The 922,746-nt window shown below is 32.6% G+C and carries 775 protein-coding genes and 16 tRNA genes (1 of these 791 only partly in view); 394 read left to right on the forward strand and 397 right to left on the reverse strand.

Features of this window, described 5'->3' with window-relative positions:
* From H6578_00005 to H6578_00045, 9 genes are all read right to left on the reverse strand, one after another.
* Nucleotides 1-627: SGNH/GDSL hydrolase family protein (locus tag H6578_00005; GenBank protein MCB9225535.1), on the reverse strand; the 627-nt coding region annotated here is incomplete at its 3' end.
* Between the two features lie 354 nt (nt 628-981).
* Nucleotides 982-2,307 carry an SGNH/GDSL hydrolase family protein gene (locus tag H6578_00010; protein MCB9225536.1) on the reverse strand — a complete coding sequence of 442 codons (1,326 nt, stop codon included), beginning with the start codon at nt 2,305-2,307 and terminating at the stop codon, nt 982-984.
* Nucleotides 2,300-3,511 carry a hypothetical protein gene (locus tag H6578_00015; GenBank protein MCB9225537.1) on the reverse strand — a complete coding sequence of 404 codons (1,212 nt, stop codon included), beginning with the start codon at nt 3,509-3,511 and terminating at the stop codon, nt 2,300-2,302. The genes H6578_00010 and H6578_00015 overlap by 8 nt, the downstream gene beginning before the upstream one ends.
* An 8-nt stretch (nt 3,512-3,519) precedes the next feature.
* A complete protein-coding gene (locus H6578_00020; protein ID MCB9225538.1) occupies nt 3,520-4,632 on the reverse strand; it encodes a DegT/DnrJ/EryC1/StrS family aminotransferase in 1,113 nt (370 codons plus the stop codon).
* Nucleotides 4,629-5,042 carry an FdtA/QdtA family cupin domain-containing protein gene (locus tag H6578_00025; protein ID MCB9225539.1) on the reverse strand — a complete coding sequence of 138 codons (414 nt, stop codon included), beginning with the start codon at nt 5,040-5,042 and terminating at the stop codon, nt 4,629-4,631. The genes H6578_00020 and H6578_00025 overlap by 4 nt, the downstream gene beginning before the upstream one ends.
* Nucleotides 5,029-6,615 (reverse strand): hypothetical protein, encoded by a 1,587-nt coding sequence (locus H6578_00030; protein MCB9225540.1) that lies wholly within the window; start codon nt 6,613-6,615, stop codon nt 5,029-5,031. Before H6578_00030 ends, H6578_00025 begins: the two co-directional genes overlap by 14 nt.
* On the reverse strand, nt 6,608-8,239 hold the full coding sequence (locus tag H6578_00035; protein MCB9225541.1) for a hypothetical protein: 1,632 nt from the start codon (nt 8,237-8,239) through the stop codon (nt 6,608-6,610). The genes H6578_00030 and H6578_00035 overlap by 8 nt, the downstream gene beginning before the upstream one ends.
* Nucleotides 8,240-9,058 (reverse strand): carbon-nitrogen hydrolase family protein, encoded by an 819-nt coding sequence (locus H6578_00040; protein MCB9225542.1) that lies wholly within the window; start codon nt 9,056-9,058, stop codon nt 8,240-8,242.
* On the reverse strand, nt 9,059-10,246 hold the full coding sequence (locus H6578_00045; protein ID MCB9225543.1) for an N-acetyl sugar amidotransferase: 1,188 nt from the start codon (nt 10,244-10,246) through the stop codon (nt 9,059-9,061).
* A gap of 48 nt (nt 10,247-10,294) precedes the next feature.
* Between H6578_00045 and H6578_00050 the strand changes: the two genes are divergently transcribed.
* Nucleotides 10,295-10,954, forward strand: coding sequence for a hypothetical protein (locus H6578_00050; protein ID MCB9225544.1), 660 nt, complete (start codon nt 10,295-10,297; stop codon nt 10,952-10,954).
* On the opposite strand, the gene H6578_00055 is transcribed toward H6578_00050, so the two are convergent.
* The 6 genes from H6578_00055 to H6578_00080 form a co-directional block, all read right to left on the reverse strand.
* Nucleotides 10,951-11,631, reverse strand: coding sequence for a glycosyltransferase family 2 protein (locus H6578_00055; GenBank protein ID MCB9225545.1), 681 nt, complete (start codon nt 11,629-11,631; stop codon nt 10,951-10,953). The genes H6578_00050 and H6578_00055 overlap by 4 nt on opposite strands.
* Nucleotides 11,628-12,668, reverse strand: coding sequence for an SGNH/GDSL hydrolase family protein (locus H6578_00060; protein MCB9225546.1), 1,041 nt, complete (start codon nt 12,666-12,668; stop codon nt 11,628-11,630). Before H6578_00060 ends, H6578_00055 begins: the two co-directional genes overlap by 4 nt.
* Complete coding sequence (locus H6578_00065) at nt 12,665-13,873, reverse strand: hypothetical protein (protein ID MCB9225547.1); 1,209 nt, start codon at nt 13,871-13,873, stop codon at nt 12,665-12,667. The genes H6578_00060 and H6578_00065 overlap by 4 nt, the downstream gene beginning before the upstream one ends.
* A gap of 594 nt (nt 13,874-14,467) precedes the next feature.
* On the reverse strand, nt 14,468-15,439 hold the full coding sequence (locus H6578_00070; GenBank protein MCB9225548.1) for an NAD-dependent epimerase/dehydratase family protein: 972 nt from the start codon (nt 15,437-15,439) through the stop codon (nt 14,468-14,470).
* Nucleotides 15,440-15,487: 48 nt separating this feature from the next.
* Complete coding sequence (locus tag H6578_00075) at nt 15,488-16,768, reverse strand: glycosyltransferase family 4 protein (GenBank protein MCB9225549.1); 1,281 nt, start codon at nt 16,766-16,768, stop codon at nt 15,488-15,490.
* Between the two features lie 8 nt (nt 16,769-16,776).
* A complete protein-coding gene (locus tag H6578_00080; GenBank protein ID MCB9225550.1) occupies nt 16,777-17,919 on the reverse strand; it encodes a glycosyltransferase in 1,143 nt (380 codons plus the stop codon).
* Here H6578_00080 and H6578_00085 point away from each other — a divergent pair.
* A complete protein-coding gene (locus tag H6578_00085; GenBank protein ID MCB9225551.1) occupies nt 17,889-18,485 on the forward strand; it encodes a hypothetical protein in 597 nt (198 codons plus the stop codon). The two genes, H6578_00080 and H6578_00085, sit on opposite strands and share 31 nt — an antisense overlap.
* A gap of 45 nt (nt 18,486-18,530) precedes the next feature.
* Here the strand turns inward: H6578_00085 and H6578_00090 are convergent, their stop codons facing one another.
* The 30 genes from H6578_00090 to rffA form a co-directional block, all read right to left on the reverse strand.
* Nucleotides 18,531-19,475: a glycosyltransferase gene (locus H6578_00090; GenBank protein MCB9225552.1), complete on the reverse strand. Its 945-nt coding sequence runs from the start codon at nt 19,473-19,475 to the stop codon at nt 18,531-18,533.
* Nucleotides 19,472-20,239 (reverse strand): TauD/TfdA family dioxygenase, encoded by a 768-nt coding sequence (locus H6578_00095; protein ID MCB9225553.1) that lies wholly within the window; start codon nt 20,237-20,239, stop codon nt 19,472-19,474. The genes H6578_00090 and H6578_00095 overlap by 4 nt, the downstream gene beginning before the upstream one ends.
* Before the next feature lie 300 nt (nt 20,240-20,539).
* Nucleotides 20,540-21,139 (reverse strand): acetyltransferase, encoded by a 600-nt coding sequence (locus H6578_00100; GenBank protein ID MCB9225554.1) that lies wholly within the window; start codon nt 21,137-21,139, stop codon nt 20,540-20,542.
* Nucleotides 21,140-21,778, reverse strand: a complete 639-nt coding sequence (locus H6578_00105; GenBank protein MCB9225555.1) for an aspartyl/asparaginyl beta-hydroxylase domain-containing protein — start codon at nt 21,776-21,778, stop codon at nt 21,140-21,142.
* A 9-nt stretch (nt 21,779-21,787) separates the two neighbouring features.
* Nucleotides 21,788-22,639, reverse strand: coding sequence for a phytanoyl-CoA dioxygenase family protein (locus H6578_00110; GenBank protein ID MCB9225556.1), 852 nt, complete (start codon nt 22,637-22,639; stop codon nt 21,788-21,790).
* Nucleotides 22,636-23,571 carry a hypothetical protein gene (locus H6578_00115; GenBank protein MCB9225557.1) on the reverse strand — a complete coding sequence of 312 codons (936 nt, stop codon included), beginning with the start codon at nt 23,569-23,571 and terminating at the stop codon, nt 22,636-22,638. The genes H6578_00110 and H6578_00115 overlap by 4 nt, the downstream gene beginning before the upstream one ends.
* A complete protein-coding gene (locus H6578_00120; protein ID MCB9225558.1) occupies nt 23,555-23,872 on the reverse strand; it encodes a hypothetical protein in 318 nt (105 codons plus the stop codon). The genes H6578_00115 and H6578_00120 overlap by 17 nt, the downstream gene beginning before the upstream one ends.
* A gap of 20 nt (nt 23,873-23,892) precedes the next feature.
* Nucleotides 23,893-25,419, reverse strand: coding sequence for a hypothetical protein (locus H6578_00125; protein MCB9225559.1), 1,527 nt, complete (start codon nt 25,417-25,419; stop codon nt 23,893-23,895).
* Nucleotides 25,419-26,567 carry an ATP-binding cassette domain-containing protein gene (locus tag H6578_00130; protein ID MCB9225560.1) on the reverse strand — a complete coding sequence of 383 codons (1,149 nt, stop codon included), beginning with the start codon at nt 26,565-26,567 and terminating at the stop codon, nt 25,419-25,421. The genes H6578_00125 and H6578_00130 overlap by 1 nt, the downstream gene beginning before the upstream one ends.
* A gap of 2 nt (nt 26,568-26,569) precedes the next feature.
* Nucleotides 26,570-27,733, reverse strand: a complete 1,164-nt coding sequence (locus H6578_00135) for a hypothetical protein (GenBank protein ID MCB9225561.1) — start codon at nt 27,731-27,733, stop codon at nt 26,570-26,572.
* Nucleotides 27,726-28,745, reverse strand: a complete 1,020-nt coding sequence (locus H6578_00140; GenBank protein MCB9225562.1) for an NAD-dependent epimerase/dehydratase family protein — start codon at nt 28,743-28,745, stop codon at nt 27,726-27,728. The genes H6578_00135 and H6578_00140 overlap by 8 nt, the downstream gene beginning before the upstream one ends.
* Nucleotides 28,746-28,772: 27 nt before the next feature.
* Nucleotides 28,773-29,669 (reverse strand): hypothetical protein, encoded by an 897-nt coding sequence (locus H6578_00145; GenBank protein MCB9225563.1) that lies wholly within the window; start codon nt 29,667-29,669, stop codon nt 28,773-28,775.
* Nucleotides 29,653-30,252: a hypothetical protein gene (locus H6578_00150; protein ID MCB9225564.1), complete on the reverse strand. Its 600-nt coding sequence runs from the start codon at nt 30,250-30,252 to the stop codon at nt 29,653-29,655. Before H6578_00150 ends, H6578_00145 begins: the two co-directional genes overlap by 17 nt.
* Nucleotides 30,245-31,567: a hypothetical protein gene (locus tag H6578_00155; GenBank protein MCB9225565.1), complete on the reverse strand. Its 1,323-nt coding sequence runs from the start codon at nt 31,565-31,567 to the stop codon at nt 30,245-30,247. Before H6578_00155 ends, H6578_00150 begins: the two co-directional genes overlap by 8 nt.
* 73 nt (nt 31,568-31,640) lie before the next feature.
* On the reverse strand, nt 31,641-32,498 hold the full coding sequence (locus H6578_00160) for a hypothetical protein (GenBank protein MCB9225566.1): 858 nt from the start codon (nt 32,496-32,498) through the stop codon (nt 31,641-31,643).
* Nucleotides 32,482-33,147: a hypothetical protein gene (locus H6578_00165; protein MCB9225567.1), complete on the reverse strand. Its 666-nt coding sequence runs from the start codon at nt 33,145-33,147 to the stop codon at nt 32,482-32,484. The genes H6578_00160 and H6578_00165 overlap by 17 nt, the downstream gene beginning before the upstream one ends.
* Entirely contained in the window at nt 33,144-34,028 is an 885-nt protein-coding gene (locus H6578_00170; protein ID MCB9225568.1) for a hypothetical protein, read from the reverse strand. The genes H6578_00165 and H6578_00170 overlap by 4 nt, the downstream gene beginning before the upstream one ends.
* Complete coding sequence (locus H6578_00175; protein ID MCB9225569.1) at nt 34,012-34,347, reverse strand: hypothetical protein; 336 nt, start codon at nt 34,345-34,347, stop codon at nt 34,012-34,014. Before H6578_00175 ends, H6578_00170 begins: the two co-directional genes overlap by 17 nt.
* 319 nt (nt 34,348-34,666) lie before the next feature.
* Nucleotides 34,667-36,445 (reverse strand): asparagine synthase (glutamine-hydrolyzing), encoded by a 1,779-nt coding sequence (gene asnB, locus H6578_00180; protein ID MCB9225570.1) that lies wholly within the window; start codon nt 36,443-36,445, stop codon nt 34,667-34,669.
* On the reverse strand, nt 36,446-37,351 hold the full coding sequence (locus H6578_00185) for a glycosyltransferase (GenBank protein MCB9225571.1): 906 nt from the start codon (nt 37,349-37,351) through the stop codon (nt 36,446-36,448). It lies immediately after the preceding gene.
* Nucleotides 37,352-38,116, reverse strand: a complete 765-nt coding sequence (locus tag H6578_00190) for a TauD/TfdA family dioxygenase (GenBank protein MCB9225572.1) — start codon at nt 38,114-38,116, stop codon at nt 37,352-37,354. It lies immediately after the preceding gene.
* A 1-nt stretch (nt 38,117) separates the two neighbouring features.
* Entirely contained in the window at nt 38,118-38,717 is a 600-nt protein-coding gene (locus H6578_00195) for an acetyltransferase (protein ID MCB9225573.1), read from the reverse strand.
* Nucleotides 38,717-39,373 (reverse strand): aspartyl/asparaginyl beta-hydroxylase domain-containing protein, encoded by a 657-nt coding sequence (locus H6578_00200; protein MCB9225574.1) that lies wholly within the window; start codon nt 39,371-39,373, stop codon nt 38,717-38,719. The genes H6578_00195 and H6578_00200 overlap by 1 nt, the downstream gene beginning before the upstream one ends.
* The gene (locus tag H6578_00205; GenBank protein ID MCB9225575.1) at nt 39,367-40,233 is read right to left on the reverse strand and encodes a phytanoyl-CoA dioxygenase family protein; all 867 of its coding nucleotides are present in this window, start codon (nt 40,231-40,233) and stop codon (nt 39,367-39,369) included. Before H6578_00205 ends, H6578_00200 begins: the two co-directional genes overlap by 7 nt.
* Nucleotides 40,226-41,179 carry a hypothetical protein gene (locus H6578_00210; GenBank protein MCB9225576.1) on the reverse strand — a complete coding sequence of 318 codons (954 nt, stop codon included), beginning with the start codon at nt 41,177-41,179 and terminating at the stop codon, nt 40,226-40,228. Before H6578_00210 ends, H6578_00205 begins: the two co-directional genes overlap by 8 nt.
* On the reverse strand, nt 41,176-41,565 hold the full coding sequence (locus H6578_00215) for a hypothetical protein (protein MCB9225577.1): 390 nt from the start codon (nt 41,563-41,565) through the stop codon (nt 41,176-41,178). The genes H6578_00210 and H6578_00215 overlap by 4 nt, the downstream gene beginning before the upstream one ends.
* Entirely contained in the window at nt 41,550-42,437 is an 888-nt protein-coding gene (locus H6578_00220) for a sulfotransferase family 2 domain-containing protein (GenBank protein ID MCB9225578.1), read from the reverse strand. Before H6578_00220 ends, H6578_00215 begins: the two co-directional genes overlap by 16 nt.
* Nucleotides 42,374-43,543: an ABC transporter ATP-binding protein gene (locus H6578_00225; GenBank protein ID MCB9225579.1), complete on the reverse strand. Its 1,170-nt coding sequence runs from the start codon at nt 43,541-43,543 to the stop codon at nt 42,374-42,376. Before H6578_00225 ends, H6578_00220 begins: the two co-directional genes overlap by 64 nt.
* Entirely contained in the window at nt 43,543-44,352 is an 810-nt protein-coding gene (locus H6578_00230; protein ID MCB9225580.1) for an ABC transporter permease, read from the reverse strand. The genes H6578_00225 and H6578_00230 overlap by 1 nt, the downstream gene beginning before the upstream one ends.
* Nucleotides 44,345-45,472, reverse strand: coding sequence for a dTDP-4-amino-4,6-dideoxygalactose transaminase (rffA, locus tag H6578_00235; protein ID MCB9225581.1), 1,128 nt, complete (start codon nt 45,470-45,472; stop codon nt 44,345-44,347). The genes H6578_00230 and rffA overlap by 8 nt, the downstream gene beginning before the upstream one ends.
* On the opposite strand from rffA, the gene H6578_00240 reads away from it, so the two are divergent.
* Nucleotides 45,472-46,377: a hypothetical protein gene (locus H6578_00240; protein ID MCB9225582.1), complete on the forward strand. Its 906-nt coding sequence runs from the start codon at nt 45,472-45,474 to the stop codon at nt 46,375-46,377. The two genes, rffA and H6578_00240, sit on opposite strands and share 1 nt — an antisense overlap.
* Here H6578_00240 and H6578_00245 read toward each other — a convergent pair whose 3' ends face one another.
* On the reverse strand, nt 46,378-46,755 hold the full coding sequence (locus H6578_00245) for a hypothetical protein (GenBank protein ID MCB9225583.1): 378 nt from the start codon (nt 46,753-46,755) through the stop codon (nt 46,378-46,380).
* Nucleotides 46,756-47,030: 275 nt separating this feature from the next.
* Here H6578_00245 and H6578_00250 point away from each other — a divergent pair, with 275 nt between their 5' ends.
* A complete protein-coding gene (locus tag H6578_00250; protein MCB9225584.1) occupies nt 47,031-48,473 on the forward strand; it encodes a radical SAM protein in 1,443 nt (480 codons plus the stop codon).
* A gap of 37 nt (nt 48,474-48,510) precedes the next feature.
* Entirely contained in the window at nt 48,511-49,914 is a 1,404-nt protein-coding gene (gene rlmD, locus H6578_00255; protein MCB9225585.1) for a 23S rRNA (uracil(1939)-C(5))-methyltransferase RlmD, read from the forward strand.
* A gap of 114 nt (nt 49,915-50,028) precedes the next feature.
* Here rlmD and H6578_00260 read toward each other — a convergent pair whose 3' ends face one another.
* The 3 genes from H6578_00260 to H6578_00270 are packed head-to-tail and all read right to left on the reverse strand — an operon-like array spanning nt 50,029 to nt 52,626.
* Nucleotides 50,029-50,445, reverse strand: a complete 417-nt coding sequence (locus H6578_00260; GenBank protein MCB9225586.1) for a nucleoside deaminase — start codon at nt 50,443-50,445, stop codon at nt 50,029-50,031.
* Nucleotides 50,446-50,468: 23 nt separating this feature from the next.
* Nucleotides 50,469-51,386 (reverse strand): diacylglycerol kinase family lipid kinase, encoded by a 918-nt coding sequence (locus H6578_00265; protein ID MCB9225587.1) that lies wholly within the window; start codon nt 51,384-51,386, stop codon nt 50,469-50,471.
* Complete coding sequence (locus H6578_00270) at nt 51,379-52,626, reverse strand: MFS transporter (protein ID MCB9225588.1); 1,248 nt, start codon at nt 52,624-52,626, stop codon at nt 51,379-51,381. Before H6578_00270 ends, H6578_00265 begins: the two co-directional genes overlap by 8 nt.
* Before the next feature lie 21 nt (nt 52,627-52,647).
* On the opposite strand from H6578_00270, the gene H6578_00275 reads away from it, so the two are divergent.
* From H6578_00275 to H6578_00295, 5 genes are all read left to right on the forward strand, one after another.
* Nucleotides 52,648-53,118: a RecX family transcriptional regulator gene (locus tag H6578_00275; GenBank protein ID MCB9225589.1), complete on the forward strand. Its 471-nt coding sequence runs from the start codon at nt 52,648-52,650 to the stop codon at nt 53,116-53,118.
* Nucleotides 53,119-53,160: 42 nt separating this feature from the next.
* Complete coding sequence (locus H6578_00280) at nt 53,161-54,078, forward strand: glycosyltransferase family 2 protein (GenBank protein ID MCB9225590.1); 918 nt, start codon at nt 53,161-53,163, stop codon at nt 54,076-54,078.
* Nucleotides 54,075-54,581, forward strand: a complete 507-nt coding sequence (locus H6578_00285) for a GNAT family N-acetyltransferase (protein ID MCB9225591.1) — start codon at nt 54,075-54,077, stop codon at nt 54,579-54,581. The genes H6578_00280 and H6578_00285 overlap by 4 nt, the downstream gene beginning before the upstream one ends.
* A gap of 71 nt (nt 54,582-54,652) precedes the next feature.
* Nucleotides 54,653-55,234 (forward strand): sigma-70 family RNA polymerase sigma factor, encoded by a 582-nt coding sequence (locus H6578_00290; GenBank protein ID MCB9225592.1) that lies wholly within the window; start codon nt 54,653-54,655, stop codon nt 55,232-55,234.
* The gene (locus tag H6578_00295; protein MCB9225593.1) at nt 55,221-56,309 is read left to right on the forward strand and encodes a hypothetical protein; all 1,089 of its coding nucleotides are present in this window, start codon (nt 55,221-55,223) and stop codon (nt 56,307-56,309) included. The genes H6578_00290 and H6578_00295 overlap by 14 nt, the downstream gene beginning before the upstream one ends.
* Nucleotides 56,310-56,319: 10 nt before the next feature.
* Here the strand turns inward: H6578_00295 and H6578_00300 are convergent, their stop codons facing one another.
* Entirely contained in the window at nt 56,320-56,706 is a 387-nt protein-coding gene (locus H6578_00300) for a hypothetical protein (protein MCB9225594.1), read from the reverse strand.
* Here H6578_00300 and rlmN point away from each other — a divergent pair.
* Nucleotides 56,675-57,805: a 23S rRNA (adenine(2503)-C(2))-methyltransferase RlmN gene (gene rlmN / locus H6578_00305; protein MCB9225595.1), complete on the forward strand. Its 1,131-nt coding sequence runs from the start codon at nt 56,675-56,677 to the stop codon at nt 57,803-57,805. The two genes, H6578_00300 and rlmN, sit on opposite strands and share 32 nt — an antisense overlap.
* A 192-nt stretch (nt 57,806-57,997) precedes the next feature.
* Nucleotides 57,998-59,629 (forward strand): AarF/ABC1/UbiB kinase family protein, encoded by a 1,632-nt coding sequence (locus H6578_00310; GenBank protein MCB9225596.1) that lies wholly within the window; start codon nt 57,998-58,000, stop codon nt 59,627-59,629.
* A 274-nt stretch (nt 59,630-59,903) separates the two neighbouring features.
* Here the strand turns inward: H6578_00310 and H6578_00315 are convergent, their stop codons facing one another.
* Together H6578_00315 and H6578_00320 are read right to left on the reverse strand one after the other, a co-directional pair.
* Complete coding sequence (locus tag H6578_00315; protein MCB9225597.1) at nt 59,904-60,101, reverse strand: CDGSH iron-sulfur domain-containing protein; 198 nt, start codon at nt 60,099-60,101, stop codon at nt 59,904-59,906.
* Between the two features lie 77 nt (nt 60,102-60,178).
* Nucleotides 60,179-60,694 carry a hypothetical protein gene (locus H6578_00320; GenBank protein ID MCB9225598.1) on the reverse strand — a complete coding sequence of 172 codons (516 nt, stop codon included), beginning with the start codon at nt 60,692-60,694 and terminating at the stop codon, nt 60,179-60,181.
* 154 nt (nt 60,695-60,848) lie between these two features.
* Here H6578_00320 and H6578_00325 point away from each other — a divergent pair, with 154 nt between their 5' ends.
* The 3 genes from H6578_00325 (at nt 60,849) to H6578_00335 (ending at nt 63,126) form a co-directional block, all read left to right on the forward strand.
* Nucleotides 60,849-61,334: an asparaginase gene (locus tag H6578_00325; GenBank protein MCB9225599.1), complete on the forward strand. Its 486-nt coding sequence runs from the start codon at nt 60,849-60,851 to the stop codon at nt 61,332-61,334.
* 183 nt (nt 61,335-61,517) lie between these two features.
* Nucleotides 61,518-61,946 carry a DUF2147 domain-containing protein gene (locus tag H6578_00330; protein MCB9225600.1) on the forward strand — a complete coding sequence of 143 codons (429 nt, stop codon included), beginning with the start codon at nt 61,518-61,520 and terminating at the stop codon, nt 61,944-61,946.
* 1 nt (nt 61,947) lies between these two features.
* On the forward strand, nt 61,948-63,126 hold the full coding sequence (locus H6578_00335) for a helix-turn-helix transcriptional regulator (protein ID MCB9225601.1): 1,179 nt from the start codon (nt 61,948-61,950) through the stop codon (nt 63,124-63,126).
* Nucleotides 63,127-63,128: 2 nt separating this feature from the next.
* Here the strand turns inward: H6578_00335 and H6578_00340 are convergent, their stop codons facing one another.
* Genes H6578_00340 through H6578_00350 form a run of 3 tightly spaced genes read right to left on the reverse strand, consistent with a single transcriptional unit; the run spans nt 63,129 to nt 65,421 of the window.
* The gene (locus H6578_00340) at nt 63,129-63,527 is read right to left on the reverse strand and encodes a DUF805 domain-containing protein (GenBank protein ID MCB9225602.1); all 399 of its coding nucleotides are present in this window, start codon (nt 63,525-63,527) and stop codon (nt 63,129-63,131) included.
* Nucleotides 63,528-63,579: 52 nt separating this feature from the next.
* Nucleotides 63,580-63,975, reverse strand: a complete 396-nt coding sequence (locus H6578_00345) for a signal peptidase I (GenBank protein MCB9225603.1) — start codon at nt 63,973-63,975, stop codon at nt 63,580-63,582.
* Between the two features lie 27 nt (nt 63,976-64,002).
* Entirely contained in the window at nt 64,003-65,421 is a 1,419-nt protein-coding gene (locus tag H6578_00350) for a beta-glucosidase (protein MCB9225604.1), read from the reverse strand.
* 140 nt (nt 65,422-65,561) lie between these two features.
* On the opposite strand from H6578_00350, the gene H6578_00355 reads away from it, so the two are divergent.
* Nucleotides 65,562-66,173, forward strand: a complete 612-nt coding sequence (locus H6578_00355; protein MCB9225605.1) for a superoxide dismutase — start codon at nt 65,562-65,564, stop codon at nt 66,171-66,173.
* Nucleotides 66,174-66,467: 294 nt separating this feature from the next.
* Here H6578_00355 and H6578_00360 read toward each other — a convergent pair whose 3' ends face one another.
* From H6578_00360 to H6578_00370, 3 genes are all read right to left on the reverse strand, one after another.
* Complete coding sequence (locus tag H6578_00360; protein MCB9225606.1) at nt 66,468-67,406, reverse strand: hypothetical protein; 939 nt, start codon at nt 67,404-67,406, stop codon at nt 66,468-66,470.
* Nucleotides 67,372-68,007, reverse strand: coding sequence for an HAD family phosphatase (locus H6578_00365; protein MCB9225607.1), 636 nt, complete (start codon nt 68,005-68,007; stop codon nt 67,372-67,374). The genes H6578_00360 and H6578_00365 overlap by 35 nt, the downstream gene beginning before the upstream one ends.
* A gap of 101 nt (nt 68,008-68,108) precedes the next feature.
* A tRNA-Phe gene (locus tag H6578_00370) sits at nt 68,109-68,184 on the reverse strand.
* Nucleotides 68,185-68,296: 112 nt separating this feature from the next.
* Here H6578_00370 and trkA point away from each other — a divergent pair.
* The 6 genes from trkA to H6578_00400 all read left to right on the forward strand — a co-directional run bounded on the left by trkA (nt 68,297) and on the right by H6578_00400 (nt 74,290).
* Entirely contained in the window at nt 68,297-69,637 is a 1,341-nt protein-coding gene (gene trkA, locus H6578_00375; protein MCB9225608.1) for a Trk system potassium transporter TrkA, read from the forward strand.
* A gap of 3 nt (nt 69,638-69,640) precedes the next feature.
* Entirely contained in the window at nt 69,641-71,110 is a 1,470-nt protein-coding gene (locus tag H6578_00380; protein ID MCB9225609.1) for a TrkH family potassium uptake protein, read from the forward strand.
* Nucleotides 71,111-71,269: 159 nt separating this feature from the next.
* Complete coding sequence (locus H6578_00385; GenBank protein MCB9225610.1) at nt 71,270-71,695, forward strand: hypothetical protein; 426 nt, start codon at nt 71,270-71,272, stop codon at nt 71,693-71,695.
* Between the two features lie 4 nt (nt 71,696-71,699).
* The gene (gene msrB / locus H6578_00390; protein ID MCB9225611.1) at nt 71,700-72,149 is read left to right on the forward strand and encodes a peptide-methionine (R)-S-oxide reductase MsrB; all 450 of its coding nucleotides are present in this window, start codon (nt 71,700-71,702) and stop codon (nt 72,147-72,149) included.
* Between the two features lie 2 nt (nt 72,150-72,151).
* A complete protein-coding gene (gene msrA, locus H6578_00395; GenBank protein MCB9225612.1) occupies nt 72,152-72,676 on the forward strand; it encodes a peptide-methionine (S)-S-oxide reductase MsrA in 525 nt (174 codons plus the stop codon).
* 45 nt (nt 72,677-72,721) lie between these two features.
* Nucleotides 72,722-74,290 (forward strand): YdiU family protein, encoded by a 1,569-nt coding sequence (locus H6578_00400; protein MCB9225613.1) that lies wholly within the window; start codon nt 72,722-72,724, stop codon nt 74,288-74,290.
* A 38-nt stretch (nt 74,291-74,328) separates the two neighbouring features.
* On the opposite strand, the gene H6578_00405 is transcribed toward H6578_00400, so the two are convergent.
* Complete coding sequence (locus H6578_00405) at nt 74,329-75,333, reverse strand: radical SAM protein (protein MCB9225614.1); 1,005 nt, start codon at nt 75,331-75,333, stop codon at nt 74,329-74,331.
* 248 nt (nt 75,334-75,581) lie between these two features.
* Between H6578_00405 and H6578_00410 the strand changes: the two genes are divergently transcribed.
* On the forward strand, nt 75,582-76,136 hold the full coding sequence (locus H6578_00410) for a CPBP family intramembrane metalloprotease (GenBank protein ID MCB9225615.1): 555 nt from the start codon (nt 75,582-75,584) through the stop codon (nt 76,134-76,136).
* 93 nt (nt 76,137-76,229) lie between these two features.
* Here H6578_00410 and ligA read toward each other — a convergent pair whose 3' ends face one another.
* The 5 genes from ligA to H6578_00435 all read right to left on the reverse strand — a co-directional run bounded on the left by ligA (nt 76,230) and on the right by H6578_00435 (nt 84,566).
* Complete coding sequence (ligA, locus tag H6578_00415; GenBank protein ID MCB9225616.1) at nt 76,230-78,311, reverse strand: NAD-dependent DNA ligase LigA; 2,082 nt, start codon at nt 78,309-78,311, stop codon at nt 76,230-76,232.
* Between the two features lie 49 nt (nt 78,312-78,360).
* On the reverse strand, nt 78,361-79,395 hold the full coding sequence (locus H6578_00420) for a hypothetical protein (protein ID MCB9225617.1): 1,035 nt from the start codon (nt 79,393-79,395) through the stop codon (nt 78,361-78,363).
* A gap of 117 nt (nt 79,396-79,512) precedes the next feature.
* The gene (locus H6578_00425; protein MCB9225618.1) at nt 79,513-81,777 is read right to left on the reverse strand and encodes a T9SS type A sorting domain-containing protein; all 2,265 of its coding nucleotides are present in this window, start codon (nt 81,775-81,777) and stop codon (nt 79,513-79,515) included.
* A gap of 98 nt (nt 81,778-81,875) precedes the next feature.
* Nucleotides 81,876-83,147: an efflux RND transporter periplasmic adaptor subunit gene (locus H6578_00430; GenBank protein MCB9225619.1), complete on the reverse strand. Its 1,272-nt coding sequence runs from the start codon at nt 83,145-83,147 to the stop codon at nt 81,876-81,878.
* Between the two features lie 3 nt (nt 83,148-83,150).
* Nucleotides 83,151-84,566: a TolC family protein gene (locus tag H6578_00435; GenBank protein MCB9225620.1), complete on the reverse strand. Its 1,416-nt coding sequence runs from the start codon at nt 84,564-84,566 to the stop codon at nt 83,151-83,153.
* Nucleotides 84,567-84,688: 122 nt separating this feature from the next.
* Here H6578_00435 and H6578_00440 point away from each other — a divergent pair, with 122 nt between their 5' ends.
* Nucleotides 84,689-87,097, forward strand: a complete 2,409-nt coding sequence (locus H6578_00440) for a TonB-dependent receptor (protein ID MCB9225621.1) — start codon at nt 84,689-84,691, stop codon at nt 87,095-87,097.
* A gap of 22 nt (nt 87,098-87,119) precedes the next feature.
* Here H6578_00440 and H6578_00445 read toward each other — a convergent pair whose 3' ends face one another.
* Nucleotides 87,120-87,764, reverse strand: coding sequence for a protein-L-isoaspartate(D-aspartate) O-methyltransferase (locus tag H6578_00445; protein ID MCB9225622.1), 645 nt, complete (start codon nt 87,762-87,764; stop codon nt 87,120-87,122).
* A gap of 202 nt (nt 87,765-87,966) precedes the next feature.
* Nucleotides 87,967-88,647 carry a TIGR00266 family protein gene (locus H6578_00450; GenBank protein ID MCB9225623.1) on the reverse strand — a complete coding sequence of 227 codons (681 nt, stop codon included), beginning with the start codon at nt 88,645-88,647 and terminating at the stop codon, nt 87,967-87,969.
* Between the two features lie 65 nt (nt 88,648-88,712).
* On the opposite strand from H6578_00450, the gene H6578_00455 reads away from it, so the two are divergent.
* The 6 genes from H6578_00455 to H6578_00480 all read left to right on the forward strand — a co-directional run bounded on the left by H6578_00455 (nt 88,713) and on the right by H6578_00480 (nt 94,463).
* Complete coding sequence (locus tag H6578_00455; protein MCB9225624.1) at nt 88,713-89,930, forward strand: arginine deiminase; 1,218 nt, start codon at nt 88,713-88,715, stop codon at nt 89,928-89,930.
* Nucleotides 89,931-90,002: 72 nt separating this feature from the next.
* The gene (locus H6578_00460; GenBank protein ID MCB9225625.1) at nt 90,003-90,611 is read left to right on the forward strand and encodes a DUF445 family protein; all 609 of its coding nucleotides are present in this window, start codon (nt 90,003-90,005) and stop codon (nt 90,609-90,611) included.
* Nucleotides 90,612-90,684: 73 nt separating this feature from the next.
* Nucleotides 90,685-91,554, forward strand: coding sequence for a hypothetical protein (locus H6578_00465; protein MCB9225626.1), 870 nt, complete (start codon nt 90,685-90,687; stop codon nt 91,552-91,554).
* A 242-nt stretch (nt 91,555-91,796) separates the two neighbouring features.
* Nucleotides 91,797-92,459 (forward strand): rhomboid family intramembrane serine protease, encoded by a 663-nt coding sequence (locus tag H6578_00470; GenBank protein MCB9225627.1) that lies wholly within the window; start codon nt 91,797-91,799, stop codon nt 92,457-92,459.
* A gap of 3 nt (nt 92,460-92,462) precedes the next feature.
* Nucleotides 92,463-93,356 (forward strand): rhomboid family intramembrane serine protease, encoded by an 894-nt coding sequence (locus tag H6578_00475; GenBank protein MCB9225628.1) that lies wholly within the window; start codon nt 92,463-92,465, stop codon nt 93,354-93,356.
* Between the two features lie 30 nt (nt 93,357-93,386).
* Nucleotides 93,387-94,463, forward strand: a complete 1,077-nt coding sequence (locus tag H6578_00480) for an endonuclease/exonuclease/phosphatase family protein (GenBank protein MCB9225629.1) — start codon at nt 93,387-93,389, stop codon at nt 94,461-94,463.
* Between the two features lie 469 nt (nt 94,464-94,932).
* Here the strand turns inward: H6578_00480 and recA are convergent, their stop codons facing one another.
* The 4 genes from recA to H6578_00500 form a co-directional block, all read right to left on the reverse strand.
* The gene (gene recA, locus H6578_00485; protein MCB9225630.1) at nt 94,933-95,964 is read right to left on the reverse strand and encodes a recombinase RecA; all 1,032 of its coding nucleotides are present in this window, start codon (nt 95,962-95,964) and stop codon (nt 94,933-94,935) included.
* Between the two features lie 83 nt (nt 95,965-96,047).
* A complete protein-coding gene (gene xth, locus H6578_00490; protein MCB9225631.1) occupies nt 96,048-96,809 on the reverse strand; it encodes an exodeoxyribonuclease III in 762 nt (253 codons plus the stop codon).
* Nucleotides 96,810-96,821: 12 nt separating this feature from the next.
* Nucleotides 96,822-97,154 (reverse strand): DUF4377 domain-containing protein, encoded by a 333-nt coding sequence (locus H6578_00495; GenBank protein MCB9225632.1) that lies wholly within the window; start codon nt 97,152-97,154, stop codon nt 96,822-96,824.
* Between the two features lie 59 nt (nt 97,155-97,213).
* Entirely contained in the window at nt 97,214-99,373 is a 2,160-nt protein-coding gene (locus H6578_00500; protein ID MCB9225633.1) for an AAA family ATPase, read from the reverse strand.
* 371 nt (nt 99,374-99,744) lie between these two features.
* Here H6578_00500 and H6578_00505 point away from each other — a divergent pair, with 371 nt between their 5' ends.
* Both H6578_00505 and H6578_00510 read left to right on the forward strand, forming a co-directional pair.
* Entirely contained in the window at nt 99,745-100,809 is a 1,065-nt protein-coding gene (locus H6578_00505) for an ImmA/IrrE family metallo-endopeptidase (protein MCB9225634.1), read from the forward strand.
* A 23-nt stretch (nt 100,810-100,832) separates the two neighbouring features.
* On the forward strand, nt 100,833-101,345 hold the full coding sequence (locus H6578_00510) for a hypothetical protein (protein ID MCB9225635.1): 513 nt from the start codon (nt 100,833-100,835) through the stop codon (nt 101,343-101,345).
* A 61-nt stretch (nt 101,346-101,406) separates the two neighbouring features.
* Here the strand turns inward: H6578_00510 and H6578_00515 are convergent, their stop codons facing one another.
* The 3 genes from H6578_00515 to lptB are packed head-to-tail and all read right to left on the reverse strand — an operon-like array spanning nt 101,407 to nt 103,792.
* Nucleotides 101,407-102,414: a hypothetical protein gene (locus H6578_00515; GenBank protein ID MCB9225636.1), complete on the reverse strand. Its 1,008-nt coding sequence runs from the start codon at nt 102,412-102,414 to the stop codon at nt 101,407-101,409.
* A gap of 3 nt (nt 102,415-102,417) precedes the next feature.
* Nucleotides 102,418-103,056: a hypothetical protein gene (locus H6578_00520; GenBank protein MCB9225637.1), complete on the reverse strand. Its 639-nt coding sequence runs from the start codon at nt 103,054-103,056 to the stop codon at nt 102,418-102,420.
* The gene (gene lptB, locus H6578_00525) at nt 103,043-103,792 is read right to left on the reverse strand and encodes an LPS export ABC transporter ATP-binding protein (GenBank protein MCB9225638.1); all 750 of its coding nucleotides are present in this window, start codon (nt 103,790-103,792) and stop codon (nt 103,043-103,045) included. Before lptB ends, H6578_00520 begins: the two co-directional genes overlap by 14 nt.
* A gap of 420 nt (nt 103,793-104,212) precedes the next feature.
* Between lptB and H6578_00530 the strand changes: the two genes are divergently transcribed.
* On the forward strand, nt 104,213-105,703 hold the full coding sequence (locus H6578_00530; protein MCB9225639.1) for a hypothetical protein: 1,491 nt from the start codon (nt 104,213-104,215) through the stop codon (nt 105,701-105,703).
* A gap of 112 nt (nt 105,704-105,815) precedes the next feature.
* On the opposite strand, the gene H6578_00535 is transcribed toward H6578_00530, so the two are convergent.
* The gene (locus tag H6578_00535; GenBank protein ID MCB9225640.1) at nt 105,816-106,445 is read right to left on the reverse strand and encodes a hypothetical protein; all 630 of its coding nucleotides are present in this window, start codon (nt 106,443-106,445) and stop codon (nt 105,816-105,818) included.
* 57 nt (nt 106,446-106,502) lie between these two features.
* Between H6578_00535 and H6578_00540 the strand changes: the two genes are divergently transcribed.
* Entirely contained in the window at nt 106,503-107,804 is a 1,302-nt protein-coding gene (locus H6578_00540; GenBank protein MCB9225641.1) for a hypothetical protein, read from the forward strand.
* 11 nt (nt 107,805-107,815) lie between these two features.
* Here the strand turns inward: H6578_00540 and H6578_00545 are convergent, their stop codons facing one another.
* Complete coding sequence (locus H6578_00545; GenBank protein MCB9225642.1) at nt 107,816-108,757, reverse strand: nitronate monooxygenase; 942 nt, start codon at nt 108,755-108,757, stop codon at nt 107,816-107,818.
* 153 nt (nt 108,758-108,910) lie between these two features.
* Between H6578_00545 and H6578_00550 the strand changes: the two genes are divergently transcribed.
* From H6578_00550 to H6578_00560, 3 genes are all read left to right on the forward strand, one after another.
* On the forward strand, nt 108,911-109,891 hold the full coding sequence (locus tag H6578_00550; GenBank protein ID MCB9225643.1) for a DeoR family transcriptional regulator: 981 nt from the start codon (nt 108,911-108,913) through the stop codon (nt 109,889-109,891).
* Nucleotides 109,892-110,480: 589 nt separating this feature from the next.
* Nucleotides 110,481-111,494, forward strand: coding sequence for a phenylalanine--tRNA ligase subunit alpha (gene pheS / locus H6578_00555; GenBank protein ID MCB9225644.1), 1,014 nt, complete (start codon nt 110,481-110,483; stop codon nt 111,492-111,494).
* A 110-nt stretch (nt 111,495-111,604) separates the two neighbouring features.
* Nucleotides 111,605-112,189, forward strand: a complete 585-nt coding sequence (locus tag H6578_00560) for a hypothetical protein (protein MCB9225645.1) — start codon at nt 111,605-111,607, stop codon at nt 112,187-112,189.
* A 640-nt stretch (nt 112,190-112,829) separates the two neighbouring features.
* Here H6578_00560 and H6578_00565 read toward each other — a convergent pair.
* From H6578_00565 to acs, 6 genes are all read right to left on the reverse strand, one after another.
* Complete coding sequence (locus H6578_00565) at nt 112,830-113,147, reverse strand: hypothetical protein (GenBank protein ID MCB9225646.1); 318 nt, start codon at nt 113,145-113,147, stop codon at nt 112,830-112,832.
* Between the two features lie 5 nt (nt 113,148-113,152).
* Nucleotides 113,153-114,103: a hypothetical protein gene (locus tag H6578_00570; protein MCB9225647.1), complete on the reverse strand. Its 951-nt coding sequence runs from the start codon at nt 114,101-114,103 to the stop codon at nt 113,153-113,155.
* A 386-nt stretch (nt 114,104-114,489) separates the two neighbouring features.
* The gene (locus H6578_00575; protein ID MCB9225648.1) at nt 114,490-115,401 is read right to left on the reverse strand and encodes a hypothetical protein; all 912 of its coding nucleotides are present in this window, start codon (nt 115,399-115,401) and stop codon (nt 114,490-114,492) included.
* Nucleotides 115,402-115,403: 2 nt separating this feature from the next.
* The gene (locus tag H6578_00580) at nt 115,404-117,191 is read right to left on the reverse strand and encodes a hypothetical protein (GenBank protein MCB9225649.1); all 1,788 of its coding nucleotides are present in this window, start codon (nt 117,189-117,191) and stop codon (nt 115,404-115,406) included.
* A 150-nt stretch (nt 117,192-117,341) separates the two neighbouring features.
* Nucleotides 117,342-119,417, reverse strand: a complete 2,076-nt coding sequence (locus H6578_00585) for a T9SS type A sorting domain-containing protein (protein MCB9225650.1) — start codon at nt 119,415-119,417, stop codon at nt 117,342-117,344.
* Between the two features lie 82 nt (nt 119,418-119,499).
* On the reverse strand, nt 119,500-121,407 hold the full coding sequence (gene acs, locus H6578_00590; GenBank protein MCB9225651.1) for an acetate--CoA ligase: 1,908 nt from the start codon (nt 121,405-121,407) through the stop codon (nt 119,500-119,502).
* Nucleotides 121,408-121,500: 93 nt separating this feature from the next.
* On the opposite strand from acs, the gene H6578_00595 reads away from it, so the two are divergent.
* Together H6578_00595 and H6578_00600 are read left to right on the forward strand one after the other, a co-directional pair.
* Nucleotides 121,501-122,019 carry a dihydrofolate reductase gene (locus tag H6578_00595; GenBank protein ID MCB9225652.1) on the forward strand — a complete coding sequence of 173 codons (519 nt, stop codon included), beginning with the start codon at nt 121,501-121,503 and terminating at the stop codon, nt 122,017-122,019.
* Nucleotides 122,016-123,230 (forward strand): NAD(P)/FAD-dependent oxidoreductase, encoded by a 1,215-nt coding sequence (locus H6578_00600; GenBank protein MCB9225653.1) that lies wholly within the window; start codon nt 122,016-122,018, stop codon nt 123,228-123,230. The genes H6578_00595 and H6578_00600 overlap by 4 nt, the downstream gene beginning before the upstream one ends.
* Nucleotides 123,231-123,308: 78 nt before the next feature.
* Here the strand turns inward: H6578_00600 and H6578_00605 are convergent, their stop codons facing one another.
* From H6578_00605 to H6578_00625, 5 genes are all read right to left on the reverse strand, one after another.
* Entirely contained in the window at nt 123,309-123,614 is a 306-nt protein-coding gene (locus H6578_00605) for a hypothetical protein (GenBank protein ID MCB9225654.1), read from the reverse strand.
* Nucleotides 123,615-123,635: 21 nt separating this feature from the next.
* Nucleotides 123,636-124,301, reverse strand: coding sequence for a phosphatidylserine decarboxylase family protein (locus H6578_00610; protein ID MCB9225655.1), 666 nt, complete (start codon nt 124,299-124,301; stop codon nt 123,636-123,638).
* A 60-nt stretch (nt 124,302-124,361) separates the two neighbouring features.
* A complete protein-coding gene (locus H6578_00615; protein MCB9225656.1) occupies nt 124,362-125,192 on the reverse strand; it encodes a phosphatidate cytidylyltransferase in 831 nt (276 codons plus the stop codon).
* Between the two features lie 3 nt (nt 125,193-125,195).
* Nucleotides 125,196-126,080, reverse strand: a complete 885-nt coding sequence (locus tag H6578_00620) for a CPBP family intramembrane metalloprotease (protein MCB9225657.1) — start codon at nt 126,078-126,080, stop codon at nt 125,196-125,198.
* 88 nt (nt 126,081-126,168) lie between these two features.
* Nucleotides 126,169-127,203, reverse strand: coding sequence for a DUF4476 domain-containing protein (locus H6578_00625; protein ID MCB9225658.1), 1,035 nt, complete (start codon nt 127,201-127,203; stop codon nt 126,169-126,171).
* 323 nt (nt 127,204-127,526) lie between these two features.
* Here H6578_00625 and dusB point away from each other — a divergent pair, with 323 nt between their 5' ends.
* Together dusB and H6578_00635 are read left to right on the forward strand one after the other, a co-directional pair.
* Nucleotides 127,527-128,522, forward strand: a complete 996-nt coding sequence (gene dusB, locus H6578_00630; GenBank protein MCB9225659.1) for a tRNA dihydrouridine synthase DusB — start codon at nt 127,527-127,529, stop codon at nt 128,520-128,522.
* Between the two features lie 103 nt (nt 128,523-128,625).
* Nucleotides 128,626-130,215 (forward strand): NAD(P)/FAD-dependent oxidoreductase, encoded by a 1,590-nt coding sequence (locus tag H6578_00635; GenBank protein ID MCB9225660.1) that lies wholly within the window; start codon nt 128,626-128,628, stop codon nt 130,213-130,215.
* A gap of 213 nt (nt 130,216-130,428) precedes the next feature.
* On the opposite strand, the gene H6578_00640 is transcribed toward H6578_00635, so the two are convergent.
* The 5 genes from H6578_00640 to H6578_00660 form a co-directional block, all read right to left on the reverse strand.
* On the reverse strand, nt 130,429-131,109 hold the full coding sequence (locus H6578_00640; protein MCB9225661.1) for an RluA family pseudouridine synthase: 681 nt from the start codon (nt 131,107-131,109) through the stop codon (nt 130,429-130,431).
* Nucleotides 131,099-132,145, reverse strand: a complete 1,047-nt coding sequence (locus H6578_00645) for an FAD-dependent oxidoreductase (GenBank protein ID MCB9225662.1) — start codon at nt 132,143-132,145, stop codon at nt 131,099-131,101. The genes H6578_00640 and H6578_00645 overlap by 11 nt, the downstream gene beginning before the upstream one ends.
* Nucleotides 132,145-132,468, reverse strand: a complete 324-nt coding sequence (locus tag H6578_00650) for a hypothetical protein (protein MCB9225663.1) — start codon at nt 132,466-132,468, stop codon at nt 132,145-132,147. The genes H6578_00645 and H6578_00650 overlap by 1 nt, the downstream gene beginning before the upstream one ends.
* A gap of 10 nt (nt 132,469-132,478) precedes the next feature.
* The gene (locus H6578_00655; GenBank protein ID MCB9225664.1) at nt 132,479-132,838 is read right to left on the reverse strand and encodes an MmcQ/YjbR family DNA-binding protein; all 360 of its coding nucleotides are present in this window, start codon (nt 132,836-132,838) and stop codon (nt 132,479-132,481) included.
* 461 nt (nt 132,839-133,299) lie between these two features.
* Entirely contained in the window at nt 133,300-133,734 is a 435-nt protein-coding gene (locus H6578_00660; protein ID MCB9225665.1) for a hypothetical protein, read from the reverse strand.
* An 86-nt stretch (nt 133,735-133,820) separates the two neighbouring features.
* On the opposite strand from H6578_00660, the gene H6578_00665 reads away from it, so the two are divergent.
* The 5 genes from H6578_00665 (at nt 133,821) to H6578_00685 (ending at nt 137,273) form a co-directional block, all read left to right on the forward strand.
* On the forward strand, nt 133,821-134,873 hold the full coding sequence (locus tag H6578_00665; GenBank protein ID MCB9225666.1) for a DUF3089 domain-containing protein: 1,053 nt from the start codon (nt 133,821-133,823) through the stop codon (nt 134,871-134,873).
* Entirely contained in the window at nt 134,855-135,394 is a 540-nt protein-coding gene (locus H6578_00670) for a hypothetical protein (protein MCB9225667.1), read from the forward strand. Before H6578_00665 ends, H6578_00670 begins: the two co-directional genes overlap by 19 nt.
* A 64-nt stretch (nt 135,395-135,458) precedes the next feature.
* Nucleotides 135,459-136,094, forward strand: a complete 636-nt coding sequence (locus H6578_00675; protein ID MCB9225668.1) for a sterol desaturase family protein — start codon at nt 135,459-135,461, stop codon at nt 136,092-136,094.
* Nucleotides 136,095-136,140: 46 nt separating this feature from the next.
* Nucleotides 136,141-136,620, forward strand: a complete 480-nt coding sequence (gene msrB, locus H6578_00680) for a peptide-methionine (R)-S-oxide reductase MsrB (protein MCB9225669.1) — start codon at nt 136,141-136,143, stop codon at nt 136,618-136,620.
* Between the two features lie 5 nt (nt 136,621-136,625).
* Complete coding sequence (locus H6578_00685) at nt 136,626-137,273, forward strand: HAD hydrolase-like protein (protein ID MCB9225670.1); 648 nt, start codon at nt 136,626-136,628, stop codon at nt 137,271-137,273.
* On the opposite strand, the gene H6578_00690 is transcribed toward H6578_00685, so the two are convergent.
* From H6578_00690 to mce, 3 genes are read right to left on the reverse strand one after another with little or no spacing between them, the layout of a single operon-like run.
* On the reverse strand, nt 137,262-138,368 hold the full coding sequence (locus tag H6578_00690) for a tetratricopeptide repeat protein (GenBank protein MCB9225671.1): 1,107 nt from the start codon (nt 138,366-138,368) through the stop codon (nt 137,262-137,264). The genes H6578_00685 and H6578_00690 overlap by 12 nt on opposite strands.
* A 27-nt stretch (nt 138,369-138,395) precedes the next feature.
* Nucleotides 138,396-138,977, reverse strand: a complete 582-nt coding sequence (locus H6578_00695) for a YdeI/OmpD-associated family protein (GenBank protein ID MCB9225672.1) — start codon at nt 138,975-138,977, stop codon at nt 138,396-138,398.
* Entirely contained in the window at nt 138,978-139,379 is a 402-nt protein-coding gene (mce, locus tag H6578_00700; GenBank protein MCB9225673.1) for a methylmalonyl-CoA epimerase, read from the reverse strand.
* 64 nt (nt 139,380-139,443) lie between these two features.
* On the opposite strand from mce, the gene H6578_00705 reads away from it, so the two are divergent.
* The gene (locus H6578_00705) at nt 139,444-139,770 is read left to right on the forward strand and encodes an iron-sulfur cluster assembly accessory protein (protein MCB9225674.1); all 327 of its coding nucleotides are present in this window, start codon (nt 139,444-139,446) and stop codon (nt 139,768-139,770) included.
* A gap of 1 nt (nt 139,771) precedes the next feature.
* Here the strand turns inward: H6578_00705 and H6578_00710 are convergent, their stop codons facing one another.
* Nucleotides 139,772-140,821 carry a tetratricopeptide repeat protein gene (locus H6578_00710; GenBank protein ID MCB9225675.1) on the reverse strand — a complete coding sequence of 350 codons (1,050 nt, stop codon included), beginning with the start codon at nt 140,819-140,821 and terminating at the stop codon, nt 139,772-139,774.
* Nucleotides 140,822-140,865: 44 nt separating this feature from the next.
* Nucleotides 140,866-142,137 (reverse strand): serine hydroxymethyltransferase, encoded by a 1,272-nt coding sequence (locus H6578_00715; protein ID MCB9225676.1) that lies wholly within the window; start codon nt 142,135-142,137, stop codon nt 140,866-140,868.
* Nucleotides 142,138-142,242: 105 nt separating this feature from the next.
* On the opposite strand from H6578_00715, the gene H6578_00720 reads away from it, so the two are divergent.
* Nucleotides 142,243-143,892, forward strand: a complete 1,650-nt coding sequence (locus tag H6578_00720) for an acyl-CoA--6-aminopenicillanic acid acyl-transferase (protein ID MCB9225677.1) — start codon at nt 142,243-142,245, stop codon at nt 143,890-143,892.
* Nucleotides 143,886-145,196 carry an AMP-binding protein gene (locus H6578_00725; protein ID MCB9225678.1) on the forward strand — a complete coding sequence of 437 codons (1,311 nt, stop codon included), beginning with the start codon at nt 143,886-143,888 and terminating at the stop codon, nt 145,194-145,196. Before H6578_00720 ends, H6578_00725 begins: the two co-directional genes overlap by 7 nt.
* 601 nt (nt 145,197-145,797) lie before the next feature.
* Here the strand turns inward: H6578_00725 and H6578_00730 are convergent.
* Entirely contained in the window at nt 145,798-146,931 is a 1,134-nt protein-coding gene (locus H6578_00730; GenBank protein MCB9225679.1) for a M28 family peptidase, read from the reverse strand.
* Nucleotides 146,932-147,152: 221 nt separating this feature from the next.
* On the opposite strand from H6578_00730, the gene H6578_00735 reads away from it, so the two are divergent.
* The gene (locus tag H6578_00735) at nt 147,153-148,811 is read left to right on the forward strand and encodes a glycerol-3-phosphate dehydrogenase/oxidase (protein ID MCB9225680.1); all 1,659 of its coding nucleotides are present in this window, start codon (nt 147,153-147,155) and stop codon (nt 148,809-148,811) included.
* Here the strand turns inward: H6578_00735 and H6578_00740 are convergent.
* The 10 genes from H6578_00740 to H6578_00785 form a co-directional block, all read right to left on the reverse strand.
* Nucleotides 148,801-150,360: an Ig-like domain-containing protein gene (locus H6578_00740; protein ID MCB9225681.1), complete on the reverse strand. Its 1,560-nt coding sequence runs from the start codon at nt 150,358-150,360 to the stop codon at nt 148,801-148,803. The genes H6578_00735 and H6578_00740 overlap by 11 nt on opposite strands.
* Nucleotides 150,360-152,222 (reverse strand): tRNA uridine-5-carboxymethylaminomethyl(34) synthesis enzyme MnmG, encoded by a 1,863-nt coding sequence (gene mnmG, locus H6578_00745; GenBank protein ID MCB9225682.1) that lies wholly within the window; start codon nt 152,220-152,222, stop codon nt 150,360-150,362. The genes H6578_00740 and mnmG overlap by 1 nt, the downstream gene beginning before the upstream one ends.
* Nucleotides 152,223-152,299: 77 nt before the next feature.
* Nucleotides 152,300-152,731 (reverse strand): rRNA maturation RNase YbeY, encoded by a 432-nt coding sequence (ybeY, locus tag H6578_00750; protein MCB9225683.1) that lies wholly within the window; start codon nt 152,729-152,731, stop codon nt 152,300-152,302.
* Nucleotides 152,732-152,733: 2 nt separating this feature from the next.
* A complete protein-coding gene (locus H6578_00755; GenBank protein MCB9225684.1) occupies nt 152,734-153,147 on the reverse strand; it encodes an ATP-binding protein in 414 nt (137 codons plus the stop codon).
* Between the two features lie 21 nt (nt 153,148-153,168).
* The gene (locus H6578_00760) at nt 153,169-156,498 is read right to left on the reverse strand and encodes a DUF4175 domain-containing protein (GenBank protein ID MCB9225685.1); all 3,330 of its coding nucleotides are present in this window, start codon (nt 156,496-156,498) and stop codon (nt 153,169-153,171) included.
* Nucleotides 156,499-156,526: 28 nt separating this feature from the next.
* Nucleotides 156,527-157,570: an outer membrane beta-barrel protein gene (locus H6578_00765; protein ID MCB9225686.1), complete on the reverse strand. Its 1,044-nt coding sequence runs from the start codon at nt 157,568-157,570 to the stop codon at nt 156,527-156,529.
* A 52-nt stretch (nt 157,571-157,622) separates the two neighbouring features.
* Nucleotides 157,623-158,372 carry a hypothetical protein gene (locus tag H6578_00770; GenBank protein ID MCB9225687.1) on the reverse strand — a complete coding sequence of 250 codons (750 nt, stop codon included), beginning with the start codon at nt 158,370-158,372 and terminating at the stop codon, nt 157,623-157,625.
* A gap of 453 nt (nt 158,373-158,825) precedes the next feature.
* Nucleotides 158,826-159,581 carry a glucose 1-dehydrogenase gene (locus H6578_00775; GenBank protein ID MCB9225688.1) on the reverse strand — a complete coding sequence of 252 codons (756 nt, stop codon included), beginning with the start codon at nt 159,579-159,581 and terminating at the stop codon, nt 158,826-158,828.
* Between the two features lie 390 nt (nt 159,582-159,971).
* A complete protein-coding gene (locus tag H6578_00780; protein MCB9225689.1) occupies nt 159,972-162,584 on the reverse strand; it encodes a gliding motility-associated C-terminal domain-containing protein in 2,613 nt (870 codons plus the stop codon).
* Between the two features lie 230 nt (nt 162,585-162,814).
* On the reverse strand, nt 162,815-165,595 hold the full coding sequence (locus tag H6578_00785) for a DEAD/DEAH box helicase (protein ID MCB9225690.1): 2,781 nt from the start codon (nt 165,593-165,595) through the stop codon (nt 162,815-162,817).
* Nucleotides 165,596-165,946: 351 nt separating this feature from the next.
* On the opposite strand from H6578_00785, the gene H6578_00790 reads away from it, so the two are divergent.
* The 6 genes from H6578_00790 to H6578_00815 all read left to right on the forward strand — a co-directional run bounded on the left by H6578_00790 (nt 165,947) and on the right by H6578_00815 (nt 177,689).
* Nucleotides 165,947-166,465 (forward strand): transposase, encoded by a 519-nt coding sequence (locus H6578_00790; GenBank protein ID MCB9225691.1) that lies wholly within the window; start codon nt 165,947-165,949, stop codon nt 166,463-166,465.
* 66 nt (nt 166,466-166,531) lie between these two features.
* Nucleotides 166,532-167,131, forward strand: coding sequence for a Holliday junction branch migration protein RuvA (gene ruvA / locus H6578_00795; protein ID MCB9225692.1), 600 nt, complete (start codon nt 166,532-166,534; stop codon nt 167,129-167,131).
* Nucleotides 167,132-167,147: 16 nt separating this feature from the next.
* Nucleotides 167,148-174,563 (forward strand): cell surface protein SprA, encoded by a 7,416-nt coding sequence (sprA, locus tag H6578_00800; protein ID MCB9225693.1) that lies wholly within the window; start codon nt 167,148-167,150, stop codon nt 174,561-174,563.
* A 63-nt stretch (nt 174,564-174,626) separates the two neighbouring features.
* Nucleotides 174,627-175,262, forward strand: a complete 636-nt coding sequence (locus tag H6578_00805; protein MCB9225694.1) for an O-methyltransferase — start codon at nt 174,627-174,629, stop codon at nt 175,260-175,262.
* A 133-nt stretch (nt 175,263-175,395) separates the two neighbouring features.
* Entirely contained in the window at nt 175,396-175,797 is a 402-nt protein-coding gene (locus tag H6578_00810; protein MCB9225695.1) for a hypothetical protein, read from the forward strand.
* Nucleotides 175,798-175,985: 188 nt separating this feature from the next.
* On the forward strand, nt 175,986-177,689 hold the full coding sequence (locus H6578_00815) for a hypothetical protein (GenBank protein MCB9225696.1): 1,704 nt from the start codon (nt 175,986-175,988) through the stop codon (nt 177,687-177,689).
* On the opposite strand, the gene H6578_00820 is transcribed toward H6578_00815, so the two are convergent.
* Nucleotides 177,679-179,631 carry a T9SS type A sorting domain-containing protein gene (locus H6578_00820; GenBank protein MCB9225697.1) on the reverse strand — a complete coding sequence of 651 codons (1,953 nt, stop codon included), beginning with the start codon at nt 179,629-179,631 and terminating at the stop codon, nt 177,679-177,681. The genes H6578_00815 and H6578_00820 overlap by 11 nt on opposite strands.
* A gap of 146 nt (nt 179,632-179,777) precedes the next feature.
* On the opposite strand from H6578_00820, the gene H6578_00825 reads away from it, so the two are divergent.
* The 4 genes from H6578_00825 to H6578_00840 all read left to right on the forward strand — a co-directional run bounded on the left by H6578_00825 (nt 179,778) and on the right by H6578_00840 (nt 184,573).
* Nucleotides 179,778-181,226: a hypothetical protein gene (locus tag H6578_00825; protein MCB9225698.1), complete on the forward strand. Its 1,449-nt coding sequence runs from the start codon at nt 179,778-179,780 to the stop codon at nt 181,224-181,226.
* The gene (locus H6578_00830) at nt 181,227-182,573 is read left to right on the forward strand and encodes an FAD-dependent monooxygenase (protein ID MCB9225699.1); all 1,347 of its coding nucleotides are present in this window, start codon (nt 181,227-181,229) and stop codon (nt 182,571-182,573) included.
* 505 nt (nt 182,574-183,078) lie between these two features.
* The gene (locus tag H6578_00835) at nt 183,079-183,930 is read left to right on the forward strand and encodes a hypothetical protein (protein MCB9225700.1); all 852 of its coding nucleotides are present in this window, start codon (nt 183,079-183,081) and stop codon (nt 183,928-183,930) included.
* A gap of 214 nt (nt 183,931-184,144) precedes the next feature.
* A complete protein-coding gene (locus H6578_00840) occupies nt 184,145-184,573 on the forward strand; it encodes a hypothetical protein (protein MCB9225701.1) in 429 nt (142 codons plus the stop codon).
* A 59-nt stretch (nt 184,574-184,632) separates the two neighbouring features.
* Here the strand turns inward: H6578_00840 and H6578_00845 are convergent, their stop codons facing one another.
* Complete coding sequence (locus tag H6578_00845) at nt 184,633-185,751, reverse strand: acyloxyacyl hydrolase (GenBank protein ID MCB9225702.1); 1,119 nt, start codon at nt 185,749-185,751, stop codon at nt 184,633-184,635.
* A 188-nt stretch (nt 185,752-185,939) separates the two neighbouring features.
* Here H6578_00845 and H6578_00850 point away from each other — a divergent pair, with 188 nt between their 5' ends.
* On the forward strand, nt 185,940-187,769 hold the full coding sequence (locus tag H6578_00850; GenBank protein MCB9225703.1) for a cytochrome C peroxidase: 1,830 nt from the start codon (nt 185,940-185,942) through the stop codon (nt 187,767-187,769).
* Nucleotides 187,770-187,826: 57 nt separating this feature from the next.
* On the opposite strand, the gene H6578_00855 is transcribed toward H6578_00850, so the two are convergent.
* The gene (locus H6578_00855) at nt 187,827-188,912 is read right to left on the reverse strand and encodes a DUF3078 domain-containing protein (protein ID MCB9225704.1); all 1,086 of its coding nucleotides are present in this window, start codon (nt 188,910-188,912) and stop codon (nt 187,827-187,829) included.
* A gap of 104 nt (nt 188,913-189,016) precedes the next feature.
* Here H6578_00855 and H6578_00860 point away from each other — a divergent pair, with 104 nt between their 5' ends.
* Genes H6578_00860 through rsmI form a run of 13 tightly spaced genes read left to right on the forward strand, consistent with a single transcriptional unit; the run spans nt 189,017 to nt 200,501 of the window.
* Nucleotides 189,017-189,196 carry a hypothetical protein gene (locus H6578_00860; protein MCB9225705.1) on the forward strand — a complete coding sequence of 60 codons (180 nt, stop codon included), beginning with the start codon at nt 189,017-189,019 and terminating at the stop codon, nt 189,194-189,196.
* A 9-nt stretch (nt 189,197-189,205) separates the two neighbouring features.
* Nucleotides 189,206-190,474 carry an HlyC/CorC family transporter gene (locus tag H6578_00865; GenBank protein ID MCB9225706.1) on the forward strand — a complete coding sequence of 423 codons (1,269 nt, stop codon included), beginning with the start codon at nt 189,206-189,208 and terminating at the stop codon, nt 190,472-190,474.
* Complete coding sequence (locus H6578_00870; protein ID MCB9225707.1) at nt 190,467-191,312, forward strand: pantoate--beta-alanine ligase; 846 nt, start codon at nt 190,467-190,469, stop codon at nt 191,310-191,312. The genes H6578_00865 and H6578_00870 overlap by 8 nt, the downstream gene beginning before the upstream one ends.
* A 26-nt stretch (nt 191,313-191,338) precedes the next feature.
* Nucleotides 191,339-191,683, forward strand: coding sequence for an aspartate 1-decarboxylase (locus tag H6578_00875; protein ID MCB9225708.1), 345 nt, complete (start codon nt 191,339-191,341; stop codon nt 191,681-191,683).
* Between the two features lie 13 nt (nt 191,684-191,696).
* The gene (locus H6578_00880) at nt 191,697-192,716 is read left to right on the forward strand and encodes a flippase-like domain-containing protein (GenBank protein ID MCB9225709.1); all 1,020 of its coding nucleotides are present in this window, start codon (nt 191,697-191,699) and stop codon (nt 192,714-192,716) included.
* Nucleotides 192,703-193,179, forward strand: a complete 477-nt coding sequence (gene rfaE2, locus H6578_00885; protein ID MCB9225710.1) for a D-glycero-beta-D-manno-heptose 1-phosphate adenylyltransferase — start codon at nt 192,703-192,705, stop codon at nt 193,177-193,179. Before H6578_00880 ends, rfaE2 begins: the two co-directional genes overlap by 14 nt.
* 24 nt (nt 193,180-193,203) lie before the next feature.
* Nucleotides 193,204-195,909 (forward strand): methionine synthase, encoded by a 2,706-nt coding sequence (gene metH, locus H6578_00890; GenBank protein MCB9225711.1) that lies wholly within the window; start codon nt 193,204-193,206, stop codon nt 195,907-195,909.
* A gap of 16 nt (nt 195,910-195,925) precedes the next feature.
* Nucleotides 195,926-197,452, forward strand: a complete 1,527-nt coding sequence (locus tag H6578_00895; protein MCB9225712.1) for a mechanosensitive ion channel family protein — start codon at nt 195,926-195,928, stop codon at nt 197,450-197,452.
* Nucleotides 197,436-197,876, forward strand: coding sequence for a hypothetical protein (locus H6578_00900; GenBank protein ID MCB9225713.1), 441 nt, complete (start codon nt 197,436-197,438; stop codon nt 197,874-197,876). The genes H6578_00895 and H6578_00900 overlap by 17 nt, the downstream gene beginning before the upstream one ends.
* A 51-nt stretch (nt 197,877-197,927) precedes the next feature.
* The gene (locus H6578_00905) at nt 197,928-198,839 is read left to right on the forward strand and encodes a DUF1295 domain-containing protein (protein ID MCB9225714.1); all 912 of its coding nucleotides are present in this window, start codon (nt 197,928-197,930) and stop codon (nt 198,837-198,839) included.
* Complete coding sequence (locus tag H6578_00910; protein MCB9225715.1) at nt 198,839-199,588, forward strand: CDP-alcohol phosphatidyltransferase family protein; 750 nt, start codon at nt 198,839-198,841, stop codon at nt 199,586-199,588. Before H6578_00905 ends, H6578_00910 begins: the two co-directional genes overlap by 1 nt.
* Nucleotides 199,585-199,836: a phosphoribosylformylglycinamidine synthase subunit PurS gene (locus H6578_00915; GenBank protein ID MCB9225716.1), complete on the forward strand. Its 252-nt coding sequence runs from the start codon at nt 199,585-199,587 to the stop codon at nt 199,834-199,836. Before H6578_00910 ends, H6578_00915 begins: the two co-directional genes overlap by 4 nt.
* Complete coding sequence (rsmI, locus tag H6578_00920) at nt 199,833-200,501, forward strand: 16S rRNA (cytidine(1402)-2'-O)-methyltransferase (protein ID MCB9225717.1); 669 nt, start codon at nt 199,833-199,835, stop codon at nt 200,499-200,501. The genes H6578_00915 and rsmI overlap by 4 nt, the downstream gene beginning before the upstream one ends.
* A 48-nt stretch (nt 200,502-200,549) precedes the next feature.
* Here rsmI and H6578_00925 read toward each other — a convergent pair whose 3' ends face one another.
* From H6578_00925 to H6578_00970, 10 genes are all read right to left on the reverse strand, one after another.
* A complete protein-coding gene (locus H6578_00925) occupies nt 200,550-202,094 on the reverse strand; it encodes a flotillin family protein (GenBank protein ID MCB9225718.1) in 1,545 nt (514 codons plus the stop codon).
* A gap of 10 nt (nt 202,095-202,104) precedes the next feature.
* Nucleotides 202,105-202,671 carry an NfeD family protein gene (locus tag H6578_00930; protein ID MCB9225719.1) on the reverse strand — a complete coding sequence of 189 codons (567 nt, stop codon included), beginning with the start codon at nt 202,669-202,671 and terminating at the stop codon, nt 202,105-202,107.
* A 273-nt stretch (nt 202,672-202,944) separates the two neighbouring features.
* Nucleotides 202,945-203,730, reverse strand: a complete 786-nt coding sequence (locus tag H6578_00935) for an ABC transporter permease (protein ID MCB9225720.1) — start codon at nt 203,728-203,730, stop codon at nt 202,945-202,947.
* Nucleotides 203,723-204,430, reverse strand: a complete 708-nt coding sequence (locus tag H6578_00940; GenBank protein MCB9225721.1) for an ABC transporter ATP-binding protein — start codon at nt 204,428-204,430, stop codon at nt 203,723-203,725. The genes H6578_00935 and H6578_00940 overlap by 8 nt, the downstream gene beginning before the upstream one ends.
* The gene (gene nosD, locus H6578_00945) at nt 204,417-205,658 is read right to left on the reverse strand and encodes a nitrous oxide reductase family maturation protein NosD (GenBank protein MCB9225722.1); all 1,242 of its coding nucleotides are present in this window, start codon (nt 205,656-205,658) and stop codon (nt 204,417-204,419) included. Before nosD ends, H6578_00940 begins: the two co-directional genes overlap by 14 nt.
* Nucleotides 205,658-206,107, reverse strand: coding sequence for a nitrous oxide reductase accessory protein NosL (locus H6578_00950; GenBank protein ID MCB9225723.1), 450 nt, complete (start codon nt 206,105-206,107; stop codon nt 205,658-205,660). The genes nosD and H6578_00950 overlap by 1 nt, the downstream gene beginning before the upstream one ends.
* A 5-nt stretch (nt 206,108-206,112) precedes the next feature.
* Nucleotides 206,113-206,703, reverse strand: coding sequence for a hypothetical protein (locus H6578_00955; protein MCB9225724.1), 591 nt, complete (start codon nt 206,701-206,703; stop codon nt 206,113-206,115).
* Nucleotides 206,704-206,775: 72 nt separating this feature from the next.
* On the reverse strand, nt 206,776-208,758 hold the full coding sequence (gene nosZ, locus H6578_00960) for a Sec-dependent nitrous-oxide reductase (protein ID MCB9225725.1): 1,983 nt from the start codon (nt 208,756-208,758) through the stop codon (nt 206,776-206,778).
* Between the two features lie 24 nt (nt 208,759-208,782).
* Nucleotides 208,783-209,238 (reverse strand): cytochrome c, encoded by a 456-nt coding sequence (locus H6578_00965; protein ID MCB9225726.1) that lies wholly within the window; start codon nt 209,236-209,238, stop codon nt 208,783-208,785.
* A 77-nt stretch (nt 209,239-209,315) separates the two neighbouring features.
* The gene (locus H6578_00970; GenBank protein MCB9225727.1) at nt 209,316-209,897 is read right to left on the reverse strand and encodes a fasciclin domain-containing protein; all 582 of its coding nucleotides are present in this window, start codon (nt 209,895-209,897) and stop codon (nt 209,316-209,318) included.
* Nucleotides 209,898-210,086: 189 nt separating this feature from the next.
* Between H6578_00970 and H6578_00975 the strand changes: the two genes are divergently transcribed.
* Nucleotides 210,087-210,848, forward strand: a complete 762-nt coding sequence (locus tag H6578_00975; GenBank protein MCB9225728.1) for a segregation/condensation protein A — start codon at nt 210,087-210,089, stop codon at nt 210,846-210,848.
* Nucleotides 210,849-210,977: 129 nt separating this feature from the next.
* Here the strand turns inward: H6578_00975 and H6578_00980 are convergent, their stop codons facing one another.
* Complete coding sequence (locus H6578_00980) at nt 210,978-212,510, reverse strand: PspC domain-containing protein (GenBank protein MCB9225729.1); 1,533 nt, start codon at nt 212,508-212,510, stop codon at nt 210,978-210,980.
* Between the two features lie 4 nt (nt 212,511-212,514).
* Nucleotides 212,515-212,841: a PadR family transcriptional regulator gene (locus H6578_00985; protein ID MCB9225730.1), complete on the reverse strand. Its 327-nt coding sequence runs from the start codon at nt 212,839-212,841 to the stop codon at nt 212,515-212,517.
* Nucleotides 212,842-213,048: 207 nt separating this feature from the next.
* Between H6578_00985 and murA the strand changes: the two genes are divergently transcribed.
* From murA to H6578_01000, 3 genes are all read left to right on the forward strand, one after another.
* Nucleotides 213,049-214,356, forward strand: a complete 1,308-nt coding sequence (gene murA / locus H6578_00990; protein MCB9225731.1) for a UDP-N-acetylglucosamine 1-carboxyvinyltransferase — start codon at nt 213,049-213,051, stop codon at nt 214,354-214,356.
* 202 nt (nt 214,357-214,558) lie between these two features.
* Nucleotides 214,559-216,304 carry an ATPase gene (locus H6578_00995; GenBank protein MCB9225732.1) on the forward strand — a complete coding sequence of 582 codons (1,746 nt, stop codon included), beginning with the start codon at nt 214,559-214,561 and terminating at the stop codon, nt 216,302-216,304.
* A 6-nt stretch (nt 216,305-216,310) separates the two neighbouring features.
* Nucleotides 216,311-217,006 (forward strand): TrkA family potassium uptake protein, encoded by a 696-nt coding sequence (locus H6578_01000; GenBank protein ID MCB9225733.1) that lies wholly within the window; start codon nt 216,311-216,313, stop codon nt 217,004-217,006.
* Between the two features lie 7 nt (nt 217,007-217,013).
* Here H6578_01000 and H6578_01005 read toward each other — a convergent pair whose 3' ends face one another.
* Nucleotides 217,014-217,172, reverse strand: a complete 159-nt coding sequence (locus H6578_01005; GenBank protein MCB9225734.1) for a hypothetical protein — start codon at nt 217,170-217,172, stop codon at nt 217,014-217,016.
* Between the two features lie 48 nt (nt 217,173-217,220).
* Here H6578_01005 and H6578_01010 point away from each other — a divergent pair, with 48 nt between their 5' ends.
* The gene (locus tag H6578_01010) at nt 217,221-218,285 is read left to right on the forward strand and encodes a glycosyltransferase (protein MCB9225735.1); all 1,065 of its coding nucleotides are present in this window, start codon (nt 217,221-217,223) and stop codon (nt 218,283-218,285) included.
* 271 nt (nt 218,286-218,556) lie between these two features.
* On the opposite strand, the gene H6578_01015 is transcribed toward H6578_01010, so the two are convergent.
* The 6 genes from H6578_01015 to queG form a co-directional block, all read right to left on the reverse strand.
* On the reverse strand, nt 218,557-220,494 hold the full coding sequence (locus H6578_01015) for a DNA primase (GenBank protein ID MCB9225736.1): 1,938 nt from the start codon (nt 220,492-220,494) through the stop codon (nt 218,557-218,559).
* A gap of 725 nt (nt 220,495-221,219) precedes the next feature.
* On the reverse strand, nt 221,220-223,463 hold the full coding sequence (locus H6578_01020) for a hypothetical protein (GenBank protein ID MCB9225737.1): 2,244 nt from the start codon (nt 223,461-223,463) through the stop codon (nt 221,220-221,222).
* Nucleotides 223,464-223,518: 55 nt separating this feature from the next.
* Nucleotides 223,519-224,202: a DNA repair protein RadC gene (gene radC, locus H6578_01025; protein ID MCB9225738.1), complete on the reverse strand. Its 684-nt coding sequence runs from the start codon at nt 224,200-224,202 to the stop codon at nt 223,519-223,521.
* A 589-nt stretch (nt 224,203-224,791) separates the two neighbouring features.
* Nucleotides 224,792-225,382 (reverse strand): hypothetical protein, encoded by a 591-nt coding sequence (locus tag H6578_01030; protein MCB9225739.1) that lies wholly within the window; start codon nt 225,380-225,382, stop codon nt 224,792-224,794.
* The gene (locus H6578_01035) at nt 225,372-225,842 is read right to left on the reverse strand and encodes an RNA polymerase sigma factor (GenBank protein MCB9225740.1); all 471 of its coding nucleotides are present in this window, start codon (nt 225,840-225,842) and stop codon (nt 225,372-225,374) included. Before H6578_01035 ends, H6578_01030 begins: the two co-directional genes overlap by 11 nt.
* A gap of 228 nt (nt 225,843-226,070) precedes the next feature.
* Nucleotides 226,071-226,991 (reverse strand): tRNA epoxyqueuosine(34) reductase QueG, encoded by a 921-nt coding sequence (queG, locus tag H6578_01040; GenBank protein MCB9225741.1) that lies wholly within the window; start codon nt 226,989-226,991, stop codon nt 226,071-226,073.
* 150 nt (nt 226,992-227,141) lie between these two features.
* Here queG and H6578_01045 point away from each other — a divergent pair, with 150 nt between their 5' ends.
* The 4 genes from H6578_01045 (at nt 227,142) to H6578_01060 (ending at nt 231,363) form a co-directional block, all read left to right on the forward strand.
* Nucleotides 227,142-228,158, forward strand: coding sequence for an SRPBCC family protein (locus tag H6578_01045; GenBank protein MCB9225742.1), 1,017 nt, complete (start codon nt 227,142-227,144; stop codon nt 228,156-228,158).
* A gap of 181 nt (nt 228,159-228,339) precedes the next feature.
* A complete protein-coding gene (locus H6578_01050) occupies nt 228,340-228,888 on the forward strand; it encodes a nucleotide exchange factor GrpE (GenBank protein ID MCB9225743.1) in 549 nt (182 codons plus the stop codon).
* 20 nt (nt 228,889-228,908) lie between these two features.
* The gene (dnaJ, locus tag H6578_01055; GenBank protein ID MCB9225744.1) at nt 228,909-230,033 is read left to right on the forward strand and encodes a molecular chaperone DnaJ; all 1,125 of its coding nucleotides are present in this window, start codon (nt 228,909-228,911) and stop codon (nt 230,031-230,033) included.
* Nucleotides 230,034-230,076: 43 nt separating this feature from the next.
* Nucleotides 230,077-231,363: a hypothetical protein gene (locus H6578_01060; GenBank protein ID MCB9225745.1), complete on the forward strand. Its 1,287-nt coding sequence runs from the start codon at nt 230,077-230,079 to the stop codon at nt 231,361-231,363.
* Between the two features lie 161 nt (nt 231,364-231,524).
* On the opposite strand, the gene H6578_01065 is transcribed toward H6578_01060, so the two are convergent.
* Entirely contained in the window at nt 231,525-232,214 is a 690-nt protein-coding gene (locus tag H6578_01065; protein ID MCB9225746.1) for a TIGR00730 family Rossman fold protein, read from the reverse strand.
* Nucleotides 232,204-233,655 (reverse strand): sodium:solute symporter, encoded by a 1,452-nt coding sequence (locus H6578_01070; GenBank protein MCB9225747.1) that lies wholly within the window; start codon nt 233,653-233,655, stop codon nt 232,204-232,206. Before H6578_01070 ends, H6578_01065 begins: the two co-directional genes overlap by 11 nt.
* A 49-nt stretch (nt 233,656-233,704) precedes the next feature.
* Here H6578_01070 and H6578_01075 point away from each other — a divergent pair, with 49 nt between their 5' ends.
* Nucleotides 233,705-234,670, forward strand: a complete 966-nt coding sequence (locus H6578_01075) for an isopenicillin N synthase family oxygenase (GenBank protein MCB9225748.1) — start codon at nt 233,705-233,707, stop codon at nt 234,668-234,670.
* 37 nt (nt 234,671-234,707) lie between these two features.
* Here the strand turns inward: H6578_01075 and H6578_01080 are convergent, their stop codons facing one another.
* On the reverse strand, nt 234,708-235,727 hold the full coding sequence (locus H6578_01080) for a quinone-dependent dihydroorotate dehydrogenase (protein MCB9225749.1): 1,020 nt from the start codon (nt 235,725-235,727) through the stop codon (nt 234,708-234,710).
* A 103-nt stretch (nt 235,728-235,830) separates the two neighbouring features.
* Between H6578_01080 and H6578_01085 the strand changes: the two genes are divergently transcribed.
* From H6578_01085 to H6578_01095, 3 genes are all read left to right on the forward strand, one after another.
* On the forward strand, nt 235,831-237,099 hold the full coding sequence (locus tag H6578_01085; GenBank protein ID MCB9225750.1) for a replication-associated recombination protein A: 1,269 nt from the start codon (nt 235,831-235,833) through the stop codon (nt 237,097-237,099).
* A 290-nt stretch (nt 237,100-237,389) separates the two neighbouring features.
* Nucleotides 237,390-238,787: an arginine decarboxylase gene (locus tag H6578_01090; GenBank protein ID MCB9225751.1), complete on the forward strand. Its 1,398-nt coding sequence runs from the start codon at nt 237,390-237,392 to the stop codon at nt 238,785-238,787.
* 67 nt (nt 238,788-238,854) lie between these two features.
* Nucleotides 238,855-239,298, forward strand: coding sequence for a PaaI family thioesterase (locus tag H6578_01095; GenBank protein MCB9225752.1), 444 nt, complete (start codon nt 238,855-238,857; stop codon nt 239,296-239,298).
* A 204-nt stretch (nt 239,299-239,502) separates the two neighbouring features.
* Here the strand turns inward: H6578_01095 and H6578_01100 are convergent.
* The 4 genes from H6578_01100 to H6578_01115 form a co-directional block, all read right to left on the reverse strand.
* Nucleotides 239,503-239,576 (reverse strand) — tRNA-Ile (locus tag H6578_01100).
* Nucleotides 239,577-239,707: 131 nt separating this feature from the next.
* A complete protein-coding gene (gene mnmD, locus H6578_01105) occupies nt 239,708-240,367 on the reverse strand; it encodes a tRNA (5-methylaminomethyl-2-thiouridine)(34)-methyltransferase MnmD (GenBank protein MCB9225753.1) in 660 nt (219 codons plus the stop codon).
* A complete protein-coding gene (locus H6578_01110) occupies nt 240,367-240,981 on the reverse strand; it encodes a 2OG-Fe(II) oxygenase (GenBank protein MCB9225754.1) in 615 nt (204 codons plus the stop codon). The genes mnmD and H6578_01110 overlap by 1 nt, the downstream gene beginning before the upstream one ends.
* Entirely contained in the window at nt 240,982-241,908 is a 927-nt protein-coding gene (locus H6578_01115; protein MCB9225755.1) for a phosphoribosylaminoimidazolesuccinocarboxamide synthase, read from the reverse strand.
* Between the two features lie 208 nt (nt 241,909-242,116).
* Here H6578_01115 and H6578_01120 point away from each other — a divergent pair, with 208 nt between their 5' ends.
* Genes H6578_01120 through H6578_01130 form a run of 3 tightly spaced genes read left to right on the forward strand, consistent with a single transcriptional unit; the run spans nt 242,117 to nt 244,902 of the window.
* Nucleotides 242,117-242,380 (forward strand): helix-turn-helix transcriptional regulator, encoded by a 264-nt coding sequence (locus H6578_01120; GenBank protein MCB9225756.1) that lies wholly within the window; start codon nt 242,117-242,119, stop codon nt 242,378-242,380.
* Nucleotides 242,381-242,382: 2 nt separating this feature from the next.
* Nucleotides 242,383-243,654, forward strand: coding sequence for a type II toxin-antitoxin system HipA family toxin (locus H6578_01125; protein MCB9225757.1), 1,272 nt, complete (start codon nt 242,383-242,385; stop codon nt 243,652-243,654).
* A 3-nt stretch (nt 243,655-243,657) separates the two neighbouring features.
* The gene (locus tag H6578_01130) at nt 243,658-244,902 is read left to right on the forward strand and encodes a glycosyltransferase (GenBank protein ID MCB9225758.1); all 1,245 of its coding nucleotides are present in this window, start codon (nt 243,658-243,660) and stop codon (nt 244,900-244,902) included.
* A 395-nt stretch (nt 244,903-245,297) separates the two neighbouring features.
* On the opposite strand, the gene H6578_01135 is transcribed toward H6578_01130, so the two are convergent.
* Both H6578_01135 and H6578_01140 read right to left on the reverse strand, forming a co-directional pair.
* Nucleotides 245,298-246,335, reverse strand: coding sequence for a sensor histidine kinase (locus tag H6578_01135; protein MCB9225759.1), 1,038 nt, complete (start codon nt 246,333-246,335; stop codon nt 245,298-245,300).
* Nucleotides 246,332-247,012: a response regulator transcription factor gene (locus H6578_01140; protein ID MCB9225760.1), complete on the reverse strand. Its 681-nt coding sequence runs from the start codon at nt 247,010-247,012 to the stop codon at nt 246,332-246,334. The genes H6578_01135 and H6578_01140 overlap by 4 nt, the downstream gene beginning before the upstream one ends.
* Nucleotides 247,013-247,178: 166 nt before the next feature.
* Between H6578_01140 and H6578_01145 the strand changes: the two genes are divergently transcribed.
* The 3 genes from H6578_01145 (at nt 247,179) to H6578_01155 (ending at nt 253,800) form a co-directional block, all read left to right on the forward strand.
* A complete protein-coding gene (locus H6578_01145) occupies nt 247,179-248,411 on the forward strand; it encodes a hypothetical protein (protein MCB9225761.1) in 1,233 nt (410 codons plus the stop codon).
* 105 nt (nt 248,412-248,516) lie between these two features.
* Complete coding sequence (locus tag H6578_01150) at nt 248,517-251,429, forward strand: TonB-dependent receptor (GenBank protein MCB9225762.1); 2,913 nt, start codon at nt 248,517-248,519, stop codon at nt 251,427-251,429.
* A 322-nt stretch (nt 251,430-251,751) separates the two neighbouring features.
* Nucleotides 251,752-253,800, forward strand: coding sequence for a hypothetical protein (locus H6578_01155; GenBank protein MCB9225763.1), 2,049 nt, complete (start codon nt 251,752-251,754; stop codon nt 253,798-253,800).
* A gap of 12 nt (nt 253,801-253,812) precedes the next feature.
* On the opposite strand, the gene ilvA is transcribed toward H6578_01155, so the two are convergent.
* Nucleotides 253,813-255,060: a threonine ammonia-lyase gene (gene ilvA, locus H6578_01160; GenBank protein ID MCB9225764.1), complete on the reverse strand. Its 1,248-nt coding sequence runs from the start codon at nt 255,058-255,060 to the stop codon at nt 253,813-253,815.
* Between the two features lie 117 nt (nt 255,061-255,177).
* On the opposite strand from ilvA, the gene H6578_01165 reads away from it, so the two are divergent.
* A complete protein-coding gene (locus H6578_01165; protein ID MCB9225765.1) occupies nt 255,178-256,509 on the forward strand; it encodes an MATE family efflux transporter in 1,332 nt (443 codons plus the stop codon).
* A gap of 110 nt (nt 256,510-256,619) precedes the next feature.
* Nucleotides 256,620-258,428 carry a tetratricopeptide repeat protein gene (locus tag H6578_01170; GenBank protein MCB9225766.1) on the forward strand — a complete coding sequence of 603 codons (1,809 nt, stop codon included), beginning with the start codon at nt 256,620-256,622 and terminating at the stop codon, nt 258,426-258,428.
* Between the two features lie 245 nt (nt 258,429-258,673).
* Here the strand turns inward: H6578_01170 and H6578_01175 are convergent, their stop codons facing one another.
* A complete protein-coding gene (locus tag H6578_01175; protein MCB9225767.1) occupies nt 258,674-259,189 on the reverse strand; it encodes a hypothetical protein in 516 nt (171 codons plus the stop codon).
* Between the two features lie 26 nt (nt 259,190-259,215).
* Nucleotides 259,216-259,554 (reverse strand): bacillithiol system redox-active protein YtxJ, encoded by a 339-nt coding sequence (ytxJ, locus tag H6578_01180; GenBank protein ID MCB9225768.1) that lies wholly within the window; start codon nt 259,552-259,554, stop codon nt 259,216-259,218.
* A 141-nt stretch (nt 259,555-259,695) separates the two neighbouring features.
* On the opposite strand from ytxJ, the gene lepA reads away from it, so the two are divergent.
* From lepA to H6578_01195, 3 genes are all read left to right on the forward strand, one after another.
* The gene (gene lepA / locus H6578_01185) at nt 259,696-261,489 is read left to right on the forward strand and encodes an elongation factor 4 (protein ID MCB9225769.1); all 1,794 of its coding nucleotides are present in this window, start codon (nt 259,696-259,698) and stop codon (nt 261,487-261,489) included.
* A 200-nt stretch (nt 261,490-261,689) separates the two neighbouring features.
* Nucleotides 261,690-263,984: a metallophosphoesterase gene (locus tag H6578_01190; protein MCB9225770.1), complete on the forward strand. Its 2,295-nt coding sequence runs from the start codon at nt 261,690-261,692 to the stop codon at nt 263,982-263,984.
* A gap of 1 nt (nt 263,985) precedes the next feature.
* Nucleotides 263,986-265,500 carry a T9SS type A sorting domain-containing protein gene (locus H6578_01195; GenBank protein MCB9225771.1) on the forward strand — a complete coding sequence of 505 codons (1,515 nt, stop codon included), beginning with the start codon at nt 263,986-263,988 and terminating at the stop codon, nt 265,498-265,500.
* A gap of 145 nt (nt 265,501-265,645) precedes the next feature.
* On the opposite strand, the gene cadA is transcribed toward H6578_01195, so the two are convergent.
* The 21 genes from cadA to H6578_01300 all read right to left on the reverse strand — a co-directional run bounded on the left by cadA (nt 265,646) and on the right by H6578_01300 (nt 287,084).
* Nucleotides 265,646-268,144 (reverse strand): cadmium-translocating P-type ATPase, encoded by a 2,499-nt coding sequence (gene cadA, locus H6578_01200; GenBank protein ID MCB9225772.1) that lies wholly within the window; start codon nt 268,142-268,144, stop codon nt 265,646-265,648.
* Between the two features lie 84 nt (nt 268,145-268,228).
* Nucleotides 268,229-268,789, reverse strand: coding sequence for a helix-turn-helix transcriptional regulator (locus tag H6578_01205; protein ID MCB9225773.1), 561 nt, complete (start codon nt 268,787-268,789; stop codon nt 268,229-268,231).
* Between the two features lie 21 nt (nt 268,790-268,810).
* Nucleotides 268,811-270,334: an NAD(P)/FAD-dependent oxidoreductase gene (locus tag H6578_01210; protein MCB9225774.1), complete on the reverse strand. Its 1,524-nt coding sequence runs from the start codon at nt 270,332-270,334 to the stop codon at nt 268,811-268,813.
* Nucleotides 270,335-273,916, reverse strand: coding sequence for an MMPL family transporter (locus H6578_01215; GenBank protein ID MCB9225775.1), 3,582 nt, complete (start codon nt 273,914-273,916; stop codon nt 270,335-270,337).
* On the reverse strand, nt 273,913-275,079 hold the full coding sequence (locus H6578_01220; protein ID MCB9225776.1) for a DUF2062 domain-containing protein: 1,167 nt from the start codon (nt 275,077-275,079) through the stop codon (nt 273,913-273,915). Before H6578_01220 ends, H6578_01215 begins: the two co-directional genes overlap by 4 nt.
* Nucleotides 275,072-275,455, reverse strand: coding sequence for a hypothetical protein (locus tag H6578_01225; GenBank protein ID MCB9225777.1), 384 nt, complete (start codon nt 275,453-275,455; stop codon nt 275,072-275,074). Before H6578_01225 ends, H6578_01220 begins: the two co-directional genes overlap by 8 nt.
* Nucleotides 275,452-276,030 (reverse strand): hypothetical protein, encoded by a 579-nt coding sequence (locus tag H6578_01230; GenBank protein MCB9225778.1) that lies wholly within the window; start codon nt 276,028-276,030, stop codon nt 275,452-275,454. The genes H6578_01225 and H6578_01230 overlap by 4 nt, the downstream gene beginning before the upstream one ends.
* A gap of 9 nt (nt 276,031-276,039) precedes the next feature.
* Nucleotides 276,040-276,669, reverse strand: a complete 630-nt coding sequence (locus H6578_01235) for an outer membrane lipoprotein carrier protein LolA (protein MCB9225779.1) — start codon at nt 276,667-276,669, stop codon at nt 276,040-276,042.
* Nucleotides 276,662-277,432 carry a polysaccharide deacetylase family protein gene (locus H6578_01240; protein MCB9225780.1) on the reverse strand — a complete coding sequence of 257 codons (771 nt, stop codon included), beginning with the start codon at nt 277,430-277,432 and terminating at the stop codon, nt 276,662-276,664. Before H6578_01240 ends, H6578_01235 begins: the two co-directional genes overlap by 8 nt.
* The gene (locus H6578_01245; protein ID MCB9225781.1) at nt 277,432-278,469 is read right to left on the reverse strand and encodes a hypothetical protein; all 1,038 of its coding nucleotides are present in this window, start codon (nt 278,467-278,469) and stop codon (nt 277,432-277,434) included. The genes H6578_01240 and H6578_01245 overlap by 1 nt, the downstream gene beginning before the upstream one ends.
* Nucleotides 278,466-279,671: a beta-ketoacyl-[acyl-carrier-protein] synthase family protein gene (locus tag H6578_01250; GenBank protein ID MCB9225782.1), complete on the reverse strand. Its 1,206-nt coding sequence runs from the start codon at nt 279,669-279,671 to the stop codon at nt 278,466-278,468. The genes H6578_01245 and H6578_01250 overlap by 4 nt, the downstream gene beginning before the upstream one ends.
* A gap of 2 nt (nt 279,672-279,673) precedes the next feature.
* Nucleotides 279,674-279,931, reverse strand: coding sequence for an acyl carrier protein (locus H6578_01255; GenBank protein MCB9225783.1), 258 nt, complete (start codon nt 279,929-279,931; stop codon nt 279,674-279,676).
* 5 nt (nt 279,932-279,936) lie between these two features.
* Nucleotides 279,937-280,545: a 3-oxoacyl-ACP synthase gene (locus H6578_01260; GenBank protein ID MCB9225784.1), complete on the reverse strand. Its 609-nt coding sequence runs from the start codon at nt 280,543-280,545 to the stop codon at nt 279,937-279,939.
* The gene (locus H6578_01265) at nt 280,538-281,638 is read right to left on the reverse strand and encodes a beta-ketoacyl synthase (GenBank protein MCB9225785.1); all 1,101 of its coding nucleotides are present in this window, start codon (nt 281,636-281,638) and stop codon (nt 280,538-280,540) included. Before H6578_01265 ends, H6578_01260 begins: the two co-directional genes overlap by 8 nt.
* Entirely contained in the window at nt 281,631-282,050 is a 420-nt protein-coding gene (locus tag H6578_01270) for an acyl-CoA thioesterase (GenBank protein ID MCB9225786.1), read from the reverse strand. Before H6578_01270 ends, H6578_01265 begins: the two co-directional genes overlap by 8 nt.
* A gap of 2 nt (nt 282,051-282,052) precedes the next feature.
* Nucleotides 282,053-282,472: a hypothetical protein gene (locus H6578_01275; protein MCB9225787.1), complete on the reverse strand. Its 420-nt coding sequence runs from the start codon at nt 282,470-282,472 to the stop codon at nt 282,053-282,055.
* A gap of 9 nt (nt 282,473-282,481) precedes the next feature.
* The gene (locus H6578_01280; protein MCB9225788.1) at nt 282,482-283,345 is read right to left on the reverse strand and encodes a lysophospholipid acyltransferase family protein; all 864 of its coding nucleotides are present in this window, start codon (nt 283,343-283,345) and stop codon (nt 282,482-282,484) included.
* Nucleotides 283,345-283,599 carry an acyl carrier protein gene (locus H6578_01285; GenBank protein MCB9225789.1) on the reverse strand — a complete coding sequence of 85 codons (255 nt, stop codon included), beginning with the start codon at nt 283,597-283,599 and terminating at the stop codon, nt 283,345-283,347. Before H6578_01285 ends, H6578_01280 begins: the two co-directional genes overlap by 1 nt.
* A gap of 6 nt (nt 283,600-283,605) precedes the next feature.
* Nucleotides 283,606-284,823 (reverse strand): beta-ketoacyl-[acyl-carrier-protein] synthase family protein, encoded by a 1,218-nt coding sequence (locus tag H6578_01290; protein ID MCB9225790.1) that lies wholly within the window; start codon nt 284,821-284,823, stop codon nt 283,606-283,608.
* 3 nt (nt 284,824-284,826) lie between these two features.
* Nucleotides 284,827-285,558 (reverse strand): 3-oxoacyl-ACP reductase FabG, encoded by a 732-nt coding sequence (fabG, locus tag H6578_01295; GenBank protein MCB9225791.1) that lies wholly within the window; start codon nt 285,556-285,558, stop codon nt 284,827-284,829.
* Nucleotides 285,558-287,084, reverse strand: a complete 1,527-nt coding sequence (locus tag H6578_01300) for an aromatic amino acid lyase (protein MCB9225792.1) — start codon at nt 287,082-287,084, stop codon at nt 285,558-285,560. The genes fabG and H6578_01300 overlap by 1 nt, the downstream gene beginning before the upstream one ends.
* Nucleotides 287,085-287,147: 63 nt before the next feature.
* Between H6578_01300 and H6578_01305 the strand changes: the two genes are divergently transcribed.
* Nucleotides 287,148-288,392: a tryptophan 7-halogenase gene (locus tag H6578_01305; GenBank protein ID MCB9225793.1), complete on the forward strand. Its 1,245-nt coding sequence runs from the start codon at nt 287,148-287,150 to the stop codon at nt 288,390-288,392.
* Nucleotides 288,393-288,473: 81 nt separating this feature from the next.
* Nucleotides 288,474-288,872, forward strand: coding sequence for a hypothetical protein (locus H6578_01310; GenBank protein ID MCB9225794.1), 399 nt, complete (start codon nt 288,474-288,476; stop codon nt 288,870-288,872).
* Between the two features lie 44 nt (nt 288,873-288,916).
* Here H6578_01310 and recJ read toward each other — a convergent pair whose 3' ends face one another.
* The 5 genes from recJ to H6578_01335 form a co-directional block, all read right to left on the reverse strand.
* Nucleotides 288,917-290,587 carry a single-stranded-DNA-specific exonuclease RecJ gene (gene recJ, locus H6578_01315; GenBank protein ID MCB9225795.1) on the reverse strand — a complete coding sequence of 557 codons (1,671 nt, stop codon included), beginning with the start codon at nt 290,585-290,587 and terminating at the stop codon, nt 288,917-288,919.
* A gap of 13 nt (nt 290,588-290,600) precedes the next feature.
* Complete coding sequence (locus H6578_01320; GenBank protein ID MCB9225796.1) at nt 290,601-291,608, reverse strand: DUF1016 domain-containing protein; 1,008 nt, start codon at nt 291,606-291,608, stop codon at nt 290,601-290,603.
* 107 nt (nt 291,609-291,715) lie between these two features.
* Entirely contained in the window at nt 291,716-293,551 is a 1,836-nt protein-coding gene (gene mutL / locus H6578_01325; protein MCB9225797.1) for a DNA mismatch repair endonuclease MutL, read from the reverse strand.
* A 3-nt stretch (nt 293,552-293,554) separates the two neighbouring features.
* Nucleotides 293,555-293,878 carry a hypothetical protein gene (locus H6578_01330; GenBank protein MCB9225798.1) on the reverse strand — a complete coding sequence of 108 codons (324 nt, stop codon included), beginning with the start codon at nt 293,876-293,878 and terminating at the stop codon, nt 293,555-293,557.
* Between the two features lie 18 nt (nt 293,879-293,896).
* Nucleotides 293,897-294,202: a DUF4286 family protein gene (locus tag H6578_01335; protein MCB9225799.1), complete on the reverse strand. Its 306-nt coding sequence runs from the start codon at nt 294,200-294,202 to the stop codon at nt 293,897-293,899.
* Between the two features lie 151 nt (nt 294,203-294,353).
* On the opposite strand from H6578_01335, the gene H6578_01340 reads away from it, so the two are divergent.
* Both H6578_01340 and H6578_01345 read left to right on the forward strand, forming a co-directional pair.
* Nucleotides 294,354-295,493 (forward strand): acyl-CoA dehydrogenase, encoded by a 1,140-nt coding sequence (locus H6578_01340; GenBank protein ID MCB9225800.1) that lies wholly within the window; start codon nt 294,354-294,356, stop codon nt 295,491-295,493.
* Between the two features lie 12 nt (nt 295,494-295,505).
* Complete coding sequence (locus H6578_01345) at nt 295,506-296,672, forward strand: PorV/PorQ family protein (GenBank protein MCB9225801.1); 1,167 nt, start codon at nt 295,506-295,508, stop codon at nt 296,670-296,672.
* 268 nt (nt 296,673-296,940) lie between these two features.
* Here H6578_01345 and H6578_01350 read toward each other — a convergent pair whose 3' ends face one another.
* The 6 genes from H6578_01350 to H6578_01375 form a co-directional block, all read right to left on the reverse strand.
* On the reverse strand, nt 296,941-297,414 hold the full coding sequence (locus tag H6578_01350; protein MCB9225802.1) for a biopolymer transporter ExbD: 474 nt from the start codon (nt 297,412-297,414) through the stop codon (nt 296,941-296,943).
* A 1-nt stretch (nt 297,415) separates the two neighbouring features.
* Complete coding sequence (locus H6578_01355; GenBank protein MCB9225803.1) at nt 297,416-298,009, reverse strand: biopolymer transporter ExbD; 594 nt, start codon at nt 298,007-298,009, stop codon at nt 297,416-297,418.
* An 11-nt stretch (nt 298,010-298,020) separates the two neighbouring features.
* The gene (locus H6578_01360) at nt 298,021-298,359 is read right to left on the reverse strand and encodes a hypothetical protein (protein ID MCB9225804.1); all 339 of its coding nucleotides are present in this window, start codon (nt 298,357-298,359) and stop codon (nt 298,021-298,023) included.
* Between the two features lie 25 nt (nt 298,360-298,384).
* On the reverse strand, nt 298,385-299,206 hold the full coding sequence (locus tag H6578_01365) for a MotA/TolQ/ExbB proton channel family protein (protein MCB9225805.1): 822 nt from the start codon (nt 299,204-299,206) through the stop codon (nt 298,385-298,387).
* A 65-nt stretch (nt 299,207-299,271) separates the two neighbouring features.
* Nucleotides 299,272-299,358 (reverse strand) — tRNA-Ser (locus tag H6578_01370).
* 143 nt (nt 299,359-299,501) lie between these two features.
* Nucleotides 299,502-300,269, reverse strand: a complete 768-nt coding sequence (locus H6578_01375; protein MCB9225806.1) for a TatD family hydrolase — start codon at nt 300,267-300,269, stop codon at nt 299,502-299,504.
* A 118-nt stretch (nt 300,270-300,387) separates the two neighbouring features.
* Here H6578_01375 and H6578_01380 point away from each other — a divergent pair, with 118 nt between their 5' ends.
* From H6578_01380 to H6578_01395, 4 genes are all read left to right on the forward strand, one after another.
* Nucleotides 300,388-301,383, forward strand: coding sequence for a hypothetical protein (locus H6578_01380; protein ID MCB9225807.1), 996 nt, complete (start codon nt 300,388-300,390; stop codon nt 301,381-301,383).
* Between the two features lie 32 nt (nt 301,384-301,415).
* A complete protein-coding gene (locus H6578_01385; protein ID MCB9225808.1) occupies nt 301,416-303,143 on the forward strand; it encodes a hypothetical protein in 1,728 nt (575 codons plus the stop codon).
* Between the two features lie 144 nt (nt 303,144-303,287).
* Complete coding sequence (locus H6578_01390; protein ID MCB9225809.1) at nt 303,288-306,251, forward strand: T9SS type A sorting domain-containing protein; 2,964 nt, start codon at nt 303,288-303,290, stop codon at nt 306,249-306,251.
* A gap of 76 nt (nt 306,252-306,327) precedes the next feature.
* On the forward strand, nt 306,328-306,777 hold the full coding sequence (locus H6578_01395; protein ID MCB9225810.1) for a DUF1569 domain-containing protein: 450 nt from the start codon (nt 306,328-306,330) through the stop codon (nt 306,775-306,777).
* 158 nt (nt 306,778-306,935) lie between these two features.
* Here H6578_01395 and H6578_01400 read toward each other — a convergent pair whose 3' ends face one another.
* Together H6578_01400 and H6578_01405 are read right to left on the reverse strand one after the other, a co-directional pair.
* Nucleotides 306,936-307,745 carry a M48 family metalloprotease gene (locus tag H6578_01400; GenBank protein ID MCB9225811.1) on the reverse strand — a complete coding sequence of 270 codons (810 nt, stop codon included), beginning with the start codon at nt 307,743-307,745 and terminating at the stop codon, nt 306,936-306,938.
* 60 nt (nt 307,746-307,805) lie between these two features.
* Nucleotides 307,806-308,345, reverse strand: a complete 540-nt coding sequence (locus H6578_01405) for a DUF456 domain-containing protein (GenBank protein MCB9225812.1) — start codon at nt 308,343-308,345, stop codon at nt 307,806-307,808.
* 80 nt (nt 308,346-308,425) lie between these two features.
* On the opposite strand from H6578_01405, the gene H6578_01410 reads away from it, so the two are divergent.
* Nucleotides 308,426-309,307 carry an alpha/beta fold hydrolase gene (locus H6578_01410; protein ID MCB9225813.1) on the forward strand — a complete coding sequence of 294 codons (882 nt, stop codon included), beginning with the start codon at nt 308,426-308,428 and terminating at the stop codon, nt 309,305-309,307.
* 133 nt (nt 309,308-309,440) lie between these two features.
* Here the strand turns inward: H6578_01410 and H6578_01415 are convergent, their stop codons facing one another.
* From H6578_01415 to H6578_01425, 3 genes are all read right to left on the reverse strand, one after another.
* Nucleotides 309,441-321,434, reverse strand: a complete 11,994-nt coding sequence (locus H6578_01415) for a gliding motility-associated C-terminal domain-containing protein (protein ID MCB9225814.1) — start codon at nt 321,432-321,434, stop codon at nt 309,441-309,443.
* Nucleotides 321,435-321,684: 250 nt separating this feature from the next.
* Nucleotides 321,685-325,248 (reverse strand): DNA polymerase III subunit alpha, encoded by a 3,564-nt coding sequence (gene dnaE, locus H6578_01420; protein MCB9225815.1) that lies wholly within the window; start codon nt 325,246-325,248, stop codon nt 321,685-321,687.
* A gap of 185 nt (nt 325,249-325,433) precedes the next feature.
* Nucleotides 325,434-326,162, reverse strand: coding sequence for a PorT family protein (locus H6578_01425; protein ID MCB9225816.1), 729 nt, complete (start codon nt 326,160-326,162; stop codon nt 325,434-325,436).
* Nucleotides 326,163-326,297: 135 nt separating this feature from the next.
* On the opposite strand from H6578_01425, the gene H6578_01430 reads away from it, so the two are divergent.
* The 8 genes from H6578_01430 to H6578_01465 all read left to right on the forward strand — a co-directional run bounded on the left by H6578_01430 (nt 326,298) and on the right by H6578_01465 (nt 332,460).
* On the forward strand, nt 326,298-327,758 hold the full coding sequence (locus H6578_01430; GenBank protein ID MCB9225817.1) for an FAD-dependent oxidoreductase: 1,461 nt from the start codon (nt 326,298-326,300) through the stop codon (nt 327,756-327,758).
* Between the two features lie 12 nt (nt 327,759-327,770).
* Nucleotides 327,771-327,908, forward strand: coding sequence for a hypothetical protein (locus tag H6578_01435; protein ID MCB9225818.1), 138 nt, complete (start codon nt 327,771-327,773; stop codon nt 327,906-327,908).
* Between the two features lie 70 nt (nt 327,909-327,978).
* Nucleotides 327,979-328,635: a hypothetical protein gene (locus H6578_01440; protein MCB9225819.1), complete on the forward strand. Its 657-nt coding sequence runs from the start codon at nt 327,979-327,981 to the stop codon at nt 328,633-328,635.
* A 79-nt stretch (nt 328,636-328,714) separates the two neighbouring features.
* A complete protein-coding gene (locus H6578_01445; GenBank protein MCB9225820.1) occupies nt 328,715-329,302 on the forward strand; it encodes a DUF2202 domain-containing protein in 588 nt (195 codons plus the stop codon).
* 266 nt (nt 329,303-329,568) lie between these two features.
* Nucleotides 329,569-331,203 (forward strand): T9SS type A sorting domain-containing protein, encoded by a 1,635-nt coding sequence (locus H6578_01450; GenBank protein MCB9225821.1) that lies wholly within the window; start codon nt 329,569-329,571, stop codon nt 331,201-331,203.
* A gap of 12 nt (nt 331,204-331,215) precedes the next feature.
* Complete coding sequence (locus H6578_01455) at nt 331,216-331,680, forward strand: NUDIX domain-containing protein (GenBank protein ID MCB9225822.1); 465 nt, start codon at nt 331,216-331,218, stop codon at nt 331,678-331,680.
* 13 nt (nt 331,681-331,693) lie between these two features.
* On the forward strand, nt 331,694-332,053 hold the full coding sequence (locus H6578_01460) for a hypothetical protein (protein ID MCB9225823.1): 360 nt from the start codon (nt 331,694-331,696) through the stop codon (nt 332,051-332,053).
* 14 nt (nt 332,054-332,067) lie between these two features.
* Nucleotides 332,068-332,460, forward strand: coding sequence for a hypothetical protein (locus tag H6578_01465; GenBank protein ID MCB9225824.1), 393 nt, complete (start codon nt 332,068-332,070; stop codon nt 332,458-332,460).
* Here H6578_01465 and H6578_01470 read toward each other — a convergent pair.
* Nucleotides 332,457-333,293, reverse strand: coding sequence for a dienelactone hydrolase family protein (locus H6578_01470; protein MCB9225825.1), 837 nt, complete (start codon nt 333,291-333,293; stop codon nt 332,457-332,459). The two genes, H6578_01465 and H6578_01470, sit on opposite strands and share 4 nt — an antisense overlap.
* A gap of 84 nt (nt 333,294-333,377) precedes the next feature.
* Here H6578_01470 and H6578_01475 point away from each other — a divergent pair, with 84 nt between their 5' ends.
* Together H6578_01475 and H6578_01480 are read left to right on the forward strand one after the other, a co-directional pair.
* On the forward strand, nt 333,378-334,352 hold the full coding sequence (locus H6578_01475) for a polyprenyl synthetase family protein (protein ID MCB9225826.1): 975 nt from the start codon (nt 333,378-333,380) through the stop codon (nt 334,350-334,352).
* 22 nt (nt 334,353-334,374) lie between these two features.
* Complete coding sequence (locus H6578_01480) at nt 334,375-335,514, forward strand: cystathionine gamma-synthase (GenBank protein MCB9225827.1); 1,140 nt, start codon at nt 334,375-334,377, stop codon at nt 335,512-335,514.
* Between the two features lie 152 nt (nt 335,515-335,666).
* Here the strand turns inward: H6578_01480 and H6578_01485 are convergent, their stop codons facing one another.
* On the reverse strand, nt 335,667-336,827 hold the full coding sequence (locus H6578_01485; GenBank protein ID MCB9225828.1) for an arginase family protein: 1,161 nt from the start codon (nt 336,825-336,827) through the stop codon (nt 335,667-335,669).
* Nucleotides 336,828-336,989: 162 nt separating this feature from the next.
* On the opposite strand from H6578_01485, the gene H6578_01490 reads away from it, so the two are divergent.
* The 6 genes from H6578_01490 to H6578_01515 all read left to right on the forward strand — a co-directional run bounded on the left by H6578_01490 (nt 336,990) and on the right by H6578_01515 (nt 363,532).
* On the forward strand, nt 336,990-338,219 hold the full coding sequence (locus tag H6578_01490; GenBank protein MCB9225829.1) for an amino acid dehydrogenase: 1,230 nt from the start codon (nt 336,990-336,992) through the stop codon (nt 338,217-338,219).
* Between the two features lie 6 nt (nt 338,220-338,225).
* Nucleotides 338,226-339,557, forward strand: a complete 1,332-nt coding sequence (gene nhaD, locus H6578_01495; GenBank protein MCB9225830.1) for a sodium:proton antiporter NhaD — start codon at nt 338,226-338,228, stop codon at nt 339,555-339,557.
* 110 nt (nt 339,558-339,667) lie between these two features.
* Nucleotides 339,668-344,641, forward strand: coding sequence for a gliding motility-associated C-terminal domain-containing protein (locus tag H6578_01500; GenBank protein MCB9225831.1), 4,974 nt, complete (start codon nt 339,668-339,670; stop codon nt 344,639-344,641).
* 47 nt (nt 344,642-344,688) lie between these two features.
* The gene (locus tag H6578_01505; GenBank protein ID MCB9225832.1) at nt 344,689-351,234 is read left to right on the forward strand and encodes a gliding motility-associated C-terminal domain-containing protein; all 6,546 of its coding nucleotides are present in this window, start codon (nt 344,689-344,691) and stop codon (nt 351,232-351,234) included.
* 64 nt (nt 351,235-351,298) lie between these two features.
* Nucleotides 351,299-362,554 carry a gliding motility-associated C-terminal domain-containing protein gene (locus H6578_01510; GenBank protein MCB9225833.1) on the forward strand — a complete coding sequence of 3,752 codons (11,256 nt, stop codon included), beginning with the start codon at nt 351,299-351,301 and terminating at the stop codon, nt 362,552-362,554.
* Between the two features lie 96 nt (nt 362,555-362,650).
* Nucleotides 362,651-363,532 carry a S1/P1 Nuclease gene (locus H6578_01515; GenBank protein ID MCB9225834.1) on the forward strand — a complete coding sequence of 294 codons (882 nt, stop codon included), beginning with the start codon at nt 362,651-362,653 and terminating at the stop codon, nt 363,530-363,532.
* A gap of 1 nt (nt 363,533) precedes the next feature.
* On the opposite strand, the gene purL is transcribed toward H6578_01515, so the two are convergent.
* From purL to prfA, 6 genes are all read right to left on the reverse strand, one after another.
* On the reverse strand, nt 363,534-367,193 hold the full coding sequence (gene purL, locus H6578_01520; protein MCB9225835.1) for a phosphoribosylformylglycinamidine synthase: 3,660 nt from the start codon (nt 367,191-367,193) through the stop codon (nt 363,534-363,536).
* A gap of 157 nt (nt 367,194-367,350) precedes the next feature.
* Complete coding sequence (trxA, locus tag H6578_01525) at nt 367,351-367,722, reverse strand: thioredoxin (protein MCB9225836.1); 372 nt, start codon at nt 367,720-367,722, stop codon at nt 367,351-367,353.
* Between the two features lie 451 nt (nt 367,723-368,173).
* Nucleotides 368,174-368,404, reverse strand: coding sequence for a membrane protein insertion efficiency factor YidD (gene yidD / locus H6578_01530; protein MCB9225837.1), 231 nt, complete (start codon nt 368,402-368,404; stop codon nt 368,174-368,176).
* Nucleotides 368,405-368,407: 3 nt separating this feature from the next.
* Complete coding sequence (gene yaaA, locus H6578_01535; protein MCB9225838.1) at nt 368,408-369,175, reverse strand: peroxide stress protein YaaA; 768 nt, start codon at nt 369,173-369,175, stop codon at nt 368,408-368,410.
* A gap of 5 nt (nt 369,176-369,180) precedes the next feature.
* On the reverse strand, nt 369,181-369,513 hold the full coding sequence (locus H6578_01540; protein ID MCB9225839.1) for a LapA family protein: 333 nt from the start codon (nt 369,511-369,513) through the stop codon (nt 369,181-369,183).
* 14 nt (nt 369,514-369,527) lie between these two features.
* Nucleotides 369,528-370,607: a peptide chain release factor 1 gene (prfA, locus tag H6578_01545; GenBank protein ID MCB9225840.1), complete on the reverse strand. Its 1,080-nt coding sequence runs from the start codon at nt 370,605-370,607 to the stop codon at nt 369,528-369,530.
* A 97-nt stretch (nt 370,608-370,704) separates the two neighbouring features.
* Here prfA and H6578_01550 point away from each other — a divergent pair, with 97 nt between their 5' ends.
* The 5 genes from H6578_01550 to H6578_01570 all read left to right on the forward strand — a co-directional run bounded on the left by H6578_01550 (nt 370,705) and on the right by H6578_01570 (nt 376,122).
* Nucleotides 370,705-371,568, forward strand: coding sequence for a TraB/GumN family protein (locus H6578_01550; protein MCB9225841.1), 864 nt, complete (start codon nt 370,705-370,707; stop codon nt 371,566-371,568).
* 71 nt (nt 371,569-371,639) lie between these two features.
* Complete coding sequence (locus H6578_01555) at nt 371,640-372,935, forward strand: tyrosine--tRNA ligase (GenBank protein ID MCB9225842.1); 1,296 nt, start codon at nt 371,640-371,642, stop codon at nt 372,933-372,935.
* Between the two features lie 86 nt (nt 372,936-373,021).
* Nucleotides 373,022-374,479 (forward strand): NAD(P)/FAD-dependent oxidoreductase, encoded by a 1,458-nt coding sequence (locus H6578_01560; protein ID MCB9225843.1) that lies wholly within the window; start codon nt 373,022-373,024, stop codon nt 374,477-374,479.
* The gene (locus tag H6578_01565; protein MCB9225844.1) at nt 374,476-375,297 is read left to right on the forward strand and encodes an SDR family oxidoreductase; all 822 of its coding nucleotides are present in this window, start codon (nt 374,476-374,478) and stop codon (nt 375,295-375,297) included. The genes H6578_01560 and H6578_01565 overlap by 4 nt, the downstream gene beginning before the upstream one ends.
* A gap of 6 nt (nt 375,298-375,303) precedes the next feature.
* Nucleotides 375,304-376,122, forward strand: a complete 819-nt coding sequence (locus H6578_01570) for an SDR family NAD(P)-dependent oxidoreductase (GenBank protein MCB9225845.1) — start codon at nt 375,304-375,306, stop codon at nt 376,120-376,122.
* An 11-nt stretch (nt 376,123-376,133) separates the two neighbouring features.
* Here the strand turns inward: H6578_01570 and H6578_01575 are convergent, their stop codons facing one another.
* The 10 genes from H6578_01575 to H6578_01620 form a co-directional block, all read right to left on the reverse strand.
* Nucleotides 376,134-377,096: an AAA family ATPase gene (locus H6578_01575; GenBank protein ID MCB9225846.1), complete on the reverse strand. Its 963-nt coding sequence runs from the start codon at nt 377,094-377,096 to the stop codon at nt 376,134-376,136.
* A gap of 23 nt (nt 377,097-377,119) precedes the next feature.
* Nucleotides 377,120-378,457 carry a peptidylprolyl isomerase gene (locus H6578_01580; GenBank protein MCB9225847.1) on the reverse strand — a complete coding sequence of 446 codons (1,338 nt, stop codon included), beginning with the start codon at nt 378,455-378,457 and terminating at the stop codon, nt 377,120-377,122.
* Entirely contained in the window at nt 378,435-379,166 is a 732-nt protein-coding gene (locus H6578_01585; protein MCB9225848.1) for a hypothetical protein, read from the reverse strand. Before H6578_01585 ends, H6578_01580 begins: the two co-directional genes overlap by 23 nt.
* Before the next feature lie 76 nt (nt 379,167-379,242).
* On the reverse strand, nt 379,243-381,177 hold the full coding sequence (locus H6578_01590) for a peptidylprolyl isomerase (protein MCB9225849.1): 1,935 nt from the start codon (nt 381,175-381,177) through the stop codon (nt 379,243-379,245).
* Between the two features lie 120 nt (nt 381,178-381,297).
* A complete protein-coding gene (locus tag H6578_01595; GenBank protein MCB9225850.1) occupies nt 381,298-382,161 on the reverse strand; it encodes a sphingomyelin phosphodiesterase in 864 nt (287 codons plus the stop codon).
* Nucleotides 382,162-382,163: 2 nt separating this feature from the next.
* Nucleotides 382,164-382,532 carry a CrcB family protein gene (locus tag H6578_01600; protein ID MCB9225851.1) on the reverse strand — a complete coding sequence of 123 codons (369 nt, stop codon included), beginning with the start codon at nt 382,530-382,532 and terminating at the stop codon, nt 382,164-382,166.
* The gene (locus H6578_01605; GenBank protein MCB9225852.1) at nt 382,525-383,598 is read right to left on the reverse strand and encodes an undecaprenyl/decaprenyl-phosphate alpha-N-acetylglucosaminyl 1-phosphate transferase; all 1,074 of its coding nucleotides are present in this window, start codon (nt 383,596-383,598) and stop codon (nt 382,525-382,527) included. Before H6578_01605 ends, H6578_01600 begins: the two co-directional genes overlap by 8 nt.
* Nucleotides 383,595-386,012: a polysaccharide biosynthesis tyrosine autokinase gene (locus H6578_01610; protein MCB9225853.1), complete on the reverse strand. Its 2,418-nt coding sequence runs from the start codon at nt 386,010-386,012 to the stop codon at nt 383,595-383,597. Before H6578_01610 ends, H6578_01605 begins: the two co-directional genes overlap by 4 nt.
* Nucleotide 386,013: 1 nt before the next feature.
* Complete coding sequence (locus H6578_01615; GenBank protein ID MCB9225854.1) at nt 386,014-386,820, reverse strand: polysaccharide biosynthesis/export family protein; 807 nt, start codon at nt 386,818-386,820, stop codon at nt 386,014-386,016.
* A 40-nt stretch (nt 386,821-386,860) separates the two neighbouring features.
* Nucleotides 386,861-388,048 carry a glycosyltransferase gene (locus tag H6578_01620; GenBank protein ID MCB9225855.1) on the reverse strand — a complete coding sequence of 396 codons (1,188 nt, stop codon included), beginning with the start codon at nt 388,046-388,048 and terminating at the stop codon, nt 386,861-386,863.
* 50 nt (nt 388,049-388,098) lie between these two features.
* Between H6578_01620 and H6578_01625 the strand changes: the two genes are divergently transcribed.
* Complete coding sequence (locus tag H6578_01625; GenBank protein MCB9225856.1) at nt 388,099-389,427, forward strand: hypothetical protein; 1,329 nt, start codon at nt 388,099-388,101, stop codon at nt 389,425-389,427.
* On the opposite strand, the gene H6578_01630 is transcribed toward H6578_01625, so the two are convergent.
* The 7 genes from H6578_01630 to H6578_01660 form a co-directional block, all read right to left on the reverse strand.
* Nucleotides 389,414-390,466 carry a glycosyltransferase family 4 protein gene (locus H6578_01630; protein MCB9225857.1) on the reverse strand — a complete coding sequence of 351 codons (1,053 nt, stop codon included), beginning with the start codon at nt 390,464-390,466 and terminating at the stop codon, nt 389,414-389,416. The genes H6578_01625 and H6578_01630 overlap by 14 nt on opposite strands.
* Before the next feature lie 70 nt (nt 390,467-390,536).
* The gene (locus tag H6578_01635) at nt 390,537-391,403 is read right to left on the reverse strand and encodes a class I SAM-dependent methyltransferase (GenBank protein ID MCB9225858.1); all 867 of its coding nucleotides are present in this window, start codon (nt 391,401-391,403) and stop codon (nt 390,537-390,539) included.
* A 4-nt stretch (nt 391,404-391,407) separates the two neighbouring features.
* Nucleotides 391,408-392,628: a glycosyltransferase gene (locus H6578_01640; GenBank protein MCB9225859.1), complete on the reverse strand. Its 1,221-nt coding sequence runs from the start codon at nt 392,626-392,628 to the stop codon at nt 391,408-391,410.
* Complete coding sequence (locus tag H6578_01645; protein ID MCB9225860.1) at nt 392,618-393,583, reverse strand: GDP-mannose 4,6-dehydratase; 966 nt, start codon at nt 393,581-393,583, stop codon at nt 392,618-392,620. Before H6578_01645 ends, H6578_01640 begins: the two co-directional genes overlap by 11 nt.
* 70 nt (nt 393,584-393,653) lie before the next feature.
* Nucleotides 393,654-395,519: an asparagine synthase (glutamine-hydrolyzing) gene (asnB, locus tag H6578_01650; protein ID MCB9225861.1), complete on the reverse strand. Its 1,866-nt coding sequence runs from the start codon at nt 395,517-395,519 to the stop codon at nt 393,654-393,656.
* 3 nt (nt 395,520-395,522) lie between these two features.
* Entirely contained in the window at nt 395,523-396,491 is a 969-nt protein-coding gene (locus tag H6578_01655; protein ID MCB9225862.1) for a Gfo/Idh/MocA family oxidoreductase, read from the reverse strand.
* 1 nt (nt 396,492) lies between these two features.
* Nucleotides 396,493-397,767: a hypothetical protein gene (locus H6578_01660; protein ID MCB9225863.1), complete on the reverse strand. Its 1,275-nt coding sequence runs from the start codon at nt 397,765-397,767 to the stop codon at nt 396,493-396,495.
* A gap of 42 nt (nt 397,768-397,809) precedes the next feature.
* Here H6578_01660 and H6578_01665 point away from each other — a divergent pair, with 42 nt between their 5' ends.
* Nucleotides 397,810-398,988 (forward strand): glycosyltransferase, encoded by a 1,179-nt coding sequence (locus H6578_01665; protein MCB9225864.1) that lies wholly within the window; start codon nt 397,810-397,812, stop codon nt 398,986-398,988.
* Here the strand turns inward: H6578_01665 and H6578_01670 are convergent.
* Genes H6578_01670 through H6578_01715 form a run of 10 tightly spaced genes read right to left on the reverse strand, consistent with a single transcriptional unit; the run spans nt 398,972 to nt 410,004 of the window.
* Complete coding sequence (locus H6578_01670; GenBank protein ID MCB9225865.1) at nt 398,972-400,051, reverse strand: glycosyltransferase; 1,080 nt, start codon at nt 400,049-400,051, stop codon at nt 398,972-398,974. The genes H6578_01665 and H6578_01670 overlap by 17 nt on opposite strands.
* Before the next feature lie 58 nt (nt 400,052-400,109).
* Complete coding sequence (locus H6578_01675) at nt 400,110-400,964, reverse strand: hypothetical protein (GenBank protein MCB9225866.1); 855 nt, start codon at nt 400,962-400,964, stop codon at nt 400,110-400,112.
* Nucleotides 400,965-400,967: 3 nt separating this feature from the next.
* Nucleotides 400,968-402,404 carry an MBOAT family protein gene (locus tag H6578_01680; GenBank protein ID MCB9225867.1) on the reverse strand — a complete coding sequence of 479 codons (1,437 nt, stop codon included), beginning with the start codon at nt 402,402-402,404 and terminating at the stop codon, nt 400,968-400,970.
* Nucleotides 402,394-403,176 (reverse strand): class I SAM-dependent methyltransferase, encoded by a 783-nt coding sequence (locus H6578_01685; GenBank protein MCB9225868.1) that lies wholly within the window; start codon nt 403,174-403,176, stop codon nt 402,394-402,396. Before H6578_01685 ends, H6578_01680 begins: the two co-directional genes overlap by 11 nt.
* On the reverse strand, nt 403,167-404,057 hold the full coding sequence (locus tag H6578_01690) for a glycosyltransferase family 2 protein (protein MCB9225869.1): 891 nt from the start codon (nt 404,055-404,057) through the stop codon (nt 403,167-403,169). The genes H6578_01685 and H6578_01690 overlap by 10 nt, the downstream gene beginning before the upstream one ends.
* Entirely contained in the window at nt 404,057-404,959 is a 903-nt protein-coding gene (locus H6578_01695) for a hypothetical protein (GenBank protein ID MCB9225870.1), read from the reverse strand. Before H6578_01695 ends, H6578_01690 begins: the two co-directional genes overlap by 1 nt.
* A gap of 5 nt (nt 404,960-404,964) precedes the next feature.
* Nucleotides 404,965-405,846 (reverse strand): NAD(P)-dependent oxidoreductase, encoded by an 882-nt coding sequence (locus tag H6578_01700; protein MCB9225871.1) that lies wholly within the window; start codon nt 405,844-405,846, stop codon nt 404,965-404,967.
* Nucleotides 405,833-406,807: a Gfo/Idh/MocA family oxidoreductase gene (locus tag H6578_01705; protein ID MCB9225872.1), complete on the reverse strand. Its 975-nt coding sequence runs from the start codon at nt 406,805-406,807 to the stop codon at nt 405,833-405,835. Before H6578_01705 ends, H6578_01700 begins: the two co-directional genes overlap by 14 nt.
* A gap of 1 nt (nt 406,808) precedes the next feature.
* Complete coding sequence (locus tag H6578_01710; protein MCB9225873.1) at nt 406,809-408,224, reverse strand: NDP-hexose 2,3-dehydratase family protein; 1,416 nt, start codon at nt 408,222-408,224, stop codon at nt 406,809-406,811.
* Nucleotides 408,217-410,004: an ABC transporter ATP-binding protein gene (locus H6578_01715; GenBank protein ID MCB9225874.1), complete on the reverse strand. Its 1,788-nt coding sequence runs from the start codon at nt 410,002-410,004 to the stop codon at nt 408,217-408,219. The genes H6578_01710 and H6578_01715 overlap by 8 nt, the downstream gene beginning before the upstream one ends.
* A gap of 102 nt (nt 410,005-410,106) precedes the next feature.
* Between H6578_01715 and H6578_01720 the strand changes: the two genes are divergently transcribed.
* From H6578_01720 to rodA, 8 genes are read left to right on the forward strand one after another with little or no spacing between them, the layout of a single operon-like run.
* On the forward strand, nt 410,107-413,505 hold the full coding sequence (locus tag H6578_01720; GenBank protein ID MCB9225875.1) for a PKD domain-containing protein: 3,399 nt from the start codon (nt 410,107-410,109) through the stop codon (nt 413,503-413,505).
* Nucleotides 413,506-413,507: 2 nt separating this feature from the next.
* A complete protein-coding gene (locus H6578_01725; GenBank protein ID MCB9225876.1) occupies nt 413,508-414,104 on the forward strand; it encodes a phosphoribosylglycinamide formyltransferase in 597 nt (198 codons plus the stop codon).
* Nucleotides 414,105-414,141: 37 nt separating this feature from the next.
* A complete protein-coding gene (gene purH / locus H6578_01730) occupies nt 414,142-415,671 on the forward strand; it encodes a bifunctional phosphoribosylaminoimidazolecarboxamide formyltransferase/IMP cyclohydrolase (GenBank protein MCB9225877.1) in 1,530 nt (509 codons plus the stop codon).
* Between the two features lie 46 nt (nt 415,672-415,717).
* Nucleotides 415,718-416,749 (forward strand): rod shape-determining protein, encoded by a 1,032-nt coding sequence (locus H6578_01735; GenBank protein ID MCB9225878.1) that lies wholly within the window; start codon nt 415,718-415,720, stop codon nt 416,747-416,749.
* A gap of 18 nt (nt 416,750-416,767) precedes the next feature.
* Complete coding sequence (mreC, locus tag H6578_01740) at nt 416,768-417,610, forward strand: rod shape-determining protein MreC (protein ID MCB9225879.1); 843 nt, start codon at nt 416,768-416,770, stop codon at nt 417,608-417,610.
* Entirely contained in the window at nt 417,600-418,118 is a 519-nt protein-coding gene (locus H6578_01745; GenBank protein MCB9225880.1) for a hypothetical protein, read from the forward strand. The genes mreC and H6578_01745 overlap by 11 nt, the downstream gene beginning before the upstream one ends.
* Nucleotides 418,108-419,961, forward strand: coding sequence for a penicillin-binding protein 2 (gene mrdA / locus H6578_01750; protein MCB9225881.1), 1,854 nt, complete (start codon nt 418,108-418,110; stop codon nt 419,959-419,961). Before H6578_01745 ends, mrdA begins: the two co-directional genes overlap by 11 nt.
* The gene (gene rodA, locus H6578_01755; GenBank protein MCB9225882.1) at nt 419,958-421,391 is read left to right on the forward strand and encodes a rod shape-determining protein RodA; all 1,434 of its coding nucleotides are present in this window, start codon (nt 419,958-419,960) and stop codon (nt 421,389-421,391) included. Before mrdA ends, rodA begins: the two co-directional genes overlap by 4 nt.
* 6 nt (nt 421,392-421,397) lie before the next feature.
* Here the strand turns inward: rodA and recR are convergent, their stop codons facing one another.
* The gene (gene recR / locus H6578_01760; protein MCB9225883.1) at nt 421,398-422,015 is read right to left on the reverse strand and encodes a recombination protein RecR; all 618 of its coding nucleotides are present in this window, start codon (nt 422,013-422,015) and stop codon (nt 421,398-421,400) included.
* Nucleotides 422,016-422,081: 66 nt separating this feature from the next.
* Between recR and H6578_01765 the strand changes: the two genes are divergently transcribed.
* Nucleotides 422,082-422,795: a glycosyltransferase family 2 protein gene (locus H6578_01765; protein ID MCB9225884.1), complete on the forward strand. Its 714-nt coding sequence runs from the start codon at nt 422,082-422,084 to the stop codon at nt 422,793-422,795.
* Here H6578_01765 and H6578_01770 read toward each other — a convergent pair.
* From H6578_01770 to H6578_01795, 6 genes are read right to left on the reverse strand one after another with little or no spacing between them, the layout of a single operon-like run.
* Nucleotides 422,787-424,073 (reverse strand): hypothetical protein, encoded by a 1,287-nt coding sequence (locus tag H6578_01770; protein MCB9225885.1) that lies wholly within the window; start codon nt 424,071-424,073, stop codon nt 422,787-422,789. The genes H6578_01765 and H6578_01770 overlap by 9 nt on opposite strands.
* Before the next feature lie 8 nt (nt 424,074-424,081).
* Nucleotides 424,082-425,455: a hypothetical protein gene (locus tag H6578_01775; protein MCB9225886.1), complete on the reverse strand. Its 1,374-nt coding sequence runs from the start codon at nt 425,453-425,455 to the stop codon at nt 424,082-424,084.
* The gene (locus tag H6578_01780; GenBank protein MCB9225887.1) at nt 425,455-426,939 is read right to left on the reverse strand and encodes a glycosyltransferase family 39 protein; all 1,485 of its coding nucleotides are present in this window, start codon (nt 426,937-426,939) and stop codon (nt 425,455-425,457) included. Before H6578_01780 ends, H6578_01775 begins: the two co-directional genes overlap by 1 nt.
* A 28-nt stretch (nt 426,940-426,967) precedes the next feature.
* Nucleotides 426,968-427,666 carry a ribonuclease III gene (gene rnc / locus H6578_01785; protein ID MCB9225888.1) on the reverse strand — a complete coding sequence of 233 codons (699 nt, stop codon included), beginning with the start codon at nt 427,664-427,666 and terminating at the stop codon, nt 426,968-426,970.
* 8 nt (nt 427,667-427,674) lie between these two features.
* A complete protein-coding gene (gene fabF / locus H6578_01790; protein MCB9225889.1) occupies nt 427,675-428,925 on the reverse strand; it encodes a beta-ketoacyl-ACP synthase II in 1,251 nt (416 codons plus the stop codon).
* An 8-nt stretch (nt 428,926-428,933) separates the two neighbouring features.
* Nucleotides 428,934-429,170 (reverse strand): acyl carrier protein, encoded by a 237-nt coding sequence (locus H6578_01795; GenBank protein MCB9225890.1) that lies wholly within the window; start codon nt 429,168-429,170, stop codon nt 428,934-428,936.
* Nucleotides 429,171-429,276: 106 nt separating this feature from the next.
* Between H6578_01795 and H6578_01800 the strand changes: the two genes are divergently transcribed.
* The 5 genes from H6578_01800 to H6578_01820 all read left to right on the forward strand — a co-directional run bounded on the left by H6578_01800 (nt 429,277) and on the right by H6578_01820 (nt 435,510).
* Nucleotides 429,277-429,708 (forward strand): IPExxxVDY family protein, encoded by a 432-nt coding sequence (locus tag H6578_01800; GenBank protein MCB9225891.1) that lies wholly within the window; start codon nt 429,277-429,279, stop codon nt 429,706-429,708.
* Nucleotides 429,709-429,747: 39 nt separating this feature from the next.
* A complete protein-coding gene (pyk, locus tag H6578_01805) occupies nt 429,748-431,172 on the forward strand; it encodes a pyruvate kinase (protein MCB9225892.1) in 1,425 nt (474 codons plus the stop codon).
* Nucleotides 431,173-431,320: 148 nt separating this feature from the next.
* Nucleotides 431,321-434,833: a choice-of-anchor J domain-containing protein gene (locus H6578_01810; protein MCB9225893.1), complete on the forward strand. Its 3,513-nt coding sequence runs from the start codon at nt 431,321-431,323 to the stop codon at nt 434,831-434,833.
* Between the two features lie 113 nt (nt 434,834-434,946).
* The gene (locus H6578_01815) at nt 434,947-435,261 is read left to right on the forward strand and encodes a thioredoxin family protein (protein MCB9225894.1); all 315 of its coding nucleotides are present in this window, start codon (nt 434,947-434,949) and stop codon (nt 435,259-435,261) included.
* A gap of 3 nt (nt 435,262-435,264) precedes the next feature.
* Nucleotides 435,265-435,510: a hypothetical protein gene (locus tag H6578_01820; GenBank protein ID MCB9225895.1), complete on the forward strand. Its 246-nt coding sequence runs from the start codon at nt 435,265-435,267 to the stop codon at nt 435,508-435,510.
* A gap of 53 nt (nt 435,511-435,563) precedes the next feature.
* Here H6578_01820 and H6578_01825 read toward each other — a convergent pair whose 3' ends face one another.
* On the reverse strand, nt 435,564-436,187 hold the full coding sequence (locus H6578_01825) for a YdcF family protein (GenBank protein MCB9225896.1): 624 nt from the start codon (nt 436,185-436,187) through the stop codon (nt 435,564-435,566).
* 30 nt (nt 436,188-436,217) lie between these two features.
* Between H6578_01825 and H6578_01830 the strand changes: the two genes are divergently transcribed.
* The 10 genes from H6578_01830 to murF all read left to right on the forward strand — a co-directional run bounded on the left by H6578_01830 (nt 436,218) and on the right by murF (nt 445,107).
* Nucleotides 436,218-436,541 (forward strand): nucleotide pyrophosphohydrolase, encoded by a 324-nt coding sequence (locus H6578_01830; GenBank protein ID MCB9225897.1) that lies wholly within the window; start codon nt 436,218-436,220, stop codon nt 436,539-436,541.
* Nucleotides 436,542-436,615: 74 nt separating this feature from the next.
* Entirely contained in the window at nt 436,616-438,010 is a 1,395-nt protein-coding gene (locus H6578_01835; GenBank protein MCB9225898.1) for an OmpA family protein, read from the forward strand.
* A 72-nt stretch (nt 438,011-438,082) separates the two neighbouring features.
* Nucleotides 438,083-439,108 (forward strand): hypothetical protein, encoded by a 1,026-nt coding sequence (locus H6578_01840; GenBank protein MCB9225899.1) that lies wholly within the window; start codon nt 438,083-438,085, stop codon nt 439,106-439,108.
* A complete protein-coding gene (locus H6578_01845; GenBank protein MCB9225900.1) occupies nt 439,101-439,472 on the forward strand; it encodes a hypothetical protein in 372 nt (123 codons plus the stop codon). The genes H6578_01840 and H6578_01845 overlap by 8 nt, the downstream gene beginning before the upstream one ends.
* A 792-nt stretch (nt 439,473-440,264) precedes the next feature.
* Nucleotides 440,265-440,804 carry a hypothetical protein gene (locus tag H6578_01850; GenBank protein MCB9225901.1) on the forward strand — a complete coding sequence of 180 codons (540 nt, stop codon included), beginning with the start codon at nt 440,265-440,267 and terminating at the stop codon, nt 440,802-440,804.
* A complete protein-coding gene (locus tag H6578_01855; protein MCB9225902.1) occupies nt 440,801-441,547 on the forward strand; it encodes a hypothetical protein in 747 nt (248 codons plus the stop codon). The genes H6578_01850 and H6578_01855 overlap by 4 nt, the downstream gene beginning before the upstream one ends.
* Before the next feature lie 370 nt (nt 441,548-441,917).
* On the forward strand, nt 441,918-442,274 hold the full coding sequence (rbfA, locus tag H6578_01860) for a 30S ribosome-binding factor RbfA (GenBank protein MCB9225903.1): 357 nt from the start codon (nt 441,918-441,920) through the stop codon (nt 442,272-442,274).
* Nucleotides 442,275-443,495 (forward strand): ABC transporter permease, encoded by a 1,221-nt coding sequence (locus H6578_01865; GenBank protein ID MCB9225904.1) that lies wholly within the window; start codon nt 442,275-442,277, stop codon nt 443,493-443,495.
* A gap of 5 nt (nt 443,496-443,500) precedes the next feature.
* Complete coding sequence (locus H6578_01870; protein ID MCB9225905.1) at nt 443,501-443,842, forward strand: helix-turn-helix transcriptional regulator; 342 nt, start codon at nt 443,501-443,503, stop codon at nt 443,840-443,842.
* Nucleotides 443,842-445,107 carry a UDP-N-acetylmuramoyl-tripeptide--D-alanyl-D-alanine ligase gene (gene murF, locus H6578_01875; protein MCB9225906.1) on the forward strand — a complete coding sequence of 422 codons (1,266 nt, stop codon included), beginning with the start codon at nt 443,842-443,844 and terminating at the stop codon, nt 445,105-445,107. The genes H6578_01870 and murF overlap by 1 nt, the downstream gene beginning before the upstream one ends.
* 245 nt (nt 445,108-445,352) lie before the next feature.
* Here murF and H6578_01880 read toward each other — a convergent pair whose 3' ends face one another.
* Nucleotides 445,353-445,583: a hypothetical protein gene (locus H6578_01880; GenBank protein MCB9225907.1), complete on the reverse strand. Its 231-nt coding sequence runs from the start codon at nt 445,581-445,583 to the stop codon at nt 445,353-445,355.
* Nucleotides 445,584-445,768: 185 nt separating this feature from the next.
* A complete protein-coding gene (locus H6578_01885) occupies nt 445,769-447,124 on the reverse strand; it encodes a TIGR00341 family protein (protein MCB9225908.1) in 1,356 nt (451 codons plus the stop codon).
* A gap of 114 nt (nt 447,125-447,238) precedes the next feature.
* Here H6578_01885 and H6578_01890 point away from each other — a divergent pair, with 114 nt between their 5' ends.
* From H6578_01890 to H6578_01905, 4 genes are all read left to right on the forward strand, one after another.
* Nucleotides 447,239-447,640: a phage holin family protein gene (locus H6578_01890; protein ID MCB9225909.1), complete on the forward strand. Its 402-nt coding sequence runs from the start codon at nt 447,239-447,241 to the stop codon at nt 447,638-447,640.
* Nucleotides 447,641-447,678: 38 nt separating this feature from the next.
* Complete coding sequence (locus H6578_01895) at nt 447,679-448,242, forward strand: LemA family protein (GenBank protein ID MCB9225910.1); 564 nt, start codon at nt 447,679-447,681, stop codon at nt 448,240-448,242.
* Between the two features lie 32 nt (nt 448,243-448,274).
* Complete coding sequence (locus H6578_01900) at nt 448,275-448,991, forward strand: zinc metallopeptidase (protein ID MCB9225911.1); 717 nt, start codon at nt 448,275-448,277, stop codon at nt 448,989-448,991.
* 749 nt (nt 448,992-449,740) lie between these two features.
* Nucleotides 449,741-451,414 carry a S41 family peptidase gene (locus H6578_01905; GenBank protein MCB9225912.1) on the forward strand — a complete coding sequence of 558 codons (1,674 nt, stop codon included), beginning with the start codon at nt 449,741-449,743 and terminating at the stop codon, nt 451,412-451,414.
* A gap of 87 nt (nt 451,415-451,501) precedes the next feature.
* Here the strand turns inward: H6578_01905 and H6578_01910 are convergent, their stop codons facing one another.
* The 12 genes from H6578_01910 to mutY all read right to left on the reverse strand — a co-directional run bounded on the left by H6578_01910 (nt 451,502) and on the right by mutY (nt 459,504).
* On the reverse strand, nt 451,502-452,071 hold the full coding sequence (locus tag H6578_01910; protein ID MCB9225913.1) for a DUF3109 family protein: 570 nt from the start codon (nt 452,069-452,071) through the stop codon (nt 451,502-451,504).
* Nucleotides 452,072-452,092: 21 nt separating this feature from the next.
* Nucleotides 452,093-452,797, reverse strand: coding sequence for an SAM-dependent methyltransferase (locus H6578_01915; protein ID MCB9225914.1), 705 nt, complete (start codon nt 452,795-452,797; stop codon nt 452,093-452,095).
* 307 nt (nt 452,798-453,104) lie between these two features.
* Nucleotides 453,105-453,602, reverse strand: a complete 498-nt coding sequence (locus tag H6578_01920) for an endonuclease V (GenBank protein ID MCB9225915.1) — start codon at nt 453,600-453,602, stop codon at nt 453,105-453,107.
* A gap of 6 nt (nt 453,603-453,608) precedes the next feature.
* Nucleotides 453,609-453,974: a hypothetical protein gene (locus H6578_01925; GenBank protein MCB9225916.1), complete on the reverse strand. Its 366-nt coding sequence runs from the start codon at nt 453,972-453,974 to the stop codon at nt 453,609-453,611.
* Between the two features lie 15 nt (nt 453,975-453,989).
* Nucleotides 453,990-454,262: a hypothetical protein gene (locus H6578_01930; protein ID MCB9225917.1), complete on the reverse strand. Its 273-nt coding sequence runs from the start codon at nt 454,260-454,262 to the stop codon at nt 453,990-453,992.
* On the reverse strand, nt 454,222-454,623 hold the full coding sequence (locus H6578_01935; GenBank protein MCB9225918.1) for a hypothetical protein: 402 nt from the start codon (nt 454,621-454,623) through the stop codon (nt 454,222-454,224). Before H6578_01935 ends, H6578_01930 begins: the two co-directional genes overlap by 41 nt.
* A gap of 12 nt (nt 454,624-454,635) precedes the next feature.
* Nucleotides 454,636-455,367 carry a hypothetical protein gene (locus H6578_01940; protein MCB9225919.1) on the reverse strand — a complete coding sequence of 244 codons (732 nt, stop codon included), beginning with the start codon at nt 455,365-455,367 and terminating at the stop codon, nt 454,636-454,638.
* A gap of 141 nt (nt 455,368-455,508) precedes the next feature.
* Nucleotides 455,509-455,889 carry a hypothetical protein gene (locus tag H6578_01945; GenBank protein MCB9225920.1) on the reverse strand — a complete coding sequence of 127 codons (381 nt, stop codon included), beginning with the start codon at nt 455,887-455,889 and terminating at the stop codon, nt 455,509-455,511.
* 94 nt (nt 455,890-455,983) lie between these two features.
* Entirely contained in the window at nt 455,984-456,577 is a 594-nt protein-coding gene (locus tag H6578_01950) for a hypothetical protein (protein ID MCB9225921.1), read from the reverse strand.
* Entirely contained in the window at nt 456,567-457,916 is a 1,350-nt protein-coding gene (gene gldE, locus H6578_01955; GenBank protein MCB9225922.1) for a gliding motility-associated protein GldE, read from the reverse strand. The genes H6578_01950 and gldE overlap by 11 nt, the downstream gene beginning before the upstream one ends.
* Before the next feature lie 22 nt (nt 457,917-457,938).
* Nucleotides 457,939-458,403: a single-stranded DNA-binding protein gene (locus tag H6578_01960; GenBank protein MCB9225923.1), complete on the reverse strand. Its 465-nt coding sequence runs from the start codon at nt 458,401-458,403 to the stop codon at nt 457,939-457,941.
* A 12-nt stretch (nt 458,404-458,415) separates the two neighbouring features.
* Nucleotides 458,416-459,504: an A/G-specific adenine glycosylase gene (gene mutY, locus H6578_01965; protein ID MCB9225924.1), complete on the reverse strand. Its 1,089-nt coding sequence runs from the start codon at nt 459,502-459,504 to the stop codon at nt 458,416-458,418.
* A 110-nt stretch (nt 459,505-459,614) separates the two neighbouring features.
* Here mutY and H6578_01970 point away from each other — a divergent pair, with 110 nt between their 5' ends.
* The 5 genes from H6578_01970 to H6578_01990 all read left to right on the forward strand — a co-directional run bounded on the left by H6578_01970 (nt 459,615) and on the right by H6578_01990 (nt 464,375).
* Nucleotides 459,615-459,905: an integration host factor subunit beta gene (locus H6578_01970; protein MCB9225925.1), complete on the forward strand. Its 291-nt coding sequence runs from the start codon at nt 459,615-459,617 to the stop codon at nt 459,903-459,905.
* Nucleotides 459,906-459,908: 3 nt separating this feature from the next.
* The gene (locus H6578_01975) at nt 459,909-460,727 is read left to right on the forward strand and encodes a tetratricopeptide repeat protein (protein ID MCB9225926.1); all 819 of its coding nucleotides are present in this window, start codon (nt 459,909-459,911) and stop codon (nt 460,725-460,727) included.
* Nucleotides 460,728-460,943: 216 nt separating this feature from the next.
* Nucleotides 460,944-462,491, forward strand: a complete 1,548-nt coding sequence (locus H6578_01980; GenBank protein MCB9225927.1) for an Rne/Rng family ribonuclease — start codon at nt 460,944-460,946, stop codon at nt 462,489-462,491.
* Complete coding sequence (locus H6578_01985) at nt 462,492-463,205, forward strand: glycosyltransferase family 2 protein (protein ID MCB9225928.1); 714 nt, start codon at nt 462,492-462,494, stop codon at nt 463,203-463,205.
* A 378-nt stretch (nt 463,206-463,583) separates the two neighbouring features.
* The gene (locus H6578_01990) at nt 463,584-464,375 is read left to right on the forward strand and encodes a hypothetical protein (GenBank protein ID MCB9225929.1); all 792 of its coding nucleotides are present in this window, start codon (nt 463,584-463,586) and stop codon (nt 464,373-464,375) included.
* 193 nt (nt 464,376-464,568) lie between these two features.
* On the opposite strand, the gene H6578_01995 is transcribed toward H6578_01990, so the two are convergent.
* The 5 genes from H6578_01995 to H6578_02015 form a co-directional block, all read right to left on the reverse strand.
* Nucleotides 464,569-464,784: a type II toxin-antitoxin system PemK/MazF family toxin gene (locus tag H6578_01995; GenBank protein ID MCB9225930.1), complete on the reverse strand. Its 216-nt coding sequence runs from the start codon at nt 464,782-464,784 to the stop codon at nt 464,569-464,571.
* An 11-nt stretch (nt 464,785-464,795) separates the two neighbouring features.
* Entirely contained in the window at nt 464,796-465,227 is a 432-nt protein-coding gene (locus H6578_02000) for a hypothetical protein (protein ID MCB9225931.1), read from the reverse strand.
* A gap of 164 nt (nt 465,228-465,391) precedes the next feature.
* A tRNA-Gln gene (locus H6578_02005) sits at nt 465,392-465,464 on the reverse strand.
* A 47-nt stretch (nt 465,465-465,511) separates the two neighbouring features.
* Nucleotides 465,512-466,333 carry a 2OG-Fe(II) oxygenase gene (locus tag H6578_02010; GenBank protein ID MCB9225932.1) on the reverse strand — a complete coding sequence of 274 codons (822 nt, stop codon included), beginning with the start codon at nt 466,331-466,333 and terminating at the stop codon, nt 465,512-465,514.
* A 10-nt stretch (nt 466,334-466,343) separates the two neighbouring features.
* Entirely contained in the window at nt 466,344-467,138 is a 795-nt protein-coding gene (locus H6578_02015; protein MCB9225933.1) for an SDR family oxidoreductase, read from the reverse strand.
* Between the two features lie 112 nt (nt 467,139-467,250).
* Here H6578_02015 and H6578_02020 point away from each other — a divergent pair, with 112 nt between their 5' ends.
* Nucleotides 467,251-470,505: a DUF2723 domain-containing protein gene (locus H6578_02020; GenBank protein MCB9225934.1), complete on the forward strand. Its 3,255-nt coding sequence runs from the start codon at nt 467,251-467,253 to the stop codon at nt 470,503-470,505.
* 79 nt (nt 470,506-470,584) lie between these two features.
* Here the strand turns inward: H6578_02020 and H6578_02025 are convergent, their stop codons facing one another.
* A complete protein-coding gene (locus H6578_02025) occupies nt 470,585-471,925 on the reverse strand; it encodes a peptidoglycan synthetase (protein ID MCB9225935.1) in 1,341 nt (446 codons plus the stop codon).
* Between the two features lie 198 nt (nt 471,926-472,123).
* Here H6578_02025 and H6578_02030 point away from each other — a divergent pair, with 198 nt between their 5' ends.
* Both H6578_02030 and H6578_02035 read left to right on the forward strand, forming a co-directional pair.
* Entirely contained in the window at nt 472,124-472,858 is a 735-nt protein-coding gene (locus H6578_02030; protein ID MCB9225936.1) for a hypothetical protein, read from the forward strand.
* A 26-nt stretch (nt 472,859-472,884) separates the two neighbouring features.
* Complete coding sequence (locus tag H6578_02035; GenBank protein ID MCB9225937.1) at nt 472,885-474,474, forward strand: S8 family peptidase; 1,590 nt, start codon at nt 472,885-472,887, stop codon at nt 474,472-474,474.
* Nucleotide 474,475: 1 nt separating this feature from the next.
* Here the strand turns inward: H6578_02035 and H6578_02040 are convergent, their stop codons facing one another.
* The 8 genes from H6578_02040 to H6578_02075 all read right to left on the reverse strand — a co-directional run bounded on the left by H6578_02040 (nt 474,476) and on the right by H6578_02075 (nt 486,832).
* Nucleotides 474,476-474,856 (reverse strand): VOC family protein, encoded by a 381-nt coding sequence (locus H6578_02040; protein MCB9225938.1) that lies wholly within the window; start codon nt 474,854-474,856, stop codon nt 474,476-474,478.
* 317 nt (nt 474,857-475,173) lie between these two features.
* Nucleotides 475,174-477,732 (reverse strand): adenosylcobalamin-dependent ribonucleoside-diphosphate reductase, encoded by a 2,559-nt coding sequence (locus H6578_02045; protein ID MCB9225939.1) that lies wholly within the window; start codon nt 477,730-477,732, stop codon nt 475,174-475,176.
* Between the two features lie 316 nt (nt 477,733-478,048).
* Nucleotides 478,049-478,660, reverse strand: coding sequence for a DUF4126 domain-containing protein (locus tag H6578_02050; protein MCB9225940.1), 612 nt, complete (start codon nt 478,658-478,660; stop codon nt 478,049-478,051).
* Between the two features lie 106 nt (nt 478,661-478,766).
* Entirely contained in the window at nt 478,767-479,513 is a 747-nt protein-coding gene (locus tag H6578_02055) for a hypothetical protein (GenBank protein ID MCB9225941.1), read from the reverse strand.
* A gap of 12 nt (nt 479,514-479,525) precedes the next feature.
* Nucleotides 479,526-480,623 (reverse strand): Nif3-like dinuclear metal center hexameric protein, encoded by a 1,098-nt coding sequence (locus H6578_02060; GenBank protein MCB9225942.1) that lies wholly within the window; start codon nt 480,621-480,623, stop codon nt 479,526-479,528.
* A 10-nt stretch (nt 480,624-480,633) separates the two neighbouring features.
* Nucleotides 480,634-483,450, reverse strand: coding sequence for a DNA polymerase I (gene polA, locus H6578_02065; GenBank protein MCB9225943.1), 2,817 nt, complete (start codon nt 483,448-483,450; stop codon nt 480,634-480,636).
* A gap of 198 nt (nt 483,451-483,648) precedes the next feature.
* Nucleotides 483,649-484,347 (reverse strand): DUF3223 domain-containing protein, encoded by a 699-nt coding sequence (locus tag H6578_02070; protein ID MCB9225944.1) that lies wholly within the window; start codon nt 484,345-484,347, stop codon nt 483,649-483,651.
* A 217-nt stretch (nt 484,348-484,564) separates the two neighbouring features.
* Complete coding sequence (locus H6578_02075; protein MCB9225945.1) at nt 484,565-486,832, reverse strand: aconitate hydratase; 2,268 nt, start codon at nt 486,830-486,832, stop codon at nt 484,565-484,567.
* Between the two features lie 141 nt (nt 486,833-486,973).
* Between H6578_02075 and H6578_02080 the strand changes: the two genes are divergently transcribed.
* On the forward strand, nt 486,974-488,206 hold the full coding sequence (locus H6578_02080) for an ABC transporter permease (protein MCB9225946.1): 1,233 nt from the start codon (nt 486,974-486,976) through the stop codon (nt 488,204-488,206).
* Between the two features lie 7 nt (nt 488,207-488,213).
* Here the strand turns inward: H6578_02080 and H6578_02085 are convergent, their stop codons facing one another.
* The 3 genes from H6578_02085 to H6578_02095 form a co-directional block, all read right to left on the reverse strand.
* On the reverse strand, nt 488,214-490,628 hold the full coding sequence (locus H6578_02085; GenBank protein ID MCB9225947.1) for a M1 family metallopeptidase: 2,415 nt from the start codon (nt 490,626-490,628) through the stop codon (nt 488,214-488,216).
* Between the two features lie 61 nt (nt 490,629-490,689).
* On the reverse strand, nt 490,690-492,624 hold the full coding sequence (locus H6578_02090; protein ID MCB9225948.1) for a T9SS type A sorting domain-containing protein: 1,935 nt from the start codon (nt 492,622-492,624) through the stop codon (nt 490,690-490,692).
* Between the two features lie 27 nt (nt 492,625-492,651).
* On the reverse strand, nt 492,652-494,010 hold the full coding sequence (locus tag H6578_02095; GenBank protein MCB9225949.1) for an NAD-dependent succinate-semialdehyde dehydrogenase: 1,359 nt from the start codon (nt 494,008-494,010) through the stop codon (nt 492,652-492,654).
* A gap of 51 nt (nt 494,011-494,061) precedes the next feature.
* Here H6578_02095 and H6578_02100 point away from each other — a divergent pair, with 51 nt between their 5' ends.
* Both H6578_02100 and H6578_02105 read left to right on the forward strand, forming a co-directional pair.
* Entirely contained in the window at nt 494,062-495,321 is a 1,260-nt protein-coding gene (locus H6578_02100; GenBank protein MCB9225950.1) for a HAMP domain-containing histidine kinase, read from the forward strand.
* Nucleotides 495,318-496,001 carry a response regulator transcription factor gene (locus H6578_02105; protein ID MCB9225951.1) on the forward strand — a complete coding sequence of 228 codons (684 nt, stop codon included), beginning with the start codon at nt 495,318-495,320 and terminating at the stop codon, nt 495,999-496,001. The genes H6578_02100 and H6578_02105 overlap by 4 nt, the downstream gene beginning before the upstream one ends.
* Before the next feature lie 589 nt (nt 496,002-496,590).
* On the opposite strand, the gene H6578_02110 is transcribed toward H6578_02105, so the two are convergent.
* Entirely contained in the window at nt 496,591-496,986 is a 396-nt protein-coding gene (locus tag H6578_02110) for a DUF1573 domain-containing protein (protein MCB9225952.1), read from the reverse strand.
* A 173-nt stretch (nt 496,987-497,159) separates the two neighbouring features.
* Between H6578_02110 and H6578_02115 the strand changes: the two genes are divergently transcribed.
* The 11 genes from H6578_02115 to dcm all read left to right on the forward strand — a co-directional run bounded on the left by H6578_02115 (nt 497,160) and on the right by dcm (nt 507,543).
* Complete coding sequence (locus H6578_02115) at nt 497,160-497,507, forward strand: helix-turn-helix transcriptional regulator (protein MCB9225953.1); 348 nt, start codon at nt 497,160-497,162, stop codon at nt 497,505-497,507.
* Complete coding sequence (locus tag H6578_02120; GenBank protein MCB9225954.1) at nt 497,452-497,769, forward strand: hypothetical protein; 318 nt, start codon at nt 497,452-497,454, stop codon at nt 497,767-497,769. Before H6578_02115 ends, H6578_02120 begins: the two co-directional genes overlap by 56 nt.
* Complete coding sequence (locus tag H6578_02125; GenBank protein ID MCB9225955.1) at nt 497,762-499,072, forward strand: TolC family protein; 1,311 nt, start codon at nt 497,762-497,764, stop codon at nt 499,070-499,072. The genes H6578_02120 and H6578_02125 overlap by 8 nt, the downstream gene beginning before the upstream one ends.
* Nucleotides 499,073-499,086: 14 nt before the next feature.
* Nucleotides 499,087-500,262, forward strand: a complete 1,176-nt coding sequence (locus H6578_02130; GenBank protein ID MCB9225956.1) for an efflux RND transporter periplasmic adaptor subunit — start codon at nt 499,087-499,089, stop codon at nt 500,260-500,262.
* On the forward strand, nt 500,255-503,761 hold the full coding sequence (locus H6578_02135) for an efflux RND transporter permease subunit (GenBank protein MCB9225957.1): 3,507 nt from the start codon (nt 500,255-500,257) through the stop codon (nt 503,759-503,761). Before H6578_02130 ends, H6578_02135 begins: the two co-directional genes overlap by 8 nt.
* Before the next feature lie 66 nt (nt 503,762-503,827).
* Nucleotides 503,828-504,325 (forward strand): TlpA family protein disulfide reductase, encoded by a 498-nt coding sequence (locus H6578_02140; protein MCB9225958.1) that lies wholly within the window; start codon nt 503,828-503,830, stop codon nt 504,323-504,325.
* A complete protein-coding gene (locus H6578_02145) occupies nt 504,315-504,665 on the forward strand; it encodes a Smr/MutS family protein (protein MCB9225959.1) in 351 nt (116 codons plus the stop codon). Before H6578_02140 ends, H6578_02145 begins: the two co-directional genes overlap by 11 nt.
* 6 nt (nt 504,666-504,671) lie before the next feature.
* Nucleotides 504,672-505,121 (forward strand): GatB/YqeY domain-containing protein, encoded by a 450-nt coding sequence (locus tag H6578_02150; protein MCB9225960.1) that lies wholly within the window; start codon nt 504,672-504,674, stop codon nt 505,119-505,121.
* Nucleotides 505,118-505,645 (forward strand): CvpA family protein, encoded by a 528-nt coding sequence (locus H6578_02155; protein MCB9225961.1) that lies wholly within the window; start codon nt 505,118-505,120, stop codon nt 505,643-505,645. Before H6578_02150 ends, H6578_02155 begins: the two co-directional genes overlap by 4 nt.
* A gap of 6 nt (nt 505,646-505,651) precedes the next feature.
* Nucleotides 505,652-506,224 (forward strand): aminodeoxychorismate/anthranilate synthase component II, encoded by a 573-nt coding sequence (locus tag H6578_02160; GenBank protein ID MCB9225962.1) that lies wholly within the window; start codon nt 505,652-505,654, stop codon nt 506,222-506,224.
* Between the two features lie 80 nt (nt 506,225-506,304).
* Nucleotides 506,305-507,543, forward strand: a complete 1,239-nt coding sequence (gene dcm / locus H6578_02165; GenBank protein MCB9225963.1) for a DNA (cytosine-5-)-methyltransferase — start codon at nt 506,305-506,307, stop codon at nt 507,541-507,543.
* Here dcm and H6578_02170 read toward each other — a convergent pair.
* Complete coding sequence (locus tag H6578_02170) at nt 507,519-508,283, reverse strand: Eco47II family restriction endonuclease (GenBank protein MCB9225964.1); 765 nt, start codon at nt 508,281-508,283, stop codon at nt 507,519-507,521. The genes dcm and H6578_02170 overlap by 25 nt on opposite strands.
* 48 nt (nt 508,284-508,331) lie before the next feature.
* Nucleotides 508,332-509,024, reverse strand: a complete 693-nt coding sequence (trmB, locus tag H6578_02175) for a tRNA (guanosine(46)-N7)-methyltransferase TrmB (protein MCB9225965.1) — start codon at nt 509,022-509,024, stop codon at nt 508,332-508,334.
* 97 nt (nt 509,025-509,121) lie between these two features.
* Here trmB and H6578_02180 point away from each other — a divergent pair, with 97 nt between their 5' ends.
* The 4 genes from H6578_02180 to H6578_02195 all read left to right on the forward strand — a co-directional run bounded on the left by H6578_02180 (nt 509,122) and on the right by H6578_02195 (nt 515,495).
* A complete protein-coding gene (locus H6578_02180; protein MCB9225966.1) occupies nt 509,122-512,817 on the forward strand; it encodes a gliding motility-associated C-terminal domain-containing protein in 3,696 nt (1,231 codons plus the stop codon).
* A complete protein-coding gene (locus H6578_02185) occupies nt 512,817-513,143 on the forward strand; it encodes a cytochrome c (protein ID MCB9225967.1) in 327 nt (108 codons plus the stop codon). Before H6578_02180 ends, H6578_02185 begins: the two co-directional genes overlap by 1 nt.
* A 527-nt stretch (nt 513,144-513,670) precedes the next feature.
* The gene (locus H6578_02190; protein ID MCB9225968.1) at nt 513,671-514,744 is read left to right on the forward strand and encodes an anhydro-N-acetylmuramic acid kinase; all 1,074 of its coding nucleotides are present in this window, start codon (nt 513,671-513,673) and stop codon (nt 514,742-514,744) included.
* Between the two features lie 55 nt (nt 514,745-514,799).
* Entirely contained in the window at nt 514,800-515,495 is a 696-nt protein-coding gene (locus H6578_02195) for a 3'-5' exonuclease (GenBank protein MCB9225969.1), read from the forward strand.
* Nucleotides 515,496-515,650: 155 nt separating this feature from the next.
* Here H6578_02195 and H6578_02200 read toward each other — a convergent pair whose 3' ends face one another.
* The 7 genes from H6578_02200 to purB all read right to left on the reverse strand — a co-directional run bounded on the left by H6578_02200 (nt 515,651) and on the right by purB (nt 528,130).
* Nucleotides 515,651-516,385 (reverse strand): sulfite exporter TauE/SafE family protein, encoded by a 735-nt coding sequence (locus H6578_02200; GenBank protein ID MCB9225970.1) that lies wholly within the window; start codon nt 516,383-516,385, stop codon nt 515,651-515,653.
* Between the two features lie 157 nt (nt 516,386-516,542).
* Nucleotides 516,543-518,384: an LTA synthase family protein gene (locus H6578_02205; GenBank protein ID MCB9225971.1), complete on the reverse strand. Its 1,842-nt coding sequence runs from the start codon at nt 518,382-518,384 to the stop codon at nt 516,543-516,545.
* Nucleotides 518,378-519,157: an enoyl-CoA hydratase/isomerase family protein gene (locus H6578_02210; GenBank protein ID MCB9225972.1), complete on the reverse strand. Its 780-nt coding sequence runs from the start codon at nt 519,155-519,157 to the stop codon at nt 518,378-518,380. Before H6578_02210 ends, H6578_02205 begins: the two co-directional genes overlap by 7 nt.
* A 3-nt stretch (nt 519,158-519,160) precedes the next feature.
* Complete coding sequence (locus H6578_02215; protein MCB9225973.1) at nt 519,161-521,245, reverse strand: ComEC/Rec2 family competence protein; 2,085 nt, start codon at nt 521,243-521,245, stop codon at nt 519,161-519,163.
* 324 nt (nt 521,246-521,569) lie between these two features.
* On the reverse strand, nt 521,570-524,656 hold the full coding sequence (locus tag H6578_02220) for a DUF5011 domain-containing protein (protein ID MCB9225974.1): 3,087 nt from the start codon (nt 524,654-524,656) through the stop codon (nt 521,570-521,572).
* Nucleotides 524,657-524,788: 132 nt separating this feature from the next.
* Nucleotides 524,789-526,660, reverse strand: coding sequence for a membrane protein insertase YidC (gene yidC, locus H6578_02225; protein MCB9225975.1), 1,872 nt, complete (start codon nt 526,658-526,660; stop codon nt 524,789-524,791).
* A 123-nt stretch (nt 526,661-526,783) separates the two neighbouring features.
* Nucleotides 526,784-528,130: an adenylosuccinate lyase gene (purB, locus tag H6578_02230; GenBank protein ID MCB9225976.1), complete on the reverse strand. Its 1,347-nt coding sequence runs from the start codon at nt 528,128-528,130 to the stop codon at nt 526,784-526,786.
* A 147-nt stretch (nt 528,131-528,277) separates the two neighbouring features.
* Here purB and topA point away from each other — a divergent pair, with 147 nt between their 5' ends.
* Together topA and H6578_02240 are read left to right on the forward strand one after the other, a co-directional pair.
* Nucleotides 528,278-530,608 (forward strand): type I DNA topoisomerase, encoded by a 2,331-nt coding sequence (gene topA, locus H6578_02235; protein MCB9225977.1) that lies wholly within the window; start codon nt 528,278-528,280, stop codon nt 530,606-530,608.
* Nucleotides 530,609-530,643: 35 nt separating this feature from the next.
* On the forward strand, nt 530,644-531,513 hold the full coding sequence (locus H6578_02240; GenBank protein MCB9225978.1) for a hypothetical protein: 870 nt from the start codon (nt 530,644-530,646) through the stop codon (nt 531,511-531,513).
* A gap of 1 nt (nt 531,514) precedes the next feature.
* Here the strand turns inward: H6578_02240 and H6578_02245 are convergent, their stop codons facing one another.
* Nucleotides 531,515-532,297: a tRNA pseudouridine(38-40) synthase TruA gene (locus H6578_02245; GenBank protein MCB9225979.1), complete on the reverse strand. Its 783-nt coding sequence runs from the start codon at nt 532,295-532,297 to the stop codon at nt 531,515-531,517.
* Nucleotides 532,298-532,382: 85 nt separating this feature from the next.
* Here H6578_02245 and H6578_02250 point away from each other — a divergent pair, with 85 nt between their 5' ends.
* Entirely contained in the window at nt 532,383-532,913 is a 531-nt protein-coding gene (locus H6578_02250) for a hypothetical protein (protein MCB9225980.1), read from the forward strand.
* 25 nt (nt 532,914-532,938) lie between these two features.
* Here H6578_02250 and aspS read toward each other — a convergent pair whose 3' ends face one another.
* Nucleotides 532,939-534,684 carry an aspartate--tRNA ligase gene (aspS, locus tag H6578_02255; protein ID MCB9225981.1) on the reverse strand — a complete coding sequence of 582 codons (1,746 nt, stop codon included), beginning with the start codon at nt 534,682-534,684 and terminating at the stop codon, nt 532,939-532,941.
* A 163-nt stretch (nt 534,685-534,847) separates the two neighbouring features.
* Between aspS and H6578_02260 the strand changes: the two genes are divergently transcribed.
* From H6578_02260 to mscL, 9 genes are all read left to right on the forward strand, one after another.
* Entirely contained in the window at nt 534,848-535,915 is a 1,068-nt protein-coding gene (locus H6578_02260) for a PorP/SprF family type IX secretion system membrane protein (protein ID MCB9225982.1), read from the forward strand.
* 18 nt (nt 535,916-535,933) lie between these two features.
* The gene (locus H6578_02265) at nt 535,934-536,359 is read left to right on the forward strand and encodes a hypothetical protein (protein ID MCB9225983.1); all 426 of its coding nucleotides are present in this window, start codon (nt 535,934-535,936) and stop codon (nt 536,357-536,359) included.
* A 2-nt stretch (nt 536,360-536,361) separates the two neighbouring features.
* Nucleotides 536,362-537,033, forward strand: coding sequence for a hypothetical protein (locus H6578_02270; GenBank protein MCB9225984.1), 672 nt, complete (start codon nt 536,362-536,364; stop codon nt 537,031-537,033).
* Nucleotides 537,034-537,202: 169 nt separating this feature from the next.
* The gene (locus H6578_02275; GenBank protein ID MCB9225985.1) at nt 537,203-538,201 is read left to right on the forward strand and encodes an AAA family ATPase; all 999 of its coding nucleotides are present in this window, start codon (nt 537,203-537,205) and stop codon (nt 538,199-538,201) included.
* Between the two features lie 65 nt (nt 538,202-538,266).
* Nucleotides 538,267-539,145 (forward strand): DUF58 domain-containing protein, encoded by an 879-nt coding sequence (locus H6578_02280; protein ID MCB9225986.1) that lies wholly within the window; start codon nt 538,267-538,269, stop codon nt 539,143-539,145.
* A gap of 71 nt (nt 539,146-539,216) precedes the next feature.
* Complete coding sequence (locus H6578_02285) at nt 539,217-540,113, forward strand: hypothetical protein (protein MCB9225987.1); 897 nt, start codon at nt 539,217-539,219, stop codon at nt 540,111-540,113.
* Nucleotides 540,106-541,116, forward strand: a complete 1,011-nt coding sequence (locus tag H6578_02290; GenBank protein MCB9225988.1) for a VWA domain-containing protein — start codon at nt 540,106-540,108, stop codon at nt 541,114-541,116. Before H6578_02285 ends, H6578_02290 begins: the two co-directional genes overlap by 8 nt.
* A gap of 67 nt (nt 541,117-541,183) precedes the next feature.
* A complete protein-coding gene (locus H6578_02295; protein MCB9225989.1) occupies nt 541,184-542,002 on the forward strand; it encodes a mechanosensitive ion channel in 819 nt (272 codons plus the stop codon).
* Nucleotides 542,003-542,044: 42 nt separating this feature from the next.
* Nucleotides 542,045-542,446, forward strand: a complete 402-nt coding sequence (gene mscL, locus H6578_02300) for a large conductance mechanosensitive channel protein MscL (GenBank protein ID MCB9225990.1) — start codon at nt 542,045-542,047, stop codon at nt 542,444-542,446.
* 101 nt (nt 542,447-542,547) lie between these two features.
* Here mscL and H6578_02305 read toward each other — a convergent pair whose 3' ends face one another.
* The 3 genes from H6578_02305 to H6578_02315 are packed head-to-tail and all read right to left on the reverse strand — an operon-like array spanning nt 542,548 to nt 545,372.
* Nucleotides 542,548-543,603, reverse strand: coding sequence for a tryptophan 2,3-dioxygenase (locus H6578_02305; GenBank protein MCB9225991.1), 1,056 nt, complete (start codon nt 543,601-543,603; stop codon nt 542,548-542,550).
* A gap of 43 nt (nt 543,604-543,646) precedes the next feature.
* Nucleotides 543,647-544,777 (reverse strand): N-acetyl-alpha-D-glucosaminyl L-malate synthase BshA, encoded by a 1,131-nt coding sequence (gene bshA, locus H6578_02310; protein ID MCB9225992.1) that lies wholly within the window; start codon nt 544,775-544,777, stop codon nt 543,647-543,649.
* 22 nt (nt 544,778-544,799) lie between these two features.
* Nucleotides 544,800-545,372, reverse strand: a complete 573-nt coding sequence (locus tag H6578_02315; protein ID MCB9225993.1) for a nicotinate-nucleotide adenylyltransferase — start codon at nt 545,370-545,372, stop codon at nt 544,800-544,802.
* A 119-nt stretch (nt 545,373-545,491) separates the two neighbouring features.
* Between H6578_02315 and H6578_02320 the strand changes: the two genes are divergently transcribed.
* A complete protein-coding gene (locus H6578_02320; GenBank protein MCB9225994.1) occupies nt 545,492-545,854 on the forward strand; it encodes a VanZ family protein in 363 nt (120 codons plus the stop codon).
* 19 nt (nt 545,855-545,873) lie between these two features.
* On the forward strand, nt 545,874-546,722 hold the full coding sequence (locus tag H6578_02325) for a TonB family protein (protein ID MCB9225995.1): 849 nt from the start codon (nt 545,874-545,876) through the stop codon (nt 546,720-546,722).
* Between the two features lie 376 nt (nt 546,723-547,098).
* On the opposite strand, the gene H6578_02330 is transcribed toward H6578_02325, so the two are convergent.
* The gene (locus tag H6578_02330) at nt 547,099-548,589 is read right to left on the reverse strand and encodes a carboxypeptidase M32 (protein ID MCB9225996.1); all 1,491 of its coding nucleotides are present in this window, start codon (nt 548,587-548,589) and stop codon (nt 547,099-547,101) included.
* Between the two features lie 84 nt (nt 548,590-548,673).
* Between H6578_02330 and H6578_02335 the strand changes: the two genes are divergently transcribed.
* The 4 genes from H6578_02335 (at nt 548,674) to H6578_02350 (ending at nt 553,638) form a co-directional block, all read left to right on the forward strand.
* Nucleotides 548,674-549,732, forward strand: coding sequence for a PorP/SprF family type IX secretion system membrane protein (locus H6578_02335; GenBank protein MCB9225997.1), 1,059 nt, complete (start codon nt 548,674-548,676; stop codon nt 549,730-549,732).
* Nucleotides 549,733-549,752: 20 nt separating this feature from the next.
* On the forward strand, nt 549,753-552,071 hold the full coding sequence (locus H6578_02340; protein MCB9225998.1) for an OmpA family protein: 2,319 nt from the start codon (nt 549,753-549,755) through the stop codon (nt 552,069-552,071).
* 251 nt (nt 552,072-552,322) lie between these two features.
* A complete protein-coding gene (locus H6578_02345) occupies nt 552,323-553,012 on the forward strand; it encodes an outer membrane beta-barrel protein (protein MCB9225999.1) in 690 nt (229 codons plus the stop codon).
* Complete coding sequence (locus H6578_02350) at nt 552,985-553,638, forward strand: hypothetical protein (protein MCB9226000.1); 654 nt, start codon at nt 552,985-552,987, stop codon at nt 553,636-553,638. Before H6578_02345 ends, H6578_02350 begins: the two co-directional genes overlap by 28 nt.
* A 3-nt stretch (nt 553,639-553,641) precedes the next feature.
* Here the strand turns inward: H6578_02350 and nadB are convergent, their stop codons facing one another.
* From nadB to H6578_02370, 4 genes are all read right to left on the reverse strand, one after another.
* A complete protein-coding gene (nadB, locus tag H6578_02355; GenBank protein ID MCB9226001.1) occupies nt 553,642-555,192 on the reverse strand; it encodes an L-aspartate oxidase in 1,551 nt (516 codons plus the stop codon).
* 3 nt (nt 555,193-555,195) lie between these two features.
* Nucleotides 555,196-556,119 (reverse strand): quinolinate synthase NadA, encoded by a 924-nt coding sequence (gene nadA / locus H6578_02360; protein MCB9226002.1) that lies wholly within the window; start codon nt 556,117-556,119, stop codon nt 555,196-555,198.
* Between the two features lie 635 nt (nt 556,120-556,754).
* Nucleotides 556,755-557,993: a diaminopimelate decarboxylase gene (gene lysA / locus H6578_02365; protein MCB9226003.1), complete on the reverse strand. Its 1,239-nt coding sequence runs from the start codon at nt 557,991-557,993 to the stop codon at nt 556,755-556,757.
* Between the two features lie 23 nt (nt 557,994-558,016).
* Nucleotides 558,017-560,164, reverse strand: coding sequence for a T9SS type A sorting domain-containing protein (locus H6578_02370; GenBank protein MCB9226004.1), 2,148 nt, complete (start codon nt 560,162-560,164; stop codon nt 558,017-558,019).
* A 349-nt stretch (nt 560,165-560,513) separates the two neighbouring features.
* Between H6578_02370 and H6578_02375 the strand changes: the two genes are divergently transcribed.
* The 4 genes from H6578_02375 to H6578_02390 are packed head-to-tail and all read left to right on the forward strand — an operon-like array spanning nt 560,514 to nt 564,944.
* A complete protein-coding gene (locus H6578_02375) occupies nt 560,514-560,675 on the forward strand; it encodes a hypothetical protein (protein ID MCB9226005.1) in 162 nt (53 codons plus the stop codon).
* A 43-nt stretch (nt 560,676-560,718) separates the two neighbouring features.
* Nucleotides 560,719-563,970: a M1 family metallopeptidase gene (locus H6578_02380; GenBank protein ID MCB9226006.1), complete on the forward strand. Its 3,252-nt coding sequence runs from the start codon at nt 560,719-560,721 to the stop codon at nt 563,968-563,970.
* Nucleotides 563,971-564,483: a hypothetical protein gene (locus tag H6578_02385; GenBank protein ID MCB9226007.1), complete on the forward strand. Its 513-nt coding sequence runs from the start codon at nt 563,971-563,973 to the stop codon at nt 564,481-564,483.
* Between the two features lie 2 nt (nt 564,484-564,485).
* Entirely contained in the window at nt 564,486-564,944 is a 459-nt protein-coding gene (locus tag H6578_02390) for a D-tyrosyl-tRNA(Tyr) deacylase (GenBank protein ID MCB9226008.1), read from the forward strand.
* A 57-nt stretch (nt 564,945-565,001) separates the two neighbouring features.
* Here H6578_02390 and pckA read toward each other — a convergent pair whose 3' ends face one another.
* Complete coding sequence (gene pckA / locus H6578_02395) at nt 565,002-566,603, reverse strand: phosphoenolpyruvate carboxykinase (ATP) (GenBank protein MCB9226009.1); 1,602 nt, start codon at nt 566,601-566,603, stop codon at nt 565,002-565,004.
* Between the two features lie 142 nt (nt 566,604-566,745).
* Here pckA and H6578_02400 point away from each other — a divergent pair, with 142 nt between their 5' ends.
* Entirely contained in the window at nt 566,746-566,982 is a 237-nt protein-coding gene (locus H6578_02400) for a 4a-hydroxytetrahydrobiopterin dehydratase (GenBank protein ID MCB9226010.1), read from the forward strand.
* Between the two features lie 219 nt (nt 566,983-567,201).
* Here the strand turns inward: H6578_02400 and H6578_02405 are convergent, their stop codons facing one another.
* From H6578_02405 to H6578_02425, 5 genes are all read right to left on the reverse strand, one after another.
* The gene (locus H6578_02405; GenBank protein MCB9226011.1) at nt 567,202-567,495 is read right to left on the reverse strand and encodes a hypothetical protein; all 294 of its coding nucleotides are present in this window, start codon (nt 567,493-567,495) and stop codon (nt 567,202-567,204) included.
* 34 nt (nt 567,496-567,529) lie between these two features.
* A complete protein-coding gene (locus tag H6578_02410) occupies nt 567,530-569,926 on the reverse strand; it encodes a TonB-dependent receptor (protein ID MCB9226012.1) in 2,397 nt (798 codons plus the stop codon).
* Between the two features lie 559 nt (nt 569,927-570,485).
* Nucleotides 570,486-571,406 carry an amidinotransferase gene (locus H6578_02415; protein MCB9226013.1) on the reverse strand — a complete coding sequence of 307 codons (921 nt, stop codon included), beginning with the start codon at nt 571,404-571,406 and terminating at the stop codon, nt 570,486-570,488.
* Nucleotides 571,407-571,412: 6 nt separating this feature from the next.
* On the reverse strand, nt 571,413-572,474 hold the full coding sequence (locus H6578_02420; protein MCB9226014.1) for an endonuclease/exonuclease/phosphatase family protein: 1,062 nt from the start codon (nt 572,472-572,474) through the stop codon (nt 571,413-571,415).
* Nucleotides 572,475-572,592: 118 nt separating this feature from the next.
* Entirely contained in the window at nt 572,593-572,817 is a 225-nt protein-coding gene (locus tag H6578_02425) for a hypothetical protein (GenBank protein ID MCB9226015.1), read from the reverse strand.
* A 140-nt stretch (nt 572,818-572,957) separates the two neighbouring features.
* Between H6578_02425 and H6578_02430 the strand changes: the two genes are divergently transcribed.
* On the forward strand, nt 572,958-574,223 hold the full coding sequence (locus H6578_02430; GenBank protein ID MCB9226016.1) for a sterol desaturase family protein: 1,266 nt from the start codon (nt 572,958-572,960) through the stop codon (nt 574,221-574,223).
* Between the two features lie 4 nt (nt 574,224-574,227).
* Here H6578_02430 and H6578_02435 read toward each other — a convergent pair whose 3' ends face one another.
* Nucleotides 574,228-575,067 carry a mechanosensitive ion channel gene (locus H6578_02435; protein ID MCB9226017.1) on the reverse strand — a complete coding sequence of 280 codons (840 nt, stop codon included), beginning with the start codon at nt 575,065-575,067 and terminating at the stop codon, nt 574,228-574,230.
* Nucleotides 575,068-575,077: 10 nt separating this feature from the next.
* Nucleotides 575,078-576,355 carry a serine--tRNA ligase gene (gene serS / locus H6578_02440; GenBank protein ID MCB9226018.1) on the reverse strand — a complete coding sequence of 426 codons (1,278 nt, stop codon included), beginning with the start codon at nt 576,353-576,355 and terminating at the stop codon, nt 575,078-575,080.
* A 226-nt stretch (nt 576,356-576,581) separates the two neighbouring features.
* Here serS and rho point away from each other — a divergent pair, with 226 nt between their 5' ends.
* Nucleotides 576,582-578,183, forward strand: a complete 1,602-nt coding sequence (gene rho, locus H6578_02445) for a transcription termination factor Rho (GenBank protein ID MCB9226019.1) — start codon at nt 576,582-576,584, stop codon at nt 578,181-578,183.
* Nucleotides 578,183-578,917, forward strand: a complete 735-nt coding sequence (locus H6578_02450; protein ID MCB9226020.1) for a Bax inhibitor-1/YccA family protein — start codon at nt 578,183-578,185, stop codon at nt 578,915-578,917. The genes rho and H6578_02450 overlap by 1 nt, the downstream gene beginning before the upstream one ends.
* On the opposite strand, the gene H6578_02455 is transcribed toward H6578_02450, so the two are convergent.
* Both H6578_02455 and H6578_02460 read right to left on the reverse strand, forming a co-directional pair.
* The gene (locus H6578_02455; GenBank protein ID MCB9226021.1) at nt 578,914-579,288 is read right to left on the reverse strand and encodes a hypothetical protein; all 375 of its coding nucleotides are present in this window, start codon (nt 579,286-579,288) and stop codon (nt 578,914-578,916) included. The two genes, H6578_02450 and H6578_02455, sit on opposite strands and share 4 nt — an antisense overlap.
* Nucleotides 579,289-579,356: 68 nt before the next feature.
* On the reverse strand, nt 579,357-580,433 hold the full coding sequence (locus tag H6578_02460) for a COX15/CtaA family protein (GenBank protein MCB9226022.1): 1,077 nt from the start codon (nt 580,431-580,433) through the stop codon (nt 579,357-579,359).
* Nucleotides 580,434-580,504: 71 nt separating this feature from the next.
* Here H6578_02460 and H6578_02465 point away from each other — a divergent pair, with 71 nt between their 5' ends.
* From H6578_02465 to H6578_02515, 11 genes are all read left to right on the forward strand, one after another.
* Complete coding sequence (locus tag H6578_02465; protein ID MCB9226023.1) at nt 580,505-581,458, forward strand: hypothetical protein; 954 nt, start codon at nt 580,505-580,507, stop codon at nt 581,456-581,458.
* The gene (locus H6578_02470) at nt 581,445-581,918 is read left to right on the forward strand and encodes a YiiD C-terminal domain-containing protein (GenBank protein ID MCB9226024.1); all 474 of its coding nucleotides are present in this window, start codon (nt 581,445-581,447) and stop codon (nt 581,916-581,918) included. Before H6578_02465 ends, H6578_02470 begins: the two co-directional genes overlap by 14 nt.
* A gap of 477 nt (nt 581,919-582,395) precedes the next feature.
* A complete protein-coding gene (locus H6578_02475) occupies nt 582,396-582,887 on the forward strand; it encodes a hypothetical protein (GenBank protein ID MCB9226025.1) in 492 nt (163 codons plus the stop codon).
* A 70-nt stretch (nt 582,888-582,957) separates the two neighbouring features.
* Complete coding sequence (locus H6578_02480; protein MCB9226026.1) at nt 582,958-583,263, forward strand: hypothetical protein; 306 nt, start codon at nt 582,958-582,960, stop codon at nt 583,261-583,263.
* A 644-nt stretch (nt 583,264-583,907) separates the two neighbouring features.
* Nucleotides 583,908-584,720, forward strand: a complete 813-nt coding sequence (locus H6578_02485) for a hypothetical protein (GenBank protein ID MCB9226027.1) — start codon at nt 583,908-583,910, stop codon at nt 584,718-584,720.
* 176 nt (nt 584,721-584,896) lie between these two features.
* Entirely contained in the window at nt 584,897-585,103 is a 207-nt protein-coding gene (locus H6578_02490; GenBank protein ID MCB9226028.1) for a hypothetical protein, read from the forward strand.
* A gap of 287 nt (nt 585,104-585,390) precedes the next feature.
* Nucleotides 585,391-586,962 carry a GMC family oxidoreductase gene (locus tag H6578_02495; GenBank protein MCB9226029.1) on the forward strand — a complete coding sequence of 524 codons (1,572 nt, stop codon included), beginning with the start codon at nt 585,391-585,393 and terminating at the stop codon, nt 586,960-586,962.
* Nucleotides 586,963-587,052: 90 nt separating this feature from the next.
* Entirely contained in the window at nt 587,053-587,427 is a 375-nt protein-coding gene (locus tag H6578_02500; protein ID MCB9226030.1) for a hypothetical protein, read from the forward strand.
* 139 nt (nt 587,428-587,566) lie between these two features.
* Nucleotides 587,567-588,478, forward strand: a complete 912-nt coding sequence (locus H6578_02505) for a hypothetical protein (protein MCB9226031.1) — start codon at nt 587,567-587,569, stop codon at nt 588,476-588,478.
* Nucleotides 588,479-588,482: 4 nt separating this feature from the next.
* The gene (locus tag H6578_02510; protein MCB9226032.1) at nt 588,483-588,899 is read left to right on the forward strand and encodes a DUF4625 domain-containing protein; all 417 of its coding nucleotides are present in this window, start codon (nt 588,483-588,485) and stop codon (nt 588,897-588,899) included.
* A 111-nt stretch (nt 588,900-589,010) separates the two neighbouring features.
* A complete protein-coding gene (locus tag H6578_02515; protein MCB9226033.1) occupies nt 589,011-592,169 on the forward strand; it encodes an ATP-dependent helicase in 3,159 nt (1,052 codons plus the stop codon).
* Nucleotides 592,170-592,249: 80 nt separating this feature from the next.
* Here H6578_02515 and H6578_02520 read toward each other — a convergent pair whose 3' ends face one another.
* The 5 genes from H6578_02520 to rpmH form a co-directional block, all read right to left on the reverse strand.
* Nucleotides 592,250-592,591 carry a helix-turn-helix transcriptional regulator gene (locus H6578_02520; protein MCB9226034.1) on the reverse strand — a complete coding sequence of 114 codons (342 nt, stop codon included), beginning with the start codon at nt 592,589-592,591 and terminating at the stop codon, nt 592,250-592,252.
* A 37-nt stretch (nt 592,592-592,628) separates the two neighbouring features.
* Complete coding sequence (gene tsaB, locus H6578_02525) at nt 592,629-593,288, reverse strand: tRNA (adenosine(37)-N6)-threonylcarbamoyltransferase complex dimerization subunit type 1 TsaB (protein ID MCB9226035.1); 660 nt, start codon at nt 593,286-593,288, stop codon at nt 592,629-592,631.
* Nucleotides 593,288-594,343 (reverse strand): M28 family peptidase, encoded by a 1,056-nt coding sequence (locus H6578_02530; GenBank protein MCB9226036.1) that lies wholly within the window; start codon nt 594,341-594,343, stop codon nt 593,288-593,290. The genes tsaB and H6578_02530 overlap by 1 nt, the downstream gene beginning before the upstream one ends.
* A 637-nt stretch (nt 594,344-594,980) precedes the next feature.
* A complete protein-coding gene (locus H6578_02535) occupies nt 594,981-595,394 on the reverse strand; it encodes a ribonuclease P protein component (protein MCB9226037.1) in 414 nt (137 codons plus the stop codon).
* Nucleotides 595,372-595,527: a 50S ribosomal protein L34 gene (gene rpmH, locus H6578_02540; protein ID MCB9226038.1), complete on the reverse strand. Its 156-nt coding sequence runs from the start codon at nt 595,525-595,527 to the stop codon at nt 595,372-595,374. Before rpmH ends, H6578_02535 begins: the two co-directional genes overlap by 23 nt.
* 167 nt (nt 595,528-595,694) lie before the next feature.
* Between rpmH and H6578_02545 the strand changes: the two genes are divergently transcribed.
* The 3 genes from H6578_02545 (at nt 595,695) to H6578_02555 (ending at nt 598,605) form a co-directional block, all read left to right on the forward strand.
* The gene (locus H6578_02545; GenBank protein MCB9226039.1) at nt 595,695-596,480 is read left to right on the forward strand and encodes a class I SAM-dependent methyltransferase; all 786 of its coding nucleotides are present in this window, start codon (nt 595,695-595,697) and stop codon (nt 596,478-596,480) included.
* A gap of 151 nt (nt 596,481-596,631) precedes the next feature.
* The gene (locus H6578_02550) at nt 596,632-597,756 is read left to right on the forward strand and encodes a Fic family protein (protein ID MCB9226040.1); all 1,125 of its coding nucleotides are present in this window, start codon (nt 596,632-596,634) and stop codon (nt 597,754-597,756) included.
* Nucleotides 597,757-597,879: 123 nt separating this feature from the next.
* Nucleotides 597,880-598,605, forward strand: a complete 726-nt coding sequence (locus H6578_02555; GenBank protein MCB9226041.1) for a hypothetical protein — start codon at nt 597,880-597,882, stop codon at nt 598,603-598,605.
* A 98-nt stretch (nt 598,606-598,703) separates the two neighbouring features.
* Here the strand turns inward: H6578_02555 and H6578_02560 are convergent, their stop codons facing one another.
* The gene (locus H6578_02560; protein MCB9226042.1) at nt 598,704-599,777 is read right to left on the reverse strand and encodes an HlyC/CorC family transporter; all 1,074 of its coding nucleotides are present in this window, start codon (nt 599,775-599,777) and stop codon (nt 598,704-598,706) included.
* A 31-nt stretch (nt 599,778-599,808) separates the two neighbouring features.
* Nucleotides 599,809-600,156 (reverse strand): hypothetical protein, encoded by a 348-nt coding sequence (locus H6578_02565; protein ID MCB9226043.1) that lies wholly within the window; start codon nt 600,154-600,156, stop codon nt 599,809-599,811.
* Between the two features lie 118 nt (nt 600,157-600,274).
* On the opposite strand from H6578_02565, the gene mfd reads away from it, so the two are divergent.
* The 5 genes from mfd to H6578_02590 all read left to right on the forward strand — a co-directional run bounded on the left by mfd (nt 600,275) and on the right by H6578_02590 (nt 605,047).
* Nucleotides 600,275-603,640: a transcription-repair coupling factor gene (gene mfd / locus H6578_02570; GenBank protein MCB9226044.1), complete on the forward strand. Its 3,366-nt coding sequence runs from the start codon at nt 600,275-600,277 to the stop codon at nt 603,638-603,640.
* Nucleotides 603,641-603,669: 29 nt separating this feature from the next.
* Complete coding sequence (locus H6578_02575) at nt 603,670-603,867, forward strand: hypothetical protein (protein MCB9226045.1); 198 nt, start codon at nt 603,670-603,672, stop codon at nt 603,865-603,867.
* Complete coding sequence (locus H6578_02580; GenBank protein ID MCB9226046.1) at nt 603,860-604,312, forward strand: nucleotidyltransferase; 453 nt, start codon at nt 603,860-603,862, stop codon at nt 604,310-604,312. Before H6578_02575 ends, H6578_02580 begins: the two co-directional genes overlap by 8 nt.
* 208 nt (nt 604,313-604,520) lie before the next feature.
* A complete protein-coding gene (locus tag H6578_02585) occupies nt 604,521-604,736 on the forward strand; it encodes a hypothetical protein (GenBank protein MCB9226047.1) in 216 nt (71 codons plus the stop codon).
* Nucleotides 604,737-604,876: 140 nt separating this feature from the next.
* Nucleotides 604,877-605,047: a hypothetical protein gene (locus H6578_02590; protein MCB9226048.1), complete on the forward strand. Its 171-nt coding sequence runs from the start codon at nt 604,877-604,879 to the stop codon at nt 605,045-605,047.
* Nucleotides 605,048-605,480: 433 nt separating this feature from the next.
* Here the strand turns inward: H6578_02590 and H6578_02595 are convergent, their stop codons facing one another.
* From H6578_02595 to ubiE, 7 genes are all read right to left on the reverse strand, one after another.
* Entirely contained in the window at nt 605,481-608,813 is a 3,333-nt protein-coding gene (locus tag H6578_02595; GenBank protein ID MCB9226049.1) for a WGR domain-containing protein, read from the reverse strand.
* 421 nt (nt 608,814-609,234) lie between these two features.
* Complete coding sequence (locus H6578_02600) at nt 609,235-610,305, reverse strand: cytochrome-c peroxidase (protein MCB9226050.1); 1,071 nt, start codon at nt 610,303-610,305, stop codon at nt 609,235-609,237.
* Nucleotides 610,305-611,018 (reverse strand): hypothetical protein, encoded by a 714-nt coding sequence (locus tag H6578_02605; protein MCB9226051.1) that lies wholly within the window; start codon nt 611,016-611,018, stop codon nt 610,305-610,307. Before H6578_02605 ends, H6578_02600 begins: the two co-directional genes overlap by 1 nt.
* Nucleotides 611,019-611,078: 60 nt before the next feature.
* Nucleotides 611,079-611,450, reverse strand: a complete 372-nt coding sequence (locus H6578_02610) for a hypothetical protein (GenBank protein MCB9226052.1) — start codon at nt 611,448-611,450, stop codon at nt 611,079-611,081.
* A 53-nt stretch (nt 611,451-611,503) separates the two neighbouring features.
* Entirely contained in the window at nt 611,504-612,118 is a 615-nt protein-coding gene (locus tag H6578_02615; protein ID MCB9226053.1) for a 4'-phosphopantetheinyl transferase superfamily protein, read from the reverse strand.
* 73 nt (nt 612,119-612,191) lie between these two features.
* On the reverse strand, nt 612,192-612,878 hold the full coding sequence (locus H6578_02620) for a PorT family protein (GenBank protein ID MCB9226054.1): 687 nt from the start codon (nt 612,876-612,878) through the stop codon (nt 612,192-612,194).
* Nucleotides 612,866-613,594 carry a bifunctional demethylmenaquinone methyltransferase/2-methoxy-6-polyprenyl-1,4-benzoquinol methylase UbiE gene (ubiE, locus tag H6578_02625; GenBank protein MCB9226055.1) on the reverse strand — a complete coding sequence of 243 codons (729 nt, stop codon included), beginning with the start codon at nt 613,592-613,594 and terminating at the stop codon, nt 612,866-612,868. The genes H6578_02620 and ubiE overlap by 13 nt, the downstream gene beginning before the upstream one ends.
* Before the next feature lie 118 nt (nt 613,595-613,712).
* Here ubiE and rfbA point away from each other — a divergent pair, with 118 nt between their 5' ends.
* The 3 genes from rfbA to galE are packed head-to-tail and all read left to right on the forward strand — an operon-like array spanning nt 613,713 to nt 616,534.
* A complete protein-coding gene (gene rfbA, locus H6578_02630) occupies nt 613,713-614,573 on the forward strand; it encodes a glucose-1-phosphate thymidylyltransferase RfbA (protein ID MCB9226056.1) in 861 nt (286 codons plus the stop codon).
* Nucleotides 614,574-614,576: 3 nt separating this feature from the next.
* Entirely contained in the window at nt 614,577-615,515 is a 939-nt protein-coding gene (locus tag H6578_02635) for an NAD-dependent epimerase/dehydratase family protein (protein MCB9226057.1), read from the forward strand.
* Between the two features lie 2 nt (nt 615,516-615,517).
* Nucleotides 615,518-616,534 (forward strand): UDP-glucose 4-epimerase GalE, encoded by a 1,017-nt coding sequence (gene galE, locus H6578_02640; GenBank protein MCB9226058.1) that lies wholly within the window; start codon nt 615,518-615,520, stop codon nt 616,532-616,534.
* A gap of 365 nt (nt 616,535-616,899) precedes the next feature.
* On the opposite strand, the gene H6578_02645 is transcribed toward galE, so the two are convergent.
* Nucleotides 616,900-617,361, reverse strand: a complete 462-nt coding sequence (locus H6578_02645) for a hypothetical protein (GenBank protein ID MCB9226059.1) — start codon at nt 617,359-617,361, stop codon at nt 616,900-616,902.
* 180 nt (nt 617,362-617,541) lie between these two features.
* Here H6578_02645 and H6578_02650 point away from each other — a divergent pair, with 180 nt between their 5' ends.
* The 3 genes from H6578_02650 to H6578_02660 all read left to right on the forward strand — a co-directional run bounded on the left by H6578_02650 (nt 617,542) and on the right by H6578_02660 (nt 621,721).
* Nucleotides 617,542-620,388: a T9SS type A sorting domain-containing protein gene (locus tag H6578_02650; GenBank protein ID MCB9226060.1), complete on the forward strand. Its 2,847-nt coding sequence runs from the start codon at nt 617,542-617,544 to the stop codon at nt 620,386-620,388.
* Nucleotides 620,389-620,453: 65 nt separating this feature from the next.
* A complete protein-coding gene (locus tag H6578_02655; GenBank protein ID MCB9226061.1) occupies nt 620,454-620,681 on the forward strand; it encodes an acyl carrier protein in 228 nt (75 codons plus the stop codon).
* The gene (locus H6578_02660; GenBank protein ID MCB9226062.1) at nt 620,681-621,721 is read left to right on the forward strand and encodes a ketoacyl-ACP synthase III; all 1,041 of its coding nucleotides are present in this window, start codon (nt 620,681-620,683) and stop codon (nt 621,719-621,721) included. The genes H6578_02655 and H6578_02660 overlap by 1 nt, the downstream gene beginning before the upstream one ends.
* A gap of 751 nt (nt 621,722-622,472) precedes the next feature.
* Here H6578_02660 and H6578_02665 read toward each other — a convergent pair.
* Complete coding sequence (locus tag H6578_02665) at nt 622,473-623,099, reverse strand: thioredoxin family protein (protein ID MCB9226063.1); 627 nt, start codon at nt 623,097-623,099, stop codon at nt 622,473-622,475.
* Between the two features lie 115 nt (nt 623,100-623,214).
* Between H6578_02665 and H6578_02670 the strand changes: the two genes are divergently transcribed.
* Complete coding sequence (locus H6578_02670) at nt 623,215-626,136, forward strand: FAD-binding protein (GenBank protein MCB9226064.1); 2,922 nt, start codon at nt 623,215-623,217, stop codon at nt 626,134-626,136.
* A gap of 569 nt (nt 626,137-626,705) precedes the next feature.
* Here the strand turns inward: H6578_02670 and H6578_02675 are convergent.
* On the reverse strand, nt 626,706-627,248 hold the full coding sequence (locus H6578_02675) for a hypothetical protein (protein MCB9226065.1): 543 nt from the start codon (nt 627,246-627,248) through the stop codon (nt 626,706-626,708).
* Nucleotides 627,249-627,305: 57 nt separating this feature from the next.
* On the reverse strand, nt 627,306-627,620 hold the full coding sequence (locus H6578_02680) for a hypothetical protein (GenBank protein ID MCB9226066.1): 315 nt from the start codon (nt 627,618-627,620) through the stop codon (nt 627,306-627,308).
* 43 nt (nt 627,621-627,663) lie between these two features.
* Here H6578_02680 and H6578_02685 point away from each other — a divergent pair, with 43 nt between their 5' ends.
* Complete coding sequence (locus tag H6578_02685; GenBank protein MCB9226067.1) at nt 627,664-628,356, forward strand: DUF4197 domain-containing protein; 693 nt, start codon at nt 627,664-627,666, stop codon at nt 628,354-628,356.
* Between the two features lie 6 nt (nt 628,357-628,362).
* Here the strand turns inward: H6578_02685 and H6578_02690 are convergent, their stop codons facing one another.
* The 12 genes from H6578_02690 to arfB form a co-directional block, all read right to left on the reverse strand.
* On the reverse strand, nt 628,363-629,148 hold the full coding sequence (locus H6578_02690) for a TIGR02757 family protein (protein ID MCB9226068.1): 786 nt from the start codon (nt 629,146-629,148) through the stop codon (nt 628,363-628,365).
* A gap of 139 nt (nt 629,149-629,287) precedes the next feature.
* Complete coding sequence (locus H6578_02695) at nt 629,288-630,109, reverse strand: universal stress protein (GenBank protein MCB9226069.1); 822 nt, start codon at nt 630,107-630,109, stop codon at nt 629,288-629,290.
* Nucleotides 630,110-630,179: 70 nt separating this feature from the next.
* Nucleotides 630,180-631,238: a site-specific DNA-methyltransferase gene (locus tag H6578_02700; GenBank protein ID MCB9226070.1), complete on the reverse strand. Its 1,059-nt coding sequence runs from the start codon at nt 631,236-631,238 to the stop codon at nt 630,180-630,182.
* Between the two features lie 3 nt (nt 631,239-631,241).
* Nucleotides 631,242-632,024 carry a restriction endonuclease gene (locus H6578_02705; GenBank protein MCB9226071.1) on the reverse strand — a complete coding sequence of 261 codons (783 nt, stop codon included), beginning with the start codon at nt 632,022-632,024 and terminating at the stop codon, nt 631,242-631,244.
* A gap of 83 nt (nt 632,025-632,107) precedes the next feature.
* Nucleotides 632,108-633,742: an NAD+ synthase gene (locus H6578_02710; GenBank protein MCB9226072.1), complete on the reverse strand. Its 1,635-nt coding sequence runs from the start codon at nt 633,740-633,742 to the stop codon at nt 632,108-632,110.
* 3 nt (nt 633,743-633,745) lie between these two features.
* Nucleotides 633,746-634,501 carry an SDR family NAD(P)-dependent oxidoreductase gene (locus tag H6578_02715; protein MCB9226073.1) on the reverse strand — a complete coding sequence of 252 codons (756 nt, stop codon included), beginning with the start codon at nt 634,499-634,501 and terminating at the stop codon, nt 633,746-633,748.
* 169 nt (nt 634,502-634,670) lie between these two features.
* The gene (scpA, locus tag H6578_02720) at nt 634,671-636,677 is read right to left on the reverse strand and encodes a methylmalonyl-CoA mutase (protein ID MCB9226074.1); all 2,007 of its coding nucleotides are present in this window, start codon (nt 636,675-636,677) and stop codon (nt 634,671-634,673) included.
* Between the two features lie 174 nt (nt 636,678-636,851).
* Nucleotides 636,852-637,292 (reverse strand): hypothetical protein, encoded by a 441-nt coding sequence (locus tag H6578_02725; protein ID MCB9226075.1) that lies wholly within the window; start codon nt 637,290-637,292, stop codon nt 636,852-636,854.
* 159 nt (nt 637,293-637,451) lie between these two features.
* A complete protein-coding gene (locus H6578_02730; GenBank protein ID MCB9226076.1) occupies nt 637,452-639,272 on the reverse strand; it encodes an ABC transporter ATP-binding protein in 1,821 nt (606 codons plus the stop codon).
* Nucleotides 639,273-639,476: 204 nt separating this feature from the next.
* Nucleotides 639,477-640,025 (reverse strand): thioredoxin family protein, encoded by a 549-nt coding sequence (locus tag H6578_02735; GenBank protein MCB9226077.1) that lies wholly within the window; start codon nt 640,023-640,025, stop codon nt 639,477-639,479.
* Nucleotides 640,026-640,088: 63 nt separating this feature from the next.
* On the reverse strand, nt 640,089-640,583 hold the full coding sequence (locus H6578_02740; protein ID MCB9226078.1) for a YkgJ family cysteine cluster protein: 495 nt from the start codon (nt 640,581-640,583) through the stop codon (nt 640,089-640,091).
* Nucleotides 640,577-640,981 carry an aminoacyl-tRNA hydrolase gene (arfB, locus tag H6578_02745; GenBank protein MCB9226079.1) on the reverse strand — a complete coding sequence of 135 codons (405 nt, stop codon included), beginning with the start codon at nt 640,979-640,981 and terminating at the stop codon, nt 640,577-640,579. Before arfB ends, H6578_02740 begins: the two co-directional genes overlap by 7 nt.
* A gap of 24 nt (nt 640,982-641,005) precedes the next feature.
* On the opposite strand from arfB, the gene H6578_02750 reads away from it, so the two are divergent.
* The 16 genes from H6578_02750 to H6578_02825 all read left to right on the forward strand — a co-directional run bounded on the left by H6578_02750 (nt 641,006) and on the right by H6578_02825 (nt 660,093).
* On the forward strand, nt 641,006-642,058 hold the full coding sequence (locus tag H6578_02750) for a CoA transferase (protein ID MCB9226080.1): 1,053 nt from the start codon (nt 641,006-641,008) through the stop codon (nt 642,056-642,058).
* 106 nt (nt 642,059-642,164) lie between these two features.
* Complete coding sequence (gene trxA, locus H6578_02755) at nt 642,165-642,482, forward strand: thioredoxin (protein MCB9226081.1); 318 nt, start codon at nt 642,165-642,167, stop codon at nt 642,480-642,482.
* Between the two features lie 218 nt (nt 642,483-642,700).
* Nucleotides 642,701-643,300, forward strand: a complete 600-nt coding sequence (locus tag H6578_02760; GenBank protein ID MCB9226082.1) for a DUF937 domain-containing protein — start codon at nt 642,701-642,703, stop codon at nt 643,298-643,300.
* A 176-nt stretch (nt 643,301-643,476) separates the two neighbouring features.
* The gene (locus tag H6578_02765; protein ID MCB9226083.1) at nt 643,477-643,911 is read left to right on the forward strand and encodes a hypothetical protein; all 435 of its coding nucleotides are present in this window, start codon (nt 643,477-643,479) and stop codon (nt 643,909-643,911) included.
* Nucleotides 643,912-643,914: 3 nt separating this feature from the next.
* The gene (nusA, locus tag H6578_02770) at nt 643,915-645,198 is read left to right on the forward strand and encodes a transcription termination/antitermination protein NusA (protein MCB9226084.1); all 1,284 of its coding nucleotides are present in this window, start codon (nt 643,915-643,917) and stop codon (nt 645,196-645,198) included.
* Between the two features lie 63 nt (nt 645,199-645,261).
* Nucleotides 645,262-647,958 carry a translation initiation factor IF-2 gene (gene infB / locus H6578_02775; protein ID MCB9226085.1) on the forward strand — a complete coding sequence of 899 codons (2,697 nt, stop codon included), beginning with the start codon at nt 645,262-645,264 and terminating at the stop codon, nt 647,956-647,958.
* A gap of 52 nt (nt 647,959-648,010) precedes the next feature.
* Nucleotides 648,011-648,874, forward strand: coding sequence for a hypothetical protein (locus H6578_02780; GenBank protein ID MCB9226086.1), 864 nt, complete (start codon nt 648,011-648,013; stop codon nt 648,872-648,874).
* Nucleotides 648,875-648,898: 24 nt separating this feature from the next.
* Nucleotides 648,899-649,648, forward strand: coding sequence for an isoprenyl transferase (locus H6578_02785; GenBank protein MCB9226087.1), 750 nt, complete (start codon nt 648,899-648,901; stop codon nt 649,646-649,648).
* A 9-nt stretch (nt 649,649-649,657) separates the two neighbouring features.
* Nucleotides 649,658-652,291 carry an outer membrane protein assembly factor BamA gene (gene bamA / locus H6578_02790; protein ID MCB9226088.1) on the forward strand — a complete coding sequence of 878 codons (2,634 nt, stop codon included), beginning with the start codon at nt 649,658-649,660 and terminating at the stop codon, nt 652,289-652,291.
* 16 nt (nt 652,292-652,307) lie between these two features.
* Nucleotides 652,308-652,820, forward strand: a complete 513-nt coding sequence (locus H6578_02795) for an OmpH family outer membrane protein (GenBank protein MCB9226089.1) — start codon at nt 652,308-652,310, stop codon at nt 652,818-652,820.
* A gap of 43 nt (nt 652,821-652,863) precedes the next feature.
* Nucleotides 652,864-653,373: an OmpH family outer membrane protein gene (locus H6578_02800; protein MCB9226090.1), complete on the forward strand. Its 510-nt coding sequence runs from the start codon at nt 652,864-652,866 to the stop codon at nt 653,371-653,373.
* 18 nt (nt 653,374-653,391) lie between these two features.
* Nucleotides 653,392-654,210, forward strand: coding sequence for a glutamate racemase (locus tag H6578_02805; GenBank protein ID MCB9226091.1), 819 nt, complete (start codon nt 653,392-653,394; stop codon nt 654,208-654,210).
* Nucleotides 654,207-655,385 carry a thioredoxin family protein gene (locus H6578_02810; protein ID MCB9226092.1) on the forward strand — a complete coding sequence of 393 codons (1,179 nt, stop codon included), beginning with the start codon at nt 654,207-654,209 and terminating at the stop codon, nt 655,383-655,385. Before H6578_02805 ends, H6578_02810 begins: the two co-directional genes overlap by 4 nt.
* 166 nt (nt 655,386-655,551) lie before the next feature.
* Nucleotides 655,552-659,091 carry an isoleucine--tRNA ligase gene (locus H6578_02815; GenBank protein MCB9226093.1) on the forward strand — a complete coding sequence of 1,180 codons (3,540 nt, stop codon included), beginning with the start codon at nt 655,552-655,554 and terminating at the stop codon, nt 659,089-659,091.
* A gap of 2 nt (nt 659,092-659,093) precedes the next feature.
* The gene (locus H6578_02820) at nt 659,094-659,480 is read left to right on the forward strand and encodes a TraR/DksA family transcriptional regulator (protein MCB9226094.1); all 387 of its coding nucleotides are present in this window, start codon (nt 659,094-659,096) and stop codon (nt 659,478-659,480) included.
* Nucleotides 659,476-660,093 (forward strand): lipoprotein signal peptidase, encoded by a 618-nt coding sequence (locus tag H6578_02825; protein ID MCB9226095.1) that lies wholly within the window; start codon nt 659,476-659,478, stop codon nt 660,091-660,093. The genes H6578_02820 and H6578_02825 overlap by 5 nt, the downstream gene beginning before the upstream one ends.
* Before the next feature lie 32 nt (nt 660,094-660,125).
* Here the strand turns inward: H6578_02825 and H6578_02830 are convergent, their stop codons facing one another.
* The 4 genes from H6578_02830 to H6578_02845 all read right to left on the reverse strand — a co-directional run bounded on the left by H6578_02830 (nt 660,126) and on the right by H6578_02845 (nt 665,789).
* A complete protein-coding gene (locus tag H6578_02830) occupies nt 660,126-662,324 on the reverse strand; it encodes a hypothetical protein (GenBank protein ID MCB9226096.1) in 2,199 nt (732 codons plus the stop codon).
* Nucleotides 662,311-663,147 carry a hypothetical protein gene (locus tag H6578_02835; GenBank protein MCB9226097.1) on the reverse strand — a complete coding sequence of 279 codons (837 nt, stop codon included), beginning with the start codon at nt 663,145-663,147 and terminating at the stop codon, nt 662,311-662,313. The genes H6578_02830 and H6578_02835 overlap by 14 nt, the downstream gene beginning before the upstream one ends.
* A 370-nt stretch (nt 663,148-663,517) precedes the next feature.
* Nucleotides 663,518-664,192 (reverse strand): hypothetical protein, encoded by a 675-nt coding sequence (locus H6578_02840; GenBank protein MCB9226098.1) that lies wholly within the window; start codon nt 664,190-664,192, stop codon nt 663,518-663,520.
* A 115-nt stretch (nt 664,193-664,307) separates the two neighbouring features.
* Complete coding sequence (locus tag H6578_02845) at nt 664,308-665,789, reverse strand: proline--tRNA ligase (protein MCB9226099.1); 1,482 nt, start codon at nt 665,787-665,789, stop codon at nt 664,308-664,310.
* A gap of 98 nt (nt 665,790-665,887) precedes the next feature.
* Here H6578_02845 and H6578_02850 point away from each other — a divergent pair, with 98 nt between their 5' ends.
* Genes H6578_02850 through H6578_02860 form a run of 3 tightly spaced genes read left to right on the forward strand, consistent with a single transcriptional unit; the run spans nt 665,888 to nt 669,305 of the window.
* Nucleotides 665,888-667,351 carry a hypothetical protein gene (locus H6578_02850; GenBank protein ID MCB9226100.1) on the forward strand — a complete coding sequence of 488 codons (1,464 nt, stop codon included), beginning with the start codon at nt 665,888-665,890 and terminating at the stop codon, nt 667,349-667,351.
* A gap of 6 nt (nt 667,352-667,357) precedes the next feature.
* Nucleotides 667,358-667,783 (forward strand): hypothetical protein, encoded by a 426-nt coding sequence (locus H6578_02855; GenBank protein ID MCB9226101.1) that lies wholly within the window; start codon nt 667,358-667,360, stop codon nt 667,781-667,783.
* Between the two features lie 4 nt (nt 667,784-667,787).
* On the forward strand, nt 667,788-669,305 hold the full coding sequence (locus H6578_02860) for an outer membrane protein transport protein (protein MCB9226102.1): 1,518 nt from the start codon (nt 667,788-667,790) through the stop codon (nt 669,303-669,305).
* A 24-nt stretch (nt 669,306-669,329) separates the two neighbouring features.
* Here H6578_02860 and H6578_02865 read toward each other — a convergent pair whose 3' ends face one another.
* From H6578_02865 to H6578_02875, 3 genes are all read right to left on the reverse strand, one after another.
* Complete coding sequence (locus tag H6578_02865) at nt 669,330-671,258, reverse strand: CocE/NonD family hydrolase (GenBank protein MCB9226103.1); 1,929 nt, start codon at nt 671,256-671,258, stop codon at nt 669,330-669,332.
* 194 nt (nt 671,259-671,452) lie between these two features.
* The gene (locus H6578_02870; protein ID MCB9226104.1) at nt 671,453-671,974 is read right to left on the reverse strand and encodes a transposase; all 522 of its coding nucleotides are present in this window, start codon (nt 671,972-671,974) and stop codon (nt 671,453-671,455) included.
* A 129-nt stretch (nt 671,975-672,103) separates the two neighbouring features.
* Nucleotides 672,104-672,451: a diacylglycerol kinase family protein gene (locus H6578_02875; protein MCB9226105.1), complete on the reverse strand. Its 348-nt coding sequence runs from the start codon at nt 672,449-672,451 to the stop codon at nt 672,104-672,106.
* 206 nt (nt 672,452-672,657) lie between these two features.
* Between H6578_02875 and H6578_02880 the strand changes: the two genes are divergently transcribed.
* From H6578_02880 to H6578_02900, 5 genes are all read left to right on the forward strand, one after another.
* Nucleotides 672,658-673,032: a 30S ribosomal protein S6 gene (locus tag H6578_02880; GenBank protein MCB9226106.1), complete on the forward strand. Its 375-nt coding sequence runs from the start codon at nt 672,658-672,660 to the stop codon at nt 673,030-673,032.
* A 2-nt stretch (nt 673,033-673,034) separates the two neighbouring features.
* Entirely contained in the window at nt 673,035-673,301 is a 267-nt protein-coding gene (locus tag H6578_02885) for a 30S ribosomal protein S18 (GenBank protein MCB9226107.1), read from the forward strand.
* Between the two features lie 18 nt (nt 673,302-673,319).
* Nucleotides 673,320-673,769, forward strand: coding sequence for a 50S ribosomal protein L9 (locus H6578_02890; GenBank protein ID MCB9226108.1), 450 nt, complete (start codon nt 673,320-673,322; stop codon nt 673,767-673,769).
* A 133-nt stretch (nt 673,770-673,902) separates the two neighbouring features.
* Nucleotides 673,903-674,115 carry a DUF3820 family protein gene (locus H6578_02895; protein ID MCB9226109.1) on the forward strand — a complete coding sequence of 71 codons (213 nt, stop codon included), beginning with the start codon at nt 673,903-673,905 and terminating at the stop codon, nt 674,113-674,115.
* Between the two features lie 89 nt (nt 674,116-674,204).
* On the forward strand, nt 674,205-674,756 hold the full coding sequence (locus H6578_02900) for a biopolymer transporter ExbD (GenBank protein MCB9226110.1): 552 nt from the start codon (nt 674,205-674,207) through the stop codon (nt 674,754-674,756).
* Here the strand turns inward: H6578_02900 and H6578_02905 are convergent.
* Both H6578_02905 and H6578_02910 read right to left on the reverse strand, forming a co-directional pair.
* Nucleotides 674,748-675,014 carry a hypothetical protein gene (locus H6578_02905; GenBank protein MCB9226111.1) on the reverse strand — a complete coding sequence of 89 codons (267 nt, stop codon included), beginning with the start codon at nt 675,012-675,014 and terminating at the stop codon, nt 674,748-674,750. The two genes, H6578_02900 and H6578_02905, sit on opposite strands and share 9 nt — an antisense overlap.
* Before the next feature lie 24 nt (nt 675,015-675,038).
* Nucleotides 675,039-675,413: a VOC family protein gene (locus H6578_02910; GenBank protein ID MCB9226112.1), complete on the reverse strand. Its 375-nt coding sequence runs from the start codon at nt 675,411-675,413 to the stop codon at nt 675,039-675,041.
* 76 nt (nt 675,414-675,489) lie between these two features.
* Here H6578_02910 and H6578_02915 point away from each other — a divergent pair, with 76 nt between their 5' ends.
* The 3 genes from H6578_02915 (at nt 675,490) to H6578_02925 (ending at nt 676,791) form a co-directional block, all read left to right on the forward strand.
* Nucleotides 675,490-675,780, forward strand: a complete 291-nt coding sequence (locus H6578_02915) for a hypothetical protein (GenBank protein ID MCB9226113.1) — start codon at nt 675,490-675,492, stop codon at nt 675,778-675,780.
* 71 nt (nt 675,781-675,851) lie between these two features.
* Nucleotides 675,852-676,340 (forward strand): DUF4920 domain-containing protein, encoded by a 489-nt coding sequence (locus H6578_02920; GenBank protein MCB9226114.1) that lies wholly within the window; start codon nt 675,852-675,854, stop codon nt 676,338-676,340.
* A gap of 1 nt (nt 676,341) precedes the next feature.
* Complete coding sequence (locus H6578_02925) at nt 676,342-676,791, forward strand: hypothetical protein (protein ID MCB9226115.1); 450 nt, start codon at nt 676,342-676,344, stop codon at nt 676,789-676,791.
* On the opposite strand, the gene H6578_02930 is transcribed toward H6578_02925, so the two are convergent.
* Entirely contained in the window at nt 676,788-677,030 is a 243-nt protein-coding gene (locus tag H6578_02930) for a hypothetical protein (GenBank protein ID MCB9226116.1), read from the reverse strand. The two genes, H6578_02925 and H6578_02930, sit on opposite strands and share 4 nt — an antisense overlap.
* 76 nt (nt 677,031-677,106) lie before the next feature.
* On the reverse strand, nt 677,107-677,679 hold the full coding sequence (locus H6578_02935) for a sigma-70 family RNA polymerase sigma factor (GenBank protein MCB9226117.1): 573 nt from the start codon (nt 677,677-677,679) through the stop codon (nt 677,107-677,109).
* A gap of 52 nt (nt 677,680-677,731) precedes the next feature.
* Here H6578_02935 and H6578_02940 point away from each other — a divergent pair, with 52 nt between their 5' ends.
* From H6578_02940 to H6578_02980, 9 genes are all read left to right on the forward strand, one after another.
* The gene (locus H6578_02940; GenBank protein MCB9226118.1) at nt 677,732-678,958 is read left to right on the forward strand and encodes an O-antigen ligase family protein; all 1,227 of its coding nucleotides are present in this window, start codon (nt 677,732-677,734) and stop codon (nt 678,956-678,958) included.
* Complete coding sequence (locus H6578_02945; protein ID MCB9226119.1) at nt 678,951-679,700, forward strand: glycosyltransferase family 2 protein; 750 nt, start codon at nt 678,951-678,953, stop codon at nt 679,698-679,700. The genes H6578_02940 and H6578_02945 overlap by 8 nt, the downstream gene beginning before the upstream one ends.
* Nucleotides 679,701-679,860: 160 nt before the next feature.
* Entirely contained in the window at nt 679,861-680,958 is a 1,098-nt protein-coding gene (locus H6578_02950; protein MCB9226120.1) for a glycosyltransferase family 4 protein, read from the forward strand.
* On the forward strand, nt 680,942-681,502 hold the full coding sequence (locus H6578_02955; protein ID MCB9226121.1) for a threonylcarbamoyl-AMP synthase: 561 nt from the start codon (nt 680,942-680,944) through the stop codon (nt 681,500-681,502). Before H6578_02950 ends, H6578_02955 begins: the two co-directional genes overlap by 17 nt.
* A gap of 70 nt (nt 681,503-681,572) precedes the next feature.
* Complete coding sequence (gene ppk2, locus H6578_02960; protein MCB9226122.1) at nt 681,573-682,421, forward strand: polyphosphate kinase 2; 849 nt, start codon at nt 681,573-681,575, stop codon at nt 682,419-682,421.
* A gap of 25 nt (nt 682,422-682,446) precedes the next feature.
* Complete coding sequence (gene ppk2 / locus H6578_02965; protein MCB9226123.1) at nt 682,447-683,235, forward strand: polyphosphate kinase 2; 789 nt, start codon at nt 682,447-682,449, stop codon at nt 683,233-683,235.
* Between the two features lie 69 nt (nt 683,236-683,304).
* Nucleotides 683,305-686,265, forward strand: coding sequence for a serine hydrolase (locus H6578_02970; protein ID MCB9226124.1), 2,961 nt, complete (start codon nt 683,305-683,307; stop codon nt 686,263-686,265).
* 740 nt (nt 686,266-687,005) lie between these two features.
* Nucleotides 687,006-687,857 (forward strand): DUF2911 domain-containing protein, encoded by an 852-nt coding sequence (locus H6578_02975; protein ID MCB9226125.1) that lies wholly within the window; start codon nt 687,006-687,008, stop codon nt 687,855-687,857.
* Between the two features lie 164 nt (nt 687,858-688,021).
* Nucleotides 688,022-688,234 (forward strand): YgjV family protein, encoded by a 213-nt coding sequence (locus H6578_02980; GenBank protein ID MCB9226126.1) that lies wholly within the window; start codon nt 688,022-688,024, stop codon nt 688,232-688,234.
* Between the two features lie 592 nt (nt 688,235-688,826).
* On the opposite strand, the gene priA is transcribed toward H6578_02980, so the two are convergent.
* Entirely contained in the window at nt 688,827-691,271 is a 2,445-nt protein-coding gene (gene priA, locus H6578_02985; protein ID MCB9226127.1) for a primosomal protein N', read from the reverse strand.
* Nucleotides 691,272-691,326: 55 nt separating this feature from the next.
* Nucleotides 691,327-692,283, reverse strand: coding sequence for a methylenetetrahydrofolate reductase [NAD(P)H] (gene metF, locus H6578_02990; protein ID MCB9226128.1), 957 nt, complete (start codon nt 692,281-692,283; stop codon nt 691,327-691,329).
* 81 nt (nt 692,284-692,364) lie between these two features.
* Here metF and H6578_02995 point away from each other — a divergent pair, with 81 nt between their 5' ends.
* The 3 genes from H6578_02995 (at nt 692,365) to guaB (ending at nt 695,817) form a co-directional block, all read left to right on the forward strand.
* On the forward strand, nt 692,365-693,213 hold the full coding sequence (locus H6578_02995; protein MCB9226129.1) for a hypothetical protein: 849 nt from the start codon (nt 692,365-692,367) through the stop codon (nt 693,211-693,213).
* Between the two features lie 6 nt (nt 693,214-693,219).
* On the forward strand, nt 693,220-694,224 hold the full coding sequence (locus H6578_03000; protein MCB9226130.1) for a homocysteine S-methyltransferase family protein: 1,005 nt from the start codon (nt 693,220-693,222) through the stop codon (nt 694,222-694,224).
* Between the two features lie 123 nt (nt 694,225-694,347).
* Nucleotides 694,348-695,817 carry an IMP dehydrogenase gene (guaB, locus tag H6578_03005; GenBank protein ID MCB9226131.1) on the forward strand — a complete coding sequence of 490 codons (1,470 nt, stop codon included), beginning with the start codon at nt 694,348-694,350 and terminating at the stop codon, nt 695,815-695,817.
* Nucleotides 695,818-695,852: 35 nt separating this feature from the next.
* Here guaB and H6578_03010 read toward each other — a convergent pair whose 3' ends face one another.
* On the reverse strand, nt 695,853-697,277 hold the full coding sequence (locus H6578_03010; protein ID MCB9226132.1) for a glycosyltransferase family 39 protein: 1,425 nt from the start codon (nt 697,275-697,277) through the stop codon (nt 695,853-695,855).
* Between the two features lie 100 nt (nt 697,278-697,377).
* Between H6578_03010 and pgsA the strand changes: the two genes are divergently transcribed.
* The gene (pgsA, locus tag H6578_03015; GenBank protein ID MCB9226133.1) at nt 697,378-697,956 is read left to right on the forward strand and encodes a CDP-diacylglycerol--glycerol-3-phosphate 3-phosphatidyltransferase; all 579 of its coding nucleotides are present in this window, start codon (nt 697,378-697,380) and stop codon (nt 697,954-697,956) included.
* A gap of 7 nt (nt 697,957-697,963) precedes the next feature.
* Nucleotides 697,964-698,428, forward strand: a complete 465-nt coding sequence (locus tag H6578_03020; GenBank protein ID MCB9226134.1) for a phosphatase PAP2 family protein — start codon at nt 697,964-697,966, stop codon at nt 698,426-698,428.
* Nucleotides 698,429-698,580: 152 nt separating this feature from the next.
* Here the strand turns inward: H6578_03020 and hflX are convergent, their stop codons facing one another.
* Nucleotides 698,581-699,801 (reverse strand): GTPase HflX, encoded by a 1,221-nt coding sequence (hflX, locus tag H6578_03025; GenBank protein MCB9226135.1) that lies wholly within the window; start codon nt 699,799-699,801, stop codon nt 698,581-698,583.
* A gap of 83 nt (nt 699,802-699,884) precedes the next feature.
* Here hflX and H6578_03030 point away from each other — a divergent pair, with 83 nt between their 5' ends.
* On the forward strand, nt 699,885-700,280 hold the full coding sequence (locus H6578_03030; protein MCB9226136.1) for a CBS domain-containing protein: 396 nt from the start codon (nt 699,885-699,887) through the stop codon (nt 700,278-700,280).
* 55 nt (nt 700,281-700,335) lie between these two features.
* Here H6578_03030 and rsgA read toward each other — a convergent pair whose 3' ends face one another.
* The gene (rsgA, locus tag H6578_03035; GenBank protein ID MCB9226137.1) at nt 700,336-701,265 is read right to left on the reverse strand and encodes a ribosome small subunit-dependent GTPase A; all 930 of its coding nucleotides are present in this window, start codon (nt 701,263-701,265) and stop codon (nt 700,336-700,338) included.
* Complete coding sequence (locus H6578_03040) at nt 701,246-702,004, reverse strand: geranylgeranylglyceryl/heptaprenylglyceryl phosphate synthase (protein ID MCB9226138.1); 759 nt, start codon at nt 702,002-702,004, stop codon at nt 701,246-701,248. The genes rsgA and H6578_03040 overlap by 20 nt, the downstream gene beginning before the upstream one ends.
* A gap of 140 nt (nt 702,005-702,144) precedes the next feature.
* Here H6578_03040 and H6578_03045 point away from each other — a divergent pair, with 140 nt between their 5' ends.
* From H6578_03045 to radA, 3 genes are all read left to right on the forward strand, one after another.
* Complete coding sequence (locus H6578_03045; protein MCB9226139.1) at nt 702,145-702,480, forward strand: hypothetical protein; 336 nt, start codon at nt 702,145-702,147, stop codon at nt 702,478-702,480.
* Nucleotides 702,481-702,550: 70 nt separating this feature from the next.
* On the forward strand, nt 702,551-702,961 hold the full coding sequence (locus H6578_03050) for a DUF1801 domain-containing protein (GenBank protein MCB9226140.1): 411 nt from the start codon (nt 702,551-702,553) through the stop codon (nt 702,959-702,961).
* Nucleotides 702,961-704,340 carry a DNA repair protein RadA gene (gene radA / locus H6578_03055; protein ID MCB9226141.1) on the forward strand — a complete coding sequence of 460 codons (1,380 nt, stop codon included), beginning with the start codon at nt 702,961-702,963 and terminating at the stop codon, nt 704,338-704,340. The genes H6578_03050 and radA overlap by 1 nt, the downstream gene beginning before the upstream one ends.
* 503 nt (nt 704,341-704,843) lie before the next feature.
* Here the strand turns inward: radA and H6578_03060 are convergent.
* Nucleotides 704,844-707,162 carry a choice-of-anchor J domain-containing protein gene (locus H6578_03060; GenBank protein ID MCB9226142.1) on the reverse strand — a complete coding sequence of 773 codons (2,319 nt, stop codon included), beginning with the start codon at nt 707,160-707,162 and terminating at the stop codon, nt 704,844-704,846.
* Between the two features lie 184 nt (nt 707,163-707,346).
* On the opposite strand from H6578_03060, the gene H6578_03065 reads away from it, so the two are divergent.
* Nucleotides 707,347-708,036 carry a TonB family protein gene (locus H6578_03065; protein MCB9226143.1) on the forward strand — a complete coding sequence of 230 codons (690 nt, stop codon included), beginning with the start codon at nt 707,347-707,349 and terminating at the stop codon, nt 708,034-708,036.
* Nucleotides 708,037-708,082: 46 nt separating this feature from the next.
* On the opposite strand, the gene H6578_03070 is transcribed toward H6578_03065, so the two are convergent.
* Genes H6578_03070 through H6578_03080 form a run of 3 tightly spaced genes read right to left on the reverse strand, consistent with a single transcriptional unit; the run spans nt 708,083 to nt 711,039 of the window.
* Complete coding sequence (locus tag H6578_03070; protein ID MCB9226144.1) at nt 708,083-709,780, reverse strand: M3 family oligoendopeptidase; 1,698 nt, start codon at nt 709,778-709,780, stop codon at nt 708,083-708,085.
* The gene (locus H6578_03075; protein MCB9226145.1) at nt 709,780-710,250 is read right to left on the reverse strand and encodes a hypothetical protein; all 471 of its coding nucleotides are present in this window, start codon (nt 710,248-710,250) and stop codon (nt 709,780-709,782) included. The genes H6578_03070 and H6578_03075 overlap by 1 nt, the downstream gene beginning before the upstream one ends.
* Before the next feature lie 36 nt (nt 710,251-710,286).
* Entirely contained in the window at nt 710,287-711,039 is a 753-nt protein-coding gene (locus H6578_03080; protein ID MCB9226146.1) for a DUF45 domain-containing protein, read from the reverse strand.
* Between the two features lie 69 nt (nt 711,040-711,108).
* Here H6578_03080 and H6578_03085 point away from each other — a divergent pair, with 69 nt between their 5' ends.
* Complete coding sequence (locus H6578_03085) at nt 711,109-711,687, forward strand: ATP-dependent Clp protease proteolytic subunit (GenBank protein MCB9226147.1); 579 nt, start codon at nt 711,109-711,111, stop codon at nt 711,685-711,687.
* Between the two features lie 6 nt (nt 711,688-711,693).
* Nucleotides 711,694-712,092: a hypothetical protein gene (locus tag H6578_03090; protein MCB9226148.1), complete on the forward strand. Its 399-nt coding sequence runs from the start codon at nt 711,694-711,696 to the stop codon at nt 712,090-712,092.
* Nucleotides 712,093-712,114: 22 nt separating this feature from the next.
* Here the strand turns inward: H6578_03090 and H6578_03095 are convergent, their stop codons facing one another.
* Nucleotides 712,115-712,687 (reverse strand): hypothetical protein, encoded by a 573-nt coding sequence (locus tag H6578_03095; protein ID MCB9226149.1) that lies wholly within the window; start codon nt 712,685-712,687, stop codon nt 712,115-712,117.
* Between the two features lie 63 nt (nt 712,688-712,750).
* Between H6578_03095 and glpK the strand changes: the two genes are divergently transcribed.
* The 3 genes from glpK to H6578_03110 are packed head-to-tail and all read left to right on the forward strand — an operon-like array spanning nt 712,751 to nt 716,335.
* Nucleotides 712,751-714,241 (forward strand): glycerol kinase GlpK, encoded by a 1,491-nt coding sequence (gene glpK / locus H6578_03100; GenBank protein ID MCB9226150.1) that lies wholly within the window; start codon nt 712,751-712,753, stop codon nt 714,239-714,241.
* A gap of 1 nt (nt 714,242) precedes the next feature.
* A complete protein-coding gene (locus H6578_03105; protein MCB9226151.1) occupies nt 714,243-715,526 on the forward strand; it encodes an NAD(P)-binding domain-containing protein in 1,284 nt (427 codons plus the stop codon).
* The gene (locus tag H6578_03110; GenBank protein MCB9226152.1) at nt 715,526-716,335 is read left to right on the forward strand and encodes a hypothetical protein; all 810 of its coding nucleotides are present in this window, start codon (nt 715,526-715,528) and stop codon (nt 716,333-716,335) included. Before H6578_03105 ends, H6578_03110 begins: the two co-directional genes overlap by 1 nt.
* A 90-nt stretch (nt 716,336-716,425) precedes the next feature.
* Here H6578_03110 and H6578_03115 read toward each other — a convergent pair whose 3' ends face one another.
* The 3 genes from H6578_03115 to H6578_03125 are packed head-to-tail and all read right to left on the reverse strand — an operon-like array spanning nt 716,426 to nt 719,806.
* Nucleotides 716,426-717,343, reverse strand: coding sequence for a GSCFA domain-containing protein (locus H6578_03115; protein ID MCB9226153.1), 918 nt, complete (start codon nt 717,341-717,343; stop codon nt 716,426-716,428).
* 6 nt (nt 717,344-717,349) lie between these two features.
* Nucleotides 717,350-719,449, reverse strand: coding sequence for a gliding motility-associated C-terminal domain-containing protein (locus H6578_03120; protein ID MCB9226154.1), 2,100 nt, complete (start codon nt 719,447-719,449; stop codon nt 717,350-717,352).
* Nucleotides 719,450-719,458: 9 nt separating this feature from the next.
* The gene (locus tag H6578_03125) at nt 719,459-719,806 is read right to left on the reverse strand and encodes an iron-sulfur cluster assembly accessory protein (protein MCB9226155.1); all 348 of its coding nucleotides are present in this window, start codon (nt 719,804-719,806) and stop codon (nt 719,459-719,461) included.
* 58 nt (nt 719,807-719,864) lie between these two features.
* Here H6578_03125 and H6578_03130 point away from each other — a divergent pair, with 58 nt between their 5' ends.
* The 7 genes from H6578_03130 (at nt 719,865) to H6578_03160 (ending at nt 724,315) form a co-directional block, all read left to right on the forward strand.
* A complete protein-coding gene (locus H6578_03130) occupies nt 719,865-720,392 on the forward strand; it encodes a hypothetical protein (protein MCB9226156.1) in 528 nt (175 codons plus the stop codon).
* Nucleotides 720,392-721,126, forward strand: a complete 735-nt coding sequence (locus H6578_03135) for a 5'-nucleotidase C-terminal domain-containing protein (GenBank protein ID MCB9226157.1) — start codon at nt 720,392-720,394, stop codon at nt 721,124-721,126. Before H6578_03130 ends, H6578_03135 begins: the two co-directional genes overlap by 1 nt.
* Nucleotides 721,119-722,063, forward strand: coding sequence for a metallophosphatase (locus H6578_03140; GenBank protein MCB9226158.1), 945 nt, complete (start codon nt 721,119-721,121; stop codon nt 722,061-722,063). The genes H6578_03135 and H6578_03140 overlap by 8 nt, the downstream gene beginning before the upstream one ends.
* A 75-nt stretch (nt 722,064-722,138) precedes the next feature.
* Complete coding sequence (dnaA, locus tag H6578_03145; protein MCB9226159.1) at nt 722,139-723,575, forward strand: chromosomal replication initiator protein DnaA; 1,437 nt, start codon at nt 722,139-722,141, stop codon at nt 723,573-723,575.
* 61 nt (nt 723,576-723,636) lie between these two features.
* A tRNA-Ser gene (locus H6578_03150) sits at nt 723,637-723,720 on the forward strand.
* 79 nt (nt 723,721-723,799) lie between these two features.
* The gene (locus H6578_03155; GenBank protein ID MCB9226160.1) at nt 723,800-724,147 is read left to right on the forward strand and encodes a four helix bundle protein; all 348 of its coding nucleotides are present in this window, start codon (nt 723,800-723,802) and stop codon (nt 724,145-724,147) included.
* 93 nt (nt 724,148-724,240) lie between these two features.
* Nucleotides 724,241-724,315 (forward strand) — tRNA-Pro (locus H6578_03160).
* 133 nt (nt 724,316-724,448) lie between these two features.
* Here H6578_03160 and H6578_03165 read toward each other — a convergent pair.
* The 5 genes from H6578_03165 to H6578_03185 form a co-directional block, all read right to left on the reverse strand.
* A complete protein-coding gene (locus tag H6578_03165; protein MCB9226161.1) occupies nt 724,449-725,270 on the reverse strand; it encodes a hypothetical protein in 822 nt (273 codons plus the stop codon).
* A gap of 155 nt (nt 725,271-725,425) precedes the next feature.
* A complete protein-coding gene (locus H6578_03170; GenBank protein MCB9226162.1) occupies nt 725,426-725,620 on the reverse strand; it encodes a hypothetical protein in 195 nt (64 codons plus the stop codon).
* Nucleotides 725,621-725,829: 209 nt separating this feature from the next.
* On the reverse strand, nt 725,830-726,462 hold the full coding sequence (locus H6578_03175; protein MCB9226163.1) for a hypothetical protein: 633 nt from the start codon (nt 726,460-726,462) through the stop codon (nt 725,830-725,832).
* A complete protein-coding gene (locus H6578_03180; GenBank protein MCB9226164.1) occupies nt 726,459-729,953 on the reverse strand; it encodes an Eco57I restriction-modification methylase domain-containing protein in 3,495 nt (1,164 codons plus the stop codon). The genes H6578_03175 and H6578_03180 overlap by 4 nt, the downstream gene beginning before the upstream one ends.
* Before the next feature lie 248 nt (nt 729,954-730,201).
* Nucleotides 730,202-731,188: a peptidoglycan-binding protein gene (locus H6578_03185; protein ID MCB9226165.1), complete on the reverse strand. Its 987-nt coding sequence runs from the start codon at nt 731,186-731,188 to the stop codon at nt 730,202-730,204.
* Nucleotides 731,189-731,317: 129 nt separating this feature from the next.
* Between H6578_03185 and H6578_03190 the strand changes: the two genes are divergently transcribed.
* The 7 genes from H6578_03190 (at nt 731,318) to H6578_03220 (ending at nt 742,461) form a co-directional block, all read left to right on the forward strand.
* On the forward strand, nt 731,318-732,127 hold the full coding sequence (locus H6578_03190; protein MCB9226166.1) for a 2,3,4,5-tetrahydropyridine-2,6-dicarboxylate N-succinyltransferase: 810 nt from the start codon (nt 731,318-731,320) through the stop codon (nt 732,125-732,127).
* Complete coding sequence (locus H6578_03195) at nt 732,124-733,716, forward strand: S41 family peptidase (GenBank protein ID MCB9226167.1); 1,593 nt, start codon at nt 732,124-732,126, stop codon at nt 733,714-733,716. The genes H6578_03190 and H6578_03195 overlap by 4 nt, the downstream gene beginning before the upstream one ends.
* On the forward strand, nt 733,709-734,233 hold the full coding sequence (locus tag H6578_03200) for a flavodoxin (GenBank protein MCB9226168.1): 525 nt from the start codon (nt 733,709-733,711) through the stop codon (nt 734,231-734,233). Before H6578_03195 ends, H6578_03200 begins: the two co-directional genes overlap by 8 nt.
* Nucleotides 734,234-734,306: 73 nt before the next feature.
* A complete protein-coding gene (locus tag H6578_03205) occupies nt 734,307-740,642 on the forward strand; it encodes a gliding motility-associated C-terminal domain-containing protein (protein MCB9226169.1) in 6,336 nt (2,111 codons plus the stop codon).
* Between the two features lie 102 nt (nt 740,643-740,744).
* Nucleotides 740,745-741,002, forward strand: coding sequence for a hypothetical protein (locus H6578_03210; protein ID MCB9226170.1), 258 nt, complete (start codon nt 740,745-740,747; stop codon nt 741,000-741,002).
* Between the two features lie 202 nt (nt 741,003-741,204).
* Entirely contained in the window at nt 741,205-741,501 is a 297-nt protein-coding gene (locus H6578_03215) for a hypothetical protein (protein MCB9226171.1), read from the forward strand.
* 168 nt (nt 741,502-741,669) lie between these two features.
* A complete protein-coding gene (locus H6578_03220) occupies nt 741,670-742,461 on the forward strand; it encodes a hypothetical protein (protein MCB9226172.1) in 792 nt (263 codons plus the stop codon).
* A 416-nt stretch (nt 742,462-742,877) separates the two neighbouring features.
* Here the strand turns inward: H6578_03220 and H6578_03225 are convergent, their stop codons facing one another.
* On the reverse strand, nt 742,878-746,837 hold the full coding sequence (locus H6578_03225) for a T9SS type A sorting domain-containing protein (GenBank protein MCB9226173.1): 3,960 nt from the start codon (nt 746,835-746,837) through the stop codon (nt 742,878-742,880).
* A gap of 260 nt (nt 746,838-747,097) precedes the next feature.
* On the opposite strand from H6578_03225, the gene H6578_03230 reads away from it, so the two are divergent.
* Nucleotides 747,098-747,385: a hypothetical protein gene (locus H6578_03230; GenBank protein MCB9226174.1), complete on the forward strand. Its 288-nt coding sequence runs from the start codon at nt 747,098-747,100 to the stop codon at nt 747,383-747,385.
* Between the two features lie 103 nt (nt 747,386-747,488).
* On the opposite strand, the gene H6578_03235 is transcribed toward H6578_03230, so the two are convergent.
* From H6578_03235 to H6578_03260, 6 genes are all read right to left on the reverse strand, one after another.
* The gene (locus H6578_03235; GenBank protein MCB9226175.1) at nt 747,489-751,175 is read right to left on the reverse strand and encodes a T9SS type A sorting domain-containing protein; all 3,687 of its coding nucleotides are present in this window, start codon (nt 751,173-751,175) and stop codon (nt 747,489-747,491) included.
* Between the two features lie 47 nt (nt 751,176-751,222).
* On the reverse strand, nt 751,223-751,576 hold the full coding sequence (locus H6578_03240; protein ID MCB9226176.1) for a hypothetical protein: 354 nt from the start codon (nt 751,574-751,576) through the stop codon (nt 751,223-751,225).
* 7 nt (nt 751,577-751,583) lie between these two features.
* Nucleotides 751,584-752,921, reverse strand: a complete 1,338-nt coding sequence (locus H6578_03245; GenBank protein MCB9226177.1) for a hypothetical protein — start codon at nt 752,919-752,921, stop codon at nt 751,584-751,586.
* Between the two features lie 38 nt (nt 752,922-752,959).
* The gene (locus H6578_03250; protein MCB9226178.1) at nt 752,960-753,436 is read right to left on the reverse strand and encodes a hypothetical protein; all 477 of its coding nucleotides are present in this window, start codon (nt 753,434-753,436) and stop codon (nt 752,960-752,962) included.
* 7 nt (nt 753,437-753,443) lie between these two features.
* Nucleotides 753,444-754,499 (reverse strand): hypothetical protein, encoded by a 1,056-nt coding sequence (locus H6578_03255; protein MCB9226179.1) that lies wholly within the window; start codon nt 754,497-754,499, stop codon nt 753,444-753,446.
* A gap of 254 nt (nt 754,500-754,753) precedes the next feature.
* Complete coding sequence (locus H6578_03260) at nt 754,754-756,916, reverse strand: T9SS type A sorting domain-containing protein (GenBank protein ID MCB9226180.1); 2,163 nt, start codon at nt 756,914-756,916, stop codon at nt 754,754-754,756.
* Nucleotides 756,917-757,161: 245 nt separating this feature from the next.
* Here H6578_03260 and H6578_03265 point away from each other — a divergent pair, with 245 nt between their 5' ends.
* Nucleotides 757,162-758,628, forward strand: a complete 1,467-nt coding sequence (locus tag H6578_03265) for a hypothetical protein (protein ID MCB9226181.1) — start codon at nt 757,162-757,164, stop codon at nt 758,626-758,628.
* An 84-nt stretch (nt 758,629-758,712) separates the two neighbouring features.
* On the opposite strand, the gene H6578_03270 is transcribed toward H6578_03265, so the two are convergent.
* The 5 genes from H6578_03270 to H6578_03290 form a co-directional block, all read right to left on the reverse strand.
* On the reverse strand, nt 758,713-759,255 hold the full coding sequence (locus H6578_03270) for a hypothetical protein (protein MCB9226182.1): 543 nt from the start codon (nt 759,253-759,255) through the stop codon (nt 758,713-758,715).
* A 234-nt stretch (nt 759,256-759,489) separates the two neighbouring features.
* Nucleotides 759,490-760,983, reverse strand: coding sequence for an acetyl-CoA carboxylase biotin carboxylase subunit (locus tag H6578_03275; GenBank protein MCB9226183.1), 1,494 nt, complete (start codon nt 760,981-760,983; stop codon nt 759,490-759,492).
* Nucleotides 760,984-761,062: 79 nt separating this feature from the next.
* Entirely contained in the window at nt 761,063-761,428 is a 366-nt protein-coding gene (locus tag H6578_03280) for a hypothetical protein (protein MCB9226184.1), read from the reverse strand.
* A 6-nt stretch (nt 761,429-761,434) separates the two neighbouring features.
* Nucleotides 761,435-762,265 (reverse strand): lysophospholipase, encoded by an 831-nt coding sequence (locus tag H6578_03285; protein ID MCB9226185.1) that lies wholly within the window; start codon nt 762,263-762,265, stop codon nt 761,435-761,437.
* A gap of 13 nt (nt 762,266-762,278) precedes the next feature.
* Nucleotides 762,279-764,882, reverse strand: a complete 2,604-nt coding sequence (locus tag H6578_03290; protein MCB9226186.1) for a M1 family metallopeptidase — start codon at nt 764,880-764,882, stop codon at nt 762,279-762,281.
* An 88-nt stretch (nt 764,883-764,970) separates the two neighbouring features.
* Between H6578_03290 and H6578_03295 the strand changes: the two genes are divergently transcribed.
* The 3 genes from H6578_03295 to H6578_03305 all read left to right on the forward strand — a co-directional run bounded on the left by H6578_03295 (nt 764,971) and on the right by H6578_03305 (nt 766,930).
* On the forward strand, nt 764,971-765,435 hold the full coding sequence (locus H6578_03295) for a biotin/lipoyl-binding protein (protein MCB9226187.1): 465 nt from the start codon (nt 764,971-764,973) through the stop codon (nt 765,433-765,435).
* Between the two features lie 89 nt (nt 765,436-765,524).
* Entirely contained in the window at nt 765,525-766,397 is an 873-nt protein-coding gene (gene folD, locus H6578_03300; GenBank protein MCB9226188.1) for a bifunctional methylenetetrahydrofolate dehydrogenase/methenyltetrahydrofolate cyclohydrolase FolD, read from the forward strand.
* Nucleotides 766,394-766,930, forward strand: coding sequence for a methylated-DNA--[protein]-cysteine S-methyltransferase (locus H6578_03305; protein MCB9226189.1), 537 nt, complete (start codon nt 766,394-766,396; stop codon nt 766,928-766,930). Before folD ends, H6578_03305 begins: the two co-directional genes overlap by 4 nt.
* A 4-nt stretch (nt 766,931-766,934) precedes the next feature.
* Here the strand turns inward: H6578_03305 and H6578_03310 are convergent, their stop codons facing one another.
* Both H6578_03310 and H6578_03315 read right to left on the reverse strand, forming a co-directional pair.
* The gene (locus tag H6578_03310) at nt 766,935-767,846 is read right to left on the reverse strand and encodes a DUF58 domain-containing protein (GenBank protein MCB9226190.1); all 912 of its coding nucleotides are present in this window, start codon (nt 767,844-767,846) and stop codon (nt 766,935-766,937) included.
* Between the two features lie 35 nt (nt 767,847-767,881).
* Nucleotides 767,882-768,532, reverse strand: coding sequence for a hypothetical protein (locus tag H6578_03315; GenBank protein ID MCB9226191.1), 651 nt, complete (start codon nt 768,530-768,532; stop codon nt 767,882-767,884).
* Between the two features lie 54 nt (nt 768,533-768,586).
* Here H6578_03315 and H6578_03320 point away from each other — a divergent pair, with 54 nt between their 5' ends.
* Nucleotides 768,587-770,488 (forward strand): ABC-F family ATP-binding cassette domain-containing protein, encoded by a 1,902-nt coding sequence (locus tag H6578_03320; GenBank protein MCB9226192.1) that lies wholly within the window; start codon nt 768,587-768,589, stop codon nt 770,486-770,488.
* Nucleotides 770,489-770,554: 66 nt separating this feature from the next.
* Nucleotides 770,555-770,638 (forward strand) — tRNA-Leu (locus H6578_03325).
* Between the two features lie 3 nt (nt 770,639-770,641).
* Here the strand turns inward: H6578_03325 and H6578_03330 are convergent.
* Nucleotides 770,642-772,282, reverse strand: a complete 1,641-nt coding sequence (locus H6578_03330; GenBank protein ID MCB9226193.1) for a T9SS type A sorting domain-containing protein — start codon at nt 772,280-772,282, stop codon at nt 770,642-770,644.
* 94 nt (nt 772,283-772,376) lie between these two features.
* Between H6578_03330 and H6578_03335 the strand changes: the two genes are divergently transcribed.
* Complete coding sequence (locus H6578_03335; protein ID MCB9226194.1) at nt 772,377-773,537, forward strand: acyl-CoA dehydrogenase family protein; 1,161 nt, start codon at nt 772,377-772,379, stop codon at nt 773,535-773,537.
* 213 nt (nt 773,538-773,750) lie between these two features.
* Here the strand turns inward: H6578_03335 and H6578_03340 are convergent, their stop codons facing one another.
* The 4 genes from H6578_03340 to H6578_03355 form a co-directional block, all read right to left on the reverse strand.
* Nucleotides 773,751-774,269 carry a ferritin gene (locus H6578_03340; GenBank protein MCB9226195.1) on the reverse strand — a complete coding sequence of 173 codons (519 nt, stop codon included), beginning with the start codon at nt 774,267-774,269 and terminating at the stop codon, nt 773,751-773,753.
* Entirely contained in the window at nt 774,269-775,324 is a 1,056-nt protein-coding gene (locus H6578_03345) for a cytochrome-c peroxidase (protein ID MCB9226196.1), read from the reverse strand. The genes H6578_03340 and H6578_03345 overlap by 1 nt, the downstream gene beginning before the upstream one ends.
* Before the next feature lie 69 nt (nt 775,325-775,393).
* Nucleotides 775,394-776,254, reverse strand: a complete 861-nt coding sequence (locus H6578_03350) for a 1,4-dihydroxy-2-naphthoyl-CoA synthase (protein ID MCB9226197.1) — start codon at nt 776,252-776,254, stop codon at nt 775,394-775,396.
* 52 nt (nt 776,255-776,306) lie between these two features.
* Nucleotides 776,307-777,065 (reverse strand): biotin--[acetyl-CoA-carboxylase] ligase, encoded by a 759-nt coding sequence (locus tag H6578_03355; GenBank protein MCB9226198.1) that lies wholly within the window; start codon nt 777,063-777,065, stop codon nt 776,307-776,309.
* A gap of 50 nt (nt 777,066-777,115) precedes the next feature.
* Here H6578_03355 and rsfS point away from each other — a divergent pair, with 50 nt between their 5' ends.
* From rsfS to bcp, 6 genes are read left to right on the forward strand one after another with little or no spacing between them, the layout of a single operon-like run.
* Nucleotides 777,116-777,487 (forward strand): ribosome silencing factor, encoded by a 372-nt coding sequence (rsfS, locus tag H6578_03360; protein MCB9226199.1) that lies wholly within the window; start codon nt 777,116-777,118, stop codon nt 777,485-777,487.
* Nucleotides 777,484-779,532 carry an ATP-dependent metallopeptidase FtsH/Yme1/Tma family protein gene (locus tag H6578_03365; protein ID MCB9226200.1) on the forward strand — a complete coding sequence of 683 codons (2,049 nt, stop codon included), beginning with the start codon at nt 777,484-777,486 and terminating at the stop codon, nt 779,530-779,532. Before rsfS ends, H6578_03365 begins: the two co-directional genes overlap by 4 nt.
* Nucleotides 779,533-779,562: 30 nt before the next feature.
* The gene (locus H6578_03370; GenBank protein MCB9226201.1) at nt 779,563-780,180 is read left to right on the forward strand and encodes an LUD domain-containing protein; all 618 of its coding nucleotides are present in this window, start codon (nt 779,563-779,565) and stop codon (nt 780,178-780,180) included.
* Between the two features lie 5 nt (nt 780,181-780,185).
* Entirely contained in the window at nt 780,186-780,944 is a 759-nt protein-coding gene (locus H6578_03375) for a UDP-2,3-diacylglucosamine diphosphatase (GenBank protein ID MCB9226202.1), read from the forward strand.
* Nucleotides 780,844-781,725: a hypothetical protein gene (locus H6578_03380; protein ID MCB9226203.1), complete on the forward strand. Its 882-nt coding sequence runs from the start codon at nt 780,844-780,846 to the stop codon at nt 781,723-781,725. The genes H6578_03375 and H6578_03380 overlap by 101 nt, the downstream gene beginning before the upstream one ends.
* Before the next feature lie 8 nt (nt 781,726-781,733).
* Entirely contained in the window at nt 781,734-782,198 is a 465-nt protein-coding gene (bcp, locus tag H6578_03385; protein ID MCB9226204.1) for a thioredoxin-dependent thiol peroxidase, read from the forward strand.
* A gap of 4 nt (nt 782,199-782,202) precedes the next feature.
* Here bcp and H6578_03390 read toward each other — a convergent pair whose 3' ends face one another.
* From H6578_03390 to H6578_03400, 3 genes are all read right to left on the reverse strand, one after another.
* Nucleotides 782,203-782,778, reverse strand: coding sequence for a pseudouridine synthase (locus tag H6578_03390; GenBank protein ID MCB9226205.1), 576 nt, complete (start codon nt 782,776-782,778; stop codon nt 782,203-782,205).
* Nucleotides 782,779-782,889: 111 nt separating this feature from the next.
* Entirely contained in the window at nt 782,890-783,396 is a 507-nt protein-coding gene (locus H6578_03395) for a DUF4442 domain-containing protein (protein MCB9226206.1), read from the reverse strand.
* Nucleotides 783,393-784,052, reverse strand: coding sequence for a hypothetical protein (locus tag H6578_03400; GenBank protein ID MCB9226207.1), 660 nt, complete (start codon nt 784,050-784,052; stop codon nt 783,393-783,395). The genes H6578_03395 and H6578_03400 overlap by 4 nt, the downstream gene beginning before the upstream one ends.
* A 101-nt stretch (nt 784,053-784,153) precedes the next feature.
* Here H6578_03400 and H6578_03405 point away from each other — a divergent pair, with 101 nt between their 5' ends.
* The 4 genes from H6578_03405 (at nt 784,154) to H6578_03420 (ending at nt 787,313) form a co-directional block, all read left to right on the forward strand.
* Nucleotides 784,154-784,561, forward strand: a complete 408-nt coding sequence (locus H6578_03405) for a 6-carboxytetrahydropterin synthase (protein MCB9226208.1) — start codon at nt 784,154-784,156, stop codon at nt 784,559-784,561.
* A gap of 2 nt (nt 784,562-784,563) precedes the next feature.
* Complete coding sequence (gene folE, locus H6578_03410; protein ID MCB9226209.1) at nt 784,564-785,166, forward strand: GTP cyclohydrolase I FolE; 603 nt, start codon at nt 784,564-784,566, stop codon at nt 785,164-785,166.
* Nucleotides 785,167-785,268: 102 nt separating this feature from the next.
* Entirely contained in the window at nt 785,269-786,450 is a 1,182-nt protein-coding gene (locus H6578_03415; GenBank protein MCB9226210.1) for a proline dehydrogenase family protein, read from the forward strand.
* On the forward strand, nt 786,447-787,313 hold the full coding sequence (locus H6578_03420; protein MCB9226211.1) for a lipoate--protein ligase: 867 nt from the start codon (nt 786,447-786,449) through the stop codon (nt 787,311-787,313). The genes H6578_03415 and H6578_03420 overlap by 4 nt, the downstream gene beginning before the upstream one ends.
* On the opposite strand, the gene H6578_03425 is transcribed toward H6578_03420, so the two are convergent.
* Nucleotides 787,314-787,922, reverse strand: a complete 609-nt coding sequence (locus tag H6578_03425; GenBank protein MCB9226212.1) for a hypothetical protein — start codon at nt 787,920-787,922, stop codon at nt 787,314-787,316.
* Nucleotides 787,923-788,068: 146 nt separating this feature from the next.
* On the opposite strand from H6578_03425, the gene H6578_03430 reads away from it, so the two are divergent.
* Nucleotides 788,069-788,902, forward strand: coding sequence for a DUF1571 domain-containing protein (locus tag H6578_03430; GenBank protein ID MCB9226213.1), 834 nt, complete (start codon nt 788,069-788,071; stop codon nt 788,900-788,902).
* Entirely contained in the window at nt 788,902-789,399 is a 498-nt protein-coding gene (locus H6578_03435) for a histidine phosphatase family protein (GenBank protein ID MCB9226214.1), read from the forward strand. The genes H6578_03430 and H6578_03435 overlap by 1 nt, the downstream gene beginning before the upstream one ends.
* Here H6578_03435 and bshC read toward each other — a convergent pair.
* Both bshC and rimO read right to left on the reverse strand, forming a co-directional pair.
* Nucleotides 789,389-790,978, reverse strand: a complete 1,590-nt coding sequence (gene bshC / locus H6578_03440) for a bacillithiol biosynthesis cysteine-adding enzyme BshC (protein MCB9226215.1) — start codon at nt 790,976-790,978, stop codon at nt 789,389-789,391. The genes H6578_03435 and bshC overlap by 11 nt on opposite strands.
* A complete protein-coding gene (rimO, locus tag H6578_03445) occupies nt 790,978-792,288 on the reverse strand; it encodes a 30S ribosomal protein S12 methylthiotransferase RimO (protein ID MCB9226216.1) in 1,311 nt (436 codons plus the stop codon). The genes bshC and rimO overlap by 1 nt, the downstream gene beginning before the upstream one ends.
* A gap of 343 nt (nt 792,289-792,631) precedes the next feature.
* Here rimO and H6578_03450 point away from each other — a divergent pair, with 343 nt between their 5' ends.
* The 9 genes from H6578_03450 to H6578_03490 all read left to right on the forward strand — a co-directional run bounded on the left by H6578_03450 (nt 792,632) and on the right by H6578_03490 (nt 802,437).
* Nucleotides 792,632-793,636 (forward strand): acyl-CoA reductase, encoded by a 1,005-nt coding sequence (locus H6578_03450; GenBank protein MCB9226217.1) that lies wholly within the window; start codon nt 792,632-792,634, stop codon nt 793,634-793,636.
* A gap of 82 nt (nt 793,637-793,718) precedes the next feature.
* A complete protein-coding gene (locus tag H6578_03455) occupies nt 793,719-795,053 on the forward strand; it encodes a DNA adenine methylase (protein MCB9226218.1) in 1,335 nt (444 codons plus the stop codon).
* The gene (locus tag H6578_03460; protein ID MCB9226219.1) at nt 795,046-796,020 is read left to right on the forward strand and encodes a Dam family site-specific DNA-(adenine-N6)-methyltransferase; all 975 of its coding nucleotides are present in this window, start codon (nt 795,046-795,048) and stop codon (nt 796,018-796,020) included. Before H6578_03455 ends, H6578_03460 begins: the two co-directional genes overlap by 8 nt.
* A gap of 2 nt (nt 796,021-796,022) precedes the next feature.
* On the forward strand, nt 796,023-797,657 hold the full coding sequence (locus H6578_03465; protein ID MCB9226220.1) for an AlwI family type II restriction endonuclease: 1,635 nt from the start codon (nt 796,023-796,025) through the stop codon (nt 797,655-797,657).
* Nucleotides 797,658-797,698: 41 nt separating this feature from the next.
* On the forward strand, nt 797,699-798,370 hold the full coding sequence (locus H6578_03470; protein MCB9226221.1) for a DUF2461 domain-containing protein: 672 nt from the start codon (nt 797,699-797,701) through the stop codon (nt 798,368-798,370).
* Entirely contained in the window at nt 798,367-799,449 is a 1,083-nt protein-coding gene (gene lpxK / locus H6578_03475) for a tetraacyldisaccharide 4'-kinase (protein ID MCB9226222.1), read from the forward strand. The genes H6578_03470 and lpxK overlap by 4 nt, the downstream gene beginning before the upstream one ends.
* A 17-nt stretch (nt 799,450-799,466) precedes the next feature.
* Nucleotides 799,467-800,282 carry a purine-nucleoside phosphorylase gene (locus H6578_03480; protein ID MCB9226223.1) on the forward strand — a complete coding sequence of 272 codons (816 nt, stop codon included), beginning with the start codon at nt 799,467-799,469 and terminating at the stop codon, nt 800,280-800,282.
* Nucleotides 800,283-800,309: 27 nt separating this feature from the next.
* A complete protein-coding gene (locus H6578_03485) occupies nt 800,310-802,163 on the forward strand; it encodes a hypothetical protein (GenBank protein MCB9226224.1) in 1,854 nt (617 codons plus the stop codon).
* Between the two features lie 157 nt (nt 802,164-802,320).
* Complete coding sequence (locus H6578_03490; protein ID MCB9226225.1) at nt 802,321-802,437, forward strand: lipoprotein; 117 nt, start codon at nt 802,321-802,323, stop codon at nt 802,435-802,437.
* A 20-nt stretch (nt 802,438-802,457) separates the two neighbouring features.
* On the opposite strand, the gene H6578_03495 is transcribed toward H6578_03490, so the two are convergent.
* Nucleotides 802,458-804,113, reverse strand: a complete 1,656-nt coding sequence (locus H6578_03495) for a M1 family metallopeptidase (GenBank protein MCB9226226.1) — start codon at nt 804,111-804,113, stop codon at nt 802,458-802,460.
* Nucleotides 804,114-804,214: 101 nt separating this feature from the next.
* Between H6578_03495 and H6578_03500 the strand changes: the two genes are divergently transcribed.
* Genes H6578_03500 through H6578_03510 form a run of 3 tightly spaced genes read left to right on the forward strand, consistent with a single transcriptional unit; the run spans nt 804,215 to nt 807,822 of the window.
* A complete protein-coding gene (locus tag H6578_03500; GenBank protein MCB9226227.1) occupies nt 804,215-805,837 on the forward strand; it encodes a CTP synthase in 1,623 nt (540 codons plus the stop codon).
* A gap of 22 nt (nt 805,838-805,859) precedes the next feature.
* Nucleotides 805,860-807,575, forward strand: a complete 1,716-nt coding sequence (locus H6578_03505) for a M23 family metallopeptidase (GenBank protein ID MCB9226228.1) — start codon at nt 805,860-805,862, stop codon at nt 807,573-807,575.
* 46 nt (nt 807,576-807,621) lie between these two features.
* Nucleotides 807,622-807,822, forward strand: coding sequence for a hypothetical protein (locus H6578_03510; protein MCB9226229.1), 201 nt, complete (start codon nt 807,622-807,624; stop codon nt 807,820-807,822).
* Nucleotides 807,823-807,825: 3 nt separating this feature from the next.
* Here the strand turns inward: H6578_03510 and H6578_03515 are convergent, their stop codons facing one another.
* Together H6578_03515 and H6578_03520 are read right to left on the reverse strand one after the other, a co-directional pair.
* Complete coding sequence (locus H6578_03515; GenBank protein MCB9226230.1) at nt 807,826-810,120, reverse strand: BamA/TamA family outer membrane protein; 2,295 nt, start codon at nt 810,118-810,120, stop codon at nt 807,826-807,828.
* Nucleotides 810,121-810,529: 409 nt separating this feature from the next.
* Nucleotides 810,530-815,416 carry a translocation/assembly module TamB domain-containing protein gene (locus H6578_03520; protein ID MCB9226231.1) on the reverse strand — a complete coding sequence of 1,629 codons (4,887 nt, stop codon included), beginning with the start codon at nt 815,414-815,416 and terminating at the stop codon, nt 810,530-810,532.
* A gap of 74 nt (nt 815,417-815,490) precedes the next feature.
* On the opposite strand from H6578_03520, the gene H6578_03525 reads away from it, so the two are divergent.
* Nucleotides 815,491-816,144, forward strand: a complete 654-nt coding sequence (locus tag H6578_03525) for an RNA methyltransferase (protein ID MCB9226232.1) — start codon at nt 815,491-815,493, stop codon at nt 816,142-816,144.
* A gap of 153 nt (nt 816,145-816,297) precedes the next feature.
* Here the strand turns inward: H6578_03525 and H6578_03530 are convergent, their stop codons facing one another.
* On the reverse strand, nt 816,298-816,858 hold the full coding sequence (locus H6578_03530) for a hypothetical protein (protein ID MCB9226233.1): 561 nt from the start codon (nt 816,856-816,858) through the stop codon (nt 816,298-816,300).
* A 239-nt stretch (nt 816,859-817,097) separates the two neighbouring features.
* The gene (locus tag H6578_03535) at nt 817,098-818,108 is read right to left on the reverse strand and encodes a glycosyltransferase family 2 protein (GenBank protein MCB9226234.1); all 1,011 of its coding nucleotides are present in this window, start codon (nt 818,106-818,108) and stop codon (nt 817,098-817,100) included.
* 365 nt (nt 818,109-818,473) lie between these two features.
* On the opposite strand from H6578_03535, the gene H6578_03540 reads away from it, so the two are divergent.
* Both H6578_03540 and H6578_03545 read left to right on the forward strand, forming a co-directional pair.
* Nucleotides 818,474-819,400, forward strand: a complete 927-nt coding sequence (locus tag H6578_03540; GenBank protein MCB9226235.1) for a J domain-containing protein — start codon at nt 818,474-818,476, stop codon at nt 819,398-819,400.
* Nucleotides 819,393-819,683 (forward strand): chaperone modulator CbpM, encoded by a 291-nt coding sequence (locus H6578_03545; GenBank protein ID MCB9226236.1) that lies wholly within the window; start codon nt 819,393-819,395, stop codon nt 819,681-819,683. Before H6578_03540 ends, H6578_03545 begins: the two co-directional genes overlap by 8 nt.
* A gap of 362 nt (nt 819,684-820,045) precedes the next feature.
* Here the strand turns inward: H6578_03545 and H6578_03550 are convergent, their stop codons facing one another.
* Nucleotides 820,046-820,372: an SCP2 sterol-binding domain-containing protein gene (locus tag H6578_03550; protein ID MCB9226237.1), complete on the reverse strand. Its 327-nt coding sequence runs from the start codon at nt 820,370-820,372 to the stop codon at nt 820,046-820,048.
* A 79-nt stretch (nt 820,373-820,451) separates the two neighbouring features.
* On the opposite strand from H6578_03550, the gene H6578_03555 reads away from it, so the two are divergent.
* The 4 genes from H6578_03555 to H6578_03570 all read left to right on the forward strand — a co-directional run bounded on the left by H6578_03555 (nt 820,452) and on the right by H6578_03570 (nt 825,593).
* Nucleotides 820,452-821,483, forward strand: coding sequence for a glycosyltransferase family 4 protein (locus tag H6578_03555; protein ID MCB9226238.1), 1,032 nt, complete (start codon nt 820,452-820,454; stop codon nt 821,481-821,483).
* A 61-nt stretch (nt 821,484-821,544) separates the two neighbouring features.
* A complete protein-coding gene (locus tag H6578_03560; protein ID MCB9226239.1) occupies nt 821,545-823,338 on the forward strand; it encodes an ABC transporter ATP-binding protein in 1,794 nt (597 codons plus the stop codon).
* Between the two features lie 21 nt (nt 823,339-823,359).
* Nucleotides 823,360-824,274, forward strand: a complete 915-nt coding sequence (locus H6578_03565; GenBank protein ID MCB9226240.1) for an ABC transporter ATP-binding protein — start codon at nt 823,360-823,362, stop codon at nt 824,272-824,274.
* Nucleotides 824,275-824,276: 2 nt separating this feature from the next.
* Nucleotides 824,277-825,593: an ABC transporter permease gene (locus H6578_03570; protein ID MCB9226241.1), complete on the forward strand. Its 1,317-nt coding sequence runs from the start codon at nt 824,277-824,279 to the stop codon at nt 825,591-825,593.
* A gap of 48 nt (nt 825,594-825,641) precedes the next feature.
* Here the strand turns inward: H6578_03570 and H6578_03575 are convergent, their stop codons facing one another.
* The 4 genes from H6578_03575 to H6578_03590 form a co-directional block, all read right to left on the reverse strand.
* Nucleotides 825,642-827,378 carry a T9SS type A sorting domain-containing protein gene (locus tag H6578_03575; GenBank protein ID MCB9226242.1) on the reverse strand — a complete coding sequence of 579 codons (1,737 nt, stop codon included), beginning with the start codon at nt 827,376-827,378 and terminating at the stop codon, nt 825,642-825,644.
* Nucleotides 827,379-827,597: 219 nt separating this feature from the next.
* Nucleotides 827,598-828,383, reverse strand: coding sequence for an undecaprenyl-diphosphate phosphatase (locus H6578_03580; protein ID MCB9226243.1), 786 nt, complete (start codon nt 828,381-828,383; stop codon nt 827,598-827,600).
* Nucleotides 828,383-828,637, reverse strand: a complete 255-nt coding sequence (locus tag H6578_03585; GenBank protein MCB9226244.1) for a DUF3098 domain-containing protein — start codon at nt 828,635-828,637, stop codon at nt 828,383-828,385. The genes H6578_03580 and H6578_03585 overlap by 1 nt, the downstream gene beginning before the upstream one ends.
* A 61-nt stretch (nt 828,638-828,698) precedes the next feature.
* Entirely contained in the window at nt 828,699-829,568 is an 870-nt protein-coding gene (locus H6578_03590) for a cell division protein FtsX (protein MCB9226245.1), read from the reverse strand.
* 104 nt (nt 829,569-829,672) lie between these two features.
* Between H6578_03590 and H6578_03595 the strand changes: the two genes are divergently transcribed.
* The gene (locus H6578_03595; protein ID MCB9226246.1) at nt 829,673-830,170 is read left to right on the forward strand and encodes an HAD-IIIA family hydrolase; all 498 of its coding nucleotides are present in this window, start codon (nt 829,673-829,675) and stop codon (nt 830,168-830,170) included.
* 19 nt (nt 830,171-830,189) lie between these two features.
* Here the strand turns inward: H6578_03595 and H6578_03600 are convergent, their stop codons facing one another.
* The 6 genes from H6578_03600 to H6578_03625 form a co-directional block, all read right to left on the reverse strand.
* Nucleotides 830,190-832,436, reverse strand: coding sequence for a patatin-like phospholipase family protein (locus tag H6578_03600; GenBank protein MCB9226247.1), 2,247 nt, complete (start codon nt 832,434-832,436; stop codon nt 830,190-830,192).
* 54 nt (nt 832,437-832,490) lie between these two features.
* The gene (locus H6578_03605) at nt 832,491-833,897 is read right to left on the reverse strand and encodes a hypothetical protein (protein ID MCB9226248.1); all 1,407 of its coding nucleotides are present in this window, start codon (nt 833,895-833,897) and stop codon (nt 832,491-832,493) included.
* An 85-nt stretch (nt 833,898-833,982) separates the two neighbouring features.
* A complete protein-coding gene (locus H6578_03610; GenBank protein MCB9226249.1) occupies nt 833,983-834,747 on the reverse strand; it encodes a transglutaminase domain-containing protein in 765 nt (254 codons plus the stop codon).
* Nucleotides 834,748-835,030: 283 nt separating this feature from the next.
* Nucleotides 835,031-835,822, reverse strand: coding sequence for a hypothetical protein (locus H6578_03615; GenBank protein ID MCB9226250.1), 792 nt, complete (start codon nt 835,820-835,822; stop codon nt 835,031-835,033).
* Between the two features lie 506 nt (nt 835,823-836,328).
* Nucleotides 836,329-841,818: a gliding motility-associated C-terminal domain-containing protein gene (locus H6578_03620; protein MCB9226251.1), complete on the reverse strand. Its 5,490-nt coding sequence runs from the start codon at nt 841,816-841,818 to the stop codon at nt 836,329-836,331.
* A gap of 60 nt (nt 841,819-841,878) precedes the next feature.
* The gene (locus H6578_03625) at nt 841,879-846,642 is read right to left on the reverse strand and encodes a hypothetical protein (protein MCB9226252.1); all 4,764 of its coding nucleotides are present in this window, start codon (nt 846,640-846,642) and stop codon (nt 841,879-841,881) included.
* 24 nt (nt 846,643-846,666) lie between these two features.
* Here H6578_03625 and tsaD point away from each other — a divergent pair, with 24 nt between their 5' ends.
* The 23 genes from tsaD to H6578_03740 all read left to right on the forward strand — a co-directional run bounded on the left by tsaD (nt 846,667) and on the right by H6578_03740 (nt 869,443).
* Complete coding sequence (tsaD, locus tag H6578_03630; protein MCB9226253.1) at nt 846,667-847,686, forward strand: tRNA (adenosine(37)-N6)-threonylcarbamoyltransferase complex transferase subunit TsaD; 1,020 nt, start codon at nt 846,667-846,669, stop codon at nt 847,684-847,686.
* A gap of 85 nt (nt 847,687-847,771) precedes the next feature.
* Complete coding sequence (locus H6578_03635) at nt 847,772-848,803, forward strand: rhodanese-related sulfurtransferase (GenBank protein ID MCB9226254.1); 1,032 nt, start codon at nt 847,772-847,774, stop codon at nt 848,801-848,803.
* 234 nt (nt 848,804-849,037) lie between these two features.
* Nucleotides 849,038-850,084: a nucleoid-associated protein gene (locus H6578_03640; GenBank protein MCB9226255.1), complete on the forward strand. Its 1,047-nt coding sequence runs from the start codon at nt 849,038-849,040 to the stop codon at nt 850,082-850,084.
* A gap of 207 nt (nt 850,085-850,291) precedes the next feature.
* Nucleotides 850,292-850,687, forward strand: coding sequence for a hypothetical protein (locus tag H6578_03645; protein ID MCB9226256.1), 396 nt, complete (start codon nt 850,292-850,294; stop codon nt 850,685-850,687).
* Nucleotides 850,688-851,176: 489 nt separating this feature from the next.
* Nucleotides 851,177-851,647 (forward strand): division/cell wall cluster transcriptional repressor MraZ, encoded by a 471-nt coding sequence (gene mraZ / locus H6578_03650; protein MCB9226257.1) that lies wholly within the window; start codon nt 851,177-851,179, stop codon nt 851,645-851,647.
* Between the two features lie 6 nt (nt 851,648-851,653).
* Nucleotides 851,654-852,562, forward strand: coding sequence for a 16S rRNA (cytosine(1402)-N(4))-methyltransferase RsmH (gene rsmH, locus H6578_03655; protein MCB9226258.1), 909 nt, complete (start codon nt 851,654-851,656; stop codon nt 852,560-852,562).
* A 5-nt stretch (nt 852,563-852,567) separates the two neighbouring features.
* Nucleotides 852,568-852,912, forward strand: coding sequence for a hypothetical protein (locus tag H6578_03660; GenBank protein ID MCB9226259.1), 345 nt, complete (start codon nt 852,568-852,570; stop codon nt 852,910-852,912).
* Complete coding sequence (locus H6578_03665; GenBank protein ID MCB9226260.1) at nt 852,902-855,037, forward strand: PASTA domain-containing protein; 2,136 nt, start codon at nt 852,902-852,904, stop codon at nt 855,035-855,037. The genes H6578_03660 and H6578_03665 overlap by 11 nt, the downstream gene beginning before the upstream one ends.
* Nucleotides 855,034-856,500, forward strand: a complete 1,467-nt coding sequence (locus tag H6578_03670; protein ID MCB9226261.1) for a UDP-N-acetylmuramoyl-L-alanyl-D-glutamate--2,6-diaminopimelate ligase — start codon at nt 855,034-855,036, stop codon at nt 856,498-856,500. Before H6578_03665 ends, H6578_03670 begins: the two co-directional genes overlap by 4 nt.
* 44 nt (nt 856,501-856,544) lie before the next feature.
* Complete coding sequence (locus H6578_03675; protein MCB9226262.1) at nt 856,545-856,907, forward strand: four helix bundle protein; 363 nt, start codon at nt 856,545-856,547, stop codon at nt 856,905-856,907.
* A gap of 35 nt (nt 856,908-856,942) precedes the next feature.
* On the forward strand, nt 856,943-858,196 hold the full coding sequence (locus tag H6578_03680) for a phospho-N-acetylmuramoyl-pentapeptide-transferase (protein ID MCB9226263.1): 1,254 nt from the start codon (nt 856,943-856,945) through the stop codon (nt 858,194-858,196).
* Between the two features lies 1 nt (nt 858,197).
* Complete coding sequence (locus tag H6578_03685) at nt 858,198-858,584, forward strand: hypothetical protein (protein ID MCB9226264.1); 387 nt, start codon at nt 858,198-858,200, stop codon at nt 858,582-858,584.
* Nucleotides 858,585-859,928 carry a UDP-N-acetylmuramoyl-L-alanine--D-glutamate ligase gene (gene murD, locus H6578_03690; GenBank protein MCB9226265.1) on the forward strand — a complete coding sequence of 448 codons (1,344 nt, stop codon included), beginning with the start codon at nt 858,585-858,587 and terminating at the stop codon, nt 859,926-859,928.
* A gap of 55 nt (nt 859,929-859,983) precedes the next feature.
* On the forward strand, nt 859,984-860,352 hold the full coding sequence (locus H6578_03695) for a four helix bundle protein (GenBank protein ID MCB9226266.1): 369 nt from the start codon (nt 859,984-859,986) through the stop codon (nt 860,350-860,352).
* A gap of 61 nt (nt 860,353-860,413) precedes the next feature.
* Nucleotides 860,414-861,604 carry an FtsW/RodA/SpoVE family cell cycle protein gene (locus H6578_03700; GenBank protein MCB9226267.1) on the forward strand — a complete coding sequence of 397 codons (1,191 nt, stop codon included), beginning with the start codon at nt 860,414-860,416 and terminating at the stop codon, nt 861,602-861,604.
* A 54-nt stretch (nt 861,605-861,658) separates the two neighbouring features.
* Nucleotides 861,659-862,723: an undecaprenyldiphospho-muramoylpentapeptide beta-N-acetylglucosaminyltransferase gene (murG, locus tag H6578_03705; protein ID MCB9226268.1), complete on the forward strand. Its 1,065-nt coding sequence runs from the start codon at nt 861,659-861,661 to the stop codon at nt 862,721-862,723.
* Nucleotides 862,723-864,084 carry a UDP-N-acetylmuramate--L-alanine ligase gene (locus H6578_03710; GenBank protein ID MCB9226269.1) on the forward strand — a complete coding sequence of 454 codons (1,362 nt, stop codon included), beginning with the start codon at nt 862,723-862,725 and terminating at the stop codon, nt 864,082-864,084. Before murG ends, H6578_03710 begins: the two co-directional genes overlap by 1 nt.
* A complete protein-coding gene (locus H6578_03715; GenBank protein ID MCB9226270.1) occupies nt 864,077-864,847 on the forward strand; it encodes a hypothetical protein in 771 nt (256 codons plus the stop codon). Before H6578_03710 ends, H6578_03715 begins: the two co-directional genes overlap by 8 nt.
* Before the next feature lie 6 nt (nt 864,848-864,853).
* Nucleotides 864,854-866,227: a cell division protein FtsA gene (ftsA, locus tag H6578_03720; GenBank protein ID MCB9226271.1), complete on the forward strand. Its 1,374-nt coding sequence runs from the start codon at nt 864,854-864,856 to the stop codon at nt 866,225-866,227.
* Nucleotides 866,228-866,253: 26 nt separating this feature from the next.
* On the forward strand, nt 866,254-867,813 hold the full coding sequence (gene ftsZ / locus H6578_03725; GenBank protein ID MCB9226272.1) for a cell division protein FtsZ: 1,560 nt from the start codon (nt 866,254-866,256) through the stop codon (nt 867,811-867,813).
* A gap of 99 nt (nt 867,814-867,912) precedes the next feature.
* Nucleotides 867,913-868,224 carry a septum formation initiator family protein gene (locus H6578_03730; protein MCB9226273.1) on the forward strand — a complete coding sequence of 104 codons (312 nt, stop codon included), beginning with the start codon at nt 867,913-867,915 and terminating at the stop codon, nt 868,222-868,224.
* A 55-nt stretch (nt 868,225-868,279) separates the two neighbouring features.
* The gene (locus H6578_03735) at nt 868,280-868,783 is read left to right on the forward strand and encodes a T9SS type A sorting domain-containing protein (GenBank protein MCB9226274.1); all 504 of its coding nucleotides are present in this window, start codon (nt 868,280-868,282) and stop codon (nt 868,781-868,783) included.
* A gap of 9 nt (nt 868,784-868,792) precedes the next feature.
* Nucleotides 868,793-869,443: a DUF1566 domain-containing protein gene (locus H6578_03740; protein MCB9226275.1), complete on the forward strand. Its 651-nt coding sequence runs from the start codon at nt 868,793-868,795 to the stop codon at nt 869,441-869,443.
* Nucleotides 869,444-869,445: 2 nt separating this feature from the next.
* On the opposite strand, the gene H6578_03745 is transcribed toward H6578_03740, so the two are convergent.
* The 6 genes from H6578_03745 to H6578_03770 all read right to left on the reverse strand — a co-directional run bounded on the left by H6578_03745 (nt 869,446) and on the right by H6578_03770 (nt 876,820).
* On the reverse strand, nt 869,446-871,410 hold the full coding sequence (locus tag H6578_03745) for an OmpA family protein (protein ID MCB9226276.1): 1,965 nt from the start codon (nt 871,408-871,410) through the stop codon (nt 869,446-869,448).
* 27 nt (nt 871,411-871,437) lie between these two features.
* Nucleotides 871,438-871,917, reverse strand: coding sequence for an LEA type 2 family protein (locus H6578_03750; GenBank protein ID MCB9226277.1), 480 nt, complete (start codon nt 871,915-871,917; stop codon nt 871,438-871,440).
* Between the two features lie 4 nt (nt 871,918-871,921).
* Nucleotides 871,922-873,232: an ABC transporter permease gene (locus tag H6578_03755; GenBank protein MCB9226278.1), complete on the reverse strand. Its 1,311-nt coding sequence runs from the start codon at nt 873,230-873,232 to the stop codon at nt 871,922-871,924.
* A 145-nt stretch (nt 873,233-873,377) separates the two neighbouring features.
* Nucleotides 873,378-874,400: a restriction endonuclease gene (locus H6578_03760; protein ID MCB9226279.1), complete on the reverse strand. Its 1,023-nt coding sequence runs from the start codon at nt 874,398-874,400 to the stop codon at nt 873,378-873,380.
* Entirely contained in the window at nt 874,375-875,406 is a 1,032-nt protein-coding gene (locus tag H6578_03765; GenBank protein MCB9226280.1) for a DNA cytosine methyltransferase, read from the reverse strand. Before H6578_03765 ends, H6578_03760 begins: the two co-directional genes overlap by 26 nt.
* A 64-nt stretch (nt 875,407-875,470) precedes the next feature.
* Complete coding sequence (locus H6578_03770) at nt 875,471-876,820, reverse strand: dihydroorotase (GenBank protein MCB9226281.1); 1,350 nt, start codon at nt 876,818-876,820, stop codon at nt 875,471-875,473.
* Nucleotides 876,821-877,004: 184 nt separating this feature from the next.
* Here H6578_03770 and H6578_03775 point away from each other — a divergent pair, with 184 nt between their 5' ends.
* From H6578_03775 to H6578_03795, 5 genes are all read left to right on the forward strand, one after another.
* Nucleotides 877,005-878,126, forward strand: a complete 1,122-nt coding sequence (locus H6578_03775; protein ID MCB9226282.1) for an ATP-binding protein — start codon at nt 877,005-877,007, stop codon at nt 878,124-878,126.
* A gap of 129 nt (nt 878,127-878,255) precedes the next feature.
* Entirely contained in the window at nt 878,256-878,447 is a 192-nt protein-coding gene (locus tag H6578_03780; GenBank protein ID MCB9226283.1) for a cold shock domain-containing protein, read from the forward strand.
* Nucleotides 878,448-878,698: 251 nt separating this feature from the next.
* Nucleotides 878,699-879,352 carry a fructose-6-phosphate aldolase gene (gene fsa, locus H6578_03785; protein MCB9226284.1) on the forward strand — a complete coding sequence of 218 codons (654 nt, stop codon included), beginning with the start codon at nt 878,699-878,701 and terminating at the stop codon, nt 879,350-879,352.
* Between the two features lie 198 nt (nt 879,353-879,550).
* Complete coding sequence (locus tag H6578_03790) at nt 879,551-879,970, forward strand: DUF1311 domain-containing protein (GenBank protein ID MCB9226285.1); 420 nt, start codon at nt 879,551-879,553, stop codon at nt 879,968-879,970.
* Between the two features lie 395 nt (nt 879,971-880,365).
* The gene (locus H6578_03795; GenBank protein MCB9226286.1) at nt 880,366-881,301 is read left to right on the forward strand and encodes a DMT family transporter; all 936 of its coding nucleotides are present in this window, start codon (nt 880,366-880,368) and stop codon (nt 881,299-881,301) included.
* Here H6578_03795 and H6578_03800 read toward each other — a convergent pair.
* The 3 genes from H6578_03800 to H6578_03810 all read right to left on the reverse strand — a co-directional run bounded on the left by H6578_03800 (nt 881,266) and on the right by H6578_03810 (nt 884,931).
* Nucleotides 881,266-881,634: a DMT family protein gene (locus H6578_03800; protein MCB9226287.1), complete on the reverse strand. Its 369-nt coding sequence runs from the start codon at nt 881,632-881,634 to the stop codon at nt 881,266-881,268. The two genes, H6578_03795 and H6578_03800, sit on opposite strands and share 36 nt — an antisense overlap.
* Nucleotides 881,635-881,947: 313 nt before the next feature.
* Nucleotides 881,948-882,451: a phosphoribosyltransferase gene (locus H6578_03805; protein MCB9226288.1), complete on the reverse strand. Its 504-nt coding sequence runs from the start codon at nt 882,449-882,451 to the stop codon at nt 881,948-881,950.
* A complete protein-coding gene (locus H6578_03810; protein MCB9226289.1) occupies nt 882,451-884,931 on the reverse strand; it encodes a S8 family peptidase in 2,481 nt (826 codons plus the stop codon). The genes H6578_03805 and H6578_03810 overlap by 1 nt, the downstream gene beginning before the upstream one ends.
* 112 nt (nt 884,932-885,043) lie before the next feature.
* Here H6578_03810 and H6578_03815 point away from each other — a divergent pair, with 112 nt between their 5' ends.
* The 3 genes from H6578_03815 (at nt 885,044) to H6578_03825 (ending at nt 887,911) form a co-directional block, all read left to right on the forward strand.
* On the forward strand, nt 885,044-886,381 hold the full coding sequence (locus tag H6578_03815) for a (Fe-S)-binding protein (GenBank protein MCB9226290.1): 1,338 nt from the start codon (nt 885,044-885,046) through the stop codon (nt 886,379-886,381).
* Between the two features lie 126 nt (nt 886,382-886,507).
* On the forward strand, nt 886,508-887,308 hold the full coding sequence (locus H6578_03820) for a (Fe-S)-binding protein (protein MCB9226291.1): 801 nt from the start codon (nt 886,508-886,510) through the stop codon (nt 887,306-887,308).
* Between the two features lie 108 nt (nt 887,309-887,416).
* Entirely contained in the window at nt 887,417-887,911 is a 495-nt protein-coding gene (locus H6578_03825) for a hypothetical protein (GenBank protein ID MCB9226292.1), read from the forward strand.
* Between the two features lie 475 nt (nt 887,912-888,386).
* Here H6578_03825 and H6578_03830 read toward each other — a convergent pair whose 3' ends face one another.
* On the reverse strand, nt 888,387-890,048 hold the full coding sequence (locus tag H6578_03830; GenBank protein ID MCB9226293.1) for a T9SS type A sorting domain-containing protein: 1,662 nt from the start codon (nt 890,046-890,048) through the stop codon (nt 888,387-888,389).
* 419 nt (nt 890,049-890,467) lie between these two features.
* Complete coding sequence (locus H6578_03835) at nt 890,468-891,943, reverse strand: Do family serine endopeptidase (GenBank protein ID MCB9226294.1); 1,476 nt, start codon at nt 891,941-891,943, stop codon at nt 890,468-890,470.
* A gap of 147 nt (nt 891,944-892,090) precedes the next feature.
* Here H6578_03835 and H6578_03840 point away from each other — a divergent pair, with 147 nt between their 5' ends.
* The 3 genes from H6578_03840 to H6578_03850 all read left to right on the forward strand — a co-directional run bounded on the left by H6578_03840 (nt 892,091) and on the right by H6578_03850 (nt 906,596).
* A complete protein-coding gene (locus H6578_03840; GenBank protein ID MCB9226295.1) occupies nt 892,091-892,837 on the forward strand; it encodes a diaminopimelate epimerase in 747 nt (248 codons plus the stop codon).
* 107 nt (nt 892,838-892,944) lie between these two features.
* Nucleotides 892,945-903,753, forward strand: a complete 10,809-nt coding sequence (locus tag H6578_03845) for a fibronectin type III domain-containing protein (GenBank protein MCB9226296.1) — start codon at nt 892,945-892,947, stop codon at nt 903,751-903,753.
* A gap of 89 nt (nt 903,754-903,842) precedes the next feature.
* A complete protein-coding gene (locus H6578_03850; GenBank protein MCB9226297.1) occupies nt 903,843-906,596 on the forward strand; it encodes a T9SS type A sorting domain-containing protein in 2,754 nt (917 codons plus the stop codon).
* Here the strand turns inward: H6578_03850 and H6578_03855 are convergent.
* Together H6578_03855 and queA are read right to left on the reverse strand one after the other, a co-directional pair.
* On the reverse strand, nt 906,593-907,804 hold the full coding sequence (locus tag H6578_03855) for a transglycosylase SLT domain-containing protein (GenBank protein ID MCB9226298.1): 1,212 nt from the start codon (nt 907,802-907,804) through the stop codon (nt 906,593-906,595). The two genes, H6578_03850 and H6578_03855, sit on opposite strands and share 4 nt — an antisense overlap.
* Before the next feature lie 42 nt (nt 907,805-907,846).
* Nucleotides 907,847-908,896 carry a tRNA preQ1(34) S-adenosylmethionine ribosyltransferase-isomerase QueA gene (gene queA / locus H6578_03860; protein ID MCB9226299.1) on the reverse strand — a complete coding sequence of 350 codons (1,050 nt, stop codon included), beginning with the start codon at nt 908,894-908,896 and terminating at the stop codon, nt 907,847-907,849.
* A 90-nt stretch (nt 908,897-908,986) separates the two neighbouring features.
* On the opposite strand from queA, the gene H6578_03865 reads away from it, so the two are divergent.
* From H6578_03865 to H6578_03935, 15 genes are all read left to right on the forward strand, one after another.
* Nucleotides 908,987-909,556 carry a uracil-DNA glycosylase family protein gene (locus H6578_03865; GenBank protein MCB9226300.1) on the forward strand — a complete coding sequence of 190 codons (570 nt, stop codon included), beginning with the start codon at nt 908,987-908,989 and terminating at the stop codon, nt 909,554-909,556.
* A gap of 30 nt (nt 909,557-909,586) precedes the next feature.
* The gene (locus tag H6578_03870) at nt 909,587-911,392 is read left to right on the forward strand and encodes a DUF262 domain-containing protein (GenBank protein MCB9226301.1); all 1,806 of its coding nucleotides are present in this window, start codon (nt 909,587-909,589) and stop codon (nt 911,390-911,392) included.
* Nucleotides 911,385-913,490 (forward strand): DUF262 domain-containing protein, encoded by a 2,106-nt coding sequence (locus tag H6578_03875; GenBank protein ID MCB9226302.1) that lies wholly within the window; start codon nt 911,385-911,387, stop codon nt 913,488-913,490. The genes H6578_03870 and H6578_03875 overlap by 8 nt, the downstream gene beginning before the upstream one ends.
* Before the next feature lie 448 nt (nt 913,491-913,938).
* Nucleotides 913,939-914,220 carry a hypothetical protein gene (locus H6578_03880; protein MCB9226303.1) on the forward strand — a complete coding sequence of 94 codons (282 nt, stop codon included), beginning with the start codon at nt 913,939-913,941 and terminating at the stop codon, nt 914,218-914,220.
* Between the two features lie 65 nt (nt 914,221-914,285).
* Nucleotides 914,286-914,356: transfer RNA gene (locus H6578_03885), tRNA-Gln, on the forward strand.
* A gap of 324 nt (nt 914,357-914,680) precedes the next feature.
* Nucleotides 914,681-914,767 (forward strand) — tRNA-Ser (locus H6578_03890).
* Nucleotides 914,768-914,772: 5 nt separating this feature from the next.
* Nucleotides 914,773-914,861 (forward strand) — tRNA-Ser (locus tag H6578_03895).
* Between the two features lie 7 nt (nt 914,862-914,868).
* A tRNA-Cys gene (locus H6578_03900) sits at nt 914,869-914,940 on the forward strand.
* 174 nt (nt 914,941-915,114) lie between these two features.
* Nucleotides 915,115-915,187: transfer RNA gene (locus tag H6578_03905), tRNA-Lys, on the forward strand.
* A gap of 6 nt (nt 915,188-915,193) precedes the next feature.
* Nucleotides 915,194-915,266, forward strand: a tRNA-Phe gene (locus H6578_03910).
* Between the two features lie 6 nt (nt 915,267-915,272).
* Nucleotides 915,273-915,344 (forward strand) — tRNA-Gly (locus H6578_03915).
* A gap of 19 nt (nt 915,345-915,363) precedes the next feature.
* Nucleotides 915,364-915,435, forward strand: a tRNA-Arg gene (locus H6578_03920).
* 6 nt (nt 915,436-915,441) lie between these two features.
* Nucleotides 915,442-915,525: transfer RNA gene (locus H6578_03925), tRNA-Tyr, on the forward strand.
* Between the two features lie 44 nt (nt 915,526-915,569).
* A complete protein-coding gene (locus H6578_03930) occupies nt 915,570-916,571 on the forward strand; it encodes an RNA ligase, Rnl2 family (protein ID MCB9226304.1) in 1,002 nt (333 codons plus the stop codon).
* 68 nt (nt 916,572-916,639) lie between these two features.
* Complete coding sequence (locus H6578_03935; protein MCB9226305.1) at nt 916,640-917,122, forward strand: hypothetical protein; 483 nt, start codon at nt 916,640-916,642, stop codon at nt 917,120-917,122.
* A 77-nt stretch (nt 917,123-917,199) separates the two neighbouring features.
* Here the strand turns inward: H6578_03935 and H6578_03940 are convergent, their stop codons facing one another.
* Nucleotides 917,200-919,887, reverse strand: a complete 2,688-nt coding sequence (locus H6578_03940; GenBank protein ID MCB9226306.1) for a hypothetical protein — start codon at nt 919,885-919,887, stop codon at nt 917,200-917,202.
* A gap of 48 nt (nt 919,888-919,935) precedes the next feature.
* Here H6578_03940 and H6578_03945 point away from each other — a divergent pair, with 48 nt between their 5' ends.
* The 3 genes from H6578_03945 to H6578_03955 form a co-directional block, all read left to right on the forward strand.
* On the forward strand, nt 919,936-921,054 hold the full coding sequence (locus tag H6578_03945) for an N-acetylmuramoyl-L-alanine amidase (protein MCB9226307.1): 1,119 nt from the start codon (nt 919,936-919,938) through the stop codon (nt 921,052-921,054).
* Nucleotides 921,055-921,136: 82 nt separating this feature from the next.
* Nucleotides 921,137-922,126 carry an MCE family protein gene (locus H6578_03950; protein ID MCB9226308.1) on the forward strand — a complete coding sequence of 330 codons (990 nt, stop codon included), beginning with the start codon at nt 921,137-921,139 and terminating at the stop codon, nt 922,124-922,126.
* A 30-nt stretch (nt 922,127-922,156) separates the two neighbouring features.
* On the forward strand, nt 922,157-922,746 hold the 5' end (the start) of the coding sequence (locus tag H6578_03955) for a hypothetical protein (protein ID MCB9226309.1). 952 nt of this gene lie beyond the right edge of the window; the window shows 590 of its 1,542 coding nt (coding positions 1-590); its start codon is at nt 922,157-922,159; its stop codon lies beyond the right edge, outside the window.

The following is a 922,746-nucleotide window of genomic DNA, read 5'->3' on the forward strand; positions in this document are numbered from 1 at the left end:
ATTATCTACAATTTTAGTAGTATAGTGTTTTAAGTAAAAATTTTTTGCTTCTTCCCAATTTTTAAAATAAGTATCGGGTTGATAATTTGGATGTGTCTTTGGGTATCTCGCATCTAACCAGTTATAATTTGTTTGAAAATGTAGTGGATGATTGGGGTTTGGTTTTCTTTCAAAATTTATAAAATCATTTCCCAAGCATAAATTTACTATTAATAAATCTGGTTTTATTTTTAACAAATATTTTTGTGCTATTAATTTATATTGTAAAGGATCTGTACCTCCAATTCCAAAATTTAAAGCAGTATAATTGAGTTGTTTATCAACTAAATTTACAAATGAGTTTGTAATAGGGTTAGCACAACAACCATCAGTATGAGAGTCGCCAATAAACATAATTACAAAGGAGGTGTCTTTAATAGCATTAACAGTAGCAGAGTCAAAGTTGTATGTAGAACGAAAACCTTGATTATTAATAGTATATTCCTTTATAATATCTTCAGTTTCTTTCAGATATATGTTTATACCTATTTCATCGGTTGTATGAAGTTGTTGAAGTTTTAAATCTATTCCAATATATCTTCCCCGAAATGTTAAACCAAGTTTATCTTTATAATTTATAAATTCCAAAAATATATCAGATAAAAAAACAATTGTAGTAACAAATAAAATTGAAAACAAGAACTTTTTATTTATTAGGCGTGACGTATATATTATAAATGATATTATTAAAGCAAGAAAGATACCCACCAAGAATTTGGCTTTATATATTTTAATGGCAAACCAAACTAGCAAATAAAAGTTGGGATAATAAATTTTTATTTTTTTAATAGGAAATTCTGTTAACTCTCCTTTAAGGAAAGCATGAGTTGTATTTAAATTTGTTATAATTAATTTTTCATAACAATTAAATAAAAAAAAGTATAAAATGTAGTAAGATACTACAACGCTTAACAAAACTAATATTTCTCTCTTTTTCACGGCTTAATTTAAACTTATTATTGAATCTAAAAACAGTGCATACTCTTCATGTCCAATATCGTTAAAATGTCCATCATTCATATTGTAATATTTTTTAGGGATTGGTGAATAAACATAATCAATGTTTTCAAAAAGATGAGGGAATTCCTCAACTTTAGTTTTTGCGTACAAATAATCTGGAATAACTATTAGCTCAAATTTTGAGTTATTTTCTTTACAAATTTGAATAATTTGTTCAATTTCTTCATTGCAGGCAGGTGATTTAAGGGGTTCTGCATGTGGCACAGAATTGCTACATGAGGAAAAACCTAATTTAACACCAACTTTCCAAACTTGCGTTAATACACTTGATTTAGCTACTATTTTTTGATTAAAATTAGTTGGAATTAAATACATTTGCTTAAGTACATTATTATAAGCTGTTTCGGCAGTGTGATATTCTATGCCATTTTGAAAAGCCATTATATTTCCTGCATTTGTATCATAGTAAACTGGATGAAAGGGTTCTAAAATTCTTTTATAATATTGAATATCATTACCCATGAAAAAGTTAAGTATGACCATATCTGGTTTTATTTTTAACAAATATTTTTGTGCTATTAATTTATATTGCAAAGGATCTGTACCACTTATTCCAAAATTTAAAGAAAAAGCATCTTCTCTTTGATCTATTAAATCAACAAAAGAACTATCTATTGGTTCTGCCCACATCCCTTCTGTATGAGAATCCCCCACAAACATAATTACTTTACCCAGTTGCTTTAAAGAATCAATATAAGTGGTCGTAAAGGTATAATTAGAGCGAAAACCTTGTTTGTTAACGATATATCCTTCTCTTAGATAAATAGATTCTGGCAACATGGTATTTATTCCTTTTTCATCAGCTCTATATTTGGGTCTAATTTCAAGGTCTTGTGTTATCAATTTACCTCTGTATTCTATATTCAAAAGTCTATTCACATTTATAAATGAAAAACTTATCTCAATAAGAAAAAGCGATGCTGTTAATAAATATACTTTAAAAATTATTTCTTTATTAATTCTTTTTTTATATAATAAAAGTAAACTTAAGCTAAGTAAAAGAACAGCAACATAAATAAAGTATTTGCTAAGTTGAATCGTAAGAAAAACAAAGAAATAATATTTTGGATATAGTTCTCTAAATGTATTATATGGATAGTTTTTTACTTCTTGTAGAAATGTTTTTGTTTCTAAACTAAAGAGGTCTATAATTAATAAGTCATAAAAATTAATAACCAGCATTATAGCAAGAAACACTGTAAATCCAATCAAGAATTGTAATAAAGTATTCCCAAATCGTCTATTCATTAGTAAGGATTTTACGAATACTATCATTTAGCCACTCTTCATTACTAGATGCTTTATTAAGAATGAATAATTTTTTAAAAGTTTGTGTATTGATTTGATTAACACTAAAATGTTCTTTTAGTACATCTTTAATTCTATCACTAATAATACCATCCTTTAAATATATAGATAAATAACGATTATTTTTAAGTTTTAAATACCCTGAATGTTTACTTCTATATAACTCATTGCCTTGAATTATTGACCAATTTTTACTATTAATTTCATCACAAGTATTATAACTAATAAAGTCTGTTTTATAATCATAAACATCTTGCTGAAATACAAAATTACTATCTGTATTATTTTGAATAGCTTCTAATAAAATAAAAAAATCTATGGGTTTATTCGTTGAAACATCAACAAAAGTTCCATTAAAATAAGCATCTTGAACAATCCATTTTTTTTCATCATCTAAGTGTACAATGTTAGTTTGGTGTGTGGCAAATTTTTCTCCCATATCATACCTATATGATTTATAGCCTAAATCTTCAAATACATTTTTAAGAAATAATGATGCCCCACCACAAAAAACGCTAAAACTATCTTTGTAAAAAAAATCATAAAACTGTTGGCTTGAAAGCTCTCCCCATTTGATATTCGTTTTACTCAAACAAGTATAATCTTCTCCTAAGTCAATTAACTCTGCAGTTTTTTTTCTTATAAAAGAGGTTTTTTCAAAATCACTTGAATACTTTTTAAGTTGATTATTTAAATAAATAATAAAATCTAAATAAGATTGGTGATGCTCATATCGCTTATCATTTATTTCAATTTCATAAAGATGTTCACAATTAATATTTTCTACAAGTGATTTTTGATAAAATGGTGCACTCCAATACACTAATGATTTAATAGTGTTAATGCTTGGATAAAAAATAGCAAGTAAAGAAACCACTAAAAGTAAAAAAGTAATGACTTGAAGTTTTGTAAAAGTTTTTAAGAGAAAAAAGGGATAAACTATAATAAAAACAAGTGCTGAAAAAAACGTGTACTTTATAAAAACATGAACAAGGGTTGCATAATTAGGAAAAAACTTCACTAAATCAGACGGAAGTGCAAATAATAAAATATCAAAATTATGAAAAACAATAAGATAGTACCAGATTAGTAGATAAATTATACTCAAACATAGGATAACTTTTAGAACACTTTTTATTTTCATTCCTCCAATCATTTTTTTGAATTAAAAAAATCAAGTATTTTATCACATACATAGCTTTGCTCTTTTTCAGTCATGCCATTATACAAAGGTAAACTTAAAAGATTCTGAGCTAATTTTTCAGCTATTGGCAATCCTCCTTTCTGGTATCCCATTTTGTTATATGCTTTTTGTAAATGAGGTGGCACAGGGTAATGTATAAGTGTATGAACTCCTTTTTTTCTTAAGTGAGCTTGTAGTTTATTTCGTTGTGTTGTTTTAATAACAAATAGATGATAAACATGATAAGACTCAGATTTTGATACAGGGAGTTTAATATCATGAATATGTTGTAGCTTGTTTATATAAAATTCAGCTAATTTTCGTCTTTCATTATTCCATTTATCTAAATGTTGAAGTTTAACATTCAGAAAGGCAGCTTGTATTTCATCTAAACGATTGTTATAACCTATAAGCTCATTATAATATTTCTTTGAAGAGCCATAATTTCTTAATAAACAACATTTTTTAAATAATTCTTTATCATTTGTACAAATTGCACCGGCATCACCTAAAGCACCTAAATTTTTTGATGGGTAAAAGCTTGTGGCATTAATATGACCCCAACTTCCAATGGCTTTTTCTTTACATTTTGCTCCTTGCGCTTGCGCAAAATCCTCTATTATATACAAGTTGTTTTGTTGTGCAATATCCATTATTTTATCCATTTCACATGGATTCCCATACATGTGTACAGGCAGAATTGCTTTTGTCCTACTCGTTATTTTTGCCTGTATCTTGTCAATATTTATATTGTACGTATCTTCTTCTGGCTCTACAGGCACAGGTATAGCCCCCACAAGGCTTACTGCCAGCCATGAAGCAATATAAGTGTTAGAAGGGACAAGTACTTCATCTCCTTTTTTAATACCAACGCTTTTTAAAGCAATTTTCAAGGCGTCAAGTCCAGAACTAACGCCTATAGTGTATTTTGTTTCTGTAAATTTCGAAAATTCTTCTTGAAATGCTTCAACATTTTCACCTAATATCAAACTATTAGATTGTAAAACCTTTTGAAATGCTTCAATCAATTTTTGTTGAAGAATACCATTTGTATTTTGCAAAGAATAAAAGGGAACTATCATTTATTTTTCCAATAATTTAAAAAATCATTAAAGTCTCTAATATAATCATCAAGAGAGTATGATGTAGAAGAAAGTATAAGTTGAACTGCTCCCGCTGAATATTTCATTGTGTGCCAATAATTAGGCGGAATTAATAAGCCTTCATTAGGATTGTTTAAAATAAATTTCATGGTGTTTAAATTTATATCAATTAACTCAACTTCTATTTCACCTGAAACGGCTACTAAGATTTGAAAGGATTCTTTGTGAGCATGTTTGCCACGAATAATATCTGAGGGTGTTGAGTATGTCCAATAAGTTCTTTTGACTTTAAAAAAATGATTTTTTTCACAATCTACTATACTCAAATATCCTTCTGGAAGGTTACCTTTTTTCTCAAACTTAATGATGTGTGGTTTAATATTTCTCAATCTCTTTAGGTTTCATTATAAAAAACTCATACCGCCAAGTACCAGGAATTTTTTCTAAGGTATAATTTTTTTTGAAATAATCTTGTAACAAAATCATTTTTGAGGTTAAGTCATAGCCATAAAAAGAAGTTCCTATTTTTTTAGCATCTGTATTAACAAAATCTATCAATACAAGATTATAGCCCTCATTTAAGCGATTGGCTATGCTGTCTTTTGCCATTTCAAGATATGCACTATCAGACAATTCTAATTCAAATGAAAGTCCTTCAGGATAGTGAAGATAACGTAAACTATCATACCCCCCCCATTCTAGAGCGGCAATAGAGTTAAAGTTTTCAAAACCTCTGCCTATGTATATAGTCTTTGTATAATTCTCAATAGCATTCTCAATGATTCTTACATTGCTTTTTGATTTCAAATCTTTATACTTAGAATGCTCAATTCTTCCAATAAGTGTTATAATAGGAAGAGTTAATAAACACAGTAAAAGAAATTTCTTAAACCTCTTTAATTGTATAAATAACAGTAGAATTAACCAAAAGATAAAAAATTGGGGTTGTATAAAAAACTGAGGATCTGAACCTTGTTCATAAAAATTCATAGCAGTTCCTAAGCCAAAGACAAAAAATAAAAAATGAGCTATTTTAACAATATTGTTTAGTTTATTTTGACGCAAATACGAATAATAAGACTTAGACAATATAAAGAATAAAAGCAATCCTAAAATAATTTTAGAAGCAGAAAAAGCACCTAAAGTTTTTGATGTATATCCAGAAAATAAAAAAGTAATTGTGTTTCCAATAACTAAAGGGATTTTATTAAAAAGTATGCCACTTATCCATAGGCTTCCTGTCCCTTTGGCAGGATACCAAATACCTAAAAAAGAAACGTTTAATAAGATACTTATTATTAAAAATAAAAGGAAAATTAAAGAAAAACTCATAACAACATTTTGTATTCTTTTTTTTACATCTTCGTTATCAAGAAATAATAGATAAAGAAACCAAGCCCCAAAAGCTGGCACACCGCTTGTCCAATGAAAAAGCATAGAAAAAGCAAAAAGTAAAGTAGTGCTTAGTAAATAAAGCTGGGATTTTTCTTTGACATAATAATAAAATGAAAATACACCAAACACAAAAAAAGTATAGGAAGGGAAAATATCTTCATTACTAATAGAAAGGAAAAACACCCCTGGAAGGACAAAGTGAAGTATTGTAGCAAAAAATGCAGCCCTATAACTATTAAAAATTTTATATGTAAAATAAAATATACCCGCTGTTAAAATAGCACTAGCCAAGCCATTAAACAATACTATAGCATCATATGTATTAATAACAAAAAACCTATTCAATAATAAGTAAAAATATTTAACAGTAGGATAGTATAACAAATCACCATATTCAAGTGAACCAGTACCTCTTAGGTATTCTAAAATACCAGTAGCCTTCCAAATACCATTTCCTGTAACAGCCATAGACATTTGATAAGTATAGTAAAACCACACATAAAAACTAAGCGTAAAAACGAAAATAAAAATACTTGATGCTATATTTAAAAACTTCTTATTATCCATCCTTAGATATTAAATAGTTATTCATTATCAGCACGTCTAAGCCACTTGCGTAAAAGGAAGCTAAAGCATCTTGTGGAGAACAAACTATAGGTTCATGAGATAAATTAAAGCTTGTATTTAATACCACGCCATGTTTATTTATTTTTTTTAACTCTTGCAATAGTTTGTAAAACAAATGGTTTTGTTGTGCATTGACTGTTTGAATTCTAGCTGTATTGTCTACATGGCATACTGCTGGTATTTCTTTTTTAGCAAAATCTGTAGTTGAAAAGGTAATATTCATATAAGAAGCCTTTTGTGGTGTACCTATAAAGTAAAGCTTTTTATCTTCTTCTAAAACGCTAGGACAAAAAGGCCTAAAAGTTTCTCTAAACTTAATTTTGCTATTAACTAACTCTTGCATTTTTGGATTGCATGGATTCGCTAAAATACTTCTATTCCCTAGCGCTCTAGGACCAAATTCCATACCGCCTTGAAACCATCCAATAACTTTATTTTTTTTAATCAGTTGAGCAGCAACAATTTCAGGATTGTCAATTTTAGAATATTTAATATGGTTTCTTTTTAGTATATTCAATACATCAGAATCCGTATATATATTCCCTAAATAATAATTTTTGGGTTTTACAGGTTTTTTGTTTAACTCTTGACTTAATATCCATGCAGCTCCTAATGAAATTCCGGCATCGCTAGATGCTGGTTGTACAAAGAAATTATTTACTTCTTCTAGCTTAGTAATGGCTTGATTCATTACACAATTTAACGCAACACCTCCGGCAAAACATAACTTATTTATGTTTGTTTTATGAATATAATCCAAAACTATTTTTTGCATTAAATTTTCAATATGCTGCTGTGCTGAAGCAGCAACATCATAATAAAATGGTGTAATTTCTTCTGTAGGTATTCGTCTTCCTTTGCCTAATTTTTCAATAAATTTATCATTAAACAACATTTCAATTTGATGCGGACTGGGTGTTCTTGGTGGTATGGAAACCAAATAATCTTCATTTATTTTGAGTTCGCCATCTTTATAAGCTATAAGCCAATAAAAATCATATTTACTCCTATCTCCATATGAAGATAGACCCATTAATTTATATTCGTCACTTTCTTTTTTAAAACCACAATATTGTGTTATTAAAGAATAAAAAATGCCTAAACTATTTGGGCGTTCAAAACGCTTTAAAACTTCAATATCAGCATCTTTTCCTTGTGCTATTTGCATAGAAACTCCGTCTCCAGAACTATCCATAGTAAAAATTAAAGCTTCTTTAAAACTGGAAGCATAAAAAGTGCTAGCAGCATGACAATCATGATGGTGAAATACTTTTATAATTGGTTTTATATTAAAATAATACAAAAAGTAATCTTCAAGTTTTTTGTAAATAAAATCGCCCCATGTGCTGCCATGAAAAGCTACGTGTGTTATGTCTTCTACTTTTTTACCTGAAAGCTTTAGCACTTCTATAATAGAGAGATATGGGAGTCTTCCAGCTGAAAATTTAATTCTATTTAATCGCTCCTCTTCAATGGCAGCCAAAACTTTACCATTTTCAACTAAACATGCTGCAACATCTTGATACCCTTGCCTAAAGCCACCATTAATACCTAATATTACCATTTAAAAGTAATTTTTTTGTTTAAGCATTGTACCAAATTGCGTTCCTTTCCACTTTCCTTCTCCTAATTCTAAGTCAACTATTTTTAAATCTCCAGCAAATTCATTGAGTTCACTTTGATAAATTGTGCCGTGTTTATCTATAGCTAAAGAACAGCCTACCATTTTTTTACCCTCATAAGGACCTCCAACAATATACCCCACACTTGTTGTACTTACTACTGGAATTTCATATAAGGTAGCTAACTCAGATAATGGTGCTATCCATTTGTCTTCATAAGGATCTATTTCTTCTGTAACAAAATGTTCTACCGTCCAACTTGATGGCGCTAAAATAATTTGTGCACCCATTCTAGCTAAAGAATGCCCCAAACAAAGTGCATTTCTATAATTATCGGCACAAATATTAATACCTATTTTACCAAATTCGGTGTCTACTACACTTAGTTTTTGTCCCATTCTGTAAAAAGGGAACTCTACTTCCAATAAATTTATTTTTTGATGCTTATGTACTATTTCTCCGTTTCTATTAATCAGAATAGAGGTATTAAAAATATCTTCTCCGTTTCTTTCTGTTAAACCCAAACATAACCAAATATTATGTTCTATAGCTAAATTCGAAAAAAAACGGCTACGTTCTCCAGGGATAGGCTCCGCTTCATTATAAGCACTAGGATGCGTCCATGCTAAATCTAATGTTTCTGGTAATAGAACCAAGTCTACACCTTGAGCCGCTGATTTTTCAATCATTTTTTGAGCTCTTTCTAAATTTCTTTCAGGCTCACCGCCTTCTACTAAAATTTGTGCAATGCCTACTTTCATTTATTTGTAAGGTAAGTTAAAATACTTTTCATAAAACACTTTAGTGAAAAAGCCAAAACGAGACAATACCCAAACAGGTATTTTCCCTAATCGCATTTTTGTATAACTATTCGGGTAATCCCAGAAGTTTTTGGGTGGCAATTTTAAGTATTCGTCAAACTGTTCTCTTGTTATTCCCAATCGCTTTATACATAAATTTATCACTTTTTCATCTTCTATTGCATAGGGCTCTTTTACGGCTTCTAAAGCTTCTTTTCTTGTCATCTGCTTGCTTCTAATTAAAGCAGAATAAGCTACTAATCTAAAATCAATGTTAAATTTTACCCGATGCACATAAGTAATTAAGGCCCAATATAAGTCATCGTAATAATGCGCACCAGGATATACCCAATCGAGTTCTTTTATAATGATTTCTTCTGCCTCTTTTCTTACATAAGGGTAATGATATAATGGCGCAAAGGTTTTAATGCCATTTAATGTATAAAAAAGCATTTCTTTAAGCCCTAAATTATAATTTGGGGCTTCAGGTTTCCATTTTTTTAGTGGATATGTGCCAAATCGTTTATGAAGCGATCGCAGTAAGTCGCCATCAAAATACGCCCAAGCTATAGGTCGTATCCCTTCTGTTCTAAAACTCTGTCCGTATAAAATAGTTTTTACCTTTTCTTTATAAGCTACACCATACAACGATGCACCTATACCTATATCGGTGCCATTATTTAATAAAGGTGTTGACGCTTTTAAATCAACAATTTTCAAATCTTTACATTCTCTAAAATCAGATGTAATTGTTCGTAACTCTACACCTAGTTTTCTTACTGCATTAAGCATATTTTCACCTGCCACAGGATTGTCAAAACCATCATTAAAATGAACGGCCAAAGGCCTCAAACCCCATTTTTTAACCGCCAACCACAACAAATAAGTACTATCTCTACCACCGCTAAAACCGATAATACAATCGTATTTTTTGCCTTCTCCCTCTTTTTTAATTTTGTCAAGTCTTTTTTCTAATTTCAATAAAGCTTCATCATTTTCAGGGTAAAGCTTACACAACTTATCATGAAAGGTGCACAATGAACAAACACCATCTTTATTAAAAGAAATAGCAGGTACGGTACTATCCGCTATACAACGAGTACAACGCTTGTATTCAATATTCTTATCAAAACCACTTACTTTTATCAAATCTTTATTTTTTACCTTTATGTTTGTAGGCTAAATTATAACTTAATTATGAAAATTTATCACATTGTTATACTATTTTTCCTTACTTCATGTTCTAATGAGAATAAAGAGTGTAATATACCTGAAGATGTAGAAGTTGATCGGCTTGTGTTTTACACAAAACAAACAGACAATGATAACACAGAAGCGGCAGTTAGCTTACGTGGAGCAAGTGATTCTTTAGAAACAGATGCAAAAATTGGTGTTTTTGATGAACGTTTAGGCTTGGCAGCTCAGATGGCAGCTACTGTTATACCTAGTAATAAGAATAAACTAGTAAACTGGAATGCCTACATATACTCTGATAGTGTTCAAAAAGACGTGTCTGTAATTGATATTTCTTTAAATCAAATTCATGGTGCTGTTTCTTCAAACTACAAGGATCCTAACTCCTTAGTTTCAGGGTGGTATATTGATGGTGAAAACTATGCTCAATTGGAATACATGTCAAGGCATATAGGAGGGCAAGAGGATGGAAAAACGTGGACTATTGATGACTATGGTTTTCATGCTATTGAAGATGGAAAATTAGTTTTTTCTATTAACACGAATGGCTTAATTTTACCAAAACTAGATAAAGAACCTGAAGGCGAATTGGGTGCCTTATATTTCAACACAAAAAAGAACGCCTACATGAAATATACAGCAAATGGTTGGGTGGAGTTTTAACTAAACATATACTTTATTACATCTTTAATAACTTTCTTAATAACAGACCACTTGCCTCCTGAGCCCCTGCCATGTTTTCTGCTTTGATGTATAATAGGCACTTCAATGAATTTGTAGTTCTTTTCTAATGCTTTTAATATAAATTCTGCATTAATAAAAGCAGATGTACTCTTTAGATTTAGATTTTTAAGTATTTCAGATTTAAATAAAACAATACTATTCACATCCGTTATTTTTTTGCGAGCAAGTAATGAAATCACTAAATTATACATTTTTGAGTTTAATCTTCTGTATAAATTATCGCTTCGTTTGTTTCTCTTTCCTATAATCAAATCATAGTCATCCATTAAAGATGCCATAGCAAAAAGATTATTGGCGGGAAACTGATGATCTCCTGATATAAAAAACACCCATTTACTTGTGGGAAGTGTAAAGGCTTTTTTAAAACTATCGCCAAAACCTTTATTTTGCTGATTTCTAACAAATTGTATAGGAATATCTTTGATTACGTAATTTTGCAAACGTACAAAAGTGCCATCCGAACTGCCATCATCTATAATTAAAATAGTAAGCTTAAATTTTTCAGAAAGATTTAAGGTTTTAACTTCATTTAAAAGCGCTACTAATGAATGTTTATCATTGTATGCAGGAATGGATATGGTAACATCAGGTTTCATTTAGTTATGATATTTGGGAGCACTGAATCTACAAAATATTGAGCCAAAAAATAGTTTCCTGTGCTATCCCAATGCCCTTCTCGTTTAGGAATTAGTTCTTTCCTGTCAATAATATAATCTGACGCTGAAAAGATTTGATTTTTATTAAACGAATTTGTAACTTTTCCAAAAAGTCTAACTTGATTTAAATTAGATTCAGAATTAATAAAGTCTGTTGTTGTGGGTAAAAAATAAATATAAAACGGAAAATTCTTACTTCTTGCATAAGCGTCCATAGCTTCTATAAGCTTTGATGAAAGATGCACGTTTTTTTGATGTATATTATTATGTTTTGATACCTCAAAAAATAAACCTAATCTATTGGGCGATGTATAATTGTTTTTGAATGTTTTAGAATCTTCTATATGTTCATTGTGAAGCATTAAGCTGTCTTTATCTAATGTAAAATAAGGTTTATAATAATCTCTAAAACTTAAATGAACTCTATCAATGTCAGCATTCACATATCCTAAAACAATTATATTTGGAGAAAATACATGCAATAAACGCTTCATGTATAAATAGATTTGATCAAAACCATAACCGCCAACACCTGCATTAATAACATGATAGCTAGAATCTAGCTGTTCTATAAATGCAGGAAGGGTATTAAAGTCACTTACTTCACATCCTTCTACAAAAGAATCTCCTATAAAAAGTATCGTCTTCTTGCTTGCTAAAGACTGATGTCCATTTTTTCTAATTCCTAATGAATCACTAGTAAACGTTTTATCATTGCAAAATGTTGTTGTACTATAGTTAGGTTTGATACGCCAACCCAATAAAGAGTCATATTCGTAAATTTTTGTTGAACTGCCCTCTATAAAACTATCCGTATAGTTAACATAATAATATTCTTTCCAAAATTGGCTTGTGTTGGGAATACGACCTGTTTTTATTCTAAAATTTACATAAACATGGATAGTACTAAAAAAAAGAATAATTAATATTAATCCAAAACTTATTAAAAATGCTATGTGCTTAGTTTGCTTTTTCATAAATCCATTAACTTATATATACAAATGGTATCTTGTTGCTTTTCAGGTTCTAAAAAAACCTCCACAGCATAAACAGAAACATTATCTGCTTCACTTAGCAAAGGAATGGCTATTTGCCATCTATGCCATTGTTGCACAATTCTATTGGTATCTAAAATACCTGTTTCTTCATATTGATTAATGATTTCTGGTTCAAAACGAGAATAGCTTTCCCATCTAAAGTCATGTTGCTTTCCAAGTTCATGAACATTTACCCCTTCGTAACCTTCATCTAAAATTTTATACTCAAAATATTTAAACGTATCAGGAACAATAGCCGAATACACTGGATATACAGAAAACGGATACGAATCTATTCTAAAAACTCCAAATAAAAAATTTACTCCTAATATCAATAGCGGAATAGAGACACTAAATTTTTTAAAAGAAATAGTTGGTTCAACTGATGGAAAGGACTTTTTTATAAGCTTTAACTTACTTAAAATTTTATTCCATGGAATAAAAACAACATATAACACTTGAAGAAAGATTAAAAAGTTTATATACATAAAGTACCCAATAACATTGTGCATAATTATACCTCCAATAGCACTAATCCATCTTGTTTTTTTATGAAACAAAAAAGCGAAGTAGAACAGCTCAAACAGTATAACTAATAAGCCACCAAACATTAATAAAAATGGAAAATTATCTACTCGAAAAGTAGGGATTTTGTTGTAGTGTTCAAACCACTCCAAGTACATTTGATTAATCATAGAGTTGCTCAGTGCCCAATCAAAACCACCAAGCCACAATTTATAAAAACCTGCAAAAAAATAGATCATACCAAAATGAAGCCATATAATCTTTAAATGAAAACTATAATCACCTTTTTTGTATATTGTTTTTTTATGAAGAAAACTATCTATTGAAAATACGTCATAACAAGAACTAAAGGTCATAATCCAGCTTATCCATATAATGATTTGCCTATGTTCTAACTTCCCAAAAAAATTAGGTGTAGCAATCACGTAAAAAACAATAAAAGCATTTAAAAATAAAAAAAAACGTGTTTTAAACCCAAACGCTATAAAAATTGAAGCTATTACACCTAATACAACAGCATATAGATAATAGTGTGAACTTATGGGTAAAATTTGTATCAGCCATCCTAAAAAAGGCAAGTTAACTCTTTGCAAACCATCTAGATATTTTGCATATTGCAAATAGAAGCTAATGTAAATAAATATTAAGTATAGAAAAAAAACTACTCTAAATATGCTAATGTTATACGGTAGTATTGGTTTAAGTAAAAATGCACTAAGTGTTGCATTTATTTGTTTAAAATTTATTGCATAAAATAACCCTAAAAAAACAAGCTGGAAAATCAAGAAGAGTTTGCTTAGATAGAGTTGAGGTATAAACTCCCCATAAAACGAAACATAGTAGCAAGTTAAAGCTATACATAAATTGATAAAAAAGAAAAATATAGGTGTTTTCCACCAGTGGATTTCATCTTTAATTTTAAATAAGTTGATGAAACTTTTTATAAAATGTCTTTTCTTATAAAGAAGTAAAAGTATTAGAAAAGGTATTCCATATTTAATTAAGCGGGTAAACAAAAACACAATAAGATAAAACTTAGGGTAATACGCTTTTAATTGGCTAATAGATTCTGTAAATAGATAACTTATATGAAAGGTGTAATACACATATAGCTCATGTATTTCACTTGAAAAATACAATAAAATATATGATAACACACTTAAGATAGTGAATAAGGCTAATAGTATAAATTTACTTTTTCTTAGCTTAAACATTTAGCTGTGTTTAGAATCATCATGAACAAGTTCAATCCACTGATACAATTTCTCTATCCCCTTTCTCAAATCAAATTTTGGCTCCCAATGCAACTTTTCACTTACCAAAGTATTATCACTACATCTTCCTCTTACACCTGTAGGTCCATCAATATTTTTGATAACTAACTTTTTCTCACTTAACTTAATTATCATTTTAGTAAAATCATTAATGCTTATCATTTCTTCACTTCCTATATTAAAAGGGCCGCTCTCATTGCTTTGCATTAACAACCTTACCGCATCTATACAATCATCTATATATAAAAAAGAACGTGTTTGTAGACCATCTCCCCATATTTCTATATTTTCCCCTTCTTTTGCTTGTGCCACTTTTCTACAAATAGCTGCTGGGGCTTTTTCTTTGCCATTGTTCCATGCACCTTCTGGCCCATAAATATTATGAAAACGTGCTATTTTAATGTTTAATCCCAAATTCCTTTTGAATGTCAAATACAACCGCTCACTAAATAACTTTTCCCAACCATATTCGCTGTCTGGCTGTGCAGGGTAAGCAGTATTTTCTGCTAGTTTTGGATTGTTAGGGTCTAGTTGGTTATATTCAGGATACATACAGGCAGAAGAAGAATAAAACACTTTTCCTACTTGGTAATCTACACAAGCTTGAGCCGTAAGTAAATTGATTAAAGCTGAATTATGCATTACATGCGCATCATTATCTCCAGTAAAAATATAACCAGCACCTCCCATGTCGGCTGCAAGCTGGTATAGCTCATCTATATTATTAGCTAATGCTTTAACTACTTTTTCTTTATCACGCAAATCTGCTATAGTAAATTTATCTGCTGCGGTGGGTGAAAACTCGGGTTGTTTTAAATCTACCCCATGCACCCAATAGCCTTCACTTTTTAAGCGTTTTACCAAATGGCTACCTATAAAACCGCCTGCTCCAAATACAACTGCTTTTTTCATCTTAACCTATACTATATTTTGTAAATTTAGGAATTGAATTCCTAAATATCATGGTAATTTGTGTTTTTCTATGATTTTGCTTAAAATTTGTGTGTTGTTTTGTATTAACTCATTTTCTTGTATGGCCTTTGTTGCGGCTAATCCTATTTGTTCCACCAATTCATCACTTTTACAAACACGAATCATTTCCTTTGCCATATTAAGATAGTCATATTCATCTACTAAAATACCAGAAACACCATTTTTAATTATTTCTTGAATTCCTGCGTGTTTGGTGGCTATTATAGGTAAACCATTTGACATGGCTTCCATAATTGAAACTGGCGTACCTTCTTTATCTCCAGTAATAGGAGTAGTTAATGAATGTTGCACAAAAACTCTTGCTTTTTTCATTTCTTCAGCCACTTGTTCTGGCGTTTTAATACCTAAAAAATGTACCTTATCATCAATTTTAAGTGCTTTAACTAAAATGTGGCATGCTTCAAATAATTCTCCACCGCCATCTTTGCCTATCATGCGTAGCTGCGCATCAGGTATTTCTTTCAGTACTTCATTAAACGCTAAAATGGTAAGGTGTGGGCTCTTGGTTTCTGCAAAGCGGCCAATGGCTAGAAAAATCGGTGGATTACTTTTGTGATTGAAATACCTAAAAAGCTTGGTGTTAATGGTAGAATGAAAATACTTTGTTTTATTAGAAAAACCATACTCATTAACTTTTGTTACTATTTCATTAGAAACACATAATATTAAAGATGCATAATCAAACAAGTTTAAATATTGCTCCTCATTGCTTTTAAAATAGAGATTATGATGTATGTCATAACCTCTTAGCGTTACTATTAAAGGTACATTGGCTAACTTACAACTTTCATTAATTTCAATACCTATTGTGCCAAACTCAGCAAAAACCAATTTTATCTTTTCTCTCTTAAGATGCTTTGTAAAGGCTTTTTTAAGATAATAATTGGTTGGTTTTTTCAAAAAGATTTCTAGAAGCTCATAAGCTTTTAAAATGATTTTATGTTTAGACAATAGATGCCCTGTTTCTGTATTATAACATGGGAAAAGCCCTCCATAGTATTGGCGCACATAATATTTTTGCTTATCTATATTCCTAATTTTTTCACGGATAAAAGTTTCGGTATATTTTGTAAAGCTTTGATTGACTATTGCAATATTGGGTAGTCTTTTTCTTCGTTTTAAATCTTCTTGTGTTTTCATATAGCCCGCATAATGCTCCCGCATGGCTTTTTCTTTAGATTGAAACAGCACTATTCTACGAAAATAGTAGATGGCGTAGTTGATTGTTTTAGAGATAATATGTTTCACTATATTTTTCAGCTTCTTAGACTTATTTGATTACAAATTAATGCTGCCCTTTTGTGCCAAGTATTCTCTTGAGCTAAGTTAAAAGCATGTTCGCACAGATGCTTAGCTAAATTTAAATTATCAGTTATCTTATTGATATTTTTAACTAAACTCTCTACATTATTGGCATCATATAAAAGTGCATGAACATTGTGTGAGATAACACCTTCAAATGCTTTAATATCTGGTGCTAATATAGGTCTTTTTGCTGCCAAATATTCATATAGCTTAATAGGAGAAGTATATTTTGACTGCCTACACTCATCTTGATGCGTTAAAACTAAGATGCGAGCTTGCTTTTGTAAGAAAGGTATGAATTTATTGGGAATATGTGAAAAGAAAAAGACATTTGATAAATTGCTCTCTTTATTACGATATGCCTCAACCTGCTCTTTCTTACCCCCTTGTATGATAAAATTTAAATGTGGAAGAAGTTTAGCTGCTTCTATTAATAGTTCTACATTCTTATAATCGTATAAACTACCTGTATATAATACATCAATAGTAGGAGGGTGCTTTTTTAATAATGAGTATGGTGGTTTTACAGGATTTGTATAACGATTTACATCAACAGCATCTTCAAAAATTACAATCTTAGAAGAAGCAATGCCTGCACTAACATATTGCTGCTTTAATGATTTGTGAATGGTAACCAACATAAGAAAACTTGGTTTTTGAGAAGCTGAAACTACATGTTTAAAATAGGGGTTTTCTTTATCATTGTGATATTCAAGAACCGTTCTTATTCCCTTATTCACACATTCTAAAGCTAAAGACTCACATCTAGTATATACAATTGTTTTACTATTTCTTTCTTTTAAATAAGCGCATATTTTTTTGTTAAATATAGGGTCATATACAAAATCATATATTTTTTTGAAAAAAGTAAGTGAAACTCTATTTATGAATGTTGTTTTAGGTAATTCATTTAAGCCATACCAATCTTTTATTTGCTCTCTTTTATTTACTTGGAAATAATGTTTTTGTAAAACAAGCTCAAATTTGCTAACTTGCTTGCTTAACGCTAGAGCCATATTGATGCTATTTACACTATGTGCGTACCTAGATGGAATATTACCATATGGAACATATATTAAATCAAGTTTTTTCATTTAGCGAATCTGAGTTTATGTGGACTGAGATTTTAAGTAGTTTGCTTTTAATCATAACATCTTACTTACTTTATCTTAAAATTAGTAAACAAAGTAAAGAAAAGTATTTGTTTTTTAGTCTTTTTACACTTTCCTTTTATTGGCTCATTTTAGAAAATGATGCCTTTTTTAAAGATGGCTTTTATTTTACTCCAGTTGCTCTTTTACATCTTTCTTCGTTATATTTTCTATTTAATTTCAAGAAAACTAAAGAAGCTTTGATGCATGTGGTGGTGGTTTCTCTTATGATAATGGTGTATTTTGTAGAAGTATATATTGAAAAAACAAATGCCCCTATACTATTTACTACTATAAATGAAGAAGAGGTCTTAGAATTAATTATTGCTGGGCTTTTCTTTATTGAAGTTTTATTACTTTCTAAAATCAAAAGTTGCTTTCATTTCCCGTACTGGACAGTCTTCCCTTTTTTGCTTATCGCATTTGGACTTAGCCGTCTTAACTATTTTGATAGGATACCAGACCCCAATAATATCCGCTTAGGTTCAGGGAAGTTCTTTATTTTTTAGGGGTTTTTATATTTGTTTTACTAAATAAATTCAAAGAAAAAAAGATTAGTTCTTCTTTGAAAAATCCTCAAAATAGGTCTTAAAAAAGAAAGCATTGATGGGCTTTTTTATAGTATGGGCTAAAAATTTAAGTTCAACAAAACTTGTCGGTTTAAAGTAAAGCATAAAATTGATATACAGTATAGGTTTATAAATTCCTTTCTCTCTATAGTAATCAAACAGCTTAAGATATCGACCTGCTAAAGCAAAATTTACTTCATTGATATGATTTTTTAAAAATTGTAAATACTTTAATTGCTTTAGTACTTTAATTTGAAATTTTAAATAATTATCACCTCCTACGGTTTGATTTCTTCCTACTAGGCGTATTGTCCTTTTTGATAGTGCTTGATTATGAAAATGAATTTTACCCAAAGTGGATAAATAAATAGTCAAAATCCAATCAGAATTATATTTATAATGCTGAATTAAGTTTTCATAGCTAGAATCCACTAAAAAGTTTCTCATAAAAAAAGAACTAGTAGGCCAGCGTTGTTTTTCCAAAACGGCTTCAAAACCTGATACTTCTGGTATATGATACCTAGTGGAATATAAGTCTATCTTTTCTCCATATTCATTACAATTAATAGCATCATGAGTAGTTAAAATATAATCTGAGTGTTTTTCTAAAAAGTCATACTGGCTTTGGAGCTTATAATTTACAAGCCACTCATCATCTCCATCTAGTAGAGCAATATATTTATATTGATTTTGTACGCCTTTGTAAAAATCTAAGAAAGCATATGCAGCTCCTAAATTTTTTGCTGTAGTATATACCTCTATATTGCTATTATATTTCTTTAATACATTTAAAGTGTTATCTGTACTACTATCATTAATAACTACCAATTGATAATTAAATCTTGTTTCTTGCATTAAAACAGACTGAACAGCTTTCTCAATATAGTTTTCTTGATTATAAGTAAGAATTACTATAAGTACATCTATCATAGCATAAACTTATTAAATATGTTTTCAGGAATGTTTTTAGCAATTGCTCCTTTGTTAAGCTTACGTTTACCCACAAAAGAGTTTCTTCCATGCAACACTCTCCTATCATGGAAAAAAACAGCATCACCCTCTTCAAGCTTTAAAGAAAGTAGCTCACCACTTTTTTCTATATGCTTATATAGGAATAATTTAAACCCTTCTACCAGTTCATTATTGCTTTTATCTTCTAAAGCTCTATAGTAATTCCAATTTATTTTCCAGCCCATCTCATCCTTTTGTAAAATATAATCTTCATTATGTGCTATAGGATTATCTTTTCTTCCAAAATGAATTTTTGTAGCTTGTAAGTGTTCTAATAATTGTGGGTTAACTTGTTTTAAGATCTTAACGATAGTATCTACATCTATAAAAGTAGTAGCCCCTCCAAATTCTGCTTGTTTTTCGCAATAAAAAAAAGAGCAAAAAATTTCAAAAGAAAAATAACCATAATCTGTATGTAAAGGCTGAGCATGATTACTATGCTTGTAGGTGTTTTCTTCTTCGCCTTTCTTATATTCTATTTTTGTCCATTCATTAGGTTTAATTTCTCCTGTAATGGGGTCTTCTTCATAAATAATAGGTTGTCCTACTTGATTGGCAAGTTCTTTATAAAAAGCATCCATCTCATCTTTAGCCAGTTTTGGTTTAGCTAAGTGAAGTACTTTTGAGTTTTTAAAAACATGGTTAAATGATTCTGTTTGAGTGATACTATTAAAAAATAACATAATTAAAAATATAAATATATAGTGGAATGTAAAACAAAGTGTAGTACAAAATAATAGGCAGTTAAAAAAACTAAGGTCTTTGTGTAGCTAAACAAAGAATAACTCAAAAACAAAGCTAAACCGGTTAATAACAAAAGAAAAACTTTTGCTGGTTTTAGTTTATTAGCTTTATATTGATACAAGTAAGCTAGTGTATAGTGCGCTTGTCCTAAAATCATAAAAAGTTGTTTAGAATTTTCTTTAAAAAATAAAACTATAAGTAGGGATAAAAAAAATGACAACACTCCAATATTCAACATTTTATACTATTTTGCTGCCGTCAGGCACATCTTCAGTAATCACTTTAGCCATACCTATGCGTACTTTTTTACCTATTTTAACTCCTGGAGCTATAATGGCATTACAGCCAATATAGGAGAATTCGCCAATTTCAGCATTCCCTAAAACACGTACACCAGGACCAAAAGAAGTATATTTCCCGATACGAACATCATGCCCTATTATAGTGCCGCAATTAAAAAAACAGCCTTCTCCAACAAACACTTCGCTACTAATTACAATATCAGGCTGAATGATAGTGCCAGCTTCTATTTCTGTAAACTCACTTACATTTTCTTTCATAGCTATTACCGTAGTTAAGTTACCACCTATCTCTCGTATTTTATCATTCATTCGCATGCGCAACAGAGGATTAGCTATGGCACTAACAAAATCATAACCATGTTGAGTAAAATGTTTTTGTAACTGACCTATATTTCGAATTATAGGATATCTATTAACAAATAGTTTTTCAGCATAATCAGATCGATCATTATAAAAATAAAATACTTTATGCCTATAATCTCTTGCTAAACTCCCTACAATGTCTTTAGCCATTCCGCCCGTGCCTATGATTACCATTTATAGTTTTTTTAATACTTGTTGAATATACGCAGATTTTTTTATTTTCTTTTGATATAGATTGTTTAGGATGTTAAAAGGAAATGAAAGTGGTTTCTTATAATCAATAATCAACAAGGTTCTATCCTTATTTCCTCTATTCCAAGCCGCATGTTTGAAGGTATCATCAAACACCAGTACTTCATTGTTTTTTAAGTGAAACACTTTATCTTCTACTTGTAGGCCACATAAAGCTGGCTCAGGTATATCCAAGCCAATTTGAATACGAAGCACCCCAATATTTTTACCATAGTGAGGCAAAATTTCTTTTCCTGGCTCTAAGGTAGAAAACATAACTAAATTAATAGTGTTTTTGTGTTTTTCAACAAGTTTTTTCAAGGATGGAAAATCTATAATAGCTTTATGGTTATAGTATTCATAACCATACAAAAACAGCGCTCTCCAATTTTTATCCGTGTTCAAGTCTTTTTGTGCATCTGACATTTCATCTATCGGTTTGATTTCATTAGAAAGAAGATAAGTATTGTACTCCTTTTTAATGTCGTTTATAACATCTAAAAAGTCCTTAACAAATAAAGGCATCTCATGACCATAAGCATGACTTGTTTCTTCTAAATATTTATTTAAAAAAGAGAACATATTCTACAATTATACTTTACTTGCATGAGCAATAAATTTAGGCATTTCAGATTTTAATTTAGCAACAATCTCACTTTTACTTAGGCTTGTATATAAGTCATAGGAAAATTCTCCACTATAAAAATCTTCTTTAGGGCTTGCTTTCAAAAAATGTTCAGGTGGTACTTCAAAGCCCATAAGTTTACCTTTCTCAAGTTTATCGTCTCTATGAAAATTGTATAACTGTGCCCCACATGGTGTAATTAATGCCTCAACAGCTACTCTTGGAAATGGCAAAAAATTCATACCTGAACCATGAATTAAATTTCTATGAAAAAGCACAATTTCTCCTGCTTTTGCATAAATAGGTACTAAGTAGTGTTTAATGTTTTTAATATAGTCCACAATACTTACATATCCAAACTGCCTGTAGTAATTTGTATTAATGTGACTTCCTGGAAAAACCCACAAACAACCATTTAGCTTATTTGAGTTAACTAATGAACTCCACGCATTTAAAGAAAAATGTTTGCTTTCATCTACTACAGAAGAATCTTGATGCCAAATAGCACTTTTTTTACCAAATGGTTTTAAAATGTGAGAAACAGGATAAATATCTACTTCCTTTTCATCTAATATTTGTTTTAATCTTGACACTAGAAATTCATCTACTATAGCATTACTACGTTGCTTAAGGCTTAAATTTGCATTAATAAGATTAAACAATTTTTGAGCATTTGGATTATTTGCTTTTGCTTCACTAAGAAGATGTTTGGTTTGCTTTTTTAACTCACTCAATGATTCAGAATAAAGTGAGCCTATTTTTGTGTATCCTAAATACTTTAGTTCGTCTTGTTTTTTTTTAGGTAGTGATGATATCATTTGCTCAAAGATACTGCTTTACGCTTATATACGTTAACCAATGTAGTAAAAAAGAAAAGGGCACAAAAAATGGTAATTAAAGAATCTCCATAACGATACAAAGGTAGAGAATTTAGAAAATTATAGATGAAATTGACTTGATACATTAAAAAGCTAACAATCATTATTATAGCTACTAGAATTAAATTTGTGCTTATTTTATAAGTTTTAGATTGTAAACCACGTGGTAATGAAACACTAATTATTAAAGTATAAACTAAAATATAAGGAAAGAATAAAGCTATATTTAGCGTAAGCATAATACCCATATGAAATAAAACGGCAAAGGCAAAAATGATTACCCGAAATCTATCTGTGAAAAAATTAAGAATAAAGCTTCCTTGAAATAACAAAACACTATAATCTAAGACTTTCCAAAAAATTGGGCTTTTCACTTCAAGAAGCAATGGAGAAAGTAAGCCATTAATACTAAAACCCTTTGAAAACTGTACTAAATAAGCAAAAATGACATAATTATTTGGTTTATACCATCCTGAGTTTATTTTTAATATACATGCAGATATAAAACCAATTGAAATAATGAGTGTTGCAATCTTAGCTATTTTTTTTTGGCTTTTAGGGAAACGCAGAAACAAGTATGCAAATAAAGGAAATAAATGTGTGCCAATCATGGCACTTTCAAATTTAATAAAGTTATTGAAATAAAAATCTAAGAAAAATAGTAGTGTAAAAATAATTAAATGTAGATTCTTCTTTATAGGAAATAGAAAAGCTATAAAAGCTAATAAAAATACCAATTGTTCAGCAAATAATATTAATGCTTTAATAGATTCAACGGAATTTTCTTTGAAAAAAAGATATTCAAAGCTATAGTGTCTATACAATCCCGAAAAAAGCATAAAGAGATAATATAACCTAATAATCCATATCATAAACTAAAGTATCCATTTGTACTGTATAAAGTTGGTCTGATTTTGTTAATTGATTTAAAAGTTGCAAATCTTTATTTACATCTTTAGAATTAACTACTCTTCTTAAATAAAAAAGATAAAATCGTTTGTCATGTGGTTTAAAAAATGGTAAAATATCTATCTCCTCATTTTCTAATTTAAAGCTTGTATTTATGTAAGTAATTTCTTTATTAAACCCCTTGTTATGAAAGTGAGGAAAGATTATAGATGGATAGACCTTTACATCAGCTAAAACTAAGTATATATGCACTATCAATATCAAAAAAAATAAAAGTTTAATGTTTATTTTTTTAATGAGTCTAAAAACGTTATCCATGTGTTTAAATCTATAATATTTTGTTTATTTGAGTGCTCATTTATAATTATCTCTTTATGCTTATTCAAATTGTTTAGAGCTATTTCATACAAATGCTCCGATCTGTTAATTCTATTATTTTTTGGTTCTAAACCCTCCTCAAAATATGAAAAACCATAATCAGTGATATTCTTCAATTTTGAATTTGTTCCTATTTTGGTATATTCCTTAAAATATCGTTCATATAACAACAACTGAAACTTATTGTTAGAATAAAGAATATAGTCTTCAGGAATAGACCACAATGTTTTAACTATATCTGGTTCAGTAAAAACACTGTAATATCTTAGTATATGTTTATAAGGGTTAGACCAATATCCTTCTGTGCCACCATAAAAATTTGAAAAAAAACTCCTGTATAAAATAGTCGTCATAAACTGATAAAAACCATCTGTTTCTTTAAACATTTTTAATAACATTCTATCTTCTTGATTAAACAAATGCTTAGCTTTTTCAAAAGATTTCTTTTTGTATAGATCTCTAACATTGTTTTGAATAAATCTTACAAAAGAATTAGATAAAAACTCTCCTCCCAATAACCCTGTTACAACTTTTACATTGGTACTATCTTGTTGATTTTTATAGTAGGATATTGCCAGTTTTTCGTTTATCAATTGAAATTTATCAATTTTTAAATTGATGCCATATTTATTGGCGAAAATAGATGCAATTAGGGTGTCTTTATCTTCTTTTTCATTCAGTGGTGGAGTGTAAAAGCTAGAATACTTATACCTTTTTTTATCATGAATTAAGGCAAAATTTAATCGAGTGTCTAAGCCACCTGAAAGCGTAACAAGTGTATTTTCAGGTGGAGTTCTTTTCAAGAACTCTTTATGAACGTTGACAAGTTTTTTATAAAACAAATCAATACTATCATTAATAGTTAAATTAACTTTCTTTATACTTGAACGATGTTTTTTCTTTGAAAATTTATGTTTATGCATGTCTAACATAACATTTCTTTCCAACATTCTTAAATTTTTTATAAACGTGAAGCCATCTGGAGTGAAACCAAATTTTAGGTAAAAGTTTATACTTTTAGTGTCTAGTTTTATATTGGGTAGAAGGCTGACTAAATTTTCATATTCATTTGAAAAATATAAATTATTAGCCGATTTGTAATAAAATAGTGGATATATGCCAATTTCATCACCTCCTATTATCAATTTATGTGTCAGTTTATGATAAATTACGAAAGTATACTGTCCACTAAGGAAATTTATTAATTTATAAGTTTGATTTAAAAAAAATTCTAAATCATAGGTTAAATTAATGCATGAAAAATTCCCAGAAATCAACAAAATGCAATTCTTATCTTCAATTCTTGTAATGTCAGATGTATTACGTGCTCCCCAAACTTTAATATATTGGGAGCTTATTAACTGTTCACCAAAAGAACAAGCATTGCTTAATATACTATCTCTTGAATAAACACCTGTAATAATACTTTTCATTACTTTTTATAATTGTTTTCCACGGTTATCTCTGGTTTAATCACACCCCAAGTCTTATTCAAAAACTGTTCGCTATAACCATCTGCTATCACATTAACAGTTAGTGCATTTCTTTCAAAAGTATGAATCTTTGTCTTGTCAAAAATGAAGAAATCAATAGAATAAAACCCAATATTAAGAAGTTTATTTGGAATAGTAAAAGTTAATGAACTTTCTAGTTCTTTTACTTCAATATATTTTTCAAAAATAGTATTTGAATACAAATCTTTAAGAGAAAATCCAAAAAGAACATCTTTATTGGAAGCAAATCGAACATTAAAACCAATCTCTTCATGATAGTAAAAATTATTATCTTTTTTTCCTATTAACTTATAACTAAACTTATGCGGATTTGTTGAATTGGCTTCTTGACCTCTATAAATTTTTAATGAAGAGATTTCTCCTTCTTTTAATGGAAGTTTTAAATTTTGGATAAAAGAATGAAAATTAGCTGACTTTGTATCTGTTTTTAATAAATTACCTCTGTTTATTAACAAGGTTGAATTTAATAAACCTACTATTTCGTTTACTTGATGACTTACAATTAAAATCGTTTTCTTTTTAAAATTTCTAAACAACTGTTGTTTACTCTTCTCCCTAAACCCAATATCCCCCACGGCCATCACTTCATCTAAAAGCAAAATATCACATTTTAAAAAAACTAAAATAGAAAAAGCCAAGCGTAAAAACATGCCGCTACTGTAATTTTTTACAGGAGTATCTATAAAGTCGCCTATTTCACTAAAGTTCACAATATCATCAAAGGCTTCATCTATTTCTGGGGTGCTCATACCTAAGAGTTTCCCTCTTAAATATACATTTTCTCGCCCACTTAAATCAGCATGAAAACCTGTACCCACATCTAAAATGCTGGCCACTGTTCCATTTATTTCCACACTACCTGTTGTAGGCTTAGTAACACCACTCAAAATTTTTAACAATGTACTTTTACCGCTGCCATTTTTACCAATAATGCCAACAACTTCGCCTTTTTTGACTTCAAAGTTTACATCTTTTAAAGCATAAAAGTCCTCTTGATCACCATTTTTGTTTTTCTTTTGGTAAACTTTTGACAACCCTTTTACACGTATAGCAATATCATTTTGCATTTTTATATACTTACTATTCTACGCCACACCCCCCAACTCTCATCTCCCCAATGGTGGTAAACATGTATAAAGTTAACTTTATATTTTGATTTCCAAAAATTATCGGTAAAAAAACCTTCGTCATTAAAATCAATTCCTTTGTTGTAATAGTCGGCTATAAAATTCCATTTTTTGCTTAGTTTTTTATGGTTTTGCAAGCCAAACTCATTTGCTGTAGCTATTAAAGTGCCTTGGTCTCTTGTACGCCAATTTTTATCCTCAAATATCTCCATTGTTTTTTTATGCCACGAAGCTAAAAATTCATGACTTTGGTCGTTAAACAAAAAAACACCCCCATTCCAATGTTGCCAATTTGCGTTTACCTTAATTTTATATTTATTGTAAATAAACTGAGGAAGGTGCTCACATTCATCTTGCCAAATATTATTCCCTTCTTTATCGTGCCAGTTTTGTGTCCACCGGTTGTACTTAAAGCCTGTTTCTTTTTCAATAGTTTTAACGGGAACTTCATGTAGTACAACGCTTCCATTAATCTTATCTACCCATTCTCTATTTATTTTGTCAAAATAGAAATCTTCATTTAGATGAAACTTTTTTAATGCCATAAAATAACGTACAGCTACCGTAAATTTTTTAAAAATATTTTTTTGAATATCATTAAAAAATGAAAGCAATATTTTTTGCCTACTTAAAATTTCCGTATCTGTTATTGCTCTATTTTTATCGTGTTTTAAGCTGGATGCCTCAAAAATATCTCGTTTTATTTTCCATTTTTCACTGCACCCACAAAAAACCGCATAAGGGCTAAATTTTTTAACCACACAATGGTCGGGAGCAAAAGTTACAGGTGCTTCAAATTCCTCAAATATTTTGTCAACATCATTATTTAAGGCTATTACATCAGTATCTAAATAACAATAATTATTTCCTTTAGGCAAAAATTTATAAATGCCTGTTTTTAAATAAATACTGGCTTGATGATGATTAAAATGCTTAGGGGTTTCAATGTCTATTATTAAACTATGTTCAACTTTTATCGCATTTCTGGTACTATCAGTTAAAACAATAATTTCATTTTGACTGTATTTTTTTAACCTCTCTAAAGAATAATGCAAAGTATCAATATGCTCTTTAGCTCCGCAAACTACAAAAACAAATTTATTCATTATAGTCGTTTTTATAGTTTATATACCATTCAATAGATTTTTCAATTCCCTTTTTTAAAGATGTTTGAGGCTTAAAATTAATTTCTCTAAATAATTTTTCAGAATTACTGTACGTTTCTTGCATTTCTTCTTTATCGCCCTCTACTAAAATATAGTTTCCTTTTTTCTGAATAGTTTCTTCTATTAAACTTACATAATCTTTTACAATAATTGGAGAACCATTTCCTATATTAAATATCTCATTTTTGTATTTATTGCCTGCATTCATTTTTTCTATTAATAATGAAATTGATTTTACTATGTCATCTACATAAGTAAAATCTCGCACAAAATTTCCGTAATTAAACAATTTAAAAGGTTCGTTTTTCATTATAGCATCTATAAACTTGTAGTTTGCCATATCGGGTCTGCCCCAAGGACCATACACTGTAAAAAAACGCAATCCTATTATATTCATATCGTAGTTTGAAGCGTAGCTTTGTGCAGTAAGTTCGTTGTTTTTTTTGGTTACGGCATAATAAGATAAAGGATTATTGCACGGGGCATTTTCTTTAAACGGTATAGACGTATCGTTTCCATAAATAGAGGAGCTTGAGGCGTAAATTAAATTGTTTACTCCCGTTTGGTGCATGGCTTCTATTAAATTGTTGAATCCTAAAATATTAGCTTCGGTATATATTTCGGGATGGGTAATAGACTGCCGAACACCCGTAGCTGCTGCCAAATGTACTACCAAGTCTATTTTGTTGTCTTTTAATATTTTTTTAATTAATGAGGTATTGTTTAAATCTGCATACCAAAAGTTAAAATTCTTGGCGGTATAATTAGAGGGCATACTAAACTTAGTTGTATCAAAATTTAGTTGTTCTAATCTTCTTAATTTTATATTGTAGTTGCTAAACTTTGCCAAATTGTCTATACCAACTACTGAATTTTCATTATTCAATTTTTGCCATAAATGAAAGCCTATAAATCCGGCTACACCTGTTATTAAAATGTTTTTTGATAGCACTACGCAAATTTAGTATTCTTAATGTTATTATGAATTAATTTTTTTATAAACTACTTTTTCTTTGATTATTTCTATCAGAATAAGAAGCAGTACCGGTAAATTTAAGATAAATAGAAGCATGGGAATAATTACTGATAGTATTTTTATATCCATTAATATGAAAATAGATAAGTGCATTACAGATAGTGCTATTCCCCAAAATAGAGAGATTTTTTTATTGAGTATGCTTAAAAAAGCAAAACCTTCTAATATAAGAGCTAAAAGGAGTAAAAATTGGCTAATGTATGGGTGTTCTATAATACTATTATAAAAAAATAATCCTTTATTGTAGTCTGCAATATTGCCAGTTGTAACGTATTTGTACATCCAAGATTTTAATATATGATTGGCAAATCCCTTATATTGGGTAAACCAAAAAGGTCCTGAATGAATTATTTTTGAAAGAAAAGATACAAAATATAAACAAGTTATAACCTGTAAGCTAAATTGGTGTCTTTGTTTTGACAAAATACTCTTATCATTTTTGAAGCTAAAAATAATATAAGCAACTAATTGAGCTACAACAACCAAGCTAAACCCAAATAGTCTATGAAGTACGCCCGTTGAATCGGAAACGGCACCAATAATAACAGTTATAACGGTTAATCCTAACAAAGAATACAGCATCTTGATTTCAAAAATGTATAAAACACATAAAGCAATTAGTATAAATATTAGAACAATTTTTACTTCATTTTGAAGAAAAAAAGAACAAGGAATATAGTTGCACAGTCCTAATGGCGAATTTACATAAGTGGCTCTGTATATAATTTTAATAAAAACTTTACTCAGATAAAAAGCAAATATTATTTTTGAAATGAGCCAGGCTTTATCTGAATAAAAATTGGCACTATACTTTTTATAAAAATTATTTACAAGATTCATACAAAACCTCTTTTTTGTTATATGAATCAAATGTCTGGTCAATTTTCATTTTATTTATACAAATACAATAATCCAAACTATCTATTTGTAGTTGCTTATATAATAGTACCCCAATTTCCGATTTTTTTATTCTTCTATCATTTGTAAGGTTATAGTAGTAATGGCTTAATTTAGCACCATTAAGATTATTAAATTTTTGCAAAGGTTGTATTTTACCTAAGCAATCGTCTATATAAAATACATTGGTTGTTTCATTTAGGGCACTATACATTTTTACCATAGAAAAAGGATAATTTCCATCTAAAAAAAAACAAAGAATAGCACAAATTATGAAAACGAAAAACGTTTCCATTTCTTGATACATTATTTTTATAATGTTCCATATTAAAAATAAAATACTGAAACCCACTAAAAAAAGAAGAATTAATTTAATGAACCATAATATAGTTCCGTAATGAGGATACCAATGATGAAATTGCTTTAATGAGGATAAAAACCAACTTTTATAAACAATAAATAAAACAACAGCACCTATACTAAATACCCATATAAAAATAGACTTTATATATCCTCGTTTATTCATGTTGTATATATTTTAAACGAGAATACAAATAATCAAGATTATCGTTAGCAATGCTGTAATTATATATTTGGGTAGAAACAGGATAATATGAAATCAAAATACTGTCAAGTTTTTTAGGGCTTATCGCTAAAGAATTTTCAATCTCTTTATTATATATGCTTATATTTGTATTCATTTCATTTTTATTTAAAATTAGGCAATACTTTTCATATTCATTTTTTAAACCTAAATTTCTAAAAGTATCTAAATCTGCTATTTTAAAATAGTTATTCCTATTTCTGCTCAATTGTTTATTTATTAACCAATAATTAATTTCTTGACTATACAATGTAGATGTTTGATTTGAAATACTTAAACTTATATTTTTTGAGCTTATACTATTAATCTCATTGCTGCTTTTAAATATAGAAACAAAGGGATTTATTAAAAAGTAGATTTTAGTTTCTTGCAGTACATTTTGCACCCGCATTTTATCAAAATTATCTAACAAATAGTTGTTTACAGCGTTTATAGTTATTAAACTGTCATTTAAAATAGCATTAAAAGATCCGGCAACTACCATTGGCAATAACGGAATATTTAAAATACCTCGGCTTTTTTTTGATAGGCTCACACAAGCCAAATTTGTATTAAGCGTGCTATCAAAATAAATACTTAAACTACTATGGCTGGGCAAAGTATAAAAACTATCTATATCGTTTTTATAATTAAGCTGCCAATCTGTATTTTCTTTGTTATTGTACGCAGAGCTATATATAGATTTAAACTTATTGCTTAGCTGGGTATTAAAAGAAAAAATGTTTTCATATTCTTTGCTGATTCTCTTAAAACAAGTAGTGTCGTTTTCTATTTCTTGTAAGCCAGCCACTTCGTCATTTGCATTATAAAAATAAACTCGTAAATCCGGATCATACAGTTCCCATTTGCCGTTGTGGTAAACTTCTGGTATCACATGTCCTTCTAAACCCATTACTCTAGCTTTGTATCCTAATTTATCCCATAGTAATACAAGATGACTTGATAAATCATCACAGTATCCGCTTGCTATGCTATTTATGAAAATATTGGGGTTATGACACCATGGTTTTAGTGTAAATGGTTTAGAGGGGAAAGTATTTTGTATTACATAATGCCATGCAGCTTTAGGAGTATCTATACTTAGTGTTTTACTAATTTTATATATGCTGTCTATCTCCTTTTTTACCAAAATAGGAAACTCATTATTTATATTAAATTGAAAAGAAACCGATTGGAGATTATTATTGCTAATAGTAATTTCATTACCTTTAAATGAAAATTCTTGTTTAATGTTCATTTCTTGATTAACTTGCCTTTTACTATTTTGACAAGCACAAACTAGTAATAAACAAAAAACAACGATATAATTTCTATTTTTCACTATGAATTAAATATTTATAAAAAACATATAATGGATTGATAAAAAAAGCTGTCATTGATATAATTACAGGCAATATCATAACATTCATAAAGAAATAAATACCAAGATGCATACAAAGCAATAATAAGCCCCAATAAAAAGCATATTTTTTCTTAAATACCGCAATTCCGGCAAAAAGCTCAAACAAAACACTTAACGTTAATATAGAAATTATTAAAAAAGGATGGCTAATAATAAAATTAGGAAATGTTTCCATTTTTTGAAGTAGCACATCACTTCTATCAAACAAATACTTATAACCTATTGCTTTTTTTGCTTGAATGGCCAAACCTCTATAATTAAAACTCCATAAAATTCCGGAATTAAATAATTTGCTTAATGCAGATAAGGTATAGCCTGCGGCAATTACTTGAATAGGAAACTGTATTCTGTTTTTGTACAAATATGTTTTCCCTTTTTTACTGAAATACGCATATATGTAAGCCACTAATTGAGCAAAAAGAACCATTGTAAGTACATCTGTTCTAGCAAAAATACCTGTAGAATCTGAAATGGTAAAAACGAGTAAGGAAGTAATGAAAAGAATAGTTAGTGAGAGGAGCATTACTTTTTCAAAGAGGTATAAAATTGAAAATATTATGGCAATAAAAAGTATAATAATTGCAACAGGCTTAAATAAAAAAACATTACAATCAATTAGTTTGCAAAGACCTAAAGGATAATTAGCCGGTTTTGAAAGTAAAATAGTTTTAGCAATGAATAATAAAAAAATAGAAATAAAAGGTATTTTTATAAATAGCCACTCTTCGTTTTTATATTGTTTTAATATTTCAGTAAGTTTTTTCACTTAAGGTTGTTTTGAAGGTAATAATTTTATCGTTTTCTATTGTGAAATACAATCTGTTTAACTGGATATAATCATACCCTTGTTTTTTCCTTTTGTCCTCATCTATTAAAATATTTATTAGATAATCTCCAACTAAATTTAGTTGTTCTTTGGTTTCCATTTGATTGCCATAAGGTATGTTTCTTTCTGTTAAAAAAGCTTCATATAAATCGGGTACATCAATACTTGTGTATTTAGAAATAGAGTTATATGGTACTACTTCGCCATTTTTGTCTTGCAATACAAAGTTATATGCCCCTTCAGATAAAATATTATACATAGGAAATGTAGAAAATGGGTGGTTTCCGTTTAAAATAGGCGAAACCACTAAATAACCTACAAATAAGAAAAGAGTAATTTTATAATAAAAAGGTATTTTTTTGAGTATAAAAGTGCCGTATTTAAAAACTATATATAAACTCCATCCAAAACAACAAAGAAATAGAAAAATCAATATATACTTAAACAACCAAACTAATGTTCCTAAATTGCTGTACCATTGTTTAAACTGAGATAAACTTCCCCAAAACCACCAATTAAAATTTAGTGCAAAGCTAATCCCTAATATGGCAAGTAATATAATGGCAATATGTTTTATTTGTTTTTTCATCTTAATATTACTTGTAAAGTTTTTCCTAAATATACAACAAGCAACAGATAGATTAAGTACGGTAAATTAACCATAAAAATAGTAACGCAAGCAAATATAGACGGTATAAAAACGAGCATTAAAACAAGAATAAAAAAGTGCATTATAAAAATTAACCCACCAAATATGACACTCAGTTTTTTATTGTATAAAACAAAAATTACTATAGTTTCTATTACCAATGTGCTAAACAATATAAATTGAACAAACCATTTATTGGCTTTGAAAAAACTGTACATAAAATCAGAATAACCAACAAAAAAGCTTTGTCCTACCGTTACATAATGGTGCATAATACTTTTTTTTGCATTAAGTGCCATTAATTCATTTTCATTAATCCAATCTAAATTAGAATTCTGGAGTTTACTATAAACTGCTGTAATATATATTACTACTAAAACCTGTAACACGTATTGTATCCTATCTTGCTTTAATGCTGGTTTTTTATTTGTTATTTTATATTTGAGGTATGCTAAACTTTGAGCAAAAAAAACAAAGGGAAAATAGTTGGAGCGAGAGTCTATTCCCGCAGAATCTAAAGTATTTATTAAAAAAAGAAAAATTATACCGAGCAGAAAGGTTGTTAGTAGCATTAAGTTTTCTGTGAAATACAAAATAGCAAGAATTATAAGCAATAAAAATAAGATTGCTTTTACAGCAGGTAGGGCGATTATAGTGCAATCTATCCAGTTACAAACTCCTATTTTTCGGTAAACAGTAGGAATAAAAAAAACCATTTGATAAGAAAAATGCAACCAAAATGCAGTAAAGAAAAATTTAATGAATTGCCACTCGGTATTAGAATATTTATTTGAAAAATATTGTTTAATAACTGCTCTCATAAAACTTATATTTTACAAATTTTAGAGAATCATTCTTTATAAAAAAAGTTTTCTTGTACAGCGAAATTTTTTCTATGTTTTTTTTTCTTACTAACTTAGGATTAATGGACTCTTTTATAAGGTATTTACCAAATTCTGCTCTCAGTTTTATATCATTGTCAACTTGTTTTATACTTAAATTATTTTCGGATAAATAAGAATAAAACATTTTAGAAATCACTGAACTCTGAGTGTTTGATATATCATCTAAAGCTATCAAATTGTTATTTTCATCTTCAATATAAAATACTTGCACATTTTCTTTAAATTTATTGTACATAGAATAAATTGAAAACGGTGATTTTTTTATGTATAAACTAACCAATAGAAATATAATGAAAATGTAAACTTTATTAAGCCGGCTAAATGAAAAAATGTATCTAAAATGCCATATTTTTTTTATGGAGATAAAAGAATTGAACACTAAAAAAAGAAAAGAAAAAATTAACAACAATTTTAAAATAAATATAGCATAAACACTATTAGGATACCACAATTTAAAAAGGCTTAGTGGAGCAAGAAACCACCATTTAAAACTAAAAAATAGAAATATAGTTGCTATACCAATAAAGAGAATTATCCCATAAATAATTTGTTTTCTATACTTTTTCATTCCATTTTTCAAACCATTTTTCCATTACTAAAATTTTCCAAATACGCCAATCATAATCTTCTTTTAGCAAAGCATCAATATACTCTTGTCGTATTATTTTATTTTCCACTAATATACTGTTTTTTAATTGGTTTTTATACCAATTCTTATTCATATAATAACTGTCGGGGCCTACAAAACCTTGCTTTTTTCTTTCTAAAATAATTTCCGGCAAATCATTTTTTATATTTTCAAACAAAACATATTTTGTTTTATCTTGTTTAAAATAAGTTTGTTCCTCAGTATTAAAAATTTCTTCAAACATCTCATGGTCTAAAAATGGCACACGAACTTCTAAACTGTTTGCCATGCTGGCTCTGTCTATTTTTACCAAAACTAATTCCCCCATAAAGCATTTAATATCTAAATATTGAATGGATTTTAATGGTGTTAATTCAGTTTTAAAATGTTTCCTATAAAACCAATGTACATCTTTAGGAATATATTTATGTAAGCGAGGATGCAACATTTTCTTTAATTCTTCCGCATCAAACCAACCCATTGCCATAGCGTGGGCATAAAATGCTACGGTATCATCTTTTTGAAAAAGGGATTTTATTTTATTGAGCCAGTTTTTAGGATAATTTTTTGCATAAAAATCTTTTTGCCAAGTATAGCCGCCAAATAATTCATCTGCTCCTTCGCCACTCATTACAGCTTTTACATTTTCTCTTGCCAACCGGCTAACCATATATGTGGGTATTATAGAAATATCGGCTATGGGTTCGTCATAAACTTGAGGCATTAATTCTATTAATTCTAAACTGTTTTCATTTGCCACTACACTTTTATTTGGCACACATAAATGTTCTGCCACTATTTTAGCAAAATTGTCTTCGCTTTTTTGCCAATTTTCAAAACCTATAGAAAATGTCTGCGGTTTTTCTCCTTGTTTTACTAAATATGAAACTATGGCACTGCTATCGTAACCGCCACTTAAAAATGAACCAATGGGCACATCTGCTCTATTGTGTTGAGCAATTGAAGAAGATAGTCTTTTGTTTATATTCTCAATTAAATATTGCTCATCTTTATTTTTATCTGAACTGTTTAATTTCCAATATTCTACCGTTTGAATAGATAAACTATTGGTATCTATTTCTAAATAATGAGCCGGGGGCACTTTATAAATGTTTTGCCATATAGTTTTGGGGCTTGGAATGTACCGATACACAAAATAATCGCAAAAAGCACTAAAATTTATCTCTTTTTCAGGAATTTCAGAAGCAAAAATTGCTTTAAGCTCAGAGGCAAAAATTAAGTTTGTTTCATTTTTAAAATAATACAGCGGTTTAATGCCAAATCTATCTCTCGCTAAAAATAGTTTGTTTTTATTTTCGTCAAATATGGAAAAAGCAAACATGCCTTTAAGTTTATTTACACAGCCTATTCCCCATTTTTCGTAGGCGGCTATTATTACTTCAGTATCCGTTGTTGTGTTAAAATTGTAGCTTTCTTTTAGCTCAACTTTTAACTCTAAAAAATTATATATTTCGCCATTAAAAGTTAGCCAAATACTTTTGTCATTGTTACATAAAGGTTGTTTGCCTTTTTCACTTAAATCTAAAAAAGATAATCTTCTGTGTCCTAAAGCTAAATGTTCTGTTTTATTTATGTATGTGCCTGCATCATCTGGTCCACGATGATATAATTTATCTCGCATTTGATTAAATACAACTTGCTTAATTGTATCATTCAAATTTATCTGTCCTATAATGCCACACATTTATTTGTCAGTGTTTGTTTTTTTAAATAGGTAATATACTTTTTTAACTTCACTTATTACATAGTCTTTTTTTATTTTTAAAGATATTTTGGCGTTTGTATTTTTCATCAGTTTATTGATTAAAATATAGTATTCTGAGGCTATGCTTTGATATATCTCAAAAGGAATATTTTTATAGTAATCATCATTTATTAATCGCTTTAAAAAACTAATGTGTGATAAATGAAAATTAATCGTGTTGTTTTTAGAAATTCCTTGCAAATGATTTCTGTAAACACTCCAAGTTTCTTTTATGTATTTAAACTTTGCATATTTTATAGCTAAACAAGAAATTTTCCAAGCAATAGAAAAACCGTCATCAATAAATTTAAAACTGCTATCTTTTAAAAAATCAGATTTTAAAAACAAGGAGCTTGTAGGTAAAATTAGTCTATTGGTTAAATCCCACGGATATACATCTGCCGGATAAGTATATATTTCGGCATAACTACTAAAAGAATTAAATAGTATTTTTTCGGCATCGCTTTGCTGTACAATATTTGCGTTATGAAAACAGCCGGTGTACTCTTTGTTGCTTTCTAAAAAATCATATTGAGCTTGAAGTTTGCCACTAAAAGTCCAATAATCATCTCCGTCTAATAAGGCAATATATCTGCTTTTTATGCTTGAAATAGTGGCAATAGCATTAGCTAAAACACCTTTATTTTTTTCACTTTTGAGTAATATAATTTTATCAATATTTTGCTTTTGATAGCCTGTAATTGTTTCAACAGTTTTATCTGTAGAGCCATCATCGGCAATAATAATATTAAAGTTAAAGTTGGTTTTTTGCCCAAGCACACTTTCTAATGCTTGGGCAATGTATTTTTCATGATTGTAGCATAAAATAATTACACTTACATCCATTTATACTAACATGTTTTGAATTTCCTTAGGAATTTCTTTAGCAATAGCTCCTTTATTTAACTGTCTATTTCCAATAAAAGAATTTCTGCCGTGCAAAATTCTTCTATCTTGAAAAAATACTGCTTCGCCCTTTTGAAGTTTTAAGGGTAAAAGCTCTCCACTTCTTTCAATATTCGTGTCTAAAAAATCTTTAAACTCTAATACTAAATCTCGGTGGTTTTTATCTTCCAATGCTCTAAAATAATTCCAATTTATTTTCCAGCCTAAACTGTCCTTTTGTAAAATGTAATCTGAATTTTGAGCAATAGTATTTTCATATCTTCCAAAATGAATTTTGGTTTTTAATAGTTTATCAAACAAATCGGGGTTTATTTCATTTAGTATTTGAACTAATAAATCTACATCAAAAAATGTAGTGGCACCGCCAAATTCTGCTTGCTCAACGCAATAAAAAAACGCACAATAAATTTCAAACGAGAAATAACCATAATCAGTATGCAAGGGCTGTGCATGATTGCTATGTTTGTAAGAACTTTCTTCATGTCCCTTTATGTATTCAATTTTGGTCCAGTGGTTCGGTCGTATTTCTCCCGTAACAGGGTCTTCTTCATAAATAATTGGAAAACCTGCTGTTTGAGCCAAACCCTTATAAAAGGATTCTAAATCCGATTCCGGCAGATTAGGTTTTTTGACATGAAGCACTTTTGTGTTTTTAAATACTTCTGCAAAGTTGTCTGTGTTGTTAATAGAGTTAAAGAATTTCATATTATGATATTTTAGCGTTACTTGAGATGTTTTCTGTTATTATTTTGCCCATACCTATTCGTACTTTTTCGCCAATTTTTACGCCCGGTGCTATTATCGTATTACAACCAATATAGGAAAATTCGCCTATTTCTACATTGCCTAATATCCTAACTCCCGGTCCAAAGGAACAATATCTACCTATTTTGACATCATGACCGATAATAGTACCACAATTAAAAAAAGTACCTTCTCCTACTTCTACATTGCTGCTTACTACTATATCTGGCTGAATAATAGTTCCTGCACCTATTTTTGTAAACTCACTTACGTGTTCTTTTAGCGACATTACGGTTACTAAATTTCCGCCTATATTTCGTATTTTTTCATTCATTCTGTAGCGTTGTACAGGATTGGCAATAGCAGAAACAAAATCAGTTCCTTTAGTTTTAAATATTTCTTTTAATTCTTCTAAAGAATGTATTATTTTATATCTATCAACAAAATAGTCTTCAATACAATCAGACCGGTCATTAAAAAAATAAAATTCTTTATGCCGATAATCTCTTGCCAAACTACCTACCATATCTTTTGCCATACCGCCTGTACCTACAATAACCATTATAATTTATTTAACACATTACGAATATAAGGAGAATTTTGTATAGATTTTAGATGCATTTTATTAAACATACTGTAAGGAAAGCGGAGTGGCTTTAAAAAATCTATAATTAATACCGTTCTATTGGTTTCTCCATTATTCCAAGCACTATGTGTAAATGTATCGTCAAACACCATTATTTCTCCTTCTTTTATTTGAAATACTTTATCTTCTACTTTTAATCCACAAAGGTCGGGGTTGTGTATATCTATTCCTATTTGTATGCGAAGAACGCCAAAATTGTTTCCCGTATGTGGCGGAATTTCTTTTCCGCTTTCCATTGTAGAAAACATTACTAAAGATATGGCTTTTCTATTTTTTTCTATTAATTGAGTTATTAATGGAAAATCAGCTTTTATTTTGTCATTATAATATCCATATCCGTATATAAATAAAGCTTTCCATTTTTTATCTTCGTTTAACTCTTTTTGTTCCTCCGAAATTTCGTCTATCGGTTTAATATAGTTCGGATTGTTTTTGAGAAAAGTTTGTCTTTCTTTTTTAATTTCATCATAGTTGTTTAAAAAGTCAGCTACCCAATATGGTAATTTATGCCCATAAGGTTTTCTTTCTTTTTTAATTTTATTCATCAGTGTGTTAAATGCAAAATTTAGCATTGTTCAATTTTTTGGGCGTGAGCAATAAATTTTGGAAAATCAGCACTTAAATTAGTAACCATTTCTTCTTTAGTTATGTCGTCAATAAGTTCATAAGGTGTTTTGCCACTATAAAAGTCCTCCTTAGGGTTTTCTTTTAAAAAGTGACTACTGTCAACTTTAAATCCAATAATTTTATCTTTAAACAAATTTTCATCCCTATGGTAGTTATACATTTGAGCATTTTTTGATGTTACTAATGCTTCTACTGCTATTCTTGGGTATGGGAGATAGTTGTTGCTTGAACCGTGTAAAAGACTTCTGTCAAACAGTAAAATTTCCCCTGCTTTTGCCGTAATTGGTTTTAAATAGGGTTTTAGTTTCTTTAAAAAACTGCCTTCTACAGGGTTAAACCCAAACTGCCTATGGTAGTTGGTATTTATATGGCTTCCGGGAAAAACCCATAAGCAACCGTTTAATTTGGTTGAATCTACCAATGGAATCCAAGCATTTAATGCAAAATGTTTAGCATCATCTACCACAGAGGAATCTTGATGCCAAATATCACTTTTAAAGCCAAAGGGTTTTATGATGTGGGAAACGGGGTAAATCTCTACTTTGTCTATATTAAGATATTTCTCTAATGTGGGCAAAAAGTAATCTCTTACCATGTTATTACTTTTATCTTTTAAAACTTTATTAGCATTTATTAGGTTGTAGAGCTCTCCTTTAGGATACGTTTTTTGTGTTTCTTTTATTAATTCAATAGACTTTTCTTTAAGTTCTGCTAATATTACTTCGTCTAATTTCCCCACAGTGGCATAGCCTAAGTATTTAAGCGATTTATTTGCCTTTTCATTATTTTTAATAATTTCAGTCATGGTTAAAAAGTATTGATTTATTAACTTTAAAATATTGATAAACTGTAAAAACAAAACAACATAATGCTATAAAATTAAATAATATATCTCTAATTTCATAAAAGAACAACGGTAATGTTTTTGTAAAAAATTGAGCAGAGTAAAATATTGATATTAAAACAGTTATTGAACAAAAAATAATTGTTGATACCCAGTTAATTTTAGCACTTTCCGCTTCTTTAAAATTAAAAAATTGCAATGCAATTATAATAGAATAGATAATCATATAAGGGAAAAACACAGGAATATTAAGAATAAAAAGTATGCTTAAATGAAAAATACAGGCCAAAGAGCAAAGGATAATAAAATATTTTTTTGTAATAAAATTAACAATAAACAAAGATTGGAAAATGAGTGTTATATAGTCTGCAAACTTCCAAAATGCTATGCTTTTAAGTTGTAAAAAGGTATTTGAAAAAAATTGTTGAAAGTGATATCCTAAATTAAATTGTACTAGATAGCTATAAACAACAAGTTCTTTGGGGTTTGCCCAACCAGAAGAAAGTTTGTTTAGCATAGCGGATAAATACCCAATAGAAATTAACAAAACATATATATATACTAATTCTGTTCTTTTTTCTTTATACTGCAAAAAAAGAAAAATTAATAGAGGGGTTAAGTTTATTATTATTATTGAAGCTCTAAATCTTACATGGTTTTGAAATACAAAGTCTAAAACAAACAGAAGTATAAAAGTAAGTAAATGACCATATTTTTTTAACGGATTTAATATATTAAAAGATACCAGACCCATTAATACTATTTCTGCCAATTTAGCAAACCCGACAAAGAGAGGATTAATGTCAATTCCTTTTACATTATGGAAAAATTCATATTCAAATGTGTAATTTCTATATCCACCTAAAACAAAATAACCAACATAAAAAATAATTATTATATATTTCATGGCAGTCTTATATCTTTATATTGTTGAGTTACTTCTAACTTAATAGTATCTGTAGTGTTGTATTTTTCTCTGTAAAGTACGTTTAAAAAATTTACGCAATCTTTTGAGTATTTTTCTTTGCCTGCAAACTCGTTAAAAAAAAGATAAAATCTTTTATCGTAAGGGTTAACCAACTCCATAAAATCATAAGGTTTATTGTTTATTGTGTATTTTATTTGATTGTACGGAATTTGCTCATTTCCATACGAATGATTGGGAAAATGGGGAAAGAGAAGAGAAGGAAAAAAGCTGCCTAATGTTAAATTAGAAACAATGTTAACTACAAAAAAACAAAATAGCACTACTTTTATTTTAATAAAAGGAATATGTTTTATTTTTTGCCACATAATTTATTATAAAAAGTTATAGAAACCGCATCTTTCTTTTCAACATTTTTGAGTGAATCTTCAGAATAATAAGAAAACCAACCTTCATGTTCTCTATTTTTATTTACATTTTCACTTTTCGCATTAAAGATAAATAGTAATTTTTTTTTATCATAATATTTAGCCAAGAATTTATAAAGATTTTTTCTTAAGTCAGAAAAACACACAAATTGTATCTTATCAGAAATATTTTTGAGTATTATTTGCTCTGTTTCTTTAACATCTTTAGTTACTGAAATATCTGCAAAAACGGATTTTGGATTTTCACAATATAAAAAAATCAGAAGAGCGGTATATAAACCTACTTCTTTAGGTGTTTCTATTCCTATTATTTGAGGAACTATTTTTTTAAAGTAATAAATATCTAAAAATGTAAGAAACTCAGTGAAATTTATATTAGGAAATTGAGGGAAAAGCTTTAAAATATTAGTGTCTGTTAACGTGTCATTTGTTATCCATTTTTTAGTTTCATAGTACGAAACATAAAATTCAAAGGGGTTTCTTATGGTAGTAAAAATCTGTTTTTCAATATGTTCTTTGGGAATTTGAGAGATGCCGTTATGATTATCTCTACTAAAAGGTATTCCATTAAAGGCATCATTTATTTTATAGTCAATATAATATGGTTTTTTTGACAATAGTTTAGACAAATAACTTTTTTGATTATAAGCAGGAATAAGTTCCTCCTGATATAATTTTTTTAAAAAAACCGTTATAAAAGTTCCTCCTGATTTTGGGAAGTGAATGTAAACAAGTTTATCTGTTATAATCATAATTTTGTTTTTTCCCAAATAAAAAATGGTCTTACCGGTCCCATAGATTTTTTCATCCACAAGTTGTCATAAACACCTAAATTAAATTCTACAGAACCTGCATTAAGATATTGAAACGTAATTTCGTTACTTATTATATCTAACCCTATAATATCAAAATAAAAAACACCATGGTTGAAGTATTTAGCTGGTATATTAATGGATAATTGGAAATTAGTGTCATTTTTATCAACTAAATTTTTGTTGTTTAGCAGATAAGAAGTAACAAAAACCACATTGCCAAAAACATCTTTGGCTTTTATAGCAAGATGACAGAACAAATCTTTTTTAGTGTGGCACAAGATTTTTAATTGGATAGGCTTGTCAATAGAAATGTTATTGGCAAGTGCATTGTTGTGATAGCAATTCAGCTCAAGTTTCTCAAAATATTTTTTATAGTCATTGTTGTTTTTGCCATAATTTGCCACACTATTTCTGTAGTACTCTAATAATGCATTTGTAGAACCCTGCTTAACAATTTTGCCATGCGAAAGTTCTATAATTTCAGTTGAAGTGTTAATTATTTCTTGAAAACTGTGAGATATTAATAAAATGGTTTTGCTTTTTGTGGCACTTATTCTATTAAAATAATCTGTGGTTTTACTTTTAAAAGCGGCATCTCCTACGCTCATAACTTCATCTAATAAAATAATATCCGATTTTAAGTGTATTATTATTGAAAAAGCCAATCGCAAAAACATACCACTGCTATAGTTTTTAACTGGTGTTTCAATAAAGTCTTCTATTTCACTAAATTCCACTATCTCATTAAAAACAGTGTCAATTTCCTTGTGGCTCATTCCTAAAAGTTCTCCTCTTAAATATACATTTTCACGCCCTGTTAATTCGGGGTGAAATCCTGTTCCTACATCTAATATGCTGGCAATATTGCCATTAATTTGTACTCTGCCAGAAGATGGTTTTACTACTCCACTTAAAATCTTTAACAATGTGCTTTTGCCACTGCCATTTTTACCAATTATGCCTACTGTTTCTCCCTTCTTTATTTCAAAACCGACATCCTTTAAGGCATAAAAATCCTCTTGCCTGCCATCTTTATTTTTCTTTTGATAAACTTTTGAAAGACTTTCTACTTTAATTGCTATGTCATTGCCACTATTTGACATTATAGTAAGTCTATTATTTTGTCTTCTACTTTTTTAAAGTAAAAAAAGCCTACTCCAAATATAATAAAAGAAAGAGCTATACCTATTAAAATAAACTTATTTATGGGCTCATCAAAAACGCACCACCTAAATAGCTGAATAACAGCAGCCATTGGGTTTATATATAGCCAATCGGCATACTGCTGCGGTATAACTGTAACGGGATAAAATACGGGCGTTAGCCATATTCCAAAATAAATTAAAAACGGAATTATATGGTTTAAATCTCTATTTTTGATAGTTGCCGCACTTAATATTAATGCTGTGCCAATTGAAAATAGCGTTAAAATAAATATAGGAATTGGTATAAGTATTATTTTCCAAGAAATAGGAACGCTGAAAATTAATAGCATTAATAAAAATATAATAAATATGACACCAAATTCTACAAAAGCCACTAAAACTTTAGAAAAAGGCAATATCATTTTTGGGAAATACATTTTGCGTATTAAATCTTGATTTTGCATTAAACTGGTACTTCCTTGGCTAAAGATATAATTAAATAAGCCCCAAAGCAAAACCCCACTCAACACAAAAAGCACATAAGGATAGGGTGTTTCAAAATTTAATAAAACCGAAAAAAACAGCGTATAAACTATTACTGACGTAATTGGCTGAACAACCGTCCACGCTAAACCTAAAACCGTTTGAGCATATTTAACTTTCAAATCTCGTTTTGCCAGTGTAATAATAAGCGATTTGTGATTCCATATTTTTTGTAAATATGTCTTTAAATCATCTGGTTCTGCACTAATTACAATTTTACTCATGCTTAAAAAACTCCTTTATTTTATTACAAACAAATAGCACTTCTTTCTTTGTTAAATTATTATGCAAAGGTAGCCTAAGCAAACCTTCCGATACCAATTTAGTATTATTTAAACCAACAAAAGTGCCTATTTCCTTCCCAAATTTAGAATTATGCAGTGGAATATAGTGAAACATGGCTTCTATATTGTTTTTTGCTAAAAATTTATTTAAAGATTTTCTTTCATCTTCGCTTTGGCAAAGTATATAAAATTCGTGAACATTATTATTTAGCTTGCTTTCATCTATAATTTTTATTGATTTTATGTTTTTTAGTTCATTATAATACTGTTTAGATATTTCAACTCTCTTTTTTAATATTTTTTCTTGTTGCTTTAGTTGTTCATATAAAACAACACTATTTAATTCGGGCATTTGGTATTTAGAACCAAGAGAAACCCATTCATAATAAGGTATGTTTCCTTTTTCAAAAGCAACTCTATTGGTTCCTAAGTGATAAGTATTATTTAGCACTTCTGAGAATTTCTTATTGTTACAAACCAACAATCCGCCTTGTGCGGCTACTATATGTTTTGTTATATCAAAACTTACTACACCAAAATCGCCAAATGTGCCAAGCGGTTTATTTTTGTAAGTTGAACCAAAAGCCATAGCGGCATCTTCTATTAAATAGAGCTTATTTTTTTTAGCGATTTTTACTAATTCATCTATTTTGCAAGCATGCCCGGCATAGTGCATACATACAATGGCTTTTGTTTTTTTAGTAATTGCTTGCTCTACAAGCTGTGGGTCTATACCAAAGGTATCTAATTCTATATCTACAAAAACCAATTTTGCTCCTCTTAATGCAAAGGCATTGGCAGTAGAAACAAAAGTATAGCTTGGCAATATTATTTCATCGCCTTCTTTTATATTAAGAGCAAGGGCTATCATCTCTAAAGCACCCGTGGCAGAATGTGTAAGCCATAAATTAGCTTCGGAATAAGTTTTTTGTAGTAAATTTATACACTTATTAGAGAAATGCTTTTTGCGAAATAAATCATAATCACTAAAAAGTTTTTCTAAATTCTTAGTATAATTGCTTGATGAATAAAAACTATTAAATTTAATCTTATTTTTCATTGCTACACTTAGCCCACATAATCAATCCTGTAAAGGTAAAAGAAAGTTCAGACTTATTTTATGCACAACACATTACTTTTAAAAGTATGTTAAATGCAAAAAAACATATTGATGGCACTGTGAAAGTAGATTTGCTGACTACACAATACGAAGAGGACATTGAAATTATTCCGCAATACTTCACTGTTTTATCAAATTTAGAACAAAGTGTTTTAACCATTAATCCTAAACTAAGCAATAGGAAACTTCCTTTAATTAAAGATATACTTTTAAAAGCTTATGAAAACTCAGATGCCGAATATTTTATTTACACCAATGTAGATATTGGCTTAATGCCTTTTTTTTATGAGTTTGTTGATAAAAAAATAAAGGAAGGCTACGATGCTTTGGTAATAAATAGACGGAGATTGTCTAAAAAGTACAGCAAAGTGGACGATTTGACAGAAATTTATGCCGATTTAGGTGCTTCTCACCCCGGCTTTGATTGCTTTGTTTTTAAAAGAGAGTTGATACCTCAGCTTATACTTGCAGATATTTGTGTTGGTATTTCTTTTATAGGTGTGGCATTAATGCATAATGTTTTTTGCTTTGCTCAAAATCCACTTTTTTTACCCGACAAACATTTGACTTTTCATATAGGAACAGATGTATTAGTACCAAGAAACAATGCGTTTTATAAACACAATAAAACCGAATTTTTTGAAAAAGTATATCCGCAGCTAAAACCACACATTAATCTTGAAAAATTCCCTTACGGAAATCAAAAATTGCACAAAAGATTGCTTGGTTGGGGCTTAAACCCAAGTTTATTTACCACTACTTTTTTAGAGCTTGAAGGGAAATCTTTTTTACAAAAAATAAAAGTTTATTTAGATGAAATACGCTGGCGTATTTTACAAAAATAACTAAGCAGCTTTAACGCTAACTGCTTCATTTCCTTCCAGTTGCTCTATTTTATTTTGCAATGCCGTTAAATACCCAAAATCTAATTTATAATCAAAATGAGTTTTTTCTAAACGGTTTAGAGCGTGATATAAGTGAATACGTGCAGAACTAAATTTTTTAATATCTATACTTAGCACAGCTAAAAATCCATGGATATATACTAAAGTATAATCATTGGTTTGTTTAGCAAAACTTATACATTCTCTTGCTATATTCATAGCTTTTAGTTTATAACCTTGGTTGGCTGTTTCTATAGCTAATTCAAATAGCTTTTCTAAATTAACATTTCCTTCAAAAATGCTTTTTTCTCTTGTCTGAATTTCATTTTGTACTTTCATAACTAATAATTTTAAAACAAAAGTATTGTAGCTAAACGCACCATATCTGCGGTTTGCTTTTTCTTCAAAAAAAAATTTACTTTTGTTGCATTAATTAATATGGCACACAGAAATAAAATGCAAAACGCATACCAAATCGTTATTTTATAAACACTTTTTACATAATATAGCTTATAGTTTTACAAACAATAAATAAAAAATCGTTAAGTGTTTTGTTTGTGTTATAAATATTATTTCTTAAATTGTGGTTTACTATAGCCATCATTTTATAACAAATGAATTTTTTTAAAAAATTATTTACCCAAAGACCATTAAAAGCAAACAGCACTAAAGATGTATATGAAAAATATAATTTTAAAAGTACTGTTAAAGCTGAAGATTTAGTGGCGTATAATGCTCAAAGATTTAATGGACAAGTTAACCCTATTTGTTCTGCCCCAATAAAGGACATGTATTTTAGCCGTCATGGGTTTGTTTATGTTTGTTGCCATAACAGGAGTTATCCCGTAGGGCAATATCCACACGATAGTATAAAAAAAATATGGACTGGCGAAAAAAGCAAGAAAATAAGAGCTGCTTTATTTAAAAATAATCTAAGCTTAGGATGTCAAAAATGCCAAGTGGATATGGATAATAAAGCATATCCATCGGTAAGGGCTAATCATTTTGATTTGCTGCCTTTAAACCCCAACTATCCTACAATGATGGAATTTGAGTTAGACACAACGTGCAATTTAGAATGTGCAATGTGCTCGGGAGAGTTTTCAACTTCAATTAGGAAAAATAGAGAAAAATTACCTCCTTTAAAAACATTTTATGATTCAAATTTTGTAAATGAACTTAAAGAGTTTATTCCACACTTAAAAGAAACTCGGTTTAGTGGAGGAGAACCTTTTTTAATTAAAATATATCTTGAAATATGGGATAAAATAGTAGCACAGAATAGTGATTGTTTAATATCTGTTCAAACCAACGGAACAGTATTAAACACAAGAATAAAGGAGATACTAAATAAGGGGAAATTTGAAATAGGCGTTTCCCTTGATTCTTTAGATAAAAATACTTTTGAAACTATAAGGCAAAATGCAAATTTTGAAAAAGTAATTTCTAACATCAATTTTTTTAGCGAATATTGCTCGCAAAAAAATACAGCATTTAGGCTATCAATGTGTGTGCTACGCAACAACTGGCATGAAATGGGAAAATATGTTGAATTTTGTAATAAACATAATGCCTATACCAGTTTTCACAAAGTTATTAACCCAGAAAAAGAAGCTATTTGGTGTTTAAGTAGCAAAGAACTAAATAATATATACAACACATTAAATAATTATGATTTTGGAGATACTTCATCTTTTAATAGTATAGCATTGCAAAACATAGAACATTTTCAGCAATATTTAAAACAAATTAAAACATGGGCTGAAAATCAAGAAAAATACGAGAAAGAAAAAGGCATATTTGAAAATATTTCTACGGCAGAAATGAAAAGTGAGTTTATAAATGACATTTTACGTGAAGCTGAAAATCAAAATTTATCTAACGAAGAAACAACAAATATTCATGATAAGGTTACTTTGGTTTTTAAAAATCAATCTGAAGATGAACAAAGAAATACCATTTTAAAGCTAAAGAAATACAATAATAAGGTTATCCTTCAAAGTTTAACACTAAAATCTATAGACGAGTTACAAAAAGAACTTTCTAATTTGGGTTAATATTATTCCTCATTGTAATTTTGCCACAATAATTAATATGGCACACAGAAATAAAAAGCAAAAGATATACCAAAACCTTGAAATATCCACATTATCTTCAGAAGGATTGGGAATAGCACGAGTAGAAGAAAAAGTGATTTTTGTAGAAAACACTATCCCTGGAGATGTGGTAAATGCAAGAACTTTTCAGAGAAGAAAGAGTTTTGAAAAAGCAAGACCAACCGAAATAATCAAAAAATCGGAAGATAGAACTGAACCTTTTTGCCAACATTTTGAATATTGTGGTGGGTGCAAGTGGCAATATTTGCCTTACAAAAAACAAGCGACATTTAAGGATAAAATAGTGAAAGATGCTTTTGATAGATTGGCGAAAATAGAAATTGAAGAAAGATTGCCAATATTAGAAGCCAAAGAAACTACTTATTACCGCAATAAATTGGAATATACTTTTTCTAACAATAGGTGGTTGACACAAGAAGAAGTAGATTCTGGTGAGGATTTGAATAAAAATGCCTTAGGTTTTCATGTGCCTGGGCAATATTTAAAAGTAGTGGATATAGAAAAATGTCATTTGCAAAATGAGTTTTCTAACAAGCTAAGAAATGCAGTTAAAAATTATGCTTTTGAGAATAATTTGGCGTTTTATAGCAATAAAGAACGCTCGGGCTTTTTAAGAAATCTTGTGGTTAGAACAGCATCTACTGGCGAAATTTTGGTTATTCTTATTGTAAATGCAGATAATGAAGCACTTTTGCCTTTAATGCAATTTATAGCAGATAATTTTCCCGAAATAACTTCTTTAAACTACATTATTAATCCAAAACTTAATGATACTTATTTTGATTTAGAGCCAGTTTGCTATAAAGGCGAAAAGTTTATAATAGAAAAGTTGGGGAACTATAAATTTAAAATTAGACCAAAATCTTTTTTTCAAACCAATACAAAACAGGGCGAAAGATTATATAATATAGTTAAAGATTTTGCCAACCTTAAAGGCAATGAAATTTTGTATGATTTATATTCAGGAGTGGGAAGTATTGGGTTATTTTTATCTGATGGATGTAAAAAAATAGTAGGAATAGAGCAAATAGACCAAGCAGTAGAGGATGCAAAAGAAAATGCAAAATTAAACGGAGTTGAAAATGCTTCTTTTTATGTAGGCGATGTGCGACTGCTATTAAATAATGAGTTTTTAAACAAAAACGAAAAACCGGATGTACTAATAACAGACCCGCCACGTGCCGGTATGCACCCCGATGTAGTAGAAACACTACTGCAAGCCAATGTCCCAAAGATAGTTTATGTAAGTTGCAACCCCAGCACACAAGCAAGAGATTTAGCACTTTTAGACCAAAAATATAAGGTAGTAAAAATGCAAGCCGTAGATATGTTTCCTCAAACAGTGCATATAGAAAATGTGGCTTTGTTGGAGTTGAGGTAAAGGTGTCCGTCCTATTTTTTTTCTCGCAAAGTCACTAAAACATAGTAGCTAAATAGCAGATAATCATACTCGTGCCAAGACTTGGTGTCTTGGCACGAGTATTTTAACTAAAAGCTATCCTCTTTTCTCTTTAAAAAAATCCAAAAGTAAACTTTTACATTCTTTTTCTAATACACCACTAACTACTGTGGTTTTATCCAATAGCTGATTTTTATTTGTACTTATACATCCTTTTTGTATGTCGGGTGTGCCATAAACTATATTAGGAATTTGACTCCACATTAAGGCTCCGCCACACATAATGCACGGCTCTACAGTAACATAAAGTGTGCAGTTTTTTAAATATTTACTGTTTAAATACTCCGATGCGGCTGTTATAGCTATCATTTCGGCATGTGCGGTAGCATCTTTTAGTTTTTCTGTTTGGTTATATCCTTTGGCTATTATTTGGTTTTCAAATACCACAACAGCTCCTATGGGTATTTCGTTTTCTTCATAAGCTTGCTGTGCCAGCTGCAAAGCTTTCTTCATAAATATTTCGTGCTGTTTTTCCACTATGGAATTACTGTTTTTAGTGCTTTAGGAATTAATTCTATTTCAAAATCTCCAATGCCAATAAGCTCTCCATCCGTTTCGGCTTTTGTAGTTTTACTACCATTTGTTAGCACTTTTACTTTTTTACATTTTACGGCATTAACTTTCGGATGGTCTAAAAAATTGCCACTAAATAGCTTAGGTAGTAAGGTTGTTATTTCAAACTTTGTTAAATTTTTACCTAATGTTAAATCTAAAAATCCGTCATCAAGCGTTGCGTTTTTGCACAGTTTCATGCCACCACCTATATATTTCCCCAAGCCAATTATGGCTATAAATGCTTTATCCTTTGCCACTAAATTTCCATCGGCATATACTTCTAATGGCACATTGTTGTATTGAAATAATGATTTTAATAAACCATAATAATATGCTCCTGCTCCGTATTTTTTCAAATCGGCAGTATGTTCTACCACATAAGCATCAAAACCTATACCTGCAAAATTCATAAAATATTCCTTCTTCGTTCCATTTTCATAACTCAGCAAGCCTACATCTTGATGTATGTGTTTCCCTTGCTTTATTATTTTAATAGCGTCATCATAATTGTTTGGAAAATTGTAATACCGCACCCAGTCATTTCCCGTTCCTATAGAAATTATAGAAGTTTCTATTTCTGTATAGTCTATTTTATTTTGTAAAAATATACCATTAACCACATGGTGCAAAGTGCCATCGCCTCCTACACTCAGTATTTTTTTGTAGCCGCTTTCTATAGCATTTTGGGTTTGTAGTATAGTTTCGCGGTGTGCTGTAGATAAAACATATTCAAAATTTAACCCTGCTGCGTGTAGTTTTTCTTTTATTGCTGTCCAGTCTTTTCCTGCTTTTCCTGCTCCCGACATGGGGTTTACACAAACAAAATATTTATTATTCATTGCTTGGATTGAGTTGTTTTAAGCCCTTAAAGTTAAACAATAATATGAAGCTACCAATGGCAATGAATAACGCCAACACCCACATGCTTTTTTCTATGTTCTCTCCATTTTTAAAAAATGAAGAGCTAAAAATTAGAATTAACAATATTCTTAAAAGCGAATTAATAACCATAAAAATACTGCCGGTTCTGCCTATCATATTATTGTTTATTACCCTAAACATATAAGTATTTCGCATTACTCTTATTCCCGCATTGGTAAAACCTATTACACAATATGCAGCAAATAAAAATAGGGTGCTTTTTGTTAACCCCATTCCAAAAAATAGTGCTGACGCCAAAAATCCTAATATAATAATACCCAGTATGAGTTGATTTTTTTTAAACAATTTTAATATGATAAAACCACTTAGCAAACTTCCTAAAGCAAAAGAGGCTTCGGTTATACCATAAGTGCTTTCATTGGCGTGCAAAAATTTATTTATAAATATAGGCAAAGTGTAGGTGCTACATATTAAAGATGCTGCAAACACAAATCCTGCCATTGCTCCAAATAATAAGATTAACTGATTATCTAACAAAAACTTTAAACCTTCCGTCATTCTTTTATGATAGCTGTTTTTTCCCGTATTTTTTCTATCTACTAATGAAACATATTTTATTCTGTAAATAAAAAATAGACCGATAATGTAGGTAATGGCATCTATCATAAATATTTCATGAATATGCCAAGGTTCAAAATGCCAATTAAAAAATTTGCCCTCCATTAAAAAAGCTGCTGCCGCTCCTGCCAGCATAAAAGTAGTTTGCCCTTGAATTTCTATCCAAGAATTTATTCTTCCATAATGCTCTTCTTCTGTTATTTCTTGAGCAAAAGCATATAAATTAGGATAATGAATATTGTATATCATTTTGGTAACTATCATTACCAAACCTGCCATAATAATGGTAGTGTGATTTTTAACAAAACCTAAAATAGATATACTTAAAATTATGGCTAATCCTACTATCTGTAGTACCAACATTATATTTTTTCTATTAAATTTATCTACTAATGTGCCGGCATAACTTCCCCAAAATAAACTTAAAACAGAGGCTGTTAAAATGAGATAGCCATAAGCATCGGGGAGGTTAAGTTCATTAGCCACATACCAAGGTATAGCTATTAAACTAATACCCTGCGACATACCGGAAATAGTATTGGCGGCAAATAAATTTAAAATAGCTTTTCTATTAATCAAAACTTATCTTTGTTTTTTAGAATGAAAACTGACCACAAAGAAAAGGATTTATTTGTTAAGTTGTGCCGATTTTGTGCTTATAGAGAACGAGCAGAAATTGAAGTTTTTGAAAAAATGCAACAGTTAGAAATTAAACCAAATTTGCAACAAAAACTTGTAGCAAAACTTAAAGAAGAAAATTTTTTAAATGAAGAAAGATATGCTGTTTATTATGCTAAAGGAAAGTTTAGAAACAACCAGTGGGGAAAATTAAAAATAGCTTTGCATCTTAAAATGAAAAAAATAAAAAAGGAAACCATAGCTTTTGCTGTAAATCAACTTGACGAAGAGGACTATGTAAAAACTATAAATACCTTAATAATTAAAAAGAACAAGAAGTATAAAGAACCTGATATTTATAAAAAGAAAAGTAAGATAGCCAACTATTTATACAACAAAGGTTTTGAAACAGATATAATTTGGGATTGTATAAATGAATGTTCTATACATTAATAAATCTCCATTATTCTTATATTTACAAAGTAATTAAAAAAATTGACCGACTACAAATACACATATAGCCTTGTTATTCCTGTTTTTAACAGTGCCGGCACGCTTCCCAAGCTTGTAGAAGAGATAAAAAATAATATTTCAGATTCTTTCCAAATAATATTTGTAAATGACTATAGTTTAGATGATAGTTGGAAAGTTTTAGTGGAACTAAAAAAAGAAAATGAAAATATTACCATAGTAAATTTAGTTAACAATGTGGGGCAGCATATTGCTATTTTTTGTGGTTTAATGTATGCCGAAGGAAAATATATAGTGAGTTTAGATGATGATCTGCAACACCACCCTAAAGAAATACAAAAACTAAAAAACAAAGCCGAAGAAGAAGATGCAGATGTGGTTTATGGTATTTATGAAGTGAAAAAACACAATATTGTAAGAAATAGTGGAAGCAAAGTTTTTGCAAGCATCGTAAATAAATTTGCCAGCACACCACTGCAAGGCTCATCTTTTAAGTTAGTTAAAAAAGAGGTAATAGATAAAGTAATACAGCACAATCATTTTAATTTTTATTTAGATGAAGTGTTGGCATGGCATAGCAAACAAACATCATTTGTAAAAATACAGCATTATAAAAGAGAGGTGGGAGCATCAGGCTATACGCCTCAAAAATTAATGCGAATGAGTTTGCACGTATTGTTTAATTACACTGCATTCCCGCTAAAAGTTATAACCAATTTAGGTATTATTTCTTCTTTATTTTCTTTTGGATTTGGCATATATTACATTTACGAAAAGTTAAATAATTTTGCTCAAAGTGGATTTACAGCACTTATAGTATCTATATTTTTCTCTACAGGATTAATTTTGTTTTCTATTGGAATTATAGGAGAATATATCGGTAGAATATTTCTAATACAATCGGGGAAACCGCCTTTTAAAATTAAAGAAGTTATTAGATGATAAGCAGTTTAAGAGATGTTTCTTTGCATAAAATTTTGCATAGCGATATAGAAATGCTTAGAAATTGGAGAAACGATAAAAAAATAGCTTCAAATATGTTTTATCAAAAGCATATAACTTCTCAAATGCAAGAAAAATGGTTTAATTCATTGACCAACAATGATTTTTATTTTATAATAAAAACAAAAGACAAAGCTATTGGTTTAATAAATTTAGCACAAATAGACACTAAAAAACAGGAAGGACAAGTAGGACTTTTTATTTATAATGAAGAATTTTGGGGAACACCGGCTCCCGTTTTTGCTTCGCTTTTACTTCTTCAATTTGCCTTTGAAGAAAAAAAACTAAACTGCGTGTGGGCTAAAGTGCGTACAGAAAATAAACAAGCTATAAACTACAATAAAATGCTTGGTTTTGAAATGGCAAAAGAAAATATGCAACAGCTTACTTTTTCTAATTATAAAAATATTGTAAAACCACTTTTACAAAAAATTGTACAATAATATTATAAGCCGTTGATAATTGACTATTTTCATTGCATATTTCCGAGTATTATTTTATATTTTTGCTTCTAATGTCAGACCACATTAACTATACTGAATTATCTGATAATGAACTGATAGAAAGATTCAGATATTCTCATGACAATAAATACGTAGGCGAATTATATTTAAGATACGCCCACCTTGTATTGGGTCTTTGCATAAAATACTATCAAGATAAAGAAAAAGCCAAAGATGCTACTATGAGCATTTTTGAAAATTTAATTACTGAACTTAAAAGACATTCCATTACTCATTTTAAGTCTTGGCTATATACCGTATCTAAAAATTATTGCTTACAAGATTTTAGAAAAAACCAAACCATAAGAAAAAAAGAAGACGCATATCAAGTTTTTTTGAAAGAAACTGTGGAATTGACCGATGAAACACATCTCAACACCGAAAATGAACAATGGCTGTCAAAATTGGAAGACAGTTTAAAAGATTTAAAAGAAAATCAGCAGATGTGTTTAAGAATGTTTTACTTAGATGGAATGAGTTATGCAGATATTGTTGAAAAAACAAATTACACACTTAACGAAGTTAAAAGCAACATACAAAACGGTAAAAGAAATTTAAAAATCAAACTGGAGGAAAAAGGTGTCAGAAAATAAAACACATAATAGCTCAAAAGAGTTTAAGGATTATTTTTCAGGCAACATGACTAATGAAGATAAGCTTAGTTTTGAAAATGAAGCAAATCAAAATGAGTTTGAAAAAGAAGCAATGGAAGGTTTTCAGTCTTTAGAAAATAATGCTGAAGCTTTAGAATTAATAAAAGATATAGAAACACAAATAGAAAGAAAAACAGGCATTAAAAGAGGTAAAACTATAAACTTCCCTATATGGAAAAGTTTAAGTATTGCTGCCTCTCTTTTAATAGTTGTTGGTGTAGGCGTTCTTTTATCTCAATTTTTAAAAAACGATAACTCTTCAAATTTAGCTGACAATAAAGCTAAAACCGTAGAAGCAGAAAGTGAACCTGTTTTTATAGAAGAACCAGCTCCAATAACCGATAGCCTTGTAGAAAATGAACTGCTTTCTATTGATGATGAAATTGTAGCTCCTGCAATTCCTGCAACAACCGAAAACTACAAACTTGAAGAAAAAAAACCTATTCCTCCCAAAGTAGAAGTACCTACTAACACTTTAGACAATGAAAGTTTGCAACAAAATTCTAAAAAAGAAGTTCAACAATCTGCTCCACAAGAAACAGATAATGTGGCTATCGGCAATAATAATAGTGTAGATATGCTACAGGAAAGTGGCACTACATCAAGAAATGTGGTAAACATGGTTCAAAATGATATAGAAGAGAAAGAAGTCATAGAAACTGCTGAAGTTAATTCAAGTTACGATACGGCAAGCGAACTATACAAAGAAGGGCAATTCTCTTCGGCTAAAAATTATTTTAAAAAATCAATATCAGAAGGCAAGCATGTGGCGGCAAGTAGTTATTACGAAGCCATGTGCGAATATCAACTTGGCAACAATAAATCTGCTAAAAATAAATTTGACCAAATTATAAATAGCCAAAATAGCTTTTCAAATATTTCTAAATGGTATAAAGCAGACATACTATTAAAAGAAAGCAAACCCAATGAAGCTAAAACTTTATTACAAGATTTAGCCAACGGCAATTCAAGTTTTAAAAAGCAAGCAGAAGAAAAATTGAAGACACTAAAATAATGATAACTACTTAAAGCTTATTTCCCTTACTATAGCCTGCCGGCATATTAATTTTTAAGCTTGGTAGTTGCTTAGCTTCGCCATTACTGTTGTATGTAGTAACTGTATATAAAGCATAATCAGTATTTGAGCCAAGTTTATGAAGCTCAATTTCTTTACCTTTTACCTTTTTTAATTTATTGGCATCATATTCCATTTGAAAATTGTTAGTAGCTCCTTTTGTAAAAGAAAATCCTTGTACTTTTACTTTCTCTATCTCATTAATGTTGTCTAATTTAAGACTAATATCAAAACTGTCATCAACTTGCTTAACTGTTATGTTAGGTTTATTTTGAGCAAAAGAAAACAAGCCAAAAAAAACAATAATGCTTGTACTAATAAATTTTAAATTTCTCATAAGATGTGATGTGTGTGTAATTTTAATTACGATAGGACGTGTACCTTTGTTTCAAATAAAAAAAATAGTATTGAAAACCGACATCAGAAATTTAGATGAAACGGAAATGATAGCTTTATTTAATGAGCTAAACGAACCAAAATTTAGAGCCAAACAAGTTTATGATTGGCTGTGGAATAAGCATGTTCATTCTTTTGATGAAATGACAAATTTGCCACTACAGATAAGAGAAAAATTAGAAGAAAACTACGACATAAAAACAGCCACCACCACCATAGAGCAAGTAAGTAAAGACGGCACTATAAAATTAGGATTTACACTACACGACAACAGATTAATAGAGGGCGTTCTTATCCCTACCGAAAAAAGAATGACGGCTTGTGTTTCTTCGCAGGTGGGGTGTACACTAAGCTGTGCTTTTTGTGCCACAGGCATGATAAAAAGAGAAAGAAACCTAACTGCCGGAGAAATATTTGACCAAGTAAAACTAATAGACGAAACCGCACAAAAACATTACAGCAAACCACTAAGCAACATTGTTTTTATGGGTATGGGAGAGCCTTTGCTTAATTATGATAATGTAATGAGTGCCATACATAAAATTACATCGCCTTATGGTTTAAATATGTCGCCAAGGCGTATAACTTTATCTACCGTAGGTATAGCCAGAGGCATAAAACGGCTGGCAGATGAAGAAAAGAAGTTTAAGTTAGCTTGGTCGCTACACGCTGCCACTAACGAAAAACGAGATAAAATAATGGGCATAAATAAAAGCAATGCTATAGAAGATGTAATAGAAGCATTGCAATATTTTTACCAAAAAACAGGCAATAAAATCACTTTTGAATATATTATTTTCAATGAGTTTAATGATTATATAGAAGATGCTCAAGCTCTTTTAAATTTATGCAAAAAAGTACCGGCATTTGTAAACATAATAGAATACAACAAAGTGGAAGGTGTAACCCTAAACAAAAGCAAAGTAGAACGCAGAAACGCTTTTGTTAAATACTTAGAAGACAACGGTGTAACAGCCAAAGTACGCATAAGCCGTGGCGAAGATATAGATGCCGCCTGTGGGCAGTTGGCTAATAAGTAACTTTAGCTAAATAATAAAAACCTGAGTTCGGTTAAAAGGTAATTATACTCCTTTGTGCTATATTTTGTTTAAAAAACAAAAGTCTAACAACAAATTTCCTAATTTATATTATTTTTACACAAAATCAATAATACATTGTTTAACGGTACTTTTAGACATTTTGGAAGAACACGCAAAATCATTCAGATTTTGATGAAGTACGGCTTTGAAGAATTGGTTTTTAATTCTTTTTTGCAAAACTTAGTGCCCCGCAGGCTTTTACTTAACTGGACAAGAGATGATAAAAACGTAAGTGAAATAAGCCGGTGGGAACGCATAAGAATGGTTTGTGAAGAAATGGGACCTTCTGCCATTAAAATAGCCCAAATAGCTTCTAACCGCTCCGATATTTTGCCGGAAGAATTAGTTAAAGAATTTGAAAAACTTCAAAGTGAAGTTAAAATTTTCCCTTTTTCTGTTGCTCAATCTATCCTTGAAAAAGAACTTTCTAAACCAATAGATGAAATTTTTGAATATTTTAACGAAAAACCTATTGGTTCGGCTTCTATAGGACAAGTTTATAGAGCAAAATTATTGACAGGAGAGGAAGTGGTAGTTAAACTTAGAAGACCAAATGTTGGGAAACTACTACAAGAAGACTTAGAAATTATAGAATCGCTACTGCCATACATGGAAGGTATGATAGAGCAAATGGGTAGCACTTTAGAAAATGTAAAAGATGCTTTTGAAGAGCTAAAAAAGAACACACTAAAAGAGCTTGACTACTTAAACGAAGCCCGAAACATAGAACATTTCAGAAAATTTTATGCCGATAGAAGAGATTTTTATGTACCCAGAGCTTACAGAGAGTATTCTACTCAAAAACTACTAATTATTGAGTATGCTGCGGGGTGTAAAATAACAGACGCAAAACAGCTACGGCAGTGGGGTATAGACCCAACAAATGTGGCAGAAAGAGGTATGGATATTTACCTTACTCAAATTTTTGAGTTTGGATATTTTCATGCCGACCCACACCCGGGTAACATACTAATACAAGAAGACGGAAGAATTTGCCTAATAGATTTTGGAATGGTAGGCAAGCTTATGAAACGCGATAAAATGGCATTTGCCAACGTGTTTATAGCCATGAACAGAGAAGATGCAAAGGACATGGCAATAAATATGCGTAAGCTATGTATCTCACACGATATTGAAAATTTGCGAGAACTTGAAAACGATTTTCAAGAAATAATAGATGAATATGCTCAATTAGATGTAGCCGAAAGCAAAATTGAAGACCTTATAGTAAGCCTTCAAAAAGTAATGCGAAAATATAATATGCGTGTACCAGGAAGTGTTACGCTTATTTTTAGAGCTTTGGCAGTGCTGGAAGGAATAGGTAAAGACATACACCCTAATTTTAATATTAGTGAGTTTGTAAAACCTTATGGCTTTAAATTGCTTAAAGAACAATATTCTATAGAAAATTTATGGGAAGAAGCTTCTTTTAGGTTTAACCAAGTGGCGGCACTAATGAACAGCATTCCTATAGATGTGCGTTCTATTTTAAGAAAAACCCGGCAAGGCAAACTTTCTGTTCAAATTAACCACAAAGGTTATGAACCACTGCTAAGAAAAATGGATAGAGTGGTTAACCGCTTTATTTTAGCTTTTATGATTTTTACGGTTATGCTTTGTTCGTCTATAATAGCCACTATACCTATGCCCGAAAAATATATGACTTCTTTTGGCGTACCTTATTTTTCGGTAATAGGCTTTGTTTTTTCCTTGTTTTTAGGAACAGTTTTACTCTTTGCGGTGCTACGTACTCGTAAGTTATAATTTAAAAATATTGTCCCAAAAAGGGTGGTATTTTTTTACACTATTTTTTATATAATATGCCACTTGATTTTGCACGTAACTTGCTTAAAGTTTAAACCAAATGTAAGAAATTAATTTAATAATCTATATAGAGCGGTACGGTGAAAAACACCGACCACAAGGAAAATGTTGTTCCAAATGGTTAGTAGTTTACACCAAACCCTGTCCGTTAAAGACTGGCTATTCAAGTAGCTTTTACTACTCTAAATTTGATTGCAACACCACCAAAAAACACTTACATTTTACTCTGAAAACCTATTCTATTGTGGCTGGCATCGCATAAAGGCATTTTGCCCGAATTGCCACAGCGACAAAGCACCAAACGCTCCATTTCTTTGGTTTCACCATCTTCATTTTCAAACACAAATTTGCCTGTTATAATTATTGGCCCATTGGGTTTGGTATAAACATTTACTTTTTTCTTATTTTCCATATTGTATAAAACAAAAAAGCTTGCAATAAACTATCAATAGAATTGCAAGCTTTTAAAATCACTACTAAAAAATGTCTTTAAAAATCCGTTACGTTAGTGTTTTTTTTATAAGCTTCTGCGGCTTCCCAATCGCTTACTAATTCAAACTCAAACTTGTTGTAATTATAGTTGTAAAGCGATAACGTAACATCTGCCACTATCCATTGTTTTGAAACTTTGTCGTCATCTACCGCTTCATTCACGTGGTCGCCATATTTATAATCTACTATAAATTCCATTTCTTCCACGTCTTTCTTTTTCCCCTCAAGCAGTACTTTGTATAATCTACTGTTATCGTCAGAAAAAACGTAATAAATATTAGTTAGTCTAACACTTCCTATCGTTAAATCGTCATTAGGCAAAGTATAAAACTTACCTCCATTTAATAAATCAACTTTAGTGGCGGGCACAAAATTTACTTTTTGTCCATTTACAAAGGTAGAATCTACATGCGTACCCCAAATAAAGTTTCTAAATCCTTCAATTCGGTCATCTACTTGAGCAAAAGAGTTTAACGTAAAACCCACAAATAATACTAATAAAAATTTTTTCATGTTACTTTTTGTTTCTGGTGTTCAAAACTGCGACATATTTTTAAGTTACACAAAATCAATCAAACAGATTTAACCACACACTAAAAATCAATGTCTTGTTTATTGTTCAATCCTTAAAAAATTGCCTTAAATTTGTTGCTAAACTTAAATTACTATGTCGGTAAGAATATTAGCTACAGGTGGAACTTTTGATAAAGAGTATAATATGATAGACGGTCAGCTTTATTTTACTGAAACCAATATACCTGAAATTTTGAAATTAGGAAGATGCACTGTTCCTTATACTATACGTACTTTAATGCTGGTAGATAGTTTAGACATGACAGATACAGATAGAGAAATAATTAAAGTAAATGCTCAAAACTGCGAAGAAGAAAATGTACTTATAACACACGGAACAGACACTATTACCAACACCGCTAAATTTTTAGCAGAAGCTAATATTGGAAAAACCATAGTATTAACAGGAGCAATGATTCCTTATGATTTTGGAGCCAGCGATGCACTTTTTAATTTGGGAAGTGCCTTGGCATTTGTTCAAACTCTTCCTGTGGGCGTTTATGTAGTAATGAATGGCAAATATTACTCTTGGGATAAAGTAAGAAAAAACAAGAAAACCGGTTTTTTTGAAGCTATTTAATCCTAAGGTTTAAATAAAACAAAGTTCGTATTATCAAAAATCGGACTTATAAATAAGGCAAAAACTTTACAAAGCGAGATAAAATAAATTACTTAGCATCATTAAAGATTTAAGGTGTTTTTTTTAAGTCGCTCTGTAAAGCTAAAATTTTGTAGAGCGACTTTTTTATTTCAATAAGAAAACATGAAAATTAAAATAATAACCATATCAATTGTCCTAATGGCTTTTACCTCTGCTAAAAGCCAGCAAAACAGAATATTTGGCAAATGGGCAAATGAAGATTCTACACAAGTGGTGCAGTTTTATAAAGAAGGAGATCATTATAATGCCAAATTAATTTATTTTAATGATGAAAATGCCGACATTCTTTTAGATACTGAAAATGATGATGAAAACCTAAAAAAAAGACGCGTTTTAAATGCTACCGTTTGGACAGGTTTTGAATATCAAGCAGATAAAGACATGTGGAAATATGGCGAAATATACAATTATAAAAACGGCAATACCTATACAGGAAAAATAAGAATAGAAGGAGATGAACTACGGCTAACAGGCTACTATGGTTTCTTTTTCTTTTTAGCCAAAACACAAAAATGGTATAAGCAACATTAAAATGAGTACGGAGATACTATATTATATTGGTATAAGCCAAAGTTTGTTTGTGGCATTTGTAGTGCTTACAAAAAAAGACAAGCACGCTTCTGACTATATATTAATGACGTGGTTGCTTACCATAGCATTAAAATTTAGTATTTTACTTATTAGTGCAGAGCATAGCGAGTTTTTTGACGACCAATTTTCTATAGGATTAATTCCCTTAACTTTTGGTCCTTTTTTATATTTATACACTAAATATTTATTGTTTAAACGGCATTTTTTTAGGTCAAAAGATTTTATTCATTTTATCCCTTTTATACTACTAACTATTCTATATTTTGCCTTTTTTAAAGAAAAACTAACTTTTAACGGTCCTTTAATTCTTAAAAAAGATGGGTATATTCCTTTTAGGCTTCTGTATGCCTTTGCCTTTGTATCGTCTATAATTTCTTATGCGTATATGACTTTAAAATTATTGGCTAAAAACAGAAACTTACTTAAAGATAGATTCTCTTATTTTTCTGAAAATAACGAACTAAACTGGCTATATGCCTTAACGGCAATTTTTCTGCTTACATACAGCACTTATTTTGCATTAGGCGGTTATAATGCCATTAAAGGTGTTCAGTATTTTGACATTGGATATACTGCCGATATTTTTCTTACTATTTTAGCTTTTACGGTTAGTTATTTTGGTTTAAAACAGCCTTATTTATTTAGGTATATACCAGAAAAAACTGAAAAAGACGATGATGAAGAAAACAACACGCCAAAGCAAAAACAGGGCGAAGACGATGATGATAGTACTGAAAAATATAAAAACTCAACATTAACAGACGAGCAAAAAGAGAGATACATAAAGCACATTTTTGCTTTTACGGAAAGCGAAAAACCTTATTTAAACTCAGAATTGACAGTGCAAGATTTATCAAAACAACTGAATATTTCAAGGCATCATTTAACCGAGATACTGAATAATGATATAGGAAAAAACTTTTTTACTTTTATAAATGAATATAGAATAAAAGAAGTGCAGCGCAGGCTTTTAGACCCTAAGTTTGAGCACTTAACTATAGTGGCTATTGCTTTTGACAGTGGGTTTAATTCAAAAAGTACTTTTAACAGTATTTTTAAACAACAAACCGACACTACGCCATCAAAATGGCGTAGTGAACAGTTGAAAAATTTAGAGTAACATTACTCTACTAAGTTATCTTCTATAGAAAGTTCTCCCGTTTTAGGATTTGAACCATATTCATTAGAACCAGCATCGCTATCTTTAACCATTAAATATATTAAGTATAGACCTCCAATTAATGGTATAAAAGCTATTAATAGCCACCACCCGCTTTTGCCTACATCGTGTAGCCTTCTAACTGCCACAGCTAAGCCCGGCATCAAAACAGCTAAAGTATATAATCCATATATGGGACCATATCCTATACTATCTATAGCTATTCCTAATACATTGTCAAGCACCATTGCCACAACAGCAAAAATCATATTAAAAAGTGCAAACATCCAATACTCTTTACGCCTTGCTCTTCCGTTAAAATTTGCGTAGTTATCTCTAACTACTTTTAAAAACCATTCCATAATTATTAAAGTTTTAAAGTGAATTAATTTGCTAAAGATAAAAAAATAAACTTTATTCTTCCACCAAATTATCTTCAATGCTTAATTCCCTCTTTTCCAAATATTGAGCATCACCAAAACCAAGTATAGGCCAAAATATAAAACTTAGCATAATTAACCCTACCCCAAATAAAGCACTTTTGCCAAATTTTTTAGCTAATTCTATACTAATTATTATGTGAAATATTATACTTATGTAGGGTATTAATAACAACAATACCCACCACCCAGGTTTTCCTGCTATTTTTGCCATTACATAATAGTTATAAAAAGGTATTATACATTCCCATCCTTCGTATCCTGCTTTTTTAAACACTTTCCACATAGAAGCAATTAGTAAAACAACTATTGGTAGAAAAACAATTAAAAATATTAGAAACACCATAACTACTCCTGTATTATTGTCCATTGATTAATTTTATAACGCAAATGTACATTATTTCAAAAACTCTTGCCACCATTTCCCACTATCTTTTAAGTAGCGTGTTTGGGTAGTATAGTTGTTATATACTATACCAAAACGGGGTTCGTAGCCTTCTGCCCACTCAAAATTATCCATAAAAGTCCACAAAAAATAACCTCTTACATCCGCTCCTTCTTGTTTAGCTTTTAGTACATTTTTAAGGTATTCTTTATAAAAATTTACCCTTAAATAATCATTAACACTTCCATCGGCATTAAGTTGGTCTTTAAAAGCTGCACCATTTTCTGTTATGTAAATAGGTTTGCCATAGTTAGCCATTTGTTTAGTTATATGGTATATCCCTTCCGGGCTAACTTCCCAGCCCATTTCGGTAATGTCTGTTTCTTTATTATCTACAAGTTTTTTGGCATTAATAAAATTAGCGTGCAAAAAAGGAATAATAGCACTATATTTTGCCACCATTCTAAAATAATTTTGAATACCAAAAAAATCAAAATCAAACTTCATTTTTTCCTCATCGCCTGCTATAATATATTTTTCTATTCCTTTTATTAAAGGCAAATCATCTATAGGATATCCCATGCCCAAAGTAGGCTCTATAAATAGTCGGTTTATAAAAGCATCTATAGTTTTAGTGGCTTGTATGTTTTTAGGTTTATCATTTTTAGGCTGTATATAGCTACACGAAAAAGTAGTGCCAATATTGGCATCTTTTACATTATTTCTTAATATTCTTCCGCCTTCTGCTTGGCTAAGTGTAACGTTATGCACTGCCTTATTAAATCCTTTTATGCCAAATTTTCCCGGAGCATGAGTGCCCAGCATATAACCTAAACTGGTAAACGCCAATGGTTCATTAAAAACCATCCAATTTTTCACTCTGTCTCCAAAAGCTCTTGAGCAAACATCTACATACTCTGAAAACCAACTAATAACATCTCTATTTTTCCAGCCACCTTTGTCTTCTAATATTTGAGGTATATCCCAGTGGTATAAAGTAAGCCAAGGTTGCATGCCTTTTTCTAAAGTTTCATCTATTATTCTATTATAAAAATCTATTCCCCTTTGGTTTACATATTTAGTGCCGTATGGCAAAATTCTACTCCAAGCCGTAGAAAATCTAAATACATCAAAGCCTATTTTTTGCATTAAAGCAATATCTTCTTTGTATTTATAGTAAAAATTGCAAGCATTTCGGGTATCGCCTCCATCTTTTATTTTACCACTTTTGGCACTAAAAACATCCCATACGCTGGCACTTTTGCCATCTACATTCCACGCTCCTTCTATTTGAGCGGCAGCTGTGGCTGTTCCCCATAAAAAATTAGCACCAAAATCTTTTTTGCTTAAAGATAAATTAGAATTTAGCTGAGCAAAAGAACTAAAGGGCAAAAATACGCCCGAGCCGGCTAATGCCGATAATTTTAACATTTCTCGTCTATTCATGTGCTAAAGTTAAAAATCATAAAATTATTATAGTAATTAAGTAATGTATCTTTTTATGAAACTAATTTAGCCTAAACTTGTTTACCTTTATACAAATCAATTTTATTAACAAAACAAAATATAAAATTATGTCTTTTAAACTTCCAGATTTACCTTATGCTTTTGACGCATTAGAACCACACATTGATGCCAGAACCATGGAAATACACCATGACAAACATCATGCGGGATATACTAACAATTTAAACAATGCCATAGCTGGCGATGAGCACATGTCGGGGCAAACTATAGAGCATTTGCTTAAAAAACACTCAGATAACACAGCCGTAAGAAACAATGGCGGAGGCTTTTACAACCACAGTTTATTTTGGCAAGTTATGAGTCCTAATGGTGGCGGAACACCAAAGGGTGCTTTAGCTGATGCCATTAATACTTCTTTTGGTTCTTTTGAGGCTTTTAAAGAAACTTTTTCTAAAGCAGCAGCCACAAGATTTGGTTCGGGCTGGGCATGGCTTTGTGTACACAAAGGTGGAAAATTAGAAGTTTGCTCTTCTGCCAATCAAGATAATCCATTAATGCCGGGTGTTGGCTGTGATGGATTTCCTATTTTAGGATTAGATGTGTGGGAACACGCCTACTACTTAAACTACCAAAACAGAAGACCAGATTATGTAAGTGCATTTTTTAATGTAATAAACTGGGCTAAAGTAAGCGAGCTTTACGAAGCCAATAAATAATACCAATTGTTAATTCAAAATAGTCTAAACTATTTTGAATTTTACAATGGTAGATACCGATAGAGCAATATATTTAGTACAATAAGGCGAAGCCGAGATTGGACTATTATATATTCCTAATCGGTATAAGCTAATAATAGTTTTTCATAATGATGGGAAGGTCTGTAGTTTTTATTAATTACAGACCTTTTTTATACGCATCATATTTTGTATATTTTGCTAAACAATAGTATAAATATTGATCTTGAATCTGTAACTTCTGTTATAAATGTAGAAATAAAAAATGCTACGATATTACCGATAAACCACTCCTAAAACTATGGCAGTGATAATAGATAACGGCACATTACCCTCTATTTCCCATTCGGGGTCGCCTATATAACCAAAACGCTTACGAATAATGTTGTCTTCTATTATATATTCGTTTTTGTAGTTATTGTTCCAAATTTGGCGTAAAACTCCATTTTGCCATGTCCATTGGTTAGTTGGGTTTCCTCCCCAATAGGGTTTTAAGCTACTACCGTCCCACCGCCATTCCTCTTGCGTTCGGGGAAAATTAACAGGACTTAATTTATCTTCTTCAAACTTCCACACAAGATTACTAAACCTATTAGCACCATAAGGATACAAGTAAGTGCCATCCCATACCCACGTGGGTGCATTTTGGTTTAATGGATATATATATGCATATTTTTCATTCTGATTATTATTAATTTTACTGGCATTTGTTTTTAGTTTATTTATTAAATTATATTTAGCCGTATAGGCATTTAAAGCACCAAACAAAGCTGTGGGGTTTATTTGCGTGGCGGGAGTATAAAAAAGCAAACTGTCCGTTACGGCACTATAAACCGCCCAAGTTTCTCCATTATTTACAAATTGTGCAAGAGGTAAATCTTTAGCATTATAATTATAATAAACCATATTTTCTTTTATACTAAAAGGACTTATTTTGCCTTTTCCATTATAAATTATTCCTTTTTGCTGCTGGTTTAAACTATCTATAGCTAAAGAATAAATAATGTTTTTATAATTAGTAGAATTTCCTTCAAACAGAATATTACCTTGGTAAGAACTTAGTATTTCACCATTTTTATTAGTAATATTGGTAGTGTTAATTAATAAAAAAGTGTCTTGCTGAAGTGTTAGAACAGGCACTTGCGAAACACCAAAAACTCCCATTAAAACAAGGAGAATACTAAACCAAAATTTCATCAATTTTATATAAGTCATTTCTATTGGTTAAATGCCAAGTATGCATATTCAAATTCCTTGCCGATTCTATATTTTCGGCTTTATCATCTATAAAAAGCGTTTGTTGTGGTGTTAAATTATGTTTATCTAATATAAAAGTGTAGGCTTCTTTATCGGGTTTTCTGTGTTTAATGATGTGCGAATAGTAAACAAAATCAAAAATTTCATTTAAAGATTTAAGATTATGCTTGGGCAGCATTTGTTGGTCAACATAATCTATATGTATTTTATTAGTATTGCTAAGTACAAAAGTTTGATAGTTTTGCCGTAATTTTTTTACTAACTCAATTTTTTGGGATGAAATATCTAACAACATGGCGTTCCACGCATCATCTATTTCTCTATCTGTTATGGTATTTTTGGGTAGATTCTTTTTTAAAGAATTTCTAAACTCACTGGGCGAAATTTTTCCTGTTTCTAAATCGTCAAACAGATGATTTTGCTTGTGATAAGAATATAATTGATGAGCAGGCACATTAAAAAGATTAGTAAAAGCTTGTTCTGTTCTGTTAAAATCTAAATCAACAATAACTTCCCCTAAATCAAAAATGATATTTTTTATATTTTTCAGCATTGCCATTTAATTAGATTAAAAATTCTACAGTTTTCAAAATATAGTTGGGAAAATTATAGTATTTAAAAGCCTAAAACATTGATTATTAACGTTTTAGGCTTTTATGATGGTGGTGCCTCCAGGAATCGAACCAGGGACACAAGGATTTTCAGTCCTTTGCTCTACCAACTGAGCTAAGGCACCAGCCTTTTAAAGGACTGCAAAGATAAATGATTTTTATCTTACTTTCCTAATTATTACCAAAAGATTTTTTATAACTCTTATCTATAGTATATTTGTATTACAAAATCTAAAAATGAGAATTGTTATTGCAGGTGCCGGAGATGTAGGTGCCCATCTTGCCAAATTATTGGCACAAGAAAAACAGGACACCATAATTATTGACTTAGATGAAAACAAGTTGCACTATATAGAAAACCACTTAGACGTTTTTACCATAAAAGGCGATGCCACCTGCCCCAGAATATTAAGAGAAGCTAAAACAGATAAAGCCGATTTATTTATTGCCGTTACCTCTACAGAAGCTCATAATATAACCAGTTGTTTAATTGCCAAAAAAATGGGTGCTAAGCAAACTATTTCAAGAATTTCTAACCCCGAATATGCAAAAACAGATTCAGGATTTAGCCTAAATGACTTAGGTATAGATTTTATGATTTCTCCGGAAAAATTAGCTTCTAAAGAAATAGAACGCTTAGTAAAAAACAGCTCTTTTACTGAAAATTTTGAATTTGACGAAGGTCAAATCCATTTAGTAGGTGTACACCTTGAAAAATTATCGCCACTGGTAGGCAAACAAGTAGAAGAAACCGCCCACTTAAACCCGCGAAACGATTTTATCCCTGTAGCTATTAAGCGAAAAAGAAACACTATTTTACCCCGAAAAAACACATACTTTGAAGAAGACGATTATGTTTACTTTGTTTCTAAACCCGAAAGCGTTAAAGATATAGGCAAACTAAGTGGTCGCCCACTTTTAAACAACAACAATATAATGATACTGGGAGGAAGCAGAATAGGCGTAAAAACAGCTAATGCTTTAAGTAGAAATTATAATGTTAAAATAGTAGAGCAAAATCAAAAAAAATGCTTTGATATAACCGACCAATTATCAAGTGCTTTAGTTATAAATGGAGATGGGAGAGATGTGGAGCTACTTAGAGAAGAACACATAAACGATATGGGTATTTTTATAGCCGTAACAGGTAGTTCTTCTACTAATATTATGGCGTGTTTAGTGGCTAAAGCCGAAGGCGTAGCCCGCACCATTGCTTTAGTAGAAAATGTTGATTATATCCATCTTTCGCAAATGGTAGGTATAGACACTATGATTAATAAAAAGTTTATTGCCGCCAGCAATATTTTCCGACATATAAGAAAAGGAGAGGTTATTTCATTAACTAATATACACGGTGTAGATGCTGAAGTATTAGAATTTAGAGTTTCAAGCTCATCTAAAGTGGCAAAAAAACCTATACGAGATCTTCATTTTCCTAAAGGAGCTATTATAGGTGGTGTAATAAGAAACGGTATAGGCATGATTACTTTTGGCGATTTTCAGATAGAAGAAGGCGACCATGTTGTAGTTTTTGCCATGAATGATTGTATAGCTAAAGTGGAGGATTTCTTTAAATAAACTATGAAACTAAACTGGAAAGTTATTGTTAGTTTTTGGGGTTCTCTGCTTATAATTAATGGCATTTTTATGCTGTTTGCTATTATACCGGGTATTTTTCTTGATAATGATTTTGGGTGGAAGGCTCTAATTATATCTGGTATAATTAGTGCTTTTGTGGGTGCTTTAATGCATTTTTATGCTCGTGGCTATGATAAAAGCGTAGGCAAAAGAGATGGTTTTTTAATTGTTTCATTAGGGTGGGTTTTCCTTACGCTAAGTGGTTGCTTGCCGTACGTTATTAGTGGCACTATTCCCCATTTATCGGGTGCTATATTTGAAACCATGTCGGGCTACACCACTACAGGAGCTTCTGTACTTAACGATATTGAAGCGGTTTCTCCTTCTATTTTAACATGGAGAAGTATAACACACTGGATAGGTGGTATGGGAATAATTGTGCTTACTGTTGCCATTTTGCCTATATTGGGCGTAGGTGGCATGCAGTTGTTTTCTGCTGAAGCTCCGGGCGTAACTACCGATAAACTACACCCTAGAATTACAGATACCGCTAAAAGACTTTGGATTATTTATGTAGGACTAACTTTAGCAGAAACCATTTTACTTAAAATAGCTGGTATGACTTGGTTTGATGCCGTAAATCACAGCATGGCTACAGTTTCTACAGGAGGTTTTTCTACAAAAAATGCCAGTATTGCTGCTTTTGAAAGTCCTTTAATACAGTATATTATTATCTTTTTTATGTTTGCTTCGGGGGTAAATTTTGCATTAACCTACTGGGGTTTAAAAGGCAAATTAGACAAAATATATAAAAATGAAGAGTTTAGATTTTATTTTCTATTTACACTAATTGTTACCTTATTTTGCACTTTTATTATAATGCACAATGGCTCTACTGGCTGGAATTTAGAAGAATCTTTTAGAAACAGTTTATTTCAAGTAATAGCATTTATAACTACCACAGGCTTTGTTTCTGCCGATTTAACCAACATACAAGGAGCCACAGTGCTAAAAATAATTTTCTTTTTATTGCTTTTTATAGGTGGCAGTGCCGGTTCTACAGCCGGGGGAATAAAAATAGTAAGACATTTAGTTATTCTTAAAAATAGCATTAAAGAGTTTAAGCGATTGCTTCATCCATCGGGTATTATTCCTGTAAAATACAATGGTAGCTCAGTACACGGAAGAATTACTTTTAATGTAATGGCTTTTGTAATTATTTATTTAACCATTTTTGCCGTAGGTAGTTTAGTTATGGCAGTAACAGGTTTAGATTTTGAAACAGCTATGGGAGCTTCAGCCACCAGCTTAGGCAATGTGGGTCCCGCCATTGGAGACGTGTGTCCTGTATGCAATTTTGCCGACATTACACCTTTTGGAAAAATATTTTTATCGGTACAAATGCTTATTGGGCGTTTAGAAATTTTTACCGTAATAATGATATTTACGCCTTTCTTTTGGAGTAGGCATTAAGTAATTTTTATTTCTTTAACAGGAGTTTAGTTTATTGTGTTGAGGAAATAAAATACATTTATGCTCTATTGTTTTAGAGATATGAAATCCAAACTTATTATAATACTTTTGTTGCACCTATTTTTTCAATCTTGTAGTATTCAGTTTGGCGAAAAAATAATGGATAAATCAGAAGTTAAAGCTTTTTTATATAACGATTATAACTTTGTTAAGTTAGATGAAAAAACATTCAATAAAATAACAGACAAGAATTTATTTATAGTTAATTTTTACAAATATAATTGCCAATCGCACAATCAGTTAATTAAAAATACTTTTGAAGAATATAAAAAAGTGAAAAGCAATTACAAGCTGATTGTTGTTTTTACAGATAACACAACACCTCTTAATAAACAACTTGAATATTTATCGCAATTTTACACTATTAAAGACCTATATTATTTAGATTTTGAAAAATACCGAAAAGGAAATTTACACAAGAAGTTTGAAAACTTTTTATGTAATATAAGTGGAAATGAGTGTGTAGAATGCTACAACAAAAATTTTGTTATTAAATTTAATGCTGAAACAAAAAAATGTTTTTAAAACAATGCTAAACTGGAATGATATAATAAAATTTTCTACTCACGGCAATCCTGAGCCAAGCCGTAGAGTGGAAAAAACAGCAGAAGAATGGAAAGCTCAACTAACAGAAGAGCAATATAAAATAACCCGACAAAAAGGTACTGAAAGTCCGCACACCGGAGCACTGTGCAATGCGTATGATGCAGGAAAATATGAGTGCGTATGCTGTGGCGAACCTATGTTTGACTCTACTATTAAATTTAATTCCGGTACAGGGTGGCCAAGTTTTACACAGCCTATTAAAGAAAATGCCATAAAATATCATAAAGACACTTCTTATGGTATGATAAGAGTTGAAATTTTATGTAATGTTTGCGACAGTCATTTAGGACACGTTTTCCCCGATGGCCCGGCTCCCAGTGGTTTGCGTTATTGCGTAAATTCGGCATCTATTCAGTTAATAAAAGAAGATTAAAAATGGAAAAAGCAGTATTTGGCGGAGGATGTTTTTGGTGTGTAGAAGCCGTTATTCAAAGATTAAAAGGCGTAGAAAATGTGGTTTCGGGCTATGCGGGAGGCACTGTGCCGGGACACCCAACTTATAAAGAAGTTTGTAGTGGATTAACAGGACATGCCGAAGTGGTAGAAGTTACTTTTGACCAAAATATTATTAGTTATAAAGATTTGCTCATGGTATTTATGACCACCCACGACCCTACAACTTTAAACCGACAAGGAGCAGACGTGGGTACACAATATCGTTCGGTAATATTTTATGCTAATGAACAGCAAAAAGAAACGGCAACACAGGTACTTAAAGAAGTGGCAGATTATTATGATAATCCTATTGTAACTGAAATAAGTGTGCTAACAAAATTTTATAAAGCAGAAGAAAATCATCAAAATTATTACAACCTACACCCCGAACAAGGCTTTTGCCAAATAGTGATTAGTCCTAAAGTGGCAAAACTTAAAAAAATGTATGCCGACAGGCTGAAATAAAAATTAAAAAGAACTTAGTATTTTTGTTTACTGTTGATAAATGAAATGACTTTAAGCAAAAATCTACATTTTACTTCTTCATTTACAAATGAACTTCCTGCCGATATAGAAACAGAAAACTATACCCGACAAGTAAAAAATGCCGTTTTTTCTTTTGTAAAGCCATATATTTTTGAAAACCCTAAGCTAATTATTGCGTCTAAAGAAATGCTGCAAGAATTAGATATAAACGATGCCAATAGCAAGAATTTTTTAAATATTTTTTCGGGCAAAAAATTATTGCCAAATATGCAGCCTTATGCTATGGCTTATGCCGGGCATCAGTTTGGGCAGTGGGCAGGTCAGCTGGGCGATGGGCGTGCCATTAATTTAGGAGAGCTAAAAGGAAGAAATGCTACATGGCAAGTGCAACTAAAAGGAGCTGGTGCTACACCATATTCAAGAAATGGAGATGGTTTTGCAGTGCTACGTTCTTCTATTAGGGAGTTTTTAATTAGCGAAGCTATGTATCATTTGGACATTGCCTCTACAAGGGCATTATGTTTAATAGAAACGGGAGAAAATGTGCTTAGAGATAAATTATACAATGGTAATCCTACATACGAAAAAGGAGCTTTAGTTTGTCGGGTCTCGCCAAGTTTTATTCGCTTTGGAAATTTTGAACTATTAGCTGCAAGGCAAGATTTAAAGTCTTTAAAACTATTATTAGATTACACTATAAAGCACCATTATAGTGAGTTGCTTAAAATAAAAAATGAGAAAGAACACTACATTCAGTTTGTAAGAGCCGTAAGCCAAAATACTCAAAAAATGGTGGTTAACTGGATGCGAGTAGGTTTTGTACATGCCGTAATGAACACAGATAATATGTCTATTTTAGGCGAAACCATAGACTATGGCCCTTATGGCTGGATAGATAATTTTGACAGAGCTTGGACACCAAATACTACCGACAAACACGAAAGAAGATACCGTTTCGGCAACCAAATAAATGTGGTACAGTGGAATTTAATGCAGTTAGCTAACGCTATTTTCCCATTAATTAATGAATTGCAATCCCTGCAAGAAATTTTAGACGACTACCAAAAAGATGTAGGTATAGCTTTTTATAAAATGCAGTTTGAAAAATTGGGATTATACACTAAAAACATAGAGGATAAACTTTTTATAGATGAGCTCTTAAACCTTTTAGAATCTTGTGCAATGGATATGACTATTTTTTATAGAAATTTAGCAGATTTCACTCATTATGATTCTTTTTATAAAAAACTAAGCGATTATTCTTATGAGCCAAATCTTATAGAAAGCAATAAAGAAAAATGGCAAAACTGGTTAAAACAATACCAAAATTTTACAGAAAATGAAGGTTTGGATAGTGCAATAAGAAAGGAAAAAATGAACGTTGTAAATCCTAAATATGTACTTAGAAACTATATGGTACAGCAAGCCATAGAACAAGCCGAAAACAAATCGGATTATAGTTTAATTTTTGAGCTACATGAATTATTAAAAAATCCTTATACAGAACAAATAGATAAGGAACATTGGTTTGCTAAAAGACCTAATTGGGCTCTTGATAAATTTGGCTGTTCTACTTTAAGTTGTAGTTCTTAAAAGTAATATCTATTGTTAGTTTAAACTGGTATAAAGCCCTAAAATGTTTCGCAGTTCTTGCATAAATCTATCTCATATTTTCTATTTTGAAACATAAGTTTAAGCCAACTTAAGCGTTTTGGGGTATTATAAATTTGGTATAGCGTACTGGTTTTTAAATTTCCTATTACGCCTCTTGAGTTTAAATCGCTACAGCACACCGTTATATCTCCATTAGGTAGTAGCACCATTTGTTTCATTAATAAAGTACAACCTATTTTGTGCGGTTTATTTGTAGATTCTACTTCTACTTCTCCTGCCCAGTTATGCAATCTTCGTAATTCAAAACTATCGGCTTTTTCCAATACTTCTCTAAATTCCGGATGCATCCAATCTAAAGTAAAAGGCTTTTCGGCAGGTATTATGCTTACCGTTTTTAGTGTGGTTTTTGAGTTTTTCTCGTTTCTATAATCAATAAAATCAATGATGTTTCTATAAAAAACAGGCCATTTTGCTCTATCTCGCATAGTTTCAAAAGCTTCAGGCGTGCCACCATCTAAACTTACCATCATTTCATCTACTATGTCTAAATCTACAAGCTGTACCGATACTTTTTTACGAAGCAACGTGGCATTTGTTAGTAAAATAACCTTAGGAAAACGCACACCTTTTTCCTTAAATTTTTGTTTGTAGCTCTTTATTAGTTCTAACAATTCAAAACGCTTGGGATGTAATAGTGTTTCTCCTGCATTATAAAGTTGCAGGCGTTCTACGGTATGGAATCTTTTATCGGTTAATAATTGAATTAACAAACTTTCTAAAGTTTGCTCTTCAATAAAAGTTCTTGGTTTTGTGTGGTCTAAAGAGCAAAATTTACATCTTAAATTACACTCACTTGAAAACTCAACATTTACCTCTTTAATAGAACTTTTGGCTGTTAAATGAAATTGATAATGCCATAAATAGTTAAAAACATAAGACATTCCTTGAAAAAACTCAATAGTTTTCCAAACTAACGAATTATTATATAACGTATTTTTAATATAGTGTTTTGAGATTTCCATTTCGGGTTATCAAACACAAAATTACTACTTAAATGGATATTATTACAATTAGAATGAAAATAAAAGATAAATTTATCTTTTATTGAGCATTGTTGTTTCTGTTTCATAAAGATTAACCGAACTCAGGTTATAAATTAAAAGCTTTAATGAGCTTCCGTATATTTAATTAGCTCATTATCACATTATCTAATGTCGGTTTTCTACAAGTCTATTAAAAAGTCTATATATTTGCTATACAAGCACACGTTTTGAATAGAAACTCACTTTTTCATTTAAGTATTTTTACGCTATTGGGTTTTCCGTTGGTAGCGTTTATTTTATTGCATTTTAGTAGTAAAATCAATTTTTGGGAGGTAGTAGCTTTATCTCATCTAAACTTTAAAGCCGTTAGTATTGGATTAGGAATAGGCCTGGCTGGTGCTTTGCTGGGTTTATTGCTTATTCATATTTTGCCCGATAGCAAATTAAACAATATGCTTGATGGGGTTATGAAAAATCTGGATCCACAGTGGTATCATGTATTATTTTATTCTTTTTGTGCCGGTGTGGGCGAAGAAATATTGTTTAGAGGTGCTATACAAAGTTTTATACACCTTTGGCCTACGGCTATAGTTTTTGTTGCCATACATGGCTATCTAAACATTAAAGATAAACCCATGTTTGTTTATGGCATTTTTCTAATTTTTGTATCTGGAGCTTTTGGTTATTTACATAAATTTTTAGGTATCTATGCTGCTATTGCTGCTCATTTTATTTATGACGTAATTATGTTTGGCTATATGAAATTAGCAGATGACAAATAAAAAAGTCTGCAATTAATAAAAACCACATACCTTTCTCATGTTTTCTGTATTGGGTAACCCGAGATAATTTTTGTTAGAACTTGGTAAACAAAATTAATCATTTATCATCTCTAAAAATTCATCTTCCGTTAAAACAGCAATACCCAATTTATTAGCTTTCTCTAATTTGCTTCCTGCTTTTTCTCCTGCTACCAAATAATTCAATTTTGCACTTACGCCACTTAAATTTTTACCTCCGTTTTCTTCTACCATTTCTTTGGCTTGATCGCGGTTAAAACGAATTAACGTGCCGGTAAACAAAAAAGTAAGCCCATCCAATTTATTGCTTTTAAGTTGATTATCTTCTTCCGTTTTCTCTGTTTTAACGCCCAATTCTTTTAAACGGATAATTAATTGCTGATTTTCGTAATTGTTAAAAAACGAATAAATACTTTCCGCTACTTTTGGACCCACATCTTCCAATTCTGCTAATTGTTCTTCTGTCCAGTTTTGTAAATCGCTTATTTTTTGTATGTTTTTTTCCAGCATTTTAGCAGTAGCTGTTCCTATATGTCTAATTCCCAAAGCCACCAACAAACGCCACAGTGGCTGATTTTTAGATTTTTCAATTCCCTCTTTTAAATTGGCAACAGATTTTTCTTTCCACCCATCTAAAGACAATATTTTATCATAATCTAAAGTGTATATATCTTCTATATTTTTTATAAAATCTTCTTGCATAAACCGCTTTACTATATCCTTGCCTAAGCCGTCAATATCCATAGCTCCTTTGCTTACAAAATGTATAATGCGTTCTTCTGCCTGGGCAGGACATTCTGCATTTTCGCAACGGAAAACGGCTTCTCCTTCCGGGCGAACCAAAGCAGCCTGACACGATGGACATTTAGTAGGGAAAATCACAGCTTGCACATCTTTTCGCTTGCTTACATCTACACCCGCAATGTACGGAATAACATCTCCTGCTCGTTCCACAAAAACAAAATCGCCAATGTGTATGTCTTTTTCTACAATAAAATCAGCATTGTGCAATGATACGGAAGATACCGTAACGCCAGCTAAACGCACGGGTTGCAACTTGGCTACGGGCGTAACAGCCCCCGTTCTACCTACTTGATAATCAATATTTAACAACTGTGTTATAGCTTGCCTTGCTTTAAATTTATAGGCAATTGCCCAACGAGGGTGATGTGCCGTAGCTCCTAAAATATTTTGTAAAGCCAAATCATTTACTTTTATAACCATACCGTCTATTTCATAGTTATAATCATCTCTTTTAGCTTCCCAAGTGGCACAAAAACTTACCACTTCATGTATGTTATGCACTTCTATTTTTTCTTCTTTTGGAATTTGAAAACCCAATTTTCCTAACATTTCTATATTGTCAAAATGCTTAGTGAATTTTTCTCCTAAAAGATTATTCCCTTCTTTATCAATCACATAAGCTATTTGATAAATGAAAGCTTCTAAATTTCTTTTAGCTACTTCTTGTGGTTCTTTCATTCGCAACGAACCCGAAGCGGTATTTCTTGAATTTTGAAACACTTTTAATCCCTCTTGCTCTCGCTGTAAATTCATTTTTTCAAAAGCATCATTTTCTATAATCACTTCGCCACGCAATTCAATTTTTTGAATGCCGTACTTGGAAAAAGCGGCTGTATGTGGCACATATTTTATTTGCTTGGCATTAAGAGTTATGTCTTCGCCTTCTATACCGTTTCCTCTGGTGGCAGCTCGCACTAATATATCATTTTCATAAATTAAAGCAATGCTTGCTCCGTCAAATTTAGGTTCTACACAATAAGAAATATCCGCTCTATTACTCAGTTTTTTTACACTTTCATCAAAAGCAAGTAAATCTTCTGCATTGTAAGAATTGGCTAAAGAAAGCATAGGCACAGTGTGCTGTACGGTAGTAAATTCATTAGTAAGTGCTTGTGCTACTTTTTGCGTAGGTGAATCGGGTGTAATTAACTCAGGATGAGCTTCTTCTAAAGTTTTTAATGCTTTAAATAAAGTGTCATATTCTTTATCTGAAATACTTGGAGAAGATTGTACATAATAATTCCAATCGTGAAAACGAATTACGTTTCTTAAATCTTCAATATCTGTAGCGGTTAATTTTTTGTATAACAAATTGTCTGTTGCTACCTGCATTTCTTCTTCGTTCCAGTTCATGTTTGATATTTTACGTTTTTGGTGTTGATGCTATATGTATTTCTTAAACCTATTTCGGTTTATATCTACTTTTGTTTAGTATAGTTTCGGCAGGTGTATTTATCAGTTGTTGTAATGCTATTTTTTTACCGTCATAAGTGTTTTTCATGTATTGTTGCACTATTTGCCAGCCCACCCAGCTACCCACATTTCCGGGTGCTTGCTCTGGCATGCCTGCTGTGGTTGGAGCTTCTCCTATATGTCTTCTTTGCTCCATGTAGTTTTTGGTATAAAATAAATCGTGTTCGTTATAAAACTTCCATATTTCTCCCTCCGATTTTTCTACCCAATCTAATTGCTCTTTGGTGTAACCTATCAACATATTTTTATCTTTTTGAGGTTGCATACATTCCATAAAATATAAGCGTTTGCCATTTTCTATCATATTGTAAATAAGCGGTTCTGTTTCGGCTAAAGCACTTTTATTAAAATAGGCATTATATAAAACCTCCATAGCATTGGGCACAATATATACTTGCTCAAAACGGTCAATTAAATAATACGGAAAATCAAAACTTCGGTAATATTTGTAGTCTTTACCTAAATACATATCTAAAGCTATGGCAATGTATGAGGTATCTAAAGTTACAGCATTGTAGCCAAATTCGCTAATAATACTTTTTATGTTGGGAATAGGTTTATTGGGAAAATAATATTTAAAATGTTTAAAGGCTTCGCTTAGCTCATTTTCAACTTGCGTTATATCGCCATATACTATTTGAACCGTATCATATAATTCTAACACAGCTTTATTGCTCAAAAATCTATTTATATCTATCATAGTAGGCGAAATGCTATCGCTTATTTGACCAAATCGCATAACTTGATTGGTATAAAAATCAAAGAACGTAGTGTCTTTTTGCCTTAAACTGTTTAAAGATGGGTATAAATTATTGGTATCTGATGCAAAAAACTGCTGGTCAAATCTATCTATTTTAATTTGAACATCAACTTTTGATACATCAATTTTTTTATAATCGGGTTTGCAAGCAAAAAGAAGTAATATTACTAATACTGAAGTAAAAAAATAATTGGACTTAAACATACAAATGCAAAATAAGCATTTAATATTTTAATAAGAACATTAAATTTTATTAAAGTGATGTTTCTTTATAATTCTCTTAATACTATTTAGTATAAAAAGGATATGACGGACAATTTTTTATTCTATTACCAGTTTTTTAACACCTACACCTTTATCTGTGTGCACTTTTACTAAGTACATTCCTTTGCTTAAATGTGTAGTAAGTATGCTAATTTGTTTTTCATTAAACTGCTGTGCATATACTTTTGCACCCGCCACATTATAAATATCCATTTCATTTATTCTCTCGGTAGATTTTATATTTATTACTCCATTGCTTGGATTTGGGTATAATATGAAATTATTAAAAATATTTACGTCTAAAATACCAGTAGTATCTACTACGGCACTTGTATCGCTATAAAAAACACCTCCGTAATATTTAAAACAAGTGCTAACTCCACCACCTATGGCATCGGTATTATAAAGTTCTTCACCATTTACATTCAACATATAATTTCCTTGATCTACAAAAAAAGCTGGAGCTAATCCATCTCCACCATCGTCTGTTAGGGTAATGCAATAACCTCCTTCCGGCAAACAAAAGCTATTATTATAACTATCCATTATACCAAACGGACCTTGGTCATCTATAAGCGTATTGTTTACATAATCTATTATTTGAAATGTGTTTTCACTACCGTAATAATTAGTTGTTAAAGCCACTTCTACGTTTACACCATTATTTATGGTAGCATTTAAAGTAGTAGTATCGTTTATATAATTTGTATCGTTAGCTAAATTAGTAGAAACTATAAATGCCCTAAAACTATGATTTCCATTGCTTAACGCTACACTATCTAAAAGAATAGTTTCATTTTCTCCAGCTAACAAGTTGCCCGTCCAATTATACTGTTGCATATTACCATCAAAACCATAGGAAATAGTTGCAGTAGTTAAATTAAAATTTCCTCTATTTTTCAGCAATAAATCTTGACTTACTTTACTACCACAAAAATCTGAACTAATGTATCCTGCATATTGCAATGCTGCATCTTCATCTGCTGTTATGGTGTTGGGGTCGTAACCTTCTATTGTAGTTTCATTAGTGCCACATGGGTCTAACCAATTTTTTAACTGTTTTGCTATATCATTACTATAATCCCAACTAACATCAAATCTGCCGTAAAAATCTTCACTAATATTTGAGCAGCTTGCCGAACCACCGTACAATTGACCTATTATTAATCCTGCATCATTAAACAAAGGCGAACCAGACGAACCGCCTTCTGTTGTGCCTTCTTCCCAGTTGCCTATTCTCCAACAAAAAGCACTGCTATACATTGCCTGCGTGGCAGGATTATTATCTCTTGATATTTTCTTTAAATCTCCTGAAGGATGGTGTATGCCTGTTTGAAACGCACTTGGGTTTCCTGTTCTGTCCCAACCCGAATAATAAACTTCATAATTTGACGGAGGTGCACTGCTTAATTTTAATAAAGCAAAATCAGAATCGGCATTATTAGCCACAAGTGTAGTGCCCGAAACGGTATTGTTAGCTCCTGCCCAACTATTACTGTTGCATTGTGTAGATTCAAAATTAAAACCTACAACAATATTATTGGGACTTGAACCCTGCATGCAATGGTTAGCTGTTAAAAAATAAGGTTCGCCATCATTGCAAGTGTTGTTTACTAATGCTCCACTACAAAAACCGGCACTATAATTATTAGAGGTTAATAAAATACCTACACTTTTTATTTGATTTCTTAGACTATCGCCCAAAGGGCATATTGCATTAATATTGCACCCTCCCGAATCTCCAATTCCTTTCCATTGTTTTTGGTAGTCTAAACTTCTATAGCCATGTACTACTCTTTCAAGGTTTAGTTTGTTTAAATCAAATGCTTCCTTGGGTTCATATAGTTCTATGGTTATTTTATCTCCGGGAATTAAAGTGGTGGTTAAAGAACCATAATCTTTATTATTTTCTTTTGTAAATGCACCTAACACATTGTTGTAGTGTTCATTATAAATAAACAATTTAGAACTACCTACTAAATAATATTGATTAAAAGTAAAATTAAGGGTTTGGGCTCCTTCCGATTTTATGGTAATACGCCAAATTCTATCGCCATTGGGCAAATAAGTATAACTTCCATTATCAAAACCAATATTGGTATATTGAATTACGCCATATCGCCAAGGAATATTAGCTATTTTATCTACTGTTTCATCTTCTCTTCTTAATGCCACTTCATCTATTAAAGGCATTGTTTTTAGTGGAACATCTATGCTATTTATTTGCATTAATTTGCTTACAGGTATTGCTTCCTGCTGAATTTGAGCCGAGCTTATAAAAAACAAACTACTTACTACAAATAGAAGTATGGTTCTTGTCATTTCTTTTAATTTTTTGAATAAAGTTAAGGTTTTTCTTAAAAAAGGAAAAAGAAACGTCTTAATTAAACATTAATCCCTAATCATTAATAATTGAACGTTTACTCCTCATTATACAATTCTTTTTCCGTTATTAGCTTAACGTCTGTTTCATCTTCCAGCTCTTTAGATATGGCTTTAAAAGGAGAACTTACCACTTTCTCGCCTTCGGCTAATCCTTCGGTTATTTCAATATAAGTATCGTCTTGTATGCCTGTTTTAACTTCTTTAAGCATGGCTTTATCATTTTCTACCACAAAAACCACTTGCGTTTTGTCGTCCATATTGTCGTCTTCATTCATATCGCGTAAAGTAACACTTTGTATAGGTACAGCTAATACTCCGGATTTTTTATTGGTGATAATTTCTGCGGTAGCACTCATGCCGGGTCTAAAAGGATAAGGATTTTTATCCGTTATCATATCCTTGTAGCTGGAAAGCAAGAGCTTAATTTTAACTTCAAACTTTGTTACTTGCTGGTCGGTTAAAGCATTAGAAGAATAGGCAACTTGACTAACCAAACCTACAATTTTTTTATCTAAATAAGCATCTACGGTTATATTTGTAGTGTCGCCTTCCGTAATTCGCAATACTTCATTTTCTCCTACTTCTACTTTTAGTTCCAATTCTGAAAATTCTGAAATGGTTATTAGCTCTGTTCCTGCCATTTGTGCTGTTCCCACCACTTTTTCTCCTTCTTCTACATTTAGCTTAGAAACAATACCACTCATAGGAGCAAAAAGCTTAGTTCTTCCTAAATTATCTTTCGTTTGGTCTAAGCCGGCTAAGGCACTTTGCACCTGAAATTCATTGGCAGATACGGTTTCTTTAGCCGATTTAAGCTCACTTACCGATGCTAAATATTGCGTTTCGGCAGCTTCCATTTCTACGGCACTTAGTATTTCTTTATTGAATAATGCTTTTTTTCTATTGTAGTCATTTTCTACTATTGTAAACTGCGATTGTGCTTGTAGCAATCTAGCTTTTGCCATTTGCAAATTAGCTTGTGCTTGGTTGTATGCTGCCCTGCTTTGAGTTACAGAACTAACATAATTATCGGCTCTAATTTCTAATAATAAATCGCCTACTTTTACAGAATCTCCTTCGTTTACATATATTTTTGTTACCTCTCCGGGTAGCTCTAAAGATAGTTTTACTTCTTTGCTGGGGTATATTTTGCCATAAGCCGTAACAGACTCCGTAATTTGCTGTTTTGCTACTTCTTCTACTACAACTTGCGTAGCATTTCTACCACTAAATTTATCTTTAAAAACTATAACAACCGTTAGTAAAATAGCCAACAAAATGCCAAGAATTATATAAAGTTTTTTCATGTTTTAATAATTAAAATTTCCTGTATTGTAATAATCTAAAATCAATTGTTTAAAATACAGTTCATATTTTGCCTGTACATAATTAGCTTGAGCACTAACATGTCTGTTTTTTATGGTTTCAAATTCAAAAGAATTTATTACTCCTGCATTTAATTTTTCTACACCAAAATTATAAGCTATTTCTGAAGCACTTTTATTTTCTTGGCTGGCATTTAGCTGTTTTACAGCTGCGGTGTAGTTAGTATATGCACTGTAAACATCTTGTGCTATGGTATTTTCTTTATTGTTAATATCGTAGCTGGTTTTTAAGTGGTTCAATTTTGCATTATCAATAGCTATCATACGCTGCCATTTGCCAAAAATAGGAATACCTAAGCTAAATTGTACATTTTGATTAAAATTATCTTTCAACTGATTTCCAAATCCTTTTTTGTTATAAATTGGCTGTTCGTACAATGTATATACCGCTTCGCTTGAACTACCTACATAGCCTATGGGAATAACCGAGTTTGTGGAACCCGTTTGCTCTTGTGCGGCACTAAAATAATTGGTACCCATATATGCAGAAAAAGACAGTGTAGGAGATAAACTTCCCTTGGCCGCTTTTATTTGTAGTTCCGCAGCATTGCGTCTATATTCAAGTCCTTTCATGTCGGGTAGAGCATCTAAAGCATTGCCTACTACTTGGTTCAAGTTGTACAATTGAGCATCTTTAGCATCTTGTAGCAAATCTAATGGAGCTATTTCTATTTGTTGCTCTATAGGCAGCTGTAGCAATAATCGTAATTGATTTAATGCAGTTTGATAATTATTTTCGGCATTTACTACCGATAAATCGTCATTTGCCAACTGAGCATTAACTTCATATTGGTTGCTTTTAGCCAGCATACCAGAACTTATTAGCTCCTCAGTTCTTGTTTTTTGTATAGTTGTTAGCAATTTTTTATCCTTTGCTATAGATAAAGCTTCTTTAGCTAATAAAGCACTTAAATAGTTATTAATAACCAGCAAAACTGTTTGATTTTCAAGAGCTTGCTGTTCGTATTGCGTAGCATTTAAACTTTCTTTTGAAGCTTTTTGGGTAAAAATTCTTGATAAACCCTCAAAAATATTATAATTTAAACCTACAGAAAAAGAAGTAGAATTAGTGTTTTGCTGTACGAATTGATAGGTTAATGGGTTTATAGAGTTGGCAAAATTAAAAGATTCCGATGCGTTAGCCTGAATATTAGGCGTATATAAATTCATCTTATTTTGCAAAAGTGTGTTTTTAGCATATTCTGTATTTAAAGAACTTTGCTTTAAACTAATATTATTTTCTAAAGCATAGGAAATACAGTCATTTAATGTCCAAACTTCTTGGGCGTGGGTAACTAAAAACAAACTGATAAAAAACAAAAAACTAACTATATATTTCATTATATCTAATTATAAATAATCATTACTGTTTCCAAATTTACTATTTCCTTGTTGAATGATAACAAATTTTACTTTTTTTTAGTAAGTTTTCTTAATTTCATTGCCTAAAAAAATGTTATTGCATGATTTTTAAAGTACGAAATCAACTTGTTTTTATTGTATTATTTCTTTTTTCTTTCATAAATCTATTGGCACAAAGTAATCTTCAAAATATATATGGCAAAATACAAGATAGCGAAAGCCACGCTACTTTAATAGGTGCTGCCGTGGTGGTTTTAAACAGCAGTCCGCTTATAGGGACAACTACAGATTTAGACGGCTACTACGAACTTAAAAATGTGCCTGTGGGTAGAGTAGATTTGCAAATTAGCTTTATGGGCTATGAAACCAAAGTAGTAGATGGTATTTTGTTAAGTTCGGGAAAAGCAAAAAATATTGACATTTTACTTAAAGAAGAATTTAACAACGTAGAGGAAGTGGTGGTAACTGCCAAAAGAAAAAATACTTCTACATTAAAAGTTGATAATGAGATGGCTACTGTAAGTGCTATGTCTTATAATTTAGAACAAAGTTCAAGATATGCGGGTAGCTTAAACGACCCCTCAAGATTAGTTTTATCGTTTGCAGGAGTTAGAAACCAAGGCGATATTCAAAATGGAATTTCTATAAGAGGAAATACGCCTTCGGCACTGCTGTGGAATATAGATGGCTTAGAAGTGCAATCGCCAAATCATTTTGCCAGAGATGGAGCATTAGGAGCTATAAATATGGTAAGTAGCAACTCCCTTGAAAGTGTAGATTTTTATACTGCGGCATTTCCAGCACAATACGGAAACGCAGGCAGTGGCGTTTTTGATTTGAGCATGAGAAAAGGAAACACTAATGAGTATGAATTTAGTTTATCTGCCGGATTTATGGGTTTAGAAGCCAGTGCCGAAGGTCCTTTTTCTAAAAAATATGGCGGTAGCTTTTTGGTTTCTTATAGATATTCTACTTTGGCTTTATTTAATAAAATAGGATTAAATGTAACCCGAAATACTAACCCGGTTTACCAAGATATAAACTACAAAATACATTTACCTTCTAAAAAATTTGGCGAATTTCAAATTTATGGTTTGTACGGCAAAGGGAAAATATCGGAATATGCCTCTGACCCCACCGTAGGTGACTGGTACGATTCCTATGCCCTAAACTTAATAGGTATAAAAAACACCAAAACCATAAAAGAAAAAACACAGCTAAAATCTCAGATACTTTACAGCGAAAGCAAAGGCGAGTTTTACAACGAATGGACAGAATATGATTTTTCTCCCGATATGGTAAATTTATTAAACAAAACAGACTTATTTCCTGTAGATGAAAAGCGGGTACAATTAGATGTAAAATCTAATACCAAAATAAATGCAAAACACAGCGTACAAATAGGTGCTAATGTGGCTTTTATAAACTATTATCAAAATTTTAGTAGAGAAATAAACCAATATTCTATAGCAGGAACTGATACTTTTGGGCAAGAAAATAAGCTTAAAAATGCTGAAGCATCATTGAGTACTTTTCAAATTAAAGCTTTTATGCAGCACAAACTGCGTATTACCGAAAAACTTAGCATAACGCCAGGTGTGCATTTTATTCATTCTAATTTTAATAAATTCTTTTCTGTTGAGCCCCGTTTTGGCTTAGAGTATGTATATAAAGATATTCATAAATTTACCTTAGGCGTAGGACTTCATAGCCGATTAGAACCTTTAGGATATTATGGAGCAGAAGGACGCTATGTTGATGATTTTGACATAAATAAAGGAGAGTTTATTTATAAAACAGGACAACCAAACAAATATTTAGACGCTACCAGAAGCGTGCATTTTGTAGTGGGCAATAAATGGACTTTAGCTCCAAAACTACATTTGCAAGTAGAAACTTATGTGCAATATTTATACAAAATTCCTATTATTGACGAAGATATTGGATACAGCTATTATGCTTCTTTAAATGAGCTTTATCCTTCTATTTACGACTATAATTTTATAACTCAACAAAAATATGCTAACAAAGGAAAAGGACTAAACTATGGTGTAGATGTTAGTTTAGAAAAAGCTTTTGCTAAAAATTATTACATTTTGGTAAATGGTTCATATTATCAATCTAAGTACAAAGTAACTTCGTGGTACTGGCATAGAGATAAGAAATGGTTAAACACCAAGTATAACGGGAACTTTATAGCTACGCTAACTGCCGGAAAAGATTTTACCGTAGGTAAACAAAAAAACAACAGCATTAGTATGAACACAAGAGTAATTTGGGCAGGAAACAACCGAGAATATGATTATGACACTGATACACCTTACGGAAAACGCTTAAAAAACTATTTTAGGTGGGATGCCCGATTGGCATATATTAGAAACAAAAAGAAATACTCTTGGACACTCTCTGCCGACATACAAAATATGACTAATAGAATAAACGAAACCACAAACCCGGCTATTAAAGGGCAAGGTGTACTACCTGTACTTAATTATAAAGTGAATTTTTGATACTTTAAGCTTAAGAAACCGGTTAATTTGTTCCTTTAAGCATTGGTACAAAAGCAAACTTGTCAAAAATTTCTTTTTTAAACTCAGTTTCAGAGGTTTTAGTTAGCCTCATCATGTTTTGCGAGCCGTCATTATTATCTACGGGTATAACCAAAATGCCACCTACTTTAAGTTGGCTCAGTAGCTCAGTAGGAACAAATGGAGCAGCGGCTGTTACAATAATTTTATCGTAGGGGGCAAAAGCTTTTTTGCCTTTAAAACCATCGCCATAATACATTTTTATATTGCTATAACCCAAAGAATTTAAAAGAAGCTTAGTTTTCTCATATAAAAATTTTTGTCTTTCTATGGAATAAACATCTGCACCTAATGCTACAAGCACCGCTGCTTGGTAGCCGCTACCTGTACCTATTTCCAGTATTTTATCTCCTTTATTAACCAATAAAAGTTCAGTTTGAAAAGCCACAGTATAAGGTTGTGAAATAGTTTGCTCTACACCAATAGGAAAAGCTTTATCTTCATAAGCGTGGCTATGTAAGGCACTATCGGGAATAAAAAGATGTCTGTCTATTTTAAAAATAGCATCTAAAATTTTAGTGTTAGAAATGCCTTTCTTTTTAAGCGTATCAATAAGTGTTTCTTTAGCTCTTCGGTATTTAGAAATCATGATGGCACAAATATACTTAATTAGATAATTTAGGGGGGAGGACAATGCAGAAATTTGTAATATCATACCGATTAGGAATATATAATAGTCCAATTTAGATTGCACCTTATTGTCCTAAAATGTATTAATCTATCGGCATTTATCATTATAAAACACAAAATAGATTAGACTATTTTGCATTAACAAATTAGTATATAAAAATCTATTTTTTTGAAGGCAACACCCCACTAAGCCAGCCTCCAAAAGATTTTGGATTTCTTGTTTGAATATAAACCGTTGCCGGTCCCGTAATTTTGGTAACTAATCCTTCGCCACTTTTAAAAGAATTTAGCCACGAACTTGAAGCTTTTTGTATATCTATTTGTGCATCGGAGTTCCAAGCTACTAAATGAAAATTGTCAACTATGTAATCTTCTCCTTTTTTAATTTCTTTTTTAATAACCGCCCCAAAACTGCTTATAAAAAACTTTCCTGTTCCACTAATTTTTAGCACAAAAAACCCTTCACCGGAAAACATACCCCGAGCTAAATTTTGCAATTTATTGCTCACTTCTATACCCTCATCTGCGGCAAAAAAACCGCCTTTAGACACATTCCAAACCGTGTTTTTATCTATTTCAATTTCTATTATACTACCAATATTTGTAGGAGCTAAAATTACTTCTCCTGCTTTATCTGTGGCACTTATAGTTTGTATAAAAATAGTTTCTCCTGCCAGCATTCTGCCTAAGCCGGACAGCAAGCCTCCTTCCATTTTTCCTTCTACATTTATGTGGCTGTCCATGCTAAGCATAGCACCAGATTCTGCTTTTACGGCTTCGCCCTTTTTTAAAGAGACCTTTAAGGCTGCAAAATTTTCGTTTTCAATTATTTCAAATTTCATGTTGTATATTTGTTGGCTCAAACAAAGTTAATCTTTTAAAGATATAATTTTCAAAAAACCAAGCAATGAATACGGTAAGCAGTGAAGTAGATAGGTTAAAAAAAGTTATTGTACATCGCCCCGATGACGGCATAGAAGTAATAACTCCCGATAATGCCCTAAAATTTTTATATGACGATATTGTTTACTTGCCGTTAATGCAGAAAGAACACGATACTTTTACTAAAGTTTTAGAACATTTTGTAGGAGAAAAAAATGTTTTAGATACTTATAATTTGTTGGTTGACAACATTTTAGAAAACAAAAACAACAACACAAAAAAGCTGATAGACTATGTCGTTGATTTAGAAAACTGTACGGACGAAGTTTGCGAAATATTGTACAATTTAAAAGGCGAAGAATTAGCTTATACTTTGTTTACGGGGATATATAGAAAAACGGGCGAGCTGATATTACGTCCATTGCCAAATTATGTTTTTACAAGAGATATAGGCGTGGTAATAAACGATTATGTGCTGATATGCAATGCCTCTAAAAAAGCTCGTACAAGAGAGTCTATTTTAACAAGATACATTATATATTTTCATCCGGAATTTAAACATTTTCAGGCCAATAATGATGCTAAAATTATTGACATGACCAGAAAATGTGATGACTGTACGATAGAAGGCGGAGATGTGATGATGCTGGGCAATACGCATCTGCTGGTGGGCTGTAGCGAGCGGTCAACACCAGAAGCTTTTGAAAGTTTAAAAGAAGAAGTTTTTAGAAAAAATGTAATAGAGAATTTGGTTAGAATTGTAATAGCTAAAGATCGTTCTTCTATGCATATAGATACGCTTTTTACGCAAATAAGTGAGAATGAGTATGTAATTTATGAAGACACTTTAAAAAGTGATATTATTAAAATAACCTTGTACACAAAAAACGGAGGGAGAAAAGAATTTTCTACTTTAGAAGAGTTTTTTTTAGATTACAATCCTAACATGAAATTTATTTTGTGTGGCGATGGCGATGAAACTTTTGCTGCCAGAGAACAGTGGACAGACGGGTGCAACCTTGTGGCAGTAAAAAACGGGGTAGCTATTTCCTATTTTAGAAATACAAGAACAGCAAAAGCTTTAGAAAAAGCAGGATATAAAATAGTGCACGCTGACGAATTTTTAAAGGAACTACCCAATCCGGATAGTGTTGAAAAAACCATAGTGGCAATATCAAGCACTGAACTTTCTAGAGCCAGAGGAGGACCACATTGTATGACATTTCCTATTTGGAGAGGATAAATTTTTAAACCAAAATGCTTAAAAAACTTTTTTGCTTTTGAAACCATTTATATGGTGTAAGATGCTAAACTTATGAATATAGTCATAATCATTCTTTTACCTTTAATAGCCGGAGCTATTGGGTGGTTTACCAATTATTTAGCTGTAAAAATGCTTTTTAATCCTAAAGAACCCGTTAACATATTGGGATACAAACTACAAGGAGTTTTTCCTAAACGGCAACAGCAAATAGCAGAAAAAGTGGGTAAAATGGTGGCAGAAGAGTTGCTTCATTTTGACGATATTATAAAAGAAGTAAACACACAAAGTACTATAGACAGTATAACCTCAAAACTTGACCGAAAATTAGACTATTATTTTGACGTAACCTTAGTAGAAAAATATCCTATGGTTTCTAAATTGGTACCACAAAAAGGGAAAGATAAAATTAAAACTGAAATACTTAACGAAGTAGAACACCTTGCTCCGGATTTTATAAATTCTCAAATAAAAAGTTTAGAACACACTTTAGACATAGAAGGTATTATTGCCGACAAAGTAAGTAAGTTGTCTTCTGAAAAACTGGAAGACCTACTTATGAAAATGTTAAGTACCGAGCTGAAATTTATAGAATGGGTAGGAGCAATATTGGGTTTTATTATTGGCTTAATTCAAGTTTTAATAACTTATGTAATTTTGTAAAACCCTACAAAAATTTAATATACACATAATATAAAAATTCCTATCTTCGTTATTAAATGAAAAACATAACAATATGAAAAAAATTATTGTATTAGCTGTAATAGCAGGATTTATAGTAACAGCCTGCAATATAGTAAAGAAAAAGAATGTAGATTATCAAAAATTGGCTCAAGAAACCAGTAGTTCTCAAAAGCTGTATGATGATTTATTTAAAGTATTGGACGAAGAAGCAAAAAGTGGCGATTATTCCGACACCTTAAACGGAAAAACAGTATTGGTAAGAAAAGCCGTTTCAGACACTTGTGCCATTGTTACTTTAGATATAACAGGCGGTTTTCCTATGACGCTTACCGTAGATTTTGGAACAGGATGTACGGCATATAACACAGGAAACTTAGGGACAGTAACCCGAAAAGGTATAGTACAAGCTGTTTTTAGTGGAAGATATGACCAAGCGGGAACAACTGTTACCATTACTACTAACAATTACTACGTAAATGATTACAAACTTGAAGGAACAACCGTAATTACAAACTTAGGAAGAAACAGCAGTAACAATTTAGAGTTTAGCGTTGAAAATAATAATGGAGAAATAACTTCGCCAGGCGGAGATGTAACTACATGGCAAAGCGAAAGACTGCACGAGTGGATAGCCGGAGAAGGAACAAACTTTGTAAGCAATGGCTTAAGTGGTATATGTGATGATGTGTATTTAATAAGTGGCTATGCCGAAGGGGAAATAAGCGATGGCACTACCTACAGAATACAAACAGAGCAAGATTTAAGAAAAGAAATATGCTGCCGGTGGGTTACAGACGGAGTGCTGACTTATTTTGTAAACGGAGATGAGTTGGGCACTTTAGATTATACTCAAACTACCTGTAGCAATCCTTCGGCTAACTTTAATTATGGCAACCAAACTTTTGTGGTAGTGATACAATAAAGTTTAACTATTCTCTTTCTATTACATAAACTCTAAAAAATAATTTCACATTCCATAAATTCCCCCACCTGAAAAGGAGGGAAAAAAGTTTACCTGCCGAAGGCAGGGGATGGTTTTATAGATGTATGTGAAATTTTTTTTGGACACAATATAATTAGCAAATAGATATTACCTTTACTCCTTTAACGCTATTTAGCAAGTTATTTGTTAAAAAAGCATTAGTCTTAATGTAAATTTGCCAAATGTATAGTTCAATAAATAGAACAGAAACTGTAAAACACATCATAATAGCCAATGTAATTTTCTTTGTGCTGTTTTGTACAGATTTTTCTCCATTATATAAAATGTTTCCGGTACTGTCTTTATGGTATTTTGATTCGCCATTTTTTAGACCATGGCAGTATATTACCCATTTCTTTATGCACGGAAGCTTTATGCATATATTTTTTAACATGTATGCTCTTTATCTATTTGGTACTATTTTAGAACAAGTGTGGGGTGCTAAACGCTTTATTTTCTTTTATTTTACTACAGGAATAATTGCTTCCATTTTATACAGTTTAGTGGCAGCTATAGAGTATCAAATTACTTATGGCACTATGTTTCCTTATTCTGAAGGAATAACAAGCAATATTTATGTGCCAATGGTAGGAGCTTCTGGTGCTATTTTTGGTTTGCTTACAGCATTTGGTATGCTTTTCCCCAATACAGAGTTGCGTTTATTATTTCCGCCCATAGCTCTTAAAGCTAAATACTTTGTATTAATATACATAGCCTTAGAACTTTGGCTTGGTTTTCAGCAGTTTAGTGGCGATAATGTTGCTCACTTTGCCCATATTACTGGAGCATTAGTTGGATTTTTATTAGTAAAATATTGGCAGAAAAACTCTAAAACGTTTTACTAAGCTATGCAGCCCACTAAAGAGCAAATATGGCACTACTTAAAACAGCAGTTTAAGGAAGGAGATGTAATTATTAAGCTTATTTATATTAATGTAGCTTTATACTTAAGCTACAGCGTAGTTAGGGTTTTAGAATTTTTATTAAGATTAAACAGTCATGTAATTAGCAGTTTTTTTGAAAATTGGTTGGCTATCCCTGCTGATTTTACCGGTTCGGCTATTAAAATTTATACCTTATTTACTTATCAGTTTATTCATTTTGATTTTTTGCACCTATTTATTAATGTTTTAATGCTATTCTTTTTTGGCAAACTATTACTTCAATACATAGGGTTTAAAAAAGTACTACCACTTTATTTGCTTGGTGGCATAGTAGGTGGATTAGTTTTTGCAGCCATTAAGTTTTTTAATATTATAGATGTATCTTTTATGCCTGTGGTAGGAGCATCGGCATCTGTTATGGCACTTATGGGTGCACTGGGTATGATAGCTCCCAATTATAATGTAAAATTCTTTTTTGTAGATATTAAATTAAAATGGGTGTTGCTTGGTTTTGCCTTAATTAATTTCCTTAGTATTTCTAATCCAAATGGAGCAGCAAGCGGCATTTTACATTTGGTAGGCTTAGGCTTTGGGTACGCATATATTTATTTAGACAAAGAAGGCGTTTCGCTGTACAAGCCGGTAAATAAAATAATAAACAATATAATGAGCCGGTTTAATAAAGCTCCACAGCCCAAAGTGAGCTTTGTAAATAAAAACAAAAGTGAGCATAATCAAACAGAAAAACCTAAAAACCAAAGTCAAATTAATGCTATACTAAAAAAGGTTTCTGAATACGGTTATGATAGTTTAAGCAAACAAGAAAAAGAATTATTGTTTAATTCAAGCAATAATTAATTTCACAATATTTCGTTTTTAAAACAGTCCATGTTAAAAAAAATATTCATTATTATAAATGTAGTTTTAGCTTTAGCTATTGTATGCGTGCATTTTGCTACAGGTGTAAGTCCTCAAGATTTTTGGATATTTGCTTTTTTAGGATTGATTTATCCGCTGTTTTTATTGGTTAATGTTGTTTTTACATTCGTTTGGTTGTTTACCAAAACAAAATTATTGGCTTTAATATCTTTTATTGCCTTAGTTATTACTTACAAAAGCAATATGGCTACTTTTCAAATTTCAATACCTGCTAAAACTACCGATGAAATAAGTTTAATGACATGGAATGTTAAAAATTTTGATTTGTATAATTGGTCGGGCAATGAAGAAACAAGAGCTAAAATGTTTGAATTGCTAAAAGAAAACCGACCCGATATTTTATGCTTGCAAGAGTTTTATACCGAAGATAAAGGAAAGTTTCAAAACTTAAAAGACTTAAAAAAAGAGTTGGACTATAAGTATGTATATTTTGCTAAAACCTACACTCTAAATAAAAATAGACATTGGGGTTTGGTTATTTTTTCCGATAAAAAAATTATAGACACAGGGAAATTGCTGTTTAAAGAGGGCACTTTACTAAACAGCTGTATGTATGCAGATATAGCACTAAGCAAAACACAAAACGCAAGACTTTATAATGTGCATTTGCAAAGCAACCAGCTAAATACTGAGGACATGCAGTTGTTTGAATCACTTGACGAAGCACCGGAAAAAACAAAGAGTAGTATTTTTAGTGTGGTAAGCAAAATGAAAAAAGGATATATAAACCGAGCTAAACAAACGCACCAAGTTTTAGAAAGCAAAGCAAACAGTCCGTACCCGGCAATAATTGTTGGCGATTTTAATGATGTACCTATCTCTTATGCTTACAAACAGCTAAGCAAAGGCATGCAAGATGCTTATGTTAAAAAAGGAAATGGCTTTAGTAAATCATTCAACAGCAAAGTTCCATATTTACGTATAGATTATGCTTTATTTCATAGTATGTTTAAAATAAACAAGTATGAAGTAATAGAAGCAGAACTATCTGACCATTATCCTGTGGTGGTAAAGTTTAAATATTGATTTCTGACATCAAATAAAAACCTGAGTTCTATTATTCGAGCTTTGTCAAAACGCTTTAAAATAGTTATACCGATTAGGAATATATAATAGTCCAATTTCGGTTGCACCTTATTGTACTAAATATATTGCTCTATCGGCATTTACCATTGTAAAACACCAAATAGATTAGACTATTTTGTGTTGACAATTGGTATTAGATACAAGGTTTTTTCTGAAGAAATATCGGGATATTTCAAAGAAAAATAACGAAGTAGATGACTGTTTTAAAGGGAGAAGTGTTTATTGATGTTTAGAAAAGCAATCACTTCCTGCGTTAGATTTTAATACGATAGCGTAGCTATCCCTTATAAAATCTGCCTTGTAATTAATTACTTTTCTAAATTTTGACTTTGCTGGAATAATAGAACTCAGGTTAAAAGATAGTGGCAACCCAAAAACTACCAAATATTAAAAATATTATCCCAAAAAACTATTCGTCTGAATCTTCTTTTTCATCATCTTCAGATGAGGTTAAATTGATAATATTAGCTCTTATTTTTACTTCTATTTCATCGGCAAGTTCAGGATTGTCTGCCAGTAAAGATTTTACACTTTCCCTTCCTTGTCCCAATTTTGTTTCGCCATAGCTGTACCACGAACCACTTTTGTTTAATATATCTAAGTCAACGCCTAAATCTATTATTTCTCCCAGTTTAGAAATTCCCTCGCCATACATAATATCAAACTCTGCTTTCTTAAAAGGTGGAGCCATTTTGTTTTTTACAACTTTTACTCTGGTTCTATTTCCTACTATATCTTCTTTATCTTTTAATGCTCCTATTCGTCTTATATCTAAACGAACCGAAGAATAAAATTTAAGTGCATTTCCGCCCGTAGTAGTTTCAGGATTTCCAAACATTACACCTATTTTATCTCTCAGTTGGTTAATAAAAATACAGGTACATCCTGTTTTGTTAATAGTCCCCGTTAGTTTTCTTAGTGCTTGGCTCATTAATCTGGCTTGCAATCCCATTTTAGAATCGCCCATATCGCCTTCCAACTCGCTACGTGGCACAAGAGCTGCTACTGAATCTATAACACAAATGTCTATAGCTCCAGAACGAATTAAATGCTCTGTAATATCTAAAGCTTGCTCTCCGTCATCGGGCTGAGAAATTAATAGCTCGTCAACATTTACGCCCAGTTTTTTAGCATAAGTTTTATCAAAAGCGTGTTCTGCATCTATAAATGCCGCTATGCCACCTTTTTTCTGTGCTTCAGCTATGGCATGCAGGGCTATTGTAGTTTTTCCCGAAGATTCAGGGCCATATATTTCTACCACTCTGCCTGTAGGAAAACCGCCTATGCCTAATGCAGCATCTAAAGTTATAGAGCCGGAAGAAATTACTTCTGTTTCTACTACTTGCGAATCGCCTAAACGCATTACCGTACCTTTACCGTAGGCTTTATCTAATTTTGAAAGGGTTAAATTTAACGCCTTTATTTTTTCATTGTCTGCCATAATTTTCTGTTTCGTTTTATAAAATTACAAATATTTTAGCACAAAGTTAGCATAGCAAAACGCAAGGTATCTGCGTTTTGAAATTAAAATATATCTAAAGACACCGGACAGTGGTCTGAACCAAACACATCATTATATATTTGTGCTCCTTTCAGCTCCTTTTTTAGTATGTCGGAAACCAAAAAATAATCTATTCTCCAGCCTATGTTCCTTTCTCTTGCTGCTGCTCTATAGCTCCACCACGAGTATTTTATTTCTTCCGGATAAAAATGCCTAAAAGTGTCTATAAATCCCGATGATAAATAATTATCCATGCCGTCTATTTCTTCTTGCATATAGCCCGCACTTTTGTTGTAGTTGGGCTTAGGATTGGCTAAATCTATATCGGTATGTGCTACATTAAAATCGCCACAAACAATTACAGGTTTTGTTTTTTCTAAATTTTTAAGATAAGCTAAAAAATCTCTGTCCCAGGTTTGTCTATAGTCTAATCTTTTTAGGCTACTGCCCGAATTAGGCACATAAACATTTACTAAAAAGAATTTTTTGTATTCGGCACATAATACACGCCCTTCATTGTCATGCTCGTTTATATCTATATCCGGCTGTACGCTTAGTGGTTTTTCTTTACTTAAAATAGCTACACCCGAATATCCTTTTTTCTCCGCAGAGTTAGAATAAATATGGTATCCTTTAATGTCTTCAAGTGCTTCTAACACTTGGTCATCTTGTGCTTTAGTTTCTTGCAGACATATAACATCTGCCTTTAGTTTATCTACCGATTGGGCAAAATCTTTCTTTATAATGGCACGTACGCCATTAACATTAAACGAAACTAAATGCATATTTTACTTAAATTATTTGCTTGGAACTTTATACAATACTTCTTTTAAAGAGTATTTTCCGTGAGCTACATTTACAACAATTTGATATTTGTTTCCTTCTTCAAAAGTGAAACCGTCTATTGTTACATTCATTGGTGTGTAGTCAGACTCGCCAGCTTTTTTAACTTGATAGCATAATTCAGTAGAGCCGTCTCCACATGCTACTTTTTGATTTGCTAAAATCCAAGTTTCAACTTTTGCCGGTTCTTTTTCGGCTTTGCCTGTATCTGAAGCTGCACTTTTTGTTGATTTACATGCTGCTAAAAGCATTAATGAAATAGCTAAAATTGATATTATTTTTTTCATTTTATTATATAATTGTAATTCTTTACAAATGTAAGGCTTTATATTACATAAATGCAAACCTATTTTTTGTTAATGTTTTCATAATGGGCAAGTGTGTATCTTAATTCTATATATGTGGTTTCAAAAGGAATTTCATCTTTTAGCTGCGTTAAAGAAACAAATTCATTGTTTTTATAGTACGGCAGTAAAGTTTCTACTCGCTGTTTTTCTACTACATCAAAAATCGATATTTCGCCTTTTTTAATCCATTTAGTAAGATGCTGTGCTATGGTACTTTCTGCCATGCTTCTTTTTTCGGCTATTTCTTGCACGTTCAATCCTTCTTTAAACATGGTTAAAGTTATTTCGTAAGTAGCTCCTTTTTTTGCTTTAGCCACAGGCTTGTTATCTCCCGGAAGTTGACTTGCGTTTCTTACGTTTTCTGCTTGGTATAGTTTTACGTCCACATAATGCAAGCCGTATAATGCTTTCATTTTTAGCCAATACATTTGAAGTAAATCTCTACAAAAATTCAAATATGCCTTTGTTCTGCTTTTGTATGAGTACTCGTTTATATGCTTATTTAGGGGAACTATAAGTTTATTAAAAGTTTCTTCGGTAAAATATTCTATGGCTTTGCCACATCTTTCTTTTAAGTGTTTTTCTCGTTCGTTATATGGTTTGTTAAATATTTTTTGAAGTTGTTGTTTAAATTTATGTTCTACGTCTTGTATGCTAAGCCAAGTGCTGTGTGCTTCTTTTTGTAGTAACATACAATCTGCTTTCCCCGGCAAATCTTTCTTCTCTATAATATCTTTCCAGTCGGCTATTTCATCTTTAAAATTAGCAAAAGTAAAGGCTTTAAATATTAGTTTTTGAGCATAATCTTCTTTGGCATACTCTAAGGCTTTATCTAAATTGCTGTGTGCTACACTATTTTTATGAAACACCACAATTCTGCTATCTACTATAACATTGCTTTTCTGAATTTTTGATTTTAAAATTAAACCTTCCAAATCTGTACACCGGCTAAGTGCCACATAAGCCTGCCCTGCGGCAAATGATTTTTCTACATCTACTATTGCTTTTTCAAAAGTAAGTCCTTGGCTTTTATGTATGGTTATAGCCCACGCTAAACGAATAGGATATTGCTGAAAACTACCTAATTTTTCCTGTTTTACTTCGTTGGTTTCTTTATTAATAGTGTAGTTAATATTTTCCCATTCTTCTTTTTTTAGTGTGTATTCTTCTTCTGTGTCTAAAAACTTTACTTTTATAATGCTTGCACCTAAATATATAACCTCTGCAAGCTTGCCATTGTAGTATATATTTTCTTCAGCATCATTGCGGATAAACATTATTTGAGCACCTACTTTTAGCTCTATATCCAAATCGGCAGGATAGGCATTTTCATTAAAAGTTCCTTCTATTTCTGCTTTATATACAAATGATTTATCTGCTATTTTATTCAGTTCTTTTTTATTTATGCTATCTGCTTGATAATTGTGTGTACATAGCGTAATATAGTTTTTAAGTGTGCCGCTTACCGTGCTGTCATAATGCTGGTTTAGTGTGTCTAAATCTTCATTTGTAGTGGTATTGTTTCGCACATTGTTTAATATGCTGATAAATGCTTCATCTTGCTGGCGGTAAATGTGTTTCAGTTCTATGGTAAAAGCATTTAAGTTTTGCCATGCTATGCTATCAAAAAAGAACGGACTTTGATAGTAGTTTTCCAATAAACTCCACTGCTCGGGTCTAACTACGGGTGGCAACTGGTATAAATCGCCTATAAAAAGTACTTGCACACCTCCAAAAGGCTCTTTGCTGTGCCTAATGTGCTGCAACACAAAATCTATGGCGTCTAATAAATCAGCACGCACCATACTTATTTCGTCTATTATAAGTAGGTCTAATTCTTGAATAAGCTTACGTTTTTCTTTTCTATAACGCAAGTGTTTGCTTAAAGAATAACGATTATTGGCTACGTTTAAATCTACAAAATCGTTGTTAGGTACAAAAGAAGTTAAAGGCAAACCAAACATAGAATGTATGGTAACGCCTCCTGCATTTATGGCTGCCACACCTGTAGGAGCAACTACTATGGTATTTTTATCTGTTTGGGTTAGTATTTTTTTAAGTAGCGTAGTTTTACCTGTACCAGCCTTGCCCGTAAGGTAAAAAGACTGGGAGGTATTAAGGGCAAACTGCTCGGCAAAATATACTTCTTGGTTAGTCATGTAGCCAAAGATACAAACTTGAAAAATAAAAATAATTTATTGGGACAAATAATTTGGGTAGTGTGGAAAAGTTGGGTTAATACGTGTTTGATTCTTATAATTTTTGAAATTATAGATGCACCTATTTGCATCCAAGTAAAAAATCACAGATAGCATTCCAATAAGTTACAAAGTTAGTTCTTTATGTAAATTTGTCAATCAATAATTGTAAACCTACGAATTTTGATTAAATTCGGTAAAATTGTCAGTTAAGCAACCTTTATTTAAAGTTTAATTGTGTCATAATTAATAAATTGATGTGAAAAAATGGCATTATTATTGCATGTTTGTAAACCAAAAGTATTATCTTTATAGTGTAATCAAAAATAACTATGGAAATGAAAGAAATTTTTTCAGAACGCTTTAAGTCAGCTCGTTTAATGAAAGGTTTTTCATTACAAGATTTAGCAGATGCTATGGAAAATAGCGTGTCTCGGCAAGCATTGCATCGTTACGAAAAAGGAGAAGTGATTCCCGATTCCGAAAAAATTAACTTATTGAGTAAAGCACTTGATGTAAACCCCGACTACTTTTTTAGAAGCACTAAGGTTGAATTGGGAGAGGTGGAATACAGAAAATTGAGTAAAATGCCGAAAAAAGAAGCAGCAATAATTAAGGAAAAAACTAAAGAGTATCTTTCACGTTATTTAGAGTTGGAGGAAATTTTAGGATTGGGTATTGAATTTAAAGATCCCCTTAAAGACTTTGGTTCTATTACTTCTTACGAGCAAGTAAATAAAGCTGCAAATAAATTAAGAGAAGATTGGAGTTTAGGTAATGGATCAATTTTTAATGTGGTTGAGCTTTTGGAAGATAAACACATTAAGGTTGTTAAATTAGATGTTGATGAAGATTTTGACGGATTACAAACTTTTGTGAACGGCACTATTCCCGTAGTTGCATATAACGTAAAGAAAACCAATAAGCCCGATAGAATACGTTTTACTTTATTACATGAATTGGCTCACTTGCTTTTGAAGTTTGGCGACATAACTAAAAGACAAAAAGAAACTTTGTGTCATCAATTTGCAGGAGCAATACTATTGCCCGAAAAAACCATTAAAGCAGAATTAGGCGAACACCGAAATAAACTTTCAATAAATGAGTTAGGTAATATCAAAAAGCAATACGGCATCTCTATACAAGCAATAGTTATGAGGGCGAAAGACTGTGGTATTATTAATGAATATTATACTAAACAATTCTTTTTCATGATTAAGCAAATGAATTGGAAAATAGATGAACCTGTTGAATATAGCGGGGCAGAAGAATCAAACCGATTTGAACAACTTTTATTCCGTGCGTTGGTTGAAGACCAGATTTCAATATCCAAAGCGGCTTCTTTGAAAAATCAATCTTTGGCAGATTTCAGAAAGGAAAATCAAATGGCAATTTAATTTCATAAACCCTATGTTAAGAAATGAAAGTAAAAATTGCCGTTACTGATGCCAATATCTTTATTGATTTGTATGATTTGGGATTAATAAAACCTTTTTTTAACCTTGACTTTGAAATACATACTACTTCTGCGGTTTTATATGAATTGTATGCTAATCAACAAGAAATACTTCAAGCCTATCAATCTGTTAATAAACTTTCTGTTCACAATTTGCAACAACAAGATTTTATTGAAATTTACAATAAGAATTACCCAAAATCTTTATCAGAAACAGACAAGTCTGTTCTGCACATTGCTAATAAAATAAATGCTTGTGTATTAAGTAGCGATAAAGCACTTAGAAATTGTGCTAAAAATAAAGATATTGAGTATCACGGAATGATTTGGATTTTTGATAAACTCATAGAATCATCAGCCGTAACAAAAAAGGAAGCTACCGCTAAGCTAAAGCAATTGGTGGATATAAATTTTACTTTCCGCAACAATCAAAAATTAGTAGAAGAAATTGAAAAGCGGTTGAAGGCTTGGAAATAAATATATCCATAGAAAAAAATAAACATAATAGCATGTGTTTACACTAAGTTTTAAAGTTTACCTACCCCGCCATATCCATCAACAGTGCTTCTACTATTTCGCCCATATTTTGAGCTTTAGCTAAACTTTTAATTTTTTCTTTTCGGTATATTTCATCTCGCAGAGCATTTATGTGTTCGGGCTTGCTTAATGTGTGTTGTTTCATGCTGCTGAGTAGCTCTCTTAATTTTTGCTTATCGGCATGTATTCTGCGTATCATAAAAGAGCGTTCTTCTTTAGTGTATTGCTCCACACTTTCTTGGCTTAAGTATTTTATGCCCATATCTACATAGGCTTGGTTTTCTTTAAAATAATGTGGCAAATAAAAAGACCGCCTGCTTTCGTAGCACTGCTGGTCAAAATCTATGGCACGTATGCGGTATTGTATTTTGTCAAAATCCGGTGTTACATCTATTATAAAATTATAAGCACGCATATCGCCCAACAAACGCCTATAACACCGCTCATTAAATTTCACAAACTCTTTAGCCAGCCTAACTTCATTATGCCCATATTCTTGAAAATTATTCTCTATAAATTGGTCGCCAGGAATACCCACTATGTGCTCTTCTATTAAAGTATTTTTGTACACTATAAAATTTACTCTGTTAGGCGAAAGAATTTCTTCTAACTCCAAACCAAAAACACGCGATGCATCTGCTTTTTTCACATAAAAATAATCGTAGTTATCATTAATGTTGTTTATTATTTTTATACGGAAAGGCTTAGAGTTTCCAAAGGTGCAATAGTCTATTTTGTCTATAGATAAATGGCTTATGTTTTGCACTTTACCATCAGACTTTAGTAAGGCATAAATTAGTTTTAAACCATCGTTTATTTCCGGTGTTAATGAGGGTTCGTAAAAAACACTTTCCCACAAGGTGTCTTCGCCTTTTTGGTTATATACGGGAATAGTTTGAGTAAAACTCAATAAAAAATCATAGCTAAGTGGCAGTTTGTTTACCCGTCCAAAATCTTTTAGGTAGGCATACAAGCTTTCTTTTATGGGATATGCCGGCTTTTTAAGCATATTTTACCAAGTAATATCTGTTTTTAGCTTGCTAAAATCTTTCATCATTTCGGTAAGCTCAATATTTAATTGCACTTGCTTTTTGTCTTTAGAAAGTGTGTATAAATCATTGCTTACAGATTTAATAGGAAACGGAAAATTTAGGGTTAAAATATATTCTCCTATATCAAAACCTGCCATAGGGTCATTAGCGTCCTTTTCTGCCTTATCATCGCCAAAATCTATACTTAGTTTATTTTTGCCCAAAGTAAATAAGTTTACATTTTCAGCTTTTTTCTCTTTAGAGCCTTCTTCTAAGCCTTTGTTTATGTTTTCTATACTTTCAAAATCAAATGAAAAGCCTAAAATGCCATCTTCATAATTTTCTAAAGCTTTAAAATTAGAAATGCCATCGGTTTTCTCAAATTCATCTTTTAACTGCATAATACTTTCCGAAACTTTAGTTTCTTTAAGCAATTCAATATCTGTTTTTGTAGAATCGGGTTGTAAGTTTTTTAGCTCTCTAAGCATATCTTTCATATCCACTTGAAAAGACATATTGCCTTTCATATTTTTATCAAAATTTACGGTTTGTTGTACAGAACAGGCAGTAATAATAAATCCAGCAATTATAGCCAGCATAAAAATTCTAAAAGTCTTCATCGTCTATTTTTATTTTTTTAAGTTCAAAGTTCTTGCCAAGATATACACGCCTTACTTGCTCGTCTGCCGCAAGCTCTTCGGCTGTTCCTGTTTTTAAAATAGTTCCTTCAAAAAGCAAGTATGCTCTATCTGTAATAGATAGCGTTTCTTGTACATTGTGGTCGGTTATTAAAACACCTATATTTTTCTTTTTAAGCTTGTTTATTATTTTTTGAATATCCTCCACAGCTATCGGGTCTATTCCCGCAAAAGGTTCATCTAACAAAATAAACTCTGGCGATGTAGCTAATCCTCTGGCTATTTCTGTTCTTCTGCGTTCGCCCCCACTAAGCACTTTTCCTGAGCTTTTACGCACGTGTTGCAAGCCAAATTCGCTAAGCAATTCTTCTAATCTATCTTTACGTTCTTGTTTGTTAAGCGGAGTAAACTCTAAAATAGCCATTATGTTGTCTTCTACGCTTAAATCTCTAAATACGGAGGCTTCTTGTGGCAAATATCCTATTCCTCTTTTGGCTCTCTTATACATAGCAAGATTGGTTATTTCTTCATCGCCTAAAAAAACTTTGCCACCATCGGGTTGTACCAAACCTACTACCATATAAAAGGAAGTGGTTTTTCCTGCTCCATTAGGGCCCAGCAAGCCCACTACTTCTCCTTTATTAACTTGAAAAGAAACATCATTTACTACTTTCCGTTTTTTGTAGCTTTTTTGCAATTTTTCTGCTCTAAGATTCATTTAGAATATTGTAAAGGATAAAGGTACTTATTAATTTGAAAATAAAACCACCTTTCTCTGTTATTGCACAAACAGAGAAGGGTGAGAAATATAATTGCTTAGTTTTAGTATCTTCATTTTTTAAAATGTCCACAGTTACCACACACAAAAAATAACTGTGGACATCAAAATTCAAAGAAAGACATGGGATATGTACGTTGTCTTTGAACAATAGAGTATGTGGTTTGGCGAAAAACCGTCTCTCGTTGAGGTCAAAAATAATAAATAGACAGTCTGAACTTGCACCAAAAAAAATGAAAAATAATGTTTTAGAGGTGTTAAAAATAAATACAACATATTGATAATCAATTTGTTTTTTAATTTTAAAATAATACCGCTTAGAGCAAATAATTTGATTGTTTTATATTATTTTTGTATTAAATGAAAAGGACAGATAGGCTACATCAATTAATACACAGCTTAGATAAAAGCGAGAAAAGGCTTTTTAAGATGTATGTTTCTACCCAACAAAAAGGGGAAGACAACAACTATCTTAAACTTTTTGATGCTATAAACGATTTGCTGGAATATGATGAAGATAAATTGACAAAAAAACTGGGCAAAAATTCTAATTTGGTAAAAAATCTTCCGCAAAATAAAAAATATCTCAAAGACACTATTTTAAAAAGTATGCGAGAGATTAATGAGGATAGAATAGAAGATGAAATTGCCGATTTAATGAAAGACCAACATTTTTTCAGTAAAAAAAATCTTTTTAAAGAACAATGGAATAAACTACAAAAAGCAAAATCATTAGCCACTGACTATGAGCTGTTTGAAAAGCATATAGAGATACTTGATATTGAAATGCTGTACCTTAATGAACAAGACTTAAACACGGCAATAGAAGAATATAGTGATTACAAAAAAACTAAAGAAAACTTATTGTATAAAATAAATTTAAGCAATAAACTAATAAGCTCAAAAAACCGAATTTTCCATTTTGTATCTAAATATAGAAATAAAATTTCTGACAGCAACTTAGCCATAGTTGCCAAAGAAATGGAACAATACAATAAAAATGATATTGACCATTCCGGCTCGTTTACCATAAAAATGTGGTATTACAATACACTTTCTAACTACTACCTTTTAGCTAATAATTCTGAAAAACAGTTTGAATGCCAAAAAACATTGGTAAACCTTTTTAATGAATATCCTCAATTTAAACAAAGCAACACTAGGCGTTATTTAATTATATTTTTTAATTATATGGGGGCAATTTTCAAGTTAGAGGATTTTGAATTGCTGAAAAAAGAGTTAGACACTATAGCTAAAATAAAAGTAGCTAACGATAATGACAAGGGCGAATTTTATCAAAACTATACACTTTATACTACGCTTTATGCCATGAATACGGGCAAACTAAATGAAGCCATAAGTCAAAGTAAAAAAGTAACTGCCAATTTAAAAAAATATGAAAACAAAATAAACGCATCTTCACTTTTAACGCTTTATTATAACTATGCTTTAATTTTTTTCTTCGCAGAAGATTTTGATAATACCATACTTTGGCTATATAAAATAAAAGACATAAAATCTGATGTTAGAAAAGACCTTCAGGCGTTTGCCAGCGTGCTTACACTCATTTGCCACTATGAATTAAAAAACTATCTTTTAATAGAATCTTTATATCGTTCTACTAATAGAAATCATGAGCTTTCAAGTATAGAAAAAACTATTTGTAATACGATTAAAAAATTCTCTAACACCGCTAAATACAGCAAAAAAGATTGGGAAAAACTTAAAACCGAACTTACAAATTATGCCGATAGAATGGTAGGCAGGGTTTTACTAACATTTTGGGTAGAAAGCCACTTAAATAAAAGTAAAAGTATTCATGATTTTTATAGGGAATCTGTAGAGAAATAGTTTTTATTCACTCTTCCTAATATCTTTAATATGCATTTGCAGTATTGTGTTGCCGTTCCATTCTTTATGCTAAAAGTGATTTTGACCACTATTTTTCACTATTACACCTTTATTAAAACGAGCCTATTCTAAAAAAAATACCTCCGCCTATGCCGTTTAAATCTTTGCCTTGAAACTTTATAAAATATTTATCGTCTGTTTCAAACTGTTTAATAGCAAAAATATTGTAGTTTAGCTCAAGTCCTATTCTAAAATATTTACTAACATTAAATACTCCTTTTACGGCAGGAGAAATATACGCTCCATTTATTTTATTGGTAACGGTATCGGTGTTTAAACGCACTCCTGCCCAGCCAACTGTTAAATCAGGGCTTAGAGAAATTATTTTTTGATCAGGGAAAAATATATACCCAAACTGAAGCCCTAAAGTTTGATATTTTACTTTTGTTTCGTCAAAAATTATTTCAGAATCAGTATTTTTTAGCGACATAAAAGTTTCTTTTGACGCCAACTGGTTGTATGCTGCTCCTATATAATATTTATGTTGTACCAACCAATTGACAGAAATTTTAACATCCATGCCGGCTTTATCATAACTTTGCATAATATTGCTGCCCAACTCTACAAAAGCATTGCTTTGAATTTTTTTGGCATAAAATAATTTAGTTGTATCTTGCTGGGCATTAGCAACTAAGGTTGAAATTGAAAAAGCTAATATTGTTATTTTTAAAAAAGAATTCATAATTTACGAAGTAAAAATACTAAGTTAAATTGAAATAAATATCGTAATTGATAATTTGTGTTTGCAGTAATTGATGTAGAAACCACCGGGGGTCATTTATATGACGATAGAATAACGGAAATAGCCATTTATGTTACCGATGGCAAAAAGCTTGTTAATAGTTTTTCCAGTTTAGTTAATCCCGAAAGAAAAATATCTCCTTTTGTAGTAAAGCTAACGGGCATTACAGACGAAATGGTTAGCACCGCTCCTTTTTTTAAAGATATAGCCCAAGAAGTTTATAATCTTATAGACGGGTGTGTTTTTGTGGCACACAATATTACTTTTGATTATACCATGGTTAAGCGAGAGTTTAAACGGCTGGGCATAACTTTTAGAAGTCCTAATGTGTGTACCGTTCAACTTTCTCAGCGTATTTTTAAAAATCAAGATTCTTATAGTTTAGGCAATTTATGCAAAAGCTTAGGCATTGGGCTTGAAGATAGACACAGAGCCTATGGCGATGCCGAAGCTACTGCACTATTATTGCACAAAATGATAGCAGAAAAAGGTAAAGATTACATTGTTAATCATTCTAATTCAAACTCTCAAAACATAGAATTTGAAGGCAATGTAACGCAAGCAATGGTAGATGCACTGCCGGAAGAACCCGGTGTTTTTCGTTTTTTAAATGCCAATGGAAAGGCTTTATATATTGGTTCTTCAAAAAATATTTTTGGAGAAGTAACTAAGTTTTTACTCAATATAAACAACACGAACCGATATAATGGTTTGTTTGAAAAAATAGAAGAAATAAGTACAGAGGTATTTAATAGTGTTATAGTAGCCAATTTGCAAGAAATAGAAGAAATAAGAAAAGAACGCCCTACGTATAATAAAATGAGTACACTAAGAAAATATCCCGTAGGTATTTTTGAGAATAAATATGAAGGGAAAAACGCTTTTTATATAGAGCAAAACTATACCGAAAAAGCATTGTGGACTTTTATAAATGCTAAAAGAGCTAAAAACTATTTAAAGAGATTTATAAAAGAAAACGGATTGCATCATAAAAAAAGCAACGAAGAAGAATCTATAAACGAGTACAAAGAAAAAGTAGAAGAGGCTTTATTAAAAGAGCTGTATCCTATGCGTAATTTTTACATAATTAGAGAAAACAGTTTTTCTGATGTAATATATGCCATACTTGTAGAGGATTTTGTGTACAGAGGTTATGCTATTATAGATAAAGAATTTTATGACGGAAAACTTAGTACTATAAAAGAGCAAATAATTTATTGTGAAAACAATCCTTTTGTTCAAAAAGCATTGCAACAATATATAAGGAGAAAAAAATCGCTAAAAATTATTCCTTGTTAAATTATTGTATATTATAATCTGCTCAATTTGTCTTTTTCAGCAATAAACTCTTGCCAAATTTCAGCAACTATTTCAGCCGCAGGCTTAATAGTGCTTATTTGAGCCGAAACTTGCCCTATTTCAAGTTCTCCTTGTTCTAATTCTCCTTCAAACATTCCTTTTTTAGCTCTTCCTCTGCCTAATATTTCTTTCAGCTGTTCGGGAGTAGCACATCGTTCTTCGGCAGTTTTAACATCGGCATAAAAATTATTTTTAAGTAAGCGAACAGGCGTTACCGCTTTTAGGCGAATATCTGTATCTCCTTCTTGAGCATTAACTACGGCATTTTTAAAATTTAAGTGAGCACTGCTTTCTTCACTCGTCACAAAACGGCTACCTATTTGTACGGCATCGGCTCCTAAAGCAAAAGCGGCAAGCATAGTTTTGCCACAGCCTATACCTCCCGCAGCTATTAAAGGTATTTTTAGCTGACTTTTTACCAAAGGAATTAAACAAAGTGTAGTAGTTTCTTCCCGTCCATTGTGTCCGCCTGCTTCAAAACCTTCTGCCACCACGGCATCTACGCCTGCGGCTTCACTTTTTAGGGCAAACTTTAAACTACTAACCACGTGTACCACTTTAATTCCCTCGTTTTGTAGGGTTTGTGTCCACGTTTTAGGGTTTCCTGCCGATGTAAAAACAATAGGCACTTTTTCTTCTATAATAGTTTTTATGTGTTGGTCAATATCGGGATAAAGCAAAGGAAAATTAACAGCAAAAGGCTTGTTAGTAGCTTGCTTGCATTTTTGAATATGCTCTTTAAGAACATGAGGATACATAGAGCCTGCTCCTATAATGCCAAGTCCGCCAGCGTTGCTAACAGCACTTGCCAGTTCCCAGCCACTACACCATATCATTCCCGCTTGAATAATAGGGTATTGAATATTAAAAAGTTTGGTTATTCGGTTTTGCATAGTGGCTTTAAATTTTAGAGTAACAAAGTTAAAAAAATACTTAGAACCTAAGAAAGAACCTTTGTCCCCCAAAAGTAAATTATTAATTTTTTACGTTGTTTTTATAAAAATTAGTTTACAGTAAACTATTTACTGTAAACTAATTATATTTGTATGATGAAAACAAAAGATAAAGTTCTCAAACTATTGCAAAAACATGGGCAACTATCTGTGCATGAACTAAGTATTTTATTAAAAGTTTCAAGACAATATATTCATAGAATATTATTGGAATTAGAAGAAGATAACAGCATTGTTAAAATAGGCATAAGCCCTAAGGTTTTTTATAAAATAAACGCCAGTCAAATTGAAAATCAATTATTTACAGTTGATTATGAAAAAGAACAGTTTTTAAAAAAACATTTTTTAGTAATAGATGCTTTAGGCAACATGTTAGAGGGATTAGATGGTATGATTTATTGGTGCGAGAAACAGCAACTAAATGTAGAAAAAACAATTAATGAGTATATTTTAACCCGAAATAAATATTTGCAATATTACAATAATAATAGTTTAATAAATGGAATAGAGAAGCTAAAAAAAACAAAAGGAATTAATCAAATAGGAGTAGATGAACTTTATTATCTTGATTTCTATGCCATTGAACGCTTTGGTAAAACCCGACTGGGTACACTTATGCACTACGCCAAACAAGGGCAAAGCAGACAGTTGATGAAATTAATTGTATCTGAAATAAAGCAACGTATTTATAAGATTATTAAAGATGAAAATATTGATGCTGTTGTTTATGTTCCACCAACTATAAGTAGAAAAGTTCAAATTATGACAGAGCTTAAAAAGATGCTCAACATAGATTTACCCGAAGTGAAAGTTGATAAAATAAAAACCTCCATAATAATACCCCAAAAAGCTTTATCTAAAATTTTTGAACGAATTGCCAATGCTAAAAATACTTTTATTGTTCCACAGCAAAGAAAGTACAAGCACATTTTAATTATTGATGATGCAATAGGCAGTGGTGCTACAATAAATGAAATAGCTATTAAAATAAAAGAAAAAAAGATTGCAAAAAAGATAACAGGATTAGCTATAACAGGTAGCTATAAGGGTTTTGAAGTAATATCTGAAATATAATTTTGTTTACACTAGTAAACTAAATGCTTTTATATAGATGGCTCAAGCATTCCCAACCAAGTTGGAAATGATGTTTTGGGGATAGTTTTAAACTGCAACCCAATATGACCTTTTTTGTTTTTTCCTGTGGTCGGTCTTATGATTACAAGGAAAATTCGTACTACATCAAAGTTCTCTGCGATAAACCTGCCGGGAGAGTTTTCGGACGGATGTGATTAAGGCTAAAGATTTTGTTTAACCTGAGTTCGGTTAATCTTTATGGAACAGAACGCTTGATGGTAGTGAGATACAACTAAAAATACTGCACACATAGCGAGCTATTTGAAAGTATTTTTAGGAAGTAGATTGCTGCCATGAAGCGTTAATGAATAAAAAATAGCATAAAAAAAGTCTTTTTATGCTATTGCTCATTGCTAAAATAAAAAATGCTTCGTTGTGAAATCTTGATTTATCCCGATAAATCTTCACTTTCACGCCTTGCCTTTTTCATTTTATTCAATGCCTGTTTGTATAAATATTAATTGAACTCAGGTATTTAGTATTTAAGTGTATATATGTTTCTCTAAATCTAATTCATTAAATTTGCAGAATGAATCCATTTGAGCAAGCAGAGCAGATGCTGAAAAGCATAAAGGAAGCCGTTTTAAATACTCCGGAAGAAGGAGAACAATTTAGAATTGAATACATAGGAAGCAAAGGAAAATTAAAAGACCTTTTTGCTTTTATGAAAGATATTCCTAATGAAAAGAAAAAGGATTTTGGACAGTTGGTAAATGAAATAAAACTAACTGCCGAGCAGAAAGTAAACGAAGCCAAAGCTACCACTGAGGGAAACAAAAAAGATAATGAAGATGAAGATTTAACTGTACCGGGAATGCCTTATGAAATAGGTACACGCCACCCTATAAACATAGTTAAAAATGAAATGATTGAAATTTTTAAACGATTGGGTTTTGTGGTAGAAGAAGGACCGGAAATAGAAGACGATTGGCATAATTTTACAGCTTTAAACCTGCCGGAACATCATCCTGCTAGGGATATGCAAGACACTTTTTATATTGATTACGATAAAGATTTGTTGTTAAGAACGCATACTTCTTCTGCTCAAATTAGAGTAATGGAACGACAAAAACCGCCTATAAGAATTATAACTCCCGGGCGAGTGTATAGAAACGAAACCATTTCGGCTCGGGCACATTGTACTTTTCATCAAGTAGAGGGCTTGTATATAGATAAAAATGTTTCTTTTGCCGATTTAAAACAAACACTTTATTATTTTGCTAAAGAAATGTTTGGTAGCGATAATATACGTATGCGACCATCGTATTTTCCTTTTACAGAGCCAAGTGCCGAAATAGACGTTTCATGTTTTATATGCAATGCTAAAGGCTGCAAAGTATGCAAACACAGTGGCTGGGTAGAAATAGGTGGCTGTGGTATGGTTGACCCTGCTGTGCTTGAAAATGTAGGTATAAATCCTCAAGAATATTCGGGATTTGCTTTTGGTATGGGCATAGAACGTATTACAATGCTTAAATATGGCATTGACGATATTCGTCTATTTTTTGAAAATGATGTAAATTTTTTAAAGCAGTTTAGATAGTGGAGTGGTACGGTCATAAGACCGACCACAAGAAAAAGATTTTATGCAAAGGCAATATAAGCCTTTAAATGGAGGGCTAAATAAGGCAGAAATGGAAAAAATATTATTAGATGGTTTACCGAATGACAGCGACTTTTAATATTAAATATTTATTTTTAATATTATCAGTTGTTCTATTATTTTCTTGTTCAAACATAAATAATAAAGAAAGTAATGAATATAGAGTAGAATATTGGACTACAGATTATCATAGAAAACAGATAATTCCTAATATTCTTATTGATACTATCTTTGATGAAGACATTTTAGTAAAGACTAAGTGGATTCAAATTAATAAAAATAGTTTAGATTCAGCTTTATTAAATATTTCAGACGGATATTTTGATTATAATGATAGTATTTATTGTGAAGTTTATGATAGTAACTTTGCTGAATATTCTGATACGAGCTTTTATATTTTAAATATTGATTTTGTTAAAAAAAACGGAGCAGTTACAATTGTAGATGTCACTTATGATTTTAAAAAAGGGATTTTAATAAAGTATTATCCAGAAAAAGGATATGAAATATTATTAAAAAGGTTTTATTATGAAGATGATAAGCTTGTAAAAGTTGAAGATTTTCATGAATTACAAGAGATGAATAGAGAGTTTAATGAAAAATTTTATTATCGAAAGAAGGCTATTTCAGAATAGATTATAAACCTGACTGTCCTGCTACACCTAACTGTCCGTAGTTTACTATGAATAATCTGTCCCCACCTGTCCGTAGCTTTTAACTCGTGTGCTGTCCGTACGGCTGCGCCTACGGACTGCTAAAAAGGTAGCTTGCAGCTACCACTAAACTAAACAAAGTTTATTAGATTTGAATAATGAATTTTAGACAAGGTTATGAAATAAGAGACCAAGAAGCGTGTTATTATCTAACGTTTCAAGTAGTGGGTTTTCCCATGGTCGGCATCCGTGCCGTACCATTTATTTATATAATTTTCTTATCTTTAAAAAGTGCTAAACCAAGCTACATATTATACAAAATTAAGTGCAAAAAACTACCACCCCGCTCTACGTAGAATGAGCTTTAGCGGTTCTACGAAGAGCGGGGGGCTTGCTACGGACAGGTGGGGACAAGCACTCCTGTTTGAAGCTCATAAATCTCCATATTTCAAAGAACTCTTCTCCTCTTATATACAACTATCACTTAAAAAGTGTATTGTTTTTATATTCCACGCCTCCAATTCCACTCATTATCAGTAATTTACAAATCCACCAACTATTTGGAGACACTACCCCATGACCTATTCTGATACACTACCTACATTGATTTTGCACTGTCCGCTTAATAATCTACTACAATCCAAGGCGAATCAGATAAAAACTCTGTTATACATCGTATTTCTTCATCTGACAAATTCATATTGGAATGTGGTGAATTCTTAATCGTATCATTTATAGCTAAAATTACCCTTTCAATTCCAACACTATCAATCAGATATTCAAGTTTAACTGCTGTCATGTTTTTTCTAAGTCCATGACAAGAAAAACAATACTTCTTTGTAATCTGTTGTCTATCTTCAGTAGAACAATTATTATTCTTTACGTGGTTATTTCTTAAGTTACAAGAAAAAAGCAATATTAAAACCCAAAAATATCTCATCAAAATCATTTTATTCCTGTTTGTTCAATAAACTCTTTTGTTTTTTCTTTAGAACCATTAGGTTCACAATAATTAGCATTTTCATATGAATATTCAAATACAATGTTATTAACGATATTTATTTTATCAGAATTAGTGAGTTTATAACCATTTTTATTATCTGCATAAGACATTAAGTATCCTGGTAATGCATTGTCTTCTATCTTCCAATCATCTGTCCCTAAGTTATGAGCTACTTCATGTGTAGGGGTATGATTGTTAATGTAATTTTCAAGAACAGCTGCAATATTACCTTCTTTATCTGCTACACCTGCAGCATCACTAATTATACCATTATCTTCTGCTTTAGTATCAATATTGTTTGCAATAATAAGGACGTGATCATCAGGCATTACTTGATTAACATCTGAAATTACGTTAGTAAATTCAACATTAATCTTAAGATTATTTACTTCAAATCTTACTGTAGGGGATCCATACCCGTCTGAGGAAATATTTGGATTTCCAGATAGGTCAATAGGCAATATGTCATCATAGGAAATATGAGGAATTACAAAATCTCTAATTTCTATATCATTGATTCCAATTGCCTTATCAGTTAAATTTAACACAGTATATTTAACAGTAACCTCTCCCGTTACTCTAATAGATTGACTCTGTTTATCATACGTAACTTGTAAATTACTAAAATCCCATTGTTCTCCATCTGGATCTATCATCCAAATAGGATTATTCATCATAGCATGATATGGGCTCCAAGCTGAGAATCTGCCTGCTTGTGGATCCACACTCAACCATCTCCCCAACCTACTATCATAAATCCTAGCCCCAAAGTCTAATTGGTTACCTGCACTACCGCTCCAAGCCTCTCCATCCTTCTCCATTCCATTAAACCCAAACCTATATCCGCCAGTGGTCGGACTTGCGGTCACATATTGTCTTCCTGGCATGGTCATACCAAACGGGTGGTATTTTTTTACACTTAAATTTATATAATATGCTACTTGATTTTGCACGTAACTTACTTAAAGTTTAAACCAAATGTAAGCATTTTTTTTGATGTTTTTGTAAACAAATTATCAGAAGGTAGCTTCTGACAGCACGGAAAAGGAGTGGTACGGTCATAAGACCGACCACAAGGAAAAAATTAATAAACTTTGTTTAGTATAGTGGTAGCTGCAAACTACCTTTTTAGCCAGTCCGTAGGCAAAGCCATACGTACAGCAAACAGGTTATAAACTACGGACAGGTGGGAGTTTGAAAGCTACCTTTTACTTTTTTATTTATTGGTTTTCAATACGTTATATTCCCATGACCTATTCTGATACACTACCACCCCAATTCACCATTCATACATATATTTTTTTACCATTTCGTTAGATAAATCACTATATGTAAGCTCTCTTAAAAGTCCTTTTTTGTATTTAAGATAAATTTGAATACCATTTGAATTCACAACCTTCTCAATTCTACCTTTTTTATTATAATAAAAGTCCATATATTCAAGGCTTTCAATTATTTGATCATTATTAAAGTGAATCAAAATTTCTCGAATATTGTGCTTATCTTTTTCTTGATAAACTCTAATATTATCATAATTGCCCCAAAGAATTATCCCATCAGCATCATATAAATCATAAGTATTTTGGCTTAAATATAGTGCTGAGAATATGGAAAGAGTTGTATTAATGTGACTTAAAGAAAACTTATTAGAAAGAGTTATATTATTATTAGTATGATTAACGCAAAGTAAATCTTTTTTAATGTAATTGTTATCTAAATCATATATTAGCGTATAAACAGAGTCTATTTTATATTTTTCTGAAAAATTAGTTGTAATTGTGTCGTATCTATAGCATTCGCCCAATTCATAAATACATTCCTCTTCTTTATTTCCATTCTTAGCATAAGAAGTGTAAGCAATGGTATCATTTATATTCTTAGGATATGATGTATAAAAATAAATGTCATATTTACCATCTTTATAATAATAGTCTTTAACTAGTTTTGAAGAATCACGTCCCAAACTGCTAAATTCTTTTATCAACAATCCATCAATATTAAAACTATATGTGTAAGTTAGTTTTTCCCCTGCCTTGTAAACTTGATATACCTTAACTGTCCTAATCTTATTTTTTGCAATTACTTCATTGTTTCTGTTTTCTCCATAAAATCTAGGACTCCAAGTTAATCCAATTTGACCACTTAGTAAGGAAAAAATAAAGATAAATATATTTAATATAAAATACTTCATAACTATTTTCCTCCACTTAATTCTTCATTACTCAAATTAGTCCTGTTATCCACACCTCCTCCAATTTGAACTGGTTTTTTATTTATAAAATCTTCTTGTGTAACTCCAATAGGAGCTTGTTGTGCTTTCCCCTGTTGACTATAAAGGTAATTTGGTTTAATTGCATCAAAATCTTCTAGTTCAAGAGTTTCTCCATTCTTGGGGATGCCATCCATTAAACCACTATCATTATGTCCGCCATATGTATTAGGATTACTAGGAGAATACCCAGAATCTTTATAACCGTTTGTTACAGAATGCCATCCTTCATGTTTAACAACAACTTTTCCAATATCATCTTTGAAAGTTTCCATATAAATTACTCCTTGATTACTTCCGTTCATATTATGCCCCCCTTCACCCACGATTCCATCTATAACCTTATAGTAATTATTTGCTTGATTTGTTTCTGTAGCAATTTTTTGTTGAGCCTCATCGTAGCTTATTACCCTAATAACAACTTTTGGCTTTACCTGAAGATCTACATTCCCAATACCTTCTATTTCTGCTCTTATTGGACCATCTCTATATGATGCTTCCCAAGTACCATCCTCATTTTGCGCACCAAAATTATGAGTTAAATCCTGTGTAATATCTCCATCATAATGCATATTAGGATCTAAATATAAATTCATATAAATCGTCATTTCTGCAGTCCCACCAGTAACCTGTCCATTCTGAGAAGTCAACTGTATATTCGAAATTTCTGCCCCTTTTCCTGTTGGGTCTGTTAATAATATCGGATTGTTGTTCATTCCAGAATAATCAGAATAAGAAGGGTACTCTTTAGACAACGGATCCAAACTCAACCATCTCCCCAACCTACTATCATAAATCCTAGCACCAAAGTCTAGTTGGTTGCCTGCACTACCAGACCATTCCTCCCCATCTTTCTCCATCCCATTAAACCCAAACCTATAATCAGGGCTATTAAAAGAGCGCCCTGGCATGGTCATACCGAATGGGTAGTAGTCAGTTGCATTAATAGCATCTGCTATGTAGTAATTAGCAGTATCGCCTCCTGTTGAATCCACTCCTAATTTTCTATCACTTATTACTACCATTACATTCCCCAAATGATTACTTAATTCATATTTCTTTTCGCCCATTCTTTTTACCCATATACTATCCGGCTCTGTAAATACGGTATCTTCTACTTCTGTACTACTACTTAAATATGTAGCTGTTATAGTGGTATCTGCGTAGCCATATATGGTGGTTAGTAATGAGTCTGTACTTATATTACTACCACTAAATGCTAAAAATTCGTCTTTTTCTTCTACTCCCAATCTTGAAGAGCCATATAAATGGTGTTCATTCATTTTAAAAGTGCTACCATCTTTAACATAATAACGTACGGTATCTGTTTCTATTGTTATTATCTTACCAATTTTTAAATCGCACACACCTGTATTGTTTCTGTATATTGAAATATCGGCATACATAGGGTCAGCTGGGTTAGGATCTGTAACTGTACGCTTTAATACTCCATTTAAATAATACCTTATGTAATTATTGCTGCCTACTTTTTCTCTAGAAACACGCATTTTTTGTCCAGAAGGTTGACTTGAATATGTTACTTTTAATGAACCCGATTCAAATATCCTATATGTAGTAGCATTATAATGATGCCACATATTTTTTATAGATGCGTAGTGTTGATTGGCATCTACATAAGATAAACCAAGGGATACCTGTTGATTTAAACCTGAGCTTGCACATGGTGTCCATTCTAAATACTCGCCTTGCATTATAGTTTCTTCAGAAAAAGCTCCTGCATTACTCCATCCATATCCAGCGGTTTTTATTAAATTTCCATTATTACCCTTTAGGGTCTCTCATAGAGGACCCTAAACCACACAAAGAATAAAAGAATTATTCTTCCTATCTCTTAAATTATTTTACTTTATTACTAATCTCGCAACTTGCTTTGCAGATTGGTTTTTAATAGTTACAAAGTAAACGCCTGCCACAAAAGATTGTGTAGAAACGGTTATCTTATCGCTATTTATTTCTTTTGAAAACACTAAATTTCCAATAGCGTTATAAAGTTCAATATTATAATTATCAAAAGAACCTGTTTCTATTATTACAAAATCTTTTGCCGGGTTTGGATAAATATTAGCAAAATTAGTTTCTACTATATTTTTAATTCCTACGGTATTAATTTCTACACAGTCAGAAGTATCAGAGCAACTTCCGCTATACACCATCACGGCATAGCTGCCATTAGCTGTAGCGGTAAAACTCTGGTTGGTTTCTCCTAAAATAGAGTTGTTGTTGTCATTACAATCTATCCATTGGTAGGAAGCACCTGTTTCGTTTGCTGTAATAGTAAGGTCAGAAGTAGTAGTGGTAATGCTTTGATTATTGTTAATGGTTAAATTTAAAGTTACCGTACTATCACACCCATTAGCTGCACCTCCTGCAAGGGTAAAAGTGGCTGTATTATTACTTGAAGTGTAAGTATTTCCGTCTATCCAAGTAAAAGCACCGCAAGATGTTTGAACGTCTGTACCTGTTATCATAGCCGGTTCAGAAATGATAGTGCTAACAGTGGCAGAACAGTTATTTGCATCTGTAACAGTAACTGTATATGTTCCTGCGGACAACCCTGCTATATCCTCAGTGTTTGTGCTATTGCTCCATGCGTAGGAATAAGGATTTGATGTTCCGGCAACAGTTAAGTCAATTGCTCCATCATTGCCACCATTGCAAGTTATTGGTGTTATTGTGGTACTCAGAGAGTCAGCAGTAAGCGTAGAAGCTGGTGCAATTTGCCAAAATAAATATGGATAATCATTGTTCATTGAGCAACCCATTTTCCATATATCGGCAGTGCCGTTAGTAGTTTCTCCTTCAAAATCCCATGTGGCATTGGTAAATGTTGTTTCATTTTTCATTTGCAGAGTAGTTATTCCTGTTGTTCCTCCACCAGAGCTACTTGCTTGCCCGGAAGTTTGAGTATTCCAAAAGCAGTTTGAAATTGTGCCTGCATCATTATATCCTATAAAACCACCTACATCGGTGCTGCCAGACACACTTCCTGCTGAATAACTATTGTTAATTGTACCCCAGCTATTACCTACAAAACCGCCTACGGTCATATTTCCTACTACGCCACCTAATGCGTAGCAATTTGCTATTGGGCTTTTGCAATATCCCATAAATCCTCCAACAGTGGAATTTCCTGTAACATTTCCTGAGGCATAACAATTATTTATAGGACTTGGAGTAGCTGTAGAAGCATGGCTGTATCCTACAAAACCTCCTACAAAATTACTACCGTTTGATGCATTATTGCTTCCATTTATATTGCCTGTAGCATAGCTATTGGTAATTGAACCTAAATTTCTACCTATTAAACCTCCTAAATAAGAAGGACCTGTACCAATATTGTTTACCGTACATTCAGAGTAGCAGTTTAGTATAGTGGTGTTAGAGGCGTAGCCTATTAAACCGCCTGCGTAATTTAAAGATACTTCCACAGTTCCCGTAGCGTAACAGTTTGTTATAGTAGCATCTTTAACATAGCCAAACATACCACCAACATAATTTTTCCCCTTAATATCAGCATTTGTTAATCCTAAGTTTTGAATTGTACCAGTAGTTGAGGCATATCCAAAAAAGCTGATATATTCATTAGATAAAACACGGTTAATATACACTCCGTCAATTATATGCCCTTGCCCGTCATAGCTTCCTGTAAATTGAGTAGTTACATTTCCAATAGGGGAAAAACCTTGCCCTCCGTAATAAAAATTGCCAGTACTGCTAAAATCTGAACCGATAAATAGAATATCGGCTGTTTGAATAAAATAAGAAGCCCAGTATGAAGAACCATCGCAAAGAGTTTTAAGGTCTGCTTTTGTGCTAATTTGATATGGATTTGCTACGGTTCCATTTCCGCCACTAAATTGTGCCTGCAATCCTGCATGCGATAGTATTAAAATTAGTATAAGGTATATTTTTTTCATAAGTTTAATTTTTAGTTTATTTGTTATTTATAGTACAAATTTACAAACTATCCTGCACTTATGAAATAAAATTCAATAACCGCTACAAAGCACCTTTTTTAATTTCATCAATTACTTCCGGATTTAGGAGTGTAGAAGTGTCGCCTATGTTTTCTGCATCGTGGGCTGCTATTTTTCGCAATATTCTTCTCATTATTTTCCCCGAACGTGTTTTAGGCAAACTACTTGTAAACTGTATTTTATCTAGCTTTGCTATGGGACCTATGTGTTCAGAAATTAATTGGTTTATCTCTTTTCTTAAATTATCGTGTTGCCTGCTTGCCCCCACTTGTTTAAGTGTAACATAGCCATATAATGCATTTCCTTTTATATCGTGAGGGAAACCAACTATGGCACTCTCTGCCACAGCAGGGTGTTCATTTATAGCTTCTTCAATAGGTGCTGTGCCTAAATTGTGCCCCGAAACAATTATTACATCATCTACTCTACCTGTTATTCTAAAATATCCCACTTCATCTTTAAAAGCTCCATCTCCTGTAAAATACATATTTTCATAAGCAGAAAAGTAGGTTTCTTTATAGCGTTTATGGTCGCCCCAAATAGTGCGTGCCATACCCGGCCACGGAAATTTAATACATAATTTTCCTTCTTTATGAAACTCTTTTAGTTCTGCTCCATCTTCGCCTAATAAAACCGGCTGAATACCCGGCAAAGGCAATGTGGCATAACCCGGTTTTGTGGGAGTAGAAAAAGGAATAGGCGTTATCATCATACCGCCCGTTTCTGTTTGCCACCAAGTATCTATTATGGGGCATTTCTTTTTTCCTATATTGTTGTCGTACCAATGCCACGCTTCTTCGTTTATAGGTTCGCCTACGGAGCCTAAAATTTTTAAAGAAGATAAATCATATTTTTCAATAAAATCTTTTTCTTGCTTTGCTAAAGAACGTATGGCTGTGGGTGCGGTATAAAATTGGGTTACTTTGTGTTCTTCTACTATTTGCCAAAATCTGCCATAATCGGGGTAGCTGGGTACGCCCTCAAAAAGAATACTGGTAGCACCATTTGCCAAAGGACCATACACTATATAAGAATGTCCTGTTACCCACCCTATATCGGCAGTACACCAATATACATCTTCTTCTTTATACTGAAAAGCATTTTTAAAAGTGTATGCGGTATGTACCATATAACCGGCAGTAGTGTGCACTACGCCTTTAGGGTTTCCTGTAGAGCCCGAAGTATATAATATAAAAAGTGGATCTTCGGCATCCATTTCTTCAGCAGTACAGTTGTGGTCTGCTTTTTCCATTAGCGGTTCTAACCAATGGTCTCTGCCTTCTACTATGTTTATGTTTTCTCCTGTTCGTTTAGCCAGCAGTACATTTTTTACTGTAGGGCAGTCTTTTAGTGCTTCATCTACTATGTTTTTTAAATTAAGTGTTTTTGCTCCACGGTAAGAACCATCGGAAGTAATAACTAATTTACAATCGCTATCATTTATTCTGGTAGAAAGTGCTGATGATGAAAAGCCCGCAAAAACTACGGAGTGAATGGCTCCAATACGAGCACAAGCCAGCAAACTGTAGGCTAATTCGGGTATCATGGGTAAGTAAATACAAACTCTATCTCCCTTTTTTATGCCTTTACTTTTTAAAATATTAGCCAGTTTATTTACTTTTTCAGATAGCATTTTATAGCTAATATGCTGTGCTTTTTCATCGGGATTATTAGGAACAAAAAGTAAAGCCGTTTTATTGCCTCTGGTATATAAATGTCTGTCTATACAGTTTTCGGTAATATTAAGTTTTGCATTTTCAAACCACTTAAACTCTGCTTGTTTATAATCATAACTTAATACTTTACTCCATCTTTTTTGCCAGTAAAAATTTTCTTCTGCTATTTCTTCCCAAAACAATTCGGGTTTACGCACAGAACGATTATATACATTGTAGTACTCTTCAAGAGATTTAATATGGTATGAACTCATACGGTTATGGTTTATTTTTGGTTTAGGTAAAGTTAAGGTTTTACTTTTAAAAATCAATTAATTGTAGTTGCTAAATATTCATAACTTTACGCCATGCAACTACAAAATAGCTACAAAATAATAGTGGCAACGGGCTTAAATAATGAAATAGGAGCTAAAGGAAATTTGCTTTGGCACTTACCTAAAGATATGAAGTGGTTTAAAGAAAATACTACAGAAGCAGATGTAATAATGGGACGAAAAACTTATGAAAGTTTCCCCGAAAAATATAGACCATTGCCTAATAGAACCAACATAGTAATAACAAAGCAACAAAATTATAATGCACCCGAAAAAGTAAAAGTAGTAAATAGCTTAGAAGCTGCTTTAGCTTTTGCCGATAAGTGTACCGATACTGAAAAATATATTATAGGTGGAGGCACTATTTATAAAGAAGCCTTACCCGTTTGCAATGAGATAGTTTTAACCAAAGTACACGCTACTTTCCCCAATGCAGATACTTTTTTTCCGGAAATAGATATGAATGAATGGCAAGAAGTATGGGCAGAACACCACACAAGAGATGAAAAACACGCCTATGATTTTTCTTTTATTCGCTTAGTTAGAAAATGACAACTTGGGACATAATTATAGTAGGCGGTGGAGCAGGAGGTTTTTTTACAGCAATTAACTACAAGGAGCAAAATCCTGATAAAACAATTCTTATTATTGAAAAAGATAAGGATGTTCTTAAGAAAGTAAAAATATCGGGTGGCGGAAGGTGCAATGTTACACATGCTTGTTTTGTGCCTAAAGATTTAAGTAAATTTTACCCCAGGGGAGAAAAAGAGTTAATAAGTCCTTTTCATCAGTTTTGCACTGGCGACATGATGGCGTGGCTTGATGAACGTGGCGTAGCTACCAAAATTGAAGAGGATAACCGTGTTTTTCCTGAAAGTAACAGTTCGCAAAGTATAATTGATTTGTTTTTAAATGAAGCAGAAAAATTAGGTGTAAAATTAAATACCAAAACAAGATTAGATAAAATAAACAAACAAAATGGCAAGTGGCATTTAACCTGTGGCAATGAAAAATATGTGTGCCACAAACTTGTAATGGCAACAGGGAGCAACCCTAAAATATGGCAATTGATAGCAAAAGATTTAGGGCATAATATTGTAGAGCCTGTTCCTTCGTTGTTTACTTTTAATATTAAAAATACAAGTTTGAATGAGCTGATGGGAATAAGCGTGCCTCATGCTCAAATAGAAGTAAAAGAATGTAAGCTAAAATCTGAAGGAGCATTGCTGATAACACACTGGGGATTGAGTGGTCCTGCTGTATTAAAATTATCGGCATGGGGAGCAAGAAATTTGCATGATTTGAAATACAATTTTACTATAAATGTTAATTGGCTGGGAGGAATTACTTATGAAGATTGCGTAGCAAAACTTAAAAACTATAAAGAGCAAAACACCAAAAAAACTTTAGCTCAGCATCCATTTGAATTTCCTAAGCGGTTGTGGAGTTATTTCATCAATGAATGTAAAATAGATACCGGTTTATCTTGGTCAAATTTAAGCAATAAAGCATTGAATAGTTTAGCATTAATATTAAGCAGAGGCAATTTTAGTGTAAAAGGAAAAAGTACTTTTAAAGATGAATTTGTAACAGCAGGCGGTGTAGATTTAAAAGAAATTGATTTTAGAAAATTTGAAAGCAAACTACACCATAATTTATTTTTTGTAGGCGAAGTGTTAAATATAGATGCTATTACCGGTGGTTTCAATTTTCAAGCCGCTTGGACGGGCGGATATATTGTGGCCAATAGTTTGGAGGAATAAACTAACCCTTATAAAACAAAAATACTTAGCAAGTTTTCTATTCCTTGCTAAGTATTTATAATTCTTAAAAGCAACAATTTACTTAGTTGTTCCTTCTATTTTTTTTAGTTCAATAGCATTATCTTTTCTTTGTAATGCTTCTTTATTTAATTTGTTTTCGTCAGAAATAATTACAGCTTTTTTAGTTGTTGATAAATTTGCTCTTTGCACTTTTGTAGCTCTCAATTGAACGGCTTTGTTTGGCGAAGCTTGCAATGTTGGCGTTTTAGCAGTTTCTACTTTCTCTACTTTTTTCACTTCTGTTTTAGTAGTTTCTGTGGCTGTTTGAGCACTTGCTACATACACAAAACCCAAAACACCTAATGTCATTAATATCTTTTTCATAGTTTTTTCTTTTTTTGTTAATTATATATCATCAATTGTGCCAATTATACTAATGCCGTTTTGCACTGTGTCATTAATTTTCACTTTGATATTAGTTTCTAAAGGTAAAAATAAATCTACTCTTGAACCAAATTTTATAAAGCCTATTTCAGCATTTTGCTTCATTTTATCATCAACTTTTAAATAATTAACAATTCTACGAGCCAATTTCCCAGCTATTTGCCTCACTAAAATATCGTGTTTCCCTTTTCCTATTACAGAAGTATATCTTTCATTTTCTGTAGATGATTTTGGATGCCACGCAACCAAATATTTGCCGGGATGATATTTTACATATTTTACTTGTCCGTCTATTGGGCTTCGGTTTACGTGCACATTTAGTGGCGACATAAATATGGATACCTGAATACGCTTATTTTTAAAATATTCCGGTTCTTCTACTTCTTCTATCACTACTACTTTGCCATCGGCAGGAGCCATTATTAAATTATCTCCTTGAGTAAAAGTTCTTTTAGGGATTCTAAAAAAAGACAAAATAAAAACAAAAAATGCTAAAGAAAATACTAAAACTAAGGCTTTAGTAATGGTAGAACAAACAAAAAATGCTACAGCTAAATTTAGAGCAAGCAATAAAATAAAAACGAGTGCTATGGTAGGGTATCCCTCTTTGTGTATAGAGTATTTCATAATTGAGTACAAAAGTAATTAACTAATTCTAAAATCTCACTACTCAGTACCAACATCTAATTACGTGAAGCACAAAATATAAAATGCTATAAAAGGAATAACAAAAATAAAAGCATCAAAACGGTCTAAAAAACCACCGTGCCCGGGTAGTATATTCCCCGAATCTTTAATTTTTAAACTTCTTTTCATTAAAGATTGTACTAAATCGCCCGTGGCAGAAAAATATGCTATAAGCCAAGAAATAACCGCCCACTCCATAGAGCTTAAACTGCTAAACCAAGGTATGTAGCCAAAGCCAAAACCTATAGCTGTTAGCACTAATAAACCGCCTATGCTTCCTTCCCATGTTTTATTTGGCGAAATACGCTCAAATAGCTTTCGGCTACCAAATGTGCTTCCTATTAAGTAAGCGGCACTATCGTATATCCATACTAATATTAAAATACCTAATAAAGTGCTGGGTTGGTATAAACCATCGGAATAAACTATAAAATTAAGCATAGAAAATGGCACACCTATGTATATAAATGCACTTAAATTTAACGCTATGTTGGTTATTGGTTTCTCCGATTTTGTGTATAATTCTACTATAAACAAGCAAAAAAGTAAAACAGGTATTATACTTATAAACTTAATGCTCAATAAATTAGAAACCGATGTGGCGGTAATTAAAAATGCCAAAACATTAGTAGCTATCAGCAATATTCTATAAATATTGGAAAAAGGTTTTTTTTCATCTCTTAAAGGAGTGGTTATTTCTAAATATTCGTTTGTACTAAACGCTACTATTAATGAAATAAGCAAAATATACCCTATTTGAAAGGTAGAAGCACCAATCATTATGGCTACAAAAATAAATCCCGATAAAGCTCTAACTGCTAATTTATTCATAAACTACTCAAATTTAGTTTGTTTGGTATTATTATGAAAAAAATAAATTATTGCCATAAATACAACAAATCCTATTACCGATGTAAGCAATGGAGGCGTGCCTTCTACATCCATATTGGTATAGCCCAGTTTATTAGTAGCTGTTATTACTACCATCACCCCATTATTAACAAAATGAGCTATAATAGTTAGCCAAAGATTTTTGGTTCTATAATAAATATAGCCCAACAAAGCTCCCATAAAAAATAAAGGTAACAAATAATAAAACTGAAAATGTACCATAGCAAACAACAATGAGGAGATAAAAATGGCATGAAAAGGTCCGACTTTTAAATCAAACAAAACGCCTTCTATTAAACCTCTAAAGTACATTTCTTCTGCTAAGGCGGGCAAAATAGCCATAACAAAAAGTATTAATGCAAATTCAAAAACACTAGAAAAATCTAAAAATTTGCCTTGCATAGCAATAGTGCTTTCTTGCAATGCTGTAAACTTTACTTCTAAACCCTCACTTAAAGGAATCATTTCATTAATTTCCATTAAAAAATTAAGAAACAAATTGCTACTTAATATTAACGCTAACACAAAAGCAACTTGTTTAACAGACGGCAACTTTAGCATATTTAAAAAGCCAAAAATGTTTCTTTTATATACAAAACTCAGTAGCAAAACAGGTAAAACAAATAATATTACTACAGAAACAATTTGAGCTATACTTAAAGAAACTATACTTCCGTAGTTGTCAATTGATGTATCTGTTGCAGAAGCAGTAAGCAAAGTACTTGTAAAAACCACAATAATAGGCAGTACTGTCCATATAAATACAAGCAAAGGATTATTTCTGAAAAAACCTTTAGGCGTTTCTTTTGGGGTGTTTTTTTCTTCCATCGTTAAAGGTACAAAGGTAGGAAATATTATGGTTTCAGATTATAGCTTTTAAAATATTGCTCTTGCAACAATAATTTTTCAAGCCCCCTTATTGTCCGCCAATGTAATTATCTAACTCATCTATAGAAGATTCGTAAGTAAAGGCATCATTAACCTGGTAATAATTTTGAGGATCGTAGCAGTATAAATAAGCGTGCTTAGCCAGTTCTAACTTATTATCTTCAAATGTAAATAAATTAAGCAGTCTTTTTATTTGTGAAGCCTTTAAACAATTAGCGGTCGTAGCTTGTTTAGCTAAAGTTAGTTTAGAATCTTCAAAAGATTTAGCATTAATACTGTTCACTAAATTATTAAAATTGGTTTCACTCATAGGATAACAAACATCTTCTGCTACTACATAAGTAGGTTCAACAGTTTGAGTAGTGTATGTGGTAGTGGTGGTGCTATGTGTAGTGGTAGTTCCTCCATATCCGTCATTTACATTTACATTAACACCCATGTTTAAGCCGCCTATATTTATACCCATATTTACATTATCTCCTGTGTTTGTAGTAGTAGTGGTGGTACTTTCTACTACATGAACACCCACAAGAGGAGCAGGCATAGGTTTGGTATTAAACTGTATTATTTGAACATTAGAAGCTGGAGGCGGAGCCATTGCCAGCGAAGAAAAAGAATATGCTTTTAAAGCTATTTCCCCCTTTTTGTTATACTTAATTTTGTAAGTAACTTCGCAAGGTTTACAACCTTCTCCTGTAGCCATTAAAAACTTCTTGTCAATATCGGGCAATTGTTCATTATTAAAAATAATTTTTCCAGTATAATAATCAGAAGTTAAACCTTGCACCTGAACATTAGTTTCCGGATTTTCATTTTGTCGTATGCCGTTTAAAATTAAATAAAAAGGCTCGCCATCTTCAGAGAATATAGTAACTCTATTTTGAGCAAAATTTATAGAAATAAAACTAATAAAAAATAATTGCAAAAGAAGTTTCATGGTGTTGTAATTTGCGAGCAAAGATAAATGTTTTGCTACTATTAAAATTCCAAAAGTAACTTGCCCTAAAGGGAAAGCAATAAAATCAGTTGAAATTATAGCGTCAGTGTTTCCTGGAGTCGGCATCCTAGCCGATTTTCACTCCTTTTTTTAAAACCTACAATTCAGACATAAGTATTTATTAAAATAAGTATAGCGAGAAGCTGTGGTTATAAGGAGATTGCTTCACTCCATTCGCAAAGACGAACCGACATGAGCACGTCTTTGCGAGTGAGGCACGAGCAAAGCAAACTTAAGTACAACCTCCATTCTTACTATTACAACTTGACAGGTTATTTACAAGAGTTCCGAACTTTTAAAAAGTTCGGAACTCTATAAGTCCAACAGTATTTTTTAGCTTTTATAGCAAGCCTTTAAATTCAGCTAATAAAATTATATTTGCAAGCCCGATGACAAAAATAGCCGATATAGAATTAGGTTCTTTTCCTCTTTTGCTGGCACCTATGGAAGATGTCAGCGACCCACCTTTTAGAGCATTATGCAAAAAAAATGGTGCAGACCTTATGTACACCGAGTTTATAAGTGTAGAAGGCTTAATACGCGATGCCGAAAAAAGCGTAAAAAAGTTGGATATATATGAAGATGAACGCCCTATTGGTATTCAAATATTTGGTGCGGAGTTAGATTCTATGATGCGAAGTGCCGAAATAGTAGAAGAAGCTCAACCTGAACTGTTAGACATAAATTTTGGTTGCCCGGTAAAAAAAGTAGTATGCAAAATGGCAGGAGCAGGCATACTGCGTGATGTTCCTAAAATGGTAGAATTAACAAAAGCCGTAGTAAACAGCACAAAACTTCCCGTAACGGTAAAAACACGCTTAGGCTGGGATAACGACAGTATTTTAATAGAAGAAGTGGCAGAAAGGCTACAAGATGTGGGCATAAAAGCACTAAGCATACATGGCCGTACACGCAAACAAATGTATAAAGGAGAGGCAGATTGGACACACATAGCTAAAGTAAAAGAAAACCCACGCATACATATTCCTATTTTTGGCAATGGAGATATTGACAGCCCCGAAAAAGCCGTTTTGTACAAAAATAAATATGGTGTAGATGGCTTAATGATAGGCAGAGCTGCTATTGGCTACCCGTGGATTTTTAGAGAAATAAAACACTATGCTACAACAGGGCAACACTTACCTCCTCCCACTCTTAACGAAAGAGTAGATACCGCCATAGAACACTTAAAAACAGCCATAGCTTGGAAAGGAGAAACACTGGGAATTTTGGAAACAAGAAGGCACTATGGCAATTATTTTAAAGGATTCAGAGGTGTTAAACCCTACAGAATGAAATTAGTAACATCTATGCAAGCCAATGAAATATACGATACGTTAGAACAAATGCGTATAGATTTTAAAAGTGCAGAAATACATAGTTAGAACTAATTTACCGGCAAAATTCCTTAATAATCAAAAATCAAGTATATTTTAGAGGACAGAATAAAACAAAAAACTGTTGTTTTACTTTGTTTAAACCCTAAAAATGAGAGAAAAATATTACAAATTTTATAATCCTAAAATGGAACTTTCGGGCTACGATTTTATTATTGTTGGCTCGGGAATAGCAGGCTTAACCGCTGCGGTTATTTTGGCAAAAGAAGGATATAAAGTTTTGGTTTTAGAACAACATTATCGCCCGGGCGGTTTTACACATACTTTTAAAAGAAAAGATGGATATTTTTGGGATGTAGGCGTCCATTATGTTGGAAATGCAGATAAAGGGGAGGCCATACGTCCTATTTTTAATTATTTGACTAACAGCGAGTTAGAATGGGAAAGCATGGGCGATATTTATGACCGTGTGATTATTGATAAAGATGTTTACGATTTTTACAAAGGAAAAGAAAATCATAAAGCACAGATGATTAAATATTTTCCCGATGAAAAAGAAGCTATAGAGCAATATTTTAAATTAATAGATAAATATTCAAAGCTTACGGGAGCGTTTCTTTTTGAAAAAACATTTAAACCTATATTAAGCTACACTTTAGGTTGGGCTTTTAAAAAATATTTTGCCCAATATGCCAAAAAAACTACGCAATCGGTATTAGATGAACTAACCAATAACCAAAGATTAAAAGCCGTATTGAGTGCTCAATTTGGCGATTATGGTATGTTGCCCACAGAAAGCAGTTTTGCTGTGCACGCTATGGTTATTAATCATTTTATAAACGGGGGAAACTATCCCGTAGGCGGTGCCGACCAAATAAGCATAAAAATGAATAAAGTACTTGACAGCTTAGGTTCTTTAGTATTAGTGAATGCCAAAGTAAGTGAAATAGTAATTGAAAACAACAAGGTAAAAGGTGTAAAAATAGAAGATAGATTTATTAGCTGCCCAAATGTAATAAGTAATGCAGGCGTAAAAAACACTTTTAATAGTTTAGTAAAAACAAACAAATCGGCTATTAAAAAAGCCATTGATAAATTAAATCCTTCAGTTGCTCATTTTTGCTTGTACGTGGGTTTAAACAAATCTGACAAAGAATTAAACCTTCCAAAACATAATGTTTGGTATCATAAAACAGATGATTTTACCAAAAATATAGAAGAAAGCAGTTTAGAAGAAATTGCCCAAAATTTTGCGTACATCTCTTTTCCCTCGGCAAAAGATAAAGCATGGAGAGAAAACAATAAAAATAAAGCCACAATACAAGCTGTTAGTCCGGCTAAATATGAGTGGTTTAAAAAGTACGAAGACTTAAAAGTGATGAAAAGAGGAGCTGAATATGAGGCTTTAAAAATGCAGTTTGAAGAGGCTATGCTTCAAAAGTTATATGAGTTGTTTCCACAAATAAAAGGACATGTAGAAATTACGGAAGTTTCTACACCGCTCTCTACAAAGCACTATACCAACTATCAGCAAGGCGAAATTTATGGTTTAGAACACAGCCCCAGAAGATTATTAACAAACCAACTACGTTTTGAAACCAAAATAAAAGGACTTACACTTACCGGGCAAGATATAACAATGGTAGGCGTAGGCGGAGCTATGGCTGCCGGTATGATGTGCGTTATTCCTATTTTAAAGTTTAAGTCTTTTAGAATTTTCTACAACATTTTTAATCCTTAATTGTAGAGATATTTCGCTACATTTCATTTTGCTCAAGATGATGCAGGCTTTGGCATAGAAACTACTCGTGCCACCACTTGGAGTGGTGGCACGAGTTCGCTAATTGAGATTGCCACAAAAATTACTCCTCCGTCATAATTTTTTCGCAAAGACGGGTAAGTCTTGTTGCTACCATCCTAACGGAAGGAAGCATTTATCATCTGCTTTATTGGTTTAAACTCCTTCACTCAACACCTCCCAAAGCACATCATTTTTAGGAACAGGAGCTGTTATGCTCAGTTTTTCTTTACTTACAGGGTGTATAAATGAAATATTGCGTGCATGCAAATGAATAGATTTATCTTCATTAGGTCTATCAAAACCATATTTTATATCTCCCTTTAATGGTGAGCCAATAGTGCTTAACTGCACTCTTATTTGGTGGTGTCTGCCTGTTTTAGGTTTTACTTCCAATAAAAAATAATGGTCGCTTTCGGCTATAACTTTATAGCTTAATTCACATCTTAAGCCTTTGTTTTTATCTGTGCCGGCATAAGATTTATTTTGCTTTTGATTTTTATTCAAATAATGAATCAAAGTATCTTCTTGCTTTGGTGGCATATTTTTTACCACAGCCCAATAAGTTTTTTCAAAATCTTTTTCCTTAAACATTTCATTTAGTCTTGCCAAAGCTTTACTGGTGCGTGCAAAAAGCAAAACACCCGAAGTTGGTCTATCTAACCTGTGAGGAATACCCAAAAAAACTTCTCCCGGCTTGTTATATTTTGCTTTTATGTACTGCTTTACATATTCTACTAAAGGCGTATCGCCCGTTTTATCTCCTTGAGCTAAATCGCCACTTTTTTTATTAATGGCTATAATATGATTGTCTTCATAAAGTATTTCATTCTCCATAAAACCGTGCAATATTTACTTCTTTTAAAAGAGGTTTTTCTAAAATTATATGTTCTATTAAATGCTGGGCAAAATATGGAGCTAAAGATAAACCTTTTGTTCCCATACCATTAAAAACATACATTTTATTATGTTTTGGATGGCTACCTAATAAAGGTCTTCTATCTACGGTTGTTGGTCTTATGCCCACTTTTTGCTCTACTATATTTAAAGCTAAAGAAGTTGTTTTATTCCATTTTTCTGCCATTTCAGCCCGTTTTTTAGCAGTGGTGTTTTCAGATAAATCATTCCAATCGTAAGTTGCACCTACATAGTACTGCTTATTTTGGCTGGGCGTAATATTTATATAAGAATTTAGCACAAAATCTATGTCCAACTCCTTATTTTCTACTACTAAGGCTTCTCCTTTAGTATGATGCTCTGGAATAAACGAAAAATAAGGATTGTCCTTTATTAAATAACCTTCGGCAAAAATAATATACTTAGCTTTTATGTTATTGTACAAAAAATTTGAAGGTTCAATTTTAAAATTCGTAAAATCAAATTTTTCTTGAAGAATACACGCTTTACTTTTAAAATATTTCAAAAAAACATCTTGAAGCTCATTAATTTCTATTTGATAAATAGGCGTGGTTTCTATAGCTTCTATTGGATTGTTAAAGTCCCTTAGATTTTCTTTACTTTTATGTAGGTAAGCAGTGTAAGCATTATCTTGTAGTCTTATATAAAAATCATTTTGCTGCTCTACAGACTGCAATATTTTTACTTGCTTGGTTTCTTTAAAAAAAGAAGCATTAAGTTGTTTTTCTACTGCGGTGTAAAAATTTTTAGCATAAGGCATTAATTGCTCCGTCATCCACGATTTTACAAACCGCCTGCCCGTAATTGGGTTAATTAATCCTGTAGCTTGCCTTGAAGACGTAGCTCCAGAGCTTTCATCTATAATTAGTACTTTTTTATTTTGCTGAATAAGTTGATAGGCTAAAACACTTCCTGCCAATCCTTGACCTATTATTAGAAAATCAATTTCTTCCATTATCTAAAATAGTCCAAATTTGGTTTTTGCGGTTCTTCTTCTTGCGTGTCTTCCTCAAAATTATCTAATATTTCTATATCTGTTTTTTGAGCTAACTGTTTAAACACAAAAAAAGCACTTAAACAAGCAGCAAATAATGCCGGGAAAACGGCATAAACTATTTTATCTACACCAAAATATGCTAAAACGGCAAAGGCAACTATCATTTCTGTGGCAAGAAACATTAAAACCAGCCTGCCGACCCACTGCCATGGTCTTTCATTTTTTTGCTCTGCCTGATTATAAATTTTAAAGGATAAAAATATAAGTATTATGATGTCCATTTCTTTGGGGTTATAATTCGTTTAATAAATTTTGCTGGTTTTTGGGCAACTTTTCTACTACTAAACGATAAGATAAATCTATTAGTTCTTTAATTAAGCTGTCCGGCACTTCATTTTTAAATATTTCTATAGTATTCCAGTGTTTTTTGCTCATGTGGTAGCCGGGTTTTATGCTTAAATATTTTTCTCTAAGTTCTTCAGCATATTCTGGTTTGCATTTTAAATTTACCGAAAAATCTGTATCATCAAGGCTTGTAAGGGCAAACATTTTTCCTAATACTTTAAAAACTAAGGTAACTTTATCAAAAGGGAAAGTTTCTTCTACTCCTTTTTTAGCTATACAATAATCTCTAAATTCTTCTATGTTCATTATTTTATTTTAAGATTATTTCCATAAATCCTCATTTTCCCAATTAGACTTCATACCTAAAGCATTAGAATATTTATATTTTTATACCAATAATTTATGCTTTAATATAGCAGTTTATACCCTTTTTACCTTTGTCTTGACACAAAGGTAACCAAAAGTCAAGACTGTAATCAAAAATACTAAAATGCTATAAAACAGACAATGACAAATTAATGTATGCTCAATTTCATTTTTTCTAAAGTATTTTCACTTGTAGGAGCATACTAATTTGTCTGTTTACTTTTTTATAATCTCCTTCATTTTGGATGTCTGTTTTACACCATTTCTTAACATATTTTTGATTAAGGTCAGCTAAAAGTGCACCTTAAGTTTGAATAGGTCGCTGAAAATTTAGTATGATTCCCTAACTACCGTTATCTGTCTGCCAACAGATAGAGATAAGGCAAGTTTTACACGCCTTACTACTTAGAATACGTATAAGTGCAATAGTTTGCCTGCCCATATTCATTAGATTGTACTCTAAACTGCAATTGAATATATCCGTTTAGGTTTACTAAATCTCCTTCGCCTGCTACCGTGTATGCTGAACTTCCTAAATTTTGGTCTGGTATTCTAAAATATGTGCCATTGCAGTCCACATAAGCTTCTACATCTTGCCCAGTATTATTAAAGTTAGTGAAAATTATTTGGTTGTTTGACGAACTAAATCCTGGATTTACAGTGGCAAAAGTAACATTGTGTCCAAAACCTTGCTGGCAACTTTCACCTACATGATAATTGCCTAAAAAAGGACTAATATCTACTTCTGTACAAGATTGATTAATTTTACTATCGCAAGAACTTAGACCAACAATAAGGATGAATAACGAAAAAATAATTTGATAATTTTTGAACATAATTTTGGCTTACTTTTTGTTTAGTATAAAACTGCCATTCCAACTGACATTTTGATACGCTGTTTAATAAATTTAATGTAAAAATAATGAAGAATTACGGTATTATCTTTTTTTTAGCAATATTTAGTGCTAATTTCTTGTTTGCACAGCAAAGTTTGGAAGCTGGTTTTGATATAACTACAGTCCCCAAAAAGCCTAATTATAGTAATGAAAAAAACTGGGCGGCACTACCGTGGAAAGCAGATAATGCAGATGATGTTCCCAGTGAAAAATTTAGCAATAACCAAGATAATGCTATTGTAGATGTGTTTTTTGTACACCCCACTACTATTAATAAAGCCTATGGCAAATGGAATGCCGATGTTTTGGATGATAAGTTAAACAAGAAAGTAGATAATTTACCTATCAAGCATCAAGCAAGTGTTTTTAATGGCAGTGCAAGGGTTTTTGCACCAAGATATAGACAAGCAAACTATGAAGCATTTATGACTTTAGGCACAGAAAACAGCAATAAAGCACTTGCTTTAGCTTATAGCGATGTAAAAGCTGCCTTTTTATATTATTTAGAAAACTGGAATGAAGGCAGACCTTTTATTATAGCCGGACATAGCCAAGGTACTTTTCATAATATACATTTAGTAGAAGAAGTAATAGATACTACAGCCTTGCTAAACCAAATGGTGGCGGCTTACTTGGTTGGAATGCCTGTAAAAGCCAATGATTTTGAAAACTGCAAACCTTGCCAACAAGAAGATGATATTAACTGCTTTATTTCGTGGAACACTATGAAAAAGAAAAGCTACCCTAAGTTTTATGATGAATATTACAAAGGAGCAGTATGCCACAACCCTTTAAGCTGGGAAACTAACGAATATTACTGCTCAGAAGAATACCATGACGGAATGGTGCCAAAAGAGTTTAAAAAGTTTTATAAAAATAAGCATGGAGCAAGAGTACACAAAGGCGTACTTTGGGTAGATGCCGTTAAAATTCCGGGCATTCCTTTTACCCGATTTGTTAAAAACTGGCATATAGGCGACTATAATTTATTTTATGGCAATGTTAGAGAAAACGTTGAAACAAGAGTATCGCAATTTATAAAAAGTGATAATTTTGCACTATGGAAAAAGCACAATTAGGAATAGGAAGTAAAATAAACCACCCAAAGTTTGGATTGGGAGTTATTTGCAATTTAAACTCAGAGTATTACAAAATATACTTTACCACAACAGATGATTTAAAAGAAATTTCAAGAGATTTTACCAATTTTGAAATAGTAGAAAAAATAACGGCAGATACACCGCCATTAGCTATTGAAGACATTGAAAAAGCCGTAGAAAAAGTAATGCGTCAGTTTAAAGGCGATAGAAAAACGGTAAGTATAGGCAGTAAATGGCTGGGAGGAACTTTAGAGCTAAAACCGGGAAGCGATGATTTGCAAAGTAAAGAAGTGCCTATAGATACTTTTTTTAGCAAAATAATTTCTGTGAGAGAAAAATTGAGAGTTTTAGAGCAAAATATCAATAATCACGAAAGTTTAAATGATGCTGAAAAAGTACATTTACAGCAGTATATAACCCGTGCTTATGGTTCGCTTACTACCTTTAATGTACTTTTTGCCGATAAAGAAGACCATTTTAAAGGAATGGGCAAGTCTTAATACACAATAATTCAAGTAATATTCTGAATAATTGCTTAATTTTGTACTACAAAACAAGCAAACTATGGCTGATAAATTATTTGTTAGCACTAAAGACGAATCTCCAAAACTATTTGAAAATCCCTTTATAGATTTCTTTTCAAGAATACCTTTTTGGGTACCACTGGTTATATATATTCCTCTTGTTTCCTATTTTTCTTATTTGTCTTTTACTGTTAAGCATACTACTTTTATGCAGTATTTAGGCAGTTTTATAGTAGGTGCATTAATTTGGTCTTTAGTAGAGTATTTAATTCACCGCTATGTATTTCACGGACACCCAAAAGCAGAGTGGGCTAAAAAAATACATTATACCTTTCATGGCATCCATCACGATTATCCTCAAGATTCACTGCGATTAGTAATGCCTCCGGCAGTAAGTATTCCGCTTGCTGTACTTTTCTTTTTTGTATTTAAGTGGGTAATGGCTCCTTTAGGTATTTTACAATTTCATTATGCTTATTATGCCGGTTTTGTGGCGGCATATCTATTTTACGATATGATGCACTACGCTTCGCACCACGTAAATATGACCAATAAGTATTTTAAAACGATAAAAGAACACCACATGAAACACCATTATAAAGACTCGGATTCAGGGTTTGGTTTTACCTCTAAAGTGTGGGATAGAGTTTTTCATACCGATTTTAAAGAAGATTAACACTAAAAAATAAAGGCTTTTCATAATTATTCAAGTACTTTGAATTATGAAAGTAGCACTCCCTTTCTTATTATTATTTTTAAGCGTATCGTGCAATAAAAACAACAAGGTACAGAATAAAAAATGTGTACATGTTACTAAAGCAGACGAAAGTGTGTTTGATAATTTAGATGATGAGCAAAAGAAAGTAATGTGTGGTGGAAAAACGGAAAAACCATTTTCGGGGAAATTCCTCTACAATAAAGACAAAGGAATATACACTTGTGCTGCTTGCAATAATCCTTTGTTTTCTTCTTCTACAAAATTTGATAGCGGTAGTGGCTGGCCAAGTTTTTTTGAACAAATAGATTCTTCCGCTATTATTACCCGGTTAGATACTTCGCACGGCATGGAAAGAATAGAAATACTGTGTGCCAACTGCAAAGGACATTTAGGGCATGTTTTTAATGACGGGCCAGACCCTACAGGTTTGCGCTATTGTGTTAATTCGGCTTCTTTAAACTTTATTCCCGACAGCATTAACTAAAAATTTTGAAGTATAACTACGTTATTTTTGATTTTGACGGAACACTATTTGACTCCAGAAAAGGTATTGTTTCCAGCATAAAGTATGCTTTAAATTATATGAAAATTCCAGTACCTTCTAACGAAGTGCTTACCTCTTTTATCGGGCCACCATTATTAAAAACATTTCAAAATCATTTTGGTTTATCGGAGGCAGATAGCATAAAAGCATTAACAAAGCTTAGAGATTATTATAGCGAAAAAGGTGTTTTTGATTCAGAACCTTATGCCGGCATTTTAGAATTGCTTGAAAAGTTAAATAAAAACGACTTTCCTATAGCTATTGCTACAGCCAAACCGACTTATTATGCCAATCAAATATTAGAACACAATAAGTGGCAGCATTTGTTTAAAACTGTTAGAGGTAGTGATATGAATAGCGAACTTTTCCCAAAAAGTAGAACCATAAGCGAAGCCATGACTGATTTAAGCATAAGCAAATACAATAATGTAGTAATGGTAGGCGATACTATTTATGACATTAAAGGTGCTACGGAATGTAATATAGCGAGCATAGCTGTAAATTACGGCTACGGAAAAACGCAAGATTTAAAAGATGCCAAACCCACGCATTTTGTAGAAAATGTAGAGGAATTAGCAAGTTTATTGGTTTAAATTTTCTTCTATTAAATCATAATCATGGTAATCTTTTTCAATATCTTTTAATTTAGTGTTGAAAATCTCCTTAGCTCTTAACAAATCTCTATCTCTTAAATCCTTGTATTTATACCTAGACAATCCTCTATCTAAATATGCTTTAAATAAAATATAATTATCAAAATTATTTGGATTTTTAATTATGTTAGATGCCTTCTTTATTATAATGTTGTTTTCTTTATCACCTTGACTATTCAAACCAATTCTATCATATAATATTAATAAATTAAGGTTGTAAGTAGTTGCTTGTGGTTCCAACTCAATAGCCTTATTATAAGAGTTTATAGCTTCTTTTATATTGTTGGCTTCAAAATAATTTGCACCAAGAACATTAAAGTTATCTGGAAAATACGGATTTAGACTAATTGCTTTTTTAGCACAATTAATTCCTTCATCAAAAAGTTTCATCCTTAGATAATTCCATGATAATAAGTTATATTTTTCATAAATTTCACTATCTAATCCAGTTAATATTTCTATTGATTCTAAATAATCTTTATTAAGATATTTTAGAAGGGCTTTTTGTATTGCATCAAGGCTATCAAACTCATAATTAGCCATATTTATTTCTTCTATATTTGCTGTAATTGGTGCTATTACATTTAATTCATTTTCCTTTGGGACAAATGACTCTGAAATTAGTTTAATTACTTCTTTTTTAAAAGACTGTATAGTTTCTGTTTTTTTTGAGGAAATTATATTCTCTTTATTCAATTTTTCAGCTTGATTTGTCCAATTGTATGATCCAGTATAAACAATTTCAGAGTCAAATACTACAAACTTATGATGCAAAGAATTAGGCTTATCAAAAAAGTATAATTTACCTCCTTTGTTAATAAATTCTTTCCACATTAAGGATTTTTGAGAATTATTCACATAATCATTTCTTGTTAAAATTGTAATATGAACATTATTATCAAGAGCAGTCAGTAAGTTTTTGAATAAACTATTATTAGTTATCCAAGCAACAACAATTAGAATCTCATTTTTAGATTTTTCTATTTCATCTAATAATTGTTTTTCTATATTTTCAAAGTAAACAATACTATCCATTATTAATAAATTTAATTTTCAATAAACTCACCCAAAATGCTTTGGTTTTTTATTATTAGTAGCACAGCTAACTATTTCATTTATTCTATTTTGCCTTGTTTCTTCTCTTTTTGCTACTACTATCCATGTTAGCATACCTTTTTTTACAGATTTACTTAAACTTAAAAAATAGTTTAATGCCTTTGGCTTAGCATCAAATGCTTGTTGCAAATCTTTAGGAATAATTAATTCTTCTACTTCGTCAAGAAGTGTCCACATACCATTTTGCTTAGCTTTTTCTATTATTTCAAAACCGGCAGGTGTCATTTTCCTTGCTTGTGTAAGTTTGCTTACTTTCTCTTTATTTATTTTAGACCACAAACTATTGGCTTTTCTTTTGCTGAAAAACTGCATAAATTTTTCTTCATCTATGGGTTTTTTAACACTATCTATCCAGCCAAAACAAAGGGCTTCATCTACGGCTTCGCTCCACGATATAGTGGGTTTATCAGCATTTTTTTTATAATAAATAAGCCAAACGCCATCTTCTTTTATATGGTTTTGCGTCAGCCATTCTCGCCACTCTTTTGTATTGCCGGGTATTATTTTATGGTGTTCTTTTTTTGACATTTATCTTATTTCTTGGCAAATTTCTACAAGTACTCCGCCTGTAGTTTTAGGATGAAAAAACATAATTAATTTATTATCTGCTCCTTTTTTGGGCTTGTCAAGTAGCGGTGTAAATCCTTCGCTTTTTAGTCTTTCAGTTTCGGCATACACATCTTCTACGGCAAAAGCTATGTGGTGTATGCCTTCGCCTTTTTTTTCTATAAATTTGGCTATGGCACTATTTTCATTGGTGGCTTGTAGCAGTTCTATTTTATTGGGACCATTTCTAAAAAATGAAGTGATAACATTTTCGCTCGCTACAGCTTCTTGCTTATATGGTTGAGTGTTTAATAGTTTGCTAAACAAATCGTTAGATGCATTTATATCTTTAACGGCAATACCTATGTGTTCTATTTTCTTCATTTTCTGTTATTATGAAACCAAATTTACAAAGCATTTGTTACTTTTAAGGTAAAACAATTAAACTATGCTATTTGTATCTGAAAAAGCAATGGATAAAATAAACCAGCTTAAAGCTGACCAAAATATGAGCCAAGACACGTTTATTAGAGTGAGTGTTTTGGGTGGTGGTTGCTCCGGTTTAAGCTATCAAATGGATTTTGATACTAAGTTAAAAGAAGACGATCAAGAGTTTGAAGATAAAGGAATAAAAATAGTTACTGACTTGCGTAGCTTTTTATATATAGCTAATACTACGCTTGATTTTTCTGACGGATTAAACGGAAAGGGTTTCTTTTTTAACAATCCCAATGCACAACGCACTTGTTCTTGTGGCGAAAGTTTTTCTGTGTAAGTTAAGTTGTTTTTATTTCTTTATTTCTCTTCCTTTTTTGTAGCAGTTTAAACAAAAAGAAAATACATAAAACAAATAAACCGACTAACAGTATAGAGTAAACTAAGTTTTCACTCATCCATTTTTTTATTACTAATTGTCTTCTATTTATTGCCCATTTATATTCATAATTTGGGTTGAGGCTTAGTACTTTGTCGTAGTAAGCTATAGCCATTTCATAATCTCTGGTTTGTATGTCTGCCAATGCTAAATACCAATAGGCATCTTCATCATATTCGTTTTTATACACTACATATTGAAAATCATTTTTGGCATTGCTATATTTTTTCATATCGTAGTAGCTAATACCTCTATTAAAATATAAGGTGCTGTTTTCCGGACTTAAATCTATAGCTTTACTGTAGTCTTCAATGCTTAATTCGGGTTTTTCTAATTTGTAGTTAATGTCAGCTCTGGCTTCGTAGTACATGCTATTAGTGCTGTCTATTTCTATTGCTTTGTTTAGTATAGCCAATGCGTCTTTATATTCCTTTTGCTCTATTAATACCAGCGATTTTCTATAATAAGCCACATCATTATATTCATTAATTTCAATGGATTTATTAAAAAAATCAAGAGCTTCATCATATTTTCCCTGCATACTTAATACTGTACCTATGCCTAAAAATGCTTTATCAAAATCAGGATTGAGTTCTAATGCCAAATTAAAATCTTCTGAAGCTTTATCAAACAAGCCTACTTCTATATAAGATAAACCTCTATTGTAATACGCTTCATAATCATTGCGGTCTTTATTTATTACTACCGAAAAATCATGAATAGATTGGTCAAACTTTTTAAGCTTATAATAAGTTAGCCCTCTGTTAAAATGAGCATTTATACTCTCATGATCTTCTAAAAACAGGGTATAAAATTCTATTGCATTTTCATATTTTCCTCGCTCAAAAGCATCTAAGCCTTTATCAAAAAAACTTACTTGAGCAGTTAGTGTATTAACTACCCACACCAATGTAAATAGGGCAACAAATTTTATGTTTGTGGCTTTAGTCAAACTATAATAGTGTTAAAAAAGTAATGAAAGGTAAGCAAATTTATTTAAGCATACAAAGGAAACCCTTTCATAAAGGCATTTACTTGGTTTCTAATGTCTCCAATTTTAGCTTCATCTTCTTTATTCATTAGTAGCGTATCTATCCAATCTACTATTTTCTCCATGTCTTTTTCTTTTAAACCTCTGGTGGTTACGGCAGGCGTACCTATTCTTATTCCGGAAGTAATAAAAGGCGATTGCGTATCAAACGGCACCATGTTTTTATTTACCGTAATATCGGCTAAACCCAGTACATTTTCGGCTTCTTTGCCTGTTAAGTTTTTATTTCGCAGGTCAATAAGCATTAAGTGGTTATCTGTGCCGTTAGAAACCAAATGATAACCTTTTGCCACAAAGGCTTTAGCCATAGCTTGTGCATTGGCAATAACTTGTTTAGAATATGTTTTAAAACTATCGTTTAAAGCTTCGCCAAAAGCTACCGCTTTGCCCGCTATTACGTGCTCTAAAGGACCGCCCTGTGTGCCGGGAAATACCGCAGAATCTAACAGTGAACTCATTTTCCGCACCGTACCTTTAGCCGTAGTTATACCTAATGGATTGTCAAAATCTTGTCCTAACATTATTACGCCACCTCTTGGTCCTCTTAGGGTTTTATGCGTAGTAGAAGTAATAATATGGCAGTAAGGCATAGGATTATTTTGTACACCACTTGCCACTAATCCGGCTATATGGCTAATATCTGCTAAAACTAAAGCACCAACTTTATCGGCTATGGCTCTAAAGCGTTTAAAATCCCATTCTCTGGCATAAGCAGAAGCTCCACAAATAATTAATTTAGGTTTTACTTCAATAGCTTTAGCTTCCACTTTATCCATATCTATAACTCCCGTTTCTTTTTCTACGCCATAAAAAGTGGGATTGTATAATTTTCCCGAAAAATTAACAGAGGAACCATGCGTTAAGTGTCCACCGTGAGATAAATCAAAACCTAAAATAGTATCTCCGGGATTAAGTACGGCAAGCATTACTGCGGCATTAGCTTGTGCTCCACTGTGTGGCTGCACGTTTACCCACTCCGCACCAAAAAGTTTTTTTAGCCTTTCTCTGGCTATATCTTCTATTCTATCTACCACTTCACAACCACCGTAATAGCGTTTGCCCGGCAATCCTTCTGCATATTTATTGGTAAGTACACTTCCTGTAGCTTCCATTACCTCTTTGCTGGTAAAATTTTCAGAAGCTATTAGCTCAATACCGTGTTCTTGTCGGTCTTGCTCTGCTTGTATTAAATCAAAAACTTCTTGGTCTTTATGCATGATTGTTTTGTTTTAAGCGACAAAGATAAGCGGTTAATGTTTAATTATGTAATGTTCAAAATAGTTTAGACTATTTTGAATTGACAATTGGTATAATACGTATTTTTGCATACAATTATGTGGTGGTTGCTTATTCCTATTTTAATTATTGCCGTTTTGGTTTTTTGGTTTTACCAAGCCTTAAATACGCCTTTGCCTAAAGTGCAAGATAAAAGTATTGTAAACAAAAAAACCGTTGTAAAAAACGATATTACCTTTTTTGAAAATACTTTTTGTAAAGCCAATAAATATGGAATTTATGAGGTTTATACCGAAGGTAATGCTTTTGAAAGAGGCTATGCTATGGGGCAAGTGCTTAAACCTTTAAAAGCTCAACACGAAAAAAATTTTATTGACAGCATTTATGATATAGTGCCTTCTAAAACTTACGTTAAGTTTTTGCGTATAGTAGTAGGTTTAATGAATAGAAACTTGCATCGTTTTTTTAAAGAAGAATATAAAGAAGAATTGTTGGGATTGTCTTATTCTTCTCCTACGGAGTACAATTATATAGCTCCACCTTATCAGCGAGTTTTAAACTATCATGCGGCCCACGATATTGGTCATGCTCTGCAAAATATGGGTTTAGTGGCTTGCTCTTCTTTTGTGCTAAATAATAGCAAAACCGATGATGGTAGTTTACTTTTAGCCAGAAATTTAGATTTTTCTCCCAGTGAAAAATTTAACGAGTTAAAAGTGTTGTACTTTATTAATCCAACAAGAGGACATAAATATATTTCTTATTCGTGGCCGGGTTTTATAGGTGTGGTTTCCGGCATGAATGAGCATGGTTTGTGTGTGGTTTTACATTCTGCAAAATCAAAAATGCGATTAAAAATAGGAACGCCCGTTTCTATTATTGCCAAAGAAATAATGCAAGAAGCAAAAAATTTAGCCGAAGCGGAAGCTATTCTTAAAAGACGTCAATCTTTTGTTTCAGAATTATTTTTGGTGGTTTCGGCACAAGATAATAATGCCTGTGTTTTTGAAAAAGAACCTAATTCACTTTCCAAATATATGATGCAAGGCAATAAGTTAATTTGTACCAACCATTATTTGAGTGAGGAAAAAACAAATACTTCTGAAAATATAGAGTGGAAAAACACCATTAGCTCTGCATACAGAGAAGAAAGACTTAAAGAACTATTATCAAACAAGAATGAAATAAACCCAACTCAAGCAGTGACAATACTGAGAAACATAAAAGGTGTAGACAATGAAGATATAGGCATACAAAATGAATGTGCCATAAATCAGTTGGCAGCACACCATGGTATTGTTTTTAAGCCTCAAACTTTAGATTTTTGGGTAAGTGCCAATCCATACTGCATGGGAACTATGGTAGCCTACAATTTAAAAGAAGCTTTTGAAAAAGCTCAAGAAAATCCTGCCGAAAATTTATATAAAGAAGCAGCTGTTATTCCTCAAGATGCTTTTTTAGAAACACAGCAATATCAAGATTTTTTGGCTTATAAAACTTTAGAAAAAGAAATAAAAACAGCTATTAAGTTTAAAAAAACAATAGATGAAAATAAATTGGAGCAACTAATTAATCTAAATTCAAAATTGTTTTTAGCGTATGAAACCGTAGGTAATTACTATTTGCAACAAAATAAAAAACAAAAAGCCAAACAGTATTTTGAGAAAGCCTTAAATTTGAAAATTGCTACTAAATTTGAGAAAAACCGAATAGAAAAGAACTTGTTAAAATGTTAAATCCCTTATTTGAAATTCCTACACTTGAAAAAGTGCCTGCAAAAGCTGCTAAAGAATGGCAAAACAAAGCCTTAAAAGAACAATTAGCATATTTGAAAGAAAACTCCACATTTTACCAAAAGCATTTTAAAAACCATAAAGTTAATTGGAGCGATATTGAAACCATAAATGACTTGCACAAAATTCCGCCTATAGGCAAAGAAGAATTGCAGGCATTTAATATGGATTTTTTGTGTGTGCCTAAAACAAAAATTATAGATTATGTAACCACTTCCGGCACTACAGGAGAGCCTGTTACTATAGCACTTACAGAAGAAGATTTGCAACGCTTAGCATATAATGAAGCCATTTCGTTGGCAGGAGCAAACGGAAAACCTGAAGACATTTATCAGCTAACTACTACTATAGACAGGCGGTTTATGGCAGGTTTAGCTTATTATCTTGGTATAAGAAACTTAAAATGTGGCATTGTGCGTGTGGGGTCTGGCATTCCGCAGTTGCAGTTAGATACTTTAGAAAGAATACAGCCCAACACCTTAATTGCTGTTCCGTCTTTTATAAATGCTCTAATTAATTATGCTCAAAAAAACAATATTGATTTAAACCAAACAAGTGTAAAAAAGATAATTTGCATTGGCGAATCTATAAGAGATGTAGGTTTAAAACCAAATGCTTTGCATAAAAAGATAGTTGAGCAGTGGAATGTAAAACTATATTCCACTTATGCTTCTACAGAAATGGGGACGGCTTATACGGAATGCACCGCCCAACAGGGTGGACACGAACATCCACAGCTTATAATAAGCGAACTTTTAGACGAAAACAACCAGGTGCTAACCGCAGAAGATGCCGAAGGCGAGCTTTGTATAACCACGCTTGGTGTTAAAGGAATGCCATTGTTGCGTTTTAAAACTGGCGATATGGTGCGTTTTTATCATGAAAAATGCTCTTGTGGTAGAACAAGCAAAAGAGTAAGTGCCGTTTTAGGCAGAAAAAACCAAATGATAAAATACAAAGGCACAACATTATATCCTCCTGCTATTTTTGAAGTATTAAACAGTATAGAAGAAGTGCAACTTTATGCCGTAGAAGTAAAAAAGAGCGAATTAGATACCGATGAAATTATCATTCATTTATACAGTAAAACACAAGACACTAAACGATTGGAAACAAAATGCTCAGAATTATTAAGAGCAAAACTGCGTGTAAAACCTAAGGTAGTTTTAACTACTAAAGAAGCCGTGCAAGCACTGCACCAACAAAAAAATCTGCGTAAACCTACCGTTTTTGTAGATAATAGGTAGAAGTATTATTTGTCTTTACAATAGAAATAAGATTAGACTAATATCTTTATAACAAACTTTTTATGATTATCCGTAAAGATACCTATGAAGTATTTTACATTAACTTTTCTTTAGTAGAAAAGTTACAAAAGAATCGCACTAAGTTTTCAGCGACCCATTATAACCTCAACTCTTAAAAATCAAAAACTCATCACTCCGTTCTTCAAACAGTTTAATTTTTTACGGAGTTTTCGGTTAATGGGTGCCCCGCTTACAAACTTAAGGTGCACTTTTTATCTGACCTTAATCAAAAATACGTTAAGAAATGATGTAAAACAGACATCCAAAATGAATGAAATTATAAAACAGTAAACAGACAAATTAGTATGCTCCTACAATTGAAAATACTTTAGGAAAACTAAAATTGAGCATACATTAATTTGTCCTCGTCTGTTTTATGGCATTTTAGTATTTTTGATTACAGTCTTGACTTTTGGTTACCTTTGTGTCAAGACAAAGGTAAAAGACTACAAACTGTAATTATAATTACTTAAAGGTCTCAAGATGCTATCTTAAAGCATAAATTATTGGTATAATAACGGATAGTTATAAAACTTTTGTATTATTTATCTCTCTTTTCTACAAAATGAATCATTACCTCTTTGGTCAATTTCATGGCGGTATCATCTAAGTGGTCTAAATTATCTAAGCGAGTATGATAAGTGGGGTCTAATGTTTCTGATGTCATGCCTATTAATGATAAAGCCGGCAATTTATTCATTATAAAAGCCGAAGCATCGCTGGCACCAACAGTAAGCGGTAAAGTTTTAACAGGCAAATGGCATGCTTCAAAAGAATCTTGCATTTCTTTTATCAAATTTTTATCAAAAAAGCTAAGCGTATTTGTTTCATTAGTGGCTATGGTTAAATATTCTTTGTCTTTTATGGTATCTAAATTTACAAGTAAAGCATTCTCTTCTAAAAGTCTTTTTTTGTTGGCTTTTACATAAGCAAAAGCACCTCTTAATCCCATTTCTTCAGCACCAAAACTTATAATTCTTATTCGGGTGTGTTGCGGTTTATTTTCTGCAAAATATTTCCCTAAACTAAAAGACAAAGCCACTCCCGTTAAATTATCATTAGCCCCTTGTACCACTTCTTTGCCGTGCATATCAAAAAGTACCCAAACTGTTGGTGTAAGAATAAACAACAATACTAAAAATATTTTGCTTACTATAGCTCCGCTAAATACTATTAATGCAAAAAATATAGGACTTAAGGCTAATAAAAAAGATGATATTACCGTTAAAACAGCACCTGCAAACTTTAATTTATACCACCACTTAAATTCTTTAACACTATCTATATGCCCTGCAAAAATTATAGTTTTTTTATGCTCTCCTGTAGGTTCTATTACGCCCTCTACATTATAAGATTCTTTTTGAGGAAATAAAAAATCTAAACAATGCCTATATGTAACAAAATGACAAATAAACAATAGTGCATTAACCACACTTAACACAAAAGCCCAAGTAGGATAAAAGAAAATTAAAACTATAGCAATTAAATGAATAACTATAAAAAGCTTTAAAGCCTGAAAATGAGCTTCTAAAGCTGAATTAAAAGGTAAAAAAGAAACCTCATCGCAAAAAGCGTCTAATTTGTCTTTTACAAAAAGTTGTGCTTGTTTCTCTGCATCGGAGCCGGCATATCGCCCTCCAAACCTTTTAATTATTTCTTGAATAAAAGTTTTCATTTACTATTGGTTTAACACAAAAATAATTAATACTTTGTTAATTCAAAATAGTTTAAACTATTTTGGGTTTTACAATGGGAAATGCCGTAGGAATATTCATAATAGACCAATAATTGTTTAAAGTTAAATTTACGTAATAATTTTTAAAAGGGTTTTCTTAAAAAATTAGTATTTCTTGTTTTTAGCATATAGTTTAATCATCTTTGCATTTTAATTTTTTAATGGATAATCAATTTAGTTTTTCTAACAATACCCGAAATGATTTTATTAATGAAAGTCAAAATAAAGTATTTGATATTTTAGTAATTGGTGGCGGTGTTACAGGTGCCGGCATTGCTTTAGATGCTGTTTCAAGAGGGCTTTCTGTTTGCTTAATAGAAAAACACGATTATGCTTGGGGCACCAGTAGCCGCTCTACAAAGCTTATACACGGTGGTTTAAGGTATTTAAAACAATTAGAAATAGCTTTAGTAAAAGAAGTAGGCACAGAAAGAGCTATTGTACACAAAAATGCCAGAAACTTGGTGCTACCCGAAAAAATGTTGCTTCCCATAGTAGAAAATGGTTCTTTAGGCTATTACAGCACTTCAGCGGCATTGTTAGTTTACGATTTTTTAGCAGGCGTAAAAAACAAAGAAAGACGCAAAATGCTATCTAAAAGTAGCACTTTAAAAGCTGAACCTTTGCTTGATAGTAAAAAAGTAAGCGGTGGCGGTTTGTACTATGAGTATAGAACCGATGATGCCCGACTAACCATAGAAATAATTAAAAAAGCCGTAGAATTAGGGGCTGTTTGTATTAATTATGCCAAGTTTATTAGTCCTATATACGAAAATCACCGTTTTGCCGGTGGCGAAATAAAAGATAATATTTCAAACGAAACTTTTGAAATAAGAGCCAAACAAGTGGTAAATGCTACCGGCCCGTGGGTAGATTTAATTCGCAAAAAAGACAACTCATTAAAAGGCAAAAGATTACAACTAACTAAAGGTGTACACATAGTGCTTCCTTATAAAATTTTATCTATAAAACAGGCTGTTTATTTTGATGTAGAAGAAGATGATAGAATGGTTTTTGCCATTCCGCGACATGGGAAAACTTATGTGGGCACTACCGATACCGTTTACAGCGAAAACATAGATGAACCACACGCCAGTAAGGACGATGTGGAATATATACTGAGAGCTACAAACAATATGTTTCCAAAGCTTAATATTACTATTTCTCAAGTAGAATCTAGCTGGGCGGGGTTGCGACCTTTAATTTATGAAGACGGAAAATCGCCAAGCGAGCTTTCTAGAAAAGATGAAATTTTTGAAAGCGAAAGTGGACTGCTTTCTATAGCCGGAGGAAAACTAACAGGCTACCGAAAAATGGCAGAACGTATTGTAAATAAAGTAGTTGAACTACATAATATAAAAACTGCTTTAAAGTGTAAAACAGAAAATTTGCAACTTCATGGCTCTGATTTTTCTTCTAATAAAGAAATAAGAAACCTAATTATTAAGCTTACTTCAGAAAATACTAAGCACAAAATTACAGTAGAAGTTATTAAAGAGTGGATTTATAGATACGGAACCGACACTCCAATTATCATAGATTTTTATAAGCAGTTTCTCTCAAAAAATAAAGAACCCGAATTGTGTTTTCATCTTGCAGAAATGCAGTATTGCTTAGAAAATGAGTGTGTGTTAAAACTTGAAGATTTTTACATTAGAAGAAGCTCAAAAATGTATTTTGATATTAAGAAAATTAATCCTTATATAAAAGAAGTGGCTGAGCTTGTTAAAGCATTTCATAAATATTCTGATGAAGAAATAGCAGAGCAAATTGAAAGAGTGAAATATTATGAGAAATTGGCTCTTACTTTTAAAAGTTAATAGTTAAATCTTTATCCCAGTTATCTTTTATCTCTACATTTTCATTGTAAAACAGCATTTTTTCAGCTTCTAAACCTTGCTTTAAGTTTCCAGTGTCCCATTTTCCATTGCTATTCAAATCTGCAAATATTTTAATGGTATAATTTCCTGCACTTAAATCAGTAAAAGTTATAAGTTCTTTATTATCAATGAGTTGCGAATAAACTATCATTTTCCCTTTTAATATTTGCAAAACAGGATTAGGATACTGTTCTTTTTGAGCAATAGTCAATATTAAATCGCCTTTATCTACTTTTTCGGTGGTGTTTACCACTAAGGTTTGCGAAACTTTATTTTGCTTGCCATTAAAATAATGTATAGCTCCCTCGTTTATAACTAAAGTATATAAATTATTTTCCTGTAAATTAGCATAAAGGGAAAGGATTTTATTATTTATATTATATTTATATATAATATTACTTAATGAATCTTGCAAATAAATAAAGCCGGTATCAATATTATCTATCAAATATGGAAACTTAACTTTTATACTATCATTAGCCGGAATATTTGCATTTATCAACTGCACACCGCCTTCAATTTTACTTTTAGAAAAATTAATTTTTACAGTATCTGTCTTTTCTGCATCATCAAGGTTAATATAAAACTCCGTTTCCTCTAATAAAGTATCTGAAACAAAATAATGCAAAGTATCTTTTAAGCCATTAAAATAATATCTGTCATTAGGGTTATACAATTCAGTATTTAACTTTAACTTTTCTACAGGTTTATTAAAATTAAAAATTACCTCTCTGTTTTTTAGCAATTTATAATCCCCAAGCTTTGTTTTTTGCTCCTCACTAAACATATAAATTTCCTGTTCTAAAACTTCTTTCCCATTTATAGCTATACTATTAGTAGGTATGCTAATTAATTCACTTTCAGCATCATACAATAGATTGTTGTTATTTTCTTTAAGTGCCGCTATTATATAATAACCCGGTTTTATATAATCTACTTTAAACTGCCCGGAAGCATTAGTTTTCACTAAATATCGGGGCTTAGTTTTAGTAAGAATTGCCGTATCGGAAGGCAAATACAAACCTATTGTAGCTTTTTCTACTGGTTTATTATCTATTGCCATTTTCACTTGCCCGCTTATAGATGAAGAATCTATAGTAGCTCCTGTAGAAAAAACGTAATTAAAAAACTCTATTTCATTGCCTTCATTATAATCTTTTACAGCACCCATAAAATTGATATTATAAGTGGTATTTTCGGCTAAATTTTCAGGAAGTTTTATAACTAAACTTTTCCCTTTTATAGTATATTTTGGTTTTTCGGGCATTGGTGGTGTTATAAATATTTTTTCTTCCGACTGCGAGAAATTAAAATACTCATCAAACTGAATAATTATTTTTCCTTCTTTTACATTAGTAGTTCCATTAGCCGGACTAAGAGCTTTAATTACCGGTGCATCTGCATCTTTATCTCCACCTGTAGGAGCCACAGGGTTAGCACAAGCATAAAGCAATAAAAAATACAGTATTATATAAAATGCGTTTTTCATTATTTATTTAAGTAAACCATCAATATTGAAATATCAGAAGGAGAAACACCACTTATTCTGCTGGCTTGCCCCAATGTTTTTGGTTTTATATTACTCAGTTTTTCTACCGCCTCTGCCGATAAAGAATTTAGAGCATTGTAATTAAAATCGGGTTTTAATTTTATTTTTTCTAAATTTTTCATTTTCCTTACCAATTCTTGATCCTTTTTAATGTAGCCCTCATATTTCATATCTATTTCTGTAGTTTCTATAGTTTGAGTGTTATAGTTATTTAAAAAATTATCAAGTTCAACTATGTTTTTTCTTAAATCATGAAGCGTAACATTAGGGCGAGCCAATACTTTATCTAACTTCATTTTTTGGTTTAAAGCTTTGCTTCCTATACTTTCTAAATAAGTATCTACTTGCTCGGGTTCTACACTAAATTCTCTAACAAAAGCCTCTATTTCTTCTAAACCTTTAAGTTTTTCTTGCACTTTTTGCAATCTATCATTTGAAGCTAAACCCATTTTATTAGCCATAGGCGTTAATCTTACATCTGCATTATCTTGACGTAGCAAAAGCCTAAACTCCGCTCTTGATGTAAACATTCGGTAAGGTTCTTTTGTGCCTTTATTTATTAAGTCATCTATAAGCACTCCTATATAAGCTTCATCTCTTGTAAGCACAAAAGGTTCTTTTTTCTTCACTTTATTGTGTGCATTTATACCTGCCATTAAACCTTGGCAAGCTGCTTCTTCATACCCTGTGGTGCCATTTATTTGACCAGCAAAATATAAGCCTTTTACTAATTTAGTTTCTAAGGTATTAAACAACTGCGTTGGCTGAAAAAAATCGTATTCAATGGCATAACCGGGGCGAAACATTTTAGCATTTTCAAAACCGGGTATTAATTTTAATGCTTTGTATTGTACATCTTCTGCTAAAGACGAAGAAAAACCGTTTAAGTATATTTCTACAGTATTCCAACCCTCCGGCTCTATAAAAAGTTGGTGTCTATCTCTATCAGAAAATCTATCTATTTTATCTTCTATTGAAGGGCAATATCTTGGCCCGCTCCCTCTAATTGTTCCGTTAAATAATGGAGAATCTTTAAATCCTGTTTTTAAAATATCGTGCACTTTTGTATTGGTATATGAAATATGACAAGGCAACTGCTTACTTGGTTTTTTAGAATCTAAATAAGAGAAACCTACTATTTCATCATCTCCAGCTTGTATTTCTGTTTTAGAATAATCTATGGTTCTACCGTCTATGCGTGGCGGTGTTCCTGTTTTCATTCTTCCGGCTTCAAAACCTAATTGAACTAACTGCTCTGTTATTCCCGTAGCAGCACGTTCTCCCACTCTACCTCCACCAAAATTTTTAGAGCCTATATGAATTAATCCATTTAGAAATGTTCCATTAGTTAACACAACTGTTTTAGATTTTATTTCTAAACCTAATTGAGTTTTTACGCCTTGTATTTTATTATCCTTTACTAATAAACCCACCACCATTTCTTGCCAAAAATCAACATTGAGAGTTTGCTCTAACATTAATCTCCATTTTTCAGCAAAGAGCATTCTATCATTTTGGGTTCGGGGACTCCACATAGCAGGACCTTTAGAGCGGTTTAACATTCTAAACTGTATCATAGATTCATCAGAAACAATAGCAGAATATCCACCCAAGGCATCTATTTCTCTTACTATTTGCCCTTTAGCTATTCCTCCCATGGCTGGGTTACAACTCATTTGAGCAATAGTATTCATATTCATTGTTATTAGCAATACTTTAGAACCCATATTAGCCGCTGCCGCTGCCGCCTCACAGCCTGCATGACCCGCACCTACCACTATTACATCATATTCTGGAAACATCCTTAATTTTTAAGCCACAAAGATATACAAACTATATGTTTCACGTGAAACATATAAGCGAATGAAAAAAGAATGTTTCACGTGAAACATTCTGACGATAAATAATAATCTTCCTTTTGTCGCATGGTTTTTATTTCTTCATCGGTTTTATCATTATACCCACATAAATGCAACACGCCATGCACTAAAACTCTTTTAAACTCCACTAAAAAATCTACTGAATTAGTTTTAGCATTATCCTCTATTCTATCTACAGAAACATATAATTCTGCTTCTAAAACTTCATTGCTTTGTTCTAAGGGAAAAGTTATAATATCGGTATAATAATCGTGATTTAAGTACTCTTTATTTATTTGTAACAAACCATCATCACTTAATAATACCACATTTATAGAAATCTCTTTAAGTTTTAATTCTTTATTAAGAACACACAAAAGTCCTTTAGCATAAATTAAATCATTACTAAAATTAAATTGGGAATGCTGATTATAAAAAATAACCTCTTTCAAGATTAATATTTAAACTGTAGTTCTATAATATTACCTTGGTCATTAAAAATAACCCAATCTGCTAATTGTTTAATAAGAAAAACTCCCCTGCCACCTATGGTAGCTAAATTATCGGGCGATGTAGGATCGGGTAAATTATCATAATCAAAACCTTTTCCTTCATCTTCTATAATGAAACTTATTTTCCTTAAACCATTATCTATATTATACTGCAATAAAACAAACTTGCTTTCATCATTTTCATTGCCATGATATATGGCATTATTAACGGCTTCGGTAATAGATATTAATATGTTTCCATAAACATCTGGCCCAATATTATGCTCTACACACACTTTGTCAATATAGTTTTCTACTATACTTAAATTCTCCGGAGTAGAATTAAACTTTATTATGTCCTTTATCCCTTCTGACATCTGCTGGCAAATTATAATTTTTTAATTAATTTCCGAAACATTTTTGAAATAATTTTCAGAAATTTTTCTGTAAAAAGATTTAAACTTTGGCGGAATACTCCTGTAAAGTTCTATACTTCCTTGTTTTTTCTTTATATACTCTTCTAACGATGGCGGTGTTGTTTTCTCATAATCTTGTGCCGTTATAGATTTTCTTTCCTCTTTTTCATCTCTTTCTCTCTCGGCATTTTCTGCTTGTAGCAAACGCGTCATTATCTCTTGCTGTCTTTTTATCAGCTCGCTGGTTATTTGCTTGTTTACTATATCCTCTTCATTCTCTTTCATATCGTCTATTATCTTTTGAAGATTTCCCAAACTTCCTTTTCCATCTTTATTTTCTTCTTGGTTTAACTCTTCTAATTTTTGACGTATAGCCTGCTGCTTGGCTGCCATTTTAGCCAACTTTTCAGATTGTCCTTTACCGGATTTACTTCCTGGCGAACTTCCTTCTTTCATCATTTCGCTCATCTCGCTTATTTGATCGCTTAGCTGTTGCTGCATCTTTTTTAAAGATGGTATTTTTCCGGGTTTACTTCCCGGTTTGTTTCCAGGATTTTCGCACATTTGATTGCCTTGCATTTGCTGAGCCATCTGCTGTTGCATTTGACTTAAAACTTCGCTAAGCATTAATGCTAAATTATTATAGCCCGTCATTACATACTGCTGGCTCACAGTAGCATTACTTACATTTCTATCTTCAAGTTGCTTTACAGCTTTATCTAAATTTCTGTTGATGTCTTTTATCTCATCTGTAATAAAAGCTTCAATTTCAAAAACTCTTTTAGCTAAAGCAAATAAACTATCTTCTACTAATTTAGAATCATCTATCAGCTTAAATTGGTCTTGAACTAAGTGAACGTATTTTGGTGTATTTATAGTTGTTACTTTAAATTCATCTAATAATCTTTCCTCTTCTAATGAAAGTAAAACCAAGTTTTCAAGCAACTGGCGTAATGACTCCATATCCTCCTCTGTAGATGCTTGCTGCATAAATGCCATCATTTGCTGCATGGCATCTGCCATTTCTTTCATTTTTTCAGATGCTCCTTTCTGACTTTCAGAAGATTTTTTATTATTCCCTTTATTTAATTCTTCTTTACTTTTTTCCAATTCTTCACTTATTTCTTCGCCTTGCTTTTCTTGTTCATCTAAATCAAATTGCTCACTTTCTTTATTCAACTCACTCAGTTCTTCTTGCAGTTTTTCAAACTCTTCATTTATTTGTTCTTGCTCTTTTTTTAATTGCTCTTTATCTTCTTTTCCTTCTGCTGTTTTCTTACTTAATTCTTCCTGCTTTTTTGATAATTCATTAAGCTTCTCTATAGTTTCTTGTACTTTTTGCTCTTGCTCTAATTTTTTTAATAACTCCAACATTCTATCTAACTCATCCTCTATGTCTTCGTCATTTACCTGCATATCTTGCATTTTTTCAAGTGCATCTTCTTTATTCATTTCTTCCATAAGTTTTTGCAACTTATCCATTAATGCCTTAGTTTCTTCGTCTAAAACATTGTCAAATAATTTCTGAATTTGCTCTTGCTTTTTCTTTATTTCCGGACTTACATTTTTAAAATCTTCTTGCTTATTTACATTGTCTTTATAGTCAGATTTTATATCGTCTAATTTCTTTTGTAGGTTTTCTTGTTTCTTAATTAAATCTTCTATTGATTTTTTTGATTCCCAACTCAGCTCATTTTTTTGCAATAATTCTTCTTGTATTTTTTTAAGTTCTTCTTGAAGCTCTGCACTTTCCTGCATACTTTTCTTTAAATCATCTTTTATTTTATCAAACTGCTGCTCTGAGTTTTCAGACATTTCTTCTTTACTTGCCAATTTTATACTCAGCCATTTACTTTTAGTAGATTTACTGCCATTTACTGCATCGTTATCAAAAACCTGAAAATAATAATCTAATTTATCGCCCGGCTCTACTCCTATTTCTTTTAAATTCCAGTAGTAAGAAAAATCGCTTGCTGTTCCACGTGAAAAAGGTATGTTTATTATTTTTCTAATTTTATTTCCTTCATTATTTGAAATAGTATAATTTAAAATAAGTTTAGTTAATCCATAATCATCTATAATTTTTCCTATATAAAAATAAACATCATTATTAGTGCTATCTTGAAAGGCTTCTACCTCAATTTCGGGATAATTGTCTTTAACTACAGAAATATTGAAGGCAGATGAGTCTATTTTTTCAACATTATTATTTATTATTTTAACTATATATTTATCACTATTATACAATGTTTTATCAAAAATAAAAGTGTTATTTCCTGTATTATTTTGCGTAAATGAAGTGTCTGAGAATTGCACAGAAATTTTATCCGTTGCCTGAGCATCAAATATCCACTGAATTTTACTTCCTTCCGGCACGCTTATATCGCCTTCATTTATATATGTTTTATCATTTAATCCTAAATAATTTGGATAATCAACTTTTAACTGAAAGTTTTTAATAATTGGTTTTTCCTTTACTTCAATTTCATACTCGCCTGAAGTAAAACCGGAACCTTCAAAATAAAATTTTATATTGCTTTGAACATTTGAAAAAATATAAGAAAAATTATTAGTGTTTAATTTTTGCATACTATTTTTAATTCCATCTTTTACCACATACACATTAACCGGCAGCTCACTACCCGAAACTTCAATATCTAATTTATAATCTTCAAATTGTAATGCCGTTAAACTTTCATTTTTTATATTAAAAGTAAAAGGAGCAGGTTTTACAAAAGTAGTATTATTTCTTATTAATCTATCTGTACTATTTTTAACAATACTGGGTTGCCACAAAAATAAAAACAACAAAACCAATAATGGCGGAACAGCATATTTTAAGTATTTTTTGTTTTCGTTTAAATCTACTGCATTAGTAAAAGGTATAGGTTTTAAAGTGTTTGATTTTTGGTCTATACTGGCTTGTATTAAAGATGCATCTTGCAAACTAAGTGAAGCATCTTTAAGCTGTAAAATATTTAAAAGTTTATCTTCTACATTTTTAAAATATCGCCCTATAATTTCAGCAGCTTGCTGGTGGCTTATTATTTTACCAAAATGATTTAGCTTAAATAAAGGATTAACAATGTAATAAACAATAATAGCTAAACTTAAAGCTAAAAATGAAAAAAACAATACTTTTCTAAATACTGTAGAAAAATAAAACTGATTTTCGGCTAAAATAATAACTAAGAAATAAACTAAAATGATAGCTATACTAAATAAAATACCTTTTAGTAATTTATTAAAGTAATACTTCCTTATAAACTCGTCAAGTTTTTTAATTAAATATGAATAACTATCCCCTATCATTCTATTCTATTACTATTTTTTGATTATTCTATTTTCCAAAATTATATTTAAAACCCAACATAAAACCAAAAGAATTGTAAGAATCTCTGAAAGTAACTTGCTCTAATGGTTCGTCTTTTCTGGCATAATTATAAGAAGAGTTAGAAGTTTCAGTTATCTCATTTTTATATTCTGTAACACGCAAAATTTCCGGTAAATCTTCCATTCCGTATTTGCTTTGAATATTTTCCATTCCTAATATTATTTCCGCAGCAGCTATAAGGTCTTCTGGAGTTTCTGTTGAAAAATCAACAAATTTTGTATCTTTTGCTTTAATAGTTAGCATATTCATTTCTGCTTCTGCAAAAACCGACCATTTTGGAGTAATATTATAAGTACAACCCACTCTGGCTGCAAAACCTATAGAAAACTGACCGGCAGTTTTTGCTTTTATGTAAGTTTCTGTAGGAATAGGAATATTTAAACCATGGCTGGCAATACTATCCGCTAATTCTTTATTTAATAAAGGTAAAGTATTATCTGCCATTACACCTGTTTTGTCATTTATGGTAGCTTCTACTATTGTTTTTCCTGCAAAAGGCAATAAAATACCAAACTTACCATAAGGTGTAAACTTTTTATTAGGATTTCCACTTACAACCACCATAGGAGCCATACGCACCATATTAGTATAAGAATATTGCTCAGCAAAATAATTAAGTCCGGCAGCATTAGTTTCATCTCTTCTGGCATCTAAAATTTTAGAACTTCTTAAAAATGAAAACTCCATTTCTAAGCCAAAGTTATCTATAAACATATATCCTACCGAACCAGCTACTTGAAAACCAGCTCCTCTTGTTCCAAAAGGTTGCTTTTCTGAATATTGATAATTATTAGGGTCATCATTGCTCCTAATTAACAATTTTCCTAACTCCGGCTTGGGAGAACCCACAGTGGTTTTGGCAACAGGAAAAGTATATCCGGTTTTAAAAGTAAAATAAGCACGTCCTTTTTTTTCTTTAGTTTTAGTTTCAGATTGAGCACTTAAAAATGCAAAAGAAAACACGCATAATAACAGTAATAAATTTCTCATTTTTTATAAAGATTTGGTTTTAACCTTGAAAATTAAAAATATTTCTAAATATTTAATAATCAAAAACATAATTACCTTCATTATTTACATTTATTTGAGGTATTTTATGATTTTCATTAAAATAATTGTACTCTTCTTCTATAGTTTTCCAAAAATCAACATACTTTGGAAACATATATTTAAAGATAGAATTTTTTATTTCTGAAAAACGATATGGATAAATATGAACAGGTATTTGCTCTTGCCCATTATTTTTAGCTAAAACATTTAATACATAAATTTCACTCATTATTTTATCTGTCATAGGCAAGCAACCTACCGTAACACAATTGCCATGTATAAAAATATCGCCACCTAAATTAGTAGCTGTACTTCTAATTGAATCTGCCATATTTGGATAATTTATTCCTAAACTCAACCAAAAATCACTAACAGGATTAAATCTATCTATATAATAATATCCTTCCGGCACTTGCTTATCACCTTGTTTATATTTAGGTCCCAAAGTACCGCTGGGTTTACATATTTTATATGTTTTAAACAGTTTAAAATCAGTATTTTCATTTTTTACCCAAATTTCTAATTCTCCTTCAGCCTTAAAAGCTCTTAATAGTATAGAGTAAGAAGAAAAAGGTATATTTTTAGAAGCAAAATCGTTTTTTAAGTTTTCAAAAGAAGCAGTATAAGCCATTTGAACTCTTTCAAACTTTAATTGTTCTCCTAAAAAATTTTGTTGAGCATACATAAAGTAAAAAAATAAAGTGATAAAACTAAAAGTAATCCACAATTTTAATCTTCCCATTATAAATTGATTATAAATTTTTTTCTTTCTTTTTATTATTAACTGTGTGAATAGTGGTAAAACTTTTCTTAGGTTTTAGTAATAAAGTGTAAAAAATAATCTTGTCCACAAAAATATAAAATTACTCACAGCATAAGTGCTTTATTTTTAAAAGAATTATGCTATTAGTTAACAATAGTTATTAACGCTATTAACAGGCAAAAGTGTATAAAAATTAGTGAAAATGGTAGTTAAAAAGATGTTGGTATTTTACTTTTATTTAACACGGCACTTAATATTTGCATGGCTTGTATTTTATTTTTATTACGCAAATCAACTTTTAAAATTTTATTTACAGCAATTAACAGCGTTATTAACAGGTTTGTTTAGTAAAAGGTGGAAAAAGGAGTTATACTTTTGTAAAAGAAACACCCTTTTAGCATTTTTTGACCAAAAGGGTGTTTTAAATACTACTTATACCGCAGTATATCCACCATCTACTAAATGGTAAGAACCTGTTATAAATGAAGATTGGTCGGAACTTAAAAACAACACTAAATCTGCAACTTCTTCGGCAGTTCCTAACCTACCCATAGGATGTTTTTGCTTTAGTGCTTCTAACATTTCTGTGCTTAAATTGTTTTCTAAAAGAGGAGTGTTAATATAACCGGGACCTACGGCATTGCAACGGATATTTTTTGTGGCATATTCTGCGGCTATGTTTTTAGTAAGTCCTACTACGGCATGTTTTGTGGTAGTATAAGCACTTGATTGTATGGCTGCCACAGCACCGTGTATAGAAGCCATATTTACTATAACGCCACCACCATTTTTTTCCATAGCTTTTAATTGGTATTTACATCCGTAAAATACTCCGTTGAGGTTTATATCTATTACTTTTTTCCAGCCGTCTAAAGAATAATCACCCGTAAAATTTTGTTCTCCGGCTATTCCGGCATTATTAAAAGCTATGTCTAACTTCCCGTATTCTTTTAATGCAAAATTAACAAGGTTTTCGCTGTCTGTAGCACTGGCTACATTTGCTTTAAAAAAGGAAGCCGTACCGCCATTATTCTTTATTAATTTTACGGTTTCATTACCACCTTTTTCACTAATATCAGATACCACTACTTTAGCACCTTCATTGGCATAAGAAATAGCAACAGCACGTCCAATTCCAGAACCGGCACCCGTTACAATAGCTACTTTGTTTTCTAATCTTTTTTTCATTTTTATGAGTTTTATATATTTAAAAATTAATTTTATAATGTGTTTAATATTACACACTCTATATAATAAAACAAATGTTAAGATTAAATGGTTTTGATAAAAATTGATTTTTAAGCCTTTTTAAGTTTTTATAGTAGTTAAAAAAAATATTTTATACCAATTGTCAACACAAAATAGTCTAATCTATTTTGTGTTTTACAATGGTAAATGCCGATAGAGCAATATATTTAGTACAATAAGGTGCAACCGAAATTGGACTATTATATATTCCTAATCGGTATTATAGGCCTACTCCAACAAAAACACAATATCTTCTTCGCTGAGTTGTTTTACAAAGCCGTCTTCTTCTTTAATTAATTCATCGCTTACAAATTCACGGAGATAATTTAATTATCTAACTAATAGAAGGTTTGTTTTAAAAGGTACAGTTTGAACAACATTAGAATTTTGATATAATTTTACTTGACCCACAACAATGTAATTATCAGGTGTTTGCTTTATTCCATTTATAGTACCATTCCATTTTTTTAAACTTGATTTATCCGAATCAAATACCATATCGCCCCATCTATTATATATTTTAAACGCTACTAAATAATCAAAATTACATTCAATTATAGGGCTAAAATAATCATTTAAGTTATCGTCATTAGGAGAAAACGCATCTGGTATTGTTATTTTGCAATCTTCTGTTTGAATAGTGTCATAATGACATTCACATAATATAGTATCATAATATTCACTAGTTGCAACTAAATTGTCTGTGCAATTTGGAAGAGGTATAGGGGTATGTTCACACATGCAATTTTGCGTATTATAAGTATCTAATGTAGTGCAGTCATTATCATCACAACTTGGAGGTGGTATAGGGGTATGTTCACACATACAACTTTGCGTATTATAAGTATCTAATGTGGTGCAGTCATTATCATCACAACTTGGAGGTGGTATAGGGGTATGTTCACACATGCAACTTTGCGTATTATAAGTATCTAATGTGGTGCAGTCATTATCATCACAACTTGGAGGTGGTATAGGGGTATGTTCACACATGCAACTTTGTGTGTTATACGTATCTAATGTAGTGCAGTCATTATCATCACAACTTGGAGGTGGTATAGGGGTATGTTCACACATGCAACTTTGCGTATTATAAGTATCTAATGTAGTGCAGTCATTATCATCACAATTTGGAGGTGGTATAGGGGTATGTTCACACATGCAACTTTGTGTGTTATAAGTATCTAATGTGGTGCAGTCATTATCATCACAACTTGGAGGTGGTATAGGGGTATGTTCACACATGCAACTTTGTGTGTTATAAGTATCTAATGTGGTGCAGTCATTATCATCACAACTTGGAGGTGGTATAGGGGTATGTTCACACATGCAACTTTGTGTGTTATAAGTATCTAATGTGGTGCAGTCATTATCATCACAACTTGGAGGTGGTATAGGGGTATGTTCACACATGCAACTTTGTGTGTTATAAGTATCTAATGTGGTGCAGTCATTATCATCACAACTTGGAGGTGGTATAGGGGTATGTTCACACATGCAACTTTGTGTGTTATAAGTATCTAATGTGGTGCAGTCATTATCATCACAACTTGGACTCCATATTACTTCAAATGAATCCACAAAGATATTATCGCCATAACATGCAGAATATCCAACATAATACCAACCTTCTGTTAAATCGGCATAAGAAAAAGTCCCATTGCTAACAGAACAATTATTACATGGCACATAAGTTCCGTTATCATCATTCACAAAAAAATCATAATAACCACACAATGTAGAATTATTAACCGAAAATGAAAAATCTACTAACCCACAACTATTTTGCTGAATTAAAGGGTAGTAATTATTAAAATCGAATTGATAAGTCCAATCGCCCATTAATCCTCCATTAATAGTAACCGAACTTCCGCATAAGTCGGTTATTTCTAAATTATCAAACCAATAAGTTGGCGGATAAATATTCGTTAAAAAACTTAAATCAGTTACTGTATCATTTATATAAGTAATGATTCCCGATGGATTATAAGCATCAGGTGTGTAATTGCCATTTAATACAAATGGAGCAACACCATTGTAAATTGTAATTTCTGTGCCGCAATAACATGGCTCAGAAATAGGTGCATAGGAAACCTGTAAGGGATTTGGCGGATTAAAATCAATGTTGGCATATATGGAACCAATTATAGTGGTGCTCATTAAAGTTTCATCACAATTATTTAAAGCTACATAAAAAACACACGGACCGGGCAATGTATCATAAATTACATGATATACTGCCGCATATTGTAAATGAAGTGAAGAATTGATAATGGGCTGATTTAATACTTGAATATTAGGAGAGGTAGAATGTATATCCGAAAAAATAAGGGTGTCAGAATTATAAAAGATGGTATCTCCATTGACATAACATCCGGCAGGAGCATTACTTGCGGGAAGCCAAGTTGTATCGTACCACTCTGTTTTTAAAACACAATAAGGTAATACTACTGTATCATACACATAGTAAGGTGAAAAATCGCAGGGACCACCATTAGCAATAGCATTTTGTATATTACCTATATTACTCCACGTATTTGGTATGCACGCATCTATACCAAATGTAGATACATCACTACAAAATACATAGTTGTTTTCACAATCCAAATTTCCTGTGTTGCCTGGTACAGTAATAGTTCCTCCCAGCATAGACACAATACTTTTGTTAAACATAAAGGGTATTCCATTAGAATTAACTAAACACGGATTGTTAAAATCAATACTGTTTGATGTATTAAAATCGGAAACTACAACAAAATAATAATAAATACCACAACTAGGTAGGTTACTTGGTAAATTATTTAAAATAGGAATCGTGCTAAAATAAACCAAATGGCTACTATCACAAATTGAATCAGAAAAAATAGCATAAAACTTTGTGTATCCCGGCATTACAAAACCTTGTCCAACTGTGGAAACATGGATAGAATCCTTATGACACATAATATATGGAGGTGTAATTATAGAATCGACAGAATTTGTACATTGACTATTTACATTGACAGTATATAAACAAGCTAATAATATGACCAATAGTCTCTTCATTATCTCAAAAGTAATAATTTTTTTTGTATATCTAAAAAATGAGTAGAAAAATAATGCTTATACAATTTGACTAAAACTCGGTTGAAACCATCGTTTTTATACAATGATATCCATATTCCTTTAACTCCCTATTCCAGCAAAAATGCAATATCTTCTTCGCTGAGTTGTTTTACAAAGCCGTCTTCTTCTTTAATTAATTCATCGCTTACAAACTGCTTTTTGCTTTGTAGCTGAATGATTTTTTCTTCTATGGTATTTTTGCAAATCATTTTGTAGGCAAACACATGTTTATCTTGCCCTATGCGGTGCGTACGGTCTATGGCTTGCTGCTCAATGGCGGTATTCCACCATGGGTCAAGCAAAAACACATAATCGGCAGCAGTAAGGGTTATCCCCGCATTGCCCGCCTTTAACGATAATAGAAAAATAGTAGTATGATTTTGCTCACTTTGAAACTCCTCTATCATTTCTGCACGTTTTTCTATGGGTGTTTCGCCACTTAAATGAAAATGATTAATATTGCGTTCATTCATTTCCTCTGCAAGAATTTTAAGCATGCTGTTAAATTGCGAAAATACCAACACTTTATTGCCTTGCAGATTGTTTTCAAGTTCATTTAGCAAGCGTTCCATTTTAACCGATTTTGCCGTTCCTATTTCTGCATCTTGCACCAGTTGTGGCGAATCGCAAATTTGTTTTAACTTGGTAATGCCTGCCAAAATACCCATTTTACTGCCGCTAAACCCTTCATTTTTTATTTGTAAAAAGATACTGTCTCTTATACGCACCTTAATATATTCATAAGCATCTTGTTGCTCTTGGCTCATGGTGCACCACATAATACTTTCCGTTTTAGGAGGCAAATCGGTAGCCACTTGTTTTTTGGTTCGCCTTAAAATAAACGGAGCCGTTAGTTTGCTAAGGACTTCTATTTTTTCTTTATTCCCTTGCTTATCTATGGGGTTGGCATATTCGTTTCTAAAAAACTCTTGCCCACCCAAAAAATCGGGCAATAAAAAGTTAATTTGGCTATATAAATCAAAGGTATTGTTAAGTATAGGCGTGCCACTTAAAGCCACTTTAGTTTTGCTGTGTAGTTGGTAAATAGCTTTGGTAGTTTTAGCTTGCAAGTTTTTTATATAATGGCTTTCGTCCAGCACCAAGGCATCCCACATAACGGCAGAAAACTGTTCTATATCATTGCGTAAAGTGGCATAGCCTGTTATTAAAACTTGTGCTTCTTCACTAAAAAAATCTTCTAAATTTCTTTGCGAACCATGATGAATGTATGTACTTAAATGAGGAGCAAATTTTTCTATTTCTTGCTTCCAATTATAAATTAATGATGAAGGACAAACTATTAAAAAATGAGCATCCGTTTTTTGCTCTTGCAAGTGGGCTAAAAAGCTAATGGTTTGTAGGGTTTTTCCTAAACCCATATCGTCTGCCAGGCAAGCTCCAGCTTGTATTTCACTTAATAAAACAAGCCATTCATAGCCTTTTTGTTGGTAAGGACGCAAGGTGGCTTTCAGTTTTTTAGGTTCGGGAAAACACTTTTCCTCCTCTTGCCATTTTTGCCATTTGCCCCACCAGTTTTGCGAAATTTGTTTTAAACCCACATTTTCTTGCACCAAATCTTTATTGGCAAAAACTATCCATTGCGGAATTTCTATTTCATTGTTTTTTAATTTGCCGTGCTTTATTAGCGTACCATATTTTGTTTTCCACTCATCTGTTAATACGCCTAAGCTACTGTCTTTTAATAAAACATGCGAACTATTGCTCAATAATGCCTTACGCAAATCTTTTAGTGCCACTTTTTCTTTGCCAAAGCTCACTTTCATAGAAAAAAATAGCAAAACACCTTCTGTTTTAAGTAGCTTGCTTTCGGTTTCAATAGGGTGTTCGGAAAAACGAAAATGCTGCATAAATTCCATGCCTAAAATATTGCACTCTTCATCTAAAAGTTGATGATAAACCTTTAAAAACCAATCTTTCTTTTTAGCATCGGCAAAAGATAGGAAATAGGAATTATTAAACTGCTTGGCAAAATTTGGGTGTAGCGACTGCAAGTGTTTGCTAAATGTTTTTTCTACAGTTTCATTGCGAACCACCTTATATTCTTTCCCTTTAATGTTAAACATTTTGTAGGGATGAAATTCGCCTTCAACGGTAAATCCATCATAAGAAAACTGCGGATTTAGGGTTAAAAACTGCCCACTTATTTCGCTTAAATAAACGGCTTTTTGTGGTTCTACATGTATTTCTTCTATAGGAAAACAGTTTGTACGATTTACTTTGTGGGTTTGTTCTATGGGTACAATTACGTTTTCTAAAAAGAGCTTGGCATCGTGCCGAAATTCTTTTTGGTTTATTTCAGAAAGTTTGTTGAACAACTGTATCTCATTACTACTTGCCACATACCATTTATTGTTTAAGCGGAGCAAAGCACCCAACTGCTCAAAATCATCTAAATTATACCATTGATTGTTAATTTGAATGATGCAGTTAAGATTATACACGCCATTTTTGAGGGTGGCTTGCACTTCTATTTGCGGTTTTTCTGCTTCAATGGTGGCTCGCTGCGAAATATACCGCTTGCCGTTTGTTTCCGCACAGCGTTGGTAAAAAGGCAAATCGGCAATTCCTTGCAGGCTAAGAAAAGCACTGCGTAACTCTCGGTGTATAATTTGAAGTACAAATGCACTTTGCGTTTTCCGTTTATTAGAATACGTCCATTTTTTGCTAGCTTCGTTAAAAACGCTTTCAAAATACTCAGCAGAAAGAAATTGAAAATTAAGCGTTTTGCTATTGGCTAAAGTACTTTTAAAAGAATTGAGTTCTTTAATGGTGGCTTCTGTGGCTTTAAATCGGGTAGGTTTGTTAGGCTCTTTAATTATATAAAGCACCTTAAACGGATTGTCTAATCGGTTTAAAGATTCGCCATCAAACAGTAAGGCTTTTTCTACTTGTATTTTTTATTTTGCCATAGGGAAGGCAAAGGTAAGTATAAGGCAGTAAAACAATAAAAAGTATTGTATTTCTGTTGCAGTTTTTTTTAGCCTTGGTGCGTGTCTCACGCACCAAGGCTAAAAAAATATTTATACCAAGACTTTAAACGATGGAGCAAATGTTTCATCTTTAAGGTAATAACACCTTGAAGGGCGTAACTATTTTGAATTAGCAATGGGTATAGCTTTTCCTGTGGTCGGCATCCCTGCCGATTCCACTTATTCCGCTTTTAAACGTATCTTTAAGCAATGTATTTCTTTACAGCTACAGCGAAGGATTGGAAAAACCTTTTTGAAGATGATGAGATAAAAATTATACTTCTTCAATCTATGGAGTGGTTGGTGACAAATAAAAAAGTTCAAATACACGCCTTTGTTATTATGCCAAATCATGTTCATATTTTATGGACACATTTAGATGAAACGTATGATATTGGAGCGAGTTTCAAAAGTTTTATCGCTTCTATGATTAGAAAATATTTGGTTAAACACAACAAACTAAAATTAAATTTGTATATTTCTACTCAAAATGATAGAGAATATCAATTTTGGAAAAGACGTTCTAAAACTATAGAAATGCAAAATAGGATAATAGCAGTGCAAAAGGTAGATTATATACACAAAAACCCTTTCAGCCATGGTGCGTGTCTCACGCAACAATTTTGTAAATTTAAGTGTGGTTTAGGTTCCTCTCCGAGAGACCCTAAACGGGGAAAAAATAACAAGACAGACGCCTTATTTTTTCGTCAAAACACTCTTAATTTGTAGAATTTATATTCACTTACACTAATATATTCGTTTACTTCGTTAATAATTGCTAAATTCGCAAGTTCTATGATAGCGTATTTAAAAGGTAAATTAGCTCATAAAACACCTACTTTTGTATTTGTAGAAGTGCAAGGTGTTGGTTATCAGGTTTTTGTAAGTTTACAAACTTACGAAAAAATTAAAGATGCCAAAGAATGTGTGTTATTTACCCACATGGTAGTAAAAAATGAAAACCAAAGTGTTTCGGCTTTTTTACTTTATGGATTTTATGAAGAAAAAGAAAGAGATTTGTTTGAAAAACTTTTATCCGTATCGGGCGTAGGTTCATCTACCGCCATAATGATGCTTTCTACATACAAAACAGCCGAAATTAGTAGTGCCATAACAAGTGGAGATGTAGGTTTACTAAAAAGTATTAAAGGTATTGGACCCAAATCTGCACAACGAATTATCTTAGAATTAAAAGATAAATTAGATAAAATGCCACAATTTGAACAAGAAAAAGGCGTTATAAGCAATACCGTAAAAGAAGAGGCGTTAACAGCATTAGTTTCTTTAGGGTTTAATAAAGCTACTTGTGTAAAAACAATAAATCAAGTGCAAAGAGATTATCCCGAAGCAGATACTGTAGAACAAATCATTAAACTAAGTTTAAAACTATTATAACAGGTACTAAAATCAAGTGAATATTAGAGCATTAATAATATTATTGGTAGTTTTTTGTATAGAAGGAGGAAGGTTGTTGGCTCAAGATTCAACCAATCAAAACCTGCCATATCCATTAGAAGAACGTGAGGGCAATTTTTTAACAGACCCCAATCCTAATCCTTTTTATTTAAACGATCCGGAAGCTATAGAAAGAGAAGTTAATTACGACCCGGCTACAGATTCTTACGTTATTACTGAAAAAGTAAATGGTAGAAATATACGCCCACCGCAGTATATGTCTTTTGATGAGTATATGGATTATACTTTAAAAGATGAAAACAAGCAGTATTGGAAATCAAGGACAAACACAGAAAGAAGCCTAAGAGATAAAAATATAGATTTGCCTTTTGAACCAAGTTATAACCCTAAAAAAGCAGGCGGTATTTTTAGAGGTTTAACTATAGATATACGCCCACAAGGAAATGTGGAGCTAACCTTAGGTGGCAATGTTCAAAAATACGACAACCCAAGCTTGCCTAAGCGAGCAAGGACACAAGGCGGTTTTGATTTTGATATGAATATCAATATGAATGTAACCGGAAAAATTGGTGATGCTTTATCCATGACAATAAAGTATAACAATCAAACCGGTTTTTCTTTTGATAACCAGTTTAAATTGCAATATCAAGGACAAGAAGATGATATTATACAATTAGTAGAAGCAGGAAATGTAAGTTTCCCATTGCAAACTCAGCTAATTACAGGAGCACAAAGTTTAAGAGGTATAAAAGCACAGCTTCGTTTTGGAAGGCTTACTATGACCAACGTAGTGGCAGAGCAGCAATCGCAAAAAAAATCTATTATAGTTGAAGATGGTGCTCAGTTGCAAAATTTTGAAATAAAAGCCGATCAATATGAAAGTGATAAACACTTTTTTTTAACCCAATTTTTTAGAAACAATTACGATAATTCATTAGCTCAAATTCCTAATATTTTATCGCAAGTTAATATAGAAGAAATAGAAGTGTGGGTTACTAACCGTACAGGGCAAACCAATGGAGTTAGAGATGTAGTGGCTTTTCAAGATTTAGGAGAAACCGACCCATATAGTCCGGCTGTACATCCTTTAGCCGGCAATACTTTACCCGATAATAAAGCCAATGATTTATATACTACCTTAGTAATGAATCAAAATTTACGATTGAGTAGCAATGTAGCAAGTGGTTTGCAAAGCCAATATCCTACATTTGAAAGTGTAAGAGATTACGAAAAAACTTATGCCCGATTATTATCAAGCTCAGAATATATTTTAAATAGAGAGCTGGGGTATATTTCATTACAAACAGCATTGCAACCCAACCAAGTATTAGGTGTAGCTTTTAAATATACTTACAATGGGCAAGTTTATCAAGTAGGAGAGCTGTCAAGAAATGTTCCACCGGATTCTTCTTCTGCTTCTGAAGTATTGTATTTAAAAATGTTGCGTAGCTCATCTATTCGTCCCGATTTGCCAATGTGGGATTTGATGATGAAAAACATTTATGCCTTAGGTGCTTATCAAATAAGTCAAACAGATTTTAGATTAGACATATTTTATTTAGACCCGGGAGGAGGGCTAAAAAGATTTATACCTAAAGGAAATTTAAGCGACCAGCAGTTAATTCGTGTTATGAACTTAGACCGATTAAATAACCAAGGTGACCCTCAGCCCGATGGATTATTTGATTACATACCGGGAGTAACAATAAACCCACAAAACGGGCGGTTAATATTTCCTGTTGTAGAACCCTTTGGTAGTCATTTAGAACAAAAATTAATAGATGCCGGCAATGCCGATTTAGTAGATGATTATGTTTTTAATGTACTATACGATTCCACTTTGTGGGTGGCACAGCAGTCGCCAGAGCTAAATAGGTTTAGTATTAAAGGAAAATACCAAGGTAGCGGTGGCAATAGAATACAGTTAGGGGCATTTCAGTTGCCCGAAAATTCCGTAACCGTTTCTTTAGGAGGAATAAGACTAACCGAAGGGCAAGATTATACCGTAGATTATAACTTAGGAGTAGTAACTATTATAAATGAAGGATTATTAAACTCGGGGCAACAAATTAAAGTAGATTACGAAAACAATGCTTTGTTTGGTTTTCAGCAGCGGTCATTAATGGCTTCGCGTTTAGATTATAGAATTTCCGACAAAGTTTTTGTTGGTGGTACTATAATGAAAATGAAAGAACGTCCGTTTTCGCAAAAAGTAAATTTAGGCAGCGACCCTATTAACAATACTATAATGGGCTTGGATTTTAGAATGCAAACCGATGTGCCGTTTTTAACCAGAGCCTTAGACAAACTTCCTATTTATAGTACAAAAGAAATGTCAAATATATCTCTGCAAGGAGAAGTGGCACACTTACGCCCGGGGCACAATAAATTTATAGAGCAAGACAAAGAGCCTATGGTTTATATAGACGATTTTGAAGGTTCAAGCAGTTCTTACGATTTAAAAGGAAGTCCGCAAACATGGAAATTGGCATCTACACCAAAAGGAGCTACAGATAAATCGGGAAATATACTATTTCCGGAGGCAGACCAGTTTAATGATTTTGCTTATGGATTTAACAGAGCCAAGCTATCATGGTATAATGTAGATCCTTCTTTCTTCCAAAAAAGTCAAAGTCCGGAAGCGGTTTACAATAATAAACAAGTATTGAGCAACCACTATGTGCGTCCTATTTTCCAATCAGAATTATATCCTAATAGAGATTTAGGAAACAGTATAGACCAACAAGTATTTACTTTTGACCTAAACTACGAACCGGAAAAAAGAGGACCTTACAATTTTGAAGAAAGTAATAGCGGAACAGTACCATACAGTAGAGGTGTAAGACCAGACGGACGATTAATAGCTCCCGAAACACGCTGGGGCGGTATTATGAGAGGGATAGACAATAACAATTTTGAAGTAGCCAATATAGAATATGTAGAGTTTTGGGTAATGGATCCGTTTATATACAATGACAATAGCAAAGGAGGGCAGCTTTATATAAACTTAGGTAATGTAAGTGAGGATATTTTAAAAGACTCCCGAATGCTATATGAAAATGGCATTAGCAACGACCAAAGCTTAATGGATAGCACTACGTGGGGAGTAGTACCACGGGCACAGCCACTTAATAATGCTTTTGATAACAATCCGGACCTTCGCCCTACACAAGATGTTGGTTTTGATGGATTAAACGATGATGATGAGCGAACGGAGTTTCAGAGTTTCTTAAATGATGTACAAGTTGACCCACTTCCTAAATCATTATTAGAAAACGATCCGGCTTCCGATAACTTTACCCATTATTTAGACCCACAGTACGATAATATGGCAGATATTATTGGGCGATATGTTAACTTTAATAATCCACACGGCAACTCGCCTGTTTTAGAAGGGAATACATTATACGCAGGTTCTAATAATCCGGATATAGAAGACTTAAACAGAGATAACTCTTTAAACGAAACCGAGCAATATTTTCAATATGCTATAGACATGTATCCCGGCATGGATGTAGATAACCATCCTTATATTGTTTCTGTTTCTGAATTTGGACCAGATGATTTTTTTGACGAACCACAACCGGGGTGGAAATGGTATCAGTTTAGAATACCGATACACGAATATACCAGCAAAGTAGGAAGCATACAGGATTTTAGATCAATACAATATGTAAGAATGTTTTTAACTAATTGGGAAGATTCTGTAACACTTCGTTTTGGAACTTTAGATTTAGTTAGAAACCAATGGAGAACCTACTTATATGAATTAGCAGAAGCATCAGAAAACTTGCCTGTAGATGAAGATGCTACTTTCTTTAATGTAACACAAGTTAACGTAGAAGAAAACAGCGGTAAAGAACCCGTAAATTATATATTGCCACCAAATATTTTAAGAGAACAAGGCGTAGCAAATAATGCAAATACTTTAGTAGCTCAAAACGAACAATCTTTAGCTGCAAGTGTTTGTGGTTTAAAAGATGGTGATTCAAGAGCGGTATATAAAAATGTAAACTTAGATTTTAGAAACTACAAGCGTGTTATTATGGACATACACGCCAATAGATTTCCGGGCGAAATAATGCCTCAAGATGGAGCTTTAACCGCATTTATACGTTTTGGTATTGATTTTACAAGTAATTATTATCAAATAGAAACACCTTTAGTATTTACTCCAGACGGGCAATATGCCGATAACGATGCAGACAAAGCAACCGTATGGCCAGATGCCAACAAATTTGATGTTTCGTTAAGTGAGTTAACGGAAATTAAAAAAGCAAGAAATGCCGCTGGCTGGCCTAAAACAGTGCCTTATAGTGCAACTACAAGCACAGGAAAAATAGTAACCATAAAAGGTATTCCGGATTTAGGAACACTACAAATAGTAATGTTGGGAGTAAAAAACCCTTCGCAAAACGATCCGAACAATCCTATACAGGGAGAAGATAATGGAAACGCACAATGTGGAGAGGTTTGGTTTAACGAGTTTAGATTAAGTGGCTTAGATGAAAGACCCGGTTCGGCAGCTTTAGCCAGTTTATCTATAAAACTTGCCGATTTAGGAAACGTTAATTTCAGCACCAGTATGCATAGTATTGGTTTTGGACAAGTAGATATGCAAGTAGATGAAAGATACCAAGACCGTTTTTACTCTTACGATTTTAATACAAATCTTCAATTAGGTAAGTTTTTGCCGGCAAAAGCTAACATACAAATACCTTTTTATGGCGGTATATCTCAGTCATTTAGCACGCCAGAATACGACCCTTATCAGTTAGATTTAACCTCTAAAGAACAAATAGCTTCTATAAAAACACTAAACGAAGACTCTGCTTTAACCTATAAGAGGATGATACAAACGCTGGTAACAAGGAAAGGCTTTAACTTTACTAATGTTAGAAAACTACCGGGAGAGAAACAAAAGAGACTCTTTTTCTTTAGCCCCGAAAACCTTGGATTTTCTTATGCTTATAATGTAATAGAAAAAAGCGACCCGTTTGTACAAAGTGATTATGAACAAACACATTTAGGAAAAATAGACTATGCACATAGTTTGCAGCCTAAGTATTTGTATCCATTTAAAAAAGCTATTAAAAGCACCAATCCATTTTTAAGTATAATAAAAGATTTAAATGTCAATTTCTTCCCTTCTACTATGGCGTTTAATACACAAATGAATAGGCAGTATGGAGAGCTTAATTTAAGAACTTTAGAAGGTGATGATTTTACATTGCCTACCACTTTTAATAAGTTTTTTACGTGGGATAGGTCTTATTCTTTTAAATACAATCCTTTTAAATCTTTAAGTATAGATTATAACGCTAATAATGCAGCCCGTATAGATGAACCTTTCGGGAAAATAGATACCAAAGAAGAAAAGCAAGAGATTTGGAACAACATAAAACGTGGTGGTAGAACCACTATGTTTAACCAAAATTTGAATGTAAATTATAAATTGCCATTAAATAAATTGCCATTTTTAGATTTTACAAATACTACGGTTAGCTATGGTTCCGGATTCAACTGGATAGCGGCTCCACTGCGTGCTGATGCCGATGGAAATTATATTGAAAATCCACTGGGGAATGTAATGAGCAATAACCAGCAACTTAGATTTAACACCGATTGGAATTTTGATAAATTGTACTCAAAAGTGCCTTATTTAAAGAAATTTACAGGAACAAATCCAACCGCAGGAAACAAACAAGCCACACAGCAAAAACGTGAAACAGCTGTAAAAGCAAGAGAAAAACTAAAGCAAGATAAAATAGCTTTAGAAGAAAAACTGCAAGCGGAAAAAGAAGCTTTTAAAGATTTGAAAGCAGAACTAAAAATAGATACTGTTCTTACTAAAAAAGAGAAGAAAGTAGAAAAGAAAACTCAAAAAGAGAAAATAAAGAGTTTAAGAAAGCAAATAAAGAAGAAAAAATCTGACAGAGCACAAAAGCAAGCTCCTGCACGTATTTTAGAAAACGCCATAATGCAACCTTTGGTAAGTTTAAAGAAAATTTCGGTTTCTTATACCGAAGACAGAAGTACAACCGTGCCGGGTTATATGCCGGATACTGATTTTGTAGGTTTAGATAGGCAAAGCAAGCGAGCTCCGGGGCCGGGGTTTGTGTTTGGTGGTCAGCCGGGTTTCCAGTGGTTCAAAAACTTTGATGCCTCTAAAAGAGATGCATGGTTAGATGAAGCTGCTAATAATGGATGGATTTCGCAAGATTCATTGCAAAACCAGAAATTTATGCAAACCTATTCTCAAAACTTAGACATTAGAGCCACGATAGAACCGTATAGAGATTTGCAAATAGATTTGACATTAAACAAAACAAATTCTATAAACCACTCTCAGTTTTTTAAAGTTTTTGATTCAAATACAGGATATGAGCATTCGCTTCCACAAGATGTGGGTACGTATAAAATTTCTACCATTACTTGGAAAACCATGTTTACAAAATACGATACAACATGGCTAAACAGTACCTATAAGCAGTTTTTAGATAATAGAGCTATTATTTCTGAACGTATGCAGTACGAAAACGGAAATAGTAGTGGCACATTCTATAATCCAAGCGATTCTACTTCAAATGCTAATTATAAAGAAGGATATGGTCCTACTTCGCAAGATGTATTAATACCTGCATTTTTAGCTGCTTACCAAGGAAAAGACGCTAATAAAGTAAAATTAAATCCATTTAAAAACTTTCCATTGCCAAACTGGCAAATAAGCTACAATGGTTTAACAAGGTTTAAATGGGCTCAAAAAATATTCTCTAATTTCAGCATTAGACATGGCTATAGCTCAGTAATTCAAATAGCAAGTTTCCAAACCAACTACGATTATCAAGGCGATAATACTTATTTTACGCCTAATACGGTAGATTCATTAAATGGAAACTACTATACATATTATAATATTCCTAACATAGTTATAAACGAGCAGTTAAATCCATTAATTGGTTTTGATATGACCTTTAAAAATGGTTTGCAAGCTCGTATTGATTATAAAAAATCAAGAACAGCTACGGTTAATTTTACCGATTTTCAGCTTATAGAAAATCAATCTGAAGCCATAACCGCAGGATTAGGCTATAGAGTAAAAGGGTTAAAAATGCCATTTAAGTTTAAGGGTAAAAAAGTAATATTGCACAACGATTTGAATATGCGATTTGACTTTACATATAGAGATAATGTAATAGTAAACCACCGATTAGACCAAGGCATTTCAATACCAACAAGTGGAGCTAAAGTAATAACCGTTTCGCCATCTATAGATTATGTAATAAGCAAGCAGATGAACATAAGAATTTTCTTAGACAGAACAAGAACAATTCCTAAAACATCTAACTCTTTCCCTACCACCACTACACGAGCAGGAGTAACATTCAGATTTAGCTTAGCTAATTTCTAAAAACTTAGCGAGAATTGTTCACGGGCATTATCCGTTACTAAACTTTGTTTTAAATTTTAACTTATGCGATTTTTACCAGAAGAAATAGAAAATTATGCAGCATTACATTCTTTAAAAGAGGATGAAGTATTGCAACAACTTAACAGAGAAACTCATTTAAACATTCTTATGCCTCAAATGATTAGTGGGCATATTCAAGGAAATTTTTTAAGAATGATGAGCTTTATGATTAAGCCCAAAAACATTTTAGAGATAGGCACTTTTACCGGCTATTCTGCTATTTGTTTAGCTCAAGGATTGCAAGAAAATGGCAAACTTTATACTATAGATATTAATGAAGAACTTGAAGATATGTGTAGAACATATTTTGATAAAGCAGGACTAAAAAATAAGATAGATTATAGAATAGGAAATGCCTTAGATATTATTCCCGACATAAACGAAACTTTTGATTTAGTTTTTATTGATGCCGATAAAATAAATTATAGCAACTATTACGATTTGGTTTTTAGCAAAGTAAATAAAGGTGGTTTTATTTTGGCAGATAATGTTTTGTGGAGCGGAAAAGTAACGCAAGAAAAAAAGAATAAAGACACGCAAGCACTACATGATTATAATACAAAAATAACCAATGACGAAAGAGTAGAAAATTATTTAGTTCCTATAAGAGATGGAATAATGGTGGCTCGCAAAAAATAAAACTCAACAACACAATATCCCGATTCAGTTATTTAATATTACGATACGCAAACTAATAGTTGAACAGAGCAAAACACCGCCCGTATCTTTGTGGTATAATTATTAAAAACAAAAAATTTATAAAACCTATATCATGGAAGAAACATTAAAAAAAATAGTTTATGCTGGTGTTGGCTTAGCCGCACAAGCTACAGAAAAATTTGAAAGTACTGTTGACGAGTTAATCGCAAAAGGAAAATTATCTGACAAAGAAGGAAAGAAAATTGTTGATGATTTTTTCAAAAAAACAGAAAAGAAAAAAGACGAGTTTGAAGGCAAAATTAAATCATCTACAGACGAGATTTTTTCTAAATTCAAATTTGCTCAAGAAAACGAATTAAAAGACTTAAGAGCTAAAGTTGCTAAATTAGAAAAAGAAGTAAGCAAATTAACTGCTCCTGCTAAAAAACCAGTAGCTAAAAAAGCTCCTGCAAAAAAAGCAGCTCCTAAAGCTACAGCAACTAAAACTGCTACGCCTACAACTGTAAAAGCATAATTTAAAATTTAGTTTGAACAATAGAGAAGCCGAACACAACATTTGTGTTCGGCTTTTTTATGCTCACTTCTTAACCTGACAGTTTCTATGTTTGCGTGTTTACGTTTTATGGGAGGTTTTTTCTATCTCGTGCGTCATGCCTTTGCAGAAAGGCATCTCATTTGTAAAAAAACTACTACCTTTAATAAGTGCAAAACAATAAAATAGCTTATCCCATATTACGCAGAAAAAACAGTATTAAAATCACTTATTTAATGTTGTTTCTTTACTTAATACTCCTTAGTTCTTGCACCTATTATTTAGGACCAAATAAGTGGGAAAAAACCTTCCCCAAAGAAGCAAATATTTTTCCTACACAAAATTATAATACACTAAAAAACGCTATTAATCCCGTTGATTTTTTAGGTAGCGAACTCGCAGATTTTTCTAATAAAAATTACATAATTTACAGCGATAAATTTAAAGACACCATATTAGATGTTCGGGTGGTTTTTGCTAACTTATTATTGGGCAAAAATATAGAACGCATAAATGCCGATATTCAAAAATTTAAAGCGTGGGGAACTACGGGAACTTCAAGTATTTTAAACAAAAAAGGCGACTATGATTTCTCTGAAATTCAATGGATAAACATAGTTTATTATTTTAAAGATAAGCCAGAAATTTTACATCCTGCTACAGCCCGGCACATTATAAACCACTTAATTATAGATAATGGATTTAAACCAAAAATTAAAGCCCCTAAAACGCTTGGAATTATACGGGAAACAGAGAATCATATTTTAATGAAAGAAACCAGCAGGTATTTAAAAAACCAATGGATTTTTACCTTACAAAATCACGATGAAAAATATGATAATAGCAAAAATGGAATGGACGATTTTTTAATTCATCATCTGCAAGAAATGCTAAAAACAGGCTTCTTTGAATTTAACGCCAATCCGTACATAAGTTACACTATAGAAGCACTACTTATACTCAGAGAACATACCGATAATACTGAAATAAAAAACCTGTGTACAAAAATATTAGATGCCGAAAATTGGCAGTATGTTTTGGGTAGTTTTAATATGAAAAAATACAGTCCATTCAGAAGAAGAATGAGCAGAGTAAGTATAACAAATTTAACAGGAGATAGACATGGAGCATTAATGAAAATAGAATGGGCAAAGTACCATAAAATACCACTTAGTGAAGCACAGCTTTCTTGCTGTTTTGATAAAGCTTTGGTGTTGGCTACCAGCAGTTATATTTTGCCAGCTCAAACAGAAAGTTTTTTGTTTAATAAACCCAATGCATATTATGCAAAAATAGGTCATGGTTTAAAATCTTCGCCTGAAATATATTACGGCACACCTAATTTTTTATTGAGTGCTGGCGGTTTGCGTTTCGGAAAAAAATCGCAGATAGTGCCACGCCCTACTACTTTATTTTTAAATGATAATGTAAAGGAAATAAATGATTGTTTTTACATAGCAGGAAAAGGTGTATTAAACCAATGGAACAATACGGGAGTCTATCAAAATTTTGCAGTTGGAAATCAGCCGGTAAATATTCCTACGAAATACACAATTTATGAAAAAATAGGTAATTGGAATGTTTATAAAACCAAAGAAGAAAATCCCGTTTTTGTATGCGTGTATAACAGTAAAAATTTTGGAGTAATTTATGTTTCGCAAAATGAAAACTATAAAACTATACTAAAACAAAATAGCATACTAAACAAAAAGAAAGATGAATTTTTGTTAGAAAACAACCAGCGTGTTTCTTACAATTTATCAAATAAAAAGAAGTGGATTATTACTCAAATAAATGATACAAAAACGGATAAATATTTTAAAAACTGGAAACGATTTGATGTGAAGTTTTATAAAACAAATTCTACCTATTAATAGCCAGTTTATTGGTGTAGGTAGTCGCATTTTTGTCCTTAGCTTTTATTAAATAAACGCCATTATTTAATTCCCCAATATTTATAGTGTTATCAATATTGCTGTATGAACTTATTAGTTTGCCTTGCAATGAAAATATTTCTACAGTTTCTATATCCTTGTGGTTGCTAAAATAAATATTATTGTTTTTAGTAGGGTTGGGATAAAAATCAAAAACTTTAGCTTCTTCTGGAGTTCTTATGCCTACAGTTTTATCATAAACCACCACAAAAGTATCTAAGCCACAGGCATCTATTTCGTTTTCGTAAAAGTCTATTATTTTCACGTTTGTTATTCTCAACAACATAGAATCGGAAAGATTAGTTATAGGAATTACTTCATCTTCCATTGTCCAAATTCCATCTATTAAAATTCCTCCTCCGCTTCGGTTTATTTTGTCTATACCTACTACGCCCACATCCATTTTATTGGCTGCAAAATCATTTTTATATTTCAACAAATAATTGTTGTTTTCTATGCCAAACCAATCGTCTGTTGCTTGGGCGTGCATTGAGCTACTTTGTACAAAATTTGTATCAAATTCTAAGGTGAATTTTATGCCATAAACTTGCTGAGCTAAATTGTTACTTAAATCTAGTCCTATTTTTATTGTAGCACTATCATTTTCTTTATAAAGCTGAGGAAACACCACATAAAGTGGAAAATCGCAAGTGCTTTGCGTGCTTTTTTCGCTATTGTGCGTATAATGGTAGTTTGCTAAAACACCGTCTTCTATATCTATATCGTTTATGCTTCCATCGCCATTACAGTCGGCATGCTTTATATCTACTCCATTAGCTAAAGTATCATTAGTACTAAAAGCAAATTGTCCTATCCAATCGGTAGAAATTACAGAACGGAAATCAACAATATCGTTATAATGAATACCTATAGCAAAAATATCTTCCATTCCCACCGTTTTGTCGTGGTTGGCATCTCCGGGGTAAACCAAATCGTCAGCTGGTTTTTGTAACATTAAATGGCTGTATCTATATGGCGTATTAAAGTTGTAAATAGGCTGGGCATTACTTAAACTAAAAGAACTTATATAATATGAGGTTTGGCTACTTATTGTTTCGCTTCTGGCTAAAATTAAGCTATTGTTTGCCGTGTCAATAGTTAAAGCATTTTTGTCGTAAGAAAAAGTTTCATTAATACAGTTAGAACACGAAGGCAATAGACCTATTTCTATTATTGTGCCTGTAGAGTCTAAACTTATTAATTTGTATTCTTCATTTGTATTTTTAGCCACACCGTATAAACCATACCCCGAAAATCCTACCAAATACATACTTGTATAAGAGTATTGAAATTGATTAACTAAAAGCAAAGAGCTTGCATTAAAAATGTAAACATCTACATTTGTGCCATTAGCACTACATAAGTACAAGTTGTTTTCAAAATAATTTAAGTTATCATCTATACTTAAATTATTTATTGAAAAAGTGGTTGAATTTACAATTGCATGGCTCAGTTTTTCAATAGAATTAATAGTACTAAATTCATGATTGTAGGTGTAAAACAAGGTATCGTTAAGTAAATTTGTGGCAAATAGTTCATTATAACCTTGCCCTTGTAATGTTGTAGTGTTTTGCAGTCCGGTGTATGTTTGCGTATATTCTATAGGCGATAAATATTGATACATAAATGAAGCGGTAGAAGATACGGTATCTATAAAACTAATATCATTGCTTGAAGTACTGTATAAAAATTCATTACCCAATTCAAAATTAAAAGGCAGGGTTTCTATTTCCACACTTCCACCATTATTTTGGTTAAGTGCTTCAAAAACTTTTATACCACTACCTCTATCGCTTACTCCAAATAAATCGTGAATAAAATTTCCATTTTGAGCATGTATTAAGCCCACTAAACAACATAAAATTACTATTAGCTTTCTCATAAGTGTATTTTGCAATGTAAACATATTTAAAATAAATGAAACAAAATACGTCAAAATATGATATTTGTGAGTAAATTTAAGGTGTAATTAAAATTTAAAAATATTGATTATCAATTAGTTATAATTTTTAACAACCCTATTTGTATATGTACAACAGTAAATTAATACGTATTTTTTCAAGTTTTAATGAAGAAGAACTTACCGGATTTGAAACTTTTTTGCTCTCGCAAATAAAGGAAGACAATAATACTTATAAACTTTATACGGTTTTAAAAAAAGCATATCCCAACTACGAAGATGCCAGTTTAGAAAAAAATAGGGTGTACAATTCTATCTTTAAAAACAAGAATTATAAAGACATAAAAGTAAGGGAATTGATGTCGGCATTAACTAAACTTGCCGAGCAATATTTGAGCATAATTGAAAGTACTAAAAATGAATTTTATACTGCCTTAGCATTGCTTAATCAATACCGAAAAAGGCAATTAACAGCCCTGTACAAACAGCAGGTAAAGCAAGTAAGTAAACTAATAGAGCAAGACAAGTTTTTAAACGCTGAATTTTTTAAAAGAAAACTTTTATTTGCCGATATAGAAAATGATTTTTTTGAGCAGCAACAAGTGCGTACTCATGATGAAGCATTAGGTGTAAAAAATGAAAATTTAGATAAATATTATTTCAGCACTAAGCTTCAAACTTTGTGCGAATTATTAAACAGAGAAAATATTTTAAACGATAAGTTTAATAAAATATTGGAAAATGAAATAGTAGCAATGGTTGAAAAACACAAGAAAAGTTTTTTAGACGTTCCTTCTGTTCAGTGTTATTATGAAATTTATCTTTTGCTAAAATCTAAAAATGACGAACAGCAATATCAAAAGGCATTTAACACTATAAATAAATATCAAAAATCTTTTGAAGATGCAGAGCTAAAATCAATGTATGCTTATTTAATAAACTATTGTATTCAGCATATTAATAAAGGCATAAATGAGTTTACGCCAAAACTTTTTGAGTTGCAAAAAACATTATTGCAAAACAAAATTTTGTTAGAAAACGGATGGCTTTCTCACATTAGTTATAGAAATATAGTATCTATAGCTATTAAGCTAAATGAATATGCGTGGGCTGAAAAATTTATAGAAGATTACAAAGAAAAAATACAAGAAAAACACAGAGAAAATGCTTATAATTTAAGTGCTTCCAATTTGCTATATGCTAAGCATAATTATGCAGAAACGGTTGGTTTGCTTAATCAAGTAGAATTTACCGATGTGTATTATGCTTGTACCGCTAAATTTACCTTATTAAAAGCCTATTATGCCCTACAAGAATGGGAAACCTTAGACTATTTTGTATCGGCATTTCAGTTGTATTTAAAAAGAAATAAAGAAATTTCTACCACTTTTAAAAAAAGTAGTGAGAACTTTATAAAATATTTTAAGAAACTACTGCTTATTATTAAACAAATAGACTACAAGGAAAACAGCTATTTAAACAAAAAAATAAAAGATTTAAAAATAGCTATAGAAGAAGAAAAGATATTGGCTAATAAAGCTTGGTTGCTAACAGAAATAAACAAAATAAACCTATAAATGGAAGCTAAGAAAAACATAAGTATAGTTGGTGCCGGGCTGGTAGGCTCTATGTGGGCATGCTTTATGGCAAAAAAAGGACATAATGTTAATGTTTTTGAACGCAGGGGAGATATGCGAGTTAAAGAAGTAGATGCCGGAAAATCTATAAACTTGGCATTAAGCACCAGAGGGTGGCAGGCTCTTAAAGAATTGGGCATGGAAGCAGAACTTAAAAAAATAGCCATACCTATGAAAGGGCGAATGATACATCAAGAAGATGGCACGCAAGATTTTCAGCCTTATGGAAAAGAAGGGCAAGCTATTTATTCTATTTCGCGTGGCGAACTAAACAAAGCTCTTATGAATAGAGCAGATGAAGACAGCAATAGTGTTTTTCATTTTGATTATAAATGTGAACATGTAGATTTTGAACATAAAACACTTAAATTTTCAACTCATGATGGAGAAATAAGAACCATAAGTTCAGATTATATTTTTGGAGCAGATGGTGCTTTTTCGGCAGTGAGATACGATATGCAACGAACGCATAATTTTAATTATAGTCAGCAGTTTTTAGAGCACGGATATAAAGAATTATGCATTCCTCCAAATGCCGATGGCACGCATAAACTGGAAAAAAATGCTTTGCATATTTGGCCCCGAAAAAGTTTTATGCTCATAGCTTTACCTAATTTAGACGGTAGTTTTACCGTTACTTTATTTTTGCAATTTAAAGGAAAAGAGAGTTTTGAAACTTTAGATGAAGACCATGAAATAATTCCGTTTTTTGAAAAATATTTTCCTACAGCACTACAACACATCCCCGATTTAATAAAAGATTATAAAGAAAATCCAACGGGTTCTTTGGTTACCGTAAAATGTTCGCCATGGCATTATAAGTATGCCTGCTTGCTGGGCGATGCTGCTCATGCTGTAGTGCCTTTTTATGGGCAAGGCATGAATGCCGGTTTTCAAGATTGTTATGTTTTAAATAGCTTATTAGATAAATATAGTGATAAAAAATGGGAAGATGTATTTGAAATTTTTTCTGAAGAGCATGCTAAAAACGGGCAAGCCATAGCTGATTTAGCAGTAAGAAATTTTATAGAAATGCGTGATGACACCGCAGACGACCATTTTTTGCAAAGAAAAAAATTAGAACTGAATTTAATGAATACTTATCCCGATTTGTATAAATCGCAGTACCAAATGGTAACATTTACTACAGAGCCATATTATGATGCACTAACAAAAGGAGATGAGCAAACCGCTTTTGCAGAGCAGTTGCTAAATGAGTTTCCCAATAAAGAAGATTGGAACAATAATGCTTTTGATAAAAAAGTAAAATCGTTTTTTGGTGTTTAAAATTAGCGATAAGCACAGGGCTCTATTGGTACGAGCTACAAGCTTGTATGAATATTGGGGAATTAATTAATTACTTTACCTTTGTTTTTATTAAATGTATCAATAAATAAAACAATAGAACTCAAAGATATAGAATCAATCTTTAAAGTCGAAAAATTAATAGTTTTATGAATTTCATCATTGAGTACGCTGTTTAACAACTTTTTCATTTGTATTACAGAAAGTGAAGAGTACCAAATATGGTAAGACAAATACCAAAAATTTTGTAAATCTCATTGTGTATTATTTTTTTTTCCTTGTGGTCGGTCTTATTTGACCGCACCACTTTGTCCCTATACTCAGCATCCCTGCCCATTTCCACTTTTTTTGTTAAGCCCACAAACCAAATGTAAGCATTTTTTTTGATATTTTTGTAAACAAATTGTTAGAAGGTAGTTTCTGACAGCACAATAAACGGAGTTAAATGATGCCAACACTTATTAAAATAATATTACACATATTGTTTATGGTAAATATATTTTTTTGTCATTCACAAATTCATTATTACTGGAATGAATTTCCTACAACTAATTCAATAATAGTAAATGCTTTCAAGAATGAATATAGTATAAAGTCTAAAAAAATAGCAAAGACTATAGATATTTATATTGTAAATCATCATGATTGTTCTGCTACATATTTAAACGGATATTTAAATGAGAAAAGACTTTATAATGATGAAGGAAAAATAATACAATTGAAAAGGAACAAATTACAGCAAGAATTTTACTTTTATTACAAAGAAGATAAATTTGTTCGAATGTTAGAAGTACAGAATGGTGACACTTTGTTGTATATTCTTAAGTCAAATAGTAGTGATTTTTTACCAGAATATACTGTTTATAAAAATGATACAATTTTATTTGAAACAATTCTTAAACACAAAGGAGACACAATTAAATATGTAAAAAGTAGTGGAAATTCACCTGATGAAATTATTACTTTCGTTAATAAATATTCAATTAGTAATGTATTCATAGAGGAAAATTTATATAATAAGTATAATTTTAAAATAACTGATAATTCAAACTATATTACTATTTCGAAGAATAGGTTTGATCAGCAAGTTGAATATAGAGTAAATAAAAAGATTATTAGAGTTATAAAATCTGATTTTGACAATGATGGGAAATATAATTTCAACTCTATTGTTGACTATATTTTTAAGAAAAAAAGACTAACAACAATAGTTGAAGATGGGATTCCAATAATAGATTTTGAATATAATAAAGATAATACTTTAAGTACAGTTTCTTATTTCGGTGATGACTATTGTGTAGAAAAGTATATTTATGTATATAACCCCACCTCTCCGTAGTTCGCCCTTCAAGGTGTTAGTACCTTGAAGATTAACAAACCAAATGTAAGTATTTTTTTGATGTTTTTGTAAACAAATTGTTAGAAGGTAGCTTCTGACAGCATATTCTATTATTATGTACTCCTAAACATTTATTATACGACACTTGACTTATTCTATAGCTTAAATAAAGCATATAATTTTGTGTTTATCAATCAATTTAAAACATTAAAATATGAAAAATTTAAGTCTAATATTATTAGTAGCCATTGCCCTACTATCTTCATGCAAGAAAAACGATGAAAATGCATGTAATGGCGATGAATGTAATTACTCTCTTAGCTCAAACGAAACAGCAGGAACTGCACCAAGTAATATACATGGCACGCATAGTTTAAGTGTATCTTACGAGGGAGCCGGCTCGCCTTATACTATGGGAACTAATGGAACTTTTACTGTAGAAAGCGATAAACTTACCGTAGAAATTGATGGTAAGGAATGTATTACTTTAATAAATCCCTACCAAAGTAGTCCATCGGAAGTTACATTTGTAGATAATTGTAGAGATAATTTAAAATATTCTGTTTCAGAATCTTCTTCTGGTGCTCTCAACGAAGTAAATGTTTCCTCTTTGTCGGGAACGTTCTATTGTCAGTTTAATTAAAAAGTATTATAGTACTGCTTGTGCCACCACTTGGGTGGTGGCACAATATAAAACGTCTTTTACAAATTAACACCTATGCCTACATCAAAATATTGAGCTACAAAATAATGTGTTTTCATGTGGGCACTAATAAAGAAACTTTTTTCTTTAGTTTCTCCAAATTTCACAGCGTGATAGTTTAGACCGAGCTTGGCAAAAATAGGTGTTTTATCTTCAAATAATTTCATGGCATACACCCCCACATAAGCATCTAAACTTACTCTGCCTAAAAACAATTCATCACCTACAAAAAAGCCAAGCATGTGGGCTTCTCTGTTTTTATATTCATAGCCAAATAGGTGCATATATTCAAGCCTGCCCATATCAAAAGCGTAATAAACACCGCCAAAAACTCGGTTTACTATACTTGTTGCTCGGGCATAAGCTCCCGTAAATTCAATTACAGGATATTTGGGGCCATTTGGCGTTCTATATTCATAAAAAGCCATAGAATAAGCCAGTTTAGCAAAATTCTTTTGCTTAGGCTTAGGAATTTCATCTGTATTATAACCCCCTAATTGAGGTTTTGGATTATACCTAAATCCTGTAGAAAAAGCCACGTAGTTAATGCCCAAATTTGGTGTTTGAAAGGAAGCATTGGAAAAGTGTGTAAAATTTAATCCTGTAAATAAACTTAACTCCGGGCGAATCTTAAAATCAAAACCCATACTCAGCTGAGTAATGTTATTAATTTTAGAACCAATCACATTATTAGTCGGATTATCAATAACGTGGAAAGGTTTATTTAAATATGCCAAGCCAATTCCCATTCTAAAATACCAATCCACCACTTTTCTTCTTAAAATCCAAATTTTGGCATAAGGGAATGCTCCAATAGCATTACCAAAAATTTCATTATCACCAAAGCGAGCCATAAACAAAGCTCCACCTATTTCCGGATAGTTTAGTTTTCTTTGCCAAGCCTTGTTTCCTTTGGTTATTTTAGAAAAAGACAATTCAAAACCGTGAGATTTTTGAGTAATATCTGGACCAAATTTAGAATTATGCTTAACAATAGTACCCCAATAGTAAGAGCCCGAAACATTGAATTTAGATTGTTTATATTCATACGGTTTATACTTTTGAGCCGACAATTGTGCCGCAATAAGTATAATGAAAATAAAGGAGAGCCATTTCATAGGGGTAAAAGTACAAAGTTTTTTTTTCTGCTCACTTTTTTCAAATGTGTCTCTTCAGAAATTTTGGTCATCAGAAAGATGTATTATACTGATTAAAGAATGTCTGCTCCGCTTTATCATGATATTAATTTAAAATTAAGCTATAGCTAAATATTTACAGATTCCTTTTTTTTGTTTTACTTTGTAGTATGCAAAAAAATGTAGTTAAATGGGTGTTGTTTGGGTTCATAATTATACTGCTATTTGCTTTTCGTATAGAAAATGATGCTACGCAACTTAGTGTAGCTAATAATATAAATAATTTTCATAAAAACAATCTAAATATATTTTATAAAAGCATACAAACACTTGAAAATAAAGAAAACCAAAACCTATCGGAAAATGCTTTAAAACCTTATTTTCTTGCTTGCAGAGAGCAGTTTAAACACTGTGAGTTTTTGCTTACCTATGTAAATCTGTATAAAAACCTTAAATATAATGGTCCAAATGTGCCTTATGTAGTTTTTGATGGTGCCGATGTAAAAAATATAGAACAACCGCATGGTTTGCAGGTAATGGAAGACCTTATTTATAATGCAAATGCTTCATCCCGAAGTGCTTTAAAAACAGAAATTTTAGCTTTAGATGCTTTAGTGAAAAAAGAAATAAACCGCATAGCCGACAAAGAGGTTTATGATGCCCGAACATATAACAATACCATATTGGATGCTGTGCGAATGGAATTAATTCGGATAGAAACTTTAGGAATTACAGGCTTTGATGTGCCGGACTCTAAAAATGCCATTCCAGAAGCTATTGAAGCACTTAAAACTTTAGCTGCTATTATTCAATTTTACAAGCCTTTGTTTGACGAAGCGAATGCCACCGTTTTTTATAATAAAGCCAATCCATTATTTAACAATGCTATTAATTATTTAAAAAATGACCAAGATTTTGAGGCTTTAAATCGTTTGGAATTAATGACAGATTATTTGCAACCATTATCTGCGTGGGTTTCTGAATCTTTTGCTGTTTTACATTACGATTATTTAAAAATTCATCCTGCATCAAACCCTCAAGCCAAGCATTTGTTTGCCGAAGATTTTTTAACAGATCCATATTACGCAGATGCCAATGAATATACTATTGCCTTAGGCAAAAAATTATTTTATGAAACACTATTGTCTAAAAACCGCCAGCGTAGTTGTGCTTCCTGCCATATTCCGCAGTTGGGATTTGCTGATGGTTTAGCCAAAAATGTATCTTTAGATGGCAGTCAATTCTTACCCAGAAATACGCCTACTTTAATTAATGCCGCTTACCAACGAAAATTTTTGTATGATTCTAAATTCAACACTATTGAAAAACAATCTATGAATGTAATTCATAATGAAATGGAAATGAATGGCAATTTAGAACTGGTGGTAGATACTTTATTTTGCATACCGGAGTATGTAGATTTGTACGAAAAGGGTTTTAATGGTATTTTAAATGAATATACTACCATAAGAGCTATCACAGATTATGTTACTTCATTAAAAAGTGTAGATTCTCGTTTTGATAAATATATGAATGGCGATAAAGAAGCTCTAACGCCCTCAGAGATAAATGGGTTTAATCTTTTTGCAGGTAAAGCAAAGTGTGCTACCTGCCATTATATGCCTATGTTTAACGGCTTAGTACCGCCTTTTTATATGGAAACAGAATCGGAAATTATAGGCGTGCCTGCCAGCACAAAAATTCCTTATGAGTTGGATGCTGATTTAGGGAAATACGAAATAAACAAATTAGATTTTCAAAAGTTTTCTTTTAAAACAACCACGCTAAAAAACATAGAACTAACAGCACCTTATATGCACAATGGCATATTTAATACCTTAGAAGAAGTGGTAGATTTTTATAACGATGGTGGCGGTGTAGGGCACGGCATTGATTTACCGAGTCAAACTTTACCTACGGATTCTTTGCATTTAACAACACAAGAAAAAGCAGATTTGGTTCTTTTTATGAAAGCATTAACAGACGAAGCATATAGATAAAAAAGGGACTACCTTTTTAAGATAATCCCAATTATAATTATTTATACTTAGTACAAACTACTCTTTTCCTTTCTTTTTTGGTTTATCTTTTCCAAAATTGTAAGTTAAACCTACGGTTAACACTTCTCTAAATTGAACGCCAGTAGTGTTTTGCTGAATAAAATTCCCATCGGCATCTTTATACAAATCGCCAGTATCCGGATTTTTTAAATATACAGCATCTCCGTTTTTATCTACTTTAGCCCAGCTTGTGTTATCGTCATACAATAAATGTGTAAATAAGTTTACTGCCAGCCAATCGTTTACTTTTAAATCTATACCCGTTTGCCAATCTACGTCTATGTTTTTACGGTTGGTTTTGTTGGGGTCTGTATAGCTCATAAACAACTCTAAAACGCTACGTACATTTACGTTTTTAAACACTTCTTTTTGGAATGAAAAACGAGCTAATGCTCCAAACTCTGCTCTAAAGTTTTTATTGTAATATCTATTGCCATTAGCATCTGTAGTGGCAGGTATATATCTGTCAAGATTTGCTATATTATCATTGGCTACTATTGTAAACTTGCCCGCTACAGGAGAAAGGAATATAGAAAAATACGGTTTTGGCTTATAATCTATACCTATGGCTGTTTTTATATACATTGGCGAAGCAAATTGAGTAATTAATTTCTTAGGTGCTTCGGCATAATCATAGCCTTTAGTTACGGCACTTTGCACGTTTACTAAGCCAGATAAAAACAAAGTTTTAGTTAATTTATACCCATATTGAGAGTTAAGCACCATTAAATTTTGGTTTATTTGAGCTCCTTCGCCTTTAAATTTAACAATACCCCAGTTGGCATCAAAAGTGTTTTCCCAAATATGTCTTTTCTTTACTAAATTGGCAAAAGCAAAAACATGAAAGTTAACGGCTATTTGACTGTTTCCTCCTGCTGCCCAGTTTACTAAAGCTGTTTGCCCAAACTGAATAGCTCCTGTGCCTCCCCAGTCCCATTTAGCGGTATCAGAAATCTCGCCTAATTTTCCTGAAATCTTTTCTCTGTCTGTTGCTGCTTCAAGCGTTTCTTCTTTTTGAGCATTAACATTACTCAATCCAAACGCTAAAATCAGCATTAAAAATACTTTGTAAAAATTGTTCATAGTTTTAATTTTAGAAGTGCAAATATCTCAACAAATATGCCAATATTCAAAATATTGGATTACTTAATACACACACATGTATATTTTATGTAGCTTTGCACCTAATGAAAATAAACAAAATACTACAAATTGTTTGGCTGGCTACGGGCATTATGGCTATATTTATAGCTATATACAACTATATGCGTTTTGGCGAAATAGTAAACAAAGTGTATATGCCTCTTATAATTTCTGTATTCTGTTTTGTTTTGTTTTTTAACCTTTATCGCAAAAGAAATAAGTAACAGACTTATATGTCATTGTTTTTAACCATAGTTTTTTTATTGTTAAGTGCCTTGTTTTCCGGCTTAGAAATAGCGTTTATTTCTTCTAACAAATTACGTATTGAACTGAATAAAGAAACGGGAAACCTTGCCAGTAAAATAATAGCTAAATATAATGAAGATGCTCCCACATTTATAACGGCATTGCTCATAGGCAATAATATTGCACTTATTTTATTCAGTTCCTACATGTCTAATATAGTAGATGGAAATGTTTTGAGCTTTTTAGGACACAATCCTTTAGTTTTACTGTTAGTTCAAACTTTAATTACTACTATTGTAGTACTCGTTTTTGGCGAATTTTTCCCTAAAGCTCTTTTCAGAATTTCGCCTTACAGAGCTTTGTTGCTATTTGCATTACCTTTTCATTATGTAATATATTGGATATTAAAACCCATAGCATTTGTAGTTTCGTGGCTGTCAAAATCTATTATTAAGCTAATAATGCCCAATAAGTATAATGAAGAACAAGAAAATTTTACCTCTGTAGATTTAGAACACTACATTAAAGAAGTTAGCTCGGGCAGTCATTCTGACGATGACGATGATGAATTAAATAGCGATATTTTTGAAAAAGCACTTTATTTAAAGGAAATAAAAGTAAAAGAATGTATGGTGCCCCGTATGGAAATACAAGGTGTAGAACTTAGCATCGGCTTAGATGAAATAAGATCTCTTTTTGTTGATTCTAAGCATTCGCGATTAATTGTTTACGAAAACGATATTGACAATATTTTGGGTTATGTGCATCATATTGACTTTTTAAAGAAACCCCAAAACATAAAAGAAATTATTTATGATGTTACCGTAGTACCGGAAAATATGAGTGCCCGAGATTTACTTACTATTTTTACTAAAGAACACAAAACTATGGCACAGGTAGTAGATGAATATGGCGGCACAGCAGGTATTGTTACTTTAGAAGATTTAATAGAAGAAATTTTTGGCGAAATACAAGACGAACACGATGATGACGAGTTTATAGAAAAACAACTAAATGAAAGTGAATACGTTTTTTCCGGAAGGTTAGAAATTGATTATATTAATGAAAAATATGGATTAAATATTCCTATGGGAGATTATGAAACCCTGGCGGGCTATGTGGTAGTAAACCATGAAGATATACCCGAAATAGATGAAAATATCTACATTGACAATTTCAAAATTCATATACTTTCTGCCTCTAACAACAGAATAGAAACCTTGCAATTAAAAAAATTGGACATAGAAAATGAATAGTTTTTATTCAATAAAAGCACTAAAAAAGTATTTAAACCAAGCTAAATCAGAAGGAAAAACCATTGGTTTTGTGCCTACTATGGGTGCACTGCACAAAGGGCATCTTTCGCTGGTTCAAGCGGCATTAAATGAATGCAATATTGCCGTTGCCAGTATTTTTGTAAACCCCACACAGTTTAACAATAAAGAAGATTTAGACAAATACCCAAGAACATTAGAAAAAGATAGTGAACTTTTAGAAAATGTAGGTTGCCATGCTGTTTTTGCTCCTACGGTAAAAGAAATGTATCCTCATGGATTAAAAAATGGTTTTGAAGCTCCGCAAATAGGAAATATAACTTCTGTATTAGAAGGAGAACACCGCCCGGGACATTTTGAAGGCATGATGCAAGTAGTAAGTCTATTGCTTGATATTGTAGCTCCTACCCATTTGTATATGGGATTAAAAGACTATCAACAGTTTGCCATAGTTAGCTTAATGGTAGAAGCACAAGGCAGAGAAATAATAATGAGAGGCATGCCTATAGTTAGAGAAGAAAACGGTTTAGCCATGAGTTCAAGGAATGAACGACTGAGTCCCACTTGCCGAGAAAATGCTAAAATTATATATGAAACACTTGAAAAAGTAAAATCTCAGTTAGATTTTCATAATATAGACGAGTTAGAAAAATTGGGGAAAGCTTTAATAGAAAAATTAGATGGCACAGAAGTTGAATATTTTGAAATAGTGGACGCAAAAACTCTAACAAAAACCGACATTAATGCTAAAAAGAACTTAATTGCTTTAACTGCTGTTTGGTATGAAGGCATTCGCCTTATAGACAATATGATTTTATAAAATTAGTTTTAAATTTGCCTTAACTTATGCAATTACAAGTATTCAAATCAAAAATACACAGGGCTGTTGTAACTCAAGCCGACTTAAATTATATAGGTAGTATTACCATTGATGAAGACCTAATGGATGCCGCCAATATATTAGAAAACGAACGCGTACAAATAGTAAACTGCAATAACGGAGAACGCTTAGAAACTTATGTTATTAAAGGAGAAAGAGGTTCTGGAGTGATATGTTTAAACGGTGCAGCCGCCCGAAAAGTAGCCGTGGGCGATATTGTTATTATTATTTCTTATGCCTATATGGATAGAGAAGAATTAAAATCGCATGTGCCCGTTACTATTTATCCTGGCGAAAACAATCAATTGTAAATAGCCACATTATATGAATAGTAAAATAAAGTCTTTTTTAAAAATAGCCATTCCTTTTTTAATAGGCTTTTTACTTATTTATTTATATTTCAAACAACTTACACCTAAGGATATTGAAGACATAAAAAACGCTATAAAAGGAGCTAATTATTTTATGTTATTAATTTCTGTTTTCTTTACTTTACTTAGTGATATTTTCCGTTCGTGGCGGTTTAAAAATCTTATAGATGCTACAGGACAAAAAATAACATTTATGAAATCTTTTCACGCTGTAAATGTTAATTATTTAGTAAACTTAGGCATTCCAAGAGCCGGAGAATTGGCAAGGTGTGGCGTGCTGGCTACTTACGATAATATTCCTATTAATAAAAGCTTAGGTGTTTTAATAAACGAACGAATTGTAGATTTGATTTTACTGCTTTTTGTAGGCGGGTTAACCTTACTTTTTCAATATACTGTGTTTGTTAGTTTCTATAATGAATATATGGGAGCAACCGTAAAATCTGTTATTGATTGGTTTTTCTTACACCCTGTTATAGCCGGTATTTTGGGCATAGTGCTTATTATTGGTTTTTATGTTTTTACAAGATTTTTGTTTTCTAAAAATAAATCAACAGGAAAAATAACCAGTATTATTAATGGTTTTAAAGATGGGATTTTATCTGTGGTTCGCCTTAAAAAACCGTGGTTATTTGTCTTTCAATCATTGGCTATTTGGGTGTGTTATTTTTTTATGATTTATTTTGTTACCAAAACACTACCACAATCTTCATTTTTAGGTTTTGATGCCACTTTAGCCATTTTATTTTTTGGAACATTTGGATTTTTAGCCACACCCGGGGGCATTGGCTCTTACCCTATTATTGTAGGTTTACTTTTAGCATTATACGGCTTAGAAATGCATATAGGCACTACTTTGGGCTGGATTACTTACGTAGGGCAAACCATACTTATACTTTTTCTCGGTTTATTTTCTTTTATAATGCTGGGTAGAGAAAAAGCCAAGTTAAAATTGCTAAGTGCCGGTGAATAAGCTACAAACAGTAGAAGAATTAAAAAGAACCATTGCTCAATGGCAGTTAAAAAACAATATTGTAGTTTTTACTAATGGCTGTTTTGATATACTTCATACAGGGCATATTCATATTTTAGAAGAAGCAAAAAAACAAGGGCACAAACTAATAGTAGCATTAAATACAGATGCTTCGGTAAAAAAATTAAAAGGAAAAAACAGACCTATTAATGCTGAGTTAGATAGAGCTAAAGTAATATCGGCTATTGAAGCCGTAGATGCCGTAGTTTTATTTAATGAAGAAACTCCGCTTACTTTAATAAAGATACTACAACCGGATGTGCTGGTAAAAGGTGGAGATTACACTAAAAACAACATAGTGGGAGCTAAGGAAATAGAAAGTTGGGGTGGCAAAGTAGTAATAATTCCTTTTTTACAGGGTTTTTCAAGTACTTCTATTATAGAAAAGATGAAAAAGGCGTAAGCACTTGCTATATTTACACTTGAAATGTCAAAATACACTTTAAAATTATCCGGACTTGAACCTTTAGTTGTTTATGAAGGTTCAAACTTTGTAAACGTAGGCGAAAGAACCAACGTTACCGGCTCCCGAGCTTTTTTGCGTTTAATAAAAGAAGAACAGTACGAAGAAGCTCTTTCTGTAGCTTTAGACCAAGTGCGTGGCGGAGCTCAAATATTGGATGTAAACATGGACGAAGGCATGCTTGACGGTGTTTCGGCTATGACTACCTTTTTAAACTTAATTGCTTCAGAACCCGAAATTGCTAAAATTCCTATAATGATTGACAGCTCAAAATGGGAAATAATAGAAGCAGGGCTAAAGTGCGTGCAAGGGAAAAGCGTAGTAAACTCTATTTCTTTAAAAGAAGGAAAAGAAGCCTTTATAAACCATGCACAAAAAGTAAAAATGTACGGGGCGGCTACTATTGTTATGGCTTTTGACGAAAATGGGCAAGCAGACACCTACCAGCGTAGAATAGATATTTGCAAAAGAAGTTATGATATTTTGGTAAACGAGGTGGGCTTTAATCCTGCCGATATTATTTTTGACCCCAATATTTTTCCCGTTGCTACAGGCTTAGAAGAACACCGCAACTATGCTGTAGATTTTTTTAAAGCTACTAAGTGGATAAAAGAAAACTTGCCGGGAGCAAAAGTTAGCGGTGGCGTTAGTAATGTATCTTTCTCTTTTAGAGGCAATAACACGGTTAGAGAAGCCATGCACTCCGCTTTCTTATATCATGCTATAAATAATGGAATGGATATGGGTATTGTAAACCCCACCATGCTTGAAGTTTATGATGATATTCCTAAAGATTTGCTGGAAAGAGTAGAAGATGTTTTGCTAAACAGAAGAGAAGATGCTACGGAAAGATTACTTGAATTTGCGGAAACCGTAAAAGGCGTAAAAAAAGACAAAAAAGAAGATGAAGCATGGAGAAAAGACCCTGTAGCTAAGCGTTTAGAACACGCCTTAGTTAAAGGAATAGTAGATTATATAGAGGAAGACACTGAAGAAGCCCGACAAATGTTTGATAAACCGCTTAGCGTTATTGAAGGACCACTAATGGACGGCATGAATGTAGTAGGCGATTTATTTGGTGCAGGCAAAATGTTTTTACCCCAAGTGGTAAAATCGGCAAGGGTAATGAAAAAAGCCGTAGCATACTTAATGCCTTATTTAGAAGCTGAAAAAACAGATAAAACTTCAAGAGGTAAGGTGCTAATGGCAACGGTAAAAGGCGATGTGCATGATATTGGAAAAAATATAGTGGGTGTAGTGTTGGCGTGCAATGGTTTTGAAGTAATAGACTTGGGGGTAATGGTTCCTGCCGAAAAAATATTGGAAGAAGCCAAAAAACAGCAAGTAGATGTAATTGGTTTAAGTGGATTAATAACACCTTCTTTAGATGAAATGGTGCATGTGGCTAAAGAAATGGAACGCGAAGGTTTTAATATTCCACTTTTAATAGGTGGAGCTACCACGTCTAAAATTCATACGGCAGTAAAAATAGACGAAAACTACACTAAAGGACAAAGTATTTATGTGTTAGATGCCTCTCGTTCTGTGCCTATTGTAGAAAAACTGCTAAGCGATTTAAAACAAAACTTAATAGACGAAACACGCAAAGAGTATGCCCTAATGCGTGAAGAATACAAAAACAGACAGCCAAACATTAAATATGTTTCGTTTAAAGAAGCACAAAAAAACAAGCTTAAATTAAGTTTTGAAAACATAGTCAAACCTAATTTTTTAGGCATTAAAGTTTTAAAAGATTTTGACCTAAGCAAACTGAAAGAAACTTTTGATTGGAGTCCGTTTTTTATAACTTGGGAAATGAAAGGCACTTACCCCAAAATATTAACCAGCAAAAAATACGGGATAGAAGCCACCAAACTTTTTAATGATGCCAATGTTATGCTGGATAAAATTATAAACGAAAAATGGTTGCAAGCCAATGCTGTTTTCGGAATTTTTAATGCTAAAAGTAAAGATGAAGATGTCTTTATATCTATGCCTAAAAAAGAAAAATTAGAGGGGGAGGAAATTCTCCCACCTTTTAGGGGAGAGTTAGAGGGGGGTAATGATAACATAAAACTCCACTTTATGCGTCAGCAGGGCGAAAAAAGGGAAGGAAGTTTTAACGGCTGTTTAGCCGATTATATTTCTCCTAATGGAGATGATTACATGGGTGCTTTTGCCGTAACGGCAGGAATTGGTATAGAAAAAAAGCTTGAAGAGTTTAAAAAAGACCATGACGATTACAGCAGTATTATGTTAAAAGCATTAGCCGATAGGCTGGCAGAGGCTTTTGCCGAATACTTGCACCGAGAAGTACGTAAAAACTACTGGGCTTATGCTAAAAATGAAGATTTAGACAATGAAGAATTGATAAAAGAGCGATACCAAGGTATAAGACCTGCACCCGGCTATGCCGCCTGCCCCGACCACACAGAAAAAGCCACACTTTGGCAACTTCTTGATGTTGAAAAGAATACAGATATAAAAATTACAGAAAGTTTTGCTATGTATCCTACAGCCAGCGTTAGTGGTTGGTATTTTGCACACCCCGATGCAAAATATTTTGGTGTAGGCAAAATAGGAAAAGACCAATTAGAAAGCTTAGCACAACGCAAAGGAAAAAGTGTAGAAGAAATGGAAAAATGGCTGAGCGTTAATTTGAATTATTAAATTGTATTTTAGCTCCATGAAAAATATAGTGCTTTTATTTTTTAGTGTTTTTTGTTTTGTTGTCGGGTTTTCTCAATCAAAATTGAGTACGCCCTACGAAACAATATATACCCACTTACACAACTTAGAAGACAATAATTATTACCCACAAAAAGCCGCTTTAGCTATAAATCCGCAGCTTTTAAAAGGCGAAAATGCTATAAATGCAGCCATAAAACTAAAGGAAATATTAAACGGAAAAGGTATTTATATTTTATACAATAAAATACCCGATGAAACAGACTATACCGATTCTACTTCAAAAAAACAGCAATATACTTTAGCTATTGCAGAGCCAGGCATTTATGTAGAAAAAGTAGGCAATAACTGGTATTACAGCCAAGAAACCATAGAAAATATACCTAAACTGTACAAAGAAGTTTTTCCTTTAGGAACAAGTATTTTTAGTAGCATACTACCCGACAGTATTGGAAATAAAAAAACATTTTTACTAAAAAACTGGCAATGGTTGGGTATAGGTTTAATTATTCTTGCCGGGTTTTTTATGCGATTATTGGCTAATTATATTTCTAAAGTTTTATCAAAATATATAGATAAGTTTGCTTTAGCAAAAACAGCCGATAGAGAGAAATTAATCCATGAATTTTTAAAGGCGTTAAACCTATTTTTAATCATTTTTGTAATAAGAATTTTAGTGCCAAGCTTGCAGTTGGCTCCTAAATTTTCGGCATTGCTTATAAAAGGCTTTAACATTCTACTTATATTTTTAGGTGCTTTTGTGTTTAGAAGATTAGTATTTATAGGCTTAGATTTAGTAAATAAATATACCAATAGAAGCAAATCTCGCTTAGACGACCAACTGCTTCCCATAGCTAAAAATTTATTTACCATTCTTATTGGCTTAATTGCATTTTCGTTGGCTTTGAAACAGCTAAATGTTAATTTAACAGCCATTATTGCCGGAGTTTCCATTGGTGGATTGGCTATTGCATTAGCTTCGCAGGATACGGTTAAAAACTTTATAGGCTCTATTACTATTTTATTTGACCATCCTTTTGAGTTGGGCGATTATATTATTTTATCGGGAACAGAAGGAACGGTAGAAAAAGTAGGTATGCGTGCCACCAGAATACGCACACCCAACCAATCTTTAGCCTATATTCCTAATGGCGATTTATCTAATATGATAATAGATAATTACGGGCTAAGATTGTATAGAAGATGGGATTTAACGCTGGGTGTCGAATATGGAACAAGCACTGCCAAAATTGAGGATTTTTGCAAAAGAATAACTCAAATGCTTGAAGAATTAGATTATATAGCCGATAATAGGTCTTTAGTAAGACTAAATTCTTTAGGAAGCTCTTCTATCAATATTTTTTGTATGATATTTATAGATGTTAAAACCTATAATTTAGAATTAGAGAGTAAACACAATATTTTACTAAAAATAATTGATTTAGCCAATGAATTAGGAATTGGTTTTGCTTTCCCAACTCAAACATTACATTTATTAAACAACAAAAGTGAAAAGACTTCCTAAAATAGTATTGCTTAGTCTAATTTTTGCTTGTATAGGCATTACTACAGAGGTTGTTTTTACTTCGCTTACTAAAGTTTACAACAATTATTTTGCTCATGGAATAATAGATTGGGCATTAGGTGGCAAAACCTACCTTTGGATGTTTTTTATTTATATGATTATTCCGTTATTATTTAAAACTTTTCATCCCTTTGTAGAAAAATATTCCATTTTTATTAGAGCTTTAATTGCTGTATTTTTTGTTTACGTTATTGAGTTTTCTACGGGTTTAATTTTAGAGCTTACTACTGGTGTTTGCCCTTGGAAATACACTACGGGTTGGCACATAATGGGTTATATCCGAATAGATTATTTTCCATTTTGGTATGTTTTTGCCTTAATAATTATTAATGTTTATCAAACATTGGACAAACGCTTGCATTAGTTGTACACTAATTAACCCCCTCATTTATTAGTTTTACAAAAAAATAGTGCAATGTTAAAAACAGCAAGCCTTTTAATTTTTACTTTAGTAATAGTTCCTTTTATTGCCTTTAAATTTGGTACACCACTAACTGTAGAGCAGTTGGCTTTGCTTAAAATATTATTCATCACTACTATTACCATAGCTTTAGCTTGTTTTATAATAAGCGAAATAACAAAAAACTACAGCCAAACCGATAAATTATGGAGTATAACACCAATAATATACGTTTGGATAGCTACGGCTTATTCAGATTGGAATATAAGAATGATTTTTCTATCTGTTTTAGTTAGTATTTGGGGTATTAGATTAACCTATAATTTTTCAAGACGAGGAGGTTATTCTCTTAAATTTTGGGAAGGAGAAGAAGACTACCGCTGGACAGTGCTTAAACAGCACAAACCGTTAAATATTCCGTGGGTTTTTAGTATTTTTAATCTGTTGTTTATTAGTTTGTATCAGCATTTACTTATTTTGTTTTTTACATTGCCTATTATTTTATCTATAAACACTACCGCTATATTTTGGTATGATTATGTGCTGGCAGGCTTCATGCTTTTATTTATTGCCATAGAAACTAAAGCAGACCAAGAGCAGTGGAACTATCAAACCGAAAAACATAAGCGTATTAACAACAAAGAAGAATTAAATCCTTTGTATAAAAAAGGTTTTGTGCATACGGGTTTGTGGGGTATAGTTAGGCATCCTAATTATGCGGCAGAGCAAGCTATTTGGATTACATTTTACTTATTTAGCATAAGTGCCACGGGGCAATGGATAAACTGGAGTATTATGGGATGCTTGCTTTTAGTAGTACTTTTTAAAAGCAGTTCAGATTTTAGCGAAAAAATAAGTGCATCAAAATATCCCGATTATATTGCTTACCAAAAGAAAATTGGTAAATTTTTACCTAAATTTGTGTAGTGGCTTTCAGCTTAAAAAGATACATACCTAATACGCTTACACTTACTAACCTTTTGTGTGGATGTTTTGCCATATTTAGCCTTTTTATGGACAGAACTAATCTTGTTTTGCCCTTTATTATCATTGCTATGTTTGCCGATTTTTTTGATGGCATGATAGCTCGTTTGTTAAATGTAAAAACACCTATAGGCAAAGATTTAGATAGTTTGGCAGATGTTGTAAGTTTTGGGGTAGTGCCTTCTTTTTTAATGATTTACTTGGTAGTACTGGCACACCCTATTAATAATACCAATAATTTTATTGATGAACTAAAAAGTATAAATTCATTACAAACATATTTAGTTATATTTTTTCCACTTATTATAGCTTTGTTTTCGGCATTGCGGTTAGCTAAATTTAATATTTCTACAAATCAAAGTTCAGAATTTAAAGGCTTAGCCACACCAGCGTGCACCGTATTTGTTTTAGGATTGTTTCATAATTATATAGCTGGGAATGAATATTTTAACTTTATTTATAAACCTTTAGTCTTAAATATAATTAGTTTAATATTAGCTTTGTTATTGGTAAGTAATATTCCTATGTTTAGTTTTAAAGTGGGTAGCTTGTCCGTTAAAGAGAATCCTTTTCAAATAACATTTATTTTGTTAGGAATTATCTTACTTATGATGTTTAACTTAAGTGGGTTGCCACTTATAGTTTTGTTATATATTATACTGAATTTATTTAAAAACTTGATAAAAAGATGAAATTTAGAGCAGAAATTAATGTAATTCCCGGTGCAGAAACAAAAAATACAGAAGGGAAAAGAATTATGGACGACCTTAAAAAAGCACGCATAGACAATGTTGAAAACATAACCATAGGAAAGTTTTATACTTTTGAAGTAGAAGCTAACTCTTATAATGCTGCCAATGCCTTTGTGGGGGATGCTTGTAAAAATGTTTTTGCCAAAAACGATGATGATGCTTTTGATTTCACTATAGACGAAATTTGAAAGGAAAGCTTTATATAATACCCACACCTATAGGCAACTTAAAAGACATAACTTTTAGAGCCATAGAGGTACTTAAAGAAGTAGATTTAATATTAGCAGAAGATACGCGACAAACCAAAAAACTGCTTGACCACTATGCCATAGACAAACCTATGTGGGCACACCACAAGTTTAATGAGCATAATGCCACAGAAAGCGTTGTAAAAAAGTTGCTTGGGGGTAATAATCTTGCCCTCGTTTCTGATGGTGGTACACCGGCTATTTCCGATCCCGGATTTTATTTGGTGCGTGCTTGTATAGAGCAAGGCATAGCAATAGAAACGCTACCCGGAGCTACAGCTTTTGTGCCTGCATTAGTAAATTCAGGTTTTTCTTCTGATAGTTTTGTGTTTATGGGTTTTCCACCACATAAAAAAGGACGTAAAACACTTTTTGAAAATATAGCACAAGAAAGTAGAACAGTTATTTTGTATGAATCGCCACACCGCATAGTTAAAACTTTAGAACAAATAACGGAATATATAGGTGCAGAAACGCAGATTTCTATTTCAAGAGAATTAACCAAAACCTACGAAGAAACACTAAGAGGCACAGCCCAAGAGCTACTACAACATTTTAAAACTACTAAACCTAAAGGGGAATTTGTGGTGGTGGTAGGGCGGTAGGTTTTATGCCAATTGAAAGGGAAGAGTAACTTTTTACTGTATAAAAATTTATTTTCCCCTTTTATCATCATCTTTTTTAGGTGTAGGCTTTACCTTTTCTTCTTTCTTTTCCTCTATTTCGTTTAGCTTATCGCCTTTTAAATATTTTGGCAATTCTAATCCTGCCATGTTAAACAAATCATTTAATGGCGGAACGGAATTCATTAAACCCGAAACAAAATTTGCTGTTGAGTTAGAACCATCTTTATTATTTCCGCTATCCCAAACCGTAACTTTATCAATCTTAATGTTTTTAACGGCTTCAACTTGTGTTCTAACCAATTCGGGAAGTTTTTCAAGCAATAATAATTGAAAAGCATTGGTTGAATCGCCACCGGCAGCTTTTACCACTTGGTCGTATCCTTCTGCTTGCTTAGTAAGTATTTCGTACAAACCTTTAGCTTCGGCTTCCATTTTAGCATAAATGGCATCTGCTTCTCCTTTTGCGTTTAACCTTATTTGTTCCGCTTCTGCTTCGGCATCTATAATGGCACGTTTTTTAGCTATTTCTGCCGGAACTATAATATTAGCCATTTGAGTAGAACGCTCTCTTTCTGCACGAGCCGTTTCTGCTTTTTGTTCTGCCACATAAGATTCTTCAAGTGCTTTTGCCGCTTGCACTTTTTCGGCAGTCATTGCTATTTTTAAGGCTTCAGCCTCTTTTTCTCTACGCTGTGCATCTGAGTTGGCTATTGTTATTTTAGCCCTGTTTTCTCCTTCTACAGCTATAGAGTTTGCCTGCGAAGTAGCCACTCTTGATTCTTTTTCTGCTTCGGCTTTTCCTATCGCTTCATCTTTAATGGCAGAGGCAATGCTTACTTCTCTGTCTTTTTGAGTAATGGCAATTTTTACATCTCTATCTCTATTGGTTTCCGCTATTTGAACATCTTTCTCCCTATCGGCAACAGCTTTTCCTGTTTCTCCTATTTTTTCTTGTTCGGCTACACTTATTTTTGCATCATTTATAGCTTTAGCAGCCGCTTCTTTTCCTAAGGCTTCTATATACCCCGATTCGTCTTTTATATCTGTAACGTTTACATTTATTAGCTTTAAACCTATTTTCTTTAATTCTGTATCTACGTTTTTAGAAATATTGTCTAAAAATTTATCTCTGTCAGAATTAATTTCTTCTATGGTCATAGTGGCAATAACTAAACGCAACTGACCAAATAAAATATCTTTTGATAATTCTTGAATTTGATCGGGAGTTAGTCCCAATAATCTTTCGGCAGCATTTCCCATACTGTCCGGTTCGGTAGAAATAGCTATGGTAAACCTACAAGGCACATCTACTCTAATATTTTGGCGAGATAACGCATTTGTTAAATTAGCTTCTATAGAAATAGGTTTTAAATCTAAGTAGGCATAGTCTTGAATAACCGGCCAAATAAATGCACCACCACCATGAATACATTTAGCAGAAGAGCCACCTGTTCTACCATATATTACCAATACTTTATCTGAGGGGCATCTTTTATAGCGAGATATTAATGCAATAAATGTAATAAACAGTACAAATACTGCTACAAGAATTATAATAAAATAAGCATTCATAAATGTGAGTTTAAATTTTTTCTACTTCTAAAATATTGTTGTCAACGGCTACTACTTTAACAATAGAAGAAGAAGCTATGGCTTCTCCCTTAGTTGTGGCAGGCAGTTCTCTTGTTGTTCCTTTAATGGATATTAAAACTTTCCCTTTCCCATTGTTATTTTCAGGGATATTCAAATAAACCTCTCCTGTTTTTCCTATCAGTTCATTTACTTTAAACGTGTTGTCTTCAGAGAGTTTTAGTATTTGTTTTATAAGAAAAAAGAAAGCTAACAGAAAAATAACACCAACAAAAAAAGCTAAAACAATTAATAAAGTCTTGTTTTGTATTTGATTATAAAAAGCTACTCCGGTCCACCCAAAACCAAGCAGAAAATTAATCATATTTCTTACAGAAAATAAAGAAAACGGAGCATCGGCACCGTCAGCATCTGCATCTATGTCAAAATCAACATCGTGGTGCAAATCACCCCCTAAAATGGTTAGTAATGTTTGAATTAAAAAAATGGCAGTAACGCCTATGGATACAACCCAAAAGCCTTGTAATAAGGTATCCATATTTTCAAAAAATGACAGCATAGGTGTTTAGTTATGTACAAATATATATATTTGGGCATACACTTAGCTAAATAAACGGGTAAAATTTAAGTAATGTTTATAAAAACTTTATTTGCTTCTGTTTTTCCCAATAATTTGTCAAAACTTATTCTTAGGGGGACTTTTTCCCCTTTGGGGGAAGTCATATAGGGCTTCTTTAGATATCCTTAATACCTATGTATAATAAAATTGGACTATTATATATTCCTAATCGGCATAAAATAAAGAAAAAGATAATATAGATGCCGACTTGCCTTAAAAATCCTTTTTCTTTAACTTGAAATGTAAACGCAATACGGGCAATATAACCCAAAGCGATAGCACTCCTAAGGAGATAAATAAGCCTAAGTTTGTACCAAAAAAGTCTTTAAAAACAGCTCCGGTAAATCCTAAAAGAGCAGAAATATCTAATTTTAATAAGATTAATATCCGCGATAAATCTATGGGGTTAAGCATCATGCCTATTAGCGAAAATTTCTCTAAAGGATAATCGCTGAAATAGAAAAGGAGCACTAAAAATAAGCCGTCATATACTACCGCAAAAATGAGCCACATTAAAATGGAAAAACTAAAACCCATTATTTTATTATCGTTAGATATGGCAATATTATACGCCAAGGAAACAAAAATAAAATTCAAGAAAGTACCCGTAGTAAGCAATAAAGCAAAATTTCCTGTAGCTTCGGCATTGTTAAACAAGCCATAAAATAAAAAAGGCACGCCTAAACCTATTACTAAGCTCAAACTTAAAGAAATGGCAACGCCTAAATACTGACCTATTATTATTTTGTTTCGGTTTATGGGTTGTGCTAAAAGTAACTCTGTAAACTCTTTAGAATTGTAATAATACATTACACCAAAAATAGTGGCTATTAATGGCGTTAAAATTATAATGATATTCATTAAGGTAATAACCGCTTTTGAAACATCATTGTTTAAAAAAAGCAGTACAAATCCCAAGACAAAGTAAAAGAAAAAGTACACATAGCTCCATCGGCTTCTTAATAAATCATTTAAGCTGTATCTTAATATTTTAAGCATTTTCTTGTATTAAAAGTTGAGCAATGGAATGTTCTAAACTGTCTGTACCTGTTGTGTCTTTTAGCTGGCTTATTGTTCCTTTAAAATGGATATTTCCATCTAATAAAAACACTACATTATCGGCTATTTCTTCTACAAAACTCATAATATGCGATGTTACAAATATTGTTTTGCCTTTATCTTTTTGTTGTTGAATTATCTGTTTAAGTTTTATTAATGAAACAGGGTCTAAACCGCTTGTAGGCTCATCTAAAATAATTAAATCGCCATCAAACATAAAAGTAAGTACTATGTTCACTTTTTGCTTAGTTCCTCCGGAAAGATGGCTGAGTTTCTTTTTCATAAAGCTCTGCAAACCAAGTGTTTCTATTAGTTCTTGCTCTTCTGCTTGTGTTCCTCTTACATTTTTTACTATGTCTATAATTTCCTTAACCGTAAGGTTGGGCGGAAAATTGGCTATTTGAGGCAAGTATAAAATATCTTTCCGGTAATCCCACTTATTTATTATGCTTTTTCCTTTATATTCTATAGTGCCACTGTTGGGAATTACCATGCCTAAAATACACTTAATTAGTGTGGTTTTGCCGGAACCATTGGGTCCTAAAATAGCATGTATTCCACCCCGACTTATCTCTAAATCAAGATTTTTAAGCACTTCAAGCTTGTCAAATTTTTTATTTAACTTTTTAATTGAAATCATTAATAGGTTTTAATCTTGGTTTTTCGTCAATTAAATTATCCGGGGTAAATATAGGCGAAACTTTCTCTGAAAAATTGATAATATCAATAAATAAACTTCTAAGCAACACTAATGCTTCCGGAGATTCATTAACAACGTAAGAAAATAATTTAACGGGTCGGTAAGGAACATCGCCCATGCCGTTTTTATCTAAATCATAGCCTGAATACTCACTCCAATAGTTATTTTCAAACAAATTATCATTTAGTTTAGAATTATAAGAAACATCTAAAGCATTGTGTAAGAAATCATTATTCTTAAAAATATTTAGGTAGCAAGCTCCTCTTACTTTTATAGCCCAGCCATTACTTCTAAAAATATTGTTATTGTAGTTTATTCTGGTTGAACCCTCTATATTAATACCTATGGTGTTTTCTTCAAAAGTGTTTTCATATATTTCGGCATCGTAAATTTCTTTTAGCAAAAGCCCATAAGAGGCTGTACCCCAGTTATAAATAAATTTATTGCGGTACATATTTATAAACTTTGAAAACATAACCGCCACACCTGCACCGTTATTTTTAAATGTATTGTGGTGGTATTCATCATGGTTTGAAAACATAAAATGCAAGCCGTATCTTATGTTATTATGGCTGTTATTGTTGTATATTTTGCTGTTTTCTACAAACTCAAAATAAATACCATCACGCATATTAAACACTTCATTATTGTATATTTCAAGTTCTGAGCAGTGCCATGCATGAATGCCGTTTCCAGAGCTTGCTTCGTCTTTTATATTGCTGGAAACATTATTGTTTCTTATTATGCCTTTTTTAGATTTTTCTATCATTATTCCAAAAAAAACATTTTGAATGGTAACATTTTCTACTATAAAATTTTCGCTGTTATTTATTTTAATAGCGGCATTATCTTTTATATAGCTTACCGCTACATTTTGAATTTCTATATTTTTTAAAGAGAAATTTTGTGTGTTTACTATTATAACGCCCGACATGTTTTTGCCGTCTATAATAGTGCCTTTTTCGCCAGAAATTTTTACCGATTTATCTATTAGCAAATCACTTTCATAATAAGTGCCTTTTTGCATAAAAATAGAGTCGCCACTTTCTGCAAGTGCTATGGCATCTCCTAATGTTTTTACTTCACAAGTAGCACACGTTTTTATGGTTTTAGCAAAAACGAATGAGGTAAAAAGTAAAGACAGTATTAAAAAAGCTGTTTTTTTCATTACTTTTTTAAACGCATCTTTTCGTTAATAGTTTCCCAGTTGTAAATTTCTCCTCCGTTTTCCTGCTGAGTAGCTTGAGCCGCTTCTATATTTTTAAAAGCAGACAAATTAGCTCCCATAGGACTTGGAATGTTTTTACTTATTAAAAAATGAGCCTCTTTAGCCTGTGTCATAGTGCCTGGGTTGTTATAATCAGTTACTAATATAAAGGCTAATTCTGTATTTGCCAACTCTTCATCATGAATATGGTGTATTAAACACTCTACAGCATCGTATTTGTATTGTTTTCCCTTGCTGGTTACCACCTGCGAAGCATGAGTTTTATCTACAATATTCATTGAACAATAAGCACATTGGTCACTACCATATCTTATTTCTTCGGGCGATACGCTACAAGATATTAAAAACAACAAGTAGCAAAATACTATAACAATAAAAGGTTTTTTCATTTAAACTATTCTTTTTTGGCTTCTTTCATTCCTACAAAAAAAGCGACTAAAGATAAACCCATTCCGCCAAATAAAGCTATTGCTCCACTACGAGGGTATGAGTGTGCCACAAAGTTAAGAATTGTTTTGGTGCCTATTAATGGTGGCTGATATGCCATAGGTGTGCCATCATCATTAGTAAATTTTATAGCTGCTGTTTCTTTTAAATTGTGTCCGTAATTATACTCCCACTTATAAAAATCATACATGCCTGCTGTTCCAAACAAACTCATTACTATAAACCAAAGCAAAAATAGTTTGTGCTTGCCTACAATGCCAATTATTATACCTAATAATGCCATTGTCCCAATAACCACAGGAAATATTTTAAACTCTAACATATCGGTAGGTATGTCTTTCATGCCTACATAGTGGTTCATTAGGTTTATGTTTTGAATATCGTTAGGGTTGGCGTCCGCTATCTTATTAATATGTATATTCATACCAATAGGTTCCGGATATTGAGGGGCTTCTAAAGTAATGTTCCAAAGTGGGAGAACAAACAAAGCTAAGAGCAATGCAGCTCCTACTATCATAATAATTTTTGACAGTTTCATGATTTTATAATTTTTAAAAGAAAAAAATGTAAGGGGCTGTATTCACAAAGCCAGCCCCTTACGGGTTACCACTTATTCTGCGTCTGTAGGATCGCCATCTAAGGTATAAGATATTGGAACGCTAGATCCTTTTGCTGAAACCCTAACATAACCCTGCATTTCTTGGTGTAATGCAGAGCAGAAGTCTGTACAGTAGAATGGCCATACACCTTCTTGTTTTGGTTCCCAAACAAAAGTTTCTGTTTGTCCAGGCATAATTAATAGTTCTGAAGTATTAGCACCTATCATTGAAATACCGTGAGGTACATCAAAGTCTTGCTCTAAGTTAGTAACGTGGAAATATACTTTATCTCCCACTTGTACTCCTTCAATATTATCCGGTGCAAAGTGCGAACGTATCATTGTCATATAAATATGTACTACATTTCCTTCTCTTACTACTTTAGCTTCAGACTCACTTGTAGCAGCATATTTGTGTTTGTTTTCATCTAACTTAAATATTTTGGCACTTCTATCTTTTATTAAATCGGCAGGACAACCAGCAGCGTAGTGAGGTTCACCTACTGTAGGGAAATCTGAAAGTAATTCCATTTTATCGCCACTAATATCATATAATTGAGCTGATTGTGTTAACTCAGGACCTGTAGGTAAGTATCTATCTTTAGTTATTTTATTCATAGCTACTAAGTATTTGCCAGTTGGTTTTCTAGAGTTTCCACCTGGTATCATTAAGTGTCCTACTGAGTAGTATGTTGGTTTTCTGTCTATTACTTCCCAAGTTCCTAATTTCCATTTTACTACTTCAGAAGAAATAAAGAATGTAGTATAAGCATTTCCTTTATCGTCAAACTCTGTATGTAATGGACCTAAGCCTGGTTGTTTTACTACGCCTGCCACTACATCTTCATAATTTAAGATTGGAATACCATAAGCTTCTCCGGCAAATTTTTTGCCTTCTATAGCTTCTTGCATTCTAGTGAAAGAGTGTACTGTAAGGTCGGCAGATAATTTTCCGTTTCCTACTATATATTCTCCCGATGGATCAACATCACAACCGTGAGGTGATTTTGGTGTAGGTAAGAAATAAACTGCTCCCGGTACTTCTGTTGGGTCAACTACTAAAACTTCATTCATCATTGTAGAAGTAGCAGTATGTGTTTCATCGCTATAAACGTTATGTGCATATTTAGCCGGCATTTTTTTGCCACCGCCATTATTTACATATTCTTCAATTTTTTTCCAGTTAACTGCTGCTATATAATCTTTATCGTTTTGCGAAGCATTAACTTCTAATAATGAATTAGCTTCTTCTGTATTGTAGGTAGTAAAGAAAAACCAACCATGAGATTTTCCTCTTCCCGGGTGAGATAAGTCATAGTCAAACCCAGGCATTATTAACTGAAATTTAATACCCATGTGTCCTGTTTCTTGATCTACAGAAATAAAACTAAGTGCTCCTTTAAAGTTTGATTTGTATTCTGAAATAGGCATATCTTTTTGCGGAATAGGAACAGAAAAACGAGTACCTGCTACTACGTATTCTGTGTTTTCAGTAACGAAAGATGAACTGTGGTTACCGGCACTATTTGGTACTTCTATAATTTCTTCTGTTTCAAAAGTAGATAAGCTAATTCTTGCTATTCTTGGTGTGTTGTTTCCGTTAATAAACACCCATCTTCCGTCTAACTCTCCATTAGTTTGAGAAATGTCCGGGTGGTGGGAATCATCCCAAGGCACAAAACCATAAGATGTGTTTAACATTGGTTTTGTTTCTTCGTTAAAACCATAAGCTTTTTCTGCATCTACAGAAAAAACAGGAATAACTTTAAATAATCTTGCAGACGGTAAGCCATATACAGCTAACTGACCGCTGAAACCACCCGAAACAAAGGCATAGTATTCATCATGCTCTCCGGGTGCTACATATACTTTTTCAGCAGCATTGCCCGATAATGCACCACTTTTACTGTCTTTTTTCTTTGAACTTGTGTTGCCACAGCTTGCTAAAACAAGCACCGCAACAAGCGTGTAAATAATATTTTTAATTGTTTTCATATTTTTTTAATTGTTTTAATGTTTTTATTGTTTGTTGTCTTCTGACCTAAAATATTCTAAAATTTTTCTAGCATCTTCTTCACTCACATTTTGGTTAGCCATAGGAGAAAGGTATTCAGCCAATAAATCTTTAGCTAATTTATTTTTTTCTACCATTTCTTCTGGATTCATAATCATGTTCATTATCCATTCTGGTGTTCTTCTTTCTGTAACGCCTAATAATGCTGGACCCACAAAACGTTTTTCTATTTTATGGCATGCAGAGCAAAGTGTTTTAAATGTTTCTTTACCTTCGGCAGCCATTGTTTCGTCTATTTCGCCTAATTCTACACTGCTTATTGGCCCTATTCCTTTGTCTTGCATTGGATCTACTTCGGCAGTAGTTTCTTCTGCTGGTGTAGATTCCACTCGTTCTACTTCAACATTTTCACTATTACTGCTTGAATCGCTTGAACAACTGTAAATAGCAAATATTGCCATTAATAAAATTCCTATTGATTTTTTCATTTGTTTTCTTTTAAATTGATTAATGTTTTTTGTTTTAAAATTTATCTTTTTTATTCTGCTGGTACAATTACGTTATCTATAACATGCACCCAACCATTGCTAACTTTTACAGATTTTAAAATTTCAAATCCACCAACGGTTATTTTGCCGTCATTATCTACCACATCTAAATACTGCCCAGATGCCATATATAGCTTTCTGCCTTTTTTAGCTTCTTTTTGAAGTTGCTCAATAGGATAATTAGCCGGGGCAACATGATTGGTAAGAATGTAAGCCAATTTTGCTTTGTTTTCTGGTTTTAACAATTCTTGAACAGTTCCTTCCGGAAGCTTGTCAAAAGCTGAATTTAATGGAGCAAAAACCGTTAATGGTCCGGCATTAACTAAAGCGTCTGCTACGCCTGCCGCATCTACTGCCGCTACTAAAGTTGAAAAATCGTCTAATGACTGTGCTAACTGCAAAGCATTAGGGTCAGAAACTTCATCAACCACGCCCGACTGTCCGTGAGATTCCGTTTCAGTAGTTGCACTATTAGACACTACACTTTCTTCTTGTGTGGTGCTTTCAGTAGAACTGTTGCAGGAAAAAAGAGCCACTACGGCTACTAATAAAATGAGATTTAATTTGTTCATAACTATTTCGTTTTGTTTTAATTATAGGGCAAAGTTACAACCCAAATGATTTATATCATAGGATTTATGTCATTATTTAAGATGATTTTGTCCTTTTTTTTGAAATTTATTTTCCATTAGGGTTATCTATACTTTATAATTATAGTATTAGCTATGATTTATTTAATTTATTACTTTTGCAAAAGTAGCATGAAACAAGAACAAAACAATAGTTCAATTGAAGAATATAAAATAGTTCTTCCTCAGTTTGAAGGGCCATTTGACTTATTGCTTTTTTTTATAGAAAGAGATGAGTTAGATATTTATGATATTCCTATAGCTCAAATAACGGACAATTTTTTGAACTATATTCATCAGCTTAATCAATTAAATATTGAAGTTGCCAGCGAATTTATTTTGGTGGCAGCTACTTTGATGAAAATTAAATCTAAAACTTTAATTCCAAGAAAAGAACTGGACGAAGATGGCAACGAAATAGACCCACGAGAAGAATTAGTACAAAGGCTTTTAGAATACAAAAAATATAAAGAGGTAATAGAGCAACTTAGGGAAATGGAAGCCGACCGACTGCTTAAAAACAAACGTGGCGGTAGTGGCAAAGAAATGCAAAAAATAGCAGAACTGTTTTCTACAGAAGCAGAACTTGAAAATTTAGAACTATACCAACTGCTTAAAGCATTTAAACGTGTAATGAATAAACTACACGAAAGGGAAAGCAAGCCCGTGCATACGGTAGTGAAATACAATTATACCATAAGAAACCAAAAAAACTATCTATTAGAAGCCGTAGCAAAACAACCCAAACTTGCTTTTGAAGATGCTTTTCTTCAATTAGAAAACAGAGTGCAGGCTGTTTTTACTTTTTTGGCCATGTTAGAACTTATTCAAGAAAAATTTTTAAAAATAAGCTCCGGTGTAGGTATTAATAATTTTTGGTTAAGCAAGGGTTAGTTATACCGATTAGGAATATATAATAGTCCAATTTCAGCTTCGCTTTATTGTGCTAAATATATTGCTCTATCGGCATTTACCATTGTAAAACACAAAATAGTCTAATCTATTTTGTGTTAACAATTGGTATTAATCCACTTCGCAAGTTAAACAGGCTAAGCCGTTTTCTGTCATAAGCCAAGTATTGTTGTCTAAATCTTTACTTTTTTTGGTAGCTTGTAGCACGGGGTCTTTTATATATTTGCTGGTATATTTACCAAAATTTATTTCTGTACCCACAGGTACTTCTAAAGTATATTTTACTTTTTGAAATCTAAACTGCCCTTCGTCTTTTATTTCTAAAGTAGTAGGCAAAACAAGTTCACTGCTATCTTTAAATTCTAATTGGTAGCTTATTTTATCTATATGTTGCTTACACTCTTCTACTGTTCTTCCTCTACTTGAAACTGCCGCTTCTAACTTAAATTCTTTTGCCGGTTTTACCTGCAAAATAGCAGAATTTAAAAACAAGGTGTTTATTTCTGGACGATACAGGATATTTTTAGCGTTGAACCCATCTTCATTTATATTAAATTGAAAACCTCCTTCTTCGTCTAATTCTGACTGTTTAAAATTTATGGTAACTGTTTTTAATGAATCTGCAAAAGGAACATCTATGTAATTAAATGCTATTTCTTCTTTACTAAAGTTTTTAGCTACATCTACTGTAGCCACAACAAAAGCTAAAAGAGCTACCAACATTAAAACGCCACTAATAATAAGCGTTTTTGCCCATGAAACTTTAGATTTTTTATATGCTTTGGCTATTAAATATAGTAAAAAGATACTTGGTATAGCCACCAAAGCAAAAATGGAAAAGGCAAATAGTAAAAAGAAGAAATTGCTACTAAATACAAGGTTTAGGTATTCTTCTCCAAAGAAATTAATAAAAAAAGTACCTCCCGACCAAGCTATAGAAAACACAAAAAACTTAAAAAACAATATTAATCCTACTATTAATAAAGCTGCTTTAAACAATAGTTTTAATATTTCTTCTGCGTTTCTGCCTCCTGTTTTGCCTAATTCGGCTAAATTTTCTTTGCTAAAATTTTTTTTTACCGATTCCGAAATATTACTAAGATTAATCGGCTCGCCTTTCATTTGCATTTTTTGGATATTAGTTTCTGCTTTGGGCATTATTATCCAAAGTATAATATAAATACCGCCCACAGGCACGCCCACACTGGCTATACCTAATATTACAAATATTAAACGCAACCATATAGCATCTATACCTAAATAGGCACCTAAACCACCCAGTACACCTGCTATTATTTTATCATCGGGGTTTCTAAATAGTTTTCTGGTAGTGCCACTGTTTTGTTTATATGAATTTTGATTTTCATTGCTCCCATTGGTTTCTTCATCTATAACTTCCACATCGCCCAGCGTAGCTATTGATTCTTTTACCATATTAATATTTACAACTTGAGTAAATTTTCCCAGTTTTTCGGTAAATAATTCAGCAAAGCGGTTTTCTATATCGTTAATAATTTCGCCTTGTTCTTCGCTGTTATTAAATGTAGCTTTTACTTTGTTTAAGTAGTTTTCAAGTAAAGTATAAGCATCATCATCTATTTGAAATGCCAAACCTGCAAGGTTAATATTTATAGTCTTTTTCATAATTTTAAGATTTTGTAAGGGTGTTTACTGCTGTTTTTAAAAAGTCCCAAGTTTCATGTAGCTCAGTTAAAGCCTCTTTTCCATTGTTGGTTATTGAATAGTACTTTCGCGGTGGCCCAGAAGTAGATTCTTGCCAATTATATTCTAAAATTCCGGCATTTTTTAAGCGGGTTAATAAAGGATAAACCGTACCTTCTACTACTATCATTTTAGCATCTTTAAGTTGCTGTATAATATCGGTAGAATAGGCTTCTCCTTCATTTAAAATAGCCAAAATGCAATACTCCAATATTCCTTTTCGCATCTGCGTTTTTGTATTTTCTACATCCATTGCATATTAATTTGTAATGCAAATATATAAACTTTATTTGGTACTATGTAAAACAAAGTAGTGTTTTTTTGAAAAAAATTATCTCTACGCCTATTTTGTAATATAAATTATACACTCCACACGCTGTTGCCCACTTTATATTTTGCTATTAATTTTTATCTACCAATAGAAGTGCTATGTTTAGGCACTAAATAAAATCAAAAGCTTATGTTAGATCAATTTGAAGTAACAGGAGGAAAAAAACTTAAAGGAAATATTATACCTCAAGGAGCTAAAAATGAAGCTTTGCAAGTGGTGTGTGCCGTGTTGCTTACGGCAGAAAAAATAACCATGCACAATTTGCCCGACATACGGGATGTTAATTTTTTAATAAAGTTACTGAGTGATTTAGGTGTAAAAGTAGAGAAAATAAAAGAGGGAAGTTATACTTTTCAGGCTGATGATATAAATTTAGAATATCTCCATAGCGAAGATTTTAAAAAACAGGGAGGTTCGCTACGTGGCTCTGTTATGATAATGGGCCCTCTTTTAGCTCGCTTTAAAAAAGCTTACATTCCTAAACCCGGAGGAGATAAAATTGGAGCTCGTCCTTTAGACACACATTTTATAGGTTTTCAAAAACTGGGAGCTACTTTTAGCTACAATAAAGACGATAATTTTTATACCGTACTTGCCGAAAATTTAGAAGGTAGGTATATGTTGATGAACGAACCTTCTGTAACGGGAACTGCCAATATAGTGATGGCGGCAGTAATGGCAAAAGGAAAAACTACTATATATAATGCTGCTTGCGAGCCTTACCTACAACAACTATGTGGTATGCTAAATAGTATGGGAGCAAAAATAAAGGGCGTAGGAAGCAATTTATTAGAAATTGAGGGAGTTACAGAATTGGGCGGTTGCACCCACACTTTATTGCCTGATTTTATAGAAGTGGGCTCTTTTATAGGCTTGGCAGCTACTACGCAAAGCGAAATAACCATAAAAAACTGCCGTATAGATATGTTGGGACCTATTCCTGATGTTTTTAAAAGACTGGGCATACAAATGGAATTTAAGGGCGATGATATTTATGTGCCATCGCAGGGCGTGTATGAAATACAAAGAATGATAGACGGTTCTATACCTACCATTTACGATGCTCCATGGCCTGGTTTTACGCCCGATTTAATTTCAATAGTTTTGGTGGCAGCCATACAAGCTAAAGGCAGTGTTTTAATACACCAAAAAATGTTTGATGCCCGTTTGTTTTTTATTGACAAACTAAAGGATATGGGAGCTCAAATTATACTTTGCGACCCACACCGTGCCACCGTAATAGGTATAGAAAGAAAATACAAACTCAGAGGCATACAAATGAGCAGTCCCGATATTAGAGCAGGAGTAGCTTTATTAATTGCCGCACTTTCTGCCGAGGGGAAAAGTATTATTTCTAATATACACCAAATAGACCGTGGCTACCAAAATATAGATGGTAGGCTGAATGCTATAGGAGCAGATATTAAGAGATTGTAGGATGTTTGTTGTAGCTTAAACGCACAATAAGGCAAAAGCTGATATTGGGCTATTATCTACACCTAAACGGTATTACTAACGGGGTTAATTACCTCATTTCCAAATTATCATATCACCTAATTATTAATTACCTCATTTTAAAATTAATAAATACAGTATAAAATGTAATTTTGCACAAAATTAAGTACATTGACACTCGCAAATGTTTGATTTTAAAATATTCTATCGCGGAGCATTCATTTTAAGTTTGTTCGGTTTGTTGGCTTTTGTTTTTGATTTAGGGTTTTCAAACTCTCCTATGTCTCAAAAAATTTTAGAAGACATCTATTTTGTACTTTTAGGTATAGGTGCTCTTGCTATAATTTTAAGATATATAGAAAAAGGTTTTAAAGTTCCTAAAAAAGTACTCTTGTTTGATGCCTTTTATATATCCTTTGCAGCACTAATTTTTTATGATTTTTTAATTGCCGAAAATAGTTTAATAACACATCCACTACTGCAAAGTAGTGCCTGGATAAAACTTGCTGTTTTCTTGTTTTTTGTGCGTGAGTTTTTTGAAATTAGATTCAATTTTAAAAGAACAGTACTCAATCCAGCCCAACTTTTTGTACTTAGTTTCCTGTTTATAATTGTTTTAGGGGCATTTTTATTAATGATGCCCAATGCCACTAACGGGAATTTATCTTTTATAGATGCTTTATTTACCTCTACAAGTGCCGTTTGCGTTACAGGCTTAATTGTGGTGGATACAGCTACTTTTTTCACGGAATTTGGACAATTTATTATCTTAATACTTATTCAAATTGGCGGTTTAGGCATCCTTACTTTTGCCAGCTATTTCTCTTATTTTTTTAGGGGAAAATCAAGCTACGAAAACCAACTAACCCTCAGCGATATGACTAACTCAAAAAACTTGAGTGAAGTTTTTAGCACCTTGAAATATATTATCTTAATTACACTAACTATTGAATTTAGCGTAGCTACATTTATTTATTTTTCTGTTGAAGAAGTTGCTTTCCCTTCTTTTCAAAAACATGCTTTTTTTGCTTTATTCCATTCTATATCAGCATTTTGCAATGCCGGGTTTTCTACATTAACTAATAATTTATACGAAGACGGATTTAGATACAATTATTTTATGCAGTTAGCCGTAATTGCTGCCTTTGTACTTGGTGGTTTAGGGTTTCCTATTGTGGTTAATATTATGAAATTTGTTTCTTACCATGTTCGGAAACTAATAACTTTTGGTAAAAGTAAAGTAGTGTATAAACCTTGGATTTTAAACCTCAACAGCCGTATTACACTTATTACTACCATAGCACTAACAGTAATAGGTTTTATAGGTTTTTATGCGTTAGAGTATAATAATACCCTTGCCGACCATAGCGGATTTGGAAAAATAGTAACGGCTCTTTTTGGAGCTACTACTCCACGTACCGCAGGTTTCAACACTATTGATATGTCTAAAATGCTATTCCCCACCACCATGCTGGTGTTTTTATTGATGTGGGTAGGAGCATCGCCAGCTTCTACAGGTGGCGGTATTAAAACCAGTACATTTGCCATTGCTATTTTAAATTTTATAAGTTTAGCTAAAGGAAAAAGCCGAATTGAAGTTTTTAGACGAGAAATATCAGATATTTCTGTAAGTCGTGCTTTTGCCACCATAGCTCTTTCCCTTATGGTTATAGGCTTTGGTATTTTAATAATAACCATTAAAGACGGGCGTTTTGGACTGATGCACATAGCTTTTGAATGTTTTTCGGCATATAGTACTGTAGGCTTAAGTTTAGGAATAACGGGCGGATTAAGTACTTTAAGCAAAGCTGTTTTAATAGTTATAATGTTTGTAGGAAGGGTAAGTATGCTTTCCATTTTAATAGCATTGTTTAAAAAAGATAAATACAAAAATTATAGATATCCAAAAGAGGAAATTACCATAAATTAAAAAGTAATGAAATATATAATAGTTGGTTTAGGAAACTTTGGTGCATCATTAGCCCAAGAGCTTACCGAAATGGGACACGAAGTAATAGGCATAGACAGCAGAATGGCTAAAGTAGATACCTATAAAGAAAAAATATCGCATACTATATGTATGGATGCCACAGACGAATTTACTATGGCAGGCTTGCCCATTAATGACACAGATGTTTTTATAGTAGCCATAGGCGAAGACCAAGGTGCCAATATTATGGCTTCGGCTATTTTAAAAAACTTTAAAGTAAAACGTTTAATAAGCCGGGCTATAAACAATCTACATGAAAAAGTGCTGCACGCCATAGGCGTAGATGAAATAGTACACCCCGAACAAGAAACTGCCGAAAGATGGGCTAAAAAGCTGAACCTAAGAAATGTGGTGGACTCCTTTGAGCTAAGTGATAACTTTAGCATAATAGAAACCGAAGTTCCGTTAAATTTTGTAGGGAAAACCTTAGCCGAAGTTGATTTTAGAAAAAACTTTAACATTTTATTGCTTACTACCATTAAAAAAGAAGAAGTAAAAAGTTTAATAGGTAAAACCAGATTAGAAACTAAAGTGCAAGGTGTAGCTCAAAATAATATAGCTTTTGAAGAAAAAGATATTCTTGTTTTATATGGAAACAATAAAGATTTAGAAAGATTTTTAAAGAAAAAAAGCGAAGATTAAGCCTTTATTAAGCTCTAAAAATTTCAATATCCGTCTTTTGAGGCGTAAATATTTCTCCTCTGTGTTTTTTAGGCGAAAAACTTGGACAGTCGCATTTGCTACCCTTGCAAGCACTAAGAGTGCTTAATAAAGCTATAATTCCCACTATCATCAGTATTTTTTTCATAACAAAATGCTTTACTTTGTTTGTTAAACGAAATAAATATACAAATAATTGCAACAAACTATACTTTTTGCTATACTCAATTGGGGTTTAGGACACGCCACAAGGTCTATTCCGCTTATCAACTACTTACTTAAAAAACAGTATAAACTAATTATTTGTAGCGATGGAGATGCTTTAGCTCTACTACAAAAAGAATTTCCTCATCTCATTTTTGAAAAAACACCTGCTTACAATGCAAGCTATACCAAAAATAAAAATCAGCTTTTTATACATTTGGCTAAACAAATTCCTCACTTTATAAAAATTATAAAAGAAGAAAATAGGCTGTGTGAAAAATTGATAGAAAAACACCAAGCTAATTTTATTATTTCAGATAATAGATATGGATTTTACAATAAAAATATACACAGTGCTTTAATTTGCCATCAGTTGCGTTTGCTTTTTCCTCAATCTCGGTTATTTGAAAACATGGTAAATGCCAGCTATATTAACTTTTTAAAACCCTTTTCAGAAATTTGGATACCGGATATTGCTCCTCCAAAAAATTTAAGTGGCAGAATGAGCCAAACAAACTTAAAAAATACGCATTACATTGGTATAGATTCAAGATTTATAAAAACCAAACCTACTGAAAGTATAAATATTCTTGCGGTAATTTCTGGTCCTGAACCTCAAAGAACGCTTTTAGAACAAAAAATATACACGCAACTACAAAATATAGAGGGAAACCACCTGATAGTTAGAGGCACAAAACAAAAAAGTGAAGTTGTAAATACTGAAAATATAACGGTGGTAGATTTAGCCACTACTCAGCAACTAAACCAGTGGCTTATAAATGCCGAAACTGTGATAAGTAGATGTGGCTATACTACTATAATGGATTTAATAAAATTAAATAAAAAAGCTATTTTAATTCCCACTCCCGCCCAGCCAGAGCAAGAGCATTTAGCTCAAAAACTGATGAAAAACAAATGGTTTTTATCTGCGAAACAAGATGAACTTAATATAGCAGCAACACAAAAACAGCTTATTAATTATGCTCCGCCTAATATTTCATTAGGTTATAATGAAGAGATAATAGATGCTTTTGTAATACCGATTAGAAATATATAGAGGAAATAAACCAAACGCTTCTTCAACATTAATGTATTTCCAGTCCAAGGGGTTTAAACCCCTTGAATAAACCCCTTGGATTGGAAATTGAAAAAACATAAATGACGTGAGTTTCATCTATAAGTTTATATTTGAAGGTTGTCAATATATATGAAAAGTGCTTGATTTATATGGTATAATGCCGATTATGAATATATAACAAACCAATATCGGCTTCGCCTTATTGTACTAAATACTTTTATCTACCGACATTTACCATTGTAAAATTAGGCTATTTCGGAGTATAAGATGTTCCTTTGTCGGAAGATAATTCCTTTTTCTTAATATCTACTTTTTGTTTTATTAAAAGCAGTTTTTCCATTTCTTCAGCAGAAGCGGTTTTAATTTTATCTAAAATTTGCCTTTCAAGCAGTTTTATTTTAAAGAAATTGAGCCAGTGCAATTCTGTATTTATATCTTCTTTATAAATTTCATTTTTTGTGGTGGTAAAAACTTTCTTTTTTACCCAGCCCTCACTCAGGGCATCATCATATTTATTCAAATTGCCCATTATTAAAGTTATAGCCAAATTGCTTATTTCTTCATCTTGATGATTAATAAAATAATCGCTGAGCTTGGTTTCTTCTTTATTTAGCTCTTTAGATAGCTTTATTATTTTTAGATGCAATTCATTTTCTAACGGAACACTTTCTAACTTCCCAAAAATATATTCGTAAGTCATTAAATCATCACTATACCTGTTGTCTCCATACTCTAAAAGTGTGCGTATAACTTCTCTTTCGTATTTTTCTATATTAATTCCTGCGTCTAATAATTCTTCATCTTTTTTAGCCAAATTTTCTTCTAAACCCACATTTTCTTCTACTATATCATCTGTTTTGTTCTGCTCTTTCCTTCTATTTTTAATTATTTCTTTGCGAGTTTTATTAGCTTCATTAATTAAAATTTGTTCGCTTACTTGCATTAAAGTAGCGGTTTCTTTTATGTAGAGCGAACGTTTTATGGCATCGGGTATTTTAGAAATACTGGCTATAATATCCGTTATAACGGCTGCTTTTTTTACGGGATTATTTTCTGCATCTTTTAGCAAAAGTTTAGTTTTAAAAAAGATAAAATCTTCTTGATTTTCAGCTATAAATTTTAAAAAATCTTCTTTGTCATTTTTTTGAGCAAAAGAATCCGGGTCTTCATTTTCGGGCAGTAAAACTACTTGAACATTTAAACCATTCTCTAAAATAATATCTATACCACGAAGTGCTGCTTTTATTCCGGCATTATCGCCATCGTATAAAACGGTAATGTTTGGAGAGTATCTTCTTATTAGTTTAACTTGATTTTCTGTTAAAGAAGTACCACTTGATGCCACTACATTTTCTATTCCCATTTGATGCATAGAAATAACATCTGTATAACCTTCTACTAAAAAACAATTTTCTTGTTTTCTAATTTCATTTTTGGCAAAATAAATACCGTAAAGCACTTTGCTTTTGTCATAAATATCGGTATCGGGTGTGTTAATATATTTAGCTGTTTTGACATTACTTTTTAATATTCTCCCTCCAAAACCCAGCACTTTTCCACTAATGCCATGGATAGGAAACATAACTCTATCTCTAAAAAAATCAAGTTTTAAGTTTTCCTTTTTAGAACTTAATCCTGCATTTTGAAGCATTTCTAACAGATAACCTTTTTCAATGGCAGCATTTGTTAAAGCATCTTTTTGCTCTAAAGCATATCCTAAATCAAATTTTTGAATGGTATCTTTAGTGAAACCTCTTTCTGTAAAATAACTTAAACCTATAGCTTTGCCCGTTTCATTTTCAAACAAATTGGTTTTAAAAAAGTCTTTGGCAAATTCATTAACAATATACAAGCCTTCTCGCTTTGATTGCTGTTCAATCATTTCGGGGCTTTGTTCTGTTTCTTCTATTTTGATATTGTATTTTTGAGCTAAATATTTTAGTGCTTCTACATAGCTAAAATGCTCGTGTTCCATAACAAATTTAACGCTATCGCCAGCTTTGCCACAGCCAAAGCATTTATATATCTGTTTAGATGGCGAAATAACAAAAGAAGGTGTTTTTTCTTGATGAAAAGGGCAGTTTGCCTTGTAGTTGCTACCTGCTTTTTTCATAGAAATAAAGTCGGAAAGCACATCTACAATGTCTGCTTCATCATTAATTTTAGCTATGGTTTCTTTGCTAATCATTTATTACAAAGGTAAATAGAAAATTAGGCAATTTTTAAAATTGAATTATCTTTATGATTATCCGTAAAGATACTCATGAAGTATTTTATATTAACTTTTCTTTAGTAGAAAAGTTACAAAACCTGCCTTGACGGCAGTCAAGGAATTGCACTAAGTCTTCAGCACCCCATTAAAATCTCACAGGTCTTTGGAACATCAATTTAATGATTGTTTCCGTAAAAGGAATTTGGGATTCCGTATAAATTTTTCCGTTTCACTACAAAATTTTACGGAATGACGCCCCTGATATGATGATTTTTTTGAACTTTTAGTTCAAAAAAATCATCTCCTTGTTCTTCAAACAGTTTAATTTTTTACGGAGTTTTCGGTTAATGGGTGCCCCGCTTACAAACTTAAGGTGCACTTTTTATCTGACCTTAATCAAAAATACGTTAAGAAATGATGTAAAACAGACATCCAAAGTGAATGAAATTATAAAACAGTAAACAGACAAATTAGTATGCTTCTACAAATAAAAATACTTTAGGAAAACTAAAATTGAGCATACATTAATTTGTCCTCGTCTGTTTTATAGCATTTTAGTGTTTTTGATTACAGTCTTGATTTTTTGTTACTTTTGTATCAAGACAAAAGTAAAAGACCACAAACTGTAATTCAAATTACTTAAACGTCCCAAGATGCTATCTTAAAGTATAAATTATTGGTATAATAACGGATAGTCATATTTATCTTATAATAGCTATACTGGTTTTAGCTTTTTCTTTTACATCTTTAACAGTGCTTCCCGAAAATACATAATATATCCCCGTTCTGGCTCGCTTGCCATTCATATCATTGCCATCCCAAACAAACTTACCACCCAAGGCATAGCCTTCTTTAATTAATACTCCGTGAGTGTCGGTTATTTTTACATAAGAATCACTTATTAAACCTTCTATAGCTATTGGTCCTGTATATTCCGGACGTACAGGATTAGGGTAAGCCTTTATGTTTTCATAATTTTCTGCCGGTTCTGTGGCATCGCCCATGTAAGAAACCATGCCTCCGCTTGTAAAAATAAATACTTCGCCATTAAATTTATTTACGGTTATATCGTAAATTTCGGTATTAGGCAGTGGACTGTTTTCGGCATTAAAACTCAGTATTTCTTCTTTGCCGTCTTCGCTCATTAAAAACACACCAGCACTGGTGCCTATCCATTTTCTATTGGCACCATCTACCTCTATAGCACTTACTCTGTCTGTTTCAAAAAGATACTCGGTATATAGGTCTAATGTGCTGGTAATTCTATCTGAAATACGGCAAGTAGATGTGGCATCAAAAATTCTGCTTGGACAAGAAAAAACGGCAATACCTTGAGCTGTACCTACCCAAACTTCGCCATTTTTATCTAAAGCCATACTTAATACTGAATTGTTGGGTAAATTTCCTTGATTTCCATTAGTGGTTAGGGTTATTTTTTGCTCGCCAGAAGCACTTAAATTTTCGCCCTCTTTATATACTATTATGCCTTGCCCATTTTGAGCCACCCATTTTTGCTCACTATCGTCTATTAGTAAATCTACCATTTTTTGATTATCATTTCCTATACTGAAACTGTACCATTCATCATTTGGTGTTTTTACTTTTAATGCATTGTGGGTTTCGGGGTTTAGTACCCACGTGTTTCCTTTGCTATCTGTGGCTAAACCTGTTACTTTTTGTACTCCGGGGTTTAATAAAGCAGAACTTATAGGACTGTTAGAAGAATTATAAACTTTGCCCGTAGCAAAATCGCTAACAAGCAAACCCGTAAACATACCCACGTACAGCTTGTCTTCGTATTCATTATAAACTATTCTGGTAAACTCCTGAATAGGAAAATCGGTAGGTATAAAAGTATAAATATTGTAATTGTACCATATACCTTCTTCAAAAATATAAAAACCTCCTTCTACATTGTCCATTCCATCTACATTATTATTAATTCCACCCGAAGTAATAGCCATGCTATTTTTATAAGAAACAGCATTAAAACCTATGTTAGTAAATGGATTGTTGCCAATGCCTATTTTTTGCTCGTCTTTATAAATACCCAGTTTTTTATCGCCCATATAAATACTGTTTTGGGTTTTGATACAAACTTGTGGGTCTATTAAAAAAGAAGTGTTTAAAGAATCTATAACACTATTTTGTACACTATAAATATTTAAACCTTTAATAAAAGTTAGTGTTTCTGAAGCTTTTAAGCTTTTTAAGGGCAATGTATCTGTATAAATTGTTTGCCACATACCATTATGATAAAAAGCCAGCTCAGTAGAAATGCCGTACAAAGTATCGTTAAAACTTTCTATTTCGCTTAAACCACTTATATAGGGCACGGCATGATTCCATTGGGAATAATCAAGTAAATTGCCTGAACTTATAGATGCTTTTTTTAAACCTTGTGCTGTTAAAGCAAAAATAGTGTCTTGTACAATGGCACAATCCGTTACTTTTACTTGGTCGCCTGTAGAACCTATTACGTAGGTGTTGTCAATTTCTTCATTTTCAAGGTCTAAAACTACTATTCCAAAATCTGTACTTATGTATGCAAAACCATGGTTTGTATATATGCCATTAATGTTTTTAGAACTTGACGTTAGTTTGTTTTTTATATCAGGAATATTAATAATAGTATTGTCTTTAAATAAATCAATATTACTATTGTTATAGGCTATTATAAAAGTGTTAAAAGTACTGTCGTAGGCTATGTCTTGCACACCAAAATCGCTGAGCCCCGATGCTTTATCTAAAGTTCTGGTTGAGTTATCGGTAATATCGTAAAGAAAAACAGATTTTTCTGTTGCTCCCATAATGATATTTGGGGCATAAGTTAATTTCATTACATTATTATAATTAATGTGCATACGCCATGTGCCTATTTGCTGGGTTTTGGCAGTAAAACCCATAAGCAATAACAAACAGAATAAGGATGTTTTTATATTCATGAATTGCAAAGTAACACTAATTTCATTGTATAAACGGTATTATTAAAAGCATATTTTATAACATGGCATTATCTGCAAAACTATAATAGCCATTGTACGAAACAATTATGTGGTCTATTAATTTGATGTTGAGTAGCTGCCCTGCTTCTTTTATTTGTTTTGTTATTTTAATATCTGCTTGCGATGCCCGCATGCTTCCCGAAGGATGATTATGAATTAAAACTACGGATGAAGCCAAGCGTTCAAGGGCATATTTAAACAACATTCTTACATCTACAACTGTGCCTTCCATACCTCCGGTGCTCAGTTTTTCTTTTCCTATAATAGTATTTGAATTGTTTAAAAAAAGCACCCAAAATTCTTCATAAATTAAGTCGCTAAGCTGGGCAATAAACAGTTTATAAATATCAGAACTATGTTTAATTTTATTGGTGGTTGATAAATTTTCTGCTTGGCGTCTTCTGCCCAGTTCCATGGCTGCCACTATAGAAATAGCTTTGGCTTCGCCTATGCCTTTAAACTTCATTAAATCTTTTACCGCCAGTTTTCCTAATTGGCTTAAATCGTTGTTTACGTAATCTAATATTTGAGAGCAAAGCTCTACTGCGGTAACTTTGGGTGTTCCGCTACCTATTAAAATTGCCAATAATTCGGCATCGCTTAAATTAGATTTTCCTTTAGCCAGCAGTTTTTCTCTTGGTTTGTCTTCATCGTTCCATGTGGTAATGGGCTTATTCATAAGCATAAAATTAAGCAATTAATACCAATTGTTAACACAAAATAGATTAGACTATTTTGTGTTTTACAATGGTAAATGCCGATATAGATATATAGTACAATAAGGCGAAGCTGAGATTGGACTATTATATATTCTTAATCGGCATAATTATTTTAAAAACTTCATAACTATCCTAATGCTCTGTACTTAAGTAATGAATAATGCATGATTGCTAAATTTAGGTAACAAGTGCAATTTTTTACCTTTGTCTTGACACAAAGGTAACCAAAGGTCAAGACTGTAATCAAAAACACTAAAATGCTATAAAACAGACGATGACAAATTAATGTATGCTCAATTTTAGTTTTCCTAAAGTATTTTCACTTTTAGGAGCATACTAATTTGTCTGTTTATTGTTTTATAATTTCATTCATTTTGGATGTCTGTTTTACACCATTTCTTAACGTATTTTTGATTAAGGTCGGGTAAAAAGTGCATCTTAAGTTTGCAAGCGGAATACCTTGACTGCCATCCAGCAGTTTTTGTAACTTTTTTACTAAGAAAAGATAGTGTAAAATACTTTATGAGTTTTTTACGAATGGTGTCATAATCATTCTTCTATCTGATTTTGAATGTTATTTAAGTGTTCTATCAAAGTGTTTAGTTTGTTTTGTTGTTTAGCTATAGTTTTTGGTCTTAAATAAAACCAATTGAATAAAAACCAAATGGCTACTGTTGCGTAGCAAGCTATGGCTAAAAGTAGTGGCATTCTGGCAGCATACTCTATCATATATAAACCAATACCCAATGACAGCATTATAAAATAAAGGCTTACCATTTTTGAGTGTAACTTCTTTTGTTTTTCCTGTAACATGAGTAAATTTTCTAAGTAACTTTTGTTGCTATTTGTTTCATTTAGCTTTTTAAGTAAAGGAAATTGTTTGTTATAAGCAAATAGAAAGATTATCATTGCCAAAATAGTTAGTACTATCCCAATTTTTGTGCTTATAAATTGTGGTTTTGCAAAATACCATATTACTATAATAAAAACTGTAGTAAGTATGCTAATTGCATTGGCAAATATAATTTGGCTTAAGTTTTTTTGACGGTATTTTTTTATACGGTTAAAAATATTTTGTACGTCTGCTTGAACAATATTCTGCTCATTCCACATTTTGCTGAAGTCTATATTATTTTCCATGATTTTCAAATTTTGTTTTTAATTTTTCTTTAATTCGGTGTATTCTAACGCGCGTATTACTTTCTGAAATGCCAACAATAGTAGCTATTTCGGCTTGGTTTATGTTTTCCAATTCTAAAGAAATAATCAGTCGGTCTAATTCGGGAAGCTCTGCAATAAATTTTTGTAGTAGCTGTAAGTTTTTTTCTTCGTTACTTGATTTTTCTTCAGATAAATGAACAGGTATTTCGGTATTAAACTTGCTTTTATCACTTTTAATGTGGCGTAAACATTTATTGGTGGCTATTCTAAAAATCCAGGTGTTTATGCTAGCTTCTTGCCTAAATTCGGGTAGTTTTTGCCAAACCGTTATAAATGTTTCTTGAGCCAAATCTTGAGCAGCCGTTTCATTTCCTAAATATCCCAAGCATAAGCGATATATTTTAGCCCAATAACTATTATAGATTTGTTCAAATTCCATTAGTAATTTTATCCTTTAGATACCAAAAGTTGCAAAATGTTACAAAAGAAACTGAAAAAATTATTCGTGGCACGACTCAAAGTCGTGCCACGAATACTATTATACCGATTAGGAATATATAATAGTCCAATTTCGGTTACACCTTATTGTACTAAATATATTGCTCTATCGGCATTTACCATTGTAAAACACCAAATAGATTAAACTATTTGGTGTTGACAATTGGTATTACTTCAAAAATTTAATATTTCTTTTTAGTCCTTCATATTTTGTGCGTTTTACGGCACTGCCTTCAAAAAGATTATTAAATTCCTCTAAAGATAAATTATCCCATTCTTCTTTGTTTTTAGACAGCAGTTCTTCTTTGGCGTTAAATTTTTCTTCATTATTTGCTTTAGCTCGGGCATTTATGGGGCACACATCTTGGCAAATATCGCAACCGTAAATCCAACTCTCCATTTTATCTTTAAAAAAAGTAGGTATTTCGCCTTTGTGTTCTATGGTGGCATAAGAAATACACTTGCTACCATCTACTTTGTAGGGTTCAAAAATGGCATTAGTAGGGCAGGCATCTATACATTTTGTACAGTTGCCGCAGTAGTCTTTAACTGGGCTGTCGTATTCCAACTCTAAATCGCAAATTATTTCTGCCAAAAAGAAAAAAGAACCTTTGCCTTTAGTGAGTAGTAGCGAGTTTTTTCCTATCCAGCCCACACCGCTTTTTCTTGCCCAAGCGTGTTCTAAAATAGGTGCACTATCGGTAAAAACCCGTGCATTAAAACTGCCTATTTCTTCTTTTAATTCATCTACTAATTTCTGTAGTTTTTTACGTATAGTTTTATGGTAATCCTTTCCATAAGCGTATTTGGCTATTTTGTAAGTGTCTGTATGTTGTTTTTGGGTAGGGAAATAGTTGTAGCTTAGCGAAACTACAGATTTTGCTCCGGGAACTAACAATGTAGGGTCTGCCCGCAAATCAAGATGATTTTGCATATAGCTCATTTGCCCGTGCATACCTTGGTTGAGCCAATTTTTTAAAAACCGCACATCTTCATTTAAAACCTCAGCTTTGCTAATGCCTACTTCTTCAAAACCATATTTATAAGCTTTTGATTTTAGAAGTTTGGTAATGGTGGTTACAGGTTTCATGGTAATACAAAGCTATGGAAAAAGCATTATTTATAAGCAAATTATATAAATACCATGCTGTTTAGAATGATATAATAGCCTTATTTTTAATTAACTATTGAGTATAAAGAGTATTTTTGCTGAAATATAAAAAACAAACACATGAAAATAATGAAGATTTTATTAGGAATTATTGGTGTAATACTATTGGCGTATATGGCTTTAGGTGTATTTGGAAAAAAGAACTACAAAGTAGAAAGAGAAATATTAATACAAGCCCCAAAAGAAGCTATTTGGAAGCACATAAGTAACTATAATAATTGGGGGGCGTGGTCTCCGTGGGTTAATAAAGACTCAAATGCAGTATATACTTTTTCTGAAGAACAAGGGGGCGTTGGTGCGGCTCAATCTTGGGAAGGTAATGAAGAAGTAGGCAAAGGCTCTATGGAAACCACAAAAACGGAGGGAAACGATTTATTAGAATATAAATTACAATTTATAGAACCTTGGGAAATGCAGTCTTATGGTGGATTTACTTTAGAAACTGTAGATGAAGGCACTAAAGTTACTTGGACAGACCAAGGCAATATTCCCTTTATGCAAAGAGCCTTTATGATATTTATGGATATGGACAAAATGATAGGCCCTGATTTTGAATTGGGATTACAAAAACTAAAAGAAATAGCTGAAAATGAGAAAAGCTTAGCACAGGAATATGAAATTAAAACCATAGATTTTCCTGTCACCACATACATTGGCAAAAAATACAAAATAGCTTTTACTAATTTAGATGCAGAACTATTTGGCAATACATACCAAACCATAGGTGTGTTTTTAGCAAAAAACAACTTAGAATCTGAGGGCATGCCTGCTGCAATATATTTCTCGTGGGACATGGAAAATGGCACAACAGAGATGGCTCCTGTAATTCCCGTAGCCAACTATACTAACGGAACAAAATTAACAGACGAGTTAGAAGTTTTTAGTGCTAATGCCACAAAAGCGTTAGAGGTAGATTATTATGGTCCCTATGAAGAATCAGGCAAAGCACATGAGGCTATTTCTAAGTATTTAGTAGAAAACAATATAGAGGTTAAAGGTTTTGTTATAGAAGAATATGCCAATGACCCTGCAACAGTAAACAGCTCACAAGAGTATTTAACTAAAATATATTATCTGTTAAATTAATTTCTCCTTGAGATACTCGAACCACGACTCCAAGTCGTGGCACGAGTATTTTAGAGCCTAAAATTCTCTAATACACAATGTCTAACTGTCTAAAAATTTAATAATTTTCTGCCAATTTGTCCCTAAATATACAATGGCAAAGAATTTGACAGCACCTAATAATATAATATTAAGTGAAACTATGAGCCAAGAAGAACAAAACGAAAAAATAGAAGAACAAGAAATAAACAAAGAGGAAAATACTGCCGAAGAGCCGGAAGTAACAGAAGCTACAGAAGAAAACTCTGTAGAAACTTTAGAAAGAAAACTACAAGAGCAAAAAGATAAATATTTGCGTTTATTTGCCGATTTTGACAACTATAAAAAACGTACAGCCAAAGAACGCTTAGACCTACTAAACACAGCAGGAAAAGATATTATTTTAAGCATTTTACCTGTTTTAGATGATTTTGAACGAGCTATAGCTGTTGCCGATAACGCTACAGATGTAAACTCTGTAAAAGAAGGTATGGATTTAATAAAAAACAAGCTATTTAATACCTTAAAACAAAGAGGTTTAGAGCCTATGGATAGCCAAGGCAAAGATTTTGATGCAGAGCAGCAAGAAGCCATTACTGAAATACCAGCTCCTAATGCCGAAATGAAAGGGAGAGTAATGGACGTAGTAGAAAAAGGCTATTTAATGAACGGTAAAATAATACGCTACGCAAAAGTAGTAGTAGGTAAGTAATATATAAAGTATAAGTTTTTATGGCAAAGAGAGATTATTATGAGGTATTGGGTGTTACAAAATCTGCTACTATTATTGAAATTAAAAAAGCATATAGAAAAGTAGCCTTAAAATATCATCCCGATAGGAATCCTGACAATCCAGCGGCAGAAGAAAAATTTAAAGAAGCTGCCGAAGCGTATGAAGTATTAGGCAACGAAGATAAAAAAGCCAAATACGATCGTTTTGGTCATGCAGGTGTTGATGGTCCCGGTGGTTTTGGCGGTGGTGGTGGCATGAATATGGAAGACATATTCAGTCAGTTTGGCGATATTTTTGGTGGTGGAGGCGGAGGTTTTGGCTCTTTCTTTGGTGGTGGAGGTCGTGGCGGTTCTCGGGTTCAAAAAGGAAGTAATTTAAGAGTAAAATTAAAACTTACCTTAGAAGACATAGAAGCTGGCGTAGAGAAAAAAATAAAACTCAATAAACTCGTAAATGTTGAAGGTTCTACTTTTGATACCTGTCCTACCTGTGGAGGAAGCGGTGCTGTGCGTAGAGTTACTAATACTATTTTAGGGCAAATGCAAACCACATCTACCTGCCCTACTTGCAATGGAGCAGGCAAAAGCATAAGCAAAAGAGCTCCGGGAGCAGACAGTAACGGACAAAAAAGAGAAGAACGTGTAGTGAGTGTAAACATACCCGCAGGTGTAGAAGATGGCATGCAGTTACAAGTGCGTGGAGAAGGAAACGAAGGACCTTTTAATGGCATTAATGGCGATTTAATAGTGCTAATAGAAGAAGAAAAACACGAAGCTTTAGTTAGAGATGGACAAAATGTACTATATAAATTAGACTTAAATTTTGCCGATGCCACATTAGGCACATCTGTAGAAGTACCAACCATAGGAGGCAAAGCAAAAATAAAAGTCCCGGAAGGAACACAAAGTGGCAAAGTACTAAGACTAAAAGGAAAAGGGCTACCAAGCGTTAATGCTTATGGCAAGGGCGACCAATTGGTTTACGTATATGTTTATACACCACAAGACTTAACTAAAGAAGAAAAAAGACTGCTGGAAAAACTGAGAGAAAGCGAAAATTTTAAACCTAAGGAAGTAAGCGAAAGTAAAAGTTTTTTTGATAATGTAAAAGACTTTTTTAGCTAATTTGGCACAGTTTATGATTACTAAAAGATAAAATTAAAAACCTATGAAAAGAATAAATATTTTATTGGCATCGGCATTAGCTTTTATTGGTGTTAATGCACAGAGCTACAACCCTGTTTCTACAGAATATACCGCATTTTCCGATGGAGAAAAAGAAGTGTTTAAAGTAGTATTTAATCAAGTAAGTCAAAAACAAGTAGATGAAGCTGTAAAAGATTACTTAAAAAACTACAAAGCAAAATTAAGTGGCGTAAAAGGTGTAAAAGATGAATACACCGCTTCAGATTTAAAATTAACTAACGTTAATACTGCCGCTACTAATATGGTTTTAAAAACAACAGAGTTAGAAGGCAATGCTACACTTTATGTACATTATTTAGTAGATGGCAAAATAGTATCTGAAAAAAATACACCAAGCGAATTTGGTGGATATGAAAAATTTACCGAAGCCATAGCAAATAAAGCAACATACATAGCTTATGATGCGGTACTTAAAACTCAAAACAAAGTAGTTTCTGATAAAGAAAGCGACCTAAAAAACTTAGAAAAAGATGAGAAAAAAGCACACGACAGCATAGGCGATGCTAAAAAATCTATTAAAGATTCAGAAACAGCATTAAGCAGTTTAGAAAAAGATTTATCTAACCAAAAAGCGTTAGTATTATCTAAAAAACAAGAAGTAGAAGCTAAAAAAGCTGAAATAGCAAGCGTTAATGTAAAAACATTAGAAAGCGATATTAAAACATTAGATAAAGAAAATAGCTCAATAGCTAAAGACATAGCAAAAGACAGAGAGTCTATAGCCAAAACTAATGGCGAAATAGCTATACAACAAACAAACTTAGAAACTTTAAGAAAAACTATAGATGCACAAAAGCAAGTATTAGCTGTTTCTGCCGATAAAAAACAACTTAAAGAAGTACAAAGTTTAGAAAAAGACGAAGCTAAATTAATAGGCGGTATTGAAGAGCAAAAAGGTTCTATAGCTAACACAGAAGCAGCTATTGCTACAAAAGAAAGCACTATAGAAACTAATAAAGCAAAAATAGCAGCTATACAATCTAAAATTAATACGCACAGCGAAGATGCTTTAAAAGATCAATTAAAAGTATTAGAAAAAGATTTGAGTTCTTTAGAAAAAGAAGAAAATAGTATTACTAAAAATATAGATAAAAACAATAGCAATATCACTTCACAAGAAGAAAACATAAGACAAGCTAATGCTGAAATAGAAAAATTAAAAACAGCACAAGCAGACAAGAAAAAAGAAATAGATACAGCTAAAGAAGCGGTTAAAAATACCGAAACAGAGCAAGGCAAGTATAAATAATAGTCTTTTTAAGAACAATAAAATAAGCCCACTAATTACAACTAATTAGTGGGCTTATTGTTTTTGTGTATTAGCACCAATTTAGAAAATAGTTTAAAATTCAATGATAAATGCCGTATTTAATAAACCGATATTAAACCCTAAATGGTATTAAATTTGAGTTAAAAATTTGGTTTCAATGAAGTTTTAGAGTTTTCATAAAACTCATTAATAATACTTACCGCTTCTTCTGGGCTATCTGTTAGTTGTACCAAATCTATATCGCCTTCGCTTATATTATTATTCCCCAGCATGGTGTTTTTTATCCAGTCTATAAGTCCACCCCAATATTCTGTACCCATTAAAATAACGGGCACTCTGTCTATTTTTTTAGTTTGAATAAGTGTTAGGCTTTCAAAAAGCTCATCCATAGTACCAAAACCACCCGGCAACAAAATAAAAGCTTGGGCATATTTCACAAACATTACTTTTCGGGCAAAAAAGTAATTAAAATGGAAAAGTTTGTCCTCGTCTATATATTTATTTGATGATTGCTCATGTGGTAAATCTATGTTCAATCCCACCGATTTTCCGCCCACATTTTTTGCACCTCTGTTTCCTGCTTCCATAATGCCCGGGCCTCCGCCTGTAATTATTCCATAGCCTTCTTCTACTAAAAGCTCCGCCACTTTTACCGACATTTGGTAGTATTTATTATCTTCTTTAGTTCTAGCAGAACCATATATAGAAATACAAGGGCCAATAGCTTCCAGTCTGTCATATCCTTCCACAAATTCGCTTAATATTTTAAACATTGTCCAGCTACTTTTAGCCTGAATTTCTGTCCACGTTTTAATTGGTTTATTTGTCATTATCTTTTTTTGAAATCAATAATAAGCCTGCAAAGGTAATGCCACCATTTATTAAAAGCAATTCATAACCAAAAGTATAGCCTATTAGCTGTGGCGAATATTTATTAATGAAGAAAGTTAAAACAGGCGAAAGCACACAAATTAAAGGCACTAAATGGTCTTTAACTTTTAATTTGGTTAAAATACCAAAAGTAAACAAGCCCAATAATGGACCATAAGTGTAGCCCGCAAATGTGAAAATTTGAGAAATAACACTCTCATTTCCCAGTTTATCAAAAAACCAAACAGTTAAAATTAGAATTACCGAAAATGTTATGTGCACATAAAGCCTTGTCTTTTTACTTGAAGCAGTTTCTTTTTTGTGCATATTTAAAAAATCAACACAAAAAGCGGTAGTTAAAGAAGTAAGAGCAGAATCGGCACTGGAATATGCTGCGGCTATTAAGCCCAACAAAAAAATAACACCTGCCACCACAGGAAAATGATGCAAGGCAATTTCTGGAAATAAATAATCTGGTCGGGCAGGAATTTGTAAACCTATGCTATTGGCATAAACAAACAAAAAAGCTCCTAAACATAAAAACAAAAAGTTAATTGGAATAAGCATAATACTCATGCTAATAATATTCTTTTTAGCTTCATTTTCGTTTTTGCAAGTTAAGTTTTTTTGCATCATATCTTGGTCAAGACCTGTCATAACTAAAGCTATTAAAGCTCCGCTAAAAAATTGCTTTACAAAATGCAGTTTGCTGGTGCTAAAATCTTTAAAAAACAAAGTTTTAGTATAGCCCATTTCTGTAGCTTGTGTCCAAAGTTCGCTAATATTAAAACCCGTTTGTTTGCTTATATAATAAATAGCAAAAAGCAAAGCAATAATCATAAAACTGGTTTGTAACGTGTCGGTTATTACTATGGTTTTTATACCTCCTTGGTAAGTGTAAATCCATATTAAAACAACGGTAATTATAGTGGTAAAAATAAAGGGTATATGATAATGACTAAACAAAAAATGATGCAACACACCTGCCACCAAAAACAACCTAAAAGAAGCTCCCACTACCCGGCTTAAAAGGAAAAAAGCGGAGCCCGTTTTATGAGATAAAAACCCAAATCGCTCGCCAAGATATTCGTAAATAGAAATAAGATTTAGCTTATAATATATAGGAATTAAAACAAAAGCAATAAAGGCGTAGCCCAGTAAATAACCAAAAACCAACTGTAAATAAGAAAAAGAAGCACCGCCCACCTGCCCTGGCACACTTAAAAAAGTAACACCACTCAGCGAAGCTCCTATCATACCAAAAGCCACTAAGTACCACTTAGAGTTTTTATTGCCACTAAAAAAAGTATTGTTATCGCCAGAGCCTTTAGTAAGCTGAGCTATAAGTATTAAAAACAAAAAATAAGCAGAGATAGTTATAATAATAATGAGAGGCGTCATGTAGTTTAGTTTGTTGCAAAGCTACATTTTTTTGTTTACCTTTAAAGTCATGCAGATTCCTGTTATTGATATAAGCCAATTAATCACAAACAAAGAGAAAATAGCAAAGGATATAAGAGAAGCTTGTAGCCAAACAGGCTTTTTTTACATAAAAAATCATGGCGTTTCGGAAAAATTACAAAATGATTTAGCCAATATTAGCGAACGATTTTTTAAGTTGCCTTTAGAGGAAAAGAATAAAATTAATATGAAAAAAGCAGGCAAAGCATGGCGGGGTTATTTTCCTGTTAAGGGCGAACTAACCTCTAATCTGCCCGATTTGAAAGAAGGCATCTATTTTGGCGAAGAACATAATGAACAAAGCAAAGAAGTTTTAAATAGTGTTCCATTGTTTGGGGCAAATTTATATCCTCATCAAGTGCCTAAATTTAAAGAAATAGTAGAACAATATATGCTCGCCATGAAGGAACTGGCTGATAGGGTAATGCAAGCTATAGCTTTAAGTTTGGACTTGGAAATGGATTATTTTATAAAACATTACACTTATAATCCCACTCATTTGTTCCGAATATTTCATTATCCGCCTACAAAGCAAAAAGGAGAAGATGAACTTTGGGGTGTAGGAGCACATACCGATTATGGTTTAATAACTATTTTAAAGCAAGATGAAGTGGGTGGGCTACAAGTAAAAAGTAAAGATGGTTGGATAGACGCTCCACCAATTAAAAATACTTTTGTGTGCAATATAGGCGATATGTTGGATTATTTAACGGGCGGATTTTATCAATCTACTTTGCATAGGGTTAGAAACACTACCAATAAGAGTAGGTATTCGTTTCCTTATTTTTTTGACCCAAATTTTAATGCAGAAATAAAACAAATAGATTTAAGCCACTTAAGTATTGATAAATTTGAAAGAAACACACGTTGGGATAATACAGATTTACATGCTTTTAAAGGCACTTATGGGCAGTATATTTTAAACAAAATAGGGAAAGTTTTTCCGGAGTTATGAGTTACTCGTGGCACGACTTGGAATCGTGCCACGAATATTATAAAACTTTCTTAATCTCTTTTACTAATTCGGGTCCTTTATAAATAAAGCCACTATAAACTTGCACTAATGCTGCTCCTATATCTATTTTGCGTTTAGCATCTTGTGCACTCATAATGCCACCTACGGCTATAATTGGGATATTATTTTTATTGTTTTTCATTAAAAATTCCAATACTTCATCAGAACGTTGCGCAATAGGTTTGCCACTTAAACCACCTGCTCCTATTTCTTCAACTTCTTCTTTTGGTGTTTGCAAACCTTCTCTGCTTATCGTAGTATTATTGCTTATTAAGCCTGCAATATTAGCTTCATTTATTACAGCCAAAATATCAAGTAATTGATTTTCATTTAAATCGGGAGCTATTTTTAGTAAAATGGGTTTGGGATTGTCTTTTTTAAGATTGAGTTGCTGCAAGGTATTTAAAATTTCAAACAGCTTATCTTTTTCTTGTAGTTCTCTTAAATTTGGTGTATTGGGCGAGCTTACATTTACCACAAAATAATCTACATAATCAAACAATTTTTCAAAGCAAATAACATAATCATCTACGGCTTTTTCATTGGGTGTTACTTTGTTTTTGCCTATGTTGCCACCAATTATTATATCCGATTTTCGTTTTTTTAATCGCTTTACTACCGCATCTACACCATCATTATTAAAGCCCATGCGGTTTATAATGGCTTCATCTTTTTTTAGCCTAAATAATCTTGGTTTTGGATTGCCCTTTTGAGGCAGAGGAGTAACTGTTCCTATCTCTATAAAACCAAAACCTAAGGCAGCCAGTTCATCTATATACAAGGCATTTTTATCAAAACCGGCAGCTAAACCTACAGGATTTTTAAAATGTAAACCAAAAATTTTTTTTTCAAGTTTGGGGTTTTCATAGCCAAACATATTTTTAATTATGCTTTTGCCTAAAGGCAAATTATAAGCACGTTTTAAATTATTTAAGGTAAAATGGTGTGCTTTTTCTGCCGACATTGAAAACAGAAAATTTCGGATAAGGTTGTACATACTTATTGTTTGTAGTGCAAAATTACTGAATTTTTATTCGTGCCACGACTTGGAGTCGTGGCACGAATGCTCCATTTAAAACTTTTGTACTACATTCGTATTTATGAATAAAAATATTCCTTTAGCAGAACGTATCCGCCCACAAAATTTAGATAATTATTTTGGTCAGCAACATTTAATAGGAAAAGATAAACCTATAAGAAAGTTTATAGAGAGCAAACAGTTGCCATCTATCATTTTTTGGGGACCTCCGGGCGTGGGTAAAACTACATTGGCAAGAATTTTAGCCAATGAAAGCGATGCACAGTTTTTTCAATTGAGTGCTGTAGATAGCACTGTTAAAGATGTGCGTGCCATATTGGAAACAGCACAAAAACTGCCTAAAGTTATTTTGTTTATAGATGAAATACATCGCTTTAATAAAGCACAGCAAGATTCACTGCTTAAAGCGGTAGAAAATGGCACCATTACCTTAATAGGTGCTACTACAGAAAACCCCAGTTTTGAAGTGATAAGTGCTTTACTTTCTCGTTGTCAAGTGTTTACTTTAAAACATTTAGAAAAAAATGATTTAGACAAACTACTGCATCATGCTATTGATAATGATGAAGTATTAAAGCAGAAAAAGATAAATCTTAAAGAAACAGATAGACTTATAGCCTACAGCGGTGGCGATGCTCGCAAACTACTTAATTTATTGGAAATGTTAGTTAGCCAATTTGGCGAAAAAGAAAAAATAGTAATAGAAAATGATGTAGTAAAAGAAAAATTAACGGAGTATGCTTCTTTGTACGATAAAAGTGGCGAGCAGCATTATGATACTATTTCTGCTTTTATAAAATCTATAAGAGGCAGCGACCCCAATGCCGCTTTGTTTTATTTGGCAAGAATGATAATAGCAGGCGAAGACCCTAAATTTATAGCACGCAGGTTATTGATTTTAGCCAGTGAAGATATAGGCAATGCCAATCCTAATGCCTTGTTGTTGGCAAATAATTGTTTTCAGGCAGTTAATGTTATCGGCTATCCCGAATCGGAATTAATATTAAGCCAAACTACGGTATATTTAGCCACCAGTTTAAAAAGCAATGCCAGCTATAAAGCAATAAAATTAGCTAAAGAGATGGCTCGTAAATATCCTAATGCTCCTATTCCTATGCAAATACGCAATGCTCCCACCAAACTGATGAAAGATTTAAACTATGGCTTGGGCTATCAATATGCTCACGATTTTGAAAACAATTTTGTTGATATGGAATTTATGCCAAAAGAATTAGCAGGGCAAAAATTATATGAGCCGGGCAATAATCCACATGAACATAAACAACGGGAGTTTTTAAAAATGAGGTGGAAAGATAAATATGAGTATTAAAATCATGTTAAAAATTTGATTTAATAAATATTTCGCCTATATTTACAAACGTGTTTTGTGTGTAAGTGCAAGATTTATACTAACTGAACTTTTAAAAGATTGTAGGGAAATTGCATTTTTCATTTGTGTGTGTTTTGATAAAAGCAACCAAAACTATTTAATACTAAAGTTCAGTTAGTACTTGCACATATTGTTTGAGAAAACATACTAACTTTTGTAAAAGCTCATTTTTAAAAATGGGCTTTTTTTATCTTTCATTTCTTGTATTTATATTCTATTTTTGTACGGCAATGAAAATAAAATATATAGACATTATAGACCAAACCTTCTATTTCCCTCAAGAAGAGTTTAGGTTAGATGAAGAAAATGATACTTTACTGTATTATGATATTCCATTAATGGACATAATAGAAGAGCATGGCACGCCTTTAAAACTGACGTATTTGCCTAAAATTTCAAGTCAAATTAAAAAAGCAAAAAACTATTTTGAAAGAGCTTTTATTATTAACGATTACAAGGGCAAATATTTTTATTCTTATTGTACTAAAAGCTCTCATTTTTCTTTTGTGATAAAAGAGGCACTTAAAAATGATATTCATTTAGAAACTTCATCCGCTTTTGATATAGATATAGTAAGAAAAGTGCATGAACAAGGATTTTTCCCAAAGGATAGATTTATAATATGTAATGGATTTAAACCTAAAAAATATATTGAAAACGTAGCAGGCTTAGTAAATGATGGCTTTAAAAATGTAGTGCCTATTTTTGATAATTGGTACGAGCCCGATTTGCTTACCGAAGAACTTCAAAAACCAACCCAATGCGGTATCAGAATAGCCAGTGAAGAAGAGCCAAAATTTGAGTTTTATACTTCACGGTTGGGAATAGGCTACAAAGATGTATTAGCTTTTTATAAAGAGGAAATAAGAGATAATAAAAAGCTAAAATTGAAAATGCTTCATTTCTTTATTAATACAGGTATAAAAGATACGGCTTATTATTGGAGTGAATTATTAAAAGCAGTAAAAGTATATTGTGAATTGAAGAAAATTTGCCCTACGCTTGATACTTTAAATATAGGTGGTGGATTGCCTATAAAAAACTCACTTTCTTTTAATTATGACTATGAATACATGATAGAAGAAATAGTAAGACAAATAAAAACCTATTGCAATAATGACGGCATTGCAGAACCGGATATTTTTACAGAATTTGGTAGCTACACCGTAGGCGGAAGCGGAGCTTTACTTTTAAAAGTATTAGACCAAAAACGCCAAAACGATAGAGAAAGATGGAATATGATAGATAGTTCTTTTATGACCAATTTGCCGGACGCATGGGCATTGAGCAAGAGATTTGTTATGCTGGCAGTAAATAATTGGTATGATGAATATGAGCGGGTGCTTTTAGGCGGCTTAACCTGCGATAGTGATGATTATTACAACTCTGAAGCACACGCTAATGCTATTTATATGCCTAAATTTAACCGAAGAAAAAAACAATATATCGGATTTTTTCATACGGGAGCTTACCAAGAAACCATAGGTGGTTTTGGAGGCATACATCATTGCTTAATACCGCAGCCCAAGCATTTGATTTTAAACCGAGATGAACAAGGAAATTTAACCCAAGAAGTATTTTCTGAAGAGCAAAAAGCAGAAGATATGATAAAGATATTAGGATACTAAACTAAGTATTTTCCCTTCTGAAAAATTTATCTACCCAAGAGGGAGAACTAAAAAATAAAATTAAAAAATGGAAGATATTAATTTTGATGTTTTTTTAGAAAATTATGAGCAAATGAACACTTATATGCGTCATAATGGAATAAAACACAGAATATTAGAAGCAGGAAAAACAGAAACAAGCATGCAGATATTAGAACACCATATAAGCTCTCCGGGAGTGGCACATGGTGGTTCTATGGCGGGATTTATGGATAGCGTTTTAGGCTTTTGTGCATTAACTGCCGCTATTCCCGATGGCAATTTAGTAAGCACAGTAGAGTTTAAACTCAACTATTTTAAACCTATTCATTTTCAAGATAAATTGTTGGGCAAGGCTGTAGTGCTACGCAAAGGAAAATCATTTATAATAACCCGTGCAGAAGTATGGCGTGGAGATGAAATGGTAGCACATGGGCAAGGAACTTTTAATGTTTACCCTCTGGCTAAAAGAATAGATAACATTTCTGTTTAATACGGCTTAGAAATATAGAATAAGCCAATATCGGCTTGGTCTTATTGTGCTAAATGTATTAATATAAAGGAATTTACCATTGTAAAACACAAAATAGATTAATCTATTTTGTGTTAACAATTGGTATTAAATCAATTCAAAAAAATACGTGCAAATAAAAAAGGCTTACTTGGTAAAAACCTTGTAAGCCTTTGATTTTCAATGTGGTCCCACATGGGCTCGAACCATGGACCCCCTGATTATGAGTCAGGTGCTCTAACCAGCTGAGCTATGAGACCTAATTTACTTTCATTAAACAAAGTAAATTTTTTAAAGGACTGCAAAAGTAAGTATTTTGTTCTAAATTACAATGCTTTTATGCTAAAATAATTTTTTAACTTAAAACCTGAGTTCGGTTAATCTTTATAAACTATTCCTTATACGCTAAAGTCATTTCTCTTTTGCCCGGAGGGCCGGCAACGGCTTTTACCGTAAAACCTACATTTTTTAAATCTCTCTTAAACTGCCCTTTAGCACAGTAGGTAGTTAAGTGTCCTTCAGTTTTTAACAAACCATACATTTTACTCAAAATATCGGGTTGCCAAAGTTCTTCTTGTGCCGTTGGAGCAAAAGCATCAAAATAGATAACATCAATTATTCCTTTTAAAAATGATAAACCCGTATATTCTAATTTCCCTTTTATTTTAAACAAGCTAAAATGTTCATCTATATTTTCAACTTTATTCCACTCACTTTCGTGTATTTGCTTAAAAACAGCTAATTCATCTTCGGTATTTGTGTAGTTTAATTGTAAAGCATCTTCTGCTAACATAGGATAAGCTTCTATGCAATAATAAGTAACTTTAATTTTATTCTCTTTGGCAAATTTATATGTAAGCAAAGCATTTAATCCTGTACCTAAGCCCATTTCAAAAACAGAAACTTGCTGTTTATTTTTGTGTAAAGCAATCCCATTTTCTATAAAAACGTGCTTGCTTTCTTGCATAGCTCCGTGTATAGAATGATAAAGTTCATTGATTTGTGCATGCTTAACCGTAAAACTACCGTCTTTTGTTGCTATCTTTTCCATTATAAAAAATTAATGTCGTTATACTGGTCTTTCAGCCAAGTAGTAATGCTATATCTTGGTGTTTTGCAGGGCAATACTTCGTGCCAAAGTTCGCTTTTAAACATGGCTAATCTATTAAAAATGGGATTAACTTTTATAGTTTTATTTTCTTTATATATTAATAGTTGACCTTGGTCGGTTTCTTGCCAGTTTTCATTTAGGTATAAAACCAAAGAAATAATTCGGTGTGGTTGTTGAGTAAATCTATCGGTGTGTTTTTTATAAAAAGCTCCTTCCGGATAAATGGCATACATACTTTCAAAATCTTTAAGCGATAAAAAAAACGACCGATTAAACTCCATTATTAATCTTTCTATTATATCAAGATAATTTTTGGTGTTTTTTAAGCAATCTGCTTTATTAATCCACTTTATTTTATCGCTTCTATAGCTTTCTTTAATTATAAGATTATCCAACTTTCCAATACCTGCTTTCTTAAAAGCTTCTTCGGCTTTCCAATATTTAGCATCTTCTAAAACCTTATAAGCTAACTGTTTGGGCAAAAAATTATCTATAATCAAATATTCTTGCTGAGCAAAAGCGTCTAATTGCTCATTGGAGAGTGTTGTACTCATTTAAGCTAAAGCCCGGTTAACTTTTTCTTCAATATCTGAAACAGAGCTTTTTACAAACCTATTCCCTGTTATTTGCGCATATAAACCTATGTATTTTTCAGAAATATTATTTACTACTTCTTCGCTCATAGCAGGCATTTGCTGCCCTTCTTTACCTTGAAACCCATTAGCCATTAACCATTCTCTTACAAATTCTTTAGACAGATGTTGCTGAGCTTCGCCTTTTACTTGCCTTTCTTCAAAACCCTCTTTTATAAAATATCGGGAAGAATCTGGCGTATGTATTTCGTCTATTAAAATAATTTTACCATTGTATAAGCCAAATTCATATTTAGTATCCACTAAAATCAAACCTCTTTCGGCAGCCATTGCTGTTCCTTTGGCAAATAAAGCTCGGGTATATTTTTCTAAAATTTCCCATTGTTCGGCTGTTACAATTCCTCTTTTTAGTATATCGGTTTTAGAAATATCTTCGTCATGTCCTTCTTCTGCTTTAGTGGCAGGTGTAATAATTGGCTCTGGTAGTTTATCATTTTCTTTTAAACCTTCAGCCAGTTTTTCGCCACATAATTCTCTTAATCCACTTTTATAGGTACGCCAAGCATGCCCTGCCAAATATCCTCTTATAACCATTTCTAATCTTATAGGTTCGCATTTTTTACCTATAGTTACATTAGCGTGTGGTACTTGCTCTACCCAGTTGGGGACAATATCTTTAGTGGCTTCTAAAAAATGTGCGGCTATTTGGTTTAGCACTTGCCCTTTAAAAGGAATTGGCTTAGGCAAAATATGGTCAAAAGCAGAAATTCTATCTGTAGCCACTACAACCAACTTGTCTCCTACGGTATAAACATCTCTAACTTTACCATTATATACTTTAGTTTGTTTGTTAAATTGAAATGATGTAGAAGGCAAAGTGTTTGACATAGGATATTTTTTACAAAAGTAAGGAAAGCTATGTTAGTTTTTTGTTTTTAAAAAGTAAATTATTCGTGGCACGACTTGAAGTGATTTATTCATTATGGTTTTATAACAGTTAAATTAGAGTTCGGAACTTTTAAAAAGTTCCAAACTATTAAATAATACAAACTATTTCATTTATTTTCCTTAATTTTGTTTATTATAATATTCAAAAATGGCAAATTACGGCAAAACTGATAATTATATTATACAAGAATTAGGCGGTAGGATTAAATCTTTACGAAAAGAAAAAGGTTTATCTCAAACAGCACTTATGGAGCTTACCGGACTCAACAGAATTAGCATTTCTAAAATGGAAAATGGAGAAAACTTCACTATCCATAGTCTTATTAAAGTAATGCGTGCACTAAATTGTTTAGATGATATTGATTTATTGTTTGCCAAAAAAGATGATGATTTACACAAATTATTTGAATAAGTATGCGTATAAATGTTTTATATAAAGGCAATTTAGTAGGCAAAGTAGCCGAAAAAGACAATAAGTACTACTTTAAGTATGAAGATACTTTTATACAAAGTGGCATTGAGTTGTCGCCATTAATGATGCCACTTGCTAAAAGTTTAGGAAAAATATACGATTTCAACCATTTATATTTTAATACTTTTCATGGCTTGCCCGGCTTATTGGCAGATGCCATACCCGATAAATTTGGGAATGAAATACTCAATACTTGGCTACTGAAAGAAGGAAAAACAATAGAACATTTAAGCAGCTTAGAACGCTTGGCATATATAGGCAAAAGAGGTATGGGAGCATTAGAATTTGAACCCGAATTAAATACAGAACACAAGTGGACACAAAATGCCATTTCCTTAAATGAATTAAGCGATTTATCTAAATTGATAGTAAAAAATAAAAGCGATAAAGCTCTTAAAATAAATAACCAAAATTTACTTACACTTTTTGATGTAGGAACATCGGCAGGAGGAGCAAGGGCTAAAGCGGTGGTGTTAATTAACCCAAGAACTATGGAAATTTTGCCCGAACAGAACAAGTATGTTAAGGGTTTTGCCCCAAGTATTATAAAATTTGATACGGTTTCTGAGAAAAGTAATCAAAGTACAAACATCTGCTTGTTTGAAATGGCATATTATGATATGGCAAGAAAAGCAGATATAGATATGATGCCTTCCAAACTAATTGAAGAAAATAATAGATTTCATTTTGCTACAAAACGCTTTGACAGAACACCTAAATACGAAAAAATTCACACACAAACTTTATGTGGTATTGGACACTATAATTTTAGAGATTTTGAACAAAATTCCTACGAAAAGTTATTTTATGTAGCAAGGACTATTAATGTTTCTTATCAAGAGAAAGTACAGCTTTTTAAAAGAATGCTTTTTAATGTAGTGTGTAGAAACCAAGATGACCACACTAAAAATTTTGCTTTTTTGTATTATAACAATAAATGGCGTATTGCTCCTGCCTACGATTTGGTTTACAATTATGACGCAAAAGGACTTTTTACACAGTTGCACAAAATGAGCATAAACGGCAAAAGAGATAATTTTGTTTGGAAAGATTTTGAAGGTATAGCCAATGATAATGCCATAAAAAAGCCTAAAGAAATTTTAGAAGAAGTAATAGAAGCAGCCGGTTTGTTTCCTCATATTGCATCAAAATATGGAATAAATAAAGAAATTAGCCATAAAATGCATCGCACCTTTAGAATGAAGTGGAATTAATTTATGCAAAAACTATTGATTATAGGACGCACTTTCCCTGAGCCAAATACTACGGCTACCGGCAAAAGAATGATGCAATTGATTGCGTTTTTTCAGCAAAACAATTATGCAATAACTTTTTCTTCTACTGCTCAGCCGACAAAATATAGTATTGATTTAAAAGAAATAGGTATTTCTGTTCAGCAAATTGAACTCAACAATGCTTCTTTTGATGAATTTATAAAAACATTACAACCTAACATTGTACTTTTTGATAGATTTATAAGCGAAGAGCATTTCGGTTGGCGTGTGGCAGAAAAAGTACCAAATGCCATAAGAATATTAGATACAGAAGATTTACATTTTTTGCGTGAAGCAAGAGAAATATCTTTAAAAAAGAAACAGCCTATTAATTTGTTTTCTGCACTATCGCAAAGAGAAATAGCCAGTATTTACCGTTGTGATGTAAGCTTAATTATTTCAGAATATGAAATGGATTTGCTTAAAAAAGAGTTTAATATTAAGGACAACATACTACACTACTTGCCATTTTTAGTAAATGAAAATGCTATAAAAAGTACTAATGAATTGCCAAGTTTTAAAGAAAGGCAACATTTTATAAGCGTAGGCAATTTTTTGCATGCTCCAAATTTAGATGCCGTAGTTTGGCTTAAAAAAGATATTTGGGAAAAGATAAAAAACGAACTACCTAATGCAGAATTGCATATTTATGGAGCTTATGTTCCTCAGCAAGTGCAAGAATTTCATAATAAAAAAGAAGGCTTTATAGTAAAAGGCTGGGCAAAAGATATAGATACAGTAATGCAGCATGCCAAAGCGTGTTTAGCACCTTTGCGTTTTGGTGCAGGCTTAAAAGGAAAATTGTTAGATGCTCTACTCAATGGAACGCCCGCTATTACCACTACAGAAGGAGCAGAAGGAATGTATGGCGATTTTAATGCACCCGGAGTAGTAGCAGAAAAACCTATAAAATTTATAGAAAAAGCTATAGAACTATATAGTAATGAAGAAAAATGGACTGAAAGTATAGCTCAAAGAGAAGAAATTTTAAAAAATAGGTTTGGGAAACAGCAATTTCAAGAATTACTCAAGAACAAAATAACTCAACTAAACAACAATATAGAAAGCCACAGAAACAAAAATTTTGTAGGGCGAATATTAAATAACAACGCACACAATAGCCTAAAATATATGAGCAAGTGGATAGAGGAGAAGAATAAATTAGCAAACCGCCAGCAGACTAATTAGGAATTATAAATTAAAAATCACGAATTGACACACCCATACTCACACTCACACTCACACCCTTTTTTCTCCTTTGCACCTGTCTGTTGACAAAGGCAGGCTCAGAAAGACGAGCGAGAATAAAACAAACTTTAAAATTTCAAACCTCAAAAAGAGATTGCTTCACTCTGTTCGCAAAGACATACTTATATTATGTTCGTTCTTTACTCGTGGCACAACTCCAAGTCGTGCCACGAGTACTTAGCGTTCTTTACAGGAAACTCCCAAACTTCAAACACTACAGAGATAGCGGAACTCCATTTCATTACGTTCACTATGACACCAAGTGAGTTTATTTGTTAGTGCATGAGATAGCACAACTCCGTGTTACTACATCTGCTATGATGTAAAAAACGGTATTAAGCCTTACTAAGCGTAATGCCAAAAGTAGTGCCTACGCCTATAGTGCTACGCACGTGTATGCTTTGTCCGTGGGCATCCATAATGTGCTTACAAATAGATAGTCCTAAGCCATTGCCTCCTTCTACTCTTGAGCGGTGCTTGTCAACTCTAAAAAATCTATCAAAAAGGCGGGGTAGATATTTTTGTTCTATTCCTGGACCATTATCTGTTACCTCTAACAATATATTTTCTTCCATATCATACACACCTATTAATACTGTACCATCTTCTTTTCCATATTTTATAGCATTGTTTATCAGGTTGTTAAGCACTATTTCTATTTGTTCTTTATCGGCAAAAACTTGTTTATTTTTAGCGGTTTCTTTTTTAAATTTTACGCTTATATCTCTATTATCAGCCAGCACTTCATTATTTTCTATTACTTCTTGAGTTAAAGCTATAATATCAAATTTTGTTTTATTTAATTTAAGTTGGTCAGATTCTTTTTGAGCTATAACTAACAATCCTTCTACTATAGAATTTAATCTATCTAAATTTTTTGATGCTTTTTTAAGGTAACTTATGTTTACTTTATCATCATTTATAGCTCCATTAAGTAGCGTTTCTATGTATCCTTGTGTGTTAAAAATAGGTGTTTTAAGTTCATGGCTCACATCTCCTAAAAATTCTTTGCGGTATTGCTCCATTTTTTTAAGTTCCGCTATCTCTGCCGATTTATTAATGCTGTAGTTTTTTACTTCTTGCTCTACTTCGCTAATAGGGTCTTGCTCGTTTATGGGTTGTATTTGCTGTTTGCCGGTTTTTAATTGATGTATGTTTTTGTACAGTACTTTTATTCTTCTATACACAAAACTATCTACTAAAAAATAGATAACCACATAGCTGGCAACAAAAGAAAAAACGGAGAGCAATATTATCATTAACCATGTAAGTGGGTAAAAAATAAAATGGATAATAAGCAACTGGGCAAAGGTTATTAAAGCTATTATTAAAGATGCTAATAAGGCTATCTTTTGTAATGTGGCATGTTTCATGCGTTAAATTTGTAGCCTACGCCTTTAACTGTTACAAATAAATCATTACCCAATTTTTCACGCAGTTTTCTTATATGCACATCTATGGTTCTATCTACCACTATGGTTTCTGTACCCCATACCTTGGTCAGTATTTCTTCTCTGGTAAAAACCCTTCCCGGTTTAGACATTAGCAAACAAAGTAAATTAAATTCTTTTTTAGGCAAAAACAATTCTTCATCATTTTTAAAAACCAATCGTTGAGCTATATCGGCTTTTATACCTCCTTCTTCTATAATATTTTGCGTTTTCTCTCTGCTAATTCTTCTAAGTAAACTTTTAATTTTACTAACTAATAATCTTGGTTTAATAGGCTTAGAAATATAATCATCTGCTCCGGCATCAAAACCCGCTATTTGAGAGTAATCTTCGTGCCTTGCTGTAAGAAAAGTAATAATAGTTTCTTGGAAATCGGGCAATTTTCTTAGTTCATTGCAGGTTTCTACTCCGTCCATATTGGGCATCATTACATCTAAAATAATTAAATGGGGCTGATGTTTTTTAGCTTGTTCTATAGCTTGCATGCCATCTTCGGCTGTAAATATTTGATAGCCTTCATTTTCTAAATTGTACTTAATAAACTCTAATGTATCATCTTCATCGTCTGCCAGCAGTATTTTGATATCTTGATTTTGCATACTTTTTAGTTTTTATACTTCAAATATACTGGGTTTTACCTATAAAAACCGCTACTTAATTATTTGTTTACTTATCAATAGCATTCTTAATAATAAGTTAACACAAGGGTAAAACTATACTCAAAGTGCGTTTTGACCTTTGTGCCAAATAAAAAAACAATAAAACATGAAAAAATTATTACTACCTATTTTGACATTAGGTTTACTAACTTTCTCTTTACAATCTTGTAAAGACAAATGCGACAACTGTGCAGCTAACGAAACTTGTGTAGATGGTGAGTGTGTGGCAAATGAGCCGGCAGAAGATGTACAAGTTACTACAAACATTACTGCTGACACACACTGGACAGCCGATAATATTTATGTATTGACTAAAAGAGTGTATGTAGAAAGTGGTGCTACATTAACTATTGACCCGGGAACAGTTATAAAAGGAGAAACGGGTACTGGAACAAACTCTAAAGCATTAATTGTTTCGCAAGGCGGTAGAATACTTGCTGAAGGAACCGCTGCTTTACCTATTATTTTTACTTCTGTTAATGATAATATTACCCCAGAGCAAGTTGCTACGGGCGATTTTACAAGCCCAAATTTATCTCCTACTCAACAAGGCTTGTGGGGTGGTGTTATTATATTAGGAAATGCAAAAATTTCTGCAAGTGCTACTTCAGTACAAATGGAAGGTATTCCAACTTCTGAAACGGCTATTTATGGCGGCACAAATGACGATGATGATTCTGGAATTTTAAAATATGTTTCTATCCGTCATACAGGTACTGATATAGGAACAGGAAATGAAATTCAAGCATTGTCTTTAGGCGGTGTAGGTAGAGGAACAGTTATAGAAAACATAGAACTGGTTTGTAGCAAAGATGACGGAGTTGAGTTTTTTGGTGGTGCTGTAAATGTTACGAATGCTTTAGTATGGAATGTAGGAGATGACGGATTAGATACTGACCAAGGTTATAGCGGTACAGTTACTAACTTTTTAGTTATAACTCCGGGCGGAAGTGCTTTAGAGTTAGACGGACCTGAAGGATCACCTCTTGCTAATGGAAATCACACTTTTAACAAAGGATATATCTATGGTTGTACAGATTATTTAGTTGACTGTGATGACGATACTAATGTAGATATTACAAATATATACTTTAACGGTGTGCCTTCTGGCGATACGCTTGTAGCTTCTATAGGAGATGTCATTGCTGCGGGAAGTACTATTAGCAACTGGCAATATACTATGAACAGCTCTTACAATGCATCTGCCGTGTTTTATGAAGTACCTGCGACTAACTTAACCAGCGTAGCAGCAAATGCTTTCACTACAGGATTTGACGCTTCAGTATTTGGTTGGACATGGGCTTCTCAATATGGCGAATTAAGCAACATAGGATTATAAGAAATAGAGGATTTATTTAAACATATTATTATCAACTCGCTTAGAGCTTGCTTTTTTAAGGCAGGCTCTAAGCATTTTATTAAAACGACAAATTATACTTAATTAATGGGAAAAAATTTACTATCAATAATTGCACTTTTAGCATTATGTTTTACCACTGTTTTTAGCCAAAATGGAACTATTAGAGGCTCAGTATTAGAAGAAGCTACAGGAGAAGGACTAATAGGCGTTACTGTGGTAATAGACGGAACTACAAAAGGAACAATTACCGATTTTGATGGTCATTTTTCAATTTCGGCAGAACCTGGAACCTACGCCATAAAAGCATCTTTTATTTCTTACCAAACCATAAGAATAGAAAATGTAGTAGTAAAACCTAATGAAGTTACACTACTAAATAACATAATAATGAAATCGGATGATGAGGAGCTTTCAGAGGTGGTAGTAACAGCTAAAAGAATAGAAACATCTGAGGCGGCAGTAATGACTATAAAAAGAAAATCTATTGAAATATTAGACGGAATTTCTGCCGAGCAAATACAAATGACAGGAGATGGAACAGCTGTAGAAGCCGCTAAGCGTGTTACGGGTGTTTCTGTAGAAGGAGGTAAATATGTTTATATAAGAGGCTTAGGCGATAGATATTCTAAAACTACATTTAATGGAATGGATATTCCGGGCTTAGACCCCGATAGAAATACCTTGCAATTAGATATTTTCCCTACCAATTTAATAGGAAACTTAATGGTTTCAAAAAACTTTACAGCAGATAAATCGGCAGATTTTACAGGTGGTTTGTTGGATATAGAAACCAAAGATTTTCCAGACCAGCGTATTATTAGTTTCTCTTTAGATGTGGGTTACAATCCCAATATGCACTTTAAAAAAGATTATTTAAGCTACCAAACCAGCAAAACCGACTTTTTAGGTTTTGATAATGGCTCAAGAGCTTTGCCAAGTGAAGTGCAGGCTATTGAAAATTCAAAAGGAAGATTTCCCTACCCCAATGTAAACCCCAATGATGAAGTATTTAAGTTAAGCAATAGCTTTAATAAAGACCTTGGTGTAGATAAAAAAATGAGCATTTTAGATTTTAGTGGAAGTTTTACTATTGGCAATCAATACGATATTAAAAAAGACTCCGAAACAGGCTCAAGCAATAAAAAACTGGGTTATATTTTCTCTTTATCTTACAAATCTGATTATAAATATTATGATGATGTAACTTATGGAGAATACCAAAGACTTGCCGACCCCAACGAAAAAGAATTAATAGACGTAAACATTTTTAAAGGAGCTTATGGCGAAAGAACATTTCTTTTAGGTGGATTAGCAGGCTTAGCATATAAAAACAGAACTTCAAAATATAGATTTACCGTATTACGCTTACAAAGTGGCACAAGCCGTGCCGGGCAGTTTTCTTTATACAATAATGGCGATGCAGGCGTAGGAGCTTCCGGCTACACAGGCATTTCAGATAACTTAGAATATAACGAACGTTCTTTAACCAACTTTATGCTGGGAGGCGAACACTCAATAAAAGAAAATAAATGGGAAATGAAATGGGGGTTATCGCCTACACTATCTACATCAAAAGACCCCGATATACGTTCTACAGCATTTACCAATAAAAATGACGAATTATTATTTAGTGCCGGAGATGCAGGATTTCCTACAAGAATATGGCGTTCATTAAATGAATATAACGTTCCGGTAAAATTGGATATTACCAATAATTACACCTTGTTTAAAAGAGATGCTAAAGTAAAATTTGGAGCAAGCCATGTTTATAAAAATAGAAACTATGAAATTTTAACCTACAATTTAAGTTCAAATACCACTTTAAATAATCAAAGCTGGACAGGTGACCCCGATGATGTTTTAAATGAAGAAAATCTTTTCCCTAACGGCACAAATCAAATGTATTTTGAGTCGGGAAACTCACGCCCCAATGCCAACCAGTATAGTGCCAACTCTAACACTACAGGGTTTTATGCTTCTACAGAAGTAAGCCCTGCCAAAAAACTAAAAACCGTAATTGGTCTTAGAATGGAATACTTTGCATTAAGACATACGGGAAGAGATATTTCTCAAACTAATGTTTTAGATAACAAAAAAGTACTTTCTTCATTTGATTTCTTTCCTACAGCAAACTTAATTTATGCTATTACTGAAAAACAAAATTTGCGTATATCTTATGCTCGTACCATAGCACGACCATCGTTTAAAGAAATGTCTTATGCTTCTATTGTAGATCCTTTTACCAGCAGAATTTTTGATGGAGGCATGTTTGCTATTGGCGATTGGGATGGAAATTTACACGAAACTTACATCAACAATGTTGATTTACGTTGGGAATATTTTATGAATAAAGGTCAAGTACTCTCTTTATCAGGTTTTTTTAAACATTTTAAAGACCCTATAGAATTAGTAAGAATACCAGAGCAACAAACTACTATAGAATATCAGCCACGAAATGTGGGAACAGGAATGGTATTTGGTTTAGAAGCAGAATTTCGTAAAAACTTAGGTTTTATTACTCCGGCTTTAGATAATCTTTATATCAATGGGAATATAACGGGAGTTTATTCTGTAATAGATATGACCGACACAGAATATAATGCCCGTAAAACAAGAGAAAGAACAGGAGAAACTATTGATAAAAAGCGTGTTATGGCGGGGCAAGCTCCTTATGTTATTAATGCAGGTATCAGTTATTTTAATCATAATTTAGGCTTAGATGTAGGTTTGTTTTATAATGTAAAAGGGAAAACTTTATTTTTAGTAGGCAATGGCTTAAATCCGGATGTATATGTTACTCCATTTCATAATTTAAACTTTAAAGCCTCTCAACTATTTGGCAAAGAAAAAAGGTGGAAATGTAGCGTATCTATAGATAATATTATAGGAGATGATAGACTTTGGCAGTATGAATCTTTTGAAGCTACTCCGCAGATTTATGAACAAAGAAAACCAGGAAGACTGTTTTCTGTGGGTTTTAGTTATACCTTGAAATAATACTAATGGTATGATTGTTCTAAACGACTATTAAAACGGTATAATTTTTCATTCTTCAAAATTTCCGACATTACACGGCACGATTGTCATAGCGGACGTAATGAAGTGGAGTTCCGCTATCTCATACATTATAAAACAAACATTGAGATGGCGGATAAGGTCATTCGTTCCTCATGACTTTCCGCCATGACACTACACAACACGGTTGTCATAGCGGACGTAATGAAGAGCCTGCATGCCGAACGCATGGAGTTCTGCTATCTCTTTCTACAATAAGTCCTCTTTTGAATACCAATTTTTAAATAAATGCAAAACGAGCAACATGCTTTTCTGTGTATATTTGCTAATGATGAGGCTTATAGTTTTAGTTGTTTTATTATTGGGAATGCAAAATAGTATTTCAGCTCAATTGTATTTAGATAAAGAGCAAGAGAGAATAGCAAATATTTGTAATGAGACAACAGATACCTCATGCCAAAGTATTATTACACACTTAGCTTCAATAAAAGAAACTTTAAAAGATACAAGTTTTAACACAGCATACGTTAACGACCTAAGTATCAAACTGTTTTATGATTTAAAAAGAATAAACAATACAGATACTTTACTTTTTCAGCAAGTTTCAAATAAATTTTTACTGATAAATAATTATCTAAACGCTATAACTGCAAGTGATGAAAAAAGCTTTTTTAAAAACAATAAAAAAGCTACCATACTTTCGGTTATTAACTATTTGCAAAGCACAGCTGAGTTAAATGAATTTATAAAAAACTTAGCAGAAGACCAGCCAAAGTTGTTTTTATCTAACTATTATGCATTTGAAAACAGCACACTTAAAGAAAAACTGCTTACAAAAATTGCTACAAATAATCCTATTTTAATAAAAAGATATTTAGGTAGCAATAATAGCATTAGAACTGCTATAATAAACAGTAAATCAGATACTTTAGCTTTAATAAATACCATATATAAGCAAGCAAGCTCTCTGAGTAATGCCTTTTATTTAATGCAAAAAATAATAGATAATGAGCTTAGCATTCAGCAAGCAGACAGTATAGGAAAAAATGATAATTATTTATTTAAAACCTTGATAAATATCTCTAAAAATGAAAATGCAATAGCAAAAACGGCTGTTGATGATAAATTAAGTCATTTAAGCACTTTAATTATTCGCCCTATAAATGCCGCTTATGAGCAACACGAAAGTTCTACAAGATTTAAACCTCTTGAAAAATATAATGCAACAGAACTCTACACCTTAATGATTTACAGCGAAGAAGAAATTTTCACGTCAACTTTTGAAGGGACTTATAATCTGTTTTTAAAAAAACTTGAAAGTAATAAACAAGATGGATATACTTTTTTGCAAGAAATGAATTTTAATGAGTTCAGAACTTTCGTAAAAATGTGTGCAGGTTATGGTCGCTTAAGTTCTTTTTTAAACACCATGACCCTTGCTAATAAAGAACGGTTATTGCATAAATTCCTAAATTTAAAAAACACGTCTAATCTATTAAAAGATGCCGTTAGCATAGCCGATGCCATTGGAAGTATAAATGACGAAACGCTACAAACATATATAGAAAAAGATTTGCTCAGCAATTATAGACAAACTGATAACAAAAAAATAAAATTAGCTTATGGTTTACTTATTAATCTTTTTGCACCAAAGGCTACAACTTTAAAAAATGAATATGATAGTATAGCTCAAAATTATCAAATTCAATCCTTGGGAAGTGTTGATAGCATGGCTTTGTTTGGCAAAGATGGCGTACACACACAAGTACATTTATTTTATGACGATGAAGATGGTATTACATCATTTGCCACTTTCTTACAGACTTTCCCTGCTAAAAATTGGAATATAGAAGACAAAAAAACTTATGTGAAAATAAGTAGTAAAACAGGAAATGCTGTAGTAATATATGCCAATAAAGCCAAGTTTGAGAAAGAGGGAATGAAAGCCATTGACGAACTTTTACTTAAGGAACACACAGAAGTAGAAATGCTGGTACATCGTGGGCATAGTTTTTATGTAAATACCAGCTTAGAAAAACTGCGTGAAGAAACCAAAATAGTATTGTTAGGCTCGTGTGGTGGTTATCATCAAATACTTAATATATTAGAAAAAGCTCCCGATGCTCAAATTATAGCCACTAAGCAAGTGGGAAGCTATACTATAAATAACCCCTTAGTTTTAGATATAGCAGAATGGGTGCGACAAGGAAAAAACATAGAGTGGGAAGCTTTTTGGAAAAATTTTTCTGACTCTATACAGTCCGGTTATGCTAAAGAAAAACTGGATGAATATATTCCTCCTCACAAAAACTTGGGAGCAGCATTTATAAAGGCTTATAAAGCGTATGAGTAATTATTGCGTATTCTACTTAGCTAAAAAATCAAATAGCATTTTATTTTCGTTAACTATTTCGTAGCTAAAGCCTTCTTTATCTAATCTTTTAATTAAAGCATTATAGTTTTCTTTGTTTAGTACTTCTATACCTATCATGCCCGGCACAGTATCTCCACTGGTTTTATTTGATTTATATTCTATTAAAGAAATTTCATCATTTGGTCCCAAAATTTTGGTTACAAAATCTTTAAAACTGCCTGCCCTTCTTGGAAAATTAACTATAAAATAATGCTTTAACCCTTCAAAAAGCATAGAGCGTTCTTTAATTTCTTCCATTCGGGTTATGTCATTATTGCCACCACTTATAACACAAACTATTGTTTTGCCTTTTATTTTATCTTTATAATAATCTAAAGCCGCTATAGACAATGCCCCTGAAGGTTCTAAAACAATGGCATCATCATTATACATTTGTAGTATAACGGTGCAGGTTTTTCCTTCCGGCACAAGTACAATATCATCTAATACTGTTTTACAAATTTCATAGGTTAAATTGCCTACTTTTGCTACGGCTGCCCCATCTACAAATTTGTCCATATTTTGCAGTCGGGTAACTTTCCCCTTCTCAAAAGAAAGTTTCATGCTGGCAGCACCTGTTGGTTCTACACCTATTATTTTGGTGCTGGGACTTACTTGCTTAAAATAACTTCCCACACCCGATGCCAATCCGCCACCACCTATAGGCACAAAAAGATAATCTATAGACTCGGGTTCTTGCTCGTATATTTCTTTAGCTACAGTTCCTTGTCCTTCTATTATTTTTTCATCGTCAAAAGGTTGAATAAAAACTTTATTAGTTTCTTCTTCGTGCTTTTTAGCTTCGGCATAGGCATCGTCAAAAGTATCGCCTACTAATATTACTTCTGTATATTCTTTGCCAAACTGCTTTACCTTTTCTACCTTTTGCATAGGTGCAGTTTTAGGCATAAAAATAGTTCCTTTTATTTTTAGTAAAGCACAAGAAATGGCAACACCTTGAGCATGGTTTCCCGCACTGGCACATACTACGCCACGCTGGCGTTCTTCACTAGATAAAGAAGAAATTTTATTGAAAGCTCCTCTTATTTTGTAACTTCTTCCATACTGTAAATCTTCTCTTTTTAATAAAACTTTACACCCATATTTTTCAGAAAGTGTTCGGTTTTCTTCTAAAGGTGTAGTTTTTATAAATTTGTTAATTTTATGATTTACTTCTAATATTTTCTGAACTGAAATCATTTTTATTCGGTTTAGTTTGGTATTGCAAAGCTATTACTTATTGCGGTATATTTGCAATTAAATATCTCATTTTAAAATCTTTAGTATTTGAGCAAACATAAACATCAGAGTGAAAAAATGGGCGTTTTGTCTATTCCTAAACTACTGTTAGAGCAGAGTTTGCCTGCATCTTTAGGTATTTTAGTACTATCAATATACAATATTGTTGATTCTATTTTTGTAGGAAAATTTGTAGGCACTATGGCATTGGGAGCTGTAGCAGTAGTATTGCCTATTACTTTTTTTATTTCTGCATTAGGAATGGCTGTAGGCGTAGGCGGTGGTTCTATAATAAGCAGAAGTTTAGGAGCAAAAAACTACGAAAAAGCCTATGAAACTTTTGGAAATCAAACACTTATTACAGTTGGTTTATCATCTATTGTAGCATTTGTTAGCTTCTTTTTTTTAGATGAAATTATTTTGCTTTTTGGTGGCAAAGGCGAGCTGATGGAACCCGCTAAGGTTTATTTTAAAATAATACTGCCGAGTGTGCCATTTTTGGCGTGGGCTATGATGAGCAATAATGTATTTAGAGCAGAAGGATTGCCCAAAATAGCTATGATAACCATGTTTATTCCTGCTATAGTTAATTTTATTTTAGATCCTTTGTTTATAGTGGTGTTTGACTGGGGACTGGCAGGTGCCGCTTGGGCTACAAGCATAGCTTATTTTATAAGTGGAATTTTTACTTTCTTTTATTTTATAAAAGGAGGCTCGCAAATGAGCTTAAAGTTTAAATACTTGAAAATTAAATACGAAATAGCTCGTGAAATAATAGAAATAGGAGGTGTAACCTTTGTACGACAAGCTACCGTAAGTTTATTGGCTATAGTTTTAAATAATTCATTGTTTCATTACGGAGCCGAAATGGCTGTTTCTGCTTATGGCATTATAAGCCGACTGATGATGTTTGCCAATTTCCCCGTTTTTGGCTTAACGCAAGGATTTTTACCTATTGCTGGTTATAATTATGGTGCTAAACAATGGCTTCGGGTTAGAGAAACTATAATAAAATCAATACTTTATGGAGTAGTTATAGCTACTGTAACTTTTGCCATTTTAATGGCTTTCCCAGAGCAAATTGTAAAATTATTTACCAACGATAGTGCGCTTATACAACAGTCTGCTCCTGCACTTAGGTTAGTGTTTTTGCTAACGCCATTTTTAATTATTCAGCTCATTTCTTCAGCTTATTATCAGGCTATAGGAAAAGCTTTGCCCGCATTAATACTTACTTTGCTAAAACAAGGAATTTTTCTTATTCCACTGGTGCTACTTTTACCTAAATATTTAGGACTGCAAGGTATATGGTATGCTTTCCCTTTGGCAGATTTGTTAACTTCCTTAGTTTCGGGAGTATTTATTTCTATTTCTTTGGGAAAACTAAAGCTAATGCACAATAGAATATAGCACACGAAGCATGTAAATAAAACAAAAGTTAACAAATACTACAATAGCAAGTTTTGAAGCCTTTGAAATATTATTGTATTTTTACAAACTATCCTTTACGAACTATAAGCATGAAAAAAATATTTTTTCTTATATCATTTTTAATATTCTTTTTAAGTATAAATGCACAAAGCAATAAAGACCTTGTTTTGGCACGCCAGTATTACAATAATGGCGATTACGAAAAAGCCTCACAGCTATTTTATGAGCTATGGAAAAATGACAGCAATAATGAATATTACTACACCAGCTTGCTGTACAGCCATATCAGATTAAAAGAATTTGATGAGGCTGAAAAAATTGTAAAAAAACAAATTAAAAAGAACAAAGAAAACCTTAATTATCAAATTGACTTAGGCTACGTTTATTCCCAAAATAATGATGCTACCGCTGCCGAAAAAGAATTTGAAAGTGTACTAAATCAATTGGTAGCCAACCAAAACCAAATTAGACAGGTAGCTTCTAAGTTTTTAAATATTCAACAAACCGATTATGCTATAAAAACCTACTTAAAAGGTAGGAAACTGTTAAACACCAACGACCTTTTTGTGTATGAGTTAGGCAATGCCTATTTTAAAGAAAATAAAAATAAAGAAGCAGTACAAACTTACTTAGATTTATTACAGAGCAACCCTAATAACATAGTTACGGTGCAAAGCATACTTGCCAATAAATTGGATAAAGAAGAAGTACAAGACGAGTTAGAAACGCAACTTTACACCCTTGTGCAAAAAAAGCCAAATGACAATACCTATGCAGAAATGTTGATTTGGTTATTTTCTCATCAGCAGGATTATGAGCAAGCATTGATACAGGCAAAAGCTTTAGACAAAAGAAATAATGAAGATGGCAATAGAATTTTCCTCTTAGCAAACGATGCTTTTCAAGAAAAACAATATGACACAGCCATTGATGCTTACAAATATCTAATAGAAAATAAAAAAGATAATACTACATTACGTAGAGCAAAAGCACTACTTATTCGTTCGGAACAAGAAAAAATAACCTCTCGCCCTAATTATACTGCCGAACAAATAAACGCCCTACAAAACAACTATGCTAACTATTTGAACACCTACGGAAAAGGTATTGAAAATGTTGATGTTATATCTAATTTTGCTCATTTGCAGGCTTATTATATTCATAATTTAAGTGAAGCTATTACCTTGCTTGAAGATGCTATTTCTTTGCCTAATATTCCTAAGAAAACAAAAAACACTTTAAAACTTGAACTTGGTGATATTTATATTTTAGACGATAATGTTTGGGAAGCCACATTGCTGTATGCCCAAGTAGATAAAGATGAAAAAGATAGCCCTATAGGAGAAGATGCACGTTTTAGAAATGCTAAATTATCTTATTATAAAGGAGAGTTTGAGTGGAGCCAAGCTCAACTTAAAATTTTAAAAGGTGCCACCACAGAATTAATAGCTAACGATGCTATAGATTTATCGGTTTTTATAATGGATAATTTAGGTTTAGATAGTATAACTACCACTATGGAAGAATATTCAAAAGCAGAATTGTTTGCTTTGCAGAACAGAAATGAAGAAGCACTGCAAACTTTAGATGATATTCTAAAAACTTATCCGGGGCATGCACTTACAGATGATGTATATTATAAAAAAGCTCAAATATATTTTAGCAAAAACAACTATGAGAAAGCTGTAGAAATGCTTAATGCTATTTTGCTCAATCACAAAGAGGATATACTGGCAGATAATGCCGCCTTTATGCTTGGCGATATTTACCAAAACTACTTAATGGATAAAGAAAAAGCCATGAAGTACTATAAACTTATTATTACAGATTATTCGGGTAGTGTCCTGCTGGTAGAAGCACGTAAAAGATACAGAGCTTTAAGAGGTGATAATATTTAAACCTGAGTTAGATATTCTTTTTTCGTTTCTGCCTAAAACAGCAGACATATAGCAAATTTAGCTAATTTTTATTGTAATATAAAATATTTTTACATTTCGTTTTCAATAGTTATAAAAAGTTCGGAACTCTTCAAGAGTTCCGAACTTTAAAAAATAGTACGCCTCTATTTTGTGCATGCATATTAATAAAAATGATGCATATTTCTACGCACCATTTTATATTGATTTGAAAAACGGAATAAATCCTATTCGTAATCGTACGTTTTTTCTATTTCTATTTTCTTTTTAGCTGTTTCGTTATACTTAGCAGCTCTTTTTTTCATGTATGTTAGTCTATCTTCCGATAATCTTTCTCTACTATAATCTAAAATATCTTGTATTTCATCAATTTTTCCATTTGTTTCCATTAAAGAAATAAATAAAATTAGTTTTTGATCTTCCATTAGCTCATGAGCGTATTCAAATTTCTCTTGGTAAACTTTAAACTGAATTTTTTCGCCTATGCTGCCTAAAAATGCTTCTCTTGCCCATTTAATAGCGTCTTTGTAGTTTTTCTCGTTATATGCTTTTATCATTTTGTTGTAATACTGCATATTTTCGGCTATGATATCTTTATTCCTTTGGCTGTCTGTTAGTATTTTTTCTTCAAAAAAAGATTCATCTACTTTTTGTACTTTAAAATAACCTTCTGCATATTTTTCTTGTGCTTTTGCAGTAAAGGTAAATAGTGCTACTGTTAGTATTAAAATTAATTTTTTCATAATTGTTTATTTTATTTACTTCAAAGTTATATAAATTTTTCAATAATTTCGTTACTTACCCCTTGATGAGAAATATTGTAAACAGCTTTTCCGTTTTTTATTATAATTAATTGTGGCGATTGATGTATTACTCTAAACCTATCTGCTATTTCATTTGAGATGTTTCTGTAAGTCAATAAATCTAAGTAATAAAAGTCTAATTGTTTTTCATCAAACTGCCAGCTATCCTCCAGTTTATGCATAGCATGAGAGGATACGCCACAGCGTGTGCTATGTTTAAAAATAGCTATGGTTTTGTTGTTAGAATCATCAATTATTCTATCTATTTGGTTTATTGAAGTAAGTTGTTGCCACGGTGCTACCATATTATCTGTTTAATTTGTAATCAAAGTTAATGAAAAAGCCTAAAAAACAATTGTAACAAATGATACGTAGTGTTTCAATATCTATATCAGCCCCTTTTTTTATGCCAAAAAACTACTCAACTTTATTATCTTTGTCGGTTCATGAAAAACATACGTAACTTTTGTATTATAGCACATATTGACCACGGTAAAAGCACCTTGGCAGACAGGCTTTTAGATGCTACTCAAACGGTATCTGAAAGAGATAGACAAGACCAAATTTTAGATGATATGGATTTGGAACGAGAAAGAGGTATTACTATTAAAAGTCATGCTATACAAATGAACTATGTGCATACCGACAATCAAAAATATACTTTAAATTTAATAGACACTCCCGGGCACGTAGATTTTTCTTATGAGGTTTCGCGTAGTATAGCTGCGTGCGAGGGAGCTTTACTTTTAGTAGATGCCGCACAAGGCATTCAAGCTCAAACTATTTCAAATTTGTACTTGGCATTAGAGCATGATTTAGAAATAATACCTGTTATAAACAAGGTAGATATGCCCGGAGCTTTAATAGAAGAAACTGCCGACCAAATAATGGATTTATTGGGTTGCGATAGAGAAGATATATTAGAAGCAAGCGGGAAAACAGGTTTAGGTGTAGATAAAATATTAGATGCCGTAATAAACAGAATATCAGCACCTCAAGGAAATGAAGATGAGCCACTACAAGCCATGATTTTTGATTCTGTTTATAACCAATACAGAGGTGTTATAGCTTATTTTAGAATTTATAATGGCAAAATTAAGCAAGGCGAAGATATAAAATTTGTGGCTACAGGAAATAACTATTTAGCCGATGAAATAGGAATATTAAAACTTACCCAAGAGCCTCAAAAGCAACTATCAGCAGGAAATGTAGGCTATGTTATTACTGGCATAAAATCTTCTAAAGAAGTAAAAGTAGGCGATACTATTACCGATGCTCATAATCCTACTACCAAGATGGTAAAAGGTTTTGAAGATGTAAAACCTATGGTTTTTGCAGGTATTTACCCCATAGATTCTGATGATTATGAAGATTTAAGAGATGCTCTTGAAAAATTGCAACTTAATGACGCTTCCTTAGTGTTTGAACCGGAAACGTCTATTGCCTTAGGTTTTGGGTTTAGATGTGGATTTTTAGGTATGTTGCACTTAGAAATTATACAAGAAAGATTAGACCGAGAGTTTGACCAAAGTGTAATAACTACAACACCACAAGTTACCTATCACTTATATGATAAAAAAGGTGAAATGACGCTTTTGCACAATCCGTCAGACTTGCCCGACCCAACCGTAGTAGATAGAATAGAAGAACCATACATACGAGCTCAAATAATTTCTAAACCCGAGTATATTGGAAGCATAATGAACCTTTGTATGGAAAAAAGAGGCATAATGAAAAACCAAGTATATTTATCACAAACCAGAGTAGAGCTTACTTTTGAAATGCCTCTGTCTGAAATTGTTTTTGATTTTTATGATAGATTAAAATCTATTTCAAGAGGATATGCTTCTTTTGATTACCACATGATAGGCTACAAAAAAGGAGATATGGTGCGTGTAGATATAAAACTTAATGGCGAAAACGTAGATGCTTTCTCGGCTATGATACACAGAGATAAAGCCTATGATTTTGGTAAAAGACTTTGCGAAAAACTAAAAGAACTTATTCCCCGCCAACAGTTTGTAATAGCCATACAGGCAGCTATAGGCATGAAAATTATAGCAAGAGAAACTATTTCTGCCATGAGAAAAGACGTAACTGCCAAATGCTACGGTGGAGATATAACCCGAAAACGAAAATTACTTGAAAAGCAGAAAAAAGGTAAAAAACGTATGCGTCAGTTTGGCAAAGTAGAAGTGCCTCAGCAAGCGTTTTTAGCGGTACTTAAACTCAATGATTAATAGTTCGGTAAAACAACTTTTCATTTAATTATTGTCCTCTATTAAATGAGAGAAATAGTGAAAAGTTTAGTGATGCTTTTTGTTTCCTACAACAATACAAAAATATAGCTATAGCTTAATTTTTATTTAATGAAAAGATGATTTTATCTTGAAAAATCATTATTTTTACTTTTATATCTTTGAAGCCTATAATTCTATTTATGAAAAAACAACTACTTTTCCTTTTTATCTGTCTTTCTTATCTGCTTTCTGCGCAAACTGTAGATAGAGGTCCGTACTTGCAAAGCCCTAACCACAACAGTATTATAGTTATGTGGCGAACCACTACCAACACCAGCACAAAAATTTGGTACGGAACAGATTCGATCAATTTAACGCAAAATGCAGAAATTAGTAATAATGTAAAAGACCACGAAATTAAAATAACGGGACTGCAACCCTACACAAAATATTATTATAAAATTGGCGATTTAAGTTCGCAATATACACCTGCTACCGGGCAAAGTTTTAAAACACACCCATTACCGGGCACTAAAGGTGTGCCTACTCGTATTTGGGCAACAGGCGATTTTGGTAAAGGAAACTCTAAACAAATAGACACAAAATTGGCATTTGAAGCCTATTCGGGTGTAGGAAGTGCAGATGTATGGCTTTGGCTGGGCGATAATGCCTACGATGATGGCAATCAAAGTCAATATCAAGCTAAAGTGTTTGCCGTGCCGGGATATAGTGATGTATTTCCCCACCAGCCGTTTTGGGCTTCTCCGGGCAATCATGATTATAATACCGTTTGGAGTGAAAGTACTTTATTGGGCATCCCTTACTCCAACATTCCTTTATCAAACCACATGGGACCATATTTTGATATTGTAGAAGTTCCTCAAAATGGCGAAGCAGGTGGTTATCCTTCAAATTTAGAGGTGTTTTATTCATTTGATTATGCAGATGTTCATTTTCTTTCTTTAAACTCAGAAGTGTTTGACTATACCTTATCTTATGATGGTATGAACGCCATGACTAATTGGATTATTCAAGATTTAAGCCAAAGCAATGCTAAGTTTAAAATAGCTTATTGGCATCAGCCACCATATACCAAAGGCTCTCACGATTCAGATGGTTTTTATGAATTAGTAATGAAAGCCGTAAGAGAACGAATTATTCCTGTTTTAGAAGAACATGGCATTGATTTAATCGTTTGTGGACATAGTCATGTTTTTGAGCGTAGTTATTTATTAAACGGACACTATAGTGGTGGTTCTTCTTTTAATATTAACACCATGGCAGTTGATGCCTCAAGTGGAAATTTTGATGCAGGCACGCCATATATAAAGGATACCTTGGTTTCTACACAAGACGGAACGGTATATATTGTTTGCGGTAATAGTGGAAGCTCTACTTCCGGAGTGGGAGAAGGTTTAGATTATCCTGCCATGTATTATTCCGATGCGTATGATGCAGCAGGTTCTTTTGTTATAGATATTTATAAAAACAGACTTGACGGATATTATTTAAAATCGGATGGCACTATACCCGATGAATTTACATTGTTAAAGAAAGATTTACGAGTAAATGCTATGGCAGATTTTTCTATTTGCCAAGGCGAATCAGTTGATGTAATAGCTAATTACACTGGCGGTTCAGATAGCATGAATTTTGTATGGACAGGTTCAACAGCCGTAGGGGAAACAGTTACGCTTTCGCCCACTACCACTACAAATTACACCTTAGAAATAACCGACTTTTTAACAGGACAAATAGAAACCAGTAGTTTTACCATAAATGTATCGCCTACCCCACAACCTAACGTAGATGAACTTACTTCTGGAACGCTGAATGCTAATCTTTCCGGTTCGCAATATACTTACCAATGGTTTATAAATGGCAATCCTATAAGTGGAGCAACTAATGAAACGTATCAACCTATAATAGATGGAAACTATACCGTAGAGGTTTATAATAGTAATACAGGCTGTACGGTAGAATCAAGCAGTTATAGTTTTTATGGTTTACCTACAGAAGCATACATAGATACACTTGGCGATTCGCTGATAACAGTAGAACCTATTGATACGGCATATACTTATCAATGGTACTTAAATGATACCGCTATAGCCGGGGCAAACAATACAAGCTACACTTATACAGAAAGTGGCGATTATTATGTTGAAGTAATACTTCCTAATGGCGATACGCTACAATCAAACACAATAACCGTTGTTTTTGAAACCTTGCCTCCTACGTCTATTTTAGATGTGGCTAATAATGTTTCTACTATTTACCCTAATCCTGCCAGTGAACAGATAATTTTAGAATTGTTTGATAATAAATACAACACAAGTCCATACAGTATAATTAATACTACAGGCAAAACGGTATTAAATGGCGTACTTACAGGAACAAATACACCTATCAATATTTCAAAACTAAGTACAGGCGTATATTTTTTAAAGATAGAAGCGGATGTTCCTGTTTATAATAAGTTTGTAAAAAAATAGTATGAAGAAATTTATTTTACCTTTTTTTATAGTTGCCTTTGTTTTGGGGATGGCACAGCAACAGCAGTTTACCGCTCCTGGGTCGGGCACATTTATTATTCCCAATAGTGTGGTAAGCCTAAAAGTGGAATGTATAGGCGGTGGCGGTGCTGGAGGAAGAGTAGAAGGCGATTCTTGGACTTTTATAAACTATGAAGCTGCCGGAGGTGGAGGCGGTGGTGCTTATGTGCGTGCCATAACGCCCGTAGTGGCAGGAAATAGCTATACTATTCAAGTAGGAAATGGAGGTATAAGCAATGGTGCAAATGGCGGAAATTCTTGGTTTGGGAGTAATACAACTGTAATGGCAGAAGGCGGGAAAACAAGAGGAGGTGTTAATAATAGCGGTGGTGCTAACGGTGGGAAAGCGGTAAATTCTTATGGCGATGTAAAATATGATGGTGGCAATGGCGGTAGCGGAGATAGCAATGATGCCGGAGGCGGTGGTGGCGGTGCAGGTAGCTCAGGAAGTGGTGGAAACGGAGCCAATGGCAGTGGCAGTGGCTTATCTCTTGGTGGTACAGGAGCAATAGATTATGGTGGTAATGGTGGTAGCGGTGGCTACGATGGCAATACCGGAGCAGCAGGAAGCACCTTTGGTGGCGGAGGCGGTGGCTCAAGCATACAATCTAATACAGATAGAAACGGGGGTGCAGGAGCAAGTGGTATAGTTATTTTGCAATGGAGCGAAGTACAGGCTTTATCTAAAACAAACTTTTGTGGCAATGTACAAGATACTTTATTGATTACAGGTACAAACTTTATAAATGTAGATTCTGTTGTCTTAAACAATAGTGCTTTATCTTATAGCGTATTAAATGCTACGACTATTCAAGTAATTATTCCTGTGGGAGCTTCAAATGGCGAGTTGTTTGTACACACAAAACAAGGCGTTTCAAAATCAGATTCTATATCTGTACAAAACAATTCATTAGTTTTAACAGTAGATTCTAATACCATAACAGCTAATTACTCCGGTAATACAAACCAAGCCAACTGGATTTGGTTTAATTGTGCCAATAATGATACCATTAGTATAAGTGCTAATACTACTTTAACGGTAAGTGAAGTGGGTTTTTATGCTTTAACGGTAGAAGAAAATGCTTGCGTACTTACCACACCTTGCGAAACTGTAACAAACATTCCGGACACCAATACATTTACACCTATTGATACATTAGTAATACCACCAGATACTATTATTAACGAAGATAGCACTACCGCTATTCGCAATATTAATAATGCTGCATTTGTTAGGGTATATCCCAACCCAACATCAAATAAAGTGTTTATTAGTTCTTTAGAAACAAACTTAACACACTTAGCTGTTTATAGTATGACAGGAAAATTGATTTTAAGTACTGATTTAAACACTAAGAAAACAGAAATATCTTTTAGCGAATTGCCTAAAGGTGTTTATCTACTTAAAGTAATGTCAGATAGCAAAGTGAATACTTATAAGGTGGTAAGGGATTAAATGTGTTAAATATACTATGCTTTATCTATTCTCGTAGCGTTTTGCTAAGGTCTATTTAAAAAAAACATCAGAAAAAAATACTTGCATTTGGGTTGTGGGTTTGATAAAAAAACGGGAGCAGTTTAAATTGTTCCCGTTTTTTTATTCAGATATTTGCCCTTTTCAGCCTTAAAGAATTAGCAATAACAGATACAGAGCTGAAACTCATAGCTAAAGCGGCTATCATAGGAGATAATAAAATACCGAAAAACGGAAACAGCAAGCCTGCTGCCACAGGAATACCTACACTATTGTAAATAAGAGCAAAAAATAAGTTTTGTTTTATATTTTTCATTACGGCATCACTTAAATTTCTTGCTTTTACTATTCCTTGCAAATCGCCTTTTACTAAAGTAATCATAGCACTTTCTATGGCTACGTCTGTTCCTGTGCCCATAGCAATACCCACATCACTTTTGGCTAATGCAGGAGCATCATTTATACCATCGCCAGCCATTGCCACTATTTTACCTTCTTTTTGTAGCTCTTCTACTTCTTTAAGTTTATCTGCCGGAAGTAAACCTGCCTTAAAACCGTCTAAATTGAGTTCTTTTGCTACAGCCTGAGCCGTATCTTCATTATCGCCAGTTAGCATTATCACTTTTATTCCTTTTTGTTGTAATTCCTTTATAGCAACAGCACTTGTTTGTTTTATTTTATCCGCTATAACAATAAAACCACTCACATTTCCATCAATAGCCAAAAAAGAAACCGTTTTGCCTTGTTTTTGATATTTATGAGCTTCATCTTTTACACTTTTTGTCATTTCGGCATTAGCATAGCTCATCATTTTTTCATTTCCTAAAGCTACTTTTTTGCCATTTACTATACCTTCTACGCCTTTTCCTGTTATGGCTTCAAAATTTGAAGTTTTTAAAATTTGCACATTATTTTTTTCGCCAAATTTAGCTGTAGCTTCAGCCAATGGATGCTCACTACCGCTATTTAAAGAAACTACATATTGTAAAATCTCATTATCGTTATAGCCATTGTTTAGCGTTTCTATTTTTTCTACGGTAGGTTTGCCTTCTGTTAATGTTCCTGTTTTATCTACAATTATAGTATCTACTTTATCCATTTTTTCCAATGCTTCGGCATTTTTTATTAGCACGCCATTTTGAGCTCCCTTGCCCACACCTACCATAACCGACATTGGCGTAGCCAAACCTAAAGCACACGGGCAGGCAATAATTAATACAGCAATGGCATTAACCAAAGCATAAACATAAGACGGCTGCGGACCAAATAATGCCCAAGCAATAAAGGTAACTACTGAAATAGCCACTACAATAGGCACAAAATACGCAGAAACCGTATCGGCTAATTTTTGAATAGGAGCTCTGCTTCTGCTGGCATCATTTACCATGTTTATTATTTGCGAAAGCAAAGTGTCTGTTCCTACTTTCTCTGCTTTCATTAAAAAAGTATTATTGCCGTTTATAGTACCACTGCTCACAGTATCTCCTACGGTTTTTTCTACGGGAATAGGCTCTCCTGTTATCATAGATTCATCTATGGTGCTTGTTCCTTCTGTAATACTACCGTCCACAGGTATTTTATCTCCGGGTTTTACTCTTAAAATATCGCTTATCTCTATTTCATTTATACCTACTTCTATTTCTTTACCGTCTTCTACTTTTATGGCTTTATTAGGTGCTAATTTCAACAACTCTTTAATAGCTGAATTGGTTTTGCTATGTGCACGAGCTTCTAAAACTTGCCCCATTAAAACAAGGGTAAGTATTACCGTAGTAGCTTCAAAATATACGTGTACAGTTCCCGATTCTGTTAAAAACTGCTCAGGGAAAAAAGTGGGAAACAACAGACCAAATACACTAAAAATCCATGCCACTCCGGCACCTATTCCTATTAAAGTAAACATGTTTAAGTTCCAGGTTTTAATGCTTTTATAGGCTCGTTCAAAAAACATCCAAGTAGCATAAAAAACTACAGGAAGTGATAAGGCAAACTGTACCCAGTTCCAATATTTTTGTGGTAACACTTTATACAAAGGATTATTGGGAATCATTTCACTCATGGCTATTAAAAAAATAGGAAGGGTAAAAGCTGTAGCAATCCAAAACTTTTTTAATAATTTATTATACGATTTTTCTTCTGCCGATAAATCGGCTTTTAGTGGCACTAAATCCATACCGCAAATGGGGCAAGCACCGGCATGGTCTTCTACTATTTCGGGGTGCATGGGGCAAGTCCATTTTTCTGCCGATAAAGAGTTTAAATTTTGCTCTTCTACTAAATCCATCCCACACACAGGGCAATCTCCCGGTTTATTGTATGTTTTATCGCCCTCGCAGTGCATGGGGCAGTAAAAAACGCCCGTTCCTTTCCCTTTTGGTTTCTCCTGTTTTGTTGGTTTATCATGTTTATGCTCTCCTATATTGTGTATAGTGTAAGTACTGCCATCTTTTTTTAATGCTTCTTGAAAAACCTCTATTGGAATATGTTTTTCCATTTCAATAGTAGCTTCTGCTTGGTCTAAATCAACAAAAACATTTACTACATCCGGTACTTTTGCCAGCGTATTTTGTACATGGTTTTTACAACCACTACAACTCATCCCGTGAATATGATATTTATGTGTCATAACTAATTTTACTTTAGTACAGCACAAAGTTCTATAATACTCAATAATTAAGTTTTACAATATTTTGGGTTTGATTTGTAAGATTTATAAATCTTCTAAAGATTTTCGTTTTAAAGTACCCAGTTTTTTAAAGTGGCTTGGTGTTAAGCCTGTTTCTTTTTTAAATTGATTACTTAAATAAGCCACGCTTGAATAGTTTAATTGGTCTGAAATTTCACTTAGGCTAAGTTCATCATACATTAAAAGTTCTTTTACTTTTTCTATTTTTTGAAGAATATAATATCTTTCTATTGTTATGCCCTCTACTTCTGAAAATAAGTGGCTTAAAGTACTATATTCTGTATGCAATTGTGCAGCAAGAAATTCAGATAATGTAATATTAATATCGTTATTTTTATTTTGAACTATATCAATTATTGAGGTTTTTATTTGCTCAATAATTTGTGATTTTTTATCGTCCAATAAGTCAAAACCGTAACTTTTAAGTTCGTTTATTAGCCGTGGTTTAATATGTGAAATGTCATCTTCTTGAAGTTCAACTACGCCTAAATTTACATTTAATGGATGCAACTCTAATTTTTCAAGACTTGATTTTACAACCATTTTACAGCGATTGCACACCATATTTTTAATGTAAATTTTCATATTTTTAATTCAAGCAAAGGTTTATTTCATTTTCACTTTATCATACAAGTATTCTTTGCCCATTATCTCGCCACAGGTCATAAATGCACTTACCGTTACGCCCAATACTCCGTGTAAGTTTACATTTTGCCCTGTAAAAAAGAGGTTGTTTAATTTAGTTTGTGGAGAAATATAAGCTTTAAGTGGATTTTTATAATCTTTAGAATAACCATAAATAGAACCGTTAGGCGAGTATAAATAATCTCTATAAGTTAGTGGTGTAGAAACATTTATGCTTTTTATATTGCCTTTAAGTTGTGGCATTACTTTATACACTTCTTTTAAAAATATTTCGTTATGTTTTTCTTTAAATTCGGCATACATTTTACCTCTTTCTTCTTCAAAACCGGCTACGTTTTCGGTATTTTTCCATTCTTCTACGTCTTCAAAATTCATGTAAGCTATGGCAATAACACTTTCTGCCCATTTATTAGATTTTGGATTAACGGGCGTAAACGCCATGTAGTTTAGCGGCCAATTATTTTTGTTGTAAAACTCGCCATTCCAAACGTTATAATCTTTAAAATGGTAGTGATTGTAGTTTTGGTAAGGCATTTTTTCTTTGTCTTTTAAAACTATGTGCATAGAGTAAGCACTACTTGAGTTTTTTATGGAGTTTAATCTATTTATATAAGCGTTTCTTATATGAGCACCTTCTACCATTTTAAGCGTATTAATAGGGTGTATATTTGAAATAAACTTTTTAGCAAAGTAGGTTTCTCCCGTTTTAAGTTTTACGCTTATTATTTCTTTATCTTTAGCAATAAATTTTTCTACATTCTGATAGCGTTTTACCACACCTCCGTTGGCTCTTATATTGCGTACTAAATATTTGGCTATTTGCCCCGCCCCGCCTGTAAATCTGTATGCACTTTCTATATAAGAATTGGTTATTAATGCGTGTTCGTACAAAGTAGAGTTTTCTATATTCCCGGCATATAAAAGGTTGTTTCCGCCTAAAATACTTTTTAGTTTTTCGCTTTTAAAATGCTCATTAAAATATTTGGCTATTGAAACATCTAAAAAGTCAAAATTTAAAGTGTCGTGGTAGGCATTATCTGTTAAATGATAAAAAGGATAACGCAAACCTATTTCCCGAATTTCTTTTACAAATTTTTGTAAACTTTCTTTTTCCTTTGGAAACTCTTGGGCTAATATTTCAACAAAATTTTCTCGCCCTATACCATATTTGTAAAAGCTGTTATCATTGTCGTAAGAAATATGTTCAAAACCACCGGCATCCATACGTTTGTATTTCAGCTTGTCTAAAATATTAAAATATTTAAAATACTGGTGTAGCGATTGTCCTTCGTCTAAGCCACCCACATAATGCACACCCGTATCAAAAGTAACACCATCGTGTTTAAAATCTTGTAGGCTACCGCCAAACTGCTGATTTTTTTCTAAAATGCAAACACTATATCCTTCTTTAGATAAAATATAACCGCACGCCAATCCGCCCAATCCGCTACCTATTATTACAATATCAAATTTATTGCCGTCCATTTATAACTTTGTTATTGTTTTATTTTTAGTGTTTAAAATTACTTTTGTTTTAATGTTTTTAATTGCCTCTATTTTATTTTCATTTGTATTGGCAATAATAAATACCTGTTCAAATTTTGTAGTGTCCATTTCATTAATGTCATTTTCAACCGTACAGCCTTTCAACAAGTATAAATTTTTTACAAAAATATAATTATCTGTTATAATAGCAACTTCTGCATCGGGCGAAAGTACTTTAATAGCGGTAGCCGCTACACCCAAATTATCATTAATTACAAGAGTCGGTGCATTATTTTTTATAAATGGCAATATTGCTTCAAAGTAATTAAACTGCTTTAAAAATGTATGAGCTTTACTATAGGTATTATTGTTTTTGTACAGATAATTACTCAATATTTTCTTATCATAAAGTTTTACGGTATCATTTTTATCAAGTATTTCTGCATGATTTTTTTTATACTCGTCTCTTATTCTTTTGTAGCGGTCTAAATTATTTGTACCAAAAGTAGTATCGTCAAAAGCTATTCTTTTGCCTATAACGGCTTGCATGGCTCTTCGCTGCCCAAAAAACTGTTTTCTGTGCAAAGTATCAATGGTGCCGTTAATATGAAAAGGAACTACGTCCATTTTTAAATCATAAGCCATTTGAAAACCACCACGGTAAAAACGCGTTAGTTTTTTATTTTGTTCTCTCGTTCCTTCAGGAAAAACAGCTATAGAATAGCCTTCTGCTACTTTTACTTTTAAGTTTTGCATTAACTCGTCTATATCTCCTTCTACAGAATAAAAATCTGCTAAGCGAGCTCCCAAGCCAAAAACAGGATTATTACGCACCCAGTTTTTGGTAAGCAAAATTAATTGTGGATGCAAACCAACTATTAATGGTGTGTCTATTAATGATTGGTGGTTAGAAATAATTACAGCAGGCTTGCTAAAGTCCTCATTATAAGGGTTTTCAAATTTTAATCGTTTGCCGGGAAACATAATGCGGATATAACTTTTGCCCCACAGATTAAAAGCTTTATGATAAAAATGTTTTCTTTTTAATAAAGGAATAAAAAATAGAATTTTTAGCAAATATCCTAAAAGTGTAATGGTAATAACACCAGCCATTAAAGTGCTATAAGCAAAAAAAGTATCGTAAGCACTTTTTATGGTTATGGGTTCAAAACCCCGTTTTATTCGGCTAAATAAAACAAACCGCACTAAAAACGGCAATAAAATTATAGAATAAGTATATACCGATAAAATAGCCACCATGCCTGCTGCCGCTATAGAGTGTAAAGCCGGATGTTTGGCAAAAATTAAAACACCAATACCTACAAAAGTGGTTAAAGCAGATAAAGTAACAGACGATTTTACAGTATTTATGTGTTTTTCGCCATTTGTATAATCGCTTAGTAAAGTGTTTAATATAAATATGCTGTAATCTATACCTAAGCCAAATATAAAAATGACTACTATAATGTTTAGCATGTTAAATGTAATATTAAACAAGCCCATTAAACCCAGTGTAGTAACCCAACTGAGGGCTACAGGAGTAAAAGCTAAGCCTACCAGTTCAAATTTTCTGAAATAAATAAATAAGATTAATAGAATAACTGCCAGCAAAATAATACTTATAGTTTTTAAAGAACTTTTTACTTGCAATACCAATTTTTTAATGGCACTATTTCTATCTAAAATATATACATCGTTGTCTTTTTGTTGTAGTTCGTTAGTTAATTGTTCTTTGTTAGCCTTATCTAACTTTACTATTATTGTGCTGTAAGCTTTTCCTGTTTGGTGGTCTATAGATAAATAGTTTTCGGTTAGCTTGTTTAGCTTTATTTCATCGGTAGTAGAAGGGTTTTCTAATTGCTTTATAAAACCGTTAAACGCTTCTGGTTTTAGTCCAATATTATTGGCTTCTTCGGTCAGTATATTTTTAACCTTTTCTATTTTATTGGTAGTCCAAAAGTTTTTCCAAGCGTTTATTCTTTCCTCTTGTGTTTGGGTGCTACTTACCAAACCTAATGCCGATTTTATTTCTTCAACAGGAACATTGCTTTCTTGTAATTGTTTTTCTACATTTTCTGTAGCAATTAATGCTTCGTTTAAATTGTCTTTTTCTATAACTACCAGCAAATTGCTTTGCAAAGCATTAGAAGCTTTGTGTAGTTCCGTTTCTGCATTGGCAATGTAGGTAGGCATATAGTTTAGCTGGTTTAAATCGCTAACAAAACCTATTTTTTTGATAAAAAAGACAGCTATAAATACAAGCACAAAACAAGTGGCTACCAACACTTTGTTTTTATGAAAAGGATAACTTAAAGCTTTGTCAAAAGCATTCTTTTTAACGGTTTTGTTTTTAAACGTATTTTTATACAATACCGGTAGCACCAAAATAGAAAATACAGCACCAAAAAACATACTTAAAGCGGCAAACAAAGCCAAATCGCTTAATGCTTTGCTACCAATAAGCAACAAAGACAAAAATGCTCCCGCAGTAGTTAAACTACCTGCTAAAATAGGTCCGGCAGTGTGTGTAATAGTACTTTCGCTATCTCCTGTTTTTCTTAAATGTCCAAAAATATGTAGGGTATAGTCTATAATAGCACCCAAGAGCACAGAACCCATACCTAATGAAATGGCAGACACATAATTTTGCTTAAAAAACAAAAAAGACAATGCCGTAGCAGAACCCAACACCACAGGAATAACAAAACCCGGCAGCACTTTTATACTTTTAAAATAAAAGGCTAATCCTATAAGCAAAATAGCCAAAGCTATATTTACCGTTAGCATAATATCTTTTTTTATTCTTATGGCATTTTCTTGTGCTATTATTGCCGAGCCAAATACATAACACTTTACATTGCTTTCGCTATTTATATTGCTTAGCGTTTCTGTTATTTTGCTGTGTAATAATTCTTTTTTATTATCCTCATTTATGTTTTCTATCACGCTTGTAAAACCAAGCAAGTAAGTGCTGTCTTTTGATATTAGAAAGGAATTGTTTAACGTAAAATTATCATCTACTTGAAGGCTTTTTAATTTTTTTAAAGCCAAAGAGCCAAAATCTAAAGGGTCGTTTAGTATGCTATTTTTCATCATAGCTCCCGCAGGCGTAAATAACACTCGTAGTTTATTTTGAATCTTGCTTTTTAAAACATCTTCATTTAAGTTTACTTTTTCTAAATCTTGGGGCGTTAAATAAATAGGTAAGTGCGTATAAATATTATCTAACAAAGAAATAAACTGTGCTTCATTGTTTTTTATGGCAATGTTAGAAAATAAACTGTCCTCATTAAGTGCTTCAAGTTGGTTTTGCAGTATAGTGCCTTGCTGTATTAAACTGTCCACATTTTTATTTTCATCTTTTAAAATAAAAATAAGTTTATTGTTGGTGCTTGTTTTTTCAAGCAAGTGTTCAAATTTTGCTAAATCGCCATCTTTAGGCAGTACGTTGGTTATGTCGTCTTCTAAATGTAAATGCGTAATGGCATAAAACCCCATGCCTAATATTCCAACAAGCAGAATAAGGAAAACAATAATGTTTTTTTCAAAAAAACGATAGGCATTTACAAAAAATGTAATCACTTTTTAAGGTTTTTTCGGGCTTTATAAAATAAAAATACAACTAAAGTAATAATTATTGCACCCGTTAAGGCAAAAACAATTCCACCAATGTATTGTTGCTTTAAATTTTCAAATACAAACTGTACGGTTAGCTCTTGTCTTTTAGCAAATAGTAAATGATTATTGTTTTGTAAAATAAAAGCTCCAATTTCATGACTAATAAAAATAAGCAAAGGAATAAGCGGAGCAAAACCTACTACATAAGCTACGCCAATGCTTACTGCTTTATTTAGTTTGAACAAAAGGGATAAAGCAATAATAATAACGGTTTTTACACCATGAAAAGGAGAAAGCCCAATAAAAGAACCTAAAAATATGGCAAGCATTATTTTTTCAATAGGCTCATTGCTGTTTATAACATAAGTTCTAAATAAATCTTTAAGACTTTTTTTTTTAAGACTTCTAATAAAGTTTCGTGGCTTGTAGTAAAATAAAGCCATGGTTACCAGCACGGTATTTAATATACTTATTCTTGTAAAATCAGGTATTTTTCTAAAATGTGTAATGCGTTCTTCTTGTGGAGGATAATAAACGTCTATAGGCAAAAACTTAATAGGAATATCTTTCCATGCACTACGCACTATTACTTCTATTTCAAATTCGTATTTAGAAGTAAAAAACTTCATGTTTTTATACTTAAATATAGGATAAGAGCGGTATCCCGATTGTGTATCGGGAGCATCTATACCGGTTTCAAATTTAAACCAAAAGCTTGAAAACTTATTGCCAAAACTACTTGCCCCGGGCACGTTTTCGGTATTCATATTTCTTGAACCTATGTATAAAGCACCGGGGTCTTCTTTAATGGCATTAAAAAAAGCAGGCAAATCGCTGGCTTTGTGCTGCCCGTCAGAATCTATAGTAATAGCGTGGGTATAACCCAACTCAAGAGCTTTTTTAAAACCCGCCCGTAAAGCCATTCCTTTCCCTTGGTTTTTTTCAAAGTTTACTACGGCTTTGGCTTTAGTATTGCTCAATAATTGTGCAGTATTATCTGTGCTACCGTCATTTACTATTATTATATCTGTAGTGTATGCTAATACGCTGTCAATAACTTCAAGTAATGTACCCGAGTTGTTGTACGTAGGAATAAGTACGCAATAATGTGGGGTTAAATCAAGCACTTAAAGTATAATTCAATCTTGCTTTTAAAAAAATGGTATCGTTATCAAAAATTTTAGCATCAAGTTCTAATAAGCCGTTTTCTTCATTTACACTTATTTCAATATCAATCTCTTGATGCTCAGTGGGTTTTAGTATGTTTACAAACTTTACAAATTTTGAACTTTTAAATATCAAATTTTTAGTTTGATAAGCTGTTTTAACGCAATCTTTAACCAACTGAAGCTGACACACTCCCGGTGTTATAGGATTGCCGGGAAAGTGAGCTTTATATATATCGCTATCGGCTAAAATTTTAGCTTTAGCGTATATGATGTTTTCTTTTTTTGACAATGAAATTATATCAAAAATAGAAGGTTGAAGGTTTAAAGCGTTCATTCTGCAAAAGTAAGAGGTTTTACTTCAATTTTTAAATCTATTAGCGAATGAATAATAAGTAATGATGATATTTTATTGTTTTGCCTGTTTATTTCAACTTTATTAGTGCTTATGCCTTTTCTTATTTGGGTTGTTTCATTATTGGCAAGGGCATATTTGTAGCGTTTACATTTTTCTTTTACTACTATTTTTTGCTTCTTGTGCTTTACTTTTGGTGTTTTGTACAAAAAAGGATAAATCATTTTCAAATCCTTATAAAACATCTTTTTTACTATGTTTTTATTTAGGGCTTCTACGGCATAGTTGGCGTGCAATGAGTCAGCACTTAAGGTAAAATCAAATACTTTCATTCCAAATTTTGATGTCAGCACCACTTGCAAGGTGTTATCTTGCATTTTTTTGGCTAAAAGCAAACCTCCAAATGTATTTTTTTTAAAGGTTAATTTACTTTCATAAACATAAGTTGAGTCTGTTTTTTGGTTAAAAATAATAGGCAACAAAGGTTGTTGAGCTATTGAAAACAGACCAAAAAAAAGGAAAAAGGAGAGTAATATTAGGGTTTTAGGCGTGTTCAAATAAAGTATTTATATTTTGTCAAAAACAACTTCGTTTATAGGGCTGTTTTGTTTTATGTTTTCAAACAAAATTACGGTTTTATCTCCGCCATTTTCAAGCATTTCTACACTATTTATTAGAAGTGTTTCTTTATTTAAAAACAAATGAATTTCTTCTATAAAGCTCTTTATTTTATCTGAGTTTGGAAGCAACACTACTTTATACGCATTTTTAGATTCGTAAAAACTTTTGCTAAAGTTCTCATCTTCAAGCATTTTGCCACTCATCATGCCACCCATTGTGTTGTTTATTTCTTTAAAAATGGCATTGTTGCTCATATCATAGTTTTGCAAATCATCGCCATCTTTTATGCTTACTTTGTTGTTTTTAAGCACTACAATGTAGCTAAAGGGAGCCATATATTCCCAACGCATTTTATCGGGATTTTTGTAGTAAAACTTTCCTGTAGAAACAAATGGCTTGTTGAGTATGCTCATGTGTTTTTCTTGCGTAAAAGATGCCTGCAATGTGCTGGCGGCACTATTGGTGGCAATTATTTTTTGCTCTAAAGCTTTGCTATTGCTTATTTTGGTATATTCTTGCGAAAAACCTAATGCACTAATAAAAATAAAACCGATAGCCCAAATTAACTTATTCATACGCTTGCAAATTTAATATTTCATCTACACCTACAAAGGTATAGTTATGCTCTTTAGCATACTTTATCAACTTTGATACCAAAATTTTAGTGTGTGGCATGGTATCGTGCATTAAAATGATACTTCCATTGTTTATTTTATCCTTTATTCTACTAAAAATCTCCTCCGGATTTTTATAAAAAGTATCAAAAGAACGCACATTCCACCCTACAGACTGTAGCGTAGTTTGTTTTAATGCTTTTGCCAGCATGGGATTGCTTACACCATTTGGCGGACGAAACAGCAAAGGTATTTTTCCTATACTTTGTTTTATTATATCATTTGTTTTTTCAAGCTCTGCCTGCACTTTTTTGGCACTTTGCAAATTGAAATTATTATGATGATAATAACTATGGTTTCCTAAAACATGCCCGTCAGTATCCATTTGCTTAAAAATATTAGGATACTCCGCTATGTTTTTGCCTATACAAAAAAAAGTAGCTTTTACATTTTCTTCTTTTAATAGTTGTAATAGTTCTGTACTTTGTAGTGAAGGTCCATCATCAAAAGTAAGGGCTATTTGTTTTTTTGAATTAACACCTTTGGTGTGCGTATAAAAGAAATAATTGGCATCTAAATTGAGTACGCCATATAAAACAATGGCTGTATGAATTAATATTAATGGTAGTAAGCACCACAAACTGAGGTTTATAGTAAAATGCAAAACGATAATTAAAATAAAACCAATTAAAGTTATGATATTATTTAAGCGATGCTTTGTCATTATTTTTTTATAAAAATAGCACTGAAATAATCTCTTCTAAAATGATTTAAGATTAAAACATTCTTTATAGGATTTTCATTGCTTTTAATGGTGGCTACTTTTGGCAATTCAGCTTTTTCTAATATTTCTGTTGCCAACCAAAAAGCATAAGATGAAGATGTAAAACTTTCGCCACACAGATGCTTGTAATAAGCTAACTGACTTTTGTTAAAATGAGCAGTAAAGTTGTCATAAATTTTATCGTAAACCTTATGCCCATTTATGCCCAAAATAATACAATCGGGCTGCTGTACATTACTTTGTTTTAGTAGGCTAACAATGTCATTTAGTTTTTGATTGTTGTTTTGCTGAAAATAGGTTTTAACAAAAACTAATTCTCCAAAATGCTGCATATTTGAATTGTTGCTTAAAGTAAAAAATGCTGCGTGTTCGCCTAAATAAGGAGCTTTGTGTTTGTTGTTTAATATTTCTGCATTTTCAGCATTATAATCAATAGCCAAATTTAAAGCTTTAGCTATTTCAAAGGTTTTTTCGTTAAGTTCATCTGCCGAACCAACTAAAAATCTTTTGTTGCCATCATTTTCGTGGCATTGCAAAATAGCATCTAAAAGTGTCCATTCAAAAGAGAAAATACGCTCGGAATAAGTAAAATTATATTGATGAATTTTTAGTTTTAAAGCTATGTTTCCGGCTATGGTATTGTGTGTAGATTGTATAAAAGGTGTAGGCGATAAGGTGCTTTCATTAAATTCTACTAAAGAAATTAAAAATTTTTCAGAATCAGTTATGCAACCTATGCCTGTTCCCACCATTATGCCGTCTATGTTTTCTTTGTCATCGCCTAAAGCATCAAAAGCGGCAACAGAGCTTATTTTTAAAATATGGCTGGTTCTTCTGGCATCTTTAGCATCAAAATATTTATTAAAATCCGGTTTTTGTGCTTCCAGCCACGTGTGGGTTGAATTAGGTAAAGCTAATTCTTGTGTGCCGTTTCCTGTGGCGGCATTTATTCCTTTGCCTGTTATAAAAATTTTCATGCTTTTTTAGAAATTATAAGTGATGTACAATTTCCTCCAAATCCCAGCGAATTACTCAGCACGTGTTTTATTTCTTTGTTTTCTATTAGCTTGGTTGTAGGTTCTAAATTTCTACCTTTTATGGGTGTTTTAAAATTTAAACTTGGAAAAACCATATTTTCATTCATAGAAAATAAAGAATAGATGGTTTCTATACTGCCACAAGCGGCTAAAGTGTGCCCCGTAAAAGGTTTTAATGAGTTAAAAACAGGCAATTTATCTGTTCCAAAAATGTCAATAATAGCTTTGCTTTCCGATTCATCATTATTGGGCGTTCCTGTGCCGTGGGTGTTTATATAATCTATTTCTTGAGGCTTAATTTGAGCCACTTTTAGTGCTTTTTCTATTGCCATTTTAGCTCCTACGGCTTCTTCAGAGCTGGCAGTTTGATGAAAAGCGTCATTGGCATTTCCCCAGCCGGTTATATAGCCTAATTTCTCTTTATTAGCCACTACTTTTTCGCTTTCTATCACTAAATATCCTGCTCCTTCGCCTAAGTTTAATCCTGCCCTATTTTCATCAAAAGGTTGGGTGTGTTTAGTGTCTAAAATACCTAAGGTATTAAAGCCATTTATGGTAAATTTAGACAAAGCATCGCTGCCGCCTACTATGGCTCTTTCCACCATTCCAGCTTTTATCATTTTAGCACCTAAAAGTATAGCATTTGCCGATGAAGAGCAGGCGGTGCTTATAGTAGTAGCATAGGTTTTTAACCCCATTTCTGTAGCTATTTTTAAGTTTAGATTGCCACAATCGTGTTCTGAAAAATAGTATTTTGGATTTTCAGCTTCTCCTTCTACTACGTATTTAAAACCTTGTTCAAATAAATCCATGCCGCCTACGCTGGTGCCACTTATTAAAGCGGTGTTTTCTAATTGTTGAGGTGTTAATTTAGCTTGTTTTATAGCTTCTTTTACCGCTATAATAGCCAGTAAAGTACCTCTGGTATTTACCGATACTTTTTTTAAATCGGCTTTGGCTTTTAACTCGTCATTGGTCAGTTTAATTTCTCCAACAAGTAGTTCGTTTTTGTGTATAGATTCTATAAGCTCTAACTTAGATACACCATGCCGACCTTGCTTTAATGCATTGAAATTTTGGTGTGCATTATTTCCTAAGGCAGTAATAACCCCATAGCCTGTTATGCAGATATTGTGAGGCAATATTAAACTTTGTTTTCTTTAATAAATGTGGCTAAAGTGCGTACACTTTTCATGGCTTTAGAACCCGATTCTTGATCTTTTATTTTTATGCCATAGTTGCGTTCTACCATTACTATAATTTCAAGGGCATCAATAGAATCTAATCCCAAACCTTCATCTCCAAAAAGAGGTTCGTCTGCATCTATATCTTCTGGCGATAAATCTTCCAAATTAAGGTGACTAATTAAATCTGCTTTCAATTTTTCTATTATTTCTTCCATGTTTTTTATTTGTTATAAAGATTTAAAAGGTTTTCAGGGTTCAAAATTACACTATTTTCGGTTGGTTTTTGGCTTAAATAACAAGCTAAAACATCTACAGAATCTTCAAAAACTTCTATCCATTCTATTAAAAAACTATTTGCTTTATCTAATGTTGTTTGCGTTTTAATGGCTTTTATTAGCATTTCTGCATCAAATTTTTCAGCAACCAAAAATATATTTTCTCCTACAAATTTGTGTTTTATACTTATTTCACCCATTACAATATTGGCTAATGTATATACAAAAACCGATGGGCTGGGTACAAAATTCTCTTTTTGTATGGTTTTGCTGTATTCAAAATCGGTATCTAAAGAAGCACTTTTGTTGGCAAAAATTAAAGAGCAGTTTTTGTCGGCATTTTGATTATTAAGTGCTAATTCTGCTGCTAAAAAACCAAACTTACACATGCTGTCCATTTTATAAAACTTTGGATAGGAAGTGCCTAACTTTTTGTAAATAGTTTTACTCAAACTCTCATTTTCAGCACATTCTATTTGTTGCACAGCACCGTTATTATTAAGCTTATTTTGCTTAATACGCACAAAAGAGTTTATGTAAATATTGTTATTCATGCTTTAATATTATGGCGGCATTGCAGCCACCAAAACCAGATGCTGTTTTTAATAAGGTGTTTATTTTTAGTTTTTTATCTTGTTTTACAATGTTTAGCTTAATATTTTCGTCTATTTCTTGGCAGTTTAAAGTGCAGAAAGCTACGTTGTTTTTCATCATTTCGGCACATAAAATAATTTCAAGTAAGCCTGCCGCTCCCAAAGTGTGCCCTATATAGCCTTTTAGGCTATTTAGCGGAATATGATTCAACTGTAAAGACTCAAAAGCTTTGCTTTCCATTAAGTCATTATAATTAGTGGCAGTGCCATGTGCATTTATAAAGTCAATACTGTGGGCTGTTATTTGGCTGTATTTTATGGCTTTATTTATGGCTAAAGCCAGTCCGCTTCCATCTCTTGACGGTCCTGAAATATGGTTGGCATCATTAGAAGTTGCTCCTCCTAATATCTCAATATCTGATTTTTCAGTACTTATTAAAGCTACGGCACACGCTCCGCCTATGTTAAGTCCTTTTCTGTTTTTATCGTAGGGCTGGCAAGGTGTAGCACTTAATGCTTGAAAAGTGTTGAATCCGCTAACCACAAAATTTGTTATTACATCTGCGGCACATACTATTATGTGGTCATATTGTTGGGTCTTAATTAAATCGGCAGCATAAATACATGCCGAAACTCCCGATATACAAGCATTAGATATTAATAAAGGCGTATTGGCAGTTTTAAAATGATTTTGAATATACTTGATGCTATGACTTAAAGAAGCTTCGTTTGGCATATTTGGCAATGCTTCTACATTTCCTTTTGTGGTAGATAAAATTAGTAAAGTATTTTTGTCTTTAAGCGATATATTAGATTGATTTACAAGGTTGTTGATGTAATAAATACACAGTTTTTCAAACAAGTTTTTATCTTCTTTTTGTAAACCGATTTTAGTGTAATTAATTGCTCCTACAGGAAAAGTTAAAGACTCATTAAATGAAAAAGTTTTTTCTTGTAAACCTGTTTTTTCGTTTAAAATATTATTTACAGTTTCTTTGGTAGAGCAACCTAAAGCACAAGCTATATTATATGTGTTGAGGTATGCTTTACGCATCTTGGAAGTGTTTTAGCTTCCATTTTTCAAAAAATGGTGGATTTGTAATGTAAAGTTCTTTGTCTTTATTTAAAAAAACTTGTATGGTTTTTCCTGTACACACTAATTTTTTAGTGTTTTGACTGAAAATTTTATATTGAAATTCAATTTTGGCAGCTTTGTTAAAAATAAAAGTGGCTTCTATAACTGCCGTATCGCCATAGTCTAAAGGAGCAAGGTGATTGATTTCTGTTTTAATAATAGGCGTAAAAAACCCATGACTAAAAACGGTTAAGTAATCTAAAGTGTATTTTAATCCAAACTGCTCTCTGCCTTCCTCAAAAAGGCGAACGTAATGCCCGTGCCACATGATGCCCATAGAATCTACATCGCTAAATTTAACGCGTTCGGTTGTAGTATGGGATAATTTCATGTTTATTTATTTATAAAAATACGAAGTTCAGCTTCCGCAATCATTTCATTATTTAATGTAATATTTGCTTTTACTATATTAATATTCATTATGGTGTGGGTATAAACTACCGTAGTTATAATTTTTTCGTTAAGTTTTGCCAGCTTGTTTACGGTATAGTTTTTTACTTGAGCTATAAAACCTTCATCGGGGTCTAAGCCTTTTATGTAGGTGTCGTATCCAAGAAAAGCAGCCGCAGATTGTGCCATGTTTTCAATCATGCCGTTTTCGTTGAAACCATTATTTTCAAAAAACAAATTATCTTCTTTTACTACTAATGACGTAGTGGCACTTTTCTCGTCAAATTCTAATAAATTATCTATCATAACAAAAGGTTTTTGCTGAGGGATAACTTTATTTATATTTTCTTTTTCTATTATCATTTTTAAAAATTAAGCCCAAAAGTCGTAATAATTAAACCAACTTTCAGGATATTTTTTCACAAAACTTTCTAAATGTTTAGCATATTGGTTGGCTATATCTTGCTGACCTTTGCTGGTATCTAATCTTCGGTGCTCTAAAGTGTATTCTTTCATTCCCGATTTTACTAAAGATACAATGGCGGCATTGGCATTAAATCTATCGGCTAAATAAAATGGGCCGTAGGTAAAACGAGCCGGTTTGCCAAAAAAATCGGCAGTGATGGTTTTTGTGCCTTCTAAATATCTATCGCCATGCAAGCACAGTATTTCTTTTTTTTCCATTACGCTTTGCAGTTCAAAAATATGGCTTCCGTCATATTTTATAGTAAAGGATTTAAAAAGTCCGTCTTCTTTTAAATCGTCCATTATTTTTTTAATGTGTGCCAATTCTGCTTCGTAGGTTAGTAGGTTTACTCTTTTCTTTAAATCTACTAAAAAACCGGCAGCTTCAAAATTTCCTACATGCGACATTATAAATACCGAAGGTTTATCTTCTTGAATCATGGCAAGCAAATTATCATAATTAGGCTTAACTAAAGTAAATTCTTTGCTTTTACCACTAAAAATTGCTGCTTTATCTATAAGCGTTTGCCCCATTTGGTAGTAGTTTTTCCAAATGTAAACTATACTTTTAAACCTGCTAAAGTGTAGTGCTTCTCTATAAAAACGATATATTTCTTTGTTTGTTTTTCTTGAAAACAGCACAAAGTAGGTTGTTACAAAAAGAAGCATGAAATAAGCAGAATACAATCCTAGGTTTTTAATTAACCAAATAAAAATATTGTATCCTAAGGCATTACCCCTTGATTCTCCTTTCCACTTCTGTTCTTCCATTATTGGTTTTCTACTGCCAGTTTTTGTATAATGTAGTTATAAAAATCTTGGAAAGTAATAATATCTACAAAATCTTCTGCTACTACTTTAAAGCCAAAATTGCTTTCAATAATCACTACTAAATCTACAAAATCTAAGCTGTCAAGCTCTAAAGTTTCTTTAAGGTTAGCTTCGGGGATAATTTCACTTTCTTCTACTTCAAATTCTTCTATTAAGAAGTCGTTGATTTTGTCAATTATTTCTGCTTCAGTCATTTTTAGTTATACTTTTTTTATTATTAATGTTGAGTTAGTTCCTCCAAATCCAAAAGAATTAGAAAGGATGTAATTTAGGTTTTTTTCTGTATATTTTTTTACAAGGTTAATTTTTGCACAAAAATCTTCTCCGCTTTCAAAGTTAATATTTGGTGCCATAAAGTTGTTTTGCATCATAAGCAAAGAATATACTATTTCGCTAGCTCCTGCCATCCAGCATTCGTGTCCTGTCATTGATTTTGTAGAACTTACCGGCACATTGCCTCCAAAAATTGAGTATATTGCTTCGGCTTCGGCTTCATCGCCCGCAGGCGTAGATGTGGCATGAGCATTTATGTAATCTATTTCTTCAGGTTTTAACCCGGCATCATCTAAGCATCTTTTTAAAGATACTGCGGCTCCATCGGCACTTGGCTTGGTTATATGTCCTCCGTTTGAAGAAAATCCGTAGCCTACTAATTCGGCAAGAATAGGAGCTCCACGTTTTACGGCACTCTCATATTCTTCTAACATTACTGTGGCGGCTCCTCCACTTGGCACTAATCCATCTCTGTTTTTATCAAATGGTCGTGAAGCTAAGTGCGGTTCGTTTATATGGTTTACAGAAAATGCACCTAAGCCATCAAAACTACCCATGGCATACAGGTTAATTTCTTGTGCACCACCGCAAACAATGCTTTTTTGCAAGCCGTTTTTTATCATTAAATAACCTACGCCTAAGGCGTGAGAGCCACTGGCACACGCTCCGCTTACCGTAAAATTTATTCCTTTTAAACTAAAAATAGTAGAAAGGTTCATGGTAACTGTTGAGTTCATAGATTTTAAAATAGCAGATGAACCCAAAAGCGTAGTGTCTTTTTTTTCTCTCATTTTATCTATGGCATCTATTGTAGATAAAGCTACGGAATCATTGCCATATAGTATTCCCACTTCGTTGTTTTCAAGAAAAGCTTCGTCTATTTTAGCCATATCAAAAGCTTGCTTGGTTGCCATAAAAGCCCATTCGCCTTCTTGAGATAAATTATTTCTGTATCTTCTGTGTAAAAGTGGTTTTAAATCGGGCTCTTTTACTATACCCGATAATGGAGAGCGGTAGCCAATTTCTACTCTATCGGGCATAAAACCAATACCACTAACGCCACCCATTAATGAATCTTTAACTTCACTTATGTTAGTGCCCAAACACGATTGTATGCCTATGCCTGTTATAACTACTCTTTTCATATATTAGGTGTACAATCCTCCGTTTACATTTATTACTTCGCCTGTTATGTAGCTGGCTTCTTTAGAAGCTAAAAAGCCTACCAAAGCACTTACTTCTTCTACTTCGCCAAAGCGTTTTAATGGAATATGGTTTTTATAATTGCTTTCATCTATATCTTCTGTCATATCTGTTTTAATAAAACCCGGAGCTACGGCATTTACGGTTATATTTCTTCTACCCAGCTCTTGTGCTAAAGATTTGGTGGCTGCTATAACGCCCCCTTTTGCCGCAGCATAGTTGGTTTGCCCTGCCATTCCTTTAACTCCAGATAAAGAAACCATATTTATTATCCTGCCAAATTTATTAGCTACCATTCCTTTTATAAGCAATCGGGTAATGTAAAAAAATGAATTTAAGCTGGTATTAATAACGCTTTCCCAATTTTCATCGGTAAGCCAAATCATTAAATTGTCTTGTTTAATACCGGCATTGTTTACCAATATCTCTATGGTTTTATCTTTATTGGTATCTAACCAATTTGTCAGCTTGCTTTCTATATCTTTTTTGTCAGAAACATCCATTTTTAGCAACTCGCAAGCTACACCTAAAGCTTCTACTTCTTTTTTAGTTTCTTTAGCTGCGGTATCGTTGTTTTTGTAGTTTAACAAAATATCATAGCCTTTTTTTGCTAATTCAATACTGCAAGCTTTACCTATGCCCCGAGAGCCTCCTGTTATAAATGCTACTTTGTTCATTAATTTAATTTTAATTGCTTAACAATGCTTTCAAGTAGCGGTCTTATTTCTACATCTTCTTTTATAAAAGGAACATCTTTTCCTATGGTTTCAATATGTTTTCGTGTTTTAGATGACAAGTTTTTATGGTTTTGTTGAATATTACATGCTTGACATAAAGATAAGGATAAAACTGCAATAACATCAAATGTATTTTGTATTACTTTATTGGTTAAAAGAGCTTCATTAGTGCCCATGCTTACTAAATCTTGATTGTCGTTATTGCTGGGAATGCTGTGTACATACACACTTGACGATAAATTTTGATTTTCGGCAGTGGTAGATGTGGCGGCATATTGAGCTCCTTGCAATCCTAAATTTAAGCCTAAAACTCCGGCATTTAAAAATGGAGCAAAAATTTCGTTGAGTTTATGGTTTAGCATAAAATTTAATTGTCTTTCTGCCAAAACACTCATTTTTATCATTACGTTTTTAAGTTTACTCATTTCGCAAGAAACAAAATCGCCATGAAAATTGCCTCCATGATAAATGTTTTGGTTTTCTATATCTATTATTGGGTTGTCAGATACAGAATTTAGCTCGTCAAGCAAAACTTCTTCTGCTTCGCTTATGGTTTTATATATTGGGCCTAATACTTGGGGCATACATCTTATAGAATAGTATTCTTGTACTTTTTTCTTAAAGATATTTTCATTTTCGTATTTGCTATTGTAGTAGGTTTCTTCTCTTTTAGATATTAGCTTGCTATCTTTTAGTATAGTTTGCATTTCATTGGCAATATATTGCTGTGTGGCATGTTTTTTTACTTGATTTAGTTCAATAGAAAAATGATCGTCAAAAGATTCAACTACTTCATTTATTAAACAGCCATTAAGTAAGGTGCTATTGAGTGCTTTTTGAGCATTAAGAATGTTTAAAATGCCCACACTTGTCATAAAAGAAGTACCATTAATTAGTGCTAAGCCTTCTCTTAAAGTTATTTCTAATGGTTTGATATTCAATTGGTTTAAAACATCTTTAGTGTTTTGCAATTTATCTTCATAATAAACTTTTCCTTCGCCTATTAAACATAATGCTATTTGAGAAAGTTGAACCAAATCGCCACTGGCACCCACGCCTCCATGCTGCGATACTACAGGTGTAATATTATGATTAATAAATTCTTTAAGTGTTTCTAAAGTTTGAAGGCTAACGCCACTATATCCTCTTGACAAGCTAACTAAACGACAAAACATAGCACCTTTAACCATTTCTTTAGGCATGTGCTTACCTACGCCTGCCGCATGGCTTCTTATTAAGTTTTTTTGTAGTTTTACTTGGTCTTTATCATCTACTCTGTACTGTGCCATAGGGCCAAGTCCTGTGTTGATGCCGTAAATAACTTTATCTTTAATAAAATTTTGTAAAAAAGCATGAGCTTCTTTATTTCTCTCAATAAGTTGATTGTCAAAAGAAACCTGCTCATTTTGGAGTACAACTTTAAAAAAATATGAAAAATAAATAGGGTTTAACGATAATATCACCATTTAATATATGTAAATTTGACACGCAAAATTAATAGAAATAAACTTTAAATTAAAAGAAACATTATGAAAAACCCCAAAAATAGGCAAGTTGACGTATTAGTTATAGGAGCAGGACCAGCAGGAACCGTGGCTAGTACATATTTAAACAGCAAAGGAATTGACGTTCTGGTAGTTGAAAAAGCAAAGTTTCCACGCTTTGTAATAGGCGAAAGTTTATTGCCAAGGTGTATGGATATTTTTGAAGAAGTAGGCTTACTAAAATTCTTAGAAAAGCAAAATTATCAAAAGAAAAAAGGTGTTATTTTCAAAAAAGACGGAGAAGATAGCATGTTTGATTTTTCTGAACAGTTTACGGCAGGAAGATCGGAAACGTGGCAAGTGCCAAGAGCTCATTTTGATAAAGTACTTACAGACGGAGCTCAAGAATTAGGTGTGCCTATTTTATTTGAAGTAGGAGCTACCGCTGTTGAACTGCACGACAATCACCAAGTAACAACAGTAGAAGATGCCGAAGGCAATCAATATGAAATTACCTCAAAATTCATTATTGACTCAAGTGGCTACGGTAGAATACTGCCAAAACTTCTAAAATTAGATGAAGATTCTTCACTACCAATAAGAACAACCATGTTTACTCATTTTTATGACAAGAAAAGAGAAGAATATAAAGCAGAATCGGAGTATATTGTTTATTTGGTAAATCCACATCATTATGTTTGGAATATTCCTTTTGCTAATAATACTACATCAATAGGCGTAGTGGGCGAAAATGAAATTTTTGATGCTAAAGAAGGTGGTGTTAAAGAAAAACTAACGCAACTTTTAGAAGATGAGCCATACTTTAAAAAGAGATATAATAGTGAAGATGTAGTTTTTGAGCCAAAAATGCTGAAAGGCTTTTCTGTAGGTGTTAAAAAATTGTATGGCAATGGATATGTGCTAACAGGAAATAGTACCGAGTTTTTAGATCCAATATTTTCTTCCGGTGTTACTTTAGCTACGGAATCTGCCATAATGGGAGCTAAGCTTGTAGAAAAAGAAATTAAAGGCGAATCTGTAGATTGGGAAAAAGAGTACGAAGAGCCGGTGCGTTTTGGTATAGATGTATTTAAAACTTATGTAAATGCTTGGTACGACCAGTCTCTACACCGTATTTTCTTTACTGAAAATCATTCAGAAAATTTTAGAAGACAAATATGTTCAATATTGGCAGGTTATGTGTGGGATATGGAAAACCCGTGTGTAAAACGCTACAAAACAATATTAAGTACTTTAGATAAAATTTTAGAGATACAGCATGACGAATAGTTGGTTTCTAATGAGGTAATGAGCTGATTTTATTTCATTTGAAGACTTGGAATTATAATAATTGAAGCAAAAATAAATCTGATGATTACTAAGTTTTTTCAAATAGCACTCGTTTTTTTATTGTTCAATTCTTGTCGTATTTGTTATGACGATTTTGCTATTGCTGTACTTTCTATTCAATATCATGGAGTAGATAGTTCTAATACCATTTTAGTTGTTCAAACAGATAAAACAGACTATAATGCGGTAATAGATACGTCAAGTTTGGGGATAATAGATTCTGCTAATAATTATACAGTTGAATTTATGAGTCCGTCAAGCGAATACAACTATTTAATAGTTTTACAAGAGACCAATCATGTTGACACCTTATCAAATTTCATTGAAATTAGAGGAGGAAAGTGTAATGATTTAAAGGGTATTTCTTATGTTTTTAATGGAGAAGTAAAATCTAATCAGCATATAGATGTAAATATGTAGTAATGTATTTTGATTTTTATCGGGAGTCTGTAGAGAAATAAATACTACTCACTCTCCCTAATATCTTTAATGTGCATTTGCAGTGTTGTGTTGCCATTCCATTCATTTTCTTCTAAAACAAAACATACATCTACTTTTCCTTTTAGTAAAGGCAGTTTATCTGCCATATTAAAAGCTATGCCGTTTAATGTATTTCCTTCTTTATCTGCTAAAAGGGTTTTTAAATGGTTTTCTCCCACTATCTTTGATTGTCCTGTGTCGGTTAAGTTTTTAACTACAAAAACAGGTCGCATATTGTATGGACCAAAAGGAGCAAACTGCTTTAAAATATTGTAAAAGCTTTTATTTATCTCGTGCAATTCTATGGTGCTATCTATTTCAATTTTGGGAATTAACTGCTCCGGCAATATCCTTTGCCTTACTTCATCGTCAAACTGCTGTTTGAAAGTTTCAAAATTTTCTATTTCTAAGGTAATACCTGCCGCAAATGCGTGTCCACCAAAATTGGTAAACAAATGGCTACAGGCTTCTAATGGTTCATACACATTAAAACCCTCTACCGAACGCACAGAACCAGTTAACCTCCCATTAGAATGGCATAAAACCACCGTAGGTTTGTAGTAGGTTTCGGTTACACGGGAAGCCACTATGCCAATAACGCCTTTATGCCAATTTTCTTGATAAACAACATTGCTAACTCTATCTTCATTTTCATTGGCTAAAAGTGTTAAAGCTTCTGCTGTAATATCTTTATCTAATGCTTGACGTTTTTGGTTGTTGTCTTGTAGTTCTTTTACTATTTCTTTGCCCATTAAAACATCTACCGCCATTTTAGCGTGTGCCATACGCCCTGCTGCATTTATGCGTGGCCCTATTTTAAATACCACATCATTTATGGTAAAATCTTTTTTTAAATCTAATAGCTCTACTATGTTTTTTAAACCTACCGATGGTTTTGTGTTGAGCTGCTTTAAACCAAAATGAGCTAAAATTCTGTTTTCATCAGTAATGGGCACTATATCTGAAGCTATGCTTATGCATACTAAATCTAAAAATTGATATAGTAATTCGTCTTTTATAAAATGCTTTTGAGCATAAGCTTGGCAAAGTTTAAAACCAATACCACACCCCGATAATTCTTTATAAGGATAAATACACTCTTTTTGTTTAGGGTTTAAAATGGCATGTGCTTTAGGCAATTCGTCTGCTGGTGTATGGTGGTCGCATATAATTATGTCTAAGCCTTTTTCATTAGCATAATTTACTTTTTCTATGGCTTTTATACCGCAGTCAAGTGCTACCATTAAGCTAAAATTATTTTTTGTAGCAAAATCAATTCCTTTAATGGAAATACCGTATCCTTCTTTGTTTCTATCGGGCACATAAAAATCTATATTTTCGTAAAACTGCTTAAAAAACAGCATACATAAAGCTACAGAGGTAGTGCCATCTACATCATAATCGCCATAAAACAGTATTTTTTGTTTGTTTTTAACGGCTGTTATTATCCTATTTACCGCTTTATCCATGTCTTTCATTAAAAACGGGGCATGCAACTGCTCTAAGCCGGGACGAAAATAGGCTTTAGCTTCATCAAAAGTTTCTATACCTCTTTGCACTAAAAGTTTGCAAAGCGTTTTATTTATTTTTAAACTTTTATAAAGCTTTTCTACTTTAGCTTTATCTGTGGGTTTATATGTCCATTGTTGAGGTATGTTCAAAGGTTTTTTATTCTATACTATCATTAATAATTTGTTGAAGTTTCTTTTTACTTGGTAATACAGTTTTATATTGACTGGCAAAAATCTGTTTGTTGTCCTTGGGCAATGTATATTCTACAATAGTTTTATCATTTTCGCTACATAAAACTAATCCTATTGTTGGATTTTCATCCTCTAATTTTACATCTCTATCATAGTAATGTACATACATTAACATCTGTCCTAAATCCTGATGTTTTAACTCTCCTATTTTTAAGTCAATCAGCAAAAAACACTTTAATATGCGATTATAAAACACTAAATCTATAAAGAAATGCTTGTTATTTATACTTATTCGTTTTTGTCTACCGATAAATGCAAATCCTTTTCCTAATTCTAATAAAAAATATTCTAACTTATCAATAATGGCTGTTTCTAAATCACTTTCTGAATATCTGTTGTCCTCTTTCAGTCCTAAAAACTCTAACACATAAGGTTCTTTAATAATGTCCTTTGGCTTTTCTAAAATTTGTCCTTTTTGATTTAATTTTTTGATACCTTCTTTATCTCGGCTTAGAGCAAGCCTTTGATATAAAGCTGTATCAAATTGTCTATTTAATTCTCGTACCGACCAATTATTGTTTATACTTTCTATTTCATAAAATTTCCGTTCGTTTTCATCCTCTACACGTATAAGACGAATATAGTGTGTCCAACTTAGTTTAAATTCCGAAATCACTGATTTCGTTTTTGAATAAGTTATATAAAACTTACGCATAAGCTCTAAGTAACGAGTTGTAAATCCTTTTTCAAACTCTTTTGTGAGTTCTTTTGACAAATTTGCAATAACTTCTTTCCCATAGTCTGCACGTTTATTGCCTTGCTGTTCTTCTTCCACAATCATACGACCTATTTCATAATAAGTTGTAACCATAACTTGATTCACATTGCGTACAACTTGCTGACGGGCTTGCTGAATCAGTTCTTTAACTGTTAAAAATAATTTTTTGTGTTGTCCTGATAATTCCGACTTCATAATACTATACAAAAGTACGGTTATTATATCATTAATTAAATGAATTTACAAAGGGTCGTACTCATAGTTCCAAATTCAAAAGTTCTAAACACTACCTAAGTTTTATTTCAATCCAAAAACTGCTTGTCTATTTCTTCTAAAGTGTATTTAACAAAAGTTTTTCTGCCACTTGGCGTTTTATATGGATTTTCGCAGGCAAAAAGTTGGTCTATTAAATTTTGCATTTCTTGTTCGCTTAGTTTTTTGCCTTCTTTAATGGCTGCACTATAGGCTAATGACTGTGCCACTTTTTCTCTTTTGCTAAATTTATTTAGCCCAGCACTGTTTTTAAACTGCTCAATAAAATCTTCTATTATCTGCGTTTCATTATTGTAAGAAATATCTGTTGGATAACTGTGTATGACAAAACTGTTGTTTCCAAAATCGCTAATTTCAAAACCGAGATTATTTATGTCGGGTAGTATTTCTTTCATTATAGCGGCATCAGAAGCGTTTAAAGCTATAGTTTGGGGAAATAACTGCTGCTGGCTGGCGACTTTTTCGGTATTTAATATGTGCAAATACCTTTCAAACAAAATACGCTGATGCATAGCATTTTGCTGAAACAAAATAAACCCCGATTTTATAGGAGAAACTATATACTTATTGTGTATTTGATATGGCTTTGTGGTGTTGGCGTTTTCAGTGTTTTTATTTTCTTCTATGGGAAGCTCATTGTGTAGCTTGCCAATTTTTTGTACTAAACTTTGAGCTTGCTCACTTTTATTTATAGCGTATAAATCTTGCCAGTTTTGCAGGTTAGACTCCTGCTCTTTCTTTTTTGCCGAAAAAGGGAAATCTGTTTTTCCTAAATTCATAGGCGATGTGGCAGGATTATAGTCTTTATCTTTTTGGCTAAAAGAACCCATTTGATTAAAAGCATCTTCTTGGTCAAAATCTAAAGTGGGACGCACGCTATATTGCGATAAACCATGCCTTGCCGCTGCATTTACAAAAGTGTAAATTAAATGCTCTTCATCAAACTTAATTTCATGTTTGCTGGGATGTACGTTTATATCTATTTTGGCAGGATCAATATCCATAAAAAGCACAAACAAGGGATAGCGGTCTTTAGCTACTATATCTTCATAGGCTTTGTATATGGCATGGTTGAGGTAATTGCTTTTTATAAACCTATTATTTACAAAAATATACTGCTCTCCTCTGGTTTTTTTAGCATACTCGGGCTTGCCTATAAAACCGCTTATTTTTACGGCATCGGTTTCTTCAGAAATAGGCACTAATCTTTCGTTATAATTATCGCCCAAAATAGCTACTATCCTTTGTCTTAAATTACCTTCTTTTAAGTGGTAAATTTCTTCATCATCTATAAACAACGAAAATGCAACATTAGGATGTGGAATAGCAATTCTGTAAAACTCTTCAATAATATGTTTAACCTCTACATTATCACTTTTTAAAAAATTTCTACGTGCCGGAATATTAAAAAACAAGTTTTTAACTGCTGTATTTGTGCCTACTTGTGCCTGGCAGGGCTCTTGGTTTATTACTTTACTACCCTCTATTTGAATGGCTGTGCCTAAACTCTCATTTTCTTGGCGAGTTTTAAGCTCCACTTGTGCCACTGCCGCTATAGATGCCATAGCTTCGCCTCTAAAACCTTTGGTAACAATAGCAAATAAATCGTCTATGTTTTTAATTTTAGAAGTAGCGTGTTTTTCAAAACACATACGGGCATCAGTAGCACTCATGCCACTGCCATCATCTATAACCTGTATTAAAGATTTCCCTGCATTTTTAATAATTAGTTTTACATGGGTACTACCGGCATCTACTGAGTTTTCCATAAGCTCTTTAACTACGCTTGCAGGTCGCTGTATCACTTCTCCCGCAGCTATTTGATTGGCTATAGCATCGGGAAGTAATTGAATAATGTCTGCCATAAATTATTTTCTTTTAGAAAACGCCAAAATAAAAGCTAAGATGGACACAGATAAAATCCAACCGTATTTAAAGTAAAAGAAGCTAAGTGCCGCTACTGCCAATAAAGTAAAATAAATAAGTAGCTTAAAAGTAAAACTTGAACTTTTTTGTACTACACTTCCGTCATCTTCAAAATCAGGCGTGTCAAATTTGCCTTTTCTATTTCTATAATTAGCAAACACTCCTTTTTCTACTTTAGTTTCCTCACTTAGTTTTTTGGGGTCGTAATACCGTGTATGAAAAGAAAATCTTTTAGGCTTTGGGGTATGAAAAATTTTTAAACGCATGGTGTCCTCCTCTTTTATTTATTCTACTTCTTTTAATAACGTTCTAAACGCCACAAACTTGTCTTTATATCGTTTTGTATGTTTTTCTTGCAATTCTGTGGCAAAATTATGTTGATAATCAAAATAATCACTCATACTTTCGGCACTATATTGAATATTATAATTAATGCCGTCTTGCTCGTCATCGGCAAGCAAACGCAATATTCGGTGGTTTTTAAATTTTCCTGTGGCTAATACTTCCGGTATATGTTCGTTTTTCATCCATTGCAACCAATCGTCATGCACATCTAAATCTATTTTTACCGTAACGCTGTAAATTATCATACTACAAATATAAGGAATTAGCGAATTAGTCTATTATTTTAAAAAACCAATTAGATGAAAAAGTTTGCGAATGTGGCATTAATCAACTTATACCAATTATTCTTACAATAAAGTTGTATTTTTGCGGTCAACAAAAATAAATCCTCTTTAAATGAATTTTCAACTTACAGAAGAACAATTAGCCGTACAACAAGCCGCTAGAGAATTTGCTCAAAAACAATGCTTACCGGGTGTAATAGAACGCGATACCAATATGACACACCCAACAGAACTATTAAAACAAATGGGCGAACTGGGTTTTATGGGTATGATGGTTGACCCAAAATATGGCGGTGGAGGAATGGATACCATAAGCTACGTAATAGCTATGGAAGAAATTTCTAAAGTTGATAATTCTTGCTCTGTAGCTATGAGTGTAAACAATAGCTTAGTTTGCTGGGGATTAGAAAAATACGGCTCTGAAGAGCAAAAACAAAAATATTTAGTGCCGTTAGCTAGTGGAAAAAAATTGGGAGCTTTTGCTTTAAGTGAACCGGAAGCCGGGAGTGATGCTACCAGCCAAAGAACGGTGGCTGTAGATAAAGGCGACCACTATTTATTAAGCGGTACTAAAAACTGGATAACAAATGGTGGCAAAGCCGATACTTACTTGGTAATAGCTCAAACGCATCCAGAAAAAGGACATAAAGGAATTAACGTTCTTATAGTAGAAAAAGGAATGGAAGGTTTTACTATAGGAGCAAAAGAAGATAAATTGGGCATTAGAAGTTCAGATACGCATTCTTTACTGTTTGATAATGTAAAAGTGCCTAAAGAAAACCGAATAGGAGAAGATGGCTTTGGTTTTAAATTTGCTATGCAAACACTTTCCGGTGGTCGTATAGGTATAGCGGCTCAAGCATTGGGAATAGCCGCAGGGGCTTATGAACTTTCTATAAAATATGCTAAAGAACGTGAAGCTTTTGGTAAGCCTATTGCTCAGCATCAAGCTATTGCTTTTAAAATAGCAGATATGGCTACAGAAATAGAAGCAGCAAGATTATTGGTTTACAAAGCTGCCGCTTTAAAAGACGAAGGAAAAGACTACAACCAAGCAAGTGCTATGGCTAAGGTTTTTGCAAGCGAAACCGCTATGAAAACAACGGTAGAAGCCGTGCAAGTACACGGTGGCTATGGCTATGTGAAAGAATATCATGTAGAACGCCTAATGCGTGATGCCAAAATAACACAGATATACGAAGGTACCAGCGAAGTGCAACGTATAGTAATTTCAAGAGGGGTGCTTAAGTAATAATAAATAATAATGAAGTTCTTTATAACTACCATATTCTTCTCTATTGTTTTAGGAATTTCTTTCACACAAGAAATAAGCACTGAAGAAAGTTATTTATTATTTAGCACTACAACAAGCAATGCTGGTAGAGGAGATGTAAATGTAGTTAATACAAATAATAATAGAATTTTAGATTTGGCAGCAAACCCTTCTTTATATGCTGGATTAGAAAAAGGATTTTATTTTAATTTTTCATATTTACCTCTTTTTAGAGATACTTATGCAACCAAGCCAAGAAGAAGTAAAATGTCTTCTGAAATTTTTGTTACGGATTTTAATATTAGCTACGCGTTTAATAAAAAACACACATTATCTTACTCAAATAGAGTGTTTAAAATGGGTCAAGTTTTTTCAACAATTAATCCATACGTTCGTTCTGAAAAGCCCTATAGTTTAACTCAAGCAATTAGATATAGTACATTATTTGGAGATAAATTTGGTTTAGGGGTTTCATTTAATTACTCTTTTACAAACTATAAGTCGTTAAATGGAGGTGCTAGTCCTTTTATACATGCTATAGGAACAAGTATAGGTTTTGATTATAGAAATACCTATCCAATTAAAGAAACTTTAGATTATAAAATCAATACAGGATTAGCTATAATGAATTTTGGTAAAAGAATAAACTTTCAACATTTATTACCAGTTCAATTAAATATTGGTTTGGAGAATGCTATAGTAGTGAAAAACATTAAACTACACCATACTGTTTCATTGGCTTATCAATTATCAAAACCAATGTTGCCAACACAAGGAGGAAAAAATGCTCCCAACACTTATTCTGTATATGGAAGTTATCCGAGTTTTGGAAAACAAGTTTTTGGTTCTTTTGCTGATTCTCCTGATGGTGCAAAAGGTGAGTTTAAAGAATTTGATCATTCAATAGGTCTTTCTTATGAACTACTTTGGAAGAAGCAGTTAAGAATGGAAACAAGTATTGGCAGTTTTATAGAAGCTGTGTCTTACGGTAGAAGGCATTTAACTTGGAGCACAGGAATAGGCTATAAAGGATTTAATATAGGATTTGCATATTTACATGCTTTAGGCAATAACACCTTTTTGAATAAAACTTATAGAGTAACCTTTGCTTTTACTATTAATACAGATAAGGATAAACCCAAATTAGGTTTTGAATAATCTCAATCAATTGCCATTCATTTGCTCTAATTGCACCTGCTTTTGCTCATAATTGCTGTATAGTTTTCTCGTTATAAAAGAAAACACGAGCATTACTGCAAAAAAAGCAAGTAAAAGATACGATATGTACTTATTATTGTCCGTCATATTTTATTATAACGCAATATAAAACAATTATATTGTATTTGCAATGCCAATTAATGGATATAAACAAAAAAGGCTACCAATTTTGGTAGCCTTTTTTTATAAAATTAAAGTTAAAAAACTTCTATTGAATATCGTCAGAACGCTTATTGGCTGCGTAGTTTATTTTTAACGCATCTGCTTTACGCAGTTCTTGTTTTACGTCTGTTACTATTCCCATAGTTACATCTTGATCTACTTTTAAAGATACCGTAAACTGCCCTTGCAGTGCCGGAGGTGTTTCTGAATACGCTTTTTTAATAAATGTTTGTACTCTATCTACTGTAGAGTATGAATCATTTAACTGTATTCTTGGTGCATCTCCATGTGTAGCCACATCTACTGGTGTTCCTATAAGAATGTAAGATACTGCTTCTTTATACTGAATTTTAGTTAACTCAGTAGCTTGAGGTAGTTTTATTCTTAATATTGGGTTGGTTTCACGCATTACGGTAACCACCATAAAGAAGAATAAAAGCATAAATATAATATCCGGCAATGATGCTGTTGAAATTTCCGGAGTTTCTTTTTTTCCTTGGTCTTTACTAAATCTTGACATTTTATTTACCTCCTAAATTTACAGGTTCAGCTTCAGAAATCTTCATTGGATATTCTTCTTTTATTTGTTCTTTAAGCCTTTCGCAATAGCTTTGCTTATTGGCATCTAATTCCGCATTGGAAGAACAATCATCTAATTCTTGATAAGTCATTTTGCCATCTGTAAGATCGTAAGCCATATCATCTCTTACTATCCTATAGGCAGCTTTAAGTTCATTTTGTATTTCTAAATAAACTCCGTAGCTGGTTCCTCTATCGTTTTTTAAAGAAATAATAGCATCTTTTGGACTTACAGAATATTCCGGCAATCTGCCTCTATTGGTCAAATGTTTTACAGCTATATCTCTTAATTGATTAACTTGAATATAATCTGTTTCAACCAATAATTGATTATTAGCATTTACTAATATTTCAAGTACATTTCTTTGGTTTAAAGTAGCATCAGGTGGTGGCTCATCACTCCAAGCGGGTAGCTTGTGCAATATTCCTTTATCCTGGTCTATGGTTGTTGTTACCAAGAAAAATATAAGTAGCAAGAAAGCAATATCTGCCATACTACTTGCATTAATTTCCGGTATTTTTCTCTTTTTTGACATTTCTATTCAGATTAATTTCCGTCAATAAATCCTTTTACTAAATCTACTACAAGTAGAATAGTGGCTACTATAGCCATTATATAAAAGGTAATAATACCTGCTCCTGAAAGTTTATAAGCAGAAGCATCACTAAATCCTTTATCCATTAATGCTTTTGGTATTGAATCGGTGCTTAGAGCATATCCTATACCAAAGAACACCAATATTGCTACTAAGCCAATTATTGCTGCCATACCACCTTCTTTAAAGTTTTGAAGTATAGCTATTGTTACTCCTGCCAGTAAGCCTAAAGAGGCAACGGCAATAAGTGCGTAGCTTATGTATATTCCTATGTTTGCAAATTGTTCCATATCTATTTTCTTATAGCTTTTATTATTAATCTACAATTTTGTTTTTCTTCAACATATCTATAAACTGTATAGAAGCATCTTCCATATCGTTTACTATGCTATCAATTCTTGATACGATGTAGTTGTAAAAAATTTGTAAAATAATAGCTACTATCAAACCGAATACCGTAGTTAATAATGCCACTTTAATACCTCCTGCTACAACTGTAGGAGAAATATCTCCAGCTGCCTCAATAGCATCAAATGCATTAATCATACCTATTACCGTACCCATGAAACCTAACATTGGTGCTAATCCAATAGCTAAACCTATCCATGTTAAACCTCTTTCTAAACGTCCCATTTCTACAGAGCCATAAGCTATTACAGATTTTTCAACCATGTCTAAGCCATCTTTCGTTCTGTTTAATCCTTGGTGCATAATAGAAGCTATTGGGCTACGGCTTGCTTTACATACTTCTTTAGCTCCCTCTACATTTCCGTTAACTAAATTTTCTTCTACAGCATTTAATAGTTTTTTAGAGTTTGTAGAAGCTAATGTTAAAGAGATTATTCTTTCTATAGAAAAAGCTAAGCCGAATATTAAACATATTAATACGGTGGACATAAATCCGGCACCACCTTCTATAAATTTGTCTAAAAGTACTTGGTGTCCCGATTTTTCGGCTGGAGCAGCGGGTGTTTCTGCTACTTCTTCTGTTACGGTTTCTTGAACAACTTCAGCCGGAGCTGCTTCTACTTGTTCTGTTGTTTCTGTTGTTGCCTCTTCTTGTGCAAAAGCCATTTGGTAATTGAAACCAAATGTAAGAATAGCAACCAATACAAATGTTAAACTTAGTTTTTTCATACTAGAAATTTTTTCTTTTTTGTTTTTAATTTAATTGTTTTTTGTTCAGTTTTCTTTTATTACAGCGGAGAGAAAGGGATTCGAACCCTTGATTCCGTTTCCGGAATACTTGCTTTCCAGGCAAGCCAGTTCAACCACTCCTGCACCTCTCCGTAATATCAAGAGATGCCAAAAATAGAAATTTTCTTTTGAATTGAAAAAAATTCCTACACTTCTCTGCTTCCAAAATTGAAATAATATTATTAATAAACCAAATTATAGCCTTATAATTTTTACTTTTTTTACATTTACATGGCTATAAGCTAAATAATTCAACAGCATTTTTTGTGGTTTTTTCCGCCAATTCTTCTATTTCTATTCCTTTTACCTCCGCTAATTTCTCTGCTATATATATAAGGTAAGCACTTTCATTTCTTTTTCCTCTATATGGCGTGGGACTTAAATAGGGTGCATCTGTTTCTAAAATTAAGTGTTTTACATCTATATCTGCTAAAGTTTTGTCTAAACCGCTGTTTTTATATGTTACCACACCACCTATGCCCATATAAAAACCTAAATCTATTAAATGTTTGGCTTGCTCTACATTTCCAGTAAAACAATGAAGCACGCCTTTTAAATTTCCATTTTGTTCTTCATCTAAAATGCTTAGCACATCATCAAAAGCATCTCTACAATGCACCGCTATGGGCAGGTTCATATCCTTTGCCCAGTTAATTTGATGCCTAAATGCAGCTTTTTGTTCTTTTATTTTTGTTTTATCCCAGTAGTAATCTAAGCCTATTTCTCCCACACTTGCCATTTTTTGTCGTAAAAAATAGGGCTCTATTTCTTTGAGTTGCGTTTTATAATTTTCATTTATAGAGCAAGGGTGTATGCCCATCATGGGTGCAAAAAAAGTGGTGTCAGAAAAGTAAAGTTCCAATAAATTTTCTGCCGAATCCTTGTCAATGTTGGGCAAAAGCACTTTTGTTATATTATTGTCTTTTGCTCTTTTTATCATTTCATTTCTGTCAGCTTCAAACTGATTAACGTACAAATGAGCATGGGTGTCTATAAATTCCATAAGATGCAAATTTGGCAAAAAAGCACTTCACAAACGGCAATAATTGTAATTTTTTCTGGCAAATAGTTGAAATATGTTTGTACCGTCAAAGTTTTTTTTAACCCAAAATTTTAAAATTATGAAAACGATAAACAAAATATTATTAGCAATTATAGGAATTGTTTTAATTAACGCTTGCGATGAACCGGTAGATGATACTCCACCTCTTACTCCAAACGGAACAGCACTATTAGAAAAGATAAAAAATAACAGAGAAGCAAAAACACAGAACTTTTCTGTTTTATTGACCACCGCAGGGGCGTCTATAGAAGGAGCAGAGGGTACGGTAGTCAATTTTAATTATAATTCTGTTGAAGACGGTTCAGGAAACAGCATGGTGGGCGAAACCATAGATGTAGAGATGATAGAAATTTACAGTAAAAGCGATATGGTGCTCCTTAACAAAAGTACTATGGGTGTTTTACTTTTAGGTGGCGACCATACGGCTTTAATAAGTGGAGGCGAAGTTTACTTAAAAGCGTACAAAGACGGAGAGGAACTTTATGTTACAGACAACAAGATTATTGTAAAATATCCTGTAGATAATATGGGTGGCTACGATAGCGAAATGTCTTTATTTGAAGATTTTTGCTGCGATAACGACTGCGATGGTGTATTTGCTTGCCCTGATGACGATTGGGAACAAGCAGATTCTGCGGTTTTAGCCTTAGATAATGCTGCCGGAGTAGGATATTACAGTGGAGTGGTAAGCAATTTTGGCTGGACAAACGTAGATAAATTTGCCACTTACGCGGCTCCTAAAACATTGCTAAAAGCCAGAGCTCCTGAAGAGTTTAACGCTACCAACTGTGCCGTATATATCTCTTTTGACGGAGAACCTAATGCGTTAGGAAGTTTAGATGAATTTTTAGCCGATGAAGGTGTTTTTTCTGAACACTATGGTCAAATACCTATAGGTCTTGATGTACACTTAATTGCTATTTCTATGGTAGATGGTACTTACTACTCCTCTATAACTCCAGCTACAATAGTGGCAGATGCCGTAATAGAATTAGCAGAACTTACTGAAACCACAGAAACTGATTTAATAGCGACAATAAATAGTTTGCCATAAATTAATATTTAAAACTTAAAAAATAAATAAATATGAAAAAAACAAGTTTAAAATTGCTTTCAATACTTATGTTAGTATTTTTTGCAACGCTTCAATCTTGCGACAAAGATGAACCCAACACACCCAATACGCCACCACCAGATGACGAAACCTATGTTTATGACAAAGGAGCAGCTAAAACCGCTGATTTTATGGGTCAAATAGTAGATGAAAATGGAAATGCTATGAGTGGCGTAGCAGTAAGTATAGGTAGCCAAAGTGTAGCTACAGATGCCAACGGTGTTTTCTTTATTAATAATGCCAATGTTTACAAGAACTTAGCTTTTGTAAAAGCAGAAAAAGCGGGTTATTTTTTAGGCTCACGCTCTTTAGTGCCTACTAATGGCGTTAATAACGTAAAAATTATGATGCTTCAAAAACAACAAATTGGTTCTTTTGATGCAGCTACCGGTGGTTCGGTTAGTGGAAATGGAATTACTATTAATTTTCAAGATGGCGTAGTAGATGCCAATGGTAATGCTCACACAGGAAACGTAAATGTGGCAGCTAAATATATAGATCCGGAAAGTGATAATTTTGCCGATTATATGCCGGGCAATTTAATTGCTGCCGATGCCAATGGCAACCGTTATTTAGAAAGCTACGGTATGGTAGCTGTAGAATTAACCGATGGTAGCGGTAATGAACTGCAACCTGCCGAAGGGAAAGACGCTACCGTTTCTTTTCCTTTATCAAGTGGATTATTGGCTGATGCACCAAGCACTATAGCTTTATGGCATTTTAGCGAAACAGGCGGATATTGGGTATATGAAGGCACCGCTACTTTAGAAGGAGGTGTATATAAAGCCCAAGTTTCTCATTTTTCTTTTTGGAACTGTGATATTCCTACAGATAATGCCATTTTAGATGGTCAACTTGTAGATGCTAACAACACAGGCTTAAGCAATGTGCGAGTAAGAGTAGTAAGTGCCAATTTTGGTTCAAGAAATGATTATACTTCATCTACAGGACATTTTGGTGGCATCGTGCCGGCTAATGACAACCTTACTTTAGAAATATTTTTAAATTGTGGCGGTGGCGAAGTATTAATTCACACTGAAAACGTGGGGGCCATCAGTTCAAACACTACACTTTCTCCTATTGTTATTAATTCAACAGGAATTTCTGTAAACGTTTCGGGAACATTAGTAGATTGCAACTATGGTCTAGTAGGTAATGGCTATGTTATAGATAATAGCGGAAGAGTATGTGTAGTAAGCGGTGGTGCATTCAATTTTGTATCGTGTGCTAATACTTCAATAGGATTAAAAGGTTTTGATTTAGACAACTTTAATGAAAGTGGTGTAAATAATTATACTTTAGGCACTTCAGATTTGAATGTAGGACAATTAGTGGCTTGCAATAGCATTTCAGAATATATACAATGGAATATAGACGGCACCGACTATGTAGCCACAGGAACTGTTAATTTGTCTTCGCAAGGTACTTATGGCGAAATATTTGGTAGTCTGCCAGATAATTTCAATGTTTCACTTTATCCTTTTAATGGTGTAGGTACTTATGTATTAGATGGCTCAAACCAAAATTATCTTTGGGGAAGTGCACCATTAGATTCTATTGTAAACTCAAATATTACTGTAGATATTACCCAATACGGAGCTAATAGTGGAGATTTAGTAGAAGGAACAATAAACGGAACTTTTGATCAAGGCGGAAGCTCAAGTACTATTTCAGGAACAATACATTTCTTTGTTGATTAAATAAAGATAAAATATAAGTGTAAGTCTGGGAAGCGGGTAGTGTTTTAAAATGCTATCCGTTTCCTTTATCCCACAAACTCAAAAATTTGTCGTTTTTTTTATAAAAATACTTTCTTAACTTTACATTATTAAAAACCTTTTATTATGAAAACTTTAAAATTACTCTTTATACTTTTTATTGGCTTTTTTAGCTTTAAGCCTGCTCACGCTCAGTTAGATGCCAGTTTCTATTATGCAGATAGTTGCTTTACCGGACCAGGATTTATACAATTTGTGGCTAATAACTGCAATTACGATAATTATTTTTTTGAATTTGGAGATGGTAATACCTACTCTTCTTCAAGTTGTGGCACTGATTATCAATACGCAAATCCCGGTTCTTATGATGTTATTCTAACAGTTACTTCTGCCGGGCAAATCGCCAGCGATACACAAACCATACAAGTATTGCCTCCCAATCAAGTGTTTTTTACACATAATGGTGGTGGTGGCTGTTCAGTTCCACAAACATTTACTTTTAATGGCGTAGAAACAAGTCCCAATAATCCAATTATAGATTGGTATTGGATGGTAGATAACCAATTTGTAGGTAGCACACAAAATTTAACTTATACATTTAATCAACCCGGCTCATATACCGTACAGCTTGATGGTTATACTGCAAATGGGTGTTTTTCTACAGACATACAAACCATAACTGTAGGCGTAAGTTCTCTTTCTGCTAATCCTACTTATACTATTATTACTGAAAACTGCCAAGGTGCTACTGTAGATTTAATTGCCAACCCAACAGGTGGTACTCCGCCATATTCTTACCAATGGACATGGTATGACTTTGGTGCTTCAACCATTGAAAACCCAACAGGGCAATACATTATTAATAGTGCAGACTCATTGGTATATTTAACTATAACTGACGCTAACGGCTGTTCTTTTAATACTTTTTTAGTTATACCTAATAGTGGAAACAATATTTTTGCTTCTTTAAATGCAACTCCAAGCACATCTTGTGGCAATAATTGCGATGGAAGCATAAATGTAGTAGCTACAGGGGGGCAGGGGCCATACACTTTTGAGCTTAATAATGGAAACACCATTAATGGCAATCAAGCAGATTTTACTAACCTATGCGAAGGATATTATAGTGTAACTGTCTATGACCAAATGCAATGTAGCCAAACATATAATGCTTATGTTCCGGGCGATTCGTTAAATCAATTATATTTAGATGCCGTAGGTAATAATGGAAGTATTTGTACAGGCTCTACGGCTTGCCAAGGTTCTATAGAAGCTTATGCTTTTGGTGGTACACCTCCATATCAATATTCTTTAGATGGCGGTATTACTAATCAATCATCTTCTACGTTTAGTGGTTTGTGTCCAGATGCTTATGTAGTACAAGTAACAGATGCTAACGCTTGTGTTAGTATTTATACCGTACTTATTAGTACTCCAGATTCTATTTCTGTAGTTCGTGAAGAATATTATGCCGATTGCCAAAACGATACTATTAATCAAGGGTCATCTTCTTTTATTGGCGTAAATCCACAAGGGGGTTCGGGTAGTTATACCTATACTTGGAGCGATGGCTCTACCCAAAGTTATATTCTAAACCCTACCCCAGGCACTACTTATACGGTAGCCATAAGCGATGGAAGTGGGTGCACCGTGTCAGAAACGTTTAATGTACCTACTACTAATTGCTATACTATAAGCGGACATGTTTATGTAGATGTAAATAATAACTGTGTTTTTGACAGTACTGATTATCCTGTAAATTGTTTTGTAGATTTAACAGCTACTGCCGGAGGTCCTTGGCTATGGATTTATGACTATACCGATGCCAATGGATATTATGAAATTTCTACTACCGCAGGCACTTATTATTTTGACATAAACGGATACTATGTAAACAACTATACTTTATTGTGTCCTAATGCAAACTATAATGTTACACTTGATTCAAGCAATGCCTCTGTAACGGTAGATTTCTTTTTACAAACACCGCCACCGGTTCAAGATTTAAGTATAAGTATGTATCCGCTTTATACGCCTACTCCGGGTTTTGCTTATAAAACAAAAGTTAAATACTGCAATGATGGAACCATACCTATGAGTGGCAATGTAGAAGTAACTTACGATAACAATTTAATTTGGACATCAAGTGGTTCTGCTTCTGCTAATGGTTGGTCGCTTTATAACTATCCTTTGCCAGACAACCATAATGCAAGCAGTAATGTTTTAACCTACAATTTTAGCAATTTAACGCCAGGACAATGTAATTATATAACCATTACTTATGAAACAGACCCCAATGCAGGCTTAATGCCGGGCGACCCAATTAATATGGACGCAGTAGTAAATCCAATACCTGGAGATGTAACGCCAAATAACAATGTGGCTTACTATCAAGATAGTGTTACCAGCTCTTGGGATCCTAATGATAAAGCTGTTTATCCCGTAGGAGATATAACTGTAGATGACAACGACCATGATTATCATATCCGTTTCCAAAACGAAGGAAATGCCAATGCGTGGAAAGTAGTAGTAAGAGATACTTTAGATGAAAACTTGAATGTAAGAACAATAAGAGATGTAAGTGCCTCTCATCATTATGAAATAAGCATAGAAGATGATAATATTTTAGTGTTTACTTTTAATAATATTCAGTTGCCACCTAAAAGCGTAGATGAAGAAGGAAGCCAAGGTTTTGTTTCTTTCCGTATTTCGCAATTAGAAAATTTGCCTGTAGGCACTAAAATTGAAAATACTGCTGCTATTTATTTTGATTTTAATCCGGCTATTATTACCAATACCGTAGTAAACACTATAGTAGAAAAAGTAAGTGCTATAAGTGATATAGCTGTGCTAAATAAGGTAAAAGTTTATCCTAATCCTTCTAATGGAACATTCTTTATAGAATTGGAGAACAGTTTAGATGTTTTATCTATTGAAACATACAATTTAGTGGGGACTAAAATTTTATCTATAAAACCAACTAACTCAAAAACGCAATTAGATTTAAGTATGTTTGCCGATGGCGTTTATTTCTTAAATGTAAATACCGCTCAAGGTAAAGCTGTATATAAATTGATAAAAAACCAGTAAATAATTATATCTATCCTTTTTTCGTTTGTAAAAGTGCTAAGCTTCGGTTTAGCACTTTTTTTTTTATTTTTACCTTATGAAAGATGTTTTTAAAGCCGTAGAAAAATATATTCCTCAAACGGATGAAATTAACGCCACAGTTTCGGCAAAAACTGTAGGTTGGCAACTTGACCATATACTAAATGTAGTAATTGTAGTAAGTGAAGATATACAGCAATCTAATCCTTCAGATTATAAAGCTAAGTTTAACTACATTAAATCTTTAATTTTATTAACGGGCTATATTCCCCGAGGGAAAGGAAAAGCACCTAAAACAACCCGAGGAGCAGAAGAAAAATATGCTACCGATTTTTTAGCAGAAAAATTAAACAAAGCAAAAGACGCTTTTAATGCCATAGAAAAACTTCCTGCCGATTTTTATTTTAATCATCCCCTTTTTGGACACATGAAAAGAGATACCACCAAAAAGTTTTTAAAAATCCATAGCAAACACCATCTAAAAATTATTGAGGATATTTTGGAATAGTTTTTTACCTAATTAAAGTAACATTTCCTTTTTTCCGACTTCTGCCTTGGGACACCCAAGTCATAAGCCGAATAAACATATAGTATTATTTTAAAGATACTGAAATAAAAATAGGAGCTTAATTTAAGCTCCTATTTTTATTGATTGCTAAACAATGTTTAGTTAAAATACCCTTGAAAAGTTTGGTAAGAAACACCATTAATCATTGGGTCTGCGGCTTCGTTTCCGCAACTTAATCCCGATGCTTCTTCTTGTATATTCTGTACTCTATTATCCGGATTTGGGTGAGTACTTAAAAACTGAGGTGGTTGAGTTCCTCCTTCAGCTTCTATTTTTATAAAGAAATTAGCTGCACCATCTGCTTCAAAATCTGTAGGGCATAAATATTCTACTGAACTTTTATCTGCTTCTGTTTCATCGCTTCTGCTAAATGCTAAAGTAGTTAAGTTAGCTACCATTTGAGTCCCTAATTGCACCAAAGCACTTGAATTTTCATCTACAAAAGCACTTATTAGCAAACTAATTCCCATTTGTTTTTGTATTTGAGACATAGAGTGTCTATGATCGGCATGCCCTATTTCGTGTCCCATTACGCCTGCTAATGAAGATGCATCTTCTAAATAATTAATTAAACCTGTGTAAACATAAATATAACCGCCTGGCGTACAAAAAGCATTTAAAGTACTCGGGTCATCTATAATGTAAAGATTCCAATCAAAATCATCTTTGTGCTTTACTTCTCCACCATTTAAAATCATAGTTTTCATTTCTTCTAAATAGGCATAAGCCGCTTGATTGGAGTTCCTGTCTAAAACAGGATAAGTTGCTGGATCGGCAGCTATTTGAGCCGCAGTTTCTGCTCCAAGGGTTTTGTCATCTTCTAAAGAATATAAGAAAACACCATCGCTATTTTTACACCCTGCTAAAAATAATACAACAGGGAATATTAGTATCATAAATTTTTTCATACTTAAAATAATTTGTTTTTTTAATTAGTTTAAAACTTTAATCAATAATCGTGCCTTAGTTTAAAATAAACGCACAGCACCCATTACAAAGATAACAGTAATTATAGTTACTACTATTAATTTTCCTGCTGTTCCGGCCAAAAAACCCACTAAACTACCCCATGCAGAAGCTAAAGCAGTTTTATTGTCTGCTCCGGCAAAATATTTTTCGCCTATATATGCTCCAAAAAATGGACCTAATATAATGGCTAAAATTCCTATGCCACTTGTAAAAATAGAAATTAAAAACCCGACTATTAAACCTACTGTGCTTCCTCTAACTCCGGCTTTAGAGCCACCATATTTTTTTGTTCCCAATACAGGAATTACAAAATCTAAAATAGAAATACCAATAGTAAGTACCGCTACTATTGTTAGACTAACCCAGCTATATTTTTCGCCATGAGGAAGTGCAATGTGTACTAACAAAACAGCCAAGGCTGCAAAAGGAACACCCGGCAAAGCAGGCAATATAGAACCGGCATAAGCAATTATTATAAAAATAATACCAATTAAAAGTACACCCCACTGACCTAATATTTCAAGTACTGTAGATTCCATAGTGTAAATATAGTATTTAGGATTTATTTTTAACCAGGCTTCTACAAACAAAAACGCCTATTTCTTACCTTTGCACTTACATGCAACAAGAATCTATTTTTATTCCATTAGATAATGGTAAACTTCATTTAAAACGTATTTACCAAAATGAAAAAGGCAAGCCCGTTTTTTTGCTTCATGGCTCTATTGAAAATGGAAAAATTTTTTATTCTAATAGTTTAAAAGGTTTTGCTCCTTATTTGGCTCAAAAAGGCTTTGATGTTTTTGTAGTAGATATGCAAGGCAGAGGACTTAGCACGCCCACTATGAGCAGAAAAAGTAAATACGGACAAGTAGATGTTATTAAAACAGATATTCCTGTTTGCCTACAAAAAATAAAAGAATTGAAAGGCAATGTGCCTATATATGGCGTAGCCCACAGCTGGGGAGGCGTGCTTATGCTTGCTTATATGGCAAGGTTTGAAAACAATATTAAAAACTTAGTACTTTTTGGTGCTAAAAGAAGATTAACTATTAGAAATGTCCAATATTTTAAGGAATTATTTTTTGGTTGGAAATTTTTAGGTACTCTCTTAACTCCTTTTTATGGTTATTTGCCCGCCAAAGAACTAAAAATGGGTAGCGATAATGAACCTCGCTACCATTGGAAACAGATAAATGAATGGTTGGGAAACAACAGCAAATGGATAGACAATATGGACGGATATGACTATGGAAAAGCCTTAGCAGAAAAACAATTAGCTCCTTTACTTTTTTTGGACGGAGCCAACGATATGCTGTTAGGACACACACAAGATGTAAAACTATTAATGAGTGAAGTGCACCATGCACAAAAAGACTATTGGTATTTGAGCAAAGAAAATGGATACAAACACAACTACGGGCATGTAGATATGCTGACCCATAAAGACGCTCCTGATGATTATTTTTATAAAATAGTTAACTGGATGCTTGCCAATTAGGTTAATATCGTTTTGATAGCTGTTTAGAACAACTATTGGTCTATTACGGATATCCATGCAGTATTGCTCTAACGGCATTTATCATTGTAAAAACACCATCTAAAAATTATTGAGGATATTTTGAAATAATTTTTTACCTAATTAAAGTAACATTTCCTTTAAGGTTTCCTTTTTCGCTTGTTATACTTTTAGTGTATTCTACATAATAGGTATAAATGCCTATTTCTGCATCTCTGCCTTTGTAAGTACCGTCCCAGCCTTGACGCCAATCGTTAGTTGAAAATATCAATTCGCCCCAACGATTATAAACATTAAATAAATAATAATCAAACCCTTCGTTGCAACTGGTTACTACTCTAAAAATATCATTTGCTCCATTTCCATCCGGACTAAAGCCTGTTGGTGCTAATACTACACAGTTTCCTATACAATCTTCCAACGTAATATTTATGGTATCACTCATTAAACAATTTGTATGGTTCTCTATATAATTAACAATGTAATCGCCTGAATAATCGGGTAATATATACGGACCAAACTCTCCAGTGTTCCATTGATAATCATGTCCGTTGTATTCAACATTAATTACTTCTATTTCATGCAAACAAAATGTAGTATCCGGCAAAGGATTTTCTACCAAATGCGGAAGAAACACTTCTAACATTGAATTTGAAACATAAGAATTGCCACACTCATCAACCATTTGTACACTATATATATTATGGTCTAAAGCAGTATCTAAATTAAACGTTAATGAATTTGTATTTGCCCCTACATAGTTTGTGTTTCCTAATAAACTTACATCTCCACTTCCTTCGTTTATAAACCATTCAAAACTTATCATGTTTTGTGCATCTATAATTATGGTTTGAGATAAACCGGAGCAAACGGCTACATCTTGCAAGTCATTATAAACACCTATATAATTTACATTTAATTGTGTTGTTATTATGCTATCGCAACCATTTGTTAATCTAGGGATAATTGTAATGTACGAACCCTCTGTATTAACTTGGCTTCCATCCGGTAAGGTATGAAATTCATCTTCGCATATAGTAAACGATAAAGTGGTGTCTGCTGTGGCCAATCCAATTATATCTATAGTGTCTGTATTGATACAACCATTAGCATCTGTTCCTTCTACATAATATTGTGTGCTTCCAAGCAACGGATTAAACGGAACACCATTTTGCACACCGTTACTCCACACATAAACAGATGCACCACTTCCGGAAAGCATTACATCATTGTTTTCACAAACAGTATCATTTGGTGTAGCTGTAGCTAATACATTAGGTAGTGGGCTAACGGTTAATTGAATTTCATACCAAACACTATCGCAACCACTACTGGTATAACGAAGCGTATCATAATAAGTGTTTTGAGAGGTGTAATCAGTTCCATTAAAACTAAAGGTATCCCCTTCACAAATACTTGCCGGTACAGTAACTGTTATGGCACTATCTACATCTATAAATATTACATAATGTACACTATCACAAGCATAGTAGGAATATGCAGAAGTATCATAATACAAGCCTTCTGTAACATAACTGTTGCCATTAAATGTATAACTGTTTCCTTCACATATTGTTTGTCTTATGGTGTCTGTTACAAAATCTAATCTTTGTAAGTTAAGCGTATAATGTATGCTATCACACCCACTTGCCGTGTGGTATAAGGTATCGTAATAGGTGCCGGATTGCGTATAATTTATGCCATTTAAGGTGTAAATATCGCCTTCACAAATTGTATCGTTTAATGTAATTGGTTCTATACTATCTATATGTAGATTAATATTGTATTGAACAGAATCACAACCCGAAGCGGTATAGCGAGCTGTGTCTTGATAAAAGCCGTTAATAGTATAAGTTGTGCCGTTTACCGTTAAGCTTTGTCCTTGACAAATTGTTGTGTCTATATTTTCTACGGTAATGCTATCTATATGTAGGTTGATATTGTATTGTATGGAATCGCAACCGCTTACTACGTATCTCGCTGTGTCTTGATAGAAACCATTTGCAGTATAAGTTACACCATTTACGGTTAAGCTTTGTCCTTGACAAATTGTAGTATCTATATTTTCTACGGTAAAGCTGTCAATGTGTAGATTAATATTATACTGTATGGAATCACAACCGCTTACTACGTATCTCGCTGTGTCTTGATAGAAGCCGTTGGCGGTATAAGTTGTACCGTTTACGGTTAAGCTTTGTCCTTGACAAATTGTAGTATCTATATTTTCTACGGTAAAGCTGTCAATATGTAAATTGATATTGTATTGTATAGAATCACAACCGCTTGCTACATAACGTGCTGTATCTTGATAGAAACCATTTGAAGTATATGTTGTGCCGTTTACCGTTAAACTTTGTCCTTGGCAGATTGTTGTATCTATATTTTTTACTGTAAAACTATCAATATGTAAATTGATATTGTATTGTATAGAATCACAACCGCTTACTACGTATCTCGCTGTGTCTTGATAGAAGCCGTTGGCGGTATAAGTAGTACCGTTTACCGTTAAACTTTGTCCTTGACAAATGGTGGTATCTATATTCTCTACTGTAAAGCTATCTATGTGTAGATTGATATTGTACTGTATAGAATCACAACCGCTTATTACGTATCTCGCTGTATCTTGATAGAAACCATTTGCGGTATATGTTGTGCCATTTACCGTTAAACTTTGTCCTTGGCAGATTGTGGTGTCTATATTTTCTACGGTAAAGCTATCTATATGTAAGTTTATATTGTACTGTATAGAATCACAACCGCTTATTACGTATCTCGCTGTATCTTGATAGAAACCATTGGTATTATATGTTACACCATTTACGGTTAAGCTTTGTCCTTGACAAATGGTGGTGTCTATATTTTCTACTGTAAAACTATCAATATGTAGATTAATATTATACTGTATAGAATCACAACCGCTTACTACGTATCTCGCTGTATCTTGATAGAACCCGTTTGAAGTATAAGTAATTCCATTTACCGTTAAACTTTGTCCTTGACAGATTGTGGTGTCTATTACTACAGCTTCAAAACTATCTACCTGTATGTTTAATACATATTGCATACTGTCGCAACCACTTATAACATAATCTAAGGTGTCAAAATAAATGCCTGTTTGATTGTAGTTTATTCCATTTAAAACAAATACTTCTCCTTGACAAATAACGGTGTCTATTGTGGTTATATTAAAACTATCTACTTGTAGGTTTATGGTATAATGAATACTATCGCAACCACTTTGGGTATAATGTACAGTATCTAAATATGTGCCTTCCGTTACATAACTTTCTCCATTTAAAATATATGCCTGACCTTGGCAAATAGTTGTATCTATAGTAATTGATATAAAACTATCTACTTGCAAGTTCAATATATATTGTACACTATCACAACCGCTTATGGCATGGAGCAAGGTGTCGTAATAGGTGTTTGTAGCGGTATAAGCTATTCCATTTAAGGTATATGTTTGCCCTTGACAAATAGTAGTGTCTATTATGCTTACCTCAAAACTATCCACTTGCAAATTGAGAATGTACTGCATACTATCGCAACCACTTAAGGCATAATGTAAGGTGTCGTAATAGGTGTTTGTTGATGTATAAGACATTCCATTTAAAGTATATGTTTGTCCTTGACAGATTGTTGTATCTATTGTTATTACTGCAAAACTGTCTATTTGTAAATTTATAGTATAGTGTATAGAATCGCAACCAGAAATGGCATAACGAGCGGTATCTTGATAGAAACCTGTAGCGGTATAAGTTGTGCCGTTTACAGTTAAACTTTGTCCTTGGCAGATGGTGGTATCTATGTTTTGAGCCGTGAAGCTATCTATGTGTAAAAACAATGTAAAAAGACTATCGCAACCGCCATTTGCCGCATTATATAATGTATCATAATATGTGCCGGCTATATTGTGTGTGTTTCCATTAAATGTAACTGCTTGCCCTTGACAAATGGTTGTATCTATAAAACCGGGAACATAACTACCAATTGTTAAATTTATATTAAATTGTACACTATCACAACCACCCAAAATATATCTTGTAGTATCTTGATAAAATCCAGTTGTATTATATGTAATACCATTAATTGTCAATGTTTGCCCTTGACAAATTGTTGTGTCTATATTTTCAACTGTGAAACTATCTATATGTAGGTTAATATTATAATGAACAGAATCGCAACCCGAAATAGTATAACGAGCTGTGTCTTGATAGAAACCATTGGTAGTATATGTTGTACCGTTTACGGTCAAACTTTGTCCTTGACAAATTGTGGTATCTATATTCTCTACGGTAAAGCTGTCAATATGTAAATTGATATTGTACTGTATAGAATCGCAACCGCTTACTACATATCTCGCTGTATCTTGATAGAAACCATTGGCAATATATGTTGTACCATTTACGGTTAAGCTTTGTCCCTGACATATAGTTGTGTCTATGTTTTCTACGGTAAAGCTATCAATATGTAAATTGATATTGTATTGTATAGAATCACAACCACTTACTACATAACGTGCCGTGTTTTGATAGAAACCGTTGGCAGTATAGCTTGTACCGTTTACTGTTAAACTTTGACCTTGGCAAATAATGGTGTCTATATTCTCTACTATAAAGCTATCTATATGTAAGTTTATATTATACTGTATTGAATCACAACCACTTGCTACATATCTTGCTGTGTCTTGATAGAATCCATTTGCGGTATAAGTTGTACCATTTACGGTTAAGCTCCGTCCTTGACAAATAGTGGTGTCTATATTCTCTACTATAAAGCTATCAATATGTAAATTGATATTGTATTGTATAGAATCACAACCACTTACTACATAACGTGCCGTGTCTTGATAGAAACCGTTGGCAGTATAGCTTGTACCGTTTACTGTTAAACTTTGACCTTGGCAAATAATGGTGTCTATATTCTCTACTATAAAGCTATCTATATGTAGATTGATATTGTACTGAATAGAATCACAACCACTTACAACATATCTCGCTGTATCTTGATAGAAACCATTTGTTGTATATGTTATACCGTTTACTGTTAAGCTTTGTCCTTGACAAATTGTTGTGTCTATATTCTCAACTGTAAAGCTATCAATATGTAGGTTAATATTGTATTGTATGGAATCACAACCGCTTACTACGTATCTCGCTGTGTCTTGATAGAAACCATTTGCGGTATATGTTGTGCCGTTTACTGTTAAACTTTGTCCTTGGCAGATGGTGGTATCTATATTTTCTACAATAAAGCTATCAATATGCAGGTTAATATTATAATGAACAGAATCGCAACCGGAAACAGCATAACGTGCCGTATCTTGATAGAAACCATTAGCAGTATATGTTGTGCCATTTACGGTTAAGCTCCGTCCTTGACAAATAGTGGTGTCTATATTTTCTACGGTGAAGCTATCTATATGTAAATTGATATTGTATTGTATGGAATCACAACCCGAAATGGTGTACCGTGCTGTATCTTGATAGAAACCATTGGCTGTATAGCTTGTGCCGTTTACGGTTAATGTTTGTCCTTGACAAATGGTTGTATCTATATTTTCTACGGTAAAGCTGTCAATATGTAAATTGATATTGTATTGTATGGAATCACAACCGCTTGCTACGTATCTCGCTGTATCTTGATAGAAGCCGTTGGCGGTATAAGTTACACCATTTACTGTTAAGCTTTGCCCTTGGCAGATGGTGGTGTCTATATTTTCTACGGTGAAGCTATCAATATGTAAATTGATATTGTATTGTATGGAATCACAACCCGAAATGGTGTACCGTGCTGTATCTTGATAGAAACCATTGGCGGTATATGTTGTGCCGTTTACTGTTAAACTTTGTCCTTGACAAATAGTTGTGTCCATATTCTCTACAATAAAGCTATCAATATGTAGATTTATATTGTACTGTATGGAATCACAACCGCTTACTACATAACGTGCCGTGTCTTGATAGAAACCGTTGGCGGTATAAGTTGTGCCATTTACCGTTAAACTTTGTCCTTGGCAAATTGTTGTGTCTATATTCTCTACGGTAAAGCTGTCAATATGTAGATTGATATTGTACTGAATAGAATCACAACCACTTACCACATATCTCGCTGTATCTTGATAGAAACCGCTGGCGGTATATGTTGTGCCGTTTACCGTTAAACTTTGTCCTTGGCAGATGGTGGTATCTATATTTTCTATGGTGAAGCTATCTATATGAAGATTGATATTGTATTGTATGGAATCGCAACCGCTTGCTACATATCTCGCTGTGTCTTGATAGAAGCCATTGGTATTATAAGTTGTACCGTTTACGGTTAAGCTTTGTCCTTGGCAAATTGTTGTGTCTATATTCTCTACGGTAAAGCTATCTATATGTAGGTTAATATTGTATTGTATGGAATCACAGTTAGAAACAGTGTATCGTGCTGTGTCTTGATAGAAGCCGTTGGAAGTATAAGTTGTGCCGTTTACTATTAAACTCTGCCCTTGACAAATAGTGGTGTCTATATTTTCTACTGTAAAACTATCTATATGTAGGTTAATATTGTATTGTATGGAATCACAGTTAGAAACAGTGTATCGTGCTGTGTCTTGATAGAAGCCGTTGGAAGTATAAGTTGTGCCGTTTACGATTAATGTTTGTCCTTGACAAATTGTTGTGTCTATATTTTCTACAATAAAGCTATCTATATGTAGATTGATATTATACTGTATAGAATCACAACCACTTATTACGTATCTCGCTGTATCTTGATAGAAACCATTAGCAGTATATGTTGTGCCATTTACTATTAAACTCTGCCCTTGGCAAATGGTGGTATCTATACTAATAATACTTGGTAAATTTTCGGTTACAACTTCTACTGTATCACACACCATACAACTACTACTGGTTACACACCATTCAAATTTATAAACTAACCCACCTTGCAGATTTATTGTTTCATTTTTGTTTGTAGAACTATTAATTCCTGTTGAACTATTTGCATCTATTTGTGTCCACACACCATAGCCCTTTAAATTATTTGCAGAAGTTGTGAATAAACCGGGACACACCAAAGTATCATTCCCTGCATTTACTTCCATGCTTAATGGGTCTGTTATTATTACAACAATACTATCTTTTAGAAAACCATTACATCCAAGTGATGTATTTTCAACAAAAATTTTGTAATACAATGTATCTTCTATTGTAGAAGGGAAAGAAAATAATATATCACTTCCTGTTCCCGATATAGCAGCACCAACCAAAGAATTAGCTTCAATATCATATAATTGATAGGTTTTACCTATTTCTGAATTTTCTACTATAATTTCTATATCTTCCCCTAAACAAACACTATCGGCATGTATCGGTAAATTTTCTATGTAACAAATTTGAAAGGGGGTGGTATAATCATCACACAAGCAAGCATTATCAGCTGCTCTTGCTACCAATATTAAATTATCTAACTGAGTGGTTGTAGCTGTAAAATATAGTGTGTCTATTGCTGAAGATCCTGCAAGAATTGTATTGTTATACATTTGTGTTCCAAGTAAAACATCTGTGCCGGCATCGTATATTTGATTATTATTTGCATCATAATAAACGCTAATTTCTATGTTAGGATTAACATTTAAAGAACTTGTAGTATTATCAATTGTATAAATTGCAGTTACGTTATGATTTGGAGAAGCACCATCTTCAACTACCAAATTCGCTTCTACAATAAAATTAGGTTTTGTGATTGTAGTTTCTTCTATTTGATACCCGGTTTCCAATATAGAATTTGAACAAGGTGTAGCACCACAATATAGACCCGAAGCCGATACATAAGAAAATATCTCTATTGTTGCCACAGAATCACACCCCGCCATTTCGGAAGTTACTTCCATGTCCATATTTAACTCGTCTCCGTTTTCTAATCCCTGCGGAATTAAAAACAACACTTCATTCACTCCTCCAACCAAGTTTGATGAAATAAATGTTGGACAATCTGTACTATTACATGTAAAAGACTGATATGATACATTTGTTGGTAAAGCAATTTTCATTGTATCTTGAACACCTGTTACTGGTCCTGACAAGCCAGAAAAAATGGTGCTCGTAAAATTAATAGTATCCATTTCCGAACAACCCTCTATCCCATTTATAGGCGGTGCTATGGCGTGAAAAATCTCATAATCACTTGAAGCTCCATTTACCGCTATTTTAGCAGAAAAATCATCTCCTCCACTACCTATCGCTAAACCACTACAAGGTTTCTCTCCATACACTACAAATCTAATTCTGGAATTAGCAATAAAATTGCAATTAGTTTGAGCATTTAGAGTTACTAATACGGTACGACCATCTATTCCAGAACTATTTACCGTTCCATAAATTCCATTTATAGAATCTATTAGTGTATGATCTAAAAGATTAATAATAATATTTCCCCCCAATACTGTTGTTGATACTATTTGTGAATTACCGGAACCCGCAGGATATTCAACATTTACACTATTAATAGTTAAAGCCGATACACCTCCAGGAACAGCAAAGCTTATATAAGGGTTTTCAACATTTGCTTCATCTAAGCTCAAAACATCCATACTTATAATAAATGGATTGCACATTGTAACAGGGACTGCTGTGCTTGATTCATCAACATTAATCTCAACTATTGATCCTTTTGGCTCTAAACCAAGTTCCAACACTTCGTCATAACAATTTGTGGCATCAACAGCCAAATAATCAGAAGGATAACCCGAACACCCCCAACCTATATTCACGTCAAAAAATTGATTAGTACAAGTAGTATAATCTGCTTTAATTCTATAATAATGAGTACTTACGCCATTCATAGCACCTAGCTGAACATATAAATATCCCCCTTGGCTTGAGCTTGTTAATAAAGTTTCTGTTGATCCACTTACAGCATATACGCCTGTTATGTTTATTCCGGGAATTGTTTCTATTCTTAACCAATTATATGCTACGTTGCCAGAATTAGTTTTATCTACTTGCACATCCCAACTAATATTAGATTGTACCCCTTGAACAACAGGAACAGGAGATTGTAAAGTATAAGTAGGTTGGTTAAAGATTCCGTACGGAAAATTATAACTACTAGAATCAGCCTCAGCAATATTAGGAGAATAAGTAAATTTATCAAAGTATGTCTTAATATTTGTTGATGCTGTTCCTGGAAATAAATTTAATGGAGCTCCACACTTTACATCTACCAATATTTTAAATTCCGTATAATAACTGCCCCAATTAGGATACGAGTATATAGGGGTAGATTTAACTGTAACTGTTCTATTTGCTGCATTATAATATGCAGATGCGTTTGAGGTGCTAGCTACAACTCCTGCATTATTGCCCACAGTTGCAGATCCTGAAATATATTCCACATAATCTGGCAATGTAAACACTACTGAGTCCGCCTCCAAAGGAGGCCTGTATTCTCCAGGAAAAGTTTGATATCCTATTTTTCTATTCCAAACCCACATTCGCATAAAAGCATTAGAACATTCATTAATCGTTTGTCCACTAAGCCAAGGTGTAATATATGGCATTACTGGGTCTAACACAACAGATTCTCCATATCTATCACATTCGTGTCTCGTTACTCCGTCAGGTTCATATAAAAAGAAATAACCAACAAAATTAGAAAGTGGGTATGGATTAAAATTTGTTGCTAAACTTGTTGGCACTACTAAATCAAAACTCAGCCATACAGTATCTATTGCATTTCCTTCGCCATATTGATATGTAGAACTAACTAATGTAGAATATGAACTTAAATCAAACAAAATTTCTTTATTGCTCCCCGTAAAACCCGTATAGTTAGGAACACCCGTTAATGAACCATTAAATATTCCTGACGAAATATCATTAATTGTTATTTCACCTGAGCCTGGCACATAATTTAAGTTTGCCGTTGTCGCAGCAGTCCAACTCAAAGAATAATATAAATTATCTACTACAGTATCTCCGCTCATAATCATGTATGTTTCTACATGCATAGTGTCTCCACTTAAATAATACTTTGTATTGTGTACACTTGGATCAAGAGTTACTTTAGCCGTTTTGGTATTATCAGTCCAACCTGCCGTTGTTCTATTAGCCTCCATTCCCTTTGTAATTGGTCCTTTACAAGAAACTGGACAATGAGTATTTATGGTTGGTAAAGTAGTACAATATATGTCAGAATTAATACAACCTCCATCACAAATAAATCTTGCTTGATAGGATAAAGAAAGAGATGTAGAATTAAATATATTGCAATCAATAGTTAATGGAAAATTAAACCATCTCGTTAAACCTACCCCATCTCCCTCTAATTGATACACCAATGTGTCCCCATCCATGAAATAAGAAGGATTTAATGTAGTGGGTAAATTTGGTGGAGTAACCCCATCATAACTTATACCTGGTGGTAATGGTATTCTTATTTGGTATATTTCATTACTGCCACTCCCACTTGGGTTACCACACTTCCATGTACCTCTACCACTTATTCCTGGTTTGACTAACACGTTGAAATTTGCACCGCTTGGTCCATCAATGTCAGTTGGTACATCATATTCTGAAACCTCTTGATACTTGCCGAAAATATTATAATGGCGGTCTAAGGTTTTTCCTAACCTATCTGTCCCACATTGAGTTCTATGAACAACCTGTATATAATTGTGTTCCCATTCTTCCCATGTCCAGTTACTACTGGCCGAAACACAAGAACCAAGAGAAGGATTTATCAATACATCCCAAGAGAATTTAAAAGATTGTCCCGGACCTAAATCGTCATAATAACCATCACCATCTAAATCTTCTAAACCTACACCCGGTCCGTCCGGATCAAAAGTTAAGGTATCAAATATTCCCACAAAAGCATCTCCTGCCCCTGGTAAAGAACCATGATTTCCCCACAACAAATCAGTTACAGCAATACCATTTACGGCATAGTTTAAATGTTGATAGCGATTTGAATGTGCACTAATTTCTTTAGTAGTATATGTTAAAGGATTTACAGAATTAGGTCCTTTTCCTATACCTATCAATATATCGGTAGCAGCTGCTCCGGCATTGGTATTGGTATTGGTTATAGTTACTTCTACATGGTTTGTATCACAAAAATAATAAGCACTCGTAGGATAGGTGCTAAACACCATTATAATATTTGGTAATTGAGAACCAAAAATAACATTGCCCGGTTGAGAAGCAGAAATATAACATACTTCTCCAACACTACAACCATATTGAGAAAAGTGTCTTACCGGCTCAGCCTCACATCTTCGTACTTTAAAACTTTCTTGAAATGTTATTGTTTCTCCATTATCAAAATATCCCACAGTTCCACTCGTAGCGGCACTAGAAGTATTAAAAGGTGCTACCGATAAATCAATATCAAAATATAAGGTATCTCCAGTACTTAAGGCATTAGGCACCAAAGGAATACCACCATAATATAAAACGTAATTGACTGTTGCATTAGTATTAGCTATTACTACTTTATGTACAAATTTTTGAATGCGTCCACTACCGCCCTGAACAACTGTAATGTTTCTTGGCGGAATAATATCGCCAAGATTAGCGTTTGCCGTAACAATAGGTTGAACACTTAATACTGCTACATTTAAACTATAAGGTGCTATTGAAGGGTCTGTGTCTGTCAAAGAACTTGCCGATCCCCCGGTATATGATGCACTAAAAGCATCTTTAAAAGAACCTCCCCCTATAGAATAATCAATAGATGCACATGCTGCTCTTCGGGTAAATGTAAAATCAAATGTTGTTCCACCTCCCCATACTGCACCTATTATGTTAAATACTGGCACGGTAGCTGTAGATGTTGCATCTTCTGTAATAGTTCCTCCAACTACTGTCCCCCCTGTTCTTGTAACAGTACCTGTAACATACTCTATACCTGTAGGTAAAGTAAAGGTAATTTTAAAATTATTCAAACCGCTTTTCTTTGATACAATATGCACCAATTCTGTGGTGTTACTTACATCACAAGGTATCATGCCTCCCGAAGGTGTTACTGTTATGTTGTAATCCGCATTTGATTGTGCTGTTAGTATAGACACAGCAAACACAAACAAAAAAGTAAAAAGGGAATTTAACTTTCTCATATAATTAAAAATACAACATCTTACATTAAAGATTATTGTTTTATACTCGTAGTTTAATTAGTTAAAAAATAATACAAACCTTAATAACTATATCGTTAAGATTGTTTTTGTAATACGAAAAAAACACTTCAGTTGTTACAGTCCATATATCAGAATCAAAGATAAAGAGAATATATATGGCAAGAGTTATTATGACATTAATATATTAAGAGTCTATGACAAAGAGTCTATAAAATAATACATCATCACCCTAAGTCAACTTATACTTTATACCACAAGTGTCTTCTATTTCTTCTAATAGTTCTTGTGTTACGTCTATTTTTTTAGATTTTGAATATAAACTTACTTTTTCCTTAGTATGTGGGTTTATTAAATCTATATTTAAACTGTGGTTTCCCGGATTGCTTTCTATAATGGCAGTTAAGTTATCTACTGTATTTTCATCTATCTCATCTATTTTTATTTCCAACTTTAAGCCGTTGGTATATTTATCTTTTACATTTTCAAGCAAATCTATATTACTTATATTAAATCGCCATTGGTTATTCCACTTGTTAAGTTCATAGCGTCCTGTTATAAAAACCATACTCCCTACACTTTCTACATAGTTTCCAAACTTAATATAATCTTCGCCAAACAAAAATACCTCCATGCTTCCATTGTAGTCTTCCATAGTAAACACACAAAACTTAGTGCCTTTTTTAGAAAATCGGGTATTGCAAGAAGTAATTATCCCCGCCAATTTTATAACGCTATTTTGTTTTTCTGTATAGTTTGAAGTATTAGCTGTGGTATAACTTTTTACTTCCAATTTAAAAGTGTCTAATGGATGCCCGGTTATGTATATGCCCACTGCCTTTTTCTCCATATTAAGCTTTTCTATTAAGCTCATTTCTTCTACTTTATGTATTGGCGGAGCCACAAATTCTACAGGAGCTATATCGCCAAACAAAGAATTTTGATTGCTATTTTCAGAGGCTTGTACACCACTGCCAAATTTTATGGCTTTTTCTGTCAGTGTTTGTTCGTCCGTTGGGTCGGGTACTATAAAATGCTCTCTTTTACTATTTTCAAATCCATCAAAAGAGCCTGCTATAGCCAAGCTTTCTATTGATTTTTTATTCACGGCACGCAAATTTACTCTTTTGGTCAAATCAAAAATATCGGCATACACTCCGTTGGCTTCTCTTTCTTCTATTATGGCATCTACCGCAGCACCACCCACGCCTTTTATGGCAGATAATGCAAACCTAATTTTACCTTTTTTATTTACCGTAAACTTTTTAGAACTTTCATTAACATCCGGCCCTAAAACGGGAATTTTTAAACGTTTACATTCATCCATAAAAAAAGTAACTTTTTTTATGTCATTCATATTGTGCCCAAGCACTGCCGCCATAAATTCTGCCGGATAATTAGCTTTTAAATATGCCGTTTGATAAGCCAATAAACCATAGCACGTAGAATGCGATTTATTAAAAGCATATTCAGCAAAAGCTTCCCAATCTTTCCATATTTTTTCTACTATTTTTTTATCATGCCCGTTAGCCAAACAACCGTCTATAAATTTAGGGTAAAGTTCGTCCATCATGGCTTTTATTTTTTTACCCATTGCTTTACGCAATGAGTCGGCTTGACCTTTTGTAAAACCTGCCAATTTTTGCGATAACAACATTACCTGCTCCTGATACACGGTTATTCCATAAGTTTCTTCTAAAAACTCTTCCATTTCAGGCAAATCATATTCTATTTTTTCTTTGCCGTGCTTACGAGCTATGTAGTTGGGTATATACTCCATGGGCCCCGGACGGTACAAAGCATTCATAGCAATAATGTCGGCAAATTTATCGGGTTTTAAGCTTCGCAAATGCTTTTTCATACCCGGACTTTCAAACTGAAAAATACCATTAGTCAAGCCTTTTTGAAATAATTGGTAGGCTTTTTCATCATCTAAAGGAATATCATCTTGTATTATTTCTATTCCATGTCGTTGTTTTATAATTTCAATAGCATCTTTAATAATGGTTAAGGTTTTTAAACCCAAGAAATCCATTTTAAGCAAGCCCGCACTTTCCACTACTGAGTTGTCAAACTGGGTAACTAACAAATCAGAATCTTTAGCTACTGTCATTGGTAAAAAGTTGGTAATATCTTCCGGGGTAATAATAACTCCACAAGCATGTATGCCTGTATTTCTAATAGAACCTTCTAACTTTTTAGCTTCGCGAATCATCTCACCTATTTCATTGTTTTGTGCCGCTAAAGCTCTAAAATCATCTGCTGCTTTCTTTTGTTCAGTATTTAATTTGTCTAAAAGTTTGGGTTGCACACCATCGTCCTCAAGCACTTTATTTAAAGTAGCACTCAAATGGTCGGGAAAAGCTTTTGCCACCTTATCTACTTCAGATAAAGGTACATCTAAAACCCTACCTACATCTCTAAGGCTCATTTTTGCTGCCATAGAACCGTAGGTAATAATTTGTGCCACTTGATTTTTGCCGTATTTATCTACCACAAAATCTATAACTTTTTGCCTGCCTTCATCATCAAAATCTATATCAATATCTGGCATAGAAACCCTCTCAGGATTTAAAAAACGCTCAAATAGCAACTCATATTTTATAGGATCTACATTGGTAATGCCTATACAATATGCCACGGCACTTCCTGCCGCACTTCCTCTACCCGGGCCTACACCAACTCCCATTTTTCGGGCAGCGGTAGTAAAATCTTGTACTATTAAAAAATAACCCGGATAACCCGAATCGTTAATTACTTTTAGTTCAAAATCTAATCTCTCACGTATTTTATCTGTCAGTTCGCCATAGCGTTTTTTAGCTCCTTCATAGGTTAAAAAATGTAAGTATTCTGCTTGGCTGTCAAAACCTTGAGGCAAAGTAAAATTGGGTAATAAAATATCTCTTTTTAAATCGGGTGTATTTACTTTATCTACTATTTGCTGGGTATTTTCAAGCACATGGGGTATATCTTTAAAAACTTGCTCCATTTGTGCGGTAGTTTTAAAGAAAAACTCACTATTAGGAAAGCCAAATCGCGTTCCTTTTTTGCCAAAATTTTCATTTTTTCCAATAGGTGTACTTTTTAGCTCGCCCGTATTTACACAAAGTAAAATATCGTGAGCGTTGGCATCCATTTCATCTATATAATGGCTGTCGTTGGTGGCTATGGCGGGCACTTTATATTTCTCGCTCCATTTTAAAAGCACTTGGTTTACATCTTCTTGACTAATGCCTGTACCATCTATATTTTCAAGGTTGTGTCTTTGTAGTTCTATATAATAATCTTCGCCAAAAACATCAAGCCACTCTAAAAATACTTTCTCTGCTTTTTCTTCTCCTAAGTTAATAATAGCTTGTGGAACTTCGGCACCAATACAGCAGGTGGTGGCTATTAATCCTTCGCTGTATTGTTTTATTAATTCTTTGTCTATTCTTGGCCATTTGCTATACAAACCGTCTATATACCCGAGTGAGCAAAGTTTAGATAAATTTTTGTACCCTATTTCGTTTTTTGCTAAAATTAATTGATGATAACGCTTGTCTTTTTTGCCACCGGTAAACGATTTTTGAAAACGGTCTTCTACCACATAAAACTCACAGCCAATAATGGGTTTTATGCCTTGTTTTTTAGCTTCTGCCACAAACTTAAAAGCTCCAAACATATTGCCATGGTCAGTTATAGCTACAGCTCCCTGCCCATCAGCTTTTGCCTTGGCTATCATTTCCGGTATAGAAGCAGCTCCATCTAAAAGCGAAAATTGTGTATGGCAATGTAAATGAGAATATTGTGGCATTTTTGAGTATTTTTTAATAAAAAGATGAAGAAATATTCACTACAAAGTACCTAATTTTTAGTTGAAAAACTGAACTCTTTGTTGTTAAATTTTACAGAAAGTTATACACAATTATTATGCAAAAAAGTTCCGAGTTGATAATCAGCTCGGAACTTTCATTCAACAAAAACCACCAAAAACAAAATTTAATATTTGAATGTTGGGCAAGACATATCTTTACTCATTTTGCCTTTGCCACCTTTGCAAAAAACATAAGAAACTTTAGCTTGCACAAAAAAGTATTGGTCTTTTTCTTGACGCACATAAGCATCTAACTGGTCGGTAAAAGCTAAACGGTAGCTGGCTTCTAAACCTAAAACTATATTATTTTTCAGCTTATATTTTACACCTGCACCTATAGGAATGTTAAACACAATAGGTTTGTCGTTTTGTATGTACTGCATTTCCGATGTGGGTATTCCTTCGCTGGTATTAGAAGCTATTTGGGGTTTAGCATAAGCCACACCCACACCTGCCGCCACATAAGGAGAAAAACGTGCTTTGCCACTACAAAATCGTAAGGGAATAAAATTCACTTCCATTTGTACAGATAAATCAAAAACCGAAGCAGTTGAGCGTAATTGCCTTGCTAAGCGACTGGCTTCTTCAGAATAAGCATCATTGCCATATAAAATACCGTGAAGCAACTCGGCACGTACTGCCAGTACTTTGGCAAAATTATAGCGGTAAAACACTCCTACGCCATGCCTTGTAGATTTTAAATCTATATCTTTTAAAAAGATAGTACCTGTGCCTGGTCCGCCACCAAAATCTCCTAAAAAATGTGTGGTACCTATACTAACACCTACTTCGTGCTGGGCTATGGCTGGTATAGCTAACACTACTGCTACAAGAGCTATTATTAACTTTTTCATACAATTTTGCTTTTGGTATATTTTACTAACGAAAAAACGAGATTGGAATATTGTGTGAGTATTTAATTCTTCTGCGACAAAAATCACACAGTACCTTTTATAATAGCAATACCTTAGTATGCTAAAAACCAAAATATGGCTAAAATAGTAATATTGGGAGCAGGTATTGCAGGTCATACGGCTGCAAGCCACCTACGCAGAAAACTATCTAAACAACACGAAGTTCTTGTAGTTTCTCCCAACAGCAATTATCAGTGGGTGCCTTCTAATATATGGGTAGGTGTTAACCGTATGAACTATAAAGACATTATTTTTCCTTTAGCTCCTTTATACAAAAAGAAAAACATTGGTTACAAACAGGCTAAAGTTGTAGATTTTTGGCCTGAAGGAAATGAAAGCCACACCAAAGGTTTTGTAAATATAGAATATGTTTCTGAAAGCCGAAAAGGAGAAACAGAACAAGTAGATTACGATTATTTAATAAACGCTACCGGACCGAAATTAGCTTTTGAACAAACCGAAGGGCTTAATCCGGGACAAAATGATGTTTTTTCTGTATGCACGTATAATCACGCTGTGCATGCCGCAGAGGGATTAGAAAAATTAAAAGCTTTAGCAACTACTAAGAATAAAAAAATAAAAATACTTATAGGGACAGGACATCCTAAAGCTACTTGCCAAGGTGCTGCTTTTGAGTATATTTTAAATGTAGAAAACGAACTTAGCCGGGCTGGAGTTAGGGATAAATTTGAAATAACTTGGATTTCTAACGAATATGAAATGGGCGATTTTGGTATGGACGGCATGTTACTTTCTTACGGGAATGAGACCATGAGCTCTAAAGATATGGTTGAAATGGTTTTTAACGATCGCAATATTCGTTTTATAAAAAGAGCCGGAGTATATAAAGTAGAAAACAACACTTGCTATTACGAAAACTTAGCCGGAGAATATAAAGAAGAAACCTTTGACTTTGCTATGCTCATTCCTGCTTTTGCAGGACATGGCTTTAAAGCTTTTAGTAAAACAGGAGAAAATATTACCGACAAACTTTTTAAGGGTTTTATGCTCGTAGATGCTAATTATACCTCAAAACCCTACGAAGAATGGACAGTTCAAGACTGGCCGGAAACATATCAAAATCCTAATTATGATAATATTTTTGCTCCCGGTATTGCTTTTGCTCCCCCTCATACTATTTCACAGCCACGAACAAGTAAAAATGGGACAGCTATTTTCCCGAGTCCACCACGTACAGGTATGCCATCGGGTATAACAGCCAAGTTAGTAGCAGATAACATTATAGATATGATAAATGACAAGCATAAAACACCTCATCACAAAGGTTCTATGGGAAATATGGGTGCTGCATGTATCGCCTCTTCAGGATTTGGGCTAACCAAAGGTTCAGCTATTTCTATAACTACTTTTCCTATTGTGCCCGACTATAAAAAATACGCTAAAACGGGAGGGCGAGATTTAAACAAAACTTTTGGAGAAATGGGATTGGCGGGGCATTGGGTTAAATACTCGTTACACTTTGCTTTTTTATGGAAAGCAAAAATGCGACCTTTCTGGTGGTTAATTCCTGAATAAAAACATATTATTATGAAAAAAACAATAAGCAAAAAAGACAAAAAAAGAATGACGAATCCTTTTCTTCAATTTTTTAGATTCATCTACTTAAATATTAAAATAATAAGTGTGGTGGCACTTGGACACGGAGGTACAAGAGATAATAATTAGATAATGTAGTAACTCTTTCTAATATTTTTATTTTATCTTAGCTTTTATTTTAAACTAATAAAAAAATATTATGAGTAAAAAATACATACTAATTTATCTTCTTCTGTTTTCTGTTTCCCTATCTTTTTCTCAACAAACTACTATAGGAAAAGTTGATATGGATGAAGTTATAGATAATGATCCCAACACACCTTATATAACTGAAGTTTTAAATAAATATTCCGATAGTATTATTAATGCTTTATATCAACATCCCGATTTACAAGAATTAATCCAAAAGTTTGAAGAAGTAGATTCTAATAATTACCAAGAAATGGAAGCCTTGAGTAGTGAAATAGATAGATATAGACAATATAAAGACGAACTGGTACAACAAAAACAAAGAGAGTTAATCTTTAACCAAAATTTTATTAATACCGTTGAAACTGTTGCTACACAAAACAACCTACAAGCTGTAGCAGCATATAATAAAAATAATGAGTTTTTGGGTTTTATATATTATACACAAAGTTTTGAAGAACAAATAAAAGCCGAAGATTTAGCTCGCAAAAAAGAATTATTAGAACCCATTAAAGATAAAACTACTAAAATAGGAAGTGCTATAGATTATGATATGATGAGGGCTGATATTATGGAGGATGACTTTACAGAAGAAATTATTAACGGATATTTAGAAAAAACGACAGATATTACGCAAATACTAATTAGTAAAATCTTAAAAAAATAATATGCACATATAGTGATAAATATCACCATCACTAATATAAAATCATACTAACTTTGATGAATACAAAATATAAGTTATCATGAAAAAGTTAATGATTTTTACCGTGTTAGTAGTTATAACTTTATCCAGTATTTCTTGTAATAAAGATAAAAATAGTTTATCAGAAGAAGAAAAAGCCGGATTAAGTTATATGCTTGAAGAAGAAAAGTTAGCAAGAGATGTTTATATCTATTTATACAATTTATGGGGCATAAATCAGTTTGACAATATAAAAAACAGTGAAGTAAACCATATTAATTCAATCGCCACTATTCTTGAGGACTACAATATAAACTATAATATTTTACCCGAAGGTCAATTTTCTAACGAGCATTTACAAACCTTATATAATCAATTAATTTCAGAGGGCGAAATAAGCAACTCAAATGCCTTGCATGTAGGAGCAACTATAGAAGACTTAGACATTGTAGATTTAGCGGAATATATTAATGCTACCTCAAACACTCGGTTAATTAAAACTTATGAAAAATTGCAATGCGGTTCACAAAATCACTTAAGAAGTTTTGTAAGTGCTATTGAAGATAACGGGGAAAGCTATACGCCACAATTTTTAACTGAAACTGAGTACAATAGCATTTTATCCAACTCCCACACGAGTTGTAATTAGTATAACCACCCCAAACTAATTTTTACCACTTCTCCTAAATCTTTAGGTAAATGATTATCCGCATAAGGATGCTTAGCACCAAAAACATGATTGGCATTTTCTATTAAATGTAATTCTGCATTAGAGTTCCAATTTCATGCAATTTTGTCTTTGGTATATTTTACTAACTAAAAAACGAGATTGGAATATTGTGTGAAAGAACTATTACAAACATTTATTTGGTTTTTACATTATTATTTTTTATCTTGTGTGAAAATTAAAATTCTATGAAAAATCTTTTACTTTCGTCTTTGCTAATTTTAAACATTCATTCTGTATTTAGCCAATGCAATACACCCTCTGCTTTAACGTATCTTGACGCTAATAATGTGAGAGCCACACTTTTAAACGGTGGCGATTTTTGGTGGGACGGAGTTCAAAGTCCCGGATATGAATTTCCTAAAGTTGACCCTAACTCTGGAATCACACCTATGCATATTCTATTTAGTGGAGCTATTTGGCTTAGTGCTTTAGATAGTGGTGGCAATTTAAAAACTGCGGCTATGACGTACAGGGGGCAAGGTTTTGATTTTTACCCTGGGCCTATTAATTCAGCTACTGGTACAGTGGATAATGCATCATGTAGCTATTTTAATAAATTTTGGACTTTATCAAAAACTGACGTTGATACCCATATTTACAATATAAATTCGGGGTTGCCTGTTCCATTGTCAAATATAAGTAGTGATATATTATTATGGCCGGCTAAAGGGAATGCACATATTACCACATACAACATAACTGATGATTTAGCTCCTTTTTTTGACTACAATAACAATGGAATTTATGACCCTGAAAATGGCGATTATCCTTTGATTAAAGGAGACAAATCAATTTTTTGGGTAGTAAACGATATAGGTGGGTCACACAATAGAACAAATGGAAGTCAAATGGGCGTTGAGGTACAATTTATGGCTTATTCATATACCTTAGATACTTTAATGCTTAATGATGCTACTCTTTATGATGTGAAAGTTATTAAAAAAACTGCCGGTAGTTTAAATGATTTTTACTTTGGTTTGTTTGTTGACCCAGACGTAGGTAATGCCACAGATGATTATGTAGGTTGCGATACCATAAACAATATGGCATTTGCTTATAATGCAAATTTAGTTTCGGGGTTAAATCCTGTAGTTAGTACTGTTTTTTTAAATCAAAAAATGACTTCTTTCAATCATTTTAATAACACCCCTGGCGGACCTCAATCTGACCCTAATATTGCCCCAGAATTTAGAAATTATATGACAGCAAAATGGAAAGATGGTAGCCCATTGGTTAGTACTTGTTCTGGTTATGGAGCTGGTTTTCCAACTCACTATATATATTCTGGAAATCCAAGCAGTTCTTCTGAAATATCTGAATGTTCTTGTGGTAATTCTCCTAATGATATAAGATACGTACAGTGTAGTGGAGATACTACACTAAATTATATGGAAGAATACCAAATTACTTTTGGTGTTTTTGCTACATTATTAAACAATACTATTTTGTGCCAACCAAATGTTTATAATACCATAATAGACACATTATTTCCCGATATTTTTACTTATTATGAAGATTCATTAGCCCAAGGCAATAGGTATATGATAGAGCAAGATACTACGGGAATACTTCAAATAAATACTGAACAAATAAGAATTTATCCAAATCCCGTTAAAGATGAATTAACCATTGATTTTAAAAATATTTCTTGTGATAATATAAGAGTTTACAACATTACCGGAGCTATGGTTTATAATTCTTTTAGCAATAAACTAAATGGTGTTCAAAATATTAACTTAAAAGATTTAAGTGAAGGAATTTATGTGATAGAATTAACCATTCAGAACCAAAAATATCACTATAAACTTTTGAAAAAATAATACCTATTTAAAATGCTACTAAACAATAGTTCAAGGGGGTTGCTAATAGAAAATAACAAAGTACTTTTTGTAGAATATAATATAAAAGGAGAAACCTACTTTTCTTTACCGGGAGGAACTTTAGAGGTAGGAGAAAAATTAGAAGAATGTGTTAAAAGAGAGTTTTTAGAAGAAACAGGAATTAATATTGAAGTAGAATATTTAATATTACTTAATGAGTTTATAAACCACAATCCCAAAGCGGTGGCTGAATCATGGAAAAATGGTATTCACCAAATAGAAGCGATATTTAAAGTAAAAAGAAGCAAGCAACAAAAACACTATACTACACCAAAAAGTGATTTTGGAATGCAAGGGTTAAAATGGTTGAGTAAAAAAGAATTAGCAACGGTAACTTTTTATCCTGAAATGCCTATAGATTGGTTTTTTGCCATTAATGAAAATTCACCTGAAATGTATAAATCTATAAAATATTAAATTAAAATTTACTATGAAAAACATTTTATTACCTATTTGTCTATTACTGCTCGGATTTTCTTGTAAAAAATCAGATTCAATAGAACAAGTTTGCAATGTAAACAATCCTTTAGAAGAAATTGAATGGCTTAAAGAAATCAAAGATTATTTTGACCAAGACATGACTCAATTTAGGCAAAGTATAAAACAATACACTTACAATAATGAGTACGTATTTGCTATCAATAATTGTACTGGTTGTGCTGATGCTATGATAATGGTTTATGATTGTGATAAAAATGAAGTTTGTCGGTTTGGAGGTATTGCGGGGTTTAATACTTGTCCAGATTTTGAAACTATGGCTAGTAACGAAATTGTTTTGTATAATCAATAATATTTTTTTAATTGATGAAAATATATCCTCCTATAGCAAAAAGAACAAACAAACAATTATTTGAAGTTATTGAATCAAAAGAAGATTGGATTCCGGAAGTAGTTATTTTAGCTGAGAAAGAATTAGTAAAAAGAGGTTATTCAATTGAAAATCAAGAAAATAGAAGATTAAGTAAAATTAAAATGAATAAACGTTCTTCTAATATTAAAGCTAATACAGTTTTTACAACAAAAGAAAAAATAATGATAATAATATTTAGTCCTTTACTATTTATATTCCTAAAAGATCTAAGTTTATTATATATTGGTGATGGATATAAAAAGAAAAACAAACAAAGTCTTTTTTATTCATTTATTGGCTTTTTATTTTGGGGATTAATTCTATATATTAGTATTTCCCTATCTTAAGAAAGATTATATAACCACCCCAAACTAATTTTTACCACTTCCCCTAAATCTTTAGGTAAATGATTATCCGCGTAAGGATGCTTAGCACCAAAAACATGATTGGCATTTTCTATTAAATGTAATTCTGCTTTAGCGTTCCAATTTTTCAATCTTTGTGCATGGCTAAAACCCACTGCTTCATCTGCCGTGCCGTGTATTATAAGCTGTGGTTTATTTAGTTTTTTAACTGCGTTTTCTATATCCAGTTTTGCTTTATTGTTTTCATAATCTTCATAAAACTGAAAGCCAATTTTCATATCCTGTTTGGTACGTCCGTTATAAAAATTTTTATAGCCTTGTTCTTTCCAATTTTGTATGTTTTCTGCTGTTCCAAATCTATTAAAATCACAAATAGAAGCCCATGTTATCACTTTATCTATTCGCCTATCTTCAAAAGCACTTTGCAAAGCAATACCGCCTCCTCGGCTATGCCCTATTATTGAAATATCCTTAACATTTATATCGTTCCAAAACTTATCTTTTTCTATCCAGTTTAAAACAGTTTTTACATTATCCAGCTCCTTAGTATAATTATTTTGAGCAAATAAATCTAAGCGAGTAAACTCTTGAAAATTATCTTGCCCAATTCCATTATGAGAAAAATTAAACTTAACAAAAATATAACCTTCCTCTGCAAATTTTTGAGCTACCAAATGCCAAGCTCCCCAATCTTTAAATCCTTTAAACCCATGTAAAAACAGGAGTAATTTTCCTTTGTTTTGCTCTTTGAAATATACATCTGCACGTATATTGTTTTGCAAATAAGGTACAACTATATTTTTCTCAATTTTCATATACCGTCTATTTTGAAATCTAATATCTGCATATCTATTAAATAATCATACTAAATTCCGTACTTTCGCATCATAAATAAAACAATGGCTTCAACGCTACAAGACATTAAAGAACCAATAGAGCAAGAGCTGGACGAGTTTGAAATTCGTTTTAAGCAAGCTATGAAAAGCAATGTAGCTTTGTTAGATAAAGTTACGGGCTATATTGTAAAAAGAAAAGGCAAACAGGTGCGACCTATGTTTGTTTTTTTATCGGCAAAAATGTGCGGTTCTGTTACTGATGCTACTTACGATGGAGCCTCTTTGGTAGAGCTTTTGCACACCGCCACTTTAGTGCACGATGATGTAGTAGATGATTCTATAGAACGCAGAGGTTTTTTTTCTATAAATGCGTTGTGGAAAAATAAAATTGCCGTATTAGTTGGCGATTATTTGCTTGCCAAGGGCTTAACCTTAGCTTTAGATAATGACCATTTTTTATTACTTAAAATTTTAGCTAATTCGGTAAAAGAAATGAGCGAGGGCGAGTTATTGCAAATGGAAAAAGCCCGAAATTTGGACATTAAAGAAGATATTTATTTTGAAATCATAAAAAAGAAAACAGCCTCTTTAATAGCTTCGGCATGTGCTATAGGTGCCGCCAGTGCCACTAAAGATAGTACGCTTGTAGAAAAAATGAGATTATTAGGCGAAACTATAGGAATAGCTTTTCAAATTAAAGACGATTTATTTGACTATGGCGAAGCAGAAATAGGGAAACCAAGAGGTATAGATATTAAGGAAAGAAAAATGACTTTGCCTTTAATTTATGCTTTAAATAATGCCGAAAAAAAAGATAAAAAACGAATAATAAACATAGTAAAAAATCAAAACGAAAACACTAAAAAAGTACGTGAAGTTATAGATTTTGTAAAAGCGAGTAACGGCATAGAATATACCAAACAAAAAATGTACGAATACAGAGATAAAGCTATAGAGATTTTGAACTCTTTTGCAGATAGCGAATCTAAAAAGAGCTTAACACTTTTGCTTAACTATACTATAGAACGTAATTTTTAAATAAATTAAACAAAGAATAAACATGAAATTTGGAACAAAAACAATTCACGCAGGCGTAGAACCGGATAGTGCTACCGGTGCCATTATGACACCTATTTATCAAACCTCTACCTATGTACAGGAAGGAATAGGGCAGCATAAGGGTTATGAATACAGCAGAACGGGAAACCCAACAAGAGCCGCTTTAGAAAAAAGTATAGCTGCTTTAGAAAATGGGAAATTTGGTGCTTGTTTTGCCAGTGGTTTGGCTGCTATGGATTGTGTGCTTAAAATGTTAAATCCGGGCGATGAAGTTATTTCTACCAATGATTTATATGGTGGTTCTTATAGAATTTTTACTACTATTTTTGAAAAATATGGTATTAAATTCCACTTTGTAAACATGACTGATGTTGCCAATATTGAAAACCAAATTAACAACAATACAAAACTAATTTGGATAGAAACGCCCACCAACCCTATGATGAATATTATAGACATTGAAGCGGTTTCTAATATAGCAAAAAAACACGGAGTAAAAGTGGCTGTTGATAATACATTTGCCACACCGTACCTTCAAACCCCATTAGATTTAGGAGCAGACATTATAGTACACTCTGTTACAAAATATTTGGGTGGACACAGCGATGTGGTAATGGGTGCTATGGTGGTAAACGATGAAAATTTAGCCAAAGAGATGTATCGCATACAAAATTCAAGTGGTGCGGTATGTGGTCCTTTTGATTCTTTTTTAACACTAAGAGGTATTAAAACCTTGCATTTGCGTATGCAACGCCATTGTGAAAATGGCGAAAAAATAGCACGGTTTTTAGTAACACATCCCAAAGTAGATAAAGTATATTGGCCGGGGTTTGAAACACACCCAAATCATGCTATTGCCAAAAAACAAATGCGTGGGTTTGGCGGTATGGTTTCTTTTTCTCTAAAAGGGAATAAATTAGAAGATGCTAAAAAAATTGTTTCATCAACACACTTATTTTCATTGGCAGAAAGTTTAGGCGGAGTAGAAAGCCTAATAGGACACCCCGCCACCATGACGCACGCAGCTATTCCTTATGAAAAACGCCAAGAAAGTGGTGTGGTAGATTCTCTTATACGCTTAAGTGTGGGCTTAGAAGATGCCGATGACTTAATAGCCGATTTGAAACAGGCATTGGGATAAATTTTCAATAAAATAATTTTCCTAAACTGATAGGTTTAAAGTAAAGCAGATAGACAAATAAGATGTTTGGATATCCATGCGGTATTGCTCTAACATCATTTACCATTGTAAAATCTCAAATAGTTTTGATTATTTGAGATTGATAATTGATATTAATTTAACATTCTAAACACTTTCATCCAGTTGTCTGGAAGTTCATCTTCCATGGCGTTTTCATAATCTTGATAGCTACAAGGTAAGTATTTTACCACGCCATCTTCTTTAGTGGGAATTTCCATCCACCATTTCCCGCTGTAATTGCTTTTCCAAAAAACCAATTCATAGCTTGTGCTTTCTTGTTTTACAAAAAACTTAGTAAACTCTTTATTGCTTTCTGCCGGATAATCGTGCGATTTTCTGTTAGTATAGCCTTCTATAAAATACCAAATCATTTGGCTTATTTGCTTTGCCGACTGATTATTACTATCAAAAAGCGGATTAAACTCATAAATACCAAAAGAATGTAGCTTATTGCTAAAGCCTGCAAAACGAGATAGTTGACAAGCTTCTACGCCCGTAAGTCCATTGGGAGAGGCTTTATCGTTAGCTGGGGAATCGGCACTTTTAACAGCCGATAAATCAAAGCTCATTAAATCGGCATTGCGTATTATTGGCTCTATTTCAAATATATTTTGCTGCAATTGTCCTACTCGTCTTGATTCAAAAATTAAAGCCTCAATTTTATCAATATTTTGAGGAGAATTGTAATACAACTGCTGTCCTAAATGACTTAGTGTAAATAAAAAATTGGGCGTAGAAGTAACTATGTGGTATAAATGCGATGAGGAATTTAACTCTTCGGTACTATTAAAATCTATTACGGCATCTACCACCACCACGTCTATATCATATCTGCTATTTTTAAAAGATTTGTATTGACTATAAAACATTTCGTGGCTACCACCAATTACTACAACGGTCAATCCTTTTTCGTTCAAATCTTGAAGTACCTGCTCTAATGCCACATGAGAATCTTTCTTTGTTTTTCCCATTTTTACATTGCCTATGTCTAAAATTTTAGGTGTTTCAAAATGACTGTATAATTGATAAAACTCTTTTCTTACATTATTCAAACCCATTCTCATGGTTGCTTCATCTACAGAAGCATCTCTATTCTCTAATACACCCAGCAAAACCATATTAAAATTATCTTCATTTTCAATATGGTTATTGGTGTTAATATAAATTTTACTACCCAACTGATTTTGGTCTAATTTATCTATTGATAAATCTATTTTGCTTACATCAACAGGCTCTATAAAATCAAAAATCATAGTAACAATTTAGGCAATAAAGGTAAAAAAGTTAATACAGTAAAGTGAAAGTATATTTTAAAAGTTATCTTTTTAAATAGTGGAAAGTAGATTAAAAAAGACAGTAGTGTTTTATCATATAATGTTGTAAATTTGCCCACTCAAACCAACAATTAGATAATTATGGACTCTTTACTTCAAAAATATAAAGACAAAAAACCTCAAATAGTATTTGAATGGAACGACCCCGAAACTGATGCAGAAGGGTGGGTAGTTATTAACTCGTTAAGAGGCGGAGCCGCTGGTGGTGGCACGCGTATGAGGCTTGGGTTAGATAGAGGAGAAGTAGAATCTTTAGCTAAAGTAATGGAAATTAAATTTACCGTTTCCGGTCCTTCTATTGGCGGAGCAAAATCAGGAATTAATTTTGATCCCAATGACCCACGCAAAAATGAAGTGTTAGAGCGTTGGTTTGCCGCAGTTATTCCCATACTTAAAAACTATTACGGCACCGGTGGCGATTTGAATGTAGATGAAGTAAAAGATGTTATTCCTATTACAGAAGATTATGGTTTGTGGCATCCGCAAGAAGGTGTAGTAAATGGACATTTTGGCACCAATGAAGCCCAAAAAATACACAGAATTGGTCAACTAAGACAAGGTGTTTCTAAAAAAGTAGAAGACCCAAAATATACGCCCGATTTAAACCAAAACTTTGTAATTGCCGATTTAATAACAGGCTGGGGCGTTTCAGAATCGGTAAAACACTACTACAAAATATGGAAAAATGAAAGTTTAAAAGACAAAAAAGTAGTAGTGCAAGGTTGGGGAAATGTGGCAGGAACTGCGGGATATTATTTAGCAAAAAATGGAGCTAAAATAATAGGAATAATAGATAAAGATGGTGGTTTAATAAATGAAAAAGGCTATTCTTTTGATGAAATAACTACGCTTTTAAAAGAAAGAGACGGCAATAAATTATACGCTTCAAATATGCTTAGTTTTGAAGAAGTAAACGATAAAATTTGGGATTTAAGTTGCGATATATTTATTCCTGCGGCAGCATCAAAATTGGTAACACACAATCAGATAAAAAGATTAATAGACAAAGGCTGTAGCGTAGTAAGCAGTGGTGCAAACGTACCTTTTAAAGATGCCGATATTTTCTTTGGAGATACGGCAAAATTTGCAGATGATAATTTAGCTTTAATTCCCGATTTTATAGCTAACTGTGGTATGGCAAGAACTTTTGCTTATTTAATGGAAGAAAAAATTGAAATTTCTGACGAAGCTATTTTTAATGATGTTTCAAACTGTATAGAAAAAGCCCTAAAAGAAGTAAATAAAATAAACAATAACGATAAAAATATAGCAAAAGCAGCATTGCAAATAGCTATCAAAAAACTTATATAACTTTCAATGGAAATTTTAGTAGTAATTATTTTTATACTTGGCTATTTAGCTATTACTTTAGAACACAATATTAAAATAGATAAACTTGTACCCGCTTTAGTTATGATGGCTTTAGCCTGGGCAGTAATTGCTGTTTCGCATCTTCCTGTGTTTGAAATAGGAGAACACGGTTTAGAGAACGCACCTTTAGATGCCATGCTCTTGCATCATTTTGGAAAAACCTGCGAAATACTCATATTCCTTATAGGAGCTATGACCATAGTAGAAATAATTGATGCTTTTGACGGGTTTTCGGTTATAAAGAAATTTATAAAGACTAACCAAAAAAAGAAATTACTATGGATAATGACAAGTTTAGCCTTTGTTTTATCTGCTATTATTGACAACTTAACCGCCACTATTGTTTTAATAACTATAATGAGAAAATTATTAGACGACCACGATACAAGAATATGGTATGTTGGTTTAATAATAATAGCTGCTAATGCCGGAGGAGCATGGTCGCCAATAGGAGATGTAACAACTACAATGCTTTGGATAGGACACAAAGTTTCTACAGCTAAACTTATAGAACACATAGTAATACCGGCAATAGTTTGTTTTGCCGTTCCTGTTTTTATAGCCAGCAGAATGAAAGCTTTTCAAGGAACTTTTGAAACGCCTAAAGACGAAAGTGAGTCTAAAAGTAAATATGCTGATTTTATGCTTTATTTAGGCTTGTTTTTAATCATATTAGTACCTGTATTTAAAACTTTTACTCATCTTCCTCCGTATATAGGCATGATGCTTTCTTTAGGTATTTTTACAGTATTTGCAGAAGTACTTAGCAGAAGAGAATTTAGTATTACTAACGCTGACCACAGCGGTGGGCATGTGGCTAATCCTGTGCATAGAGCTTTATCAAGAATAGAAATGCCAAGTTTGCTTTTCTTCTTAGGAATATTAATGACTGTGGCGGCTTTAGAGTCTTTAGGTTTAATTTTTAAACTTGGACAATCTGTAGAAGCGAGTATAGGCACTGACTTTTTTGTAATTATTTTAGGTTTTGCTTCAGCCATAGTAGATAATGTGCCATTAGTGGCTGCCAGCATGGGAATGTTTCCCGCCTTGCCATTAGACCACCCCGACTGGCATTTAATAGCATTTACCGCAGGTACGGGAGGAAGTATGCTTATCATTGGTTCAGCAGCAGGAGTTGTAGCTATGGGTATGGAAAGAATAGATTTCTTTTGGTATTTGAAAAAAATTGCTTGGCTGGCGGTAGTAGGATACGCAGTAGGTATTGCTGTATTTTACTTTACCAACCATTATATCTTCCCAATGTTGAGGGTTTCGTAGGGGAACACAAATAGTGTTTATCTGTTATATTGAATTTTTAATCAAATAAATTGCATGTTTCCTATAAAAAAAGCTTGCATTTTTTTAATTTTACGAATTGGGATGGATTTATGAAAAAGATTTTTTTAATATTACTTTTAGTCTTCTTTGGATTTTTTATAAATAATATAAAAGCATCGCATCTTTTGGGTGCAGATTTAACTTACGTATGTTCGTCAAATAACACCTACACTATAAGATTAACTTTATACCGTGATTGCAATGGTATATCCCCTGCTACAACACAAACCGTAAATTATGAATCAACTATTTGTGGCATTAGTACTTCTATCACTTTAAATCCCGTAGGTACAGAAACAGATATAACACCCTTATGTCCAAGTCAGGTTTCTGCCTGCGATAATTCAACAGGGACTTATGGTATAGAAGAGTATGTTTATGAAGGCACTTTTACACTTCCTACAGGTTGTGAAGCCAATGATTGGGTTATTTCTTGGGATCAATGTTGTAGAAACGATGCCATAAATACAATAACTAATCCTGGTTCTGAAGGCACAGCTATATCTGCTCATCTTGACAACTCAATCCCATGCAATTCATCTCCTACTTTTAATAATCCTCCCAGTTCTATGGTTTGTATCAATCAACCAGTAATATATAATCATGGTGTTTCAGATATAGATGGAGACTCTTTATACTTTACTATTGGAGATTGTTATGATACGCCAGGAGCTACGGTTAATTATTCAGGTTCTTATTCTGGAACTAACCCTTTCCCAACAGCATCTGGTATAACTGTTGACCCTAATACTGGTGCTATATCATTTACTCCTACACAACAAATTGTGGGAGTTATATGTATTAAAATACAAGAATATAGAGGCGGTGCTTTAATTGGAGAAATAAACAGAGATATGCAGTTTACGGTAATTAACTGCTCAAATCAACCTCCTGTTTCTTCTGGTGTTGATGGCACTTATACTAATGATACTTCTAATTACGAAATTATTGCATGCACTAATAGTACCGTTTGCTTTAACATAAATGCTCAAGATCCCGATGGCGATAATGTTACTTTATCTTGGAATAATGAAATACCTACAGCGACTTTCACGCCCTCTAATAATGGTACGCCAAATGCGTCAGCTATGTTTTGCTGGACTCCTTCAGTTAGTGATGTTGGATTAAACTTTTTTACGGTAAATGTAACAGATGATGGGTGTCCTGTTGTAGGGTCGGGCACTTATACTTATGCAATAAACGTAATAGGTGGACAAGGGAATATTGAGGCAAGTCCGGATGATTCAATCTGCGTAGGGTTAAGTTCCACATTAAGTGTTACAACCAATCCTACGGCATTATCTTTAAGCTGGTCGCCCTCTAACACGCTAAGCAACGATTCTTTAGATACTGTTATAGCAACGCCTACCACTAATACAACTTATGTTGTTACTGGTTCTTTTCCTAGTGGATGCATTGCATCAGATACCGTAAGAGTATTAGTAGAAAATTATCAAACTATATTTGCAGATATAGATACTAATGTAGTTTGCTATGATGATTCTGTTACGTTAATATCTTCTGGTGGCACTAATTGGGAATGGATAAATGGAGCTCAAGAAGGTGTACCCTTTTTACCTCCTGCTGGCACATCAACTTATTATGTATATGACACTTTAGCAAATGGATGTCTAAGTTCTGACTCCGTATCAGTTACTGTTTATGGCAGACCCAATATAAATGCTTATTCTTCTGGAAATAATATATGCTTAGGACAACAAATTAGAATTGGAGCTTTAGGTGGAGTAAGCTATGATATAAATGGAGGAGCTGTACCCTTTAATACTTTATTTACCCCACCTTATGGCAGCACGGATTATATAGTGGCAGGATATAATGCTTTTGGGTGTGCTTCTTATGATACTATTACCATAATAGTTGAAGCTCCTTATAGCGTAGTAGCTAACTCAGACACCAATAATATTTGTATAGGAGAATATGTAACCCTATTTGCAACAGGCAGTGCTAATTATTCTTGGGACAACGGAGTACAAGATGGCGTTCCTTTTATACCTCCTTTAGGCTCAACAGATTACGTAGTATCTGCAGACTCTGCTGGGTGTGCATCTTATGATACTATTACCATTAATGTAAGTCAGCCTGTTAATGTAACAGCTCACGCCTCAGACTATGCTATTTGCGAAGGCGATTCAATTTATTTATATGGTACAGGAGCAAGCACTTATACTTGGGATAATGGAGTGCCGGATAGCACTTATTTTGTGCCATCTATTAATGATACAACATTTATAATGCAAGGCGAATTAGGTGCAGGGTGTCCCTCTTTTGATACCGTTTCTATTTCAATAATAGAAGCACCAAATGTTATAGCCCATGCGTATCCAAATGATACTGTTTGCGAAGGCGATTCAATTATGCTTTATGGTACAGGTGCATCTAATCCCTATACTTGGAGTTCGGGTGTTATAGATAGTACATATTTCTTATTAGCAAATGGAAGTTCTGTTTACACAGTTGAAGCTCAAAACTCAACGGGGTGTGTTGGTAGAGATACTATAACCGTAGCCACAAGAAGCCTCCCCAATGTAGTAGCTAATGCCTCTGATACATCTGTTTGTGCAGGAGATAATGTAACGCTTACAGGAGCAGGAGCTCAAAATTACACTTGGGATAATGGCAATGTTACAAACGGAATTCCTTTTACTCCTCCAGCAGGCACATCGTCTCACTTTGTAGAAGGAGAAGATATATACGGGTGTATAAATTACGATACTATATTCATTACTGCAAATACAAGCACGCCAATAGTTGCCCACGCGTCAGATACAAGCATTTGTATAGGCGAGAGTATTTATCTGTATGCCACAGGTTTTGCTAATTCTTATAATTGGAGTCATGGTTTGCCAGATAGTGCCGTTTTTCAACCCAACTTAAATGATACTGTTTTTGTAGTAGAAGGAATTTTCTCTACAGGATGTCCTTCTTTTGATACCATAAAAATAAAAGTAAATAATTTACCTGCGGTAGTTGCTTTAGCTTACCCCAATGACTCCTTGTGTAATGGTGATTCTATTATGCTATATGGCTCAGGTGCTATAAATTACAATTGGTCTGGAGGAGTTATAGATAGCACCTACTTTTATCCTTCTTTAGGTTCAAATCAATATTTTGTAGAAGGAACAGACAATAATGGGTGTATTTCTTTTGACACAGTAAACATAGAAACAGGGACAGAAACCTTAATTTCTGCCAATGCTTCCGATACACTTCTTTGCGAGGGGGAATCGGTAACATTATATGGAAGTGGAGCATTAGGTGGATATATTTGGAATAACGGAGTTCAAAATAATCAAGCATTTGTGCCTTCTGTGGGGAACAATGAATACATTGTGTCTTATACTAATGTTTTTGGCTGTATTGATAATGATACCATTAATATAACAGTTAATGCTTTACCTTTAGTGGTGGCTAATACTACTGGAAATAATCTATGTGCTCCGGCAACTATTACTCTTACAGGAAGTGGAGCAGACACTTATACTTGGGTAAATTCAGGTATTTCAGATGGTGTACCGTTTGCTCCTCCTATTGGAACAACTAACTATATTGTAATAGGTGAAGATGCTACAACTACCTGTACAAACAGCGATACTATTGCCATAACAATTTATCCACTACCAACAATTATTCCTTTAGCAAGTCCTAATGACACCTTATGTGAAGGAGAGTCGCTAACACTTACTGCTAATGGGGCTACGCCTCCATATAATTGGAATAATGGCGTTACAAATGGAATTCCTTTTGTACCACCTGTAGGAGCTACAGCATACACCGTTACTGCAAGTGATGCTAATAGCTGTACTAATGATACTTCAATAACTATTCATGTTTTTGCAAAACCTACTGTAAGTATAACTCCTACTCCAAATGACAGTATTTGTGAAGGAGGGCAACTAACCCTTACAGCTAATGGAGCAATTAATTATACTTGGTCTTTTGGAGCAAATGGAGCGACTACTACTTACGAGATGCCAAACGGAGTTAATTCTGTTGAAGTAATTGGTGTAGTTGCTAACAATTGTGCCGATACTGCAAACATAAATCTATATGGCTATCCAACTTTTTCATTTAATCAACAAGTAAGTATTTGTGAAGATGAAACTTATACTTTACCTAATGGAACTGTTGTAAATACAGCTGACACTTATCCTGTTACATTTCAAACACAACATGGTTGCGACTCAATATACTACATAACAGTTAGTGTAAATTTAATCGGGGAATATACACCTATGGAAGATGACATAGTTTGTGATGGGAATAATTACACATTAAGTTTAAATGCTCAAAACATAGATAATATTTCATGGTTTGTTATTGATGATTTAGTTACTAATTCTTTGGTAGGAAATTCTAATTATACAAATGCTAATCAAGATGGGTTAAGTTTTACATTAGACACATCTTTAAGCAATAATTTATACTTTGCAGAAATGACAGATGAGTGTGGTAGAATGTATTATGACACTATGAAACTTGAAGTATTTATGCCTCACCCTGTAGAAAATGGTTATCCAGATACCATATTTTGTGAACACGAAATCTATCCAATATCTATAGACTATAATGGATATAATTATTCTTGGAACAATGGAGAGAACGGACAGACAATATACCCGACAGAATCTATGGATTATATAGTAACATTTTTTGAAAATTATACCGATTGCGAGTTAAGCGATACTATAAATGTATTCTTAGAAGATTGTATAGCTAAATGTGTTGTATTAACCCCTACGGGTTTCAGCCCAAACAACGATAATGTTAATGATGAGTTTAAAATAGTAACTAGTTGTGATGAAGGTATTGCTACATTTAACATGCAAATATATAATAGGTGGGGCGAATTAGTTTTTGCTACAGACAACTGGAGAAAAGGTTGGAATGGAAAATACAAAAACAAAGATGCAGAAATAGGGGTTTACTCCTATTTTATAGAGTATTCCAAGAATATTTCAAATGAAGAAGGGTCATTAAACGGAAATTTTACCCTTATAAGATAATTTTTTAATTTTTTTTCATTACATTTATTGGTTACATTCCAATATATATGAAAAAACTGTACTTTTTTATTCTTTTTTTATGCTTTACTTATATAAGAGCATATAGTCAAGGCACTACAGGATGTCCTGACATTACAGCAAGTCCAGACCAAACTTTGCCTTGTAGTCAAACTTGTACAAACTTAAGTGCTGATGTTTTTGAAGTGGGAGAAACCAATACCTATGTTGTTAATTCTATCCCTTACGCTCCTCCTATTGCTTATAATGCACCTGGAGGTACTGGCATATCTGTAAATACAGACGATGTATGGAGTGGCGTGATAAATTTACCTTTCCCTTTTTGCTTTTTTGGTCAAACCTACAACTCAGCGGTTATTGGTTCAAATGGAGCGATAAGTTTTAATACTGGCTTAGCTAATGGATTTCATCCTTGGTCATACAGTGCTAGTGTGCCTTCTACAGCATTAAATAGTGCAGGAAATATTTTTGGACCTTACCACGATATAGATCCTTCTGTTTCTGGTTCTGTAAGATGGTATTTAACGGGGCAAGCACCGTGTAGAAAATTAATAGTTGTATATCAAAATTTGGGTTACTATAGCTGTACAAGCCTCCGAACTAACCACATGATGGTACTTTATGAAACTACTAACATAATTGAAGTTTACGTAGATGTAAAACCAACCTGTAATAGTTGGAATAATGGAAATACTGTTATAGGCATACAAAACCCAGCTGGAAATGTTGGCTATACCCCTCCGGGTAGAAATACAGGATCTTGGACACTTACAACTCCGGAGGCATGGCAGTTTGTGCCAGACGGACCACCTATATATACTCCAGTAGAATGGTATGAAGGAAGCACCCCCGTAGGTACTGGTGCAACTATAAATGTTTGTCCACCTAATGGAGGAGCTACATATACCGCAAGAACAACTTATACAAGATGCGATGGCTTACAAATAAATGTAGAAGACAGTGTACATATAGATTATGAAAAGGTAGAAGTTGATGTTACCCCTAAAAATGTTTTTACTTGTGCAGGCTCTACAGTAACCTTAAATGCTCTTTCTGCTAATGCTAATTCTTTTACATGGAATCCGGGAGGATTAACAGGGCAAACCGTAAATGTTACTCCTTCTGCTCCTACAACATATAGTGTTATAGGAACTAATACCTCTAATGGCTGTAGCGATACAGCTACGGCTACAATTACTTTTGCTGAGCCTGTAAATTCAGGATGTAATGTACTTTATGTTTCTCCTACAGGATCTTCGGGAAACGATGGCACAAAAGCAAGTCCATTAGATTTAGAAACGGCACTTGAAAAGGGTGCTTGTAATGGTACAATTGTTAAAATGGCGCTAGGAGATTATACAACAGATAGTACTATTAATAAGGTTACAAGCTATATTACACTTGAAGGAGGGTTTGACCCGACAATAAACTGGGATAAAATTAGCACAGCAGGAGCTACAAGAATTTTAAGAACCGCCACAAGGTCAACATCTACTACTACTACATCTTTAATACAAGGTAGTGGTATCCCAAATGAATTTAGTGCAAATCCGGAAGTAGTAGCCATAGAAGTAAATAACCAAACAGGATTTAGATTTCAAGATTTAACCATAAGAAGTGAACTTACTAATCCAAATATAGAATTCCAAGGCGAACCAGGCGTAGATGTAATAGGCGTAAGGTTAAACAGTTGCGATCAATATAATTTAGTAAGAACACAAATAAACACGAGCCAAGCGGGCAAAGGAGGTAATCAAGCGTGGTCAATCCCGGCAGAAGATGGAGGAGATGCAAGAGGATTAGTAGCAAACACAAATGGTGCCGGCACTAATTTAATACAAAGTAATATAACAGCAGGAGCGGCAGGAGCAGGAGGAAATTCAAACGCAAACGGAAGTCCAACTCCATTAGCAGGTAGCCCGGGCACTACCCAAGCTATACAATTAACGGGGACAGCATTTGTAACAAATCAAAGTTCATTTAATTTAGCAGGGCAACCAAGAATACAAATGGATGACGTAGCCTGTACTGCTACAAATATGGATTATAATAGTGCATCCAGCAATTCTTGGAATTTGGGTATTGGAAGTTCTCCAACTACGGGTAGTGACACTACTATAACCACTCAGTATAGTATATTAGGGCGGAAAAACATAGCTTATGGAAGTAATAATTATATTGGTTTTGCTAATATAATATTGGATAGTCAAGTACTTCCCGATTTTGATATTGATGCCCCAATTGTATTAGGAGAACATAGGATATGTGTAGGAGATAATGTTGCTGCATATGCAAATAACGGGGGAGTGGGATACATTTATCATTGGACTATAACTAATACAAATACTGGTTTTGTATCTACAGAAATTACCAATATAGACCAAATTGGTCCTCTTCAAGTAGATACTACAGGACATTATATTATAGAATTAAGATATGAAACAAGTTGCTGTGGTATATCTGCTCCAACTACTAAAGATTTATATGTAGAAGAAGTCCCTATTCCTGTTATGCCTGCCGATGAAAACATCTGCTTAGGACAAACAAATGCCGTAACTTTAAATGTAGGTGGTATTACTACAAACGGAAGTATCTCTTGGTCGCCAACTAATGGTTTATCGCCTACCAATGCAAGTCCTGCTTATGCTTTACCTAATACAACAACTACCTATTTTGCTACTTTAACAGATTCTACAGGAATGTGTGATGCTATAGATAGCATTACGATTACGGTTATAGATTTAATACTGACTCCAAGTTCTACTCAAGCACTTTGTGGCCCTGATGGGTCTGCAAGTGTTTCTGTAACGGGAGGTAGTGGCAATTACTCATACTTATGGAGTGATGGACAAATGAATCAAACAGCAACTAATTTACAATCTGGAACATACAGTGTAGTTGTAACAGATATTACCGAAGGATGTAAAGACTCAATTGATGTTGTTGTTCCAACAGCACCAGCATCCTTAGTAGCAACTTCTGCTAAAACAGACGCACTATGTACGGGAAGTAATAATGGCGAAATAATAGTAGAGCTTACTGGTGGTTCAAGCCCTTACACATACGATTGGAGTCATTTAGGTACTAACACAACAAAACCTGATACTTTTGATATTCAACAAAACTTAGCCCCAGGAATTTATACATTAACAATTACTGATAATAATAACTGTACTTATACTACTACAGATACTATTAATGAACCGTCTTCTATTGTTTTTTCTATAGATTCAGTTCTCAATCCATCTTGTTATGGTTCAAATGACGGCTTTATTGGCATAAGACCAGACGGAGGAACAAGACCATATACCTTTACTTGGAGTAATGGAATGCCTGTAAATTACTTCAACGCAAAAATAGAAGAAAATAATCTACCTGTAGGAGATTATACACTTACCTTAACAGATGATAATGGCTGTGTTGATTCCATAACTATATCTTTAAGCTCTGTTTATTTAACAGATAGCATATACGACACGCTTTGTATTGGCGAAAGTTATACAACCATTCAAAATGGAAGTTTTGTTGTTTCATCAGATACTGTTTTATTAGATACTCTTTTAAGTCCTGCTGGATGTGATAGTATCTTAACCTCTTTTGTGTATATACACCCCCTTCCTACCGTAGTAGCCAATACAAGTGATATAGCAATATGTCCGGATGATTCATTGTATTTATACGGAACGGGAGCAGCAACTTATGTTTGGAGTACAGGTTTACCGGACAGTGCTTATTTCACACCACCAATAGGCAATACCGATTATTATGTAACGGGAACAGATGTAAATGGTTGTGAAAATAGAGATACCATTACGGTAACCGTAAATCCATTCCCGACAGTAGTAGCCAATGCTTCTCCAAATGATACATTGTGTGAAGGAGAACAACTAACCCTAACAGGAAGTGGAGCACAAGCACCATACACATGGTTGCCGGCAACAGTATCCGATGGCGTAGCGTTTGTACCTATGGTAGGCAATTCGCAATATATAGTAACCGCTTCAGATGCTAACGGCTGTACAGATACAGACACCATAAATATCCTTGTAAATCCATTGCCACCTGTAATAGCCAATGCTTCAGATGTAGCTATTTGCGAAGGAGATTCAATATACTTATATGGAACAGGAGCAAGCACCTACACATGGAATGATGGAACACAAAGCTATCAAGACAGTGTTTATTTTGTTCCTCCTGTTGGTTCAAACGATTATTATGTAACAGGAACAGATGTAAATGGTTGCAACAATAGAGATACAGTTACCGTAACAGTAACACCTGCACCTACGGTAGTAGCCAATACAAGCGATATAGCAATATGTCCGGATGATTCATTGTATTTATACGGAACAGGAGCAAACACTTATGTTTGGAGTACAGGTTTACCGGACAGTACTTATTTCACACCACCAATAGGCAATACCGATTATTATGTAACAGGAACAGATGTAAATGGCTGTGTTAACAGAGATACCATTACGGTAACCGTAAATCCATTCCCAACAGTAGTAGCTAATGCTTCTCCAAATGATACACTATGTGAAGGAGAACAACTAACCCTAACAGGAAGTGGAGCACAAGCACCATACACATGGTTGCCGGCAACAGTATCCGATGGCGTAGCTTTTGTACCTATGGTAGGCAATTCGCAATATATAGTAACCGCTTCAGATGCTAACGGCTGTACAGATACAGATACCATAAATATTATAGTAAATCCATTACCTACAGTAGTAGCTAATGCTTCAGATATAGCTATTTGCGAAGGAGATTCAATATACTTATATGGAACAGGAGCAAGCACCTATACATGGAGTGACGGAATACAAAACTATCAAGACAGTGCTTATTTTGTTCCACCGGCAGGCTCAAACGATTATTATGTAACAGGAACAGATGTAAATGGTTGCGAAAATAGAGATACGGTAACCGTAACCGTAACCCCTGCACCTACGGTAGTAGCCAATACAACAGGAAATAACTTATGTACACCAGCCACCATAAGCCTAACAGGAAGTGGAACAGCAGGCGTAACATATACTTGGAATCCGGCTACCGTTACAGATGGCACTCCTTTTACCCCACCGGTAGATACCACAGATTATATAGTAACAGGAACAGAAACCGCAACAGGGTGCTCGGCAAGAGATACCATTACAATCATCATATATCCACTGCCAACAATTATAGCCACTGCTTCTCCAAATGATACACTATGCGAGGGAGAACAACTAACCCTAACAGGAAGTGGAGCACAAGCACCATATACATGGACAGGAGGAAGTGGAGGCATAACAGACGGAACACCATTTACCCCAGCAGTAGGAACAACCGTATATACAGTAACCGCCACAGATGCAAACGGCTGTACCAATGATACAACTATTACCATAGTAGTACATCCAAATCCTACGGTAGGCGTAAATGTATCGCCAAACGACAGTTTATGTGGAGGCGAGCAAGTAACCTTAAATGGAACAGGAGCACAAACATATACTTGGACACCAAATACCGTAACAGACGGAGAAGCTTTTGAAGTAAATCAAGGAAGTACCGTTTATAATGTAACAGGCACAGATGCCAATGGATGTGAAGGCACAGCCACACAAACCATATATGGATATATGAACTATGAATTTTTCAATACCGTAAGTATTTGCGAAGATGAAAGCTATACCTTAGAAAATGGAACAGTAGTAAGCCAAGCAGGAACATATAGCGTAAACTTCCCAACTACAGCCAATGGTTGTGATTCCATATACAATACTACGGTAAACGTAAATCGTTTATTACAATACACACCATTAGAAGATATAAGAGTATGTAGTGGATTGGGCGTAACACTTGGAGTGGGAGCACAAAACACAACAGCAATACAATGGTATGTATCAACAAATGGAGTAGAGCAAAGTTTAGCAGGAAATGCCAACTATGTAAACACCACAAGTGATAGTTTAGGATTTAATTTAGATGTATCGCTACATGAAAATATATACATTATAGAAATGACAGATGAATGTGGAAGAGTAACAAGAGATTCCATGTTGCTGGAAGTATTTGAACCACATGCAGTAGAAGATGGAGTAGCAGACACCACATTTTGTATGCACGAAATAGATATAATAACCGTAAACTACAATGGGCACAGTTATGAGTGGAATAATGGAACATTGGGAGCATCAGTAATGCCGACAGAAGCAGGAGATTACATAGTAAACTTTGTAGAGAACTACACAGGGTGTTTATTAAGTGATACGATAAATATAGGCTTAGAAGACTGCATAGCGAATTGTGTAGTATTAGCACCAACGGGTTTCAGTCCTGATGCTAGCGGAGCGAATGATGTGTTTAGAGTAGTAACCAGCTGTGAAGAAGGCTTTGATTATTTTGAGATGACAGTGTATAACAGGTGGGGCGAATTAGTATATTACACCGATGATTGGAGAGAAGGTTGGGACGGCACATACAAAGGTAGAGATGCAGAGATAGGCGTTTACACTTATTATGTAGAATATACCAAAAGTATATCTCAAGAAAAAGGAAGTATTAAAGGAAATGTTACTTTAATAAGATAAATTATAACTAAGTCTTTTTTTAAGAGTTTTTTTCCTATATTTAGTTTTGGTAAAACACAAACACATGAAAAAACTCTACTTTGCAGGCATATTTTTATTGTTTTTTAATACTTTTTTATATAGTCAAGGTACTGGCTGTCCGGAAATTACAGCAAGTCCAGACTTAGTTTTACCATGTACACAAACGTGTACCGATATAAGTGCTCAAGTTTTTGAGGTAGGAGAAACAAACACATATACGGTGGGTTCAATCCCATACACTCCACCTATTGCTTATAATGCCCCAGGCGGTACTGGTGTTTCTGTAAATACAGATGATGTATGGAGTAATGTAATTAATTTACCTTTCCCTTTTTGTTTCTTTGGGCAAACATACACTTCTGCCATTATAGGCTCTAATGGAGCTATTGGTTTTAATACTGCAAGTGCAGGCGGTTATCATCCTTGGCCTTTTTCAGCCTCAGTACCTTCTACGGCTTTAACAAGTGCAGGAAATATCTTTGGTCCTTATCACGATATTGATCCTTCTGTTTCTGGTTCAGTAAGATGGTACTTAACAGGGCAAGCTCCGTGTAGAACTTTCATTGTGGTATATCAAAACTTAGGTTATTATAGTTGTACAAGTCTTCGTACCAACCACATGATGGTACTTTATGAAACTACTAATATAATAGAAGTATATGTGGATACTAAACCCACTTGTAATAGTTGGAATAGTGGTAATACCGTGATAGGCATTCAAAATGCTGCTGGAACAGCTGGGTACACACCACCGGGAAGAAACACAGGGCCATGGACATTGACAACTCCCGAAGCATGGCAGTTTGTACCAGACGGTGCTCCTATTTATAGTCCTATACAATGGTTTCAAGGAGCAACACCAATAGGCACAGGAGCAACATTAAATGTATGTCCTCCAGCAGGTGGTGCAACATATACTGCTAGAACAACCTATACAAGATGCGATGGTTTGCAAATAAATGTAGAAGATGATGTACATATAGAATATGACGCGGTAGATGTAATAGCCAGCCCTCAAAATATTAATACTTGTGCAGGAGGATCCGCAATGCTTTCTGCAACAGCTTCAAGTACCGGATTAAATTTTCAATGGTTCAATCATTCTGGAGGATCTTTAGGGTCTGGAACAGTTTCAGGAGCAAATTCTTCAATAGTTATTACAGCACCTGGTACTCCAGGCACATACAATTATGTAGTTCAAGTAACCAGCCCATCTACAGGATGTACCGATAGAGATACAGTAACGGTTTCAATAGCTCCACCTACCACTCAAGTTTGTAATGTAATTTATGTATCTACTACAGGAAGTGCAGCCGCGGCAGGTACTCAAGCAAATCCCACATCTTTAGCAGAAGCATTAGTGCGTGGTGCTTGTAACGGAGCTGTAGTAAAAATGGCAACAGGAACATATAATATAAATAATGCACTAACTATTCCAAGTTATATAACTTTAGAAGGCGGATTTCAGCAAGGCAGTGCTTGGGATAAAACAAGTTTGGCTGGTGCTACAACTATTAACAGAACTACCGCCAACCCGGAAGGTGCCGCAAATGCACGAAGATTAGTAGCATTTTATGCCAATAGTGCAGATGGATTTAGACTACAAGATTTAACGATAACTACTGCTAATGCCAATCAATCAGGCATGTCCACTTATGGTATTCACCTAACAAACTGTAGCAATTATGAAATTGTAAGGACACAGGTTTTATCGGGGAATGGAGGGAATGGAAATCCTGGAGTTAATGGTAGTGCAGGTAGTGCAGGAAATACTGGTGGATATGGTGGTGCGGGTAGAGATAGATGTAATGGGGGTTGTGATTCTGGTGGAGGCGGAGGCGGAGGTGGAGGTGGGGGAGTCGCTGGAGCTGGAGGTGGAGGTGCCCCAGGAGGCACTAATGGAGGAGCAGGTGGAAGAGGCGGAAATGGCGCCAATGATTGTAGTACAAATGCACAGGCAGGAACAGGAACTTCTTGTGCTGCAGGGGGTGCTCGTGGTGCTAATTCTTCTAGCACAACTGTAGGTGGTGCGGGATCAAATTGTAATATAGTAGGAGCTGCTGGGGCAAATGGTACTAATGGTACAGCCACTTATGGGGCATTTTTTACTCCTGCTAATGGTACAAATGGAACTGCTGGACAAGGTGGAAGAGGCGGAGGCGGAGGTGGAGGTGGAGGTGAAAACACTGATGGATGTAATGCCAGTGGAAATGGAGGCTCTGGAGGCGGAGGCGGAGGCGGAGGCGGAGGGGCTGGTAGCTTTGGTACAGGAGGCGGTGCATCTTTTTCTATATATACAGTATCTAATGGTGGTGGTGCTCAAATTGTAGATTCAAGATTGTCGGCTGGAACTGCTGGTGCAGCAGGAAATGGAGGAAATGGAGGAAATGGTGGTGCTGGTGGTGCTGGTGGTGCACAACAAAATTCCTGTAGTGGTTGTGGGAGAGTAAATAGAGGTGGAAGAGGCGGAAATGGATCCGCTGGTGGAAACGGTGGAAATGGTGGAAACGGTTCTGCCGGAGTAGCGGTAGGCTTTCGCTTAAATGGAACAACTCCTACAATTATAAATAACTTCTCGTCTTCCTCTTTATCTGCTGGCAATAATAATCCTCCAATTTTCAATCTTCCAGCCCAACCTACCATACAAATGGACGATATTTCTTGTACAGCTACCAACATTGGTTTTTCAGCAGGAAGTAGCAATAATTGGAATTTTGGTGCAGGAAGTAGTCCTACAACAGCTACGGGAGCAAGTATTAATACTCAATATAGCACTTTAGGTAGAAAAAATATTACCTACGCCTCAAATAGTTATGTAGGTTTTGCAAATATTATTTTAGACTCTCAAGTAGGACCTACTTTTACTACATCTGCTCCTTTTGTACAAGGGCAATATAGAGTTTGTGCAGGGTCTTCAGTTATTTTTACCGCCACAAATGGTGGAACAGGCTATATTTACAATTGGAATTTAGGTGGTGGAGCTTCTCCAAACACTTATACCGGAACGAGTTTTTCAAGTGTGTCCGGAACATTTAACACTCCTGGTGTTTATACAATAGAATTGTACTATGTAACCAATTGCTGTGGAGCAAGTATTACTACAACTTTAGACTTATATGTAGAAGAACAGCCAAATGCTGTTATGCCTTCTGATGAAACAATTTGCTTAGGAGACAATACGGGCGTTCCATTAACAGTAACAGGAGGGGTAACTAATGGAAGTATATCGTGGTATCCAAGTACGGGATTAAATAATACTAATCAATATAGTGTGGTAGCATTACCTACAACCACTACAACATATACCGTTACTTTAGCAGATTCTACAGGTATTTGTACAGATGTTGATGATGTAACTATTACAGTTGTAGATTTGGTGCTTACCCCAAGTTCTTCAAATGTTATTTGTAATCAGGACGGAACAGCAAGTGTAAATGTAAGTGGTGGTAGCGGTAGTTATTCTTATTTATGGAGTAATGGACAAACCACATCATCTATTACTAATTTATATGCCGGAACATATCAAGTTTTAGTAACAGACCTTACCTTAGGTTGTCAAGACTCTATAGATGTTACCGTTTCTCCTGCACCTACAGCAATTAATGGTTCTATGTACCAAGAAGATATACTATGCTATGGTGTTGGATTGGGCACAGCGGCAATAAGTATTACTGGAGGAACATCTCCTTATACCTACGATTGGTCTCATTTAGCTCCCACAAGTCCAACAAATAATTTGTCAGATACGGCTTATAATTTAACGGCAGGAACATATACTATTTTGGTTACTGACGATAACGGCTGTACTTTTTATGATTCTGTAATAATAACAGAACCTAATCCAATAAATATTGTAATTGATAGTTTATTGATGCCTACCTGCCATGAAAATAATGATGGATATGTAGAAATAAGAGCTGACGGAGGAACAAGACCGTTCACCTATTCTTGGTCAAATGGAATGGCAGTTACCGTAATTAATGATGAAGTTATTGGAACAAATATGCCTGCCGATAGTCTATATCTATTTGTAGAAGATGATAATGGTTGTATAGATTCTCTTTTAGTGGATCTCCATGTTGATTCTTTATATGGCACGATAGATACAACAGTTTGTTACAATACTAATTTAACTTTACCCGATGGCTCTAATTTAACTTTAGTTAATGATACAAATGTAATTGTTACTATTACAAATGGAAGTGGTTGCGATAGCACTATTACGGTAAATATAACTGTTGATGAATATACCGTAGAGAATATAGATACCACAATCTGCCAAGGACAAAGTTTAACCGTAAACGGTACAACTTATAATGCCAATGGCTTCTATCAAGACACAGCGAGATACGTAATAAGTGGTTGTGATTCTATACAGTATAATATCAATCTACATATAGATAGTTTCACTGTAGAAAATATAGACACAACAATTTGTCAAGGACAAAGTTTAACGGTAAACGGTACGACATATACCGCCAACGGCTTCTATCAAGACACAGCGAGATACTTAGTAAGCGGTTGCGATTCCATACAGTATAATATCAATTTACATATTGATAGCTTTACCGTAGAGAATATAGATACCACAATCTGCCAAGGACAAAGTTTGACGGTAAACGGCACAACTTATACTGCAAATGGTTTCTATCAAGATACGGCACGTTATGTAGCAAGCGGTTGTGATTCTATACAATACAATATCAACCTACACATTGATAGTTTTACAGTAGAAAATATAGACACAACAATATGCCAAGGACAAAGTTTAACCGTAAATGGCACAACTTATACTGCCAATGGATTCTATCAAGACACAGCGAGATATGTAGCAAGCGGTTGCGATTCCATACAGTACAATATAAATCTACATATAGATAGTTTTACCGTAGAAAATATAGACACCACAATCTGTCAAGGACAAAGTTTAACCGTAAATGGCACAACTTATACTGCCAATGGTTTCTATCAAGATACAGCGAGATACGTAGTAAGCGGTTGTGATTCTATACAATACAATATCAATCTACACATTGACAGCTTTATTGTAGAGAATATAGATACAACCATTTGTCAAGGACAAACTTTAACAGTAAACGGGACAAGCTATACAGCAAACGGTTTCTATCAAGACACCGCAAGATACGTAGTAAGTGGTTGTGATTCTATACAGTACAATATCAACTTACACATTGACAGTTTCACAATAGAAAATATAGATACAACAATATGCCAAGGGCAAAGTTTAACAGTAAACGGCACAACATATACCGCCAACGGTTTCTATCAAGACACAGCACGATACACTGTTTCTAACTGTGATTCTATACAGTATAATATCAATTTACATATTGATAGCTTTATAGTAGAGAATATAGACACCACAATCTGCCAAGGACAAAGTTTAACGGTAAATGGCACAACATATACCGCAAATGGTTTCTATCAAGATACAGCGAGATACGTAATAAGCGGTTGTGATTCTATACAGTACAATATCAATTTACATATTGACAGTTTTACAGTAGAAAATATAGATACTACCATTTGTCAAGGACAAACATTAACCGTAAATGGTGTAACTTATACTGCTAATGGCTTCTATCAAGACACGGCACGTTATGTAGTAAGTGGCTGTGATTCTATACAGTATAATATCAACTTACATATTGATAGCTTTATAGTAGAGAATATAGACACCACCATTTGTCAAGGACAAACATTAACCGTAAATGGTGTAACTTATACTGCTAATGGTTTCTATCAAGATACAGCGAGATACGTAGTAAGCGGTTGTGATTCTATACAATACAATATCAATCTACACATTGACAGCTTTATTGTAGAGAATATAGATACAACCATTTGTCAAGGACAAACTTTAACAGTAAACGGGACAAGCTATACAGCAAACGGTTTCTATCAAGACACAACGAGATACGTAGTAAGCGGTTGTGATTCTATACAATACAATATCAACTTGCATATTGACAGTTTTACTGTTGAGAATATTGATACTACTATTTGTCAAGGACAAAGTATAACCGTAAACGGTGTAACTTATACTGCCAATGGCTTCTATCAAGACACGGCACGATACACTGTTTCTAACTGTGATTCAATACAGTATAATATCAATCTACATATAGACAGCTTTATAGTAGAAAATATAGATACAACAATTTGCCAAGGACAAAGTTTGACGGTAAACGGCACAACATATACAACAAATGGCTTCTATCAAGATACAGCGAGATACGTAGTAAGTGACTGTGATTCTATTCAGTATAATATCAACTTGCACATTGACAGTTTCACAGTAGAAAATATAGACACAACTATATGTCAGGGACAAAGCTTAACCGTAAATGGTGTAACTTATAATGCCAACGGTTTCTATCAAGATACAGCGAGATACATAGTAAGCGGTTGTGATTCTATACAGTATAATATTAATCTACATATTGATAGTTTTACAGTAGAAAATATAGATACTACAATTTGTCAAGGACAAAGCTTAACCGTAAACGGTACAACTTATACCGCCAACGGCTTCTATCAAGACACAGCGAGATACGTAGTAAGCGGTTGTGATTCTATACAGTATAATATCAATTTACATATTGATAGCTTTATAGTAGAGAATATAGACACAACAATATGTCAGGGACAAAGTTTAACGGTAAATGGCACAACATATACTGCTAATGGTTTCTATCAAGATACAGCGAGATACGTAATAAGTGGTTGCGATTCTATACAATACAATATAAATCTACATATAGATAGCTTTATCGTAGAAAATATAGATACCACCATTTGTCAAGGGCAAACTTTAACAGTAAACGGCACAACATATACCGCCAACGGTTTCTATCAAGACACAGCACGATACACTGTTTCTAACTGTGATTCTATACAGTATAATATCAATTTACATATTGATAGCTTTATAGTAGAGAATATAGACACCACAATCTGCCAAGGACAAAGTTTAACGGTAAATGGCACAACATATACCGCAAATGGTTTCTATCAAGATACAGCGAGATACGTAATAAGCGGTTGTGATTCTATACAGTACAATATCAATTTACATATTGACAGTTTTACAGTAGAAAATATAGATACTACCATTTGTCAAGGACAAACATTAACCGTAAATGGTGTAACTTATACTGCTAATGGCTTCTATCAAGACACGGCACGTTATGTAGTAAGTGGCTGTGATTCTATACAGTATAATATCAACTTACATATTGATAGCTTTATAGTAGAGAATATAGACACCACCATTTGTCAAGGACAAACATTAACCGTAAATGGTGTAACTTATACTGCTAATGGTTTCTATCAAGATACAGCGAGATACGTAGTAAGCGGTTGTGATTCTATACAATACAATATCAATCTACACATTGACAGCTTTATTGTAGAGAATATAGATACAACCATTTGTCAAGGACAAACTTTAACAGTAAACGGGACAAGCTATACAGCAAACGGTTTCTATCAAGACACAACGAGATACGTAGTAAGCGGTTGTGATTCTATACAATACAATATCAACTTGCATATTGACAGTTTTACTGTTGAGAATATTGATACTACTATTTGTCAAGGACAAAGTATAACCGTAAACGGTGTAACTTATACTGCCAATGGCTTCTATCAAGACACGGCACGATACACTGTTTCTAACTGTGATTCAATACAGTATAATATCAATCTACATATAGACAGCTTTATAGTAGAAAATATAGATACAACAATTTGCCAAGGACAAAGTTTGACGGTAAACGGCACAACATATACAACAAATGGCTTCTATCAAGATACAGCGAGATACGTAGTAAGTGACTGTGATTCTATTCAGTATAATATCAACTTGCACATTGACAGTTTCACAGTAGAAAATATAGACACAACTATATGTCAGGGACAAAGCTTAACCGTAAATGGTGTAACTTATAATGCCAACGGTTTCTATCAAGATACAGCGAGATACATAGTAAGCGGTTGTGATTCTATACAGTATAATATTAATCTACATATTGATAGTTTTACAGTAGAAAATATAGATACTACAATTTGTCAAGGACAAAGCTTAACCGTAAACGGTACAACTTATACCGCCAACGGCTTCTATCAAGACACAGCGAGATACGTAGTAAGCGGTTGTGATTCTATTCAGTATAATATCAATTTACATATTGATAGCTTTATAGTAGAGAATATAGACACAACAATATGTCAGGGACAAAGTTTAACGGTAAATGGCACAACATATACTGCTAATGGTTTCTATCAAGATACAGCGAGATACGTAATAAGTGGTTGCGATTCTATACAATACAATATAAATCTACATATAGATAGCTTTATCGTAGAAAATATAGATGCCACCATTTGTCAAGGGCAAACTTTAATCGTAAACGGTACTACTTATAACGTTAATGGTTTCTATCAAGATACAGCTAGATATGTAGTAAGTGGCTGTGATTCTATACAATACAATATTAACCTACATATAGATAGCTTCACCGTAGAAAATATAGATACAACAATTTGCCAAGGACAAAGTTTGACGGTAAACGGCACAACATATACAACAAATGGTTTCTATCAAGATACAGCGAGATACGTAATAAGCGGTTGTGATTCTATACAGTACAATATCAATTTACATATTGACAGTTTTACAGTAGAAAATATAGATACTACCATTTGTCAAGGACAAAGTTTAACCGTAAACGGTACAACTTATAATGCCAATGGCTTCTATCAAGACACGGCACGATACGCTGTTTCTAACTGTGATTCCATACAATACAATATTAACTTACATATAGATAGTTTCACTGTAGAAAATATAGACACCACCATTTGCCAAGGACAAAGTTTAACGGTAAACGGCACAACTTATACTACCAATGGTTTCTATCAAGATACAGCGAGATACGTAATAAGCGGTTGCGATTCTATTCAGTATAATATCAATTTACATATTGATAGCTTTACAGTTGAGAATATAGACACAACAATATGTCAAGGACAAAGTTTAACGGTAAACGGTACTACTTATAATGCTAATGGCTTCTATCAAGATACGGCACGCTATGTAGTAAGTGGCTGTGATTCAATACAATACAATATCAATTTACATATTGACAGTTTTACCGTAGAAAATATAGATACTACCATTTGTCAAGGACAAAGCTTAACCGTAAACGGTACAACTTATACCGCCAACGGCTTCTATCAAGACACAGCGAGATACGTAGTAAGCGGTTGTGATTCCATACAGTATAATATTAATCTACACATTGACAGCTTTACCGTAGAAAATATTGATACTACTATTTGTCAAAGTCAAAGTTTAACCGTAAATGGTGTAACTTATAATGCAAATGGTTTCTATCAAGACACAGCGAGATACGTAGTAAGCGGTTGCGATTCTATTCAGTACAATATAAATCTACATATAGATAGTTTTACAGTAGAAAATATAGACACAACTATTTGTCAAGGACAAAGCTTAACGGTAAACGGCACAACTTATACTATTAACGGCTTTTATCAAGACACAGCTCGCTATACCGCTTCGGGTTGCGATTCTGTCCAGTTTAATATTAATCTACATATTGACAGTATAGAACCAATTACATTAAACGATACAATTTGTGAAGGCGATATTTACACCTTAAATGGCATAAATTATACGCAATCCGGCACCTATTACGATACCTTATACCACACGGCAAGTGGGTGTGATAGCATACATTATACGCTTAACTTACAAAGATTAGATTTTGTAACAGACACCATAAGACAAACAATATGTGAAGGAGACAGCTATATATTTAATGGCAACAGTTATACCACTGAAGGCGTGTATTACGATAGTACAGATTATTCATATTATGCTTGTGATAGCGTTCATTATGTAATATTTGTAGATGTGGACAGCGTAGAATTAATAACCATACCGACAAGTATTTGTGAAGGAGACACCTTTAGTTTTAATGGAACTGATTACACCACTCAAAACACTTATTATGATACGCTTCGTTATACCAGTAGTGGTTGCGATAGTGTTTGGTATGAAATTCAATTAACCGTAAATCCTTTACCTAATGTATTAGCTACAGCTACACCTAATGATAGTGTTTGTGAAAATAATCAAGTAACATTAAACGCAAGCGGAGCTACGCAGTACAGTTGGAATAACAGTACTGTACAAACAGGTATTCCTTTCTATCCTGCTGTTGGAACAACCCAATATGTATTAACAGGAATAGATGCAAATAACTGTATGAATACAGATACCATAAATATTGTCGGGTTAGAAACAGCCCAAACAACAGTATCATATACTATTTGTGAAGATGAGTTCCATACTTTGCCAGATGGAACACAAGTAAATACCGCAGGAACTTATACCACTACAATTCCAAGAGTAGGAACTGGTTGCGATAGCACAATAACAACCGAATTGACTGTTAATTATTTAGGAAGATACGATACATTACAAGATGTGTCAGTATGTTCTGGATTCTCTCAAACCTTAAATGTAAATCCGCAGAATATGGTAAGCATAGAATGGTTTGTAAATAATGGAAGTGGAGATGTTAGTTTAGTTGGGAATGCTGATTATGTTGGAGCAAACACAGGAGAGCTAAGTTTTAATTTAGACACTTCTTTACATCAAAACACATATACCGCACAAATGACTGACGAATGTGGAAATACTTATAATACAAGTATGACCTTAGAAGTATTTGCACCACATGCAGTAGAAAATCCATTGCCAGACACAACTTTCTGTATGCATGAAATAGATATAGTAAGTGTTGACTACAATGGCTATGATTATGAATGGAATACCGGGGAAATAGGACGAAGTATTTATCCTGATTATTCCGGAGAGTATATTGTTAATTTCACAGAGAATTACACTAATTGCTTAATGAGCGACACAATAAATATTACTTTGGAAGACTGTATAGGAAACTGTGTTGTATTAGCTCCAACAGGCTTTAGCCCAGATGGAAGTGGCACAAATGATATATTTAGAGTAGTAACTAGTTGCGATGAAGGCTTTGATGCATTCTCATTTAGTGTTTACAATCGTTGGGGAGAGTTAATATACTATACCGATAATTGGAGAGAAGGCTGGGATGGCACATACAAAGGTAGAGATGCAGAAATAGGCGTTTACACTTATTATGTAGAATATACTAAGAGTGTATCTCAAGAAAAAGGAAGTATTAAAGGAAATGTTACTTTAGTTAGATAAAATGATGTGAAACAAATTTCGGTCATAATATTATTTTTGCTCATAGCCCTCAAGAGTTTTGCTTGGGGGTTTTGGGCACACAAAAGAATAAACCGAATGGCAGTTTTTACCCTTAGAGATGATTTGTTTACTTTTTACAAAGAAAATATTGAATACCTTACCGAGCATGCTGTTGACCCCGATAAAAGAAGGTATGCCGTAGATGGAGAAGCTCCCAGACATTACATTGATTTAGACCATTATTGCACATACCCTTGCGATAGTTTTCCCAAAAAGTGGTATCAAGCGGTAGAAAAATATAGCGAAGACACGCTTAAAACTTATGGTATAGTTCCTTGGATTATTGAGTGGAAAATGAAAAGCTTAACACAAGCTTTTGAAGAAGGAGACAAAAAGAAAATTCTTAAATATTCAGCAGATATTGGACACTACATAGCCGATAGTCATGTGCCTTTGCACACAACAGAAAACTACAACGGACAGTTAACTAACCAATATGGAATACACGGATTTTGGGAAAGCCGACTACCCGAATTATTTAATGAAGACTACAATTATTTTGTAGGTAAATGCCAATATATTGAAAACAAAAACGAATTTATTTGGGCAAATGTTCTTAATGCCCATAGCAAATTAGACGAAGTGTTATTATTAGAAAAGCAATTAGATAAAGAAATTCCTTCTGACCAAAAATATAGTTTTGAACCCAGAGGAGAAACTTTAGTTAAAACATTTTCAGCCACATACTCTTCTGCCTATAATGAAAAACTGAACGGAATGGTAGAAGAGCAATTATTGCTTAGTGTAAAACACGTAGGCGATATATGGTACACCTGCTGGGTAGAAGCAGGTATGCCCAATCTTACCAACTTAGAGGAAAGCAACTGGGAAGATGAAGAATATAAACTAATGATAGAAAACGCAGGAAAAGTAAAAAGCCGTCCTCATGCAGAAACCGGTTTAGACAGTATAGAATAAACTACCTATTCAATATCCACTCCCGAGCATTTACAAAAGCCTCTAACCACGGGCTTACCTCATCTTTTCGTCCTTTAGGGTAGTTTGCCCAGTTCCACTGAAAAATAGACCTTTCTATGTGAGGCATCATTACTAAATGTCGTCCTGTATTATCGCACATCATAGCCGTGTTATAATCTGAACCATTGGGATTAGCCGGGTAATTTTCATAGCCGTATTTAGCTACAATATTATATGCTTTTTCTTGTTTTGGCAATGCAAATTTACCTTCTCCATGACTTATCCAAACGCCTAAAGTGCTACCAGCCAAAGTGCTTAACATAACTGATTTATTCTCTTTAATTTGTACCGAAGTAAAAGCACTTTCATGTTTATGGCTATCATTATGGAGCATTTTTGGCTTTTCTGTATGCTCTTTATTTATTAAACCCAATTCTATAAACAACTGACAACCATTGCAAATACCCACAGACAAAGTATCTTCCCTGTTAAAGAAATTATCTAAAGCTTGTTTTGCTTTTTTGTTATATTTAAAAGAACCGGCCCAGCCTTTAGCACTTCCCAATACATCAGAATTTGAAAAACCGCCCACAGCTCCAATAAACTGAACATCTTCTAAGTTTTCTCTACCCGAAATTAAATCCGTCATGTGAATATCTTTAACATCAAACCCAGCTAAAAACATAGCATGTGCCATTTCTCTTTCAGAGTTGCTCCCTTTTTCTCTAATAATAGCCGCTTTGGGGCGTTTGCCATTATATTGCTCTAATACTCCTGTAAATTGCTTTGGAAAAACATATTTTAAAGCTTGCTTTTTATAATTTTCAAAACGTTCCTTAGCCTTTTTTTCGCCACTTTGCTCTCTATCAAACAAATAAGACTGCTTATACCAAACATCTCTTAATTTTGAGATTTCTAATACCAAATCATCTTCAAAATGTGTAATTTCTAAAACATTGCTTTTTACCACTTCTCCTATTACAGAAAAATTAACACCGGCTGCTGTTAATATTTTTTCTACTTCTTTTTTAGCTTGAAAAACTATAGCTATATTTTCAGCAAAAAGTGTTTTAACAATATCTTTTTCGCCCAAAGAAGTTAAATTAATTTTTGCTCCCAAATTATTTTCGGCAAAACACATTTCTAATAAAGTAGTAATTAATCCACCGCTTCCTACATCATGCCCTGCCGTTATTAAATTTTGCTCAATTAATTTTTGTATAGTGTTAAAAGCTGTTTTTAAAGTTTTAGCATCTTTTACATTAGGAGCGTCATTGCCTATGCCACTTCTAATTTGTGCGAAAGAAGAACCGCCCAATTTATAGCTGTCAGCAGATAAATTGATATAATAAATTTTATCTTCAGTAACTTGAAAAACTGGCTCTACTACTTTTGTTATGTCTTTGCAATGTCCTACCGAAGAAATAATAACCGTGCCTGGCGAAAGCACTTCTCTATCCGTATATTTTTGTTTCATAGATAAAGAATCTTTGCCTGTAGGAATATTAATGCCCAGCTCAATAGCAAAATCAGCACAAGCCTCAACAGCTTCATACAAACGTGCATTTTCTCCTTCATTATTGCATGGCCACATCCAATTGGCAGACAATGAAACAGAATCTAAACCTCTTTCTAATGAAGCCCAAACTAAATTGCTTAAAGCTTCGCCTATACTGTTTCTGCTTCCTGCTTGTGGGTTTATCAGTCCAGAAATTGGAGAATGCCCTATAGAAGTAGCTACACCTTCTTTACCTTTAAAATCAAGAGCCATAACGCCCACATTGTTTAATGGCAATTGCAAAGCACCCACGCATTGCTGTTTTGCCACTTTGCCGCCTACGCATCTATCTACTTTGTTGGTCAACCAATCTTTGCAAGCCACTGCTTCTAACTGTAAAATCTGCTCTATATATTTTTCTATTTCTCCTACAGAATAACTTAATTCCGTATAAGTTTTATCTTGTTTTTTATCTTCCAAAACAGTTTTTGGCGAACTCCCAAACATGTCTGCCAAACTTAAATCCATTGGTTTAAACCCTTTGGTAAAAGATTCAAAAGTGAAACGATGATTGTCCGTTACTTCTCCCACATCATAAATAGGAGCTCTTTCTCTATCTGCTATTTCTTTTAGCTCATTAAAGTTTTCTTTGGCAATAACCAAGCCCATGCGTTCTTGGCTTTCATTTCCTATTATTTCTTTAGCAGAAAGCGTAGGGTCGCCAATAGGAAGTTTGTCTAAATCAATAATTCCTCCGGTATCTTCTACTAATTCAGAAAGGCAGTTTAAATGTCCGCCAGCTCCATGGTCGTGAATAGAAACTATAGTGTTTTCATTACTTTCTACCATAGCACGTATGGCATTGGCGGCACGCTTTTGCATTTCAGGGTTAGACCGCTGTATGGCATTCAATTCTATACCGCTACCAAAAGCACCCGTATCTGCTGATGAAACCGCAGCACCACCCATGCCTATTCTGTAATTATCGCCACCCAGTATTACTATTCTATCTCCTGCTTTAGGCGTTTTTTTCTGTGCGTATTGTTTTTTGCCATAGCCAATGCCTCCTGCCAGCATAATTACTTTATCATAAGCGGTAATGCTGTTATGTTCTTCATTTTCAAAAGTAAGCAGGGAACCTGCTATAAGTGGCTGACCAAATTTGTTGCCAAAATCTGAAGCTCCATTTGATGCTTTTATCAAAATATCTAAAGGACTTTGGTACAACCATTCTCTTGCTGTTACTTTTTGCTCCCATGGTTGTTTTTGCGTTCTGGAATAAGAAGTCATATACACAGCCGTGCCTGCCAAGGGCAATGAACCCGTTCCGCCTGCTAATCTATCTCTTATTTCTCCTCCACTTCCTGTAGCGGCACCGTTAAAAGGTTCTACCGTGGTAGGAAAATTGTGCGTTTCCGCTTTAAGAGAAATAATAGAATCAAAATCTTTTTCTGTGTAAAAATCTGCTTTATGGGCACACAACGGTGCAAATTGTTTTACCGAAGGTCCTTCTACAAAAGCAACATTATCTTTATAAGCCGAAACTATAGAATTGGGATGCTGTTTTGAGGTTTCTTTTATCATTTGGAATAATGATTTAGGTTGCTCTACACCATCTATAACAAATGTTCCATTAAATATTTTGTGGCGGCAATGTTCAGAATTTACTTGAGAAAAACCAAACACTTCAGAATCGGTTAATTTTCTGCCCAATTTTTCAGAAAGTTGCTCTAAATATGCTACTTCTTCATTGCTTAAAGCCAAACCTTCTTGTTTGTTGTAAGTAGCAATATCTTCAATATCTTTTATGGGTTCTGCTGTTATATTTACCTCAAAAATATTTTGATCTATTTGGGTAAATTTTTGCATTAGCATAGGGTCAAAAACAAAAGACGAGTCCGTTATTAAATCATACTTTTCTATTCTTTGTATGCCTTTAATTGCCATGTTTTGAGTTATTTCTACGGCATTGGTGCTCCATGGGCTAACCATTGTAGCTCTTGGCCCAACAAAATAGCCTTTATCAGCAACTATATTAGTGGTATTTAAGGCTGTAGCTTCGCCAAAAAGCCATTGTAGTTTTTCAATATCTTGTTCAGATAGCTTTATTTGAGTTTGAACGGCATAAAAATCTTGGTATTGACCTTTAAAAAAGAGAATCATTTAGCTGAAGGTTTTGACACCCCAAAAGTAAGGTCTTTTTTTGGGTTTTAGGGTATGAGAATGTAGCTGTTATTTCAAAAAAAGCAATGTTATTTTAAATAGCAATGCCACAAAAATATTTTTGTGGCATTACTGACAATTATAATTAAAACAAAACTTAAGCTTTTTCTTTTCCTAAAAGCTCCTTATTAATTACTTGATCTAATACTTTTTTGGGTAATGCTCCTGCTTGCATCATGGGTTGCTTATCCATAGGAATAAACAAAATAGACGGAATGCTTCTAATGCCAAAAACAGCAGAAAGTTCTTGTTCTACTTCTGTATCTACTTTGTAAATGTTTATATCATCGGCATATTCATTGCTTAGCTCTTCTAAAACGGGAGCTACAGCTTTGCACGGGCCACACCAGTCGGCATAAAAATCTATAATAGCGGGTTTATCTCCTTTATATTTCCATTCTGTTGCTCCTGTAGAGTAGTCAAAAATGTCTTCTTTAAATTTATCTGTAGTTAATTGTATTGTAGGCATTAATATTTATTTTATGCAAAGGTACGGCTTTAATTAAGCTATGCTTTGTGATAATTGTTACACCTATAATAAAAAACTGTTTTTATTATGTAGCGTAAATTTTGAAGTATGAAAAATTACCTGATTGCCAAAGGTTGTTCCATCATCTCAACGTTTTTTTTATAAAGTACGAGATAGTGGGAGATAGCGGGACTCCATTTCATTACGTTCGCTATAATATTCTGTTCTTGTTGGTCTGTTATCTATTAGTCTATTTTGCAAGAACAAAAAGAGATACTTCCTACTGTCAGCAAGACGAACCAACAGATACACGTCTTTGCGAGAAAATTATGACGGAGGAGAAATTTTTGTGGCAATCTCAACCAAGTAAAAGATTCCTGCCTTCGCAGGATAACGTGCAAGACAGTAAAACTATATTTGAAACTTCATTATTTGTGAGTATCTAATTACATCAAGGCACAGGGTCGTAGCCGCTACCGCCCCACGGGTGGCAACTGCCTATTCTTTTTATGCTTAGCCACAAGCCTTTAATGGGGCCATATTTCTTAAAAGTTTCTAATGAATATGCCGAACAAGTAGGCGTATATCTGCAGCTTGGTGGTAGCCATGGAGAAATTACTAATTGGTAAACTCTTATAACTATTATAAACGGAAGTGATAATATGTATTTTAATTTTTGCATTTTTTATCGTGTGAAAACTAAATCGTTTTCTTTACTCAACTTAGGATTATAAACATAGCCGTCCATTTCAAAAGCTAATAAGTCTTTAGGATTATTTATTTTGTTTTTAACAATAAAACGACACATATATCCTCTGGCTTTTTTCAAAAAAACCATTATAGATTTATACTCGCCATTTTTATATTCTTTAAATGTGCAATTTATTACTGTGGCGTTAATATTTTTCTGTTGAACCGCTTTATAATACTCATTTGAAGCTACATTAACTAAATATGGGCTGCCACTTTCTGCTATAGCCGTATTTAATGCTGTACTTATTTTATTGTCCCAAAAACTATATAAATCCTTATTTCCTTTTGTTTTAAGTGGTTTTCCCATTTCTAAACGGTAAGGCTGAATAATATCTAAAGGACTTAATAAACCATATAATCCCGAAAGTATTCTAATGTGTTTTTGGGCGTAATCTAATTCCTGCTGTGTAAAATCATCTGCTTGCAAACCCGTGTAGGCATCTCCATTAAAAGTTAAAATGGCGGGTTTAGCATTTTTGTTAGTGTGTGTGTTCTCCCAGTTTTGAAAACGTTCATAGTTTAAATCTGCCAACTTAGGACTAAGCTGCATAAATTTACTTATGTCTTTGGCTTTCATTTTTTTAAGTTGCTGCATTAAAAGTTCAGCTTCGCTTAAAAACTGTGGCTGACTGGTGTTTTTTATTTCTTTTTTCAGCTTTTCGGTATTTAAGTTTTTAGCTGGAGAAAGTATGGCTATCATGCTTTTTATTTTTGGTTGCTATTAGAAGCATTGGTGCTGGATCTTATTTGTGCTTCAAGCTTTTTTTGTTCTTCAATTCCTTTTAGCTTTTCCGTCTCTTTAGCATCTGCCACTGCTTTATTTTTATTTTGTGTGCCTTTTATCATACCGGCTAAAAAACCTATTAATAAACCTACTGCTAGCGTAAACATTAATGCTATAAATAATGGCAATTGTTGCATTTTCATAGAAAAAAACTTAATATCTACTTCCTGCATATTTTGAAAGCAAAATATTAATATTATCAATAATAATGCGAACATTAAAACGGCTCTAACGGTGTTTACTACTTCTTTCATGATTTTTTATTTTTTTAAGACGAAAGACCTTCCATGGCGGCAAGTTTTTCGCTTTGTTCGGTTATTTTTAGTTTATCTATTACTTGGTCTAAATCTCCACCCACTATAGCATCTAAATGGTATAGGGTTAAATTAATTCGGTGGTCGGTAACACGCCCTTGTGGATAATTGTACGTTCTAATTTTAGCACTTCTATCGCCTGTGCTTACTTTAGATTTTCTTTGCTGAGCCAATTCGGCATGCTGTGCAGCGTGTGCCTGCTCGTACAACTTAGACCGCAACCACTGCATAGCTATTTCTCTGTTTTTGTGCTGCGAACGCCCTTCTTGACACTCTACCACTGTACCCGTAGGAACGTGCGTAATACGTATAGCAGATTCTGTTTTATTAACGTGCTGACCTCCTGCGCCACTGGCTCTAAAAGTATCTACCTTAAGGTCGGCAGGGTTTATTTCTACATCTACGTCATCTACCTCCGGCAGTACCGCTACAGATGCAGCCGATGTGTGTACCCGCCCTTGGCTTTCTGTTTTAGGAACACGCTGTACCCTGTGCACGCCACTTTCATATTTTAAAGTGCCATATACATTAGTGCCTTTTACATTAACTACCACTTCTTTATAGCCTCCGGCAGTTCCTTCATTTGAGCTTATTATTTCGGTTTTAAAGCCCTTATTATCGCAATAGCTTAAATACATTTTTAACAAATCTCCAGCAAAAATACTGGCTTCATCTCCTCCTGTACCCGCACGTATTTCTAACATTACATCTTTGCTGTCTTCAGGGTCTTTGGGTACTAATATTACTTTTATTTCCTCTTCTAAAGCTTCTTTTTGTTCGTTTAGCTCATCAAGTTCCATTTTAGCCATTTCTCGCATTTCTTCATCGCGTTCGTTAGCCAAAATTGATTTTGTGTTTTCTAAATTGCTAATTACATTTTTGTACTTATCATATATATTTTTTACTTCTTCAAGCTCGGCATATTCTTTGCTTAAGCGGGTAAACTCTTTTATATCGTCCATTAAAGAAGGGTCAGACATTTTTTGCCTTACTTCTTCAAACTTAATTACTATGGGTTCTAACTTATCTAACATCACGTGCAAATATACGGTTTTTGCAATTTACGCTTTACTTAAATTAACAGCATTTATTTATTTTTAGTTTTATATTAGCTCCTTTATTTTGTGTAACATGAAAACATTAAAAACAACTATTATTTTATGGCTTGTATGCCTTAGCAGTTTTGCTCAAGATAAAGGCTTGCTGTGGGAAATAAGCAAAGAGGGCTATCACACTTCATACTTATTTGGCACTATACACTTAAACCACGATAAAGTATTAGAAAACGACAGTGTGGTTTTACAAAAAATAAGCGAGTGCAGTGCTTATGCAGGCGAAATTATACTGCAAGAAGAAGATATGATAAAAATGATGGGGTTTATTTTTGAAAAAGATAGTGCTAAGCAATGTCAAAATATTTTCACTAAAAAAGAGCTAAAAGAAATTAGTTTAGTTGTAGAAGAAAAAAAAGGAGCTATTATGGCAATGTTTGTTCCAAAAATGTCGCCATATATTGTTGCTACTATACTTTCTATTCCGGATGAATTGGGTGCGGCAAGCGGAACTGCTTTTTTAGATATTTATTTACAAAACTTTGCCGATAGTTTGGGTTTAGCATTAATAAGTTTAGAAAGTGTGGAGAGTCAAATGGCATATTTAAGCAATATTCCTATTGCAGAACAAAAAGATCATTTGCTGAGTATAGTAAATAATATAGATGCTAAAGAGGAGGAAACAAATGATATAGTAGAACTTTATAAGAACGGAGATTTACAAAAAATTGAAAATATGATTATAGAAATGGCAGGCACAGACCCTATTATGAATGATGATTTTATGATAGAAAGGAATATTATTCATAAAAATGGAATGATAAATGCCATGAAACAGCAAGCTACATTTACGGCAGTAGGTGCTGCTCATTTAGCTGGCGAGCAAGGTATTATTAACTTGCTAAGAGGAGAGGGTTTTAGTGTTGAAGCGGTACAATTTTAATATATGAATCTCTAAAAATTTATTCCCTCAATCTTTATCCTTATTTTTGCAAAAAAAATTAATTGTAATACATGAATTTAGTAGAAGAATTACGCTGGAGAGGTTTAATACACGATATGATGCCGGGAACAGAAGAACAACTGGCAAAAGAAAGCACTACGGCTTATATTGGCTTTGACCCAACGTCTGACAGCTTGCACATAGGAAGCCTTGTGCCTATTATTTTATTAATGCACTTAAAAAATTATGGACACCGACCTATAGCTTTAGTAGGTGGTGCTACGGGTATGATAGGCGATCCCAGCGGTAAAAGCGATGAAAGAAACCTGCTAAATGAAGAAGAATTAGCTAAAAATGTGGCAGGAATTAAAAATGTATTATCCCGATTTTTAGATTTTGATTCAAGCAAAGAAAATGCTCCGCTTTTAGTTAATAATTACGATTGGATGAAAGATTTTACTTTCATAGCATTTGCCAGAGATGTGGGAAAACGCATAACTGTTAACTACATGATGGCTAAAGATTCCGTAAAAAAACGCTTAACAGGCGAAGCAGGTAGCGGTATGTCTTTTACAGAGTTTACTTACCAATTAATTCAAGGTTACGATTTTTACCATTTGCACAAAACCTACAATTGTGTGCTACAAATGGGCGGTAGCGACCAGTGGGGAAACATAACTACAGGCACTGAGCTGGTACGCAGAATGAACGATGAGGAAACCAAAGCTTTTGCTCTTACTTGCCCTTTAATTACTAAAGCCGATGGGAGTAAATTTGGCAAAAGTGAAGGAGGCAATGTTTGGTTAGATGCCGACAAAACTTCTCCGTACAAATTTTATCAGTTTTGGCTAAACGCTACAGATGAAGATGCCGAAAACTATATTAAAATCTTTACGTTTAAAACACAAAATGAAGTAGAAAAACTAATAAACGAACATAAAGAAGCTCCTCATTTACGTACTTTACAAAAAGCATTAGCAGCCAGTATTACCGAAATGGTACATGGCAAGGATGCTTTAGAAACTGCCATTACTGCAAGTGGTATTTTGTTTGGCAAACCCAATGTAGATGAACTTAACAAACTAAGCGAAAAAGATATGCTTGAAGTTTTTGAAGGTGTGCCTACTTTTAGTTTGGCTAAAGATGAGCTAAAAAAAGAAATTCCTATTGTAGATTTTTTAGCAGAAAAAACAGGAATTTTGCCAAGTAATGGCGAAGTAAGACGAGCCTTAAAAGAAAACTCTTTAAGCATTAATAAAGAGAAGATTAATGATGAAAAAACCATAAGCCAAGCCGATGTGCTTAAAAATGGTTTTATATTAGCTCAGCGTGGTAAAAAGAATTACTTTTTGGTAAAAGTATCTTAATCAGCGTTTTCTTTAATATTTATTTTTTTATCGTAAATTAGCAAATGCAATGCGTGCATTGTATTTTTAAAACCAAGCTAATTTATATGAATCACTATAAAATAATCATTATAGGAAGTGGATTTGGTGGACAGTGTGCCGCCATCAACTTGCTAAAACAGCATATCAGTGACTTTTGTATATTAGAAAGGCGGTCTTTTATGGGTGGCACGTGGTGTCAAAACACCTACCCCGGTGCGGCTGTAGATGTTCAATCACCATTATATTCGCTTTCTTTTGAGCCTTATAATTGGTCGCAAATGTTTGCAGAACAAAAAGAGCTAAATGAATATACCAACTATGTAATAGACAAATATAAACTAAGAGAAAAAACAAAAATAAACACCAATGTAGAAGAAATAAAATGGAACGAAAACCAAAGTAAATGGGAAATTTCTACAAATAATGGTTTATTTTCTGCCCAGTTTATTATTAACGCTTCCGGTCCGCTAAGCACGCCTACTATTCCAAATTTTAAAGGTAAAGATTCTTTTAAAAATGAATCTTTTCATACTAACGATTGGAATTGGGACTATGACTACAAAAACAAAAAAGTAGCTGTGGTAGGTAGCGGAGCCAGTGCCGCACAGGTTATTCCTACTATAGCTAAAGATGTTAAAGAACTACACGTTTTTCAAAGAACGCCACATTGGGTGATGCCACGGCACGACCATGTTTTTACTAAGTTTGAACGCAAGCTTCTCAGCAATAAATTTATCTACAAAATTATTAGAACCACAATTTATTGGGCATTAGAATCCAGAGTTATTGGCTTTAAATATTCCGATTTTTTGCTAAAAATTGTAGCTCAGAATAAAGCGGAAAAACTCATTAAAAAAACCTTTAAAAATAATAAAGAATTGCAAGAAAAAGTAACGCCCAACTATACTATAGGTTGCAAAAGAATTATTCTTTCAAATACTTTATACCCTACTTTTAATCAAAAAAATGTTTTTTTACACGCTAAAACAGGTGCCATTGCTGAAATAACTGAGAATGCTATTATCACAACTCAAAACGACAAAATAGATTTAGATTTAATAGTTTATGCCACCGGCTACGATGCCACAGATGGTGTTATTTCTTATCCGGTTATAGGTAAAAACAATATACTTTTACAAGATTATTGGGAAGCTTTTCCCCGGGCATATTTAGGCACTACTATTCCAAATTTTCCTAATTTTTTTGTTGTTACAGGCCCTAATACCGGCATAGGGCACACTTCTGCTATTTTTATTATAGAAGCTCAAATGCATTACATATTAAAAAGTATAAATGCCGTAGATAAACAACAAAAACAATTTATAGAAGTAACGCAGGAAGCAGAAGCTAGATATACCGAAAATATCCATAAAGAAATGGAAAAAACCGTGTGGCAAAGTGGTGGATGCAATAGCTGGTATAAAAGTAAAAGCGGGCATGTTATTGCTATGTTTCCAGGTTTTAGTTTTACCTATTTAAAACTGGCTAAAAATTTCAAACTTAAAGACCATAAACTAACATGAGAGATTTTAAAGATAAAATAGCGGTAATAACCGGAGCGGGTTCCGGCATGGGAAGAGCTTATGCTCTTGAGTTTGCAAAGCTCGGTTCAAAATTAGCATTAAATGATTTTGATAAAAATGGACTTGAAGAAACTGCCAATTTGATAAAAAACAATTATCAAAATGAGATTTATACGGAATGTTTTGATGTTTCAGATACAGTAGCTATGCTAAATTTTGCTCAGAATGTAGCTCAACAGTTGGGCAAAGCACATGTAGTAATAAACAATGCTGGAATTGAAGGCTCGGTAGAAGCATTTTATCATACTGATGTGGCGGATATAAAAAAGGTAATGAACGTCAACTTTTATGGCGTGGTAAACGGATGCAAAGCATTTTTGCCACAGTTAGTAGAAAATAATGAAGGTGCTATTGTAAATGTTTCCAGTATATTTGGCTTAGTAGGTACGCCTAACCACAGCGATTATTGTGCGAGCAAATTTGCCGTAAGAGGTTTTACTGAAGCTTTGTGTGCTGAATTTGTAAACAGCCCAATTAGCATAACTTGCTTGCATCCGGGAGGTATTGATACCAACATAGTAAGAAAAGACGGAGGAAAAGCTTTTTCTAAAAAATATTTGAGTACTCCACCCGAAAAAATAGTAAAACACGTAATTAAAAGCATAAAAAGGAAAAAAGTAAAGATAGTTTATGGCAAAAGTTCATTTAAAACATGGTTAGGTTCTAACATTGTACCACAGGGAATTTTAGTAAAAATAATTTGGAACGAAATGAAAAAAGTAGTTAACACCAAAAAATACAGTGATTTTATTAAATAAAGCAAAATGAAAGATTTTAAAAATAAAGTAGCGGTAGTAACGGGCGGTGGCGGTAGCGGAATAGGAAATCATTTAGTGGTTGAATTAGCTAAAAAGGGAGCAAAAATTGCTTTTTGTGATATTGCGGATATAGAAAAAACTTTAGCGGATATTAAACCGTACAATACGGATGTTTATAGTGAAAAAGTGGACATGGGCAACAAAGAAGCCATAAAACGCTTTGTTCAAAATGTAATCCATCACTTTGGAGGTGTTAATCTATTAATAAATAATGCCGGAATAGCACTTGGCGATATTTCTTTTGACAAGGTAAGTGAGCAAGATTTTGAGAAAATAACCAATATCAATTATTGGGGAGTTGTATATAGCACACAGTTTTTTTATCCTTATTTATTAAAAGAAAAAGAAGCCGCTATTGTAAATTTATCCAGTTCGCAAGGTATTTTAGCTCTTCCGTATTTAGTGCCTTACTGTACCACAAAATTTGCGGTAAGGGGTTTTACAGATGCATTAAGAGTTGAAAACAGTGTGAGAGGAATTAAAAATGTAACCGTACACACCGTTCATCCGGGGAGAGTAGCCACGGATATTACTTTGCATGCTGATTATAGTGGCCCCAGAACAAATGCTTTTCATAATGAACTGCAAGCAGGCACTTCTGCTCAAAAAGCTGCCGAAATAATATTAAAAGGCGTACAAAAAAATAAAGCCAGAATTTTTATAAGCGATGGCAAACTACAAGATTTAGTTGCCCGACTTTTTCCCAGCCATGTAGATAAAATAGCTAAGTTTGTTATGAAGCTTAAAAAGTTGCCAACAAACTAACTATCAAGAGCTTATAGTATAGAATCTATAATTTTATCGGTGCTAAAACCTTCGGCTTCGGCTTTGTAGTTTTTAAATATACGGTGGCGTAATACAGGTTTTGCCACAGCACGCACATCTTCTATATCTGGGCTATATTTTCCTCTTAGTGCAGCATGGCATTTTGCTCCTATTACTAAATATTGGGCAGCTCTGGGTCCTGCTCCCCACGCTACATAATCGTTAATTAACTGCGGAGCACTTTCTTTGCCTACTCTTGTTTTGTTTACTAATTTAACGGCATATTCCAGTACATTGTCTGCTATTGGTATTCTTCTTACTAAACCCTGAAAAAAGATAATTTCTTCTGCACCTAAAAGTTTATTTGCGGTATTGCTTGTTCCAGAAGTGGTAGCTTTTACTACTTGTACTTCTTCTTCGTAGCTGGGATAGTCTAAAATAATATTAAACATAAAACGGTCAAGCTGAGCTTCCGGAAGTGGATAGGTGCCTTCTTGTTCTATGGGGTTTTGCGTAGCTAATACAAAAAATGGATTAGGCAATTTATTTTCTACACCATTTATAGTAACAGATTTTTCTTGCATGGCTTCTAATAATGCTGCCTGTGTTTTGGGTGGCGTACGGTTTATTTCGTCTGCTAAAATAATATTAGAAAATATAGGTCCTTTTGTGAATTTAAAACTTCTATTTTCATCTAAAATTTCAGCTCCTACTATATCGCTGGGCATTAAGTCCGGAGTAAACTGAATTCTGTTAAAACTCAAATCTAACACTTCTGAAATGGTATTAACCAACAAGGTTTTAGCCAAACCGGGTACACCTACTAAAAGGCTGTGTCCATTGCTAAATATTGAAGCTAATACAAAATCTACTGCTTCGTTTTGACCTATTATTACTTTTGCTATTTCTGCTCTTAAATCTTTATACTTTTGTGCTAATGCATCTACTGCTTCTACATCATTTTTAAAATTCATATACTACTACTTTGTTTGTTAGATTAGTTTATTATTAAATCGCAATGTTGATAATCTTCGTTTACTTTTATATAGATATTTTCAGCTTTTTTGGCTAACCATTTTTCCATTTCTGCATTTTGTTTAGCTTGTTTTGCCACGGCTTTTATTTTGCTATAATCTGTATTTATATTGGCTAAATGTGCCGGGCTTTCCGACTGCAAAAATAAAATTCTATACCCTGTTTTTCCGTCTAAAGCGGTATATGGCATTACTGTAGATATATCTCCTACTTCCATATTATCTAATGCCAATGCTACGTTTCCGTCTAACTGGCTCATTTCAAAAAATGTATTTCCTGTGTTGGGATTGGTCATTAATCCACCATTTTGCTTGCTCTGCTCATCTTTTGAATATTTAGAAACTGCTTCTTGGTACGTGATTTTTTTGTTTATTAAATCATCATAAATTTCGTTTGCTTTCTCTTCTGCATTAAGTAAGTTTTCATTATCAATATCGGGAGTTATTAAAATATGTCGGGTACTTATTCTATCTCCTTTTCTGTCTATCATTTGAATAATATGATAACCAAATTCTGTTTCTACTACTTCTGAAATTTCATCTTTTTTTAGTCTAAAAGCTACCGCCTCAAATTCGGGTACAAACTGCCCACGCTTTACATAGCCTAATTCTCCATCATTATTTGCCGAGCCCGGGTCATCGGAATACAATAATGCTTGAAAACCAAATCCGCTTCCATCTAAAATATCTTGTCTTATTTTCTCGGCTTTTTCTTTTGCCGCACGTTTTTGTATAAGTGTAGGTTCTGCATAAATAACTATTTGTCCCACTTCTACTTCTGCATTAAAATATGGCAAACTATCTATAGGAATTGAATTGTAAAACTCCATTACTTCTTCCGGAGTAACATCTAAGTCTGCAAAAGCTTGTCCTCTCATTTTATCCGACAACAATTGCTGATAAATATCGTCTCTAAATTCTTCTTTTAAATCAAACAATGATTTTCCGTAGTATTCTTCCAGTTTTTCGCTAGAACCAAACATATTTATAAAATATTCTATTCTTCTATTTAATTCATTATCTACCTCATCATTTGTTACTTCTATACTGTCTATTCCTGCTTGCACTACAAATATTTTATCTATAATAAGCTGGTTTAGCACTTCGCAGGTTAAATCTTCTGTTAGGGTATAATTTTGCTCTTTTATTTGCCCCAGTTGTATATCTAAATCAGATTTTAATATAACCTTATCATCTACAACAGCCACTATGCCATCTATAACTTGTGCATGAGCACTGCTATACAATAAAACTACTAAAAGTAGATACCTGGCAACGTTATTTATATATTTCAATTTCATTATTTTTTTGAGTGTTTAAAAACAAATCTTTTTGCTTTTTATCCAATATTTTATTTGCTTTTTGAAATTCTAAGATACTTATTATTTCGCTACTTACTAATTCTAAAGGCATTAGTTCGCCTTTATTTCTTTTATCTGTTATTCTGTACAAAAGTACTTTTTCGTCATTCAAATAAAATGATTGGAATTTTACTTTGGTTACCCATAAATATTCCGGCAAACCTATTTCAGTAATTATATCTTCGCTAATCCACGTTGGGCTTAATATACAGTCATTAGGATGCTGCGAACATACTTCTGAAACAAGTACATTTTCTTCATTTCTATTTAAAGATTCTAAGACTTCATCTATGTTAGATATTTTACTATCTAATTTAACAAACTCTATCTTGTAAAGATTATCTAAATTTTGATACTTATTATTATTTTCTTTAAAATATTTTACTATTTCGTCATCGCCTACGGTTATATTGTTTTCCTTTACAAATTTTTCTTTGTAAGTGGTTATATAAAGGCTTTTTTCATATTGTTTTACCTTTTCTTCTATATCGGTAGTGTTTTCCAGTTCTTTTTTGGCTGTCAAATACCAAAGTTCATTATTTACCCAACTATCTATTTGAGTACTGCTTATTTGCTTTACATCTTCAGCAGTATAGTCTTCGCCCAATATGGTTGAAGGATAAAGATACTCTCCCTTCACTTTTGCCAAAGGATTTTCATCTTTTTTGTGGCTATTATTACATGAAAATAACAATATAGATAATATGAAAATAAACCGCCTCAATCTACTTTTTTATTAACGATTGAAAAACGTCATTATTTACCGAAACTTTATACTTGTTTTTAAGTGTGTTTATCCAGTCTTTCTCCAATTTGTTTTGATAATCAGATATAACATAGCCTTTTGTTTCTTCCAAAGCTTTTGGTTCGGGCTTTAAAATTTCATTTACTTTATACACTACTTTTTTGCCGTTTTCTTCTGTTGTAACCGTGCTTCCTGTTTTCCATTCTAAACCTGCTACATTAAAATGTTCTTTTTCTGCTTTAACGGTTTGAACGCTAACTTGTTTTTCTTTTTTATTTAGTTTTTTGCTTATGGCTTCAAAGTTTTTGCCTTTATCAAGTAGTTTTATTCCTTTATCGGCAGCTGTGCTGTTTTCAAAAGTATATTTACTATAGCTCACTCTATCTTGCCACATATAGTTGTTTCGGTGTTCTTTATAGTATGCTTCAAGCCCAGCGGTGTCTTCTACTGCTTTATTCCAAACCTCTTTATTGGTAAGTTCAAAAAGCAAAATTCCATCATGGTATTCTTGCAATAGATTTTTGTAATCTTCATTTATTTGAGCTAAGTTTTTCTCTCTGTATTTTTCTATTTTATCGTTTCTAAAATCGTTAAATTGATTGTGCAAAACACTTTCAATTGCATCATCATTTTTAATTCTAGGTGCTTCTCTTTTTGCATAATCTATAAATAAATTATTGGTAATAGGTGCTGTTCCTATTTTAAACAGAACTTCTTCTGGTTGATTTTCAACACTATACGCTTTGTTTTTGTATGAATTGGCTAACAACGATATGGTTTTATCTATAGCTTTTCGGTTTTCGGTGTATCCAAATTTATTTTTAGAATCTTCTATGTTTTTTTGCAGAGCAACATTAGAACGCATATCTCTTGATACACTCATTTCCAATATTTTTTTGCTTTCATTGTAAGGCAAAATCTCTTCTTTTGAAATTCTTTTAATAATATGCCACCCAATAGCAGACAGAATAGGTGCGGCTATACCGCCATCTTTTTTAATAGAAAAAGCAGCATCGGCATACTCGCTTAGCATTTCTGCCGAACTCAAGGCAGGTAATACTCCTCCTTGATTTTTGGTTTTAGTATCCTGCGAATATTTTTTGGCAGCATCTTCAAAATTAATTTCTCCCGAAGATATTTGAGCATATATTTTTTGAGCTTCTTGCTTGGCTATTGCTTTATTTTCCGGGGTATCGGTTTCTTTGCTTTTTATCAATATGTGTGCTGTGGTTATTTTTCCTCTGGCAGGTCTTTTATCGTGTACCAGCACTAAGTGGTAGCCAAACCTTGTGGCAACGGGTTCAGATATTTTGCCAATAGGCGTGTTGTACATGGCATTTTCAAAAGGATATACGGTTTGAAAAACGGTTAAATAGCCTAATCTGCCATTATTTTCTTTTGCAGAAGGGTCTTCTGACTTTGCTTTGGCTATTACAGCAAAGTTTTTAAGTGTTAATCCTTTTTTTATGTCTTGTATCTTTTTTAAGGTAGTAGCAGTATCTTTAGCCGAAGGATAATCGTTTGGCCAACGCACCAATATATGGCTAACATCTACTTCTTCGGTACTTCTGTCATAAGCTTCTTTTACTAATTCTTCTGTTACTTCTTTATCGTTAATATAACTACTTATTAGCTGCTTATTATATGAATTTAACTCATTTTTAATAGAAGTAATCGTGTCCATTTGCAATTGTTCTGCTTCTTTTACTTTTAGTTTGAAATTGATAAACAAATCTAAATATTCATCAAGAGAAGCTTTGCTATAATCTGCTTGGTTGTTTATATTGTTTTTTGTGTAAACTCTTTCAAACTCGTCAACATATACCTTGTCATTATCTATAGTAAAAAGGACTTTGTTGTTTTGAGCATTAGCTAATTGGATAAAAAGTGGTATTAAAAAAACTAATTTCTTCATGATTTTAATTTATTTCGGCAAGCAAATATAAGGGTTTAGTCTTTTACCAAACATTTTAAAAGTTGTCTTATTTAATATTAAGTGCTAATATTTATTTGATTTTCATATAATTTAACGTTACTACCATTTAAAAGAAGCAAAAATAGATAGGTGGTCGCTTAAATTTCCGTTTAGTTTTGCGGTTCTTTCTACTGGAGATTTAAACCAAAGCACTTCTTTATTTGTAGCGTGGATATTTGTACCGTTTTTTCTTAGAAATATGTAATCTATTACTGTTTTTTCTTTTCTAATTTTTGCTGTTGTGCTTTTTTGTGCACTTCGGGTTACAATATCTTCTACACCTAACATTTCTATCATTTCATTGTAATAAGCCGTGTCTTCTTTGTGTGTATTCATATCGCCACAAACTATCTGTGGCACGTTTAGCAGTTTAAACTCATCAAGTAGTGTTCTCATTTGCTTATATTGTTCTTTTCTTATCCACTGTGGTCCACCAGCATTAAGATGCGTTCCTAATATTTGAAATCTATTTCCATTATAATATCCCTCTAAAAGTGCTGCTCCTTTTTTAGCAAAACAATCGGCTCCATTGCAAGTTTTATATTTTACTACATCTAAAACTTTTAAGGGTATTTTGCTAACTATAAAAACTCCGCTACTTGTTTTTAAAGATGCTTTGCTTGGGTTAAAAGGTCCATATTGATATGGGAAAGTTTCTTTTATGCCATTACTTAGCACTTTTCTTGCCGGGCCAAAAAATGCTTCTTGAAATACAATAATATCGTAATTGCTTTTGTTTGCCATTCCGGCAATTTCTGTAGCCCTGCCTCTTTTATCACTTTTTTTAATGTCTTTAGAAAGATTAGTTATGCCCGGTAGCATATAAATATTCCAACTTAATATTTTTAAATCATCTGCTTGTGTTTGAGCTTTTATATTTAAGCTTATTAGAATTAGAAGTAATGAAATTATTTTTTTTATCATTGTTAAAGTAATTTTTCTAAGTAAAAACCAAGGGCTATAGCACCTACAGAAAGCAATATTGAAAGTAAAATATAAACAATATTAAGTATTAAATATTGTGTGTTTAAAGTATATATTTCTAATGCAAAAGTTGAAAAAGTTGAAAAAGCACCGCAAAAACCTATTAACAAAAAATATCTCAGCCAATGATTTTCTGGAAACTTAGAAAGTAATAATGCCGAAAAAAAGCCAAGCACTAAAGAGGCTAAAACATTTACTAAAAAAGTGGATTTAGGGAAATTTACACCATCAAAAGGAAATAAAACATTAAACATATATCTTAACAAACTTCCTGCTGCTCCGCCTAATGCAACATAAATGAGTTTAAGCATTTTCGTGTCGTTTTTTTCCTATATTATAAACCACTTGCATTATACCAAAAACTAAAAAGAAGTATGCGTAAGATAAAATAGTTGTAGTAAAAGTCCACGGAATAATGCCAACATAAAGCAAACAAGCTAAAACTCCCGAAAGAATACCAATACTAATTAAAATAAGTGCTGTTTGTTTTTCTGTAAACCCAAAAAAAACTAATTGATGTGTTGTGTGGTCTTTTCCTCCTACAAAAGGAGATTGTTTTCGCATTAGTCTTCTTACGGTTACCGTTAGTGTATCCATTAGTGGAACGGTAAAAATTAAAAGCGGGAGTACAAATTGTTTTAGCTGAATAATACCAGAGTAGTCAGATCTTTCCCCCCAAATAGTTAATATACTGGCTGCGGCCAAAAAAACGCCTAAAAATTGGCTACCGGAGTCGCCCATATACATTTTTGCCGGATTCCAATTAAAGTATAAAAATCCTAATAATGCACCTATTACTCCTAAAATTAGGACAACTGATGTGGTTTCATAAGCTCCTTTTGATAAGATAAAAGAGATGCTTGCTAAAATGGTTAATGATGCAGTTGTAGTTATAGCATCCATATTATCTAACATATTAATAGAGTTCATGAGCCCTACTACCCAAAGTGTAGTTATAAAATAATCAATGGCTAAATTGCCTGTTGCTTCAATATACAAATTGCCTAAAATTAAAATAAAAGCACAGGTAAATTGCCCTATAAACTTTACCAAAGGATTGGTGTTATAGGCATCATCTGCTAAGCCTATTATAAAACCTACAGTAGTGGCTACAATAATGGCTATTAATTTTTGGTTGTAAAATAAATTATCAGTATTGCTTGGTAAAAATCCGGCAATGGATACCGAAAGTAAAAAAACTAAGAAAAAAGCTATGCCTCCTAAAGCGGGTTTTTCTTGAGCCGCCCATCTAACTTGTTGGTTATCAGAGTTTTTATTTCTTATTCCTAAATTTTTAGAAAATTTTAATAAAATCCAGTTTAGCACTAAAGAAATAGCCGTAGAAAAAACAAGGGCAAAAACAAATACTGAAATCATTTTCTCCACTTTTTGAATTTTCTTAAAATCCGTTTAACAAAATTATCGCTTTCATGTTTATCATCAGAATAATAACCACCACCATATCCGTAGCCATAACCATATCCGTAGCCGTAACCATATCCGTAGCCATAACTTGAAGCACCCACACCATAGTCATTTAACACCACTGAAAGATTAGAAATTTTATTATCAAATATCAGCTTATTGATATTTTCCAAATATTTTCTTTCAGAATAGCCTGTACGTACCACATATATAGGGCAATCTGCTCTTTTTAATAAGTCTAAAGAATCTGTAACCACTCCAGACGGAGGTGTATCAATAAAAATATAATCGTATTTTTCTTTAAGCTCATTTAAGAGTTCATCTACTTCTGGTTTGGCTATTAGTTCAGATGGATTAGGTGGCACAGGTCCAGAAGTAATAAAATCAAGATTAGTGATACCCGAGTTACTTATACAGTCTGTTAATGTAGTTCTACCAATCAAATAAGTGCTTAATCCTTTTTGATTATCTACACCAAATATTGAAGCTATTCTCGGTTTTCTTAAATCAAAATCAAGTATAATTACTTTTTTATCTAACAAACTGTATATGGCCGCTAGATTTATCCCTATAAATGTTTTGCCTTCTCCTGGAATGGTAGAAGTTGTAGCTATTATCTTTGCTTTATTATCAGAATTTATAAACTCTAAACTAGTTCTTAAAGATCTGAATGACTCGGAAATACGAGATTTAATATTATCAGTAACAACAACTTTGCTATTATCCATTTCATTATTATATTTAGGTATTATTCCTAAAATATTAGCATTTGTGTTTTCCTCTATTTCAGCTAAGTTATAAACTTTTTGGTTAAGTAAATATCTTATTGCTATTAATGATAGTCCAAGGAAAAATGCTAAAAATAATGCTACAGCCCAAATCATCATATCATTTGGAGCTATAGGCTTAAATGGCAAATTAGCTCTTTCTAAAATTATATAATCTGAAATTATACCTGCCCTTGATATGTTGTACAAATTTCTTTGTTCTATTAAATTAAAATAGAATTGTTGTTTTAAATCACTCTCTCTTTTAATCTTAGAAAAATCTATTTCTTTATCGGGAAGAGTATATAAAGAAGCATATAAAGTATTTATTTTATCTTGTATTTCTTTTCTTCCACTTACTGATTTATTTATAGCTAAATCTACTTGATTAATCAAATTAGATTTTAGTGCATTAATTTCTTTGTTTATGAGTATAATATCTGGATGATCTGGAGTAACGTTTAGTAGTTTCAAATTTCTTTTAGACTGTAATGCCGTAATTTCTGAAATACTATTTTCAAAAATCATATTGTTATCAGGGAATACTAATTGAGTTAAATTAGAAATATCATTTTCCGATTTCAAGAATGATTTAAGCCATTTTAGAGAGCTATCATAGGCATCTATTTCTATTTTATTTCTTTCTAATTCTGTTATTTCTTCAATGTTTTTTTGAATTTGTGCATTGGGCTCAATAAACCCTGTTTCAATTTTAAACTTTTTTAGTGTGTCTTGAGTGCTATAGTAATCTTGTCCAAAATTTTCAATTTGTTCATTTAGAAAGGTTAATGTTTTATCTATACTTTCCGCTTTCCTTTCGGTGTCAAATTTTATGTAATAAGTGGCTATTGCACTAATTATATCTTGGGCTTTTTGAGGAATAACACTCTCTATAGAAAGGCTTACTGTATTAGAATTAAAGTTTATTGGTGTAATAGTTAAACTTTTGCTTATCTCATTAACTACATCATCAAATTTTCTTTGTTTTATTATGTATGTTGTAGCACTATTTAGTTTATCTTTATCAAAATCAACAAAAGTTATATCCATATCTAAATTATGAATACCCGAAGCAAGTGTGCCTTTAATAGTTATTTCTTCTCCTAATTTATCGTATTTTAATGTTACATCATTATTCCTAAATGTAAGTTCTAACTCGTTATCAAATAATTGAGTATTTAAATTACTTAGTTTAGCTTCAAAAGGCACATTTTTATATAAAGCTGTTTTACTAATTTTTCCTTTTGTATAATATTCTGCTTCTAAAGGCAAATCTTTTATGGCTTCTGCTACAACCAATTTGGACTTTAAAAGTTGTATTTCTATATCTATTTCCGATTTATCTTCCTCAAACAAGTCTTCTACTCCTAAAAGTTGAGTTTGTTTTACTGTCTTACGCATTAATGTGGAGGTAGATTTATAAATATCTGGTGTGTGTCTCAAATATAAAAAAGCAATAATTGCAGCAAAAATCAACATTAATATAATCCAAATAATTGATTTTCTTGTTTCAAAAAGTAATACCTGTAAATTAAAATCCTCTAAAGTACTTTTAACCTTTTTTCTTTCTACTTGATTATTTATATTACTTGTACTCATTTTACTTTAAGTTTTTAACAAGTAATACTACTGTAGTTAACGATGTAATTAAGGCTAAAAAAGGTGTTATTTCTTTTAAGAAATTTTGAGCGACCCTCAATCTTTGCTCTATATATATAACATCATTAGTTTGAACTATCAAATCTGCATTTTTTAAACCTTCTAATGTAGATAGGTCAACATCTATAATTTCCGGAGCTTTTAAATCTCCCCTTATAACTTTTATCTTATAAGCTTTAAGGTCTTGTCCTATTCCTCCAGATTTTGCAATGACTTCTAATAATGTTGTTGGTCCTTGGTTTAAACTAACTACAGCTCCTTCGCTACCTTTAAACACAAATGCTCTTCTGTTTTCTACTTTTAAAATAGCATAAGGATCATTAAATAAAGAACTACTTCTTTCTTCAATATAGTTTTCTAATTCGTTTTCGGTTTTGCCTAAAACATAAGTTCTACCAAACAAAGGCAGTTCTACATATCCATCTTGCTCAACTAAATAAGAAGGTATCCTATTCTGATTTTGACTACCGCCTCCTCCTTGTACTCCAAGTTGCCCACTTACGCCTCCTCCTGTTTCGTTGGGTAGTACGTCTATTAAGTCAAAACCTTCTCTTGAATATATTTGTAAGGAAAGCAAATCGCCTTTTTCTATAGTATATTGCTCTATTGCTTGCCTTCCTACGCTAAAATATTCATAGTTCCCTTGCTTAAACATTCTATTAGGATACATTAATTTACAGGAATTTAATCCAAATAATAAAAATGCTATAAATAAAGGAATTATAAACGTGTTAGTTATCTTTTTCATCAAAATGAAATAGTCTTTAAAGCACGAATATAGTTATTTCTTAGGTTTTTTCGTTTAATAAACGATGATAAAGATTATTCATGTTTTTGCACAGTGTATTATAGCTAAATGTGCTTTTAACATGTTCATATCCTTTTTCGCTCATTTCAGCTCTCATTGTATCACTTTCTACGAGTTCTAAAAGCTGATTGGCAAACTCATTAATATTATTGTTTTGGGCAAGTAACGCTGTTTTATTTTCTATAACTATATCTTCTATTCCCCCTACTCTTGTAGAAACAATAGGCACATTAGCCGCCTGAGCTTCTATTAAACTTACCGGAGTGCCTTCGTTAAATGAGGTAAGACAAACAATGTCTAATCCGGGCAATGCAATTTCTATTTGTTTTATCCAACTTGTAAATAATACATCTACATTTTTTACATCATCTGCTGAGTAACTTAAATTATTTTCTTTTACATAATTTTCCACTTCAGCCCGACTTTCTCCGTCCCCAATAATAATTGCTTTTATTTTTTTCTTTGTTTGATTCTTGGCTTTTGCAAATGCTTTTATAAATAATTCATGATTTTTAATAGGTACTAACCTACCTATAATTCCAATAGCAATTTCATCCTCCTGCAAGCCATATTTCTTTCTAAATGCTTGCCTTCTTTCTTCATTATTTTCTTGAAATCTATCTAAATCAAACCCCAAAGGAATTACTTCACATTTAGATAAAGGTGCTACGTTATATTGATTGCACAACTCTTCCTTTTGGATATTGCTTATGGCTATTGTTCTTGACGTTTTTTTAGCTAAATATCTTTCTATGGTTAAAAAAACTTTGGTTTTAACAGGATTAAAATAAGAATGAAATACATGGCCATGAAAGGTGTGCAACACAACCGGAACGCCACTATTAATGGCAGCCAATCTACCTAATGCACCAGATTTGGCAGCATGAGTATGTACAATATCCGGTTTAAAATCTTCAATTATTTTTTTTATTTCTTTATATGCTTTCCAATCGTTTAAGGGACTAATTTCTCTATACATATTTTTAATATAATGAGGTTTTAATCCCAAGTTTTCTACTATAAACTCCGAACTGGCTTCACTTTCATCTTTCATGCCTGCCACAAGAAGTGTTTCAAACTCATCTCCTATATATTTGGAAAGATATGCTGCATTGTATGTGGGACCACCTAAGTTTAGGCGGTTTATTATACGGAGGATTTTAGGCATGAATTGTATATGATTCTATTTTAAAGTACTATTTTTGCCCATAATAAACTATGATTATAAAAGACATAATAGTATCTATAGGTTATTTTGTAATTATCATAATAGTTGCAAATCTAATTAAAAAACACTTTATAAAAGAAAAGTTAAAAAAACATTTTATTTACGGATTATACTTGAAACTTTTAGGGGCAATTTTCACGTATATAATTTATTTTTTTTACTACGGGACTGGAGATACCGTTTATTATTTTAAACGATCAGAATATATTAAATTTATTTTAAGCAATAATTTTAATCTTGGATTAAAATTACTCTTTAAAAATCCTCAAGTCTATGATCCCGAAACATACGGAATATTTATAGGTCTTCGGGCGTTTGATGCAAGTTCATACATCGTTGTTAAAATTGTTACTATCTTTAATTTATTCTGTTTTGGTAGCTACCCTGCTATAGCACTATGCTTTGCCAGTCTTTCCTTTTTTGGCATATGGAAGTTATTTAATGTTATTTATGAAACTTACCCAGAGCACATAAAGGTTTTATCTATATCATTCTTATATTTACCTTCGTTAATCTTTTGGGGATCTGGTATTTTTAAAGATACAATAACTATGGGGTTTTTAAGTCTTTTAGTATCATATTTTATTCAGTTTATTTTCTTTAAAAAAATAACTATTAGAGGTATATTTTTTTGTTTTATTTCTGTTTACATTATAGGGGTCATTAAAAGTTATATAATAATAGCTATAATTCCTGCTTTAATGTTCTTGCTATTTCTTAGTTTAAGAAATAAAATATCAAATTCAATTATAAAGAATTTATCTACTCCAATCTTTATCATTGCTATTATTTCAATAAGCTTAATAAGTTTAAATATTTTGAGTTCAGTATTTACTAAATTTAATATAAACAATTTAGAGGATAGAGCTAGTGATATGCAACGGTGGCACACATATAAAGTTGAGGTACTACAAGGAGGAGACGGCTCTGCATATTCGTTAGGGCAAATAGACTATACTCCGATAGGTATAATTAAAAAAATACCATTGGCAATAAATGTTGCACTTTTTAGACCATACTTATGGGAGGTTTCTAATCCTCTCATGCTTTTATCTTCCTTTGAAAGTTTATTTTTTTTAATACAAACGTTATTTTTTTTATATTATGCAGTAAGATCTCTTGGTAAATTATTTAACATTTTAAATAACAATTCCATTATCGTTTTTATGATGTTATTTTCATTAATTTTTGCTTTTGCAGTTGGTTTTACAAGTTATAATTTTGGAGCTCTTTCAAGGTATAGAATACCTTTACTACCGTTTTATATTTCTAGTATTATGATTTTAACTGAAAAATTAAAAAGTCTTAAACAAAAATAGTTCTGTAAAATGATTCTTTATTCTTTTTAATTGAGTATTTATTTAATACTATATTCCTTCCATTTATACCAACCTCCTTTCTTAGCTCAAAGTTTTCAATTAGTTCTGATAAAGTATGAATCCATTCATCATCTGTCAAGCACAGATATCCTCCTTCATTATTTTTTAAAATATCTTTATTTACGCCCACTGGAGAAAGAATAGCTGGAATCTCCATAGACATATACACCAAACCTTTAAGTCCACATTTCCCTTCACTCCATTTATCATTGGGAAGTGGCATTAATCCAATATCAATCTCTTCTAAATTTGATTTTTCTTTTTCATACTTCCACTTTTCACCTTTAATATCAAGTACTTTATTGTAATAATTTTCATCGCCTATAACTTTAAAACATATCTTTTCCTTATATTTTTCTTTTATATCTATAAGAACTTCACTTAGCAAATCAAAATGTTTTATTGTTGTTTGGCTTCCACTCCAACCTATACATATATTTTCTTTATTAGAATAAGGAATACTCCGTTTATATTTATCGGTATCTACACATGTAGGAATTATTTCAACCTTTTGGTTATATTTTAGAGCATACTTTTTTAAAAATTCATTTCCTACTATTACTTGATCGGCAACCATAATAATCTGTTTTGTTTTATCTGAATTTTTTAAAAAGGCAAACTTTTTATTTCCCTCAGATACATCTCTCATCCATATTGCATCATCAAAATCATAGACTAATTTTGTTTGTTTTGAAATTAATTTCTCAAAAATAGGAGGACCTATAAAAAAAAGCTCTTTTTGTATAAAAGCTCTTTCAAATTTTTTTACTTTAAATATAACTAAATACAATAATTTGAAAAATGATTTTAGAATCACAAAGATTTTTTTAAAAAAAACCTTATTACTATAAAAAATTTTATCGTCTTCTTTATTTAACAAAAAGACATATTCATAACTTACATCTTTACTCTCTAAATAAGGTAAAAATTGTTCTACTCTATACCGCTGAGAAGGAGACCTTTTCGGTCTGTGTCTCATTATAAAAATAATATCTTTTTTATTTTTTATTGTCCTATTTTTTAAGTTTAAGTAAGATACTTTTTATGTCTTATTCTTTTACGTAATACGCTTTTATTTTATCCCCTTTATTTAACAAAGTGAATATATAGTTTACCCCTTTCTTAATTATTTTCCAGTACCATATATATTCCATCTTATTCCTAAGCTTTTCATCTTCAGTATCTGCTGCGATATATTTCTGTTCAGTCTTTTTTGTAGCTATTTTGTGCCTCGTCAAACTAAATCCTGTAGTTTCAACATTTTGTTTTTTAAATTTTATCTTCTGCATCAAATTATTTAATGTTTTAGGAGTATAATAGCATAGGTGTTCAGGATATGCTATAACAGTCCAATTCTCTTCAAGTAAATTTCTAGATATAGAATTAAAATTAGGTGTAGTTATGTAAACTAATCCTCCCTTTCTCAGTATTTTATTGAAATTACTTATTTCTTCTATGGGATTATTGATATGCTCTATAACTTCAAATGAAGTTATTACATCAAAAGAATTAGAATCATAATTATTAGGGTTTAATTTGCCCTCGTGCATCTTAATTCCTTTGCTTTTGCATATTTCAATTGCTTCTTTTGTAAATTCTGTACCATAAACATTCCATCCCCTTTCTATTGCTACTTTTGCAAATAAGCCTATTCCGCATCCTACATCTATTAAATTGTTGTTTTTTCTATATTTTTCAAATGAATCTAATATTTCATTATATCTTTTAACCGTTATTGGACTTAAATAATCGTTCCGACCATAACCCTCATAATGTTCTACTAATTCCTTTTCAGTCGGAATTTTTGATGCAAACGTAAAATTACAATTTTGACATTTAAACATATTGCCTTTTAAATATGCAGTTAATTTTTTAAGATTCTTAGATTTACAAATTAAACATTCTTTGTGTTCCATATCATTAATTTAAAATTTCATCATATATCTCTTTGTATCGTTGAACACCGGTACTAAGATCAAAATAATTTATTGCGTATTCTCGTAATTCTTCTTTTGTAACGTTTTCTTTTAAAACTTTTTTCACGCTTCTTTTATATTCATCTTCCGAAGCATTAATCCCTTTAACCAAAGCACCTCCTTTAGGATAGCTTTTAAGTAAATTAGTTAAATCTCCTATTCCTTCACATGAAAGACATTTTAAACCTGACGCCCAATATTCTCCTAGTTTTGTGGGACTTCTACCTATAACAGAAAATCCTGTATTATACATTATCATTCCCACATCTCCTACCATTAAATAATCTCCTACTTCATTATAAAGACATGAAGTTATACGGATAGTATCTGTTGTTAAATTTGCTTTTTGTAGTTCCTTATATATAATTGAATGGTCTGAATGAGACAAAAAAAGCAGACAAGTATTCTCTTGTATTTTTTGTAATTGTTTGTAGAATTTTATAACTAAATCTGTTCTGTAATTTGCCCCAACTGAACCACTGTATAAAAAAACTGTTGCATTTTTATCTATTTTCAATTCCTTTCTTTTTTGTTCTCTTATTTTCTGGTTAAAAGGTTTAAAAACATCAAAATTTACGCAAGTAGGAATAATTTTAACCTTATCAGAAGAAGAATGTCCTAACTCTATAATTTTATTTTTACCAGCATGGGTTAATGAAACTATTATATCTGCTTGTTTAAAATATTTTTTTTCTAGTTTCTTATAATACAAATAAACTGGTTTGTAAATAATTGAATTCCACAACCCACTTTCCTTTTTTTCATCTGGCCACCAACCTCTCATATCAAAAATGTATTTTGCACTATACTTTTCTTTAAACTGAACGGCTATACTATTGAGTATATACCCTCTGCAATGGACAATAGTAAATGGACTCTGACTATTTAGTCGTTTTGCCAATTTAGTTGCTCTTTTTATATCATATAAAGTAGATAAAACAGCTGGTTTTTTTGTATAAGAAAGAGGATGCCATTTAATATTATGGTTCTTTATTAAATTCAAAACTACTTCCTTATTCTTAAAAAAGTCTTCTTCTTTTTCAAATGAAATTATATGAAACTCTAATTCTTCATTGCTCATTTTTAATAAATAAGAAAGTACCTGACTTTGACCCAAAGGTTCAGTCATTCCAGTATAAGAAAGATACAATATTTTATGCTTCATAATTTTGCAAATACCATTTTTGAAATTTTTTTAATCCATCTTTTAAATTTGTGCTTGGATTGTAATTGAGTATTTTTTTTGCTTTATCTATAGATGCATATGTAACATTTACATCTCCTGGTTGCATTGGTTTTTTTTGAACGTTTATGGGTTTCCCTGTCGTTTTATATATTGCAGCTATTAACTCATTTAGTTTTATTGGAGAGTTATTGCCAAGATTTATTGTTTCATATATTTTGTTATTATTTGCTATATACCCTATAGCTCCCAATATCCCATTTACTGTATCATCTATATAAGTATAATCTCTAGCCGTGTCTCCATTACCATACATTTGTATTGGCTTGTCTTCATATATTAATTTAAAAAACTTATGAATAGCTAAATCCGGTCTTTGCTTGGGACCATAAACTGTAAAAAATCGCAAGTTTATTATATCAATATCATAAATATTATGATAATTATAATTCATTAATTCACATGATTTTTTTGTGAAAGCGTATGGAGATATAGGATAATCTGTTGCATCTTCTTCATTGAATGGAATCTTATTATTGTTTCCATATACTGATGATGATGAAGCAAATATAAATTTCTTTATATTTTTTTCAACTGCCAATTCTAACAAATTATTTGTACCCTTTATATTCGTATCTATATATTCTTGAGGGTTTTTTAAAGAAGGAAGCACTCCTGCTTTTGCAGCTAAATGTATTATTAAGTCAACTTTTGCAGGTATAGAAATAAAGAGTTTTTCTTTTTCAGTTATGTCTAACTCAAAAAAGTTAAAGTTTTTATGCCTCAAAAAGTTTTGAAGATTTTTTTCTTTAACGTTTCTATCATAAAAATTATCAAAATTATCTATGCCAATAACATTAAAATTCTTTTCAAGCAAAAATTCTGACAAATTTGAACCAATAAATCCGGCACAACCAGTTACTAGTATATTTAACATGCTTAGTTAATTGAAAGGTAAAAGTAATTAAAATATAAAAGACCAAGAAACATGTAGCTAAAAGTTATTGTTAACCTATGTTTTTTTCTAACCATTGATTCAATATTATTATTTGCCACAATTTGTTATATAAATAATCTTCTCCTGCTTTATATCTCTGTTCTATAATTTTTACCTCTTGTATATCAAAGATATTATACTTATTTAATATTTCTATACTCAAATACTTATCCATTAAGTAGGATAAGTCTTCCTTTAACCATCTTTTTAAGGGTAAGCCAAATCCTTTTTTGGGTCTATCAAAAAACTCTTTAGGTAAATACTCATACAACAACTGCTTTAACAAGTATTTACTTTCTTTATCTTTATACTTTAATTTTTCGTCTAAATTAAGTGTATATTCTACTATTCTATGATCAAGCAGAGGAACTCTACTCTCTAATGAGTATTTCATACTAGCTCTATCTACTTTAACCAATAAATCATCTTGCAAATAGTATTGCAAATCAAAGAAAGCTTGTTTTTCTGATTCTGAAAATATACGGATTAATTTGGAATTTTGGTCTATATGTAATTCCTTAGAATATTCTTCTTTGTTTAAAATGATCTCTAATTCTCTTTCTGAAAAATAATACTGCTCTACAGAGTAAATATTACTAATTAGTCTTTCTTCATCTTTATATCTAAAGTGTTCTGCCACTCTTTTCCTCTTGTTATTAGACTTTGATAAAGCCCATGCAATTGGTTTTCTTAAATTCTTTAATACCGGGTTCTTTAGCCTATTTGCCCACACATAACTTCCATAACCCATAAATTGCTCATCACCTCCATCACCAGAAAGTGTCATTTTAACATGTTTTCTTGCTAATTTTGAAACAATCATTGTCGGCACTGTTGAAGAATCAGCAAACGGCTCATCATAAACGTCTATTATGCTATCAAAACCATCTATAACATCTTTGTGTGTAACCTCCAGTTCATGATGATTAGTTTTTAAGTAGTCTGCAATTTTTCTTGCATATTCAGATTCATTAAAGTTTTCATCTTTTATAGCCAATGTAAAAGTATTTATTGGTTTATCAGAAATGCTCTGAGCTATTGCTGTAATGATAGAAGAATCTATCCCACCACTTAAAAATGTACCAAAAGGCACATCGCTAATTAAACGGTACGAAACACTTGATTTTATTAAATTATGCAGTTTTTCTTTAGCCTCTTTTTCGTTTTGTATTGTATTTGGAGTTATTTTCTTTTTAATATCCCAATATTTTTCTATGTTGATGCCACTTGTTGTTACAGCTATGTAGCTTGCAGAAGGCATTTTTTTTACTTCGTTAAAAATTGTATTGGGCGTAGGAATATATCCAAGTCTTAAATATTGAGTTACAGCTTCTTTGTTTATGGTAAAGTTTTCCAACTTATCTTTTATGCCATTTATTGCTTTTAATTCCGAAGCAAAAATAAATTTACTGTCATCTAAATAATAATATATGGGCTTAATTCCCATTCTATCTCTAAAAAGCCAAAGTATATTTTGGGCAGTATCAAAAATAGCAATGGCAAACATGCCGTTCAGTTTATACACAAATTGTTTTCCCCAAAGGGCAAATGCTTCTAACAAGACCTCTGTATCTGAATTTGTTTTCCAATTTATCTTAACATTGGCTTCAATATCTGCTTTTATCTCCTTATAATTGTAAATTTCGCCATTAAAAACCATAGCATAATTACCACAAGAAGATTGCATGGGTTGATTGGCTCCGGATGACAAATCTATAATACTTAAACGTCTATGACCTAAAACGCATTGTCTGTTTTGGGAAACAGCAAAACCTTCCGCATCCGGTCCACGATGCGAAAGTTTATTGGTCATTTCTACCACCCAATCTTTAGGCGTTTCAGAAGAAAACGAAAATATTCCTGTTATTCCACACATTTATTATCTGTTATTAAACGGGTGCGAAGTTAGTGGAAGTTTTGCAAATGGATGATATTCTCCTTTCAATCCTATTGGTGTTTGATTTCTAATATCATGAACAACTTTTATGGCATTTAAGGCTTCTTTTATCCTAAACCCACCACCGGCTAATATATCTTTATAGCTTAAGGTATGCAATTCTGTAAATCCATCACTAAATTCTATTTCTTCGCCCTCTAAAGTCATACTTCGGTATGTTGTTTTTCCTTTTTCTATAGCTTGTTCTGGTAATGTATCACTATTGATGCTTAAAAACCAACGTACCCTTGCTCTATCAAATTCTAAATAGCCAGAGGCTCTATCATGGGTGTGTATATGTACTCTATTTTCTTTAACATTACCAAAAATCCAGCTTAGCATATCGTAAAAATGTACACCTATGTTTGTAGCTATGCCTCCCGATTTTTGAGCATCGCCTTTCCAGCTGGTATAATACCATTTTCCTCTGGATGTAATATAGGTCAAGTCAAAATCAAAAATTTTATCTTTTGGGGCTTGTTCAACTCTCTTTTTTAAGGCAATAACACTTTCGTGCAAACGTAGCTGAAGGATATTGTAAACATTTTTCCCCGTTTCTTTTTCCATATCCATTAGTCCTTCTACATTCCAAGGATTAAGCACTAAGGGTTTCTCACAGATAACGTTTGCTTGATTTCTCAAGCCAAACCTTATATGCGAATCATGTAAATAATTAGGCGAACAGATAGAAACATAATCAACTTGATTTCCGGTTCGTTTTAGTTTATCTATATGACGATCAAAACGTTCAAATTCGGTAAAAAAATCGGCTTTAGGAAAATAGCTATCCATTATTCCTACACTATCAAAAGGATCGTATGCTGCCAACAAATTGTTGTCAGTATCTTTTATAGCTTTTAAATGTCGGGGAGCTATATAGCCGGATGCTCCTATAAGGGCAAAGTTTTTCATATTATTTTATTAGGTTAACAAGTTTTTTTATTTGAAGCTCAGAAGAATATTTTCTAATTTTGATCCAGTTGGGGTTATAGTTATCAAAGGTATAAATTTCTTTCAAAGAAGAATAAACGCCCTCCTTATCCTCGCAAATATAACCAGTTTTAGTCTGTAAAATAATGCTTTCCATTATATCATTGTCCGAAGGAGCTAATATTATAGGAACATCTGTCGTTATATATTCAAAAAGTTTTGAAGTAGGGATTCCTTTTAAATTACCATAGGATGTTAAAAATAAAACATTACTCTCCTTGAGTTTCAAATAGGCCTCACTCCAAGGCAAGCGATCCGATATCTCTATATCAAAGTTGTAATTATTATTAGAAGAATTAAATTCTTTATTCTTAATTTTAAATCCTTTGGCTCCAATAAACTGCACTTTAATATTAAGTTTAGGATGGACTATTGCAAATTTATTTACACCTTCAAATAATATGCTAAAATCTTGACTTTCATATATTGATCCAGAATAACTAATAACAAATTTATCACTATATTTTATAATACTGTTTTTTGGGAAATCCATTATCTTGTCGGGAAATCCATTCATAACAACGTAGACCTCTTTTTCATGTAGCTTTGCTAATCTACTGGCATATAAATTAGATACGGTAATTATTTTAGATGAACTTTTTAGCCATTTCAATTCAAAATGCCGATTATACCTATTAATTACCTTATATAATGGAGAATTTTTCTTATATAATTCATTGGTAGTCCAATCATCCCTATAATCTGCAACCCATTTTAAATCGGGAAATTCCTTTTTTAATAAATATCCAAAATAAAACTGCTCAAATGGGTTACCAGAAATAATTAAAGTTTTTACATCTTTGTTTTCCTTCAAAAAGTTTTGGATATAATAATACAAATTATTATATGGTATTGCTTTAATAGTAAAATTTTGAAGCACAGTCATTAAGGTTGTTAATAATTTACTAACTAATGCAAAAAACTTGTTGTTTTTTCCTTTTACAAAACAGTTATCTCGCCAAGAGGCTTTATATGGTAAATAATGTACTTCAGAGTCTTCTTTTTTTTCTACTCTTATTTCTTTTCCTGAATCCATTAATCTACTTTCTTCAGTAAGTTCATTTCCTGTCCAATTTCTAGTAATAACAATGGGATAAAAATTATTTTCAGGTAAGTACTTATACCAACCGCCTATTCTATTAGCTGCCGTAAGATTGCAAGGGGGAAAATAATATGAGAGGATTAAGACTTTTTTCACAACAACAAAAGTAAAATAATTACTTTTGTTTCCTAACAACTTATGGATAATAAAACTTTAATTTTTCTAACAGATGGATTTCCTTATGGGAAAGGAGAGACCTTTGTAGAAAATGAAATTAAGTTTTTATCTGAGCGTTTTAGCGAAATTGTCATTATTACTTTCTCTAAAAAAGATCAATTACGTTTAATCCCCAAAAAGATCAAGGTGCTTTCTTATGAAAAAGGAAAACCTCATTTCAATTTATTGTTTTTTTTTCAATTTGATTTTATCAAAGAGTTCTTTTCCAACTTAATATCTAATCCTTTTAAAAATAAAATTGCTATTAAAAGCTGGCTTCAAGCTCAAAGAATTAAAACTTTCATACTAAAGCAAGGTTTTCCTAAAAACAGTATATTCTACTCTTATTGGTTAGATGACAAAGCAATTGCTTTATCCTTATTGAAGGAAAAACATCCTAACATGGTTTATATTTCTAGAGCACACGGATGGGATGTTTATCAAGATAGACATCAGTATAGTTATTTACCTTTTAGAGAATTTTTAGGAAAAAAACTTGATAAAATTTTGGCGATTTCTTCTAATGGTTTGAAGGAGTTAGAAAAGCAAGGAATAAAAAACACCCTTATTTCAAGACTGGGAGTTATACAAAATGAAAAAATATCTTTTGAAGTGGAAGGCAAGACTTTTAAAATAGTGTCTATTGCATCAATTATTCCTTTAAAACGTATTTTGCTATTAGCAGAGGCGTTTCTACTTATAAATAATACTGATATAGAATGGCATCATTTTGGAGATGGAAATCAAAAAAAGGAACTTTTAAAAATTATGGAAAATGATACAAGATTTCATTTTCATGGTCATTTGGATAATAGTGCGATAAAAACATGGCTACTTGAAAACAACCATAACACACTCCTTGTTAATACAAGTACAACTGAAGGTATTCCCGTATCTATGATGGAAGCAATGAGTTTTGGGACTCCTTGTATAGGAACTAATGTAGGAGGCGTTTCTGAGATTATAGAGGATGGAGTTAATGGTTTTTTATTAAGCCCAAACCCAACACTTCAAGAAATTGTGGAAGTAATAGTTAAATATCAAGTTTTGCCCATTAAAGAAAAGAAAATATTCAGACAAAATGCATATAATACTTGGCAAGAGAAATATAATGCTAAAACAAATTACACAAAATTTATTCAATCTATTTTGAATCTATAGCTTCTTGGTAAAGCGTTAATAGCTTAGTGCAATATTGAGTAATATCATAGTTCTTAGCAAATTCATTTGCTTTTACGGATATTTGATTCATTAATATTCTATCTTTCCATAGCTCTATAATCTTATTTGCAAATAAAATAGCATCCTGCTCTTGCAACATATATCCATTTTCTCCATCTACCATTATATCTCTATTTCCTTTTCCATCTAGAGAAACTACCGGCAAGCCTGCCGCCATGGCTTCTAAAAGAACAAGACCAAAAGGTTCGTAATATGCCGAATGAACATAAAGATTCGACTTGTTTAAATACTCGGAGACATTAGAAACATTGCCTTCAAAAAAAACTTGGTTTTGCAATCTTAATTTTTGAACCTTTTCTTGAATATTAGATTTTAGTTCTCCATCTCCTAAAAATCTTAACTCAAAATCTATTTCTTTATCTTTTAAAACTTTGGCGATATCTACTAAAAATTGTTGGTTTTTCTTGGGTTGGAAACTACCTATATTTATTAACTTTAATTTAGTTTCTTCTAAAAAATTCCTTTTGCAATAAAAATTATCATAATTAATAGCATTTTTAAGATAGTTGATTTCACAAATAGGGGTCAAAACTTTTTCCCCATATTTTAAGGTGTCTCGAGAAATAGCAATAAAGCTATTTCCTCCATTGTTTTTATACTTTTGTAGAAGCCATTGTTTTTCGTAAAAATTGATTAATTGCTTTTTATTTAATAATGTTTGTAATGATAAATTCCTTAATTGCGGCATATTGTCATGCAAATGACTAAACCATTTAGCTTTATGATAAAAACAACTTCGCGATATGATTTCAGCTTCAAATAAATGAGTGTGTATAATGTTTGGTTGAAAATTGTCAATAATTTTTTGAAGTTTTTGAGCAAAAGGATAATATCCTCTTAAAAACCGCAAATTACTCTTTTCATTAAGAATTATCCAATCAATATCCTTTATTAGTTCTCCATATCCATTATGATTTCCAAAACTTATGAGTTTTACTTCACATCCTTTATTTTGTAGTGCATTACAAATATCTATTGTCAATCTTTCTGCACCTCCATTTGTTAGATTTGGAATAATTTGAAGAACTCTCATTGATTTTTTATTTAAGAGTTTCTAAAGTAAATAGTGTAGCTCCATACTTATTTAAATGTTCATTATCTGCAAACATTGTATCATTTAATATAAAATTAGTAAAATCAAATAATTTTGCCTCAGAAAATTTTATGTTTTTCAACTCATAATAGCTATTCTTTGTATTTTCACTCACCTGCTTTTCCCATTCATAAATAGGTGTTGCTATAAGATTAATTTTCACATCGTTTTCTACACAATATCTATATATTTCATTGAGATAATTTATTTGTAAGTCCGAATACTCTCCATTGTCTACAAAAGTAAATTGTAATTCTTTTCGTCTTTTGTTTTGCAATGCTTTATATCCACCCCATTCTAAGTCTGATATGTTTTTATTTTTAAGTATTCTTAAAGCATTATGCTTAATATATTCTGGAATTGAAGCAATAAATTCTTTTGGATTTAAACTAAAAACTTTTATCAACTCTTGATTATTCATTTCCATTAAATATTTGGATACCTTATAGTTAACGTATTGATCTTCATAATACCACTTATTTTGATATTTTAAAATATTAAAGTATGAGTATGATAAAAATACTGTTTTAATTTCAGGGTTATTTTCTATTAACTTTCTAAGTTTTATAAATGTATATAAATAATTATCTCCGCTTTGAGCATAATTTACAGCATTAGAAATTAAGGTGTCATTTATGGCACATTCTACATGTGAATCTCCAACAAATAAGGTATTAATATTCTCGGGTATTTTATAAACACTATCTTGTACAGGATAATATTTAACAGCTAAAAATAAAGAAAGGAAAAGTATAAATACAAACAAGCTAAAATATATGGTATGTTTTAGAAACTTTTTCATTATTTAAAATTGAAAATAAATAAATTCTTGTTGTTTTCCTGCAAAAAAAGCAATTAGAAAAATTAATATCAAATATAAACTCCATCGTAAAACAGAGGGAAGTTTAAAATATCTCAATTCTAAACCAAACAACGATTTTCTGTTAAGCCATTCTAAAAGCAACAAAACACCTACAAATAAAAGTGTTTTAACAGGAAGTATTGATGGCATTGAAAAGAGTTTTAAAGAAAATAATCTCGTAGTATATTCCATGCCTATTGACACGCTATCTGCCCTAAAAAATATCCAAGCTATAATTGTTAAAAAAAATGTTAGCAATATTTGTAGTCCCTCTTTAAAAGTTGGCAAAAAAGAAGATGATGCCACTATATCTATATTACTTCTATTTTTATTAAATATCAATAAGGGCAAAAAATAAAAAGCGTTAAGTGCACCCCATACAACAAATGTCCAATTTGCCCCGTGCCAAAATCCACTAACTAAAAATATAATAAATGTATTTCTAATTTTTTTACCCATTCCACCTCTACTTCCCCCTAAAGGAATGTATAAATAATCTTTAAACCAAGAGGATAAAGAAATATGCCAACGTCTCCAAAACTCGGCAATATCTCTTGAAAAATATGGAAAAGCAAAATTTTGCATTAAACTAAATCCAAAAAACCTGGCTGTTCCTATGGCAATATCCGAATAACCAGAAAAATCACCATAAATCTGAAAAGCAAACAGTATTGCCCCTAATAACAAAGTGCTCGGTTCTTGAGAGGAATAATTATTAAATATTTGGTTAACGTATGTGGCACAGTTATCTGCTACCACCACTTTTTTAAATAAGCCCCACAATATCTGCCTTAAACCTAATACAGATGAATAGTAATCAAATTTCCTGTTTTTATAGAATTGAGGAAGAAGATTTTGTGCCCGCTCTATGGGACCCGCTACTAGTTGAGGGAAAAAACTAACATAAGCAAAAAATGAAACTACATCTTCAGCCGGCTTCATTTGCTTTCTATAAATATCAATAGAATAACTTAATGTTTGAAAAGTATAGAAACTAATTCCTACAGGTAAAATTATGTGTAGCGGAGCTACGTCAATAGGATGTCCTAAAAAAGTGAAAACATCATTGAAACTGTGTATAAAAAAATTGAAATACTTAAAGAAGCCCAAAAGTCCTAAATTAACAATCAAACTTATAGACAATAATATTTTTCTTTCCCCCTGTTCTTCAACTTTAACAAGTTGATTTCCTACCCAATAATCAACAAAGGAGCTTATGGCTATTAAAGATAAAAACTTCCAGTCCCACATGCCGTAAAAAAAGTAGCTGACTACTAATAAAAAGAAATTTTGGAGTTTTAGGTTTTTATTAAAAACAAACCAATAAAGTAAAAATACTATTGGCAAGAATATAGCAAAATCAATAGAGTTAAAAAGCATTTCCCTTCTTTAATTTACATATAAAAAAAACGCTACTTGAATATTTGAAATTCCTTTTCATTTTAAAAAATTGAACAAAATCGGGGTAAGGATAAAAACAAGGAGTTATTATTTTTCCAATATTAAAAACGCCTCCTACAATTTTTTCCCAATTACTTATTTTATAGTGTTTAAGATCATACCATATATACTTTGCCCTTGGTTTACTGTGAGAACCCAAAATGAATATATTTTTAATTGGATAATTAAATTTCAGCGTAATAATAGACTTTAAAAATCTATAAATTCTAATGTGGGTTAAAAAGAAAACTTGCGAAAACAAATTAATTCCTGCCATTGCGGCTGTTGGCATTCCTATAATAAGTGTGCCATCTTGCTTGAGTACTCTTTTCATTTCCTCTAAACTTTTTTGTTCATCATTAACATGTTCTAAAACATGGGATGAATAAACCACATCAAATTGTTCGTCCTCAAATGGAAGATTTTCTGAAAAGCCTTGAAGAATTTCTGTATTTTCTGTTTTTAAACCATTATATCTTCCCACACCATGAGCCCCCGGTTCGGGATCTATCCCAACAACTTCACATTTTCTATTGTTTTTTGCCTTCATTAAACTATAACCAGCTCCGCATCCTACGTCTAAAAATTTTGAAGCAACAGGTATATATTGCTCTATGGCTTCCCATTCTTCATCTCTTATTATCTCTTGATATTTTTCTACTTTATCTTTTGATGAAATTGGCCAATAAATAAGATTCCCAATTAATCCCATACTTTTTTATTTAACAATAGCTTGGTAAAAATAACTATTTTTTCTTTTGTCTTATAATTAGGCAACTCTATAATTGATTTAATTGTAGTTGAAATGGCTTTTGTTTTTTTGCCTTGGTAATAATAATATTTAATTATCCCAAAATTACACTGGTTAATAATTTTTTTGCACCAAGATTTACGTATAACGTTTGAATTACTGTTTTGCAATATTTGCTGCAATACCTCTTTTCTTTTAGCGTAAGCATTATATTTTTTATAATTAACGCTATTGTCTTCATGTATTTTATATAATACAGTGTGTTCATTTGTTGAAACAATTTTAGGGTACTTATTCAGTATTCTTACAAGCAACTCGGTGTCTTCAGAAATGTTAAGGTTTTCATTAAAAGGAAACTCTAATAAAATTTCTTTTTTTACGCATATTCTACTAGGAATTAAAGCATGTTCAAAAATATTGTCTAAAAGTGAAGCCTCTTTTTTTAATATATATTTATTCTTATTATTTTCATTGTTTATGCAAAGTTCAGAATAATATACTGCTTTTTTTCCTCCTGTATTTAATATGCTATTATATAACGCCTTAAGATGGTTTGGCAAATATTCATCATCACTATCAATAAAACAGATATACTTTCCCGTAGCATTTCTTATTCCATTATTTCTAGCGGCACTTCGTTCTTGATTTTCTTGATAGATATATTTTATGCGAGAATCTTCAAATTGAGCTACTACTTGTTGTGTGTTGTCCGTTGAGCCATCATCAACCACAATTAATTCCCAATTTGTATATGATTGGCATAAAACACTATTAATAGCTTTTGACAACATGTTTGCCCTATTGTATGTAGGCAAAACTATAGAAAAAAACACTTTATCCATTATTTAAAATTCAATAACATTTTTCTCCCTTTATTATAAAATGGAAGTATTCTACTTTCAGTAAACCATAATTTTTTAATTCTACTAAGTTTTAAGTCAATTTCAATCCCTAAAGTGTTTTCTATAATATTTTTATAAAAACCTTTATCGTAAGCATTGGGGTATCTTAACGGCAACTTTTCGTATTGCCAAGATTTACTACCCCCAGTTGCATGTACAAAAAGCGGTTTCTCAAAAAAACCATATTCATGAAAAGGATTTATTGATGTAGCCGTACCTATCCAATCAGGGAAACCAAATGACAGTATTTCATCTGTTTCCATATTTTGTAAAACTAAATTTAATATATCTTGGTCTGCAAGAGGAAATTCATAACAGCATTTAAAATACTTTCCTGGCTCAATAAAATCATTAATATAAGTATCCCATTCTTTAAGATTTGTTTTATGCTTACTAAACAACCCAGCTACAAATCCGCCACTATAATAATAATTTGATTTTGGATTACTATTTATCTTTGCTTTGTCATTCCAAATTCTTCTGCGAATATCACTACTGGGGAGTATGCCTTCATTTGAAACTATTAATTTTTGATGTTTTTCTAATGAGTTGTTTATGATTTTAAAAAAATTTGTATTTAAAATCACAATATCTGGGTCTAAGTATATAAATTTATCTGAAGGATTATCAAGTATAATTTTTGCTTTTAAACAGCCAAAAATATGATTAGTGTGAATTATTTTTTGATACACATTCTCTAAATGATTCAATTCTTCAATTTCTTTATTCGTAGCTACATATATTTTTCCTTTAAAATTACACTTAGCTATACTATTTAATAAAGCAAACAATCCATATTTATAGTTGCCCGTGCATACTGTGTAAATTGATAATTCTTCCATAAATATTACAGATTTCCAATGTAATTTTTCAAACTATTTTTATAGTCTATCTTCATAATTCTTTTTAGTTTGGAGTCATCAAATATAGTATCTCCAGATTCTAATTTCAAAAAACTTTCTTTCCAAGGCACAAAACAAATTTCAGCGTTATACTTTATAGAAATCATTTCTGCAAGACTTTTTAAACTTATGTTATCATTACTACCAATGTTATAAATTTCATTTTTTGTTGACTCAATTAGTGAAGCTTCTGTCATTATTTTACATATATCTTCAACGTGTGTAAATGTTCTATAAATTTCACCATTTCCAAAAAGTGTTATTTTTTTATCTTTTTTTGCTTGATTTGTTAAAAATCCCATTGTCCCATAAGAATATTTGTTTTCTATAATGTGTCCATACGGAACACATATTCTATATATAGTATAATTTAATCCATAATAATTACTCCATGAGTTTATTACATTTTCTGCAAACAATTTATTAGCCGCATAAATAGTTTTTGTTTCTTTTTGGTCATTTTCTTTTAAAGGTGTTTTTTCAATACCCTTATAAATAAGTCTTGTAGAAGGATATACAAACCTTCCACTAAATCCTTGTTTTATAATTTCTTGTAATGTTTTTAGCAAAAGTATTTCGTTTGATTTAATATATTCCTCATATTCGTCAAATCCATCTATAGTTCCTGTTTTTCCAGCCATAAAAAATATTAAATCTGCTGAGTTAAAATTTATTTGTTTTATCTCATTACTGTCAAAAAAATTTATTTTTGAACGTCTATCATAGCTATCAACATCACCCCCCATTTTTCTTAAGTAAAATTCTAAATTAGAACCAATGTATCCACTCCCACCTATCACAATTGCTTTTTTGTTATAGGACTTCATTTATAATGCTTTTTGTTAATATTTCATTTTGTAAAAAACTTTGATTCTTGATTTCATCAATCGCCTCATTAAATTTTTTATCAATTATTTCATCATAAAAAGAATTTAAAATATTATTGAAATGATTGTCTGAGTTTAAACTAAGTTGTTCAATTTTATTATCTGTTTCTATAGTTATACTTGGTTTTACTCCTAGTCCCGCAGTAAAACTTCTATCAGTAGTTACTTTTCCTTTTGTGCCTAAAATTTCAATTTGACATTGATAAAAATTATCAAATCCCCAAGTTAGATGTATTGGGATATTTTGAGAAGATAAAAAATGAGCACTTCCTGTTATATCTACTCCCTTGTTGTTTACATTCATTGTGCTAGATAAGTGTTTTATTCCTTTTCCTAAAACCATTTGTGCTGCTTTTATTGGATATGCCCCTGCATCTAATAAAGCACCTCCGCCAAGTTCTTTACTATATCTAAAATTATTGTTGTTTAAAGGGGGGAAACAGAATGAAGATCTAAAACTTCTGATGTTTCCAATAGTCTTATTTTCTATTAAGTTTAGTAAATATTTACTTTGTGAATGGTATGGGAACATAAAATTTTCCTTAACCACACATTTTTTTTGCTTTGCTTTATCTAATATTTTTTTAGTAACAAAATAATTAGGGGCAAAAGATTTCTCTACATAAATATGTTTTCTTTTTTCTAAGCAATTTAAAATCCACTCTTCATGAAGTCCTGTTGGGAGGGGCATATATACCGCATCAATTTCTTCATTTAATAAATTTTCGTAACCAACTATGGGTTTTACATTAAACAAAGATGCAAATTCATTAGCCTTTAACTCACTTCTACTAGCTACCGCTACTAAGTTAAAATTTTGATTACTTATAATTGTAGGTATTACTGACCTTTTAGCAATATTAGCACATCCCATCACTCCTATGTTAATTTTTTCTCTCATTTTATTTAATAGATAATACTGACAATAAGCTACGAGCTTCTATATTTACATTGTTACTATATTCCATAAATTTCAATAGTTGATTTAGTGTCATCCACTTATAGTTAGTATGTTCCTCTATCTTAACATTTTCATCTATTTTCACTATCATGTTCCTATTCTGATTTTCAAAAAAACGACCACCTTCTTCAGAAAGCATTACGTCATGCATAATATTTTCCTTTTTTGCGTTCAAAACTAAATCCAGATACTTTACTTCGTATTCATTTTCTCCTTTTCTAAAATTTCCAGTTATACATTGAACCGTTGGTGCAAGCTCAACGATATCTAAATTTCCTATCTCCAGTTTTGCTTGTACTAAAAAATGTAGGATTCCATCAATTTCTTTACATATAAAAGCTACAATTCCTTCATTAATTGGCTTAATAATAGGTTGAGTCCAATTAGCAACTTCTCTATTTTCTATTTTAACATCAACAGCTATAACTTCAAAATATTTATTGTTTTTATGATAAATGCTATTGTTTGAAATTATCCAATCCTTTACATCGTTTAAAGGAATCAAATTAACTTTTAAATCATAATTGCTTTTTAACTCTGTTAGCCAAGAATGTATTTGGTTCAAAGTGTAAAGCGATTTTTCCTTATTAAGAATAGACAAAAAAACTTTTCTGTTAAAATCATTTTTATCTTGAGTTACAACAATGTTAATCAATGAGCAAATATCGTTGTTAAAACTTCCATAATTCAATCCTGATATTACAGTTCTAGTATCCATATTAACAAGGTTGTCATAAGTCAAAAGTTCCTTTATTTGGCTTAATGTAACCCACATAAAATCTTCAAACACTTCTATATCTTCATCAATTTTAAGTATGATATTCCTATTTCTCTTTCTATAAAAACGGGCACCTTGCTCTGATTGAAGTTGGTCAATAATAACTTCTCCTTTTCGCTCTTTGAAATAATTCAAATATGTTGGCTCTTTCCCTTTATGTACTTTTGTGAAATTACTCCTTGTGGCTTGTATTGTTGGAGAAAGTTGAACTTTATTTACATTCCCTGGTTCAATTTTAGCCTGAATTAAAAAATGTAATACACCATTAAATTCCTTTGTCAAAAAACCCAAATAACCAATCTCTGGTTGGTTAATTATTGGTTGCGACCATGTCTTACAGTTTTCTTGTTTTATTTCAATGTTTACACCTTCTATGGTGAAAAATTTTCCTGAATTATGTTCAATATTTCCTGTTTGTTTACTAATGTACCAATTTTTGAGTTCAGAAAAATTTATTTGAGAAATATTTACTTTAACTTCTTCATTTCTTTCTTTAACCCACGCTATAATTTCTTCAGTTTTGTGTAAATAGGTATCACTAATGGCAGAATGTAATATGTCAATATTGTGTTTATTCATTATGTTTCTTAGAAATTAGTTCTTTGTATGTAAATCTATTTACTATCTCACCATCTTTCATTTCTAATATTAAATCACATTTCTTTAAAGTTGATATTCTGTGGGCTATCATTATTAAAGTTATGTTTTGAAAATCAATATTATAAATAGTATTCATAACATCCTCTTCTGTTTTATCATCTAAAGCACTAGTTGCTTCATCTAAAACTATAATTTTTGCATTATAATAAAGTGCTCTTGCTATAGCAATTCTTTGTTTTTGTCCTCCAGATATTTTTGCGCCAAACTCACCAATGTTAGTTTTCATACCCAATTCACTACTATTTACCAATTCATTCAACTTTACTTTTTTTATGATTTCACTTACTTTACCATAATCAATTTCATTTTCTTTTTCACCAAATGCTATATTCTCTGCTATGGTTCCATCAAGCATAAAATAATCTTGTCTTACATATGAAATATTTTTTCTGTACAATATTATGTTTTTACTATTAACAAGTGTGCCATCTATTCTAATCTTTCCTTCTGTAGGCTCTAACAGCCCTAATATTATTTTGCTTAATGTTGTTTTTCCAGAACCCGACTCTCCTATAAAGCCTATTTTAATGCCTTTGGGTATCTCTAAATCTATTTGTTTTAAAACTTTATTTCCTACCCCCTTATTATAACTAAATGACAAATTAGACAACACAATACTTCTTTCAAAGGGTAAAGATTCAAGTTTTTTATATTTACTATTTTTTAGTGATTTTTCTATTTCTTTTGACGGGGGGAACAAGTGGTCAAATATATAGTTAGAGTTATTTATTACCATATTAGCTGAAATAATCTTATTTGTTGAGGGAAGCACTTTGTATGCTGCCGTTGAAAATAGAACAAGCAGACTTATAAAATTACCTTCCATAAAAAATATAGTGTAAAAAAACAATAAGGACAAAGAAAGAATTGCAATAAATTCAACTATTTTAGTTGGTATTGTTTGAAATAATTTTAACAACAATATTTGGTGATAAAAATGCTTTAGATAGCCTATAACTTTCTCTACAAAATATTTTTTTTTTTCGTACATAACTACGTCTACATATCCATGTATACTTTCATAGAAACTTTTATATGTTAATGGTTGAACCTTGTTTTTTTTCTCACCTATCTCTTTTAGTTTGTTTTTAGTGCTTTTTGTTGTTATATATACAATAGGTACTATTGTTATTGACAAGAAAATTATTACTTTTAAATTCACAAAAAGTAAGGAAATTAATATAAACAACAACACGAACAATTCATTGAAGATTATTGAATATGATTGTAATCTAGCGGTAACATAATCGTATGGAATAACGTAAACATCTCTAACAATGTGATTTGAATCTGTATTTAAAAAATAGGTGTATTTTTTATTTAATGCTTTTATATACTCATGTTCGGTAATCTGCACAGCTATTTTATTTAAAAATAAATTTTGAAAATAGGTTAATAAAACTACTAAAATATTCTTAATCAAAAACAAAATCACTAAAATAATAATTATAATGTTTGCTATCTTCTGAGGACTTTCCTTTGGAAAAAAACCTATTACTAATGCAAACCTATCCTCAGTCCCTAAATCATAATATTTGCTAAATATGTAAATCATCAAAATTATCATAAACAATCCAAACAACTCTAACATACCTATAGAAATAGAACATATAAAACTATAGATACTTAATTTTAAGTTTCTTCTATTTAATAGAGATAAAGTTTTGGACAAAGAGCTAAAAAAAGACAAATTAAGCATTGAGGTAAATTTAACACCTTTGCAAAACTAAGTAAATAGTTTTTACGAAAACAAAAAACTACTTAAAATATGTGTTATATTTATGCTTTAGATTGTATTCCCATGAAAAAATTTTTATCCTCCATAGTACTATTTTTTTGTAGCTCTTTACTTTTGTTTTCTCAAATCAAAGCCCTTTATCCATTAAATAATGCCGTTATAAATAAAAAAACTTCTGTTGTTTGGACTGAAACAAATCAAAACTCAATTATTGAAATACAACTTTCAAATAATGCGAATATGACACCTATAACTTCTTCTTTAAGTGTTAGTGGCATTTATTCTTATGAATTCCTAAACTTAAACTTAGGGGACTATTATTGGCAAATAAGAACTACAAATGGGACAGATACAAGTTGGACTGCTATCAGAAAATTTACAATTGTAAACATTGATACAATAAGTGGACTATTAACATGGTTTAAACCAGATTCTGGGTTTATTACCAACACAAACAATAAAATTTCTGAATGGAGAGGGATAAACAATGTTGCACGGCAAAATATTGAAGCATATAAACCAACACTTAATATTAATAGTTTAAATGGCTTTTCTTCAGTAGATTTTGATGGGCAAGACGACAATCTGCTTTTCAATAGAGTTTTAGGAATAAGAGATGCTTTTCTTGTTGTTCAGCATAAAACGGGCAATCAAAATTATACTCCAATTCTTGGAGATGATATTATACAACCAGAATATCATGGAGGCACAACAACAAGATTGTTTAATACAACTTATACAAATCCTAAAATTGTAAATGGTATTATTAGAGTTAATAGCAATACCGTTTCAGTTTCAACAGTAAATAAGCCAATAAATAAATCTATTGTTTCCATATTTGCGACAGATAGCGTTCAAGCATCAACTATTGCTAAGGATAGATACTTTATTGATCGCTCTTGGAATGGATCTTACAATGAGATTATACTTTTTAGTAATAGCTTAGACTCAACAAATAGATTTAATATTGAACATGTATTGAAATATAAGTACACACCTTATCCTTATCTTGGAAAAGATACTATAGTATGTGGCCCCAGTATAAAAATTGGTTTTCGTAAAGACCATGCTTATTCTTCACGTATTTGGTCAACAGGAGAAACCAATGTTGATTCAATTACCATTACTCAAAACGGCACATACTGGGTTACGGTTAATAGTTTTGGAATAGTATTAAAAGACACCATCAACATTACAGGCATTGTTCCTCCCCCAACTATCTCTTTAACTAACGACCAAACCATTTGTTATGGAGATTCTATACAAGTAAATTATACTCCCGTAGCTGGTTTTAGTCCAACTTGGAGCACAGGAGCAACCACTAACCAAATAACCGTTAAAGATTCGTCTGTATTCGTTCAACTGACACATAGAGATGCCAACAATTGCTACGCTTCATCAGATATATTCTTTGTTAAAGTAGATTCTCTTTCTCTTTTATCTACTATTGGCGATGACAGAAATATTTGTGATGGCGGGCAAATTTATGCCACTTCTACTGGAGAAGGTCCTTTCAATTATAGCTGGAGCACAGGAGACACTACATCTTTCACTATTCCGCCAACACTTGGAAGTCAAGATATTTCTATAGAAATGAGCAATTTTAATAACTGCTATTTTAGAGATACCATATCTGTAAACGCTTTAAATCTCCCTGCACCTAATGTGGCTTTTGAATATGATACTGCATGCCCTAACAAAATTAGCCAATTTACCGACCTTTCTACTCCCGGAGGAACAGATAATATTATTGATTGGAATTGGAAATTTATAAATAACGATACCTCTGATGCCCAAAATCCAAGTTATATTTTTTCTGAAGGTACTTTTAGCGTTAGCTTAACAGTAGAAACCGACTCAGGGTGCGTGAACACTTTAATTAAACCTTATAAATCGCACCGACAACCGCATGCAACAATTAATAGCTTAATACCTTGTGCAGAAAGTTCTTCTATGCTGTCAAATAATTCTACTATAGCTATTCCGGATGTAATAAATAATTATAACTGGACTATCGGTACACAAAATTACGCTGGATCATCTCCACAAGTTGCGTTTCCAACAGAGGGACTACAAGATGTTACCTTAATAGTTACTTCTAACCGCGGCTGCACCGACACCACCACCAAAACTATAGAAGTTTACCCTGCTCTGCTACCCGATTTTGAGATAGATAATGTTTGTATTGGCGATTCTACTACTTTTACAGATATAACTCCTTCGTATTCAACTATTTCACGCCTTTGGAATTTTGGCGGAGGACAGTTTTCTACCGACACTATGCCAACTATTTTATTTACTGATACCGGAACATATTCTGTTACACTTCAAGTTGAAAATGCTATAGGTTGTCAAAATTCTATTACTAAAACTGTTAAAATAAATTCTCTGCCTATTGCAAGTGCTACAATAGATAATATTTGCGAAAATAGCTTGAGTTTGTTTTACAACACAAGCAATACCACAACAAATAACTTTGAATGGCTAATTAATAGTGTTCCATATACTTCAGATTCTGTTTTGCTAAGTTTTAATACGGCAGGAAATTATCCTGTTTATCACAAAATTACCGATATAAATGGCTGTGAAGATGATACCTCTTTTAATTTTACTATAAGACCAAATCCTAATGTGAATTTTAATTTTAATCCTACTTTTGGGCAAGCACCGCTATTGGTTAATTTTGAAAATGAAACCGATAGTGCTATTTTAAACACTTGGAATTTTGGAGAAAATAATCAGCAGTCTAATGATGTAAACCCGAGCTACACATATACAGAAAACGGAGTTTATAATGTTACTTTAATAGCCGAAAACCAATATGGCTGTAGAGACAGTATGCTTAAAATTATAAATGTTTCTCCTACAGAATTAGATGTAGAATTAAGCAATTTAGATTATCAAATAATAACTTTAGCCAATGGTGATATGGCTTATATTCCTCAACTTACCCTTTCAAATGTAGGTACAAGAACCATATACAATATAGATATTTATGTGTCTATTGATGAAGAAAAAAACATTTCTGAGCATTGGCAAGGCACTTTAAATGTGGGGGAAAGTATGCAGTATATATTTCAATCTTATTTTATTATTCCTGACGAAGCTAACATAAATTATATGTGTGCCGAAGCTAAAAACACCAATGATGATACGGAAGATTTGCTCAGCAATAATAAATCTTGCATAATTTTAAATGGAAAACTTAAAACTTCTAAAATATATCCTAATCCTACAAACAACAATGCAAATATTGACATAATTAGCAAAAATAAAGGAAATATTAATGTAGGTGTTTATGATATGGCAGGCAAAAAAGTTTATACTGCCGAAAACATAGCTATTCAAAAAGGGTATAACCAATTGGTAATAGATTGTGTACATTTGCAAATAGGTAAATACATTGTAAACATTACACACCAAGGCGAAATTTATCAATTAACGTTTTGGGTTAATCATTAAAAATGCAAAAAACACCAATAGCAATATTTGTTTCTGGAAGAGGTAGCAATGCCAAAGCCATAATTGAACAGCAAAATAATCTCGGGTTTCAAGTGGACTTATTGGTGGTTTCCTCTGCTAAAGCTAAAGCAATAGATATAGCTATTGAAAATCATATAGATTATATTGTTTTAGATAAAGAACAATTTTTAAACACTAACGCTATTGTAAATACGCTTACTCAATACAATATTGAACTAATAATTTTAGCCGGTTTTTTATGGAAAATACCGTCCTATTTAATTAATGCTTTTCCAGAAAAAATTTTAAACATCCATCCTTCTTTATTGCCAAAATATGGAGGTAAAGGAATGTACGGCATGCATATACACAAGGCTGTTTATCAAAATAAAGAAAAGGAAACAGGCATCACTATTCATTTGGTAAATGAACACTATGACGATGGAAAAATTTTATTTCAAAAAGCAGTGGAAATAAATAAAGAAGATACTCCTGAAACCATTGCAGAAAAAGTTTTAAAATTAGAACACAAATCATTTGCTCCAACAATTGAGAAATACTTAAAAACAAAAATGCGAATTGTAGCTCAAAACCTTTGATAAATGTAAGGTAAACAATACCTTTGCACTTCATTTAATATTTTTTTCAGTGAAATTTATAAAATCTGCTTTAATTTCTGTATTCTACAAAGATGGATTAGAGAAAATAGCCCAAGAATTAAAGAAAAACAATGTAAGAATTTATAGTACAGGAGGTACTCAAAAATTTTTAGAAGAGCAGGGTTGTCATGTTATTCCTGTTGAAGAATTAACCAACTATCCTTCTATTTTGGGTGGCAGAGTTAAAACATTGCATCCTAAAGTTTTTGGTGGTATTTTGGCAAGAAGAGAAAATGAAAGCGATTTAGCCCAAATAGAAGAATACAAAATTCCTGAAATAGATTTAGTAATAGTTAATTTATATCCTTTTGAAGAAACCGTAGCTAACACTACGGAAGAACAAGAAATAATTGAAAAAATAGATATTGGCGGTATTTCTTTAATTAGAGCTGCTGCTAAAAACTACAAAGACACTTGCGTGCTTTCTTCAAAAGAGCAGTATAATGAGTTTTATAATTTATATACTCAGCAAAGTGGCGCTTTAACCATAAACCAAAGAAGAAATTTTGCGACTAAAACTTTTGCCGTTTCCTCTGCTTATGATGCCGCTATATTTAATTATTTTAATGAAAAAGAAAATATTACAGCTTTTAATCAAGCATTTTCTCAAGCACAAACACTTAGATATGGCGAAAACCCACATCAATCAGCAGAATTTTATGGAAATTTAGAAAACTACTTTGACAAACTAAATGGCAAAGAACTTTCTTTCAATAACTTAGTTGATATTGATGCGGCAGTTAATGTAATTTCAGAATTTGAAAAACCTACTTTTGCTATTATAAAACACACCAATACCTGTGGCTTAGCTTCTGCTACTAATAATTTAGAGGCCTACAAATTAGCTTTAGCTTGCGATAATGTATCGGCATTTGGAGGCATTTTAGCAACAAACAAAAAAATAGAAAAAGATTTAGCCGAAGAAATAAACAAATTGTTTTGCGAAGTAGTTATTGCCCCGGATTTTTCTGCTGAAGCTATAGAAATACTTTCAAGCAAAAAAAATAGAATAATTTTAAAACAAAAAATATTTAATAAACCCAAAAAACAATTCAAATCTATATTAAATGGAGTTTTAGCACAAGACTACGACCAAAGTTTTGAGCTTAGAAACGAGTTTAAGCCTGTAACACACAATAAATGTAACGAACAGGAGTTAACTGATTTAGAATTTGCCATTAAAGCTGTAAAACATTTGAAATCAAACGGAATAGCAATAGTTAAAAACGAACAATTAATAGGTATGGGTTGCGGACAAACATCAAGAGTAGATGCCTTAAACCAAGCTATTAATAAAGCTCGTGCTTTTAATTTTAGCGTAGAAGGAGCTGTAATGGCTTCCGATGCTTTTTTCCCTTTTCCAGATTGTGTAAACATAGCCGCCACAGCAGGTATAACCAGTGTAGCTCAGCCTGGCGGTTCTATTAAAGACCAAGACTCTATAGATGCTTGCAATGCAAACAACATGAGTATGGTTTTTACAGGAAATAGACATTTTAAGCATTAAATTTGATATAGAGAATGATGATTATTGACATAGAAGAAACCAAAATATGAGTTTATTTAATTTTTTTACCGAAGAAATAGCTATTGATTTAGGTACTGCCAATACCTTAATAATACACAACGATAAAGTAGTGGTAGATGAACCTTCAATAGTAGCCATAGACCGAAAAACAGACAAAGTAAAAGCTGTGGGAACTAAGGCGATGATGATGCACGAAAAAACCCACGACAATATAAAAACCATTCGTCCACTAAAAGATGGTGTTATTGCTGATTTTCAGGCAGCAGAAAGCATGATACGCGAAATGATAAAAATGATATACGAAGGAAAAAGAAAACCTATATTTCCTCCTTCGTATAATATGGTTATTTGCATTCCAAGTGGTATTACAGAAGTAGAAAAACGTGCTGTAAAAGATAGTGCCTTAAATTCTGGTGGCAAAATGGTAAAAATGATACACGAGCCAATGGCTGCCGCTATAGGAATAGGAATAGATGTAGAAGAGCCAAGCGGAAACATGATTATTGACATAGGCGGAGGAACAACAGAAATTGCCGTTATTTCATTGTCGGGAATTGTAAGCGACCAATCTATTAGAGTGGCGGGAGATGAATTTACCTCAAACATAGTAAACTATATGAGACGCCAGCACAACATGATGATAGGCGAAAGAACGGCTGAACAGATTAAAATAAATGTAGGTTCAGCTTTATCAGAATTAGAAACTCCGCTTGAAGATTTTGCCGTAAATGGCAGAGATTTAATGACGGGAATCCCTAAGCAAATAATGGTAACTTACTCAGAGGTGGCTCATGCTTTAGATAAATCTATCTCTAAAATTGAAGAAGCTATTTTAAAGGCTTTAGAAACTACCCCGCCCGAATTGGCTGCCGATATATACAAAACAGGTCTTTATTTAACAGGCGGAGGAGCACTACTTACAGGCTTAGATAAACGTATAGCCAGTAAAACAAAACTTCCTGTTCATGTAGCAGAAGATCCATTGAGAGCAGTAGTAAGAGGTACAGGTATTGCCCTTAAAAAAATGGATCAATATACTTTTTTGATGGACGATTAACACACTTAAATAGCCTATATGTACAATCTATTTAAGTTTATAGCCAAATATCATTTTTTCCTTTTATTTCTTCTTCTTGAAATTATTTCGCTGACTCTTGTTGTGCAATACAACAATTACCAAAAAGCAAAATTTATAAATAGTGCCAATGCTTTTACAGGAAATATTTATACTATACAATCTAACATAACCAACTTTTTTAAACTTAAAAAGGTAAATGAACAACTTGCCGAAGAAAATGCCTATTTAAAATCTGTTACCAAAGAAATACACTACGTAGAAGTGCCAATGCTTACCAGCGATAGCATTTTTTTAACCGATACTTTATTTTTAGATACGCTAATAAGTTTAAATTATATTCCGGCAAAAGTTATAAGCAACACGACTAATAAACAGCAGAATATTATTTTTATAAACAAAGGAAAAAATGACGGCTTATACGAAAATATGGGTGTAGTAAACCAAAAAGGAGTAGTGGGAGTGGTAAGAAATATATCTAACAATTATGCCACCGTAGTGCCTATTATAAATACAGGATTTAATATTAATGCTAAAATTAAAGATTCAGGCTTTTTTGGCAATTTAACATGGGATGGCGTAAATCCGCTTTATGCCCAGTTGTATGATATTCCCAATCATATTTCGCCACAAAAAGGAGATACTATTGTTACCAGCGGCTATTCTAAAGTATTTGAAGATGGAAATATTATAGGATATATAGAAAATGTAGAAACAGTACCCGGTAAAAGTTTTATAATGATACAAGTAAAACTTGCCGTAAGTTTTGGCAATTTGAATTATGTATATGCTTTGCAAAATAATTTTGATAATGAATTAGATAGCTTGTCGTATGAAAATTAGTATAAAAAACATATTATTTTTCTTATTTTTATTGGTTTTTCAACTGCTAATATTAGATCAAACTTCTATAAATATATTCATAAACCCATACATTTATCCGCTTATAATTATATTGCTACCTTTTGAGATTAGTGGCTGGCTACTACTCATTTCAGCTTTTATATTAGGCTTTGTAGTTGATGTTTTTAATGGCACAGTAGGTTTACACATGTTTGCCACGGTGGGCATGGCAGCATTTCGCCCTTTGTTAATTAATTTATTTTCATTGCAAAAATTAGACAACAACAATAGTTTAAACATTAAATCTTTAGGGTTAATTGTATCGGGTTCTTTTATTGGAATATTATTATTTATACATCATGTATTGTATTTTGTGTTAGAAAGTTTCAGTTTTGCCAATTTCCATTTTCTTATTTTAAGAATTGTATTAAGCACTCTTGTTAGTCTATTATTATGTATGCTTTTGCTGTTAATTTTTAAAAACAATAACAAAGGCAATGAAAGATAGATACAAAAATCGGTCATTAGTTCTGGTTATACTCATATCTATTGTATCGCTAATTTTCATTTTTAAACTGCTTAGCCTTCAAGTTTTAAATAACAAATATGAAACCTTAGCACAAAAAATTGCACTAAAAAAAATAAATCTTTATCCTAATAGGGGATTAATATACGACCGTAATAATAACCTTTTGGTATATAACAAAGCCATTTATGACGTATTGGTAGTGCCTCGGTTAATAAAAGACTTAGACACCACTTTGTTGCTTAGCATTGTAGATATGGATAAAGCTACTTTTCTTAAAAAAATGGAAAAAGCAAGCGAAGGACTGCATTACTACGGCTCTAATGAATTTGTAAAACAACTTTCTGCCGAGCAATATGCTCTTTTTTTAGAAAACAACTGGAAATTTAAAGGTTTTTATGGCGAAACCCGAACTATAAGAAACTATACCAATACAGGAGCGGCACATATTTTAGGCGATGTGGGAGAAGTTAATCAAAAAGAAATAGACCAATCGGAGGGCTACTACCAAGCAAGAGATTATATAGGCAAAAGTGGCTTAGAAAAAATATATGAAGAAGAATTACGCGGAAAAAAGGGGTTTAAGTACATTTTTGTAGATAAATACAACAAAGAGCAAGGCACATTTGAAGACGGGAGCAATGATAGTATTCCCGTTCAAGGACTTACATTAAGCACTACCTTAGATATAGATTTACAATTGTATGGAGAAAAATTATTGCGAAATAAAATAGGCAGTATTGTAGCCATAGAACCTCAAACAGGCGAAATACTTGCTTTAGTGAGTAGCCCCACTTTTGACCCCAATTTACTCTGTGGCTCTGAAAGAGGGAAAAATTACTTAAAATTATTTGATGACCCACTAAAACCACTTTTTAACAGGGCGGTAATGGCTCAATATCCCCCGGGTTCTACTTTTAAGCCACTTACAGGTCTTATTGCCATGCAAGATGGTGCCATAACTCCAAACTTTGGTTATTTTTGTAATACCACATACAGAATTCCGGGATATACGCTTCATTGTTCGCACCACCACCCGTCTGCCAATAATATACAACAAGCTATTCAGCACTCTTGCAATCCGTATTTTTGGGAAACTTTTAACAGAACTATAAGCAACGATAAGTATAAAACCAGCGAGCAAGCCTATACTACTTGGTATAACTACTGTAGAAATTTTGGTTTAGATAGTATTTTAGGTATAGATATGTTGAGTGAAAAATCAGGGAATATTCCCAGCCCACAGTATTATAACAAACTATATGGCAAAGGACGGTGGCGTGCTACAACCATTATATCTTTAGCCATTGGGCAAGGAGAAATACAGCTTACTCCATTACAATTAGCTAATTTATATGCCACTATAGCCAACAAAGGATTTTTTGTTCAACCTCATATTGTAAAAACCGTAAATAATGAAACCGTAAAATATCCAATCCGTGAAACGCATATTGATAAAGTGTATTTTGAAGATGTTTTAGAAGGCTTAAAATTAGTGGTAGATGAAGGAACGGGGAGAAGGTCAAAAATAGAAGGTATTTCTTTTGGTGGAAAAACAGGGACGGCTCAGAACCCACACGGAGAAGATCACTCCATTTTTGCAGGAATAGCACCATTGGAAAATCCTAAAATAGCTATAGCTGTAATTATAGAAAATGGTGGTGGCGGTTCTAAATATGCCGCACCCATAGCCAGTTTAATGGCAGAAAAATATTTGAATGATACCATTTCTACCGCCAGAATACCTTTTGAGCAAGTAATTTTAGATGCAAATTTGATAGAAAACGTATTAGGAACAAATAAAAGTGATACGCTACAACCATGAACAGGAGCGAAAGTTTTTTAAATAACATAGATTGGGTTCTTGTAAGCCTTTATTTAATACTTTGTATTATAGGTGTAGCTTTTATATATTCTACAGGATATAATACTTCAGATACTATCCGTTTATTTGATTTTGGCACTGTGCACGGGCAGCAAATTTTATGGCTAATAGTTAGTCTTGTGGTGGCTTTTGTGGTTGTTATTATTGATTTTAAGTTTTATTCAAATTTTGCTTACATTATATACGGAGCCATAATGCTACTGCTGGCAAGTGTTTTGTTTTTAGGTGTAGAAATTAACGGTTCTAAATCGTGGTTTGCTCTTGGTGGATTTAGGTTTCAGCCGGCAGAATTAGCAAAATTTGCCACTTGTTTAGCTTTAGCTAAAGTGCTTTCTGATATAAATATTGACCTAAGAACTTTAAATGGCAAACTTAAAGCAGGAACTATTTTGGCTATACCAATGGCACTTATTTTACTGCAAGGCGATGTGGGTTCTGCCATTGTTTTTTCAAGTTTAATTTTTGTACTTCACCGCGAAGGATTGGAGTCTGCATTTCTTGTTATTGGCTTTGGTTTAATTCTGTTTTCAATATTAGCTTTGCTTTATCCTCCGTTTTTATTGCTATATTTTTATGCCGGCATATTGTGTGTTTTTATTTTTTACAATAGACTTCACAAATACCCTATTATAGCACCTACGCTGTCGGTTTTTGCTTTAATTTCAGTATTTATTTTGTACAATAAATATTTGCTTCCCCTAAATTCTTTTACCAATTCTTATGCTCCTTTATTTATTTTATCATTAGTGGTTTTAATTGTTGGGTTTGTTTTACACTACAAAAAGAAAAAATGGATTACACCTTTTATGGCTATATTATTTGTAGTGGGTGTATATACTTTTTCGGTAAGTTTTATTTTTAATAATGTACTAAAGCAACATCACCGCGATAGAATTAATTTAATTTTGGGTAAAATAGAAGACCAATCTGGTGCGGGATATAACTTATATCAATCCAAAGTAGCTATAGGTTCTGGGGGCTTAACGGGAAAAGGATATTTGCAAGGTACGCAAACCATGCTAAATTATGTGCCGGAGCAGTCCACAGATTTTATTTTTACTTCAATAGCCGAACAATTTGGTTTTATAGGAAGTTTTGTGCTTATATTGTTGTTTACCTTATTTCTGTTGCGTATTATTCAGGTTTCAGAAAGACAGCGATCTGCCATAGCAAGAATTTATGGCTATGGTGTAGCCAGTATATTGTTTATTCACTTTTTTGTAAATATAGGTATGACTATAGGTATTGTTCCTGTTATTGGTATTCCACTACCTTTTATAAGCAAAGGAGGAAGTTCATTATTAAGTTTTACAATACTTTTATTTGTGCTTATAAAATTTGATACCGAACGCTTGAGTTTTGTGAGGTAATTATGTTTACTTCACTATATAATTATCATAAGGCATACGAGACGAAATAGACCTTGAAAGAGTAATTTCATCGGTATATTCAAGTTCTCCACCAAAAGAAACCCCACGGGCAATAGTGGTTAGTTTAACATTATATGGTTGCAATAGTTTAGAAATATAATATAAAGTAGTATCGCCTTCCATAGTGGGGCTTATTGCCATTATTATTTCTTCTATTTTTTCTTCTTTTACTCGGGTTTCTAAAGCAGTTATGGTTAAATCATCTGGTCCTATGCCGTTTACGGGACTTATTATTCCGCCCAGCACATGGTACAACCCTCTAAACGTTCCCGTACTTTCTATAGCTATAACATCTCTAATATTTTCTACCACACATATTGTATTTCTCTCCCGCATTTTATTGCTACACACATCGCACACTTCTGTATCGCTTAAATTATAGCAGGTTTTACAATATTGTATTTCTTCTCGCATTTTTAAAATATTGTCGCTAAAATGCTGTACCTTTTCTTTATCTTGTTTAAGTAGGTGTAGCACTAAACGTAAAGCTGTTTTTTCGCCAATACCCGGCAACTTTTTAAATTCTGCCACTGCATTTTCTATCAATTTAGAAGGGTAATTCATAATGTATTAATGTTCATTTTTAATATCCCACTCAAGGTAATAAATATTTTGTTATAAATTTGTTGCATGTCTGTGAATAGCAATATAGAACTTAGTATAATAACGCCCTGTTATAATCCTATAAAAGGATGGGAGCAAAACTATGTAAGTTCATACAAAAGTATTAAAAATATACTTCATGGTATTGAAATAGAGTGGATATTGGTAAATGACGGCTCCGAAAACAATGTTGATGCTACAAATATTGACTTTTTAAAACAAAATATTACTCATTTTAAATACTTAAGTTATAATGAAAATAAGGGAAAAGGTTTTGCTGTAAGATATGGAGCTAAACACGCCCAAGCAGATAAAACTATATTTACAGATATTGATTTTCCGTATTTAGATAAGGATTTGAAAGCTGTTTATGAATTAATAAATCAAGAAAATGATATTATTATAGGTAAGCGTTCTGAAAATTATTATGATAATATTTCTACTAATAGAAAATGGATTTCTAAGCAGTTTAAAAAGCTTATAAAACTATTGCTCAATATTCCCATAACAGACACACAAGCGGGTATAAAAGGTTTTAATAAAAATGGAAAAGGAATATTGCTGAAAACTACTATTAATCGCTATCTTTTTGACTTAGAATTAGTAAAAATAGCAAGTAAACAAAAAGCCAATATTGTAGAAACAGAAGTTAGTTTAAAACCCAATATAGTAATGCCTAATATGAGTACTAAAATACTATTTTCTGAGTTTATTAATCTCCTAAAAATAATGCTAAAGTGATTGGCTTTTTAGCTTAGTACTGCTAAACAAATTTAGTTTATAAAATATAACTAAACTTATACCTAAAGGAACTAATTGCAAATAAAGATAAGGCACGTGTATGAAACTGTAAAACACCAAAAAGTAAATTTTTAATGCTAATAAGGCATAAAAAGAGTCTTGTTTCATGGTTTTATGCTTCCATACAAAAATCAAACACAGTATTAGTGAAACAGCAATACTTAATCCAATATGCCAGTGGCGACACATGGCTACTTTTTCTTCTAAAGTGCCTTTAAAGAAATCGTAAAAATAAACAGCAAACCCAAATCCCCGACCTATATGGGATGGATAATTTTCAGCGTTTGAAACCCACTCTCCAACAGCCGCTTCGGCATAATAGGAAAGTCCTCTTGTAAAAACGTATGGGTCTATGGTCATAAATGGTAAAACATAAACTAATAAGCCAACCACTATTATTCCTATTACAATTTTTAAAGAGGTTTTCCAGCCTTTTTGATACAATACAAATATCCCGAAAAAAGGAAGTAAAAACAAAAATGAAAAACGGGAATACAAACACAACGAAGTTGCTAAAACTATCCAAATCCACCGTTTAGAAAATAAAGAAACGGCAAACAATATATAAAATGCCACTATAGTAAGCTCTGTAGTATAACCAAACACATCGGGGTGGTGGTCTTTAAACATCCATAAAAAGAAAAAAGGGTAAATAAGTTTAATGGCTATTTCTGCTACCGACCATTGTACACTATAAGAACACATGTAAGCCACTAAAACAGCAACATAAAATATAAACAAAGCAAACAAGCGATAATCTATACGCAAAAGCTCGGGAATGAGATATGGAATCCACTGAAATGTTAAATAATTTGGATAAACCGTCCAACCATCATATTGAATAGGTGCGTATGGGAACTCGCCTTGCAGTAGTTTTTTATTGTAATTCATTAGTGTGGGTATTACATCGGAATAAAGGGAATTTATTTCAAATTTTTTAATAGATTGACCATAAATAACAATAAAAATAACCGCAAATAACACAAAAACACCAGCTATTATCCATTTGGTTTTTGTTGTGTTTTTTAATTGTAAAACTACTTTTTCTTTTGTGTGTATTTTGTAGGCAACTGCTACTAACAAAAATCCTGTTAAAAAAATAACAATAGGCGAAACATAAACACCAAAAGCATTAGTAAAAAATGTATGCCAGCCTAATTCTAACACTAAAAGGAGTAAAAAAAGCCAAGATAAAATGCTTGTTTTTGTTTTTTTCATTAGAATTATTATTCTTCGTTTTTAAAAATAAACTTATACTTATTGGGGCTTAAATAAAAGTACGCTTCATTAAATTCGTCCTTTACATTAAAAGTTGTCCAATACACAATAAATGCATCTGTACGAGTCAAATCATCTTCGCTAATACTTTCGCTATTTTTTATAACTACTGTAGTTGCTTCTTTTCTTTGATAAGTAGAAAGTATGAGTGTTTCTATATCTATAGCCCAAAACCAACCATTTTTCTTAAACGTTACTTCATTATTTTGTACAATGCCTCTATTGGTTTGCATAGCCTGTGTTTTATCAATTAAGCTATTAAAATAAGCCATTCTTTCTCTGCTAAATTCCGAACGATTAAATATTTGAACTAAACCCACAACTACAATAAAAGTATATATAATTGCCCATAATGGTTGCTTAATCTTAAACCCGTAATATACAAATACTAATGCCACTATAAAGCTAACCATTTGGTAAATATGTGCGTGATAATACATATATCCCTGATTGCCTAATTTTGACATAGCTAAATAAAGATTAGCATATACAAACAATATAAAAAAGACCGCCAACAGGTATTTTCTTTGTACAATTAAAAACACCAAGGCTAAAGCAAGTGCTATTAAAACTAAAAAATCATAGTTAATGGTCTGTTGCCAAAACACAAGAAAAGCATCTAAGGGAAAAAATTTCAAGTAGCGTAATTCCAGCATGTTTTGCGAATCGTTTGGAACAGTAAAAAACAGATATTTACTAAAATAGCAACAAAGAAAGAACAGATAAGTAATACCCCATTTTAAGGTAGCTTTTTCTTTTTTATGATACCAAACAAAAAGAAAAACAAAAGAAACAAATATTATTATTAGCGGATGAGCATAGCTTATGATTAATAATAGTGGTAACACAACAAACCAATACCATTTACTGTTTAAAAAACTATTATTATTTAATATAGCATAAAGCAGTACTGTTAACGTTAATCCCATTTGATACTCGCTAACGGGATAATAAAACATTAAAGAAGATGAAATTAAATGCGAAATCAATAAGATTAAAGTTGCTTCTATATCTTTTAAAACCAAAAGTAAAACCAGTAAAACACCTATGTGAAACAACATTAAATTGACACTATATGAAATTAATACCGTTTGGAAAGAAGCATTAAGTTTAATAAGTAGTAGCGGTAGTAATTGAGTGGGAATAGCTATAAACCTAAATGAACCATAATTAAACGTTTCTTTATTCATTAAGTTGTAAATGTATGTAGCTGTATCGGCACTTAATATACGCTCTAAGGCAAAGTAGTAAGAAAACACCAACAACAAAACAGATGATAGTATAATTAGAATAAAAATATATGGTTTTTGTTTAAACAACATTAAAGCTTATAAATATAAACGGAATTATTAAATACATCAACTAAAGGAAAGCGAGAAGAAATATTTAATTCCTCAACTCTTTCTGCTCCCAGTACAAATAAATAGCTTGCTCCTTTTTCTTTATAACGCAACATATCTTCTTCTGTAGAAAAACTACTGTATGCTCTTGACCAACCATATCTGTTAATTAAATAAAAAGCCGCACAATAAGATTCTTCTCCATAATACAATATTTTTTTATCTTGGGTTATACCTAAGCTATCTAAATAATTTTGACTTATATAATAAAAAGGCTCTACAGCCATAGCATACGGGTTTTCGTATCTATAGTGCATTCGCCTGTCGTTGTGCTGAATATTAAAAAAAACAAAGACTATGGTTAAACCCCAAAACCACTTTTTATTAATCCAAAGAGCATCTTTAAAAACATAAAAAAATGCTAAAAAATTAACCATAAAAAATGGCATTAAATTAACCGCATAATAATCGTGGTGGGCAAACTGAGCAAAATAAAGAGCTACAAAGCTTAAAACGCCAAAAAAATACAATGCTAACGCCATTTTTATATGGAAATTTACTTTTTTGCTTATTAACAAAAAAACAAAAAGAGCCAATGATAAATATATAGTTACTTTCCAATAAAACTCTGGAAACCAGCCCCAGTTTTGAGTTAATCTGTCAAAAATGAATTTTTTAGTTTCTGCATCTACACTCCAAAAAGGTTTTGTGGCTAATAAGAAATAATCATTGCCATTAATACTTTGGTAATGTTTTGAATACAGCACCCACAAACCAAATACAATAAACGGAACTATACTTAAAAAGCTTAACCAAATAGTTTTGCCATTAAATAACTTGTGTTCCTTTTTTACAAATAGTAAATCTATTAGCCAAACGCCTATAAGTACACATAAAGGAATTAACGCAGTAACTTTTATTAGCCCAGCCAATGTAATAGTGAGTAAAGCAATAAAAAAATATTTTTTCTTGTGTTTTGAGTAAAATAAATAAAAATTATAAGTAGCAATGTACGATAAAGCAAGTGCCGGTACGTCTGGCAGAAAATTATTGGCATAAAAATTTACAACAGGCGAAGAAAATCCCAATGCTGTTATTACTAAAGCAAAAAAAGTATTTTTTAAAAGGGAATAACTTAGCTTAAACAAAGAAAATAAACCAAGAAAAAACAATAAAGTGTTTACTGCTCTAAACAAAAATTCATGATAGCCCAAAACTTTATAAAGTTTACCTACTAAATAATAAATAATGGGAAATTCACCTACTGTTTTGCCATCGTTGCCCAATAAATTATGCAACCGAGGTTCTAATAAAGAAGCATTTTTTTGATAGTATGTTAAAGCAAAAGAAGCTCCGTCCGTTTGTCGCCAAGTATGAGAAGAGCAAGGGCGTTTTAATAAAATTTCATGATAATTGTAGGTAAATGACAATATTAATATTAGCAGTATAAAATAAACATTTTTCATATTGTCAGTTCTCTTATTGCTGTCAAAACTAACTTTTTAAATACATTTCAGAAACTTTTTGCTCTGCATTTTTTATGGTACTACCTTGTGCTTCGTGTTTTTTGTTTCCATTTATATAAAGTCCTACGGTAAATCTGTTTTTATAATCTTCGGGTATTTCTTTAAGTACTTTATATTTCATATCAAAGTTTTTTTGCTGCGATTTTGACAACAATAAACTTTTATAATCTTTAGTATTTAGTATTTCTTCCCAGTCAACATGGTTGGCTATTATTTTTTCTAAAATAAATGTTTTGGTTTGGGCAAATCCTTTGTCTAAATATATGGCACCTATTAATGCTTCAAGCACATTGCCACCCAAGTTTTCAAAAGTATCTAAATTTAATTTTTTATCACACTGGCAATGCTCATGCAAATAAAGTTTTTCTGATAGCTCATTCAATACATTTCGGCTAACTAATTTACTTCTTATTTTTGATAGCTCGCCTTCTTTTTTTGTAGGAAATTTTTTATAAATTAATTCACTTACCACAGTATCTAAAACACTGTCGCCTAAAAATTCTAAGCGTTCATAATTTTTTGATTTATGTAATGATTTATGCCTAAAAGCCATTACATAATAGTCAATATTTTGAGGAAAAACACCTGTTGTTCTATATATAAATTGGTGAAATTCATCTTTTCTATGAGTAGAAAATAGACCTTTTATTTTCTCAAAAAAATTCAAAATACTGCTTAGATTTTTTTAAAAATAACTGAAGCATTATGTCCTCCAAAACCAAAAGTATTGCTCAAAGCAAAATTTATTTCTCTTTCTTGGGCTTTATTTAAAGTTAAGTTCAGTTTTTGGTCTATTGCTTCATCGGGATGCTTAAAATTAATGGTAGGCGGAACGGTGCTGTTTTTTATAGCCATAATACAAGCTACGGCTTCTATAGCTCCTGCCGCTCCTAATAAATGCCCCGTCATAGATTTTGTAGAAGATATATTTAACTTATACGCTTGCTCTCCAAAAACTTCTTTTATTGCCAATGTTTCAGAAATATCGCCTAAAGGCGTTGATGTGCCGTGTACATTTATATAATCAATATCTTCCGGCTTTAATTTAGCATCATTAAGAGCATTTCTCATTACATTAATAGCTCCCAGTCCTTCGGGGTGTGGTGCTGTTAAATGATGTGCATCGGCACTCATGCCGCCACCTACTACTTCGGCATATATTTTAGCTCCTCTTGCTTTAGCGTGTTCGTATTCTTCAAGTATTAGTCCGGCAGCTCCTTCGCCCATCACAAAACCATCTCTTGTTTTGTCAAAAGGTCGGGAAGCGGTTTTATACTCATCATTATTTTCAGAAAGTGCTTTCATGGCATTAAATCCGCCTATGCCACCTTCGCATATTGATGCTTCTGAACCGCCTGTTACAAACAAATCTGCCATACCCAAGCGAATGTAATTAAAAGCATCTATCATACTGTTAGTAGAAGAAGCACACGCAGATACTACCGAAAAATTAGGTCCTCTTAAGCCATATCGCATAGATATATGCCCCGGAGCTATATCTATTATCATTTTAGGAATAAAAAAGGGATTGAAACGCGGAGTTCCAGTGCCCGTAAAAAATTCTGAAATTTCTTGCTGAAATATTTGTATTCCGCCTATTCCGCTACTCCATATTACACCAAATCTATCTTTGTTTACCTCATTATTATCTACTAATCCGGCATCTGTCATGGCTTCATGAGCTGCTGCCATAGCAAACTGGCTAAACGGGTCTAAACGCTTAATTTCTTTACGGTCTAAGTGGTCGTTTATATCAAAGTTTTTAAGCTCGCAAGCAAACTTTGTTTTAAATTGGCTGGTATCAAAATGAGTAATGGGAGCAGCTCCGCTAACTCCCATTTTTAAATTATTCCAATAATCATTAAGATTGTTGCCAATGGGAGTAAGAGCACCTAATCCTGTAACTACTACTCGCTTCAGCTCCATACTTAATATTATTTTGTATTTTCTTCTAAATATTTAACAGCATCTCCTACAGTAGCTATAGTTTCTGCTTTTTCATCTGGAATAGAAATATTAAATTCTTTTTCAAATTCCATTATTAATTCTACGGTGTCTAATGAATCTGCACCTAAATCATTAGTGAAACTTGCCTCAGCCGTTACTTCAGATTCTTCTACACCTAATTTGTCAACTATTATTTTGGTTACTTTTTCTTTAATTTCTGACATGATTGTTTTTTTTGTTTTGATTAACTCGGGCAAATTTAAGGTTTATTTTATCATTTTCCCTATTTTTTTGGTTGCTTTCATTATTTAACTTAATTTGCATGCTGGTTTGGCAAAAGAAAAAATTACATATCAACCTAAGGTAAAACATTATATACTTGCTTTGGCTTCTACACTTAAAGATTATAGATTAAGCTATTTTATTAATGACATTTTAGCTATAGAATTGGCTAAAAAAGATGACTTAATTTATGAGAATAAAAAAGAGAGTAAAGCAAAAAAGCACAGCCTTTTTTCTTATTTTGATGAAGAAAATGACTTACAGTACTTCCTTTTTCAAAACAAGCTTCCCGATAATGTGATTATAAAATCGTTAAAAAATTTTGATTTTTTGTTTATCATTAAAACTATAGATGAAGAAAATCCTTTTGATATAGGCGAAGTATATAACAAGCTTAATAATATAGATGATGTTCAGTTAATATTTAAAGACCCGGCATTAAAACCTGCCGAGCAAAAAATAATAGCTAAAGAATTTTAATTGTAGCTTTGCATTGCCAAAAAAACAAACTGAAAAAACATGAAAATTCCAATTAACAAGGTTAAAATGATAGCCACTTTTGGTCCTGCTATAAGCACTCCTGAAGTTTATCATCAATTGGTTATGTCGGGAGTAGATGTTATCCGATTTAATTTTTCTCACGGTTCTTATGACGACCACAAAAAAGGTTTTGAATTAGTAAAACAAACTAACGAAACTTTAGATGCAAAAGTTGCCATATTAGCAGACTTGCAAGGTCCTAAAATAAGACTGGGAGATATAAATGGAGAAATAGAACTGCAAAGAGGCGATATTATAGATGTATGTGATACCGAATGTGTGTGCACAAACAAAATTTTGTATATCAATTATCTTGATTTGCATAATGAAATGCATAAAGGAGAAAGAATACTAATAAATGACGGTAGAGTAGAGCTAAAAGTAGAAGAAATAAAAGGCGATGTTATAAAAGCTAAAGTAATAAACGGAGGGAAACTTACTTCAAGAAAAGGAGTGAACCTGCCCGATACCAATTTAACGGTACCTGCCTTAACCCCAAAAGATAAACAAGACTTAAACTTTGCACTTGAAAATGGAGCTAATTGGATAGCCTTAAGTTTTGTACGAACGGCACATGATATTGAAGAAATAGCTGAAATAATAGGCGATAAAAGAAGTCATACTAAAATTATTGCCAAAATAGAAAAACCCGAAGCACTAAAAAATATTAAAGACATAGTTAAAGCAACGGATGGCATTATGGTAGCTCGTGGAGATTTAGGCGTAGAAATTCCTTTAGAGCAAGTTCCTTTAGCACAGAAAAAAATAATACAAAGATGTATTAAAGCTGCAAAACCCGTAATAGTGGCTACGCAAATGATGGAAAGTATGATAGAAAATCCTGTGGCTACAAGAGCAGAGGTAAACGATGTAGCAAATGCGGTAATAGACGGTGCAGATGCAGTAATGCTAAGTGCTGAAACTTCGGTGGGCAAATATCCCGTAAAAGTGGTACAAACCATACAGCACATTTTAAGCAATGTAGAAAAGACAAATATTATCTACGATAAAAAATTAGAGGCAAAAAGAAGTTCAGAAACATTTATATCTGACGCTATATGCTACAATGCCTGCAAAATAGCTAAAGAAATAGGAGCTAAAGCTATAATAGGAATGACAAAATCGGGATATACATCTTTTATGATAAGCAGCTACCGCCCTAAAGAACAGATTTTTATTTTTACCGACAATAAAAAACTATTGCCAACATTGAGTTTGTTTTGGGGCGTGCGAGCATTTTACTACAAAGGTTTTGAAGGAACAGATGAAACCATAACCGATGTAATAAAACTTTTACAAACTAAAAACCTACTAAAAGAAGGCGATATAGTAGTAAATACCGCCAGCATGCCATTAGATAAACGTGGCAAAACCAATACTGTGAAAGTTAGCTTAGTTAAGTAGATAAATTTATTTATATTTATTTCTTATTGATTTTGTGTAAAATATAAAATACAATATTTTTTTTTTCACTAAATTTAGATTATAGTATTAAATTGCCATATTAAATTACTACCTTTAGGCTTTATTTTTAAACTAAAATTTTATTTTGATGAAAAAGATTTACTTAACACTTTTGGGTGTTTTTACATTTGCCTTGTGGCAAATAGGTAATGCCCAAACAATTTTATTTTCTGAGGATTTTGCTTCTGGAATACCTGGGACATGGACACTAATAAACAATGATGGACTAACACCTAATTCCAATGTGGCTCAATTTACAAATGCTTGGATAGGTGCTGCGGATTTTGATAACACCACAGATACGGTTGCCATGAGTACTTCTTGGTACACACCAGCAGGTACTGCTGATGATTGGCTAATAACACCTGCTATTAACCTAACTACAAACAACACGTTATCATGGGAAGCAGAAGCACAGGATGTAGATTATCCTGACGGATATGAAGTAAGAATTTCTACAACAACTCCCACAATAGCAGGATTTAACGCCAACCCTCCATTATTTTCAATTGGTGCTGAATCTGGAGGAACATGGACTCAAAGAAGCGTAGATTTACAAGCAGCTGGTTACAGTAATCAAACTGTATATATTGCGTGGAGAAATAATTCTAATGACATGTTCGTATTAATGGTTGATGATATAGCTGTAACAACCCCAGCAAATAGTGACTTAGCAATATCTGATGTTACAACTAGTGGCGAATTACAAAATACGGTATTTTCTTCAGATGATTTTATCATAGTTGATTATTCAAAAAGAACCAATTTTACCGCTGATGTTACTATAGAAAATACAGGTACAGATCCTGTTAGTGTTATATATTTAACTTATGCTTTAGTTGATAATCTTAGTGGTCCAACCGTTGGGGTAATTTATGGTGATACAGTTAATTTAGGAACGCCTTTAGCTCCTGGTCAAACATACACATATAGCTATGCTCCTGAAAATATAACATCTTTATTTCCTTCATTAGCAACTGATGGTACTATTGATTTTTATGTGCAATTAGATTCTGCTGCTAACAATACTGTTTTTAACAATGATGATTATTACTATGGTGCTGTAATTGCACCAACATTATCATATACAGCACCATATAGCACGTCTTATGAAATAGCAGATTTAGTGGCAGGTCAATTTGATTTTAGCCACACAACATGGGGCTGGAAATATTTTGACAATGATAATGACAACAATTCACTCTCTGTAGGAGCATTTTCAAATATAGATGCTTACGATGGGGATTTTTTAGTTATCGGATCAGTAGTGGGTGGAAGTTTAACTACTGGAGCTCTTAATGAAACTATGCAATCTCCTGAACTTACTTTAACTGCTGGTCAAAGTTACGAGTTTAGTATTTGGGCTAGAACTGGGTATGGTGCTACAGGTAGTGTAGCTGCTTATTTGGTAGATGCCTCAGGTACTACAAACACTTTATTAGGGAATATAACTTTGGCAGCGGGAGATTCAACATATCAACAATTTACATTCCCAACTACACCAACAACTACAAAAAGTGATTACATGGTTGAATTTAGAAAATCAGCTACAGGTTTTGTTATTTTAGATTTATTTAATATGACTACATCTGTTTCTCCTTGTTCTATCACAGACTTAACTGCCGGCACACAAGGTGCTTGTAATCCTTCTACTAACCAATATACGCAGCAAGTTACTGTTACTTACAGCAACCCACCTGCAAGTGGTAGTTTAAGTGTTAATGGTCAAACTTTTGCCATTACTTCAAGCCCACAAACGGTTACTTTAACAGGCTTAACTTCTAACGGAAGTGCAGTAAACGTTACGGCTAATTTTACAGCTAACACAGCTTGTACTTATACTGAAAACAGTTTATTTACAGCTCCTGCTCCTTGTAATGTTTGCTCTATTACAGATTTAACTGCCGGCACACAAGGTGCTTGTAACTCTTCTACTAACCAATATACACAACAAGTTATTGTAACTTATACCAATCCACCTGCAAGTGGTAGTTTAAGTGTTAATGGTCAAACTTTTGCCATTACTTCAAGCCCACAAACAGTTACTTTAACAGGTTTAACTTCTAACGGAAGTGCAGTAAACGTTACAGCTAATTTTACAGCTAACACAGCTTGTACTTATACTGAAAATAGTTTATTTACAGCTCCGGCTTCTTGCTTGTGCCCTACAATAAACGTATCCGTTAGTACTACAAACGTAACCAACTGTGCTACACCTAACGGAACATTAACTACTACAGTTAGTGGTGGTGCTTCACCTTACAGTTATGTTTGGAATCCGGTTTTACCTAACCAGCCAAACCACTCTAATCTTTCAGCAGGAACATATAGCGTAACTGTAACAGATGCCAACAACTGTCCTGGTACTGGAAGTGGAACTATTAATAATGCTACCGGTTCTTTAAATGCCAGTATATCTACTTTCCAAAACATATCTTGTTTTGGGGCAAATGACGGTACTGTTAGTGTAACGGTAACAGGAGCTACTGGTGCAATAAGTTATAACTGGAGTGATCAAGGATTTAACTCTACTATTTCTACTAGAAATAATTTAACTCCAGGTTCTAAAACTGTAACAGTAAGCGATGCAAGTGGTTGCTCTGTTACGCTTTCTTTCACTATCGTAGAACCTTCTCAATTAACAGCTACATTAGTTAGTACAACAGATGCTTCATGTAATGGAACAAACACTGGTTCTGTAGATATGACAGTATCAGGAGGTACAGGAACACCTACTTATTCTTGGACAAATACAACTCAAAACACAGTTGACTTAACAGGTGTAGGTGCTGGTTCTTATACATTAACGGTAACAGATGCTAACGGATGTACAGATACTGAAAGTGCTACAATTAATGAACCAAGTGCTATAAGTGTAGTAGTAGATAATACTAGTGATGTTTCTTGCTACATGGGTAATGATGGAGCTATAGACGTAACTGTTAATGGTGGAACACCTAATTATACTTACGCTTGGACTAACGGAGGAGGCACTAATGAAGATGCTTCTGGTTTAAGTGCCGGAAATTATACATTAAGTGTAACAGATGCTAACGGATGTACTGCTTCAAGTACACAAGTTACTATTGCTAATGCTACTATGTTAGATGGTACTACTTCATCTACAGCAGAAACTTCAAGTGGTGCAGCAGACGGAACAGCTACTGTAGTAGCTACTGGCGGAAACGGAAGTTACACATACCTATGGAGTGATAATGCAGCTCAAACTACAGCAACAGCAACAGGTTTAAGTGCAGGAACATACACAGTTACTATCACTGACGGAAATGGCTGTACTAATACAGAAACTGTAGTAGTAGATTTAGGAAATAGCATTAACAGTGTAGTAATGCAATCTTTACAAATATTCCCTAACCCAACTAATAAAAATGTAACTATAAGTTTTAATGTTGCACAATCAATGGAAACAACTATTTCTATATTTAATACTTTAGGAAAAGTAGTTTACTCAAAATCTAATAATGTTGTAAATAATTTCTCTACAACTATAGATGTAAGCACTTTTGCTGCTGGTATTTATATTGTAGAAGTTAGCAACGGAAATGGAAAAGCAGTTAAAAAACTTACTGTTAGTAAATAAATAAAATAATTTTTTAGAAAAACTAAAGCCTCACTTTTTTGTGGGGCTTTTGTTTTTTATACAGCAGAGTGAACTACTTTAATATGCCATGCGTTAATAACGGAAAACTAAGTATGGAAATAATAAATGCTAATGATAGCAACTTTGAAACTTTACTGAAAGACAATAAAAAAGTAATGGTAAAATACTATGCCGGGTGGTGCGGTTCTTGCAGACTAATTGCTCCAAAATATAGCAATTTAGCTAATAATGAAGACTATAAAGACACATTATTTATAGAAGTTGATGCCGAGAATAACCCAAATGCAAGAGCAAAAGCAGGAGTAAACAATTTGCCGTTTTTTGCAGGGTTTAGCAGTGGCAATTTAGTAGAAGGATTTCCTACTTCTAAAATTGACGCTGTTGAAGATTTAATAAAAAAACTATAAGCCATGAAAATACCAGCCATAAAAAAATTAGTAGAAGCAAACCACTCTTTTGAAGAACTGGAAGCCGCTGAAGAAGCCATAATAAATGAGCAAAAACCTACCATAGAAATAGAAGGAGCTGATGACGGAGAACAATTAACGCACGTTATGGCTGCCAAATGGATAAAACAGGAAATGGGAAACACCCAATGTGATTTTAAAACAGCACTACGCAAATACACCGAAAAAGTTAGAGGTTCTATTTCTTGATTGTTAGGATAAAATCAAACAGTTAATACCAATCCTAATCGGTATGATTTCCTTTATTCCCGATATTTTACCAAATAATATAACTGCTTAATATACTCATTATTTAAAGCTATTAAGCCATATTCATTTTGCCACCATTCCATTTCGTTGTACATAGAGCTGGGTGCTCCATAAATAAACACTTCAATTCCCTCTTTTTTAAATTTCTTGGTAAAAACTTGATATACCCTTTTAGTGTGAAATTTAGATGAAATAACTCCTATTTCTTTAATATTGTTGGTTTTGCAGTAAACTAAAATAGCCTCACTTTCTTCTAAAGTGCTGGTGCCTTCTTTAAGCAAATATATTAAAGAATCCGGAACGTTTTGTTTTACCATTTGTAGCTTGGTTAAATCACTTTCTAAGGTGTCTGTTCCTAATGCTTTTAAGTCTGGCGACTGATTTTTGCCGGTACATATAAACCGTAATATTTTCCCGTCTTTATACAAAGAAGCAGCTTTATTGCTCCTGTCAAAAGCTCCTCCGGAAAGCACAAAACCATAATTTAAAGTGTGATTAGCCTCATTTTCGGCTATTAAAAAATTAGCCATGCCTTTCATTATTGGCGTTTTAAAAACAAACAAGCATAGTAAAAGCAGTAGAATGAAACCTAAAAAAATGAATAATTTCCTTTTCATTTTGCTAAATTGCAACAAAAAAAATCAAAAATGACAATAAAAGAGGCTCAAAATAAAGTAGATGAATGGATAAAAGAATATGGCGTGCGTTATTTTAATGAAATGACAAACTTAGCTGTATTAATGGAGGAAGTAGGCGAATTATCAAGAATTTTTTCCCGAAAGTATGGCGAGCAATCCTTTAAAAAAGGAGAAAGTGATGAAAATATGGCAGATGAAATGGCGGATATTTTGTTTGTATTAATATGCTTAGCTAATCAAACAGGAGTAGATTTGGAACAATCTTTGCTAAAGAACTTAGAGAAAAAAACAAAGAGAGATAGTAGCCGACATAAGAATAATAGTAAATTGTAGGTCAATATCTCTTAAAAAGAATTAAAAAAGTTATACTTTTGCATTGAAATTAAAAAAATAAGAAACAATTTATTATGAAAAAAATTATATTTTTAGCTTTAAGCGTTATATTCAGCTTAGGAGTTTTTGCACAAAACGAAACCCATAAATGGGCAGTAGGGGGTGGCATTAGTGCTATAGATTTTTCTGGTCCATTAACAAAATCATTCTTTGATTTTGACAATTACAAAGGTTCAGGTAGATTTTTTGCAGGAAGATATTTAAACCCATCTTTTAATTTAAAGGCAGATTTCACTTTTGGAAAAGTTTGGTATCCGCACATTACTGCTTATCCGGATGTAGCTGCAGATTATTACGATTGGAAACACATTTATGATTTTGGCGTAAATGTAGAATACAAATTTAACAACGGATATATATTTAAAGAAGATGCCGTGGTAGCTCCATATATTCACACAGGATTTGGATTTAACAGCATAGTAGGTTATGATTTTAACACTTATGTGCCTTTTGGTATAGGTTTAAATATTAGACCTTTAGATTGGTTAACATTTAATTTGCAATCTACATATAAATTGAATATAGACAACTCTTACGATTACACTCAGCACAGTGCTTCAGTAGTATTTAACTTTGGTAAGTCTAAAAAAGTAAAAGAAGTAGAAGAAAGTAAAGATGTTAGTGATGCGGATGGCGATGGCGTTCCGGATTTAGTAGATGAATGTCCATTTGCGGCAGGTAGTGCAGAGTTGTTCGGTTGTCCGGATAGTGATGGAGACGGCTTAGGCGACAGTAGAGATAACTGTCCTAATGAATTTGGTGCATTAGAAAACAAAGGTTGTCCTTCAGCAGATGCAGATGGCGATGGTGTTCCGGATGATAAAGATTCTTGCCCTAATGAAAAAGGAGAAAAACGTTATGCCGGTTGTCCAGATAGTGATGGTGATGGTATAGTAGATAAATATGATAAATGTCCTAAAGAAGCGGGACCTGCCAGCAACAGTGGTTGTCCTAAAGAAGAAGTGGTAGTGGTAGAACCTACAAAACCAGTAGAGCCTACGCAACCAGTTACACCTACAGAGCCAACTAAGCCTGTAGTAGTAGAACCTACAAAACCAGTTAAACCGTCTGAGCCAATTGTAGGAGTAACAGAAAATGTTACAACTATCTATTTTGCTTCTGGAAGCGATGTAGTAACCAGTTCAGAAAAAGCTAAAATAGATAGAGTATTGGCAACATTAAATAGCAATGCTTCTTACAAACTAAAAGTTAAAGGTTATACCGATGCTGCCGGAGATGAAATGAGCAACTTAAACTTATCTTTAAGAAGAGCTCAGAATGTATGGAAATACATACAAAGCAAAGGATATGATGGTTCTAAAGTAGAGCTTTACGGATTTGGGGAGTATCATAATACAAATACAGATGCTGCTAAAGACAGAAAAGTAGAATTAGAGATTATTAAATAATCTTTAAAGCATAATAAAAAATAAAAATCCCGAGCAGAAATGTTCGGGATTTTTATTATATTTAAAGTGCAAATGAAATATCTTTTAACAGAAATACTAAATGCTACCGACTACTACCCGTTCGGCATGCCTATGCCAGGACGGTCTTTTACTAGTGAAAGCTATAGGTTCGGATTTAATACACAAGAGCGTTCAGATGAGATAGCAGGCAGCGGAAACCATTATACAGCAATGTTTTGGGAGTATAACCCACGAGTAGTTACTAGGTGGAACACAGACCCAATTACTTACCCTTGGCAAAGTCCGTACACAATCAATAATAACAATCCTATTTATTATACCGACCCATTAGGTTTATATGGAACTCAAAAGAAAGCTGAAAGAAAACAGAAAAAAATTGCTAAGAAATTAGATGATAATAGTCGAGTCGGAGATGTATTCAATAGAAATGAAGGTACAGACAAAAAAGCAGATTGGGGTTTTCACGTTTATGGAGAAGGAAAAGACAAATATACTCGAACAGGCGGCAATTTAGAAGATGGTGTTGAAGTAAAGGCTTATAGACCTGATGCTTCAGTTTTTGACAATAAAGGATTCAAAGGAGCAAAATCAAAATTTGGCTTATATACACCTTGGTATATTTCTGGAAATGCATCGTTTGTTTTTGCAGGTGGTGCAAGTTATACGATTGGATTCGCTCAAGATAAATTTGGAGGAAGAACAGGTTTTAGAACAGTTGGAGGAGGAGTTGGATTTGGTGCTGGATTAGGTATTAATTCAGGTGGTTTTAGAAATGAAGGAAACAATAAATTTAGGGTTGACCAATTAGAAGGCAGAGGCTTTCAATATGTTGGTGGTGCCTGGTTTTTGTCTGGTCAAGTAAGTGGAAATAACCCTGAAAAAGACAATTTTAGAAGAACGGGTTATGATTATACAGCTATTGAGGGAGGAGGAAGTTTAGGGGAAGGCTATAAAGCGTTAAAATGGACTAATTTAAGTAAATTGACCAATGTAGAAATAGGTGGACAATATCAGTGGACAACTACCTATACTTTTTGGAAAAATAAAGTAGCTAAACAAAATTCATCTAATGAGTAATGGAAAATTAGAGAAATTAGGTTCTATTTTGTTTTTAAGTGCAATAGTCTTTTTTGTTATATTTTTATTATTGCAACCAAGTGATGGATGTTTAAAAAAGAAAAATCTTCTTAATCATGACCTGAACGGAGTTGTAGTTGAAAAGTTTTATGATATAAAGTTTAGCAATGTTGAAACAATTAGAGTATTTAATTTCAAAAAATATAACCATAGGGTTGTATGTGGACAGGAGCTTAAACCATTTTTTAATTATACCCAAATAGGCGATAGCATATACAAGCCTAAAGGCATTTTAGAAATAAAATTGTTTAGGGAAGATTTTGACACCACATTTATTTTCAATTATGATTGTGATAAGTGGTAAAATAAAAAAGTTATCAACACTACACTGAAACAAGCTAAAACGACCACCATCCCCCCCCATAGGGTCTCTCGCAGAGGACTCTTTTAAGTGCTGTCGGGTGTTTCCACCCGACACTTTAATGTGCTGTCAGAAGCTTTGCCCTTTTCCGTGCTGTCAGAAGTTCCCTTCTAACAATCTGTTTACAAAAACATCAAAAAAAATGCTTACATTTGGTTTAAACTTTAAGCAAGTTACGTGCAAAATCAAGTAGCATATTATATAAATTTAAGTGTAAAAAAATACCACCCATTCGGCATGCCTATGCCAGGAAGACAATACACCAGTGAAAACTATAGGTTTGGATTTAATGGTCAAGAGAAAGATGATGAAATTGCAGGGCAGGGAAATAACTATACTGCTGAGTTTTGGCAGTATGATAGTTGCTTAGGTCGTAGGTGGAACTTAGACCCAAAACCAAACACAAGTATTAGTTCATATGGAGTTTTCGCCAATAATCCGATATTGTTTAATGATCCATTTGGAGATACAACAAGTTATTACAATATAAAAGACGGTTCTCTACTTGGCATTATCAATAATCCAGGGTCTATGAGAAATGTAAAAATTACAACTGAAAGATATACCGTAGCCACAACTGCTGCAACATCAGACCCAGAACATCAATTTTATGGTTATTTGGGCGACCAAACTAAGGCACAGGGTCTTGTTAATGATATGGAATGGAATGCAAAAAGGGATGAACTAATCACTGGTAATAATAACTTAATAGCTTTTGAAACAGGAAATTATGCTTTGGATTTTACAGGTAAAGTTATTACTAGAGAAGAGTTAAATGGACGGACTTCAGGAGGACAACCTTTAGCAACTATAGGTAAAATGCATTTGCAAACTATTTTTGACGATGGAAGTAGGCTTACTGTTGAATCCTTTAATTTTTCAAGTGGGCATTTTGGCAATGGACCTTTGCCAAATTATACCAGTACCGTACAAAATGGATATCAAGTTGGATTAGATGGAAAGGCAAGACCAATATGGGCACTAGTCACTCCTGAATCGGGAATGCGTTTAAATAGTGGAGCACTTGGGTGGAAATTAAGACTTCCTGTTTATAGAGGGATTAGAGGTGGATTATTAATTCACCCAGACTGTAATACAAGAGGGACTGCTGGTTGCATTGGCATCAGGGAAAACGATGCAACATTAATAAAATTGGGCAACTTTTTTGATAACTATATTAGAGTTCAACAAAGAACATTAATTATTTTTCACCACATACCCAACAATCCAAATTATGGAAATAGTGGTAATGGAATCAATACCGGTAAAGAATGAAAAAGATAGTGTTTTTATACTTTATTTTTGGTTTTTTTATCTATTGCCAAACCACTACTAATAACACTAATGTTTCTTCCACACAATCAGGAAAAAATAGTTTAGAAAACAATAATGAAGTGGATGAAACAAATAGCAATAATAATAGTACTATACTCCTCTCCAAAGACACCAATTTGCCATTCAAGGAAATGCATATTGAGAATAAAGAAGATACATTATGCAAAGGATTAGATATTAGCGTAAACTCGATAATATTCAATAATGGGGAAAGTATGAAGAACGCATTTGATAATTATGACTCTGTTTGGGGACTTAATGACCGAATATATTTTACAACAAAAGATTCCTTGATTTACATATCCTTTGGTATTAATTATGGTGGTTATGCTTATGAGTATAAAGAAGCAGAGATTGGATATATTATAGGGAGTGTTGATGAGTTCATTCCGGAAGAAATTTTAAACTCAAGTTTTAACCCTAAAAACGATTTATATATACCAAAATTCCATTTTACCAAGACTAAATACTCAAATTTTGTATCTGGTTTTGGCATAAAGTTAAGTATCACAGAAAAAGAATTAGAAAACATTACAAAGAGTAAAAAATGGAAACTTTCAAAAGAAGAAATTTATGATACCACAGTATACAAATATGAGAATGTAGAGTGTATTTACGAAGCTAAATATTTTTTTAAACAAGGGAAGTTAATTAGATTCTCATTTGGATATATTACACCCTAAATCGATTTTTCTGTGCTGTCAGAAGTTTCCCAATGCTGGTTCGAGCCCACCTCTCCGTAGTTTATAAGCTGTGTGCTGTCCGTACGGCTGTGCCTACGGACTGGCTAAAAAGGTAACTTTTCTCAGCTGTCCTTAGAATAAGCGGAGCGGTTCTCTACCAAAGGTAGATAAATAAGGATTAGGCAATGAAAGAAGTAGCTTCATGCCTTCGGCAGATAAATGTAGCTACGATAAAGAAAAGCTATTAATGTGCTATCAGAAGCTACCTTCTGACCTTCTACCAATCCTATAATTTGAAAATACGTTAATTGCGTAGAAACATTAATCATTGCAATAGAAATAGTTATTTTTACATTTTAATAGAAGAACTATGGACAGCAGAAGACAAAGTAAAATGGCATCATTGCTACAGCAAACTATGGCATCAATACTACAAAAAAATGCAGTAAATTTTATAGGTAGTGGTGTTTTGGTTAGTATTACTAAAGTAATTACTAGCCCCGATTTATCTGTTGCAAAATTTTATGTTAGTGTTTTTGGCAATGAAGAACCACAGCTTACAGTTGATATTTTAAACAGTACTTCTTACGAATGGCGAAGACACTTAGGAAATGAACTTAGAAATAATTTGCGTAAAGTGCCGGAAATTGAGTTTTTTGTAGATGACTCTATGGAGTATGCTCAAAAGATGAATAAAATTTTTAAAGACTTAAATGAGGATAAATAGTTGAACCTACCTTTTAAAATAGCGTGGCGATATTTGTTTTCTAAAAAAAGTACTAATGCCATAAACATTATATCGTACATAAGTATGGTGGGTATGGGTTTGGGAGCTATGGTTTTAGTGGTATTGCTTTCTGTTTTTAATGGTTTTGAAGATTTAGTGGTAGAACTACAAAGTAGTTTTTATGCCGATATAGAAATAAAACCGACAGAAGGAAAAACTTTTGAAACAACGGCAGATTTACTACAAAAAATAGAAGAGATAGAAGGTGTGGAAGCTATTTGTAAAGTGCTGGAAGAAAATGCTTATGTTACTTACAAAGGAAAATCGGCAATAGCTAAAATAAAAGGTTACGACCAAAATTTTGATAAAGTAAATGACATAAAACAGTATATAATTTATGGTTCTGATGAGCTAAAAGATGCCGACAGAGACTATGCTTTATTAGGAGCAGGATTATTTTATACTATTGAAGCTAAAAACAACGAAGCCATTAGAATAGCTATTCCCAAAAAAGGAAAAACAAGCGGTATAACTGCGGCACAACTTTTTAATACGGCATCTATAGTGCCCGGTGGCGTTTTTGGTATTCAAACAGAATTTGATAACACTTATATTTTAACGGATTTAGATTTTGTACAAAAATTGCAAAGAACAGAAAATCAAATTTCTGCTGTAGAGGTAAAAGCTAAACCTAATGTAAGTTTAAAATCATTGTCGGCTTCTATAAAAAATGCTTTGGGAGGCAATTTTACAAGTACTACCAGAGTTGAGCAAAATCAGGCACTATATAAAGCTATGCAAGCCGAGCGTTTTGTAATGATAGCCATTCTGTTTTTAGTGTTATTAATTATTTCTTTTACTATTGTAGGAGCTTTATCTATGCTGGTTATGGAAAAAAGATTGGATATTTCTATACTAAAAGCTATGGGGGCGAATAACAGTATGGTTTTTAAAGTTTTTATAACAGAAGGTATTATTGGAGCCTTAATAGGTGCCGGCATAGGAGCTGTTTTGGGTGTTATTATAGTATTGTTGCAGCAGTATTTTGGTTTTATAAAGCTCGGTACAAACGGAGGTTTTGTTATAGATGCTTATCCTGTTAAATTAGAATTATTAGATGTTTTTATAGCATTTATTATGGTATTTATTATTAGTCTTTTGGCTTCGTGGTTTCCTGCTAAAAGAGCCGCTAACAACAGTTTGGCTTTTGTAAAAAATTAGAGGATATGTCAATAATAGCACATAATATTAAAAAATTAAGAACCGAAAAAGGTTTGAGTCAGCAAGAATTTGGCGATTTATTTGACATAAACAGAGGAAGCATAGGTAGCTATGAAGAAAACAGAGCAGAACCAAAGCTTGAAACTATTTTAAAAATATGCGAGTACTTTAACCTAAGCGTAGATGATTTTTTAACCAAAAAATTGGGTGTTAAAATAGTGCAAGAAACCGTACAAAACCAAGAAGTAGGTAAAGCGACTTTAGAAAAAGTGCTTAGTTTAGAAGAAAGAATAAAAGATTTAGAAAGCAAGATGGACAAAATTTCTAAAATTATCAACTTGAACTAATGGAAATAAAACAGCTACACAGCTTATTTTTAAACAGTAAAGGTGTTTGTACCGATACCCGAACATTGCAAAAAGATGAGATTTTTTTTGCATTAAAAGGAGGAAATTTTAACGGGAATATCTATGCTAAACAAGCACTTGAAAATGGAGCTAAATATGTGGTAATAGATGAAAAAGAATATGAACAAGAAAATACAATTTTAGTAAAAGATGTACTTGCCACACTACAAGAATTGGCAGCTTACCACAGAGCATATTTAAACATTCCTATTATAGGAATAACGGGGAGCAATGGCAAAACTACTACAAAAGAACTGCTGAGCGTTGTACTTAATAAAAGGTATAAAACTTTTGCTACAAAAGGCAATCTGAATAACCATATAGGGGTGCCCTTGTCTTTGCTTTCAATTAGCAACAAACATGAAATGGCAATTATAGAAATGGGAGCTAACCACGTTGGCGAAATTGAAACATACTGCTGGTGGGCAATGCCAAATTATGGAATAATAACAAACATTGGGAAAGCACATTTAGAGGGTTTTGGAGGAGTAGAAGGCGTTATAAAAGGAAAAACAGAACTCTATAAAGCCGTTAATAAAAACAACGGATTAGTATTTTATAATGCAGATGATGCCGTATTAACTGAACAAAGCAAAAAATGTAACAACAATTATAGTTATGCTCAAAACTCGCAAGCTGATTTTAATTTTAAAATAAACAGCTCAGGTGCTTTTGTAAAAGTAAGCGTAGGAAATACAATAATTAACAGTCATTTAATAGGGAATTATAATGGAGTAAATATTGGAACAGCATTGGCTATAGGGAGCTATTTTAAAATTTCTTTAAATGAAATGAAAGAAGCCATTGAAAATTATGTGCCGCAAAATAATCGTTCAGAAGTGATTAAATTTAAAGATAACACCATTGTTTTAGATGCTTATAATGCCAACCCCAGCAGTATGAAAGTAGCTTTAGAAAGTTTTAATAATATAGACAACTTGCATAAAATAGTTATTTTAGGCGATATGTTTGAAGTAGGAAAAACATCTTCTAATGAACATAAAAACTTAATAGATTATGCCTTAGCTTTTAATTTTGAGCAATGCGTTTTTGTAGGCAAAGCTTTTTATGAGCATAAAAATAAACTGGCTTTATTTTTTGAAACAACTCAAAAAGCCAAAAAGTGGTTTCAAGCACAAAATTTTAGCAAAAAATATATTCTTATTAAAGGCTCAAGAGGTATGGCTTTAGAACAATTGGTATAAACTCCAACTCAAATCTGTCTTGTTTTCCTAATTTTGCAGAAGTGTTTTACCTTTCTATCCAATTCTCAATTTTTATACCTTTTATTCTTTCAAATTCCCTGAGTTCTCTTATTATCCAGTATTTTTTCTCCTAGTTCTAAATATTTGTTGTAATCCGATGAATGTAAACTTCTTCTAAAAAAGAATGCTCCATCTATAATTATATTATTTTTCATTTTTTTTCTTACTTGATTTTCTAATATGATTTATCTTTTGTTTTTCTCAACTATAGAGTTTCTTATATCGTTTATTATTTCATCGGAAGTTCTTGAGTCTTCCCAAGCTCCGTAAAGCGATTTTAAGTCAAATTGTTTTTTCTCTTTAACTTCTATTGACTCAGTTAATTTCACAATTAAACGTTTTTTTGTAACATTATCAAGCCTTGTTAAAAACCCAAAATATTTATCAATGGTTGTGTTTTTTAATGCGATACTCATAAATTATACTTTCTCCAAAAATACGAAAAATTAAATATTCCGATTTAATGACAACGCTTTTTTTGCATTTCTGCTAACATGAGTTTTGTGTATTAATACCAATCCTAAGTTTGTATAATACATTTAGACTATAAGGTGTAGTAACCAAAATTGGACTATTATATATTCATAATCGGGATAAAAGATTAATCCTCTTTAATTACTAATTTCACTTTATCAGTATTTAAACGTTTTTTAAGCCAATTTTCAATAATTTCCGTTTCGTTATTTTTTACTCTATTTTCAGTTTCTAAATACACTAAGTTTGTAAGTGTTTTTGTAGAGTCGGTTTCATTATAAATTTCCGATTCAGAAATAGACATAGCTTTAAAATTTGGGTAAAATATATCTAACTCTTCAGCTATTTTATTAGTAGCATAAAAAGCATTGCGGTTATTTATTATTTCTTTATTTAACCCGGCTATTACAGAATCTTTCAAGTTTATTTCATTGGCGTATTGCAGTTCTTTTTGATTAAGTTTTTGTTCTCCTTGTTTCATCATGTCCAACAACTGATTTCCCTGCTTAATATTTAAAGTGCAAGACTCATCTATATGATAATTCTTCATGCGTTCTTTCTTTTCAACAATTTCTAAAGAGTCCATATAGCCACCTATATACAAGTCTATTTCATTGTTTTTTCTTCTGTTATATATTATGTCTTGTTTTATTACATAATAAGATTCTTTAGCAAATTCTGTTTTAATAAAATTATTGGCGTTAAGTTCAAAAGCAGATTGTTTAACTATATTATATCCAAAATATATACTCGGAATAACCGTTAAAGCCACTAAAAGATAGATAACTCTATTTACCATTTTGGCTTTTTGAGCATCTAAATATTCTGCTTTTTTAAATCTTAAAAATTGAACTATTACATAAGTAGAAGCTCCAATCATTACACTATTTATAAAAAATAGGTATAAAGCACCAAAAAAATAGTTTAAATTAAAAGTTGCCAGCCCATAGCCTGCCGTACAAAGCGGAGGCATTAAAGCTGTGGCAATAGCTACACCGGGTATGGCGTTTCCTTTATCTTTGCTACTACCGGCTATTACACCCGCCAAACCACCAAAAAGAGCTATAAGCACATCCCAAAAAGTGGGGGAGGTTCTTGCCAAAAGTTCTGACTGAGCCTCTTGAATAGGGGTAATAAAAAAATATAAAGCGGAGGTAATAATACTAAATATAACGGCTACTAATAAGTTTTTGGTAGATTTACTTACTAAATCTAAATCATTAATGCCAGCACCTAAACCTAATCCCATTATAGGACCCATTAATGGCGATATTAACATGGCACCTATTACTACTGCGGTTGAGTTTACATTTAAACCCACCGATGCAATTAGTATGGCAAAAATTAACAGCCACAAATTAGTTCCTTTAAAAGCTACACTTTTTCGGATAGAGTTTACTATTTCAAACTCGTTATCTTTGTCGTCATCAAAAGTGAATCGTTCTCTTAAAAATAGCCTTATGGCAACAAAAATTCTATCCATAAATAAAAATTCTTTTGCTAAGATATACTTTATTGTATAATTTCAACTAATGACAATTTGACATATTTTTTATTTAGAATGATTTTTGTACAACAACTATAAAATTTAAAACAAATGAAATTTATTTTAAGAACACTTATTTCCGCTGGAGTTATAGCCTTATTAGCCTTTGTATTAAGTGGCATACATATTAATGGAGGATTTTTATACATTATACTTATAGCTTTGGTTTTGAGTTTGTTAAACACTTTTGTGCGACCATTGTTAGTGTTTTTTACACTACCGGCTACTATAGTTAGCATGGGACTATTTTTATTAGTTATAAATGCAGGTATTATTATGATAGCCGATTATTTTATGGAGGGTTTAGTGGTAGATAGTTTTTGGTGGGCATTATTATTTAGCATATTAATGTCTATAATAACCAGTGTAGTTAATAATTTAATAAAGCCAAAACCTAAAGCAATAGACTACAATTCTGATAAAGGCAAAGTTATTATCATAGATAATAAATAAATTTTAGTACCTTGTCATTCTAAAAAAAACACAAAATTATGGGAATAGGAATTTTAGCCGTTATAATAGTATTAGTCTTGTCATTAGTAATGATGTACAATGGCTTAATAAAAAAGAAAAACTATGTAAATGAAGCTTTTTCGGGAATGGATGTGGCACTAAAAAAACGCCATGATTTACTACCAAACCTTATAGAAACCGTAAAAGCTTATATGAAACACGAAAAAGATTTACTGACAGAAATTACAGCATTGCGTAGCCGTGCCATGAATCCAAATCTGTCGGTAGATGAAAAAGTGGCTGTAGAAAACAAACTAAATACCGCTATTGGTGGTTTAATGGTGGCAGTAGAACGTTATCCCGATTTGAAAGCTAACCAAAACTTTATGCAAATTCAAAACACTATGAATGATGTAGAGTTTGAAATAGCCGGGGCAAGAAAAAACTATAATTCTACCGTAACAGACTTTAATAATGCCGTAGAAATGTTTCCAACCAACATTATGGCAAAATTTATGGGATTAAAACAACGACTTTTCTTTGAAATACCGGAGGTAGAAAGAGAAAATGTAGATGTAAAATCTCTTTTTGGTAATACATAAAATTGAAAAAATAAAAAAGTAAGAAAACAACAATGAATAATTTATTAAACAATCCATATATCGTATTATTTGCTATATCTATGGTTTTCGGGCTTATAGGTATGCTGGTTAGTGGCAGGCTTAAAAGCAAATTTAAAAAATACTCTATGATGCCATTATCTTCTGGCTTAACAGGAGCAGAAGTGGCGGCTAAAATGCTAAGAGATAGTGGGATAACAGATGTAACTATACAGTCAGTGCAAGGACAACTAACAGACCACTATAACCCACAAAACAAAACTGTAAATTTAAGTCCGGAGGTTTACCAAGGTAGAAGTGTGGCAGCAGCAGCAGTAGCCGCACACGAGTGTGGACACGCTGTGCAGCACGCCCGAAGCTATCAGTGGCTTGAAATGAGAAGTAAATTAGTACCTGTGGTAAGCATAAGCTCAAATTTAATGCAGTATGTAATGATGGCTGCCATGTTTGGTTTGTTTACATTTTCATTTGGAAAATATTTTATTTTGGCAGCCGTAGTTTTTCAAGCAGCCATTATGGTATTTGCTTTGGTAACACTACCTGTGGAGTTTGATGCCAGCCGAAGAGCTTTAGAATATATAGATTCAAGTGGTATAGCAGGCAGAACAGGAGCAGAATATGAAGGAGCAAAAGATGCCTTAAAATGGGCGGCTATGACTTATGTAGTTGCAGCTTTAGCATCTGTAGCTCAGTTTATTTATTTACTTATGATATTTTTAGATAGAAGATAAGAAATCAGCATCTAATGATTATTCGTTATTATACCAATAATTTATGCTTTAAGGCAGCATTTGGGACGTTTAAGTAATATGAATTACAGTTTGTGGTCTTTTACTTTTGTCTTGATACAAAAGTAACAAAAAATCAAGACTGTAATCAAAAACACTAAAATGTTATAAAACAGACGAGGACAAATTAATGTATGCTCAATTTTAGTTTTCCTAAAGTATTTTTATTTGTAGGAGCATACTAATTTGTCTGTTTATTGTTTTATAATTTCATTCATTTTGGATATCTGTTTTTCATCATTTCTTAACGTATTTTTGATTAAGGTCAGATAAAAAGTGCACCTTAAGTTTGTAAGTGGGGCACCCATTAACCGAAAACTCCGTAAAAAATTAAACTGTTTGAAGAACGGAGTGATGATTTTTTTGAACTAAAAGTTCAAAAAAATCATCATATCAGGGGCGTCATTCCATAAAATTTTGTAGTGAAACGGAAAAATTTATATGGAATCCCGAATACCTGTGAGATTATAATGGGTCGCTGAAAACTTAGTGCGATTCCCTGACTGCCGTCAGGCAAGTTTTGTAACTTTTCTTTAGAAGAAAAGTTAATGTAAAATATTTCATGGGTATCTTTACGGATAGTCATTCAGCATCTTTAATAAGAATTGTTAAAAGCCTACTAAATAATTAAAATGATTAGTGGGCTTTTTAATTTTTTGTTCTTACTTTCGTTTTTATAGTAAATTTGAATTATGAAAAAATTGTTCACTAAAACCAAATTAGCAATTTTGCTTTTGGTAGTTTTTATTTTTGGTATAGCCGCGTCAAGCACTACGGAGTATTTTGAAATATCTAAAAACTTAGAAATTTTTGCCACACTTTATAAAGAGTTAAATTCATATTACGTAGATGATATAGAGCCTAATGAATTTATGAGAGAAGGTATAGATGCTATGCTAAAATCTTTAGATCCTTACACTAATTTTTATTCGGAAGCAGAAATAGAAGATTATAGATTTCAAACCACGGGAAAATATGGCGGCATTGGTTCGCTTATTAAAAATGATGGCAATTATATAGTTATTACAGAGCCTTATAAAGATTATCCTGCCGATAAAGCAGGACTAAAAGCAGGAGATAAAATAGAAACCATAGACGGCATAAATGTAAAAGGAAAAAACTCTGAAGAAGTGTCAAAACTGCTAAAAGGAGAACCGGGTACAGCTATTTCGGTAGAGGTTTTACGTCCGCAGGTAGATGGTTCTACTAAAAAAATGACTTTTGAAATAAAAAGAGAAGAAGTAAAAGTGAATAATGTACCGTATTACGGCATGGCATCTGACGATGTAGGTTATATAAAATTGAGCAATTTCACTCAAAATGCAGGAAAAGAAGTTCAAGATGCTTTAAAAGCCTTAGAAGAAAAAACGCCTAATTTAAAAGGTGTAATATTAGATGTAAGAGGTAACCCCGGAGGACTTTTGCACGAAGCGGTTAACATAGTTAATGTGTTTGTGCCTAAAGGACAATTGGTAGTAACTACAAAAGGGAAAATTAAAGAATGGGAAAAAGAATTTAACACTTTAAATAGTGCTACAGACACTGAAATACCTTTAGTGGTGCTTACCAGCCGAAGCTCTGCATCGGCATCGGAAATTGTAAGTGGCTCTGTTCAAGATTTAGACAGAGGAGTAATAATAGGGCAAAAAACTTTTGGCAAAGGCTTAGTGCAAACCACCCGAAAATTAGAATATAATACCCAACTTAAAGTTACCACCGCAAAATATTATATACCAAGTGGAAGATGCATACAAGCTATTAATTATGCCGAAAGAGATGAAAACGGAGCGGTAAGCAAAATACCCGATTCATTAAAAGTGGCTTTTAAAACCCATAATGGCAGAACGGTGTATGATGGTGGAGGAGTAGATCCGGATATTACTACAGAAGTAAAACCACTGACCGACATAACGGTTAGTTTGCTGAGAAAAGATTTAATGTTTGAATATGCTACGTTGTATAAATTAAAAAATGCAGAACTGAGAGATGGCGAAGATTTTAGATTATCAGATACGGAGTATCAAGATTTTGTGAACTGGCTACAAGATAAAGAATATGATTATGTAACCGACAGCGAAGAACTGCTGAAAGAATTTAAAGAAACTGCCGAAAAAGAAGATTATTTTGATGGTGTGCAAGATGAATTTGAGGCACTGAAAACAAAAGTAGCTCACGATAAAGAAAAAGACTTGCAGAAACAAAAAAATGAGATTAGAAGATTTTTGGAAGAAGAAATAGTAACCAGATATTTTTATAGAGAAGGAGCTATTAAAAATGGTTTTGTGTATGATAAAGAAATTAAAAAAGCTTTAGAAACTTTAAATGACTCAAAAGCTTATAACGATTTATTGCAAGCTAAGCAGTAAAAAATATAGAGTTTTTTTATAAAAGAGATTTCTTTCTGCAAAAGAATGGCGTTTAGTTCGTTTTCACAATGGTAAAATGCTATAAAATTATTTTTCTAAATGTTGAATAGTAGCCTCTAATTTTTGGTAAAACTCTTCGCCATATTTTCTAATAATGGCATTTTTAGCAAACTTGTAAATAGGTATTTTTAGTTCTTTGCCATTGCTACACGCAGGTTTACAAATATCCCATTCTTCGTAGTTTAAGGCTTCAAAATTGTGGAGTTTTTCTATGCGTATGGGGTATAAATGGCAAGAAACGGGTTTTCTAAAACTCACTTTTTTATCTAACCATGCTTTTTCAATACCACAGTAGGCTATACCGTTTTTGTAATTAATAAAAACACAAGCTCCGCCATTTATTAGCGAAGTTTTCATAGTGCCGTCTTCTTTGTCTAAATAAAAAGGACCTTCTTTTTCTATAGCAGTAATGCCTTCTTGAGTTAAGTATGGCTTTACTTTATCTACTAAATCCTCTATTACATCAAGCTCGTCAAACTCAAGAGGAGCACCACTGTCTCCCTCTACACAGCACGCACCTTTGCACTTAGCTAAATTGCAAGCAAAATATTCTTTTGCTACATCTTCACTTACTATTTTATCGTCTATTATTATCATTTTATAATTTCTAATTCTCCATTACTTTCCCAGCACAAACACCGTTGGAATTTTATGTAAATTAGGTCTTTTATTCCAGTTTTTAACTAAGCGGGTTTGTATAAACTCATTTTCTTCGCCAATATTGGCGGCTATACACAGTTTAGTTTCTGTATGAAGTGTGTTTATTAATTCTTCTATCAATTTTTCATTTCTGTATGGTGTTTCCATAAAAATTTGCGTACAATTTTCTCTTATAACCTTACTTTCTAATTCTTTTATGGCTATTTTCCTTTGTTTATTGTCTATGGGCAAATATCCATTAAAAGTAAAATGCTGTCCGTTAAATCCACTGCTTATTAATGCCATTAATATAGATGAAGGGCCCACTAAAGGTTTTACTTGAAAGTTTAACTGATGAGCCAGCTCTACTACACCCGCACCCGGGTCGGCTATGCAAGGGTTTCCGGCTTCAGAAAGCAAGCCTATGTTTTTATTATTGTTTTGTTGTTTAAGTAAAAAATTTAATAAATCTTCTAATGAAGGATTATGCTTGTCTAATTCAAAGAAAGTAACTTCTGTATCAAAATTTTTAGTGAAAGACATTTTGCGTAAGTGCCTGCGAGCTGTCTTTAAATTTTCTACCACAAAAACATCTAAATCTTGTACCAAATTAATAACATACTGAGGTATGGTTTCCAAATTTCCGCCAAGTGTTGTAGGAATTATATATAAGGTGGGGTTCATTTTATTGTCAATTTGTAATTTTTTACACTTAAATTTATATAATATGCTACTTGATTTTGCACTTAACTTGCTTAAAGTTTAAACCAAATGTAAGAAATATTTTTGATGTTTTTGTAAACAAATTGTCAGAAGGAAACTTCTGACAGCACAGAAAAGTATGCTCAATAATAAAACGCAGCCAAGTGTTGCCACTGCGCGGAAAACTTAAAAGTATATTTTGTGGTTTCATATTAATTGATAATTGTAATAGGCACAAAAATACAATAGCAAAACGTAAAGTATATTCGTTTTAATATACAACTTATTCTCAACTTTTAGTTAACCTATCCAATTGTTTTAAAATTGTTGGAATTCTATAGTTCCCGTACATTTTTAAAACTTTATTTGTAATAAATTCTATGTCAATTCCTATTGAAGAAACAAACAAAGGAACTTTACTGTTACCTCTATAAACAGGATTACTTACTTTTTCAGTATTATGAAAACTCTTTTTGGCAACACCTATTATAGGAATTTTTCTTTCCAAAGCTTCATATAAATAACCTCCTAAACCTAGTTTTTTATCATTACTAACGTAGCAATGTCCATCCACAATAATAACTTCTAAAATAGATAAATCAATTTGTTTTAACAAAGAAAGAATACAAGGCAGTTCTCTCTTATAGAACTGCCCTGATTGATATTCTTCAACTTTATGAACTTCAGTTGTTATTATTTCTTTGGGATTTTCATCTTCCCAGTTAAATAATACTCCAACCACTTTGGCATTACCTTCTTTATAATGTACATCAATTGCCAGTATCATAAAATTTTAATCTAACTTAAACTTCTTTTTCATTTCTTCTAAATAAGTTTTTGACACTTGCAAGCCATGATCTAATTCATTGCCATTCTCATCATATTCATATGTCTCCAAAGTAGTTTCTCCAATAATTAACCTACGGTATTTTATAATACCTGATTCATAATATTCATTATCCCACCCTAAATGTTCTCCTTCTTTGTATTCTTCTTCAAACATTATGTTACCATTGGGGTGGTAATCTAGAATTGCATATCCAGAAAATGGTTTGCCTTTATAATGGTAAAAGTCATATCCTCCATATGAGTAATGAATCCATTCCAATTCATCATATGTTACTCTTATTTTATTTGGTTGTTTTAATTCTTGACTCATAATTTTTATATTTTATTAATTTAAGCTTATCATCCTTACTAATTCTGTTAAATAAAAGCAATCTGCACAGCGAGGCATAACTTGAGTTTTAGATTTTCCTAAAAACTGTTTATTATAACCTAAAATTTCAGTTAATGTTACATCTGTTATTACTTCTCCTTTTCGTTCTAATTCAAACAAAAGTTCGTTTAAAGCTCTTACCTCTGCATGTGTGCCTGATAAGCCACCTGTTAAAATTTTTACAGCTCTAAAATTCTTGAAAATCCCCCAATTCAGAGTAAAAATCAACCCAATTATAAGAGTCCTTAAGAGTTCCTTTATCAATAAAGTTTTCCAAAATTTCTAATGTTTGCTCTTTAGAGCATATACATGTGCTTGGAATTAAAAATTTTTGACCTCCAATATAATGAGTATATATTTCTAAGTCATCTGAATTGGTTTTTGGAGATAAATATTCTGGATGATACATAATAAAGAAACCTTGAGTAATTCGAAAAAATATCAATCTTTCATTGTTCGAAATTTCAACTCCTACATCACCAGTACCTCGTGACCAATAATCGATAGATTGGTTTAATATATTTTGGAGGGGGGTGATTTTTGAAAATTCCTCAACAACACCTTCATTGTCAGATAATAAATATTTCATAATGTAATTTATTTAATTTAATTTTAATAATAACGGCTCTATTTTGTTTCCACTAAATATTGCTAATTCTTCTATACCCATTGCTTTCATTATAATAGGCAGCTCTCCTTTACAAATATTACAAGTGGGTCTGTCAACATACATAATAACTTTCTTTGGCAAACTTCCCATTTCTTCAAATGCTTCTATCAGAGAATGAGCTTCTGCATGAGTTAATGACTGGGTATATCCTAAATGTTTTGGAACACTTTTCTTTGGAGGAACCCAACTAATCTTATCAAACCATTTTTTTCTTAAAGATATTGATTCAGGAACAAAAGATGAGTTTATACCAAAAAAATTTTTTCCATTAATTTCAATTTTCGCAACAGTTCCTGAAGCACCGTCTTCTAATATGTATTTAGGAATTTTTTTTAATTTTCTAAAGTTTACAATATCATCATAATGTAATTTGATGTTTTTGACAACTTTTATTTCATCAACAAATTCCTGAATCTGTGCTTTTGCTTCTTTTTGGGTAAGCTTTCTATTATTAGCAATATCATCTATTTTTTTAGAAAATTGCTTTATGGCATCTTCTGTGCCTTCCCAAATGGTTTTGTTATGCTGCATTATCCTATACTCACCTGCTATAGCAAGTTGCGGAGCATAACCATCATTTCTTAATATGGTAATAGCTAAATCATCTAAAAACTTTAATGTTGCTTTCCCAAAATTATAAATGGCTTTTAAATCTGCTACCACATACTTAACTACGGGTTTAAACAAATCATCTATTAACTTATTAAAATAGGCAGTCCCTTGTCTTAAAAATGCTAGTAGTTCATCTAAAAATTTGCTGAATGCTTTAAAACCTCAGCTATTGATATAACTGAGGTTTATTTCTTACTGATTCTCTTCCATAAATTTTTTGAAGTCATTTAAGAAAGTAATAAGTTCATTATGAGTAAGACGCAATGTTATAATATCTGGATCATGCATTCCACCTCGTTGTGCCATTTGATCTATTAATAACACCCCATTTTCATTTGCTCTTAGGGTAACATCTTCATTTGCCCAGACATATTCTTTACCATATGGTCTGGTTTTAGCTTTTTCTAAACCATCGATAATTTCTTGTACTTTGGTGGGAGTCCAGCCATAATATGTAAATCGTTCTAATGTTTTATAATTTTCTTCTTGTAGAGTTACATAAAACCAATCTTCTTTATTTTTAAATATATAATTCATTTTTCCCCCGTGGTCGGCATCCCTGCCGATTTCCACTCTCTTTTATTAAACTCACAAACCAAATGTAAGCATTTTTTTTGATGTTCTTGTAAACAAATGTTTTATGAAATTCGGGACTCTATCTAAAATCTCACTTCTCCCACTCAAATGTTTCAAAAACATGTAACATATCGTTTTTAATAAATTGGAGGGCGGGCTTAACACTGTCTTCATTAGGGTGGCTGGTAAAATATAAAGCCCCACGCAAATAATGGTTTTCGTAGTCGGTAAGATAAAACTGCAAATTATTAGCGGTATTGCCACCTATTTCTATCATTTTGCCTTCTACATTGTGTGGCGTTTTTATTTCTAATTCATCTATATAATCTGCTTTTTTTGAGTGTGTGTATGCCAGCTCATGCGAGTCTTCCATTACTTTTTCTAAAGTTATATCTTTTCCTATTTCCTTGTAAGAAAAATGAACTTTTGCGTTTAAACTCGGATATACAAGATTTATCCAGCAGTCCGACATTACTTTTTCGTCAAAAAAGAAAGAATCATTTTCTATAGTGGTATAGTTAGGGTACTCAAAAGTATAAGGGCAGTTTTCTGCAAATGTTACAAAACTATCTAAATGAGGCATATATATTTGAGGATAAGCTATTTTTTTAGGTGTGTAAACGGGTTCTTTACACGAGAAAAAAAGCACTATAACGAACAAAAAAATAAGCTTGCTAATTTTCATCTATTACCATTTTTACTTTGTTTATTCTGTTTTTATCCATAGATAAAACGGTAAAAGTATAGTTTTTGTATGTTATAACATTTCCATTTTTTGGCAGTTTGCCCGAAAGTTGCAAAATCAATCCTGCTAAAGTATCATTTCCGCCACTGGCTTCTTCAAAATCATCTTCGGGCAGTTTAAGTTTTTCGCAAAGATCCATTAAGTTTATTTTCCCGTCCATTAAATAGCTGTTGGGCGAGAGTTGTTTGAAAGCTGTATTGGCATCAAAATCAAATTCGTCTTTAATATCGCCCAATACTTCTTCCAGTATATCTTCTAAAGTTACTAAACCTTTTGTGCCACCATATTCATCTACCACAATGGCTTGGTGCTTTCTGTTTTCTTGTATTTCTCTAAGTAAATCGTCTATTTTTTTAGTTTCATGTACAAAAAACGGATCTCTAACCAAGTTTTGCCAGTTAAAATCTTCTTTTTCTTCTAAGTGATTTAATAAATCTTTTAAATACAAAATGCCTTTAACATTGTCAATAGATTCTTCGTAAACAGGCATACGCGAATAGCCTGCTTCTTTTACCACTTCCAGTATTTCGGCATAATTAAGTGTGTTTTTTAGGGCAATAATATCCACTCGTGGCACCATTATTTGCTTAACGGTAGTGTTTCCAAAATGTACTATGCCTTTTAAAATATTCACATCTTCTTCTGTACTACCGTCTGTAGTGCTTAAATCTATAGCTTTTTCTATTTCGTCTAAATCTATTTCGTGATTTATGTTTTGAAAACGCTTTTCTATCAGCAAGCCCGATTTTACCAAAAGCCATGTAAAAGGATAAAATATAGTACGCAAAAAACCAAAAAACCCTGAGGTTAATTCTGCTAAATAAAGGTTGTTTTGGCTGGCAAAAACTTTAGGAGATACTTCGCCAAAAAATACCAAAAGCGGTGTTAAAATAGCTACGTTTATTAAAGCAATGGTTTCTTCTTTAAAATTTGGAAAAACCATAGTCATTAAAAAATTAAAGAGAATAATCATTAATACATTAACAAAATTATTGGCTATAAGTATTGTTGCCAGTAGTTGTCTTGGTCGTTCTAATAAACTAATTATCCTTTTATGATTTTCTTTATCGCTTTCTTTAAGTTCGGCTATTTGCCCGGGTTTAAGTGAATAAAATGCCACCTCAGAGCCCGAAATTATAGCGGATAAAAAAAGCAGTATGATGATACTTACAGAAAAAGCAATGATATAACTTAAATTATCTGCAATGTTTGTTTGCAAATAAATGAAAGAAAATATATTATTTAGAAACTCCGAGGGGGGCAAACTTTCACTTTCCACTTAGTAAATTTTAGATATAAATTTAAAACGGCAAATCATTTGCTTCATCATTATCATCCATTGGCGATTCATCAATAGGAGTAGTAGGTGGTGTGGTGTTTTCGTTTTGTGCATTTGAACTTTGCTGACTTTGGGATGTTTGATTTTGCCCGGAATCATCTTTGCGTTCAAGCATCTTAAAATTGTCAACTACCACTTCTGTAGAGTATCTTTTAGCACCGTTTTGGTCTTCCCAACTTCTGGTTCTTAATTTTCCTTCTACATATATAAGTTGTCCTTTTCCTAAATATTTTTCGGCAACATCAATTAATCCCTTTCTCCAAATGGCTAAATTGTGCCATTCCGTTTGTTCTATTCTATTGCCGTCTCTATCTGTGTAAGTTTCATTGGTAGCCAATGTAAAGTTGCAAACAGCAGAATTATTATCAAAATGTCTTACTTCGGGGTCTTTTCCTAAGCGACCTATTAAGGTTACTTTATTAATCATTAGTTATATATTTTATTCTAAAATTAGGCTTTTACTTTGTAAATACAAAATAAAAATTTTAGGAAAGGCAAAGTTAGTTAAATTTCGGGTATATCTATATTTTTCTTTGTCAAGCAAAGTAGTTGCTGTTGTTTTTATGCTAATAAATTGAATATGAATAAGTTGGTGGGTTAATTTTTGTGTAAATTCTTTACTTATTTCTATAATTTCTTCATTATTAATATCAAATTTTGCAGCTAAAATTTTATTTATTTCTTTATTACTTAGTTTTTTCTTTTTCTCAAATTCTACTAATGGAAATTGGTAAAGTTTTTTCCAAATGTCATTTTCTTCTCTTTGTTCTATTATGTAGCCTTTGGGTGTTTCAATAAAAAAACTATAAAAATATCTGTTTTTAGTGGCTATTTTTTTGCTTTTAAAAGGCAGTTGGCTCACTTTATTTTTATTAAAAGCCATGCAGTTTTCTTTTAACATACAACTGCCACACAATGGGTTTTTGGGTTTGCATACCGTTGCCCCAAAATCCATAATGGCTTGGTTGTATTCCCCGGGATTTTTGTTTGGTATTAGCTGTTGAGCCAAATCCATAAATATTTTTTTTCCTTTAGTAGTGTCAATAGCTTCTTTTATTAAAAAATAGCGAGAAAGTACTCTTTTTACATTGCCATCTACCACAGCTTTTTTTTCATTAAAGCAAAAAGAACTTATGGCTGCCGCAGTATATTCGCCTACGCCTTTTAGTTTTAATATTTCAGTGTAAGTATTGGGGAAAATTCCGTTGAGTTCGGTGCTTATATATTTGGCTGTATAATGTAAATTTCTGGCTCTTGAATAGTAGCCCAATCCTTGCCAAAGCTTAAGCACTTCATCTTCAGAAGCATTGGCTAAATTGCCTATTTTAGGAAATTGTTTTACAAATTTTAAATAATAACTCAATCCTTGCTCTACTTTTGTTTGTTGTAATATTATTTCAGAAAGCCAAACTTTGTACGGATTTTTTTCATTTTTCCATGGCATAGTTCTTGTGTTAAATCTTGTGTGCCAAAGGAGAAGATTATTGATAAAAAACGTATTTGTTTTTACATTAAATTTATTATTCATTTAATAAATTAATTAATTTTGTTAAAATTTTTTTCCTTTCACAAAAATAAAATTTATAACTTAGTAGCTCAAAAATTAAAAAAGAACACTTAAACCAAAAAACTAACTATATGAGAAAAGCAGATTTAGTAAACAAGATTTCAGAAGAAACAGGCATACCAAAAGTAGATACCTTAGTAGTAATAGAAAGCATGATTAAAGAAATTAAAAATTCTTTAAAAGAGGGCGACAATGTATATTTAAGAGGTTTTGGTAGTTTTGTAGTAAAAACAAGAGCAGAAAAAGTGGGTAGAAACATTAAGAAAAACACAGCTATTGTTATTCCTGCACATAATATTCCTTCTTTTAAGCCTTCAAAATCTTTTGTTGGCATTGTAAAAAAGAACAATAAAGTAAAATAATAAATGAATAAAACTCCGTTAATTGCTATTATAGTTAGTATAATAGCCGTGGTAGGTATTTATATTTTTGTAGATATAAAACCACCAAAAAATAACACTACCGAAGCCAATACAAAGCAAGAAGTGGTAGAAAACCAAGAAATAATAAGTACATTTAATAAAACACTTGCACCAGAAATTCAGCAGAATTTGAATCGTTGGCTTGTCGGTGCCGAAGAAAATAAAGATACTTTGGCTTTAGATTCTTTAATAAATCAGTACGAAAGTTTGCAACAGTATAATTTTTCGGCATACTACCACACTTTAAAAGCGGAAATACAAAATACTAAAGAAAGTTGGGTTTTAGCAGGTGATAGGCAATATAGCGTAAGCCAAAATAGTGCTTATGATAGCACTTTTAATCATATTTTGTTAGATAAATCTATTGATTCTTACAATAAAGCCATAGAATTTGACTCAACAGATTTAGATTTAAAAACAAAATTAGGCGAAGCATATATGATGAATGCCGAACAGCCAATGCAAGGAATAACAATGCTTTTGGATGTAGTAAAGCAAGATAGCATGAATATAAATGCCAATTTAGCTTTAGGAAAATTTGGAATTGTTTCAGGACAATATGATAAAGCTTTAAATAGATTGGAAAAAGTATTATCTTTGCAACCCAAAAATAAAGAGGCCTTGCTTTTAGCTGCCGAAGCGGCTACAAATATTGGAGACTTGCCTTATGCCATTGATAAACTGGAAAGAAGTAAGGAACTAATTGAAGATGAGGCTTTTAAAAAAGATATAGACTTGCTCATAGAGCAGTTAAAAAAATAAATTGTAGAACAATAAAAAACATTTAGATATGCCAAGCGGTAAAAAAAGAAAAAGACATAAAATAGCAACTCACAAAAGAAAAAAGAGACTGAGAAAAAATCGTCATAAAAATAAAAAATAAGGAGTTTACTTCTTGTTTGTAATATTATAACTTTTATCTAAAAACTATTCCGTTTGTGGGATAGTTTTTAGTCGTTATAAGAATCAATATTAATTTTGGAGAAAGAGTTTGTTATTAATAGTACTACCAATGGTAGTGAAATAGCTTTACTTGAAAATAAAAAACTGGTTGAATTTCATAGAGAAAAAGATGAAAATTCATTTAAAGTAGGTGATGTTATTTTAGGTAAGGTTAAGAAAGTTATGCCCGGCATGAATGCCGCATTTGTAGATGTGGGATACGAAAAAGATGCCTTTTTACATTATACAGATTTAGGTGCGGATTTTAAAACCTACTTTAACTTTTATAAAAGTGTAAGAGCCGGCAATAGCACACATATTAATGATGTTAAAACTCAGCCTCAAATAGACAAAAAAGGAAACATTAAAGATGTTTTAACACCTAAATCACTAATTCCTGTTCAAATTTTTAAAGAACCTATTAGTAGTAAAGGTCCAAGATTAACCACCGAGATTTCAATAGCCGGTAGGTTTTTAATACTGACGCCTTTTATAGAAACTATAGGTATTTCTAAAAGAATAGCAGAAAACGAAGAGCGAGACCGTCTTAAAATTTTATTAAAAAGTTTAACGCCAAAAAATATGGGCGTTATAGTACGTACCGCTGCTAAGGGAAAGGGAGCAGCAGAGCTACACAAAGACTTAAACAATTTAATAGGGAAATGGGAGCTACTGCTTAAAAACTTAAAAAATGCCAACATTAGAGATAAAGTTTTAAGCGAAATAGACAAATCTTCTGTATTAGTAAGAGATTTAATGAGTGAAAACTTTAAATCTATAAATGTAAATGACCCAACTTTAGCCAATGAGCTTGAGGAGTACATGAAAGAAATTGCTCCCAATAGAAAAAATATAGTAAACTTATATAAAGGCAAAGCTCCAATTTTTGATCATTTTGACATAACACGTCAAATAAAATCAAGTTTTGGGAGCACCGTAACTTTTGGCAAAGGACCATATTTGGTTATAGAACACACCGAAGCACTGCACGTAATAGATGTAAATAGCGGACACAAAGTAGCACTTAAAGGCGACCAAGAATCTAACGCCCTTGCTGTAAATATAGATGCGGCTACAGAAGTGGCACGCCAGTTAAGACTTAGAGATATAGGCGGCATAGTAGTAGTAGATTTCATAGATATGAAAAAAGCTACTAACAAAAAAGAAGTTTACGATAAAATGCGTGAATTGCTAAAGCAAGATAAAGCTACAACAAACGTATTGCCATTATCTAAATTTAATTTAATGCAAATAACACGTGAACGTGTTAGACCGCAAATAGAAATAGCCACACAAGAAAAATGCCCTACCTGCAACGGCACAGGAAAAATAGAAGCCACACTGCTTTTAATGGATAGTATAGATGAAAAAGTAGAACAATTAATACGTAATAATATTCAATTTACGCTTACCGTACATCCATTTATAGAAGCATATATTAAAAAAGGATTTTTAAAATCGCCAAGAATGCAGTGGTTTTTTGACCATAAAAAATGGGTGAAAGTTCAAGCAGACGAAAACTTAGCACTTACAGAATATAAATTTGTAAATTTGCTGGGCAACGAGATAGAATTTAACCATTAAATGAAAACTTTATCTATAATAATACCTGCTTATAATGAAGCTAAAACCATTCATTTAATTTTAGATAAAATACGTGCTGTAAATTTAATAAACGGCATTTCAAAAGAAATAATAATAGTTAACGATTTTTCTACCGATAGTACTGCGGAAGTTGTAAATGATTATATAAAAAGCCATAGCGATACAAATTTTATTTTTGTAGAACACGAGAAAAACAAAGGCAAAGGAGCAGCACTACACACAGGAATAAAGCACGCTACGGGAGATTACCTTATTATACAAGATGCCGATTTAGAGTATAATCCGGAAGAATATAATATACTTTTGCAACCTATAGAAAGTGGATTTGCAGATGTGGTATATGGTAGCCGATTTATGGGAGGTAAACCACACAGAATTTTATTTTTTTGGCATTCAATAGGCAATAAACTGCTAACTTTTTTGAGTAATATGTTTACCAATTTGAATTTAACAGATATGGAAACCTGCTACAAAATGTTTAAGAGAGAGATTATACAATCGTTAGATTTGAAAGAAAACCGCTTTGGTTTTGAACCGGAAGTAACAGCTAAAGTAAGCAAAATACCTAAAGTAAGAATATACGAAGTAGGTATAAGCTACTACGGTCGCACGTATGAAGAAGGCAAAAAAATAGGCTGGAAAGATGGTGTGCGTGCTATATACAGTATTGTTAAATATGGTTTGTTAGGGTAAATCTCCTCATTTAACAGAAATGTTTTCTTTGACTTTTTCGGTTAACTGCCTTAGCGATTCTCTTTTAAAAGAAGTGAGCTTTTTTATTATCAAAGATTTATGAACCGTAAATATTTCGTTAGTCCTAACTTCACTTTTGTATTTTAATTTGGTTTCAGTATCAATATCTTTAATTGTAAAAGTAGGCTTAATGGACATTTTTTAGGATAGGAATCGCTGTAACAGTTATAATTATTAGCTTTGAGGGCAATCAAAGGTTATGAATAAAAAAAGTGCTTAAGCTGTGGTAAAGGATTTACCAAGAAAAATGGAAAAGTTAAAGGTGTTCAATTGTATAAATGCTCTTATTGTGGGAAACAATTTTTAGGAGGTAATAGGATTGACAATAAGATTCTTTGGGATGAATACTTATATGGAAAACAAACCTATTCTCAACTTGCTATTAGATATACATGTTCAGTAAAAACCATTCAAAGAAGATTGGATTCTATTTTAGTTGAATTAAAATCAAAAGTTCCAAGAGAAGTAGTTGTTCTTATGGATACAACCTATTGGGGAAGGAACTTTGGCGTTATGTTGTTTAAGGATAGTCTAACAAAAGAGAATTTATTGAAGTACTATGTCAGAACAGAAACAAATGCTTTATATATCAAGGGAATCAATGAATTAAAATCTTTGGGGTTTAAGATTAATGGTATTGTTTGTGATGGAAGAAAAGGTTTAATCCAATCATTTGATGTTCCTGTTCAAATGTGTCAATTTCATCAATCTGCAATTATACGAAGATATTTAACCAAGAACCCCAAACTTATAGCATCTAAAGAACTAATGGAAGTTGTCAATTTAATGAAGCAAACAGATAAAGAATCTTTTACAGGAGCTTTAGATTTATGGTTTAATAAATGGGAAGACTTTCTCAATGAAAGAACGATTAACCCCGTTACAAATAAATCCTTTTATACACATAAAAAATTACGAAGTGCATATAGAAGTTTAAAAAATAATTTACCTTGGTTATTTACTTGGTACGATTATATAGAACTTAATATTCCAAACACTACCAATGCTATTGATGGTCATTTTGCAGACTTAAAGAATAAACTAAGAAACCACAATGGATTATCTAAAAAAAGAAAAATTAAATTTATAGATGAGTTTTTAAAGGCATAAAGCTCTCCAAAAATAGCTATGGACTCCTAATTTTAGCAGTCCATAGTACCGATATTTTTATCGAGCATCTACATTATCCCTGACGAGTTGCTCTCCAGCAGAGCTCGCTTCCGTTTATATAGACAACACAAATTTGGAAAATTAAATTTGACAATCCTAAAAAACATAAAAAATAGAGCCTAAAAAATGTCCATTAGAACTTCACGTCTGAAAAATAGCCTAATTTTTGTCCATTATTCCTAAAAGTAAATTGGTCGTTACGTATTACAGATGTTATTTTTGAAACTATATAGTTTTCCTTATTGATAGAATCTTTAGAAATAATTACTACGGGTCTTTTCTTTGTGTTAGACAAATCTGTATAAGGATAAGGAATTAGTACTATAGAACCTTGATTGTATTTTGCCATAGAATAAACTATTAATAATTATCCCAATGTTGATCTTCCTCGCTATCCCAATCTTTAGATAGTGTATTTATAGATAATTCATAAGAAGCGTGTACATTTGTTATATCCATCAAATTATTATGCAATAAATCTATTGTATTAAAAAACTCTATAGTTACATTTTTAAAATGAATATACTCTTTATCATCTATTGAGTATAACATATCTTTATACTTATTTAGCACCAAAATAATTTTATCTAAAGATTTTAATTCCTTTTCAGCTTGTTTAGGTGTCAAATCTTTTAAATAAAACAAAGAACCTCTTATTTTAAGAGTAGCATCTTCTATTTTTGGGATAGCATATTTTTCATACTTATCCCAAATAACACCAGCCGGGCTAAAAGATGCCAATATACTAAACGTATCTAAGATACTTGTAGAATATGATAAACTGTGTGCCATAATGCAAATATACATATAAATAACTGTAAAAGTTCCGCTTTATTGTCTGCTTTAAACAAGGCTAATTATCCAAAAAAGCTTGTATTTCCTTAAAAATTAATGCTACATCTAAATGTAGCATTAATTAAAATATTAGTTATAATATTTTGAGGATATTAAAGAAGTTGACCCACTAGGGCTCGAACCTAGACTCTTTTGGACCAAAACCAAACGTGTTGCCAGTTACACCATGGGTCAAAAAAAATTGGACTGCAAAGATAAAATTAAATTTTAAAAATGCAATACTAATCTTTTTTGTTTTTATCTTGAAAATCTAAAGATTTAATATTGAGTTTGCTTAATATTTGCTTAGCCGTTATTTTTAAATTTTCCTTTAAAGATGTTGCTATTTTTTTGCCTGCACTATCTGTTGGCTTACTCAAAAACCGAGAATCTTCATATTTTACGCCTTCCTCCATTGGTGTAAAGAAATAAGCGTAGTACGATTTTCTGTATTCTCCATCAGGAAAATTAATTTTTTCATATCCATGTGGAGAGTTTTTATCTGTTAAAAAAATAACTGCCGTATTAAATGTTGGCGGATATTTTACTGCCATTTCAGTCATGTCTTTATTCCAAATTTCAATATCGCCTTTCCACTCCGGCTGCCAGCCTTTATTCATATAAACCAATAAATTAACTCTACGCCACAATCCTTTGCCTACGTTTACATTTACATCTATATGCACATCTAAAAAACTACCTTTGCCACCTTGGTGCACTCCCTGCCCTAAAGAATCGGTATTGGTAAATAAACCATCTATGCCTGTTAAAGTGGACATAAATTTACTCACTTCATCTGTTATCATACCATCTCTTAGCTTTGCAAAAGCAGGATGCCAGCGTTCAAAATGATAGTCTTCACGTTTATTTTCATTTAAGCTTTTGCGTACCACATTTAGCGATTCAAAAGCGGGGAAATTATCGTGAATGGTATTGGCAAATTCTTCTTCAAAAAAGTTTTCAAGCATAATGTGCTTGCAGGGTTGGGCATTTTGAAACTGCTCAGCCAATTTTTTTAAATTTTCCGGATTGGTATATTTTTTATTGATTAATTCTAATCCCATTGTTGTATTTTTAAATTTTATGCATTTTTTTCATCAAAACATGAAATAGCTTCGGAAATGCTCTTGCAAATTTAGGCATATTTACTTCCAATCCACCCACATAAGCGTGCATTTTTACATTTTTAATACAATTTAAAATTCCTTTGGCACATTTAGCGGCATCCATACCTTTTTCTTGTGCTACACTATCTTTATTGTGTACTTCGCCACTGCCAGTTAAAGATTTTTTTGTTATTTCTGTTTTTATAAAGCCGGGAGAAACTATGTGAACTTTTATGTTGTATCTTTCTATATCGTATCTAAGGCTATTGAAATATCCATTAATAGCGTGCTTAGAAGCACAATAAGGAGCTACTAATGGCAAGCCTATTTCGCCTAAAATACTACTTACTACGGCTATTTGTCCATGCTGTTGTTTAATAAAATAAGGCAAAAATGCTTTAGTAATATTAATGGTAGCAAAATAATTGACTTCCATAACCTTTCTTTCAACTTCTTCAGATGTGTCTTGCACAAAAGATTTTTGAGCTATACCTGCATTGTTAATTAAAATATCAATTTTGCCAAAATGGCTTATCACTTTATCTGCAATAGCTTCAAAATCAGGTTGTAATGAAAAATCTACCGGAATAATAAGTGTATCATTATTAGGATATGAATTTACTATGTTTTTCATTTTGCTTTCGCTTCTGGCTAATAATGCAACCTTAGCATTTTGTGCTAACAACATACGCACCATTTGCTCTCCAATGCCAGAAGATGCACCTGTAACCACCACCACTTTATTTTTGTAAAAAGCACTCATTAACATTTTTTTTCGCAAATGTACAGATTTATAGTAGCACAATTAGCAAATATATAGTATCATAACAAGCTTAATTTTATATCTTTGGGCAGTTTAATTAAGGAAATCACTTATGAAAGGATTGAGTTTTTACAAAAAGATTAATAATATTGTTGGTTGGGGTGTGTTTGCCATAGCCTTATTGGTTTACACACTTACCATGGAAAAATCAGGTAGTTTTTGGGACTGCGGAGAGTTTGTGTCTGGTGCATACAAGCTTCAAGTAGTGCATCCACCAGGAGCTCCGTTTTTTAATATTATAGGTAGAATATTCACTTTAGTAGCACAGGAAGATACTGGTCAAGTGGCTATTATGATTAACTTTTTATCGGCTTTATCTACTGCTTTTGTGTCATTGTTTGCTTTTTGGAGTACTACAATGGTAGCAAAAAAACTATTGGTAAAAGACGAAGATAAAGATTTTAGCATGTCTAATATATTAGCTATAATGGGAGCAGGAATTGTAGCCGGTTTAGTTTCTACTTTTGCAGATTCTATTTGGTTTAGTGCTGTAGAAGGAGAGGTTTATGCCTTATCTATTTTCTTTATGACTTTTGTAGTGTGGGCAGCTTTAAAATGGGAAAATGACACAAGTGAAAATGCTGATAAGTGGTTAGTACTTATTGCTTTTATGATTGGTTTATCTACCGGAGTTCACTTATTGAGTTTGTTAGCTATTCCTTTTGTGGGAATGATTATTTACTACAAGAAATTTGAGTTTAATTGGAAAGGTGCTTTATTGGCTTTTATAGCTTCTTTTGTGGCGGTAGGTTTTGTAATGATAGGCGTAATACAGGGAATACCTAAAATATTATCAGTTTTTGAATTGATGTTTGTAAACGGTTTTTCTATGAGTTTTAATACAGGAGTATTTATAGCCATAGTAGCAATTATAGCACTTATAGTAGCTCTTACCTATTACTCTCAAAAAAACCACAAATACTATTTTAATTTGGCGGCAGTAAGTTCAGTTGTGCTTTTAGTAGGTTATTCTTCTTATGCTTTAGTGCCTATAAGAGCCACTGCTAATACGCCAATAAACATGAACAAACCTTCAGACGCTTTTACCTTGCTTTCTTATTTGAATAGAGAGCAGTATGGAGAACGTCCTTTACTTTTTGGTCCAGATTATACCGTAGAGTTTAGACTGGCAAGTCAGGGAGGAGATATAGTAAACATAGGAGAAGGAAGAACGCTTTACGTTAAAGATGATGCAACAAAAAGCTATTTAGATATGGGCAACAAACAGGTGTTTGAATGGTCTAATGAGTCTAAAATGTTTTTCCCTCGTTTAGGCGTTATAGGCGATAACAGTAAAACAGAAGCTTACCGAGCATGGATAAATCCTCCTTATGGAATTTATGATAGAGAAACCAGAAAGATAGTTTCAAAATTTGGTCCTAATGAATTGAGTGTAGCTCAGCAATATGTATCTAAATTAAATGAAGAAAACAAGAGTCAGTATGGCAATCAACGTTATAGAGTTAAAGATATATTAACTTGGGGCGATAACATTAAGTTTTTCTTTCAGTACCAGTTAGGATATATGTATATGCGTTATTTTATGTGGAATTTTTCGGGAAGACAAAACGATATACAAGGCACTTACCAAAACTCTGAAGGAGGATGGATAGTGGGCGTACCGGCTATAGATGACGCTTTGGGTTCATTGTGGGGAAATCCATCGTGGACAATGAAAAATTTATCGCCAGAAAGAGAGGCAAACTATGCTTACAATAAATTTTATGCTATTCCATTTATATTAGGCTTAATAGGTTTAGTGTTTTTATTCAAATACAATTTAAAATACGGAATTGCATTTAGTATTTTATTTTTAACCACAGGTGTATTCTTTATTATTTATGGAAATCAACCACCTATAGAACCCCGAGAAAGAGATTATGTAATAGCAGGTTCTATATTTACTTATGCCATATTTATAGGCTTATCTTTAATAGCTATTTATAGTGTGCTTAAAGATAAAGTAAATGGCAATGTAGCTTTTGCCGTAGCATTTTTAGTTACTATAATAGCTCCGGCACTAATGGGCTCACAAGGCTGGGACGACCACGATAGAAATGGACGTACTACAGCCGTAGATTTTGCTGAAAATTACTTGCAATCTTGCGAACCAAACGCTATATTATTTACACAAGGCGATAATGACACCTACCCACTTTGGTATGCCCAAGAGGTAGAAGGTATAAGAACAGACGTGCGTATTATTAACTTAAGTTTATTGGGTGTTGATTGGTATATTAATCAGTTGCGTTATAAAATGAACGATGCTGACCCTGTTAAATTAACATTTACACCAGAAATGCTAAGAGCAGGAAACAGAGACCAAGTGCAGTATATTCCTAATGCCAATTTGGATAATAATAAATATTATAATGCCGAAGATATTATGAAGTTTGTGGCAAAAGATGATGCTAATATAGAAGCTCGTTACAAAGTGCCGTATTATTTACCTACTAAAAAAATGAGTTTCCCTATAGATAGAGCTAAAGCAGAAAAAATAGGTTTAATAGCTCCGGGAGATTCAACTTCTTTATCGGTAATAAATTATGATTTATCTAAAAATTCATTACTGAAAAATGATTTATTAACTATAGATATAGTAGCTAATAACATTAACGAAAGACCAATATATTTTGCAGTATCTGTGGCACCAAGTGCATACATAGGTTTCCAAAAGTATTTTGAACAAAATGGTTTGGTTTATAGAATAGTACCAAGAGTAAACAGAAGCGGGCAGCCAACAAATGCTCCTATTAATACAGACTTAATGTACACCGATGTAATGGATGAATTTAAGTTTGGTAAAATAGACAGTAATCCAAAAGTTTATGTAGATGAAAACATAAGCAGAATGACTATGAACTTGGTAAGTAATTTTGTGAAATTAGCTCAGAGTTTAGAAGCAAAAGGAGAAAATGATAAAGCCGTTAAAGTTTTAGATAAATTGTTTGTATCGCTTCCGGTAAATAAAGTTCCTTACAACTTTTTCCATGGAGAGATACCTGGTTTATACTTAAAAGCAGGGCAAACAGAAAAAGCTAAAGAGTTAGCGGATAAAATGCTTACATCTGCACAAGCAGAGCTTGATTATTATGTGGAAGTATATAAACAAGAGAGAAGAAAAGCAAGTCCGGCATTGTTAGAGCAATACAAACAAGGAGCTTTCACTCAAAATAGGTCAGTAATGGAACAGCTTTATTTATTGCAGCAAATGGGAAATTCATTTAAACAAAGTGGAGATACTGAATACAGCGAAAAAATAGATGCAGCTCTTAAAAAATACAGCGATTTATTAAGACAAGTGTAAATATTTTTATAAACTTGAAAAAAGAGGCTATCCAAAAAAAAATGGATAGCCTCTTTTAGATTTTAGATTATAGCATCATCTAATTCCCCAATAATTCTTTAAAATCCAAGCCATCAAAACTGCCACTACTCATTAATAAAAATACATTATTGTCATTTTTGTATTGTACTAATTCCTTTTCAAGCTCTTGAGGTGTTCTTAGTGTTTTAATATCATTTCTGTTAAAATTTTGCTTGATAACTTTATCTGCTATTTCTTGCTTTTGTTTTATAGCAAAAGCTTTTTCACTCATGTAAATAATGGCGGTATCGGCTTTTTGCATAGTGTTTTTATATTCGCTTAAAAATGTAGCATCTGTACTGCTAAAGGTGTGCAGTTCCATACATGCTATTAGTTTTTTATTAGGATATTGTTCTTTTACGCTATTAATTGTTGCCTCTAATTTTGAAGGCGAGTGAGCAAAATCTCTGAATGCAATAATGTCATTATTTAGGTCAATTTTTTCTAATCTTCGGGCTGTTCCCTTAAAAGTGCTTATTGCCTTATAAAAATCTGAATTAGAAATACCCAGTTCATTACAAACTAATCTGGCTCCTTCTAAATTTTCTAAATTATGCTTGCCAAAAATAGCTAAAGCATATTCTTGACTATCATCTTTTAAAAAAGTAATGCCATTTTTAATAGTGTAATTAGGCGTATTGTATTCTAATATTTTGCACGCACAGTGAGTTTTTAATGCTTGCAGTGTAGCGTCATTTTGGTACAAAATTGCTGTTGCATCTTTACTTAAATTACTTAAATAAGTATCAAAAGTTTGCACATAACTTCCCCAAGTAGGAAAAACATTTACGTGATCCCACGCTATGCCCGTTACCATAGTAATATCGGGTTTGTAAAAATGGAATTTTGAAGTTCTATCAATAGGCGAAGATAGATATTCATCTCCTTCTAAAATAATAAGTGGTGCTTTGGTAAGTTTTACACTTAGTTCAAACCCTGCCAAAGAAGAGCCTACTAAATAATCAAATTCAAAATTGTTTTCTTTAAGCACGTGCATTATCATGGCAGTAGTAGTAGTTTTGCCATGGCTACCGGCTATCACTACACGTTTTTTATCTTTACTTTGCTCATATATAAACTGAGGAAAAGAATAAATAGGAATATTTAACTTTTGAGCTTTTTTTAATTCAATATTATTGGGTTTGGCGTGCATACCCAAAATAACAGCATCTAAATTTTGGCTAATATTTTCTTCGTAAAAACCTATTTTATTGGGTAATAGTCCATTTTTTTCAAGATTAGATTTTGACGGATCAAAAATAACATCATCAGAACCCGTTACATTATGTCCTAAATTTTTAAGGCAAATAGCCAAATTGTGCATTACGGCACCCCCAATTGCAATAAAATGTATATCCATTTCTTTTTGAAATAATTTATTTGAGTATTTTAGCGTTAAAATTATAATAAAATATTAACAACAATGAATAAGAAGAGCATAATAGCAGTTGTAGCAGTGGGGATTTTTTTTGCAAGTACGTTAATCTCTTGCCATAGAAACACTTGTCCTACTTTTAATAAAGTAGATGACGTAGAGCATGTAGAGGTAAATTGCTAAATGAGAAGGGTAGTACCCATATTTTTATTTTTGGTTTTGATATTTTCTTGTAAAAAAGAAAGTTATCGGGAAACTACTGATTTTGGGTATAATTACCAGCCCAATAAAGTAGGCTATTGGATAGAATATGAGGTAGATTCTATTACTTTTGATAATAATACTAATCCTGTAACAATAGATACAGCACATTATTTTATTAGAGAAGTATTTGACACTACTTATACCGATGCTTCTAATAACGAAGCTATAAGAGTAGAACAGTACCGAAAAAATTTGGAAAGTGATGTTTATCAAATTAATTATGTAGGTAATGTTCAGTTTTCTACTGGAAATTTTCAAAGAAATTTTCATGATTTGAGATATATGGCACTTACTTTCCCTGTGCGAGAAGGCAAAGATTGGCAGGGTAATATATTTATAGATGTAAATAGTAGCGATCCTTATAATTTTTTGAATGACGATTTATATAATTGGACTTACACCTACATAGAAGTAGATGTAGCAAAAGAAATAGGTGGTTTTTCATTAGACTCATGTGTAGTAGTACAGCAAATAGATGAAGCCAATTTATTTGAAATGAAATTTGCTCAAGAAATATACGCCAGAAATATTGGAATGGCATATAAAGAAATGAAAATATTAAATACACAAGTTCCACCATCGGGAGTACCTTTTGAAGAAAGAGCAGAAAGTGGATTTATACTAACTTATACTTTAAAAGATTACCAGCATTGAAATTAATTCTTTACATTTTTGTGCTATTGAGTTATATTTCACTTAGTGCACAGCAGTATTATTGGATAGAATTTACCGACAAAAACAATTCGGACTATAGTATAGAAAACCCTCAGGAATTCTTATCGCAACGAGCAATAGACAGACGAGCTTTTTTTAATATTCCTATTACTGTTTCAGATTTACCCGTTTCAAAAAAATACAAGCAACAGATTACTAATTTAGATGCCCATGTTTTAAAAACTTCCAAATGGATAAATGGAGTATTTGTTTCAAGTCAAAATATAAATTTTGAGCAGGAATTAAGTCAGTTAGATTTTATTAAAAGGGTAATTAAAATTCAAATAGAAAATACCAAAAGTATTACCTCAAAGTTTGAAATAGAACAAAATAATATTACCAGCGAAATAACAGAAGAAGAATACGGCTATGCTTGGAATAATATAAATACCATAAACGGGCAATATTTGCATGAAAATGAATATTTAGGTAGCACTATAGATATTGCTGTAATGGATAATGGTTTTAAAAATGTAGATGTTAATCCATATTTTGATTCATTAAGAACTATGGGAAAACTGCATGGGGCATATAATTTTGTAGATAATACGCCTAATGTTTTTTCAAATGGCGAACACGGAGCTTTTGTAATGTCAACTTTGGCGGCATATAAAAAAGATACATTAGTAGGTACTGCACCTTTGGCTAATTATTATTTATTTACTACAGAAGATGAAAACCATGAAGGTTTGCCGGAAGAAGTAAATTGGGTAATGGCAGCCGAGTGGGCAGATTCAGCATTAGGAACGTGGGTGGTACTTACAACATCATTAGGTTATACCAATGGATTTAATGACCCCGGCACCAACCACACTTATGCCGATATGGACGGCAATACCACTATTATAACCCGAGCTGCTGATATGGCGGCACAAAAAGGAATGCTGGTGGTAAATAGTGCAGGTAATGAAGGCACATCAAGCTGGCATTATATAGGAGCTCCAGCCGATGGCGATAGTGTTTTAGCTTTGGGAGCTATAACAGTAGATAAAGAAATGGCAGTTTTTAGCTCGTATGGCCCAAGTTCTGACAACAGAACAAAACCCAACGTAAGTGCATTAGGACAAGGTGTGATAGCTGTAAATCCATTTCAAGAATTAAAAAGTATAAGTGGTACTTCTTTTTCTTGCCCTATTACCTCAGGTATGGCAGCCTGCTTGTGGGAGGCTTTCCCGCAAAAAAGCAATATGGAAATATTTTATGCTATTCAGCAAAGTGCACATTTGTATTATGCTCCACAAAATCAGTTTGGCTATGGAATACCAAATTTTAAAATAGCTTTTCAAATATTGCAAGCCGGAGCAAATGGAGAAAATAAGTTAAAGGTTTTTCCTAATCCGGCAGATAACGAGCTCAATATATTTTTTGTAGAGCAAAAAGAGGGGAAATATACTATTAATATTGCAGATGCATCCGGTGCAATAGTTTACAAAGAAAGTGATTATGCTAAAACTTATACTTCTAAAATAGATGTAAATTTTTTACCTCAAGGGGTATATTACCTATCGGTACAACAAGGCAAAAAAGTGTATAAATCTAAGTTTATAAAAGAGTAGCCTAATTTTTAGGTTCTTCCCAAAGTTCAATTTTATTGCCTTCTATATCTAAAATGTGAACAAACTTGCCATAATCATAGGTTGCTATTTCATCTAAAACGGTAACGCCTTCTTTTTTAAGTTCAGCTACCAAACTTTCCAAATCATCCACCCGATAATTTATCATAAAATCTTTAGAAGATGGCTCAAAATATTTGGTATCATCGGGGAAAGTGCTCCAAAGTGTGTAGCCCGTTTCTGAGGTATCATTATCTTGTTTCCAGTCAAATTTAGTTCCGTAGGGAGAAATATCAAACCCCAAATGAGTTTTATACCATTCATTCATTTTTCCGGGATTTTTACATTTAAAAAAAATACCGCCTATTCCTGTTACTCTTTTCATATTGTTTTGTTGTTTAGTTTTGTTAAGTAAAATAGTATTAAATGCAAAACCAAAACCAAATGATAATGCAAGTGCTAAAATTATAAATAGTTTTTTGTTCATTTTTAATACTTTATCAGTCAAATATAAGAGTAGTTCGGTAATAAAAGTACTTCTCTTTCTGTTTAGCTTTTAAAATAGCTTTTAGATTATTTTGGATTTTACGATTGGTATTAGTTTCGTTAGTGAATATGCGATTATAATGTTGATTAAAAACAACAAAGCCATTCTTATATTTAAGAATGGCTTTGATAATTATTAAAACAAAAATATTTTATCTATCCGCATTTTGAGTGTCCACAACTTTTGCAGTTTAAGCAACCCTCTTCATATACCAAAGATGGTTCTTTACATTCAGGACATTCATTATTAGCAGGCACAGTACCATCTGGCACAAATCTTTTTAATGCACGCACTACTCCGTTTTTCCATGTATTTAAAGTAGTATCACTTAAGTGTAAGTTTTCTACCATATCTACAGCAAAATTAATAGGCATTCCGTGTCTTAATACTCCGGATATTAATCTTGCATAGTTCCAATATTCTTTATTAAAAGTTCTTGACAGTCCTTCTATAGTTGTTTTAAATCCTTGGCTGTCTTCATATTGAAAATCGTAGCGTGTTTTGTTATCGTCTGTTTTTCCTTTTATTACCCAGCCTCTTTTCACTTTAGATAATATAGAGAAAGATTCTTCTGCCGCTCCTGTAAATATTTCATACGGACGACCGTCTAACAAACCTATTACAGCTATCCATTGCTCTTTATTATTGTTAAACTGTACTATTTCTGCTTCTAATTTTTCAGGTCTTTTAGGAGCATTGGTTTCTTTAAAAGCTTCTAATAAAGCATCTTTTTTATCTTCTTTAGATACTAATACACCACTTCTTGAACCATCTCGGTAAACGGTAATTCCTTTACAGCCACTTTCCCAGCCTGTTTGGTAAATTTTACTTACTAATTCTTCTGTGGTGTCGTTGGGCACATTTACGGTAACGCTTATAGAGTGGTCTATCCATTTTTGTACGGCTCCTTGTAGGCGTACTTTTTCTATCCAGTCAACATCGTTTGCTGTAGCACCGTAGTATGGCGATTTCTCTATTATTTTATCTAATTCTTCGTCTGTTAAGTGCTCTAAATGGTCTAATTTATATCCGTTTACTTCTAACCAAGTTTTAAATTTGTGGTGAAATACGTGATATTCTTCCCAAGAATCGCCTAATTCATCTACAAAAGATACTTCTACTTTTGCATCGTTAGGGTTTACTTTTCTTCTTCTTTTATAAGAAACCATAAATGCCGGTTCTATACCGGAAGTGGTTTGTGTCATTAAACTTGTAGTGCCTGTTGGGGCAATAGTAAGTAAGGCGATATTTCTTCTTCCGTATTTTACCATATCCTTATACAGTTTTGGGTCGGCATCTTTAATACGGTTTATCATTGGGTTTTTCTCTTCTTTTTTAGCATTATAAATAGGGAAAGCTCCTCTATCTTTTGCCATATCTACAGAACTTCTGTAGGCTGCTAATGCCAACATTTTATGTATTTTAGTAGAGTAATCTGTAGCTTCTTTTGTGCCGTATTTTAAACCTAAAGCAGCCAGCATATCTCCTTCGGCAGTAATGCCTACACCAGTTCTTCTACCTTGTATTGCTTTGTTTTTTATTTTTTGCCAAAGTTCAAATTCATTGCGTTTCACATCTCTACCTTCTGGGTCAGCGTCTATTTTTTCTATTATTTTATCTACTTTTTCCAATTCTAAATCTACAATATTGTCCATTATACGCTGTGCCATAGCTACGTGCTTTTTAAATAGCTCAACATTAAAATGTGCTTTATCTGTAAATGGATTTTCTACATAACTATATAAATTTATAGCCAATAAACGACAACTGTCATAAGGGCATAATGGAATTTCGCCACAAGGATTTGTAGATACGGTTTTAAATCCTAAATCTGCATAGCAGTCAGGTATAGATTCTTCTATTACGGTGTCCCAAAACAATAAACCCGGCTCTGCCGATTTCCAAGCGTTATGTATAATTTTATCCCACAGTTTTTTAGCATTTATATTTTTTGTTACCTGCGGATTTTTTGAATCTATAGGATATTGTTGCGTATATTCTGTATTGTTTTTTACGGCACGCATAAAATCATTATCTAAACGAACTGAAACATTTGCTCCGGTAACTTTTGTGCCGTCCATTTTTGCATCTATAAAATCTTTTGAGTCGGGATGCTTAATAGATACCGAAAGCATTAAAGCTCCTCTTCTGCCATCTTGTGCTACTTCTCTTGTAGAGTTTGAATAGCGTTCCATAAAAGGAACTATTCCCGTAGAGGTTAAAGCACTATTTTTAACGGCACTACCTTTGGGTCTTATGTGCGATAAATCGTGTCCTACGCCACCTCTTCTTTTCATTAACTGAACTTGCTCTTCATCTATTTTTAGTATGCCACCATACGAATCAGAATTACCATCATTTCCTATTACAAAACAATTTGACAATGACGCTATTTGGTAATCGTTTCCTATTCCTGTCATTGGTCCACCTTGAGGAACAATATATTTAAAACCTTTCAATACATTATATATATCTTCTTCAGAAAATGGATTTTTGTAATTGTTTTCTATACGAGCTATTTCTTTAGCTAACCTTCTGTGCATTTGATCCGGAGTAGATTCATAAATTTTACCCTCAGAATCTTTTAAAGCATATTTATTTACCCAAACACCTGCTGCCAGTGTGTCTCCTTCAAAATAATCTGTAGCGGCTGCTACTGCTTCATCATAAGTATAAATTTTCTGCTTTGGTTGGTTTGCTATAGTTTTGTTCATAGTTAATGTTTTTTTAAAAATTTCGTAATAGAAAGGTAGCACAAGATAGGGGTATATTTGAGGTATTCTAAATTTCAAAAAAAGAACTTTTTAACATTAATGTGCATAGCTCATTCTATCCTTTTGTTTATCAGAATTTTGCAAAATTTATTTTATGTTGAAAACTCATTTTGAAAAAAGAAATGAAAAGGTATATTAAAAAACACCACGTATAAAATTTGTAAAATTGTAAAAACATTTTTACTCGTGGCACGACTCCAAGTCATACTACGAGTAAAAGGATTTCAAAGCAAGGTATGCGAAGCAGGATTAATATTTAAGCCGAATAATCAGCTTGCTCTCCTACTTTAACTTCTTCAGATTTTTTGTTTCTATTAGCCAATTTCTTAAAAATTCTATACACCAAATACAATATACCTATAACAGCTATTATGGCTAATACGGGAATAACTATGGCTAAAAATATCAAGAGAACCGATGTGCCTGTTTCTATGGTAGAAACGGCATGATTTCCCACTCCGGCAGTAGCCGCTGTAGAAACTAACCTTGTGCCGGCTGTGGCACTTTTTATTACTCCGGCTGTGCCACCACCGGCTATTATGGCAAGCCCCCACGTAAGCATAGGACTTAAATCTGTAACTGATGCTGCCACTACGCCCGTTCCTGCCAATGTTGCCAATGGCACGGCTGCGGTATCTAATAAATTATCTACCCACGGAATATAGTACGCTCCTATTTCAAGAAGTGAAGCTAAACCTAAGGCTATCATAGCAGGTATAGAACCTACCCACTCAAATGTTTCTCCTAAAGGTATAACATTGAAATGGCTGGCTATACTTAGTGCTAATAAAGGCAAAAAAACTCTAAACCCTGCGGCAGCGGCTAAGCCTACACCCAAAAAGATACTCATTATTATTTGTGTTGCCATTTTTGCAATAATTTATTAAACATATATCAAAATACGTGCCTACAATAAAAAAGCCAAGACTATCAACGGTCTTGGCTTAGTTTTTTAAAGTATTTTATAAGTTTTTTTAAACTTTTGCTGCTGCATAATCCGGTACTAATATTCTACCGCAATGTTCGCAACTTATTATTTTCTTTTGTTCATCTATATCTATTTGCACTTGTGGCGGGATAGCCGCATGGCATCCACCGCAAGAATTTCTTTCTACCGATACTACTGCTAAGCCGTCTTTATAAGCACCTCTAATTCTATCGTAAGCTTTTAATAATGACTCATCTACGTTTTCTCTTTCTTTTTCAGATTTTTTTAATAAATCTTTCTCTTCTTTGTCGGTTTCTTTAGTTATGCGTTCAAGTTCTTCTTTCTTGTCATTTAGCATACCTTCAAGCCTTGTAATTTTGTCTTTATTTTCTTCTAAATACGTTTTTTTGTTTTCTAAGTTTTCTTTGGCTTCACGTATTTTCTTTTCAGCTAACTGAATATCCAACTTTTGCATTCCTACTTCTTTAGTTAATGCGTCAAACTCTCTACTGTTTTTCACATTATCCATTTGCTTTTCATACTTTTTAATTAGCTCGTTAGATTTTTTTATAGATTCTTCTCTCGCCACTAATTCGCTTTCTACTTCGCCTATACCTTCAGCTATGTTATCTACTCTTTTAGTTAAGCCTGCAAGGTCGTCTTCTAAATCTTCTACTTCCATAGGAAGCTCGCCTTTTAATGTTCTAATTTTATCTATTTGAGTATCTATTACTTGAAGTTCATAGATTTTTCTCATTCTGTCTGCTGCTGTTTCTGCTTTCTTCTTTGCCATTATTTATTTAGTTTAAATAAAATATTTTACGGGATTTGTGTTTATTTCCGTCAAAATGACTGCAAAATTACTAAATTTTTTATTCAATTTTTCAATTAATAATTCCGAAGTAAATTGTTCACTTTCATAATGACCAATATCTGCTATAATTATTTGATTATCAGCATCAAAAAATTGATGATACTTAAAATCTGCCGTAATAAAAATATCTGCCTTGTTAGAAATAGCATCTTTTAACAAAAAACTACCCGAGCCTCCGCATAAAGCTACTTTTTTAATTTGTGGCTTTATTATTTTGGTATGTTTAATGGCTGGCACTTCAAAAGTTTCTTGTAGCATTTTTAAAAAGTCTTCTGTATTTATAGCTTCGTTTGGTTCGCCTACCATGCCACTGCCTACTTCTTGGTTTGTATTAAGCAGCGGAATAATATCGTAAGCCACTTCTTCGTAAGGATGAACATCTATTAATGCTTTTAAAACGGTTTTTATTTTAAATTGAGGTACTAAAACTTCTATTTTATATTCATCTACTTCTTCTCGTTCGCCTATTTCTCCTATGGTGGGGTTGGCATCTTCATTTGGCATAAAAGTTCCTATTCCTTTGGTGCTAAAACTGGCTTCGCTATAATTTCCTATGTTTCCTGCTCCTGCGTCAAAAAGGGCATTTAGCACTTCTTCTTTATGCACTAAGGGAACAAAAGTTATTAATTTGCTTAGCAAAGATGTTTTGGGTGCTAAAATTTGAGTGTTTATTAAGCCTAATTTATCACTAATTTTTTTATTTACACCGTGTAGCACATTGTCTAAATTAGTATGAATGGCATAAATAGCAATGTTGTTTTGTATGGCTTTTATAATGGTTCTTTCTATATAATTTTTGCCGGTAAGGCTTTTTAAACCGGAAAAAATAATGGGGTGATGGGCTATAATCAATTGAGCTTCTTTGTCTATAGCTTCTTGCACTACATCTTCTATGGCATCTAAGCAAACTATGGCTTTATCTATTTCTGCATTTTCGTTTCCTACTATTAATCCGCTATTATCGTAAGATTCTTGAAGCGAAGGATGAGCCACTTCTTGCAGATAATTTATTATTTCTTTAAGTTTCATAAAAGTAAATTTAATGAGCTTCTAACCAATTTTTGCCTGTGTCTATTTCGGCTATAATAGGCACTTTTAACCCCGAAATGGCTGTTTCCATTTTATCTTTTATAATGGTTTTTATTTCTTCTGCTTCTTTTTGTTCTACATCAAATACTAATTCGTCATGCACTTGCAGAGTCATTAAAGATAACATTTTACGTTTTTCTATTTCTTTTTGAATGTTAATCATGGCTATTTTTATCATATCGGCAGCAGAGCCTTGCACGGGAGCGTTTATAGCATTTCTTTCGGCATGACTTCTTTGTATGGCATTTTTAGAATTTATATCATAAAGTTTTCGTTTTCTTCCCATTATGGTGCTTACATAGCCATTTTTTTGAGCCAATTTAATGTTTTCATCCATATATTTTTTAATATCCGGATAGGTTTTAAAGTACGCTTCTATAATTTCGGCACTTTCTTTACGGCTTAAATCTGTTTGCTGGCTTAAACCAAAGGCGGTAACGCCATAAATAATTCCAAAATTTACAGTTTTGGCGTTGCTTCTCATTTCTCTGCTTACTTGGCTTAACGGCACATTAAAAACTTTAGAAGCCGTGGCTGCGTGTATATCTAAACCGTCATTAAATGCTTGTAACATAGTTTTATCGCCACTTAGCTCTGCCATTAACCTAAGTTCTATTTGGCTATAATCGGCAGCTAATAAAATATTTCCTTCTTTTGGAATAAAAGCTTTTCTTACTTTTTTGCCTCTTTCTGTTCTTATAGGTATGTTTTGTAAGTTGGGATTGGTAGAGCTTAGTCTTCCTGTGGCGGCTATAGCTTGGTTAAATGAAGTGTGTACTCTTCCTGTTTTTTTATCTATTAATTGAGGTAAAGCATCTACATAAGTAGAACGCAGTTTTGCTATTTGTCTGTACTCTAAAATATCGTGAACTATGGGATATTCTTTTTCATAGTTCATCAGTTTATCTTCGCCTGTGGCGTATTGTCCTGTTTTAGTTTTACTGCCTTTGTAAGGTATTTTTAAGGTATCAAACAAAGCTTCTCCTAATTGCTTGGGCGAATCTAAATTGAAATTAAAACCTACTTCTTTTATGATTTTTTCTTGAACTTGCAGTTGCTCTTCTGCCAACTCTTTTGAGTACGTGTTTAAAAATGCTTCATCTATTTTTACTCCGTTTCTTTCCATTGTGGTAAGCACCGGAACTAAGGGCATTTCTATATCATTAAAAACGTTTTGTAGGTTTTCTTGTTTTAACTTTTCGCCAAATATGGCAAATAATTGTTGTGTTATATCTGCATCTTCAGCGGCATAGTTGGTTTGTTCTGTTAATTCTATTTCGTTAAACTGCTTTTGATTTTTTCCTTTTTTGCCTATTAAATCTTCTAAGTGTATGGTTTCGTACTTAAGATAGTCCAAGGCTAAATCGTCCATATTGTGTTTGGCATCCGGCTCTAATAAATAATGAGCCAGCATGGTATCAAATAATTTTCCTTTTACATTTATGCCATAATTCTTTAAAATATGCATATCGTACTTAATGTTCTGAGCTATTTTTTCTATTTGTTCATTTTCAAATATAGGTTTTAAAACAGATAATAATTCTGCTCTGTTGCTATCATTAAAAGACAAATAATAGGCTTCTTTTTCATGAAAACTGAACGACATTCCTAAAATACTTTCATTCATGGCATCTAAACCTGTGGTTTCGGTATCAAAAGTAAAAGACTTTTGCTTGCTTAAAAGCTGTACAAAGTTTTCTAAGTCTTTTTTAGATTCAATAAGTGTATAATTTACTTTTTCTTTATCAAACTTATTGTACTTGTCATTTTTAGCAGGTGGAGCTACATCAGTACTTTGAGTAGAAGCAAATAAATCTAATTGTCCGCTATTAGAATTGTTGGGCGTTTGTTGTGCGGTAAAAGCATCGCCCAATAGTCTTTTGCCCAGTGTTTTAAATTCCATTTCATTAAAAACTTCATTTAATTTATCTGTATCCGGTACTGAAATTATTAAATCATCATTGCTACAAGTTATGGGTGCATCTAAAATAATGGTAGCCAATTTTTTTGATATAAAAGCTTGCTCTTTATTTTCAATAACTTTTTCTTTCATTTTGCCTTTTAAGCTATCTACGTTTTCATACAGCCCTTCCATACTGCCATATTCTTTTATAAACTTTTTGGCTGTTTTTTCTCCCACTCCCGGAATACCCGGAATATTATCTACGGCATCGCCCCACATACCCAGTATGTCTATAACTTGCAGTGGGTTTTCTACTTCCCATTCTTCTTGTATTTCGGGTACGCCTAAAATTTTAACGCCATTGCCGGCTCTTGAAGGCTTGTACATAAAGATATTAGGAGATACTAACTGAGCAAAATCTTTATCGGGTGTTACCATAAAAACGGTGTAGCCTTCTTTTTCTTTCTCTTTAGCCAAAGTGCCTATTACATCATCGGCTTCATATCCTTCAAGCTCTAAAATAGGAATACCATAAGCTTTAATAATATCTCTAATATATGGCTCCGACAGCTTAATATCTTCAGGTGTTTCGGCTCTGTTGGCTTTATAAAAATCGTGTTCTTGAGCTCTAATAGTTTGGGCTTTAAAATCAAAAACTACGGCTATATGCGTTGGTTTTTCATTTTTTAAAATAGAACTTAAAAATTCGGTAAAACCTCTAACGGCTGTGGTGTTAAATCCTTTAGAGTTAAGTAAGGCTTTGGGTACACTTTCGCCTGCGGCATTTCTGGTAAATCCTAATGAATAATAAGCTCTAAAAATAAGAGCATAGGCATCTAATAAAAATAATTTTTTTTCTTCCATAGTATAAATGTAAAACTAAGGATTAATTTTAGAACAAAGAAGTTCCTTTGTTTTTTATGCTTAAAATAGTTTGGTGGTAGGATGTATAAAAACCTTCAAAAACCAAGGGCTTATGACCCCTTGGTTTTCCTGTAGTTTAAATTGTAAAATGCTAATTGTGGAGGAAACTTGTATAACTATTCTTGTGAATTACAAATGTTATATGCGTAAATCTTTTTTCTGTGTCTTAATTCTGCCTTGATGAGTTCTGGAAAGATTTTTTTCTTTTCTTACAATCCGTAGATTTGCTTTTCTTTTGTGATATACTCTAAAATTATTTTCTAAATCTTTATCGGAAAAGAGAATTAGGTTGTTATTGTCTTTATTATACTTAACCTTATTTACATCAATTTTGTTTAGTTCAATAAATCTATCTATAATAATTGACAAGGTGTTTGGCTGTCTATGATCTACATTTAATTCAATCCAACTGCTTTCTATACCTGTTTCTTGACATTTTACTTTCCCTTTTTTTGAATGTAATTGAAAAAAGTTCTGTTTTACAGTATGTAAATCTTCTTGTATTGTATTCCTACATGCAACTGTAAATTTTGCTAATGGAGTCCTTTTTCCACTAATGGCTAATTTATAAGAAAACATGTGTTTTGAATCATCGTCAAATAATATCTCAAAGCATTTAGTATTATATTGTACTTTGCCAATTTTAATTTGCTTTATACCCAAATGTGATTGCTCTCTATTCCTTTTTGAATATTTTAATAAATTACTAACTAATTCAAAATCAAAATTGGTCAATGTATCTCCGAATTTATATGAATTTAAAATGGTTTTATAAAAAAATAGAGCATCTTTTTTATACTTAAATTCTTTATCTCCTATTTTTATTGCCATCTTAATTTTATTTTATCTACCGATAAAGATAGTTATTGTATTTAAGAAAGCGAAAAAATAGAAAAAGAGTGCAATATAATGTGTAACTTTTTTAAAATATATTAATAGTAAGTAGCTTAAAAATATATCTAAAAATCCTAAGAGTCATAACCCCTTTAAAAACAAAGAGCTTGCCTATATCTAAGCAAGCTCTTCGCTTTTTAACAAAATGAAAATTTTAATATTAAGCGTTTAATTTTTTAATAGTATTTAAAGCACTACCATCTTTAAACCATTGTATTTGAGTTTCGTTGTAAGTATGTGCCACTTCAAACTCATCTGAAGAGCCGTCTGAGTGGTGCAATACTACTTTTAAGTTTTTATTTGGAGCAAATGTTGTTAATCCTAAAATGTCAATAACATCATCTTCTTGTACTTTATTATAATCATCAGGATTTACAAATGTTAAGCCTAACATACCTTGTTTTTTCAAGTTAGTTTCATGAATACGGGCAAATGATTTAACAATAACAGCTCTTACTCCCAAATGGCGTGGTTCCATAGCGGCATGCTCTCTTGATGAGCCTTCGCCATAGTTTTCATCTCCTACTACTACGCTTCCTATTCCGGCAGCTTTGTATGCTCTTTGTGTAGCAGGCACTTCGCCATAAGCTCCTGTAAGTTGATTTTTAACTTTGTTGGTTTCTTTATTAAAAGCATTTACCGCACCTATCAGCATATTGTTTGAAATATTATCTAAATGACCTCTGTATTTTAACCAAGGACCAGCCATAGAAATATGGTCGGTAGTACATTTTCCAAAGGCTTTAATTAATAATTTCATACCTTTTAAATCTGTTCCTTCCCACGGTGCAAATGGCGTTAACAACTGCAATCTCTGAGAATCTGGTTTTACAACTACATTTACACCACTTCCGTCTTCTGCCGGAGCTTGATAGCCGTTGTCATCAACAGCAAATCCTTTTGGAGGCAATTCAAAACCTGTAGGTTCATCTAATTTTACTTTTTCACCATCTCTGTTTACTAAAGTATCTGTAATTGGGTTAAAATCTAATCTGCCTGATATGGCTATAGCTGCTACCATTTCTGGCGAAGCCACAAAAGCATGAGTATTAGGGTTTCCGTCTGCACGCTTAGCAAAGTTTCTATTAAAAGAGTGAACTATACTGTTTTTTGGAGCATTTTTAGGATCGCTATATCTTGCCCATTGTCCTATACAAGGCCCACAAGCATTGGTAAATATAGTGGCTTTTAAATCTTCAAAAACTTCTAATAAACCATCTCTTTCGGCAGTAAATCTTACTTGCTCAGAACCCGGATTAATACCAAATTTGGCTTTTGTATCTAATTTTTTATCTAAAGCTTGTTGTGCAATAGAAGCCGCTCTTGATAAATCTTCGTAAGAAGAGTTAGTACAAGAACCTATTAATCCCCATTCTACTTCAAGCGGCCAGCCGTTTTTAACAGCTTTATCGTGCATAGAGCCTACTTCTGTTGCTAAGTCTGGAGTGAAAGGACCATTTAAGTGAGGCATTAATTCACTTAAATTTATTTCTATTAACTCATCAAAATATTTTTCAGGATTTGCATAAACTTCGGCATCTCCTGTTAAGTGTTCTTTTATTTTATTTGCCATATCGGCTATATCGGCTCTATCTGTAGCACGTAAATAACGTTCCATACTTTCATCATAGCCAAAAGTAGAAGTAGTAGCACCTATTTCTGCACCCATGTTGCATATAGTACCTTTACCGGTACAAGACATACTTAAAGCACCTTCTCCAAAATATTCAACCACAGCACCCGTACCGCCTTTTACAGTTAGTATTTCTGCTACTTTAAGAATTACATCTTTAGGAGCTGTCCAGCCACTTAATTTTCCTGTTAATTTAACGCCAATTAATTTAGGCATTTTAAGTTCCCAAGGTAAATCTGCCATAACATCTACTGCATCTGCACCACCTACGCCTATAGCTATCATTCCCAGTCCACCGGCATTTACAGTGTGTGAGTCTGTTCCTATCATCATTCCACCCGGGAAAGCATAGTTTTCTAATACTACTTGGTGTATAATTCCTGCTCCGGGTTTCCAAAAGCCAATACCATATTTATTAGAAACAGAAGATAAAAAATTAAAAACTTCAGAGGATTGATTTAAAGCGTTTTGTAAATCTTCACTAGCACCTAATTTTGCTTGTATTAAGTGGTCAGCATGCACGGTAGATGGAACTGCTGCTGTTTTTTTGCCTGCTTGCATAAATTGCAATAAAGCCATTTGAGCCGTTGCATCTTGCATAGCCACCCTGTCCGGAGCAAAATCTACATAAGATTTACCCCTTGTGTAATTTTGTAAGGGAGAATCTGCATGCAAATGCGTGTACAATATTTTTTCTGTTAAAGTTAAAGGTTTATTTAATACCTTTCTTGCTTCATCTATTTTTTTTGGAAGCTGGGCATAAACCTTTTTAATCATCTCAATGTCAAAAGCCATTTTTTTTATCCGTTTTTAATGTTAAAAATTACGATGCAAAGATACAACTATTACAAAGAAAAATTTGAGTAAATAGTTCCCGTTAAATAATATTTAGAATAATTTAAAATAAGACTTTAAAAAATTACCTAAATTAGCTTTGTGAATTTTACCGATTATTTAAAATTGGCTTTTAGTGCCTTAAAATCAAATAAGCTAAGAAGTGCCTTAACTTTAACTATTATTGCTTCCGGAATTATGGCATTGATAGTTATTTTTACCAGTATTGATGGTATTAGAAATAATATTACCGATAATTTTATAGAGCTGGGAGCTGGAGCTTTTACTATTAAACCCGGAGTGGAGCTAAAAGAGCAAAGAAGAAGAGGAATGCCCCAAGAAATAGAAAAAATTAGTTTTAATGAAGCGGAAATGTTTAAAAACAAATTCAAATTTCCGGCAAAAATTTCGCTACACGCTACGGTTAATGAGAATGTAATTATTAAGAGCAAGTATAATGAATCTGACCCTAATGTTAAAATAGAATCGGGAGATATGAATTATTTATCGGTGTCCGGAAAAAATATTTTAAAAGGCAGAGGGTTTTCAGAAATGGAAATGAATGATGGAGCAAATGTGGCTATTATAGGTTATGATGCGGCAGCAAAAAATTATCCCGCTATTGACTCGGTAGTAGGAAGTATGCTACTGGTAGATGGCAGAAAGTATAGAATAATTGCTTTATTGGAATCTAAAGGAGCATCGGCAGGTAAAAACGATAATTTTGTTTTAATACCTTATACTAAAGCCAGAATGGATTATGATTTTACTAACAAAAGTTTTGACATAATAGTAGAAGCCAATAAAACAGAACTACTGGAACAGGCTATAGCCGAAGCAGAGGGCATTATGCGGGGAGTTAGAAAATTAGAGGCTTTAGAGGCTAATAATTTTCACATAGTTAGAAGCGATAAATTAGCTAATACTTATTTATCTAATATTGCTTTTATAGAAGTGGCAACCGGAGTAATAGGCTTGCTTACACTTTTGGGGGCAGGTGTGGGCTTAATGAATATAATGCTGGTATCGGTAAACGAACGTACAAGAGAAATAGGTTTAAGTAAATCTATTGGTGCTACAAGGCGTACTATTTTTATGCAATTTTTAATTGAAGCTGTAAGTATTTGTGTTTTAGGGGGTATAATAGGAATTTTGCTGGGAATAGTTTTTGGTAATTTAGTTACCATTTTTGTTCTTAAATCTAATTTTACTTTAGCTGTAAATTGGGTAATAGGAGGTTTAATTTTTTGTACGTTTATTGGTTTGTTGGCAGGGTTGTTTCCTGCATACAGAGCCAGCAAACTAAACCCCGTAGAAGCACTTAGATATGAGTAAGCAATACTTATTTTAATTTATCTAACAAAGCTTTTATTTTTTCTTGTTCGTTTTTATTAAAAGTTAATCCTTTTATTTGGTCTAAAATTTCGTTTTTATGATTTTCGTCTTCCGCTAATTTTAATAAAGATTTTTTTGCCGTACTGCTTAATGCCCTATTAAAGTTTGTTAGTGCAGAAAGCAAATTGTAAATGTATTTTTTATTTACCAATTCTAAATCATCTATGGTTCTAATGGCGGCTATTCTTGTTCTAAATTCAAAACTGTTTGAGCTAAAATCAACTAATTCATTAAGTTTGCTTAAATCGTTATTTTGTAGTGCTATTTTTAGCCATGTTATTTTTAAATTGACATTTTCATTAGCATCTTTTTCTGTTAATGTTAAATATTCTGTTATTTCATTAGGAAAATGTTCGCTTAATGAATCTAATGCCAAACCAATGTTTACATAAGATTTATCTTTTAACATAGCCATATACAAAGGTTTATTTTGTTCTGTTATACCTTTTACCTCATAAAGCACTCTTCTGCGTACTCTAAAATCAGTATCTTGAAGTGCTTTTGTTATTAATTCTTTACTTTTCTTGCTGTTATCATTGGCAAGTTGCTTAATTACGTTTTCTTTTAAAATATAAAATGAAGCTGTATTGTAAAGCTCTAAAAGTGTTTTTCTTTTTTCTTTTATTTCTACGTTTTCTAATTCTTTGAGTGCTTCGTATTGGTCTATCATATTTTGGGCATAAAGTGCTTGATGCAGCACTTCTTTGGTAGGGCGTACAAAATTTAATTTGTTATATACTTTATTCCCTGTATCAAATACTATAAAATCTATTTCTTTATTTGGGTTTAAATATTTAGTAATTTTTGTACTATCTCTTTCTATCCATTCGGTATAATGCGAATTAGTTTCATCGGTATAATAAACATCTATATCTATTGGCATTTTAAATAGCCCTACGGTTTCATTTTGTTTTTGAATTTGAGCTACGTTAATATTTAAGCTATCTTTTTTTACATTATAATTTACTTCATATTCAGGAAAACCGCCCTTTTTTATCCATTGGTCAAAAAACCAGTTTAAGTTTAAGCCCAGCACTTCCATAAATTCAAGTTCAAATAAATGCGTATCTACGTGTTTAAAACCATATTTTTTCAAATAGCTGTTTATTACTTTACGGTATTGTTCATCTCCGCCTGCTACATCTTTAAGCATATCTATTACCATACTTCCTTTGGGGTAGTGCCTTGCTGAGCCTGCTTTGCTGTGTGCCACAGGAATATTGTTTTTACTATCGGCATTAAAAGCACTTCGCATTTCCATGTATCTTGCCCATTGGTAATCGTTTTCTGAAGTAACTGTTCTTTTAAACTGCTTGGCATAATAGGTGGCAAAACTTTCGTGTAGCCAATGGCTTTCGCTGTTCCATTCTGTTATATAATCGCCAAACCACTGATGGGTAAGTTCGTGTGCATTTGTGCCTACATAATCGCGTTCCATGGCTTCGCGTTCATTTTTTAAATAATAATCGGTTAGTACGGTTGATGTAGTATTTTCCATGGCGCCATATAAAAAATTGGCTACGGGAACATTTCTGTATATTTCCCCCCAAGGGTAATTTACGCCAAATTCTTGTTCCATCCAATCCATCATTTTTGCCGAGTATTTGTAGGTAGGCTCTACTTGTTCGGGCTTTTCGGGGTAGTAATATTGCCGGCTTACTATACCTCTGTTTGAAGTATAATCTTTATACGCATAATCGCCTATGGCTATCATTATTAAATACAAAACGTGTGGCTCGTCCATTTTATAGTGCCATGTGGTTTCATCATTTTGCTTTTGTTCTTTACTTATTAAATTTCCATTAGAAATAACTTCATATCCGTTTTTAAAAGTAATGTAGGTTTCTGTAATTAACTTATCACTTACATCATCAAAGCTTGGTATCCAATAGCGGTTGTCTATGCCTTGCCCTTGTGTCCAAATTTGTTTTCTGGCTCTGTTTGTTTCATCGTTCCAACCATAAAAATAAAGTCCTTTTTTGGGTTGTGCGGTATAGCTTATTTCAAGTTGGTATTCTTTATTCCATGTTAATGCTTGGTCAAACAAAAGTGTAATAGAAGTAGCAGTTGTAGTGTATTTGCATGGTTTATTGTTAAGCAAAACAGACTTAAAATCTATTTCCGGAGCATCTAATTCTAAACTGTAAATTTCTTTCCTTTTAGGCTGAAAGGTATAAAAAACATTGCCTGCTATTTTTTCGTTTTCTGTATCAAAGCTAATGTGCAATGTTAGTGTTTTAAAATCTACGGTGTGTTCTCTTGTTTGCCCTTCTTTATCAAAATAATGACAAACTATATCGTTTTGAGCCGTAATAAATTGAATAAAAAATATTAAACTTAAAAATAGTGCTATTTTTTTCATGGCACTAAGGTAAGCAATATGGCTATAATCTATTAACGATGTTTTTTATTTGAATAAATAATTAGTTGATAACAACAGGAAATAATTTGCCCGCTTTAAAGAAATATAAACCTTTAACGGAAAGTAAATCTATTTGATTTTTGCCTTCTTTCAATACTCCCGATTTTATTTCTTTGCCTAATAAGTCATATATTTTGTAGGGTGTTTGCTCTTCTGTTTCTACAATAAAACTTCCTTTGTTGGGGTTTGGATATAGCGTTATATTGTTGCTTTTATTTATACTGTTTATAGATGTATAAACTAAATTTAAGTCTTCCTCTACATTACCCACTTTGTTTAACACCCAGTTTAGTGGGTCTATTTCTATACTGCTTATAGTGGGCATTTGGTTAAATAAATATTGTTGATTATTCCATTCATTATTTACTCTTAATATAGTGTCTGTACCGTTATTAAAGTTTAGTTTTATTTCTATAGCCGTTTCAAAAAAAGGTGTAATATTTGACATAGAACCTGCTTGGCTTAATTCTATAATTAAACCGTTTGGGCTGTTATTGTATTTCAAACTAAAAGTAGGATACCCTTCTCCATAATACCATTGTTGCAATTCGTTTTGTAAATCTATTTCTGCTATATTTTCTATTACACTAAAAAAATCTTCGGCAGTGGCTGTACTATCTTCAAAAATATTTTGATAAGTTTGAAGTGCCGTAAAAAACAAATTATCGTCATTAACCCAATGGCGAATCATGTGTACCAAAGCACTACCTTTATCATAAACTAACCGGCTATTAAATATGGCATTTTCATTATTATCGTCATACACATAAATACTACCTCCTGGCTGCGACATTACATTATTATGCACTCCAGCCATATCATTTTGAGCTATATTATAATTAACACTTTCTTGAAAAATATACTCGCTATAAGAAGCAAAGCCTTCATTAATCCAAATGTGTCCCCAAGTAGCACAAGTTACATGGTCGCCAAACCATTGGTGTCCCAGTTCGTGAGCTGTTAAACTTCTATTAAAAAAACCCTGTGTTGTCATAGTTTGATGTTCCATACCACCGCTAAAAGGAGCCATACAATGCCCGTATTTTTCGTTTGCAAAGGGATAAATGCCATATTTGTTAGAAAACTCAATGAGCATAGCTCCTGTTTCATCAATATCGCTTTGAAATTGATTTAATAAATTAGGATGGTCATATACATAATTTTGAACCAAAACACTTTGGCTGTTAGGGAGCGTAACATTAAAATTATATTCTTGATAATCTGCTACGCTAAACGAAATTAAATAAAAATCTATAGCGTGATTGTGTTTCCACTCAAAGCGTTTTTTGTTGTTAGGTAGGTTTATTTCGTTAATTAATAAGCCATTAGAACCTGCCATTAAAGTATCTGGTACAGTTATCCACACTTCGCTTGAGTCTATTTTGTCAGTTAAATCTTGCTTGCACGGCCACCAAGACGGAGCTCCAAAAGGCTGACTTAAAGTGTATGTTACACGTTTTCCCCACGATGGAGAAACTGAATTGAAAATTCCTTGAACAGAACCGCCATTTGGCTGTGTGCCATGATAATAAACTTCGGCTGTAAAAAATTGTCCATTAGCTATGCTATTGCTTGGAAAAATTTGTAGTTCATCTCCAATTCTATTTGTGCTTACAATATTTCCGTTAATTTTTGCAGAATCTACAATTAAGTTATTTATTAATTCTAATATAAATACATCAAGACTAACACCCACCACTTTTCCTTTAAGTGTAGTTTTAGCACTATAAATTTCGGTACTTATATTATCTACATCCAATTCTAATTTTACATAGTTTAGGTCATATTTCTCTTGACCGCTTATACTTTTAAAATTTGCTTTATTGAAATTTGTCCAAGCTTGTTTTTTATGTTTAGCACAAAAATGGTCTGGTGTATTTTGGGCAAACGAAACTGCAAAAAAAGATACAAAAAGATAAGTAAATATTGATTTCATAAAAATAAAGGTAGGAATTTTTTGGTACTACTTAATAAATACTGTTTTTCTGTTAGCAAATTCTAAAATGCCGTCTTGAGCAAGTTCTCTGCCATAACCACTTTTTTTAACACCGCCAAAAGGCAAGCGAGGATCAGATTTTACCAATTCATTAATAAAAACAGCTCCTTCATTAAGCTGGGGAATTAAACTTTTAGCCACTTCAATATTGTCTGTATAAATAGAAACGCCTAAACCAAAATGATTAAAATTGCTCAGCATTACAGCTTCTTCTGTAGTTTTAAACTTTTTAATAGCCACTAAAGGACCAAAGGTTTCTTGTTCAAAAACGGGAACATTAATATCATTTACTTCTACTAATGTGGGTTCAAAATAAGCTCCTTCTCTTTTGCCACCCATTAATGTTTTAGCACCATTTTTTATACTTTCTTTTAGTTGGTTTTCAAGCTCTTTAGCTAAAGTTTCGCTTGCCATAGGTCCTATTTTAATAGTTTCCTCTGCCGGATTTCCCGAAGTATAATTAGCCACTTCTTTTTTAAGCATTTCAATAAATGTATCGTAAATTTTTTCTTGTACTAAAAACCGTTTTCCAGCTATACAACTTTGTCCCGTGTTCATAAACCGCGACCAAGCTATAGTGCTTATATATTTTTTTAAATCGGCATCTTTTAAAATTATGGCGGCATTGCTTCCCCCCAATTCTAAAACCGATTTTTTAATATCCTTAGCGGCTGTAACGGCTACTATGCTTCCCGCTTTTTCGCTACCTGTAAGTGTAACTGCCTTAACAAGTGGATTTTTTATTACACTTTCCATTCTGTTTGAAGAAGCTAATAGAACCGCTACTATATTATATTCTAAATTTAAAGTTTTAAAAATACCTTCTAATGCTAAAGCACAGCCACTTACATTGCTGGCATGTTTTAGCAATACCACATTTCCCAGCATTATATTGGGAGCTAAAACTCTAAAAAATTGCCAAAATGGATAATTCCATGGCATTACAGCCAGTAAAATACCTATAGGTTCATAACTAACATAGCTAAATGTAGCATCTGTTTTTATTTCTTTATTTTCTAAAAATTGTGCACCATTTTCGGCATAATATTGGCAAACCCAAGCACATTTTTCTACTTCTGCTATGGCTTGCACTATTGGTTTTCCCATTTCATTGCACATTAATTTAGCATATGTATGCTTGTTTTGCTCTAATACATTGGCTATGTCGTTTAGTGTTTTACTTCTTAGTTCCAAATGAGTTGCCTTCCATTTAAGATAGCCACTATGCAGGTTTTTAATTTTTTTATCAATCTCGGTATCTGTATTTTGTTTGTAATTTTCAATTAATTTTCCGGTGTAGGGATTAATACTTCTTAAATTTTCCATACTATAAATATAGGCATTATCTATTTTAAATAGTATTGCTATTTTTACACAGTGAGAAACAGCCAAATTAGTATTGTAGTTATTTTAGGTGTTTTGGCCATTTTGGGCATATTAACTGTTCAAATTTTTTGGCTTAGTAAAGCTTATGATGTTAAAGAAAGGCAGTTTAACGAAAGTATTCATACGGCATTGCTAAATGTAGCCGAAAAAATAGCTTCTGACAATGAAGGAAATTTAAGTAATGAAGATATAGTTAATCAATTATCTAGTGATTATTTTGTGGTAAATATTAATGACCAAATTGATGCCAATACTTTAGAATACTATATAAGCAATGAATTTGAAAAACTGCAAATAAATTTAGATTACGAATATGCTATTTACGATTGTGCCAGTGATGAAATGGTTTATGGCAATTATGTAGATTTAGACGACCAAATTACAAACGACAAACCCACTAAATCGCTGCCAAAATACAATGAATTTTCTTATTATTTTGGCGTCTTTTTGCCTACAAAAACAAGCTATGTGCTTAATAATTTAAAACTGACTATTGTGTTTTCTATTTTATTGAGTATAGCACTTATATTTTTTGCTTATGCCATATATATTATTCTAAAACAAAAAAGACTTTCGGAGTTGCAAACCGATTTTATAAATAATATGACACACGAGTTTAAAACGCCAATTTCGGCTATAAAACTTTCGGCAGAGGCTATGCTTAAAAATGAAAATATTAAAACAGACAATAGACTGTCAAATTATACTAAAATAGTACAAGAGCAAGCAGAAAGACTTAATGGACAGGTAGAAAAAGTTTTGAATATTGCCAAGCTGCAAAACGATAATTTAGAGCTTAAAAAAGAAAAACTTAACTTAAATGAGCAGTTAGAAGAAATAGTAAGGAGTGCATCATTGAATTTTGAAAAAAATGGTGGAAGTATAATTTTAAATTTACCTGAAAATGATGTAGAAATTTATGCCGACAAACTGCATTTTAATAACATTATGTACAATTTGTTAGATAATGCTTTAAAATACAATGATAAAACACCTATTGTAAATTTAAGTGTAGAAAATAGAGGTGCAAAAACCATAATTAAGATAAAAGATAATGGAATAGGAATTGACGAAAAACATATTAAACAAGTTTTTAATAAATTTTATAGAGTGCCTACCGGAAATGTGCACAATGTAAAAGGTTTTGGCTTAGGATTATTTTATGTAAAACAAGTGGTAGATAAACACAACTGGAAAATAAAAATAAACAGCAAAAAAGGCGAAGGAACAACAATTAATATAGAAATATGAGCAAAATAAGAATATTATATGTAGAAGATGATGAGGCATTAGCATTTATTACAAAAGAAGAAATGCTACAAGAAAATTATGAAATAGTACACTGCGACAATGGAAAAACAGCAATAGATACTTTTGATGCGGAGCATTTTGACTTGGCGATATTAGATATAATGCTACCGCAAGTAGATGGTTTTGAAATAGCAAAGCACATAAGAAGTAAAAATGAAGAGGTACCTATTTTATTTTTATCGGCAAAATCATTAGAAGAAGATAGATTGAAAGGTTTTGAAATAGGAGCAGATGATTATCTAACTAAGCCTTTTAGTATGGATGAATTGCTATTTAAAATTAAAATATTTTTAAAAAGAAGAAATGTTGAAAATTCCACTCCGCAAAATAATTATACTTTTTGCGGGTATGAATTTAGTCCTAATGATTTAACTTTAAAAAACAATAAAGTAAAGTTTGATATAACAGCAAAAGAAGCCGACTTGCTGGCACTACTTTTAGATAATGCCAATACTACCGTAAAAAGAAGTGATATTTTAATAAAACTTTGGGGTAAAAATGATTATTTTTTGGGTAGAAGTTTAGATGTTTTTATATCAAGATTAAGAAAATATCTTGCCGATAGTGATGAGGTACAAATAGAAACAGTGAGGGGAGTAGGCTTTAAGTTAAGCAAATAAAAAAGCTCCATTTTTATACGAATAAATTATGTTCTGAGATAAAATTTTTGGATGTTTAAGTAATTTTAGTTACAGTTTGTGGTCTTTTACTTTTGTCTTGATACAAAAGTAACAAAAAATCAAGACTGTAATCAAAAACACTAAAATGCTATAAAACCAGACGAGGACAAATTAATGTATGCTCAATTTTAGTTTTCCTAAAGTATTTTCAATTGTAGGAGCATACTAATTTGTCTGTTTATAGTTTTATGGGTTCATTCATTTTGGATGTCTGTTTTACATCATTTCTTAACGTATTTTTGATTAAGGTCGGGTAAAAGTGCACCTTAAGTTTGCAAGTGGGGCACCCATTAACCGAAAACTCCGTAAAAAATTAAACTGTTTGAAGAACGGAGTGATGAGTTTTTGATTTTTAGGAGTTGAGGTTATAATGGGTCGCTGAAAACTTAGTGCGATTCTTTTGTAACTTTTCTACTAAAGAAAAGTTAATAAAAAACACTTGTTGTATATCTTTACGGACACCTAATAAAAAAGCTCCAATTCAATTAAGAACCGGAGCTTTCTATTATTAAAACAATTTAAAATATTATTACTCTGCTAATACGTTTCCTGTTATTTTTACCACTTTAGTAGCTTCAGAAGCGTTAGAGCTTACCGTTACAGATTTAGTAAATTTACCAACTCTATTAGTATCGTATTTTACTTTAATTTTTGAAGTCTCACCCGGCAAAATTGGCTCAGTAGGACATTTAGGAACTGTACATCCACAGCTACCTTTACAGTTAGAGATAATTAATGGCTCATTTCCTTTGTTAGTTATTACAAATTCTCTTTGTCCATCAGAACCTTTAGCAATATCGCCATAGTCTAAAGTTTCTTTGTCAAAAGAAATAACTGCACCACTACCTTCTACAGATAAGTTTAAATCCTGTGCCATTGAACTCATTCCAATAAACACAAACAAGATTAAGAATAAATTTTTCATAAGTCGTATAATTTTTTTTTGATTACTAATTAATTACATTTCAAATGTAAACCATTTCTGTGCCAAAGTTCAAACCTTAAATTTTGCTTAACAGAAGTTTAACAATAAGGTGTGGAAACTTTAAAATGAAAATTTGTTTCCATAGTTTTCGTTCGTATATTTGCACCCCGAAAATGAGTCAAGAGATAGAAATAATAAACAAAGCTACGGAACTTTTCTTTCAGTATGGTGTTCGTTCTGTTACTATGGATGATTTATCTAAAGATTTAGGTATTTCTAAAAAAACCTTGTACCAGTTTGTACAAAACAAATCTGATTTAGTAAAAAAAGCTCTTGAAAATTTTATGAAAACCCAAAGAGTAGAAATAGATTTTATACTAAATCAAAAAAAACAATGCTATAGACGAGATAGTATCTATTGGCAAAATAAATCTAAAAAATTTAAGAAAAATACATCCTTCTTCAATGTACGATTTAGAAAAATACTATCCCGAATCGTGGCAAATAGTGCAGGATTATAAATCAGAATTTATGCACCATATTCTTTCTAAAAATATTGAGAAAGGAAAAACAGAAAAATTGTACAGAGAAGAAATAGACAGTAATTTAATGATAAAATTTTATACCATTATAATAGAACAGCTTGTTTTGCCGAGGCAGTTTCCTTCTACTTCTTTTGATTTTGCAAATTTATACAAACAGTTTATGAAGTATCATTTAAGCGGTATAGCCTCAGAAAATGGTGTGGCATATATAAAAACGATAGATTTTGAAAATGAATAAAATAATATTACTACTGGCAATATTACTGCCGTTTGCTATTTATGCTCAATACGATTTTACATTAGAGCAAGCTGTTAATTATGGATTGCAAAACAGTAAAACTTTTAAAAATGCTCAGTTAGAATCGGCAAAACAAAAGGAATTTGCTTTTGAAATAATGACAGAAGGATTTCCAAAACTAAAAGCCAATTTAGATTATAATTATGCGTTTCAACAACAAACCAGTGTTATTCCTGCGGGTGTTTTTTCTCCGCAAGAAATGGTAATTAAGTTTTCGCAGCCACAGTCAGCCACGCTTAAAGCAGAGCTTAATCAATTAATTTTTGATGCCAGATACGTATATGGCTTAAAAGCCAGAAAAGTATTGCTTCAAATAGCCGACCAGCAAGTAGAACAAGCCAGAATAGACATTACAGAAGATATAACTAAAGCATATTATGCTGCTTTAATTAGCCAAAAAGCATACACTTTATTGTTAGAAAACAAAACAACACTTGAAGAAATACTAAGAGATACCAGAGCCACTTATAATGTAGGTTTAATAGATGAACTTAGCGTAGATAGATTGGAGTTAAATCTCCAAAATTTAGAATCGGAAATTACAAAACTTCATAATCAGTATGATTTGGCATTAAATAATTTAAAGTTTTCAATAGGAATGCCACAAGAAGAAGAACTAATTGTAACAGAAAAATTAGACGATATTACATCGTTAGATAATGTTCCAATTCTTCAAGATATTGACCCAAACGAAAGAATAGAAGCAAAATTATTGGATAATAGATTGGAGATGAAAAAATTTGACATCAAGCAAGTGCGTTCTAATTATTTTCCTGCTTTATATGCTTTTGGAAATTATGGAACTAATGCCCAGCGTACAAAATTTGACTTTTTTGATACCAACCAGCGTTGGTTTGATTTTGGAAATTTAGGTTTCTCTTTACAAATTCCACTTTTTGATGGTTTAAAAGCATATTCTCAAATACAGCAGAAAAAAATAGAGGAGCAGATGACCTTAAATGACAGGGAGAATTTTAATGAAGCTGTGCAACTTCAATTTTCAAATGCTCAAACGCAGCTTATAAATGCCATAAACGAATACAACAACCAAAAGCAAAATTTGGCTTTGGCAAACAAAATATTAAACAAAACAAGAGTAATGTTTAACGAAGGTGTAGGTTCAAGCTACGAGTTGTCGCAGGCACAGCAAGAATACACCACCACTATGATAAATTACTCGCAGTCGGTGTACAATTTATTAATAGCAAAATTAGAATTAGAAAAAGTATCAGCTAAATTATAAAACATTTAAAATCAATGAGAAAAAGAAATTTATTATACATAATAGCAGTTGTTTTATTACTGGCATCTTGTGGAGGAAAAAAAACAGATTTAGATAAACTAAATAAGCAAAAAGATAAGTTAACATCTAAAATTAAAAAATTAGAGGGAAAACTCACTACGGTTGAAAATCAAATAGCTGAACTTGATACTACTAAACAAGAAAACATATTAGAGTTAGTAAATGTAGAAGAGCTGAAAAAAACAACTTTTAAACATTATATAGAAGCACAAGGTAAAACTTATTCAGAAAACAATATTACCATAACTACCGATATGGGTGGCTTGGTAAAAGCTATATATGTACAAGAAGGTCAGAGAGTTAGCAAAGGGCAAACCCTAATTCAACTTGATAATTCAGTAGTTTTAAACCAAATAGCCGAATTAGAAACGGCTTTAACCTTAGCTAAAGACGTTTATGATAAAAGAAAAAGATTATGGGATCAAAATATAGGTTCTGAAATAGAATTTTTGCAAGCAAAAAATAACTATGAATCTTTAATAAATAAAAAAGCAACGGCAAATACACAGCTAAGTAAATTAGCCATAAAAGCACCAATAAACGGCTATATAGATGCAGTTAGTTTAAAATTAGGCGAAATGGCAGCTCCGGGCTATCCTGCCGCCACTATAGTAAATAATACCGATATGGAAGTAAAAATTGACCTACCGGAAGCTTATTTAGGAAAAGTAAAAGTAGGAGATGAAATACTGGTAGATGTACCTACTTTAAATACAACCAAAGAAGCTAAAGTTAGTGCCGTGGGGCAAACCGTAAATCAGTTTAACAGAGCTTTTCAAATAACAGCAAAAGTAGATAATAAAGAAAATGATTTAAAACCGAATATGCTTGTTGAAGTTAAATTTTTAAGTAAAACTTTTGACAATGTAATCGTTATACCCGCTAAATTTTTGCAAGAATCGGCTAAAGGATTTTTTGTATTTACCGCCAAAGTAGATAATGCTACGGGAGTGGCAACAGCACATAAAATAAACATAGAAATAAGCGATACTTATAATGGCGAAGTGGTAGTAGATAAAGGATTAAATGCAGGAGATTTGCTAATAAAAGAAGGTTTTAGATACGTACTTGACCAGCAGGAGATAGAATTAAATAAAACAATAACAGATACAACGGTAAATAATGAGTAACGAAAACCAGAATAAAGACGTTAACAGAGAGTTTTTCTTATCCAGTTTATCTATAGATAACAGAACCAGTGTATTTATACTAATGTTTTTAATCCTAATCACAGGATTTGGAGCATATAGATCTATGCCTAAAGAAAATTTCCCCGAAATTAGTATTCCTACGGTTTATATTGGGGTGGCATATCCGGGCAACTCGCCAGAGGATATGGAAAACTTAATAACCCGACATATTGAAAAAGAAATAAACTCTATAAAAGACGTTTCTGAAATACGTTCTACTTCTATACAAGATTATACTACTATAATTGTAGAGTTTGATTTTGATGTAAACGTAGCTGAAGCATTGGCAAATGTAAAAGATGCCGTAGATAAAGCCAAAAGTGAATTGCCCAGCGATTTAGACCGAGAGCCTAATGTGTTTGAGTTAGATATGTCTAACATTCCTGTTATAAATATAAATTTAAGTGGAGAAAATTATACTTTAGAACAGCTTAAAGAAAATGCCGAATACTTACAAGATGAAATAGAAGCACTAAAAGAAGTGTCTAAAGTAGAAATAAGAGGAAGTATAGATAAAGAACTAAATATAGCCGTAGATAATGCCAAAATGGAAGCGGCTAAAGTTAGCTTTAAAGACATAGAAGATGCCGTAAACTACGAAAATATGACGGTAAGTGCTGGCGATATTTTAGTAGATGGCAGTAGAAGAACTATTAGGCTTGTGGGCGAATTTACGGGCGTACAAGAAATAGAAAACTTAGTGGTTAAAAGCGATTATCAAAAACCCATATTTTTAAGAGATATTGCCACCGTTACTTTTAGGGCAAAAGAAACAGACAGCTATGCCAGAATAAACGGCTCTCCCGTAGTTTCTTTAGATGTGAAGAAAAGAAATGGCGAAAACTTAATTGATGCCGTAGATAAAATAATGGTAATAGTAGAAAATGCTAAAAAATCGCATTTTGATAAAGATTTAGATGTTACCATTACAAACGATACTTCACTACAAACAAAATTGCAAGTTTCTAACCTTGAAAACAGTATTATTTCGGGGGTTATATTAGTGGTGTTGGTTTTATTGTTTTTCTTAGGATTAAGAAATGCCCTTTTTGTAGGTATAGCCATTCCTCTTAGTATGCTTATGGGCTTTTTAATACTAAATATAATGGGTGTAACGCTAAATATGATGGTGTTATATTCATTAGTGCTTGCCTTAGGTATGCTGGTAGATAATGGTATAGTGGTAGTAGAAAATGTATATAGACTGCTGCAAGAAGGTAAAGATTTAATAACCGCCAGTAAAGAAGGTGTAGGCGAAGTGGCTGTGCCTATTATAGCATCTACAGCTACTACTTTAGCCGCTTTTTTCCCATTAATATTTTGGCAGTCTATTATGGGCGAGTTTATGAAATATTTGCCTATAACATTAATTATTGTTTTATCCAGTTCACTGTTTGTGGCTTTGGTTATTAATCCTGTTTTAACTTCATATTTCATGAAATTAGATGAGGAAACAAGAGCTCAGAGAACTAATGTTACTAAATTTCTATTAACCTACGGAGTGGGCGTAGTTGTTGGTGCTATTTTGGTTTTTGTTGGCTTAAAATCTGATATTAAACCAATGGTTGTAGTAGGAAATTTAATAGGTATTTTTTCATCTATAGCTATAATAAACAGATTTATTTTAAGTCCTTTAGCTGAAAAATTTCAAGAAAACTTTTTACCTGTTCTTGAAAATTGGTACGAAAATACCGTGTCATGGACATTGCAAGGATTTAGACCCGTTTGGGTTTTTATAGGAATGTTTGTTTTGCTATTTGGTTCCTTATTTTATTTTGGAGCTAATATGCCGGAGGTTGTGTTTTTCCCCGAAGGGAAACCAAATTATGTAAATGTTTTTATAGAGTTTCCTACCGGAACAGATATAGATTATACCAACGAACAAACCCGAAAAATAGAAGATAAAGTGATTAAAGCCATGGGGAAATATGGCTTAGGTATAGGTAAAAATGTAGAGTCTATTTTAATAAACGTAGGTGCAGGAACCTCCGATCCTACACGAGCTACTGAAACACAAGGTGTAACGCCTAATAAATCAAAAATTACCGTTTCATTTATTGAATACGAAAAGCGTACAGAGGTAGAAATGAATGGAAAAATGCAGCGTTTTGATACCGAATTGGCAATGAATGAAATAAGAAATTTAGTGGGCAAAATACCGGGAGCAGTAGTTTCTGTAGATAGAGACCCACAAGGGCCTCCTGTGGGACCACCAATAAATATAGCCATAAGTGGAGATGAATTTGATGAGTTAATTAAAATTCATAATCAAGTTAGAACCATTATAAATAAAGCTGTTGCCGATGGAGAAATTGTAGGTCTTGAAAAATTAAAATCAGATTTAGACGAAGGCAAACCCGAACTATTATTTAACCTAAATAGAGCTGCTGTAAGAACCTATGGCTTATCTACAGGGCAAGTGGCAGGGGCTTTGCGTACGGCATTATTTGGCAAAGAAATTTCATCTATAAAATTTGGTGATGAGGATTATCCTATCATGTTACGTTTTAAAAGGGAGCAACGTTATGATTTAGAAACGCTAAAAAATATGCTCATAACTTTTAGAGACCAAAGCGATGGAAAAACCAAACAAGTGCCCGTTTCTGCTATTGCAGATGTTCAATATTCTTCATCGTTAGGAGCGGTAAGAAGAATAGATTTAGATAGAGTGGTTACTTTGTATTCTAATGTTACATCTGAAGGTAATGCCAATGAAATAATTGCAAAACTGAAAAATGAACTTACACCTCAAAAATTAAGATTGCCGGAAGGATATAATATAGATTTTACAGGAGAACAAGAAGAGCAAGCTAAGTCAATGTCATTTTTAGTAAATGCCTTAATGATAGCCGTTTTTGTTATTTTTATGATAATAGTAGCACAGTTTAATTCTGTTACCGCTCCGGTTATTATTATGCTTTCAGTAGTGTTTAGTTTTATAGGAGTATTTTTAGGTTTAGCCGTTTTTGGCGATCAGTTTGTGGTTATTATGACTATGATTGGTATTATTTCCTTAGCAGGAATAGTGGTAAACAATGCCATAGTTTTAATGGATTTTACAGAACTAACCCGAGATAGGTTTAAGGTACAGCTGGGAATGAAAAAAACCGACCGTTTATCAAAAGGAAAAATTATAGAAGCTATTGTATATGCAGGAAAAACAAGACTTAGACCCGTACTTTTAACAGCCGTAACCACTGTTTTAGGTTTAATTCCATTAGCCGTGGGTATTAATATAGATTTTGAAGGATTTTTATCTACCATGAGTCCTAATTTTTACATAGGTGGAGATAACGTAATGTTTTGGGGACCACTAAGTTGGACAGTAATTTATGGTCTTACGTTTTCTACTTTCTTAACATTGGTTATCGTGCCTGTTATGATACTTTTATTTGACTTAGCGGGGCATAAGTTTTCAAACTTGTTTAAGAAAAATTAGTACTAACATAGCATAAGCAATAAAACAAACTTATCTTTAAAGTTCATTGTTAAAACATGTATAATGATGAATAAAGAACTTTTAAAAAAGATTTGGAATGTAGTTTTTTACGTAGGCTTAATAGTTGTTGTTTTAATTTTTGTAAAACGCAAATATATAGTACCTACTATTAACCAAGATAAACTTGAATTAGTTACCTACCAAAAAGAACCTATTTCTCTTAATGATTATAAAGGCGAAGTAGTGGTGCTTAATTTTTGGCAAACATGGTGTGGACCGTGTGTACACGAAATGCCAACACTGAATGCAATGCCGGAAAAATGGAATCAAATAAAAGTAATAGCTGTAAGTGATGAACCGCTTGCTAAAATTCAAAAATTTAAAGAGAAATATCCAAATATTGAGTTTGTCCAAATTTTGAATTTTGATGAAACCAGTGTTACACAATTTCCTACTACTTATATTTTTAATAAAAAAGGGGTAAAAGTTTATAGTAAAATAGGAGGTAAAAATTGGGCTGAGGATAATTTTATAGCTATGTTAAAAAAGAACTATGCCGATTGATAAAGAAAAATTAGAGCTACTAAAAGCCATGATGAGTGGCGATTATGACCCCGTAGCAGAAAATAAATTGCACAATAGTACGGTAAGCAACGATTTGCATAGGAATAATGATAAGTTAAAGCAAAAAGATATACCTACACTTGAAGACCAATTAAAACAATTTGAAAAAATAATAGATAAAGCATTGTTGAGCAATCAAGATAAAGTTTCAATAATACATGGCAAAGGTGCTGGAATATTGAAAAAAGAACTTTATAAAAGACTTAAAAAAACACCTCATGTAAAGCGTTTTGAGCTAAATGCTAAAAACGAAGGAGAAACAATAGTATATTTTAAATAAATAAAAATGGGTTTAGAACAAAAAGTACAAGAAGCGTTAAAAAAAGCTATGCTGGCAAAAGACCAAGCAGGTATGAGAACATTAAGAGCTATAAAATCGGCATTAATGTTGGTAAAAACAGAGAAAGGTTTTAGTGGCGAAATTACGGAGGAGCAGGAGATACAAATTTTGCAAAAGATGGTAAAGCAACGCAAAGAATCATTAGATGTGTATGAAAACCAAGGGAGAGAAGATTTGGCGGCTACAGAAAAAGAAGAAATAGAAATAATAGAAAAGTTTTTGCCAGAGCAACTTAACGAAGATAAAATAAGAGCGATTATTGCTACAATAATACAAAAAACGGGTGCAAGCAGCATGAAAGATATGGGAAAAGTGATGGGCATGGCAAATAAAGAAATGGCAGGCAAAGCCGATGGCAAAACAATAGCTGAAATAGTGAAAGCAAGTTTACAATGATATTAGATGTAGTATTTGTACTTATAATTTTAGCGGCATTTTACAATGGCTATAGCAAAGGAATTATATATTCAGTATTAAGTTTAATAGCCATTGTTTTGGGTGTTATAATTGCTATGAATTTTTCATCAGCCGCATCAGTTTGGCTAAATACGCAGTTTAATATTCCTGCGGTTATAATGCCTACACTTTCGTTTGTTTTAGTATTAATAGCCGTAGTGCTGGCAGTGCGGTTAGTGGCTTATTTAGCCGAAAAATTTTTAAAAACCATTATGCTTAATGTTGTAAACAAATTGGCAGGAGGCATTTTATGGGCAGTAATAGCAAGTATGTTGTTTAGTTTGTTGGTATTTCTTATTTCTAAAACAGGAATTTTTACAGAGAGTTTAATAAGTAGTTCTTATAGTTATAAATACATAGTGCCTTTTGGTCCTTTTACTTTAAAAACTATGCAGGCATTAATACCGTATTTGCAAGAATCTTTTGAAATGATGAATAATACCGTAAAAGAGTTTGCCAATTAATTTAAAATGGTTTTACTTATAGATAACTACGATTCTTTTACCTATAATTTGGTAGATTATATCAGCCAATTAGGAAAGCAATGTATAGTAGTTAGAAATGATGAAAAAACCATTGAAGAGATTGATAAATTGAATTTTGAAAGTATTGTTATTTCTCCGGGACCATGCACACCGGCAGAATCGGGAATAACTAATAAATTAATAGAAAAATACCACACTACTACACCTATTTTGGGAATCTGTTTAGGACATCAAGCATTGGGTCAGTTTTTTGGTGCAGAGTTAGTAAAAGCCAATAAACCGATGCACGGTAAGGTGTCTAAAATTAATGTAAATAGTAAGCATTATTTATTTAAAAATTTATCAACAGAAATAGCAGTAATGCGTTACCATTCTTTGGTTTTAAAAAATGTAGTTCAGCCAATAGAAGTGCTTGCTACTACAAAAAATAACGAGATTATGGCTATAGCACATAATACGCTTCCATTGGCAGGCTTACAGTTTCATCCAGAGTCAATATTAAGTAAAGAAGGCTTAATAGTACTTAGAAATTGGTTTGAGTATGTGGGTGGTGAGTAGAATGTTTGTTTAATCCTTTTTAATTTTCTTTTTTAGTCTTAAATTTGTAACCATTGTATAAGGTTTAATAACTTGGTTATATGAAAGAATATTTAACATTAGCAGAAACAGCAGAACTTATTGGTAAAAGTAAAGAAACATTGCGAAGATGGGATAATGATGGGATTTTAAATGCTGTAAGAGAACCTGTTTCTAACTATCGGGTGTATAAAAAATCTGATGTTCAAGCATTGTTGGGCAATTTTTTTGAGGAGTTAACTATAGATGAAGTATCTAACTTTATTCAACCCAATAATGAATATTCTGTATTAGAATTGTTTGCTGGGGCAGGAGGATTAGCTCTTGGCTTAGAAAAAGCAGGATTAAAATGTATTGCTCTAAATGAAATAGATAAATGGGCTTGTGAAACGCTACGAAAAAACCGCCCGAATTGGAATGTTTTGGAAGGAGATATAAAGACATTTAACTTTGATAAGTACAAAGGTAAAGTTGATGTGGTTACAGGAGGATTTCCTTGTCAGGCATTTAGTTATGCGGGTAAAAAATTAGGTTTAGAGGATGCCAGAGGAACACTTTTTTATGAATTTGCAAGAGTGGTTAAAGAAGTTCAGCCTGCTGTTTGCATAGGCGAAAATGTCCGTGGACTTTTAAGCCATGATAAAGGGAAAACATTAGATGGAATGGTGTCAATTCTTGATGAAATTGGTTATAAAGTAGTTCCTGTTCAAGTGTTGAAAGCTATACATTATAAAGTGCCTCAAAAAAGAGAACGGTTGGTTTTGGTTGGGGTAAGAAAAGATATTGATATTAAATTTGAATATCCAAAACCACACAAGAAAATTTATAATTTAAAAGATGCATTAAAAAAAGGCGAATTGTTTGATTGTAATGTTCCAAAATCAAAAGGAGCAAAATATCCCGAATATAAAAAACAAGTGCTTGATTTAGTGCCTCCCAAAGGCTATTGGAGAGATTTACCTGTTGAAATTCAAAAAGAATATATGGGGGGTAGCTTTTATCTTGGTGGTGGAAAAACGGGAATGGCTCGCAGAATAGGTTGGGATGAACCTTCGCTTACTTTAACTTGTAGTCCTGCTCAAAAACAAACCGAGCGTTGCCACCCTGACGAAACCCGACCTTTTACTGTTAGGGAATATGCCCGAATACAAACGTTTCCCGATGATTGGGAATTTGCAGGCTCTATGGCACAGCAATATAAGCAAATTGGCAATGCAGTGCCAGTTAATTTGGGTATAGAAATAGGTTATTCTGTGGTAAAATTATTGAATGACCTTTACAGTTTATCAAAACCAAGATAATAGCTGTAATTTTCAAAAGTAATTTGGTTAAGAATAGAGCGTTTTGAATGTTTTGTCTCGGTTTTTATTTCAGATAGTGCGGAGTTTATAGACTTGTTTTGTTTTTTATCGGCAGTTTTCATAAAATCATCAATAGCAGTAGGTAATGCTTGGTAAAGTTCATAAAGTGCATTTTTGTTGCCTGATAAAAGTGCATAAAACTGGTCTCCCGAAATCTTAAAAACTCGGCTGTGGCTATATTCTTTTCCGTTGATGTCGCCTGTCCAATGTTCGTTAAAACTACCTTTGGCTAAAATTTGTACCCAATAGCATTTTGCCTGTTTATAGTCGTTTGCATAGCGAGCTAATTTTTGAAATAATGCCTCAGCGGCACTGCTATTCATTGTGTTGTGTTTGTTTTTAATATCGGCAAAAAGTGTGTTGTCTTTAGCTTTAATATCAAAACCACTCAAATTTCCTATTTCGTAGCCCTTAATGCCTCCAAGAATTTGTTCGTGAAATGTTCCAATAGAATTATTTATAGATTTATCTATTTGGCGTAAAATTTCCGTTTCTATAATGCTTTCTTCATCAATATTATTGAATTTAGTATCAAAAGTTAGTTTTATGGTGTCTATTTTGTTATTGTAAAACTTCTTTTTTGAGATTTTTTCTTTGGCTTTCACGTATGATGCATATAAGTTTTCAATACACTTCAAAAAATGTTTGTCTGTTACAAAATCAACATATTTATTTGCCATAGAAAATGTTAGATGCCAAATTTACAAATATTCTATAATGTTTCACTACTACTGAAACAACTTAAACTGTACATAATTAATATTCCGTCCGTCTGCTATGTGCATTTTTTCGTAGAAAGTTTGAATTTCTGTAAGCTCGGGAACAGTAGTTCCTTTCCTATATATATCACGCTCTACAATTTCATAAACCATTTCTTTACCATCTAAAACGCCAAGTGTATAGTTAAAAAGTAGCTCGCTATCTGTTTTTACATTAATTACTGCATTCTTGGTGCATATTTTTTTGTATAAATCTAAAAACTTAGGGTGTGTTAGTCGGTGTTTGGCATGTCGGTCTTTAGGAAAAGGGTCAGAAAATACTATCCATATTTCGTTTACTTCATTTGCAGCAAAAAATAAGTCTAATTGTTCTATTTTAGTACGTAAATATGCCGCATTACTTAAATTTTCTTCTAAAGCCTCTTTGGCTCCTTTATGTATTCTTGCTCCTTTTATGTCAACACCTATAAAATTTCTTTTGGGATATTTTTTTGCCAATCCATAAGTGTATTCGCCTTTGCCACAAGCCAATTCTATGGTTATAGGATTATTGTTTTTAAAATGCTCAGTATGCCATTTACCTTTTAAATCAACTATTTTATTTTCATAGTTGGTTAAAGCAGGATTTGTAAAATCCAAATTTTCATAAAAATTAGGAAAGGTTTTTAATTCGTTAAATCGTTTTAGCTTGTCTTTGCCCATTTCTTAAATTAATTTAATGCAAAAGTATAAGATTTGAATTAATGTTATCTTTGCACTCCAAAACTAATTTTGAAAAAACTTCGTTTAATTAACGTTTATGTATTTTAAAAAGATAGTACTATTTATTGTATTGGCGTTTTCTTCTGACTTTGCTTTTGCTACGCATTTAGTGGGGGGTGAGATGACTTATCAACGATTGTCAGGTAGTACAATTAGGGTAACGCTCATAGTTTACAGAGATAATTTATCTACTAATGGAAACCCTCCACCAAATAATTCCACACCATTAGACCCAAATGCTGCAATAAGTTTTTATAATTCTAATGGTACTTTTTTAGAAGCTAGAGAATATCCTCTTACTAGCACACAAATGGTGCCCGTTGTGCTCCAGCCATGTCAAAATCAATCTATTAATGTTGAAACCGAAAAAGGATTTTATGTTTTTACGGTAAACTTAGCTACTTTAAATAATTATAATGCTAATTTATCTACAAAAATTGTTTATGGCAGGTGTTGCCGAAATAATATTATTCAAAATTTAAATTTGCCTGGAGATCAAGGCTTTTCTTCAATAGCAACAGTACCTCCTTTAAATACTATTAATAGCTCTCCAACTTTTGATGATTTTAATCAATATATTTGTGTAAATAGGGAGAAAGTTTTGGATTTTTCAGCAACGGATGTAGATGGAGATTCTTTATATTATCATTTGTGCAACCCCTATCTTGGATTAGACCAAAATAATCCGGCAGTTGATATTTTTACACTAAATTCGGGAGGAGGTTATCCCAATTATGGACCACCATACAATACTGTTGTGTGGAGAAGTGGTTACAGTGCTACAAATCCATTTGGAGGAACAATGAACCTTAATCCTAATACTGGACTTATGACGATTAATCCTTCTGCTCAAGGAATTTATGTTATGGGGGTCTGTGTGTCAGAATATAGAAATGGAGTTCTCCTCAATACAGTTACAAGAGATTTTCAGTATGTAGTTACACCATGCGATTATCCAGAAGTTATTGTTGATTATAATACTAGCTTAGGTTTAGACCCTGCAACAGGCTTTGGTATTATTAGTGCCAAGTGTAATGAGGGCTTAGTTCAGTTTAATGCGAGTAATAGTGTAGATATTGTAAGTTATGAATGGGATTTTGGCGTGCCTGGAATAACGACAGATGTAGCTACTGGGCCAACTCCCAGTTATTTTTATGCTGATACGGGTACTTTTTATGTAACAGTTACGGGAATTACTTCTACAGGATGCGAAGCAACATCTGATTCTTTCATAGTATTTATTTATCCCATTTTTGAACCAGATTTTACGGTTCAAGATTCATGCTTAAATATGAATGTAGTTTTTTCGGATAATACGATTTCTACATCTAGTAATGTTAACTCTTGGATATGGAATTTTGGAGATCCATCTACTACGGCAGATAGTTCAAATGTGCAAAATCCAACTTATCAATATGGTGTAGCAGGTACTTTTAATGCGTATCTTGTCGTTACTACCGATAAAGGTTGTATAGATACCGCTTTTAAGCAAATAACTGTACATCCTCTTCCTGATTTAGACTATACTTCTGCAAACCCAAGTTGTGTAGGTACAGAGGTTAATTTTAATAATATATCGTCTATACAAAGTGGTTCTATTCAAAATTATGAATGGACAATTGACGGAAATATTTTTAATACAGAAGATGTAGATTATGTTTTTACTAGTGCAGGCACGTTTCCAATTCAATTGATTGGCACCTCCACTTTGGGTTGTATGGATACCATAACACAAAACATTACCATAAATCCACTTCCTGTTACAAATACTACGGCTAATTCGCCTATTTGCCCTAATACCAGTGTGCAGTTAAGTGCCGGTGGTGGCACTAATTATGTTTGGACGCCCGACAGCTTATTGAATAATGCTAATATTAGCAATCCTACGGCTTCTTTAGATACGAACCCTGTAATGTTTTATGTGCAAGTAACCGATGCTAACGGCTGTATAAATAACGATTCTGTTTTTATAGATTTATTTCCTTTGCCTTTGGCAGAAGCAGGAGAAGATACCTCTGTCTGCTTAAATGTGGCTAATGTTATTTCTTATAATACTACTGTGCCATTGCAAGCCAGCGGAGGAATAGCTTATACTTGGACACCAACTACGGGATTAAATAATCCTAATGTATCAAACCCTAATGCTTCGCCTACTACAACTACTATTTACACTGTAGAAGTAACCGATAATAATGGTTGTACCGCTCAAGATTCTGTTAAAGTAGCTGTGCTAAATCCTGCTTTAGAGTTAATAGAAGTAGATATAGATTCTGTTTGTGGTGGCGATACCGTTTATGTAGAAGTATTAGATTTAGGAAATGTAACTACTTACTCTTGGACGCCAACCAATTTTGTTACCGACCCCAGTATTAGAGAACCTGGGTTTTATCCGCCTGTTACACAAGATTATTTCCTTTCTACGGTAAATTATTGTTATTTAGATAGAGATACCATAACCATAAATGTACTTTCTCCTCCGCCTGTTGATGCAGGGCCTATGGATTCTATTTGTTTTGGAGATGAGCCGTACCAGCTTAATGCTCAGCCCGATAGTTTAGATTTGTATTTATGGACAACTACCGACCCTACAATTACAGACGTAAATATTAGAAATCCTTTTATTTCGCCTTTGGTAGATACTTGGTATTATGTTTATGCAGAAGAATATATTGGTAGCTTGGTTTGCGATAGCCGAGATTCAGTTTTAATATTGGCTTATGATACACCTCGCTTAAGCTTGAGTTATCCATTAGATTATGTAGGCTATATTTGTTTAGGCGATAGTTTAGAACTTACCGCAACAACTAATGACGGTATTTATTTTGATTGGACTTCAAATAATGGAGCTACCATTTTAAATGCCAATACACTTATAGCTACGGTTGTTCCCACAGATTCAACTATGTTTTACCATACTACTACAAATATACATGCTTGTAGTGCTACAGATTCTATTTATGTAAACGTGCAACTGCCTGTAACGGCTTCAATAAGTGGCGATAGCATCATGTGCTACGGATTTTTTGCCGATTTGCAGGGTAATGGTGGTTTGTATTATCATTGGTATCCAAATGAAGATGGTTTGTTTTCAAATTCCACATATTCGGTTACGCAAGCTTACCCCGATTCTACAATAACTATTTTTGTAGATGTAGCCAACGATTGTTTTAACGATACGGCTTATCATACTATTACGGTTTATCAGTTGCCAAGTGTAGATGCAGGAGAAGATATAACCATTTATAGAGATGAAACAGGATTTTTAAATGGTAATGGAGCAGGTTCGCCAGTTTGGTACACGGTAGATAGAACCATAGACGGAATTGTAAGTTCGCCATACACTTATAATCCGGAAATGAGTCCTTTTAACACAACAGATTACATACTTGAAATTACGGACAATGCTACAGGATGTAAAAATTATGATACAGCACGTGTAAATGTTGATGTGCTTACTTTATTGGCTTTTCCTACGGGCTTTTCTCCCAATGGCGATGGTGTTAACGATATAGCTAAAATTATAAAATACTTAAATATAGAAAAACTTATAGACTTTACTATTTATGACAGGTGGGGCGAAATAGTTTTTAAAACCGAAGATATAAGTAAAGGCTGGGATGGTACGTACAAAGGGCGAGATGTAGAAATTGGCATGTACGCTTGGATGATAAATGCCCAAACTAAAGACAAGGAAAAAATAACCAAATCAGGTAATATTACGATAATTAGGTAATGAGAAATATACTTATTGCTACTACTATTTTATTAGTGCTGGTTTCCTGCTCTTCAAATGGGCAATATGAAGCCCCTAACGCAGAAAACAGAGAACCAATGACGGGCAAAAAAGTTTTTGCAACTTACTGCGTAGCCTGCCACGGAGCAGATGGCAAAATGGGATTTTCTGGTGCAAAAGATTTATCTGTAACCCAACTTAGCCATGAAGATAGAGTAAAAGTAATAACTTATGGCAAAGGCGTAATGAATCCTTTTAAAGACGTTTTAAGTATAGAAGAAATACAAAAAGTGGCTGTTTATATAGATAGCTTAGCGATAAAATAGTACCGATTGTTAATATTATATTTAGTACAATAATGAATTGACTATTATATATTCCTAATCGGTATAACTAAACATTGTAAAGCTTCAATTTCTAAAAATTAAAAACATATCACTCCGTTCTTCAAACAGTTTAATTTTTTACGGAGTTTTCGGTTAATGGGTACCCCGCTTACAAACTTAAGGTGCACTTTTAACTGACCTTAATCAAAAATACGTTAGGAAATGATGTAAAACAGGCATCCAAAATGAATGAAATTATAAAACAATAAACAGACAAATTAGTATGCTCCTTCAATTGAAAATACTTTAGTAAAACTGAAATTGAGCATACATTAATTTGTCATCGTCTGTTTTATGGCATTTTAGCATTTTTGATTACAGTCTTGATTTTTTGTTACTTTTGTATCAAGACAAAAGTAAAAGACTACGAGCTGTAACTCAAATTACTTAAACGTCCAAAAAATTCTATTTCAGAACATAATTTATTGGTATAAGACGGATGGTCATAAAACAAATAAAAATTTTTAATGTCAAATAAGTATTACGCCATAGGTTTAATGTCGGGTAGCTCATTAGATGCTTTAGATATGGTTTATGCATCTTTTACATACTCTGATAAGTGGAATTATGAAATACTTAAAACAAAAGGTGTTTCTTTAAATACTTGGTCTAATATTTTACCTAATGCAATAAATTTCACCAAAAAAAATTTAGATAATTTAAGCCTAACATTTGGAAATTTTATAGGAGAAGAAACGCAAAATTTTATAAAAGAAAATAATATAGAGCAGATAGATATTGTGGTTTCTCATGGACACACTATTTTTCATTATCCCGAAAAAGGAATTACTTGCCAAATAGGAGATGGGCAAGCCATAGTAGATATTTTGAAATTACCGGTTTTAAATAATTTACGACAAAAAGATATAAATGCAGGAGGGCAAGGAGCACCTATTGTACCCATTGGAGATTTGCACTTATTTTCTCAGTACAAATTTTGTTTAAATATTGGTGGAATTGCCAATATTAGCATTAAACAAAAAGATAAAATTATAGCTTATGATATTGCCGTAGCCAATCAAATATTAAATTATTATAGTGATATGTTAGGGGCTGATTTTGATACTAATGGAAATTGGGCAAGAGAAGGAGTTATTAATTTTGAGCTAATAAAACAGTTGGAAGAATTAGATTTTTATAAAAAAGAAGCACCTAAATCTTTAGACAACGGCTATAAGGAGGAAATAAAAAAAGTGATACATTTTTATAATTTATCTCCTAAAAATGCTTTAGCTACATATACGCATCATTTAGCAGATATAATAGCCAAAGAAGCTAATAAATATTGCATTACAAAAAATGATGAGATGCTTATAACTGGAGGTGGAGCGTATAATTCCTATTTAATTGAATTAATTGCAGAAAAATTTAACGGAAAAATTGTTGTTCCTACTTCTAAAATTATTGAAAACAAAGAAGCCTTAGTGATGGCTTTTATGGGTGTGTTGTATTTAAGAAATGAAGTAAATGTGCTGGGTAGTGTAACGGGTGCAGAGTATGATACTGTTTGCGGAGAGCTGTATAATTTTAATAAAAATTAAAAAAAATATGACTGTCCGTAAAGATGCCAAAAAATATTTTTATTAACTTTAATTCATGCAACAAATACCACTCCACCAATTACTATATTTTGATGTAGAAACAGTAAGTCAGCAAAAAGATTTTGCCGACATAAGCCAAGAACTTCAAGAACTGTGGCAACACAAACATCAATTTTTAAGAACCGAAGAAGATGAAACTTATGATGTTTCCTATCAAAATAATGCAGCCATATATGCCGAATTTGGCAAGATAGTTTGTATTTCTTGCGGATTTTTTAATGGCAAGGAGTTTAGGCTAAAATCTTTTTTTGGAGATGATGAAAAACAGTTGCTAATGGAATTTTCTACTTTATTAAACAGTACAAAGTTGTATTTGTGTGGGCACAATATTAAGGAGTTTGATGTGCCTTATGTGTGCCGTAGAATGTTAGTAAACGGAATAAAACTGCCTAATGCATTGGATGTAGCGGGCAAAAAACCATGGGAAGTTAATTTTGTAGATACCTTGCAATTATGGAAGTTTGGAGATTATAAAAGCTATACCAGCTTAAATTTGTTAGCAACAATTTTTAATATTCCTACTCCCAAAGACGATATAGACGGCAGTATGGTAGGCAAAGTTTACTGGCAAGATAATGATTTGCCACGTATAGTGCAGTATTGCCAAAAAGATGTGATAACAGTAGTAAGACTATTACAAAAATGGCAGCAGCAGGTATTGTTAAAAGATGAGGAAGTGGTAATTGTATAGGAAAATGAAGTTTCGCTGAATGGTCAAGTATATGATGGGTAGGGCATTTCAGAGTTGTTACTTGTCTATTGGGTAAAGTTTGTTGAACCAAGAACTTACTGGAAATACTATTCTTCTTATATTTTTACCAATTATTATGTAGCGTTTTTATTTTTCTATTTATTCAATAATGTATTGACCAAAGTTATTATTCCAATAATTAATATAAGGCTGAGCGAAATTTGTTTAAACTTATCTTGGGGAATATAGTTTAGAATTTTTTTACCAATTAATGTTCCTACAATTCCAATAATTATCAAAAATGGCACATAAATTAAGTCATGTTTATGAATGTACCCATTGTAATAATATACAAATGTTCTTGAAAAATCTATCATAAAATCTATGAATGCAGATGTGGCAATAAATACCGTTTTTTCTAAATTAAAGGCACTCATAGTTAGTCCTCGTATTGCACCACCTGTTCCCAAAAGTCCTGCCGAAAATCCCGATAAACTACCGCCAATTATGGCATTTCGCTTAATAGGATTTATTACCAATTCTTTTTTAATAAGAAATAAGAGTGCCAAAATGATAAGGAATACTCCAAGAAATAATTCAAGATATGAATTGTTAAATACCTTTGTTAATAATCCACCTATTATAACAAATATTACTGATGGAATGCCAATATTTATTAGTAATTTTTTATCAAGTCCTTTTTTGAACAAAACAATCTTACTCAAATTGCTAGAAAGGTGATAAATAGCTGTTATACCTAAAACCGATTCAAAGTTGAAATAAAAATTTGCAATTGGAACAAAAAATACTGATGAACCAAATCCTCCTATTGTTCCAAATATTTCGGCAATTAAAGATAAAAGTAGGAATAGGTAACTTAAATTTTTCATTCAATATTTTGTGGTAAAGTGCTATTTTTTAATGCTACACAAGTCATAGCTAAAAAATTGTTTTAATTTTTTGTAGTGAATTTAGTTTATTTCTTTTTAAATGTCAAGTGTTTTGTTAATGTATTTTCACTATCCAATGGGTTTCAGCCCATTGTGCTTAATACCCCATATACCTATCAAAAACATACTGAAAATAAGCCCCACTTTTTAATAAGCAAGAGTCTGTTTCTTGGTATAAATTATTGGGAATTTCATAGTTGAGAAAACAAAAATTATCAGGTAGAATAAGATCGTGCCCATGTATATGAGTGAAAGTAGAAAACGGTGGACTGTATGGGCTAAAAATATCTTTGCTAAACTCAAAATATTGCTTTTTTAAACTCAGCTGTTTGCTTAGGCTATATGGTATATCCGTTTGATTAACTAATTGTTCTGTTTTCTTTCCTTTAAATTCATTTTTAAGTGCATTGCCAAATAAGATAAAAGGTATATGAAACCGTTCTTTGTCATTGTACCAATAATCGCCAGGATATTTATGAGCATGGTCTGATGACAAAATAAACAAAGTATTATCAAACCACGGCATATTTTTGCACTGCTCATAAAAAACACCTAAGATACTATCCACATATATTACGGCATTGTCGTAGCGTTTTATATCTTTATGTTCTCCTTCATTAAAAGGCATATCATAAGGTTCGTGAGTGGTTTGGGTTAGTACTAAGTTAAAAAAAGGCTCTTTAGCATTTTTAGTGTCTTCAATAAATTTGGCAAATAAAAATTCATCCGGAGCACCTAATTCTTGAGTAAGTTGCTCTTTAGGATAATCTTGTAATCCATAAACTTTCCCAAAACCATTATATTTTAAAAAAGCTTTAAAACTGCCAAACTCAGGTTCTCCTGCAAAGAAAAAAGTATTAGTATATCCTTCTTCTTTAAGTGCTAATGATAAGGAAGGTAAGTGCTGAAATTTTTCGGGTTGAGCTCCAATAGTATGAAAAGGCATAGCCGGAAATCCGCTAATTATAGAAACCAAACCTTGGTCGGTACGCAAGCCCGAAGCGTACATTTGCTTAAATGTATAGCCTTCTTTTATAAAATTTTCAACATTTGGCATCAGCACGCCCCAGCTATTGTATTCTTTTATGCAGTTGGCATTTACGCCCTCTAAAGCAATGTATATAATATTCGGTCGCTTTATATTCAGTATATTTATTAAAGTATCCTTTTCTTGATGGTATAAATTTTTAAAAATTTCTTCGGCTTTGGCTTCATCCATTACTTTGTAAGGGTTTGTTTTTAAACTGTTGTTGTTTTGAAAAAGTACATTTCCAAAATTCCAAAGCGAATTAACTCCAGCTACATTTAGCGTATTATCGTCAGAAAAATAAGCATCACTTTGGTTAATAGGTATTACTCTAAAACCACCTCTTAATCCCAATATTGCCAAGCCACTTAACAATAAGAAAGCAGGGAGATATAAGTACCATTTTCTTGTGTTAATTTCTTGTTTTTTAATTAAAATTTTAAGCACTTTATAAGAGATATAAGTTAATACAATAGCTACTATAAAAAGTATTAAAACCTGCCATTTTCCGGCCGATTTTAGGGACATTAGTGGCGTATTCAAATAAAATAGAGCCTTGGCACTTAGCTTAGAACTCCAATAAGAAAACAGCCTAATATCTATAAAGTTTATAGCTACTGCAATAAAAGAAACACAAGTAAAATAAGCTATTAAAAAAGGATGTAAGATGTTTTTTTTTATAAAAATTTGAATTAAAAAAACCGTTAATGGAAGGAGTGAGATATAACATACTACTGCAAAATCTATAGAAAAGCTATTAGTGAAAACCAACCATAGATTTTTGGCATCTTTATATCGTATATCATTAAAATTGACAAATAAAAAAAGTGCTTTTAAGAAAGCAAACAGCAATAAAAAGTAAATGGCAGGTTTTACAAAATAATTATAGATAGTTTTTAAAACTACTACCATGATATTTTTTCTTTGTTTAAAAAAGATGCAATTCCTTTTTTGCAGTCTTCATTTCCTCTTCCTTTGGCATTCATTTCAGCAGCATAATTAAAACCATCTGTAAGCGAAATTTGCTGTACTTTACTTATCATTTCTTTAGTGTTGGCTATAGATTGTGCCGAAGTTGAAATTGCCAAATCAATAGCTATTTCGTGTACTTTTTCATCTATTTCTTCTTCGGAAAAAATGTGAGTTATTAAACCTAAATTTAAAGCTTCTTCGCTTGAAATTAGCTTGCCTGTAAGTAACAGTTCTTTGGCTTTGCCCTCATTAATTTTCCTTAGTAAAAATACCATAACAATAGCCGGAATAAAACCTATTTTTACTTCGGTATAACCCATTAAAATATCAGGTACGGCATAAGAAAAATCGCAAACAGTGGCTAAACCTGCACCTCCGGCTATGGCGTGTCCTTTTATTTTGGCTATAGTTATTTTGCTACAAGTATATATTTGTTGGTATAGCTCTTTTAAATTATTAGAATCGGCTAAATTTTCTTCGTAAGTATATTTTTGCAGCGATTGTAAGTAAGCTAAATCGGCACCCGCACTAAATGCTTTTCCATTACCACTTAATACTATTATTTTTACTTGTTCTTCTTGTTCCGCATGAGCAAAAGCTAATTTTAACTCGTTGACTAACTGTTCGTTAAAAGCATTGCGTTTTTCGGGTCTATTTAGGCTTATGTAAGCAATTCTGTCTTTTATGGTATATTCTACAAGTTCTAAATTCATATTCTATAGTTTTTCTACAAATGCACTCTGCTCTGTAACAAAATAACAGTCCAAATTTAAAGAATCGCAGTCCTTTTTCCAATATTTGTTATAATAGCTTTTGTTTGAGCTGTCAAAAATGTATTTTTTGGCTTTTATTTTTTTAGTAAAACTACTCAAATACAATTTTTGCTGATGTTTTAAAATACAATAATCCGTTTCTACAGTTTGCTTAGGTAAAGTAAAATTTGAATCAACAAAAAGTATTTCCTTATTTTTAAAAGTAATAATATCTATAGGCGTATTACTTTGTTTAAATGTTTGTTTTGTGGTGTATGTGCCCCACCAGTTGTGTTTTACTCTAAATAAAAGTTGACTATCATTTTCTTTAAAATCTTTATCAAAATAGGAGTATCGTGTATTGCCGTTATTTAGTTCTACAGCACTTTGTTTAGGAACATAATAAACAGTTAAATACGAAAGGCTGCCATTACTTAATTTATGATAGCTTAGCGATATAGTAAAGAACAATGTGCTTGCCAAAGCTACTTTTAGGGCATTTTTATTTTTGTATGCTAAAGCTATTGAAAAAGCAATAATAAATAAGTAAATCAGATAGCATTCTAACAAAGAGATATGTAAGCCGGAACTTAACGAGTAAGGCAACTTGTCTATAAAACTTACAGAATAATTTAGAATAAATATAACTTTAGAAAGTATGAAGCCGATAATGCCGGCTAAGGGATGAATAAAACTAAACACAAACAGGCTTACGCCTAAAAACACAATAGCAAAGGCTACAGGTATTACAATTAAATTAGAAACAAAGAAAAAATTAGGAAACTGATGAAAATATAATATTCCCAGCGGGAATGTGGCAATTTGTGCAGAGATAGATACGGCTGTTATAGCCCAAGTTTTATCAAGGATATAGTTTTCTGTATAAAGTAAATTATAAATTTTGGGTTGCAAAAATATAATGCCAATAACAGCCAAATAAGAAAGTTGAAAACCTACTTCTGTAATAATATATGGATTTACTAAAATTAAAAGTAAAGCCGATGCGGCAATGGTGTTGTAAATATTGACATACTGTTTAAAAGAAGTGCCTATGGCTATAAAAGAAAACATAGTAGCAGCTCTTAATACCGAAGGAGAAGCACCCGTAAGAATAGCGTACAACCAAATAAGAAGTACTAAAATTATTGATTTTAAAACTTTTGTTTTTCTGTTATTAAGAAAAAATAGCAAGCTATTAAAAATAAGATAAACAATACCTACATGCAGTCCACTTACGGCTAAAACGTGCATAGCTCCGCTTGTAGAATAAGCTCTTATAAGTTCATAATCCAATAAATCTTTTTTACCTATAAGAATGGCATTGGCTATGGCTTTTTCATTGTTGCCTGCTATATATTTATCTATTACATTATATAAATAGTTTCTAAGTTTAAAAAGTTTACCAACTATAAAGTTGCCGCTATCTTGTTTTATGAGTTTCCAATTTTCAGAGGATAAATATGCTGTTTGAAAAATGTTATGAAACTTTAGGTAATCTTTATAATTGAACTCAAATGGATTTCTGGGTGGTTCTATGCTATTTATAAAAGTTTTGCCTATTAGTACATCTCCATATTTTAACTTTTCAGAAATACTATCTTTTTGAATGTAAACCAATAGCTTTCCCGTTGTGTGATAAGTTTTATCATTTTCCAGTACTTCAATAACTTTTCCTGTTATTTTTTGGCTGTTCTCTTTAGCAATAGGGTTGTCTATTATTTGAATTTTTATGAGATTTTCCTCTTTTATATATTTTGTAAAATGGCTTTTGTTTTTAGAGGAGTTAAACAAAGCACTTAGCGTAAAAGCTACAAAAAATAACGATAGGAATAAAAGACTACTTACCCATTTTATTTGTGAGCTTAGTGATGTTAATTTATATCTTAGTCTAATTATTTGAGCAAAAATTAGTAAACAGATTGCTATACACAAAAGAAACAATATCAAAGTATTACGCTGAAAATATATTCCGGTTGTAACGCCTAATATAACAATAGAAGTAATTCTTACTAAGGGTATGTTCTTTAATATGTTTAGTTTGGTATTCAAAACATATTAAAGATAAGTAATGTAAATTGTTAATGCAAAATAGTTTAAACTATTTTGTGTTTTACAATGGTAAATGCCGTTAGCGGTGGTGTTGAGAAAAATCGTTTTACTCGTGGCACGACTTGGAGTCGTGCCACGAGTACTGTGCCACCCCCACTTATTATATTGAACCTGCTGCGGCAAGCAGGCGAAGTGAAATATCCACCTTCACTTGAATTGCGTCTATCAATTTATTTTTTGGACTATTATGTACTTCTAATCGGTATAAAATAAAAATGCCCCGAAAAAAATCGGGGCATTTTTAAATAAGATATTTATTAAAAATTACTTAACAATAACTCTTTTAGTTGTATAAGCACCTTCAGAAGAAATGTTGATGAAGTAAACTCCAGCAGCATTTTTATCTAAGTTAAATTCTACTATTTCTTTAGCATTAACATTAGTTAATTCTTTAGTAGCAATGGTAGTACCTATTACGTTAGTTATTTCTATTTTAATGTTATCGGCTTTAATATCAGCTATTTCTACATTCACTAATCCTTTAGTTGGGTTAGGATAAACAGAAATAGAAGCATCTAATTCATTTCTATCAGCTATACCAGAAATAGTTACTGTTTTACATTCTTGCTGAGCTGTTTTATTAAATGGAGCGTCATTAAATCTATTTTTAGCTGTTAAACAAACCGTATAAGTTTGTCCCGCCATATATGTAGGAACACCAGGTGTAGAGTTTGGAGAAGTACTGGTTTGTCCATTTCCAAAATCCCACAAATATGAAGTTGGATTTCCTGTAGATGTGTTCGTTACAACAATACTATTAGATGTAGCAAAATATGTGAAATTTGGAGTTGGTTCAGTACCTACTCTAACTGTTAGGTTTTGGCTAGTACTATTTCCATTTTCATCTGTAGCAGTTACTACGGCAGTATAGTTTCCTGCTGTAGATGTGTTAACACTTGCATCATTAACAGTTACGTTTACAGTTTGACCACTACAGTTAGGGTCTGAAGCTGAAACTGAAGGAGCTACAAAGTTAGTGCCCACATAAGTATAGTTAACACCACCTTCTGTATAAGAATCGGCAGGAGTAACTAAGTCATTGTCATCTTCTACTGTTAATAATGGGGCGGTGTTATCTTCTACATAAACAGTTCTTGTAAACGTAGATGTATTTGGAATAGGTGCATAGTCCGATGCAGTATAAGTTACAAGGTAACTACCTACAACATTTATATTTACAGCACTTGAATTTATAGTTACCGGCACAGTATAATCTACTAAGTCAAAAGCGGTAGCACCTTGCTCATCGTAAGAGGTACAAACTTCTACAGAATCTGTAGCACCACCAGTTAACGTAATAATTGGACCTTCTGTATCGTTAGAAATAATTTCTACATATCTAACTGCACTTGTTGAATTACCAGCATTATCTACTATTGTATATACATACGTAGCTAAACCTAAACCTGTTGTTAAAGTAGGGTTAACATTGTCAGTTGTAGAAGGAGCAGCAGCAGGGTAGCAACCATTATCGTCATAGTTAATTCCCGGGTCAACATAAGTATCACCAATAATAACCTGTAAAGTATCTGGTCCTATAAAAGTATATGTAGGTGGTGTATTATCCGGTGCTACGGTAACATTAATTTGAACAGTATCACTAACGTTTCCGGCATTATCTACTAAATATAAGTCATATAATCCGGAACCTGTAATAGAGCCTTGTACAAAGTTAACCATGTTTGTGTCTGGACCTTGAGGCACATCATCAAAAACTAATATTTCTTCATAATCTTCAGCACTTGGATTACATCCTTGAGAAATAGTTAAATTATTAATACCTGGATCAAGTAATGCTAAAGTAGGGCAAGTTTCATCTAAAGGAGTAACTATGCTTGATAAAGGTATTTCATCATACATAATATCATTACTTAAATAAGGATGAGAGTAACCTGTAGGTGGTTGTAAAGCATTGCCTGGCAACGCATCTTGCATCCAAATTACAGGAATTGTGTTGTTATAAAATTTTCTTGGTAAACCAGGAAAAGCACATTCTAAAGTATCTTGGTTAGAAACATTAAATGGTCCTTCCCAAGTAGCACCACCGTCAGCAGATTTTAATAAATAAACATCTTTAAAGAAATAACCATCAGGAGATGCATTTAATACTGAACTATCTAAAGGATCAATAATAGCGGTTCTCATTCTTGTATATGCTACTACTAAATTGCCGGCAGCATCATAAGATGCACTTGGTTGAGAAACTAAAGAAGATCTATATAAACCAAACTGAGTAAATTCAGGATCATTTATAACTGCACTTGTATATAAAGGATTACAGCCGGCATTTGCTTCTACTGTAAATCTTGAAGCATGTAAAATTACAGGCTCACTCATGCTTTCATTCCAATACATTAACCCTTCAGAAAAAGGATATACTGAACCGTCAGCATTAGGGTCATCTTTTAAATAATCTAAACGACCGGCCCAAACGTGAACATTATCATTATCGTCAACAATTACACTAAATGATTCATCTAAAATATCTTGTCTTTCTGCTGATTCTCCAGCTGCACCAGAGTAATTGTTAGCATTAGGATTGCCGTTGATATCTGTACTTCTTACTACGTCATGAGCCGTCCATGTTAAACCAAAATCTGTAGATTTTAGCATAAAAGTATTATATCTTCCTACTACAATAGCTACTGTTCCGTTTTGATTGGCATCTATGTCATAAACATCTCCACCTACATTTACAAAGTTGCTACCATTTACAAATGGAATAAAAGACTGTGTCCATGTAGTTCCACCATCTGTAGAACGATGCATAAACATACCTCCGTCAACTCCGTTAACTAAAGTTCCTGTTTGTGCAGCACTAATTACTAAAATAGAATCGCCTGTTATAGCTACTCTTGGCCATGTGGCATCATCGGAAAATGAACCAGAAACGTTATTTGAGTTTAATTCAGTAATATTCCACGCTGCACCAGAACCTAATGCTCTTTGCATAACTTGAATACCACCAAACGAAGCTGTGTTTCCAGCAAAGTGAGAAACAACAATTTCATTTCCATTGTTTAAAATTCCAACGTTAGGCCAACCTGTTCTATCTAAGTCAGGTCTTTGATTGTTCCAGCCGTTTGTAGGTGCTGTTGTTGCAAATGTTGGCTCAGACCAAACGCCAGAAGTGTTTTTGTAGTTGTAGCCTGTTCCACGGTCATCTGCCGCTTCTGAATATGTGTAACTTCTTGTGTAAGTTATTACAACTTCTCCGGCAGCATTTGTAACTACCCTTCTGCAGTTTGAATTGTTAGTTTGAAGGTCATAAGTTGTCATACCCACTTTTGTTTGAGCAAACAAAGCTATAACCGCTAAACTAAACAAGTTTAATAGTAATGTTTTCTTCATCATATTTTGTTTAATTATTAATAATGTTAATTCAGCCTCTAAAGTTACTAAAAAAACAAAGACTTGCAATTTTTTTTACAACATTAATGTGTTAAAATGTAATAAGAAGTTAAAATTGACGGAAAAATGACTTTATTTTTTCTTTTTTTGTTGTTCTTGTATCTGTTGTTGCTGTTTATATATTTCTTCCATTTTAGCAGCAAAACCTGATTTTTTCTTAGGCTTTTTCTTGTTTTCTTGTATTTGTGCGTGCAATTTATCTTCGTCAATAAAAAATTTATTGATAACAATTTGTTGCCCAAATGTTATCATGTTTGATAAGAAGTAATAGTACGTTAAAGCTGCCGGAAAATTGTTAAATAAAAACAACAAGAAAAATGGGAATATATATGGCATATATTTCATCATTTCCATGCCGGGCTGTGCCGGCTGCGATTGCATTTGAGGATTAAACCTTGCCATTAAAAGCGAAGATGCTGTCATTAGCAAAGTAAATATACTTAAATGATGCCCCAACAAAGGAATGCTTTTAGCCCATGTTAAAAATGGCACGGTATCAAATGTAGATAAATCTTGTGCCCACAAGAAACTTTCTTGTCTTAACTCTATAGAAGAAGGGAAAAAGTAAAACATTGCCAGTAAAAACGGCATTTGTAATAACATAGGCAGGCAACCGCCAAACATACTTACTCCCGCCTTGCTGTACAGCTCCATTTGTGCTCTTGAATAGCCCGCAGAATCGTCCTTGTATTTTTCTTTTAGCTCTTCCAGCTCTGGTTTTAAAAGCTTGGTTTTAGCCATTGAAACATAAGATTTTAATGTTAAAGGCATTAATAAAAGCTTTATTATTAAAGTCATTATTAAAATAATGATACCATAGTTGGGTATAAATTTTTCTAAGAAATTAAATAGCGGAATAATTAACCATGCGTTTATCCATTTAACCCATCTAAATAAAAAGAAATCGGCACTTAAATCTACTATGTTTTGCATGCCGTTTTTCATTTTCTTTAATAAACGGTAGTCATTTGGTCCATAATATAATTGTAGTGCATATTCTGAACTTGAGTTTTCAACGGTTACAGGCATGTTTATTTTGCCATCAAAATGGGCTACCACAGTAGTGTCATTATTATCTATGTTAGAAGCTACATCTATATTGTTAAATAATGATGCATTGTTTAAAAGTGTAACGTTAAAAAAACGTTGTCTAAAACTCAACCATTTAGATTTACTTTCTACTTTTTCATCTTTAGAACGTCCTATGGCTAAATGGCTAACTTTATCATCTTCGGTTTTCCAAAAAGCAGTAGATTTTTGCTTTTCACTTTTAATATCTTGCTCGTGTATTTGGGTGCTTAATTGCCAGTTTAAAGCTATATTTTGTGTGTTAGAACTTAGCTCGCTATTTAAGTTTTTAAAATTGACATTATAATCTACTAAATAAGATTCAGGAGCAAGTGTATAGTTTATTTCTATTGATTTTCCATTGCCTAAAGGTGTTGAAAATACTACTGAATTTCCATTTTGTTTAGCGGTAAAATATAAATCTTTAGTTTGTATTTTATTGCCCGTTTTTGTATCAAAAGCATAGTTTATTTCTTGCGAATTTTCTACAAGCATTAAAGGGTTTTGGCTAAAATCTTTAAACTTTTTTAATTCTACTTCTTTTACTTGAGCTCCTTTAGAACTTAATACTACTTTTAGTAGCTCATTTTCTATGCTAAAAGTTTCTTCGTTTCCGGTAGAGTATTGAGCAAAATCGCCAAACTGATTGCTTAGTTTTTGATTTTCTAAAAAGGCTTTTGTAGAATCTGATATAGTATCTGAATATTGTACGGTTTCTTCAAGAGTAGTATCTACAGCGGTAGAATCTGTTTGTTCAGTATTAGTTGTGGTAGTATCATTGGTTTGTTTTTCCGGAGCACATGTTCTTAACATTATGATGTACACCAAAATACTAATCAAAATAATACCTATGTATTGTCCTTTCCCTTCGTTCATTGACAAATTTTATATAAAGAGTTATTTTCTAATATCAGGAGCAAGTATATCAAATTATTTATAGCAAAAGATATACACCCCTTGTTTTAAGCAGGCAAAGGTAAGGTTTTTATTATAATGAAATTAAAAAATACCTACATAGTTGCTGGGAGAAATGGCTTTTAACTCTTTTTTTAAATTATCGTTAATTTTTAAAGCATCTATAAAAGCATGAATTTCTTGTTTTCCTACTTTTTGGTTTGTTCTTGTTAAATCTCTCAGCTGCTCATAAGGATTAGGTATGCCTTCTCTTCTAAGTACAGTTTGTATAGCTTCGGCTACTACCAGCCAGTTTTGTTCTAAATCATCGGCTATTTTAGCTTTGTTTATCAGTAATTTATCTAAACCTTTAAGTATGGCTTGCAGGGCTATTTGAGTATGAGCTATAGGTACGCCTATATTTCTAAGCACAGTAGAATCGGTTAAATCTCTTTGCAAACGAGATATAGGAAGCTTGCTTGATAAATGCTGGTATAAAGCATTGGCAATACCTAAATTTCCTTCTGCATTTTCAAAATCTATAGGATTTACTTTATGAGGCATGGCAGATGAGCCTACTTCTCCTTTTTTAATTTTTTGTTTAAAATAATCCATAGAAATATACGTCCATATATCTCTACAAAAATCTATTAGTATGGTATTTATTCTTTTAGAAGCGTCAAAATAAGCCGCCAAAAAATCGTAATGTTCTATTTGAGTAGTGTATTGGTAGCGGTATAAACCTAAGCGTTCCTCTACAAAATTATTGGCAAAATCTGTCCAGTTTTTATTGGGATAAGCTACGTGGTGGGCATTAAAATTTCCTGTAGCTCCACCAAATTTAGCCGCTATGGGCAGTTCAGAAATAATGTCAATTTGATTAACCAATCTCTCTACAAAAACCATAATTTCTTTTCCCAATTTTGTAGGGCTTGCCGGTTGCCCGTGTGTGCGTGCCAGCATGGGAATATCCATCCATTCGTTTGCTATTTCTTGCAAAGTATCTGTAAGTTCTTTTAGTTTGGGCAACATAACTTTTTCATCGGCATTTCTTAGCATTAAAGGGAAAGCAGTATTATTTATGTCTTGAGAAGTTAAGCCAAAATGAATAAATTCTTTAAAATCGGACAAACCAAGTGCATCAAATTTTTCTTTTATAAAATACTCCACGGCTTTAACATCATGATTAGTTATTTTTTCTGTGGCTTTAATTTTTTCGGCATCTTGCAAACCAAAATTTTCGTAAATACTTTTAACCGCTTTTGCTTTAGCTTTTGGAAAATTTTTAAGCTGTGGAATATTAAAATCTATAAGTGCTAAAAAGTACTCTATTTCTACTACTACACGATATTTTATTAGTGCAAATTCAGAAAAATAATCGGCAAGTTGGTTAGTTTTATTTTGGTATCTGCCATCTATAGGAGATATGGCTGTGAGAGCTGAAAATTCCATTGAGTATTTTAAATTTTAGCACAAAAATAGTGTTTTAAAGAACTAAAACTGGTGTAAAATTTGTTAGAAATTAAATAATTATCATAATAATTTTAAAAAGTAAAATTACATTTGTTGAAAATTTTGCAATAATAAACCATCAAAAGCATGTCTAAAAAGCTCGTAATAGTAGAGTCTCCTTCAAAAGCTAAAACCATTCAAAAATATTTGGGTAATGATTATATAATTGAATCTTCTTACGGTCATGTAAGAGATTTGCCTAAAAAAGATATATCTATAGATATAGAAAACAACTTTAAACCAAAATATGTTGTAAGCAACGATAAAAAAGAAGTTGTAAAAAAATTAAAGAAATTAGCCAAAGAAGTAGATGAAGTGCTGTTAGCTACGGATGAAGACCGTGAGGGAGAAGCTATTTCGTGGCATTTGTGCGAAATTTTAGGATTAAACCCTGAAGATGCAAAGAGAATTACATACACCGAAGTAACAAAAGATGCTATTGTTAGAGCTATTCAAAATCCCAGAAAATTAAATATGGGATTGGTAAATGCTCAGCAGGCAAGAAGAGTTTTAGACAGAATAGTAGGTTACGAACTTTCGCCTGTTTTATGGAAAAAAGTAAAGCCGTCATTATCGGCAGGTAGAGTGCAGTCTGTAGCTGTGCGTATAATAGTAGAGAGAGAAAGAGAAATTACCAATTTTACTACAGAAAATTATTTTAATGTATCTGCTCAATTTGTTGTGTTAGATAAAAAAGGCAATAAATCAATATTATATGCAAAATTGCCTGAAAAACTGCAAACTGAAAAAGAGGTAGAAGACTTTTTAGAAGCTTGCAAAAAAGGAAAATTTAGTATAGCAGATATTGAGAAAAAACCTTCGTTTAGAAATCCTTCAGCTCCGTTTATAACTTCTACTTTGCAGCAAGAAGCAAGTAGAAAATTGAGCTTTTCGGTAAGTAAAACCATGTCGGTAGCACAGCAACTGTATGAAGAAGGGCATATAACTTATATGAGAACAGATTCTGTAACACTGTCTCAAACCGCCATAAGCCAAGCAGCAGCTATAATAGAAAGTAATTATGGCAAAGAGTATGTAAATACCCGACAGTTTACCACTAAAAATAAAGATGCACAAGAAGCTCACGAAGCTATACGACCTACAAATTTTGCAAGTGATAAAGCCGGAACAACAAGCGACCAAAAACGCCTTTACGATTTAATATGGAAAAGAGCTATTGCTTCGCAAATGGCAAAAGCTAAATTAGAAAGAACCATTGTTTCTGTTAAAGCCGATACTACTTCTAAAATTTTTGAAGCAAAGGGAGAAGTACTTTTATTTGACGGATTTTTAAAAGTATATTTAGAAGGAAAAGATGATGGCGATGAAGAGGAAGAAATGGACGGCATATTGCCTCCAATAAGTGTAGGGCAGGAGCTTGGTTTAAAACAAATACAAGGTGTAGAGCGTTTTACCCGACCAGGAGCAAGATATACCGAAGCCAGTTTAGTAAAAAAATTAGAAGAATTAGGTATAGGACGACCTTCAACTTACGCTCCTACTATTTCTACTATTCAAAAAAGAAATTATATAGAAAAAACAAGCAGAGAAGGAGAGGAAAGAAAATATAGAGTGCTTACGCTTGAAAATGATAAAATTTCTGCTAAAACTGAAACAGAAATAACAGGAGCAGAAAACAATAAACTTTTTCCTACCGATATAGGAATGGTAGTTAATGACTTTTTAATAGAACATTTTAAAGACATTATGGACTACGATTTCACGGCACAAATGGAGCAATCTTTTGATAATATAGAAGAAGGAAAAACCAAATGGAGTGCTATGGTTTCTAAATTTTATAAGCCATTTCACGATAATGTAGAAAAAACCTTAGAAGAAGCCGATAGAGCTTCGGGAGAAAGAATATTAGGCACTCATCCTCAAAATGGAAGAACCGTGTTAGTGCGTGTAGGTCGCTATGGACCAATGGCACAAATAGGCACACCGGAAGATGAAGAAAAACCTGAATTTGCAAAACTTTTGCCTACTCAAAGTATAGAAACCATTACTTTAGAAGAAGCATTGGAGTTGTTTAAATTGCCAAGAGATTTAGGCGAGTTTGAAGGAAAAGTAATAAAAGCTTCAATTGGCAGATTTGGACCGTATGTTTTGCATAACAAAGTGTTTGTTTCTATACCAAAGGCAAGTGGGTTAGACCCAAATACTATAAATGTGCAAGAAGCCGTAGAACTGATAAAAGCAAAACGTGAAGCAGATGCCAATAAATTTATAATGGCATTTGAAGAAGAAGATATTCAGGTGCTAAATGGAAGATGGGGACCTTATATTAAAAAAGGAAAACAAAATTTTAAAATTCCTAAAGGTGTAGAAGCAGAAAAATTGACTTTAGAAAAAGTAAATGAAATAATAGCTAATCAACCGCAAAAGAAAAGAGGCGGAAGAGCAAGGAAGAAGTAGGGAGTATAGAGTACTTACTATTGAATAAAGAAACAATGAATAACCATTCAGAAATACAAGCTTTAATAAGTCTTTTAGATGACGAGGACGAAGAAATAATAGAAAATGTTTCTAATAAGCTTATTTCTTATGGCAAACCTATATTGGCTACATTAGAAGAAGCGTGGGGCTGCCAAGATTATTCTGCTTTGCACTTTGAAAAAATAGAGAAAATAATAGCTAAAATACACTTTGATGATATTTATCAGCAGTTAAATATTTGGCTTAAAGATGATTTTGCTACTTTAATTGACGGAGCGTTAATTATAGCTCAACTTTTTTATCACGATTTAGATAAAGACAAGTTTAATGAAGAATTAGCCAAACAAAAACAAAAAATTTGGTTAGAACTCAATAACAACTATACGGCTTTAGAAAACATAAATATATTTAATCAAGTATTTTATAATGTATTAGGATATAAAGGTGTAAAAACTAAAGAATTTCAGTACAATCATTTTTGTGTAAACAATGTTTTAGATACCAGACAAGGTGCTCCTATAGCTTTAGGAATTTTATATATTTCATTAGCTCAGCAGTTAGATTTGCCCGTTTATGGGGTTAATTTATATAAGCACTTTGTATTAGCTTATCAAAAGAATTTTGTTTACGATTTCACTCAAGAAAATTCAAGTGAAACAATTTTTTACATGAATCCTTCTAATAAGGGCGTGTCTTTTTTTAAGAAAGAGATATTAAGTTATTTAGCATCTTCAAAAGTAGAACCTAAAACCGTGTATTTTGAACCGGCATCTCCGTTTGCTATAATTAAAGAGTTGTTGCGATATTTATATTACACTCATGTAGCTCAAAATGATGAAAGCAAAGTGCATCAAATAAAATTGTTGGTGCAGCTTTTTGATTAGATTATGCAATAAACTCCACATCAAAAAGATGTAAACCCGATTGTGGAGCTATAAAATTCCATTGTTTGCCATCATTATTTTTGGCAATAGAATGTTTAAACTCAGTTATAGAAATTTCTCTCTCTCCTATTTTAGCCAATACAGCCATCATATATCTAATTTGATAACGCAAAAATCCGGCTCCTTTTACCACCAAAACATAAGATTGCTTAGGAAAAAAACTTCCTGTCAAATAAACGTTTTCATTTAAGTGGCAAGTTGTTATTTCTCTTTCTAAAATGGTATTTTCTGTGGGCTGGCAACAGTATTTTTTAAAATGGTGTGTTCCTTCAAAAAAAGTAGCAGCATTTTTCATGGCATCTAAATCTGCTATATTATTAAAGTTAGACATAAACGGAGCAGCATAAGGGTGCAATTTTTCATTTATGGCAAAATAATAGTGGTAAGTTTTTATTTTAGGAGCGTTTATAATGGCAAAATCTAAACTGCAAGGTTCAATATTTAAGCATTTAAAATCATTAGGGCAGTTTTTGTTGAATGATATAATAAATGCAGCATCTTCTATTTTTTCATTACAAAACAACTGTAAAGGATAATTTTGAGCCGAAACCATAGCATCTAATCTTCCTGCTCCTATGGTTTTAAAGTTAGTATGCTTAAAAACAAAACTCAATGTTTTATCTACGCTATCGTGTATGGTTTTTAGCCCGGGTTGTTTTTGCCAGCCATGAAATCTAAAGCCTAAAAATTGAATTCTTATTAAATATGAGTACTGATATTTCATTAAAAACGTAAAAATAGGACAAAATAAATGGTTTTTTTATCGCTTTTACTTTGTAGTTTTGCAGAATAATCACTATAATAATCAAATGAAAAGAATAACCTTACTACTTATTGCTTCTATTTTATTAGGGGCTTGTAAAAATTCTACAACCGAAAATGGAGACACAGAAGGGACAAAAACCGATAGTGTTGCTGTAGAAAAAACCACTGAAAATATTCAGCCCGCAGATTTAATTCAAGAAAAGGATGTAAACCAGCTAAACGAAGCTCAAAAACAAGTGCAATTACTTTTAGAGAGTTGTGTAGAAAAAAATTATGCTGTTGCAGGAGAAACCATTATGTACCGTGGTGCCGATGAAAAAAGAATGGGCAATGATAATTTTGATGTTAACAATGCTAAAGAATTAGGCACTGTAAAAACTACCTGCGATGTATTAACAGAGTGGCTGGGTGCTTCAAAAGACTATGAGTTTGTATCGTACAAAGCAGATACTATAGGTACAGAAATACAGTATGAAGTGGAAGTAATGTTTAAAAACAAAAAATTAGGCATGAACCGACATTTCTTTTATTACAAAAACACGGGAGCAGGGCTTTTGTTGTTTAATATGCTGTAGGAAAGTTATACCAATTATTTGCTTACTACTTTTTTATTTGCAAGCCTAATTCATCAAGCTGTGCTTGGTCTATAACGCTTGGCGAGTCTATCATTAAATCTCTACCAGCATTATTTTTAGGGAAAGCTATAAAATCTCTAATAGTTTCTTGCCCTCCTAAAATTGCTACAAATCTATCTAAACCAAAAGCAATACCTCCGTGTGGTGGTGCTCCGTATTCAAAAGCATTCATTAAAAATCCAAACTGGTCTTTAGCTTGCTCTTCGGTAAAACCTAAGTGTTTAAACATTAAAGCCTGCGTTTCTTTATCGTGTATTCTTATAGAACCGCCACCTATCTCATTGCCGTTAAGCACAAGGTCGTAGGCATTGGCACGTACAGCTCCCGGGTCAGTATCTAATTTAGCTATATCCTCTTTTTTAGGCGAAGTAAAAGGGTGGTGCATAGCATGATAGCGTTGTGTTTCTTCATCCCATTCTAATAATGGGAAATCAACTACCCAAAGTGGAGCAAATTCATCTTTTTTACGCAAGCCTAATCTTTCGGCTAACTCCATGCGTAAGGCACTTAACTGCCCACGTACTTTATTGGCTTCACCAGAAAGCACACAAATTAAATCGCCTGCTTTAGCTCCTGTTTTTTTAGCCCATTTAGCTAAATCTTCTTGGTCGTAAAATTTATCTACCGATGATTTAAAAGTGCCGTCTTCGTTATACTTAACATATACCATTCCTAAAGCACCTATTTGAGGGCGTTTTACCCAATCTATAAGTCCGTCTATTTCTTTACGGCTATATTCAGATGCTCCGGGCACTGCTATTCCTACCACAAGCTCTGCATTATTAAATACACTAAAATCTTTGTGCTGAGCTACATCGTTCAACTCGCCAAATTTCATCCCAAACCTAATATCCGGTTTGTCATTTCCATAAGTTTTCATAGCTTCATCATAAGTCATTCTTGGAAATTTATCTACTTCAACATTATTTAGTTTTTTTAATAAATATCGGGTTAAGCCTTCAAAAACATCTAAAATGTCTTCTTGCTCTACAAAACTCATTTCGCAGTCTATTTGCGTAAACTCCGGTTGACGGTCGGCACGCAAATCTTCATCTCTAAAACATTTTACTATTTGAAAATATTTATCCATACCTGCCACCATAAGCAGTTGCTTAAAAGTTTGTGGCGATTGAGGCAAAGCATAAAAAGTGCCTTGGTTCATACGTGAAGGCACCACAAAATCTCTTGCTCCCTCAGGTGTAGATTTTATTAAATAAGGTGTTTCTACCTCTACAAAACCTTGACCAGAAAGATAATTTCTAACCTCAAGAGCCGTTTTATGTCTAAACAATAAATTGTTGCGAACTTTATCTCTCCTAATGTCCAAATATCGGTATTTCATTCGCAGTTCTTCGCCACCGTCAGTATCATCTGCAATGGTAAACGGAGGCGTTTTTGCTTTATTTAATACATTTAATTCTTCTACATTTATTTCAATATCGCCTGTAGGCATTTCCGGGTTTTTAGAGCTACGCTCTACTACTTTTCCTTTTATTTGAATAACATATTCTCTACCCAATTTTCTTGCTTGCTCGCATAATTCTTTGTTGGTATCCATATTAAATACCAGTTGCGTTTTGCCGTATCTATCTCTTAAATCTATAAAAGTCATACCACCCAAATCTCTTGATTTGTGCATCCACCCGGCTAAAGTTACGGTGTTTCCAATATGCTCTTTTCTAAGCTCGCCACAGTTAAAAGTTCTGTACATTATTAATCAATTTTATTTAAAAGATTGCAAAAATAAGTATTTATTAAAGGAAAAAATGATGAGGCTTAAAATAATTTTCTAAAAAAAAATGACGTTTTACATTTGTATTATGTTAATAAAATGTATCTTTATTCCTTACATACATTTAACCTTGTAGAATATGATGAAAAAAATACTAACATTTTTAGCTGTAGCTATTACATTTTCAAGTCTTAAAGCACAAGATCCACACTTAACTCAGTTTTATGCAGCACCTTTGCAATTAAACCCGGCTCTTACCGGAGTAATGAAAGGAAACTATAGAGGTAGCTTTTTGTATAGAAGCCAATGGGGAGAAGTAATGCGTGATGAATCTACAAGACAATTTAGAACCATGACCGCTGCTGTAGATTTTAGAATACCTATAAATAAGAATGCTTTGGGTATAGGTGTAGAAATGATGAACGATAAAGCCGCAGAAAGCGATTATGCTACTACCAGAGCCGGATTAGCACTTAGCTATCAGCAAAGTATAGATAAATGGAATAGACATTATTTAGTTATAGGTTTGCAAGCAGATGTTATACAACGTAGCTTTAGCTTAGACGGTTTGCGTTTTGGAAATCAGTGGAATGGCATTGAATACGACCCTACTTTAGTACAAGATAATCCTGCTTATTTAGCTACCTTAAATCAAAAGCGTTTATTTTTTGATGCAAGTGCCGGTTTGTTATACTTTGTGCGTGCCAGAAATAAACGAACTACAGCTTATGCAGGCTTTAGTGCTCAGCACTTAAATATGCCTAATGAATCATTAGGAGGTTCTACAGCTAAATTGCCTATTAAATACTCTATTCATTCAGGAGTAAACTTTCCTATAGCTAAGCAGTTTGATTTACTGCCTAAGTTTTTATTTCAGTTACAAGGAAACCATACAGAATTATTATTAGGTACAGATATCCGTTTTATATTTAATGATGGCGACCCTATGGGCAATGCTTTCCGTTTTGGAGCATTATATAGAATGGTGGGCGGATTAAATGCCAGTAATAATCCGGGATTTAATAGTGAATCAGTAGCACTATTGGCAGGAGCCGATTATAAAGGTTTATCTTTTGGAGCCGCCTACGATATTAATATTTCTCAGTTTCAGCCGGGTACTTTTAAAAGAGGTGGTTTTGAAGTTACCTTAGCATACACGGGCAGTTGGGAAAGAAAAAATAAAATTAGTGTAGCTTGTCCGGAGTTTTAGAAATAACCCTTTGCTATGATGAAAATTGCATCAATTTTATTAATTTTTTTATTACTACTTGGTGTTAATTCTTGCTGTACTGAAATGTATTGTTTAGGTGTAGAAGACATCAACATTAAACTTCAAGATTTTTCTTTAGCAGAATTAGAATCTGTTACACTTGTTAATGCAAATAATAATTACATTTTAAATACCTATATAGATATTCAAGATGAAAATGGATTTTTTCTTAGACTTAATGAAGCATTTTATATTGGGAACAACTATATTTTGAGTATAGACTCTGGCAATCTTTCTTATACACTATCTGATTTTAAAACTTCAAAAGAGAAGTGTAATACAGGCTTTATGTGTCGCGATTATATTGAACATTTAGAAAGTTATAAAGTAAATGGTGTAGCATATAGTGCTAATAATCGTGATTTAATAGTTGTTAATAGGTAATGGTGAAAAAAGGAATTTATTTATTAGCAATATTATTTTTCTGTTATAACAATTCTTATAGCCAAATTAAAGAAAATATTGACTTTCAAGATTTTATGAAGGAAATACAAATTTGGCAAAAAAATGAAAATAAAATGAATCTCATTTGGTGGTTACCGTCAAATTATTGGGAGATTACAAAGCAAATGAATCCAGGAGTCTCCGAAGAAGGATTTAAGATTTTTGAAGATGCGTTTCAAGACTATTATTTAGTCTTTACTCTAAGTGCTGAAATTGTAGGAGCAGATTTTTCATACCGAAGTTATTCAGCAATTTTTGATAATTTAAAGCTAATAGATTCAAAAGGAAGAACGTATTTACCAATTAATGAAATTAATTTGCCAACTAAGACCGTAAATATTATGGCAGTATTTAAACCAATTATAGAGAAAATGATTGGTGGAGGATTAGGTAAAGGGATTCAATTTTATTTATTTCCAAAAAAAGACAATAAGGGAAGTTTTATTATTGATGAAGATTCTCAAACAGAATTTGCATTTACTCTTTTTCAAAATAAGTTTACTTATAATTTACCTCTTGTTTCTTTAATGGAAGACAAATATTGTCCAGTTGATAATAAAATAATGAAAGGAAATTGGGAATATTGTCCTTTCCACGGGGTTAAATTAGATTGATTACCTATAGATATTGACAAAACTGTCAGGTTAATTTAGATGAAGTTGTGTAGTACGAATATGGCAAATCTTCTCAAATCTAACTACCTAAAATTACCTTTAACACTAATTAACCGCACATTTTTTATATGCTTTCATAAATTTGCATTTAGCAAAAAAATAAAATGTAATGGAAAGCACATCGGTAGATATTAGAGCACTTAATGAAAAAATAGAAAAAGAAAGTGGATTTATTGATTTAATCAATATGGAAATTGGCAAATCAATAGTAGGGCAAAAGAAAATGGTAGAACGTCTTATTTTAGCCATGCTTGCCAATGGACATATACTATTAGAAGGTGTTCCGGGTTTGGCAAAAACCTTAGCCATAAAATCGCTTTCAAGTGCGGTAGATGCTAAATTTAGCAGAATTCAGTTTACCCCAGACTTATTGCCTGCCGATATTTTGGGTACTATGATTTACAATCAAAAACTGAATGATTTTAGCATAAAAAAAGGTCCCGTATTTGCCAATTTTGTGCTGGCAGATGAAATTAACCGTGCTCCGGCAAAAGTGCAAAGTGCTTTATTAGAAGCCATGCAAGAAAAACAAATAACTATTGGCGATACAACTTTTAAGCTTGATGAACCTTTTTTGGTGTTGGCAACGCAAAACCCTATTGAGCAAGAAGGGACTTATCCGTTACCGGAAGCACAAGTTGACCGTTTTATGCTAAAAGTAAATATTACTTATCCTCAAAAAGAAGAAGAGCGTCAAATTATCCGTATGAATATAGGTAATGAAAAAAGAACTATTAATCCTGTGGCGGCAACAGAAGCTATAATGAGAGGTAGAGAATTAGTGCGAGAAATTTATATGGATGAAAATATAGAGCAGTATATTTTAGATATTGTTTTTGCAACAAGAAACCCGGCAGAAAACAACTTAAAACAAATTGCCCCATTAATAACTTATGGTGGTTCGCCAAGGGCAAGTATAAATTTAGCTATGGCAAGCAAAGCTATGGCATTCATGAAAAAACGGGGTTATGTTATTCCAGAAGATGTTAAAGCTATTTGCCACGATGTAATGCGACACCGTATAGGACTAAGCTATGAAGCTGAAGCTGAAAATGTAACGGCAGATGAATTGGTAAGCGAAGTACTTAATGCAGTAGAAATACCTTAGTTAGATTTAAGATGTAAGACATAAGATTTAAGACGTAAGATATACTAACGACCACCGACTAAAAAATGACAACCGAAGAACTTTTAAAACAAGTACGTAAGATAGAAATCAAGGCAAAAGGCTTGAGCAATCAGGTATTTGCGGGTAGCTATCATTCTGCATTTAAGGGTAGAGGCATGTCGTTTAGCGAAGTGCGTGGCTATAATTACGGAGATGATGTGCGTAATATAGACTGGAATGTTACCGCCCGTTTTGATGCTCCTTTTGTTAAAGTTTTTGAAGAAGAACGCGAGCTTACCGTTATGCTTTTGGTAGATATAAGCAAGTCAACATATTTTGGTACTTATGGCACATTTAAAAACAAAATGATGGCGTTAATTTCGGCAGTTTTATCTTATTCAGCTATACAAAACAATGATAAAGTAGGCGTACTTTTTTTTAGCGATAAAGTAGAAATGTATATTCCGCCAAAAAAAGGTAAAGGACATATTTTGCGAATAATTAGAGAGTTGGTTAATATAGAACCAAAGGACAGTGGTACTAATTTAGGCGTAGCACTGCAATATTTTAACAACTTAGTAAAGCGTAGAAGCGTAGCTTTTGTTTTATCCGATTTTATAACAGATGATGATTATGAAGATGCCCTTAAAATAGTAAGGAAAAAACACGATATAATAGGTTTGCATATTTTTGATAAGTTTGAAAAAGAATTGCCGGATTTAGGCTTGGTTCAGCTAAATGATGCCGAGTTAAATAACAAAAAATGGATAGACACTTCATCTAAAGAAGAAAGAAAAAGATATACCGAGTTTTTTGAAAATAATTTGCAAAGCAATAAAAAGACATTTATTAAAAATAAAGCCGATTTTATTAGTTTAAATACAGAAGAAAACTATGTAAATGCCTTACTTCAACTGTTTAAAAGAAGGGGGAGTAGAAGATGATGAAAACAAGTTTAAATCGTCATTCCGCAATTTCGGTTGAAAATCGGAATATGCGGAATCTCTTTCAAGGAATGAAAATAATAGCTATAATTCCACTATTATTTTCATGTGTTTTTGCTCAAAATTTAAGCATTACTTTAGATAAAGATACCATACTTATAGGTGACCATATCAACTTAGATATTACCATAAAAAATACTAATAACGATAAAGTACTTTTTCCTGTTTTTGCAGATTCTATAAGCACTTTTGATGTTATAAACAGCTACCCTATAGACACTTTAAGCGATGGATATAACAAGCGATACAGCATAACGCAATTTAATGCAGGAAACTATCAATTTGGGCAAATTCCTACAGTGGTGGTTCATAGCAATGGTGTGATGGATACTTTGTATTCTAACAATGTAAATTTAGTGGTTAACACTATAGAAGTAGATACTACACAAGCTATTAAGTCTATAAAAACCGTAAAATCTTTGCCTTTTCCGTGGAAAGAATTTTTGAAAAAATGGGGTATTCCTCTATTGCTTTTACTCATTGCTTTAGGCGTTTTGATTTATTATATAGCCAAACGCAAAAAACTTTTTGTGAAAGAAGAAAAGCCAAAAACTATGCTTGATTTTTATGAAGAAGCATTGCAAAAATTAGACGAAATAGATCAAAAGAAAATGTGGCAAAACGACCAAATTAAAGAATATTATTTTGGTATTTCGGAGGTGATGCGTACCTATTTAGAAGGTAGATTTGGCATAAACGCCATGGAAAGTACTACGGATGAGATTAAGGACGAGTTATTTTTAGAAACAGGGTTAAAAAATAAAGTAACAGATATTTTAGCACAAGCAGATTTAGCCAAATTTGCCAAATTTAAACCACTTAATGATGAAAACATGAGTGTAATGAAAAAAGCTAAAGATTTTGTGCGACATACAAAACCTAAAGAAATAAAAAAAGAAGATGTTTAGCGGTTGGTACGATATACATTTTGCACATCCAAATTTACTTTGGTTGTTAGCTGTTTTGGCAGTATTAGCCGGCTTGTGGTTTTATTTTAGATACAAAAAAAACTATGGAAGCATGCAGGTGCCCAGCCTTAGTATGTTTAAAGATTATACTTCTTTAAAAGCTATGCTTTTGCCGTTATTGCCCATCTTAAGATTTTTAGCTCTTGCCGCCATAATAGTAGCTTTAGCTCGCCCTCAGTCTTCCTCTACACAGCACCGTATAAGTTCTTATGGTATAGATATGGTTATATCTATGGACGTATCTGCCAGTATGCTGGCACAAGATTTTAAACCCGATAGGCTTGAAGCCGCTAAAGATGTGGCATCGCAGTTTATAGAACAAAGAACAAATGATAGAATAGGTTTGGTTATTTTTTCGGGAGAAAGTTTTACTCAAGTTCCCATTACTACCGACCATAAAATAGTGCAAAGTCAGCTACAGAAAATAAGAAATGGCGTGCTTGAAGATGGAACAGCTATAGGTATGGGTATTGGTACTGCTGTAAACAGGCTAAAAGATAGCAAAGCAAAAAGTAAGGTTATTATTATAATGACAGACGGTGTTAATAATACAGGGTTAGTTGACCCACTTATGGCAACAGAAGCCGCTATGCAATACGGCATTAAAATTTATACCATAGGTATAGGCACTAAAGGGAAAGCCTATATGCCGGCATACAAACTACCTGATGGAAGCATACAATACGATTATTTAGACGTGGATATAGATGAAGCATTAATGCGGAAAATAGCTGAAATGACAGGCGGTAAATATTACAGGGCTACAGATAAAAAGAGCCTCAAAGAGGTGTATAAAGAAATAGATCAACTGGAAAAAACAGAAATAGAATCTTCACAATCGGTAAGAGTGGCAGAATTGTTTTATCCTTGGGCGGCACTTGCCTTGTTATTAATAGCAGTAGAGCAAATTTTAAAATACACTTTGCTTAGAACCTTCCCTTAATGCCACAAATTTGTAAAACACATTGATTTTCAATACTTTTGCAGTTTATTAAAACAAAGAAAAATTTATGGACAAATTAAAAGAAATTTTTAATTCTATTAATACTTATTTAAGTGAATACGGCTTTGTAGCCAAAATAGTGTATGCTTTAGCTCTCTTAATTATTGGATGGTTGACAGTAAACTTAATAGTAAATCTAATAGGAAAATTATTAAAGAAAAGAAACTTTGATGAAACGTTATTACCTTTTATTAAAAGCTTGGTACTGTGGCTATTAAGAGTAGCCTTACTAATTTCTGTAGCGGGGATAGTGGGTATAGAAACGGCTTCGTTTATAGCTATATTGGGAGCTGTAGGTTTTGCTATAGGTATGGCTATGCAAGGAGCTTTAGGAAATTTAGCCGGAGGAGCTTTAATTTTAATTTTTAGACCATATAAAGTAGGCGATTTAATAGAAAGTCAAGGCAGATTAGGCGTAGTAAAAGAAATACAGATATTTACTACCATATTGTTAAGTCCGGAAAATAAAACGATTATTTTACCCAATGGGCCTGTGGCTAATAATGATATTGTTAACTATACTGTAGAGGGTGTTATAAGAGTAGATTGCAGTGTAGGTATAGCCTATCATGAAGACATAGCTAAAGCAAAAGAGGTGCTTATGAAAGTTTTAGAAAGCGATGAAGATGTGCTTAAAACACCAGCTCCTTTTGTGGGCGTTTCTGAGTTGGCAGGTAGTTCTATTGACTTAGCTGTGAGAGGTTATGCTAAACCGGCTAAGTATTGGGATGTGTTTTTTAGAGTTAATGAAAATATGAAAATAGCTCTGGACAAAGCAGGAATTGAAATACCATTTTCTCAAATGGATGTTACGATTAAAAAATAATGTATCTTTAGCACTTATTTTTAACAATTAAAACTAAAAACTATGGGAATGTTAAAGGAATTTAAAGAATTTGCCATGAAAGGCAATTTGGTAGATATGGCTATAGCCTTTGTAATGGGCGGTGCTTTTGCTAAAGTAACCAGTTCATTTATTGATGGCTTAGTTATGCCTCCAATTAGTTTGCTTACAGGCGGTGGCTTAGAGGGCAAAATAGTATTGAGAGATGCTGTTTTAGATGCCGCTGGAGCTGTTACTACTCCAGAAGTAGCCATGACTTATGGTGCTTTTTTGAGTGCTGTAATTAATTTTATTGTAGTAGCTTTTGTAATGTTTCTTGTAATTAAAGCAATAAACAAAACCAAAAAAGCCGAAGAGCCTGCTCCACCGGCTGGTCCTTCTGACAATGATTTACTTACAGAAATTAGAGATTTACTTAAAAAGTAATAGCAATTAAACAACTTAAAAAGCCCCAAGAAATTGGGGCTTTTTTTATAAAGACAGACAAGGTAGGGTTATGCCAATTGTTCATTTATACCTGAGTTCGGTTAAGATTTACTCCCGTAACTCAAAGCACGCACTAAATCTTCATCTAACTGAGGAAGTTTGCTGCGTTGCACTAAAAAAGAGGTTAAATCTGCTATTTCTTTAAAAATATAATGTTTGTTTAATGCTGCTTGCAAGTAATCTTTGCCTGTGCTACCACCAGTACCCACTCTGGCACCTATCATGCGGTGTACCATATTGATGTGTCTAAAACGCCAAGTAGCCATTTGCTCGTCTATATCTAATAATAAATTTAGCAACTGGTAAGGCATTTGCAATAATGGATAATCTCTGTACAGCATAATAAATAGTGCCGCTCTATTGGCTTTTGCCGATAATCTTCTACCTAAATTATTATTGTCATTTAAGCATATTTCTTTAAATTTTTCTACATTGTTTTTTTCTGAATCGGACAGGCTATTATCGTAAGTTTTTAAATAGTCTTGCCAAAATACATGCAAAGATTCGTCTGTATTATCGTATCTTTTTATAAAACTGTCCCAATATTCATCTCCTGCCCAAAAAGGCATACGCTCTAACCAAGTGTTTATTTGTTCTATAAATGTTACTTCATTTTCTAACGATTCAATATAGGCTTTATCTTTAGGTTTAAGTTGAGAAGTGTAATATTGTTTGCCAAATCTTTCTTCCATACGCAAGCCCAGCATGGCTTCTACTTGTTTAAACTGTATGCTTTGAAAACCCGAAGCCGGACGCAATAAATCTCTATAGTCTAAAAAATCTAAAGGAGTCATGGTTTCTAAAATATCAATTTGCTTTACGGCAACTTCTAATATTTTAACTACACGCTTTAAGCGGTGTACTACCACTTGTAGGTCTGGCGAAGAATCGGCTATGGAAGGCTTACTAAATACTTTGTGTGCCGATTTTATTTCGTGCAATATTTGCTTAAACCAAAGTTCATACGATTGATGAATGATAATAAAAAGCATTTCGTCATGAGCTTCATTGCCGTGCAAAGCACTTTCGGGTTGCTGTGCGTTTAAAATCTTATCTAATTGTAGGTATTCGGGATAATAAACTCCTTTATATTCCATATTTTAAAAGGTTTGATGAGGTGTAAAGATACGATTATTACTTTTAATTTGATTTACTTAATATCTCGTAATAATAATTTTCATAAATAGGCAGTATGTTTTTTATGTCAAATTTTCTGGCATGAGCTACGGCTCGCTGCTTGTATTCAAGAAGTGTATCGCAATCAATTAAAATTTTAATAGCGTTATTTGCCATTTCTTCAATATTGCCTACATCACTTAAAAATCCTGTTTTTCCTTGTATATTTATTTCCGGTATTCCTCCGGTATTGCTTGATACCACAGGAACTTCACAAGCCATGGCTTCTAAAGCTGCTAATCCAAAACTTTCGCTTTCTGAAGGCATTAAATACAAATCGGCAATAGCCAATAATTCTTCTACGGCATCTTGCTTGCCTAAAAATAATACATCTTTTTCTACTTTTAAATCTCTTGCCAACTGTTCGGCATAGGCTCTTTCCGGACCATCGCCAACCAGCAAAAGTTTTGCCGGCATTTTCTTTACTACTTTTTCAAAAATTTTAATGGTATCTTCTACTCGTTTTACTTTTCTAAAGTTTGAAGTATGAATTAATACACGCTCTTCATTGGGAGCTATTGCTTTTTTAAAATGTGCTTTATCTAATTTAGTAAAACGGTCAAAATCTATAAAATTGGGTATTACCCTTATGTCTTTTTTTATTTCAAAATTTTTGTAGGTATCGTTTTTTAAACTTTCCGATACCGTTGTTATTCCGTCAGATTGATTAATAGAAAAAGCTACAACACTTCTGTATGCAGGTGCTTTGCCTACTAAAGTTATATCTGTGCCGTGCAAGGTGGTTATAACAGGTATGTTAACGCCTTTTTCTTTAAGTATTTGCTTAGCTATATATGCTGCCGAAGCGTGGGGAATAGCATAATGAACGTGCAATAAATCTAACTGCTGGTATTTTACTATATCTACCATATTAGAGGCTAATGCAGTTTCGTAAGGAGGATACTCAAATAAAGCATAGTTTTGAAAACTCACTTCGTGAAAAAAAGTATTAGGCTGAAAAACATCTAAACGCGGTGGACGCGAATAGGTAATAAAATGCACCTGATGACCCTCTTTAGCTAAAGCAATGCCCAACTCTGTAGCCACTACACCGCTACCGCCATAAGTAGGGTAGCAAACTATGCCTATTTTCATTTTTTTCATTTGTTTAAAATATTTACTTATACCAACCCATTTCTTTTATATATCGTTCCACTTCTTTGGGTACTAAATAAGTAATGGGTTTATTATCTTTAAGTTGTTCTCTTATATACGAGGCAGAAAGCAATATTTGTGGCGTTTCTAATATTTTTATATTTTCAGCATATTTTTTTTCGTCTAAATTAGTGCCGGATCTGTTATATACATATATAGTATAGTCTTTTATTAGCACATCGGCATTTTTCCATTTGTGTAATGTAGGCAAATTATCGCCACCCATTATTAACGAAAATTCGTAGCCGGGATATTTTTCTTTTAAATAAACTAAAGTATCTATGGTATAAGAAGGTTTGGGTAAATTAAATTCTATATCGCAAGCTCTTAGTTTATCGTTATCTTCTATGGCAATATTTACTAAATGTAGTCTGTCGTATTCAGAAAGTAATCCGGCTTTGTTTTTAAAAGGGTTTTGTGGCGAAACTACCAGCCATACTTCATCTAAATTAGTATAATGAGCCATGTGGTTAGCTATAAACAAATGCCCTGTATGTACAGGATTAAAAGAACCAAAAAATAAACCTACTTTCAAATTATTTTATTTTTCTGTTGATAAAACTAACAAAAGAGCTAACAAATATAAATGTTTAAAATTTCGTTGTAAATAAAAGCAAGAAATATTAACAAGTAAATTATTTTTGCTTCGCTTTTATGGAAAAGTACTTTAACCTACATCTTAAATATGCTTTTATAGCAATTGTTCTTTTAGTGGCTATTATGTATGTTTCGCTATTACCTAAAATAGAACTGCCTAAAACAAACATTTTTCAAGCAGATAAAATTGTTCATTTTAGTATGTATTTCATTTTAAGTGTAGCTTTATTTAAAGGATTTTTTAACGTTAATCTTAAAAAATCTTTGACATTTGCATGTGTTTTGTCATTTTTATATGGATTTATTGTAGAAATTTTGCAATATTCTTTAACAAGTACTAGAATGTTTGATGTTTTTGATATATTCGCAAATGGAATGGGTGCAATATTTGCATATTTGATAGTAAGTAAATATCTTTAAACCGTTAATTAAAAAAATTATGTTACAATTAGGATTAGTATTAGCCGGAATCATTGTAGGAATTATAGTGGCAGGTTATTTTATAGCAAATTTTTTGCTATCGGGTGGGAAAAGCCTAAGCCAGATTGCTGATAAGTACAAAGGAACTGAAGAGGCTAAATCGGTATTTTTAAAAAAATATGCCGAAGCAGATTTATCTAATGTTCGTACTGCCATATTAGCATTTGGAGCTATTGCGGCATTTTCTTCATCTATTTATGCTTTAAGCTGGAGAGATAAACCCGAGAAAGTTCAGGCATTAGAAATGGAAGTGGTAGAGGATGATTTTGAAATAGAACCACCTCAAACAGAGCAAGTAAAACCACCGCCACCACCGCCACCGCCACCAGAAATTCAAGTGGTAGAAGATGACGTTATTTTAGAGGACGAACCGGAAATTCAAGAAGTAGAAATTGAAGAAGATGAAGTAATTGAGGTTCCTGAAGTAATAGAAGAAGAAGAGCAAGTGGTAGAGCAAGAAATTTTTACCATAGTGGAGGATATGCCTAAATTTAAAGGTTGCGAAAATTTAAAAGGTACAGAAGCCGACCAATGCACACACAAAGGCATTCAAACTTTTATTAAAAACAACTTTGATTATCCGAAAATAGCTGTAGAAAACGATATAGAAGGAAAAGTTTATGTACGGTTTGTGGTTGACCCTAAAGGAAAAGTTACAGACGTAACTGTAGCCAAAGGAGCTGACAAATTGTTAAACGATGCGGCTGTTGCATTAATAAACAAAATGCCACCGTTTACACCTGGTAAACAAAGAGGAAAAGCTGTAAAAGTACAGTATGTAATTCCTATTAGTTATCAGTTGCAGTAAAATTTGATAGATTAATTTTTTGAAAAGCCTAAGCAGAAGTGTTTAGGCTTTTTTGTGAAAAAAGCGAGATATATGAAATTATACCAATTGTCAACACAAAATAGACTATACTATTTTAGGTTGGTATTATAAACCACCTTTATTGAGATGGCGGATAAGGTCATTCGTTCCTCATGCCTTTCCGCCATGACAGTTTACGCTTTATGTTGATTCGTCATTACGATGAGTGTAATCTCTTACTTTATTGAGATTGCCACAAAAATTATTCCTCCGTCATAATTTTCTCGCAAAGACGAGTACCTGTTGATTCGTCTTGCTGACGGTAGGAAGCATCTCTTTTTTTAGATACAAGATGTAATACCAATTAAGATTGGTATTAAACCCCATAAATTTTGCCGTACTTATTTTCAGCATATTGCATAAAATAGCTAAAGTTTAGTGGTTCGCCAGTTGCCTTTTTGCATAAATCGTTTGAGTAGTAAAATCTACCATATTGATGTACATTTTTTCTTAACCAATTCAAGACATTGCTTAAATTATTGTTTTCTATATCGTTTTGATAATTAGCTAATTCTGTATGTATTTTGGCATCAAACTGTGCGGTATAAAAACTACCTAATGAGTATGTAGGGAAATAGCCAAAACTGCCATGACTCCAATGTATATCTTGCAGTATTCCTTTGCTATCGTTAGGAACATCTATGTTTAAATACTCTTTATATTTTGCATTCCACGCTTCTTTGGCGTCTTTTACATTTAAAGTACCTTCTATTAGTTGCTTTTCTAACTCGTAGCGTATCATTATATGAAAATGGTACGTCAATTCGTCAGCATCTGTTCTTATTAAAGAAGGTTTAACTATGTTAATGGCTTTATAAAATTCATCTAAACTAACTTTAGCAAAAGCATCGGGGAATACTTTTTGTAAATCTTGATAATTGGCTTTCCAAAAACTAAATGACCGCCCTAAGTTGTTTTCATAAAACCTTGATTGACTTTCATGTATGCCTAAAGAAACTGCTTCGCCACAAGGTAAGCCATATTCTTCAGCAGGTAATCCTTGTTCATATAAAGCATGACCACCTTCGTGTATGCAACTCCACAGCATATCGTAAAAATTGCTTTCGTCTATTCGGGTGGTTACCCGCACATCTTGCGGACTAAAAGTAGTAGTAAATGGGTGTGCAGAAATATCTTGCCTTCCGGCATCCATATCGTAGCCCATTTTTTTTAGTATTTCTATGCCAAAATTCCATTGTTTATCCTTATCAAAATGTCCGTACATAAAACTATCATCTACTTGTTGAGCAGCCATAATTTTATTTAATAATGGTTGTAGTTTTTGTCTAACATCAGCAAACAAAATATCTATATCTGCTACTTTAGCATTAGGTTCGTAATCATCCATTAAAGCATCGTAAGGATGCTGTTCATATCCTACAATATCTGCTTTTTTACGCTGTAAATCAATGATTTGTCCAAGCTCTTTTTCAAAAAGTTTAAAATTATTTTCTTTTTTAGCAGTCATCCAAGCGTGGTAAGCATTAGAAATAGCGTTAGAAAGTTCTACAATAAAACTACCGGGTATTTTTTTAAGTTTTTCAATGTCTATTTTTAAAAGTTCAACATTTCGTTTTTCCGTTTCAGAAAGATTTTTGGTGTCAATTTTATAAAGCAAATCATTATATTCTTTAGCTGTAAATTTATTGTGAGCTAATTCACTTAAAGTGGCTATTTGCTGTGCTCTAAACTGTTTTCCTTTAGGAGGCATATAGGTTTCTTGATCCCAACTTAGCACACTTAAAGCATACTTAATGTCAGCAATTTTAGAATTTTGAGCTTTAAGTTCTTGATATAAATTATTCATTGTAAAAAAAATGCTTTTGATTTGTTGGAAAATAAATGTAAATTTATACCTTTATAGCTTAAGAACTTAACTAAACCTATCAACATGAAAAAAAATTACCTTTTTTTAGCATTTTTTTCCCTTGCAATTTTTGGACTAAAAGCTCAAGATGTACACTTTTCGCAGTATTATACTTTTGCACAAGCCTTAAACCCTGCATTAACCGGAAATTTTGATGGCTCATATAGAGTAGCTGTCATTTATAGAAACCAATGGAGCTCATTTTTAAATAAAAATGCGTTTGTTACGCCAGGTGCTGCTGTTGATTTACCTTTGTTTGAAGGGCAATTAAAACACGATAAACTCGGTTTGGGTATAATGTTTTATAATGATAGAATAGGAGAAGCTTCGTTAACTACCAATAATGTAGCATTATCATTAGCTTATCATAAAGGATTGGGAAAGCAAGGAAATCATAGAATATCATTGGGTGCTCAGGTGGCTTTTGTGCAAAGAGGAATGGATAGAGATAGTTATGTTTTTTATGATCAATTTGATGTTATTAGCCATAGCGGAATGGGAACAAGTCAAGAATTTGATGTAAATTCTTTTGACAGAGGTTCTTTCTTTTATTTTGATTATAATTTTGGATTATACTGGAAATCTAAATTTACTAAACGATTTGGTATGCAAGGTGGATTTGCAGTTTCTCACATGAGTCAGCCAAAACAATGGTTTATTTCAGAAAACAATAACATATATTTACATAGAAAATATCAGGGAGATTTAGGTTTACAAATATTTTTAGATAAAAATTTAAAATTAGCTTTAGAGCCGGATGTGTTATATCAAAAACAAGGCGAAGCCCAAATGATATTAGCAGGAGGTGCTTTGGGGTATTACTTTAACTCTGGATTTAGAAACAAAACAAGTATTCATGTAGGTTCAAGATATAGAATAAGTCCTGTAAATGGAGATGCTGTGGTAGTATTAACACAAGTAGAATTTAGAAACTTTAGAGTAGGAGGTTCTTATGATGTTAATTTATCTAATTTGAAAAATTCATCAAACTTAAAAGGAGCATTTGAAGTATCATTAACCTACACAGGCGAAAGTATAAGAAGCTTTAAAGCTAATAAGTCATTACCGGCACGTAGATTCTAAACCTAAAACATTCCTCTTTTATGAAAAAAATTGTAGCAATACTTATTGGTGCTTTGTTTATAAGTTCTTTTACTTTTGCCCAAATAGATAAAGAAAAAGCATTAAAGCCACGAGTTGAACAAAAGTTGGCGGATTTACTATATGCTCAAAGCCATTATTATTCGGCATCGGAGTATTACAAAGAAGTTATTAGGTCAAAACCAGAGTGGCGTTATCCAAGATATTGGTTAGCTATGTCAACATTAAAAGCTAATGACTATGAAAACGCAGTTAAATACTTTAAAAGTTTTGACCAGCAAAGATTACCCGATAAAAAGAAAAAAATTAAACGAATAGAAAAGGAAAATAAGGAAATTTATGGATTATCTGACTATTACTATGGTGTGGCTTTAAAACACGTAGGGCAGTATGACGATGCCATAAAAAGATTTCAAAAGTTTAAATCTGCTTACGATTTAAAAGATAAAGATGAGTGGTCTAAAAAAGCATTAAATGAAATAAAAGGAGCAGAATGGGCTATTGCTAATCCAGGTACTAAAAAAGTAAAAGTTAAATCTTTGGGCGATTTAATAAATACAGGCTATGAAGATGCAGGACCAATGCCCATTAATGATTCTACAATGTACTATACTTCATTGCAAGAAAATGATTTAATATTTGTAAATAATAGAAAAGATATTCCTCCTTATAGATTATATCAATCTACTAAAGTAGATGGACAATGGCAAAAAGGAAAAGAACTGCCTACTGTTTTGCAGGATAAAAAATTTGGGACAACTAATGCCGCTTTATCAGAAGATGGCAATAGACTTTATTTCTGCAAATGTTATAATAATGAGATTGATGAAATAATATGTAACATGTTTTTATCGGAAAAAACAAAAGGTGGCAAATGGGGCGAAGCTGTTAAATTGAACGAATCTATAAATAATCCAAAATATACAAGTACACAGCCTACAGTAAGATCTTCTGGCGATGATATGGAGATAGTTTACTTTGTGAGCGATAGAGAAGGTGGTGTAGGCGGAATGGATATTTGGTATTTTATAAGAACCGCCAAAGGAGATTTTAAAGGTCCCAAATTGCTTAAAGGTGGAATTAACACAGTAGGTGATGAACTTACACCTTTTTATGACAACTCTAATGAGAAATTTTATTTTAGTAGTAATGGACATCCTTCTATAGGCGGGTTTGATATTTTTGCCAGTACAGAAAACGAAGAATTAGGCTGGACAGAGCCCGAAAATGTTGGTATTCCAATTAACTCTACTGCCGATGATTTATATTATAGAAGAGAAAGTGGAAAAACCAGCGGATATTTAGTGTCAAACAGAGATGGAACTACTAAAATAGACAATAAATATAGAGGAGATGATATTTACTCTTTTGAAGATTTTAAATACGGCTTAGAAGGTTTTGTATTTAAAGATGAAGGAAAAGGAGAAGAAACCGTAGAAAATGCCATTGTGAGATTATACAAACTTGATGAAAATGGAGAAGATGTACTGGTAGAAGAATTAACGGATGTTAATGAACAATACTTTTTTAAATTAAAACCAGACCAAGATTATAAAGTAGAAGTGGTAAAACCTGGGTATTCAAGTAACTATGAATATATTACTACCAAAAATATTCCTTATGAGGATACATTGAACCAAAATTTATTAGTTAACAAAACAAACGTTATAGCTTTTGGTAGTTTGTATGCAGATAATGATACACTAAAAAAGAATAAACTTGATGATGCTATATTGGTATTAAATGCTATAAATCCAGATGGTTCAAAAACTACTTTAACTACTAAAAAAATGCCGGCAGGTACATTTGATTATAAATTTGACTTAGAAATAGGTAAAAAGTATGAAATAGATGTAACAAAAGACGGCTATTTTAAAGGAGTAATACCTATAAATACAGCAGGAGTAAACTCTGATAAAATGCAAGCCGATGGCGTTTTATCAAAAATAGAAGTAGGGAAATCTTATGAGTTAGAAAATATTTTGTACGATTTTGGTAAAGCAACGTTACGTTCAGAATCTAAAGTTGTTTTAGATGATTTAGTAACTATTTTAAGAGATAATCCTTCAATTATTATAGAGTTAGCTTCGCATACTGATGCCATAGGCTCTGATGAAGCAAATTTAAAATTATCGCAGGCAAGAGCTCAAAGCTGCGTAGATTATTTAATAGAAAAGGGAATATCTAAATCAAGACTTTCTGCTAAAGGATATGGCGAAGCCAAACCAATAGCTCCAAATGAAAAACCTGACGGTAGCGATAACCCGGAAGGAAGACAGAAAAACAGAAGAACAGAGTTTAGTGTTATAGATAGTTTTTAGGTTTCATTTAGTTTTATTCATAACCTTTCTTTCCTAAAGTGCAATATTTTGGGGAATATGTGTTGTCCATATTCTTCTATAAATAAGGCAATGAATGTGCAAAAGTTGGTGTTTAATCAGCTATAATTCAAATATTTTTTTTCTATAAAAAATATGTATAATTGGTTTATATATACTATGTGCAAATTAATATGCGTTAATTTATAAAAGCATCAATATTTTCTTATTCTTTAAAAAATAAATTAAAGCTTATGAATACGCTAAAAAAAAGTATAGTATTACTCTTGTTTTCGGTTTTGTGCTTTAGTCAACTTTTAGCACAAGATTCTCTTGCCACCAAGAAAAAGCAAAGAGATATACCCCTGCGTTCTCAAGGTGGATATTTTTCATTAGGTGTTAGAAGTACCATTAGTAGTTTTTCTCATGGGAATATGAAAGGTGTGGGCATAGGTGCAGGAGGGCATTTTAGACTACAACTTATAGATAGACTAAATACCGAATGGTTTGCCGATGTTTTTTCTAATAATATTGACAATAAAGCACATCGTTTTGATTATCACATAGGGTGGAGTGTTATGTTTTATTTATTGAATCCCAACGAGTTTAATAGAAAATTTACGCCTTATATTATGGCAGGTCATTGTTTTGATTTGTCGGTAGTGAAAATAAATGGCGAAAATGGACAAAAGGCTTCTCGATTTAGTTCGGCAGTGCAAGCAGGAGTGGGATGTAGTTATAATATTAATCCAAAATTTGACATTACACTTTCTACCCAATATATGCTTCATTTAGGTGAAGAACTGGATGTACACGAACATTCAGACGGAAGTATGTTTATTGAATCGCACAAGCATGCGGGCTGGGAAGGTCATCTGCTAGTAAGTTTAAGTGTTAATTATAAAATAGTAAAGCTATGGAAACGAGAGAGAAAACAAATGTAATTATAGCATTGTGCACTGTGTTTTTGCTACAATTTTTTGTGCCTCATATTAATGCTCAAAAAATATGGGAAGTACGAAAAGGAACAATAAGGGCACAAGGAAATTTAGCTCCGGGGTATTTATTTTCTCAAAAACATTTTGCAGCTTATGTTACCGGAGATATGGATTTATTTTTAGACGACCGAGCTGCTTTTACAGGGTCAGTTTGGGTGTCTTTTAATACTGCCCCCGAAAATAAAGAGGGCTTACGGGCTAATCATTCCCTTTTTGGAGGTATGAATTACCACTTTTTAAAGCCTCAAAGATTTGACCCTTATGTGGGATTAACTCCGGGTGTGGCTTTGGTTAGGTCAGCGTATTATGACGATAGTTATACTTTAACAAAAAGTAATTTTTCTATTGCTCCACTTATTTCTTTATATACAGGTTTTAATTACTATGTGGGTAGTTTTTTTCATTTTTTTGTTAAAGCACAAGGTGTTGTAGGTCAAACATTTGGAAATGCACCAAGTCCAAGCAGGCTTGACGAATTAAAAGTTACATTAGGTTTAGGTTGGAATTTTAGAGCTTGGAAACCGAAGAAAACCGATGTATGGAAACAGAAAAAACAAAGTGTCAAAATATAAAATTTAGTGGAGTTTTTTCTCCTTAATATTGTCTAAATTATAGAATCCACCTTTGTTTACTTTTCTTTTAATTGATTGATTTATAATTAGAAAAGCAACGTTTATCATATTTCTTAATTCGCAAAGTGGAAGTGTTGTTTTATGTTTCTTATATAGTTGCTCAACTTCTTCAGATAGTTGATTTACATCTTTAGCGGCAGTTTGTAAATCTTTATTGTTTCTAATAATACCTACTTTATTTCTCATTAAAGATTGAAGTTTTTCTTTGTAATTATCTACAATGTCATTTGATAGTAATTCAGTATTGTTGTTCGTTAAATTTATAATTTCAATGGCAGAATTACTTTCTTTTTTATTGCTAAGACTTAAAAAAATATTATGAGCAAAAACAATAGCTTCTAACAATGAATTGGAAGCTAATCTGTTAGCCCCGTGCAATCCTGTTCTGCTACACTCACCACAGGCGTATAAATTTTTAATAGAGCTTTCGCCAAATTTATTTACATCTATTCCTCCGCATATATAATGAGCAACAGGAACCACAGGAATCCAATCTTTTTCAATATCAATATTTTCGCTTAAGCATTTTGAGTAAATGTTAGGGAAATGAGATTTGAATTGACTAATATTAAGATGAGTGCAATCTATATAAACACAGGAATCTCCAGAATTTTTAAGTTCGTTGTATATACTTTGCGAAACAATATCTCTTGAAGCTAATTCTGCTCTTTTATCATAGTTAAGCATAAATCTTTCGCCATTTTTATTTCTTAAATAAGCTCCAAATCCTCTTACTGCCTCTGAAATTAGGAAAGCCGTTTTATTATTTTTATCGTAAAATGCCGTAGGGTGAAATTGTACAAATTCCATATCAGAAATTTTGGCATTAATACGAAAAGCCATGGCTATACCATCTCCTGTTGCTATTATTGGGTTAGTGGTATGTCCATACACTTGCCCTATTCCACCCGTAGCTAATACGGTATTGTCTGCTTTAACAGTAATAATATTTCCCGTTTTTTGGTCTAAAATATATGCACCAAAGCAAGAAGATTTTTTAGCATTTTTACTACTTATTAAATCTACGGCAAAATGATGTGTCAGTATAGAAATATTAGGAGATAGATGTACTTGTTTTAGTAATGTTCTTTCAATTTCATAACCGGTTATATCCTTGTGGTGTAAAATTCTGTTTTCCGAATGACCGCCTTCTTTTCCTAAGTTGAAATCGCCATTATAATTTTTATCAAAATGAGTACCCCAAGTTAGCAATTCATCTAATCTTTTATTACCATCTTTAACTACCATTTCTACAATATCTCTATCGCATAAATCATCTCCGGCAATTAAGGTATCTTCTATATGTTTTTTGTAAGAATCTTTAGTTTTATCGGTTACTACAGCAATGCCACCTTGAGCATATTTAGTGTTAGATTCATCTTCATTGGCTTTGGTAACTACCGTTATTGTTCGTTCAGGAAATTTTTCTGCCAGTTTTAAAGAAAGCGTTAGCCCTGCAATACCAGAGCCTATTATTAAATAATTTGTTTCCATTTTTTATGAAAATTCTAACATTCTTTGAATAGGTACTAATGCTTTTTTTATTACTTTTTTAGGTACGGTAATTTGTGGTGTTTCATATTTTAAGCAATCATAAAGCTTTTGCATTGTATTCATTTTCATGTATTTACACTCACTGCAAGCACAAGTATTATTTTCAAATGAAGGAGCTGGTATTAGTTTAGAATTAGGAACTTCTTTTTGCATTTTATGCAAAATACCTGCTTCAGTGGCTACTATATAATTTTCATTAGGGTGCGATTTTACATAGTTTATCATACCGGCAGTAGAACCAACATAGGTTGCTAATTGAAGCACAGGCTCTTCCGATTCCGGGTGAGCAATAATAATATGTTCGGGATTTTCTTCTTTAAGTTTATGTAGTTTTTCTAACGAAAAAGCTTCATGAACCATACAACTTCCGTCCCAAATAAGCATTTTTCTTCCTGTTAGTTTTTCTATATATTTTCCAAGATTTTTATCGGGAGCAAATATAATTGGTTTGTCTTCCGGAATAGATTGTACTATTTTTAAAGCATTGGAAGATGTGCAAATAATATCGCTAAGTGCTTTAACTTCTGCTGAGCAATTAACATAAGTGATGACAAGGTGGTCAGGGTGTTCTTTAGTAAATTTCTCAAATTTATCTGGCGGACAAGAATCGGCAAGAGAGCAACCTGCGTTTAAATCGGGCAATAATACTTTTTTATTGGGATTTAAAATTTTAGCTGTTTCAGCCATAAAATGTACTCCTGCAAACACAATGGTTTCAGCATCCGTTTCCGCTGCTTTTTGCGAAAGTCCTAAACTGTCGTCTACATAATCGGCAATATCTTGTATTTCAGGTACTTGATAATAATGTGCTAATATGATAGCATTTTTTTCTTTTTTTAAAAGCTTGATTTCTTTTTTGATGTCCATTTTTAGAATAATTTATTTATAGATGTATATAAATAGAACAAATAACGGACACAAATATCTTAAATAAAACTGATAAACCTGTTTTTAGGTATAAAAAAAGAGGACTTTAATACTAATTGTTTTTGTAAAAGGAATTTGGGATTCCGTATAAATTTTTCCGTTTCACTACAAAATTTTAGGATGACGCCCCCGATATGATGATTTTTTTGAACTTTTAGTTCAAAAAAATCATCTCTCCGTTCTTCAAACAGTTTAATTTTTTACGGAGTTTTCGCTTAATGAGTGCCCCACTTGCAAACTTAAGGTGCACTTTTAACTGACCTTAATCAAAAATACGTTAAGAAATGATGTAAAACAGACATCAAAAATGAATGGAATTATAAAACAGTAAACAGACAAATTAGTATGCTCCTAAAAATAAAAATACTTTAGGAAGACTGAAATTGAGCATACATTAATTTGTCCTCGTTTGTTTTATAGCATTTTAGTGTTTTTGATTACAGTCTTGACCTTTGGTTACCTTTGTGTCAAGACAAAGGTAAAAGGAATACAAAGTGTAACTAAAATTACTTAAACGTCCTAAAATACTATCTTTAAGTATAAAGAATTGGTGTAAAACAATTTTTAATATTGAACTACATTTCTATTTCTATCATATTCCTTGTTATGTCCTCCATATCTTCGCGTTTGCGTATTAAATGGTCTTGCCCATTATAAATAAGCACTTCTGCGGGTCTAAAACGCGAGTTGTAATTGCTTGCCATACTCATACCGTAAGCACCGGCATTATGAAAAGCTATAATATCGCCTTCATTAACTTCTGCTATTTTTCGGTCGGGAGCCATTGTGTCGCTTTCGCAAATATAGCCCACTACAGAATATATACGCTCTATACCTTGTGGGTAGGTTACATTGCTAATTTCATGGTGGGCATTGTATAATTTAGGGCGAAGCAAATGATTCATTCCTGTATCTAAACCTACAAATACCGTAGCGGTGGTTTGTTTTACTACATTTACTTTAGCTATAAAAATACCGGATTCACTAACTAAATATTTTCCGGGTTCAAAAAATAAATCTAATTCTTTGCCGTAGTTTTTACAAAATTCATTAAATCTTTTGTTTATTTTTTTACCTAATTCATTTACATCTGTAGTAATATCATCATGCCAATAAGAAACTTTAAAACCACTTCCTAAATCTATAAAATCTAAATCGGGAAAATCTTGGGCAATATCAAATAAAATTTCTGCTCCACGTATAAACACATCAACATCTAAAATATCGCTACCCGTGTGCATGTGCAGTCCTCTTACTTTTAGTTTTGTGTGTTCTACTATTCTCATTACATGACGAAGCTGATGTATAGAAATACCAAATTTAGAGTCAATATGTCCTGTACTAATTTCGTAATGCCCACCTGCCATTATATGAGGGTTTATTCTTATGCACACAGGAATAGTATTGCCATATTCATGCCCAAACTGTTCAAGCAAAGGAATATTATCTATGTTAATGATAACACCTTTTTCTACAGCCATTTTAACTTCGGCTAAAGAAACACAGTTGGGCGTGTATATAATTTCTTCCGGTTTAAAACCGGCTTTTAATCCTAAAAGCACTTCTTGGTAAGAAACGGTATCTAATCCTGCTCCTGCTTTTTTTAAAAGTTTAAGTACATTAATATTACTTAGAGCTTTTGCGGCATATTTTATCTTAGTGTTTTTATTAAAAGCTTTTTTTAGCTTATTGTATTGATTAACAATAACATTGGCATCATAAATATAAAGTGGTGTGCCGTATTTTTCGGCTAAATCGGTAATTTTTATTCCACCAAAATAACTTTCGTTGTTTTTAACTTCTATCTGTGTCATAAGCGTGCAAAGGTAATATCAAATTACTTTATAAGCACTTGTTTTTTAATAGAATTTCCTTTAGTATCTGTTATTTTTAATAGGCAAATTCCTTTACTTAAATTTTTTACAGAGATAGTATGGCTTGCTATTAGTTTATTTTTTGTTAGCTCTTTTCCATTTATGTCAAATATTGAAAAGGTATAATTTTCTTTTTCGTAAAGACCATTTATATAAATATTATTATTGGTAGGATTTGGGTATATACTAATTTCTTGCAAATAGGAATTATGTATAGCATTTTCTATATCTACATTAATGGCTTGCTGTATGGTATCAAAACAGCCCGAAACAGAACTGGTAATTAAAGTAACAATGTAGCTACCCGGCTGGCTGTAGGTGTGCTGTGGATTTTCTATGCCAGAAGTGCCTCCATCGCCAAAATCCCAATTATAAAAATAGGCATTAAAGGATTGGTTTGTAAAATTGCCTACCAAATTATTGGCTTGAAAATCAAAATTAGCATGGCTACAAAATTCAAAAGGATAGCTTAAAGTTTGGGTATCGCTACAAAAACTATTTTGAGCTATAAGCGTAAAACTATAGTTGCCTTCGGCATTTATTAATAAATTTAATACACTATCGGTATAAACACTGGCATCGTAGCTTATCCAATATGCTGAATTACTAAATTCAGAATTATTTACTAAAGTAAGTATGCTGTCATTTTGTTCAAAATAAAAATCAGCATTGGGACATAAAGTAGATAGAAAAGTGGTGTCTTTTGTGTTGGAGCAATAATCGTTTTCTACTGTTAAGCTTATTTGGTGGTAGTTGGTATCTAAAAATTGATATTGAACAGGAGTTCCATTATAGCTGTTGTTTTCTATAGTCCAAGTATAAGAATTAGCAACCGTAGATGAATAAAAATTGAACAAACCATCATTGCTTGTAAAACTAATTAATGGGGTAGGAGGCTCTTGTACATCTATAAGCAAAGTAGCTTCTTTACTTATGTATCTTCTATTTAATTGCGTACCTTTAAGTATGTGGTTTCCTACGGTGTTCCATTCTATAGTTATTTCATTATAGTTCTCGTTTATAATAGTGCCACCTACTACTTCCCAGCAGTAAAAGCTTGATGTATCGGTAGGCAGGCTATAGGTGTGTGTAGTGTTTATACAAACGGTATTATCTCCTGTTATTACGTTAGTATCGCCATACATTATTTCGTATAAAAATTCGCTTCCTACTTTTAAAATAGTATCTGTTACCCATTCTTGAAATTCCAGTAGTTCAGGTTCGTGCCCTAAGCCTTGAAGTGGATATAATCTATTTTTAATGCCTACATTATCTAAACGTTGATGTATGAGTAAGCTGCCTTGTACATTAGGGAAGATAGGCAACTGAAATGGAGGACCTTCGTCATAAGGAACAATTAAATCGTTAGTACCGTGGAAGGAAATAGTGGGAACATAATCTGTAGGCGTAGTAGCCGGACTGATATAACTTGTATCTAAAATGGCACCCCAGTTGTTTATTATGCCATGCACATTAGCTCTTTGATTGTTAAAATTATTGTTTCCACCGCATTGCAAGCAACCCAAATCATCAGGTTCTAAAAAGATGCCGTAGGTAGAGTTAATATTGGCTCTGTCGGATTCTTCCATAAAGCCATTAATTAATGCAGAAAAGCAACCAGCACTTGTACCCGTTAAAAATATAGCAGAGGTGTCTATGCCATAAACATCGGCACTATCTACTAAAAAACGAAGTGCTGCCGCCATATCTTGAGCTCCTCTGTAAACGGCTCTTTCGGCACTTTGCCCGTCAGCTACATTAAAACCTAAGCGATAATCTATAGTGGCAAACACAAATCCTCTTTTAGCATAAGATTCTGACATTTGAGGAATAACGGGTTCTGTACGCCAGCCTATTAAAAAACCACCGCCAAAAGCATGGATAATTAATGGGCGTTTTTGTAATGAATCTCCGGCAGGTTCTACTATATCTAAATATAAATCTTGGTTGTTAATTAATCCGTAAGGGTCGGCTTCGCCAAATTTTATACCCGTATGGCTTTGTGTATTGCTAAAAATCTCGCTTATATACCTTTGCGATTGACAATTTTGTGCTTTTGAATAATTTAGTAAAGCAAAAAATAGAAATATTGAAAAGTAGATTTTTTTCATTATTTAATTGATAGGAGTAAAGATAGCAAAAAACTAAATTTATCAAAAAAATGTTTTAACATTAGTTCCGAACTATTACTATAGAGATTGCTTCGTTCGTGCCTCACTCGCAAAGACGTACTCGTATAGGTTCGTCTTTGCGAACGGAGTGAGGCAAGCTCCACCTTTAATGTGCTATCAGAAGCTACCTTCTGACAATTTGTTTACAAAAACATAAAAAATATTCCTTACATTTGGATTGTGCATTTAATAAAAGAGAGTGGAAATAGGCAGGGATGCCGACCACAGGAAAATTTGAGAATGAATTATATATCATTAGAAATTAGGTCACCAAGAGAAATTTTAGAATATGAAGACTAAAGAAAAAAATAAAGAAAAAGAGAAAGATTTTGACACCGTTAAAACTTTCCGAAAAATCAAGGACAAAATATCCGAAGATTTGTTTGGAAAAACTGCTGAACAAATCAAGGAATATTTGAGAAAAAATAGTTTAAAATTAAACGCTGAATAAAAGCAAACCTTTTTCATACAGCTAAATTGAGTATTTTCGTGCTATGAAAAAAATCGTATTAAACACTTGCTTGTTTTTATTAGCTTACTTTGTAAGTTTAGCACAATACAATCCCATAGCTCCACCCAATACTTTTCAAAGCACAGAAAATCCATATTATTGGCGGAATAAAAAGCCTTATACAGATTATTGGCAGCAAGACGTTTACTACAAAATACACGCTACCATAAATGAAGAAACTGATATAATTATAGGCAATGAGCAGTTGGTTTACTGGAATAATTCGCCTGATACTCTTTTTGAAGTTTATTTTCATTTGTATCAAAATGCTTTTCAGCCGGGCAGTTATTACGATAATTTATACCACAATAATGGACAAATAGCCAAATATGGAAAATACGAATCGGCAGGCTTAGGAACTACCATTGACGATATTAAAATAGATGGAGCTACAGTAAAAACTACTTTAGATAATACCATTTTAATAGTTCATTTAAACGAGCCTATTTTACCTCAAAGTAGCGTAAAATTTGACATTAATTTTAAAACCTACTACGATAATGGTAGCGTAAGAAGGAGAATGAAATTTTTTGAAACCTTTGGGCAAAAACAGTATAATGGTTGCCATTGGTATCCACGTATTGCCGTTTATGACAAAAAATTTGGTTGGACTACCGACCAGCATTTGGGAAGAGAATTTTATGGTGATTTTGGTACTTATGATGTTACTTTAAATTTTGCCAGCAATTACATAGTAGCCGCCACAGGAAAACTACAAAATGAAAATGAAGTTTTACCAAAAGAACTACGAGAAAAAATAGACATTAAAAACTTTAAAAATAAACCGTGGAATGCTACACCATCGGTTATAATACCATACAAAAAAGGAGAAAGAAAAGAATGGCATTTTTATGCTGAAAATATTCATGATTTTGCTTTTACGGCAAGCCCACACTATAGAATAGGAGAAGCACATTATATACTTGAAGGTACAAATGATACTATTACCGCTTACTCTTTTGCTCAAGAATCTCACGCTTCTGGTTGGCAAAATGCGGCAGAATATACAGCCAAAGTGCTGCAAGTTTACTCAGAAGATATAGGAATGTATGGCTATCATAAAATGATAGTGGCAGATGCCCGTGACGGCATGGAATATCCTATGCTTACTTTAGATGGCGGTAGCGACCCCGGCTACAGAGGATTATTGGCTCATGAAGTGGGGCACAATTGGTTTTACGGCATGGTAAATAATAATGAAACCTACCGAGCATTTATGGACGAAGGTTTTACCCAATTTTTAACAGCGTGGGCAGAAGAAAGAATAGACGGAAAATATATAGTAGAAAATAAATCTACCAAAAAATATATAGCTAAATATAAAAAACCAAGAACGGTAAGAGATGATGAAGTTTACTATGGCTATATAAGAGATGCCGCTATGGAAAACGATGCTCCTTTAAATACCCACAGCGATGGTTTTAATGGAGCCATTAGGCACGGTGGAGGCTATGGGCATGTGTATTACAAAACTGCTGCCATGCTCTATAATTTGCAATACACTTTAGGCGATGATTTGTTTAAAGAAGCCCTGCAATATTACTTTAAAAAGTGGAGTTTTTGTCATCCTTATCCAGAAGATTTTAGACAAAGCATAATAGAATACACGCACACCGATTTAAACTGGTTTTTTGACCAATGGTTAGAAACCACAAAAGTTATTGACTATAAAGTTGGAAAAGTAAAAGCCGTAAAAAATGAAGAAAATACTTACGAAATAAACTTTAAACGCAAAGGCAGAATGCAAATGCCTATAGATTTTAGAGTGGTAGATAATAACAATAGAACTTTTGATTATTACATTCCAAACACCTATTTTCAAAAAGAAACCCATGCCGATACTTTGCCAAAATGGACGGGGTGGGATAAAGTTTACCCAAAATATACAGCAAAAGTTACCCTGCCCCAAGCATATAAAGACAAAAAAGTAAAAATAAAAAATGTAATTATAGACCCAAGCTACCGACTGGCAGATGCCAATATTTTAAACAATAGCAAAAAAGGAAAGGTAGAATGGCGTTTTGACAGTCATGTGTGGAATTTTCCGGAGTGGAAAAAGTATATTATTTATTACCGTCCGGATATTTGGTGGAATGGTTTTGACGGCTTAAAATTAGGCTGGCATTTAAACGGAAATTATATGAACCGCAAACATATATTTTCATTTACAGCATGGTACAATACGCGATTGCTACAGGGCAATGTGCCGAGTTTAGCAGGACATAAATTTTATACCAATGATAGAATTAGCTTCAATTTTGAATACAAAACAGCATTAGACAGGAAATTAAAAAATACAGATTTATCTATACAAGCTCGTTATTTAGACGGCTTAGTTTTAGGCAAAATACAGATAGATAAGCAGTTTAATAATGGCATAAAATCGTACATAAATTATAAGCGAATGATACGCCCGGAAAGCAATGATGTAGATTATTTATTGTATGCCAACGAATGGTCAAACGGGCAGTGCAATGGAAGTGTAGAAGGAGGCTTAAGCTACGATTTCAGAACAAAACATGACGATTATAGTGGCACAGTGGCTCTTACAGCTCGCACTTCGGCATCGCCAGTTATGAACTACCAGTATGCCACTTTTGAATTTAAAGACAAATACTCATTTTGGCGTATGGATTTAAAATCAAGATTATTTGTACGTATGGGTACTAAAAATCCACCACCGGAATCTGCATTGTATTTTGCAGGAGCTAACGGAGAAGAAATGGTAGAAAACAAATACGTGCGTGCCGCAGGTTTTTATCCTAAGCAGTGGGTAGGAAGCTATGGTGCTGTGGTAAATCATTTCCATTATGGTGGAGGCTTAAACATGAGGGGTTATAGTGGCTACTTAGTGTATGAAACAGATAATACAGGAACAGTAAATAATGCATACAGAGGAAATAGTGGTGCGGCTATGAATATTGAATTAGATTTTGATAGAATAATAAAATGGAAAAAACTTCCTAAGCTTAAAAAATACTTTGATATAGATACCTATTTATTTGCCGATGCGGGCACAATAAGATATACTACAACAGGCAACAACCAAAAGTGGAGCAATTTTAGAGCCGATGCGGGAGCAGGTATTAGTTTTACTATAAAAAGGTGGCTTAATTTATATGATGTTAAGCCTTTTACTATAAGATTTGATGTGCCATTTTATATAAGCCACGCTCCTCCTGGCGAAAATAATGTAAAATTTAGATGGCAAATAGGTATTAACAGAGCATTTTAAGTGAAACAATTTATTTCCAAATCTTTAGATTATTTTATCCCTATTTCAATATTTGTTGCTTTATTTTTCTTCATATATATATTGCTGAAGACTTGTATTACATTCTCTGAATTTTTTAAATTATTGTTGTTTGTAGCTTCATTTATCTCCATAGTTTATTATCTATTAGCAAAAAAATATCATTGGTTTCATGTTAGCCATATAAATTTATTATTGTATGCTTATCTTGTTCCTGTATCATTAGTTTTTATAATAACGTTAAATTTTTATACAGCCAAAACCGTTTACTATGAAAATATTTATGTTGGAGGTCAATACGGTTATCGTAGTTTAGAATCTCTTATAAGCCCTAAAAAAAGAATAGTTGAAGTATGCGACAGATTGTATTTAACTTCAATTAATACAGAAGATAAAGAATATGTAGAAATTGAAATAGGAAAAGGGTTTCTTGGTTATTATGTACTTAAAAAGCAATCCTTTTATACCAGTAAAGAATATTATTTAAGAGAATAGGAATGAGAGTAGTTATACAAAAAGTAAGTAAAGCATCTGTAGCGGTAAATAAACAAATAGTAGGCAAAATAGAAAAAGGCTTATTAGTTTTAGTTGGTTTTGAAGATGCTAATAATCAAGAAGATATAGTGTGGATGTGCAACAAAATTGTCAATATGCGTATTTTTAATGATGATGAAGGCAAAATGAATTTAAGCATTAAAGATGTAAATGGAGATATTCTATTGGTAAGCCAATTTACTTTGCACGCATTAACAAAAAAAGGAAATAGACCGAGTTTTATAAAAGCAGCAAAACCTGATATAGCCATTCCACTTTATCAAAAAACAATTTTAGAATTAGAAAATCTCCTTCAGAAACCCATAGCTACAGGTATTTTTGGAGCTATGATGGACGTGCAACTCAATAATGACGGCCCTGTAACTATAATAATGGATAGCAAACTAAAAGAAGTTTTGTAGCAACAAAAAAAGGAAGCCAATTTGGCTTCCTTTTTTTTGCTTTGTTCTTTATATTTTTTATGCAACAGGTGCTGCATCCACAATTTCTTTAGCGGTTTCTGCTTCAAACTGTTTAAAGTTTTCTTGAAAAGCATTTGCCAATTTTTTAGCCGTAGCATTGTATGCTTCTTTATCTGCCCAAGTATCACTTGGGTTAAGTATATTGTTTGGCACGCCTTCAATATTATTAGGTACTAAAACACCAAAAATTGGGTGTTTTTTAAACTCGGCATTAGCTAAACTGCCATCTAAGGCGGCATTAATTAAAGCTCTGGTTACTTTTAAGCTCATACGCTTGCCCACACCATAGCTTCCACCGCTTAAGCCGGTATTTACCAGCCATGCATGAGCACCGGAAGTAGTTAATTTTTCTCCTAGCATTTCAGCGTATTTAGATGCGTGCAAAGGAATAAATGCAGCACCAAAACAAGCCGAGAAAGTTGTTTTTGGCTCAGTAATACCTACCTCAGTACCTGCTACTTTAGAGGTAAAACCACTCATAAAATGGTACATAGCTTGCTCATTAGTCAGTTTACTTATTGGAGGCAGTACACCAAAAGCATCGTAGGTTAAAAAGAAAACATTTTGAGGAATACCACCCACAGAAGGTTCTGCTCTATTGTTTATATGGTAAATAGGATAAGAAACTCTTGTGTTTAAAGTTATGCTTGAATCGGTATAATCTGGTTCGTTGCCGTTATTTTTAAAGCCTACATTTTCAAGTATAGCACCTTCTCTTATGGCATTATAAATATCCGGCTCAGTATCTTTGTTTAGGTCAATAACTTTTGCATAGCAACCACCTTCAAAATTAAAAACGCCCGTGTCAGACCAGCCGTGCTCATCATCGCCTACTAAAGCTCTGTTTGGGTCGGCACTTAATGTGGTTTTTCCTGTTCCGCTCAATCCGAAAAACAAAGCGGTGTCGCCATCTTTTCCAATATTGCAAGAGCAGTGCATACTCAGTACATTTTTAGTATGAGGCAATAAGAAATTTAATACTGAAAAAATACCTTTTTTAATTTCTCCGGTATATCCTGTGCCACCTATTAATACTACTTTTCTTGTAAAATTAAGGATAGCAAAGTTGTGCTGTCTGGTGCCGTCTTCCGTTGCATTAGCCATAAACCCCGGAGCATTAATTATAGTCCACTCAGGTGTAAAATTGGCTAATTCGCTTTCTGTGGGTCTTAAAAACATATTGTAAGCAAACATATTGCTCCAAGGTGTTTCTGTTACTACTCGTATATTAAGTTTGTAGTTTTTATCGGCACAAGCGTAGGCATCTCTTACAAATATGTCTTTATCATTTAAGTAGGCTACAACTCTGTTGTATAGTTTATCAAATTTAGCCGAGTCAAAAGGCAAATTTATTTTATTCCAGTCAACAGAATTTTCTGTTAAACTGTCTTTTACTATAAATCTATCTTGAGGCGATCGTCCTGTAAATTCTCCCGTATTTACTGCTATTGCTCCATTATCGGCAAATTTTCCTTGCCCCAGTTCATCGGTTAAGGCAGCTAATTTTTCGGGAGATAAATTCCAAAATTCGGTTTTTGAAGTGTTTAAACCTATGGTTTCTAATGTTGTGTTGTTTGGTTTGTTTCCTTGCACAGTCATAATAGTATGTTTGCTTTAGGCACGCAAAGTTAATAATATTTTATTGCATTAACTTATTGTGCTAATTTAGTTCTGCACTTTTGAGCATAATTAATGTTAACTTTGTTTTCATAATTTTTTAGACTTTATTTAATTTATTATTATGTGGAAACAAGTAGAAAATGAGCTGGTAAAGAATTTTGAGTTTAATGATTTTTCAGAAGCTTTTGCTTTTATGACTCGTGTGGCTCTGCTGGCAGAAATACATAACCACCATCCATGGTGGAGTAATGTTTATAACAAAGTAACCATAAAATTAACTACCCACGATGCAAGAAATACCATAACCGAAAAGGATAGAAATTTAGCTAAAGCTATTGATAAGTTGTTAATTGAGTAGATTTTCAGTAGTCAGATGTCAGTAATCAGAAAAAAACAGTAAATCTCAAACCCTTTTTTGACTTCGGGATTCCTGCCTCTGCCTTATCGGCAAACAAGTCCGCAGGAATGACGCTTGGTAAGATATATTAGGTATCTATAACCGATAGCTTTTTAACAAAGATTTAGAGGTAAAAAATATTATCCTTCCTCTTACATCTTATGTCTTAAGTCTTGTATCTTATATCTGATACTGCACTTTAACCCACGATTTAAACTCAGGTAAAAGAACGGTAGAATCGCAAACGCCTATAGATTCTCCTTTGCATTCGTCTATTTCTTTATAAACTATTTGAATTTTTGTGCCGTCAGCCACACCGTCTAAATCTTTTACATTGCAAACTCTAAAATTCTCATCGCCAGCTTTTAGGTATATAACATCGGTACACGGTATAGATATTTCAACTTCTTGTACATCTTTGCCACAAGAGAACATTAACAAACTTAAGCTGAATATTACAATTAATTTTTTCATTTTAGTATTTAGTTTAAAGCACAAATATAAGAAGCTATTTCTTTTTTTCTTTTCTTTTCTTTGCGTCTTGCTCTTTGTCAACAAGTTTCTTGCCAAAAAAATCTATATTAAAAGCTAATATTGGCAATATTCCCATTTGATATTTGTAGTCTATTTTGCCTGTATCTTTGTTATAAAACTCTCGTAATATGTTTTTATAATTTACAAAATTGGCTAAATCTAAAGAGAGTGTCCAAGAAAAATTTCGTTGGTTTTTCTTATAAGCAATTCTAAAATCGGGTCTAAAATAATTTTTGTATCGCTGTGTAAAAGCTAAGGAATCTATTTCCACTTCTTCATCTGCTATTTTTGAGGCATTTTCGTCTATTGGGGTATAATTAAACCCACCGGAGTATTGCAAACGCATACCTAATTCTAAAGAATTATTTTTCTTAAACTGAAATTCTTTGCCACCCATTAAAGCTAATCCAAAACGATTATCGTAAGCTGTAGAATACCATTTTTTGTCAATAGTTCGGTAAGAAGATTTAAAAACGGTAGCATTAAAATTTAAAAACCAATTTTTACTGTAGTATTTTTCTATATTTATATCTACGCCATAGTTCATACCCACACCTTTGCTTACTAATGAATCTAAAGCAAAACCATCTCTATCATTTAGCATCATATAGGTAGTGCCTGTTTGTGGCGTAATAGGCAAATGAAAAAGATATTGGAAGTAGGGTTCTACTTTTATTTTTAAATTATTAATAGGTAGCACTTCGTAGCCCAGTACAAAATGATTGTTTTTAATAAGTTTTAAATTTCTATTAGGAAATGTATTGGGTATAGTTTTGCTCTCTGTAAAATAAGAGCCCAAAGGTAAATGCTGACTGTGCAAGCCATAGGCAAAAGTTAGGGTGTGGCGTTTACTTATTTTTTGCTGAATAGAAATTCGGGGTTCTGCAAAAACAGAATTGTTTAAGGCTAAATATAAACCATGCACGCCACCTACGATGGTGGTGGTGGGCGTAGGTCTGTATTGCATTTGCACAAAAGGCTGTAGCAACGTAGTAGTTCCTTTTCCTTGTATTAATAAGTCTGTTTGGTTGGTTAAATTATTTAGTTCTGTTTCTTTAAACTTATAAAAAATTTGATGAGCTTCTAATCCTGCTTTTAAGTTTAGTCCTGCTTTTATTCTTAAATTGTAGGTAGAGTTTAGTCCTATTCTTGAATCTCGGTAGGCTCTGTATTTAAAATTGTGAAATTGAATATTGTTGCTCAGTGTATCGTAACTGTCAGTTATATCATTAAAAGAGCCGGCTACAACCGTTTTAACGTAAGATTTTTTATTGATAAGTTGCGTCCACGATACGCCAACAATTCCCAAATTAGTTACAAAATCTATTTGAAGTTTATCGGAATAGCCTTCCCATTTTGTAGAATCTTTTTTGGCATAAGTAATTTCTGAACTCAAGCCTCCCAAGCCAAAAATATTAATATAAGCTTTCTTTTTAGTAGGTACATTAATGTTAAAAGCTACATCTTGAAAAACATTTTCTGTGTTTTCTCCCACTACGTTTAAGCCTATTTTATTAAGCAAACCTAAGGTAGAATATCTATAATTAAACAAGTAAGATGCTTTAGATTCTTTTTTAAAAGGTCCTTCTGCACCAAACTCTAAACCTATCATGCCCGCTTTAAAAGAAAACTCGTGGCGTTCATTATTTCCTTTTCGGTAAGAAATATCAAAAACTCCGGCTAAGGCATTTCCGTATTCTGCGGAAAAAGCCCCGGTAGAAAAATCGGAACCCCCCATTAAATGAGGCGAAAGTGCCGTAATACCACCACCCGAAGAACCCGGACGAGAAAAGTGGTTTACGTTAGGAACATCTATGCCTTCTAATCGCCAAAGTACGCCTACGGCTGAGTTGCCTCTTATCATCACATCATTATTGTTGTCTTGGTTGCTCATTACTCCGGGCGAGTTTAGTGCCACCCTGCCGGGGTCGTTTATGCTTCCGGCAAACCTATTAGTTTCTTTTATACTAAAAGATTTGGTGCTTATTTGTAAGCTTTCATTTTTTGGTAATCCTTGTTTTTTTGCCGTTACTACCACTTCTTCAGTTTGGTTAACCATTTCTTGCATTTGTATATCTAAAGTTAGCTCTTTACCGGAGGTAAGTGTAAGTAAACCAGATGAATAGGGTTCGTATCCTAAATAACTACACTGCACATTCACTCTGCCTACAGGCACATTTTTTAGCTTATAATATCCGTCAAAATCTGTGGTGCTTGAAATAATATCTTCTCCATTTTTAATAAAAACTGTAGCACTGAGGAGTGGTTGTTGGGTTACTCCGTCAAGCACTCTTCCTTTTATAGTTTGGTTACTTTGAGCAAAAGAAAGCATAGAAAGTGTAGAGAATAAAAAAAAGTAAAATAATTTCATTCAGTATGTTGGATTGGTTAAATCAAAACTACAAAAGTTTTTTTAAATAAAAACACCTGTTTAATTATAATAAAAAAATTATAAATATCTGTTATTACATCATTTCTTAACGTATTTTTGATTAAGGTCAGTTAAAAGTGCACCTTAAGTTTGCAAGTGGGGCACCCATTAACCGAAAACTCCGTAAAAAATTAAACTGTTTGAAGAACGGAGTGATGATTTTTTTGAACTAAAAGTTCAAAAAAATCATCACATTAGGGGCGTCATTCCATAAAATTTTGTAGTGAAACGGAAAAATTTATATGGAATCCCAAATTCCTTTTACGGAAACAATTATTAAATTGATGTTCCGAACACCTGTGAGATTTTAATGGGTCGCTGAAAACTTAGTGCGATTCCCTGACTGCCGTCACCTGTCTACCGTAGAGGTAGAGGCAAGTTTTGTAACTTTTCTTTAGAAGAAAAGTTAATGTAAAATACTTCATAGGTATCTTTACAGATAGTTATAAAAATATTATATTAAAAAAACAATATGATAATATTTATGTAACAGAGTAGGTTACAACTCCGGCAAGAAAATTTCTGCCATCATACACCTGGCACTACCGCCACCTACTTCTTCTATAAAATTAATAGGCACGGTTATTATTTCTGTATGAGCTTCTATTTGGCTAAGTTGCTTTTCTGTCAGCGAGTCATAAGCACGCTGGCTCATAATTAAAAACAATTGTTTATCATCATTATAAACTTGTAGCATATTGCCTGCAAAATGTTGCTCTAATTGCTCTCTTGTTATTTCTATTATTTCTAAACCGTCTTCTTCTAAAGATGCTTTAACTTCTGTTCTTTCGGCTTTGTTGGTTATGGAATCTAAGCAAATTACGGCAAATTCATAGCCTATACACATTACTACATTAGTGTGATATTGCTCTTCGCCATTAGTTTTGTAGGCATGAAACTGTATTAAATCGTATTCTATTTCTTTGGCAAATTTTTTAAGCAGTTTTTCATTAGTTCTTGGTGAAATACAAGCATAAACTTTGCTGTGTAGATGGTCAAAAATCATACTGCCTGTTCCTTCTAATATTAATCCTTCATTTTCATAGTGCGACCAATCATTTACACTATTTACGGCAAAATTTTCTTTAATAAACTCAATAATTTCCGGGTCGCGTTCTACTCTTCTATTTTTGGTGAGCATGGGATACAAATAAATATCTCCATTTTGGTGCATGCTTATCCAGTTATTAGGGAAAATAGCGTCTGGTTTTTCCGGTGTTTCATCATCTTCTACTACCCAAACATTTATGTTGTTTTCCTCTAAAATATCTACCATTTTATCAAACTCTTCTTGAGCTTTTGCTATGGTTTCAGCTTTGCTTAAAGCAGGTTTGTTTTGGTAATCGTTTGTTTTGGCTGTTTCTTCGTTATACTGGAAAGAAGCGGGTCTTACCATTAAAATATTAGAAGCACATTGTATCATTTTTTATTGCAATTGTACGTTTAATAAAACAGGTTGATGGTCAGAATATTTAAAATCTATATTTACACCTTTTACTTCTTCTATTTTTACATTAGGAGAAACTAAGTAAAAATCAATAAGCGTAGTAAAAGTTTCTCCTTTTATATACGGAGTGGCTAATTTTCGGTTAGTAGGAGTTGTGGTATCATAAGCCCAAAGCCAACCTTCGGGCATAAAATCTTCTGCTATATTATCTTGGTAATAGTCATCGGCACTGCCTGCGGCAAAAGTAGCGTAATTAAAATTTGGCGGGCATTGATTCCAATCGGCTCCTACTATTACGTAGTTTCCTTTTTCGTATTCTGCCAACAAATGATTTCTTAAATACTCCATTTCTAAAGGCTTTAACTTGCCTCCATCGTAAGCCGAATTATGGGAGTTTATGACTATCAGTTCTTTCCCGTTTGCCACAGGAATTCTACTTTCTAACATACATCTATCTAAATGAAAAACCCTAACAGGCCAATCATAGCTACCCGGAAACTGGAAACGGGTAGTTTCAGTTACTTTATATTTGCTGTATGTAGCTACACCACTTTTTACTTTCCCTATTGGCGAAAAGCTAACTAATGGTTTTGGTACATATTTCACATTAAAGTTTAAGGCTATAGCATTGCTGTAATTATCTGCCAATTCATCTGCTATTCCTTGGTATTCATTGGTTTCGTAGCTTCTCTTTGAATTTACATCTACTTCTTGCAGCAAAATAAAATCGGTATTGCTATGTTCTGCTATGGTTTTTTTAATGCCATTAAAATATTCTTGATGAATAGCTTTACTCGGTCTTACCATTTTACCTCCATCCAAAAAGAAATCGCTTTTATCGCCCAAGCCACTGTAGCCAATATTCCATATCATAAAACTTAAGTGGGCACTGTCTGCCACACTTTCTGTTCTATTGTTTTCGGTGCTGAGCTTAGTTACTTCCTGTGGCTTAAAATCATTGATAGTTCCATAAGCTAATACGGCAGCCACATAAAGTCCGTAAGCCAAAATAGGTATCAATAAAAACTTTAGGTATTTCATGGTGCTTTTGGTTTTATTTACTTACAAATATCTAATATTCTTTCTAAAATAGAAATAAAAAAAGATAACACGTAAATGTTATCTTTTTAACTTTATAATAGAGGGTTGATATTCAATACTATTTAACGTCTGGTTCGGTACTAAATCTTAACAACAAAATACCGGCTACCATAATAAATGCCCAAAATACAGTTTGTGCTGCTAATCCCACATCTAATAAACCTTTTACAGAATCTGCCGGATTATATGGTAAATGTGCAGATGAGTTTAAATACAAAAATAAGTTTCCTAAACAAGCTAATGTGCCTACAAGAGCTAACATTGCACCTAATACTTTTGCCATAGTTTTTCTTAATTTTAGGCAAAGTTAGTATAAATAGACAATTTTCTCAAAAAATTATTTTATAAATTCCAATATTAGCATAAACTTTTCTTGAAAAGGATATTTTTCCGTAACTTCAAACGCATAATTTTTACTTTGAAATGGAAAGTTTAGCCCAAGCTTTAAATATTGGCATACCGCTTTTTTTAATTCTTATAGCCATTGAGTTTTTGTATGGTTATTTTACACATAATCAAACTTTAAATTTGCCCGATACGGTATCCAGTTTAAGCAGTGGCATTACTAATATTACTAAAAGTGTTTTAGGCTTAATAGTAGCCATAGTTTCTTATGATTGGATAGAAAGAAATTTTGCTATTTTTAATCTGGAAGTTAAGTGGTGGATGTTTCCTGTTGTTTTTATTGCCAAAGATTTTTCGGGATATTGGATACACCGTTTTGAACATAAAGTAAATTATTTTTGGAACAGACATATTATACATCACAGTAGTGAAGAGTTTAACTTGCCTTGTGCTTTACGCCAATCTATTTCAGAAATTTTTTCCTTTGGAATTTTCTTTGTTTTTCCGCTGGCGTTTTTAGGTATTCCGTCAGAGGTTTTTGCTATTGTAGCTCCTATTCATCTGTTTGCTCAGTTTTGGTATCATACCCGCCATATAAATAAAATGGGGAAAGTGCTGGAGTATGTTATCGTTACTCCTTCGCACCACAGAGTACACCATGCTATTAATGATATTTATTTAGACAAAAACTTTTCTCAAATTTTTATTTTTTGGGATAGAATATTTGGTACTTTTCAAGAGGAATTAGAAAACGAACCGTGTGTTTATGGCGTAAAAAGGCAGGTAAATACATGGAATCCTATAATTATTAATTTTCAGCACGCCTTTTTGGTTTGGAAAGATTTTATTTTAACCAGAAGTTGGAAAGATAAATTTAAAATTTGGTTTATGCCCACCGGCTGGCGTCCTGCCGATAGAGAAGCGACAAACCCTATTGATTATATTAAAGACCCTTTTACCCAAGTTAAATATCAGCCTTTTATTAAAGTGTGGGTGCAGGCGTGGAGTCTTATACAAACTACAGTTACGGTTATTATTGCATTAGTGCTTTTTAATCATATAAGCCTTATTCCTTTTTATCAGGCTCTTTTGGTGGGGGCATTTATTTTTTTAGAAGTATATAGCTACACTACTATTATGGATGGCAAAAAACACGGTGCTGTTTTAGAAATTATAAAATCAATAATTGGTATAGTAGGTATTTATTATTTCACACAGAATTTAATACTTGAAAGTTGGGTTAGCAGTTTATTAATTGCCATTGCAGTATATTATGGCGTTTGTATTTTACTTTCTGCATATTATTTAGTAGATAAAACGGCTAAGGTAGAAACCATTGTTTAGCAATTTACTCCTGATTTGCCATTAAGTTTAAAACTTGGCGTTTTACGTTTTTGCGTATAGCTTTTTCTATTTCTCTATTAGGTTGTTTAAGTGTAAACTGATACTTAAAAGCAATATGGTCGTTCTGTATTTCTTCAATTCTAAGATTAATTGATTTTTCTATTATGTTTTGTATGTTGTCTTTTAAGGTTTCGTACAATACCGCTTCTAATTCATCTGCCGATTTTAAAAATTTGGTATTCAACACAAAATCTATGCTTGTTTTTCTTATTTTTCGCTTAGAATAATTAATAAAATCTGTGGAGTAAATAATGTTATTGGGAATATAAACTACATCATCATCATCGTTTAAAAGCACTACGTTAGATAAGTTTATTTCCTTTACTTTGCCTCTATGTTCTCTTATTTGAATGTTGTCATCAATTTCAATTTCTTTAGAAAAAACAGTAATTAAACCGCTAATAATATTGGCTAAATAATCTTTAGAAACTACGGCAATAGCTGCCGCTACGATACTTAAAGAGGTAACAAAATTGATAAACTTTAAGTTGAAAAAACTTAAGATGGTTATAATTGTAGCAAAAAACAAAATGATGTAATGCAGGTTGTTAATGGCTTCAATTACATTATTTGTCTGATTATTTTTTAAGCCTTTTTTACGTCTATAATAATGAAAGAAAATGTGTTTAAACAACTCAGAAAATGCAGAAAAAGCTATAAACCATACAGAATAGTAAACAACCCGATATAGCCAATTAGCTTCTATAGTTCCCCAAGGAAAGAAAACTAATAGAGCTACCGTTGCTATAAAAGCTAATATTCTATATAAGATTCTAAAGTTCATTTTTTGTTTTTTACTTCAAAACATCAAAACCTACATATTCTCGCAATGCTTTTGGTATGTTTATACCATCTTTTGTTTGGTTGTTTTCTAACATGGCAGCCATAATACGTGGCAAAGCCAAGGCACTTCCATTTAGTGTGTGTACCAATGCTCGCTTACCGTCATTATTTTTATAGCGAAGTTTTAATCTATTGCTTTGGTAAGTTTCAAAATTTGAAATACTACTTACTTCAAGCCACCTTTTTTGTGCGGCACTATAAACTTCTATATCATAAGTTAATGCTGAGGTAAAGCCCATATCGCCACCACATAAACGCAATACTCTATACGGCAATTCTAAAGCTTGCACTAAACTTTCTACGTGAGCAACCATTTCTTCTAAAACGGCATAACTCTTTTCGGGATGAACTATTTGTACAAGCTCTACTTTATCAAACTGATGCAAACGGTTTAAGCCCCGAACGTGAGCACCATAAGAACCCGCTTCTCTTCTAAAACACGGTGTATATCCCGTTAATTTTATAGGCAGTTGATTTTCTTCTACTATTTCATCTCTATAAATATTAGTTATAGGCACTTCTGCCGTAGGAATCATATAATATTGCTCTAACTTCATTTCGTACATCTGTCCCTCTTTGTCAGGAAGCTGTCCTGTGGCTTTTGCACTATCGGCATTAACCATTAAAGGTGGCACTATTTCCGTATAGCCGGCTTCTTCGGCTTTAGCCAAAAAGAAATTAATCATTCCCCTTTGTAGTTTAGCTCCTTTACCCGTAAAAACAGGGAAACCGGCTCCCGTTAGTTTTACACCAAGTTCTAAATCAAAAATATTATACTTGGTAGCCAACTCCCAGTGTGGCAGTTCATTGTCTTCTGCCAATGTAGGAAAATCGCCCCAAGTGCGTACTACTTCATTATCTTCCGGTGTTTTCCCTTTAGGTACATTTTTATGAGGTACGTTTGGCACTTGCAGTAAAGCCTCTTCCAGTTCTGCTAATATGTTATTTTGTTCTTCTTGTAGCTCTTTTGCTTTTTCTTTAAGCTCTGTGGTTTTTTCTCGCAGGGCATTTCCTTCTGCGTGCTTACCACTTTTAAAAAGTTCTCCTATTTCTTTAGAAAGATTATTTAATTGAGCTAATATTTCGTCTAATTCAGTTTGCGTACTTTTTCTTTTATCATCTACAGAAACTAAATTATTAAGTACTTCATCGGCATTTTCTATATTTCTTTTTAATAAACCTTCTTTGGCGGTTTCAAAATTTTCTCTTACAAAATTAATATCGAGCATTATTCATTATTTTGCCACAAAAATAGTTAGAAAAAAGATGTAGCAACACATAAAAACCGCATAACATTGCAAAATTCCACTTTTTTTTAAATTTTTATTTGTAGAAACAAAAACTTTGCGTAACATTGCAACGGCTTTAAGGAGCTATGTGCAAGGTCTTGCACTTCAAAACAAAAAAACAATTCACTCTTTTTACTAAGAAAAAAATACTTCAAAATAGAAATTTATGTATGACTTTAACCAGCTAAATGCTATGCTTGTGCCCGAATTGAAAGACTTGGGAGAAAAACTAAAGGTAAAAAACGCCAAAAAATTAAAAAAACAAGATTTAGTTCTTGCCATTTTAGATATTCAAGCAGCTAATCCTTCGGCAGTAAAAGAAATAAAAACTACAGACGAACCAGCTCCCACATTATTTGAGGATACGGAAAAAGAAAAGGATTCAAACCCAGAAAAGAAAGAAAAAAGAAAAAGAACCCGAAAGGTTGTAAATAAAAATAAGCCTAACGAGCAACCGAAACCTACCGAAGAAAAAGAAAAAACGGAGAAAAAAGAAGCACAAAAACCTCAAGACAGAAATAATAACAACAATCAGCACCCCAAAAATAATAACAACGGGAATAACGATAATAAACAGCAGAACAACAATAATCAAAATAAACCACAGGAAAAGAAAGAAGAACCACCAAAACCTGCTTTTAATGCAGAGTTAGATGGCGTAATAGCCGGAGAAGGCGTTTTGGAAATTATGCCTGAAGGCTACGGATTTTTGCGTTCTTCAGATTACAACTATCTTTCTTCGCCAGATGATGTGTATGTTTCTCCTTCGCAAATAAAATTATTTGGTTTAAAAACAGGCGATAGCTGCAAAGGTTCGCTTCGTCCGCCAAAAGATAAAGAAAAGTATTTTGCTTTATTAAAAGTAGATACTATTAATGGCAAAACGCCAGAAGAAGTTAGAGATAGAGTTCCGTTTGATTATTTAACGCCTTTGTTTCCTAACGAAAGATTCAGATTATCTACAGACGATCCAAAAAATTATTCAACGCGAATTATAGACCTTTTTACACCAATAGGAAAAGGACAAAGAGGTATGATAGTGGCACAACCTAAAACGGGGAAAACTACCATACTTAAAGATGTGGCAAATGCTATAGCTAAAAATCATCCGGAAGTATATTTAATGATTTTACTTATAGATGAAAGACCTGAGGAAGTAACAGATATGGAAAGAAGTGTAAATGCCGAAGTATTGGCATCTACATTTGATGAAACAGCCGATAAACACGTTAAAGTATCAAATATTGCCTTAAAAAAAGCAAAGCGTTTGGTAGAAAGTGGACATGATGTAGTTATTTTGTTAGATTCTATAACAAGACTGGCAAGAGCTTATAATACTGTTGCTCCTGCTTCGGGCAAAGTGCTGAGTGGTGGGGTAGAAGCTAACGCTTTGCATAAACCTAAAAAATTCTTTGGTGCTGCCCGAAAAATAGAAAACGGTGGCTCACTTACTATTTTAGCTACTGCTTTAGTAGATACCGGCTCTAAAATGGATGAAGTAATTTTTGAAGAGTTTAAAGGAACAGGTAATATGGAGCTACAATTGGATAGAAGATTATCTAATAAACGAATTTATCCGGCTATTGATTTAGTGGCTTCAAGCACACGAAGAGAAGATTTACTTTTAGAACCGGAGGTTTACCAGCGTATGTTAGTACTTAGAAACTACATAGGCGATATGACTGCGGAAGAAAGCATGAATTTTATACTAAAAAATATGCGTGGCACAGATTCTAATGCAGAATTTTTAAGTGCTATGAATGGCTAATGTTTAACGCCAATCCTATATTAAATACAAAGTCTTTTTACACAGCTCCGGCATACCGTAAAAAGACTTTTTCTATTTCCGGAGCTATTAATAAATCAATCATTCTTATAGTTTTTACTACACTAATAGCTTCATTTACATGGTATTATGGCGAAACTATACACTTTCGTTTTCCAAAATATTGGTTTACTATAAGTGGATTGTTAGCATTACTAACCGCTATAATAATACGCTACAAAAGACACTTAGCCGGAGTTTTATCTTTTGTTTATGCTTTGTTTAAAGGCGTGTTTTTAGGAGCTATTTCTTCCAACTACGAAATGCGATTTAACGGTATAGTGGCACAAGCAGTAGTATTAACTTTGCTGGTGTTTTTTATTATGCTATTGCTTTATAAGTTTAGAATAATAACGGTAAGTAAAAAGCTGAGAGCCATAGTTATGGCTTCTACTACGGCAATTTTCACCATTTATTTTATTTCATTTATGCTATACTTGTTTAATTTGCCACCCATTCCTTATATACATGGCAATGGAATAATAGGTATTATTTTTAGTGTTTTTGTAGCCGTTACTGCATCTTTTCATTTGCTATTAGATTTTAGCTTTTTTGAAAAATGTAGAAACTACAAGTTTGATATAAATATGGAATGGTATGCCGCTTTTGGCTTGTTGGTATCGGTTATTTGGCAGTATTTATCTTTGTTGAGATTGCTAAGAAAAGTTAGGAATTAATCCTCATCTTCATCTTCTCCACTTTCATCAGGAATGTCGTCATAGTTGCCATCATCTGTGCTGTTATCGTCATCTTCAAAATCGGGCAAGTTTGAGCCTTCTACATCATCAGCAAAATCATCTCTTAATATACCGTCTTCGTCATAGTCGTCATCGTCTAAAATTATTTGCTTGGCTTCTGCTATAGACATTCTTACTAAGTAGTACATATCTTCTGTTTCAAAAGGCAATGCAGACACCTGCTGACCTTGAGCATTTGTATATTTTATAAGGTGTTTAACAAAACCCTTTGGATACTCTAATTTAAGTTGATTTACTACATCTTCCGGTAGTTTATCGTAGTCTTTTACTATTCTTTTTTTAGCTTGCATAGTTTGGTACTTTATACTTCAAATTACGGGTACAAACTAAAGGTATAATTTTTACTTAAAAAAGAATTTTATGAAATATTTTTATCCTTTTTTGAAATTAAAAACCACGCAAGCAATAAACTAACTAAAAATAGTAGGGCAACGCCTTGGTGAGCAACACCTAAAAACACAGGTGTTTTATTGCCTATAATGCCTATAACGGTTAGTACGCCAAGCAAATATTGTAAGCCAATAAATAAACCGATTATTAATGAAGCTACTTTTAAATGCTTAGATATTTTTATGGCTTTTGCTATAAAGTAAAGCGATAATAAAACCAATAATCCGGCTAAAACACGGTGTGTTATTTGCACTACTCCTTTTATCCAAACTGAACCTTCGTAGTTTATAACTTCCGATTCTTGAATTAAACTTGGATTGCTTACTAATTGAATTAAATGATTATTGCCCATAAAAATAGGCCAATGTGGGTGTATGGCTCCGGCACGCATACCTGCCATAAATCCACCAAAAATAATTTGAACTACAGCTAAAATTATTATGCCTAAAAGTAGCGGTTTTAAATTTGCTCCGCCTTTAAATTCCGTATCTTGAAAAGCAACCTTATAAAAAGTATAAAACAGATAAGAGAATAAACTTGTGGCTATAATTAAATGTGTAGCCAGTTTGTAGGCACTTACCCAAGTTCGGTTATCATTGTTTAGTCCGCTGGCTACCATTATCCAGCCAAATGCTCCTGCTAAAGCCGCCAAACCCACTACTATAAGCAAACGCTTTATTAACCAGCCAGGCAACCATTTTTTTATTAAGAAGAAAACAAAAGGAATAATAAAGATTATGCCCATACTTCTTCCCCAAAGCCTATGAAACCACTCCCAAAAATAAATACGCTTAAATTCGGGCAAAGTCATGGTGCTGTGTATTGTTTCGTACTGTTTTTTAGCGTGTGTTTGGTATTTTTCAAATGCAACGGTCCATTCTGCTTCATTAGTAGGCGGAATAACGCCTTTAACTAATTCCCATTCCGTAATAGACAAGCCCGAGTCTGTTAGTCGGGTTATGCCACCTATTACTACCTGCACAAATACTAAAATTAAACCTATTGCCAACCAAATACTTACCCATTTTTTTGCTTGCGGAGTCATATTGTTTACTTTTATGCAAAGTTAAGACTAAATGCTATCTTAACTTTTATTTTTAATAAACAATTAAGCACATGTCAAATAATAATACTACAAGAAAAAAATTGCGTTTTTTTGAAATTGATATTTTAGGTTTAAGCTCAAAGACTACCAATAACGAAAAGCGAATTGTAAATAAAGACGGTTCTTTTAACATAGAACGAAAAGGAGAAAAAATACATATATACCACTTTCTTACCAATATTTCTTGGAAGATGTTTTTCTTTATAATTCTTGTGCTTTTTACTTTAATAAATGGCATGTTTAGCTTGCTCTATTACATAGTTGGCACGGAGTATATCTCTAATTTTACTTCACAAAATTTTATTTTAGACATTATAAACCTTTTTCATTTTAGTGTGCAAACTATGACTACTGTAGGCTATGGAGCTATGCACCCCACGGGAATAATATCTGGTATTTTAGCATCGGTAGAAGCATTGTTGGGCTTAATGACTTTTGCCATTATAGCGGGTTTAGTATATGGGCGTTTTTCAAAACCACAATCTGAAATTATATACTCTAAAAATATTTTAATTACCGAATTTGAAGAGAAAAAAGTAATGCAAATAAGAATTGCAAATAATTTGAGCAATGATTTATTTGATATTGAAGGGAAAATTTTAATGATTCATAATGAAAAAAATGAGGAAGGCAGTTTTGTAAAACGCTACCATTCATTGCCATTGGTATATGACAAAATAAATTTTATGCCTATGAGCTGGACCTTAACTCATATTATAGATGAAGAAAGTCCGTTATTCAATTTATCGCAAGAAGAAATGACAGCTAATAAAACCGAGTTTGTTGTTATTATTACTTCTTTTGATGATTCTTATTCTCAGTTAGTGCATAGCAAAACATCTTATTTGTGTAGAGATATAGTTTATGAAGGAAATTGGGCTTCTGTTTTTACCATAAATGAAAACGGTGTTCGTACCTTTGACCTCAATAAAGTAGATTTGATATTACACAATGAGCAAGCCTAAAACAGTTTCCCCTTTTTGGTTTAAAGTAGCCATGAATCTTTATCCTCCTTATCTTTTTTCAAGAACAAAACTGCTGTATGTAAGTGCAGATTTTAAACAGATGAAAATTAAGATTAAAAAATCATTGTTAAACCGAAATTTATCGGGGACAATATTTGGGGGCACTATGTTTTCTGCTTCCGATCCTTTTTTTGCGTTAATGTATTGGCAAAATTTTGCTAAGCAGTACGACATGAATGTGCAAGTATGGCTAAAATCGGCTAAAATAAAGTATATAAAGCCAGCCACTAAAGATATTTATATAGATTTTGAGCTAAAACAAGAAGAAATAGAAGCGGCTAAAAAAGATATAGCAGAAAAAGGAAAACACAATAAAGAGCACATAGTAGAACTTAAAAATAAGCAAGGCGAGCTTTATGCCGTGGTAAATATTAATACTTATGTGGGGTTGAAAAATTAAGGGGTAATGAAAAGCTATTTTATCCCGATTTTTAATACAAAATAGTTTAAACTATTTTGTGTTTACAGTGGTAAATATATCTACTCATGGTACAACTTAAAGTCGTGCCACGAGTATTTCACTAAGCATAAAAAATGCTTACATTTGGTTTATAAGTTTAATAAAAGAGAGTGGAAATCGGCAGGGATGCCGACCACGAGGGGAATATCCATCATGTCAAGGAAAAACATTTCCACTTCATGAATCAGGAAATCACTCTGGTGATATTGATACGATCGATGTTTATACTGGCGATAAATAACTATGTTTATGAAAAAGTTTTTGTTTATTATCCTTGTTGGTTTGGCTTTTTATTCTTGTAATAATTTTCCTTGTGGTCGGTGTTTTTTTCACCGTACCACTCTTTCAGTGCTCTCAGAAGCTACCTTCTAACAATTTATTTACAAAAACATCAAAAATATTTCTTACATTTGGTTTGTGGGTTTAATAAAAGAGAGTGGAAATCGGCAGGGATGCCGACCACGAGGGGAATATATTATGTTAATATTAATACAGAAAAATGGAGAGAATATACACAATGTGTTAATTACGGTAAATCTCCTAACCCCTCGTAAAAATAATTATTCAATGGGGTTTTATTTATCAAATCAGAAAGGTGAAGTACGATTTTATAGAGAAGATATGTTAAATCAAATTAACTCAGATATGGCGTCTTACCCAATGGATTACGATTCTGCATTAGATGAAATTATGGATATAGAGGTAATCATAGAAGGTAAAGAAGCTATAGAAACTCGACTTGATAGATTAATTAAATATTATCCTATTATTGCTGAAAATTTGAGAGAAAAAGCTAAATGTTCTATGAATATTAACTGGAAAGTTAACTTCAGAATAGTTAAGAAAATTCAAGATAAAGTTATAATCGATTTAGGAGGTCATGTTACAGACATTGTAAAAGCAATGTAAGACAAAAGACATAAAAATTAGTTGTATGTTAACTTCTTCTACTGGATTTTGAAAATGTTAAATCAGATTAATGAATTACGTTAAAAAATATAGTAAAATAAATTTTTATTTTTTTATTCTTTTTGTTTTGACAAGCTTGACTTTTATTGTTATTGAGGAAAAACTCGGAATGTCTAGAAAAATTGATATGGCGTTTACTACTTTTTTCTTTTACCCAATGTTGTTAATACAAAGTATTGTTTCAATATGGTTGATTATAAAAGCTAAAAGATTAAACTTGCAGGTAACAACCAATTCAATATTTTTAAATATTGTTCCTTTAGTGCTGTATTTTTTATTGGCTGTAAGAATGGTTGTAAGAATTTTAACCACGTAAAATTGGTAATGTTCCAAATGGCATTTTCGGCAAAAAAAATTCTGTACTGTCCGAAGCTACCTTCTGACAATTTGTTTACAAAAACATCAAACATATTCCTTACATTTGGTTTGTGCGTTTAATAAAAGAGAGTGGAAATCGGAACGCTTTACTATAGAGTTTGCTTCGTTCGTGCCTCACTCGCAACTAAAGTTTACCCATAAAATAATTAATGTGCTGTCAGAAGTTTCCTTCTGACAATTTGTTTACAAAAACATCAAAAAAAATGCTTACATTTGGTTTAAACTTTAAGTAAAATTCAGTGCAATTTCAAGCCATACATAACAATAAACCACAAATTAAATAAAAACGAACTTTAAAATAGTAAAACACTTATAAATAAAGGGATAGAGGGTAAAAAAGATAACAATAAAAACTGAAAAAAAGTAAAAAAGAGTGTTTTTTAGTTATAAAGCCTTGATAATGAACAAACAAGATATTTTTCCGTGCTGTCGGGTGTTTCCACCCCGCATCAAAACCCTGCACTTGGAAAAGGTATTTCCGTGCTGTCGGGTGTTTCCACCCGACACTTTAATGTGCTGTCAGAAGCTACCTTCTTATAATTTGTTTATAGAAACATCAAAAATATTTCCTACATTTGGTTTGTGGGTTTAATAAAAGAGAGTGGAAATCGGCAGGGATGCCGACCACGAGGGGAAAAAAAGAATTGCAAAAACATAGTGTTGATGTTCCAGAATAAAGTAATAATAATTTTCTTTTATCTTGTTGCTTTTTGTTTTTCATGTAGACCACAAAAACTTTCAAATGCACAAAAAAACAACTTCAATTTTAACAACAAGAAAATTGAATATGCTTTTCTCGAATATAAAAATGGAACTTTCATAAAAGATACTATTTTGTTTAAGGAAAATTATGTGAAAGGTTTTACAAACTCTTTTATCTACCAAAGAGAAAAAAATATTGTGCATAACGATACTATATATAGACTTATTCAAGACTATTCAAAAAAAATTACTTTTCAAGAAATCACTACTACCGATGGAATTTATAAAATTGAAAGAGTTACTATAAGTGATACTTCGGATTTTTATTTAGGTAGCTCTCCAGCTCCTTTAGCAGAAATCAGCAAAGAATTTTTAGAAAGAGAAGATGTAAATAGATTTTCTTTTGATGTAGATAAATACAAAAGTGAAGTGCTTGGTGATACTGTTTTAATTTTATTTAATAAAAATATTGATTGTTGGATTGTAAAAAGAACTAAAGTTTTAAAAGGCAATGAACCCAAAAATGTAATTGCTAAATCTTTCATACATAAGGCAACAGGAATATTGGTAGAGGAAAAAACTGTTATTAGCCAAGATGGATTTGTTTTATATAGTGGTCAAAAGTTCATCAATAAAATAGTAGACTATAATCATGCTGAATTAAAAGCAATCTCTCAGCTGTCCGTAGAATAACCCTACCTGTCCGTAGTTTATAGCGAACAAACTGTCCGTACGGCTGTGCCTACGGACTGCTAAAAAGGTAGCTTGCAGCTACTACTACACTAAATAAAGTTATAGGATTACCCATTTAAATCGCAAAGCAGAAATAGGGTGCGTTTAGCTGTTGTAAATTTGTATAAAAAACAGCAATGAAGATTTTAAAAGGATTATCAAGAAAAGAATTTAACAGAAAATTCGGCACAGAAGATCAGTGTTTACAATACTTGTCGGAACAGAAATGGAAAGAAGGCTATTTTCTTATGGTCGGTGTTATCACCGCACCACTCTTTGATACGCTTTGGGTTACCATAACAACAGACCAACTTTCCCCGGCTACTTCTATGATTATTATATAAAAATCATTCCCAAAATTGGGAAAACATAGAAAATATTTTCCGTGCTGTCAGAAGCTACCTTCTATTTGATTGTAAAAACATCAAAAAAATGCTTACATTTGTTTATATAATTTTTCCGTGCTGTCGGGTGTTTCCACCCGACACTTGGTGTGGGCGGAGGTTTTTCTCCATAGGGTCTCTCCGAAAGGACTCTATGAATTGTTAATGTATTTATGGCAACATTTTCTTGCCCTTTTTATTTATAAAAAGATAATCATGTCATTTATTATTACTAACTTCATGCTACCATGCAAAACTACGATTTTGATTATGTAATAATGGGTTCCGGTTTTGGCGGAAGCGTAAGTGCTCTTCGCTTAGCAGAAAAAGGCTATAAAGTATTGGTAGTAGAACGTGGCAAGTGGTATAAAAGCACTGATTTTCCTAAAACCAACTGGAATTTGCCCAAATGGCTGTGGTTTCCAAAAATTCATTTTTTTGGCATCATGAAAATTTCCATTTTCAACCATGTTTCTGTTATTAGCGGAGCAGGTGTGGGCGGAGGTTCTTTGGTGTATGCCAATACGCTTCCCGTTCCTAAAAAAGCTTTTTATAACTCGGGTAGCTGGGCACAGCTAAAAGACTGGGAAAATGTTTTGCAACCCTACTACAAAACAGCTTTAAAAATGCTGGGAGCTACCAAAAATACTTGGCTTGGCGATAGCGATATGGTGGTAAAAGAAGTGGCTAAAAGATTGGGAAAAGAAGATAAATTTGAACCTACAAATGTTGCTGTTTATTTTGGCGAAGCAGGCAAAGAAGTCCCCGACCCGTATTTTAACGGCAAAGGACCTACCAGAACAGGTTGCACCCATTGTGGTGCCTGCATGACAGGTTGCCGATACAACGCTAAGAACACCTTAGATAAAAACTACCTGCATTTGGCACAGCAATTAGGTGCTGAAATATGGGCAGAAAAAGAGATAATAGATGTAGTACCTTTAAGTAATAACGGCAGTGAAGGCTATGAAATTACAATTAGAACATCTACTTCTTTTATTAAAAAGAAACAGAAAATTAGAAGTAAAGGCATTATTTTTTCCGGAGGCGTAATAGGAACGGTTAAGTTATTATTGCAATTAAAAAAGAAAGGTAGTTTGCCTAATTTATCTAATCAGTTAGGAAATTTAATACGCACTAATAATGAAGCTCTAATACCTGTAACCAGCATAAATACAAAAGGCAAAGACTATTCTAAAGGTTTGGCAATAGGCTCAATACTACACACAGACGAAAACACACATTTAGAACCTTGTAGATATGCTCCCGGCTCCGGGTTTTGGCGAGTATTGATGCTTCCTATGGTATCGGGAAACAATATTTTTTATAGAATAACAAAAACTATAATCAACTTTTTAAAAAAACCTGTACGCTTTATAAGACTTGTTTTTGTAAGAGATTGGGCAAAAAATTCTCCTATTATACTTTTTATGCAAACCATAGACAGCACCCTAAAATTTTCATTAAACGGCATAGGTAGAATGAACTCAAAAGTATCTACAGGAGCAAAACCTTCGCCCTTTATTAAAGAAGCACATGATATAGCACATCAGTTTGCCGATATTATAGATGGCGAACCCACCAATCTTAGTTTAGAAACATTGTTTGGTATTCCTTCTACAGCACATATATTAGGAGGCTGTGTAATGGGAAAAACTGAAAAAGAAGGCGTTGTAAATGAGAAAAGTGAAGTTTTTGGCTATCAAAATATGCTGGTTTGCGATGGAAGTACTATCAGTGCCAACCCCGGGGTTAATCCTTCTCTTAGCATAACCGCTATAAGCGAACACGCTATGGCACAAATAATGCCATTAGATTAATACATATAGTACAATAAATATTAAGTGATTTCTAAACAGAATAAAGGATAAATAGCTCCTAATTTCATCAAAAAGACTTATCTTTGCATTGTGAAAAGAGCATTTGCCATTTTATCCTTATTTGCAATTGTTTCTGCTAATTTATACCAGATAACACTTATTGGTATATACAATATTGAGAAAGAGTATATCACTAAAGTTTTTTGTGTAAATAAAGACAAGCCCGAGCTAAAATGTAATGGAAAATGCCATTTAAAAAAGAATTTAGCCAATGCTGAAGAAAAGCAACACGACAACAAAAACACCAATAACGAAATTCAAATAATTAGTCCCGTTTTTTGGGAGCAAACAGAAATACAAATGCCACAATCAAGTGTGGCAAAAACAGCATATACTGGCTCTAAGATTTTAATGCTTAAAGATGCCTACCGCTACACCACATTAGATCCTCCACGCTACAGTTAATTGTACTTTAAAGGTATTCTAAAAAATCATGTTTTAATTTTCTATCCATAAAAAAGAGGACTATTTTGAAGGTTAATACATGCTGTAAAGTTTTTTAGAATCAAAAAAATCAATTAATTAAAAATTAAATTTTAAACTTATGATTAAGCATTTTCTTGCTTTAATATTAAGTCTAAGTGTGGGATATAGTGCTTTTGCGTGCGATGCATGTGCTTGTACCAGTATGAACACTTTAGACGGACAGTTGCTACCAAGCAATAAAACTTTTTTTGGAACAAGTTTGGGTTTTGCCCACCAGCTTGATGCTTCAAAAAGTAAAATAAGCAATCTTTCTTACAATGTATTTGTGGCATATAGCTTTGCTAAAAGATTTCAAATAATGGGCAATTTACCTTTTCAGCATACTATAACAAACTATAAAAATGGCGACAGAAAAGCTCAATTAGGGTTGGGAGATGCCACTTTGCTATTTAGTGTTATGGCATACAGCACACCTAAGGATAAAGAGAAACCAAGCAAAAGTACCCTTATATTTCGGGTGGGTGCAAAATTTCCAACAGGATACTACGATAATACGGGTAGTGATTTTAATTTGGGAACAAAAAGCTATGATGTTTTGCTCTCCTCACAGTATATTTTTGAGAAAAACAAACAAGGTTTTAATGCCAGCTTTAACAGCAGAATAAACACTACTAATAAGTATAATTACAAATATGGACATCAGTTTAATTTTAGCACTTTTTATTTTATAAAAAGAGAGTTTAAAAAGAACTCTTACATGCCTTTTGCAGGGGTAAACTATGAGTATATAACTAAGGATAAAAGCAATGGATACCTCAGAAATTTAACCGGAGGTACAGGCGTATATGGTTTTGGTGGTTTGCAATGGAATTATAATGATAAATTTAGTTTTTACCTAAAAGGAGAACTACCTTTTACACAAAACTACCTAAGTACTGAAGGTGAAATATACACCAATTTTAGAGGGCAACTACAAATTAACTACTTTATAAAAACGAAACAAAAAATTAAAAAATCTTTTAAATTATAACACAGTGAAAAAATATAAATTAAGCCTATTATTAGTATGTTTTTTAACAGCAAATATTTTATTAACTGCCTGCAATGAAGACACTAATAACGAACAGGATACGGAAGCTCCTGCCATAAGCATAAGTTCTCCCACAGCAACAGAAACTTATGTAAGTGGCGACACCTTGCAAATAACAGCTTTGATAACTGACAATGACCAACTACATGACTTGGGTGCCACGCTAACAAGAACACACAATGATGAAACGGTAGAGGTTTGGACATACAGCAATCATTCTCATGGAAATACATACAACATGAGGGAAACGTATGTGATAGAAGTGCCGGGAATGCACAATGATTTTGAGTTAACTATTTGGGCAGACGACCATAATGGAAATATGGGTAGCAAAACCGTAAGTTTTCATGTGATGGAGTAAATATATTTCAATTAAAAATAGTTTAAACTATTTTTAATTCTCAAAAACTCTTACCGTAAATACAATGCGTTTTGCTTTAGTATCTTTGTGTTGAAATAAAAAACATATATAATGCATAAGGCGTCATTTTCATTTACAGAAGAATACAACAAACTCAATAAAGCTCAAAAACAAGCTGTAGAAACTACCGAAGGACCTGTTTTAGTGGTGGCAGGACCGGGCACGGGAAAAACCCAAATATTGGCAGCCAGAGTTGGCAATATTTTAGACAAAGGCTTAGCTCATGCCGAAAATATTTTGTGCCTAACTTTTACCGATGCCGGAGTTACCGCCATGCGTAAGCGTTTAATAAAATTTATAGGTACAGAAGCTTACAAAGTAAACATTCATACTTTTCACAGTTTTTGCAATAAAGTAATACAAGATTATCCCGATGTTTTTGGTTTTGGAGATATGGAACCACTCTCTGAACTTGAAGAAGTAGAACTTTTTGAGCAATTGATAGACAATTTTGAAGACACCAACCCACTTAAAAGATGGCGTGGCGATGTTTATTATGACTCAAAAAGATTAAAAGCACTTTTCAGTTTTATGAAAAATGAAAATTTTAGTGCTATTGATATAGAAAAAGCAGTAGTTAAATATTTAGAGGAGCTACCAACAAAAGAAGGATTTTTTTATAAAAGAAAATATAAAGAATTTAATGCTGGCGACCCAAACATAAGCAAAATAAATGCCGAAAAAGAAAAATTAGAACTAACCGTAGCTGCCGCCAAACAGTTTAACAACTACCAAGAACTTAAACGCAAAGCAAATCGCTATGATTTTACCGATATGATAACCAATGTGCTACTTGCTTTTAAAGAAAATGAATGGTTACTCAGTACTTATCAAGAGCAATTTCAGTATTTTTTAGTAGATGAATATCAAGATACCAATGGTTCTCAAAATGCAATACTTGAGGCATTATATAGCTACTGGGACAATCCAAATGTTTTTGTAGTAGGAGATGATGACCAAAGTATTTTTAGATTTCAAGGGGCAAACCTTGAAAATATAATGCACTTTTATAATGCTACTATAGCAAAACTGCCTGCTAAAGAGCAAGAAAAAAGAATTATAGTTTTAAAACAAAACTATCGTTCTACGCAAAATATTTTAGAAATAGCAAAAGATAGTATTAACGAAAACAATGGGCGGTTAATTAATAAAATAAAAACTATTGCTTTAGATAAGAATATAGAAGCAGCTGGCGAAGTAGAAAAAAAGCCTCACGGTTTGCCCAAAATAGTAAGCTACCCAAATGCCAGCCACGAAACTGCCGATATTGCCAATAAAATAAAAACACTGAAAGAAAGCGGCATTCCTTTAAAAAACATAGGCGTTTTATACCTTCAACATCAGCAGTCAGAAGATTTGCAGCAATGCTTAAACCAATTAAATATTCCTTTTAACACTAAAAGAAAGGTTAATATTTTAAATGAGCCTTTTACCAATATGCTATTGAATATACTAAGATATTTAGAAGGCGAACATAAAATAGCTCACAGTAGAGAAGATTTACTTTTTGATATGCTTAATTATCCATTTTTCAGTTTAAAACCTATAGAAGTATCCCGACTAAGTTTTGAATTAAGAGAAAGCAGATATTCTACGCCAAAAACTACGTGGAGAGAAGCTCTATTTTTAAATAACAATGTATTTTCTGAAAGTGCCATAAATGAGTTTAATAATGTAGCAACATTAATAGATAAATGGCTGAAAAATATGCTAACCCTACCATTGCAATTATTATTTCAAGAAATAATAGATGATTTAAAAGTAGTAGAATATATAGAAAACAGCCCCAATAAAGTTTGGCTTTTGCAAGAGCTAAAAACCTTATTTGATTTTATAAAAGCAGAAAATCATAAGCATTTAAACTGCACTATTAATCAATTTTTAAACACTATTGATTTACATATAAATTATAACATAAGCATTCCTTACGTTAAATCTACTTATGCAGAAGATGCCGTACAGTTTAACACCATACACGGAGCGAAGGGATTAGAATATGAGCAGGTATTTGTGCTGGGCTGTATAGATAGCAAATGGGAAAAGAAAAAAGGAGGTAATAGTGGTTTTAAACTCCCGGAAGGTATTTTTGAAACCATAGATAAAGAAGAAGCCACAGAAGATTTAAGACGGTTATTTTTTGTAGCCATAACAAGAGCCGAAAAAGATTTGCAAATAAGCTACTATACGCATGATGAAAACGGCAAAGAGCTAATGCCTACTCAACTAATAACCGAAATAGCTGACAATGAAAATATAACTTTTGAAGAAGTACAGCTAAGTGAAAACGAAATAATGCAATACACTATATATCAGTTGCGACCAGAAATTATAAAACCGGAATTGCTTGAAGAAAATATGCTTAAAAGCGTGCTGGAAAACTATAAAATGAGTGTAACGCATTTAAACAATTATTTAAACTGCCCATTAAAATTTTATTATCATAATTTTATAAGAATACCACAAGCCAAAAATCAGTATATAGCCTTTGGTAGTGCGGTGCACAATGCTATAGAAAAATTATTTTTAGCTATGAAAGAAAATGATAAAACCTTTCCTTCATTAGAAGATTTTATTGAGCTGGGAATTAAAGAATTATTTAAAGAGCAAGATAGTTTTACTCAAAAACAATACGAAAAATACAAAGACTATATTAAAGTATTTTTTAAAGATTACTACAATAACTATATAGATAGCTGGCATAAAAATGTTTCTTTAGAAAAAAATATGGAAGGCGTGTATAAAGGAATAGAACTGCGAGGGAAAATTGATAAAATTGAATATTTAGACTATTCTAAAGTAAATATTATAGATTATAAAACAGGGAAGTTTGACAGTAAAAAGAAAGCTAAATTTAAACGCCCCAGCAACGAGCCAAAAAATCCTGAAAACCCCACTTATGAAGAAATGTATGGTGGCGATTATTGGCGGCAAGCTGTATTTTACAAAATTTTATTAGAAACCAATAAAGATTTGAATAAACAAACCTGGAATTTAGCTCATGTGGTTTTTGATTTTGTAGAACCCAATGCAAAAGACGGTTCTTTTCATATAGAGCCTGTAGAAATAAGTACAGAGGATATTAATATAGTGAAGCACCAAATAGAAGATGCTTGGCAAAATATACAAGCCTTAAATTTTGAAGGTTGCAAAAAAGAAGATTGTTCTTTTTGTAATGGAGAAATGGAAAAACTAACAGAAGATGAGGTATAGAAAATAAAAAAGGCTACATTGCTGTAGCCTTTTAGGGTTAAAAAATTTGTTTGTTAAATGTTATAAAAAATGCTTTATTGTTACGCTAATTTTTCAATTAAAGCAGAAGCAGAACTAAATCTCTCCTTATTTAATTTGTAATGGATAAATTTTCCATCACGTTTAGTGCTAACAAAGCCGGCATTTCTTAAAATAGCTAAATGTTGAGATGCAACAGACTGCTCAGTTCTTAACTTAACATAAATGTCTGTTACCACCATTTCGCCATTGGCTTCTAACAAATCAATAATTTTCTTTCTTAAAGGATGGTTTATTGCTCTTACTGCTAAAGCAGCACTTTGCAAAATTCCGCCTTTAATAACGATTTCTTCTTTGCCGTTTTTTAATACTATATCGGCAATTTTTTTTGTACTGTATCCCATTCTTTTAAATTTTGTTTTATTCTTTATTCCAACAATATTATCCCATAAAAGGTTTCAAATACTTTGGATTTTTATATATATAATCTCTATCGCCTAATTCACTCTTTTGCAAAACATCTATATCTAACAATAGAGTAGCTTTAGACTTTAGACTCACAAATCTATAAAAAAAATTTTTATTTCCAATAATTTTTTTTCCTAAATCGTTATTGCTATAGTATATTTTTTTAAAATTATTAAATTTTAACGATAAATCATCAATAAAAATTGGAGCTGATTTTTCTATAATTTTCCCGTCAGCATTAGCTATAGCATAATAAATTTCTCCTTTTCTTGACGGCATTGTTGACATATACACTGCATCTTCTTCTTTTATGATTTTGGTCATATATTTCGCCATTGCTTCAAGTGTATCTACAAAAACTATAGGTTTATTTAGTGTATAAGCCAAAGCTTTGGCTGTAGCAAAACCAATTCTGAGCCCTGTATAAGAGCCCGGACCTTCACTTATAACAATTGCATCTACATTCTGAATAGACAATTTTGCTTCATCTAATACTTCTTGAAAAAGTAAGGGCAATAATTTAGCATGCGATTTTGTATTTTCTACTATTCGTTCGCTTATTATTTGGGTGTCTTGTGCTAAAGCTACAGTACAATCTTTGGTAGAAGTATCAAATAAAAGGAAAAATGCCATTAGAATGTTACTTTAATATCTAAAGGTTTTTTATCTCTTATTACTTTTACAATTACTTCCTCTCCTTTTTCAAATTTGCTGAGAGCAGTCATATACGCCATCATATCGGTTACGTCAATATCTCCCATTTTTACTACTATATCTTCAGCCTGTATTCCTGCTATTTGAGCCGGCTTTCCGTCTGTTACGCCATCTATTTTCATACCTACGCCATCAAACATATAATCGGGCACTACGCCTAAGGTAACTTTAAACCGAGGTGTGTTTTTACTGTCGGTATCTTTTGTTTTTGTAAAAGGTAAATCCGTTTCTTTATCTAAATTTTTAATTAAGGATAAAGCATATTCATAAATTTCGCCCATACCTTCAAAATTAATTAAGTAAGCATCATCTGAGGGCTTATGGTAATCGGAATTATTTCCTGTATAAAAATGTAAAACAGGTTGGTTTGCCAAATAAAAAGAAGCATGGTCGCTGGGGCCCATTCCCGATTCTGTGGTTTTTAAATTTAATCCTACATTATTAGATGCCAAAACTATATCTTTTAATTTTGGCGAAGTGCCTACGCCATTTACGGCTAAATCTTTTTCTTCATCTAACCTGCCCACCATATCAAAATTAAGCATGTACAATATTTTTGAAGTATCTATAGTAGCATTTTTCATAAATGATTTTGAGCCGTACAATCCTAACTCTTCCCCAGAAAAAGCAATAAAAAGGTAATTGTTTTTCAAATTAGGTGTTTGTTTTAGTGTACGAGCCAATTCAAGCATAAGAGAAACCCCACTTGCATTATCATCTGCTCCATTGTGTATGGCAGGTTCTCCTCTGTATAATGAACCTCCGTTCTCGCCCCAGCCCAAATGGTCGTAGTGAGCACCTATTACTACAGTATTTTTTGCTCCATTATCTACATATCCTACTACATTTTTTCCTGTTTTTTCGTTTTTTTTCAAATCTACATTCAGCACTATTTCATCATCTTGCTTAATAAACATATTTTTTACAAATACCACAGGAATGTCAAATTCTTTTACATTCATGCTTAAATCCATTTCTGGGTCGTCAATATTAGCATCTATATTATAAAAAACTACACCTGCCGCTCCAAAAGATTCTGCTGTTTTAATACGGGTTATATAATCGGTATAATCTAAATATTTAGAGTGGGGGTGGATACCGTCTGGCGAAGAAATGCTAATTAAAAATATTTTCCCTTTATAGTCCCTATCTATTTTATAATCGTCATACAAGCCCGGTGCATGAATGCCAAAACCCACATGTAAGGCTTTAGCTTTTACGCTGGTGCTGGCAGAATAATTCATAGGGAAATAATCTTCCTTTACTTTTAATGCACTGTCATTAACCATCATTCCATTAAGTTGCCCCAGCGATTTCCCTAAAGTAAAATCAAACGGTTGGATAAATCCATTTTCTCCTTTTGCTTGCAAGCCATAATCTTTAAAATACTGAGAGATGTATTGTAGAGCCAACTGTTCTCCATGGCTTCCTGTAGCTCGTCCTTCAAGTTTGTCATCGCTCAAATAATAAACGTGACTACTCATATTGGTTACGGCAGTTTGTAAATTTTGAGCCGATAAAAATTGAAAAAATAGAACGGTAAATAAAAATATATGCTTCATAGGTGTTGCAAAATTAATGGCTTTAGCCTAAATGCCGTAATAAATATAGCTAATTAGTATTAAAATTGGTTTTTTTAAATAAGTGGGCATTAAATTTTTTTACGGCATTTTCAATGCTTTCGTAAGGCAAAGCTACATTAGTATTGTATATAAAAAGTATGTTTAAAATAAATTTTTCAGAACTAAAATGCTGGTATATTTGGTACTTATTTTGTCTGAATGCTGCTGTTATTTTTCGTTTTATTTTATTGCGATCTACAGCTTTTTTAAACTTTTTTTTAGGTACTACAAAAGCAGCTTTAACACAGCTTTTTTCTTCTGTTTTTTCAAAAGAATATCTGACTATCAGCGGATTACAAACAAAATAGCTTCCCTTTGTGAAAAGAGAAGCTATCGTTTTCTTATTTTTTAAACGTTCGTAGCGTTTAAAAGTATGCTTATTATTTAAGTCTTCTTTCGTCAGAAACGGTCAATTTTTTTCTTCCCTTAGCTCTTCTTGAAGCTAAAACTTTTCTACCATTTTTGGTACTCATTCTTTCACGAAACCCGTGTTTGTTTTTACGCTTTCTTCTTGACGGTTGATATGTTCTTTTCATTTTATATTATGTTTATTGCTCAATAAACGAGCCTCGTTTTCAAAATGGAGTGCAAATATAAAGGTTTTCTTATTAAAAACAAACTTATTTAAGGAGTTGCAAAGAAATTTTTATAGAATATAAATCAATAACACGAGTAATGGGTTATTATTTTATATTTTTACCTTATGAAAAATTTATTCAACCTTTATACCACTACCGCCCATTATTATGATTTTGATGATAGGGAAAAAGTAAAAGATGATATTGCATTTTACAACAAGTTGTTTCAACCCAATACAAATAGCATTTTAGAACTTTGCTGTGGCACAGGAAGAATTACAATTCCACTTGCAAAACATGGCTATAAAATAGATGGGGTAGATTTATCAGAATCAATGTTGTCTGTATTTAAAAGCAAACTAAATAAAGAAACAGATGCGGTTAAAAGTATAATAACATTATATCAGCAAAACATAATAAACTTTAAAACTACTAAAAAATATGAGTTTGTTTTTATTCCTTTTTCATCCTTTCAAGCATTAACCACCAAAGAAGAAATTAGCTTGTTTTTTGCTTGTGTAAAAAAACACATGAAAAAAGATGCCCGTTTTATTATTCATGTTTTTAATCCATACAAAAAAATGGACAAAAACTGGAAATACGCAGAAAAACTTGACACAGAATTAAAAGAAGGTAATAAGATTATAAAACGATACAGTTGCGGTAAAGATATTGACACAGAAAATCAAATTATCTATACAGATTTGAGGTATGAAATTACGGAAGGGAAATTAACCGAGAATTATTACGAATTTTTAAAGTTGAAATATTACTCTCCTCAGCAATTATTTGAACTACTTAATAATAATGGCTTTGAGATAATAAATAAATATGGTTATTACGATTTTAGTCCGTTTAATGAAACTACTTCTTCAGAAATTATTGTTTCATGTAAACTTGCACTAGTTTAAAATGTATGTAATTTCTCTTTATTCTCAAAATTAGCCCAATCACTATTTTGATTTTTCTAAAAAAGTCAAACTTAAAAATATCGCTATTTTGATTTTTTTCAAAAAGTCAAAATAAGCATTATCTTTGTTTTGACTTTTAATTACTTTTTAAATGAAAAATTTTCAATCCGGACAATATCAAAACCAAGGATATTATAAAAGCTTTCAGCCAAACTTCATTAATAGAAACTGGATGATTGACAATATGGAGGTACTTAATCTTTTAAGTAAAGCAGATAGGCAAATAGGACGCTTGGATATGTATTCGGAATATGTAAACATTGATTTGTTTATTCAAATGCACATTGCCAAAGAAGCTACGCAATCTTCTAAAATAGAAGGTACACAAACCAATATAGAGGAGGCTTTTTTAAGTAAAGAAGATGTAGCTATAGAAAAACGTGATGATTGGGATGAAGTACAAAATTATATTGTTGCCATGAATCAGGCTGTTGAAATGCTACATACTTTGCCATTTTCATCAAGATTGATAAAAAAAACGCATGAAATTTTACTTAAAGGCGTGCGTGGCGAGCATAAAATGCCGGGAGATTTTAGAACCTCTCAAAATTGGATTGGCGGTGCCAGTATTAATGATGCTGTTTTTATACCTCCTGTTCATCATACGGTTTCAGATTTAATATCGGATATTGAAAAATTTGCCAATGACGAATTTAACCCGATGCCGGATTTGTTGAAAATAGCATTAATTCATTACCAGTTTGAAACCATTCATCCTTTTTTAGATGGCAATGGTAGAGTGGGGCGTTTATTAATAACCTTGTATTTGGTTGATAAAGGAATTTTAAAACGACCTATACTATACTTATCAGATTATTTTGAAAGAAATAGAACGTTGTATTACGATAATTTGATGCGAGTTAGGACACATAATGATATCTCGCAATGGTTTAAATTCTTTTTGGTGGGCGTAATTGAAACGGCAAAAAAAGGAGTAGAAACATTTAATGGTATTATGCACTTATCTAAAGAATTGGAAAGTAAAATTTCAAAATTTGGTGCCAGAAGTTATGATGCCAAATTGCTTTTGGAAACTTTATATACCAATCCGGTGGTTGATGCAGCTAAAGTGGGAAAAATTATTGGTAAACAACCACAATCCGTTTATCAACTAATAGATAAAATGGAAGAAGCAGGTATTTTAAAGGAAATTACAGGGGCTGACCGTGGGCGATTGTTTATTTTGGACGAATATTTAAAGCTGTTTGAGAATTGAAAAATATTATCAAATTGTTAACACAAAATAGTCTAATCTATTTTGTATTTTTTTGTTGCCAACACAGCAAAAAATATGCTTATATTTATTAACTTTAGGGCAAAATAAAACACTAAAACAGATATGAAAAATATTTTCTTCTTTTTTGTCGGAATAATACTTTTAAACAGCTGTAAAACTACAACAGGCGTTTATAAAGCTTATTATAAAGATGCCAATGCTCAAAATGTTAGTAATTCAACAATAATACAATCTCCTGTATTAGTTGATTTAGAAGTGGATGAGAACAAAGTAAAGGGAACTTTTGAAAAAGATAGTGTTTCTGTAACCTATGCTAAAAACATGGCTTTAAATAATGCTTTAGATAAAGCCAAGGCAGACGTGTTGGTTGAACCTATTTATGAAACTGAAATTGTTAATCAAAATGTAAAAGTTAATGTAACCGGATTTCCTGCTAAGTACAAAAATTTTAGAAAACCTGAAGCTGGCGATACTACTTTATTAAATTGGGTTGGGAAAGGCTCTTATAATACATCTATAATGTTAAGGCAAGAAAGTTATAATAAGGAAATAAATGAAAATTTAATCCCACGAGAAAAATGTAATGCTATGGTTCGTCAGGGAAAAATTATGTCTATACTTGGTGGTACATTTATGGGAATTGGCGTTGGCGGAGTGCTAACCACTATCTTAGTTCAGCAAAACAATCGTTATTCAAATCCGGAAGTATGGGCTACACCATTATATATTGTTGGCGGTTTTTTTGCTACTGTTGGTACAGTTGTATTGCCAATAGGTGTTGTTAGAAAAAAAGCAGGAAAAAAATGCTTATCAGATTATGGCTATTAAACTTTCAATTACTCATGCCATCAATTATAATGGTGGTATAAATGGCTACGTAAAAATCTAACTATCTACCAACAAACTAAAGTCCACCGACCAAAAAACTACTCAATTATTCCTATCTTTTTAGCTCTTTCTTCCCATCTTTTGCGTGCTAACTTTTGTAGGTCTTCCACATTATCGGTTTCGTCCATTATTTCTATGCCCAGCAAGGTTTCAAAAAGATCTTCCATGCTGGCTACACCTACTACACTGCCATATTCATCATTTATCAATGCCACGTGTGCATTGGCCGCTATTAATTGTCCCATAAAATCTTTAAGTGCCGTATTATCTTGTACATAAAGAATATCTCTTTTAATATCTCTAAGCTTTTTTTCTCCGTTGTTTTTTACTATTTCTTCAAGCATTTCATCTTTCAATATCATTCCTATAAAATCTTCAGTATCAGCATCGTAAATTGGAATTCTTGAAAAACGCAGAGGTTTATGATTTTCATAGTAGTTTATAATAGTATCGTCAGCTTTAGCACTCATTATTACCGTTCGGGGCGTCATTATATCTCTTACCACTAAATCGCTTAAACTCAACAAATTTTTAATAATGCTATGCTCTGCCTTTTCTATAGCACCAGACTCTGCTGTGGTTTTAGCTAAAGCAGCAAAATCTGCTCTACTCAATACACTTTCGTCTTTGTTTTTCTTTAAAAAGCCTGTTATTAATTGGCTCATCCACACTAAAGGGAAAAGTATAATCATTAAAATTCTTATAGATTGTACCGTAAATGGAGCTAAAGCTCGCCAATTATTAGCACCTATTGTTTTAGGTATTATTTCAGATAAAATAAGAATGGCTAAAGTCATAGCTCCGGCTATTAATGACTCATAGCTTAAATGAAAACCCCATATATTAAAATAGTTTTCACCAAAAACTTTACCTGCCTGTGCTCCCACGCCTATGGCTCCTACAGTGTGGGCTATGGTGTTAAGCGTAAGTATGGCAGATAAAGGTTTGTCTATATCTTTTTTGTATTCTTTTAATAGCTTTCCTGTAGCCGTTCCTTTGCTTACTTGAGTAGATATATAAGAAGGATTAATGCTTAGTAAAACAGCTTCCCAAATAGAGCATAAAAATGAAAATGAGATGGAAAGAACAAAAAATAATATCAGTAAAGTCATAAAATGTAGTATTGCTATGAGGAACTATGTATTATGGTAAAAATACAAAATCGCCCATGTCATTATCAATCACAAATATACAAAGCTCATCGGCATGCTGTTTGTATAAATCTCTAAATCCGTCAACTTTATCCATAGCTATTATGCTTTTATGTACAAATTCTTCTAAGTGAGAAGCTGAAAAATGCCAATTTCCGCCTTGTACTTTATCTATTAAAAGTTTGCCTAAGTCAATATAATTAGTACTTGCCACAAAAATAGGATAGTTAGAAATATCTTGGCTTAAAATTTCATCTTTAATAGTTTCTAAAAGATATTTCTTTTTTTCTAAGTCATTGTGCAAACTGCTAAGTACAGCATCTCTTTGTTCGTCTGTCATAAGTGAGAGCAAAGGTAATTAGTTAAAATTAAATGATAAATTTTTAATTGTTAATGATTTTGAAGTTTGCTAATTTACTTTTCAGCTAATCAGCTAATTACGCTATCTTTGTCGTCCTATGAATTTTGAAGAGCTTACGCAGCTATTTAAAAACAGTAAAAATACGGCTCAACTGCTTGAGCAACTTTCAGGAAGCAAACAAAAGATATTTTTAAATGGTTTGCACGGCTCTGCTATGCCTTTTATTGCCGAAACCGTTTTTAGACAAAGCCGAAACAGTCATGTTTTTGTGCTTGAAGATGCCATTAGTGCCGCTTATTTTCATAATGATTTGAGCAGTTTAATAACACAAAAAGATATTTTCTTTTTTCCCGATTCTTTTAAAAAAAGTGGACAAATACACGAGCTAAATAATAGCAATGTGCAACTGCGTACAGAAACTATAAACCGCATAACTAACCCAACTACAAAGGCAGAAATAGTTATTACTTACCCGGAGGCATTGTTTGAAAAAGTAGTAAAAAAGCAAGTGTTGGCTAAAAATATGCTCAACATTAAACTGCAAGAAAAATTTGATATAGATTTTGCAGCCGAAATGCTCATAGAATACGGTTTTGAACGCACCGATTTTGTTTTTGAGCCGGGTCAGTTTTCTGTTAGAGGAGATATTGTAGATGTATTTTCTTTTGCCAATGAGTTTCCGTACCGAATAGAATTATTTGATGATGAAGTAGAAAGTATAAGAACTTTTGACCCTGTTTCTCAACTTTCGCAAAAAAAGATAGAACGCATAACTATAGTGCCTAATGTACAAACGCATTTTACTAAAGAAGAAAAAACCAGCTTTTTTGAAATACTTACTCCCCGAACTTGTGTTTGGATTAAAAATATGGATTATTTAATAGAAGTATTGGATAATAACATGAATACGGCACTTGCTGTAAAAGAAAAATTTGAAAGCAATGTAGAACTGAGTGAAAATCCATTTTTAAAAGAAGACCCTCGGGAGGTGTTTGAAACTCCGGCATCTATTTTAAATGCAGTACAGCCGTTTAATATTGTTGAATTTGGCACTAAAAATTACTTTAAAAGTCATTTAACCTTAGCTTATAAACAACAAAAACAGCTTATTTTTAATAAGAATTTTGACCTACTAATACAAGCATTTAAACAAAACGAAGAAAAAGGAATAAAGAACATTTTGTTTGCCGAAAACCCAAAGCAAATAGAACGTTTTTACCATATTTTTGAAGATTTACAAGCAGAAGTTACCTTTTATCCTATTAATAAAGCTATACATGAAGGTTTTACCGATGAAGATTTGGGTGTTTCTATTTTTACCGATCATCAAATATTTAATAGATACCACAAATATAAAATTCGTCAAGGTTATTCAAAGGATAAAGCCTTAATATTAAAAACACTTAATGAATTGCAGCCAGGCGATTTTGTAACTCATATAGACCATGGGGTAGGGCGTTATTCCGGTTTAGAGAAAGTAGAAGTGGCTGGCAAAATGCAGGAAATGGTGCGTATTATTTATGCCAATAACGATTTGCTTTACGTAGGTATTAATTCACTTCATAAAATAGCAAAATTTAGTGGAAAAGAAGGTCAGCAGCCCAAAATAAATAAGCTGGGAACGGACACTTGGAACAAGCTAAAAAGCAAAACCAAAAAGCAGATAAAAGATATTGCAGAAGATTTAATAAAATTGTATGCTAAAAGAAAAGCACAAAAAGGACATGCTTTCCCTCCAGATAATTATTTGCAAAATGAATTAGAAGCTTCTTTTATATATGAAGACACACCAGACCAAGAAAAAGCAACTGCTGATATAAAGGAAGACATGGAGAAGGAAATGCCTATGGATAGATTGATATGTGGAGATGTAGGTTTTGGTAAAACAGAGGTGGCAATGCGAGCCGCTTTTAAAGCCGTATGCGATAGTAAACAAGTTGCCGTTTTGGTGCCTACCACTATTTTAGCTTATCAGCATTACGAAACCTTTAAAGAGCGTTTTGCAGATTTCCCTGTAACAGTTGATTATATAAACCGTTTTAAAAGTACAGCTCAAAAAAATGATACTTTACAAAAACTGAAAGAAGGAAAAATAGACATACTTATAGGCACACATGGTATAGTGGGCAAAAAAGTAAAGTTTAAAAATTTAGGTTTGCTCATAGTAGATGAAGAGCAAAAATTTGGGGTTGCCGTAAAGGATAAATTGAAGGAATTTAAAGCCAATGTAGATACACTTACCCTAACAGCTACGCCTATTCCCAGAACCATGCAGTTTTCATTAATGGGAGCAAGAGATTTAAGCGTAATACAAACGCCACCACCTAATAGACAGCCTGTTACAACTGAAGTGCACGCTTTTAGTCCAGATATTATAAAAGAAGCTATTGAATTTGAAGTATATAGAGGTGGACAAGTGTTTTTTGTGCATCATAAAGTAAAAGATTTAAGCGATTTAAAGGTAATGATACACCGTATGCTACCAGATGTAGATGTGGGAATAGCACACGGACAGTTAGAAGGGCATCAGTTAGAACGTGCTATGAAAGACTTTGTAGAACATAAATTTGATGTATTGTTGAGTACCAATATTATAGAAACAGGTTTAGATATTCCTAATGCCAATACGATTATTATAAACAATGCTCACATGTTTGGTTTAAGCGATTTGCATCAGCTACGGGGGAGAGTGGGTAGAAGCAATAAAAAAGCTTTTTGTTATTTGTTTGCTCCGCCAATGAGTACTTTAACGCGAGAGTCAAGAATGAGATTAAAAACCATAGAGGAATTTGCAGAGCTGGGTAGCGGATTTAATATAGCCATGCGAGATTTGGATATACGTGGAGCAGGAAATTTATTGGGAGGCGAGCAAAGTGGTTTTATAAGCGAAATAGGATTTGAAACCTATCATAAAATTTTAGATGAAGCTATAACAGAACTAAAAGAAACGGAATTTAAAGAACTGTATAAAGAAGAGCTAAAAGAGAAAAGAGATTTTGTGCGGGACAGCCAAATAGATACAGATTTAGAAATGCTTATTCCGGATAATTATATAAATACCGTAAGTGAGAGATTAGCTATTTATACAGACTTAAACAATTGTAAAAACGAAGAGGAGCTAAAGGCCTTTGCTCAAAATTTAGAAGATAGGTTTGGCGATATTCCAATACAAGTGCAAGAATTGTTTAATGCCATGCGATTAAAATGGTTAGCTACAGGATTAGGTATGGAACGCATAATAGCCAAAAATGGCAAAATGAGTTGCTATTTTATACAAAATCAAGCATCTGCTTTTTATGAAACAGAAGTATTTGGAAAAATCATTCAGTTTGTACAGCAGTTTCCTACACACGCCCAGTTAAAACAAACCGATAAATATCTAATACTAAATTTTAGTGATGTAGCCAGCATGCAACAAGCCAAAGAAAGGTTAGAAGATATTGAGGGGTTTGTGTATCAATAAAGTAATTTAAATTTTGTAAATTTGAGTATATGTACAAGTTGGATAGAAATCATTTTAAAATGCAAAGTTTTGAAGAATCCTCTAATCAAACGGAATATTGGAAAAGCAAAACAGTGGGAGAGCGATTTAAAGCGGCTTGGTATCTAATTTGTTCAGCCTATAATTTACCTTATACAACGGATATAAAACTTGATAGAACAGCTTTTAAAATGCGGAAAAATGGCTAATGTTTTTAATGATGATTTTAGAGATTTTTTAAAAGCACTGAATAATAATTCGGTTGAATATATTATAGTTGGAGGCTATGCAGTTATTTATCACGGCTATAACAGAACAACTGGAGACTTAGATATATGGATAAACCCAAATTCAGAAAATTATAAAAAATTAAGCAAAGCATTTATTGAATTTGGCATGTCTGTTTTTGATATGACCGAACAGAATTTCTTGAGTAATAATTTTGATGTTTTTACATTTGGTAAACCACCAGTTTGCATTGAGATATTAACTAAAGTTAAAGGTTTGGAGTTTACTGAGACATTCAAGTTTGCAATTGAAACTGTTTTTGATGAAATTCAAGTTAAAATGATAGATGTTAGGGATTTGATTAAAGCAAAAAAAGCAGCTAATAGATATAAAGACTTAGATGATTTGAATCATTTAGAATCATAATTTGTACAGCAGTTTCCAACACACGCACAGCTAAAACAAACCGATAAATATTTAATACTAAACTTCAGCGATGTAGCCAGCATGCAACAAGCCAAAGAAAGGTTAGAAGATATTGAGGGTTTTGTGTATGGGTAAAAATAAAAGTTGTTAGGTTTTAAGGGAAAACTTTTGGCAAATAATTTGCGTTTATAATAGTAAAAACAATACCATGAAAAGATTATTTTGGATAATTGTAGCAGTTTTTTCAGCTATTTATATATTTATTCCCGAGTTTACAGATGTTATTCCTATAATAGGCTGGATAGATGAAGCCACAGCTTTAGCTATATTAGCTTATGCTCTTAAGCAACTAAATATTAAATTCTTTGACCGATTTTTTAATAAAAAAGATAAGAAAACGATAATAGTAGATAAGAAAGATTAAAATACTAATACAGATACGTCAATTGACGTATTTTTATAAAATTTTAACCAAAACATTTTGAATTAACATTTTTTGATTTATATTTGTGTCATTATTTAACTTATAAATTTATAAAAATTATGAAAAAATTATTTTTAGTATTGAGCGTAGCAGGTATCATTGGTTTATCTTCTTGTAGTAAATGTTATACATGCACTAAAAGTGGAGTTGACGATGTAGAAATCTGTAAAGATGACATGCCTACAGGATATGGCTCTTTAGATGCTTGGAAAGATTATTATGAGGCATTAGGTTACGATTGCAAGAAATAATATTCAAGCAGTTTAAAACTTTAAAAAAGGGTTGAGATTTTCTCAGCCCTTTTTTTATGTGTAGGAATCGCTTCTAATAACTCTCTATTATACTATATTTTTTTATATTGTGTATAATATATTTAGTACAATGTGACGTAGCCGATATTGGACTATTACATATCCCTAACGGTATAAATTAACAAGAGCTATACAACTGTTTAAAATAAGTATGTATAGCTCTTGCCAGATTGAAAGGGATAAAGTCTTGTTAATATCAAATTTAGATTAGTTTCAACTCAATTTTCAGCTACAATAATATCTTAATTTGATTTGTTTTTAAGAAAGGATATTATCTTCCACATTAAAAACTAAAACAAATGTAAACAAATTTTTGATAAAAAAAGATATTTTTATCTTTTTTTATTTTTTCTATTATCTTTTTAAATTTTATTTAAAAGCGATTGTAGCCTTCTTTGGTCTTTTTTTGGATTAATTTGCGTTTTAAGGTAATGGCATCTGCTACACTTTCGGTATTTTTTATGAGTTTGGTGCCTTTGTGGTCTAATTTTCCATAAAGGATTATTAAATCTGTTCCATCAATAGCTATTTCCCAAAACATACTTTGCTTGCCTTGTTTTAATAATCGGGTAAAAAGCAATTCTTTTTCTTTCTTTTCAAATTGTTCTAAGCTTTCAGTAGCAATATTTTGCGGAAGATTAGCCGGCTCCATTTGTAGGGCTTTTTCTATTTTGTTAAGTACTTTTTGCTCGTTATTTATCCAATCAATAACAGCAATACTAATTATATCCCAATTTCTATTTTGCAATAGCTCTACTTTTTGGACATACTGTTCATATATATTACTATTAGAATAATGCATGTCATCATCTAACAATATACCTAAACGATAATTATCCGTGCCTTTTACAGCTAAATGGCATTTAAAATTTGAAAAACCTATATTTTCTTCTACTTCATATCCCTTATTAATCAGCTGCTTTTTTATTGATTTACTTAAAAACAGCACAGCTTCTTTATGTTGTTCTCCGGCATTATAAACGGCTCGCCCCTCGCTTATGGTTTGGGCATAATGAAGGTAACTTTTAAGCGTATTTATATTGTCATTCTCTGTTTGTATTTCATTACTGTACAATGAACTAACCACCACCATGTGTTTCCTTGCTCTTGAAAAAAGCACATTTAGCCTTTTTGTGCCATTTTCTTTATTCAGCGGACCAAGATTTAAGTTTAATTTCTGCTCTGCATCAAAACCATAAGTGGTGCTTACTATAATTATGTCTTTCTCATCGCCTTGTACATTTTCTAAATTTCTAACTATAAAATCTTCATAATTTTTATAGCGGTATTTTTTAACTTCCAGTACTTCCTTAATATTTTTATCAAAAAAATCTATAGCACTTAAAGCTCTTTGTATTTCATTTTTCTGCTCTATTGAAAAAGCCACAACGCCTATGCTCATTTGCTTATTATAAAGCAATAATTGCTTAACTAATTGTGCTATATATTCAGCTTCTTTGGGGTTAATGCCGTTTTGGTAAACTGCCCCAGCTATATAATGAAAACTCAGTGGCTTTTTATACACACTTTGATAAAACTGAAATGCTTGATTTGGATATTTTACTACAATTTTTTCGTCAGTATATTGAGCAATTTTATTATTGGGAATGGTAAGCAGATTATTGTTGTAAAAAGCTTGATTATTAAAAGCAATTAAACGCTCATCTATGCTGCGGTAGTGCCAGTTTAAATGATAATTAGGCAACTGTTTTTCGTAAGAATCTAACAAGCTCACGCTCAATGTTTGTTGCTCTTCTTTTGTGGCAAAAAAAGTGGTAGGAGGCAACTGCTGCGAATCGCCAACAATAATAATTTGCTTAGCTTGCTGTAAGCAAATTTCTGCTTCAACTAATGGGATTTGGCTGGCTTCATCAAAAATTATAGTATCAAAATAGTTCTTATTTTTTGAAAAAACTTCTTCAAATAAATCTGTTCTCAGCAAACAAACAGGCTTTAGTTCTTGAAGTAAAACATCAGCTTTATCTATTAATTCTTCTAATGGTTTAAACCTAATTTGTTTACTAAATTCATTTTGCAAAAAATCGTGTTGCAATTTCAGTTTTTCTCGTTCAGCAATCTCCTGTTCACTTAAATGTGCCACACTTGTAAGCCCTAAAGTATATTTTTGCATAAAAGCATCATGCTGCTTAGCTTTTATATAAATAGCGTTTATTTTATGTAGTAAATTATACTGCTGTTTTAACTGCTCGCTTAGTTTTTCAGTGTCAATATTCTGTGTTTGCTGTTTTACATTTTCCCACACAGGAAGCAAGGCATTTTTTAATAAACTTTCTTTTATTTCGGTAGAATTATTGGCATTAAAAACAAAATTCTGAAAGTTTTCATCTGCTTGATATAAAGTATTTAATACAGGAAAAAACGATGCATAAATTTCATAATTATTTTGGAATTTAAGTACCAAATTTTTGAGCTGGTTTATGTTTTCAACAGCATTTAAGTTAAAGAGAGCATTTATACTTTTGAGCAATAAAAATTCCTTTGCTATTTTAATTTCATACGTTAAGTGTTCTTTGTTTTCCCATTTTTCTGCGTACCACTGCAAGGCTCTTTTATCTATATTTTTATGCTTTGCTTCGTAGTCTTTTTGAAGTTCTACAGAATTGTAGTTATCGTATTTTTTTAAAAGTTCTGTTTTATAATTTTCAAGTTCAGCTCCTAATTTAATCTGATTTTTAAGCTGTTTTAAAAGAAAAATTGTTCTTTTTATACCGCCAATATATCCGTTAAAATATTTACTAAATACTATTTTAATTTTGATAAACTCATTAGTAAAATAAGGGAAGAATTTTTGGTCTAACACTTTTAATCTTTCAAGTAGGTTTTCAATTACTTCTATAGGTGGAAGTATATGCCATTTAGTATTTTTGGCTTCTTGTCCTTTTAATTCCTTTTCTAATAAAAAAAGCTGTTGGTTTTCGTTTTTAAGTGTTTTAAAAGCAGTAGAATTTTCATTTAACAAGGCTACAAAAGTTGCTTCTTGATAAAAAGGAATAGTAGAAAATTGCTTGTAAAAATTATACGCTACATTAATATTTTCAAAGTTTAAACTATCCGCATTTTGAAGCGAAATAATTTCATTGGCTATACTTAAAATATTAGAAAGCTCTGCATTAAAAATTTCTTCGTTTATTTTATTTTGAAAAGTCTGCTTTGAAAAATACTTTTTTAATAAAAGTTCATTTTCAGTTTTTGTAGCAAAATATTGTTCTATGGCTTTGCCAAAATGTACCCAATTGTCATAAGAGAAATTTTGGGTTTCTTCAATATCGCTAAAGTTAAAATTAGGTATGCTAAAAGTTTCTTGCAACAACCTATAAATAGGTGTTATAGTATTGTTTCCTTTATTTTTTAAAGCAGTATGATACTGTAATAACTGCTGTTCTATCTCTTGTATTTGAGAGCATATTTGCTTGCGTTCTTCTTCTATTTTTTGAAGCGGGTAAGAACTGTTATATGCTTGTTCAAAACATTCTTTTATATCTTCAACTATGGGTTTTTTATCATTCTTTTCAAAAATAAGCATACATAAATGGTTAAGCTGTACTTCTCCCATTTTTTGTACAATTACTTGCAATGCCTGCTTTTTCTGACTAATTACTGCCGTTTTTTTGCTTTTAGCTAAATTATTGGCTACAATATTTATGATGGTTTGCGATTTTCCTGTACCCGGAGGTCCTTGCACCACAAAACTTTGCCCTTTATTTGAAGCATTTATGGCTTCAAGCTGTGCATTATTAGCCGATAATATGTTGTAGTTTGAGGTAATAAACCAAAGTTATGTAGCTGTAAAATTATATTAAACATTTTAAAACCAACTTATATACCTTAGTATTTCAACATTCGGACATAAAATTATTTTCCTTTAGATTTTTTACCTACTCGCATATTATACCAATCCTAAGCGGTATTATGTCGGTTCGTCTTTGCAAACGGAGTGAAGCAATCTTTAGTTAAAGTATTCTTATTATTGTGTAATTATGTTCAGTACAATAAGTTGGAAGCCGAGATAGGACTATTATATATTCCTAATCGGTATGGGATATACACATAAAATAACAAAAAAAACTCCGAATGTTTTAATATTCGGAGTTTTTTTGTTGTTATTTTCACTCAAACGGATTACTATACTCTTCGTTTGCTATAAACGTAGGGTCGTCAAGTGTTAAAAGAAAAGCTTTTAGTGCTGCTTTTTGTTGTGCATCAAGTTGTAATCCACCGTGGTCTATCTTTTTCATTAAAGGATCAATGTTTGGTGTGCGATGCAAACCTTCGCTATAAAAATCTATAACCTCATCTAAGGTAGCAAAACGCCCATCGTGCATATACGGAGCCGTGTAAGATAAATTTCTTAACGGAGGAGCTTTCATTTTTCCTAAGTCGGTGCTAACGCCATTCATTTCTCCCAAGCCTTTATCTACATATTCATTTACATTATTTATATTAGCTTGCAGTCCATTGTCATGAAAATCATTGTCGGTCATAAAAGGATAAACTCCGTGGCAATGAAAACAATCGCCATCTTCTGTTAAAAATAAATTATTTAAACCTTCTAATTCAAGTTCTGTTAAGCTCGCTTCTCCTCTTGTAAATTTGTCAAACTTAGAATCTTTAGAAATAATAATTCGCATAAAAGAAGCTATAGCCATATTAATGCTCTGTCTGCTTATTTCTTCATTTTTAAATGCACGAGCAAAAGCATTTTGATACATGGTATCGGCTTTTATTTCGTCTAAAGTAAACTCCCAAGGCACGTGTTGTTCTGCATTAATAGCATCTTCTACGGCATCTTCAAGTGTGGGTTGTCTGCCGTCCCAAAAAAAACCTTTGTCCGACCAAACTAAATTAACAATAGAAGATGAGTTTCTTGCTGTATTGTTGCCTATGTCGTTTACAGAAAGTACTTTGCCGTTGTCGGTAAAAGCATTAGCTTGTGCATGGCAAGTACCACAACTCATGGTTTTAGACTGCGATAATCTTGTTTCGTAAAATAATTTTCTACCTAAATCAACTTTTGCTTGTGTTAAAGGATTGTCAGTAGGAATTTCTGCTACGGGAAACCTATAATATTTCTCAATTACATAAGGCGTGTCATCGTATAATCCATTTGGCACAGGGTCTTTTTTACAAGCCCCCAAAACTAAAAGTATTAGTCCAATGTATAAAATTCTTGTTTTCATTACTCAATAGTTGTGGCATTAACAAAATTGTCCATCATTTTTTGAGCTAATGGCATATTGTCTGTAGTGTGCGTAGTACTTTCTGTATCAAAATCAATATTGGCAAACATGTCGTCAAAATCTACTGTAAAATTGATATTAGTAGTACCCTCATCAAAAACCGAAAGTGCTTTTTGTGCAGTTTTTTCAACGCCCATGCCGTTAAACCCAACGTGATATACCATAGGTTCGTTTACACCATTTACTTTTCTAAATCCTTCTATTTTAAAATAGATGTAAGAACTTGCCATTAGCCAATAATTGCCTTGTTGCAAACTAAGCGGACTATCGGAGGTATAAGAACTCGGGTCAGTCATATTTCTTTCATCGCTTAAGCCAATCATAAATGTTGGATTTTTATAAGCGGTAGCATCTACAGTAATGCTTTGAGTTTTTGAATCAGCATCATCGTAGTTTACTAAATGCACATCGCCAAGCGATATAGCTGAATTATCATCTTTGTCATAAATTTTTATGTCTGAAGTATAAAACTTAAACAATTCAAAAGTTATAGTATCGCCATTAATAATGTATGGCTGATAAAAACTTAGCTCTTGGTCATTAACCGTTGCTTTATAGTTTATTTTTATAGTGCCTTCTTCATCTTTTTTGCATGATGATAATGTTGTTGCAAAGAATGCAAGTACAAAGGCTATTTTTATTATTTTTTTCATTTTCTGTTTAATTTTTTTAATAATAATTGTTCTTAAAAGTATGTGTTTTGTATGTTTAAATTAAACAATTTTTGGAGGATCTAATATATAAAAATGATATTTGTCTATTAGCTTTTTTTCTTTTTTAACGATATATGTTTTTGTTTGTTGCTCAATGTTAGGATAATTAGAATCTACTCCTGAAATAAGAAAAGGGGCAAAGACCAATAGCGATGGTGTAGTTTCTTTTTCAGTTTTTTCTTTTTCTGCTGCTGCTAAACTTTTAGCTAAATGGCATTTTCCATTACATTTTAGCTCGGGTTTATCCTTATTTACACAAAATACTTCTGTAATATAGCTTTTGTTAGCATTATAAATAATGTAAACAACTACATTGTAAAAATTGGCACTAATAAATAGGCTTAAAAAAAATATGGATAAAGCCCTTTTCACACTGCAAAGTTACGATAAAAATACCGCATATATTGTGATTTTTAATACAAAACTTACAAAAAAGAGATAATTATGTCTTTTATTTTGTTGAAATGAATTTTTAGCTCTTCTTTTTCTTCATTTTTACTAAATAAAACGGTACAAGTTTGGTCGGAAAGCAGGTATGGTTGAATGCATATATTCTCTTTAAAATTCAGTTCTTTTTTGCCATAATATTTATAAATAGCTTCTTTTATGCACCAGTTGTTTATTAAATGCTCCACTTCCTTGTTTTTATCTATAAAGTTAAACTCATTTTGAGAAGTATATTTATCTGCTATACGCAGTATTTTTTCGTTGGCAGGTTCTATATCTATGCCCACAGGTTTTTGAGCAGAAAAAATGGCTGCAGCATAATTTTGGCAATGGGAAATAGAAATATATCCTTTTAAATTTTGTAAATGAGGTTTACCAAACTGGTCTTTAGTTGTAGTATCGTTTATTAATAGACGCTGCACATAGCGTGCTGCCATCCATTCTAATTTTCTTTTTTCAAAACGGATATTGTGGTAGGCTTCACTTTCTTCTTTGTTAAGCACTATTTGCTGTGCAAAAAAAGACAGCGGTTCAGTTATTTCCCAAACCATAATGTGCTTATCTTCTATTTTTTGTTCAAATGCTACGGGCATAATTAATCATTAATAATTAACCATTAAATGCGAATAATTAACCATTAATCATTCAACATTAACAATTAAATAGCTATCCTTCTAAATTAATACAAAGGGTAAAAATTCGGGAAAACATTTTATCTATAGCTCTGGAGTAAATAAGTTCCGGATTAGGCTGTTTTATATTGGTAAAACTACGGTAAACTTTAATTTCTGGCGACATTACAAAACTTGGGAAGAAAATTTGGAAACCAAAACCCATTTCAAAACCTACATCGTGTTTGTTTACTATTATTTGGCTTTCGGCATTTCTTTCGTTAGAGTTTGAGTTAAGGTCGTAATTATACCGAATACCTGCCAGCACAAAAAACCTAAAATCTTTAATGGGTTTACTTTTATACCTAAAATAAAAAGGCATACTTAAATATATTGAAGGTATGGTTTTTTTTACTACAACATTATTAATATCCGTAAATTCAATAGATTTATCGGAAAAAGAAAGTGTGGGCACAAAACGGAAATCCATATATTTATGAAACTGTAAATTTCCTATAATGCCTAAATCAAAACCGGGACCAAATTTTGAGCTAATTAATTTTACACTATCGGTATTAAAAGAATTGAGTTTTGGTTTGCGTATTACTTTATAATCGCCATAGTTTACCCCTAATGAAATACCAAAATAGATAAGCTTATTACCTTTTTTTAGATAATTCATCTGTGCATGAGCACCAGCCCATAAAAATAGGCTAAGTATGAGTACAATTATTTTTCGCATAAATACATTGCGCATATACCTAACGTTAAAGCTTGGTGTTTAGCATTTTTGAAGCCAACTTTTTTTAAAATTTCTGTAAATTCTTTTCCTTTGGGAAATGCTTCAACAGATTCAGGCAAGTAGGTATAAGCCCGGTGGTCTTTGCTAAACAGCTTGCCTATGGCAGGAAGTATTCCCTTAAAATATATGCCAAATAAGCCTTTTAGGAGTTTATTATCGGGTTGCGAAATTTCTAAAATAACCAACGGAGCACCCGGTTTTAGTACTCTCAGCATTTCGGAAAGTCCTTTTTCTAAATTTTCAAAATTACGCACGCCAAAACCTGCTGTCATAGCATCAAAAGTATTATCGGCAAAATTTATGTTTTCGCTATCGCCTTTCACAAAGTTGATTACTTTGTGTTTATCTGTTTTTATTTTCTTTTTGCCTATTTCAAGCATTTCTTCGCTTAAATCTAAGGCAACTAATTGCTGTAAATCTAATCTTTCAGATGCATCTATGGCAAAATCGCCCGTGCCGGTAGCCATATCCATCATTATTTTTGGTTTATATGGTCTTATACTTTCTATGGCTTTTTTTCGCCAAAGTTTATCTATTCCTGCCGATAAAAGATGATTTAAAAAGTCGTAGCGATGAGCTATGTTATCAAACATTTGTTCAACTTGCTTCTTTTTGCTTTCGTCTTCTTTAAGGTAGGGCGTTACTTTATTGCTCAAAATGCGTATTACTTGTTAAAAAAATCTTGTGGCAAAGTTAAAAAATAAGCATTAAGTAAAACAACTTTATTCAATTATAATTAAAACAACGCTTAATACAGTATATTTGCTCTTAATTATGAAAGGAATTATATTAGCTGGTGGTTCTGGAACAAGACTTTACCCTATTACTTATGCTTTAAGCAAGCAAATGATGCCTATTTACGATAAGCCTATGATTTATTATCCCTTATCTACGCTAATGCAGGCAGGAATAAATGAGATACTAATTATTTCTACTCCACAAGATTTGCCTAATTTTGAAAGATTGCTGGGCGATGGCAGTCAGTTTGGTTGTTCGTTTTCTTATAAAGTGCAGCATGTGCCTAATGGTTTAGCACAGGCATTTGTGCTGGGAGAAAATTTTATAGGAAATGATAAATGTGCACTTATTTTAGGCGATAATATTTTTTATGGTTCAGGAATGAGAGAACTTTTAAAAAGCCATAATAATCCCGATGGAGGAGTTATTTATGCCTACCATGTTAGCGATCCTAAAAGATATGGCGTGGTAGAATTTGACAGCCGTCAAAAAGCAATTTCTATAGAAGAAAAGCCGGAAAATCCAAAATCTAATTATGCAGTGCCGGGGCTATATTTTTATGACAATGATGTAGTAGAAATAGCTAAAAACATACAGCCGAGTGCAAGAGGAGAATATGAAATAACTGATGTGAACAAAGAGTATTTAAAAAGAAACAAACTTAGTGTAGGTATTTTAGATAGGGGAACAGCTTGGTTGGATACTGGAACTTTTAACTCTTTAATGCAAGCTTCGCAGTTTGTGCAAGTAATAGAAGAAAGGCAAGGACTTAAGATAGGATGTATAGAGGAAGAAGCGTATATACAAGGTTTTATAGATAAAACACAAATGGAAAAGCTGGCTAAACCTTTGCTAAAAAGTGGATATGGCGAATACTTAATGAATTTAATTAAATAAAAAATGGCGAAAATATTAATAACAGGTGGTGCAGGATTTATAGGGAGCAGTTTAGCAGACCACTTAGTAAACACTACCGACCATAAAGTAGTTATAGTAGATAATCTTTTAACAGGAGATGAAAAAAGACTACCAAATAAAGACAATGAGAATTGTAGATTTATAAAAGCCGATTGCAATAATTTTCAAGATATTTCTTCCGTAATGTTGGCTTATAAATTTGATTATGTATTCCATTATGCAGCGGTGGTGGGCGTACAGCGTACTTTAGAAAATCCTAAGCTGGTGTTAGAAGACATTATAGGTATAAAAAACGTATTAGATTTATGTAAAAACACCAATGTAAAACGTGTGTTTTTTGCTTCTTCTTCTGAAGTTTATGGAGAACCTATTGAGCATCCTCAAAACGAAGCAACAACGCCTCTTAACTCAAGACTGCCTTATGCGGTGGTTAAAAATGTAGGAGAAGCATTTTTGCGTAGTTATAAGCAAGAGTTTGATTTAGATTATACCATTTTCCGATTTTTTAATACTTATGGTCCCAAACAAAGTGTAGATTTTGTAATGAGTAAATTCTTAAACTTAGCTTTGCATAATAAAAACATCCCTATATATGGCGATGGAACGCAAACCCGAACTTTTTGCTATATTTTAGACAATATAGATGCCACAGTAAGCAGTTTTGAAAATGGACATTATATTAATGACACCGTAAATATAGGAAGCGACCAAGAAGTTACCATTTTAGATTTAGCTAAAATAATAATAGAAGAAACAGGCTCAAAATCTAAAATAGTGCATTTGCCACCTTTAAAAGAAGGTGATATGAAAAAACGCAAACCGGATATTGAAAAAATGAGAAAACTATTGGGTAGAGATTTGTTTCCAATAAGAGAAGGCATAAAACAAATACTAAAACAAGGCTTAGTACTTTACAAGTAAAAATGGCAAAAATAATAGTAACAGGAGGTTGTGGTTATATTGGTTCACATACTTTAGTTAGCTTAATAGAAAGTGGTTTTGAGGTTATTTCTATTGATAATTTAAGCAATTCTTACGAAACGGCATTAGAAGGTGTTTTTAAAATAACAGGCAAGAAAGTACAGAATTACAATATTGATTTGTGCAATAAAGAAGCTACATTAAAAGTTTTTGAAGAGCATAAAGATGCCGTAGGTGTTATTCATTTTGCGGCTAAAAAATATGTAAATGAATCGGTAGAAAAGCCCTTATTATATTACAAAAATAATATTGACAGTTTGACAAATGTATTAGAAGCTTGTCAAAAATTTGAAGTAAATAATTTTGTTTTTTCGTCTTCTTGTTCCGTTTATGGCAATGCTAAAAAACTGCCTGTAGATGAAAATTGCCCACTGGCAAAACCCGAAAGCCCGTATGCCAACACAAAAGTAATAGGAGAGCAAATAGTAAATGATGTAGTAGGTATTAGTGATATAAAAGCTACTTTATTGAGATATTTTAATCCTGCCGGGGCACACCAAAGTGGATGTATAGGCGAAAAACCAAGAGTGCAACCACAAAATATAGTGCCACGTATTACGGGCACAGCTTTAGGTAAATATGAGAAATTTAGTGTGGCAGGTACAGATTATCCTACCCGAGATGGTACGTGCATAAGAGATTATATACACGTTTCCGATATAGCCAATGCGCATGTTCAGGCTTTAAATTGCTTACTTAAGCAGCAAGAGCAAACAGAAGTAGAAGTTTTTAATCTTGGCACAGGCAATGGAGTAAGTGTGTTAGAAATGATAAAGGCATTTGAAAAAGCAAATGAATTGAAATTAAACTACACTTTAGAAGCAAGAAGATCGGGCGATGTGGTGGCAATTTACGCAGATAATACTAAAGCTAAAAATATATTGAACTGGAATCCTAAAATTACCGTAGAGCAAATGATGAAAAGTGCTTATGAATGGGATAAAAAGAATGTTTTATAATGCCTACGGTAGAAAAATGTACCTCACTTGTTATATTGCACGAAGTGAAATATCTATCTTAACAAAAATCGTTTTACTCGTGGCACTCCTCCAAGTCGTTGCTTCGTTCGTGCTTCACTCGCAAGGACGTGCTTGTGTAGATTCGTCTTTGCGAACGGAGTGAAGCAATCTCATACGGATTAGGAATATATCGGCATTTACCATTATCAACACAAAATAGTCTAATCTATTTTGTGTTTTACAATTGGTATTACAAAAGGATTCTTCCCTTTGGTCAGAAAGACGCACGGCATTTGTTCCCTCACGTCTTTCTGAGTGGAGGGCAACGTAACGAAGAATCTCTCAATTATTAAACTTATACAGTATTATTCAATTAATTTCAATTCAGCTTTTTTAACAAACCCGTCCAATTCTTTAGTAAGTTCTATAAGTTCGGTATCTGCTCTATTATTTCCTTTAATGGTTTTTTGAATTTTTTTAGTATTATAACTTAACTGAAACTGTGGAAAATCTACATTGTCAATAGGATATTTTTCAGGATAAGCAGCCCAATTGTAAGTTTTAATTTTATTGAAGAGATTATAAGCAATTTGTGGGTCAATTTGCCCGGTATAAAAACCAATATAATCGGTATAAGCTTTCCCTTTATAGTTTATTTTTCCATTGGCATAAAGCGTAATTTCATAAATAGGACAAGTGCCAAAACAACCACCTCTTTGCAATAAAACAAAGTCATCATCGTATGTTTTGTTAGTGTTTTGCTTAATATTGTTGGGCGTTTTACAAGAAAATCCGCAAAAAATTAATAATAATGTCAAGTATTTCATAATGCATAAAACACTCAAAAATAGAGCCAGTTTTTTATTGAAACAGTTTTTTTTAAAAAAAAGTACTTGAAATATTGGTTTACAATTTAAAATTAGTATTTTTACCTACTATAATTGGTTTGTCATAACAGTATTAATTATGCTTTTATATTGATTTGACAACAAACTAAAATTTAACTTATGAAAAAAATTATACTAATATTCTTAATCCTTTTATTAGCAAACAGTTCATTTGCTTTAAATGTACCCAGATCAGGCAGTAATACTTATACAGATGATGGTGATTGTATGACTCTCTATGACGATGGAGGTACTGGGAATTACGGAAACAATTGGGATGGTTATACAGTTTTAAACCCAACAAGTGCGGGAGCGAGAGTATATATATCAGGCTCATACGAGGTTGAATCTAGTTACGATTATATATATATATATAGTGGTGTTGGCACAGGTGGAACCTTGATAGCAACTCTTAATGGTTCAGGTTCATATACTCATACTGGTAATGTAGGTGAGTCTATAACAGTTAGATTTGATTCTGATGGCTCAGTAACTTATTCAGGTTTTGAATTTACAGTAAGGTATGACGGATATGATATAGGAGAGGAAACAGGAAATGAGACAACAGCTGATTGTGTTACAAGAACTTTTGGTTTTGGATCAGGAGCGGCAGAAACATTTGCACTACAAACAAATACGAATTACTATTTTTCATGGAGTAGTGGCACTGGTGCCTCTGGTTTTCGTGGAGTTCCTAATTCGGGTTCCACTATTACAACTGATCAATCTGCTTGGAATTCAGGCTCTGCTACATCAATTAGATTTAGCTCAAATAGATTAAATAATTGTAGTTGGACTAATAGCTCCTCAACATTGACGTATAGGGTTGTTACTCCTGGCTCAGTATCAGTCAGTGGTGGTGGAACACAATGTGGAGGTTCAAGAACAATAACAGCAAGTGGAGGAGCAAATGGAACTATATACTTCCAAGGCACTACGAGCAATGGAACAAGTACAGCAACACCTAGCACATCGGAAAGCATAACAAGTTCAGGCACGTATTATTTTAGGGCCATGAATGGTGGTTGTTGGGGAACACAGGGAAGTGTGAATGTAACTATTAATTCTGTACCATCTGCTACAACAGTAAGCGGAGGTGGTACATTCTGTGGTAATACAACAATAACGGCAAGTGGAGGGTCAGGTGGCACAATATACTTCCAGGGCACAACGAGCAATGGAACAAGTACAACAACAGCAAGCACATCAGAGAACATAACGAGTTCAGGTACTTATTACTTTAGGTCAAGAAGTGTAGCAGGCTGTTGGGGAACACAGGGAAGTGTGAATGTAACTATTAATCCTAATCCTACGGCAAATGCAGGCGGGGCATTATCAGCGATATGTCAAGGAGCGACATCAGCGGCAATGGGAGGATCAGTAGGAGGCGGAGCAACAGGAGGCACATGGAGTGGAGGAGCAGGGACATGGGCAAATGCTACAAATCCTTCAACAGCTACATATACAGCAGGAGCGAGTGAAAGCGGAAGTATAACTTTAACCTTAACAACAAATGGAGGTTCATGTGGAACAACGACAGCGACAAAGACAATAACCGTAGATGCCACCCCAAGCACAGCAGTAGCAGGAGCAGATGCCATAGCATGTTTCCAAGATACCTTTACAATGTCAGGCAATAATCCGGCAACGGGAACAGGAGCGTGGACATGGAGTCCATCAACACCAACATATGTAAACGGCACAAGTGCTGCTGACTATAATGCACAAGTAAGTTTTGCATCAGCAGGAAGTGGAACATATACCGCTACATGGACAATAAGCAATGGCGTGTGTGCTGACAGTACAGATGATGTGCAAATAGATGTAAACGTAGGATTACCAATAACCACTACAGCAGGAGCTACAGGCACATGCGTGTCAAATGGGGTAAGTAACTGGGTACATTTCTTTGATGCAAGTGGAAACATAATAGCATCAGTAAATGACAACGGACAAAGCATGGGCGATGTAACCGTAGAAGTACCAAATGTAGGAAATGCAAGTGCCTCAGCAGTATGTAGCGGAGGTAATAATGCGTATATGGGAAGATATTTTAGATGGAGTAGTAGCAATACAGGTTGGTATACCAATAATGTAACCGTAAGATTATACTTTACAACAGCAGAGTTAAATTCCTTAATAGCAGCATCGCATACATCAAGCACAGCACCGGCTTATGACCCCAATGGATGCGAAGATGATGATGATGTAAATACCATAGGAGATATAGTAGGCACAAAATATGCTACAGGAACAGCACCAGGAAGTGCAGGAGGCACATTCTTAACACAAATAGGAAACGGCTATGATGCAACTTATGCAGCCAACTATGTGGACTTTAATGTAAGCAGTTTCTCTGATATTTATTTACACGGGTCAGAACATAATGTGCCACTACCGGTGGAACTAGTAACATGGGAAGCCAAAGGTGTAAACAATGAGTATATAGCTTTAAACTGGAGTACAGCTACAGAAATCAATAATGATTATTTTGAAGTACAAAGAAGTACAGACGGCATCAACTTTGAGAAGATAGCCAAAATTACGGGCAATGGAAACAGTAATGAAATAAGAAACTACAATTATAAAGATATAGAAGTAGTAGCAGATGAATTGTATTATTACCAGTTAAAGCAAGTGGACTATGACGGACAGTATGAGATGTTTGATATAAAAACGGCATCAATAGGAAAAACACAAAGAGATGAGATAGGCGAGATAATCCCGAACCCGTCAAGAGAGCATCATACCAGTGTAAAAATAGAGATGACGATAAGCGAAGCACAGGATATAAGTGTGAATATCTATGACCAAGTGGGTAAGTTAGTAAGAACAGAAAAGATAAGAGTAGAAACAGGCAAAGCGAGCTACACGGTAAATACAGAATATTTATCAAGTGGCACGTACTTTATCAACTTTGAAGGCACATTTGGCAAAGAAACCAGAAAGCTTTTGATAACTAAATAGCAAATAATTGTATAAATAATTAAAAAATGGAGTAGATATTCTGCTCCATTTTTTATTTTTACATAATGAACCTTAATGATTTTATAAAAATCTTCACTGAAAGTTTTGACGAAATAAGCGAAACACTCACAGCATCAACAAAATATAAAGAATTGGAGAATTGGACATCTATGCAAGCTCTTTTGCTTATAGCTCACATAGATGATACTTTAAATGTAGTTTTAGATGCGGAGGATATTAAAAATACTTCAACAATTGCCGAGCTATTTGATGTGGTAAAATCAAAAATGTAATGGCAATATTTAGCATAAATAATATATCTATTAAAGGAATAGTAGCCTCTTTACCCAAAACCAAAGTAAGTAACCAAAACTACCCATACCATACTCAAAAAGAAAAAGAACAGTTTGTTAAAACTACGGGTATAAAATATAGAAGGGTAGCAGATAATAACACAACAGCCCTTACTCTTTGCAAAGCAAGTGCTGAAGAATTGCTAAATAAAACCAAAACGGATAGAGCAGCAATTAATTTATTAGTTTTTGTAACGCAAACTCCGGATTACACTATACCTTGCTCTGCTACAATATTGCAAAATCAATTGGATTTGCCACAAACTTGCTTAGCTTTTGATATTAATTTAGGCTGTTCAGGCTATGTTTATGGTTTATCGGTAGTAGCTTCTTTATTACAAAACACAAAAGGTACAGCCTTACTTTTAGTAGGCGATACTTCTACCAAAATAATAAATGAAAAAGACAAAGCTACGGCTCCATTGTTTTCCGATGCGGGCTCTGCTACACTTTTAAGTTATGACGGCAATGCAAAACCGATGTATTTTAATTTACAAACAGACGGAAAGGGTTATGATGCTATTATTAGAAAAGATGGTGGCGTAGCAAGTCCTTTTACCAAAAAATCTTTATTATTTGATGAAAATAAAGGTCATAGTCCTATAGATATGACATTAGACGGCATAAAAGTTTTTAATTTTTCAAGACGAGAAGTTGTCCCAAATATTAATAATTTAATATCATCTTTTAATATAAATAAAGAAACTATAGAATATTATTTTTTTCATCAGGCAAATAAACTAATGAATGATAGTTTGATAAAAAAACTCAATATTGAGCCTTCAAAAGCACCAAGCACTTTAGAAAATTATGGGAACACCAGTTCCGCCTCTATTCCCGTTACTATAGTTGCTACTTTATCAAATAAACCTCAACAGAATTATAATATTATACTGTCGGGTTTTGGCGTAGGATTATCATGGGGCTCAGCATATATTAACCTACAAAACACACTAATTTTAGCTATAGTAGAAATATAATACCAATTGTTAACACAAAATAGTCTAATCTATTTTGTGCTTTACAATGGTAAATGCCGATAGAACTATGACTATCCGTTATTATACCAATAATTTATGCTTTAAGGTAGCATCTCGGGACGTTTAAGTAATTTGAGTTACAGTTTGTGGTCTTTTACTTTTGTCTTGATACAAAAGTAACAAAATCTACCTATCGGCAGACAGGAATCAAGACTGTAATCAAAAATACTAAAATGCCATAAAACAGACGATGACAAATTAATGTATGCTCAATTTTAGTTTTCCCATAGTGGTTCTACTTGTAGGAGCATACTAATTTGTCTGTTTGCCGTTTTATAATTTCATTCATTTTGGATGTCTGTTTTACATCATTTCTTAACGTATTTTTGATTAAGGTCAGATAAAAAGTGCACCTTAAGTTTGCAAGTGGGGCACCCATTAACCGAAAACTCCGTAAAAAATTAAACTGTTTGAAGAACGGAGTGATGAGTTTTTGATTTTTAGGAGTTAAGGTTATAATGGGTCGCTGAAAACTTAGTGCGATTCTTTTGTAACTTTTCTACTAAAGAAAAGTTAATGTAAAATACTTCATAGGTATCTTTACGGATAGTCATAGATAGAACAATATATTTAGTACAATAAGGCGAAGCCGAGATTGGACTATTATATATTCCTAATAGGTATAAAAGGAGCTCAAAAAAATGAACTCCTTTTACAATTATGAAAAGATTATCGTGTTTTTTTTAACGCCCTATTTTAATCTTTTAATAGAACATCCTTTAGCGGCACTTTCGGGAGTAGTTATTTCTCTTCCACTGGCTAATTGTTTTAAAGCGGTGTTCAAATACCATTCTTTCACTTCATTTCTGCTTTTGCTGTTATCGTCTATAGCTCCTTTATACACTAAAACACCATCTGCATTAAATAAAAATACGTGAGGTGTAGTTTTAGCACCAAAAGCATTAGCCAATTTAGAATTTTCATCTACCAAATAAGGCATGGTATAATTTTGTGCTTCAGCGTGTTCTTTCATGGCTTCAAAAGAGTCGTCTCCTTCTCTTTTAGCGGCATTAGAGTTAACCAAAATAAATTCTATACCCGTAGCTTCTGCTATTTGTTCTATTTCAGGGTATCTATCTTCCCATTGTATTACAAACGGACAAGTATTACAAGAAAAAACAACCAAAGTTCCTTTCTCTCTTTTTGCATTTCCCAATTCATATTTATCGCCATTTACATTCATCATCACATAACCTTTCATTGGCATTTGAGCACCTAATTCTAAGGTCGGATATTTCTCCACTTCTCCATCTTCCGGCTTAAATGACATAGAAACCACAGCAACAAATAATACACTTAATAATAATAGTTTTTTCATCCTTTATAATTTATTTGTACCAAAAATAATGCAAATACTTTTTATTTTAAAACAAAGTTTCTTAAAAAGCCTTAATTCTTATAGCAATATATTTATTTTGCATTCATTAAATAATATGGATAATTTTTTAACAGAACTAAACGCAACACTTGAAGGCGAATTGTTTTTTGACAATTTACACAAAACAATTTATGCTACTGATGCATCTGTTTATAGAGAAATGCCGCTGGCTGTTGCTTATCCTAAAAACCAAAAAGATATACAAACACTAATAAAGTTTGCTACAAAACATAAAACTACTTTAATCCCCCGAACAGCAGGAACTTCCTTGGCAGGGCAATGCGTAGGAAACGGAATAGTGGTAGATGTGTCAAAATATTTTACCGATATTTTAGAATTTAATGAAAAGGAAAAATGGATTATTGTTCAGCCGGGTGTTATACGAGATGAACTCAATCAATTTCTTAAGCCTTATGGTTTGTTTTTTTCGCCAGAAACTTCTACTGCCAATAGAGCCATGATAGGCGGAATGGTGGGCAATAATTCTACAGGTACAAATTCTATTGCTTTTGGCAATACCAGAGATCATGTATTAGAACTTGAAGCCATACTTAGCGATGGAAGTGTAGTGGTGTTTAAAGATTTAGATAAAAGTGAGTTTAAAGAAAAACTACAATTAGAAACTTTAGAAGGCACTCTTTATAAAGATATTGTTGCGTCTTTAGAGCAAAAAGAAGTTCAAAATGAAATAAAAAATCAATTTCCTAAACCGGCAATACACCGAAGAAACACAGGATATGCCGTAGATGAACTGCTAAACAATAATATTTTTGACAGCAAGCAAGATAAACTTTTTAATTTCTGCAAATTAATATGCGGTTCAGAAGGAACTTTAGCTTTTATTACTAAAATTAAGCTCCACTTATTGCCACTTCCTCCTAAAGAAAATGTGTTGCTTTGCCCACATTTTAAAAGTGTGAAAGAAGCCTTACTGGCGGTTCAAAATATAATGCCTTTAAAACCATACTCTTGCGAGCTTATGGATAAAATTATTATTGATTGCACCAAAGAAAATAAAGCTTTTGATAAGTACAGATTTTTTATAGAAGGCGAACCAGAAGCGGTGTTAATGATAGAACTAAAAGCAGAAAACACTACAGCACTTAGCAAACAAATAGAACAAGCTTTAGAAATAATAAATAAGCAAGCAGCAATGTATGTTTGCCCTCAGTTAAAAGGGAATGAGATAAGCAAAGCTTGGTATTTAAGAAAAGCAGGATTGGGCTTATTGGCTAATATTCCGGGCGATAAAAAAGCAGTAGCGGTAATAGAAGATACCGCAGTACACATAGATGATTTAGCTAATTATATAGATGAATTTACCGCTATGATGGAAAAACATCATCAAAAAGCGGTGTATTATGCCCATGCAGGAGCAGGAGAACTGCATTTGCGACCTATTTTAAATTTAAAAGAGAGTAATGACATTGCTTTATTTAAAGAAATAGCGTGGGATACGGCTCGTTTAGTAAAAAAATATAAAGGCAGCCTTAGTGGAGAGCATGGAGATGGTCGTGTGCGAGCCAGTTTTTTGCCTTTTATGTTGGGCGAAAAAAATTATCAGTTACTTAAAGATATAAAACATACATGGGATGCTGATAATATATTTAATGCCGGAAAAATAATAGATGCTAAACCCATAGATGAAGATTTAAGATACGAAGCGGATAGAAAAGAGCCGAAATTAGCAACCTTGCTAAATTTTGATGCCGAAGGAGGAATTTTACGCTTAGCAGAAAAATGCAACGGTAGTGGCGATTGTAGAAAAACACATTTGAGTGGTGGTACTATGTGTCCAAGTTATATGGCTACAAAAAACGAAAAAGATACCACCAGAGCAAGAGCTAATACACTGCGAGAGTTTTTAACGCAAAATAATTCGGAACGGCAAAAGTGGAATAGCAAAGAAATAAAAGAAGCCTTAGATTTATGTTTGAGTTGCAAAGCCTGCAAAAGTGAATGCCCCAGCAATGTAGATATGGCTTTAATGAAAGCTGAATATACCTATCAGTACAACAAAATAAATGGCACGCCTTTTAGGTCAAAATTGTTTGGTAATGTTGAAAAACTAAGCAGATTGGGTAGTGTAGCTCCAAGTTTTACAAATTGGGTAAATGGCTTAAGTATTACCAAAAAAATAATGGGTTTAGCTCAAGAAAGAACAGCACCTAAAATTGCTAAGCAAACACTTCGCAAATGGATTTCTAATAATAGGGTAGTAGATAGCAGTTTTCAGAAAGCAGACAATAAACCTACTATATACCTATTTATAGATGAATTTACAAACTATAATGATGTAGAAATAGGCAAAAAAACAATTCTTCTGCTTCAAAAATTAGGATATATTATTAAAATAGCTCCCATATTTGACAGTGGCAGGGCATATTTATCAAAAGGAATGTTAGATGAAGCCAAAAAAATAGCTAATAAAAATGCAACAACTTTATTGCCATTAATTAATAAAGAAAACCCATTAATAGGCATAGAACCAAGTGCTATACTTTCATTTAGAGATGAATATGTAAGATTAGTTGACGATAAAAATTATAAAAATTCATCTGTAGCAAAGCACAGTTACACTATTGAAGAGTTTTTAGCTCAAGAAATTAAAAAAGGCAATAGTACTTCCGATTTTTTTACAGAAGAACATTTGCAAATAAAACTGCACGGACATTGCCATCAAAAAGCCATAAGTGAACAGAACTACACAAAGGAAATGCTTAGCTTGCCCCAAAATTATCATGTAGAAATACTACCGACAGGTTGCTGTGGTATGGCGGGTAGTTTCGGCTATGAAAAAGAGCATTATGAAGTTTCTATGAAAGTAGGTAATTTAGTGCTTTTTCCGGCAGTGAGGGCAATGGAGCAGAAGGAAGTTATTTGTGCACCGGGCACCAGCTGTAGGCATCAAATACACGATGGCACTCAGCGTACGGCTCTGCACCCTGTTGAAGTTTTATACAACGCACTTAAATAATTCCCCTTTGTGTGTCATTCCGACCGCAGGGAGGAATCTACCTTAATTTGAAGAAGAGTATAATCACATAATGTGAAACATTTTCCTACTTTACCTTTTCATGGTTAATAAAAATCAACACATTATAGTGTGCACATCCACACTCAAACTCTTTTCTTTCCAAACCTAACAGTTAATAACAAAACCTGATAGTAACTGTTAGGTTGTATAGCATGATAAACGGGGTTATAAAACGCTACACGGAAAGTCCCCCGTGGGGGATTTAGGGGGCTCTTTTGCGTTCTTAGCGTTCTTTGCGAGAAAAAGATTACTTCTTCGTTCCGTTTCACTGCACTCATCGCAATGACGTGTGCTTTCACCCGAAACCATAAAACGCTACACGGAAAGTCCCCCGTGGGGGATTTAGGGGGCTCTTTTGCGTCTTTGCGTCTTAGCGAGAAAACATCACACCCAAACTCTTTTCTTCCCAAACTGTCAGGTTATAGCAAGGTTGTAGCATACAATGCACTTACGTAAATAAAAAAAGCTCTGCAAGATGCAGAGCTTTTAAAGAATTTGTTAGATTGAATTTATCTTATAACTAAGCCAAATTGAGCAAAAGATTTTCCGTAGCCCACTTCAGCAAACATACCGATATTGCTTTTAGGATAAAAACGAACCCCTACTTGCGGTCCTGCATGAACACCACCAAAAACATCTCCCGTACTTGGAATAAATGCCGGTCCTGCACCTACGTTTACTCCTGCATAAATATCTAATTTGTCCGATTTAATATCGCTACTTACTTTATCATCTATTAATTGATAAAAGTGGAAATTAGCTTGAACTCCGAGCGGAACATATAAAGATGTAGTGCCTCTAAATCCTCCTGCGGTAATACCGGCATGAAAACCTAAGCCTACATAATCATGTATGCCCCATTCTCCTTGATACTGAGTAGTGAAATCGGCAAAATTCCACCAAGCAGTTCTGCCGGGTGCACTTATACGCCAATAGTTTTGACCACCCACACCTATTTGATGATACATATTGCCTTTTTCAAATCCTTTGGTTTGGGAAAACCCGAATGTTATGGTGCATACCACAACAACAATTAAAAATAGTTTTTTCATAATTTTTTATTTTTTGGTTAAATTAATACCGCAAAGTTCTGTAAAAAAACCGATATATTAAAATACCCAGTCAGTATTTCCGCTTGAAAATTTTTTCCTTGTTTCGGCTTTTTCCTTTTCTCTTTCTAATATTAATTTTGCAATGGAATTAGAAGCTTTTTCAGCACCATTTATTTCTAAGGCTTGCTTTACCTTTTTTTCGCTTACGTCTAACCGGTACAATACTAAAAGCAATTTTTCAAAATCAGTATCTATTAATTCTTGTACGTATTGTTCTACTAATTTTAGTAATTGCTCCTCATTTTTAACAGCTTCTGTTAAATCTGCCCTTAAGCTTAAAGTATTTTGTATTTGTTGTTTTAATATATCCACTTATTTCATTAATTTTGAGAAAAACTAATTAAATACTAAAGTTATGAAGAAAATTGGAATATTGTCTTTTGTGGTGCTTTTTATGGGCGGATTGTTTTTTCAATCTTGCGAAGAATTAAACAATTACCTTGGTGATGATACCGTGGCAGGATTAAAGCAAGCTCTTACTATAAGTACCGATACTACTGTGGCACAAGGTGGTGTAGAAAATGGATTTTACCAAAATTTGGCAATTAAAATATTATTTCCGCAAGAAGCTCAAGAAATTTTAGATTATGTAGATGCTTATCCTGTATTAGGGATGGCTTTAGATGGTTTAACAGAAAATTTTGTGCACCGCATGAACCAAGCTGCCGAAAAAGCAACCCCTTTAGCTAAAGATATTTTTGTAGAAACTATTACTAATATCACTTTTGATGATGCTTTAGGTATTTTAAACGGAGGCGATTATGCGGCTACTAATTTTTTAGAAAATAATGCTCGCCCGGCTTTGTACAATACCTTTAAACCTATAGTAGAAAGCAAAATAAGCGAAGTCGGAGCAGATAATATTTGGAGTCAAGTTACTACAAGCTATAATACGCTTAGCGGTCAGCAGGTAAATACCGATATAAATGACTACATAACTAACAAAGCTTTAGACGGAATTTTCTACTTAATAAGTCAAGAAGAAAAGAAAATTAGAGAAGACCCATTGCATAGGGTTACAGAATTATTACAAAAAGTTTTTGGGTAGAAAACACTATCCTTTTATAGTTTTTTCTTCAATTCCCAGTCCAAACAGAGCAAAATCATATTTAACGGGGTCTGTTTTATCTATTTTTTTAAGATTCTCGGTTAGTTCAAGCACCGCTTTAAAATCTGTGGGTTTTCTTTTAACCAATCCCAGTTTTTTAGCTTGTCTTTCCACATGAATATCTAAAGGACAGAGTAATTGGCTCGGCTTAATGTTTTTCCATAAGCCAAAGTCTATTCCTTTATCATCTTCTCTTACCATCCACCTTAAATACATATTTAGTCTTTTGCATGCCGATTTTCTGGCAGGAGTGGCTATGTGTTTTCTTGTTCTTGCAGGGAAAAAATCAAGTGAAGTAAAGTAGTTGTGAAAATGTATAAGTGCATTTTCCACAGTTTTTTCTTTTGTAGAAAAATTTATAGTAAAAGCGGTTTCTAAACTTTCATGTTTTTGATAATGCTGTTTTAAAAATGCAATGAAGTAGAGTAAATCTGTGGCGTTAAAAGTTCGGTGTTTAAAATTTAGAAAAGGTTTTAAATCTTCGTCTGAGTGGTTGATTATAAAATTGTAAGGATTGTTTTCAAAAAGTTCTACCAGTTTAAAACAATTGTTTATTATAGTTTTTCGTTGCCCCCAAGCTAAAGTGGCAGCAAATAAGCCCATAATTTCTATATCTTGTTTTTTACTAAATAAATGAGGTATCTGAATAGGGTCGTTATCTATAAAGTTAGGCTGATGATACCTATGGTAAGCATCATTTAATAAATCAATAGTTTTTTGAGGTATTTGCATGTTTAAATGTTATACCAATCTGGTTAATTCAAAATAGTCCAATTTTTTTGGTTTTCTAATGGTAAAATGCCGTTAGATGAATATATTTAGTACAATGAGGCGTAGCCGATATTGGACTATTATATATTCCTAAACGGTATTAGTCATGCAAAATTAGCATGGCTACATTAGTGTTTTCTGCCAGTTCTTTACTAAAACTTTTATGAAAAATTCTCTCAAAAAATGATTTATGTCGGTTTACACTAACTAAACAGTCTATATCGTTTCTTTTTATAAAATCTTTTATCTCATCTAAGCTATTTTCGTTTTTTATAGTAGCAATATGCAGATTGGGCAGTTTAAAATAGGCTCTTAGTTCATTAAGTACTTTTTCTTTTTGCTCGTCTTTTACATCATCATTTTCTACATTAAAAGGGTATAGTTTTGCAGAGGTTTGCTCAAGTATGGCTCTTAATGGACTAAGCACTTCTTTGTTTACATTTCCTCTATAATCTACGCCTAAAGCTATTTCTTTAAATCCTTTATGGTTAAAATTTTCAGGGATAACATACAAAGGCACTTTTAAATTTAATATTAAATCGGAAGTATTGCTACCTACCAAAAGTTCTTTAACAGCGGTCATTCCTTTAGCTCCCACTACCACTCTAACTTCATCGTCTTCTTCATCTATTAGAGTATTTACAGCTAATAAAACATCGCCAAAAAAGGCTTTAGTAGTTATTCTATCTGCTAAATCAGGGTAATTTTTAAATAGCTCGTCTTTATAGTTAGCTAAATCTTCCATAGATTGTTTGTGCAATATATCGGACAAAGAAACTATAGATGCGGCACTTGTTCTGGGCGTTTTATAAGTGTTTAGTATTATAAAATTTGCATTTTCGTATTTGTAAAAATTCAATGCCCAATTAATGGCATGTTTAGAATTAACTGAAAAATCGGTAGGAAGAATTACTGTTTTCATCTGTATTAAAATTATATAACAAAGTTACGAAATTTTAGGGGGAAAACTGTGGTTTAGTGTTTTATTTGGGTTAAGTTTTTTTGGCTACAGAGTTTACTTCTAACTCTTCAAATTCAAACTCCGGTTTTTCAATAAAAAGATTGCCTTCTATAGTTTCCAGTTTGTTAATTGTGGCTTTTATAGCGTGTTCAGATTCATCTATTCCTATCCAATTTCTACCATTTGTTTGAGCTGCTTTTAAAGTAGTACCAGAACCACAAAAACAGTCAAGTACAATACTTTTTTCATTTGAAGAAGTTCGGATAATTAAATCTAATAAATCGGCATTTTTTTCAGTTGGATACGTTGGATATTGTGGGTCTTTATATTCCCAAATATCTTGAACTCTTTTTCCTTCTCTTTCGTCTGCAAAAATTATTTTTCTTGGATTTCCCGTTGATGACCACTCTATTAAACTCTCTTTATCCCATCGCTCTAATGTTTCTACGTCTGTTCTCCAATGTCTTCCTTTTGGCGGTAAAATACCTTTAAAAGGCTGATTTGATTTGCCGGTTTCAGTTTCACCCGGTGCGTGAATAGGAACAGTTGTATATCTTCTTCCTTGTTTATTTGTTTTTGGGAATAGCTTTTCTAAATCTTTCTCGGTATATTTTTCTCTTGGCTCATTCCAAATTGGGGTGCTTGATTTTGTATAAAAAAGAATTAAATCTTTTACATTTCCGTAACCAATTCTATTGAAATTTTTTGGATTGCATTTTACTCTTGTAATATCATTTCTAAAATTTTCTATACCAAAAACTTCGTCCATTACTACTTTTACATAGTGACCAATTTTATAATCTATATGTAAATAAATAGAACCTTGTTCAGATAGTAATTCTTTTAGCAAAATAAGTCGCTTTTTTATGAAATCTAAAAAATCATCTCCGATTAATTTATCGGAATATGCTATATCGCCATTTTTTGAGTTACTAATTGTAGAAGCTCTTCCGTCTGTAATAGTAAAGTTGCCTCCCGTAGCAAAAGGTGGGTCAATATAAACTAAATCTATCTTACCTTTTAAATCTCTCTCATTCAGCAAGTAATTTAGCCCTTCAATATTATCGGATTTTATAAGTAAGTTCTTCATAAACTATATTTGATAGAGAAATTCTCTTAAAACAAGAGCACTCATTATATTGTAATCTTTATAAGTTTCGGTAATTTTAGTATAATAAGGGCTTTTTTCTTTTAACCAAGGAATTCCATCAATAATACCTATAGCTATCGCATTATTAATTTCATTTGTAATAGTAGTAATAACATCTGTAAATGCAGTTCCTTGATTACCTCCTACAGCACTAATAAATTTAGTTTCAGCAATAACATATTTACCATTAAATCTTCCAACAAAATCTAAACCTTTATTCTTGGTATAACCAAAATTTTCTCTTGCAAACTTTGTTAATAATTTACCTCCTCCTTTTAGTATAGCATTATCTTTTGAGTCAATAAATTTTGATAATTCAATTGGTTTAACTCCAAGTACTCCTTTATTTAACCAATCTGAAAATTTTCCTCCCATTTGAGTGTTAGTTTCTTTCGGCTCTGTACATTTCTCATATAATTTTGAAAGTCCTATTTGATATATATTTCCCGCTAAACGATTAATAGTTTGAGGGTTTCTATCAATGCTATTGCTATCCATTCTTAAAAATGAAACATAGCTATCCTTAACAGGAAACCTTTCAAGCAAAAGCAAATTTTTTATTAGCTCTTTGTTGTTTTGTTCATTAAAAGATTTTTCAATTTTTTGCCAAATCTTTTTATCTACATTTCTTATTCCATTAGGAATTGTTGGATAAACTTGAAACAAATCGTCCAAATAAGACCTTTGATTTGCATATTCAATACTTAATTTAGTCCATTTATTCATTTTACAAAAATAACAATTATTAGGAATTGGTTTTTTATGGGACATAATATTCAGTTGAAACCAATAGACCAGCATATTTTTTTTTACCCCAAATACTTAGCTACTATAGGCATTCTTCTTCCCATGCCAAAAGATTTGGTGCTAATACGCAACACCGGAGCCATTTGATGACGTTTCCATTCACTCATGTTTACCAACTTTAGCACTCGGTTTACTAATTTTTCATCGTAACCCATTGCTATTATCTCTTTTGGTCCCTGCTGTTTTTCTATATATTGGTACAATACCGCATCTAATAAATCATAATCGGGTAAGCTATCGCTGTCTTTTTGGTCTGGTCGCAGCTCTGCCGAAGGAGCTTTTGTTATAATATTTTTAGGTATTATTTCTTTATTTCTATTAATGTATTCAGCAAGTTCATAAACTAAATTTTTATATAAATCACCTATTACAGAAAGTCCGCCACACATATCGCCATATAGCGTGCCATAGCCCACAGCCGCTTCACTTTTATTAGTGGTGTTAAGCAATATATATCCCAATTTATTAGACATTGCCATTAGCGTTAAACCCCTTAACCGTGCTTGTATATTTTCTTCTGTTACATCTGCTTCCTTTCCTTCAAAATGCGGATTTAGGTTTTTCTCCACTTCGTAATACATATCTTTTATAGGTATTATTTTATATGGCGAATTTAAGTTTTTTACCATTTGCAAAGAATCATCTACCGAGTGGTTGCTACTATACTGCGAAGGCATTAAAACAGAAAGTACATTTTCGTTGCCTAAAGCTTCTACGGTAAGAGCTAAAACCAAAGCCGAATCTATACCTCCCGATAAACCTAAAACGGCTTTTTTAAAACCTAATTTTTGAAAATAATTTTTAATTCCAGAAACTAAAGCCTTATGAATACGCTCTATTTTTGAAGTGTTTTGCTCTTGTATAGGCAGTTTATTTATTTCTGCCACATCAACTATTTCTATACTTTCTTCAAAATAATTTAACTCTTTTACTATTTCTCCTTTGCTATTGCTGACCAGAGAACCTCCATCAAAAATTAATTCGGTTTGAGCACCCACATGGTTTACATATATTAATGGAATACCGTAGCGTTTTGAGTTGGCTTTAACTATATTTTTTCTGCTTTCTGCCTGTGTATAGCTAAATGGAGATGCCGATAAATTTAGGATTAAATCTGCTTTTTGCTGTATCAAAATGTCCATAGGACAAATGGTATATAATGGGTTTTCATTAGCTATATTCCATATATCTTCACAGATGGTTAAAGCTATTTTTTTTCCTTTAAATTCTACAACGCTAAACTCTTTTGCCGGTTCAAAATATCGGTATTCATCAAATACGTCATAAGTAGGCAGTAGTGCTTTGTGTGCCACATACTGCACTTCATTTTTATAAATAAAATAAGCTGCATTAAATAAATCTTTGCCTTCAATATTTGGGTTAACAGCGGGAGCACCTACTACTACGGCAATTTCGTTAGTTAAAGATTTTATTTTGTCTATTACTTCATTGCTTCTATTTATAAAATCACTAAATTCTAAAAAATCTCTTGGAGGATAGCCCGTAATAGAAAGTTCGCCAAATAAAATTAGTTCAGCACCTTTGGTTTGAGCTTCTATAATAGCGTTTTTAATTTTAATAAAATTTTTATCAAAATCTCCAATTATATAATTAAGCTGTGCTAATGCAATTTTCATAAATTATGCGTTCTTTAGTGTTATATATGAGTTAGCTTGTGCCGTTGCAGTAAGTACCACATCGTTTAAATTTACATGCTTTGGAGTGGTGGCAGCATAATATATTACATCGGCTACATCTTCGGCATACAGTGGTGTAAAACCTTTGTAAACATCATCTGCTTTGCTTTTATCGCCCTTAAAGCGTACTGTAGAAAACTCAGTATCTACCATGCCCGGAGCTATTGAGGTAACTTTTATCTCGTAAGGCAATAAATCTATTCTCATTCCTTTAGTTAAGGCATCTACTGCGTGCTTAGTGGCACAATACACATGCCCTCCGGGATATACTTCTTTGGCGGCAGTGCTACTTAAATTTATAATGTGCCCGCCTCCGTTTTTCTTCATTAATTCTACTATTGGTTTAGTAATATATAGCAAACCTTTAACATTGGTATCTATCATGGTTTCAAAATCTGAAATATCAGCATTGTCAAAAGTTTCTTTACCTAATGCTAAGCCTGCGTTATTTACTAAAACATCTATTTTTTGCCATTTTCCTTTTAACGATTTTACAGCTTGATTAACCGCTTCTTTATTTTGAATATCAAAAGATAAAACCAAGACTTCAACATTGTATTTTGCCTCAATTTCTTGTTTTAGCTGGTCTAATTTTTCTTTTCTTCTTCCGGTAATAATAAGTTGATGCCCATTTTTAGCAAAGTGTAAAGCTGTAGCTTTCCCTATTCCCGAAGTGGCACCCGTAATACATACTATCATTTTTCGTATTTTTTGTAAAGGTAATTATTAGAATTGAGATGAGAGAATTTGGCATTGATACCGCTTAAGAATATATAATAGTTTAATGTTGACTTTTCATTTTAGTAATGAATATATTATATACTGTAAATTAAATAAATATATTGTTGTTCTGTTAATATCTAATATCTTAATTATCAATACTATTTATCAACTTCTCCAGCATTTCAATAGCCGCCACCGGAATTTTTGTACCCGGTCCAAATACAAAACTCACTCCTGCATCATACAAAAACTGATAATCTTGCTGAGGAATTACTCCTCCTGCTATTACCATAATATCTGCTCTATCTAATTTTTTAAGCTCTGCTATTACTTGTGGTATTAAAGTCTTATGTCCGTTAGCCAAACTGCTAATTCCTAACACATGCACATCATTTTCAGCAGCTTGCCGTGCCACTTCTTTAGGTGTTTGAAACAATGGTCCTATATCTACATCAAAACCAATGTCGGCATAGCCTGTGGCTACCACTTTAGCTCCGCGGTCGTGTCCGTCTTGTCCCATTTTTGCCACCAATATTCTAGGTCGTCTGCCTTCTTTTTCGGCAAATTTATCAGATAGCTGGCGTGCTTTTTCAAAATTTTTATCTTTTTCCATTTTACTAGAATATACTCCCGAAATACTATTAATTACAGCTTTGTACCTACCAAAAACATTTTCTAAAGCTAAGGAAATTTCTCCTAACGTAGCTCTTTTTTCTGTTGCATCTACAGCTAAATCCAATAAATTTCCAGTATCATTTTTAGCAGCTTTTTCTAATTTTAATAGTGCTTCTTTTACCTCATTATCATTTCGTTCTTGCTTAATTTTGTTTAAGCGATTTATTTGAGATTTTCTAACTTCATTATTGTCTATTTCCAGTATCTCAAAGTTTTGTTTTTCGTCAGTTAAATAGTTATTTACGCCTACTATAGTTTCTTTTCCGCTATCTATCCCTGCTTGTTTTTTAGCAGATGCTTCTTCTATTCTCATTTTGGGCAAGCCACTTTCTATAGCTTTGCTCATTCCGCCCAGTTCTTCTACTTCTTGTATTAATTCCCACGCATCTTCAATTAATTTTTCGGTTAATTCTTCTACGTAAGTAGCTCCACCCCATGGGTCAACAGCTTTAGTAATTTCCGTTTCTTGTTGAATATATTTTTGTGTATTTCTCGCTATTCTTGCCGAAAAATCGGTGGGCAAAGCTATAGCTTCATCAAAAGAATTGGTGTGAAGAGATTGCGTTCCTCCAAAAACAGCACTTAGTGCTTCAATGGTTGTTCGTGCCACATTATTATAAGCATCTTGCTCGGTTAAACTATACCCCGAAGTTTGACAATGCGTACGCAAAGCCATTGATTTTTCATTTTTAGGATTGAATTGCTTTACAATTTTTGCCCACAAAACTCTTGCCGCACGCATTTTAGCTATTTCCTTAAAATGATTCATTCCTATTGCCCAAAAGAAAGATAAACGCGGAGCAAAATCATCTATATTTAAGCCGGCTTCAATGCCCGTTTTTAAGTATTCTAAACCATCTGCTAAGGTATAAGCCAGCTCAATTTCTGGCGTAGCTCCAGCTTCTTGCATGTGGTAGCCACTTATAGAAATAGAATTAAATTTAGGCATATTTTGAGCTGTATATTTAAAAATATCGCCAATAATTCTCATGCTATGTTTAGGTGGATATATATAGGTATTTCGTACCATAAACTCTTTTAAAATATCGTTTTGAATAGTGCCCGATAGTTTTTCTAAATCTACACCTTGTTCTTTGGCGGCTACAATGTAAAACGCCATAATAGGTAGCACCGCACCATTCATGGTCATAGAAACCGACATTTTGTCTAAAGGAATACCGTCAAACAGTATTTTCATGTCTTCAACAGAATCTATGGCAACGCCTGCCATACCTACATCACCTTGCACACGCTCATGGTCGCTATCATAACCACGATGTGTGGCTAAATCAAAAGCTACGGATAAACCTTTTTGCCCTGCGGCTAAATTTCTTCTATAAAAAGCATTGCTTTCTTCTGCTGTTGAAAATCCAGCGTATTGTCTAATGGTCCAAGGGCGTATAGCGTACATGGTACTATAAGGACCTCTTAAATAAGGAGGAATGCCTGCGGCAAACTCATTCAATTGTTGACTCATACACTACAAAGTTAATGATTTTGGAGAATTAGTGCGTTAGTTGATTAGCTAATGGTATGTGCAAGTGTCAAATTCTATATTGAAAAACCAACCAAAGACTAACGACTACTAACGAATATCTGATTGCTCTCGCAAAGACACTAAGAAAAAAATTAATAATAGAGTAGAATGTTTCTAATAATCAATGACAACCGTGTTATCAAATGAAACCCAATATAAAACCTTAATTTTCTCATAATTTCCGTCTGATTTATAAATCTCAAATCCTACACCATATTTATCTTTTGTTTTTAAAATCATAACTATTTTGTCAGAACTTATTCTATTACTCTCTATAAAAAGTAAAGTAGAATCTTTATATAATGTTATAACATCTTTAACCAGCGTATCAATTACTTTGTTTTTCTCTAATAAATCACGAAAACTAATTGGCTTCAAGTTTTCATCATATAATTCACTATTTGCATTTTTACTATTATCCATTATCAATGCTCTAATAAAATTATCTTTTAATGAATAATCTAAGTTGATGGTATCAAATTTCATCTTTTCCTGAGAATATAAGGTGTTTCTTAAAATCAAAAGGAGAATAAGTATGGGTAATATTTTAATCATCATCTTCTACGTTGTTAAATATAAAGTTACATTTAATATTCAACAAGTCAATAATAAATAAACTTGACAACTCTCTGCCTATAGCAAAGACACTAAGAAAAAAATTAATAATAGAGTAGAATGTTTCAAACAACAAAAGACTATAGAATACCAACTACCTCAAAATGCCTGCAAAGCTACCAACTTGTTGTACAAGCCATTTTTAGCCATTAAGCCAATGTGGTTTCCTTTTTCTACTATTTTTCCGTTTTCCATTACTACTATTTCATCGGCAAACTGAATGGTAGAAAGTCGGTGGGCAATAACTAAAGAAGTTCTATTTCTCATGAGTTTGTTTAAAGCTTCTTGTACCAGTTTTTCCGATTCGGAATCTAAGGCAGATGTAGCTTCGTCTAAAATTAAAATAGGTGGATTTTTAAGTACAGCACGAGCTATGGTTAATCTTTGCCTTTGCCCACCACTTAGGTTCATACCTCTATCGCCTATAAAAGTGTCGTAGCCTTTAGGCATTGCCATTATAAAATCATGAGCATTGGCAATTTTTGCCGACTGAATAATATCTTCCTCCGTAGCATCAAAACCAAAAGAAATATTGTTTCTAATGGTATCGTTAAACAAAATAGCTTCTTGACTAACTACGCCCATCAAACTTCTTAAATCTTCTTTTTTATATTCTTTTATGTCAATTCCGTCTATTTTTATACTTCCTTCTAATACATCATAAAAGCGAGGCAATAAATCTACTAAAGTAGTTTTTCCTGCTCCTGAAGGACCTACAAAAGCTACTAAATCGCCTTTTTTTACTACTAAATCTATATTGTTTAAAATAGCATTATCATCATAGTTTTGATAAGAGAAACTTACATTTTTGTATTCTATATTATGATTAAAACTTTTTATTTCTTTAGGAGCTTTAGCTTCGGGTATTTCATCATCGCTTAGTAAAATTTTGTCTATGCGTTGCATGGCTCCCAGTCCTTTTTGTAAGGTATAAAATGCTCCCGAAAAACTTTTTGCCGGAGCAATTAATGAAGCAAACATTAAAAGATAAACCACAAAAACAGAGTCTTTTATATCGCCAGATAGTACTTCGTTTCCACCAAACCATATAATAGATGAAAAAACGGCAATAGATAAAAACTCCGTAAGCGGAGAAGATAAAAATCTTTTACGCAGCACTTTGTTCATCAAATTAAAAAAGCTTTCGTTTTCTTCTTTAAACTGCTTTTTGCGATAATTTTCGGCAGTAAAGGCTTTAACTATTCTAATGCCGCTTATAGTTTCATCAAAAAGAGAGGCTAAAAAACCTAATTTCTTTTGCCCTTCAAAAGAGGGTTTTTTTAAGGATTTGCCCAAAGCACCAATTAAAAATGCAATTATTAGTATCAAAATAAATACAAAAAGTGTAAGCTGATAACTAATGGCAAAAAGTATAGCAAGACTTATAATAATAGTTAGCGGTTCTTTTACTAAAACTTCTAAAATGTTAAGTACTCCGTGTTCTACTTCTACTACATCGGCAGTTAGCGAGCTCACTAAATCTCCTTTTTTATGCTTGTTGTAATAAGACAAAGGCAACTGCAATACTTTTTCATTGAGTTCATTTCTAATATCTCTTACTACGCCATTTCTTATGGGAGCTAAAAAATATTGAGCTAAAAATCGGAATAGGTTTTTAAGTAAAAACACTAAAGTAGTTAGAATGGCAAGAAATATTAACCCAGCTTCTTTACTATCGTATTTACTTATTTGCGAAGTAACTAAATAATTTAAAAAATCTTTTAGAAAATCAATATTTAAACCAAAAGCGGGCATGGTGGTAACGCCTCTTTCGGGATGAAAAATAATATCTAAAAAGGGCATAACTACTGTTAGCGAAAAAACACCCAAAACAACATAAATTATGTTGAAAATAATATTTAGGGCAATTTCTCCTTTATAATTTTTAAGATATTTATTAAATGCCGTTAATTCTTTCATTATTGGTGCAAAGATAGGCAATTAGTTAATTTGAAAATACGTATGCCTTTTAGCTTGTATAAAGATACACGTATAAACTGTATAAAAAAGTGCTACAACAATGATGCTCTTTATATAAATAATACCAATTGTATATTTTTAATGAGTACAAAAAGGGCAACTATTACGTTGCCCTAAGTACATTAAAACTACTGTTTAAAATTTTTATTTACTTTTTCTTTGGCTTAAAATCTGCTCTGCTCCTTGTATCCATTTTTCAGGACCACCAGCCACATACCCCGTTTTGCCTATAGCTTCTATATTGTATTGCTTAGTATCTTTGTTAAAGTTTAAATCAAATATCCAAATAGTAGGATACCCGGATACTCTAAATGCTTGCTGCAATGATGAATTTTGAGCCTTTAAATCTTCCGGCAATGGCGTTCTTCTTGGAAAATCTAACTCTAATAATATTACATTTTCTTTAGCCCATTTTTTAAATTCATCTGTATTAAATACTTCCTTTTTTAGTCTTATACACCAGCCACACCAATCGCTTCCTGTAAAATTAGCCAATATAGGTTTGCCTGTTTTTTTAGATTCTTTTTGTGCATCTTCTACATATTTATACCAATCGCCATTCATTCTGTCATTATCAGAAGGCATTATTGCTTTTTCTTTCTTCTCTGCATGTTTAGTATTGTTTCCTGCTTTTAAATTTCCTGCTAAAAACAAACAAGCTACAACTAACAATAGGGTGCTAAAATTCTTCATTTATCTTCGTTTTCTATTCTTTATTCAATTACTATACCAATATTTGGCACTCAACGCGTGAAATTATATTTTTTTCTTTAATTCTTCAACTATTGTATATACTGCCGGGCAAATTTCAACATTCTTAACAGTTATTCCTAAATGGCGGTGCATTTTGTTGTCATCGGTATGTGGATATTCTCTGCATGCCTTAGGGCGAACTTCATAAATGCCACAATAATTATCATCGGCTAAAAAAGGGCAAGGCAAAGTATTTAACACATAATCTTGGTCTTCATCTATATGCAAATATGACGAAACAAATTGACCGGGTTTCATTTTTAAATGAGTGGATATGCGTTCTATGTCTTTTTGTGTAAAAAGAGGACCTGTGGTTTTACAGCAGTTGGCACATTTTAAACAGTCAGTACAAGCAAAAACTTCTTCATGAGCCTCATTAAACAAAGTATCCAATTCGCCATTTTTGAGTGTTTTTAGTTTGCTAAAAAACTTTTTATTCTCTTTCTTTTTGGCTTTGGCTTCTTGTTTAAATTTATCAAAATCTTCAGGAATTACCATTGTATGTTTTTTCTGTTTTGCTTTTTTTCGGCATTAACACGTTTTAGTTTAAGCCGTTTTTCTTTTACTTCTTTGGGTGCTATGGTTTTCTTTCTTTTCTTTTTGATTTTTAAACTTTCTGTAATTAAAGTACGCATTTTAGCAAAAGCTAACTCCTTATTTTTAGCTTGCGACCTTGTTTCTTGTACATTTATACTCACATAACCTTCATTATTTATTCTATTAGAAAGTCTGCTTAGCAATAATTTTTTCTGTTCCAAACTTATAAAATTTGAAGTTTCAATATGCCATTGCACCACTACTTTAGTAGAAACTTTATTAACGTGCTGTCCGCCTGCTCCACCGCTTCGTGCAGTTTTAATAGTGTATTCTTTTTCTATGTCTTCAAAATTTATCATCTTGCGTGGGTAAAAATACAGAATATGTGGCAAAACATAAAAGTAGTAGAGTTGGCAAGCGTATTAGCAGGACCTTTGGTGGGTAGTTTTTTTGCTGAACTGGGAGCAAAAGTTGTTAAAGTAGAAAACAAAAATACTAATGGAGATATAACCAGGCAATGGAAATTAAAAACAGAAAATGCCAACATTAATTTTTCATCTTATTATGCTTCGTGCAATTATGGCAAAGAAATATTTATGCTGGATTTAAAAGATGAATTGAATTATAATAAAATAGTAGCTTTAATTAAAGATGCAGATATTGTTATCCAAAATTTTAAAGCCGGAGATGCCGAAAAACTACACTTAGATGCCGATACTTTATTGCAAATAAATCCTAAATTGATAGTAGGCGTTATTTCCGGTTTTGGAAAAGACGATAAACGCTTAGCTTATGATGTGGTGCTGCAAGCCGAAACGGGCTTTATGTTTATGAACGGAGAACCCAATAGCCGACCATTAAAAATGCCCGTGGCAATGATAGATGTGCTGGCTGCTCATCATTTAAAACAAGCTATTTTGGTAGCACTTTATGAAAGAAATTTTACTAAAAAAGGGCAGTGTGTGTCTGTTTCTTTGTTTGATGCCGCTTTGGCGGCTTTAGTAAATCAAGGTAGTGGATATTTAATGGAAAAACATATACCGCAAGCCATGGGTTCTAAACACCCAAACATTGCTCCTTATGGCGATATGTTTTTAACTAAAGACAATAAATACATTGTGTTGGCAGTAGGTAGCAATCAGCAGTTTGCTTTGCTTTGCAAAATTTTAGAATTAGATAATTTAGCAAAAGATGAAAAATTTAGTACAAACCAGCAACGCTTATTTAATAGGAATGAACTGTGTATTCTATTAGAAAAAGCTTTTTTAAGAAAAAATGCAAAAGATTTAATGCAGCTGTTTTTAGTACAAAAAATACCTGCCGGATTGGTTAAAAACCTACAAGAAGTTTTTGAAGAAGAAAAGGCACAACTTATGGTTCAAGAATTTGAAATAGATGGTTTTAAAGGTAAAAGAGTTAGAACATTATTAAAATGAAATTTTATTGGGAATAAAATGTTTAAAAAAAAATAAAGCAGGAACTAAATTTTAGTAGTAAAAGTTATATTATTGCAATTAATTAATAATAGAAAAACCTAACGAAATGGCATTAGAATTTAAAGATGATAGTTTTAAAGAAGACGTATTAGATAACAAAGGCTTAACCTTAGTTGATTTTTGGGCAGAGTGGTGTGGTCCTTGTATAGCTTTAGGCCCCACAGTGGAGGCTTTAGCTAACGATTATGAAGGCAAAGTAAAAGTGGGCAAATTAAATGTTGACCATAACCCGGGCGTAGCTACAGATTTTGGCATTAGAAACATTCCTACTATTTTATTATTAAAAGACGGAGAAGTGGTAGAACGTTTTGTGGGCGTGCAACCTAAAAAAGCTTTTACAGAAGCAATAGATAAACACTTATAATATATTTATAGAAATTAGTATTCTTAAAGCCGTTGCAATTTTTTGTGATGGCTTTTTGTTTTTTACATATAATGTATCTACTAAGGAAGATTTTATAGGAATAATTGAGTAAAATGTTGTTTAGTAGCCGTAATCTGTTAGCATTACTACAAATTGGCACTAATTTTGACTAACTTTAGCCGTCAATTATTTTTTAACTCAAAAAAACATCTAAAAAAATGGCAGGAATATTAGACTTATTAAACTCTCCAATAGGACAATCAATACTTCAAGGCGTTAGCCAAGAAACTAATCAATCGCAAGATAAAACATCATCAGTGCTAAACATGGCTTTGCCGGTACTTTTAAGTGCTATGAAAAAAAATGCTTCTACTCCGCAAGGAGCGGAAAGCTTGCTTAACGCCCTTAGCGATAACAGACACAATGGCGATATATTAAGCAACTTAAGCGGTTTATTTCAAGGCGGTGTTAACCAAAATGTAACCAGCGATGGAGCAGGAATATTAAAACATATTTTAGGTGCTCAAGAAAATCAAGTAGCCAGTGCATTATCTCAAAAATCGGGTGTAGATGCTCAATCTGTTACTAAAATTTTACAAATAGCAGCTCCAATATTATTAGGTTATTTAGGTCAGCAAAAACGTCAAAACAATGTAAGCTCTCAAAGCGGCATAGAAAGTTTAATAGGCGGATTAATTGGTGGGGGTCAAACTACTAATCAAAACGACTTATTAAGCACTCTATTAGATAGAGATGGCGATGGCAATATTATAGATGATGTAGCCGGCATGTTAGGCGGTTTATTCGGAAAAAAATAAAAAATTAATATAAGCAAAGTATATTTTTTGTAGAAATTATTGAAATACAAGAAAAATTAGTACCTTTGCAGAGAATTAAAAGGAAAGAGGGGGCGTTTGTCCCCTCTTTTTATTGACATATAATGGAAGAATTGAAGAGAAAAATTGAGGAAATAATCCAACCCAAAATAGCGGAAATGGATTTATTTTTGGTAGAGGTGGTAATAGGCTCAAACTTTAAAATTCAGGTTTTTGTAGATGGTACGCCTTCAATAACTATAGAGCAATGTACTAAATTAAGTCGCTTTATAGAAAGCTATTTAGATGAAGCAGCAGATGTGCCGGAAAAATATACTTTAGAGGTTTCATCGCCAGGTATGAGTAATCCATTTAAAGTGCATCAACAGTACCAAAAAAGAATAGGTAGCACTTTAAAACTAACCTTAAATGACGGAAGTGAGCTGGCTATAATACTTAAAGAAGTAGAAGATGATAAAATAACAGGGCTAAAAACCCAAATACAGCCTGCTAAAAGCAAGCGACCTGTAAAAAAGATAAAAGAAGAAGATTTAGAAAGCATAACAATAGAATTAAATAACATAAAAAAAGCATTATTACATTTTAACTTTTAAAAAATGAATAGTATTGAATTAATTGACTCGTTTGCCGAGTTTAAAGACTTTAAAAACATTGATCGTCCTACAATGATGAAAGTATTAGAGGACGTATTTAAAACCTTATTGCGTAAAAAATACGGTAGTGCCGATAATTTTGACATTATTGTAAATACCGATAAAGGCGATTTGGAAATTTGGCGAACCCGTGAAATAGTAGATGACGGAGCAGTAGAAGATGATTTAACTCAAATTTCTATTACCGAAGCAAGAGAAGTAGATGAAGACTACGAAGTAGGCGAAGACTGCTATGAGCAAGTAAAAATAGTAGATTTTGGTAGAAGAGCCGTTTCAGCTGCACGCCAAACGCTTATTTCAAGAATATTAGAACTTGAAAAAAACGAAGTTTACAAAAAATACAAAGACAGAGTTGGAGATATAATTACTGCGGAAGTTTATCAAGTTTGGAAAAAAGAAATACTATTAGTTGATGATGAAGGAAACGAATTAATACTACCAAAAAGTCAGCAAATAAGAAGAGATTTCTTTAAAAAAGGCGAAACCGTAAAAGCTGTTATTTTAAAAGTAGAATTAAAAAACAACAATCCTTTTGTTATACTTTCAAGAACAGATAGTGCTTTCTTAGCAAAACTATTAGAACTTGAAGTGCCGGAAATTTACGATGGTTTAATCACCATTAAAAAAATAGTACGTGAGCCGGGAGAAAAAGCAAAAGTAGCCGTAGAATCTTATGATGACAGAATAGACCCTGTAGGAGCATGTGTGGGAATGAAAGGGCAAAGAATACACGGAATAGTTAGAGAATTAAGAAATGAGAATATTGACATTTTAAACTATACCGACAATCTAAGATTAATGGCACAGCGAGCCTTATCGCCAGCCAAAATAGAAAGCATGGAAATAAACGAAGAGAAAAAATCTATTTCTGTTTATTTAAAGCCAGACCAAGTTTCTTTAGCCATAGGCAAAAGAGGAATGAACATAAAATTAGCCAGCAGAATGGTGGGCTACAACATAGAAGTATATAGAGATACAGACGAAGAAGAAGTAGATATAGATATAGAAGAATTTTCTGATGAAATAGAACCTTGGATAATAGACATATTAAAAGGCATAGGTTGCGATACCGCAAAAAGTGTTTTAGCCTTATCTAAAAGTGAAGTAGCCAGAAGAACAGATTTAGAAGATGAAACTGTAGAAGAAGTATTCAATATCTTAAAAGCAGAGTTTGATGACGATGAGATGGAAGAAGATGAGGACGATATGGATGAAGATGAAAACTAAAAAGTAGTTTATCTAACAATCCTAAAACAAATAAAAAAACAATTAAAAAACATAAAATAATTTATGTCAGATTTTAAACCAGTAAGATTAATAGCAGCAGCTAAAACCTTAAACGTAGGTACAAACACTATAGTAGAATTTCTTGAAAAGAAAGGCTTTAGTGTAGAAAACAAGCCTACCACTAAGCTTGATGAGCAAATGTATAACCATTTGCTTAAAGAGTTTGGCGATGCCAAAATGTTAAAAGAATCTGCTGACAAAGTACAGCTGGGCAATAAAAATAAAAACGTAAAGCTTGAGCTTACTGAAGACGGAAAAACTAAAAAAGTAGAGGAAGAAATTATCCGAGCTGAAAAGCCTACTATTTCGGGACCTAAAGTAGTAGGAAACGTAGATTTAGACAAAAAGAAAAAAGAAGTAGAAGAGCCTAAAAAAGAGCCGGAAACTGTAGCAGTAGAAGAAAAAGTGGGAAAACCGAAAACTATTGCTAAAGAGGAAGTAATAAGAGCTAAAAAACCCGAATTAGAAGGGCCAAAAGTAGTAGGAAATATTGCAGATGTAAAAGCTAAACAAGAAGCGGAACACAAAGCTAAAGTAGTAGCTAAAAAAGCACAAGAAGAAGAGGAAAGAAAGGCAGCCAAAGCAAAAGAAGAGAAAGAAAAAGAAGCCGAAAACTTTATAGAAACCAAAAAAGTAGAATTAAAAGGAACAAAAGTTTTAGGTAAAATAGAACTTAAAGAAGAAACGCCTAACAAAGAAAAACGCAAGCGTAAAAGAATAAAGAAAAACGCTAAAGTAAATCCGGGTAGAAAAGACAACTTTAAGAAAAAAGAGAAAAAACAAGAAGAAACCGTTGTAAGCGAAAAAGAAATAGAAGAAAAATTAAAAGCTACAATGGCAAAACTTCAAGCGGCTACCGCTGGAAAAAGCAATAGACAAAAGCTTAGAAGACAGAAACGTCAAAACATACAAGAAGCCGAAGAAGCTAAACAAGAAGCACTTAGCGAACAAGACAAAAAACTTAAAGTAACAGAGTTTATTACCGTTAGTGATATAGCCACCATGCTGGGTGTTAAACCTACCGAAATTATAACTAAGTGTTTTACCTTAGGTGTGATGGTTTCTATAAACCAAAGGTTAGATGCAGAAATTATAGAATTAATAGCAGACGAATATGGTTATGAAATAGAATTTATATCTGCTTCAGATACCGAAGATTTTGAAGAAGAAGAAGATGCAGAGGAAGATTTAGTTTCAAGAGCACCTGTTGTTACTATCATGGGGCACGTTGACCATGGTAAAACATCATTATTAGACTACATACGTAAAGCCAATGTAGTAGATAAAGAAGCAGGAGGAATAACCCAGCACATTGGTGCTTATGAGGTAAATACAGGCAAAGGAAGTATAACTTTTTTAGATACTCCGGGACACGAAGCCTTTACCGCCATGCGTGCCAGAGGTGCTAAACTTACAGACGTAGCCGTAATAGTAATAGCCGCAGACGATAGTATAATGCCTCAAACTAAAGAAGCTATAAGCCATGCCCAATCGGCAGGCGTACCTATGATTTTTGCTATAAACAAAATAGATAAACCCGGTGCTAATCCGGATAATGTAAAATCTCAATTAGCACAAATGAACTTAAACGTAGAAGAATGGGGTGGAACATATCAATCGCAAGATTTATCGGCTAAAAAAGGTACTAATGTAGATGAACTGCTTGAAAAAATATTATTACAAGCTGAAATGTTAGAACTAACAGCTAACCCAAACAAAGAAGCTATTGGAGCCGTAATAGAAGCTTCGTTAGACAAAGGAAGAGGTTATGTGGCAACACTTTTAGTAGAAGGTGGAACATTAAAAATTGGAGATTTTGTAGTAGCAGGCTCAAGTTCCGGAAAAGTAAAAGCTATGTTTAACCATTTAGGCGAAAAAGTAAGCTCAGTAGGTCCGGCTCAACCGGTACAAATTTTAGGTTTAGATGGAGCTCCGGCAGCAGGAGAACGCTTTAAAGTATTCAAATCTGAACAAGATGGAAAAGCCATGGCAGCAAAACGTAGCCAGTTAGAAAGAGAGCATGGTGTAAGAACTCAAAAACACATTACTTTAGATGAAATAGGCAGACGTTTAGCTTTAGGAACATTTAAAGAACTTAACATCATTATAAAAGGAGATGTGGACGGTTCTATTGAAGCACTTTCCGATTCATTACAAAAATTATCTACCGATGAAATTCAAGTAAACATACTGCACAAAGGTGTAGGTGCTATTACGGAATCGGATATTATGTTAGCTTCTGCTTCAGATGCCATAGTTATAGGTTTCCAAGTGCGACCTACAAACCAAGCACGTATTTTAGCAGAAAATGAAGGCGTAGAAATAAGATTATACTCTGTAATATACAAAGCCATAGAAGAAATAACAGCAGCTATGGAAGGTATGTTAGAGCCAACTATAGAAGAGCAAATAACCGGAAACTTAGAAGTGTTAGAAACTTTTAAAATAACCAAAGTAGGTACTGTGGCAGGTTGTATAGTTAGAGATGGAAAAATTAAACGCGATTCTAAAGTGCGTGTTATTAGAGACGGAATTGTTCTATATTCTGGAGCATTAGAATCTTTAAAACGATTTAAAGACGATGTAAAAGATGTAGTATCTGGACAAGATTGTGGATTAAACATTAAAAACTACAATAATATAGAGGTGGGCGATATTATAGAAGCTTATACAGAAGTAGAAGTTCAAAGAAAACTGTAATAAAAACTACCCAATTTATATTAATACAGAAAAACTAACGTTATAATTGAGCATGAAAATAAGGGATAGAATATTACAATCCACCATCAGTTATAGTGTAATTTTATTTCTATTAATCTTTTCAAATTCAAAAGTAGTAGCACAAAATTTTGAAGTGGGAGGATATATGGGCGTAGCTAATTACTTTGGCGATTTAAACAGTAATTCCAGTTTTAATATGGTTCGTCCTGTAGGGGGTGTGTTTTTACGAAACAATTTTGATACCCGCTGGGTGCTAAAAAGTGCCATAGGTTTTGGACAAATAGCTTATGACGATAAAAAATCGCAAAATGCTTTTAACAGACAAAGAAACCTGCATTTCAAATCTAATATTTTAGACCTTTCTGTAATGTTAGAACTCAACTTTTTAGAGTTTGACAAGCAAAAACAAAACAAATGGTTTAGTCCGTATTTTACGGTAGGTTTTGCCGCTTTTTATTACAATCCACAAGCCAAATACAACGGAAAGTGGTATTATTTACAACCACTGGGCACAGAGGGGCAAAACGACCCAAGTTATTCGGGAATAAAAAAATACCGATTAGTAAATTTTGCCATTCCCATAGGAGGTGGTGTAAAATTTAGCGTAAATAGAAACTGGAATGTAGGACTTTTAGGCGAGCTAAGAGTTACATTTACCGATTATTTAGATGATGTTAGCGGAGTGTATCCCAGTCCACTTTCTTTACCGGAAGGTTCGCAAGGCATAGCTTATGCCTTAAGCGATAGAAGTGGAGAAGTGGGCGAGCCGATAGGCAAACCAGGTAATCAAAGAGGAACATCTTTAAAAAATGATTTTTATTTATTTTTAGGAGTTTCAGCATCTTATACTTTCTTTAGAGTAAAATGCCCACCTTTAAGTGGCAAAAAGAGATGAAATAACTACATTTGTGCAAAATTTATGAGCTTAAAACCCCAAATAGACCTACAAAACCTGCCAAAGCACATAGCCATTATAATGGATGGTAATGGGCGTTGGGCTAAAGAACAAGGCAAAAAAAGGGTTTTTGGTCATAAAAATGGCGTTAAAGCAGTAAGAGAAGTAAGTGAAGCTTGTGCAGAATTAGGCGTAGAAAATTTAACACTTTATGCTTTTTCTGTAGAAAATTGGAACAGACCTAAGTTAGAAATTACCGCCTTAATGGAGCTTTTGGTTAGAACCATAGGTTCAGAAACCAAAACTTTAATGGAAAACAGCATTAGACTTACCACTATTGGCGATTTAAGTTCACTTCCGCAAAGAGTACAAAAACAATTACAGCAAGTAAAAGACACTACAAAAAATAACTCACGATTAAATTTATGCTTAGCATTAAGCTATGGAGGCAGGCAAGAAATAGTAGATGCATGCAAAAAAATTGTTAATCAGGTTAAAAATAGTGAAATTAAAGTAGATGACATTACAGAATCAACTATAAATGAGCATCTTTACGCACCAAATACGCCAAATCCTGAATTGTTAATAAGAACAAGTGGAGAACATAGGCTTAGTAATTTTTTACTTTGGCAGTGTGCTTATACAGAATTTTATTTTACAAAACAGTATTGGCCCGATTTTAATAAAGAATCGCTATACCAAGCCATTGTTTCTTATCAGCAAAGAGAAAGACGCTTTGGTAAAATTAGCGAACAGTTAAAATCAGATATATAAACTAAAAGAATGAGGCAACTAAAACTAATTTTAATCTTTGCTTGGTGTATAGTATCTACTACACACCTTTTTGCACAAGACCTAGATTATACCAACCCTAAACAGTATGAAATAGGCGGTATAAACGTAATAGGTACGGAGCATTTAGATAAAAAAGTTTTGATTTCATTATCTGGGCTTAGCGTAGGCGATATGATTACCGTTCCCGGGCAAGAAATTTCTTCAGCCGTTAAAAACTTATGGAATCAACGCCTTTTTACAGATGTTTCTATAAGTATAGATAAAACTTTGGGAAACGTTATTTTCTTAAATATTGATTTAGTAGAGCTTCCTCGCTTATCAAAATACTCAATAGCAGGAGTGAAAAAAGGAGAAATAGAAGAACTCCGCAAAAAAATAAACCTACGTTCAGGTAGTATTTTTACAGAAAGCGATAAGCTAAAAACAGAAAACACTATAAAATCATTTTATATAGATAAAGGCTTTTATAATACCAATGTAAACATTGTTGAATCGGAGGATAATGTACTTGAAAACAGCATAAAAGTAGATATAACCATAGATAAAGGGCGAAAAGTAAAAATAGACCACATTGATATATTGGGTAATAAATCTTTTTCAGAACGCAAGCTGGAAAAGCAAATGAAAGACACCCGAGAGAAAGTGAAATTTGAATTGGCAGAATTGCTAAACATAAGAAAAAACAAAAAAAGTGAAGAAGATTTAAAGTTCTTTAAAACACTTTCAAACCTATCGGTAACAAAAGCCATAGACTACGGAGATGACTTTGTAAACCTTAACATATTTAAAACCTCAAAATTTAAACTTGAGGATTATGAAGCAGATAAAAAGAAACTAATTGCATTTTATAAAAATAAAGGTTTTAGAGATGCCAAAATTACTTATGATGAGGTAACTTTTGACGAAGAGGGAGAAGCCAATATTAAGCTACTTATAAAAGAAGGTAATCTTTATTATTTTAGAGATATAGATTTTACGGGCAATTCAAAATACTCTGATTCATTACTTATAAAAATTCTAAACATAGAAAAAGGAACGGTTTATAGCCAAGCTTTGTTAGACGAAAAACTATTTATGAGCCAAGATGGTGGCGATATTAGCTCACTATATATGGATGATGGATATTTGTTTTTTAATGCTACACCTATTGAGAAACGAATAGTAAACGATTCTGTAGATTTAGAAATTAAAATATACGAAGGACCACAAGCTATTATTAATGAAGTTAGAATATACGGCAATACAAAAACCAACGAAAAAGTAATACGTAGAGAGTTGTATGTACTTCCTGGCGATAAATTTTCAAGAACTAACTTAATACGTTCGCAAAGACAAATAGCTAATTTAGGTTATTTTGACCCGGAGCAAATGCAAGTGCTTCCTATTCCTAATCCAGAAAATGGAACGGTAGATATAGAATTTCATGTGGTAGAAAAACCTTCCGATCAGCTTGAACTATCCTTAGGTTGGGGAGGAAAAGGAGCAGGACTTTTAGGGACTTTAGGCGTGCAGTTTACTAATTTCTCTTTAAAAAATATAGTAGATAAAAAAGCATGGTCGCCATTACCTGCCGGAGATGGTCAAAATTTAACCATACGTGCCCAGTTAAACGGAAAACAATTCCAATCGTATAACTTTTCTTTTACTGAACCTTGGTTGGGAGGCAAAAAACCAAATTCATTTACTATAAGTTTTTTCCGTCAGCGATATAATTTATTAAGTAGTTTAAACAATTTTACGGGAGATATTTTAGGAAAGTCTATAACCACGGGAGCAAGCGTAGGAATAGGAACAAGATTAAAGTGGCCAGATGATTATTTTACTATAAGAAGTTCAATAAACGTAAGTCATTATAAATTAGATAATTTTAATTTGTACTCAGATTTCCCTTTTACTTCGGGAAATGCAACAGACTTAAATTTCTCATTAAATTTAGCCAGAAACTCCATAGACAATCCACTTTATCCAAGACATGGATCTACAATAAACTTTACTGTAGATGCTACCTTGCCATACAGTAAATTATTTAAAGGAAGAAAAGCTATAGACTATACAACTGCCGAAGCCGATGTAAAATATAAGCTTATAGAATATCACAAATGGCGTTTTGATGTGGCATGGTACACACCAATAGTTGGCAATTTAGTGTTCCATACTTCTGCTAAATTGGGCTTTTTAGGAAAATATAACAAAGATATAGGTGTTACCCCTTTTGAGCGATACCAATTAGGAGGACAAGGCTTTAATAGTTTCACTATTTTAGGTACAGATATTATAGGTTTAAGAGGTTATGATGTTATAACTCCAAGTGGTGGATCACCTATTATGAACAAATACACTATGGAACTTCGCTACCCTATTAGCTTAAACCCAAGTGCCACTATTTATGCCTTAGGATTTTTTGAAGCAGGAAACTATTGGAACAGCTTAAAAGAATATAAACCGTATGAGTTAAAACGTTCATTTGGTGTTGGTGTTAGAGCTTATTTACCTATGTTTGGCTTACTTGGTTTTGATTATGGCATAGGCTTTGATGATAGAGATAATAATGCCCTTACAGGAAAGAATATGTTTTCTAAATATGGGCAGTTTAGAATAATATTAGGTTTTGAACCCGAATAAAAAAAAGGAGAAAAATATGAAAAAGTTAATTTTAATAACCGTTTTGTTTGTATCTACACTAACAATGGCAAATGCACAGCGTTTTTGCATAGTAGATATGGAATACATTTTAAGTAATTTAAAAGAATATACGCAAGCTCAAGAGCAAATAGACCAACTGGCAGAGCAGTGGAAAACCGAAATAGACGGCAAGTTTAAAGAGGTAGAAAATGCTTATGCTAAGTTTCAGGCAGAGCAAGTAATTATGTCTGAGCAAATGAAAGCTAAAAAAATAGAAGAAATAGAAAACTTAGAAAGAGCCGCTAAAAAATTGCAAAGCGATAGATTTGGTCCACAAGGAGATTTGTTTAAAAAACGTCAAGAACTAATTAAGCCGGTTCAAGATAAAGTTTATGAAAAAATAGAATTATATGCTAAAGATAAAAGCTATGAAGCTATTTTTGACAAGTCATCGGCAGGAATAAGCGTGCTTTTTACAGGCGATAGAATAGATAAAAGTGATGAAATTTTAGGAATGATTAAAAAATAGCAATAAATAAGTAATATATTTGCAAACTTTAAATAAACATATAATGAATAAAATAATTAAAATAACAAGTGTAGTAGTATTTACATTAATTTCAGCAGTTAGCTTTGCACAGCAAAAATTTGGGCATGTAGATACAGAATCATTATTCTATGCTATGCCGGAAGTAAAAAGTGTACAGTCAAAACTGCAAGCAAAAAGCAAAGAGTATGAAAATCAATTGCAAACTTTATACACACAGTATGAAACGCAAGCAAATGATATATCTGAAAACGGTAAAACATGGATGCCTGCCGTATTAGAGCAAAAATATAAAGATGCTTATGCTTTAGAAGAAAGAATAATGAATTTAGAGAAAAAAGCTCAAGAAGATTTAGCTAACATGGAAGCAGAATTACTTAAACCCGTAGAGCAAAAAGCATACACAGCTATTCAAGAAGTAGCAAAAGCTAATGGGTATGATTATGTTATAGATTCTTCATTAGGTGTATTTTTAGTATTGCCGGAAGGGGATGATTTAACTAATATGGTAAAATCTAAATTAGGAATATACTAAACCCATTATACAAACATAATGAATAGTAATCCTATAGGAATATTTGATAGCGGAATTGGCGGCCTTACGGTCGCCAATGCTATTTATAAGGCTTTGCCAAACGAAACATTAATTTATTTTGGCGATACCGCCCACCTTCCCTATGGCGATAAATCTAAAGACTTAATAAAACAATATTCATTAGATATTACCAACTTTTTGCTAAACCAAAAAAACTGCAAAGCCATAGTAATAGCTTGTAATACTGCATCGGCAGCAGCTTATGAATATTTAAGAGATACACACAAAGGAAAAATTCCTATTATTAACGTTATAGACCCCATAATTGAAGCCGTAGTACAAGATAATAGCATAAAAAAAGTAGGCTTAATAGCTACAAATACGACCATAAATAGCGGTGTTTATCAAGAAAAATTGTCAAGAAGAAAGCCGGAGGTAGAAGTAGTAACATTGGCTACGCCCATGCTGGTTCCTATGATAGAAGAAGGCTATGCCAATGACAATATAAGCCACGCCTTAATAGAAAATTATTTAAACAACGAAGCACTACAAAATATTGATGCTTTAATATTGGGTTGCACTCACTATCCTTTAATTAAAGAGGAAATTAATAATTTTTATAAAGGGAAAGTAAGCTTATTTGATTCTACAAAAATTGTAGCAGATAAAGTTAATTTAATATTAGGTAAAGAACAGTTGCTAACTAATGAAAGAAACGGCAACAACCATTTTTATATTTCAGATAATAATCCACACTTTAACACATCGGCTAAGCGTTTTTTTAAAGAAAACATTAACTTAGAGTTTTTGAATATTTGGGGTAAAAATAAATTATGAAAAAAATAACCATATCCACATTAATTATATTATTATTTGCTTTAGCTAATGCCCAAGGAATTGAATTTTTCCATGGCAGTTTTGACGAAGCAAAAACAGCAGCTAAAGAGCAAGGCAAACTAATTTTTATGGATGCTTATGCCGTGTGGTGTGGGCCGTGTAAAATGATGAGTAATAACGTTTTTCCCCAGCAAGTAGTAGGCGATTTTTTTAATGAAAATTTTATCAATCTTAAAGTTGATATGGAAAAAGGCGAAGGCGTTACTTTAAGAAGAACATACGGGGTTTCAGCATATCCTACATTGCTTATTATAGATGAAACAGGAAAAGTTGTAGCTGAAGTAAAAGGAGCAAGAAATGCAGAAAGTTTAATAGATTGGGCAAAAAAAGCCACATTGCCCAGTCAAGCCAGTTTTGATAAACTACAGGCAAAATATGAGGCAGGAGATAAAAGTACAGCATTGCTTAAAAGCCTAATAAAAATGAACCATGCCTATAAAAAAGACTACAACTCATTAATGCAAGAATACCTTAACGGACTTAGCGATGAAGAAATAATTAATAAAGAAAATGCCGATTTTATATTTGAATATAGCAATACTACACATAGCCCGGGCTTAAAAGTGCTTCAATCCTACGAAAGCTATTTTAGAGATATAAAAGGCAATGAAAAATACAATGAAAAGCTAAACAACATAGCTATACAAACCGTTTTTAATGCTATACCTGAGCAAGACGAAAAAGCTAAAGATGAAGCACTAAATTTTTTAAAAACATATAAACCTACAAACTATAGTAAATTAAGTGATGATTTAAACCTTAGCTACTACGAAAAAACAAAAAACTGGGAAAAATATGATGCCATAGCTAAAAAGTATATTAAAAGCTATGCAAAAAATGATAACGCTGTATATAATACCGTAGCATGGACTTACTACATGAATATAGATGACGCAAGCAAGCTAAAAACAGCAGAAAAGTGGATGCAAAAAGCAATAAAAGAGGACGATAATTATCAAAATAACATTACGCAAGCGTATTTGCTATACAAACTTGAAGATTATAGTGCTGCTCAAGATGCTGTAGTTTATGCCCTTACTTTAGCCAAAGAAGGTAAGGAAAAACAAAATGCCGAAATAATTAAAAAGAAGATAGAAGAGAAATTAGGTAAATAAATCGAACTCAGGTTATAATGATACTGTAGAAGTGTCATTATATATTCCTAAAATATACATTTTATCTTCCCTTTAGCCCTATCTTCCCCCTTTACTTTCACATTTACTTTACCAAAAATTTTATTCTTAGTATTTTTGCAGGCTCAAAGCATAAAGTATTGCCATAATGAAACATAAAAACAAAGCTGAAAAGCATCTTTTTCCAGAATACGACTCGTTAAACCTTAGCGATATAGATAAATCTATTGCTAAATTTTGGGAAGATGAAAGCATTTTTGAAAAATCTGTAGAAGAAAAAAATGACGACAATACTTTTGTGTTTTACGAAGGTCCTCCTTCTGCCAATGGCTTGCCGGGCATACACCACGTAATGGGGCGTACGGTTAAAGACCTTTTTTGCCGCTACAAAACCATGCAGGGTTACAAAGTACCACGTAAAGGTGGCTGGGATACACACGGTTTGCCCGTAGAACTTGAAGTAGAAAAGGAGCTGGGCATTTCTAAAGTAGATATAGGCACTAAAATAACTTTAGAAGAATACAACCAAAAATGTCGGGAAAGAGTACTAAAATTTAAAGACGTTTGGGACGATTTAACCATAAAAATGGGTTATTGGGTAGATTTAGATAATCCCTACATTACATTTGAAAACGATTATATAGAATCAGTTTGGTGGGTAATTAATCAATTTTTTGAAAAAGGATTGCTTTACAAAGGCTATACTATACAGCCCTATTCTCCTGCCGCGGGTACGGGCTTAAGTACTCACGAACTTAACCAGCCCGGTTGTTACAGAGAAGTAAGCGACACTTCGGTAACGGCTCAGTTTGAAATAATACGCAATAATAAAAGTGAATTTCTTTTTGACAATACAAATGAGCACGTTTACTTTTTAGCATGGACAACCACTCCTTGGACTTTGCCCTCTAACACAGCTTTGGGCGTAGGCAAAAACATAGAGTATGTTAAAGTAAAAACCTACAATCCTTACACTTTTAAACCCGTAAGTTTAGTTTTAGCAAAAAATCTAATAAATTCTGTTTTTAAAAACAGTAGGTTCTTTGAAACCGATATTAACTACCCATTTGTTAAAAAACAAACTGAAATTGCTGGTAAGCAAAGAATTGAAGCAATATTAGGTTATGAATTAACAGAGCTTCAATATCAAAACTTTATTAAAGTATATTTCAATAAAAGTAGAATAGTTGGTGATTTATTAGACGCTTTTAAAAACTTCAAGTTTAACTTTACCAAAAGAAGTTTAGATTTATTAATAAATGCTGAAATAAATGTACTCAACCCTAAAATTCCTTTTCGTATTGTTCAAGAATTTAAAGGAAACGATTTAAAAGATATTCGCTATCATCAATTACTGCCTTACAAACAACCAGAAGAAGGCGATGCTTTTAAAGTAATATTAGCCAATTTTGTTACCACAGAAGACGGTACAGGCATAGTGCATTTAGCTCCCAGCTTTGGAGCAGATGATAAAAATGCTGCCGATGAAAACGGCATAGGAGCTTTAACTTTAGTAGATTTAGAAGGAAAGTTTGTTGACGGCTTAGGCGAATTAAGTGGTAAATATGTTAAGAACTACAAAGATGTTCCCGAAAATGAATATCGCTCGGTAGATGTGGACATTGCTATAATGCTAAAAGAGCAAAACAAGGCTTTTAATGTGCAAAAATACAGCCACAACTATCCTCACTGCTGGCGTACAGATAAACCTGTTATTTATTATCCCTTAGATAGCTGGTTTGTAAAATCTACAGCGGTAAGAGAGCAACTGATAAAAAACAATAAACAGATAAACTGGAAGCCTGCCGCTACAGGAGAAGGTAGATTTGGCAAATGGCTTGAAGATTTAAAAGATTGGAATTTGTCGCGAAGTAGATTTTGGGGCATTCCATTGCCTATTTGGCGAACCGAAGATGGCGAAGAAATGATATGTATAGGCTCTGTAGCTCAATTAAATGCCGAAATGGAAAAGGCTAAAAAAGTTTTAGGCTTAGAAAACAAAGCTATAAACGACCTACACCGCCCATACATAGATGATGTAGTTTTAGTTTCTGCCAGCGGCAAACCTATGCACCGAGAAAGTGAAGTAATAGACGTTTGGTTTGACAGTGGAAGTATGCCTTATGCTCAGTGGGGCTACCCTAAACACAATAAAAACATGATAGACAAAGGCACTGCTTATCCTGCCGATTTTATTGCCGAAGGTGTTGACCAAACCAGAGGATGGTTTTTTACTTTGCACACCATTTCTACTATTTTGTTTGATAAACCTGCTTTTAAAAATGTAATAGCCAATGGCTTGGTTTTAGATAAAGACGGGCAAAAAATGAGCAAGCGAAAAAGAAATACCATTGACCCTTTTGAAACACTTAATACCTACGGTGCTGATGCTACGCGCTGGTACATGATGAGCAATTCTCAGCCGTGGGATAACCTAAAATTTGACCTGCAAGGTTTAGATGAAGTGCGTAGAAAACTGTTTGGTACGCTATATAATACCTACTCTTTCTTTTCGCTTTATGCTAATATAGACCAATTCAAATTTGCAGAAAAAAGCATTGCTTTAAAAGACCGACAGGAAATAGACCAATGGATTTTATCGGTATTAAATACTTTGGTAAAAGAAGTACAAAGTGCTTTAGATAATTACGAACCCACCAATGCGGCAAGGTTAATACAAGATTTTGTAGATAATAATTTAAGCAACTGGTATGTGCGGTTAAATAGACGTAGATTTTGGAAAGGCGATTATAGCGAAGACAAAATAATGGCATATCAAACTCTTTACACTTGTTTAGAAACCATTAGTTTGCTTATGGCACCTTTTGCTCCTTTCTTTAGCGATTTTATGTATAGAAACCTAAATAATGTAAGCGGCAGAAATAAAGCCACGTCTGTTCATTTAGCAGATTTCCCTAAAGCCGATGAAAAAGCAATAGATACCGACTTAGAAGAAAGAATGGCTTTGGCACAAAATATTTCTTCTATGGTGCTTTCACTTAGAAAAAAAGAAATGATAAAAGTGCGACAGCCTTTATCAAAAATAATAATACCCGTTATAAAAGAAGGTTTGCAAGCTAAAGTAGAAAAAGTAGAAAACTATATTTTAGATGAAATAAACGTAAAAGAAATAGAATATCTAAAAGACACTTCGGGTATTATAAAAAAGGTAATAAAACCAAATTTTAAAACTTTAGGACCTAAATACGGAAAAGATATGAAGGCTATAAATATGGCTGTTCAAAAATTTTCTCAGGAGGATATAGATGAAATAGAACAAAAAGGGCGTTATATTTTAAGCGTAGATAATAAAACGATAGAATTGTCTATAGAAGATGTAGAAATAAGCTCTGATGATATAGAAGGATGGTTGGTTGCATCGGATAAAGGCGTTACGGTGGCATTAGATATCCACATTACACCAGAGTTAGAAGCAGAGGGTAATGCCCGAGAATTAGTAAACAGACTTCAAAACTTAAGAAAAGATAAAGGTTTAGAGGTTACAGATAGAATAATTGTTACCTTAGAGAAAAGTGAAATATTTTCTGCTGCAATTAGCTTATTTAAAGCTTATATTTGCAATGAAATATTAGCAAAAGACATTTTTGAAGAAGAAAATTTAAAAACAGGAACAAAAATTGAAGTAAATGATGTTGAAATATTGATAAACATTGAAAAAATAGCATAACCATGGCAAACGACAATAAAAAAACAAGATATTCTGACAGCGAGTTGGAAGAATTTAAAGAAATAATAGAGAAAAAATTAGTAGAAGCCCGAGAAGAGTTAGAAGAGTATCAAAATCAAATTTTGAAAAAAAACTCCGGTGCTTCAGATACTGATTATAAATTTAATGGCTTAGAAGATAGTCATATACTTGTAGAGCGAGAATACTTAAGCCAGCAAGCGGGCAGACAAGCCAAATTTATCAATCATTTAGAAAATGCCTTAGTGCGTATTCAAAACAAAACTTATGGTATTTGCCGTAAAACGGGCAAGTTGATAAACAAAGAAAGACTTAAAGCTGTACCTCATGCTACTTTAAGCATAGAAGCTAAAATGTCTCAAAACGATTAAGCTTTTGAAAAGTAGAAGTTTTATTGCATTAAGTATTACTTTTTTAGTTCTGGTTTTTGATCAGTGGTCAAAAATTTGGATTAAAACACACATGCGTATAAATGAACAGTTTAATTTTATAGGCAGTTGGTTTCAAATCCACTTTGTAGAAAATAAAGGAATGGCTATGGGTATTTCGTGGGGTGGCGAAATAGGAAAATACAGCCTTACTTTATTTAGAATTATAGCCATTATTGCTATAGCTTATTATTTATTCACTTTAATAAAAGCACATAAATCAAAGTTGTTTATTGGTATTATGGCATTGATATTGGCAGGTGCTGCCGGCAATGTTATAGACAGCCTTTTCTATGGATTAATTTTTAGTGAAAGCTACACTCAAGTGGCCGGTTTTGTGCCTTGGGGCACAGGCTACACCAGTTTTATGCAAGGTCATGTGGTAGATATGATTTCTATACAGCTATTTAAAATACCTAATTGGGTGCCTGTTTATGGTGGCTACACTTTTTTCCCTTTTATATTTAATATAGCCGATGCTGCTATTAGCGTGGGTATTATTTTAATAATTCTTTTTCAAAAACGTTTGTTTGGAGAAAAAGAGATGCAACAGTAATGTACAAGTGTAAACACGCAACTGTTTTTATTTTAAAACTTCAATCTCATTTGTGCTTTGAGCTCAAAAACATTTTTGCTGTTTATTTGCTCATTTCCGGCTCCCATACTGTTTTCTTTTGAATAATAAGTGTTTGCCAAACGAAGCCAAACTTGTATGTTTTTAGTTACTTTGTATTGCAGATTTAAATAAGTTCTTATCCCTGTTTTGTAAAATGCAGGAATAGTAAATTGATACAGCACATCATTTTCATAAGCATAAATTCTGGCATCGTATTTTGGAACATCAAATAAAGCTATACGTGCTGAAAAAGAAAGTGGAAACATAAAATTGCTATAAGTTATGCTTTGATAAACCAAGTAGCCTGTTTGTTTTTTGTTTATTTTATCGTTATAAAAACTCATTTCTGCTCTGGTGTTTATGTTCCAGTTTTTAGTTAATTGGTAAGAAATATTTAAACGCAATCTTTGGGTAGTTTTAGGTGTGATAAAAGTGGCAGCTTCTATGGCACTTTTACTTATGTAGTTGTTATAGCTCAAATACTCTTGGTTCAATTCATTGACCTGAAATGCGTTTGCTCCAAAATAATTTTGCAGATAATTTTTGTTTTGTTGTGTTACCAATAGTCTATCGTTTTTATCTAATTCTATTTTAGTGTTTTCTTCTTTTGTTTCCCATTTGTAAGTGCAGTAAATTTCAAAATTCCTATTGTGCTTATATTTTAACTGAAATAGTATATCCTGTCCCCTGCTGGGTTTATCGGCTCGGTATTTTAGCCACGGAAATTTGTAAAAATCATAGTAAGCAGATAGTGTAATTTTAGAAAAAGGTTTTAATTGCGTACCAAAATAAATGCCGTGTTCATTATTGGGTGCTGTGCTTTCGCCAAAAGCATTAGTATAGTTAACAGTTTGATACTGAGGAGCATAATATCGGTGTACTATGCTAATATCGGCAAATTTGCTGGGGTTAAACATTACACCATTTAAAAAAGCATATCCCACTTTATTTTTAGAAAAACTCAAAGCTTCCTCTCCAAAAAAATGAAAACTTTTAATCAAATAATGATAATCTATACTCACATTTTGCAGTAAATTTCCTTGAAACTGATATTTGTTATAGAGTTCTTGCTCAAAAGCAATAGGTTTTGTAAAATAGGTGCTCACATAATTTAACCCTATGTGTTTATCTCTTTTAAAATATTGAAAATTAAATCCTGTTTTTAACTCTTGCAAAGCATTTTTACTTTGCATTTCCGTTGCAGTTCTGTGGTAGCCTGCCAACTGTATTCTATTGCTTTCTATTTCATTTTCTAAAGTATCGGTATAATTAATATTGCCATCTATATTTTTAAAAGAAACAAAAGGAGTAAGTAAAAAATCTTTAAATTGATAGGTAAAAGCCGCTCCTCGCATAAATAAATATTCGTTTACAGAAGTAAAAGGCTTAAGCGTGCTCCCTTGCTTTTTAACCATAGCAGTGTTAACCGATTTATTAAAACCAAAACCCGACCATAATACCAGCCCTTGTCCCATATTTATTTGATAATCGCCAAGAGCTATGGCTCGCCATTTAGTGTTTTTTCGCCAAAAGAAGTGAAAAGAATAAAAATCAAAACCCAACTTATTTTTATCTTTAAACATGGGTTCTCCGGCATCTTTTTCGGCAGTTATTCCGTAGCTTAACCTATTGCTGTAATTGTATCTGTATCTCAAATAAATTTTGCTTGGATTGCCTAAATAGTTGCCGTTTTTATAACCTTCCGTTTTCGGAAATTTTTGTTGATACCTTAAAAAAACTTGATGAGTTCCTTTGCTTAATAGTTTGCCAAATTTTATATTAAAATCATCAATATTTCCCTTTACTTTCACAAAAGGTAATATGTTTTGTATAAAATCTATTTCAAAAAAAGGGATGGCTTGAAGTTCATATATACTGATAAGTTTTCCGTTTATTTCTATATGTTTTAGTAGTGCATTAATTTGCTGGTCTGTAAAAAGTTGCGATGATTCTAAATCATAAACAGAAGCATTATTAAGGTCTATAGGATGGTTTTTTAGCTCATTAAAATGTTCAAAATACGTATCAAAATCATAGCTTTCATCTTGATTATTTTGCATTAAAGCTTCTATTATTTGTGTTATATCACTTTCGTCTTGCGCATAAATATTTAAAGAAAACAATACCGAAATACCAAGTAAAAAATAATATTTAAACTCACTCTTTAGCATTTTTCTTAAAAGTATATTGCAAAGAAAGTTGTGGAGAGTAACCTAAATTAATATCCCATACAGAAGAGAAATCAATATCTAAGTTTTTAACGTGCGTACCCAAACCAAAGGTAAATAAAGTGGGTTGAGTAGCTCCGCCAATTCTTAATGACAAATATTTGTGTACATCATAATTAAAACCCAGCCTTATTTGAAATGGATTAATTAAATCTTTTTGTGCTTCTAATATTATTTCAAATTTTTTGGAAGGCAAATAAGCCAAACCGAGTTTAAATTCGGTGGAAAGTGTTTCTTTATACACTTTTTCCAGTTTCATTTTTATGGGATTATAAACTGTAAAGCCAATGTGAAATTTATTTATAGGTTTATACAAAACTCCTAAATTGAAAGAAACTAAACTTTTACTGCCATTTTCGGCTATTGCCAAACGATGATAATTAAATTTTAAACCTGCCGAAATTTTACTGCCAAAGTTTTTAGCATAGCCTATGCCTATTTCTGTTTCATTGTATAAACTATAGCCATAAAAATAACTTGTTAAACTAAATGCCCCCAGTTTGTCATTTTTGTAGGTAAAAGCCAAGTTAAAAGCATTAATATTGGATTGTAAAAACCTATTTTCTGCATATAAGCCCAATTGTGTATGCTTTAAAAAAGCAGTATTAGCAATATTGTTAAAAGCCGAAAAAACATTGATTTGCGTAGTGCTTGTTTTGCCCATGGCTTGCTGTTTCGCTCCCACGGTAGCTTGCTCGCCTCCGGCAAAAACGAAGGCAAAAAAGGCTGTAAAACAGTAAGAAATAAAAAAGCGGACTACATACATTCAGTATAAATATAAGTAATGCGTTTTAAATATTATAAAGATTTCAGAATTATTTTATAACAAAGTGTATTTATCATTGGTAGTATGTCATCTAACCAACGAGAGGAATCTACCTTATTTTTTTAGAGATTCAGCTACTCATGCAAGGTAGATATTTCACTTCGTCTGCTTGCCGCAGGCAGGTTCAATATAAGTGGGGGCGGCACAGTATTCGTGGCACGACTTGGAGTTGTGCCACGAGTAAAAATATTTTTACAATCTTAAGTTTTTTGCTAAAAATTTTGTAATCTCAATATATATATATATTAGAGGCTATATTTATTAAATTAAAACCAAATTAGTCATGAAAAAATTATTTTTTATCAGTTTGTTAATCCTTTTTTACATCACTAATATCAAACCCTAAACGTTTACCTGTTTTATGGCTTATAGTTCCACCGGAAATGGTTTTTTGAGCTACTGTAAGTTCTTTTACCATGCTATATTTTGGCACCCAAAGGTCAAAATCTATACAATATGCCATTATTTGCTCTACTATTAGCTTTATCATTTCTTGATTGATAACTAATTTGTCAAAATCTTTATATAAAAAACCTAACTTTTCTTCGCCTTCTAAAAAGAAATGATAATCTTTATTTACAAATATTCTCGCTATTAAATAGCCCACATCGTTCATTCTTGAATATTTAAAAGAATCTGCCAAGTAGTTATACACCTCTATCATGCCCACATATTTATTGCGTTCGTCATTTTTAACGTACTCGGTTTTGTTAATATGAAAATCATCTTCAAAACTAAACACATTGGTATGCATACTAAAAATAAGTAAGTCTCCGGCAAATTTCAATCGGGCTTCAAACTTCCCGTTTTCATCATACTCTACCTCAAAAAGTTCTTCTTTCAATTCTTTTTGTAAGTAATTGCTATACTCGTGTAGTATAATTTTTAGTTCTTCAAAAACTTCCGTAGTGGAATTATATACTTCTTGTTTTAAATTTCCTTTAGCTTTTAAAAATTGAGCCAGTTGTTTTAAATTTTCAGTCATTTTTCTTTGTTTTTGGTATTGAGTAATCTGTGTTCAGATTCCTGCCTCTGCCTTATCGGCAGACAAGTTCGCAGGAATGACGAATATCTATTTTACAAATTACCTAATTATCAAATTAATACGCTCTCGCAAAAATTACTTTATGCTTCGCTTCTTTTCCTGTATAAATACATGAGCCGTTAGGTGCATTATCTTCCAATGGAATACAGCGGATAGTTGCTCCCGTTTCTTCTTTTATTTTATCCTCAGTTTCAGCAGTGCCGTCCCAGTTAGCTACTATAAAACCACCTTTATTTTCTAAAACCTGCTTAAACTCATCATAAGTTTTTACCTCCGTAGTGTTATCAGCACGGTGTTGTAGTGCTTTATTTTTTATGCCTGTTTCTATATCTGTAAGCAACTGCCCAATAGTTTGAGCAATATTACTACTGCTTAAAGTGTTTTTTTCTTTAGTATCTCTTCTGGCTATTTCTACCGTGCCGTTTTCCAAATCTCTCGGGCCTATTACTATTCTTGTAGGGTAGCCTTTCAGTTCGTATTCTGCAAATTTAAAACCCGGGCGTTTGGTATCGTCTTTATCTATTTGTACTCTTATGCCTGCTTTTCTTAATTCTTCAGCCATTTCTTCGGCTTTTAGCATAATTTGGTCGTTAACTTCCGGTTTATTTTTTAAGAAAAAAGGAATTATTACCGTTTGATAAGGTGCTAATTTTGGAGGCAATACTAAACCTTCGTCATCGCTGTGGGTCATTATTAACGCACCCATTAGCCTTGTAGAAACACCCCAAGATGTTGCCCACACATATTCTTCATTTCCTTCTTTGTCTGCAAACCTTACATCAAAAGCTTTAGCAAAATTTTGCCCTAAAAAGTGGCTTGTTCCCGCTTGCAAAGCTTTGCCATCTTGCATTAAAGCTTCTATACAATAAGTTTCTAATGCTCCGGCAAATCTTTCGCTTGGGCTTTTTGTACCTTTTATTACAGGCATTGCCATAAAATTTTCGGCAAAGTCTGCGTAAACATCCAGCATTTTTTCTGCTTCGGCTATAGCTTCTTGCTTTGTAGCGTGTGCCGTGTGTCCTTCTTGCCATAAAAATTCTGCTGTACGCAAAAATAATCGTGTTCGCATTTCCCAACGCACCACATTTGCCCACTGGTTTATTAATAAAGGTAAATCTCTGTATGATTGTATCCAATTTCTGTAGGTATTCCAAATAATAGTTTCCGAAGTAGGACGCACCACTAATTCTTCTTCAAGTTTAGCATCTGGGTCCACCACCACGCCATTGCCATCAGGAGCAGTTTTTAGTCTATAATGTGTTACTACGGCACATTCTTTAGCAAAACCTTCCACATGGTCTGCTTCTTTGCTTAAATAACTTTTAGGAATAAATAAAGGGAAATACGCATTAACGTGTCCTGTTTCTTTAAAACGCTTATCCAGCTCAGCTTTCATATTTTCCCAAATAGCGAAACCATAAGGTTTTATAACCATACAACCACGCACATCGCTATGCTCTGCAAGGTCGGCTTTTAGTACTAATTCATTATACCATTGCGAATAATCTTCGTTACGATTTGTTAAACCTTTGCTCATTTGAATTTTTTTGGTATGTAGTTTGTTATCTTTATAGAGGCAAAAGTAAATAATTAAACACTTATGCCCTTCTTATTGAGAAACAAAATTTTGAAGTTATGAAAAATTATATGAAATATTTAAGCGTTGTGGTAGCAACTTTTTTATTGGGTACTACTGTAAATGCACAGTTTGATGATGTGTATTACGACCCTAATGACAACCAAAGTAATTGGAATAATAATAATTCTTCTTATGAAAATTATGATTATGATGGAAATAATAATGAGCCGGATTATTCTGAAAGTTATTATGACGAAAATGGAGATACTTATGTAACTAATAATTATTACAACGATTATTATGATGAAGATTATTCTTATTCTAAAAGATTAAGAAGATATTATCAGCCTACTTTTGGTATAGGATATTACGACTATTGGTACACCGATTATTATTGGAATAACCCTTGGTATGGAGCTTACTGTACTACGCCAAACTTTTATTATGGATGGAGAAGACCCGGCATAACTGTTAGTTTTGGTTATAATCCTTGGGGATATAATAATTGGTATGGATACAATACATGGGGTTATAATTCTTGGGGACACAATCATTATTACAATCCTTATCCTTATTATGGCTACGGTTATGGATACAATCCATACTACAATGGCTACTATGGTGGTTATTACGACCCTTATTATTCATATAACAATGGATATTATAATAACGGCTGGGGATATAGAAACCAAACCGATTACACAGGACCAAGAAATTCCGGAGCAAATACTACTGTAGGAAGTACTACCGTAAAACAACCTGTACTTAGTGGCAAACAGCCTGTAGATGGCAATAATAGCACTTACACTCCTGTAAAAGGAAATGTTAAAACGCCAACATCTGTTGTTAAAACGCCTAACGCTACAATTAATCAGCCGGCAGTAAAAACGCCAAATGCTACTATTAACCAACCTGCGGTGAAAACACCTAATACAAATGTTGGAATTAAAACACCAAATGCAACCATAAATCAGCCTGCGGTAAAAACGCCTAACTCAAATATTGGAGTAAAAACACCAAATGCCACTATTAATCAACCTGCGGTAAAAAGCCCTAATACAAATGTTGGCGTAAAAACACCGCAAGGAAACTTTGATAATAACAAAGTAAATACACCTACTAAAGCACCTAATAATTATGAATACAATTCGCCAAGTAAAGTGAAAACGCCTACTAACAGATATGATGGATACGACAATGGGAACATACAAATAAACAAAGCTCCAAGTACACCAAAGTATAATAGTACGCCAAAAAACAATAATAAACAAAGCACTCCGAGTTATAATAATAATAGACAAAGTGCTCCAAGTTATAATAAACAAAGTACACCAAGCTATAATGCACCAAGTAAACAGCCTACTTATAGTGCTCCTAGCAAATCTAATTATTCAAGTCCAAGCTATAGTGCTCCAAGTAGATCTTCTTCTCCTTCTTATGGTGGTAGCAAAAGTAGTGGAGGAAGTTTTTCAAGCCCTTCAAGAAGTAGTGGGCCAAGTAAAAGTGGATTTAGCAAGTAAATATTTATGAGGTATTTGTTTAGTGTCATATCATTATTTATTTTGCTAACAGCTTGCAATAAAAATAAGGATGATAAAAAAACTTTAGCTTGTGGTGATGTAGTTAACATAGATGCCGATAAATATCAATCAGATAGCAGTAGTTATTTTCTTATAGATACTGCTTTTATTAATCAAAATTGTTTAACTATTACTATAGGTGCAAGTGGTTGCGATGGTTCTACTTGGCAAACTGTTTTATATGATGAGGGTGTAGTTATGGACTCTTATCCTATACAGAGAAATATTAGGTTTGTTTTAAAAAATGAAGAATTGTGTTTAGCTGTTTTTTCAAAAACGTACTCATTTGATTTGCAACCTACGCAAGGTACAGAAAACAAAATATCCTTTAATTTAGAAGGCTGGAATAATGCCTTATTATATGAATATTAATACTATGAAAATACAATATAAACTATATACAATTTTAGCTGTATTGCTTTCATTTTCGGCAGTAGCTCAAAATTATGAAACCGATGCCATTAATATTGCTACAGAAAATTATGCAGGTTCTGCACGGTTTGCTGCTTTAAGTGGTGCTTTTAGTAGCGTTGGTGCCGATTTATCAAATTTAAGTCATAATCCTGCCGGAGTAGGAATGTACCGAAGCTCTATGTTTCAAGTTTCTTTAGGATATGGATATGCTAAAAACAACGCTTCTTTTTATAACAAAGATTTTGGCGAGTTTAAAGGCAATTTACTAATCCCAAGTGCCGGAGCTGTTTTTTCAACCAAAAAGCCAAGCAAAAAAGGAACTATTAGAAATGCTGCTTTTGCCATAGGAGTTAATCAGTTGGCAGATTATACTTACAATGAAACCATAGAACATTTTAATGAAACACCTAATGCTTCAATGACCAATATTTGGAATACAGAGATGAACACAGTTTACGGTGCAACCAATGCAGATGTTGTTGATGGTTTACCTTCTTTAGATGATGTTTCGTTTGAAACTTTTAATGCTTACTATGGTTATTTGGTTAATTGGGATTCAACAGTATTAGGCTACACCACTCCTGTGCAAGGCTCTTTTAAACAAACAAGATATAATGAAAGAACAGGGAAAAAACACGAAATGTTTATTTCGGCAGGAGCAAATTATTTAGATAAATTATATTTTGGAGCTACTATTGGTATTCCTATTTTAAATTATAGGCTTAACAGCATATACAGCGAAGAAGATACACAAAATGATAGCCTAAATACTTTTTTTAATTCGTATGAAATGCAAAACAATTATAAAATGGAAGGTTTGGGTTTCAATTTTAAAGCAGGGCTTATTTACAAACCAACGCAATGGTTTAGAATGTCGGCAGCTTTTCATACACCGGAAAGAATTAGCATGACAGAAAATTATTCTTCGCAGCTTAGTAGTAGAAACGATTATTATAATACAGACAATGATGCACTAACAGGAGAAGCCAACTATAAACTTAGACTGCCGTGGAAAGCTAATGCAGGTATGAGTTTTTATTATAAAACTAATGGCTTTATTTCTGTAGATTATCAAACAGTAGGCTACAATAGCATGAAATATGATTTTGGCAATAATTTTAGAGATTATAACAATTTGATAAACAGCCAATTAAAAAATAAATACCAAAATACACATCAAGTAAGAGTGGGAATAGAAGCCGTTATAAAAGTATTAAGACTTAGAGCAGGATATAGCTACACCACAAGCCCAATTAAAAAGGCATTTAGAGTAAATGCTTCAGATTTAAGCCGACAAAGTTTTTCTGGTGGAATAGGATTTTTATTTAACCAAAAATTTGCTTTAGATTTTGCTTATGTTCATTATTTAACTAAAGAATTTGAACAACCTTATTTAATTCAAGGTGTAGATATTTCTGGTATCAACAAAAAAATAAGTAGAGGTACGGGTGTGGTAAGTTTTGCTTATAGATTTAGATAGTTTTTGGGTTCTGAATGTCCCTATTTAATTTACCATTACTTTAGCTACACCTATTTCATGGTTTTTACCTATTACTTTTAAAATATAGCTTCCTTTATTAAAATTAGAAACATCTATTTTATAATTAGGTTGATAGCCACCTACAGAGTTATTCCAAACCATTTTGCCACTAATATCATATAGTTCCATTTTTTGCCAAGGCAAAAGTTTGTCTATATAAATAAAATTTGACGAAGGAACAGGATAAACACTCAATTCCATTTTGTCATCTAAGTATAAATTATTAATAGCTGTTCCGGTAGTATCATTTGTTTTATTAACTGGCAAAATAATAGAAGACGGATAAGAACTACTGCTGTGAATATTGTTAGTAGCTATAAGCGGATTTACCAGTGTATCTATATTATAGTTTGGGTACATTTCTTCGCCCGTATTCATATTTCTGTTAAAACGGGGGTAGTTAGACGAAGTAACTATTACTCTAATACGGTGTCCTTCTAAAAAAGTTAAACCTAAATTTTCGGTTTCCATTTCCACTTCATAAACAGAATTTGGCGTCATAAAAGCGGTATCTGCTATGGTAAAACCATTTCTAAAACGCAATCTATAATGACTTTCAGCAAAAATTATTGAACGCCCATCGGGATATACATCTGTTATTCGCAAAGATAAATCTGTATCTTTTCTATCTGAAGAAAAGTAGATTTTAGCTTTAATTTTCCCTTGAACCACAACATCTTCTGTTAAAGGCTCACTTGTATAAATAATGTTATCGTTTCTACTTTCTACAGAATCTCTTTGGTCTATTGGCCCTACATTAGTATTTACAAAATGAGTTTCAAAATATTTACCACCTATTGAGGGCGATGGATTTTGGGGATTGTAAACAAAAGATAAAAAATCATTTGTAGTGTTTGTTGGTGCTAAAGGGCTTAAAATATTATTATTATGAAAGAAAAAAGTATCATTACTTACTTCATTAGGAGGCCAAACATCATTACTTTTTAGCTCATTTGTTCCCATTTGATAATACTGAACAAAAGGCGTGTTTTCCCAGCCATTATTTACATTTTCTAAATGATAATCAAAATACATTCTCGTCAGCGAATCTGCCAATCCTGCTGCATTATTGTACATTAAATCTCCTTGGTTAGCATTGTCTATTTCACTATGCGACCATGGTCCCATGAGTAGTCTGTGCTTATTTCTTACTCCTGTTGCCGAAGAAGTTTTTAACAAATTAAACATATTAAAACAGTCATCAACATTTATATCAAACCAGCCACCAACAATAAACATAGGCACTTCAATATCTTGAGGGTAAGTGCTACTGGTTTCTGCATACGCCCACAAATTGTTGTAATAAGGATTATCTAAAATTATATTATTAAGACCAAAATAAGTGCTTACAAAATCAAAATAATCTATTCTTAAAGCTCCGCCCTCAAAATATTTGGAGTAGTATGTTTGAGGAGCTGTTACTACAGGTACACCACAAACTAAATGTGGTGGCTGCTCTTTTGCGGTTTGAAACTGAATAACACTCAATGCCGATGGCCCCCAAGTGCCCACTTTCCCGTTAGACCAACTTTGCTGAGCTATCCATTCTACGGCATCGTATCCATCTTGTCCACTATTTACAGTTGCCACACAAGCTGCAGCTGATTGAAAATAACACCGCCAATCTACCACTAAAAAAGCATAAGGGCTATTGGCTATATTATATTTTACGCCAGCAGGTAAACCCGTTAATCTAAAATTATTTTTATTATATGGTGTTTGAATTAAAATGGTTGAAAAAGAGTCAGTATTATTGGGCAAGTATAAATCTCCTTTTAATATTTTCCCATCTCGCATAGGGATAGATACCGTGGAGCTGGGGGTTATTTGTGCAAAAATCTGAGTAGCTACAAATAAAAAAATAGCAATTAAAAAATATTTGTTGGTTGGCATGGCGGTAATTTTATTGGTGCTAAAGTAAGGATATAATACCAATTTTTGTTAACAAAAAATAATCTAATCTATTTTGTGTTTTATGCCGATAGAGTAATACCGCAGGGATAAACTGCAAATCCTTAAAGTGTATTTCCCCGTCACGGTGCGTGTCTCACGCACCGTAATTTTTTACCTGTATCAAAAAGAAGTCATTACAAGCCTTCCAAAACATGAGTTAAAAAGCCAAAATTGTCTTCATTTTTTTCATAAAAATAAGAAGATGAATAGTAATATTCTTCAGGTAAAGTAGCAAGTTTCCAATGTTCAGCTAAGGGATTGTTATGGATATAATCAATTTTCTGCCATGCAGTTGCTCGTTTAGTTAACTCAAAGGAAAATGGATCTCGTTGCCAAAATTCGTGTTCTTTATTTGATGCTTTAACTTTAAACTTTTCAAGTTCATTTGGTTTTTTTTCAAGCAAATATTTCCTGAATTTATGGGCAGTATATTTTAAAAAAGAACCACTTGGTTTTTCTTTACCATTCATCTTTAGTAATTGCCAAACGAAGTGAATATGATTAGGCATGATTACAAAAGCATAAACTTTTACAAGCTCATTATCAACAAGATATTTTAAAGATTGTAAAATAATTTCTTTTAACTCATTATTGTCCAAAAGTTGATACCAATTATTAATGGTTGCAGTCCAGAAATAAATACCTCCAAACTCAATATATGAGTTTCTATATTCCATTATAGTATTTTTTTGTGGTGCGTGAGACACGCACCAAGGCTAACAATTTTTTTTATTGGTGCTAAAGTAAAAATATTATATTGTAATTAAAAATACATTAACTAACACTTAAAAAATGTGTTTCCAAAAAACATAAATTCCTATACATATAGCAAGTATAGAAATTAGCAATACTGCGGCCGCTGCGGTATCTTTAGCTATTTTAGCTAATGGGTGTATTTCTTTTGTTGCTAAATCGGTAAGTGCTTCTAATGCGGTGTTAAATAGCTCTGCCGATAAAACAGAAATAATAGCAAAAGCAATTAGTAGCCATTCAAATTCTGTAATTTGAAAGATAAATCCAAAAGCAATAACAATTATAGCCACTACAATATGAAATTTCATATTTATTTGAGTACTAATAGCGTAAGCTAATCCTTCAAATGCATATTGAAATCCTTTTAAAAATTTTTTCATTTTTTATGGTAAGCTGTTATATCAAGTAAAAGTAGGATTTTTTTATTGAATGAAGCATTGTGGTAATGACTTTTAAAAAGAGTAGAAAAAATTCTTTTCTGCTCTTTTTTTGCTACCACTAAAACTAATTATGTTGAAAACTTTATTATTTCAATAGTTTTACTTACATTTGCACTCCATTTTAAAAAATTTTATTTATAAAACCTATGAATCAATACGAAACTACATTTATTGTAACACCAGTTCTCTCTGAAGGGGACGTAAAGAAAACCGTACAGGAGTACGTTGATTTTCTTAAATCCAATGGTGCTGAGATCGTTGAACAAGATCATTGGGGATTAAAGCAACTAGCTTATCCAATTAACAAAAAAACTACAGGTATTTACCATCATGTAGAATACAAAGCAGCAGCTGAGTTAATTGAAAAGTTTGAGCTATCTCTAAGAAGAGACGAAAGCATCATGCGTTTTTTAACTGTTAGACTTGGCAAATATGCCATTAAGTACAACGATGATAAACGTGCAGGATTAGTGGGAAGAAACAAAAAAAATCAAGAACCTAAAAAAGAACAGGAGGCATAACCATGGCAAGTAATAAAAACATCCGTTTCCTGTCGGCAATTAAAATAGGAAAAGAAAGAAAAAAATATTGCCGATTTAAGAAAAATGGCATTAAATACATTGATTATAAAGATCCTGAGTTTTTATTGAGCTTTGTAAATGAACAAGGTAAAATTTTACCAAGAAGATTAACTGGAAATTCATTAAAATACCAAAGAAAAGTAGCACAAGCAATAAAAAGAGCAAGACATTTAGCTTTATTGCCTTACACTACAGATTTATTAAAATAAACTTAAATCAATAGAGCAATGGAAATAATATTAAAAGAAAGAGTAATTGGTTTGGGCGAAAAAGATGATTTAGTAACTGTAAAACCAGGCTACGGAAGAAACTATTTAATACCAAAAGGTTTAGCAATGATTGCTAACGATTCTAACAGAAAAATTTTAGCTAATAACTTAAAGTTTAAACACGTTCGTGAAAAAGCTTTAATAGAAGAATACACTCAAATAGATAATGTATTAAGAGGTAAAGTGGTGAAAGTGGGAGCTAAAGTTGGTACTACAGATAAAATATTTGGTAAAATAACTACACATCACTTAGTAGAAGCTATTAAAGAACAATTGGGTGTAGAAGTAGATAGACGTAAAGTTAGTTTTGCTGGCGAAGAAATTAAAACATTAGGAGAATACACTGCAAATGTAGATTTGCACGAAAAAGTACAATCTGAAGTTAAATTTGAAGTAGTAGCAGAGTAAATACAACTATTAGACGTTTAGATTTTTAGACAAATAGACTTATAGAGAACCCTTTCCAAAATGGAAAGGGTTTTTTGTTTAAGAAAAGTTTATTACTTTGCAAGTACTTTGTTAAAGTTGAGCTTATAAAGCTATGCACGACCTTGAAAAATTAGTGAATACAAAAATGCCTTTTGGCAAATATAAGGATACGCCTATCTGCAATTTGCCGGAATATTATTTGGTGTGGTTTAAAGAAAAAGGTTTTCCTAAAGGAAAGCTTGGGGAGCTTATGGCAATTATGTACGAAATTAAACTCAATGGTTTGGAATACTTATTAGAGCCACTAAAAAATAGTAAAAAGTAAATTTTATACCATTTATTTTTTACACTTTTATTACTACAAAAAAATACTTCTAACGTCTTTAAAATAGTTCTAAAATAAAAAACAGAACTATGAAAAAATTACAAGTAAATGCAGCCAGTATGGCAGATATTGCTTTTTTGCTACTCATCTTTTTTATGATGACAACTACCATACAGCAAGACCAAGGTATATTGAGTAAACTACCGGAAAATATTCCGCCAGAAGAAGTACCTTTAAAAAAGAGGAATGTGGTAATGATAACAATGAATAATACCGATAAGATTTTGTTAGATAACGAAGAAGTATCGTCTATGGATGAATTTAAAGAAATATGCAAAAAGCACATTATGAATAATAATATGGATAAATCTTTTTCGGAAAATCCTAAAGTTGCCGTCTTTTTAATAAAAGTAAGCAGAGGGACAGCCTACACCAATTATATAGAAATGAACAGCAAACTAAAAGAAGCGTATAAAGAATGTAGAAATGAATTTGCTTTAAATTTAACTAAGGGGAAATATAATTATACTCAGTTGGTAGATAAAGCAAAAAATGATACTACTTTTATGGCAATAAAAGAACAAGTGCAGTACGAAATTCCTTATTTAGTGCAAGAAGATTATAGCATTGCTTCAAATTAATACCAGCACAACTATTATTACCACTAATAATGCCAATAAAGCAATAATTAACCGTTGCCGTTGTTGTTTCTGTATTTCTATTTTATTACTTCTAATCTGTCTTTTAGTTTCTTCATTAGCAACTTTAAATTTTAAAGGTTTGCTACCAGAATTATGTAAGCCAGCTTCATACTTAAATTTGTTTTCAATACTCTGCTTTAAGCGTTTACTCTCTTTTATTAGCGTATTACCATATTTAGCAAAACCAGGACCTCCCATAAATGCTAATATAATAAAAATATCCTACTTCTTAGCCGGCTCATACAAAGCAAACCTGTTCCCTTCGGTATCAAAAAACTGAGCCATATAGCCTATTTCTTCTCCTATAAGAGTTCTGGGCATCACTATTTTTCCTCCGGCAGGCTCTACTTTATTTAATACTTTGTTTAAATTATCTCCTCCGTTTAAATATACTAAAGGTCCTTCAGAGCCGGGTTTTAAATAATCTTCTTGCACTATAGCTCCACCTACAGCTTCGCCACCATGAGGAAAAAATGCGTGTTTAATGCCACCATGTTCACTTTTGTGCATTTCAACATCTAAAATAGTTTCGTAAAATTTAACGCATCTGTCAAAATCAACAGCCGGTATTTCAAACCAAGTAACTATACTTTTCATTTAAAAAGACATTTATTTCATATCAAAAATATGAAAAAAGATCAAAAAAATTGTATCTTGCAAGAAACAAAAAACCATGGACAGAAAAGATTTTATTAATAAAGCAAAAGAAAGTTTAGATAATTTAGATGCTAAATTAGATGAATTAAAAGCCAAAGGAGAGCAGAAAAAAGCTGAAATGGGTGCTGAATATGAAAAGCAGTTAGAAAACCTAAAAGCTAAAAGAGCCGAATTAAAAGAGCAGTACGAAAAACTTGAAGATATAGCCGAAGACAAATGGGAAGCCGCTAAAAAAGATTTTAGTAGCAGTGCCGAAAGTTTTAAACAAGGCTTTTCTAAAATAGGCGATATTTTTAAAAACCTATAGGCAAAATCATATCTTACCTTTGTTTCTATAAAAACTTAATTCTGCGTAACTTTGCAGAAAATTAATTATAGATGAGAAATTTTATTGCCTTAGCTTTTATCAGTTTTGTATTGTTTTCTTGCAATAATGCTAATAAAACGGAAACTGCTGACGAAAATACAGCTACAGAATTTGAATATTTTGGAGAAGAAATAAATACTGACGGTGCTGTTTTAGCAAAAGACTTTTTCACTTCTTTTAATGCAGAAGATTCTACAAGAATGAAATTAGAAGGAGAAGTGGCAAGCGTTTGCCAAAAGAAAGGTTGCTGGATGAAAATGGGCATAGGCGAAAATAATGACGAAATTTTTGTGAAATTTAAAGACTATGGCTTTTTTGTTCCCCTAAACTGCGAAGGCAGAACAGCCGTAATGGAAGGCTGGGCATACAAAGATGTGCAAAGTGTGGAAGAATTAAAACACTACGCTTTTGATGCCGGCAAAACACAAGAAGAAATAGATTCTATTACCGAGCCTGAAGTAACTTATACCTTTTTGGCAGATGGCGTAGTACTAAAATAATATGAGAAAACTATTAGCCGTACTATCTATTATTTTAATAGGCATATACGCTTGCAACAATAGCGAAAGTTGCAAAGCAGATAAAAAACACGAAGCCTCTGTAATGTACGAACCTTCTGAATTGGCTTTACTTATGAAACAAATGCACGCCCAGCAGCAAGCGTGGAAACAATTAATTGAACAAGATAGTTTTAATATAATTTTCCCCGTTGATTTTATGGGAATTTATACCGTAGAACCTACAGATTCATTTTTAAGAGTAAGAGATGATAATTTTATTGGTTTTGCAGATGAATATATAGCCAGTGTTAAAACATTGATTGGTACAAAAAAACAAAATAAGCAAATTAAAAGATACAACGCCACTATAGATGCTTGTATAAACTGCCATAATGACTACTGCCAAGGTCCAATTGACAAAATTGAAAAACTATATATAGTTAAAAATTAACCCTGTTTTTCCTTACAACAGGTTTTGAGTTTTGCCATAAAAGTAGCTGTTGGCGTTTTTCTCTCAAGTTTTTTTTGTAAAAAATCTTTAAACTGTTTTTCTAAATTATACTCTTCTAAGCAGTGTATGCACCTTTGTAGTTCGCACATAATTTCTTGCTCTTGCTTAGGGTGCAACTCGCCATCTAACAAAAGCTGAAACTGCTGTACTACTTCCTTACAATCGTGATGTTTTTTCATTGACACTTTAGTATATACATTTAAAAACTAAAAATAAAACACTTCCATTTTCTAATAAGTTCATTTACACCGCATTTTAACGTTTTTCCTTAAAACCTCTGCTCAATGCAAACTCCCTCAATTCTTCTTTCATTAAATTACGTGCTCTGTATAGTCTTGACCTAACCGTACCAATAGGAATATCAGATATTTTAGCTATTTCTTCATAAGTAAAGCCTTCTATGTCAGACAAAATAATGGCTACTCTAAAATCTACAGGTAGCTTATTTAAAGCAATAGTTACTTCATCTCCCAGCATGTGTGTGTACATATCTTCAGAAATATCTATGCTTTCAGATTGCTTTTCTAATTGTTGCTTTTCATTAAAATCTTCAAAATCTACCTGCTGAGGAGCTCTTTTTTTCTTTCGGTACTCATTAATAAAAGCATTTTTTAAAATTTGAAAAAGCCAAGCTTTTGCATTGCTTCCCTTCTCGTAAGAATTAATAAACCGATAAGCCTTCATGTATGCTTCTTGCACTAAATCTTCTGCCTTAGTTTGGTCAAAAACTAAAGAAAATGCAAAATTGTACAAAGCATCCGCATGAGGAAGTAACTCTTCGTTAAATAACTTATCTTTGTCAGCTTTTATTGAGGTATTTTTTTCCAATCATTCAAATATAGTACAATATTTTTCGTTCAAAAAACGAACCAAACATAAAATGAGACAAAATTACAGTTTGTTAACTTATGAAGGCAGAAACATTGTTGTTTTTGCGGGTATAATTTTCGGTCTTGTGGTGTCAAAAGCGGTGTTAAGTATAAGCACTATTGTTTTATTGGTCAATTTTTTGGTTTCTTATAAAGAGCATAAGTTCAATATTTTTACCAAAGAAAACATTCCCAATTTAATACCTGTTGCTTTTTTTGCGGTGTCGTTAGTTTGGTTTTTGTTTGCTTCAAATAAAGGCTTGGCGTTAAAAGAAATGAACGAAAATTTGCCTTGGCTTATTTTGCCCTTGTGCATAGTGGCTTTAAAACATTATAGCAATCAATATTTATATCTTTTCTTAGGTTTGTTTGTGTTAATGATTGCCGTTAGTGCTGTGGTGGTTTTAATTAATTACTTTAGTAATTACGATTTTTATTTAAAAATTATTAGTGCCGGAAAAAGTATTGACACACCTCAAGACCATGTGCGGTATAGCTTGTTGCTCTCATTTGCCACCATAACTACCTTTTATTTTGGGCTTGTAAAATTGCCTAAACTTTTCCCCAAAGAACAATGGTTTTTTGTTATTTCGTTTATATTTTTTGCAGTTACATTACATATTTTATCTGTAAGAACAGGCTTAATAACTTTTTATTTAGGCATTGTATTTTTGACAGTTTACAAAGCTATAATTACCAAAAAATGGTGGTTTATTCCTATAGTTTTGGTGTTAGTAACACTTGCTCCATATTGGGCATATAAAAATGTACCCAGTTTTAGAGAAAAAGTGTATTATATGAACTACGATTGGCTACAAATTAACAGCAATAACATTAATGGAAATTCTGACACTAAAAGATTACTTTCCTATAAAATAGCCGTTAGTCTTATAAAAGAAAAGCCTGTTTTAGGTTATGGTATTGGCACAGGAAAAGAGGTTATGAATAAGTATTTTGAAGAAAATTATCCGGAAGTTACCAACCAAAATAGAATATTGCCCCACAATCAATTTTTATTTATTTGCTTAGAAATGGGATTTGTTGGCTTAGCCATTTTTCTTTTGGTGCTAATCGTGCCACTATACAAAGCAATTAGAAATTTTAATCCTCTTTTTATAGCACTTTGGCTTATGGTAGTAGCATCGTGTATGGTAGAAAACAATTTAGAATCGCAGGTAGCTTTATCTATGTATTTGTTTTTTTCATCGCTACTTTTAAAAATAAAGCAAGATGAGTAAAATATCACTTGTAATAATAACTTTTAATGCCGAAAATATGCTTGATAAAGTACTTGCTCAAGCTAAAAAACTTACCAAAGATATAGTAGTGGTAGATAGTTTTAGCACAGATAAAACAGAAGAAATAGCTAAAGAATTTGAGGTAAACTTTTATAAAAAAGAATGGGTAGGCTACGGTTCTCAAAAAAACTATGCCAATAAATTAGCTCTTAATAATTGGATACTTTCTATAGATGCAGATGAAGTACTTAGCAATGAGCTGATTGACGAAATTAAAGCCCTAAATCTAAATGATGAAAACCTTGCTTTTAATATTCCTTTTAAAAACAATTACTGTGGCAAACTTATAAAACATGGGCGATGGAAAAATGAACATCATGTACGGCTATTTAATAAAAAAACCGTTAGCTGGAATACCAGCCAAGTACACGAAGGACTAAATTTAAGCAACATAGAAATAATTGACTTAAAAAATCCTATTTTTCATTTTTCTATGCAAAGCAAAGAGCAGCACTTAGCTAAAGCAAAAAAGTATGCAGAAATGGGAGCAAGCAGAATGTACAAACAAGGCAAAAAAGCTACTTTTATAAAGCAATACATTAATCCTATGTTCCGTTTTATAAACGATTATATTTTTAGCTTAGGATTTTTAGATGGCAAATTAGGATTTCAATTAGCATATATTATAAGTAAAGAAACTTATTGGAAATACCAAAAATTGGATAAACTCTATAAAGTCTGAAAAATAATTTCACATTCCATAATGTTCCCCCACCTGAAAAGGAGGGAAAAAAAAGTTTACCTACCGAAGGCAGGGGTGGTTTTATAAAAGTATGTGAAATTATTTTTTTGGATACAATATAAATAATCAATTATAATAGTAAAAACTTTATTTTCGTGCTATGAAAATTGGCTTAGACGCTAAAAGAATATTTAATAATAAAACGGGCTTGGGCGTTTATGGGCGAAATCTTGTTAGCGGATTTGAGCAAATAACGCACCCACATCAGTTTTATTTATTTACGCCTACTGCAAAGTCTGAAATTTATATACCAAGCAAACATTTTAATGTAGTTAGCAGCCATTCTTTTTCTTCTTATTACTGGCGTACTTTTAGCATAGCTAAAGATATAAAAAGCAATAATTTAGATATTTATCATGGTTTAAGTAATGAACTGCCTTTGACTATAGCCAAAACAAAAGTAAAAAGCATAGTAGATATACACGATTTGTGTTTTGTGAAATTTAAAGAGGATTACAGCAAAATTGACCAACAAATATTTTGGTATAAAGCTAAAAATGCAGCCTTGCAAAGCCATAAAATAATAGCTACATCAAACGCCACCAAACAAGATATTTTGCAATATTTTAAAGTGCCGGAAAATAAAGTAGAAGTTGTTTACCAATGTTGCGATAAGCAGTTTTATGCTCAAAAAACAAAAGAAGAAATAGATTTAGTACTAAAGAAATATAATTTGCCAAAAGAATATTTTTTAAGTGTAGGCACTATACAAGGCAGAAAAAACCAGCAAGCTATTGTAAAAGCAATTTCAAAATTAGATAAAGCAAAACAACTTCCTTTGGTACTTGTAGGAAACGGAGGTAAATATTTGCAGCAATTAAAAGCTTTGGCACAGCAACTTAATGTTAAACTTTTTGTGTTGGATAATTTACCTTTTAATGAACTGCCTTGTATTTATCAAAATGCAAAAGTGTTTGTTTATCCGTCTTTTATAGAAGGTTTTGGCATACCGGTGTTAGAGGCAATGGCAGCTAAAACGCCTGTTGTTACAACAAAAAACACCAGCATGGCAGAAATAATTCAAGATGAAAACAATTTAATTTCAGCAGATAATATTGAAGAAATTGCCGAAAAAATGAGCTATTTTTTAGTTAATCCTCAGTTTGCAAATACAGAAAAACATTATACCCGTGCATTAGATTTTTCTGAAAAGAAATTTGCACAGCAAGTTTTAGATATTTATGAAAAACTACAGTAGCCAAATAGATAAAACAATAGCAATTTTAAATGCAGGGGGCGTAATAATTTGCCCTACAGATACCATAATAGGTTTAAGTGCCGATGCCACAAATAGTGAAGCTGTAAATAAAATAATTTCCATTAAAAACCGACCGGAAAACAAAAGTTTTATTGTGCTGGTTAGTAGTATTGGAATGCTTAAAAATTATGTAGAAGACCTGCCAAATTTTGTGTTAGATTTTTTGGCAAAACAAAAAGAACCTACTACTATTATTTATAAAAAAGGACTCCATTTAGCCGACAATGTACTGGCAGAAAACGGAAGCATAGGCATAAGAATAGTGAATGAAGGAATAGTTTATGAAATTATTAAAAATCTAAATAAACCTATTGTTTCTACATCGGTAAATGAAAGTGGAGCAACTTCAATATTAAAAATAGAAGAAATATCTAAAACCATTAAAAACAAAGTAGATTTTATAGTTGAAAGTCCAATTCAACAACACAATAAACCTTCTTCTATATTTATGATACAACAAAAATCACTTACTCAGTTGAGATAAGTCAGCAATATGCTAAAGGTCTAATACTACCTTTGTACTATAAATTAAATAATAAGTAATAAACTAAATAATGCCTTTTACAGAAGAACAACTATTAAACGCTAAAACACGAAAAGATTTAATAAAAATAGCCAAAGAAAACAAGATAAATATAAGTAAAGTACTGGATAATCTTAAGTACGAAAAAGAACTTTTGGCATTGCAAAGCGAGCTGGTAAACCTACAGCAGTGGATTCATAAAAACAAAATGAGAGTTGCCATACTTTTTGAAGGCAGGGATGCCTCAGGAAAAGGTGGTGCCATAAAACGATTTAAAGAGCACTTAAATCCAAGATTTTCTAAAGTAGTGGCACTAAACAAACCTACAGAAGTAGAACAAGGGCAATGGTATTTTAGACGATACATAAAACAGCTTCCCGACCCTGGCGAAATTGTTTTTTTTGATAGAAGTTGGTACAACCGTGCCGTGGTAGAACCGGTAAATAAATTTTGTAATAAAGAGCAGTACGATAAATTTATGGTGCAAGCTCCCGAATTTGAGCATTTGCTGTATGAAGACAATGTAAAAATCATAAAATTTTGGTTTTCCGTTTCTAAAGAAGAGCAAAAGAAGAGATTTGACTCCCGATTAGCCAATCCATTAAAGAAATGGAAATTTAGCCCGGTAGATATGCGTGGGCAAGAACTGTGGGATAAATATACTTTTTATAAAGAGCAAATGTTTAGTAAAACACATACTAATTTCAGTCCGTGGACAATAGTAAAAACCAACAATAAAAAAGTAGCACGGTTAGAAAGTATTCGCCACGTTCTTTCACTATTTGATTATGAAGGCAAAGGGTCTTCCGGCATACAGTTATCGCCCGACCCTAACGTAATAGTTCGTTACCACAGAAGTACTGTACAAATAGATATTTAAAAAAGTGAAAATGATAAAAGAAAAAATAAACATAAGCGAAGAAGACTTACAAATTTTAAATTCAAAATATGGTTTAAGGTCTTTATTTGGAAGCAGAAAAGTAAATACTCAAAAAGCATTAAATACTACAAAGTATATTCACGAGTTAATGATGCTTCAAATAGAATTAATAAAACTTCAAGATTGGGTTTTAGAACACAAGAAAAAAGTGGTAGTGCTTTTTGAAGGTAGAGATGCCGCAGGAAAAGGAGGAGCTATAAGAAGAATAACAGAGCATATTAACCCACGTTTTTTTAGAGTGGTGGCATTAGATAAACCCACAATAGATGAAAGACAACAGTGGTTTTTTCAACGCTATGTTAATCAACTTCCCAATCCTGGAGAAATGGTTTTTTTTGACAGAAGTTGGTATAATAGAGCCGTAGTAGAACCCGTAAACGGTTTTTGCACAAATGATGAATACGAAACTTTTATGAACCATGTTAATGATTTTGAAGACATGGTAATCAGTTCAGATTTATATTTAGTAAAACTTTATTTTTCTATCAGTAAAAAAGAGCAAGCTTCGCGATTTAAAGACATAGAAAATAGTCCGCACAAGCAGTGGAAAATTACTCCCGTAGATAAAAATGCCCAAAAACTATGGGATGAATATACAAAATACAAAGAAAAAATGTTTGAAGTGAGCAATACGAGCATAGCTCCATGGCACATAATAAATGCCGATAATAAGAGCCAAGCTCGTTTAGATGCCATTAAAATACTTTTAAACAGCGTACCTTACAACAAAAAGATAGCTAAAAAAACAAAGTAAAGAGATTAAATAAAATATATTAGCACGGTTTTAGTTATAAATATACCAACAAGTGTATAAATTTGCGGTATGACTAAATTATGGCTAACATTATTATTCTTTTGTGCTCTTTCTTTAAAATCTATAAGCTGGCAAGACCATAATAATCTTGATGATACTTCTTTTAAAAGATTTGCCAACCAAGAAGCGTGGGTAGATTCTGTAGCTAATTCTTTAACATTAGATGAAAAAATAGCTCAGTTTTTTATGTTGGGCGTTTATCCCACACAGGGAGAAACAAACCGTAGCTATGTAGAAAATGTAATTAAAAAATATAACATAGGTGGTGTCATTCTTTTTAAAGGGCATCCTATACAAGCCGCTCAGTGGAATAATAGTTTTCAAAAAGCAGCCAAAACACCTCTTTTTATTTCTGTAGATGGAGAATGGGGAATAAATATGCGTTTAGACAGTACTATACAATATCCAAGGCAACTGACACTGGGAGCTATTCAAGATGATGATTTAATATACCAAATGGGGCAACAAATAGCTCTTGAATGCAAAGCCGTAGGGATAAATATAAACTTAGCTCCAGATATGGATATTAATAACAACATTAATAATCCGGTAATAAATGATAGAAGTTTTGGAGAAGATAAATATAATGTAGCATTAAAAGCATTGGCGTATGCACAAGGTATGCAAAGCCAAAACATAATGGCAGTAGGCAAGCATTTTCCCGGGCATGGCGATACCGATACCGATTCGCATAAAGATATGCCTATTATTAAGCACAGCAGAGCCAGATTAGACAGTATAGAACTTTATCCGTTTAAAGTGGCAGTTCAAAATGAAGTAAAAGGCATAATGGTGGCTCACTTAAATATTCCTGCTTTAGATAATACAGAAAATTTACCGTCAAGTTTATCTAAAAAAATAATCACCGATTTGCTTAAAACAGAAATGGGTTTTAACGGCTTAGTTTTTTCTGATGCATTAAACATGAAAGGAGTAACCAAATATTATGAGCCGGGAGAAGTAGATAAAATAGCTTTTTTGGCAGGCACAGATGTGTTAGTCGTTTCGGAAGATATACCTAAAGGTATTGAAATGATTAAAAAAGCCATTAAAAAAGGCGATATAACAGAGCAATATATAAATGAAAGATTAAAAAAAGTATTGGAAAATAAATATTGGCTTCAATTAGATAAATCTCCAATAGTAGATGTATCAAAAGTAAGCGGTGTTTTAAATTTAAAAACATCAAAAGAGCTAAATAAACAACTTTTTGAAAAAGCATTAACCATAGCTGCTAATGATAATTTTGTTATTCCATTAAAAAATGGGCAAGAAAAAAATACAATAGCCGTAGCTTTAGGTACGGGTTATACGCAAACTTTTCAAAAATCGCTGGAGCCGTATAGTATAAAAAACAGTATGGTTGTTCCAAACGATATAGCAACAGATAAAGTAAAAACTTACACAGATAAGTTAAAATCTTACGAAAAAGTTATTGTTAGCATACACAATATGAGCCGCTGGAAAAGCAAAAATTACGGCTTTTCGGCTGGTGAATTACAATTTTTAAATGAAATAAATAAAACTAAAGAAGTTATTTTAGTAGTTTTTGGTTCGCCATATAGTTTAAGTCAATTGCAAGACTTTAAAACCATATTAGTAGCATACGAAGATAATTCTTATACACAAGCAGCAGCGGCTAAAGCATTATTTGCTAAAATAGATGTAAACGGGAAATTGCCCGTAAGTGTAGGCAAGTTTAAAGTAGGCACAGGATATAATTTAAGTACCGAAAAAAACATAAAACACGTAGCTCCGGAAGATATGGGTATGGATAGTAAAATTTTAGATTCCATAGATTATTATGCCAAAAAAGCCATAAAAATTGAAGCAACGCCCGGTTGTCAAATTGTAGTTTTAAAAGATGGCAACATTGTTTACGATAAAAGTTTTGGATACACAACATACACTTCAAATACTCCTATTAACAGTCAAACTATTTACGATTTAGCATCTATTACTAAAGTGGCGGCTACTACACTGTCTATTATGAAACTTTATGAAGAGGATAAAATAGATTTAAACCAAACATTAAAGCATTATTTGCCCAACTTAAAAGGAACAAGCGTAGGAAATTTAGTTATAAAAAACATTATGACACATCAGGCAGGTTTGCCTTCGTGGATTCCGTTTTATAAAGCTACAGTAGAAGATTCTGTTTATAACAATTGGTATCAAGTAGATAGCAATGCTGCTTATTGTGTAAAAGTAGCAGACAATTTATTTATGTGTAAAGATTCTATAAATTATATATGGAAAACAATAGATGGTGTAGAAATAAAAGAAAATCCCGATTATAGATATAGTGATTTAGGATTTTATTTGCTTATGGAAGTTATTGAAAAACAAAGTGGTATAACTTTAGATGAATATGTAAGCAAGTATTTTTATGAACCAATGGAGCTACAAAATATTGGTTTTAATCCTCATAATAAATTTGATTTAAGTAGAATTCCGCCTACGGAAAATGATACCATTTTTAGAAAACAAGTGGTTCAAGGCTACGTTCACGACCCCGGTGCGGCTATGTTAGGCGGTGTGTGTGGGCATGCGGGCTTATTTAGCAATGCCATAGATTTAGCAGAATTGTTTCAAATGCTAAACAATGGAGGAACGTACAATGGAGTTAGATATTTAAAAGAAAAAACCGTTAACTATTTTAATACCGTTCCCTTTAAAGATAATGACAATAGAAGAGCTTTAGGTTTTGATAAGCCGGTGCTTCCTAATAAAAAAACCGGAGAAAGAAAAGGCGGACCTACAGCTCCAATGGTGAGCGATAAATGTTTTGGGCATACGGGATTTACAGGAACAGCCGTTTGGGCAGACCCCGAGTACAATTTAGTTTATGTTTTTCTGTCAAACAGAACTTATCCTTACGCCACCACAAATACTTTGGCTAAAGAAAATATACGTACAGATATACAAGAAGTTATTTACCGAGCTATGAAACATAAAGACGTAAATTAGAAATAATTTATGTTTTAAGATAGCATCTTGGAACGTTTAAGTAATTTGAATTACAGTTTGTGGTCTTTTACTTTTGTCTTGATACAAAAGTAACAAAAGATCAAGACTGTAATCAAAAACACTAAAATGCTATAAAACAGACGATGACAAATTAATGTATGCTCAACTTCAATTTCCCTAAAGTATTTTCACTTTTAGGAGCATACTAATTTGTCTGTTTGCCGTTTTATAATTTCATTCATTTTGGATGTCTGTTTTACATCATTTCTTAACGTATTTTTGATTAAGGTCAGATAAAAAGTGCACCTTAAGTTTGCAAGTGGGGCACCCATTAACCGAAAACTCCGTAAAAAATTAAACTGTTTGAAGAACAAGGAGATGATTTTTTTGAACTAAAAGTTCAAAAAAATCATCATATCAGGGGCGTCATTCCGTAAAATTTTGTAGTGAAGCGGAAAAATTTATACGGAATCCCAAATTCCTTTCACGGAAACAATTCTTAAAATTGATATTCCAAACACTTGTGAGGTTATAATGGGTCGCTGAAAACTTAGTGCAATTCTTTTGTAACTTTTCTACTAAAGAAAAGTTAATGTAAAATACTTCATGGGTATCTTTACGGATAGTCATAAAATATTGCTTGAAATTAAGAACGTTATAAAACTTTAAAATCACAAATTTATTTAAACCATTTTTGCTTTGTTTAGTATATTCGTGGTTAATCTAAAAATTATTAAAACATGAAAAAAATATTATTTAGCATTGTGGTTTTAACGGCATTATGTTTTACGCAGGTTGAAGCACAATTAAAGACACCGGCACCAAGTCCGGGAGCTACGGTAACACAAAAAGTGGGCGTTTCAGAAATTGCAATAGACTATTCTCGTCCAAGCATGAAAGGAAGAAAAATATTTGGAAGTTTAGTTCCTTTTGGCGAATTATGGCGTACGGGAGCCAATGCTTCTACAAAAGTAACCTTTGCAGATGATGTAAACGTAGGCGGAGTAGCTTTAAAAGCAGGCAAATATGCTTTATTTACTTTCCCCGGAGAAAGCGAATGGACAGTTGTGTTTTATGGCGATGCGGAAGTATCCGGTACACCTGGCGATAAATATGACCCAAAGCAAGAAGTGGCAAAATTTAAAGTGAAAAGTCAGAAATTAAATGATAAAGTAGAAACCTTTACTATAGATGTAGCTAATTTAACCGATGCATCTGCCGAAATCACTTTACTTTGGGAAAATACAAAAGTTGCGATTCCTGTAAAATTTGATACAGAAAAAATGGTAATGACAAGTATAGATGAAGTAATGGCAGGACCTTCGCAAAGAGATTATTATAGTGCGGCACGTTATTATTTTGATAATGGAAAAGATTTGAACACCGCCTATAAATGGATAACTAAAGCTACCGAAGGCGATGGAAATGCTTTTTGGATGTTGCGTTTAAAATCTCAAATAGAAGCTGGTTTAGGCAAATATAAAGAGGCTATAAATACAGCTACAAAATCTAAAGAATTAGCAGAAAAAGCAGGCAATAAACAATATGTGAAATTTAATGAAGATGCCATTAAAGAATGGTCTAAAAAGTAAATAGCAAAAGTATTTTTATTTAGCAAAAACGCTACAAGTAAAAATAACTTGTAGCGTTTTTGCTTTTTATATATCTCTTTCTGTTATATTGATGACATATACCACACTCGTGCCAGGTGGCACGAGTAAACTTTTTGTAGCTTTGCAAGCCCAAATAAAAGACTATGGAAAATTACACAGAATATATAGGTTATGCAGCTACCATTTTTTTAATGATTTCATTTTTGCTAAAGGACATGAAAAAACTGAGAATGGTAAATACTGTTGCCTGCCTGTTTTTTATTGTTTATGGCTATTATATAAATAGTATTCCTATAATGCTAAGCAACGCTTTTATATCTTGTGTTAATTTGTATTATTTAGTAGTGAGTAAGTAGATGCTGGTCATTGGTTATTTGTCAGTAGTGTGTGTTAGAGTTACGAACTTTCTAAAAGTTCGTAACTCTGTCCAATATTATTTTTATTCCGATACCGAAAATGGAATCAACACCCAGATTTGGTGTACACTCATAACCCACTATTATAAGTAGGGACATTCAGTAGTATCTCAAAACATAAAGACCATTATTACCAATTAGCCTAAATGATAACCAAAGAGAGAGTCTCTGCAATGGAGGGAAGTTTTGGAACAGACAAGGAACACTTTCTTCTGAATAGGATAAAAGCCAGAACAAAGGAAACGGAAACACTTTGGATATCATGCCTATCGGCAGACAAGTTTTTCGGTATTCATACCTCCAATGCACTCAAAATTGGTAGGCGTATGAGTCGGAATTTGGCAAAATTAGCATAGTAATAACTAAAAAATTGCATCCGTGGGAGTACTATGCCTATTCCTGAATATCCCTAAGTATTTAAAATCAACATTTTAATGTGCTATCAGAAGCTAACTTCTTACAGCACGAGAAGGGAGCTAATTGAAAATATACCTTTGGTAACTTTACGGATAGTCATAAAGATTTTTAAAAATTACGCATCTATTTCTACAATAATATATGCCTGTTTGTTTTTTCTATTGGTTGCATCTATTGCTTTAGCTAAATAGGTTTTTACTTCTTTTATAGTGCTTGTATTTTTAGTGCATTTTATTAGTATTTGTCTTAAATACATATTCCTAACTTTGCTTATTAATGGCGAGCTGGGTCCTAAAACCTGAAATTTTCCAGATAATCTCAACTCATTAGCCAACATATTTGAAGCGTTTTTTACATCTTCCGGAATTTTGTGCTTTATGGTTATTTGTATTAAACTAACATACGGTGGATAATTGTATTGCTTTCTTGTAAGAAGTTCGTTGTAGTAAAAACTATTCTGCTCGTAGTTTTTTATACTTTGTAAAATTACATTATCCGTATTATTACTTTGTATTAGTACTTTTCCTTGCTTTTCTTTTCTTCCTGCACGACCGCCCACTTGTGCCAGTAACTGATAAGCTCTTTCTGCAGCTCTAAAATCGGGGAAACTAAATAATTGATCGGCATTTACTATACCTACAAGCGAAACATTGTCAAAATCTAAACCTTTAGTTACCATTTGAGTACCTATAAGTATATCTATTTTTTTGTTTTGAAAATCAAAGATAATTTCTTCGTGCCCGTGTTTTCTCCTTGTACTATCCAAATCTAAACGAGCTACCTGTGCTTGCGGAAACAATATTTGTATTTCATCTTCTATTTGCTCTGTTCCAAAACCTTTTATTTGTACATCATTGCTACCGCAGGCTTTGCAGTTTTCTACCATTTTTTGTTGATGCCCACAGTAATGACAAACTAATTTATTGAAAAATTTATGGTAGGTTAAACTCACATCGCAGTTGGGACAGTATGGAATCCAATCGCATAAATTGCAGTTTACATAATTTGCAAAACCTCTTCTATTTTGAAATAAAATAACCTGCTCTTGGTTGTTTAATGCTTGTTGTATTGCTTCTTTAAGTTGCTCAGAAAACAAACCGTGCATTTTTTTTCGTTTCTTTAAGTCTAAAGTATCAATTAAAATTATTTCCGGTAAAACAGCTTTACCAAAACGGTCAGTTAATACAACGTGAGCATATTTTTTCAACTCAATATTATGGTAAGTTTCAAAACTAAGTGTAGCACTTCCTAATAGTATATTTGCTTTATGTAAATGAGCTAAAATTATAGCTGTATCTCTACCGTGGTAGCGTGGGGCTGGCTCAAACTGTTTGTAGCTTCGCTCGTGTTCTTCATCTACTATTATTAAACCCAAATTAGAAAAAGGTAAAAACACACCACTTCTTGCCGATAAAATAATGGGCGTTTTTTGTTCTATTACATTTTTGTATATTTCTACACGTTCTTGGTCGTTAAATTTTGAATGATAAACACCTATTTTATTGCCAAAATATTTTTGTAATCTTAAAACCAACTGAGCAGTGAGAGCAATTTCCGGCAATAAATATAAAACTTGCTTGCCTTGAGCTATAGCTTCTTCAATTAATTTAATATAAATATGTGTTTTGCCACTTCCTGTTACGCCTTCAAGTACGGTTACTTTATTTGCTGTAAAGTGTTGCTTAATTTCTTTTAAAGCCACATCTTGCTGTACGCTTAAAGGAGAAGCATCATTTGTTTCTATTTTATCCTGTATAATACGCGATACCTCTTTTTCTTCTTGAACAAAAATTTCATTTTTTATTAAGGTATTTAAGCTACTGGAAGAAAGATTATCATCGGCATTTAATAGGCTTTTTTCTACCCAACTTTTTTGAGGTTGAAGTTGCAAATATTTAAGTAAAACTTCGGTTTGTTTTTCATATCGGCTTATTTTTTCAAAAACTTCATGAAGGGCTTTGTCGTTAGTGTATCTATCGTTTAGTTTAATATAATTTACAGTTTTAGGCTTATATTTTTCTTGCAGTTCTTCTTTAACCACACACAAGCGATAATACATCAGTTTATTGATGATAGGATATACACTTTTTTTAGATAAAATTTCTTGAATATCGGTAAGCTCTAATTCTTGATTGGCTTGCAAAGCTTCGGCTAATAAAAATTCTTCATCGTTAAGTTCATTTCTGTCAAAATGGGGATTATCTATGTATATAAACTTAGTTTCACTGCTTAATTTTAGGGCAGAGGGCAAGGCTGCGTTCATTACTTCTCCTAAAGTGCACATATAGTAGGTGCTTATCCACTCCCAAAGTTTAAACTGCTTTTCATTGACAAGTATTTGGCTGTCGGCAATTTCTTCTATAGGTTTTGCGATGTAGTCGGTAGGCTTTCTATGGTGTATTTCATATACTATACCGCTATAAATTTTTCGTTTGCCAAACTGTACTATAACGCGGTGTCCTTTTTTTATGTGTTCCACAAGGTCAAAAGGCACACCATAGGTGTAGGTATTGGGCGTAGCCAAAGGTAATATTACTTCTACAAAAGTGGCTTGAGACATCAATGGCTAAAATACGAATAATACTAATTGTTTAATAAAAAGTAACCTTACTATTTTAAAAAACTTCTCTAGCTATTTGCACAGTATTTTCACTACGACTCATAGTATAGTAATGAATACACGGCACATTAGCTTGCTTTAGCTCCTTACTTTGTTCTATTGCCCACTTTACGCCTACTTGTTTTACTTCATCGTTTGTTTTGCATTTAGCCACCTCTTTAGATAAAGGCTCTGGTATATCTATATGAAACATACTTGGCAATATTTTTAAATGATTTTTAGTAGCAAAGGGTTTAATCCCAGGTACTATGGGAACATTAATTCCTATAGCTCTGCATTTATCTACAAAATCAAAATATTTTTGGTTGTCAAAAAACATTTGGGTAACAATATAATCTGCTCCGGCATCTACTTTTTGCTTTAAATATTCTAAATCGCTATTCAAATTAGGTGCTTCAAAGTGTTTTTCGGGGTAGCCTGCCACGCCCACACAAAAGCTTGTACTAAAATCAGATAGCGTTTCTTCATGCAAAAAACGTCCTTCGTTCATGTGGTGTATTTGATCTACTAAATCCACAGCATAAATATTTCTATTAATGCGGTCTTCAATATGATATTCAGATTTTCCCATTTCATCTCCTTTTATTACTAAAATATTTTCAATACCTAAATAATAAAGTGAGAACAAAGCATCTTCCGTTTCTTCTTTAGTAAAACCGCCACAAATTAAATGAGGTACGGCTTCTATTTTATATTTATTCATAATAGCAGCACAAATACCTACAGTTCCCGGTCTTTTGCGTATAGGCACACGCCTTACCGAACCATCGGAGTTTTTTCTGTAAACTATTTCTTCTCTATGGTAGGTTACATCTACAAAAGGCGGATTAAACTCCATTAAAGGATCAAGAACATTGTATAAATCTTTTATATTTTTCCCTTTCATTGGTGGCAAAACCTCAATAGAAAACAAAGTTTCTTTGGTAGAATTTAGTTTATCGGCTACTCTCATGCTCCAAAGTTACATATAGCATCATCTTTTTTGCAATTTTATTTATAAATACTTTATCTTTGGCAAACAATATACTTTAATATGAAAAATTTATATCTACTATTCGCATTTGTTCTACTAACATTATTCTCTTGCAAAAATGAATGTCAAGATTTATTAGATCAAATTCATGAAGCAAAAAGCACTTATGAATCTGCTCCTACACAGGCAAACTGTATAGCATATCAAAATTTGTTACAATCATATATTAATGGTTCTTGCGAGTCAAACTCACAAGGTGTTAATTATGATGTTTTGTTTCAAGATTACTTAAATGATTTAGATTGTGGTTCGCTACCTTCTACAACTTGTGGCAATGGTGTGCAAGACGGAGATGAAACGGGCGTTGACTGCGGAGGAAGCTGTACGCCTTGTGGCACAACAGTACCTACTTGTACCGATGGCATTATGAATGGAGATGAAACTGGAGTTGATTGTGGTGGCACATCTTGTCCACCGTGTAGTAGCAACAATTATTATATGAGATGCGAAATTGATGGCACTCCTTGGGATGCTTATATGTTAGGATTTATGGCGGCATCAATTGATTATTCTGGATACTTAAATGGTTTTATAAGTTATACAAATGAAGGTCAAATTAGGATAGGCAATTTAGACGATTTTTTACAAACAGGTTCTTATGTTTTTACTAATGGAACTCTGTCTTCTGGTTTAGCTAGTTTCTCTTATGTTCCGGAAGTTTTAGGAACTTCTCCTAATCATTTTTATGAGCCCGTTGGCAATAACGGCTCATTGGTTATAACGGCTGTAAATATTACCGATTCTACTGTAACGGGAACGTTTAGTGTAGATGTTTATGATGATAATTTTACTCCGTTTGATACTATTAGTATAACAAATGGAGAGTTTTATGTTCCTTTTACAAATTAGTAATTAATGAATTTAAAAGAGTTAGCCCAGCAAAAAATATTGGTGTTAGATGGTGCTATGGGTACTATGATACAGCGTCATAAGCTGGAAGAAGAAGATTTTAGGGGCGAAAGATTTAAAAATCATACGCAGCCACTTAAAGGCAATAATGATTTACTTTCTATAACACGTCCGGAAATTATTAAAGATATACACAGAAAATATTTTGAAGCCGGTGCAGATATTGTAGAAACAAATACATTTAGTGGTACTATTATAGCACAAGAAGATTATGGCTTAGATAGAGATGATGTATATCAAATTAATTATCAATCGGCTAAAATAGCGAGAGAAGTAGCGGATGAGTTTGAAAACAAGTTTGTGGCAGGAAGTATAGGACCAACTAACCGAACGGCTTCATTATCTCCCGATGTTAATAACCCTGAATATAGAGCCGTTACTTTTGATGAACTTAAAGAAGCCTATAAGTTTCAAGTAAAAGGCTTAGTAGAAGGTGGTGTAGATATACTTTTGGTAGAAACTGTTTTTGATACCTTAAATGCCAAAGCAGCCTTGTTTGCCATTCAAGAGTATTTTAACGAAAACTCATCTAAAAGTGAAGAAACTTCAGTCCTACCTATTATGGTTTCGGGTACTATAACCGATGCCAGTGGTAGAACTTTAAGTGGACAAACCACAGAAGCTTTTTTAATTTCTATGGAACATATACCACTGTTTAGCATAGGCTTAAACTGTGCTTTGGGGGCAAAACAATTGCGACCTTATTTACAAGTTTTAGCTTCAAAATCGGAATTTAATGTGAGTGCACACCCTAATGCAGGTTTGCCCAATGAGTTTGGACAATACGATGAATCTCCGGAAGCTATGCAAGCACAAATAGAAGATTTTTTAAAAGAGGGATTGCTAAATGTAGTGGGTGGTTGCTGTGGCACTACACCGGAGCATATTAAAGCCATAGCCGAAGTGGCTAAAAAATATAAACCAAGAAAAATCACTGAAATAGTAGGTTAAGCAGTTTTTTTTTAACCTCTTTAAATAGTTGCATCTACAATTAGCGTTAATTAAACAAAAAGTAACAGCATACTTTCATCATTTTTATAGGAATTTGTTACATTTGGGCGAAATTAATTCCCAATGGAAAATATTTCAGACAAATTTGCATTAAAAGGTCTCACTTTTGATGATGTTTTGCTTATACCTGCACATTCAGAAGTGCTACCACGAGAGGTTGACATTAGAACAAAACTTACACGAGAAATCTCTATAAACTTGCCCTTAGTTTCTGCGGCAATGGATACCGTTACAGAATCGGCAATGGCTATAGCAATGGCTCGCGAGGGCGGAATGGGTATTTTGCACAAAAATATGAGTATAGAAAATCAGGCAAAAGAAGTGCGTAAAGTAAAGCGTTCTGAAAGCGGTTTGATAGTAGATCCTATTACGCTTAGTCCCGAAGCCAAAATAGGAGAAGCTTTACAATTAATGAAAGAAAACAAAATTGGAGGTATCCCTATTGTAGATGAAAAAGATAATTTAGTAGGAATATTAACTAATAGAGATTTGCGTTTTGAAACGCATACGGATACTTTGGTTAGTGAAATTATGACCAAAGATAAACTGATAACAGCTCCCGAAGGAACAGATTTAGCTGCTGCGGAAAAAATATTGCAAAAACACAAAATAGAAAAGTTGCCCGTAGTTAGTCGCGATGGAAAATTAGTGGGTTTAATTACCTATAAAGATATTTTGCGAGTACAAAACTATCCAAGTGCCTGTAAAGATGATTTTGGTAGATTGATGGTGGGTGCTGCTGTGGGTGTTACTGCCGATATGTTTGACAGAATAGAAGCTTTACTTAATGTGGGTGTAGATGTTATAACCATTGACACCGCTCACGGGCATTCGGCAGGGGTGCTAAATACCGTAAAAGAAGCTAAAAAGAAGTTTAAAAACCTTCAAATGATAGCAGGAAATATAGCCACAAAAGAGGGTGCTCAAGCATTGATAGATGCAGGAGTAGATGCCGTAAAAGTAGGTGTAGGGCCCGGTTCTATTTGTACTACAAGGGTAGTGGCAGGCGTGGGCGTACCTCAATTGACCGCTATTTACGAAGCGGCTCAGGCATGCAAAAAAGCAGGTATTCCTGTTATAGCAGACGGAGGCATAAGATATACAGGAGATATGGTAAAAGCCTTAGCCGGTGGAGCAGATGTAGTAATGGCGGGTTCTATTTTTGCAGGTACAGATGAAAGCCCGGGGGAAACTATCATTTTTGAAGGGCGTAAGTTTAAATCTTATAGAGGAATGGGAAGTGTAGAAGCCATGAAACAGGGTTCTAAAGACCGTTATTTTCAAGATGTGGAAGACGATATTAAAAAATTAGTACCGGAAGGAATTGTAGGAAGAGTACCATATAAAGGAACACTAAGCGAAGTAATGCACCAATTTATAGGTGGCTTGCGTGCTGGAATGGGATATTGCGGAGCAAAAGATATTACCACATTAAAAAATGCCAAATTTACTGTTATTACATCGGCAGGAGTAAGAGAAAGCCATCCTCATGACGTTACTATCACTAAGGAATCGCCAAATTATAGCAGATAATTAGTCGTTAGTAGTTGGTTTTTAGTAATCTGTTATTAATCATTATACCTTAAAACCGTATAACCTTCTTTTTCTAATTTATCTATTTCTTCTTTTGTAGGAATGTGAGAATAAGCAATGCAGTTGGCATAAAACATGGTTTCAATTGGGTTTGGGCAATTAATTAAAACAAGATTTTCGTTTTCATTTTCTATTTTTTTCAGTTCTTGTACCCAAGCTGGGGTTCTATCTTTATTTTGAAAAATTTTGGTTCTTTCTATACAGTAAATTATTGGTAGTACTAATAATGCTATTAGTAATATTTTTTGTAAGTATTTTAGTTTTCCTTTTATCTGCCAATTATTGAGTTCATTCCAAAAATATGCGGTGGCTATAAAAAGGGCTGGTGCTGTAAATAGAATGTAACCTTGCATTTTAGTTTTAACTAAGCTAAAAAATATAATGGGGACAAAAATCCAAATAATTAACGCCAGCAGGTGGTAGTTTTCTTTGTTTTTTAAAAACTTATAAATAAGAAAAGCAAGTGGTAAGTATATCAATGCTCCGTAGTTAATGGTAATCTTCTCTAAAAAGAAAAATAGGCTTCCGCCTTGCTCGTCTAATACTTCAAAAATATGTTTCATATTGTATGCCGATTCCCATTTGGCTTCTAAAGGAAATGCAGTATGAATATAAATTTGCCAAGGCATAAAAATTATAGCGGCAACAGCCACTATTAAAATAAAATTAAGGGCTATTTTCTTATATGATTCTTTGTTTTGTAGCATTAATAAAGCCCAAATAGGTAATACTATTAAGGCAGGAAGCCATTTGCACAGTATAGCAATTCCAATACTTAAACCGACTAAAATATTAAAGATGGTTTTTTGTTTTTTGATATAAAGTACACTAAAAAATACTGCCAATTCTATAAAAAATAAAAAGAAAACATCCGGGTGGTCTGTAGCAATTCTGCCAGCACTCATTTCTATAATTAAACCGTTTACGGCATAGAAAAATGCTGCTATTATTCCTACTCTTTTATTAAAGAAAAAAGAACCAATATAGAAAGTCAAAAAAATGGCAATGCTTGTTAAAATTATAGAAGGCAATCGTAGAGCCAACTCATTTACGCCAAATAATTTAAAACTCAGAGCAATACTCCATAGCGGGAAAGGCTGTTTGTGTACCCAAATATGATTTCCCGTCCAGTTTTTATAATCATAATTTAAAACAGGATTTTTATACAATTTTGGTACAAAAGGTTCTTCCATCATATTTTTAGCCACTAAAGCATGGTATCTTTCGTCCCATTTGTGCAAATATTTATCATTACTTGTATAAATTCTTAGGGTAATACCTGCCAAAATTAATAGTAAAAGAGCGTAATTATATTTCTGCTTTAAAAAGAAAAATACAACAAACAATAGTCCTAAAAAACTAATACTTAGCGTTATACTTTTTAAAACTGTTTCACTCATTGAGCTATAAATTTATGGAAAACAAACTTAATAAGTGTGAAAAATATTATGTAGGACTTTATGCAAACTATTTTCACACTTTTTTCGTTACTTTTGTGATATGAATTTGCCTAACTTTTTAAGTGCCTTGCGTATAGTTATCGCTTTTGTAGCACCTTTTCTATTAATAGAAGGTTCTCTTTGGGTACGTATTGTTGTAGGTATAGTTTGTTTTATTGCCATTATTACCGATTGGTTTGATGGCTGGTATGCCCGAAAATACAATCAAGTTACTAAGTTGGGAAAAATATTAGACCCTATTGCAGACAAAGCATTGGTACTTATTTCTTTCTCTGTTTTTGTTTATTTAGATGTTATTTCTATTTGGTGGATTATTCCAATTTTTATCCGAGAAATTGTGATAACTATTTACAGATTTATCTTTTTAAGTAAAAATATAGTAGTGGCTGCCGTGCAAAGTGGCAAAATAAAAACTACGGTTCAGATGGTTACTATTGGTGTAGCTTATGCTTTTTTTATGTTGAACAAACATTTTAGAGCTTATGCTTCAGATTATTTTAAATACATTCTTTTTGCAGCATTAATTGTTACCCTTTATTATACTGTAAAATCGGGGATTATATTTTTCAAAAACAATTGGAAAATAATTAAGCGTTATCATCAAAGTGGCTTAATTTAGTTTTGCAATGAAGGACACCAACTTTTTAAAAAACAAACTAAACGATTGGTTTAGAGATATTACGTCATTAGCCAATCCTTTAATTTTAATTTTTGTTCCATTCATTTTTTTAAAACCTTCAAAGCCGTTTTACATATTATTAATAGCCTTGCTTATAAACGAAATTTTAGGTTCTTTAATAAAAATTATTTTTCCTAAAACCCGACCTAATGGGCAAAAATACGATACACTTTTACAAAAAATAGATGCAGGAAGTTTTCCAAGTTTACATTCATCAAGAATAAGCCTTACCTACTTAACCATGTTTTCTTATGCCGATAATTTGTGGGTAAAAATATCTTTTTTAGTAGTTATTGTCTTAGTTATGATTTCAAGAGTGCAGTTAAAAAAACATTTTATAGCAGATGTACTTGGTGGTTTAGCTATGGGAATTATTTTGTGGTATTTGAGTGTATATGTGTTTGTTTTGTAAAAAAAATCCTTATATAATTCTCATTTTTATATAAAGTCTAAAAAATAATTTCACATTCCATAGTGTCCCCCACCTGAAAAGGAGGGGGAAAGGGGGTGGTTTTTTATAAATATATGTGAAATTATTTTTTGGAAGCAATATTAAAAGTAAAATTACTCCTCACTCCCGTCATAATAATTAATATAGCTTGCTTTGTAAGGGTAGCGTTGTAGGTACAGTTCCTTTATGTGCTTAAATAACTCGTCTTTAAGTTCATCTATGTTTTCTCCTGTTTCGGCAGCTATAAAAACAGCATGATTGTTAGATTTTGCCATCCAAGTATCCTTAAATTCTTTCAGTATTTTTTCTTCTTCTTTTTTTGGCAAATGTTTGTCAAAATGTCTTTCTCTAAACAAATCTATTTTGTTAAACACTAAAAAAGTAAGTTTATCTGATGCTCCAAGTTCTTGAAGTGTTTCGTTTACCACATTGAGTTGGTCTTCAAAATTTGGATGAGCTACATCTACTACGTGGAGCAAAATATCGCTTTCAATAGCTTCATCTAAGGTGCTTTTAAAACTTTCTACTAAATGATGAGGCAATTTTCTAATAAAACCCACCGTGTCAGAAAGCAGAAAAGGTACATGGTTAAGCACTACTTTCCTTACAGTAGTATCTAAAGTGGCAAAAAGTTTATTTTCGGCAAAAACATCTTCTTTACTTAGCTGTTTCATTAAAGTAGATTTCCCCACATTGGTATATCCCACTAAAGAAACCCGTATCATTCCCTCTCGGTTTTTACGCTGAGTTCGGTTTTGTTTGTCTATAGTTTCAAGTTTTTCTTTAAGTTTAGATATTTTATCTTGAGCTATACGTCTATCTGTTTCTATCTCTTTTTCTCCGGCACCTTTCATTCCTATTCCCCCTTTCACACGGTCAAGATGCTGCCACATACCTCTAAGTCGGGGTAGTAAATATTGCATTTGAGCCAGCTCTACCTGCGTTTTGGCTTGTACAGTTTGAGCTCTTTGAGCAAAAATATCTAAAATGAGCATACTTCTATCCAGTACTTTGCATTTTAGCTCTTTTTCTATATTTCTTTGCTGAGAAGGGGAAATTTCATCGTCAAAAATGACAATATCTATATCATAAGCCTTTACAAAGTCATTAATTTCTTGCAGTTTTCCGCTACCCACATAATATCTTTTATCCGGACGGTCTAATTTTTGCCAAAATTTTTCTTCTGTAACAGCTCCCGCAGTTTGAGCTAAAAACTCTAATTCATCTAAGTATTCTTTAAGTTGTTCTTCTGTTTGTTCTCTTGTTACTAAGCCTACAAGCACCGCTTTTTCCACATATTCTTCTTCAGTTATGTGCAATTTTTCTTTTGCCATTCAATAATATTTGTATAATTGAGTACAAAGTAAGATATTTAGCACAAAATTTAGTAATTTTACACCGTAAACTTAAAAAAGACATGAACAGAAACACGCCTATTTCGTACGTAATGACAAAAAACATAGTTGTTGCAGATTTGCATACAAAGTTTGATAATATACTTACTTTGTTTTTAGATTATGGCATTTATCATTTGCCTGTTACTTATGATGATAAGTTAATAGGAATATTAAGTATGACAGATGCTTTAAAATTTTATAGAAGTGGGGCATCGGCAGATGATTTTAATATTGAAGAAATAATGACCCGAAATCCAAAATCTTTAAACCCTGATGATACTTTAGGAGATGCCGTAGATATTCTTTCTGAAGCTAAATTTAGAAGTTTGCCGGTAGTAGATGATGAGGGCAAAATAGTAGGTATTGTATCTAATAAAGATATGGTGCGTATTTTAGATAAAGTATTGGAAGATTAAAATTTACAATAAATTAATAATGGAAATGCCCACAGTTTTGTGGGCATTTTTGTTTTTAATATTCTTTTTCTTCGTTAATATCGTTTACCATATTTAGGTAGTTTTGATACCTAAATTCTGTTATTTTCCCTTCTTCTAAAGCTGCCAATACTGCACAGTCGGGTTCATTTATGTGCATGCAGTTGTTAAATTTACATTCCGGTAAAAGACTTGCCATTTCCGGGAAAAAATGACTAATGTCTTCTTCTTCAAAATCTACTAAGCCAAATTCTTTAATACCGGGTATATCAATAATATTTCCGCCAAATTTTAAAGGAAACATTTCGGCAAAAGTAGTGGTGTGTCGTCCTTTTTCATACTTTTTAGATACTTCGGCAGTACGCAAATCTAAATTATTGTCAATAGCATTGGCAAAAGTAGATTTTCCTACGCCTGAATGTCCAGCCAACAATGTTGTTTTGCCTTTCATATTTTCAATAATTTCTTTAATACCTTCTCCTGTTTTAGAAGAAACTAAAAGGCACTCATAACCTATTTCGGTATAAGTTTCTATTAAATTATCTTGAACAATTTTATCTTTTTCTGTTAGTGCATCTTGTTTGTTAAAAACCAAAATGCTGGGAATTTGGTAAGCTTCGGCAGTTACTAAAAATCTATCAATAAAACCGGTAGAAGTTCTGGGTTTGCTAATGGTTATTAATAAAAAAGCTTGGTCAATATTGGCGGCTAAAATATGATATTGCCCTTTTCTGCTGGGCGATTTTCTAATAATGTAGTTCTCTCTATCGGCTATTTCGCCTATCATCCAATCGCCATTTTCTAAAGTAAGTGTTACATTATCGCCCACTGCTACGGGGTTAGTACTTGATAAGCCTTCTAATCGCAAATTTCCTTTTAATCGGGCTTTTAAAAGCATGCCGTCTTCCGATATTAAATCGTACCACGCTCCTGTTGATTTAACTACTTTAGCTTGTAATTTTTTCATTTACAACGGTTTGTATAGCATTAAATACATCAAAAACCAAATTGGGATTGTTTTCTATGCTGGTTCCTACTACTATAATGTCTGCTCCGGCATTGCATATTACTTTGGCGGTTTCTATATCTCTTATACCGCCACCTACTATTAGTGGCGTTTTGGTAGAGTCAGCCACTTTTTTTATCATTTCTGTAGAAACGGAATTTATTGCCCCACTTCCTGCCTCTAAGTAGGTACATTTTAGTCCCAACATTTCTGCTGCCATAGCAGTACATTGGGCTATTTCCGGCTTATCGTAGGGGATAGGAGTAGTGCCACTCATATATAAAGCCGAAGTTGACTTGCCACTATCTATAAGCATATATGCTGTAGAAATAATTTCTAAATTAGACTGAGCCAAAATAGGAGCAGCCTCTACATGCTTGCCTATTAAAAGTTCAGGATTTCGCCCAGAAACCAATGAAAGCAATAAAATGGCATCGGCATTTGTATTTACTTGTAGTGTGCTACCCGGAAAAAGAATAACGGGAACACGGGTTTCGTTTTTAAGTTTTTTAATGGTTTTATCTAAATTATTGGTGGTTATTAAACTACCTCCTACAAAAAAATAATCTATAAAACCACTATTTGCAGCATCAATTATTTTATTAAAATATGGAGTGGTAACTTTATCGGGGTCAACCAATACAGCCAGCGATTTTGTGTTTTGTTTTTTCTTTTTAAGCCAATTTTGATAAAAACTCATTAGACAAAGATAAGTATTTTGAGTTGTATAAAAATAGAAGAGATTTACCTTCCTTTTTTAAAACGCAAATACACTGCGTTTTGCATAATTAAATTTGCTCTAAAAATCTAATTGTCTAACCATCTAAAAGTCTAAAAAAAATGCATTATCAAGAAAAAGTAGATGAAATATTTAAAGGAATGCACCGGCATAGAACTTTACGCACGCTGTTTGATTGTTTGAGTAGCGAGTGGGAGAGTACCACATTTGAGCAAAAGGAAAAACTACTTACAAAACTACTGGAGGTAGATGAAACCTTAGTGTATTTTATAGAAGGATACAATTATTTTTATACAAAAGAGTTGGCAAACAAGGCGTATGTAGTAGAAGCCCTGCCTAAGAGTATTCGTTTATTATACTTAAATGTAAAAGACGAAAAACTGAAAGCCCAATTGCTTAAAATTTATTGTAATTTTGAAGAGAAGGAAGAACATTAATTTCATTTTGTCTTTCCAATTCGCCAGCTGGCGGGATGAAACTATCTTTTAGTAAAATAAAACAAAAACCATGGCAGAACTAAAAACAAAACAAACTGATGCTTCGGTAGAAGCGTTTTTAAACAAAGTAGAAAGCGAGCAAAAAAAAGCAGATGCGTTTTTTCTATTAGATTTGTTTACGGAAATCACTAAAGAAGAACCTAAAATGTGGGGCGGTAGCATTATTGGTTTTGGCACTATGCCTTTAAAATATGCTTCGGGAAGAGAAATTGACTGGCCTATTATTGCTTTTTCGCCCCGAAAACAAAATTTCTCTATTTATTTAACCTGCGATATAAGCCAATACCAAAAAACACTTTCTAAACTGGGCAAATACAAAACGGGAAAAGGCTGTTTGTATATAAATAAACTTAGCGATATTGATATGTCTGTTTTTGAAAATTTAATTAAAGAATCTATAAAAAACGAAACCAAACACTAATGGCTAAATTAAAAACAACCTTTGCGTGCCAAAGTTGCGGTACTACTTATGCCAAATGGCAAGGAAAATGCAATGCTTGTGGCGAGTGGAACACCATAGTAGAAGAGGTATTGGAAAAACCCAATAAAAATGAAATAGCCAACTGGCGAGAAACCGACAAACAAATTGCCATAAAACCCAAGAAACTTAAAGATGTAGAAATAACAGAAACCTACAAAATAGATACGGGCGATAGTGAATTGAACAGAGTATTGGGCAATGGCATAACACCGGGTAGTATAGTGCTTATGGGTGGCGAGCCGGGCATAGGTAAATCTACTTTGCTTTTGCAAATGGCACTAAAACTACGCAACTGGATGATTTTATACATAAGTGGCGAAGAAAGCGAAAAACAAATACAGCAGCGTGCTCTGCGTATAGGCAATCAAAATGAAGATTTATACATTCTTACAGAAACCAATACACACAAAATTTTCCATTATATAAAAGAGCTAAAACCCGATATTGTTATTGTAGATTCTATACAAACAGTGCATTCTAAAAGTATAGAATCGCCACCGGGTAGTGTTTCTCAAATACGGGAATGTGCCAGTGAATTTCAACGTTTTGCGAAAGAAAGTAGCACGCCTGTTTTTTTGGTAGGTCATATCACTAAAGACGGCAACATTGCAGGTCCTAAAATATTGGAACACATAGTAGATACTGTTTTGCAGTTTGAAGGCGATAGAAATCATGTTTACCGCATATTGCGAACCATAAAAAACCGTTTTGGCTCTACGGCAGAGCTTGGCTTGTACGAAATGCAAGGCTCGGGATTGCGTATAGTAGATAATCCTTCGGAAATACTAATAACCCAAAAAGACGATAATTTGGGAGGCGTAGCCATAGCCGCCACTATGGAGGGCTTGCGACCTATGCTTATAGAAGTACAAGCATTAGTAAGCACCGCTTTTTATGGTACGCCACAGCGTAGCACTACGGGTTTTGATATTAGGCGGTTAAACATGCTGCTTGCTGTACTTGAAAAACGTTTGGGCATGAATATAGGCTCAAAAGATGTGTTTTTAAACTTAGCAGGAGGCATAAGAGTAGATGACCCGGCAATAGATTTAGCTATAGTGGCTGCACTTATGAGTTCTTATAACGATGTGGCTATACCTATGAAAACAGCCTTTGCGGGCGAAGTAGGTTTGAGTGGAGAAGTGCGAGCCGTAAATAGAGTAGAACAGCGTATTAGCGAAGCCGAAAAACTGGGTTTTGATACTATTTATGTTTCTAAATACAATTTTGGCAAAGGAAAAGCCATGCCTACATTTAAAAAGATACAAGTAAAACCCATAGCTAAAGTTTATGAGCTGGTAAAAGGGTTAGATTTGTAATTTTTTTATAGATGTAAGAGATAAGACATAAGATGAAAGACTTTTTCACAAGCTGACAGGTTCTTGAATGGTTAACATAAATTATACCACTCCTAATCGGGATAATATAGAAACGTCTTGCTGATGTAGCGGAGCGGAAGAAGCATCTCTTTATTTCATTGAGATTGCCACAAAAATTATTCCTTCGTCATAATTTTCTCGCAAGGACGTATGAGTATTGTATTGCCCTTGTTTGCGAACGAAGCGAAGCAATCTACCTCTGCACGTCATGCTGACGATAGGAAGCATCTCACTTTTTAGGCTAACAAGATTGACATATCATGGCGGAAAGTTTGAAACATGAAAAATTATTCGTCATGCAACACCCATTCAAAACATGGGATTGCAGAATAAATCTGCAAATGACGTTAAACGAGTTGTTTTGCTGCTTTAAGAAACTGCATAAAAACAAAAGAGCCTTTCTCTTTTGAGAAAGGCTCTTAAATGTTTTCTAAAAAATATTTTTAGTGTTTAACTACAAATTTTTGCGTTTTAACACCTTTTTCTGTTTCAATTTTTAAGATGTAAACACCTTCATTGAAATTAGAAGTATTGAAACTTGTATTTACACTATTTGCATTAAAGTTTTGAGTAGCAACTTTATTTCCTGTAACCGTGTAAACTGTAATATCAATATTTTGAGTATTATCTAATTCAAAATTAACAGTTAAGTTGTTATTTGCCGGATTAGGGAAAATTTCTAAACCAGCTAAGTTTACTCCATTTATTGAAGAAATAACTACGCTTGTAGAATCTTGAGCTTGGCTAGAACCTGAAATTACAGTTGCGTTAATATTGTAAGTGTTTGAACCAGCATAAGTATGAGATGCAGTATTTTGACCTGTTACTTCTTCTATTGTTCCATCGCCCCAGTTGATAATAACTCTAGCACATGCAGGAGTGTATTGAAGGTTGTTAGTAACATCCGTTCCTAAATTATAAGTTACTGTAGTTCCACTTGTTGTTGGATCGTTTAAGGTAATATTTGCAACTGGTAAGTCTGTAAAATCTAAAGAAACATGTGCAGTATCTGCACCTACAATATTTTCAGCAATTAAAGAGATATCATAAGTTCCAAAAGCTCCATATTGATGAGAAGCTGTTGACATACCTGTTACCGTTTCAACAGTTCCGTCACCCCAATTTAACGTTAAGCTAGAAGGATTACCTGTAGCACTAAAAGAAACAGTAACTGTGCTATCACAGTAATTAACACCCGGCTCATCTACACTACTTGCTAATAAAGAAACATTAGCAGCAGGTTGTTCTAATAATGCTAATTCAAAGTTATCTATAATTAAAAATCCTTGAGCAGTTTTTTCAAAATTTACTAAATAATCATCAGCAGTATTACTTATAGTAGCTGAAAAAGTAAATTTAGAAAAAGCTGAATCGGCAGCAACTAAATTAATAGTACCTAAACTATTATTATAAGTACCATCTGAATTAGTTAATTTAACATCTATTGCCCCTGTTGCACCAAATCCAGTTCTTGCCCAAATACTGAAAGAATATGAACTACCACTTTGTAGAGTAATGTTTGGAGATTGTAAGAAATCATTTGTGGCACCAACGCTTAACTGGTTTCCATTAACTATAGAACCATAAACTTGGAAATCACCGTCTTGAGCAGGCAAATTGCTATATGCTTGTCCTATAGCTAATGAATTGCCGTCATCATTATTGTCTAAGCATTTCCAGCCCCAATTGCTATGCTCAAAAATAAATTGTTGTGCTCCTAAATCAGCAATTTCAAAAGAAGAAGAGTAAGGCATTCCAACAGTAGCTTCATAAGACAATGTTGGAGCAAACAGTATTTCATAACTTGCATCATCAACAGTAAATTCTTGATTATATGAAGATGAATCTAGTTGTACATAAAAATCTATTGTAGCATCAGTTGCCATTCCAGGAAATAAAGTGTCAATACCGAAAGCACTAAAAGTATGAGTATAAGTAGCCCCTGGTGCTAAAGGAGTAGATAAATAAACAGTATCTCCAAAAGCAACTCCAATAGAAGGAGAATTAACATCATCAACTAAGTAATAAGCTAAATATAAAGAATCGGTTGGTAATAATCCTGTATTTTTAACTTCCACAGAAGCTTCAAAACTAGTTCTATCTGCAAAATCTAAAACTAAATAAGGAACGCTTAATAAAGGATTTTGTTGAGATACTGCATTAGTAACAGTTCCCACTACTTCTCCGTCATACTGCGGTGGTTGAGCTACTTTAATGTCATCTAACCATAATTGACTTTGATCTGCTGAAGTTAATCTAAAAGCTATATAAACTGTATCCCCAACAAAAGCGGCTAAATTAACAGAACGGGGATTCCAAGTTTCTAACTCTCCATTAACGGTTGTTAGTGTAACCAAAAAATCTGAAACATTATTTCCAGTGGTTGATATAAGGACTTCATAATTTTCTGGAAATGTAGGTCCTTCAAAAGATCTTCCTAACCAAGATAAAGTTGTAGTTGCATTTGCAGTTGATAAATCAATTGCGGGAGTAATTAACCAATCATCAACTTGGCATGAAGGAACTGTCCAAGATTGAGCAGCAGCATGATTGCCTTGTGCGTCTCCAGCCGCGTCTGAAACAATCCATGACTCATTTGTAAAAATAGTAGGCGAATTAACGTTACAAGTATCTTCATTTAAAACAGTAAATCCTGCTGGTTCTTGTCCTACTGTACCTGAACTAAAATCTTCAAAGAAAAATGTCTGGGCATTCAGAGTAAATCCTGCTAATGCCAGCATAAATAAAGTAATTTTTTTCATCATATTTTTTTTTAATTTTTTAGAAATTTTTTTATTCTGAACTGTCAAATATAGAGTTTTTCATTTAAACTTAATAATTTATTTGCGTATTTGTAATGTTAATTTTTCTTTACGGTCTTTTGACACACTATTTATATTCCCTCTTTAAAGCACTCCGTTTTAATTGTGAACTAAAAAAATTATTATGAATACTTATCAAAATCAATCGTCTTATTTAGCTAATAGCTCTAAGAAAAATTTTAAGTTGGGTCTTTTATTAGCTATAGCCTTTTGTATTGTGGCTTTTAAATTGCCGTTTAAATCTGCCGTTGTACCTATTGTTATTCCGCCTTTAAAAATTGAAGAAACCGGTTTTATTATAACTCAAGCTACTCCACCTAAGCCCAAACTACCTATAATAGAGCACAAAATTCCTCCGCCAATAGTTGCTCCACCCAATATTATTACTACTGCTGAAGAAACTGCAACCGATAATATGGAAGATTTATTTAAAGAAGCCGAAGAAATAAAATTGCCTCCCGAAACTAAAGTAGTTGAATCTACTCCTGTTATCAAAAATGATAAACCTCTTATTGTTGCCGATGAAATGCCTCATTTTAATGGTGGAATAAAAGCTCAGCAAGAATATTTTGCCAACATTTATTCTTTACCCAGCTATTTAATGGAAGAAGAAGGCGGATTAGTATATGTAAGATTTACGGTAACTAAAGACGGAAGTATAAAAGATGCAGAAATAGCAGGAAGTAAAAACCCTGCTTTAAACAAATATGCTCTTAATATGGTAAAAAATATGCCTAAATGGATTCCAGGTAAACAAAATGGCATAATTGTTGATGTATCTTTAGTATTACCTATTAACTTTGTTTTTAGGTAACGTGTTTTGTGTGTGAAACCCCGAGAAATCGGGGTTTTTTTGTTTGTTAGAAGGCTGAATCGTCTATATTGTCCAACCAGCCGTCTATTTTTTCAGCCACGCTTTTTAAAGTTCCTTCTTTAAATGGAGATTGTAGCCCGGCTAACTCCACTAAGCCTAAAAATGATTTACTTCCTCCTGCTTTGCACAAAGACAAATAATCTTTCCATGCTGCATCAAATTCTTCTTGCATTCTTGCCCAAAATTGGTACGCACACACTTGAGCCAAGGTATAGTCTATATAATAAAACGGTACTTGGTAAATGTGAGATTGTAATTGCCACCTTCCTCCGCTTTCTAAATAAGAATGTCCGTCAAAATCTAAATCGGGCATATATTTTTGCTCTATTTTTCGCCATGCAGCCTTTCTTTCTGCTGGCGTCATTTGTGGGTTTTCATACACCACGTGCTGAAATTCATCTACCGCTACACCATAAGGCAAAAACAACAAACCACCGGCTAAATGCAGATATTTATATTTTTCAGTATCTTCTTTAAAAAATAAACCCATCCACGGCCATGTAAAAAATTCCATACTCATACTGTGTATTTCTGCCGATTCGTGTGTAGGCCAAAAGTATTCACTTATACTAAAATGTCGGCTGTTATACACTTGAAAAGCGTGCCCTGCTTCATGAGTTAATACATCTATATCGCCACTGGTGCCATTAAAGTTTGAAAAAATAAACGGAGCTCCATAATCTGCCAAGAAAGTGCAATATCCACCTATATCTTTCCCTTTTTTGGTTTCTAAATCCATTAAGTTTTTATCGGTCATAAATGTAAAAAACTCATCAGTTTCTTTAGAAAGTTCTTTATACATTTTCTTTCCGTTGTTTATTATCCACTGGGCATCTCCTTTAGGTTTTGGATTTCCCGAAGGATAAAAATATGAATTGTCGTAAAACTTTAACTTTTCTATGTTTAAACGCTTAGCTTGTTTTTTTCTAATTTTTGTAACTAAAGGCACTACATATTCTAATATTTGCTTTCTGTAATCACTAACCATTTCCGGGTTATAATCTGACCTTTGCATTTTTAAATACCCAAGCTCTACATAGTTTTTAAAGCCCATTTTTTTAGCCATTTTATCTCTAAGTTTTACCAGTTTATCGTATATTTCGTCAAACTGCTGGCTGTTTTTTTCTACAAAATCATATTTAGCCTCTGTAGCTTTTTTTCTTATGGCTCTATCAGCAGACTGGGTATAAGGTGTAAGCTGACTTAGGTTTAACACTTTGCCGTCAAATTCTATTTGGGCACTTGCCACTAATTTAGAATACTCACTTGACAATTTGTTTTCTTCTACCAAATCATCCATTATGCTTTTATCAAAAGATTTTACAGAAAACTCGGCTATGGTAAACAATTGCTTTCCAAATTCTTCTTCTAAGTTTTTTCTATATTTTGAAGCATTTAAAGCTTTGTAATATTCAAAATTCAAATCGCTTATTACGGGCATATTTTCATCAAAATAGCTTTTTTCAGCATCGTAAAAAGCATCTTCTGTGTTAATAGAATTTCGCACATAAGCTATATTCATTGCCGTATCTACATGAGCATTTATTTTGTTTATTTCTTTTATGGCATTTTGTTGCTCACCATAGTTTTTTGCTTCTTTTATTTGGTTTACATAGCCTAAAAATTCTTCTTTTATGTGTTGAATATTAGGTCGGGTATAAGGTATGTTTTCAAATCTTTCCATTACAATTTTGTTTCTTTTACTAATCTTGCTCTATTATAAAATGAACGCACTATAGTTATGTTATAATATATCATCATGATAAAAAGCATAACTGAAAAAAGCAAATATTCGTTCTTTATATATGCTAATAAATTTGCTGTTTCAGTTAAACCAATATATTTATCCGGCAATATTTTGTATATATCCATGCTGTCGGCTAAGTTTAAAACTAATTCTAATCTGTTTAGTAGGTATATAAATAAGATTATATTGCCCACAAACACAAAATACCTAAACCATTTACTTACATGAGCTTTTATTTTATAAAAATTAAAACTTAGGTGTATGTAAAATACGGCTAAAACTATGGTAATGGTATTGGGCAAAATAAAATTGTAAGAACCCTTTAGCAACATAGGAATTTGTATTGCTACGGCTACTAAAATAGCAAAAACGAACCATAAAATATTTGAAAGTACATTCAAATTCATAGCCGACAAAGGTACAAAAAAATGCAACTGTAGGCATTAAATCACACAATCTTTAGCGTGTTTTTTTAGCCATTTTTCGTGTTGCTTATAGTTTGGGCACGCATCATAAACTAATTTCCAAAATTTACTGCTGTGGTTTTGCTCTTTTAAATGTGCCAATTCGTGTATTAACACATATTCTACCACTTCCTTTGGTGCAAGTAGTAATCTTACTGAAATATTAATTTTGCCTTTGCTGCTACAGCTTCCCCAGTTAGAGCTGTTGTTTTTTATGCTCATATTTTTAAGCACTCCAAATTGGTGCTGCTCATTTAGCTTATTAAGCCAAAGCCAAAGTGTGTTTTTATAATGATTAGCCAAAACTTTATATACCAGCTTGCTTAAAACATTGTAATAAATTTCGTCCTCTAATTCATCACTTACACTTATTAAAATTGCTCCATTTTTAATTCTTGCATGATTTTTATCTTCATCATTTCTTTCTATAACTAAAGTGAGGTTTTTATCGTACAAATTAAGTATTTCGCCATTTTTATATCTTTTATTTTCGGTATAAAAAAGTTCGGGTTTTTCATCCAGCCTTTTTTTAGCCCATTCAACAAACTGCTGCGTTAAACGTTCTTTTTCAAAATGAGGCAATAAAATAGGCAAACGAATATGAACACCCGTTTTAGTAATAGACACACGGCTATCTTTCCTGTTTTCGTAATATACGTGTAGTTTTACTTTGCTTTGTTGCCAATCAAAATAATATGTCTGTTTTGTACTTTTCTTTTTGAACCTAAACAAAATGAATGTTGTTTACCTGTTAAATAAAAATTGTAAAGTATATCTTTGCAGTGCTAAAATTACAAATTAATGGAAAATAACTTTGATTTTGAAAGTTTAATTGAACAGTTTGCTAATAAATTTGACAAGAAATTTTTAGACGAACGAAAAGTATTTTTGTGGGGAGCAGTACATGATGAGTCTGCTAAAAACGTAGTAAACAGACTATTATACTTAGAAGCTCAAGACCCGGGAAAAGAAATTACCTTTTATATAAACAGCCCGGGAGGAGTGGTAACTTCAGGCTTGGTAATGATAGACGCTATGCACATGATTAGCTCGCCAGTAAAAACGGTTTGCATGGGCATGTGTGCTTCTATGGGAGCCATGTTGCTTTCGCAAGGCGAAAAAGGAAAGCGAGAAATATGGAACAACGGTAGAGTAATGATACACCAACCCAGCATAGGTGGAGCTTATGGGCAAGCCAGCGATTTAGAAATAACAGCAGAGCAAATGCAAAAAACTAAAATGATATTGGCTGAAATGCTGGCAGAATCTTGCAAAAAAAGCGTTGAGCAAATTATGGAAGATTTTGACAGAGACTATTGGATGGATGCTGACGAAGCATTGAAATACGGAATAGTGGATGAGATTTCTAAAAAAATATAGGAAGTAATGAGTGATGTTAATGTAGAAATAGGAAAAATTCAAAAAGAAATTATTGATAAACTTGGCATGAGTGGCGAAAATGTAATTTTTGATTTTTCAAGCCAAGAAAAAATAGTGAAGCTAAACCTAATAACTATTAATCCACGGCACGAGCAGTCATTTTTGTACCACAGTGTTAAAGCTATTAGCAAACTTGAAGCATTGCAAAAAATGCTAGAATACATTAATAGCAATAATAAAACTGAAAATACTTATACTATACAATGGCGAAAAGTGGGGCAACAAGAGCTACACACTTCTTATTTTATAGCAAGAAATATGTATGAAGCCTTAGATAAATTTTATTACCAAAGAGAAATAAACTCTTTCAATATTTTTAGTATTACACTTAATCCGGTAGCGTAAGCAAGCTTTTGGGAGTTTTATTTTACTCCGTTATATCTATATAAATATACATTCCAAAGCTATCTTCTACATTATCTATGTTTTTAACAGCTATCATGTATTTTTTATTTGCTCCGTCTATTGTATATTCAGAAAAACCATCTTCTGCCTCATAGGGAGTACCATATTTATTGGTAAAGTACTTTTTTACTTCATTAAATACTTCTAAAGCATTTTCTTTAGTATCGGTATAAGATTCTACCGTAACAGAATATAAACCTTGTCCGTCAAAACTGTAAGTAATATCGGCAAAATTAGATTTATTTCTACCCATATCGGTAGTTACAATTAGCTCTTCCGGAGTTTCATCTCTATATATCGTAACATTTCCTCTTGAAGTTTCTATTTTCTTAACTTCATCTTTACTCATATCAAACTCAATTCCTCTAAACATGCCTGACGTTTCCGGGCGTATTAAATCAAGAAATAATTGATTTTTTGATGTTACTCTTTCTGTTACTTCTACATTACTATTGCCATTATTATCTGAATTAGATGAGGTATTGCAAGAAAACAAGAGCAAAGCAACTGTAAATAATGCAAATATTTTATTCATAAATTATTCTTTTTTTTTTGCGAAGTTAATCTTTTTACGTTTTCTTTTTAATAATTTTATGGGATGAAAAAATACGTACTAGCTTTAGACCAAGGCACCACCAGCTCTCGTGCCATATTATTTGACAGTTTTGGAAACATAAAACAAACCGCTCAATTAGAATACGAACAAATTTTCCCTAAACCGGCATGGGTAGAACATAACCCTATGGAAATTTTAAGGACACAATTGGAAACTGCTAAAAATGTACTGCTTTATGCCGATGTCAAAGCAGACGAAATAACAGCCATAGGAATAACCAACCAACGGGAAACTACAGTAGTTTGGGATAAAAACACAGGAAAACCAGTTTATAATGCTATAGTTTGGCAAGACAGAAGAACAGCAAACATTTGCGAAAACTTAAAGAAAAAAGGGCTTAGCGATTATGTTAAAAAAACTACAGGATTAGTTATTGACTCCTATTTTTCGGCTACTAAAATAGCTTGGATTTTAGATAATGTGGAAGGAGCAAGAGCTAAAGCTGAAAAAGGAGATTTACTGTTTGGCACTATTGATACATGGCTTATTTACAATTTAACAGCAGAAAAACTGCATATAACAGATTATAGCAACGCTTCAAGAACCATGCTTTATGACATAAACAAGTTGCAATGGGATGAAAAAATGCTAAATGAGCTAAATATTCCTATAAGTATGATGCCACAGGTAAAAAATTCTTCTGAAGTTTATGGAAAAACAAAAGCTGATATTTTAGGTGGCAGTATTGCTATAAGCGGTATAGCTGGCGACCAACAATCGGCACTTTTTGGACAGGCGTGTTTTAATAAAGGAATGGCAAAAAACACCTACGGCACAGGTTGTTTTATGCTAATGAATACAGGAAATGAAAAAATAGATTCAGAATTTGGTTTGCTAACCACCTTAGCGTGGGGAATAGATGGCAAAGTTACTTACGCTTTAGAAGGAAGTGTTTTTATAGCAGGTGCTGCCATTCAGTGGCTTAGAGATGGACTTAAATTAATAGAAACCGCTGCTGATAGCGAAACTTTTGCTACAGAAACTGATGATACGGGTGGCGTATATGTTGTTCCCGCCTTTGCAGGACTCGGTGCACCGTATTGGGATATGTATGCCAGAGGTGCTGTTTTTGGTTTAACCAGAAGCACCAATAAAAAACATTTTATAAGAGCCACTTTAGAATCTTTAGCATACCAAAGCAAAGATGTTTTAGACACTATGGAAAAAGATAGTGGCATACACTTAAATACACTAAGAGTAGATGGTGGAGCATGTGCCAATAATTTATTAATGCAGTTTCAGGCAGATATATTAAATACGCCTGTAGAAAGACCTAAAGTAATAGAAACCACAGCACTTGGAGTAGCCTATTTGGCAGGTATAGCGGTAGGATTTTACAAAATAGAAGATATAGAAGAAAACTGGCAAATAGACCAACAGTTTAATCCGGCAATGAAAGAAGAAAAAAGAGAAAAACTATACAAAGGTTGGCTTAAAGCTGTAGAAAGAACCAAAAACTGGGAGGACGCTTAATTTGGATACCAAAGAAAAATACTGCATAATAGGAGCAGGACCTGCGGGATTGGCAGGAGCTAAAAATTTAATAGAAAACAATATCCCTTTTGATGGCTACGATGCGGGAAAAGATGTAGGTGGACTTTGGAATATCAATAATCCGTTAAGTACTATGTACGAATCGGCACATTTAATTTCCTCTAAAACCATGACGGAATTTAAAGATTTCCCTATGAAAAACGAAGTGGCAGATTATCCCAGTCACACAGAAATGTTTAATTACTTTAGAGATTATGCCGAGCATTTTGGCATTAAAAAACATTATACTTTTGAAACTTCAGTAGTAAAAACCGAAGAAAAAGACGGACTTTGGGAAATAACATTAGATAATGGCGAAAAGAAACTGTACAAAGGTTTAATTATAGCCAATGGAACTTTGGCTCATCCAAATATCCCTAAATTTAAAGGTAATTTTACAGGAGAAATATTTCACTCTAAAGACTATAAAAACAGTGATGTTTTTGCGGGTAAAAAAGTGCTGATAATAGGAGCAGGAAATAGTGGCTGCGATATAGCTGTAGATGCTATACATAGAGCTAAACGTACCGCCATTAGCATGAGAAGAGGCTACCATTTTGTGCCAAAATATGTGTTTGGCAAACCTGCCGACACCTTAGGTGGATTGGTAAATTTGCCCACAAGTATAAAAAGAGTAATAGACAAAAGATTGCTCAAACTTTTTACTGGAGACCCACAACGTGTAGGTTTCCCTGAGCCCGACCACAAACTTTACGAAGCACATCCTATTGTAAACTCATTAATAGTATATTATGCCGGGCATGGCGATATAGATATAAAAGGAGATATTGACCACTTTGAAGGAAAAACTGTTTATTTTAAAAACGGCACACAAGAAGATTATGATTTAATACTTTTGGCTACGGGCTATAAACTACATTATCCTTTTATTGACAATGAAGAACTGAACTGGAAAGGAGCAAGTCCGCATTTATACTTAAATATTTTCCACCCCGAAAAAAATAATTTATTTGTGCTGGGCATGGTAGAAGCCAGTGGCTTAGGCTGGGAAGGTAGAAACGAGCAAGCTAAATTGGTAGCTAAATTTATAAAAGAAAATGAAGCCGGGAGTAATAAGGCAAAAGCATTTGTAAAAAAGAAACAAGAGCCTTTTGAACGCATAACGGGTGATGTGGACTATATTAAATTAGATAGAATGGCATACTACGTACATAAAGATACATACAGAAAAAAAGTGGTTAGTGAGATAAAGGGTTTGAGTTGATGAGGAAAATAGCTGTAATACTATTTAGCATTATTGTATTTCAAAGTAAAGCACAAGACTGTAGTTTTACTCCCGATATAGATAAATATATCTGTTTAGAAAGCAACTACGAAACTAAATTGAGTCAATGGCTTGCCGATTATAAAATAATTATGGTTGGAGAAATGCACGGAACAAATGAAAGTGCAGAATTTGTTGCAAAACTAGTTGAAACACTCTCTAAAAATAAAGAAGTAATACTTGCACTTGAAATCCCTGCCAATGAACTTGAAAAAGATTCTTTGGGGCAAATTAAATTTTTTAAAGAAATAAAACAAGATGGAAGAAGCAACCAAGCAATATTTGATTTGATAAAACATTTTGAAAATAATAATCAAGTTGATATTAAAGCATTTGATATAAAAAGCAATTTAGATTCTTTTCCTCCAGACAGAGACAAATATATGTCCGAGCAGATTTTAAGCCTTTACAAACAATATCCAAATAAAACTATAATAAGCTTGTCTGGAAATTTTCATAACAGTTTAGATATTCGGTTTGATATTAAAACCATGGGATATTATTTAAAGCAATCTTTTAGTGATGAAAAAATTGCTTCTATTAACATTTCTTGGAGTAAGGGAAGAGCAAACTTTAATATTGGAGAAGGACTGGCATTAATGGATTTAGGTGTAAAAAACACAAGTTGTACTACCGGTTTTAATTGCAGTACTTTTTTGTACGATTATAGAGACAAGCAAACCAACTACAACTATTATTTGTATTGCGATACTATAACACCTGCTTTTCCTTTTGTTTATAAGCATTAATTCTATTGTTTAAAATCTCTCCAAACACGTTTTTTGAACCTGATAAATTAGCAAATTATCTCATTTTCAAACTTTCAAATTTCAAACAAATTAACTTATTAACTGCTCTATCGCTTTCCCTTCCCTCTCTAAAAACTCTTGATGCTTTTTAGTTGCTAATGTTCCTACATGTAATGTTCTATGACATAGTGCTGTATTGTATTTTTGTATGCGATGCATTAATGTTTTTGTTTCTTCATTAAAATAACAGTGGCTAAACTGCTCAAAAATGTAATCTAAGGCTGTTTCATTTGGGTGTAGCATATCCGCACCATAAAATCGGTAATCTCGCAAATCGTCCATCATTATTTCAAAAGAAGGGAAATAGTTGGCTTGTGTTTCTGCTATAGCAGTTCTTAATATACTTTTGCTTATACTGTTTTCTTGCATGCCATCTTTTAAATGCCTTACAGGACTAAGCGTAAAAATAAGATGAACATTAGCGTTAAATTGCTTTAGCTGATTTTTTATATCTGCCAAACATTGTTTTACTTCATTAAAAGATAAAAGCTTTTTATTAAACTCAGTATTTGGTATTTTATGGCAATTAGCCACTATTTCATTTTGATACTCATATACCCAAGCAGTCCCTATCGTAATAAAAATATACGTTGCCTCTTTTAAAAAAGTATGGCTCTCATTTATGTTGTTATTTATTAAATCTAAAGTTTCCTTTTGGCTTGTTGTAGAAAATTTGCCATGATGATGCATACTGTGGTATAGCTCATCATTTAGTACTAAATCATTAGCAGTATATTGTTTCTTTTCTATAATTTCTTGTAAGGCTTTTTTTATAGAAACAGGATTAAAAAGCACGCCATAAGGATTGCATTGTGCATTAAAACGAAGTTCGTTTACTTTTTTAAAAATATTTTCTGAAAAACACGAGCCTATAAAAAACAACTTAGAAGCGTAAGTTATTTTATTTTCAAAAGGAGGGATTTTAATTGGTGTTCTAAAATTATCCATTATAGATTAACGTATTAGCATAAAACTGCCACTTTGCACAGCAGTTTCTTTAGTGTTTCTGTGTTCAAATTCTGCCACCCAATTATATACATCTATATTTTGTGCTTTACCCTCAATAGTGCCGTCCCACTCAAAAACGCTATCGCTTTCATAAAGTAATTCGCCCCAGCGATTATATATTTTTAATGATTTTTGCTCTAACTGAGGTAAAGGAATTATTCTAAAAATATCATTTACGCCATCATCATTGGGTGTAAAAGCATCTGGAGCTCCTGAAGGAGGGATATTCACTTTCACTTCTTTACATTCGGTTTTAGTACAGCCCAACTCATCTGTAACGGTTAAGCAAAAAGTGGTGGTTTCAAAAGGTTCTACCACTGTATTTCTTTCTGTATTGGGTTCTACATAATTAGGATTCCAACTATAAGTATAGTTAGGCGAAATAGGATTTATAACTCCATTTAAAAATACTGGATTGCCCACATCTACAGCTGAATTTGGACTTAAAACTATAACAATATCCGGATTTCTAACTGCTACATTTACTATGTCATTTTCTTCGCAGTTTACATCAAAAACATTCCAAGTTAACTGTGCTGTGTATGCATGATTTCCTCTTTCGGTAGGTTTTATATATAATGTATTGTTTTGCGAAAATGAAGTTCCATTTTCCAACCAGTTAAATTGATAATCTTGTGTTGAATTAATACTGGCGGTAAGTAAAGCAGAATCGCCAGCACATATAATACTGTCTTTTTGGGCATTTATAGTTGTAGCCACAAAATTTACAGTGCTTTTATAAGGTGTGAAATTAAAAATAGCTCGTCCTTGCTCTCCGTTTTCTGCACCAATATCCAAACCATTGCACAATGTAGAAGTGTAATTTCCCTTAGTGCCACCATTTGCTACAAAAGAAATATTTGAGGGCGTGGAACTTTGTTTAACCCAAAGTAAACCACCTGCTCCACCGCCACCTACTCCCGGGCAGTTTGTATTGTCATTATTATCTCCTCCATTGCCGCCATTAGCTTGTATTAATAAGTTATCGGTGTAAGTATCTATATTTAATATTACAGTTCCTCCGGCACCGCCACCACCAGTTCCGTCTCCACTACCGGCTAAGGCATCTTGTCCGTTTGCAGAAATCTTAAATCCATTAGCCGTTAATGATTGTGCATTTATAATAACCGTACCGGCACCATGGCCTCCTTCTGTTCCACTATTATTATTACTATCTCCGGCTCCACCTGCTCCGGCCATTAATATTCTGTTTTCGGTTGTAGTTGCAAAATTTCTTTGCCCGCCAAGTCCGCCAAATCCACTGCAAAATTGTGTATTTAGGTCATTGTCGCCTCCTCTACCTCCGTTTCCACCATTAGCTCCGCCACCGCCTCCGGCATTGTGGTCGTTGCCACCACCTCCGGCATTAGCATTTTTTGCTCGTCCTTTTGAGTTGTTATAAACCAAATTTCCAACGCCTTCTCCTATAAAAGCCCCACAATTATCTGATGCAATACAATAATAACCTAAAAATCCGCCCGTATTAGTATAACAATCATTGTCGTTTGAATATAATCCACCTCTAAATCCTATTTCATCTACATAAATATCTGCTTGCATATCTACATTTCCACTGGCTTCAAATACTACTATACCTCCTATGCTTCCATTCCAAGGCAAACAACTAAGTGTGTTTTGAATAATAACATCTTCATACTGAGGTACTTTTATTACTTGTACAGCTTTATCGGCATCGTAGGGATAGCTCAATTCATTTTTAAACTGTAGTCCATTTATATTTCCTAAGTTTATACTTTTAACGTAGTTAAATTCGTATCTCCCAGCTTGAAAATAGTCTGTTACATTACCAAAAGTGTTATTAAAAGTTGTCAAATTAATATTAGCACCTTTCATTTGTACTATTAGCACATAATCGCCTACGGCAAATAGATTTTCTCCATTATTAGCTACTCTCATGGCATTGTTGCAAAAATCAATGTCTGTTACTGCTGCGTATTGATTAACTATAGGCGTATTTATTACCGTTTGAGCAGTAATATTAATTGCAATTAATGAAAAGAATAAATAGGTTAGTATGTTTTTCATAATTAATTTTTAAGCAAAAGATGTACCACAGCCGCAGGTTTCATTAGCATTGGGATTGTTAAATGTAAAACCTCTGTTGTTTAGTCCGTCTTCATAATCTACTTCCATATTATTAATAAGTCTTACCTCATCTTTGTTTATCCCAATATTTAATCCGTCTATATGGTATAAAGTAAGTCCTTTAACTTGTTCTACAAATTCAAAAACATAGGTATATCCCGAGCAGCCGCCATTATTTACCCCTATATGTAAAATCTTATTTTCTAAGTTGCGAGAAACTAATCTTTTAATTTCTTTTAAAGCACTTTCTGTAAATTTTATAGGTAAACTATCATTATTTATTATGCTATCTTTCATTATTCTACGTTTTTAGTATTAAATTGCAAAAAATTAAAACAAAGATACATAAATGTATATGGACTTAGTGTTAGAAATTCTAAAATATACTTTGCCTGCTTTGGTGGTGGCATTGGTAGTATATGTTATGCTTAAAACCTATTTTGATAATAATTACAAACTGAAAGTTTTAGATTTAAAATCTAAAAACAGTAAAGAGTATTTACCCCTAAAACTTCAGGCTTACGAAAGGCTTACATTGTTTGTGCACAGAACTTCTCCCGAAAACTTAATACCCCGAAACACGCTTCCTAATCAAACGGCTAAACAATTAAAAAAACTACTTTTGCAATCTATTCAACAAGAATTTGAACATAATATAACGCAGCAAGTTTATGTTTCTAATAATGTGTGGAACGCCATAGTTGCCTATAAAGCTCAATTAATTAAAACCATAAATATTATTGATCAAAAACTGGGAGATGGAAAAACTGCCTACGATTTAAGTAAAATTATTTTAGAAGAATACCACAATAATGAAGAACTTTTAACTGCGGCACAAGTAAATGATATTATAAAAGCTGAAATTAAACACTTATTTATTTAATGAAACACGCTATTTGGATATTACTTTTAGTTTTTTCGGCATGCCGAAGCACTTATGTGCTAGATGAAATAGGAGAATCACAACAAAAATTTGACCTTAATTATACCAAGCAAGATACCTTAATAGAAAGCGAAATAAAACCTTATAGAACAGAGCTGAATAAAAGCATGAATAGCGTTATAGCTCAAGCTGAAAAAACTTTAACAAAAGCACAACCGGAATCTACTTTAGGAAATTTGCTGGCAGACGGCACATTAATAATGGCAGAAAAATATACTAATAGCTCTATTGATATAGGAATAGTAAACTACGGAGGCATAAGAGTGCCCAGCATAAACAAAGGAGCTGTTACCTTAGGAAATGTATATGAGCTAATGCCTTTTGATAATTATTTGGTGGTACTAAATATAAAAGGAAGTGTATTAATAGACGTATGCAATGTGATAGCTGTAAAAAAAGGTTGGCCTGTTAGTGGTTTAACAATGGCTATAAAAGACGGTAAAGCAGAAAACATAAAAATCAAAAATGAAGCTATAGATAAAGATAAAGAATATTCAGTAGCTATTTCCGATTATTTAGCCAATGGAGGAGATAATTTGAGTATGTTAGTAAATATAAAACAGCAAAACACCAATATACTGTTAAGAGATGCTTGGATTGAATATTTTAAGCTATTAAATAGTGAAGGAAAATTTTTAAATGCTAACTTAGAAAACAGAATTAGCAATGAATAGAAGAGCCTTTATAAAAAAAATAGGAGTTAGTGGCTTAGTACTTGGTGGTTCGGCTATTCCTTTTGAAATTTTAGCAGGAAATACCGATGCTGACTTTGAAAAAATAACCATACTTCACACTAATGATACACATAGTAGAATAGACCCTTTTCCTGCGGGCAGTAAATACGAAGGGCTGGGCGGTATGGCTAAAAGAGCCCATTTAGTAAAGCAAATAAGAAATGATAATGAGCATGTTTTACTATTAGATGCAGGAGATACTTTTCAAGGTACGCCCTACTTTAATATATATGGTGGCGAAATAGAATTTAAGTTAATGAGCGATATGGGCTATGATGCTACCACTTTAGGCAATCATGATTTTGATGCGGGAATGGAAGGGCTTATAAAACAATTTCCTCATGCTCAATTTCCTTTTTTAATAAGTAATTATGCTTTTGAAAACACACCTTTAATAAACCAACCACATATAAAACCGTATAAAATTTTTAAGAAAGGAGATATTAAAATTGGTGTTTTTGGTGTAGGAATAGAATTAAAAGGATTAGTACCCGATAAATTATATGGCGAAACACAATATATTGACCCCATAAAAACGGCAAATTACATGGCAAGTTTATTAAAAAATGACTTAAATTGTCATTTTGTAGTATGTCTTTCGCATTTAGGGTTAAAATATGACACAAAAAAAGTTTCTGACTTAATTTTAGCACAGCAAACAAAAAATGTGGATATAGTAATAGGAGGGCATACACATACCTTTTTAGATAAACCTATGGTTGTTAACAACTTAAAAGGAAAGCCTGTAGTTGTTAATCAAGTGGGCTGGGCAGGCATTAACCTTGGAAGGCTTGATATAACGCTGAAAAAAGATTTACGTAAAAACACTAAAAAATACACCCCTGTTATTTTTAGCAAAAAAACAATAGTAAAATAAGTTTTTTTTAAACAATATTTTTCTCACTTTTACACTTCGTTTCTATTGTTGATAACTAAAAAACTCAAACCTTCTATGAATAAAAAGACTCACGATTCTGTATGGTTCAATGCGTTAAAAATAATACAAGACAATGTAAGTATACAAAGTTTTAAAACGTGGTTTGAACCCATAGTGCCCGTGGGCTTAAAAGATAATGTATTAACTATACAGGTGCCAAGCCAGTTTTTTTACGAATGGTTAGAAGAACATTATGTTTCGTTATTAAGAAAAACCATACAGAGAGAATTAGGACCGGACGCCAGATTAGAATATAGAATAGTAGTAGAAAATAGCAATAGCACTTCAGGACCATACACTATAGAATATCCAAATTATAATACAGGCAGTTCAGAAAATCAAGAATCTACTATACCTATGGTAATAGGGAAAAACATAAAAAATCCTTTTATCATTCCGGGATTAAAAAAAGTAAATATAGATTCGCAGCTAAACCAAAACTATAATTTTGACAATTTTATAGAAGGCGATTGTAATAGATTGCCACGTTCGGCAGGTTATGCCGTTTCGCAAAAGCCGGCAGGTACAGCTTTTAATCCATTAGTAATATGGGGCGGTGTAGGTTTAGGTAAAACGCACTTAGCACAAGCTGTAGGAAATGAAATAAAAAAGAAATTTCCCAACAAAACAGTTTTATATGTTTCGTCAGAAAAATTTACCAATCAATTTATTGATGCCTTAAAAAATAATGCGGTAAATGATTTTATTCATTTTTACCAATTAATAGATGTATTAATAGTAGATGATATTCAGTTTTTTGCCAACAAACAAAAAACACAAGATATTTTCTTTCATATATTTAACCACTTGCACCAAAATGGCAAGCAGTTAATATTAACGTCCGATAGACCGCCAAGAGATTTAGAAGGCATGGAAGAACGTTTACTTTCAAGATTTAAGTGGGGACTAAGTGCCGACCTTACTATTCCGGATTTTGAAACAAGAATAGCCATTTTAGAAAAGAAAATGTACTCAGACGGCATAGAATTGCCACGAGAAGTGGTAGAATTTGTGGCCTACAACATCAATACTAATATTAGAGAATTGGAAGGTGCTTTAATTTCATTATTGGCACAGAGTTCTTTAAACAAAAAAGATATAGACTTAGATTTAGCAAAGAAAATAATAAAGAACTTTGTAAAGAGTGTGAGCAGAGAAGTTTCTGTAGAATACATACAAAAAATAGTTTGCGAATATTTTGATGTGCCTATAGAAAAGCTGAAAGAAAAAACAAGAAAACGTCAGTTTGTACAAGCAAGACAGCTTTCAATGTACTTAGCTAAGAACTATACAAAAAATTCATTAAAAGTAATAGGGAAGTATTTTGGGGGTAGAGACCACAGTACGGTTATACATTCTTGCCAGTCTATAAAGGATTTGTTAGACACTGATCCGGACTTTAAGGAAAGTGTAGAAGAAATACAGAAGAAAATACAAATGAATATAGGCTAAAAGATTTTGCAATAATAAAAAATACATTATCTTTGCCGTCCGTTCTGAAAAATAAGAGCTTGGAGAGGTGCCGGAGTGGTAACGGAGCAGATTGCTAATCTGTCGGCTCGCAAGGGTCGCCTGGGTTCGAGTCCCAGTCTCTCCGCATAAAAGGGTTTGGGTTTGGGTGTGATTGAAGTGTGGGTGTGAAGTAAATAAATGAGAATATTAAAAGTTAATAACCCATGTTTGATTTTGAGAAGTTAGAAGTATATCAAGAGATAAGGGTGTTAAATAAAACGCTACTTCCTTTGGTATTTAAGTTTCAAAAATCAGATCCATACCTTGCAGACCAGCTTAAACGAGCAGGTTTAAGTGTACAGCTAAATTTAGCTGAGGGCACTGGAAGAATGACAAATGCAGATAAGAAAAGATTCTACATTATGTCGCGTAGTTCTGTAAATGAATGTGTATCTATTTTGCAAACCGCAGTAGATATAGAAATAATAAATGAGGTGGATTATACTTTTTGTTATGAAAAGTATGAAAAAATTTCAAAAATGCTTCTTGGAATGATAAGAAGTTTGAGTTGATTTTTTAATTTTGCAACTCAAAATTGGTTTAGCAATAAAATCAAAACATTGAAAAACCGCCCACACCCACACTCTCACACCCAACACATTTATAGGGGTGTAGCGCAGTCCGGTTAGCGCACCTGGTTTGGGACCAGGGGGTCGAAGGTTCGAATCCTTTCACCCCTACTATAAATGAAGAAAAGGAAGTCAAATTTGGCTTCCTTTTTTTGTTTGTAATTCTCACAATGAGTCTTCTAATTTACAAGGGGTTCTGCCTCCTTGGAGTATCCCTTTTATAGTCCGATATTGCTTCCTTAATTCAGATTATTGAATTTTTCTTTACACGATTTAAAAACTCGTTCCATTCATATTCACTCAATGCTCTTGCCCTGTATTGTACCTCATCTATTAATGCCCATGATTTAGGTTTTTGCTCTTTTAGTTTTTCATAAGGTATTAAATATGAATCATTGCCATCATTTAATGCAAAAAGGTCTGCATACGAAATATAAGAAAATTCATTTAGATTATAGCCCGTTAGTGTTCTTTTTTTATCTTCTTCTTTTTCTAATAAATCATAAACAGGGGTGTACTGGGGGTGCGGGAGCTCATATTGTGCGATTCTTATATAGTACCAAAGTCTTTCTATTTGTTTCATTTCATCTGAGCTATATGCCTCCATTTCGGCTACTGTATTTTTGCCAATATAAAACCAACCAAAAGGACAGTATGTACCAATAGGCTTTTTTTCGTAATCCACTAATTTTTTCATAATATCCCACTCACTTAATTGGGCATTTCTGATGTATTTATCGTTATAATAAGTATCTATATCATCTATGCGACTTTCATTTTCATAATAAGCTTGCCCTTGTGTTAAGTGTAAAATTGCTTTTATGGTATCTTTATATAAATCCCAGTCTTCTTTGCAGGCTAATGAAGTTATACGCACAGAATAATTATTGCCAGGTTCTTTTGAGTATTCAATTTGTTTTATGCTAATATTGGGTAAATGTATTTTATAAATCATTTCATTTGGGAGCAACATAATCTCTCTTTTTTTCATATTGCCTACATAGTCTAAAACAATATCAAAGTTTTTTAATGGCTTTATTGGTCTTATATATGTTTCTATACTCATAATTTGGTTTTTTTAATTGATTGCTAATTTCATTTTTTCCCCCAAGGGGTTTAAACCCCTTGAATTTTGTTCTGCCAAAAATAATCTTCCCATCCGGCTTCTTCTGATAGTCCCAAGGGGTTGTTCCCCAAGGGGTTTAAACCCCTTGAATTACTTTAACTATTTTCCACAATTTTTATTTCCTCTTCTGTTAAACCATAAAGTTTATATACCATTTGATCTATTTCTGCATCGGTGGTGTCTATTTTATTTTTTATGGTTAATACTTTTTGCTGTTCTGCCAAAAATAGTCTTCCCATTCGGCTTCTTCTGATAGCCCCAAGGGGTTTAAACCCCTTATAGCCAAGCATTTATGCTTGACTCTATTATTTTAGAGAGGCATATATTTTATAAGTTCAGTTATTTTTATGACCCATTATGGTATATTTATTAATCATTAATATTCTATTTCTCAGAACCAGGAGGCTTTGGAGTTTGATTAGTTGGATATTTTGGTTTTGGTTTGTCAGAATTGCTTTTTACATTTGGCAATTTAGATTTGCTCTTCGGTTGATTTTTTTTATTCATCTTTTATTTTTTTAGCTGTTTCAATAATAATATCTTTTTTATTAAAACATAAATATATTGAATTTATGTCATAAAGTTTTTTAACTTTTTTTCCATCTTGGTACACAATGACATCTTCAAGAGAAATTTCTGAAATAGTATCATTTTCAGAAAAGGATTTAACCCAGCCATGATATATTAGTTTATTCGTTTTATCTCGTATATATACAACTTCAATTTCTTGAGAGTTCAAAAATCTTGAATAAAGATTTTCTTCCCCATATTTATAAGAAATATTTAATTTCGTTGCAACTTTACTAATAATTTTTCTGTTTTCTATTAATGAAACAATAAATGATAAAGGAACACAAATTACACATGCTAAAAAAACTTCAACAAAAGGAATTTCGGAATTTTCATTTAAACTGTTCCAAAAATTGAGATTTTTAATATTGCTTTTTAGCAATAAATTTAAAGTTGAAATTAAAACTTGCAATATAAGAAATGAAAAAATACCAAATAAAACAGAGAGTTTAAGAAACGTAAAATTAGACCATGGTTTATGCAGTATTAGCTTTCCGAAAATTATAGTAGAAATTGCTCCAGGGATAATAAGTATTATAAGTTTTAAGGTCAGTCCACTCATTTACTCCCCTCCACAATTTTTATTTCCTCTTCTGTTAAACCATAAAGTTTATATACCATTTGATCTATTTCTGCATCGGTGGTGTCTATTTTATTTTTTATGGTTAATACTTTTTGCTGTTCTGTTAAAAAATAGTCTTCCCATTCGGCTTCTTCTGATAGTCCCAAGGGGTTTAAACCCCTTGAATTTAAACCCCTTGAATTTGTTCTTTTATATACTTCTTTTAGGAATGTTGCAAAGCTAAGCTCATACCATGTTTCTAATTTTTTACTTGGTTTTTCTAATCCTTCAAATTTGCGTTGTATGGCTCTTATAAATTTATCTGCAAGATGTTGCATCTCCTTAGATAACGCCAACATTTGGTCGGCTTTTTCTATAAAGGGTTGTTGCTCTGATAATGATATTTTTTTGATTGGGAGTAACTTTAAATATTTTATTGGAATCTTAGGAAATAACTTCTTAACAGATTTGAATTTAACACTAAAATAAAATTCAATCAGTTTACTATTTAAAAACATAGCGATATATTTTAATGAAATTACATCTTTGAACTGATTCTTAAGCTGAAGATTATAAACATCACAGACATTATAATATTTATTGTCATCATAGGAGCTAATAATTGTATTACCTATTCTTCTAACTAAAATTTTTTCCTCTTCATAAATTTTTTTAGACTTATATATTTTTAGATTATTTTTATCATAGTTTACATATTTGCCTTCAAAATTTATTTGATTTCTTAATAAATTTCCTCCACAAATTATAGGGAAATAACCTTCAATTCTCTCATTTATAACATTGTCGCTGTTAAATCCAAACTCTACTCCTCTTGAGAACTCTATAAAATCATCAAAACATAATCCTGCTTCTATACTATTTGCTAAATCAAATTTGATAGGATTAATATAAATATTAAACATATTCTCATTTAATCTTTTAAATATACTTTTTTTGATTTGTGAAAAATTAAAACTACTATCTGAAACTTCTATTATTGATTCTTTTGTTTTATAGTAAGTTATAATTGTTATGCCAGAGTCTACAGAAGCATCAGTAAATACATTTTCACCTAAATCAATCAAAACATTAATATCGTATTGAATTAGATATTCACGTAACGGAGCAAATCCTATATTTGTAAAAAAAGAACTTGGTGTAATATACCCCAAGATGCCTTTTTGAGTTATAATATTTAAACCCCTTTCAAAAAAATAGGCGTATAAATCGCCACATTTTTGAGTTTGATAATTATTATAAAGCGTATCATCAGCTTGCACATAAGGCGGATTTCCTATTATTACATCAAAACCTCCTTTGTATTGCGGGCTAAAGGATTTTTCTTTGCTTTCTACAAAACCGGCTATTATTTTTTCTAATTCTTTGCTTTCGGGTAGTTGGTGTTTTTCTCTATTGTGGTTAATGTAGTGTATGGCACGGTCTATATACTGGTCGTTAGCACCATAGCCTTTGGCGTTATCGGCAGTCCACAACTTCCAAACATCAAGGTCGGCAGCAAAAAATTTCTGCGACCACAATGATTCCCCAATGGGTTTAAACCCATTGGATTGAAATAAATATGAACTTTTCCCTTTTATCGTTTTTACTTGTTCTGCAAGTTGTTCTGCTTCGCACACCAAAATTAAATGCACATGGTCTTTACATATATTGTATGCCATACAGCAATATCCTTTTTCTTTTATTACCTCTCCAATATATTGAGTAAGTGCAATTTCTTCTTTTAATTTTAACTCTAATGGCGGTCCTTTTTTAACATTATAGTCTATCATGCGCTGTGAGGTGCGACTATTGTGTGTGGTTAGCACTACATGAAAGGCTTGTAAATCTACAGGGCTAAACACTTTTGGGAATTCTTTTTGCCAATTAAATGCTTTATTGCCTGCTATATCGGGATTATCTATTAGCGAGTTGCCACATTTTAGGTTGTTATTTAGGTCGTTTAGTTTTCTATTGCGTTGGGCGGTTCTAAGCCATAAAGACAGTTTGGCTATTTCTACACTTTCTTCGTTTAAATCTACTCCATAAAGATTGTTTTCTAATATGCTTTTCTCTACATCGCTTAGCACAAAAGCATCTTTGTTGTATTTAGCAGAAAGTTCATCTATATAGCGGTGTTCTGCTATTAAAAAATTAAGTGCTTCATTTAAAAATGCTCCCGAGCCGCAAGCCGGGTCGCATATAGTTAGCTGTAGTAGCCAATCTCTATAAAGTTGCAAATTTTCCAGCTTTTTTCTACTTCTTTTGGTAGTGGCTTGGTAAGCTTCATCTGTTATATCAAGTTTTGCTCTTTTTTCTTCGCATAGTTTCCCTACGGTATTTTCTACTATGTATTTGGTTATATATTTTGGCGTATAAAAAACTCCGTCTTTTTTTCTTTTTGTTTTGCTTTTATCAACTTCTTGTCCTTCTAATTCTGCCTGTATTTCTTCTATTTCATTTAGTGAATTTTCAAAAATATGTCCTAATATGTTTACATCTACCTCACTATTAAAATCGTATTCAGATAATTTTAAGGTGTGGTTGTATAGTAATTGGTCGTCTATTTTTATGGCATCTAATATTTCATCAGGTTTAAACAAGCCCCCGTTGTAAGCAAAAACATCATATCGTTTTCCTTTATATCCGATGTTTAAGTATTCAAAATATTTTTTAAACCTTTGGTATAATGGAATATCTACATCTCGCTCTTGTAGGTCGTTCCAGTCGTTTAAAATAAGACGTACAGAATTGGGAGGCAAAAGTTGCCTGTCTTCGGCAAAAAATAAAAACAGAAAACGGTCTAAGAGTTTCTGCGATTTTTTAAATAAAACTAAAACATCATACTGAGGGTTTAGTCGGCTAAGATTGGCAAAAAGTTCTCTTTTAAATACAGAATAATCTTTGTACAATCTTTTAGTAATAATATCTTCTTGACTTAAAGAATCGTCCTTAATTTTTTTAGGAATGTCTTTACTTAAATTTTCAAAAGCCAAACACAAATAAAGTAGTTTAAAACTGTCTATGGTTAAAGTAAACAAGTTAAATTCTATATGTTCTATAGCGTTATCTATGTATAATCTAAGTTTTTCAAAATTGGAAGTTATTACATAAGTGCATCCTTCTTGATTGTTTTTGTAGCCAAAGGCTTGAGCTTCTATTTTGCTTAAATCTGTAGTGTTCGTTCCTTTTAGCTCTATTACTGCTTTTACTTTATTGCCAACTATTATGCCCCCGTCTGCTTTTTTGCTGTCTTTTACGTTTTTATATTCTGTGGTTAAATTAAAATTAGGTTCGGGATTTAGCGTATAGCCTAAAATTTTTACAAACAGCTCTCGCAAAAATCCTTCTTGAAATTGTTCTTCTTTTGCATTTCTTATGTTTTCTTGAATTTCAGCATTGCCAAAATAAGTTTTAAACATATTCCATTGTTGGTTTATTTGTTCTTGCTTTTGTGCTTTGAGGTATTTATCTATTACAGTTTTTTGAAACATATTCTATTTTACAAAATCATTTTTGTAAAAATAAAGGATATATAATTATATTGGTAAGATATGGCTGTATTTTTACATAGAATAACACTTAAACCTTTTTAATACTTTCTCACAAGGGGGCATGACCCTTGGAAATTAATTATTATTAGGTATATCTTTTACAAATAGTCATAAAAGCATAAATTAGGTGCATAAAAAAAGCTGTCATTTTTAGACAGCTTTTTTTTGTAAGAAATAAACACTTGTTTTTAGTTTACGCCTAAAGATCTTAGTGTTTCTATGTTTAAATTGCCCACAGGTAAATTTTTATCTTTTTGGTATTGTACTAAAGCAGCTTTAGTTTGAGTTCCAAAAACATTATCTATAGGTCCCGGATTATATCCATTGCTTTTTAGTGCTTTTTGTATTTGCATAATTTTGCTTGAAGTTAAATCATCTCCACATAATATTTCTCTCCAAACTTCATACCCGCCTTTTTTCTGTAAAACTCTTTTTTGAACTGTTTTATATGTAGCCGGTGTTTCTTGCTCTATTAATCTTTCTGGAGTTACTAAAACTTGTTTTGTTTGAATTTTATACTCCATTGGTACGGTTTCATTATAAGTATATGCTTGTTTTACCATTTTTTTAGAAGTAACTTTTTTATAAACAGCAGGTACTTCTACTAAACACATTACTTGGCAATCTTCCGGATTTGCAGATAAACAACCTGCATCTGCTTTACCTTTTACCCACTTAGTAGTAGCTGGTGTAGCCATTACTTCTTCTGTTACATTTTCATAAACCGCAGGTACATTAATTACTTTTGTGGTTTGAGGTTTTAATACTACAGTATCATAAACTGTTTTATACAACGCAGGTACTTTTACCTTTTTAACAGTTCTTGGTTGGTCTATAACTTGCTCGTTAACGTAAGTATATTGGTCTTCAACATAGCATCTTGCATAGCATTTACCTGGTTCTGCATTTGGTGGCACATCTTCATTAATATTTGTAGTGGCACTGGTAGTTGCATAGTTTGTAGAACTTGTAGTGCTGTATGCTATAGTTGTAGGTGTTGCAACAGTAGTAGTATTTGTTGTACTTGTGCTTGTTCCGGTTTTACCTACCACAGTTATAGAACCATCATTTGTAGTAGTAGATGTATTACTTTTAGTAGATGAGTTGTTAATATAGATTTGTGCATTAACAGTTAATCCAAAAAAAGCAAATAAAGCGATAATAACTTTTTTCATTAGTTTTTTAATTTTAGTTTAAGACTGCAAAAGTAATTAATTTTCATTTAACTTTTAAAACATTTATAAAATAGTTTCCACAGTTTAATTGAATTCCGTTATTTTGCAGAAAATATATTTGCAATATTAATGAATGAACTAAGAGATAGGATTAATTACCTTTGGGATAACAGAGAAAATTTAGAGAAAGAAAGAGCAGTTGTAGAAAAAGTAGTTGAATTATTAGATAAGGGAGAATTGCGAGTTGCAGAGAAAAAAGATGGAAAATGGATGGTTAATGAATGGATAAAAAAAGCTGTTATTTTGTATTTTCCTATTCAAAAAATGGAAACTGTGAATGTTGGTCCATTTGAATTTCATGATAAAATTCCCTTAAAAAATAATTTTGCGGAGCAAGGTGTACGAGTAGTACCTCATGCTATAGCTCGCTACGGTTCTTTTTTAGAAAAAGGAGTGGTAATGATGCCAAGCTATGTTAATATAGGTGCGTATGTAGGTAGTGGCACTATGGTAGATACATGGGCAACTGTAGGCTCGTGTGCTCAAATAGGTAGAAATGTGCATTTAAGCGGAGGTGTAGGAATAGGCGGTGTTTTAGAACCCATACAAGCCAGCCCGGTTATCATAGAAGACGATTGTTTTATAGGCTCTAGAAGTATAGTGGTAGAAGGAGTACGATTAGAAAAAGAAGTAGTATTAGGTGCCAATGTGGTGCTTACAGCCTCTACACATATAATAGATGTAAGTGGTAGCGAACCTAAAACACATAAAGGAATAGTACCGGAAAGGTCTGTTGTAATTCCTGGTTCGTACACAAAAAGTTTTCCTGCGGGAAATTATAATGTATCTTGTGCGTTAATAATTGGAAAAAGAAAAGAATCAACTAACAAAAAAACATCTCTTAATGAAGCATTGAGAGATTATAATGTATCGGTATGATAAATAACAAAGCAAAACTAACAGCAGTATTTTTATTATTAATAAGCAATGTTTTAATAGGGCAAAGTGCAGATACTGATTTACAAAAAGTAGAAACAGTTTATAATTACATAGACCAATTTTATGTAGAAGATGTAGATAATAATAAAATAGCAGAAGCAGCTATTGTTTCTATGTTAAAAGAATTAGATCCCCACTCGGTTTATATTTCTAAAGATGAAGTACAAGCTATGAATGAACCTTTGGTTGGGAATTTTGAAGGCGTAGGCATTCAATTTAATATTTTAGACGATACAATAGTAGTAGTAGCTACCATAGCCGGTGGACCAAGTGAAAAAGTAGGACTGCTTGCAGGCGATAAAATTGTAAATATAGATGATGAATTGGTGGCGGGAATAGGAATTACCAATAAAGGAGTAATGAATAGGCTTAGAGGCGAAAAAGATTCGGAAGTAGGTGTTGAAATAAAAAGAGAAGGAGTTAAAAAACTTTTAGATTTTAAAATTATTAGAGATAAAATTCCTTTGTATTCTGTAGATGCAGCATATATGGCTACAGATAAAATAGGATATGTAAAGATAAATAGGTTTGCAGCAAAAACCAATGAAGAATTTAGAAATGCTTTAGTAAAATTAAAAAGCGAAGGCATGGAAAGCTTAATTATTGATTTAAAAGGAAATCCGGGAGGATATTTGAATGCTGCATTTTATTTAGCAGATGAGTTGCTTGGCGATGGTAAATTAATAGTTTATACCGAAGGTAAAAATAGCCCAAGAAACGATATGACGGCTACAAGATATGGCAATTTTGAAGAAGGAGATATAGTTGTTTTAATAGACCAATATTCTGCTTCTGCAAGCGAAATTTTAAGTGGAGCTATACAAGACTGGGATAGAGGAGTTGTAGTAGGCAGAAGAAGTTTTGGGAAAGGATTGGTTCAAAAGCCGTTTCCGCTTCCCGATGGTTCGCAAATTAGACTTACCATAGCAGATTATTATACGCCAAGCGGAAGATTTATTCAAAAACCCTACGAAAATGGAGTAGATGAATATAGAAAAGATATTATAAATAGACTAAATAGCGGAGAATTAACCGATAGTTTGGTAGATCATTTCCCTGATTCATTAAAGTTTAAAACCAATAATGGTAGAACGGTTTATGGCGGAGGAGGAATAACTCCGGATGTTTTTGTTCCTTTAGATACTACTTTCAGTACTGATTTTTATTCAGATGTTTTAAGAAAAGGGTATATTAATCAATTTGCTTTGAAATATGCTAATAATTACAGAGATGAATTAACTCAATATTATCCAAATGTAAAAGAATTTGACACTAATTTTACGGCAAATGATGAGTTTTTAGGTGAATTTTTGAATTATATTAAAGAGAAAGAATTAGAGTATAAAAACGAAGAGTACGAAAAATCTAAATTGGTTTTAGGTGTTCAACTGAAAGCACTTGTGGCAAGAAATATTTATGATGGCGAAGCATATTATTATGTAGTAAATAAAGTGTTGAATGACGAATTTAAGAAAGCAATAGAAATATTAAAAAGTAACAAAATAAATAATTATCTCAGTTATGAATAAAATTGGGTTGTTTTATGGTACCGATACTGGAAATACAGAGATGGTAGCCAATAAATTAATAGAAAAAATAGAAGCCATATTAGGGAGCGATAGTGTAGATTTATTTGAAATTTATCAGAAAAAAGCGGAAGATATGAATGCTTATGATTTGATAATAATGGGGCAACCTACATGGTACGATGGAGAACTTCAAGGAGACTGGGAAGAATTTATTCCGGAGCTAAAAAAAATAGATTTTTCTAATAAAAAGGTAGCATTTTTTGGTTTAGGAGACCAGTACGGATATGCTTCATATTTTTGTGATTCTCTTGGTGTTTTTGCCGATATGGTAATGGAACAAGGAGGGCAAATAGTAGGCTACACCAGCACTGAGGGCTATGAGCATGATTTTTCAAAAGCGGAAAAAGATGGTCAGTTTTGTGGCTTGTGTTTAGATGAAGATAATCAAGATGAACTAACTGAAGAAAGGTTAGAAAATTGGTTGCCAAAAGTGCTAAAAGAGTTCGGTTTAAAATAATTTTAGCTAAAAAATAGTTTAGAAGACAAAAAAACATTATATTCATAGCCTTATTTAGAATAAACCAAGGCTTATGAAAGTAAAGATATACTCGCTACTTACGCTATTTTTTGTCATTTTTATTTCTTTTGAAGTAAAAGCATCACATTTATTAGGTTCTGAAATTACCTTTGTTTGCAATGGTCCGGGAAATTATACCGTAACGCTTAATTTGTACAGAGATTGTAATGGAATAACACCTTCAGGGACACAAACACTTACATATAGTTCATCATCGTGTGGGTCAAATGGAAGTATTCAATTAAATAGAGTTGGAAACATTCAAGATATTACTCCACTATGCCCAGGAGAGCAAAGTGCCTGTAATGGCAATGGACAGTGGGGTGTTCAAAGATATACATACACAGGAACATTAACTTTGCCACCGGGATGTGGTAATGATTGGGTATTAGGGTGGAGTCAATGTTGTAGAAATGGAGCAATTAATACTTTAAGTAGCCCTTCAAATCAAAATATGTATGTAGGAGCATTGTTAGATAACACAGTTACTGCACCAGCTTGCAATAATTCCCCAACTTTTAATAATCCTCCTGCTTCAATAGTTTGTGTTAATCAACCTGTAGTGTATAATCATGGTGTTGCAGACGTAGATGGAGATTCATTGTATTTTTCTTTAGGAAACTGTTATGAAGGCAATAATAATCAAGTAAATTATTCAGGTAGCTATAGTGGAACTACGCCTTTATCAAGTTCTACGGGCATTACAGTTAATCCTAACACAGGTGCAATTTCTTTTACACCTAATCAACAACAAGTGGGTGTACTTTGTGTAAATGTGAAAGAATATAGAAATGGCGTGCTTATCAGTGAAATTAACAGAGATATGCAGTTTACAGTTATAAACTGTTCTAATCAACCGCCTCAAGCTTCGGGAGTTGATGGAACTCCAAATACCGATCCTGTAAATTTTGAAACGTCAATATGTGCTAATGGAGCATTATGTTTTACAATTGATGGTACAGACCCTAATGGTAATAATGTTACAATGTCATGGAATAATGAAATTATAGGGGCAACATTTACAGTTTCCAATAATGGGACACCAACACCATCTGCTACATTCTGTTGGAATCCGGGACCTCAAAATATAGGTCAAAATGTATTTTCAGTAAACGTGCAAGATGATGCCTGCCCAATTATCGGAGCAGGAACCTACACGTATATCATAGATGTATTGCCAAGTCCTAATACACTTGATGCAGGACCTAATGACACTATATGTTTCGGAGAATCTACTACTTTAATAGCTACTTCAATGCCAACAGCAACAAGCTATACTTGGACGCCAGTTTCTTCTTTATCAGCATCTACAGGAGCTACAGTTGTGGCATCTCCATTTGCATCAACCACTTATGAGGTATCTGCTACTTTCCCGGATGGCTGTGATTTAACTGATGTAGTAACCGTAGGAGTAGCACCCAATCCAAACGTAAGTGTTACCCCGGCTAATTCATTTAATTGTAGTGGGCAGCCTACAGATTTAAGTGCCACCTATTCTTCAAGTTATTCCTACAATTGGTCACCAGGAGCATTTCCTAATAGTGCAGATATAACCGTAAATGCTACCAGCACAACAACTTATACCGTAGAAGTAACCGAATCAAATTTTGGTTGCCAATCTACAGCCACAGCTACAGTAGTAGTGGCAGCACCTACAAGCAATGCTTGTAACGTATTGTATGTAACACCTTCAGGTATAGCTTCTAATGATGGCACAAAAGCAAGCCCGTTAGATTTAGTAACAGCAATGGAAATAGGAGCATGTAATGGAACAACCATAAAAATGGCAGTAGGAGATTATGTAACAGACTCAACAATAAATAGAGTAACCAGTTATTTAACATTAGAGGGAGGTTTTGATAATGCTACACCAAATTGGGATAAAATAAGTACCGCAGGAGCAACAAGAATATTAAGAACAGCAACCCGTTCTACATCAACAACAACATCATCAATAGTACAAGGTTCAGGAATACCAAATGAATTTGGACCAAACCCGGAAGTAGTAGCTATAGAAGTAAGTAATCAAACAGGATTTAGATTTCAAGACATAACTGTGAGAAGTCAACTTACAAACCCGAACATAGAATTTCAAGGAGAGCCGGGCGTAGATGTAATAGGTGTGAGATTAAACGCTTGCGACCAATATAATTTAGTAAGAACACAAATAAATACAAGCCAAGCAGGTAAGGGAGGTAATCAATCTTGGTCAATACCGGCAGAAGATGGAGGAGATGCAAGAGGATTAGTAGCACTTTCAAACGGAGCGGGAACTAATTTGATACAATGTAATATAACGGCAGGAGCAGCAGGAGCAGGAGGAAATTCAAATGCAAATGGAAGTCCAACACCATTAGCAGGAAGCCCGGGCACTACACAAGCAATACAAAGAACGGGGACAGCGTTTGTAACCAATCAAAATTCATTCAACTTAACAGGGCAACCAACCATATCAATGGACGATATAGCTTGTACAGCTACAAATATGGATTTTAGGCAGACAGCAAGTGGAAGCTGGACATTTGGAGCAAATAGTAACCCAAGTTCAGCCACCGGTTCAACAGTAACAACAGCATATAGTACATTAGGTAGAAAGAATATAGGTTATGCAGGTAATAATTATTCGGGCTTTGCCAATATACTATTAGATTCGCAGGTACTACCTGCATTTACCACATCGGCACCTATAGTAAATGGAGCATATAGAATATGTGCAGGAGAAGATGTAAACTTTAGTGCTACAAATGGAGGAACAGGATACATATATCATTGGGATTTAGGAGGAGGAGCAACACCAAACAATTATGACGGAGTAGCTTATGCAACACTTCAAGATATAGATTTTATGACACCGGGAATATATACCATAGAGTTAAGATACGAGACAAGTTGCTGTGGATTATCAATACCAACAACATTAGAACTACATGTAGAAGATAGACCTATTATTGTAATGCCACCTGATGCTAATTTATGTTATGGTGATCCGGGAGTAAATTTATCAGTAGGAGGAATGCTTCCAAATGGGGTAGTTAACTGGTCTCCAAGTGCTGGATTAGATGCTAATGATGTACCAAATGTTTTTGCTTCGCCAGGAGATACACTTACCTATAATGTTACTATGGTTGATTCATCGGGTTTATGCTCTAATGCCGGTTATGTAACGGTAAATGTTATTAATTTAGAACTTACAACAAGTACTACAGATTATATTTGTGTAGATGATGGAACGGCCACTGTTGCAGTAACAGGCGGAAGTGGTAGTTATTCTTATCAATGGGATGATCCTTTTAACCAAACTTCAGCCACCGCCACAGGTTTAGCAGTAGGTACATATCATGTAATAGTTACTGACAATAATTCTGGATGTCAAGATTCTGCTACAGCAGTAGTTAATCCAGCTCCAAGTTCATTAGTTGGATATATAAGCAATACAAATAATGTTTCTTGTATTGGAGCAGACGATGGAAGTTTGACCGCAAGTGTTTATGGAGGTACTGCTCCTTATGATTATACTTGGACTCCAACAGGCGGTAGTGCCACCAACTCTGGCACAAGCCACACAACTACACTTTTACCAGGAGGTAATTATACTGTTACTATAATAGATGATTTAGGCTGTCAATATGTAGTAGATGGTTTTATAGCAGAACCTGATACTTTAAGAATGGAAATAGACTCTGTTAGAAATCCATCGTGTTTAGGTGCAACTGATGGCTATTTAAGAGTATTTGTAGATGGAGGAACAGCCCCGGTTAGTGTACTTTGGGATGATGCAAATGCTACAACAACAAAAGAACTACAAAATATTGGTGTAGGCACATATTGTGTTACCGTAGTAGATGCCAATGGATGTTCAGATTCAACATGCTTTACTATAAATGCAATAACACCGCACGATACAATTTATGATACAATTTGTCAGTTTACATCTTATACTTTCCCTGATAATGATGTAGTTGCAAGTTTAAGTTCGGATACCGTAGCTATAGATACTTTATTAAATTCTATAGGTTGTGATAGTCTTGTTACCACATTCCTAACTGTCCACCCCCTTCCTGCTGTAGTAGCCAACTCAAGCGATATAGCAATATGTCCGGATGATTCATTGTATTTATACGGAACGGGAGCAGCAACTTATGTTTGGAGCACAGGTTTACCGGACAGTGCTTATTTCACTCCGCCAATAGGCAATACCGATTATTATGTAACGGGAACAGATGTAAATGGCTGTGAAAACAGAGATACCATTACCGTAACCGTAAATCCATTCCCAACAGTAGTAGCCAATGCTTCTCCAAATGATACATTGTGTGAAGGAGAACAACTAACCCTAACAGGAAGTGGAGCACAAGCACCATACACATGGTTGCCGGCAACAGTATCTGATGGCGTAGCTTTTGTGCCTCCGGTAGGCAATTCGCAATATATAGTAACCGCTTCAGATGCTAACGGCTGTACAGATACAGACACCATAAACATAGTAGTAAATCCATTGCCTACAGTAGTAGCTAATGCTTCAGATATAGCTATTTGCGAAGGAGATTCAATATACTTATATGGAACAGGAGCTATCTTTTACTCTTGGAGCGATGGTACACAAAGCTATCAAGACAGTGCTTATTTTGTACCACCTGTTGGTTCAAACGATTATTATGTAACAGGGATAGATGTAAATGGTTGCGAGAATAGAGATACGGTAACCATAACAGTAACACCTGCACCTACCGTAATAGCCAATACAACAGGAAATAACTTATGTACACCAGCCACCATAAGCCTAACAGGAAGTGGAACGGCAGGCGTAACATATACTTGGAATCCGGCTACCGTTACAGATGGCACTCCTTTTAATCCACCGGTAGGTATCACAGATTATATAGTAACAGGAACAGAACCTATTACAGGCTGTTCGGCAAAAGATACCATTACAATTACCATATATCCACTGCCAACAGTGGTAGCTAATGCTTCGCCTAATGACACTCTTTGCCAAGGAGAACAACTAACCCTAACAGGAAGCGGAGCACAAGCCCCATATACATGGACAGGAGGAAGTGGAGGCATAACAGATGGAACATCATTTACCCCAGCAGTAGGAACAACCGTATATACAGTAACCGCCACAGACGCAAACGGCTGTACCAATGATACAACTATTACCATAGTAGTACATCCAAATCCTACGGTAGGCGTAAATGTATCGCCAAACGACAGTTTATGTGGAGGCGAGCAAGTAACCTTAAATGGAACAGGAGCACAAACATATACTTGGATACCAAATACGATAGCAGACGGAGAAGCTTTTGAAGTAAATCAAGGAAGTACGGTTTATAATGTAACCGGTACAGATGCCAATGGATGCGAAGGCACAGCCACACAAACCATATATGGATATATGAATTATGAATTTTTCAATACCGTAAGTATCTGTGAAGATGAAAGCTATACCTTAGAAAATGGAACAGTAGTAAGCCAAGCAGGAACATATAGCGTAAACTTCCCAACTACAGCTAATAGTTGTGATTCCATATACAATACTACGGTAAACGTAAATCGTTTATTACAATACACACCATTAGAAGATATAAGAGTATGTAGTGGCCTGGGCGTAACCCTTGGCGTGGGAGCACAAAACACAACAGCAATACAATGGTATGTATCGTCAAATGGAGTAGAGCAGAGTTTAGCAGGAAATGCCAACTATGTGAATACAACAAGTGATAGTTTAGGATTTAATTTAGATGTATCGCTACATGAAAATATATACATTATAGAAATGACAGACGAATGTGGAAGAGTAACGAGAGATTCCATGTTGCTGGAAGTATTTGAACCACATGCAGTAGAAGATGGAGTAGCAGACACCACTTTCTGTATGTACGAAATAGATATAATAACCGTAAACTACAATGGACACAGCTATGAGTGGAACAATGGAACATTGGGAGCATCAGTAATGCCGACAGAAGCAGGAGATTACATAGTAAACTTTGTAGAGAACTACACAGGGTGTTTATTAAGTGATACGATAAATATAGGCTTAGAAGACTGCATAGGAAATTGTGTAGTATTAGCACCAACAGGTTTCAGTCCTGATGCTAGCGGAGCGAATGATGTGTTTAGAGTAGTAACCAGCTGTGAAGAAGGCTTTGATTATTTTGAAATGACAGTGTATAACAGGTGGGGCGAATTAGTATATTACACCGATGATTGGAGAGAAGGTTGGGATGGCACTTACAAAGGTAGAGATGCAGAGATAGGCGTTTACACTTATTATGTAGAATATACCAAAAGTATATCTCAAGAAAAAGGAAGTATTAAAGGAAATGTTACTTTAATAAGGTAAATTAAAATAAAACTAGCTAAGGCGGAAGCGAAAAGTGAAAGGGATAAATTTTGCTTTTCGCTTTTATATTCTTTTGCTTTTTAAATCTACTCTGATGAAGATTTGGAGTTAGTAAACCTATCTACTGTTAAAAATTTATTGGATAATAATGTTTTAAATTCAACGCAATATGAGTTAGTTAAAACGCTCTTACAACTTAATTTTATAAGAAATAAATCTTTGTTTGCTAATGCTATTATTTTAAAAAATGGCTATGAAGCATTTAAAAATGAATGGGAACTTTTATTAACTGGATTAGAAAATAAAAGCAGTGTTTTTGACTTTGAATTGCAGGAATTGAAAGATGAGGATAATGTTTAAGAGATAATGCAATCCCTTTCTGCTCATAGTATTCTGCTCCTGTCAGTTTATAAAAACATCCAATAAACGCTTACATTTGGGTTGTAAGTTTAATAAAAGTAACTGAAAATCGGTAGAGATGCTTGCTGTGAGGGGAAATTAATCTTGAAGGAGAATGATCTTTTTTAATTATTTATACTATACAATTAAAAACTGGAAATTTTTGAAACACACTACTTGGAGTGGTTCAGACGCAGCTAAATTAATTATTATATTATTGCAGTTTTATATAATAGTTGAAGTAGTTTTTATACTGTCATTTGAGTTAGGTTTCAATGATTGGTTTTATAATTTTTATAAATCAGGGAAGCCCACTATCGTTATCATTATAGCAGGTATTTTATTATCTATAATAAATGGGCTTTATTACAATGAGCAGAGGGAGGAGATGTTTATAGAAAAATGGGGAGGAGATAGTAAAATAATAAAAAGGAGGCTTAATGGACATTTTTTAGGATAGGAATCGCTGTAACAGTTATAATTATTAGCTTTGAGGGCAATCAAAGGTTATGAATAAAAAAAGTGCTTAAGCTGTGGTAAAGGATTTACCAAGAAAAATGGAAAAGTTAAAGGTGTTCAATTGTATAAATGCTCTTATTGTGGGAAACAATTTTTAGGAGGTAATAGGATTGACAATAAGATTCTTTGGGATGAATACTTATATGGAAAACAAACCTATTCTCAACTTGCTATTAGATATACATGTTCAGTAAAAACCATTCAAAGAAGATTGGATTCTATTTTAGTTGAATTAAAATCAAAAGTTCCAAGAGAAGTAGTTGTTCTTATGGATACAACCTATTGGGGAAGGAACTTTGGCGTTATGTTGTTTAAGGATAGTCTAACAAAAGAGAATTTATTGAAGTACTATGTCAGAACAGAAACAAATGCTTTATATATCAAGGGAATCAATGAATTAAAATCTTTGGGGTTTAAGATTAATGGTATTGTTTGTGATGGAAGAAAAGGTTTAATCCAATCATTTGATGTTCCTGTTCAAATGTGTCAATTTCATCAATCTGCAATTATACGAAGATATTTAACCAAGAACCCCAAACTTATAGCATCTAAAGAACTAATGGAAGTTGTCAATTTAATGAAGCAAACAGATAAAGAATCTTTTACAGGAGCTTTAGATTTATGGTTTAATAAATGGGAAGACTTTCTCAATGAAAGAACGATTAACCCCGTTACAAATAAATCCTTTTATACACATAAAAAATTACGAAGTGCATATAGAAGTTTAAAAAATAATTTACCTTGGTTATTTACTTGGTACGATTATATAGAACTTAATATTCCAAACACTACCAATGCTATTGATGGTCATTTTGCAGACTTAAAGAATAAACTAAGAAACCACAATGGATTATCTAAAAAAAGAAAAATTAAATTTATAGATGAGTTTTTAAAGGCATAAAGCTCTCCAAAAATAGCTATGGACTCCTAATTTTAGCAGTCCATAGTACCGATATTTTTATCGAGCATCTACATTATCCCTGACGAGTTGCTCTCCAGCAGAGCTCGCTTCCGTTTATATAGACAACACAAATTTGGAAAATTAAATTTGACAATCCTAAAAAACATAAAAAATAGAGCCTAAAAAATGTCCATTAGAACTTCACGTCTGAAAAATAGCCTAATTTTTGTCCATTATTCCAAAAAGGATAAAGAATATAATACTGTTTATTTTTTTAATATTGTAAATTACCTTAATGTTTATATTGAATTTATTTAAGAATTGGTGGTAGATAATTTTGGATTGAGAGTTTAATAAAAAAAGTGGAAATCGGCAGGGATATCCACTACGGGGGCAAAAGTTTCGCATCTAACAGTCTAAAAATCTTTGCTAATCACTACCTTTTTATTGCTTATCAACATGCCTGTTTTATCCTTTATGGTAAGGTTGTAAATGCCGCTTGTCCAATCAACAGTTGAGATATTATTCTTTCTATCAGTTATATTGCCGGTATAAATAATCTGCCCTAGAGTGTTGGAAATTTGTACGGTATAATCCTTTTCATCTTCATTTAATTCTAAGGTAAAGGAGTTGGATGTAGGGTTGGGATAAATAGTCCAGCTTAAATCAGATGGATTAATATTGATAATCCCAACATTGTCTTTTACAAAAAGATGTGTAATGATAACACTATCACAATTATTTATTGTTTGTAATGTATCGTAATAGATTCCTGTTTGATTAACAACTGTACCATTTGGTAAAGTATAAGTTTCTGTATTTAAAATGGTGTCAAAAATTGAGATTGTAAATGAATTGTCAATAAAAATATCATATTTTACAATTGAATCGCAACCATTAATTGATAATAGAGTGTCATATATGCTTTGACTTAGGAAATACAATATACCATTAACAGCTACACTATCGCAAGCCTCAATTTGTTCAGTTTTAAATGTTCCATTATTGATAGTAAGAATTGTATTTAAAACAGAATCACAACCATTTGGTGTAGTAAAAGATTGAACTAAATTTTGTGAAGAAGTGTACCAATTTCCCATAAAATAGATACTATCACAAGCGGTTTCAATTTGGGTTTCGAATGTTGAGTAATGAATGGTCAAATCGGTATTGATAATCGAATCGCAACCGTTAACAGTTTGGAAGGTATCTCTAATGAACTGAGAAGCCAAATACCAGTTATCATTAATTTGAGCAGAATCACATTCAGTCACCGTTTCATTTTGAATTACCGAATTGTAAATTGTTATATCCGTTTGAACAACCGAATCGCAACCATTTGATGTTGAGAGCGTATCGTAGATCGTTTGAGAACTGTAGAACCAATCTCCAAAAATTTCTAAACTATCACAAGCGGTTTCAATTTGGGTTTCGAATGTTGAGTAATGAATAGTTAAATCGGTATTAATAATCGAATCACAACTATTTATAGTTTGGAAGGTATCTCTAACGAGTTGAGAAGTCAAATACCAATTACCATTAATTTGAGTAGAATCACATGCAGTTACCAATTCATTTTGAACGACAGAATTGTAAATTGTTATATCCGTTTGAACAACCGAATCGCAACCGTTTAATGTTGAGAGCGTATCATAGATCGTTTGAGAACTGTAAAACCATGTGCCACCAACTAAAGCAGAATCACATGCCTCTATCTGTAAAGCATTAGTCTGAATAGAATTGTTGATTACCAAATGAGTTTCTAATATTGAATCGCATCCGAAATTTGATTTGAGTATTGTGAAAATGGTGTCATCTGCATAAAAGACCTGCTGATTAATAATGGCACTATCGCAATACAAGGAAATTACAACGGACGTATCTGGATCTGGTATTACATCTATTAAAGTGTTAAAAACACTATTCGTTTTAATTGGGTAGTTATAATCAAAAAAGATCAATGCGTCATTGTCTACTATTGTGCCATTATTTAGCCCAGATTTCGGATATATTTGATAATTCACATATCCTTTACTAAGTATCGGAGAATTAGCACTGTTTGGTAATAAAATACTATCAAATCTAAAAATTATAATACTATCAGATACCAACTCTATTATCAAGTCTTCGTGACTTTTGTCAACGAGTAAAAAACTTGCAATATCTAAGTCTGTATCTATGGTATCTACTATTCTTACATCTATGGCTTCTGCATTTCCGATATTTTGAAAATTGATAATATAGTTCAATGGATCATCTTTTATAACAAGATGATTATCGCATTCTCCATTAGGAATAACTTGTTTGTTGTTAGGGTCTAGGCTGTTCATCCATCCATAACAATTAATACTTGTATTGTTAAATGAGTTGTAGTCGCCAGCAAATGGAGCTGAAACTGCTTTGATACAACTAATGCTATTGGTATTAAAAGTGGAGTCCATTATCACAGTGATAACGGGAGTGATGCATCCAGAATCATAGTCTAAATTTGTGAAATTCCAAAAAAGTGAATCTCCAGCAATACTATCGGGAGTAATTGTAGAAGACTGATAGTTCATTAGCTCATCTAGAACCACTAAAAATTGTCCTGAAACTGGTGTGCAAGATGAATTACAAGAATTTGCAGTAATTTCATAACTTAAGCCAGGTCTAAAAGTAGTAGATGAGCTATAAATTGAAGAGATTAACTCAAAACTACCTATTACGGATGGTCCTTCTACGTACACAGAAGTACTCCTGCTGCATCCAACAGAATCAATTACCTCAAGATGATGAAATCCTTCAGTGAAAACGGTTAAAAATGAATCGTTAGGTGTTGAGGAATAATCCCAATAGTATTCAACAGGCCCTTTTGGATTGATAGTAGTGGCAACTATTTGTCCATCAGAAACACAATTTACCTCATTTATATCTTCAACAACCAAAGCCATAGATACGCATGAGTCGGGGCTCAATTTTATGAAGTACTTATACCCAAGAGAATAAGCAGGAGTTTCACCTGGTCCAGGATCTAGGTCTGCACCTGCGGCAATTGTTCCACATAGGAGGATGTTACCATCTTGGTTTAATCCTAGAACATATGCTTCGTCATTAGTTTGAATGCTACCAGATTTGAGAATTCTGGCCCATAAATAATTTCCAGCAGAATCTAAGGATACTACAAAAACATCACTGTAAGAAGAATTCCCAGAATTAAAAGCATTGATTCCAAGACCTGGATTTAAATCTAAAGATCCAAAGAAGGTTCCAGTAAAATATAAATTGTCATTTTCACCAATTGCCATCTGCACCATCTCATTTTCACCATACCCGCTAATATCATGCACCCAAACTAAATCTCCATTGTCATCCAAACGCATCACAAACATGTCAAAGGAGCCATTTGTATTTAGCAATGCAGTACCTGGATCTAAATCTGTATACCCTAAAAAATTTCCACAAATAATGGTTCCATTGTTATCCGTAGATACAATCCCTGTGGGATATACTTTCCCTAGAGAATTGATTTCTTTGGCCCATAGAAAATCTCCAGCGGAGTTTAATTTAAGGATAAATGTTTCTGGATAATATATGGAACTATTACTATTGCCTGTCATGTTAAACGTATCTATTCCAGGGTCAAAATCTATTGTACTTTTAAATCTTCCAGTGGCATTAATGTCGCCATTGGAACTTATACTGATATTATCAATAATTGACACATCATTTGTTAAACTGCTTCTTAAAGACTTAATCCACATAAATTCTCCTTGGGGGTTGAATTTGGCAATAAAGCCATCTACCCCTATTGCGGTATTTTGAATGTTTTGGTTAGTAGCATAAATCGTAGAAGTACTATAGAAACTTCCTGCAACAATAACATTTCCTATTTGATCTAAATCGATTTCATGGATTCTTGATTCTGTTATTAGAACCTCCCAAATTTCATTCCCATCTGAATCTAATTTATTTAGATAAGATCTACCACCAATTTCGTTATTGTTATCACCTGTATGCGTACTTACATAGACATCATCATCTTGATTAACAGCAACCGAAGTAGAAGTATATTCTGAGAAGAAATTACTTGTTTGCAAATACTTATACCACACCAAGTTGCCATCTTCAGCTATTTTCATGATTAATGGACGCTTGTTTCCACCTGGACCATAAAATGAAACAACATTACCTGAAACATAATTTTGATAGGTAACCATACCAGTAATGGAGGATTGACCAACATAAAAATTATCTCCATACTGATTAGAGGCTACATCCTTTAACTCAACGATATTATGTTTTAACAAACTGCCCCATTCAAAAAATTGTCCCATACTAGTGAAAAAACATGTGAATTGAGATATAATAAATAAAATAATAATTCGATAGATTTTCATACTAAAATGTGGTTTATAAAATTACTAATAGTTTAATAGACTTTGAAGATATGAATAATTCCTAAGTTCAAGTAATAAGTGCAACAAAAAAATAGATAGTAAATTACATTTTTTTGCAATTTACTATCTGGTATAAAAGCGTTGCGCTAACAACATGAGTAAATATTTTTCCCCGTTTAGAGCCTCTCATAGAGGACTCTAAACCAATTTACAAAATTGTTGCGTGAGACACGCACCATGGCGAAGTACGCAACCGTGTAATTAAAGCTAGAGAAATACAATTGGAACGATACAAAGACAGTGAAATATTTAGCAATGCGCAAATAAGCTCTAAGCAATTACGAACGTTTTGTCAAATATCGGAGGCAAGCACTAAACTGCTTGACCGTGCCATGGAAAAACTAAACCTAAGTGCCCGTGCCTACGACCGCATCCTAAAAGTAAGCCGCACCATTGCAGATTTAGATGACAGCGAAACCATAAAACCCGAGCACGTAGCCGAAGCCATTCAGTATCGTTCATTAGACAGGGAAAACTGGGGTGCTTAATAGCTTACAAAGAAGAAAATGGCTAAACTAAAGCGTCTACTTGTCTAACATTCTATAACTCTATCCGTCTATTAGGGAGTTTGGATAGGGAGAATTGGGGAAGCTAAAACTCATTACTAATCACCACTTTTTTATTGCCTATTAATATACCAGTTTTATCTTTAAAGACTATGCTGTAAATTCCATTTGTCCAATCAACAGTTGAGATATTATTCTTTCCTTCAACAATGTTGTCAGTATAAATTATTTGCCCTAAAGTGTTGGAAATTTCAATATTGAGTTTCTCATCATTTTCGCTTAGTGCTATAGTAAAAGAGTTGGATGCAGGGTTGGGATAAATTGCAAAGACAGTGTTTTTATATGCGTTTACATTATTTATTACCACAATATTTGAAAATGAGTATGCTCCGTCAAAATCTACTTGTTTTAGGCGATAATAGTTATTGCCTTCAATAAAAGTTTTATCAAAATAAGTATAGTTTGTTGTTTCATTGCTATTGCCCTTCCCTTTTTGTTTTCCAATAGTATTAAAATCAATACCGTTATCGCTTCGTTCCAGTTCAAAGTAATCATTGTTTATTTCAATGGCGGTAGTCCACTTAAGTTCATTCATTTCTCCTTTGTTTTGCCCTTGCAATTCTTGCAAATATTCTACCGGCAAGGTGGTATTATTATTTGCTTTAGCGGCTGCAAAACCCGAAAATCCTTGTGAAAAAGTGCCTTGAACTTTATTGCCCAAATTAATATATGCTTGAATTAAGGGACTGGTGGCTTCAAAGTTTGTATTTCCATTGGCTAATGGGGTAGTAGGGGAAATATTGGCAATAGCTCCCCCCGTTTTTGTTAAACTCAAATTAGTATAGCTTTCTCCCGTTTGCTGTTCCCAACCATCTACCTCTGCCTGTGCGTAGTATAAAGTTATATCATATTCTCCGGTAGGATTATTGTATGTGGGCGTAATTAACACCGTTTTTTCCGTGGCATAATAGCTTGCATCATTTATTAAATAAGGCAATGCTCCCATTCCTTCTCTGTCAATTTGTATTTGTGTACACCCATAATTCCAACTGTTGTTGTTTTGTATGCTTGCTATAATATCTCCCGAGCTTTCATCATAAAAATGTACCAAATCATTAGGACCTAAATAGGCAGTTTTAGTTTCATTCAAATTTGTGGCGATTTTAGCTTTATGAAATGCAGTTAATTTAAAATTGTCCATCATATACCAAAACCCTTCTTGCTCATTTTCTATACCAATTCTTATTTTGAAATCTGAATTATTAAAACCCATTAAAGAAAAAATAGCATGTTCTGGGTGAAAATTACTTCCTATATTCCCATCAGATTTTGTATGGCGTAAATAATTAATCCAAGTATTTCCATTCCATGCCTCTACTATTAAATCTCCGGCAGTTAGAGGAACATTCCTTAACCAATGATCAAATTCTAAATGCAATGAATCAAATTGACTTACATTAATTTCCGGTGTAATTAAGTAGGTAGAGCACAAGACCTGATTCCATGAATAGTAGTTTGAAATACACATATAATTTGTGCTATCTAAAGAATTGTTGAAATTGTGATTGTTCGGGTCATAAATCCAAGAGTTCCAAAAAGATGAACTCCACCAATAGGTGTTTGAATACATTGGATTAGATATTATTCTTTGCCAACCGGGCAAGGTATCTGCTTGCATAGTATCAAAATTTTCATCTAAAAGTATAGTAGCTATCCATTTATCTTGCGGATTAATGGGGTCGTTATCGTTTATTAATACAAGGCAGGTATTGGTTTGTTGTGAAGTGTCAAAATCACTTACACCGTTAATGCTAAGTTTTAATTCTATATTTTCTTGCGTTTCGCTGGCATTATCATCAAAAATTCTTAACTGAAGATATTGCACACTGTTTTGCCCTGCTAAAAAGGTAATGCTTGGGTTTAGTATATCAAAATCTATTTGGTTTAATGCACTGCCCGTAGCATTTATAGTTGTATTTACATTGTTGGTAGGCACATCACTTATATACAAAGGGATATTATAATCGGTATATTTTCTGCAATTTAGTGTGCCGTCTTTTCCCGTTTCGCTCACTTGAATATTGCTGTACTCAAAACCCACTTCTTTGCTCAATGTGCCACCATCTACCAAAATATTATCTATGTAAAGTTGATTGCCGTTTTTATTGTAGTTTTCAAACTTAAAACTTACAAAGTTTCCTACAAAAGCATCTAAGTTTATTGTTAGTTTTTTCCAATCTGTGGCCGAAGGGATAAATTTTTGGTAGGTTTTTTCTGTTGTAGCCAAATTAGTATCGGAAATAGCAAGAATTGTGGTTGCAAAATTATTTCCGCAATCTGTTGAAATGTATATGGTAAAAGAATCGCAGTTTATATGTGGTTGATAGGCAATATCAAAACTTAAACGAGCATTTTCAACATTTCTTAAATCGTATGCTTTTGTAATAAAAGCATCTTTTTCTTCATAGCCCGTATAATCAAAATTATTAAAACACCAAGCCAGTGAATTGGCACCATTGTTTCCGGTTACGTTTTCTAATTCCCATTTTCTTCCATGGTCTAAATTTTCTAAATACCAATCGGCAGGAATGCCGTTATTCATAGTTTCTAAATGTGGCACTTGGTAGGCTTGTGTTATTTTAACAGGCTTTTTTCGTGTATAAACTTTGCCGTTGTTTGTTCCTTTTAGGGTAATCCAATAAATGCCCGGCTGTGCAAAAGCATGCGTTATATTAGCCCCTGTATAGTCTGTAGTGCCGTCATTATTTACATCCCAACTTAAATTACTTAAACCAATATTTTGGCTTTGAAAATTATATACATAAGGACTATCGCACGATACCAAATTTTGGTAATTAAAATCTATATGAATAGTAGAACAAGTTAAATAATTTCTGCGGTTTAAATAATTCCATAGCATAAAATCGGATTGCTCTGCCGAAAAATGCGTAAGGCATTTATTGGGAGCATAGCTCATAAGATTATGAACATCGGGCGTATAAACTTGGTAGTGCATGTCTTTGTTAGTACGAATATATTGGCAGGCTGTATCTACACTAATACCATAGGTGCTGTGCATACCGGGGTCGGCAGGTGTATCGCAAAAATAATCGGCCGTTTCACTACAATTAGAGCCATCTACATACTCTTCTGTATAAGTATTTCCTAAAACATCATATAATAAACCATGCGTGTGCAATAAACCAAAAAAATGACCCATTTCATGAGCAAAAACGGCAGAATCTACATTGTTTCTCAATATAATCCAATCGCCACCGCCCGGAGTAGGAGCTACACCTGCCGCCATACTGCCATAGTGTATAATATAACGTGCAAAAAACAGATTTATGGTATTGGGTATTCCATGTGTGTTATATACTGAATCATACAATCCGTTGTGCATATTGTAAAATAATGTGCTATTTATATAGTTGTAATTTCCGCATACATAAAATTCAATACCTGCATCTTCAAAAACCTTGTTCATAAAGTTGATGCCTTGCGAAATAGTGGCTGTATCTATGTTTGATACGCCATTGTCATCTCTAATAATATGCACGTTTATAGCTATACTGTTTTTTGCCGTATTGCTGCTTTTGTGTCCATTGTTTTGAGCTAAATAAAGCTGCTTGTTTGCTTTATAATCTGTCAAATTTGCTTTGTATTCTTCTATATAATTATTGGAATACACAAAACCGCATGTTTCGTTTTGTGCACTAGTTTTGTAGCAAAAAAATATTAGGAAAAGTATTGAAATATATGATGACTTCATTGTTAAAAAGTTTAATATTAATTATATAGAACAATCTCGTTGTAATCCTATGTGATTTTGCATAAGCGATAAAATGAAAACCCAATGCGGAACTTTACTATTTGACCATCTGTTGAAAAAGTCCATTGATTTTTAATATTTTTGTTATCTAAACTATAATTAAAAACAGTTCTATTTCTTTTAACTTTCCAATCTCCAGTAATTTTTACTTTACTTTTTATATCCTCAAAAGTGAAAGTGAAATCCTCATTTACATTAAGAATTATACTGTTATTCATTGAGTTAAGTACACCATAAATACCTGAAATTTTTTCAGTTAAAATAGGGCTTTGCGTAGTTTGTGCTTGTATTTTTGCACAAAACAACATTAATACTAATAATACTAAAGAAATTTTTTTCACGACATGATTATTTTATGCACCCACAAAAAATAGAACCTTCTTCCGGTTCCCAACTGGTATATGTTTCTGAACTGTACCCATTTCCGGTATAATCTTGTACAAATTTGAAAACTACATATTTGCAACCCTCATCACTTGAAACGGCAATAGCAGCTTTTATGCTTCTATTTAGAATTTTACCGGTATATTCATTCTTTTCAATAACCCAGTCAGAATTTCTAAACACCAATTGTTTCATGTCGCCATTCATACCATATAAATTAATCCAATCTTCTTGAGCTATCTTTAATAATTTTGCAGCCAATGTAGGGTCGTTTTTCTTAGAGGCAGGCATGCAAATATTATAATCATTGGGGTTAATAAAAGGCTTGTCTATTACTAAAGTAAATTCTCCCGAAGCTAATATTGTTTCTTCTGGTTCTTGACTTGTTTGATGTCTGGGGTATAATTCAATTTTTATGGTGTGAGAACCTATGGTTAAATTTGATTCCTGATTGATTAAAGCATTAAAATATTCCAAACTACCAATGTCTTTTAGTTTAAAATCAAGAGTGCCGCCAAGAGTAGTGAGCATTTTAATATCATCTTCTGATATAAGTGTAACACCATCAACTTGCTTAGATAAAATATTATCGCGTGCCAACTGACCATCTACATAGATTTTACAATAAAACATGCCATTTCTTTCTAAATAATTTGATTTGTATTTGCTAACCAAGGCATTGAAAACCGATTGGCTAAAAAATGCTCTAAAATGAATAGATTGATTTATGTTAAATGAGTTTTTAAGTGATGCCGATACCACATTTGATGCTGAAATTTTTTCATTAGAAAACACAATTTGTCCAATATGTTCTTTATGAAATGTAGAAGTTATTCCATTATCTTTTACTGGAATATGGTATTGTGCTTCTTCTGCTGCTTTTTTCTGTGCCTCTGCTTCGGCTTGGGCTTTTTCTTTTTCAACTTTGTTTTGTGCTGCCTGCTCTACTCCTTTTTTTGCCTCATCTTTATAGAAAGCAAGTTTTTCTTCAAAAAGCGAAACATCATATTTCGGATCTTTTGTCTTAATTGTGCTTATTTTCTTTTCTAAATCATTTACGTTATCATTAAAAGTGCCTACAAATCCTCCCGAATGCCAATAGGGTGATGCAACATCTTTGTCTAAGCGTTCAATGGTGTTTTTAGCTCCGTCAATATAGGTTTGTGCCGGACTGGAAGTGCTTTCCTCTGTTTTTGTTTCGGTTTTGTTCCCACCTAATTTAGGAATGGACGGTTTTTTAAATTGTGCCTGCAATGAAAACGATATTATTGTAATTATTGCAATTATGATTGTTTTTTTCATGACGGTTTTATTTTAATTGTATTTTTTTAAAAATTATTTTACTGTAATTGGTCAAGTAGCAAACCTTTTTCAGCCTCATTGGGGAAATAAACAAAAGTTACCCAATCGCCTATTTTTTTGCTTTTATAATTTTCTCCGGCAACTTGAACACGCACCTTTTTGTATTCGCCATAAGCTATTGGTTTTACACCTATTTTGTCAAACAAATCATCAACTACATCTTCTCCGCTTTTAATGTCTTTTTTTTCTTGCGTTTCTAATGGTTGCGTATTTAAGCTGTCTTGTTCAAAAAGAGCCAGTTCTAAAAAATGCGTGGTTCTTTTAAATTTTCTGCCTTTTGCATATTCTTTGTTGCTTACCTCAATTATATCTACTATTTGAGCTTGTGTTCTAATGCCGTTTTTTAACAAAGACACTTTGTATTGATGCTTTTGAATACCTACCACCACTAAAAATATTACAATCAATACGCCCAAAACGGCAGCAATTCCAACTAATTTTTTAGGATTTACCATAAGACTATTATTTTATATTTTCACAAGGAATTAACTCTTCTGTAGTAGAAGTACCACTACCATTGCTATAACCCGAACCATTGTACTGTTGATACACTTCAAAAAAGCGATACATTACACACTCTCCGGTTTTATTATTTTTAAAAGCAATGGCTGCTGCACGTTTTCTACCTAAAATTGCACCTGTATATTTTTGTGTTAAAATAGTCCAATCGCTCTCCAATAGGTTTATTTTTAATAAAGTTCTGTTGTAGCCCTGTTTTACACCCTCTTCTTCATAAGCCTTTTTAATGATAGCTTCTGCACCGGCATCTTTTACTACTGCTTTAGGCATAGTTTTATTTTTTAAATACTCGGTATATTGTTCTTTGGCTTTAGATTTTACTCCGGCTTCGCCTCCTAATTCTTTGTCTAAGGCTTCAAATTTTTGATAGGTTTCTTTGATTGCCATTGAATTAGGAATTAGTTTAGAAACGGTTTGCCAGTATCGTTTTTGGTCGGTAAATCTGTTGTAATGTATTAAGGCTTCTTGAACTATTGGAACATCAGTCATTAATGATTTTAAATTGGGTAAATCGGTGCTTAGTGTTCGCCCCGATAATTCTTCAACGAATCTTTGGTAGCTGCTCATGTCAATGCTTGAGATGTCTAAAGCCAGTAATTCATCAGCATCTTCTTGGCTTAAACTGTTTGTTCTGGTAATTATATCAAGCACATCTTTAGTTTTGATATTGCTGTAGTATTGTTCTTTTGCAGCAGCTTTTTGTTCTATATCGGCTGCTTTGCCAGAGCTGCATCTTACTTTAAAATCTTCCAATTGTTGCTCTAATGAGCTGGTGTTATAATTAGGGTCTTTTGTTTTGATGCTTGTAAGCATTCTTTCTAATGTACCAATTTTGCTTTCGGCATTTTTAAAAAATCCTTTGTCTATAGATTCATTAGCTATTTTTAATTGTTGGTTAAAACCATTAATTTGAATTTTTGCGGGACTGTTTGTTTCCATTTGTGCGTATATTTTTATTGTACTTAAAATTAAAAGTGATAGTATTATTATTTTTTTCATGATATTTTATTTATGTTTTATATTTTGTTTTGCTTTTCAATGTTTTTTTAACTCCTCCTCTTGTGTCATGCCGAAGGATTGAGGCATCTACCTTATTAACTTGCAATAAGATTTATTTATTCATTCATTCATATTTGTTTTTAATTGTATTCATTAGCTTCGTTTCTCCCGTTGGCAGAAATGACAAACACGGATTTAATAAACACCCTTTCAGTAGCTATCCCTAAAAGGGTGTTATTTTAACTAACAAAGTATTACCTCTTAATAATTTTGTGTATTGAAGTTTTGTTGCTTTCGGCAGTAAGTTGCAAAAAATAAACCCCATTATTTAAAGAGCTTATATCAATCGTTTTATTATTGCCACTAAAACGCATTAATTGTTTTCCTTGAATATCTACAATAGTAACAAGGGCTATTTGCTCATCTGTTTCAATGTTTACAAAACCCGTAGTTGGGTTTGGATAAATACCTGCATTTAATGAGTTTATATCTTTTATACCCACATTGGTTATGGCCGTACAAGCAGAAGTATCGGAACACAAGCCATTGCTTACTACTACGGCATAATTTCCATTGGCGGTAACAGTGTAGCTTTGGTTGGTAGCTCCAGATATAGGGGTGTTATTGCTGCAATTTATCCATTGATAGCTATAGCCACCGGCAGTAGCTTCTAATACAAAGTTGTTAAAGGTTATAACTGCACTTGGAATGGTATCAATAGTAAGGTTTATGCGGTAAGTAGAATCGCAATTATTGGCAGTAGTAAAACTTTCATTATACACTCCACTGCTGGTATAAGTATTTCCCGCAGGCGAAGTATAACTTTCACAGGCAGAAACGGTTATTTCTTCTAAATAATCTTCACAATATTTTAATGTAAGCATGTATGGGCCTCCGTAAGTGTATGCAGTGTCATATTGGTTTACACCATCATAAATATTAAAATCAATAGCTTGATCAAACTCTCCTTTTATATAAGCATTAAAGTTATCATCTACACAGAAATCTCGTACATAAAGACCGCTATTAGCATTGTTGTTATACACATCATAATGATTTAATACACTTCCATTAGCTCCATCTAATATGATGGCACTTATACCGTAATAATCAGCAAAGGCGTTAAGTGAATCTATTACACCATCCTTTTCAACTAATAAATCTCCTTCAAAATCAACACAAACAGCAATTTTATTATTTTTTGTATAAATGAATTGGGAAGAGTAAGTAAAGCCATAATCAACAGATTCGCTTGCATAAATATTTTCTTTCCAAACTACATTTAAGTTGTTATCTAACTTAAACAAGTAAACGAGCGATTCATAGTTGCTGCCATCGTATAAGCTGGTATAAAGTAAGGGGGCACTTGCACCTTGCCCTAAGTGTAGGGTATCGTATGAATAATAGTAACCAGTTACATATACATTGTCTTGCTGATCCACCGCAATACCTGCTGGGTCAGCATAATCTGTTGTGCCACTATATGAAAAAGAATTAATAAAATTTCCGTTAATATCTAATTTTACAATAAATGTCATTTCCTGATTATTTGTATTAAAATTTCCGTTTACTTCCCAGTGTGCTGCACTAGATGGGTCGGTATCTACGCTATCCAATTCAGAGGCATAACCAGAAATATAAATCTTGTTGTTTTTAATTTCTGTATATACAAAACCTACAGAAGCATATTGATAGCTGCTGTTGCCGTATATTGCTTTAGTCCAAACATAACTCTGGGTGTTTAAGTTGATTTTTATTATCATACCGGAACCTCTATTAGCTGTAAATGAATCAGTGCCGGAAGTAAAATCAAAATCAACGTTTTGTGAAAAACTTCCGGTGCAGTACAAATTATTGTTATCGTCAATATCTAATTCATTAATGAAAACAGCTTGACCATCGCCATATTCAATATGGTTTTGATAGCTGCCGTTTAAATCGTAAAAAGCTATAAAGGTTGTTCGGTTGTTGTAACCCATTGTAGCACTGTAAAGACTTGTATTTGAAATAAATGGAGTAAAGTTAATTCCCGGATTTTGAGTGCGTCCGCTAATCACAATTCTACCGTCTTGACTTATTTTCATATCCCGTATATTAATGTCGCCACTAGAGTAGTGTTGCATAAGTAAAGTAGAACCCAAATAAGTTCCATTAGTGCTCATTTTGCTAAGAACAATAAGATTTGGGTAGCCGCTAGTGCCATTCGTAGAATCGGGCACAATCATATCAACTCCGGCAGTAGGGTCAGCATCAAAGGGCTGATAAGCAGTAATTATAGAATAAACTACGGTATCTACAACTTCTGTTTCATCAATGTAGTAGGTTATATCTCCTGTGGTGTGCCAATCGTAAGAAAACTCTTGTGCATTTACTTTAAGCAATAGAAAGAATGCAATAAATAAAAAGGTAATTTTCATTTTCATAATTTAAAATTTTAATAGTTAATAATAGCAACCATACTTTGCGTATAGTTTTTTTAATACAGCATCAAAAGTAAAAGCACTCTTTTTTAATTAATTGCCATTTTTTCTTAAAAATTAGGTTTTACAAAAGTATTTTAATGTGTTTTTTATACTTTTATGTTATGTTTTAGCTGTTTTATTTTTGTTTTTAAAATAAAAATATTAGGTTTATCAAGTGTTTAATTTAATGCGGTATTAGTATGTCAAAATTGAAAGAAGTTTTTGAGCTGATTCACAGTCTTGAAAAAAATGAAAAGAAGCATTTGAGTATAATGGTAGAGGCACTTGGAGGCAAAGCCACATTGCGTTATGCCCATGCCATTCAAATTATCAATAAGCAAAAAATATATGATAAAGAAAGGCTTAAAAGCAATTTATCTAAAGATGTATCGGGAATGAATTTAACCGAAGCACTTAATAATTTGTATAGTTTTATAAAGCATGCCATGCTTAGTTATCGTAGCCCTAAAGATGCTATATATGAAAGCGAATTGTTTCACATACAGTTTTTAATAAAGAAAAAACTGTATGAATCGGCACATAAAAAATTGCAAGCTATATTGCCAAATTTAGAAGATAAATCAAGCTATGCTATGCTCATGTTTGCAGAAGAATTGCAAGAGAAAATTACTATTTTTTATAAACCGGTAAATGCTGACACCGCTTTTAGAACAAATTTTTTCAAACAACGCAAAGAGCATGCAAGAAGGCTTAATTTGGCAATAGATTTACTTGAAATTAAGTTTCATTTTTTTCAGTTGGCAAGAAATGTAGGCGATCCGCGAACCGAAGAACAGCTTAAACAGTATGTATTGCTTTGGGAGAATGAGAGTTTGCACTTGCCCAATGCTACGATTCCCAATAGGTCGTTTCATTCATTTATTTGGTTAAAAGCAGTTTTAATGAGTATGGTAAATATGCCCAATGCTCAAGAGCAAATTAAGGAGTTTATTGAGGAATTGAAAACACGCATTGGCGGTAGGGTAGCTTTAAAAGGCGAGTACGATTTGCAAGATTTGCGTATTTCGCTCTTATCATCAAGCAATATTATATTGGAAGATGATTTGATAGATATTGAAAACCGATTGCGATTTATAGCCAAAGGAATGCCTAAAACGGGTGTGGCATTGCTAATTGAAAATAAAATAGCCGTATTAAAAACACTTTATTATACCAAGCTAAACAAATATAATGAAGGCGTGGCATATTATGAGAATGAAGTGGCAACAGGACATATTGAAACATGGATAAACACTCCGCTATCGTATGTTACTATAATTTTAACTGCTATAAACTACTTTTTAGCGGGGAAAACAAATGAGTCTTTAGACCTGTTACTTGAAATACAGGATAAAGAAAAAAGTATGGCACCTACATTTTATGTTATTTATAGAATGCTATTGTTGCTGTGTCATTATCAATTAAAAAACACCTTGTATTTAGAGTCTGCCATAAGGTCTTTGCAACGCAATTTAAGCAAAAGAGCTAAGCTATACGCTTTTCAAAAAGCCTTGTTGCGATTTTTGCGAAACAGCAATGATTTGAACAAAATTGATAATAATTTTGAAAAATTATACGACACAATGCAAAAGTTGAGTGTAGGTAAATTTGATAATGCGTATTTTAAAACAGGTAGTTTTATGAAGCTGCTGGAAGCAATACGATGAGAGATGCCACCTTTTTAGGGGTAAAAACAAAAAAAAAGTGCCATTTAATATGACACTTTAATTCTCAAATTAAAAACAAGATGATTAGTCTATTTTGTAAGAATAAATATAGGTTCTGTCTTCATCATATCCAACTTCAAATTCCACATTGCCGTCATCCCAAACGGAATAGGTAGTTTTGTCATCTTCAAGTTCGTCAACAGCACCATATTTCGCAGTAAAATCCTTTTTCCAATCCGCATATAAGGCTTTACAATCTTCAGTATTAACGTTGAAATCATTATCGTAGAAATACACAAACACATCTACCGAATAAAGTGCTTCATCTTCAAAATAAGTATCAACGGAATATTCAAAAGTTCCTATATTTTTTTTGAACCAAACAGCACCATCATCTTCATCGGCAATAGGCATTGATTTCATTTTTTCTTTAACGGTTTCCCTTGAGTCGCCAATGTTAAGGTTTAAAAAGTGTCCACCCGATGCAAAATTAATTTCATCATAAACCGGGCAGTTATGTTTGCTACCGGTGGTTTCTTTAGTAGTATTATTTGTGTCATTTTTGCATGAAAACAGAATCATAAAAATGCTTAGAACAAATAAGGTGGGTTTGAATGGTTTTTTCAACATACATTTAATTTTTTAGTTAATAATATTAGATATGGACACAAACATAATTTGGCTTATGTATTTTTTTTAACCAACATTTTAACTAAAATAGGTTTATCAAAATTAGAAATTAATGATAAATATCTGATTTATAGGTTTAATCTTGTAAGTTGTAGGGGTTTTACAAACAAAAATATATTTATAGAAATAATGCGGAAGTATAGATTGGGTTATTATTTCTAAGTGGTATTACTACCTTGCCAGCCTATTCTTTTTCCACTTGCTTTCTGTTGTTTCAGAAACTAATTTTTGATTTGTAGCACTGTAGTTTTTTCTTTTATTAAAAAGATGTGCGGCTAATGCTGCTGCAATTTCCATTTCTTTTGTGTTTTCAGTATTTAAAGTATCAGCATTAAAATGATTTTTTACAAAACCTGTATCAAATTTACCACTTACAAATGCTTCATGGTTCATTACATAAGCCCCAAAACCTAAAGTGTTTTTTACGCCTTTTATTTGGTATTCTTTTATAGCTCTTTTCATTCTACCTATAGCGGCAGTTCTGCTTTCGGCATGCACTATAAGTTTAGAAATCATGGGATCATAATAAATAGGAATTTGCATACCTTCTTCAAATCCGTCATCTACTCTTACTCCTGGTCCTTCGGGTTTTTTGTAAATTTCTAATTTACCTATGTCGGGTAAGAAGTTATTTTGTGGGTCTTCAGCATAAACACGCAATTCTATAGCATGTCCATTTATTTTTAAATCATTTTGAGTAAAACTCAGCTTTTCTCCTCGGGCTACTTTTACTTGCTCTTTTACTAAATCAATACCTGTAATTAGTTCAGAGACGGGGTGCTCTACTTGTAGTCGGGTATTCATTTCTAAGAAATAATAATTCATATCTCCGTCTAATAAAAACTCTACCGTTCCTGCACCCACATAGTTGCAAGATTTTGCCACATTTATGGCATCTTCGCCCATTTTTTTTCTCAGCTCTGGCGTTAAAACTGCCGATGGAGCTTCTTCTATCACTTTTTGATGCCTACGCTGTATGCTACATTCCCTTTCAAATAAGTAAACATAATTTCCGTGTTTATCTGCTATCACTTGTATTTCTATATGGCGTGGCTTGGTAACATATTTTTCAATAAAAACTGCACCATCTCCAAAAGCAGATTGAGCTTCGCTAATAGCCATGTTCATTTGGTCTTCAAACTCGGCTATATTTTCTACTATTCTCATCCCTTTTCCACCACCGCCTGCTGATGCTTTTATTAAAATAGGGAAACCTATTTCTTTGGCACGTTGCTTAGCAGCGGGTATGTCTGTAATGGCTTCTTCTGTTCCGGGCACTAGTGGAGTATTGTATTTTGCCACGGCTTCTTTGGCTGCTAGTTTGCTTCCCATTATTTCCATGGCGTGGGCAGAAGGTCCTATAAAAGTAATACCTGCTTTTTCTACAGCATTGGCAAAAGCCGAATTTTCGCTTAAAAAACCAAACCCTGGGTGAATGCCATCTACTTTCAGTTTCTTGCAAAAGTCAATAATTTTATCTCCCAACAAATATGAATCTTTAGATGCCGGAGGTCCCAACAAAACAGCTTCGTCTGCGGCTTTAACATGAGGAGCATCTCTATCTGCCTCTGAGTAAACAGCTACGGTTTTTATATCCATTTCTTTTAATGAACGAATAATACGCAAAGCAATTTCTCCTCTATTAGCTATTAGTACTTTTTTCATAGTGTTTTCTGTTGAGTGCCAAATTTACGAATTAAATTGTGCTATAAATAATGTAATTTTAAACAGTTTGATTTAGTACTTATATCAATTTTTTATCCATAAAATAATCAACTATTTTTTCTTTAAGCAAAGTTTCTTGGTCTTTAAAAAGAATATCGGGCATTGGCTTTAGGTTTTCGTAATGTGGCCACCCGTCTTCATCGGTGTGGGTGAACTTGTAGTATCCTTCTTTTTCAAAAAGTGTACAAAGTGCTATATGCATTAAATCTTGTTTCTCTTCTTTCTCCCATTTTTCTTTAAAAATACCTAATTCATTCATGCCTATTAAAAATAAAATAGCATTAATATCTGGTCGCTTGCCAAAACGGTCTTTAATCACTCGCCTAACTGCAAACCAACCTTCTGTAGCATTTGGTTTATTAATATCGTCATTTAATAGAGGCATCGCTTTTTAAATATTTTTATCTAACCAAGCTATTACATCGTTAAGCACATCTTCTTTTACTATATCATTGTGTAGCTCGTGGTAGCCACCTTCATATAATTGAATTTGAGCTTTATCTCCTGCATTTTTAGCAAATTGTTCAGAGCCTTTGTAAGAAGTTATTCTATCGCCCGTGCCGTGTATTAGCAACGTTTTAATTGTTAAATTCTTTGCATTATCAATAGCCCAATCTCCGGCTTCAAAAAATGGTAACGAGAAATTTATAGTTATTTTATCATGCACTAATGGGTCGTTTATGTATTTTTCTACGGCTTCTTTATCTCTTGAAATACCTGCGGCTTCTAAACCTGTACTTTCTTGAAAAGAAGGGTAAATATTTCGCATTATTTTGCCTGCAAATAATTTCCAAGCGGGTGGCTCAAAAGCCAGTTTTAGCATAGGACTTGATAAAACTGCCAATTTGATTTTAGTCGGTCTTTTTAAAATATAATTAGCTGCCACATTACCTCCCATACTGTGTCCGTATAGTATTTTAGGCAGGTTTTTATCTAAAAATTCATCACATTTATCAAACAAAACATCTACACTGTCTAAAACAGCTCTGTAGCCGGGGCAATCGCCACGCTTTCCTTTTGTTTTTCCGTGCCCGTAGTGGTCAAAAGCTATAACAGAATAGCCTGCATTATTCATTTTATTGGCAAAAAATCCGTCATATCTCGTGCTGTGTTCGCCCATGCCATGCACTAAAATTATATTTGCTTTAGCATTTTCGGCTTTCCAGTATTGACCAAAAAAATCTGTTTTTCCTATTTTGAAATTAAATGTTTGATGTGCCATTTTTTTTTGCGTTTTATTTTTTTGCGTATAGCTTTTTTATTTCTTCTGTAGCTTTATCTGCCACACTTTTATAGTCAACCATTTCATTTTCTAAAGCTAATTTTTGAGCACTGCTTAAACCTTTTTCATGGGTTTCTGCTCTTACTTCTTCCGCTTTAGTATTAAATGTAGATTGTATATTCATTAATGAATTTATAGCTACATTTTTAGCATGGTCTCCTTTGTCGTTATTTCCATAATCTACTATTTTGTTAATGCCGTCTAATGCCATTTGGGAGTTCATCCTGCTCAATAATTTAGAATAATAATAAGCGGCATACATTCTTTTATATTGGTCGCTGTCGTTTATCATTAAATCTGTAAAATAGGGAGCTTTATCTGCTTCGCCATATTCGCTATAAATATAACCTATGGCATCTGCTGTGGCGTAGCTTTTTTCGGTTTCAAATTTTTGGGCTTCTGCTAAAGCCTTAGTTTCATTTATGGAAGCTAAACCATGCAAACCGGCAGCATTTACATTAAATGAATTTGCCGTAATGGCTTTATCAAATGTTGCTTCATATTTTTTGTCTTCTAAATCACTTAGTGCATACAATGCCTCGGCTCTTAAATCGGTATTTACAGTAGCATCGTTGCCTAACTGTTGTGTTTTTTGTAGTGCCAATTCACTATTTTCAGATGTTAAATCAATAGATGCTACAGCTTCTTTTTGCACCATCCAATAATTATCTTCTAAAGCTTTTGTTAAAGTTTTTTTGGCAATTTCTGTTGTGTTATTATCTGCAAAATGCTGAACGGCATAAAATCTGTCTAACATTGTTTTACCTAATTCGTACTGTTTTGCCCAGTGCTGTTCTGTTTGATTATTATTTATTTCAGCTAAAGTTACTTTTTTGGCATCTACATCTACCCACGCAGCTTCTCCATTGGTAGGAAATTCAAATTCTTGTTCTTTTGTATCAAAAACTATATTTTTTGTTTCGCTACTTCCATCGGCTTTAAAAATTATTACTTCCATTGGCAAATTGTACACTAAATAATCTTCGGCACTTGGCTTTTGAGTCATTTTTACTACTACATTACTATCTGTATAAGTATAATTAATGTCAATAACCGGATGCCCGGCACTTAAAAACCATTGATTGAAAAACCAGTTTAAATCTCTACCTGTTACTGCCTCAAAAGCTAAACGCAAGTTGTGTATTTCTACAGATTGAAATTTGTTGTCTTCTAAATATTTTTTTAAGGATAAAAAGAAAGCTTCATCGCCTACCACTTCTCTTAGCATATTTAAAATAACGCCACCTTTAGCATAGCTATGGCTGTCAAACATATCATCTGCTTTGCTGTAATGAAATCTTATTAAATCTACTTGTTTTCCTTTGGATGCTTCATTAAAATATCCACGCATATCTTCATAAAGCTTTCTGTATTTTTCATTTTCTCCGTATTCGTGTTCTCTCCACAGCACTTCTCCATAAGTGGCAAAAGATTCATTAAGTGGTAAGTTTGACCAGCTTTCGCAGGTTACTAAATCGCCAAACCAATGGTGAAATAGCTCGTGAGAAACAATATCTTCAGTAAAAGTATCATCATTTAGTTCTTTTTCGGTTAGTTGTACAAAATCTCCAAATACTACTGCCGATGTGTTTTCCATTGCTCCACTTACATATTCTCTTACACATACTTGCCAATATTTATCCCATTCATAATCTACATCTAAAACTTGAGTAAAGAAATCTAACATTTTTGGTGTTTTGCCAAATATTTTTCTGGCTACATCTTTGTATTCTTCCTCTACAAAATAATCTACCGAAAGCCCATTCCATTCATCTTTAACTTGTGCATATTCTCCTATTGCCATCATAAATAAATAAGGAGCATGAGGTTTATCTTGTTTCCAAGTTATGGTTCTTGTGCCATCATTATTGTCTATATCGCTTACCATATAACCATTTGACATGGCTATGTATTTTTTATCTACAGTTATGCTTATTTCTTGCGTAGTACGTTCATTAGGCTTATCTATAGTTGGAAACCAAACGGAATTACTTTCCGTTTCGCCTTGCGTCCAAATTTGCTTAGGTACATCTTTCTGCTCGCCTAAAGGATTTATAAAATAAAGTCCTTTATCATCTTTAATAGCACTTAGTTCCTCTGTTTTATTTTCTAATTCATTAGGTTTAGAAATGTAATCTATAAGAATAGTGTATTCTTCATTTCTATGGTAAATTTTGTCTAAATTAATAGTTATTTGCTCTTGGTTGTACATATAGTCTAAAGCAGTACCATTAGAGAGCGTAATGCTGTTAATATCCATACCTTTAGCATCTAATACTAAACGATTTGTAGCATAAAAGTAAGGTTTAAAAGTAAGTGTGGCTTTACCAAAAAGATACTGTTTTTGCCAATCAAAACTTACGTCTAAATCTGTGTGTAATAAATCATTTTTTCTTTCGTAAGTGGCACGGTAAGGTGTTCTTTCTCTTTCTATTACAATTTCGTCCAGCATTTTATCTTTTTCATCTAAAAAATCTTTAGTTGAACCTGCCTTTTGAGCAGTTTTGCACGCAGATAAAAGCATTATTGCCAGTAAAAAATATGTTATTTTATTCATATAAGGTGTTATTGAAGTTTACAAAGATACTTCAATTATTTTTTAACGTTTAAATTTCTCTATTTTTGTAGATTAAAACGTCATACTTATGTTAAAAGTTAAAGTAAATAATAAAGAATATGAAATTAGCAAAGAAAGCGATTGGGATATAATAGAACAAGGCGATACTTTTCATATTTTAAAAGATTTTAAATCGTATAGATGTGTGCTTTTAAGTAAAGATGACAACCTTAAAAACATGACGATAAGTGTAAACGACACGCCTTATACTATAAATATAAAAGACCAAAACGATTTATTGCTTGAAAAAATGGGCATGTCGGATATAACGGTAAAACGTTTTGAAAATGTAAAAGCTCCTATGCCGGGCTTAGTGCTGAGTTTAAAAGTAAAGGAAGGCGATACCATAGCAGAGGGCGATACTCTGCTGGTATTAGAAGCAATGAAAATGGAAAATATGCTTAAAAGTTCTGGTGCAGGAGTTATTAAAAAGATATTGGTTAAAGAAAAAGAAGCGGTAGAAAAAGGTCAAATACTTATTGAAATGCAATAATTTTTTCTTTCCACTATCTGTTGATTTCTATTTATACAGATATTAGCTTCAGCATAAAGTATTTCTATCTTTGCAGAAAATAATTTACCATGAAACTTTTAGACGGCAAAACTCTATCTCTAACCATTAAAGAAGAAATAAAATTAGAGGTTGAAAAACGTATTGCCCAAGGGAGAAAACGTCCGCACTTAGCCGCTATTTTAGTTGGAAATGATGGAGCAAGCGAAACTTATGTAGGACACAAAGTAAAAAGTTGCCAGCAAGTTGGTTTTCAATCTACGCTACTCCGTTTTGATGAAAATGCAACAGAGCAAGAAGTGCTAAATGCTGTAAATCAACTAAATAATGATAATGATATAGATGGATTTATTGTTCAACTTCCATTGCCTAAGCATATTGATGAAGAAAAAATAATAAATGCCATAAACCCCAATAAAGATGTTGACGGTTTTCACCCAAGTAATGTAGGTAAGCTTACTTTAGGTTTGCCAACTTATGTTTCGGCAACGCCTAAAGGTATAATGACGCTTTTAGAAAGAAATAATGTAACTACAGAAGGTAAACATTGTGTAGTAATAGGCAGAAGCAATATTGTAGGGCGTCCTATGAGTATTTTGATGAGTCAATCCGGAAATCCGGGTAATGCCACGGTTACTATTTGCCATTCTCGCACTCAAAATTTAAAAGAACTTTGTTTGCAAGCAGATATTTTGATTGTTGCTTTAGGCAAAGCAGAATTTGTTACAGCCGATATGGTAAAAGAAGGAGCTACGGTAATAGATGTAGGCATAACAAGAGTAAAAGACGAAAGCAAGAAAAGTGGCTACGCTTTAAAAGGCGATGTAAAATTTGATGAAGTAGCTCCAAAATGTGAGTATATAACTCCCGTTCCGGGCGGTGTGGGGCCAATGACGGTGGTGTCTTTAATGCAAAATACTTTGCAGGCAGCAGAGGAGAAATGAACTCACAAAAAATATATACGTACTATTACAAAACTCTGGTAGGAGAATTAATTTTAGGAGATTTTAATAATAAACTGTGTCTTGCAGACTGGCGATACAGAAAAATGCGTAATGCCATTGATAAACGAATTTCAGGTGGATTAAACGCTCAATTTGAAGAACAAAAAACAGAATTGATAGAAAAAACAATTCTACAGTTGGAAGAATATTTTTCTGTAAAAAGAACGGTTTTTGATTTGCCTTTGCAGTTTGTAGGCACTAATTTTCAGCAAGAAGTTTGGAATACACTTATTCAAATTCCTTATGGAACTACAAGTAGTTATATAGATTTGGCTAAGAAAATGAATAATGAAAAAGCCATAAGAGCTATAGCTGGTGCTAATGGAGCAAACGCTATTTCTATAATAGTGCCCTGCCACCGAATTATAGGAAAAGATGGTTCATTGGTAGGTTATGCAGGTGGCTTGCCGGCTAAGAAAAAACTGCTGCAACTTGAAAACCCCGAAAAGGAAAATCAATTGGAATTATTTTAAAACACTACATCATTTTAACCCTTTTCAATAAATAAGGTGTTAATATTTGATGGAAAGGTTTTTGAATATCTACAGGAACAAAATCTATTTTATATTGGGCACATTTGAGCTTTATTTTTTGTTCAAATTCGTGCATAAAATCTTGATATTTTTTCTTCACTTCATTGGCGTGAAGTTTTACCTCATTATTAGTTTCCATATCTACAAATAAATACGGGCGGTTGTCAAAATCAAATTCTATTTCATGTTTTCTATCTACCACATGAAATAAAACTACTTCGTGCTTATTATATTTTAAATGTAGCAGTGCATCAAAAACATCATCTTGATTGTTGCTTTGCATCATATCGCTAAAAATAATTACTAAAGAACGTTTGTGTATTTGCTCAGCTATTTCGTGTATGCTTTGAGCAGCATTGGTTTGTACATTCAGTTTTTCATTAGCTATCACTTTTTCCAGCTCATTATAAATGCCGTTTATATGTACAGAATTTGATTTAGCTTGCGTAATAGTATCTACTTTATCTGAAAACAAAGCTATTCCCGTAGCATCACGTTGTTTGCGAAGCAATTCTATTAAACCCGAAGCGGCTAAAACGGAAAAATTAAGCTTATTTAGTTTTTTGTCTTCTAACGGGTAATACATAGAAGAGGAAGTATCTAACACAATGTGGCATCTAAGATTAGTTTCTTCGTCAAAGCGTTTTGTAAATAGTTTGTCAGTGCGGGCATAAACTTTCCAGTCAATATTTTTAGTAGATTCTCCGGGGTTGTAAAGCCTATGCTCTGCAAATTCAACAGAAAAACCATGAAAAGGGCTACGGTGCAAGCCTACAATAAATCCTTCAACTACTTGTTTAGCTAAAAAAGAAAGATTTTTAATTTCCTGTACTTCTTTAAGTTCGTATAACGCCATTGTGGTTTAAATATAATGAAATTGCAAGAAAAAAATTATTGTACAGCCATTGAATCATTGGCTACATCATTTATTAAAGAATCTAAAAACTGGTTTAGTTCTTCGTCTGTTTTATCAGAAAAATCAAAATCTTGATAAAAACCCCAACTTTCTTCTAAATCTATCAATCTATAAATTTTACCTTTTACAGCATATTCTCCACTAAAATCTACTTCTTCTGGCCATTCTTCATCTAAGCCAAAATCCCAATTTTTTGGTATAAAAACATCTCCTTCATACACTTCAAACTGAACATCTTCATAAAGTTTGTTTGCTATTTTTACATCTTCATTTTTAAGAGCTTCTGTAGCATATTTTTCATATTCATCAGGATTTTTTAAGTACAAATCGTGCCAAACTACGTAAGTGTTTCTCATTAAATTTACCAGTCCGTTTTCTTTAATAGTTATGGTGCTGTCAAAAATAGCTTCGCCTTCTATAACTGCCGTAAATTCATGTTCTCCTTTAGGAAGTTTTAAAGTAAGTGTGGTATATCCGGCTAATTCCTGTGTTTTGCCATCTACGGTAAGGTGCATGGTAGAAAAATCGTCATTATCTATAATTATTTCGTTATTAAAAAAAGAAGTGCAAGCACTTAAAAGAAATAAACTAAAAGAAATAAATAAGAAAAGTAAGGTGTTTTTCATGTTTGATGAATATTAGGGCAAAGATAAAATAATTAATAAGTTTACCTTTGCAAAATGCTTCGTGTTAACAATATTTCAGTTGAATTTGGTGGAAAATTTCTGTTTGATGACATTACTTTTCAGGTAGGAGACAGAGAACGGGTGGGATTGACAGGCAAAAATGGTGCTGGGAAATCTACATTGCTAAAAATTATTTCTAATCAGCAGCGTGCTAATAGCGGCACTATAGAAACTGCCAATAATTATACTATCGGTTATTTGCCACAAGATATTGATATAGATAGTAGTTTGAGTGTGATAGAGGAAACCCGAAAAGCTTTTGAAAAAGTAAATAAATTAGAAGCAGAAATTGAAGATATTCAGCATCAGTTAGTTAATAGAACCGACTATGAAAGTGAAAGTTATTTAGAATTGATTAATCAACTTTCAGAAAAAGAACACATGCTGCACACTATTGGAGCTACACAAAACGATGCAGAAATAGAGCGTGTTTTAAAGGGTTTAGGTTTTGAAAGCCATGAAATGGATATACCTGTTAATACCCTTAGTGGTGGCTGGCAAATGCGTATAGTTTTAGCTAAAATTTTATTGCAAAAACCCAGTTTAATTTTATTAGATGAGCCTACCAATCACCTTGATATTGAGTCAATTATATGGCTTGAAGAATTTTTGGTAAATTATGAAGGAGCAACAATACTTATTTCGCACGACAAGCAATTTTTAGACAATGTAACTACCCGAACTATAGAAATAGTAATGGGCAAAATAGAAGATTACAAATGCAATTATTCTAATTATTTAGAGCAAAGGCAAGAGCGAATAGAGAAGCAAGTGCAGGCTAAAAAAAATCAAGATGAGTTTATAAAGCAAACCGAAAGAAATATAGAAAAATTTAGGGCGAAAGCAACAAAAGCAAAATTTGCTCAAAATTTGATGAAAAAATTAGATAATCTTGAGAAAATAGAAGTTGACCAAAGCGATAACAGCCTTATTCATTTTCAGTTTCAAAAGCCACCACGCTCAGGAAAAGTAGTAGTAAAAGCAGAAAATGTACAAAAATCTTATGGCAAAAAATTAGTACTTAATCATTTGAATTTTGAAATATTAAGAGGCGAGAAAATAGCTTTTGTAGGTAAAAATGGCATGGGTAAAACCACTTTGGCTAAAATGATAGTGGGCGAAATACCTTATAAAGGCAATTTAGAACTGGGACACAATGTGAGTTTAGCTTTTTATGCTCAGCACCAAGCGGAGAGTTTAGATGGCGATAGGACAGTTTTGCAAACCATAGACGATGCTGCTACTGGAGATATGCGAACACAGGTAAGGAATTTATTGGGAGCTTTTTTGTTTAGTGGCGAAGATGTAGAAAAAAAAGTAAAAGTGCTCAGCGGTGGCGAAAAAGGAAGATTGGCAATGGCTAAATTATTGCTTGAACCATCAAATTTATTGGTGCTTGATGAACCTACAAATCATTTAGATATGCGTTCTAAAAACCAGTTAAAGAAGGCTATTCAGCAGTTTGAAGGTACGGTTATAGTCGTGTCGCACGACAGGGATTTTTTGCAAGGCTTAACCGATAAAGTTTTTGAATTTAAAGATAAAGGCATAAAAGAACATATAGGCGATATTAATGAATTTTTAAGAGCCAGAAAAGCAAGTGATTTTAGAGCGTTTGAATTAGATAAAAAAAAGGAAGAAGAAAAAACTGTAGTTAAGTCCTCAGTAAATAGTAAAGAGGATTATGCTTTACGCAAAGAGTTGAGAAGTGTGGAAGGTAAAATAACTACGCTGGAAGAAAAAATAAACCAAACAGAAGAGCAGTTGAAAGACCCGGAAAAATATCAAGAATTAAGTAAAAATCCTGCATTTTTTAAAGATTACGAAAAAATGAAAGACGATTTAAGCAAACTGATGGAGCAGTGGGAAGAAATAGCTGTTAAAATAGAAGGGTAAAATATAGTTAAACTTACATTTTGCTTATTACAAACAAAAATAATCTTTTACTTTTGCATAGTGTAAGCCCGGGTGGAGAAACTGGTAGACTCGCCATCTTGAGGGGGTGGTGGCAGCAATGCCGTGCAAGTTCAAATCTTGTTCCGGGCACTTTTATTTTTTTACAAAATTCCTCATTATCACTTTGCTATCCATAGTTATAGCTACTTTGTAAAATCCCGAATTTAAAGATTCTACATTTATACTTGTGCTATTATTTTGTTGCTGTAAACAAAGCTGCCCAAGCGAGTTGTATATTTTAATGCTTGATATAGAAGCTTCATTTTTATTTATTCTTAAAATATGCTCTGCCGGATTAGGGAATAAAACAAGCGTGCTTTCTTCAGTTATATTTTTAATAGAAGTATAGGTGGTATCGTATTTTAAATTTAAAACAGGAGCAAAATCGCTATCGCTGGCGTTAGTAAATTTTACGGTGCCGTCTGTTGTACTTGTACTTTTTATTAAAAATTGAGTGTTGCTATTTTTAGTTATAAACTCATTCATAGTGGCGGGTAGTTCTATTCTTATCCACGATTGAGTTTGATTATTTGAACCAAAAACACAAGGCGTTTCATCCATATCGGTATTAGCAGTATAGTCAGCAGCATCTATGGTAATAGTTGAGCCCAAATTACCACTTTTAACACTAACTTCTACGGGAGAACTTAAAGGATTATCGCCTGTTATTTCTTCTATTCTTAAAAATATTTCAGCATTAGTTACTTTTTGCCAATCCATATTTTGGGTGTTAAAATTTAAAACTGTGGCAAAATCTTCGCTACCATTTTTACCTAAAATTAAATCATTAGAAACATTTTGAGCAGAAGAAACACTTCCGTCATTGCTTAATGTAGAAAGCAAATATTGGTCGTCCATTAAAAATTTATGATAAAATTTTTGAGTATGGTAGCCAATTAAATCTCTATATCCTTTAGGCGATAAATGAAAACAATCTCTTGTTATGCCCAAATAATCTCTCATAGATTCTTTAGGAGAAGGATAACTTGGGTCGCCAAAAGGCAAAGGTTGAGTAAAAGGAGGATATGTGCCTCCCGGAGCAACTCCCAACACATCATTTTGACCAAAAGTGTATTGCATTAATGCGGGTGCTTTATAAAATTCAACTTGTGGTTCTGTGTTAGCATAGTCTTCCATAAGCGTACTAAAATCGTTTAGTATAGTATTTATTTGCAAAAAAGTAGGCTGTCCCATGCTGTTCCATGTTCCATAAAATGGATGACTATTTCCCAAAGGATTATTAACAGTTAGTATTTCTTCAAAATTAGGATAAACATATCCACTAAATACTATTTTAATTCCCGGTTTTGTTGATTTTAAAAAGTTGACAACATCAAGAGTTCTGGCATAAACACTATCTATCAACTCATCTAATTGAGCTTGCGTAAAATTTACATTCCAATCGCCTAAAACATCATTTCCGGCTATGCTGAGGTGTATAGCTTCAATACTGGGGTTGTCATTTATTAAGTTTTGTATTTCTGTTTGCTTACTACTACCTTGAAAATCATCTGTTTCAGCTCCGTTTTCTGCCACAGTGGGGTTACTTAAAAATTTGTAGTGTGTATGTCCCCATTTTTCAAAAACATTATCAATAGTACCATCTACATACATAAAGAATGCCCAGCTATCGCCAATTAATAGCACTTTTGTTTCGTCATTTTCAGAACATTGAGCATTTAATTGTAGGGTAAAAAAGGAGATAATAAGAGTAAAAAGTAAAGTTTTGTTCATTGTAGTTTATGTTTGTGTCCCCTAATTTATAAAAAATATTTTATTTAATTATTTGCAGAACCAATTTTTAAATTCCTTTCTTTATTTTTACACTATGATAAGTAGAGATATATACACAGAAGAGCAAGAAATGTTTCGTCAATCGGTAAGAGATTTTATTGCTAAAGAAATAACACCTTATAATGCAAAATGGGAAAAAGACCAGATGGTTAGTAAAGAATCTTGGTTAAAGTTGGGCGAAGCGGGTTTTTTGTGTATGCAAGCTCCTGAAAAATATGGAGGACTGGGAATTACAGATTTTAGATACAATACTATTTTAACGGAAGAATTAGGCTTAACAGGTTGTGCCGGTCCCGCTGTAGGATATCCTTTGCACAACGATATTGTTTTTCCATATATTTTGCATTACGGAAAAGAGAGTTTATTAGAAAAAGTAGTTCCTAAATGTATTAGTGGAGAAAATGTGCTGGCTATAGCTATGACCGAACCGGGAGCGGGAAGCGATTTGCAAGGCATGAGAAGTACGGCAGAAGATAAAGGCGATTATTATTTGCTAAATGGTAGTAAAACATTTATAACCAATGGATATTTGGCTGGGGGAGTAGTGGTGGCTGCTAAAACTGACCCTACAAAAGGAGCAAAAGGTATTAGTTTATTTTATGTAGATGCAGAAAGTGAGGGTTTTACCAAAGGACAGCCTTTTGAAAAAATAGGTTTGCACGCACAAGATACTTGCGAGTTATTTTTTGAAAATGTAAAAATTCCTAAAGAAAACTTGCTGGGAAATGAAGGCGAAGGCTTTAAATATTTAATGACAGAGTTAGCTCAAGAAAGATTAGTAGTAGCCATTGGAGCTATAGCTCAAGCAGAAAATGCTTTAAATAAAACCGTACAATACGTAAAAGAAAGAGCCGCTTTTGGTACTACTGTAGATAAATTTCAAAATACACGATTTAAAATAGCGGAACTAACCACAGAAGTACAAATAGGCAGAGTATTTTTAGATAAATGTGTGCAACTGCATAATAATAAAAAATTAGACCAAGCTACTGCCAGCATGGCAAAATATTGGTTAACAGACTTACAGTTTAAAGTAGCAGAAGAAGGCTTGCAACTGCATGGTGGTTATGGTTATATTTGGGAATACGATATTGCCCGTGCGTGGGCAGACAGCCGTGTGCAACGCATTTATGCCGGTACTAATGAAATAATGAAAGAATTGATTGCCAGAAGTGTTTTAGGGAAGTTAAAGTAGCTAGGTAAGACAAGAAAGACCACATAGTACCCATTCATAGTGAATTATTGGCTGAATTAAGGCAGTATTTCCGTGCTGTCGGGAGTTTCCTCCCGACATTTCTAATAGAATGTTTATTTTTCTTATGGTAGGTCTTATTTGCACGTACCAATCTTTATATAATTCTCCCTAAACTGGTGCAAGCTTGTAGCTCGTACCAATTATTAATCCATCCTACACATCAGCAGGCGGTTCTGGTGCTGTGCCACTTAGGTTGGCAAGTTCTTTATCTATATAATATAAACTTTGAGCCCCACTGCCTATTAGTTTTATTTTGTCAAGTATGGTTCTAAAAAGTGTTTCTTCCTCTCTTTGCTCTTGTACATAAAAACGCAAAAACTCTGTAGTAACATGGTCTTCTTCTACATTAGAAAGTTCTACTAATTTGTATATAGATTTTGTAACAGCTTGCTCATTTTTGTAAGCACTTTCGCAAATTTCTACTATGTTTTTAAACTCATTTTTTGGTTGGTTAGCTTGAGGAACTATGGCGTGTCCGTCCACTTCATTAATGTATCTAAATAGTTTAATAAAATGTAAATTCTCTTCGTGCGATTGAGCATAAAAAAACTGAGCCGCTCCGTCCATTCCATTAGTGTCGCACCAGCTTGCCATAGCTAAATATTGCAATGAGGCACTTAATTCTTCTTTTAAATGGGTGTTAAGAGCTTGTTCTATTTTATCTGAAATCATTATAGCTGAGTTTTAAGTTCTTTGGGTTCTGTTTTGTATTGTTGCGGTATATCTCCGGAAAGCGACTTTAAAAATGCCGTAATATTTTTTACTTCAGTGTCAGAAAGTTCTTTATTAAGTTGTAGTTCTGCCATTATTCTTACAGCTTGCTCTAAGCTATCTACACTGCCATTATGAAAATAAGGGTAAGTATGTTCTACGTTTCTTAAAGAAGGCACTTTAAACATAAACTCGTCTGCCGTATTATTTGTAACACTGGCTAATCCTTTATCTCTTTTTTCGTCATTTATAGCTTTCCAAAAATCTTCATAAACACCAAATTTTTGAAAAGTATTGCCACCTAATAAAACTCCGCTATGGCAGGTAGTGCATCCATTTAGCACAAATGAAAGCATACCTTTTTTCTCTTGTTCTGTTAGTGCGTTTTCATCGCCATTTAAGTATTTATCAAAACGAGAAGGCGTTAATAATTCTCTTTCAAAACAGGCTATTGAGTTTTGAACATTTTCATAAGTTATAGGGTTTTCTTCGTTAGGATATGCTTTAGCAAACCATTCTTTATAAAGTTCTATATTGTTTAGTCTTTCTACTAAAAATGCTTTTGAAGGTATAGCCATTTCTACAGGATTAGTAATAGGTCCACCGGCTTGTTCTTCTACATCTTTGGCTCTACCGTCCCAAAACTGCATGCTGTGCAAAGCCGCATTTAAAACCGTAGGAGAATTTCTATCGCCAAAACCTCCGTTATCGCCTTCGCTGGTTGGTAAATTATCAACTCCAAAAGTTGCCAAGTTGTGGCAAGAGTTGCAACTATTGTTTCCTGTTAAAGATAATCGGGTGTCAAAATATAAAATATGCCCCAATTCTATTTTTTCTGGAGTGCTAATATTGTTTGGGTTATCTGCTTTAGTAGGCAATGCCTCAAAAAGATAAAGATGTTTGTTTAAGGCTAAATCGTAAGATGTATTGTTTGCCGTATTGTTATTATTTGTACTTGGCGAACAAGCCACTAATATTATAAGTAAACTTGAGATGAAGAGTGAATTTTTAAGCATTTTGTAGTTCGTTGTTTACTGCTATTAACTCACTAATGCCTAATTAAGTTCTTTTAAACTTAACTTTTTTTAAGGAATCCACTTTTTGTCAAAGTTAGGTTTTCGTTTTTCAAGAAAAGCATTTCTGCCTTCTATAGCTTCGTCTGTCATATAAGCTAAGCGTGTGGCTTCTCCTGCAAAAACTTGTTGCCCCACCATGCCGTCATCTGTAAGGTTCATGGCAAATTTTAACATTTTAATAGAAATAGGTGATTTTGCTAAAATTTCTTGTGCCCATTCATACGCAGTATTTTCTAATTCGGCATGAGGAATTACAGCATTTACCATTCCCATTTCATAAGCTTCTTGTGCGGAATAGTTTCTACCCAAAAAGAAAATTTCTCTGGCTTTCTTTTGCCCTACCATTTTGGCTAAGTAAGCCGAACCATATCCACCGTCAAAACTGGTTACATCTGCATCGGTTTGTTTAAAAATAGCGTGTTCTTTGCTGGCAAGGGTTAAATCGCATACTACGTGCAAGCTGTGTCCGCCACCTACAGCCCAGCCGGGCACTACTGCTATTACTGCCTTGGGCATAAATCTTATTAAACGTTGCACTTCAAGTATATTTAGCCTATGGTAGCCGTCTTCTCCCACGTATCCTTTATGTCCTCTGGCACTTTGGTCGCCACCGCTACAAAAAGCCCATTTGCCATCTTTAGTAGAAGGTCCTTCGCCACTTAACAGCACTACGCCTATGCAGGTATCTTCATTGGCGTCATAAAAAGCTTCGTACAGTTCTTTAGTGGTTTTAGGTCGGAAAGCATTGCGAACATTAGGGCGGTTAAATGCTATACGAGCTACGCCATTACATTTTTTGTAAGTAATATCTTCAAATTTCTCGCCATTTCTGTGTGCAGGTAGGGCATCTTGCCAGTTTATATTTGCCATGAAGTTTATTTTTTCGCAAAAGTAATTATTAATTTTTTAAGTACTTATTTTATCACAATACCCACTCTATTTCCTTAAAATTGTATTTTTTTAGTTCATTATTTACCAAAACTTCTAATTGACCGGCAGTATTTACTTTTTGTAAAATGCCGTTTTTTTGCTCTCCATTTTCAATAAAAAAGAAGTTATTTTTATAAGAAATTAGTTTATGGTGGTAATCGGTATCTACTTCATCAAATTTTTTAGCTATCAACTTCAAATATTGAACGTCAAGATTTTTTAAAACCACCTCTAAAACCTTCTTTTTATTAAATAAATATTTTACAATATTAAATAGAGAAGTAGCATTAGGTAAGCCTTCAAAATCTTCTTGATTAACATTAATACCAATACCAATTATAGCATTGCTTATTTGGTTGTTACTCAATTGATTTTCAATTAAAATACCGGCTAATTTTTTGTTTTTATAATAAATATCGTTAGGCCATTTTATTTTAAAAGGCATATTAGTTAGGCTGTTTAAAGCATCTACAATGGCAATGCAAACCGCTTTAGATAAATAAAACTGCATATCAACACCCAAAAACTTAGGATAAACGATAAAAGAAAAAGTTAAATTTTGCCCTTCTTCGCTTTGCCATAAGTTGCCAAATTGTCCTCTGCCTGCCGTCTGTTTGTCAGTATAAAATACCGTTCCTTCTAATGGCTTACTTTTTGTTATAAAATCTTTAACATAAGAATTTGTAGAATTACATTGGTTAATATGATTTAAAACATTGCCAATAATGAGATTGTTTTTATTTTCACTCAAAAGATTTACTATTTTTGTGTAACATTTAAAAAATCAAAATTAAAGTTTATTTGAAAAAGAAAAAAACTACAAATTCGGAACTATTAAAAAAAATAGTTGTTGAAGCTATTTTAGACACCAAAGCGGAGGAAGTAGTAGAATTAGACCTAAGAAATATATCAGACTCTGTGGCAGATTTTTTTCTAATTTGCCATGGGAATAATACTACTCAAGTTTCAGGTATAGCTGATGCCGTGTATAAAACTGTGAAAGAAGAAACAGGGCAAACACCACAAGGGCAAGAAGGTAAAGCCAATGCACAGTGGGTTATTTTAGATTATTTTGATGTGGTAGTACATATTTTTTATAAAGAAACAAGACAATATTATCAATTAGAAGAGCTTTGGAGCGATGCCATAGCTATAGAACATGAAACAGTATGAGTGAAGAAAAACAGAAGAAAAAAAATACTCCAAAAGAACCTATAATACCTAATAATAACGGAAATGATGGCTTTAATCCCTATTGGATTTATGCCATTTTAGGTGTTTTGCTTATCGTTTCCATCTTTTTATCGGGAGGAATGGGAACCAGCACCGACCAAAAAATAACACAAGATTATTTTAAAGATGAAATGCTTTTAGCAGACGATGTTAAAAGAGTAGTGGTGGTAAATGACCGCAAAGTGGAGGTTTATCTTAAAAAAGATGCTTTAGAAAACAATGAAAAATACAAAAAACTAAAAAATTCCGGCAACTTTTTTGAATCTTACAATGCTTATTTTACAGTAGCCAACGGCAAGCAGTTTGCCGAAGATATGAAAGAAGTAAAAACGGCTCATCCGGAAATTAAATCTGTTCCTATAGATTACGAACAAAGAGAATCGTTTTGGGATAGCTTAATTATGTTTTTACCGTTTATTTTCTTTATAGGTATTTTTATATATTTTATGCGAAAAATGGGCGGAGGCATGGGCGGAGGTAGTCAAATATTTAATATTGGCAAATCAAAAGCTACATTGTTTGATCAAAATACAAAATCTCCGGTAACTTTTAAAGACGTGGCAGGCTTAGGCGAAGCCAAAGAAGAAGTAATGGAAATAGTTAACTTCTTAAAAGAACCCGAAAAATATACCCGTTTGGGAGGAAAAATACCAAAAGGAGCTTTATTAATAGGTCCTCCGGGTACAGGAAAAACATTGCTGGCTAAAGCTATGGCTGGCGAAGCTAAAGTACCTTTCTTCTCTATATCCGGTTCCGATTTTGTTGAAATGTTTGTAGGCGTGGGAGCTTCAAGAGTAAGAGATTTATTTAAGCAAGCCAGAGAAAAAGCTCCTTGTATCATATTTGTAGATGAAATAGATGCCATAGGGCGTGCTAGAGGTAAAAATGCCATACAAAGTAATGATGAAAGAGAAAGTACTTTAAATCAACTTTTAGTAGAAATGGACGGTTTTGGTAGCGAAAAAGGCATTATACTTATAGCCGCCACCAACCGACCAGACGTATTGGATAAAGCCTTATTGCGTCCGGGGCGTTTTGATAGACAAATACACGTAGATAGACCGGATTTAAAAGAACGTGAGCAAATTTTTAGAGTTCATGTTAAAAACATAAAACTGTCAAAATCTGTAGAGCTTTCAAAATTAGCAGCATTAACACCGGGTTTTGTAGGAGCAGATATAGCCAATATTTGTAATGAAGCAGCATTAATAGCCGCACGAAGAAATAAATCGGAAATAGATTTAGACGATTTTAATAGTGCTATAGATAGAGTAATAGGCGGTTTAGAAAAGAAAAACAAAATAATTTCTATAGACGAGAAAAAACGTATAGCTTTTCATGAGGCAGGACATGCTGTTAGTAGTTGGTTTTTAGAGCATGCTAATCCATTAGTAAAAGTTACGGTAGTGCCGCGTGGGCAGTCTTTAGGAGCCGCTTGGTATATGCCAAACGAAAGAAATTTGACTACAAAAGAACAACTGCAAGACGAAATAGCAGCTACATTGGCGGGTAGAGCGGCAGAGCAAATTGTTTTTGGCAATATTTCTACAGGAGCACAAAATGATTTAGATAAAGTAACCAGCACGGCTTACCAAATGGTAGTAATTTTTGGTATGACAGAATCGGTAGGAAATGTTTCTTATTATGAACTAATGAAAAACGAAAATTTCCAAAAGCCTTTTTCTGATGAAACTGCCAGAAAAATAGATGAGGAAGTAAAAGCTATTATTGATGAGCAATATGTGAGAGTAGTGGCACTGCTTAACCAAAAAAGAGAATCTTTAAATAAAGTGGCTCAGGTACTTTTAGAAAAAGAAGTAATAGTAAAAGACGATGTGGAAAGATTAATAGGTAAAAGACCTTTTGAAACGGAGCATACATCAGTTGCAGATGTGCAAAATGATGAAGTAAAAAAAGAAGAAAATAGTGTTGCTGAAAATTCTAATAATAATGAAATTTCGGGCGACATTAAAAATGAATTATAAAAATACATTTTAATTCGTTAAATTTGTTACATGCCTGCGGACAACACACCAAATTTGTTTAGGAGTTTATTTCCTGAAGATGACGACAAAAAAGATGAAAAACCATCTTTTAAAGGGAAGTCAACTGCGGAAGAATTAGATGTTCGGTTTGCCGAAAATTTTTCTGAAGTGGGAGGTAAGTTTGTCTATTGCGAAAACAGTTCAGCCTTTTTTAAAATGTTACAGTCATTAAAAACAGAAAATGAGTGGAATGAGTTTTTTGTTTGCGACCATGAAATAAATATTTTTATGCAAGATTATGGTTTTGAAAATGGGCAGGTTTACAAAAATATGGAAGATTGTGATGTTGCTATTTCATATTGCTATGGTTTAGTGGCAGATGAAGGAGTTATTATGCTGGCACCACACCAAGCTACAAACAGAAGGCTTACAGATTTTCCTAATCATCATGTATTAATTGCTTTTAAAAACAATTTGATTTCAAATATTGAAGATGCTATAAGTGAGTTCAAGTTGGCTTTTCATGATAAGTTGCCCTCTATTATTGAGCTAAATGAAAATTTTCCTGTATATCAGGCTCATAAATCTCATTTGTTAAATGCATCGGGCACATCAAGCGTGTATGTTTTTTATATAGATGAAGAATAATTAAACTGCAATTGAGTGTTTCTAAAAACATATATTTTGCTTCAGATTTGCACTTAGGAACACCTAATTACAAGCAAAGTTTACAAAGAGAAAAAGAATTTATTAAATGGCTCAATCAAATAAAAGATGATTGTGAAGAGTTATTTTTAGTAGGTGATATTTTTGATTTTTGGTTTGATTATGCACAAGTAGTTCCTAAAGGTTATACCCGATTGTTTGGCAAGCTTGCCGAATTTACCGACAGTGGTATAAAAGTACATTATTTTAAGGGAAACCATGATATGTGGCTCAGTGGGTATTTTAAACATGAACTGGGTTTTGAAATACACAGCGATAATTATACCTTTGAAAAAAACGGAATTAAATTTTTAGTAGGACATGGCGATGGCAAAGGACCGAAAGATTATAAATACAAAATACTGAAAAAGGTTTTTAGAAATCCGGCTTGTCATTTTTTGTTTAAATGGTTGCACCCCGATATTGGCATGGCAATTGCCAATTATTTTAGTAAAAAAAGCCGTTATGGAAATGGCGAAACGGAAGAAAAATTTTTAGGAGCAGAAAAAGAATGGCTCATTCAATATATAAAGAGAAAAGAAACTCAAAATCACTTTGATTATTATATATTTGGACACAGGCATTTAGCTTTAGAATATAAAATAAATGAAAATACAACATACATTAACTTGGGCGATTGGCTACGTTTTAAATCTTATGCTGTATTTGATGGGCAAAAAACTACATTATGCTATTTTAATACTTAGTTTATTATTTATAAGCATAAAAACCACTACTGCCCAGCAATACACTCTTGTAAAAGAAATAAAAGCTAAAAATGCCTCAATGCTTACCGATGCTTTTGGCAATCTTTATGTTATAGAAGCATATAGGCTTACATTGTATGATGCAGACGGCAATAAAAAAGGAGTTTTTGAAGATTATAAAAGTGGCGAGATAAGCTATGTAGATGTAATAAACCCCATGAAAGTATTGGTATATTTTCAAGATTTTATGATAGCTAAGGTTTTAGATAGAAATTTAAGCGAATTATCATCATTAAACTTAAATGAGTTGGGTTTTTATGCAGTAGATGTTATTGCTAATTCAAACGATGGCAATTTTTGGCTGTATGATAAATCGGATTTTAAGCTGAAAAAGGTAAACTCAAGCGGAGAGAAACTGTACGAAAGTGAAAATTTTAATGTGCTGATAGAACGAGAATATAATCCTGTTCAAATATTGGATTATGGTATGCAGATATATTTAAACGACCCCAATGAGGGGATATTAGAGTTTGATAGATTTGGGAGCTACAAGAAACTAATTTCTTTAAAAGATGAAAAAACTATACAAGTAGTAAGAAATAGGATTTTGTATTTTGAAAACAATGAATTGCATAGTTATAATAAAGATACTTTTGTAGAACAAAATATGAAGCTTCCGGCAGGAGAAACTTATGAATTTGCACAACTGCAAAAAGACAGAGTTTATTTGCTAACAGAAAATAAAGTTATAATATACAGCTATACCGATAATAAAAATTAATAGATAGAATGATAAAATTAAAAGAAGGGGACAAAGCACCAGCTATAAACGCAAAAGACGAAAATGGAAATGTAATAAGTTTAGACCAATTTAAAGGAAAGAAAAAGATATTGTATTTTTATCCAAAGGATAATACACCCGGCTGTACGGCTAATGCTTGCAATTTTAGAGATAATTTTAAAGAACTTTCAGACATGGGTTTTCAAATAATAGGCGTAAGTAGCCAAGGAGAAGAATCTCATCAAAAATTTATAGCCAAATATAGTTTGCCATTTCCATTAATAGCCGATACAGATTTAAAAGTGCATCATGATTATGGTGTGTGGGGCAAAAAGAAATTTATGGGAAGAGAATATGACGGCACGCATCGCACTACGTTTATTATAGACGAAAAAAATGTAATAAGCCATATTATTACCAAAGTAAAAACAAAAGATGCCACAGAACAAATTAAAGAAGTGCTGGGGAAGTAAAGTACTACAAATTAAAAGAATCTACTTCTATAAATTCGCCACTTTTTAAATTTTCTAAGTGTATATTTCCTATCCTAACTCTTATTAACCTAAGTGTAGGGAAACCAACAGTCGCGGTCATTTTTCGCACTTGACGGTTTTTGCCTTCGGTTAAAGTTATAGACACCCAACTGGTAGTACCATGGCGGTCGTCTCTTATTTTTCTGGTTCGCTGTTCAAAATTTGGAGCTTCGTGTAGTTTTTTAGCTTGGCACGGGAGTGTTTTGTAGTCAACTTTATTAACTCTTATTGTTACGCCCTTTTTAAGTTCTTCTATAGCTTCAGCAGTTATTTCGCCATCTACTTGGGCGTAGTATTCTTTTTCTATTTTTTTGCTTCTTACTTCTTCGCTTACCTTGCCGTTAGTAGATAGCAGTAGCAGCCCTTCCGAAGCTTCATCTAATCTACCTATAGCCATAGTTCCTGTGGGAAAGTTTCCTAATTCGCCTAAAAGTTTTTTGTTTTTTCTTTTAGAAACAGGGCGTATAAACTGCGATAAATATCCATAAGGTTTATGCAAAATAAAATGCCTGTGGTTCATGATGGAGTTTTTTATTTTGTGGTGGATAAAATGAAAATATTAATATTAAACTTTTTAAGTCCCAAGCTCTCAAAAAAGGCTGTAAAAGGAATTGTTATAATACTTAATCAACTACTTTGATTTAAAACTCCATGTTATTTTAAAAGTAGCAACTTCCTCTCCTTGTTTGTTTCTACCTACAGCTTTAGTTTCTACGGTTTGCCCTTCTTTTGTTTCTATAGCTTTTTTTACGGTGTCGTATATTTTAGCAATATCTGTACAGGTAAATGTAGTTATATCTGTAGCTTTTTTAGTAAAAGATGCTTGCAAATCTACTACCAACATAGAAACTCTTGGTTGTAGTTTGTCTATTGCCATCATACAAGGCACGCCTGTGCTCATTTCGCCAGCCATAGCCAAACAAGCAAAATAAGTAGAACGAAACGGATTTTGCGAAAACCACTTGTAAGGAACTTTTACTTTGCATTCATCTTCGGTTAGTTTTACCATACGCACACCACTAAAAAATGCCGCTGGCAACTTGTACAACAAATAAAAATTAAAGCCAAAACCATTTACTTGTTTCCTAAAATTTTCTCCGTTAATTTTTTGTTGTTCGCTTATATAATTTATACTCATAGTAAGTCTATTATTCTTATTAATTCTTTGTTTAAATTTTCTATTGCCAAATCTCTATCTGCCACTTTAGTTAAATAGTTTTTTTCTATGGCTCTAAGCTGGTAAAAACCAATTCTTTTGTACAAGCAAGCATACTGAAAAGCTAATCCATTTCCTGTTTCTATATGAATAGGATAGTTTTTGAGTTTATAATCTAATTCTTCCTGTGTTCCGCCCAGTGTTCTGCAACTTATAGCTGCCGTTTTCATTATAGGTAAAAAAATATTAAAATAAGAATTAGTTAAATTTATAAAACCTCCACGCTGGTGTGGATATTCATTTCTATTAAGCCAATTTAACTGATAAGCCGATGAAAATTCATTATTTTCGGTTTGTCCATATTGATAGGGCAACTCATTTATTACATTAACCACTTCGCCTGTTTTCATCATATTGTTTAAGCTATTGGCTAAACCGGCATAAAGTACCAAGTGCATATCTCGCTTTTTAAGTGCATCTGTTATGTGGTATGATGTTTCAAAATCAGTATAGCCGGTTGGTTTAAACTCTATATCAATATGCTTATAAGTACATTTTTTGGCTTCAGCATCTCTTTTTACATACTCAGAAAACTGTTTTATCACTACATTTTCAGGAAAAGCCAATAATACTTTCATAAGTTGTGTAAAGATAGTTTTATATCTACAAAAATGTATGCCAATATTAAAGTTTTAAATTCTAATACAATACGGTATCTTTGTAGCTATTAAAAAATCCTATGGTTTATTTAACCCGAGTAGAACATTTTAATGCCGCCCACAAACTACATGTAGATGAGTGGAGTGAAGAAAAAAACAAAGAGATGTTTGGCAAATGTTGCAATCCTTATTTTCATGGGCATAATTTTGAAATTTTTGTAACTATAAAAGGAAAACCAAACCCTACAACCGGTTTTATAATGAATGTGCATGAGTTGAGCAAAATTATTAAAAAAGAAGTGGTAGAACGTTTTGACCATAAAAACTTAAATTTAGAGATTGAACATTTTAAAAAAGTACAGCCTTCTTCAGAAAATTTTGTGATGCTAATATGGGATATTTTAAAAGAAAAATTAGACGGCTACGAGTTACATTGCCTAAAACTGCAAGAAACAGATAGAATTTATGTAGAATATTACGGAGAATAGTTATGGAAAATAGATACAAGAAAAACGAGTTTTATAATGAAGAGTTGGTTAAAAAAGTAGCCGATAATTATAAAGAAATAATAGAAAATGTAGGCGAAGATGTAGCCAGAGAAGGCTTAATAAAAACCCCCGAACGTGCCTCAAAAGCTATGCACTACTTAACGCACGGCTATGATATGAATCCTCAAGAAATACTGCGTAAAGCACTTTTTCATGAAGACCATAATGAAATGGTAATTGTAAAAGATATAGAACTATACTCGCTTTGCGAGCACCACATGCTACCATTTTTTGGCAAAGCACACATAGCTTATATTCCTAATGGAAAAATAGTGGGTTTAAGTAAACTGCCACGTTTAGTAGATGTTTTTGCCCGCAGGCTGCAAGTGCAAGAACGCCTTACGGTACAGATAAAAGAAGTAATAGACGAAGTGCTTGAACCGCACGGCACGGCAGTAGTTATAGAAGCTCAGCATCTTTGCATGATGATGCGTGGCGTACAAAAACAAAATTCCAGTACTACAACTTCCTCTTTTAGTGGCGAGTTTGTAAAACAAAAAACAAGAATGGAGTTTTTAAAGCTGTTGAGTACTAAGTTGTCTTAGATTATAAATTTGACTTTAAAATTATTCTCATATAATTTTTACTGCTACTAAATTGCTTAAAACCCTAAACTTTAGTTTAATTTTGTAGCTTATATTAGTACAATGACAAACCAAACCAAACCCATTTCATTCGCTGATACGGAAAAAGCCTACGCACATTTATCTAATAAAAAATTATTGAAAACATATAGAGTTTACAAACTGCTTAGCAATAAATTTTTTGTTAATGTAGGTACGGTATTAGTAAAAATAGCTAATACGATTTATTTTCCGGTAAAACCATTTGTGAAAAATAATTTTTACAGTACTTTTTGTGGGGGAGAAAGCCTTAAAGATAGCGTGCCAACTATAAATTTATTGCAGCAGCGTAATGTAAATATTGACTTAAACTACAGCGTAGAAACCAAACATTCTGAAAAAGAATTTAATAAAACTTTTAGTAAACTTAAAGGAGCTATTGAATTTGCTTCAAGAAAAAGCAATGTAAATGTAATTTGCTGTAAACCTACGGGCTTAGGCAGACATGAAATTATAGAAAAGTATCAAAAAGAAGGAAAACTTAGCCAAAAGGAGCAAGCAGAGTTTATAGAAATGACCAAAAGAATGGATAAATTGTGCTCTTTAGCTAAAGAAAATGATATAAAAATATACTGGGATGCCGAAGAAAGTTGGGTGCAAAAAGAAATAGATAATTTGGTAAACGCTTTAATGAAAAAGTACAATAAAGAAAAAGCTGTTGTATTTAATACCTACCAAATGTATAGAGTGGATAAACTGGAAGATTTAAAAAATAATATACAGCAAGCTAAAGAGCAAGGCTATTATTTTGGTGTAAAAATGGTGCGCGGAGCTTATGTTGACAAAGAAAATGATTGGGCTAAAGAGCATGGCGTTTCTACCGTAATTCAGAAAAGCAAACAAGACACCGACAATGATTTTAATACCGCTATTTCATTGTGTTTAGATAATATTGAAAATTTATCGTTGTGTATAGCTTCGCATAATGAGCAAAGCAATTTTTTTGCAACAGAATTAATGACGGCAAAAAATATAGTTTCCAATCATCCTAATATTGAGTTTTCGCAACTGTATGGCATGGGCGATTTTATAACTTTTAATTTAGCCGAAAATGGATATAATGCGTCTAAATATCTTCCTTTTGGTCCTGTTAGAGAAGTTATTCCTTATTTAATTAGGCGTGCCGATGAAAATAAAAGTGTAAACGGACAGACAGGCAGAGAACTGGAAATGCTTACTAAAGAGAAAAAAAGAAGACAGTTATAGAAACTCAACAATTAAATTTAATAATTTCTACCCGTTCCAATCCGTTTTTTAATTTATCGCTTGAAAAATGGGCATTAGAAAATTTAGAGGTAGAAAACACCGATTTTTTATTGCTGTACATTAATGAACCCTGCGTAGTAGTAGGACGAAATCAAAATATTTTTGAAGAAGTAGATATTGCTTACTGCCTTAAAAATAATATACAAATATGTAGGAGAATTAGTGGAGGAGGCACCGTATTTCACGATAAAGGAAATTTGAATTGGGCTTTTATTACTAAAAACGATATTAAAAAAGTGAATAATTATACTTGGGCAGTAAAGCCACTTTTTAGCATCTTAAAAAAAATAGGATTAAGCCCATATTTAACCCAAAGAAATGCCATAGAAATAGATGGTTATAAAATAAGTGGGCAGGCACAGTTTACTAATAAAAAAGCTATAATAAGCCATGGAACGCTACTGGTAAATTCTCATCTTGAGTTTATGCAAAAAGCTATTGAAAGCCCTTTGGAGTTAAGTATAAAATCTAAAGCTTCTAAATCTGTGAGAAGTAAGGTGAAAAACGTATCTGAATTATTGGAAAAATCAAATATTACTGCACTTGAATTATTAGAAATGTTTAAGGAAGTAGGCAAAATATATCCATTAAATTTCAATGAAATTGATTCAAGCTTTTTTCAAAGTGAGGAATGGATTTACAATCGTTCGCCTAAATTTAGCCTAAAGTATAAAATGAATAATGAAGATTTTATTTTGCAAGTAGAGAAAGGAAAAATAGTAAGTATTTTAAATAAAAAAGGACTACCAATAATTGATAGTCCTTATAAAAATATGAATTTTTTAGCGTTTTTAACTCGCTAATTATTGTTTGTGGTAGTCAAAATCTACTCTTGTACCATCTACATATTTAGTTACAAAAGCATCATCTATTTCCATTTCGTTAAATTTTTGAGCAAAATTATAAGCATCATCGGCATTAGCCCAGCTTCCTACAAAATATCTGTGTACGCCATCAATAAACTCATGACCAATTATTTGATTTTCAGTTAAATATGGCGTAAAATCAAAATTTCTGTATGCTCCTATTTGCACTCTATATTCTATGCCTTCATTTTTAAATATTGAGCTTGATTTTTTTTGTGCTTCTTCTAAATTGTAAGTTAAATCTGAAACTTGATTATTTAATTGAACCATTTCTGATTTCAACTCTTCATTTTCAGTACTTAATTCTCTTTTAGCTGTAGAAAGTTCATTAACATCTTCTTCTAATTCAGACACATTTTCTTTATACCCGTTTATCATATTACTATATGACTCAGTGTCTTTCATGTATTTTTTAAGTTGTTTTTTTACGGCTTTCTTTTCTTTCTTAGCCTTTTTCTTGTCAGATTTTGCATAAACAGTATTTACAGACACTGTAGATATAGCAAAAATCATTATAAATAACTTTAAAATAAATGTGTTTTTCATTGTATGTAAGTTTTTGAGCAACAAACTTAGTAATTTTTTTCCAAAAAAAATATTTTATAATACATAGATGTTAAATAATTTAACAAAAAAACCTTAGGCATAGTTTTTGATAATAAAAGTAATAAATATATTAAAGCTTAAATTTCATGAAAAAAACCACCTTATTATTAGTTCTATTTATTTCTTCGTTAACACTTAAAGCTCAAGATGCAGCTACGGTTATTAATAAAATGATATCTGCCGTAAGTGCAGGCAAAACCTACGAATACACCTTAAATGAGGTGGAACGCATAAATGGGAAAAATATTTATAACACCATATTTACCAAAGTTCAAGAAAATCCTAAAAAAATATACCTGCATAATATAAAAGGCGAAAATGAAGGTGTTGAAGTTTTATATGTTCAGGGCGAAAGAGGCAATAAAGCATTGGTAAATAAAATGTTTGGAATTAAGCTAAGTCCTTTTAACAGCTTAATAAGAAAAAATAACCACCACACAGTGTTAGAAAGTGGTTTTGGTTTAGTTTTAAAATCAATAAAAGGTGCTAAGCAAAGAGCCATTCAAGAAGGGCGTTTTAATGAAGTTTTTCAGCTTGCCGGTTCAGTAACGTTTGACGGTCAGTCTTGCTATAAAATAATTATAACCGACCCAACTTTTACTTATGTAGATTATACCATTAAAAGTGGAGAAACTTTATACAGTATTTCTATGGATAAAGCTATTAACGAACAATTAATAGTAGAAAAGAATGGATTTAGTAATTTTAATAGTGGTAGTGCAGGGCAAACTATAAAGATTCCTTCTTCTTATGCAAAAAAATCTATACTATATATAAACAAAAGTACTTTTTTTCCCGTATACCAAGAAATGCATGATGACAAAGGCATGTTTGAAAAGTATGAATTTTTGGGCTTAAAGGTAAATCCAACCTTTACAACTGTAGATTTTAGTGAGGATAATCCAAAGTATAATTTTTAATGGTTAAAAACATTTTTATAATAAGACACGCTGAAGCCAACTCAGCCACAAAAGCTATGATAAACGACATAGATAGAACGCTTAGTGCTGACGGAATTAAAGATGCAACAAAAATGGGCGAATGTCTTAAAAACAAAAATGTAAAATTTGATAAAATTATAACCAGCTCAGCTTCTCGGGCTGTACATACCGGAGTTATTATTGCTCGCCAAACGGGGTTTGATGTTAAAGTAATTTCTGTTTGCGAAGAATTATATTTGGCTTCGGTAGATAAAATAATTGAAAAACTACAAAATAGCGAAGAGAAATACACTACTGTAGGCTTGGTGGCTCATAATCCCGGAGTAACGGAGTTTGCCTATTTAACAGAGCAATTTATAAATGTAAAAACCTGTGGCGTTTTACACTACCAAACTGATATAGAAAACTGGAAAGATTTAAAAATAGGAGATCTAAACTTTAAGTCTTATATCTGCTCAGAAGTACTTAGTGTTTAAAAATGTAAATTTCTTTTTCAAAGCTATTAAATTCTTTTAATAAATCTTCAAAAAAAGTTTTGCCCAATCGGGTATAAAGAGGTAGAAAATTGTCGTGCCTCTCTTGCAATGTTCCATTTGGGAAAACTTTATCCTTAACTTTTTCAAGTTGACTTAAAGTAGTTTCATGTTGTTTTTTTTCGGCACGTAGTATTTTATCTTCTAAATTGCTAAATGAGTTTATTGTTTTTTGCTCTTCGGCATTTACACTCTTTTCTAAATTTTTGTCTATTAATTTAACTTTTTCTTTAATAGTAGAAAACAGTTTTAGTAAATCATTCTTTTCAGTATTCAAATTAAGCTCATTGTCCGAAAACTGTTTTACCAACCGTTTAGCTATGCTATTATAATCTCCAAAAATATCTTCCGTACTCACATTCCATTCTTCTAAACGAAGCAAATCTCTTTGCGGTAATGTTAAAGCCATATCTCGCAACAAAATAATAGGCGGTACAATTTTATTAAAATTAAAAACCTCTTTAAGCTCCATCCAATACGAAACCTCTCCCGGTCCGCCCATAAAAACAACATTAGGCAGTACAGTTTCTTGATACAAAGGACGCAAAATTACATTGGGACTAAAATTTTCCGGATTAGAATTTAATTCAGCTAAAATTTCTTCTTTAGTAAAATATTTTTTGCTTTCCACAAGCTGAAAACCTCCGTTTAAGGCTTCTATTCTTTCTCTTTTGTTTTCGTTAAAATAAAATAGGTTTATATCTCGCGGAGTGGCTTGCACGTGGTAGTTTGTACTCAGATACTCTAAGGTGTTTTTTAAAGCCCGCATGGAAGCATTTTCTTCAATATCTTTTTGCATTACAGAAGCAAAACATTTCTTTAGCATTTTATCGTCTTGGTCTATTACTAAAAGACCAAAATCTTTAAACAAGTGCATTATCCACTGCTGAAATGCTTTTCCGTAGCTAACATTTTTATGAGTAAAAAAAGTTTTTATTTCGTTTAGCACGGCTCGTTCTGCATCACTATTTCCCAATATTTCTTCCAGTTGAGCTATTGCTTTTTCCATGCCTTTTAGGCTCATTCTGCCCACAGCTCCTTCTTCATCATTTTGCCACTCTATTTTTTTGCCATAAACATAGCAGTGGTTTATTTCTTCAAAATCATGGTCTTCGCTTCCCATCCAATACACAGGCACAAAATTATGCTGAGGGTATTTTTCTTTAAGTATTTTAGCCATTTTAATGGCACTTAGTATTTTATAAATAAAATAGCTTGGCCCTGTAAATAAGCATAATTGATGTGCCACACATATAGTGTAAGTGTTGTTTTCTTGTATTAAATTGAGGTTGTTTGCTGTTTTTGTACTTAAACTAAAACCTTGATACTGATTTTTAAGGGCATTAAATAGCTCATTTCTATTTGAAAAATCTTTTTTTAGCTCTATTACTTTTTCTATTTCTTTTAAATTTGGCTTAAACTGAGCTAAATCTGTTGTTTTTTCATTTTGATAAATGTAATCTTCAACTAATTTTGGTAATAATTCTATAGTTTTTAAGTCTATCTTTTTGTATAAATCCATTATAATAATTCTCCGTATAAATCAAAATCTGTAGCTTCTGTAATTTTTACAGTTACAAAATCGCCAATAGAAACATATTGTTTGGTGGCATCTATTAATACCTCATTATCTACATCTGGCGAGTCGTATTCTGTTCTGCCTACAAAATGCTCTCCCTCTTTTTTATCTATAAGTACTTTAAAAGTTTTGCCCACTTTCTGCTGGTTTAGCTCATAAGAAATTTCTTGCTGTACTTCCATTAGCTCATTTGCCCGCCTGTTTTTTTCTTCTTCGGGCACGTCATCTTCATATTTGTAGCCATGGGTATCTTCTTCATGAGAGTAAGTAAATACGCCTAAACGCTCAAATTTCATTTCTTCAATAAAACTTTTAAGTTCCTCTATATCTTTTTCTGTTTCGCCCGGGAAACCAACAAGCATGGTAGTTCTTATAGCTATTTCCGGCAAAATACTTCGTATATCGTTTATAAGCGTTCGGGTTTGAGCATTAGTTATTTTTCTTCGCATTCTTTGTAGCACATTGTCAGAGGCGTGTTGCAAAGGAATATCTAAATAATTGCAAATTTTGGGTTGGCGAGCCATAGTTTCTATAATCTCCATAGGAAATTGAGTGGGATAAGCGTAATGTAGCCTTATCCAGTGCAAACCTTCTATTTGGCACAAAGTATCTAATAAAGTACTTAAACTTCTTTTTTTATAAATATCTAAGCCATAGTAGGTAAGCTCTTGTGCTATCAGCATTATTTCTTTTACGCCTTTATTTACCAAGTTTTTAACTTCAGTAACTAATTCTTCTATTGGTTTAGAAATATGCTTGCCTCTCATTATAGGAATAGCACAAAAAGAACAAGTTCTATTGCATCCTTCCGAAATTTTTACGTAAGCATAATGGCGTGGTGTAGTAAGCAGTCTTTCGCCTACAAGCTCATGTTTATAGTCTGCTTTAAAAGTTTTAAGCAGTGCGGGCAAATCTCTGGTGCCGTAGTAGGCATCTACTTCGGGTATTTCTTGCTCTAAATTATCTTTATAACGCTGCGATAAACAGCCTGTAACGTATAATTTATCTATTTCGCCTTCACGTTTGGCATCAGCAAAATCTAAAATAGTATTTATAGATTCTTCTTTGGCTTTATCTATAAAACCGCAGGTATTAACTATTACTATGTTAAAATCATCTACTTTACTTTCGTGAGTTACATTTATGTTGTTGCCACGCAGTTGTGTCATTATCACTTCGCTATCTACTAAGTTTTTAGAGCAACCGAGTGTTACAATATTGACTTTATTTTTTTTAAGTGTCTTTGTTTTCATAAAATATGCACAAAGGTAATTATTAACCTGAGTTTGATTAACATTTATAAGAATAGACATTGAATAAAATGAAAAAGGCAAGGCGTGAAAGTGAAGATTTATCGGGATAAATCAAGGTTTAACAACGAAGCATTTTTTATTTTAGCAATGAGTAACAGCATAAAAAAGTTTTATGCTATTATATTTATACTTTATAAACAAACAAGAATCTACTTCCCAAAACCCTTTAAAGCGTTCTATTCTAAAAAGATTAATTAAACTAAGGTTAATAACTGAGCAATACAAGTTTTAGTTCTTTAAAATAGCTTAATAAAAAGTCTTTTTATCTCATTAAATTTGCAACATGCAGTTAATAGATTACAAAATTGAAAGACTTCAAGAGCTTAAAACGGTTTTAAATAAAGACAATGAAAGCCTGCAAACGGCTTGCAAAAGTGCTGAAATTAAAAATAAATGGTTTACTCAAACCAATATTTGGCAGGCTATAAACGCTATTAAAATTCAATTTTTAGATGCGGATAAATTAAGAAATTGGTTAAATGGATATAATATTAAACCTATAACTAAAAAAGTAGGAATAATATTGGCAGGCAATATTCCATTAGTAGGATTTCATGATATTTTATGTGCTTTTGTGCTTAATGCTCCTACTCGGGTTAAGCTATCATCAAAAGATGAGGTTTTAATGAAATTTATTATTCAGGAGTTGAAAAGAATAGACATAACTTGGGATGCTGAAATAATAGAAAAACTTACCGATTATGATGCCGTTATAGGCACAGGAAGTAATAATACCAACCGATATTTTGAATATTATTTTAAAAAAGTATCCCATTTATTAAGGGGAAACAGGCATAGCATAGCCGTTATAAACGGCTATGAAACAGAAAAAGAATTAGACGCTTTAGCCGATGATATTTTTCAGTATTTTGGCTTAGGATGTAGAAATATTTCTTTTGTTTTTGTTCCTGCACATTACGATATAAAGCAGCTTTTTCCCTATTTTGACAAATATAAAGATTACGTAAATCATAATTTATACAAGGATAATTACGATTATAATAGAACTTTGCTATTAATGAATAAAAATGCTCATTTAGCCAACGATTTTGTGATAGTAAAAGAAGATGAAAACATACACAGCAGGCTGGCTACTGTGCATTACAAATTTTACGAAAATACCGAAGAAGTTTTAGATTATATTTTAGACAACCACAAAGACATACAAACCATAGTAGGTAGCACAACAGACGAGTGGAAAAGTATTCCTTTTGGCAAAGCACAGCAACCTGCTTTAAACGACTATGCCGATAATGTAGATACGCTTGAATTTTTGTTAAAGCTGTAAAGCCTATAACAGAAAAAAGAGATAGTTTCTATTGCCCTAAAATTCAAATATTATTTCTATATTTGACGGAAATTGTCAAATTATGTTGGATACTTTAATTTCTATTGGCGATACATTAAAAGAAATAAGAGAAACTAAAGGTTTTCATTTACAAGAAGTTGCTGAGAAAACAGCAATAAATTATACTTCATTGAGTAGAATTGAAACAGGAAAAAGACTGCCAACAAAACCACAAGTACAAATTTTAGCTTCATTTTACAATTACAGCGAAAATGAATTAATTAAACAACTCATTAGTGATAAAATCATATACGAAATACAAAATGAAGATTTAGGAATAGAAGGGTTTTACCTTGCCGAAGAAAAAATTAAATATGGAAATTCACTTTTTAACAATTATGAAAATTTAGAAAAATTTGGTTTACACAGCAGAAGATACATTGGAAATAAAGCAAAATTAACTGATTGGATAATAGAAATTATTCAAAAAGAAACCATAGGAAATAACACTTTTATTGATGTTTTTTCAGGAACAGCAAGCATAGCAAAAGAAGCAATGAAAAGCTATAAAACAGTTGTTTTAAATGATATTTTATTTTCTAACAACATAGCATATCAAGCATTTTTTACTAAACAAAAGTGGGATAAAGAAAAAATAATTGAAATTATAAACGAATACAACACGTTAAATCCGAAAGATATTAAAGGAAATTATTTTTCTAAAAATTTTGGAGGTAAGTTTTATGAACACGATATTTCAAAAATAATAGGATACATTCGCCAAGATATTGAAAACAAAAAAGACGAACTAAACCCAAAGGAATATGCCATTCTTTTAACTTCGTTAATATATACCATTGACCGACTTGCCAATACAGTTGGGCATTTTGACGCATACATTAAAAAACCGATTGCAAAGCGACCCCTGAATTTTCGTTTAATTCAAACCGAAGATTTTGCAGGAGCAAAAATTTACCGAGAAGATTCCAATAATTTGGTTAGAAAATTAAAAGGCGACATTGCCTATATTGACCCCCCATACAATTCAAGACAGTACAGCAGATTTTATCATGTTTACGAAAATTTGGTACAATGGAAAAAGCCCAAACTTTACGGAGTTGCGTTAAAACCCGAGCCCGAAAATATGAGTAAATATTGTACGGTAAAAGCAAAAGAAGCTTTCAAAGATTTAGTCAGAAATTTGGACGTAAAATATTTAGCAGTTTCATACAACAATACTTACAAATCAAAAAGTAAATCTTCTAAAAACAAAATAAAATATGAGGAAATAGTTGAGATTTTAAACAGTATTGGAGAAACCAAAATATTTGAGCAATCGCACAAATATTTCAACACAGGAAAAACCAATTTTAACGACCACAAAGAGTTTTTATTTCTAACAAAAAAATATGACTAAATACAAAAAAACATATCGTTCGCCATTATTTTACGTTGGAGATAAATACAAACTTTACCCCAAAATCAGTAAATATTTCCCTAAAACGATAAATCATTTTATTGAGCCGTTTACGGGTGGCGGTTCTGTTTTTCTCAACGTAAATGCCAACGAATATTTATTAAATGATATTGATACAAACGTTATCAATATTCATCAGTTTTTAATTGAACAATCCAAAAATCCACAGGTATTTTTTAATAATGTTTTTGAGATTATTCAGGAATACAATTTATCACACTCTTACATCAAAGATATTGTTTCACAAGAACTAAAAGAAAAGTGGAAAAAAACCTATTACGCAAAATTTAACAAGCAAGGTTTTAATCAATTGAAATCAGACTACAATTCAAACAGCAAAAAAAGTGTTTTACATTTGTATTTGCTTTTGATTTATGGTTTTAACAGAATGTTGCGTTTTAATTCAAAAGGAGAGTATAATTTGCCTGTCGGCAATGTTGATTTCAATAAAAACACAGAAATTGCTTTAAATGATTATTTCCGTTTGACAAGACAGAAAAACATCACCTTTCATAATTTAGATTTTTTGGAGTTCTTTCAACAAATTGAATTTCAGGAAGAAGATTTTGTTTACCTTGACCCTCCTTATTTAATTACGTTTAGCGAATACAATAAACTTTGGAACGAAGAAACAGAAAAGCGATTGCTTAACTTTTTAGAATGGTTGGACACTCAAAATGTAAAATTTGCCGTTTCCAATGTTTCGCATTACAAGGGAAAAATCAATCATCAATTTTATGAGTGGAGCAAGCAACATAATTCTTTTGACATAAAAAGCAATTATATCAGTTATCATGACAATTCTAACAAAGAATTTAAAGAGGTTTTGATTACAAATTATGAACCTGAAATTACAACACCGACTCAAAAAACTATTAACTTTAAGGAATTTGAAACAGTAGAATAGTAATGGCTAAAAAAGAAGCAAAACCAAAACACCTTTATTTTGATACTACAATTAGAAATCCTGTTAGAAACAAACATTTTTTAAGGATAGCTTATAAATATAATGGCTCTGTTTTAACTAATGAGCTTTGCGAAACAATGATAAAAGATTTGGTTAAAGAAAAAGTTTTTTATCCTCAAGAAGCATTAAAAATTATTGACGATAAATCCCTTTCAGATAAATTTAAAAGCGATGATTTAATTACCGAAAAAGAAGCCGTAAAAATAATTAATGCATGGAAACCTACACATGCGGAGCCAGGGTTTAGAGGTTCAAAAAAAGATCCTCATTGGGCAGCAAGGTGGTTTAATTATTATAAATTAAGTAGAACTTTTGGATTAATTGATTTTACCGCTCCAGGTAAAGCTATTAGAGGTAAAGATTGCACTAATAAATTTGCTAAAAAGTTTCACGTAACAGAATTAGGCAAACTGTTAATTGATTCTATTCCAGAAAATGATGACCCAAGAGAATCTGAATTTACAGCTAAAGAAAATATTGTTTATGCTCATTGTTTAGCAAAATACAAATCTTCAAACCCTTTTATGAGAAGAAGTATTGTAAATTCTCCTTTTCCTTTGCTTTTAAAAACATTACAGCTAATAGAAGCTGACTCCGAAATGAAATCATTTATTAGGATTAGAGAAATACCCATTATTTTATTGTGGGACAATAACAATCCTAATGAACTATATAAATATATCAAAAAATTTAGAGAAGAAATTCCTGAAAACGCATCACACGATAAAATAGAGCAGTACATTTTAAAACGAACCAAATTTGAAAGTTGGACGGACGAAAAAACTATACGAAGTATTACTGATGAATATTATAGAAAAATATCTGCAACAGGCTTGATAGAAACTACTGTGTTTTCTATAAAATTGAATAAAAATCAAGAGAAGCTTATTGATTATATAATAGATTCATACTTAAATTTGCCTACGGATATATATTCTGATGAATCTACATATTTTTCATACGCCTCTAAAATTGATAAGAATATTTTAAAATTTGAAAGGGAAGAAATTTATGCCAGTGATAATCAATTGGATAATATCAATTCATTATTAACTTGGGAGGAGATAAAAGAAGAATTATTAAAGGCTTCATCGGGCAAAAAATCGGTACTTCCCCCTATTAAAGATGTAAAAGCATCTATTAGGTATGAATTTTTCTGTGCTTTAGGGGTAAAAAAACAATTTAAAAACACAAAAGTACAAGCTAATTGCAGGACAGATAGTATTGGTTGGCCAATTGGGCATGCAAGAGGTCAAAATGGTTCTAATACAGGAGCGGATATTGAGTGTTTTGAAACAAAATTTAATTTTATAGTTGAACCCACTTTAAGAAGAGATTCATCGGGTCAAATAAATGAAGGAGTGGCTATTTCAGACCATAGAAATGTTATGATAACAAAATTTGGGAAGGAAACTAAAATTATTTTTGTTGCTCCAAAAATACATCAAAGAATGATAGAATTTGAAAAGTTCTTAAAATTTGAAAATGATAGTGTAAAGGTTTTATACAATCAAAATACTAAAGAGTATTTGTCAAATTTAGAAGTACTAAACTCTTTTGAAGATTTATTGAAATAATCCACAATGTGAAAGACTATATACAAAGCAAAAAAAAAACCATGAGCAAATATTTCAATCAAGATTTCCACGATTTTTTTAAAGAATTGGCAGCCAATAATACAAAAGATTGGATGGACGAAAACAGAAAAAGATATACTAAAAATATTAAAGAGCCTTTTGAAAATTTTATAAAAGACTTACAAACTGAAGTAAGTAAATTTGATGAAGAAATATTAGTAAAACCTAATGATTCTATTTTTAGAATAAACCGAGATATACGTTTTAGCAAAGATAAAGCTCCTTATAAACTTGACCGTTCTGCCATAATTTCAAAACATGGAAGAAAAGACAAACAATATCCCGGGTTTTATATTTCCATATCGCCACAAGATACATATATAGGTGGTGGAGCTTATTTTTTAGAAAATGAAGCTCTACAAAAAGTGCGTCAAGAAATTTCTTATAACCTAAAAGAATTTGACCAACTGGTAAACAATAAAAAGTTTAAACAGAATTTTGGAGAAATTAAAGGCGAAAAAGCTAAAAGACTGGCTCCGGAGTTCCAAGAAGATGAAAAAGTACAAGCACTTATTGCCAATAAAGGTTTTTACTACATGAAAGATTTAGATGCTAATATTATTTTTAAAGATGATTTTTTAGAAACTATTGTAGAAAAATACAAAACAGCTAAACCATTTAACGATTTTTTAAGGAGAGCCATTTATCATTGAGCATTTTAAATAAAATAATATTATCGCCTTTTGCCTTGCTTTATGCAATGGTTATAGCTATCAGAAATTTTTTGTACAAAAAACGCTTTTTCCGTTCTGTTAAGTTTGGAGTTCCTGTTATTTGTATAGGAAATTTAAGCACAGGAGGCACAGGAAAAACTCCGCATATTGACTATCTGATAGCCACACTAAAACACAGTTATAGCATTGGCGTAATAAGCAGAGGATACCGAAGAAAAACCACAGGATATGCAGAAGTGCAAACAAATAGCAAAGCTATAGACGTAGGAGATGAACCGCTTTTACTCAAATGGCGACACCCCGAAGCTCACATTGCCGTATCGGAAAGTAGGGCTTTTGGTATTCCTAAATTAGTGCATAATAAAGAAGAAAATTTTGTAGTGCTTTTAGATGATGCTTTTCAGCACCGAGCTGTGCGAGCCGGTTTAAACATTTTACTTACAAAATACAATGATTTGTATATTGATAATCAAATACTTCCATTAGGGAATTTGCGAGAATTTAAAAGCGGAGCCGATAGGGCAGATATAATAATTGTTACCAATACACCAAAAGACATTTCAAAAGAAGATAAAAATGCGATTGTTGCTAAATTAAAACCTAAAAGCTACCAGTATGTTTTATTTTCAAACATTGTATATCAAAAAACATACTACATACAAAACAATCAAATTAAATTTGCTGAATTAGAAAAAGACAGCAGCATTATTTTAGTAAGTGGCATAGCCAATAATAATAGCTTAGTGCAATATTTAGAAAATAAATACGCCAATGTTTATCAGCGTAAATTTAGCGACCACCACCAATTTACTGCCCAAGATGTGGAATCAATAATCAGCACTTATAAAAATACTTCTGCAACAAAAAAGTATTTGCTTACCACAGAAAAAGACCTTACAAGACTATTGCCTTTCATTGAAGAATTTAATAAAAATGAAATTCTTATACATTGTTTACCTATAAGAATTAATTTTGCACCCGAAGAAAGAGAAAAATTTGATAAATTAATACACTTTTTTGTTGATACAACTTTAGAAGAATACTTAAATCAAGAATAAGAATGGAAAACGCAGAAATTTTAGAAAGGTTAAATGCTACGGTTAAGTTTATAAAATCTGTAATGGATTTTGAGCCGGAAATAGGAATAGTGCTGGGTAGTGGCTTAGGAAATTTTAGTAACGAAATAGAAATACTTAAAGAACTTTCTTATGAGGAAATACCCAATTTTCCGAGAGTTACGGTAAAAGGGCATACAGGAAGATTAATTTTAGGTAAAGTTAGTGGCAAAAACGTATTGGCTTTAAGTGGCAGATTTCACTATTACGAAGGTTACAATATGGAAGATGTGGTTTTTCCGGTTAGATTAATGAAACTTTTAGGCTGTCATTCTGTTATTATTTCTAATGCTTCGGGAGGTATAAAACCAGGACAAGAAGTAGGCGATGTAATGATAATAACCGACCATATTAACCTACAGCCCGAGCATCCGCTTAGAGGGCCAAACATAGAAGAGTTAGGGCCACGTTTTCCCGATATGTTAAATGCGTATCATTCAGATTATATAGCCATAGCAGAAAGAATAGCCAAAGAAAACAACATAAGATGCGATAAAGGCGTTTATGTAGGCGTGCAAGGTCCTACTTTTGAAACTCCCGCAGAATATAAAGCTTTTCATATAATGGGTGGCGATGCCGTAGGCATGAGTACCGTGCCGGAGGTTATAGCTGCTCGCCATTGTGGCTTAAAAGTTTTTGGTATTTCGGTTATTTCCGATTGTGGCTACCCACCGGAGGCTATGGAAGACATAAGCCATGATATGGTGCTGGCTGCTGCAAGCAATGCCGAGCCTAAAATGACTACAATAATAAAAGGTTTACTTAAAGAAATATAAATTAAGCAGCTTTGTTTAATATTAACATTGGGGTTTTTAACAACTGCAAACATACTTTTTGCCCAGCAAGAAGAAACCTACTATTACTACTATAAAGACGAGCCTACTACTTTTATTCCTATAGATTCTTCATTAAATAATTTAGAGGAATATAATTTTGTTCAAAGCAATACGTGGGACTATTTTAATTTAGGAAATACAGGACAAGCACACTATAAATTAGCTTTAGATTGGGATAACAAAATTGGGTTTAAAAATGGCATGACGCACTTTGACCGTTATAAATATGCTATGGATAGAATAAAGTATTACAATACTAAAAAACCTTATTCTGAAATTAGCTACACCATAGGAAGTAAAAGAGAAAATATATTTGGAGCTAAGTTTTCTCACAATATAAAAAACAGATTTGTTTATGGCTTAGAATTTCACCGTACATTAAGCAATGGTGTTTATAGAAATATGCCTTCAAAAAATGGGGCTTTTACGCTTTATGGTTTATTTACTTCTAAAAATGCACGTTATCAGCTGGGTGTAGATTTAGTTTTTAATAAAATTAAAAATGAAGAAAATGGCGGTGTTCAAGAGGATTTTGTAAACACGCCTTCGCTTAAAGAAAGCAATAAGGAATTTTATACGCCTTATATAACACAAGGACTTACACAACACAAAAACCTAAATTTACTAATAACAAATACTTACAATTTCGGTTTTCATAAAATAGATTCTATAAATGACAGTTTAAGCGTTAAAAAGTTTTACCCTTCATTTAGTATTAATTATAAAGTAGGAACGCAACGCAATACTTTTCAATTTGTAGATAAAGCTGCCGATTCTGTAAATTATTATAATGATTATCTTAATTTTTATCAAGTAGAGGATTCTACTTATTATAGATTATATTATCATCAAATACCCAATCAGGTTTCTGTTAGCTACTCAGGATTAAAAAAGAATACCGATAGCATACAATATTTTAATTTTAGGGCAGAAGCTGGCGTGCAGCACGATAATATTGAACTTTGGCAAAACCGTAAAGAAATGACTACCAATAACTTACATGTTTTTGGTTTGATACAAAGCAATGAATTTTCTAATAAAAAATGGCAATATAAAGCAGAAGGATATTATTATTTAACGGGTTATAATCAAAATGATTGGAAAGTAAACGGTTATTTTGCTTATGATTTTGGTAAGTGGGGTTATGCTAAAGCATCGGGGAGTGTGGAGCAGCAAGAAGCCAGCTGGATAGAAAACTCTTACTACTCAACAAGCAAAACGTGGGAAAACAATTTTAAGAAAAAAAGTAAAGCCACCGTAGCATTAGATTATCATATTCCTAAGTTAAAATTAAAACTACATGGCGAATACGATATTTTAGGCAATTATATTTATTTTAACCAAAACAGCGAGCCAACACAACTAAATGGAGCATTACAATACTGGCAGCTTACTGTAAATAGTGAATTAAACTACAAAATACTTCATTTTGATAATTTTGTAGGTGTGCAAGGTAGTAGTCGCAAGGATATTTTAAGAATACCTACAGTTTTTTTGCAAAGCAGTTTATATGTGCAGGGAAAATTATTTAAGAAAAAAATGCAAGCCTGGTTTGGTGTAAAACTTACATACAATACTAATTTTTCTGCTTATGCATGGAATCCTTTAATTGGGCAATTTTATTTACAAGACCAGCAAACTATGCACTACACGCCACGTTTAGACGCATTTTTAAGTTTTAAAGTAAAAACCTTGCGTGTTTTTGTTACCGCCAATTACTTAAACGAAGGCTTGATAAAGAAAAACTATTACACCGCACTTCATTACCCCGACAGAGGTCGCATTTTTGCCGGTGGTTTAGTTTGGCGATTTTTTGAGTAGGGTTCGTTATCCTAAGTAAAGCAAAAAAAAATCGCAAACAAATTTTATCTTTTATTTTATCCGCATGGCTTGTGGCAACTTTGTCATAGTTATGTCCTTTTATCAAATACAATTCTTTATAAACAATAAAGCAAGTTTACCATTGCGTTTTAAGATTATGAAAAAAATAGCAATCATATTAATCTTATTAGTTGCTTTGTTAAGCTCATGCTCTACTCAAAAAGATTGCCGTGGCAGTGTAAAACACAAATTGCCTAACGGTATATGGATGTAGAAAACAATTGGATAAAAGCTCTAATACTCGCTTAGCTTGTAGTAAAACTGCTCTTGATTAAACTTTACTTTATCTTTTTTCTTCTTTTTAAAATCGTATTGTTGAAGCTGATTAGTGCCGTTTAATCTTGTTTTATTATCTCCAATTTTTACTTCAAAAGGCATAGCAAAATCGCCAACATTGGCTATCCATTTATATTTTAAAGTGTAGTTTTTGCCTTTAACTTTATCTATATTATACATTAATTTTGGTACATCGGCATAATATAAGTACTGCATAAAAATAGGCGTTAAATCTAACCCTGTTTTCTTATTAAAAAAGAACATTACATCATTAGCATTTATGGTTTTATAAGCAAATTCTTCATTCATTTCTTTTAGCAAGCTAAACCATAAATCATCATTATTAACCACATGGCGTAGCGTGTTTAAAAACAACATTCCTTTGTTATACATATCGCCATCGCCTTCTACATTTACACCATAAATACCTGCCATAGGAGCACGGTTGCCTATGTGAGGTTTTTTAGCATTAACATATTCTTGGGCTTTATTATAATCAAACATACACTCTACATACAATGCTTCAGAATAAGTACAAAAACTTTCATGTATCCACATATCTGCCATATCTTCTGTGCTTATTAAATTGCCCCAGTACTCATGTCCCGTTTCGTGAATAATTATATAGTCAAAATCTAATCCAATACGGCTATAATCCATGCCCGCATAACCTTTTTTATATCCATTTCCATAAGCTATAGCTGTTTGGTGTTCCATACCTAAATATGGTGTTTCTACAAGTTTGTAGTTATCTTTCCAAAAAGGAAATTTACCAAAATACTTTTCATAGCAAGCCAGCATGGGTTTTACCTGCTCAAATTGCTTTTTAGCTTTTTCTAAATTATATGGCATTACCCAATAATCTAAACCCAGTTTATCTCCATCTTGTGCAGTGTAGGTATCTTTAAAATTTACATAATTTCCTATGTTTAAGGTAATATTATAATTGTTTATAGGATAAGAAACTTTCCATGTCATTAATCTTTTATCTCCTGTTTCTGTATTTTTTTCAAGTAATCCATTTCCTACAAATACTAAGTTTTTAGGTATAGTACAAGTTACCCTCATGCTGTCCGGTTCATCGCTTAAATGGTCTTTATTTGGCCACCAAAGGCTGGCACCTATGCCTTCGCAGCTTACGCCCAACCAGTCTTCTCCATCTTCATCTTTTTGCCAAGTAAAACCTCCGTCCCAAGGTGGATTATTAGCTATTATTGGCTTACCATGATAATAAACCCTCATTTTTTGTTTGCTTCCTTTCTGCATTATTTTAGGGAAAGAAACAAACACGGCATTATAATCTCTTAAATACTTCAATTTTGCTCCATTATAAATAATAGAATCAATTATCATATTGTCAAATAAATCTATTTGCAAGGAATCGCTATTTTCTACCATGCTGAAATATATGTCATTATATCCGCTAATAGATTTATTTTTAAAGCTAACATCTAAGTTCAAATTATAATAAGTAACATCAAAAGCGGTACGCTCGGGGCGAAGAGAACCTCTTAAAGTATCGCCTCTATTATATTGGTTCGGGTTTCCGTCTAAAAGCTGGGCATTAACTAAAAAAAGGCTAAGTGTAAAAAAGGTAATTAATATATTTTTCATCATAAAATTTATAAACAATAAAGTAGTGGCTAAATTATTTAAAATAAAATTAGCTAAGCACAAAAATATGTATAATTTTGGGCAACCAATATTTTCAAGTCATGTCTAAGTATATTTTTGTAACAGGTGGAGTAACTTCTTCTTTGGGAAAAGGTATTTTTGCTGCGTCATTAGCAAAGCTACTTCAAGGTAGAGGATATAAAGTTACTATACAAAAATTTGATCCCTATATTAATGTTGACCCAGGTACGCTAAACCCTTATGAGCATGGCGAATGTTTTGTAACAGATGACGGTGCTGAAACAGATTTAGACTTAGGTCATTACGAACGTTTTTTAAATATACGTACCAGCCAAGCAAATAATGTTACTACGGGCAGAATTTATCAAACGGTAATAAACAAAGAACGGGCCGGAGCTTATTTAGGCAAAACTGTACAGGTTATACCTCATATTACAGATGAAATAAAACGCAGAATGTTACTTTTAGGCGAAAGTGGCAAGTACGATATTATAATAACAGAGCTTGGTGGCACTGTAGGCGATATAGAATCTTTGCCTTATATAGAAGCTGTACGTCAGTTGCAGTATGAATTAGGCAAAACCAATAATATAGTTTGCCATTTAACTTTAGTGCCTTATTTAAAAGCTGCTGGTGAGCTAAAAACAAAACCTACGCAACATTCTGTTAAAGAAATGGCAAGAAATGGTGTGCAACCCGATATATTAGTGTGCCGTACAGAACACGATTTAGAGGAAGATATTCGTAGGAAATTAGCTAATTTTTGTAATGTAGATTACGATTGTGTTTTGCAAAGCATGGATGCCCCTTCTATATATCATGTGCCTATGGCTATGGAAAAAGAGCATGCCGATAAAACTATTTTACGCAAGTTAGATTTGCCTTACGAAGGAAAATCTGATATACGAGAATGGGAAAGTTTTGTAGATAAGCTTAATCATCCTAAAAAAAGTATAAAAATTGGTTTAATAGGTAAATATGTAGAGTTGCAAGATGCTTATATTTCCATTAACGAAGCTTTTAACCATGCTGGAGTAGTGCATAATTGTGCGGTTAAAGTAAAAGCTATTCATAGCGAAGAAATAAATAAAGAGAATGTACAGCAAAAGTTATTAAAATTAGACGGAATATTAGTGGCTCCTGGTTTTGGAGATAGAGGAATAGAAGGAAAAATAGAAGCTATAAAATATGCCCGAGAAAATAATATACCGTTTTTAGGTATTTGCTTAGGTATGCAATGTGCCGTTATAGAGTTTGCCAGAAATGTTTTAAACTTTAAAAATGCTCATTCTACAGAAATGGATAGTGCTACACCTTATCCTGTTATTGACATAATGGAATCGCAGAAAAATATAGATAAATATGGCGGTACAATGCGATTAGGACAATATGAATGTAAAATAGAAAAAGATAGTCTTGCGGAAGAAATATATAATGAAACCACTATACAAGAACGCCACCGACATAGATATGAATTTAACAATCAATATTTAGTTGATTTTGAAAATGCAGGAATGGAAGCCACCGGAATAAATCCTACAAATAATTTGGTAGAAATAGTAGAAGTAAAAAAACATCCGTTTTTTATAGGCGTTCAGTTTCACCCGGAATATAAAAGTACCGTAGCCGAGCCTCACCCACTATTTAAAGCCTTTGTAAAAGCATCTTTAGAACACAAAACCGCAGCAAAAGTAGAACTGTAAAAATTCTTACTATCCATTAATTATGCAAAAAATATTTTTTTTACATACACTTTTCACTCTGTGTTTTATTCATCTTTCATTAGCTCAAAACTATAATATTCCTCCGGATTATTTCCGTTCGCCTTTAGATATACCTTTGTACTTATCCGGTACTTTTGGAGAGCCACGAACCACACATTTTCATACGGGAATAGATATAAAAACTGCCGGTGTGCAAGGCAAAAATATTTATGCCGTGGCAGATGGCTATATTTCTCGGGTTAATGTTTCGCCTTATGGCTATGGAAATGCTTTGTATATAACGCACCCAAACGGCTATGTTTCTGTTTATGCCCATCTTAAAAATTTTAAAAAAGATATAGAAAATTGGCTGAAAGAACAGCAAATAGACGAAACCAGTTTTGCTGTTAATTTAGAAAGCTTACCACCAAACTTATTTCCTGTTAAAAAAGGAGATATTATTGCCCATTCGGGAAACTCAGGTGGCTCTGGTGGTCCTCACTTACACTTTGAAATACGCGACAGCTTAGAACATCCCATTAATCCACTTTATTTTGGCTACGATTTGCAAGTAAAAGACAATGCTAAACCCAATATTTACAACATATTTTTTTACAATATTGACGAAGCAGGAAATCCTTTAAGCAATAAAAAAGTAACCGCTACAAATTTGGGTTATGGTACATACAAAATTTCAAATACGCAAAATGTAAATACTTCAAAATTGGGCATAGGGGTGCATACGGTAGATTTATTTACAGGAACTTCTAATAAAAATGGAGTTTTTGAAATAAAAATGTTTGTTAATGACACATTGCACTATCATTATAGAGTAGATGAATTAGATTTTAATTTTACCAAACACGTTTATTCGCATTGCGATTATTGGGCTAAAAGAAGCAATAACAATACGGTGCATAAATGTTTTGTAGAAAAAGGGAATAAACTTAAAGTATATCCTGAGTTGGTTAACCAAGGGATTATTAATTTAGAAGACAATAAACCTAAAAACATAAGCGTAGAAGTTTTAGATTTTCACGGAAATAAATCAACTATAAATTTTAGCGTAGCAAAGGATTTAAACACCACTTATTTTATTAACAGCACTAAAGATTTTCAGTTTGATTTTAAACAAAGCGATTCAAACGCCATACAGTACAACGATTTTAGATTAATACTACCCAAAGACGTACTATTTACCGATTTAAAATTTCAATTTTCCCGAGAAGGACAGGGAAAGTACAGCCAAATTTACAAGGTACACGATGCTAAAGTGCCCGTAGCCGGCTATTTTGATATTTCTATTTTACCTACCAATATAGATACCACAAAATTGGATAAATACTACATTGCTTATAATGATTACAACGGAAGAAAAAGATATGCAGGTGGTACATTTAGAAACGGTTACTTGAATACAAAATCAAGGGCATTGGGTACTTATTTTATAGATATAGATGAAGATGCACCCGTAGTAAAAGTAGCTAATATTTATAACAATAAAAAAATGACTAATTTTTCTACCATACAGTTTACCGCCAGCGATGCTACAAGTGGAATAGCCGAATACAATTTGTTTATTAATGGAAATTGGGCAGTACTGGAATATGATGCTAAACGCAATTTATTTACTTATTATATAGATGATTTGGTAAAGCAAGGCTCTAATGATTTAGAGCTAATTATTTTAGACGATAGGAGCAACGCTACGGTAGTAAATTATACTTTCACGTACTAATTTGGCACAACTCTTGCGTTTTGTTAAGTAATAAAATTGAAATGGTATGAAAACAACAAATAAAGTATTATTAGGATTATATGTAGTGTTAGGTTTGTTTTTAAGTTCTTGTGGAGAAGTGTGTGTAAGATGCGAGAATGGAGCTACCGCAGAAACAGAAACAGAATGTTTTATAGATGATAATGAAAGAGCTGAATATGTGGCTACCAGAGAAGCCTTAGGTTTTACATGCAATAACAAAGAGTAAGTTTTAAAATGGATAACCAATAGCTACATTAAAAACTAAGTTTTTTTGTACCCACGGTCTAAATCCACTTTCAGGAAACTGATTTATCCATCTTTCGCCACTACTGTTAAAAGGCTTGTAAATGGGAATACCAACATCGCCACGCAACACAAAAAAGTTAAAATCTAAGCGTAATCCAACGCCCGAACCAACGGCAAGCTGCTTATAAAAACTATTAAATTTGAATTGGCTGTCTGGTCGGTTTACATCTTCTTTTAAAAGCCACACATTTCCTATATCAGAAAAAATAGCACCTTTTAAAAACTTATAAATATCAAATCGGTATTCTAAATTTACCATTAGTCGCACATCGCCCGATTGTTCTATGGGGTTTAAATCTGTAGTGGCGGTTTCAGAAGTATAACGCCCCGGCCCTACCGAACGAAACTGAAAAGCTCTTAAAGTATTGGGCCCACCCATATAAAACTGCTTTATGTATGGCAAAACATCACTATTGCCATAAGGTATGCCTATGCCGGGATTAAAACGAGCTATAAACATACTGAAATTATTAGGTTTTATGTAGTAGCGTAAGTCTGCATCTAATTTGGTGTATTGTGCAAAAGGCGTTTTAAATATTTTGTAAGGCAAAGTCTTATTTTTATTTAATATTTTAGCAATAATAAAGCTCTCATTTCCGGCATTTTCTATCATTCCCGAAAAATATAAGTAGTGTTTATCGTAAGTGTTTCTTTGTGTACTTACGGAGTAAGTATAGTTTCTACCTATAATAACACTGTTGCTAAAACTGGTTTTTAACGCAGGATTATTATTTACTAAATCATCAAATTTTTGAGTAGTATTTAGCAGGCTAATAATATTTACAAACAAAGGCTGAAAAGCATGATTGTGTTTTTTTTGATTTTGCCAATCGTATTTATAATTGAAATTTAAACTATTTAAAGTGTAATAAGCCAACCACTGCTGATAATTTTCTAAAATATTTATGGTAGTAGTAGGTATTTTGTTTGATAATATTTTTCGGGGCGTAGCTCTAATTAATAAGCGGGGCAAAGCTAAACTCATTTCAAAGTTGACATCTAAAATATTTAGAGCGGCTTTTTTATCTACCATTTGAAACTCTGTACCTGCCGATGCTTTAATAGTAAAATTTTCTGCTCCTTTTATCAAGTTTCTATTGCTATAACTTAATGCCACAGATGAGCCTAAGAAACTTCGGTTAGAAGTGCTGGCTTCTATATCTGCTCTAAAACTTTGATGCTGCCCCGGTGTAAGAAATACATCTACTCTTAAACTGTCATTATCATCTTTTGAGTATTCAATATCTACAAAACTAAATACGCCTAAATTATTTAGCCTTTCTGAAGTGTATTCGTAATTTTTTAATGAAAATAAATCGCCTTTTTCTATTAAAATATTATTGTAAAGTGCTTTTTTACCTACAAAATCATATTCTCTTCTAAAAGCCATTTCTTTGTAATAAAAACTACCTACAAATCCTTTTTTTACCTCAGCATCTTTATTTCCATTAAAAGTAGGATATACATTAATGCCACTTATATGATATTTCTGTAGTTTTTCTTCTCTATTTTGTTGCTTTATTTTATAGTGCAGGTTTACTTTATTATCGCCCAGCGAAGTATCTACCACAAAAAATATATCGCTTATATCAAAATCAAAATAGCCTAAACTGCGTACTTCTTTAGCCAATGTAGTTCTATCCAATTCCATTTTGTTTAGGTTGTATGCCTTGCCCTCTTTAGTAAGCAAATGTTTATAATTGGCAAAAATGGAGTCTAATTCTGTATTAGTTTTGGGGTAAATAATACTGTCTATAATGGTTTGTTTGCCATTTTCTATTTGATAAGCTACAGATGCTTTATGTGTTTTTTCGTTTATGGTAGAGCTGGTATAAGTATTAAAATATCCATTGTCTTGCATGCTTTTATCTATATAATTTTCAAGTACATCTACATTTATATCATCAATTAATACAGGAGCTTCGCCAAATTTATTTTTGAGCCAATACTTAAAACCTTTTTCTTTTTTTGGTTTAACTTTTAAATGAAACCACAGCTTAGTATAAAATAAGCCTAAAAACTTTTTATTGGGTTTGGGGTACAAATCTTCTTCTAAATTCTTTTTCAGTTCCTTTTTTTGACTAATATATTTTTCATTAGTAAAAGAAATATCTGAACCGGTGTAAAGTTTATCTTCTTCTTGTAGATATTTAGTAACATTACAACTTTGAAAAATCAAAGGCAATAAAAATAATATGACAAGTTTTTTGAAGTTCACTATTTTTTATAACTATTTGTCTTTTTACCAATAAATTATGTTCTGAGATAGATTTTTTTTGGACGCTTAAGTAATTTGAGTTACAGTTTGTAGTCTTTTACTTTTGTCTTGATACAAAAGTAACAAAAAATCAAGACTGTAATCAAAAACACTAAAATGCTATAAAACAGACGAGGACAAATTAATGTATGCTCAATTTCAGTTTTTCTAAAGTATTTTCACTTGTAGGAGCATACTAATTTGTCTATTTACTGTTTTATAAGTTCATTCATTTTAGATGTCTGTTTTACACCATTTCTTAACGCATTTTTGATTAAGGTCATGTAAAAGTGCACCTCAAGTTGTAGCTTTTTTTTTATAAAGAAAAATTAATAGAAAGCACTTCTTGGTATCTTTGTAGATGGTCATACTATTTTTTCTTTTTAAGTATTTTGCCAAAATTAGTTTGATAAGAAAATCCTGCTCCTGTTTTCCATACATTAGATTCATTTAACGCATCATAATCCGATTTTTGAAACACTCTAATGTTTAATTTTCCGTCTTGTGTTATCTTGTAGCGTATTTCAAAATTGCCCGCCACATTGCTTAAAGCTCCTTTCTCTTGCCCCGATTCTAAACCTACATTTCCATCTACAGAAATGGTTAGCCTGTCATCTAATAATGATTGACTAACGCCCAATTCTATATCTGTTATTTGCTCGCCATTTTCATTTATACTATTTTTATATTGGTCAACAGCAAGGTTTAATTCTAATCCTTTTGCATTGCTTGCCAGTTTATTTAGCTGATTACTTATCATACCACTTAAACTCCTTACCGCATTTGAAGTTCCTGCCGATGTAATATTGCTGGTGCTACTGCTTCGGGTTGAAAAATTATTGAAAAGCAATAAACTAAAAACCTGTTTATTAAGTTCGTTGGGGTTGTTTTTTATCTTGTTAAGAGCCTGTACAGCACTATTATTTATACTATTAGAAGCACTATTGGGCAATTCTATATCAAAATTAAGCTCAGGATTTAAAAGGTTGCCATTTATTTTTAAGTAAACATTTACATCTGTTTTTCTTTTATACTCGCTGGCATCGGCTTCGCTTAAAGCCGTATTTTCACTTTCTACTAAACCTAAAGTTGTTGCTTTTGTTTTGTAAAGTGCCGTTATATCCAACAGAGCATTTTCCGGATTTCCGGTAAAAGTAATTTTACTATTTTGTGTTATGTTAAAATTCTTTTTTATGACATTTTGAAATGAAAAGCGATAATTTCCTTGATTAATTTTGTAAACTCCCGTTATATCTAAATCTTTAAAAGGTGGCATTTTTACCGATAAATCTCCATTGCCGTTAAAAGCTAAATTATCGCCAGTAAGTGGGTCTATTACTACCACAATATTGGCATTTTCATTTAAAACTACTCTTAGGTTTAAATCTACAGCGGTAGAAATTTTGTAACTCATTTCTGCTATACTATCCATTTGTGTAGCAGAATAATCACTGCCGTCCATAAAAATTACATATTCTTCTTGCTTAGCAACAGCCTGCTCATCAAGAAGTTGTACAGTTAAATTAGAGTTTTTTGCTTCTATTGAACCGGAAATTTTAGGCAATTCCGTATCGCCTGCAATATTTAGTAAAGCCTTAGCTACAAAATTGCCATAAAAAGGAATATCCTTTGTTTTTTTAGAGTTTAAAAAAGTAAATTCCTCTGCACTAAAATTTAGGTCATAAGTAAAATTTTTATAAGATTTATGCCATACAGTTCCTTTTAAATAGGCAAATCGGTTTTTATCGTCTATTAAAATTATTTCCGGGTGTATTTCTTTAGTTACAATATTTAATTTCCCCGAAGAAATTTTATAAGAAGAGCCAATAGGAATGGCAAAAGCACTGACATTGCTTAAACTTAACTGCCCGTTGGTTTCTAAGTTTTCTAAATTTCCGGTTATCATCACATTCCCCGTCATTTTTCCGCTTATATCTTTAGCATAGCTCTGTACAAAAGGCTCTATGGTAGCCAGCTGAAATTTATTTATTTTGGCTTCGGCATTTATAGCTCCCGTGTTAATATCATAAGTGGCGTTTGTTTGCAAATCATTATCATAACCTATTAAACTAATATTGGCTTGAACTTTATCTTCTAAAATATTGGCACTAAGTTTTAAATCTCCGGCATCTATATCATTAATTTGCAAAGTATTTAAAGCTAAATTTCCTTCTATGGTTTTGATACTGTCCATGCTTAAAGAAACATTGCCATTAGTTAAGCCATAAAGTTTTAAGGTTTCAAATTCTATTATTTTTTCAATATTATTAATGTTGAAATCGGCAAAAGAAAGATTTAATTTTTTATCTGCCACACTTACGCCTATAGATTGATTGTCTTTATAAAACTTAATAGTAGGCAGTTTTTCCATAATTTGTTTTATATAAAACGGATTAGACTGCGAAAATTGCCAGTTTTCTGTTCCTAAAATTATGGGACTATTTACAGAAAACACAGCATTATTATTTTCAGTAAAGAAATTAGAACTTAAAAATAAATTTTGTTTAGCACCAATATTTAAACTGCTTGTGCCTGTATTATTATTAAAATCTGCTTTCAAATTTAATTTAGGCAAATATCCCCAATCGCCTAATATTACAGAATCAATACCTAATAAATTGTTAAACGAATTTTGTGTGCTTTGACTGTTTAAATTTATGTTTTGAATGGTATAACTCTGATATTTTACTTCGGGAATATTCAAAATCATATCCATGCTTTCATTTTGAGCATTTAAGTCAAAACTTAAGGTAGTTTGCTCTAATTTACTAATAGGCACTTTAAAAATTTCTAACAATTTTGTGGCATCATTTACCATAAGTTCAAGGTGAATTTCTTCATCACTAAGAGCAAAATTGCTACTGTCTTTCTCCATAAAAATAGAACTAAAAGGATAATGTTTATCTAAGGAAGTAAGAATTATTTGTCCAATATTTTTTATGTCGTATTTTCCTGTTAGGCTACCATTTATAATTTCTGAACTAACAAAATATGAAGTATTTCCTTGTTCTCCTTTATCGGCTTTAAGCACTAAAGAGTCCATTTCCCATTTATCCTTTTTATTGCTAATATTAATGTTAGTAATTTTCAAATTTCCATCAAGATCCTGCGGTTTTAAGCCTGTGAAATTGGCATCTATGTTTAAATTTCCCATGATAGGAAAAGTGGTTAAATTAAGATTTTGCGTATTTATTTTATTAAGCTCTGCTCTAAAATCTACTTTAGGAATTGCTGTGCTAAAATCTACTAAACCGTCAAAATTAAAATTCAAATTATTGTCGTCTATATTTAGTTTTCCGTTAAAAGTATTGTTAGCCACTTCGCCCAACACCAGTATATTTTCATAGGTATATCCATTAAAAGTAATATCGTGTATTTCGCCTTCTACATTAGAGTTTAAACTGTCTAAACTTAGTCCTTTGCCATCTAAAGTAATATCGGCATTTATGGTTCCAAGGCTGTCGCTGTTTGCCAATATGCCAAGGTTTAAATCACTTACACTTATAAAACCTTTGTATTTTGCATTGCTATAATTTGGGTTAAAAGCTATGCCTAATTTTGTTTGGGCTTTTCCAATGTTGGTTTCCAGCAGTCCGTTGGTAAAATATCGGTGCAAATCGCCTTTTAGTACGCCTTTGTAGCTTATTAATTTAATGCTATCTAACTGCTGTGGCAGCGAATCTACAAAAATACCGATGGTAGAAACTGTAGTGTTGAATTTTGCAATATTAAAATCGTAATTCAATTTTTCGGTATTTAACAAATTATTTACTTTGCCTTGGCATTTTAAGTCAATATTTTTAGCACTTAACAAACTCAAATTTGCAATATTTAAAGATTGCAAACTGCCATTTACAGTAGTTTTTAATTTTATATTGCCAAATTTTAAGTAATTATTCTTAATTATATTTTCTCCTAAAATTTGTTGTAAATCTTTAGCAAAAATATTGGCACTCAGTTCTAATCCTTTTGTATTTAGCTTGTTGATGTCAAGCAAATTTTCAAGATTTCCATTTGCTATTATTTCGTTATTTGCTGTTGTTAATTTTAAATTATTTAAGTCTATATTATTAACTTTTCCATTTATTTTGCCACTTACTAAAACCGAATTATTAGCCACAAAATCTTTTTGTAAAAAACTATCTAATTGAGGTACAAAATAAGCTAATTCATTTAAAGAAATATTTACATTTGCAGCATCAACATCAAGCAGTAAATTAGGCGAAAATGAAGCTAATTCATCAAAATTTTGATAGCTGATTTTAGTGTAAAGTTGAACAGTTGTGTAATCCATTTTAAGATTTAACTCTTCTACCGTAATATTTTGAGGTTTAAATAAAACTGAAGCTGTAAGGTTTTCAATATTTATTTTATTATTTAAGTTTGAGCTCAATTTATTTACTTCCACTTCTACTCCAAGGCTGTCAACTACTGTATTGTTTGCCCATAAATTAATATCTTTTACATTTATGTAATTAGCATTAAACTTTTGATTTGAAGTATCATTACCAAGTTGATATTTGAAGTTACTTTCTTTAATTTTTAGCTCATCTACATTAATACTTACAGGAAAACCGTCAAAAGGGAAACTCGTTGGAATATCGTTTAAAAGTGTATCTGCGGGCATTTCATTATTTTGCCAAATAGAAAAACCGTTTAGTTGCTCAATATTTATATAATTTATAGAAAAAATGAGTTTGTTAATGTCAATTTTGTTGGTTTTTACACTTAAATTTTTAGCTATAAACTGATTTTTCCCACTAAGTAAATTAAAATCTATTTTAAAGTTTTGAAGCTGAACTTCACTTATATCAAAATCTATATTGCTTTTCGTTTTTTGAGTAGTATCTCCTGCAAAAGCATCTATAAGAAACTGAAAATTAAAAGTGCTGTCATGCTGCTGATAAATATTGGCTACCGTATTGTTTAGTAGTACTTTATCTATATATATTTTACCTTTCAACAAATGCAAAATAGACATATTTACATCTAAATTTTGAGTGTAAAGGAGTGTATCTTTATTCAAATCTTCAATATACAAGCCTTCTAAACCCACTTTATCAACAAAATTGATGCTTAGTTTGTCTAATTTTATAGTGGCATTAGTTTTTTTAGAAACAAATTTTAGAGCTGTTTTGGCTAACTGAGTTTGAACATAAGGTAATTTTAAAAGCAGTAGCAACACTAATAATAGCAGTAAAGCAAAGCCCATTACTTTAGCTGTTTTTTTTATAATATTTTTAGCGTTTATTGCCATTTAGATTTCAAATATAATGCTATTACTACATAGACACTCATAGTTGTTTAATATAATTATATTAATTTTGGTGGGTGCATAAGGACTCCAAACTTAAAGAATATTTGTATCAGTTTTTAACAGAAGAACGCATTGAGCAGTTTGAAAAAGTACTAGCATACCGCACCAATCATTTTGCCGTAGGCTTAGAAAACATTTTTCAGCCACACAATGCCAATGCAGTAATACGCAGTTGTGATTGTTTTGGCGTGCAAAATTGCCATGTAATAGAAAGCATTAATAAATTTAGTGCATCAAAAGGCGTGAGCAAAGGAGCTATAAAATGGGTAGATGTACACAAATACGATAACACTTCAGAAACGCTAAACACATTAAAAAGTAAAGGTTATCAAATAGTGGCTACCACACCACATAAAAATGATTGTTCTTTAGCTGATTTTGACATTACCAAAAAGAGTGTGTTCTTTTTTGGAGCAGAAAAAAAAGGTTTATCTGATGAAGTGATGCAAAGTGCTGATGTGTTTTTAAAAATACCTATGGTAGGGCATACGGAGAGTTTAAACATATCGGTAAGTGCGGCTATAATTTTGCAGTACGTTACAGATAAATTAAGAGCTACCAACATAAAATGGCAACTAACCGAAGCAGAAAAAGAAGCGGTAAGGCTTTCTTGGGCAAAAATAAGCACAAAAAAACTGGACGTACATTTAAGAAATTTTGAGGGGTAAGGTTTTGTTTGACGGGCCGCGGCTTTGCGTAGTGGCGGCATTTTAGCACTGCCGCTGATTAGAATTACTATCGTTCAATTTAGCACAAATGTTCAATAGAAATCCGTAACCCGCCATTGCGCAAAACCGATGTTGGCAGTAGTGTTGTTATTCTTAATTGCTTTTATAGTCAAAAAACTTTCCGTCTGTAATGGTTATGGTTTCTCCGATGTTGTTGATAGCAACACCACTAAAAGTTCCTTTTACTGCTTTTATTGGAAATCCAAATAATACCACATCTTTTACTTGTTCTATGGTTAATGTACCTGAAGAACCTACTGTGCTAGCTCCAATGGCATAGACTGGATTTGTTCCCGTTCCAAGACTAAGCAAAAGAGTTGCACCGCCAAACTCAATATTGGGGTCATTCAAATCATATGTACCGATACCTGAAATATTTTTTCCGCCAATTTGAATAGCATTTATGTAATTTATGCCATCTGATTTGAGACCGGCTCCTGAAATGGCTAATGTGTCCATATTAATTTTTGCTATTCCACCTAACATTGTATATTGTATTTCATCGTATGTTGCTTTCCAAAAAACACCGTTCAATTTGCACTCAATGTAACTATCTCCGTCATTTGAAGTTGGAATTGGGTCATCGGAATGACAAGAGATTAAAGTGCAACTAATTATTGCTAAAATATAGCCGAAGTAAAGTTTGTTTTTCATTTTATCTTTGTTCTGGTTAATACTTTTGAGTAGTCAAAACATTGCTGCCAACGTCTGTGTAAAAAATCGTTTTAATGTTTTTTACATACTGTCAAACAAAGTTAGTAAATTTATTTTAATAAATCAACATTTGTTGGTAAGTTTATGTGGTAGTTTTAGAGATGCCTTTCTGCAAACCGTGTCTGCCGAAAGGCAGAGGCATGACGTATTACGTAATGCTTTGTGTCTTTGCGAGCCCTTTACTTTTTCCCCAACTCACTAAACTTCTTTTTTCCATCTATAAAATAGTTAAAAACTATGCTTTGTTTTACAATGGTATTTAGTGGTTTTTGCCTGTTTCGGTTTTTTAAGTATTTAAACTGCATTTTATAAAAAGAAAAATGTGCTTTAACAATAGCAAAACAGTGGGCAAACTTTCCTTGTGTTATAAACTTAATACCTGCCAGTCCGTCTAATACCATACGCATAAATAACAAAGGATATACTTTAAACAAATCTATGTTTTTAAGCATCATTAATAGGTTGTTCCTAAAATTCAAGTATGTTTTTCTCGGGCTATCGCTGTTTAAAGTTCCTCCTCCTACATGATAAACCGTAGATTGTGGTTGTACCCAAACTTCAAACCCAGCGTTTTGCATACGCCAGCAAAGGTCTATTTCTTCCATGTGAGCAAAAAAATGTTCATCTAAACCGTTCATTTTTTTATATACCCCTGCACGCACAAACATACATGCCCCCGATGCCCAAAAAACTTGCATGGTATCGTTATATTGTCCTTCGTCTTTTTCTAAAGTGTCAAAAATACGTCCTCTACAAAAGGGATACCCTAAATAATCAATAAAACCACCTGCCGCTCCAGCATATTCAAAGTATTCTTTGTTGTTGTAACTCAATATTTTTGGTTGGCAAGCCGCTATGTTTTTATTGCTGTCCATTAAATTAATAATGGGATTTAGCCAATTTTCGGTTACTTCTATATCGCTATTTAGCAAAACAAAATATTCATATCCATCAAGATTAAGCAAAGCTTTATTGTACCCGCCTGTAAAACCGTAGTTTTCATTAAAAATTATAGTTTTTAGCTGAGGATAATTGTTTTTTAAAAAAGAAAGTGAATTATCAGTAGAGGCATTGTCAACAATAATAATATCCGATAAATCATCATCATTGTATTGAGTAACACTTGGCAAAAATTTTTCTAACCAATGTTTTCCATTCCAATTTAATATTACTACTGCTACTTTTTTCATTGTGGATGTCCCTAAGTAAGGTTGACCGTTTTTGATAATAAATTTCTTTTCATTTTGTTTAAGTCTATCGGGCAATTATGCCAATAAAGGTCTGCATCACAAAGGTAAATGTAATATTTCTTTTTCAAACACTACAGTTGTTCTTTTGTTCTTCTTTAAAACCTGAGTTCGGTTAATCCTTATTGTACTAAACATCTTAATCTAACGGCATTTACCATTGTAAACCCCAAAATAATCTAAACTATTTCGGGTTAATAATCGGTATAATCTGACAATCTGACAATAAGTTTTATGTTTTTTATAACGTATTGTCTTAATGTTTGTAAAGGAATAATAATTGATATTCTTAAAGTAAGTAAAACAAAATGGAATATAAAGATTATTATAAAATACTTGGTGTAGATAAAAATGCTACACAAGATGAAATAAAAAAGCAATATAGAAAGCTTACAAGGAAGCATCACCCCGATTTGAATCCTAATGATGAAAAAGCAGAAGCTCGTTTTCAAGAGATAAATGAGGCTAAAGAAGTGCTTATGGACCCCGAAAAACGTAAAAAATACGATAAGTATGGCAAAGATTGGGAGCATGCAGAACAATATGAAAATGCTCGCAAGCAGCAGCAAAGTCAACAGCAATATACCTACTCAAATGATGCATCAGATTTTGGTAGTCATTTTAATGGAGATGCTGGTCAGTATTCCGATTTTTTTGAGAGTATGTTTGGAGGGATGGGTGGTTTTAGTGGGGGTAGGAGTAGAGCAAACGTAAAATACAAAGGACAAGATGTAAATGCTCAGTTGCAACTTAATTTAAAAGATGTTTACACCGCTCAAAAACAAGTAATACAGTTTAACAATCAAAAGCTTAGACTAACTATACCTGCCGGGGTAGAAAACGGACAAACTATAAAAATAAAAGGCAAAGGTGGCAAGGGTATGAATGGTGGACCTGATGGCGATTTATACATTACATTTTCTATTAATAATGATACAGCTTTTAAAAGAGATAAAAGTGATTTATATAAAGATGAAAAATTAGATTTATATACGGCTATTTTAGGTGGAGAAATAACGGTAAACACTTTTGAGGGTAAAGTGAAATTAAAAGTAAAACAAGGAACTAACAATGGAACTAAAGTAAAATTATCGGGCAAAGGATTTCCTGTTTACAAGAAAAAAGACAGTTTTGGCGATTTATACATTACATACAATATTGACATACCTACAAATTTAACAAGCAAAGAAAAAGAACTTTTTGAGGAACTTAAAAAACTAAGCAACAATGGATAATCAAGAAATTATATACATAAAAACTATTTGTACTGAATATAATGTTGATCCTTTATTTTTAGATGAACTTAATGAAATAGGCTTAATAAAAACTGTTTTAGTAAATAATGAAATAAGTATAAATAGTGAGCAACTTAGCAGAGTAGAAAAAATGATACGTATGCATCATGAAATGGATATAAACACGGCAGGTATTGATGCTGTTTTTAATCTTTTAGACCAAATAGACAGTTTAACTACCGAATTAAACAGCTTAAAAAATAGGCTTTCGCTTTATGAATAAAATATGACTATCCGCTATTATACCAATAATTTATGCTTTAAGATAACATCTTGGGACGTTTAAGTAATTTGAATTACAGTTTGTGGTCTTTTACTTTTGCCTTGATACAAAAGTAAAAAAATCATCATATAATGGGCGTCATTCCATAAAATTTTGTAGTGAAACGGAAAAATTTATATGGAATCCCAAATTCCTTTTACGAAAACAATTATTAAATTGATGTTCCGAATACCTATAAGGCTACAATGGGTCGCTGAAAACTTAGTGCGATTCCCTGACTGCCGTCAAGGCAGGTTTTGTAACTTTTCTACTAAAGAAAAGTTAATGTAAAATACTTCATAGGTATCTTTACGGATATAAAATTAATGCAACTTCTTAAAGTTGTTTACAAACTTCATCATAGCTCCAATATTACTAATTTTAATTTTGCCCATCATAAAAGCCATTTGGGCATTGGTTTTTCCCAGTTCTAAATCGCTATAAACAGAGTCTTTACATTTCACTATACAGTTAGCTTCGCCATGCAAGCCTTCCTCTACTGTGCATTTATTGTCTTCTATATGTACCGTAAAATCTCCGCCATCATCTCCACTTATTTCAAAATGGAATGTAGTATCTAAATCTTCTCTTTCTTCGCTTGGTATGTATCTATCTTTTAACGATAATATTATTTCTCTTGCAGTATTCATTATTTATCTATCAAACGTTTGTTTGGTTACAAATATACAATAGCTATACCATTTTTTAATTACTTTTACTTTCTATTAAATGAAAATAGCTTTAATACATACACGCTATAAGTATAAAGGTGGCTTAGAAACCCGACTTTTTAACTATATAAATTATTTTCTGCAAAAAGGCGATACCGTAGATTTATATACTGCCGAAATAGATGCTAATATAGCAATACCGAACGGTTTAAACCTACATTATATAAACGTAAAAAAACACATAAAACACTTTAGAAACTACTTTTTTGATAAAAAACTGCATCAAGTTTTTAATGAAAACAACTACGATTTTGCATTAGCCTTAGAAAGAAATAGGGTAAAATATTTATTGGCACCCAATACGCATAAGGGATTTTTTAAGGCAAGTAATGCTATTTTAAAAACGCCTATTGATTTAGTGCAGTTGCATTTAGAAAAACAATCTTTTTCTTATGCCAAAATTATATATGCCTGCTCTGAAATGGTAAAAAATGAAATAGAACAATATTATGGCGTTTCTCCTCAAAAAGTTAAAGTTTTATATCCGCCTATTAACTTAAAAACCTTTAGCATTTTATACACAAAAGAAGAAGCACGGGCTAAACTTAATTTTAATAGTAGCGACAAACTTTTTTTGTTTGTTTCTACCAGCCATAAAAGAAAAGGCTTGCCATTTTTAAAGAAAATATTTAAAAAACTACCCGAAAATTACAAACTATTAATAGCTGGTACACCCGTAAAAAACACCAAAAACATAACATCTTTAGGTTTTGTAAAAGACATGAGCGTGCTGTACCAAGCTGTAGATTGTCTGCTTCATCCTGCTATATACGAACCTTTTGGGCAAATAGTAATAGAAGCCATAAGCCAAAAAGTGCCGGCTATAGTAAGCACAAAAGTAGGTGCAGGCGAGTTTATAAACAGTCATAATGGATATGTGCTCACTAATGACATAGAGATTTGGAAAGAAAAAATATTAAACTTTGACAAAAACACGTTTGATTTTTCAAATAATGCAGAAATTTTAGAAGAATTATCCTTGCAAAACCACATGAAATTAATGTTGAGCTTCGCAAAGCTGAATAATTAAAAATATTGCCTTACTTTAGTAGTTTATTTTGCAAAGGCAATCAAAAATAAGTGAACACAATATGAGTGAAAAGAAGTTATTATTAGAAGTTAAAAATTTAGTAACCGAGTTTAATACCGAAGAAGGAAGCGTTAAAGCAGTAAAAGGTATTAGTTTTAATCTTTATAGAGGCGAAACCGTGGGAATAGTGGGAGAGTCTGGCTCCGGAAAATCCGTTACATCATTGTCTATCATGCGTTTAATTCCTTCTCCTCCGGGCAAAATAAGCAGTGGCGAAATTATATACCACACTAAAGATGGTAAGCAAGTAGATCTTTTAAAATTATCGGAAGATGAAATGCGAAAATATAGAGGTAATGACATCTCTATGATTTTTCAAGAGCCTATGACTTCTTTAAACCCTGTTTTTACTTGTGGCGATCAAGTTATGGAGGCTATTTTGCTACATCAAAACGTAGATAAACAAAGAGCTAAAGAAATAACTTTAGAAATGTTTGAAAAAGTACAGTTGCCTACACCGCCACGTATTTTTGATGCTTATCCTCATCAATTATCGGGTGGGCAAAAGCAAAGGGTAATGATAGCCATGGCAATGAGTTGCAACCCTGATATATTAATAGCCGATGAGCCCACTACCGCTTTAGATGTAACCGTACAAAAAACCATATTGGAGTTAATGAACGAATTGAGTGAAACTATAGATAGCTCAATAGTTTTTATTACCCACGATTTAGGCGTTATAGGCGAAATAGCCGACCGAGTTATAGTGATGTACAAAGGTGATATAGTAGAAGAAGGCAGTGTTTTAGATATTTTTAAAAATCCACGACATCCTTATACGCGTTCACTATTAGCTTGCCGACCGCCATTAGGACTGCGATTAAGCACTTTACCTACGGTAAAAGATTTCATGAAAGTAGAAAATGGAAAAATTATAGAGCTAAACACTTCTGTAGAAGAAGCCATAAATAAAGTAATAGTTTCTGAAAATGAAACCAAAGCCAGATTAGAAGGCTTAAAAGAGAAAGAACCTATTTTAAAGGTTAAAAATTTACACACATGGTTTCCTACTAAAAAGAATTTATTTGGCAAAACAACTGATTGGGTTAAAGCTGTAGATGATGTTACTTTTGATGTTTATCCGGGCGAAACGCTTGGATTAGTTGGCGAATCGGGGTGCGGAAAAACCACACTGGGGCGTACCATATTAAATTTAGCACCGGCACATAGCGGAGAAGTATTTTTTGAAGGAAAAAACTTATTGCAGCTTCCTGCCAAAGAAATGAAAGAAATGCGTAAGGATATGCAAATAATTTTTCAAGACCCTTACTCTTCTTTAAACCCCCGTATGACTATTGGCGGAGCCATACAAGAACCTATGACTGTGCATGGTTTGTACGGCAATGAAAAACAAAGAAAAGAAAAGGTAGAAAGCTTGCTTGAAACCGTAGATTTAGATCCTAAACATTATTATAGATACCCGCATGAGTTTAGTGGAGGGCAGCGTCAGCGTATTTGTATAGCCCGTGCTTTGGCACTTAATCCACGTTTTATTATTTGCGATGAATCTGTATCGGCATTAGATGTTTCGGTGCAAGCACAGGTGCTTAATCTATTGCTAAACTTGCGAAAAGAATACAACTTTACTTACATTTTTATCTCGCACGATTTAAGTGTAGTTAAATTTATGAGTGATAGAATGGTGGTTATGAACAAAGGAAAAATAGAAGAAATGGGTGCTGCCGATGATATTTATAATAATCCACAAAGAGAATATACACAACGCCTAATTCACGCCATACCAAAAGGCGAACTTAAAGATATAGAAGCAAGAATTGCAAAAGCAAAAGCTTAAAAGCCTTTAATAAAATAACTAATGAGTAATATATTACTTGAAACCCAAAACATCAGCAAATCTTTTGGAGATAAAAAGGCATTGCAAAATTTCAATATAAAAATTCCTGAAGGAAGCATTTATGGTTTACTTGGACCAAATGGAGCAGGAAAAACCACCTTTTTAAGAATAATAAACCAAATTTCTTTTCCCGATACAGGAAAAATATTGTTTAATGGCGAAACCTTACAACAAAAGCATATAGCACAAATAGGTTATATGCCGGAAGAAAGAGGACTATACCGAAATATGAAAGTAGGTGAACAAGCCATTTATTTAGCTCAATTAAAAGGTTTAGAAAAAGCTGAAGCTACCAAAAGATTAAAACTTTGGTTTGAAAAACTGCAAATTAAAGGTTGGTGGGACAAAAAAATAAATGAACTGTCAAAAGGAATGGGACAAAAAGTACAGTTTATAACTACCGTACTGCACGAACCTAAACTTATAATTTTTGATGAACCTTTTAGCGGTTTTGATCCCGTAAATGCCAATATAATAAGAGATGAAATATTGCAACTAAAAGCAAAGGGAACAACCATAATTTTTTCTACTCATAGAATGGAATCTGTGGAAGAAATGTGTGATTATGTGGCTTTAATTAATAAATCTGAAAAAATACTGGATGGAGAAATTAACGACATAAAGCAGCAGTTTAAAGAAGGCAAACTTAAAGTGAAACTCAAAGTAAATAATGCTGAGTTGTTTTCAGATTTTAAACAGCAGTACGATATTATAGAGCTTAAAACCAATAAAGATGTGGCAGATTTTGTATTAAACACTACACAAAACACTACAAAAAAAGTAATAAACGAAATAAATAAGCTTGGAGAATTAATTTACTTTAATGAAATGACACCAAGCATGAACGAAATATTCTTAAAAGCGGTAAAAGAATAGTTATGAATCAAATATTATTAGTTACCCAAAGAGAATATTTAGTTCAAGTAAAAAAGAAATCTTTTATTATTCTTACTTTGGCTATGCCACTGCTTATGATGGCACTTTTTGCTTTAGTAATTTTTTTTAGCAAAGCTAATCAACAAACAGATAAAATAGCGGTAATAGATAACAGTGGTTTGTTTAGTACTGTTTTTAAATCCACAGAAAATGAGCTGTTTTCTTTTTATAATGATGCTGATTTTAGTGCTTTAAAAGACAGTTTAAATACTTCAAACAATTTTCAAGGTATATTATTTATTCCAAAAGCGGATGAAAACTATCAAAATCTTGTAGAAGGAATATTGCTTTTGAGCAACAAAAATTTTAGTGTTACAAAATTAACGAGCCTACAAAATAAAATAGCAAATCATATAGAAGAGTTAAAATTGGCACAAAAAGGTGTTTCTAAAGAAGATTTTGAAGAAATAAAAACCAATGTTTCTATAAAGGTAGAGAAATTGAGCAGTACAGGTTCTACAAATTCTAATGAGAGTTTAGAAACCATAAAAATGGTTATTTCAACTATGTTGATGTATGCCACTTTTATGTTTATAATGATGTATAGTATAAGAGTAATGCGTAGTGTTTTAGAAGAAAAAAGTAACCGTGTTGTAGAAATTATTATTTCCTCTGTAAAACCATTTAACTTAATGATTGGTAAAATATTGGGCACTACTTTAATGGCAATTACACAGTTTGTTATTTGGATTATTTTTATAGTGATATTACTTACTGTTTTTCACAATTTATTTCCTGCGGGAGGAATGCCAAATAATAACCTAATGGCACAAAACCCGGCAATAATGCAAGAAAATATGAATGCAGAATTTAGCCAAACTGTAGATGCTTTATTCCAATTAAACTATCCGTTAATCATAATCTCATTTTTAATTTATTTCTTTTTTGGTTATTTGCTATACAGTGCATTTTTTGCAGCGATAGGAGCTTCTGTAGATAATGAAACGGATACACAACAATTTATGTGGGTGGGTTTAATTCCGTTAATGTTAGGTGTATATGGTTCGTTTTCTATTATGGACAATCCCGATGGACCCGTAGGATTTTGGTTGTCATTAATTCCATTTACTTCTCCCGTTTCTATGATGATGCGTATAGCTTATGATGTTCCAGTTTGGCAATTGGGTTTGTCTATTCTAATACTTATAACGTCCGTTTTTGCTATGGTGTGGTTTGCTGCTAAAATATACAAAGCAGGCATACTTATGTACGGCAAAAAAGCCAGCTTTAAAGATTGGTATAAGTGGTTGAGGATGTAGCTTGCTAATTAGATAATTTGGAAATTAGGTAATTGTCTAATTAAAAAATTATTTCAGAACAACTTTAGTGCAAAAAATATCATTATCAGATTTTAACTTAATAATGTAAGTTCCTTTACTTATTCCATTATTTAGCAAGTTTACAGAAGTAGAATTTGTATTAATAGCTTTAGTGAAAACCAAATTACCTAATATGTTGTAAATTTCTAAAAACGAATTAGAAGCAGTATTTTCTATGTTAATTGTTCCTGTTGTTGGATTTGGATATATGCTAACATTAAGATTTTTATTAGAAGTAATAGCTGTTGCTTTGTTTAAAATTAAAATATCTTCTTCTAAAGTGAAACTAAGATTTTCTTGCAAACTATTCTCTAATAGTGAAACTATAGGAGTGCTATCATTAGAAACAGTATAGTTATCTACCCAAACTGAATACTCGTCAATAGCAAGATTGTCATATTCAAAATAGCCTAAGCTATTAGTGGTTGTATGTTTTACTACTTCATTGTTAGTGTTTTTCAAAATAAGATTTAGGTTTTCTACAGGTTCTCCTCCATCTTTTTTACCCGCTCCTAAAGAAACGTAGCCAGAGATAAATCCAGAACCTCCAGGATTTACGCCTGCTATTGTATTAAAGTTGGCTATAGAATAAGGAATTATATGAGGCACACTGATTGCAGAGCTAAAAGTGGTAGAATTTGTATAATAGGTTGGAACCTCATTTGGATAATGTGAAGAATCAGGAATCGCTTTAATATACATATCAGCATATATATTTATAAATTCAAAAAAACCACTAGTGTCTGTTGTTGTTTGAGCAAATAATCCAACAGAGTCTACACTTGAATCATAACCTATTAATAATACAGTCGAGTTTTGTAGAGGAGTAGCAAGAGATGTACTTATGTTACCTATAATATGCACGCCAGTTATATCAAATGCAATAGTGATGGTATCACAAATATTGTTGTAGGAATTATTACAAAGTTCGAAATCCGCTGTGTCGGGTCCAAAGAAGTTGTTAGCCGGAACGTATTCATAACAAGTTGGAGAAGTTTGGGTTATTATTCCATTAAATGCTAAACTTAATAAAGATGAACTCAAATTGTTACCAGAATAACAAGTAAAAGAATCTAAACAAAAGTTAACAGTCGTATTCATTTGACTGGTGTAGTTTATGGTATCAGCAACAGTGGTAGTTTGGATAAAAAAAATTGTTGTATCACAGATGTTGCTAGTGCAAACTTCAATGAATACAGTATCAAATCCCCAACAATTTGAAGTGTAATTCATACATCCTGGCATTGTCGGAGATAATGTTCCATAATTAGAAAAAGGTGAGATTACACTTGTGGTAGTAATAGGATTGTTAAACTGAGTTTCAATACATAAATCAATTGGACATCCTTCACAAGTCTCAGCTGGTAAAGAATCTGTTACTGGATTTACATTAATATAAACAATTGCAGTATCACATAAAACAGGAATTCCGGTATCACAAACTTCATAACCAAAATAGTCTGTTCCAACAAAATTTGGGTCTGGAATATATGTAATAACTGAACCACCATTAGAAGTAATTGTGCCATAGGTTGGAGTTAATGTAAATGACAAACTTGTAACATCCAACGGTCCTTGGGCGTCATAGTCATTGCCAAGCATATCTATCGTAACAGGGGTGTCTTCATCAACAGTTGCAGTATCATTAACTGCTATTGGAGGTGTATTTTGTGATGAACCTAAAATAAAAAGAATACAAAATAGAATTGTAGATATAAATTTCATCTTTTTTAGTTTGTTGCCATTCAAAGATAAAATTAAATATTATATAATTAAGTTTTTTTTAAATTTATTTTATTTGAAAATAATAATAGTTGTACCAATTGTTGACACAAAATAGTCTAATCTATTTTGTGTTTTATAATGGTAAATGCCGTTAGAGCAATATATTTAGTACAATAAGGCGGAAGCCGATATTGGACTATTATATATTCCTAAACGGTATTACAGTATAGTTGTAAACTTCAATAAAACTATTAGAATAACCCCCACAACTATTCTGTAATAACCAAACATTTTAAAACCATATTTGGTTAAGAAGCTTATAAAGCCTTTTATGGCAATGAGTGCTACAATGAAAGCTACAATATTTCCTAAAGCTAATATGCCTAAATCTGAAGATTGAAAACCAAAATCAAGTTGATACTTTAGCATTTTGTAGCCTGTGGCTGCCAGCATAGTTGGCACTGCTAAAAAGAATGAAAATTCAGCAGCATTTGTCCTATTTAGTTTTTGGCTAAGTCCGCCTATAATAGTTGCCGCAGAGCGAGAAACACCAGGCATCATAGCTATTACTTGAAAGAAACCTATAATTAAAGCTTTTACATAGCTTATCTCTTGCTTGCCTGTTACTTCTTCATTTTTAGCAAAATATTTATCTACAAAAAGTAAAACTATTCCACCTAAAATTAAATTGATACCCACAGTTAGCGGGCTTTCTAATAAAGCATCTATATAATCATTAAGTAATAAGCCAAAAATTGCAGCAGGAACAAAAGCTATAAATAGCTTTACATAAAAATCAAAGGATTGTAAAAAACGTTTCCAATACAAAACCAAAACGGAAAGAATAGCACCAAACTGTATGGCTACGGTAAACATTTTTACATATTCATTTTCTGCTATGCCCATAAAAGCAGAGCCTATAATCATGTGTCCGGTAGAAGAAACGGGCAAAAACTCGGTAAGCCCTTCAATAATAGCTAAAACTATAGCTTGCCAGTTTTCCATTAAGCGTCAGCCTTCTTAAAGTTTTTCATTATGGCAAAAACTTCAAGTATAAAACCTAACATTATAACTATAGGAGCTAAGGTAATGCGTCTAAAACTATACAAACCGGCTTTATCAAACTCATGAGCGTAGCCGTCAGGACCCAGCTCGGCACCACCGCCAGCCATTAGCATAAAACCAATAATAATTATTACTACACCTACTGCCATTAGTATGTAGTTCATTTTTGTATATAATAATTGTGATTTACTCATAATATAGTCTATTATCTAATTGTCTAAAAATCTATGTCTATCTGTCTGCCAGTCTATTCATTTAATAAAGGTCATCTAATTTCATTCTTAAATATTTTCTTACTGCAAAGCTTGTACTTATCAGCGAAATTAGAACACCTAAAATAATTAATGCTCCAAAAATAAGTATAAAATCTAAAATATTAGCAAACACATTGATGGGTATAACATATTTTTCAAATAAAAATACCGTTAGCATTAAAAGTAACGATGCCAAAACAGTACTTATAATTCCGTTTAAAAGCCCTCTTAATATAAAAGGTTTGGTTATAAACCACCTTGTAGCTCCCACCAATTGCATACTTCTAATAATAAACCGTTTAGAAAACATAGCCAATTTTATGGTATTGTCTATTATAATGTAACTAACAAGAATTAACAGCACTAAAAAAGCCAACAAGCCTATTAAAACTTTGGTAGAAATATTATTTATCTCTTCTAAAAGCTGAGCATCATAATTTATACTGCTTACTAAATTGTTTTTGCGTATATCGTCCATAATCCACGCTACACTATCTTTATTTGAGTATGGAGCATTTAATTTAAGCAAAACGGCATCTGGCAAAGGGTTGTAACCAATGGTGTTTATAAAATCTTCGCCTAATTCTTCTTTCATCAGTTCCGCAGCATCTTCTTTATTCACTATTTCTACAGATTTAGCAAAATCTCTGTTTTCCAATTGTTTTGAAAGTTGCAAACGGTCGCTTTCGCTTACATTTTCCTTTAACACTAATTGAATGGTTAAATTTTCTTTTATACTTTGGCTAAGTTTTGCCGACTGCACAAAGAACGTAGCTATTATGCCTAAAACAAATAAAATTAAACTTATACTTATTATTGAAATAAAATAAGTGGGGTTGTTTTTCTTAGTACGTTTTGAACTTTTGCTCATTTGGTGTGCTAAATTAATTAAAAAAAGTATTGTAAAACTGTGTAAGCAATTAAAACTTATTAACTTCATACTGTTTTAAGTATAAAAACTACTAAATTTAGGATATGGATACACATGAAATTCAATTATTGGTATTAGATGTTGACGGTACATTAACTGACGGAGGTATTTACATTTCGGAAAAAGGCGATGAAATGAAAAAATTTAATACCAAAGACGGAATGGGTATTAAAAAATTGATGAAAACGGGCGTTGAAGTTGCTTTTTTAAGTGCCAGTATCAGCAAAAAAATAGTTCATTACAGAGCGGCTATGTTGGGGGTAAGATACTGCTATGCTGGCAATGCAGATAAAGAAGAAATACTTAACCAATGGCTTGACGAATTAGATATAAGTTTTGAAAACGTAGCTTTTATAGGCGATGATATTAATGATGCTAAAGTAATGCAACAAGTCGGTTTATCTGCATGCCCGAGTGATGCTTTGGCAGAAGTAAAAAATATAGCTAATATCGTTTTAGAGAAAAAAGGTGGTCAAGGTTGCGTCCGCGAGTTTATAGACCGTGTTTTTGTGTATCGGCTATTAGCTTCTGAAGGAAATTAAGATTGTTTATTTCTTTTGACTATTCTTCTATCTCTTCTATTATTTTATTAAACCTTTGCATATTTGTAGAATCTACGGCTGCATCTATTACATTTTCTAATTCTTTTTGGCTCAATCGCAAACTCATGCTGGCTCGTTTTTTATTGTCGCCTACACTATATTCTAAGTTGTATAAACTTAATTTTCCGTCTAAAATTTCATTAGTGCCTTCCAGCATATAATTGTGCAAATAATCTTGCGAGTTGGTAATATTGCTATAAATACTGCCAAAAGAAGAACCTAATTTTGATACAAAAGTTTGATACTCAAAATCTTCTATTTTTTTGTTTTTTACGTTATCTCTTATTTGCACTATCATAACGCCACTGGTATTTTTCTTAATCCAATTTTGAAATACATTAATAAATCTTACCGCATCTTCTATTCCAAAATTATCTCTAATTCCGGCATCAAATACATCTATTTTAGGCTCGCTGGGCAAGGAAACATTAGGCAAAATAAGCGGATAGGTAGCATTCATTCGCACTGCTGAAATTACATTTAAACTATCGGGATTATTTTTGCTAAAAAAAGATTTAAAATCTATGGCATCTATGTTTAAATTGTCTTTATTGCCGTGTATGTCTGTATTGGCATGCATTAAATATCTTACATTGTGCGGACTTATAACTAATTTTCTTAAATCTGTAATGCTAATAGTATTAAGCAATAACATAGGTATGGTTGCATTTTTTTCAAAATTTTCATATTCTACTATAGGTTTTTTTAATAAATCTTCAGTGTAATTATTAAAAGCTAACTCAAATGCCGTACCTCTATCAAAAGTATATTTTTTATTATTTAATTTATATTTTTTAAAGCCAAAAAACATATCGTTTGTTACTATGGTGCTGGTTATTTTATTTATTAAATCGCCAGATACATTTTGGACATATTTTTCACTATAAATGTTGTCCAATATATTTAACTTTTTCCTTAAGTACAATTCTCTATAATAAGTTATGCCCATCATTCCGCCAGAGGCACCAGACATAAGCATGGTATGGTTTAAAAAATCGCCATTGCTAAGGCTGTCTAATGTTTGAAGCACTTTAACGGTATATGCTGCGGCTCTATTTCCACCACCGGAAGATAATACTATTACCATTTTAGGTTTATATCGGTATGGTTTTCCCTCGGTATTTTTTTCTTTCCATTTTTCCAATATTTTTAGGGTATTGCTTATGTCCAGCTCTATAGAATCTTCATTAGCTATTTTGCGAAGCTCTTCTAAAGAATATTCTTGCTTATAAGTATAGTCTAAGCCATAAGCTTGGCTATCTCTTTGCATCCATTTTGTTTTAGAAAAATAGTTTAAAGTAAGCAAAACCGCTATAAGCATAACTGTGCCCCACTTGCCTGCCCAATGATATATTAATCCCGACAAAGAAATCAAAATACTAAAAAACAAGAAAATAGTGCCTGCTGCCGGAATTTCAAAAATGGGATTATCAACTACAAAACCTAAGGCAACTAAAAGCAAAGTATTAAGAAAAATGATTAAAAAGGCATTGATGTGATGTTGCTGAAATACTTTTCTTAAAAGTCTTTCGCTGTAATGTTTTACTTCTCTTACAGGTCTTATTCTAAATTTTCTTGATAAATAATATTCAACTTTTTCTGCTTTCCCAAAATTGTTTAAATCTACCCAACTGGTTTCTTCATTATTAAAATCATGGTCTTCTTGGTTAATGAATTTAAAAATATTTTTATTGGTTAGTAAAAAATAAAAAGAGGTGGTAAAAAGTATTAAGGCAAATCCAGAAGCAATTCCCAATATCATCCACGCTATTTGAATATTATCTTTATCCATTTCCACTTGTTGAAATTGGATAATTTTATATACATAAACTATAAAAAATGCCAGAGGAATAATGCTATTATTAAAAGTAAACATGGCAAAAGGCCATTTTAAACTTGCCATAAAAGGATAGCGATAGCTATACATTAGGTAGCTTATTAAATTCCATGTAATGTAAAATATGCCCAAGCACATACCCACTATATGAAAACTAAAGTAGCCTACTATGCCAAAATATTCGGGATTTAAAAACAGAATAGGCATGCCATAATCTATACCAAAATTATTAGTAACCATTAGTAAGATTATAAGCCAGCTAAAGCCTAATACAAAGTTTTCTTTTATGTGATTTAGTATAAGATTAAAGGGGAAAAAGTATAGTGTATCGCTAACTTTTTGGTAAATATCTTTAAACTTAAATGACATATAAAATGCTTGGAACTTAATTGAAAGATAAAGATATTAAATGTAAAGCAGAAATTAATACAATATTGCTCCTATATCAAAAGGATTGTTGTGTAGATTGCAATAATAGTCGTATAAATAGGTAGAATTTGTACCTGTAGCTATGCATGGAGAGTTATCTCTTAAATGAAAATCACCTTCTTGCATATTTTCAAACTGTGGATTTTGGTTAAAAATACAGTTTGTGTAGGTGCTGGTATCTGTGTTTAAAGATGTTTTTACTAAACAGTTTTGTAGGTCAAAATTAAAATCGGCAATGTCATCATTGTTTATAGAAAACTCATCATTTTTGCTTCCGTAAATAATACAATTGGTAAAATTAGCAGCAGTTAAATTGCCATAGCCACCTTGTGTTCCATTACTTGCATAATTAGATAAAGCAACGGCAGCTTGCTCTCCTGTTCCGTAAAAGGTGCAATTTGTAAAATCGTAATTTCCGCCCATGGCTAAGGTAGCCAATCCATTTCCTGCACTATAGAAAATAGAATTATTGCATTCCACATTGGCATTTAAACAAAATAAGGCGGTATTTGATGTGTTTTTAATTTTTACTTTATCCAGCACTAATTGTGGTTGGTTGCTTTGACTAAAAGTGCTAAAATCATCAAAAATCCACCTTCCTAAAATACCATAAGTGGCATTGTTTATTATGGTGTTATGAAACGTGCCGGTAGCTCCATTTCTTAGTACTATGCCCAGCCAAAGTCCTTTCATATCGTCATAAATCAATCCGTTAGGCAAGTCTTCTATTCTATCGCTTTGCAACACTACAGAGTCCATGCAGTTGGGTTCGCCTATAGTTAGTGGTCCGTCAGAAAAAATGCCACTTCCTGCGGTAAAATAAACTTTGCAGCCAGCTTTTATTTGCAACGAGCCAAAACTTTCAATACCTACACCGGGGAAAGAATCATTTCTAACTACTACGTGTGGTTTGTCGTTGTTCCAAATAGAATCGCCCGTAATAACTTCTCCGTAATGAAAATAAGCATTTTGTCCCCAAGCTCGCAAATACGATTTTTGAACTATACCGTTGTAGTGGTATTCAATTTCATCTAATAAAACAAAAGGATTGTTTTGATTGTTTGGGTCAACGGTTACTTCGGCAAAGATGTAGATGTAATCTTTTGCCGGAATTTCAATGTTTTCAATTATTCTGCCAGGTTCGCCATCTACATTTATTCTAAATTGTGTGCCCGGTAAGCCCATTAGCTCAACTTTATCTAATTTAACGGTTTCTTTTAGCGTGTTTTCTACTTTAAAGTATCTTGTTATGCTACCAACAGATGTAAAAACGGTATCAAAAGTAAGTGTATCGGCAGAAAATTTAAGTACTTCATCGCTACCGGAATAAAGTCTATCTTTTTTGCAAGAAGTAGCAAAAAGCAAAGCGGTAAGCAAAAAAAGTATGACAATTTGTTTCATAGTTTCATTATAAACTGAATAATCAATTTTTTATTTTGCAAAGCAAAGGATTAATAAAGTAATTTCATAATGAAGTATTCTTATTTTACGAAAGTTTGTAGAAATCTTTTATACAATTTGAATAATAACAGTAATCAATGTTATAATTAATTTGAAATTTAGTGGGGAATTTTGCATTTAGTGGAACTAACATTAATCTGTTTTTCCCATCAAATTTTATTTTCTTTTCAATTTGTCTGTTGTCAAATGCTGTATCAAAATAAAATAAATAAGGGTAAATCCAGCTATAATATTCTTTTAAATTGTAAGTTATTTCTGATTGGGTAATGATTTCGGGATTTTTATTACATAACAATTCTTGAAATTCTATACAATTAAAAACTTGGTGGTCTTGTTTAGTTGCTATAAAATTAAATTGTGGGTCAATAAATAACCATTTATTTTGCTCTTTTATAAATGTTTCTACAACTACATGACCTGCTCCAAACTCTCTTGTTTCTACATCTTTTGTTTTTAGCGAAACTATTCTTGATTTTATTCCTAAAGAATTTAAACAAGCCGAAGTAACAATTGAATACTCAACACATCTGAATTGTTTGCCTTTTTGTGCTTCTTCAATAATGTAAATAGGGTCGTATTTTTTAGGTTCATTTCCTCCGTCATGTTCCCAAAGATTATGAACCCATTTTGTAATAACAACTACTTTTTCAATAGAACTTTTGCAATCCTCTACTAATTTTTCTAAACTAAATTTTGACTTAAGAGCTATTGAAAATTCACTTTCGGGGTTTTCAAAATAATATTTGATTTCGGAATTTTCGTTAACAGTATCAAATTTAAGTGTTTTCATTATTTTTCTGTCATTGCATATTTAGTGGCAAAAATAATAATTCGGAGTAATGGACAAAAATTAGGCTATTTTTCGGACGTGAAGTTCTAATGGACATTTTTTAGGCTCTATTTTTTATGGTTTTTAGGATTGTCAAATTTAATTTTCCAAATTTGTGTTGTCTATATAAACGGAAGCGAGCTCTGCTGGAGAGCAACTCGTTAGGGATAATGTAGATGCTCGATAAAAATATCGGTACTATGGACTGCTAAAATTAGGAGTCCATAGCTATTTTTGGAGAGCTTTATGCCTTTAAAAACTCATCTATAAATTTAATTTTTCTTTTTTTAGATAATCCATTGTGGTTTCTTAGTTTATTCTTTAAGTCTGCAAAATGACCATCAATAGCATTGGTGGTGTTTGGAATATTAAGTTCTATATAATCGTACCAGGTAAATAACCAAGGTAAATTATTTTTTAAACTTCTATATGCACTTCGTATTTTTTTATGTGTATAAAAGGATTTATTTGTAACGGGGTTAATAGTTCTTTCATTGAGAAAGTCTTCCCATTTATTAAACCATAAATCTAAAGCTCCTGTAAAAGATTCTTTATCTGTTTGCTTCATTAAATTGACAACTTCCATTAGTTCTTTAGATGCTATAAGTTTGGGGTTCTTGGTTAAATATCTTCGTATAATTGCAGATTGATGAAATTGACACATTTGAACAGGAACATCAAATGATTGGATTAAACCTTTTCTTCCATCACAAACAATACCATTAATCTTAAACCCTAAAGATTTTAATTCATTGATTCCCTTGATATATAAAGCATTTGTTTCTGTCCTGACATAGTACTTCAATAAATTCTCTTTTGTTAGACTATCCTTAAACAACATAACGCCAAAGTTCCTTCCCCAGTAGGTTGTATCCATAAGAACAATTACTTCTCTTGGAACTTTTGATTTTAATTCAACTAAAATAGAATCCAATCTTCTTTGAATGGTTTTTACTGAACATGTATATCTAATAGCAAGTTGAGAATAGGTTTGTTTTCCATACAAGTATTCATCCCAAAGAATCTTATTGTCAATCCTATTACCTCCTAAAAATTGTTTCCCACAATAAGAGCATTTATACAATTGAACACCTTTAACTTTTCCATTTTTCTTGGTAAATCCTTTACCACAGCTTAAGCACTTTTTTTATTCATAATCTTTGATTGCCCTCAAAGCTAATAATTATAACTGTTACAGCGATTCCTATCCTAAAAAATGTCCATTAAGCCAATAATTCCAATACAGTTAAGTTAATTAGTGTTCTACACTCGTGCCACGACTCCAAGTCGTGGCACGAGTGTAGCCAATAAAAGAACGTCTTTGCGAGTGAGATACGAACGAAGTAATCTATTCAAAAAAAATCTTCCTCAAATCGTCATTGCCGTGCACTTGCCTCTATCTCTACCTGCCTCCGCAGGTATGACGTTTTAGGGAAAGGTTAGGCTTTTATAGCATGGTTTTAGCCTCTAAATCCTCCTCGGGGGACTTTCCTTAATTATACCTAATTACTTAATTACCTTTATAGTCTGTAGATATAAGTGTTACCTCAACAATGTTATACTTCCTTTATCGGAAACTACATCATCATTTAGGAATGTAATTTTAATGTAGTAATTATATACGCCCGGATTTTGGTCTTTACCTTTGTATGTGCCATCCCACTCTGGGTCAATAGAACTTGACTCAAATATTTTTTCGCCCCAGCGGTTAAATACCATCATATCTATATATTTTATATGATTTCCATATACTTTAAATGTATTGTTGGTATTGTCAAACCCACTTGGTGTAAAGGCGTTAGGTATAAAATACTGATTGGGGTTAAGCACTTCTACATAAATATCTGCATAAGCTTGGCAGCCATTTTCGTCTGTAAAAACTAATGCGTATTCTGTACTTTGGTAGGTATTAACAAAAGGCTCTGCACAGTCGGTACAGCTTAATCCTTCTGCTGGCGACCACTCATATTGATATACTGTACCTGATGCAGATGTCATATTTGCACTCATGGTAAATGTTTGTCCTAATGTAATGCTTGTATCTCCAGGGTTAATTTCTACAAAAACAGGGTCTGGGTCATTTAACTGTACTTGAATACTGGTTTCGCAACCATTAACATCTGTAACACTTGCTACATAGTTTCCTTCAGCTATATTTAAGAAAATACCATTGCTATTTGTGGTACTACCTAAAGTATAAATATAAGGTGTGGAAGTGCTATTAACTGTACCTCCTGTAGCGGTTAATATTACTTGTCCGTTGTCATTGCCAAAACAAGATGGATTAATTACACTATCACTTAGCATTAATTCCGTTGGTTCTGCAATTTGTACTACTAAAGTATGCTCGCAACCATTGGCATCCTGTACCCACGTAGCATAATCTCCGGCAGGCAAGTTGCTAAATAAGCCTGTTGAGTTTTGTAGTGTATTATTATTTACTAAGAAATAAGTGTAAGGAGTTGCTCCATTATAAGCACTCAGTTGCACGCTTCCACTTTCTTCGCCAAAGCAAAGAACATCACTAACATTAGCCAATAAACTATCTACACCGCTTTGATTATTTATTTGAGCTGTGCCATTAGTGCTACAGCCGGCATTATCTTGAACCACTATATTGTAGCTACCTTGTGATAGATTATCAAATACATTACTTGATTGGAAATTAGCTCCGCCATCAATACTATATGATAAAGGTGTTGTTCCGTCTATTGCGGTTATGGTAATACTTCCATCTGCACTATTACAATTTTCATCTGTTGCTGTAATATCAGTAATAGAAGGATTTGTGCTACTGGCTATTTGTGCTGTAGTATTGGTAGAGCAGTTATTGGCATCATTTACTACAATATTATATGTACCTGCTGTCAATCCTGTAAAAGAACCACTACTTTGTGTTGTTGTGCCTCCGTCTATACTATAAGTTAATGGAGCTACACCTCCAGAGGCTGTAATGGTAATAGTTCCGTTTGCATTACCACAAGAAGTATTAACTGTGGCAACATTTGAAATAGCAGGTCCACCAATATTGTTTATTTGAGCTGTGCTATTATCTGAACAGCCACTGGCATCTTCAACTACTATACTGTAAGAACCACTCGGCTCGGTATTAAAAATATTGCTTGTTTGAAAAGTAGAACCACCATCTATACTATAAGAAAGTGGAGCAGTACCTCCCGAAGCAGTTATGGTAATAGAGCCATCGGCATTTCCGCATGTAGCATCTGTTGTAGTTACATTACTTATAGTAGGGCTACTACTACTTGAAATATTTGCAGTAGCTGTAGCTGGGCAGTTATTAGCATCATTTACTACTATATTATATGTACCCGCTGTCAATCCTGTAAATGAACCACTACTTTGTGTTGTTGTGCCTCCGTCTATACTATATGTTAATGGAGCTGTACCACCTGTGGCTGTAATGGTAATAGTTCCATTTGTATTGCCACAAGAAGTATTAACCGTAGCAACATTTGAAATAGTAGGACCATTAGCATTGCTAATAGTGGCGGTGCTATCATCTACGCAAAGGTTAGCATCTCTAACATAAACGGTATAAGAACCTGCACCTTGATTAGAAAATACATTACTTGCTTGATAAGTTGTACCGTCTATACTATATTGTAAAGGAGCAGTACCTCCAGAGGCTGTAATGGTAATAGTTCCATCATTGTTTCCACAGGTAGCAGGAGTATTAGTTACATCGGTAATAATAGCTCCGCCTGTATTGCTGATAGTAGTAGTACTATCATCTACGCATAAATTGGCATCTCTAACATACACGGTATAAGAGCCTGCACTTTGGTTAGAAAATACATTACTTGCTTGATAAGTTGTACCGTCTATACTATATTGTAAAGGAGCAGTTCCTCCCGATGCGGTAATGGTTATTGTTCCGTCATTGTTTCCACAGCTTGTAGGCGTATTAGTTACATCGGTAATAATAGCTCCGCCTGCATTGCTGATAGTAGTAGTGCTATCATCTACACATAAGTTGGTATCTCTAACATACACGGTATAAGAACCTGCACTTTGATTAGAAAATACATTACTTGCTTGATAAGTAGAACCGTCTATACTGTATTGTAAAGGAGCAGTTCCTCCAGAGGCTGTAATGGTAATGGTGCCATCAGCGTTTCCACAACTGGCTGGCGTAGTTGAAATAGCATTAATTGATGATCCATTCACAGAAACAGTTTCTATACTACTAGCAGGGCAAGTACCTAATAAGCTATATTCTATACTATATGTTGTTCCAGATACTTCATTACTTATTTCTCCTGTTGTTGAATTAATTGAAGCTCCGTCAGAAGGTATAGGGTTGAATGTAAATATACCTCCCACTGTTGTAATATTTGTAGGTCCATTAATTGTACCATAACAAAAATCATTAAAATTAAAAGAAGCGTCTGTTTGTGTAGGATTTATTAAAGTATCTTCAAAAGTTTGTTGACATGTAGATCCTGAATTAATTATTGTTACCGTAAAATTATCAAACCACATAGAGTATTCAGCAGCTCCGCCAGATAGAATATCAAAACTATGACTTCCAGCACTCATTGTTATTGTAAAACAATATTGAGTCCAAGCAGTGTTTGTAGGAACAAGAACATTATTCCCAACTCTTACTCCATCTACACCTAAACTAAAATATGCATTAGCAGTATTTTGTCCAGGTGCACCACTACCTTGAGGACCTGAATAATCAACACATATTTCAACAGTTTCACCACCAATAAAACTGTAACTTGGTGTTGAAATTATATTGTCTCCTCCTGCATAAAAGTAAACATATCCATTTCCACCACTTGCACCTAATGAATTTGTATAATTTGTAGAACTGGCTATACAACCCCTGTTTCCAGCTGCATAAACTGGATGAATTCCGTCAAAAACTTGTCCAGCATCATTTCCACAAGTAAAACCAGTTGGGCAATCACAACTTCCGCCTGGTCCTTGTTCAAAATCATAATTAGAGTTTAGAATTGTTGAAGTTGAAGATTCTACTAATACTGAATAATTGCCACTACATAAATTTGATATTGAATTACTATTTGAACCTATAATATTGTTCAATTCATCATACCAAGTATAAGTAAGTCCTACAGAAGATGGATAAACTTGAATTCCACCATTACATGAATCATGACAAGTTGGGTTATAAGAAACCACTGAATCTATCACTAAACCAGAAGCTTGGTTTAATGTTATAACTGTATCTTTAGAGCAAGCCTGTGTTACATCTGTAACGGTTAAATTATAAGTGCCGGCAGCTATGTTGTTTAAATCTTGATTGCTTCCTTGTCCACTTGTCCAGTTGTAAGTATAGTTTCCCGAACCATTTGTAATGCTAATATCTATAGCTCCATTACTTGCTCCACAAGTAGGTTGCGTTACTACTGCTCCTATATTAAAATTGCAACAGTTGTTATCTATAGTAATGGTTACATCATCAGAAGCACTTGTACATCCTGCTGTATCAGCTACATTTAGGGTATATGTAGATGTAGCCGTAGGGCAAACAGTAGGATTTAGCGATGTTGAGTTTGTCATATTAGTAGTAGGCGACCAAGTGTAATTTCCTGTATAAGAAATTTCGGGGTCGTCAAAAGTAATAGACCAACCGGAAAGTGTTCCTAAACCAAAACCAATACCACTTCCTCCATCAAATTCTAAAGTCCAAACACCTTCTGTAGAGCAACCGTCTAATACTGAAAAAGGCTCATTTGGATTCCAAGTTCCGGAAGTAGGGAAAGTTCCTGAATTTATATTTGCTCCACCGGAAGGAACAAAACAAACACTATTATATCCTTGTGTAGCAACACCTGCCGGCACAAGGGTTATGGTACAGTTGTCGGGAGTAGTAACTGTTAAAGTAAAGCTACTTACATCTAAATTACACATATCTCCAAAACTAATAGGAGTTCCGTTACAATTGCAACCATTTAAAAAATCTGTACACAATTGAGAACCACTAAAATCAAATGAATTTACACATATTTCAGTTATTAATCCGGGTGTAATTGTTTGTGCGTTCATACCTTGTACATTTACATTTACAGATGCAGAACCGGTTGCTACTACGGCAAAATCATTGTTTTCAAACTGTCTAACTGCTGCGGGATTTTTAATTACCGTAGCTTCTCCTACTAAATCTACACATTCTCCTGCACATATTGTTTGAGCTGTATCGGCAGTAACTCTAAATGTGGGTGGCGATACATTTACCGTTACTTGATCGGTACAAGTGGTAGTGCCATTTGACATGGTTACGGTATAAGTAGTAGTAGTTTGTGGGCAAACAGGTGTAGGATTAGTACCTCCACTATTGCCTACTCCATAAGAATAACCATCATGTTGCCATACAATTTCATAAGTTGCATCATTAAAATAAATATCTACGTTGTCTAAACCCCAGTGGTCATATTCTGCACCTGAGTCATTATCTTGAAACCAACGGAATTGAGTATTGTTGGTTAATCCGCCAGCCGGAACAGCAAAACACCATGTATTCCAGTTTATTAATGACGGGTCATTTCCCCCATTAGGATCAAAATAATTAATATCCGTCCAAGTAGTTCCTCCGTCTATTGAATATTGAATGGCTACTCCTTCGTCTGGCTCATCCGGTCCTTCGCAAGGCGTAGCATTTCCTTGTTCTGCAAAAACCATATCAAAACAAATAGTAGCACCGGCTACGGCAGCAGTAAAATCGTAAGCAGTTGTGGTTAATATTCTGGGTACACTTGCTGCATCACCCATCCATAAGTATTGTGTGCCGCTGGGGTGTGGATTACAAAGCGTAGAGGTAATAGTTGCTTGTGAAGTGGATTGCCACCCTGTAGGTGCACCACTATTAAAATCTTCGGTAAAAACAGAAAGTCCCTGTCCTTGTCCAAAAGCTGTAAGCTGTGTACAATCTCCACAAACTATATCTGCGGGTAAAACGGTAGCAGTAAGTTCGCATTGAGCATATATTTCAGCATAAAAAAAGAATAAAGAACAAAGGAATGCAGTAAATTTTAATTTCATTTTATTGGTTTTAGTAAAAAACGTGCTAAAGTTAATAAAATATTAAATTAAATTATAGTTTTAGTTAACAGAATCTATTTTATTTTTAAATAAAAATTCGTCTTTCTTAATTTTTAGGTCTTTAAAATTGTCAAATTCCCTTCTAAAAGACAAGCCTATGCCAGCTCTGGTGGTATTGGTTTGATAAAAATAATCGTAGTCTGTAATAGTAAAAGTTTTTATTCTAAACCTCTTATTTTTTGTTAATGCATATTCTATACTTGCATTTCCACCTAAATAAGTAGTATTTGTATTGTTGGTTCCTAATTGGTTTTGTCCAAAATCTAAATTCCCTCCTACATTTATAATAATTCTATCTTGCAAAAATCGGGTGGTTAATGCCAGTTGTAATTCTCTTCGTAATGCTAAATCTTCAATATTGCCTTGAGGTGCTAAATTTTGCTCATAGTTTCTATAGTTTAAGTTAAAACTAACATTATCAGAAAAATTGGATAGCCAGTCGTTTAAATATCTTGAAATTTGATTAGATAAAAATTCACTAACTGTGTTGGCAGCATCATTTACGTTTAAGTTAAAACCATTGGTTATTTGGTCTAAACTACTTAGTGGTGGCAAAAATTGATTTAATACTAACAAACCAAAAACTTGTCGGTTCATTTCATTTTCATACTGTTGAAGCGTTATTAATTTTCTATCGGTATAATTTTTTAGTGTAGGGCTTACCTGCGATAATTCTATATCAAAATCAATATTGGGAGCATAAAGTTTATCGGATAGCTTAAGCAATAAACTGACAGGTATTCTGTTTTTTGCATCTGAAGATAGTTGGTCGTCTATAGTAGTAGAAGCTTTTAAATAATCTTCTATCAATGGCTCCGGAGCTGCTCGCAAATTATAGCTGGCATCAACATCTACTATGGTTTCTTCTATATCTCCTTGAAAACTAAGTGTGCTTCCCGGCTGAATTCTAAATTTCTTATTTACAATATTTTGTAAGGTAAATAAATAATCTCCATCGGCTATTAAATATCTTCCATAAAACTGTACATCACCTTCTTTTGGTACATTAATTTTTACATTTCCATCTCCTACTACTTGCAGTATATCACCCGATGTTTGGTCTAAAATAATAAATAATTCACAATCTTGATCTACCGTTAAATCCAAATTTACAGTAAGCCCATTTACTTTAAATTTTTCTTTATATTTATCTAAATATTTATTGTTTTCTGAGGTATCTTTTTTTACAAAAGTGTAAAACTCATAGTTGCTTATACTTCCTTCTTCGTCAAGAGGAATATAAATTTCCGTTTTAGATTCACTTTCTCCTTTTATATTTATGGTAATATCGTTTGTGTAGCCTTTAAAACTAACATCTCCTTTCATATATGCTGTGCCATAAAAATCTTTATTGTCATCATAAGTGGTATTTAAACCCTGCAATTTTGGCGTAGTTACATCTATATCTAATGCAAAATCTTTTAAATGGTTGTGCAGCACCCAACCTCTGCCATAGGCTTCATTTCCATCTTCATCTGTTACCCTTATTGCATCACCAAGATAAATTCCTTTTTTATTAAACTCTACTCTGTGGTTTTTTATATTGTATGTAGTTTGCAAGTAGCTAACAGTTGTAGTTACATCATTTATGTTTAAGTATCCAAGTAAATCTAATTTGTTTTTATAACCTACAAGTTTTAATTTCCCTGTTACAGTTCCTTTGGTATTATCTATATATTCTTGTATAAAATCTTCTACGGTATAAATAGCAAGATTTTTAATGTCAAAGTTTATATCTACATCTTTATTGGTAGCATTTTTAGCAAAAGAATAGGTGCCGTTTATATCTACTTCATTATCGTTGCCAAATAAGTTGGCATTAATTTTTACTTTATTGTTAGGCAAATCTAAATTGGCATTAGCATTCAAATTGCCTATTTTGTATTCGTTTACTTTAATGTTTTCAACCATTATGTTTCCAAAAACACCGGGTTTTTCGCCCGAAACATCTACACCTACTTTTCCGTTTACTACACCTTTTAAATTTATATTTTTTGCTTTTAAAAATTGTGTAAAATCCTCAACCATTATGTTGTTTAAAAGTACATCGGCTTTTTTATTTTCTATGCCTAAATCTAAATTGATAAGCAGTTCAGAAACTCCGTTGTAAATTCTTAAATTTTTAGATTCTATTTTCTCACTAATATTTATTTCGTTGTCTTCATCTATTACCCAAAATTGATTGTTTATCAATAAGTTAGAAGGCTCAAAAGCTATTTTAAGTCTTTTATTTTTGGTAATTAATTTGGCTAATAATTCTACAGAAGTATTTTTTATTCCGTTGCCATAAAGTTTTAAATCTAAGTAATTCCTTGGGCCGTTTATAAGTAAACTAACATCTTTAACTATTACGCTATCTTTTAAATAAATAGTTGGTACTGAATTTATTACGTCATAATTTCCATCAGCTATAAATATGTTTGAGTTGTAGTCTATTATACTTAGAGTTTTATATTTTAAAACAGGTACTTTTATTTTTGCTAATAAACTATTGGTGTTTGAATTTAGATTTCCTCCTATTTCACTTTTCTCTAAAATTTTAATATCGGGATTTAACAGACTCAAAAGCTCAGGATTTTCTTTAATTTCTATATCAAATTTTATTATTTGGTCTGCTACTTTCTCTTTAAAGTTGGTTAGTAAAACAGATTTAAAAGCATCGGGAATTTTTTGCAATTCAAAATTTCCTTGAATAAAGGCATTAACTTGGTCTGAAACTAGGGTAATTTTCTTTTCTCCATTTACAAGCATTCTACTACTCAAATCTATATGAGCTAAATTGTATTCTTTATCTCTCGTAGCTATTTTTAGGTTATCAATATTCAAATCGCCAACTACGTCATTTATGTTGGTAGCCATAAAATTGGCATCTACTTCTCCAGAAAAGATTGCTTCTTTGTTCCAAAGGTTAAGTTTTTGTGGATTAATATGTTTTACATCGGCATTAAATGCAAAAGCAAAAGGTTTTGAATTGGTATTTACCTTTCCGTTAAAATCTACTTTTAAATTTTCGTCATCTATACTTAAATCACCCTCAAAAAATTTATTTTTAACCTGCCCGTTTATGTCTATGTTTTTATAGGAATAGTTTTTAAAGTTTATTTCTTGAACTTCTCCGTCTAAGTTTACATCTAAATTTTCTAAACTAACGCCTTCGCCTGTTCCGTTTACATTCATGGTAACATTGCCAAATAATTGCTCATTATTAAAGAATTTGCCCAAATCAAACTGTTTAAAAGCTATAATTCCCGAGTATTTTGGAATATTATCATCGCTTATTTTAAAATTCAAATCGGTAGTAGCTCGTCCTACGGCTGTAATGAAATTTCCATTCATTACAAAATCTTTAATAAACCCGTCAAAACGACCGTCAAATTTCACTTGCCCTAATGATTTTAAGTTTTCCGGAATTTTTAAATTTGGTGCCAACTTTTGTAAATCGCTGTAATCTATGCTTAATCTTGAAACCTTACCGCTTATAAATGTTTCATTAATATTGGGCAGTCCGTTCATGGAAAATTCACCATTAAAAATAACATTGCTTGCCGTTTGAAAACTTAAATTTTTTGAGTTGAAATTTTTTACTTTACCATAAATTTCGCCACTTAATTTAATGGGATATCTTACCCTAAATTTTGAAGTATTTACAAAATAATTAATATCGTTAGGGTGTATGGTTGAAGGCTTTAAGTTAAAATCAATGTTAATGTTATTGATAAAATTATTGAAATCAACCAAAGAATCATATCGCAAACTTGCATCCGCCAGTATTTTACTTTTATTGGTTTGTAGTTCAAAATCATTTAGCTTAATAGCCGCATTGCCAAACTGCACTACAGTGCTTAAATTATCTATCCAAAATTTGTCATTTTCGTTTAAACTTAAGCTATTAATATTGGCAGAAAGGCTGTCTTTGCCTACTTCTACTTTTTTAGCCAATAAATTTATGTTGTTAAGTTTTAGATTATTTGGGTTAAAGTCAGCGGCAAAAGTGTCTGTTGCAAGGTTATTTTTTAACGTAAAAAAGCCGTTGGTAAGGTTAACATTGCCACTTATTATTTTAACAGGCAGATAAAACCCTTTGTGCGTATCTTTTTTCTTTTTATCGGGATTAGCGGGGTTTAAACTTAAAGCTACATTTGGATTATTAACTATTAAATTTTCAAGCAAAATTAGGTCATTGCCCAATTTAAACATATCAAAATCTAAATTTACGGTATCGGCTAAAGCTGTTAATTTAAGTCCGCCATATTCATCATTATAATTAACTTTTGTGTTATAAAAATTAGTGTTTCTAACTATAATATCCCACGGAATAGTGGCAGTTGAATTAGTTGTTTTTTTATTATCTCCGCTTAGTTTAATGTAGTTAATATTAAATAAACTATCGTTGTACGCTCTATTTATGTTTAAGTAAAATTCATTAGCCTCTACGTTTTTTAAGGTTATTTTCTTTTGCAAAAACGAAAAATAGCTAAAATTAGCTTGTAAATCTCCTAAGTAAAAAATAGTGTCATTTTTGGTATCTTTGGCATAGAGTTTATGTAGCTCAATTTTATTAAAAAATTCAATATTTACATTATCTATTTCAATATCTACGCCCAGTTGTTTAGAAATAGATTTAGTTATTTTTTGAACAATAAAGGTTTGTACTTTAGGTGTTCTGATAGCATAAAAGATTCCTAACAAAAATATAATAAGCACTATGAAAAACAATAGTGTTACTTTTGCACTTGATTTTACTATTTTTTTTAAACTTGCCAAAATTATATAAACGCTTCAAAGATAATGAATAGCACGAAAGCAAAGAATATTACTTTACTTGCCATAGAATCATCTTGCGATGACACATCGGCTGCCGTAGTACAAAACGGCAAAGTGCTTGCCAATGTTATAGCCAGCCAAGCTATACACACTGAATGGGGCGGAGTAGTACCTGAATTGGCATCAAGGGCACACCAAGAAAACATAGTGCCGGTGGTAGATAGTGCCTTGAAAAAAGCAAATGTTAAAAAAGAAGAAATAACAGCAATAGCTTTTACGGGCGGACCTGGTTTGTTGGGTTCTTTATTGGTAGGTGTTAGTTTTGCAAAATCTATGGCGTTTGCACTGGGCGTGCCTTGCGTGGCAGTGCACCACATGAAAGCCCACGTCTTGGCTCATTTTATAGATGAACCTAAGCCTCAGTTTCCATTTCTTTGTTTAACGGTATCGGGTGGGCATACGCAGATAGTTTTAGTGAAAGATTATACAAATATGGAGGTAATAGGCAGCACTATAGATGATGCTGCGGGTGAGGCTTTTGATAAATGTGCTAAAATGTTTGGACTTACTTATCCCGGAGGACCATTAATAGATAAATATGCTCAAAGAGGGAATGGTAAAGCATTCAAATTTACAGAACCAAGGGTGGGAGCTTATAATTTTAGTTTTAGTGGTTTAAAAACGGCAGTGCTTTACTTTATAGAAAAGCAACAAAAAGAAAATCCTGATTTTGTAAGTGATAATTTGAATGATTTATGTGCTTCATTGCAATATACCATAGTGTCTATTTTGATGAAAAAATTATTAAAAGCTGCTAAAGATTTAGGCATTAATCAACTGGCTATAGCTGGTGGCGTATCGGCTAATAGTTTACTAAGAAAAACACTAAAAGAACAAGAAAAGCACGGATATACTACTTTTATCCCCGATTTTCAATACTGCGTAGATAATGCCGGCATGATAGCCATAAGTGGTTATTATCAATATTTAGCTAATGACTTTGTAGGTTTAGATTTTGAACCTAAAGCGAGGTGGGAAATGTAAGGGTTTTTGCTTTTATTATACAAAATTTAGTTTTAACTTTGTATCGTTATTAATCATATCTTTTAATCTTTAAAAAGTTCATAGCATGAAACTGTGTAACCAAGTAGATAAAAGGGTGCTTAAAGAGCGTATAGCTAATAGTAATATAAAACGTACTACTATATCGTTTTATAAATATGCTAAAGTAGGCAACCCCCAAGTTTTTAGAGACCATCTCTATGTTAATTTTGAAAAATTAGGTGTTTTAGGAAGAATTTATGTAGCCCACGAGGGTATAAATGCTCAAATTTCTGTACCAACAGATAATTTGGAAGCATTCAGAGAGTTCCTTGATACTATTACGTTTTTGCAGGGAGTTAGGTTAAATATAGCCGTTCAAAATGCAGATGATTCCTTTTATAAATTAGCCATAAAATATCGCCCTAAAATTTTAGCCGATGGCTTAGAAGATGAAACTTTTGATGTTACGGATAAAGGTTTGCACTTAAATGCTGTAGATTTTAATAAAATTATTCAACAGGATAATACCGTGCTTATAGATATGCGAAACCACTACGAAACAGAGGTGGGGCATTTTAAAGGAGCTATTACGCCCGATGTAGATAATTTTAGAGATTCGCTACCTTTTATAGAAGATACCTATTTAAAAGGCAATGAAAAGAAAAACGTGGTAATGTACTGCACGGGCGGTATCCGATGCGAAAAAGCAAGTGCATGGTTTAAACATTTGGGTTTTGATAATGTTTATCAGTTAGAAGGAGGCATTATTAAATACGCCCACCAAATAGAAGAGCAAGGCTTAGAAAATATGTTTGTTGGCAAAAACTTTGTTTTTGACGAAAGACTTGAAGAAAGAATAAGTGATGATATTATTGCTAACTGCCACACTTGTGGCGAGCCTTACGATATACACACCAATTGTGCTAATGTGGCTTGTAATGTTTTGTTTATTCAGTGCCCTAAATGCAAGGAAAAATTAGATAATTGTTGCTCTGAAGAGTGCAAAGAAATAAATGCACTACCAGAAGAAGAGCAAAGAGCATTACGTAAAGGCAAAAAAAGTAAACGTAATGTTTTTAAAAAAGGCAGAAGCGAGAAGCTGATTTATAAAAAGTAGCTTTTTAATGGTTAATTGTTAGTGGTTAATGCTTAATTTTTGATAACTGTGTAGTATATATTGTACTATTATATATTTCTAAACGGCATTAAAAATAATATATCTTATGATATTCTTAAAGTTGTACTAAAGGGGAGCTTCGCACACATAGAAATTATATCTTTGCCCATAACACCACTTATAACGGTATAAAGCCATTGTTTTAATAACTATATAACAAAAATAATACTGCAAATGCTAAACACATCAGAAGCGAAAATCAATAAAATATCTATACATGAAATAGGTGTAAAAAATGAAAATGAGGGAATAAAAATATCTGATAATCCTATAGAAATAGGAGATGAGGTGTTAAGTGAATTGCTGTTTACGTACTTTTTTAAAAGTTTTAAAGTGCCAGAGTATTACAAATTTACTTTTAGCAATGGCGATGTAAACCTAAACCCCATGTTTAATTTTGTTAGAGCTATTTTTGATAATCCGGAATTGGCACACAATCAATCTATTTTTATAGCGAAGCATTTGTATGAGCAAAGTAGTCACCCAAATATAAAAGCAGGAGATTTATTGATAGCTTATATAGAGGATTTAGTGATAGATGAGCAAATGTATAATGCCATAGGTATTTTTAAGGCAGAAAGCAGAGATAGCTTTTTACAGTTTAAGCACTTAAATAAGCAGATAAATTTAGATTACGAAAAAGGCGTTAATGTAGAAAAGCTGGATAAAGGATGCTTAATATTAAATGACGAAGAAAGCGATGGCTTTAAAATATGTATAGTAGATAAAGCCAATAAAAACCAAGAAGCACAGTACTGGCGAGAAGATTTTTTAAATGTAGTGCCTAAGGATGATGATTTTCATAACACGGCTAATTTTATAGATTTAACCACTTCATTTGTTAAAGAAAAATTGGCAAGCGAATATGATATAGAAAAATTTGAAGAAGCAGGAATTATAAATAGAAGTAAGGAGTATTTTAAGCGTGTTGACCGTTTTGAAGAAGATGAATATACCGATAGAGTTTTTTTTAGCAATAAAGCCATAATGGATGATTTTAAAATGTATAAAAACGAGTTTGAGGAACGCAATAATGTGGACTTGCAAAATGAGTTTTTTGTATCGCCAGAAGCATTTAAAAAGAAATCAAGATTTATGAAAAGCATAATAAAATTAGATAAAAACTTCCATATATACGTACACGGCAACCACGATATGATAGAAAAAGACAAAGACGAAAAAGGCACTTTTTATAAAGTGTATTATTATGAGGAGAGTTAGGGCGGTGGCTTGTTTGAAAGCTAAACTTATCCGCCCCTTTCTTTATGAAAATATCAAAAATATTTCTTACATTTGGTTTATGAGTTTAATAGAAATAGTGGAAATTAGTAGAGATGACGAGCATAGGGACAAAGTGGTACAGTTAAATAAGATTGACCACAAGGCAAACAGTAATAACTTCTCCACCAGTTATAGATGAAAGTAGTAATGAATAGTGTTATTAAATATAATGCAATATTAATTTTTCTTATTTTGTTTAATAGATGTACATTTTCTGTTGATAAACAAATTGTAGGAAAGGTTTGGGTTATTGAAGAATGCTTATACTTTGAAGAATCAACTGAGGACACTATTTCTTTAATGCCTTACCTAAAAATAAATACACTCGTATTTAATATAGATAAAAGTTGTAGACACCCTTCATGGAATGGAGAAAATTGCGAATGGAGTTTGTTGAGCAATAGAGATTCAATAAAAATTATTTCAAATGACGACTTTATTTCTGGTGTTTTTAAAATCAAATTAAGGAATAGGAAAGAAAACAATGTGCTTGAAATGTGCTTAGAATCTAAAAGTATTTATTTAAAATGCGTAAAGTTATAGTGTAATGAGGGGGTAGCCCCAATGTTGGTAAGATTTTGTAGCTCGTACTTTTAAAAATCCCATATATCCGTAGCTACACTGCACCCTGTTCGTACGGCTTTGCCTACAGACTTACTAAGTAAGTCTTATTTGCAACTTTTCTAAGATAAATTTAACAGCATTCATTCACCGTATTTTTATTTTATGCAAGTAAAAGTGGGAATACTCCATATTTTAATTGGAGCATTTAGTAGAATAGTTTACCAATTTAAGCTAAAAATGTGGATAACTATACACATATTCATAACTCTAATCATATCAATGCTTTCTGAATTTACATCAACATTTAACTAACAAATTTCTTCATTAATCAACAGGTTTATCCACTAAAACAATAAAATCTGTGCAAAAAATGTTAATAATAAATAGGGTTAAAAAGTGTAGAAAAGTGGGAAAATGTGTCAAAAACGTATACTTTTATGTCAGATTTAAAAAATCGGTGGATAAATAATGAGTTTTTTAGGCGAATACGAAATTAAAATTGACAATAAGGGACGCTTGCGTTTGCCTACGGCTTTAAAGCAGCAGCTTAAGCCGGAGGTTAAAGGTCGCTTTGTGGTTAATAGAGGTTTTGAAGATTGTCTTGAAATCTATCCTTTTGATGTATGGGAAAAGGTTCGTGCTAAAGTGGAAAAACTAAATCAGTTTAAAAAGAAAGAACGCCAGTTTATCCGATACTTTTTGCGTGGAGCTACAGAAGTGGTGCTTGATTCTGCCGATAGATTAAATATTCCATCACACTTATTAAAGTATGCCGGTATTGATGGTGATGCTATATTAACGCCAGGCAAAAACACTTTAGAACTTTGGAATAAAGAAAAATATGAGGCAGAAATATCTATGGAGTCTGAAGATTTTGCCGATTTAGCAGAAGATGTGCTTGGAGATATGGATGTAGATATAAATGATGAAAAAGAATAAGCATTTATGGAGCAACAAGACTATCATATATCGGTATTGCTTCATGAGTGTACAGAGGCTTTGCAAATAAATCCTAACGGAAAATATGTAGATGTAACTTTTGGAGGTGGAGGACATAGTAAAGAAATACTTAAAAAATTAAACAAAGGTGTTTTATATGCTTTTGACCAAGATAAAGATGCTGTAGGAAACTTAATTGATAATGAAAATTTGGTTTTTGTGGGGCATAATTTTAGGTTTTTAAAACGCTTTTTAAAATACCGTGAAGCCATACCTGTAAACGGAATTTTGGCAGATTTGGGAATTAGTTCTTTTCAAATAGATGAAGGCGAGAAAGGTTTTTCTACCCGTTTTGACGGGCCATTAGATATGAGAATGAACCAAAGTGCAGCATTAACCGCACAAAAAATACTGGAACAGTATAGTGAAGATGATTTAGTGCGTGTTTTTTCTGAGTATGGCGAAGTGCGAAACTCAAAAACTTTGGCAAAAGAGATAGTGAACGCAAGAGGTAGGGGCGTAAAGTTTGAAACCACATCTTCTTTTATTTCTTTTTTAGAAGGCTTGGTTATGGGGGGGAATCCTAATAGGTATTTTGCTCAAGTTTTTCAGGCGTTAAGAATAGAAGTTAATGATGAAATGGAAGCTTTGAAAGAGATGTTGCAACAAGCTTACGAAGTTTTAGCCGAAGGAGGAATTTTGGCAGTTATTACTTTTCATTCTTTGGAAGACAGATTGGTAAAAAACTTTATGAAAACGGGAAATTTTGAAGGAGAGAGAATTACTGATGAGTTTGGGGTAAGCCAAAAGTATTTTAAAGTATTAACTAAAAAACCAATAGAAGCAAGTAAAGAAGAACTAAAACTAAATGCAAGATCAAGAAGTGCAAAATTGAGAGTAGCACAAAAGATATAAACTAAATGACAGAGGAAAACAACAATAGAATAGAACAAGTGAAAGAAACTTTGAAAGAAAGGTCAAAGTTTGATGACAAAAATTGGTTTAATAATCTACCATTAGTGTTGTTTATAGCTCTTTTAGGTGTACTTCATGTGGCTAATAATCATACGGCAGAGAGTAAAATAAGAAGAATAAATGCTGTAGAAAAAGATATAAAGGAATTGCGGTGGTTGTATATGACCTCAAAATCTGAGCTGATGTATAAAAGCAAGCAAAGTGAAGTGGCTAAAATGGTGGAAGAAACAGGTTTAAAAGAACTAACACAACCGCCTTATAAAATTAAAGTAGAAGAAAGTGAGTATTAATAAAAGAAAAGAAATAATGTGGCGTATGTGGCTGGCAATACTGTTTCCGGTATTGGCAGGCTGTGCTGTGGTATTTCAAACTTTTAAAATACAAGTTATAGAAGGTGCAGAATGGCGAGATATGGCAGATAGTCTTACAGTGGTATCAAGAACTATAGAGCCGGAAAGAGGAAATATATACTCTGAAGATGGGAGTTTGCTTTCTACCTCTTTGCCGTTTTTTGAGGTGCGTATAGATTTTAAGTCGGAGCCAATGACTGATGAAATTTTTAATAAAAATGTTGATTCTTTGGCTTATATGATGAGTCTTAAAATTGGAGCTAAAAGCAAAGATGCCTACAAAAAGGAGTTAATTAAAAATAGACAAAAAGGCAATAGATATTATTTAGTAAAAAGAAATGTTACTTATCCTGTGCTAAAAGATATGATGCAGTGGCCGTTTTTTAAGTTGGGTAAGTATAAATCGGGCATGATAGTATTGCAAAAAAACAAAAGAATAACACCTTTTGGCATTTTAGCAGAAAGAACTATAGGTTTTAAAAGAGTAGTACCTAATCCAAGTATAAAAGATAAAATGGATACCATTAGAGTGGGCATAGAAGGCGGTTTTGATGAATATTTGGCAGGAATAGAAGGGCAAATGTTGATGCAGCGTATTTCTGGTGGAAATTATATTCCATTGGGTGGAAACGGCAATATAGAACCTCAAGCCGGATATGATGTTACCATGACTATAGATGTTAATATGCAAGATGTTACAGAAGATGCTTTGTTAAAAACATTGCAAAATGTAAATGCAGATAATGGAACGGCTATAGTAATGGAGGTTAAAACGGGCAAAATAAAAGCCATTGCTAATTTGACTTATAGAAATAGTATAAACAATTATATAGAATACTACAATTATGCAGTGGGAGCCAATACAGAACCCGGCTCTACTTTTAAGCTGGTAACTATGGCGGCATTAATAGAAGATGGATATGTAAAAAATGTACTAAAAGATACGGTAAATATAGAGGGCGGAAAAAAGAAATTTGCCGATAGAAATATGAGAGATGTTCATCACTTTAAAAATGATGTAATTACGGTAAAAGAAGCATTTGCTCATTCTTCAAATGTGGGAACGGCAAAATTAACAGTAAAAGCTTATGGTAAAAATCCGGATAAATTTTACAATAAACTGTTAGATTTTCATTTAGATAATCCCGTAGGTATTGAAATTACTGGCGAAACTGCTCCTACAATTCATCCTCCTAAAGATTGGAGTTTGGTATCATTGCCGTGGATGAGCACAGGCTACGAAATGCAGTATTCTCCATTGCAATTATTAACTTTTTATAATGCCGTGGCTAATAATGGAAAAATGATGAAACCTTATTTGGTTTCTTCTATTGATGAGCTGGGAAAACCTGTTGAAAAATTTTCTCCAATAGTAATTGATAAACATATATTAAACGAAGGAACTATCAGTCAGCTAAAAATATTGTTAGAATCTGTTTTTGAAGAAGGCTCGGCTGTAAACCTGCAAGCTAAAAACTTTAAAATGGCGGGCAAAACAGGAACAGCCAGAATAGCAAATGCCGAAACTAATTATACCGATAAAATGTATCAAGCTTCTTTTGCAGGTTATTTTCCGGCAGATGACCCAAAATATTCTATGATAGTGGTAATTAACAATCCTAAAAAAGGATATTATGGAGGAGCAATAGCTGGACCGGTATTTAAAGAAGTGGCAGAAAAAGTGTATGCCAGTGGAATAGATTCTCATTCTGATATAGAAACCAAGCCTTTGGTGGCAGATTATAGCATACCAAGACTGGGAAATCTTAATGAAAAAGATGCAGAACAAATATATAACAGCTTAGGCTTTTCTTTTCATAGCGAAATTAATTCGGACTATGGTTTTGTAAAAAAATCTAATAATGCCATGACCTTAGCTTCAAATAATTTAGTAGATGGCTTAGTACCTAATATGGTAGGTATGGATTTAAAAGATGCGGTTTATGTAGCAGAAAAAAATGGACTAAAAGTAAATGTAGCAGGCAAAGGCAAAGTAATAAGCCAAAGCCTTAGTGCAGGAGAAAATTTTATAAAAGGACAAACAATAAGATTAACATTAGATTGAAAAAATTAAAAGACATATTACTTGGGGTTAGCATTGTAGATGTTGATGGAAATACTAATGTAAATGTATCTAAATTAACTTTAGATTCAAGAGCTGTAGAAAAAAATACCGTTTTTGTTGCCATAGAAGGTACACAAGTAGATGGACATTTATACATAAATAAAGCTATTGAAAACGGAGCAAGTGTTATTGTTTATGATAAATTAATAGAAAAAATTGTAGAAGGAGTAACATACGTAAAAGTTAAAAACTCATCTGAAGCGTTAGGAGTAATTTCTTCCAATTTTTACGACAATCCATCGTCAAAAATGCAGTTAGTGGCCATAACGGGTACTAATGGCAAAACATCGGTAGCCACATTGTTATATCAGTTGTTTACAAAAATGGGTTATGCTTGTGGTTTGCTTTCTACTGTAGAAAATAAAATAATAGACAAAGTAGTAAAAGCTACACATACCACACCTAATGCCGTAGCCATAAATGCACTTTTAGCAGAAATGGTAGCAGCAGGTTGCTCCTATTGTTTTATGGAAGCCAGCTCGCACGCTATTCATCAAAATAGAATGTTTGGTTTGCAATTAGCAGGAGCTGTTTTTACTAATTTAACACACGACCATTTAGATTATCACAAAACTTTTAAAGAGTATTTGTTAGCTAAAAAAGCTTTGTTTGACAATTTACCTAAAACAGCTTTTGCATTAGCTAATGCCGATGATAAAAACGGGAAAATAATGCTGCAAAATACAGTAGCCGCTAAAAAATATTATGCTATAAAAGGCAAAGCCGATTTTTCTGCCAGAGTTTTAGAAAGTGATTTTTCAGGTACAATGTTAAATATTAATGGCAATGAATTGCACGTAAAATTAATAGGCGATTTTAATGCTTACAATTTATTGGCAGTGTATGGCGTAGCAAAATTATTAAACCAAGAAACTACCGATGTGTTGGTGGCTATGAGTACACTTTCCGGAGCCGAGGGTAGATTTGAATATAGCATTTCTAAACAAAATAATGTAGTGGGAATTGTAGATTATGCACATACGCCAGATGCCTTAAAAAAAGTATTGGAAACCATTAATATGCTTAATTCAAAAAGAAACAACATAATAACCGTAGTAGGCTGTGGTGGCGATAGAGATAAAACCAAAAGACCTTTAATGGCTGCTATTTCTGCTAAGTTGAGCAATAAAGTTATACTTACTTCTGATAATCCAAGAACTGAGCAAGCAAGTGAAATATTGGCAGATATGATGAAAGGCATAGGTGTGTTAGAAAAGAAAAAAACCTTGGTAATAGAAAACAGAAAAGAAGCTATAAGAACAGCGGTAATGTTGGCAAATGAAGAAGATATAATATTAGTGGCAGGCAAAGGACATGAAAATTATCAAGAGATAAACGGAGTACGTCATCATTTTGACGACAAAGAAGAACTTTTGGCAGCTTTTGAATTAATGTGTGAATGATTGAATGTGTGAATTAGATAATTGGATAATGTGAGAATTTAAAAATGGGTGAAAAGAGAGAAAATATAGTTTTAAATAAATCAATACAGTTTTCAATGGATATAATTGAATTTACAGAACAACTATATGAAATGAAAAGATATAGACTTGCTGACCAAATCTTTGGAAGTGGAACTTCAATAGGAGCAAATGTTAGGGAAGCTCAGTCTGCTGAGAGTATAAAAGATTTTATTCACAAAATGAAAATAGCACATAAAGAAGCTTATGAAGTTGAATATTGGTTGTTGTTATGTAAGGAAAGTAAATATTATCCATTTGAAGAAAAATTATTGAAAGAAGCTGAAGAATTATTAAAAATTATTGGAAAAATAATTCATACTTCTAAACAAAACATAAAAAGAAATTGAATTATTAGAAAATTAAAAAATTCGCACATTAAAAGATGTTATACCATATTTTCCATACAATAGAGCAGTACATGCACCTTCCGGGAGCAAGATTATTTGAATTCTTGTCTTTCAGAGCGGCAATGGCGGCTATTTTGTCTTTAGTTATATCTATAATTTTTGGCGATTTAGTAATAAACAAACTTCGCAGGCTACAAATAGGCGAAACCGTAAGAGATTTGGGTTTAACAGGTCAGAAAGAAAAGCAAGGAACACCTACTATGGGCGGTATTCTTATTTTAATGGCTATTCTTATTCCCACTTTGTTATTTGCCAAACTAAATAATATTTATATTATCATAATGTTAGTAGCCACAGTTTGGATGGGCTTAATAGGTTTTTTAGATGATTACATTAAGGTTTTTAAGAAAAATAAAGAAGGATTAAAAGGCAAATTTAAAGTGGTAGGGCAAGTAGGCTTAGGCATATTTGTGGGAGCAGTTATGTATTTCCACCCCGATATATATGTAAAGCAAGAAGTATCTCAAAATGAAGCTACTAAGTTTCCTGTAGAGCAAATTTCTACCATTACAGATTTTGAAGGAGGAGAAAGATATATGGCAGCCATAGATGCACCTATTACCAATATTCCTTTTATAAAAGGCAATGAGTTTAACTACGAAAAAATACTAACCATTATCAATCCCGATTGGCGTTGGTTGGGTTGGATAATTTTTATTCCTGCGGTTATATTCATTATTACGGCAGTTTCTAATGGAGCTAATTTAACAGACGGAATAGACGGTTTAGCCACAGGTTCATCGGCTATTATTGGAGTAGTATTGTTTGTATTTACTTATGTTTCGGGCAATATTATTTTTGCTAATTATTTAGATATTTTATACATCCCCAATGCGGCAGAGCTTACCATTTTTGTGGCAGCATTTGTAGGGGCGTGTATTGGTTTTTTGTGGCAAAATTCATATCCGGCTAAAGTTTTTATGGGCGATACAGGAAGTTTAGCCATAGGTGGAATTATAGCCACCATAGCTATTTTAACCAGAAAAGAATTGCTATTGCCGTTATTGGCAGGCATATTTTTAGCAGAAAATCTGTCGGTAATACTGCAAGTAAGTTATTTTAAATACACCAAAAAGAAATACGGAGAAGGGAAAAGAATATTCCTAATGTCGCCATTGCATCATCATTACCAAAAGAAAGGGTATCATGAAGCAAAAATTGTAACCCGATTTTGGATAATAGGAATACTACTGGCAATATTAAGTATAGTAACATTAAAAATAAGATAAAATGAGAACGAAATTAATTTTTTGCGCAAGCGATGATGAAATGACCGAATTTATAGTTTGGTTAGATTTAGATAGAATACCTGAAAAATCGGATGAAGTAGATATTCATGCTTTTTTAAAGAAAAAAGATATTGATTATATAATAAGTACTATTCCAGAGGAAAGTTTGATGTTTTCATTCTTTTCCGTGTTTTCTGTAATATTAACAAAAGACGAAAAAGGCATTTATTACGCTATTTATATCAATTCTAATTATGAGGAAATGAATAATTTGTTTAGTCAACTTGGAGATGAAGATGATGACTTTGATTTTGATGAATTTGACGATTATGATGATGACGATTTTGAAGATTACGATGATGAAAGCGACAATTTATTTATTAATTAAGTGAATAAAACTAAAGCAATAGCAATACTGGGTGCTGCCGAAAGTGGCGTAGGCACTGCCATCTTAGCACAAAAGCAGGGATATACTGTTTTTGTGTCGGATTTTGGTGCTATAAAACCAAAGTATAAAGCTATGCTTACCCAAAATAATATTAAATGGGAGGAAGGTAAACATACTGAAGCGGAGATATTAAATGCTACTGAAGTAATGAAAAGTCCCGGAATACCGGAAAAAGCTCCAATTATTAAAAAAATTAGAGAAAAGGGAATTTCCATAGTTTCAGAAATAGAGTTTGCTTCACGCTATACCGATGCCAAAATTATAGGTATAACAGGTAGCAATGGAAAAACTACCACCACAAGTTTAACTTATCAATTGCTAAAAGATGCCGGGTATAATGTGGGTTTGGGTGGCAATATTGGAAAAAGTTTTGCTTATCAAGTGGCAACAGAAAAGTATGATTATTATGTATTGGAAATAAGCAGTTTTCAGTTAGACGATATTCAGGATTTTAAACCACATATTTCTGTAATAACAAACATAACACCCGACCATTTAGATAGATACAACTATAGTTTTGATAATTATATAGCATCTAAATTTAAGATAGCACAAAACCAAACTAAAGAAGATTTATTAGTGTATTGTGCCGATGATGAAGTGATAGAAAACTATATGAAAACGCATAAACTAAAAGCAACATTGCTACCTTTTTCTCAAATTAAAGAAGTGGATAAAGGAGCATATTTAGATAAAGAACAAATAACCATAAACCTAAAAAAAAAAGAAATTATTATGTCAATTAACGAGTTAGGACTAACAGGAAAACACAATGTTTACAATTCAATGGCAGCGGCTGTGGTAGCACGAGCTTCTGATATTAAAAAAGAGAACATTAGAGAGAGTTTGGAGCATTTTGAAAGCCTTGAACACCGCTTAGAGAAAGTGCTAAAAATAGGAGGTATTCAGTATATTAATGACTCAAAAGCCACCAATGTAAACTCTACTTGGTATGCTATGGAATGTATAGTTCAGCCTATGGTTTGGATAGCCGGTGGCGTAGATAAAGGTAATGATTATGACGTGCTAAAAGCTTTAGTGAGAAACAAAGTGCACACTATTATTTGCTTAGGTAAGGACAATAGAAATCTACATGAAGCTTTCTCGCATAATACGAGTTTAATGGTTAATGTTCAAAATATGAAAGAAGCAGTACGTTTAGCTAATCATTTTGCTAACAAAGGAGATGCTGTATTGTTATCGCCAGCGTGTGCCAGCTTTGATTTATTTGAAAACTATGAAGACAGAGGAAATCAATTTAAACAAGCAGTAAGGGAGTTGTAATAAAGCCATTAGCTTTTAGCCAAAAGCTGAAGAGTATAATAAAGCGAGTAACAAAATGAAGAATTTTAGAAAATATAGTGTTTGGCAAGAAGCAATGGTAATAGTTGATGATGTTTATGGTATTGTTGATGGTTTTCCAAAGTCAGAGAACTTTGGTATGAGAAGTCAAGTAACAAGGGCTGCTGTTTCAGTTGCGTCAAATATAGCAGAAGGTTGTTCTCGTTCAAGTCAGATAGATTTTAAAAGGTTTCTTCAAATTTCTATGGGTTCTTTGTTTGAATTAGAAACACAACTTTTAATAATAAACAATAGAAACTGGGTTGATGAAAATAAAGTGATACAATTAATAGATAAAGTAATAGAGTTAGAAAAAAGATTGGGAGCATTAATAAGAAAAATAAAAGAAGATACCGCAAAAAGCTAACAGCAAAAAGCTAATAGCTAATAGCAAGAAGCTAACAGCCAATAGCTAAATAAAAAAACAAATGAAAACAATAAAACTAAAAGGAGATAAATATATATGGGGCATAGTGCTGATGCTATCGCTGTTTTCTCTGCTAGCAGTTTATAGCTCTACGGGTACGCTTGCGTATAAAATGCGTGCCGGCAATACCGAGTACTACCTTATTAAGCAACTGCTTATTATAGGTGGTGGTTTGGTGTTGATGTATATTACTCATTTAGTTAACTACAAGTATTTTTCAAGAATTTCGCAAATACTCTATTACTTAAGTGTGATATTGCTCATTATCACTTTATTAGTTGGTACTAACATTAATGAAGCTAAACGGTGGCTTACCCTACCGGGAGTAAACTTAACTTTTCAAACTTCCGATTTAGCTAAACTGGCTCTCATTATGTTTTTAGCAAGAATGCTGAGCAAAAAACAAGATAAAGTAAGTTCTTTTAGCGAGGGTTTTTGGCCTACAATTTTGCCTGTGTTTATAATATGTGGTTTAATAGCTCCAGAAGATTTATCTTCTGCTTTAGTGCTGTTTTCTACCAGTGTGCTTATTATGTTTGTGGGAAGAATACACATAGCCTATATTGGTGGCTTAATAGCTATTAGTTTATTATCGGCAGTGTTGTTTATTTCTCTTTTATACACACTTCCCGAAGATAAAATGCCCGGGCGTATGACTACATGGAAAGCCAGAATAGAATCTTTTACGGCAGATGAGGAAGTAACAGAAATACCGTATCAGCTTATGCAGTCAAAAATTGCTATAGCAAAAGGTTTAGTGCCAAGAGGCCCCGGTAATAGCACACAGCGTAATTTTTTACCTCACCCTTATTCCGATTTTATTTATGCCATTATTATAGAAGAATATGGCTTAATAGGTGGTGCATTTATAGTCTTTTTATACCTTGCTTTTTTAGTGCGTGCAGCATTTATAGTTCGTAAATCGCCCAAAGCATTTGGAGCATTATTAGCTTTTGGTTTAGCCTTAAGTTTAGTTATACAAGCATTAATAAATATGGGGGTTACCGTAGGTATTTTGCCCGTTACAGGATTAACATTGCCATTAATAAGTATGGGAGGAACATCTACCATTTTTGTGAGTATAGCTTTTGGAATTGTATTAAGTGTAAGCAATGATGCAGAAAGTTTGCAAGAAGCTCAAAATGTGGCTGAAAATGTAGTTGAAAATAAGGAAACTGACGAGGAAGATTAGGAAGAAGTATTTATAATTTTAATTAACGATTTGGAAAAAAAATTAAACATATTAATGAGTGGTGGCGGTAGCGGAGGTCATGTATTTCCTGCTATAGCCATAGCCGATGCTATAAAGAAAGAGCATTCTAATGCGGAGTTTTTGTTTATAGGTGCTAATGGCAAAATAGAAATGACTGCCGTACCTAAAGCAGGCTACAAAATTGTAGGGCTAAATATTGCCGGTTTCCAAAGAAAATTAACCTTAAAAAATCTTTTGTTTCCTTTTAAACTTTTGTTTAGCATAATTAAAGCTTGGTTTGTAGTAAAACGCTTTAAACCCAATGCTGCCATAGGCACAGGAGGCTACGCCAGCGGAGCAGCACTTAAAGTAGCACAGTGGCAGGGAGTGCCAACATTTGTGCAAGAGCAAAATGCTTTCCCCGGCATTACTAATAAACTATTGGCTAAAGATGTAAAATATGTTTTTGCGGCTTATCCGGGTTTAGAAAAATATTTTGGAAAAGATAAAATCATTATTTCCGGAAATCCGCTGAGAGGGAGCATAAACATAAGCAATGTAAATAAAGCAGAAGCGGTTAAGCATTTTGGCTTAAATGAAAACAAACCAGTGGTTTTTATAACAGGTGGAAGTTTGGGTGCCAGTGCTATTAACAAAGCTATTGCTCATTATATTGAAATGATAAAAGAGCAAGATGTGCAGTTAATATGGCAATGTGGTAAAATTTATGAGGAAACTTATACAAAATTCAATTCTGAAAGTATAAAAGTGTTAAGTTTTATAGATAGAATGGATTACGCTTATGCTGCTGCCGATGTTATTATTTCAAGAGCAGGCGGAACTATTTCAGAGTTAGCATTAGTGGGTAAGCCTGTTATTTTATTGCCTTCGCCTAATGTGGCGGAAGACCACCAAACTAAAAACGGAATGGCTTTAGTAGAAAAAAATGCCGCTATTTTAATAAAAGATATTGATGCCAATGAAAAATTAGTGCCAGAAGTTTTAAAACTGTTAGCGAATAAAAATAAACAAGAAGAATTAAGTAAGAATATAAAATTATTTGCAAAACCAAATGCAGCTAAAGAAATAGCTCAAAAAGTATTAGCAACTATACAATGATTAGTTTAACTAACATATCAAACATATATTTTATTGGCATCGGGGGGATAGGTATGTCTGCTTTAGCACGCTATTTTAATAGTCAAGGCAAAAAAGTAAGCGGCTACGATAAAACACCATCGCCTTTAACTAATCAATTAAAACTTGAAGGTATAAATATAACTTTTGATGATAGCATAGAAACTTTAGATAAAGATGCCGATTTGGTGGTTTATACACCGGCTATTCCGGCTAATCATTTGCAGTTTAATTGGTACAAAAACAAAAATTATCAGCTACACAAACGTTCTGTAGTGTTGGGAGCTATTACCCAAAATAAATTTACTATAGCGGTAGCTGGTTCGCATGGAAAAACTACAGTTTCCTCTATGATAGCTCACATACTAAATGAAGCCGGTGGCTGTACGGCTTTTTTAGGAGGTATAGCTTCAAATTTTGGTAGCAACTATATACACACTTCAGATAAATACGTGGTGGTAGAAGCAGATGAGTATGACCGTTCTTTTATGACCTTAGAACCCAATATTGCTGTAATAACTGCCATAGATAGCGACCATTTAGAAATTTATGGTTCGTTAAAAAATATAGAAAATGAGTTTATAGCTTTTACTAATAAGATAGTAAAGGGTGGAACACTGTTTTTAAACGAAAAATATCTACACATAAAAAATAGATTAACTAATAATTTTGCTTTGAAATCTTATGGCTACAAAACAAGCAATAATGCTGTTTTAAAAGAATTTAAAGTAGAAAATAATGAATTTCATTTTAGCGTAGCTGTTGAAAAGGAAAATATTGAAAATATAAAGGCAAAATTTGGAGGTGTTCATAATTTAGAAAATGCTACTGTTGCCATTGCTGTTTGTAAAGAATTAGGAATTGCTGATGAAAAAATTAAAAAAGCCTTATACACTTTCAAAGGCATAAAAAGAAGATTTGATATTCAACTAACAAATGATGACTACGTTTATATAGACGATTATGCTCATCATCCGGAAGAAATTAAAGCCTTGCTTAATTCTATTAAAGTGCTTTATCCTACTAAAAATATAGTAGCCATTTTTCAGCCACATTTATTTTCACGCACTCAGGATTTGTGTGCCGATTTTGCGGAGCAACTAAGTAAAGCAGATGAAGTGCTTTTATTGCCTATTTATCCTGCCAGAGAATTGCCAATAGAGGGCGTTACAAGCACTATTATTTTAAACAAAGTAAATGCAAAGCGTAAAAGAATAGTTGAAAAACAAGATTTACTTGCCGTAGTTAAAAATTTGCCAAAAGATAGTGTAGTACTTACTATTGGTGCAGGAGATATAGATAGATTTGTAGAACCCATTAAAGAAATTTTAGCTAATGAGTAACGCAAAACGAAATATGATGCTTGTGTTAAAATTGTTTTTGGTATTGCTTTTTACAGGATTATTTATAACCATTCTAATTTCTGCAAAAACTAATATAGAAGATGTGGTGTGCACAGATATTGATGTTCAAATAAACGAAAAAAACGGAGTTCACTTTTTAACTAAAAAGGAAATCGTTGACTACATTAACAACAATGGAGCATCTATGGTAATAAACAAAAAAATAAAGGACATAGATAAAGCAACCATAGAAAAAAGGATAGAAAGCAATAAATATGTTTCAAGTGCAGAGGTTTTTTCAAATTTTGAAGGCAGGCTGAGGGTAAAAGTAAACCAACGTACGCCATTTTATAGAGTATTCAACAATGAAGGTGTTAGTTATTATGTAGATGTTAACAATAAACGCATTCCTTTATCAGCTAACTTTACGCCAAGGCTTATTGTGGCTACAGGTTATTTGACGAACAGTTCTTTGCCTTCAGATACTATAAATAAGAGATTAAATGAAATTATAAGTTTCATTAATAAAGATGAATTTTTAGAAGCTATGATTGGGCAAATAGATGTTACCAAATCCGGTGATTTTGTATTGTACCCAAAAATAGCGGAACACTATGTAATCTTTGGCTCTACAAGCAATATGGAAGACAAATTTAAAAGGCTCAAAATATTTTATAAGAAAGCCCTAAAATTTGTCAATTGGAAACAGTATGAAAGCATAAATCTTAAATATAAAAATCAAATAATCTGTACTAAAAAATAATTAACTATGAGAACACCGGGAAAAATAATGGTAGGGGTAGATATAGGAACAACAAAAATTTGTGCCTTAGTAACCCGAAAAAACGAAAATGGAAAAACGGAAGTTTTAGGTATTGGTAAGGCCGATTCGCATGGCGTATTGCGTGGGGAAGTTGCCAATATTGATAAGACTGTACACTCTATTGTACAGGCGGTAGAGCAGGCAGAGAAAGCTTCTGGCGAAAAAATAACCAATGTATATGTGGGTATTGCAGGACAGCATATTAGGAGTATGCAAAACAGAGGAATATTGACTAGAACAAATTCTGAAAATGAAATAAATAAAGAAGATGTTAAGTCAATGATTAGAGATATGCACAAGTTAGCTTTAAATCCTGGTGAAAGAATAATACATGTGCTTCCTCAAGAGTTTTATGTGGACTCCGTTTTGGCTTTAGATACGCCTATAGGTATGTGCGGTAGCAGATTAGAAGCTAATTTTCATATTATAACAGGAAAAGTTTCTGCGGCTCAAAACATAAAAAGATGTATAGAAAAAGCAGGTTTAGTTATGGACGGTTTAATATTAGAACCATTGGCATCTGCGGCAGCAGTTTTAGATGAAAATGAAAAAGAAGCGGGCGTTGCTTTAGTTGATATAGGTGGTGGAACTACAGATTTAGCTATTTTCCAAGATGGCATTATTCGTCATACTTGTGTTATTCCTTTTGGTGGAAACATTATAACAGAAGACATTAAAAATGGTTTTAAAATAATGAAAAATCAAGCGGAGCAGCTAAAAACCAGATTTGGTAGTGCTGTAGCTTTAGAAACTAAAGAAAATCAAGTTATTTCAATACCTGGAATTAAAGGTAGAGATCCTAAAGAAATTTCGGTAGCCAGCTTGTCAAAAGTGATACAATCAAGAATGGAAGAAATTTTTGAGCAAGTATATTTTGAAATAAAAGCATCGGGATATGCCAATAAATTAAATGCAGGAATAGTGGTAACAGGTGGAGGTTCTAAACTAACACATATTAAACAACTTTTAGAGTATGTTACAGGTTTAGATTCAAGAATAGGTTATCCAATAGAGCATTTGGCTGTTGGGTTTAATCCGGAGTTAAAACATCCACTTTTTGCCACAGGCATAGGATTAGTAGAAAAGGCTTTTGAAGAATATGAAGAAGATTTTAATAGCGATTTGAATATAGAAACATTTGATACTTTAAAAGAGCCGGCTGCTCAAAAAGAAATAGAAAAACCGGAAACAGAAGAGAAAGGAGAAGATGATGTAATACAAAAAGCTATAAATGCTAACCCGGGAAAATGGTGGGAAAAAATAATTAATAAAATACCGGATTGGTTAAGCGATGATAACCACAAAGATTTTGAAGAATAAAAACTGAATATAAAATGGATACTACTATGAATTTACATTTTGATTTACCGAAAGAGCAATCGTCAATTATTAAAGTAATTGGTGTAGGAGGCGGTGGCAGCAATGCTGTTAATTATATGTATGAATTAGGTATAAGAGGCGTTAACTATGTGGTTTGTAATACAGACCAGCAAGCATTAGATTTAAGTCCTGTGCCTAATAAAATACAATTGGGACCAGAAATGACCAGAGGTTTAGGAGCTGGTTCTCGTCCGGAAATAGGAGCACAAGCTACCGTAGAATCTACAGAGGAGATAAAAGAATTATTGAGCAAAAATACCAGAATGGTGTTTATAACTGCCGGAATGGGTGGAGGCACAGGAACAGGAGGTGCACCTGTAGTAGCTCAAATAGCAAGAGATATGGGCATATTAACCGTTGCTATTGTTACCACACCATTTAGTTTTGAAGGTAGAAGAAAACTAACCCAAGCAGATGAGGGAATAGAAAAGCTAAAAGAAAATGTAGATAGCATTATCATTATTTCTAACGATAAAATAAGAGAAATATATGGCAATTTGACTAAGTCTGAAGCATTTTCAAGAGCAGATGATATTTTGTCTATTGCGGCTAAAAGTATTTCGGAAATTATAACAGTACCGGGAGAGATAAACGTTGACTTTGCTGACGTTCAGTTTGTTATGAGCAATAGTGGCGTTGCCATTATGGGCGAAGCACAAGCAGAAGGGGAAAATAGAGCTATGCGTGCAGTACATGCCGCTATAAATTCGCCATTGTTAAACAGTAGCAATATTACAGGCTCAAAAAATATCTTAATCAATATTTCCTCAGGAAAAATGCAGGCAACTTTAGATGAAATAGATCAAATAAGTAATTTTGTGCAAGATGCGGCAGGGAATGATACCGATATTATTTTTGGTACTTGTGATGATGATACATTGGGCGATAAACTACGAGTAACAATTATTGCTACAGGTTTTGAAGATAAAATAGATAAACCCGTTATAGAGAAAAAAGAAATAATAAGTTTAGATACTCAAGTGCCAAAAAATGATATTGTTGAGAAAAAAGACGATATAGAAGAAATAAAATTAGTAGAAACGGATAAGCCGACTACTGATGAAACTTCTAATTTTTCTGATGAGGATAATAGAATCGTTTTTGATTTTGCGGTAGAAGAAACTACTGATGAAGAATCTTTTGAGGCAGAGGAAGATACTCAAGAAAATGAAACTGACGATAGGTTTAACTTTACTATAAAAGAAGTTGAAAAAGAACCGGAGCAAAAGTATAATTTTTATACTACGCCTCCTAAAGAGCCAAAAGAGAGTAGAGATGAGGGCAAAAATGAGATTATGCACAGAAATAGAGTTCAAAAACTGAAAGATGTTAGCTATAAATGGCAAAATATAGAGCAGTTAGAAAATGTGCCTGCCTACGAAAGAAAAGGAATAGATATAAATGAGGAAGTTCATAGCAAAAAAGAGCATACTTCTAAGTTTATTATTGAAAACTCTAATTTTAATGGAGAAAAACGTCCGGAAATTAGAAAGGATAACGGCTTTTTGAACGATAATATAGATTAAAAGAATTAATTTTTCATGGTAGTAAGCAGTTCGGTATGGGTAGCAATATTATACTGAACTGCACATACTAAAAAATAATATAAAGCTATACGAGTTGACATGGAAAAATGGATTGAATTTTATAAAAACCTCCCTTGGTATATAAAAAACATATACTTTGCCATAGCTTTATTTTTTGTTTTATGGATGCTTTTTTTTGACCAAAACAATATGTTTTACCAAATAAAACTAAGCCGAAAATTAAGCAAATTAGAAGACCAAAAGCACTATTTTCAAGAACAAATACAGGATGTAGAAAACACCAAAGAGGAACTATTTTCTACTGCGGCAAAAAAAGAGAAATTTGCCCGAGAAAAGTACCACATGAAAAAAGATAATGAGGATATTTTTATAATTGAAGTGGAAGATTAATTGTTTAATTTATTAATTTGTAAATTATATAATTAAAATTATTACCTTAGTGTTCATGAAACAATATTTATTTTTCTTAGCTTGTTTATTTTGTGCTTTTTCTTTAAAAAGTCAGAATGTATATATTTATAAAACAGACGGTTCTTCTGAACAATATGCTTTAAATAGTGTGCAGCGTATTACATATAGTGGAAATAATATGATATTAAGAATGAACAATGGCGCTACACATACTTGGGATATAAATACAATAGATAAATATTCCTACAAAGAATTGTCTCCTATTATAGAATTAAATACGCCTAATTTTAATTTTGAAGTTTTTCCTAATTCATTTGAGAATTATTTGATTCTAAAAAGTAATAATTCAGAAGTAAAGGGGAAATTTGACATAGAGATTGTAGATGTTTCGGGAAAAGTATTTTACAGCAATGAAATAGGAGTAGAAAAAATGTCGGACTATAAAATTGAAGGATTGGATGATTTGGTGGCAGGAATTTATTTTTGTAGAATAACTAATAGTCAATCACTTTTTGTAAAGAAAATAATTAAAAACTAAAAAATACTTATGAAAAATATATTTACTTTAATCTTTGTATTTGGTGCTTTTGTAGCTATTTCGCAAAATCAAATGACAATTCATTTTACTAATGGTAACACAGAGACTTTTTTATTGAACGATATAGATAGTATTACTTATACTTCTGGGAATACTGTATCTTACAATTTGGGAGATGAAGGTCCTGCGGGAGGTATTATAGTTTATGATAAAGGTTCTTATTCTAATGGATGGAGATACATGGAGTTGTCTCCAAATAATTTAAGTCAAGGATATGGTACTGGACATTGTTATGTTTCCAGTCAGTTTTTATCTGGTATAGGAAATGGAGCTAATAATACCGATGTAATGGTAAATAACTGTGCCGACCCTAATGATGCAGCAGTTTTATGCAAAAATTATATGCTTGTTAATAATGGTGTAACTTTTGACGATTGGTACTTACCTAATTTGGAAGAAATGTTATACATCTATAATCTTAAAGAATCTTTGGGTTATTTTAATACCCAACATTGGAATATTAATGACGGACAGTATGATTTATATTGGACTTCTACTCCTTATGATGATAATGAAGATTACATTGTAAGATTTGATGGCTGGAATACAACAAGACTAGAAAGTGAATCAAATAGAGTAAGGGCTATACGTTACTTTTAACTTTACTTTCCACTTTCTATTACGCCATCTTTTGTTATTACCCTAAAAGTAGTACGTCTATTTTCTTGGTGTTTTTCTTCGCTACATTGCACACCGTTTTTACATTCGTTTATTAGTCGGCTTTCGCCATAACCTTTGGCTTGTAGTTGGGTGGTAGGCACGCCTTTTTCTATTAAGTAATCTACCACGCTTTGTGCTCTTCTTTGGCTTAGGTCTTCATTGTATTTATCGCTACCGCGGCTATCCGTGTGAGAGCCTATTTCTATGGTTAAATCATTATTCTCTTGAAAAAAGCTTACTAATTTGTCTAACACAGGCAATGATTCTGCACGCAAAGTGGCTTTGTCATAATCGTAGTAAATATTAGGAATAACAATTTCCTTTTCCGGGAATATTTTTTCTAATTCTACTTGCTCATACAACTTTATAGTTAAGCTGTCTTTGCTGCTCAAACCTTTTGTGCTAACACTTAAGCTTTTATTAAAATAATCTACTTTATTAATATACAGTTTGTAATCTTGATTGGCCTCTAATTCAAATACTAATTTGCCATTTTGAGGTGTTATTTTTTCTTGCCCTTTCATTAATACTATAGCATTTTCAAGAGGTTTTAAACCTAATATTTTGCTGTTGGCATCATTTGGGTTTTCATAATTTTTTTCTACTACCGTTAAATGCAATTCGTAATAATTGATGAATAATTTTTGGTACATATATAAATCATCATTTCCTTTTCCGCCTTTTCGGGTAGAAGAAAATACCCCTGTTTCTAATATTTTGTTCTTGTCTGTATTTGGTAAATCAATAAACTGCAAGCTAAAATCGTCTGCTCCTGTGTTTATAGGAAAAGGCAATAACTCTGCTTGAGCGTAAGAGTTTTTATCGGGAGTGGCTTTAAAAATATCTAAACCACCATAGCCCTTTCTTCCATTAGTGGCAAAATATAGGTTGCCTTGCTTGTCAACAGTTGGGAATAAATCGTTTTTCTCCGTATTTACGTAGTAACCTGCATTTATGGGTTGGCTGTATGTTCCATTATTTATATCTATATAATAAATGTCTTGCTCGCCATAGCCATAAGGTGCATCACTTGAAAAATAAAGGCGTTTATTATCGGGGCTTACATAAGGCTGCCCTACATTTGCCGAATCAGAAAATATTTCAACTAATTCTGGCTCATACCAATATTGTCCGTCTGCTTCGGCTTTATAAATTCTGCAAAAACTTTTGCCTAAATCTAAATAATCGCAACGAGTAAAATATGCCGTTTCAAAATTTGACGTAAAAGCCATCACACCTTCTGCTAAATCGGTATTTATGGGAGCATCTATATCTGTAGCATTGTTCCAGTTCCCATTGTTGTATTCGGCTACATATATATCCGGATTTTTTTGTCCGTCCCACGGTTGTACTTTGTCGCCTATATTAGTAGCTCTTGTAGAAGTAAAACTCAGTTGGTTATTTTTAAACATGCGTGGAGCATATTCGCCAGCTGCGGTATTCAAATTCCCCAAGTTTTTAATCAGTATATTTTGCTCTTTGCTGTTTTGTTTCTCTAATATTTCTTCTAATAGTTTAATTTCGGAGCTGGTATTAAAAATATCATTGCTCAGCTCTTTATACTTTTTTATAGAAGCTAAAGCATCTTCATATTCTTCATTGTGTTTTTGAGCCAATCCAAGCTGAAGATAATTGTACGGGTCATCGCTTATTTCGGTTATGCGTTTATAGGTGCTTACTTCTCCTTGCGGATTATTCATAGCATTATAGCTGTTGGCAAGTAGTTTTAGTTTTTCTACTTTCTCAAAGTTATCATTTGCACTTTCTGCTTCTTGGTTAAGTAGTTCAACAGCTTTTACAAACTTTTTTTGCTCGTAGGCAGCAGTTCCTGTCTTAACAACTGTGCTGGTGCTTTTGCATGCAATAAATAAAACACTTACAAATAAGAATAAAAGAAAATTTTTCACTTAATAAAGGTACACTTTTAACTTAAATTATTGTACTTCTCCTTCTTTCAAAATAATTTCTTCTGTTCCGTCTATAGGAATACTAAATTCTATGCCTTTAACATCAAAAGTTGCCGAGCCTGTATATTTAACATCTACTTGTTTGTTTTGCAATGAATTTAAAGCTCCACTTAATAAACCAGCCCAGTTGTCTTTTAAAAGTTGTTTTGGTGTAAAAGATGTTTTTAAAGGAATATTAAAATTGTCTTTCTTTTTTATTTCTGTTTTTGCCGTTTGCGATACATGACTTACCAGTACTTCATTAACAAAAATATCTACATCTACATTGTTTAAATAAATGCTTACAGGATTGGGATTAAAAACTACAGCATCGGCATTTATAGTAATGTTAGTATAGTTAAGATCTTCAACCACAATGTTTTGTATGGTTTTAAATTTAGGTTTTACGGCTTCGGTACTGCAAGCTGCAAGAAAAATAAGGAATAAAGGTAAAAGGTATTTTTTCATAGTTTTAGTTGAATTTTATAGATTTAATAGGGTCAATATTATTAACCAACCTTGAAGGTAATAGCAAAAATAATGCCCCAATAAGTAAAGTAAAAATGTTTAAAAAAAGTAGCCATGTCCATTCTATTTTAACGGGAGCATAATCTATATAATAAGAATCTTGAGGCAGTTTAACAAAGTGTGTTATATCTTGCAAATAACATAATCCTATGCCGGCAATATTGCCAATAAGCAATCCTAAACCCAAAATGAAAATGCCATTCCAAATAAAGATATTTTGTAATTGTTTTTTATTGCTTCCCAAGGCTTTTAAAATACCTACCATATGGGTGCGGTCAAGTATTAAAATAAGTAAAGAAGTTATCATATTAACGGCTGCTACCAATAGCATTACTATTAATATTACTATTTCATTAGTGTTTTGTAGTGCCAGCCAATTAAAAATATCGGGTTTAAATTCTTTAATAGTTTGGGCGTATAAATTTTGGTCTATAGAGTAAAATAAATCATCTCCAATTTTGTCTAAAGGGTCTTTTAATAGTTCGTGTCTTTTGTCTTCCGATAAAAAAGGAGCTATTAGTTTTTTACCATAAACAACTATTTTATTTTCAAACAAATTTTTGTCATCTACAAAAACTTCAAATCCACCTACTTCATCATTTTTCCAGCCGTTTAAGTTTTGTATTACGCCTATGTCTATCCACGCATATTGCTGGTCAAACTCTTGAATGCCGGAACTATAAATACCCGAAATTTGAAATTTTCGTTTACGCACTTTGGCATCATCTTCTAAAAAGCTAATAAGCACTTCATCGCCTACTTTTAGTTTTAATCTATTGGCAGTTATTTCAGAAATTAATATTTGATAATTGTCTTTTTTACCTGTAATGTCAAAAAGTTGTCCGTCTATAATATTATTTACTACAGATTCTTTTTTAAAATCGGGAGCAATGCCTTTAAGTATAATGCCTTCAAAATCTTCTTGTGCGTGTATAATGCCACCTTTAAGTGCTACGGATTGCACATGAGCCACGCCTTTATAATCTTCGGGGTGTAGGTATAAATTATTATTGGTACTTATGGGTACTTTGTCTAAACTCTCCGAAGCTTCATAGGGCGTAACAATAATATGAGCCCAAAAATTGAATACTTTATTACTTATAGTTTGCTGAAAACCACTAATTAAAGCGGTAGAAATAATCATAACGGCAGTACTTAATGCTACGGCAGCTACAGAAATTTTAAGAATAAACCTTGAAAAAGACTGCTGTTTATTGCCTGCTATTTTTTTAACTATGAAAAGTGGAAAATTCATTAAAGCACTATGCTAATTTTTGTACTGCTCAAAAATAAGGAAAGTAATTGAAATGGGAGGAATTGGGGGGATTATGTGGTGTGTAGGATAATTGTTTAGGGAAGTGTTTGTCTTTTATATTTAACGGATAGAAATATTGCATCTATTATTTTTTATTTTGAGTATAAGGACCTAAAAATTTATCTCCGTTAAAATGTACTAAGTGGTCAGGATTATCTGCAATCCAAACTTCTGTTTCCCAAGCGATGTCAGCTATAAATTGTCTGAATTTTTGGCGATTTAAAAATGCAGTGATGTACACTATATCTGCTTTACAATCTTTAGTTAATTTTTGAAGCTGAATTAATCTTAATTCACTTATCGGGCCTGAAGAATGAACTGCTTCAATAAGATAAAGCCAATTTTTCTCTTTTGAGTAGGCTATTATATCCGGCAATTCTTCATGTGATATTTCAAAGAAATTTAACTCTTCAAGTTTTTGTTTTTCTAAATAAAGATATTTATCAGAAGTATCTCCTACATAAAGTACTTCTGCACTGTATCCAAATCTTGGTAAAAAATCTTCAATTATTGCTTTTTGTAGTTCGTTGTGTTCTCCTGCCGAAAAAGTTAATGTATTACCGGCAGGAAGAATTGCATCTACTTTTGTTATCTTTCTTTCTCTTTTAAGTTTTTTACTTAATGGCTCTATATCTTTTAATTTTTTAGCAACTATTTTATCCCAATCTTTTGAGCCAAAATTTCTAATTATTTCGGCATAAATTGGATTTATGGAATAACCTCTTGTAGAATCATTGGTGGCAGAATTTGGACTTGATTGCACAACAATTTCCGCAACTGTAAGTAATTTCAAATCTTTTCTGCGTATGTCATCATACGAACCAGAACTTATATTTTCTCCAAAATTACTATTCACAAATACTATTATATCCCGTGTTTTTAGAGCATATCCATCGTTTAAATCTTTCGTTTTCTTAAAGTCGGAAATTTTCTTAATATCGCCACATGCAAGAAAAGCGATTGCCATTCTTTCTAAACGTCTTGGTGTTGTGTTTAAAGGGATTCCAAAAGCATCAAGAATATAAAGTGTAGTATTAATTAGCTCCTGAACTTGTTGTGTTTTTTCGTTAAAGGTTTTTAATTTATCGGGATGGATATATTGCTTCATTTTGAAAAAGTGTTAATTGTTCATTTTCAGCAAAGTTATATTCATTAGTAACTTTACCCTGTAGATAATTCTTTATGTTTAAAGCCAAATGGTAAGCAAAATATGGTGCTACTGCGTTTCCTATTTGATTGAATTGGTTTGTTTCTGTACCCGAGAATTTAAACCAATCGGGAAAACTTTGAAGTCTTGCAGCTTCTCGTACTGTTATTCTTCTTCTTCTTCCGTCTTTTAATTTAACTCGGTGCATATCTCCCGTAGCTCCGGCTAAATTTCTACAAGTTAAAGTTCTTGCCGGTTTGTCTAAATACAAATCTCTTGGATTAATACATTTTGAGGCTTTTTCATAGTTTGCAACGTATCTGTCCATAGATTCAGTAAAAAATTTTGAATCTTCATTATACTGTAACGCAAGTTTTCCAAGAGCTTGTCCTGCTGTTATTTTCCGCTTTATTTTTTTTGGTAAATTTATTTTTTTCTTTGCCCCAATTACAATAACTCGTTCTCTATTCTGTGGCACTTCAAAATTTACGGCATTTAAGAGTGCATAGTTAATATAATAACCCGAATGTTCAAGTTCTTCAATTACTTCCTTTAAATACCACTTGTTTTTGTATAGCATTCCTCTAACATTTTCAAATAGTAGTATCTCCGGATTAAGTTGTTTAATTGCAGATAAGAAAATCGGAAATCCATCTCTTGAATCTTTTAGACCAAGTTGTTTACCTCCTACACTAAATGGCTGGCAAGGTGGTCCGCCAATAACTATATCTGCTTTAGGGTATTTTGATTCAACGCTTAGTTTTTCGTTAAAACAATTACCAATTAAGTTTTTATTATAAGTATTTGTTGCCTGTTCGTCCATTTCATAGCCAATAGTTTTAAATCCATTCGCTTCAAACCCAAGGGAAAGTCCACCACACCCTGCAAAAAGATCAACTACTGTTTTATTGAAATCCGTATCAACCCAAGGTTCTAGCTTTTTGTTAATTTCTTCCCAGTATTCCATTTTTCAAAGGTACAATTTTTTGATTTGTTATTCTTTCCTTAATAATATATGCTATGTGCAATCATTAATAACAATATTTTCTATCAAACAACAACCTTTGTCCTTTTATACTTTCATTAAATTCTCCATTGGCATAAGCTAAATGTCCGTTTACAAAAGTGTGGGTTACTGTGTTTCTAAAAATATTGCCTTCCAGTGGACTCCAGCCACACTTGTAGTATATGTTGTCTTTATTTATGTAATTTTTGTTTGTTAAGTCAACGAGTACAAGGTCGGCAAAATAGCCTTCTCTTACATAACCTCTTTCTTTTATATTGAAACATTCAGCAGGAGCGTGGCACATTTTTTCTACTACTTTTTCTAAGCTTATTTTCCCTCTTTGATGAAAATCAAGCATCATATTTAAACTGTGCTGTACCAATGGCAAACCCGAAGGAGCTTTAAAATAGCTGTTGCGTTTTTCTTCTAAAGTATGTGGAGCGTGGTCGGTAGCAATAATGTCCAGTCTATCATCAAGCAAAGCATCAAATAAAGCTAAGCGATTAGTTTTTAATTTAATAGCAGGATTACATTTTATTCGGCTACCAAATATGTAGTAATCTTCGCTATCAAACCATAAATGGTGCACACATACTTCCGATGTTATTTGTTTTTCTTTTAAAGGAATTTTATTAGTAAATAATTCAAGTTCTTTAGCGGTAGAAATGTGTAAAATATGCAAGCGGGTATTGTATTTTTTAGCCAAGGCTACAGCTTTAGACGAAGATAAATAACAGGCTTCTACACTTCTAATTATAGGATGCATATAAAATGGTACTAACTCACCATATTTTTCTTTAGCTATAGATTCATTAGCTTTCACAGTGTGTTCATCTTCGCAGTGGGTAGCTATTAAACCAGGGAAATTTTTAAAATACTGCGTTAAAGTATTGTCATCATCTACCAGCATATTTCCTGTGCTACTTCCCATAAATAATTTTAAACCACACACTTGACTTAAATCGGTTTTCATCACTTCTTCGTAATTATCGTTAGCTCCGCCCATAAAAAATGAATAATTAGCCAGCGAAACTTCATTAGCACGGGCATATTTTTTGGCTAATTCTGCTTGAGTAGTAGTGGTGGGTTTAGTGTTGGGCATTTCCATAAAAGAAGTAGTGCCACCAGCTACAGCAGCTTTAGCTTCAGTATAAATTTCTGCTTTATGAGTTAAGCCGGGTTCCCTAAAATGTACTTGGTCATCTATTACTCCGGGTATTAAATATTTTCCTTCTGCATTTATTTCTACAGCATTGCTGCTGTTTTCAATTTGCGAAGCTATTTTTTCTATCCGATGATTTTTAATTAAAACATCAGCTTGAAATATTTTGTCTTCGTTAATAATTTGAGCATTTTTTATGAGGTAGTTTTGCATTGTTTTAGCTTCTTTTACACAAAATTACAGTATTAAGCTATGCTACTCAAAAATATCACTCTTTAACTATCAACAGCCAAAAGTTATAATATTTGGCTGTTTAATTAGCCAAAAATTATGTTTTTTGGCTGTTTAATTAGCTAAAAATTATGTTTTTTAGCTAATTTCATTATCTTTGTCTTTAATGGATGTAGGAAGAGTGATAGAAAAAAAGCTTAAAAATCAGTTTTTTAAGGGTAAAGCACTGGTATTGGTAGGTCCAAGGCAAACAGGAAAATCTACTTTGGTACAGAAGTTACTTAAAAATTATACAGAAGTATTATTTTTAGATGGAGATGATTTTAATGTGAGAGAGCAACTGGAAAAGCCTAAAACGGCAGTACTTAAAAGATTAATAGCACAAAATAAAGTGGTTTTTATAGATGAAGCCCAGAGAATAAGCAATATAGGAATAACGGCTAAAATAATAACAGATCAGTTTAAAGATGTACAATTAATACTGAGTGGTTCATCTGCTTTTGAATTGAATAATCAGATAAATGAGCCTTTAACGGGCAGAAAATGGGAGTATAATTTGTTTCCTATATCGTGGGAAGAATGGCAGAGCTACGTGGGGTTTTTAAAAGCAAACCAGCAGATAGAAACACGGTTAATATATGGAATGTATCCAGATGTACTTAATTATGAAGGGCAGGAAGAAGAAGTACTGCACAATTTGGTAAACAGCTATTTATATAAAGATATATTGGCTTTATCGGGTATAAAAAAGACAGATGTGTTACAAAAATTAACCCAAGCTTTGGCACTACAAATGGGTAGCGAAGTATCTTATAATGAGCTGGCACAGTTACTTGGAATTAACAAAGAAACGGTTAGTAGTTATATAGATATATTAGAAAAAGCCTATATTGTTTTTAGAGTAAACCCTTTTAGCAGAAATATTAGAAACGAAATAAAAACAAATAGAAAAATATATTTTTATGATAATGGTATAAGAAATACTATTATTTCTAATTTTAATCGGCTTGATTTAAGAGCAGATAAAGGAGCATTGTGGGAGAACTTTTTAATTACGGAAAGATTAAAATATTTGCATTATCATCAAAAATATACAAATACCTATTTTTGGCGAACCACCCAGCAGCAAGAAATAGATTGGATAGAAGAAAAAGGCGGTAAACTAACAGCGTATGAGTTTAAGTGGAGTAGCAAAAAGAAAGTAAAATTTCCTGCTACATTTAAAAAGAAATATGATGCCACTTTTGAAGTAATAAATAAGGACAATTATTTTGAATTTATTACTTGATGTAAGGAGATTTGTTAGCATATTTTCATTGTAAAATCAATTCTTTTTTACGAATTAATGCCAATAATTATATGTATTCCAAATTTTAGCTTACATTTGCAACAATTAAATAAACAATTTTAAAGTATTATGAGTACAGGAACAGTAAAGTTCTTTAATGCAACCAAAGGTTTTGGTTTTATTAAAGATGATGAAAACGGGCAAGAATATTTTGTGCACGTTTCAGGATTAGTAGACAAAGTAGAGCAAGACGACAAAGTAACGTACGACTTGCAGGAAGGTCGTAAAGGATTAAATGCAGTAAACGTTAAAAAAGCGTAATAAACATATAATTTTACTATTCAACAGAAAAAGTCCCGACACAATCGGGACTTTTTTGTTTTATTCCTTACACTCGTGGCACGACTCCAAGTCGTGCCACGAGTACGAGTACAGGGGAACTCCAAGTAGTGCCACGAGTAGTCTAACTGTATAATCTCTCAATATCTATTCCTCTAATAAACATCTTGTTAATTACTTTTTTCTTTAAATCAAATGCTTTCTTTTAGTTTTGTGCAAACAAACATTTTACCATGAAATTTTTTATAGATACAGCAAGTCTTTCACAAATTAAAGAAGCCGAAGCTTTAGGCATATTAGATGGCGTTACCACCAATCCCTCATTAATGGCTAAAGAAGGCATAAAGGGCGAAAAAGCCGTATTGCAGCATTATGTAGATATTTGCAAAATTGTAGATGGACCAGTTAGTGCCGAAGTATTGAGTACCGATTTTGAGGGTATGGTAAAAGAAGGTGAAGCCTTGGCAAAATTGCATAAAAATATAGTAGTAAAAATTCCGATGATAAAAGACGGTATTAAAGCCATTAAATACTTTACGGATAAAGGCATAAAAACAAACTGCACCTTAGTTTTTTCTGCCGGGCAGGCATTGTTGGCGGCCAAAGCAGGAGCTGCTATGGTTAGCCCTTTTATAGGCAGAATAGACGACAGCAACTGGGATGGCGTGCAGTTGATAGAACAAATAGTACAGATTTACGACAATTACGGTTTTACTACAGAAATTTTAGCCGCTTCTATTAGAAATCCGCTACACATAGTGCGTTGTGCAGAAGCCGGTGCAGATATAGCCACTTGTCCGCTGTCAAGTATAGAAGGTTTATTTAAGCATCCTTTAACAGATATTGGCTTGGCTAAATTTATAGAAGACAGCAAGAAAATGGCGTAGTTTTTATAGGCTTTTAGATGTTTAGACCGCTTCGCTATTAGAAATTAGATTTAAGGCGTAAGACGAGGATAAGATATATTGTGGATAATTTATATTTTAATATAAAAAGGGTAAATTTGTGTATGATTATATAAGAAACGTTAAAATGAGTTTTTATATTTTTGTTGCACATAAGATAAAAGAATAAACTGTTTCTAAATGAAATTAATGCTTGCCATCATATTGTTTTGCTTTTTTAATCTTGCTTTTGGACAGATTGAAAAGGAATATCTAATTGACATTGAACTACAAAACTGTCTTGACTATAGTGATAATTACACAACAAAAGGAATGATTGATTGCGTTGTTATAGCAATTGAGAAATGGGATAAAGAACTCAATAAAAATTATCAAGAACTATTGACCCTCTTGACAGCTGAACAAAAAGATAAATTAAAAATCGCTCAAAGAGAATGGATTGAATATCGCGACAAAGAGATTGAGTTTTCAAATCAACTTTATTATGATATGCAAGGAACAATGTGGATGCTTTTTGTCGCTCAAACAAAATTACACCTAACAAGAAGAAGAACGATAGAACTTGAAAGTTATATAGTTAATTTGACTATAGATAAGTAATGGAACAAGAACCGATACCAATAATTGAACTTTTGATTCTAATTTTATTTTTAGGGTCAATTACGTTTTTATTAGGAGCGACTTTTCAAGGTTTCATACTTTACAAGAACAAGAAATCTCTACTAACAAGTATTTCTGTTATTATACTGACAAGAATATTGACTATAATAAGTTCATATTTTATTTGGGCATTTTGGCATTTACCGATTGATATTATGTTTTTGTTTATATACTTGCCGGCAGTTTTACCAGAATTGATATTGAGTCCCTTAATACTTAGGCTATTTGGAAACGAAATAATTAAAAGAAGTAATAATAATTTGCAATAAATTTGTGCAAAATACTTGTGCCACCACTCCAAGTCGTGACACAAGTATTTTAAAAATATAAAATAAATGCACCCCCAACGCAAAGCCATTCTTTTAATGCATCTTGCCACTTTTTTGTTTGGCTTTACGGCCATTTTGGGCAAGGCTATTTCATTGAGCAGTATTAATTTGGTGTGGCATCGTATGTGGTTGGCATCGGCTATATTTTTGTTGTTTCCTGGTTTTATTAAGGCATTTAAACAAACAAGCGTACAAACAAAAAAACGCTTTTTGTTAATTGGCTGTTTGGTGGCATTGCACTGGCTTACTTTTTATGGTTGTATAAAGTTGAGCAATAGTGCGTCCTTGGCTTTAGCGTGTTTTGGCACTATTGCTTTTTTTGCAGCTTTGTTAGAACCACTTATTATTAAAACGCCTTTTAAAAAAGTAGAGTTGTTTTTGGGTATTATTATCATTATTGGTTTGGCATTTATAGCTAAATCCAATCCCGATGAGCATTTTTCATGGCAGTCTTCTTATATACAGGCTATGGCAATGGGCGTGGTGTCCGCTTTTTTTGCAGCCCTGTTTTCGGTGTTTAATAAAAAATATGTGGCAGATAACAACCCTATGGTTATTACTTTTTTGCAGATGCTGGGAGGCTTTGCTTTTCTTACACTTTTATTACCGTTTTATATAGCTTATTTTGGGGTAGATTTTCAAATTTTGCCACAAACCAATGATATTATTTATTTGATTTTGCTGGCAGTACTTTGCACCAACATTGCTTTTTCTTTAGAAATGGAAGCACTTAAAAATATGAGTGCATTTATGAGCAATTTAATTATTAATCTTGAGCCCATTTATGGTATGATACTGGCAATTTTTTTCTTTCATGAAAATGAAATGTTAAATATTTGGTTTTATAGTGGAACTTTTTTAATCATTGCCACGGTGTTTTTGCATCCTTTGTTAGAACGAAAAACGCTACTTTTTAAAAATAAAAAACACCGCCAACACTAAAAACACAAAACCTATTAAATGATTGATTTTTAAGGTTTCGTTTTTAAAAACCAACAAAGTAAAACCAGTAAAAACAACTAAAGTAATCACTTCTTGAATTACTTTAAGTTGCCAAATTGAAAAAGGACCACCATTGCCGTCAAAACCAATTTTATTGGCAGGTACTTGAAAAAAGTATTCAAATAAGGCAATACCCCAACTAATAAAAATTACAGCCACTATTCCCAATTTGGCAAACCAAGAATATTCATTCAATTTTAAATGACCGTACCAAGCTAAGGTCATAAATATATTGGAAAAAATTAGCAGAATAATAGTATAGATACCTTTCATGTTTTTATATAGGTTTGAATAATGAATACAAACATAGTTAATAAGTTAAATAAAATACATCTTTAAGGGCTGTGAGAAAACTTTAGACAACTTCATTTAATAATTTGACAGCAAGATAAATAGTGTCCATATTTAAAGTGTCATTATCTGATATAGTAACAAAATTATTGTAGCCTTGAATTGGATATTTTAATGGGTTATCTATTCTATCAATTGAATATACGTTTACGGAACAAGAATTTACCACGAAGCCTACTATTGAGGCTATAAATAGTGTTTTTACAAAATTAAATTTCATAGTTTGGTTTTTACTTTATTCTAAATAAGCCGCTTCTACTTCTTTGTTTTTAAAAACTACTTTTATATGCTCTTTTATGGTGGTGGCAAGCGATGTGCCTACGTAATTGCAATGTACCGGAAAACGCTTATGTTTTCTATCTACTAACACCGCTACTTTTACACTGCTTGGTTCTATTTCTATAAATTGTTTTAAACCATAAAATAATGTTCTGCCACTGTTTGCCACATCATCTACTATAATGCACAGCTTGCCGTTAAAATATTCTATTGAAGTACTTAATTTATGGTCTGTATTGGCAGGGTTATCTTTATTTATTTGTAAAGAATGAACACTTACTTTAATATGCCTGTCTATTTTGGTAATGGCTTTTTTTAGTAACTCTGCCGTTTGAAAACCGCCTTTTTGTACGCCTATTAAGCATATTTCTTCTTCATCTATATGCTCTTCTAAAATTTCATACGCCAAACGAACAATTTTTTGTTGCAAAGTCCATTTATCTATTATTAAAGTATCCATTATTTCTTTATTAGTTTTTTGCTTTCTACGGTTTTTCCTTCATGCACAAAATTAAGCAAATACATTCCACTACTCAAACCTTTTAAGCTGATGCTTTCATCATGATTATTTACTGTTTTTTGCATTACTTTTTTGCCCAAAATAGAGTATATTTCTATTTCAAAATTAACTATACTACTACTAATGTTTACAAAATCATTAGCCGGATTGGGTTGTAAGGTAAATAAAAGTTTGTCTTTAATATTTGATACGGCAGTGGCAATACAAGAACCGTTATCTGTATTAGCTTGTGGGTTGTAGTTATAGGCTGTGCTGTCGGTGCAACCATAAACTACGGGTACGCATGAGCCATCATTGATATTGGCTAAAGAATTATAGTTGAAAGCGGTACTATCGGTACAACCATAAACTTTTGCCACACAAGTTCCATCATCAGTATTAGCATTTGGATTGTAATTAAAAGCGGTACTATCGGTGCAACCATATACAAACGGCATACAAGAGCCGTCATCTACATTGGCGTTAGGGTTGTAATTAAACATGCCCGGAGATGTACAGCCTGTTATAGCTTCAAATTTCAGCATTTCAAAAGCGTCTAATTTTCCATTTCCATAAACGGTATTGGCATTTGGTCCTGTAAATGTATCTTTTCTGGCACTTTCTATTAAAGCCGTTTTGGTTTCGTACCACCAGGCATCAGGATTTTTTTCAAGGTACAAAGCCACAGCTCCTGCCACTAATGGCGAAGCCATGCTGGTACCTCCGTTGTAGTTGTGTTTAGCTCCTATTGCCACTTTTGGTCGGTTTACAGCCAATGCTGTGGATATAAAATTAGCATTGCCCGTAGCAAAAACTATATTTCCTGTTGAGCTTATATCCGGTTTTAATCTTAAATCTCGCGTAGGCCCTTCTGAAGATTGGTAGTATATTTCTCCGGCAGTTAAACCTGTTAGCCTAAAAGTAGTATCTACATCATAGTAATGGGCTCTGTTGGCAAAATTTCCTACGGTTATAACTTTATCTGAGCATTGCCAGCTACTTACTATACATTTTTCATTGTCGGGCGTTTTATAGTTGTCTATATCTGTTACTACAAAATTGGGTGGTAAATTGTTAAAAATCATATTAGAAGTACCTTGAAAAGCTTGGCTACTCCAAATATCAAAACTACCTTGCCCATAACACATAAATCGCCATAAATCGGAGGTGCTTAAGGGCGTTATTTGTACTTCTAAATTGTACCGATTATTGTCTTTTATTAAAAACATTTCAATAGTTCCTTGAAGGTTTAAGGAAGTATCGTAAGCAAATTTTTGAATATAAACACCATTGTTTAAATCGCCTACAAAATCGGCTTTGCTAAAAAAGTTGGTTCTTGAAATAGTGTGATAATCAGTAGCATCATCATTTCCTAAGGCAAAATGAAAATTGGAAATAGTATTGGTGTCTGTCCACAAACTAAAATAAACTTTTCCACTGGAGCTAATGGTTTTAAACCATGTAAAATTAGTGTCTATACTAAGCGGATAGCTTAAATGTGTAGGAATATAACTTCCACTTTGATTATTAATATTATTGCCGTTCCCTGCTGCTGCCACTACTGCACGCCCTGCTTTTTCTTCTATAAGGGCATCTATCATTTGGGTAGGAATATCAAAACCGTCATGAGAGCCCCAGTAACTGCCTATACTTGTGTTAATAACGCATGGTTTGCCCATAGCATCTGCTTTTTTAAAAATGTAATCTATAGCATCTACCACGTTATTTAAAAAATTATCGTAGCTAATAGCCACAGCTATAATGTCCGATTCGGGAGCAACGCCTTTATGCGTGCCGGTGGCGGTTCCGTTTCCGCACGCTGCACCCGCCACAGTGGTTCCATGCCCGTATTGGTTGGCAGGTTCTACATGGTTGCACGTGCCGTTATTAATATCTACATAGCTCCATTCTTGTCCGTAATCATAAGGCTGAGGTTTATTTATGGAGTTTTGAACATTTTGATCCCAAATAAACTTAATTCTTGTAGAGCCATCGGGATTTTTAAAATCTTGGTGCTGAAAATAAATACCGGCATCTATTACGCCCACTACTACATCTTTTCCTGTGTATGCTTGTGTTAGCGGTGCTTGTCCGTTGTGGGCAGGAATAACGTTATTATGAATAAGTGCGGTATCCATTAAAATAGTGCCTTTGCCTACGGGAATTTCTTTAGAAAGATTTGGAAAAGCATTATAGAAATCTAACAAGTTGTTTTTTGCTACTTTTATAGCCGCTATATCATTATTTTTATATTTAATTTGAAAAGGGATATTTTTTTCATTTCTATCTAAAACAGCTATATCTCCTTTTACAAAAAAGTGAATAAATTCGGTATCTTTCTTCTCATTGAGGAAGTTGTTTTCAGATATTTTAAATTGAGCAAAAGTGTAACTATTTATTAAAAATGTTAGGCTGATTAAGTAGAGTAATTTTATTTTCATACAATAGGCTTATTTAGAATGATTTAAAATTAGTGATAATTTGGTTAATTTTATGCTTAAAATTAACTAATCTAACATTAATACAATAATTTTGACATTCAAATTTCATTAAATGGATTTAGCTAAACTAATTCAAATATTAATATTCGTACTTGTAAATATAGCTGTTTTTTTCTTTGCAGGGAAAAAGTACTACCAAATATATAAAAACATTCAATTAGGGAAAGATTGGGATAAAATAGATAATCCCAGCGAAAGATTTAAAAGAATGATGCTTGTAGCTTTTGGGCAAAAGAAAATGTTTAAAGAAATATTTCCGGCATTATTGCATTTATGTATTTATACTGCTTTTGTAATTACACAAATTGAGTTAATAGAAATTTATATTGATGGATTAACGGGCGGTCATAGAACTTTGTATTATGCTTTTGAAAATATAACTATACTAAAAGGACTTTATGTTTTTGTAATTAATATGATAGAGTTTCTATCGGTATTTGCATTTTTAGCTACGCTAATCTTTTTGTATAGAAGAAATTTACTAAAAGTGCCACGCTTAGTAAAAGTGCCGGAAATGAACGGCTGGCCTAAGTTAGATGCTAACTTAATTTTATTTGGAGAGCTATTTTTGGTTACTTGTATATTTTTAATGAACGGAGCAGACCAAGCCATACATCACAATTCGTATCCTTTTGTGCTTTCCGGTTTTGTGGGTAGCTTGCTTTCGGGTTTATCTGAAGGCACACTGCATGTACTTGAAAAATTAGGATGGTGGGGACACATATTTGGTGTATTAGGTTTTATAATTTACCTGCCTTTTTCAAAACACTTGCATATTCTTTTTGCTTTTCCCAATGTTTATTTATCAAGCCTGCATAAAAAAGGCTATATAAATAATATGGAAAGTGTAACTAAAGAGATAAAATTAATGATGAATCCCGATACGGCATTTGCAGCTCCGGCAGAAGGAGCGGAGGCTGAAATACCAACATTTGGAGCTAAAGATGTATTTGATTTAAAAAAGCAAAATTTATTAGCAGCATATTCTTGTACAGAGTGTGGGCGATGTACGGAGCAATGCCCTGCGGCTCAAACAGGCAAAAAATTATCACCACGTAAAGTGATGATGGATACAAGAGATAGGGTAGAAGAAGTGGCATTAAATATTAGAACAAATGGCGTTTTTGTAGATGACGGAAAAGGATTAATAGGCGATGAAAAAATTTCTGTAGAGGAGTTGCGTGCCTGTACTACTTGCAATGCGTGTGTAGAAGCCTGTCCGGTTATGATTTCGCCATTAGACATTATTATTCAGTTGAGAAGAAATTTAATTTTAGAGCAATCTAACTCGCCAGAAGAGTGGAATGTAATGTTTGGGAATATTGAAAACAATGGAGCACCGTGGAAGTTTAGTCCGCAGGATAGATTTAATTGGGCAAATGAGAATTGAGGCTGAGTAGTGAGATGTTGTAGTTAAAAACATAAATGATAAAACTTCAAACATTGAACATTAAACCTCAAACTTCAAAAATTGAACTTTGAACAAAAAAAAGATAACAAATAAATATATAAAAAGATGAATGTACCTACAATGGCAGCTATGATGGCTGAAGGCAAAAAACCAGATGTATTATTTTGGGTGGGTTGTGCTGGTAGTTTTGACGATAGAGCTAAAAAAATAACCAGAGCATTTATAAAAATACTTAATGAAGTAGGCATAAATTATGCGGTGTTGGGGACAGAAGAAAGTTGTACTGGCGACCCTGCAAAAAGAGCAGGAAATGAATTTGCTTTTCAGATGGTGGCATTGCAAAATATAGAAGTAATGAATGCCTATGAAGTACAAAAAATAGTAACTACTTGCCCACATTGTTTCAATATTTTAGCTAATGAATATCCGGAATTAGGAGGGAAATATGAAGTTATACACCACAGTGTTTTTTTACAGCAATTAATAAATGAAGGCAAAGTAAAAATGAAGGAGGGTGGTAGTTTTAAAGGAAAAAGAATAACCTACCACGATTCGTGTTATTTAGGCAGAGCCAATGACATTTATGAAGCTCCACGAAGTGTATTAGAAGCTTTAGATGCTGAGTTAGTAGAAATGAAAAGTTGCCGTACCAAAGGTTTGTGTTGTGGAGCAGGAGGAGCACAAATGTTTAAAGAAAATGAACCTGGCAAAATGAGAATTAATGCTAAGCGTGCCGAAGAAGCAAAAGCAACAAAAGCCGATATTGTAGCAGTAGCTTGTCCATTTTGTATGACAATGATGAAAGACGGAGTTAGCACAGACAACCCCAATGAGCATACTTTAAAAGTATTTGATTTAGCAGAACTAATTGCTCAAGGACAGGGTTTAGAAGATATAGGACTTTGATTAGATAGATGTGAGATATAAAAATTGATATGATAGTATTAGAGTTCCGAACTTTCTAAAAGTTCGGAACTCTGTCCACTAAAGACCAACGACCAAAAACTATTAAGTATGATTTACAATAATTTTTTTCCGAATTTTCCGCCTCAAAGTAAAGTGTGGATATATAGTGCCGATAGAATTTTAGAGGAAACGGAAGGAGCAGAAATGCAAAAAGATATTGATGCTTTTACAACAAAATGGCAAGCACATGGTATAGATTTAAAAGCAACTGGAAGTTTGCTTTATAATAATATACTGATTTTAGTAGTAGATGAAAGTGTTGAAGCTCCAAGTGGATGCAGTATAGACGGTAGCGTTCATTTTATAAAAGCACTAAATAATAAATATGGTGTTAACTTTTTGAATAGAAATCATGTTGCTGTTTTAAAAGATAGTGAAGTTAATATTGTTTCTATTAATGAAAAAGAACAGTTAAAAGGGCAAACGGTATTAAATACTTCTTGCCACACATTAGCAGATATAAACGCCAAACTTTTTATAGATTTTAAAGATAGTGCTTACGCAAGATTAGCTACAAATGAAGGTTTTAGTCTGACTTTGTAGTGAAATAGCAGATAGATAAAGGTAGCCAAGGAATCTTACTAAGTTTTCAACGAAAACCTAAAAACTCATCATTCCGTTCTTCAAATAGTTTAATTTTTTTGGAGTCTTCGGCTAATTTATTCTTCGCATACAAAACTTAAGGTGCACTTTTATCTGACCTTAATCAAAAATACGTTAAGAAATGATGTAAAACAGACATCCAAAATGAATGAAATTATAAAACAATAAACAGACAAATTAGTATGCTCCTACAAGTGAAAATACTTTAGGGAAATTGAACTTGAGCATACATTAATTTGTCCTCGTCTGTTTTATAGCATTTTAGTATTTTTGATTACAGTCTTGATTTTTTGTTACTTTTGTATCAAGACAAAAGTAAAAGACCACAAACTGTAATTCAAATTACTTAAACGTCCCAAGATGTTACCTTAAAGCATAAATTATTGGTATAATAACGGATAGTCATACATTATTGCTAATTTATCCTAAGCAGTTTCGTTACTGTTTTCTCTTTATTTTTTAGTTTTAAGAAATACACAGCAGTTTGAAGCGGAGGTAGATAATATTCTTCTTGTTTTCTATCCCATTTTTTCAATAATTTACCGTTTATATCCCAAAGCTCTACTTCATTTATATCGTCAGCATTATTTATTTTAAAATATTGTTGAGTTGGATTAGGGAAAATAGTAGTTAGAGTATTGTTTTCAATAGTATTAATACTTGTAGTGCTTAATTTTAAACGCCAAAGTTCATTTCTTGTGGTGTCATAATCTGCCGGGAAATATAAATCATCTTTATAAGCTATAAACCAACGGGATACTGAGAATGGGCTAGAAAGATAGCCGGGAGCTTTAGGGAAATCATGCAAGATAGTTCCTGCTGAAGTGCCATCACTGCTCCACAGCTCAAAATGGTCTCCGCTACCATTGTCTGCTACAAAGTAGAAACGATTATAAGCCTCAAAAAATGCTGTGCCACCATCATAAACAGGAAAGTAAAAAGCAGATCCCGTTGGGTTTATATCTTTTAAAATAGTGGTTCCTGCTACGGTGCCATCACTTACCCAAATTTCCTTTCCATTGGTATCATCATTATACATAAAAAACATTTTATTGTTAAAGTTGAATAAATACCCCGGGGCATTTAAAAAATCTATAAATAAATTAGTGCCTAATGTTGTGCCGTCCGTTACCCAAAGAGCACCACCATGTACACTATCTATTGCATTAAAATAAACTCGGTTATTGTATTCATGTAAATTATAAATATAGTGGTAAGGATCCATACTAATGTTTTTTACCATATAAGTGCCCGATGCAGTACCGTCCGTTGTCCATAAGGCATCAGCATGGGTGTAATCATTTGCAACAAACAAAAGTTGATTGTTGAGTTCTGTAAAGTCTGCACACCCACAGCCTTTATTTCCAGGTTTAATATCTGTTACAAACTGTGTTCCTGCATTAGTGCCATCGCTTATCCAAATTTCCGTGCCATTGGTGGGCTCGTATGCTGTAAATACAAGTTTATTATTAAATATTGTAAAATTGGAAGGTCCAGAGCCTCCACTGCCGGGGTTAATATCTTTAAAAAGTTGAGTGCCTGTAGTGGTACCGTCTGTAATCCATAGTTCGTTGCCATTTATACCATCATCTGCTGCAAAATACATTTTACCATTAAAAATTTTAGCATGCGTAGGATTAGAACTTTGAGCTCCGGCATTTATATCTTTCAGTATTTGTGTGCCAGTTTCTGTACCATCGGTGTACCACCACTCTCTTCCATTTATACCATCATCTACAGTAAAAAAAAGTAGGTTATTAAATACAATAAAATTAAAGAGAAGAGAATTGTCTGTGGGGTTAATCTGTTTGAGCATTTGAGTTCCTGCTTCAGTGCCGTCTGTAACCCAAAGTTGTCTCTTGTTTATACCATCATCAGCAGTAAAGTATATTTTTCCGTTGTACTTTATTAACCTTTCCGGGTTTCCACTTCCATTAGGATTTATGTTTTTTACCATTTCAAAATCTTGGGCGTGGGAATAAAATATAAATAGACTTAATTGAATAATTAATAGAAAAAGGTGTTTTCTACTTTTTTTAAAATTTACTATTACTGTTGTCTTAAATAGAGTTTCCATAGGGTAATTGGTTTTTTAATAATACCCATAAAACCACTAAATTATACAGCTATGAAAAAGAAACTTAAAATATAAAATATAGGTTACGCAGGGTATTTATTAGGTTTATAAATTAAATAGTGCTAATAAAGTTATTGAATAATATTTTAATTTTCAAATAAACTTAAATATTTAATACCGATTAGGAATATATAATAGTCCAATTTCGGTTGCACCTTATTGTACTAAATATATTGCTCTATCGGCATTTACCATTGTAAAACACAAAATAGATTAGACTATTTTGTGTTGACAATTGGTATAACATATTTGGTGTACATATTTTTTATAAAAATAAAAAAAGGGGCCGATATTCTGAGAGAACATCAACCCCTTCAACCCTAAAAACCCCATTAAGATTTTTTATACCAAAGGCGGTATTATATTTTTAAAGCATAAAGAAAATCATTTCTAACTCCGGGATACTTGCCTTCTATTAGTAAACGTCCTTTTTTATTGCTTATTATTTCCTTGAACTTATCTACCGAATCTACAGATTCGTCATCTACCATGGTTATAATAAATCCTTTTTTCATGTCGGTATATTGACCTATTAAACCACTACTGTTAATACTCACAACTTTTATGCCAAATTTTAACCCTTGGCTATAAAGTTCTTTACTATTTAGGCTCTCAATTTCTATACCAAGTTTTTTAAGTAACTCATTGTCATAGTTTATAAGAGCTTCTTCATTATATTTATTTTTTAAGGTTAGTAATACTTTTTCAGTATTTCCTTTTCTTATGTATGTTACTTCTACTTTGTCTCCTGGGTTGTGCGAAGCAATTTCTTCTTGCAAAGCCGATACGTTTTCTATATTTTTATTGTTAATAGCCACTATCACATCATCATTTTTTAGCCCTGCTTCTTCAGCTGCTCCACCTTTTATTACATTTTGCAAATAAACGCCTGTCGGTTTATCCAAATCCATTTTATTGGCTATTTCATTATCTACAGAGCTTATATTTACGCCCAAAAATGCACGCTGCACAGCTCCGTATTCCTTTAAATCGGAAACTACTTTTGACGCTATATTAGCCGGCACAGCAAAGGCATAACCCGCATATACACCTGATGGAGATGCTATAGCCGTATTTATTCCTATTAAATCGCCCTGCGTGTTTACTAAAGCACCACCCGAATTGCCGGGGTTTACGGCAGCATCAGTTTGTATAAAACTTTCTATGGCGGTATTGCTGTTGCCATTAAAATTTTCTAATAAATTTATACTTCTTCCTTTGGCACTTACTATTCCTGCGGTTACGGTAGAAGCTAAATTAAAGGGATTGCCTACGGCTAAAACCCATTCGCCTATTTTTACTGAATCGGAATTAGCAAAATTCAAATAAGGTAAATCTGTAGCGTCTATTTTTATTAAGGCTAAATCGGTGTCTTTGTCTTTGCCTATTAATTTACCCGTATAACTTTTATTGTTACTTAAATTTACTTGTATGTCGTTGGCATTGTCAATAACATGGTTATTGGTTATAATATATCCGTCTTTAGAAATAATAACACCGCTACCGCTGGCTTTTGATTCGCGTGGCTGGGCTTGCTGCGGATTTCCAAAGAAATATTGAAAAATATCATCGCCATAAAACTGCTGAGAAGTGGTATTGTCCACTTTATAGCTGGTGGTTACGTGCACTACTGCAGGTGTAGCTACACTTGATGCGGCTACAAAATTTACAGGCTGGGCATTATTAGAATAGCTAACCGTAGTAAAATTGTTTTTTGCAGGTGTTTCATCTTGCTTGGCTACATTATTTTCTAATTTATTATTAACATAAAAAATACTAATGCCTGTTCCTAAGGCTGCACTTAGTAGCACTATAAAAAATTGTTTAATTTTCATGATTATTAATGTTTAATTAAGTAAAAATCGGTTCATATAAATTGTAAACGAATTATTTATTAAGTTTGTGTAAATCTACAATGTAAATTGTATAAAAAGTTTCGGGCTTAACAGGCTTTAACTTAAAAAAATCTTAAAATTTGAAGAATGAAATTTAGTAAATATCAAGGTACGGGAAATGACTTTATAATGATAGATAATAGAACATTGTTTTTTGATAAAGAAAATGTAGAATACATCCATCAGTTGTGTGAAAGAAGATTTGGCATAGGAGCAGACGGATTAATATTGTTAGAAGAAGATAAAGATGTTGATTTTAAAATGGTATATTATAATGCAGACGGACGGAAAAGCACCATGTGTGGAAACGGAGGGCGGTGTATTGTGGCATTTGCTAAAGAACTGGGCGTAATAAATAAGAAAAATGTACTGTTTAGAGCTATAGATGGTTTGCACCATGCTGAAATAGAGGATAAAGAAGTAAAACTTCAAATGAATGTAGATGAGTATTTAGAGCAAATAGATGAAAATAGTTTTTTTATAAATACGGGTTCTCCGCATGTAGTAAAAATTGTGGAAGAAATGCCAGCTAATTTTGTAGAAGAAGCAAAAAAGATAAGACATAATGAAAGATTTAATAGAGAAGGAGTTAATGTAAATTTTATAACAATTAAAGAAGATAAATATCAAATTAGAACATTTGAAAGAGGAGTGGAAGATGAAACACTTTCATGCGGAACGGGCAACGTGGCAGCCGGAATAGTGTTAAAAAATAAATTGGATAAAAAAATATTTAAGTTGGCAACAAGAGGTGGCTTTTTAGAAATTTTATTTGATGAAAGTATTGTGTATCTAAAGGGGAGTGCGGTTAAAACATTTGATGGATATTTTTAAATTAAATTTATAAATATATAAGTTAGGTGTTTTTCTTACTTTAATCTTTGCATTTGTTAACATAATTTTTACCTTTGAGTATTATTTTAGACTAAAATCAAACTTACATGAATAGAATATTACTATTACTTACATGCGTTTTAGCGTTGTTTTGGCAGGTTAATGCACAAACTTCAACTCTATATTTAACAACTTCTGGTGGTTCTTATGCAACCGAAAAGTGGGTTAGTATTACAGATGGTCCTAATGGGACTGGAACTGTAATATGGGCTCAAGGAAATGGCACTTATGGAGATGGGCAAGGTTTGGTTACAGACCAAGCTTTTACTGTTACAGACGGTACCACATACTATATTAACTGTTACGATAGATATGCCGATGGTTGGGATGGTACTACTTATGAAATTAGAAGTGCTACTGGAGGGGGAGGTATTTTGGTAGCTAACAATGGTGGTGTAAGTCCAAATGATGGTACAGATAATGATGCTACAAGTTCTTGGGAAACTCCGGTAGATGAATTAGAAGTGTCTGAAGCATTTTCATACACTCCGCCATCTTGCCCAGATCCTTCTGCATTAGGTGCATCTAATATTACAGCTACAAGTGCAGATTTAGGATGGACAGCAGGAGGAAGCGAAACGTCTTGGAACTTAGCGATATTGCCTACAGGAGCATCTGCTCCAACTGCTGGATTTGGTACACAATCAAATCCTTTTTCAGTTACAGGATTAACACCTTCTACTACTTATGATTATTATGTACAGGCAAATTGTAATCCTGCAAATATAATGATAACGGGTGCGTATGACGGACCTTTAACTGGGGGAGTACCTAAAGGAGTAGAGTTGTATGTAGTAAATAATATAAGTGATTTAAGTTATTATGGATTAGGTTCTGCTAATAATGGAGGCGGAACTGACGGAGAAGAGTTTACGTTCCCTAGTGTTGCCGTTTCAGCAGGTACATTTATTTATGTTACAACTGATTCTGCCGGGTTTTATGATTTCTTTGGTTTTAATGCAGATTATATAGATGGTTCTATGAGTATTAATGGTGACGATGCCGTTGAACTTTTTGAAGATGGTGTTGTGATTGACGTGTTTGGAGATATAAACGTAGATGGTACAGGAACTGCTTGGGAATATATGGATGGCTGGGCTTATAGAAATAATGGGGAATCTGCTAATGGAGGCACTTTTGATGATACTAATTGGACTTATAGTGGTATAAATGCTACTGACGGCTGTACTACTAATGCTACTTGTGGCAGCGTTTTCCCTACAGGTTCATTTACCGCACCTACTTCAGATTTATCTGCTTGGGTAGGTCCTTATAGTTTTACAACATTAGCTTCTTGCCCAGTACCAACAGGCTTATCAGACTCGGCAGTAACTACAAATTCTGCAACAGTATATTGGAATGCAGGAGGAAGTGAAACATCATGGGAAGTTGAATATGGTACAACAGGCTTTACACAAGGAACAGGCACAGCAGTAGTAGTAACAGATTCAGTAGCATCATTAAGTGGCTTAACAGCAAATACTACTTATGACGTATATGTAAGAGCAATATGCGGAACAGGCGATACAAGTGTATGGACAGCAGTAAATAGTTTTACTACTTTAATTTCATGCCCTGTACCAACAGGCTTGTCAGACTCGGCAGTAACTACAAATTCTGCAACAGTATATTGGAATGCAGGAGGAAGTGAAACACAATGGCAATTAGAAGGCGGTCCTTCAGGGTTTACTTTAGGGACCGGACAAGATACTATTGTAAACGATAGTACATTTATATTAACAGGGTTACCTGCCAATACAAGTTTTGATATATATGTAAGAGCGATATGTGGAGCAGGCGATACAAGTGTATGGACAGCATTACATAGTTTTACAACATTGTGTAATGCCATAACGACAATACCGTGGGTAGAAGATTTTGAGTCTGTATCAGCTACTACTACATTTGTGGCAGGAAGAATGCCTGATTGTTGGACAAGTGAAAATAAAGCAGGAGTGATGTCAGATGCATCTACTTATGTTTTTTCAACTAGCCCAACTAATGCATTAGTTATACAGTATAATACGTCCGCTACAATAGGAGCATGGGCTGTTACACCTGGATTTGAATTAGTAGCAGGCACGTCATATAGATTTTCGTTTGATTATAGAAATTATAATACAACAGCTTTTGATTCAATGAGAATTGGATTAAGTACAAGTAATGATGTTATGAGTATGAATATTATAGGGACACCTGTTTACAATATTACTAATACAAGTTTTGTTGAATACTATGTAGATTTCACAGTTCCAAGTAATGGGACATATTACTTAGGAATTAATGTATGGGAACCGACATATTCTCCGTGGTATTTAAGTATAGATGATGTAACTTTAGATTTAAGTCCATCGTGTTTTGTACCAACAGCCTTAGCCGATTCAGCAGTAACATCAAGTACAGCAGAAGTATATTGGAGTGCAGGAGGAAGCGAAACTTCATGGCAAGTAGAATATGGTACAACAGGCTTTACGCAAGGAACAGGCACAGCAGTAGTAGTTACAGATTCAGTAGCATCATTAAGTGGCTTAACAGCTAACACTACTTATGACGTATATGTAAGAGCAATATGCGGAACAGGAGATTCAAGTGTATGGACAACAGTAAATAATTTTGCAACGTTGTGTAACCCTTATACCGTACCTTATGAGGAAGGATTTGAAACATCATATACAAATCAAACGGCTGTAGGTGGTTGTTTATCTCAAGAATCTTTAGCAGGAACTGATATATGGACAGCAAATAGTAGTTTAACTTCATATAATAGAACACCGAGAACAGGTTCATTCAATGCGTATTTAAAATATTCCAATACCGATTGGATATTTATACCTATTGATTTAGTAGGAGGGACATCTTATGATGCGGAAGTGTATGCAAGACAAGATGGTAGTACAACTACGAATGCTGACATAACAATAAGTTATGGCGTTTCAGCATCTGATGCAGATATGGTAAATACAATAGTAGCCGCTACAGGGATAGGGAATACATACCAACAAATAAAAGGTACTTTTGTGCCAGCGACAACAGGAACATATTATATAGGAATAAAAGGTAGAATCAATGGTTCTCCATGGTATATTTCTTTAGATGATATAAGTGTGAAACTTACTCCTGCATGTTTAGCCCCTACTGCATTATCAGATTCAGCAGTAACATCAAGTACAGCAGAAGTATATTGGAGTGCAGGTGGAAGTGAAACATCATGGCAAGTAGAATATGGCACAACAGGCTTTACACAAGGAACAGGCACAGCAGTAGTAGTAACAGATTCAGTAGTATCATTAAGTGGCTTAACAGCTAATACTACTTATGATGTATATGTGAGATCAATATGTGGTTCTGATAGTAGTACTTGGACTTCGGCACATAGTTTTACAACATTATGTGGTGCATATTTAGCACCATTTACAGAAAATTTTGATACTTTACCATTAACCTCGCCTTATACAGCATTACCGTCTTGTTGGGAAACACAAACAGGTCCTGATTATTGGGATGTAACAAATGACGCAACAAATGATGCACAATATTTGCCTAATATAGGAGACCATACTACAGGTAGTGCAAACTATATGTGGATAGATGCATCTTCTGATATATTAGGAAACGAAATGGTAACACCTGAAATAGACATGAGTGCTTTAACTACACCTTATGCAGGATTTTGGTTTGCTTCAAATAATACACAAACAAGTAATGTAGTTAACCATACTATTGCTTTAGATGTTTGGGATGGCACGGCATGGGTTAACATAACTACTTTAAGTGGAAACTTTACCAATTGGGTAGAAGTGGCAGGGGTAGTTCCTTCAGGTATTCCTACAGTTACTAAATTTAGAATATATGCAATAGCAGATGGTGCACACAATTCAGGTTATTATTACTATAACGATTTAGGTGTAGATGATTTCTTTGTAATAGAGAAACCTTCATGTGCTACACCTAGTTCTTTAGCAAGTTCAGCAGTTACAGCTAATAGTGCTACTCTTTCTTGGACAGCTCAAAACGGAGAAACCTTATGGCTTGCAGAATATGGAGCACCTGGGTTTACGTTGGGGACAGGTACTTCTGTACTTTTAGATTCTAATCCTTATACATTAACAGGATTAACTACTGAAACAGATTATGAAGTTTATATAAGAGCTTTATGTGATACTACATTAGGTTCTGAAGATTCAAGTGCTTGGTCGCTTGCATCTACATCATTTACTACTTTAGCATCTTGCCCTGTACCTACTGCGGTTTCTGACTCTGCGTTAACACTTACTAGTGCAGATGTATATTGGGTAGCAGGCGGAAGTGAAACATCATGGCAAGTAGAATATGGAACAACAGGCTTTACACAAGGAACTGGAACATCAGTATTAGTAACTGATTCTGTAGCACCATTAACAGGCTTAACAGCAAATACTACTTATGACGTATATGTAAGAGCAATATGCGGAACAGGCGATACAAGTGTATGGACAGCAGTGCATAGCTTCTATACGGGATATTGTATTCCTTCTCCAACAAGTACAGACGGTAATGGTCTTGTTAATGTAACAATGGGGACGATAAATAATACAACAACTACACCTGAAGATTATGCAGATTATACATCTATGATAGTAGATGCACCACAATCAACAATATTAAATATTTCTATTACTGTAGAATACGGATATGGTATATGGGCATGGATTGATTGGAATGATGACTTTGATTTTGATGATGCCGATGAGTTCCAATTTTTAGGTGAAACTACTACAAATGTGCCTTTAGCATCTTCTATTTCAGTACCAGCTACTGCATCTTTAGGAAATCATTTAATTAGAATAGGGGGGTCAGACTTTAATCATGGTTCTGGGAGTTCTCACGACCCATGTTATACTGGTACTTGGGGTACGTTTGAAGATTATACAATAAATGTAACACCTCCACCGTCATGTTTAGTACCTACATCTTTATCAGATTCAGCAGTAACAACAAATACAGCAGATGTATATTGGGTAGCAGGTGGAAGTGAAACATCATGGCAAGTAGAATATGGCACAACAGGCTTTACACAAGGAACAGGAACAACAGTAGTAGTAACAGACTCAGTAGCACCATTAACAGGCTTAACAGCAAATACTACTTATGACGTATATGTAAGAGCAATATGCGGAACAGGCGATACAAGTGTGTGGACTACCGTTAATACATTTACAACCTTGTGTGCTTATGTATCTACTTTCCCGGCTTGCGAATCTTTTGTAACTGCCGGTGGTATTCCTAATTGCTGGTCAACTTATGGTTCTGAAAACTGGATAGTAGCTGGAACTTGGCCAGATTACGGTGCAGCAGGACAAGATAACTCAGGTGCATTAGGTGTTGATGGTTCTACACCTAATGGTAATAATGCTACTTTACAGTCTGGTTATTATGATTTATCTTCAAATACTTGGGCTACATTCCCAATGTTAAGTTTTGATATTTTTAGTAATAACACTAATAATGCTGGGGATAATGCCTTAGTAACTATTGAGATTACTAACGATTTTGGTTCTACTTGGAATACGCTAACAACTTATCAAGCAGATGGAGGATGGGTAACTGTTGAACAAAGTTTAAGTGCTTACCAAAATGATGTAATTTCTTTAAGATTTGTTGTTGATTTTACAGCAATGGCATTAGACCAATTTTATAACGATATCTTACTTGAAAATGTTTGTGTATATGAAGCACCTTCTTGTTTAGCACCTACAGCACTTGCCGATTCAGCTATGACAGCAAATAGTACATCTATTTATTGGACAGCAGGAGCTACTGAAACTGAGTGGGAAGTAGAATACGGTAATGCTGGATTTACACAAGGAACAGGCACAGCAGTAGTAGTAACTGATTCTGTAGCACCATTAAGTGGGTTGTCTGCAAGTACAGATTATGACGTTTATGTGAGAGCTATTTGTGGAACAGGAGATTCAAGTACTTGGGTATTATACTCATTTACTACTCCTTGTTTATCTTACATGGCTCCATTTACAGAAAATTTTGATACTTTAGCTTTAGTAACTCCGTTCACAGATTTACCATCTTGTTGGGAGCCTCAAGTAGGACCAGATTTTTGGGATGTAACTAATGATGTTATAAATACAGGACATACATATTTGCCTGATATGGGAGACCATACTACAGGAAGTACAAACTATATGTGGATAGATGCATCTTCTGATATATTAGGAAATGAAATGGTAACTCCTTATATAGATATGAGTACTCTAACTACTCCTTATGCAGGATTTTGGTTTGCTTCCAATAATACACAAACAAGTAATGTGGTTAACCATACAATAGCTTTAGATGCATGGAATGGTTCAGCATGGGTTAATGTTAAAACTATGATAGGTAATTTCCCTACATGGGTAGAAGTGGCAGACACTTTACCGGCAGGAATACCTACAGTTACTAAATTTAGAATATACGCTATAGCAGACGGTGCACATAATGCAAGTTATTATTACTTTAACGATTTAGGTGTAGATGATTTCTTTGTAATAGAAAAACCTTCATGTTTAACGCCTACAGCCCTTGGTGATTCTGCAATTACAGATTCTAGTGCTTCAATTTATTGGACAGCAGGCGATAGCGAAACGCAATGGCAAGTAGAATATGGAGAAAGTGGTTTTGTACAAGGTACAGGAACATTTATACTAGTAAATTCAGGTGCAGATACTACACTTTTAGGTTTAACTAATAACACAAGTTATGATGTGTATGTAAGAGGAATATGTGCGGTAGGAGATTCAAGTGCATGGGTAGGACCTAACAGTTTTACAACATTATGTGGAGTAGAAACACCTTATTACTTCCAACCATTTGATGCGTTTTTACCAGATGCTTGTTGGAATGAAGCTGATGCAGGAAGCATAGCAGCAGGACCTTCAAGTATAGGAACTAGCCCTTGGACAGGTGGTACAGCTTTATCAAGTAATACTGCAAGAATTAATATATATGGTACAGGCAGAAGAGATTGGTTGCTTTCTCCTCAGTTTGATTTAAGTTTAGGTGGCTACGAAGTTCTTACTGATGTGGCTGTTACTAACTGGAATAATGCCGTTGCAGATCAAATGGGAGCAGATGATACAGTATTCTTAGCTTATACAGAAGATGGCGTTCTTTGGAATGTGTTAGATACTTGGACAGTAGAAGATACTATTCCAAATGTGTTAACAAATTATTCATCGTTAATTCCTTCTACAGGAAATATGGTTCAATTTGGAATATTTGCTAATTCAGGTACTGTAACAGGTCAAGATTACGATTTCCACGTAGATAATTTCATTATTAGAGTAGCCGCTTCATGTACAGATCCTTCAGCTGTTTTAGATTCAGCCGTTACATCTAATAGTGCAGATGTATATTGGACAGCAGGTGGTACAGAAACACAATGGCAAGTAGAATATGGCGTATCTGGTTTTGCTTTAGGTACAGGAACGCAAGTATTGGTTAATACAAATCCTTATACTACTTTAACAGGTTTAATGTCTGGTACAGACTATGATGTGTATGTGAGAGCTATATGTGGAACAGCCGATACAAGTTATTGGACTACAGCTCATGCTGTATCTACAACTCCTGATTATTGTGGTGGAGACATCTTTACAGATACAGGCGGAGATGCAGCTGATTATGGAAATAATGAAAGTGAAACATGGACTATATGCCCAGATAACGTGGGAGATGTAGTGTATGTTAACTTTACTGAGTTCTCTTCTGAAAATAGTGTTACGGGTTGTTTTGATGGGTTAACAATTTATGATGGTAACTCTACAGCAGCCACTGTAATTTCTCCTGCTTCATTAGGAGCAGGTACAGGAAATGGTATTTGGTGTTGGGATAGAGATGATGCTACACCTTCAGGAACTGGAGATTTACAAGGTAGAACATTATATTCTACAGATGCTTCTGGATGTTTAACATTTGTATTTACATCAGACGGTACTATTACTCGCGAAGGATGGCAAGCTGGAGTAACATGTGGACCAGCTCCTACATGTTCTGCTCCTTATGCATTTAACCTTGATTTTTCAGGTATAAGTACTGCTTCTGTATCATGGTCAGATACATCTGGTACTGATTGGATAGTAGAATATGGCTTAGCAGGATTTACACACGGTACAGGAACTGTACTAACAGTAAGTGATACTTTTACAAACTTATCAGGTTTATCGCCAAGTACAGATTATGAAGTTTATGTTCGTTCATATTGTGGAGTAGGAGATTCAAGTTTCTGGGTAGGTCCGGTATATTTCACTACAGATTGTGCTCCTATATCTGTACTACCAGCTTGTCAAGATTTTATAGGATTGACAGGGTTGCCAAATTGTTGGTCAACTTATGGTAGTGAAAATTGGATAATAGCAGGTACATGGCCAGATTATGGTGCAGCAGCAGCAGATAATTCAGGTATTGGAGTAGATGGTTCTACGCCTAATGGATCTGATGCTACTTTGCAAACACCATATTATGATATGAATACTTATACAGGTACTAATGTTCCTCAGTTATCATTTGAATTATTTAGTAACAATACGAATAATCCTGGAGATAATGCATTAGTAACAGTTGAAATAACAAATGACTTTGGTACTACATGGACACCAATTTTAACAAGTCAGTCAGACGGAGGGTGGAGAGATTTATTCTTCGTATTAGACAGTTATTCAAGTGATACAGTTGCATTTAGATTTATAGTAGATTTTACAGTAATGACATTAGATCAATTTTATAATGATATTGTAATTAATAATGTTTGTGTAAACGAAGCACCTGATTGTATTCAACCTAGTAATTTTGTAACTTCAAATGTAGAAGGAACATCTATAACTGTAAGTTGGACTGATTATAGTGGTGCTGCTGGATTTATGGTAGAATATGGGGAAACCGGCTTTACACCAGGTACTGGAACTATGCTAAATACTACAGATACTTTTGTAAACTTAACAGGTACTACAGCCTTAACTACCTATGATATTTATGTTCAAGCTGACTGTACTACAGATACAAGTACAATAGGTAGTTTTACATTTAGCACAGGTACAGATTGTGATGCAGCTACAGTTAATGCTCAGTCAGTTAACGATTGTGTAAACAATGAATATAACATTGAATTAAACGTTTCTGATTTAGGTGATGCAGCTACATTGTTTGTAACTGACGGAACTGATACTTTAACTACTATTACTTCAACGGGTGTTACTTCAGTAGGTCCTTTTGCGGGTGGTGTAGCTACTACTATATACATTTTACACGATGTTGACACTTTATGTGATTTATCGGGAACATTTATTAATGCTCCTTGTAATGATGATTTATGTGATGCTCAACCAATTGTTGTAAATGGAGATACTGTTTATGGTTCAAATATTGGTGCAACAGCACAAGTAGGTGAGCCGGTAGGCGCATGTTGGTTATCTACATCAGATACAGCTACCGTTTGGTATTCATTTGTAGCTCCTAATAATGGCACAGTTACTGTTTCTACAGATATGGCTACAGGAACTTTAGATGACACACAAATAGCAGTTTATCAATTAGCAGGTAATGATTGTTCAGAAATGGATAGTTTAACAGCTCTTGAATGTGATGAAGATGGTGGTGTTATAGTAGATTACAATTCAGTTGTAGATTTAACTGGGTTAACTCCTGGAGAAACATATTATGTTCAAGTAGATGGATATGGATTCGCAAATGGAACATTTGGTATTGTAATTACTACAGACTGCGAGATACCTACTAATCCGGTATTAGTTTCTGCTACGGAAACATCAATAGACTTAGGTTGGGATGAAAACGGAGCAGCTACATCTTGGGTAGTTGAATATGGTGCTCCTGGATTTGCTCCTGGAACAGGAACTACTGTAGTTGCTTCTTCAAATCCTTATACTTTAAGTGGATTAACAGAAGGAGATGAAATTCAGTTTACGGTTAGAGCTATATGTACCTCTACAGATACAAGCTTATCTTCAGTATTGTCAGATACGTTATCTACATTAGTTATCTGTAACGACCCTACAATGGTTGCTGTAAATGTAATTTCAAGCGATAGTGCTGAAGTTTCTTGGACAGATGCTTCGGGTGCTGGTAGTTTTGAAGTAGAATATGGAGTAGCCGGATTTATACAAGGTTTTGGAACGGTAGTTACTGCTACTTCAAGCCCTGTTATATTAAGTGGCTTAGATGGTTCTACAGATTACGATTTCTATGTGCGTGCAGTATGTGATGCCGTAAATGGCGACTACAGTAACTGGGTAAGCGGTGGAAGTTTCTCAACTCCGGTTTCTTGTCCTGCACCTTATGACTTAGTGATTTCTGATATTACTGATTCTTCAGTTACAGTAGCTTGGTCTGATACAAGCGGTGCTACAAACTGGCAAGTAGAGTACGGAGCTCCTGGATTTACACCGGGTTCTGGTACATTTATCAATGCAACTACAAACCCTGTAACTGTGAATGGATTAAGCGAAGGAACGCAATACCAATTCTACGTTACTTCAATTTGTGGAGCTAATGATATTAGTTTGATAAGCGATGTTTCTAATACCGTTACTACTTTATCTGTAGGTATTATATCTGTAAATGATAAAGAAACAGTAGAAGTATATGCTCATAAAAATGTAGTGTACATGAAGTTTGATAACGTAAAAGTAGAAACTGCTGATGTACAAATATTTGATGTTATGGGTAAAGAAATTGTACATCAAGTTGTAGATGCCGTAGGTACTCAATCTCTTCAAGTTAATAATGTAGCTACAGGAATTTATGTAGTAAAATTAGAAGTTGATGAAGTAACTAATACTATAAAAGTATTCTTAACGAATAAATAGTAATAAAATTAAAAAAAAATAAAAAGGGAGCTGGCAATTTGTTAGCTCCCTTTTTATTTAATATCAAATTAAATTGATACTTTTAGCTTATGAAAAGAACTTTTATTTACCTTGTAGTCAGCTTTTTTATTTATTCTTGTCAAAATACAAAACAAGAGAAAAGTGTTTTAAATGATATTTACTCTATAGGCGGAGGCGAAGGAGTAATGAGCAGAAACGATTATGAATTGCTTAGACAGAAAAATCCTAATACAGGAGAAATTCCCAATAATATTTTAGCTAAAGAATATAAGTTTGTAAATAACCAAACTAAAGCCATAAATGATTTCAACTTAACATGGCAACCCAAAGGACCTATTAATGTAGGTGGTAGAACAAGGGCTTTAGCTATAGACACAAAAAATGATAGCAGAATTTTAGCAGGAGGTGTTAGCGGAGGATTGTGGATTTCTGAAAATGGGGGAGCATCATTTGTAAAAGTAACTAACAATACCATTTCTCATTCCATTACTTCAATAGCACAAGATACAAGAGTAGGGCATGAAAACACTTGGTACTATGGCACAGGAGAATTAAGTGGTAATAGTGCCGACTTGAATGGTTTAGGTATTTTTAAATCTACAGATAATGGAATAACATGGAGTTTATTGCCCTCTACAGAAAATGATAGTGCTAATGACGTTAGTGCTTTAGGCGATTTTAAATATGTTAGCGATGTGAAAGTAAATCCCACTAATGGAGATGTTGTAGCCGCAACTTTTGCAGGTATTTTTTTGAGCCAAAATGGAGGTGCTACTTGGCAAAATGTGTTAACAGCAGACAATTCTCCTAATGGATTTAATTATTATAATTTTGGAAACCAAACAAGTGTAGATGTTGATAGAAATGGCGTTTATTATGCTACGCTTAGTAGTGATGCACAAGACAAAGGCATTTGGCGTTCATTGGACGGAATAAGTTGGGTAAATATTACCCCTACAGGATTTACTACACAATATAGAAGAATGGAAAGTGCTGTTAATCCACTAAACCAAAACGAAGTTCTTTTTATAGTAGATGCCTCTACTGACCCATTTACAGATAATCATGAACTGTGGCATTATACCTATTTAAGTGGCAATGGGAGTGGAGTAGGGGCAATGTGGCAAAATAGAACCGCTAATCTGCCAGATGAAGATTGTCTTGGTTTTTACGATTTTAATTTTGGATATTACCAATCGCAGAGTTCTTACGATATGTGTATAAAATATCATCCTACCATATCCAATTTGGTATTTTTGGGTGGCACTAATTTATATAGAAGTACCGATGCTTTTACTACTGATAGCAATTATGAATGGATAGGAGGCTACCAATGCGATGTGGATAGTCCGTCTAATTATGTGTGGCCAAATCATCACCCCGACAATCATGATATAGTATTTTTGCAAAACAACCCTAATGTTATGATTTCTGCCCACGATGGCGGAATGTCTAAAACCCAAAATTGTGTTAGTGGAAATCCCAATTGGGAATCTATAAACAATGGATATGGTACAACTCAATTTTATACCATAGCTATAGAACCCGGAAATGTAGATAATAATATACTTATAGGTGGCTTGCAAGATAATGGAACATGGCACACTATGACAGGGAATCCTAATTTACCTTGGATAAGTACATTTTATGGAGATGGAGCTTATTGTGCTATAGCAGAAAATAGAACAGCATATTATGTTTCTTGGCAGGGAGGCAAAACCTTTAAGTTTGATATAGACGATAATGGAAATATTAATGGACTAACAAGAATAGACCCTCCAGGTGCTACGGATTTTATGTTTATTAATCCTTTTATTTTAGACCCTACCAATAATAATACTATGTATATGACGGCAGGTAGATATTTATGGCGAAATGACAGCTTGTCAAGTATTCCAATTTTAGGAGATGAATATACTTCTACAAGCATAGGCTGGCAAAGAATAGACGAGAGTTATACTACAGGCATAGGTTTTTCTACACCTTTTATTTCGGCTATAAATATGAGCAAAGCCAATAGCGATATTTTATATTATGGCACCATAAATGGTCAGTTATTAAAACTTACAGGCTTAGATAATGGAAGTTATGTAAAAGAAAATATTAGAGCTTCAACCATGCCAAGTGGAGCTTATGTAAGTTCAATTTGTGCCAGTAATATAAATGCACAGGAAGTTTTAGTGAGCTATTCAAATTATGAAGTACAAAGTGTGTTTTATACTACAGACGGTGGTACAACATGGGAAAATGTGAGTGGAAATTTAGAAGAATTTATAGATGGCTCGGGAAGTGGCCCTTCGGTAAATTGGGTTCATATTTATCAAGATAATACTGATACTTTATATTTTGCAGGCACAACCTCCGGGCTTTATATAACAGATGCTTTAAATGGCGATAGCACGATATGGCAAAGAGAAGCATTAAATGTAATAGGCAATGTTCCTGTGGCAATGATAACATCTCGTCCTTATGATAAAAATATTGTTGTAGCCACCCACGGAAATGGAGTTTTTTCTACCAAAGTAGTTGATGTAAACATTAGAGATGTACAAAAGGAAAATGATTATGCCGTTTCTTTTCCGTATCCTAATCCTGCAAGCGATAGAATTTCATTAAAATTTTATTTGAATAATAAAAGCCAAGTAAAAGCTGAAGTGTATAACACTTTAGGTGCAAAAATAGAAACTATAGAGCAAGGAAGCTATAATGCAGGCGAGCAAAAGTTAAGGTGGGAAGTATCTAATTATACCGCAGGAATGTATTTATTAGTTGTAGAAATAAATGGAAAAGCAGTAAAGAGAAAATTCTTGGTAAAAGATTAGTTATAGATAATTAATTTCTGCCCAATTTTTAAACGGTCGCTACTTAATTTATTCCAGCGTTTTATATTTGAAACACCTACATTGTATTTTTGAGCTATATGCCCTAAAGTATCTCCACTTTTTACTTTGTAAACGGTATATTTAGGTACAGCAGGCTCTTTAACTATGGCTTCTACCGTTTTTAAATATGGGTCGTCTGTAAAAAAAGGTCTTAATGCTTCAAAATGACCGATGTAATTTAAAGGTATATTTAAAGTAAAACCATTTTCATTTTCCGGTATAATACCTTGTTTTATAGCTGGGTTTACAAAATATAAATAACTGCTATCCATTCCACTCAGCTCTAAAATATATTTTAAACTTACCTTATGATATATTTTAAAAGTATCTGTTTCAATTAAATCGTCAAGTGGTTTTAACGGTGTAATTTTGTAATAATCTGCATTGTTCATTACAAAAACCAAAGCCGTAAATTTTGGTACATATTCTTGAGTTTCTCTTGGCAAATAAGGTCTTATTTCCCAAAAGTCTTTTACACCATTTGCCCGTGCTATGGCTTTGTTTACATTACCGGGGCCGGCATTGTAGGCGGCTAATGCCAGCAACCAATCATCATAAATATTATATAGCTTTTTTAAGTACTTTGCGGCAGCTTCTGTAGCTATTGCAGGGTCTCTTCTTTCATCGTAATAATCATTTACTTCTAAGCCAAATATTTTGCCTGTACTTAACATAAACTGCCACATTCCTTGTGCTCCTGCATAAGATTTAGCAAAAGGATTCATATTAGACTCTACAATGGGCAAGTATTTAAAATCTAAAGGGACACCATTTTTGTATAAAGCTTCTTCAAAAAGAGGGAAATAATAAGTGCCCAAGCCAAGAGCTGTTGCTAAATTTTTTCTATCAAACTTAGAAAACTTATCTATATAGCTTTTAACTACGCTATTATAGTTTAAAGGAATACTACTGGGTATTTTTATTAATCTTCGTTTAATTTCATCTGCACTAAGCTGAGGGACATCATTAGGAGCTAAATAAATATTTTTATATACAAGCGTGTCCGGCTCAAACCATTTTTCTTGATATAAACGTTCAAAAGTAATATTGTCAATATCCTTTATGTCATTAATATTAACTTCCCTTACATCTTGCGAAAAAACTGACAAAAAAGCCAATGTTAAAATAAAACTAAAAGATAATTTCATTAACTTTTATACAAAATTTTGATTGCTGTTATTTATTATAGATTAAAGAATAAGCATGGCATCGCCATAAGAATAAAACTTGTAGTCATTTTTTATAGCTTCTTCATAAGCTTTCATTATTAAATCGTGTCCGGCAAAAGAAGCCACCATAATTAATAAGCTTGACTTAGGTAAATGAAAATTAGTAAGCAAGCTGTTAGCTATATGAAATTCGTAAGGAGGATGTATAAAAAGATTAGTCCATCCTTTGCTTGCTTTTAATTGATTAGTTGCAGACACTGAACTTTCTAAAGAACGCATAGAAGTAGTGCCTATAGCACATACTTTATGTTTGCCCGATAATGCTTTATTTACTGTTTTAACAGCACTTTCGGGTACTTCAAAATACTCAGCATCCATTTTGTGTTTGCTTAAATCTTCTACTTCAATAGAACGGAAAGTGCCTAAGCCTGTATGTAGCGTTAATTCGGCAATTTCTACACCTTTAATTTCTAAAAGTTTCATCATTTCTTCAGTAAAATGTAAGCCAGCGGTAGGTGCTGCCACAGCTCCTGTTTTAGAAGCATAAACAGTTTGGTATCTATCTCTGTCTGATTCTTCCGGCTCTCTTTTTATGTATTTAGGCAAAGGAGTATTGCCTAATTTGAATAAAGCTGTTTTATAATCATCTTCTGGTCCGTCATAAAAAAAGCGTACAGTTCTACCTCTTGAGGTGGTATTATCTATTACTTCAGCCACTAAAGATTCATCTTCTCCAAAATATAATTTATTGCCTACTCTTATTTTTCTTGCCGGATCCACTAAAACATCCCAAAGTCTTTGGCTTTCACTTAATTCTCTCAATAAAAAAACTTCAATTTTAGCTCCCGTTTTTTCTTTATGACCAAATAATCTTGCTGGGAAAACTTTAGTATTGTTTACCACCACGGCATCTTTATCGCCAAAATAATCTAAGAAATTTTCAAAAGATTTGTGCTCAATAGTACCTGTTTTTCTGTTTACAACCATTAGTTTAGATGTACCGCGTTTGGCAGGCGGGTAGTAAGCAATTCTATCGTGTTCTAATTCAAAGTCAAATTCTGATAATTTCATTTATTATTTTGTTTTATTTTTTGAGTGTGCAAAGATAAGCAAAATATAAGTTGTAGAACAATCTAATTTTTCTTTAAATTTGACATTACTATTGTGGAAACCTTACTAAAAAATATACGCAACTGCAAAATTTGCCTGCCTTATTTAAAAGACGGTGTAAACCCCGTTTTGGCTGCCAGTAGCAAAAGTAAAATTGTTATTATTGGTCAGGCTCCAGGAAGTGTGGTGCACAAAACAGGCGTAGCCTGGAACGATAAAAGTGGCGATAGACTAAGGGAATGGATGCAAGTAGATAAAGCTACTTTTTACAATCCCGATATTTTTGCTTTAATACCTATGGGTTTTTGCTATCCCGGCAAGGGAAAATCGGGCGATTTGCCACCCCGAAAAGAATGTGCTCCACTTTGGCATCCACAGCTTTTTAAGGAAATGAAAGAAGTAAAACTAACACTTTTAATAGGCAACTACGCCCAAAACTATTATTTACAAAACAAGAAAGAAACCTTAACCGAAACCGTAAAAAACTATCAAGCATATTTACCTAAATATTTACCTTTGCCACACCCTTCGCCCAGAAATAATATATGGCTTTCAAAAAATCCTTGGTTTGAAAAAGAGGTAATTCCGTATTTGCAAGGGGTTATAAAAAAGGTGGTGTGATTTTATTCTACAAAATGAAAGATAAGAGAGATGAACATAATTGACCAAAAGCCGATAGGCAAAGTAATTTTAAACGAAAATACGCCAAATAGAACACCAAGATTAGAACATTTTTTAATTCCATATTATCAGCGTGGCTATCGTTGGGAAAAAATTCATGTGATAGCATTATTAAATGACATTTATAATTTTATGCGTTCCGATGAAAAGAAATATTGCTTACAACCTATAGTAGTTGTACCTGCTTTAGACCATGAAGGATTTAATATCTGGGAAGTAATTGATGGACAGCAGCGACTAATTACAATGAACATTATTTTTAACTATATTAATAGACCTAAATATTCTATCATATTTGAAAAAAGAGATAAAAGCACTGATTTTTTGGATAATTTATCCATTAATAGTTATAGTGATGAAAACCCTGATTTTCATTTTATGAGTCAAGCACATAAACTGATTAAAGAATGGTTTGAAGAAAAAACTAAAAATGATGTTGGTTTTATTGATGAATTTAATGCCACATTAACCAAAAAAGTAGAGATTATTTGGTATCAAGTAGAAGAACTTACAGATGAAAACGAAACAGAAAAAGAAGCTAAAAAAATTGATATTTTCAATAGGCTGAATATTGGCAAAATACCGCTTACTGATGCTGAACTAATAAGAGCATTATTACTTTCAAAAATAAAATATGGACTTACAGAAAGAGAAGCAATACTAAGACAAGCAGAAGTGTCAGCTGAATGGCATAGAATAGAAATGGAGTTGAGACAAGAAGAATTTTGGTATTTTCTAAATAAAAAACCGTTAAATGAAACACCATCTACAATTGAATTTCTCTTTAGATTAATTGCACAGCAAGCTATTAATAAATATTCTACATATTTATGGTTTGAAAATGAAATCCGCAATGAAGACCCTGAAATAGAAAAAAATAAAGCAGAGGAACTTTGGAAAGAGACAAAAAAGTTTTTTGGCAAACTGAAATTTTGGTTTGAAGACCACTTTTTATATCATCATTTAGGATATGTTTTTTCATTAGAAAAAAATACAGAAGAAACCATTAGAAGTGTTATTAATGATTCTGAAACTACAAAGTCTAAATTTAAGCAATTTGTATGGGATTATGTCTCTGCTAAAATCTCCAATATTGAATTAGATGAAATAGATGAATTGACCTATACTAAGAAATCTTTTGAAATTTATAATTTACTTTTTTTGCATAATGTACTTAGTTATTATAAAAATGAATCTTCAGAATCAAATAGATTTCCATTTTATTTATTCAACAATATGCCGGGAGGCTGGAGTATAGAGCATATTCATGCTCAAGAATCAAAAGAAATGAAAGAGCAAAATGCTATGCGTAAATGGTTGGAAGATACTTATGATGCTATTAAAGATATTAGGCAAATCAATCATGAGGACAGTGAAGATACAGATAGCTCAAATTATAGTAAGTTTATAAATGAGATCATAGAATTATTGAAGAAGGAAAAAATTGATGATGAAAAATTCAATATTTTAAAGTTAGAGCTAATACAAGTATTTGATTCCGATTCAATTCATTATTTAGATAACTTAGCTTTGCTATCCAAAAATGATAATGCCGCACTCAACAATTCTATCTTTCCTGTTAAAAGAAATAAAATTTTGGAATTAGAAAAAAAAGGTAGATATATCCCTATAGCAACGAAAAATGTATTTCTGAAATATTATAGTGAGTTTGATTTACAACCATACTATTGGAGTAAAAAGGATAAAGAAAATTACTATAACAATATAAAAGAGATATTAAATCCATATTTTACTAAAAAAGAAAGCAATGAATAATAAATACACCTTTGCACAACTTTGCGACTTATATGATAAAATAGAAATTCCAATTATTCAAAGAGATTATGCACAAGGTCGTAATAATCAAGAAGTAAAAAAAATAAGGGATAAATTCATAAATGATTTTTTACTTGATAATATATTACAAGATAATCAAGTAGAATTGGATTTTGTTTATGGTTCTATTTTAACGGAAACTAAGGATGAAGTAAAACAAAAAATATTTATCCCATTAGATGGACAGCAAAGACTTACTACTTTATTCTTATTATATTTTTATACAGCTGTAAATGAAAATAGAATTGAAGATGTTTCAAATTTGCTTCTAAAATTTACTTATGAAACAAGACCAACTGCACATGACTTTTGCGAATTGTTGATTACAAATGGAGGAGAATTTAAAAATACAGCAAACTTACGATTTGAAATAGAAGATTCGGTTTGGTTTAATGAAGAATGGAAAAATGATCCAACAATTGCAGGAATGTTAAAAGTTTTAGAAACATTTCAAGAAAATAAACAACTTAATAATTCTACAAAAAGTTTGTTAGATAAACTGTTAGACACCCAACATCAATTCATTTCATTTTATTTTACAGATTTAGAGGAATTTGGTTTAACTGAAAATCTATATATAAGAATGAATGCAAGAGGTAAAATGCTGACTGACTTTGAAAACTTTAAATCTGAGTTTTATAAAATCATTCAGTATGAACCTGCTTTATTAGATCAGGTAAAAGATAAAATAGAATATAAGTGGGTAGAAAACTTATGGGAATATAGAGATAATGATTCGTATGTAATTGATAATCCCTTTATGCATTACCTAAGTTTTATAACTGAAATGCTTTATTATAAAGATGCACAATTTAGGGCAAGCCCTAGCTCGTATGAAACTAATTTTTTGGATTTTAAAGTTTTAAAATCTATTTATAGTATAGAAGACAATCTTAAATTTTTAATATTCTCATTGGACTTTATAAAGGAAATAAACCAATTTGATGATAAAGTTTTATGGGATGGAAAATCTATTCATAACATATTAAACGATATAGTACAAGGGAAAACAGATACTAACCAATATTTCATACTGTATAGTGCTTTAAAATATTCCTTTAGTGAAAAACCTTTAGAAAATTTACTAGACTATATAAGAGTTGTTAGAAATCTAATACAAAATACTGAAGATAATTCTCGCAGGGAATGGTCAAGATTGTTAGGCTCATTACAAAATTTAATTTCTGATGAAAATGTGTACAAAGTGCTTTCGGTACTTAAAGATGAAAATAAGTTATTAGGTTTTAGAAAAGAGCAAAGGGAAGAAGAAGTTTTTAAATCACATATTATTTTACAATTTTCAGATTATAAAAAAATCATTTTTCAAATAGAAGATAATAATAACTTTAAAGGCAATATTGCAAATATTTTAAAAGTAGTTGTTTCAAATACGGAAGAAGAATTTAATTTATTAGGACTAAATTCTGTTGCTTATAATGAAGAATTATTAAAAAAACTTAAAGCAATATTTGTTGCTTACGAAAAATTATCTACAAAAGATTTTAATCCAATTTGGGGTAATTTGTTAATTACAGGACTATATAGTCAAACTTATGAGTCTAGACTTCTATATTCATTTAATTTTGAAAAGCACCCTGCAATACTCTTATTTGCGAAGGAATATTCGCAATCTAAATTATCATTGTCAGAATACATAATAAAAATTCAAAAAGAATTTATTCATCAAAAAGAAAAACAGTTTGATGATTTCTCAGAAATTAGAAATGTAAAAGAACAATTATATCTCTATTATATAATCAATGAGAGGATCTATGAAAAAGATTATACTGAATTTTTTAAAAATAATAATTTCAATTTTGGTTGGTTAAGAAAAGAAACAGGGTACAAATCGTTCTTTATAAAAGGCATAAAAGGTTGTCAATATTTCCCAAATTCAAACCCTATTTTTCAAGTTTATAATTATCAGTTTAGATATAATCTGGGTATAAATTCAAATAATACTTTAGATATAGAAATTGTTGGCGGAAACAAAAAGAGAAATCCATTTGAACTGATAAAAATATGGGCTAAAAAATAACGATGGGAAATCAAAAGGATAACTTACATAAACTTTTAAAAATAATTTTACCTTTGCACCACCAATGAATTTAATACAACATAAGGTCTTTTGCAGTCAGTTTACATGGCTGAACTATGGCTCGGAGATTGATCCGCGAATAGTTTTAAGGACGCTTTATGTTAAAAAATGAACATGATTTAATTCAATTTTATATAAAAAATTTGACTAAAAGCGTCCCAATACTACTTGGGACGCTTTTTTTTTGGAAAAAAAATAAAAAAAATGTTTGGGGAATAACATAGTATAAAAAAATGAGTAATTGAAAGGTAACCAAATGAGAGACAGACACTTGGAAAAAGTCCATAAGCTGCATAAAATGCGGAGCGGAATTGCTATGCCTAAAATCAACATAATTAATTGATTATCAATTAAAAAAGTATAAAAAATATTTGGTAAATTAAAAATAATGATTTTAAATTTGCAGCCGGAAATGAAACAAGAAAAAACATATCAAGTCTATTTAGATGCACAGTATTATAACAAGAATGTGCTTAATGCTCATATTGTAATAGAAGCGGTAAAAGAAATGTATGGTGCATTTCGTTTGCCCGAAATGATTAAACCGGCAGATAAACTGAGTAGAAGAGAAGAACATAAAACAAAATGTATAAATAGTACTGAATGGTCGGGTTTGGGTTTTAGTCCTTGCCAGCATGATTATACATATAAAGACAGGTGTATGAAATAAGAAATTATTTCTGTTAAAAACGATAAAAAGCATCTGTCAGCATTGATAGATGCTTTTTTGTTTAATGAGCTATGGTGTAATGGCAGCACACAAGGTTTTGAGCCTTGGAATCTTGGTTCAAATCCAAGTAGCTCAACAAAAAAAGGCTTATTGGGGTAATGGATATCCTTCCCGACTGTCTCTCGGGAGATCTCGGTTCAATTCCGGGATAGGCCGCACATAAAAGAGGTTCTAAGTAAAAAAAGAACGTCAGCTATTATGGGAGGATAACGGTGGTTGTTTGCCGGCTTTGGAAGCCGGAGGTCGTAGGTTCAAAATGCGAAGCATTCATGAATACCATTGAAATAGAATATTCAATGAATAATCCTACCTCTCATACAAATGGTGTCTTTAGTTTAACGGGTAAAACATCTCGTTGTGAGCGAGAAGAAAAGGGTTCTAGCCCCAAAGACACCCAATAGGAAGGGCAAGCCAAATGGCGGTGGCCGCGGTTTTGAAAACTGTTAGGAGAGAAAGACTCGTGTGGGTTCAACTCCCACCCCTTCCGCAAACGGAGAGTAGGCAAATATTGGTTGGTTGCACTTGCCTGCTAAGCAAGTTTACGCCTAAGCGTAATGAAAGTTCAATTCTTTTGCTCTCCGCATAAAAGACAAGGTGGCTGAATGATTAGGCAGTGGATTGCAAATCCATTTTATGCAGGTTTAATTCCTGTCCTTGTCTCTTATATAAAGTCTGAAAAATAATTTTACATTCCATAATGTTCCCCCACCTGAAAAGGAGGGGAAAAAGGGGTGGTTTTATAAAAGTATGTAAAATTATTTTTTGAACACAATATAAAATACACTGCAATTATAGTAATTGACTAATTGCCGGGCTTAAAAACAGTGTATAAATTGAGGTATAGCTCAGCAGGAAGAGCACCGTGCTTTTAACACGGGAGTCAGGGGTTCAAATCCCTGTGCCTCAACAAAATGGAACTGTGGTGTACATGGTGTGCACGCTCCGTTGAAGCCGGAGAGGTATCCGTTCAAGTCGGATCGGTTCCACAAAAAGCAGATAAGGTGTTATTGGTAGCATGGAAGACTTCCACTCTTCAGGCGTGAGTTCAACTCTCACTATCTGCTCAAAATACGAGTATTAAAAAGGAATATAGTTTAAGTGGAAAAACACCGGAATACGAATCTGGAAATGTGAGTTCAAATCTTACTATTCCTTCTATATGGAAGTGCACCAAAGTTGGAGATTTGGAACAGACTGTAAATCTGTTGCTTTTAAGCTGAATAGGTTCGACTCCTATCACTTCCACAAAAAAAAATAACATAAGCCTTGTGGCGTAAATTTTTATAATGATGATGAAGTTTAAAAAATATAATTCAATAGAAAACAGCTACCAAAAGAAAGTAATAGAGCAAATTTATTTTCATGGTTTCAATAATCACATATTTGTAGTTCAAGAAAAAGTACATGGTGCCAATTTTTCATTTATTACAGATGGAAATGAAATACTATGTGCCAAACGAAGTGGTTTTCTTGCCAAAGATGAACAATTTTACAACTATCAATATGTATTGAAGAATCATAAAGAACGCATTCTTAAACTGTTCAAAAAAGTAAAGAAAATCTATAAAAATATAGAAACCATAAGCATTTTTGGCGAGTTGTTTGGCGGTTTTTATCCCCATGATAAAGTAGCACAGGCAGCAAATATGACTATGGTTCAAAAAGGGATTCATTACTGCCCGGAAAATGATTTTTATGCCTTTGATATTTTAGTTAATACAGAGACTTATTTAGATGTAGAAACATGTAATAAATTGTTTGAAGAAACTGGTTTTTTCTATGCAAAAACATTAAAAAAAGGCACATTAAAAACAGTATTGAAGTATCCCAATTTGTTTATCAGCAACATTCCGAAATGGAAAGGATTGCCTACTATTAAAAATAACACTTGTGAGGGTATTATTATCCGCCCGGAAACGCCTTTGGTTTTTGGTAATGGAAGTAGGGTTATTCTTAAAAATAAGAACGAGAAATGGGCAGAAAAAGTTAAGAAACAAAAGGTAGAAAGAATAGACATGCCATTAACGGAAGATGCTCGTAATGCGTGGAATAATCTTGAGTGTTTTATTACAAGCAATAGGTTGAAAAATGTATTGGGTAAAGAAGGTGAATTTGAAGCAAAGATGATAGGCAAACTAATTGGTTTAATGGCACAAGATGTATTGCAGGATTTTTTGAAAGAGCATGCTGAAATATGGGAAAGCATAGATAAAACAGAACAAAAGAAACTTAAAAAAATGATGAACAACAGTATTGTAGCACTCATTAAAAAAGGACTAATGGGTATATGACCCTGTACTTCCCCTGCCGGATTTAGGACTTGCCGGCAGGGGCACGGTATGGATAAAACATAATAGAAATGAAAACAAAAAATACATGGAGAACCATAGGAGGAAAGCAGTTTGACAATAAAATTGAGCAACTTGTAGAGCAAGCTATTATTAACGAGCAAAGCAAGGGACACCGTTTAAAAATTTGCGTAGGTACAGACTCACAGGGTTATAAAGGTTATACCGTTTATGCCTCTGTGGTAGTAATACTTCGTGAGGGAAAGGGCGGGTTTATGTTTATTAGAAACGAAAAAGAAACCCAAAAACGCACCGTAAAAGAGCGTATGATTAATGAAGTGGGAAAATCTGTAGAAGTGGCATATAGTATTTGCGATATATTGGATAAATACAATGTAGAATTAGAAGTGCATGCCGATATTAATACAGATCCACAGTTTAAATCTAATCCTGCGTTGAAAGATGCTATGGGCTATATTATGGGAATGGGTTTTGTATTTAAAGCTAAGCCTTATGCCTTTGCCAGCTCCAGCTGTGCAGATAAGGTGGTGTGATACCAATTGTTAAAACAAAATAGTTTAAACTATTTTAGACACAATATATAATGTAAATATTGCTCAAACAAGCCTCCCTAAAAATTATCAATTCCGGTAGAACCTAAAGGTTTTTTCCTAGTTAATTTTAGCTCCTGAAGTAGTGGCGATTTTACCCTTAATTCTATAGCATAAGTTTGTCTGTTTAGTGGGTAGGCTGTCCAATCAAAAGCCAATAACCAGCAGTGCAAATCTCTTTCTACACGAACGGTAGTTATGGTTAAATCTTTTCTTATAACATCAAATCCGGTTCTTAAATTAACTTGCCATTTAGGTGTTATATTTATATGCCCACTTAGTGTAATACTATTGGTGGTAATATTTGTAGTATCGGGGTTTCCTAACATTCCTTTTTGCAAACCTATATTATAACCAATAGAAAGCGACCAAGGGATATTAAAATCGTAAAATAGCTGTGGGTTGTTAAACACATATTCCTGTTCGCTAACTGTGCCTTGCTGTGGTTTATAATCTTTTTCTTGTTTAGATTTTCCTCTTAAATTAAAATTCAAAGCAATGTTAGCTCTGTCAAAACGTAGCAATCGTTTATTAGTACTAAAATAGCTTTTGTTAATTTCTCTATTTAAGCTATCATGCAAAGCATACGGGCTGAAAGTACTATTAATATTCCAAGAAATTAATCCATTTAAAATATTAGAGCTGGCTCTAATAGTAAATGGTTGAATTTTTAATGAATCTGCTGTAAAATTATATCCCGTAGCAAAAGTAAGTTGGTCTATTAAAGGTACTTTTTTATACAGTTGCGTACTATCTTTTTTGTTCCTAAATTTTGCTTCAAAATTATTTCCTATTTCTATACCTACTATATTATTCATTTGATTGGGAGCACCACCAAAAGATAAAATAGAATTGAGTGTAGAAAATCTATCGTATTCGTAGGTTTTGTTTTGGTCGGCATTATAATATGAAGAATAAAATTTCCATCTTTCATCAGAAAAATCAGGATTAAACTTATAAGTAAGCCGTGGTTTCATAATATGCCTTATAGCTTTAAAATTTTTAGCTTTTTTAAAATTATAAATACCCGTTAAAGTGGTTGATAAATCTACACCTAAGTCAAAATTTCTAACAGCAAAAAAGCCGGTTTCATCGTTAGATAAATAGTCTTTGTAAACCATTCTACCATTTTCCATTATAGAATCGCCATAAAAATAACGGTCTTCGCGTTTAAAAAACCATTTTTCATTATAGTTGAAATAAGGATTAAAAGTGAAAAATTTAGCTATGTTAAAAGGAATATTTACACTTGCTTTTTGCATAATACCGTATCTAATTTTATCAAGTGTTTCTGCTTTAAATAAAGTAGAATCGGTGGTAGAAACTGCGGCTTTGGCGTTTATGGAGTACGAAAAACGTATTTTTTCGTAAAAACGCTTTTTAGTGGTTTGTATTTTTCTTTCAAAAGGGTTGAAAGGCGTAACATTAAAAGTTACAGAAGGCATGGTAAATGAAATATTTCTATTAGAGAAATTTTGGGTATGCCCGGCATAAATAGAGAAGTTGTAAGGTTTATTTCTAAAAGTACGCCTTAAAGTTATGTTTGAGTTTGTTTGTGCGGTTAGTACTTTATCATTGTTATCTAATCTTGATTTATTAAAACCGTTAGAGGAAGCATTTACACTGGCTTGAAAAGATAAATTAGGTCTTGCTTTATTATCCATTGTATGGTTCCAAATTATCTCATATTGATTAGTAGCTGTACTATTAGGTACAAATTTATCATCGGGAGGTAGTCTGTCATAAGAAACTTGAAAATTTCCGGATCGTTTGTATAATTTTTTATAATCGGCTCCTACAGAAACACCAAAACGCCCTCGGGTAAAAACAGAACCTAAAAATGTTAAAGCTAATTTGTCATTAACAGCCCAATAGTATCCTCCATTTTGAAGAAAAAATCCATAGTTGGGTTGCTCACCATATTGAGGCATTAAAATACCGCTACGCCTACCTTTTTTTGTAGGGAAAATACCAAAAGGCAAAGCCAAAGGTGTGTTGATGCCTTCCACTACTAAATCTACGGGACCCGTAACCATTACTTTATCCGGAATAACTTTACTTTTTCTTGCTTGAAAATAAAAGTGAGGGTGGTCTATATTAGTACAAGTGGTAAATTTAGTTTTATAGCCGTACCATTCATTATATTCATTTTTTTGCACTATTTCACTGTGAATAAAAGCCCCGTCTTGCTCGGTAACTACCGCAAAAGTTCTTCCTTTTTTAGTTTTAAAATTGTACTGCATACTATCGGCACTGTATGTACCGCTGTTTTCAGTAAATTTAGCATCTTCTATTATGGCTCCGGTAGAATCTCTTTTGCCCCGCGAAGTAAGTGTATAAGTTGTCCAGTCAAATTCTATTTCATCGCTTTCTAATTCTAAATCGGTGTATTTCATATAAGCACCGTTATATAAATACATCTTTTTGTTAGCTAAATCATAAACAATAGAATCTGTTGCTTTATAAGTAATAGGGCCGTCTATATCGCCATCGTCATAAACAATATTTGCAGTATCGGTTTGCGTTATTAAACTACTATCTTTTAGTGCAAGTGTTTGATTTAAAGTATCTGTAGCGGTTGTTAAACTTGTGTTAACAGTAGTATCCGAAGGTATATTTTGGCAAAAAACTTGCCCAGCACTAAGTAGTTGTACTAAAAAAGTGTACAGTATTATAAAAGATGTTGATTTAAACAGTTTTAGATACAAAATATGGTTCGTAATTTTACTAATTAATAAATCAAGCTAAAAGCAGCTATGAATTATAAAGGCAAAAATAAAATTTATAACGTTAATCCACTACGAATATTACTAATTATTATTCTTTTGTTTGGACTAAATTTGAATGCCCAGCAAGTTAAGAAGGTAATAATAGATGCCGGACATGGCGGAAAAGACCCCGGAGCTATAGGTGCAACGGGCAAAAAAGAGAAAGATATAGTGTTGAAAATTGCCCAAAAAACGGCAAAATACCTACAAGAAAACTTTCCGGATTTAAAAGTAGAGCTTACCCGAGATAGCGATGTTTTTTTAGAATTGCACGAGCGTTCTACCATTGCCAATAAAAGGGGAGCAGACTTGTTTGTATCTATCCATGCCAATTCCGCATCTAATCCCAGTGCTCATGGTACAGAAACCTACGTTTTAGGTTTACACCGTACGGAGGCTAACTTAGAAGTGGCAAAAAGGGAAAACTCGGTAATAGAATTAGAAGATAATACCGCAGAAAATTATCAGTTTAATCCTAATTCGCCAGAGGGGCATATAATGATGAGTATGGCTCAAAATGCTTATTTAGATCAAAGTATAGAAGTGGCAACAAATGTGCAAAGTCAGTTTGAACAGCGAGTAAATAGATACAATAGAGGCGTGCGTCAAGCTGGATTTTATGTTTTGTACAAAACTACAATGCCGAGTATTTTAATAGAATTAGGGTTTTTATCTAACCCCGAGGAAGAGCAATTTTTAAGTTCGGTAACAGGGCAAGATTATATGGCATCGGCTATATATAGGGCTATAAAAGAGTATAAACAGCACGTAGATGCTATGTGGACAGAAAATCAGAAGTCTAAAAATGAGCAATTAGCAACTCAAAAAGCAGAAGCAGACAAGGAGGGTAGAATTTTTAAAATTCAGGTTTATGCTTCAAAAAATCCGGCATGCAAAACTTGTAAAGTGTATAAAGATTTTGACAATGTAGAGGTAGAAAAAGCCAGCAATGGAGTTTATCGCCATGTGGTAAATGAATATGACTCATACGAAAGTGCCGCTGCCGATTTATTAAGTGTTACAAAAAAAGGCTATAAAGGTGCTTATATAGTAGCCTATAAAGATGGCAAAAGAGTACAAGTTTTTGATGTTACAACAGGCAATTGACTTATTCTTAGGTTTTGTTTGTTTTATTCATATTTCCTTTAAAATATTTCCTTAACTTTGGCTTTCATAAATTTTAATAAGCGTGTCTAAAGAAATTAAAGTAGCCATATTTGTCATTGTAACCTTAGTAGTATTTATATTAGGAATGAACTTTTTGAAAGGGAAAGGATTTTTTGATAACAACACCCATTATTATGCTATATTTGACCAAATAGGAGGTCTTTATTCGTCTGACCCTGTGGTAGTTAATGGTTTTCAAGTAGGGAAAATAGGTGAGCTACATCTTATAGAAAAAGGTACAAACAAAGGGAAAATTTTAGCTGAATTAGTTATTAGAGATGATATAGAAGTGCCTAAAGGTTCAAAAGCTATTTTATTTAGTGCCGATTTGCTTGGCGAAATGAATGTAAAACTACTTTTTGATGATAAATCAACTCAAAACCACGTAGATGGAGATACCATAAGCACCAATATTCAAGGTACTATTTTAGAAGAATTGGGCGGAGAAATAACACCGCTTACCGATAAATTGAATTTAACTTTAGAAAATGTGAATAAGTTATTTGATTTTGAGAAAGAAAATAATGAAACATTAAACTATACTTTAAAATCAATAAATGAGCTTTTAGATACTTATAACAATGTAGGTTTAACCTTAAATAAGCGTTTAGATGTGCAAATGGCAGCTTTAGATGCTACACTTAAAAACTTAGAAAGTTTAACAGCCACCTTAAAAAACAACGAAGGAAATATAGACGAAATTTTAACCAACTTCAATTCTTTAAGTAGCTCTTTAAATGAATTAAAACTTCAAGAAACATTAAATAGTGTAAACAGTACAGTAGCCAGTTTAAATGACGCTGTAGATAAATTTTCTGACCCTTCAAATACCGTAGGTGCATTATTAAATGAGAGAAGTATTTACGATAATTTAGAAAAATCTACAGAAAGTTTAAATGTATTGCTAAATGACGTGCGTGTTAATCCTAAGCGTTATATAAATATTAATGTTTTTGGTGGAGGTAAGAAAAAAAATGAAATACCACCACTAAAAGCTTCCGATTTAGAATAAAATAAATAAGCATACGTTTAATACAGCAAGATGCTACAAAAGTTTTTCTTTACATTTTCACTTATTTTCTTAGGTGTGTTTTTGTTTGCACAAAAAACAGTTGATTTATCTACAAATGATGCTAAAGAAGATACATCTTCATATAAAGAAGTAGAAATAATACATGCCGATAAACTACAGTTTAATACGCTGCCTTCGGGCGTTCAAATAAGAAAATTGGTAGGGAATGTTGAGTTAAAACACGACTCAACATTAATGTACTGCGATAGTGCCTACATATACACACAAACCAACACTGTAGATGCTTGGGGACACATACATATTAATAACAATGACAGCATACACGCCTATTCTAATACCTTAAAATACGATGGCAATACCCGAAAAGCAAAATTAATAGGCAATGCACGGCTTGAAGATGGCAGCAAAACACTGTATAGCGATGTGCTGAACTATGATATGAAAAATGAAATAGGCTCGTACAATACAGGTGGAAAATTAGATATGGATAGCACAGTGCTTACCAGCAAAATAGGATATTATTATACTAAAACTAAGGTGGTACATTTTAAAGATAGCGTGCTTATTATAGACCCCGAGTATAGATTAGAATCGGATAC

This window comes from Chitinophagales bacterium (assembly GCA_020635995.1).
Lineage (GTDB): Bacteria > Bacteroidota > Bacteroidia > Chitinophagales > UBA8649 > JAFMKE01.

Coding starts and splice junctions, on each gene's coding strand:
- H6578_00010 (MCB9225536.1), bottom strand. CDS start 2,307: ATGAATAGACGATTTGGGAATACTTTATTACAATTCTTGATTGGATTT.
- H6578_00015 (MCB9225537.1), bottom strand. CDS start 3,511: ATGAAAATAAAAAGTGTTCTAAAAGTTATCCTATGTTTGAGTATAATT.
- H6578_00020 (MCB9225538.1), bottom strand. CDS start 4,632: ATGATAGTTCCCTTTTATTCTTTGCAAAATACAAATGGTATTCTTCAA.
- H6578_00030 (MCB9225540.1), bottom strand. CDS start 6,615: ATGGATAATAAGAAGTTTTTAAATATAGCATCAAGTATTTTTATTTTC.
- H6578_00035 (MCB9225541.1), bottom strand. CDS start 8,239: ATGGTAATATTAGGTATTAATGGTGGCTTTAGGCAAGGGTATCAAGAT.
- H6578_00040 (MCB9225542.1), bottom strand. CDS start 9,058: ATGAAAGTAGGCATTGCACAAATTTTAGTAGAAGGCGGTGAGCCTGAA.
- H6578_00050 (MCB9225544.1), top strand. CDS start 10,295: ATGAAAATTTATCACATTGTTATACTATTTTTCCTTACTTCATGTTCT.
- H6578_00055 (MCB9225545.1), bottom strand. CDS start 11,631: ATGAAACCTGATGTTACCATATCCATTCCTGCATACAATGATAAACAT.
- H6578_00060 (MCB9225546.1), bottom strand. CDS start 12,668: ATGAAAAAGCAAACTAAGCACATAGCATTTTTAATAAGTTTTGGATTA.
- H6578_00070 (MCB9225548.1), bottom strand. CDS start 15,439: ATGAAAAAAGCAGTTGTATTTGGAGCAGGCGGTTTTATAGGTAGCCAT.
- H6578_00085 (MCB9225551.1), top strand. CDS start 17,889: ATGGAACATATATTAAATCAAGTTTTTTCATTTAGCGAATCTGAGTTT.
- H6578_00080 (MCB9225550.1), bottom strand. CDS start 17,919: ATGAAAAAACTTGATTTAATATATGTTCCATATGGTAATATTCCATCT.
- H6578_00090 (MCB9225552.1), bottom strand. CDS start 19,475: ATGATAGATGTACTTATAGTAATTCTTACTTATAATCAAGAAAACTAT.
- H6578_00095 (MCB9225553.1), bottom strand. CDS start 20,239: ATGTTATTTTTTAATAGTATCACTCAAACAGAATCATTTAACCATGTT.
- H6578_00100 (MCB9225554.1), bottom strand. CDS start 21,139: ATGGTAATCATAGGCACGGGCGGAATGGCTAAAGACATTGTAGGGAGT.
- H6578_00105 (MCB9225555.1), bottom strand. CDS start 21,778: ATGTTCTCTTTTTTAAATAAATATTTAGAAGAAACAAGTCATGCTTAT.
- H6578_00110 (MCB9225556.1), bottom strand. CDS start 22,639: ATGATATCATCACTACCTAAAAAAAAACAAGACGAACTAAAGTATTTA.
- H6578_00115 (MCB9225557.1), bottom strand. CDS start 23,571: ATGATATGGATTATTAGGTTATATTATCTCTTTATGCTTTTTTCGGGA.
- H6578_00125 (MCB9225559.1), bottom strand. CDS start 25,419: ATGAAAAGTATTATTACAGGTGTTTATTCAAGAGATAGTATATTAAGC.
- H6578_00130 (MCB9225560.1), bottom strand. CDS start 26,567: ATGCAAAATGATATTGCTATACGTGTAAAAGGGTTGTCAAAAGTTTAC.
- H6578_00135 (MCB9225561.1), bottom strand. CDS start 27,733: ATGAATAAATTTGTTTTTGTAGTTTGCGGAGCTAAAGAGCATATTGAT.
- H6578_00145 (MCB9225563.1), bottom strand. CDS start 29,669: ATGAATCTTGTAAATAATTTTTATAAAAAGTATAGTGCCAATTTTTAT.
- H6578_00150 (MCB9225564.1), bottom strand. CDS start 30,252: ATGAATAAACGAGGATATATAAAGTCTATTTTTATATGGGTATTTAGT.
- H6578_00155 (MCB9225565.1), bottom strand. CDS start 31,567: ATGAACATTAAACAAGAATTTTCATTTAAAGGTAATGAAATTACTATT.
- H6578_00165 (MCB9225567.1), bottom strand. CDS start 33,147: ATGAAAAAACAAATAAAACATATTGCCATTATATTACTTGCCATATTA.
- H6578_00170 (MCB9225568.1), bottom strand. CDS start 34,028: ATGAGAGCAGTTATTAAACAATATTTTTCAAATAAATATTCTAATACC.
- H6578_00175 (MCB9225569.1), bottom strand. CDS start 34,347: ATGTACAATAAATTTAAAGAAAATGTGCAAGTATTTTATATTGAAGAT.
- asnB (MCB9225570.1), bottom strand. CDS start 36,445: ATGTGTGGCATTATAGGACAGATAAATTTGAATGATACAATTAAGCAA.
- H6578_00185 (MCB9225571.1), bottom strand. CDS start 37,351: ATGGATGTAAGTGTAATTATTTTATGCTACAATCATGAAAAATACATT.
- H6578_00190 (MCB9225572.1), bottom strand. CDS start 38,116: ATGAAATTCTTTAACTCTATTAACAACACAGACAACTTTGCAGAAGTA.
- H6578_00195 (MCB9225573.1), bottom strand. CDS start 38,717: ATGGTTATTGTAGGTACAGGCGGTATGGCAAAAGATATGGTAGGTAGT.
- H6578_00200 (MCB9225574.1), bottom strand. CDS start 39,373: ATGCTAAATTTTGCATTTAACACACTGATGAATAAAATTAAAAAAGAA.
- H6578_00205 (MCB9225575.1), bottom strand. CDS start 40,233: ATGACTGAAATTATTAAAAATAATGAAAAGGCAAATAAATCGCTTAAA.
- H6578_00210 (MCB9225576.1), bottom strand. CDS start 41,179: ATGAAATATATAATAATTATTTTTTATGTTGGTTATTTTGTTTTAGGT.
- H6578_00215 (MCB9225577.1), bottom strand. CDS start 41,565: ATGTGGCAAAAAATAAAACATATTCCTTTTATTAAAATAAAAGTAGTG.
- H6578_00225 (MCB9225579.1), bottom strand. CDS start 43,543: ATGTCAAATAGTGGCAATGACATAGCAATTAAAGTAGAAAGTCTTTCA.
- H6578_00230 (MCB9225580.1), bottom strand. CDS start 44,352: ATGAGTAAAATTGTAATTAGTGCAGAACCAGATGATTTAAAGACATAT.
- rffA (MCB9225581.1), bottom strand. CDS start 45,472: ATGAAAAATAAGATTAAATTTAATAGTTTTTATTCATCAAGCAATTAT.
- H6578_00245 (MCB9225583.1), bottom strand. CDS start 46,755: ATGAAAGTACAAAATGAAATTCAGACAAGAGAAAAAAGCATTTTTGAA.
- H6578_00250 (MCB9225584.1), top strand. CDS start 47,031: ATGAATTTTTTTAAAAAATTATTTACCCAAAGACCATTAAAAGCAAAC.
- rlmD (MCB9225585.1), top strand. CDS start 48,511: ATGGCACACAGAAATAAAAAGCAAAAGATATACCAAAACCTTGAAATA.
- H6578_00260 (MCB9225586.1), bottom strand. CDS start 50,445: ATGAAGAAAGCTTTGCAGCTGGCACAGCAAGCTTATGAAGAAAACGAA.
- H6578_00265 (MCB9225587.1), bottom strand. CDS start 51,386: ATGAATAATAAATATTTTGTTTGTGTAAACCCCATGTCGGGAGCAGGA.
- H6578_00275 (MCB9225589.1), top strand. CDS start 52,648: ATGAAAACTGACCACAAAGAAAAGGATTTATTTGTTAAGTTGTGCCGA.
- H6578_00285 (MCB9225591.1), top strand. CDS start 54,075: ATGATAAGCAGTTTAAGAGATGTTTCTTTGCATAAAATTTTGCATAGC.
- H6578_00290 (MCB9225592.1), top strand. CDS start 54,653: ATGTCAGACCACATTAACTATACTGAATTATCTGATAATGAACTGATA.
- rlmN (MCB9225595.1), top strand. CDS start 56,675: ATGCTTGTACTAATAAATTTTAAATTTCTCATAAGATGTGATGTGTGT.
- H6578_00300 (MCB9225594.1), bottom strand. CDS start 56,706: ATGAGAAATTTAAAATTTATTAGTACAAGCATTATTGTTTTTTTTGGC.
- H6578_00310 (MCB9225596.1), top strand. CDS start 57,998: ATGAAGTACGGCTTTGAAGAATTGGTTTTTAATTCTTTTTTGCAAAAC.
- H6578_00315 (MCB9225597.1), bottom strand. CDS start 60,101: ATGGAAAATAAGAAAAAAGTAAATGTTTATACCAAACCCAATGGGCCA.
- H6578_00320 (MCB9225598.1), bottom strand. CDS start 60,694: ATGAAAAAATTTTTATTAGTATTATTTGTGGGTTTTACGTTAAACTCT.
- H6578_00325 (MCB9225599.1), top strand. CDS start 60,849: ATGTCGGTAAGAATATTAGCTACAGGTGGAACTTTTGATAAAGAGTAT.
- H6578_00330 (MCB9225600.1), top strand. CDS start 61,518: ATGAAAATTAAAATAATAACCATATCAATTGTCCTAATGGCTTTTACC.
- H6578_00335 (MCB9225601.1), top strand. CDS start 61,948: ATGAGTACGGAGATACTATATTATATTGGTATAAGCCAAAGTTTGTTT.
- H6578_00340 (MCB9225602.1), bottom strand. CDS start 63,527: ATGGAATGGTTTTTAAAAGTAGTTAGAGATAACTACGCAAATTTTAAC.
- H6578_00345 (MCB9225603.1), bottom strand. CDS start 63,975: ATGGACAATAATACAGGAGTAGTTATGGTGTTTCTAATATTTTTAATT.
- H6578_00350 (MCB9225604.1), bottom strand. CDS start 65,421: ATGTTAAAATTATCGGCATTAGCCGGCTCGGGCGTATTTTTGCCCTTT.
- H6578_00360 (MCB9225606.1), bottom strand. CDS start 67,406: ATGACTTATATAAAATTGATGAAATTTTGGTTTAGTATTCTCCTTGTT.
- H6578_00365 (MCB9225607.1), bottom strand. CDS start 68,007: ATGGCAATGCTGAAAAATATAAAAAATATCATTTTTGATTTAGGGGAA.
- trkA (MCB9225608.1), top strand. CDS start 68,297: ATGAGAATTGTTATTGCAGGTGCCGGAGATGTAGGTGCCCATCTTGCC.
- H6578_00380 (MCB9225609.1), top strand. CDS start 69,641: ATGAAACTAAACTGGAAAGTTATTGTTAGTTTTTGGGGTTCTCTGCTT.
- H6578_00385 (MCB9225610.1), top strand. CDS start 71,270: ATGGATAAATCAGAAGTTAAAGCTTTTTTATATAACGATTATAACTTT.
- msrB (MCB9225611.1), top strand. CDS start 71,700: ATGCTAAACTGGAATGATATAATAAAATTTTCTACTCACGGCAATCCT.
- msrA (MCB9225612.1), top strand. CDS start 72,152: ATGGAAAAAGCAGTATTTGGCGGAGGATGTTTTTGGTGTGTAGAAGCC.
- H6578_00400 (MCB9225613.1), top strand. CDS start 72,722: ATGACTTTAAGCAAAAATCTACATTTTACTTCTTCATTTACAAATGAA.
- H6578_00405 (MCB9225614.1), bottom strand. CDS start 75,333: ATGGAAATCTCAAAACACTATATTAAAAATACGTTATATAATAATTCG.
- ligA (MCB9225616.1), bottom strand. CDS start 78,311: ATGAACTGGAACGAAGAAGAAATGCAGGTAGCAACAGACAATTTGTTA.
- H6578_00420 (MCB9225617.1), bottom strand. CDS start 79,395: ATGTTTAAGTCCAATTATTTTTTTACTTCAGTATTAGTAATATTACTT.
- H6578_00425 (MCB9225618.1), bottom strand. CDS start 81,777: ATGACAAGAACCATACTTCTATTTGTAGTAAGTAGTTTGTTTTTTATA.
- H6578_00430 (MCB9225619.1), bottom strand. CDS start 83,147: ATGAAAAAACTTTATATAATTCTTGGCATTTTGTTGGCTATTTTACTA.
- H6578_00435 (MCB9225620.1), bottom strand. CDS start 84,566: ATGAAATATATAGTTAGTTTTTTGTTTTTTATCAGTTTGTTTTTAGTT.
- H6578_00440 (MCB9225621.1), top strand. CDS start 84,689: ATGATTTTTAAAGTACGAAATCAACTTGTTTTTATTGTATTATTTCTT.
- H6578_00445 (MCB9225622.1), bottom strand. CDS start 87,764: ATGATTTCTAAATACCGAAGAGCTAAAGAAACACTTATTGATACGCTT.
- H6578_00450 (MCB9225623.1), bottom strand. CDS start 88,647: ATGAAATTTGAAATAATTGAAAACGAAAATTTTGCAGCCTTAAAGGTC.
- H6578_00455 (MCB9225624.1), top strand. CDS start 88,713: ATGAATACGGTAAGCAGTGAAGTAGATAGGTTAAAAAAAGTTATTGTA.
- H6578_00460 (MCB9225625.1), top strand. CDS start 90,003: ATGAATATAGTCATAATCATTCTTTTACCTTTAATAGCCGGAGCTATT.
- H6578_00465 (MCB9225626.1), top strand. CDS start 90,685: ATGAAAAAAATTATTGTATTAGCTGTAATAGCAGGATTTATAGTAACA.
- H6578_00470 (MCB9225627.1), top strand. CDS start 91,797: ATGTATAGTTCAATAAATAGAACAGAAACTGTAAAACACATCATAATA.
- H6578_00475 (MCB9225628.1), top strand. CDS start 92,463: ATGCAGCCCACTAAAGAGCAAATATGGCACTACTTAAAACAGCAGTTT.
- H6578_00480 (MCB9225629.1), top strand. CDS start 93,387: ATGTTAAAAAAAATATTCATTATTATAAATGTAGTTTTAGCTTTAGCT.
- recA (MCB9225630.1), bottom strand. CDS start 95,964: ATGGCAGACAATGAAAAAATAAAGGCGTTAAATTTAACCCTTTCAAAA.
- xth (MCB9225631.1), bottom strand. CDS start 96,809: ATGCATTTAGTTTCGTTTAATGTTAATGGCGTACGTGCCATTATAAAG.
- H6578_00495 (MCB9225632.1), bottom strand. CDS start 97,154: ATGAAAAAAATAATATCAATTTTAGCTATTTCATTAATGCTTTTAGCA.
- H6578_00500 (MCB9225633.1), bottom strand. CDS start 99,373: ATGACTAACCAAGAAGTATATTTTGCCGAGCAGTTTGCCCTTAATACC.
- H6578_00505 (MCB9225634.1), top strand. CDS start 99,745: ATGGAAATGAAAGAAATTTTTTCAGAACGCTTTAAGTCAGCTCGTTTA.
- H6578_00510 (MCB9225635.1), top strand. CDS start 100,833: ATGAAAGTAAAAATTGCCGTTACTGATGCCAATATCTTTATTGATTTG.
- H6578_00515 (MCB9225636.1), bottom strand. CDS start 102,414: ATGCTTAAAAAGCCGGCATATCCCATAAAAGAAAGCTTGTATGCCTAC.
- H6578_00520 (MCB9225637.1), bottom strand. CDS start 103,056: ATGAAGACTTTTAGAATTTTTATGCTGGCTATAATTGCTGGATTTATT.
- lptB (MCB9225638.1), bottom strand. CDS start 103,792: ATGAATCTTAGAGCAGAAAAATTGCAAAAAAGCTACAAAAAACGGAAA.
- H6578_00530 (MCB9225639.1), top strand. CDS start 104,213: ATGAAAAGGACAGATAGGCTACATCAATTAATACACAGCTTAGATAAA.
- H6578_00535 (MCB9225640.1), bottom strand. CDS start 106,445: ATGAATTCTTTTTTAAAAATAACAATATTAGCTTTTTCAATTTCAACC.
- H6578_00545 (MCB9225642.1), bottom strand. CDS start 108,757: ATGCAAAACCGAATAACCAAACTTTTTAATATTCAATACCCTATTATT.
- H6578_00550 (MCB9225643.1), top strand. CDS start 108,911: ATGATGAAAACAAAAGATAAAGTTCTCAAACTATTGCAAAAACATGGG.
- pheS (MCB9225644.1), top strand. CDS start 110,481: ATGAATCCATTTGAGCAAGCAGAGCAGATGCTGAAAAGCATAAAGGAA.
- H6578_00560 (MCB9225645.1), top strand. CDS start 111,605: ATGGTTTACCGAATGACAGCGACTTTTAATATTAAATATTTATTTTTA.
- H6578_00565 (MCB9225646.1), bottom strand. CDS start 113,147: ATGAGATATTTTTGGGTTTTAATATTGCTTTTTTCTTGTAACTTAAGA.
- H6578_00570 (MCB9225647.1), bottom strand. CDS start 114,103: ATGACCATGCCAGGAAGACAATATGTGACCGCAAGTCCGACCACTGGC.
- H6578_00575 (MCB9225648.1), bottom strand. CDS start 115,401: ATGAAGTATTTTATATTAAATATATTTATCTTTATTTTTTCCTTACTA.
- H6578_00580 (MCB9225649.1), bottom strand. CDS start 117,191: ATGCAAGGCGAGTATTTAGAATGGACACCATGTGCAAGCTCAGGTTTA.
- H6578_00585 (MCB9225650.1), bottom strand. CDS start 119,417: ATGAAAAAAATATACCTTATACTAATTTTAATACTATCGCATGCAGGA.
- acs (MCB9225651.1), bottom strand. CDS start 121,407: ATGAGTTCATACCATATTAAATCTCTTGAAGAGTACTACAATGTATAT.
- H6578_00595 (MCB9225652.1), top strand. CDS start 121,501: ATGCAACTACAAAATAGCTACAAAATAATAGTGGCAACGGGCTTAAAT.
- H6578_00600 (MCB9225653.1), top strand. CDS start 122,016: ATGACAACTTGGGACATAATTATAGTAGGCGGTGGAGCAGGAGGTTTT.
- H6578_00605 (MCB9225654.1), bottom strand. CDS start 123,614: ATGAAAAAGATATTAATGACATTAGGTGTTTTGGGTTTTGTGTATGTA.
- H6578_00610 (MCB9225655.1), bottom strand. CDS start 124,301: ATGAAATACTCTATACACAAAGAGGGATACCCTACCATAGCACTCGTT.
- H6578_00615 (MCB9225656.1), bottom strand. CDS start 125,192: ATGAATAAATTAGCAGTTAGAGCTTTATCGGGATTTATTTTTGTAGCC.
- H6578_00620 (MCB9225657.1), bottom strand. CDS start 126,080: ATGGAAGAAAAAAACACCCCAAAAGAAACGCCTAAAGGTTTTTTCAGA.
- H6578_00625 (MCB9225658.1), bottom strand. CDS start 127,203: ATGCCGACTCCAGGAAACACTGACGCTATAATTTCAACTGATTTTATT.
- dusB (MCB9225659.1), top strand. CDS start 127,527: ATGACAAAAATAGCCGATATAGAATTAGGTTCTTTTCCTCTTTTGCTG.
- H6578_00635 (MCB9225660.1), top strand. CDS start 128,626: ATGAGAGAAAAATATTACAAATTTTATAATCCTAAAATGGAACTTTCG.
- H6578_00640 (MCB9225661.1), bottom strand. CDS start 131,109: ATGGAGAATGAAATACTTTATGAAGACAATCATATTATAGCCATTAAT.
- H6578_00645 (MCB9225662.1), bottom strand. CDS start 132,145: ATGGAAGAAATTGATTTTCTAATAATAGGTCAAGGATTGGCAGGAAGT.
- H6578_00650 (MCB9225663.1), bottom strand. CDS start 132,468: ATGGACATCATAATACTTATATTTTTATCCTTTAAAATTTATAATCAG.
- H6578_00655 (MCB9225664.1), bottom strand. CDS start 132,838: ATGAACATAGAAGAATTTAGAGATTATTGTATAGCTAAAAAAGGAGTA.
- H6578_00660 (MCB9225665.1), bottom strand. CDS start 133,734: ATGTTCAAAAATTATCAAATTATTTTTTCGTTATTCATCCTTATTGTT.
- H6578_00665 (MCB9225666.1), top strand. CDS start 133,821: ATGAAGAATTACGGTATTATCTTTTTTTTAGCAATATTTAGTGCTAAT.
- H6578_00670 (MCB9225667.1), top strand. CDS start 134,855: ATGGAAAAAGCACAATTAGGAATAGGAAGTAAAATAAACCACCCAAAG.
- H6578_00675 (MCB9225668.1), top strand. CDS start 135,459: ATGGCTGATAAATTATTTGTTAGCACTAAAGACGAATCTCCAAAACTA.
- msrB (MCB9225669.1), top strand. CDS start 136,141: ATGAAAGTAGCACTCCCTTTCTTATTATTATTTTTAAGCGTATCGTGC.
- H6578_00690 (MCB9225671.1), bottom strand. CDS start 138,368: ATGGATAGTATTGTTTACTTTGAAAATATAGAAAAACAATTATTAGAT.
- H6578_00695 (MCB9225672.1), bottom strand. CDS start 138,977: ATGTCAAAAAAAGAACACCATAAAATAATACCCGGCAATACAAAAGAG.
- mce (MCB9225673.1), bottom strand. CDS start 139,379: ATGAAGAAAATAGAACACATAGGTATTGCCGTTAAAGATATAAATGCA.
- H6578_00705 (MCB9225674.1), top strand. CDS start 139,444: ATGCTATTTGTATCTGAAAAAGCAATGGATAAAATAAACCAGCTTAAA.
- H6578_00715 (MCB9225676.1), bottom strand. CDS start 142,137: ATGCATAAAGACCAAGAAGTTTTTGATTTAATACAAGCAGAGCAAGAC.
- H6578_00725 (MCB9225678.1), top strand. CDS start 143,886: ATGTTAAATCCCTTATTTGAAATTCCTACACTTGAAAAAGTGCCTGCA.
- H6578_00730 (MCB9225679.1), bottom strand. CDS start 146,931: ATGAAAACTTTTATTCAAGAAATAATTAAAAGGTTTGGAGGGCGATAT.
- H6578_00735 (MCB9225680.1), top strand. CDS start 147,153: ATGGATAATCAATTTAGTTTTTCTAACAATACCCGAAATGATTTTATT.
- H6578_00740 (MCB9225681.1), bottom strand. CDS start 150,360: ATGAAAAACGCATTTTATATAATACTGTATTTTTTATTGCTTTATGCT.
- mnmG (MCB9225682.1), bottom strand. CDS start 152,222: ATGTTTCCAGAATATGATGTAATAGTGGTAGGTGCGGGTCATGCAGGC.
- H6578_00755 (MCB9225684.1), bottom strand. CDS start 153,147: ATGTCAGAAGGGATAAAGGACATAATAAAGTTTAATTCTACTCCGGAG.
- H6578_00760 (MCB9225685.1), bottom strand. CDS start 156,498: ATGATAGGGGATAGTTATTCATATTTAATTAAAAAACTTGACGAGTTT.
- H6578_00765 (MCB9225686.1), bottom strand. CDS start 157,570: ATGAGAAATTTATTACTGTTATTATGCGTGTTTTCTTTTGCATTTTTA.
- H6578_00770 (MCB9225687.1), bottom strand. CDS start 158,372: ATGGGAAGATTAAAATTGTGGATTACTTTTAGTTTTATCACTTTATTT.
- H6578_00775 (MCB9225688.1), bottom strand. CDS start 159,581: ATGAAAAAAAGATTAGAAAACAAAGTAGCTATTGTAACGGGTGCCGGT.
- H6578_00780 (MCB9225689.1), bottom strand. CDS start 162,584: ATGTGTCATAAGGATTCTATCCATGTTTCCACAGTTGGACAAGGTTTT.
- H6578_00790 (MCB9225691.1), top strand. CDS start 165,947: ATGTATTTCTTTACAGCTACAGCGAAGGATTGGAAAAACCTTTTTGAA.
- ruvA (MCB9225692.1), top strand. CDS start 166,532: ATGATAGCGTATTTAAAAGGTAAATTAGCTCATAAAACACCTACTTTT.
- H6578_00805 (MCB9225694.1), top strand. CDS start 174,627: ATGCGATTTTTACCAGAAGAAATAGAAAATTATGCAGCATTACATTCT.
- H6578_00810 (MCB9225695.1), top strand. CDS start 175,396: ATGGAAGAAACATTAAAAAAAATAGTTTATGCTGGTGTTGGCTTAGCC.
- H6578_00820 (MCB9225697.1), bottom strand. CDS start 179,631: ATGAGAAAGCTAATAGTAATTTTATGTTGTTTAGTGGGCTTAATACAT.
- H6578_00825 (MCB9225698.1), top strand. CDS start 179,778: ATGTACAACAGTAAATTAATACGTATTTTTTCAAGTTTTAATGAAGAA.
- H6578_00830 (MCB9225699.1), top strand. CDS start 181,227: ATGGAAGCTAAGAAAAACATAAGTATAGTTGGTGCCGGGCTGGTAGGC.
- H6578_00835 (MCB9225700.1), top strand. CDS start 183,079: ATGGTAAATATATTTTTTTGTCATTCACAAATTCATTATTACTGGAAT.
- H6578_00840 (MCB9225701.1), top strand. CDS start 184,145: ATGAAAAATTTAAGTCTAATATTATTAGTAGCCATTGCCCTACTATCT.
- H6578_00845 (MCB9225702.1), bottom strand. CDS start 185,751: ATGAAATGGCTCTCCTTTATTTTCATTATACTTATTGCGGCACAATTG.
- H6578_00850 (MCB9225703.1), top strand. CDS start 185,940: ATGCAAAAAAATGTAGTTAAATGGGTGTTGTTTGGGTTCATAATTATA.
- H6578_00855 (MCB9225704.1), bottom strand. CDS start 188,912: ATGAACAATTTTTACAAAGTATTTTTAATGCTGATTTTAGCGTTTGGA.
- H6578_00860 (MCB9225705.1), top strand. CDS start 189,017: ATGAAAATAAACAAAATACTACAAATTGTTTGGCTGGCTACGGGCATT.
- H6578_00865 (MCB9225706.1), top strand. CDS start 189,206: ATGTCATTGTTTTTAACCATAGTTTTTTTATTGTTAAGTGCCTTGTTT.
- H6578_00870 (MCB9225707.1), top strand. CDS start 190,467: ATGAATAGTTTTTATTCAATAAAAGCACTAAAAAAGTATTTAAACCAA.
- H6578_00875 (MCB9225708.1), top strand. CDS start 191,339: ATGCAATTACAAGTATTCAAATCAAAAATACACAGGGCTGTTGTAACT.
- H6578_00880 (MCB9225709.1), top strand. CDS start 191,697: ATGAATAGTAAAATAAAGTCTTTTTTAAAAATAGCCATTCCTTTTTTA.
- metH (MCB9225711.1), top strand. CDS start 193,204: ATGTCAAAATACACTTTAAAATTATCCGGACTTGAACCTTTAGTTGTT.
- H6578_00895 (MCB9225712.1), top strand. CDS start 195,926: ATGAAAAATATAGTGCTTTTATTTTTTAGTGTTTTTTGTTTTGTTGTC.
- H6578_00905 (MCB9225714.1), top strand. CDS start 197,928: ATGTTAAAAACAGCAAGCCTTTTAATTTTTACTTTAGTAATAGTTCCT.
- H6578_00915 (MCB9225716.1), top strand. CDS start 199,585: ATGAAATTTAGAGCAGAAATTAATGTAATTCCCGGTGCAGAAACAAAA.
- H6578_00925 (MCB9225718.1), bottom strand. CDS start 202,094: ATGAATGCTTATTTTATTATAATTCTTGTAGCAGTATTTGTACTGTTT.
- H6578_00930 (MCB9225719.1), bottom strand. CDS start 202,671: ATGCTGTCATTTTTTGAAAATATGGATACCTTATTACAAGGCTTTTGG.
- H6578_00935 (MCB9225720.1), bottom strand. CDS start 203,730: ATGCTTAAAATATTAAGATACAGCTTAAATGATTTATTAAGAAGCCGA.
- H6578_00940 (MCB9225721.1), bottom strand. CDS start 204,430: ATGATTTCAATTAAAAAGTTAAATAAAAAATTTGACAAGCTTGAAGTG.
- nosD (MCB9225722.1), bottom strand. CDS start 205,658: ATGAAAAAAACAGCTTTTTTAATACTGTCTTTACTTTTTACCTCATTC.
- H6578_00950 (MCB9225723.1), bottom strand. CDS start 206,107: ATGAAAAAACCTTTTATTGTTATAGTATTTTGCTACTTGTTGTTTTTA.
- H6578_00955 (MCB9225724.1), bottom strand. CDS start 206,703: ATGAAACTGTCAAAAATTATTATGATAGTAGGAGCTGCATTGCTCTTA.
- nosZ (MCB9225725.1), bottom strand. CDS start 208,758: ATGAAAACAATTAAAAATATTATTTACACGCTTGTTGCGGTGCTTGTT.
- H6578_00965 (MCB9225726.1), bottom strand. CDS start 209,238: ATGGCAATATTTGCTATTTACAGTTGTTCAAGCGATTCAAGCAGTAAT.
- H6578_00970 (MCB9225727.1), bottom strand. CDS start 209,897: ATGAACAAATTAAATCTCATTTTATTAGTAGCCGTAGTGGCTCTTTTT.
- H6578_00975 (MCB9225728.1), top strand. CDS start 210,087: ATGAAACAAGAACAAAACAATAGTTCAATTGAAGAATATAAAATAGTT.
- H6578_00980 (MCB9225729.1), bottom strand. CDS start 212,510: ATGAAAAAGACTATAAATATTAACCTTGCAGGTTTGGCATTTCAAATA.
- H6578_00985 (MCB9225730.1), bottom strand. CDS start 212,841: ATGGATGTAGAAAATACAAAAACGCAGATGCGAAAAGGAATATTGGAG.
- murA (MCB9225731.1), top strand. CDS start 213,049: ATGTTAGATCAATTTGAAGTAACAGGAGGAAAAAAACTTAAAGGAAAT.
- H6578_00995 (MCB9225732.1), top strand. CDS start 214,559: ATGTTTGATTTTAAAATATTCTATCGCGGAGCATTCATTTTAAGTTTG.
- H6578_01000 (MCB9225733.1), top strand. CDS start 216,311: ATGAAATATATAATAGTTGGTTTAGGAAACTTTGGTGCATCATTAGCC.
- H6578_01005 (MCB9225734.1), bottom strand. CDS start 217,172: ATGAAAAAAATACTGATGATAGTGGGAATTATAGCTTTATTAAGCACT.
- H6578_01015 (MCB9225736.1), bottom strand. CDS start 220,494: ATGATTAGCAAAGAAACCATAGCTAAAATTAATGATGAAGCAGACATT.
- H6578_01020 (MCB9225737.1), bottom strand. CDS start 223,463: ATGAATATAAAAACATCCTTATTCTGTTTGTTATTGCTTATGGGTTTT.
- radC (MCB9225738.1), bottom strand. CDS start 224,202: ATGAATAAGCCCATTACCACATGGAACGATGAAGACAAACCAAGAGAA.
- H6578_01030 (MCB9225739.1), bottom strand. CDS start 225,382: ATGGAAAATAATATAGACTTCAGCAAAATGTGGAATGAGCAGAATATT.
- H6578_01035 (MCB9225740.1), bottom strand. CDS start 225,842: ATGGAATTTGAACAAATCTATAATAGTTATTGGGCTAAAATATATCGC.
- queG (MCB9225741.1), bottom strand. CDS start 226,991: ATGAAACCTGTAACCACCATTACCAAACTTCTAAAATCAAAAGCTTAT.
- H6578_01045 (MCB9225742.1), top strand. CDS start 227,142: ATGAAGATTTTATTAGGAATTATTGGTGTAATACTATTGGCGTATATG.
- H6578_01050 (MCB9225743.1), top strand. CDS start 228,340: ATGAGCCAAGAAGAACAAAACGAAAAAATAGAAGAACAAGAAATAAAC.
- dnaJ (MCB9225744.1), top strand. CDS start 228,909: ATGGCAAAGAGAGATTATTATGAGGTATTGGGTGTTACAAAATCTGCT.
- H6578_01060 (MCB9225745.1), top strand. CDS start 230,077: ATGAAAAGAATAAATATTTTATTGGCATCGGCATTAGCTTTTATTGGT.
- H6578_01065 (MCB9225746.1), bottom strand. CDS start 232,214: ATGACAAATAAACCAATTAAAACGTGGACAGAAATTCAGGCTAAAAGT.
- H6578_01070 (MCB9225747.1), bottom strand. CDS start 233,655: ATGACGCCTCTCATTATTATTATAACTATCTCTGCTTATTTTTTGTTT.
- H6578_01075 (MCB9225748.1), top strand. CDS start 233,705: ATGCAGATTCCTGTTATTGATATAAGCCAATTAATCACAAACAAAGAG.
- H6578_01080 (MCB9225749.1), bottom strand. CDS start 235,727: ATGTACAACCTTATCCGAAATTTTCTGTTTTCAATGTCGGCAGAAAAA.
- H6578_01085 (MCB9225750.1), top strand. CDS start 235,831: ATGAATAAAAATATTCCTTTAGCAGAACGTATCCGCCCACAAAATTTA.
- H6578_01090 (MCB9225751.1), top strand. CDS start 237,390: ATGAAAATAAAATATATAGACATTATAGACCAAACCTTCTATTTCCCT.
- H6578_01095 (MCB9225752.1), top strand. CDS start 238,855: ATGGAAGATATTAATTTTGATGTTTTTTTAGAAAATTATGAGCAAATG.
- mnmD (MCB9225753.1), bottom strand. CDS start 240,367: ATGGAAAAGATAGCAACAAAAGACGGTAGTTTTACGGTTAAGCATGCA.
- H6578_01110 (MCB9225754.1), bottom strand. CDS start 240,981: ATGAGTACAACACTCTCCAATGAGCAATTAGACGCTTTTGCTCAGCAA.
- H6578_01115 (MCB9225755.1), bottom strand. CDS start 241,908: ATGTCAAACACTTTGCCTTCTACATCATTTCAATTTAACAAACAAACT.
- H6578_01120 (MCB9225756.1), top strand. CDS start 242,117: ATGGCAAATTACGGCAAAACTGATAATTATATTATACAAGAATTAGGC.
- H6578_01125 (MCB9225757.1), top strand. CDS start 242,383: ATGCGTATAAATGTTTTATATAAAGGCAATTTAGTAGGCAAAGTAGCC.
- H6578_01130 (MCB9225758.1), top strand. CDS start 243,658: ATGCAAAAACTATTGATTATAGGACGCACTTTCCCTGAGCCAAATACT.
- H6578_01135 (MCB9225759.1), bottom strand. CDS start 246,335: ATGAAACATGCCACATTACAAAAGATAGCCTTATTAGCATCTTTAATA.
- H6578_01140 (MCB9225760.1), bottom strand. CDS start 247,012: ATGCAAAATCAAGATATCAAAATACTGCTGGCAGACGATGAAGATGAT.
- H6578_01145 (MCB9225761.1), top strand. CDS start 247,179: ATGAAAAAATTATTACTACCTATTTTGACATTAGGTTTACTAACTTTC.
- H6578_01150 (MCB9225762.1), top strand. CDS start 248,517: ATGGGAAAAAATTTACTATCAATAATTGCACTTTTAGCATTATGTTTT.
- H6578_01155 (MCB9225763.1), top strand. CDS start 251,752: ATGCTTTTCTGTGTATATTTGCTAATGATGAGGCTTATAGTTTTAGTT.
- ilvA (MCB9225764.1), bottom strand. CDS start 255,060: ATGATTTCAGTTCAGAAAATATTAGAAGTAAATCATAAAATTAACAAA.
- H6578_01165 (MCB9225765.1), top strand. CDS start 255,178: ATGGGCGTTTTGTCTATTCCTAAACTACTGTTAGAGCAGAGTTTGCCT.
- H6578_01170 (MCB9225766.1), top strand. CDS start 256,620: ATGAAAAAAATATTTTTTCTTATATCATTTTTAATATTCTTTTTAAGT.
- H6578_01175 (MCB9225767.1), bottom strand. CDS start 259,189: ATGAAAAAATTAATTTTAATACTAACAGTAGCACTATTTACCTTTACT.
- ytxJ (MCB9225768.1), bottom strand. CDS start 259,554: ATGGTAGCACCGTGGCAACAACTTACTTCAATAAACCAAATAGATAGA.
- lepA (MCB9225769.1), top strand. CDS start 259,696: ATGAAAAACATACGTAACTTTTGTATTATAGCACATATTGACCACGGT.
- H6578_01190 (MCB9225770.1), top strand. CDS start 261,690: ATGAAAAAACAACTACTTTTCCTTTTTATCTGTCTTTCTTATCTGCTT.
- H6578_01195 (MCB9225771.1), top strand. CDS start 263,986: ATGAAGAAATTTATTTTACCTTTTTTTATAGTTGCCTTTGTTTTGGGG.
- cadA (MCB9225772.1), bottom strand. CDS start 268,144: ATGACACATAAATATCATATTCACGGGATGAGTTGTAGTGGTTGTAAA.
- H6578_01205 (MCB9225773.1), bottom strand. CDS start 268,789: ATGAAAATTTACATTAAAAATATGGTGTGCAATCGCTGTAAAATGGTT.
- H6578_01210 (MCB9225774.1), bottom strand. CDS start 270,334: ATGGACGGCAATAAATTTGATATTGTAATAATAGGTAGCGGATTGGGC.
- H6578_01225 (MCB9225777.1), bottom strand. CDS start 275,455: ATGAACGCTTTAAACCTTCAACCTTCTATTTTTGATATAATTTCATTG.
- H6578_01235 (MCB9225779.1), bottom strand. CDS start 276,669: ATGAATAAGTTAATTTGGGCTATCGGTTTTATTTTTATTAGTGCATTA.
- H6578_01240 (MCB9225780.1), bottom strand. CDS start 277,432: ATGACAAAGCATCGCTTAAATAATATCATAACTTTAATTGGTTTTATT.
- H6578_01245 (MCB9225781.1), bottom strand. CDS start 278,469: ATGAAAATTTTTATAACAGGCAAAGGAATAAATGCCGCCACAGGAAAC.
- H6578_01255 (MCB9225783.1), bottom strand. CDS start 279,931: ATGGAAGAAATAATAGAAAAATTGAAAGCAGATTTAATTAGTCACCTT.
- H6578_01260 (MCB9225784.1), bottom strand. CDS start 280,545: ATGAATAACAATATTTACATAAACTCTTTTGTGCGTATTAAGCAAAAT.
- H6578_01265 (MCB9225785.1), bottom strand. CDS start 281,638: ATGCGTAAAGCATACCTCAACACATATAATATAGCTTGTGCTTTAGGT.
- H6578_01270 (MCB9225786.1), bottom strand. CDS start 282,050: ATGAAATTATCCCATACTACAACCGAACGCGTTAAATTTAGCGATGTA.
- H6578_01275 (MCB9225787.1), bottom strand. CDS start 282,472: ATGATAATAGAAAAAGAAAATATAAATAAAGTTATCCCTCAGCAAAAA.
- H6578_01280 (MCB9225788.1), bottom strand. CDS start 283,345: ATGGAAGAACAGAAGTGGAAAGGAGAATCAAGGGGTAATGCCTTAGGA.
- H6578_01285 (MCB9225789.1), bottom strand. CDS start 283,599: ATGACTGAAGCAGAAATAATTGACAAAATCAACGACTTCTTAATAGAA.
- H6578_01290 (MCB9225790.1), bottom strand. CDS start 284,823: ATGAAAAGAGTAGTTATAACAGGCATAGGCATACAATCGTGTTTGGGC.
- fabG (MCB9225791.1), bottom strand. CDS start 285,558: ATGAACAAAGTAGCATTTATAACAGGAGGCTCTCGGGGCATAGGTAAA.
- H6578_01300 (MCB9225792.1), bottom strand. CDS start 287,084: ATGGTGATATTATCGTTAAACCCTATTTATTTTTCATATTTTTTTAAA.
- H6578_01305 (MCB9225793.1), top strand. CDS start 287,148: ATGAAAAACCCCAAAAATAGGCAAGTTGACGTATTAGTTATAGGAGCA.
- H6578_01310 (MCB9225794.1), top strand. CDS start 288,474: ATGATTACTAAGTTTTTTCAAATAGCACTCGTTTTTTTATTGTTCAAT.
- H6578_01320 (MCB9225796.1), bottom strand. CDS start 291,608: ATGAAGTCGGAATTATCAGGACAACACAAAAAATTATTTTTAACAGTT.
- mutL (MCB9225797.1), bottom strand. CDS start 293,551: ATGGCAGACATTATTCAATTACTTCCCGATGCTATAGCCAATCAAATA.
- H6578_01330 (MCB9225798.1), bottom strand. CDS start 293,878: ATGCGTTTAAAAATTTTTCATACCCCAAAGCCTAAAAGATTTTCTTTT.
- H6578_01335 (MCB9225799.1), bottom strand. CDS start 294,202: ATGATAATTTACAGCGTTACGGTAAAAATAGATTTAGATGTGCATGAC.
- H6578_01340 (MCB9225800.1), top strand. CDS start 294,354: ATGAATTTTCAACTTACAGAAGAACAATTAGCCGTACAACAAGCCGCT.
- H6578_01345 (MCB9225801.1), top strand. CDS start 295,506: ATGAAGTTCTTTATAACTACCATATTCTTCTCTATTGTTTTAGGAATT.
- H6578_01350 (MCB9225802.1), bottom strand. CDS start 297,414: ATGTCAAGATTTAGTAAAGACCAAGGAAAAAAAGAAACTCCGGAAATT.
- H6578_01355 (MCB9225803.1), bottom strand. CDS start 298,009: ATGTCAAAAAAGAGAAAAATACCGGAAATTAATGCAAGTAGTATGGCA.
- H6578_01360 (MCB9225804.1), bottom strand. CDS start 298,359: ATGGAACAATTTGCAAACATAGGAATATACATAAGCTACGCACTTATT.
- H6578_01365 (MCB9225805.1), bottom strand. CDS start 299,206: ATGAAAAAACTAAGTTTAACATTTGTATTGGTTGCTATTCTTACATTT.
- H6578_01375 (MCB9225806.1), bottom strand. CDS start 300,269: ATGGAATTTATAGACACCCATGCTCATTTGTACGTTAATCAGTTTGAA.
- H6578_01380 (MCB9225807.1), top strand. CDS start 300,388: ATGAAAACGATAAACAAAATATTATTAGCAATTATAGGAATTGTTTTA.
- H6578_01385 (MCB9225808.1), top strand. CDS start 301,416: ATGAAAAAAACAAGTTTAAAATTGCTTTCAATACTTATGTTAGTATTT.
- H6578_01390 (MCB9225809.1), top strand. CDS start 303,288: ATGAAAACTTTAAAATTACTCTTTATACTTTTTATTGGCTTTTTTAGC.
- H6578_01395 (MCB9225810.1), top strand. CDS start 306,328: ATGAAAGATGTTTTTAAAGCCGTAGAAAAATATATTCCTCAAACGGAT.
- H6578_01400 (MCB9225811.1), bottom strand. CDS start 307,745: ATGAAAAAATTTATGATACTAATATTCCCTGTTGTATTATTTTTAGCA.
- H6578_01405 (MCB9225812.1), bottom strand. CDS start 308,345: ATGGAATCTACAGTACTTGAAATATTAGGTCAGTGGGGTGTACTTTTA.
- H6578_01410 (MCB9225813.1), top strand. CDS start 308,426: ATGCAACAAGAATCTATTTTTATTCCATTAGATAATGGTAAACTTCAT.
- H6578_01415 (MCB9225814.1), bottom strand. CDS start 321,434: ATGAGAAAGTTAAATTCCCTTTTTACTTTTTTGTTTGTGTTTGCTGTG.
- dnaE (MCB9225815.1), bottom strand. CDS start 325,248: ATGCCACAATATTCTCATTTACATTGCCATACACAATTTTCGCTTTTA.
- H6578_01425 (MCB9225816.1), bottom strand. CDS start 326,162: ATGAAAAAGTTAATAATAGCTCTTGTAGCAGTAGTGTTAGCTATACCA.
- H6578_01430 (MCB9225817.1), top strand. CDS start 326,298: ATGGCTAAAATAGTAATATTGGGAGCAGGTATTGCAGGTCATACGGCT.
- H6578_01435 (MCB9225818.1), top strand. CDS start 327,771: ATGAAAAAAACAATAAGCAAAAAAGACAAAAAAAGAATGACGAATCCT.
- H6578_01440 (MCB9225819.1), top strand. CDS start 327,979: ATGAGTAAAAAATACATACTAATTTATCTTCTTCTGTTTTCTGTTTCC.
- H6578_01445 (MCB9225820.1), top strand. CDS start 328,715: ATGAAAAAGTTAATGATTTTTACCGTGTTAGTAGTTATAACTTTATCC.
- H6578_01450 (MCB9225821.1), top strand. CDS start 329,569: ATGAAAAATCTTTTACTTTCGTCTTTGCTAATTTTAAACATTCATTCT.
- H6578_01455 (MCB9225822.1), top strand. CDS start 331,216: ATGCTACTAAACAATAGTTCAAGGGGGTTGCTAATAGAAAATAACAAA.
- H6578_01460 (MCB9225823.1), top strand. CDS start 331,694: ATGAAAAACATTTTATTACCTATTTGTCTATTACTGCTCGGATTTTCT.
- H6578_01465 (MCB9225824.1), top strand. CDS start 332,068: ATGAAAATATATCCTCCTATAGCAAAAAGAACAAACAAACAATTATTT.
- H6578_01470 (MCB9225825.1), bottom strand. CDS start 333,293: ATGAAAATTGAGAAAAATATAGTTGTACCTTATTTGCAAAACAATATA.
- H6578_01475 (MCB9225826.1), top strand. CDS start 333,378: ATGGCTTCAACGCTACAAGACATTAAAGAACCAATAGAGCAAGAGCTG.
- H6578_01480 (MCB9225827.1), top strand. CDS start 334,375: ATGAAATTTGGAACAAAAACAATTCACGCAGGCGTAGAACCGGATAGT.
- H6578_01485 (MCB9225828.1), bottom strand. CDS start 336,827: ATGATTTTTGATTTTATAGAGCCTGTTGATGTAAGCAAAATAGATTTA.
- H6578_01490 (MCB9225829.1), top strand. CDS start 336,990: ATGGACTCTTTACTTCAAAAATATAAAGACAAAAAACCTCAAATAGTA.
- nhaD (MCB9225830.1), top strand. CDS start 338,226: ATGGAAATTTTAGTAGTAATTATTTTTATACTTGGCTATTTAGCTATT.
- H6578_01500 (MCB9225831.1), top strand. CDS start 339,668: ATGAAAAAGATTTTTTTAATATTACTTTTAGTCTTCTTTGGATTTTTT.
- H6578_01505 (MCB9225832.1), top strand. CDS start 344,689: ATGAAAAAACTGTACTTTTTTATTCTTTTTTTATGCTTTACTTATATA.
- H6578_01510 (MCB9225833.1), top strand. CDS start 351,299: ATGAAAAAACTCTACTTTGCAGGCATATTTTTATTGTTTTTTAATACT.
- H6578_01515 (MCB9225834.1), top strand. CDS start 362,651: ATGGCAGTTTTTACCCTTAGAGATGATTTGTTTACTTTTTACAAAGAA.
- purL (MCB9225835.1), bottom strand. CDS start 367,193: ATGATTCTCTTTTTTAAAGGTCAATACCAAGATTTTTATGCCGTTCAA.
- trxA (MCB9225836.1), bottom strand. CDS start 367,722: ATGCCTACAATACAATTAACTACAGATAAATTTAAAGAAGACATTTTT.
- yidD (MCB9225837.1), bottom strand. CDS start 368,404: ATGCAAAAATTAAAATACATATTATCACTTCCGTTTATAATAGTTATA.
- yaaA (MCB9225838.1), bottom strand. CDS start 369,175: ATGATAGCCATACTTTCTCCAGCTAAAAACTTAAATACCGAAAAGCTG.
- H6578_01540 (MCB9225839.1), bottom strand. CDS start 369,513: ATGAAAGAAGTAGTAAACACCGTTAGAGCCGTTTTAATGTTCGCATTA.
- prfA (MCB9225840.1), bottom strand. CDS start 370,607: ATGTTAGATAAGTTAGAACCCATAGTAATTAAGTTTGAAGAAGTAAGG.
- H6578_01550 (MCB9225841.1), top strand. CDS start 370,705: ATGAAAACATTAAAAACAACTATTATTTTATGGCTTGTATGCCTTAGC.
- H6578_01555 (MCB9225842.1), top strand. CDS start 371,640: ATGAATTTAGTAGAAGAATTACGCTGGAGAGGTTTAATACACGATATG.
- H6578_01560 (MCB9225843.1), top strand. CDS start 373,022: ATGAATCACTATAAAATAATCATTATAGGAAGTGGATTTGGTGGACAG.
- H6578_01565 (MCB9225844.1), top strand. CDS start 374,476: ATGAGAGATTTTAAAGATAAAATAGCGGTAATAACCGGAGCGGGTTCC.
- H6578_01570 (MCB9225845.1), top strand. CDS start 375,304: ATGAAAGATTTTAAAAATAAAGTAGCGGTAGTAACGGGCGGTGGCGGT.
- H6578_01575 (MCB9225846.1), bottom strand. CDS start 377,096: ATGAATTTTAAAAATGATGTAGAAGCAGTAGATGCATTAGCACAAAAG.
- H6578_01580 (MCB9225847.1), bottom strand. CDS start 378,457: ATGAAATTGAAATATATAAATAACGTTGCCAGGTATCTACTTTTAGTA.
- H6578_01590 (MCB9225849.1), bottom strand. CDS start 381,177: ATGAAGAAATTAGTTTTTTTAATACCACTTTTTATCCAATTAGCTAAT.
- H6578_01595 (MCB9225850.1), bottom strand. CDS start 382,161: ATGATAAAAAAAATAATTTCATTACTTCTAATTCTAATAAGCTTAAAT.
- H6578_01600 (MCB9225851.1), bottom strand. CDS start 382,532: ATGCTTAAACTCATTTATGTTGCATTAGGCGGAGCAGCAGGAAGTTTG.
- H6578_01605 (MCB9225852.1), bottom strand. CDS start 383,598: ATGATTTCAGTATTTGTTTTTGCCCTTGTTTTTTCTACGGCTATTTCT.
- H6578_01610 (MCB9225853.1), bottom strand. CDS start 386,012: ATGAGTACAAGTAATATAAATAATCAAGTAGAAAGAAAAAAGGTTAAA.
- H6578_01615 (MCB9225854.1), bottom strand. CDS start 386,820: ATGAAAAAGATAACTAACACGTTTATAATTCCTTTATTTATAGCATTT.
- H6578_01620 (MCB9225855.1), bottom strand. CDS start 388,048: ATGCCTAAAATCCTCCGTATAATAAACCGCCTAAACTTAGGTGGTCCC.
- H6578_01625 (MCB9225856.1), top strand. CDS start 388,099: ATGATTATAAAAGACATAATAGTATCTATAGGTTATTTTGTAATTATC.
- H6578_01630 (MCB9225857.1), bottom strand. CDS start 390,466: ATGAGACACAGACCGAAAAGGTCTCCTTCTCAGCGGTATAGAGTAGAA.
- H6578_01635 (MCB9225858.1), bottom strand. CDS start 391,403: ATGGAACACAAAGAATGTTTAATTTGTAAATCTAAGAATCTTAAAAAA.
- H6578_01640 (MCB9225859.1), bottom strand. CDS start 392,628: ATGAAGCATAAAATATTGTATCTTTCTTATACTGGAATGACTGAACCT.
- H6578_01645 (MCB9225860.1), bottom strand. CDS start 393,583: ATGTTAAATATACTAGTAACTGGTTGTGCCGGATTTATTGGTTCAAAT.
- asnB (MCB9225861.1), bottom strand. CDS start 395,519: ATGTGTGGAATAACAGGAATATTTTCGTTTTCTTCTGAAACGCCTAAA.
- H6578_01655 (MCB9225862.1), bottom strand. CDS start 396,491: ATGAAAAACTTTGCCCTTATAGGAGCATCCGGCTATATAGCTCCCCGA.
- H6578_01665 (MCB9225864.1), top strand. CDS start 397,810: ATGGATAATAAAACTTTAATTTTTCTAACAGATGGATTTCCTTATGGG.
- H6578_01675 (MCB9225866.1), bottom strand. CDS start 400,964: ATGAAAAAGTTTCTAAAACATACCATATATTTTAGCTTGTTTGTATTT.
- H6578_01680 (MCB9225867.1), bottom strand. CDS start 402,404: ATGCTTTTTAACTCTATTGATTTTGCTATATTCTTGCCAATAGTATTT.
- H6578_01685 (MCB9225868.1), bottom strand. CDS start 403,176: ATGGGATTAATTGGGAATCTTATTTATTGGCCAATTTCATCAAAAGAT.
- H6578_01690 (MCB9225869.1), bottom strand. CDS start 404,057: ATGGATAAAGTGTTTTTTTCTATAGTTTTGCCTACATACAATAGGGCA.
- H6578_01695 (MCB9225870.1), bottom strand. CDS start 404,959: ATGGAAGAATTATCAATTTACACAGTATGCACGGGCAACTATAAATAT.
- H6578_01700 (MCB9225871.1), bottom strand. CDS start 405,846: ATGAAGTCCTATAACAAAAAAGCAATTGTGATAGGTGGGAGTGGATAC.
- H6578_01705 (MCB9225872.1), bottom strand. CDS start 406,807: ATGAGAGAAAAAATTAACATAGGAGTGATGGGATGTGCTAATATTGCT.
- H6578_01710 (MCB9225873.1), bottom strand. CDS start 408,224: ATGAATAAACACAATATTGACATATTACATTCTGCCATTAGTGATACC.
- H6578_01715 (MCB9225874.1), bottom strand. CDS start 410,004: ATGCTTAATTTGTCTTTTTTTAGCTCTTTGTCCAAAACTTTATCTCTA.
- H6578_01720 (MCB9225875.1), top strand. CDS start 410,107: ATGAAAAAATTTTTATCCTCCATAGTACTATTTTTTTGTAGCTCTTTA.
- H6578_01725 (MCB9225876.1), top strand. CDS start 413,508: ATGCAAAAAACACCAATAGCAATATTTGTTTCTGGAAGAGGTAGCAAT.
- H6578_01735 (MCB9225878.1), top strand. CDS start 415,718: ATGAGTTTATTTAATTTTTTTACCGAAGAAATAGCTATTGATTTAGGT.
- mreC (MCB9225879.1), top strand. CDS start 416,768: ATGTACAATCTATTTAAGTTTATAGCCAAATATCATTTTTTCCTTTTA.
- H6578_01745 (MCB9225880.1), top strand. CDS start 417,600: ATGAAAATTAGTATAAAAAACATATTATTTTTCTTATTTTTATTGGTT.
- mrdA (MCB9225881.1), top strand. CDS start 418,108: ATGAAAGATAGATACAAAAATCGGTCATTAGTTCTGGTTATACTCATA.
- rodA (MCB9225882.1), top strand. CDS start 419,958: ATGAACAGGAGCGAAAGTTTTTTAAATAACATAGATTGGGTTCTTGTA.
- recR (MCB9225883.1), bottom strand. CDS start 422,015: ATGAATTACCCTTCTAAATTGATAGAAAATGCAGTGGCAGAATTTAAA.
- H6578_01765 (MCB9225884.1), top strand. CDS start 422,082: ATGTCTGTGAATAGCAATATAGAACTTAGTATAATAACGCCCTGTTAT.
- H6578_01770 (MCB9225885.1), bottom strand. CDS start 424,073: ATGAAAAAAACAAAAACAAGCATTTTATCTTGGCTTTTTTTACTCCTT.
- H6578_01775 (MCB9225886.1), bottom strand. CDS start 425,455: ATGTTGTTTAAACAAAAACCATATATTTTTATTCTAATTATACTATCA.
- H6578_01780 (MCB9225887.1), bottom strand. CDS start 426,939: ATGAAAAATGTTTATTTTATACTGCTAATATTAATATTGTCATTTACC.
- fabF (MCB9225889.1), bottom strand. CDS start 428,925: ATGGAGCTGAAGCGAGTAGTAGTTACAGGATTAGGTGCTCTTACTCCC.
- H6578_01795 (MCB9225890.1), bottom strand. CDS start 429,170: ATGTCAGAAATTAAAGAAAAAGTAACCAAAATAATAGTTGACAAATTA.
- pyk (MCB9225892.1), top strand. CDS start 429,748: ATGAAAATTCCAATTAACAAGGTTAAAATGATAGCCACTTTTGGTCCT.
- H6578_01810 (MCB9225893.1), top strand. CDS start 431,321: ATGAAAAAGATTTACTTAACACTTTTGGGTGTTTTTACATTTGCCTTG.
- H6578_01815 (MCB9225894.1), top strand. CDS start 434,947: ATGGAAATAATAAATGCTAATGATAGCAACTTTGAAACTTTACTGAAA.
- H6578_01820 (MCB9225895.1), top strand. CDS start 435,265: ATGAAAATACCAGCCATAAAAAAATTAGTAGAAGCAAACCACTCTTTT.
- H6578_01825 (MCB9225896.1), bottom strand. CDS start 436,187: ATGAAAAGGAAATTATTCATTTTTTTAGGTTTCATTCTACTGCTTTTA.
- H6578_01830 (MCB9225897.1), top strand. CDS start 436,218: ATGACAATAAAAGAGGCTCAAAATAAAGTAGATGAATGGATAAAAGAA.
- H6578_01835 (MCB9225898.1), top strand. CDS start 436,616: ATGAAAAAAATTATATTTTTAGCTTTAAGCGTTATATTCAGCTTAGGA.
- H6578_01840 (MCB9225899.1), top strand. CDS start 438,083: ATGAAATATCTTTTAACAGAAATACTAAATGCTACCGACTACTACCCG.
- H6578_01845 (MCB9225900.1), top strand. CDS start 439,101: ATGAGTAATGGAAAATTAGAGAAATTAGGTTCTATTTTGTTTTTAAGT.
- H6578_01855 (MCB9225902.1), top strand. CDS start 440,801: ATGAAAAAGATAGTGTTTTTATACTTTATTTTTGGTTTTTTTATCTAT.
- rbfA (MCB9225903.1), top strand. CDS start 441,918: ATGGACAGCAGAAGACAAAGTAAAATGGCATCATTGCTACAGCAAACT.
- H6578_01870 (MCB9225905.1), top strand. CDS start 443,501: ATGTCAATAATAGCACATAATATTAAAAAATTAAGAACCGAAAAAGGT.
- murF (MCB9225906.1), top strand. CDS start 443,842: ATGGAAATAAAACAGCTACACAGCTTATTTTTAAACAGTAAAGGTGTT.
- H6578_01880 (MCB9225907.1), bottom strand. CDS start 445,583: ATGAGTATCGCATTAAAAAACACAACCATTGATAAATATTTTGGGTTT.
- H6578_01885 (MCB9225908.1), bottom strand. CDS start 447,124: ATGGATAGAATTTTTGTTGCCATAAGGCTATTTTTAAGAGAACGATTC.
- H6578_01890 (MCB9225909.1), top strand. CDS start 447,239: ATGAAATTTATTTTAAGAACACTTATTTCCGCTGGAGTTATAGCCTTA.
- H6578_01895 (MCB9225910.1), top strand. CDS start 447,679: ATGGGAATAGGAATTTTAGCCGTTATAATAGTATTAGTCTTGTCATTA.
- H6578_01900 (MCB9225911.1), top strand. CDS start 448,275: ATGAATAATTTATTAAACAATCCATATATCGTATTATTTGCTATATCT.
- H6578_01905 (MCB9225912.1), top strand. CDS start 449,741: ATGAAAAAATTGTTCACTAAAACCAAATTAGCAATTTTGCTTTTGGTA.
- H6578_01910 (MCB9225913.1), bottom strand. CDS start 452,071: ATGATAATAATAGACGATAAAATAGTAAGTGAAGATGTAGCAAAAGAA.
- H6578_01915 (MCB9225914.1), bottom strand. CDS start 452,797: ATGAACCCCACCTTATATATAATTCCTACAACACTTGGCGGAAATTTG.
- H6578_01920 (MCB9225915.1), bottom strand. CDS start 453,602: ATGATACTGGCAATTGATGTACATTATAAAGAAGGTAATGCCAAAGTG.
- H6578_01925 (MCB9225916.1), bottom strand. CDS start 453,974: ATGAGTCAAGAATTAAAACAACCAAATAAAATAAGAGTAACATATGAT.
- H6578_01935 (MCB9225918.1), bottom strand. CDS start 454,623: ATGAAATATTTATTATCTGACAATGAAGGTGTTGTTGAGGAATTTTCA.
- H6578_01950 (MCB9225921.1), bottom strand. CDS start 456,577: ATGAAAATTAGCAAGCTTATTTTTTTGTTCGTTATAGTGCTTTTTTTC.
- H6578_01960 (MCB9225923.1), bottom strand. CDS start 458,403: ATGATTAATAAAGTAACCTTAATAGGTCGCTTAGGAAAAGACCCCGAA.
- mutY (MCB9225924.1), bottom strand. CDS start 459,504: ATGAATAATAAATTTAATGTAAAAACAAATACGTTTTTTATCAATAAT.
- H6578_01970 (MCB9225925.1), top strand. CDS start 459,615: ATGAGAAAAGCAGATTTAGTAAACAAGATTTCAGAAGAAACAGGCATA.
- H6578_01975 (MCB9225926.1), top strand. CDS start 459,909: ATGAATAAAACTCCGTTAATTGCTATTATAGTTAGTATAATAGCCGTG.
- H6578_01985 (MCB9225928.1), top strand. CDS start 462,492: ATGAAAACTTTATCTATAATAATACCTGCTTATAATGAAGCTAAAACC.
- H6578_01995 (MCB9225930.1), bottom strand. CDS start 464,784: ATGGCAAAATACAATCAAGGTTCTATAGTACTAATTCCTTATCCTTAT.
- H6578_02000 (MCB9225931.1), bottom strand. CDS start 465,227: ATGGCACACAGTTTATCATATTCTACAAGTATCTTAGATACGTTTAGT.
- H6578_02010 (MCB9225932.1), bottom strand. CDS start 466,333: ATGGGATTAGAATTAATCAATAAAAAATATACCAATCCGGAAAATTTA.
- H6578_02015 (MCB9225933.1), bottom strand. CDS start 467,138: ATGAGTGCTTTTTACAAAAATAAAGTGGTGGTGGTTACAGGTGCATCT.
- H6578_02020 (MCB9225934.1), top strand. CDS start 467,251: ATGAAAGGATTGAGTTTTTACAAAAAGATTAATAATATTGTTGGTTGG.
- H6578_02025 (MCB9225935.1), bottom strand. CDS start 471,925: ATGGATATACATTTTATTGCAATTGGGGGTGCCGTAATGCACAATTTG.
- H6578_02030 (MCB9225936.1), top strand. CDS start 472,124: ATGAGAAGGGTAGTACCCATATTTTTATTTTTGGTTTTGATATTTTCT.
- H6578_02040 (MCB9225938.1), bottom strand. CDS start 474,856: ATGAAAAGAGTAACAGGAATAGGCGGTATTTTTTTTAAATGTAAAAAT.
- H6578_02045 (MCB9225939.1), bottom strand. CDS start 477,732: ATGAACAAAACTATAGCAAACCAACCAAAGCAGAAAATTTATACTTAT.
- H6578_02050 (MCB9225940.1), bottom strand. CDS start 478,660: ATGGCAACACAAATAATAATGAGTATCTTTTTGGGTGTAGGCTTAGCC.
- H6578_02055 (MCB9225941.1), bottom strand. CDS start 479,513: ATGGCAAAGAAGAAAGCAGAAACAGCAGCAGACAGAATGAGAAAAATC.
- H6578_02060 (MCB9225942.1), bottom strand. CDS start 480,623: ATGAAACTTAAAGAAATAATAAATTATCTGCAAGAAGTGGCTCATCCT.
- polA (MCB9225943.1), bottom strand. CDS start 483,450: ATGGAAGAAAAAAAATTATTTTTATTAGATGCCTATGCTCTTATTTTT.
- H6578_02075 (MCB9225945.1), bottom strand. CDS start 486,832: ATGGCTTTTGACATTGAGATGATTAAAAAGGTTTATGCCCAGCTTCCA.
- H6578_02085 (MCB9225947.1), bottom strand. CDS start 490,628: ATGAAAAAAATAGCACTATTTTTAAGTTTAATATTTTTTATTCAATTT.
- H6578_02090 (MCB9225948.1), bottom strand. CDS start 492,624: ATGAAATCAATATTTACTTATCTTTTTGTATCTTTTTTTGCAGTTTCG.
- H6578_02095 (MCB9225949.1), bottom strand. CDS start 494,010: ATGGAAAATTTAAGAAGTATTAATCCCTACACCGGAAAATTAATTGAA.
- H6578_02105 (MCB9225951.1), top strand. CDS start 495,318: ATGAGCAAAATAAGAATATTATATGTAGAAGATGATGAGGCATTAGCA.
- H6578_02110 (MCB9225952.1), bottom strand. CDS start 496,986: ATGAAAAATTTATTCTTAATCTTGTTTGTGTTTATTGGAATGAGTTCA.
- H6578_02115 (MCB9225953.1), top strand. CDS start 497,160: ATGAGTCAAGAGATAGAAATAATAAACAAAGCTACGGAACTTTTCTTT.
- H6578_02120 (MCB9225954.1), top strand. CDS start 497,452: ATGTACGATTTAGAAAAATACTATCCCGAATCGTGGCAAATAGTGCAG.
- H6578_02125 (MCB9225955.1), top strand. CDS start 497,762: ATGAATAAAATAATATTACTACTGGCAATATTACTGCCGTTTGCTATT.
- H6578_02130 (MCB9225956.1), top strand. CDS start 499,087: ATGAGAAAAAGAAATTTATTATACATAATAGCAGTTGTTTTATTACTG.
- H6578_02135 (MCB9225957.1), top strand. CDS start 500,255: ATGAGTAACGAAAACCAGAATAAAGACGTTAACAGAGAGTTTTTCTTA.
- H6578_02140 (MCB9225958.1), top strand. CDS start 503,828: ATGAATAAAGAACTTTTAAAAAAGATTTGGAATGTAGTTTTTTACGTA.
- H6578_02145 (MCB9225959.1), top strand. CDS start 504,315: ATGCCGATTGATAAAGAAAAATTAGAGCTACTAAAAGCCATGATGAGT.
- H6578_02150 (MCB9225960.1), top strand. CDS start 504,672: ATGGGTTTAGAACAAAAAGTACAAGAAGCGTTAAAAAAAGCTATGCTG.
- H6578_02155 (MCB9225961.1), top strand. CDS start 505,118: ATGATATTAGATGTAGTATTTGTACTTATAATTTTAGCGGCATTTTAC.
- H6578_02160 (MCB9225962.1), top strand. CDS start 505,652: ATGGTTTTACTTATAGATAACTACGATTCTTTTACCTATAATTTGGTA.
- dcm (MCB9225963.1), top strand. CDS start 506,305: ATGAAAGAATATTTAACATTAGCAGAAACAGCAGAACTTATTGGTAAA.
- H6578_02170 (MCB9225964.1), bottom strand. CDS start 508,283: ATGGCAAATAAATATGTTGATTTTGTAACAGACAAACATTTTTTGAAG.
- trmB (MCB9225965.1), bottom strand. CDS start 509,024: ATGGGCAAAGACAAGCTAAAACGATTTAACGAATTAAAAACCTTTCCT.
- H6578_02180 (MCB9225966.1), top strand. CDS start 509,122: ATGTATTTTAAAAAGATAGTACTATTTATTGTATTGGCGTTTTCTTCT.
- H6578_02185 (MCB9225967.1), top strand. CDS start 512,817: ATGAGAAATATACTTATTGCTACTACTATTTTATTAGTGCTGGTTTCC.
- H6578_02190 (MCB9225968.1), top strand. CDS start 513,671: ATGTCAAATAAGTATTACGCCATAGGTTTAATGTCGGGTAGCTCATTA.
- H6578_02195 (MCB9225969.1), top strand. CDS start 514,800: ATGCAACAAATACCACTCCACCAATTACTATATTTTGATGTAGAAACA.
- H6578_02200 (MCB9225970.1), bottom strand. CDS start 516,385: ATGAAAAATTTAAGTTACCTATTCCTACTTTTATCTTTAATTGCCGAA.
- H6578_02205 (MCB9225971.1), bottom strand. CDS start 518,384: ATGGTAGTAGTTTTAAAAACTATCTATAATTATTTTGTAAAACCTGCC.
- H6578_02210 (MCB9225972.1), bottom strand. CDS start 519,157: ATGAATTTAGAACTTGTAGAATATACCATAAAAGACAGAATTGCTTAC.
- H6578_02220 (MCB9225974.1), bottom strand. CDS start 524,656: ATGAAGAAAACATTACTATTAAACTTGTTTAGTTTAGCGGTTATAGCT.
- yidC (MCB9225975.1), bottom strand. CDS start 526,660: ATGAACGAAGGGAAAGGACAATACATAGGTATTATTTTGATTAGTATT.
- purB (MCB9225976.1), bottom strand. CDS start 528,130: ATGGAATTTTCAGCTCTCACAGCCATATCTCCTATAGATGGCAGATAC.
- topA (MCB9225977.1), top strand. CDS start 528,278: ATGTCTAAAAAGCTCGTAATAGTAGAGTCTCCTTCAAAAGCTAAAACC.
- H6578_02240 (MCB9225978.1), top strand. CDS start 530,644: ATGAATAACCATTCAGAAATACAAGCTTTAATAAGTCTTTTAGATGAC.
- H6578_02245 (MCB9225979.1), bottom strand. CDS start 532,297: ATGAAATATCAGTACTCATATTTAATAAGAATTCAATTTTTAGGCTTT.
- H6578_02250 (MCB9225980.1), top strand. CDS start 532,383: ATGAAAAGAATAACCTTACTACTTATTGCTTCTATTTTATTAGGGGCT.
- aspS (MCB9225981.1), bottom strand. CDS start 534,684: ATGTACAGAACTTTTAACTGTGGCGAGCTTAGAAAAGAGCATATTGGA.
- H6578_02260 (MCB9225982.1), top strand. CDS start 534,848: ATGAAAAAAATACTAACATTTTTAGCTGTAGCTATTACATTTTCAAGT.
- H6578_02265 (MCB9225983.1), top strand. CDS start 535,934: ATGAAAATTGCATCAATTTTATTAATTTTTTTATTACTACTTGGTGTT.
- H6578_02275 (MCB9225985.1), top strand. CDS start 537,203: ATGGAAAGCACATCGGTAGATATTAGAGCACTTAATGAAAAAATAGAA.
- H6578_02280 (MCB9225986.1), top strand. CDS start 538,267: ATGACAACCGAAGAACTTTTAAAACAAGTACGTAAGATAGAAATCAAG.
- H6578_02285 (MCB9225987.1), top strand. CDS start 539,217: ATGAAAATAATAGCTATAATTCCACTATTATTTTCATGTGTTTTTGCT.
- H6578_02290 (MCB9225988.1), top strand. CDS start 540,106: ATGTTTAGCGGTTGGTACGATATACATTTTGCACATCCAAATTTACTT.
- H6578_02295 (MCB9225989.1), top strand. CDS start 541,184: ATGGACAAATTAAAAGAAATTTTTAATTCTATTAATACTTATTTAAGT.
- mscL (MCB9225990.1), top strand. CDS start 542,045: ATGGGAATGTTAAAGGAATTTAAAGAATTTGCCATGAAAGGCAATTTG.
- H6578_02305 (MCB9225991.1), bottom strand. CDS start 543,603: ATGGAATATAAAGGAGTTTATTATCCCGAATACCTACAATTAGATAAG.
- bshA (MCB9225992.1), bottom strand. CDS start 544,777: ATGAAAATAGGCATAGTTTGCTACCCTACTTATGGCGGTAGCGGTGTA.
- H6578_02320 (MCB9225994.1), top strand. CDS start 545,492: ATGGAAAAGTACTTTAACCTACATCTTAAATATGCTTTTATAGCAATT.
- H6578_02325 (MCB9225995.1), top strand. CDS start 545,874: ATGTTACAATTAGGATTAGTATTAGCCGGAATCATTGTAGGAATTATA.
- H6578_02330 (MCB9225996.1), bottom strand. CDS start 548,589: ATGAATAATTTATATCAAGAACTTAAAGCTCAAAATTCTAAAATTGCT.
- H6578_02335 (MCB9225997.1), top strand. CDS start 548,674: ATGAAAAAAAATTACCTTTTTTTAGCATTTTTTTCCCTTGCAATTTTT.
- H6578_02340 (MCB9225998.1), top strand. CDS start 549,753: ATGAAAAAAATTGTAGCAATACTTATTGGTGCTTTGTTTATAAGTTCT.
- H6578_02345 (MCB9225999.1), top strand. CDS start 552,323: ATGAATACGCTAAAAAAAAGTATAGTATTACTCTTGTTTTCGGTTTTG.
- H6578_02350 (MCB9226000.1), top strand. CDS start 552,985: ATGGAAACGAGAGAGAAAACAAATGTAATTATAGCATTGTGCACTGTG.
- nadB (MCB9226001.1), bottom strand. CDS start 555,192: ATGGAAACAAATTATTTAATAATAGGCTCTGGTATTGCAGGGCTAACG.
- nadA (MCB9226002.1), bottom strand. CDS start 556,119: ATGGACATCAAAAAAGAAATCAAGCTTTTAAAAAAAGAAAAAAATGCT.
- lysA (MCB9226003.1), bottom strand. CDS start 557,993: ATGACACAGATAGAAGTTAAAAACAACGAAAGTTATTTTGGTGGAATA.
- H6578_02370 (MCB9226004.1), bottom strand. CDS start 560,164: ATGAAAAAAATCTACTTTTCAATATTTCTATTTTTTGCTTTACTAAAT.
- H6578_02375 (MCB9226005.1), top strand. CDS start 560,514: ATGAAGACTAAAGAAAAAAATAAAGAAAAAGAGAAAGATTTTGACACC.
- H6578_02380 (MCB9226006.1), top strand. CDS start 560,719: ATGAAAAAAATCGTATTAAACACTTGCTTGTTTTTATTAGCTTACTTT.
- H6578_02390 (MCB9226008.1), top strand. CDS start 564,486: ATGAGAGTAGTTATACAAAAAGTAAGTAAAGCATCTGTAGCGGTAAAT.
- pckA (MCB9226009.1), bottom strand. CDS start 566,603: ATGACTGTGCAAGGAAACAAACCAAACAACACAACATTAGAAACCATA.
- H6578_02400 (MCB9226010.1), top strand. CDS start 566,746: ATGTGGAAACAAGTAGAAAATGAGCTGGTAAAGAATTTTGAGTTTAAT.
- H6578_02405 (MCB9226011.1), bottom strand. CDS start 567,495: ATGAAAAAATTAATTGTAATATTCAGCTTAAGTTTGTTAATGTTCTCT.
- H6578_02410 (MCB9226012.1), bottom strand. CDS start 569,926: ATGAAATTATTTTACTTTTTTTTATTCTCTACACTTTCTATGCTTTCT.
- H6578_02420 (MCB9226014.1), bottom strand. CDS start 572,474: ATGAAATACCTAAAGTTTTTATTGATACCTATTTTGGCTTACGGACTT.
- H6578_02425 (MCB9226015.1), bottom strand. CDS start 572,817: ATGGCAAAAGTATTAGGTGCAATGTTAGCTCTTGTAGGCACATTAGCT.
- H6578_02430 (MCB9226016.1), top strand. CDS start 572,958: ATGGAAAGTTTAGCCCAAGCTTTAAATATTGGCATACCGCTTTTTTTA.
- H6578_02435 (MCB9226017.1), bottom strand. CDS start 575,067: ATGAACTTTAGAATCTTATATAGAATATTAGCTTTTATAGCAACGGTA.
- serS (MCB9226018.1), bottom strand. CDS start 576,355: ATGCTCGATATTAATTTTGTAAGAGAAAATTTTGAAACCGCCAAAGAA.
- rho (MCB9226019.1), top strand. CDS start 576,582: ATGTATGACTTTAACCAGCTAAATGCTATGCTTGTGCCCGAATTGAAA.
- H6578_02450 (MCB9226020.1), top strand. CDS start 578,183: ATGTTTAACGCCAATCCTATATTAAATACAAAGTCTTTTTACACAGCT.
- H6578_02455 (MCB9226021.1), bottom strand. CDS start 579,288: ATGCAAGCTAAAAAAAGAATAGTAAAAGACTACGATAAACTACCGGAA.
- H6578_02460 (MCB9226022.1), bottom strand. CDS start 580,433: ATGACTCCGCAAGCAAAAAAATGGGTAAGTATTTGGTTGGCAATAGGT.
- H6578_02465 (MCB9226023.1), top strand. CDS start 580,505: ATGTCAAATAATAATACTACAAGAAAAAAATTGCGTTTTTTTGAAATT.
- H6578_02470 (MCB9226024.1), top strand. CDS start 581,445: ATGAGCAAGCCTAAAACAGTTTCCCCTTTTTGGTTTAAAGTAGCCATG.
- H6578_02480 (MCB9226026.1), top strand. CDS start 582,958: ATGAATTACGTTAAAAAATATAGTAAAATAAATTTTTATTTTTTTATT.
- H6578_02490 (MCB9226028.1), top strand. CDS start 584,897: ATGAAGATTTTAAAAGGATTATCAAGAAAAGAATTTAACAGAAAATTC.
- H6578_02495 (MCB9226029.1), top strand. CDS start 585,391: ATGCAAAACTACGATTTTGATTATGTAATAATGGGTTCCGGTTTTGGC.
- H6578_02505 (MCB9226031.1), top strand. CDS start 587,567: ATGATTAAGCATTTTCTTGCTTTAATATTAAGTCTAAGTGTGGGATAT.
- H6578_02515 (MCB9226033.1), top strand. CDS start 589,011: ATGCATAAGGCGTCATTTTCATTTACAGAAGAATACAACAAACTCAAT.
- H6578_02520 (MCB9226034.1), bottom strand. CDS start 592,591: ATGGGATACAGTACAAAAAAAATTGCCGATATAGTATTAAAAAACGGC.
- tsaB (MCB9226035.1), bottom strand. CDS start 593,288: ATGGCATTTTTCCTTTTATTTGATACTTCTACCAAAGATTGTACTGTA.
- H6578_02530 (MCB9226036.1), bottom strand. CDS start 594,343: ATGGATTTAAGCATGAATGTAAAAGAATTTGACATTCCTGTGGTATTT.
- rpmH (MCB9226038.1), bottom strand. CDS start 595,527: ATGAAAAGAACATATCAACCGTCAAGAAGAAAGCGTAAAAACAAACAC.
- H6578_02545 (MCB9226039.1), top strand. CDS start 595,695: ATGAAAAATTTATTCAACCTTTATACCACTACCGCCCATTATTATGAT.
- H6578_02550 (MCB9226040.1), top strand. CDS start 596,632: ATGAAAAATTTTCAATCCGGACAATATCAAAACCAAGGATATTATAAA.
- H6578_02555 (MCB9226041.1), top strand. CDS start 597,880: ATGAAAAATATTTTCTTCTTTTTTGTCGGAATAATACTTTTAAACAGC.
- H6578_02560 (MCB9226042.1), bottom strand. CDS start 599,777: ATGACTTTACTGATATTATTTTTTGTTCTTTCCATCTCATTTTCATTT.
- H6578_02565 (MCB9226043.1), bottom strand. CDS start 600,156: ATGACAGACGAACAAAGAGATGCTGTACTTAGCAGTTTGCACAATGAC.
- mfd (MCB9226044.1), top strand. CDS start 600,275: ATGAATTTTGAAGAGCTTACGCAGCTATTTAAAAACAGTAAAAATACG.
- H6578_02575 (MCB9226045.1), top strand. CDS start 603,670: ATGTACAAGTTGGATAGAAATCATTTTAAAATGCAAAGTTTTGAAGAA.
- H6578_02580 (MCB9226046.1), top strand. CDS start 603,860: ATGGCTAATGTTTTTAATGATGATTTTAGAGATTTTTTAAAAGCACTG.
- H6578_02585 (MCB9226047.1), top strand. CDS start 604,521: ATGAAAAGATTATTTTGGATAATTGTAGCAGTTTTTTCAGCTATTTAT.
- H6578_02600 (MCB9226050.1), bottom strand. CDS start 610,305: ATGAAAACAAGAATTTTATACATTGGACTAATACTTTTAGTTTTGGGG.
- H6578_02605 (MCB9226051.1), bottom strand. CDS start 611,018: ATGAAAAAAATAATAAAAATAGCCTTTGTACTTGCATTCTTTGCAACA.
- H6578_02615 (MCB9226053.1), bottom strand. CDS start 612,118: ATGCCCGTAGCATTTGAACAAAAAATAGAAGATAAGCACATTATGGTT.
- H6578_02620 (MCB9226054.1), bottom strand. CDS start 612,878: ATGCGAAAAATAATTGTACTCATACTTAGCCTATTTTTATGGGCTGGT.
- rfbA (MCB9226056.1), top strand. CDS start 613,713: ATGAAAGGAATTATATTAGCTGGTGGTTCTGGAACAAGACTTTACCCT.
- H6578_02635 (MCB9226057.1), top strand. CDS start 614,577: ATGGCGAAAATATTAATAACAGGTGGTGCAGGATTTATAGGGAGCAGT.
- galE (MCB9226058.1), top strand. CDS start 615,518: ATGGCAAAAATAATAGTAACAGGAGGTTGTGGTTATATTGGTTCACAT.
- H6578_02645 (MCB9226059.1), bottom strand. CDS start 617,361: ATGAAATACTTGACATTATTATTAATTTTTTGCGGATTTTCTTGTAAA.
- H6578_02650 (MCB9226060.1), top strand. CDS start 617,542: ATGAAAAAAATTATACTAATATTCTTAATCCTTTTATTAGCAAACAGT.
- H6578_02655 (MCB9226061.1), top strand. CDS start 620,454: ATGAACCTTAATGATTTTATAAAAATCTTCACTGAAAGTTTTGACGAA.
- H6578_02660 (MCB9226062.1), top strand. CDS start 620,681: ATGGCAATATTTAGCATAAATAATATATCTATTAAAGGAATAGTAGCC.
- H6578_02665 (MCB9226063.1), bottom strand. CDS start 623,099: ATGAAAAAACTATTATTATTAAGTGTATTATTTGTTGCTGTGGTTTCT.
- H6578_02670 (MCB9226064.1), top strand. CDS start 623,215: ATGGATAATTTTTTAACAGAACTAAACGCAACACTTGAAGGCGAATTG.
- H6578_02675 (MCB9226065.1), bottom strand. CDS start 627,248: ATGAAAAAACTATTTTTAATTGTTGTTGTGGTATGCACCATAACATTC.
- H6578_02685 (MCB9226067.1), top strand. CDS start 627,664: ATGAAGAAAATTGGAATATTGTCTTTTGTGGTGCTTTTTATGGGCGGA.
- H6578_02690 (MCB9226068.1), bottom strand. CDS start 629,148: ATGCAAATACCTCAAAAAACTATTGATTTATTAAATGATGCTTACCAT.
- H6578_02695 (MCB9226069.1), bottom strand. CDS start 630,109: ATGAAAACAGTAATTCTTCCTACCGATTTTTCAGTTAATTCTAAACAT.
- H6578_02700 (MCB9226070.1), bottom strand. CDS start 631,238: ATGAAGAACTTACTTATAAAATCCGATAATATTGAAGGGCTAAATTAC.
- H6578_02705 (MCB9226071.1), bottom strand. CDS start 632,024: ATGAATAAATGGACTAAATTAAGTATTGAATATGCAAATCAAAGGTCT.
- H6578_02710 (MCB9226072.1), bottom strand. CDS start 633,742: ATGAAAATTGCATTAGCACAGCTTAATTATATAATTGGAGATTTTGAT.
- H6578_02715 (MCB9226073.1), bottom strand. CDS start 634,501: ATGATAGTATGTATTACGGGTGCCACTTCGGGAATAGGGAAAGCTACA.
- scpA (MCB9226074.1), bottom strand. CDS start 636,677: ATGAGTCAACAATTGAATGAGTTTGCCGCAGGCATTCCTCCTTATTTA.
- H6578_02725 (MCB9226075.1), bottom strand. CDS start 637,292: ATGATTAAAATATTACCCATACTTATTCTCCTTTTGATTTTAAGAAAC.
- H6578_02730 (MCB9226076.1), bottom strand. CDS start 639,272: ATGAAAGAATTAACGGCATTTAATAAATATCTTAAAAATTATAAAGGA.
- H6578_02735 (MCB9226077.1), bottom strand. CDS start 640,025: ATGAAGAATTTTAGCACCCTATTGTTAGTTGTAGCTTGTTTGTTTTTA.
- H6578_02740 (MCB9226078.1), bottom strand. CDS start 640,583: ATGGTAATTCCTGAAGATTTTGATAAATTTAAACAAGAAGCCAAAGCC.
- arfB (MCB9226079.1), bottom strand. CDS start 640,981: ATGATAAATTTTGAAGACATAGAAAAAGAATACACTATTAAAACTGCA.
- H6578_02750 (MCB9226080.1), top strand. CDS start 641,006: ATGTGGCAAAACATAAAAGTAGTAGAGTTGGCAAGCGTATTAGCAGGA.
- trxA (MCB9226081.1), top strand. CDS start 642,165: ATGGCATTAGAATTTAAAGATGATAGTTTTAAAGAAGACGTATTAGAT.
- H6578_02760 (MCB9226082.1), top strand. CDS start 642,701: ATGGCAGGAATATTAGACTTATTAAACTCTCCAATAGGACAATCAATA.
- H6578_02765 (MCB9226083.1), top strand. CDS start 643,477: ATGGATTTATTTTTGGTAGAGGTGGTAATAGGCTCAAACTTTAAAATT.
- nusA (MCB9226084.1), top strand. CDS start 643,915: ATGAATAGTATTGAATTAATTGACTCGTTTGCCGAGTTTAAAGACTTT.
- infB (MCB9226085.1), top strand. CDS start 645,262: ATGTCAGATTTTAAACCAGTAAGATTAATAGCAGCAGCTAAAACCTTA.
- H6578_02780 (MCB9226086.1), top strand. CDS start 648,011: ATGAAAATAAGGGATAGAATATTACAATCCACCATCAGTTATAGTGTA.
- H6578_02785 (MCB9226087.1), top strand. CDS start 648,899: ATGAGCTTAAAACCCCAAATAGACCTACAAAACCTGCCAAAGCACATA.
- bamA (MCB9226088.1), top strand. CDS start 649,658: ATGAGGCAACTAAAACTAATTTTAATCTTTGCTTGGTGTATAGTATCT.
- H6578_02795 (MCB9226089.1), top strand. CDS start 652,308: ATGAAAAAGTTAATTTTAATAACCGTTTTGTTTGTATCTACACTAACA.
- H6578_02800 (MCB9226090.1), top strand. CDS start 652,864: ATGAATAAAATAATTAAAATAACAAGTGTAGTAGTATTTACATTAATT.
- H6578_02805 (MCB9226091.1), top strand. CDS start 653,392: ATGAATAGTAATCCTATAGGAATATTTGATAGCGGAATTGGCGGCCTT.
- H6578_02810 (MCB9226092.1), top strand. CDS start 654,207: ATGAAAAAAATAACCATATCCACATTAATTATATTATTATTTGCTTTA.
- H6578_02815 (MCB9226093.1), top strand. CDS start 655,552: ATGAAACATAAAAACAAAGCTGAAAAGCATCTTTTTCCAGAATACGAC.
- H6578_02820 (MCB9226094.1), top strand. CDS start 659,094: ATGGCAAACGACAATAAAAAAACAAGATATTCTGACAGCGAGTTGGAA.
- H6578_02830 (MCB9226096.1), bottom strand. CDS start 662,324: ATGCTAAAGAGTGAGTTTAAATATTATTTTTTACTTGGTATTTCGGTA.
- H6578_02835 (MCB9226097.1), bottom strand. CDS start 663,147: ATGTATGTAGTCCGCTTTTTTATTTCTTACTGTTTTACAGCCTTTTTT.
- H6578_02840 (MCB9226098.1), bottom strand. CDS start 664,192: ATGACTGAAAATTTAAAACAACTGGCTCAATTTTTAAAAGCTAAAGGA.
- H6578_02845 (MCB9226099.1), bottom strand. CDS start 665,789: ATGAGCAAAGGTTTAACAAATCGTAACGAAGATTATTCGCAATGGTAT.
- H6578_02850 (MCB9226100.1), top strand. CDS start 665,888: ATGAAAAATTATATGAAATATTTAAGCGTTGTGGTAGCAACTTTTTTA.
- H6578_02855 (MCB9226101.1), top strand. CDS start 667,358: ATGAGGTATTTGTTTAGTGTCATATCATTATTTATTTTGCTAACAGCT.
- H6578_02860 (MCB9226102.1), top strand. CDS start 667,788: ATGAAAATACAATATAAACTATATACAATTTTAGCTGTATTGCTTTCA.
- H6578_02865 (MCB9226103.1), bottom strand. CDS start 671,258: ATGCCAACCAACAAATATTTTTTAATTGCTATTTTTTTATTTGTAGCT.
- H6578_02875 (MCB9226105.1), bottom strand. CDS start 672,451: ATGAAAAAATTTTTAAAAGGATTTCAATATGCATTTGAAGGATTAGCT.
- H6578_02880 (MCB9226106.1), top strand. CDS start 672,658: ATGAATCAATACGAAACTACATTTATTGTAACACCAGTTCTCTCTGAA.
- H6578_02885 (MCB9226107.1), top strand. CDS start 673,035: ATGGCAAGTAATAAAAACATCCGTTTCCTGTCGGCAATTAAAATAGGA.
- H6578_02890 (MCB9226108.1), top strand. CDS start 673,320: ATGGAAATAATATTAAAAGAAAGAGTAATTGGTTTGGGCGAAAAAGAT.
- H6578_02895 (MCB9226109.1), top strand. CDS start 673,903: ATGCACGACCTTGAAAAATTAGTGAATACAAAAATGCCTTTTGGCAAA.
- H6578_02900 (MCB9226110.1), top strand. CDS start 674,205: ATGAAAAAATTACAAGTAAATGCAGCCAGTATGGCAGATATTGCTTTT.
- H6578_02905 (MCB9226111.1), bottom strand. CDS start 675,014: ATGGGAGGTCCTGGTTTTGCTAAATATGGTAATACGCTAATAAAAGAG.
- H6578_02910 (MCB9226112.1), bottom strand. CDS start 675,413: ATGAAAAGTATAGTTACTTGGTTTGAAATACCGGCTGTTGATTTTGAC.
- H6578_02915 (MCB9226113.1), top strand. CDS start 675,490: ATGGACAGAAAAGATTTTATTAATAAAGCAAAAGAAAGTTTAGATAAT.
- H6578_02920 (MCB9226114.1), top strand. CDS start 675,852: ATGAGAAATTTTATTGCCTTAGCTTTTATCAGTTTTGTATTGTTTTCT.
- H6578_02925 (MCB9226115.1), top strand. CDS start 676,342: ATGAGAAAACTATTAGCCGTACTATCTATTATTTTAATAGGCATATAC.
- H6578_02930 (MCB9226116.1), bottom strand. CDS start 677,030: ATGAAAAAACATCACGATTGTAAGGAAGTAGTACAGCAGTTTCAGCTT.
- H6578_02940 (MCB9226118.1), top strand. CDS start 677,732: ATGAGACAAAATTACAGTTTGTTAACTTATGAAGGCAGAAACATTGTT.
- H6578_02945 (MCB9226119.1), top strand. CDS start 678,951: ATGAGTAAAATATCACTTGTAATAATAACTTTTAATGCCGAAAATATG.
- H6578_02950 (MCB9226120.1), top strand. CDS start 679,861: ATGAAAATTGGCTTAGACGCTAAAAGAATATTTAATAATAAAACGGGC.
- H6578_02955 (MCB9226121.1), top strand. CDS start 680,942: ATGAAAAACTACAGTAGCCAAATAGATAAAACAATAGCAATTTTAAAT.
- ppk2 (MCB9226122.1), top strand. CDS start 681,573: ATGCCTTTTACAGAAGAACAACTATTAAACGCTAAAACACGAAAAGAT.
- H6578_02970 (MCB9226124.1), top strand. CDS start 683,305: ATGACTAAATTATGGCTAACATTATTATTCTTTTGTGCTCTTTCTTTA.
- H6578_02975 (MCB9226125.1), top strand. CDS start 687,006: ATGAAAAAAATATTATTTAGCATTGTGGTTTTAACGGCATTATGTTTT.
- H6578_02980 (MCB9226126.1), top strand. CDS start 688,022: ATGGAAAATTACACAGAATATATAGGTTATGCAGCTACCATTTTTTTA.
- priA (MCB9226127.1), bottom strand. CDS start 691,271: ATGTCTCAAGCCACTTTTGTAGAAGTAATATTACCTTTGGCTACGCCC.
- metF (MCB9226128.1), bottom strand. CDS start 692,283: ATGAGAGTAGCCGATAAACTAAATTCTACCAAAGAAACTTTGTTTTCT.
- H6578_02995 (MCB9226129.1), top strand. CDS start 692,365: ATGAAAAATTTATATCTACTATTCGCATTTGTTCTACTAACATTATTC.
- H6578_03000 (MCB9226130.1), top strand. CDS start 693,220: ATGAATTTAAAAGAGTTAGCCCAGCAAAAAATATTGGTGTTAGATGGT.
- guaB (MCB9226131.1), top strand. CDS start 694,348: ATGGAAAATATTTCAGACAAATTTGCATTAAAAGGTCTCACTTTTGAT.
- H6578_03010 (MCB9226132.1), bottom strand. CDS start 697,277: ATGAGTGAAACAGTTTTAAAAAGTATAACGCTAAGTATTAGTTTTTTA.
- pgsA (MCB9226133.1), top strand. CDS start 697,378: ATGAATTTGCCTAACTTTTTAAGTGCCTTGCGTATAGTTATCGCTTTT.
- H6578_03020 (MCB9226134.1), top strand. CDS start 697,964: ATGAAGGACACCAACTTTTTAAAAAACAAACTAAACGATTGGTTTAGA.
- hflX (MCB9226135.1), bottom strand. CDS start 699,801: ATGGCAAAAGAAAAATTGCACATAACTGAAGAAGAATATGTGGAAAAA.
- H6578_03030 (MCB9226136.1), top strand. CDS start 699,885: ATGAACAGAAACACGCCTATTTCGTACGTAATGACAAAAAACATAGTT.
- rsgA (MCB9226137.1), bottom strand. CDS start 701,265: ATGAAAAAATTACAAGCTAAAGTAGTTAAATCAACAGGAGCGTGGTAC.
- H6578_03040 (MCB9226138.1), bottom strand. CDS start 702,004: ATGAGTTTTTATCAAAATTGGCTTAAAAAGAAAAAACAAAACACAAAA.
- H6578_03045 (MCB9226139.1), top strand. CDS start 702,145: ATGCATTATCAAGAAAAAGTAGATGAAATATTTAAAGGAATGCACCGG.
- H6578_03050 (MCB9226140.1), top strand. CDS start 702,551: ATGGCAGAACTAAAAACAAAACAAACTGATGCTTCGGTAGAAGCGTTT.
- radA (MCB9226141.1), top strand. CDS start 702,961: ATGGCTAAATTAAAAACAACCTTTGCGTGCCAAAGTTGCGGTACTACT.
- H6578_03060 (MCB9226142.1), bottom strand. CDS start 707,162: ATGAAAAAAATTACTTTATTTATGCTGGCATTAGCAGGATTTACTCTG.
- H6578_03065 (MCB9226143.1), top strand. CDS start 707,347: ATGAATACTTATCAAAATCAATCGTCTTATTTAGCTAATAGCTCTAAG.
- H6578_03070 (MCB9226144.1), bottom strand. CDS start 709,780: ATGGAAAGATTTGAAAACATACCTTATACCCGACCTAATATTCAACAC.
- H6578_03075 (MCB9226145.1), bottom strand. CDS start 710,250: ATGAATTTGAATGTACTTTCAAATATTTTATGGTTCGTTTTTGCTATT.
- H6578_03085 (MCB9226147.1), top strand. CDS start 711,109: ATGGAAAATAACTTTGATTTTGAAAGTTTAATTGAACAGTTTGCTAAT.
- H6578_03090 (MCB9226148.1), top strand. CDS start 711,694: ATGAGTGATGTTAATGTAGAAATAGGAAAAATTCAAAAAGAAATTATT.
- H6578_03095 (MCB9226149.1), bottom strand. CDS start 712,687: ATGAATAAAATATTTGCATTATTTACAGTTGCTTTGCTCTTGTTTTCT.
- glpK (MCB9226150.1), top strand. CDS start 712,751: ATGAAAAAATACGTACTAGCTTTAGACCAAGGCACCACCAGCTCTCGT.
- H6578_03110 (MCB9226152.1), top strand. CDS start 715,526: ATGAGGAAAATAGCTGTAATACTATTTAGCATTATTGTATTTCAAAGT.
- H6578_03115 (MCB9226153.1), bottom strand. CDS start 717,343: ATGGATAATTTTAGAACACCAATTAAAATCCCTCCTTTTGAAAATAAA.
- H6578_03120 (MCB9226154.1), bottom strand. CDS start 719,449: ATGAAAAACATACTAACCTATTTATTCTTTTCATTAATTGCAATTAAT.
- H6578_03125 (MCB9226155.1), bottom strand. CDS start 719,806: ATGAAAGATAGCATAATAAATAATGATAGTTTACCTATAAAATTTACA.
- H6578_03130 (MCB9226156.1), top strand. CDS start 719,865: ATGGACTTAGTGTTAGAAATTCTAAAATATACTTTGCCTGCTTTGGTG.
- H6578_03135 (MCB9226157.1), top strand. CDS start 720,392: ATGAAACACGCTATTTGGATATTACTTTTAGTTTTTTCGGCATGCCGA.
- H6578_03140 (MCB9226158.1), top strand. CDS start 721,119: ATGAATAGAAGAGCCTTTATAAAAAAAATAGGAGTTAGTGGCTTAGTA.
- dnaA (MCB9226159.1), top strand. CDS start 722,139: ATGAATAAAAAGACTCACGATTCTGTATGGTTCAATGCGTTAAAAATA.
- H6578_03155 (MCB9226160.1), top strand. CDS start 723,800: ATGTTTGATTTTGAGAAGTTAGAAGTATATCAAGAGATAAGGGTGTTA.
- H6578_03165 (MCB9226161.1), bottom strand. CDS start 725,270: ATGAGTATAGAAACATATATAAGACCAATAAAGCCATTAAAAAACTTT.
- H6578_03170 (MCB9226162.1), bottom strand. CDS start 725,620: ATGCTTGGCTATAAGGGGTTTAAACCCCTTGGGGCTATCAGAAGAAGC.
- H6578_03175 (MCB9226163.1), bottom strand. CDS start 726,462: ATGAGTGGACTGACCTTAAAACTTATAATACTTATTATCCCTGGAGCA.
- H6578_03180 (MCB9226164.1), bottom strand. CDS start 729,953: ATGTTTCAAAAAACTGTAATAGATAAATACCTCAAAGCACAAAAGCAA.
- H6578_03185 (MCB9226165.1), bottom strand. CDS start 731,188: ATGAAAAAAGTTATTATCGCTTTATTTGCTTTTTTTGGATTAACTGTT.
- H6578_03190 (MCB9226166.1), top strand. CDS start 731,318: ATGAATGAACTAAGAGATAGGATTAATTACCTTTGGGATAACAGAGAA.
- H6578_03195 (MCB9226167.1), top strand. CDS start 732,124: ATGATAAATAACAAAGCAAAACTAACAGCAGTATTTTTATTATTAATA.
- H6578_03200 (MCB9226168.1), top strand. CDS start 733,709: ATGAATAAAATTGGGTTGTTTTATGGTACCGATACTGGAAATACAGAG.
- H6578_03205 (MCB9226169.1), top strand. CDS start 734,307: ATGAAAGTAAAGATATACTCGCTACTTACGCTATTTTTTGTCATTTTT.
- H6578_03225 (MCB9226173.1), bottom strand. CDS start 746,837: ATGAAAATCTATCGAATTATTATTTTATTTATTATATCTCAATTCACA.
- H6578_03235 (MCB9226175.1), bottom strand. CDS start 751,175: ATGAAGTCATCATATATTTCAATACTTTTCCTAATATTTTTTTGCTAC.
- H6578_03245 (MCB9226177.1), bottom strand. CDS start 752,921: ATGAAAAAAACAATCATAATTGCAATAATTACAATAATATCGTTTTCA.
- H6578_03250 (MCB9226178.1), bottom strand. CDS start 753,436: ATGGTAAATCCTAAAAAATTAGTTGGAATTGCTGCCGTTTTGGGCGTA.
- H6578_03255 (MCB9226179.1), bottom strand. CDS start 754,499: ATGAAAAAAATAATAATACTATCACTTTTAATTTTAAGTACAATAAAA.
- H6578_03260 (MCB9226180.1), bottom strand. CDS start 756,916: ATGAAAATTACCTTTTTATTTATTGCATTCTTTCTATTGCTTAAAGTA.
- H6578_03265 (MCB9226181.1), top strand. CDS start 757,162: ATGTCAAAATTGAAAGAAGTTTTTGAGCTGATTCACAGTCTTGAAAAA.
- H6578_03275 (MCB9226183.1), bottom strand. CDS start 760,983: ATGAAAAAAGTACTAATAGCTAATAGAGGAGAAATTGCTTTGCGTATT.
- H6578_03280 (MCB9226184.1), bottom strand. CDS start 761,428: ATGCCTCTATTAAATGACGATATTAATAAACCAAATGCTACAGAAGGT.
- H6578_03285 (MCB9226185.1), bottom strand. CDS start 762,265: ATGGCACATCAAACATTTAATTTCAAAATAGGAAAAACAGATTTTTTT.
- H6578_03290 (MCB9226186.1), bottom strand. CDS start 764,882: ATGAATAAAATAACATATTTTTTACTGGCAATAATGCTTTTATCTGCG.
- H6578_03295 (MCB9226187.1), top strand. CDS start 764,971: ATGTTAAAAGTTAAAGTAAATAATAAAGAATATGAAATTAGCAAAGAA.
- folD (MCB9226188.1), top strand. CDS start 765,525: ATGAAACTTTTAGACGGCAAAACTCTATCTCTAACCATTAAAGAAGAA.
- H6578_03305 (MCB9226189.1), top strand. CDS start 766,394: ATGAACTCACAAAAAATATATACGTACTATTACAAAACTCTGGTAGGA.
- H6578_03310 (MCB9226190.1), bottom strand. CDS start 767,846: ATGGCGTTATACGAACTTAAAGAAGTACAGGAAATTAAAAATCTTTCT.
- H6578_03315 (MCB9226191.1), bottom strand. CDS start 768,532: ATGAAAAACACCTTACTTTTCTTATTTATTTCTTTTAGTTTATTTCTT.
- H6578_03320 (MCB9226192.1), top strand. CDS start 768,587: ATGCTTCGTGTTAACAATATTTCAGTTGAATTTGGTGGAAAATTTCTG.
- H6578_03330 (MCB9226193.1), bottom strand. CDS start 772,282: ATGAACAAAACTTTACTTTTTACTCTTATTATCTCCTTTTTTACCCTA.
- H6578_03335 (MCB9226194.1), top strand. CDS start 772,377: ATGATAAGTAGAGATATATACACAGAAGAGCAAGAAATGTTTCGTCAA.
- H6578_03340 (MCB9226195.1), bottom strand. CDS start 774,269: ATGATTTCAGATAAAATAGAACAAGCTCTTAACACCCATTTAAAAGAA.
- H6578_03345 (MCB9226196.1), bottom strand. CDS start 775,324: ATGCTTAAAAATTCACTCTTCATCTCAAGTTTACTTATAATATTAGTG.
- H6578_03350 (MCB9226197.1), bottom strand. CDS start 776,254: ATGGCAAATATAAACTGGCAAGATGCCCTACCTGCACACAGAAATGGC.
- H6578_03365 (MCB9226200.1), top strand. CDS start 777,484: ATGAGTGAAGAAAAACAGAAGAAAAAAAATACTCCAAAAGAACCTATA.
- H6578_03370 (MCB9226201.1), top strand. CDS start 779,563: ATGCCTGCGGACAACACACCAAATTTGTTTAGGAGTTTATTTCCTGAA.
- H6578_03380 (MCB9226203.1), top strand. CDS start 780,844: ATGAAAATACAACATACATTAACTTGGGCGATTGGCTACGTTTTAAAT.
- bcp (MCB9226204.1), top strand. CDS start 781,734: ATGATAAAATTAAAAGAAGGGGACAAAGCACCAGCTATAAACGCAAAA.
- H6578_03390 (MCB9226205.1), bottom strand. CDS start 782,778: ATGAACCACAGGCATTTTATTTTGCATAAACCTTATGGATATTTATCG.
- H6578_03395 (MCB9226206.1), bottom strand. CDS start 783,396: ATGAGTATAAATTATATAAGCGAACAACAAAAAATTAACGGAGAAAAT.
- H6578_03400 (MCB9226207.1), bottom strand. CDS start 784,052: ATGAAAGTATTATTGGCTTTTCCTGAAAATGTAGTGATAAAACAGTTT.
- H6578_03405 (MCB9226208.1), top strand. CDS start 784,154: ATGGTTTATTTAACCCGAGTAGAACATTTTAATGCCGCCCACAAACTA.
- folE (MCB9226209.1), top strand. CDS start 784,564: ATGGAAAATAGATACAAGAAAAACGAGTTTTATAATGAAGAGTTGGTT.
- H6578_03415 (MCB9226210.1), top strand. CDS start 785,269: ATGACAAACCAAACCAAACCCATTTCATTCGCTGATACGGAAAAAGCC.
- H6578_03425 (MCB9226212.1), bottom strand. CDS start 787,922: ATGAAAAACACATTTATTTTAAAGTTATTTATAATGATTTTTGCTATA.
- H6578_03430 (MCB9226213.1), top strand. CDS start 788,069: ATGAAAAAAACCACCTTATTATTAGTTCTATTTATTTCTTCGTTAACA.
- H6578_03435 (MCB9226214.1), top strand. CDS start 788,902: ATGGTTAAAAACATTTTTATAATAAGACACGCTGAAGCCAACTCAGCC.
- bshC (MCB9226215.1), bottom strand. CDS start 790,978: ATGGATTTATACAAAAAGATAGACTTAAAAACTATAGAATTATTACCA.
- rimO (MCB9226216.1), bottom strand. CDS start 792,288: ATGAAAACAAAGACACTTAAAAAAAATAAAGTCAATATTGTAACACTC.
- H6578_03450 (MCB9226217.1), top strand. CDS start 792,632: ATGCAGTTAATAGATTACAAAATTGAAAGACTTCAAGAGCTTAAAACG.
- H6578_03455 (MCB9226218.1), top strand. CDS start 793,719: ATGTTGGATACTTTAATTTCTATTGGCGATACATTAAAAGAAATAAGA.
- H6578_03460 (MCB9226219.1), top strand. CDS start 795,046: ATGACTAAATACAAAAAAACATATCGTTCGCCATTATTTTACGTTGGA.
- H6578_03465 (MCB9226220.1), top strand. CDS start 796,023: ATGGCTAAAAAAGAAGCAAAACCAAAACACCTTTATTTTGATACTACA.
- H6578_03470 (MCB9226221.1), top strand. CDS start 797,699: ATGAGCAAATATTTCAATCAAGATTTCCACGATTTTTTTAAAGAATTG.
- H6578_03490 (MCB9226225.1), top strand. CDS start 802,321: ATGAAAAAAATAGCAATCATATTAATCTTATTAGTTGCTTTGTTAAGC.
- H6578_03495 (MCB9226226.1), bottom strand. CDS start 804,113: ATGAAAAATATATTAATTACCTTTTTTACACTTAGCCTTTTTTTAGTT.
- H6578_03500 (MCB9226227.1), top strand. CDS start 804,215: ATGTCTAAGTATATTTTTGTAACAGGTGGAGTAACTTCTTCTTTGGGA.
- H6578_03505 (MCB9226228.1), top strand. CDS start 805,860: ATGCAAAAAATATTTTTTTTACATACACTTTTCACTCTGTGTTTTATT.
- H6578_03510 (MCB9226229.1), top strand. CDS start 807,622: ATGAAAACAACAAATAAAGTATTATTAGGATTATATGTAGTGTTAGGT.
- H6578_03520 (MCB9226231.1), bottom strand. CDS start 815,416: ATGGCAATAAACGCTAAAAATATTATAAAAAAAACAGCTAAAGTAATG.
- H6578_03530 (MCB9226233.1), bottom strand. CDS start 816,858: ATGAAAAACAAACTTTACTTCGGCTATATTTTAGCAATAATTAGTTGC.
- H6578_03535 (MCB9226234.1), bottom strand. CDS start 818,108: ATGAAAAAAGTAGCAGTAGTAATATTAAATTGGAATGGAAAACATTGG.
- H6578_03540 (MCB9226235.1), top strand. CDS start 818,474: ATGGAATATAAAGATTATTATAAAATACTTGGTGTAGATAAAAATGCT.
- H6578_03545 (MCB9226236.1), top strand. CDS start 819,393: ATGGATAATCAAGAAATTATATACATAAAAACTATTTGTACTGAATAT.
- H6578_03550 (MCB9226237.1), bottom strand. CDS start 820,372: ATGAATACTGCAAGAGAAATAATATTATCGTTAAAAGATAGATACATA.
- H6578_03555 (MCB9226238.1), top strand. CDS start 820,452: ATGAAAATAGCTTTAATACATACACGCTATAAGTATAAAGGTGGCTTA.
- H6578_03560 (MCB9226239.1), top strand. CDS start 821,545: ATGAGTGAAAAGAAGTTATTATTAGAAGTTAAAAATTTAGTAACCGAG.
- H6578_03565 (MCB9226240.1), top strand. CDS start 823,360: ATGAGTAATATATTACTTGAAACCCAAAACATCAGCAAATCTTTTGGA.
- H6578_03570 (MCB9226241.1), top strand. CDS start 824,277: ATGAATCAAATATTATTAGTTACCCAAAGAGAATATTTAGTTCAAGTA.
- H6578_03575 (MCB9226242.1), bottom strand. CDS start 827,378: ATGAAATTTATATCTACAATTCTATTTTGTATTCTTTTTATTTTAGGT.
- H6578_03580 (MCB9226243.1), bottom strand. CDS start 828,383: ATGGAAAACTGGCAAGCTATAGTTTTAGCTATTATTGAAGGGCTTACC.
- H6578_03585 (MCB9226244.1), bottom strand. CDS start 828,637: ATGAGTAAATCACAATTATTATATACAAAAATGAACTACATACTAATG.
- H6578_03590 (MCB9226245.1), bottom strand. CDS start 829,568: ATGAGCAAAAGTTCAAAACGTACTAAGAAAAACAACCCCACTTATTTT.
- H6578_03595 (MCB9226246.1), top strand. CDS start 829,673: ATGGATACACATGAAATTCAATTATTGGTATTAGATGTTGACGGTACA.
- H6578_03600 (MCB9226247.1), bottom strand. CDS start 832,436: ATGTCATTTAAGTTTAAAGATATTTACCAAAAAGTTAGCGATACACTA.
- H6578_03605 (MCB9226248.1), bottom strand. CDS start 833,897: ATGAAACAAATTGTCATACTTTTTTTGCTTACCGCTTTGCTTTTTGCT.
- H6578_03610 (MCB9226249.1), bottom strand. CDS start 834,747: ATGAAAACACTTAAATTTGATACTGTTAACGAAAATTCCGAAATCAAA.
- H6578_03620 (MCB9226251.1), bottom strand. CDS start 841,818: ATGAAATTAAAATTTACTGCATTCCTTTGTTCTTTATTCTTTTTTTAT.
- tsaD (MCB9226253.1), top strand. CDS start 846,667: ATGAATAGCACGAAAGCAAAGAATATTACTTTACTTGCCATAGAATCA.
- H6578_03635 (MCB9226254.1), top strand. CDS start 847,772: ATGAAACTGTGTAACCAAGTAGATAAAAGGGTGCTTAAAGAGCGTATA.
- H6578_03640 (MCB9226255.1), top strand. CDS start 849,038: ATGCTAAACACATCAGAAGCGAAAATCAATAAAATATCTATACATGAA.
- H6578_03645 (MCB9226256.1), top strand. CDS start 850,292: ATGAATAGTGTTATTAAATATAATGCAATATTAATTTTTCTTATTTTG.
- mraZ (MCB9226257.1), top strand. CDS start 851,177: ATGAGTTTTTTAGGCGAATACGAAATTAAAATTGACAATAAGGGACGC.
- rsmH (MCB9226258.1), top strand. CDS start 851,654: ATGGAGCAACAAGACTATCATATATCGGTATTGCTTCATGAGTGTACA.
- H6578_03660 (MCB9226259.1), top strand. CDS start 852,568: ATGACAGAGGAAAACAACAATAGAATAGAACAAGTGAAAGAAACTTTG.
- H6578_03675 (MCB9226262.1), top strand. CDS start 856,545: ATGGGTGAAAAGAGAGAAAATATAGTTTTAAATAAATCAATACAGTTT.
- H6578_03680 (MCB9226263.1), top strand. CDS start 856,943: ATGTTATACCATATTTTCCATACAATAGAGCAGTACATGCACCTTCCG.
- H6578_03685 (MCB9226264.1), top strand. CDS start 858,198: ATGAGAACGAAATTAATTTTTTGCGCAAGCGATGATGAAATGACCGAA.
- H6578_03695 (MCB9226266.1), top strand. CDS start 859,984: ATGAAGAATTTTAGAAAATATAGTGTTTGGCAAGAAGCAATGGTAATA.
- H6578_03700 (MCB9226267.1), top strand. CDS start 860,414: ATGAAAACAATAAAACTAAAAGGAGATAAATATATATGGGGCATAGTG.
- murG (MCB9226268.1), top strand. CDS start 861,659: ATGAGTGGTGGCGGTAGCGGAGGTCATGTATTTCCTGCTATAGCCATA.
- H6578_03715 (MCB9226270.1), top strand. CDS start 864,077: ATGAGTAACGCAAAACGAAATATGATGCTTGTGTTAAAATTGTTTTTG.
- ftsA (MCB9226271.1), top strand. CDS start 864,854: ATGAGAACACCGGGAAAAATAATGGTAGGGGTAGATATAGGAACAACA.
- ftsZ (MCB9226272.1), top strand. CDS start 866,254: ATGAATTTACATTTTGATTTACCGAAAGAGCAATCGTCAATTATTAAA.
- H6578_03730 (MCB9226273.1), top strand. CDS start 867,913: ATGGAAAAATGGATTGAATTTTATAAAAACCTCCCTTGGTATATAAAA.
- H6578_03735 (MCB9226274.1), top strand. CDS start 868,280: ATGAAACAATATTTATTTTTCTTAGCTTGTTTATTTTGTGCTTTTTCT.
- H6578_03740 (MCB9226275.1), top strand. CDS start 868,793: ATGAAAAATATATTTACTTTAATCTTTGTATTTGGTGCTTTTGTAGCT.
- H6578_03750 (MCB9226277.1), bottom strand. CDS start 871,917: ATGAAAAAATACCTTTTACCTTTATTCCTTATTTTTCTTGCAGCTTGC.
- H6578_03755 (MCB9226278.1), bottom strand. CDS start 873,232: ATGAATTTTCCACTTTTCATAGTTAAAAAAATAGCAGGCAATAAACAG.
- H6578_03760 (MCB9226279.1), bottom strand. CDS start 874,400: ATGAAGCAATATATCCATCCCGATAAATTAAAAACCTTTAACGAAAAA.
- H6578_03765 (MCB9226280.1), bottom strand. CDS start 875,406: ATGGAATACTGGGAAGAAATTAACAAAAAGCTAGAACCTTGGGTTGAT.
- H6578_03770 (MCB9226281.1), bottom strand. CDS start 876,820: ATGCAAAACTACCTCATAAAAAATGCTCAAATTATTAACGAAGACAAA.
- H6578_03775 (MCB9226282.1), top strand. CDS start 877,005: ATGGATGTAGGAAGAGTGATAGAAAAAAAGCTTAAAAATCAGTTTTTT.
- H6578_03780 (MCB9226283.1), top strand. CDS start 878,256: ATGAGTACAGGAACAGTAAAGTTCTTTAATGCAACCAAAGGTTTTGGT.
- fsa (MCB9226284.1), top strand. CDS start 878,699: ATGAAATTTTTTATAGATACAGCAAGTCTTTCACAAATTAAAGAAGCC.
- H6578_03790 (MCB9226285.1), top strand. CDS start 879,551: ATGAAATTAATGCTTGCCATCATATTGTTTTGCTTTTTTAATCTTGCT.
- H6578_03795 (MCB9226286.1), top strand. CDS start 880,366: ATGCACCCCCAACGCAAAGCCATTCTTTTAATGCATCTTGCCACTTTT.
- H6578_03800 (MCB9226287.1), bottom strand. CDS start 881,634: ATGAAAGGTATCTATACTATTATTCTGCTAATTTTTTCCAATATATTT.
- H6578_03805 (MCB9226288.1), bottom strand. CDS start 882,451: ATGGATACTTTAATAATAGATAAATGGACTTTGCAACAAAAAATTGTT.
- H6578_03810 (MCB9226289.1), bottom strand. CDS start 884,931: ATGAAAATAAAATTACTCTACTTAATCAGCCTAACATTTTTAATAAAT.
- H6578_03815 (MCB9226290.1), top strand. CDS start 885,044: ATGGATTTAGCTAAACTAATTCAAATATTAATATTCGTACTTGTAAAT.
- H6578_03820 (MCB9226291.1), top strand. CDS start 886,508: ATGAATGTACCTACAATGGCAGCTATGATGGCTGAAGGCAAAAAACCA.
- H6578_03825 (MCB9226292.1), top strand. CDS start 887,417: ATGATTTACAATAATTTTTTTCCGAATTTTCCGCCTCAAAGTAAAGTG.
- H6578_03830 (MCB9226293.1), bottom strand. CDS start 890,048: ATGGAAACTCTATTTAAGACAACAGTAATAGTAAATTTTAAAAAAAGT.
- H6578_03835 (MCB9226294.1), bottom strand. CDS start 891,943: ATGAAAATTAAACAATTTTTTATAGTGCTACTAAGTGCAGCCTTAGGA.
- H6578_03840 (MCB9226295.1), top strand. CDS start 892,091: ATGAAATTTAGTAAATATCAAGGTACGGGAAATGACTTTATAATGATA.
- H6578_03845 (MCB9226296.1), top strand. CDS start 892,945: ATGAATAGAATATTACTATTACTTACATGCGTTTTAGCGTTGTTTTGG.
- H6578_03850 (MCB9226297.1), top strand. CDS start 903,843: ATGAAAAGAACTTTTATTTACCTTGTAGTCAGCTTTTTTATTTATTCT.
- H6578_03855 (MCB9226298.1), bottom strand. CDS start 907,804: ATGAAATTATCTTTTAGTTTTATTTTAACATTGGCTTTTTTGTCAGTT.
- queA (MCB9226299.1), bottom strand. CDS start 908,896: ATGAAATTATCAGAATTTGACTTTGAATTAGAACACGATAGAATTGCT.
- H6578_03870 (MCB9226301.1), top strand. CDS start 909,587: ATGAACATAATTGACCAAAAGCCGATAGGCAAAGTAATTTTAAACGAA.
- H6578_03875 (MCB9226302.1), top strand. CDS start 911,385: ATGAATAATAAATACACCTTTGCACAACTTTGCGACTTATATGATAAA.
- H6578_03880 (MCB9226303.1), top strand. CDS start 913,939: ATGATTTTAAATTTGCAGCCGGAAATGAAACAAGAAAAAACATATCAA.
- H6578_03930 (MCB9226304.1), top strand. CDS start 915,570: ATGATGAAGTTTAAAAAATATAATTCAATAGAAAACAGCTACCAAAAG.
- H6578_03935 (MCB9226305.1), top strand. CDS start 916,640: ATGAAAACAAAAAATACATGGAGAACCATAGGAGGAAAGCAGTTTGAC.
- H6578_03945 (MCB9226307.1), top strand. CDS start 919,936: ATGAATTATAAAGGCAAAAATAAAATTTATAACGTTAATCCACTACGA.